The organism is Bradyrhizobium sp. S3.7.6, assembly GCF_054061875.1.
Genome location: NZ_JBSSEQ010000001.1, coordinates 3,158,685 through 4,055,302, shown reverse-complemented (window position 1 = coordinate 4,055,302; position 896,618 = coordinate 3,158,685). Strand labels below are relative to the sequence as shown.

Annotated in this window: 865 protein-coding genes, 3 tRNA genes, 19 pseudogenes and 3 riboswitches (2 of these 890 cut by a window edge); of the genes and pseudogenes, 416 read left to right on the top strand and 471 right to left on the bottom strand. The window is 63.4% G+C overall.

All coding sequences use genetic code 11. From position 1 onward, the window contains the following. On the bottom strand, positions 1 to 980 hold the 5' portion of the coding sequence (locus tag ACVJ5M_RS19310; protein ID WP_166342414.1) for a zinc-binding dehydrogenase. It extends 172 nt beyond the left edge of the window; 980 of the gene's 1,152 nt are visible here — the first part of the coding sequence; it begins with the start codon at positions 978 to 980; its stop codon lies off the left edge, out of view. A gap of 176 nt (positions 981 to 1,156) precedes the next feature. On the opposite strand from ACVJ5M_RS19310, the gene ACVJ5M_RS19305 reads away from it, so the two are divergent. The 6 genes from ACVJ5M_RS19305 (at position 1,157) to ACVJ5M_RS19280 (ending at position 6,713) form a co-directional block, all read left to right on the top strand. Continuing rightward, complete coding sequence (locus tag ACVJ5M_RS19305; RefSeq protein ID WP_166342415.1) at positions 1,157 to 1,636, top strand: GNAT family N-acetyltransferase; 480 nt, start codon at positions 1,157 to 1,159, stop codon at positions 1,634 to 1,636. Positions 1,637 to 1,673: 37 nt separating this feature from the next. Further along, the gene (locus ACVJ5M_RS19300; protein ID WP_354097534.1) at positions 1,674 to 2,471 is read left to right on the top strand and encodes an alpha/beta fold hydrolase; all 798 of its coding nucleotides are present in this window, start codon (positions 1,674 to 1,676) and stop codon (positions 2,469 to 2,471) included. 142 nt (positions 2,472 to 2,613) lie between these two features. After that, entirely contained in the window at positions 2,614 to 3,861 is a 1,248-nt protein-coding gene (locus ACVJ5M_RS19295; protein WP_354100466.1) for an MFS transporter, read from the top strand. A 51-nt stretch (positions 3,862 to 3,912) separates the two neighbouring features. Beyond that, positions 3,913 to 5,079 (top strand): MFS transporter, encoded by a 1,167-nt coding sequence (locus tag ACVJ5M_RS19290; protein WP_166342418.1) that lies wholly within the window; start codon positions 3,913 to 3,915, stop codon positions 5,077 to 5,079. A gap of 68 nt (positions 5,080 to 5,147) precedes the next feature. Further along, a complete protein-coding gene (locus ACVJ5M_RS19285; RefSeq protein WP_063982484.1) occupies positions 5,148 to 5,759 on the top strand; it encodes a PilZ domain-containing protein in 612 nt (203 codons plus the stop codon). Positions 5,760 to 6,089: 330 nt separating this feature from the next. After that, positions 6,090 to 6,713, top strand: coding sequence for a transglutaminase-like cysteine peptidase (locus ACVJ5M_RS19280; protein ID WP_028154093.1), 624 nt, complete (start codon positions 6,090 to 6,092; stop codon positions 6,711 to 6,713). Positions 6,714 to 6,832: 119 nt separating this feature from the next. On the opposite strand, the gene ACVJ5M_RS19275 is transcribed toward ACVJ5M_RS19280, so the two are convergent. Both ACVJ5M_RS19275 and ACVJ5M_RS19270 read right to left on the bottom strand, forming a co-directional pair. Beyond that, the gene (locus tag ACVJ5M_RS19275; protein ID WP_166342419.1) at positions 6,833 to 8,596 is read right to left on the bottom strand and encodes a CYTH and CHAD domain-containing protein; all 1,764 of its coding nucleotides are present in this window, start codon (positions 8,594 to 8,596) and stop codon (positions 6,833 to 6,835) included. A 451-nt stretch (positions 8,597 to 9,047) separates the two neighbouring features. Next, positions 9,048 to 10,400 carry a metal-dependent hydrolase family protein gene (locus ACVJ5M_RS19270; protein WP_166342420.1) on the bottom strand — a complete coding sequence of 451 codons (1,353 nt, stop codon included), beginning with the start codon at positions 10,398 to 10,400 and terminating at the stop codon, positions 9,048 to 9,050. A gap of 358 nt (positions 10,401 to 10,758) precedes the next feature. Between ACVJ5M_RS19270 and ACVJ5M_RS19265 the strand changes: the two genes are divergently transcribed. Beyond that, positions 10,759 to 10,965, top strand: coding sequence for a hypothetical protein (locus ACVJ5M_RS19265; protein WP_063982481.1), 207 nt, complete (start codon positions 10,759 to 10,761; stop codon positions 10,963 to 10,965). A 14-nt stretch (positions 10,966 to 10,979) separates the two neighbouring features. On the opposite strand, the gene ACVJ5M_RS19260 is transcribed toward ACVJ5M_RS19265, so the two are convergent. Next, on the bottom strand, positions 10,980 to 11,687 hold the full coding sequence (locus tag ACVJ5M_RS19260; protein ID WP_354097530.1) for a GntR family transcriptional regulator: 708 nt from the start codon (positions 11,685 to 11,687) through the stop codon (positions 10,980 to 10,982). 268 nt (positions 11,688 to 11,955) lie between these two features. Between ACVJ5M_RS19260 and ACVJ5M_RS19255 the strand changes: the two genes are divergently transcribed. From ACVJ5M_RS19255 to ACVJ5M_RS19230, 6 genes are all read left to right on the top strand, one after another. Further along, complete coding sequence (locus tag ACVJ5M_RS19255; protein ID WP_063982479.1) at positions 11,956 to 12,942, top strand: ABC transporter ATP-binding protein; 987 nt, start codon at positions 11,956 to 11,958, stop codon at positions 12,940 to 12,942. A gap of 42 nt (positions 12,943 to 12,984) precedes the next feature. Continuing rightward, complete coding sequence (locus ACVJ5M_RS19250; RefSeq protein ID WP_028150047.1) at positions 12,985 to 14,274, top strand: ABC transporter substrate-binding protein; 1,290 nt, start codon at positions 12,985 to 12,987, stop codon at positions 14,272 to 14,274. Positions 14,275 to 14,278: 4 nt separating this feature from the next. Next, positions 14,279 to 15,238: an ABC transporter permease gene (locus ACVJ5M_RS19245; RefSeq protein WP_041958636.1), complete on the top strand. Its 960-nt coding sequence runs from the start codon at positions 14,279 to 14,281 to the stop codon at positions 15,236 to 15,238. A 3-nt stretch (positions 15,239 to 15,241) separates the two neighbouring features. After that, positions 15,242 to 16,120: an ABC transporter permease gene (locus ACVJ5M_RS19240; protein ID WP_354100279.1), complete on the top strand. Its 879-nt coding sequence runs from the start codon at positions 15,242 to 15,244 to the stop codon at positions 16,118 to 16,120. A 20-nt stretch (positions 16,121 to 16,140) separates the two neighbouring features. Further along, positions 16,141 to 16,872, top strand: coding sequence for an aspartate/glutamate racemase family protein (locus ACVJ5M_RS19235; protein ID WP_166353239.1), 732 nt, complete (start codon positions 16,141 to 16,143; stop codon positions 16,870 to 16,872). 177 nt (positions 16,873 to 17,049) lie between these two features. Beyond that, positions 17,050 to 17,541 carry a hypothetical protein gene (locus tag ACVJ5M_RS19230; RefSeq protein WP_166342423.1) on the top strand — a complete coding sequence of 164 codons (492 nt, stop codon included), beginning with the start codon at positions 17,050 to 17,052 and terminating at the stop codon, positions 17,539 to 17,541. 221 nt (positions 17,542 to 17,762) lie between these two features. On the opposite strand, the gene ACVJ5M_RS19225 is transcribed toward ACVJ5M_RS19230, so the two are convergent. The 16 genes from ACVJ5M_RS19225 to ACVJ5M_RS19150 all read right to left on the bottom strand — a co-directional run bounded on the left by ACVJ5M_RS19225 (position 17,763) and on the right by ACVJ5M_RS19150 (position 26,243). Next, positions 17,763 to 18,125, bottom strand: a complete 363-nt coding sequence (locus ACVJ5M_RS19225) for a hypothetical protein (protein WP_354097529.1) — start codon at positions 18,123 to 18,125, stop codon at positions 17,763 to 17,765. Positions 18,126 to 18,331: 206 nt separating this feature from the next. Continuing rightward, the gene (locus tag ACVJ5M_RS19220; RefSeq protein ID WP_166342424.1) at positions 18,332 to 18,862 is read right to left on the bottom strand and encodes a gamma carbonic anhydrase family protein; all 531 of its coding nucleotides are present in this window, start codon (positions 18,860 to 18,862) and stop codon (positions 18,332 to 18,334) included. 80 nt (positions 18,863 to 18,942) lie between these two features. Then, on the bottom strand, positions 18,943 to 19,272 hold the full coding sequence (locus tag ACVJ5M_RS19215; protein ID WP_014494286.1) for a DUF6949 family protein: 330 nt from the start codon (positions 19,270 to 19,272) through the stop codon (positions 18,943 to 18,945). A gap of 196 nt (positions 19,273 to 19,468) precedes the next feature. Then, complete coding sequence (locus tag ACVJ5M_RS19210) at positions 19,469 to 20,689, bottom strand: tyrosine-type recombinase/integrase (RefSeq protein ID WP_456679372.1); 1,221 nt, start codon at positions 20,687 to 20,689, stop codon at positions 19,469 to 19,471. Further along, a complete protein-coding gene (locus ACVJ5M_RS19205; protein WP_354097527.1) occupies positions 20,661 to 20,933 on the bottom strand; it encodes a helix-turn-helix transcriptional regulator in 273 nt (90 codons plus the stop codon). Before ACVJ5M_RS19205 ends, ACVJ5M_RS19210 begins: the two co-directional genes overlap by 29 nt. 553 nt (positions 20,934 to 21,486) lie before the next feature. Next, positions 21,487 to 21,648, bottom strand: a complete 162-nt coding sequence (locus ACVJ5M_RS19200) for a hypothetical protein (protein ID WP_354076516.1) — start codon at positions 21,646 to 21,648, stop codon at positions 21,487 to 21,489. Then, positions 21,645 to 21,908 carry a hypothetical protein gene (locus ACVJ5M_RS19195; protein WP_354100277.1) on the bottom strand — a complete coding sequence of 88 codons (264 nt, stop codon included), beginning with the start codon at positions 21,906 to 21,908 and terminating at the stop codon, positions 21,645 to 21,647. Before ACVJ5M_RS19195 ends, ACVJ5M_RS19200 begins: the two co-directional genes overlap by 4 nt. Then, the gene (locus tag ACVJ5M_RS19190; RefSeq protein ID WP_354076514.1) at positions 21,901 to 22,110 is read right to left on the bottom strand and encodes a hypothetical protein; all 210 of its coding nucleotides are present in this window, start codon (positions 22,108 to 22,110) and stop codon (positions 21,901 to 21,903) included. Before ACVJ5M_RS19190 ends, ACVJ5M_RS19195 begins: the two co-directional genes overlap by 8 nt. Then, positions 22,107 to 22,265 carry a hypothetical protein gene (locus tag ACVJ5M_RS19185; protein WP_354076512.1) on the bottom strand — a complete coding sequence of 53 codons (159 nt, stop codon included), beginning with the start codon at positions 22,263 to 22,265 and terminating at the stop codon, positions 22,107 to 22,109. The genes ACVJ5M_RS19190 and ACVJ5M_RS19185 overlap by 4 nt, the downstream gene beginning before the upstream one ends. Continuing rightward, the gene (locus ACVJ5M_RS19180) at positions 22,262 to 22,975 is read right to left on the bottom strand and encodes a hypothetical protein (RefSeq protein WP_085398699.1); all 714 of its coding nucleotides are present in this window, start codon (positions 22,973 to 22,975) and stop codon (positions 22,262 to 22,264) included. Before ACVJ5M_RS19180 ends, ACVJ5M_RS19185 begins: the two co-directional genes overlap by 4 nt. After that, positions 22,972 to 23,343 (bottom strand): HNH endonuclease, encoded by a 372-nt coding sequence (locus ACVJ5M_RS19175; protein ID WP_354076510.1) that lies wholly within the window; start codon positions 23,341 to 23,343, stop codon positions 22,972 to 22,974. The genes ACVJ5M_RS19180 and ACVJ5M_RS19175 overlap by 4 nt, the downstream gene beginning before the upstream one ends. Before the next feature lie 99 nt (positions 23,344 to 23,442). Beyond that, positions 23,443 to 23,673: a hypothetical protein gene (locus tag ACVJ5M_RS19170; RefSeq protein ID WP_085398701.1), complete on the bottom strand. Its 231-nt coding sequence runs from the start codon at positions 23,671 to 23,673 to the stop codon at positions 23,443 to 23,445. 17 nt (positions 23,674 to 23,690) lie between these two features. Further along, entirely contained in the window at positions 23,691 to 24,038 is a 348-nt protein-coding gene (locus ACVJ5M_RS19165; protein WP_354076507.1) for a hypothetical protein, read from the bottom strand. Then, entirely contained in the window at positions 24,035 to 25,003 is a 969-nt protein-coding gene (locus ACVJ5M_RS19160; protein ID WP_354076505.1) for a hypothetical protein, read from the bottom strand. Before ACVJ5M_RS19160 ends, ACVJ5M_RS19165 begins: the two co-directional genes overlap by 4 nt. Next, positions 25,000 to 25,314 (bottom strand): hypothetical protein, encoded by a 315-nt coding sequence (locus tag ACVJ5M_RS19155; protein ID WP_354076503.1) that lies wholly within the window; start codon positions 25,312 to 25,314, stop codon positions 25,000 to 25,002. Before ACVJ5M_RS19155 ends, ACVJ5M_RS19160 begins: the two co-directional genes overlap by 4 nt. Further along, a complete protein-coding gene (locus ACVJ5M_RS19150) occupies positions 25,311 to 26,243 on the bottom strand; it encodes a PD-(D/E)XK nuclease-like domain-containing protein (RefSeq protein WP_354076501.1) in 933 nt (310 codons plus the stop codon). Before ACVJ5M_RS19150 ends, ACVJ5M_RS19155 begins: the two co-directional genes overlap by 4 nt. Positions 26,244 to 26,997: 754 nt before the next feature. Here ACVJ5M_RS19150 and ACVJ5M_RS19145 point away from each other — a divergent pair. The 8 genes from ACVJ5M_RS19145 to ACVJ5M_RS19110 are packed head-to-tail and all read left to right on the top strand — an operon-like array spanning position 26,998 to position 31,952. Beyond that, positions 26,998 to 27,375: a hypothetical protein gene (locus ACVJ5M_RS19145; protein ID WP_085398706.1), complete on the top strand. Its 378-nt coding sequence runs from the start codon at positions 26,998 to 27,000 to the stop codon at positions 27,373 to 27,375. Continuing rightward, complete coding sequence (locus tag ACVJ5M_RS19140; RefSeq protein ID WP_354076498.1) at positions 27,375 to 28,217, top strand: ParB/RepB/Spo0J family partition protein; 843 nt, start codon at positions 27,375 to 27,377, stop codon at positions 28,215 to 28,217. The genes ACVJ5M_RS19145 and ACVJ5M_RS19140 overlap by 1 nt, the downstream gene beginning before the upstream one ends. After that, positions 28,207 to 28,728 carry a hypothetical protein gene (locus ACVJ5M_RS19135; RefSeq protein ID WP_085398708.1) on the top strand — a complete coding sequence of 174 codons (522 nt, stop codon included), beginning with the start codon at positions 28,207 to 28,209 and terminating at the stop codon, positions 28,726 to 28,728. The genes ACVJ5M_RS19140 and ACVJ5M_RS19135 overlap by 11 nt, the downstream gene beginning before the upstream one ends. A 5-nt stretch (positions 28,729 to 28,733) precedes the next feature. After that, the gene (locus tag ACVJ5M_RS19130) at positions 28,734 to 29,258 is read left to right on the top strand and encodes a hypothetical protein (protein ID WP_161495749.1); all 525 of its coding nucleotides are present in this window, start codon (positions 28,734 to 28,736) and stop codon (positions 29,256 to 29,258) included. A gap of 2 nt (positions 29,259 to 29,260) precedes the next feature. Continuing rightward, positions 29,261 to 30,817 (top strand): AAA family ATPase, encoded by a 1,557-nt coding sequence (locus ACVJ5M_RS19125; protein WP_354076586.1) that lies wholly within the window; start codon positions 29,261 to 29,263, stop codon positions 30,815 to 30,817. Positions 30,818 to 30,847: 30 nt separating this feature from the next. Further along, positions 30,848 to 31,165, top strand: coding sequence for a hypothetical protein (locus ACVJ5M_RS19120; protein ID WP_085398710.1), 318 nt, complete (start codon positions 30,848 to 30,850; stop codon positions 31,163 to 31,165). Beyond that, positions 31,162 to 31,356, top strand: a complete 195-nt coding sequence (locus ACVJ5M_RS19115; RefSeq protein WP_354076495.1) for a hypothetical protein — start codon at positions 31,162 to 31,164, stop codon at positions 31,354 to 31,356. The genes ACVJ5M_RS19120 and ACVJ5M_RS19115 overlap by 4 nt, the downstream gene beginning before the upstream one ends. A gap of 5 nt (positions 31,357 to 31,361) precedes the next feature. Beyond that, positions 31,362 to 31,952 carry a hypothetical protein gene (locus tag ACVJ5M_RS19110; protein ID WP_354076493.1) on the top strand — a complete coding sequence of 197 codons (591 nt, stop codon included), beginning with the start codon at positions 31,362 to 31,364 and terminating at the stop codon, positions 31,950 to 31,952. Positions 31,953 to 32,659: 707 nt separating this feature from the next. Here ACVJ5M_RS19110 and ACVJ5M_RS19105 read toward each other — a convergent pair. Further along, positions 32,660 to 32,878, bottom strand: a complete 219-nt coding sequence (locus ACVJ5M_RS19105) for a hypothetical protein (protein ID WP_085398713.1) — start codon at positions 32,876 to 32,878, stop codon at positions 32,660 to 32,662. Positions 32,879 to 33,073: 195 nt separating this feature from the next. On the opposite strand from ACVJ5M_RS19105, the gene ACVJ5M_RS19100 reads away from it, so the two are divergent. Beyond that, entirely contained in the window at positions 33,074 to 33,436 is a 363-nt protein-coding gene (locus tag ACVJ5M_RS19100) for a hypothetical protein (protein ID WP_354076491.1), read from the top strand. Between the two features lie 129 nt (positions 33,437 to 33,565). Here ACVJ5M_RS19100 and ACVJ5M_RS19095 read toward each other — a convergent pair whose 3' ends face one another. Then, positions 33,566 to 34,270 (bottom strand): Crp/Fnr family transcriptional regulator, encoded by a 705-nt coding sequence (locus ACVJ5M_RS19095; protein WP_201266185.1) that lies wholly within the window; start codon positions 34,268 to 34,270, stop codon positions 33,566 to 33,568. A gap of 437 nt (positions 34,271 to 34,707) precedes the next feature. Here ACVJ5M_RS19095 and ACVJ5M_RS19090 point away from each other — a divergent pair, with 437 nt between their 5' ends. The 7 genes from ACVJ5M_RS19090 (at position 34,708) to ACVJ5M_RS19060 (ending at position 40,770) form a co-directional block, all read left to right on the top strand. Further along, on the top strand, positions 34,708 to 35,115 hold the full coding sequence (locus ACVJ5M_RS19090; protein WP_245344102.1) for a response regulator: 408 nt from the start codon (positions 34,708 to 34,710) through the stop codon (positions 35,113 to 35,115). A gap of 627 nt (positions 35,116 to 35,742) precedes the next feature. Beyond that, positions 35,743 to 36,114: a response regulator transcription factor gene (locus tag ACVJ5M_RS19085; protein WP_354100275.1), complete on the top strand. Its 372-nt coding sequence runs from the start codon at positions 35,743 to 35,745 to the stop codon at positions 36,112 to 36,114. A gap of 221 nt (positions 36,115 to 36,335) precedes the next feature. Beyond that, positions 36,336 to 37,178: a ParB/Srx family N-terminal domain-containing protein gene (locus tag ACVJ5M_RS19080; protein WP_354076487.1), complete on the top strand. Its 843-nt coding sequence runs from the start codon at positions 36,336 to 36,338 to the stop codon at positions 37,176 to 37,178. Next, a complete protein-coding gene (locus ACVJ5M_RS19075; protein ID WP_085401677.1) occupies positions 37,171 to 38,070 on the top strand; it encodes a hypothetical protein in 900 nt (299 codons plus the stop codon). Before ACVJ5M_RS19080 ends, ACVJ5M_RS19075 begins: the two co-directional genes overlap by 8 nt. Next, entirely contained in the window at positions 38,067 to 38,417 is a 351-nt protein-coding gene (locus ACVJ5M_RS19070) for a hypothetical protein (RefSeq protein ID WP_354076484.1), read from the top strand. The genes ACVJ5M_RS19075 and ACVJ5M_RS19070 overlap by 4 nt, the downstream gene beginning before the upstream one ends. Before the next feature lie 579 nt (positions 38,418 to 38,996). After that, a complete protein-coding gene (locus ACVJ5M_RS19065) occupies positions 38,997 to 39,158 on the top strand; it encodes a hypothetical protein (RefSeq protein WP_354076482.1) in 162 nt (53 codons plus the stop codon). A gap of 97 nt (positions 39,159 to 39,255) precedes the next feature. Beyond that, positions 39,256 to 40,770, top strand: coding sequence for a CYTH and CHAD domain-containing protein (locus ACVJ5M_RS19060; protein WP_456679371.1), 1,515 nt, complete (start codon positions 39,256 to 39,258; stop codon positions 40,768 to 40,770). A 90-nt stretch (positions 40,771 to 40,860) separates the two neighbouring features. On the opposite strand, the gene ACVJ5M_RS19055 is transcribed toward ACVJ5M_RS19060, so the two are convergent. Genes ACVJ5M_RS19055 through ACVJ5M_RS19040 form a run of 4 tightly spaced genes read right to left on the bottom strand, consistent with a single transcriptional unit; the run spans position 40,861 to position 42,233 of the window. Further along, positions 40,861 to 41,217, bottom strand: coding sequence for a DUF6876 family protein (locus ACVJ5M_RS19055; RefSeq protein WP_354076479.1), 357 nt, complete (start codon positions 41,215 to 41,217; stop codon positions 40,861 to 40,863). A gap of 14 nt (positions 41,218 to 41,231) precedes the next feature. Then, positions 41,232 to 41,483 carry a hypothetical protein gene (locus ACVJ5M_RS19050; RefSeq protein ID WP_085401673.1) on the bottom strand — a complete coding sequence of 84 codons (252 nt, stop codon included), beginning with the start codon at positions 41,481 to 41,483 and terminating at the stop codon, positions 41,232 to 41,234. Then, positions 41,480 to 41,677, bottom strand: a complete 198-nt coding sequence (locus ACVJ5M_RS19045; protein ID WP_085401672.1) for a hypothetical protein — start codon at positions 41,675 to 41,677, stop codon at positions 41,480 to 41,482. Before ACVJ5M_RS19045 ends, ACVJ5M_RS19050 begins: the two co-directional genes overlap by 4 nt. Positions 41,678 to 41,729: 52 nt before the next feature. Next, a complete protein-coding gene (locus ACVJ5M_RS19040; protein WP_354076476.1) occupies positions 41,730 to 42,233 on the bottom strand; it encodes a hypothetical protein in 504 nt (167 codons plus the stop codon). Between the two features lie 107 nt (positions 42,234 to 42,340). On the opposite strand from ACVJ5M_RS19040, the gene folE reads away from it, so the two are divergent. The 32 genes from folE (at position 42,341) to ACVJ5M_RS18880 (ending at position 69,932) form a co-directional block, all read left to right on the top strand. Continuing rightward, entirely contained in the window at positions 42,341 to 43,054 is a 714-nt protein-coding gene (gene folE / locus ACVJ5M_RS19035; RefSeq protein WP_354076474.1) for a GTP cyclohydrolase I, read from the top strand. Continuing rightward, entirely contained in the window at positions 43,045 to 43,464 is a 420-nt protein-coding gene (locus ACVJ5M_RS19030; protein ID WP_085401669.1) for a 6-pyruvoyl trahydropterin synthase family protein, read from the top strand. Before folE ends, ACVJ5M_RS19030 begins: the two co-directional genes overlap by 10 nt. Beyond that, positions 43,440 to 44,702 carry a 7-carboxy-7-deazaguanine synthase QueE gene (gene queE / locus ACVJ5M_RS19025; protein WP_354100274.1) on the top strand — a complete coding sequence of 421 codons (1,263 nt, stop codon included), beginning with the start codon at positions 43,440 to 43,442 and terminating at the stop codon, positions 44,700 to 44,702. The genes ACVJ5M_RS19030 and queE overlap by 25 nt, the downstream gene beginning before the upstream one ends. A gap of 7 nt (positions 44,703 to 44,709) precedes the next feature. Next, entirely contained in the window at positions 44,710 to 46,578 is a 1,869-nt protein-coding gene (locus tag ACVJ5M_RS19020; RefSeq protein WP_354100273.1) for a terminase gpA endonuclease subunit, read from the top strand. A 12-nt stretch (positions 46,579 to 46,590) separates the two neighbouring features. Further along, complete coding sequence (locus ACVJ5M_RS19015) at positions 46,591 to 46,902, top strand: phage head-tail joining protein (protein ID WP_354076467.1); 312 nt, start codon at positions 46,591 to 46,593, stop codon at positions 46,900 to 46,902. A gap of 1 nt (position 46,903) precedes the next feature. Beyond that, positions 46,904 to 48,481, top strand: a complete 1,578-nt coding sequence (locus ACVJ5M_RS19010) for a phage portal protein (RefSeq protein ID WP_354076465.1) — start codon at positions 46,904 to 46,906, stop codon at positions 48,479 to 48,481. Between the two features lie 11 nt (positions 48,482 to 48,492). Beyond that, positions 48,493 to 49,521, top strand: coding sequence for a head maturation protease, ClpP-related (locus ACVJ5M_RS19005; RefSeq protein ID WP_354076463.1), 1,029 nt, complete (start codon positions 48,493 to 48,495; stop codon positions 49,519 to 49,521). Between the two features lie 30 nt (positions 49,522 to 49,551). Then, on the top strand, positions 49,552 to 50,226 hold the full coding sequence (locus ACVJ5M_RS19000; protein ID WP_354076461.1) for a head decoration protein: 675 nt from the start codon (positions 49,552 to 49,554) through the stop codon (positions 50,224 to 50,226). Between the two features lie 54 nt (positions 50,227 to 50,280). Then, a complete protein-coding gene (locus tag ACVJ5M_RS18995) occupies positions 50,281 to 51,312 on the top strand; it encodes a major capsid protein (protein ID WP_354076458.1) in 1,032 nt (343 codons plus the stop codon). 55 nt (positions 51,313 to 51,367) lie between these two features. Beyond that, positions 51,368 to 51,721 (top strand): head-tail joining protein, encoded by a 354-nt coding sequence (locus ACVJ5M_RS18990; protein WP_354076456.1) that lies wholly within the window; start codon positions 51,368 to 51,370, stop codon positions 51,719 to 51,721. Continuing rightward, on the top strand, positions 51,718 to 52,278 hold the full coding sequence (locus tag ACVJ5M_RS18985; protein WP_354100272.1) for a hypothetical protein: 561 nt from the start codon (positions 51,718 to 51,720) through the stop codon (positions 52,276 to 52,278). Before ACVJ5M_RS18990 ends, ACVJ5M_RS18985 begins: the two co-directional genes overlap by 4 nt. Positions 52,279 to 52,325: 47 nt before the next feature. Next, on the top strand, positions 52,326 to 53,876 hold the full coding sequence (locus ACVJ5M_RS18980) for a phage tail sheath C-terminal domain-containing protein (protein WP_354076452.1): 1,551 nt from the start codon (positions 52,326 to 52,328) through the stop codon (positions 53,874 to 53,876). 3 nt (positions 53,877 to 53,879) lie between these two features. Beyond that, on the top strand, positions 53,880 to 54,461 hold the full coding sequence (locus tag ACVJ5M_RS18975) for a hypothetical protein (RefSeq protein ID WP_354076450.1): 582 nt from the start codon (positions 53,880 to 53,882) through the stop codon (positions 54,459 to 54,461). Continuing rightward, the gene (locus tag ACVJ5M_RS18970; RefSeq protein ID WP_354076448.1) at positions 54,458 to 55,024 is read left to right on the top strand and encodes a hypothetical protein; all 567 of its coding nucleotides are present in this window, start codon (positions 54,458 to 54,460) and stop codon (positions 55,022 to 55,024) included. Before ACVJ5M_RS18975 ends, ACVJ5M_RS18970 begins: the two co-directional genes overlap by 4 nt. 213 nt (positions 55,025 to 55,237) lie before the next feature. Continuing rightward, a complete protein-coding gene (locus tag ACVJ5M_RS18965) occupies positions 55,238 to 55,603 on the top strand; it encodes a phage tail tube protein (protein WP_085401657.1) in 366 nt (121 codons plus the stop codon). Positions 55,604 to 55,617: 14 nt separating this feature from the next. Further along, positions 55,618 to 55,995, top strand: a complete 378-nt coding sequence (locus tag ACVJ5M_RS18960; protein ID WP_354076446.1) for a phage tail assembly protein — start codon at positions 55,618 to 55,620, stop codon at positions 55,993 to 55,995. 146 nt (positions 55,996 to 56,141) lie between these two features. Beyond that, entirely contained in the window at positions 56,142 to 58,529 is a 2,388-nt protein-coding gene (locus ACVJ5M_RS18955) for a C40 family peptidase (RefSeq protein WP_354076444.1), read from the top strand. Positions 58,530 to 58,531: 2 nt separating this feature from the next. After that, positions 58,532 to 59,104 carry a DNA circularization N-terminal domain-containing protein gene (locus tag ACVJ5M_RS18950; protein ID WP_354076442.1) on the top strand — a complete coding sequence of 191 codons (573 nt, stop codon included), beginning with the start codon at positions 58,532 to 58,534 and terminating at the stop codon, positions 59,102 to 59,104. Next, complete coding sequence (locus ACVJ5M_RS18945; RefSeq protein ID WP_354076440.1) at positions 59,101 to 59,769, top strand: hypothetical protein; 669 nt, start codon at positions 59,101 to 59,103, stop codon at positions 59,767 to 59,769. The genes ACVJ5M_RS18950 and ACVJ5M_RS18945 overlap by 4 nt, the downstream gene beginning before the upstream one ends. A gap of 1 nt (position 59,770) precedes the next feature. Then, on the top strand, positions 59,771 to 61,048 hold the full coding sequence (locus ACVJ5M_RS18940) for a phage baseplate assembly protein (RefSeq protein ID WP_354076438.1): 1,278 nt from the start codon (positions 59,771 to 59,773) through the stop codon (positions 61,046 to 61,048). Further along, the gene (locus ACVJ5M_RS18935) at positions 61,048 to 61,980 is read left to right on the top strand and encodes a phage baseplate assembly protein domain-containing protein (protein WP_354076436.1); all 933 of its coding nucleotides are present in this window, start codon (positions 61,048 to 61,050) and stop codon (positions 61,978 to 61,980) included. Before ACVJ5M_RS18940 ends, ACVJ5M_RS18935 begins: the two co-directional genes overlap by 1 nt. 7 nt (positions 61,981 to 61,987) lie before the next feature. Beyond that, on the top strand, positions 61,988 to 62,491 hold the full coding sequence (locus ACVJ5M_RS18930; RefSeq protein WP_354076434.1) for a phage GP46 family protein: 504 nt from the start codon (positions 61,988 to 61,990) through the stop codon (positions 62,489 to 62,491). Between the two features lies 1 nt (position 62,492). Continuing rightward, positions 62,493 to 63,566: a baseplate J/gp47 family protein gene (locus tag ACVJ5M_RS18925; RefSeq protein ID WP_354076432.1), complete on the top strand. Its 1,074-nt coding sequence runs from the start codon at positions 62,493 to 62,495 to the stop codon at positions 63,564 to 63,566. Between the two features lie 55 nt (positions 63,567 to 63,621). After that, positions 63,622 to 64,464 (top strand): YmfQ family protein, encoded by an 843-nt coding sequence (locus ACVJ5M_RS18920; protein WP_456679370.1) that lies wholly within the window; start codon positions 63,622 to 63,624, stop codon positions 64,462 to 64,464. Continuing rightward, positions 64,358 to 65,695 (top strand): hypothetical protein, encoded by a 1,338-nt coding sequence (locus ACVJ5M_RS18915; protein ID WP_354076428.1) that lies wholly within the window; start codon positions 64,358 to 64,360, stop codon positions 65,693 to 65,695. Before ACVJ5M_RS18920 ends, ACVJ5M_RS18915 begins: the two co-directional genes overlap by 107 nt. Further along, positions 65,688 to 66,023: a hypothetical protein gene (locus ACVJ5M_RS18910; RefSeq protein WP_354076426.1), complete on the top strand. Its 336-nt coding sequence runs from the start codon at positions 65,688 to 65,690 to the stop codon at positions 66,021 to 66,023. Before ACVJ5M_RS18915 ends, ACVJ5M_RS18910 begins: the two co-directional genes overlap by 8 nt. Beyond that, the gene (locus ACVJ5M_RS18905) at positions 65,992 to 66,336 is read left to right on the top strand and encodes a hypothetical protein (protein ID WP_354076424.1); all 345 of its coding nucleotides are present in this window, start codon (positions 65,992 to 65,994) and stop codon (positions 66,334 to 66,336) included. Before ACVJ5M_RS18910 ends, ACVJ5M_RS18905 begins: the two co-directional genes overlap by 32 nt. After that, positions 66,333 to 67,766, top strand: a complete 1,434-nt coding sequence (locus ACVJ5M_RS18900) for a tail fiber domain-containing protein (protein ID WP_354076422.1) — start codon at positions 66,333 to 66,335, stop codon at positions 67,764 to 67,766. Before ACVJ5M_RS18905 ends, ACVJ5M_RS18900 begins: the two co-directional genes overlap by 4 nt. Then, positions 67,766 to 68,917: a hypothetical protein gene (locus tag ACVJ5M_RS18895; protein ID WP_354076420.1), complete on the top strand. Its 1,152-nt coding sequence runs from the start codon at positions 67,766 to 67,768 to the stop codon at positions 68,915 to 68,917. The genes ACVJ5M_RS18900 and ACVJ5M_RS18895 overlap by 1 nt, the downstream gene beginning before the upstream one ends. 2 nt (positions 68,918 to 68,919) lie before the next feature. Then, entirely contained in the window at positions 68,920 to 69,207 is a 288-nt protein-coding gene (locus ACVJ5M_RS18890) for a hypothetical protein (protein ID WP_354076418.1), read from the top strand. Next, entirely contained in the window at positions 69,204 to 69,380 is a 177-nt protein-coding gene (locus ACVJ5M_RS18885) for a hypothetical protein (RefSeq protein WP_354076416.1), read from the top strand. The genes ACVJ5M_RS18890 and ACVJ5M_RS18885 overlap by 4 nt, the downstream gene beginning before the upstream one ends. A 9-nt stretch (positions 69,381 to 69,389) precedes the next feature. Next, complete coding sequence (locus ACVJ5M_RS18880; RefSeq protein ID WP_354076414.1) at positions 69,390 to 69,932, top strand: hypothetical protein; 543 nt, start codon at positions 69,390 to 69,392, stop codon at positions 69,930 to 69,932. Positions 69,933 to 70,209: 277 nt separating this feature from the next. On the opposite strand, the gene ACVJ5M_RS18875 is transcribed toward ACVJ5M_RS18880, so the two are convergent. The 6 genes from ACVJ5M_RS18875 to ACVJ5M_RS18850 form a co-directional block, all read right to left on the bottom strand. Next, on the bottom strand, positions 70,210 to 70,752 hold the full coding sequence (locus ACVJ5M_RS18875) for a hypothetical protein (RefSeq protein WP_354076412.1): 543 nt from the start codon (positions 70,750 to 70,752) through the stop codon (positions 70,210 to 70,212). A 246-nt stretch (positions 70,753 to 70,998) separates the two neighbouring features. Further along, positions 70,999 to 71,133 (bottom strand): hypothetical protein, encoded by a 135-nt coding sequence (locus tag ACVJ5M_RS18870; protein WP_354076410.1) that lies wholly within the window; start codon positions 71,131 to 71,133, stop codon positions 70,999 to 71,001. After that, positions 71,130 to 71,672: a hypothetical protein gene (locus ACVJ5M_RS18865; RefSeq protein ID WP_456679369.1), complete on the bottom strand. Its 543-nt coding sequence runs from the start codon at positions 71,670 to 71,672 to the stop codon at positions 71,130 to 71,132. The genes ACVJ5M_RS18870 and ACVJ5M_RS18865 overlap by 4 nt, the downstream gene beginning before the upstream one ends. Positions 71,673 to 71,961: 289 nt before the next feature. Next, positions 71,962 to 72,345, bottom strand: a complete 384-nt coding sequence (locus ACVJ5M_RS18860) for a hypothetical protein (protein WP_085401636.1) — start codon at positions 72,343 to 72,345, stop codon at positions 71,962 to 71,964. After that, positions 72,338 to 72,952, bottom strand: a complete 615-nt coding sequence (locus ACVJ5M_RS18855; RefSeq protein ID WP_456679368.1) for a hypothetical protein — start codon at positions 72,950 to 72,952, stop codon at positions 72,338 to 72,340. The genes ACVJ5M_RS18860 and ACVJ5M_RS18855 overlap by 8 nt, the downstream gene beginning before the upstream one ends. An 86-nt stretch (positions 72,953 to 73,038) precedes the next feature. Continuing rightward, a complete protein-coding gene (locus ACVJ5M_RS18850; protein WP_085401634.1) occupies positions 73,039 to 73,419 on the bottom strand; it encodes a helix-turn-helix domain-containing protein in 381 nt (126 codons plus the stop codon). A gap of 29 nt (positions 73,420 to 73,448) precedes the next feature. Between ACVJ5M_RS18850 and ACVJ5M_RS18845 the strand changes: the two genes are divergently transcribed. The 4 genes from ACVJ5M_RS18845 (at position 73,449) to ACVJ5M_RS18830 (ending at position 76,246) form a co-directional block, all read left to right on the top strand. Further along, positions 73,449 to 74,531, top strand: coding sequence for a Crp/Fnr family transcriptional regulator (locus tag ACVJ5M_RS18845; RefSeq protein WP_354100270.1), 1,083 nt, complete (start codon positions 73,449 to 73,451; stop codon positions 74,529 to 74,531). A 28-nt stretch (positions 74,532 to 74,559) separates the two neighbouring features. After that, positions 74,560 to 74,889 (top strand): hypothetical protein, encoded by a 330-nt coding sequence (locus tag ACVJ5M_RS18840; protein WP_354076400.1) that lies wholly within the window; start codon positions 74,560 to 74,562, stop codon positions 74,887 to 74,889. After that, positions 74,886 to 75,158 carry a hypothetical protein gene (locus ACVJ5M_RS18835; protein ID WP_354076398.1) on the top strand — a complete coding sequence of 91 codons (273 nt, stop codon included), beginning with the start codon at positions 74,886 to 74,888 and terminating at the stop codon, positions 75,156 to 75,158. The genes ACVJ5M_RS18840 and ACVJ5M_RS18835 overlap by 4 nt, the downstream gene beginning before the upstream one ends. Before the next feature lie 122 nt (positions 75,159 to 75,280). Then, positions 75,281 to 76,246 (top strand): AraC family transcriptional regulator, encoded by a 966-nt coding sequence (locus ACVJ5M_RS18830; RefSeq protein WP_354076396.1) that lies wholly within the window; start codon positions 75,281 to 75,283, stop codon positions 76,244 to 76,246. A 16-nt stretch (positions 76,247 to 76,262) separates the two neighbouring features. On the opposite strand, the gene ACVJ5M_RS18825 is transcribed toward ACVJ5M_RS18830, so the two are convergent. From ACVJ5M_RS18825 to ACVJ5M_RS18800, 6 genes are all read right to left on the bottom strand, one after another. Further along, a complete protein-coding gene (locus ACVJ5M_RS18825; RefSeq protein ID WP_354076394.1) occupies positions 76,263 to 76,694 on the bottom strand; it encodes a hypothetical protein in 432 nt (143 codons plus the stop codon). Continuing rightward, positions 76,678 to 77,070 (bottom strand): hypothetical protein, encoded by a 393-nt coding sequence (locus ACVJ5M_RS18820; RefSeq protein ID WP_354076392.1) that lies wholly within the window; start codon positions 77,068 to 77,070, stop codon positions 76,678 to 76,680. The genes ACVJ5M_RS18825 and ACVJ5M_RS18820 overlap by 17 nt, the downstream gene beginning before the upstream one ends. Positions 77,071 to 77,105: 35 nt before the next feature. Next, positions 77,106 to 77,336 (bottom strand): hypothetical protein, encoded by a 231-nt coding sequence (locus ACVJ5M_RS18815; RefSeq protein WP_354076390.1) that lies wholly within the window; start codon positions 77,334 to 77,336, stop codon positions 77,106 to 77,108. Between the two features lie 79 nt (positions 77,337 to 77,415). Further along, entirely contained in the window at positions 77,416 to 77,892 is a 477-nt protein-coding gene (locus ACVJ5M_RS18810) for an ATP-dependent DNA ligase (RefSeq protein ID WP_354097506.1), read from the bottom strand. Then, positions 77,883 to 78,005, bottom strand: coding sequence for a hypothetical protein (locus ACVJ5M_RS18805; protein WP_349642895.1), 123 nt, complete (start codon positions 78,003 to 78,005; stop codon positions 77,883 to 77,885). The genes ACVJ5M_RS18810 and ACVJ5M_RS18805 overlap by 10 nt, the downstream gene beginning before the upstream one ends. A gap of 41 nt (positions 78,006 to 78,046) precedes the next feature. Beyond that, a complete protein-coding gene (locus ACVJ5M_RS18800) occupies positions 78,047 to 78,436 on the bottom strand; it encodes a response regulator (protein ID WP_354076385.1) in 390 nt (129 codons plus the stop codon). A gap of 37 nt (positions 78,437 to 78,473) precedes the next feature. Here ACVJ5M_RS18800 and ACVJ5M_RS18795 point away from each other — a divergent pair, with 37 nt between their 5' ends. Together ACVJ5M_RS18795 and ACVJ5M_RS18790 are read left to right on the top strand one after the other, a co-directional pair. After that, a complete protein-coding gene (locus tag ACVJ5M_RS18795; protein WP_161495841.1) occupies positions 78,474 to 78,638 on the top strand; it encodes a hypothetical protein in 165 nt (54 codons plus the stop codon). A gap of 507 nt (positions 78,639 to 79,145) precedes the next feature. Further along, complete coding sequence (locus ACVJ5M_RS18790; protein ID WP_354076382.1) at positions 79,146 to 79,385, top strand: DUF6894 family protein; 240 nt, start codon at positions 79,146 to 79,148, stop codon at positions 79,383 to 79,385. A 179-nt stretch (positions 79,386 to 79,564) separates the two neighbouring features. Here the strand turns inward: ACVJ5M_RS18790 and ACVJ5M_RS18785 are convergent, their stop codons facing one another. Beyond that, positions 79,565 to 79,747 carry a hypothetical protein gene (locus ACVJ5M_RS18785; RefSeq protein ID WP_354076380.1) on the bottom strand — a complete coding sequence of 61 codons (183 nt, stop codon included), beginning with the start codon at positions 79,745 to 79,747 and terminating at the stop codon, positions 79,565 to 79,567. Positions 79,748 to 79,831: 84 nt separating this feature from the next. Here ACVJ5M_RS18785 and ACVJ5M_RS18780 point away from each other — a divergent pair, with 84 nt between their 5' ends. After that, complete coding sequence (locus ACVJ5M_RS18780; protein WP_144030754.1) at positions 79,832 to 80,218, top strand: hypothetical protein; 387 nt, start codon at positions 79,832 to 79,834, stop codon at positions 80,216 to 80,218. 73 nt (positions 80,219 to 80,291) lie between these two features. Here the strand turns inward: ACVJ5M_RS18780 and ACVJ5M_RS18775 are convergent, their stop codons facing one another. Then, complete coding sequence (locus tag ACVJ5M_RS18775; protein WP_354076377.1) at positions 80,292 to 80,867, bottom strand: hypothetical protein; 576 nt, start codon at positions 80,865 to 80,867, stop codon at positions 80,292 to 80,294. 144 nt (positions 80,868 to 81,011) lie between these two features. Beyond that, the gene (locus tag ACVJ5M_RS18770; RefSeq protein ID WP_354076582.1) at positions 81,012 to 81,278 is read right to left on the bottom strand and encodes a Rap1a/Tai family immunity protein; all 267 of its coding nucleotides are present in this window, start codon (positions 81,276 to 81,278) and stop codon (positions 81,012 to 81,014) included. A 440-nt stretch (positions 81,279 to 81,718) separates the two neighbouring features. Here ACVJ5M_RS18770 and ACVJ5M_RS18765 point away from each other — a divergent pair, with 440 nt between their 5' ends. From ACVJ5M_RS18765 to ACVJ5M_RS18755, 3 genes are all read left to right on the top strand, one after another. Beyond that, positions 81,719 to 81,898: a hypothetical protein gene (locus ACVJ5M_RS18765; protein ID WP_144030752.1), complete on the top strand. Its 180-nt coding sequence runs from the start codon at positions 81,719 to 81,721 to the stop codon at positions 81,896 to 81,898. Positions 81,899 to 82,464: 566 nt separating this feature from the next. After that, the gene (locus ACVJ5M_RS18760) at positions 82,465 to 83,172 is read left to right on the top strand and encodes a hypothetical protein (RefSeq protein WP_354097503.1); all 708 of its coding nucleotides are present in this window, start codon (positions 82,465 to 82,467) and stop codon (positions 83,170 to 83,172) included. Between the two features lie 12 nt (positions 83,173 to 83,184). Then, on the top strand, positions 83,185 to 83,640 hold the full coding sequence (locus ACVJ5M_RS18755; protein ID WP_354097502.1) for a PaaI family thioesterase: 456 nt from the start codon (positions 83,185 to 83,187) through the stop codon (positions 83,638 to 83,640). Positions 83,641 to 83,756: 116 nt separating this feature from the next. Here the strand turns inward: ACVJ5M_RS18755 and ACVJ5M_RS18750 are convergent, their stop codons facing one another. Both ACVJ5M_RS18750 and cysE read right to left on the bottom strand, forming a co-directional pair. Beyond that, positions 83,757 to 83,975 (bottom strand): DUF3126 family protein, encoded by a 219-nt coding sequence (locus ACVJ5M_RS18750; RefSeq protein ID WP_007602550.1) that lies wholly within the window; start codon positions 83,973 to 83,975, stop codon positions 83,757 to 83,759. 124 nt (positions 83,976 to 84,099) lie between these two features. Beyond that, positions 84,100 to 84,924 (bottom strand): serine O-acetyltransferase, encoded by an 825-nt coding sequence (gene cysE / locus ACVJ5M_RS18745; protein WP_014494283.1) that lies wholly within the window; start codon positions 84,922 to 84,924, stop codon positions 84,100 to 84,102. Between the two features lie 277 nt (positions 84,925 to 85,201). Between cysE and ACVJ5M_RS18740 the strand changes: the two genes are divergently transcribed. Next, positions 85,202 to 86,578, top strand: coding sequence for a hypothetical protein (locus ACVJ5M_RS18740; RefSeq protein WP_354097501.1), 1,377 nt, complete (start codon positions 85,202 to 85,204; stop codon positions 86,576 to 86,578). Here ACVJ5M_RS18740 and ACVJ5M_RS18735 read toward each other — a convergent pair. Then, a complete protein-coding gene (locus tag ACVJ5M_RS18735) occupies positions 86,564 to 87,319 on the bottom strand; it encodes an alpha/beta fold hydrolase (RefSeq protein ID WP_283016932.1) in 756 nt (251 codons plus the stop codon). The two genes, ACVJ5M_RS18740 and ACVJ5M_RS18735, sit on opposite strands and share 15 nt — an antisense overlap. Positions 87,320 to 87,357: 38 nt before the next feature. Next, a complete protein-coding gene (locus tag ACVJ5M_RS18730; protein WP_354097500.1) occupies positions 87,358 to 88,494 on the bottom strand; it encodes a hypothetical protein in 1,137 nt (378 codons plus the stop codon). A 330-nt stretch (positions 88,495 to 88,824) separates the two neighbouring features. Between ACVJ5M_RS18730 and ACVJ5M_RS18725 the strand changes: the two genes are divergently transcribed. After that, complete coding sequence (locus tag ACVJ5M_RS18725; protein WP_008562814.1) at positions 88,825 to 89,070, top strand: zinc-finger domain-containing protein; 246 nt, start codon at positions 88,825 to 88,827, stop codon at positions 89,068 to 89,070. Between the two features lie 18 nt (positions 89,071 to 89,088). Next, entirely contained in the window at positions 89,089 to 90,291 is a 1,203-nt protein-coding gene (locus tag ACVJ5M_RS18720) for an FAD-dependent monooxygenase (protein ID WP_282521191.1), read from the top strand. A gap of 21 nt (positions 90,292 to 90,312) precedes the next feature. On the opposite strand, the gene ACVJ5M_RS18715 is transcribed toward ACVJ5M_RS18720, so the two are convergent. Continuing rightward, positions 90,313 to 90,738, bottom strand: a complete 426-nt coding sequence (locus ACVJ5M_RS18715; protein ID WP_354096220.1) for a twin-arginine translocation pathway signal — start codon at positions 90,736 to 90,738, stop codon at positions 90,313 to 90,315. Between the two features lie 174 nt (positions 90,739 to 90,912). Between ACVJ5M_RS18715 and ACVJ5M_RS18710 the strand changes: the two genes are divergently transcribed. Then, positions 90,913 to 91,001, top strand: a tRNA-Leu gene (locus ACVJ5M_RS18710). A 122-nt stretch (positions 91,002 to 91,123) separates the two neighbouring features. On the opposite strand, the gene ACVJ5M_RS18705 is transcribed toward ACVJ5M_RS18710, so the two are convergent. Together ACVJ5M_RS18705 and ACVJ5M_RS18700 are read right to left on the bottom strand one after the other, a co-directional pair. After that, positions 91,124 to 92,407 carry a hypothetical protein gene (locus ACVJ5M_RS18705; protein ID WP_354097499.1) on the bottom strand — a complete coding sequence of 428 codons (1,284 nt, stop codon included), beginning with the start codon at positions 92,405 to 92,407 and terminating at the stop codon, positions 91,124 to 91,126. 252 nt (positions 92,408 to 92,659) lie between these two features. Further along, positions 92,660 to 93,436, bottom strand: a complete 777-nt coding sequence (locus ACVJ5M_RS18700; RefSeq protein WP_354097498.1) for a crotonase/enoyl-CoA hydratase family protein — start codon at positions 93,434 to 93,436, stop codon at positions 92,660 to 92,662. Between the two features lie 98 nt (positions 93,437 to 93,534). Here ACVJ5M_RS18700 and ACVJ5M_RS18695 point away from each other — a divergent pair, with 98 nt between their 5' ends. Beyond that, positions 93,535 to 94,116, top strand: coding sequence for a TetR/AcrR family transcriptional regulator (locus ACVJ5M_RS18695; RefSeq protein WP_354097497.1), 582 nt, complete (start codon positions 93,535 to 93,537; stop codon positions 94,114 to 94,116). Between the two features lie 180 nt (positions 94,117 to 94,296). Then, positions 94,297 to 95,499: a multidrug effflux MFS transporter gene (locus tag ACVJ5M_RS18690; protein ID WP_404979444.1), complete on the top strand. Its 1,203-nt coding sequence runs from the start codon at positions 94,297 to 94,299 to the stop codon at positions 95,497 to 95,499. Positions 95,500 to 95,702: 203 nt separating this feature from the next. Here ACVJ5M_RS18690 and ACVJ5M_RS18685 read toward each other — a convergent pair whose 3' ends face one another. Next, positions 95,703 to 97,298, bottom strand: coding sequence for a glycosyltransferase family 39 protein (locus tag ACVJ5M_RS18685; RefSeq protein ID WP_354097496.1), 1,596 nt, complete (start codon positions 97,296 to 97,298; stop codon positions 95,703 to 95,705). A gap of 229 nt (positions 97,299 to 97,527) precedes the next feature. Beyond that, positions 97,528 to 99,138, bottom strand: a complete 1,611-nt coding sequence (locus tag ACVJ5M_RS18680) for an ABC transporter substrate-binding protein (protein ID WP_063982465.1) — start codon at positions 99,136 to 99,138, stop codon at positions 97,528 to 97,530. Between the two features lie 267 nt (positions 99,139 to 99,405). Between ACVJ5M_RS18680 and ACVJ5M_RS18675 the strand changes: the two genes are divergently transcribed. From ACVJ5M_RS18675 to ACVJ5M_RS18635, 9 genes are all read left to right on the top strand, one after another. Beyond that, positions 99,406 to 100,536 carry a M20/M25/M40 family metallo-hydrolase gene (locus ACVJ5M_RS18675; protein ID WP_354097495.1) on the top strand — a complete coding sequence of 377 codons (1,131 nt, stop codon included), beginning with the start codon at positions 99,406 to 99,408 and terminating at the stop codon, positions 100,534 to 100,536. Positions 100,537 to 100,630: 94 nt separating this feature from the next. Beyond that, a riboswitch (glycine riboswitch) is annotated at positions 100,631 to 100,734 on the top strand. A 3-nt stretch (positions 100,735 to 100,737) separates the two neighbouring features. Continuing rightward, a riboswitch (glycine riboswitch) is annotated at positions 100,738 to 100,852 on the top strand. A gap of 67 nt (positions 100,853 to 100,919) precedes the next feature. Continuing rightward, a complete protein-coding gene (locus ACVJ5M_RS18670; protein ID WP_354100268.1) occupies positions 100,920 to 102,221 on the top strand; it encodes a D-amino acid dehydrogenase in 1,302 nt (433 codons plus the stop codon). A gap of 181 nt (positions 102,222 to 102,402) precedes the next feature. Next, entirely contained in the window at positions 102,403 to 103,344 is a 942-nt protein-coding gene (locus tag ACVJ5M_RS18665) for an ABC transporter permease (protein ID WP_014494267.1), read from the top strand. A gap of 18 nt (positions 103,345 to 103,362) precedes the next feature. Next, positions 103,363 to 104,250 (top strand): ABC transporter permease, encoded by an 888-nt coding sequence (locus tag ACVJ5M_RS18660; RefSeq protein ID WP_028150021.1) that lies wholly within the window; start codon positions 103,363 to 103,365, stop codon positions 104,248 to 104,250. Positions 104,251 to 104,264: 14 nt separating this feature from the next. Beyond that, on the top strand, positions 104,265 to 105,914 hold the full coding sequence (locus ACVJ5M_RS18655) for an ABC transporter ATP-binding protein (RefSeq protein ID WP_063986265.1): 1,650 nt from the start codon (positions 104,265 to 104,267) through the stop codon (positions 105,912 to 105,914). A 212-nt stretch (positions 105,915 to 106,126) separates the two neighbouring features. After that, complete coding sequence (locus ACVJ5M_RS18650; RefSeq protein ID WP_354097493.1) at positions 106,127 to 107,632, top strand: M81 family metallopeptidase; 1,506 nt, start codon at positions 106,127 to 106,129, stop codon at positions 107,630 to 107,632. A 13-nt stretch (positions 107,633 to 107,645) separates the two neighbouring features. After that, entirely contained in the window at positions 107,646 to 108,809 is a 1,164-nt protein-coding gene (locus ACVJ5M_RS18645; protein WP_028150018.1) for a M20 aminoacylase family protein, read from the top strand. A 2-nt stretch (positions 108,810 to 108,811) separates the two neighbouring features. Continuing rightward, positions 108,812 to 110,233, top strand: coding sequence for an amidase (locus ACVJ5M_RS18640; RefSeq protein ID WP_354097492.1), 1,422 nt, complete (start codon positions 108,812 to 108,814; stop codon positions 110,231 to 110,233). 141 nt (positions 110,234 to 110,374) lie between these two features. Next, complete coding sequence (locus ACVJ5M_RS18635) at positions 110,375 to 111,265, top strand: crotonase/enoyl-CoA hydratase family protein (protein WP_063982459.1); 891 nt, start codon at positions 110,375 to 110,377, stop codon at positions 111,263 to 111,265. Between the two features lie 106 nt (positions 111,266 to 111,371). Here the strand turns inward: ACVJ5M_RS18635 and ACVJ5M_RS18630 are convergent, their stop codons facing one another. The 3 genes from ACVJ5M_RS18630 to ACVJ5M_RS18620 all read right to left on the bottom strand — a co-directional run bounded on the left by ACVJ5M_RS18630 (position 111,372) and on the right by ACVJ5M_RS18620 (position 113,829). Further along, positions 111,372 to 112,349, bottom strand: a complete 978-nt coding sequence (locus ACVJ5M_RS18630) for an NADPH:quinone oxidoreductase family protein (RefSeq protein WP_354097491.1) — start codon at positions 112,347 to 112,349, stop codon at positions 111,372 to 111,374. Further along, complete coding sequence (locus ACVJ5M_RS18625) at positions 112,349 to 112,957, bottom strand: 2-hydroxychromene-2-carboxylate isomerase (RefSeq protein ID WP_063982457.1); 609 nt, start codon at positions 112,955 to 112,957, stop codon at positions 112,349 to 112,351. The genes ACVJ5M_RS18630 and ACVJ5M_RS18625 overlap by 1 nt, the downstream gene beginning before the upstream one ends. A gap of 170 nt (positions 112,958 to 113,127) precedes the next feature. Next, a complete protein-coding gene (locus ACVJ5M_RS18620; protein WP_354097490.1) occupies positions 113,128 to 113,829 on the bottom strand; it encodes a glutathione S-transferase N-terminal domain-containing protein in 702 nt (233 codons plus the stop codon). A gap of 110 nt (positions 113,830 to 113,939) precedes the next feature. Here ACVJ5M_RS18620 and ACVJ5M_RS18615 point away from each other — a divergent pair, with 110 nt between their 5' ends. Then, positions 113,940 to 114,962, top strand: a complete 1,023-nt coding sequence (locus ACVJ5M_RS18615; RefSeq protein WP_354097489.1) for a methionine synthase — start codon at positions 113,940 to 113,942, stop codon at positions 114,960 to 114,962. After that, positions 114,962 to 115,192, top strand: coding sequence for a hypothetical protein (locus ACVJ5M_RS18610; RefSeq protein ID WP_063982454.1), 231 nt, complete (start codon positions 114,962 to 114,964; stop codon positions 115,190 to 115,192). Before ACVJ5M_RS18615 ends, ACVJ5M_RS18610 begins: the two co-directional genes overlap by 1 nt. A gap of 39 nt (positions 115,193 to 115,231) precedes the next feature. Here the strand turns inward: ACVJ5M_RS18610 and ACVJ5M_RS18605 are convergent, their stop codons facing one another. The 3 genes from ACVJ5M_RS18605 to ACVJ5M_RS18595 all read right to left on the bottom strand — a co-directional run bounded on the left by ACVJ5M_RS18605 (position 115,232) and on the right by ACVJ5M_RS18595 (position 117,242). Next, the gene (locus ACVJ5M_RS18605; protein WP_354097488.1) at positions 115,232 to 115,852 is read right to left on the bottom strand and encodes a hypothetical protein; all 621 of its coding nucleotides are present in this window, start codon (positions 115,850 to 115,852) and stop codon (positions 115,232 to 115,234) included. Between the two features lie 86 nt (positions 115,853 to 115,938). Beyond that, positions 115,939 to 116,466: a xanthine phosphoribosyltransferase gene (gene gpt / locus ACVJ5M_RS18600; RefSeq protein WP_028150009.1), complete on the bottom strand. Its 528-nt coding sequence runs from the start codon at positions 116,464 to 116,466 to the stop codon at positions 115,939 to 115,941. 38 nt (positions 116,467 to 116,504) lie between these two features. After that, on the bottom strand, positions 116,505 to 117,242 hold the full coding sequence (locus tag ACVJ5M_RS18595) for a competence/damage-inducible protein A (protein WP_166091725.1): 738 nt from the start codon (positions 117,240 to 117,242) through the stop codon (positions 116,505 to 116,507). Positions 117,243 to 117,519: 277 nt separating this feature from the next. Here ACVJ5M_RS18595 and ACVJ5M_RS18590 point away from each other — a divergent pair, with 277 nt between their 5' ends. The 7 genes from ACVJ5M_RS18590 to ACVJ5M_RS18560 all read left to right on the top strand — a co-directional run bounded on the left by ACVJ5M_RS18590 (position 117,520) and on the right by ACVJ5M_RS18560 (position 124,382). Further along, positions 117,520 to 118,938, top strand: coding sequence for a circularly permuted type 2 ATP-grasp protein (locus tag ACVJ5M_RS18590; RefSeq protein ID WP_354097487.1), 1,419 nt, complete (start codon positions 117,520 to 117,522; stop codon positions 118,936 to 118,938). A gap of 4 nt (positions 118,939 to 118,942) precedes the next feature. Beyond that, positions 118,943 to 119,887 (top strand): alpha-E domain-containing protein, encoded by a 945-nt coding sequence (locus ACVJ5M_RS18585; RefSeq protein ID WP_028150006.1) that lies wholly within the window; start codon positions 118,943 to 118,945, stop codon positions 119,885 to 119,887. Between the two features lie 169 nt (positions 119,888 to 120,056). Then, entirely contained in the window at positions 120,057 to 120,905 is an 849-nt protein-coding gene (locus tag ACVJ5M_RS18580; RefSeq protein WP_063982452.1) for a transglutaminase family protein, read from the top strand. Positions 120,906 to 121,055: 150 nt separating this feature from the next. Continuing rightward, positions 121,056 to 122,255 (top strand): acyl-CoA dehydrogenase family protein, encoded by a 1,200-nt coding sequence (locus tag ACVJ5M_RS18575; RefSeq protein ID WP_354097486.1) that lies wholly within the window; start codon positions 121,056 to 121,058, stop codon positions 122,253 to 122,255. A 54-nt stretch (positions 122,256 to 122,309) separates the two neighbouring features. Next, entirely contained in the window at positions 122,310 to 122,717 is a 408-nt protein-coding gene (locus tag ACVJ5M_RS18570) for a carboxymuconolactone decarboxylase family protein (protein ID WP_028154692.1), read from the top strand. Between the two features lie 114 nt (positions 122,718 to 122,831). Beyond that, entirely contained in the window at positions 122,832 to 123,590 is a 759-nt protein-coding gene (locus ACVJ5M_RS18565; protein WP_166342445.1) for a proteasome-type protease, read from the top strand. A 33-nt stretch (positions 123,591 to 123,623) separates the two neighbouring features. Then, a complete protein-coding gene (locus tag ACVJ5M_RS18560) occupies positions 123,624 to 124,382 on the top strand; it encodes an SDR family oxidoreductase (RefSeq protein WP_028150002.1) in 759 nt (252 codons plus the stop codon). A 210-nt stretch (positions 124,383 to 124,592) separates the two neighbouring features. Here the strand turns inward: ACVJ5M_RS18560 and ACVJ5M_RS18555 are convergent, their stop codons facing one another. Further along, a complete protein-coding gene (locus ACVJ5M_RS18555) occupies positions 124,593 to 125,831 on the bottom strand; it encodes an MFS transporter (RefSeq protein ID WP_354097485.1) in 1,239 nt (412 codons plus the stop codon). Between the two features lie 160 nt (positions 125,832 to 125,991). Between ACVJ5M_RS18555 and ACVJ5M_RS18550 the strand changes: the two genes are divergently transcribed. After that, complete coding sequence (locus tag ACVJ5M_RS18550; protein WP_231142243.1) at positions 125,992 to 127,242, top strand: NupC/NupG family nucleoside CNT transporter; 1,251 nt, start codon at positions 125,992 to 125,994, stop codon at positions 127,240 to 127,242. A 118-nt stretch (positions 127,243 to 127,360) separates the two neighbouring features. Here ACVJ5M_RS18550 and ACVJ5M_RS18545 read toward each other — a convergent pair whose 3' ends face one another. Both ACVJ5M_RS18545 and ACVJ5M_RS18540 read right to left on the bottom strand, forming a co-directional pair. Then, on the bottom strand, positions 127,361 to 127,900 hold the full coding sequence (locus ACVJ5M_RS18545; protein WP_231142244.1) for a cupin domain-containing protein: 540 nt from the start codon (positions 127,898 to 127,900) through the stop codon (positions 127,361 to 127,363). Between the two features lie 160 nt (positions 127,901 to 128,060). Continuing rightward, positions 128,061 to 128,348, bottom strand: coding sequence for an usg protein (locus ACVJ5M_RS18540; protein ID WP_014494242.1), 288 nt, complete (start codon positions 128,346 to 128,348; stop codon positions 128,061 to 128,063). A 378-nt stretch (positions 128,349 to 128,726) separates the two neighbouring features. Here ACVJ5M_RS18540 and ACVJ5M_RS18535 point away from each other — a divergent pair, with 378 nt between their 5' ends. The 3 genes from ACVJ5M_RS18535 to ACVJ5M_RS18525 all read left to right on the top strand — a co-directional run bounded on the left by ACVJ5M_RS18535 (position 128,727) and on the right by ACVJ5M_RS18525 (position 131,517). After that, on the top strand, positions 128,727 to 129,041 hold the full coding sequence (locus ACVJ5M_RS18535; protein WP_008139213.1) for a co-chaperone GroES: 315 nt from the start codon (positions 128,727 to 128,729) through the stop codon (positions 129,039 to 129,041). A 44-nt stretch (positions 129,042 to 129,085) separates the two neighbouring features. After that, entirely contained in the window at positions 129,086 to 130,726 is a 1,641-nt protein-coding gene (groL, locus tag ACVJ5M_RS18530; protein ID WP_071912538.1) for a chaperonin GroEL, read from the top strand. A 173-nt stretch (positions 130,727 to 130,899) separates the two neighbouring features. After that, complete coding sequence (locus ACVJ5M_RS18525) at positions 130,900 to 131,517, top strand: SEL1-like repeat protein (RefSeq protein ID WP_231142245.1); 618 nt, start codon at positions 130,900 to 130,902, stop codon at positions 131,515 to 131,517. 96 nt (positions 131,518 to 131,613) lie between these two features. On the opposite strand, the gene lepB is transcribed toward ACVJ5M_RS18525, so the two are convergent. From lepB to ACVJ5M_RS18500, 5 genes are all read right to left on the bottom strand, one after another. Further along, positions 131,614 to 132,360: a signal peptidase I gene (gene lepB / locus ACVJ5M_RS18520; protein WP_231142246.1), complete on the bottom strand. Its 747-nt coding sequence runs from the start codon at positions 132,358 to 132,360 to the stop codon at positions 131,614 to 131,616. A 163-nt stretch (positions 132,361 to 132,523) separates the two neighbouring features. Further along, positions 132,524 to 133,687: a slipin family protein gene (locus ACVJ5M_RS18515; protein ID WP_231142247.1), complete on the bottom strand. Its 1,164-nt coding sequence runs from the start codon at positions 133,685 to 133,687 to the stop codon at positions 132,524 to 132,526. A 335-nt stretch (positions 133,688 to 134,022) separates the two neighbouring features. Continuing rightward, positions 134,023 to 134,088, bottom strand: a tRNA-Asn gene (locus ACVJ5M_RS18510). 4 nt (positions 134,089 to 134,092) lie between these two features. Next, a tRNA-Phe gene (locus tag ACVJ5M_RS18505) sits at positions 134,093 to 134,162 on the bottom strand. Positions 134,163 to 134,355: 193 nt separating this feature from the next. After that, positions 134,356 to 135,189: a LysR family transcriptional regulator gene (locus ACVJ5M_RS18500; RefSeq protein WP_085404363.1), complete on the bottom strand. Its 834-nt coding sequence runs from the start codon at positions 135,187 to 135,189 to the stop codon at positions 134,356 to 134,358. Between the two features lie 127 nt (positions 135,190 to 135,316). Between ACVJ5M_RS18500 and ACVJ5M_RS18495 the strand changes: the two genes are divergently transcribed. The 3 genes from ACVJ5M_RS18495 (at position 135,317) to ACVJ5M_RS18485 (ending at position 138,035) form a co-directional block, all read left to right on the top strand. Then, the gene (locus ACVJ5M_RS18495) at positions 135,317 to 135,910 is read left to right on the top strand and encodes a cysteine hydrolase family protein (protein ID WP_231142248.1); all 594 of its coding nucleotides are present in this window, start codon (positions 135,317 to 135,319) and stop codon (positions 135,908 to 135,910) included. A gap of 12 nt (positions 135,911 to 135,922) precedes the next feature. Next, positions 135,923 to 136,561, top strand: coding sequence for a glutathione binding-like protein (locus tag ACVJ5M_RS18490; RefSeq protein ID WP_231142249.1), 639 nt, complete (start codon positions 135,923 to 135,925; stop codon positions 136,559 to 136,561). Positions 136,562 to 136,670: 109 nt separating this feature from the next. After that, positions 136,671 to 138,035 carry a caspase family protein gene (locus ACVJ5M_RS18485; protein ID WP_231142250.1) on the top strand — a complete coding sequence of 455 codons (1,365 nt, stop codon included), beginning with the start codon at positions 136,671 to 136,673 and terminating at the stop codon, positions 138,033 to 138,035. Positions 138,036 to 138,073: 38 nt separating this feature from the next. On the opposite strand, the gene ACVJ5M_RS18480 is transcribed toward ACVJ5M_RS18485, so the two are convergent. From ACVJ5M_RS18480 to ACVJ5M_RS18450, 7 genes are all read right to left on the bottom strand, one after another. After that, positions 138,074 to 139,510, bottom strand: coding sequence for an NAD-dependent succinate-semialdehyde dehydrogenase (locus ACVJ5M_RS18480; RefSeq protein ID WP_231142251.1), 1,437 nt, complete (start codon positions 139,508 to 139,510; stop codon positions 138,074 to 138,076). Positions 139,511 to 139,522: 12 nt separating this feature from the next. Then, positions 139,523 to 140,170, bottom strand: coding sequence for an ATP-binding cassette domain-containing protein (locus tag ACVJ5M_RS18475; RefSeq protein WP_231142252.1), 648 nt, complete (start codon positions 140,168 to 140,170; stop codon positions 139,523 to 139,525). Then, positions 140,171 to 140,872 (bottom strand): ABC transporter ATP-binding protein, encoded by a 702-nt coding sequence (locus tag ACVJ5M_RS18470; RefSeq protein ID WP_231142253.1) that lies wholly within the window; start codon positions 140,870 to 140,872, stop codon positions 140,171 to 140,173. Further along, a complete protein-coding gene (locus ACVJ5M_RS18465) occupies positions 140,869 to 141,612 on the bottom strand; it encodes an ABC transporter ATP-binding protein (protein WP_028158494.1) in 744 nt (247 codons plus the stop codon). The genes ACVJ5M_RS18470 and ACVJ5M_RS18465 overlap by 4 nt, the downstream gene beginning before the upstream one ends. After that, on the bottom strand, positions 141,609 to 142,652 hold the full coding sequence (locus ACVJ5M_RS18460; RefSeq protein ID WP_166091623.1) for a branched-chain amino acid ABC transporter permease: 1,044 nt from the start codon (positions 142,650 to 142,652) through the stop codon (positions 141,609 to 141,611). The genes ACVJ5M_RS18465 and ACVJ5M_RS18460 overlap by 4 nt, the downstream gene beginning before the upstream one ends. A 3-nt stretch (positions 142,653 to 142,655) precedes the next feature. Next, positions 142,656 to 143,576 (bottom strand): branched-chain amino acid ABC transporter permease, encoded by a 921-nt coding sequence (locus tag ACVJ5M_RS18455; protein ID WP_166091617.1) that lies wholly within the window; start codon positions 143,574 to 143,576, stop codon positions 142,656 to 142,658. A gap of 103 nt (positions 143,577 to 143,679) precedes the next feature. Further along, positions 143,680 to 144,972: an ABC transporter substrate-binding protein gene (locus ACVJ5M_RS18450; RefSeq protein WP_231142254.1), complete on the bottom strand. Its 1,293-nt coding sequence runs from the start codon at positions 144,970 to 144,972 to the stop codon at positions 143,680 to 143,682. 136 nt (positions 144,973 to 145,108) lie between these two features. On the opposite strand from ACVJ5M_RS18450, the gene ACVJ5M_RS18445 reads away from it, so the two are divergent. Both ACVJ5M_RS18445 and ACVJ5M_RS18440 read left to right on the top strand, forming a co-directional pair. Next, entirely contained in the window at positions 145,109 to 145,942 is an 834-nt protein-coding gene (locus ACVJ5M_RS18445; protein WP_071912511.1) for a MurR/RpiR family transcriptional regulator, read from the top strand. A 21-nt stretch (positions 145,943 to 145,963) separates the two neighbouring features. Next, positions 145,964 to 146,785 carry an SDR family NAD(P)-dependent oxidoreductase gene (locus tag ACVJ5M_RS18440; protein ID WP_231142257.1) on the top strand — a complete coding sequence of 274 codons (822 nt, stop codon included), beginning with the start codon at positions 145,964 to 145,966 and terminating at the stop codon, positions 146,783 to 146,785. A gap of 60 nt (positions 146,786 to 146,845) precedes the next feature. Here the strand turns inward: ACVJ5M_RS18440 and ACVJ5M_RS18435 are convergent, their stop codons facing one another. Beyond that, positions 146,846 to 147,937: a tlde1 domain-containing protein gene (locus tag ACVJ5M_RS18435; protein ID WP_354099751.1), complete on the bottom strand. Its 1,092-nt coding sequence runs from the start codon at positions 147,935 to 147,937 to the stop codon at positions 146,846 to 146,848. A 657-nt stretch (positions 147,938 to 148,594) separates the two neighbouring features. Between ACVJ5M_RS18435 and ACVJ5M_RS18430 the strand changes: the two genes are divergently transcribed. Then, on the top strand, positions 148,595 to 149,119 hold the full coding sequence (locus tag ACVJ5M_RS18430) for a FecR domain-containing protein (protein WP_166091595.1): 525 nt from the start codon (positions 148,595 to 148,597) through the stop codon (positions 149,117 to 149,119). Positions 149,120 to 149,180: 61 nt separating this feature from the next. Beyond that, positions 149,181 to 151,067, top strand: coding sequence for a CHASE2 domain-containing protein (locus ACVJ5M_RS18425; RefSeq protein ID WP_231142258.1), 1,887 nt, complete (start codon positions 149,181 to 149,183; stop codon positions 151,065 to 151,067). Positions 151,068 to 151,245: 178 nt separating this feature from the next. Here ACVJ5M_RS18425 and ACVJ5M_RS18420 read toward each other — a convergent pair whose 3' ends face one another. The 4 genes from ACVJ5M_RS18420 to ACVJ5M_RS18405 all read right to left on the bottom strand — a co-directional run bounded on the left by ACVJ5M_RS18420 (position 151,246) and on the right by ACVJ5M_RS18405 (position 154,898). Next, positions 151,246 to 152,748 carry a glycosyltransferase family 39 protein gene (locus ACVJ5M_RS18420; protein WP_231142259.1) on the bottom strand — a complete coding sequence of 501 codons (1,503 nt, stop codon included), beginning with the start codon at positions 152,746 to 152,748 and terminating at the stop codon, positions 151,246 to 151,248. A gap of 6 nt (positions 152,749 to 152,754) precedes the next feature. Next, positions 152,755 to 153,888, bottom strand: coding sequence for a glycosyltransferase family 2 protein (locus tag ACVJ5M_RS18415; protein ID WP_166091576.1), 1,134 nt, complete (start codon positions 153,886 to 153,888; stop codon positions 152,755 to 152,757). Positions 153,889 to 154,158: 270 nt separating this feature from the next. Next, positions 154,159 to 154,359: a hypothetical protein gene (locus ACVJ5M_RS18410; RefSeq protein WP_231142260.1), complete on the bottom strand. Its 201-nt coding sequence runs from the start codon at positions 154,357 to 154,359 to the stop codon at positions 154,159 to 154,161. 155 nt (positions 154,360 to 154,514) lie between these two features. Beyond that, the gene (locus tag ACVJ5M_RS18405) at positions 154,515 to 154,898 is read right to left on the bottom strand and encodes a hypothetical protein (protein WP_063982423.1); all 384 of its coding nucleotides are present in this window, start codon (positions 154,896 to 154,898) and stop codon (positions 154,515 to 154,517) included. 100 nt (positions 154,899 to 154,998) lie between these two features. Here ACVJ5M_RS18405 and ACVJ5M_RS18400 point away from each other — a divergent pair, with 100 nt between their 5' ends. After that, positions 154,999 to 155,835, top strand: a complete 837-nt coding sequence (locus ACVJ5M_RS18400; RefSeq protein WP_231142261.1) for a DUF72 domain-containing protein — start codon at positions 154,999 to 155,001, stop codon at positions 155,833 to 155,835. A 9-nt stretch (positions 155,836 to 155,844) separates the two neighbouring features. Then, complete coding sequence (locus tag ACVJ5M_RS18395; RefSeq protein ID WP_208087574.1) at positions 155,845 to 156,306, top strand: DUF488 domain-containing protein; 462 nt, start codon at positions 155,845 to 155,847, stop codon at positions 156,304 to 156,306. 190 nt (positions 156,307 to 156,496) lie between these two features. On the opposite strand, the gene ACVJ5M_RS18390 is transcribed toward ACVJ5M_RS18395, so the two are convergent. The 10 genes from ACVJ5M_RS18390 to ACVJ5M_RS18345 all read right to left on the bottom strand — a co-directional run bounded on the left by ACVJ5M_RS18390 (position 156,497) and on the right by ACVJ5M_RS18345 (position 165,824). Further along, a complete protein-coding gene (locus tag ACVJ5M_RS18390; RefSeq protein ID WP_231142262.1) occupies positions 156,497 to 157,411 on the bottom strand; it encodes a PhzF family phenazine biosynthesis protein in 915 nt (304 codons plus the stop codon). A gap of 132 nt (positions 157,412 to 157,543) precedes the next feature. Next, on the bottom strand, positions 157,544 to 158,443 hold the full coding sequence (locus ACVJ5M_RS18385) for an amidohydrolase family protein (protein WP_231142263.1): 900 nt from the start codon (positions 158,441 to 158,443) through the stop codon (positions 157,544 to 157,546). A 22-nt stretch (positions 158,444 to 158,465) separates the two neighbouring features. After that, entirely contained in the window at positions 158,466 to 159,707 is a 1,242-nt protein-coding gene (locus ACVJ5M_RS18380; RefSeq protein WP_231142264.1) for an MFS transporter, read from the bottom strand. A 49-nt stretch (positions 159,708 to 159,756) separates the two neighbouring features. Next, complete coding sequence (locus ACVJ5M_RS18375) at positions 159,757 to 160,488, bottom strand: GntR family transcriptional regulator (protein WP_231142265.1); 732 nt, start codon at positions 160,486 to 160,488, stop codon at positions 159,757 to 159,759. A 119-nt stretch (positions 160,489 to 160,607) separates the two neighbouring features. Next, the gene (locus ACVJ5M_RS18370) at positions 160,608 to 160,805 is read right to left on the bottom strand and encodes a hypothetical protein (protein WP_085404340.1); all 198 of its coding nucleotides are present in this window, start codon (positions 160,803 to 160,805) and stop codon (positions 160,608 to 160,610) included. A gap of 112 nt (positions 160,806 to 160,917) precedes the next feature. Continuing rightward, entirely contained in the window at positions 160,918 to 162,225 is a 1,308-nt protein-coding gene (locus ACVJ5M_RS18365; protein WP_231142266.1) for an adenylate/guanylate cyclase domain-containing protein, read from the bottom strand. Between the two features lie 29 nt (positions 162,226 to 162,254). Further along, on the bottom strand, positions 162,255 to 163,418 hold the full coding sequence (locus ACVJ5M_RS18360; protein ID WP_231142267.1) for an ABC transporter permease: 1,164 nt from the start codon (positions 163,416 to 163,418) through the stop codon (positions 162,255 to 162,257). Beyond that, the gene (locus tag ACVJ5M_RS18355; RefSeq protein WP_231142268.1) at positions 163,415 to 164,353 is read right to left on the bottom strand and encodes an ABC transporter ATP-binding protein; all 939 of its coding nucleotides are present in this window, start codon (positions 164,351 to 164,353) and stop codon (positions 163,415 to 163,417) included. Before ACVJ5M_RS18355 ends, ACVJ5M_RS18360 begins: the two co-directional genes overlap by 4 nt. After that, positions 164,350 to 165,138: an HlyD family secretion protein gene (locus ACVJ5M_RS18350; protein WP_135215455.1), complete on the bottom strand. Its 789-nt coding sequence runs from the start codon at positions 165,136 to 165,138 to the stop codon at positions 164,350 to 164,352. Before ACVJ5M_RS18350 ends, ACVJ5M_RS18355 begins: the two co-directional genes overlap by 4 nt. Continuing rightward, a complete protein-coding gene (locus tag ACVJ5M_RS18345; RefSeq protein WP_094184412.1) occupies positions 165,135 to 165,824 on the bottom strand; it encodes a TetR/AcrR family transcriptional regulator in 690 nt (229 codons plus the stop codon). The genes ACVJ5M_RS18350 and ACVJ5M_RS18345 overlap by 4 nt, the downstream gene beginning before the upstream one ends. Before the next feature lie 109 nt (positions 165,825 to 165,933). On the opposite strand from ACVJ5M_RS18345, the gene ACVJ5M_RS18340 reads away from it, so the two are divergent. From ACVJ5M_RS18340 to ACVJ5M_RS18330, 3 genes are read left to right on the top strand one after another with little or no spacing between them, the layout of a single operon-like run. Continuing rightward, on the top strand, positions 165,934 to 166,269 hold the full coding sequence (locus ACVJ5M_RS18340) for an ArsR/SmtB family transcription factor (protein ID WP_011088398.1): 336 nt from the start codon (positions 165,934 to 165,936) through the stop codon (positions 166,267 to 166,269). Beyond that, positions 166,266 to 166,739, top strand: a complete 474-nt coding sequence (locus ACVJ5M_RS18335) for an SRPBCC family protein (protein WP_231142269.1) — start codon at positions 166,266 to 166,268, stop codon at positions 166,737 to 166,739. The genes ACVJ5M_RS18340 and ACVJ5M_RS18335 overlap by 4 nt, the downstream gene beginning before the upstream one ends. Before the next feature lie 15 nt (positions 166,740 to 166,754). Next, positions 166,755 to 167,168 (top strand): GFA family protein, encoded by a 414-nt coding sequence (locus ACVJ5M_RS18330; protein ID WP_135215453.1) that lies wholly within the window; start codon positions 166,755 to 166,757, stop codon positions 167,166 to 167,168. Positions 167,169 to 167,298: 130 nt separating this feature from the next. On the opposite strand, the gene ACVJ5M_RS18325 is transcribed toward ACVJ5M_RS18330, so the two are convergent. The 9 genes from ACVJ5M_RS18325 to ACVJ5M_RS18285 form a co-directional block, all read right to left on the bottom strand. After that, complete coding sequence (locus tag ACVJ5M_RS18325) at positions 167,299 to 167,688, bottom strand: DUF4189 domain-containing protein (RefSeq protein WP_028158473.1); 390 nt, start codon at positions 167,686 to 167,688, stop codon at positions 167,299 to 167,301. Positions 167,689 to 167,917: 229 nt separating this feature from the next. Then, positions 167,918 to 169,522 (bottom strand): NTP transferase domain-containing protein, encoded by a 1,605-nt coding sequence (locus ACVJ5M_RS18320; protein WP_231142270.1) that lies wholly within the window; start codon positions 169,520 to 169,522, stop codon positions 167,918 to 167,920. Further along, positions 169,519 to 170,220, bottom strand: coding sequence for an XdhC family protein (locus ACVJ5M_RS18315; protein ID WP_231142271.1), 702 nt, complete (start codon positions 170,218 to 170,220; stop codon positions 169,519 to 169,521). The genes ACVJ5M_RS18320 and ACVJ5M_RS18315 overlap by 4 nt, the downstream gene beginning before the upstream one ends. 2 nt (positions 170,221 to 170,222) lie before the next feature. Beyond that, entirely contained in the window at positions 170,223 to 170,546 is a 324-nt protein-coding gene (locus tag ACVJ5M_RS18310) for an XdhC family protein (protein WP_007602422.1), read from the bottom strand. 11 nt (positions 170,547 to 170,557) lie between these two features. Beyond that, positions 170,558 to 171,760: a vWA domain-containing protein gene (locus ACVJ5M_RS18305; protein WP_071912469.1), complete on the bottom strand. Its 1,203-nt coding sequence runs from the start codon at positions 171,758 to 171,760 to the stop codon at positions 170,558 to 170,560. 146 nt (positions 171,761 to 171,906) lie between these two features. Next, on the bottom strand, positions 171,907 to 172,815 hold the full coding sequence (locus ACVJ5M_RS18300) for an AAA family ATPase (RefSeq protein ID WP_014494196.1): 909 nt from the start codon (positions 172,813 to 172,815) through the stop codon (positions 171,907 to 171,909). A 62-nt stretch (positions 172,816 to 172,877) separates the two neighbouring features. After that, positions 172,878 to 173,684, bottom strand: coding sequence for an FAD binding domain-containing protein (locus ACVJ5M_RS18295; RefSeq protein ID WP_014494195.1), 807 nt, complete (start codon positions 173,682 to 173,684; stop codon positions 172,878 to 172,880). Positions 173,685 to 173,716: 32 nt separating this feature from the next. Then, positions 173,717 to 174,202: a (2Fe-2S)-binding protein gene (locus tag ACVJ5M_RS18290; RefSeq protein WP_014494194.1), complete on the bottom strand. Its 486-nt coding sequence runs from the start codon at positions 174,200 to 174,202 to the stop codon at positions 173,717 to 173,719. Positions 174,203 to 174,351: 149 nt separating this feature from the next. Continuing rightward, complete coding sequence (locus ACVJ5M_RS18285) at positions 174,352 to 174,798, bottom strand: SRPBCC family protein (RefSeq protein WP_063982407.1); 447 nt, start codon at positions 174,796 to 174,798, stop codon at positions 174,352 to 174,354. Positions 174,799 to 174,967: 169 nt separating this feature from the next. Between ACVJ5M_RS18285 and ACVJ5M_RS18280 the strand changes: the two genes are divergently transcribed. From ACVJ5M_RS18280 to ACVJ5M_RS18270, 3 genes are read left to right on the top strand one after another with little or no spacing between them, the layout of a single operon-like run. Beyond that, positions 174,968 to 176,323, top strand: coding sequence for a 3-carboxy-cis,cis-muconate cycloisomerase (locus tag ACVJ5M_RS18280; protein ID WP_085404330.1), 1,356 nt, complete (start codon positions 174,968 to 174,970; stop codon positions 176,321 to 176,323). A 16-nt stretch (positions 176,324 to 176,339) separates the two neighbouring features. Further along, complete coding sequence (gene pcaD / locus ACVJ5M_RS18275; RefSeq protein ID WP_085404329.1) at positions 176,340 to 177,122, top strand: 3-oxoadipate enol-lactonase; 783 nt, start codon at positions 176,340 to 176,342, stop codon at positions 177,120 to 177,122. A 20-nt stretch (positions 177,123 to 177,142) separates the two neighbouring features. Further along, positions 177,143 to 177,535 carry a carboxymuconolactone decarboxylase family protein gene (locus tag ACVJ5M_RS18270; protein ID WP_456679367.1) on the top strand — a complete coding sequence of 131 codons (393 nt, stop codon included), beginning with the start codon at positions 177,143 to 177,145 and terminating at the stop codon, positions 177,533 to 177,535. Here the strand turns inward: ACVJ5M_RS18270 and ACVJ5M_RS18265 are convergent. Both ACVJ5M_RS18265 and ACVJ5M_RS18260 read right to left on the bottom strand, forming a co-directional pair. Further along, positions 177,497 to 178,033, bottom strand: a complete 537-nt coding sequence (locus tag ACVJ5M_RS18265) for a hypothetical protein (RefSeq protein WP_085404328.1) — start codon at positions 178,031 to 178,033, stop codon at positions 177,497 to 177,499. The two genes, ACVJ5M_RS18270 and ACVJ5M_RS18265, sit on opposite strands and share 39 nt — an antisense overlap. A gap of 182 nt (positions 178,034 to 178,215) precedes the next feature. After that, positions 178,216 to 178,374, bottom strand: a complete 159-nt coding sequence (locus ACVJ5M_RS18260; RefSeq protein WP_166091448.1) for a hypothetical protein — start codon at positions 178,372 to 178,374, stop codon at positions 178,216 to 178,218. A 289-nt stretch (positions 178,375 to 178,663) separates the two neighbouring features. On the opposite strand from ACVJ5M_RS18260, the gene ACVJ5M_RS18255 reads away from it, so the two are divergent. From ACVJ5M_RS18255 to ACVJ5M_RS18235, 5 genes are all read left to right on the top strand, one after another. Continuing rightward, positions 178,664 to 179,581: an ABC transporter permease subunit gene (locus ACVJ5M_RS18255; RefSeq protein ID WP_028147449.1), complete on the top strand. Its 918-nt coding sequence runs from the start codon at positions 178,664 to 178,666 to the stop codon at positions 179,579 to 179,581. 10 nt (positions 179,582 to 179,591) lie between these two features. Next, positions 179,592 to 180,911, top strand: a complete 1,320-nt coding sequence (gene livM / locus ACVJ5M_RS18250) for a high-affinity branched-chain amino acid ABC transporter permease LivM (protein ID WP_085404375.1) — start codon at positions 179,592 to 179,594, stop codon at positions 180,909 to 180,911. Beyond that, the gene (locus ACVJ5M_RS18245) at positions 180,908 to 181,753 is read left to right on the top strand and encodes an ABC transporter ATP-binding protein (RefSeq protein ID WP_085404327.1); all 846 of its coding nucleotides are present in this window, start codon (positions 180,908 to 180,910) and stop codon (positions 181,751 to 181,753) included. Before livM ends, ACVJ5M_RS18245 begins: the two co-directional genes overlap by 4 nt. Continuing rightward, a complete protein-coding gene (locus ACVJ5M_RS18240; protein WP_166342483.1) occupies positions 181,750 to 182,493 on the top strand; it encodes an ABC transporter ATP-binding protein in 744 nt (247 codons plus the stop codon). The genes ACVJ5M_RS18245 and ACVJ5M_RS18240 overlap by 4 nt, the downstream gene beginning before the upstream one ends. A 161-nt stretch (positions 182,494 to 182,654) precedes the next feature. Then, complete coding sequence (locus tag ACVJ5M_RS18235) at positions 182,655 to 183,773, top strand: branched-chain amino acid ABC transporter substrate-binding protein (protein WP_028147453.1); 1,119 nt, start codon at positions 182,655 to 182,657, stop codon at positions 183,771 to 183,773. 74 nt (positions 183,774 to 183,847) lie between these two features. On the opposite strand, the gene ACVJ5M_RS18230 is transcribed toward ACVJ5M_RS18235, so the two are convergent. Further along, positions 183,848 to 184,234, bottom strand: a complete 387-nt coding sequence (locus ACVJ5M_RS18230) for a response regulator (protein ID WP_071912455.1) — start codon at positions 184,232 to 184,234, stop codon at positions 183,848 to 183,850. A gap of 195 nt (positions 184,235 to 184,429) precedes the next feature. Here ACVJ5M_RS18230 and ACVJ5M_RS18225 point away from each other — a divergent pair, with 195 nt between their 5' ends. Together ACVJ5M_RS18225 and ACVJ5M_RS18220 are read left to right on the top strand one after the other, a co-directional pair. Beyond that, positions 184,430 to 187,282, top strand: coding sequence for a PAS domain S-box protein (locus ACVJ5M_RS18225; protein WP_135215444.1), 2,853 nt, complete (start codon positions 184,430 to 184,432; stop codon positions 187,280 to 187,282). A 54-nt stretch (positions 187,283 to 187,336) separates the two neighbouring features. After that, positions 187,337 to 188,335, top strand: a complete 999-nt coding sequence (locus ACVJ5M_RS18220; RefSeq protein WP_354097483.1) for a P1 family peptidase — start codon at positions 187,337 to 187,339, stop codon at positions 188,333 to 188,335. Between the two features lie 213 nt (positions 188,336 to 188,548). On the opposite strand, the gene ACVJ5M_RS18215 is transcribed toward ACVJ5M_RS18220, so the two are convergent. Continuing rightward, positions 188,549 to 189,283 (bottom strand): EF-hand domain-containing protein, encoded by a 735-nt coding sequence (locus tag ACVJ5M_RS18215; RefSeq protein WP_234678570.1) that lies wholly within the window; start codon positions 189,281 to 189,283, stop codon positions 188,549 to 188,551. Here ACVJ5M_RS18215 and ACVJ5M_RS18210 point away from each other — a divergent pair. The 5 genes from ACVJ5M_RS18210 to ACVJ5M_RS18190 all read left to right on the top strand — a co-directional run bounded on the left by ACVJ5M_RS18210 (position 189,165) and on the right by ACVJ5M_RS18190 (position 190,980). Continuing rightward, on the top strand, positions 189,165 to 189,422 hold the full coding sequence (locus tag ACVJ5M_RS18210) for a hypothetical protein (protein ID WP_234678551.1): 258 nt from the start codon (positions 189,165 to 189,167) through the stop codon (positions 189,420 to 189,422). The genes ACVJ5M_RS18215 and ACVJ5M_RS18210 overlap by 119 nt on opposite strands. Before the next feature lie 164 nt (positions 189,423 to 189,586). Continuing rightward, on the top strand, positions 189,587 to 190,288 hold the full coding sequence (rpe, locus tag ACVJ5M_RS18205) for a ribulose-phosphate 3-epimerase (protein ID WP_166342487.1): 702 nt from the start codon (positions 189,587 to 189,589) through the stop codon (positions 190,286 to 190,288). A gap of 153 nt (positions 190,289 to 190,441) precedes the next feature. Then, positions 190,442 to 190,582, top strand: a complete 141-nt coding sequence (locus ACVJ5M_RS18200) for a hypothetical protein (protein WP_166342488.1) — start codon at positions 190,442 to 190,444, stop codon at positions 190,580 to 190,582. Between the two features lie 4 nt (positions 190,583 to 190,586). Further along, positions 190,587 to 190,766, top strand: coding sequence for a hypothetical protein (locus ACVJ5M_RS18195; RefSeq protein ID WP_166091403.1), 180 nt, complete (start codon positions 190,587 to 190,589; stop codon positions 190,764 to 190,766). A gap of 22 nt (positions 190,767 to 190,788) precedes the next feature. Further along, positions 190,789 to 190,980: a hypothetical protein gene (locus ACVJ5M_RS18190; protein ID WP_014494175.1), complete on the top strand. Its 192-nt coding sequence runs from the start codon at positions 190,789 to 190,791 to the stop codon at positions 190,978 to 190,980. A gap of 6 nt (positions 190,981 to 190,986) precedes the next feature. Here ACVJ5M_RS18190 and ACVJ5M_RS18185 read toward each other — a convergent pair whose 3' ends face one another. The 5 genes from ACVJ5M_RS18185 to ACVJ5M_RS18165 all read right to left on the bottom strand — a co-directional run bounded on the left by ACVJ5M_RS18185 (position 190,987) and on the right by ACVJ5M_RS18165 (position 195,336). Beyond that, complete coding sequence (locus ACVJ5M_RS18185) at positions 190,987 to 192,420, bottom strand: serine/threonine protein kinase (protein WP_166342489.1); 1,434 nt, start codon at positions 192,418 to 192,420, stop codon at positions 190,987 to 190,989. A 6-nt stretch (positions 192,421 to 192,426) separates the two neighbouring features. Then, positions 192,427 to 193,167 (bottom strand): metallophosphoesterase family protein, encoded by a 741-nt coding sequence (locus ACVJ5M_RS18180; protein WP_166342490.1) that lies wholly within the window; start codon positions 193,165 to 193,167, stop codon positions 192,427 to 192,429. 117 nt (positions 193,168 to 193,284) lie between these two features. Beyond that, a complete protein-coding gene (locus ACVJ5M_RS18175; protein WP_354097481.1) occupies positions 193,285 to 193,890 on the bottom strand; it encodes a hypothetical protein in 606 nt (201 codons plus the stop codon). Next, complete coding sequence (locus ACVJ5M_RS18170; protein ID WP_028147462.1) at positions 193,883 to 194,569, bottom strand: hypothetical protein; 687 nt, start codon at positions 194,567 to 194,569, stop codon at positions 193,883 to 193,885. The genes ACVJ5M_RS18175 and ACVJ5M_RS18170 overlap by 8 nt, the downstream gene beginning before the upstream one ends. Further along, positions 194,566 to 195,336, bottom strand: a complete 771-nt coding sequence (locus tag ACVJ5M_RS18165; RefSeq protein WP_166342492.1) for a MotA/TolQ/ExbB proton channel family protein — start codon at positions 195,334 to 195,336, stop codon at positions 194,566 to 194,568. The genes ACVJ5M_RS18170 and ACVJ5M_RS18165 overlap by 4 nt, the downstream gene beginning before the upstream one ends. 200 nt (positions 195,337 to 195,536) lie before the next feature. On the opposite strand from ACVJ5M_RS18165, the gene ACVJ5M_RS18160 reads away from it, so the two are divergent. The 4 genes from ACVJ5M_RS18160 (at position 195,537) to ACVJ5M_RS18145 (ending at position 199,208) form a co-directional block, all read left to right on the top strand. After that, positions 195,537 to 196,907: a sensor histidine kinase gene (locus ACVJ5M_RS18160; RefSeq protein WP_247309368.1), complete on the top strand. Its 1,371-nt coding sequence runs from the start codon at positions 195,537 to 195,539 to the stop codon at positions 196,905 to 196,907. Between the two features lie 7 nt (positions 196,908 to 196,914). Beyond that, positions 196,915 to 197,565, top strand: coding sequence for a response regulator (locus tag ACVJ5M_RS18155; RefSeq protein ID WP_014494168.1), 651 nt, complete (start codon positions 196,915 to 196,917; stop codon positions 197,563 to 197,565). Positions 197,566 to 197,783: 218 nt separating this feature from the next. Next, positions 197,784 to 198,815 carry an MBL fold metallo-hydrolase gene (locus ACVJ5M_RS18150; protein ID WP_085404319.1) on the top strand — a complete coding sequence of 344 codons (1,032 nt, stop codon included), beginning with the start codon at positions 197,784 to 197,786 and terminating at the stop codon, positions 198,813 to 198,815. 102 nt (positions 198,816 to 198,917) lie between these two features. After that, complete coding sequence (locus ACVJ5M_RS18145) at positions 198,918 to 199,208, top strand: hypothetical protein (RefSeq protein ID WP_166342494.1); 291 nt, start codon at positions 198,918 to 198,920, stop codon at positions 199,206 to 199,208. A gap of 36 nt (positions 199,209 to 199,244) precedes the next feature. On the opposite strand, the gene ACVJ5M_RS18140 is transcribed toward ACVJ5M_RS18145, so the two are convergent. After that, complete coding sequence (locus tag ACVJ5M_RS18140) at positions 199,245 to 199,832, bottom strand: TetR family transcriptional regulator (protein WP_028158450.1); 588 nt, start codon at positions 199,830 to 199,832, stop codon at positions 199,245 to 199,247. Positions 199,833 to 200,397: 565 nt separating this feature from the next. Between ACVJ5M_RS18140 and purB the strand changes: the two genes are divergently transcribed. Together purB and ACVJ5M_RS18130 are read left to right on the top strand one after the other, a co-directional pair. Continuing rightward, the gene (gene purB / locus ACVJ5M_RS18135) at positions 200,398 to 201,705 is read left to right on the top strand and encodes an adenylosuccinate lyase (RefSeq protein ID WP_014494164.1); all 1,308 of its coding nucleotides are present in this window, start codon (positions 200,398 to 200,400) and stop codon (positions 201,703 to 201,705) included. 118 nt (positions 201,706 to 201,823) lie between these two features. Then, positions 201,824 to 202,996 (top strand): M20 aminoacylase family protein, encoded by a 1,173-nt coding sequence (locus ACVJ5M_RS18130; RefSeq protein ID WP_085404318.1) that lies wholly within the window; start codon positions 201,824 to 201,826, stop codon positions 202,994 to 202,996. Between the two features lie 66 nt (positions 202,997 to 203,062). On the opposite strand, the gene ACVJ5M_RS18125 is transcribed toward ACVJ5M_RS18130, so the two are convergent. Then, positions 203,063 to 204,916 carry an ATP-binding protein gene (locus tag ACVJ5M_RS18125; protein ID WP_166353247.1) on the bottom strand — a complete coding sequence of 618 codons (1,854 nt, stop codon included), beginning with the start codon at positions 204,914 to 204,916 and terminating at the stop codon, positions 203,063 to 203,065. Between the two features lie 201 nt (positions 204,917 to 205,117). Here ACVJ5M_RS18125 and ACVJ5M_RS18120 point away from each other — a divergent pair, with 201 nt between their 5' ends. Then, the gene (locus ACVJ5M_RS18120) at positions 205,118 to 206,479 is read left to right on the top strand and encodes an ABC transporter substrate-binding protein (protein WP_354097479.1); all 1,362 of its coding nucleotides are present in this window, start codon (positions 205,118 to 205,120) and stop codon (positions 206,477 to 206,479) included. Between the two features lie 69 nt (positions 206,480 to 206,548). Here ACVJ5M_RS18120 and ACVJ5M_RS18115 read toward each other — a convergent pair whose 3' ends face one another. Together ACVJ5M_RS18115 and ACVJ5M_RS18110 are read right to left on the bottom strand one after the other, a co-directional pair. After that, complete coding sequence (locus ACVJ5M_RS18115; RefSeq protein ID WP_354097478.1) at positions 206,549 to 207,874, bottom strand: LVIVD repeat-containing protein; 1,326 nt, start codon at positions 207,872 to 207,874, stop codon at positions 206,549 to 206,551. 71 nt (positions 207,875 to 207,945) lie between these two features. Beyond that, positions 207,946 to 209,853 carry an acyl-CoA synthetase gene (locus ACVJ5M_RS18110; protein ID WP_354097477.1) on the bottom strand — a complete coding sequence of 636 codons (1,908 nt, stop codon included), beginning with the start codon at positions 209,851 to 209,853 and terminating at the stop codon, positions 207,946 to 207,948. Between the two features lie 248 nt (positions 209,854 to 210,101). Here ACVJ5M_RS18110 and ACVJ5M_RS18105 point away from each other — a divergent pair. Together ACVJ5M_RS18105 and ACVJ5M_RS18100 are read left to right on the top strand one after the other, a co-directional pair. Then, positions 210,102 to 211,228 (top strand): annotated as a pseudogene (locus ACVJ5M_RS18105) (SecDF P1 head subdomain-containing protein). 264 nt (positions 211,229 to 211,492) lie between these two features. Beyond that, positions 211,493 to 212,299, top strand: a complete 807-nt coding sequence (locus ACVJ5M_RS18100; RefSeq protein WP_071912420.1) for a Crp/Fnr family transcriptional regulator — start codon at positions 211,493 to 211,495, stop codon at positions 212,297 to 212,299. A gap of 39 nt (positions 212,300 to 212,338) precedes the next feature. On the opposite strand, the gene ACVJ5M_RS18095 is transcribed toward ACVJ5M_RS18100, so the two are convergent. Continuing rightward, the gene (locus ACVJ5M_RS18095) at positions 212,339 to 213,085 is read right to left on the bottom strand and encodes an SDR family NAD(P)-dependent oxidoreductase (RefSeq protein ID WP_354097475.1); all 747 of its coding nucleotides are present in this window, start codon (positions 213,083 to 213,085) and stop codon (positions 212,339 to 212,341) included. Positions 213,086 to 213,238: 153 nt separating this feature from the next. Here ACVJ5M_RS18095 and ACVJ5M_RS18090 point away from each other — a divergent pair, with 153 nt between their 5' ends. Then, on the top strand, positions 213,239 to 214,144 hold the full coding sequence (locus tag ACVJ5M_RS18090; protein ID WP_354097474.1) for a LysR family transcriptional regulator: 906 nt from the start codon (positions 213,239 to 213,241) through the stop codon (positions 214,142 to 214,144). Between the two features lie 19 nt (positions 214,145 to 214,163). Here the strand turns inward: ACVJ5M_RS18090 and ACVJ5M_RS18085 are convergent, their stop codons facing one another. Both ACVJ5M_RS18085 and ACVJ5M_RS18080 read right to left on the bottom strand, forming a co-directional pair. Beyond that, positions 214,164 to 214,805: a glutathione S-transferase family protein gene (locus ACVJ5M_RS18085; RefSeq protein WP_354097473.1), complete on the bottom strand. Its 642-nt coding sequence runs from the start codon at positions 214,803 to 214,805 to the stop codon at positions 214,164 to 214,166. A 147-nt stretch (positions 214,806 to 214,952) separates the two neighbouring features. After that, positions 214,953 to 215,505 (bottom strand): annotated as a pseudogene (locus ACVJ5M_RS18080) (cytochrome b). On the opposite strand from ACVJ5M_RS18080, the gene ACVJ5M_RS18075 reads away from it, so the two are divergent. The 9 genes from ACVJ5M_RS18075 to ACVJ5M_RS18035 all read left to right on the top strand — a co-directional run bounded on the left by ACVJ5M_RS18075 (position 215,396) and on the right by ACVJ5M_RS18035 (position 221,181). Beyond that, on the top strand, positions 215,396 to 215,671 hold the full coding sequence (locus ACVJ5M_RS18075) for a hypothetical protein (protein WP_456679641.1): 276 nt from the start codon (positions 215,396 to 215,398) through the stop codon (positions 215,669 to 215,671). The pseudogene ACVJ5M_RS18080 and the gene ACVJ5M_RS18075 sit on opposite strands and share 110 nt — an antisense overlap. 4 nt (positions 215,672 to 215,675) lie before the next feature. Then, positions 215,676 to 216,473 (top strand): glutamate racemase, encoded by a 798-nt coding sequence (gene murI, locus ACVJ5M_RS18070; protein ID WP_354097471.1) that lies wholly within the window; start codon positions 215,676 to 215,678, stop codon positions 216,471 to 216,473. Positions 216,474 to 216,534: 61 nt separating this feature from the next. Continuing rightward, positions 216,535 to 217,308, top strand: a complete 774-nt coding sequence (locus ACVJ5M_RS18065) for an HpcH/HpaI aldolase family protein (protein ID WP_247309353.1) — start codon at positions 216,535 to 216,537, stop codon at positions 217,306 to 217,308. A 69-nt stretch (positions 217,309 to 217,377) separates the two neighbouring features. Then, positions 217,378 to 217,761: a cupin domain-containing protein gene (locus ACVJ5M_RS18060; RefSeq protein ID WP_085404308.1), complete on the top strand. Its 384-nt coding sequence runs from the start codon at positions 217,378 to 217,380 to the stop codon at positions 217,759 to 217,761. 107 nt (positions 217,762 to 217,868) lie between these two features. After that, positions 217,869 to 218,636: an acyltransferase gene (locus tag ACVJ5M_RS18055; protein WP_354099753.1), complete on the top strand. Its 768-nt coding sequence runs from the start codon at positions 217,869 to 217,871 to the stop codon at positions 218,634 to 218,636. Positions 218,637 to 218,835: 199 nt separating this feature from the next. Beyond that, on the top strand, positions 218,836 to 219,453 hold the full coding sequence (gene rpsD / locus ACVJ5M_RS18050; protein ID WP_071912408.1) for a 30S ribosomal protein S4: 618 nt from the start codon (positions 218,836 to 218,838) through the stop codon (positions 219,451 to 219,453). Between the two features lie 114 nt (positions 219,454 to 219,567). After that, positions 219,568 to 219,795 (top strand): hypothetical protein, encoded by a 228-nt coding sequence (locus tag ACVJ5M_RS18045; protein WP_028147480.1) that lies wholly within the window; start codon positions 219,568 to 219,570, stop codon positions 219,793 to 219,795. Then, positions 219,792 to 220,076, top strand: coding sequence for a type II toxin-antitoxin system RelE/ParE family toxin (locus ACVJ5M_RS18040; protein ID WP_354097468.1), 285 nt, complete (start codon positions 219,792 to 219,794; stop codon positions 220,074 to 220,076). Before ACVJ5M_RS18045 ends, ACVJ5M_RS18040 begins: the two co-directional genes overlap by 4 nt. Positions 220,077 to 220,113: 37 nt before the next feature. Next, on the top strand, positions 220,114 to 221,181 hold the full coding sequence (locus ACVJ5M_RS18035; RefSeq protein WP_028147481.1) for a threonine aldolase family protein: 1,068 nt from the start codon (positions 220,114 to 220,116) through the stop codon (positions 221,179 to 221,181). A gap of 138 nt (positions 221,182 to 221,319) precedes the next feature. On the opposite strand, the gene ACVJ5M_RS18030 is transcribed toward ACVJ5M_RS18035, so the two are convergent. From ACVJ5M_RS18030 to grxD, 4 genes are read right to left on the bottom strand one after another with little or no spacing between them, the layout of a single operon-like run. After that, the gene (locus ACVJ5M_RS18030) at positions 221,320 to 222,582 is read right to left on the bottom strand and encodes a serine hydrolase domain-containing protein (RefSeq protein WP_354099754.1); all 1,263 of its coding nucleotides are present in this window, start codon (positions 222,580 to 222,582) and stop codon (positions 221,320 to 221,322) included. A gap of 1 nt (position 222,583) precedes the next feature. Then, positions 222,584 to 223,870 (bottom strand): serine hydrolase domain-containing protein, encoded by a 1,287-nt coding sequence (locus ACVJ5M_RS18025; protein WP_354097466.1) that lies wholly within the window; start codon positions 223,868 to 223,870, stop codon positions 222,584 to 222,586. Between the two features lie 46 nt (positions 223,871 to 223,916). Then, a complete protein-coding gene (locus ACVJ5M_RS18020; RefSeq protein WP_354097465.1) occupies positions 223,917 to 224,468 on the bottom strand; it encodes an O-acetyl-ADP-ribose deacetylase in 552 nt (183 codons plus the stop codon). 4 nt (positions 224,469 to 224,472) lie between these two features. Further along, positions 224,473 to 224,799, bottom strand: coding sequence for a Grx4 family monothiol glutaredoxin (gene grxD / locus ACVJ5M_RS18015; RefSeq protein WP_354097464.1), 327 nt, complete (start codon positions 224,797 to 224,799; stop codon positions 224,473 to 224,475). A gap of 250 nt (positions 224,800 to 225,049) precedes the next feature. Between grxD and egtB the strand changes: the two genes are divergently transcribed. Continuing rightward, entirely contained in the window at positions 225,050 to 226,348 is a 1,299-nt protein-coding gene (egtB, locus tag ACVJ5M_RS18010; protein WP_354097463.1) for an ergothioneine biosynthesis protein EgtB, read from the top strand. 50 nt (positions 226,349 to 226,398) lie between these two features. After that, positions 226,399 to 227,370: an L-histidine N(alpha)-methyltransferase gene (gene egtD, locus ACVJ5M_RS18005; protein WP_354097462.1), complete on the top strand. Its 972-nt coding sequence runs from the start codon at positions 226,399 to 226,401 to the stop codon at positions 227,368 to 227,370. 212 nt (positions 227,371 to 227,582) lie between these two features. Here egtD and ACVJ5M_RS18000 read toward each other — a convergent pair whose 3' ends face one another. Beyond that, positions 227,583 to 228,776 carry a low temperature requirement protein A gene (locus ACVJ5M_RS18000; RefSeq protein ID WP_354097461.1) on the bottom strand — a complete coding sequence of 398 codons (1,194 nt, stop codon included), beginning with the start codon at positions 228,774 to 228,776 and terminating at the stop codon, positions 227,583 to 227,585. A 26-nt stretch (positions 228,777 to 228,802) separates the two neighbouring features. Continuing rightward, entirely contained in the window at positions 228,803 to 229,039 is a 237-nt protein-coding gene (locus tag ACVJ5M_RS17995; protein ID WP_028147489.1) for a BolA/IbaG family iron-sulfur metabolism protein, read from the bottom strand. A 179-nt stretch (positions 229,040 to 229,218) separates the two neighbouring features. Between ACVJ5M_RS17995 and ACVJ5M_RS17990 the strand changes: the two genes are divergently transcribed. Then, entirely contained in the window at positions 229,219 to 229,578 is a 360-nt protein-coding gene (locus tag ACVJ5M_RS17990; RefSeq protein ID WP_063982368.1) for a DUF427 domain-containing protein, read from the top strand. A 58-nt stretch (positions 229,579 to 229,636) separates the two neighbouring features. Continuing rightward, on the top strand, positions 229,637 to 230,740 hold the full coding sequence (locus ACVJ5M_RS17985; protein ID WP_354097460.1) for an alpha/beta fold hydrolase: 1,104 nt from the start codon (positions 229,637 to 229,639) through the stop codon (positions 230,738 to 230,740). 33 nt (positions 230,741 to 230,773) lie between these two features. Here ACVJ5M_RS17985 and ACVJ5M_RS17980 read toward each other — a convergent pair whose 3' ends face one another. Continuing rightward, complete coding sequence (locus ACVJ5M_RS17980) at positions 230,774 to 230,947, bottom strand: DUF1328 domain-containing protein (protein ID WP_135215414.1); 174 nt, start codon at positions 230,945 to 230,947, stop codon at positions 230,774 to 230,776. 183 nt (positions 230,948 to 231,130) lie between these two features. Here ACVJ5M_RS17980 and ACVJ5M_RS17975 point away from each other — a divergent pair, with 183 nt between their 5' ends. Continuing rightward, a complete protein-coding gene (locus ACVJ5M_RS17975; protein ID WP_354097459.1) occupies positions 231,131 to 232,318 on the top strand; it encodes an acyltransferase family protein in 1,188 nt (395 codons plus the stop codon). A gap of 121 nt (positions 232,319 to 232,439) precedes the next feature. Here ACVJ5M_RS17975 and purL read toward each other — a convergent pair whose 3' ends face one another. After that, a complete protein-coding gene (gene purL / locus ACVJ5M_RS17970; protein ID WP_354099755.1) occupies positions 232,440 to 234,650 on the bottom strand; it encodes a phosphoribosylformylglycinamidine synthase subunit PurL in 2,211 nt (736 codons plus the stop codon). A 185-nt stretch (positions 234,651 to 234,835) separates the two neighbouring features. Here purL and ACVJ5M_RS17965 point away from each other — a divergent pair, with 185 nt between their 5' ends. Next, positions 234,836 to 235,315 (top strand): PaaI family thioesterase, encoded by a 480-nt coding sequence (locus tag ACVJ5M_RS17965; protein ID WP_354099756.1) that lies wholly within the window; start codon positions 234,836 to 234,838, stop codon positions 235,313 to 235,315. Positions 235,316 to 235,390: 75 nt separating this feature from the next. Next, positions 235,391 to 236,356, top strand: coding sequence for a DMT family transporter (locus ACVJ5M_RS17960; RefSeq protein WP_354097456.1), 966 nt, complete (start codon positions 235,391 to 235,393; stop codon positions 236,354 to 236,356). A 107-nt stretch (positions 236,357 to 236,463) separates the two neighbouring features. On the opposite strand, the gene ACVJ5M_RS17955 is transcribed toward ACVJ5M_RS17960, so the two are convergent. Both ACVJ5M_RS17955 and ACVJ5M_RS17950 read right to left on the bottom strand, forming a co-directional pair. Next, positions 236,464 to 237,819 carry an NAD(P)H-dependent oxidoreductase gene (locus ACVJ5M_RS17955; protein WP_354097455.1) on the bottom strand — a complete coding sequence of 452 codons (1,356 nt, stop codon included), beginning with the start codon at positions 237,817 to 237,819 and terminating at the stop codon, positions 236,464 to 236,466. Positions 237,820 to 237,957: 138 nt separating this feature from the next. Then, positions 237,958 to 238,863 carry a LysR substrate-binding domain-containing protein gene (locus tag ACVJ5M_RS17950; protein ID WP_354097454.1) on the bottom strand — a complete coding sequence of 302 codons (906 nt, stop codon included), beginning with the start codon at positions 238,861 to 238,863 and terminating at the stop codon, positions 237,958 to 237,960. A 282-nt stretch (positions 238,864 to 239,145) separates the two neighbouring features. Between ACVJ5M_RS17950 and ACVJ5M_RS17945 the strand changes: the two genes are divergently transcribed. Further along, the gene (locus tag ACVJ5M_RS17945) at positions 239,146 to 240,168 is read left to right on the top strand and encodes a TRAP transporter substrate-binding protein (protein WP_354097453.1); all 1,023 of its coding nucleotides are present in this window, start codon (positions 239,146 to 239,148) and stop codon (positions 240,166 to 240,168) included. Beyond that, on the top strand, positions 240,165 to 242,045 hold the full coding sequence (locus ACVJ5M_RS17940) for a TRAP transporter large permease (RefSeq protein WP_456679366.1): 1,881 nt from the start codon (positions 240,165 to 240,167) through the stop codon (positions 242,043 to 242,045). Before ACVJ5M_RS17945 ends, ACVJ5M_RS17940 begins: the two co-directional genes overlap by 4 nt. Before the next feature lie 38 nt (positions 242,046 to 242,083). On the opposite strand, the gene ACVJ5M_RS17935 is transcribed toward ACVJ5M_RS17940, so the two are convergent. The 3 genes from ACVJ5M_RS17935 to purQ all read right to left on the bottom strand — a co-directional run bounded on the left by ACVJ5M_RS17935 (position 242,084) and on the right by purQ (position 244,718). Beyond that, positions 242,084 to 242,821 (bottom strand): tetratricopeptide repeat protein, encoded by a 738-nt coding sequence (locus tag ACVJ5M_RS17935; protein WP_354097452.1) that lies wholly within the window; start codon positions 242,819 to 242,821, stop codon positions 242,084 to 242,086. A 212-nt stretch (positions 242,822 to 243,033) separates the two neighbouring features. Beyond that, a complete protein-coding gene (locus ACVJ5M_RS17930) occupies positions 243,034 to 244,020 on the bottom strand; it encodes a tripartite tricarboxylate transporter substrate binding protein BugD (protein ID WP_354097451.1) in 987 nt (328 codons plus the stop codon). Further along, the gene (purQ, locus tag ACVJ5M_RS17925; RefSeq protein WP_354097450.1) at positions 244,017 to 244,718 is read right to left on the bottom strand and encodes a phosphoribosylformylglycinamidine synthase subunit PurQ; all 702 of its coding nucleotides are present in this window, start codon (positions 244,716 to 244,718) and stop codon (positions 244,017 to 244,019) included. The genes ACVJ5M_RS17930 and purQ overlap by 4 nt, the downstream gene beginning before the upstream one ends. A 170-nt stretch (positions 244,719 to 244,888) precedes the next feature. On the opposite strand from purQ, the gene ACVJ5M_RS17920 reads away from it, so the two are divergent. Continuing rightward, the gene (locus ACVJ5M_RS17920) at positions 244,889 to 245,905 is read left to right on the top strand and encodes a magnesium and cobalt transport protein CorA (protein WP_354097449.1); all 1,017 of its coding nucleotides are present in this window, start codon (positions 244,889 to 244,891) and stop codon (positions 245,903 to 245,905) included. A 13-nt stretch (positions 245,906 to 245,918) separates the two neighbouring features. Here ACVJ5M_RS17920 and purS read toward each other — a convergent pair whose 3' ends face one another. Together purS and purC are read right to left on the bottom strand one after the other, a co-directional pair. After that, positions 245,919 to 246,158 (bottom strand): phosphoribosylformylglycinamidine synthase subunit PurS, encoded by a 240-nt coding sequence (gene purS, locus ACVJ5M_RS17915; protein ID WP_014494125.1) that lies wholly within the window; start codon positions 246,156 to 246,158, stop codon positions 245,919 to 245,921. Positions 246,159 to 246,170: 12 nt separating this feature from the next. Next, the gene (gene purC / locus ACVJ5M_RS17910) at positions 246,171 to 246,938 is read right to left on the bottom strand and encodes a phosphoribosylaminoimidazolesuccinocarboxamide synthase (RefSeq protein ID WP_172782948.1); all 768 of its coding nucleotides are present in this window, start codon (positions 246,936 to 246,938) and stop codon (positions 246,171 to 246,173) included. A 319-nt stretch (positions 246,939 to 247,257) separates the two neighbouring features. On the opposite strand from purC, the gene ACVJ5M_RS17905 reads away from it, so the two are divergent. Further along, positions 247,258 to 247,581 (top strand): DUF1476 domain-containing protein, encoded by a 324-nt coding sequence (locus ACVJ5M_RS17905; RefSeq protein WP_014494124.1) that lies wholly within the window; start codon positions 247,258 to 247,260, stop codon positions 247,579 to 247,581. A 66-nt stretch (positions 247,582 to 247,647) separates the two neighbouring features. On the opposite strand, the gene cynS is transcribed toward ACVJ5M_RS17905, so the two are convergent. After that, positions 247,648 to 248,136, bottom strand: a complete 489-nt coding sequence (gene cynS / locus ACVJ5M_RS17900) for a cyanase (protein WP_014494123.1) — start codon at positions 248,134 to 248,136, stop codon at positions 247,648 to 247,650. A gap of 89 nt (positions 248,137 to 248,225) precedes the next feature. Continuing rightward, the gene (locus tag ACVJ5M_RS17895) at positions 248,226 to 249,794 is read right to left on the bottom strand and encodes an alpha/beta fold hydrolase (protein ID WP_354099757.1); all 1,569 of its coding nucleotides are present in this window, start codon (positions 249,792 to 249,794) and stop codon (positions 248,226 to 248,228) included. A 148-nt stretch (positions 249,795 to 249,942) separates the two neighbouring features. On the opposite strand from ACVJ5M_RS17895, the gene mddA reads away from it, so the two are divergent. From mddA to ACVJ5M_RS17880, 3 genes are read left to right on the top strand one after another with little or no spacing between them, the layout of a single operon-like run. After that, entirely contained in the window at positions 249,943 to 250,692 is a 750-nt protein-coding gene (gene mddA, locus ACVJ5M_RS17890; protein ID WP_354097447.1) for a methanethiol S-methyltransferase, read from the top strand. Next, complete coding sequence (locus ACVJ5M_RS17885) at positions 250,689 to 251,666, top strand: NADPH:quinone oxidoreductase family protein (protein ID WP_354097446.1); 978 nt, start codon at positions 250,689 to 250,691, stop codon at positions 251,664 to 251,666. Before mddA ends, ACVJ5M_RS17885 begins: the two co-directional genes overlap by 4 nt. A gap of 33 nt (positions 251,667 to 251,699) precedes the next feature. After that, positions 251,700 to 252,449: a hotdog family protein gene (locus ACVJ5M_RS17880; RefSeq protein ID WP_354097445.1), complete on the top strand. Its 750-nt coding sequence runs from the start codon at positions 251,700 to 251,702 to the stop codon at positions 252,447 to 252,449. Positions 252,450 to 252,583: 134 nt separating this feature from the next. On the opposite strand, the gene ACVJ5M_RS17875 is transcribed toward ACVJ5M_RS17880, so the two are convergent. After that, on the bottom strand, positions 252,584 to 254,269 hold the full coding sequence (locus ACVJ5M_RS17875) for a tetratricopeptide repeat protein (protein ID WP_354099758.1): 1,686 nt from the start codon (positions 254,267 to 254,269) through the stop codon (positions 252,584 to 252,586). A 442-nt stretch (positions 254,270 to 254,711) separates the two neighbouring features. Here ACVJ5M_RS17875 and ACVJ5M_RS17870 point away from each other — a divergent pair, with 442 nt between their 5' ends. Next, positions 254,712 to 255,920: a GGDEF domain-containing protein gene (locus ACVJ5M_RS17870; protein WP_354099759.1), complete on the top strand. Its 1,209-nt coding sequence runs from the start codon at positions 254,712 to 254,714 to the stop codon at positions 255,918 to 255,920. A gap of 134 nt (positions 255,921 to 256,054) precedes the next feature. Here the strand turns inward: ACVJ5M_RS17870 and ACVJ5M_RS17865 are convergent, their stop codons facing one another. Continuing rightward, positions 256,055 to 257,254 carry a TrmJ/YjtD family RNA methyltransferase gene (locus ACVJ5M_RS17865; RefSeq protein ID WP_354076233.1) on the bottom strand — a complete coding sequence of 400 codons (1,200 nt, stop codon included), beginning with the start codon at positions 257,252 to 257,254 and terminating at the stop codon, positions 256,055 to 256,057. A 348-nt stretch (positions 257,255 to 257,602) separates the two neighbouring features. Between ACVJ5M_RS17865 and ACVJ5M_RS17860 the strand changes: the two genes are divergently transcribed. Both ACVJ5M_RS17860 and ACVJ5M_RS17855 read left to right on the top strand, forming a co-directional pair. Then, the gene (locus tag ACVJ5M_RS17860; protein ID WP_071912356.1) at positions 257,603 to 258,814 is read left to right on the top strand and encodes an NADP-dependent isocitrate dehydrogenase; all 1,212 of its coding nucleotides are present in this window, start codon (positions 257,603 to 257,605) and stop codon (positions 258,812 to 258,814) included. Between the two features lie 98 nt (positions 258,815 to 258,912). Then, complete coding sequence (locus ACVJ5M_RS17855) at positions 258,913 to 259,416, top strand: DUF3455 domain-containing protein (protein WP_354076230.1); 504 nt, start codon at positions 258,913 to 258,915, stop codon at positions 259,414 to 259,416. Positions 259,417 to 259,420: 4 nt separating this feature from the next. Here the strand turns inward: ACVJ5M_RS17855 and ACVJ5M_RS17850 are convergent, their stop codons facing one another. Continuing rightward, positions 259,421 to 260,647, bottom strand: coding sequence for a cyclic nucleotide-gated ion channel (locus ACVJ5M_RS17850; protein WP_354076228.1), 1,227 nt, complete (start codon positions 260,645 to 260,647; stop codon positions 259,421 to 259,423). A gap of 6 nt (positions 260,648 to 260,653) precedes the next feature. After that, positions 260,654 to 263,332, bottom strand: coding sequence for an alanine--tRNA ligase (gene alaS, locus ACVJ5M_RS17845; protein WP_354076226.1), 2,679 nt, complete (start codon positions 263,330 to 263,332; stop codon positions 260,654 to 260,656). A gap of 233 nt (positions 263,333 to 263,565) precedes the next feature. Then, positions 263,566 to 263,654: riboswitch (glycine riboswitch) on the top strand. A 145-nt stretch (positions 263,655 to 263,799) separates the two neighbouring features. Between alaS and gcvT the strand changes: the two genes are divergently transcribed. The 3 genes from gcvT to gcvP all read left to right on the top strand — a co-directional run bounded on the left by gcvT (position 263,800) and on the right by gcvP (position 268,376). Further along, complete coding sequence (gene gcvT / locus ACVJ5M_RS17840; RefSeq protein ID WP_354076579.1) at positions 263,800 to 264,948, top strand: glycine cleavage system aminomethyltransferase GcvT; 1,149 nt, start codon at positions 263,800 to 263,802, stop codon at positions 264,946 to 264,948. A gap of 11 nt (positions 264,949 to 264,959) precedes the next feature. Continuing rightward, positions 264,960 to 265,328 carry a glycine cleavage system protein GcvH gene (gene gcvH / locus ACVJ5M_RS17835; protein ID WP_354076224.1) on the top strand — a complete coding sequence of 123 codons (369 nt, stop codon included), beginning with the start codon at positions 264,960 to 264,962 and terminating at the stop codon, positions 265,326 to 265,328. A gap of 180 nt (positions 265,329 to 265,508) precedes the next feature. Next, positions 265,509 to 268,376, top strand: a complete 2,868-nt coding sequence (gene gcvP / locus ACVJ5M_RS17830) for an aminomethyl-transferring glycine dehydrogenase (protein ID WP_354099824.1) — start codon at positions 265,509 to 265,511, stop codon at positions 268,374 to 268,376. A gap of 152 nt (positions 268,377 to 268,528) precedes the next feature. Here gcvP and ACVJ5M_RS17825 read toward each other — a convergent pair whose 3' ends face one another. Both ACVJ5M_RS17825 and recA read right to left on the bottom strand, forming a co-directional pair. After that, positions 268,529 to 269,524 (bottom strand): hypothetical protein, encoded by a 996-nt coding sequence (locus ACVJ5M_RS17825; protein WP_354097443.1) that lies wholly within the window; start codon positions 269,522 to 269,524, stop codon positions 268,529 to 268,531. 93 nt (positions 269,525 to 269,617) lie between these two features. Further along, complete coding sequence (gene recA / locus ACVJ5M_RS17820; protein ID WP_014494106.1) at positions 269,618 to 270,706, bottom strand: recombinase RecA; 1,089 nt, start codon at positions 270,704 to 270,706, stop codon at positions 269,618 to 269,620. Positions 270,707 to 271,635: 929 nt separating this feature from the next. Between recA and ACVJ5M_RS17815 the strand changes: the two genes are divergently transcribed. The 7 genes from ACVJ5M_RS17815 to ACVJ5M_RS17785 all read left to right on the top strand — a co-directional run bounded on the left by ACVJ5M_RS17815 (position 271,636) and on the right by ACVJ5M_RS17785 (position 280,266). Then, the gene (locus tag ACVJ5M_RS17815) at positions 271,636 to 272,871 is read left to right on the top strand and encodes an IS256 family transposase (protein WP_456679629.1); all 1,236 of its coding nucleotides are present in this window, start codon (positions 271,636 to 271,638) and stop codon (positions 272,869 to 272,871) included. Between the two features lie 371 nt (positions 272,872 to 273,242). Then, on the top strand, positions 273,243 to 273,440 hold the full coding sequence (locus ACVJ5M_RS17810) for a hypothetical protein (protein ID WP_063982347.1): 198 nt from the start codon (positions 273,243 to 273,245) through the stop codon (positions 273,438 to 273,440). 1,650 nt (positions 273,441 to 275,090) lie between these two features. Beyond that, complete coding sequence (locus ACVJ5M_RS17805; protein ID WP_063982346.1) at positions 275,091 to 275,333, top strand: DUF6894 family protein; 243 nt, start codon at positions 275,091 to 275,093, stop codon at positions 275,331 to 275,333. A 1,611-nt stretch (positions 275,334 to 276,944) separates the two neighbouring features. Further along, positions 276,945 to 277,958 (top strand): glycosyltransferase family 2 protein, encoded by a 1,014-nt coding sequence (locus tag ACVJ5M_RS17800; protein WP_063982345.1) that lies wholly within the window; start codon positions 276,945 to 276,947, stop codon positions 277,956 to 277,958. Between the two features lie 1,188 nt (positions 277,959 to 279,146). Next, positions 279,147 to 279,383 (top strand): DUF6894 family protein, encoded by a 237-nt coding sequence (locus tag ACVJ5M_RS17795; RefSeq protein WP_063986255.1) that lies wholly within the window; start codon positions 279,147 to 279,149, stop codon positions 279,381 to 279,383. Positions 279,384 to 279,629: 246 nt separating this feature from the next. Beyond that, positions 279,630 to 279,821 (top strand): hypothetical protein, encoded by a 192-nt coding sequence (locus tag ACVJ5M_RS17790; RefSeq protein ID WP_085404274.1) that lies wholly within the window; start codon positions 279,630 to 279,632, stop codon positions 279,819 to 279,821. A 277-nt stretch (positions 279,822 to 280,098) separates the two neighbouring features. After that, positions 280,099 to 280,266, top strand: a complete 168-nt coding sequence (locus ACVJ5M_RS17785) for a hypothetical protein (RefSeq protein WP_354076216.1) — start codon at positions 280,099 to 280,101, stop codon at positions 280,264 to 280,266. A gap of 889 nt (positions 280,267 to 281,155) precedes the next feature. On the opposite strand, the gene ACVJ5M_RS17780 is transcribed toward ACVJ5M_RS17785, so the two are convergent. Together ACVJ5M_RS17780 and ACVJ5M_RS17775 are read right to left on the bottom strand one after the other, a co-directional pair. Then, positions 281,156 to 281,395, bottom strand: coding sequence for a DUF2798 domain-containing protein (locus ACVJ5M_RS17780; RefSeq protein ID WP_354097442.1), 240 nt, complete (start codon positions 281,393 to 281,395; stop codon positions 281,156 to 281,158). A 93-nt stretch (positions 281,396 to 281,488) separates the two neighbouring features. Next, on the bottom strand, positions 281,489 to 281,740 hold the full coding sequence (locus ACVJ5M_RS17775) for a hypothetical protein (RefSeq protein WP_354097441.1): 252 nt from the start codon (positions 281,738 to 281,740) through the stop codon (positions 281,489 to 281,491). Between the two features lie 447 nt (positions 281,741 to 282,187). On the opposite strand from ACVJ5M_RS17775, the gene ACVJ5M_RS17770 reads away from it, so the two are divergent. Continuing rightward, positions 282,188 to 282,376, top strand: coding sequence for a hypothetical protein (locus tag ACVJ5M_RS17770; protein WP_071917357.1), 189 nt, complete (start codon positions 282,188 to 282,190; stop codon positions 282,374 to 282,376). Positions 282,377 to 282,519: 143 nt separating this feature from the next. Next, a complete protein-coding gene (locus ACVJ5M_RS17765; RefSeq protein WP_028152656.1) occupies positions 282,520 to 282,759 on the top strand; it encodes a DUF6894 family protein in 240 nt (79 codons plus the stop codon). A gap of 3 nt (positions 282,760 to 282,762) precedes the next feature. Here the strand turns inward: ACVJ5M_RS17765 and ACVJ5M_RS17760 are convergent, their stop codons facing one another. Further along, complete coding sequence (locus ACVJ5M_RS17760) at positions 282,763 to 283,017, bottom strand: hypothetical protein (protein ID WP_014494095.1); 255 nt, start codon at positions 283,015 to 283,017, stop codon at positions 282,763 to 282,765. 103 nt (positions 283,018 to 283,120) lie between these two features. Continuing rightward, on the bottom strand, positions 283,121 to 283,417 hold the full coding sequence (locus ACVJ5M_RS17755) for a hypothetical protein (protein WP_354097440.1): 297 nt from the start codon (positions 283,415 to 283,417) through the stop codon (positions 283,121 to 283,123). Between the two features lie 362 nt (positions 283,418 to 283,779). Here ACVJ5M_RS17755 and ACVJ5M_RS17750 point away from each other — a divergent pair, with 362 nt between their 5' ends. Then, positions 283,780 to 284,244 carry a PaaI family thioesterase gene (locus tag ACVJ5M_RS17750; RefSeq protein WP_166342535.1) on the top strand — a complete coding sequence of 155 codons (465 nt, stop codon included), beginning with the start codon at positions 283,780 to 283,782 and terminating at the stop codon, positions 284,242 to 284,244. A 123-nt stretch (positions 284,245 to 284,367) separates the two neighbouring features. Here ACVJ5M_RS17750 and ACVJ5M_RS17745 read toward each other — a convergent pair whose 3' ends face one another. Next, positions 284,368 to 284,661 carry an HdeA family protein gene (locus ACVJ5M_RS17745; protein ID WP_354099760.1) on the bottom strand — a complete coding sequence of 98 codons (294 nt, stop codon included), beginning with the start codon at positions 284,659 to 284,661 and terminating at the stop codon, positions 284,368 to 284,370. A gap of 178 nt (positions 284,662 to 284,839) precedes the next feature. Here ACVJ5M_RS17745 and ACVJ5M_RS17740 point away from each other — a divergent pair, with 178 nt between their 5' ends. Continuing rightward, positions 284,840 to 285,088 carry a PilZ domain-containing protein gene (locus ACVJ5M_RS17740; protein ID WP_225005279.1) on the top strand — a complete coding sequence of 83 codons (249 nt, stop codon included), beginning with the start codon at positions 284,840 to 284,842 and terminating at the stop codon, positions 285,086 to 285,088. Between the two features lie 46 nt (positions 285,089 to 285,134). Here the strand turns inward: ACVJ5M_RS17740 and ACVJ5M_RS17735 are convergent, their stop codons facing one another. Then, positions 285,135 to 287,183, bottom strand: a complete 2,049-nt coding sequence (locus ACVJ5M_RS17735; RefSeq protein WP_354097439.1) for a pyrroloquinoline quinone-dependent dehydrogenase — start codon at positions 287,181 to 287,183, stop codon at positions 285,135 to 285,137. Further along, a complete protein-coding gene (locus ACVJ5M_RS17730; protein WP_085404269.1) occupies positions 287,184 to 287,408 on the bottom strand; it encodes a hypothetical protein in 225 nt (74 codons plus the stop codon). A 151-nt stretch (positions 287,409 to 287,559) separates the two neighbouring features. Here ACVJ5M_RS17730 and ACVJ5M_RS17725 point away from each other — a divergent pair, with 151 nt between their 5' ends. Beyond that, complete coding sequence (locus ACVJ5M_RS17725) at positions 287,560 to 287,964, top strand: hypothetical protein (RefSeq protein WP_354099761.1); 405 nt, start codon at positions 287,560 to 287,562, stop codon at positions 287,962 to 287,964. 114 nt (positions 287,965 to 288,078) lie between these two features. Then, positions 288,079 to 288,408 carry a hypothetical protein gene (locus ACVJ5M_RS17720; protein WP_028152664.1) on the top strand — a complete coding sequence of 110 codons (330 nt, stop codon included), beginning with the start codon at positions 288,079 to 288,081 and terminating at the stop codon, positions 288,406 to 288,408. A gap of 59 nt (positions 288,409 to 288,467) precedes the next feature. On the opposite strand, the gene ACVJ5M_RS17715 is transcribed toward ACVJ5M_RS17720, so the two are convergent. Together ACVJ5M_RS17715 and ACVJ5M_RS17710 are read right to left on the bottom strand one after the other, a co-directional pair. Then, positions 288,468 to 288,935, bottom strand: coding sequence for a DUF6691 family protein (locus ACVJ5M_RS17715; protein ID WP_354099762.1), 468 nt, complete (start codon positions 288,933 to 288,935; stop codon positions 288,468 to 288,470). A 5-nt stretch (positions 288,936 to 288,940) separates the two neighbouring features. Then, a complete protein-coding gene (locus ACVJ5M_RS17710) occupies positions 288,941 to 289,369 on the bottom strand; it encodes a YeeE/YedE family protein (protein ID WP_039157451.1) in 429 nt (142 codons plus the stop codon). A 157-nt stretch (positions 289,370 to 289,526) separates the two neighbouring features. Here ACVJ5M_RS17710 and ACVJ5M_RS17705 point away from each other — a divergent pair, with 157 nt between their 5' ends. Next, positions 289,527 to 290,696, top strand: coding sequence for a GNAT family N-acetyltransferase (locus ACVJ5M_RS17705; RefSeq protein ID WP_354097437.1), 1,170 nt, complete (start codon positions 289,527 to 289,529; stop codon positions 290,694 to 290,696). A 7-nt stretch (positions 290,697 to 290,703) separates the two neighbouring features. On the opposite strand, the gene ACVJ5M_RS17700 is transcribed toward ACVJ5M_RS17705, so the two are convergent. From ACVJ5M_RS17700 to deoC, 10 genes are all read right to left on the bottom strand, one after another. Then, entirely contained in the window at positions 290,704 to 291,369 is a 666-nt protein-coding gene (locus ACVJ5M_RS17700; protein ID WP_456679365.1) for a DsbA family oxidoreductase, read from the bottom strand. A 76-nt stretch (positions 291,370 to 291,445) separates the two neighbouring features. Then, positions 291,446 to 292,267 carry a helix-turn-helix domain-containing protein gene (locus ACVJ5M_RS17695; protein ID WP_354097435.1) on the bottom strand — a complete coding sequence of 274 codons (822 nt, stop codon included), beginning with the start codon at positions 292,265 to 292,267 and terminating at the stop codon, positions 291,446 to 291,448. A gap of 260 nt (positions 292,268 to 292,527) precedes the next feature. Then, positions 292,528 to 293,619, bottom strand: a complete 1,092-nt coding sequence (locus tag ACVJ5M_RS17690) for an ABC transporter ATP-binding protein (RefSeq protein WP_063982331.1) — start codon at positions 293,617 to 293,619, stop codon at positions 292,528 to 292,530. An 85-nt stretch (positions 293,620 to 293,704) separates the two neighbouring features. Continuing rightward, the gene (locus ACVJ5M_RS17685) at positions 293,705 to 295,144 is read right to left on the bottom strand and encodes an extracellular solute-binding protein (protein ID WP_354097551.1); all 1,440 of its coding nucleotides are present in this window, start codon (positions 295,142 to 295,144) and stop codon (positions 293,705 to 293,707) included. A gap of 49 nt (positions 295,145 to 295,193) precedes the next feature. Beyond that, complete coding sequence (locus tag ACVJ5M_RS17680) at positions 295,194 to 296,231, bottom strand: carbohydrate ABC transporter permease (protein ID WP_354076187.1); 1,038 nt, start codon at positions 296,229 to 296,231, stop codon at positions 295,194 to 295,196. Further along, positions 296,228 to 297,103, bottom strand: a complete 876-nt coding sequence (locus tag ACVJ5M_RS17675; RefSeq protein WP_354097434.1) for a carbohydrate ABC transporter permease — start codon at positions 297,101 to 297,103, stop codon at positions 296,228 to 296,230. Before ACVJ5M_RS17675 ends, ACVJ5M_RS17680 begins: the two co-directional genes overlap by 4 nt. A 7-nt stretch (positions 297,104 to 297,110) precedes the next feature. Further along, positions 297,111 to 298,034 carry a ribokinase gene (gene rbsK / locus ACVJ5M_RS17670; RefSeq protein ID WP_354097433.1) on the bottom strand — a complete coding sequence of 308 codons (924 nt, stop codon included), beginning with the start codon at positions 298,032 to 298,034 and terminating at the stop codon, positions 297,111 to 297,113. A 5-nt stretch (positions 298,035 to 298,039) separates the two neighbouring features. Then, positions 298,040 to 298,495, bottom strand: coding sequence for an RbsD/FucU family protein (locus ACVJ5M_RS17665; RefSeq protein ID WP_354097432.1), 456 nt, complete (start codon positions 298,493 to 298,495; stop codon positions 298,040 to 298,042). An 83-nt stretch (positions 298,496 to 298,578) separates the two neighbouring features. Beyond that, a complete protein-coding gene (locus ACVJ5M_RS17660) occupies positions 298,579 to 300,969 on the bottom strand; it encodes an aldehyde dehydrogenase family protein (RefSeq protein WP_354097431.1) in 2,391 nt (796 codons plus the stop codon). A gap of 2 nt (positions 300,970 to 300,971) precedes the next feature. Then, the gene (gene deoC / locus ACVJ5M_RS17655; RefSeq protein ID WP_245344240.1) at positions 300,972 to 301,889 is read right to left on the bottom strand and encodes a deoxyribose-phosphate aldolase; all 918 of its coding nucleotides are present in this window, start codon (positions 301,887 to 301,889) and stop codon (positions 300,972 to 300,974) included. A gap of 340 nt (positions 301,890 to 302,229) precedes the next feature. On the opposite strand from deoC, the gene ACVJ5M_RS17650 reads away from it, so the two are divergent. Next, a complete protein-coding gene (locus ACVJ5M_RS17650) occupies positions 302,230 to 303,024 on the top strand; it encodes a DeoR/GlpR family DNA-binding transcription regulator (protein WP_354097430.1) in 795 nt (264 codons plus the stop codon). Positions 303,025 to 303,104: 80 nt separating this feature from the next. Here ACVJ5M_RS17650 and ACVJ5M_RS17645 read toward each other — a convergent pair whose 3' ends face one another. The 3 genes from ACVJ5M_RS17645 to ACVJ5M_RS17635 all read right to left on the bottom strand — a co-directional run bounded on the left by ACVJ5M_RS17645 (position 303,105) and on the right by ACVJ5M_RS17635 (position 306,930). Next, positions 303,105 to 304,214, bottom strand: coding sequence for a substrate-binding domain-containing protein (locus ACVJ5M_RS17645; RefSeq protein ID WP_247309287.1), 1,110 nt, complete (start codon positions 304,212 to 304,214; stop codon positions 303,105 to 303,107). A 146-nt stretch (positions 304,215 to 304,360) separates the two neighbouring features. Then, the gene (locus ACVJ5M_RS17640; RefSeq protein ID WP_028151194.1) at positions 304,361 to 305,353 is read right to left on the bottom strand and encodes an ABC transporter permease; all 993 of its coding nucleotides are present in this window, start codon (positions 305,351 to 305,353) and stop codon (positions 304,361 to 304,363) included. Beyond that, entirely contained in the window at positions 305,350 to 306,930 is a 1,581-nt protein-coding gene (locus tag ACVJ5M_RS17635; RefSeq protein ID WP_231142299.1) for a sugar ABC transporter ATP-binding protein, read from the bottom strand. Before ACVJ5M_RS17635 ends, ACVJ5M_RS17640 begins: the two co-directional genes overlap by 4 nt. A gap of 421 nt (positions 306,931 to 307,351) precedes the next feature. Here ACVJ5M_RS17635 and ACVJ5M_RS17630 point away from each other — a divergent pair. Continuing rightward, positions 307,352 to 307,771: pseudogene (locus ACVJ5M_RS17630) on the top strand (hypothetical protein). Between the two features lie 17 nt (positions 307,772 to 307,788). On the opposite strand, the gene ACVJ5M_RS17625 reads toward ACVJ5M_RS17630, so the two are convergent. From ACVJ5M_RS17625 to ACVJ5M_RS17585, 9 genes are all read right to left on the bottom strand, one after another. Further along, the gene (locus ACVJ5M_RS17625; RefSeq protein WP_354099763.1) at positions 307,789 to 309,192 is read right to left on the bottom strand and encodes an amidase; all 1,404 of its coding nucleotides are present in this window, start codon (positions 309,190 to 309,192) and stop codon (positions 307,789 to 307,791) included. A gap of 86 nt (positions 309,193 to 309,278) precedes the next feature. Further along, complete coding sequence (locus tag ACVJ5M_RS17620; protein ID WP_354097427.1) at positions 309,279 to 310,040, bottom strand: SDR family NAD(P)-dependent oxidoreductase; 762 nt, start codon at positions 310,038 to 310,040, stop codon at positions 309,279 to 309,281. 47 nt (positions 310,041 to 310,087) lie between these two features. Beyond that, complete coding sequence (locus ACVJ5M_RS17615) at positions 310,088 to 310,813, bottom strand: ABC transporter ATP-binding protein (RefSeq protein WP_038942017.1); 726 nt, start codon at positions 310,811 to 310,813, stop codon at positions 310,088 to 310,090. Continuing rightward, positions 310,803 to 311,522, bottom strand: a complete 720-nt coding sequence (locus ACVJ5M_RS17610; RefSeq protein WP_354097426.1) for an ABC transporter ATP-binding protein — start codon at positions 311,520 to 311,522, stop codon at positions 310,803 to 310,805. Before ACVJ5M_RS17610 ends, ACVJ5M_RS17615 begins: the two co-directional genes overlap by 11 nt. A 2-nt stretch (positions 311,523 to 311,524) precedes the next feature. Next, positions 311,525 to 312,598 (bottom strand): branched-chain amino acid ABC transporter permease, encoded by a 1,074-nt coding sequence (locus ACVJ5M_RS17605; protein ID WP_354097424.1) that lies wholly within the window; start codon positions 312,596 to 312,598, stop codon positions 311,525 to 311,527. Between the two features lie 12 nt (positions 312,599 to 312,610). Next, positions 312,611 to 313,477 (bottom strand): ABC transporter permease subunit, encoded by an 867-nt coding sequence (locus ACVJ5M_RS17600; RefSeq protein ID WP_063982320.1) that lies wholly within the window; start codon positions 313,475 to 313,477, stop codon positions 312,611 to 312,613. A gap of 98 nt (positions 313,478 to 313,575) precedes the next feature. Next, positions 313,576 to 314,817, bottom strand: a complete 1,242-nt coding sequence (locus tag ACVJ5M_RS17595; protein WP_071912298.1) for an urea ABC transporter substrate-binding protein — start codon at positions 314,815 to 314,817, stop codon at positions 313,576 to 313,578. 34 nt (positions 314,818 to 314,851) lie between these two features. Continuing rightward, the gene (locus tag ACVJ5M_RS17590) at positions 314,852 to 315,850 is read right to left on the bottom strand and encodes an acetamidase/formamidase family protein (RefSeq protein ID WP_354097422.1); all 999 of its coding nucleotides are present in this window, start codon (positions 315,848 to 315,850) and stop codon (positions 314,852 to 314,854) included. A 17-nt stretch (positions 315,851 to 315,867) separates the two neighbouring features. Further along, the gene (locus tag ACVJ5M_RS17585; protein WP_354097421.1) at positions 315,868 to 317,268 is read right to left on the bottom strand and encodes an amidase; all 1,401 of its coding nucleotides are present in this window, start codon (positions 317,266 to 317,268) and stop codon (positions 315,868 to 315,870) included. A gap of 409 nt (positions 317,269 to 317,677) precedes the next feature. On the opposite strand from ACVJ5M_RS17585, the gene ACVJ5M_RS17580 reads away from it, so the two are divergent. Together ACVJ5M_RS17580 and ACVJ5M_RS17575 are read left to right on the top strand one after the other, a co-directional pair. After that, positions 317,678 to 318,853 carry a transporter substrate-binding domain-containing protein gene (locus ACVJ5M_RS17580; RefSeq protein ID WP_028151205.1) on the top strand — a complete coding sequence of 392 codons (1,176 nt, stop codon included), beginning with the start codon at positions 317,678 to 317,680 and terminating at the stop codon, positions 318,851 to 318,853. Then, positions 318,850 to 319,437 (top strand): ANTAR domain-containing response regulator, encoded by a 588-nt coding sequence (locus tag ACVJ5M_RS17575; protein ID WP_354097420.1) that lies wholly within the window; start codon positions 318,850 to 318,852, stop codon positions 319,435 to 319,437. Before ACVJ5M_RS17580 ends, ACVJ5M_RS17575 begins: the two co-directional genes overlap by 4 nt. A 231-nt stretch (positions 319,438 to 319,668) precedes the next feature. Here ACVJ5M_RS17575 and ACVJ5M_RS17570 read toward each other — a convergent pair whose 3' ends face one another. Next, a complete protein-coding gene (locus ACVJ5M_RS17570; RefSeq protein WP_354097419.1) occupies positions 319,669 to 320,403 on the bottom strand; it encodes an IclR family transcriptional regulator in 735 nt (244 codons plus the stop codon). A gap of 90 nt (positions 320,404 to 320,493) precedes the next feature. Here ACVJ5M_RS17570 and ACVJ5M_RS17565 point away from each other — a divergent pair, with 90 nt between their 5' ends. The 10 genes from ACVJ5M_RS17565 to ACVJ5M_RS17520 all read left to right on the top strand — a co-directional run bounded on the left by ACVJ5M_RS17565 (position 320,494) and on the right by ACVJ5M_RS17520 (position 329,972). Next, complete coding sequence (locus ACVJ5M_RS17565) at positions 320,494 to 321,174, top strand: RraA family protein (protein WP_354097418.1); 681 nt, start codon at positions 320,494 to 320,496, stop codon at positions 321,172 to 321,174. A gap of 2 nt (positions 321,175 to 321,176) precedes the next feature. Then, the gene (locus ACVJ5M_RS17560) at positions 321,177 to 322,439 is read left to right on the top strand and encodes a 3-isopropylmalate dehydratase large subunit (protein ID WP_354097417.1); all 1,263 of its coding nucleotides are present in this window, start codon (positions 321,177 to 321,179) and stop codon (positions 322,437 to 322,439) included. Beyond that, a complete protein-coding gene (locus ACVJ5M_RS17555; protein WP_354097416.1) occupies positions 322,436 to 322,933 on the top strand; it encodes a LeuD/DmdB family oxidoreductase small subunit in 498 nt (165 codons plus the stop codon). The genes ACVJ5M_RS17560 and ACVJ5M_RS17555 overlap by 4 nt, the downstream gene beginning before the upstream one ends. Continuing rightward, the gene (locus ACVJ5M_RS17550; RefSeq protein WP_354097415.1) at positions 322,930 to 324,108 is read left to right on the top strand and encodes a pyridoxal-phosphate-dependent aminotransferase family protein; all 1,179 of its coding nucleotides are present in this window, start codon (positions 322,930 to 322,932) and stop codon (positions 324,106 to 324,108) included. The genes ACVJ5M_RS17555 and ACVJ5M_RS17550 overlap by 4 nt, the downstream gene beginning before the upstream one ends. 31 nt (positions 324,109 to 324,139) lie before the next feature. After that, a complete protein-coding gene (locus ACVJ5M_RS17545; protein ID WP_354099764.1) occupies positions 324,140 to 325,147 on the top strand; it encodes an extracellular solute-binding protein in 1,008 nt (335 codons plus the stop codon). 4 nt (positions 325,148 to 325,151) lie between these two features. Then, positions 325,152 to 326,213, top strand: coding sequence for an ABC transporter ATP-binding protein (locus ACVJ5M_RS17540; RefSeq protein ID WP_354097414.1), 1,062 nt, complete (start codon positions 325,152 to 325,154; stop codon positions 326,211 to 326,213). Next, positions 326,210 to 327,847, top strand: coding sequence for an ABC transporter permease (locus tag ACVJ5M_RS17535; protein ID WP_085404243.1), 1,638 nt, complete (start codon positions 326,210 to 326,212; stop codon positions 327,845 to 327,847). Before ACVJ5M_RS17540 ends, ACVJ5M_RS17535 begins: the two co-directional genes overlap by 4 nt. 17 nt (positions 327,848 to 327,864) lie before the next feature. Then, entirely contained in the window at positions 327,865 to 328,920 is a 1,056-nt protein-coding gene (locus tag ACVJ5M_RS17530; protein ID WP_354097413.1) for a threonine aldolase family protein, read from the top strand. Between the two features lie 385 nt (positions 328,921 to 329,305). After that, positions 329,306 to 329,536 (top strand): hypothetical protein, encoded by a 231-nt coding sequence (locus tag ACVJ5M_RS17525; RefSeq protein WP_014494050.1) that lies wholly within the window; start codon positions 329,306 to 329,308, stop codon positions 329,534 to 329,536. 37 nt (positions 329,537 to 329,573) lie between these two features. Further along, complete coding sequence (locus ACVJ5M_RS17520; protein WP_354097412.1) at positions 329,574 to 329,972, top strand: hypothetical protein; 399 nt, start codon at positions 329,574 to 329,576, stop codon at positions 329,970 to 329,972. A 130-nt stretch (positions 329,973 to 330,102) separates the two neighbouring features. Here ACVJ5M_RS17520 and ACVJ5M_RS17515 read toward each other — a convergent pair whose 3' ends face one another. Beyond that, a complete protein-coding gene (locus tag ACVJ5M_RS17515) occupies positions 330,103 to 330,660 on the bottom strand; it encodes an SET domain-containing protein (protein WP_071912271.1) in 558 nt (185 codons plus the stop codon). A gap of 162 nt (positions 330,661 to 330,822) precedes the next feature. On the opposite strand from ACVJ5M_RS17515, the gene ACVJ5M_RS17510 reads away from it, so the two are divergent. Then, positions 330,823 to 331,428, top strand: coding sequence for a hypothetical protein (locus ACVJ5M_RS17510; protein ID WP_354097411.1), 606 nt, complete (start codon positions 330,823 to 330,825; stop codon positions 331,426 to 331,428). Between the two features lie 21 nt (positions 331,429 to 331,449). Here the strand turns inward: ACVJ5M_RS17510 and ACVJ5M_RS17505 are convergent, their stop codons facing one another. After that, on the bottom strand, positions 331,450 to 332,184 hold the full coding sequence (locus ACVJ5M_RS17505; protein WP_354097410.1) for a TetR/AcrR family transcriptional regulator: 735 nt from the start codon (positions 332,182 to 332,184) through the stop codon (positions 331,450 to 331,452). Between the two features lie 106 nt (positions 332,185 to 332,290). Between ACVJ5M_RS17505 and ACVJ5M_RS17500 the strand changes: the two genes are divergently transcribed. The 7 genes from ACVJ5M_RS17500 (at position 332,291) to ACVJ5M_RS17470 (ending at position 337,720) form a co-directional block, all read left to right on the top strand. Then, positions 332,291 to 333,688, top strand: a complete 1,398-nt coding sequence (locus ACVJ5M_RS17500) for a carotenoid oxygenase family protein (protein ID WP_354099765.1) — start codon at positions 332,291 to 332,293, stop codon at positions 333,686 to 333,688. 74 nt (positions 333,689 to 333,762) lie between these two features. Next, positions 333,763 to 334,026 carry a hypothetical protein gene (locus tag ACVJ5M_RS17495; protein ID WP_354097408.1) on the top strand — a complete coding sequence of 88 codons (264 nt, stop codon included), beginning with the start codon at positions 333,763 to 333,765 and terminating at the stop codon, positions 334,024 to 334,026. 76 nt (positions 334,027 to 334,102) lie between these two features. Continuing rightward, positions 334,103 to 334,678: a hypothetical protein gene (locus ACVJ5M_RS17490; protein ID WP_354097407.1), complete on the top strand. Its 576-nt coding sequence runs from the start codon at positions 334,103 to 334,105 to the stop codon at positions 334,676 to 334,678. A 12-nt stretch (positions 334,679 to 334,690) separates the two neighbouring features. Further along, positions 334,691 to 335,245, top strand: coding sequence for an inner membrane-spanning protein YciB (locus ACVJ5M_RS17485; RefSeq protein ID WP_014494042.1), 555 nt, complete (start codon positions 334,691 to 334,693; stop codon positions 335,243 to 335,245). A gap of 105 nt (positions 335,246 to 335,350) precedes the next feature. Then, a complete protein-coding gene (locus tag ACVJ5M_RS17480) occupies positions 335,351 to 335,647 on the top strand; it encodes a hypothetical protein (RefSeq protein ID WP_071912259.1) in 297 nt (98 codons plus the stop codon). A gap of 14 nt (positions 335,648 to 335,661) precedes the next feature. Beyond that, the gene (locus tag ACVJ5M_RS17475) at positions 335,662 to 336,582 is read left to right on the top strand and encodes an SH3 domain-containing protein (RefSeq protein WP_354097406.1); all 921 of its coding nucleotides are present in this window, start codon (positions 335,662 to 335,664) and stop codon (positions 336,580 to 336,582) included. Between the two features lie 85 nt (positions 336,583 to 336,667). Beyond that, positions 336,668 to 337,720 carry a DUF3616 domain-containing protein gene (locus ACVJ5M_RS17470; protein WP_354097405.1) on the top strand — a complete coding sequence of 351 codons (1,053 nt, stop codon included), beginning with the start codon at positions 336,668 to 336,670 and terminating at the stop codon, positions 337,718 to 337,720. Between the two features lie 53 nt (positions 337,721 to 337,773). Here ACVJ5M_RS17470 and ACVJ5M_RS17465 read toward each other — a convergent pair whose 3' ends face one another. Then, positions 337,774 to 339,429, bottom strand: coding sequence for a fumarate hydratase (locus ACVJ5M_RS17465; protein WP_354097404.1), 1,656 nt, complete (start codon positions 339,427 to 339,429; stop codon positions 337,774 to 337,776). A 246-nt stretch (positions 339,430 to 339,675) separates the two neighbouring features. Here ACVJ5M_RS17465 and ACVJ5M_RS17460 point away from each other — a divergent pair, with 246 nt between their 5' ends. The 4 genes from ACVJ5M_RS17460 (at position 339,676) to ACVJ5M_RS17445 (ending at position 342,832) form a co-directional block, all read left to right on the top strand. Then, entirely contained in the window at positions 339,676 to 340,149 is a 474-nt protein-coding gene (locus ACVJ5M_RS17460) for a hypothetical protein (protein WP_354097403.1), read from the top strand. Between the two features lie 261 nt (positions 340,150 to 340,410). Further along, positions 340,411 to 340,581 carry a hypothetical protein gene (locus ACVJ5M_RS17455; RefSeq protein WP_166090739.1) on the top strand — a complete coding sequence of 57 codons (171 nt, stop codon included), beginning with the start codon at positions 340,411 to 340,413 and terminating at the stop codon, positions 340,579 to 340,581. 611 nt (positions 340,582 to 341,192) lie between these two features. Next, on the top strand, positions 341,193 to 342,077 hold the full coding sequence (locus tag ACVJ5M_RS17450) for a helix-turn-helix transcriptional regulator (RefSeq protein ID WP_354099766.1): 885 nt from the start codon (positions 341,193 to 341,195) through the stop codon (positions 342,075 to 342,077). Positions 342,078 to 342,157: 80 nt separating this feature from the next. Next, on the top strand, positions 342,158 to 342,832 hold the full coding sequence (locus tag ACVJ5M_RS17445) for a methyltransferase family protein (RefSeq protein ID WP_354097401.1): 675 nt from the start codon (positions 342,158 to 342,160) through the stop codon (positions 342,830 to 342,832). A 17-nt stretch (positions 342,833 to 342,849) separates the two neighbouring features. Here the strand turns inward: ACVJ5M_RS17445 and ACVJ5M_RS17440 are convergent, their stop codons facing one another. Together ACVJ5M_RS17440 and ACVJ5M_RS17435 are read right to left on the bottom strand one after the other, a co-directional pair. Beyond that, on the bottom strand, positions 342,850 to 343,557 hold the full coding sequence (locus ACVJ5M_RS17440; RefSeq protein WP_354097400.1) for a glutathione S-transferase: 708 nt from the start codon (positions 343,555 to 343,557) through the stop codon (positions 342,850 to 342,852). 200 nt (positions 343,558 to 343,757) lie between these two features. Next, positions 343,758 to 344,432 carry a lectin gene (locus ACVJ5M_RS17435; RefSeq protein WP_063982296.1) on the bottom strand — a complete coding sequence of 225 codons (675 nt, stop codon included), beginning with the start codon at positions 344,430 to 344,432 and terminating at the stop codon, positions 343,758 to 343,760. 251 nt (positions 344,433 to 344,683) lie between these two features. Here ACVJ5M_RS17435 and ACVJ5M_RS17430 point away from each other — a divergent pair, with 251 nt between their 5' ends. From ACVJ5M_RS17430 to ACVJ5M_RS17415, 4 genes are all read left to right on the top strand, one after another. Next, a complete protein-coding gene (locus tag ACVJ5M_RS17430; protein ID WP_456679364.1) occupies positions 344,684 to 345,757 on the top strand; it encodes an NrtA/SsuA/CpmA family ABC transporter substrate-binding protein in 1,074 nt (357 codons plus the stop codon). A gap of 14 nt (positions 345,758 to 345,771) precedes the next feature. After that, on the top strand, positions 345,772 to 346,596 hold the full coding sequence (locus tag ACVJ5M_RS17425) for an ABC transporter permease (protein ID WP_354097398.1): 825 nt from the start codon (positions 345,772 to 345,774) through the stop codon (positions 346,594 to 346,596). A 20-nt stretch (positions 346,597 to 346,616) separates the two neighbouring features. Continuing rightward, positions 346,617 to 347,456: an ABC transporter ATP-binding protein gene (locus ACVJ5M_RS17420; RefSeq protein ID WP_354099767.1), complete on the top strand. Its 840-nt coding sequence runs from the start codon at positions 346,617 to 346,619 to the stop codon at positions 347,454 to 347,456. A 90-nt stretch (positions 347,457 to 347,546) separates the two neighbouring features. Next, entirely contained in the window at positions 347,547 to 348,272 is a 726-nt protein-coding gene (locus ACVJ5M_RS17415; RefSeq protein ID WP_063986244.1) for a Crp/Fnr family transcriptional regulator, read from the top strand. A gap of 10 nt (positions 348,273 to 348,282) precedes the next feature. On the opposite strand, the gene atzF is transcribed toward ACVJ5M_RS17415, so the two are convergent. From atzF to flgB, 9 genes are all read right to left on the bottom strand, one after another. Then, positions 348,283 to 349,668 carry an allophanate hydrolase gene (gene atzF / locus ACVJ5M_RS17410; RefSeq protein ID WP_354097396.1) on the bottom strand — a complete coding sequence of 462 codons (1,386 nt, stop codon included), beginning with the start codon at positions 349,666 to 349,668 and terminating at the stop codon, positions 348,283 to 348,285. A 169-nt stretch (positions 349,669 to 349,837) separates the two neighbouring features. Continuing rightward, positions 349,838 to 350,869 (bottom strand): Tim44 domain-containing protein, encoded by a 1,032-nt coding sequence (locus ACVJ5M_RS17405; protein ID WP_354097395.1) that lies wholly within the window; start codon positions 350,867 to 350,869, stop codon positions 349,838 to 349,840. A 229-nt stretch (positions 350,870 to 351,098) separates the two neighbouring features. Then, the gene (gene cckA, locus ACVJ5M_RS17400; RefSeq protein WP_354097394.1) at positions 351,099 to 353,681 is read right to left on the bottom strand and encodes a cell cycle histidine kinase CckA; all 2,583 of its coding nucleotides are present in this window, start codon (positions 353,679 to 353,681) and stop codon (positions 351,099 to 351,101) included. 154 nt (positions 353,682 to 353,835) lie between these two features. Continuing rightward, on the bottom strand, positions 353,836 to 354,915 hold the full coding sequence (gene flhB, locus ACVJ5M_RS17395) for a flagellar biosynthesis protein FlhB (protein ID WP_063982289.1): 1,080 nt from the start codon (positions 354,913 to 354,915) through the stop codon (positions 353,836 to 353,838). Positions 354,916 to 354,922: 7 nt separating this feature from the next. After that, on the bottom strand, positions 354,923 to 355,693 hold the full coding sequence (gene fliR / locus ACVJ5M_RS17390) for a flagellar biosynthetic protein FliR (RefSeq protein ID WP_028148497.1): 771 nt from the start codon (positions 355,691 to 355,693) through the stop codon (positions 354,923 to 354,925). A gap of 17 nt (positions 355,694 to 355,710) precedes the next feature. Beyond that, positions 355,711 to 355,974, bottom strand: coding sequence for a flagellar biosynthesis protein FliQ (fliQ, locus tag ACVJ5M_RS17385; protein ID WP_014494021.1), 264 nt, complete (start codon positions 355,972 to 355,974; stop codon positions 355,711 to 355,713). Between the two features lie 173 nt (positions 355,975 to 356,147). After that, positions 356,148 to 356,456 carry a flagellar hook-basal body complex protein FliE gene (gene fliE / locus ACVJ5M_RS17380; RefSeq protein WP_008142413.1) on the bottom strand — a complete coding sequence of 103 codons (309 nt, stop codon included), beginning with the start codon at positions 356,454 to 356,456 and terminating at the stop codon, positions 356,148 to 356,150. Positions 356,457 to 356,472: 16 nt separating this feature from the next. Beyond that, positions 356,473 to 356,898: a flagellar basal body rod protein FlgC gene (flgC, locus tag ACVJ5M_RS17375; RefSeq protein ID WP_028148498.1), complete on the bottom strand. Its 426-nt coding sequence runs from the start codon at positions 356,896 to 356,898 to the stop codon at positions 356,473 to 356,475. A 94-nt stretch (positions 356,899 to 356,992) separates the two neighbouring features. Then, positions 356,993 to 357,397, bottom strand: coding sequence for a flagellar basal body rod protein FlgB (gene flgB, locus ACVJ5M_RS17370; RefSeq protein WP_063982288.1), 405 nt, complete (start codon positions 357,395 to 357,397; stop codon positions 356,993 to 356,995). Between the two features lie 349 nt (positions 357,398 to 357,746). Here flgB and ACVJ5M_RS17365 point away from each other — a divergent pair, with 349 nt between their 5' ends. Together ACVJ5M_RS17365 and fliP are read left to right on the top strand one after the other, a co-directional pair. Further along, a complete protein-coding gene (locus ACVJ5M_RS17365; protein ID WP_135214597.1) occupies positions 357,747 to 358,727 on the top strand; it encodes a flagellar biosynthetic protein FliO in 981 nt (326 codons plus the stop codon). Next, positions 358,724 to 359,479, top strand: coding sequence for a flagellar type III secretion system pore protein FliP (fliP, locus tag ACVJ5M_RS17360; RefSeq protein ID WP_063982286.1), 756 nt, complete (start codon positions 358,724 to 358,726; stop codon positions 359,477 to 359,479). Before ACVJ5M_RS17365 ends, fliP begins: the two co-directional genes overlap by 4 nt. Before the next feature lie 228 nt (positions 359,480 to 359,707). Here fliP and ACVJ5M_RS17355 read toward each other — a convergent pair whose 3' ends face one another. From ACVJ5M_RS17355 to ACVJ5M_RS17335, 5 genes and pseudogenes are all read right to left on the bottom strand, one after another. Further along, entirely contained in the window at positions 359,708 to 359,944 is a 237-nt protein-coding gene (locus tag ACVJ5M_RS17355) for a hypothetical protein (RefSeq protein WP_028148501.1), read from the bottom strand. Positions 359,945 to 360,025: 81 nt separating this feature from the next. Then, positions 360,026 to 363,779 (bottom strand): annotated as a pseudogene (locus ACVJ5M_RS17350) (tetratricopeptide repeat protein). A gap of 232 nt (positions 363,780 to 364,011) precedes the next feature. After that, on the bottom strand, positions 364,012 to 364,206 hold the full coding sequence (locus ACVJ5M_RS17345; protein ID WP_135214595.1) for a hypothetical protein: 195 nt from the start codon (positions 364,204 to 364,206) through the stop codon (positions 364,012 to 364,014). Between the two features lie 36 nt (positions 364,207 to 364,242). Continuing rightward, complete coding sequence (locus tag ACVJ5M_RS17340) at positions 364,243 to 365,055, bottom strand: tetratricopeptide repeat protein (protein WP_354076102.1); 813 nt, start codon at positions 365,053 to 365,055, stop codon at positions 364,243 to 364,245. A gap of 105 nt (positions 365,056 to 365,160) precedes the next feature. Then, positions 365,161 to 365,853 (bottom strand): FecR family protein, encoded by a 693-nt coding sequence (locus tag ACVJ5M_RS17335; protein WP_081369443.1) that lies wholly within the window; start codon positions 365,851 to 365,853, stop codon positions 365,161 to 365,163. Positions 365,854 to 366,224: 371 nt separating this feature from the next. Between ACVJ5M_RS17335 and ACVJ5M_RS17330 the strand changes: the two genes are divergently transcribed. Beyond that, the gene (locus ACVJ5M_RS17330; RefSeq protein ID WP_354099768.1) at positions 366,225 to 369,647 is read left to right on the top strand and encodes a VCBS domain-containing protein; all 3,423 of its coding nucleotides are present in this window, start codon (positions 366,225 to 366,227) and stop codon (positions 369,645 to 369,647) included. 22 nt (positions 369,648 to 369,669) lie between these two features. On the opposite strand, the gene ACVJ5M_RS17325 is transcribed toward ACVJ5M_RS17330, so the two are convergent. From ACVJ5M_RS17325 to fliL, 5 genes are all read right to left on the bottom strand, one after another. Further along, a complete protein-coding gene (locus tag ACVJ5M_RS17325) occupies positions 369,670 to 369,867 on the bottom strand; it encodes a hypothetical protein (protein WP_354099769.1) in 198 nt (65 codons plus the stop codon). A 663-nt stretch (positions 369,868 to 370,530) separates the two neighbouring features. After that, positions 370,531 to 371,292 carry a MotE family protein gene (locus ACVJ5M_RS17320; protein ID WP_014494009.1) on the bottom strand — a complete coding sequence of 254 codons (762 nt, stop codon included), beginning with the start codon at positions 371,290 to 371,292 and terminating at the stop codon, positions 370,531 to 370,533. 9 nt (positions 371,293 to 371,301) lie between these two features. Further along, positions 371,302 to 371,748 (bottom strand): DUF6468 domain-containing protein, encoded by a 447-nt coding sequence (locus tag ACVJ5M_RS17315; protein ID WP_063982280.1) that lies wholly within the window; start codon positions 371,746 to 371,748, stop codon positions 371,302 to 371,304. Next, entirely contained in the window at positions 371,745 to 372,947 is a 1,203-nt protein-coding gene (fliM, locus tag ACVJ5M_RS17310; protein ID WP_014494007.1) for a flagellar motor switch protein FliM, read from the bottom strand. Before fliM ends, ACVJ5M_RS17315 begins: the two co-directional genes overlap by 4 nt. A 19-nt stretch (positions 372,948 to 372,966) precedes the next feature. Further along, a complete protein-coding gene (gene fliL / locus ACVJ5M_RS17305; protein WP_166342609.1) occupies positions 372,967 to 373,467 on the bottom strand; it encodes a flagellar basal body-associated protein FliL in 501 nt (166 codons plus the stop codon). Between the two features lie 381 nt (positions 373,468 to 373,848). Between fliL and flgF the strand changes: the two genes are divergently transcribed. The 4 genes from flgF to flgH are packed head-to-tail and all read left to right on the top strand — an operon-like array spanning position 373,849 to position 377,366. Further along, the gene (gene flgF, locus ACVJ5M_RS17300) at positions 373,849 to 374,610 is read left to right on the top strand and encodes a flagellar basal-body rod protein FlgF (protein WP_354099770.1); all 762 of its coding nucleotides are present in this window, start codon (positions 373,849 to 373,851) and stop codon (positions 374,608 to 374,610) included. A 16-nt stretch (positions 374,611 to 374,626) separates the two neighbouring features. Continuing rightward, entirely contained in the window at positions 374,627 to 375,415 is a 789-nt protein-coding gene (flgG, locus tag ACVJ5M_RS17295; RefSeq protein WP_014494004.1) for a flagellar basal-body rod protein FlgG, read from the top strand. 10 nt (positions 375,416 to 375,425) lie between these two features. Then, positions 375,426 to 376,598: a flagellar basal body P-ring formation chaperone FlgA gene (gene flgA, locus ACVJ5M_RS17290; protein ID WP_354099771.1), complete on the top strand. Its 1,173-nt coding sequence runs from the start codon at positions 375,426 to 375,428 to the stop codon at positions 376,596 to 376,598. 3 nt (positions 376,599 to 376,601) lie between these two features. Beyond that, positions 376,602 to 377,366, top strand: a complete 765-nt coding sequence (flgH, locus tag ACVJ5M_RS17285) for a flagellar basal body L-ring protein FlgH (RefSeq protein ID WP_354099772.1) — start codon at positions 376,602 to 376,604, stop codon at positions 377,364 to 377,366. A gap of 147 nt (positions 377,367 to 377,513) precedes the next feature. Here the strand turns inward: flgH and ACVJ5M_RS17280 are convergent, their stop codons facing one another. Both ACVJ5M_RS17280 and ACVJ5M_RS17275 read right to left on the bottom strand, forming a co-directional pair. Then, a complete protein-coding gene (locus ACVJ5M_RS17280; RefSeq protein WP_354099773.1) occupies positions 377,514 to 378,293 on the bottom strand; it encodes a 2-keto-4-pentenoate hydratase in 780 nt (259 codons plus the stop codon). Positions 378,294 to 378,392: 99 nt separating this feature from the next. After that, the gene (locus ACVJ5M_RS17275) at positions 378,393 to 379,421 is read right to left on the bottom strand and encodes an SDR family oxidoreductase (RefSeq protein WP_354099774.1); all 1,029 of its coding nucleotides are present in this window, start codon (positions 379,419 to 379,421) and stop codon (positions 378,393 to 378,395) included. 94 nt (positions 379,422 to 379,515) lie between these two features. Here ACVJ5M_RS17275 and ACVJ5M_RS17270 point away from each other — a divergent pair, with 94 nt between their 5' ends. Next, positions 379,516 to 379,908, top strand: a complete 393-nt coding sequence (locus ACVJ5M_RS17270; RefSeq protein WP_354099775.1) for a winged helix-turn-helix transcriptional regulator — start codon at positions 379,516 to 379,518, stop codon at positions 379,906 to 379,908. A 297-nt stretch (positions 379,909 to 380,205) separates the two neighbouring features. Here ACVJ5M_RS17270 and dksA read toward each other — a convergent pair whose 3' ends face one another. Then, the gene (gene dksA, locus ACVJ5M_RS17265) at positions 380,206 to 380,571 is read right to left on the bottom strand and encodes an RNA polymerase-binding protein DksA (protein WP_008554760.1); all 366 of its coding nucleotides are present in this window, start codon (positions 380,569 to 380,571) and stop codon (positions 380,206 to 380,208) included. Positions 380,572 to 380,784: 213 nt separating this feature from the next. Further along, positions 380,785 to 381,396, bottom strand: a complete 612-nt coding sequence (locus ACVJ5M_RS17260) for an NAD(P)-dependent oxidoreductase (RefSeq protein ID WP_354099776.1) — start codon at positions 381,394 to 381,396, stop codon at positions 380,785 to 380,787. A gap of 165 nt (positions 381,397 to 381,561) precedes the next feature. On the opposite strand from ACVJ5M_RS17260, the gene ACVJ5M_RS17255 reads away from it, so the two are divergent. Next, positions 381,562 to 381,933: a winged helix-turn-helix transcriptional regulator gene (locus ACVJ5M_RS17255; RefSeq protein ID WP_354097390.1), complete on the top strand. Its 372-nt coding sequence runs from the start codon at positions 381,562 to 381,564 to the stop codon at positions 381,931 to 381,933. 3 nt (positions 381,934 to 381,936) lie between these two features. On the opposite strand, the gene ACVJ5M_RS17250 is transcribed toward ACVJ5M_RS17255, so the two are convergent. After that, positions 381,937 to 382,350: a flagellar assembly protein FliX gene (locus tag ACVJ5M_RS17250; protein ID WP_354099777.1), complete on the bottom strand. Its 414-nt coding sequence runs from the start codon at positions 382,348 to 382,350 to the stop codon at positions 381,937 to 381,939. Positions 382,351 to 382,620: 270 nt separating this feature from the next. Here ACVJ5M_RS17250 and ACVJ5M_RS17245 point away from each other — a divergent pair, with 270 nt between their 5' ends. From ACVJ5M_RS17245 to ACVJ5M_RS17230, 4 genes are all read left to right on the top strand, one after another. Beyond that, positions 382,621 to 383,745, top strand: coding sequence for a flagellar basal body P-ring protein FlgI (locus ACVJ5M_RS17245; RefSeq protein WP_028148517.1), 1,125 nt, complete (start codon positions 382,621 to 382,623; stop codon positions 383,743 to 383,745). Beyond that, positions 383,745 to 384,113 carry a flagellar assembly peptidoglycan hydrolase FlgJ gene (gene flgJ, locus ACVJ5M_RS17240; protein ID WP_354099778.1) on the top strand — a complete coding sequence of 123 codons (369 nt, stop codon included), beginning with the start codon at positions 383,745 to 383,747 and terminating at the stop codon, positions 384,111 to 384,113. The genes ACVJ5M_RS17245 and flgJ overlap by 1 nt, the downstream gene beginning before the upstream one ends. 11 nt (positions 384,114 to 384,124) lie before the next feature. Then, complete coding sequence (locus tag ACVJ5M_RS17235; protein WP_085405895.1) at positions 384,125 to 384,622, top strand: hypothetical protein; 498 nt, start codon at positions 384,125 to 384,127, stop codon at positions 384,620 to 384,622. A 159-nt stretch (positions 384,623 to 384,781) separates the two neighbouring features. Further along, positions 384,782 to 385,144, top strand: a complete 363-nt coding sequence (locus ACVJ5M_RS17230) for a hypothetical protein (protein ID WP_028148520.1) — start codon at positions 384,782 to 384,784, stop codon at positions 385,142 to 385,144. A gap of 49 nt (positions 385,145 to 385,193) precedes the next feature. On the opposite strand, the gene flaF is transcribed toward ACVJ5M_RS17230, so the two are convergent. From flaF to ACVJ5M_RS17215, 3 genes are all read right to left on the bottom strand, one after another. Next, the gene (gene flaF, locus ACVJ5M_RS17225) at positions 385,194 to 385,562 is read right to left on the bottom strand and encodes a flagellar biosynthesis regulator FlaF (protein ID WP_014493991.1); all 369 of its coding nucleotides are present in this window, start codon (positions 385,560 to 385,562) and stop codon (positions 385,194 to 385,196) included. A 290-nt stretch (positions 385,563 to 385,852) separates the two neighbouring features. Continuing rightward, positions 385,853 to 387,460, bottom strand: a complete 1,608-nt coding sequence (locus ACVJ5M_RS17220) for a flagellin N-terminal helical domain-containing protein (RefSeq protein WP_071912196.1) — start codon at positions 387,458 to 387,460, stop codon at positions 385,853 to 385,855. 244 nt (positions 387,461 to 387,704) lie between these two features. Beyond that, complete coding sequence (locus tag ACVJ5M_RS17215) at positions 387,705 to 389,309, bottom strand: flagellin N-terminal helical domain-containing protein (RefSeq protein WP_063982267.1); 1,605 nt, start codon at positions 389,307 to 389,309, stop codon at positions 387,705 to 387,707. Between the two features lie 322 nt (positions 389,310 to 389,631). Between ACVJ5M_RS17215 and flbT the strand changes: the two genes are divergently transcribed. Further along, the gene (flbT, locus tag ACVJ5M_RS17210) at positions 389,632 to 390,057 is read left to right on the top strand and encodes a flagellar biosynthesis repressor FlbT (protein ID WP_071912194.1); all 426 of its coding nucleotides are present in this window, start codon (positions 389,632 to 389,634) and stop codon (positions 390,055 to 390,057) included. Positions 390,058 to 390,136: 79 nt separating this feature from the next. Here flbT and ACVJ5M_RS17205 read toward each other — a convergent pair whose 3' ends face one another. From ACVJ5M_RS17205 to ACVJ5M_RS17165, 9 genes are all read right to left on the bottom strand, one after another. Continuing rightward, positions 390,137 to 391,636: a pyridoxal phosphate-dependent decarboxylase family protein gene (locus ACVJ5M_RS17205; protein ID WP_354099779.1), complete on the bottom strand. Its 1,500-nt coding sequence runs from the start codon at positions 391,634 to 391,636 to the stop codon at positions 390,137 to 390,139. After that, positions 391,633 to 392,886 (bottom strand): ATP-grasp domain-containing protein, encoded by a 1,254-nt coding sequence (locus tag ACVJ5M_RS17200; protein ID WP_354099780.1) that lies wholly within the window; start codon positions 392,884 to 392,886, stop codon positions 391,633 to 391,635. The genes ACVJ5M_RS17205 and ACVJ5M_RS17200 overlap by 4 nt, the downstream gene beginning before the upstream one ends. A gap of 1 nt (position 392,887) precedes the next feature. After that, positions 392,888 to 394,537, bottom strand: a complete 1,650-nt coding sequence (locus ACVJ5M_RS17195; protein WP_354099781.1) for a hypothetical protein — start codon at positions 394,535 to 394,537, stop codon at positions 392,888 to 392,890. After that, positions 394,527 to 395,309 carry a methylenetetrahydrofolate reductase gene (locus tag ACVJ5M_RS17190; RefSeq protein WP_354099782.1) on the bottom strand — a complete coding sequence of 261 codons (783 nt, stop codon included), beginning with the start codon at positions 395,307 to 395,309 and terminating at the stop codon, positions 394,527 to 394,529. The genes ACVJ5M_RS17195 and ACVJ5M_RS17190 overlap by 11 nt, the downstream gene beginning before the upstream one ends. Positions 395,310 to 395,381: 72 nt before the next feature. Further along, positions 395,382 to 397,256 (bottom strand): flagellar protein, encoded by a 1,875-nt coding sequence (locus ACVJ5M_RS17185; protein ID WP_354099783.1) that lies wholly within the window; start codon positions 397,254 to 397,256, stop codon positions 395,382 to 395,384. 20 nt (positions 397,257 to 397,276) lie between these two features. After that, positions 397,277 to 399,160 carry a flagellar hook-associated protein FlgK gene (gene flgK / locus ACVJ5M_RS17180; protein WP_354097385.1) on the bottom strand — a complete coding sequence of 628 codons (1,884 nt, stop codon included), beginning with the start codon at positions 399,158 to 399,160 and terminating at the stop codon, positions 397,277 to 397,279. A 34-nt stretch (positions 399,161 to 399,194) separates the two neighbouring features. Beyond that, entirely contained in the window at positions 399,195 to 401,474 is a 2,280-nt protein-coding gene (locus ACVJ5M_RS17175; RefSeq protein ID WP_354099784.1) for a flagellar hook-basal body complex protein, read from the bottom strand. 292 nt (positions 401,475 to 401,766) lie between these two features. Further along, entirely contained in the window at positions 401,767 to 402,279 is a 513-nt protein-coding gene (gene msrB, locus ACVJ5M_RS17170) for a peptide-methionine (R)-S-oxide reductase MsrB (RefSeq protein WP_231142319.1), read from the bottom strand. Between the two features lie 86 nt (positions 402,280 to 402,365). Beyond that, the gene (locus tag ACVJ5M_RS17165) at positions 402,366 to 403,823 is read right to left on the bottom strand and encodes an NAD(P)/FAD-dependent oxidoreductase (RefSeq protein ID WP_354099785.1); all 1,458 of its coding nucleotides are present in this window, start codon (positions 403,821 to 403,823) and stop codon (positions 402,366 to 402,368) included. 93 nt (positions 403,824 to 403,916) lie between these two features. Here ACVJ5M_RS17165 and ACVJ5M_RS17160 point away from each other — a divergent pair, with 93 nt between their 5' ends. Together ACVJ5M_RS17160 and ACVJ5M_RS17155 are read left to right on the top strand one after the other, a co-directional pair. Further along, the gene (locus tag ACVJ5M_RS17160) at positions 403,917 to 404,453 is read left to right on the top strand and encodes a SixA phosphatase family protein (RefSeq protein WP_038956013.1); all 537 of its coding nucleotides are present in this window, start codon (positions 403,917 to 403,919) and stop codon (positions 404,451 to 404,453) included. Between the two features lie 60 nt (positions 404,454 to 404,513). Continuing rightward, the gene (locus tag ACVJ5M_RS17155; RefSeq protein ID WP_071917342.1) at positions 404,514 to 404,939 is read left to right on the top strand and encodes a universal stress protein; all 426 of its coding nucleotides are present in this window, start codon (positions 404,514 to 404,516) and stop codon (positions 404,937 to 404,939) included. A gap of 150 nt (positions 404,940 to 405,089) precedes the next feature. Here ACVJ5M_RS17155 and ACVJ5M_RS17150 read toward each other — a convergent pair whose 3' ends face one another. After that, complete coding sequence (locus ACVJ5M_RS17150) at positions 405,090 to 405,326, bottom strand: DUF1127 domain-containing protein (RefSeq protein WP_071912174.1); 237 nt, start codon at positions 405,324 to 405,326, stop codon at positions 405,090 to 405,092. A gap of 185 nt (positions 405,327 to 405,511) precedes the next feature. On the opposite strand from ACVJ5M_RS17150, the gene ACVJ5M_RS17145 reads away from it, so the two are divergent. Then, positions 405,512 to 406,855 carry an aminotransferase-like domain-containing protein gene (locus ACVJ5M_RS17145; RefSeq protein ID WP_014493975.1) on the top strand — a complete coding sequence of 448 codons (1,344 nt, stop codon included), beginning with the start codon at positions 405,512 to 405,514 and terminating at the stop codon, positions 406,853 to 406,855. Positions 406,856 to 406,925: 70 nt separating this feature from the next. On the opposite strand, the gene ACVJ5M_RS17140 is transcribed toward ACVJ5M_RS17145, so the two are convergent. After that, entirely contained in the window at positions 406,926 to 407,525 is a 600-nt protein-coding gene (locus ACVJ5M_RS17140) for a YdcF family protein (RefSeq protein WP_354076062.1), read from the bottom strand. A gap of 62 nt (positions 407,526 to 407,587) precedes the next feature. Beyond that, positions 407,588 to 408,175, bottom strand: coding sequence for a hypothetical protein (locus ACVJ5M_RS17135; RefSeq protein WP_063982254.1), 588 nt, complete (start codon positions 408,173 to 408,175; stop codon positions 407,588 to 407,590). A gap of 79 nt (positions 408,176 to 408,254) precedes the next feature. Here ACVJ5M_RS17135 and ACVJ5M_RS17130 point away from each other — a divergent pair, with 79 nt between their 5' ends. Beyond that, a complete protein-coding gene (locus tag ACVJ5M_RS17130) occupies positions 408,255 to 408,689 on the top strand; it encodes a hypothetical protein (protein ID WP_063982253.1) in 435 nt (144 codons plus the stop codon). Positions 408,690 to 408,692: 3 nt separating this feature from the next. On the opposite strand, the gene ACVJ5M_RS17125 is transcribed toward ACVJ5M_RS17130, so the two are convergent. From ACVJ5M_RS17125 to ACVJ5M_RS17115, 3 genes are all read right to left on the bottom strand, one after another. Next, positions 408,693 to 411,092, bottom strand: a complete 2,400-nt coding sequence (locus tag ACVJ5M_RS17125) for a bifunctional diguanylate cyclase/phosphodiesterase (RefSeq protein WP_063982252.1) — start codon at positions 411,090 to 411,092, stop codon at positions 408,693 to 408,695. 104 nt (positions 411,093 to 411,196) lie between these two features. Then, complete coding sequence (locus ACVJ5M_RS17120) at positions 411,197 to 412,630, bottom strand: MFS transporter (protein ID WP_354076058.1); 1,434 nt, start codon at positions 412,628 to 412,630, stop codon at positions 411,197 to 411,199. A gap of 143 nt (positions 412,631 to 412,773) precedes the next feature. Then, positions 412,774 to 413,280, bottom strand: a complete 507-nt coding sequence (locus ACVJ5M_RS17115) for a YciE/YciF ferroxidase family protein (RefSeq protein ID WP_354099786.1) — start codon at positions 413,278 to 413,280, stop codon at positions 412,774 to 412,776. Between the two features lie 444 nt (positions 413,281 to 413,724). On the opposite strand from ACVJ5M_RS17115, the gene ACVJ5M_RS17110 reads away from it, so the two are divergent. From ACVJ5M_RS17110 to garD, 8 genes are all read left to right on the top strand, one after another. Continuing rightward, positions 413,725 to 414,807, top strand: coding sequence for a lysylphosphatidylglycerol synthase transmembrane domain-containing protein (locus ACVJ5M_RS17110; RefSeq protein WP_063982249.1), 1,083 nt, complete (start codon positions 413,725 to 413,727; stop codon positions 414,805 to 414,807). A gap of 90 nt (positions 414,808 to 414,897) precedes the next feature. After that, positions 414,898 to 416,847, top strand: coding sequence for an SGNH/GDSL hydrolase family protein (locus ACVJ5M_RS17105; RefSeq protein ID WP_063982248.1), 1,950 nt, complete (start codon positions 414,898 to 414,900; stop codon positions 416,845 to 416,847). 317 nt (positions 416,848 to 417,164) lie between these two features. Next, positions 417,165 to 418,520 (top strand): MFS transporter, encoded by a 1,356-nt coding sequence (locus tag ACVJ5M_RS17100; RefSeq protein WP_063982247.1) that lies wholly within the window; start codon positions 417,165 to 417,167, stop codon positions 418,518 to 418,520. Between the two features lie 122 nt (positions 418,521 to 418,642). Further along, positions 418,643 to 419,548 (top strand): LysR substrate-binding domain-containing protein, encoded by a 906-nt coding sequence (locus ACVJ5M_RS17095; RefSeq protein ID WP_354099787.1) that lies wholly within the window; start codon positions 418,643 to 418,645, stop codon positions 419,546 to 419,548. A 130-nt stretch (positions 419,549 to 419,678) separates the two neighbouring features. Beyond that, positions 419,679 to 420,623 carry a 5-dehydro-4-deoxyglucarate dehydratase gene (kdgD, locus tag ACVJ5M_RS17090; protein WP_038952797.1) on the top strand — a complete coding sequence of 315 codons (945 nt, stop codon included), beginning with the start codon at positions 419,679 to 419,681 and terminating at the stop codon, positions 420,621 to 420,623. A 26-nt stretch (positions 420,624 to 420,649) separates the two neighbouring features. Continuing rightward, a complete protein-coding gene (gene gudD, locus ACVJ5M_RS17085) occupies positions 420,650 to 421,993 on the top strand; it encodes a glucarate dehydratase (RefSeq protein WP_456679363.1) in 1,344 nt (447 codons plus the stop codon). A 19-nt stretch (positions 421,994 to 422,012) separates the two neighbouring features. Beyond that, on the top strand, positions 422,013 to 423,461 hold the full coding sequence (locus tag ACVJ5M_RS17080; RefSeq protein ID WP_063982243.1) for an aldehyde dehydrogenase family protein: 1,449 nt from the start codon (positions 422,013 to 422,015) through the stop codon (positions 423,459 to 423,461). 141 nt (positions 423,462 to 423,602) lie between these two features. Next, entirely contained in the window at positions 423,603 to 425,144 is a 1,542-nt protein-coding gene (gene garD, locus ACVJ5M_RS17075) for a galactarate dehydratase (protein ID WP_135214562.1), read from the top strand. 117 nt (positions 425,145 to 425,261) lie between these two features. On the opposite strand, the gene ACVJ5M_RS17070 is transcribed toward garD, so the two are convergent. Both ACVJ5M_RS17070 and ACVJ5M_RS17065 read right to left on the bottom strand, forming a co-directional pair. Further along, positions 425,262 to 426,002 carry a hypothetical protein gene (locus tag ACVJ5M_RS17070; RefSeq protein WP_231142325.1) on the bottom strand — a complete coding sequence of 247 codons (741 nt, stop codon included), beginning with the start codon at positions 426,000 to 426,002 and terminating at the stop codon, positions 425,262 to 425,264. Between the two features lie 6 nt (positions 426,003 to 426,008). Beyond that, positions 426,009 to 426,902 carry a MipA/OmpV family protein gene (locus ACVJ5M_RS17065; RefSeq protein ID WP_354099788.1) on the bottom strand — a complete coding sequence of 298 codons (894 nt, stop codon included), beginning with the start codon at positions 426,900 to 426,902 and terminating at the stop codon, positions 426,009 to 426,011. 350 nt (positions 426,903 to 427,252) lie between these two features. Here ACVJ5M_RS17065 and ACVJ5M_RS17060 point away from each other — a divergent pair. From ACVJ5M_RS17060 to ACVJ5M_RS17045, 4 genes and pseudogenes are all read left to right on the top strand, one after another. Continuing rightward, a pseudogene (locus tag ACVJ5M_RS17060) lies at positions 427,253 to 427,450 on the top strand (response regulator); the annotation flags it as partial. Positions 427,451 to 427,593: 143 nt separating this feature from the next. Next, a complete protein-coding gene (locus ACVJ5M_RS17055; protein ID WP_354099789.1) occupies positions 427,594 to 427,836 on the top strand; it encodes a winged helix-turn-helix domain-containing protein in 243 nt (80 codons plus the stop codon). Between the two features lie 92 nt (positions 427,837 to 427,928). Further along, positions 427,929 to 429,293 carry a sensor histidine kinase gene (locus ACVJ5M_RS17050; RefSeq protein ID WP_354099790.1) on the top strand — a complete coding sequence of 455 codons (1,365 nt, stop codon included), beginning with the start codon at positions 427,929 to 427,931 and terminating at the stop codon, positions 429,291 to 429,293. Between the two features lie 192 nt (positions 429,294 to 429,485). Next, positions 429,486 to 429,755 carry a hypothetical protein gene (locus tag ACVJ5M_RS17045; RefSeq protein ID WP_244623136.1) on the top strand — a complete coding sequence of 90 codons (270 nt, stop codon included), beginning with the start codon at positions 429,486 to 429,488 and terminating at the stop codon, positions 429,753 to 429,755. A 48-nt stretch (positions 429,756 to 429,803) separates the two neighbouring features. On the opposite strand, the gene ACVJ5M_RS17040 is transcribed toward ACVJ5M_RS17045, so the two are convergent. Next, entirely contained in the window at positions 429,804 to 430,517 is a 714-nt protein-coding gene (locus ACVJ5M_RS17040) for an L-dopachrome tautomerase-related protein (protein ID WP_456679632.1), read from the bottom strand. Next, entirely contained in the window at positions 430,502 to 430,933 is a 432-nt protein-coding gene (locus ACVJ5M_RS17035) for a hypothetical protein (protein WP_354099827.1), read from the bottom strand. Before ACVJ5M_RS17035 ends, ACVJ5M_RS17040 begins: the two co-directional genes overlap by 16 nt. Positions 430,934 to 431,154: 221 nt before the next feature. Here ACVJ5M_RS17035 and ACVJ5M_RS17030 point away from each other — a divergent pair, with 221 nt between their 5' ends. Then, positions 431,155 to 431,571 carry a winged helix-turn-helix transcriptional regulator gene (locus tag ACVJ5M_RS17030; protein ID WP_354099791.1) on the top strand — a complete coding sequence of 139 codons (417 nt, stop codon included), beginning with the start codon at positions 431,155 to 431,157 and terminating at the stop codon, positions 431,569 to 431,571. A gap of 267 nt (positions 431,572 to 431,838) precedes the next feature. Continuing rightward, positions 431,839 to 434,103, top strand: coding sequence for a TonB-dependent siderophore receptor (locus ACVJ5M_RS17025; RefSeq protein ID WP_354099792.1), 2,265 nt, complete (start codon positions 431,839 to 431,841; stop codon positions 434,101 to 434,103). Between the two features lie 9 nt (positions 434,104 to 434,112). On the opposite strand, the gene ACVJ5M_RS17020 is transcribed toward ACVJ5M_RS17025, so the two are convergent. After that, positions 434,113 to 434,469, bottom strand: coding sequence for a hypothetical protein (locus tag ACVJ5M_RS17020; RefSeq protein ID WP_028158285.1), 357 nt, complete (start codon positions 434,467 to 434,469; stop codon positions 434,113 to 434,115). Positions 434,470 to 434,868: 399 nt separating this feature from the next. Between ACVJ5M_RS17020 and ACVJ5M_RS17015 the strand changes: the two genes are divergently transcribed. Further along, positions 434,869 to 435,969, top strand: a complete 1,101-nt coding sequence (locus ACVJ5M_RS17015; RefSeq protein ID WP_354099793.1) for a hypothetical protein — start codon at positions 434,869 to 434,871, stop codon at positions 435,967 to 435,969. A 255-nt stretch (positions 435,970 to 436,224) separates the two neighbouring features. Here the strand turns inward: ACVJ5M_RS17015 and ACVJ5M_RS17010 are convergent, their stop codons facing one another. After that, positions 436,225 to 436,836, bottom strand: a complete 612-nt coding sequence (locus ACVJ5M_RS17010) for a DUF2147 domain-containing protein (RefSeq protein WP_354099794.1) — start codon at positions 436,834 to 436,836, stop codon at positions 436,225 to 436,227. 107 nt (positions 436,837 to 436,943) lie between these two features. Then, a complete protein-coding gene (locus tag ACVJ5M_RS17005) occupies positions 436,944 to 437,972 on the bottom strand; it encodes an NAD(P)/FAD-dependent oxidoreductase (RefSeq protein ID WP_354099795.1) in 1,029 nt (342 codons plus the stop codon). Between the two features lie 182 nt (positions 437,973 to 438,154). Here ACVJ5M_RS17005 and ACVJ5M_RS17000 point away from each other — a divergent pair, with 182 nt between their 5' ends. Further along, positions 438,155 to 438,622 carry an acyl-CoA thioesterase gene (locus ACVJ5M_RS17000; protein ID WP_231142336.1) on the top strand — a complete coding sequence of 156 codons (468 nt, stop codon included), beginning with the start codon at positions 438,155 to 438,157 and terminating at the stop codon, positions 438,620 to 438,622. A 15-nt stretch (positions 438,623 to 438,637) separates the two neighbouring features. Here ACVJ5M_RS17000 and ACVJ5M_RS16995 read toward each other — a convergent pair whose 3' ends face one another. After that, complete coding sequence (locus ACVJ5M_RS16995) at positions 438,638 to 438,958, bottom strand: 2Fe-2S iron-sulfur cluster-binding protein (protein ID WP_014493954.1); 321 nt, start codon at positions 438,956 to 438,958, stop codon at positions 438,638 to 438,640. 166 nt (positions 438,959 to 439,124) lie between these two features. Further along, complete coding sequence (locus ACVJ5M_RS16990; protein WP_187388006.1) at positions 439,125 to 439,499, bottom strand: Hpt domain-containing protein; 375 nt, start codon at positions 439,497 to 439,499, stop codon at positions 439,125 to 439,127. A 395-nt stretch (positions 439,500 to 439,894) separates the two neighbouring features. Here ACVJ5M_RS16990 and ACVJ5M_RS16985 point away from each other — a divergent pair, with 395 nt between their 5' ends. After that, the gene (locus ACVJ5M_RS16985; protein ID WP_354095715.1) at positions 439,895 to 445,735 is read left to right on the top strand and encodes an apolipoprotein A-IV repeat region-like domain-containing protein; all 5,841 of its coding nucleotides are present in this window, start codon (positions 439,895 to 439,897) and stop codon (positions 445,733 to 445,735) included. Between the two features lie 179 nt (positions 445,736 to 445,914). Here the strand turns inward: ACVJ5M_RS16985 and ACVJ5M_RS16980 are convergent, their stop codons facing one another. Genes ACVJ5M_RS16980 through ACVJ5M_RS16970 form a run of 3 tightly spaced genes read right to left on the bottom strand, consistent with a single transcriptional unit; the run spans position 445,915 to position 448,731 of the window. Then, positions 445,915 to 446,796, bottom strand: a complete 882-nt coding sequence (locus tag ACVJ5M_RS16980) for an MlaD family protein (protein ID WP_085405869.1) — start codon at positions 446,794 to 446,796, stop codon at positions 445,915 to 445,917. A 16-nt stretch (positions 446,797 to 446,812) separates the two neighbouring features. Then, positions 446,813 to 447,595: an ABC transporter ATP-binding protein gene (locus tag ACVJ5M_RS16975; protein ID WP_208087736.1), complete on the bottom strand. Its 783-nt coding sequence runs from the start codon at positions 447,593 to 447,595 to the stop codon at positions 446,813 to 446,815. Positions 447,596 to 447,597: 2 nt separating this feature from the next. Continuing rightward, positions 447,598 to 448,731, bottom strand: coding sequence for an MlaE family ABC transporter permease (locus ACVJ5M_RS16970; protein WP_063982228.1), 1,134 nt, complete (start codon positions 448,729 to 448,731; stop codon positions 447,598 to 447,600). 143 nt (positions 448,732 to 448,874) lie between these two features. Between ACVJ5M_RS16970 and dgcA the strand changes: the two genes are divergently transcribed. After that, positions 448,875 to 449,870, top strand: a complete 996-nt coding sequence (gene dgcA / locus ACVJ5M_RS16965; protein WP_354099796.1) for an N-acetyl-D-Glu racemase DgcA — start codon at positions 448,875 to 448,877, stop codon at positions 449,868 to 449,870. Here the strand turns inward: dgcA and ACVJ5M_RS16960 are convergent. Further along, on the bottom strand, positions 449,840 to 451,036 hold the full coding sequence (locus ACVJ5M_RS16960; protein ID WP_354099797.1) for an MFS transporter: 1,197 nt from the start codon (positions 451,034 to 451,036) through the stop codon (positions 449,840 to 449,842). The genes dgcA and ACVJ5M_RS16960 overlap by 31 nt on opposite strands. 75 nt (positions 451,037 to 451,111) lie before the next feature. On the opposite strand from ACVJ5M_RS16960, the gene ACVJ5M_RS16955 reads away from it, so the two are divergent. Next, on the top strand, positions 451,112 to 452,479 hold the full coding sequence (locus tag ACVJ5M_RS16955; protein WP_354099798.1) for a hypothetical protein: 1,368 nt from the start codon (positions 451,112 to 451,114) through the stop codon (positions 452,477 to 452,479). 218 nt (positions 452,480 to 452,697) lie between these two features. Here the strand turns inward: ACVJ5M_RS16955 and ACVJ5M_RS16950 are convergent. Further along, positions 452,698 to 453,436, bottom strand: a pseudogene (locus ACVJ5M_RS16950) (SDR family NAD(P)-dependent oxidoreductase). A gap of 138 nt (positions 453,437 to 453,574) precedes the next feature. Continuing rightward, positions 453,575 to 453,935 (bottom strand): annotated as a pseudogene (locus ACVJ5M_RS16945) (hypothetical protein). Between the two features lie 147 nt (positions 453,936 to 454,082). Between ACVJ5M_RS16945 and ACVJ5M_RS16940 the strand changes: the two are divergent. Further along, positions 454,083 to 454,466, top strand: coding sequence for a VOC family protein (locus ACVJ5M_RS16940; protein WP_354099799.1), 384 nt, complete (start codon positions 454,083 to 454,085; stop codon positions 454,464 to 454,466). A gap of 121 nt (positions 454,467 to 454,587) precedes the next feature. Next, the gene (locus tag ACVJ5M_RS16935; protein ID WP_063982224.1) at positions 454,588 to 456,270 is read left to right on the top strand and encodes a Na/Pi cotransporter family protein; all 1,683 of its coding nucleotides are present in this window, start codon (positions 454,588 to 454,590) and stop codon (positions 456,268 to 456,270) included. Positions 456,271 to 456,365: 95 nt separating this feature from the next. On the opposite strand, the gene ACVJ5M_RS16930 is transcribed toward ACVJ5M_RS16935, so the two are convergent. Continuing rightward, on the bottom strand, positions 456,366 to 456,581 hold the full coding sequence (locus ACVJ5M_RS16930) for an RbsD/FucU domain-containing protein (protein WP_371497739.1): 216 nt from the start codon (positions 456,579 to 456,581) through the stop codon (positions 456,366 to 456,368). A gap of 205 nt (positions 456,582 to 456,786) precedes the next feature. Between ACVJ5M_RS16930 and ACVJ5M_RS16925 the strand changes: the two are divergent. Further along, positions 456,787 to 458,566 (top strand): annotated as a pseudogene (locus ACVJ5M_RS16925) (caspase family protein). A gap of 73 nt (positions 458,567 to 458,639) precedes the next feature. Here ACVJ5M_RS16925 and ACVJ5M_RS16920 read toward each other — a convergent pair. From ACVJ5M_RS16920 to thiD, 4 genes are all read right to left on the bottom strand, one after another. Then, positions 458,640 to 459,623 (bottom strand): threonine/serine dehydratase, encoded by a 984-nt coding sequence (locus tag ACVJ5M_RS16920; protein WP_063982222.1) that lies wholly within the window; start codon positions 459,621 to 459,623, stop codon positions 458,640 to 458,642. Positions 459,624 to 459,687: 64 nt separating this feature from the next. Then, a complete protein-coding gene (locus ACVJ5M_RS16915) occupies positions 459,688 to 460,731 on the bottom strand; it encodes a glycosyltransferase family 4 protein (RefSeq protein ID WP_135214542.1) in 1,044 nt (347 codons plus the stop codon). Continuing rightward, complete coding sequence (locus ACVJ5M_RS16910) at positions 460,731 to 461,543, bottom strand: UDP-2,3-diacylglucosamine diphosphatase (protein ID WP_063982220.1); 813 nt, start codon at positions 461,541 to 461,543, stop codon at positions 460,731 to 460,733. The genes ACVJ5M_RS16915 and ACVJ5M_RS16910 overlap by 1 nt, the downstream gene beginning before the upstream one ends. 226 nt (positions 461,544 to 461,769) lie before the next feature. Further along, on the bottom strand, positions 461,770 to 462,570 hold the full coding sequence (thiD, locus tag ACVJ5M_RS16905; protein WP_354095709.1) for a bifunctional hydroxymethylpyrimidine kinase/phosphomethylpyrimidine kinase: 801 nt from the start codon (positions 462,568 to 462,570) through the stop codon (positions 461,770 to 461,772). A 230-nt stretch (positions 462,571 to 462,800) separates the two neighbouring features. On the opposite strand from thiD, the gene ACVJ5M_RS16900 reads away from it, so the two are divergent. The 3 genes from ACVJ5M_RS16900 (at position 462,801) to ACVJ5M_RS16890 (ending at position 466,239) form a co-directional block, all read left to right on the top strand. Beyond that, a complete protein-coding gene (locus ACVJ5M_RS16900) occupies positions 462,801 to 463,046 on the top strand; it encodes an Lrp/AsnC ligand binding domain-containing protein (RefSeq protein WP_014493934.1) in 246 nt (81 codons plus the stop codon). A 377-nt stretch (positions 463,047 to 463,423) separates the two neighbouring features. Continuing rightward, the gene (gene ypfJ, locus ACVJ5M_RS16895; protein ID WP_354095708.1) at positions 463,424 to 464,458 is read left to right on the top strand and encodes a KPN_02809 family neutral zinc metallopeptidase; all 1,035 of its coding nucleotides are present in this window, start codon (positions 463,424 to 463,426) and stop codon (positions 464,456 to 464,458) included. Between the two features lie 149 nt (positions 464,459 to 464,607). Continuing rightward, positions 464,608 to 466,239 carry an alpha/beta hydrolase gene (locus ACVJ5M_RS16890; RefSeq protein WP_187388005.1) on the top strand — a complete coding sequence of 544 codons (1,632 nt, stop codon included), beginning with the start codon at positions 464,608 to 464,610 and terminating at the stop codon, positions 466,237 to 466,239. A gap of 1 nt (position 466,240) precedes the next feature. On the opposite strand, the gene ACVJ5M_RS16885 is transcribed toward ACVJ5M_RS16890, so the two are convergent. Beyond that, complete coding sequence (locus tag ACVJ5M_RS16885; RefSeq protein ID WP_354099801.1) at positions 466,241 to 467,170, bottom strand: c-type cytochrome; 930 nt, start codon at positions 467,168 to 467,170, stop codon at positions 466,241 to 466,243. 153 nt (positions 467,171 to 467,323) lie between these two features. Between ACVJ5M_RS16885 and ACVJ5M_RS16880 the strand changes: the two genes are divergently transcribed. Then, positions 467,324 to 467,740, top strand: coding sequence for a CHRD domain-containing protein (locus tag ACVJ5M_RS16880; protein ID WP_014493929.1), 417 nt, complete (start codon positions 467,324 to 467,326; stop codon positions 467,738 to 467,740). Positions 467,741 to 467,829: 89 nt separating this feature from the next. Here the strand turns inward: ACVJ5M_RS16880 and ACVJ5M_RS16875 are convergent, their stop codons facing one another. Further along, the gene (locus ACVJ5M_RS16875; protein ID WP_354095707.1) at positions 467,830 to 469,398 is read right to left on the bottom strand and encodes a winged helix-turn-helix domain-containing tetratricopeptide repeat protein; all 1,569 of its coding nucleotides are present in this window, start codon (positions 469,396 to 469,398) and stop codon (positions 467,830 to 467,832) included. Between the two features lie 170 nt (positions 469,399 to 469,568). Between ACVJ5M_RS16875 and ACVJ5M_RS16870 the strand changes: the two genes are divergently transcribed. Then, the gene (locus tag ACVJ5M_RS16870) at positions 469,569 to 469,820 is read left to right on the top strand and encodes a DUF1127 domain-containing protein (RefSeq protein WP_063982216.1); all 252 of its coding nucleotides are present in this window, start codon (positions 469,569 to 469,571) and stop codon (positions 469,818 to 469,820) included. Between the two features lie 132 nt (positions 469,821 to 469,952). Here ACVJ5M_RS16870 and ACVJ5M_RS16865 read toward each other — a convergent pair whose 3' ends face one another. Next, positions 469,953 to 471,236, bottom strand: a complete 1,284-nt coding sequence (locus ACVJ5M_RS16865; RefSeq protein WP_354095706.1) for a cystathionine gamma-synthase family protein — start codon at positions 471,234 to 471,236, stop codon at positions 469,953 to 469,955. Positions 471,237 to 471,470: 234 nt separating this feature from the next. Here ACVJ5M_RS16865 and ACVJ5M_RS16860 point away from each other — a divergent pair, with 234 nt between their 5' ends. Continuing rightward, positions 471,471 to 471,884 (top strand): hypothetical protein, encoded by a 414-nt coding sequence (locus ACVJ5M_RS16860; protein WP_456679362.1) that lies wholly within the window; start codon positions 471,471 to 471,473, stop codon positions 471,882 to 471,884. Positions 471,885 to 472,019: 135 nt separating this feature from the next. Here ACVJ5M_RS16860 and ACVJ5M_RS16855 read toward each other — a convergent pair whose 3' ends face one another. The 11 genes from ACVJ5M_RS16855 to ACVJ5M_RS16805 form a co-directional block, all read right to left on the bottom strand. Next, positions 472,020 to 472,466, bottom strand: coding sequence for a c-type cytochrome (locus tag ACVJ5M_RS16855; RefSeq protein WP_354095704.1), 447 nt, complete (start codon positions 472,464 to 472,466; stop codon positions 472,020 to 472,022). 131 nt (positions 472,467 to 472,597) lie between these two features. Further along, positions 472,598 to 474,907 carry a xanthine dehydrogenase family protein molybdopterin-binding subunit gene (locus tag ACVJ5M_RS16850; RefSeq protein ID WP_354095703.1) on the bottom strand — a complete coding sequence of 770 codons (2,310 nt, stop codon included), beginning with the start codon at positions 474,905 to 474,907 and terminating at the stop codon, positions 472,598 to 472,600. Between the two features lie 283 nt (positions 474,908 to 475,190). Then, positions 475,191 to 475,466: a DUF1127 domain-containing protein gene (locus ACVJ5M_RS16845; protein WP_354099802.1), complete on the bottom strand. Its 276-nt coding sequence runs from the start codon at positions 475,464 to 475,466 to the stop codon at positions 475,191 to 475,193. A 429-nt stretch (positions 475,467 to 475,895) separates the two neighbouring features. Continuing rightward, complete coding sequence (locus tag ACVJ5M_RS16840) at positions 475,896 to 476,813, bottom strand: NADP-dependent oxidoreductase (RefSeq protein WP_354099803.1); 918 nt, start codon at positions 476,811 to 476,813, stop codon at positions 475,896 to 475,898. Positions 476,814 to 477,259: 446 nt separating this feature from the next. Next, a complete protein-coding gene (locus tag ACVJ5M_RS16835) occupies positions 477,260 to 478,246 on the bottom strand; it encodes an alpha/beta hydrolase (protein ID WP_354099804.1) in 987 nt (328 codons plus the stop codon). Positions 478,247 to 478,392: 146 nt separating this feature from the next. Further along, complete coding sequence (locus ACVJ5M_RS16830; RefSeq protein ID WP_354099805.1) at positions 478,393 to 481,197, bottom strand: helix-turn-helix transcriptional regulator; 2,805 nt, start codon at positions 481,195 to 481,197, stop codon at positions 478,393 to 478,395. Between the two features lie 154 nt (positions 481,198 to 481,351). Continuing rightward, the gene (gene murJ / locus ACVJ5M_RS16825; protein WP_354099806.1) at positions 481,352 to 482,878 is read right to left on the bottom strand and encodes a murein biosynthesis integral membrane protein MurJ; all 1,527 of its coding nucleotides are present in this window, start codon (positions 482,876 to 482,878) and stop codon (positions 481,352 to 481,354) included. A 233-nt stretch (positions 482,879 to 483,111) separates the two neighbouring features. Continuing rightward, positions 483,112 to 484,299: a DegT/DnrJ/EryC1/StrS family aminotransferase gene (locus ACVJ5M_RS16820; protein WP_354095698.1), complete on the bottom strand. Its 1,188-nt coding sequence runs from the start codon at positions 484,297 to 484,299 to the stop codon at positions 483,112 to 483,114. Positions 484,300 to 484,309: 10 nt separating this feature from the next. Next, a complete protein-coding gene (locus ACVJ5M_RS16815) occupies positions 484,310 to 485,314 on the bottom strand; it encodes a Gfo/Idh/MocA family protein (RefSeq protein WP_354095697.1) in 1,005 nt (334 codons plus the stop codon). A gap of 181 nt (positions 485,315 to 485,495) precedes the next feature. Then, the gene (locus ACVJ5M_RS16810) at positions 485,496 to 486,908 is read right to left on the bottom strand and encodes a mannose-1-phosphate guanylyltransferase/mannose-6-phosphate isomerase (protein ID WP_071917338.1); all 1,413 of its coding nucleotides are present in this window, start codon (positions 486,906 to 486,908) and stop codon (positions 485,496 to 485,498) included. A gap of 7 nt (positions 486,909 to 486,915) precedes the next feature. Next, positions 486,916 to 487,905 (bottom strand): SDR family NAD(P)-dependent oxidoreductase, encoded by a 990-nt coding sequence (locus ACVJ5M_RS16805; protein ID WP_259256759.1) that lies wholly within the window; start codon positions 487,903 to 487,905, stop codon positions 486,916 to 486,918. Between the two features lie 221 nt (positions 487,906 to 488,126). On the opposite strand from ACVJ5M_RS16805, the gene ACVJ5M_RS16800 reads away from it, so the two are divergent. Both ACVJ5M_RS16800 and ACVJ5M_RS16795 read left to right on the top strand, forming a co-directional pair. Further along, positions 488,127 to 489,086, top strand: a complete 960-nt coding sequence (locus ACVJ5M_RS16800; RefSeq protein WP_028153035.1) for a lysylphosphatidylglycerol synthase transmembrane domain-containing protein — start codon at positions 488,127 to 488,129, stop codon at positions 489,084 to 489,086. Beyond that, entirely contained in the window at positions 489,083 to 490,102 is a 1,020-nt protein-coding gene (locus tag ACVJ5M_RS16795) for an MraY family glycosyltransferase (protein ID WP_354099807.1), read from the top strand. The genes ACVJ5M_RS16800 and ACVJ5M_RS16795 overlap by 4 nt, the downstream gene beginning before the upstream one ends. Here the strand turns inward: ACVJ5M_RS16795 and ACVJ5M_RS16790 are convergent. From ACVJ5M_RS16790 to rfaD, 6 genes are all read right to left on the bottom strand, one after another. Then, complete coding sequence (locus tag ACVJ5M_RS16790; RefSeq protein ID WP_354099808.1) at positions 490,090 to 491,037, bottom strand: NAD-dependent epimerase/dehydratase family protein; 948 nt, start codon at positions 491,035 to 491,037, stop codon at positions 490,090 to 490,092. The two genes, ACVJ5M_RS16795 and ACVJ5M_RS16790, sit on opposite strands and share 13 nt — an antisense overlap. Next, positions 491,034 to 492,257: a glycosyltransferase family 4 protein gene (locus ACVJ5M_RS16785; RefSeq protein ID WP_354099809.1), complete on the bottom strand. Its 1,224-nt coding sequence runs from the start codon at positions 492,255 to 492,257 to the stop codon at positions 491,034 to 491,036. Before ACVJ5M_RS16785 ends, ACVJ5M_RS16790 begins: the two co-directional genes overlap by 4 nt. A gap of 2 nt (positions 492,258 to 492,259) precedes the next feature. Next, complete coding sequence (locus ACVJ5M_RS16780; RefSeq protein WP_354099810.1) at positions 492,260 to 494,173, bottom strand: SDR family NAD(P)-dependent oxidoreductase; 1,914 nt, start codon at positions 494,171 to 494,173, stop codon at positions 492,260 to 492,262. 114 nt (positions 494,174 to 494,287) lie between these two features. Beyond that, a complete protein-coding gene (locus ACVJ5M_RS16775; protein WP_354099826.1) occupies positions 494,288 to 495,541 on the bottom strand; it encodes an O-antigen ligase family protein in 1,254 nt (417 codons plus the stop codon). A gap of 41 nt (positions 495,542 to 495,582) precedes the next feature. Further along, on the bottom strand, positions 495,583 to 497,067 hold the full coding sequence (gene rfaE1 / locus ACVJ5M_RS16770) for a D-glycero-beta-D-manno-heptose-7-phosphate kinase (protein WP_028153510.1): 1,485 nt from the start codon (positions 497,065 to 497,067) through the stop codon (positions 495,583 to 495,585). Between the two features lie 13 nt (positions 497,068 to 497,080). After that, positions 497,081 to 498,061, bottom strand: a complete 981-nt coding sequence (gene rfaD / locus ACVJ5M_RS16765; protein ID WP_354099811.1) for an ADP-glyceromanno-heptose 6-epimerase — start codon at positions 498,059 to 498,061, stop codon at positions 497,081 to 497,083. Positions 498,062 to 498,235: 174 nt separating this feature from the next. Here rfaD and waaF point away from each other — a divergent pair, with 174 nt between their 5' ends. From waaF to ACVJ5M_RS16750, 3 genes are all read left to right on the top strand, one after another. Then, positions 498,236 to 499,285, top strand: a complete 1,050-nt coding sequence (gene waaF / locus ACVJ5M_RS16760; RefSeq protein ID WP_354099812.1) for a lipopolysaccharide heptosyltransferase II — start codon at positions 498,236 to 498,238, stop codon at positions 499,283 to 499,285. Positions 499,286 to 499,539: 254 nt separating this feature from the next. Then, positions 499,540 to 499,839 carry a hypothetical protein gene (locus tag ACVJ5M_RS16755; protein ID WP_354099813.1) on the top strand — a complete coding sequence of 100 codons (300 nt, stop codon included), beginning with the start codon at positions 499,540 to 499,542 and terminating at the stop codon, positions 499,837 to 499,839. A gap of 281 nt (positions 499,840 to 500,120) precedes the next feature. After that, positions 500,121 to 500,519: a hypothetical protein gene (locus tag ACVJ5M_RS16750; RefSeq protein ID WP_283017097.1), complete on the top strand. Its 399-nt coding sequence runs from the start codon at positions 500,121 to 500,123 to the stop codon at positions 500,517 to 500,519. A gap of 219 nt (positions 500,520 to 500,738) precedes the next feature. On the opposite strand, the gene ACVJ5M_RS16745 is transcribed toward ACVJ5M_RS16750, so the two are convergent. Continuing rightward, positions 500,739 to 501,776: a glycosyltransferase family 4 protein gene (locus ACVJ5M_RS16745; RefSeq protein ID WP_354099814.1), complete on the bottom strand. Its 1,038-nt coding sequence runs from the start codon at positions 501,774 to 501,776 to the stop codon at positions 500,739 to 500,741. A gap of 126 nt (positions 501,777 to 501,902) precedes the next feature. Here ACVJ5M_RS16745 and galE point away from each other — a divergent pair, with 126 nt between their 5' ends. The 3 genes from galE (at position 501,903) to ACVJ5M_RS16730 (ending at position 505,576) form a co-directional block, all read left to right on the top strand. Beyond that, complete coding sequence (galE, locus tag ACVJ5M_RS16740; RefSeq protein ID WP_028153516.1) at positions 501,903 to 502,916, top strand: UDP-glucose 4-epimerase GalE; 1,014 nt, start codon at positions 501,903 to 501,905, stop codon at positions 502,914 to 502,916. A gap of 118 nt (positions 502,917 to 503,034) precedes the next feature. Beyond that, on the top strand, positions 503,035 to 504,837 hold the full coding sequence (locus ACVJ5M_RS16735; RefSeq protein ID WP_354099816.1) for an ABC transporter ATP-binding protein: 1,803 nt from the start codon (positions 503,035 to 503,037) through the stop codon (positions 504,835 to 504,837). Between the two features lie 37 nt (positions 504,838 to 504,874). Next, positions 504,875 to 505,576 carry a fumarylacetoacetate hydrolase family protein gene (locus ACVJ5M_RS16730; protein WP_071912070.1) on the top strand — a complete coding sequence of 234 codons (702 nt, stop codon included), beginning with the start codon at positions 504,875 to 504,877 and terminating at the stop codon, positions 505,574 to 505,576. A gap of 57 nt (positions 505,577 to 505,633) precedes the next feature. Here the strand turns inward: ACVJ5M_RS16730 and ACVJ5M_RS16725 are convergent, their stop codons facing one another. After that, entirely contained in the window at positions 505,634 to 506,092 is a 459-nt protein-coding gene (locus ACVJ5M_RS16725) for a YybH family protein (protein WP_283017100.1), read from the bottom strand. Between the two features lie 131 nt (positions 506,093 to 506,223). Here ACVJ5M_RS16725 and ACVJ5M_RS16720 point away from each other — a divergent pair, with 131 nt between their 5' ends. Together ACVJ5M_RS16720 and ACVJ5M_RS16715 are read left to right on the top strand one after the other, a co-directional pair. After that, positions 506,224 to 507,036 carry an amino acid kinase family protein gene (locus tag ACVJ5M_RS16720; protein ID WP_354099818.1) on the top strand — a complete coding sequence of 271 codons (813 nt, stop codon included), beginning with the start codon at positions 506,224 to 506,226 and terminating at the stop codon, positions 507,034 to 507,036. A gap of 13 nt (positions 507,037 to 507,049) precedes the next feature. Beyond that, positions 507,050 to 507,877: an amino acid kinase family protein gene (locus ACVJ5M_RS16715; protein ID WP_354099819.1), complete on the top strand. Its 828-nt coding sequence runs from the start codon at positions 507,050 to 507,052 to the stop codon at positions 507,875 to 507,877. A 157-nt stretch (positions 507,878 to 508,034) separates the two neighbouring features. Here ACVJ5M_RS16715 and ACVJ5M_RS16710 read toward each other — a convergent pair whose 3' ends face one another. Then, positions 508,035 to 508,964, bottom strand: a complete 930-nt coding sequence (locus tag ACVJ5M_RS16710; protein WP_028153521.1) for an aspartyl/asparaginyl beta-hydroxylase domain-containing protein — start codon at positions 508,962 to 508,964, stop codon at positions 508,035 to 508,037. 293 nt (positions 508,965 to 509,257) lie between these two features. On the opposite strand from ACVJ5M_RS16710, the gene ACVJ5M_RS16705 reads away from it, so the two are divergent. Then, positions 509,258 to 509,824, top strand: a complete 567-nt coding sequence (locus ACVJ5M_RS16705; RefSeq protein ID WP_354099820.1) for a hypothetical protein — start codon at positions 509,258 to 509,260, stop codon at positions 509,822 to 509,824. 21 nt (positions 509,825 to 509,845) lie between these two features. On the opposite strand, the gene ACVJ5M_RS16700 is transcribed toward ACVJ5M_RS16705, so the two are convergent. Together ACVJ5M_RS16700 and ACVJ5M_RS16695 are read right to left on the bottom strand one after the other, a co-directional pair. After that, a complete protein-coding gene (locus ACVJ5M_RS16700; protein WP_167768006.1) occupies positions 509,846 to 510,001 on the bottom strand; it encodes a hypothetical protein in 156 nt (51 codons plus the stop codon). 154 nt (positions 510,002 to 510,155) lie between these two features. Continuing rightward, positions 510,156 to 511,079, bottom strand: a complete 924-nt coding sequence (locus ACVJ5M_RS16695; protein WP_354099821.1) for a LysR family transcriptional regulator — start codon at positions 511,077 to 511,079, stop codon at positions 510,156 to 510,158. A gap of 213 nt (positions 511,080 to 511,292) precedes the next feature. Here ACVJ5M_RS16695 and ACVJ5M_RS16690 point away from each other — a divergent pair, with 213 nt between their 5' ends. From ACVJ5M_RS16690 to ACVJ5M_RS16680, 3 genes are read left to right on the top strand one after another with little or no spacing between them, the layout of a single operon-like run. Next, on the top strand, positions 511,293 to 512,003 hold the full coding sequence (locus tag ACVJ5M_RS16690) for an SDR family NAD(P)-dependent oxidoreductase (RefSeq protein ID WP_456679361.1): 711 nt from the start codon (positions 511,293 to 511,295) through the stop codon (positions 512,001 to 512,003). A gap of 15 nt (positions 512,004 to 512,018) precedes the next feature. Continuing rightward, positions 512,019 to 512,255, top strand: a complete 237-nt coding sequence (locus tag ACVJ5M_RS16685) for a tautomerase family protein (RefSeq protein ID WP_028154478.1) — start codon at positions 512,019 to 512,021, stop codon at positions 512,253 to 512,255. A 32-nt stretch (positions 512,256 to 512,287) separates the two neighbouring features. Beyond that, a complete protein-coding gene (locus tag ACVJ5M_RS16680) occupies positions 512,288 to 513,529 on the top strand; it encodes a YbfB/YjiJ family MFS transporter (protein WP_038943694.1) in 1,242 nt (413 codons plus the stop codon). 17 nt (positions 513,530 to 513,546) lie between these two features. Here the strand turns inward: ACVJ5M_RS16680 and ACVJ5M_RS16675 are convergent, their stop codons facing one another. The 5 genes from ACVJ5M_RS16675 to ACVJ5M_RS16655 form a co-directional block, all read right to left on the bottom strand. After that, positions 513,547 to 515,013: a flavin-containing monooxygenase gene (locus tag ACVJ5M_RS16675; RefSeq protein ID WP_028151993.1), complete on the bottom strand. Its 1,467-nt coding sequence runs from the start codon at positions 515,011 to 515,013 to the stop codon at positions 513,547 to 513,549. 49 nt (positions 515,014 to 515,062) lie between these two features. Further along, positions 515,063 to 515,482 (bottom strand): nuclear transport factor 2 family protein, encoded by a 420-nt coding sequence (locus ACVJ5M_RS16670; protein WP_028151994.1) that lies wholly within the window; start codon positions 515,480 to 515,482, stop codon positions 515,063 to 515,065. 163 nt (positions 515,483 to 515,645) lie between these two features. Continuing rightward, positions 515,646 to 517,067 (bottom strand): adenosylhomocysteinase, encoded by a 1,422-nt coding sequence (gene ahcY, locus ACVJ5M_RS16665; protein WP_028151995.1) that lies wholly within the window; start codon positions 517,065 to 517,067, stop codon positions 515,646 to 515,648. Between the two features lie 125 nt (positions 517,068 to 517,192). Continuing rightward, entirely contained in the window at positions 517,193 to 518,389 is a 1,197-nt protein-coding gene (gene metK, locus ACVJ5M_RS16660) for a methionine adenosyltransferase (RefSeq protein WP_354099822.1), read from the bottom strand. 62 nt (positions 518,390 to 518,451) lie between these two features. Further along, a complete protein-coding gene (locus ACVJ5M_RS16655) occupies positions 518,452 to 519,807 on the bottom strand; it encodes a hypothetical protein (RefSeq protein ID WP_028151997.1) in 1,356 nt (451 codons plus the stop codon). Positions 519,808 to 519,973: 166 nt separating this feature from the next. Here ACVJ5M_RS16655 and ACVJ5M_RS16650 point away from each other — a divergent pair, with 166 nt between their 5' ends. Next, the gene (locus ACVJ5M_RS16650; protein ID WP_354099823.1) at positions 519,974 to 521,533 is read left to right on the top strand and encodes a tetratricopeptide repeat protein; all 1,560 of its coding nucleotides are present in this window, start codon (positions 519,974 to 519,976) and stop codon (positions 521,531 to 521,533) included. On the opposite strand, the gene ACVJ5M_RS16645 is transcribed toward ACVJ5M_RS16650, so the two are convergent. Continuing rightward, the gene (locus ACVJ5M_RS16645) at positions 521,437 to 522,771 is read right to left on the bottom strand and encodes an IS5 family transposase (protein ID WP_085398139.1); all 1,335 of its coding nucleotides are present in this window, start codon (positions 522,769 to 522,771) and stop codon (positions 521,437 to 521,439) included. The genes ACVJ5M_RS16650 and ACVJ5M_RS16645 overlap by 97 nt on opposite strands. 171 nt (positions 522,772 to 522,942) lie before the next feature. Here ACVJ5M_RS16645 and ACVJ5M_RS16640 point away from each other — a divergent pair. Next, a pseudogene (locus ACVJ5M_RS16640) lies at positions 522,943 to 523,224 on the top strand (caspase family protein); the annotation flags it as partial. A gap of 175 nt (positions 523,225 to 523,399) precedes the next feature. Here the strand turns inward: ACVJ5M_RS16640 and ACVJ5M_RS16635 are convergent. The 6 genes from ACVJ5M_RS16635 to ACVJ5M_RS16610 form a co-directional block, all read right to left on the bottom strand. Next, positions 523,400 to 524,518 (bottom strand): cobalamin-independent methionine synthase II family protein, encoded by a 1,119-nt coding sequence (locus tag ACVJ5M_RS16635; RefSeq protein ID WP_028151999.1) that lies wholly within the window; start codon positions 524,516 to 524,518, stop codon positions 523,400 to 523,402. 20 nt (positions 524,519 to 524,538) lie between these two features. Further along, positions 524,539 to 525,255 (bottom strand): ABC transporter ATP-binding protein, encoded by a 717-nt coding sequence (locus tag ACVJ5M_RS16630; RefSeq protein ID WP_028152000.1) that lies wholly within the window; start codon positions 525,253 to 525,255, stop codon positions 524,539 to 524,541. Then, positions 525,248 to 526,003, bottom strand: coding sequence for an ABC transporter ATP-binding protein (locus tag ACVJ5M_RS16625; protein WP_014493881.1), 756 nt, complete (start codon positions 526,001 to 526,003; stop codon positions 525,248 to 525,250). Before ACVJ5M_RS16625 ends, ACVJ5M_RS16630 begins: the two co-directional genes overlap by 8 nt. Beyond that, positions 526,000 to 527,028 carry a branched-chain amino acid ABC transporter permease gene (locus ACVJ5M_RS16620; RefSeq protein ID WP_354100635.1) on the bottom strand — a complete coding sequence of 343 codons (1,029 nt, stop codon included), beginning with the start codon at positions 527,026 to 527,028 and terminating at the stop codon, positions 526,000 to 526,002. The genes ACVJ5M_RS16625 and ACVJ5M_RS16620 overlap by 4 nt, the downstream gene beginning before the upstream one ends. An 8-nt stretch (positions 527,029 to 527,036) precedes the next feature. Next, positions 527,037 to 527,906, bottom strand: a complete 870-nt coding sequence (locus ACVJ5M_RS16615) for a branched-chain amino acid ABC transporter permease (RefSeq protein ID WP_028152003.1) — start codon at positions 527,904 to 527,906, stop codon at positions 527,037 to 527,039. Positions 527,907 to 528,040: 134 nt separating this feature from the next. Further along, the gene (locus ACVJ5M_RS16610) at positions 528,041 to 529,231 is read right to left on the bottom strand and encodes an ABC transporter substrate-binding protein (RefSeq protein ID WP_063982179.1); all 1,191 of its coding nucleotides are present in this window, start codon (positions 529,229 to 529,231) and stop codon (positions 528,041 to 528,043) included. A 512-nt stretch (positions 529,232 to 529,743) separates the two neighbouring features. On the opposite strand from ACVJ5M_RS16610, the gene ACVJ5M_RS16605 reads away from it, so the two are divergent. Next, positions 529,744 to 530,028 (top strand): hypothetical protein, encoded by a 285-nt coding sequence (locus ACVJ5M_RS16605; RefSeq protein WP_028152005.1) that lies wholly within the window; start codon positions 529,744 to 529,746, stop codon positions 530,026 to 530,028. A 26-nt stretch (positions 530,029 to 530,054) separates the two neighbouring features. On the opposite strand, the gene purU is transcribed toward ACVJ5M_RS16605, so the two are convergent. Further along, positions 530,055 to 530,918 (bottom strand): formyltetrahydrofolate deformylase, encoded by an 864-nt coding sequence (gene purU, locus ACVJ5M_RS16600; protein WP_028152006.1) that lies wholly within the window; start codon positions 530,916 to 530,918, stop codon positions 530,055 to 530,057. Between the two features lie 173 nt (positions 530,919 to 531,091). Here purU and ACVJ5M_RS16595 point away from each other — a divergent pair, with 173 nt between their 5' ends. Next, a complete protein-coding gene (locus ACVJ5M_RS16595; RefSeq protein WP_354100634.1) occupies positions 531,092 to 531,931 on the top strand; it encodes a uroporphyrinogen-III synthase in 840 nt (279 codons plus the stop codon). Between the two features lie 17 nt (positions 531,932 to 531,948). On the opposite strand, the gene ACVJ5M_RS16590 is transcribed toward ACVJ5M_RS16595, so the two are convergent. Further along, a complete protein-coding gene (locus ACVJ5M_RS16590) occupies positions 531,949 to 532,629 on the bottom strand; it encodes a redoxin family protein (RefSeq protein ID WP_354100633.1) in 681 nt (226 codons plus the stop codon). 21 nt (positions 532,630 to 532,650) lie between these two features. Continuing rightward, the gene (locus ACVJ5M_RS16585; protein ID WP_354100632.1) at positions 532,651 to 535,974 is read right to left on the bottom strand and encodes an adenylate/guanylate cyclase domain-containing protein; all 3,324 of its coding nucleotides are present in this window, start codon (positions 535,972 to 535,974) and stop codon (positions 532,651 to 532,653) included. 290 nt (positions 535,975 to 536,264) lie between these two features. Between ACVJ5M_RS16585 and ACVJ5M_RS16580 the strand changes: the two genes are divergently transcribed. Next, the gene (locus ACVJ5M_RS16580; protein WP_354100631.1) at positions 536,265 to 537,527 is read left to right on the top strand and encodes an MFS transporter; all 1,263 of its coding nucleotides are present in this window, start codon (positions 536,265 to 536,267) and stop codon (positions 537,525 to 537,527) included. Here the strand turns inward: ACVJ5M_RS16580 and ACVJ5M_RS16575 are convergent. After that, the gene (locus ACVJ5M_RS16575; RefSeq protein WP_354100637.1) at positions 537,524 to 538,198 is read right to left on the bottom strand and encodes a Crp/Fnr family transcriptional regulator; all 675 of its coding nucleotides are present in this window, start codon (positions 538,196 to 538,198) and stop codon (positions 537,524 to 537,526) included. The genes ACVJ5M_RS16580 and ACVJ5M_RS16575 overlap by 4 nt on opposite strands. Positions 538,199 to 538,535: 337 nt before the next feature. On the opposite strand from ACVJ5M_RS16575, the gene ACVJ5M_RS16570 reads away from it, so the two are divergent. The 6 genes from ACVJ5M_RS16570 (at position 538,536) to ACVJ5M_RS16545 (ending at position 545,795) form a co-directional block, all read left to right on the top strand. Next, positions 538,536 to 539,357 carry an ABC transporter ATP-binding protein gene (locus ACVJ5M_RS16570; RefSeq protein ID WP_014493868.1) on the top strand — a complete coding sequence of 274 codons (822 nt, stop codon included), beginning with the start codon at positions 538,536 to 538,538 and terminating at the stop codon, positions 539,355 to 539,357. Continuing rightward, the gene (locus ACVJ5M_RS16565) at positions 539,354 to 541,285 is read left to right on the top strand and encodes a long-chain fatty acid--CoA ligase (protein WP_354100630.1); all 1,932 of its coding nucleotides are present in this window, start codon (positions 539,354 to 539,356) and stop codon (positions 541,283 to 541,285) included. Before ACVJ5M_RS16570 ends, ACVJ5M_RS16565 begins: the two co-directional genes overlap by 4 nt. Before the next feature lie 223 nt (positions 541,286 to 541,508). After that, entirely contained in the window at positions 541,509 to 542,402 is an 894-nt protein-coding gene (locus ACVJ5M_RS16560; RefSeq protein ID WP_063982173.1) for a branched-chain amino acid ABC transporter permease, read from the top strand. Positions 542,403 to 542,405: 3 nt separating this feature from the next. Next, entirely contained in the window at positions 542,406 to 543,479 is a 1,074-nt protein-coding gene (locus ACVJ5M_RS16555; protein ID WP_354100629.1) for a branched-chain amino acid ABC transporter permease, read from the top strand. 47 nt (positions 543,480 to 543,526) lie between these two features. Then, positions 543,527 to 544,810: an ABC transporter substrate-binding protein gene (locus ACVJ5M_RS16550; RefSeq protein WP_208070463.1), complete on the top strand. Its 1,284-nt coding sequence runs from the start codon at positions 543,527 to 543,529 to the stop codon at positions 544,808 to 544,810. A gap of 145 nt (positions 544,811 to 544,955) precedes the next feature. Continuing rightward, positions 544,956 to 545,795, top strand: a complete 840-nt coding sequence (locus ACVJ5M_RS16545) for an ABC transporter ATP-binding protein (protein ID WP_028152015.1) — start codon at positions 544,956 to 544,958, stop codon at positions 545,793 to 545,795. Positions 545,796 to 545,798: 3 nt separating this feature from the next. Here ACVJ5M_RS16545 and ACVJ5M_RS16540 read toward each other — a convergent pair whose 3' ends face one another. Continuing rightward, on the bottom strand, positions 545,799 to 546,950 hold the full coding sequence (locus ACVJ5M_RS16540; RefSeq protein WP_354100628.1) for an AGE family epimerase/isomerase: 1,152 nt from the start codon (positions 546,948 to 546,950) through the stop codon (positions 545,799 to 545,801). An 86-nt stretch (positions 546,951 to 547,036) separates the two neighbouring features. Between ACVJ5M_RS16540 and ACVJ5M_RS16535 the strand changes: the two genes are divergently transcribed. After that, complete coding sequence (locus tag ACVJ5M_RS16535) at positions 547,037 to 548,260, top strand: phenylacetate--CoA ligase family protein (RefSeq protein ID WP_354100627.1); 1,224 nt, start codon at positions 547,037 to 547,039, stop codon at positions 548,258 to 548,260. A 516-nt stretch (positions 548,261 to 548,776) separates the two neighbouring features. Here the strand turns inward: ACVJ5M_RS16535 and ACVJ5M_RS16530 are convergent. The 4 genes from ACVJ5M_RS16530 to ACVJ5M_RS16515 all read right to left on the bottom strand — a co-directional run bounded on the left by ACVJ5M_RS16530 (position 548,777) and on the right by ACVJ5M_RS16515 (position 553,096). Beyond that, complete coding sequence (locus ACVJ5M_RS16530; RefSeq protein WP_354100626.1) at positions 548,777 to 549,172, bottom strand: hypothetical protein; 396 nt, start codon at positions 549,170 to 549,172, stop codon at positions 548,777 to 548,779. Between the two features lie 690 nt (positions 549,173 to 549,862). Further along, a complete protein-coding gene (locus tag ACVJ5M_RS16525) occupies positions 549,863 to 550,291 on the bottom strand; it encodes a hypothetical protein (protein WP_354100625.1) in 429 nt (142 codons plus the stop codon). Between the two features lie 743 nt (positions 550,292 to 551,034). Beyond that, positions 551,035 to 551,571: a D-glycero-alpha-D-manno-heptose-1,7-bisphosphate 7-phosphatase gene (locus ACVJ5M_RS16520; RefSeq protein ID WP_354100624.1), complete on the bottom strand. Its 537-nt coding sequence runs from the start codon at positions 551,569 to 551,571 to the stop codon at positions 551,035 to 551,037. Positions 551,572 to 551,986: 415 nt separating this feature from the next. Continuing rightward, positions 551,987 to 553,096, bottom strand: coding sequence for an IS630 family transposase (locus ACVJ5M_RS16515; protein WP_135216181.1), 1,110 nt, complete (start codon positions 553,094 to 553,096; stop codon positions 551,987 to 551,989). A gap of 165 nt (positions 553,097 to 553,261) precedes the next feature. Between ACVJ5M_RS16515 and ACVJ5M_RS16510 the strand changes: the two genes are divergently transcribed. Both ACVJ5M_RS16510 and ACVJ5M_RS16505 read left to right on the top strand, forming a co-directional pair. Then, positions 553,262 to 553,465, top strand: coding sequence for an NAD-dependent epimerase/dehydratase family protein (locus tag ACVJ5M_RS16510; RefSeq protein ID WP_456679360.1), 204 nt, complete (start codon positions 553,262 to 553,264; stop codon positions 553,463 to 553,465). Then, on the top strand, positions 553,404 to 554,228 hold the full coding sequence (locus ACVJ5M_RS16505; protein ID WP_456679359.1) for an NAD-dependent epimerase/dehydratase family protein: 825 nt from the start codon (positions 553,404 to 553,406) through the stop codon (positions 554,226 to 554,228). Before ACVJ5M_RS16510 ends, ACVJ5M_RS16505 begins: the two co-directional genes overlap by 62 nt. 114 nt (positions 554,229 to 554,342) lie before the next feature. Here ACVJ5M_RS16505 and ACVJ5M_RS16500 read toward each other — a convergent pair whose 3' ends face one another. Beyond that, positions 554,343 to 555,974, bottom strand: a complete 1,632-nt coding sequence (locus ACVJ5M_RS16500) for a carbamoyltransferase family protein (protein ID WP_354100476.1) — start codon at positions 555,972 to 555,974, stop codon at positions 554,343 to 554,345. Positions 555,975 to 556,534: 560 nt separating this feature from the next. Between ACVJ5M_RS16500 and ACVJ5M_RS16495 the strand changes: the two genes are divergently transcribed. The 11 genes and pseudogenes from ACVJ5M_RS16495 to hisF all read left to right on the top strand — a co-directional run bounded on the left by ACVJ5M_RS16495 (position 556,535) and on the right by hisF (position 567,617). Continuing rightward, entirely contained in the window at positions 556,535 to 557,824 is a 1,290-nt protein-coding gene (locus tag ACVJ5M_RS16495) for a hypothetical protein (protein ID WP_354100477.1), read from the top strand. 15 nt (positions 557,825 to 557,839) lie between these two features. After that, positions 557,840 to 558,796 (top strand): annotated as a pseudogene (gene pseG / locus ACVJ5M_RS16490) (UDP-2,4-diacetamido-2,4,6-trideoxy-beta-L-altropyranose hydrolase); the annotation flags it as partial. 13 nt (positions 558,797 to 558,809) lie between these two features. Beyond that, complete coding sequence (locus ACVJ5M_RS16485; RefSeq protein ID WP_456679358.1) at positions 558,810 to 559,664, top strand: GNAT family N-acetyltransferase; 855 nt, start codon at positions 558,810 to 558,812, stop codon at positions 559,662 to 559,664. 85 nt (positions 559,665 to 559,749) lie between these two features. Then, positions 559,750 to 560,805, top strand: a complete 1,056-nt coding sequence (pseI, locus tag ACVJ5M_RS16480; RefSeq protein WP_354100479.1) for a pseudaminic acid synthase — start codon at positions 559,750 to 559,752, stop codon at positions 560,803 to 560,805. Positions 560,806 to 560,968: 163 nt separating this feature from the next. Further along, positions 560,969 to 561,961, top strand: a complete 993-nt coding sequence (pseB, locus tag ACVJ5M_RS16475) for a UDP-N-acetylglucosamine 4,6-dehydratase (inverting) (RefSeq protein WP_354100480.1) — start codon at positions 560,969 to 560,971, stop codon at positions 561,959 to 561,961. Further along, on the top strand, positions 561,954 to 563,105 hold the full coding sequence (gene pseC / locus ACVJ5M_RS16470) for a UDP-4-amino-4,6-dideoxy-N-acetyl-beta-L-altrosamine transaminase (RefSeq protein ID WP_354100481.1): 1,152 nt from the start codon (positions 561,954 to 561,956) through the stop codon (positions 563,103 to 563,105). The genes pseB and pseC overlap by 8 nt, the downstream gene beginning before the upstream one ends. Positions 563,106 to 563,607: 502 nt before the next feature. Further along, on the top strand, positions 563,608 to 564,315 hold the full coding sequence (gene pseF, locus ACVJ5M_RS16465; protein ID WP_354100482.1) for a pseudaminic acid cytidylyltransferase: 708 nt from the start codon (positions 563,608 to 563,610) through the stop codon (positions 564,313 to 564,315). A 120-nt stretch (positions 564,316 to 564,435) separates the two neighbouring features. After that, positions 564,436 to 565,068 carry a pseudaminic acid biosynthesis-associated methylase gene (locus ACVJ5M_RS16460; RefSeq protein WP_354100483.1) on the top strand — a complete coding sequence of 211 codons (633 nt, stop codon included), beginning with the start codon at positions 564,436 to 564,438 and terminating at the stop codon, positions 565,066 to 565,068. A gap of 4 nt (positions 565,069 to 565,072) precedes the next feature. After that, a complete protein-coding gene (locus tag ACVJ5M_RS16455) occupies positions 565,073 to 566,221 on the top strand; it encodes an N-acetyl sugar amidotransferase (RefSeq protein ID WP_354132224.1) in 1,149 nt (382 codons plus the stop codon). After that, positions 566,218 to 566,832 carry an imidazole glycerol phosphate synthase subunit HisH gene (hisH, locus tag ACVJ5M_RS16450; RefSeq protein ID WP_354100485.1) on the top strand — a complete coding sequence of 205 codons (615 nt, stop codon included), beginning with the start codon at positions 566,218 to 566,220 and terminating at the stop codon, positions 566,830 to 566,832. The genes ACVJ5M_RS16455 and hisH overlap by 4 nt, the downstream gene beginning before the upstream one ends. Positions 566,833 to 566,834: 2 nt before the next feature. Continuing rightward, positions 566,835 to 567,617, top strand: a complete 783-nt coding sequence (gene hisF, locus ACVJ5M_RS16445; protein WP_354100486.1) for an imidazole glycerol phosphate synthase subunit HisF — start codon at positions 566,835 to 566,837, stop codon at positions 567,615 to 567,617. A gap of 41 nt (positions 567,618 to 567,658) precedes the next feature. Here the strand turns inward: hisF and ACVJ5M_RS16440 are convergent, their stop codons facing one another. Continuing rightward, entirely contained in the window at positions 567,659 to 568,750 is a 1,092-nt protein-coding gene (locus ACVJ5M_RS16440; RefSeq protein ID WP_354100487.1) for a hypothetical protein, read from the bottom strand. A gap of 602 nt (positions 568,751 to 569,352) precedes the next feature. Here ACVJ5M_RS16440 and ACVJ5M_RS16435 point away from each other — a divergent pair. The 3 genes from ACVJ5M_RS16435 to ACVJ5M_RS16425 are packed head-to-tail and all read left to right on the top strand — an operon-like array spanning position 569,353 to position 571,832. Beyond that, a complete protein-coding gene (locus ACVJ5M_RS16435) occupies positions 569,353 to 569,619 on the top strand; it encodes an acyltransferase (RefSeq protein ID WP_354100488.1) in 267 nt (88 codons plus the stop codon). Beyond that, complete coding sequence (locus ACVJ5M_RS16430; protein ID WP_354100489.1) at positions 569,616 to 570,872, top strand: MATE family efflux transporter; 1,257 nt, start codon at positions 569,616 to 569,618, stop codon at positions 570,870 to 570,872. Before ACVJ5M_RS16435 ends, ACVJ5M_RS16430 begins: the two co-directional genes overlap by 4 nt. 57 nt (positions 570,873 to 570,929) lie before the next feature. Beyond that, positions 570,930 to 571,832 carry a phytanoyl-CoA dioxygenase family protein gene (locus ACVJ5M_RS16425; RefSeq protein ID WP_354100490.1) on the top strand — a complete coding sequence of 301 codons (903 nt, stop codon included), beginning with the start codon at positions 570,930 to 570,932 and terminating at the stop codon, positions 571,830 to 571,832. Between the two features lie 158 nt (positions 571,833 to 571,990). On the opposite strand, the gene ACVJ5M_RS16420 is transcribed toward ACVJ5M_RS16425, so the two are convergent. After that, complete coding sequence (locus tag ACVJ5M_RS16420) at positions 571,991 to 572,539, bottom strand: serine O-acetyltransferase (RefSeq protein WP_354100491.1); 549 nt, start codon at positions 572,537 to 572,539, stop codon at positions 571,991 to 571,993. Between the two features lie 181 nt (positions 572,540 to 572,720). On the opposite strand from ACVJ5M_RS16420, the gene ACVJ5M_RS16415 reads away from it, so the two are divergent. Both ACVJ5M_RS16415 and ACVJ5M_RS16410 read left to right on the top strand, forming a co-directional pair. Continuing rightward, positions 572,721 to 574,139 (top strand): hypothetical protein, encoded by a 1,419-nt coding sequence (locus tag ACVJ5M_RS16415; protein WP_354100492.1) that lies wholly within the window; start codon positions 572,721 to 572,723, stop codon positions 574,137 to 574,139. Further along, positions 574,121 to 575,050, top strand: coding sequence for an FkbM family methyltransferase (locus ACVJ5M_RS16410; protein ID WP_354100493.1), 930 nt, complete (start codon positions 574,121 to 574,123; stop codon positions 575,048 to 575,050). The genes ACVJ5M_RS16415 and ACVJ5M_RS16410 overlap by 19 nt, the downstream gene beginning before the upstream one ends. A 138-nt stretch (positions 575,051 to 575,188) precedes the next feature. Here ACVJ5M_RS16410 and ACVJ5M_RS16405 read toward each other — a convergent pair whose 3' ends face one another. From ACVJ5M_RS16405 to ACVJ5M_RS16390, 4 genes are all read right to left on the bottom strand, one after another. Next, on the bottom strand, positions 575,189 to 576,283 hold the full coding sequence (locus tag ACVJ5M_RS16405; protein WP_354100494.1) for an acyltransferase family protein: 1,095 nt from the start codon (positions 576,281 to 576,283) through the stop codon (positions 575,189 to 575,191). 179 nt (positions 576,284 to 576,462) lie between these two features. Then, the gene (locus ACVJ5M_RS16400; RefSeq protein WP_354100495.1) at positions 576,463 to 577,659 is read right to left on the bottom strand and encodes a hypothetical protein; all 1,197 of its coding nucleotides are present in this window, start codon (positions 577,657 to 577,659) and stop codon (positions 576,463 to 576,465) included. Beyond that, positions 577,638 to 578,327: a hypothetical protein gene (locus tag ACVJ5M_RS16395; RefSeq protein WP_354100496.1), complete on the bottom strand. Its 690-nt coding sequence runs from the start codon at positions 578,325 to 578,327 to the stop codon at positions 577,638 to 577,640. The genes ACVJ5M_RS16400 and ACVJ5M_RS16395 overlap by 22 nt, the downstream gene beginning before the upstream one ends. 84 nt (positions 578,328 to 578,411) lie before the next feature. Then, positions 578,412 to 579,164 carry a glycosyltransferase family 2 protein gene (locus ACVJ5M_RS16390; protein ID WP_354100497.1) on the bottom strand — a complete coding sequence of 251 codons (753 nt, stop codon included), beginning with the start codon at positions 579,162 to 579,164 and terminating at the stop codon, positions 578,412 to 578,414. Positions 579,165 to 579,443: 279 nt separating this feature from the next. Between ACVJ5M_RS16390 and ACVJ5M_RS16385 the strand changes: the two genes are divergently transcribed. Beyond that, the gene (locus ACVJ5M_RS16385; protein ID WP_354100498.1) at positions 579,444 to 580,406 is read left to right on the top strand and encodes a UDP-glucuronic acid decarboxylase family protein; all 963 of its coding nucleotides are present in this window, start codon (positions 579,444 to 579,446) and stop codon (positions 580,404 to 580,406) included. An 80-nt stretch (positions 580,407 to 580,486) separates the two neighbouring features. Next, positions 580,487 to 580,630, top strand: a complete 144-nt coding sequence (locus ACVJ5M_RS16380) for a hypothetical protein (protein ID WP_354100499.1) — start codon at positions 580,487 to 580,489, stop codon at positions 580,628 to 580,630. Here ACVJ5M_RS16380 and ACVJ5M_RS16375 read toward each other — a convergent pair. The 7 genes from ACVJ5M_RS16375 to ACVJ5M_RS16345 all read right to left on the bottom strand — a co-directional run bounded on the left by ACVJ5M_RS16375 (position 580,627) and on the right by ACVJ5M_RS16345 (position 591,747). Further along, a complete protein-coding gene (locus tag ACVJ5M_RS16375; protein WP_354100500.1) occupies positions 580,627 to 581,823 on the bottom strand; it encodes a glycosyltransferase family 4 protein in 1,197 nt (398 codons plus the stop codon). The genes ACVJ5M_RS16380 and ACVJ5M_RS16375 overlap by 4 nt on opposite strands. Then, entirely contained in the window at positions 581,816 to 582,748 is a 933-nt protein-coding gene (locus tag ACVJ5M_RS16370) for an NAD-dependent epimerase/dehydratase family protein (RefSeq protein ID WP_354100501.1), read from the bottom strand. Before ACVJ5M_RS16370 ends, ACVJ5M_RS16375 begins: the two co-directional genes overlap by 8 nt. A gap of 69 nt (positions 582,749 to 582,817) precedes the next feature. After that, the gene (locus tag ACVJ5M_RS16365; RefSeq protein WP_354100502.1) at positions 582,818 to 583,438 is read right to left on the bottom strand and encodes an acyltransferase; all 621 of its coding nucleotides are present in this window, start codon (positions 583,436 to 583,438) and stop codon (positions 582,818 to 582,820) included. A gap of 137 nt (positions 583,439 to 583,575) precedes the next feature. Continuing rightward, positions 583,576 to 584,664, bottom strand: a complete 1,089-nt coding sequence (locus tag ACVJ5M_RS16360) for a glycosyltransferase (protein ID WP_354100503.1) — start codon at positions 584,662 to 584,664, stop codon at positions 583,576 to 583,578. 1 nt (position 584,665) lies between these two features. Further along, entirely contained in the window at positions 584,666 to 586,504 is a 1,839-nt protein-coding gene (gene asnB / locus ACVJ5M_RS16355) for an asparagine synthase (glutamine-hydrolyzing) (protein ID WP_354100504.1), read from the bottom strand. 3 nt (positions 586,505 to 586,507) lie between these two features. Continuing rightward, complete coding sequence (locus tag ACVJ5M_RS16350; protein WP_354100505.1) at positions 586,508 to 588,061, bottom strand: lipopolysaccharide biosynthesis protein; 1,554 nt, start codon at positions 588,059 to 588,061, stop codon at positions 586,508 to 586,510. Between the two features lie 599 nt (positions 588,062 to 588,660). Continuing rightward, on the bottom strand, positions 588,661 to 591,747 hold the full coding sequence (locus ACVJ5M_RS16345) for a M10 family metallopeptidase C-terminal domain-containing protein (protein WP_354132221.1): 3,087 nt from the start codon (positions 591,745 to 591,747) through the stop codon (positions 588,661 to 588,663). 291 nt (positions 591,748 to 592,038) lie between these two features. On the opposite strand from ACVJ5M_RS16345, the gene ACVJ5M_RS16340 reads away from it, so the two are divergent. From ACVJ5M_RS16340 to ACVJ5M_RS16325, 4 genes and pseudogenes are all read left to right on the top strand, one after another. Further along, a complete protein-coding gene (locus ACVJ5M_RS16340) occupies positions 592,039 to 592,275 on the top strand; it encodes a hypothetical protein (protein WP_456679357.1) in 237 nt (78 codons plus the stop codon). 128 nt (positions 592,276 to 592,403) lie between these two features. After that, the gene (locus ACVJ5M_RS16335; protein ID WP_354100508.1) at positions 592,404 to 593,597 is read left to right on the top strand and encodes a CaiB/BaiF CoA transferase family protein; all 1,194 of its coding nucleotides are present in this window, start codon (positions 592,404 to 592,406) and stop codon (positions 593,595 to 593,597) included. A 368-nt stretch (positions 593,598 to 593,965) separates the two neighbouring features. Beyond that, a pseudogene (locus ACVJ5M_RS16330) lies at positions 593,966 to 595,681 on the top strand (chloride channel protein). A 1,023-nt stretch (positions 595,682 to 596,704) separates the two neighbouring features. Next, on the top strand, positions 596,705 to 597,034 hold the full coding sequence (locus ACVJ5M_RS16325) for a hypothetical protein (protein ID WP_456679356.1): 330 nt from the start codon (positions 596,705 to 596,707) through the stop codon (positions 597,032 to 597,034). Between the two features lie 770 nt (positions 597,035 to 597,804). Here ACVJ5M_RS16325 and tnpC (ACVJ5M_RS16320) read toward each other — a convergent pair. Further along, positions 597,805 to 599,100, bottom strand: a pseudogene (gene tnpC, locus ACVJ5M_RS16320) (IS66 family transposase); the annotation flags it as partial. Positions 599,101 to 599,104: 4 nt separating this feature from the next. Then, positions 599,105 to 599,413, bottom strand: coding sequence for an IS66-like element accessory protein TnpA (tnpA, locus tag ACVJ5M_RS16315; protein ID WP_354100509.1), 309 nt, complete (start codon positions 599,411 to 599,413; stop codon positions 599,105 to 599,107). A gap of 84 nt (positions 599,414 to 599,497) precedes the next feature. Here tnpA (ACVJ5M_RS16315) and ACVJ5M_RS16310 point away from each other — a divergent pair. Next, positions 599,498 to 599,655: pseudogene (locus ACVJ5M_RS16310) on the top strand (CoA transferase); the annotation flags it as partial. 344 nt (positions 599,656 to 599,999) lie between these two features. On the opposite strand, the gene tnpC (ACVJ5M_RS16305) reads toward ACVJ5M_RS16310, so the two are convergent. From tnpC (ACVJ5M_RS16305) to tnpA (ACVJ5M_RS16295), 3 genes are all read right to left on the bottom strand, one after another. Continuing rightward, entirely contained in the window at positions 600,000 to 601,529 is a 1,530-nt protein-coding gene (tnpC, locus tag ACVJ5M_RS16305) for an IS66 family transposase (protein ID WP_283018506.1), read from the bottom strand. 69 nt (positions 601,530 to 601,598) lie between these two features. After that, positions 601,599 to 601,955: an IS66 family insertion sequence element accessory protein TnpB gene (tnpB, locus tag ACVJ5M_RS16300; RefSeq protein WP_007606730.1), complete on the bottom strand. Its 357-nt coding sequence runs from the start codon at positions 601,953 to 601,955 to the stop codon at positions 601,599 to 601,601. Continuing rightward, on the bottom strand, positions 601,952 to 602,404 hold the full coding sequence (gene tnpA / locus ACVJ5M_RS16295) for an IS66-like element accessory protein TnpA (RefSeq protein ID WP_456679355.1): 453 nt from the start codon (positions 602,402 to 602,404) through the stop codon (positions 601,952 to 601,954). Before tnpA (ACVJ5M_RS16295) ends, tnpB (ACVJ5M_RS16300) begins: the two co-directional genes overlap by 4 nt. 127 nt (positions 602,405 to 602,531) lie before the next feature. Between tnpA (ACVJ5M_RS16295) and ACVJ5M_RS16290 the strand changes: the two genes are divergently transcribed. The 5 genes and pseudogenes from ACVJ5M_RS16290 to ACVJ5M_RS16270 all read left to right on the top strand — a co-directional run. Further along, a complete protein-coding gene (locus ACVJ5M_RS16290) occupies positions 602,532 to 603,455 on the top strand; it encodes a glycosyltransferase family 2 protein (RefSeq protein ID WP_456679354.1) in 924 nt (307 codons plus the stop codon). 9 nt (positions 603,456 to 603,464) lie between these two features. After that, positions 603,465 to 604,148 carry a class I SAM-dependent methyltransferase gene (locus ACVJ5M_RS16285; protein ID WP_354100604.1) on the top strand — a complete coding sequence of 228 codons (684 nt, stop codon included), beginning with the start codon at positions 603,465 to 603,467 and terminating at the stop codon, positions 604,146 to 604,148. A 311-nt stretch (positions 604,149 to 604,459) separates the two neighbouring features. Continuing rightward, positions 604,460 to 605,431 carry a fatty acid desaturase gene (locus ACVJ5M_RS16280; RefSeq protein WP_354100605.1) on the top strand — a complete coding sequence of 324 codons (972 nt, stop codon included), beginning with the start codon at positions 604,460 to 604,462 and terminating at the stop codon, positions 605,429 to 605,431. Continuing rightward, complete coding sequence (locus ACVJ5M_RS16275; protein WP_166342849.1) at positions 605,428 to 606,429, top strand: class I SAM-dependent methyltransferase; 1,002 nt, start codon at positions 605,428 to 605,430, stop codon at positions 606,427 to 606,429. The genes ACVJ5M_RS16280 and ACVJ5M_RS16275 overlap by 4 nt, the downstream gene beginning before the upstream one ends. 186 nt (positions 606,430 to 606,615) lie before the next feature. After that, a pseudogene (locus ACVJ5M_RS16270) lies at positions 606,616 to 606,804 on the top strand (CoA transferase); the annotation flags it as partial. 97 nt (positions 606,805 to 606,901) lie between these two features. On the opposite strand, the gene ACVJ5M_RS16265 reads toward ACVJ5M_RS16270, so the two are convergent. The 4 genes from ACVJ5M_RS16265 to ACVJ5M_RS16250 form a co-directional block, all read right to left on the bottom strand. Beyond that, entirely contained in the window at positions 606,902 to 607,231 is a 330-nt protein-coding gene (locus tag ACVJ5M_RS16265; RefSeq protein WP_456679353.1) for a hypothetical protein, read from the bottom strand. 34 nt (positions 607,232 to 607,265) lie between these two features. Further along, positions 607,266 to 608,780 (bottom strand): tripartite tricarboxylate transporter permease, encoded by a 1,515-nt coding sequence (locus ACVJ5M_RS16260; RefSeq protein ID WP_354100607.1) that lies wholly within the window; start codon positions 608,778 to 608,780, stop codon positions 607,266 to 607,268. Positions 608,781 to 608,789: 9 nt separating this feature from the next. Beyond that, complete coding sequence (locus ACVJ5M_RS16255) at positions 608,790 to 609,332, bottom strand: tripartite tricarboxylate transporter TctB family protein (protein WP_354100608.1); 543 nt, start codon at positions 609,330 to 609,332, stop codon at positions 608,790 to 608,792. Positions 609,333 to 609,495: 163 nt separating this feature from the next. After that, entirely contained in the window at positions 609,496 to 610,470 is a 975-nt protein-coding gene (locus ACVJ5M_RS16250; RefSeq protein ID WP_028149699.1) for a Bug family tripartite tricarboxylate transporter substrate binding protein, read from the bottom strand. Positions 610,471 to 610,889: 419 nt separating this feature from the next. On the opposite strand from ACVJ5M_RS16250, the gene ACVJ5M_RS16245 reads away from it, so the two are divergent. Continuing rightward, positions 610,890 to 611,501 (top strand): A24 family peptidase, encoded by a 612-nt coding sequence (locus ACVJ5M_RS16245; RefSeq protein ID WP_354100609.1) that lies wholly within the window; start codon positions 610,890 to 610,892, stop codon positions 611,499 to 611,501. Between the two features lie 75 nt (positions 611,502 to 611,576). Here ACVJ5M_RS16245 and ACVJ5M_RS16240 read toward each other — a convergent pair whose 3' ends face one another. The 4 genes and pseudogenes from ACVJ5M_RS16240 to ACVJ5M_RS16225 all read right to left on the bottom strand — a co-directional run bounded on the left by ACVJ5M_RS16240 (position 611,577) and on the right by ACVJ5M_RS16225 (position 616,282). Next, positions 611,577 to 612,374: an enoyl-CoA hydratase/isomerase family protein gene (locus tag ACVJ5M_RS16240; protein ID WP_135215083.1), complete on the bottom strand. Its 798-nt coding sequence runs from the start codon at positions 612,372 to 612,374 to the stop codon at positions 611,577 to 611,579. A gap of 41 nt (positions 612,375 to 612,415) precedes the next feature. After that, the gene (locus ACVJ5M_RS16235; protein WP_354100610.1) at positions 612,416 to 613,615 is read right to left on the bottom strand and encodes a pyridoxal-phosphate-dependent aminotransferase family protein; all 1,200 of its coding nucleotides are present in this window, start codon (positions 613,613 to 613,615) and stop codon (positions 612,416 to 612,418) included. A gap of 126 nt (positions 613,616 to 613,741) precedes the next feature. Further along, positions 613,742 to 615,025: pseudogene (locus ACVJ5M_RS16230) on the bottom strand (MFS transporter). Between the two features lie 54 nt (positions 615,026 to 615,079). Further along, a complete protein-coding gene (locus ACVJ5M_RS16225; RefSeq protein ID WP_456679352.1) occupies positions 615,080 to 616,282 on the bottom strand; it encodes a pyridoxal-phosphate-dependent aminotransferase family protein in 1,203 nt (400 codons plus the stop codon). Positions 616,283 to 616,415: 133 nt separating this feature from the next. On the opposite strand from ACVJ5M_RS16225, the gene ACVJ5M_RS16220 reads away from it, so the two are divergent. The 3 genes from ACVJ5M_RS16220 (at position 616,416) to ACVJ5M_RS16210 (ending at position 620,658) form a co-directional block, all read left to right on the top strand. Further along, complete coding sequence (locus ACVJ5M_RS16220) at positions 616,416 to 617,153, top strand: GntR family transcriptional regulator (protein WP_354100612.1); 738 nt, start codon at positions 616,416 to 616,418, stop codon at positions 617,151 to 617,153. Between the two features lie 105 nt (positions 617,154 to 617,258). Further along, positions 617,259 to 620,237: an FAD-binding and (Fe-S)-binding domain-containing protein gene (locus tag ACVJ5M_RS16215; RefSeq protein WP_354100613.1), complete on the top strand. Its 2,979-nt coding sequence runs from the start codon at positions 617,259 to 617,261 to the stop codon at positions 620,235 to 620,237. Then, the gene (locus ACVJ5M_RS16210) at positions 620,230 to 620,658 is read left to right on the top strand and encodes a GlcG/HbpS family heme-binding protein (protein ID WP_231142507.1); all 429 of its coding nucleotides are present in this window, start codon (positions 620,230 to 620,232) and stop codon (positions 620,656 to 620,658) included. The genes ACVJ5M_RS16215 and ACVJ5M_RS16210 overlap by 8 nt, the downstream gene beginning before the upstream one ends. 1,487 nt (positions 620,659 to 622,145) lie before the next feature. On the opposite strand, the gene panC is transcribed toward ACVJ5M_RS16210, so the two are convergent. The 13 genes from panC to ACVJ5M_RS16145 all read right to left on the bottom strand — a co-directional run bounded on the left by panC (position 622,146) and on the right by ACVJ5M_RS16145 (position 635,995). Then, on the bottom strand, positions 622,146 to 622,994 hold the full coding sequence (gene panC / locus ACVJ5M_RS16205) for a pantoate--beta-alanine ligase (RefSeq protein ID WP_231142509.1): 849 nt from the start codon (positions 622,992 to 622,994) through the stop codon (positions 622,146 to 622,148). A 2-nt stretch (positions 622,995 to 622,996) separates the two neighbouring features. After that, positions 622,997 to 623,881: a 3-methyl-2-oxobutanoate hydroxymethyltransferase gene (gene panB / locus ACVJ5M_RS16200; RefSeq protein WP_354100617.1), complete on the bottom strand. Its 885-nt coding sequence runs from the start codon at positions 623,879 to 623,881 to the stop codon at positions 622,997 to 622,999. A 25-nt stretch (positions 623,882 to 623,906) separates the two neighbouring features. Continuing rightward, positions 623,907 to 624,362, bottom strand: coding sequence for an aspartate 1-decarboxylase (gene panD, locus ACVJ5M_RS16195; protein WP_231145340.1), 456 nt, complete (start codon positions 624,360 to 624,362; stop codon positions 623,907 to 623,909). Between the two features lie 261 nt (positions 624,363 to 624,623). Further along, complete coding sequence (locus ACVJ5M_RS16190) at positions 624,624 to 626,312, bottom strand: methyl-accepting chemotaxis protein (protein WP_354098489.1); 1,689 nt, start codon at positions 626,310 to 626,312, stop codon at positions 624,624 to 624,626. A gap of 225 nt (positions 626,313 to 626,537) precedes the next feature. Further along, the gene (locus tag ACVJ5M_RS16185; RefSeq protein ID WP_231142513.1) at positions 626,538 to 627,887 is read right to left on the bottom strand and encodes an MFS transporter; all 1,350 of its coding nucleotides are present in this window, start codon (positions 627,885 to 627,887) and stop codon (positions 626,538 to 626,540) included. Between the two features lie 114 nt (positions 627,888 to 628,001). Beyond that, positions 628,002 to 629,054 (bottom strand): M29 family metallopeptidase, encoded by a 1,053-nt coding sequence (locus ACVJ5M_RS16180; RefSeq protein ID WP_231142514.1) that lies wholly within the window; start codon positions 629,052 to 629,054, stop codon positions 628,002 to 628,004. Next, positions 629,035 to 629,925 carry an alpha/beta fold hydrolase gene (locus ACVJ5M_RS16175; protein ID WP_354100614.1) on the bottom strand — a complete coding sequence of 297 codons (891 nt, stop codon included), beginning with the start codon at positions 629,923 to 629,925 and terminating at the stop codon, positions 629,035 to 629,037. Before ACVJ5M_RS16175 ends, ACVJ5M_RS16180 begins: the two co-directional genes overlap by 20 nt. Further along, positions 629,922 to 630,530, bottom strand: coding sequence for an isochorismatase family protein (locus ACVJ5M_RS16170; protein ID WP_231142516.1), 609 nt, complete (start codon positions 630,528 to 630,530; stop codon positions 629,922 to 629,924). The genes ACVJ5M_RS16175 and ACVJ5M_RS16170 overlap by 4 nt, the downstream gene beginning before the upstream one ends. 141 nt (positions 630,531 to 630,671) lie before the next feature. Then, entirely contained in the window at positions 630,672 to 631,883 is a 1,212-nt protein-coding gene (locus ACVJ5M_RS16165; protein ID WP_354078483.1) for an FAD-dependent monooxygenase, read from the bottom strand. A 22-nt stretch (positions 631,884 to 631,905) separates the two neighbouring features. Continuing rightward, positions 631,906 to 632,409: a (2Fe-2S)-binding protein gene (locus ACVJ5M_RS16160; protein ID WP_007594419.1), complete on the bottom strand. Its 504-nt coding sequence runs from the start codon at positions 632,407 to 632,409 to the stop codon at positions 631,906 to 631,908. 1 nt (position 632,410) lies between these two features. After that, positions 632,411 to 633,280, bottom strand: coding sequence for an FAD binding domain-containing protein (locus ACVJ5M_RS16155; RefSeq protein WP_007594422.1), 870 nt, complete (start codon positions 633,278 to 633,280; stop codon positions 632,411 to 632,413). 2 nt (positions 633,281 to 633,282) lie between these two features. Next, on the bottom strand, positions 633,283 to 633,720 hold the full coding sequence (locus tag ACVJ5M_RS16150; RefSeq protein WP_231142519.1) for a CoxG family protein: 438 nt from the start codon (positions 633,718 to 633,720) through the stop codon (positions 633,283 to 633,285). A 16-nt stretch (positions 633,721 to 633,736) separates the two neighbouring features. Beyond that, a complete protein-coding gene (locus ACVJ5M_RS16145; protein ID WP_354100615.1) occupies positions 633,737 to 635,995 on the bottom strand; it encodes a xanthine dehydrogenase family protein molybdopterin-binding subunit in 2,259 nt (752 codons plus the stop codon). Positions 635,996 to 636,414: 419 nt separating this feature from the next. On the opposite strand from ACVJ5M_RS16145, the gene ACVJ5M_RS16140 reads away from it, so the two are divergent. Next, positions 636,415 to 636,885, top strand: a complete 471-nt coding sequence (locus tag ACVJ5M_RS16140; protein WP_038944656.1) for a MarR family winged helix-turn-helix transcriptional regulator — start codon at positions 636,415 to 636,417, stop codon at positions 636,883 to 636,885. A 487-nt stretch (positions 636,886 to 637,372) separates the two neighbouring features. Here the strand turns inward: ACVJ5M_RS16140 and ACVJ5M_RS16135 are convergent. The 9 genes from ACVJ5M_RS16135 to mdeB form a co-directional block, all read right to left on the bottom strand. Next, a protein-coding gene (locus ACVJ5M_RS16135; RefSeq protein WP_425364243.1) for an IS630 family transposase occupies positions 637,373 to 638,312 on the bottom strand; the annotation gives its coding sequence in 2 pieces (ribosomal slippage) (positions 637,373 to 637,975 and positions 637,977 to 638,312; 939 coding nt in all). Positions 638,313 to 638,808: 496 nt separating this feature from the next. After that, positions 638,809 to 639,384 carry an FAD-dependent oxidoreductase gene (locus ACVJ5M_RS16130; protein ID WP_456679351.1) on the bottom strand — a complete coding sequence of 192 codons (576 nt, stop codon included), beginning with the start codon at positions 639,382 to 639,384 and terminating at the stop codon, positions 638,809 to 638,811. A 123-nt stretch (positions 639,385 to 639,507) separates the two neighbouring features. Further along, positions 639,508 to 641,682, bottom strand: a complete 2,175-nt coding sequence (scpA, locus tag ACVJ5M_RS16125) for a methylmalonyl-CoA mutase (RefSeq protein WP_354100424.1) — start codon at positions 641,680 to 641,682, stop codon at positions 639,508 to 639,510. Positions 641,683 to 641,716: 34 nt separating this feature from the next. Next, positions 641,717 to 643,594 (bottom strand): methylmalonyl-CoA mutase family protein, encoded by a 1,878-nt coding sequence (locus tag ACVJ5M_RS16120; protein WP_231142521.1) that lies wholly within the window; start codon positions 643,592 to 643,594, stop codon positions 641,717 to 641,719. Positions 643,595 to 643,704: 110 nt separating this feature from the next. Further along, entirely contained in the window at positions 643,705 to 645,720 is a 2,016-nt protein-coding gene (locus tag ACVJ5M_RS16115) for an acetyl-CoA carboxylase biotin carboxylase subunit (protein ID WP_283017175.1), read from the bottom strand. Between the two features lie 8 nt (positions 645,721 to 645,728). Further along, positions 645,729 to 647,258 (bottom strand): acyl-CoA carboxylase subunit beta, encoded by a 1,530-nt coding sequence (locus ACVJ5M_RS16110; RefSeq protein ID WP_219679306.1) that lies wholly within the window; start codon positions 647,256 to 647,258, stop codon positions 645,729 to 645,731. 17 nt (positions 647,259 to 647,275) lie between these two features. Next, the gene (lpdA, locus tag ACVJ5M_RS16105; RefSeq protein ID WP_231142524.1) at positions 647,276 to 648,988 is read right to left on the bottom strand and encodes a dihydrolipoyl dehydrogenase; all 1,713 of its coding nucleotides are present in this window, start codon (positions 648,986 to 648,988) and stop codon (positions 647,276 to 647,278) included. 8 nt (positions 648,989 to 648,996) lie between these two features. Continuing rightward, entirely contained in the window at positions 648,997 to 650,277 is a 1,281-nt protein-coding gene (locus ACVJ5M_RS16100; protein ID WP_283017176.1) for a 2-oxo acid dehydrogenase subunit E2, read from the bottom strand. A 17-nt stretch (positions 650,278 to 650,294) separates the two neighbouring features. After that, complete coding sequence (mdeB, locus tag ACVJ5M_RS16095; RefSeq protein ID WP_231142528.1) at positions 650,295 to 652,973, bottom strand: alpha-ketoglutarate dehydrogenase; 2,679 nt, start codon at positions 652,971 to 652,973, stop codon at positions 650,295 to 650,297. 371 nt (positions 652,974 to 653,344) lie between these two features. Between mdeB and ACVJ5M_RS16090 the strand changes: the two genes are divergently transcribed. Beyond that, on the top strand, positions 653,345 to 654,205 hold the full coding sequence (locus ACVJ5M_RS16090) for an AraC family transcriptional regulator (RefSeq protein ID WP_187435289.1): 861 nt from the start codon (positions 653,345 to 653,347) through the stop codon (positions 654,203 to 654,205). Positions 654,206 to 654,277: 72 nt separating this feature from the next. Here ACVJ5M_RS16090 and ACVJ5M_RS16085 read toward each other — a convergent pair whose 3' ends face one another. The 13 genes from ACVJ5M_RS16085 to ACVJ5M_RS16025 form a co-directional block, all read right to left on the bottom strand. Continuing rightward, positions 654,278 to 655,501: an ABC transporter substrate-binding protein gene (locus ACVJ5M_RS16085; RefSeq protein WP_354098483.1), complete on the bottom strand. Its 1,224-nt coding sequence runs from the start codon at positions 655,499 to 655,501 to the stop codon at positions 654,278 to 654,280. Between the two features lie 75 nt (positions 655,502 to 655,576). After that, complete coding sequence (locus ACVJ5M_RS16080; RefSeq protein ID WP_354100419.1) at positions 655,577 to 657,442, bottom strand: AMP-dependent synthetase/ligase; 1,866 nt, start codon at positions 657,440 to 657,442, stop codon at positions 655,577 to 655,579. Position 657,443: 1 nt separating this feature from the next. Further along, positions 657,444 to 658,223, bottom strand: a complete 780-nt coding sequence (locus ACVJ5M_RS16075) for an enoyl-CoA hydratase/isomerase family protein (RefSeq protein ID WP_007594449.1) — start codon at positions 658,221 to 658,223, stop codon at positions 657,444 to 657,446. 16 nt (positions 658,224 to 658,239) lie between these two features. Beyond that, positions 658,240 to 659,373: an LLM class flavin-dependent oxidoreductase gene (locus ACVJ5M_RS16070; RefSeq protein WP_007594451.1), complete on the bottom strand. Its 1,134-nt coding sequence runs from the start codon at positions 659,371 to 659,373 to the stop codon at positions 658,240 to 658,242. A gap of 167 nt (positions 659,374 to 659,540) precedes the next feature. Further along, entirely contained in the window at positions 659,541 to 660,332 is a 792-nt protein-coding gene (locus ACVJ5M_RS16065) for a creatininase family protein (RefSeq protein ID WP_007594454.1), read from the bottom strand. Positions 660,333 to 660,336: 4 nt separating this feature from the next. Further along, positions 660,337 to 661,101: an enoyl-CoA hydratase/isomerase family protein gene (locus ACVJ5M_RS16060; RefSeq protein ID WP_148754957.1), complete on the bottom strand. Its 765-nt coding sequence runs from the start codon at positions 661,099 to 661,101 to the stop codon at positions 660,337 to 660,339. Between the two features lie 105 nt (positions 661,102 to 661,206). Then, a complete protein-coding gene (locus tag ACVJ5M_RS16055) occupies positions 661,207 to 661,926 on the bottom strand; it encodes an ABC transporter ATP-binding protein (RefSeq protein ID WP_007594456.1) in 720 nt (239 codons plus the stop codon). After that, positions 661,919 to 662,644, bottom strand: a complete 726-nt coding sequence (locus ACVJ5M_RS16050) for an ABC transporter ATP-binding protein (protein WP_354100420.1) — start codon at positions 662,642 to 662,644, stop codon at positions 661,919 to 661,921. Before ACVJ5M_RS16050 ends, ACVJ5M_RS16055 begins: the two co-directional genes overlap by 8 nt. Next, positions 662,641 to 663,672, bottom strand: a complete 1,032-nt coding sequence (locus ACVJ5M_RS16045; RefSeq protein ID WP_007594458.1) for a branched-chain amino acid ABC transporter permease — start codon at positions 663,670 to 663,672, stop codon at positions 662,641 to 662,643. The genes ACVJ5M_RS16050 and ACVJ5M_RS16045 overlap by 4 nt, the downstream gene beginning before the upstream one ends. Then, positions 663,656 to 664,666, bottom strand: coding sequence for a branched-chain amino acid ABC transporter permease (locus tag ACVJ5M_RS16040; RefSeq protein WP_231142531.1), 1,011 nt, complete (start codon positions 664,664 to 664,666; stop codon positions 663,656 to 663,658). Before ACVJ5M_RS16040 ends, ACVJ5M_RS16045 begins: the two co-directional genes overlap by 17 nt. Then, positions 664,639 to 665,163, bottom strand: coding sequence for a flavin reductase family protein (locus ACVJ5M_RS16035; RefSeq protein ID WP_219679315.1), 525 nt, complete (start codon positions 665,161 to 665,163; stop codon positions 664,639 to 664,641). The genes ACVJ5M_RS16040 and ACVJ5M_RS16035 overlap by 28 nt, the downstream gene beginning before the upstream one ends. A gap of 90 nt (positions 665,164 to 665,253) precedes the next feature. Then, the gene (locus ACVJ5M_RS16030; RefSeq protein WP_007594462.1) at positions 665,254 to 665,607 is read right to left on the bottom strand and encodes a VOC family protein; all 354 of its coding nucleotides are present in this window, start codon (positions 665,605 to 665,607) and stop codon (positions 665,254 to 665,256) included. 127 nt (positions 665,608 to 665,734) lie between these two features. After that, on the bottom strand, positions 665,735 to 666,040 hold the full coding sequence (locus ACVJ5M_RS16025) for a hypothetical protein (RefSeq protein ID WP_231142534.1): 306 nt from the start codon (positions 666,038 to 666,040) through the stop codon (positions 665,735 to 665,737). Positions 666,041 to 666,281: 241 nt separating this feature from the next. Here ACVJ5M_RS16025 and ACVJ5M_RS16020 point away from each other — a divergent pair, with 241 nt between their 5' ends. Both ACVJ5M_RS16020 and ribB read left to right on the top strand, forming a co-directional pair. Then, positions 666,282 to 666,839, top strand: a complete 558-nt coding sequence (locus tag ACVJ5M_RS16020; protein ID WP_231142535.1) for an Lrp/AsnC family transcriptional regulator — start codon at positions 666,282 to 666,284, stop codon at positions 666,837 to 666,839. Between the two features lie 142 nt (positions 666,840 to 666,981). Further along, complete coding sequence (ribB, locus tag ACVJ5M_RS16015; RefSeq protein ID WP_354100421.1) at positions 666,982 to 668,058, top strand: 3,4-dihydroxy-2-butanone-4-phosphate synthase; 1,077 nt, start codon at positions 666,982 to 666,984, stop codon at positions 668,056 to 668,058. On the opposite strand, the gene ACVJ5M_RS16010 is transcribed toward ribB, so the two are convergent. Further along, the gene (locus ACVJ5M_RS16010; protein WP_148754953.1) at positions 668,017 to 668,955 is read right to left on the bottom strand and encodes an AraC family transcriptional regulator; all 939 of its coding nucleotides are present in this window, start codon (positions 668,953 to 668,955) and stop codon (positions 668,017 to 668,019) included. The genes ribB and ACVJ5M_RS16010 overlap by 42 nt on opposite strands. A gap of 90 nt (positions 668,956 to 669,045) precedes the next feature. Here ACVJ5M_RS16010 and ACVJ5M_RS16005 point away from each other — a divergent pair, with 90 nt between their 5' ends. From ACVJ5M_RS16005 to ACVJ5M_RS15995, 3 genes are read left to right on the top strand one after another with little or no spacing between them, the layout of a single operon-like run. Next, positions 669,046 to 671,115 (top strand): FUSC family protein, encoded by a 2,070-nt coding sequence (locus ACVJ5M_RS16005; RefSeq protein WP_283017185.1) that lies wholly within the window; start codon positions 669,046 to 669,048, stop codon positions 671,113 to 671,115. Further along, the gene (locus tag ACVJ5M_RS16000) at positions 671,112 to 671,330 is read left to right on the top strand and encodes a DUF1656 domain-containing protein (protein WP_231142539.1); all 219 of its coding nucleotides are present in this window, start codon (positions 671,112 to 671,114) and stop codon (positions 671,328 to 671,330) included. Before ACVJ5M_RS16005 ends, ACVJ5M_RS16000 begins: the two co-directional genes overlap by 4 nt. Continuing rightward, a complete protein-coding gene (locus ACVJ5M_RS15995; RefSeq protein ID WP_231142541.1) occupies positions 671,327 to 672,229 on the top strand; it encodes an efflux RND transporter periplasmic adaptor subunit in 903 nt (300 codons plus the stop codon). The genes ACVJ5M_RS16000 and ACVJ5M_RS15995 overlap by 4 nt, the downstream gene beginning before the upstream one ends. A gap of 645 nt (positions 672,230 to 672,874) precedes the next feature. On the opposite strand, the gene ACVJ5M_RS15990 is transcribed toward ACVJ5M_RS15995, so the two are convergent. Together ACVJ5M_RS15990 and ACVJ5M_RS15985 are read right to left on the bottom strand one after the other, a co-directional pair. Next, the gene (locus tag ACVJ5M_RS15990) at positions 672,875 to 673,741 is read right to left on the bottom strand and encodes a hypothetical protein (RefSeq protein WP_456679350.1); all 867 of its coding nucleotides are present in this window, start codon (positions 673,739 to 673,741) and stop codon (positions 672,875 to 672,877) included. Continuing rightward, positions 673,738 to 675,726: an SGNH hydrolase domain-containing protein gene (locus ACVJ5M_RS15985; protein WP_439037612.1), complete on the bottom strand. Its 1,989-nt coding sequence runs from the start codon at positions 675,724 to 675,726 to the stop codon at positions 673,738 to 673,740. The genes ACVJ5M_RS15990 and ACVJ5M_RS15985 overlap by 4 nt, the downstream gene beginning before the upstream one ends. A gap of 266 nt (positions 675,727 to 675,992) precedes the next feature. Between ACVJ5M_RS15985 and ACVJ5M_RS15980 the strand changes: the two genes are divergently transcribed. Then, positions 675,993 to 676,709, top strand: coding sequence for a recombinase family protein (locus ACVJ5M_RS15980; RefSeq protein ID WP_439037611.1), 717 nt, complete (start codon positions 675,993 to 675,995; stop codon positions 676,707 to 676,709). Between the two features lie 1,647 nt (positions 676,710 to 678,356). Then, complete coding sequence (locus ACVJ5M_RS15975) at positions 678,357 to 680,192, top strand: DEAD/DEAH box helicase family protein (RefSeq protein ID WP_439037610.1); 1,836 nt, start codon at positions 678,357 to 678,359, stop codon at positions 680,190 to 680,192. Positions 680,193 to 680,385: 193 nt separating this feature from the next. Here ACVJ5M_RS15975 and ACVJ5M_RS15970 read toward each other — a convergent pair whose 3' ends face one another. Further along, positions 680,386 to 681,381, bottom strand: coding sequence for an ABC transporter substrate binding protein (locus tag ACVJ5M_RS15970; RefSeq protein WP_439037609.1), 996 nt, complete (start codon positions 681,379 to 681,381; stop codon positions 680,386 to 680,388). Positions 681,382 to 681,553: 172 nt separating this feature from the next. Continuing rightward, positions 681,554 to 683,329, bottom strand: a complete 1,776-nt coding sequence (locus ACVJ5M_RS15965; RefSeq protein WP_439037608.1) for a DUF6538 domain-containing protein — start codon at positions 683,327 to 683,329, stop codon at positions 681,554 to 681,556. Positions 683,330 to 684,497: 1,168 nt separating this feature from the next. Between ACVJ5M_RS15965 and ACVJ5M_RS15960 the strand changes: the two genes are divergently transcribed. The 3 genes from ACVJ5M_RS15960 to ACVJ5M_RS15950 all read left to right on the top strand — a co-directional run bounded on the left by ACVJ5M_RS15960 (position 684,498) and on the right by ACVJ5M_RS15950 (position 686,989). Continuing rightward, positions 684,498 to 685,226, top strand: a complete 729-nt coding sequence (locus tag ACVJ5M_RS15960) for a LuxR family transcriptional regulator (RefSeq protein ID WP_283018909.1) — start codon at positions 684,498 to 684,500, stop codon at positions 685,224 to 685,226. A gap of 85 nt (positions 685,227 to 685,311) precedes the next feature. Then, positions 685,312 to 685,944: an acyl-homoserine-lactone synthase gene (locus ACVJ5M_RS15955; RefSeq protein ID WP_231142543.1), complete on the top strand. Its 633-nt coding sequence runs from the start codon at positions 685,312 to 685,314 to the stop codon at positions 685,942 to 685,944. Between the two features lie 85 nt (positions 685,945 to 686,029). After that, complete coding sequence (locus ACVJ5M_RS15950) at positions 686,030 to 686,989, top strand: LysR family transcriptional regulator (protein WP_283017188.1); 960 nt, start codon at positions 686,030 to 686,032, stop codon at positions 686,987 to 686,989. On the opposite strand, the gene ACVJ5M_RS15945 is transcribed toward ACVJ5M_RS15950, so the two are convergent. The 11 genes from ACVJ5M_RS15945 to trbB form a co-directional block, all read right to left on the bottom strand. Beyond that, positions 686,956 to 687,201 carry a DUF2274 domain-containing protein gene (locus ACVJ5M_RS15945; RefSeq protein ID WP_231142545.1) on the bottom strand — a complete coding sequence of 82 codons (246 nt, stop codon included), beginning with the start codon at positions 687,199 to 687,201 and terminating at the stop codon, positions 686,956 to 686,958. The two genes, ACVJ5M_RS15950 and ACVJ5M_RS15945, sit on opposite strands and share 34 nt — an antisense overlap. Before the next feature lie 3 nt (positions 687,202 to 687,204). Next, complete coding sequence (locus ACVJ5M_RS15940; protein WP_231142546.1) at positions 687,205 to 688,416, bottom strand: TrbI/VirB10 family protein; 1,212 nt, start codon at positions 688,414 to 688,416, stop codon at positions 687,205 to 687,207. Further along, complete coding sequence (trbG, locus tag ACVJ5M_RS15935) at positions 688,413 to 689,444, bottom strand: P-type conjugative transfer protein TrbG (protein ID WP_456679349.1); 1,032 nt, start codon at positions 689,442 to 689,444, stop codon at positions 688,413 to 688,415. Before trbG ends, ACVJ5M_RS15940 begins: the two co-directional genes overlap by 4 nt. After that, positions 689,441 to 690,124: a conjugal transfer protein TrbF gene (trbF, locus tag ACVJ5M_RS15930; protein WP_231142547.1), complete on the bottom strand. Its 684-nt coding sequence runs from the start codon at positions 690,122 to 690,124 to the stop codon at positions 689,441 to 689,443. Before trbF ends, trbG begins: the two co-directional genes overlap by 4 nt. A 99-nt stretch (positions 690,125 to 690,223) precedes the next feature. Next, on the bottom strand, positions 690,224 to 691,453 hold the full coding sequence (trbL, locus tag ACVJ5M_RS15925; protein ID WP_354100422.1) for a P-type conjugative transfer protein TrbL: 1,230 nt from the start codon (positions 691,451 to 691,453) through the stop codon (positions 690,224 to 690,226). Then, complete coding sequence (gene trbK-alt / locus ACVJ5M_RS15920) at positions 691,450 to 691,806, bottom strand: putative entry exclusion protein TrbK-alt (protein ID WP_231142549.1); 357 nt, start codon at positions 691,804 to 691,806, stop codon at positions 691,450 to 691,452. Before trbK-alt ends, trbL begins: the two co-directional genes overlap by 4 nt. Beyond that, the gene (gene trbJ, locus ACVJ5M_RS15915; RefSeq protein ID WP_231142556.1) at positions 691,806 to 692,537 is read right to left on the bottom strand and encodes a P-type conjugative transfer protein TrbJ; all 732 of its coding nucleotides are present in this window, start codon (positions 692,535 to 692,537) and stop codon (positions 691,806 to 691,808) included. The genes trbK-alt and trbJ overlap by 1 nt, the downstream gene beginning before the upstream one ends. After that, positions 692,534 to 694,975, bottom strand: a complete 2,442-nt coding sequence (trbE, locus tag ACVJ5M_RS15910) for a conjugal transfer protein TrbE (RefSeq protein ID WP_354100427.1) — start codon at positions 694,973 to 694,975, stop codon at positions 692,534 to 692,536. The genes trbJ and trbE overlap by 4 nt, the downstream gene beginning before the upstream one ends. A 10-nt stretch (positions 694,976 to 694,985) precedes the next feature. After that, positions 694,986 to 695,249 (bottom strand): VirB3 family type IV secretion system protein, encoded by a 264-nt coding sequence (locus tag ACVJ5M_RS15905; protein ID WP_231142558.1) that lies wholly within the window; start codon positions 695,247 to 695,249, stop codon positions 694,986 to 694,988. Then, positions 695,249 to 695,572, bottom strand: a complete 324-nt coding sequence (locus ACVJ5M_RS15900) for a TrbC/VirB2 family protein (RefSeq protein WP_219685390.1) — start codon at positions 695,570 to 695,572, stop codon at positions 695,249 to 695,251. The genes ACVJ5M_RS15905 and ACVJ5M_RS15900 overlap by 1 nt, the downstream gene beginning before the upstream one ends. A gap of 1 nt (position 695,573) precedes the next feature. Next, complete coding sequence (gene trbB / locus ACVJ5M_RS15895) at positions 695,574 to 696,488, bottom strand: P-type conjugative transfer ATPase TrbB (protein ID WP_231145347.1); 915 nt, start codon at positions 696,486 to 696,488, stop codon at positions 695,574 to 695,576. 441 nt (positions 696,489 to 696,929) lie between these two features. On the opposite strand from trbB, the gene ACVJ5M_RS15890 reads away from it, so the two are divergent. Continuing rightward, complete coding sequence (locus ACVJ5M_RS15890) at positions 696,930 to 697,181, top strand: helix-turn-helix domain-containing protein (RefSeq protein WP_231142559.1); 252 nt, start codon at positions 696,930 to 696,932, stop codon at positions 697,179 to 697,181. Next, entirely contained in the window at positions 697,181 to 698,500 is a 1,320-nt protein-coding gene (locus ACVJ5M_RS15885; RefSeq protein ID WP_231142560.1) for a type II toxin-antitoxin system HipA family toxin, read from the top strand. The genes ACVJ5M_RS15890 and ACVJ5M_RS15885 overlap by 1 nt, the downstream gene beginning before the upstream one ends. A 10-nt stretch (positions 698,501 to 698,510) precedes the next feature. On the opposite strand, the gene ACVJ5M_RS15880 is transcribed toward ACVJ5M_RS15885, so the two are convergent. The 12 genes and pseudogenes from ACVJ5M_RS15880 to ACVJ5M_RS15825 form a co-directional block, all read right to left on the bottom strand. Next, the gene (locus tag ACVJ5M_RS15880) at positions 698,511 to 699,845 is read right to left on the bottom strand and encodes an MFS transporter (protein WP_231142561.1); all 1,335 of its coding nucleotides are present in this window, start codon (positions 699,843 to 699,845) and stop codon (positions 698,511 to 698,513) included. A 112-nt stretch (positions 699,846 to 699,957) separates the two neighbouring features. After that, positions 699,958 to 700,386 carry a CopG family transcriptional regulator gene (locus ACVJ5M_RS15875; RefSeq protein WP_018454780.1) on the bottom strand — a complete coding sequence of 143 codons (429 nt, stop codon included), beginning with the start codon at positions 700,384 to 700,386 and terminating at the stop codon, positions 699,958 to 699,960. Between the two features lie 6 nt (positions 700,387 to 700,392). Next, positions 700,393 to 702,379 (bottom strand): annotated as a pseudogene (locus tag ACVJ5M_RS15870) (conjugal transfer protein TraG). Positions 702,380 to 702,415: 36 nt separating this feature from the next. Next, positions 702,416 to 704,179: a relaxase/mobilization nuclease domain-containing protein gene (locus tag ACVJ5M_RS15865; RefSeq protein WP_231142565.1), complete on the bottom strand. Its 1,764-nt coding sequence runs from the start codon at positions 704,177 to 704,179 to the stop codon at positions 702,416 to 702,418. A gap of 250 nt (positions 704,180 to 704,429) precedes the next feature. Beyond that, a complete protein-coding gene (locus ACVJ5M_RS15860) occupies positions 704,430 to 705,317 on the bottom strand; it encodes a lytic transglycosylase domain-containing protein (RefSeq protein WP_283017191.1) in 888 nt (295 codons plus the stop codon). Then, a complete protein-coding gene (locus tag ACVJ5M_RS15855) occupies positions 705,314 to 705,826 on the bottom strand; it encodes a S26 family signal peptidase (protein ID WP_231142571.1) in 513 nt (170 codons plus the stop codon). The genes ACVJ5M_RS15860 and ACVJ5M_RS15855 overlap by 4 nt, the downstream gene beginning before the upstream one ends. Further along, the gene (locus ACVJ5M_RS15850; protein WP_231142572.1) at positions 705,823 to 706,287 is read right to left on the bottom strand and encodes a DUF2840 domain-containing protein; all 465 of its coding nucleotides are present in this window, start codon (positions 706,285 to 706,287) and stop codon (positions 705,823 to 705,825) included. Before ACVJ5M_RS15850 ends, ACVJ5M_RS15855 begins: the two co-directional genes overlap by 4 nt. A 433-nt stretch (positions 706,288 to 706,720) precedes the next feature. After that, the gene (locus tag ACVJ5M_RS15845; RefSeq protein WP_283017192.1) at positions 706,721 to 707,602 is read right to left on the bottom strand and encodes a replication initiator protein A; all 882 of its coding nucleotides are present in this window, start codon (positions 707,600 to 707,602) and stop codon (positions 706,721 to 706,723) included. Positions 707,603 to 707,623: 21 nt separating this feature from the next. Next, on the bottom strand, positions 707,624 to 707,905 hold the full coding sequence (locus tag ACVJ5M_RS15840; RefSeq protein ID WP_219685450.1) for a helix-turn-helix transcriptional regulator: 282 nt from the start codon (positions 707,903 to 707,905) through the stop codon (positions 707,624 to 707,626). 131 nt (positions 707,906 to 708,036) lie between these two features. Next, positions 708,037 to 708,447, bottom strand: a complete 411-nt coding sequence (locus ACVJ5M_RS15835; RefSeq protein WP_231142575.1) for a DUF2285 domain-containing protein — start codon at positions 708,445 to 708,447, stop codon at positions 708,037 to 708,039. Between the two features lie 169 nt (positions 708,448 to 708,616). Continuing rightward, positions 708,617 to 708,811, bottom strand: coding sequence for a transcriptional regulator domain-containing protein (locus ACVJ5M_RS15830; RefSeq protein WP_231142577.1), 195 nt, complete (start codon positions 708,809 to 708,811; stop codon positions 708,617 to 708,619). Positions 708,812 to 708,976: 165 nt separating this feature from the next. Further along, on the bottom strand, positions 708,977 to 709,249 hold the full coding sequence (locus ACVJ5M_RS15825) for a DUF2285 domain-containing protein (protein WP_231142578.1): 273 nt from the start codon (positions 709,247 to 709,249) through the stop codon (positions 708,977 to 708,979). A 145-nt stretch (positions 709,250 to 709,394) separates the two neighbouring features. On the opposite strand from ACVJ5M_RS15825, the gene ACVJ5M_RS15820 reads away from it, so the two are divergent. After that, positions 709,395 to 709,631 (top strand): helix-turn-helix domain-containing protein, encoded by a 237-nt coding sequence (locus ACVJ5M_RS15820; RefSeq protein WP_231142579.1) that lies wholly within the window; start codon positions 709,395 to 709,397, stop codon positions 709,629 to 709,631. 96 nt (positions 709,632 to 709,727) lie between these two features. Here ACVJ5M_RS15820 and ACVJ5M_RS15815 read toward each other — a convergent pair whose 3' ends face one another. From ACVJ5M_RS15815 to ACVJ5M_RS15790, 6 genes are all read right to left on the bottom strand, one after another. After that, positions 709,728 to 710,048 (bottom strand): DUF736 domain-containing protein, encoded by a 321-nt coding sequence (locus ACVJ5M_RS15815; protein WP_027562526.1) that lies wholly within the window; start codon positions 710,046 to 710,048, stop codon positions 709,728 to 709,730. A gap of 552 nt (positions 710,049 to 710,600) precedes the next feature. Continuing rightward, positions 710,601 to 711,080 carry a hypothetical protein gene (locus tag ACVJ5M_RS15810; RefSeq protein WP_231142580.1) on the bottom strand — a complete coding sequence of 160 codons (480 nt, stop codon included), beginning with the start codon at positions 711,078 to 711,080 and terminating at the stop codon, positions 710,601 to 710,603. Between the two features lie 134 nt (positions 711,081 to 711,214). Continuing rightward, entirely contained in the window at positions 711,215 to 712,138 is a 924-nt protein-coding gene (locus ACVJ5M_RS15805) for a DUF2493 domain-containing protein (protein WP_231145348.1), read from the bottom strand. 330 nt (positions 712,139 to 712,468) lie between these two features. After that, positions 712,469 to 713,530: a DUF7146 domain-containing protein gene (locus tag ACVJ5M_RS15800; protein ID WP_231142581.1), complete on the bottom strand. Its 1,062-nt coding sequence runs from the start codon at positions 713,528 to 713,530 to the stop codon at positions 712,469 to 712,471. Further along, entirely contained in the window at positions 713,530 to 713,772 is a 243-nt protein-coding gene (locus tag ACVJ5M_RS15795; protein ID WP_231142582.1) for a hypothetical protein, read from the bottom strand. The genes ACVJ5M_RS15800 and ACVJ5M_RS15795 overlap by 1 nt, the downstream gene beginning before the upstream one ends. A 108-nt stretch (positions 713,773 to 713,880) precedes the next feature. Further along, positions 713,881 to 714,831 (bottom strand): ArdC family protein, encoded by a 951-nt coding sequence (locus ACVJ5M_RS15790; protein WP_354100415.1) that lies wholly within the window; start codon positions 714,829 to 714,831, stop codon positions 713,881 to 713,883. A gap of 1,415 nt (positions 714,832 to 716,246) precedes the next feature. Between ACVJ5M_RS15790 and ACVJ5M_RS15785 the strand changes: the two genes are divergently transcribed. After that, positions 716,247 to 717,548, top strand: coding sequence for a site-specific integrase (locus ACVJ5M_RS15785; RefSeq protein ID WP_231142587.1), 1,302 nt, complete (start codon positions 716,247 to 716,249; stop codon positions 717,546 to 717,548). A 48-nt stretch (positions 717,549 to 717,596) separates the two neighbouring features. Here the strand turns inward: ACVJ5M_RS15785 and ACVJ5M_RS15780 are convergent, their stop codons facing one another. Next, a complete protein-coding gene (locus ACVJ5M_RS15780; protein ID WP_354100414.1) occupies positions 717,597 to 718,379 on the bottom strand; it encodes an enoyl-CoA hydratase/isomerase family protein in 783 nt (260 codons plus the stop codon). A gap of 129 nt (positions 718,380 to 718,508) precedes the next feature. Beyond that, positions 718,509 to 720,599, bottom strand: coding sequence for a molybdopterin oxidoreductase family protein (locus ACVJ5M_RS15775; RefSeq protein WP_354100413.1), 2,091 nt, complete (start codon positions 720,597 to 720,599; stop codon positions 718,509 to 718,511). 237 nt (positions 720,600 to 720,836) lie between these two features. Here ACVJ5M_RS15775 and ACVJ5M_RS15770 point away from each other — a divergent pair, with 237 nt between their 5' ends. From ACVJ5M_RS15770 to ACVJ5M_RS15755, 4 genes are read left to right on the top strand one after another with little or no spacing between them, the layout of a single operon-like run. Continuing rightward, the gene (locus ACVJ5M_RS15770; RefSeq protein ID WP_354100412.1) at positions 720,837 to 721,808 is read left to right on the top strand and encodes a Bug family tripartite tricarboxylate transporter substrate binding protein; all 972 of its coding nucleotides are present in this window, start codon (positions 720,837 to 720,839) and stop codon (positions 721,806 to 721,808) included. A gap of 15 nt (positions 721,809 to 721,823) precedes the next feature. Continuing rightward, positions 721,824 to 722,294 carry a (2Fe-2S)-binding protein gene (locus ACVJ5M_RS15765; RefSeq protein WP_063982107.1) on the top strand — a complete coding sequence of 157 codons (471 nt, stop codon included), beginning with the start codon at positions 721,824 to 721,826 and terminating at the stop codon, positions 722,292 to 722,294. A gap of 2 nt (positions 722,295 to 722,296) precedes the next feature. Continuing rightward, positions 722,297 to 724,423, top strand: a complete 2,127-nt coding sequence (locus ACVJ5M_RS15760; RefSeq protein WP_354100417.1) for a xanthine dehydrogenase family protein molybdopterin-binding subunit — start codon at positions 722,297 to 722,299, stop codon at positions 724,421 to 724,423. After that, positions 724,420 to 725,118: a molybdate ABC transporter substrate-binding protein gene (locus tag ACVJ5M_RS15755; protein WP_354100411.1), complete on the top strand. Its 699-nt coding sequence runs from the start codon at positions 724,420 to 724,422 to the stop codon at positions 725,116 to 725,118. Before ACVJ5M_RS15760 ends, ACVJ5M_RS15755 begins: the two co-directional genes overlap by 4 nt. Positions 725,119 to 725,133: 15 nt before the next feature. Here the strand turns inward: ACVJ5M_RS15755 and ACVJ5M_RS15750 are convergent, their stop codons facing one another. The 5 genes from ACVJ5M_RS15750 to ACVJ5M_RS15730 all read right to left on the bottom strand — a co-directional run bounded on the left by ACVJ5M_RS15750 (position 725,134) and on the right by ACVJ5M_RS15730 (position 729,022). Then, a complete protein-coding gene (locus tag ACVJ5M_RS15750) occupies positions 725,134 to 725,940 on the bottom strand; it encodes an SDR family NAD(P)-dependent oxidoreductase (protein ID WP_354100410.1) in 807 nt (268 codons plus the stop codon). Between the two features lie 22 nt (positions 725,941 to 725,962). Next, positions 725,963 to 727,255, bottom strand: a complete 1,293-nt coding sequence (locus tag ACVJ5M_RS15745; RefSeq protein ID WP_014493780.1) for a TRAP transporter large permease — start codon at positions 727,253 to 727,255, stop codon at positions 725,963 to 725,965. After that, positions 727,246 to 727,794, bottom strand: a complete 549-nt coding sequence (locus tag ACVJ5M_RS15740) for a TRAP transporter small permease (protein ID WP_014493779.1) — start codon at positions 727,792 to 727,794, stop codon at positions 727,246 to 727,248. Before ACVJ5M_RS15740 ends, ACVJ5M_RS15745 begins: the two co-directional genes overlap by 10 nt. 76 nt (positions 727,795 to 727,870) lie before the next feature. Beyond that, a complete protein-coding gene (locus tag ACVJ5M_RS15735) occupies positions 727,871 to 728,842 on the bottom strand; it encodes a TRAP transporter substrate-binding protein (RefSeq protein ID WP_354100409.1) in 972 nt (323 codons plus the stop codon). A 21-nt stretch (positions 728,843 to 728,863) separates the two neighbouring features. Beyond that, entirely contained in the window at positions 728,864 to 729,022 is a 159-nt protein-coding gene (locus tag ACVJ5M_RS15730) for a hypothetical protein (RefSeq protein ID WP_157789191.1), read from the bottom strand. Positions 729,023 to 729,451: 429 nt separating this feature from the next. On the opposite strand from ACVJ5M_RS15730, the gene ACVJ5M_RS15725 reads away from it, so the two are divergent. After that, positions 729,452 to 730,234 (top strand): cyclase family protein, encoded by a 783-nt coding sequence (locus ACVJ5M_RS15725; protein WP_354100408.1) that lies wholly within the window; start codon positions 729,452 to 729,454, stop codon positions 730,232 to 730,234. Between the two features lie 4 nt (positions 730,235 to 730,238). Here ACVJ5M_RS15725 and ACVJ5M_RS15720 read toward each other — a convergent pair whose 3' ends face one another. The 7 genes from ACVJ5M_RS15720 to ACVJ5M_RS15690 all read right to left on the bottom strand — a co-directional run bounded on the left by ACVJ5M_RS15720 (position 730,239) and on the right by ACVJ5M_RS15690 (position 739,194). Next, positions 730,239 to 730,967 (bottom strand): Crp/Fnr family transcriptional regulator, encoded by a 729-nt coding sequence (locus ACVJ5M_RS15720; RefSeq protein ID WP_028149678.1) that lies wholly within the window; start codon positions 730,965 to 730,967, stop codon positions 730,239 to 730,241. Between the two features lie 490 nt (positions 730,968 to 731,457). Beyond that, the gene (locus tag ACVJ5M_RS15715; protein WP_354096830.1) at positions 731,458 to 732,171 is read right to left on the bottom strand and encodes a helix-turn-helix domain-containing protein; all 714 of its coding nucleotides are present in this window, start codon (positions 732,169 to 732,171) and stop codon (positions 731,458 to 731,460) included. A gap of 127 nt (positions 732,172 to 732,298) precedes the next feature. Further along, positions 732,299 to 733,402, bottom strand: a complete 1,104-nt coding sequence (locus ACVJ5M_RS15710) for an ABC-type transport auxiliary lipoprotein family protein (protein WP_135215099.1) — start codon at positions 733,400 to 733,402, stop codon at positions 732,299 to 732,301. 3 nt (positions 733,403 to 733,405) lie between these two features. After that, on the bottom strand, positions 733,406 to 734,173 hold the full coding sequence (locus tag ACVJ5M_RS15705; RefSeq protein ID WP_354096829.1) for an ABC transporter ATP-binding protein: 768 nt from the start codon (positions 734,171 to 734,173) through the stop codon (positions 733,406 to 733,408). A 2-nt stretch (positions 734,174 to 734,175) separates the two neighbouring features. Beyond that, positions 734,176 to 735,312: an ABC transporter permease gene (locus ACVJ5M_RS15700; RefSeq protein WP_354100407.1), complete on the bottom strand. Its 1,137-nt coding sequence runs from the start codon at positions 735,310 to 735,312 to the stop codon at positions 734,176 to 734,178. 280 nt (positions 735,313 to 735,592) lie between these two features. Beyond that, positions 735,593 to 738,286 carry a bifunctional acetate--CoA ligase family protein/GNAT family N-acetyltransferase gene (locus ACVJ5M_RS15695; protein ID WP_354096827.1) on the bottom strand — a complete coding sequence of 898 codons (2,694 nt, stop codon included), beginning with the start codon at positions 738,284 to 738,286 and terminating at the stop codon, positions 735,593 to 735,595. A gap of 68 nt (positions 738,287 to 738,354) precedes the next feature. Then, a complete protein-coding gene (locus tag ACVJ5M_RS15690; RefSeq protein ID WP_354096843.1) occupies positions 738,355 to 739,194 on the bottom strand; it encodes a universal stress protein in 840 nt (279 codons plus the stop codon). Positions 739,195 to 739,386: 192 nt separating this feature from the next. On the opposite strand from ACVJ5M_RS15690, the gene ACVJ5M_RS15685 reads away from it, so the two are divergent. From ACVJ5M_RS15685 to ACVJ5M_RS15675, 3 genes are all read left to right on the top strand, one after another. Further along, positions 739,387 to 740,910 carry a bifunctional aminoglycoside phosphotransferase/ATP-binding protein gene (locus ACVJ5M_RS15685; protein ID WP_354096826.1) on the top strand — a complete coding sequence of 508 codons (1,524 nt, stop codon included), beginning with the start codon at positions 739,387 to 739,389 and terminating at the stop codon, positions 740,908 to 740,910. A gap of 25 nt (positions 740,911 to 740,935) precedes the next feature. Next, positions 740,936 to 741,910: a CHAD domain-containing protein gene (locus tag ACVJ5M_RS15680; protein WP_063982091.1), complete on the top strand. Its 975-nt coding sequence runs from the start codon at positions 740,936 to 740,938 to the stop codon at positions 741,908 to 741,910. 91 nt (positions 741,911 to 742,001) lie between these two features. After that, on the top strand, positions 742,002 to 742,730 hold the full coding sequence (locus ACVJ5M_RS15675) for a CBS domain-containing protein (protein ID WP_063982090.1): 729 nt from the start codon (positions 742,002 to 742,004) through the stop codon (positions 742,728 to 742,730). An 18-nt stretch (positions 742,731 to 742,748) separates the two neighbouring features. Here the strand turns inward: ACVJ5M_RS15675 and ACVJ5M_RS15670 are convergent, their stop codons facing one another. The 3 genes from ACVJ5M_RS15670 to ACVJ5M_RS15660 all read right to left on the bottom strand — a co-directional run bounded on the left by ACVJ5M_RS15670 (position 742,749) and on the right by ACVJ5M_RS15660 (position 745,581). Continuing rightward, positions 742,749 to 743,207 carry a RidA family protein gene (locus ACVJ5M_RS15670; protein WP_354100406.1) on the bottom strand — a complete coding sequence of 153 codons (459 nt, stop codon included), beginning with the start codon at positions 743,205 to 743,207 and terminating at the stop codon, positions 742,749 to 742,751. A gap of 21 nt (positions 743,208 to 743,228) precedes the next feature. Beyond that, complete coding sequence (locus ACVJ5M_RS15665; protein WP_354096825.1) at positions 743,229 to 744,920, bottom strand: benzoate-CoA ligase family protein; 1,692 nt, start codon at positions 744,918 to 744,920, stop codon at positions 743,229 to 743,231. A gap of 151 nt (positions 744,921 to 745,071) precedes the next feature. Beyond that, a complete protein-coding gene (locus ACVJ5M_RS15660; RefSeq protein WP_231142628.1) occupies positions 745,072 to 745,581 on the bottom strand; it encodes a MarR family winged helix-turn-helix transcriptional regulator in 510 nt (169 codons plus the stop codon). A 258-nt stretch (positions 745,582 to 745,839) separates the two neighbouring features. Here ACVJ5M_RS15660 and ACVJ5M_RS15655 point away from each other — a divergent pair, with 258 nt between their 5' ends. Together ACVJ5M_RS15655 and ACVJ5M_RS15650 are read left to right on the top strand one after the other, a co-directional pair. Further along, complete coding sequence (locus tag ACVJ5M_RS15655; RefSeq protein WP_354100405.1) at positions 745,840 to 747,015, top strand: ABC transporter substrate-binding protein; 1,176 nt, start codon at positions 745,840 to 745,842, stop codon at positions 747,013 to 747,015. A 27-nt stretch (positions 747,016 to 747,042) separates the two neighbouring features. After that, positions 747,043 to 747,498 (top strand): cupin domain-containing protein, encoded by a 456-nt coding sequence (locus tag ACVJ5M_RS15650; protein WP_007601580.1) that lies wholly within the window; start codon positions 747,043 to 747,045, stop codon positions 747,496 to 747,498. 9 nt (positions 747,499 to 747,507) lie between these two features. Here ACVJ5M_RS15650 and ACVJ5M_RS15645 read toward each other — a convergent pair whose 3' ends face one another. The 3 genes from ACVJ5M_RS15645 to ACVJ5M_RS15635 all read right to left on the bottom strand — a co-directional run bounded on the left by ACVJ5M_RS15645 (position 747,508) and on the right by ACVJ5M_RS15635 (position 750,628). Then, positions 747,508 to 748,758: a flavin-dependent oxidoreductase gene (locus ACVJ5M_RS15645; RefSeq protein WP_028156622.1), complete on the bottom strand. Its 1,251-nt coding sequence runs from the start codon at positions 748,756 to 748,758 to the stop codon at positions 747,508 to 747,510. A 240-nt stretch (positions 748,759 to 748,998) separates the two neighbouring features. Beyond that, positions 748,999 to 749,835: an enoyl-CoA hydratase family protein gene (locus ACVJ5M_RS15640; RefSeq protein WP_028156623.1), complete on the bottom strand. Its 837-nt coding sequence runs from the start codon at positions 749,833 to 749,835 to the stop codon at positions 748,999 to 749,001. Positions 749,836 to 749,866: 31 nt separating this feature from the next. After that, positions 749,867 to 750,628 (bottom strand): SDR family NAD(P)-dependent oxidoreductase, encoded by a 762-nt coding sequence (locus ACVJ5M_RS15635; RefSeq protein ID WP_014493755.1) that lies wholly within the window; start codon positions 750,626 to 750,628, stop codon positions 749,867 to 749,869. A gap of 210 nt (positions 750,629 to 750,838) precedes the next feature. Here ACVJ5M_RS15635 and ACVJ5M_RS15630 point away from each other — a divergent pair, with 210 nt between their 5' ends. From ACVJ5M_RS15630 to ACVJ5M_RS15610, 5 genes are read left to right on the top strand one after another with little or no spacing between them, the layout of a single operon-like run. Then, positions 750,839 to 751,636, top strand: a complete 798-nt coding sequence (locus ACVJ5M_RS15630) for an alpha/beta fold hydrolase (protein ID WP_063982084.1) — start codon at positions 750,839 to 750,841, stop codon at positions 751,634 to 751,636. 12 nt (positions 751,637 to 751,648) lie between these two features. Then, entirely contained in the window at positions 751,649 to 752,938 is a 1,290-nt protein-coding gene (locus ACVJ5M_RS15625) for an acyl-CoA dehydrogenase family protein (RefSeq protein ID WP_063982083.1), read from the top strand. Positions 752,939 to 752,940: 2 nt separating this feature from the next. After that, entirely contained in the window at positions 752,941 to 754,467 is a 1,527-nt protein-coding gene (locus ACVJ5M_RS15620) for a class I adenylate-forming enzyme family protein (protein WP_063982082.1), read from the top strand. Next, entirely contained in the window at positions 754,464 to 755,552 is a 1,089-nt protein-coding gene (locus ACVJ5M_RS15615) for an NAD/NADP-dependent octopine/nopaline dehydrogenase family protein (RefSeq protein ID WP_063982081.1), read from the top strand. Before ACVJ5M_RS15620 ends, ACVJ5M_RS15615 begins: the two co-directional genes overlap by 4 nt. Before the next feature lie 3 nt (positions 755,553 to 755,555). Further along, entirely contained in the window at positions 755,556 to 756,548 is a 993-nt protein-coding gene (locus tag ACVJ5M_RS15610; RefSeq protein WP_063982080.1) for a 3-hydroxybutyryl-CoA dehydrogenase, read from the top strand. Here ACVJ5M_RS15610 and ACVJ5M_RS15605 read toward each other — a convergent pair. The 6 genes from ACVJ5M_RS15605 to ACVJ5M_RS15580 form a co-directional block, all read right to left on the bottom strand. Further along, positions 756,545 to 757,591 (bottom strand): M29 family metallopeptidase, encoded by a 1,047-nt coding sequence (locus tag ACVJ5M_RS15605; protein WP_063982079.1) that lies wholly within the window; start codon positions 757,589 to 757,591, stop codon positions 756,545 to 756,547. The genes ACVJ5M_RS15610 and ACVJ5M_RS15605 overlap by 4 nt on opposite strands. A gap of 40 nt (positions 757,592 to 757,631) precedes the next feature. Further along, entirely contained in the window at positions 757,632 to 758,399 is a 768-nt protein-coding gene (locus ACVJ5M_RS15600; protein WP_063982078.1) for an ABC transporter permease, read from the bottom strand. Further along, positions 758,396 to 759,181 carry an ABC transporter permease gene (locus tag ACVJ5M_RS15595; RefSeq protein WP_063982077.1) on the bottom strand — a complete coding sequence of 262 codons (786 nt, stop codon included), beginning with the start codon at positions 759,179 to 759,181 and terminating at the stop codon, positions 758,396 to 758,398. Before ACVJ5M_RS15595 ends, ACVJ5M_RS15600 begins: the two co-directional genes overlap by 4 nt. Beyond that, positions 759,178 to 760,023 carry an ABC transporter ATP-binding protein gene (locus ACVJ5M_RS15590; RefSeq protein WP_063982076.1) on the bottom strand — a complete coding sequence of 282 codons (846 nt, stop codon included), beginning with the start codon at positions 760,021 to 760,023 and terminating at the stop codon, positions 759,178 to 759,180. The genes ACVJ5M_RS15595 and ACVJ5M_RS15590 overlap by 4 nt, the downstream gene beginning before the upstream one ends. A 124-nt stretch (positions 760,024 to 760,147) precedes the next feature. Beyond that, a complete protein-coding gene (gene ilvD, locus ACVJ5M_RS15585) occupies positions 760,148 to 761,842 on the bottom strand; it encodes a dihydroxy-acid dehydratase (protein WP_063982075.1) in 1,695 nt (564 codons plus the stop codon). Positions 761,843 to 761,918: 76 nt separating this feature from the next. Continuing rightward, positions 761,919 to 762,902, bottom strand: coding sequence for an ABC transporter substrate-binding protein (locus ACVJ5M_RS15580; RefSeq protein WP_063986219.1), 984 nt, complete (start codon positions 762,900 to 762,902; stop codon positions 761,919 to 761,921). 200 nt (positions 762,903 to 763,102) lie between these two features. Here ACVJ5M_RS15580 and ACVJ5M_RS15575 point away from each other — a divergent pair, with 200 nt between their 5' ends. Further along, positions 763,103 to 763,969, top strand: a complete 867-nt coding sequence (locus ACVJ5M_RS15575; RefSeq protein ID WP_456679631.1) for an NAD(P)-dependent oxidoreductase — start codon at positions 763,103 to 763,105, stop codon at positions 763,967 to 763,969. Positions 763,970 to 763,993: 24 nt separating this feature from the next. Here ACVJ5M_RS15575 and ACVJ5M_RS15570 read toward each other — a convergent pair whose 3' ends face one another. The 5 genes from ACVJ5M_RS15570 to ACVJ5M_RS15550 form a co-directional block, all read right to left on the bottom strand. Further along, positions 763,994 to 764,557: a flavin reductase family protein gene (locus ACVJ5M_RS15570; RefSeq protein WP_014493742.1), complete on the bottom strand. Its 564-nt coding sequence runs from the start codon at positions 764,555 to 764,557 to the stop codon at positions 763,994 to 763,996. 9 nt (positions 764,558 to 764,566) lie between these two features. Then, positions 764,567 to 765,796 carry an acyl-CoA dehydrogenase family protein gene (locus tag ACVJ5M_RS15565; protein WP_063982072.1) on the bottom strand — a complete coding sequence of 410 codons (1,230 nt, stop codon included), beginning with the start codon at positions 765,794 to 765,796 and terminating at the stop codon, positions 764,567 to 764,569. Between the two features lie 182 nt (positions 765,797 to 765,978). Continuing rightward, positions 765,979 to 767,253 (bottom strand): CaiB/BaiF CoA transferase family protein, encoded by a 1,275-nt coding sequence (locus tag ACVJ5M_RS15560; protein WP_063982071.1) that lies wholly within the window; start codon positions 767,251 to 767,253, stop codon positions 765,979 to 765,981. 485 nt (positions 767,254 to 767,738) lie between these two features. Further along, positions 767,739 to 767,930, bottom strand: coding sequence for a hypothetical protein (locus ACVJ5M_RS15555; RefSeq protein ID WP_346283371.1), 192 nt, complete (start codon positions 767,928 to 767,930; stop codon positions 767,739 to 767,741). Further along, on the bottom strand, positions 767,927 to 768,268 hold the full coding sequence (locus ACVJ5M_RS15550) for a hypothetical protein (protein WP_063986218.1): 342 nt from the start codon (positions 768,266 to 768,268) through the stop codon (positions 767,927 to 767,929). The genes ACVJ5M_RS15555 and ACVJ5M_RS15550 overlap by 4 nt, the downstream gene beginning before the upstream one ends. A gap of 533 nt (positions 768,269 to 768,801) precedes the next feature. Between ACVJ5M_RS15550 and ACVJ5M_RS15545 the strand changes: the two genes are divergently transcribed. The 5 genes and pseudogenes from ACVJ5M_RS15545 to tnpC (ACVJ5M_RS15525) all read left to right on the top strand — a co-directional run bounded on the left by ACVJ5M_RS15545 (position 768,802) and on the right by tnpC (ACVJ5M_RS15525) (position 773,438). After that, positions 768,802 to 769,146: a response regulator gene (locus tag ACVJ5M_RS15545; RefSeq protein ID WP_063982070.1), complete on the top strand. Its 345-nt coding sequence runs from the start codon at positions 768,802 to 768,804 to the stop codon at positions 769,144 to 769,146. A 229-nt stretch (positions 769,147 to 769,375) separates the two neighbouring features. Next, entirely contained in the window at positions 769,376 to 770,905 is a 1,530-nt protein-coding gene (locus ACVJ5M_RS15540) for an FAD-dependent monooxygenase (RefSeq protein ID WP_063982069.1), read from the top strand. 141 nt (positions 770,906 to 771,046) lie between these two features. Further along, positions 771,047 to 771,478: an IS66-like element accessory protein TnpA gene (gene tnpA / locus ACVJ5M_RS15535; RefSeq protein ID WP_231145760.1), complete on the top strand. Its 432-nt coding sequence runs from the start codon at positions 771,047 to 771,049 to the stop codon at positions 771,476 to 771,478. Then, the gene (gene tnpB / locus ACVJ5M_RS15530) at positions 771,475 to 771,831 is read left to right on the top strand and encodes an IS66 family insertion sequence element accessory protein TnpB (RefSeq protein WP_063980520.1); all 357 of its coding nucleotides are present in this window, start codon (positions 771,475 to 771,477) and stop codon (positions 771,829 to 771,831) included. The genes tnpA (ACVJ5M_RS15535) and tnpB (ACVJ5M_RS15530) overlap by 4 nt, the downstream gene beginning before the upstream one ends. Before the next feature lie 131 nt (positions 771,832 to 771,962). After that, positions 771,963 to 773,438, top strand: a pseudogene (tnpC, locus tag ACVJ5M_RS15525) (IS66 family transposase). Positions 773,439 to 773,838: 400 nt separating this feature from the next. Here tnpC (ACVJ5M_RS15525) and ACVJ5M_RS15520 read toward each other — a convergent pair. After that, positions 773,839 to 774,621, bottom strand: a complete 783-nt coding sequence (locus tag ACVJ5M_RS15520) for an outer membrane protein (RefSeq protein ID WP_063982067.1) — start codon at positions 774,619 to 774,621, stop codon at positions 773,839 to 773,841. Positions 774,622 to 774,732: 111 nt separating this feature from the next. On the opposite strand from ACVJ5M_RS15520, the gene ACVJ5M_RS15515 reads away from it, so the two are divergent. After that, positions 774,733 to 775,335, top strand: a complete 603-nt coding sequence (locus ACVJ5M_RS15515) for a helix-turn-helix domain-containing transcriptional regulator (RefSeq protein ID WP_063982066.1) — start codon at positions 774,733 to 774,735, stop codon at positions 775,333 to 775,335. Between the two features lie 432 nt (positions 775,336 to 775,767). Here ACVJ5M_RS15515 and ACVJ5M_RS15510 read toward each other — a convergent pair whose 3' ends face one another. Next, entirely contained in the window at positions 775,768 to 777,126 is a 1,359-nt protein-coding gene (locus ACVJ5M_RS15510; protein WP_354100732.1) for a hypothetical protein, read from the bottom strand. 1,674 nt (positions 777,127 to 778,800) lie between these two features. On the opposite strand from ACVJ5M_RS15510, the gene ACVJ5M_RS15505 reads away from it, so the two are divergent. Then, the gene (locus ACVJ5M_RS15505; RefSeq protein ID WP_456679348.1) at positions 778,801 to 780,135 is read left to right on the top strand and encodes an IS5 family transposase; all 1,335 of its coding nucleotides are present in this window, start codon (positions 778,801 to 778,803) and stop codon (positions 780,133 to 780,135) included. A gap of 313 nt (positions 780,136 to 780,448) precedes the next feature. Here the strand turns inward: ACVJ5M_RS15505 and ACVJ5M_RS15500 are convergent, their stop codons facing one another. The 9 genes and pseudogenes from ACVJ5M_RS15500 to ACVJ5M_RS15460 form a co-directional block, all read right to left on the bottom strand. Beyond that, positions 780,449 to 780,640 carry a hypothetical protein gene (locus ACVJ5M_RS15500; RefSeq protein ID WP_063982064.1) on the bottom strand — a complete coding sequence of 64 codons (192 nt, stop codon included), beginning with the start codon at positions 780,638 to 780,640 and terminating at the stop codon, positions 780,449 to 780,451. Between the two features lie 319 nt (positions 780,641 to 780,959). Further along, positions 780,960 to 782,822, bottom strand: coding sequence for an acyltransferase family protein (locus ACVJ5M_RS15495; RefSeq protein ID WP_187387994.1), 1,863 nt, complete (start codon positions 782,820 to 782,822; stop codon positions 780,960 to 780,962). A gap of 355 nt (positions 782,823 to 783,177) precedes the next feature. Further along, a complete protein-coding gene (locus tag ACVJ5M_RS15490; protein WP_063982062.1) occupies positions 783,178 to 783,567 on the bottom strand; it encodes a tyrosine-type recombinase/integrase in 390 nt (129 codons plus the stop codon). Positions 783,568 to 783,676: 109 nt separating this feature from the next. Then, positions 783,677 to 785,206 carry an IS66 family transposase gene (gene tnpC, locus ACVJ5M_RS15485; RefSeq protein ID WP_354132706.1) on the bottom strand — a complete coding sequence of 510 codons (1,530 nt, stop codon included), beginning with the start codon at positions 785,204 to 785,206 and terminating at the stop codon, positions 783,677 to 783,679. A gap of 69 nt (positions 785,207 to 785,275) precedes the next feature. Continuing rightward, entirely contained in the window at positions 785,276 to 785,632 is a 357-nt protein-coding gene (gene tnpB / locus ACVJ5M_RS15480; protein WP_007606730.1) for an IS66 family insertion sequence element accessory protein TnpB, read from the bottom strand. Further along, positions 785,629 to 786,081: an IS66-like element accessory protein TnpA gene (gene tnpA, locus ACVJ5M_RS15475; protein ID WP_144030647.1), complete on the bottom strand. Its 453-nt coding sequence runs from the start codon at positions 786,079 to 786,081 to the stop codon at positions 785,629 to 785,631. The genes tnpB (ACVJ5M_RS15480) and tnpA (ACVJ5M_RS15475) overlap by 4 nt, the downstream gene beginning before the upstream one ends. Positions 786,082 to 786,441: 360 nt before the next feature. Next, complete coding sequence (locus tag ACVJ5M_RS15470) at positions 786,442 to 788,592, bottom strand: acyltransferase family protein (protein WP_084795043.1); 2,151 nt, start codon at positions 788,590 to 788,592, stop codon at positions 786,442 to 786,444. A gap of 261 nt (positions 788,593 to 788,853) precedes the next feature. Then, positions 788,854 to 789,921 (bottom strand): IS3 family transposase, encoded by a 1,068-nt coding sequence (locus tag ACVJ5M_RS15465; protein WP_231142186.1) that lies wholly within the window; start codon positions 789,919 to 789,921, stop codon positions 788,854 to 788,856. Then, positions 789,888 to 790,040, bottom strand: a pseudogene (locus ACVJ5M_RS15460) (transposase); the annotation flags it as partial. The pseudogene ACVJ5M_RS15460 and the gene ACVJ5M_RS15465, both read right to left, overlap by 34 nt. Positions 790,041 to 790,249: 209 nt before the next feature. On the opposite strand from ACVJ5M_RS15460, the pseudogene ACVJ5M_RS15455 reads away from it, so the two are divergent. Next, positions 790,250 to 790,363, top strand: a pseudogene (locus ACVJ5M_RS15455) (hypothetical protein); the annotation flags it as partial. Positions 790,364 to 790,368: 5 nt separating this feature from the next. Here the strand turns inward: ACVJ5M_RS15455 and ACVJ5M_RS15450 are convergent. From ACVJ5M_RS15450 to ACVJ5M_RS15435, 4 genes are all read right to left on the bottom strand, one after another. After that, positions 790,369 to 790,608, bottom strand: a complete 240-nt coding sequence (locus tag ACVJ5M_RS15450; protein ID WP_187387993.1) for a hypothetical protein — start codon at positions 790,606 to 790,608, stop codon at positions 790,369 to 790,371. A gap of 556 nt (positions 790,609 to 791,164) precedes the next feature. Next, entirely contained in the window at positions 791,165 to 791,518 is a 354-nt protein-coding gene (locus ACVJ5M_RS15445; RefSeq protein WP_063982058.1) for a hypothetical protein, read from the bottom strand. A gap of 328 nt (positions 791,519 to 791,846) precedes the next feature. Further along, positions 791,847 to 792,365, bottom strand: coding sequence for a Cache 3/Cache 2 fusion domain-containing protein (locus ACVJ5M_RS15440; RefSeq protein WP_063982057.1), 519 nt, complete (start codon positions 792,363 to 792,365; stop codon positions 791,847 to 791,849). A 491-nt stretch (positions 792,366 to 792,856) separates the two neighbouring features. Continuing rightward, the gene (locus tag ACVJ5M_RS15435) at positions 792,857 to 793,264 is read right to left on the bottom strand and encodes a hypothetical protein (protein WP_085405751.1); all 408 of its coding nucleotides are present in this window, start codon (positions 793,262 to 793,264) and stop codon (positions 792,857 to 792,859) included. Positions 793,265 to 793,653: 389 nt separating this feature from the next. Here ACVJ5M_RS15435 and ACVJ5M_RS15430 point away from each other — a divergent pair, with 389 nt between their 5' ends. From ACVJ5M_RS15430 to ACVJ5M_RS15420, 3 genes are all read left to right on the top strand, one after another. Further along, positions 793,654 to 794,340 carry an SOS response-associated peptidase gene (locus ACVJ5M_RS15430; RefSeq protein ID WP_354077023.1) on the top strand — a complete coding sequence of 229 codons (687 nt, stop codon included), beginning with the start codon at positions 793,654 to 793,656 and terminating at the stop codon, positions 794,338 to 794,340. 211 nt (positions 794,341 to 794,551) lie between these two features. Continuing rightward, on the top strand, positions 794,552 to 794,752 hold the full coding sequence (locus tag ACVJ5M_RS15425; RefSeq protein ID WP_063982055.1) for a hypothetical protein: 201 nt from the start codon (positions 794,552 to 794,554) through the stop codon (positions 794,750 to 794,752). Further along, the gene (locus ACVJ5M_RS15420) at positions 794,749 to 794,946 is read left to right on the top strand and encodes a hypothetical protein (protein WP_028153017.1); all 198 of its coding nucleotides are present in this window, start codon (positions 794,749 to 794,751) and stop codon (positions 794,944 to 794,946) included. The genes ACVJ5M_RS15425 and ACVJ5M_RS15420 overlap by 4 nt, the downstream gene beginning before the upstream one ends. A 38-nt stretch (positions 794,947 to 794,984) precedes the next feature. Here the strand turns inward: ACVJ5M_RS15420 and ACVJ5M_RS15415 are convergent, their stop codons facing one another. From ACVJ5M_RS15415 to ACVJ5M_RS15405, 3 genes are all read right to left on the bottom strand, one after another. Continuing rightward, positions 794,985 to 795,233: a hypothetical protein gene (locus ACVJ5M_RS15415; protein ID WP_014493719.1), complete on the bottom strand. Its 249-nt coding sequence runs from the start codon at positions 795,231 to 795,233 to the stop codon at positions 794,985 to 794,987. A 439-nt stretch (positions 795,234 to 795,672) separates the two neighbouring features. Next, positions 795,673 to 795,864 (bottom strand): hypothetical protein, encoded by a 192-nt coding sequence (locus ACVJ5M_RS15410; RefSeq protein WP_231142698.1) that lies wholly within the window; start codon positions 795,862 to 795,864, stop codon positions 795,673 to 795,675. Between the two features lie 42 nt (positions 795,865 to 795,906). Beyond that, on the bottom strand, positions 795,907 to 796,221 hold the full coding sequence (locus tag ACVJ5M_RS15405) for a hypothetical protein (protein ID WP_231142700.1): 315 nt from the start codon (positions 796,219 to 796,221) through the stop codon (positions 795,907 to 795,909). A gap of 972 nt (positions 796,222 to 797,193) precedes the next feature. Here ACVJ5M_RS15405 and ACVJ5M_RS15400 point away from each other — a divergent pair. Next, positions 797,194 to 797,379, top strand: a complete 186-nt coding sequence (locus tag ACVJ5M_RS15400) for a hypothetical protein (protein WP_014493715.1) — start codon at positions 797,194 to 797,196, stop codon at positions 797,377 to 797,379. A 34-nt stretch (positions 797,380 to 797,413) separates the two neighbouring features. Here the strand turns inward: ACVJ5M_RS15400 and ACVJ5M_RS15395 are convergent, their stop codons facing one another. Next, positions 797,414 to 797,587, bottom strand: coding sequence for a DUF3606 domain-containing protein (locus ACVJ5M_RS15395; RefSeq protein WP_064502491.1), 174 nt, complete (start codon positions 797,585 to 797,587; stop codon positions 797,414 to 797,416). Positions 797,588 to 798,281: 694 nt separating this feature from the next. Here ACVJ5M_RS15395 and ACVJ5M_RS15390 point away from each other — a divergent pair. Beyond that, entirely contained in the window at positions 798,282 to 799,649 is a 1,368-nt protein-coding gene (locus ACVJ5M_RS15390) for an NRAMP family divalent metal transporter (RefSeq protein ID WP_231142703.1), read from the top strand. A gap of 116 nt (positions 799,650 to 799,765) precedes the next feature. Here the strand turns inward: ACVJ5M_RS15390 and ACVJ5M_RS15385 are convergent, their stop codons facing one another. The 4 genes from ACVJ5M_RS15385 to rocF form a co-directional block, all read right to left on the bottom strand. Then, positions 799,766 to 800,050: a hypothetical protein gene (locus ACVJ5M_RS15385; RefSeq protein WP_063982050.1), complete on the bottom strand. Its 285-nt coding sequence runs from the start codon at positions 800,048 to 800,050 to the stop codon at positions 799,766 to 799,768. Between the two features lie 113 nt (positions 800,051 to 800,163). Beyond that, a complete protein-coding gene (locus tag ACVJ5M_RS15380; RefSeq protein ID WP_063982049.1) occupies positions 800,164 to 800,706 on the bottom strand; it encodes a c-type cytochrome in 543 nt (180 codons plus the stop codon). Continuing rightward, positions 800,693 to 801,964, bottom strand: a complete 1,272-nt coding sequence (gene soxC / locus ACVJ5M_RS15375) for a sulfite dehydrogenase (protein WP_063982048.1) — start codon at positions 801,962 to 801,964, stop codon at positions 800,693 to 800,695. The genes ACVJ5M_RS15380 and soxC overlap by 14 nt, the downstream gene beginning before the upstream one ends. 160 nt (positions 801,965 to 802,124) lie before the next feature. Next, positions 802,125 to 803,102 (bottom strand): arginase, encoded by a 978-nt coding sequence (gene rocF, locus ACVJ5M_RS15370; protein ID WP_063982047.1) that lies wholly within the window; start codon positions 803,100 to 803,102, stop codon positions 802,125 to 802,127. 277 nt (positions 803,103 to 803,379) lie between these two features. Between rocF and ACVJ5M_RS15365 the strand changes: the two genes are divergently transcribed. Then, positions 803,380 to 803,673, top strand: a complete 294-nt coding sequence (locus ACVJ5M_RS15365; RefSeq protein ID WP_063982046.1) for a hypothetical protein — start codon at positions 803,380 to 803,382, stop codon at positions 803,671 to 803,673. Here ACVJ5M_RS15365 and ACVJ5M_RS15360 read toward each other — a convergent pair. From ACVJ5M_RS15360 to ACVJ5M_RS15350, 3 genes are all read right to left on the bottom strand, one after another. Further along, positions 803,660 to 806,404 carry an EAL domain-containing protein gene (locus ACVJ5M_RS15360; RefSeq protein ID WP_456679347.1) on the bottom strand — a complete coding sequence of 915 codons (2,745 nt, stop codon included), beginning with the start codon at positions 806,402 to 806,404 and terminating at the stop codon, positions 803,660 to 803,662. The genes ACVJ5M_RS15365 and ACVJ5M_RS15360 overlap by 14 nt on opposite strands. 61 nt (positions 806,405 to 806,465) lie before the next feature. Continuing rightward, positions 806,466 to 807,713 carry a FecR family protein gene (locus ACVJ5M_RS15355; protein WP_354100000.1) on the bottom strand — a complete coding sequence of 416 codons (1,248 nt, stop codon included), beginning with the start codon at positions 807,711 to 807,713 and terminating at the stop codon, positions 806,466 to 806,468. A 173-nt stretch (positions 807,714 to 807,886) separates the two neighbouring features. Beyond that, positions 807,887 to 808,171, bottom strand: coding sequence for a hypothetical protein (locus ACVJ5M_RS15350; RefSeq protein ID WP_354100001.1), 285 nt, complete (start codon positions 808,169 to 808,171; stop codon positions 807,887 to 807,889). Between ACVJ5M_RS15350 and ACVJ5M_RS15345 the strand changes: the two genes are divergently transcribed. The 3 genes from ACVJ5M_RS15345 (at position 808,139) to ACVJ5M_RS15335 (ending at position 810,875) form a co-directional block, all read left to right on the top strand. Further along, complete coding sequence (locus ACVJ5M_RS15345) at positions 808,139 to 809,641, top strand: ShlB/FhaC/HecB family hemolysin secretion/activation protein (RefSeq protein ID WP_354100002.1); 1,503 nt, start codon at positions 808,139 to 808,141, stop codon at positions 809,639 to 809,641. The genes ACVJ5M_RS15350 and ACVJ5M_RS15345 overlap by 33 nt on opposite strands. A 148-nt stretch (positions 809,642 to 809,789) precedes the next feature. Beyond that, the gene (locus tag ACVJ5M_RS15340) at positions 809,790 to 810,620 is read left to right on the top strand and encodes an alpha/beta fold hydrolase (RefSeq protein ID WP_166100240.1); all 831 of its coding nucleotides are present in this window, start codon (positions 809,790 to 809,792) and stop codon (positions 810,618 to 810,620) included. Positions 810,621 to 810,698: 78 nt separating this feature from the next. Continuing rightward, entirely contained in the window at positions 810,699 to 810,875 is a 177-nt protein-coding gene (locus ACVJ5M_RS15335; RefSeq protein ID WP_167768088.1) for a hypothetical protein, read from the top strand. 50 nt (positions 810,876 to 810,925) lie between these two features. On the opposite strand, the gene ACVJ5M_RS15330 is transcribed toward ACVJ5M_RS15335, so the two are convergent. Together ACVJ5M_RS15330 and ACVJ5M_RS15325 are read right to left on the bottom strand one after the other, a co-directional pair. Further along, on the bottom strand, positions 810,926 to 811,267 hold the full coding sequence (locus ACVJ5M_RS15330; RefSeq protein ID WP_014493705.1) for a phasin: 342 nt from the start codon (positions 811,265 to 811,267) through the stop codon (positions 810,926 to 810,928). Between the two features lie 146 nt (positions 811,268 to 811,413). Beyond that, positions 811,414 to 811,599 (bottom strand): hypothetical protein, encoded by a 186-nt coding sequence (locus tag ACVJ5M_RS15325; RefSeq protein ID WP_063982041.1) that lies wholly within the window; start codon positions 811,597 to 811,599, stop codon positions 811,414 to 811,416. A gap of 679 nt (positions 811,600 to 812,278) precedes the next feature. Between ACVJ5M_RS15325 and ACVJ5M_RS15320 the strand changes: the two genes are divergently transcribed. Then, complete coding sequence (locus ACVJ5M_RS15320; protein ID WP_063982040.1) at positions 812,279 to 812,635, top strand: hypothetical protein; 357 nt, start codon at positions 812,279 to 812,281, stop codon at positions 812,633 to 812,635. Between the two features lie 50 nt (positions 812,636 to 812,685). Here ACVJ5M_RS15320 and ACVJ5M_RS15315 read toward each other — a convergent pair whose 3' ends face one another. Beyond that, positions 812,686 to 813,258 carry a hypothetical protein gene (locus tag ACVJ5M_RS15315; protein WP_063982039.1) on the bottom strand — a complete coding sequence of 191 codons (573 nt, stop codon included), beginning with the start codon at positions 813,256 to 813,258 and terminating at the stop codon, positions 812,686 to 812,688. A 35-nt stretch (positions 813,259 to 813,293) separates the two neighbouring features. Next, a complete protein-coding gene (locus tag ACVJ5M_RS15310) occupies positions 813,294 to 813,824 on the bottom strand; it encodes a GcrA family cell cycle regulator (RefSeq protein ID WP_354096637.1) in 531 nt (176 codons plus the stop codon). 166 nt (positions 813,825 to 813,990) lie between these two features. On the opposite strand from ACVJ5M_RS15310, the gene ACVJ5M_RS15305 reads away from it, so the two are divergent. Then, positions 813,991 to 814,599: a S24 family peptidase gene (locus ACVJ5M_RS15305; RefSeq protein WP_028152904.1), complete on the top strand. Its 609-nt coding sequence runs from the start codon at positions 813,991 to 813,993 to the stop codon at positions 814,597 to 814,599. Positions 814,600 to 814,698: 99 nt separating this feature from the next. Then, on the top strand, positions 814,699 to 814,974 hold the full coding sequence (locus ACVJ5M_RS15300; protein WP_063982037.1) for a hypothetical protein: 276 nt from the start codon (positions 814,699 to 814,701) through the stop codon (positions 814,972 to 814,974). A 44-nt stretch (positions 814,975 to 815,018) separates the two neighbouring features. Here the strand turns inward: ACVJ5M_RS15300 and ACVJ5M_RS15295 are convergent, their stop codons facing one another. Further along, on the bottom strand, positions 815,019 to 815,993 hold the full coding sequence (locus ACVJ5M_RS15295; RefSeq protein ID WP_135215143.1) for a quinone oxidoreductase family protein: 975 nt from the start codon (positions 815,991 to 815,993) through the stop codon (positions 815,019 to 815,021). Between the two features lie 227 nt (positions 815,994 to 816,220). Between ACVJ5M_RS15295 and ACVJ5M_RS15290 the strand changes: the two genes are divergently transcribed. The 3 genes from ACVJ5M_RS15290 to ACVJ5M_RS15280 all read left to right on the top strand — a co-directional run bounded on the left by ACVJ5M_RS15290 (position 816,221) and on the right by ACVJ5M_RS15280 (position 818,897). Next, complete coding sequence (locus ACVJ5M_RS15290; protein WP_028152902.1) at positions 816,221 to 816,418, top strand: hypothetical protein; 198 nt, start codon at positions 816,221 to 816,223, stop codon at positions 816,416 to 816,418. 146 nt (positions 816,419 to 816,564) lie between these two features. Beyond that, positions 816,565 to 817,512: an AAA family ATPase gene (locus ACVJ5M_RS15285; protein WP_085405733.1), complete on the top strand. Its 948-nt coding sequence runs from the start codon at positions 816,565 to 816,567 to the stop codon at positions 817,510 to 817,512. A gap of 5 nt (positions 817,513 to 817,517) precedes the next feature. Next, the gene (locus ACVJ5M_RS15280; protein WP_354100003.1) at positions 817,518 to 818,897 is read left to right on the top strand and encodes a vWA domain-containing protein; all 1,380 of its coding nucleotides are present in this window, start codon (positions 817,518 to 817,520) and stop codon (positions 818,895 to 818,897) included. 25 nt (positions 818,898 to 818,922) lie between these two features. On the opposite strand, the gene ACVJ5M_RS15275 is transcribed toward ACVJ5M_RS15280, so the two are convergent. Beyond that, positions 818,923 to 819,105 carry a hypothetical protein gene (locus ACVJ5M_RS15275; protein ID WP_028152900.1) on the bottom strand — a complete coding sequence of 61 codons (183 nt, stop codon included), beginning with the start codon at positions 819,103 to 819,105 and terminating at the stop codon, positions 818,923 to 818,925. Between the two features lie 365 nt (positions 819,106 to 819,470). On the opposite strand from ACVJ5M_RS15275, the gene ACVJ5M_RS15270 reads away from it, so the two are divergent. Next, complete coding sequence (locus ACVJ5M_RS15270) at positions 819,471 to 819,692, top strand: hypothetical protein (RefSeq protein WP_028152899.1); 222 nt, start codon at positions 819,471 to 819,473, stop codon at positions 819,690 to 819,692. 86 nt (positions 819,693 to 819,778) lie between these two features. On the opposite strand, the gene map is transcribed toward ACVJ5M_RS15270, so the two are convergent. Then, positions 819,779 to 820,531 (bottom strand): type I methionyl aminopeptidase, encoded by a 753-nt coding sequence (gene map, locus ACVJ5M_RS15265; RefSeq protein WP_135215180.1) that lies wholly within the window; start codon positions 820,529 to 820,531, stop codon positions 819,779 to 819,781. A 183-nt stretch (positions 820,532 to 820,714) separates the two neighbouring features. On the opposite strand from map, the gene ACVJ5M_RS15260 reads away from it, so the two are divergent. Continuing rightward, positions 820,715 to 822,034: a dicarboxylate/amino acid:cation symporter gene (locus tag ACVJ5M_RS15260; RefSeq protein WP_063982032.1), complete on the top strand. Its 1,320-nt coding sequence runs from the start codon at positions 820,715 to 820,717 to the stop codon at positions 822,032 to 822,034. Positions 822,035 to 822,042: 8 nt separating this feature from the next. Here ACVJ5M_RS15260 and ACVJ5M_RS15255 read toward each other — a convergent pair whose 3' ends face one another. Both ACVJ5M_RS15255 and ACVJ5M_RS15250 read right to left on the bottom strand, forming a co-directional pair. Beyond that, positions 822,043 to 823,416 carry a hypothetical protein gene (locus ACVJ5M_RS15255; protein ID WP_354100008.1) on the bottom strand — a complete coding sequence of 458 codons (1,374 nt, stop codon included), beginning with the start codon at positions 823,414 to 823,416 and terminating at the stop codon, positions 822,043 to 822,045. A 101-nt stretch (positions 823,417 to 823,517) separates the two neighbouring features. Next, positions 823,518 to 824,792, bottom strand: coding sequence for an allantoate amidohydrolase (locus tag ACVJ5M_RS15250; RefSeq protein ID WP_354100004.1), 1,275 nt, complete (start codon positions 824,790 to 824,792; stop codon positions 823,518 to 823,520). A 399-nt stretch (positions 824,793 to 825,191) separates the two neighbouring features. Here ACVJ5M_RS15250 and ACVJ5M_RS15245 point away from each other — a divergent pair, with 399 nt between their 5' ends. The 6 genes from ACVJ5M_RS15245 to ACVJ5M_RS15220 are packed head-to-tail and all read left to right on the top strand — an operon-like array spanning position 825,192 to position 831,064. Further along, entirely contained in the window at positions 825,192 to 826,304 is a 1,113-nt protein-coding gene (locus ACVJ5M_RS15245; RefSeq protein ID WP_063982029.1) for a BMP family ABC transporter substrate-binding protein, read from the top strand. Next, positions 826,301 to 827,413 carry an ABC transporter permease gene (locus ACVJ5M_RS15240; protein WP_063982028.1) on the top strand — a complete coding sequence of 371 codons (1,113 nt, stop codon included), beginning with the start codon at positions 826,301 to 826,303 and terminating at the stop codon, positions 827,411 to 827,413. Before ACVJ5M_RS15245 ends, ACVJ5M_RS15240 begins: the two co-directional genes overlap by 4 nt. Position 827,414: 1 nt before the next feature. Next, positions 827,415 to 828,341, top strand: a complete 927-nt coding sequence (locus ACVJ5M_RS15235) for an ABC transporter permease (RefSeq protein WP_038957599.1) — start codon at positions 827,415 to 827,417, stop codon at positions 828,339 to 828,341. An 11-nt stretch (positions 828,342 to 828,352) separates the two neighbouring features. Further along, positions 828,353 to 829,036: a biuret amidohydrolase gene (biuH, locus tag ACVJ5M_RS15230; protein ID WP_063982027.1), complete on the top strand. Its 684-nt coding sequence runs from the start codon at positions 828,353 to 828,355 to the stop codon at positions 829,034 to 829,036. Then, positions 829,033 to 830,565, top strand: coding sequence for an ABC transporter ATP-binding protein (locus ACVJ5M_RS15225; RefSeq protein WP_084795041.1), 1,533 nt, complete (start codon positions 829,033 to 829,035; stop codon positions 830,563 to 830,565). The genes biuH and ACVJ5M_RS15225 overlap by 4 nt, the downstream gene beginning before the upstream one ends. A gap of 13 nt (positions 830,566 to 830,578) precedes the next feature. After that, a complete protein-coding gene (locus ACVJ5M_RS15220; RefSeq protein ID WP_063982026.1) occupies positions 830,579 to 831,064 on the top strand; it encodes a nucleoside deaminase in 486 nt (161 codons plus the stop codon). Positions 831,065 to 831,242: 178 nt separating this feature from the next. Here ACVJ5M_RS15220 and ACVJ5M_RS15215 read toward each other — a convergent pair whose 3' ends face one another. Next, positions 831,243 to 832,352: a hypothetical protein gene (locus tag ACVJ5M_RS15215; protein ID WP_063982025.1), complete on the bottom strand. Its 1,110-nt coding sequence runs from the start codon at positions 832,350 to 832,352 to the stop codon at positions 831,243 to 831,245. Between the two features lie 575 nt (positions 832,353 to 832,927). Between ACVJ5M_RS15215 and ACVJ5M_RS15210 the strand changes: the two genes are divergently transcribed. The 4 genes from ACVJ5M_RS15210 to ACVJ5M_RS15195 all read left to right on the top strand — a co-directional run bounded on the left by ACVJ5M_RS15210 (position 832,928) and on the right by ACVJ5M_RS15195 (position 837,631). Then, positions 832,928 to 834,499: an ABC transporter ATP-binding protein gene (locus ACVJ5M_RS15210; RefSeq protein ID WP_063982024.1), complete on the top strand. Its 1,572-nt coding sequence runs from the start codon at positions 832,928 to 832,930 to the stop codon at positions 834,497 to 834,499. Further along, a complete protein-coding gene (locus ACVJ5M_RS15205; protein ID WP_063982023.1) occupies positions 834,483 to 835,574 on the top strand; it encodes an ABC transporter permease in 1,092 nt (363 codons plus the stop codon). The genes ACVJ5M_RS15210 and ACVJ5M_RS15205 overlap by 17 nt, the downstream gene beginning before the upstream one ends. Beyond that, positions 835,561 to 836,478 carry an ABC transporter permease gene (locus ACVJ5M_RS15200; RefSeq protein WP_063982022.1) on the top strand — a complete coding sequence of 306 codons (918 nt, stop codon included), beginning with the start codon at positions 835,561 to 835,563 and terminating at the stop codon, positions 836,476 to 836,478. Before ACVJ5M_RS15205 ends, ACVJ5M_RS15200 begins: the two co-directional genes overlap by 14 nt. Positions 836,479 to 836,554: 76 nt before the next feature. After that, on the top strand, positions 836,555 to 837,631 hold the full coding sequence (locus ACVJ5M_RS15195; protein WP_063986211.1) for a BMP family ABC transporter substrate-binding protein: 1,077 nt from the start codon (positions 836,555 to 836,557) through the stop codon (positions 837,629 to 837,631). 109 nt (positions 837,632 to 837,740) lie between these two features. Here ACVJ5M_RS15195 and ACVJ5M_RS15190 read toward each other — a convergent pair whose 3' ends face one another. Further along, the gene (locus tag ACVJ5M_RS15190; RefSeq protein WP_354098262.1) at positions 837,741 to 839,090 is read right to left on the bottom strand and encodes an 8-oxoguanine deaminase; all 1,350 of its coding nucleotides are present in this window, start codon (positions 839,088 to 839,090) and stop codon (positions 837,741 to 837,743) included. 152 nt (positions 839,091 to 839,242) lie between these two features. Here ACVJ5M_RS15190 and ACVJ5M_RS15185 point away from each other — a divergent pair, with 152 nt between their 5' ends. After that, complete coding sequence (locus ACVJ5M_RS15185; RefSeq protein WP_354098261.1) at positions 839,243 to 840,070, top strand: FAD binding domain-containing protein; 828 nt, start codon at positions 839,243 to 839,245, stop codon at positions 840,068 to 840,070. Next, entirely contained in the window at positions 840,067 to 842,793 is a 2,727-nt protein-coding gene (locus ACVJ5M_RS15180) for a molybdopterin-dependent oxidoreductase (protein WP_354098260.1), read from the top strand. Before ACVJ5M_RS15185 ends, ACVJ5M_RS15180 begins: the two co-directional genes overlap by 4 nt. Here ACVJ5M_RS15180 and uraD read toward each other — a convergent pair. From uraD to ACVJ5M_RS15160, 4 genes are all read right to left on the bottom strand, one after another. Then, on the bottom strand, positions 842,790 to 843,677 hold the full coding sequence (gene uraD / locus ACVJ5M_RS15175) for a 2-oxo-4-hydroxy-4-carboxy-5-ureidoimidazoline decarboxylase (RefSeq protein ID WP_085405710.1): 888 nt from the start codon (positions 843,675 to 843,677) through the stop codon (positions 842,790 to 842,792). The two genes, ACVJ5M_RS15180 and uraD, sit on opposite strands and share 4 nt — an antisense overlap. A gap of 5 nt (positions 843,678 to 843,682) precedes the next feature. After that, positions 843,683 to 844,618: an allantoinase PuuE gene (puuE, locus tag ACVJ5M_RS15170; protein ID WP_085405709.1), complete on the bottom strand. Its 936-nt coding sequence runs from the start codon at positions 844,616 to 844,618 to the stop codon at positions 843,683 to 843,685. Then, complete coding sequence (locus ACVJ5M_RS15165) at positions 844,619 to 845,032, bottom strand: DUF3830 family protein (protein ID WP_014493672.1); 414 nt, start codon at positions 845,030 to 845,032, stop codon at positions 844,619 to 844,621. It abuts the gene before it with no gap. 89 nt (positions 845,033 to 845,121) lie between these two features. Further along, positions 845,122 to 845,409 carry a hypothetical protein gene (locus ACVJ5M_RS15160; protein WP_085405707.1) on the bottom strand — a complete coding sequence of 96 codons (288 nt, stop codon included), beginning with the start codon at positions 845,407 to 845,409 and terminating at the stop codon, positions 845,122 to 845,124. A 253-nt stretch (positions 845,410 to 845,662) separates the two neighbouring features. On the opposite strand from ACVJ5M_RS15160, the gene ACVJ5M_RS15155 reads away from it, so the two are divergent. Further along, entirely contained in the window at positions 845,663 to 845,878 is a 216-nt protein-coding gene (locus ACVJ5M_RS15155; RefSeq protein WP_085405705.1) for a hypothetical protein, read from the top strand. A gap of 532 nt (positions 845,879 to 846,410) precedes the next feature. On the opposite strand, the gene ACVJ5M_RS15150 is transcribed toward ACVJ5M_RS15155, so the two are convergent. From ACVJ5M_RS15150 to ACVJ5M_RS15140, 3 genes are all read right to left on the bottom strand, one after another. After that, on the bottom strand, positions 846,411 to 846,911 hold the full coding sequence (locus ACVJ5M_RS15150; protein ID WP_071911727.1) for a hypothetical protein: 501 nt from the start codon (positions 846,909 to 846,911) through the stop codon (positions 846,411 to 846,413). A gap of 437 nt (positions 846,912 to 847,348) precedes the next feature. Beyond that, positions 847,349 to 849,274, bottom strand: a complete 1,926-nt coding sequence (locus tag ACVJ5M_RS15145; protein WP_456679346.1) for an AI-2E family transporter — start codon at positions 849,272 to 849,274, stop codon at positions 847,349 to 847,351. Positions 849,275 to 849,546: 272 nt separating this feature from the next. Then, complete coding sequence (locus ACVJ5M_RS15140) at positions 849,547 to 849,942, bottom strand: hypothetical protein (protein ID WP_063982014.1); 396 nt, start codon at positions 849,940 to 849,942, stop codon at positions 849,547 to 849,549. A 289-nt stretch (positions 849,943 to 850,231) separates the two neighbouring features. On the opposite strand from ACVJ5M_RS15140, the gene ACVJ5M_RS15135 reads away from it, so the two are divergent. Next, a complete protein-coding gene (locus ACVJ5M_RS15135; protein WP_014493668.1) occupies positions 850,232 to 850,489 on the top strand; it encodes a DUF2798 domain-containing protein in 258 nt (85 codons plus the stop codon). A gap of 66 nt (positions 850,490 to 850,555) precedes the next feature. Here the strand turns inward: ACVJ5M_RS15135 and ACVJ5M_RS15130 are convergent, their stop codons facing one another. The 3 genes from ACVJ5M_RS15130 to ACVJ5M_RS15120 all read right to left on the bottom strand — a co-directional run bounded on the left by ACVJ5M_RS15130 (position 850,556) and on the right by ACVJ5M_RS15120 (position 853,807). Then, the gene (locus ACVJ5M_RS15130) at positions 850,556 to 852,343 is read right to left on the bottom strand and encodes a chloride channel protein (RefSeq protein ID WP_085405702.1); all 1,788 of its coding nucleotides are present in this window, start codon (positions 852,341 to 852,343) and stop codon (positions 850,556 to 850,558) included. Between the two features lie 13 nt (positions 852,344 to 852,356). After that, positions 852,357 to 853,010, bottom strand: coding sequence for an L-fuculose-phosphate aldolase (locus tag ACVJ5M_RS15125; protein WP_193560895.1), 654 nt, complete (start codon positions 853,008 to 853,010; stop codon positions 852,357 to 852,359). Between the two features lie 170 nt (positions 853,011 to 853,180). Continuing rightward, positions 853,181 to 853,807, bottom strand: a complete 627-nt coding sequence (locus ACVJ5M_RS15120) for a MarC family protein (protein WP_085405701.1) — start codon at positions 853,805 to 853,807, stop codon at positions 853,181 to 853,183. Between the two features lie 145 nt (positions 853,808 to 853,952). On the opposite strand from ACVJ5M_RS15120, the gene ACVJ5M_RS15115 reads away from it, so the two are divergent. From ACVJ5M_RS15115 to ACVJ5M_RS15100, 4 genes are all read left to right on the top strand, one after another. Then, on the top strand, positions 853,953 to 854,522 hold the full coding sequence (locus ACVJ5M_RS15115; protein ID WP_063982009.1) for a YciE/YciF ferroxidase family protein: 570 nt from the start codon (positions 853,953 to 853,955) through the stop codon (positions 854,520 to 854,522). A gap of 187 nt (positions 854,523 to 854,709) precedes the next feature. Continuing rightward, positions 854,710 to 855,093 (top strand): Hsp20/alpha crystallin family protein, encoded by a 384-nt coding sequence (locus ACVJ5M_RS15110; protein ID WP_014493661.1) that lies wholly within the window; start codon positions 854,710 to 854,712, stop codon positions 855,091 to 855,093. Between the two features lie 8 nt (positions 855,094 to 855,101). Continuing rightward, positions 855,102 to 857,495 (top strand): endopeptidase La, encoded by a 2,394-nt coding sequence (gene lon / locus ACVJ5M_RS15105; RefSeq protein WP_283017227.1) that lies wholly within the window; start codon positions 855,102 to 855,104, stop codon positions 857,493 to 857,495. A gap of 5 nt (positions 857,496 to 857,500) precedes the next feature. Further along, entirely contained in the window at positions 857,501 to 857,656 is a 156-nt protein-coding gene (locus ACVJ5M_RS15100) for a hypothetical protein (protein WP_201266282.1), read from the top strand. A gap of 72 nt (positions 857,657 to 857,728) precedes the next feature. Here ACVJ5M_RS15100 and ACVJ5M_RS15095 read toward each other — a convergent pair whose 3' ends face one another. The 6 genes from ACVJ5M_RS15095 to ACVJ5M_RS15070 form a co-directional block, all read right to left on the bottom strand. Then, a complete protein-coding gene (locus tag ACVJ5M_RS15095) occupies positions 857,729 to 858,031 on the bottom strand; it encodes an HU family DNA-binding protein (protein WP_014493658.1) in 303 nt (100 codons plus the stop codon). A gap of 356 nt (positions 858,032 to 858,387) precedes the next feature. Beyond that, positions 858,388 to 859,620 (bottom strand): acetyl-CoA C-acetyltransferase, encoded by a 1,233-nt coding sequence (locus tag ACVJ5M_RS15090; protein ID WP_085405697.1) that lies wholly within the window; start codon positions 859,618 to 859,620, stop codon positions 858,388 to 858,390. A 278-nt stretch (positions 859,621 to 859,898) separates the two neighbouring features. Continuing rightward, entirely contained in the window at positions 859,899 to 861,362 is a 1,464-nt protein-coding gene (locus ACVJ5M_RS15085; protein WP_085405695.1) for a GH1 family beta-glucosidase, read from the bottom strand. A gap of 113 nt (positions 861,363 to 861,475) precedes the next feature. Continuing rightward, the gene (locus tag ACVJ5M_RS15080; protein WP_135215167.1) at positions 861,476 to 861,688 is read right to left on the bottom strand and encodes a hypothetical protein; all 213 of its coding nucleotides are present in this window, start codon (positions 861,686 to 861,688) and stop codon (positions 861,476 to 861,478) included. A 149-nt stretch (positions 861,689 to 861,837) separates the two neighbouring features. After that, positions 861,838 to 862,245 (bottom strand): hypothetical protein, encoded by a 408-nt coding sequence (locus ACVJ5M_RS15075; RefSeq protein WP_085405692.1) that lies wholly within the window; start codon positions 862,243 to 862,245, stop codon positions 861,838 to 861,840. Between the two features lie 61 nt (positions 862,246 to 862,306). Beyond that, positions 862,307 to 862,474 carry a hypothetical protein gene (locus ACVJ5M_RS15070; protein WP_187387990.1) on the bottom strand — a complete coding sequence of 56 codons (168 nt, stop codon included), beginning with the start codon at positions 862,472 to 862,474 and terminating at the stop codon, positions 862,307 to 862,309. A gap of 129 nt (positions 862,475 to 862,603) precedes the next feature. Between ACVJ5M_RS15070 and ACVJ5M_RS15065 the strand changes: the two genes are divergently transcribed. Then, on the top strand, positions 862,604 to 863,167 hold the full coding sequence (locus tag ACVJ5M_RS15065) for a DinB family protein (RefSeq protein ID WP_085405690.1): 564 nt from the start codon (positions 862,604 to 862,606) through the stop codon (positions 863,165 to 863,167). 9 nt (positions 863,168 to 863,176) lie between these two features. Here the strand turns inward: ACVJ5M_RS15065 and ACVJ5M_RS15060 are convergent, their stop codons facing one another. Beyond that, entirely contained in the window at positions 863,177 to 864,139 is a 963-nt protein-coding gene (locus tag ACVJ5M_RS15060) for a LysR family transcriptional regulator (protein WP_085405688.1), read from the bottom strand. Positions 864,140 to 864,218: 79 nt separating this feature from the next. Between ACVJ5M_RS15060 and ACVJ5M_RS15055 the strand changes: the two genes are divergently transcribed. Further along, on the top strand, positions 864,219 to 864,806 hold the full coding sequence (locus ACVJ5M_RS15055; RefSeq protein ID WP_245344288.1) for a Cif family virulence factor: 588 nt from the start codon (positions 864,219 to 864,221) through the stop codon (positions 864,804 to 864,806). Positions 864,807 to 864,854: 48 nt separating this feature from the next. Here the strand turns inward: ACVJ5M_RS15055 and ACVJ5M_RS15050 are convergent, their stop codons facing one another. Both ACVJ5M_RS15050 and ACVJ5M_RS15045 read right to left on the bottom strand, forming a co-directional pair. Continuing rightward, entirely contained in the window at positions 864,855 to 867,317 is a 2,463-nt protein-coding gene (locus ACVJ5M_RS15050) for a TonB-dependent receptor (RefSeq protein WP_354098258.1), read from the bottom strand. Positions 867,318 to 867,470: 153 nt separating this feature from the next. Further along, a complete protein-coding gene (locus ACVJ5M_RS15045; protein ID WP_085405686.1) occupies positions 867,471 to 868,820 on the bottom strand; it encodes a histidine kinase in 1,350 nt (449 codons plus the stop codon). A 193-nt stretch (positions 868,821 to 869,013) separates the two neighbouring features. Here ACVJ5M_RS15045 and ACVJ5M_RS15040 point away from each other — a divergent pair, with 193 nt between their 5' ends. Next, complete coding sequence (locus tag ACVJ5M_RS15040) at positions 869,014 to 869,634, top strand: response regulator (RefSeq protein WP_014493646.1); 621 nt, start codon at positions 869,014 to 869,016, stop codon at positions 869,632 to 869,634. Between the two features lie 75 nt (positions 869,635 to 869,709). Further along, on the top strand, positions 869,710 to 870,555 hold the full coding sequence (gene fghA / locus ACVJ5M_RS15035; RefSeq protein ID WP_085405684.1) for an S-formylglutathione hydrolase: 846 nt from the start codon (positions 869,710 to 869,712) through the stop codon (positions 870,553 to 870,555). 172 nt (positions 870,556 to 870,727) lie between these two features. On the opposite strand, the gene ACVJ5M_RS15030 is transcribed toward fghA, so the two are convergent. Continuing rightward, positions 870,728 to 871,300 (bottom strand): DUF3280 domain-containing protein, encoded by a 573-nt coding sequence (locus ACVJ5M_RS15030; RefSeq protein ID WP_094184587.1) that lies wholly within the window; start codon positions 871,298 to 871,300, stop codon positions 870,728 to 870,730. A gap of 59 nt (positions 871,301 to 871,359) precedes the next feature. Between ACVJ5M_RS15030 and ACVJ5M_RS15025 the strand changes: the two genes are divergently transcribed. The 6 genes from ACVJ5M_RS15025 (at position 871,360) to ACVJ5M_RS15000 (ending at position 876,210) form a co-directional block, all read left to right on the top strand. Next, a complete protein-coding gene (locus tag ACVJ5M_RS15025) occupies positions 871,360 to 872,541 on the top strand; it encodes an ABC transporter substrate-binding protein (protein WP_085405683.1) in 1,182 nt (393 codons plus the stop codon). An 8-nt stretch (positions 872,542 to 872,549) separates the two neighbouring features. Continuing rightward, complete coding sequence (locus ACVJ5M_RS15020; protein ID WP_085405682.1) at positions 872,550 to 873,518, top strand: YVTN family beta-propeller repeat protein; 969 nt, start codon at positions 872,550 to 872,552, stop codon at positions 873,516 to 873,518. Then, positions 873,515 to 874,321: an ABC transporter ATP-binding protein gene (locus ACVJ5M_RS15015; RefSeq protein ID WP_085405680.1), complete on the top strand. Its 807-nt coding sequence runs from the start codon at positions 873,515 to 873,517 to the stop codon at positions 874,319 to 874,321. The genes ACVJ5M_RS15020 and ACVJ5M_RS15015 overlap by 4 nt, the downstream gene beginning before the upstream one ends. Next, positions 874,318 to 875,166 (top strand): ABC transporter permease, encoded by an 849-nt coding sequence (locus tag ACVJ5M_RS15010; protein ID WP_085405679.1) that lies wholly within the window; start codon positions 874,318 to 874,320, stop codon positions 875,164 to 875,166. Before ACVJ5M_RS15015 ends, ACVJ5M_RS15010 begins: the two co-directional genes overlap by 4 nt. Continuing rightward, positions 875,163 to 875,771, top strand: coding sequence for a hypothetical protein (locus ACVJ5M_RS15005; RefSeq protein ID WP_063981996.1), 609 nt, complete (start codon positions 875,163 to 875,165; stop codon positions 875,769 to 875,771). Before ACVJ5M_RS15010 ends, ACVJ5M_RS15005 begins: the two co-directional genes overlap by 4 nt. A 139-nt stretch (positions 875,772 to 875,910) precedes the next feature. Next, positions 875,911 to 876,210, top strand: coding sequence for a copper-binding protein (locus tag ACVJ5M_RS15000; RefSeq protein WP_063981995.1), 300 nt, complete (start codon positions 875,911 to 875,913; stop codon positions 876,208 to 876,210). A gap of 129 nt (positions 876,211 to 876,339) precedes the next feature. Here the strand turns inward: ACVJ5M_RS15000 and ACVJ5M_RS14995 are convergent, their stop codons facing one another. Both ACVJ5M_RS14995 and ACVJ5M_RS14990 read right to left on the bottom strand, forming a co-directional pair. Continuing rightward, a complete protein-coding gene (locus tag ACVJ5M_RS14995) occupies positions 876,340 to 876,897 on the bottom strand; it encodes a PQQ-dependent catabolism-associated CXXCW motif protein (protein WP_085405678.1) in 558 nt (185 codons plus the stop codon). Next, a complete protein-coding gene (locus tag ACVJ5M_RS14990; protein ID WP_085405677.1) occupies positions 876,894 to 877,775 on the bottom strand; it encodes a substrate-binding domain-containing protein in 882 nt (293 codons plus the stop codon). Before ACVJ5M_RS14990 ends, ACVJ5M_RS14995 begins: the two co-directional genes overlap by 4 nt. Positions 877,776 to 877,904: 129 nt before the next feature. On the opposite strand from ACVJ5M_RS14990, the gene ACVJ5M_RS14985 reads away from it, so the two are divergent. Both ACVJ5M_RS14985 and ACVJ5M_RS14980 read left to right on the top strand, forming a co-directional pair. Further along, the gene (locus ACVJ5M_RS14985; protein ID WP_085405675.1) at positions 877,905 to 878,831 is read left to right on the top strand and encodes a quinoprotein relay system zinc metallohydrolase 2; all 927 of its coding nucleotides are present in this window, start codon (positions 877,905 to 877,907) and stop codon (positions 878,829 to 878,831) included. A gap of 76 nt (positions 878,832 to 878,907) precedes the next feature. After that, a complete protein-coding gene (locus tag ACVJ5M_RS14980) occupies positions 878,908 to 879,726 on the top strand; it encodes a quinoprotein dehydrogenase-associated SoxYZ-like carrier (protein WP_071911687.1) in 819 nt (272 codons plus the stop codon). Between the two features lie 158 nt (positions 879,727 to 879,884). On the opposite strand, the gene ACVJ5M_RS14975 is transcribed toward ACVJ5M_RS14980, so the two are convergent. Continuing rightward, complete coding sequence (locus tag ACVJ5M_RS14975; RefSeq protein WP_014493633.1) at positions 879,885 to 880,244, bottom strand: hypothetical protein; 360 nt, start codon at positions 880,242 to 880,244, stop codon at positions 879,885 to 879,887. Positions 880,245 to 880,379: 135 nt separating this feature from the next. On the opposite strand from ACVJ5M_RS14975, the gene ACVJ5M_RS14970 reads away from it, so the two are divergent. Genes ACVJ5M_RS14970 through ACVJ5M_RS14950 form a run of 5 tightly spaced genes read left to right on the top strand, consistent with a single transcriptional unit; the run spans position 880,380 to position 884,014 of the window. Next, positions 880,380 to 881,327, top strand: coding sequence for an ABC transporter substrate-binding protein (locus tag ACVJ5M_RS14970; protein WP_085405914.1), 948 nt, complete (start codon positions 880,380 to 880,382; stop codon positions 881,325 to 881,327). Between the two features lies 1 nt (position 881,328). After that, on the top strand, positions 881,329 to 882,066 hold the full coding sequence (locus tag ACVJ5M_RS14965; protein ID WP_038957639.1) for an ABC transporter permease: 738 nt from the start codon (positions 881,329 to 881,331) through the stop codon (positions 882,064 to 882,066). Beyond that, complete coding sequence (locus ACVJ5M_RS14960) at positions 882,056 to 882,796, top strand: ABC transporter ATP-binding protein (RefSeq protein WP_085405674.1); 741 nt, start codon at positions 882,056 to 882,058, stop codon at positions 882,794 to 882,796. Before ACVJ5M_RS14965 ends, ACVJ5M_RS14960 begins: the two co-directional genes overlap by 11 nt. 46 nt (positions 882,797 to 882,842) lie before the next feature. Further along, the gene (locus ACVJ5M_RS14955; RefSeq protein ID WP_085405673.1) at positions 882,843 to 883,640 is read left to right on the top strand and encodes a pentapeptide repeat-containing protein; all 798 of its coding nucleotides are present in this window, start codon (positions 882,843 to 882,845) and stop codon (positions 883,638 to 883,640) included. A gap of 26 nt (positions 883,641 to 883,666) precedes the next feature. Continuing rightward, positions 883,667 to 884,014: a hypothetical protein gene (locus ACVJ5M_RS14950; protein ID WP_094184583.1), complete on the top strand. Its 348-nt coding sequence runs from the start codon at positions 883,667 to 883,669 to the stop codon at positions 884,012 to 884,014. A gap of 10 nt (positions 884,015 to 884,024) precedes the next feature. Here the strand turns inward: ACVJ5M_RS14950 and ACVJ5M_RS14945 are convergent, their stop codons facing one another. The 4 genes from ACVJ5M_RS14945 to ACVJ5M_RS14930 all read right to left on the bottom strand — a co-directional run bounded on the left by ACVJ5M_RS14945 (position 884,025) and on the right by ACVJ5M_RS14930 (position 885,915). Further along, the gene (locus tag ACVJ5M_RS14945) at positions 884,025 to 884,234 is read right to left on the bottom strand and encodes a hypothetical protein (protein WP_014493627.1); all 210 of its coding nucleotides are present in this window, start codon (positions 884,232 to 884,234) and stop codon (positions 884,025 to 884,027) included. 109 nt (positions 884,235 to 884,343) lie between these two features. Continuing rightward, positions 884,344 to 885,246, bottom strand: a complete 903-nt coding sequence (locus tag ACVJ5M_RS14940) for a hypothetical protein (RefSeq protein WP_085405671.1) — start codon at positions 885,244 to 885,246, stop codon at positions 884,344 to 884,346. 24 nt (positions 885,247 to 885,270) lie between these two features. Then, on the bottom strand, positions 885,271 to 885,351 hold the full coding sequence (gene pqqA, locus ACVJ5M_RS14935) for a pyrroloquinoline quinone precursor peptide PqqA (protein ID WP_012029362.1): 81 nt from the start codon (positions 885,349 to 885,351) through the stop codon (positions 885,271 to 885,273). A gap of 171 nt (positions 885,352 to 885,522) precedes the next feature. Beyond that, the gene (locus ACVJ5M_RS14930) at positions 885,523 to 885,915 is read right to left on the bottom strand and encodes an EF-hand domain-containing protein (RefSeq protein ID WP_063981985.1); all 393 of its coding nucleotides are present in this window, start codon (positions 885,913 to 885,915) and stop codon (positions 885,523 to 885,525) included. 339 nt (positions 885,916 to 886,254) lie between these two features. Here ACVJ5M_RS14930 and ACVJ5M_RS14925 point away from each other — a divergent pair, with 339 nt between their 5' ends. From ACVJ5M_RS14925 to ACVJ5M_RS14900, 6 genes are all read left to right on the top strand, one after another. After that, the gene (locus tag ACVJ5M_RS14925) at positions 886,255 to 887,919 is read left to right on the top strand and encodes a methanol/ethanol family PQQ-dependent dehydrogenase (RefSeq protein WP_071911673.1); all 1,665 of its coding nucleotides are present in this window, start codon (positions 886,255 to 886,257) and stop codon (positions 887,917 to 887,919) included. Positions 887,920 to 887,929: 10 nt separating this feature from the next. Further along, the gene (locus ACVJ5M_RS14920) at positions 887,930 to 888,286 is read left to right on the top strand and encodes a c-type cytochrome (RefSeq protein WP_085405669.1); all 357 of its coding nucleotides are present in this window, start codon (positions 887,930 to 887,932) and stop codon (positions 888,284 to 888,286) included. Further along, complete coding sequence (locus ACVJ5M_RS14915; RefSeq protein ID WP_085405667.1) at positions 888,283 to 889,212, top strand: substrate-binding periplasmic protein; 930 nt, start codon at positions 888,283 to 888,285, stop codon at positions 889,210 to 889,212. Before ACVJ5M_RS14920 ends, ACVJ5M_RS14915 begins: the two co-directional genes overlap by 4 nt. 280 nt (positions 889,213 to 889,492) lie before the next feature. After that, entirely contained in the window at positions 889,493 to 890,515 is a 1,023-nt protein-coding gene (locus tag ACVJ5M_RS14910) for an FUSC family protein (RefSeq protein ID WP_085405665.1), read from the top strand. Between the two features lie 100 nt (positions 890,516 to 890,615). After that, a complete protein-coding gene (locus ACVJ5M_RS14905; protein ID WP_085405664.1) occupies positions 890,616 to 891,617 on the top strand; it encodes a Bug family tripartite tricarboxylate transporter substrate binding protein in 1,002 nt (333 codons plus the stop codon). A 134-nt stretch (positions 891,618 to 891,751) separates the two neighbouring features. Then, entirely contained in the window at positions 891,752 to 892,177 is a 426-nt protein-coding gene (locus ACVJ5M_RS14900) for a hypothetical protein (protein WP_063981979.1), read from the top strand. Positions 892,178 to 892,217: 40 nt separating this feature from the next. Here the strand turns inward: ACVJ5M_RS14900 and ACVJ5M_RS14895 are convergent, their stop codons facing one another. Next, on the bottom strand, positions 892,218 to 893,186 hold the full coding sequence (locus ACVJ5M_RS14895) for a helix-turn-helix domain-containing protein (RefSeq protein ID WP_014493617.1): 969 nt from the start codon (positions 893,184 to 893,186) through the stop codon (positions 892,218 to 892,220). 513 nt (positions 893,187 to 893,699) lie between these two features. Between ACVJ5M_RS14895 and xoxF5 the strand changes: the two genes are divergently transcribed. From xoxF5 to ACVJ5M_RS14880, 3 genes are all read left to right on the top strand, one after another. Further along, positions 893,700 to 895,511, top strand: coding sequence for a lanthanide-dependent methanol dehydrogenase XoxF5 (xoxF5, locus tag ACVJ5M_RS14890; RefSeq protein WP_063981978.1), 1,812 nt, complete (start codon positions 893,700 to 893,702; stop codon positions 895,509 to 895,511). 81 nt (positions 895,512 to 895,592) lie between these two features. Next, entirely contained in the window at positions 895,593 to 896,114 is a 522-nt protein-coding gene (locus ACVJ5M_RS14885; protein WP_085405662.1) for a c-type cytochrome, methanol metabolism-related, read from the top strand. 57 nt (positions 896,115 to 896,171) lie between these two features. Continuing rightward, positions 896,172 to 896,618 carry the start of an S-(hydroxymethyl)glutathione dehydrogenase/class III alcohol dehydrogenase gene (locus ACVJ5M_RS14880; protein ID WP_014493614.1) on the top strand. Its footprint extends 663 nt past the window's final position, so 447 of the gene's 1,110 nt are visible here — the first part of the coding sequence; the start codon lies at positions 896,172 to 896,174; the stop codon falls past the right edge of the window.

The following is an 896,618-nucleotide window of genomic DNA, read 5'->3' as shown; positions in this document are numbered from 1 at the left end:
TCATTACCGGTAAAGCCCCAGGATCCCAGCACGTTGAGGTCCTTGGTGCAGATGCGGTGCCAGGAGGTCTCGATCGAGCCGGCATCGGTGAACTGACCCATCTCGACATAGGTGCCGCCGTCGCGGAGCATCTCGATGCCTTCGGGGCCGGCGGTCGGATGTCCCGAGCAATCCATCACGAGATCGGCGCCGAAGTGGCCTATGATCTCGCGCACACGGGCGATGCGCTCCTGCGGCGATTTGATCTCCTCGATGTTCACCGTCGCCTCCGCGCCGAACTCGCGCGCGAGCTTGAGCCGCGGCTCTTCCGGCGCGCCGACGCAGATCACACGCCCTGCCCCCATCTCCTTGGCGGCCGCGACCGCGAGAATGCCGATCGGACCCGAGCCCTGGATCACCACCGTGTCGCCCCAGGAAAAACCACCGGCGCGACTGGCGCGGTTGAAGGCGCGGATGCAGGACGTTAGCGGCTCCGAGAGCGCGCCCAGCCGCAGCGACATGTCGTCGGGCAGCTTGTAGATCTTGGTGCCCGGCAGCATCTCGAGATCGACATAGACATATTCGGCCCAGCCGCCCCACATATGCGGCGCCTTGTCGAAGCCGAGATAGCGGCCGTAATAGACCGGCGTCAGGCACTTGTTGGCGGTCTGCGGATAATGGATGCAGTAATAGCAATGGCCGCAGGGCATCAGCGGCGGGATCATCACTTTCGAGCCGACCGTCAGCGGCTTGCTCATGAAGTCCTCGGTGAATTCGTCGCCGCATTCGACGATGATTCCGCCGAGCTCGTGGCCGAGCGTGAACGGCCAGGGCAGCGGCTTCGGCCAATGCCCTTTGAGAATGTGCAGATCGGTGCCGCAGACGCCGCAGGCGCCGACCTTGATCAGCGCAGCCTTTTTGCCGACCTTCGGCCATGGCACGGTCTTGATGACGGGCTCCGAGCCCGGTCCTGCGTGAGTGCAGACGCGGATCTGGTCCATGGGTGTTTCCTCGCTGCCCGTCTGTTATGATTGATGGTGCGGGCGTGAGGCAAAGCGTATGTGAGATGCGCGGTCGTGCCAAGCGTGTGTCTCGTAGCCCGCATGGAGCAGCGCGAAATGCGGGACCGGCGGCCCGGATTACGCTTCGCTCCATCCGGGCTACAAGGACAACGTCGATGCTACGTGACTATCAGCCAACGGATGCGGAAGCGATCGTGCGCGTCGCTCTCGCGGCATTCGCGGAGTTCGAGCAGCACTATTCCGACTGGCCGTTGTTTACGACCCATGTCGCGAAGATGCCGGAGCTTGCCAAAACCGGCGAGATCATCATCGCCGAGGATGGCGGCCAGATCGTCGGCGCCGTCGCCTATATCGGACCGCAAGCCCCGAAGCCGGCCTTCTTCGATCCGGCGTGGCCGGTCATCCGCATGCTGGTGGTCGATCCGGCCGCGCGCAGCAAGGGCATCGGCCGGCAATTGACCGAGGAATGCCTGCGCCGCGCCGAACGCGACCAGTCTCCGGCCATTGCCCTGCATACGACGCCGATTATGACGGTCGCGCTGCCGATGTATCTGCGGATGGGGTTTACCAGGGTTCGCGAGGCGCCGGATATTTTGGGCGTGCCGTATGCGGTTTACGTCAAGGCGCTGGGGTAGGATGGCGTCGGCGTTGATTCTTTGACAGTCGTTGCGAATGACAAACTGGACGAGCCGAACCTGCGCGGCAAATGGCATCGACATCCATTATTTACGGACCGGGGACGACAAGCCTGCGCTGATTGCACTGCATGGTCTGACCGGAAGCGGCGCCTGCTGGACACCGTTGGCGCGCGCTCTCGAGGACGGCTACGACGTCATCATGCCCTCTGCGAGAGGACATGGCGCGTCGAGCGCACCGTCCGGCGGGTATCGGTACTGCGATCTCGCAGCCGACGTCATCGGCCTCATTGACGCGCTCGGGCTGACTGCCCCGATCCTGCTCGGCCATTCCATGGGCGGCATGACCGCCGCCGTGGTTGCGAGCGAGATGGGTACGGCCATTCGCAGCGTTATCCTCGCCGATCCGACTTTCTTGGCACCGGAGCGCCAGCGCGAGGTTTACCGGAGCGACGTCGCCGAGCAGCATCGCCGGCTTCTCGCTCGGGACAAGGATGAGGTACTGGCCGAGGCCCGGCGGCGGCATCCGCACCGCTCATCCGAGCTGCTTGACCTGATCGTTGATGCGCGGCTGCGGACCGAGATCAGCGCCTTCGAGGTTCTCACGCCGCCGAACCCGGATTATCGCGAGCTTGTCAAAGCCATTGCCGTCCCGAGCCTGCTTGTCATCGGAGACAATGGCGTTGTCTCCGTCGAAACGGCGCGGGAGCTGCAGGGGCTCAATCAACACCTCAGCCATGAGGTGATCGCGAATGCGGGCCATGGGTTGCCATATGACAAGCCGGATGAGTTTGCTGCGGTGGTCAGGTCGTTTCTGGCGACGGAGATCGCGTGACTCGCCGCTTCGTAGCCCGCATGGAGCTCTGCGGAATGCGGGGCCGGCGGTCCCGGATTGCGGGCCACGGACACACACCCAAGTGTCTTGAGCGGCCGGCGGCGAACGTGTATGGCCCCAAGGGTCTCACCCTGGTGATCGCTTGAACCCCCTTCCCCAAAATCCTGTTGTCGCGTCCGGATCGTTCGCGGCGATGAAGTCGGTGCCGTACCGGCTCCAGTTCATCGCCTACGTGCTGGCGATGATGGCGGACAACATCGAGCATGTGATCAGCTATTGGGTGGTGTTCCAAAAATTCCATTCGCCGACGCTGGGGGGCTTTGCCGTGCTGTCGCACTGGCTGCCGTTCCTGCTGTTCTCGGTCGCGGTCGGCGGGCTCGCCGACCGGTTCGATCCGCGGCGCATCATCCAATGCGGCATGCTGCTGTTCATCGTGGCCTCGGCCGGATGGAGCTTCTTCTTCATCACCGATACGATCCAGATGTGGCACGCGATGCTGCTGCTGGTGATCCATGGCTGCGCCGGCGTGCTGTGGCAGACGCCGAACCAGCTTCTGCTCTACGACCTCGTCGGTCCCGCGGATCTTCCGAGCGCGGTGCGCCTGAATGCGATGGCGCGCTATCTCGGCATCCTGGTCGGCCCCGCCGTCGGCGGCGCCATCATGCTCACGCTGGGCACCTCGCACGGCATCATCTTCAACACGCTGTTCTACCTGCCGATGCTGCTCTGGCTGTTCTGGGCGCCGGTACGCGACAAGAGTGTCGCGGTGCGGCGCTTTGCGGTGCGCGGCCTTGCCGATATCGTGCTGACGATGCGTGCCATCGGCACGCAGCCGGTGCTGACCGCAATGACGTGGCTCGCCGGCCTCACCTCCTTCATGATCGGCAACGCCTATCACGCCCAGATGCCGGGCTTTGCCGGCGATCTCGGCCACGGCGATCCCGGCGTCTCCTACAGCGTGCTGCTCGCGGCCGACGCAGCAGGTGCACTGCTTGCGGGCATCGCGCTGGAATCCTGGGGACGGTTGAAGGGCACGCCGCGCACCGCGATCACGCTCGCCATGCTGTGGAGCGTGGCGCTGCTCGGCTTCGCCGCGGTGCGGATCTATCCGGTCGCGATCGTGCTGCTGTTCTTTGCGGGCTTCTTCGAGCTGTCGTTCAACACCATGGCGCAGGCGCTGGTGCAGTTGAACGCGCCGCACGATATCCGCGGCCGCGTCGTCGGCCTCTACAACATGGCCGGGCTCGGGATGCGGGCCTTCAGCGGCATCACCGTCGGCCTGTTCGGCGCGGCGATCGGCATTCACTGGTCTCTCGGGCTCTCGGCCGCGGTGCTGCTGGCGCTGCTGTGTCTTCTCTATGGGCGCGCGACGAGGAAGACGGCCGGTTGACTATCGTCCCTCCCCACCGCACCCTCGAGATGGGCCTGAGGAGATGAGGCGTTGCGCAATCGCTGGGGCATTCTTGCGATCCTGTTCGTCGTGCGCCTCACCATCGCGTTCCAGTTCCAGAGCGTGGCCGCTGTCGCGCCGTTGCTGCAACAGACCTTTGGCGTCGGGCTCGCCGATATCGGCATCCTGATCGGACTCTATTTCACCCCCGGCATCGTGCTGGCGCTGCCGGGCGGCGCGATCGGCCGGACTCTTGGCGACAAGCCGACGACGATCGCAGCGCTGCTGCTGATGACCGCGGGCAGCCTCGTCATGGCCACCACCGACATCTGGGGCTGGCAGATGGCAGGCCGGCTCGTCTCCGGCGCCGGCGGCGTGCTGTTGACGGTGCAGCTCACCAAGATGGGCACCGACTGGTTCGCCGGGAAGGAGATCGCGACCGCGATGGCGATCTTCGTCAACTCCTGGCCGGCCGGCGTCGCGATCTCGCTGCTGGTGCTGCCGGCGATCGGCACGGCCTATGGCGCAAGCGCGGTGTTCCTGACGGCGGGCGCACTCACGGCCATCGGTATCGTGCTGATCACGCTCTATCAGTCGCCGCCGGGAGCCACAGTCAGCGCGGCCGGCCCAGGCCGGCTCGATCCCCTCGCACTGCTGGCGGTGATCGTCGCGGGCCTGATCTGGGGACTTTTTAATGTCGGCTTCGCCATGATCTTCTCGTTCGGCCCCTCCCTGCTCGCCGAGCGCGGCTGGAGCATTGCGGCGGCAGGCTCCGCGATCAGCCTCGTGATGTGGCTGTCGGTGATCTCGGTGCCGGCAGGCGGCTACCTCGCCGACCGCTTCAAGCGTCCGCTCACGCTCGCGACCGCAGCCAGCCTCATCGTGGCCGGGCTGCTGGCCTGGTTGCCGCGATCGGATGCAGTGATCACGGTCCTCGTCCTGATCGGCCTGATCGGCGGCCATCCGGCCGGCCCGATCATGAGCCTGGCCGCCCGCGTGCTCGCGCCGGAAACAAGGGCGATCGGCATGGGCGTGTTCTACACTCTCTTCTATGCCGCGATGATGCTGGGGCCGGCGGTGGCCGGCCGGCTGGCCAAATCGGCCGGGACGGCCGCGGTGGCGCTCGACCTCGGCGCGCTGACGGTGCTGGCCTGCCCGCCGTTGATGTGGCTTTTCGAGCGCATTGTGTCTGTCCGTAATCGACGCGCCCAATCCTAACGCGGCGTTAACCCTGTGCACCTTAGGGTCGTCCCGGACTCCGCCAGGCGGGGGGTCGGGTTGTGAAAATGGCGTTGGCGAACAAAAAATTTCTTCCGGCCGCCGAGGAGCGTCGGCGTTTCCAGCGGGTGAAGGTTCATCTGCTCGGCCGCTACATGCTGCCGGACCGCCGGGAATTCCCCTGCCAGGTGATCAACATGTCGCCGGGCGGACTGGCGCTTCTGGCCCCCGGCATCGGCAATGTCGGCGACCGCGTGGTCGCCTATCTCGACCATATCGGCCGGGTCGAGGGCAAGATCACCCGCATCATCGACAACGGTTTCGCCATGACGGTCGGGGCGACGCCCCGCAAGCGCGACAAGCTGGCGGCCCAGCTCACCTGGCTTGCCAACCGCGACATCCTCAATCTGCCGGAGGATCGCCGCCACGACCGTATCGTGCCGCGCAACCCGATCGCGGTGCTGACGCTCGAGGACGGCACCAAGATGACCTGCCGCATCATCGACCTCTCGCTGTCCGGTGCCGCCATTGCCGCGGAGAACCGCCCGCCGGTGAAATCGATCGTGCTGCTCGGCCGGGTCCAGGGCCGCGTGGTCCGAAACCTCGAGGACGGCTTCGCGCTGGAGTTCATGCACGAGCAGCCGATAGAGACTCTCGAAGAGAGCGTTACCGCGCGGTAAAGCGCAAGGACGCTAAAACGCCTGTATTTCCAGCCCTGAAGGCGGCTTCCGCGATGCGGACGCCGCCTTTTTCGTGTCCGGCGACCGCCTCGCGCGGGTTAACGCGAGGGCCGCGTGCGCGCGCAAACAACAGTTCCGCCAGCGTTTCCGCGTTAATAGATAAAATTTGAATCAATTGAAGTCATTTCAAATCTTAGTCGAATTCGATTCAAGTATAGATCGAATTCATCGCGCCTTTTACTTGTATTCGTCTCGACTTGACTTGGCCGACTTAGCGGCAACTCAAAAGCTCCATGCGAAATGTGGTCCCAACAAGAAACGGGGGCCGCAATGTTGGACTTCAGGGGACAGGGGAAAGGGCTGGCACTGGCTGCCATGCTCTTCGGGATCAGCGCGGCAGCGCAGGCCGGCGAAGGCCGTCTGCTCTACGCGAGCCTCGGCGACACCACGCGTGCGCCGATCGGCTGGGTCGAGTTCTGTGCGGATAATGCCGCCCAGTGCCAGGGCGCGCCGACGCAACCGCGCGACATCGTGATGTCGCAGGCCGCATGGCGCGACCTCGTCAAGGTCAATCGCTGGGTCAACGAGACCGTCAAGCCTCTGACCGACCAGGAGCACTGGGGCGTGATCGAGAAGTGGTCGCTGCCGACCGACGGTTACGGCGATTGTGAAGACTACGTGCTGCTGAAGCGCAAGATGCTGATCGATGCCGGATGGCCGCGCGAGGCCCTGCTCATCACCGTCGTGCGGGACAAGAAGGGCGAAGGACACGCGGTGCTGACGGTGAAGACCGACAAGGGCGAGTTCGTTCTCGACAATCAGAACGAGAACGTCGTTGCCTGGACGGAGACCGGCTACCGCTTCGTCAAGCGCCAGTCACAGAGCGATCCCAACGTCTGGGTCTCGCTCGGCGACACCAAGCCGGCGGTCTCCACCGCCAGCGCCAAGAACTAGCAGTCAGGAAAACGAGTTACGCGGCCCGGTCACATCCCCACCCCTCCCCGTCCCAGACCGGTTCGCGCGCGGCCAGCCATCCCCCAATGGCTGGCCGCAACTTTTTTTGGGGCGAGCAATCAGCCCTGCGACGACCAGGGCACGCGCGCGGCGGTGAAATCGCGCCACGTGCGTTGCAAAGCGGGCTGCACGCCGATCGATGCACGGGCCTGCCAGCCGGCGATCGCCGCAGCCGCGACGGCGCTGTCGCGTTCAGTACCGAGCCCATCGAGCAGCGATGCCGTGACCGCCATATCGTTGAATGCGCCAAGCTCCTCCTGCAAGGCTGCGAGCCTGCGCGAGAAACGTCGCGCCGACTTGCGATCCTCGTACAGCGGCAGCAGGAACTCGCTGAGATAGCGCAGCCGCTTGGTCGCGAGCCGCACCCGGTGCAGCTCTTCTGCAGGAAGCGACTTGAAGCGGCGGCCGCGCTTGAGCACCTTGGCGTATTGCTCCGACAAGATGCGTCGCGCGAAGTCGACGGCAGGTTCGGCGAGCTGGCCGAGATCTTCGGCGGCAACGTCGTTGCGCCAGCCTCGCGTCTCGATCCAGTTTCCGAGGCCGATCAGGAACACGGCGCAGCGGCGATCGTCGAGCGCATCATGCGCCTTGCGATAGGCGTCCGACTGGCGCTCGGCCGCAGCCCGGCCCAGCGCATCGAAGCCGGCGACCAACGGACAGGCCTGTGCGATCGTCGGCAAGGTATCGAGCTGGAACACGTCCCAATCACGGGCGGCGGAGAGGTCTTGCGCCAGCCATTTGACCTCCGACCGCAGCGCGTCGAGATTGCTGAGCGTACCGACCGACCTCATCAGGTCGAGCGCCGATCGCAGCCGGCGCAGCGAGACGCGGAGTTGATGCACGCCTTCCGGGTTGCGCCCGTCCTCGGCGGCCGGCAGCGACTGAAGCAGATGGAGGAAGCAGGAGCGCAGGATCGTCGCGAAGGCCTCGTCGAGCGTGACCGACGCATCGAGGCGAAGTTTTCGCGGGCGACGTGCCGGGGGCGGCTCATCGGCGGCAAGATCAAAGCCGCGCGCCGACTTGGTACGGATAGACGGCTTCACCGCACCCTGCTCCGCGAGCCGCAGCGCGACCTCGTAGATCGTGCTGGCGCTGCCGCTCTTCAGCTCAAGCTCGATCTCGCTCACCTGTAGCGTGCGATCGCCAGCCGTCAGCTCGCCTTGATCGAAGGCGATTTCGACCGCGCCGGACGACAAGTCGATCATCCTCGCGTGACGACGGATGTCGGCGGTGAAGACGGCTTCGAGCGGCTGCGTCACGAGGTTGCTACGAAGCTTCTCCGGAATGAAGGGCATCGCCAGAGCGAGATCGGGCGCAAGCGATGACACGCTCGCCTCCCACTCGCCACGGCGCAACGGATCGTCCGCGGCGTCCGTCTTCACCGTCTGCACGAAGCGCGCGCCGCTCTGGCGGACGCGCAGGCTCAGGCCATTGCGCCGAAGCAGGCGCTCGGCCGTGTCGTAATAGACCGACTTGAGATGCTTGCGCGTGCCCTTGTTGCGCGCGTTGGCCGTGATGACCGGCGCGGCGTTGAAATGCGCCATGCGATCGGCATCGACGAGCAGCTTGAGCTCGATCTCACCGGCGGGACGCGCAGCAGTGCCGGACTGGGCTGGCTCCGGTGCAGGCGTCGTGTCTTGCGATGGCGTCTGATCAATCACAGCGCCCTCGACGATCGCATGTTCCGGGTCGGGCTCGGCTGCGTCACGTTGCCTGAGGAAGCCGGCGACGACTTGCGTTCTCTTGTTCCTGTCCTTGAGGATAGGATTCCCATCCGGCGCGCTCATGGTTTTGCGAGCCGGCGTAGCGTCTGATTTCAACATTTCCGGTGACATGACAGTTTGATGACAGAGCGCAGCATATAGCTCGTCAGGCCCGCAAGGAATAGCAACGTTACGTCGCAACGCATCATCGTCCACATGCGCCATGCGCGACGCTAAAGATCGGGCAGGACTGTCATAATTCGTCCGGCGTGACGAATTAAATTGCCGCCGCGTACAGTTAGTGATCGAATTGATAGCGAATCTCGTCGTTCTCGAAACCGAGATGAACGCGTCAGCGAGCTTGACTCATGCTAGCAGAAAAATTCTTTCTGGTTTTGGAGACGCTCAGAAGTCACGCCTCCGATGGTGACAGGCCGGAGATTGTGACAAGCCCCGCGCGGCCTCCTGCGCTCCCGGAGATCGCAAAAGGCTCTCGACCAGGAAAGCCGGTTCCTGACCAGCGAGACTAGAGGCGATTGAATTTCGCGGGCTCACACCTGCCCAGCGCGCATCAATGCGCGAGCCTGTTCTTGTAGATCCTGCCGTCCTTCATGATCACCACAAAATTCTTCGCGGGATCTTCGACCAGCTTGATGTCGTCGAGCGGATTGCCGTCGACCAGCAGGAGATCGGCGAGCGCGCCCTCCTCGACCACGCCGAGCTTGCCGGGATAGGGATTGCGCAGGCCCGACAGGCTCAAGAGTTCAGCGTTGGTCGACGTCGCCATCGTCAGCGCTTCGGCCGGCGTGTACCAGCGCGTCAGTGCGGCCAGCATCGAGCCCTGCTTGTCCGCCAATGCCTTCGAGAACAGGACGTCAGTGCCGAACGCGGTCTTGATCTTGTACTTCTTCGCCAGCGCATAGACGCGGTCGGTGCCGGCAACGACCTGCCGCATCTTGTCCTGCTCCGACGGTCCCAGCGCCGCGGCGCCGGAGATATCAAGGAACGGTTGCGTGCTCAGCCAGACGCCCTTCTCCGCGATCAGCTTCGCGCTCGCCTCATCCATGAGATGTCCGTGCTCGATGCATCTCACGCCGGCTGCGATCGAGCGCTGGATCGCGACCGGCGTATAGGCGTGCGTGGCGACATAGGTGCCCCAATTGTCCGCGGCCTCGACAGCGGCGCGCAGCTCGGGCTCGGTGAAGGTGGAGACATCGAGCGGACTGAAGGGCGATGCGACGCCGCCGCCCGCCGTGAGCTTGACCTGCGACGCGCCTTGCATCAGTTGCTCGCGCGCGCGCACGCGCACCTCGTCCGGGCTGTCGGCGACCAGGCTGCCGCCGATCAGCTCCATGCGGCTGAGCATGCCGCCGATGGTTCGCGGCAGATCGGTGAGCTGGCGGAAATCGCCATGACCGCCGGTGATGGTGATGATGGCGCCGGACGGATAGATGCGCGGACCGGCGACGAGACCCTCGTCGATGGCCCGCTTGAGGCCGAAACTCGGCCCGCCCATGTCGCGTATGGTGGTGAAGCCGCGCATCAGCGTCGCTGTCGCCTCGCTGGCGGCGAGCAGATTGTTGTAGCCGACATCGCCGAGGGCCGCGGCCGGCGTCGGGCGCACCAGCATCGCGTGCCAATGCGCGTCGATCAGTCCCGGCATCAGCACCCGGCCGCCGCCGTCGATCACCTGACCGGTGGCCGCGATATCGGCGGTCGAAATCTTCTCGATCTTCCTGTTCCTGATCAGGACGTTGGACGCGGCCGAGAGCGTGGCATTCTTTCCGTCGAAGATCCGAACGTTGCGGAACAGGACGGCGGAGTCCTGCTGGGCTTGTAAGGGCAACGGGCTGCCGAGGCTTCCAATCGACACAAGCAATGCGGCGGCTCTGAAGAGTCCGGCCGGCGTGGTCCAACCCCACATGTCCAATCTCCACGCAGATCCGGGCGAACGCCAGCCAGCTGACGCCGCGCGATGCAGCTATGGATTGATGCCTGCAAACCGCATCGAGTCAATTTGCAACCACAGGGAGGTTTTGCAAATCAGCCATACGGACGCGAAGAGAAGCGTCCCCATCAAGTTGGATAGGCGAATGGGTAAGTGCACCTGTCGCACTCGCGTCGAACTCAAATTAAAAACGCACTATCGATTTCGACCCGCCAGCAACGGTAGATTGCAACTTTCTCGCTCGGGAGTACGATCCTGCGCGGTCTACGCGATTTGAGCCACTGGGCAGGAGGGGCTTGCGGTCGTCTGTAGAATTCAAATGACGAGGCGTAACATGGTGGCGCAAACGAGTGACGGACGCATCCTGCTGGCCAAGAAGCTCGGCGGGCTCATCGCAATCATCTTGGGATGCCTGCTGACGGCCGTAGGCGTGACGTTCGAATACAGCGGCATGACTTTCGTCGGCGTGTTGTTGCTCGTCCTCGGAGCCGTCCTGCTGGTGCTCAAGATCATGAGGCGAAATCAGGAACGTCCGTTCTGACAGACGGCAGGCGGTCACACGCCCAGCACGTCGGCGAGCCGCAACTCGTCGGCGGCGGGATCCTTCAAGAACAGTTCGGCCTCGATCTCGTCCAGATGCGACAGCATCTGCACGCGCGCAGCCTGCTTGTCGCGCTTGCGGATCGCGGCGACGATGCCGGCGTGATGATCGGTGCCACAGGCCGGCGTGTCGTGGCGGCGGTAGAGCAGGATGATGAGCGAGGAGCGCGCGATCAGCTCTTTCAGGAAGCCGAGATAGATGCTGTGGCCACTCATCTCCGCGACGAGGCGATGAAACTCGCCGGAGAGCCGGACCGAGGCGCGCGCGTCACCGCGCAGCTCCGCCTCGCGCTCCTCGGCGAGATGCTGATGGAGGCGATCGATCCAGGCCGGTGACACCGCATCAATCGCGTGATCGACGATGGTCGGCTCGATCAGGCGGCGCGCCTCGAACACTTCACGGGCATCGCCCGGCGTCGGCCGCGCGACGAAGGCGCCGCGGTTCTTCTCGATGTTGACGATGCCTTCATGCGCAAGCTGCTGGAGCGCCGTGCGGACCAGCGTGCGGCTCGCGCCGTAGATCTCGCCGATCTCGTCCTCGCCGAGCTTCGTACCGGGCAGCAGGCGATGCTCGAGGATCGCGGCGGTCACCCCCTCACTGATACGGCTGACGCGATCGCTCGCATCTGGCGCGTCGGATTTCGGGGGAGTCTTGGCGGCCATCAGTTCGAAGGGTTGGGTGTGAGGGCTCGATCGGCGACGTTCAGCCTTGAATGTTAGTCGACGACCTGTATCCAATCACAGGCAAAAGTTTATACAATCCGCGCCCGTTTTGTGTGCAGCGAGACAGACGGGTGCTGGGACGGCCGAAGGCGGCGGATTCGATCTAACGACCTGACTCTGCTGCACAGTTCTGGAATTCAGCCGGCCAAGGGCGGTTGGCACGGACCTTGCGGAGAGACGGGAGCATCGCCCCTCCCTTGGACACGCCATGGCCACTCCCGCCGCTCTCGAACTGGTCGCCGTCACCAAGCGCTACGACACGACGCTGGCGGTCGACACCGTCAATTTGAAGATCCCGGCCGGGACCTATTGCTGCCTGCTCGGCCCCTCCGGCTGCGGCAAGACCTCGACCTTGCGGATGATCGCGGGCCATGAGGCGGTCAGCAAAGGCGACATCATTCTCGGTGCGCAGAACGTGACCGACCTCGAGCCCGCCAAGCGCGGCACGGCGATGATGTTCCAGTCCTACGCGCTGTTTCCGCATCTGACCGTGCTCGACAATGTGGCGTTTGCGCTCAAAATGCGAGGCGTCGACCGCGCGACCAGGCACAGGCGCGCCGGCGAATTGCTCGAGCTGGTGGCGATGACACCCTATGCGGGCCGGCTCCCGGCCCAACTCTCCGGCGGCCAGCAGCAGCGCGTGGCGCTGGCTCGCGCACTGATCACCGAGCCGCAGATCCTGCTGCTCGACGAGCCGCTCTCCGCGCTCGATCCGTTCCTGCGGGTGAGGATGCGCGGCGAGTTGAAGCGCCTTCAGCGCGAGCTCGGCATCAGCTTCATCCAGGTCACCCACGGCCAGGAAGAAGCGATGGCGCTCGCCGACCACATCGTGGTGATGAACCAGGGCAGGATCGAACAGCAAGGCACCGCGCGCGAGATCTTCCACCGCCCCCGCACTGAATTCGTGGCGCGCTTCATCGGCGGCCACAACGTCCTCAGCGACGCCGGAAACCTCATCGCCGTGCGCGCCGATCAGCTCGGCATCGCGCCGTTCGCCGAGGGCGCGTTCGGCGCGCCGGCGCTGCTGACCCAGACCGAGTACCAGGGCTCCTACATCGCCGTCTCGCTCACGCTCGACGACGGCACCGCCCTGTTCTCCCACCTCCCCGAGGCCGCCTTCGACGTCCACCCGTTCCGTCCGGGCGATCGCGTGCTGGCCACCTGGGATCCTGCCAAGGCGCAACGCCTGCAATAGCGCCGATCGATCACTGGAATGCGCAACAGAGGAGTGACTGATATGACCGAGACCACCAGGACGAAGGGCGTCAGCCGCCGCACGCTGCTCAAGGGCACCGCAGGTCTCGCGGGCCTCGCCGCCGGCTCCGGCGCCATCACCGGCTTCCCCTATGTGAAATCGGCCGATGCGAAGGTGCTGCGCTATCTCGGCACCGCCGTGAACGAGGGCGACGACATCTCCAAGCAGTGCCTCAAGGACACCGGCATCAAGATCGAATACATCACCGCGACCACCGACGACGTCACCAAGCGCGTGATGACCCAGCCCAACTCCTTCGATGTGCTCGACACCGAATATTTCTCGCTGAAGAAGATCGTGCCGTCGGGCAACATCCTTGCCCTCGATGCCAAGAAGATCAAGGAATTCGACAACATCACGCCGGTCTTCACCAAGGGCGAGACGCCCGGCGGCAAGAAGATCGGCGGCCAGGGCACGGCGCCCTGGAAGGTGCTTTATCTCGAAGGCAAGGACTCCAAGAAGTTCGCGACGTCGGCGACCGAGTTCGTCACGCTGATCCCGACCGTCTACAACGCCGACACGCTCGGCATTCGTCCCGACCTGATCAAGCGCCCGATCAGCTCGTGGTCCGAGCTGCTCAATCCCGAATTCAAGGGCAAGGCCTCGATCCTCAACATCCCCTCGATCGGCATCATGGATGCCGCGATGGTCGTGGAAGCCACCGGCAAGTACAAATATGCCGACAAGGGCAACATGACCAAGGAAGAGATCGATCTCACCATGAAGGTGATGACCGAAGCCAAGAAGGCGGGGCAATTCCGCGCCTTCTGGAAAGATTTCAACGAAAGCGTCAACCTGATGGCTTCAGGCGAAACGGTGATCCAGTCGATGTGGTCGCCGGCCGTGACGAAGGTGCGCTCGATGGGCATCCCCTGCACCTTCCAGCCGCTCAAGGAAGGCTATCGCTCCTGGGCCTCGGGCTTCTGCGTCTCCAAGGGCGTGTCGGGTGCGAAGCTCGAATGGGCCTATGAGTTCGTGAACTGGTTCCTGTCCGGTTATGCCGGCGCCTATCTCAACCGCCAGGGCTACTACTCCGCCGTGCTCTCGACCGCGAAGGCGCACATGGAGCCGTACGAGTGGGCGTACTGGATGGAAGGCAAGCCGGCCGAGAAGGACATCAAGGCACCCGACGGCTCGCTGCTCGAGAAGGCCGGCGCGGTGCGCGACGGCGGCTCCTACGAGGACCGCATGGGCGGCGTCGCCTGCTGGAACGCCGTGATGGACGAGAACGACTACATGGTCCGCAAGTGGAACGAGTTCATCGCGGCCTAACGTGATGGACACGTCAGAGGACATCCTGCAACAGGCGTCCCCGGGATTGATCCCGGGGTCGGGCACGGCGCGCGCCGCGAAAGCGACGCGCCTGTCGCCGTCCTTCATCTCCTGGCTCCAGGCCGGGCCGATGATGCTGGTGTTTCTCGCCTTCTTCCTGATCCCGCTGGTCTTCGTCGTCATCGTCTCGTTCTGGGACTACAACGAATACCAGCTGCTGCCGGCCTTCTCCGGCCGCGGCTACACCGACACGTTCGAGGGCTGCATCGCGCAGCTCCCCGATCTCTGCACCATCGCCAAGACCTATCTGAAGACGCTGAAGCTGTGCTTCCTGGTCTGGGTCATCACGCTCTTCATCGGCTTCTGGGTCGCCTACTTCCTCGCCTTCCACGTCAAGTCCAAGACCTGGCAGATGGGATTGTCGCTGCTCTGCACGATCCCGTTCTGGACCTCCAACGTGATCCGCATGATCGCCTGGATCCCGCTGCTCGGGCGCAATGGCCTGGTGAACTCCGGACTGGTCAAGAGCGGATTGATCAACCACCCGCTGGAATGGCTGCTGTTCTCTGAATTCTCCGTGGTGCTGGCGCTGGTCCACCTCTTCACCTTCTTCATGGTGGTGCCGATCTTCAATTCGATGATCCGCATCGACAAGTCGCTGATCGAGGCCGCCTATGACGCCGGCGCCACCGGTTTCCAGACGCTGGTCAACGTCATCATTCCGCTCTCCAAGCCCGGCATCGTGATCGGCTCGATCTTCGTCATCACCATCGTGATGGGCGATTTCATCACCATCGGCGTGATGGGCGGCCAGCAGATCGCCGCCGCCGGCAAGATCATCGAGACGCGGGTGAACGCGTTGCAATTCCCGGCTGCCGCCGCGAACGCCGTGATCCTGCTCATCATCACCTTCCTGATCATCACCATGATGTCGCGCATCGTCGACATCAAGAAGGAGCTCTAGAGCATGAAGGAAGGACGCCCGCGCTCGTTCTACGTGCTCGCGATCTTCTTCGCGGCCTATGTGGTGTTTCTCTACGGTCCGATGATCGCGATCTACGTCCTCTCGTTCCAGGGGCCGCAGGGCGGCCTCACTTTCCCGATGAACGGCGTGTCGACCTTCTGGATCGCAAAACTGTTCCAGGGCACCGGCATCGTCCATCTCGGCGCGGCCTTCCGCCGCTCGCTGCTGCTTGGCCTGATCGTGATGGTCGTGACCGTCGTGCTGTCGGTCGCCGCCGGCATGGCCTTCCGCCGCAAGTTCAAGGCGCAGGGCATCTTGTTTTACTCGGCGATCGCGAGCCTCATCGTTCCCTCGATCATCACCTCACTCGGCATCTCGCTTGAATTCCGCATCATCGACGACCTGATCAAGGCGCACTGGAACGAGAATTTCGAGACCTCGATGGGCCTGTTGACCTCGGGCCTCGGTGCGCACCTGACCTGGACGCTGCCGTTCGGCCTGCTCATCATGTTCGCGATCTTCAACCGCTTTGATCCCAGGCTCGAGGAAGCCGCGCGCGATCTTGGCGCGACGCCGTGGCAGGCCTTCCGTCATGTCGTGCTGCCGATCATTCTGCCCTCCGTGATCGGCATCGGCCTGTTCGGCTTCACGCTGTCCTGGGACGAACTCGCCCGCTCCAGCCAGGCGATCGGGGCGGTGAACACGCTGCCGCTCGATCTCCAGGGCCTCACCACCACCGTGACGAACCCCGACATCTATGCACTCGGCACCGTGATCTCGGCGGTGTCGTTCACCGTGATCGCCCTTGCACTCGGCACCATCCACATGCTCAACAAACGGCAGGCGGCCAAGGGCTCGGATGCCGGCCAAGGGCTTGTCTGACAAGGGGCTTGTCTGAACTGATGCGGCTGCACGTCGTCAATCCCAACACCACCGCGTCGATGACGGCGAAGATCGCCGCTGCGGCACGCAGCGTCGCCCTGCCCGACACTTTGATCGATGCGCGCCAGCCCGCGATGGGCCCGGTCTCGATCGAGGGCTTTTACGACGAAGCCTTCGCCGTGCCCGGCATGCTCGGCTGCATCCGCGACGCCGACCGCGACGGCGCCGACGCCCACATCATCGCCTGCTTCGACGACACCGGCCTCGACGCCGCGCGTGCCGCCGCGAAAGCGCCGGTGATCGGCATCGGGGAAGCCGGCTTCCACATGGCGAGCCTGATCGCGGCGCGTTTTGCCGTGGTGACGACCCTCGGTGTCTCGATCGTGCCGATCGAGCATAATTTGCGGAAATACGGTCTCGCCGAGCGCTGCGCTCGCGTCCGCGCCGCCGAGGTCCCGGTGCTCGCGCTCGAGGAGCGCAATGCTGATGCTCTCGGCAAGATCTCCGCGGAGATCACCGCCGCGGTCCGCGACGATCGGGCGGAAGCCATCGTGCTCGGCTGCGCCGGCATGGCTGACCTCGCCGCCGAACTCGCCGCCACACATGGCCTGCCCGTGGTCGACGGCGTCGTAGCGGCGGTCACGCTGGCAGAATCACTGGTGCGGCTGGGACTGAAAACCTCCCGACTCGGGCCCTATGCGGCGCCGCGCTCGAAGACCTATTCCGGACCGTTTTCGCCGTTCCAGCCTTGATCCCGGCTCTTTTCGAGGACCTTGAGGGGTCCCAAGACCAGCTGATTGCTGGTTTTTTCCCGTTAGCCTCTTTTTGGTCCCATTTGTTGCCGAATGGTAACACTTTCGGGACGTCCCGGCGACCTCTGGTTGCCGCACTTCGCCACTCACCAAGTTTCAATTTGGGTTTTGTCAGCGATGATCGATCTCGCCCAGGACAGGCCGTCCAATCCCCTCCTTCGCCTTGGCGCCCAGCCGATCGCGCTGACCGCCGCAGCCCTCCTGCTCCTCATCGCGGGCGTGAGCTCGATCGCGATCTGGCGCGCCTATACCGGCGCAACTCCCGAGACCGACCGGGTGGTGGCGTCGCGGCAGCTCCAGGCCCGCACGGCCCAGGCCTCCGAGCAACTCGTCGAGAAGACCAAGGGTCTCGAGGCGACCCAGCAGGAATCGATCGACCAGCTCCAGGTCGTGCAGGACCAGCTCCAGACGGTGAAGAAGCTGCTCGCATTCCAGCAGGCCGACACCAAGCGACTGTCCGAGCAGGTCACGACGCTGAACGAGTCCATCGACAGCCTTCGGCAGTCCTTTGCCAGCGCCCGGGCCACGGAGGCGGAGACACCCTCGGTTACCCGCAGGAAACCGTCGCGCCGTGTCCACGCCAGCGCCCGCAAGCGCTCGCGCGGCTAGCCGGGTCAGGGTCCGCGACTTAAATTTTTCCACATGTGAACTGGATCACATTCCCCCGTATGATTCCGCGCCATGCTCGCGGTTACCGGATGGCGTGAGCCGATTTCAATGTCCGGGGCTGGCAAGGTCGTTGACGGTATACTGCGTCAACGGCCTTGTTCTTTAGTGGGTCCAGTCTTTTGGCAGATCTGGCTTCCTAGTCTGGCTGAGCCTCGTGGCCGCTATTCGCAGACATCCACGCGGCGGACACGCCAGCCCGACGGCGTCATGACACGCTTCCGCGCGACATAGCAGCCGCCATAACCGCCATCGTCGTAGCCGGTACCAGAGTAATAGGGATCGCCGTAATAGGGGTAGCCGTAGCCGTAATAGCCGCCATAGTAGCTGGCGCCGGCGAGACCTGCCCCGATCGCCACTCCGGGCCAGAAGCCGCCGCCACGCCAGTGACCGCCATGGCCCCAACCGCCACCATGGCCCCAGCCGCCGCCGCCATGACCGAAACCGCCCCGCGCCTCAGCCGCCTGCGGCGCCGACAAGCCGACTGCCGCGACGGCCAGCGCCGCCATCATCATCTTGCGTAACATCACTCGATCCTCCGCGTGGAGACGTTCCACGCTCAAAGCGGGACCAAGCTAACGTCACCCGCGCCTTCCTGACAGCCTCACTGTCTCACTTCCGCGCGAGCATCAGCAGCCGCGATCGAAGCATGTGAATCCGGAGGAAGCTGACGCGCTGCGCGCGCGGACCGCTATGCGGCGGCCGCCATCTTCTCGGCGGCCCACGGCTATTTTCAGCCGATCCGCTTCAGGCCTTTCTTGAAGCGCGGGCCGTTGGCCACGTAGAACCTCGCCGCACTCCCCATCTTCTGCACCTGGGCGTCGTCGAGCGTGCGGATCACGCGCGCGGGTGAGCCGATGATCAAGGAGCGTTCGGGAAATTCCTTGCCCTCGGTGATGACCGAGCCCGCGCCGACGATGCTGTTGCGGCCGATCTTCGCGCCATTCATCACGATCGAGCCCATTCCGACGAGCGCACCCTCCTCGATCGTGCAGCCGTGCAGGATGACGTTGTGGCCGACGGTGCAATTCTTGCCGATGACCATGGGGAAGCCGAGGTCGGTGTGGCAGGTCGAGCCATCCTGCACATTGGCGCCATCGCCGATCTCGATCCATTCATTGTCGCCGCGCAGCACGGCGCCGAACCAGACGCTCGCACCCGGCTTCAGGCGCACGCGGCCGATCACGGTCGCGGTCTCGGCGATGAAGTAATTCCCGTCGGCGGGAAGATCGGGTGCCTGTCCGTCGAGCTCGTAGATCGCCATGGGGTTCTCCTGTCGCGTCGACCCCAGCCATAGCGAAACGGCGACGCGGAGGCAAAGGGCCGCCGCGCCACGCAGCTCTGTCAGACCAGAACGCCGGCGGCGCGTAGCGTCATCAGGAAGAAGGTGCCGCTCATCATGCTCCAGAAGCCGGCGATGACGGTCGCCATCATCACGAATTCGACGCGGCGGCTTTCCACCCGCATGCCGCGCAGCGTGTTGCGCATGATGATGAAGGGCGCCGCGAACACCAGGAACGGAACCGCGGCAAACGTCTTCGGCGCCACGCCGTCCTGCAACAGGCCGAAGCCCGCCGGCCGCTGCGCAAACGCCTGGTATCCGTTCACGAGCGCGCCCGCGAGCGCGAAACCGATGCAGATCGAGAACAGAGAATTGAAGGCTTCAGGTGTCATCGGAACGGTCCGCCCTTACGCAACGCCGGAGCCTTCCTGTGACAAAGAGTGCCGGTTAACGCTACATTATCCTTAAGGGAAGGTTAACGCGGGATCTAGTGATTTCAATGACTTCCCGGGGGGTGGTTTCCCACTTCCGTCCCATTGCTTCCGTGTTGATCCGCCGGGCGGTCGATTGCCTGGGGCGGAGTTGGGGCTACTTCACGACCGAGATGCTGGCCCGACGATGCCGGAGCTTCTCTTGGGCCTTACGCGCCCGCTCCTCATTCCAGGCCGCGATCATCATCTCGTTCGCCCGACGCTTCTCCGCTTGCTCCGCATAGTAGAGCGCGAGCCTGTCGGTCTTGTGCCCAGTCTGCGACTTGATCCCCTTCACCCCAACGCCAGGGAGAAGCGAGATTTCGCAAGCGCCGGTATGCCGCAGGCCATGCATGGTGAAGCCCTTCTTTTGTCGCTTCTTCCGGGCCCCGATCCTCACCAGATGCGCCTTGATCGCAATGCTCAATGACCGAGCCCTGGTCCAAGAGCATCCCCACTTGTTAACGAGGACGTACTCCGATTTGAAATCGGCGGCGGCCGCCACCTCCTTCGCCGCATCAAGCTCCTGGATCAGCTCGTCTGGCAACAGGTGATAGTTGGGCTCCGCGATGACGCCCTTCTTCGTCGTCTTCTCGGGCCAGACGTAGATGCCTTTCCCGTCATAATGCGACCACTTGATCTTGATGGCGTCGCCGCCACGCTGCGTCGTGAAGTGAAGCAGTCGGCGAGCAAGCCGCAGATTGTCCGGCGCCGTCGCGTCGAATTTTTCCTGAACGTCCTCGGGCCAGATCAGGTGAGGCACGCTGTCTGATGTGCTGTGCTTTCGTTCGATCTCCACCGTCGGGTTCGACAGGTCGCTGATGCCGAACTCTTCATTCTCCCGCACCGCGACCCAGATATTCGAAATCAGGGTGAGGTAGAGATCAGACATCGAGCCCCTGCCGTCCTTCTCGAAGATGCCATTGACGAAACGTTGAGCGGCTTTTCTGGTCATCTCGCGCAGCGGCTCATTGCCGATCCTCACTTTCATCTTTTCGAGGAGCGGGATGTAAACGTCGTGCGTCGCTTTCTTCTTTTTCTTGAAGGCCTGCGAGTTGCGATAAATCCCGATCGCCTGACTGATGATGCCTGTCTTTGCCTTGGCGACCTTCTCAGGCCTGGGCTTGGGCGGCTCGGGAGGACTGGCCTCGATCTGCATCCTGCGCAACTTTTCGGCGCAAGCGTCATACTGCCGCTTGAACTCCGCCGACGCCTCATCTATCGGCAGCGGGAACAATTTGCCGCCGAACTCCTTCGGCATTCGGAAATACAGATAAGGCCGCCCCTTCACGACCTTCCTGTAGAGGTAGTCAGCACGTTTTATTTCGACCTTTTGCATCTTCGTCCTCAAGCTCACGCAGGCGCCGCAGCAGCGAACTCTCACTTCCCGGCTCGTCCTTCAGATTGTCGAAGGCCGCATCGAGTTCGAGCCGATCCCAGAGCGAGGCGTTACCCACCTTCACCGGGGGCGGCATCTTCTCGTCTTGCACCATCTCGTAGAACTTGCTGGTCGAGATCGAGAGATAAGCCGCTGCTTGCACTGCCCGCATTGCGCGCGGCGGGTATGACAGACCATCCGCCAACTTTTTCCCCATCGAACGCACCCCTCAATTTACGCGGGAACCCCGCCTCGGACGACGACTAAAAACGCTCGAAAAACGCAATCATTTCATGGCCTTAGAACCGCGCTTTAAGGGCCGCGGGGGCGCCTGCCCCAAACCCGGACAAATCCCCCACACGGCCCGTCAACCCCTCTATCCTGGGCGGCCTTGGCTGAACCCAATCGGCGCCGCATCGGCCTCATCCTCACACAGACCACCGACGCAGGCGAAAGAATTGGCCGCCGCGATCCGGCAGTGCGCCGAGCTGCTGGAGGGTGAGAAGCGCGATGGGGAGCTGCACATCACCGCCGCGATCACCACCAAGGCGTCACCTCGCCGCCGGTCTCAACGCGGATGTCAGTGCCCTTTGGAATTTTCATGTCGGTTCTCCCTTTCTGATTGCTTCCCATTTTTCCATGACGGTCTTGGCGAGCTTGAGCCACGCGATGAGGTCGTCAATCTCGTCCGGCGTGGCGCACTTGCACCAGCAGGTGACACTGACGCCGCCGCCCGCATCGCAGTCGATGCCAATCCTTCACCGCCCGCGCCCACCGCGCTTCGATGCCTTGATGTTGGTCACCTTGCCGATCGCCTCGATCTTGACCTTGCTCTGGGTGTCGATCAGCCGCTTGTTGGCTTCGACCCGCGCCTCACGCTTCGCGCGCAGCTCAGCTTCCTTTGGTCCAACCTTGCTCATGACGGCACGCCCTCCTTGCTATGCCCGGCGAGATAAACCCGCACGATGTTGCCATGCAGCTTCATCATCCTCGCGATCTGGACTTTCGGGATGCCGCGCGCGAGCAGCCGGGTGGCGACCTCAACGCGGGCCTGGACGACGCCGGGCGCATGAGTGACGGGGCGCTCCATGATCGCCTCCGGGGCGATGGCATACTTGCGCGCCACCTCGCCGAGGATCGCGTGCAGCAGGGCGCGCGGCGTCAATGTTGGTTCATGCATCAGCGGTCCCTCCCATGCCAAGGTGTGCGGCAATGTCGACTTCCTCCTCGACGATCCGCGTGGTGAACAGCAGCAGCCGCAGCGCATGCAGCTCGATGTCCAGGCAGTGGGCATAGCCCGCATTGCCCTGCCATCGGTCGCGGGTCGCTTGGATGTGGTAAATGACGTCCTCGATCTCGCGAGATGTCGGCTTGTTGATCACTTCAATACGCCCCTGCAATACCGGTCGATGTCATCGTCGGTCAGGTCGTGTTGCTTCATCATCGTCTCGAACTGCTCCCGCGTGATCAGCCCGTCGCCGAACAGCCCCAGGATTTGGTGCAGTCGTTCGCGCTTGGTCTGCTGTGCCCTCTTCATCCCCCGCCCAGCGCCTTGCGGATCGTGTCGAGCGCCTTCCCGATATGCTCGGCCTCGTGGTTCAGCCGCTTCAGGTCAGTCACGATCGCCTCCGCTTGCGCGGTCGTTTTCTTGACCTCGTCGAGCAGCTTCGATGCCTCCGCGAGCTTCTGCCTGATTTCCTCATTGGCCACTTCGTCGCCGAAATTCTCGTCGCGGATCAGCTTGACCCACGCGCGCGGCACGCCGAGGTCGTTCGCGACCTTTTCATCGGTCCAGCCCGCGCCATAGCCGACCTTGTCGTTGACGTAGACCTCGTTGAGTTTTTCAAAAATGATCCGGCGGTCCTCACGCCCCAACATGCGCGCGGCAACATCCTTGAGCGACTTGATGGGCGTGACTGACACGGGCGTTTCTCCGTTGGTGGCCGCGGCACTATTCTCGGACGCACGCCGGGCGGCGGTGGCCTTGATCGATGAAAAGCATTTCGGGCATCGATGCTGAGCGGGCTTGCTCCCGGTCTTCCAGCCGCGCGTTTCCAGCTTGCGCTTCAGAAGCTGGACTTCCACGTCATCACCGGCCCCGTTCCGCAAATTGTTGGCAGGAACGTTCTCGACCGCGCCGCAATGACCGCAGGTGACGCTGACGCCGCGCACAAACTGCCCGTTGTCGCCATAAGGCACCCTCGTCACGCCAAACAATTCCGCGACTTGGTTCTGCACGCTGCTCATCGCCACTCCCATCCGCCGCCGATTTTCATCTTGATGCCGCTGTCGCGTGATCCTGGCATCGGGCGCCCTTTGCGTTTCTTGATCCCGAGATGCTTCATCCGCACCCGGTTGTTGATGCCCTTCTCGGCGACATCGCGCGGCGTCTTCACCGCGCGGTCGCACGCCTCATGGATCGGCCCGAGATTGCTCTCGCGGTTCTCGCCGCCGTTGACGATCGCCTTGCGGTGATCGCAGACCCAGCGACGCCCTCTGATCTTGACGCCGCATTCGCAGCAGACGCCGTTGAACCGCTCGAACACCCGCACGCGAACGTGCGGCGGGACCGGCGTGTCGTCAGTCTTGCCAATCCATTCTGGAACGGTACGCATCGTCACTTGCCCCAATACCGCGATGCCACAGCAGAAGCGCGACCAGCATCATGCTCGGCAGGCACCAGATCATCAGCCAATAGAGCGCGGTGCTGATCATCAGTGCGCCGTCGCGATGCTGGCGATCACCGCGTAGTTGCAGCCGCGCGCCCTGAGATCGGTTTCCGCGCCGCACGCCTCGCACTGCCCGAAATGGAAGAATTTGTTCGGCTGCCCCATCGTCTGGCGCGAGCCGCACCCCGCGCAGGTGAATTTCTGGAAGACGGTGTGGCCCGCTTTTGCCCAGGTCTCGGCCTCGCGGGCGACCTCATAGAATGGATGGTCCTTCATGCGCACAGCTCCTGGTTTCAGTTCGCTTTCGCCGCGTCGGTGCGCTCGCCGCTGCCGTTGGTCAGGAACATCGGCAACGCCGCGTCATCCTCGGCGGCGAGCTGCCGCTCCTGCAATTCCCGCTCGCTCTCGTGGTACTTGTTGATCCCGCTCACGAGATTGGCTCCGGTCTGATCGAGCAGGCTTTTGATCGCCTCCGCGCGCCGCATGTAATTGTCGCGATCCGCCTGGGTCTTGGCGAGCGCACGCCGCAGGCTCTCGTTCTCGAATTCGATGATCGCCTTGTTGTGCTTCAGCACTTCGTTCTCCGACCGCAGCGATTGCAGTTCGGTTTCCATCGAGGAGATTTCGTTGGCGAGGTTCACCGGTTCTGCTCCTTGGGTTGATCGATGGTGGCCGCGCCGTCGCCGTGGGCTGGGGGCGGAGGCGACGACGCGTCCTCGGCGGATGGCATCACCTCATCCGCCGCTTGACCGGCAGGAATGGTCTTGCCGGACCTCTTGTGTTCGGGGTTCTCTTCCACGCGCGCCGACCTGATCGCAGCGTCGATGTCAGCGGTCATGTCGGTCGCAAGTGCATCCGGCCCGCGCAGCCGCTCGCGCAGGCGCGGTGGCAGGTCGCTGGGCCGCGTAACCTCAACCACTTCGGTGTAACCCGCGCCGACCAGCTCCTCGCGCGAATAGGCACCGGCCACGATGTCGGCGCAGTACATCCGCGCCCAGTCGCGGCTCATGGCGTAGAACATCTGCAGGGCGGGCTTGTCTTCCCACAACGGCGAGCCCTTGATCTGCCCGCGCTCATTGCGCTCCGGGCGCAGCTTGCCCAGCGTGAATTCCTTCTCAGTGCCAACGGGCGGAAACTGGCGCGGCTCCGTCTCGCCCTTGAAGGTGGCAGAGACGATGCACACCAGATCATCGCCCTCGCCCTCATAGCGGGCCGCCAGCCGCGCTTTGATCGGCGCAAACTTCTCGACCATGGTGCGGAAGTACACGCTGTCATAGCCGACGCGTTGCACGCCGTGCTTCTCGGTGACGTACATCATCTGCGCCAGCGCCAACGCGGAGATGCCGATCTCCTGCGAGCGCAGCAGCACCGCCCAGCAGCCACCGACATTCCCCTGCAGCCATGGCGGCAGGATCGGGCCTGCGGTCGCCATCAGCTTGGCGGCTTCGGCGAGCTGGAAGGCGTTCTCGAACTTCAGCCCGCCCATCACGTCGTTCATCGGGATCAGCGAGGTGCGCTCCGGCGACAGCACCTTCTCGATCCTGCCCTCGGCCAGATCGCGCCGGGTCACGCGGCCAGGGTCTTCCATGGTGGTGGTGTCAGTCATGCGCCGTACCCTTCAATGGCAAACCGCCTGCCGCGCTTGCCGGTCAGTGTTTCGGAAACCCGCCCCGCGTTGACGTTGACCATCACCGCAATCTCTTGCTCACTCAGCTTCGGGTTTGCGACCTTGATGTCGTGAATGCGCTGCTTCACCGATGGCGTCAGCTTCACTGAGCTGATCGGCGCGCGGCGGATCGAGCGCTGACGCGGCAGCCACGATCGGACAAGGACCAGCCGCGCCCGCAACGTGTCGGACATCTCGGCATAGGCGATCAGCTCGCCTAGCTCGCGGAAGGCGCGCGGAACGTCGCTCATGCCGCCTCCCGCAGATCGTATTTCAGCCGCTCATCGATCTGCGTCCGCTTCCAGTCGGGCAGATCGATGTACTCGGCATCGTCATGGCCATCGCCAGGACCGGGCCAGACGCCGGATGCAAGGCAATCGGCAATGATGCGCATGGCTGCGACATTCTGCCGGTGCCCGCGCGCCAAATCTTCGTCCTTCAGTTGCGTCACCCGCACCGCATAGGGCGGCGCGCTCTCGACCCAGACCAGCGTGAACGAATTGCCTTCGAGACCAACCTCGCGTGCCCCTTCGAGGATCAGCGCGCCCTGCTGATGGTAGGCGTAATCAACGATGCTCATCTGCAGATCGCGGTACATCACCGACTGCGTGGTCTTCAGGTCGGCAAAGTCGCCGCTGTCATTCGGGATCGCATCGGGCCTGGTCTTGATCCACAGCCCGGTCGCCTTGTCCTTCCAGAACATCGAATGCTCCAGCAGCCCGCGCAGGATGCCCGCGCGGATCAGCGGGTGCAGCCCAAGCGATGCCGCCATGCCCGTCATCTGCTCGACGTTCTTCTCGGTCAGCACGGTCTTGCCGTCGCGCTTCCAGCGCTGCAGTTGATGCTGGCAGTCGTGCCGGTTGCCATTCCACTTCGATCCCCTGAACGTCTCGGGCCGGATCACGAAGCGGTCGCCGAAGCCCGGCTCGCGCGCGACCACCCAATGCAGGGCGCTGCCCAGGCTCATCGCCTCGCTCTCCTTCGGCTCGGCGCGGTTGGGGTTGAGCGGGGACTGCGCGTAGGCGTGCGCTGGCGATTTCGTGCTGATCGCCCGCAGCGTGGTCGACGAAACGGACGGCCCGACGCAGATGTCGGCGCGATGGTAGGTGTCGTTCGGAATGCCGCTGTAGATGCCCGGCTGCGAGATCGGCTCGCCATTCCATCGGATCACCTCGATCATGCGATCACCTTCAGCGCTTCGATGGTCTCGGCGTGGTACTCGGCGCACAATTCCGCTTGCAGCGCCTCGATCTTTTTCTTCTCCGCCATCTCCGCATTCCGCCGTTCCCAGGTGGGCAGAAGCGCAGCGGCGAGCGACCTCGCAATGGTAGCAATCGATTGGTCCGACATAGCAAAGCACCCTGTGTGAAGGCGCGTCAGCGCTATTCCGCCAGTTCACGCTGCGCGTGTTGTTGATTGTCCCGAGACGCAGGCGGTAGGTCTCGATCCGCCCTGTGAGAAAAATATGAACCAAAAAAATCGGGCTGTCGCGTCAAGCAGGTTTACGCTGGCGAAATTATTTTCAGCGAACGCGATCTAACGCGCCGCGTAACGCGACGGCGAACGGAAAGTAAATCACGAGCAACAAGGGAGGTCGCGCCGAAGCGCTCCCTAATAGGTAATAGATATATTTCTTAAGCCGCGCGTAGCACGAAGCGTGCCAGCCGCTTCGGCGATCATCGAAAATAAATCGCCTAACGGACGTTGGCTAACGGAATGCGGCAACATCGTGCGCTCGCAGTGCAGCGAGTAAAGTCGCTTGACGCAGATCGCGCTCGAAACTTTTTTTTCTGCTTGACCGGGCTTTCGCGCCTGCGCCAACAATAGCGACTGCACAGCCAACCACCTTCGATGAAATGCCCGAGTTGTTCGGAGCGCGCATTGAGCGCGCGCGCCACTGCTGTGCCGCGATGCCATCTATCAAAGGAGCCAACATGGCGAGCCCAGCCACCACGAACGAACCATCAACCGAGCACGTGCAGGAAGCCGTCGACCAGATCGAAAAGCTCGACGCCGATCTGATGGCCGAGAAGATGGCCTACATGTCGAAGTGCAAGACCATTCGCAAGATCAAGGCTGATGCCTACGATCACGCCAGCGACCAGGGCATCAGCAAGAAACTGCTGAAGAAAAAGATCAAGGAGCGCGATCTCGGGCGCAAGATCGACCGCATCACCGCCGACCTCGAAGACGACGAGCGCTCCGAATACGAAATGCTGTCCGAGAAGCTGGGCGAATTCGCCGACACGCCGTTGGGCAGTGCGGCGCTCGCACGGGCTGACGGGGGCAACATCCATCGGACGGGTGCGTGATGCGGAAGATCGAAGCACATCCCGACGCCGCGATTTTCCCGATGATGTCCGCCGACGACCTTGCCAATCTGGCGGCAGACATCAAAGCGCATGGCCTTGTCCACCCGATTGTCATCGGCAAGATCGAGGTTGCTGACGGCAAGACCAAGGAGGTCATCGTCGATGGCCGCAACCGTTACGAGGCCTGCGAGATCGCAGGCGTCGAGCCGAGGTTCGCCGAACTCAACGGCCACGATCCCAAGGCGTTCATCCTGTCGAGCAACATCGCCCGCCGCCACATGACGGCGGGCCAGCGCGCGATGGCGTATGCCCGGATTTATCCGACACAGGGCACCCGTGGTCGCGGAAATAAAATCCCCAAATTTGGGGAATTTACAGGCGTCACCTCGCAGCGGGTGGCCGACGCCCGCCTCATCCTCGAATGGGCACCGGACCTCGTCGATAACGTTCAGAACGGCAGCACCATCATCTCGGAGGGCGTCAAGGAAGCCAAGAAGCGGGCGGATGCCGCCAGCACCGAGGAAGCAAAACTCGATCAGCTTCGCAACGCTGCCCCTGATCTGGCTGATCTTGTCGCCGAGGCACGGATGAAGCTCGACGAGGCTACCGCTGCAGCAAAGGAACGGGCTGACAGCCTGATCCGACAACGCAAGCTGGTCGCCGAGGAGATGGCGCGGACGCTCGACTTCTTCGTGCAGGACAACCTCGACGCCGAAACTCGCGCCGAGCAGATCGCCGCTCTGTTCGATGTGACCCAAGCAACCGCCGAAATGAAGCAGATGTCCGAGACCTTGGCACTGCTCATCTCGCATGCCCAGCGGGGGGGCACTCATGGCGAATAAGATGAAGTTCGCGCGGCTCTATCGTACATGCGACAGGATCGCCGACCCCATTTTGGCAGAGAACGGCCGCTATAACCTGACGCAGATCAAGGTCGCGCTGAAGGAGCGACTGATCAAGGCTGCGGCAGATGGTGATCCGCTGGTCGATTTCGATATGATGGCGCACGACGTGGTCGCCCGGTGGGACGATCAGAAGCGCGCCGCCGCAGAACGGGATGTCGAAAAGTCCGACAGCACCTTCGTTTATGTCCCTGACTTGCCGTGCGCGTTCGGCGACGGCACGCGCGTCCCGCTTCAAAATCTTTCGCGAACGGAATTTTACGCTTGGGATCGGTTGCAGGATGCGGCGCTCGATGTCGTGCTGAAAAAGCACGGCATTCGCAAGGAATATATCAATTCACGCAAGCGCGCTTGGCTCCCTCATCATGAAACGCTCAACGACGTCGAGACCCAGGTGTTCGGCTTCGTAAAGTCAGAACCAGTGGATCAGCCCGAGACCGAACCGGTGTAGCGCCCATGCCCGCGTCCGTGCTTGCGCTCGACCTTGCATCTGTTTCTGGCTGGGCCGTTGGCGAGCCGGGCGGCAAGCCCGCGCATGGGTCGCACCGCTTCGCATCAGCGGGCGCATCGCATGAGGCGATCTTCGCGGGTGCGGTGCGATGGCTTAACGGCATCCTCAACGAATACGATCCGCGTATTGTGGTGTGGGAAGCGCCGATGCCGACCTCGTTCAAGACCAGCAACACCAACACCACGACGCTGCTCTATGGGTTGCCCGCCGTGATCGGCGCGGTCGCATACCTTCGCGGCATTTACGACATCCGCAAGGCCAGCACGAGCGACGTGCGCAACCACTTCATCGGCAGCAACCCGAAGCGCGCCCAGGCGAAGCCCCTTGTCGTCCGTCAATGTATCGCGATGGGCTGGCCCGTAAGCGACGACAACGAGGCCGACGCCCTGGCGACGTGGCATTACCAGTGCTCGCTTCTCAACCCAAAACTTGCGCTTGTCCCAACCCCATTGTTCGGACGGTCGGCGTGAACATGCAGCATGGCAACTTCGAAGCCGAGGACAACCGCGACCTGTACGATGCAGGCGGGCAACCGCTCAGTGACCGCCATGCGGAAGAACAGCTCTTGGGCGCGCTGCTATTGAAGCCGCAGGCCGTCGACAAGGTGGTCGAGATCGTGCGGCCAGCGGATCTGATCGACCCGTTCAACCGGCAGATATTGGAGTGCCTGTTCAGCGCGCATGGCAACGGCGGCGAGGTCAGCATCGATGCGATCAACGCCAAGCTCGGCGGCAAGGATGCGCTGATTGGCGATGGGCTGACGGTCGGGCGCTATGTCGCGCATCTGATCGCCGACGCCGACACCAGTAACGATCTGTACGATGTCGCGGACCATCTGCAGCAGATCAGCGAGCGCCGCAAGACCGGGGAAGCCTACGACATCGACTGGCGGCAGCCGTTCGTCTCGCGCTTCGGCGGGCTGCGCTGGGAGGAGATTGCCACGCTCGGGCACGCCTCCGGCTATACGTGGCTGATCGAGGACATCTTCCCGATGGGCGAGATCAGCCTGATCTTTGGCGACAGCGGGTCTGGCAAATCATTCGGCACCTTCGATATGGCCATGGCGGTCGCGCGCGGGCTGAAATGGAACGGCAAGAACACCGAGCCGGGCCTTGTGATCTATGTCGCCGCGGAAGCTGGCAAGGGGTTCGGCAAGCGCAAGCTCGCCTATTCCATCGAGCACAATCTGCCGCAAGACGCTGATATCCCGTTCTATCTCTGCACCAAGCGGCCAGACTTTTTTGCCAGTGATGCCGATGTGCTCGCGCTGATCGAGGAGATCATCACCGTCTCCAAGACCTATTCGCAAAAGCTGGTGCTGATCGTGCTCGACACCCTTTCGGCGCTCGCCCCCGGCATGAACGAGAACGCCAGCCAGGACGTGTCGATGGTGCGCAAGCGGCTGGTCGTTCTGCAGGAGAAGTTCGACGCGGCAATCTGCCTCGTTCACCACAAGCCTAAGGGGGGAGCAACCCCGCGCGGTCACTCATCGCTGACCGCCGACTTTGAGACGACGGTCGAATTCGAGATCGTTACTGACAAGCGGACGCCGACCGGCGGCAATATCCACCGCGCCACGGTGCGCAAGCAGCGCGAGGGCAAGGCGGGCCTTCGCTGGGAGTTTACCCTGCCCGTGGTCACGGTCGGGCGCAACAAATGGGGCAACGAGGAGACCTCATGCGTGGTGATCCCGTTCGAGACCAGCCAGTCCACCGCGCGCGGCGGCTACAACGGCAGCGCCAACGAGCTGCTGCTGATGCACGCGCTCTACGATGCGCTGGGCGACTACGGCGTCGCACCGCCCTTCCCGCTCCCCGCCGCGATCAGCAAGGTGGTCGATGTCGCCCATATCCGCACCGCCATGCGAGCCAAGGTGGTCGATAGCGACACCGATGAGGAAGCCGCTGACAATCGCTTTCGCGGCGCGTTCAAGCGCGCGGGCGACAAGCTGCGGGATGCAGGCATCATCGGCATCCAGAAGCCGTTCTGGTGGGCGACAGGCAAGCCGGTGAACGGCATGGGCGGGTGAAAATATGCGAGCTAACGCGGAGAAAATGCAATGAGCACAGACATTTGCGATCCCGCTGTAACGGCGTCTAACGCGCCCTCTAACGGAATAAGGCAGAACATCGACGCTCTCAGCGAATTCGAGTTCGAGGAGGTCGCCACCAGCGTCGAGGAGCGGTTTCGCCGCGCTTATGACGCCGCCAAGGTCGGCAACGCCAGGGTCGAGAGCCAGATGGAGTACGAGCTGGTCTCATTGGGCTGGTGGCTGGTGATCAAGCGGCTTGGGCTGGCGCTGTGGATCGGCAAGGACAAGCCCGCAATCGAGAGCGGCGATCTGCTCAGCATCACCATCAGGAAGCGCGACCGATGAGCGAACTGGACGCCATCATCAAGCCGCCGGAATACAAACGCGCCAGCAATCATGGGTGCTGGGCGCTCTGCTCAAAGCAGGGCAATGGACGCTGGCACGTCCGGCGGATTGTGTGGGGCATCCTGATGGCGCGCGCGGAGAAGCGCCCCGGCGAGGTGATCAAGCGCGCGGCAATTCTTTTGAGGGAGTGAGCACCGTGTTCAAGATTGAGTTCGACTACGACCAACTCTTGCAGCAGGCCAAGAGCATCGAGGGCGTCGCCGACCAACTGCCCTATGCACTGTCGCTTGCCATGAACCGCTCCGCTGACGTGACCCGAAACCTGCTGATCAGGGCGACGTGGCCGACGCATGTGAAGCAGCGCAACGCATCCTTCATCGCCGCATCGCTCACCACGCGGGATGCACGGGCAAGCAAGCAGTCCCTGGCGGTCGAGATATACGACAAGCTGGATCGCGGTAACCTGCAGATGCAGGCCAAGGGCGACATGCGAACGCCGCATGGCGGGTCGAGCCTCGCCGTGCCGGTCAGCTCAGTGCCGAAGGGTTCACGTGGTGTGCCTGCCCGCTTGCGCCCCAAGAACCTGCCGACCGCCGTGCGCAAGGGTGACGTGCTGTATGCCAAGGACAAGAAGGGCCGCCTGCGCCTGCTCTATGTGCTGAAGCACCAGACCAACGTGCCAAAGCGCGTGCCGTTCTATGAGGACTTCGCCGTGTCGATGCAGCGTGAATTGGAGAGGAACATCCCGCTTGCAGTCGCAAAGGCGATGGCAACCCGGAGGCGTTGAACGTGCCGCACCTGAGAGCATGCGCACGGTGCGGCGCTGGCGTCAGCAGTACAAGGCGCTATTGCGCCCCATGCGCCGACGAAAGGCGGATCGAAGCCAAGCAGAAGCAGAACCGAAAGCGCAAGCACCTCGTGCAGGATGCGCCCGCTGTCCGCTACGTCGGCACCAAGCGCGGCATGTTGAAGGTGCGTCGATGACGAGCTGGCAGCGGGTCGTGTTCTCTGAAGATTGCGACGAGGATGGCAACTCCCGCTGTGCGGGATCGACTATGCGGAATGCGGCTGCCCTGGCCCGACCATGGATGGCTACGAGTACAAATGGATCAATAATGTGCTGCACGCCCGATCGATCGGAGGACGACGGATCAGATGCGCAGCAGGGCACGCAGCGCGCGTCAGGCAGAGGCTGAATGGGATGGGGTGCAGTGACACGACGCACTGCCCGAACGCGCACCACGGACGCCCCTATTCGATTTCCGGGTCCCTCGGGGGCCAGGGGCAAGTGCGGGGACCGCGCGACTGCGCACTTTGAGGATATTTGTGGTTTTTGATTTTCGAATTTCTTTTCGTACCATCTCTCACGCAGGCTGGATGTGGGGCCAACGGGGCGCGGCATCATGAATTGCAAAATCTTCATACGGCGGGGTCGCGCGGTCCCCGATCTCTTTCCCTCTAGAGGACCCCCCGCGATGACGGCGTGTACTCGGCTTACTTCTTCTCGTCCTTCGGAGCCGGTGCACCGTCCTTGTCCCTTTTGATATTGCCCTTGGCTGTGCTCATGCCGGTCGTATCCATCGAACCATCTGGCTTGGCGCCGTCCGTCGCTCCGGGTTTCTCCATGCCGGTCTGCGGAGCGGGGCCAGTGTTTTGGGCAAAGGCTGTGCCGCACATGAGCGCGAACGCGGTGACGGTGATAAACTTCTTCATAGGTTGCTCCTTAGGACAATAGGTTTCTCCTTAGGATGAATGACCGACGAATAATGCGGCGCGCAAAATGTGGTTCCTGAATTGGCGATTGCGTGGCGCATCCCTTTTGCGTCCGCGCAAGGCGTCTCGTTTCCCGCGCTTCAATTCGCCGTGCGTCGGTCGGAACCTCCGCATGGCCGGAGACGTTTCCCTCCCATGCGCACGACATCAAACATCATCTTGGCCAGCCTCCTGATCGCGGCCTCAGGCAGCGCGATCGCGCAGGCCCCGCCCGCGCCCGCGACACCGCCGCAAGCGACCGCGCCGCCATCGGCCCAGCACGCCGCCAATTGCATGCCGCAGGACCGCCCGAACCGCGCCACCGCGCCCGACGGCACCACCACCGGCCAATCCCGGGAACCGCTCGGCGACAAACTGGCCAAGTCCGACGGCGTGCTCTGCCCGCCCTCGGGCGTCGACCCCGACATGCACGCTCCGGCCCCCTCTACGGACGGTGCCATGCCGGTCATCCCGCCCCCCGGCAGCCCCGGCGGCGACCCGACGGTCAGGCCCAAATAGGCTGATGCTTCGTTCGCCTCTCCCCGCTTGCGGGGAGAGGCCGGAGCGCATCGAAGATGCGATCCGGGTGAGGGTTACAAGCCAACATGCGGAAGTGAGCCCTTTAACCCAAGGCGGATTACATCGGACCTAAGTGAGCGTTGCTTCTTGCTCGACGAGCGTCGCGTAGCACTCACAGGAAAGCCGTTCCAGCTGGGCGCGATCCAGGATCGTGATAACCCCGCGTGCGTAGGTGATGACGCCTTTATCCTGAATTTTGCCTGCGACGTCCGTAACGGAGGTTCTGCGCACTCCAAGCATCTCGGCCAGTAACTCCTGCGTCAGTGTCACGGTATCGCTTGCGGCCCGATCGGATGACTGCAGCAGCCAGCGGCAAAAGCGCTCTTCGATCGGATGCAGGGCGTTGCACGCAGCGGTGGTCCGCGCCTGGGTCAGCATGACCTCATTATAGCGGATACATAGATCGCGAACCGCGTCGCTCGCGCCGACGACGCGCCGGAACGCCGAAGCGGGTATCCTGCTTGCGAGAAGCGGCAATTGGACCACCGCTCGAACCAGCGACCTATAGAGACCCAATCCGGCCATAGCCCCGACCACGCCCTCGCGGCCCACAGTCGCGGTTTCGATGGCTTTGCCATCTCGCATCACGGCGAGCAGTGAAAACATTCCGCCACTGGGAAAGTAGATATGATCGACCTCGTCGCCTACTTCGTAGATGACCTCGCCCTGCGGCAATGACACATGCGTCAAATGCGCGGCTAAGATGTCGAAATCCCTGCGCGGCAATTTGGCGAGCAACTTGTTGTCCAGCGAGCTGGCCGTAGGCGTGTGCAAGAGCGGCTTTCCGGCCCGATCGGTCGGGCGCTGATACCGCAGGGGATGGAATGCGCGCTCCGAGGGGGCGCTCCGCGGGAATGGCTGATACTATGATCGGCACAATGCCCTTGTCGGTCCGGTACCTGCATTTGAGGAGACATCCGCACCTTTGTATGCAGGCAGCGAAAATATAGCACATTCGGACGATGCCGTCGGACTATTACGCATCCCGGTCGCGCTATTTGTCCGATATCGGACGCTGTCGGGATCAGTCTTCACGCGCGGATTGGTCACCGTGACTGATACGGTTCGTCAAATAAGCGCTGAAGTCCTGCTTTTGCACCCAATTACTTCGGAACGAATTGTCGGCCCATAAGTTCGCCCGTAGGCACCGACTTTGTCCGGTATCCGACATAACAAATGGGTGAGGCGCACCCATCGAGGGCGTGGGTCTCATGCCCAACAAAAACAGGCGTCAAATGATGCAGCGAGAAGCATGCGGTCGACCTGCCGTGCTCGTCGTCGAGGACGAGATATTGTTTCGTTGGACGACCGTCTCGGTGATCGACGAGACCGGCTTCAGCGCGGTCGAGGCCGGGAGTGCCGTAGAGGCCATTTCAATACTGGAAACGCGAAGTGACGTGTGGGCTGTCGTCACCGATGTCCAGATGCCCGGCTCAATCGACGGTCTTAAACTCGCCCATCTGATCAGCATCCGGTGGCCGAAGGTTAAGATCATTGTCACCTCCGGCCAGGTCAGGTTGCGCGATGACGACATGCCGGCGGGCGGTCGGTACCTGCACAAGCCTTACGATCCGTCGCACCTGATCGGTATTCTGGAAGAGTGGGTCGCCAACGAATAGCTGGCCCTAGTTTGAAAATGGCAGTGGCCTGGTCGGGTACCGGACAGACGGCCCTTCCAAACAAGCGTTAATCTCCTCGCCCTTCACCAAAAATGGGGAAAGGAGCGCGTCATGGAGAGACGCCGTTTTAAGCAAGAAACGCCACTGGACCAGCGCCTTGAAGACCTCGCAAAGTGCCTACGTAAAGAGGCTAAGGGCACGCCCCCAGGCTTCAGGCGCGATGACTTGATACGTCGGGCGAGACAGGCCGAAACCGCCGCGCGCATCAGCGACTGGCTTTCGTCGCCCGGACTACAGCCACCCAAGTGAACGAGTATCGGGCCTTTACGGTCGGCCATGATGGCCATTTCACCGCGTACCGCGCGTTCGTGTGCGCAAGCGACGAAGACGCGATCGTTTGGGCAAAGCAGCTAGTCGACGGCTATGATGTTGAACTTTGGAGCGGCGACCGCTTCGTGGTGCGGCTAGCTCATAGAAAGGATTGCCCACCCAGCCGCTGAGGGTTTTATTTCCAAGATACTTTTTCTTTGCAGGGTTTCCTGTCCGCAAGTCATTAGTCCATATTGCCGAGTTGCCAATTCGCAGGCGAATTTTTTCGGCTCCGAGACACGTCGGTGACAGTCAGGGATGCAGGATCAAAAAATCGTTCTAGTCGTGGATGACGACCCTGGAATGCTGAAGGCTGTACAGCGGCTCCTTCGAGCGCACACCTACGAACCCATCACGTTTTCATCCGGGGAGGCTTTCAGAAGCTACCCCGCCATCGAGAAGGCGGCTTGCGTTATCCTGGACATCGACCTGCCGGACGGATCAGGCATCGATCTGAGATGTGATTTGAAAACCGCAGGCGTATCCGTGCCGGTTATCTTCATCACAGGCAATGAGAACCCTGCCGTTCGCCAAGCAGCGCTCGGCTCTGGATGCATCGCCTTTTTGACAAAGCCATTTTCAACGCATGAGTTGATAGAACCGCTGAAGAGAGCTTCCGTCGCCTCATAGGCACGTCGCCAGCGTGATCGACACGGCCACCGCCAAAGCCGCAGGAAAGCCCTCCAGCGGCCCGCCCTGCGCGCGGCTACCGGGCACTGGGCCAGCCGCGCAAGCGAGGCCGCCACGCCGGCCCATGAGTTTTTCCAGTGCCTGTGCTACAGACGCGGCCCGGAGTTCGGGCATCTCAGCGGCCTTCCCGGGGATCGCAGGCTTTCCGCATATTTTGATTTTTGGGGTTTCGTTCCACTAAAACGGGGAAAACCTTAATGGATGAACGCGTCAAAACTGCTCGCGGCCCCGCCTGGACCATCGAAACACGCAGGGTCAACGAGCTGATCCCATCGCCTCGCAATGCGCGGCTGCACTCCGACGCACAGATCGAGCAGATCGCCGCGTCGATCTCGCAATTCGGCTTCACCGTCCCGCTGCTCGTCACCGAGGACGACACCATCATCGCAGGGCACGGCAGGCTCGACGCCGCGAAGCATCTGGACTTGCTTGAGGTGCCGGTCATCGTCGCATGCGGCTGGACCGAAGCCATGATCCGCGCATACGCGCTGGTCGATAACCGTTTGCCCGAGCTGGCGACGTGGAACCTCGACCTTGTGAAGCTGGAGGTCGAGGCGTTGCGGCTCACCGACATGCCGATCGACCGCCTGGGCTTCTCCGACAAGGATTTGGGCAGCATGCTCGCCGCCCGGCAGTTTCACGACGAGCAATTGGTCGATCCGTTGCAGGGCACGATCGACAATCGAGGCGACCTCCTCGCCCGGCTGGAGATCACGATCGCCGATCCCCGCCACTCCATCGAGCGCGGCGACCATTATCGCCTGGGCCGCCGTCATCACCTCTTGTGCTGCGGCGTCATGGTCGAATGGGAGCGCTGGAAACCATTGCTGACCGGCACCACCATCTTTTGCCCCTATCCTGGGCCGTTCGTCGCCTTCGGCGAGAAGGCCGACAAGTATGATCTGTTGCTGGTGCAGCCGGACCAGTACACCGCTGGCCACATCGTCGACCGGTACGAGGACATTCACGGCACGGGTTCCGTCGTCAGGATCACCAATGATTAGGACCGGCGGCAATTGGGACCCGGAGGCATGGCCCATCTATTTCATCGCCAGTGAGCCCAAGACGCTCGCCCATGCCTACCGCGTCAACCGGCACCTGCTGGTCGCCGTCAATGAGATCCACGCCGACGAGCATTTCGGCATGCTCGACACCTTCATCGAAGCCGGGACCGACATCTTCATCGACAGCGGGGTCTACAATCTCTCCACCCGGCACGCGCACGCGCACCGCATGTCGATGGACCGCGCATTGTCCCTCGCGCCGGACGACATCGACGACTTCACGCAACTGTTCGACCGGTACGTCGCGATTGCACGCCGCATCGGCGATCGGGTCTGGGGCTATATCGAGATCGACCAGGGCGGGCGCGACAACAAAATCCACACCCGCACCAAGCTCGAAGAGATGGGCCTGCGCCCGATCCCGGTCTATCACCCATTCAATGACGGATGGGATTACTTCGATTACCTCGCCGAGCGGTACGATCGCATCTGCTTCGGCAACGTCGTCCAGGCAGACATGGAGACCCGGCGGCGCTTGATCGCCACCGCCTGGGAGCGGCGGCGCAAATATCCCAAGCTCTGGATACACGCGCTCGGCCTCACCGCGTCGGAACTCACCACGGCATGGCCGCTCAATTCGTGCGACAGCTCGACATGGCTCGCCGCCGTTCGCTGGGGACGTCACTTCGCCACGGTCGCCAACAAGCGATGCTGGCATGTCGGCTCTGGCTTCAACTATCAGCCGAGCGAACCTATCAGCGCACCCATGGGCCACGAGGCAGCTCGCACCATGTGTGGCTATGAGGCGCATTTCGTCACGCGCACAATGAAGCAGATCGTCGAGGAAGCACGGCAGGCGGTCGGCGCTGACCCGACAGGAGCACTTACATGAGCGATGCCACGATCTTTGTCCGGTTCACCTTCGCGGGCTTCCATCGCTGGGCAGGCGCACCCGCCGGGCGATCGTATCTCGCTGATCGGCATCGCCATCTATTCCACGTCGAGGTGCGCATGCAGGTCGCGCACGACGATCGCGAGGTCGAATTCCACGATCTGCAGGACGAGGCGCGCGTCATCTTCGAGGGCTTTAGTGTCAACGGACATTTCGGTTCGCATTCGTGCGAGATGCTGGGCCGTGAACTCGGCAGCGCGCTCGTTGAACACTATCAGCGGCCCGTCAGCGTCATCGTCTCGGAAGACGGCGAGTGCGGCGCTCAGGTCGAGGTCGCACCCGCATGAGCAAACACAAAAACGGAAGCACGCGCCGCGAGAATAAGCTCCGCAAGCAGCGCAGGGCTTATCGCGGGCGGAAGAGGCAAGAGATAATAAAACCCCCCGCCGAAGCGGGGCTTTCCTTGAGACCTGCGGGCCGGTCTGGCGAAGTCTGTTGATCGGGGTAGACCGGAAGTCACCGGCTCAGGGCCGAACCGAGCGAATGACCCTCAACGCTTGTTGTGGGAGCCGCAGCGAGCGGTAAGCTGCGCAAGATTTTCACAGAGTATTCGTATGCCAGATATTTTGATCCACTGTCCTATCGCGGGGCAGCCCGTCCGACCGGATTGGGCGCTGAGACTGTCGTTTTTGAAACCTTGCCCGATATTGCAATTCCTCTCAAATGTCCGCGCTGCGGACAAACCCATTTTTGGAGACCAAAGGATGCTTGGGTCACTCGTCCTGGTCGAACCGACGCTCCAATAGGACAATCAGAGGCGCGCCATTCGACGGGTGATGCCGTCATAAATTCGTAATCTTCCACCAATGAACCTTTTTGGAGCTCCAGTTTTGCCATACGCTGGGGCACAGCGGACGGGGTAAGCAATGACTGAACGCACACAAATGACGCTGGTACTGCGTGACCGCCTTTTAGAGGAGGCTCGAAAGGAATTGCTCGATTTCGAGCGTCGGGAAAATGAGTTCCGTAAGAAGGACCGAGAGGAGCGCGCCGCAGAGCTGCGACTTCCACTGAACAATATTCACTAGCCCGGAGGCCGCCTAGTGGCGGCTGACGGTCCAGCCTTACCAGAGCTTTGAGAGATTAAGGCCGTTTAAGTTGGATACATCGTAAGGAGAAGGAACCGTGGGCGCGGAAATTGAACTCAAGCTCGCCACGTCCAAGCGCGGTCTGCAGCAGGCGATGGCGCTGCCGTGGCTGAAGAAGCAGGCCAACGATGTCAGCCGCAAGCAAGAGCTCACCTCGGTATATTTTGATACCAATGATTTCGTACTCCGCGAACATGACATCAGCCTGCGGGTACGTAAGGCCGGTGCACAGCGGCTGCAGACCATTAAAGCCAACTCCAGCGCGCTGGTCGCCCGCGAGGAATGGGAAACGGAGATTGACCGCGACGAGCCCAAACTGGAGTTGGCCCGCGACACCGCGCTCGCGCCGCTCCTGACGGCCAAGCTGACGAAACAGCTGAAGCCCATATTTGAGACGCGCGTGGAGCGCGTCGTCATTCCCTTGCATATTGGCGACAGCGATATCGAGCTAGCCTTCGATCAAGGCTGCGTGGTCACGGCGGATGCGAAGCTCGACCTCGCCGAAATCGAGATCGAATTGAAACATGGTGATCGCAGCGAACTCGCTCGGCTTGCGAGAAAACTCGCGCAAATCGCACCCGTCACGCTGTCGGTTCGCGCCAAGGCGGAGCTAGGCTATGCGTTGCTCGACGGCGCGCTGGATGCTCCTGTCTTCGCTGAGCCGGTCATGATAGCGCGACAGGCCACAGTCGCAGACGCCTTTGCCACGGTCGGCTTGGCCTGTCTCCACCAGATCGCGGGCAACGAGGGCGCGGTACGGAACGGGGAGCCTGAAGGCATTCACCAGATGCGGGTGGGTTTGAGACGGATGCGCGCGGCGCTATCGTTGTTCAAGGATATGCTGCATGACCGCAAGGTGAAGGGACTGAAACGAGAGCTGAAATGGCTTACCGAACAGCTCGGTCCCGCGCGCGATTTCGATGTGTTCGTCAGCAAAACGCTGACGCCATATCGCGCCGAGCATCCGGACCGGCAAGAGTTCGAGATCCTGGAGCACGATCTCGAGAGAACACGCAGTGCCGGTTTTGCGACTGCAAGAGCGGCGGCTGAAAGCGAGCGTTTCCGCAGCCTATTGCTGGATTGCGCGTTGTGGCTGCTTGATGGTGACTGGCGCAACGATATCGATGCGTTGACGCAAGCGCTGAGGAAGCGCCCGGCGCGTGCGTTCGCGCAGGACGAACTCGCGCGCCGCATCCGCAAGGTTAGCAAGCGGGGGCGCAAGCTTGAGCGGCTCGATTGGCGCAAGCGTCACAAACTTCGGATTGCAGTGAAAAAGGTGCGATATGGTCGTGAATTCTTCGCGACGCTCTGTTGCGATGGCCGCAAAGCCGGGCGTAAGCTCGACCGTGCCCTGAAAGAACTTCAGAGCGAGCTCGGCATACTCAACGACATGCGCGTGCACCTAGAGCGGGCTCGCGAGTTCGCCAGCGCCGGCAAAGCGGCAAAAATGGCATTCGCGATTGGCTGCCTCACCGGCCGCGAGGAGACTTCCGCAAGCGACGTGCTGACGAAGGCACTTGCAGCAGGGAAGCGATTGCAGAAGGCCGCGTAACATGTGCTTAACATACACATAATGGCCAGTATCTGGCCGGGGTTATTCACCGGCCCTACAGGACAGGCGGCGATAACGATCCATTTCATCTTAGTGCTCGCTCGGCAGTAGGATCACGTTGCCCTCGACCCACAGATCGACTTCATCGAGCGGGAAGTCAGTCCAGTCGAGCCGTTCGGAATGGACAATGTTGCCGTTGCCGTCATCGCAGGTCAGCACGGCGGTCCGATCCTGGGCGACCTTCAGCTTCCACGATTGGAAGTCCTCGGCTTTCACCTTCGGTTCGAGCTGCAAGCAGGCCACCTTGTCGATCAGCCAATAGGCGCCGCCGCTCTCGGCGAGATATTGCACGCCTTCGGTGTAGGTCATGCTGCGCATAAGGCTGTGGCGGAACACCTGCTCGCTGCCGGTGAACTGCCTGAGATCGGCGTGAGTTAGTTTCGACATTGCGAATTTCCTTTTCAGTCGTTGTAGATGCGAAGAGAGATGCAGCCGTTCGCTTGGCTGCAGGTCACCCACAGCAAGTCGCCGTGTTGCGATTTGGAGTGGCTCAGAATGAAGGGCATCCCGTTGCCCAGGTCGGTCTCGATCCGCGTCGGCCACTCGCCGACACGGATGCCGAGGGTGGAAGCCTCGGCCGAGTACTTGTGCAGTTCGCATTCGCGAACCCCGAGGCGATCGCAGTCGCTTCTCATGAGGCGGTAGCCGCTCATCGCCGCACCCCCTTCGCCTTCGTCAGGCTGTAGGAGCCGACTACGTTGCCGTTCATGTCCACAACGATGCCGTCTAAATCGCCGTTCTGCACGACCACGTCAGCGACCTTGCGCAGGATGCGCGCAATCTCGGTCGCGGGCTGGTCATCGAACGCCGCATTGTCGGCTGTGAACTCAAGTTTGAATTTTGCCATGGTGATGTTGGTCGCGTGTCGTTGGTGTTTGTCCTTGCACAGTTTGTTTTGTTTACTTCGCGGTCAGGAAGTAGGTCACGGCGCGACCATCGCGCTCGACCTTCAGCTTGTAGCCAAAGCGATCAGCGACACCGGTCTTCTTCGGATTAGAGAAGAACCATTTCCACGGTGCGCCCTTCCACTTGGAATGCTCATTGAGCTGGGCGGGCGTGACGCCGCTCGCGCGCAGTGCTAGCTTCACAAGCTCAGCGGTCATCCCGCTGGGGTTGTCGCTGTCGCGCTTGGTCGCGGCGGCCTTCTTCTTCTTAGCGGGCGCTGCCGTGGCCTTCTTCGCTGGCTTCGTTTTCTTCTTCGCCGCCGCCTTCTTCACAACCTTGGCCTTCGGCGGCTTCACGGTCGCGAGCACCTTGTCGGTGACTGCGTGTCGGATGGTCACCGGCTTGCCGGTTGCCTTCGCTTCCTTATCGGCGGCGGCGCGTGCTTCCGTGCCGGGGACCAGGGCGTCGCCATTTTCGCTGGTGACGGAGACGGGCTCTTTGCTGGTTTCGAAGTCCATTGGTCAGTCCTTTTTTCGGATTATCCGGGCGCGCGGAATTGCTCGCCAGCCGGGACGCTAGATGGCTATGCAACCACAGACAACGATAGAAAATGCAGGCTAATCCATTGAAAGATAAGCAGAAACTTGCTCAGCTGACCCCTAAGCCGGGTGAGACCGTCCGAAATCGGCTCAAATCAGGGGGCCGGACCTATCTGGCCAACGACAACATTTTCGACGCCCTGCTGCCCGGCGATCTCGCCGCCATCGAGGGCGAGGTCGAGCGCTGCGCTGGTGCGATGCTCGACGCCCTGGTGATCGACACCGAGAACGATCACAACACGCGGGGCACCGCAAAGCGCCTCGCAAAAATGTTCGTGCATGAGGTGTTTGCTGGGCGCTATCTGCCACCGCCGACGTGCACCGACTTTCCGAACGTCAGATCGATGGATGAGATTTACGTTGTCGGCCCGATCACCGTTCGATCAGCGTGCTCGCATCATCTCTGCCCGATCGAGGGCGAGGTCTGGTTCGGCGTCATTCCTGGCGAGCGCGTCATCGGCATCTCGAAGTTCTCGCGCATCGCCAACTGGATTTTGTCCCGCCCTCAGATACAGGAAGAGGCCATCATGCAGCTCGCCGACGAGGTCGAGCGCATCATCGCGCCGCGTGGCCTTGCCGTTGTGCTCAGCGCACGCCACTCTTGCATGACATGGCGCGGCGTGAAGGAAGACGGAACCACCATGACCACATCCGTGATGCGCGGCATCTTCCGCGACGGCCCGGCCGCCCGCGCCGAGGTGCTGTCGCTCATCCAAGCGAAGGGCTTCCGATGCCAATAATCCGCGCCACCCGGTATCACGACATCTCATGCGGTCACCGCGTCGTCGATCACGAGGGCAAGTGCCAGTTTCTGCATGGCCATAACTATCGCGTGCACTTCCACTGCGAGGCCGATGCCCTCGATCACCTGGGCCGCATCATTGACTTCGGCGTCATCAAGTCCACCCTCTGCCAGTGGCTCGAAGATAACTGGGACCATCGCATGGTGCTCTGGCATCGCGACCCGCTCCTGCCCGCACTGCTGGTGATCGAGCCGTCGATCGTCACCGTCCCGTTCAACCCGACCGCCGAGAACATCGCGGCGCATCTCCTGACCGTCGTCGGCCCCCAGGTCTTGCCCCCGACCGTCCGCTTGGTCCGCGTCGTAGTCGATGAGACCCGCAAATGCTCATGCGAAGCAGCGATCTGATGCTCCCGGTCAACGAGCTGTTCGAAACCGTCCAGGGCGAGGCCACGTTCACCGGCATGCCCTCGACCTTTGTCCGGCTGCAGGGTTGCGATGTCGGCTGCCCCTGGTGCGACACCAAATACACCTGGGAACTGAACCACGCGCCGCCCGATCCGCTCGCCATCATCCTGGGGAAGATCGAGCCAAGCCCGAGCTTTGCCGCCGTGTCAATCGATGAACTGGTGCAGACCCTGTCGCAATCCCAATCCCGGCATCTGGTCCTGACCGGCGGCGAGCCGTGCATGTATGACCTCACCGAATTGTCGGGCCGCATGATCGCCGACGGCTGGACGGTGCAGGTCGAGACCAGCGGCACCGAGCCGATCCGTATCGACCCCCGCGCCTGGGTCACCGTCTCGCCTAAGCTCAACATGCCCGGCGGCAAGACCTTCCAGGCCGAGGCGTGGCAACGCGCCAACGAAATCAAGATGCCGATCGGCAAGCCAGCCGATGTCGAGGAGCTGCTCGCCCTGGTCCGCTTGCATGGTCCGGCGCTGGTCTGGTTGCAGCCGCTATCGATGAGCAAGAAAAGCCACCGAGCTTTGCATGGAGGCGGCCCGCCAGAACCGGTGGCGCATCAGCGTTCAGACCCACAAATTCCTGGGCGTGCGGTGAGCAACGAAGAAGACATCGGCGACGACCAGCCGCCCGCGGGCGATCGGTTTGTCTCCGTCACCGAGTTCGCGGCATTCGCTGACTACACGGCAACCTATATTCGCCAGCTCCAGCGAGAGGGGTCATTGCCTCGCGGCGGGCGCGGAATGATCCCGTTCATCGCAGGCGTCCGCGCCTTGATCCGCTTTCTGCGTGACAGCGAACGTCGCAGCAGCAAGAGTGCCGCCGACAGCCGGGTGCGCGATGCCCGCGCTCGCGAAATCGAATTACGCAATCTGGAGAACGAGAAGCGGCTGGTCGAGATCGAGGACGTGAACGGCCTCGTGGATGAGATGGTCGGCAGCTTCCGCTCCGAATTGGCAGGGCTGGCGGCCCGCGTCACGCGCGACCTAACCTTCCGCCGAACGATAGATCAGGCGCTCAATGACATCCTCCATCGCCTTGCGGATGCTTTCAACGAAAAGGCAAACCTTCTGGGCGCGCGCAGCGCTGCTGCTGGTCCCGTCCAAGGAAGTGACCCCGGACGTTTGGGCAGCGGAGAACCGCATTTACCCGCGCACGGCGGCAATACCGGGACCGCGTGATCCTCTCTTGACGCCCTATATCGTCATGCCGTCGAGCCTCATCGCGTCGGCCGAATACAAGCGCATCGTGCTCGCTTTCGGAGCGCAGACCGGCAAGACCGAAATGATACTCGACGTCGTCGGGCAGCGCCTCGACCAGCGCCCGGCCCCGATCCTGTATGTCGGGCCAAACAAGCAATTCCTGAGCGAGCAGTTCGAGCCCCGCGTCATGGCGCTACTCGACGAGGCGCCCACGCTCACCGCGAAGGTCGCGCGCGGCAAGCGCATGACCAAAACGCGCAAGGTCGTCGGGGGCGTCCCGTTTCGATTGGCGCATGCCGGGTCCTCGACCGCGTTGAAATCCGATCCCGCCGCACTCGCGCTCGTCGATGAGTACGACGAGATGAGGAACAACGTGAACCACCAGGGCGGCCCGCTCGGACTGGTCGAGCGACGCGGCGACACCTATGCAGACTTCGTCTGTGTCGTCACCTCGACGCCGAAGCGCGGCAGGTTGGCCACTGTCAAGGACGAGACCAGCGGCCTGTTTTTCTGGGAGGTCGCGGTGGCCGAGGACATCGAAAGCCCCATCTGGCAGCTCTGGCAACAGGGCACCCGGTATCACTGGTGCTGGCCGTGCCCGCATTGCGACGAATACTTTGTGCCGCGCTTCGACCTGTTGCGCTTCGCGCTCAAGGCCACGCCGCTTGAAGCCGCGCGCGAGACCTTCCTCGAATGCCCCCGCTGCCATGGCGTCATCGAGGACCACCACAAGACCGAGATGAACGCGCGTGGTCGCTATGTCGCGCCTGGGCAGACCATCGACAAGGGCGGCAACGTCCACGGCGCGCCGCCTGACACCATGGCGGCTTCGTTCTGGGTCAGTGGGCTGGCGTCGCCGTTCGTCAGCTTCGGCGAGCGCGTCGCGGTGCTAGTCGAGGCGCAGCAGAGCGGCGACCCCGCCATGGTGCAGCAGGCGATCAACGCAGGCTTCGGCGAGCTGTACTCACCCGGCGGCGGCGAGGTGCCCGAATGGATGGAAATCAAGACCAAGTCGCAGCAGGCCACCTACAAACGTGGCGAGGTGCCCGACGATGTGCTCTATCTGACCCTCACGTGCGATGTGCAGCGGCAGTCGATCCCCTGGGTGATCCGCGGCTGGGGCGCACGCGCGACATCGTGGCTGATCAATTACGGCTATCTCCGTGGCGACACTTCCGAAGAGGAAATCTGGACCGCGCTCGGGGATCTGGTGTCGCAGCCGATCGACGGATTGCCGATCCGGCTCACCTTCGTGGACAGCGGCTTCCGACCCGGTAAGACCGACACGCTGCCGCTCAACCGGGTCTACGAATTCTGCCGCCGCTTCATGCGCCGGGTCCGGCCGACCAAGGGCAGCAGCTCGCCGATGCGCACGCCGCTTATCTTTTCCAAGCTTGAGGTCAGCCGCAAGGACGGGCGCGCGGCCAAGTACGGCCTGGAGCTGGTCCGCCTGGACACCGATCACTGGAAAAGCTGGGTGCATGAGCGGCTGCGCTGGCCCGAGGGTCACATCGGCGGCTGGCATGTGTTCAAGAATGTCGATGACGATTACTGCCACCAGCTCGTCAGCGAAGCCCGACTTAAGCAGCCGACCGGCAGGGTCGAATGGGTGCAGCGCTCACGCGACAATCATTTCTTTGATTGCGAGGCGATGCAGGCGGCGGCGGGCTACCTGCTCAACGTGCAGCGCATCCCATTGCAAAACAGTCATGACAGGAATAAGGATGGCGTTGGCACGCAGCCGGAAACCCCATCCGAGGTAGAGAGCGCTCGCGAAGCGCCACCCGTTCCTCCCGCAATATCGCGCGGTCGCAGGATCAGGCGCATCGTCAGATCGAGCTATCTCGGAGCCTAGTGGCTCCGTGCCGTGTCAGCAGACCAACCCCGTGCAGAGTTGTCGAGCGCGCAGCAGCTTGCGCTGGCGCGCGCGCTCGATCCGCGCCGCCGCCAAGCCAAGGCCACGCTGGAAGAGATCGTCTCGCAGATCACTGCGTTGAAGACGCTCATCGTCTCCGGCGTCAACAGCGCCGCCTATGGCGACAAGCGCACCGAATTCCGCACCCTGGCCGAGCTGCGGCAAATCCTCTCCGGCCTCGAAGAAGACCTTGCCGATGCCTTGGGCATGGGCGGGCGCATTCGCCAGATCAGGATGACCACTCAAGCCGACAAGGGGCTGTGAGATGGGTGCCTTCCGCGACATCCTGTCGGAGGGAATTCTGGGCCGGTTCATATCGAGCACCAGCAAGCGCGCCAGCAATTACTATGACGGCGGCGCCCAGCGGCGCCGACTGAAGAGCTGGCAGCCGACGCAGTACACCACCAACACGATCCTGTCCTCGACCGGCGCCCTGCTGCGGGCTCGCGCGCGCGATGCACTGCGCAACAACCCGCACGCCAACGCGGCCTGCGAGAGCTTCGTCGCCAACCTGATCGGCACCGGCATCAAGCCGTCCTCGCTCCTGACCGAGAACGCCGAGCTGCGCGACACCATCATGCAGCTCTGGCTCGACTGGACCGACGACGCCGATGCCGATGGGCTGGCCGATCTGTACGGCATGCAGACGATTGTCGCGCGCGCCCTGTTCGAAGCTGGCGAGTGCTTCATCCGCTTCCGCAGCCGCCGGATCGAGGACGGCTACGCCGTGCCGCTCCAGTTGCAACTGCTCGAAAGCGAGATGTGCCCGTACTGGCTGAACATGCAGGCGCCCAACGGCAACTGGATCATGAACGGCATCGAGCTGGACCTGTTGGGCAAGCGCGCCGCCTACTGGTTCTATCCGGTCCATCCCGGCGACGCGCCGATCGAGATCACCGGCTCGCTGCAGCCGGTGCGCGTCCCGGCATCCGACGTGCTGCACGTCTTCAAGTGCACCCGGCCAGGCCAGATGCGCGGCGTCCCGCTGATCACGCCCGCGCTCGTGCGGATGTTCCTGCTCGACCAGTACGACGACGCCGAGCTGGAGCGGAAGCGCATCTCCGCGATGTTCGCGGGCTTCATCACCACGCCGACGCCGGAGGACGTGATCCCGATCGACGGCACCGACACCAGCGCACCGCAGGACAACATCGGGCTGAGCGGTCTTGAACCTGGCACCATGCAGACACTGCTGCCGGGAGAGGACATCAAGTTCTCCGAGCCCGCCGACGTCGGCGGATCATACGAGGCATATCAGTATCGCCAGCAGCTTGCGCTGTTCGCGGCACTCGGCATCCCCTATTCGGTCGGCACGTCCGATCTGCGCCGCGCCAACTATTCATCGTTGCGCGGCTCGATTGTCGAGTTTCGGCGCAAGCTCGAGCAGTTCCAGCACAACATCATCGTTTTCCAGATGTGCATGCCGATCTGGAAGCGCTGGATGAACACGGCAGTGCTGGCGCAGGCGATCCCCCTCGATGCGTCCGCCTACCTTGCGCAGCAATCATCTTATCAACGCGCGAAATGGATACCGCAGCGCAATGATTGGGTCGATCCGCTCAAGGACCGGCAGGCCGAAAAACTCGCAGTCGATGCGGGCTTCAAGAGCCGCAGCGACGTGGTCGAAGCCGAGGGCAACGATCCGGAGGAGAACGACCGGCGCATTGCTGCAGACAAGGCGCGCGAGGAAAGCTTCGATCTCACTTTCCCGGTGGTCTACGCGGCGGCTACCCAGCCCGGCGATCAGGCAGCAGCGGATCAAGCCGCGCAAGACGCCGCGGATGCCGCCGATCAAGCAGCACAGGAACAAGCCGACGAGGCCGCAGCCTCCGACGCGGCATGAAGGAGGACGCCATGCGCCAGTGGTTCACGATGAAGGCCGACGACAAGACCGCCGAGATCATCATCTACGACGAGATCGGCAAGTCGTGGTGGGGCGAGGACACCGTCAGCGCCAAGCAGTTTCTGGACGACCTGACCGCGCTGGGCGATGTCGATGCCATCACGTTGCGTATTAACTCACCCGGCGGTGACGTATTCGACGGCGTTGCGATCCACAACGCGCTGAAGAACCACAAAGCCACGGTCACCGCGCAAGTGGACGGTATCGCCGCTTCAGCCGCCTCGTTCATCGCGATGGCTGCCGACAAGATCGTGATGCCGAGCAATTCGTTCCTGCTGATCCATGGCGCATCCGGCATCTCGCTGGGAAACGCCGACGACATGCGCGCAATGGCCGACGACCTGGACCGCATCGACAAGTCGCTGACCGCGACCTACGTGGCGCGCGCCAAATCAACGACGGCCAAGGTCAAGGCACTGATGAAAGAGGACCGGCTGATGGACGCAGCCGAAGCGAAGGACTGGGGCTTCGCCGACGAAGTCACCTCAGAGAAAAGGATGGCCGCGAAGTTCTCCTTGCGGCTTCTGCCCAGGGCGGCAGCCGATCGCTTCCGCGCCGAGACAGGTGACCAGCCGGGCGACCCGCCTTCCCCGGCAACGGAGCCTGAGGTGCCGGAGGAGCCGCCGGTAGCCCCTCCGGCACCGCCTGCCGCGCCCCCTGCTCCAGAGACGCCGCCAGCTCCGGCGGCAGCGACTGCGAAGGTGATCACGCTCGACGCGGCCAAGCAGCAGGGCGTCGATGAGCATCGGCAGTACGTCGCAAGCGTCACTGACCTCTGCACGCTGGCGCAGCAGCCGCAGCGCGTCGGCGCTTACGTTCGCGCGAGCACGCCAATCGAGCAGGTCCGCAGGGAGTTGCTGGAGCTGCGCGCCGCTGAGCCGCAGATCATGCCGCAGCATCCGTTGGTGCCGCCAACGGCAGCCCCTGCAACGGCGTGGGCAAAGATCACAGACAAGCTCAACGCTCGCCTCAAGAAGTAAGGCTCACCCGAAGAGAGAAGGAGTTCCGCAATGACCGACCACGAGACCAAGAATGCCGACAACGAGCGCGAGCGCCGAACGCCGAAGAGCAGCGCGACCAAGGACAGCGGCGTCGATCAGAGTGTGGCTGACGCGCAGAAGAAAGCCGCCGAGGGTCGCCGTGCTGTGCATGAGCGCGAGCAGAAGGCTCGCGAGGACGAATTCAAGGCGAACGAAGAGCGCATCGCGCGGGAGAACGAGACTGCATTGGAGCAGGCGAAGGAAGCCGATCGCCGCGCCAAACTCACCCCGGGAGAACTCGCAGCTGAAGTCAGCCCGTTCGCTGCGACCGTGCCGCACTTCCCCGTCCTGACTGAGCCGCATCACAGCGCGGAATTCATCTTGTCGGAAGCGAACGGTCAGCGCTCGCGCGGTGCCGGTTACTTCGCTGACCCGGCGACGATCTATGTCGGCATGCCGGTGAAGAAGACAGCACCGGCAACCGCCACGCAACCGGCGACCTACGTTCCGGCTGTGGCTGGCGCGGACTGCGAAGCGCTCTGCATCTATGCGGGCGGCACAATCCCCGGCGAGGGTCTGCGCACCGCACTCATCGTGGCCGATGCCGAGGTGAACAAGAACCTGATTACTTGGGGCGCGATTACGGCACCCGAGCAGATCATCGGCATGCAGACGCTCGCGACCAAGGGCATCATCGCCCGGTAGTCGGGCGATCCCATCAACCGCTCGCCGACAGGCAGCTTAATAAGGAACACGGATATGCTTGACGTATTTCGCGGCGATGCCTTCGGCGTGGTGCCGCTTACAATCGCCATCAATAATCTGAAATTCATCCCCGGCTACATCAGCAGCAAGGGACTGTTCACCGAGACAAGCGTGGCGACGACCGCCATCGCCATCGAGGAGAAGAACAACGTCCTGTCGCTGGTCGCACCGACGCCGCGCGGCGCACCGGGCGTGACGATTGCGAAGCCCCGGCGCGCGATGCGCATGCTGGGCGTGCCGCACTTCGAAATCAACGACGCCATCATGGCTGAGGAAGTGCAAGGCGTGCGCCCGTTCGGCGAGGAGACCGGGACCGAAAGCGTGATGACCAAGGTTGCCGAGCGGATGCAGACCGCAGGCCAGTCGCTGGAGTACACGAAGGAGCACGCCCGCGTCGGCGCGATCAAGGGCATCATCACCTACGCTGACGGCCAGCAACTCAACCTCTTCACCGAGTACAGCCTCACCCCGCCTGTGGCGATCAACTTCGTCTTCAGCGCCAACCCGGCAACGGGCGCGGTCAGGCAGCAGTGCGCGGCACTGATCCGCACCATCGCCGCGAACCTCGACGGCCAGTCTTTCTCGGGCGTTGAGGCGATCTGCGGCGATGCGTTCTTCGACGCGCTGATTATGTCGCCGGAGGTCCGTGCGACCTATCTGCAGACGCAGGACGCCGCCGAGTTGCGCAACCAGTACATCAGCGCAGCCGGGCTTTCATGGGGATCGTTCGTGTTCGGCGGCATCCTGTGGACCAACTATCGCGGTTATGCGTCGGTCGCAGGTGCAGCGTCGGCTCCGATGGTCGAAACCAATCAGGCGTACTTCTATCCGACCGGCGTGCCGAACCTGTTCCCCACCGTGTTCGCGCCTGCCGACTACATCGAGACCGTGAACACGATGGGCAAGGAGCGCTACGTCAAGCAATACGCGATGCCGAACGACAAGGGCGTGCACCTCGATACACAGATGAACGCGCTCAACTTCTGTTCGCGTCCGCTGGCGTTGCAGAAGGGCACGTTCTCCTAACCTTCCGAGACTTGACCCGGTACAGTCCAGCGCCGGGTTTTATTCGAGGCAGCACATGATCGACTTCGATGCGCTGGTGCTGAGGCCAGCGGGCGACATCTTTCAGATTAAGGTCAGCGTCACCCCGCTGGTGACGCAGCCGGGTCAGCCTGCCTATGAGGCGAACGGCGTCTACAACAAGCGCGACCTTGACGTTGAAATGCAGGATGGCACCATCTTCTCCGACCACGAAGTCTCGCTTGGCATTAGGCTGTGGGACTTCGTGACCCCACCGGACCAGGGCGATCTGATCACCATCATCGACATCAGGCACCCCGCGTTCGGCCAGCAATATTGGGTCGGCGACAGCGACGAGGACGGGCAAGGCGGCGCGACGCTGCTGCTCCGCACCAAGGAGCCGCTGTCATGAGCCACTACGCCAGTCAGGTGCAACTGAAGGCGATGGAGCTGGCTAAGATTTACTTCGGCCCCCGCTTCAAGACCTATCGCCTGACGCCGATGCTGCAGGTGCAGCCCGGCGATCTGCCGATCCTTGGTGTCTACCTGTTGCGCGAGCGGCGCTTGCAGGACGATCACGCCAACCACACCGAACCGCACTTCAAGCACACTATGACGCTGGGCTTCTCTGGTGGCGTGCATGTCGAGACCGACAAGCAGACTGATCTACCGGCGCTGGAAGAAATGATGAGTGAGCTGGACGACGTGCTGCTCAGCGATCCGCATTTCGTGAACCTGACCGAGGGCGTCATCGAGATGGACCGCGTGGCGCAGTTCGCCAAGGTCGGCGAGACAACGCTGTACGAAATCAGGGTGGAGATGTCGCTGGAGTTTTCCAGCCGCTTCCCGCCGCGCGTGCCCGACGACCTCAAGGTCGTGCACGTCACCACGCAATTCCCCGACAAGGAGCATGTCGATAGTGGCACGCCGCAGATCGAGCGCGTCTACGACATCGAGACGACACCCTAAAGCGGGCGCCGCCCGCATTACCGCTGGCTGAGAAGGAGACCGCGCCGATGCCCGTGTCATTCAATTCAATTCCGCAGAACTGGCGGATGCCGCTGTATTGGGTCGAGGTGGACCCGAGCATGGCCGGTTATCCGCGCTCGCGGCTGACCTCGCTGATCATCGGCTCCATGAACGCCGACGGCGAGGCGCTGCCCGACGTGCCGATCCCGGTTCCGTCTCAGGCAGACGCGCGCAGGCTGTTCGGCTTCGGCTCGATGCTCGACGGCATGGTCGAGTTCTTCACCAAGAACAATTTTGCGCAAGAGCTGTGGGTGGCCCCGGTCGCGGAGCCAGCAGCGGGCGTGGTCGCCACCGGCACCATCACCGTCGCCACTGCGGCGACTTCGGCTGGCACGCTGCCGGTCTACATCGCCGGTCGCAGGGTGCAGATTTTCGTCGCGGCAGGCGAAGCCGTGGACGAGACCGCAACCAAGATCGCCGACGCGATCACCGCCGATCTGTCGATGCCGGTGACGGCAGTTGCGGCGGCAGGCGTGGTGACGCTGACCTGCAAGTGGAAGGGCGTCGAGGGCAACGACATCGACGTGCGCCTGGCCTATGGCGGCTTGCTCGCGGCAGAACAGGTGCCGTTCGGGCTCGAAATCACGCTCAGCGGCAACAAGCTGACCGGCGGCACCGGGACGCCCGACATCTCGCAAGTGCTCACGAACCTTGGCGACGAAATCTATGAGTACGTCGCCACCGGCTTCACTGACAGCACGTCACTGGCGCTGCTGGAAGCCGAGTACGGCTTCGGCGATAATGGGCGCTGGGGCTGGATGCGCCAGCTTTATGGGCACGTCTTCGGCTCACGCACTGGCATGGTCGCGAGCGGCGATCAGACCGGCTACACCGATCTGCTGACTTACGGCCCCAACAACAACAGCGGGGTGCTGTCCATCATGGGGGTCGAGCATCATTCGCCGACGCCGCCTTACTGCTGGGCGGCGGCTTACACCGCGAAGGCCGCGCGCGCACTCTTGAACGACCCGGCGCGACCGTTGCAGACGCTGGCGATGGAGGGTTGCCTGCCCGCGCCGAAGCACCAGCGCTTCACCATGACGCAGTGCAACGACCTGTCCGGCGTCGGGATCGCAACACAGGGCGTCAACGCTGATGGTGTCCCGGCAATCAGGCGGGAGAGCACGACCTACCAGAAGAACCTTTATGGTCAGGGCGACGACGCCTACGAGCTGGTCCCAACGCTCGCCACGCTTGCGAGGCTGTTCCGCAACCAGCGCTATGCGATCACCAGCAAATATCCGAGGCACAAGCTGGCGGATGATGGCACGCGCTTTGGTGCCGGTCAGGCCATCGTGACGCCGAAGGTGATCAAGGCCGAACTGATCGCGCAGTACCGCGCCGACGAGTTCATCGGGCTGGTCGAGAATGCGGTAGCGTTCAAGCAGAACCTGATCGTGGAGCGCGCGCCTGATGATCCGAACCGCGTCAACGTGCTGTACCCGCCGGACCTGATCAACCAGCTCCGCATCTTCGCAGTGCTGGCGCAATTCCGGCTGCAATATAACAGAGGTGTGGATACAGCGATCGCGGTCTAACTGATGTACGGAAAGATCAACAAGCCGTTCTGGGATGACAGGCCCGTTGCCGTGATCGGCGGCGGGCCTTCGCTCCTCGACCTCAACTATGAGGAGCTGCGTGGCGCGCACGTGCTCGCAGTCAGGACTTCGATCTTCGACATCCCCTGGGCCGACGCGGCCTTCGGTCTCGACTTCAACGGGAGCCAGGACAAGCTCGCCAGCGTGCAGAGCCGGGTCTATCTCGCCGTGCGGGAGGATCAACTCGCGGGCGCCGAGCCGCCATCGAAGAACATCACCTATCTGAAGCGGCTCGACGGCCAAGGGCTGTCCGACGATCCGGGCGTGATCTATGGCGGCGGCTGCAGCGACTTCGGCGCGATGCAAATCTGCATCCACAAGCGCGCCAAGCAGATCGTGCTGTTCGGCTTTGACTACGAGGCGCGCTGGTCTGCCTGGGCGGAACACTTCCGCGTCTATGTGCCGTACCTCACCGCGCACGGCATTAATGTCGTCAACGCCTGCCCGTCCTCCGCGATCGGGTGTTTCCAGAAGGTCGCGTTGCGGGACGGCATTGCGATCTGTACCAGCGGTAGAGCGTCATGAGCGAGCTGATCGTTGCATGCATCCGCACCAGAGAGAGCACTCCGTTCGACCTCGTCACGACGATGCGCAACAAGGTCGCAAAGAACCTGCCCCTGCCCTACACCATGGTCTGCCTGACCGACCAGCCGGAGCGCTGCAGCGACGTGGCCTTCGTGGACATCGGCGCGTTCGATCTGTTGGGCTGGTGGAATAAAATGGTGGTGTTTGAACCGCTTTGGCGCGGGCGCGCGAAGGTGATCTATCTCGATCTGGACATTGAGATCGTCGGCGACCTCTCGCCGCTGGCTGATGTCCCCGGCGAGTTCGCGATCCTCTCCCAGAAAGATGTGGCTGGGAGATACAATTCTAGCGTGATGGTCCTGGGCGGTGGCATGGGCAATTTCGTCTGGCATGGATTTGAGCGGCGGCGCGAGCTGCTGATGATGGCGCATCGGCGAGCGGGGCCATCGTCCTGCATCGAGGAGCTTTACCCGACCGCACCGTTCCTCCAGCCGCTGCTGCCGCCGGACTTTTTCGAGAAGCAGCTTCGATGGAGCCGCTTGGATGCCAGACGCAGTCTTTGACTTCGCCGCGATCGCAGCGCGTCTGAACCGTCGCCCGCCGCCGGAACAGATCATTCCGGTGGAGGCAGATGGGTCCACTATCGCTCGCGCCATGACGCACGTGCCCGCGTCGGACCCTACCCGCAAGGCTGTTTCCTGACGTTCTGAGCGTTCCGCGCCGAGCCGCGTAGTGACTTCCCTTGCGCATCGTTCATCTCGACGCAGGAGAGGACCATGCCGCAAGGACCGATTGCAGGTACGGCGTATCTGAAAGTCAACGGCGACCAGTATCCACTCAAAGGCAACCTGACCGTCTCGTCCTCGCCGATGGAGCGCACCGGCATCGCTGGTCAGGACTACGTGCACGGCTATCAAGAGCTGCCGCGCGTCCCCTACATCGAGGGTGACATCTCGACACTGCCTGAAATCAGCACCGAGTTCATCGAGAGCATCATCGACGCCACCATCCAGGCCGACCTGATCAACGGCAAGACCTATGTGCTGCGCAACGCTTGGCACAAGGGTCCGGTCGAAATCAACACGCACGACGGACAGTTTCGGGTCCGCTTCGAAGGCGTGTCTTGCGACGAAATTTCTTGAGGCAGGAGACGACGATGGCGGGAGAGAACGCAGCGCGGAAGCCTGAGCCGGTGCAGGCGGCACCTGCTCCGGTCGAGAAGCCAGCGCGACCGAAGGAAGTTGTGATCGACCTTGGAACGCCCGTGCAGGCGCACGGCGAGATGCTGAGCAAGATCACGTTTCGAAGGCCGACCGGCAAAGACATCATGGCAATCGGCGATGACTATCCGATCCACATCGATTGGGCGACCGGACAGGTTCGTCCGAACCCACCAGCGATGGGCCAGATGATGTCGCTGCTCGCTGCAGTGCCGCCGTCAACGATCCAATCAATGGACGCGGAGGACTGGTCCACCTGCGCCCATGCGCTGATGGGTTTTTTCCCGCCGGGCGCACAGGCGATGCAGTTCTAGCCTGCTATCGCTTGGCGAAAGCCTACGGGCTCAACCCGGCAGAAACTCTGGCGATGACGCTGGAGGATGTCCATCAGCACCTGAAATGGACCGAGAGATTGCTGGAGGTCGCGGACGCACGGCGACCACAACAATGAGACGGCAGCATGGTTGATGATGTCCTCAGAATGCGGGCGACGGTGGTCAGCGATCAAGCGCTGGCCGAGTTGCGCAAGATCGGGCGCGAGATCGGCATCGTCGGTCAACGCGGTGCGCCCGGCATCAAGACAATCAACACCGAATTCTCCCGGCTTGGCACGACCATTCGCGGTGTCGGTCGCGAGCTGTCGCAAGCGATCCCGGCACTCGGCGGCTTCGGTCTGGGCGCGGCGGGTGTGGGCCTCGCAATGGGGCAACTGCATCGCACGATGGGCGAAGTTGCCAAGCGCACCGTCGAACTGAAGTACGCCTCCAAAGAACTCGGCATGAGCGAGCGCGATCTGCGCGCGTGGAGCAGCGCCGCCGAGAAGGCTGGCATCTCCGCATCATCAATGATGCAGGGCATGGAGGCGTTCAAGAAGACGACCGATGGTCTGAAGTACAACATCGGCGGCGCGCGCGACGAGTTGTATGCGATGGGCGCTGGCCCGATCGTGCAGCGCATGCAGGCGGCGACCACGCAAGCCGAGAGGATGAAGGTCGCCTTCGACTTCAAGGAGCAACTGGCGAAGTCTGATCCGTCCGGCTTCAAGGCGCGCAAATTCTTTGACGACATCGGGCTCGGTGCCGACAAGGCGCGGTTGAGCTACGAGCAGTTCGTGCAGGCGCAGGGCAAATTGCGCGAGCGCACGGAGGAGGAACAGGCCGCCGCTCAGAAATACGCCGACGCGCTGGTCGATCTGGGCGACGCCTGGAACGACCTGAAGAACATGGCTGGCAAGAGCATCTTCCCGACGCTGACGCAAGACCTCAAGGACATCGAGGCGATCCTGCGTCTGCTGGAGAAGGTCAACAACTGGACCCAGGGCAAGGGCTTCACGCTGACGCCGGGTGGCGCTGGCGGCGTCACCGCAACCCCTGCCCCTGATTTCAACAGCCGTTTCCCTGGCGCGAATGAATTCGGTGCGCCGAATGCGCTGCGCCAGAACCAGAACATGCTGCGTCAGCGCGGAAACTCGCTCTATCAGCCGTCATCATTCGGCGACGGCGGCGGGATGTCCGAGGGCTCGCGCATGATCAAGGACGGCGTCTTCGCCGCCTTGGTTGAATTCCAGAGCTACGTCCAGACGGGCGGCGCTGCGTCCGGTGGCGGCTTCACCCCTGCGACGTTCGGCGGCAGCGCTGGCGCAGCGGCTGGTGGCGGCATGGGTGGTCTTGGCGCTGGCGGTAGTTGGGGAGGTGGCGGTTACAGCGTGATCCCTGACGCCGGGGGTGGCGGTGGACAGCCGGGCGGCGGCGGTGGCGGCAGCAGCGGTGGCGGTGGCGGGGCGCAGCCGGGCGGCTCCGGCACGGGCACCAGCGGGCCGTCCGGCGCGACCAGCAGCACGGGCGAGCTGCCGGGCTCTGTTCCGAAAGACGTGATGCAGGAAGCGCGCGGCATGCTGTCGCGCGGCGCGTCGAGCGGGCAACTGTCGCAATTCATGGCGTCGAAGGGCTACCCGCGATCCGGCGCGTGGTGCGGGCAGTTCGCAGCGTCGGTGGTGCAGTCGGCGGGAGGCGCACCGCCGAAGGGTGCCGCCATCGCGTCAAACTGGTTGAACTGGGGCCAGCACGTCGATCCATCGGACGTGAAGGAAGGCGATGTCGCCGTGCGCAAGACCAGCCGCTATGGCGGCATGGCGAAGCCCGGCCAGCCCGGCAGTCACGTCGCCTTCGCGGGCGGCGCGGTCGCAGGCGGCAAGTTTGAAATGGTCGGCGGCAACCAAGGCGGCATCCGTCAGGGCGTCAACGCCAGTCAGTACGAGTTTCGGCGCGGCACCGGAGAGAAGACCACTGCAGCAGCGGCAGCTTCGGCTGGACCTACGGCGGGCGGCGGCAGCGCGGGTGATCGCAAGACCGTCAAGGGCTCCTACTTCGGCAGCGCGCCGGGCTGGCCGTCCGATCCAAGCGAGCCCGCATCGCGCCCGACCGCTGGCGGTTTCAAGAACACTGATCCAGGCATCGCGCTGCCGCGTAGCGTCGCAGGAAAGCCGACCGGCGCGCTGTACGAAGTCACGGGGCCGGACGGCAGGACGATGATCCTGCCGCACACCGACAGCGGCCCGCATGCGCGCACCGGGCGCGGCATCGACATCACAGCCGCTGGTGCGGCGAAGATAGGTTACTCCAGCAAGACCTTCCCGACCGATGGCGGCTTCAGCTACCGGCGCGTCGATGAGCAGATCGCGAACAAGCAGGAAGTCAGCGGCAACGTCAACGTCAAGATCGAGAGCAACGGCACCGCCGCGCGAGGCAGCGCGAGCGCGGATGGTCTTTGGCAGAAATCGACCATCGAAAACTACAAGCAGATGCAGCCGACCAATGCGCCCGCCACTGTTGCTGAAGCAGGACCGTAGGCATGGCACCGATCCGATCATTCAAGAACCCGTGGCGCGATCGCTGGCAGCAAGCCGCATTTCGTGGCGCGCCGTTCTTTGTCGAGACCGGCGGGCAAGGCGGCGGTCGGCGCGTGACGATGCATGAATATCCGAAGCGAAACACCCCGTATGCCGAGGACATGGGCAAGCGCGCCAACCGCTACACCGTGCAAGGCTACCTGATCGGGCCGGACTATCTGTCGCTGCGTGACGCGCTGATCACGGCACTGGAGAAAGATGGTCCCGGCATGCTGCGGCTGCCGCTGCCGTACAAGATGCAAGACGTGAAGGTGATGGTGCAGGGCTACAGCATCACCGAGGCGCGCGAGCGTGGCGGCATGTGCGCCATCGAGATGGACTTCGTGGAGTACGGCGACCCGAACTACCGCAGCACCAATTCGACGCCGGGCGAAATCCAGAAGTCAGCGACCGGCGTCGAGAACAGCGTGATCGGAGATCAGGAGCCGAGTGCCGAGACCGCGCAACAGGCTGCGCCCTACGCCCAGGTCTACAACAACGCCAATGTCTCCAACAGCGTGCCCAACCTGCCATGACCAGCGATGAAGCCGACGAAGTCTTGGAAATTGTCCAGCGCATCTGCCCGGTGGTGCTGTCGGCGGCTGTCGATCCGCGTGGCGATGTCGGCACCTCGTTGCGTCGCGTGGTCGGGATGATGGGCGCCGATTTCAACATGATCAACCTGCCGACATTCTGCATCGCGCTGGGCATCGCGCTCGATCTGGCGCGGCACAGCTATGCGACCCTTGTGACGATGGATCGGGTGCGCAAGGCGGCGCTGGCCGAAACGCCGAAATCGCTGCCTGCGGTGCTGTGCGTCAACGCGATCGTGCGTCTGACCCTGTGCTGCGAGGCGCGCATCATCGCCTTCATGACCTTCCGTTCCCGCGAAGAGGTCGACCGGGTCTCCGACGCGATGAACGAAGCCTTCAGCGAGACCAGCGAGGCCGCCGCCGATAGCCTGGACGCGGGCACCTACATGGCGCTGATCCGGCTGCACGGCGATGTCACCGCGCATCTGGCCGATCGCGGACGGCAGTTGCCTCGCGTGATCCGCTACGAATTCCAGCAGGTGATGTCCTCGCTGCGAATGGCGCAGCGCGCCTACGCCGATCCGAAGCGCTACAAGGAGCTGATCAACGAGAACCATGTCGTGCATCCCGCTTTCATGCCGCGCGTCGGCAAGATGTTGGCGGTGTGACATGAGCAGCTTCAACGAACGCTTCACCAGGGCGACCGAGCTTCCGCCAATCACAGTCGAAGCGCCGGAGGATCAGGGCCAGACCGTGCCGAGCAATCCGACCCGCCTCTATGTCGGCAGATCACCGATCAGCGCCCCGCCCAAGGACGACGATCGCCTGAACACCGGCAAGGAGATCATGACGCTGGAGGTGCGTGGCTCGCTCTTCACCAACTGGACCAGCGTGCGCATCGAGCAATTGGTGACAAAGCCGTTCCCGACCTTCCAGTTCGAATGCTCTGAGGAAGCGGACATTCCCCTGCGCTGGGATGCATTGCAATTTGTCCCTGGCGATATCTGTCGCGCCTATGTCGGCGGCGTCCCTGCAGTGTTCGGCTACATCGTGGAGCGCCACGTCGGCCTCGATGCCAAGAACCACGGCGTTCGCCTGATCGGCTGCGGCGACACGGTGGACCTGACCAACTCGTCGGTGCCCATCGAGAAGCTGGACGGGCACGACGGCAAGTCATGGTCGGCGCTGGCAACAGACCTGATGGCGCATCTCGGCATCAAGCTGAAAAAGCAGGGCGCAGTCGATGACGCCCCGTTCGAGAAGATCCAAATCCAGCCCGGCGAGCGGATCATGGATGCGCTGGAGCGCTACGCCCGCATGCGCAACATCGTGATCGGCTCCGACGCTAATGGCGGGCTGCTTGCGATTGGCGAGAACAGCGCCTCGCCATCCGGTGATCTGATCGAAGGCGTGAACATCCTGCGCGTCAACGCCGTGCTGCGCGACCAGATGGTCTACAAAAAGATTTACGTGATCGGGCAGAGCAACGGCAGCAACCAGGCGTATGGCGACGGGCAGAACAAGCAGATCGCGACCGAAGACGGCACCTCCTCGCGCAACCGCATGCAGGTGATCCCGGCTGAGCTGGCCGACGACATGCACGGCATCAAGCGGCGCGCGATGATGGAGAAGGTGTTTACCGAGGGCAGCTTCATCGAGGCGCAGGTCACCGTCCAGGGCTGGTTCAAGAACAACAACCAGAGCGACGATGTGTGGAAGGCTGGCGAGTATTACACCGTGACATCGCCGATGCTGATCATGAACGGCATGGTGCTGGGCTGCGCGGGTTGCGTATACGAGCAGACCGACCAAGGCTCGATCACCACGCTTTCGCTGGTCGATCCGATCCACATGAACGGGCAGCTCAACTACCGCGACGCCGTGCAGAAGACGCTGCAGGCAGAGCGCGAACGTGTTCTGGCGGAGAAGGCAAAGGGAGCGAAGTGATGCACCGGAATAGTCTGACCGATATGGCGGGCCGGATCATGCACCACGCGGTGCGGCTGACGATGAACAAGGCCAACGACAACCCGATGATGCAGGAGCTTTCGTTCGACGGCATGAATTCAGAAGGTCGCAAGATCGTGGAGCGGCTGCAGACCTTCGGCATGACCACGATGCCGATGCCGCGCGATGAGAAGCAAGGCGGCGACCAAGGCGGTGGTGGCGGCGTCGGCGGCGGCGGCGCGGCGAAGAAGGGACCGGCTGCGGAAGGCATCGCCCTGTTCCTGGGCGGGCAGCGCAATCATCCGGTGGTGATCGGCGTCGATGACCGCAGGCACCGTCCGATGGGGCTGAAGCCCGGCGAGAGCGCGCAATACGACCATCAGGGCCAGATGACGCTCGTCCGCACCAACGGGCTGTACATGGTCTCGCTCGATGACGAGGGCGAAGGGCAGCAGCCGGGCGCGGCGATGCTGCGCGATGCCGAAGGCAGGGAGACCGGCAAGAGCGAGAAGAAGGAGCGCATGGTGTCGCTGCGCCACGTCACCAAGAAGAAACAGGATCGCGAGAAAGGCGGCACGCCCGAGAAGAACTTGCAGACCTGGGCCGACGCTGGCGTCGACATCACCCGGCTGACGCCGGAGGAGCGCGCCGAGAAAGCGAGCGCACCCAACCACGAGGACTACAAGCACGAGGGTGAAGAGGTGAACACCGAGGTGCGTTCGACCAAGAACAAGGTCGAAATCTTGGACGGCGAAAACGTGGTCGCCGTCTACGACAAGCAGGCCAAGTCGTGGACGTTCACCTGCACGAAAATGGAAATCAACTGCAGCGACACGATGAAGATCGATGTCAAGAACAAGCTCGACATCAAGGGGCATCCGATCGTGTTCAACGATGGTGGTCCGTCAACGCCGCCGTTCCAAATCCCATAGGTGAACCATGGTCGGTGACATCCGCTACCTGCAGCAACTCGACTTCCCCGCCTATGCGGTCGAGCTGGACTGGCTGATGTCAGACCAGAAGCTGATCGTTGACGGCTACGATCTGCAGTCGGCGGTCATTGTCGCGCTGGGCACGGATGCGCTGGCACCGCCGGATGAGGAACTGCCCGATCCCGACGCCACCGATCGCCGCGGTTGGTGGGGCGACATGGATGCAGAAGAAATCTGGGGCGGTTGGCCGGTTGGATGCCTGCTGTGGCTGTTGCACCGGGCCAAGATCACCGGGCCGCTCGCCAAGCAGGGCTCGACACTGGGACGCGCCGAAGGCTGGACCCGCGAGGCGATACTGCCGTTCACGCAGCGGCGCATCACGTCGCGCATCGACGTGCTGGCTGAGCAGATCGACACCCAGCGCATCGACGTGGGCGTGGTGATCTATCGCGGGCCGGAGCCAGCGGTGGAACTGCGCTACAGCGAACTCTGGGATGAACTGGGGAAATAGCATGCCTTGGTCAACACCAACGCTGAAGGACGCCCGCAAGCTGACGCGGGACTATGTGCTGTCGCAGCTCGGCGCGCGCGCGATGATCCCGAATTCGGTTCTTCGGATCATGAGCGACAGCATGAGCGGGCTGGCGCACCTTGCGTTCCTGTATCTCGATTGGCTCGCCAAGCAGTTGATGCCGGATACCGCAGAGCAGGAATGGCTCGATCGCCACGGCGTCATCTGGCTGTCCAATGCGGACGGCTCCAAGGGGCGCAAAGCGGCGACCTACGCCCAGGGCACCGTCCAATTCGAGGGCATCGACAACGTCCTGATCCCGGTCGGCACCGTGATGACCGGCGGCAGCAGCGTGCAGTATCAGACCGTGACCGAGGGCGAGATCGCCAGCGGCGGCTTCGGCACTGCTGAAGCGGTGGCGCTGGCGGCTGGCGCGGTGGGCAATCTGCCGGACGGCAGCGCGCTCGATCTGACCGAGGAAATTCCAGGCGTCACGCTGGTGACGTTGCTCGGCGACATGACCGGCGGCGTCGATGAGGAGACCGACGACCAGCTCCGCGAGCGCATTCTGTTCCGCATCCAGAACCCGCCGATGGGCGGCAGCCAAGCCGACTATGTCCGCTGGGCCATGGCGGTACCCGGCGTCACGCGAGCCTGGGCGGCGGCGGAGATCGGACCCGGCACCATGACGGTGCGCTTCCTGATGGATGACCTGTATCCCGACAATCATGGTCTGCCGCAGCAGAGCGATATCGAGACGGTCGAAAACTACATCGACAGCAAGCGGCCCGTCACGGTGAAGGACTGCTTCGTGATGGCTCCGATCCTGTTCTTCTACGACATCACCATTCGCAACCTCACCAACGACGACCCGACCGTGCGCGCCCGCATCGAAACCTCGATCGCAGAGATGGAGTTCGCGCGATCGAAGCCGGGGCAGACCATGTACCGCTCCTGGGTCGATGAGGCGATCAGCCAAGCCGTTGGCGAGGAGACCCACGAACTCGATTTCGAAACCACCGAGATGCCCGCACCAGCCTACATGCCAGTGTTAGGGACGATCCTCTATGCCTGATCCAGATCGCGACAAGCACTTCACGCGAACCGGCGACGATTACGCCAGCGCGATGATGGACCTGATCCCGCAGGGACAGGCATGGCCGCGCGCGATCGGCAGCGCGCTGGTGAACGTGGTCACCGGGCTGACCCGCATCTGGGGCGACTTCGAAATCCGCGCCAGCAAGCTGCTGGAAATGGAGAGCGATCCAAGGACGACGATCGAGCTGCTGCCGGACTGGGAGCGCAACTGGGGCTTGCCTGATCCCTGCTACAGCGCGCCGCATTCGATCGCCGAACGCCAGCTCGCCCTGGTGATGCGCATGACGCTTGAGGGCGGGCAGTCGCGGCAGTTCTTCATCGATGTCGCGGCGATGCTTGGCTACACCATCACCATCACCGAGTATCGCCCGTTCTTCATCGCTATGGACGGCTGCGGCGACTGCCGCGTCTACGGCGATCTGCCGCCTGATCGGATGCGCAACCAGTGGGGCCAGAAGATCATGGACGAGAACGGCGATGCGCCCGTTCTGGATGGCGAGCTGGCGGAGTGGCCTAACTACGGTCTCTGCGGCGAAGTGTGGGTGCGGTCTTATTGGACCGTGCATGTGCATGAAGCAAAGCTGACGTGGTTTCGCGTCACGTCCGGCCAGACCGGCGTCGATCCGCATCTGCGCATCGGGCTCGCCGACGATCTGGAGTGCCTGCTCAATCGCTGGAAGCCAGCGCACACGCAAATCATCTTCGACTACAGCAACCTTGAGACTGGCGGGCGAAATGGCCGGGACACCTTAAAAAAGGGGAATTGCGATGAAGTACCATCAGCCCTACGGCGTCAGCGACCCGGACGCGCCGTATGTCAACGGCAACCCCTCGACCGGCACGATGGGTTCCATCCCGCCTGCCGCGTCGATTGAGTATCCGCAGCGCGAGATCGTGAGCCTGATCACGCATGCCGGTCTCGCCCCGCCCGACGACGCCGACCTCAGTCAGCTCGCGCGCTCCGTGCAGTCGATGCTGATGAACTCGCAGGACGATGCGGGCACGGCGAACGCCTATCAGGTGACGATGCATCCGGCACCGAACGCCTACTACAAATACCTGATGGTCATCCTGAAGGTCGGCAACGACAACACCGGGCCATCGGTGCTGAACGTCAATGCGCTGGGGCCGAAGCCCATCGTCCATATCGATGGCACCGCGCTCGACGCTGGCAACATGAAGGCCAACGCAATCGTCTGCCTGATGTACGATGGCGCAGCTTTCCAGATGGTGTGGTCGTCGGGTGGCGTTGCGGGCGTTCCGGGTGCGCCGGTCTTCCTGACCGCGCCGCGCACGCTCTATGTCAACTGGGCGACCGGCAACGACGCCACGATGGACGGCACCACGGCTGCAGCGGTCGCAGGCACCATCCATGGCCCGTTCAAGACGCCGCAGCGCGCCACCGACGAGATCAACAAGTACAATCTCAACGGCTTCAACGTGCAGGTCTATCTCGCCGACAGCCTGAACTACCCCAGCTTCGCGCTGCCGAGACCCAGCGGGAGCGGCAATGTCGGCTGGCAGGGCAATCTGGCGACCCCAAGCGCCTGCGTGATCACGGGCGTGAACATCACGGCGATTTCCGCAAGCAATTGCGGCCAGCAGATTATCGCTGGCATGAAGGTCACGGCGAGCGGTAACCCGAATATCGTACCTGATCCGATCTGCGGCATCTATATTTCCGGCGGCGGGTCGGGCGTCGTCGTGCAGGATATCGAGTACGGCAACTGCCTTGGCATGCAGCTCGTGTGCGCCCGCTCGGCGGTCGTGACCATGCTCGGCAAGCAGATCATCACCGGAAACAGCCCCGGCTCGTCGTTCTTCAACGGTGGATTTGTCCAAGCCTTCGCGTTGGGCTTCATCCAGACCGGCGTCAACCAGCCGGTGTTCTCGGCCCCGGCCGGGCCGGTCACCATTCCGATCTTTGCGTCCGCAAGCACGGGCGGCAACATCGGCATGTCGTTCCAGTCGATAGCCAACGCGGGCAACATCATCGGTAAAAAATACGATGTGTCCTTTAACGCCTGTATCGTGAACGGCAACGGCATCAACTATTACCCCGGCACCATAGCGGGCACGACATCGACCGGAGGACAATATGCCTGACACCTACCCCGTTTCCCTTCGCACCTTCTATCGGCTGTACACGCCACTCACTTGGTACTGGAAGGCTGATGATGGCCGCGTGTTCGCATCGGAGCGTCAGCTCATCGTGGACGAGACTGACGCGGGCTATCTGGACTTCATCACCGCCGGGCCGCCGAGCGAGTGGCCGCCCGATGCGGCTGGCGTACAGACCGATCAAGCGTTGCAGGATTTGGTCGATGATCTTGAGATCAAAGTCGGCGGCGAACCCCTCCCCGTAGCCGAGACAATGTCAGTCCCCGGAGCAAAGAGCCGCCATGGCCACCGTGAACATCACAATCGCGAATGATGCGGACTTTTACCGCACCTTCATTTGGAGAACGCTTGCCGGGTCGCCCATCGACCTGACCGGCGGCGTGATGGAGATGATGCTGCGCCGTCACGCCAAGGACGAGGCAGCCGAGCTGCGGCTCGGCAGCGACACGGGCGAGATCGTGTTTACTGACCCGCCTGCCGGGCAGTTCACCGTGCGGATCGTGCAGGAGGCGCTGGAGCGGCTGGCGCTGGGCGACTACGACCAGTCAAACATCTTCACGCGCGGCGGCAACAAGGTGCGCGTCTGGTCTGGCAGGCTGGCCAACAACGCGGGGCCAACACGATGACCGAAGTCGAAGTCATTCAGGACAACGATGTCACCCTCATCGCAGAGGACGACGCAACTTCGATTGTTGTGACCTTCGATGACGAGACCGAAATCATCCAGACCTTCGAGCAAGGGCCTCCCGGCCCTCCCGGCCCGGAAGGCCCGCGCGGTTATCAGGGCGACAAGGGCGATCCGGGCGGTCCGGGTCCGCAGGGTGATCCGGGTCCGAAAGGCGATCAGGGCGATGTCGGCCCGCAAGGTCCGCAAGGCATCCCCGGCGTCAAGGGCGACAAGGGCGATACCGGCGCTGCTGGTGCGCCGGGACCGGCAGGCCCCTCAACCATCACCGTCTCCGATACGCCACCCGTTGGCGCGGCTGACAATACGCTCTGGTGGGAAAGCGACACCGGTCTGCTCTACGTCAGAGTGAATGACGGAAGCAGCACGCAATGGGTAATTGCCTGTCCGCAGCCCGACTTCACCGCGTTCGTCACCAAGAGCGGTGACACCATGACCGGAGCGCTGACGATCAAGCCCGCCGCAGGATATGCCACGCTGTCTCTCGACAAGCCGAACGCTACAGTCGGAAGCACGCTCATCGGCAAAAACAATGGAAGCACGAGATGGCAACTCCATCTTGGCGCTCCCGGCGCTGAGAGCGGTGGAAATGCCGGATCGGATTTTTTCATCCAAAACTATTCTGATGCTGGTGCGGGCCTTTCTACGGCACTGCAAATCTCTCGCGCCGATGCCAGCGCAACGATGTCGGGGACGCTGACGGTCGCGGCTATCAACGGCGTCAGGTCAACGGCACCGGCCAACAACGCACACTTCTGGTTCTACAAGAGCGATGCCACGACGGGCGGCATCTTCTATTACGAAGCAACGACCGGGCATCTCCGGGTGCAAGTCGCGAGCAATCCCAATCTCTTCGGCTTCATGACGACCGGGCTTTTCCAGCCAGCGAATGGCTTCGCGGGCAAGCAGGGCTCATCGGGCGGCTACGGCGCGAACGGCTGGAATTTCTACTGGTCCACCAGCGTGCTGCAGGGCTGGGTCGATAACGTCAATCTCGGCAACGTCTCCTTCACGTCGGACTATCGCATTAAGAAGGACGTGGCCGATCTGCCCGGTATGTGGGAGACGGTCAAGGCGCTGCGCCCGATCAAGTACACGCACACCGATTTCACGCCGCCCGCGCAGATGGAGCTGCAGGCGTCGCGTTCAACCGGCGAGATGCAGCACTTCGTCGTCGGCGACGACATCGAGCGCTGGGGCTTCATCGCGCACGAGTTGCAGGGGACGCTGGTACAGAGCGCCGCGACCGGCGTGAAGGACCAGCCCGACCTGATCCAGTCGCCGAACCCGTTCACCATCATCGCCGCGCTGACCAAGGCACTGCAGGAAGCCATGGCGCGGATCGAGACGCTGGAAGCAAAGGTGCCGTAATGCTCGACTTCCCGAACGCGCCAGTGCTCAACCAGAAATATCCACAGCCGCCGGTCGCGGGTGTGCCGGTCTACACATGGGACGGCGAAAAGTGGACGACCAAGGCTGATGCGCTCGGCACCAGTTACGGGCGCAAGAAGAACTACATCCTCAACGGTGCGATGGGGGTCAACCAGCGCAATCCAGGCATCGCGGTCACCGCCAACGCGGCCCACATTGTCGATCAGTTCTTCATCTCGACGGTGACGGACGGCACGATGTCGTGGCAGCAAGTTGCATCGCCAACGCCATCGGGCTCGCCGAACCGTATTCGCGGGACGGTGACGGTCGCTGATGCCGCGCTCGGCACCAATCAATACATGCAGGTTGGCGCCAAGCTCGAAGGCAGCCGCGTGGCCGATCTGCTCTTCGGCAGCCCCGCCGCCAAGCAATTCATTTTGCAATTCGGCGTCAGGCTACCGGCTGGCACCTTCGGCGTCTCCTTTATGAACGCTGCGCAAACTCGCTGCTACGCTGACACCTACACGGTCGCGGCAGGCGAAGCGAATAGCGATGCGACCAAGTCCATCGTTCTGACCGCCGATACGCTGGGGACGTGGATCAAGGACAGCTCGGGTGCAGGGCTCGACATTCGGTGGAGCTTCGGCTGCGGCACGAGCTTGCAGGGCGCGACGGGCGTCTGGGGCGCTTCGTCGCTGCACTCATCCGCTGCTCAGCTCAATGTGATGGCGACAAACGGCAACGTGGTCGAGCTGTTCGATGTCGCTCTGTACGAGGGCAATGTCACCCAAGTATTCGAGATGTCGGATTTCGCCGAGACCCTGCGCAACTGCGAGCGTCTCTGGCAGTCGAGCTACGCCTATGGCACGCGCCCCGGCACCGCGACGAACGTCAATCAGGAAGCGGCGTGGGACAACGGCTCGACGGCCAGCATCATCATGAGAAATATCCATTGGCGCGGCAAGATGCGGGCCGCGCCCACCGTGACCATGTTCTCGCCGGTCACCGGAGCGTCGGGCGTGGTCTACAATTCGGCCGGTGGCGTCGATGTTGCCGCGACGATTGACAGCGTCGGCGACCAATCGGCTCGCATCAACGGCACGGCGACGCAGTCGTGGTACGGGCACTGGGTCGCGGACGCGGGGATGTGACGATGGCCGAGTATCAGCTCACCACCGAGGACGCCAACGGCCCCGTGCAGCGCGCCGCAGACCACGCCTGCATCCCCAACGATCCCGCCAACCGCGACTGGGCCGAATATCAGGCGTGGCTCGCCGATGGTGGCGTACCCGATCCATATGTGCCGCCAGCGCCGGTGCCGCCGATGCCAACCGTCGAAGATCAAGTGCTGTTCGACCATGAGAACCGCATCCGCGCGATGGAGGGCCTGCCGCCGCTGTCGCTGGACGAATTCATCGCGAAGATGAGGGGCGAGCCATGAACGTCCCAGGTGACCTCGCGCACAAGGTGGTCGACCAGATGAAGGAGACGCCCTTTGTGCTCGCGATCCTGATCGTCAACATCACGGTGCTCGCTGGCTTCGCCTACACCCTGCACGAGGTCAGCGGCGCCGTTGCGCGCCGCGACACCATCCTTGAACGCTGCATCAAGTAGGAGAACACCATGGGCATCCTGATCAGCTTCCTGAACCTGCTGCTCTACATCGCCATCATCGTCTTCATCGCCTTCGTCATCGTCTGGGTGATCCAGTCGTTCATGGGCTGGGCAATCGACGCCAACGTCATGAAGTGGGGCAAGGTCATCGTCGGCCTGCTCTGCCTGATCGCCGTCGTGATGTGGCTCGCGGGGGTGCTGGGAGCGGCCCCGGCCTCCCCCACTTTTGGAGCTACCGATAAACGTCAATCGCAGCTTGACGCCCTGCCACCGGCAGAGCCAGCACCGCCGTCAATCTGCAAGGGCCAGATCCCGCGCGCCGGACAGTCGGCGACGTGGGAGCCGGTGCGTGAGCTATTCCCTTCAAAGTGGAAAACCGCTAAGAATAACGCTGCAGTTGACGACCTCAGGAGGGCCTATGACCGTGGGGACATCAGCATCGACCGAGCCCGAAAAGCAGTCTTCGACCTTGCTGGCGGAATTGGAACGCCTGAGTGGGCAAGACGTGGCATTGGCGCGACTGCTCCATCACAGGGATCAACATATCGGTAAGCTGGCCGAAGGCTTCATTGCCATCAACTGGTGTGGGGAGATGCCTGAAGTGATCGAGCCTGAGGAGCAGCACATCATCGATTTGCTGTGCGAGTACGACGCGGCACTCGCGCATGAGGCGCAATAACCCGCTTAGCCGTCCGGCCATACAGCGTCGTGGTTTCTTGGGTGTCGGTGACGCGCGGCCAGCGTTGCGCCCGGCGGCATCGTAGAACTGGCGCTGCTGGGGCCATCGCGTCACCGGAAGCGATCAGAACCAGCAGCGCGATCAGCGCCCTCATTTGGACCTCCCGAACGTCTTTTCGGACTTCAGCAGGAACAGACCCTCGTTGCGGTCATCATCGTAGAACCCGATCCAGTAGTATTCCCGGTGGTTAGGCGGTCTCTCGCCGCCGCAGACGAACGTCGCGCGATACTCGACATCGGCCCGCGTCGTCGGCCATTGCGGCCTCAGCCCGACAAGTCTGCACCCAGCTTCGTTTCCAGCCTCGTAGTGAAACCCGCGCGCGGTGATCTGGATGCCTTCCTCATCCTTCCCGCAGTGCTTCATCATGTGCGGCTCGCCGCACCATCGGCCGTGGAACATCGAAGGCATCTCGGCGGCGTCGGCGGCGTTCGCGGCGACCAGCAGCAGGCCGCCCAGCAGGATTGTCCTCGTCAGTTCCATCACCAACCCGTTGTTGTTGAAGCAGCCATAGACCCACTTGCTATGATCTCTCGGGAAATAGGTCCATGAGCCGTCTGGATTTTTGGTGACGACACGCGCGCGACCATTGAAGTCGGTGAACTGGATAGTCGCGATCTGATCGCGGTCGACCATTTCATAGGCCACGACCGGAAAATTGAAGCTGTCCTTTCGGCTACCTCCTTTTGGCCTGGCTTGATCTCAGGGAGACGAAGCCACGCTGACCAGGGGTCGTGCAGACGAGCGTATGGTCAGCGGCCCGCGCAAACTCCGTCGCGGGGGTGATCAGCCTAGGCGCCTGCACGTCCAATAGCGATGCTTGTTCTTGGTGAAGTAGAAGCGATGGCAGCCAGACGCCCGCCGCCGGGCCTTGTCTGGCGGTCAGGCTGCCTTCACCGGAGCCTGCGCCACCACCGGATCGACAACAGGCGGTGCGGGCCAGCGCTCAGCGAAGGCTTCGGCGTGCGCCAGCGTTGCTGTGCAGATCGCCGCTATGGTGAACCGTCCCCTCATCATCCGTCACCACCATCCTCGCCTAGCGCCTGCAGCACTTCGGCGAAGGTATGCGTCTTGACCGCCTTCATGCCGCTCTTAATCTCGTGCCACTCGCCCTTGGCATCGAACGGCGGCGCGAAGATCACGATGGCATCGTGCTGATTGAGCCGGACCAACGCAGCCTTGCCCTCCTCCGCCCGCCGTAGCATCCAGCGCCGCAGCGCCGGATCGCGGTGGGCATCAGGGTGCTTCGGATCGATCCAGACCTGCACGACCTGGATGTTCTGCGGATCGCCGCCATCGTCGGGCGCGATGGTGATGAAGTCCGGCATAATGTCGATGACGTAATGGGCGTGGTCGGGGCGCCTGAGATCGGCGGCGTCGTCGTTGACCAGCCAGCGGCAATTCCAGACAGCACATTCCGGCGGCATCGCGGGGGTGTGATAAACCACGCAGCCCTTGTCGTGTTTCCGGTGCTTGCAGCGTTGACCCGCCTTCTTGCCGAGCCGCGGCACCGGCAGCAGCTTGCAGCACAGCGAACAACTACCGCATTGTCGCACGACGCGGTCTCCGTCCAGTCGGTCTCCGTCCAGTCCACTCAGGGTCTTCGCTCGACGGATACTCGTCTGCCTCCAGGGCAAGCCTCCGGGCAGCATCTTCCAATGCATTGTAGATCGCCTGATAGTCCTCATTCCAGCGCGGCGAGCCAAGGTGCTTCCTGACCACCAGCTCAAGTTCAGTTTCAAATTCGCTCATGCTGACCCCTTCATCTTGCGGAACTTCTTCGTCATTTGCATCCTCACGCTGATCCCCGCTCCGGGCCGAAGCCCGGAGCTAGCCTACCCCTCGCTATTTCTTTTGCTGGTTGCGGTCGGTCTCGCGCTTCTCGTGCCAGCGTTCCGCCTTCACCATCTCTGCCGCGAAGTCCAGCTTCTCGACCTGCTTGATGGTGAACGCGTACCCGATGCCCGCTAGCGTGGCCTTCATCGTCAGATGCTGCGGGCGCTTGGTTTTTTTCTTTTGCCAGTTGGCGAGGGTCGAATTGCCGACGCCGGACAACATCGCGGCTTGACTGACGGTCAGGCCCTCCTTGGCGATGACGCTGCAGACTTCGTCCATGTCCGGGTCGTGATCATGTTCGATGATTTTTCTGTAGAGCCGGATCGTTCCGTTGCGCTTGTTGTGTCCGGGCTTGCCGTGTCCGTTCGTTGCGGCCTTCGTCTTCTTAGCCATGTGCCGCCACTCCACTGCCGTTCAGTGACGCGCCGTTAGGGATAGGTGCCGGGGCTTCGGCGGCTGCCTTCGCACCCTTCGCAAGAACTGTGTATTCACCTGGGCCTGCCTTCTTGATCAGCTTCTCGCTCGCCATCTTGGACAGGATCGGGCTGATCGATTTCTCCTGACGCCCTTCTTTCACGAACAAATCCCGCAGCTCGCGCACCGTGAATTGCTTTCGCCCCTTGATGGCGCCCTCGATCAGCCCTTTGTTCGGCACCTCATAGTGCTGACCCTTCGCCTTCGGCTCCGGCGCTGGCAGCGCCTCGACACGAATGAACTCGTCACCGCTTTTTCTGATGACGTTAGCCTCGGCCAGTTTCTTGAGCCCATAATATGCAGCACTGCCCTCGCGGCCCGCCGCTTTGAAGTGCGCGACGATCGCCGCCGACGTGAACCTGGGATTTGCCTGCACGTATTCGGCGGCGAAGTCCGTCGCGCTGACCTCATGCATCTTCTTGTTCTTGAAGTGATTGACGTGGGTGATGAACTCGTAGCCGACGTCTACGACGCCGATGCGTTCCAGCGCAGCGATCGCTGGCCCCATCTGCGCGATCGATACCACCGCGAACAACTTCACTTCCTCGGTGGTCTCTGGTTCCTTCTTTGCCATTCCGCGTTTCCTCTTGTGATGAGAGTGGGTTTTCAGTTTCAGAGGCCCTCGAACCGCCTCGCCAGATCGACGATCGCCGCTCGCAGGTTTTCGTCTTTGATGGTGACGAAGCTGTCGACCAGCTTCATGCCGTCGCGCGTCGCAACGATGCGATCGACGTTCGACAGTCCTTTCGACTTCCTCCCAGCGCGCCGCTCCGGAAGCAGGTCAACGATCTCGCAGTCGAAAATCTGGGCGACCTGCTGCAGCCGTGATCCGGACAGCCGGTTCACGCCCTTCTCATACTTTTGCACCTGCTGAAACGAGACGCCGAGCTGTTGCCCGAGCTCGTCCTGCGAGAGTTTGAGCTGATTGCGATACCCCCGGATTTTTTCGCCGATGTATGCGTCGACGTCCGTGACCGATCTAACGTTGGGCATGATGTCCTATTCCCTGGGTTGGTGTTTGGTTGCGAGTTGTTATTTCAAGGGATCGGGCACGTTGCCGCGCAACGCGAAGGAAGGTCAACCGCCACCCTTCGGATGAACTCTCAGCGCGTGAAACACCAAATCGCCTATCGCTGCAGGCGATATCGCCGATCACTGCACGCGATGTCGATGCGCGCGCGCATGAGCGGAATTCATTTTTGCCGGAACGACAGCCGGATCGTGCCAACAAATTCCGTTTTCCCCACACCGATCTCTCCCCGCACAAATTTTCGGTTTTGATTTTTCGAGACGCTATGTCATGGAGCAACCGCGCGCAAGCTGAGCCTGCGTCAAGCAGCTTTACGCACGCAGGTAGAGTAAAGCTGCTTGACGTCAAGCGGCTTTACGCAAAGCGGCAACAACAAGAAGAAAAGGTGGCAACTTGGATGACAACAACTGCTGCACTAAGCGAGGAGCATAGGGCATGGCTCAATGAGCATCTTGATCGCAATGGACTGGGGTGGGAAATTGCGAGCGTCATGCAAGGTCGGAAGCTGTTCAAGGCGGGCGACGAGGTAACGCGGACAATTTTGGTTTTGAAGGGTCTGATCAAGCTCAACGTCGAACGAGACGGCAAGACTGTCCTTCATGAAATCAGGCCACCAGGAAGTTGGCTCGGCGACGCTGTCGGTAATGGGCGTTGCCATCATCGCCACGCCGCCGTCGCGGCAATGGCCAGCGAGGTTGTCGTCTTCCCGCGAGCGACGTTTAACAAGACGCTTGACGATCATCCGGCGCTCAACGCCCTGTACAGGAGCGGGCTGGAAAATCATGTCGGCACGCTGAAAGATGCGCTGGACGATCAGCATTTCGCCTCCTCCGCTACGCGGCTCGCCCGCTTGTTCCGCGACCATTTTACTGGCGAGAACGCCAATGCCGATGAGCTGCGTTACGAGACGACACCGACCAAGGTTGGCCAGTTGATCGGGTACTCTCGCCAAACCGTTAACGACACGATCCGTGACAAGCTTGATCCGGCGGGCGCGGTGAAGAAGATGAGCACGAATGTCTACCACCTCTACAGGCAGAAGCTGGAGGAATTCCTCGCCGGAAACCGTGACTGACGACCAACCAATCACAACGAGAGCGCAAATGAGACTGACACTCGGACCAATCATCGACAACACCAACGCGAGCCTTTGCGTCGATGAGGAAGACATCATCACCGTCCACTGCGAGAACGCGCGAGCGGTCGCAGAACAGATCGCCCGCGCCGTCAACCGCGACAAGATATTCGACGCCCTGGTCGCTGCGCTGTCACCGTTCCGATCCGATGAGATGGGCGGCAAACTGGTCACCATGATCGACAACCGCGAAGATGGCGGTGAAGAGGCAGAGAAGCGGCTGCGCAGGCTGGTCACGATGATCGACGTGATCCTCAACACCGTCGAGGCGGCCGATGATGAGGCCTATGCCGCATGACTGTGACGCCGACGCCGACGCCGACGCCGACGCCGAACGAGGTCGACGCGCTGGTCGAGGAGATCAAGAAACTGCTGCGGGGCCAAGGCCCCGAGTTTCAAGGCGCAGCACCCTGCGATCTGGTCTCGATGTACTTTGCTGGGCACCACCCAGCGCTGCGCGAGGAAGTGATCGAGCACTGGATCAAAACCATGCGAGCGCTGATCCCGCCCAACGAGGAGGCCCTGTTCGCTCACTACGGCAAGCCCGAGGGTTGGGAGAAGCAATGAGCGAATGCAACCGCGCCGCACGGCATTGAATGGATCGCATCCATACAATTCCGCGATCTAAACATCTTGTTAATTGCGAGCCGCGTTGGAGAACCAGAAATAAGTGGCAAAGGCGCGTTCCTATGAGTTCGATCATCACGATACGGCAGAATGAATTTCGCGATCCCGAGGCGCTGCACGAGGCGGTGCAGAATGCCCAATCGGACATCGCGCAGCTTGAGCCCGGCCAGATCACCGTGAAATTGACACACCTAGCTCTTGGCTCGGTTGGCGTTTCGACGGGCGACTTCACGCGCGGCATTCGCCAGCGCGGCGTGTTGAGCCCCGACCGATGGGTGTTTGGCTTCATCGCCAATCCTGCGGTGATTTGCTATTACGACATGGCACCGGGCGATCTTTTAATCCTCGCGCCCGGTCAGGAACTCTATTCGAGTTTTTCGGGTGCCAACAATTATGTCACGGTCCTCGCCGAGCAAGAGGAGATGTTCGCCCGCCTCGTTCCCGAGCCCGGCGCGCAGAATGCGCCCGCTTGGCGGCAACCGAGCACGCTGCTGACCGCCGATCCAGCCCTCGCCGCCGCTCACACCGCAGAGGTGCGGAGGTTGCTCGCGGTAATCGCCGAACATGTGGCAACGATGCCGCCGTGGGAGGCTGAGCATTACAAGCACGCCATTCTGGAACTGGTTACCGCGCCAGTGATCGACGCCGCCGGCTATCGCTATCGCGGCCCGCGTCTGCGGTCGGAGGTGGCGCTGGTACGCGAGGTCGAGAACTTTGTGATCGAAGCCGGTACTCGTCCGCTGCTCGTCTCCGACTTGGTCGTCCATGCAGGCGTGTCTCGGCGCGCCCTGTACCGCGCGTTTGACGAAGTGCATAGCATGTCGCCCATGGAATTCCTTCGCCGCAAGCAGCTCTCCGATGCGCACAACACGCTTTTGACGGCAACGCCCGGCACGACAGTCGAGAGAGCCGCGATTAAGCACGGCTTCGCCCATCTCGGGCGGTTCGCGAAATGGTATTACTCGCAATTCGGAGAGATGCCGAATGAGACTTTGCGTCGGCCCTCGCCCTTCCGCCGCCTGCAGTGAAGCCAAGCCTGCTCGCTCATTTCACCACCTTGAGGGATCGTAACTGTTCAACGGTGCGGGCGTGCATCGCTTCCGCCCCCTCCCAAGTCGAGGTGCGGCTCAGATCAAGATCATGCTCACCGCCGAAGATTATGGTCTCAAACAGCAGCGGCGGCCCCTCGCCCATGAAGCGATGATCGAGGCCCAAGAACACGGTCGAGACCGTAAGGCTGCGGCCGAAGTCGGTGAAGGCGACGCGCCACGGGTCGATGCCGCTTTTGGTGATCTCAAGCCGGCGATCCGCAAAGACTTTGCCGAATGCAAGGCGGTTCTCAATCGGGACCGGCGTGCGCCAGACCAGCCGGTAGCAGCGGGGACCGAAGTGCTTCCACAAGTTCTCCAACTCGTCGGCGCTGGGATCGACGCGCAGGAATGTCGAAAAGCGGATGTTGTTATTGTCGTCTGCCATCCCCGACCACCAACAGTCCCTGCGCCCGCGCGAAGGCTGCTTCCTTGCTCAATCGGCCATTGATAGCGCGTGGGCTGGCATTGTCATCGAAATAGACGAACTCGACCGAGCCGTCCTGGCGCACGATCTCGAAGCTCTCGTCGTCCTGCACGATCTGCGCGTTCGGCATCGGGGGCGCCGTGATGTCTTCGCGGTCCCTCTGGCGGACCACCTTCACGGTCCAGCCGCGTTGCTCGCACTCTTTGCGCACCCGATCCCTCGACCAGTGCCGCATGTAGCGGACGATCGGCGCGGTCTCGACCACCACGTCATCGAACAGCACGATCCCGGCGGTGAAGCTGGGCAAGCGGATTTGGGCGAGTATTTCGGTGATCATTCGGCCGTTAAGGGGTCAGACAGGCGCATCATCAGTTAATGCCCGGCGGCAAGCGCCCGAATGCGGTCGGCCTCCTTCTGGACCTCATCCATGTGCGCCTCGAACTCGGCCTCTGTGAAATTCGTGTAGGTCCGCTTGTTGAACTGATCGACCTCCTCGCCCAAGGCGTCGAACACCTCAAACCAAGCCGCAGCCGTGCGCGGAATATGCCTGTCGAACAGCTCGCGCAGCTCGCGTCGGAACTCATTCAGCTCGTGCTGGGTCATTGGTGATGGCCTTCGTTCGCTAAGCGAGGCTAATCTAACCAACCGGCAGATCATCGGTCCACTGTTACAAACGACAGCGTCAGAAATGATCCTGCACGCGCTTGTAGGCTGGGTGGCTGCGGTTCTTGACCTTGACCCAGTGGGTGCAGCGGCCCGCCGTGTAGCGGCGCTCGCGGTGCTTGGACACCAGCCCTTCCAGGCCGAGGCCGCAGGCGGCCTCAAACAGTTGGGGACCGACCTCGCCCTGTTCGAACGGCGCGACGAAGATGCCCTCAGGACGGCCCCGCAGCAGCCGGTCTAAATGGGCCTTGCGCATCGACAGCGGCAGCTTGCGCATGTCGTCGCCGTCACCCGCCAGCATGTCAAAGGCGTAGAGCTGGACCTCTGCGTTGTGCTTGCCGGAATGCAGCCCGTCGAAGTCAGAGATGCCGTCCACGCCCAGCAGCACCGCCTCGCCGTCGATCACGAACCGGGTCTGCCTGATCTTGCGCGCGACCTCGGCGATCCACGGAAAGCGCTTCGTCCAGTCCATACCGCGCTTGGTGATCAGGCGCACTCGCGGATGACCTGCAAGCGGTAGCCGTCGTATTTGACTTCGTGGAACCAGTCTGGCCCAGCCGGAACCTTGTCGGCCTTCACCGGCAGGGCGAAATCCGAACGCCTGCGCATGGCAGAAATGTAGAAAGCCGTCTGCGGATTGCCAGTCGACGCTACGCCGCGACAGGTGATCGAACCTCGCTACACAGTTCGGCGATATCGTCGATTGCGTCTGCTAGCAGATAGGGCTTTTCCCTTCGGTGCACATGCCTAAATCGATCGGGGATTGTCTCGGCGCCGTAGCCAGTCATGAACATAAATGGCTTGTCCATACGCGCAAGTTCGTCCGCGAACGGATAGCTAGAGTGGCCGCGCAAATTTATGTCGAGTACGGCAACATCGAAGCAATCATGATTGAGAGACAGCGCTTCTGCGACGTGGGAAATCGGTCCAGTCACATGAGCGCCGAGCGAGCGTAGCGCATTAGCGAGGTCATCCCCCACCAAATACTCATCTTCAAGGATGAGAACGCGGCAGCCCTTCAGGGGATCTATGTGGGTCATACTCCACCCCCGTGTTCCGCCTCAGAACCCCAAGCAGATGCGTGAGGAAATGTTCCGCAAGGATGTTCCATATTTCGCGCCCGAATTGAAATTACCGATCGGTGCGCGGCATTTGACACACGGTACAAAGCAGCCAACCATCATCGGCGAGTGGAAGGCCAGGAACATTGCGGCGGTTCTCAAGTTTTTCGGCCGCCCTTGAGAAAGGGCAATCATCCTTCTGGCCCCAGCACAGCTCCCCGAATGAGATGGGCTCTTTTTTTCCCTCGAGGGCCGTCCTGCCACGTGAAGAGATACGCAGGTCCTCCAGATCGATGACCGCGGCTGCCTGTTGGCGGTGGGAGCGGTAAATCGGTTGATCTGGCGCAATGGACGTTCACCGGTGAGTGTTATGGCTCCGGTACCCAATCCGGTAAGCCGGAGCCCAAGCCTACGCGCTCAGAGGAAGCCCGCCGGATCATTGAGGAGTACGCGAACCACCTCCGCGAGATAATAAGGAAACTCAGTGAGGGGTTGAATTAAGACCGCCTTGGGTTTGAAGGTCCCCAGCTAGGCCCGTCAGCTCGACCCACTGCATTACCAAGCCTTCGGGAAAACTAGGAAGCCAGCTTCACTTGCCCCAGGGGCTCGGCATGTCAGCTCGGCCTAGAGGCACTGCCTGCCTCCGGGAAAACTAGGAACTCGGTGGGGTGGTGCAAGTTGGTGCGGCATGCCAAGGTATTACTTCGACTATCGCGGTCCGGCCCTCGTTATTGATCATGACGGTATCGATCTTGCGGACCAGAAGGCTGCCGAATGGCTGGCGCTGGAATTATTAGGAGAAACCATAATTGGTTTTGCTCGCGGCCCTTTCACCAAACCGGTCGAAGTCGACGTAAGAGACGAGCAGGGTCCAATATTGCGCGTGTCCGCTACGATAGACGTCAAAGACGCGCGGCCACGTACCTAAGCGCTGGCGATACGCGGAGCGCGGCGAAATCCGGCGCGATTGAAGGCTCCCTTCGCCAATTCCACTTAGTTCGAGACTGCAGTTAGGAACGCAGCTTTGAACGCGGGGGTTAGATGGCGATAACCTGTTGGAGCAGCGCGTGTCGCATGTACATGTACAGAGAGCCCGTCCTTGACGAGCTAAGGCAGGTCGAGCGTCAGGTAGTTGAAGGTGAGGGGCAACTTGCAGAGCAGGAGGCTCTCGTCTTCGGCTTGAAACGGCAGAAGCAGGATACGAGCAAGGCGGAGGACGAACTCGAACGGATGCGCACCGACCAGCGCCGACTTCAACAGGAGCGACAACGCCTCTTGTCGGGGCTGCAACCCTAAGTCTCGTCGGTAGGCGCCCTGATGCCGACGCGGTGACCGCCCGCCCGTTCGATCGCATGAGCCGACCGGGGTGGTGACATGAGCAACCGTCACGACCGTCGCCGTTATCGGCGCGAGGCATCCGGTGCGCTGTTGACCTATTTGGTCGATATCGATGATCCGCTCGATGCTCACCCATTGCTGCAACGCGCCGCACGCCGCTGGTGTGATGGTCTCTCGGCACCTCCACATAGAGAATGCGTCACCTGCGGCGTTCAGATGTCAGGCAAGAGGTGTGTCGGGGCATTGCTGCTCACCACGCCAGCATCCACTAAACCGACTGTCGCCAGTGTCTTCGGGGTCTGTCGCGAGTGCTGGCTTATCCGTGATCTTTCACTGGAGGTGATAGAGCGCAAGGCAACGGAGGTGCTGCAGGCAGTGGTGCCCAACGGCAGGTTCGAACCGCACTCGGACGCGCGAACATGAAGCCGATACGACACCGGGCGTGCCTCCCTGGTGTCCTTTGGTGCGGCCCGCGCCGCCACCGAAGGCTGGCCAACTACACGCGCACCAGGTCCAGCTCAAATACCGGGTAGCCTTTGTCGGGTTCATACTCCAAGCCAAGAAAGGCGCGGGTTATGAGGCCGCTGCTGAACCTCGCGCCTTGCAGGAAGCGCTCGACGGTGTTGCTGTCCAAGAAAAATTCGGCGGTGTGAATGACGAGGACGTACCGCTCGTAAGATCGCACGGGCGGTTTCGAATTTTTCACATCCAGCAATTTTTGAAGGGCAACAACGAAGTCGTCGCGGTCCCAGTTGAAATAGGCTTCGGGCTTCCGAGGCTCTTCGCCTCGCGCTCGTTGTCTTACCGCCTTGATGGATCGTTCGAGCGTGGGACGGTGAACCAGTTCGGTCACCTCGATGCCAGAAAATTGGCCGTTGAGCATGGCTTCGCAGTCCGGCGGGTCTTCGTCGAGCGATCTCAGATCAGTAACCTCAAGCTTGGCGGCCTCAAGGACTTCGCGCGCAATGCCTCTTTCGCCGACAGGCTTGTCGCGCCAGAACCAGAAGCTGTTCCATTCTCTCTTGTTGACCCGGATCAACTGTCCAAGATCGTCATCGTCATCGTCGTTCATCCCTAAACCCACCCGCTCGCACGCCATCCTCGGACCTTCGTCTCGGCGATGTCGGCCTGCGCCGCCGCGAGCCGTCCGGGCTCTCTGGTGGCGTTAGCTAGGGGCGCGGCTCGCGCGTTTTTCGGAACGCCCATGATCGATGCCTCATTCCGCTGGACAAGGCCACGCTTCCATCAGCGCCTCCATCGCCAAGCCCTGAAAGCTCAAATGTAGTCTTTCTGGATGTCGTTCGAGCCAACTGACAACGACACGATGTGCTTGCATGTGAGGGATACCCTTTGGCGCGCAAAACCTTCCACGTTTTGGAAGGGAGGACCCGACCCAAACCAAGGTATCGATAGTCCCCCCGCACTGCCCCTCCCAAACGCCGGGCGGTTTATCCTCAATAAGGGCCTTGCAGTGCGGAAGCATATAATTTCCGCTATCGAAGTCGGGAGCAGCAAAAACGGACGAAGAAGCAAAGAGCAAAATTAGAACCAGCGATAGTTTGACCGTCATGGATGTCCTTCCAAGGTGATGCTCGCAGCTATGAGCGCGTTGCCCCGCATCAACACGAGTGCCGACTACCGGTCTAGACCCGTCAAGGTCGGCCCCGGACCGGCGCAGGAACATCGGGGCTTTTGCCAAGTTTTCCGGCTACCCTCAAGCCGTGAGGGCAGCCTCAAGGCCCCGGCTCATGCTTCAAAGCCGGGGTTCCTTTTTAGACGGCACCGCCTCCGCAATCTTTCTTCTGCCGCGCAACCGTAGAGCTCGCACCCTGGGAAATTTCCCAAGTGTCCGGCCCAATCGCTGGCGCTACATCTTCCGCCCATTGGATCGCTTGCGTGGGACGTCGCGGGATGGAGGAACTGATGGCCCAGCTCGATAAGTTCCGGGCGGAGGCAGAGTATTGCGGCCGATTGGCGAGAACTGCGCCAGACAGGCAGACGCGTGCCCTATTCGAACGGCTTGCCGAACGGCTCCGGGACATGATCCAGGAAATCGAGACGACAATCGCCGCGCGAACCAAGCTGAGTGGTCGCTGGGAATAGTCGTCCGCAATCTGCTCGCTACGGTTGTCGGAACTCACACCCGCTGGGCGAGGGACAAGGCTCGGGCCGGATCGGCGCCAGGAACATCGCGGCTTTTGCCGAGTTTTCCCGACGCCCAAGCGCTCGCAAGGGCAAACCTCAGAGGCCCCGGCTCAGCCCCCATTTGGGCCGGGGTCCTTTTTCATGCGGTCATGCCCCCAGGGCCAGCCCGCCCTGGGGACAGTTCCACGCCCCCACCTTCCGGGTCACGTTCTCGGCAGTCGCCCACCGCCACGAAAAAAACGCCGCCCCGGACCAGGGGCGGCGTCACTTTCTGGGGCCAAAACCAAAACGGACCGGAAACGAAACCTAGGGAAATCGACCCGTTCTAAGTGGGAAACTCAGTGGGAAACCATTGATTTCATTGAAAAGACCCAGAAGGGAAGGTTAACAGCGGGGGCCGATCCGCGCAGGGCCCTTCCCCGTCCCGGCGGCCGGGAACGCTCCGCGAATTCGCCGCCGCATGGCATATTCGCCGCTGATTCGTCGGCCACCGGCCGACTTCCCGGTTCGACTTGCGCAAGCTCATGACGATGTTTTCGGCAGCTCCCCTTAGGTCCTCCAGGACGCACCCTCGGGCGCATGTCGTCCCGATCGTGCTCGGCGGCATTGCGGCGCTGGGCGCGGTGGCGCTCGTCGCCTATTTGCTGTGGCCGACCTGGGGCTCGGGCGGCGCGAATGCTCCGGACCGGCTGCCGGTGAGTGTCGGCGGCACGCTGTTCAACGTTCCCACGACCGCGATCAGGATGAAGATTCAGCGGCACTCCGGGCCGCAGGAGCGCATCGATCTCGACTTCCTCTACCCTTCGCTTGAGCCGCCGGGCGCGCCGAAACATGTCACCGCCGACACCGTGGAAGAGGCGATGCAACCGATCGACCGTGTCTTCCTGTCGATATCGGCGCATCACGATGCGCTGGCGCCGGAGCAGCGAACAGCCACGATCTATCCGCGCTATCTCGACCAGGCCGCGACCAGTGTGGCGGACGGCCTGACGATGCGGATGTTCCGCGCCGACACGCCCTATGGCAGCGAGGACTTCTATTCCGCGACAAGCCCCGCGCTGACCGCACGCTGCACGCGCGATGCCGCCACGCCCGGCATGTGCCTCTCCGAACGCCGTGTCGGCGGCGCCGATCTCACCTTCCGCTTTCCGCGGAGCTGGCTGTCGCAATGGCGTGATGTCGCGGAAGCGCTGGACCGGCTGTCAGCGCAGCTGCGCGGGCCGAAGGGATGAGCGCGGATCGCTTTGCGCCGCATTGACTGGCTGATAGGCTCGTCGCCAACAACATCAAGCGCGGCGATCGACGTGACCGATGCAGCAGCAAACCTGCCTCCGGGCGCCCAATTGTTGGGGCGCGAATGGCTCGGCTTTGACGAGGGCGGGCGTGCCTTGATCCGCTTCCAGGCGCAGCTCGCATTCACCAACAGGCATGGCACGATCCAGGGCGGCTTCCTCGCGGCGATGCTGGACTCCGCCACCGGGATTGGCGCTCTGGCAGCGCTGTCTCCCGACCTGACAGTGGTCACCAGAAGTCTGGATACGCGCTTCCTGAAGCCTGCAGCGGTCGGAGCCATCACGGCACGCGCGCGCGTTGTCGAACGGACGGATCGCGATATGGTCGTGCAGGCCGATCTCGTCGATGCGAACGGCATCACTGTCGCTGATGCCACGGCGCGACTGCGCATTCTCGCGAAGAAATAGAACTACGGAACCGCGGAGTTAACGTTCGTCATTGCGAGCAGAGCGAAGCAATCCAGAATTCCTCCGCGGAAAGATCCTGGATTGCTTCGCTTCGCTCGCAATGACGGAGAGAGAAACTATTCCTGATCGACGAGATCGTCCTCGAGGATCGCCATCTGGAATTGGAACGAGCGATCATCATCCTCGTCATCGACGAAGAGCACGCCGATGAACTCCTCGCCGATATAGACCTCGGCGGAATCATCCTTCTTCGGCCGCGGCACGACGCGGATCTTGGGATTGCCGAATACGCGCTTCAGATACGCGTCGAGCTTCCTTACTTCCTTGACGTCCACGGCAAGTCTCCAATCGAAATCTGGGTTGGCGGGGTTTTAGGACGAGACGCGACGAACCGCCAGCATCAATTGCCAAAGAATTTGGGGACGAACAGGGCCGCAGAATCCGGCCATTTTCTCTCGCTCAAAGTCCCATCGCGTTGATCATCTGATCCATGGTGCGCGACGGCTCGGCGCAGCCGGCCTCGCCGACGATCTTGGCGGGCACGCCGGCAACCGTGACGTTGTGCGGCACCGGCTTGACCACGACCGAGCCGGCGGCGATGCGCGCGCAATGACCGATCTCGATGTTGCCGAGGATCTTTGCGCCGGCGCCGATCAGGACGCCGTGACGGATCTTCGGATGGCGGTCCTCGTTCTCCTTGCCGGTGCCGCCGAGCGTGACGCCGTGCAGGATCGAGACGTCATCCTCGATCACCGCGGTCTCACCGCAGACGAAGCCGGTGGCGTGGTCGAGGAAGATGCCGCGGCCGATGCGCGCGGCGGGATTGATGTCGGTCTGGAACACCGCAGACGCGCGGCTCTGGAGATAATACGCAAAGTCCTTGCGGCCCTTCAGATAGAGCCAGTGCGCGAGGCGATGGGTCTGAATGGCGTGAAAGCCCTTGAAGTAGAGCAAGGGGTCGATGAAGCGCGACGTCGCGGGATCGCGATCGTAGACGGCGACGAGATCGGCGCGGAAGGCGTTGCCGAGATCGGGAGCCTCGCGCAGCGCCTCGTCATAGGTCTGGCGAACGAGATCACCCGACAGCGCGGAATGATCGAGCCGGTCGGCGAGACGATGGATCACCGAATCTTCCAGGCGACTGTGATGCAGCACCGTCGAGTAGATGAAGGTCGCAAGCTCCGGCTCGCGATGGACGATGTCCTCCGCCTCGCCGCGGATCCGATCCCAGATCGGATCGAGCGTTGCGAGCTTTCCTCCCGGACTGACCTGATGCACTGCCATAGGATCTGCTCTTTCGAATTGGCTCATTTTGCTGGCTCTATAACACAGTCTAGCCGACGAAGTCCCGACGGGCTTGCCTGAGAGTGAACAGTGAATTGCTCCGCGAAAGCACGCCAACGCCTTGAAACACAACAGTTTCTTCTGACGCCCCCAGGCGGCGAGGTCGGCTCAAAATGGTCAGGGTTTTGCCAAATTCAAGCCGGGCAGCGTCAAACTATTGGTGAATTCCGCCTCGACGGCTGTTGCGGGCATGGTCGGGGAACACGACGGAGCGGATTTGAGCATCACCACCGATCAATTGCGCGCGGGCGCCGCGGGCTCGCTTTGGCTGCGGCTGGCGGCGGTGGGACTGCCCCTCCTCTTGATCGCGCCGGCGTTCTGGAACGGCTATCCGCTGTTGCAATGGGATACCGGCGGCTATCTGGCGCGCTGGTACGAAGGCTATCTGGTCCCGAGCCGCTCCACCGTGTTCGGCCTCTATCTGCACTACGGCGAGAGTTTCGGCTTCTGGATCAATCTCGCGGGCCAGTCGCTGGCGACGCTGTGGCTGTTGCAACTGACGCTACGCGTACTCGGGTTGATGCAGACGTCTCGCTTCGTCGCGATCAGCCTCTGCCTGATCCTGTCGACCGCGTTGCCCTGGCTCGCGAGCATGCTGCTCACGGACATCTTTGCAGGGCTCTCGATCCTGTCCGTGTTCTTGCTGGTCGTCGGCGCGAGCCGGACATCGGGCCTCGAAAAGATCTCGCTGTTCGCCTTCACCGCCTTTGCCGCCTCAACCCACAGCGCCACACTCGGCGTGCTGTTCGGTCTCTGTGCCGCCGGCTGGATGGTGCGGCCGTTCCTCGGCGCGCGCCTGCCGCTCGCCGGACTAACGCAGGCGAGCCTCACCATCGTCGCGGGCGGCCTGATGCTGGTGTCGGCAAACCATGCGCTGTCGGGCAAATGGGCCTGGACGCCCGGCGGCTATGGCGTCGCTTTCGGACGCATGATGCAGGACGGTATCGTCGCGCGCTTCCTCGACGATCACTGCCCGCGCGAGCGCTACAAGCTCTGTCCCTATCGCGACCAATTGCCGGCGACCGCCGACGAGTTCCTGTGGGGCAAGAGCATGTTCAACACGCTCGGCCGCTTCGAAGGCATGAACGACGAGATGGGCTATATCGTCGTGCATTCGCTCGCCGACTATCCGGCGTGGCAGGCCGGCGCGGCGTTGCGGGCGATGGGCCAGCAATTGCTGCATGTGGCCACCGGCGAAGGCACCAGTGTCTGGATCGGGCACACCTACGGCATCATCGAGCGCTACATCCCGGCGCAAGTCGCGCCGATGCGCGCGGCGCGGCAACAGAATCACGGCCTCGATTTCGATCACGTCAACCGGCTGCACGTTCCCGTCGCGCTGGCCTCGATGCTGGCGCTGGTCGTGTTGCTCGCGCATGCGCTGGCGAGCCGCAGGCTCGACGATCTGACGCTGCTGGCGGCAACCGTCGCGCTGGCGCTGCTCGGCAACGCCTTCATCTGCGGCGTGATCTCGGGCCCGCACGACCGCTACGGCGCACGGATGGTGTGGGTCGCGACCTTCGTGGTGCTGATGGCGCTGGCACGTCGTTTCGGTGACGACCAACCTGACGACGAGACCTCAGCCGCGGCGTGACAGGAAGTCGAGCACGCCGGTCTTGTAGACCTTGTCGCCGACCGCGCGCATGTGGTCGCGGTTGGGGATATCTAGCACTTCCGATCCCGGGATGATGGCGCCGAGCGCGCTGGCGGATCCTGCGACGTCGTCGGCGCTGCCGACCGCGATCAGCACGGGCACGTCGATGCGCGCGGCCTCTTCCTTCGTCATGAGGTCGCGGGTGCCGCGCAGGCAGGCGGCGAGCGCACGACGGTCGGAACGGGTCTGATCGGCGAAGGCGCGAAACGTGCGGCCGACCGGATCGGTGACGTCGTCGAGCGAGGGCGCCTCCAGCGCCTTCGCGACGTTCTCGCCGGGCCCGGTGCCCTCGATCAGGCCGCCGATACCGATGCCGCCGAGGATCGCCGAGCGCAGGCGCTGCGACTCGTTCAGGGAGAGCCAGGCCGTCATCCGTCCGCCCATCGAATAGCCCATCATGTCGGCCTGCGGAATCGCGAGGTGATCCATCAGCGCGAGCACGTCGCCGGCCATGGTCGGGATCGAGTACTGCTTGGGCTCGTAGAGCTTTGCGCTTTCGCCATGGCCGCGATTGTCGAGCGCGATGACACGGCGGCCGTTCTTGCGCAGTTCCGAGACCCAGGTCGGATAGACCCAGTTCACGTTCTTGCTCGAGGCAAAGCCGTGCACCAGGATGATCGGATCGCCCTCGCCTTCGTCGAGATAGGCAATTTCAACGGCGCCGTTGTGAAAGCTCGGCATCAGCAGTTCCGGAAGTCGTTGTGGGGGAGACATCGATCTTAGGCGGTAAGCGCCGCGTCCGCCAGAGCGGATTGGGCCGCCATCTGCGCGCGGCGGAACCGGCGCGCCCGTCTGCGATCACACCAGGCCTGGGTCAGGCGCTCCGTCGCCGCCTTGATCGAAGACAGCAGGCCGAACAGCGTCAGTGCCGCGCCGAACAGCCAGAGCGCCAGATCGAACATGCCGCCGACGAGCAGCAGCGCGCCGCGGCCGAGCAGCTTCATGATCGCGCGGGTCTTGCCGCCCTGCGCTTCCGCAAGCCGGGCCGCGCGCGCGACGTCCTTCGGGCCTTCGGCGATGCGCAGCGTATCCATGGCGCCGCGCGTGCCGGTCTTTTCGGCAACGCGGGTGACGTCCTTGCCGAGCCGGACCAGCGCACCGGCCTTCTCGGCACGGAAAGCGGCCTTGATCGCGCTCGCGGTCTCGCCGGGGCGGAACACCGAACCCTTGGCGACGGCGTTCTGGAGCATCGGCGTATCGACCACCTCACGCGCCGACCGGCCGGCCCATGCGGCAAGTCCCTCGCCGAGCCGTCCGACCTTGCGGGCATCCTTCACCAGCGTCAGTCCAGCGCGAACAGGCGCAGCGCCGCCAACGGAGACGTAGGTTGCGGCCGTCACGGCAAGGCCCGCGGTCGCAAGCCCCAGCACCAAGCGATCGGTGTCCTCGCCCATGGCAAGGTGCTTGCCCTCGCGCACGACGTCCCTGATGTCGCCGATCACGAAGAGATCGCCGGCGACGGTTCCGGACAGGCTCGCGACATCGTCGGCGTTGCCGGTGACGAGCCCGGTGGCGAACCGTTTGGCGAAATGCCGCGTGGAATTTTCTTCCTTGACCGCATCGCTCACGCGGTTGAGGAGGTCGTCGGGCAGCGCGACGTTGCGTTCACGCGCCAGCGCGACAAAACTGTCGGCGAGATCAGCGTCGCCGGCGGCGAGCGCGGCCTCGATATTGTCCTGAACCAGGCGGTCGTTCTGCCGCAGCAGCGCATCGAGCTTGAGTTCGGAGAGCGCCGCCGGATCGTCCTGGGCGGAGAGCAGCGCGCCGGCCTCGCGGGCATGCGGCGCTACCTGCGCGAGCATGAAGCTGCATGCCGCGATACCGGTCAACGCCGTGCTGATTCGCAGCCACTTCATGCCAAGAGTCATACCAAGAGTTGTGCCAAGAGCCTGGACGATCCCGAGATCATTGCGCCTGATGGTTCGTCTTTCGTCGCAATTCCGCTTGTCCAAAGACATAGTATGCCAAAATTGCGACACAACGTCCCCGACGAAAGAAGGGCTTCTCTCAGGCCGCAAGATTGTGTCGAATTTGCATGAGCAAATGAGCATGGGGCAATTGCGAACCTTTCGGTTCCGCTGGACTAGCAATCATCTGCACCCAACAGTATGGTCCGCGGCGCCTCAAAGATGCCGCGTCAGTGTTTGATTGTGTCTGCCGCCATTGCCACTCCAGGATGAACTACGATGTCCGACCATGTCGTCCCGCACTTCCATAACGATGCCGGTGTCCCCGTCATCGAGATCGGCTCGCAAGAGTTCATGTGCGTCGGCGCCAATCCTCCGTTCGATCATCCGCACGTCTTCCTGGACCTCGGCAACGACAACGAGATCATCTGCCCCTATTGCTCGACGCTGTACCGTTTCGCCGCCGACCTGAAGCCGGGCGAAGCCCGTCCGCCGGAATGCGTGCTGAAGGACAAGGTGGCCTGACCGCCTCTCACGGCAGGGGTGGCGCTCTCCCGAACGATTGTCATCGCCGGTGCCGGCATAGGTGGACTGACGGCCGCGCTTGCGCTCGCAGCCCGTGGCTTCCGCATCGTCGTGCTGGAAAAGGCCGAGCGGCTCGAGGAAGTCGGCGCCGGCCTGCAACTCTCCCCCAACGCCAGCCGCGTGCTGGTCGAGCTCGGCCTCACCGAGCGGCTCAAGCGAAGCGCCGTCACGCCTGAGGCGCTCTGCGTCATGAGCGCGCGGGCCGGCGGCGAACTGCTGCGCATGCCGCTCGGCGAAGCCGCTTCCGCGCGGGCCGGCGCACCCTATTGGGTGGTGCATCGCGCCGACCTGCAATCCGCGCTGGCCGGTGCGGTCTCCGACCATCCCGATATCGATCTGAAGTTAGGTGCGACCTTCGAGGATGTGGCGCCCCACGCCAAGGGGCTGACGGTCGTCCATCGCAGCGGCACGATACGCCGCAGCGATCTGGCCAGCGCACTGATCGGCGCCGACGGTATCTGGTCGACGGTACGCCAGCATCTGTTTCCCGAGGTGCAGCCGCGCTTCTCCGGCCTGATCGCCTGGCGCGGCACGCTCGATGCCACGCAACTGCCGAAGGATTTTACCGCGCGGCGGGTCCAGCTTTGGATGGGGCCGAACGCCCATCTCGTGGCTTATCCGATCGCCGGCGGGCGCCAGATCAACGTGGTCGCGGTGCTGCCGGGGACCTGGAACAGGCCCGGCTGGAGCACGCCGGGCGACCCGTTCGAGGTGATGGACGCCTTCGCGGCACCGCGCTGGCCATCGGCGGCCAGGATGATGCTCACTGCCGTCGACAATTGGCGCAAATGGGCGCTGTTCGGCGTGCCCGACGGCTGCCCCTGGAGCGAAGGACCGGTCGGCCTGCTCGGTGACGCCGTGCATGCGATGCTGCCATTCGCGGCCCAGGGCGCCGGCATGGCGATCGAGGACGCCGCCGTGCTCGCCCGGCATCTGAGCCTCGAGGCTGCCGAGAGCGCGGCCGGTATCGCGGCGGCGCTGAAGCAATATGGCCGCGCGCGGCAGGCGCGGGTACGCCGGGTGCAGCGAACGGCGCGGCAGCAGGGCCGCATCTATCATCTCGGTGGGCCGTTCGCGATCGCGCGCGATGTTGCGATCCGCGCGCTCGGCCCGGAGCGCATGCTGGCGCGGCAGGACTGGATCTACGGCTGGCGGCCGTGATGTGGGCGCAGTCGTGCCGGCTCAGCGAACGGCGCTGCCGGATCGCGGGGCGGGCTTGATGTCCGGCCGCTGCGGAGCAGAGGCCGCCGGCGTCACACCGGGCGGCGTTTCCCGGCACTTGTTGCGGCGCCATGCCTCCTCGGCAAGTTGCGACTGCCCGCGCACCGCGATGTAGTCGTTGCGATAGGCGAGCTCGGACACGACCGCGCCTCCCGCCCCGGTCTCAGCCTTCTCCATCAGCTTCTGCAACTGCTCGGTGCGGCTGGCGAGCGCCTTACGCTCAGCCTCGAGTTGCTTGCAGTCGTACAATTCGTACTTGCCGGGATCGGCAAAGGCCGGTGCGACCGTCTCGGTCATGCTGGCGCAACCGGACAGCGCCGCGCCCGCCGCGAGTAGCGCCAGAAATGCGCCCGAGTCGCGCAGGCGAGAGGAAAACGAAGCAGCCATGCCGGATGAATAGTCCCCGTGGATTGAGAATGCCTAAAGCAACAACAGATGTCCGGATTGAGGCTTTGCCTTGCGCGGCCGGCTCGCTTAAGGAAGAACCGCCCATCGGCCCGCGAAACGCGCCAATTCCAGACGGCCGGAGGTGGACTTAACTAGTTGATCTCGTTGGATCAAGCGGGCATGGCGGAATTGGTAGACGCAAGGGACTTAAAATCCCTCGGCGCGCAAGCGCTGTGCCGGTTCGACTCCGGCTGCCCGCACCATCGGAGCTGACGGGGCGAGCCTTCGCCCAAAGGCGGACGGCAGACCGATGCAGTCACGAACCCGCTGGAGCCTGCGCGGGGGCAAGGCGCCGTCCCTTTTGCGGCGGACGCGGCGGCATGCGCTATGACTGCGCGCCTTCCGTCGCCAGCCGCTTCGGCTCGGCGCGAAAGTCGAGCAGCAGGATCCAGAAACTTGTCAGCGCAATGATGAGGAGGATGAAGCTGCCCTCGAATGCCGTCCCCAGAATCGAGATCAGTGCCGGAAAGGCGAGACCGACGGCGAGGAACGCGGCAAGTGACAGGGCCGGAAGATCGACGACGAGGATCGCGGCATAAAGCGCGAGCTCGAAGAAGGCATATTCCTTGAGGCGCGGCGAGCTGAGATAGAGCGCAAACATCGCGAACACCGTGATACGCATGGCGACGCGGGGATGATCGATCAGCCAGCGATCCAGTCGCACAAGAAGCGATCCGCCTTCCTGCGCCGGCTCGCTCGTGACCACGCGCAGGATGGACAAAGCGAACGGCACCAGCACGAGCGCGAGTGCTGCGCATGCATAGGTCGCGAACGTCACCGCCTTGCTGTCACCGAGGCCGGCATGATCCATGAGGTCGCGCGCCGCCAGCAGCAGCGACGGATTGATCTCGAAGAGATCGACGAGATGCTGGTCGGGGATCTTTCCGCCCATCGCCAGCTGCCAGCTCGCGAACAGCTCGGGGTACATCAGCCGCGATATCAGGATCGGCAATGCGAAGCTGAACGCCGCAACCGCGATCAGCGTGAGCTTGCGGCCACGCGGCAGCGGCAGGAAATAGAGCGCGGCCAGCACGGGAAAGAACACCAGCTTGAACGATGTCACGAGGCCGAGCAGCGCGGCGCCGGCGAGCCGCAACGGAAAGCTGCGGCCCTCAGGCGCGCCGGACGCCGACCGAGAAAGCAGAAACCTCAGCGCAATCGCGGTCAGCACGCCGCTCAGGATCGCGAAGTTGCCAGACGCCTGCACCCATTCGAAACCGACGAACGCGCCGAGCGTGCAGAGCACCCTCAGCGCAACATCGCGCGCGCTCGGGCGCGTTCGGCCAAGACCGGGCAAGAGGAGCCCGCAGATCACGGCGAGGACAGGAAAGATGCCCTTGTAGTGATCGATCAGAAGTCCACCCGCGCACAACGGGCGGAAGACATCCAGAGTCACCGGCAGATAGGGATAAGAGAGCTTGGTGCCCTTCAGGTTCTTGACGAAATAGGGATCGAGCCCGCTGGCATACGCATCGACCGCCGCGCAATTGACGCGGGTGTCCCAGCCATATTTCATATCGAGCACGGCGTCGTTGGCGAGATTGCCGAGCACCAACAGTGTGGTCAGTGCGATCAGGCAGGCAAGCCAGAAGTTCCGCCGCGAAGCCATGTCGGCCGAGGGTTCCAACCATCGTGCTGCACCGGTGACATCGGACACAATCGGATACCTTGTTTGGCCAGGTTTATGCCGGCGCCGACGCGGCGCCAGGCCGTGCCACCATGGACAGGATGGGTTGCGGATTCATCTCCCCTGTGCGTAGCGCTCGCGCTTATGGTGAATCCCTGGTTGCCAGCCGTCCGCCTGGACGGCAGGGGGAACCGGTTCCCTATCGCCGCGACCGCCAGATCCGCCGCACCACCCCTAGCGCGAGCGGGCGGCAAGCCAGGCATCGAGCGCTTCGCGCGTGTCCCGGGTCGCCGCCATACGTGCGAACTGCTCGCTCTCGATGGCGAGACCTTCAGAGATCGAGACGTTGAGGCCCCGCGTGGCGGCGGTGATGACGCGGGCGACCGCCAGGTGCGAATGCCGCGTGATGCGGTCTGCCAGCGCGAAGGCTGCGTCCAGAAGCTGCCCGTGCGGCACGACGCGGTTGACCAAACCGATCTCATGAGCCCGCTGTGGCGAAAAGGAATCTCCTGTCAGGAGATATTCGAGCGCCCGCTTCCGACCCGCGAGCCGTGGCAGGCGCTGCGTGCCGCCGAAGGTCGGCGTGATTCCGATCGCGATCTCGGGTTTGGCGAAGCTCGCGCGCTCGCTCGCGACGGCGAGATGAACGGCTTCCGTGATCTCGCAGCCGCCGCCGAAGGCGATGCCGTTCACGGCGGCGATGATCGGCTTCGGAAACGCCTCCATGCGCGCCGTCATCGCCTGCCCGCGCAGTACGAAGGCCTTTACCGCTGCGTCCGGCCCGCATTTCACGCTCTCCGAGAACTCGGCAATGTCGGCGCCGGCCGAGAAGGCGCGGTCGCCCGCCCCGGTCAGGATCACGGCACGGATATCGGCATCGTTCTCGATACGATCGAGGATCGCCATCAGACGGTCGACGAGGGCGTAGCTCAGCGCATTGAGCTTGTTCGGGCGATTGAACGTCAGCAGCGCGACAGCGCCTCGCGTTTCGGAGAGTACGAGATCGGACAAGGGCAGGCTCCTTCCAGGTCGAATTCCAGGTCGAACAGGCGCGGAAGTCAGCCACAGCGATCTTGTCGTGTATACTCACTAGGCAGTATACATTGGCGATGTCAGGCAAAGGCGACACCACACGCGAGCAGATCGTCATCGCGGCGACGCGCCTGTTCTATGGCGAAGGCATCAGGGCGGTGAGCATGGACGCGGTCGCCGAGAAGGCCGGCGTCACCAAGAAGACGCTCTATTATCACTTCACCAGCAAGGACGAGCTCGTCGCCGAGACCATCGCGGCCAGGGACCAGCCGACGCTGGAGCTCTATATGCGCTGGTTCGCCGAGACCGAGGGCACGGTGGCCGACAAGGTCCGCGGTCTCTTCACAAGGCTCGGACGCTCCGTGGATACGCCCCGATGGCGCGGCTGCGGATTCCTGCGCACCATTGCCGAGCTCGCAAACACGCCGGCACATCCCGCGGTCAAGGCCGGCGCGGCGCACAAGAAGCGTTTTGAAGCGTGGCTCGAAACCGTATTGCGCGGGCATGGCGTTGCCGGTGCAGCGGCGCTCGCGCGCCAGCTCGTGATCCTGCTCGACGGCGCCACTACCGTGATGCTGATCCATCGCGATCTCGACTATGTCGACACCGCGGGACGATTGGCGCTCGGCCTGGTCGAGCAGGCTGGTAGCGCACGATGATGGACGAGGCAGCCCTCCCCGGGCCCGGCGACATCACCAATTCTTGTGCACCCGCCTGTCAGCCATCCCGAAACATGGGTTGTGCGACGCAGCATAACCGATCAAAAAGCCTCTGATTTTCAGAGGTGAGCTTTGTCCGACGTCAATGCCGACGATTGGGTGTCCTCGGGACACCGGCCTATGGGTTTTCCAGAATTCGTCATCGTGATCGCGTCCATCATGGCGCTGAATCCGCTTGCGATGGACATGATGCTGCCGGCGCTGCCCAACATCGGGGCAGCCTTCGCCATTCCCAACGCCAACCATCTTCAGCTGGTGCTCTCGACCTTCCTGATCGGCTTCGGTGCCGGGCAGTTCGTCATGGGCCCGTTGTCGGACCGCTTCGGCCGCCGCCCGGTGCTGCTCGGCGGCATGGCGGTCTATGCGGTGGCAAGCGTGCTGGCGGTCGCCGCGCCCTCGTTCGAGACGCTGCTGCTGGCGCGCGCGCTGCAAGGGCTCGGCACGTCGGCGACGCGCGTGATCGCGACCTCGATCGTGCGCGACTGCTATGTCGGCCGACGGATGGCGAGCGTGATGTCGCTCGCCATGATGGTGTTCATCGCGGTGCCGGTGATTGCGCCCTCGTTCGGGCAGGCGGTGCTGCTGGTCACGCAATGGCGCGGCATCTTCGTCGTACTGATGCTCTACGGACTGCTCGCGCTCGCATGGAGCGTGCTGCGGCTGCCCGAAACCCTTCCGGAGTCCGAGCGCAGATCGCTGGCGCCCGCAGACGTGCTCTCGGCGTTCCGGCAGACCGTGACCAACCGCCAGACCATCGGCTATGCGACGGCCGCCGGCAGCGTGATAGGCGCGCTCTTTGCCTATGTCTTCTCGGCGCAGCAGGTCTTCACCGGCGTCTATCATCTCGGCCATTATTTCCCGATTGCCTTCGCCGCGATCGCGGCCGGCACCGCGATCGCCGGCTTCCTCAATGCGAAGCTGGTCGGACGGCTCGGCATGCGCGTGATCTCGCACGGCGCGCTGACGCTCTACACCGCGGTTGCGGGCGTGATGCTGCTGACGGAAAGCCTCGGCATGCTGCCGCTCTCCTTGTTCATGGTGCTGTCCGCCCTGATGATGTTCTCGTTCGGCATGATGGTCGCGAACTTCACCGCACTGGCCATGGAGCCGCAGGGCCACATCGCCGGCACCGCCTCCTCGCTCTACGGCTCGATCACGACGCTGATCGGCATCGTCGTCGGCATGGCGATCGGGCAGAGTTTCGACGGCACGCTGCTGCCGTTCTCGGTCGGCTTCTTCCTGTCGACGCTGGCGGCGCTTGCGATCGTGCTGGTGGTGGAAAAGGGACGGCTGTTCAAGCCGCATCATCGTCCCATCGCATGAGGAACTTCCCGGCCGCATCGATGTTGTACTGCAGCAATTCGAAAGGCCGCCTCATGGAACCGGAACATCGCGAAGACAACACCACCCCGGATCGGGCGGAAACGGAACGCTCGACGTCGGGCGCCGACCGAACTGCGTTCACTCCCCCCTTCGCGAGCGAAGGCCTCGAGCGAATCCGCGACAGCCACTGCTGAGCGCAAAGCCTAGTCCGTCGGGCGCCTGCTGGCGCTGAAGTCCTGCGCGGCGCTCTCGGGCGTCGCGCTGCTCGTTCGCGGTGGCACGATCAGCACGACCACGTCTCGAGTCAGGCCGGGCCTGCCCCATAGCGTCGCCTGCACGGTGAACTGGCGCTTGACGAAATGCTCGGCGCGCGCGGACACGGACTCCATCCACCTGCCGCAATAATCCTGGCCGCTGAAACAGAGCGCGGCCCAGCCGCGATCCAATGTCGTCCTTCGCGGCATGCCCCACGTGTACTGAAATTCGAACGGCCGCGCGTAATACGGATGGTCCGGACTGTAGAACGCAGTCGCAAAGGCCAGCGAATCGTCGCCACTGACGGCGCTGAGCGGTTCCCCGGTCAGCTCGTGCCATTCCCGGGTGATCTCATTGGCTACCTGCGCGTAGAAATTCCGGCCCTCTTCGTAGCCGTGATTGTTGCGATAGACGGCGTGAATCGGGGCGGCGACGAAGACAGCGGCGAGCCCAACGATCGCGGTGATGACCGCGACATTGACGGTGTAGAATCTTTCGATCGGGTAGCGCGTGCCGCAAACGATCAGCACGACGAACAGGAACAGCCCTTGCAACGCCCATAGCGACGGCAGATCGGTGCCCATCGCCAGCGACGTCAGGACCGGCAGTACGATCGTGCCGATCGCAACGTAAAAAAGAAGCCGCAGGCCGGAACTCATCGCGGCGAAGTCGGCAGCAAATTGTTTCAGCCGTGTGCCGGCGATGATCACCCAGAAGACGGCCGATACGCTGATGGCCGCCACGAGTCCGAGCAGGAAGTTCTGCACCTCGCCGAGTGAGCTCACGAAGTTGCCGTTGGCGTGCGCCATCGCGTAGGTGAAGGCCGACGCCCCCGTCGTCGCGAGCCAGTAGATGTGCGGCGACAACACCGCGAGCCCGACCACGACCGATATCCACGGCGAAGCGGACGTGAAATAGGCGCGGCGCGCGGGATGAGCCAGCGCGGCAAATGCAAAGCTCGCCACCAGGAAGACCGAATAATATTTGCCGACCATCGCCAGCGCCGTCGCGCATCCTACGGCGACCGCCCAGGCCGCGCTGCGGGTCTCGAACGCGCGCAGAAAAGACCAGGTCGCGAGCGGCCAGAGCGCAAGCAGCACCGCATTGGCGTTGAAGCGCTGGGCGTGGAATTGATAGGCCGGCGTCAGCATCAGGAGCAGCAGCACCAGGATGCGTTTGTGCCCGGTCACGAACTGCCGTGCGATCCGGTCGACGAAAAACAGGGCGAGCCCGGCATTGGCCATCGCCATCAATTGCAGCGACCAGTCGCTGAGCGGGAAGACGGCGGTCCACACCGCCGTAACCCAGCCCATCAGCGGCGGATGCTTGTGGTAGCCCCACGCGAAACGGCGCCCGAGCGTCCAGGCCTCGAGGGTATCAGGGTGCAGGCCGCTGCCGGCATAGGCGACGGCCAGATAGATCGTCCAGAGCGCGACAAAGCACACAATGAGAAGCGGAACGGCCCAACCCGTCTCGACGCCGTCGAGCCAGCGCAGGAAAGGCCGCCGCCATCGCGCCGGCGCGCGATCGGACCGCTCGGCCATCGCCCGAAATGAAAAATCAATCGACACGGGACTCAAATGCAGGAAGGAAGTGATGTGCGAACTGCGCACATCTATTTCAAGTCAGAAACAAATAGCAATGATTGGACACTGGAAGAGTTAAAAGCTGACGCGAGGCTGACAAACGAAAACGGCGCCGCTGATGACAGCGACGCCGCGTAACGCTCGGACCGAAGGTGCGAGATGCACCTTCCCTTACCTGGACTTGGCCTTACTCGGTCTTGTCGATGTTCCAGAACACCGGCGTCGCTGGGCCGTCGAGCACGCCGGTGAGCGACTTCCGCCACGCGCTCGGCGCCAGATACTGGCCGAGCGGCACGTAGATCACCTGGTCATAGGCTTCCTTCTGGATCTCGGTCGCGATCTTCTTCTGATCGTCGAGCGAGGCGGCGCGGACGAAATCGTCCTTGAGCTTCTCGATCTTGGCGTTTTCCGCCCAGCCGAACCAGCCCTTCTTGCCCTGGCCGCCGATCGACAGATTGGCGATCGGGTTGGACACGTCGGCGCTGACCCAGTTGGTGAAGAACATGTTCCAGCCGCCCTCCTTCGGAGGCTTCTGGCTGGCGCGCCGGCTGACCACCGTCTGCCAGTCGGTCGCCTGCGCGTCGACCTTGAAGCCGGCCTCGCGGAGCAACTGCACCGCGACCGTCGGCTGCGCCTTCAGCGTCACGACGTCGCCGGGCACCATGACCACGACGGGCGTGCCGTCATAGCCGGACTCGGCGAGCGCCTTCTTGGCTTCCGCCATGCCGTTGCCCTTGACCAGCGATTCCGAGCCGACGTCGGTCGCGAACGGCGTATCGCAGATGAAGAACGCACCGCAGATCTTGTAGTATTTGGGATTGCCGACGAGCGCGTCGAGCACGTCCTTCTGGTTCATCGCCAGAAGTGCGGCACGGCGGATCTTCGGATTGTCGAAGGGCGGATAGAGGAAGTTCATGCGCCCAAGGGTCTGGTAGCCGAACTTGTTCAGCGTCTCGGTCTTGAGGTCGGCATTGCCTTCAAGGACGGGCAGCAGATCCCACGGCGGCACTTCCATGAAGTCGATGTCGCCCGATTGCAGCGCGTTCACTGCGGTCTGCGCATCCGGCATGGTGATCCATTCGACGCGATCAACCTTGACCACCTTGCCTCCGGCAGTCCAGCTCGACGCCTCCTTGCGCGGCACGTAGTCGGTGTTCTTGACGTATACCGCCTTCACGCCGGGCTGGAATTCACCCTGCACGAACTTGAACGGACCCGAGCCGATCTGCTCGGGGATCTGCTTGTCCGGCGGCGTTTCGGCGAGACGCTTCGGCATCATGAAGGCGACGCGCGAGGACGGCTTGCCGATGGATTCGAGCACGAGGCCGTAGGGCTCCTTCAGCTTCAGCGTGATCGTCTTGGGGTCGGTCGCCTCGATGCTCGCAGTAAACTGCATCATCTGCTGGCCCATGCCGTCGACCGCGGCCCAGCGCTTCAGCGAAGCGGCGCAGTCTTCCGCCGTCACCGGCGTACCGTCGTGCCACTTCAGGCCGTCGCGCAGCGTGAAGGTGTAGGTGAGCTTGTCGTCGGAGATCTTCCAGTCCGCCATCTGCGGCTGGATCTTGAAATTCGAGTCCGTCGCGATCAGCGTGTCGTAGACCATGTAGCCATGGTCACGCGTGATGTAGGCGGTGGTGAAAATCGGATCGATGATGCGCAGATCCGAATGCATCACCGCGGTGATGGTCTTGCTGGCGGCGGCAAGTACCGGCGAGGCCATCGCCGTCGAAAGCGCAACGACCGATAGCGCAAGTGTGGAGGCGAACGCGCGACGCCCCCGGCGCATCAAGCTCAACATAAAAGTTTCTCCTGACGTGAAACTGTTCAAAGGCAGGTTATTGGTTGAGCATTCGGTTCGTTCTTTAGGCGAACTAACCTCATGCGATGCCTTTGTCTTTCGAGACTTGCAGACAGTGTTGAGCGCGTCAATCCGGTTTCGCTGCAGCCCCAAGCGGCGCGCCCACGGGCTCCACAAAGATCGGTTTGGCTCTACAACGCTTTCCGCCAGTCCCGTCCGCGCCAATGCAATGCGCGTTCCATCTTTCGAAGCTTGAGAGACATTAAGATGAATCCAGCCAATCTTCCCTTCGATTCCGAGGCGATGCTCGAGGGCCTGCGCACCTGGGTAGAATGCGAGAGCCCGACCTGGGACGCGGGTGCCGTCAACCGCATGCTCGATATCGCAGCGCGGGATATGGCGATCATGGGTGCGACGATCGAACGCATCGGCGGTCGACAGGGCTTCGGCGGCGTGATCCGCGCGCGCTTCCCGCATCCGAAACAGGGCGAGCCGGGCATCCTGATCGCCGGCCACATGGATACCGTCCACCCGGTCGGCACCATCGAGAAGCTGAAATGGCGGCGCGAGGGCGACAAGTGCTACGGCCCCGGCATCTACGACATGAAGGGCGGCAACTATCTCTCGCTGGAAGCGATCCGGCAGCTGGCACGTGCGTCCTTCACCACGCCGCTGCCGATCACCGTGCTGTTTACGCCCGACGAGGAAGTCGGCACGCCCTCGACGCGCGACATCATCGAGGCGGAGGCTGCGCGCAACAAATATGTGCTGGTGCCCGAACCGGGCCGCGCCGACAACGGTGTCACCACCGGACGTTACGCCATCGCGCGTTTCAATCTGGAAGCGACGGGCCGGCCGAGCCATGCCGGCGCAACATTGTCGGCCGGACGCTCGGCGATCCGCGAGATGGCGCGGCAGATCCTCGCCATCGACGCGATGACGACGGAGGACTGCACCTTCTCGGTCGGCGTCGTGCATGGCGGACAATGGGTCAATTGCGTTGCCACGACCGCCACCGGCGAGGCGCTGTCCATGGCCAAGCGCCAGGCCGATCTCGATCGCGGCGTCGAGCGGATGCTGGCGCTGTCGGGCACGACCAATGATGTCACGTTCAAGGTGACGCGCGGCGTCACGCGCCCCGTATGGGAGCCCGATGCCGGCACCATGGCACTTTATGAAAAGGCGCGCGGCATCGCCAAATCGCTCGGCACTGAGCTGCCGCATGCGAGCTCTGGCGGCGGCTCCGACGGCAACTTTACCGGCGCGATGGGCATCCCGACGCTCGACGGCCTCGGCGTGCGCGGCGGCAACGGCCACACGCTCGAGGAGTTCATCGAGGTCGAGAGCCTGGTTGAACGCGGGCGCCTGATGGCCGGCTTGCTGGCGACGCTCGACTGACGACGCAGCCTTCGCACTGCACAATGCGTTGGCAGTCGCGGTTTAAATTTAGCCTTGTCTAAAAATGAGGCGCATCGTACTGCTCGATTGTCCACGCGACGATGCGGGAGAGATCGCAACGAGAGTTCAGGCTTTCGTTGCGGCGCCGACGGAGCAACCGCCCCGGAAACTCTCAGGCAAAAGGACCGTATCGTCAGGACGATCTGGAGAGAGGCGGCACGGCCAATGTGGTCGTGACGTCCACCGAAGGGGATAGTCCGGAGCTGACCTCGCCGAGGTCCGCGCCGGATCAAGCTCTCAGGTAACCGTGACAGATGGGGCGCCGCCAACGGCCTTTGGCCGGCGGTTAGCCGACTCTAACTCACGGGAGCCCCGAACCTGCCATGACCCATATCGCCATCATCGGCGCCGGCATCACCGGCGTAACGACCGCCTATGCCCTGCTCGAACGCGGATACAAGGTGACGGTGCTCGACAAGCACCGCTACGCCGCGATGGAGACGTCCTTCGCCAATGGCGGACAGCTCTCCGCCAGCAATGCCGAAGTCTGGAACAGCACCGCCACGATCCTGAAAGGCCTGCGCTGGATGTTCCGGCGTGATGCGCCGCTGCTGATGAACCCGCGGCCGAACTGGCACAAATATTCGTGGATGAGCGAGTTCGTCGCCAATATCGGTAACTACCGCGCCAACACGGTTCAGACCACGCGGCTCGCGATCGAAGCCCGCAAGCATCTGTTCGAGATCGCGGAGCGCGAAGGCATCGACTTCGATCTCGAACGCCGCGGCATCCTGCACATCTATCACGACAAGAGGGGTTTTGAATCCGGCCTGCAGGTCAATGCGCTGCTGAAGGAAGGCGGGCTCGATCGCCGCCCGGTGACGCCGGAGGAGATCCGCGCCATCGAGCCGACGCTGCGCAAGGACTATTTTGGCGGCTTCTACACGCCGTCGGATGCGACCGGCGATATCCACAAGTTCACGCGCGGACTTGCGGAAGCCTGCAAGCGGCGCGGCGCGACCTTTATCCACGAAGCCAACATCGATTCCATTGCCCAGGCAGGTGGCGGCTTTGTCATCGGCTGGGCTGATCTTTCGGCCAGTGATGCTGTCGCATCCGCGCGCGGCATGCTGAAGGCGGATGGCGTCGTGGTCTGCGCCGGTGTGGCCAGCCGCCACTTCGCCGCCCTCCTCGACGAGCGCGTCAACGTCTATCCGGTGAAGGGCTATTCGATCACCGTTCAGCTCGACACTGCCGCAAGCCGCAATGCGACGCCGACCGTGAGCCTGCTCGACGAAGCCGCCAAGATCGTCACCAGCCGGCTCGGCGCCGATCGTTTCCGCGTCGCAGGCACCGCCGAATTCAACGACTTCAACCGCGACATCCGCGCCGACCGCGTGCAGCCGCTGGTCGACTGGGTGCGCAGCAACTTCCCCGGCGTCGAAACGTCCAAGGTCGTGCCTTGGGCCGGGCTGCGGCCGATGATGCCGAACATGATGCCCGTGGTGCGCGCAGGACGGATGCCGGGCGTGTTCTTCAACACCGGTCACGGCCATCTCGGCTGGACCTTGTCGGCGGCGACCGCGCAGATGATTGCCGGGACCATCGACGGCTGGCGCGGGCTCAACGCACCGCCGACCGCACCCTCACTCAGGGTTGAGCGCGAGTTCCGCCATGCATCCTGAGTGGCCGATATCGGAGGCTCGGCGGCCTCTTGCGACCGCCCTGCCCTTGGCACACAATTTGCCCCGAAAGGTCGGCTTCTCCGGCCGGCTTTCCAGCCCGAGTGACAGGCGTGCATGATAGACAGAACCGATTCCACAGGGGCCTCTCGGCCCCACAAGTTCCGCAGCCGGAGATAGGTGCATGCTAGGTTATCTCATTCGCCGCGTTCTGGCCGCGGTGCCCGTGATGGGCGTCGTCGCGCTGTTCGTCTTCCTGCTGCTGCGGCTGACGCCGGGCGATCCCGCCGCCATTCTCGCCGGCGATAACGCCACGCCGGAACGGCTGGAACGCATCCGCGACTCGCTCGGCCTCAACGAACCGCTGATCGTGCAATTCATCACCTGGGTGAACAAGCTGCTGCACGGCGATCTCGGAACGTCGCTGATCTCCAACCTGCCAGTCATGAAGATGATCAGCCAGCGCGTCGAGCCGTCGATTTCGATCGCGCTCTCGACGATCATTCTCGCCGTGATCGTCGCCGTGCCGCTCGGCGTCATCGCGGCGTGGAAGCACGGCACCTGGATCGACCGTTTCGTGATGGGCCTCTCCGTGCTCGGCTTCTCCGTGCCGGTGTTCGTGGTCGGCTATCTCCTGATCGAGGTCTTCGCGATCGACCTGCGCTGGGTGCCGGTGCAGGGCTTCCGCAGCATCTTCAACGGCTTTGGACCGTTCTTCGAGCGCATCATCCTGCCGACCTGCGCGCTCTCGTTCATCTACATCGCGCTGATCGCGCGCATGACGCGTGCGGCGATGCTCGACGTGCTCGGTGAGGACTACGTCCGCACCGCCCGCGCCAAGGGCATCAACGAGGTCGCCGTGATGATGCGCCATGCGCTGCGCAATGCCGCGGTGCCCGTCATCACCGTAATCGGCACCGGCTTTGCGCTGCTGATTTCCGGCGTCGTCGTCACCGAGAGCGTGTTCAACATCCCCGGCATCGGCCGCCTCACGGTAGACGCTGTGCTGGCGCGCGACTATCCGGTCATCCAGGCGATGATCCTGCTGACGTCGCTGATCTATGTCGTCGTCAATCTCCTGATCGACGTCGCCTATACGCTGCTCGATCCCCGGATCCGGTACTGAGGCAAGGATACCAACAATATGTCCGTCGATAGCCTCCCCCAGTCGTCCATTCCGATCACGTCGCCACTGCGGCCGCGTTTCGGATTCCTCACCTCGACGCCGATCATTGCGGCGGCCACGATCCTGCTCGCGCTGATCGTGCTGGTCTCGATCCTGGCGCCGCTGATCGCGCCGCACGATCCGGTCCAGCTTGCGCCCTCGCAGCGGCTGAAGCCGGCCTCGGCGCAGTTCCTGCTCGGCACCGACGCCTATGGCCGTGACCTCTTGTCGCGCGTCATCTATGGCGGCCGCATCTCGCTCCTGATCGGCATCGGCTCGGCGATCCTGTCGATCGTCATCGGCCTTGCGATCGGCCTCGTCTCCGGCTTCTTCAAGCTGGTCGATGCCGTCCTGATGCGCGTCATGGACGGCCTCATGGCGATGCCGAGCATCCTGCTCGCGATCGCCGTGGTGTCGCTGTCCGGCGCCAGCATCTGGACCGTGCTGGTCGCGATCACCATCCCCGAAATACCGCGCGTGGCACGCCTGGTACGCTCGGTCGTGCTGTCCGCGCGCGAGGAGCCTTACGTCGAGGCTGCGATCTCGGTCGGCTCCAGCCTGCCGAAGATCATGTGGCGCCATCTGATGCCGAACACGATCGCGCCGCTGATCGTCCAGGGCACCTATGTCTGCGCTTCCGCGATCCTGACCGAGGCCATCCTCTCCTTCCTCGGCGCCGGCATCTCGCCGGAGACGCCGACTTGGGGCAACATCATGGCCGAGGGCCGTCAGTATTTTCAGCTCAAGCCGACGCTGATCTTCTGGCCGGGCCTGCTGCTTTCGATCGCCATCCTCAGCATCAATCTGATCGGCGACGCCGCCCGCGACGCCCTCGATCCCCGCATGAAGCAGCGGGAGGGCAAGTGATGACGGATCAAGTGATGACCAACCCAGTTCTCGACATCAACAACCTCGTCGTCTCCATCGGCAAGAAGCCGAAGGGCGCAAACATCATCGACGGGATCTCGATCCAGGTGCATAAGGGCGAGACACTGTGTCTCGTCGGCGAAAGCGGCTCGGGCAAGTCGGTGACCTCGCTCACCACGATGGGCCTGCTGCCGAAGGGCACGCTGGTTCCGACCGGCGGCAGCGTCAAGCTGGTCGGCGAAGAGATTCTCACCGCGACCGATCGCCGCCTGCGCCAGCTCCGCGCGACGCAGATGGCGATGATCTTCCAGGAGCCGATGACCGCGCTCAATCCGGTGGTGCCGGTCGGCCGTCAGATCGACGAGGTCCTGCGCGCCCACACCGATCTCGACGCCAAGGCGCGGAAGAAGCGCATTCTCGACATGATGGAGCAGGTCCGCCTGCCCCAGGTCGAGCGTATCTTCGCCTCCTATCCGCATCGCCTGTCCGGCGGCCAGCGCCAGCGCATCATGATCGCGATGGCGCTGGTGCTGGAGCCGAAGCTGCTGATCGCCGACGAGCCGACCACCGCGCTCGACGTCACCACGCAGAAGCAGATCCTGACGCTGATCCGCGACCTCCAGCGCGATCACGGCACCGCCGTCCTGTTCATCACCCACGACATGGGCGTGGTCGCCGAGATCGCCGACCGCGTCGCCGTGATGCGGCAGGGCCGGCTGGTCGAGACCGGTCCGCTCGAGACCGTGCTGCGCAACCCGACCATGGAGTACACCCGCAATTTGCTTTCTGCGGTGCCGAGCCTGGTGCCGCGCGCGGCGCGGCCCGAGACCAAGGAGCCGGTGGTGCTGGAGGCCAACGAGCTCGGCAAGGTCTATAAGGAGCGCGCCTTCTTCGGCAAAGGCCGCGAGGTCGTCGCCGCCGACAAGGTCACGCTGACGCTGCGCAAGGGCCGCACGCTCGGCATCGTCGGCGAGAGCGGCTCGGGCAAGTCCACCGTCGCGCGGTGCATCGTGCGCCTGATCGATCCGACCTCCGGCGGCGTGCGTCTCGCCGGCCGCGAGATCGCCGACATCTCGCGCCGCCTGCTCCAGCCGCACCGGCAGAAGATCCAGATCGTGTTCCAGGATCCCTATCGCTCGCTCAACCCGCGCATTACCGTCGGCGAGAGCATCGCGGAAGGCCCGATCAATTACGGCACCTCGCATGCCGATGCGATGAAGCGGGCGCGCGAACTGCTCGAGCTCGTTGGCCTGCCCGCGGACGCAGTGACGCGCTATCCGCACCAGTTCTCCGGCGGCCAGCGCCAGCGCATCGCCATTGCGCGTGCGCTCGCGCTCGACCCCGACGTGCTGGTCGCGGACGAAGCGGTCTCGGCACTCGACGTCTCGGTTCAGGCGCAGGTGCTGGAACTGCTCGACGAGATCCAGAACCGGCTCGGCATCGCCATCCTGTTCATTACCCACGATCTGCGCGTCGCAGCCCAGATCTGCGACGAGGTCGTGGTGATGCAGCACGGCCGTGTCGTCGAACAGGGCCTGGCCGCCGAGGTGCTGACGCATCCGAAGGAAGCCTACACCAGGGCGCTGCTGGAGGCCGCACCGGGCCGTGGCTGGGATTTTGCGAACTTCAGGCCGGTGTCGGAAGGCGTCGCGGCTACGGCTTAGGTTTGTCCACTCGTCATTGCGAGCGGAGCGAAGCAATCCAGAGTCCTCTGCGGAGACGGTCTGGATTGCTTCGCTTCACTCGCAATGACGGGTAGCGACCATCATCATTCGAAAATGACTTAAAGCCATGCGCGGCGGCATGGGCTCCTCGCTTGCCCCCGCCTCGAAGCCAAGGCTAACGTCGCGCACTTTCAAACGCTGGACCAGAATTAATGACACGTATCGCCGTCGGCGGCTTCCTCCACGAGACCAACACGTTCGCCCCGACGAAGGCGACTTTCGCGGACTTCCAGCATGGCGGCGGCTGGCCGGCCATGACGGAAGGCGCCGACGTATTGAAGGTGATGCGCCGCATCAATGTCGGTCTCGCCGGCTTCGTCGACTGCGCCGAAGCGAATGGCTGGAACCTCATTCCGACGATCGCCTGCGGCGCAAGTCCGTCGGCGCATGTCACCAGGGACGCCTTCGAGCGTATCGTGAAGGTGATGGTCGACGGTATCGCCGCCGCCGGCCCGCTCGATGCGGTCTATCTCGATCTGCATGGCGCGATGGTGACCGAGCATCTCGACGACGGCGAAGGCGAGATTTTGGCGCGCGTGCGCCGCGTCATCGGCAAGGACGTTCCGCTGGTTGCCAGCCTCGACCTGCACGCCAACGTCACGCCCGAGATGATGGAACACGCGGACGCGCTGATCGCCTACCGCACCTATCCGCATGTCGACATGGCCGAGACCGGCCGCGCCTCCGCAAGGCACCTCGCCCTGCTGCTGCAGACCAGCCAGCGCTTTGCAAAGTCGTTTCGCCAATTGCCGTTCCTGATCGCGATCAGCTGGCAATGCACCAATGACTTTCCCACCAAGGGCATCTACGAAAAACTTGCCGCGCTCGAGAGCGACGCCGTTCCGACGCTGTCCTTCGCGCCCGGCTTCCCCGCCGCAGACTTCCGCGACTGCGGCCCGAGCGTGTTCGCCTATGGCAAGACGCAGGCCGATGCCGACCGCGCGGCCGATGCGATCGTCAAACTGATCGAAAGCCACGAGGACGATTTCGACGGCAAGATCTGGTCGCCCGACGACGGCGTGCGCCATGCGATGGAACTCGCCAAGGGCGCGAGCAAGCCGATCATCATCGCCGATACCCAGGACAATCCCGGCGCCGGCGGCGATTCCGACACCACCGGCATGCTGCGCGCGCTGGTACGCAACAAAGCGAGCGCCGCGACCGGCGCGATCTACGACCCGGTCTCGGCCAAGGCCGCGCATGAAGCCGGCGTCGGCGCCACCGTGACGCTGTCGCTCGGCGGCAAGTCCGGCATTCCCGGCGACGAGCCCTATCGCGAAACCTTCATCGTCGAAAAGCTCTCCGATGGCCGCTTCATCGCGCCCGGCCCCTACTACGGTGGCCGCGAGATGGAGATGGGTCCCTCCGCGTGCCTGCGCATCGGTGACGTCCGCGTCGTCGTCTCCTCGCACAAGGCGCAGCTCGCCGATCAGGCGATGTACCGCTATGTCGGCATCGAGCCGACCGCGCAGAAGATTCTGGTCAACAAGAGCTCGGTGCACTTCCGCGCCGATTTCGAGCCGATCGCGGAAAAGCTGATGATCTGCGCCGCGCCCGGCGCGATGCCGGCCGACACAGCCACCCTGCCCTGGACGCGCCTGCGGCCGGGCATCCGCATCAAGCCGAACGGCCCCGTTTTCACGCCCCCATCACGCTAACCGGACAGGACACATGCCCACGATCGACCGCATCGACGGCTTTGCCGACGAACTCACTGCTATCAGGCGCGACCTCCACGCCCACCCCGAGATCGGCTTCGAGGAAGTGCGCACCTCCGGCATCGTCGCCGACAAGCTGAAGAGCTGGGGCATCGAGGTGCACCGCGGTCTCGGCGGCACCGGCGTGATCGGCGTGATCAAGGGCAAGGGTTCGGGCAGCAAGCGCATCGGCCTGCGCGCCGACATGGACGCACTGCCGATGGAAGAGAACACCAATCTGAAATGGAGTTCGAAAATCCCCGGCCGCTTCCACGGCTGCGGCCATGACGGCCACACCACCATGCTGCTCGGCACCGCGCGCTACCTCGCCGAGACCAAAAACTTCGACGGCACCGTGCACCTGATCTTCCAGCCGGCCGAGGAAGGCCTTGGTGGCGCTCGCGCGATGATCAAGGACGGCCTGTTCGAGAAGTTTCCCTGCGACGAGCTCTATGGCCTGCACAACGCGCCCGACCTCAACCTCGGTGAGATCGCGATCCTGCCCGGCCCCGCGATGGCCAGCGCCGACTTCTTCGACCTGCGCATCACCGGCTACGGCGCGCATGGCGCGATGCCCGAACGCTCCAAGGACGCGGTGATCATCGCGACCACGCTGGCGCAGGCGATCCAGACCATCGTCAGCCGCAACGTCGAGCCGCTGCAGGCCGCCGTCATCTCGATCACGCAGATTCACGCCGGTTCCGCCTACAACGTCATCCCCGGCGAGGCCCATCTCTGCGGCACCATCCGCACCTTCTCGGATGAAGTCCGCGCCCTGATCGCCGAACGCATCCGCACGATCTGCGCCGGCATCGCGAGCGCCTATCAGTGCGTGATCGAAGCCGACATCCGCGACACTTTCGGCGTGCTGGTCAACCAGGTCGAGCAGTCCAAGGTGGTCGAGGAGGTCGCGCGCACCGTCGTCAACCCCGCCAACGTGATCACCCGCGCCCAGCCGAAGATGGGCAGCGAGGATTTCGCCGACATGCTGCAAACCATCCCCGGCGCTTATTTCTGGATCGGCCACGACGGCTCGGTGCCCGTGCACAATCCCGGCTTCGTGCTCGACGACAAGATCCTGCCGATCGGCGCCAGCATGTTCGCCCGGATCATCGAAACGCGCATGCCGGTAGGTTAGCAATGCACAAAAAGAGCGTCGAAGAGGCCGTCACCTCGCTGCACGATCTCTCCGCGGTCGATCTGATCGCGGGCTATCGGGCCAAGCAGTTCTCGCCGAGCGAGGTGCTGGAGGACGTGCTTGCGCACGTCGCTGCGTGGGAACCACACCTCAAGGCGCTCTACGCGTTCGATCCCGACAGCGCGCGCGAGGCCGCGAAGGCCTCGACCGCGCGCTGGAGCGGGGGCGAGCCATCAGGCGCGCTCGACGGCGTGCCTGTGACGGTGAAGGACAACATCGCGACCAAGGGCGTGCCCGTCCCGCTCGGCGCTGCGAGCGTGAAGCTCGTGCCGGCCGAGAAGGACGCCCCGCCGGCTGCGCGACTGCGCGAGGCCGGTGCGATCATCTTCGCGAAAACCACCATGCCCGATTACGGCATGCTGTCCTCGGGACTCTCCAGCTTCCATGCGCTGGCGCGCAATCCCTGGGATCTCTCCAAGAATCCCGGCGGCTCCAGCGCGGGCGCAGGCGCCGCTGCTGCGGCCGGCTACGGCCCCTTGCATCTCGGCACCGATATCGGCGGCTCGGTCCGCCTGCCTGCGGGCTGGTGCGGTCTCGTCGGCCTGAAACCGAGTTTTGGCCGCGTGCCGATCGACCCGACCTATGTCGGCCGTGTCGCCGGTCCCATGACCCGCACGGTCGACGATTGCGCGCTGATGATGAGCGTGATTGCAAAGCCCGACCGGCGCGACGGCATGAGCCTGCCCGCCGAGCCTCTCAACTGGAAGGGACTGGAGAAATCCCCGCGCAAACTGCGCATCGGCCTGATGCTCGATGCCGGCGTCGGCCTGCCGGCAGAAAGGCCGGTCCGCGATGTCGCAGTGAAAGCCGCAAAGGCGTTCGAATCCGCAGGGAGCGTCGTCACCGAGGTCGACGGCATCTTGACCCGCGAGATGCTCGACGGCCTCGACAATTTCTGGCGCGCGCGGATGTGGGACGATCTGTCGAAACTGACGCCGGCCGAACAGACAAAGGTGCTGCCCTACATCTTCAAATGGGGCGCATCCGGCGCAAAGCTCTCGGGTGTGGATGTTATCCGCGGGTTCAACCAGACCATGGCGATCCGGGCGGCCGCTTCAAAACTATTCTGCGAGCTCGACTATGTGATCTCGCCGACCGCGCCGAACGTGAACTATGCGGCGGAATGGGCCTCGCCCACCAACGATCCGATGCGGCCGTTCGAGCACATCTGCTATACCGTACCATGGAATATGTCGGAGAACCCTGCGGTCTCCCTCAACGGCGGTTTCGACGCCAACGGCTTTCCCATCGGCGTGCAGATCGTCGGCCGCCGCTTCGATGATATCGGCGTGCTCGGCATGGCCAAGGCTTTCGAGAGCTTGCGCGGTGCACAGAAGCCCTGGCCGAGCCCGCCGCCAAAGTAGGCATTCCGTCATGGCCGGGCTTGTCCCGGCCATCCACGTTCTCGTACCGGCCGCCACATGCCCAGTCCGCGCAAGACGGATGGTGGCGACCATGCATGACGTCTCTTCGAGACAGAATTCACGGCAAGGCAGGAAACCACCATGGCGTATGAGACCATCAAATACGAGGTCGCCGAGCAGATCCTCACCATCACGCTGAACCGGCCCGACAAGCTCAACGCCTTCAACGCGCAGATGCAGGCCGAGTTGATCGACGCGTTCGACGCTGCCGACAAGGACGACGACGTCCGCGCCATCATCGTCACCGGCGCGGGCCGCGGCTTTTGCGCGGGCGCCGACCTTTCCTCGGGTGCGGATACCTTCGATCGCGATGCGCGGCGCGGCCCGGTCAAGCGCTTCGCCGACGGCAAGGTCGATTACAGCGATCCGCAGGTGCGCGACGGCGGCGGTCAGGTGACCTTGCGCATCTTCAAGTGCCTGAAGCCCGTCATCGCCGCCGTGAACGGCCCAGCCGTCGGCATCGGCGTCACCATGCAACTCGCGATGGACATCCGCATCGCCTCGGATGCCGCGCGCTTCGGCTTCGTGTTCTCCCAGCGTGGTATCGTGCCGGAGGCCGCCTCGAGTTGGTTCCTGCCGCGCATCGTCGGCATCTCGCAGGCGCTGGAATGGTGCTATTCCGGCCGCGTCTTCCCGGCCCAGGAAGCGCTCGCCGGCCGCCTCGTCAGCAAGGTCGTAGCTCCCGATGATCTCTTGCCGACCGCCCGCGCGCTGGCCAAGGAGTTCGCCGCCAAGACCGCGCCGGTGTCGGTCGCGCTGATCCGCCAGATGATGTGGCGCATGATGGGTGCCGACGATCCCATGGAAGCCCACAAGGTCGACAGCCGCGGCATCTATACGCGCGGCCGCTCGGACGACGTCAAGGAAGGCGTGGTGTCGTTCCTGGAGAAGCGTCCGGCGCAATTCAAGAACAAGGTGTCGAGCGATATGCCGGATTATTTTCCGTGGTGGACGGAGCGGGAGTATAAGTAGAGGGATCGTAGGGTGGGCAAAGCGGAGCGTGCCCACCACTCTGATTTCGGTGAGTGATAAATGGTGGGCACGGCGCAAGAGCGCCTTTGCCCACCCTACGGCACCGTCAATCCATCACCAGCGCCACACGCCCGATCGCCTTGCGGTCGATCAGCAATCGCATCGCTTTAGCATAATCCTGCAGCGGCAGGCGGTGCGAGATGTTCGGGCGCAGCTTGCCTTCTTCCGCCCATTGCAGCAGCGCCTTCAGGCGCACCTCGCCGAGCGCGGGATTCTTCCGTACCGCCTCACCTGCACGCACGCCGAGCACGCTGGCGCCCTTGATCAGCAGCAGGTTGGTCTTCGCCGAGCCGATGCCACCGGTAAAGCCGATCACCAGCAGCCGCGCGCCCCAGGCGATGCAGCGCATCGAGTTCTCGAACACCTCGCCGCCGACGGGATCGAACACGACGTCGGCGCCACGGCCGTCGGTGATGCGCTTGACGGCATCGCGAAACGGCTCCCGATCGTAGCGCACGAGATGGTCGGCGCCGCGCGATTTCGCAATCGCGAGCTTCTCGTCGCTGGAGGCGGTCGCGATCACGGTCGCGCCCAGCATCTTGCCGATCTCGACCGCGGCAAGCCCCACGCCGCCGCCGGCGCCATGCACCAGCAACACCTCGCCCGGCATGACACGGCCGCGATCGATCAGCGCGTGATAGGCGGTGCCGTGGCCGGCGAGATAGGTCGCGGCTTCCGCATAGTCGAACGTCGACGGCATCGGCGTTAGCTGCGTCGGCGTCACCACCGCTTCGTCGGTGAAGGCGCCATGGCGCATCTTCACGATGACCTTGTCGCCGACGGACACGCCGCTTGCCTCAGCGCCCACCTCGGTGACGTCGCCGGCGGCCTCCATGCCGGGCGTGAAAGGCAGCTCCGGCTTGAGCTGATATTCGCCGGCCGCCATCAGCACGTCCGGAAAGTTCAATCCGGCGGCGCGGATCGCAACGCGAACCTCACCCGGTTTGACGGCGCGCGACGGAAATTCCTCGAGCCGCAACGTCTCGGGCGCGCCGAGTTCGCGGCAGACGACAGCCCGGACCATCAGGCCGCACTCGCCTTGCTGCGTTCGAGCGCCTCGCGGATCAGCGGCAGGCGGTCGTTGCCGAAGTACATGTCGGTCTTGCCCACGAAGATCGTCGGTGAGCCGAAGCCACCGCGTGCCACGACCTCTTCCGTGTTGGCCTTGAGTTGGTCCTTGATTGCCTGCTCGGAGATGCCGGCAAAGAACTTCTGCTCGTCGACACCGACCTTCCTGCAGATCTCGGCGAGCACGGCGTCCTGCGAGATGTCCTTGTCGCCGCCCCAATAGGTCTCGAACACGGCAGTGGCGAACGGCACCATGTCTTTCCCCAGCCAGATGCAGCCGCGCATGACCTTCACGCTGTTCACCGGGAACACCGTCGGCGGCATCTTGATCGCGAGGCCGGCCGAGCGCGACCAGTCGGCGAGGTCTTTTTTCATGTAGCGCGCCTTCAGCGGCACCGGCGTCTCGCGCTGCGCGTAGACGCTCGGATTGACCGTGTTGAAGATGCCGCCGACCAGGATCGGCCGCCAGATGATCTCGGCCCCCAGCTCCTTTGCCAGCGGCTGGATGTTGTGGAAGGCGAGGTAGGTCCAGGGGCTGGAACAGTCGAAGAAGAATTCAATCATGGCGTTTCCTTTGCGTCTTGTTTGTCGTGCTCTATCCCCGTCATTGCGAGCGACTTGTCCGCCATAGCTCGAAGAGCGACGGCGGAAGCGAAGCAATCCAGAATCTTTCCGCGGAACCAGTCTGGATTGCTTCGTCGCTTCGCTCCTCGCAATGACGATGGGCGAGCAGCCTACTTCTTTCCCAGCACTTCCCTGGCACGCTGTCCGAACATGATCTTGCGTGATTCCTCGTCGAACGGCTCCTTCACGAACTTGCCGATCGCAAGCCCCGCCTGCACCTGCGGCCTTGCGCGCACCTCGGCGTACCAGCGTTTCACGTTCGGATAGTCATCGAGCGTAAAGCCCTGCGCCTTGTGGGTCATGGTCCAGGGGAAGCAGGCGATGTCCGCGATGGAATAGTCGCCGGCGACGTAGGCTCCGGTCTTGGCCAACTGCCGGTCGAGCACGCCATAGAGCCGCGCGGCCTCGTCACGGTAGCGCTCAATCGCATAAGGGATCTTTTCCGCCGCATAGAGCGCGAAATGGCCGTGCTGGCCGAGCATCGGCCCGAGGCCCGCCATCTGCCACATCACCCATTGGATGGTCGTCGAGCGGCCGCGCAGATCGCTGGCCAGGAAGCGGCCGGTCTTCTCGGCGAGGTAAATCAGGATCGCACCGGTCTCGAACGCCGAGAACGGCGCACCGCCGTCGGCGGGTGCGTGGTCGACCATCGCGGGAATGCGATTGTTGGGGGAGACCGCCAGAAATTCGGGGCTGAACTGCTCGCCGGCGCGGATATTGACGGGCTTCACGTTATAGGGGAGCCCGAGTTCCTCCAGCATGATCGAGATTTTCCAGCCGTTCGGCGTCGGCGCATAAAAGAGGTCGATCATCGCCCTTCCCTGTCGTCGCCAATGGAATAGAGAGCGACTTTTGTTGTTCTGTACCTTGACGTTAAGACATGGCAGGAAGGGGCGCAACACAACCTGCCGGGAGAGCCGCCATGCTGTTTCCAACCACGATCGCCGGCTCCTTGCCGAAGCCGGAATGGCTCGCCGAGCCGAACATGCTCTGGGCACCCTGGAAGTCGCAAGGCGCCGAGCTACTCCGCGCCAAGCGCGACGCGACGTTGCTTGCCGTCAAGGTCCAGGAGGATGCCGGCATCGACATCGTCACGGAGGGCGAGCAGGCCCGCCAGCATTTCGTGCACGGCTTCCTGGAGAAGATCGACGGCATCGATTTCGCCCACAAGGTCGAGATGGGCATCCGCAAGGACCGCTACAAGGCGATGGTGCCGCAGGTGGTCGCGCCGCTTCAGCTCAAGGGTCGTGTTCATGCCGACGAGGCGCGCGTGGCGCGCACGCACACGAAGAAGAAGCTGAAGTTCACCCTGCCCGGCCCGATGACCATCATCGACACGATTGCGGACCGCTACTACGGTGATCGCGTCAAGATGGCCTTTGCCTTCGCCGATCTCCTCAACGAGGAAGCCAAGGCATTGCAGGCCGACGGCGTCGATCTCGTGCAGTTCGACGAGCCCGCCTTCAACGTCTACATGGACGAGGTCAACGACTGGGGCATCAAGGCGCTGGAGCGTGCCGCGCAGGGGCTGACCTGCGCCACCGCCGTGCACATCTGCTACGGCTACGGCATCAAGGCCAACACCGACTGGAAGGAGACGCTCGGCGCGCAGTGGCGGCAATACGAGCAGATCTTTCCGGCGATCGACGCGAGCCCGATCCAGCAGGTCGCAATCGAGTGCCGCAATTCGAAGGTGCCGCTCGACCTGCTCGCGCTGCTCAAGACCAAGATCGTGCAGGCCGGCGTGATCGACGTCGCCAGCGACACGGTGGAGACGGCCGAGGACGTCGTGCAGGTGATCGACGCGGTGTCGAAGTTCGTTCCCAAGAGCAACATCATCGCCACCACCAATTGCGGCATGGCGCCGATGCGGCGGGAGATCGCCGAGGCCAAGCTGATGGCGCTCGGCGCCGGTGCCGCGCTGGCGCGCGAGAAGCTGGGGTGATGGTGCTCCGAACGGCACTCGTCGTCACGGCTCTTGCGGGGATCACATTCGCTGCGCGCGCGGAGGATCGCTCCGTGCTGCTGAATTGCAAGGCCATGGTCGAGCGTGCGTCAAAGGATACGGGTACGGCAACCGAGGCCGAGCTCACCCGCTGCCGCCAGATCATGCGCGAATGGGCGCTGCGCGATGCGCGGACGACGGTGGATGAGCAAGGGCGGCCGCTGAAATAACCCCACGCTCGCTACGCTCCCTCCCGCTTGCGGGGACGGTCAGGCGCGGTGCGCGCTGGGGTGCAGCGTGACCTCATAGCCGGCGCTCATCGCGCGCAGCGTCGACGGCGGGGTCAGCAACTGCGCATCGTCGAGCTTTCGCGCGCCTTCAACATAACCCGCCGTCGACCACAGCAGCGCCCCGCCCCGCATCAGCAGAAAGCTTTCCTCGCCCTGCTGCAGCATCGCGCCGTCTGGAAGCTGCTCGAGCGGCACCAGCAGCGCGTGAAGCCGCTTCTTGCCGTGATCGAGCCGCTCGTGGTGCAGCACCGTGTCGATATCGTGCATGCGAACGTCACGGACGCGGTTGCCCTTCTCCCACGCGGCCCGGAAGCGATTGGCGTCGTCACGGCGGCAGTAGAAGCAGGGGCGATGGCCGGCGGCGAGCGCGGTGGCCTCGTCGAGGAAGAACAGCTCGGTCCAGCTATGCGTCGTCATCACCTCGCGACGGCGGCCGCGGAATTCGCAAACACAGGTGAGCCAGGCCGGCGACGACCACCGCTTCTTGAGCAGCGTCCTGGTCGCGGGATCATGGATGATGCCGCGATTGCCGGTGAACAGGCCACGGTGCGGCGTGGCGATGATGTCGCCGGTCGGCGTGACACGGTTTTGCAGGGGCATGGCCACCTCCACCTGTCATTGCGAGCGAAGCGAGGCAATCCAGAAATGCGTCTGCGGAAATCGTCTGGCTTGCTTCGTCGCTTCCCTCACGCCGCGCCGTCGCGCAGCGGCGGGTGGTAGGACAGCGCGGTGTCCCAGGGGAAGAAGATCCAGGTGTCCTGCGAGACTTCCGTGATGAAGGTGTCGACCAGCGGGCGTCCCTTCGGCTTGGCGTAGACGGTGGCGAAATGCGCATCGGGCAGCATGTCGCGCACCAGCCTGCCGGTCTTGCCGGTGTCGACGAGGTCGTCGACGATCAGAAGCCCCTTGCCGGTGCCGCCGCCGAGCTTCATCGCCGCCTCGGACATGCCCTTGAGGACCTGGAGCTCGCCCTGCTTGTCGTGGTCGTAGCTGGCGATGCAGACCGTATCGATGATGCGGACACCGAGCTCGCGCGCCACGATCGCGGCCGGCACCAGCCCGCCGCGGGTGATCGCGATGACGGCGTGGAACGGGCCGACCTCGTTGAGCCGCCAGGTCAGCGCCCGGCAGTCGCGGTGGAACTGGTCCCACGAAACAGGAAAGGCCTTGCCGGCCCGCTCCTGCGCGCTCAGTTCCGGTGCTTCGCCAGCCATTGTTGTCTCCTGCCAATCTTCATCCGGCAGCCATTCTGCTACCGGGTGATGTTCAATCCCGCCAGCATTTCCTTCACCGCCGCCATCGCCGCTGCCAGCTTGTCCGCGTCGCGCGAGCGCACCACCAGATTGGTGTTCGGCTTCTGATCTTCGTCCATGAACGGATAGCTGCCGATGATGGTGTCGGGATGGGCGGCGGCGATCGCGCGCAGCGGGCTGCCGATGTCACCTTCGCGCGCATTGGCGCGGACCGATTCGGAGAGCATGCGCACGCCCGACTTCAGCTTGGGCGAGACGATGTCCATCATCGCCTGCATGATCGAGGGCACGCCGGCCATCACGATGACGTTGCCGATCTTGAAGCCGGGGGCGAGGATGGTCGCGCTCTGGATCAGCTCGGCGCCATCGGGGATGCGGGCCATGCGCAGGCGGGCCTCGTTGAGGTCCTGCTCGCTCCAGCGCTCGCGGAAGCGGGCGACGACCTCCGGATGGTGGTCGATGCCGACGCCGAACGCCTTGGCGACGCTGTCGGCGGTGATGTCGTCATGGGTTGGCCCGATGCCGCCGGTGGTGAAGACATAGGCGTAGCGATGCCGCAGTGCATCCAACGCCGCGATGATGTCGTCCTCGTCGTCGGAGACGACCCGGACTTCCTTCAGGTCGATGCCGATATTGGTCAGGTATTCGGCGATGAAGCCGATATTCTTGTCCTTGGTGCGGCCGGACAGGATTTCATCCCCGATGACCAGAATGCCCGCCGTGACGATGTCGCTCATACCTTAAGTCCCTCACCTGTCGGCCCGACTTTGCCGAGGTAACGCGTTGAAGTCACGCGGTTTTGCTGCCGAAATAAGCAGTCCTCAGCCATTTTTTGAGGCACCCTCCCGGCTGTCCCCGGCAAATGCCACAACTCCATGCTTATCGCGCTGGCCCAGCCCTTGCTACCTCCTCAGAGTCATGCACTCTTGCCGCATGGCCAGGACGTTGCGGTCTTCACCAAGGCCTGACGACCTGTCGAATGGCGCAACGCCTTGCGGAGACAAGTCGGGATCTATGGCAGTCGCGTTTGATGAAATGAACATTCCCGGCGGGGACCTTCGCCCCGCCTATCAGGAGCTGGCGCGCTGGCTCAAGGAGACGCCTCCCGAGGCGCTCGAATATCGCCGCCAGGAGGCCGAGCTCCTGTTCCGCCGCATCGGCATCACCTTTGCCGTCTATGGCGATTCCGAATCCACCGAGCGCCTGATCCCCTTCGACGTGATCCCGCGAATCATGTCCGGCAAGGAATGGGCACTGCTGGAGAAGGGCCTGAAGCAGCGCGTGCGCGCGCTCAACATGTTCCTGCGCGACATCTATCATGGCCGCGACATCCTGCGCGCCGAGATCGTGCCCGACGACCTGATCTTCCAGAACCCGGTGTTCCGCCCCGAGATGAACGGCCAGCAGGTGCCGCACGACGTCTACGTGCACATCGCCGGCATCGACATCGTCCGGATCGATGCCGAGGACTTCATCGTGCTGGAGGACAATGCCCGTACGCCGTCGGGTGTGTCATACATGCTGGAAAACCGCGAGATCATGATGCGGTTGTTTCCGGACTTGTTCGCCCGCCACAGGGTGGCGCCGGTCGAACGCTATCCGGACGAGCTGCTTTCCGCCCTGCGTTCGGTGGCGCCGCAAGGCGCCTCCGGTGAGCCGACCGTCGCCCTGCTCACGCCCGGCGTCTACAACTCGGCCTACTACGAGCACTCCTTCCTTGCCGACAAGCTCGGCATCGAACTGGTCGAAGGCCGCGATCTCATCGTCAAGAACAACGAAGTGTTCATGCGAACGACCGAGGGGGTGAAGCGGATCGACGTGATCTATCGCCGCGTCGACGACGATTTCATCGACCCCCTCACCTTCCGCCCCGACTCCGTGCTCGGCGTGCCCGGGCTGATGTCGGCTTATGCGGCCGGCAACATCACGCTCGCCAACGCAGTCGGCACCGGCATCGCCGACGACAAGGCGATCTACTCCTACATGCCGGACATCGTGAAATTCTATCTCGGCGAGGAGCCGATCCTGAAGAACGTGCCGACCTGGCGCTGCCGCGAGCCGAAGGACCTTGCCTATGTGCTCGACAATCTCGGCGAGCTCGTCGTCAAGGAAGTCCACGGCTCCGGCGGCTACGGCATGCTGATCGGCCCTGCCGCGACGAAAGCGACGATCGAGGCCTTCCGCGAAAAGCTCAAGCGCGAGCCGGAAGGTTTTATCGCGCAGCCGACGCTGGCGCTCTCGACCTGCCCGACCTGTACGGCAAGCGGCCTCGCGCCACGCCACGTCGACCTGCGGCCCTTCGTGCTCACCGGCAGCAAGAGCACCACAATCGTGCCCGGCGGGCTGACACGGGTCGCGCTCAAGGAAGGCTCCCTGGTGGTGAATTCGAGCCAGGGCGGCGGCACCAAAGACACCTGGATCCTGGACGAGTAGTCAGATGCTGTCGCGTACCGCCGAAAACCTCTACTGGCTCGCCCGCTATGTCGAACGGGCCGAATATCTCGCGCGCACCATCGATGCGACGCTGCGCGTCACCGCGCTTCCCGCCGCCTATATCGGCAAGACCAATGAATGGGACTCGGCGCTTCTCACCGCCGGCGTCGCCGCGAGCTTCTATCAGCAATATGAAGTCGCCAACGAGCACAACGTCGTCGACTACCTCTCGTTCTCGGCAAGCAATCCATCATCGATCCGGAACTGCATCGAGGCGGCGCGGCTGAACTCGCGCTCGGTGCGCACCGCGCTCACCAGCGAGATGTGGGACACCATCAACTCGGCCTGGATCGAACTCCAGGAGGTCTGGAGCAAGGGCACCTCTACGCGCGAGGATCTCGCCAAATTCCTGCGCTTCGTGCAGGAGACTTCGCTGCGCTTCGACGGCTCGGCCTACCGGACCATGCTGCGCAACGACGCCTACTGGTTCTCGCGGATGGGCGTTCATCTGGAGCGCGCCGACAACACCGCGCGCATTCTCGACGTGAAGTACCACGTGCTGCTGCCCGAGGAGGAGCATGTCGGCGGCCCGCTCGACTTCTATCAGTGGAGTTCGATCCTGCGCTCGGTCTCGGCGCTGACGGCCTATCACTGGGTCTATCGCGAGACGCTGAAGCCGTGGCTGATTGCGGACCTGCTCATCCTCAACGACACGCTGCCGCGCTCGCTGGCAAGCTGCTACGGCAATCTCGTGCGCAACCTCGACCAGATCGGCGTCGCCTATGGCCGCCAGGGCCCCGCCCAGCGCCACGCCCGCGGCATCCGCAACCGGCTGGAACACAGCAATATGAACGACATTTTCCAGCATGGCGTGCATGAATTCATTCAGGAATTCATCACGGACAATTCCAGGCTGGGCGAAATCATCACGAAGCAGTATTTGATCTGATGTCCCCCGGCTGACGAAAACGGGATATCGTCATGGCCGGGCTTGTCCCGGCCATCCACGTTCTTGCTTTTGCGCGGCGAGGAAGATCGTGGATGCCCGGGACAAGCCCGGGCATGACGAGCTTCTTCGCAATAGGCAGCGGGTCTAACCACTAACTTCACGGTCCACCATGCGCCTGCGAATCCTGCACACCACGACCTATCGCTACGAGCCGCCGGCCACGAGCGTGATCCAGATCCTGCGCATGACGCCCGGCAGCCATGACGGGCAATATGTGGCGGAGTGGCAGATCGACGTCTCGACCGACACCAAGCTCGACACCCATGAGGACGCCTTCGGCAACGTCACCCATGTGCTGTCCTGCGGACCCGTCGGCGACATCAAGATCACCGCCGAGGGCCTGATCGAGACCCACGACACCGGCGGCGTGCTGCGCGGCGCCGACGAGCGCTTTCCGGCCGGCATGTTCTTGCGGGCCACCGACCTCACCACCGTCAATCCGGCGATGACGGCGGTCGCGCGGCAGTTGCGCAGCGAGGCCGAGAGCGACACGCTCGGCTTCCTGCACACGCTGATGACGCAAATCAGCGATCACATGACCTTCGACGAGGATCCGACCAACAGCGGCACCTCGGCGGCCGAAGCGTTCACGCTCAAGCGCGGCGTCTGCCAGGACTACGCGCATATCTTCATCGCCTGCGCCCGCAGCGGCGGCGTGCCGGCGCGCTTCGTCTCCGGCCATTTCCTGCGCTCGGACGGCACGGTGCACCAGGATGCCGGCCATGCCTGGGCGGAAGCTTACGTCGACGGTCTCGGCTGGGTCGGCTTCGATCCCGCCAACTGCATCTGCACCACCGACGCCCATGTCCGCGTTGCGATCGGGCTCGACTATCTCGGCGCAGCCCCCGTGCGCGGCACCCGCTATGGCGGCGGTGCGGAGACGCTGACGGTCGCGGTCAAGGTCGAGCAGGCCGGCCGCGGCGGGCAATCGCAGTCGCAGTCACAGCGGCAGAGCTAGGCGCGGCGGTATCTCGTCACGAGGCATCCGCGGCGCAATCACGTCGCAGCGTTACAGCTGTAATCGACGACGGCCCGCGCTGAAACTGTCCCGTAGCGCCGTCCCTTCAGCCTCCGTTGTGATCCGTTTCCGCAACAGAGGTTGAGACAGATGCGGCTTCACGAAAAGAACAAGAAGCATTCCGTGCTCCTGCGCGATCCCCACCAGGACATGCTTGCGGGGATCCGGGAGTTGGCTCCCGAGATCAAGGCCCGCGCCGCCGAGATCGAAGCCGCACGCCGCGTCCCGCCCGACCTCGTGGAACGGCTGCGGTCGATCGGGCTCTTCCGGATGTTCGTTCCGCGGAGCCATGGCGGGCTGGAGCTGGATTTTCCGGCTGGACTGGAGGTTATCAAGGCACTGACCCAGCTCGACGGCTCGATCGGCTGGATCTCGATTGTCGGCGGAGTCGGCAGCCTTTTCGCCGCCGCAGCACACCCTGAACTGTACCAGCAAATTTATAAGGACGGTCCGGACGTGGCGATCTGCGGCTCATCCCAACCGGGTGGAACGGCAGAGCGCGTGGCCGACGGCTATCGCGTCAAGGGCCGCTGGCCGTTCGCCAGCAGTTGCACCCACGCCGACTGGATCGGCGGGTTCTGCATCGTCACCGAAAATGGCAAGCCGGTCCCCGGCCCGCAAGGCAAGCCGCAGGTTCGCGTCGTTGTGCTGCCGGCGCGTGACTGGGAGATCGAGGACACCTGGCACGCGGCAGGGCTGAAGGGCACCGGCAGCCATCACATCACGCTGCGGGAGACGCTGGTTCCCGAGACCCATGTCTTCGAGGTCGAAGCTCCCCCTCGCATGTCGGGTCCGCTCTATCAGGCGTTGCGGCAATGGTTGCCATTGGTGCACGGCGCATTCTCGGTGGGTCTCGCCGAAGGCACTGTCGACGACTTGCTTGCGCTGGCCCATACCGGGAGGCAGCAATTGTATGCGGCCGTCCCGATGCGGGAGTCCGAGACCTTCCAGTACGAGCTCGGCCGGATTTCCGCCAACCTCCGGGCTGCGCAGGCCTTGCTCGAGGTGCAGATCGCCAGCCACTGGCGCCGCGCGATGGCCGGCACGCTGAGAGACGAAGACCTCGTGATCGAGGGCGCCCGATCCGCGGTCTGGCTCGCCACGACCTGCGTCGGCATCGCGGATGCCTGTTTTGCGCTGGCCGGAAGCAGCGCGGTCTACGACAGCTCGCCGCTGCAGCGGCGCCTGCGCGACGTTCACGTCGGGGCGCAGCACGCCCATGCGCAGCAGCGGCAATATGTCGACGTCGGCAAGCTGGCCTTGCGCCGCTCGGCCGGGCATGCCGGCTGAGCGCTCGAGCCGTGCTACACTCGCGGGATCAGACCTGACCCCGCGAGGTACCCCATGGCGACCGTAAAGCTGCTTTCGGACGATGAACTCTCCGCCGAGGCGCGCGCCGTTTTCGACGATATCCGCAAGGTGCGGAAGTCGGACTTCGTCAACAATTTCTGGCGCGCGCTGGCGCATGATCCGAAGACGCTGCGGCGGACCTGGGAGAGCATCAAGGAGGTGATGGCACCCGGCGCGCTCGATCCCAAGATCAAGGAAATGCTCTATGTCGCAGTCTCGATCGCGCATGGCTGCAGCTATTGCATCCATTCGCACACCGCGGGCGCACGGGCCAAGGGCATGACCGAGGCCGAATATGGCGAGATGCTCGCCATCGTCGGCATGGCCGCGGAGACCAACCGGCTGGTCACGGCGCTCGGCGTCCCCGTCGACGAGGCGTTTCTCGTCGATGCCGCTGACTGAGCGGCAGAGATAGCTGTTTCGCCGGAGAATGACGACCTCCCCCGGGGAATCGGGGGTTTCATGCCTCCCCGAAATTGGCTAGTAATTCCGCGCAAACGCGTTCGGGGACGGGAAATGACCTATTGTTGCGGAATCCTGGTTCGGGACGGTCTGGTGATGATCGCCGACACCCGTACCAATGCCGGGCTCGACAATGTCTCGACCTTCCGCAAGCTCCACATCTTCTCCAAACCCGGCGACCGCATCATGGCGATCGCCAGCGCCGGTAACCTCGCCATCAGCCAGTCGGTGCTGTCGACACTGACCGAAGGCCTGGAGGACCCCACCACGGGCGAGGTCGAGACGCTGATGAACGCACCGACCATGTTCCAGGCCGCCCAGCGCATCGGCCGGGCGATCCGGGCGGTGCACGCGACCGAAGGACCCGCGCTGAGATCCGAAGACGTTTCCTTCGACGTCTCCTTCCTGTTCGGCGGCCAGATCAAGGGCGCGCGCATGCGCCTGTTCATGGTCTACACCGCCGGCAATTTCATCGAGTGCACCACGGACACGCCCTACCTGCAGATCGGCGAGCACAAATACGGCAAGCCGGTGCTCGACCGCGCCATGCATTACGACGTCGAGCTCTACGAGGCGCTGAAGACCAGCCTGATCTCGATGGACTCGACCATGCGCTCCAATCTCGGCGTTGGGCTGCCGATCGACGTGCTGGTGGTGCGTGCAGACGCCTGTGATGCCGATCTCAACCACCGCATCGAGGCGGGCGAGCCCTATTTCCACGACCTCCGCTCGCGCTGGTCAGCGGCCTTGCGCGCGGCGCATCAGAACATTCCGCGGCCGCCCTACAAGAACGAAAAAGAACCAAAAACCTGACAGCCAACTTGAAGAGAGAAAAGGCAGGAAACGATGAGTGAAGCAAACAAGATCGCAGTGGTGACGGGCGCGGGCACTGGTGTCGGGCGCGCGGCGTCGCTGGCGTTGATGAACATCGGCTTCACCGTGGTGCTGGTCGGGCGCCGGCTCGACATGCTCGAGGAGACCGCAAAGCTCGGCCCCGCAGGCAAGAGCCTGTGCGTCACCGCCGACATGACCAAGCCGGACTCCATTGCCGCGCTGTTCGACAAGGTGAAGGCGACCTACGGCCGGCTCGACGTGCTGTTCAACAATGCCGGCATGGGCGCGCCGGCGGTGAACTTCGAGGATCTCAGCCTCGAGCAGTGGCAGGCGGTGGTGAACACCAATCTCACCGGCCCGTTCCTGTGCACCCAGCACGCCTTCCGCATCATGAAGGACCAGAGCCCGCGCGGCGGCCGCATCATCAACAACGGCTCGATCTCGGCGCACGCGCCGCGTCCGTTCTCGGCGGCCTACACCTCGACCAAGCATGCCATCACGGGCCTCACCAAGGCCTCCAACCTCGACGGCCGCATGTACGACATCGCGGTCGGCCAGGTCGACATCGGCAATGCCGCCACGCCCATGACCGATCGCATGGTCAACGGCCCCGGCGTGCTGCAGCCCGACGGCACCACCAAGCACGAGCCGCGCATGGACGCCAAGGCGGTCGGCGACGCCGTCGCCTACATGGCCGGCCTGCCGCTCGATGCCAACGTGCTGACCATGACGGTGATGGCGACCAAGATGCCGTTTGTCGGACGGGGCTAAACTAAAAAAGTGAAAAACAACCCCATGCACAGTAGGCGGCGTGGGGTTGCGACTTGCCTTTGGCAAACGCGGTGACGTCGGCTAAATCCCCGCGCTGCCTCCACAATCGTCATTGCGAGCGCAGCGAAGCAATCCAGGGTGTTTCCGCGGAGAGATTCTGGATTGCTTCGTCGCTTTGCTCCTCGCAACGACGGATGAGAGAGCGGCGCCCTACTCCAAACTCTCCACCTGCCGCAGCGCCGGAAACAGCTTCATCCACAGCAGCGCGACCGCGACGGTGCAGACGCCGCCGAGCACGGCAGCAGGCATGGCGCCGAGCAGCGCGGCTGCGACGCCGCTCTCGAACTGGCCGAGCTGGTTGGAGGCGTTGATGAAGAGGAAGTTCACCGCGCCGACCCGGCCGCGCATCTCGTCGGGGGTTGAGAGCTGCACCAGCGAGAAGCGGATCACGACACTGATCGTGTCGGCCGCGCCGAGAACCGCGAGCGACAACACCGACAGCCACATCCAGGACGACAGCGCGAACACGACCGTGGCAGCGCCGAACACGATCACAGCCTGGAACATGCGCAGGCCCACATGCCGCGAGATGGCGTGACGCGCCAGCACCATGGTCATCAGCAGCGCACCGACCGCGGGCGCGGCGCGCAAGATCCCGAGCCCCATCGGGCCGGTCTGGAGGATGTCGCGGGCATAGATCGGCAACAGCGCGGTGACGCCGCCGAACAGCACGGCAAACAGATCGAGCGAGATGGTGCCGAGGATCGCCGGATTGCTGCGGATGAAGCGGACGCCGGCGAAGATGTTGTCGGCGTCCGTCCCCTCCTTGGAGACCGCCTGCGGACGCGGCCGGATGAAGCCGGTCAAAATCATCCCGAGAATCCAGAACAGCAGCATCACGGCATAGGCAAGATGCGGCGCGACCGCGTAGGCAAAGCCGCCGAGCGCCGGCCCGGTGATGGTTGCGACCTGCCCTGCGCCGCTCGCGACTGCGGTTGCGCGCTGGAGCGATCCCTGAGGCGCGATCAGCGGCAGCAGCGCCGCGGTGGTCGGGCTCTCGAAGGCGCCGGCAATGCCGAGCACGAAGGTCGCGATGAAGATCTGCACCTCGCTGACCAGGCCGAGATAGGTGATGATCACGAGATAGAGCGCGGTCGCGGCTTCCACGAGCTGGCAGAGCTGGACCACGCGCTTGCGCTCGAAACGGTCGGCGGCGTGGCCGGCGACGAACACCAGAAGCGCGGTGGGCAGGAACTGCACGAGGCCGACCATGCCGAGGTCGAAGGCCGAGCCGGTGAGATCATAGATCTGCCAGCCGATCGCGACCGCCGCGATCTGGCTGGAAAAGCGCGACAGGCTGCGCGAGAGCAGGAAGAACAGGAAGGCGCGGTGGGCGAGGAGCGCGCGGGCACTGACCGGCGGACTGGCTGATATTGGCTGCTCTGGCATCGCCTCTTGGGTCACCCTGGACCGTCCGCCCCCCTGATGTCGACGTGCCCCCGCGTGACTGAGGCGCCCCTGCTTGTCAACAGCGAGAGGCTCAGGTCACCTCCCGGCATTGCGTTTGCAACGCGGGCGCGGCCATAATCATTGAGGGTTTGGGGACACCATGCTGCGCTTGCAATCGGCACTCGGCATTTTCGCATTGCTGTTGATCGCTTTCGCGTTGGCAGAGAATCGCCGCGCCGTATCGCTGCGGCAGGCTGCGATTGGCCTCATCGCGACATTCGTCACCGCGGCTGTCCTCCTGAAAGTGCCCGTCGTCGCTCGGGCTTTTGGGGCGATCAACGACGCGGTCGGCGCGATCTCCGCGGCCTCCCGCGCCGGCTCCTCCTTCGTGTTCGGCTATGTCGGGGGCGGTCCCCTGCCCTTCGATCTGAAGGTGCCGGGCGCCGATTTCATCCTGGCGTTCCAGGCGCTGCCGATCGTGCTGGTCATGAGCGTGCTGACGACGCTCTTGTTCTATTGGCGCGTGCTGCCGCCGGTCGTGCGCGGCATGGCCTGGCTGCTGGAGCGGACGCTGGGCGTCGGCGGCGCGGTCGGGCTCTCGACCGCAGCCAACATCTTCCTCGGCATGGTCGAGGCACCGCTGTTCGTGCGGCCGTACCTGGCGCAGATGACGCGCAGCGAATTGTTCCTGGTGATGACCGGCGGCATGGCCGGCATCGCCGGCACGGTGCTGGTGCTCTATGCGACGCTGCTGGCGCCGCTCATTCCCGATGCCGCCGCGCATTTCGTCATCGCCTCGGTGCTGGGCGCGCCGGCCGCGATCCTCGTCAGCCTGATCATGGTGCCGGAGACGTCAGACAAGCGCACCGGCGGCGCGCTGGAGGATCCCGAGATGGATGTCTCCGGCCCGATGGATGCGATCGTGAAGGGGACGAGCGCGGGGATCGAACTGCTGATCAACATCGTCGCCATGCTGCTGGTGCTGGTGGCGCTGGTCTATCTCGTCAATGCCGTCCTCGGCCTGCTGCCCAATATCGGCGGCGCCGCGATCTCGTTGCAGCGGCTGCTGGGCCTCGTGATGGCGCCGGTGTGCTGGCTGATGGGATTGCCCTGGGACCAGGCGGTGACCGCCGGCAGCCTGATGGGCACCAAGACCGTGCTCAACGAGTTGATCGCCTATGTCGACTTCTCAAAACTGCCACCCGATACGCTCGATCCGCGCTCGCGCCTGATCATGCTCTACGCAATGTGCGGCTTCGCCAATTTCGCCAGCCTCGGCATCATGATCGGCGGCTTAGGGGTGATGGCGCCGGAGCGGCGCGAGGAGATCAACGCGCTCGGGCTGAAATCGATCGTGTCGGGAACGCTGACGACGTGTTTGATGGGGGCGGTGGTGGGGGTGTTGAGTTAGGCTCTCTCCACCCGTCATTCCGGGGCGCCGCGAAGCGGCGAGCCCGGAATCCATCGGGCGTCAGCACATGCCGAGTAAATGGATTCCGGGCTCGCGCTGCGCGCGCCCCGGAATGACATCAGGCCTTCAACTCCACCGTCCTGAACTCCGCCGGCAGGATCACCTCCAGCAGCTCCACGTCATCCGAATAATCCAGGATCATGTGCTTGATCTTCGGCGGCTGGGTCCAGGCGCTGCCTTCCTTCATCAAGGTCTCGCCCTGCCCGTCCATGTAGGTCTTCACCCAGCCCTTGAGCACGTAGACCATCTGGAATTCGACGTCGTGGAAGTGCAGCTTCGAGACCTCGTTCGGATCGCAGGGGCCTTGCAGGCGGATCACGTGCGCCTGTGCCAAGCCATGCGAAGCTTCGGCGATGCCGAGATCGCGGTACTTGGCGTAGGTGCGCAGGCCGTCGGCCTTGAAGTCTTCCTCGCGGTGATGACTGATGGCGATGCGCTGCTTGGGACGGGCGGCCTTTTTCGGAGCGGCCTTTGCCGGTGTCGTGCGCGCCTTCGCCTTCACCGCCTTGCGCGCCGAGGATCGTGCCACGGCCTTGGCTCCGCTCCGCTTCTTCACCGCGGCCTGGGCTGCACTGCGCGATTTTGTTTTCTTGGCCATGGGCCGCCTCCCTGTTGTTATAGGCGGAGGCTAGCACAGAACGAGATATCGTAGGGTGGGCAAAGCGAAAGCGTGCCCACCATTGCCAGATGCAATCGTGGAGAGATGGTAGGCACGGCGCGAGCGCGCCTTTGCCCACTCTACGATGCCGGCGCGCTGTTCAATGCAGCCGGAACACGCCATCCACGGCGCGCAGCTCGGCCGGCTTGATCAGCTTGGAATGCGCGACGGTCACCGAATGGAGCGGACCGTCGAGCTTCTCCTGCCAGAACGCCAGGAAATCCTTCAGCGCCGGAAATTTCGGAAACATGTCGTAGTTCTGCCAGACGTAGGTCTGGAGAAGCGAGGGATGATCGGGCATCCGATAGAGAATTTGCGCCGTCGTCAGCCCGTAACCCAAAAGCTGTTTCCGGAAATCTTCGGAAACGCCCCCACTCCGCAAGCCCATGCCAACCTCCTTTGCAGGAGCGCATTCAAGGGGCGGCTTGGTCGGTGTGCGCCTTACGAGCCACCCGGTACTGATGCGCTCACATGAGAGAAATGTGACGCAAACTGACAATCCATCTCAAGCCTAAAAGTTTAACAAGCTGTTGAAATTCAATGCTTTAGCAGCAGAGGCGGCTCCGTGCTAATACGGTCACCGGGCGGGTTAACGATGGTAAAGAGATTCTGGCACCCGGGCCTTCAGAGTGCCGATTTTTCTGCTAGAAGCCCTTGCCCCCGCAAAATTCCTGTCCTATTTCAGCCTCGCTTGTGCTAGCACTCGCTGGCACAGACTGCTAACGCCAAAAAATTCCCATACCGTGCAACTACTTAGGAGGACTGCATGAAATTCCGTCCGCTTCACGACCGCGTCGTGGTCAAGCGTATCGACGCAGAAGAGAAGACCGCCGGCGGCATCATCATTCCCGACACTGCCAAGGAAAAGCCCTCGCAGGGCGAAGTCGTCGCCGTCGGCCCCGGTGGCCGCGACGAAGCTGGCAAGCTGATCCCGATCGACCTGAAGGTCGGCGACCGCGTGCTGTTCGGCAAGTGGTCCGGCACTGAAGTCAAGATCGACAACGTCGACCTGCTGATCATGAAGGAAAGCGACATCATGGGCGTCCTCGACGTCCCCGCTTCCAAGAAGAAGGCGGCCTAAGAGCCCCCTCTCCCCACCAGCTAAACACCTAAGGAAAAATCCAGATGTCAGCTAAAGAAGTCAAATTCGGCGTCGATGCACGCGACAAGATGCTGCGTGGCGTCGACATCCTCGCCAACGCCGTCAAGGTGACGCTCGGCCCCAAGGGCCGCAACGTCGTCCTCGACAAGTCGTTCGGCGCTCCCCGCATCACCAAGGACGGCGTCACCGTCGCCAAGGAGATCGAGCTCGACGACAAGTTCGAGAACATGGGCGCGCAGATGGTGCGCGAAGTCGCCTCCAAGTCGGCTGACGCGGCCGGCGACGGCACCACCACCGCAACCGTGCTCGCGGCTGCGATCGTTCGTGAAGGCGCAAAGTCGGTTGCCGCCGGCATGAACCCGATGGACCTGAAGCGTGGTATCGACCTGGCCGTGGAAGCCGTGGTCGCCGACCTCGTCAAGAACTCCAAGAAGGTCACCTCGAACGACGAGATCGCCCAGGTCGGCACCATCTCCGCCAACGGCGATGCCGAAATCGGCAAGTTCCTCTCCGACGCCATGAAGAAGGTCGGCAACGAGGGTGTCATCACCGTCGAGGAAGCCAAGTCGCTCGAGACCGAGCTCGACGTCGTCGAGGGCATGCAGTTCGACCGCGGCTACATCTCGCCCTACTTCGTCACCAACGCCGACAAGATGCGCGTTGAGATGGACGACGCCTACATCCTCATCAACGAGAAGAAGCTCTCCTCGCTGAACGAGCTGCTGCCGCTGCTCGAGGCCGTGGTGCAGACCGGCAAGCCGCTGGTCATCGTCGCCGAGGACGTCGAAGGCGAGGCGCTCGCCACCCTCGTCGTCAACCGTCTGCGCGGTGGCCTGAAGGTCGCGGCCGTCAAGGCTCCGGGCTTCGGCGATCGCCGCAAGGCCATGCTGCAGGACATCGCGATCCTGACCGGCGGCCAGGCGATCTCGGAAGATCTCGGCATCAAGCTCGAGAACGTCACGCTCAACATGCTCGGTCGCGCCAAGAAGGTGATGATCGACAAGGAGAACACCACGATCGTCAACGGCGCCGGCAAGAAGGCCGACATCGAGGCGCGCGTGGCCCAGATCAAGGCGCAGATCGAGGAGACCACCTCGGACTACGACCGTGAGAAGCTCCAGGAGCGTCTCGCCAAGCTCGCAGGCGGCGTTGCGGTGATCCGCGTCGGCGGCGCGACCGAGGTCGAGGTGAAGGAGCGCAAGGATCGCGTTGATGACGCGATGCATGCGACCCGCGCGGCGGTCGAGGAAGGCATCGTCCCGGGCGGCGGCGTCGCCCTGCTCCGTGCCTCCGAGCAGCTCAAGGGTCTGCGCACCAAGAACGACGACCAGAAGACCGGCGTCGAGATCGTGCGCAAGGCGCTGTCGGCTCCCGCTCGCCAGATCGCGATCAACGCCGGTGAAGACGGCTCGGTGATCGTCGGCAAGATCCTGGAGAACAAGACCTACGCTTACGGCTTCGACTCCCAGACCGGCGAGTACGTCAACCTGGTCACCAAGGGCATCATCGACCCGACCAAGGTGGTCCGTACCGCGATCCAGAACGCAGCCTCGGTTGCCGCGCTCCTGATCACCACGGAAGCCATGGTCGCCGAGCTGCCCAAGAAGGGCGGCGCCGGTCCGGCGATGCCCCCGGGCGGCGGCATGGGCGGCATGGACTTCTAAGTCCGGCCACCTCAAGGACTACGAAACCCCGGCAGCGATGCCGGGGTTTTTGTTTTGGGGCGGCGCCCCGATGCAACGCCTTGTGGCGACCTGCGAGCGCACCTACAATTCAAAGGTGTATCCTTCGGATCACTAATGCTGCAGGATCCCGTGGAGCCCTGACGAGAATTGCAATGCCGCACCGCAAGATACGTCCGCTGCTGGCAGCCCTTGTCATGATCTCCGCTGCGGGCCTTTCCGCGCCGACGCCCGTAGACGCGGCGGACAACAATGACGCGATTGGGAAGATGGAAGGGACATGGCCGGATTGGCTTCCGCGAGCCGAGCAATGCCCCGCTGACTCCATGCCGGCGAACGCGGGCGCACCTGCTTTTTCGATCGAAGGATGCTCGGCTGCGGCGGAGCAGTGCCTTGATCGCTGTCGGGCGGGCAACGCGAGCGACTGCTACGCAGCCGCACTCGTCGTCCAGCGGATGATCAAGACCGGGCCGCTCTCCGATGCGCTGTTTCTGAGGGCCTGCAAGCTCGGCGTTGCTTCAGGCTGTACGAACGTTGCCGCCAGCATGGAAGACAGCGGCGACTATGCCTGTCCCAATCGGACGTATGAACTGGCATGCGGCCGAGACGATCCCTGGGCCTGCACGATGATGGGATTTCACTTGATCAAAGGTATCGGCGTCGAAAAGAACAACGACCGGGCGCGGCGTTTCTTGGCGAAATCCTGCCGCTTTGGCGACACGGACGAAGCCTGCGCAAAAGCGAAGGCCTTTCTGAAAGAGATTGGCGACTGAAGGGCTCGGCCCGACGACCTTCGGGAAACGAACCTTGCGGACGAATGAATTCCGGGCTCGGCGCTACGCGCCGCCCCGGAATGACGGCGGCGCCCCTCACCACACCTTCCCCAGCCGCACCATGTGCGGCTCGCCGTCTTCGTCGAGCGACCAGATGATCCGCGTCACCTTGCCGATGAGATTGTCCATCGGGATGAAACCCATCACTGACATCAGCCGGCTGTCGGACGAGTTGTCGCGGTTGTCGCCGAGCGCGAAGAAATGGCCGGGGGGCACCGTGAAGACGTCCGTGTTGTCGAGATAACCGTTGTCGACGCAGTCGTAGGTTATGTAGGACGCGCCGCTCGGCAGCGTCTCGCGCCAGCGCTTGACCTTCGCGCCATCATCGGTGCCGCAGGCAGAGCCCGCGGGCACCTCCTTCAGAGGGACGCGCGTCACGGGGCGATCGTTCAGGATGAGTTGCCCCTTCCGCATCTGGATGCGATCGCCTGGCAACCCGACCACGCGCTTGACATAGTCGGCCGAAGTCCCCTTCGACGAGCGGAATACGACGACGTCGCCGTGTTCCGGATCGGCGGCCCGGAAGCGGCCCGAGATCCATGACGGCGCGAACGGAAAGGAATAGCGGCCGTAGCCATAGGCATATTTTGCGGCGAAGACGTAGTCGCCGACGACCAGCGTCGGGGTCATCGAGCCGGAAGGGATGTTGAACGGCTGATACAGGAAGAAGCGAAACAGGAACGGCGGCGACCACAGCACCGGGATCAACAGGATCAGGACGACGATCGCTTTCCATTCCCGCGGCCGGGCCGTAGGGCGGATCGTTTGCTGAAGAGTGGTCATTCGCTTGCCATGATCGAGATTGTGGTCGTCACCGTGAGATTACGCAACCTTCGCGCGCGTGCAATACCCACTCATGGTTTTGGTCGCACGGGCGCGCGCACGCGTTCATCGCAAGCGTCGACAATGGAGATGTGAAGGGCCGCCCGTGGGCGGCCCTCCTGCTTCATGCGCTCTCGGGCGCCTTCAGGCGCACGAGCCGGGTCAGGAGGGCATCGAGGCCCTCGCCGTTGCCGGCATGGAGGTCGATGCGGCCGACCTTCTCGACCAGCCGCTCCAGCGACTCCAGCTCCTTGAGCCGCAGCAGCAGGGGGTTCTCCTCCATCAGGCGGGCGGTGTTCAGGAGTGAACGCGTCGCCGCGGTCTCCTCCTGCCGGCGGATCAGGTTCGCCTTCGCGACCCGCTCCGCCTCCACCACCTTGTTCACCAGCTCCCGGATCTCGCCGGGCAGGATCACATCCTTGACGCCGAGCTCGGTCACCTCCGTGCCGGACTCCGCGACGCGTGCACGCACATAGTCGCGCAGCTCCGCATCCAGCGCCGCCTTCGCAGACAGCACCTCGTCCAGCGTCCGGCCCGCCACCGCCTCGCGGATCGCGAACTGCACCAGCCGGTACAGCCACGCATCCACGTCGGGCACGGTCGCAACCGTGCGCTCGGGATCGACGATCCTGCGGAACGCCGTCAGCGTCACCCGCAGCGCGATGCGATCCCTGGTCAGCATCTCCTGCGCGGTGATCTCGACCGCCTGGGGCCGCAGGTCGAGGCGCTTCACCTCGATCTTGCGGCCGACGGTCCAGAAGGCGTGCCGGCCGGGCGCAAGCCGCTCCACGAGCCGGCCCTCGACATAGAGCAGGCCCGCCTCGTGGTTCTCGACCACCGCTTCCATCACGACGGTCGAGCGGTTGCGCTCGATCATGGTCAGGTGCCGCGCGCCAACCCGGGGATCGGCGGACACATCGATGCGCTCGACATCGATGCGGGTCGCGACCTTCCAGTAGACGCGCACCTGCCAGGGCGTCATCAGATGCACGGGCCGGCCGTCGAGGCTGACGATGGCGATCTCGTCCGCCTTGGTCTCGATCGCCTCGAACAGCTCAGCGGCCAGATCAGGCCGCGCGGCCTTCAGCACCGCGTAGCGATCCGCAGGGAATTCGCTGCGAACCACGTCGAGCACCTCGGCCTTCAGCTCGTGCAGGGGATCGAACAGCCGGTGCTTGCCGGGCGCGAGCACGCGCACCAGCTGTCCGTTGCGCGTGAGCAACGCGCGCTCGCCATCCTTCACCGTCACGTTCAGCATCAGCAAATGCCAGGTCTCTTTAGATGTCATGGCACGCCTCCTTCGTTTGCGCCCGGCCGGATGCCTGACAGCAGGTTTCGTTTGCAAAGGACGTGAGGACGCGGACGACGCTTCCCGGGAAATCGGCGGGCCGGGGCTTGAGCTTGCGCGATGACGGGCGCACGCGCGCGATCGCTCGACGCGTGTCGAGCGGTCATGCGGAGCCACCCGGCATCAGCGCAAGCGGTATCGACCCGCGGCGCAAAGCCGGTCTCACAGTGTCTAGGTTCGGACGGAAAGCCTTTCGGCAAAACGGCCGGACTGCGACTGAAGCGCGCGTCCGGTCCTCGTCAGAGGTATCAGCTTTTCAGGCTGAAACGGAGCGCTGGAGCGGGATTCGAACCCGCGACAGGATGAGTAACAGTCATCTGCTCTACCAAACTGAGCTATCCTTTGTGCAAGAGACCGGAATCGAACCGATGCCTTCGGGTGTTCAGCCCGACGCTCTCCATGAGCTACGTCCTGCGTTTGCCCTTCATTCGGCGGAACACGAAACCGCAGAGCGGCTCGCGCCAGTCGGGATCTCAGAGAGCCCGAACCCATGGCCTAGCGAAGGAGGGCGCTAATAGACGAAGCACGTTCGGGTTGCAAGGGGGAAAGCCAAGATTTTTCGTCACGCACTCCGCACTGTGACGCGATGATCACAATGCGATGTGACGTCAACCGCGCGACGTTTCCTGAAAACACGCCCTCACCCAGTCGATCGTCACACGCGTCGCGGGATCGCGCTTGAGGTGATTTTGCACGAGCAGCCAGGCGTCGCGCCGCTTCGGCAGTAGCGTGGCGCGCAGGCGGCGATCGCCGAGCAAGTCCGCGCAAACATATTCCGGCAACACGCCGGCGGCCCGATGCGCGCGGATCAGGTTACGGATGACGCGAACGTTGTCGGTGACGCAGCGCGCGCGGGGTTGCTTCATGCGCAGGAATTGCATCTCGGGAATGGCACCGAGTTCGTCCGGATAGGCGCACAGCACCGGTTCGCCCTCGGTCGCAACAGGCTCGAAATAATAAATGCGGATCTCGCCGAGCCTGGAGATCGCGAAGTCACCCTTGTCGGGTTTGCGCAGCCGGATGGCGAGATCGGCTTCCCAGCGCGAGAACTTGACGTTCTCGCTCGAGGTGAGGAATTGCAGCGTCAGGCCGGGATTGGCGCGCAGGAAGTCGCTCGCGCGCGGCGACAGCACCTCCTCGGCGAACGTGTTGGTGGAGGCGATGCGCAGGCGGCCCACCGGACCTGCCAGGCTCGCGCCGACGCGACCGATCTCGGCGGCATGTGCGGCCATCGCCTCGACATGCGCCAGCACCGCCTCGCAACTCCGCGTCGGCCGGCGGACGCCGTCCGCGGCCTCGAACAGACGCAAACCGAGCGCACGCTCGATGCGCGAGAGCCTGCGCCCGACCGTCGTCTCGTCAATGCGCAGCCGCGCGCTGGCGCCCGCGTAGGTGCCCTCGTCCCTGACGGCGGCGATGATGCGCAAATCGTCCCAGTTCATAGCGTCAGGTTATACCGGCCTGGAGCAGCCTGCAATATCGCAGCCACCCGCTGGCAATATCCCTGCATATCAGCAGGCATTCCCGGGCTATGTTTGTGCAGCCTTTTGCCCCGGAGATTTCCAGACCATGACGACCGCAAAGACCCTGCTGCAGCTCGCCGGTGCCGATCTCAACCCGCCGCGTCTTGGCGACGCCGCGCTGGTGCTGATCGATATCCAGAACGAATATCTTGCAGGTCCCCTCGCTTTGCCCGACGCGCGGCCCGCGATCGCACGGGCGGCTGCGCTCCTGGCACGGGCCCGCGAGAGCGGAGCCGCGATCATCCATATCGCCCATCGCGGCAAGGCCGGCAGCCTGTTCGATCGCGGCGCTGAGCGCGGCGCCATCGTCGCCGAGCTGAGCCCCCGTGCCGGCGAGCTGGTGATCGAGAAGGAGTTGCCCAATGCATTTGCCGGCACTGATTTGCAGGCGCGCCTTGCCGCAACCGACAGGAAGAACATCGTGCTGGCCGGCTTCATGACGCATATGTGCGTCAGCTCCACCGCCCGTGCCGCGCTCGACCTCGGCTTTCGCACGACTGTTGACGCCGATGCCTGCGCCACGCGCGACCTGCCCGACGGCCGCGGCGGCACGCTGGACGCCCGGACCATCCACGAGGTTGCACTCGCCGAGCTATCCGACCGCTTCGCGATCATCGCGCGCGGCGATGCGCTGAAATAACGGAGCAACGCGATGCTGCAGCTCTATTTCTCGCCGATGGCCTGCTCGCTTGCGAGCCGCATCGCGCTGATGGAGGCCGGCCTCGATGCGCGTTATCATCTGGTGCATCTCCGGACCAAGACGGTCGCCGACGACGACGGCGATTTCCGCGGCGTGTCGCCGAAGGCCGCGGTGCCGGTCCTGGTGCTGGAGAACGGCGAACGGCTGACCGAAAGCGCGGCGGTGCTGCAATACATCGCCGATGCGAAGCCGGAGGCGGGTCTCGCGCCCCGGTTCGGCGATCCCGACCGCTACCGCCTGCAGGAATGGCTGAGCTTCGTCGGCACCGAGATCCACAAGGCATTCCTGTTTCCGACCTTCTGGTACAAGGACGACGGCTCGCTCGCCAAGCCGCGTGCGAGGATCACGCAGACTCTGTCGGTGCCATCAGCGCATCTCGCGGACCGCGAATTCCTCGTCGGCGACCGTTTCACCGTCGCAGATGCCCACCTCGCCTGGGCCCTGCTGCTGCTCCGTCCCGCGGGCGTCGACATCGCGCAATGGCCAAGCCTGTCGGCCTATCTTGCGCGCATGCAGGCGCGGCCCGCCGTGCGGGATGCGATTGCGACCGAGATGGAGCTGCGCAAGACGGTGGCGGCAAACCCGGCGTGACAGGATGTCACGGTCGCCAAATCTGACCGGGCCACAGCGAGGGCATTGATACCGACGCGGCATGCGCTAATCTGGGGCATATTTTTCGATATTTCCCTGGAAGGCATTCATGCGTGCTCCTTCTGGAATTTTGCGTCATTTTTTCCTGCCCCTCCTCGCCCTCTGGCTGAGCCTTGGACTGGGCCTTGGTCCCGCATCGGCGGACACGCGGGTCGCGCTGGTGATCGGCAACGGCGCTTATGTCTCTACAGCGCAGCTTCCCAACCCGTCGCATGACGCCGAAGACGTCGCAGCCTCGCTCAAGCGCAGCGGTTTCGAGGTGTTCCAGGGTATCGACCTGCGCCAGGCCGACATGCAGGACCTGACCATCCGCTTCGCGCGCGCCGCCAGCCGCGCCGACGTCGCGATGTTCTACTACAGCGGCCATGCGATGCAGTACAACGGCGTCAACTATCTGATGCCTGTCGATGCTGTGCTGACGGATGAAGCAGACCTCAAGCGCTTCGTACGTGTCGACGACATCGTGAACGATTTGCAGCAGGCCAAGAATTTGCGCATCCTCGTGCTCGATTCCTGCCGCGACAATCCGCTGGCCGAAACCTTGAAGCGCTCTGCCGGCTCGACGCGCGCCGCCTCGATCGGACGAGGCCTGTCGAAAGTCGAGGCGCCGCGCGGCACGATCGTGTCGTTCTCTACGCAATCAGGGCAGGTCGCCGCCGACGGCACCGGCCGCAACAGCCCCTACACGACCGCGTTCCTCAAGCATATCGAGGAACCGCAGGAAATCGGCGACGTCTTTCGCGACATCAGCAGCGACGTCTATGACTCCAGCGGCAAGACCCAGCTGCCGGAGCTCTCGCTGTCGATCATCGGCAAGTTCTACCTGAACGGGCCTGTAACGGTCACGGTCGCGCCGGCGGCCCCCCAAGCTGCACCGAAGGCCGATCCCTGCGCGGCCGCCGAGGCGCACTGGAAGGCTGCTGAGGGCATCGGCACGCTGGGTGCCTTTGAGGATCATCTCGCGAGATTCCCGAACTGCATCTTCGCCACCCTCGCCAAGGCACGCATTGAAGGCCTGAAGCAGAAAGTGGCGGTCGCGCCGAGCGGCAATGCCAGAACCACCGGCAGCAAGGATTTCGACGGCAGCTGGGACGTGACGTTGAACTGCCCGGCTTCCGGCAAGGCGCAGGGCTTCACCAGGCCCCTGGTCGCCACCGTGACCAATGGCGTGTTTCACGCCGAGGTGCAGGGTCCGGGCGGTGTCAATCGGCTGGAGATCGACGGCCAGATCCCCGCGGACGGCAAGACGACCTTGAGCGCGCGCGGCACGACCGGGGCGAGCACCTACACACTCAACAATCTCGCACCCGGCTCGCCTTACGCCTTTACGGTCGATGCGCAGTTCGATCGCACCCGTGGCAGCGGAAAGCGCAACGAGGCGCGTGCCTGCAACCTGGTTTTCGTCAAGCGCTAAGCCGCGCGATGATCGCGCGGCCTCGCGTGCACGCCCGCTCACACGCCCGTCTGGCTGATGAACTTGGTGTTGAAGTAGCCTTCCATCGCCTCGGTGCCGCCTTCCGAGCCATAGCCGGAATCCTTGATGCCGCCGAACGGCACCTCGGGCAGCGCCAGACCAAAGCTGTTGATCGACATCATGCCGGCCTCGACCGCCGCGCCGATCGCAGCCGCCGTCTTGGCCGAGCTGGTGAAGGCGTAAGAGGCAAGGCCAAAGGGCAGCCGGTTCGCCTCCTCGACCACGTCGTCGAATGACGAGAAGCGGGAGATCAGGGCGAGCGGGCCGAACGGCTCCTCGTTCATCGCGCGCGCATCCTTCGGCACATCGCTCACCACGGTCGGCTCGAAGAAATGGCCCTTGTTGCCGACGCGCTTGCCGCCGGTCTCGAGCCAGGCGCCCTTGCCGACGGCATCCTGCACCATGCCTTCGATGGCGGTGACGCGGCGCGGATTGGCGAGCGAGCCCATTTTGGACTCGGGATCGAGGCCGTTGCCGACCTTGAACGCCTTGGCGCTGTCGACGAATTTGTCGACGAATTCGCGGAACACGTCGTCCTGCACCAGCATCCGCGTCGGCGAGATGCAGACCTGGCCGGCGTTGCGATATTTCGCCGCCGCGAGAATCTTCGCAGCCGACGCGACGTCGGCATCCCCAAAGACGATCGCCGGCGCATGGCCGCCGAGCTCCATGGTGGCGCGCTTCATGTGCAGGCCCGCGAGCGCGTTGAGCTGCTTGCCGACATGGGTCGAGCCTGTGAAGGAGATTTTTCGGATCACCGGATGCGGGATCAGATATTCGGAGATATCCGACGGCACACCGTAGACGAGGTTGATGACGCCGTCGGGCACGCCCGCGTCCGCAAACGCGCGGATCAACTGCGCGGGCGAAGCTGGCGTCTCCTCCGGCGCCTTGACGATGATCGAGCAGCCGGCGGCGAGCGCAGCCGAGAGCTTACGCACGACCTGGTTGATCGGGAAATTCCACGGCGTGAACGCGGCGACCGGGCCGACCGGCTCCTTCATCGCGATCTGGTAGATGCCGGGGCCGCGCGCGGGGATCAACCGGCCGTAGGCGCGCTTGGCCTCCTCCGCGAACCACTCGATCACGTCAGCGGCGGCCATTGCCTCCATCCTGGCCTCGCCCAGCGTCTTGCCTTGCTCCATCGTCAGCAGCGGCGCGATCTCGTCATTGCGCTCGCGCATGATCGCGGCGGCCTTGCGCATGATCCGGCAGCGCTCGAACGGCGCGACGTTGCGCCAGATCTTGAAGCCGGCGGAAGCGGCGGCGAGCGCCTCGTCGAGATCGGATTGGCCGGCATGCGCGACGGTGCCGATCACCTCCTCGGTCGCGGGATTGCGCACCTCGATCGCTTTGCCCGAATGGGCCGGGCGCCATTTGCCGGCAATGAAAAGCTGCGTGTTCGAATAGGCCAACGGAGTCTCCTTTTAGGTCGAGCTGTGACAAATCGCGTCCGCGGCGCGCGTCATTTCCGGTCCGAGATAGAGGCGGAAGCGCGGTTCGGCGGCGAGCGTGCGGAAGTCCGCCATCCGCGTCACCCCGCCGCCGGCGACGAACAGGAATTGCTCGGCGATCTCGGCGAGGATGTCGAGGTGCCAGCTGGCTGTCGGATGCATGCAGAGGATGACCAGCCTGCCCTCGTCGCGCAGCTTGCGGAAGAAATCGAGCATGAAGCCGATATAGCCGTCCTGCAGGTTGAACTGCGGTTCGTCGAACAAATGAACCAGCGGCGTCCGGGTCGGCGACGGCGCCAGCAAGGCGGACGGAATGCGCTTGCGGAACCGCCTGACCTGATAGGACTGGTGATAGTGGATCGCGAGCCGGTCGCGCTCGCGATATTTGACGCCATGGATATCGGTGCCCGCGACCAGCACGCGCCCCGAAGTCGGCGCGTTGGAACCGGTCATCATCTCGAACAAGGTCGTCTTGCCGGCGCCGTTCGGCCCGACCACGCCGACGATACCCGGCTCCTCCAGCGACAGGTTTGCCTGAAGCGTGAACGTCGGACGGCGGATGACGCGGCCCCTTGTGTAGACCTTGCGAACGTCATCGAGAACGAGCAGCGGTGCGGCCACCTATTGTACTCCCAGCAAGCGCTGACGAAGGGCGCGATCATCACGCAAGGTCGCGGCCTCACCGGTCCAGACGATCCGACCACGGTCGATCACCGCGGCGTGGTCTGCGACCGACAGCGCGATCTCCGCATTCTGTTCCACGACCAGCGAGGCGATCCCCTCCTCTTTCATGTGCAAAATGGTCGCGAGCACGTCGCCGACGATCTTTGGCGCAAGACCCTGGCTCGGCTCGTCGAACAGGACCAGTCCCGGCGAGCCGACCAGCGCGCGCGCAATGGCGACCATCTGCATCTCACCGCCCGACAGGTTCTCGCAGTCGCGCTCCATGAGATATTCGAGCGGCGAGAAGATTGCGGCGGCCTCCTTGACGCTCCAATTGCGAAAGCGCGTGCGCTTCTGCGCGATGGTGAGGTTACGCGCCACCGACAAGGTCGGGCACAGCCGCCGGTCGTCGGGCACCCAGCCGATGCCGGCGCGCGCGATCTCGTGGGTCGGATCGCGCGTCACGTCATGCCCGTCGAAACGAACCGCGCCGCGGCGCGGGCGGGTCAGTCCGAGAATTGAACGGAGCATGGTGGTCTTGCCGGCGCCGTTCGGCCCAAGCAGTGCAAACACCTTGGCGTGCTCGATCGCGAGCGAGGCGCCGAACAGCGCCTGGGTCTCGCCGTAGAAGGTATCGACCCCATCCACTTCGAGGATCATGCGAACTTCCCGAGATTGGAACGACGCACCCATTCGTTCTGCTGCAGCTCGTGCGGCGTGCCACGCGCCACCACCTGGCCCCAATGGATGACCGAGATGCGATCGGCGAGCGAAAACAGGAACTCCATGTCGTGCTCGATGGCGACGATGGTCAGCCGGCCTTTCAGGCGCGCCACCAGAGCGGCCAGCCGCTGCACGCCGTCGGAGCCGAGGCCGGAGGTCGGCTCGTCCAGGCACAGCACGCGCGGGGCCTGCGCCAGCGCGACCGCGATCTCGAGTGCGCGGCGGTCGCCATAGGACAGGTCCTTGGCGCGGACATCGCCCTTGTCGGCAAGCCCGACCGCGGCGAGCGCTTCGGATGCCTGCTCGGCAAACCTGCGGTCACCGGCTGCGGCACGGGCGATATCGAGGCCACGAGCGCGAAACGCGGGCAAGCCCATCATGACGTTGTCGCGGGCGGAGAATTCGTCGAACAGGGTCATGATCTGAAACGAGCGGGCGATGCCCTTGGCGGCGATGCGGTGCGGGCTCAATCCCGTGACATCCTCGCCGCCGAGCAGGACTCGGCCGCGGCTTGGTTTCACCCTGCCGGTGAGGACGTTGAAGAAGGTGGTCTTGCCCGCACCGTTCGGGCCCATCACGCCGTGAAACTCGCCCTCGGCAACCGCGAGATCGACGCTTTCCAGCACGACGCGATCGCCGAAGCGAACGTGCACACCTGCGGCCTCGATCATGCTCATCGCCCGCCCCCGACCAGCAGTCGCATCGCGGACGTGCCGCGTCGCCTTAGCGCGTTCAATGAATGTTGCTGCACGGCGGCCGAGAGCGCGCCCGCAATGCCTTCCGGGCGGAACAGCACGATCGCAATGAACAGCAGACCGAAATAGAGCATCCAGGCATTGGTCAGCGCGCCGATCACGTCGCGGGCGGTGAGGAAGAGAAACACGCCGATCACCGGCCCCCAGAAGCTGACGAGCCCGCCACCGACCAGCGTCATCATCACGACGTAGCCGGATTGATGCAGGCTCATGACGTCAGGGAATGCGGCGAGCTGCGCCATCGCGAACAGTCCGCCGGCAAAACCGGACACGGCCGCCGACAGCGCGAACACCGATGCCTTGTAGAGCCACACGTTATAGCCGAGATGAGCGGCGCGAACCTCGCTCTGCCTGATCGCAGCGACCACGCGGCCATAGGGCGAGTGCACCAGCCGCCACAATACGGCGGTACCGACCGCGAAGACCGCGAGCACGAAATAGTAGAACGCGACATTGTCGGTGAGATCGAACGACACCAGCCCGAAATCGGCCGGCAAACGCTTGATCTTGAGAAGCCCATCCTCACCGCCGGTGATCCGGTGCGACTTGATCGCCAGCGTCCAGAAGATCTGGCCGAATGCGATCGTCATGAAGGCATAGTAGATGCCGCGCCGGTGCGAGATGAACAGCGCCACCAGCACGCCGGCAACCCCCGCGACCACGGCCGCCGCAGCGAGACAGATCCAGAGATTGGCGACAATGTCGAGCTGGCAGAGCCCGAACGCATAGGCGCCGATGCCGAAATAGGCGCCATGTCCGAACGAGGGAAGTCCGGCCGTGCCCAGCACCAGGTTGAACGCAAGCGCATAGAGCGACCAGATCAGGATCTCGATCCCGAGATAGGGATAGAGCCCGATCCGCGTGATCCACAGCGGCACCGTTGCAAGCACGAGCCAGAGCACCAGCATCGTCGGCGTGACGAGGCGCGCAGCGTCGGATGACGATTTTGATCCCACAATCATTCCCTAGGCCTCGAGCACGCTCTTCTTGCCCCACAGGCCGCGCGCACGGAACGTCACGACGGCAACGAGCAGGATGTACATCGACAACAGCGACCATTCGGACGCGTAAGCGCCGGCAAGGCCGACACAGAGTCCGACCAGCAACCCCGCCACGACCGCGCCCCAAAAGCTGCCGACGCCGCCGAGCACGATCACCAGGAAGGCGGGGATGACGGCATCGACGCCCATATGCGGACGAATGCCCCAGATCGGCGCGACGATGATGCCCGCGATCGCGGCCAGCATCGTGCCGAACACGAACACCAGCAGCCGCAATCGCGACAGGTTGATGCCGAGCGCGCGGACGATCTCGCTGTCATGGGCACCGGCCTTGACGGTTGCGCCGAATGAAGTCTTTTCGATCAACAGCCAGACCAGGCCGATGATCCCGGCCGCGATGCCCGCCGCGTAGAAACGATAGGTCGACCAGATCAGATCGCCGAACAGGAAGCCGCCATTGATGGCGGACGGCACCTGGAGCACATAGTCACGCGTGCCCCAGACAAGGCGGATCAACTCCTCGATCACCATCGCGGCGCCGAAGGTCAGGAGAAGCCCGTACAGCGGGTCCTTGCCATAGGTACGCCGCATGCAGAGCTCGATCAGCATGCCGACGAGACTCACGATCACGGGTGCGATGACGAGCGTCGCGGCATAGCGCCAGCCCAGCGGGAGCGCGAGCCACACCTTCGCAAGATCGGCCGGCAATGGCGGGCGCGGTCCGGTGAGCTGCATGGCGACATAGGCCCCGAGCGCGAACAGGGACCCATGCGCAAGGTTGATCTGCTCCATCAGCCCGACAATGAGCATGAAGCCGAGCGCGATCAGCGCGAACAACAGGCCGAGCGTCAGGCCGTTCAGGAGATGCGGAAGAAGGTCGAACAAGGTATTGGCTCTCGCAACTGGCATTGGTCACCCAGGCGTCGATGGCCCGGGCCTGCGGCGCGCGACATGCGCGCCGCTCGTTCCACGACGCGACGCACCGTCTCTAGGAGTCGACGGTCGGCACCTGCTCGTAGGGCGTGAGCTTGCACTTGCCGGGTGCGGCGTCATCGGCGGCGGATTTCGGCTCGGTCCAACTGATGATCTCGAACAGATCGGTGTTGTCGGCCGGCTTGGCGTTGCGTCGCGCCAGATAGATCGTCTGCTGCATCTGATGCGTCACGGGATCCATGTAGGCGTCGAAATGCTGCATGCGGTCCGTCGCCGAGACCTTGAGGTTCTCGATCTCCTTGATGATCTTGACGTTGTTGGTCGACCCTGCCCGCTCGATCGCACGGAGCAATTCGCGCGTCGACATATAGCCGTTGTAGGAGACGTTGCCTGGCACCGGGATCGGGCCGTCCTTGTTGGCGGCCTGCCATTTCTTGACAAAATCGGCGACGCCGGGCAGTTGCAGCTTGTGATACCAGGTCGTGCCGAACACGCCGAACAGGCTGTCGGGCGCGCCCCAGACATCGGGCCAGTCCTGCTGGTTGTTGATCCAGGCCGGCTTGCCGTCGAGCTTGAGCTGCGCCACCTGCTCGCGTAGCGCCTTGATGTCGTCACCGCCGATCGCAGTCGCGACCACGTCGGGTTTCGCCTGCTGGATCTTCAGGAGGTAGGCGGTGAAGTCGCGGGTGTTCTGCGGCACCAGGAGATTGTCGATGATCTTGCCGCCGGCCGCCTCGACTTGCGCCTTGGTCGCGGCAGACGTCGTGTGACCCCAGACGTAATCGTTGGTCAGCAGCATCCAGTTCTTGCCGATGGAATCGACCGCGTTCTTGACCGACGCCTTGGAAAAATTGGTGCCGTTGCCGTCCCACACGAATTTCACACGTGAGCAGTTCTCCCCGGCCTCGCTCGGCGCGGAGGAATTGGTGTTCATGTAGATCACGCCGTATTTGCTGGCGACCTGGGTGATGGCGTTGGCGACGCCGGAATGCAGCGCGCCGATCAGGATGGTGCAGTCCTCGCGGGTGATGAATCGTTCGGCGACGCGGCTGCCTGTCGCCGGCGTCGTTTCAGTATCCGCAGTGATGAACGAGACCTGGCGGCCGAGCACGCCGCCTTTGGCGTTGAACTCGTCGATCGCCATCTTGATGCCGCGGAAATCATCCTGGCCGCTGTTGCCGTATTGGCCGCTGGCGTCGCAGGTCAGGCCGAGCTTGATCGGCTTGGCGCCTTGCGCCCACGCGTGATTCTCTTTCCACGGCCCAAAGAAGCTGCCGGTGCCGCCGATGACGCTGGCCATCAAGCTGCCCTTCAGAACGCTTCGCCGTGAGATCTGACGCCCTCTCATCGTTTCCTCCCGTTTTCGAAGTCTTTTGCTTTTTTGTGCCATTAGAATATTCATTCCATTTGTTATGTAAAGTAGAATATTTGATCCAAACGGTGAAATGCCGTTAAACAGGCGACCGATCCGGAGACCCGAGACGATGAACAAGGCACAAGGCGCGATGAGCTACGACGAGCTGCGCGGCGCCATTGCGCAGCGGCACCGGGCGCTATCCGGCCGGCTGCAGCAGATCGCGGAGTTCGTGCTCGATCACCCGACCGATGTCGCGCTCGGCACCGTGGCCGAGGTGGCGCAGCGCTCGGGCGTGCCGCCCTCGGCGATCGTTCGCTTCGCCCATGCGCTCGGCTTTGGTGGCTTCACCGAGATGCAGCAGGTGTTCCGCTCCCGCCTCGTCGCCGGCGTCGCGCCGAGCTACAAGGCGCGGCTCGCGCGCATGAAGAGCGAGGAGAAATCGGTGCTCGGCCGCCAGCCCGCCGCGGTGCTGTCCCGCTTCGTCTCGGAGGCGCAATCGTCGCTGGTGACGCTGAGCCAGTCGGTGCATGCGCGCGAGCTCGACGCGGCAACTGCGATCCTTGCGAAAGCGCGCGACATCTATCTGCTCGGCCTCGGCGGCTCGTTTCCGGTTGCGACCCACCTCGCCTACGTGCTGCGCAAGCTCGGACGCCGCGTCGTCCTGCTCGACGGCACGGGCGGCAGCATCCACGAGCAGTCGCATGCCGCAACCACGGAGGACGCGCTGGTCGCGATCAGCTTCCGGAACTACTATCCGGATACGGCTCGGCTGTTTCCCGAACTCGTTGCGCGAGGCGTGCCCACGATTTCCATCACCGACAGTCTCTTGAGCCCGATCGTCGAAGGCGCGAGCGTCGTGTTCGAGATCCAGGACATGCCCGAGCCGGCGCTGCGCACGCTGGTCGCGCCGATGTGCCTCGTGCAGGCGATGGCGATCGGGCTCGATCTCGCGGCGGACTGACATTCACAACAGGAGAAGATCATGGCTGCACATGACGGGAAAGTATTGTCAGGACAGGTCGCGCTGGTGACCGGCGCGGGGCGCGGACTCGGACGCGCCTTTGCGGAGAAGCTCGCCGCGCTCGGCGCCGACGTCGCCTTCCACGGCATGCGCGAGAACGGGCCGGCGGAATATGGCGAGGGCACCACCCTCACCGCGGTCGCCGCAGAGATCGGCCAGCAATTCGGCGTCCGCAGCCAGCGCGTGCTCGGCGATCTCACCAGGGGCAAGGACATCGCGCGCGTGATCGCCGAGACGGAAGCAGCCCTCGGCCCGATCGACATTCTTGTGCACAATGCCGGCGGCGACATCGCAGCCGCCGGCGGCAAGCCGGACCCGAACGACGCGGTGAACATCAAGGAGGCCGATGTGCGCGCGGTGCTGGAGCGCAATTTGCTCTCGACCATCCTGACCTGCCAGGCGGTCGCGAAGGGAATGATGGAGCGGCGGCGCGGCCGCATCGTCACGCTCGGCTCGGTCGCCGCGTTCAAGGGCCGCACCCAGGGCTCGATCTATGCGGTGTCGAAGGCCGGCGTAACCCACTACACGCGATGCCTGGCCGACCAGCTCCGCGCTTACGACATCGCCGTCAACTGCATCGCGCCCGGCGATACCCGCACCGGCCGTTTCCTCGGCACGCGCGCGGTGGACCCCGACAGGATGGTCGAGACCGGCACGCTCGACCGCATCGCGACCGTCGATGAGGTCGCGCGCGTCGTCGAGTTCTTCGCAGGTCCCATGGGCGCCTTCGTCTCGGGCCAGGTGCTCAGGATCGACGGCGGCGGACAATGCTGGCCAGGCTAAATCAGAAAAGAAAAGGGCCGCTGCAAGCGGCCCTTTGAGATCATCGCGAATTGACTGAGATCACTCGACCCGCGCCAGCACCGCGAGCTTGCGGATGCCCTTGTTACGGTAGGCGTCGAGGAAAGCGTAATAGTCCTTGAACGACACGCAGCCGTTGGAATCGCCGTTCGGCCCGAGCATGAAGGTGTGGGCGAGCAGGCCGTCGCGGCCGTAGATCGCGCTCTCGCCGCCGATCGGGGTCAGGCGCAGCGCCGGCACGCCATGGAACAGCGCTTCGCGCGGCTTCAGCGTGTAGATGTGCGGCGGCGTCACGCCGCGCATGCGGACACGCGAGGAGCGCGGATCGTCGAGATTGGAGCCGAGGCCGGAATGCGCCTCGAGCTTGGTGCCGTCGGGCAGGTAAACCATCTTGGCGGTGATGTCGTAGACCGCCGTGTCGCGCTCATAGGGCGCCGAACCGCCGAGCATGGGGTTCTGCTCCCTCGGCGCGATGGACGCGGTCACGCTGGCATCAGCCGAGGCATAGGCCAGCAGCCCGCCGGACGGCTCGCGCTTGCCCCATAGCTTCTCGACCATCGACTGGCGCGGACCGGTGATCGACATCACCGCGGCCTTGGCGCGATCGGCAAACGATTTCGGCTTCGCCTCGGGCGCCAGCACGATCTCGGCCGGATCGGCCGAAGCCAGCTGCATCTGCGCATCCGGCGCACGCTTGGCCTTGTCCGCAGACTTGTCAGCAATCTTGGCCGGCGCCGCCGGCTTCAGCGCGTCCGCGACCTTCGCGATCACGCTCTGCTTGGGGGCGTCCTTCAACGCTTCCTTGGCGACGGCGACCTGGGTTGCGGGCGCGGCGCTCGCGTTCGACGCAACGCCCTGGGTCGCAGCCGCGGCAAAGCGCTCGTTGAACATCTCGCGCGAGATCGGGGCTGCGACCTGGAGCCGGTCGGGCAGCAGCGCAAAGGTGTCCCTGATGGCCTCGCCAGCCTCACGCAGCGCCACCCTGGGCGCGCGCTTGATCACGGGCTCGTCGTAGCCAATGCTGCCGACGGTCGGATAGACGCTGGCGCCGAGGACGTTGCTGTAGATGGTCCAGCCGGCGCCCATCACGACGCAGCCGATCGCCGTGGCGCCCAGCCAATTGGTGGTGGTCATTTTCCGGGAAGGCTTCCGAAGTGAATTCTTGGACTTCCGTGCCGCGTTACTCTGCGCAGCGATACTCGTACTCATTCGCCTTGCGTCCAGGACGGTGTCACTCAGTCCCCCTTCGAAGTGCCGCTGGTCACGATCCGGGAACAGCATCTCGCAGGAGGTCGGAGCGTCATTAAGGCGACTTTTAGTTAAATGCAGATTAAGTTCGGGCAGATGTGAGGCACCGCGTTAACGCTGTCCCATTTCGAGAAAAAAGTCCGCAGAACTACGGACTTAGCAGCATCTGTTAACTATAATTCTCGGCCGGTTCGGCGCGTTCGACGGACGTCACAGGCCGCCCCTCTAAGGCCATCCAACCAAGTCGTTTTCGTGGTCTTCAATACCCGGACAATAGCGGGGAAGCGTTGCGCGAGGCTGGTGCGCGCTGCCCTCTCCAGCGGGTGTCAGCAGGGTGGCGGCAGAGCCCGTCCCACATCACACATCGCGCACAGAGTGCTCACGCGGCACGACGCCCTGACTGAAAGTTGATCGCGCCGGACTGGAAAAGACCGCACCGAGGAAATACCTGCGAGAGCGGCACTTTTCAGCAGCCTCTGCGTGTGATACGGTACCGTATCAACATCGCTTTGAACTGTGCCAAGCACGCAAACGGAGGCTGGCATGAGAGGGATCGCGGGCGCCGGTATTTTCGCTCTGGCGTGGTTGTTTCAGTTGATCGGGTCTGCGAATGCACAGCCGGCTGTCAATGTCGGCTGCACGGCATCGCCATCGGCTGCGGGCACGCAAGTCTGGCGCTGCGACAACGGCATCACCATCGTTGCGGAAAACGGCGCCAGATTTGAACTTAAGGACGCCAACCGCGACGGACATATTGACTCCGTGGAGTTGAGCAGCAAGGCGCTGCTGATCGAGGTGCCCAAGAAGCCCGGCGGCAATCCCTTCAAGGTGCTGACGCCGCAGGCGATCGCCGCAGTGCGCGGGACCAAATGGGCCGTCGATGTCGCTGAGGCCAAGACCGCGGTCTTCGTTGCTGACGGCCGTGTCGGTGTGAGCCGCAGGGCTCGTGGACGCGGCGTCGTGCTCGGACCGGGCCAAGGCGTCGATGTCGAGGCAACGGGCTCGTTGACCGTCAAGACCTGGGGCCAGCCGCGCGTCGACGCGCTGATGGCAAGACTGGGTCAATAAGGCCTGGACAATTAAGGCCCGCGCAGCAACGCCCGGGCGACAAAGAAGATTGCATTACGTAATGACTAGACGCGTTCAGATTCTGGTGGCACTCGTCCTCACCGCGCTGTGGGGTGCCGGCATCTATGCCGGCCACGCCAACGGTCATCTGCGCTTTCTTGATCGGCTCGAGGCGACGCTGACGGATTGGCGGACCCAGGTCCGCGGCGTGCAGGCTCCGCCCGATCTCGTCACCATCGTCGCAATCGACGACACCGTCGTGAAACGCGGCGGCAGCTATCCGCTGCCGCGCGCCGATCTCGCGCGCGTCGTCGACACCATCGTGCAGTTCAAGCCGAAGGTCGTCGCGATCGACCTGCTGCTGGTCGACCGCAGCGCTGCGATCGGCGACGCGACGCTGGCCAACACGCTCGCCACCGGTCCCATGGTGCTCGCCGCCGCGGCGATCTTCCCGACCGCCAGCGAGACCGTGGAGCCGGGCACCCAAGGTCCCCTCGCCGCGCTGCCACAGGCCGAGCGCTTCCTGCTGCCGCTGCCCGCCTTCGCCGATCACGCCGAGGTCGGAGTCGTCAACGTCGCGACGGGGCAGTCGGGCTCGCCACTTTCGGTGCCGATGCTGTTCCGGACCCGCGACAAGGTCGAGCTGTCATTTCCCTTGCGCGTCGCGGCGCGCGCGCTCGACAAGCCGCTGACGATCGCGCCGGATCATCTCATGCTCGGCGATCGCGCGGTCTCGACCGACAGCGATTTCGCGCTGCCGATCACCTATTACGGCCCGCGCCGCACCATCCGCACCGTCAGCGCGCAGAGCATCTTCGACGGCACGCTCAATCGCGCGGCGATCGAGAACCGCATCGTCGTGATCGGCGCCGCGGTCGCCGGCGGCGGCGACTTCTATCCGACACCGTTCGATTCCCTGATGCCCGGCGTCGAGGTGATCTCGACCGCGATCACCCATCTCGTCTCCGGTGACGGCATCGTGCGCGACCGCAAGGTCCACATCGCCGACGCGCTCACCGCGATCCTTTTGCCGATGCTGCTGGTCGGCCTGCTCGCCTGGCGGCGCAGCGCGCCCGGCATCATCGCGGCAGCCGCGGTGATGATCGCCTGGGCCGGGCTCAATCTGTTCGCCTTCACGCACGGCGTTTGGCTGAACGCCGCGACGACACTTGCCGCCGCGGTGCCGCCGGTCGCGGTCTTTGCCGGCGTGCAGCTGTGGGCCGGCGGCCGCCGCACGCAATATTTTGCCGCCAAGAGCAGGTCGCTGGCGCAATTCCAGGCGCCCGCCGTGCAGGAATGGCTGACGCGCGATCCGAATTTCCTGTCCAGGCCGGTCCGGCAGGATGCGGCCGTCGTCTTCATCGATCTCTCCGGTTTCACGACGCTCAGCGAACGGATCGATCCGGACGAGCTGCAGCATCTGCTGAGGGCATTTCACGCGCTGATCGACAAGGCCGCAGTCGATTGCGGCGGCCTGATCACCGGCTTTCTCGGCGACGGCGCCATGATCCTGTTCGGACTGCCACACGCGATGCCCGACGACGCGGCGCGCGCGCTGCAATGCTCGATCGACCTGTATCGCAGCGTCGATCGCTGGATCGCTTCGCTGCCGCCTGCCCTCCGCGGCCAGCTCGGTTTCAAGATCGGCGCGCATTTCGGCCCGATCATCGCCTCCCGCCTCGGCGAAAGCCACCAGCACATCACGGCGACGGGCGACACGGTCAACGTCGCGAACCGCTTGATGGAGGTTGCCGCCCAGAACTGTGCGCGGCTCGCGCTGACCGATACGCTGCTTGATGCGGCCGACTTCCACGGCGCTCCCGACGGCATTCTGTCAGGCCCCCTGCTCACGCAGGTCCGCGGCCGCTCCGGCGTCGTGACCGTCTGGTTCTGGCGCGACCAGAACGGGCCGAGCCAGGCCACCGCCAGGGCCGAGATGATCGACTAGCCGATGCGGCACGCCACACACTCCGCCGTCGTCCCCGCGAACGCGGGGACCCATACCCACAGGGAGAAGTTTGGCGAAGGCTGCTAGTGAGCGGCTTTTTCGCGCGGTACAGGCACCTGCGTTCATCGACAGACCACGCGGTATGGGTCCCCGCATTCGCGGGGACGACGATCGAGAGCTACCGCGCTTCCGGCGGCGGCGAGCGGTCGAGCACGTCGCCCTTGGCGCCTTCGAGCAGATCAATGCCGTAGGTCTCGATCACGAGCGGCCCGCGCTTGCGCTGCAATTGCGCAATTTGCGTCACCTTCGCGAAGAGCTCGTCGAGGGCGGTATGGCCGCCCGGGCGCAGCTCGTCGACAGAGATCAGCTTGCCGGCAAGCAGCTTTGGATCGGGCTCGGGCATGTTGACCCAGCGGATGCGCTGGTTCTGCTGCAGCACGCAGGTGCCGCGCGGCAAGTAAAAGGCGAGCCAGCCCGTGGTGCCGTAGTCCTGCGCGAGCACGCAGGTCGCGCCACTGCGCACGCGCGCCGCTTCGATCTCGGCGGCGAGCTCGCGCCAGCCGACGCCGACGCTGCGCACCGTCGCGTCGCGGCGATAGCCCGACAGCCAACCGGTGTTGGCCTGCACGATCAGCGCGGCAAACATCACGATGCCCACGGGCGCGGCCCAGCGCAGGCAGAAATCCACCAAGCGGCGCGCGCGTGGTTGCCACGGCACGAGATTGGCGGCGGCGGCCGCGGCAACGATGAAGGGCGGATAGACCGGCGCGAACCAGTTGGCCTCGACGCGGGCATGCAGCGAATGCCAGACGAAATAGACAACGATGGTCCAGAACAGCGTCTTGATCAGCAAACGCGAGGCCAGCGCGCCGGCCCGGCGCCAGGTCAGCGCGTGCAGGCCCATCGCGCCGAGGATGAAGACCAGCGGCGTTGCGAAGGCGATCTGGGTCGGGATCAGCTCGGCGATGAAGACGGGACGGAAGTCCTCGATCTTCGCGCGGCCGAGCTGCTTTACGAACGAGACCCATTGATGATCCGCATTCCACAGGATCACCGGTGAGAACAGCGCGAACGCAACGAGACCGCCGAGATAGGGCCAGGGCGAGAGGAACCAGCGCCGCAGTTTCGGCACGGCCGCGAGCCAGATCAGGATCGCAGCGCCAAAGAACATCGCGGTGTATTTCGACAGCAGCGCCGCGCCGACCGCCGCGCCGACGGCGAGCCACCAGACGCCGCGGCCGGTCTCCAGCACCTTGGCGAGGAAGAACAGCACGAAGCTGGAGGCAACCAGCAGCGGCGCATCCGGCGTGACGATCAGCGTGCCGACCGAGGCCATCATCGTCACGTTGAGCAGGATGGCGCTGGTCGCTGCCACCCGCACGCCGCCGAACAGGATGGCGGCGGAGCGGTAGATCGCATAGCTCATCGGCAGTGCGAGCAGGATCGAGAACACGCGGACGCCGAGCTCGGTGTCGCCGGCGATCATGGTGCCGGCGCGGATCACATAGGCGACCATCGGCGGGTGGTCGTAATACCCCCCGGCGAGGTTCTTCGACCACATCCAGTAATAGGCTTCGTCGAAGGTGATCGGCGTGAACGCGGCCGCAACCAGCCGCAAGCCGACCAGCGCAACGATCACCAGCGCGGTATTGCGGACAATCCGCGCGTCAGCCCCGCCCATGTCGAGCTATTTCTTGCGCCAGACGAACAGTCCGGACATCGCGTAGTTCCACACCACGCCCATCAGCGCGCCGGCCATGCCGGCCAGCCACCAGATCGGCTCCTGGTCGTAGACCGAGAAGGCGACGCCGACATTGGCGAGCAGGCCCACGCTGCACACGATGTAGAAGGCGATCAGGCCGCGCAGCAGCGCAAAGCCCTTCAGCCGCTGGTCGCGGTAGGTGAGGAAGTTGTTGAGGACGAAGTTGCTGGTCATGGCGACGACGGCGCCCGCGGCCTGCGCCTCCGCGAACGGCGCCTTGAATAGCTGAAGGGCGATGAACAGCGTGGTCAGATGCACCACGAGGCCGATGCCGCCGACCATCGCGAACAGGATGAAGCGCAGCGAGACAGCATCGTTGGTGAATTTGGCCAGCACCAGGCCGAGAAAATCCAGCGCGACCATGGAATCGAGCTTGCTCTCGCCGTGCTGGCGCTCGCCGAACGTGTAGGGAATTTCAACGGCTCGCAAGCTACCGTTCGCGCTCGCGACGAGGTCGAGCAGGATCTTGAAGCCGTGCACCGACAGCTTCGGCGCCAACTCCTCGAAACGGTCGCGCCGAACCATGAAGAAGCCGCTCATGGGATCGGCGATCTCGACCCGCAACGCCTTCCTGGCGAGTTCGGTCGCAAGCGCGCTGGCGCCGGCGCGCTGCTTGTTGAAGCCTTCGCTCTTGTAGCCCTCGATGTACCGGCTGCCGACGACGAGATCGGCCTGGTCGCTTGCGAGCAGCAACAGCATCTTCGGCAGTTGCGTCTCGTCGTGCTGGAGGTCGGCATCGATCACGGCCACATAGGGCGCGCTGGAGGCCAGGATGCCCTCGATGCAAGCGCCCGACAGGCCACGGCGGCCGATGCGGCGAACGCAGCGCACGCGGTTGTCGCGCTGCGCCAGCGCGCGCACGACGTCCCAAGTGCCGTCAGGCGAATTATCGTCGACGAACACGACTTCCCAGGCGACGTTGGCGAGCGTCGCCTCCAGCCGCCGGTACAGCACCGTGACGTTGTCGCGCTCGTTGAACGTCGGGACGATGACCGACAGTTCCGGCGCCTCTTGAGCCTGCGGGGGAGTGCCGGAGCCCGGTCTGATCGCTTCATTCATGACGGCAGCGTATATCCGCCGCGTCCTGCGCTGCCAAGACGTTGCGCTGCCAAGATCTACCGAGCTGGGGTCTGTGGGGAAAGGCCCAAAAAGGGCCCAAAAATGCCAACGACCCCGGAACGGCGGACCGCGCGTACATCCGGCGCAAGCCCAAGCTATTCCAAGGTCGTTCCAGCGCCGGAGGTTTCGCTCAACGTCGCCGTTACAGACTAGATAGGAACGGTAAAACCGCTTTGCAAGGGGGCATAGCGGCCCTTTTTCAGACCCTTGCTAGTTCGGGACTTCCTTGATCACCGGCCCACGCGGCACGGGGGCGGCCGGGACAGCGGGTGCTGCGGCCGAAGCCGGCTCGGCCTTTGCCGGCCTGGGCGGCTTGCCGTACTGGCCGATCGGCCCCAATACGACGGCGACCGCAAGCACGACCGCGGCGACGATCGCGCCCAGAATGCCACCCACCGACTCAGACGACATGGAAGCCCATCCCTGTTCCAGATGCCTCCAGTGATACCATGGATGCGCGCGGAGCTGGAAGAGCCCCCCGCGGAGGGGCGAGTAGCGAATGGCTCGTCGCGAATGAAGAGCGCCGGCTTACGTGCCCTCTTCGCGATTGGCCATTCGCCACTGCCCTACTTTGCGGGCGGCCTGTGCTTGACGAAGGCCGTCACGATGTCCTTCTGCGCCGACTCGACCGCCCTGTTCGCGGTGGCGAGATGGGCGCCGGCATCGATGTTCGGATATTGCGTGGTGAGATAGTCGAGCAACGCCACCCGGTAATATTGCCGCTCCGACGGACAGGCGCCCGCGACCGAGCGGCCGAAATCCTGTTCCGACATTCCCTGATTGGAGTCGCGCGAATATTCCCGCGCCAGGCAATGCCAGTAATCGTCTCGGCCCTGCATGGCGAGCTTCTGCGCACCCTTGGCATCGTCGTCATCGTCGGCCATGGCACCAAACGTCATGGCAGCAGATGTCATCATGACGAGCGCCGCTCCCACCATCAGCATCCGCATTCTTGTTCTCCTTTTGCGCGGGTCCCGTTGCGACCTTAGACGGGACGGCGCAACTGGCCAATCACATCTGGTTTGATTAGGATGAGGTCCCTCCCCGTCGATGCGAGACCCTCCCGTGGCCAAAGCAAAAACCGCGTCCAAAAAATCCGGCAACATCTTCATCGGCGTCGGCGGCTGGACCTTCGAGCCCTGGCGCGGCGTGTTCTACCCGGAGAAGCTCACGCAGGCCAAGGAGCTGTCCTATGCCGCCTCGAAGCTGACCTCGATCGAGATCAACGGCACCTATTACGGCTCGCAGAAGCCGGAGAGCTTTCGCAAATGGGCCAGCGAAGTGCCCGATGGTTTCGTGTTCTCGGTGAAGGGACCCCGCTTCGCCACCAACCGCCGCGTGCTCGCCGAGGCCGGCGATTCCATCAAGCGGTTCTATGATTCCGGCGTGCTGGAACTCGGCGACCATCTCGGACCGGTGCTGTGGCAGTTCGCGCCGACGAAAAAGTTCGACGGCGCCGATTTCGGCAAGTTCCTGGAGCTGCTGCCGCGCAAGCTCGAGGGGCGCGCGCTGCGCCATGTCGTCGAGGTCCGCCACGACAGTTTTTGCGCGCCGGACTTCGTCGCGCTGATCCGCGAGTTCGAGACGCCTGTCGTGTTCGCCGAGCACGGCAAATATCCGGCGATCGCCGACGTCGCCGGCGATTTCGTCTATGCACGGCTCCAGAAGGGCAACGACGAGATCAAGACCTGCTATCCGCCGAAGCAGCTCGATGCCTGGGCCAAGCGCTTTCAGGACTGGGCCGAGGGGAGCGAACCCGACGATCTGCCGAAGGTCAACGAGGCCAAGCCGAAGAAAGAGCCGCGCGACGTATTCGCCTATGTCATCCACGAGGGCAAGGTGCGCGCACCGGCCGGCGCCATGGAACTGATCGCACGGGTGAGCTGAGGATGGTTCATGGCAAAGGCGAAAAAGCTCTTCACCATCGGTTATGAACAGACGCCGCCCAAGGCGGTGCTCGACGAGCTGGTAGAGGCCGGCGTCAAGCTCGTGGTCGACGTGCGCGCGGTGACCTCTTCGCGCCGGCCCGGCTTTTCGAAGAAGCAGCTGTCCGCGGGCCTCGACGAGCGCGGGATCGCCTATGTTCATCTCGCCGCGCTCGGCACGCCGAAGGAAGGCCGCCTCGCCGCGCGCAGCGGCCAATACGAAGTGCTGGAGAAGATCTATTCAAAGCACCTGAAGACGCCGCAGGCCCGGGAAGAGATGGACGAGCTCTCGGCGCTGGTGATGAAGGCCGGACCGGTCTGCCTGCTCTGCTACGAGCGCGATCACACCCATTGCCACCGCCAGATGATCGCGGAGATCATCGAGGAGCGCGATGGCGTGGCGGTGAGGAATTTGGCCGGACGACAGGTGTAGCGGCCTTCGGGCGGGGAGCACGACTTTAACCGTAGCCGTCATCCTGAGGTAGCCGCTTCTTCAGCGGCCCTCGAAGGACGACGGCGTGCCCCGATGTAGCATCTCGGCCGTGCATCCTTCGAGGCTCGCAAGGGCTCGCACCTCAGGATGACGGATCTGGCGCGAGCTCGTCTTGGCGCGTGGAGAGAGTTCACCCCTCGCCCGTCAGCCGAAACGTCCCTTCCATCATCTGCACGCAGCTGCCGCCGACATGAGCGGACGTGATCTTACCATCCTGCTTGCGCACGCGCGTCCGGAGGATGCTTGGCCGTCCCATGTCAAAGCCCTGGCCGACGGTGAGCTTCAACTCGCCATCGCGCGTGGGATCGAGATCGGCAAACAGCGCGGCCGCGGCGACCGTCGCGCTGCCGGTGGCGGGATCCTCAACGAGGCCGCTGGCGCCGCGCATGAACATCCGCGCCTGCCGATCGCAAGGCGTCTCCGCTGGCGGCACATCGCGGGTGTAGAACCAGACCGAGCGGGCGCCGTCCCGCGGCAAGACCTTGCCGTAGGCCGCCGCATCGGGCCGGGCGCGCTTGAGCGCCTCGCGCGAATGCAGCTCCATCACCAGAAACGCATTTCCGACGCTGACGATCTGCGGCGCGTGGCTGTCGACCTTGATGTCATCCGCACCGAGCGAGACGCAGCTTGCAGCTTCAGCGGCAGACAATTGCGACAGCCGCGCCAAAGGCTGGGGCGCGGTGAGCTCGGTTCTGACCACCCGGCCCTGCTCTCTCACGATCTCGACCGGCACGAGCCCGGCCTTCTCCTCAAGCAGCAGGCGCGGCTTCAGCTCTTTTGCCATCGAGGCCAGCACGAAGGCGGTGCCGACATTGGGATGGCCGGCAAAGGCAATCTCCAGCACCGGCGTGAAGATGCGCACCTCGGCGTCATTGGCCTTGTCGCGCGGCGGCAGCACGAAGGTCGTCTCGGAATAGTTGAACTCGGTCGCGATCGCCTGCATCTGCTGCGTCGTGAGCCCGCCTGCATCGAGCACCACGGCGAGCTGGTTGCCGCCGAAGGCGCGGTCGGTGAACACGTCGGCGGTGATGTAGCGGCGCTGCATCTTCACTTCCTCATGAAAATCGCGGCCTCAACCGGCCGCATCGCCGGCAGTCTACAGGCCGGCGACATCGCTCGTCATGCCCCAAAATTCGGAGCATTCGGAGCAATCGCGCGAGGAGATCAAAAGGGAGAATCAGAAGCGGAACAGCTGATGCGGCGATGCGAGCACCCGCGCGCGCTCGCCGTCATCGACGATCAGCGCATCGAGAAACTGCCTGTTTTTCGCGTAAGTCTGCGACGCCTCGAACTGCGTGTGCGGCCAGTCGCTGCCCCACAGCAATCGATCCAGGCCGTAGGCCTTGCGCAGCAGCGGATAGGCCTCCTTCGCAAAACTCTCGCCGCTCGCACCGTTGCGATACGGCGCCGAGGTCTTGACCCAGACATTTCGCGTCGCGCCGAGCTTCAGCACCGACTGGAAGCCGGGATCGGCGACACCGAGTTTCGGATCCGGCAGCGCATAGTGATCGAGCACGACGGGGACGCCATGGTCGAGCAGCTGCGGCGCCAGCAGTGCGAGATCGGACGCGTTGCGCTGGAGCTCGACTTGCCAGCCCATCGATTTCACGTTTCCGAGCAGCGCCTTCCATTCGCCGGCAGCGAGATCGGGCAAGGACTGGCCGACGAGATTGAGGCGGAGACCGACGACGCCGGCGCGATCAAGCGCGCGCAGTTCGTCCGCGGTCACGGACGGATCGACCACCGCGATGCCACGCAGGCGTCCGCCGGAAGTCTTCAGGCTCTCGACCAGATAGGAATTGTCGGTGCCGAGAAAGCTCGGCTGCACCAGCACGCCATTGCTCATGCCATTGCGGTCGAGCTGCTCCAGATAGAGCGCCAGCGGCGCATCGTAATCGGGGGCATAGCGCCGGCCGGGCGCGAGCTTGAGGCCGCGGTGGAAGACATGGGCATGGGTATCGATTGTCGGCAAGCTCGTCTCACTCTTCGCTCGGCTCGCGACGGCCGTGGCCGACACGAGGGATACAAGGCCTGTGCCGAATTGGCGGCGCGTCAGGCCACGCTCGCGGGATATCATGGTGACTGCTCCCCATCCGGCGTCAGGCGCGCGTCGCCGCGGCTTGTTCGAAAACCTTGCCGCGGGTTTCGGGCAGCAGCACCACCGCGATCAGCACCAGCGAATAGGCGAAGGCCGCATCGACGCCGATCGCCGGTCCGAGCCCGATATGGTCGCTGAGATAGCCCACGAGGAAGGGGAACGCGGCGGAGACGATGCGGCCGAAATTGTAGCAGAAGCCGACACCGGTGCCGCGCACGCCGGCCGGATAGAGCTCGCTGAACAGCGCCGCCATGCTGGCGGGAATGCCGGCCGAGAAGAAGCCGAGCGGAAAGCCGAGCACCAGCATCTCGCCGTTGGTCAGCGGCGCGAAGATGTAGATCAGCACGGTGACGATGCAGGCGCTGGCGAAGAAGGTGACATTGGCCCTGCGGCCGATGCGGTCGCTGATGATGCCGCTCGCGATGCAGCCGCAGAAGAAGGCAACGATGATGACTGCGAGATAGCCGCTGGAGCCCAGCACCGACAGATGCCGCACTTCGCGCAAATATGTCGGCAGGAACGTGGTCAGGGCCGCGTAACCGCCGTGGGCGCCGATGCCAAACAGGCCTCCGATCAGCGTCGAGCGCAACACGTCGCGATGGAAGATGCCCGAGAGCGTGGCGAAGAATGGCGTCTTGTCGGCTGCGACCGCGCGCGGCGGCTCCTTCAAGCCGCGGCGGATGAAGATGATGAGGAGCGCGGGCAACAGCCCCAGCGCAAACAGCAGCCGCCAGGCGATGTCGGCGGGTGCATAAGTGAACACGAGGGCCGAGAGCAGCACAGCTGCGCCCCACCCCACGGCCCAGGCGCTCTGCACCGAGCCCAGCGCCTTGCCGCGATGCTCGGGGCGAATGATCTCGGCCATCAGCACCGCGCCGCAAGCCCATTCGGCGCCGAAGCCGAGGCCCTGAATCGCCTTCAGGATCAGGAGCTGGTTGTAAGTCATCGCGAACGCGCAGGCGAAGGTCGCGAGCGCAAAGGTCGCAACGGTAATCTGAAGCGCCTTGACGCGGCCAAAACGGTCGCCGAGCGCGCCGCCGAGCCAGCCGCCGAACGCGCCGAAGAACAGCGTGACCGAGCCGAGCAGGCCCGCATCGGCCTTGCTGATGCCGAAGGCGGCGATCAGCGCGGGAATGGCAAGGCCGAACATCTGGACGTCGAGCGCATCCAGCGCCCAGCCGCCAAAGCTTGCCCAGAACGTGCGCCGCTCCAGCGGCGAGCTTTCGCTGTACCAGTTTGACATTGTTTCTCCCTTGAATTCGTTATTGCTTGATGTCGTTGAAAGGTCGCTCTCACCTGATCTCGGCGTGGTAGCGGAACCGGTCGGCCGGCCCCCGCGACCTGCGCCATTCGATCGGCCGCCGCTCCAGATCGAGCGCGAGGCGCTCGATCACGATCAATGGTGCGTGCGCTTCGAGGCGCAGCAGCCGCGCCTGCATCTCGTTGGCCATTTCGACCGTCAGAATTTCCTCGGCCGACACCACCACCTCCCCGCAACGCTCCTCGTAGAGCGGATAAAGCAGGTCGCCGAATTCGGCGGTGTCGATCTCCAGGATCGGCGCGAAGCGCGATTGCTGGAGCCAGATCTCCTCGGCGAGCAGCGGTACATCGTCGATCAGGCGCAGACGCGACAGGCTGATCACGGGCTCGCCGACAGGGATGCGCAGCGCCGACGCAACCGCCGAATTCGCCAAAACGCTCTTGCGCCGGATGATGCGGCTCTTCGGCACGCGCCGCTCGCCGCTCTCGGACTGGAATCGGAAGAAGCGGAATAGCGAGGAGTTGAAGCGCGCCCGGCGCACGAAGGTGCCGCGGCCCTGCTGGCGCTCCAGCACGGTATCGGCAACGAGCTGATCGATCGCTTTGCGCACGGTGCCGATGGCGACGCCGTAATGCGCCGCGAGCTCGGCCTCCGACGGGATCGGCTCGCCCGGCCGCCATTCATTGCGGTTGATCCGCGCGGCGAGGTCGTCGCGCAGGCGCTGGTAGCGTGGCAGGCGGTCGTCGTGCGGAGCTGCATTCATATAGTCATATAGATGACTAGATGAGATAGGAGTCAAGAACTACCAAGGTACCGCAATTGCGAGGCCGGCGACGCGAGGTCGGGCCGGCGGACGTTGCCAACCCGACCTCGCCTTGCGCGTTAGTTCGCTGCCCTCGGCGTGCAGGGAGGCTGCTTGTAGGGCGCAGAGGCAAACGCGCCCTGTGCCGGAGCCCTTACGCAATCCGCGGCCGCCTGAGGCGAGGCGCGCCGCGGGGCGACGTCGCGGGCGGCTGCGGCCTGGGTTTGATAGACGGCGGCGGCGATCAGGGCGGCCGAGACAAGGGTCAATCGGGTCATGGGTTCTCTCCGCGTGGCAAACGGAAGCCGAGAGGTTTCGGCGTCCTGACAACATGAGCGGAAATCGCAGTGAGATATTTCATCACGCGCCTTCAACGAAACGCGAGCACCCTCACCCCAGTTGAAACACCGCCACCTTGTGCTCGTAGCCGCGAATCGCGACCTCGCCGAGTGCGACGGCGTCCTCACCGTCGTCGCCGAGCGCCTCGCGGACGGACGCGGAGATCAGCAGGTGCGAGCCGAACTCCTTGTTGAGTGCCTCCAGCCGCGAGGCGAAATTCACGGTGTCGCCGATCACCGTGTACTCCTTGCGCCGAGGCGAGCCGATATTGCCGGCAACGACCTCGCCGAAATGGATGCCGATGCCGATCCGCAGCGGCCAGCTCGTTTGCGCGTTGATGCGGTCCATCGCGGCCAGCATCTCGCGGCCTGCGGCAACCGCGCGGTGCGCGGCGTCGGAGGCCTCCAGCGGCGCCCCGAACAGGGCGAGGAAGCCATCGCCCAAAAACTTGTTCACGATGCCGCCCTGACGATCGAGGATGTCGACCAGCACGGCGAACGCACCGTCGAGCCGGTCAACCACCTCCTGCGGGGTGCGCAACCGCGCGCTGGCGGTGAAGCCGCGGAAATCGACGAACATCACCGCGACGCGGCGAAGGTCGCCGCCCGCGCTGGGCCCCGCCGCCATCAGCCGTTCCACCACCTGCGGCGAGACGTGCTGGCCGAACAGGTTGGTGACGCGATCACGCGCGGTGGCGGCCGCGATGCTCGCGGCAAATTGCCGCCGCAGCCGCGCGCCGACGGAGCCGGCGAGCACGCCGCAGATCAGGATGATGGTGCTGCGCACGGCGTGAAAGTAGATCAGCGGTTCGCCAGCCTCGCTGGCCGAATTGTAGTACAGCGCGACGGCCAGGAGTTCGGCTGCGGCCACAAATCCCGTGAAGGTGGACAGCCAGAAATCGAGCCGCAGCGTCGAAAGAATGATGAAGATGAAATAGGCCAGTGGCAGCACGAAACCGAGCGCGGGCCCAGCGCCCATGCTGCGAATCTGGAGAATCAGGATGATCGTCGGCAGCGACGTTTCGATGAGAGCGCCGATATAGCGCCTGATCACCGGCAGGTCGCGATCGAGCTTGAGGTTACGCCTGATCTGGCTGTGGACCCAGACCTCGAAGAGGATGAAGCCCCCCAAGAGCATGTATTCGCGGACCAAGCCCTCCGTCCCGCGCCAGACCCGGTTCACGATGGCAGGGTCGATCAGGTAGGTTGCGGTGAGGAACAGGATCATGACGCAGCCCGTCGTGATCAGCGCCCTCACCCGCAACAGCTCGGTGCGCAGCACTTCTCGCGTCAGCTCGCGCTCGAACTCCTCCGACATCACGGCATGCTGCCGGGTCTTCCTGCTGGCAAACCTGACCATTTCTCCCCTCGATTCAGGGGCATTGTGCCTCAATCCAGCGTGCGGCGGAAGCGCGTCACCGCGATGGTCATGGCGACCAGCATCAGGATCGCCAGCGCCAGCGCATCGAAGCGCAAATTCTGCATGGTCGCGCCCTTCAGCATGATGGCGCGGACGATCCGCAAGTAGTGGGTCAGCGGCAGGCATTCACCGAGATATTGCGCCCAGACCGGCATGCCGGCGAACGGGAACATGAATCCGGAGAGCAGAATGCTCGGCAGGAAGAACATCATGGCCATCTGCATGGCCTGGAGCTGGTTCTGCACCACGGTCGAGATGGTGTAGCCAATCGACAGATTTGTAGCGATGAACAAGGTCGACAGCAGCGCAAGCAGGAACAGATTGCCGAGCAAGGGCACGCCGAACAAGCCGACGCCGATGCCGATGATGAGGAAGGCCTGAAGGAAGCCAACCAGCACATAAGGAACGATCTTGCCGAACATCACCTCGACCGGCTTGATCGGCATCGACAGCAGGCTCTCCATGGTGCCCCGCTCCACCTCACGGGTGACCGAGAGCGCGGTGAAGATCAGCATGGTCATGGTGAGGATGGTGCCGACGAGGCCCGGCACGATATTGAGGCTGGACGACGCGGCCGGATTGTAGCGCGCATGCGCGCGGATCTCGAACGGCATCTCGGGCGGATTGCCGATATAGAGATCGTGCGCAAGCGCGGTCTGCACGACCATGCCGAGCGAGCCGAGCGCGGCGCTGGCCGCAACGGGATCGGTGGCGTCGGCCGCAACCAGCAGCGCCGGCCTGTCGCCGCGCCGCACCGCCCGCTCGAAGCCGCGCGGAATCTCGACGCCGAACAGCACCTTGCCCGATTTCAGCAGGTTGTCGAAATCGTCGACGTCGTGCACCTCGTAGATGAAGCGGAAATAGGCGGTGTTCTCCAGCGCCTTCAACACCGAGCGGGCAAGATCCGAATCCTCCTGGAGCAGCACCGCGCTCGGCAGATGGTGCGGCGTGGTGTTGATGGCATAACCGAACAGCAGAAGCTGCATCACCGGCAGCATCACTATCATCGCGAACGAGACGCGGTCGCGCTTGAGCTGGATGAACTCCTTGACCAGCATCGCATAGGAGCGCTTCCAGAAGCCGAAGCGCTCGCGGATCTCGTGCGCGGGTGCGGGGTGATCGGCGGCGCTCATTGGAAATTGTCCTTGGAACGGCTCATCAATTCGATGAACACGTCTTCGAGCGAGGGCGATGATTTGTGCCAGTGCAGGCCGCCCTTCTCGCGCCACGGCGCGATGCTAGCCTCGAGCGCGGCCACGTCGCGCCCGGAAACGTGCAGCGAAGTGCCGAACGGCGCCACCATGTCCACGCCGGGCTTGCCGGTGAGCGCGGCCGTGAGCCCGTTGAGCTCCTCGCCCGTCACGGTGTAGGTCGTCAGGGCGGACTTCGCGATCACCTCCTCCACCGTGCCGTGCGCCAGCAGATGGCCGTAGGCGATGTAGGCGATCTCGTGGCAGCGCTCGGCCTCGTCCATGTAGTGGGTCGAGACCAGGACGGTGAGGCCGTCGGCCGCGAGCGCATGGATCTCGTTCCAGAAATCGCGCCGCGCCTTGGGATCGACGCCGGCGGTCGGCTCGTCCAGCAGCAGCAGTTTCGGACTGGGCAGCGTGCAGGCCCCGAGCGCGAGCCGCTGCTTCCAGCCGCCGGAGAGCTCGCCCGCGAGCTGCTCCTCGCGCCCCGACAGTCCGAGCCGCTTGATCATGTCGCGCGCGGCGCCGCGTGCATCGGCGAGCCCATAGAGCCGCGCGACGAATTCGAGATTCTCGCGCACCGAGAGGTCCTGGTACAGGCTGAAGCGCTGGGTCATGTAGCCGACCTGGCGCTTGATCTTTTCGGCATCGCGCCGGATGTCGTAGCCGAGACAGGTACCCTCGCCGCTGTCGGGCGTGAGCAGGCCGCAGAGGATGCGGATGGTGGTGGTCTTGCCCGAGCCGTTCGGCCCGAGGAAGCCATAGATCGAGCCGCGCTTCACCTGCATCGACAGATCGTGCACGACCTCGCGGCCGCCAAACGACTTGGTCAGGCCCTTGACGTCGATCGCGATGCCGTTGCCGTTGCCGCCGCTCATCGCTTGTCCGCCACCGGCGTTTTTGGATGGAGATAGACGTCGATCGGCTGTCCGACCCGCAGGGCATCGGGCCGCGAGGGCCGCGCCTGGATCAAATAGACCAGCTTGTTGCGCTCATCGAGGCTGTAGATGACAGGCGGGGTGTATTCGGCCGAGGTCGCGATGAAATAGATCTTTGCGGTGAGATCCGCCGCGCAATTGTCGCAAGAGATGCGCACCGTGTCGCCGATCGCAAGCTTCGGCAACTCGGTCTCGGGCACGAAGAAGCGCAGCTTCATGTTGCCGGGCGGCATGATCGAGAGCACCGGCCGCTGCGCCGCCACCATTTCGCCCTCGCGGAAGTAGATCTGCTGGATGGTGCCGGCAACGGGCGCAAAGCCCCTGCGCCGCGCCATTCGCGTCTCCGACGTCACGACCCGCGCTTCGGCGACACGCAAGGACGACACGGCGGAATCGAGATTGGCCTGCGTACCGGAGCCGGTCTTGTTCAGCGAGGCCGCGCGATCATAGGTCTGCTGCGCATTGGCCAGTGTCGCCTTGTTCTGGTTGAGGTCGGCAAGCTGAAGATCGTCGTCGACGGAATAGAGGGCATCGCCGACCTTCACCTCGTCGCCCTCGCGCACATTGAGCTTCGTCACCCGGCCCGCTTCGTCCGGGCTGACGAAGATCATGTCGGCCTCGACCCAACCCTGAAATCCAGGATCGCGCTTGTCCTTGCAACCGGCAAGGACGGTTGCCAGCACGGCGGCCAATGCAAGCACAGAAATTGCTCGTGACGACTTCATGTCGTCCTCCGTTCGCCAAAAATCAAATCGAGATGGACGCGCAGCATGTCCTGGGCGTCGAGCGGCGCGTGCCGCGCAAACAGGCTCTGCCAGATCACCGCGATCATCGCGGGGGCGACCAGGATCTGCGGATAGCGCGCGAGGTTCTTCTCGCGGATCTCGCCGCGGGCAATGCCGAGCTCGATCAGCGCGCGCATGCCGGCGATCCCGCGCGAGACGACCTCGCGATAGTAGAAATCGGCGACGGACGGAAAGCGCGGCCCTTCCGCCACGATCAATCGCACGAGATCGCCGCGCCTCGTGCCGATGACCTCCTTGAGGAAGTTACCGGCAAAGGCCTCGACGAGATCGCGCACCGAGCCCGTCGGCGGCGGCAGCGCATTCAGCTTCGCTACCACCGGCACGATCACAGTGCGCACCAGCTCCTCGAACATCGATTCCTTGTCCTTGAAGTGCAGGTAGATCGTGCCCTTTGCGACACCCGCCCGCTTGGCGATGTCGTCGAGCCGCGTCGCCGCAAAGCCACGCGCGATGAACTCCTCCATCGCCGCTTCCACGATGGCCGACCGACGCTCGGCCGCACGCGTGGCACGATTCGAAGCGGGCGCAGCGTCGGCGGGCGCACGGCCCTTCGCATCGGCGCGAGCTGCGGTTGGCGTGGCTGCTTTGGTTGGCTTCTTTGTCATTCCCTATTTATGACTGACCGGTCAGTCATAGTCAAGACAGCGATCCGACCTTATGCAAGCCAACAAATTAGCATTGACTAATGCATTAGCACATGCTAATCGAATATCCATGATCGAAGCCGCCCCAAATCCCGTCACGACCGTGATGCGCGCCCTCGCCGATCCGACCCGCCGTGCCGTGTTCGAGCGCGTGTTCGAGAGCAAGGAGATCAGCGTCGCCGAGCTCACCCGCGGCAGCGGCGTGACGCAGGGCGCGATCTCACAGCATCTGAAGTCGCTGAAGCAGGCCGGCCTCGTCGCCGAGCGCGCCGAGGGCCGCAACGTCTATTACCGCGCCGCGCCGCAAGGACTCGAGCCGCTGGTCACCTGGATGGACCATTACGGCGTGTTCTGGCGCGAGCGCTTCCAGAATCTGCGTGACCTCTTGAAGGAGATCGATCCGTGAGTGCAGCCGAGTTCAGAGCCGAAACAAAAGACATCGTCCAAGACATTGTTTTGGAGGAGGTCTTCCCTCACGCGCCCGAGACGATCTGGAAGACGCTGACCAGCGCCCAGTTGATCGCGCGCTGGCTGATGCAGCCGACCGGCTTCGAAGCCGTCGAAGGCAAGGCCTTCACCTTCCAGACCACGCCGGGCGGCAAGTGGGATGGCGTCATCCATTGCCGGGTTCTCGAAGTGATACCCAACCGGCGCCTCGTCTATGCCTGGAAGGGCGGCGACGAACGCAACACCGGCTACGGCGCGCCGCTCGATACCGTCGTGACGTGGTCCCTCACCCCGGTCGAAGCCGGCACGCGGATCCGCCTGGTGCATGCGGGCTTCGTCATGCCCAGGAACGAGTCGGCCTACACGGTCATGAGCGGCGGCTGGAAGAAGGTTGTCCGCCAGCTCGACGAGATCAGTGGCGAGAAGTGAGTGGGAGATATTTCGATGACCAGGCCTTTTACCGGCGGCTGCGCCTGCGGCGCGATCCGCTATTCGATTCTCGGTGAGCCGCTGTTCAGCAATCACTGCCAGTGCCGGGATTGCCAGCGCGAAAGCGGCGGCGGTCACGGCTCGTACATGACCTTCGCGCGTGCCGGCGTCACGGTGACGGGCGAGGCGAAGCACTGGGACATGGTCGGCGACAGCGGCAACGTGAAGACGCGCGGTTTCTGCACGCAGTGCGGCTTGCCGGTCTACATGACCTTCGCCGCAATGCCCGACATCTTCACCATCCGCGCCGCAAGCCTCGACGAGCCCGCCCGCTACAAGCCGCAGGTGGTGACCTACGCAGCACGTGGACATGATTGGGATCGTCTCGATCCCGACCTGCCGAAGTTTGCAGGCATGCCGCCGGGGTGAGGCGGCCGTATTTGGAGTGTCGAAGTCTCGGCATCGTCATGGCCGGACTGTCCCGAATGTCATTCCTGACGCAATGCTCCGGTCCGCGCATCGCGCGGTACCCGTTGCATCGTCAATGGCAGCAGGAGGATTATCCCTTGGCGTCGCAGGCCCAGGCGCGGATCACGCATTCCTTGCCGCCGTATTTGTAGCATTCGCGCGTGGCGGCATTGAGCGAGGCCGAGATCTTCGGCTTGACGGCATAGCCATACGCGCCGCACGGGTTGGCCATATCGACCGACATCGCCGCGCAGGCACGCTTCATGGTCACGGTCGTGCAGTCGCCCTTGCACTGCTTCTGTGCCGCGGCACGCGCCTCGCGCTCGGCGCCGTAATCAAAAGCCTGGCCATAGGCCCCGCACTTGCCGACCGCAAACGCACCGGCAGCGTGCGCATCCGTGATGTAGCGAGCGCCGGCGACACAAACCGACAGCGCAAAGAAAAACATCGCGCAACGGCGCGCGACGACATTCGAAGCCATGGAAAAACCCCTCCCCCCAAGGCAGGTGGAGAGGACTCTAGGCGGTGGACGTTTCCAGATGGTGAACGAGGGGTGAAATCGAACGAATGAGAGTGCCGTAGGGTGGGCAAAGGCGCAAAGCGCCGTGCCCACCATCCATCCACACCATCATTCAAAATTGGTGGGCACGCTTCCGCCTTCGCTCTACGAGCTACGGCGGACAAGTCGCTTTGCCCACCCTACGGCACCGTCATCCGCGTCGTGCCGCTTCCAGCGCCTGCGGCGTGTCGATGTCGAGGAAGGCGCTCTCGCCATCCACGGGGACTTCGGCCACCGCTTCGGTGTGCTTGGCGATCAGATGGCGCGCGCCGACGTCGCCGTCGAGCGTCATCAGCTCCTTAAAGAAGCGGCGCGACCACAGCACGGGATTGCCGCGGCGCCCGTCACTGACGGGCACGACGATGAGGTTGCCGCGGTCCGGCGCAAAGCCGTCGATGAGACGGTCGATCAGGCCGGCATCGATCAGCGGCATGTCGCCCAAACAGACCACGGCGCCGTCGCAACTTTCCGGCACGGCCGCGATGCCGGCCTTGACCGAGCTCGCGATGCCGCCGGCGAAATCCGGGTTGCGGACGAACTTCACCTTCAAGCCTTGCAGCGCCTGCTCGACCAGCTCTGTCTGATGCCCGGTGACGACGATCACCTCGGAGGCCTTGGAGGCCAGCGCCTGCTCGGTCGCGATCCGCACCAGCTTCTTGCCGTCGAGCTCGGCGAGCAGCTTGTTCGGTCCGCCCATCCGGGTCGAGCGGCCCGCCGCGAGCACGATGGCCGCGATCTGGCTGTTGCCCTCGATCGCGGGTTCTGCGCGCGGCTGCGGCCGCGTGACGATCTCCATCAGGAGGCCGCCGACGCCCATGCCCATCAACTCGGACCGCGTCACCTTGATGCCGGCGAGCAGCCGCATCAGCACCCAGTCGAAACCGTTCTCGACCGGCGAGCGTGCGCAGCCAGGTGCGCCCAGCACCGGCACCCCGCCGGCCCGCGCGATCAGCAGCAAATTGCCGGGATCGACCGGCATACCGAAATGCTCGATCTCGCCGCCGATCCCGGTGACGGCCGCCGGAATCACGTCGCGGCGGTCGGCGATCGCGGACGCCCCGAACACGATGACGAGCTCCGCACCAAGCCCGAGCAATTCCTTGATCGCGGCCGACAGCGCCCGTTCCTCATGCTGCACGCGCCGCTCGGCAATGATGCTGGCGCCGGCCGGCGCGAGCCGCTCGGCGGTGACGCGCAGCGTCTTGTCGATCACCTTCGACGAGAGGCCCGGCAGCAGCGTCGAGACCACGCCGACGCGCTTGATGACGTAGGGCGCGATCTTCAGCACGTCCCTGCCCGCCGCCTTCACCGCGGCATCGCGCAAATTGCCTTCGACGCCGAACGGGATGATCTTGACGGTGCCGACCATCTCGCCCTCGACCACCGGCTTGTAGGCGGTGAGCGTCGCAAAGGTGATGGCCTCGTCGATATTGTTGATGCGGTCGACCGCGGCGCGGTCGATCACCAGCACGCCCGGGCGCGCGGCGAACAGATTGGCGCGGCCGGTGAAGGCGCGCTCGACATGAATGCCCTCGCCGCCGACGGCCAGCGCGATGCTGGCGGCGGCGACATCCTCGGAGACGTCGCCCTCCTCCATGCGCACCACCACGACGTCCTTGATGCCGGCGCGCTCCAGCGCCTCGACCTCGGCCGGGCCGATCGTCGTGCCTTTCTTGAGCACCAGCGGACCCTGGCGCAGGGTGTGGACGGTCACCCCGCCGATCGCATCCTTGGGGCTCGCCGGTCCGAATTTCATGCCGCTTCTTCTTTTTCTTTTGGAGGCAGGCGCAGCACCGCCGTGATCTCGGCCATGATCGACACCGCGATCTCGGACGGCGAGACAGCGCCGATCGCCAGCCCAATGGGCGCGTGGATGCGCGCGACGTCGCTGTCCTTGGCGCCCTGCGCGCGCAGCCGGTCGCCGCGCTTGGCATGCGTCTTTCGCGAGCCGAGCGCGCCGATATAGAAGCAGTTGCGCTCGAAGGCGTGCAGCAGCGCGGGATCGTCGATCTTCGGATCGTGCGTCACCGCGACGAAAGCCGTGTAGGCATCGACATTGAGCGGCGGCAGCGCCGTGTCGGGCCATTCGGCGACCAGGGGAATGTCAGGGAAGCGCTCCGCGCTCGCAAACGCCGTGCGGGGATCGACCACGGTGACGTCGTAGCCGAGCGAGCGCGCCAGCGGCGCCAGGGCTTGGCTGATATGGACCGCGCCGACGATGACGAGCTTTGCGGTCGGCGCATAGACGTTGAGGAACAGCTTTTTGCCGCCGGCCTCGACACTGGCGCTCTTGCCCATGCGAAGCTGCTTGTCCAGTTCGGCACGCAACGGGTCCTTGGCGAAATCCGCGGATTTCACCAGACGCTGCTCGCCGCTCTCGGTGTCGGTCACCAAAATCGCCGGCCGGCGCGCGGCGCGCTCGGCATTGAGTTCGTGCAGGATTGCGAGCTTCACGGCTAACCGACCTTCTCGACGAAGACGCGAATGGTGCCGCCGCAGGACAGCCCGACATTCCAGGCCGTCTCATCGGCAACGCCGAACTCCAGCATCCTGGGCTTGCCGCTCTGGATCACGTCCATGGCCTCGGTGACCACGGCGCCTTCGACGCAGCCGCCGGAGACCGACCCCAGAAACGTGCCCTCATCGTTGATGACGAGGCTCGAGCCCGCCGGGCGCGGCGCCGAGCCCCAGGTCTCGACAACGGTGGCCAGCGCGACGCCCCGGCCGGCCTTCTGCCAATCCTCCGCCGCCTTCAGAATATCCTCGTCGCGATCGAGCATGGCTTAACCTCTCAAGCTGCGGAACGGATCAGGCTGCGGTGATGCGGCGGCAGCGGCCGGGAGAGCGTCGTGATCAGCTCCTGGATCGAACTCAAATTATGTACCGGGCGGAATTCGTCAACGTGCGGGAGCATCATTTTGATGCCCTGGGCCTTGGCCTCGAAGCCGCCGAACCGCAGAAGCGGGTTGAGCCAGATCAGTCGCCGGCAGGACCGGTGCAGCCGGTCCATCTCGAAGGCGAGCCTGGAATCGGCCTCCCGCTCCAGCCCGTCGGAGATCAGCAGCACGATGGCGCCCTGGCTCAGCACCCGCCGCGCCCACAATTTGTTGAAGTTGTGCAGCGAGGCCGAAATCCGGGTGCCGCCGGCCCAGTCCTCGACCGAGGCCGAGCAGCTCGCCAGCGCCTCATCAGGGTCGCGCTGGCGCAGTGCCCGGGTGACGTTGGTCAGCCGGGTGCCGAACAGGAACACCGAGACGCGCTTTCGCGCGTCCCCGATGGCATGCAGGAAATGCAGGAACAGGCGGGTGTACTCGCTCATCGAGCCCGAGATATCGAGCAGGGCTACGATCGGCGCCGGCTTCTCGATGCGCCCGAGGCGATGGATGTCGATGATGTCGCCGCCGGTACGCAAGGACGCGCGCAGCGTGCGGCGCAAATCGAGACGAAGCCCGCGGGGATCGGGCCGGTGCCGGCGCGTCAGAAGCTCGGCCTGCGGCAACCGCATCCGCTCGACGGCGCGGAGCGCTTCGGTGATCTCGGCCGCGCTCATCTGGGCAAAATCCTTCTTCTGAAGGATCTCCTTGTCGGAGACCGACAGGCGCAAATCCTGCTCCTGGTGCTGCGGCGTCTCCGTCATCCGCGGCTGCGACATCGCCTCCTGCACGCGGCGGGAGCCGGCCTGCGGCTTCTTCTTGGCCTGCTCCGGCAACGGCACCGAATCCAGCATGTGCTTCCACTCTTCCGAGGCGCGGAAGAACAAGTTGAAGGCCTGCCTGAAGATCAGCGCATGCTCGTGGCGCTTGACGAAGATCGCCTCCAGCGTGGTGAAGACGTCGGCGCGGTTGCCGATGTCGATCACCTGGAGCGCGCTCATGGCATCGATGACGGCGCCCGGCCCGACCGGCATGCTGGCTGCACGCAACGCGCGGGCAAAGCCGACGATGTTGTCGGCGAACTGCTCGGTCTGGTCGGGCGCAAGGTGGTTGATGGCCATGGTCTCGTATCCATCCCCTCGTCATTCCGGGGCGCGCCCGCTTGGGCGCGAGCCCGGAATCCATTTATCCGCAGTACGTGCGGCCCGATGGATTCCGGGTTCGCGCTACGCGCGCCCCGGAATGACGAGCGCAATTTGACGCGAGATCAATTCTCGCTCGTCGCTTCCTTCAGCACCTTTTGCAAGGTATCGCCCTGCATCCGGGTGATATCGTCCTGGTACTTGAGCAGCGCCCCCAGCGTGTCGCCGACCACTTGCGGGGTCAGCGACCGGGCATCGAGCTCCGACAGCGCTGTGGCCCAGTCGATGGTCTCGGCGACGCCAGGCGACTTGTAGAAATCCTGGTTGCGCAACGCCTGGACGAAACGCACGACCTGCTGCGACAGCTTGGCGGAGATGCCGGGCACGCGCGTCTTGACGATCGCGAGCTCGCGCTCGGCTTCGGGATAGTCGACCCAGTGATAGAGGCAGCGCCGCTTCAGCGCGTCATGGATCTCGCGGGTACGGTTGGAGGTGATGATGACGATCGGCGGATGCGGCGCCTTCACGGTGCCGAATTCGGGAATGGTCACCTGGAAGTCGCTGAGGATTTCGAGCAGGTATGCCTCGAACGCCTCGTCGGCGCGGTCGAGCTCGTCGATCAGCAGCACCGGCGGTCCCGCGACGTCGGGCTCCAGCGCCTGAAGCAACGGCCGCTTGATCATGTAGCGGTCGGCGAAGATGTCGGACGAGAGCTGATCGCGGTCGGTGTCGCCGGCGGCTTCCGCCATCCGGATCGCGATCATCTGTGCGGCGCTGTTCCACTCGTAGACGGCAGAGGAGACGTCGAGGCCCTCGTAGCACTGCAGGCGGATCAGCTTCCGCCCCAGCGCCGCCGACAGCACCTTTGCGATCTCGGTCTTGCCGACGCCGGCTTCGCCCTCGAGGAACAGCGGCCGGCCCATGCGCAGCGACAGATAGGTCACCGTCGCCAGCGATCGCTCCGCGAGATAACCGCGCGAAGTCAAAAGTTCGAGCATCGCATCGACCGATGCCGGCAGGGCCGTGAGAGTCATGAAAATGCCAGTCTCGCTACGCCCTCACCGGGGACAAGTTTGGGCCGAGGCGTGAGGTTCACTCACTCCTTGGCGTTGGCGGCATCGAGGGCACGCCGCGTCAGCACCCCGATGAGATGCGCACGGTATTCGGCGCTGCCGTGGATGTCGCTGTTGAGGCCTTCCGCCGGCACCTCGATGCCGTCGAGCGCCTTCGCGGCGAAGCGCTTCTTCAGGGCTTCCTCGAACGCGGTGACGCGGAACACGCCTTCGGAGCCGGCGCCGGTGACGGCGACGCGCACGTCCGAAGGACGCCGCGCCACGAACACGCCGACCAGCGCATAGCGCGAAGCCTGGTTGCGGAACTTGATGTAGGCCGCCTTCTTCGGCAGCGGGAACATCACCTTGGTGATGATCTCGTCGGCTTCGAGCGCCGTCGTGAACAGGCCCTGGAAATACTCTTCCGCCTTGAGGCGGCGCTTGTTGGTGACGATGGTGGCGCCGAGCGCGAGCACCGCGGCCGGATAGTCCGCGGTCGGATCGTTGTTGGCGAGCGAGCCGCCGATCGTGCCCTTGTGGCGCACGGCCGGGTCGCCGATCTGGCTGGCAAGATTGGCCAGCGCCGGGATCGCCTCACCGACGATCGCGGAGCTTGCGACCTCGGCATGCCTGGCGGTGGCGCCGATCACGAGCGCGCGGCCCTTCATCTCGATCGTGTTGAGCCCCTCGATGTGGGAGAGGTCGACCAGATGCGGGGGGCTGGCGAGACGCTGCTTCATGACGGGAATCAGCGTGTGGCCGCCGGCGATCACCTTGGCGTCTTCGTTCTTCACCAGGAGGTTGGCCGCCTGGCGAACGGTCCCAGGGCGATGGTATTTGAATTCGTACATCTGAATGTCCTGATCGCAGAATGCGCGCGCGGTTAGGCGAGATCGGATTTCGCCATCGCCTTGGCGCCGGCGGAGATCGAAGCGACGATGTTCTGGTAGCCGGTGCAACGGCAGAGATTGCCTTCCAGCTCCTCGCGGATGGTGTGGTCGTCGAGCTCGTGGCCCTTGCGATGGACGATGTCGATCGCGGTCATGATCATGCCCGGCGTGCAGAAGCCGCACTGCAGGCCATGGTGCTCGCGGAAGGCCTCCTGCATCGGATGCAGCGGAGCGCCGTCGGCGGCCAGTCCCTCGATCGTCTTGACCTCGTGGCCATCGGCCATCACGGCCAGCGTGGTGCAGGACTTCACGGCCTTGCCGTCGAGATGCACGACACAGGCGCCGCACTGCGAGGTATCGCAGCCGACATGGGTGCCGGTCAGGCGCAGATTCTCGCGCAGGAACTGCACCAGAAGGGTGCGGGGATCGACGTTGGCCGTGACAGGATTGCCGTTCACGATGAGGGAGATTTTTGCCATAAGCACTCTCTATCAGCGCCCCGACGGGTCCCGTCGAAGCGGTTCTTATAATTATTCCAACCCATCATATGGGCCATTATGCCCGGGGGCAACATCGCCCCGGATGCAAGGCGCCATGCCGAAAGGCGATAGCCTTCAGCCCTGTACCGCTAGCCCTGTACCGCTTTGGCGAAGTTCGCGAAAAATTCGTCGGCCAGTTTCTTGGCGGCGCCGTTGATGAGGCGCTGGCCGAGCTGCGCCAACTTGCCGCCGATCTGCGCCTCGACCTCGTAGGAGAGCAGCGTACCGCCGTCCTTCTCCGCGAGCTTGACCACAGCGCCGCCCTTGGCGAAGCCGGCCACCCCGCCCTCGCCTTCGCCGGAGATCTTGTAGCCGTTCGGCGGGTCGAGATCGGAGAGTGTGACCTTGCCCTTGAAGCGCGCCGACACCGGCCCGACCTTCATTTTCGCCGTCGCGCGAAAGCCGCCGTCGTCGGTCTTCTCCAGCTCCTCGCAGCCGGGGATGCAGGCCTTCAGCACCTCGGGATTATTGAGCTTCTCCCACACGGCCTCGCGCGGCGCCGCAAGCTGGACTTCGCCGTTCATCGTCATGGCCATGGGGTACCTCCCGGATGCTTCTCTATAATGTGCTCAAGTAACGCACGGAGGCCGCAAAGGAAAGGGCAGCCCCCGGCCACGTGCAATGCATATTCGCAACTGCAAAAAGCTTTGCGCCGATGGTTTGGGATTGGCAGAGCCGGGGCATGGTGATTAGGTCCCGCGCAACATGAGCACAGCCCTCTCCCCCCTGCTCGCGCCGATGCTGTCGAGCCCAGCCATGCGCGCGGTCTGCGACGACCGGTCGACCCTCCAGAACATGCTCGATTTCGAGGCAGCCCTGGCACGCGCCGAGGCCGCCACGGATGTGATTCCCGCATCCGCGGTGGGCCCGATCGAAGCTGCGTGCAGGGCCGATACCTTTGACATGGCCGCTCTGGGCGAGGCCGCGACGCGATCCGGCAATCTCGCGATTCCCCTGGTCAAGGCGCTGACCGCCAATGTCGGCAAGGCCGATGCGGAGGCCGCCCGCTACGTCCATTGGGGCGCGACGAGCCAGGACGTCATCGACACCGCGACCATGCTCACGCTTCGCGCCGGCATCGATGCGCTCGATGCCGATCTCAGCCGCGCCATCAAGGGCTTTGCCGCCCTGGCGCGGAGCCATCGCAACACCGCCATGGTGGCGCGGACCTGGCTCCAGCACGCGCTGCCGATGCCGTTCGGGCTCAAGGCCGCGGAATACGCATCAAGCCTCGCCCGCGCCCGCTGCCGCCTGCGGCGGCTCTCCCGCGAGGGCCTTGCGCTGCAATTCGGCGGTGCCGCCGGCACGCTCGCGGCCCTCGGCGACAAGGGGCTCGTCGTTGCAGAGCGATTGGCGCAGGAGCTCAACCTGCCGCTGCCGGAAGCGCCCTGGCACACCCATCGCGACCGGATCGCGGAAGCCGCATCATGCTTTGCGATTCTCGCCGGAAGCTGCGGCAAGATCGCGCGCGACGTCTCGCTGATGATGCAGACCGATGTTGGCGAAGCGTTCGAGCCCGCCGGCGAAGGCCGCGGTGGCTCCTCGACCATGCCGCACAAGCGCAACCCGGTCGCGGCCGCGAGCGCGCTGGGCTGCGCAACCATGGCGCCACAGCTCGCCGCGACGATCTTCGCAGCTCAAGTGCAGGACCACGAGCGCAGCGCCGGCCCCTGGCACGCGGAATGGCCGACGCTGCCGCAATTGATGCTGGTCGCCTCGGGCGCGCTCGCCGCCATCGTCGATATCGCGGAGGGCCTCGACGTCGATGCCGCGCGCATGCGCAGCAATCTCGATGCGACGCATGGGCTCATCATGGCGGAAGCCGTTACGTTTGCGCTGGCCGACAAGATCGGCAAGAGCGATGCGCATCATCTGATCGAGGCCGCCAGCAAGCGCGCGGTCGCCGAGAAGAAGCATCTGCGCGAGGTTCTCGCGGCCGATTCGCAGGTCACGGCGCATCTTTCGCCGGAAAAAATTGCGGCATTGTTCGAGCCGATGGCCTATCAAGGGGCTTCCCAAGCCCTGATCGACCGGCTGCTCGACAGCCTCGAGCGCGACTGAAACGGAGACGCCCAGCATGCCCATGATCGATGCCGACGGTTGCCTGATCAACGTCTCCGTCGAGGGCCGCGACGGCGGGCCGACGCTGATGCTGTCCAACTCGCTGGGCTGCACGTTGCAGATGTGGGAGCCGCAGATGAAGGCGTTGACGCAGGTGTTCCGCGTCATCCGCTACGACCGCCGCGGCCACGGCAAGTCCAACGTTCCGCCTGCCCCCTATACGATGGAGCGCTTCGGCCGCGACGTGCTGGCAATCCTCGACGACCTCAACATCGAGAAGGTGCATTGGTGCGGCCTGTCGATGGGCGGCATGGTCGGGCAATGGTTAGGGGCCAATGCGCCGGAGCGCTTCGGCAAGCTCATCCTCGCCAACACCTCCTGCTACTACGCCGAGCCGACCAAATGGCTGGAGCGCATCGACGCCGTGAAGAAGGGCGGCATCGCGGCGGTGGCCGATGCCGTCATCGCGGGCTGGCTGACCCAGGATTTCCGCGAGCGCGAGCCGCAGATCACGGCGAAGATGAAGTCGATGCTGCTCGCCTCCCCCGTCGAGGGCTATCTCGCCTGCTGCGAGGCGCTGTCGACGCTCGACCAGCGCGAGCTGCTCGCCAAGATCAAGAGCCCGACACTGGTGATCGCCGGCCGCCACGACATGGCGACGCCGATCTCGGCGGGTGAATTGATCCGCTCCAACATTCCCGGCGCAAGCATGACCATCATCGACGCCGCGCACATTTCAAATGTCGAGCAGCCGCACGCGTTCACCGACGCGGTGGTGGGTTTCCTGACGCAGCGCTAGCCGCTATCCGGAGAAAAAACATGGACGACCAGAAGCGCCGCGATGCCGGCATGAACGCGCGCCGGAAGGTGCTGGGCAATGCCTGGGTCGACAAGTCGATCGCGAACCGCAATGCCTTCAACACCGACTTCCAGGACATGATCACGCGCTACGCCTGGGGCGAGATCTGGACGCGGCCGCATTTCGACGAGCGTACGCGGCGCGTGCTCGTGATCGGCACCATGGTCGCGCTGGGGCAATGGGACGAATTCCGCCTGCATGTGCGCGCGGCGCTCGCCGAGGGCGGCTTCACCCCCGACGACATCAAGGAAATCCTGCTTCAGCAGGCAATCTATTGCGGCGTGCCGGCGGCGAACCACGCCGTCAAGGAAGCCTCAGCGATTGTGCAGGAGCTCGGCCTGCTCAAGAGCTAGCGGCGCGGCGGTTTCGACGGCCTCCCGAACGTTCTTGGGCGCCGGCGCGGGCCGCTCGATCACCACCACGATGGCAGCGCCGAGCAGCAGCAGGAGTTCGGTGGCATGCAGCCGGAGCGCGGCCATCTCGCCGACCTTCGAGGCCATCAACATGCTCGTAAACGAGATGAGGCTGCCGATCGCAAGCGCAATGCCGAGCGCCTCGTCGCTGCCGCCATTCTTGCGGACGCGGGGAATACACAGAAGCGCGAGATAGATGGCAAAGAACGCCACCACCGTCAGCCGGCCCAGCGCCAGCAGCCAGGCGGCACGCACCGTGCTCATCCCCGCCATCTGAAGATGATCGCTGAGGAACAGCGCCACCGCGACACTCGGCCGCTCGTAGAGGCCGTGCACCGGTGCCACCATGATGTTGAAGGCCACGAGCGTCCAGGCCGGGATGAAATAGGCCGCCAGCAGGGCGCCGTTGACCGAACCGATCCGCCAATTCCTGAACATGCCGCTTCCCGCTTCGCTCGCTGCGCGCCTTCCATGGAAAGGCTTTGCCGGGGAGCTAACTCGCATCAGACCATGGCGGCAATTTAAACCCTTTGTTTACCTTAACCGGCCCGCCGGGCGGCGCGCCCAAGGAAAAAGGCCCCGCCTCCCGGCGGGGCCCTCTTCACGTCTAGGCTCCGAAACTACTTGTCCTGACCGTGCTGGCCGCCCTGTTGCTGGCCGGGCTTCTCGCCCTGGCGCTGCGGATCCTGCTGCTGCTGTCCGGGTTTCTGCCCGCCACCCTGCTGCTGCCCGGGTTTCTGAGTCTGCTGGCCCGGATTCTGATCTTGCTGCTTCGACATTTGGGGGAACTCCCTAGTTGGACCTCAGAGGAGAGACAACGGCCGGGATTCAGTTTGGTTGCTTTGCGGAACCCGGTTCCTCGCACCTGCGGAACCGAAATGACATCCGTAGCGAAATGACCTCTGTACAAGCCTTTGTGTCGAGGCATGGCCAGTTGCAGCCACCAGTTCCCTCCTGTTACAAAACGAGAAGAATGCTTAGGGGCTGCCGGGGCCCGAGAAGAAACTCAATCACACTTTCTCTCGAAGAGCTCCCTTTGAGCCGCGTCAGGTTTGGTAACGGCAGCCCATGGATTATTTCGCCCAGCAGCTCATCAACGGTCTCGTTCTGGGCTCGATCTACGGCCTGATCGCCATCGGCTATACGATGGTCTACGGCATCGTCGGCATGATCAATTTCGCCCATGGCGATGTCTTCATGATCGGCGGCTTCATCGCCCTGATCACCTTCCTGATCCTGATCTCACTCGGCTTGACCGCGATCCCGGTGATCCTGCTGGTGGTGCTGCTGGTGTCGATGGCGATCACCGCGCTCTATGGCTGGACCATCGAACGCATCGCCTACCGGCCCCTGCGTCATTCCTTCCGCCTCGCCCCGATGCTGTCGGCGATCGGCATGTCCTTCGTGCTGACCAATTACTCGCAGGTGGCGCAGGGCGCCCGCGTCAAGCCGATCCCGCCCTTCATCACCGGCGGCTATACGCTGCACGAAAGCGCGGACGGTTTTGTGATCCAGCTCTCCAACATCCAGATCATGGTGGTTCTCACCACCATCGTGCTGCTTGGAATCTTCACCTGGCTGGTGTCGCGCACCCGGCTCGGCCGCGACATGCGCGCCTGCGAGCAGGACCAGACCATGGCGGCGCTGCTCGGCGTCAACGTCGACCGCACCATCTCCATGACCTTCGTGATCGGCGCCGCACTCGCCGCGGTCGCGGGCCTGATGTACCTGCTCTATTACGGCCTGGTGGATTTCTTCATGGGCTTCGTGGCCGGCATCAAGGCGTTCACCGCGGCGGTGCTCGGCGGCATCGGCTCGCTGCCTGGCGCCATGCTGGGCGGTCTCGCGATCGGCCTGATCGAGACGTTCTGGTCGGCCTATTTCTCGGTCGAGTACAAGGACGTCGCGGCGTTCTCGATCCTGATCGTCGTGCTGATCTTCATGCCGACCGGCCTGCTTGGCCGTCCCGAAGTCGAAAAAGTCTGACGGTCACCGCGTGACAATTCTCTCGAGCAATACGGCCAAACCTGCAACGGACATCCCCGCTCTGCTGAAGACGGCCTTCGTCAACGCCCTGATCGCGCTGGTGCTGTTCTCGCTGATGGTCGGCGTCCGCACCGAAGCGGGTTCCGACGGCCAGCTCACCTATTGGACCCGCTTCGGCGAGGTCGCCTCCCTCGTTGCCGCCGTGTTCGGCGGCTCGATCGTGCTCGGGCTGTTGCGACAGTGGATCGGGTCCAGCGGCACCGACAAGCTGGTGCCGCCGGCTGTACGCAGCGGCATGTCGTTTCTGGGCCGCTACCTGGCGCCCGCACTTCTGATCTTCACGGTGCTTGTGCCGGTGATCTTCTATGACCAGCGCTATATCCTCGATCTCGCGATCCTCGTGCTCACCTATGTGATGCTGGGCTGGGGGCTGAATGTCGTGGTCGGGCTCGCCGGCCTGCTCGACCTCGGCTACGTCGCCTTCTATGCGGTCGGCGCCTATTCCTACGCGCTGCTCGCCACCAATTTCGGCTGGTCGTTCTGGGTCTGCCTGCCGCTTGCCGGCATCCTCGCCGCGTTCTGGGGCGTGCTGCTCGGCTTCCCCGTACTGCGCCTGCGCGGCGACTATCTCGCCATCGTGACGCTCGCCTTCGGCGAGATCATCCGCCTCGTCATCATCAACTGGCAGAGCCTCACCGGCGGCCCCAACGGCGTCTCCAGCATTCCCCGCCCCTCGTTCTTCGGCATCCCGCTGGACAACAGCGACAACGGGCTCGCCGCCAGGCTCGGCATCGAATATTCGCCGACCCAGCGCATCGTCTTCCTGTTCTACCTGATCCTGGCGCTTGCGCTGCTCACCAACTGGGTGACGATCCGGCTGCGCCGCCTGCCGATCGGCCGCGCCTGGGAGGCCTTGCGCGAGGACGAGGTCGCCTGCCGCGCGCTCGGCATCAACACCACGACCACCAAGCTCACGGCGTTCGCGACCGGCGCTATGTTCGGCGGCTTTGCCGGTGCGTTCTTCGCGACGCGCCAGGGCTTCATCAGTCCGGAATCCTTCACCTTCCAGGAATCGGCGCTGGTGCTCGCCATCGTCGTGCTCGGCGGCATGGGCTCGCAGCTCGGCGTCGCGCTCGCCGCGCTCGCCATGATCGGCGGCTTCGAGCTGTTCCGCAGCCTCGAGACCTACCGCATGCTGGTGTTCGGCATGGCCATGGTGCTGATCATGATCTGGCGGCCGCGCGGCCTGATCGGCCATCGCGCGCCGACCGTGTATCTGACCAAGGCGCAGGCGATCTCTTCCGACCTCGTCAAGGAAGGGCACGGATGAGCGCCGACAAGATTAGCGACAAGATTCTTGGCGTCGATCGGCTGACCATGCGCTTCGGTGGCATCGTCGCCGTGCAGGACCTGTCGTTTGCGGCCGAACGGAAGAAGATCACCGCGCTGATCGGACCGAACGGCGCCGGCAAGACCACCGTGTTCAACTGCATCACCGGCTTCTACAAGCCGAGCGGCGGCGCCATTCGCCTCACCCATGACGACGGCAAGCTGATTGCGCTGGAGCGGCTCAACGATTTCCGCATCGCCAAGCAGGCCAAGGTGGCGCGCACCTTCCAGAACATCCGCCTGTTTCCCGGCATGACCGCGCTGGAAAACCTGATGGTGGCACAGCACAACGCGTTGATGCGCGCCTCCGGCTTCACTTTTCTCGGCCTCATCGGCGCGCCCGGCTACCGCGACGCCGAAAAGCGCGCGATCGACCTCGCCACCGACTGGCTGAAGCGGGTCAATCTGCTCGACCGCGCCGACGATGCCGCCGGCAATTTCGCCTATGGCGACCAGCGCCGGCTCGAGATCGCGCGCGCGATGTGCACCGAGCCCGCGCTTTTATGCCTGGACGAGCCCGCCGCGGGTCTCAACGCGCGCGAGAGCGCCGCCTTGAGCGAGCTCCTGCTCTCGATCCGCAACGAGCTCGGTACCTCGATCCTGCTGATCGAGCACGACATGTCGGTCGTGATGGAGATCTCCGACCACATCGTGGTGATGGACCATGGCGTCAAGATCGCGGAAGGCACCCCGCGCGAGATCCGCGACGATCCCAAGGTGATCGCCGCCTATCTCGGCACCGACGAGGAAGAGGCCGTGGCGGTGATGGAGAGCGGGTCGTGACGTCGGCGTCCACTCCCCTGCTCTCGATCCGGGGCCTGCGCGCCGCCTACGGCAAGATCGAGGCGCTAAAGGGCGTCGATGTCGAGATCAGCGCCGGCGAGATCGTCGCGCTGATCGGCGCCAACGGCGCCGGCAAGTCCACGCTGATGATGACGATCTTCGGCAAGCCGCGCGCCCGCGCCGGCCATATCCTGTACGAAGGCCGCGACATCACCGACGTTCCCACGCATGAGATCGCCCATTTGCGCATCGCGCAATCGCCGGAAGGCCGCCGCATCTTCCCGCGCATGAGCGTCGCGGAAAACCTCCAGATGGGGGCGGATGCCACCGGATGCACCGACGCCGAACGCGAGGCCACGCTGCAACGCGTCTTCACGCTGTTCCCGCGGCTGAAGGAGCGCTACGCCCAGCGCGGTGGAACGCTGTCCGGCGGCGAGCAGCAGATGCTGGCAATCGGCCGCGCCCTGATGAGCCGCCCCCGCCTGCTTCTGCTCGACGAGCCCTCGCTCGGGCTGGCGCCGCTGATCGCGCGCCAGATTTTCGATGCGATCCGCACCCTGAACCGCCAGGACGGCCTGACGGTCCTGATCGTCGAGCAGAACGCCAACCATGCGCTGAAGCTCGCCCATCGCGGTTACGTCATGGTCAACGGCCTGATCACGCTGGCCGGGACCGGCGCCGAGTTGTTGCAGCGCCCCGAGATTCGCGCCGCCTACCTGGAAGGCGGCCGGCACGGCTGAGGTTGCCCGACGGCGGAGCCCGTGCGGCCGAATGTGGCGAGATATCTCCGCCAATGCCCGTATTTTGCCGGTGACTTCTCCCGAGATTCATTCGAGAATGGCGCCGGTTTGGACCGGGCGTATCCGGCAACTTCCACAGGCGACCACCCGCGAGGTATCTCATGAAATCACTGAAGCTCATCGGTCTGGCATTCGGCGCGTCGATCGCGCTATCGAGCGCGGCGTTCGCGCAGGATGTCACCGTCGCAGTCGCAGGCCCGATGACCGGCGGAGAGTCCGCCTTCGGCCGCCAGATGAAGAACGGCGCCGAGATGGCCGTGGCTGACATCAACGCCGCCGGCGGCGTCAACGGCAAGAAGCTCGCGCTCAACGTCGAGGACGATGCCTGCGATCCGAAGCAGGCGCGCTCGATCGCCGAGAAGATCGCCGGCGCGAAAATCCCGTTCGTGGCCGGGCACTATTGCTCGTCGTCGTCGATCCCCGCCTCCGAAGCCTATGCCGACGGCAACGTGCTCCAGATTACCCCCGCCTCGACCAATCCGAAGTTCACCGATAGCGGACTCTGGAACGTGGCGCGCGTCTGCGGCCGTGACGACCAGCAGGGCCTGGTCGCGGCGCAGTACATCGCCAAGAACTACAAGGGCAAGAACATCGCGATCCTCAACGACAAGACCACCTACGGCAAGGGTCTCGCCGACGAGACCAAGAAGGCGCTCAACAAGGCCGGCATCACCGAGAAGATGTACGAGTCCTACAACAAGGGCGACAAGGACTTCAACGCGATCGTCTCGCGCCTGAAGCGCGACAACATCGACCTCGTCTATGTCGGCGGTTATCATCAGGAGAGCGGCCTGATCCTGCGCCAGATGCGTGACCAGGGCCTCAAGACGATCCTGATGGCCGGCGATGCGCTCGCCGACAAGGAGTACGCCTCCATCACTGGTCCGGCCGGCGAAGGCACGCTGTTCACCTTCGGCCCCGATCCGCGCAACAAGCCGACCGCGAAGAAGATCGTCGACGCCTTCAAGGCCAAGAACATCGACCCCGAGGGCTATACGCTCTACACCTACGCGGCGATGCAGGTCTGGTCGCAGGCGGCAAAGAAGGCCGGCACCACGGACGCCAAGAAGGTCATGGCGGCGATCAAGGCCGGCAAGTGGGACACCGTGATCGGCCCGATCGAGTATGACGCCAAGGGCGACATCAAGCAGCTCGACTATGTCGTCTACAAATGGGACGCCAAGGGCGGCTACGCCGAGATCAAGGGCAACGGCACCTAAGACAGGATGCCTGACCTTTTAACCGGATCAATCCAACGCCCCGGTTCGCCGGGGCGTTTTCTTTCGCCGTGCGGTCACACGGCTGCGGAGAGTTCGCCGCCCGCCGCAGCCTGGGCCTTGTGGAGCGCTTGCAGGAGATCGTTCGGCCGAAATGGCTTTTGCAGGCATACCACGTCGGCCAGACCAGGCGCCTCGCCCATGAAATCCAGCGCGGTCATGCCGGAGACCGCGACGATCGGGAACCCGGGAACTCGCTCGCGAATGGCCGCCATGACGTCAACGCCGCTGGTGTCGGCCAGGAAAATATCGACGATCGCGGCATCGAAAGCGCCCTCGCTGAAGGCTTTCAGGCCCGCTGCGCCGCTCTCGGCTTCGACGACGTCAAAGCGGTTGACCCGAAGCACGATCGCGACCATGGCGCGGACCTCCTTCTGGTCGTCGACAACGAGAACACGGCGCATGGGAACAACTCCCGGATACGTATCATTATTTGGTTCAATTCACCGCAAGTGCCCGGCAAGGCAGTATGGGTCTGTCCCGGTAAATCACCTCTTACCAGCTACCTGTTCCAAGTCCCACCCCAAGTTAAATAAGCTGTAACCTTCGGTTGAGTCGCATGCGCTTTCTGTCAGGATGCGCGCCCGGAGCGGGCTACCATGCGGGTAGCGGCTTCCCGGCCGGAAGAGATTGACGTAGGAGGTCATCATGCCGGCTTACGAGAGATCGACGTGCTAGCGCCTAACGACCGAAGCACATTCCTGTCGACCTTGCCGGCTACGCGAAGCGATCGCAGGGCTGCGTTGGCGATCGTCGGCATCTCCGCGATCCTGTTCGCACTGGCGGTACCGTTTGCGGGCTTGCCGCTCGCGCAGGTGCCGGCCTTCGTGGCGAGCTACCAGTCGGCGCTCGCGGTCAGCGACATCATCACCGCCGTTTTGCTGCTGTCGCAGTTCGCCGTGCTGCGCAGCCGCGCGCTGCTGCTGCTGTCGATCGGCTATATGTTCACGGCGGGCGCCGCGGTGACCCACGCCCTCACCTTCCCCGGGCTGTTCGCCCCGGCCGGATTGTTCGGTGCAGGCCCGCAGACCACCGTCTGGCTCTACATGATCTGGCACGCCGGTTTCCCGCTGTTCGTGCTGGCCTATGCCTGGCTCAAGGACGGCAACGGCGGCAACAGGGTTGCGGGCGCGACGGCTCCCGCGATCGCACTTTCCGTCGCCGGCGTGTTCGTCGCGTTGACCGTCTTCGCCTGGCTGGTGACTGCGCAGCACGGCCTGCTACCGGTCCTGCTCAAGGACGGCCACTACACCCCCACCATGATCGGCGTGGTGTCGTTCGTGTGGTCCCTGAGCTTCGCGGCGCTGGTCACGCTGTGGTTTCGCAAGCCGCACACGGTGATCGACGTCTGGCTCATGGTCACGATGTGCGCCTGGCTGTTCGACATCGCGCTGTCGGCGATCGTCAACGTCGCGCGTTTCGACCTCGGTTTCTATGCCGGCCGTCTCTACGGCCTCTTTGCGTCGAGTTTCGTGCTCGCGGTGCTGCTCATCGAGAACGTGCGGCTCCAGGCCAACACGGCAGGCATGGTCGGCGCGCTGCAGCGGCAGTCGAGCTCGGAGCGGAACTATTATGCCGAGCGCGAGCGGCTGTTCAGCGCCGTCGTCGAGTCCTCCAACGACGCCATCATCACGAAGTCGCTCGACGGCACCATCACGTCCTGGAACAAGGCGGCAGAGCACGTCTTCGGCTACTCCGCCAGCGAGGCGATCGGCCGCCAGGTCGATATCATCATGCCCGAGGGGCAGCGCGAGGAAGTCGCCGAAATGCTGGCCCGCACCCGCAACGGCGAGGTCATCGACCAGCACGAGACCGTGCGGCTGCACAAGAGTGGCCAGCCGATCGACGTCCTGCTGAGCCAGGTCCCGCTGCGATCGACCGACGGCAAGATCATCGGCGCCTCCAAGGTCGCTCGCGACATCACCGAGCGGAAGCGGGCGGAATCCGCCCTCAACCGCGAGATCGAGGAGCGCCAGCGCATCTTCGAGACCTCGCAGGACCTGATCCTCGTGACGGACGGTTACGGCAATTTCATCCAGATCAGCCCGAGCGTGAAGGACATCCTCGGGTACAAGCCGGAGGACATGATCGGGCACAGCGCCATCGAGTTCATTCACCCCGATGACCTCGACAACACCCGCAGCGAGATGCGCGCGGCGCGGCGTGGCGCGGTCAAGCGCAGCTTCGAGGCGCGCTACTACCACTACGACGGTCACGAGGTGACGCTGAACTGGATGGGCACCTGGTCGGAGCCTGTGAAGCGCCATTTCTTCATCGGCCGCGACCTCACCGAGAAGCAGGCCGCGGAGGCCCAGCTCAGGCAGGTCCAGAAAATGGACTCCATCGGCCAGCTGACCGGCGGCGTCGCCCACGATTTCAACAACGTGCTGACCGTCATCACCGGCACGATCGGCATCCTCGCGGATGCGGTGGCCGACCGTCCTGAGCTCGCCGCCATCACCAAGCTGATCGACGACGCCGCCGAGCGCGGCGCGCAACTGACCAAGCACCTGCTCGCCTTTGCCCGCAAGCAGCCGCTCCAGCCGCGCGAGATCGACGTCAATGCGCTGGCGCTCGAGGCCGCCAAGCTGCTGCACCCGACCCTCGGCGAGCAGATCACCATCATGCCGCAGCTCACCGAGGATGCCTGGCCGGCGCTGGTCGACCCGGGCCAGCTTTCCACCGCGATCCTCAATCTCGCGCTGAACGCGCGCGACGCCATGCCGGACGGCGGCACGCTGGTGCTGGAGACCCGCAACATCTTCCTCGACGACGGCTATGCCAGCATGAATCCCGACGTCGTCGCCGGCAGCTATGTGATGATCGCGGTCAGCGACACCGGCACCGGCATTCCACCGGACCTGATGGAGCGGGTGTTCGACCCGTTCTTCACCACCAAGGAGGTCGGCAAGGGCACCGGGCTCGGGCTCAGCATGGTGTTCGGCTTCGTCAAGCAGTCCGGCGGCCACATCAAGATCTACAGCGAGGAAGGCCACGGCACGAGCGTGAAGATCTACCTGCCGCGCTCGAGCGGCGTGCAGGAGAGCGAGTACGAGTCGCTCCAGAACGTGCCCATCGCCGGCGGCGACGAGAAGATCCTGATCGTCGAGGACGACGCGCTGGTACGGCAATATGTCGTGACCCAGATCAAGAGCCTCGGCTATGCCGCGCTCGAGGCCGCCAACGCGGCCGAAGCCCTCACCATCATCGATGCCGACAAGGGCATCGACCTGCTCTTCACCGACATCATCATGCCGGGCCACATGAACGGCCGCCAGCTCGCGGACGAGGCGGTGCGGCGGCGTCCCGACCTGAAGACGCTGTTCACCTCGGGCTACACCGAGAACGCCATCGTCCATCACGGCCGGCTCGATTCCGGCGTGCTGCTGCTGGCCAAGCCCTACCGCAAATCCGAGCTCGCCAAGATGCTCAGGACGGCGCTGGCGAGTTGAGCGCGCGGCATCGGTGCGCTATCGCTGATGCCTGAAGCGCATGGAGTGCCGGCCTTGAATAATCTGCTTACCGATATCGCCGGCGTCCGCGTCGGCCATGCCGAGGATGCGAAAGTCGCCTCCGGCACGACAGCGATCATCTTCGATGCCCCGGCGGTCGCGGCGATCGACGTGCGCGGCGGCGGGCCCGGCACGCGCGAGGATGCGCTGCTCGACCTTGCCAGCACAGTCGAGCGCGTCGATGCGATTGCGCTGTCCGGCGGCTCCGCCTTCGGCATCGAGGCCGGCGGCGGCGTCCAGGCCTGGCTTGCCGAACAGGGCCGCGGCTTCCGGATTCGCGAGGCGGTGATCCCGATCGTGCCGGGCGCCATCGTGTTCGACCTGCTCAACGGCGGTGACAAGGCCTGGGGTCGCTTCGCGCCCTATCGCGATCTCGGTTACGCGGCAGCTGTGGCCGCGGGCCACGATTTCGCGCTGGGCAGCGTCGGCGCGGGCCTCGGCTGCACCACTGCGACCTTCAAGGGCGGGCTCGGCTCGGCTTCAGCGGTCTTGCCCAACGGCATCAAGGTCGCCGCCATCGTGGTCGTCAACGCGGTCGGCAGCGCAACCGTCGGCGAGGGACCGTGGTTCTGGGCGGCGCCGTTCGAGGAGAACGGCGAGTTCGGCGGGCGCGGCCTGCCAGCCAAGTTCACGCCTGACATGCTGGCGATGCGCATCAAGGGCGGCCCCGCCGCGAGCGCGCGCGAGAACACCACGATCGGCGCCGTCGTCACCGATGCGACGCTGACCAAGGCCCAGGCCAAGCGGCTTGCGATGATCGCGCACACCGGATTTGCCCGCGCCATCTATCCGGTGCATGCCCCGACCGACGGCGACGTGCTGTTTGCGGCTGCGACCTGCGAGAAGCCGATCGAGCCGCTGGTCGGCCTCACCGAGCTCGGCACTGTCGCCGCCAACGTGGTCGCGCGCGCGATCGCGCGCGGCGTGTACAGCGCAACGGCGCTGCCGTTTGCGGGAGCATTACCGGCGTGGAAGGACCGCTTCGGCGCGTAAGGGGCACGCGCCTCTCGCCACATATCGCGCGTCATCGCCCGGCGAAGACCGGGCGATCCAGTATTCCAGAGGCAGTTGTGATTGAACCGAGAAGCCGCGGCGTACTGGATGCCCCGGTCCCGGCTCCGCCAAGGCTACGCCGGGGCCACAAGGGTGCTCGGCCGCCGAAGCTTTAGCGAAGGCGGCAAGCCGGGGCATGACAGCGAGTGGGCGTCAGACGCTCATCGACATCGACGAGCCGGCGGTCGCTGAGGCGCCTTGCCCCTGCCCGCCTTGCCGCTGCATCAACTGCGCGAACAGATCGTAGGCCGAATTGCGAGAGGAGCTGGAGGCGCCCGGGACCGTCGTCGACATCTTGAAGCCGTCGGCATAGGTGACGGTGGTGGTGGTCGAGCCGTCGGCCGCGGTCGTCGTGGTCGAGGTCGATCCGCCGCTCGGCTTCGAGGCGGAATCCGATCCATCGCCGGAGCCGCTGGCACCGTGGGCATGGCCGTGATGGCCGCTCTTCAGCGCCTTCGACATCTCATCCAGGCTGACGCTGCCGTCGGAATTCGTATCCATCTTCGAGAACACGTCGTCGGCCTGCGCTAGGTTGGTGCCGCCAGCGCCGAGCGCGTTCTCGAATTCGGACTTGGTGATCTTGCCGTCGCCGTCCCCGTCGATCTGAGAGAACAGGTCCTTCAGCGCAGCGTCGCGGCTCGTCGAGGTCGAAGACGTCGAGCTCGACGAGGTCGAGCTGGCCGCGCTGCCGGTGCTGTCCGTCGACTGGCTTTGCGCGGCGAACAGCGCGTTCATGGTCTCCGGCGAGATCTGCGGAGTTTTGCCCGCGTTGACCGGCGAGGTCGCGTTGCTCGTCGTGCTGCTGCTGTCGATCGCGAACGGATTGGTCGGCGCGCTCTGCGAAGACCCCGTCTTCTGGGTCGACGAGGACGATTTCGAGTTCGTCAGCGACTGGATCGCGTCGAGCGCGCTCGATACGGCACCAAGGGCAAACAACATTGCACAACTCCAACCGATGCGGCACGCCGCAGCCAATGTTCTGGCGGTGATGCCAGCAAGCGTCGTGCCAGCGCAAAAAGCTCAATGAAATCCGCGTTCGCGACGCCTGGCGCGGCTCGGGAACACCGGCAATTCATGCCGGTCGCGGCAGAAATTTCCGCCCACAGGAAGCACACCAGCCCTGCATTGCCCGGCTGAGAGGCCCATGTTAGGCGAGCATCATCTTTCACGGCCGCCACGGGACACCGCGCCATGACCCCAGCCTTCACTCCCCGCCCCCTGGCCATCGCGCCCTCGATCCTGGCCTCGGACTTCTCCAAGCTCGGCGAAGAGGTGCGCGCGGTGGACGCGGCCGGCGCCGACTGGATCCATCTCGACGTGATGGACGGTCATTTCGTGCCCAACATCTCCTACGGCCCCGACGTCATCAAGGCGATGCGCCCGCACACCAAGAAGATCTTCGACGCGCATCTGATGATCTCGCCCTGCGACCCCTATCTCGAGGCCTTCGCCAAAGCCGGCTGTGACCACATCACCGTGCATGCGGAAGCCGGTCCCCATCTGCACCGCTCGCTCCAGGCGATCCGCGCGCTCGGCAAGAAGGCCGGCGTCTCGCTCAACCCGGGCACGCCGATCAGCGTGCTCGAATACGTCATCGACCTCGTCGACCTCGTGCTGGTGATGTCGGTCAATCCCGGCTTCGGCGGCCAGGCCTTCATCCCGTCTGCGATCGGCAAGATCCGCGACATCCGCGCGATGACGGCGGGACGTCCGATCGACATCGAGGTCGATGGCGGCGTCGGTCCCGATGTCGCGGGTCCCCTGGCCGCGGCGGGCGCCAACGCCTTCGTCGCCGGCACCTCCGTGTTCAAGGGCGGCACGCAGGAAGCGTACAAGACCAACATCGCCGCGATCCGTAACGCCGCCGCAGGCGCACGCGGCGAAGCGATCTGAAGCACAAGCAACATATTTGCTGAAAAGCTGCGGGTCTTACGGGCGTTGCGACGCGCAATGCCTAAATTGCACCTTGATCCGTACTCCTCCGGGCTTCCCTGATTCGTGCAAATCACCGCTAGTGATTCTTGCCTGTTTTCGCGGGAGCACATCATGACGACGACCCTGGTTTGGACTGGCGTGGCGTTGTGGCTTGGTTTCAGTGCGTTTGTTGTGTTCGGCCCATCGGCCGGACCGGCGAGGGTGCCGGCACGTTCGGCCCGCATCGTCCGTCGCGACTGGTATCGGGCCTGAGCCCATGCAGATCGCGCTCGTGAAGCGTCAACTGAAGCGCAGGTGCCGCATCCCGCGGCGCCCGCATCCTGACCTCGACTATTTCTTCGGTCGGCTCGAACGCACCGAAGGCGAGAGGCGCGACGACACCGGGCCCGAGATGGCGGACCCGGATCACCCGCTCCGGTCACCGCGCCGGCATTGAATTCTGTTCTGGACCACGCCCGATGAAACCGCACTGCCCGAACTGCCTGAAGGAAATGACCAAGGCATCTGCGTCGCGTAACCTCTTCAATTGCGAGCCCTGCCGCGAGATCATCCAGTATTTCGGCGGCGGCGCGGATCACGGCGAGCCCGGCCCGCAATTCTGCTGGCCGATCCGCCGCAAGCGCTCCGTCCACGCCGCCCACGCGGCGTGATCTTTCCTAGCCCCACACGACGCCGGCGTCTGGTTTCGCAGCAGCCATTCGCGGCGGCCGCACCACAGTGACGGTGCAGGCCGCCTCCGAGGCCACCTTGGCCGAGACGCTGCCGAGCAGCGCGCGGCGGAACGAGCTCTGCCGTGCGCCGATGATGACGTGGTCGACCTGATTGACCTCGGCGAATTCCAACAGCGCCGCGGCGGGGTCGACGGCCTCCAGCACGTGAACCGACAGCCGGCTCTCATCCAGCTTGAGCGGCGTCGCCCAATGCCGGAGCGCGACCAGGCGGTCGATATGCTTGTTGGAGCCCTGCTCGTCGAGCGTCCGGTCGATCGCGATGCGGTTGAGCTTGAGCACGTTGACGCAGGCAAGCCGCGCCGACGGCAGCGTCGCGAGAATGCGCTCGGTCGTCACGCGCAGCGCCTCGTTCAGCTCGCCCGCGCCTTCCACCGTGTCGAGCGCGACCGCGAGGATCGGGCTGGAGGCGATTTGCGCGGCGACGTCCGATTTCGCGCGCGGCGCCATGACACCCAGGTTGAAGCGCCGCCGCCAGGCGACGCTCAAGGGGTCGCGCTTCAGCCGTTCCGAACGCGCGGTGAGCCTGACCTGGTCCGGATGAGCGAGATCGAAGGCGAGCTGGGACGCGGTCGGATAGCGCCGCACCGGCTCGATCTCGAGACAGCGCAGCACCACCTCCTGAAGCCAGGGCGGATAGTCCGCGCGCAATTCGCGCGGCGGATGCGGATCGCGCCACAGCCGGCGACGCATCGCGCGCAGCGTCTCGCCCTCGCCGAAGGGACGCTCGCCGGTGGTGAAGAAATAGAGCAGCACACCCAGCGAAAACAGATCGCTGCGCGGATCGTCGCGTACCCCCAACAGCCGCTCGGGCGCCATGTAGGGCGCGGTGCCGTAAGGCAGGCGGAATTCCTCCTGCAACAGGTCCGGCAGATGGTTGTGGTGCGACAGGCCGTAATCGATCAGGACCGCCTCGCCGCTATCGCGGAACATGATGCTGCTCGGCTTGATGTCGTGATGGATCACGTTCTGCCGGTGCAGATCGGCCAGCGCGGCGGCGATCTTCGCGACGAGCTGCCGCGCCTCCTCGTATGGGAGCGGCAGGTCGGGCAGCCGCTTGTAGAGCGTGGTCCCGGGAATGCGCTCGATCACGGCGTAGGCCTGGTGCGCGAAGTCGCCGGTGCCGAAACACGAGGGCACGTGCGGCCCGGCGACCCGCGGCAAGATCATCATCTCCATCTCGAACGAGACGATCGCGGCGGGGTCCTCGCCCTCCGACACCCGCGGAATCTTCATCAGCAGCGGCACGTCGATGCCGGGATGGGTGACGGTCCACAGCGTCGCCATGCCGCCGGCATGGACGCATTCACCGATGGTGTAGCCGTCGATCTCGGCGCCTGATTTGACCAGGGATTGCGGCATCGGCCTCTAGCGTCCCTGCGACAGCCGGTCGGCGAGCCAGGGCGGCAGGCCGTTCTCGCGAATCTTGTTCGCCGCGCTCGCGATATCATAGGGCGCGCGGCAATAGGTGATCTGGCACGACACGGTGTCGAACAGCACGAAGGCTGCGGATGGATCGCCATCGCGAGGCTGGCCCACCGAGCCGAGCACGGCCAGCCATTGCCGCCCGCGCAGCAGCGGCACGGAAACGTCGGTCTTGGGCACGAGGCCCGTCATCTTCGCCGTCACCGACATCGAATAGAGCGCCGGGCGATGGATGTGGCCGCAGAAGGTGACATGGGCGGGCGTCGATATCAGGCTCTTGGCGGCATCCGCTGTCGAACGGACATAGTGCCAGCGCTGCGGGCTCGAGGCCTCCGAGTGGACGTAAAGGCGCTCCTTCTCATCCACGAGCATCGGCAGCTCGGCGAGGAACCGCCGCTGCGCGACGTCGAGCCGTCCGCGCGTCCATTCGATCGCGATCTGCGCCTCCGCATTCATGGCTTCGGTCGTGGTGTTGACCGCCTCGTCATGATTGCCGCGGACGGCGATGGCGCCCTCCCGGACCAGACCCATCGCGGTATCCACGACCCATTCCGGATCGGCGCCATAGCCGACGAAATCGCCGAGCAGGACGAACCGCTCCGCGCCCTTCGCGCGGGCAACCTTCAGGCAGGCCTCGAACGCCTGCCGGTTGCCGTGGATATCCGAGAAGACAGCGAGAAGCACGCACCCTCCACCCCAAAGGTCTTATCGGAAGCCGATAAGGCCAAATTGAGGGACGTCAAGAAGATGCGCCAGTGCGGGTGCGTTTTCCAGCGTGCCCCTGTCGCGATGGTGAAGAGCCTATTGCTCGTCTTTCGGCGGCATCCGGGGCGGCGGAATCGGGGTGAACACCGCGCCTTGCGCGCCGGCCGGAGGTGCGAGGAATTCGCCGGTCGAGGAATCGCCGCCGGTGGTCTCCAAAATGGTCTTCGGCGTCACATATTCCCGGACCATGTCAATGAGACTGCCATCGCCGCCGCCGAAATCGGCGGCGCGGCCGCCTTGCGGATGTCCCAGCGCGATCTCGTTCTCCGCCGCATGGGTCTTGTCGGCCAGCCTGTCATTGTAGGGCACACGAAAGGCGCGCGGGATGCCGCTCGGCCGATTGTCCTCGTCGAGCTGCTCGACCCAGAGATAGATCGAGCCGGGATCGCCTTCCAGCGAATGCGGCTCGACGATGCGGGCCTTCAGCAGCTTGAAGGTCGCCGGCAGCCGGTCGGCGCTGGCCCAGCCGAGCAGTCCGCGCATCTCGGTGAAGCTGACGACATAGAAGGCGCTGGTCACGACCACCGCGACGGCCTTCAACGACCAGTGCAGCCGCGCATAGACCAGCACGACCAGCAGCAGCGCGCCGATGACGGCGTAGGCGACCGACAGCGTGAGGATGACCGTCTGCAGGCTAGTCACGGCGCACCCTCACAGCGTTCTTGCTCACACCGGTCCTCGGGTCGAGATCGGCGCCGTTGCGCCAACTGCTGCGGAACGTCTCCAGCAGCGATTTCGGCCGCTGGTCCACATTGACGACCTTGCCCTCGGCATCGAGCCGGAACCGCACCGCGGTCTTCTCGTCGCCGGTGTGATCGAGCGTGAATTTGTTGTCGAAGACCACCTGCGCGGTCGGATTGAGCTTCTGCACCTTCACATTGGCCTGGACCGGCTCGCCCGTCGTCGCCACGAAATGTGAGACATTGACGGTGTATTCGCCGGCGAGGATGCCGCGCACCGTGACGATCTCCTCGCGGATCGGCGAGGCGATCTTCTTGCCGTTGACCATGATGAAGTCGTTGGCCCCGCCGCGGTCGTCGCGATCGAGCGTGAGGAAGCCGGCTTCGCGGTGGCGATACCAGGCGATGTTGCCGGCGGGATCCTGCACGAACAGGTCGAGATCGTCTGGATGGCTGTCCGGCCAGTCCAGCGTGATCATGAACTCGGCCTTGGAATCGATCTTGCCGTCCTTGGCATCGGGCGACACCGCGAGGAGCGCGAGGAAGAACAGGAAAGCGATCACCTGGAGCGCCTTGAACAGCATCACGCCCAGCGGATCGAACGGCTCCTCGCGTGGATAGAGACCAAAGTCATCCATCATGACGCGGTTCCAGCGCCTTTGCGCTCCAGCACCGGCGTCACATAGGTCTCGGTCAGCACCACCGCGTCCGAGAACACGCGCTGGGTCGCGGCATCCAGCATGTAATACTGGATGCGCACCAGGATCGAGCCGACGAGGCCCGCCAGCGTCGTGTACATCGCGACCGCCATGCCGTCGCTCATCAGCCCCATCGAGGAACGCATCGCGACCTTGTCGGCGGCGTCCAGCCCCGCGATCGGCGCCAGCATGATGATGAAGCCGATGATGGTGCCGAGCAGGCCGAGCTTCATCAGCGTGTCCGAGACGAAGGCACCGAACCCGTTGGAGCCGCGCAGCCGGTCGGCCAGCGTCCGCAGCAGCAGCGTCTGGTCGACCGCCCGGTAGTCCTGCGCGGACGCTTTCGTCACGAGGCTCTCGATATGGTCCCGCACCAGCCCGCGTGGCAGCGCGGCCGCGCTGCCGTCGAGCACCTTGCTGCCCCCGGGCGCCGCGAGCACCGCCCGGCAGCGCCGCGCCGCCGCGCCTTCACGGGCGATCGCCCGCGTCCGCAGGAAGCAGTGGCCGCAGGTGACGACATAGAGCAGCGCGATCACGCTGGAAATGTAAGTGCGGTCCGAGCTCAGCATCAGACGGATCAGGCCGAAGCGCCACAGCAGCACGACGGCGAAGATCGACAGCCCGGTGAAGATCATCCAGAACAGCAGCGCACTGCGCTCGGATGGGTCGGCAGCAGACCCCGCGATCGGTCCAATCGTCATCGAACTCATGCTGCACTGCTCCTGGCTTGCAGGGATTGGCCTGCAACGATTCCACCCCGATTAGATCAAAGCCGCCGCGCGCGGTCCAAAGAGCCATGCCCAATCCGGCTTGGGAAATTTGCCCGAGCTGCAATCCGGCCCAAACCCCGCAATTGGCAAGGCGCGGCGGCGTTGTTAGGCTGACCTTACCAAACGTTGAGGGTGATCGCATGCGCCTCGTGCTTCAGCTTGTCGCCCGTCTGCTTCTCATTGTCGCGCTCTGCCTTGGCGCGGCGACCGTCTGGGCCACGTTCGACGCCTATCGCAGCGTCGACCGGGCGACCGCGGCCTCGGCGCAGCGGGTCGCGCAGGCACTTCAGGCGCTGTACTGGCACGAGTTCTTGTTGCGCAGCAGCAGAACGCGCGAGCAGCTCTTGCCGGTTCCGGAGTGGCGCACCCTGGAGACGATGAAGCTGATCTCGCCCGGCGTCTGCGTCGAGTTCCAGCCGGCCATCGCATTCGAACGGCCGCTCTGCGGCCAGAGCGTGGGGCTAGGCAAGACGCCGCCGCACTGGTTCACCGCGATCGTACCCATCTTCCTCGGCAGCCACGCCGAAGTGATAAGACCCGTCAGTCCCCGCGCGGCAGCCGCCGGAACGGTCGTCGCGACGCCGGATGCCGCAGCGGCCATCTCGCTTGCCTGGGAGTATCTCCTCAACGTGGTCGACGTCGCGCTTCTGATGGCGGCGGCGATCGCGCTCTTGGCGTCGCTCGCCATCGCGCACGCGCTGGCGCCGGCGCGCACCATCGTCGCCGCGCTCCAGCGCATGGCGCGGGGCCAGTATCGCACGAAACTGCCGCGCTTCCGCTCCATGGAGCTGGCGATGATCGGCAGCGCCGTCGGCGAGCTCGGCGGCCGGCTCGAGGAAGCCACCGAACAGCGCGCGGCGCTGACAAGGCGGCTGATCGAGATCCGTGACGACGAACGCCGCGCGCTCGCCCGCGAGCTGCACGACGAGTTCGGCCAAAATCTCTCCGCCATCCTCGCCTTCGCCAACACGATCGAGACCGCAAGCGCGAAGGAGAGCAAGGATAACGCAATCGCGCAGGACGCGCGCATGATCTCGCAGGCCACCCATCATCTGATGGCCTCGTTGCGCGATGCGCTCAAACGCCTGCGCAATCCCCTGCCCGAGGAGCTTGGGCTCGAGGCCAGCTTGGTCAATTTGGTGGACAGCTGGCGCTCGCAAAGCGCTGCCCAGCCGACCATCCGGCTCGACCTCAGGGGCGACCTCACCGACATCAGCGGCCCGGCCGCCACCACCGCCTATCGCGTGGCGCAGGAATGCCTGACCAACGCACTGCGCCACAGCTCGGCGCGCGAAATCTCCTTGCGCATCGAGCGGCGCGCCGGTGACGACGACGCGTTACTGATCCGTGTCGAGGACGACGGCGGCGGCGACGCGGCACGCGTGGCGCAGTCGACCGGCTTCGGTCTCACCGGCATCCGCGAGCGGGTCGCGGCGGCCGGCGGATCGCTCTCGATCCTGCCTGCGCGAGGAGGCCTCAGCGTCGCCGCCACCATCCCGCTCGCCGCGTGAGGCCGACATGAGCGATGTCGCGGCAACAGGCATCTCCGTGCTGCTGGTCGACGACCATCCGATCGTCCGGCAAGGCTACCGGCGCGTGCTGGAGAGCCAGGGCGATCTCCATGTCGTGGCGGAGGCCGACAACGCGGCCGACGCCTACGGCGCCTTCAAGGCGCACGACCCCGATGTCGTCCTGCTGGATATCTCGATGCCCGGCGCGAGCGGGCTGGAGGCGATCCGCAACATCCGCGCGCGCAGCCCGCGGGCGCGCATCCTCGTCTTCACCATGCACAACGAAGCCGTGCTGGTGAAAGCCGCCTTCAGCGCCGGCGCCAGCGGCTTCGTCACCAAGAGCAGCGAACCCTCCGCAGTCGTCACCGCGATCCGCAGCGTTGCGCGCGGCGAGCGCGCCATGAGCGACGACATCGCGCACATTTTGGCCGAGGACAGCCTGTCGGCGGGCTCGGCGCTGGACCAACTGGGTGAGCGCGAGATCGAGATCCTGCGCCAATTCGCCGGCGGCGCGACGACCGAGCAGATTGCTGCTCATCTCAATCTCAGCGTCAAGACGGTGCAGAACTATCACTATTTGATCAAGACCAAGACCGGCGCGCGCACCGACGCGCAACTCGTGCGGCTGGCAGCGAGCTGCGGGCTGACGAGGATCTAGAGCTTGGCGGCTGGACGCCTATCTGGTTCCGGCCGGCCGCCCCAACGAAGGTCTCCAGTCGCTCTCGGATTGTGCTAGGCTCGATCGCAGCCACGGCATCCGGCACGAGACCGCCGGTGGATGTCTGTTGGGCTCCGATCTTGACGCGAGCCTCCCGGCTCTTTCGAAGCCGCCCTCGTTCCCGTTGTATGTTTTGCATGACAACAGGAGACGCTTCCATGAACATCAGGGACAGTCTTCTTGCCGCACTGATCGCCTTCAACGTTTTCGCGACCGGAACCACCGAGATCGCAGCAGCCGACGCGAAAGACCAGATCACCATTCTTTATGACGCCTTCGGCACAAATGACGCGATGACAAAGGACTGGGGTTTTTCCGCCCTTGTCGAAGTCGCGGGAAAACGCATCCTGTTCGACACGGGTAACGACGCCGAAATCTTCGCGGCAAACGTGAAGGCCAGGGGTGTCAACCTCTCGAACCTCGACTTTGTCGTTCTTTCGCACCGCCACTCCGATCATATGGCGGGTTTGTCCTACGTCCTAAGCGTCAATCCGACCGTCAAGATCTACGCGCCGAAGGAAGGATTTGGCATCTATGGCTCTTCGTTGCCTTCCGGCTTCTTCCGGAAAGACGAGGCCTTGCCGCCGGAGATGCGGTACTACGGAGGCAAGCCCCCAGCGGTGATGAAGTTCGGCTCGGCATGGGCCAACGCAAACTTCGAACTGATCGATCAGACGACCGAGATTGCTCCCGGCATCACGCTGATTTCGCTGATCTCCGACGCGCCCGGGACAAGAGAGCTCAAGGAGCTGTCTCTGGCCGTCAACACCGCAGAAGGCGTAGTCCTTCTGGTCGGTTGTTCGCACCCCGGGATCGAGCGCATTGTCGAAGCGGCGACCGGTATCAATCCCAGGATTCATCTCATCGCCGGCGGATTTCATCTGGTCGTGGCGCCTGACGAGACAATCGCGAAAGTCGTTACCGCTCTGAAGGACAGGTTCAAGGTCGACGCCGTAGCACCGGGGCATTGCACCGGTGAGCCGACTTTTGCCGCGCTCAAGAAGGCGTTCGGCGACAGCTATCTCTATGCCGGCCTCGGCACGTCGATTCCGGTTGGAACGAGTGGGAATGTCCGACGCGGAGAAGGTCCGACGCTTGACGACCTTGCGACATATCGGAAACTGGCCGGGCGTGAAGACCCGTTCGGCATCTTGCGGTCGCGCGGCCTGCGGTCGGGATCCGCGCTCTAGCGCGGCGGCGCGCAGTTCGCGCCTTTATCCAGCGCTTGAGGCGAGCGGAATGGAACCGACACCGTCGCGCTTTGGTTAGCAGCAGAGTGAAGGAGTTGCGCCATGAGTAAGGCCATGCACCGAACGGTCGTCGATCCTCCGCTCCTCACCGTGGGCGAGCTCATCGACGAACTCTGCCGCTTGCCAGATACGGCCGTCGTCCACTTCCGCTGCCCCGCACTCGATCAGGAGCTTACATTCTACCGCATTCGGAAGCGGTCGAAGGACGCTGTCGAAATCGCGGTGAACACATATCCGGAGAGCCCGCCGGTTGTCCCATCCTCCAACGGAAGGCAATCGACCCACTCGCCTGCCCTTCGCGAGGAGGCCCTTTTGCACAAGGCGAAAGGCTGAATCGACAGTTACACGCTTTGGCGGGACCGTGTCGGTCTAGGCCGCCTTCAACCCGCGCAGCACCAGCGCCAGGGTCGCATCGACACGAGCGGGCAGATCGGCGTCCTTCCACTCGTCGGCATGTGCCGGGTGGTGGAAGCGGACGGTGGCATCGAAGATGGCGCGGGCGGTGGCCTTGACGTCGCCCACCTCGAACACGCCCTGCTTCACGCCGTCGGTCAGGATCGACGCGATCTGGTCGATCATGGTGTCCTTGTGGCACTTGACGGCGGCGCAAGCCTCGCGCGCCAGCGTCAGATAGGTGTCGAACATCTCGGGATCGTCGAGCACGCGCGAGCGCTTGGCGGCGAACAGCGTGCGCAGCCAGCGGTCGAGTCGGGCCGGCGCCGGCCCCTGCTCCTCGGCGATCGCCAGCAACGGCGCGTCGATGCGATCCAGCCAGCGTTTGGCGACGGCCTCGCGCAGCGAGGCCTTGCTCGGGAAATGGCGATAGACGCTGCCGTGGCTCACATCGAGCGCACGGGCAACGTCAACCACGGTGGCCTTGGCAAGTCCGTAGCGCCGCAGAACGTCCTCGGTGACTTCGAGGATCCGCTCCGGCGTCAAGATCACGGCTTCATTCATGCCAGCACCATGTTCCCGTTGAGGGCTCAGTTACCCGGCAATGGAGCTGCTTCCGAAGCGCCCGTGCCGGTCGTTTCGGAAAGCTCTCGCCTTAATGAGGCAGTTTTGCAGCCTGCGCCGCGATCTGGCGCGCAACCAGTAAATTGAGCCAATGCCCAATCGTTCCGGTGAAGTTGATGATTTCGGTCGTCATTGTCTTAAGTCTCCATTCGTCCGCGGTCCCAACCTCCTTATGTCCCGCGATCCGCAACTGTTTCGGACCTCGGGCTCCCCGGGCGGGTCGCCGCGGGACGCCCAATCGGAGCGTCCGAGAACGGATATACACGTCCCGCTGACAGATTTCAATATCTGTCAGTCAATGATCCGTGATTGACAGTTAACTTTTGTGGGCGGCGTCTCCTCAGCTTGGGCTGGTCCAGGGGCGGTGGATAGCTCGCCGATCCCCCTCGCCTGGGGTCCAGATCGTTTGTTTCGCCCTGCCCGCTCTGCTAAATCACGGCGTAAAAAGCATTTTGGCCGGTCGCCGCCCCCTTGGGCCGCCCGCCCACCTTCCTGGAGCAGTCTGATGATCCCCCGCTATACCCGCCCGGAAATGGCCTCGATCTGGGAGCCGCAGACCCGGTTCAAGATCTGGTTCGAGATCGAGGCGCACGCGGCGGACGCTCTCGCCGAGCTCGGAACGATCCCCAAGGAGGCCGCGAAGACGGTCTGGGCCAAGGCCAAGGACGCCACTTTCGACGTCGCCCGCATCGATGAGATCGAGCGCGAGACCAAGCACGACGTCATCGCCTTCCTGACCCACCTTGCCGAAATCGTCGGCCCCGAAGCGCGCTTCGTGCACCAGGGCATGACCTCCTCCGACGTGCTCGACACCTGCCTCAACGTCCAGCTCACCCGCGCCGCCGACCTCCTGCTCGCCGATCTCGACAAGGTGCTGGCCGCGCTGAAGAAGCGTGCCTTCGAGCACAAGATGACGCCGACTATCGGCCGCAGCCACGGCATCCACGCCGAGCCTGTGACCTTCGGCCTCAAGCTCGCTTATGCCTATGCCGAATTCTCGCGCGCCAAGGAGCGCCTGATCGCGGCGCGCAAGGAAGTCGCGACCTGCGCCATCTCCGGCGCCGTCGGCACCTTCGCCCAGATCGACCCGCGCGTCGAAGAGCACGTCGCCAAGGCGATGGGCCTCGTCCCCGAGCCGATCTCCACTCAGGTCATCCCGCGCGACCGCCATGCGATGTATTTCTCGACGCTTGGCGTGATCGCCTCCTCGGTCGAGCGCATTGCCGTGGAGATCCGCCACATGCAGCGCACCGAGGTGCTGGAGGCCGAAGAGTTCTTCTCCGAAGGGCAGAAGGGCTCGTCCGCGATGCCGCACAAGCGCAACCCGGTGCTGTCGGAAAACCTCACCGGCCTCTCCCGCATGGTCCGCGCCTATGTGACGCCGGCCCTGGAAAACGTCGTGCTCTGGCACGAGCGCGACATCTCGCACTCCTCCGCAGAGCGCATGATGGGCCCGGATGCCACCGTGACGCTCGACTTTGCGCTGGTGCGCCTCGCCGGCCTGATCGACAAGCTGCTGGTGTATCCCGCCAACATGCAGAAGAACCTCGACCGCCTCGGCGGCCTCGTGCATTCGCAGCGCGTGCTGCTGGCGCTGACCCAGAAGGGCGCAAGCCGCGAGGATGCCTACAAGCTGGTGCAGCGCAACGCGATGCCGGTCTGGCGCGGCGAAGGCGACTTCCTCCAGCTCCTGAAGAAGGACACTGAAGTGAAGAAGTATCTCACCGACGCCGAGATCGAGGAGCAGTTCGACCTCGGCTATCACCTCAAGCATGTCGACACGATCTTCAAGCGCGTGTTCGGCGAGAGCTGAGCGCGCGTCCGTAGAAACTGCCGGGTGGTTAGCCGCAGGCATCACCCACCATTCCTCGTGACACGGCGGTGGGTTACGCTACGCTAACCTACCCCACGAACAAGAAACGGATCCCCTCATGCCCATCGTCAACCGCGTTGCCGCCCTCTCCGACGAAATGGCCGCCTGGCGCCATGACTTCCATGAGAACCCGGAGCTGCTCTACGAGGTCCATCGCACCGCCGGCATCGTCGCCGATCGCTTGCGCGAATTCGGCTGCGACGAGGTGGTGACGGGCATCGGCCGGACCGGTGTCGTCGGCGTGATCCGCGGCCGCAAGTCGGCCTCCGGCAAGACCATCGGGCTGCGTGCCGACATGGACGCGCTGCCGATCATGGAGACGTCGGGCGTCGCCTACGCCTCCAAGGTTCCCGGCAAGATGCACGCCTGCGGCCATGACGGCCACACCGCCATGCTGCTCGGTGCCGCCAAATATCTCGCCGAGACGCGCAATTTCGACGGCACCGCGATCATGATCTTCCAGCCTGCGGAGGAAGGCGGCGGCGGCGGCAAGGCGATGGTCGAGGACGGCTTGATGACGCGCTGGAACATCCAGGAGGTCTACGGCATGCACAACATGCCGGGCCTGCCCGAGGGCCATTTCGCGACCACGCCCGGCGCGATGCTGGCCTCCTCCGACAACATCCAGATCACCGTCCACGGCAAGGGCGGCCACGCCGGCGCCGGTCCGCACAAATCCGTCGACAGCGTGCTGATCGGCTCGCAGATCGTCAACGCGCTGCAGTCGATCGTCGCGCGCAACGTCGATCCGCTGAAGTCCGCCGTCATTTCGATCACGCAATTCCACTCCGGCACGGCCTTCAACATCATCCCTGAAGTCGCCGAGCTCGGCGGCACCGTCCGCACGCTCGATCCTGAAGTGCGCGATCTCGTCGAGCGCCGCATCGGCGAGGTCGCCGAAAGCGTCGCCCGCGCCTATGGCGGCTCGGCCGAGACCAAGTACACGCGGATGTATCCGGTGACGATGAACCATGCGCGCGAGGCCGGCCTTGCCGCCGACGTCGCCCGCGACATCGTCGGTGCCGAGCGCGTCAACGACAAGTTCATCCCGATGATGGGCGCCGAGGACTTCTCGTTCATGCTGGAAGCGCGTCCCGGCGCGATGATCCTGGTCGGCATGGGCGACGGCAACGAGTGCCACCACCCGGCCTATGTCTTCAACGACAACATCCTCGGCCACGGCGCCTCCTACTGGGCGCGCCTGGTGGAGACGCGGATGCCGGCGGGCTAGCGTCGCTTCGCGGCAGCCGTGGCCCGGGCGACATTGCCGCCAAAGGGCCACGCAACGCGGAGCCCGTCATCGAGCCGCAGAGCGTTGCCCCGTTGGCTCTTCCGTCTCCAGCGGGCTGGATGCGGTCTCGTCTGAGGCGAGAGGCAGGGTGAACTGAAAGAAGGCGCCCCGCGGCTCGTTTGCGCCGGCCCACATCCGCCCGCCATGCGCCTCGATGATCGAGCGGCAGATGGCGAGACCCATCCCCATGCCTGTGGGCTTGGTGGTGTAGAAGGCTTCGAACAGGCGATCCACGTTCTTCGGATCCAGCCCCGGACCGGAATCCCGCAAGGTGACGTGGACGCCGTCGGATGCATCCCGACCGGTGCTGATCAGCAACTCCCGTCCCCCCTCGCCGACCGCGGCCATCGCCTCGATCGCGTTGACGATCAGGTTGAGCACCACTTGCTGAACTTGAACCCGGTCGGCCTGAATCGGCGGCAAGCCCTCCGCAAATTGCATTCGCACCGAGACGCCGTTCTTGAACGCTTCGCTGCGTGTCAGCGCGATGACCTCAAGCACCGCCGGGTTGATCTCCAGGGTCTCTTTTTGCGGGGGCGCGTTCCTGATGAGCGCCCGGATCCGGCCGATGATGTCGCCGGCTCGCATACCATCACCGGTGATCCAGTCGAGGGTCTGTCGAACCCGCTCCAGGTTTGGCGGTCGCGCCTCCAGCCAATTCAGCCCGGCCTCGGCGTTCGCCACGATCGCGGCGATCGGCTGATTGACTTCATGGGCGATCGAAGCGGTTAGCTGTCCCATCGTGGTGACGCGATTGGCGTGCGCGAGCTCCATCAGCGCTTCACGGTAGCGCCGCTCGTGTTCGCGGCCTTCGGCTTCCGCCCGCTTGAGAGCCGTCAGATCGAGGACGAAGCCGACGCCATGATCCGTACCTTCTCCGAACATGGTCCCACCGATCAGCACCGGAACGCGGCTTCCGTCCTTCCGCACATACTCCTTCTCGAATGGCTGGGCCGTCCCGACCCGCTTCAGTTCCGTCACGGTCTGCAAGTCGCGGTCGCGCCATTCCGGCGGCGTGAGGTCGGTCCGATGCAGGCGCCCTGCGGCGAGATCTTCCCGGTCGTATCCCACGATGCGCAGGAAGGCATCGTTGGCCTCGAGAATGCGCCCCTCGACTTCCCAGATGATGATGCCGATGATGTTGGCATCGAACAGGCGCCTGATCTTGATATCCCGTGCTGCAAGATCACTCTGGAGCTGGATGTTCTCCTCGGTCGCCTCCCGCCGCCGTTTCGCTTCGAGCCGCGCGAGCGCCAGCGCCGCTGCGGCCAGCGCGACGACGAGGACAACGGCGCCGGCGATCAGCCAGGTCCAGCGTTGCTCGAATGCTTCTGCGCGCGCCTCCCGGCCGGCGAGCCGAAAGCGCTCGTGATCCACCATCTGGTCGATTTGCGAGCGGATCTCGTCCATGCTGCGGATCATTGCCAGCGCGGCCAGCCCGGACGTGCCGGCCGTCTTCAGCAGCTCGTCGATCTCGCGCAGCGTGGCTGTAACGGTCAGCGCCAGATGTCCGGCCCGAAGGCCCTGCAACGGATCATCCGCCACCAACATCTGCAGCGCCTGAGCCTCGCGCCGTACGCTTTCGTCAGAGACGCCGTAGGCCTTGAGATAGGCGGGGTCGAGGGTCATGAGATACCCGCGCCTTTCAGTCTCCAGTTCCGCGACGATCGCCCGCAGCCGATCAAGCGTTTCGAGGACCTGGCGGCTATGCTCGATGAAGTGATGAGCTGCTTGCCGCTCCTGCCAATATTGCAGGCCGAGGAAGCTGGTCGCGGCAAACAGGGTCACAAGCACTGCGACCGCAAGGATCAGCGGACGAGCAAACCATCGCAGAGGCAGGGCCCGAACAGGAACGGACATTGGCCGTGGGTCTTCGATGCTCGTGTGACCGCGCGTGTTCTGGTGCCGACGCCAGAGCATGATGGGACAATAGCACGGATAAGGAGGTCGGGAACCCGACATTCATCGGATACGCCAGAGGTCGGGCCGTGATGTCGCAGGACTGCGGCACCGTGCGTGTGCTATGGATGAATGCCCTTGGTTGATTCAAGGAGCATCATCATGGCACAGGGTGAAAACTCATTGAGCCATCCGGCGAGCCGCCGCAGTTTCATCAAGGGACTGGGGGCGGCTGGCGCGGGCCTGACCGCGCTGCCGCGATGGGGCTTTGCCGAGGATTCCGCTGCGGCTAACGCCAACGCCGCGATCGACTGGAAGCAATTTGCGGGACAGACGATCGCACTTTCGGGTGCGATCCATCCGTGGTCGAACGCGATCGCGCCGCTGTTGCCGGAGTTCACCATCCTCACCGGCATCAACGTCACCATCGATTTCCAGCTGGAAACCACCTACCTCGGCGCGCTGCCGATCAGGCTCGCTCGCGGCAGTAGCACGCCCGACGTCTTCATGTTCACGACCTATGGCCAGGGCATCACGAACGGATGGGTGGAGCCACTGAACGGCTATTATTCCATGAAGTCGCTGACCGACCCCGCCTGGTATGACGAGAGCGACCTGCTCAAGACGGCCCGCGCCTTCCCGCTGTGGTCGGACGGCGAACGGTACGCGGTCCCGATTACCTCAGAGGCGACGACCCTGTTCATCAACAGCGATGCGCTGGCAGCCAAGGACCAGCCGGTACCCCAGACTTTCGACGAGCTGCTTGTCACCGCCAAGGCGGTCAAGAGCAACGGGATGTCGGGGATCGCGATGCGGGCCCAGGCGAGCGGCAATTCCTCCCCGCCAGCCATGGGCTTCCTGTTCTCCTACGGTGGGGCCATGGTCGAGCACAACAGGGTCGTTTTCGCGAGCCCGGAGGGGATCGCGGCCGTCGAGATGTACGGACAGTTGCTCGGTCAGGCCGGGCCTGCCGGCGTCGGCAGCTACGAATGGTACCACGTGCTGGACGACTTCCTGCAGGGGCGGACGGCCATGGCGATCGACAGCAGCAACTTCGCGACCGACATTTCCAATCCAGCGAAAAGCCGTGTCGCCAAGCAGGCCGGGTTTGCAACCTTTCCGCATCTCGCCGGTCGCGGCCCCGTCCCCTTCATGTCGCACTGGCAGGCGTGCATCAATTCCAAATCGCGAAACAAGCGCGCGGCTTTCCTGTTCCTGCTCTGGGCGACGAGCAAGGCGACCTCGCTGCAGACTGCTGCAGCAGGGCTGGCGACGACACGCGTGTCGGCCTGGTCGAGCGAGGGCTTCAGGAAGGCGTTCGGTCCGCAGGCCGCCGAGGCGGCGCTGATCAATTTGCAGAATGCCGACGTCGACCGCGCCAAGGCGATTCTTTTCCATCCGCAATCGAGACTGATCCTGGACGCCTTCATGATCGGCGTGAATGAAGTGGTCAACGGGGCGAAATCGGCCAAGGATGCGATGACGGGCGCGGCCGAAAGGGCCAATGCGGCGATCCGCGGGTAACGGCGAGGCGTCGCCCGATCGGAAGAGGTGGCCACGGCGGACAAGTCGCCGACTCCCGTTGCGCGGCGATTACCCCTGATATTGCAGCACGTGCATTCCGGCATTCCAGTCCGACACGAACATCAGCCCGTCAGGCCGGACATAGGAATCGCAGGTCTTGGCTGCGAGCGCGACGTTCGGCCGGGGATCGATCAGCTTCTTCGGTACCGGCGGCACCCAATACGCGATCTCCTTCGGCGCAAACTGATCCCTGACGTCAAACACCCTGACGCCGGCATTGTTGTAGGTCGCGAAAATCGTCTCCTCGCTCTGGAAGGAGCCGGGGCGGTTCTCATGCAGATTATGCGGACCGAAGGTGCCCTTCGCACAGAAGTCGCGATCGCGTGGCGTCGGCAGCGTCGCGATCGGCACCGGATTTTGCGGCGCGCGCACGTCAAGCACGAATGTGTGAAACAGGCCCTTGGCGCATTGATCCGCATTGGCTTCATCCGCGACGATGGCGAGCTGGCGCTTGGGCAGCGGCAGCGGCGTATGCGTGCCGCCGGCGAAGGGCGGCGACCAGTTGATGTGCGAGAGCAGCTTCGGATTGGCGGGATCGCCGATGTCGTGGATGGTGAAGCCGCCGTCGCGCCAGGCGGCATAGCCGCGATCGCCCGCCGTGATCATGTGATGCAGCGCAAAGCGCTTGCCCTTGGGCGTCGCCGGCTCGCCGGCCGCGCGGTTCATGCCCGGCAGCCACCATTTCGCGACGATCTCCGGCTTGGTGATGGTCTTGAGATCGACCACGCAAAGGATGTGGTCGGTGAAGCCGTCGAAATGCGCCGACACATAGGCATAGCGGCCGCCAGGCCACCACAGCCGGTTGATGCCGAAGCCCGGCATTTCGAGGAACGCGACCTCGCGCATCTCGCCCGGTTTCGAGATGTCGTGGATCGACAGGCCGGAGCGGAATTTCTTGGCCTTGGTGATGCTGTCGGCGAGCGAATTCTCGAAATAGCCGCGCATGCTGTCGTAGGACTGCATCGCGACGATGTTGGCGCCGTTCGCAAGCAGCAGCAGGTCTTCCGCCACCTGCAGATGGTGGGTGCGGGTGTATTGCCCGGCAGTGAAGAAATTGACCGGTTTCAGTGCGCGCGGATCGGATGCGTCCAGGATCGTCACGCCGTCGCTGAACATGTGTCCGACATAGACGTGCTGCCGGTTGAACATCACCTGCACGGTGTCGGGCCGGCCGCCGACATCGCTGTACGAGATATGCTTGATGCCCTTGCCGATGCCCTCCGGCGGAATGTCCGGCTCTGACGCCCATGCCGGCCGTGACAATCCGGACAGCGCAGCGGATCCGAACACGGCCGACAATTGTTGAAGGTGACGGCGGCGAGAGAGTTCAGGCATCGGCTTCCCCCCATTTTTTGAGAGGATGATGCGCGCTCGCGGCGAGGCGCGCAAGCCTCGCGTGCCCTTACCTACGCCTGCACCACCTCGTGCCGCATCACGAACGGATCGAGCAGCGTGTGCACCTCGCCAGCGACGAGTTCGCGCTGGTCTGCTGGCAGGCCCGCGAGCGTCACAGTGGCGATCGAGCCGTGGCTGCCATGCGCGCCGACCTTCACCTTGCAGTCGATGCCGCGCGCGATGATCGGCGACAGCACCTTGGTGAACACGCGCTGCGCGGCATCCCAGCGCAGCTGCGGCTTGAACACCTTGCCCACGCCGGTCACCGGCATCGGATCGATCGGAATGACCTGCACCGGAACGGCCGCGCGCTCCGGCGTGCGTTCGCGCACCCAGGCTTCCAACTCGCCCGGCTCGACCGTGGCGCCCGGCTTCAGTTGCACGTAACCGACCGGCAGCTCGCCCGCATAGGCGTCGGGCTGGCCAACCACCGCGGCGAAGCCGACGGCGGGATGGCGAAACATGATCTCTTCGATCGGCGCCGGATCGATATTGTGGCCGCCGCGGATCACGAGATCCTTGGCGCGGCCGGTGATCCAGAGGTAGCCGTCGGCATCGAGACGTCCGAGGTCGCCGGAGTTGACCCAGACATCGTCGACGAACGCGCCCTTGTTGTGCTCGTCGTTGAGATAGCCGCCGAACACGCCGGGCCCGGCCATGATGACGACGCCGATCTCGTCGGCTGCGCAGTCGCGGATCAGGCGGCCGTCGGCATCGAGCTGCACGATGCGCACGCGCGCGTAAGGCATGGGAAGACCGACCGAGCCGAGCCGGATCGGCCGGCTGGGATAAGCGAGCGTGTGCACGCTCGAGGTCTCGGTCATGCCGTAGACCTCGACCACCGGCAGCTTCAGCTTCTCCTGGATCGCCGAGCCGACGGCGACGGGAATCGCCGAGCCGCCGCCGGCGGCATATTTCAGGCTGGAGATGTCCGCATTGCCTGGCGGCACCGCAAGCGTGGCCGCCAGCACCGTCGGCACGCTCGACAGCGCCTCCGGCTGGAAGCGCTCCACCAGCCCCCAGATGTTCTTCACCGAATTCGGATTGCGCCAGCCGCTCGGCGACAGCACGACCAATGAGCCGCCGGCGGACAGCATCAGCAGCACCTGCGTCAGCGATCCTCCGACATGGAATAGCGGCATGCCGAACAGCATGTTGGCGCCGGGCTTCGACTTCAGCAGCAGATTGAGCGCCCAGGCCTGATAGACCTGATTGGCGTGGGTGTGCCGCACGAGCTTCGGCGTGCCGGTGGTGCCGCCGGTGTGGAAATAGGCGGCGATGTCGCTCCCCAGGATCTTGCGCCCGCTGATAAGCCGGTCGGACGGCTGCTGCTTGATCAGGTCGTTGAAGGCGAAGATGCCCTTGTCCGGATCGCCTCCGCCGAACACCTGCACGACCGCCTTGAGATGTTTCAGCTGCGGGCGGATCTGCTCGACCTTTTGCCAGATGTCGGTGCCCGGCATCGGCCCGAGCGCAACCAGAACCTTGGTGTTCGCGGCCTCAAGGATCTCCGCGATCTGGTGCGGCTCGAGCAGCGGATTGACGGGATTGGCGATGCCCGCGGCCTCGGCGCCGAACAGCGTCACGAAGGCGTCGGGCACCAGCGGCAGCATGAAGCTGACGACGTCGCCCTTCTCGACGCCGAGCGCGTGAAACATGTTGGCGGCCTGCGTGACGCGCGCGACGAAATCGCGATAGGTGACCATCACAGGCGTATCGGCCGGATCGGCATTTTGCAGGAACTGGATCGCGGCGCCGTCGGGATTGCGCGCCGCACCGAGCCTGATGGCGTCATAGGTGCTCTCGGCCGCGACGCGATCGGCGTAAGGGACCTGCTCGAAGGCCCGGACCTCTGCGTCCGTCGCGAAGTCCGGATAGTCGTTGCCGATGAACCGATCGAGCGCGTGGATGCCCGCCATGGAATTCCGTCCTCCCTCAGATGCATTTCCCCGCCCCCTGTCTTTTTGACATTTTGGTCGGCGAGGCCTCGGCCGATGGCCGGTCGAGCGCGGACAGAATGATGGATGATTGAGCGTTCGTCCATGGCCGAACGGCTACGGCCGTAGCACGCGTCTTCGAGGCCATTGAACCTCCCCGCCCGATCCGGGGACCAAGAACATGCATCGGACTCCCCTGCCAGCGTCCTGCCGCAAGACTTGAGGAAATCATGACCACGCCCCCGCGGGATCGCGTCACACGGCTGATTGTCGCGCTCGCCGTGACCTCGGCGATCATGACTTCAGCGATCATGACTTCAGCGATCATGACTTCGGCGATCATCCTGCCTCGCGCGGCGCGCGCCGAGGACGGCCAGTTCGACAAGATGCGTGCCAGGATCGCCGCCTTCGTCGCCGACAAGATGGAGAAGCTGGGCGGCTCGCGCATCGTCTACAAGGTCGATACCGGCGGCTTGCGCGAGAGCGTCGTCACGACTTGCGCGACGATGTCTACAAGACCCTGCGCGAGGGCAAGATCGCCTTCTCCGGTCTTGCGATCCGCGACGCCGGCGTGGAGGTGAAGATCGCGGATGCCAAGGGCCGCGAACAGCTCGCACGCAAGCTCGCGTCGGCCGCGGAGGGATTGCCATCGCATGCACTCACAGTGACCGACGGCGGCGACGGACTGGTCAGGCTCGCGCCGACCGATGCCGCATCCGCGGCCCGGCTGCGCGATCTCGTCGAAGATTCCATCGCCATGATCGAGCAGCGCCTCAAGGATGCCGGCATCAACCTCGCCAGCGTCCTGCCGGATGGCACGGATCGCATCCGCATTTTCATCCCGGGCATGATGGAGCCCGCCCGCGTGACCGCGGTCTTCGCCAGGAAGGTCAAGGTCAGCTTCCGCCTGATCGACCTCTCGATGCCCGCGGAGCAGGCGCAATCCGGCACGCCGCCCACGGGCACCGAAGTCCTGCCCGGCTTCAAGGACGAGCGCCATTACCTGGTCGCCAGGGACAGCGCACTCGACGGCGACGACATCAGCTATGCCGGCCCGGGATTTGCCAGCGGCACGAAAGACCCGATCGCCTCGTTCCGTTTCAATGGCCGCGGCACGCGGCGCTTTGCCCACGTCACCGAGGAGAACATCGGAAGGCCCTTCGCCATCGTGCTCGACGGCAAGGTGATCTCCGCCCCCGTGATCCGCGAGCCGATCACCGGCGGCTCGGGCCAGATCTCCGGCAATTTCACCCTGGAGGAAGCCAATAGCGTCGCGATGTTGCTGCGCGCCGGTTCGCTGCCGGGGCACCTCGACCTCGTCGAGCAGCAGGTCGTGCAACCCGCCGCCAAGCCGTAAGGGCCGGTCGCCCTGCGCCCCCGCCCCGTCGGGAGGCGCCACGGTCCACGACGCCGAAGCCCGCGCCCCCGGGGGGCCCGAATCACGGGCGCGCCACGGCCATGCGCACAACCAACGGGCAATTGCCGAAACGCCCGATCAGGCTAAAATTTGCCTCTTGCGGCATGGCGGCCGAAGGCTTCATTTCAAGCGGTCGTCATTCGATTTCGGCTATACGTGTCGAGCATACCGACCAGGACTGAAGGCCTTACGCGGGGTTAGTACATGCCGTCCGGCAGCGCAGACATTTCCTCGATCCTCGACCGCATTCTGGATGCGGCGACGGACAACCTCAGGATCGCAAAGATCCTGGTCCAGATGGGCCTCGATCCCAACAACGTCACCTACGACGCGATCTTCAACCGGTTGCTGGAGATCTTTGTCCAAAACATCACGCTAGCCAATCTGTTCGCCGCGGTCGGCGCCGGCTTCTTCGTCGCCACCCTCCTGATGCGGACGATGGTGCCGCTGCGCGTCGCCAACATGGTCGGCTGTGCGTTCTTCGCCGTTTTCGGCGCGCTCTCGGCCAACGTCTCGACCTTCCTCCTCTATCTGCTGCTGCTTCCGATCAACGCCCTGCGCCTGCGGCAGATGCTCAAGCTGGTCAAGAAGGCGCGCCATGCGGCCGAAGGCGACATGTCGATCGAGTGGCTCAAGCCGTTCATGACCGAGCGCAGATATCGCAGTGGCGATACGCTCTTCAAACTGGGCGATCCGGCCAAGGAGATGCTCCTCACGGTCACCGGCAAGTTCCTGGTCAAGGAGATCAATGTCGAGATCGGGCCCGGAGCCCTCATGGGAGAGCTCGGCTTCCTCACGCCGGACAACCGGCGCACCGGAACGATCGAATGCGTCGAGGACGGACAGGTGCTCACGATCACCTATGACCGCCTGCTCGAGATCTATTTTCAGGACCCGCAGTTCGGCTACTACTTCCTGGTGCTGACCAGCCAGCGCCTGCTGCAAAACATCGATCGCTTGCAGAAGCAGCTGGCGAGCGAGCGGTCAACGACCACGAACCGGATCGCGTGAACCGGGCAGCCGAATGCGCTTCGGCCACCCGGCCACGGCTCAGAGCTTCGAGCCGCCGTCGACGTGGATGGTGTCGCCGGTGATCCAGCGTGCGTCGGGAGAGGCGAGGAAGGCAACAGCGTCCGCGATGTCGTCGGGCTCGGCAATCCGCTTCAAGGTCTGCATGCCGAGCGTGTAGTCGCGCCCCGCATCGGTCTTGGTGAAGGACGACATCTCGGTCCCCACCACGCCCGGTGCCACCGCGTTGACGCGCACGCCGCGCGCACCGAGCGCTGCCGCGAAGTGCTTCACCAGCGTATCGATCGCGCCCTTGGTCGCGGCATAGGCCGGCAGCGTCCCGACCACCGCATGGGCGGCAAGCGAAGAGACGAGTACGACGCTGCTGCCTTCATGCAGGATCGGCAGCAATTGCTGCACCAGGAAGAATGGTGCGCGAACGTTGACGGCAAACAACCGGTCGAAATCCTCAACCGTCGTTTCCTCGATCACGGCCGACTTGGCGATGCCGGCATTGGCAACCAGAATGTCGAGCCGATCGCCGACAATGCCACGCACGCGGGTCGCCAGTTGATGCGGCCCGTCCGGGGCGCCGAGATCGGCCCCGATCGCATCGGCCCGCCCGCCGCTCTTGCGGATTTCGGCGACGACGGCCTTGGCCTCCTTGGCGCCCTGGCCGTAGTGCACCAGCACCTGCGCGCCGCGCTTTGCGAGCGCCAGTGCGGAGGCGCGGCCGATGCCGCGCGAGGCGCCGGTGACGAGAGCAGTCTTTCCCTTGAGATCGGTCATGGTCATTCTCCTTCGCCGGGCGTCGGCAACCCATTCCCTGCCAATCAGGTATGGCGTCGATGCAGCGCCCTTTGCTGGAGTGCTATCTGGTGTAGGCTGGAAGCTTTGAAAAAGACTTTGTAAGCTCCATGGCATACCCAGGAGGTATGCTTCATGGAGCTGCGTCATCTCCGTTATTTCATCGCCGTGGCCGAGGAAGGCAGCCTGACGGTCGCCGCCGAGAAGCGGCTGCACACCGCGCAGCCCTCGCTCAGCCGCCAGATTCGCGATCTCGAATACGAGGTCGGTGTACCTCTGCTGGTACGCAGCGTGCACGGCGTCGTACTGACGGCCGCGGGACGGGCCTTCCTTGATCACGCGCGCCTTGCGCTGACGCAGGCCGATGCGGCGATCGAGGCGGCGCGGCGCGCCGGCCGCCCCGAGAAGTCGCGTTTTGCGCTCGGCTTCCTCACCGGTCAGGAAATCGATTGGCTCCCGGAGGCTATGCGCGTGCTGCGCGACGAACTGCCGAACATCGACGTGACTGTGACGAGCGATTTTTCGCCTGTGCTGGCCGACGGCCTGAGGCGCGGGAGCCTCGACCTCGCCTTCATGCGGCGCGAGGCAAGCTCAGCGGACCTCGTCTACAAGACCGTGATCGAGGAGGCGCTGGTCGCAGTGCTCCCAAGCGACCATCGCCTCGCCAAGCTCGACCGCATCGACCTCGCCAAACTGGAGGGGACGCCCTTCGTCAACGTCTCCGACACCGCTCCCGAGCTCCTCAAGATCATCAACAGCCATGTTCGCGAAAGCGGCCTGCCGATCGCGACGGCGCATGATGCCGACAACATCGCCATGGCGGTGTCGATGGTGGCTTCCACCCGCGGCTTCGCGCTGCTCCCGGGCTACGTCAAGAACTTCCTGCCCTGGTCCGTCGTCAGCCGTCCGCTCAGGGGCAAGGCGCCGACGATCGATCTCGTCGTGGGCTATCACAAAACCAATGCCTCACCGATCCTCGCAAAATTCGTCTCGAGGCTGAGCGACTTGATCGAGCGCGCGACCAAACATATGGCGCACTGATCATGACCCGTTCTGCGGCTCAGCTCAGCAGCAGCGCCATTCCCGGATCGCCCTTCTCCATCGCGCGCCGGTAGGCCGGGCGGGCACCGACGCGGCCGAGATATTTGATCACATTCGGGCAGCGCGACAGGTCATAGGGCTGGAAGTAGCGCATCGTGGTGAGCGAGAAGCCCATCATGATGTCGGCGGTGGTGAAGGTGTCGCCCGCCAGATATTCGGCGTCGCGAACACGCGCATCGACCAGGTCGAAGGCGCGGTCGGTACGCCCTCTGCTCGCGACCAGCATCGGATTGTCCTCGGCGAGCTTGAGCCGGTTCAGGATCATCAGCCGGCCCATGCCGGCCTGCAGCGTGCCGTTGGCGAAGTGAAACCAGTACAGGAACTGCGCGAAATCAGGATGATCAGGGCGGAGCGCAAGGCGCCCATCGCCGTATTTGGCCATGATGTAATCGACGATGGCGCCGGACTCGGCGAGCACGAGGTCGCCGTCCGTGATCACGGGCGCACTCCCGATCGGATGCAGCGCCTTGTAGTCGGGCGGCGCCAGCATGGTGACGGAATCGCGCGCGTAGCGCTTCAGTTCGTAGGGAATTCCCAGTTCCTCGCAGAGCCAGACGATGCGCTCGGATTGCGACTTGCCGAGATGATGGACGGTGAGCATGGCGTCTCCTGCGACCGTGAGTTGGACCTGCCGTGACGCCGCATCTTAACCCGTCATTGCGAGCGCAGCGAAGCAATCCAGACTGCGACCGCGGAAAGACTCTGGATTGCTTCGCTGCGCTCGCAATGACGACGTGGAGGGACCGCCCTACCCCGCCTCGTCCGCCACCATCCGCGCCACGACGCGGTCGCGGCGGATGAAGTGGTGCCAGAGCGCAGCGACCACGTGAATCGCGATCAGCGCCAGCAGCACATAGGCAAAGAGGATGTGGCGGTCCTCATAGGCGCCCGCCGCCGCACGGTCGGGAGAGGTGAATTGCGGCACGTGAAACAGGCCGAAGAAGTCGGAATAATCAGGCGTACGCGCGCCGGAATGCGCCCAGCCCAGCATCGCGACCAGGATGACCACGAGATAGAGCGCGCCGTGGCTGACATGGGCCGCGATCTTCTGCCAGCGCGAGGTTTCGGGCGGCATCGCGGGCGTCGGGTTGACGGCGCGCCAGACCAGGCGCCAGCACGGTCAGCAGCAGGATCACATAGCCGATATCGGCGTGGATCGAGCGGTAAAAGAAGCGGTCGGGACGCGCCGGGATGTGGTTCATCCACCAGCCGAAGCCGATCATGGCGAGGATGGCCAGCGCCAAAATCCAGTGCAGCCACCGGGAAACGCTGCCCCAGCCGCTACTGGTGTTTCTGATCATGTCGGCTCTCCGGAGTTTTGCGGATATGTCCCCGTCCGCAGCGCTGCTGCTGATAGCGGGAACTTGCGGCAACCGTGAAATTGAATCGTTCCAAATTGGTACCAAGCGGGCCCCGCCGCAAAACCGCCCCAAAAACCGAATGGTAACCATGGTGCCCTTAAGGTAGCGACGTGACCTATTCCCCGACGATCCTGGTGTTCGATTCCGGCCTTGGCGGACTCACGGTGCTCCGCGAGGTCGTGGCCGCGCGCCCGGACGCGCATTTCGTCTATGTCGCCGACGATGCCTTCTTCCCCTATGGCCACCACAGCGAGGACGAGATCATCGCCCGTGTCGTGCCGCTGATGGGCGAACTGATTGGCACGCACGATCCTGACCTCATCGTCATCGCCTGCAACACGGCGTCCACCCTGGTCCTATCTCACTTGCGCGCCGCTTATTCCCTGCCCTTCGTCGGCACCGTGCCGGCGATCAAGCCCGCCTGCGCGCAGTCGAAGAGCCGCCGCGTCTCGGTGCTCGGCACCAAGGGCACGGTGAAGCGCGAATACACCAAGGCGCTGATCCGCGATTTCGGGCTAGGTTGCGAGGTGACATTGGTCGGCTCGCCCGAGCTCGCCTCGCTGGCAGAAGCCGCGCTCAGCGGCCATCCGATCAGCGACGGCGACATCCTCGCCGAACTCGCCCCCTGCTTCGTCGGTGATCCCGCGGACGCGACATCGCGCACCGACACCGTGGTGCTCGCCTGCACGCACTATCCGCTGCTGCTCGACCGGATGAAGACGCTCGCGCCCTGGCCGGTCGAATGGATCGACCCCGCGCCGGCCATCGCCCGCCGCGTCTCCGACCTGCTCGGCACGCAAATCGGCGGCATCGCGCAGTCCGGCGCCGAGATGATCTTCACCTCGAAACGCGTGCATGGGCTTTCGGCCACGCTGACGCCGTTCTTCGGCGGACGCGCACTGGCCTGACCTTGCGCCTCGACGGCGCGCTGCTAGGTTTCGCCGTCGCCATCTTCGCAGGTTCATCCCCATGTCGGTCCCCGCAGCGCCGCTCAACCGTCTCCGCCAGCTCTGGAGCGAAGGGCGCCCCGCCTTCGGCGCGATCGCGACGATCCCGAGCGTGCAGACCGTGCAGATCATGGCGCGCTCGCTCGACTGGATCATCGTCGATCTCGAGCATGGCCCGATTGGCTTGACCGAAGCGCATGCGATGATTGCGGCCACGACAGGCACGCCATGCACGCCCCTGGTGCGGATCGCGGCGAACGAGCCGTGGCTTGCGAAAGCGCCGATGGACATCGGCGCCTTCGGCATCAATTTCCCGATGATCACCAATCGCGCCGAAGCCGAGAAGGCGGTGCGCAGCGTGCGCTATCCGCCGCGCGGCGATCGTCTCTGGGGTCCGTTCCACGCGCCGTTCCGCTGGGGCCAGTCGATGCCGGACTACATGGCCAGCGCCGACGACGAGATGATCTGCATGATCACCATCGAGCATGTCGAGGCCGTCAATCGCATCGACGAGATCATGGCGACGCCGGGCATCGACGTCGCGGTGATCGGCCCCGGCGATCTCGCGACGTCCATCAACAAGCGCGGGCAGATGGACGATCCGGAATTGCTGGAGCTGGTCGCCCGCGCCGAGGCCGGTATCCTCAAGAGCGGCGTGCCCATCGGGGGCGTGGCCCGCACCGCAGACCAGGCCAACGCCCTGGTCGACCGCGGTTATCGCGCGATCGCTCTGGGTTTCGACTGGTCGCTGTTCCAGCGCGGCATCATGGCGGCGTTCGAGGGAATCAAGCGCTGAACGAGCCGATCGCGGCCTTGCCGGGAACTGCGACGCTGCTAGGGTCGGCGGTTCCAGGGAGGAAGAACCATGCTCAAAAAGACTTTGCTCGCTCTCGCCTTTACCAGCCTCGCCGTTGCGGCCTTCGCCCAGCAGACCGGCATCAAGCGGACCCCACTGCAGAAGGTCGAATTTCCCGACGGCTACAACACCGTCACTGCCATCGCAGAGGTCCCGGCGGGCGGCGCGGCCGGACGCCATACCCATCCTGGGGTCGAAACCGGCTACGTGCTCGAAGGCGAGCTGAATCTCCTCATCGACGGCCAGCCGGAGAAAACCCTGAAAGCCGGGGATTCCTACCAGATCCCGGCAGGCGTCGTGCACGACGCCAAGGCTCATGGCGACAAGGCCATGAAAGTACTCGGGGTGTACATCGTCGACAAAACCAAGCCGCTAGCCTCGCCGGCACCCTGATGCGGCGAACCGACCGGCCCCAGGCGGGTTGGTTCGTGCTAGAGCACGCGGCGAGCGGGGCCACCCGCTCGCTGCACATATTTTAGTCCGCAGGAACCGAAAGACCCATGCGTGGGACGCCCAAGACCATTTCGCTGCCGCGCCGCCTGATTTGCGACCTCATGCGGGCGTCGATGGACGTGCCATTCGTCTCGCTCTCCCGCCCCCTCAATATCCGCCCCCTGCTGGAGGCGCGTGCCGGAGCGATGGCGCCCTCCGGCTGGGCCGCAATGTTCGTCAAGGCCTTTGCCCTGGTCGCCAGGGACGAGCCGGTCCTGCGCACCGTCTACGCCAAATGGCCCTGGCCGATGCTCTACGAGCTGCCCAATAGCGTGGCGTCGGTGGCGATCGCCCGGGTCCAAGACGGCGAGGAATGCGTGATGCCGCAGCGAATCGCGGCTCCCGAAGCCATGGCGCTGGCCGCGGTGGACGCCGAAATCCGGCGTGCCAAGACGGCCCCGATCGACGATATCCCGATGTTCCGCAAGGTCATGCGAGCCATCCGCCTGCCGCTGCCGCTGCGGCGGCTGTGCTGGGCGGTCGGGCTGAATTTCGGCCGACAGCGGGGCAACTGGTTCGGCAGTTTTGCCGTGAGCTCAGTGGCCGCCTATGGCGGTGGCGAGCTCCATCCCATCACGCCGGGCCCGTTCATCGTCAGCTATGGGGTGGTCGAGGGCGACCAGACCATCCATGTCGTGATCCGCTGGGACCACCGGGTCACCGACGCCGCCCCCATAGCCCGGGTCCTGACCAGGCTGGAACAGGTCCTGAACACTGAAATCGCTGCCGAATTGCGCGCGGCCGGGCCGAAGCCGATCCGGGCGGTCCGGACATGATTTCGGGGCTATTCGCATTGACAGAACGGCCCAAACTCACCTAAAAGCCGCCTGCTCGCGGGCCGATTTCGGCCCGCGAAGCGTTTCGCGACCCGTGGTCCTCTCCCTTAAGCTTTGGGGATCGGACCTGTCAGTGCCGGGCCCAGCCCGTCACACAGGAGGGCGCGTTTCCTCAAACCATGTACCTGAAGAGGACGCGATGACTAAGCGCAGTGAGGCGAAGTACAAACTCGATCGCCGTATGGGCCAGAACATCTGGGGCCGCCCGAAGAGCCCCGTCAATCGCCGCGAGTACGGCCCCGGCCAGCACGGCCAGCGCCGCAAGGGCAAGCTCTCCGACTTCGGCGTGCAGCTGCGCGCCAAGCAGAAGCTGAAGGGCTACTACGCCAACATTTCCGAGCGTCAGTTCCACGGCATCTATGTCGAGGCGAGCCGCCTCAAGGGTGACACCGGCGAGAACCTGATCGGCCTGCTCGAGCGTCGTCTCGACGCGGTCGTGTACCGCGCCAAGTTCGTCTCCACGATCTTCGCCGCGCGCCAGTTCATCAACCACGGCCACGTCAAGGTGAACGGCCGCAAGGTGAACATCTCGAGCTACCAGCTCAAGATCGGCGACGTGATCGAGGTCAAGGAAGCCTCCAAGCAGCTCGCCCACGTGCTCGAAGCCAGCCAGCTCCCCGAGCGCGACACCCCCGACTATCTCGAAGTCGACCACGGCAAGATGACTGCCAAGTATGTGCGCATCCCCGGCCTCTCCGACGTGCCGTTCCCGGTGCAGATGGAGCCGCATCTGGTCGTCGAATTCTATTCGCGCTAATAGTTCGGCAGAACGACATTCAAAGGCCCCGGTTCACCGGGGCCTTTTTGTTTGAGCTAGCGATTCCCATGTCTCAGGCCATCTGTGCTATGATTGCACATCGCGGAGTTGAGCATGACTCGTCTTCTGGAAGAGGCCTTCAGCAAAGTTTCCGGCCTGCCCGATTCAGAGCAGGACGAACTGGCGCGGACCCTGCTTGAGCTTGCCGGGGTCGATCAGCCACCAATCCAGCTGACGGCGGCGGAAGAGGCAGATCTCGCCGAGGCCGAAGCCGAAATCGCCCGCGGCGAGCTGGCCAGCGCCGACGAAGTCCGCGCGATGTGGGCTAAGCACGGCCTGTGAAGGTCCGCTATACGAAGCGGGCGCTCGCCCAAATCGACCAAATTCTGACCTACATCGAGGCGCACTCGCCCCAAGGCGCAGGCCACGTGCGCGGCCGCATTGTCGCTCTCATAGCATTGCTAGAGACCTACCCCCACGCAGGTCGAACGACTACGCGTGCATACGTCCATCGCTTGCCGGTCAACCCTTATCCCTATCTGATCGATTATCGTGTGACCGAGACAGAAATCGTTATTATGCGGTTTCGTCACGCCGCCCGGCGTCCACCCAGAGCTCGCTGACCGCGAGCGAGTGCCATTCCCCTCAGGGAGCAAGTTGATGCTCTACACCCCTCCCCCGATCGATCCCAAGGCGCCGCCGGTGCGCATCAATCTGCTCTCGGACACGCAGACCAAGCCGACGGCTGCGATGCGCGAGGCGATGGCGCGGGCGGAGGTCGGCGACGAGCAGGTCGGCGACGATCCGACCGTGAACGCACTGTGCGAGCGCGTTGCCGCGCTGATGGGCAAGGAAGCCGCGGTCTACATGCCCTCAGGCACGATGTGCAACGTCACCGCGACGCTGGTGCATTGCCGTCCCGGCGACGAGATCCTCGCCCACGAGAGCGCACATATCATCGCCCGCGAAGGCGGCGCGCATGCCGCGATCGGCGGCTTCCAGGTCACCCAGCTCAAGGGACCCGACGGCCAGTTCACGCCCGAGACCTTTCGCAAGGCACTGCATCCGCGGACGCGCTACCAGCCGCCGCAGACCGTCGTCAGCGTCGAGCAGACCGCCAATATCGGCGGCGGGACGATCTGGAAAAAGGCAGCGCTCGACGAGATCGTCGCGATCGCCAAGCAGCACGGCCTCGTCACCCACATGGACGGTGCGCGCCTGCTCAACGCCACGGTAGCAAGCGGCATCTCCCCGCGCGACATGACCGCGGGTTGGGATTCGGCCTGGATCGATTTCTCCAAGGGCCTGGGCGCGCCGATCGGCGGCGTGCTCGCGGGCACCCGCGCCTTCATCGATGCGGTGTGGCAGTGGAAGCAGCGCCTCGGCGGCTCGATGCGGCAGGCCGGCGTCTGCGCGGCCGCCTGCATCTACGCACTCGATCATCACGTCGATCGCCTGGCCGACGACCACGCCAATGCGCGCGCGCTCGCCCGCGGCCTGTCGCAGATCGCAGGCGTCGAGGTGCAGGAGCCCGAGACCAATCTCGTGTTCTTCAAGCCTGATGGCGCCGGAATTGCCGGCGACAAGATGGTCGCCGCACTGCGCCAGCGCGGCGTGACGCTCGCGATGATGGACGGCCGCATCCGCGCCTGCACCCATCTCGACGTCAATGCGGCCCAGGTCGAGGAAACGATCGGATACGTGCGCGAGATCGTGCGCGGGGCGTAAGTCCGTAGCCCGGATGGAGCGCAGCGAAATCCAGGGTCTTCGCCTCGCGGAAAGATTTTCCCGGATTGCGCGGAGCCTGTCATCGGGCGGCGCTTCGCGCCGACCCGTTGGCTCCATCCGGGCTACGAAGGCGGCTAGCTACCGCCCCATCGCCTGATAGATCAGCGTCTTCAACGCGAGCTGAATCCGGCCACGCTGCGACGGGGTCTGCACCATGAAAATTCCGAACAGATCGTCTTCGGGATCGATGAAGAAGAAGGTGCCGCCGACGCCGTCCCAGCGATATTCGCCAAGCGGCCACGATGTCCCCGATGGCACCGAGGTGCGCACGGCGAAGCCGAGGCCGAAACCGGAGCTTCCGCCCGGATAGTAATTCTGATCGCGCGCAATCTTCGTCTCGGGGCCGATATGATCCGACGCCATCAGCGCGATGGTCTCCGGCTTGAGATAGCGCCGGCCTTCATAGCTGCCGCCGTTGAGCAGCATCTGCGAGAAGCGGGCGTAGTCACCGACCGTACCGACAAGGCCGCCGCCGCCCGACTCCCACCTCAGCGGTTTCCGGGGATCGCGGATCTGTGTCATCGGGCTAATCGCGCGATCCTGCGGCATCGGCTCGGCGATGCGCGGCCACTTGGCAGGATCAGCGACATAGTATGCAGTGTCCGTCATCCCGAGCGGATCGAGCAGCCGCTCCTTCTCGAACCCGAACAGCGATTTCCCCGATATGACCTCGACGATGCGGCCGAGCACGTCCGTGGAGTGGCCATAGTCCCAGTTCGTGCCGGGCTGTTCCGCGAGCGGAAGCGTGGTGATCTTCGCGACGAGTTCGGCGTTGGTCAAAGCCTGGTTGTCGAAGAGGCCGGCGTCGGCATAGAGCTTGTTCACCAAGCCCCTGCCATAATAGCCGTAGGGCAGCCCGGCAGTGTGGCGCATCAAATCCTTGATCGTCACGGGGCGACTGAGCGGCTCCAGCGCCAGCGCAACCTTGCCGTCCTCGGCCTTCGTCTCGACACCGACCTTCATCTTGCCAAAGGCCGGAATGTATTTTGCGACGGGATCGTCGAGCGAGAGCTTGCCCTCCTCGACCAGCATCATCGCCATGACTGTCGTGACCGGCTTCGACATTGAATAGAGCCGGAAGATCGTGTCCGCGCTCATCGAGATCTCGGTGGTGACATCGCGGACGCCGAAATTCTCGTAATAGACCGACTTGCCGTGCTGCTGGAGCAGCAGGATCGCGCCCGGAAAGGTGCCGGCTGCGACCTCGCTCCTGATGTAGTCGGAAACCTTTGCCAGACCTTCTGGCGAGAAAGTGTGGGCGCGCCCCTCGGAGCCCGCCTGCGCACCACCTGCACCGAACAAAAGAACGAGCGCCGCGATCAGCGCGCGGCGCCCGAACATGTCACTTCTCCATCGCTTCATAAACCAACTGCTTCAATGTCCGCTGCACGCGCTGGCGCTCGGTCGGGGTCTGTTCCAGCAGCACGAAGAACATGTCCTGCTTGGGGTCGATGACGAAATAGCAACCGGAGGCGCCGTCCCACTTCAATTCCCCGAGATCGCCGGGCGGCGGTGGCTTGGCGTTGCCGGGATCGGTGCGGACCGCAAGGCCGAGGCCGAAGCCGAACCCGTCGCCGGGGAAATAGAAATAGTCGCGACTGACCCCCGAGGTCGGGCCGACCTGGTCGGTCACCATCAGCTTGAACGTCTCGGGCTTGAGGATGGTCTTGCCGTCGAGGCTGCCGCCATTGAGCAGCATCTGCGCAAAGCGCTCATAGTCCGCCATGGTCGTAACCATGCCGCCGCTGGCGAATTGAATTTTTTTGACAACCGTCGGATCATTGATCCGGCCGACACGAAAATCGGCGTCATTCGGCACCGGCTGCGCCAGAAGCTTCTGCTTCTCGGGCGCGGTGACGAAGAAGCCGGTGTCGACCATGCCGAGCGGATCGAGCAGCTTCTCCCGCTCGATCTCGAGCAGCGGCTTGCCGGTTGCGACCTCCATGACTCGCGCCAGAATGTCGGTGGAATGGCCGTATTGCCACAGCGCGCCCGGCTGGTTGTGCAGCGGCAATTTTGCGATGCGCTCGGCGAACTCAGCGAGATCGAAATCGCCGTCGTAGATCTTGGCGTCGCGATAGGCCTTGCGGACCAGGCTGTCGCCATAGAAGCCATAGGTGACGCCCGAGGTGTGCGTCATCAGATCGCGCACCGTCATCGGCCGGCTCAGAGGCACGAGCTCGAGCGACTTGGTGCCGTCGTCGGCCTTCTTCTCGACGCCGACCTTCACGTTGGCGAAGGACGGAATGTATTTCGAGACGGGATCGTCGAGCTTGATCTTGCCGTCCTCGATCAACTGCACCGCAACGACGGAGGTGATCGCCTTGCTCATCGAGAACAGGCGGAAGATGGTCTGGTCCGTGATCGGCGCCTTGCTCACCACGTCCTGCACGCCGAAGGCTTCGCGGAAGACGGGCTTGCCGTGCTGCTTGATCAGCACTGTCGCGCCGGCGATCTTTCCGGTCGCGACCTCGTTCTTGAAGAACTCGCTGACCTTGGCGAGCTTGTCCTGATTGAAATGCGCGCCGGCCGGAATCTCGTAGGTGCCTTCGGCGCGCGCGAGCGACATCGCACCCAGCGACACCAGTGCGCCGCAAATCAACGCACGCAGTCCGAAATGTGAATTCATATCCCCTCCCCGGAAGGTGGCCGAGCGGAGTGTACTGACCGCGTCATCAGGCACAAGGGCTGCTGTACCGCGCCAGAACGTCCGTGTGGAGCGCGGCGCTTGTCTCCGAGAAACAACAGAATATGACGCGGGTGACCAGCGGCGCAGCCGGCAGGGCTTCAATGATTGTGTGGACCGCAATCTTCGCGGCCTGGTCGGCCGGAAAGCGATATACCCCGGTCGAGATCGCGGAGAAGGCCAGAGAGTTCAGTCTATTGGCCTGGGAGAGCTCAAGCGCACGGCGATAACAGGAACGCAGCGAATCCGCCTCGCCGCGGCTGCCGCCGTGCCAGACGGGGCCGACTGCGTGGATCACATGTCGCGCGGGCAGACGGTAGCCCTTCGTGATCTTGGCATCGCCGGTCGGACATCCCCCGAGCGTCCGGCACTCGGCCAGAAGCTCGGGACCGGCAGCGTCGTGGATTGCGCCATCAACGCCGCCTCCGCCAAGGAGAGACGAATTTGCGGCGTTGACGATGGCGTCAACGCCGAGTGTCGTGATGTCAGCGACGATAACCTCGAGCTCGGCGCCGCCGATGCGGCGCGTCAGCTGGGTCACACGATCAGGCCGCGACGGCGACGCCCTTCTCAGAGAAGAGCTGCTGCAGTTCGCCGGCCTGGAACATCTCACGGATGATGTCGCATCCGCCGACGAACTCGCCCTTCACATAGAGCTGCGGAATGGTCGGCCAGTTCGAATATTCCTTGATGCCGTTACGCAGTTCGGCGGATTCGAGGACGTTGAGGCCCTTATAACCAACGCCGATGTGGTCGAGGATCTGGACGACCTGGCCGGAGAAACCGCACTGCGGAAATTGCGGCGTACCCTTCATAAACAGAACCACGTCGTTCGACTTCACTTCGTTGGCGATGAATTCCGCGATGCTCATATCCGTGTCCTTCTGGGGCGGAGCCCTCAACAATCACTCCGGGCCGGCTCAGCCGATTTAACCCGATACCTGCCTATATATGTAGCCCAAACCGTTGTGCATCCAAAGTAAAATGGCGGCGAACACCCCTTGAACACCCCCTGGGCGGCCGGTCCAGGCACGCCGGCCCCATTGCATGATGCCACGAATATCATCGCCGGGGAGGACTTTCATACCGTAACGGAGCCCCTATCTAGGACGAACCCAGGTTTTGGAACCGGGCAACGCCAACAACGTTCTCTTGTCCTGTCTGGAGAAAAACGTGACGAAATCAGCCTCCGCTACGGCCACCCCGCCGCTTTCGTCACCGTCGGCCGACCCACGCGGCCTCGCCCAGGGGCTGGAAGAGGCATTTCTCGCCGTCCGCAACGAGACCGAGCGCCGGGCCGCGCCGCTGTCGCCCGAAGACCAGCAGATTCAATCCATGCCGGATGCGAGCCCCACGAAATGGCATCGGGCCCATACCACCTGGTTCTGGGAGCAATTCCTGCTCGGCGAGCACTGTCCCGGCTACCGGCCCTTCCACCCTGATTTCGCTTTCCTGTTCAATTCCTATTACGTCAGCGCCGGCCCGCGTCATTCCCGCAATCACCGCGGCGACATCACCCGCCCCAGCGCCGATCAGGTCGGCGCTTATCGAACATATGTCGATGCGGCTGTCGTCAAATTCTTCCGCGAGGTCGGCCCGGACAAGCTTCGCGAGATCGCGCCGCTCGTCGAGGTCGGGCTCAATCACGAGCAGCAGCATCAGGAATTGATGTTCACCGACATCCTGCATGCCTTCGCGCAGAACCCGATCCCGCCGGCCTATGATCCGGACTGGCGCTTCCCGGCTTCGACACGCGCGGGGGAGGATTGGCTGACGCTGAACGAGGGTATCCACACCGTCGGTCATGTCGACGACAGTTTTCATTTCGACAACGAGAAGCCGGCGCATCGCGCCCTCGTCGGTCCAGTCAGGGTCGCACGCAACCTCGTCACCAACGCCGAGTGGCTCGCCTTCATGCGCGACGGTGGCTACCGGACCGCAACGCTGTGGCTGATGGACGGCTTTGCCACCGTCAACAACGAAGGCTGGGACGCCCCCGGCCATTGGCGCGAGATCGACGGCCAGTGGCACACGATGACGCTCGCCGGCCTCAAGCCGGTCGATCCGGACGCGCCGGTCTGCCACGTCAGCTATTACGAGGCCGATGCGTTTGCGCGCTGGGCCGGAAAGCATCTGCCGACCGAGATGGAATGGGAGGCTGCTGCGCGTGCCGGCCAGCTCAACGACGCCTTCGGCATCGTCTGGCAGTGGACGCGTTCTTCATATTCGCCCTACCCCGGCTACCGCGCCATCGAAGGCGCGCTCGGGGAGTACAACGGCAAGTTCATGATCAACCAACTGGTGCTGCGCGGCTCCTCGCTTGCAACTCCCGAGGGCCACAGCCGTATTACCTATCGCAACTTCTTTTATCCGCACCACCGCTGGCAGTTCACCGGACTGCGGCTCGCCGATTACGTCTAGTTTTCATCCGACGATAAATGCGCGCCGGACAGCGCGTTCAGGAGAGTATCATGAATGTGCACGCCAGCGCTTTGGCCGAAGCCCATCTCCCCGACGAGCAGACCACCGCTTTCGCCCGCGAGGCCATCGAGGACCTCTCGCAGCAGCCCAAAAAACTGTCGCCGAAATATTTCTACGACGCGACCGGCTCGGAGCTGTTCGAGGCGATCACGCGCCTGCCGGAATATTACCCGACGCGCACCGAGCTTGCGATCCTGAAGGAGCGCGGCAGCGAGATCGCGAAGATCATTCCGCAGCATGCGGCGCTGGTCGAGTTCGGCGCCGGAGCAACCACGAAAGTCCGCCTGCTGCTCGATCACTGCAAGTTCGCGGCCTATGTGCCCGTCGATATCTCCGGCGACTTCCTGAAGGCGCAGGCCAACGGCCTGAAGCGGGACTTCCCGACGCTCGGCATCTATCCGGTGGCGGCCGACTTCACCACGCCGTTCGAGTTGCCCAAGGCCGTCGGATCGATGCCCAAGGTCGGCTTCTTCCCCGGCTCGACCATCGGAAATTTCGAGCCGCATGAGGCCCAGGCCTTCCTGAAGAGCGCCCGCAAGATCCTGGGCAAGGGCGCGCAGATGATCATCGGCGCCGACCTCGAGAAGGAAGAGCGCGTCCTCCACGACGCCTACAACGATGCCGCCGGCGTCACCGCCCGCTTCAACCTCAATGTGCTCGTGCGCATCAACCGCGAGCTCGGCGGCAATTTCGACCTGTCCGCCTTTACCCATCGCGCGATCTACAACCGCGAGCGGCACCGGATCGAGATGCATCTGATCAGCAAGAAGAGCCAGACCGTGCGCCTGCTCGGCACCAGCTTCTCGTTCCGCCCCGGCGAGAGCATCCACACCGAGAACAGCTACAAGTACAGCCTCGAGCGTTTTGCTGCGCTGGCGCAGGGCGCGGGCTGGCAGGTGCGCGAAAGCTGGACGGACGCGGCGAAGATGTTTTCGGTGCACGCGCTGGAGGCGGCGGAGTAAGTGCTCCGTTGAATCTGAGAGCGGTTTCCTGCGGCACATCCTACGAGACGCCCGCCTTCGGCGGGCTCCTCAGGATGAGGACGGAGCGCGCGGCAACAGTTTCAACGGGTGCCTATGCCGATTAGCCTCATCCTGAGGAGACCGCGCAGCGGTCGTCTCGAAGGACGAGGCGTGCGCTCAGACAGCTCTACGAGGACATGTGCGGCCGGAGCTCAATGCGCCTCTGCCTCCTCCGCCTTCGATCCCAGCGACACCGACTCCCATACCGCGACCACGATCATGATCACGGTCGACGCGACCGACAGCCAGAGCGGTGAGAGATCGGCGGCGAACCACCACAGCACCAGTAGCAGGATGATGCCGATGCCGTGGGAGAGCTGGAGGAAGCCGCGGATCGCGTGCTTGAACAGGATGGTGCCGACCAGGAACACCAGGGGACCACCGACCGTGCTCACGATGGTCCTGATATCGGAATGGCCGGTCGGATGCTTCAACACCAGTTCGTCCGACACTGCGGTCAGGATGATGCCGGCGACGATCGGCATGTGCAGATAGGTATAGGCCATCCGTGCCAGCCGGCCGGATTCGGTGGATTTCGAGAGCCGCTCGGAGCCGGCCTCCGCGCCCTTGTGGAAATAGACCCACCACATCGCGATGGCCCCGGCCAGCGCCGAGACGAAGGCCAGGATGTTGTCCGCGGTCCAGTCCAGTTCGGCAAAGGTGGCGCCGTTGACGACGACGGCTTCACCGAGTGCGATGATGATGAAGCCGGCGCAGCGCTCGGCCATGTGGCCGCCCTCGACGGCCCAGGCCTCCACCGACGAGAAGCCGAGCTTCGGGACCCAGAAGCGCACCGCGGGCGAGACGTATTCGATCGCGAGCGCCGCGATCCAGAACCACAGCCGCGCTTCGTCATGGGCGAGACCGCCGAGGATCCAGAAGATCGCGGAGCCAGAGAGCCAGACCAGAATGCGGATCGCGTTATGCCGGACGGCCGTTCGATGGCGCGGGGTCGCGAACAGCCAGAAGGCGGTGCGTCCGACCTGCATGGTCGCGTAGGCGATCGCGAACCACAGACCCCGCCCCTCGAACGCGGTCGGGATCGTGGTCGACAGCACGAGGCCGCCCAGCATCATCAGGAAGATCAGGATGCGGACCGGGGTCAGCTCGGGATTGAGCCAGTTGGTGACCCAGGCGGTGTAGACCCACACCCACCACACCGCGAGGAACAGCACCGTGACGTGCACCGCGCCGAGCGGGGTGAAATGGTGCAGCAGCGTGTGCGAGACCTGCGTGACGGCGAAGACGAAGACAAGGTCGAAGAACAGCTCGGCATTGGTGACGCGGCTGTGCTGGTTCGGAGCGATGACGCGAAACATCGCGCCGCGAGGATTGTCCGCAGCCATCGTCATCCCCCCGTCGCGCGATCAGATCAGGCCCCCGGGACCCCGGTTTGCAGCGCCAGCGCATGCAGCACGCCGCCCATCTGGCCCTGCAGGGACTGATAGACGATCTGGTGCTGCTGGACGCGGGACTTGCCGCGGAAGGATTCCGAGATCACGGTCGCGGCATAGTGGTCGCCATCGCCGGCGAGGTCACGGATCGTCACCTCGGCATCGGGGATCGCTGCCTTGATCATCGCCTCGATATCGTGGGCGTCCATGGGCATTCGGGTCTTGCTCCTGTCTCGGCTTCGAATCGCTTGCCGGGGTCCCCGGACCGGCAGGGCCAAACTTAGCGTGAACGGCCTTCTACGTCACGCATTCCGGCACTATATCCCTGATCCCATCCGGATAAAGGCACGACAAAGTGCCGCGCGCGCAAGATTGATCGAAAAGGCGTGAAATCATGAAGCTTCCAGGGCCCGACCACCCCATCACCATTACCCAAAATCCCCGGCGCGTCCGCGTCACGGCCGGCGACATCGTGATCGCCGAGACCAGCAAGGCACTGATCTTGAAGGAGGCCAAATATCCGGCGGTGCAATATGTGCCGCGGGAGGACGCCAACATGGCGGTGCTGGAGCGCACCGACCGCGTCACCCATTGCCCCTACAAAGGGGACGCGAGCTATTACAGCGTCAAGGCCGACGGCAAGACGCTCGACAACGCGATCTGGACCTACGAGACGCCCTTCCCCGCGATGACGGAGATTTCCGGCCATCTGGCCTTCTATCCGGACAAGGTGAAGATCGAGGAGCTGGGCTAGGCTCATCGCGCCGGAGGCGATCGCAGGTCGCTTCCTCTCAGTCGACACAAGGCTCAAGATGCCGCGCAAAGCCGCAAGACTGATTGGGGTCTCGTTGCTGGGCGTGGCCGGCATCCTCATTGTGGTGGCCGCCGCCGGACTGGGTTTTCGCGCCTATCGCCAGCATCTTGCTGCCGAAACCCTCGCGATCCGCTCACCAAAGGGCGTGCAGGAGGGAGGGTTCGTCGACATCGGCGGAATCAAGCAATGGATTCAAATCCGCGGCGAGGATCGGGATAACCCGGTCCTCCTGTTCGTCCACGGCGGGCCCGGAGGGTCCAGCTGGCCAATGTCGTCGGGCTGGCGCCCCTGGGAGAAGCACTTCACCATCGTGCAATGGGACCAGCGCGGCACCGGCCGCACATATGGCGCCGCCGGAGACACGCTGGCGCCAACCATGACGTTGGAGCGCATGGCGCAGGATGGCGTCGAGCTGGCCGAGCATCTGCGCACGCATCTGCACAAGGACAGGATCGTCCTGGTCGGGCATTCGTGGGGCTCGTTCCTGGGAATTCACATGGTGAAGCAACGCCCGGATCTGTTCTCGGCCTATGTCGGCACGGGCCAGGTGGTTGGCAGGACGACCTTCGAGAAGGCATTCGAGCTCACGATCGCGCGCCTGCAACGGCTTGCGGCATCCGCCAACAATCGTGAAGCCCTGGCGGAATTGGCGCCGATCGCTTCACAGCCGACCCTCACCCCGGAAAATCGCCTGATTGCGGACAAATGGAGCAACGCGCTGGGTCTGCCGCCCGCCGATGGCTTCCAGCTCGCCGGCCCCATCCCGCCGCTCTTCATGCCGGATGTCTCGCTGCTCGACTTGTACAACTGGCGCAAGGGCGTCGCCTTCTCGGCCAAATATCTGACCGGACGGAACGGGCCGATGTTTCAGAGCGACATGGCCTCGATGGGATTCATATCTTCGATCCCCGTGTTCTTCATTGAGGGCGACGCGGACGGCGTGACGCCGGGCGAACCCGCCGAGCAATATTTCAAGGAGATCACGGCCCCGCATAAGGAATTTGTGTGGGTTCGCGGCGGCGATCATTTCATTCCGTTCGATCGTCCTGATGAGTTCCTGGCTGAGCTGATGGCCCGCGTCATGCCATTCGCAGGCAATTGAGGGCCGGCCCCCGCGATTCGACCGGCAGCCCGGCTACGCCCTGAAGATCGTGAGCCCCAGTACCAGCAGCACCAGGAAGATCACGACGAATATATAGAACAGGAAGCGGGCGACATCGGCCGAGGCGGCCGAGAGGCCGGTGAAGCCGAGCACGCCGGCCACGATCGAGATCAAGAGAAAGATCAGCGCCCATTTCAGGATCGTCATAACCAACTCCGACTAAAATGCCGCATGTTTTGCGGCCCTCAACCTACTCGCGAACGCTAACTTCGCTGCGCGGAACTGGTTCCTGAGGGCACTCCGCGGGCAAGGCGCGGCACAAACTGCGCTTGCTGAATCCGGTTCCCGGCGGCACAGTCCGGCCAGGGCTGGAGCGCAATCGGGGCGACCATGATGACGATGTCACATTCCGCGACGATCGGCGCGGAGGCGCACGCCGCGCCGAAAGCCAAGACGCGCAATCTGTCGCTCGATCGGACCCGCACCTTTCTCACGCTGGTGGTGCTGCTGCACCACGCGGTCATTCCCTACACCTATTTCGGTCACACCGACCCGGCGTCCTGGATCGGCTTCGACGTCGTCGTGCTCTGCACCGACAGCTTCTTCATGGCGATGTTCTTCTTCCTGTCGGGACTGTTCACGTGGTCCGGCATCGCGCGCAAGGAACCACAGGTTTTCCTGCGCGACCGCCTGTTGCGGCTCGGGCTGCCGTTCGTGATCGCGGCCTTCACGGTCATCCCGCTCGCCTATTACGCGATCGCGCTGCGGCACGATCCCGAGCTGACCTTCGCTTCGTTCTGGTGGAAGACAATCACCGTCGGGCCGTGGCCGAGCGGGCCGATCTGGTTCGTGTGGGTGCTGCTGGCGTTCGACCTGACTGCGAGCCTGCTCTACCGGGTCTCAACCCACCTGGTCGATCCGGTCAACCGCGTTTCGGTGCGCGGATTTGAGCAGCCGGCCGTGTTCTGGCGGCTGCTCGCCGTCGTCACTGCCGTCGTCTACGTGCCCGCGCTGGTCCATTTCGGGGCCAACAAATGGTTCGAGTTCGGACCGTTTTCGGTGCAGGCGAGCCGCGTCCTGCTCTACTTCGCCTATTTCTTCATTGGCGTCAGCGTCGGTGCCGCCAACTTCGATCGCGGTATCCTCAGCGCCGAGGGCCAGTTGCCGAAGAACCGATGGATGTGGGTGATCGCCACGCTGGTCCCCTACTGCCTGATGTGGTGCATGATCTACATCAAGCGCGCAATCCTCGGGAATCCCAACGTGCTGCCGGACTGGTATCAGGCGATCTACGGCACGTTCGTCGTGCTGTTCTCGGCCGCGATCCTGCTCGCGATCCTCGCCTTCTTCCTGCACCAGAAGTCGCCGGGGCCGAACCTGCTCGACCGCATGCAGGCGGACGCCTACGGCATGTTCCTGGTGCACTACCCGATCGCGCTGTGGATCCAGTATGTGCTGTTCGACTACTCGTGGCCTGCGATCTTCAAGGCCGCGATCGGCTTCGTGCTCACGGTGTTGCTGAGCTGGGGACTGACGGCAATGTTGCGGAAGATTCCGGGCGCGTCGCACGTTTTGTGAGGCCGAGGTCTCTCCGCCCGTCATTGCGAGCGTAGCGAAGCAATCCAGAGTCTTTCCGCGGAGACAGTCTGGATTGCTTCGTCGCTTTGCTCCTCGCAATGACGGAGCGTGTGGCGGCGCCTTACGCCGCCTTCCCGCTCATATATTCCGGCAGCCAGCGCTCGAACGATTTCCGCAGGCTATCGATCGACACTGGCGCCTCGCCCGCGATCGCGATCGCATCGCCACCGGTGGTGCCGATGCGCACGCAGGGCACCTCGCAGCCGCGCATCTTAGCCAGCACGCGGCCGGCGTTCGCTTCCGGCACGGTGACGAGATAGCGCGCCTGGTCCTCGCCGAACCAATAGGCCTGCGGCACGAGCGCCGCCGGCGCCGCCAGCAGTTTTGCGCCGATGCCGCTCGCCATTGCCATCTCGGCGAGCGCGATCAGGAGGCCACCGTCGGAGAGATCGTGTACCGCGGTCGCAGTGCCCGCATGGATCATGCCGCGCACGCAGTCGCCGTTGCGCTTCTCGGCCGCGAGGTCGACCGGCGGCGGCGCGCCCTCCTCGCGACCGCAGATGTCGCGCAGGTAGACCGACTGGCCGAGCCAGCCGTGGGTTTCGCCAACCAGGAGGATCGCCTCGCCCTCGGCCTTGAAGGCCAGCGAAGCGGACTTGGTGAAATCGTCGAGCAGGCCGACGCCGCCGATTGAAGGTGTCGGCAGGATCGCGCGGCCGTTGGTCTCGTTGTAGAGCGAGACGTTGCCGGACACGACCGGGAAGTCGAGCGTGCGGCAGGCTTCCGAGATGCCCTTCAGGCAGCCGACAAACTGGCCCATGATCTCGGGCCGTTCAGGATTGCCGAAATTGAGATTGTCGGTGATCGCGAGCGGCTTGCCGCCGACCGCGGTGATGTTGCGCCAGGCTTCCGCCACCGCCTGCTTGCCGCCCTCGAACGGGTCAGCTTCGCAATAGCGCGGCGTGACGTCGACGGTCAGCGCCAGACCCTTCGGCCCGTCCTGCACGCGCACCACGGCGGCATCGCCGCCGGGACGCTGCAAGGTGTTGCCGAGGATGACGTGGTCGTATTGCTCCCAGACCCAGCGCTTGCTGCACATGTCGGGCGTGCCGATCAGCTTCTCCAGCGCGGCACCGACGCCCATCGGCGCCGGCACCTCGCGCGCGTGCACCACAGGCAGCGCGGCGGAGGGAACGTGCGGACGGTCGTAGAGCGGCGCCTCGTCACCGAGCTCCTTGATCGGCAGGTCGGCCATGACGTCGCCGCCATGCTTGACGACAAAGCGCTTGCTCGGCGTGGTGTAGCCGACCACGGCGAAGTCGAGGCCCCACTTCTTGAAGATGGCCTCGGCTTCCTTTTCCTTCTCGGGCTTGAGCACCATGAGCATGCGCTCCTGGCTTTCCGAGAGCATCATCTCGTAGGCGCTCATGCCGGTCTCGCGCGTCGGCACCGCGTCGAGATCGAGGTCGACGCCGAGGTCGCCCTTGGCGCCCATCTCGACTGCCGAGCAGGTCAGGCCGGCCGCGCCCATGTCCTGGATGGCGATGACGCAGCCCTTCTCCATGATCTCCAGGCACGCCTCGAGCAGCAGTTTTTCGGCGAAGGGATCGCCGACCTGCACGGTCGGGCGCTTCTCCTCGGACTTGTCGTCGAACTCCGCCGAGGCCATCGAGGCACCGTGAATGCCATCGCGGCCGGTCTTGGAGCCGAGATAGACGATCGGCATGTTCACGCCGGAGGCGGCCGCATAGAAGATCTTGTCGGCGTCGGCGAGGCCCACGGCCATCGCGTTGACGAGGATGTTGCCGTCATAGCGGGTGTGGAAGCGCACCTGGCCGCCGACCGTCGGCACGCCGAAGGAATTGCCATAGCCGCCGACGCCGGCCACGACGCCGGAGACGAGGTGCCGCGTCCTCGCATGCTCGGGCGCGCCGAAGCTCAGCGCATTGAGGCAGGCGATGGGCCGCGCGCCCATGGTGAAGACGTCGCGCAGAATGCCACCGACGCCGGTGGTCGCACCCTGGTAGGGCTCGATGTAGCTCGGGTGGTTGTGGCTCTCCATCTTGAAGACCACGGCCTGGCCGTCGCCGATGTCGATCACGCCGGCATTCTCGCCGGGGCCCTGGATCACCCAGGGCGCCTTGGTCGGCAGGCCGCGCAGATGGATGCGCGAGGATTTGTACGAGCAGTGCTCGTTCCACATCGCCGAGAAGATGCCGAGCTCGGTGAAGGTCGGCTCCCGCCCGATCAGCTTCAGGATGCGCTCGTACTCGTCGGGCTTGAGCCCGTGGGCGGCAACCAGTTCGGGGGTGATCTTGGGTTCGTTCTTCATGGATTCGGGGCTTTCGGCGGCGTTTTGCCGTTCTTAGGAAGATCGGGGGCCTACGAAAAGCCCTTTATGGCCCATTTTCCCGCTGTCCCACGTTTTGCGGGCAGGCGATCGGCGGGAACGGGAATTGCAAGGCGCTGACGGATCGGATTTAAGGACTAAAGACCCGTAATTGAAGGCCCATTTCCTTGCACGAATTGACCAAAGTCCCCTCCACCCGCCGCCCGGACCTGCACGTCGCCACCGATGGCGAGTTCACGGGCTGGCGGACCTGGATTCGCGACAGCTTTGAGAGCCATATCGGCCCGTTCTGGCACAAAATCGAGGACGACGGCAGCGTCCGCTCGGCGTTCCGGGTCGAGAAAAAGCACCTCAACGGCTCCGGGAACGTCCATGGCGGCTGCTTCATGGCCTTCGCCGACTATTGCCTGTTCGCTATCGCCACCCATGAGCTGGATGGCCCGGCCGTGACGACGAATTTCTCCTGTGATTTCCTCGACGCGGCCCGCGAGGGCGAGCTGGTCGAATGCGTCGGCGAAGTGTCCCGCGCCGGCGGCTCGCTGATTTTCCTGCGAGGCAAGCTGACCTCGGCCGGGCGGCCGCTGTTTACCTTCTCCGGCACGATCAAGCGGGTGAAGCGGAAGCCGGCACTCCAGCCAAACGCATAGCTCGACGCCTTCCCTTTTCGCGTTCCCTCGCCCAGACTTGTTGAAAGCGCTTTTGCGCGGGGGAGCAAGAACAAGGTGCCGCAGAGCACATCCGGATCGGGCCACACAACGCCCTCCGCGTCAGCGCCATTGCCATCCATGACAGCCGTCGGCGCCCGCAACTGGCGCGACTATGCGCTGCTTTTCGCGCTCGCCTGCTGCTGGAGCTCGACCTATCCGCTGGCCAAGCTCGCGCTTCCCACGATCCCGCCCATCACCTTCATCTCGGCGCGCTCGCTGATCGCGTTCGCCTTCCTGTTTGCGATCCTGTGGATGCGCGGCCTCAAGCTCCCGACGGATGCGAAGGCCTGGAAGCTGTTCGCAGTCCAGCAGCTGATCAACTCGACCTTTCCGTTCCTGATCATCACCTGGTCGCAGCAATATGTCCCTGCCTCGAACACGGTGGTGCTGGCCTCGACGACGCCGATCTTCGCTTTCCTGATCACCTCGCTGATCACGCGGCATGAGCCGGCCACGCTGCTGAAGCTCGCGGGCGCAATTCTCGGCCTCGCCGGCACGATCGCCATCGTCGGGCTGGACGCGCTGCGCGGCTTCAGTGGCGAGATCGTGGCGGAGGTCGCGATCCTGCTCGCCACCATCTCCTTTGCCTGCGCGACGATCTTTGGCCTCAGGCTCTCCGAATACGATCCGATGGTGGTGGCGACCGGCTCGCTGCTGTTCGGTGGCCTCGTGCTGCTGCCGCCCTCGCTGATCATCGACCAGCCCTGGACGCTGCACCCGACGCCGACGGCGATCGTCGCCACCATCGTCATGGGCATCGTCTCCAGCGCGCTGGGGCTGATGCTGTTCTACGTCTGCCTCGGCCGGCTCGGCACGCTGACCACGAACGCACAAGGCTATCTGCGCATTCCGATCGGCGTCGGATTGTCCGTGCTGCTGCTCGGCGAGAGCGTGCCGTCGAACCTCGCGCTGGGCCTGCTGCTGGTCATGGCCAGCGTCGCCGCGATGACGGTGCCGGCGGAACGGCTGAAGCTGCGCTAGCGCGGTACGGAGACCACGCTCGAGCAATACCCCAAAGCGCGATGACGATTTATCCCGATGTCATCGCGCTTTGGTCGGGCGCGGGCCGAGCCCCGCCGTTGTACCGATCAAGCAGCCAAGTTTGGTTGCCGGAAGGCCGCTTCCATCTCGCGGCGCACCCGCACGGCGAGACTATTGGGATCGTACTCCACGTCCTCCCATTTCAGGCGCTGACCTGGCGCGATATCGGTCTTGAGCTTGACATGGTGGGCAAGGCCGAGCGGCAGGTAGCCATGCTTCAGCGAAGCGTCGGCAGGGGTCTGCTTGCCCCAGACGCAGAAGCCGCCCTCGCCGTCGAGCATCTCCCCGGCCTTCAGCTTGCGCTTGGCGGTCGCGACCACGTCCGAATTGAACACGATCGGCGCGCCGGTCGGCTCCTTGCGCAGTGCCGCGGAAGCCACGGAGATCCCGAGCTCGAGCCCGATCATGTGGATCGGCCGGTACAGCGAGGCATATTTGCCGGTCTTGTCCGGCAGCATGCTGTATTCGCGGAAACATTCCTCGGAATAGGCGCTGTCGGTCTCGAACACGACATAGGTCCCCATTACGAGGCTCTGCGGCACGTCGGTGCCGTCGCGATAGACCGAGGACGTGACCTCGGTGACGCCCGACTTCTCGAGCATGCCGCCGTCGGATTTCGGCTTGCAGATCTCGGCGTGCTCGAACCGCGTCGCCGGCGGGAACGACAGGCCCTCGCTCTGCGCATGCAAGCCCGTCGCGTTGCAGACCGCCGTCATCTCGATGCCCGACTTGGTGCCGTCGACGAAGGAGTTGAACATCTTCGGATTGATCGAGTTGCGATCCTTGATCTTCATGTATTTGTCGAGGATGTCCCAGACCGTATCCGGCGTCGACTGGTGATAGGTCGGATGGTAGCGCGTGCCCTTGCCGGCGGCGACGACCTTGAAGCCGGCCGCGCGGGCCCAGTCGACGTGATCGGCGATCAGCGCCGGCTGGTCGCCCCAGGCGAGTGAATAGACGACGCCGGCCTGCTTCGCCTTGCGCGCCAGGATCGGGCCTGCGACCGCGTCCGCCTCGACATTCACCATCACGATGTGCTTGCCGTTCTCGATCGCCTTCATCGCGAAGCGGATGCCGGCGCCGGGATCTCCGGTCGCCTCGATGATCACCTCGATCGCGGGATGAGTGATCAGCGCGTCCGCATTATCGGTGACGATGGTGCGGCCGTGCTTGAGCGCGTCGTCGATGGAGGTTGCCGCATATTGCTCCTCGGGCCAACAGCCGAGCTTGAGCTGCGAACGGGCGCGGCCCGTGTTCAGGTCGGCGACACCGACGAGATGCATGCCGTCGGTCTGGCGGACCTGCGACAGGAACATCAGGCCGAATTTTCCGGCCCCGATCAGGCCAATGGTAACAGGCCTGCCGGCCGCCTTGCGCTCCAGCAGCATGCGATGGAGATTCATCTGGATTTCCTTAAGCGTTCCTCGGGTGACGGCGTTGTTGCAGCCGTGAAGTCCGGCCGCGCTCGCCTTGCACGGAAACGTTAGGCAGCGGTGAATCCAAGGGCAATTCAGATTATCTGCCGCGACGATGTAGACGCGCTAAACAATCCGCGCGCTTTGGCCCGCGCTCCAGGCGTCGCGTTCCCCGCGCAACCAGTCGAGGAAAGTGCGGGTCTTGCGGTGGCGCAGATGGCCATGCGGGCAGACAATCCACTGCGTGGTCAGCGTGACCTCGGGCGGATTCTTCACCGGGCAAACCAGGCGACCGTCACGCAGTTCGCGCCAGGCCAGCAGCTCGCTCTCCAGCCCGATGCCGAGGCCGTCGACGGCAGCGTCGATCGCCATGTGGCTGCGGTCGAACAGCACGCGCTTCCAGCGTTCGGCAGGCTCGATGCCGGCCTCCGTGAACCAGCGCGGCCATTGCATCTGCGATTTCACCGAATGGATCAGCCGGTGCTCGAGTAAGTCCTCGGCTGCGAGACTGCCCGCCGCAAAGGACGATGGCGCGCACAGCGGAAAGAACCGCTCCTTGCCGAGGCTTTCGACGAACAGGCCGGCCCAGCCGCCCTCGCCGTGGCGGATCTCCAAATCGACATTCTCCTTGCGGAAATCGGTCGGCTCATTGGTGCCGTCGAGCCGCAATTCGATGTCCGGATTGGCGTCGACGAAGCTCGCAAGGCGCGGCAGCAACCATTTGCTCGATACGCTCGGCGCGGCGCGCACCGTCAATGTAGTGGCCGAGCGGATGCCGCGGACATGCTGTGTGACGTCGGTGACGTGCTCGATCTCGCGGCTGATCATCTCGAAATAGCGCTCGCCGGCCTCGGTCAGCGTGATGTTGCGCCCCACCCGCGAGGTCAGCGCCGTGCCGAGATGCAGCTCCAGCGCCTGGATCTGCTGGCTGACGGCCGACGGCGTCACCCGCAATTCGTCCGCCGCACGGGAAATGCTGCCCGCGCGCGCCACCGCGTGGAAGACGATGATGGCGCGGAAGGGTATCTGCATCAGGAAACCTTTTAGGCCAGCTAAAGTGACGGCGAATATAATTCAATTGTCGTGCATGACCAGCGATCTAGGCTTCAACCTCAAGGCAACCCGCGACAGACGGGTGCCGATAGAGGAAACAGGACGGCGCAGAGCGCCGGTCCGCCCGGGGGAAGGAACGCAAGGCCAAGCCCTTTCACCAGACAAGCGATTTTGACGACACCGGCGCAGCAAAGCCTGCGCGCCGCAACGACCACGTGCGCCGACAAAGGCGCCGAACGAGACCATCAGGGAGGACCAACGATGTCGGGCAAGAACCACACGCTTTCACGCCGCAACTTCATGGTGGCGGCTGCGGCCGTTCCACTGGTCGCGATCCGCACCCGGCCGGCGCAGGCCGCGGAGTTCGAATACAAGCTCGCCACCGGCCAGTCGCTGACCCAGCCGATCAACACCCGCCTCGATCAGGCCGTGAAGCGGATCAGGGAAGCGAGCGGCGGCCGGCTGGAGATCAAGTTCTTTCCCGCCTCGCAGCTCGGCTCGGACACCGATCTCCTGACCCAGATCCGCAGCGGCGGCGTCGATTTCCTCAACATCGCGGGCTCCGTGCTGTCGACGGTGGCGCCGACCGCCGGCATCGCCAATGTCGGCTTCGCGTTCTCGGACTACGGCCAGGTCTGGAATGCGATGGATGGCGACCTCGGCAAGCTGATCGGAACCCAGATCGAGAAGACCGGCGCGCTGGTGGTGGCCAAGCCCGCCGACAACACGTTCCGGCAGATTTCGTCGTTCACCAAGCCGATCAAGACGCCGGCCGACCTCGACGGTTACCGGATCCGCGTGCCGGTGTCGCCGATCTTCACCTCGCTGTTCAAGTCGCTCGGCGCCAACCCGACCTCGATCAACTTCAACGAATTGTACACGGCGCTCCAGACCCATCTCGTCGACGGCCAGGAGAACGGCCTCGTCACCATCGAGGCCGGCAAGATCTACGAGGTGCAGAAATACATCTCCGAGACCAACCACATCTGGGATCCGTTCTTCATCCTCGGCAACCGGCGCTCGGTCAAGGCGCTGCCCGACGAGTTGCAGGCGATCGTGCGGCGTGAGTTCGACCAGGCCGCGATGGAGCAGCGCGCGGACACCGCCAAGCTCAATCTGACGCTGAAGGACCAGCTGATCGCCAAGGGCATCACCTTCGAGGTCTCCCACAAAGAGGCGTTCCGCAAGGGACTGTCGGCCGCCGGCTTCTACAAGGAATGGCGCGCCAAGTTCGGCGAGGATAATTGGAAGACGCTGGAGGCCGCGGCCGGAGCATTGGCATGAGCGCCGTGGTCGGCATGCAGGAAACCGTCACGCTCGGCGAAGCACGGCCGTTGCGCGGACGCTGGCTGGAGCAGTCGCTGCGCTGGCTGGTCGAGATCCCGGCTGCGATCGCCGTCGTCGCCGAAGTCGTCATCCTGTTCGCCGGCATCGTCGCGCGTGGAATCTTCCACCGGCCGATCATCTGGTCGGACGAGTTGGCCTCGATCCTGTTCCTGTGGCTGGCGATGCTCGGCAGCGCGATCGCCGTGCAGCGCTCGGCGCATATGCGCCTGACGTTCTTCACGTCGTATCTGTCACCGCGCGCCGAGGCCTGGGCCTCGACGCTCGCCGCCGGCGGGGTTGCGCTGTTCCTCGCGATCATCCTGCATCCGGCGCTCGATTATGTGGAAGACCAGGCCTTCGTGGAGACGCCGGCGCTTGGCTGGTCCGGCATGGTTCGCGCGGCCGCCATCCCGGTCGGCTGCATCATCGCGCTCGCCAGCATCTGCCTCACACTCGTCAAGCGGTCGGCAAAGGACCTGCTCGCCGTCGGCGTCCTGTTTGCGGCGATTGCCGGGGTGCTCTATCTCGCAGGTCCCTCGCTGAAATCGCTTGGCAACTGGAATCTGCTGATCTTCTTCGTCGGCCTGCTCGGCTGCGCCGTCATGGCAGGCGTGCCGATCGCGTTTTCCTTTTGTCTGGCGACCGTCGCTTTCCTGCTGACCACGACACGGACGCCGCTGCTGGTCGTGGTTGGGCGGATCGACGAGGGCATGAGCTCGCTGATCCTGCTCGCGGTGCCCCTGTTCGTGCTGCTGGGACAATTGGTCGAGCAGACCGGCATGGCGCGCGTCATGGTCGCGTTCCTGGCCTCTGTGCTCGGCCATGTCCGGGGCGGACTATCCTACGTGATGCTCGGCGCCATGCTGCTGGTCTCCGGCATTTCCGGCTCCAAGACCGCCGACATGGCGGCGATCGCGCCGGTGCTGTTTCCCGAGATGCGCAAGCGCGGCATGAAGGATGGCGAGCTGGTCTCGCTGCTCGCGGCGTCAGGCGCGATGAGCGAGACCATTCCGCCGTCGATCGTGCTGATCGCGATCGCCTCCGTCACCGGCGTATCGATCGCGGCACTGTTCACCGCCGGTATCCTGCCCGGCATCGTGCTGGCGATCGTGCTCGGCTTCGTCGCGCGCTACCGGGCGGGCGCCGAGGAAAACGCCGCGCTCAAGATCGCGCGAGCGCCGATGTCGGTGGTGGCGAAGACGTTGTGGGTCGCCTTGCCGGCGCTGACGCTGCCGTTCCTGATCCGTAGCGCGGTGGTCGAGGGCTACGCGACCGCCACCGAAGTCTCGACCATCGGCATCGCCTATTGCCTCGTGCTCGGCCTGATCATCTATCGCGGCAGCCTGGTCTGGAAGAACGTGCTGCCGATGCTGGTGCAGACCGCCTCGCTGTCCGGGTCGATCCTGTTCATCGTGGGTGCGGCGAGCGCGATGGCCTGGGCGCTGGCGCAATCCGGCTTCTCGCACGATCTGGCGGCGCGCATGGCTGGCGTGCCGGGCGGAGCCTACGGCTTCCTACTGATCTCGGTGGTCGCCTTCATCGTGCTCGGCAGCGTGCTGGAGGGGATTCCGGCCATCGTGCTGTTCGGCCCGCTGCTGTTCCCGGTGGCCGCAACGTTCGGCATCAACGAGGTCCACTATGCGATGGTGGTGATCCTGGCGATGGGTCTCGGCCTGTTCGCGCCGCCATTCGGCCTCTGCTACTACGCAGCCTGCAGCATCGGCGGCGTGTCGCCGGATGCCGGCATGCGCCGGATCTGGATCTATCTCGCCTGGCTGTTCCTGGGCCTGCTGCTGATCACCTTCGTGCCCTGGATATCGCTGGTGTTTCTATGAGATTCCCGACCTGAAGCCATTCCGCTTGGCACGCCCCTTCAGGTCGAAATCTGCTTCTCGGCGATCGAGAGCCACTCGGCCTGCGCCTCGCGCAGATATTTCGGAGCGCGCCGCATCTGGATCAGGAGTTCGTTGAAGACCACGCGCGCCTCGGCGCTGCGGCCGACCATCTGGAGCAGCATGCCGTAGCGCACCCGCGCCTCGGCGCCCGGGAAATAGCCGGCGACGGCGTGATATTCCTCCAGCGCCTCGGCGAGCCGGCCGACCTCGGCGAGTGCGCGGGCGTAGAGCAGGTGCGCGTCGGCGGAATCGAAGTCCGGCCATTGCTTCTGAAGATCGTCCAGCGTCGCTAGCGCATCGGCCGGACGCTTGGCGGCAAACTCCGCTTGCGCCTTGCCGAAGGCATAAGCGGGGTCGTGGCCCATCGGCAGGCTCAGGATGTGACCGTAATGCTGCTCGGCCTCGCTGAAGCGGCCGACCTTCGCGCATTCCTCGGCCAGCGCCGCACGGTTGGCGATGGTGTCGGTGGCCGCCAGCCGGTCGCACAGCTCGCGATAATGCTTCTCCGGATCGAGCCGATTGGCAACGCGCTGACGCGCCTGTCGCGCACCGGGGCTGGAAAACCATTCAGGGACGAGCTCGACTGCGATGTAGGCGAGCACGCCCATCATCGGCACCAGCAGGATGATGAAAGCCCAGGGCCGCAATCGCCCGGTTCGCGACGCGTGATAAATCAGTGTGATATCGAGCAGCAGAACGACCAAAGCGACGGGCATGTGACATCCGGGAGCACAACGACAGCGCACGCTTCCTGATATCGCAACTCGCGCGGCGAAACAACTTTGAGTTGCTTCCACCCGCGCGGAAATCAGCGACCCCGGACGCGCGCACCTTGATGGCGACGAGGAGTCAGTCGTCTCAAACGCGATTGAGGTTCATGAGACAGCAAGCCCAAAACCGCCATGACTTGCTATGATTTGGGCGGCTGCTACTTGGCGTCGTCGGCGAGCATCTTCCGGTATTTCTCGACGTCGCGCGTCACGAGCTTTTGCAGAACCTCGGGCGTGTGCTCGTCGGGGTCGGGCGCGACGGTCGAGAGCTCGGCAAAACGCTTCTTCACCGCGTCGGTTTCCACCGCCGTGCGCGCAGCCGCGTTCAGCTTGGCGATGATGGCCGGCGGCGTGCCCTTCGGCGCGAACAGGCCGTTCCAGCCCTGCGCCTCGAAGTCCGGCAGGCCTGCCTCGGCAGACGTCGGCAGATCGGGCAGCGTGGCCAGCCGCACGGTCGAGCCAACCACCAGGCCCCTCACTAGCTTGTCGCCGATCGACTGCGAGACGGAGGCGGCGGCGTCGCAGACGCCGTCGATCTGGCTGCCGACCGCGTCGGTGAGCGCAGGCGCCGCGCCGCGATAGCCGACCAGCGTCGCGTCGATCCCGGCGGCCGTCACGAAGCTCTTGCAAATGAGGTAATTCGACGAGCCGACACCGGCGTGGCCGAGATTGATCTTGCCCGGGTTGGCCTTGGCGTAGGCGATGAACTCTTTCAGGTCCTTCGCCGGGAAATCCTTGCGCAGCGCGATGATACCGAACGTCTTCGCGACCATGGCGATCGGCACGAAGGATTCAGGCGTGAACGGCAGTTTTGGATAGATCGTGTAGGTCGCGGCATTGGTGCCGGCATTGCCGATCGCGATGGTGTAGCCGTCAGGCTCGGCGCGGGAGGCGCGCGCCAGTGCGGTCGAGCCGCCGGCGCCGGCGACGTTCTCGATCACGATGGTCTGGCCGAGTGCGATGCCCATCTGCTCGGCGACCGTGCGCGCGATCACGTCCGACGTGCCGCCGGCCGCGAACGGCACGATCATCGTGATCGGGCGCTTGGGGAAATCCTGCGCGAAGGCGGCGGTCGCGAGCGAAAATGTCGCGAGCGACAGCGCCGCGATCGCGGCGAGAGCCCGCTTCCCCACGAACGCGATCACGCGGCCTTTTCCAGATGGGCAGTGAGGCCGGCGAACAGGCCGCGGCCATCGGTGCAGCCCATGATGTCTTCGACGTGGTTCTCCGGGTGCGGCATCATGCCGAGCACGTTGCCGCTGTCGTTGACGATTCCGGCGATGGATTGCGCCGCGCCGTTAATGTTATGGGCCTCGTCAACCACGCCGTCGGCCGAGCAGTAGCGATAGAGCACCCGCCCCTCGCCTTCGAGCCGCTTGATGGTCTCTTCGTCCGCCTCGTAATTGCCCTCGCCATGTGCCACCGGCACGCGGATCACCTGGCCCGCATTGTAGCCGCGGGTGAACGGCGTGTCGGAACGCTCGACGCGCAGATGCACGTCGTGACAGATGAACTTCAGCCGCGCGTTGCGCATCAGGACGCCGGGCAGCAGGCCGGACTCGCAGAGGATCTGAAAACCATTGCAGACGCCGAGCACGAGACCGCCCTTGGCCGCATAGTCGCGCACCGCGTCCATCACCGGCGACCGCGCCGCAATCGCGCCGCAGCGCAGATAGTCGCCGTAGGAGAAGCCGCCGGGCACCACGACGAGGTCGGTGCCCGCGGGCAGCGACGTCTCGGCGTGCCAGACCATCGCGGGCTCGCTGCCGGAGATCAGCCTCAATGCGCGCGCCATGTCGCGCTCGCGGTTGATTCCGGGAAAGACGAGGATGGCGGCTTTCATGGTTCGGGTTCCGACGGTGATGGGAATCGGGCTGGCCAAAGAGGACCAAAATCGTGAAGAGACATAGCCATTTGACGGGGATTTTACCAGTGCTAGCCTCGCCGGGCGGCCTTGTACACAGGCCATAGCCACGGCACTTTTGCCCGACGATCTTGCCCGGGATTGAAGCCATGAACGTCCCGTCGCTGCCCGCCTCCCCCTCCGAACCGGTGTCCACTCAGGGCGTCATCGCCGCCGGCGCCTATGTCGACGGCCGGCGTGTCGCCAATATCGCCATCAGCGAGGCTTCGAGCTGGCGGGCCAAGCCCGGCCACGTGGTGTGGATCGGGCTGCACGAGCCTGACATGGCGCTGCTCGGCGCCGTGCAGAAGCAGTTCGACCTGCACGACCTTGCCATCGAGGACGCCAACAACGCCCATCAGCGGCCGAAGATCGAGCAATATGGCGAGGCCCTGTTCATCGTGGCGCGGACGGCGCAACTGATCGAGCGCCGGATCGCCTTCGGCGAGACGCACATCTTCGTCGGCGAAGGCTATCTGGTCTCGGTGCGCCATGGCGCCTCGACGTCCTACACACCGGTGCGCGAACGCTGCGAAAGCTGCCCGCGGGCGCTGGCGCGCGGCGAGGACTACATCCTCTACGCCATCCTCGATTTCATCGTCGACAACTACTCGCCCGTGCTGGAGAGCATCCACGAGGAGGTCGAGGGCATCGAGGACGACGTGCTCTCCAAGCCGATCAGCAAGGCGCAGATCGAGCGGCTCTACATGCTGCGCCGCGACCTGTTGCGGCTCAGGACCGCGATCGGCCCGCTGGTGGAAGTCTGCCGCCGCCTCGAGCATGACGAGCTTGCGATGGTGCGTGCGACGATGCAGCCGCTGTTCCGCGACGTCACCGACCACGTCAGGAACATCCAGGAGCGCATCGATTCCATGCGCGAGGTGCTGGCCTTCGCCTTCGAGGCGAGCCTGCTGGTCGGACAGGCGCAGGAGACCGCGGTCTCCAAGAAGCTCGCCTCGTGGCTGGCGATCCTCGCCGTGCCCACCGCAGTCGCAGGCATCTACGGGATGAACTTCAAGTACATCCCCGAGCTGCAATGGGAGTACAGCTATTTCGTCGTCATGGGGATGATGGCGCTCGCCTGCCTCGCATTGTACTGGCGCTTCCACCGCGTCGGATGGCTGTGAAGCGCCGCGCGGGTTAGACGATCTCGACGCGATAGTTCTCGATCACCGTGTTCGCCAGGAGCTTGTCGGCGGCCTCCTTCAGCGCCGCTTCGGCCTTGGCCTTGTCGGCGCCGGCAAGCTCGATGTCGAACACCTTGCCCTGGCGGACGCTGGCGACGCCGTCGACGCCGAGCGACTTCAGCGCGCCTTCGATGGCCTTGCCCTGCGGATCGAGGATGCCCGTCTTCAGGGTAACGGTAACACGTGCCTTCACGTCAAATCCCTCTTAGCTCTTCACCAGCACCGGGCCAGTGCCCTGCGGACGCTCATTCTCCATGAGGATGCCGAGGCGTTTTGCGACTTCGGTGTAGGCCTCGAGCAGGCCACCGAGATCCCTGCGGAAGCGGTCCTTGTCGAGCTTCTCGTTCGACTTGATGTCCCACAGACGGCAGCTATCCGGCGAGATCTCGTCGGCGACGATGATCCGCATCATCTCGTTCTCGAACAGCCGGCCGCACTCCATCTTGAAGTCGACGAGGCGGATGCCGATGCCGAGGAAGAGGCCGGTGAGGAAGTCGTTGACACGGATGGCGAGCGCCATGATGTCGTCGATCTCCTGCGGGGTGGCCCAGCCGAACGCGGTAATGTGCTCTTCCGACACCATGGGGTCGTTGAGCTGGTCGTTCTTGTAGTAGAATTCGATGATCGACCGGGGCAGCTGCGTACCCTCCTCGATGCCGAGGCGCTGCGACAGCGAGCCGGCGGCAACGTTCCGCACCACCACTTCCAGCGGCACGATCTCGACCTCGCGAATCAACTGCTCGCGCATGTTGAGGCGGCGGATGAAATGGGTCGGCACCCCGATGTCGTTGAGGTGCTGAAACAGGTACTCCGAGATCCGGTTGTTGAGGACACCCTTGCCCTCGATCACCTGATGCTTTTTCGCATTGAACGCGGTGGCGTCATCCTTGAAGTGCTGGATCAGGGTACCGGGCTCCGGGCCTTCGTAAAGAACCTTTGCCTTGCCTTCATAAATACGACGCCGACGGCTCATGGGGATGTACCGTGTTTTGTTGAAATCCATGTATTTGGTGTGCTCCGGTTACCAGGTTACGACCCACAGCGGAGCTGCCGTGAACGGCTGGGAACCCGTCTATAACCCCTTGGAAACAGAACGGGAACCAAACCTTCAGGCAACCTATCCGATTGGCTGTCCCAGCACAATCGATCCGGCCGCCCGGCATCAACTTATACCGTCTTGCCTGCGGCTTAACGGCTCGTTGTTTTGCCGATTCGTGCCCCCTATCTAGGCATGCGCCGGGGCCGTCGCAACGATGGCCACCGGATCCAGTCAGCAGGGAATTGGAAAAGGCATGAGCAGTTTGGACAAGCGCGAGGAAGGCTTCGAGAAGAAGTTCGCCCTCGACGAGGAGCAGAAATTCAAGGCGGAAGCCCGCCGCAACCGGCTGCTCGGCCTTTGGGCCGCCGAGAAGCTCGGCATCACCGGCGAGGCCGCCACCGCCTACGCCAAGGAAGTGGTCGCGGCCGATTTCGAGGAGGCCGGCGACGCCGACGTCCTGCGCAAGGTCATGGCCGATTTCGCCGCCAAGAACGTCGCCATCACCGAGCAGGCGATTCGCGCCAAGATGAGCGAATTGATCGCCGTGGCCGCGGCCGAGGTGAAGGCGGGCAAATAGGCGAATAGGGAGCGGCGAGTAGCGAATGAACCCCATTCGCTACTCGCGATTCGCCATTCGCGTCCCTCACCCCTCCTTGAAGCCGTATTCCGGCACATTGCCGCTGGCGCCGTAGTATTTGTACGGCAGAAACTTGCCGCTCATGGTGATCTTGACGCGGTCGCCCTTCGGGTTGGCAACGCGCTCCATTGCCATGTCGAAGTCGATCGCCGACATGATGCCGTCGCCGAACTCCTCCTCGATCAGCGCCTTCCACGCCGGACCGTTGACCATCACCATCTCGTAGAAGCGATAGATCAGGGGATCGGTCGGCGGCATCGGCGTGCCGGTGCCGCGCATCGGCACCTCGTTGAGCATCGCGGTCTCTGCCTTCGACAGGCCGAACAGCTCGCCGGCATTGGCGGCCTGCGGTTTCGTCAGCTTCATCTGGCCGAGAATCGCACCGACGATCAGCACCTCGGAATAGCCGCCGACCTTGTCGCAGATGTGTTTCCAGCTCCAGCCGTTCTCGCGCTTGATGTCGAGCAGCTTTTCGGTGAGGTCTTCGCGTTTCATGTCGGGGTCTCCCTTCGCCAGGCATCGTGTCACGTCGTTTGTGCCGCTTTGGGAGGCACGAAACGTGCCAATAAATGAGGCTTGAGGCGTCACCGCCTCGACCTCCCCTCACGCGGTAAAGCCTCCGTGAACCGCTTGATCGCCTCCAGCACCGGCTGCTGATCGCCGGCAAAGAACCAATGGTCATTGCCGTCGAGCTCGACGAATTCTGCACCGGTGATCCGGCTCGCGATGTCGCGCCCAGCCGCGATCCGCACGGCCTTGTCGTCCCGCCGATGCAGCACCAGCGTCGGCACCGCAATTTGCGCCAGAAGGTGTCGCACGTCGGCGTCGCGAAAGGCCTCGAGCACGGCGGAGATGCCGCCGGGACTGGACGCCGCGCGCAACAGCCCCGCCCACCAGGCGCGCGCTTGCGGATCATCGGCCAGGCTCGGCGCGAAGGCTTCGATCCCGACCGGGCCGCCCCATTGCGCAATCAGGTGCTTGCTCCAGGCGTCATACTGGCTGGCGCGCAGCGCGTGCGGATAGTCCTCCGACCAGCAGCCCTTGGCCAGTGCGCCGAACAGAATGAGCCCGGCCACATGGCGGGATTGCTCGACCGCAAATTTGATGCAGGCCGGCCCGCATTCGGATGCGCCAAACAGCACGACGCGGCGCGAGTCCGCCGCCCGCAGCACCGTGCCGATATCTTCCGCAGTGGCATCGATGCCGGGGGCCGATCCGACCCGGTCGGACAGGCCGATGCCGCGGCGATCGAAAACGATCAGCCGCCCAAGCCTCATCAATGCGGCCAGGAACGTCCGGCTCGCCGGATGCTCCCAGGCGCGCTCCACATGCGAGACGAAGCCGGGCATAACCAGGATGTCGAGCGGACCACTTCCGTAAGTCTGATACGCCAGATGCACGCCGGCGCCCTTCACATAGCGTGTCGCTGGAAGAGCATCGCGCAGCGGCGCGGCCGCGCGGCTCATGAGCGCTTCGGTCTCGGCTTCCGGCGCGACGCCAAGCTCGTCGCGCAGCCGCTGCGCAAGTGCCGCATGATGTCGTTCCGCCGCGCTTCGGTCGCCCGCCAGCAGCAGGCTGCGGATCAGGTGCCGGCCATACACCTCGCTGAGCGGATCGAGCTCGACCAGACGGCCCGCATGCAGTGTCGCGGCGAGATGATCGCCCGCGGCATTCCTGTCCTGCACCAGACGCTCGAGCGCCTGCACGAGCCGTCCCCGCAACGCCTCGCGGCGAAAGAACGCCCAATCGTCGAATTCGGGACAGTCGTCCGGAGAAAAGCCCGCCAGGAAGTCGCCGCGATAAATCCGGCAGGCCGCTTCAAAGTCGCCGCGATCGCAGGCGCGCTCGAACCGATGCGAGTCGATCTTCAGCTCGACCTCCGGAGACCAACGCAAGCTCGTGCGGTCGGTCTCGAAAACCGCCTGCCCGAGCGTGAGCTCGACGCGGTGAAGCAGACGCCGCAATCGCGCAAGGCCGGTCTCGCGGGACGTCTCGGGCCATAGCAGCGTGGCAATGACGTCGCGCGCGACGGGGCCTTTGGCTTCCGCGAGATAGACCAGCAGCGCAAGCCCCTTGCGTAAGGCCAGCTTGATCGGGCGGTCGTCGGCATGGACCTCGGGGAACCCGAACGTGACAAGCGAAAAGGCCGTCATGGAGATCCTCCCTCCCCGGTCGGCGCCCCCGGGGGACGCGCAGGGGACGGTCCAGCGATAGCAGTCAAGCCAGATCGAGCCCGCTCGCCAGCGAGCGGTTCAGGCTCCTGAATGCGGCACCGCCGCCATCGGCACAATAGGAAAAACCATGTTCGCGCGCCTCGCAATCCTGCTCTACGCCATCGTGAGCTACGCTGTCTTCACGGCTTCATTCCTCTACGTGCTCGGTTTCGTCGGCAATTATGTCGTGCCCAAGTCAATCGACACGTCGATCGACGTCGGCGCGCCTGCAAATTTTGGTGAGGCCATCGTCGTCAACCTGCTGCTGATGAGCCTGTTCGCCATCCAGCACAGCGTCATGGCACGCCCGGCCTTCAAACGCTGGTGGGCGGGAAGCCTTCCCATCGCCTGCCAGCGCAGCACCTATGTGCTGCTCTCCAGCCTGATCCTGCTGCTGCTGTTCTGGCAGTGGCGTCCGATCCCGGCGCCGATCTGGCAGGTCAGCGGAATTACAGCGTGGTTCCTGACCGGCGTACATTGGCTCGGCTGGCTGATCGCGTTCGCATCGACCTACATGATCGATCATTCCGATCTGTTCGGCCTGCGCCAGGCTCTCGTCGCGTTGCGCGGAGCCGAGATATCAGGTCAATCCTTCCGGGCGCCGCTGCTCTACAAGATCGTGCGGCATCCGCTCATGCTGGGCTTTCTGCTCGCGTTCTGGGCGACGCCCGAGATGACCGCCGGCCATCTGCTGTTCGCGATCGCCAACACGGCCTACATCCTGGTCGCCCTGCAGTTCGAGGAGCGGGACCTGATCGCCGAGTTCGGCGCGACCTATCAGGACTATCGCCGGCGCGTTCCGATGCTGTTGCCGCGCATTTTCGGAGCGCCCCGATGAAAGCGGTTCTGTGCAATTCGTTCACTGGCCCTGCGGATCTGCGCCTCGGTGAGATCGCTACGCCGCGGCCTGCCGGCGACGAGATCCTCATCGACGTCCACGCGGCGTCCGTGAGCTTCATGGACCAGTTGCTGGTCTCGGGCCTCTACCAGATGCGGCCGCCGACGCCCTTCGTGCCCGGCACGGAAGCTTCCGGCGTCGTCGTCGCGGTCGGCGACAAGGTCACGATGTTCGCACCCGGCGATCGCGTGGCCTGCAGTGCCTGGACCGGCGGCTACGCCGAACGGATGATTGCGAAGGAATCGAAGAGCGTGCGGCTGCCTGATGGCGTCGCGTTCGAAGCCGGGGCGACGGTGCTGCATAATTACGGCACGGCCTATTACGCGCTGGCCGAGCGGGCACGGGCTCAGCGCGGCGAAACACTGTTGGTCACGGGCGCGGCCGGCGGGGTTGGACTCGCCGCCGTCGACCTCGGGCGTCATCTCGGCCTGCGCGTCATCGCCGGTGTCGGCTCCGACGACAAGGCCGCCCTGGTGCGGCGTTACGGGGCCGGCGATGTCATCAACTATCGCAGCGAGGACCTGCGCAACCGGATCAAGTCGATCACATCGGGAGACGGCATCGATATCGGCTTCGACAATGTCGGCGGCGCGATTTTCGAGCAGATAGCCCGATCGATGAAGTGGGGCGGACGGCTGATGCCGATCGGCTTCACCAGCGGCGAGATTCCACAGATCCCGATGAACCTGCCTCTCCTGAAAAATTACGCCATCATCGGCGTCTTTGTCGGCGCCTGGGCGGAGAAATTCTCCGCGGAAGCCGCGCGCGTGAATGATACGCTGATGCAATTGCTGGCCGACGGAAAGATCCGCCCGCACATCGACCGCGTCCTCCCTTTGGAGGAGGCCGGCGACGCCATGCGCGCCGTCGCCAATCGCACGGTTCACGGACGAATTGTGCTCAAGATCAGGTAGACTGCGCCCGACGAGGAAGAGAGGATAAAACCGATGACCGAGATCATCATCGACAAGCGCTTTTGCGGTCCTCCGAACTCCGGGAACGGCGGCTATGTCTGCGGCCGGCTGGCCCGCCACATTCCCGGCGGCGCCGAGGTGACGCTGCGCGCACCGCCTCCCCTGGACAAGCCGCTCGATGCTGTCGCTACGGACGACGGCACATGGGAGCTTCGCGATGGCGGCACGGTCGTCGCGACCGGGCGCGCGGCCAGCGTCGAGCTTGCGCGCGTAGAGACAGCCAGCTTGCAGGAAGCACGCGCGGCCGAATTGCTGGCGCTGTTCAAGCCGCACGAGCATCCGCTGCCGAACTGTTTCGTCTGCGGTCCCTCAAGAGCGAAAGGCGACGGCCTGCGCATCTTCGCCGGCCCGCTCAGCCGTCATGGACAGCTTCCCGTTCTCGCGGCGACCTGGATGCCGGATCAGAACCTGGCCACCGAGGATGACCTCATCGCACCCGAATTCCTCTGGTCCGCGCTCGATTGCCCCACCGGCTTTGCCTGCAATTTTGATCAGCAGAACGGCAGCTTCGAGAAGACCCCACTCCTGCTCGGACGGATGTCAGCCCGCATCGAGACTCGGCCCCGCCCCGGCGAAGGCTGCATCATCACCGCCTGGCCAACCGGCCGCGACGGCCGCAAGCGCACGGCCGAGGCTGCGCTCCATAATGAATCCGGGAGATTGCTGGCCGTAGCCCGGACAACATGGATCGCAGTCGATCGTGACGTGCAGCTTGGACGTTAGTGCGTAGGGTGGATTAACCCGCGGCTGCCCGCAGCGCAGTCCGTGGGCGTAATCCACCACTTCTCTCTCCGCACGGATAGCAAAGAGGTGGATTTACGCCTTCGGCTAACCCACCCGGCTCTGCCTGACAGCAGTCAGCGATTCGCCCGCAGCGCGCCGAGCTCGACGTCGGCGGCCTGCTTCTCGACAAAGGCCTTCGGGCAATCGGCTGCCGCCAGGTCGAACAGCTTCAACGCCCCTTCCTTGGAGCCTCCCTGCAGTGCGCGCTCTGCAAGATAGAAATTCGCCTCGCAGACCTGCGCCTTCTTCTTCGTGGGGTCGGCATCGTTCGCGGCGCTAAGCACTTGCTCCGGCGTCATCTTGCCGAGGAAGAGATTGACGATCGGCGCGGGCCATTTCGTCGCGTCGAGCTGCTTTGCCGCCTCGCTCAGCTGGCTCGGTTGGTCACTGCGCTTTGCGACAATTTCGCGCCATAAGACCGGATAGGCATCCTTTGGATTGAGCTGGATCGCCTGATCGAGGTCGGTCAACGATTTGGCGAGCGAAGCCATCTGCCAATAGACCCTCGCGCGATGAAAGTAGACGCGCGCATCCTTCGCATCGAGTTGCACGGCTTGATCGTAGTCCGCGATGGCACGGTCGAAGTCCCCCTTGGTTTTGTACGCGTTGCCGCGAGCCGATATTGCTTCCTTGTCCCTGGGATTGAGGCGGATCGCCTCATCATAGTCCGCGATCGCGCGGTCGAAGTCCCCGTTCGCGGCGTAGGCCCCTCCCCGAGCGCGGAGCGCAATGCCATCCCCTGAAGCGAGTGCAATCGACTGACCATCGGCCGACGACGCATAAGCTGGATCGTCGACTTGACCTTGAAGCTGAGCCTTCCGATCGCCAGAGCCCCTTTGATCCTGATGTGCCAGCTGCATTGCCTGGGTGTAGTCGGCAACGGCACGGTCATGATCGTCGTTTCGAGCATTGACGATGCCGCGGTAGAAGTAGCCCGATGGGCTTCGTGGGTTCAGCTCGATGATCTGGTCATAGTCGGCGATAGCGCGGTCGAGTTCGCCCAGCTGAAAAAAGGATTTGGCCCGGAAGTAGTAGAGATACTCGTTCTTTGGCTTGATCTGCATTGTTTGATCGAGTTCGGCCAATGCGCGCGCCCTGTCACCCTTGGCGAAGTAAACCCGGCCGCGGCACAGCTGGCCCATGCCGGTTTGCGGGCCGATCTCGACCACTCGGTCACAGTCGGCCATGGCACGACCCAGGTCCCCATTGCGGATGTAGATGAGGCCTCGGTCGACATGCGCATTGACGTTATCTGGATGGATCAGGAGAGCCTGATCATAGTCGGCGATGGCGCGGACGAAGTCGCGTCTCGCCAGGTAGACTTGCGCGCGCCCTATGTAGGCGTAGGTACTTTTGGGATCGAGCTCGATGACTTTGGTGTAGTCAGACAGCGCGGCTGCAGGCTCTCGCTTTCGGAGATGCGCAAAAGCCCTCTTGAGTCGGGCGGGCAGATTGTCTGGATAGCGCTCGATGATCCGGTCGTAATCGGCGATCTCAAGGTCGATCTCGCCTTTCTGGCGGTAGAACATGGCGCGGCGGATGTGTGCCATGACCACGCCTTGCTGCATGACCGGCGCCGCCTCGATCAAGGCGGTACAGCCCGCGATCCGGTCATCGACACTGAAATTTCCGACCGCGTTGCACTTGGCGGACAAGGGCATTTCCGCGCGGGCACTTGATATTTCGAGCACGTTCGCCAGCGCCAACGCACTCACACCTGCTGCCGCGCCAACGAGCGCGCGGCCTGTCATTCCAAACATGCAGTCCCCAACTCAATTCCTGGGAGCTGCCATAGCAACCGACGACGCGTCTGCACAGCCCTTGGTTGCAGAATTTGCAAACGGCGCTTCAGTTGGCCGAAAGCTTAGGGCCTGGTCGCGAGTGCCGTAGGGTGGGCAAAGGCGCACAGCGCCGTGCCCACCACTTCTGTCTCAGCTCCGTTGAGCGACATGGTGGGCACGCTTCCGCCTCCGCTCTTCGAGCTACGGCGGACAAGTCGCTTTGCCCTACCTACTTCTAATCACGCAACACATCCGTCGCCGCACCTTCGGCCTGCACCAATCCGCATTCTCCTGCACGCCCGCGGCCGCGCTTGCGACGGTTTACCTTGCGTCAAGCACGCCCGGCAATCGATGGCTGTCTTAAAAGGCTTGTTAGGAGTGGTCATCGTTGTTGGCGCCCGGAATACGGGGACGCTCTGCAATGCAATCGGACGAGGGACTCTACAGTGCGCCACGCTGGCGCCTGACACGCTGGCTCGCCGAGCCGGGGCTAGGTGTTCCCGACGACATCCGCGCCGCGCTCATTGTCCAGCTCTATGGATCGCTGCCGGTTTTTGCTGCCGGCGCCGTCAACACCATTGCCGTCGCCGCCGTGATCGCTGGCCGCAAGCAGACTGCACCATTCATTGTCTGGCTGGTCATGGAGATCGCGATCTGCCTGGCCCGCCTCGCCGTGCTCGTCAGCGCGCATCGCAGGGCGCGTGCCCACCGCCCGACGCCGACCGACCTTCATCTCCTGCTCGCGGTCGCCTGGAGCGCCAGCGTTGGATTTGGCGTCGTTGCCAGCCTGGCCAGCGGGGACTGGGTCGTCGACATGCTGGCCTCGCTCTCGGCGGCGGCGATGGTCGGCGGCATCTGCTTCCGCAATTTCGGCGCGCCGCGGCTGGCCGGGACCATGATCCTGCTGAGCCTCGGTCCCATCATCCCTGGCGCTGCGTTCGCCGGCGAGCCGCTGTTCTACATCGTCTACCTCCAGGTGCCGATGTATCTGGCCGCGATGACGGCCGCCGCCTTCCGCCTCAATCGGATGCTGATCACCACCATGCGCGCCGAACGCGAGAACAGCCATCGCGCGCATCATGATGCACTCACGGGGCTGCTCAATCGCGCGGGCTTCGTCGAGGCACTCAGCGCCAGACTTGGAGCCCACGCCGAACGACGGTTCGCTGTGATGTTCTTCGATCTCGACGACTTCAAACCGGTCAACGACACGTTCGGACATGCGGCGGGCGACGAGGTGCTGAAAGCGGTGGCCGGGCGCGTGCGCCGGGCGCTGCCGGACGGCGCGGTGGTCGCCCGGATGGGCGGCGACGAGTTCGTCGTGCTCGTCGACGGCGTCACGGCCGAAATGGCCCAGGAGGCGGGATACCGCCTCATCAGCGAGGTTGCCGTCTCCTATGAGCTCGGCGGCGAGGTGCGCGCCGGTGTCGGCGCCAGCGTCGGCATTGCGATGTCGCCGGATCATGGCGCCGAAGTCGAGGAATTGCTCGCGGTCGCCGATGCAGCACTTTACGAGGCGAAGTCAGGCGGCAAATCGCGTTGCTGCCTCGCCTCGGTCGAGACCAACCTCGCGGCGTTACGTCGGCTGCAGCAGAGCGGCCCAAAAGCCCCGGTCGCAAGCGCCGCCTGACGCAGTACGACTAACGCACCCCACAAGCGCGATCTCGTAGGGTGGGCAAAGCGAAGCGTGCCTACCATCGCGCTCGAAGGCAAAATGGTGGGCACGGTGCTACGCGCCTTTGCCCACCCTACGAGAGCTCCGGCCTACGCGCTCTGCTCGATCATCCCCTGCAGCCGCACCAGCTCCGCCTCGAGATCGCGCTCGACGTCCGCCGCCCGGATCTCCAGCACGCGATAGTCGCGCGCCTCCAGCCACGTCCGCCGGCCCGCACGATCGGCCGCGATGGTCTCGCCCTCGCCCGGGTTGACCAGTTCGATCGCGATCCGGTGCGGGAACGAGACGAAATCAGGAATGTGCCGGCCGACCGGAGTCTGGCGCTTGAACCCTCCTGCGAAGCGGCGGTCGCGGGTCAGGGCCTGCCAGAGCAGGCGCTCGGCATCGGTCGGGTTGCGGCGGAGCAGGCGCGCGAGGCCGCGCACCGTAGAGCCGCTGTCGGGGACACCGCCGCCCTGCCCGTGCTCGGCCAGCAGCGCGCGCAAGCGCGTGGCCTGCTCGCCGTCGAGCACGCCGCCCTTGGCTGGGCCCTTGCGGCCTTCCGCGATCGCCATCACCACCCCGTGCAGCGTGTGCATGTCCTGCTTGGTCGGCTCCATCCGGCTGAAGATGTTGCGCAGGTTGACCAGCATGGTGTCGCGCTTCTCGGCCGGGCGGAGGAATTCGACCCGGTCGAGCTCGCGGATGAGGTTGTCGAAGAAGGCCTGCATCTGGTGCTGCGAGGCGCGTTCGGAGCGCTCGGGCATGCTGTGCGGCAGCTCGCCTGACGTTGCCCGCTTGAACCATTCATAGCCGACCAGCAGCACGGCCTGCGCGAGGTTGAGCGAGGCAAAGCCCGGATTGACCGGGAAGGTGATGATGCGGTTGGAGAGCCCGACCTCCTCGTTGGTCAGCCCCCAGCGCTCGCGGCCGAACAGGATGCCGGCCTTGCCCCCGGTCGCGACATGACCGGAGATCTCGGCCGCGGCCGCCTCCGGCCCGACCACCGGCTTGGCCTGGTCATGGGGACGCGCGGTGGTGGCGAACAGCAGGTCGAGATCGGCGACCGCCTCGCCGACCGTGTCGAACAATTCGACCTTTTCCAGAATGTAGTCGGCACCGGCCGCCGCGCGCTGGGCGGCGATATTGGGCCAGCCGTCGCGGGGATTGACGATGCGCAATCGGCTGAGCGCGAAATTGCCCATGGCGCGCGCGGCCATGCCGATGTTTTCGCCAAGCTGCGGCTCGACCAGGATCACGATGGGACCGTCGAGGGAAAGGCCCTCCTTGCTCTTGTCAGTCCCCGACATCTCGCTTCGCTCTCACACTGGTTCTCAAGGCCTTGGCAAGGCGCTCTTCAGGAATTGATTCAAAGCCGGTCTGCCCCGATCCGTTGGGGCCGGCTGCCCGTTCGCCTGTCGTTTGCCTGTCCTGACGAAATTCTCAAGGGAAATAACGGGTTGGATTCGACTTTTGAATCTCTTCTGAAGCCTGAGGCCCGCCCCCGCGGCAGGGCCCGCCCCGCCCCCCATCTGGGCAAGCTGGATGAGCTAAAAGTGCATAATCCCTTGGCTTTCGCCCGCTGCAGTCCGGTGCTAAGAGGCGGCGGATATTCCCGTGGCGCGCCAAAGCGCCGTTCCCAAGAGGCTTCCCCGATCATGGCAAAAATCAAGGTGTCCAACCCCGTCGTCGAACTCGATGGCGACGAGATGACCCGGATCATCTGGCAGTACATCAAGGACAAGCTGATCAACCCGTACCTTGATGTCGAGCTGCTGTATTTCGACCTGGGCATGGAGTACCGCGACGAGACCAACGATCAGGTCACCATCGACGCCGCCGAAGCCATCAAGAAGGTCGGCGTCGGCGTCAAGTGCGCCACCATCACCCCGGACGAGGCCCGGGTGAAGGAGTTCAACCTCAAGCAGATGTGGAAGTCGCCGAACGGCACCATCCGCAACATCCTCGGCGGCGTGATCTTCCGCGAGCCGATCATCTGCAAGAACGTGCCGCGCCTGGTTCCCGGCTGGACCAAGCCAATCATCATCGGCCGCCACGCCTATGGCGACCAGTACCGCGCCACCGACATCAAGTTCCCCGGCAAGGGCACGCTGACGATGAAGTTCGTCGGCGAGGACGGCACGGTCATCGAGAAGGAAGTGTTCAAGACCCCGGGCTCCGGCGTCGCGATGCAGATGTACAATCTCGACGACTCCATCATCGACTTCGCCCGCGCCTCGTTGAACTACGGGCTGCTGCGCAACTACCCGGTCTACCTCTCGACCAAGAACACCATCCTCAAGGTCTATGACGGCCGCTTCAAGGACATCTTCCAGGACATCTACGACCGCGAATTCAAGAAGGAATTCGAGGCCAAGGGCCTGACCTACGAGCACCGCCTGATCGACGACATGGTGGCCTCGGCGCTGAAATGGTCCGGCGGCTATGTCTGGGCCTGTAAGAACTACGACGGCGACGTGCAGTCCGACACGGTCGCGCAGGGCTACGGCTCGCTCGGCCTGATGACCTCGGTGCTGCTCACCCCCGACGGCAAGACCGTGGAAGCCGAAGCCGCCCACGGCACGGTGACCCGCCACTACCGCGAGCACCAGAAGGGCAAGGAGACCTCGACCAACTCGATCGCGTCGATCTTCGCCTGGACCCGCGGCCTGTCGCACCGCGCCAAGCTCGACAACAATGCCGAGCTCGCCAAGTTCGCGAGCACGCTGGAGAAGGTCTGCGTCGACACCGTCGAGGAAGGCTACATGACCAAGGACCTCGCGCTCCTGGTCGGCGCCGACCAGCGCTGGCTCTCGACCACCGGCTTCCTCGACAAGGTCGCCGAGAATCTCACGAAAGCGTTGGCGTAAGCCCGCGCATTATTTTCGTCTGATCGGGGTTAGAGATCATTATGGGCCGCGCTTGGGCGCGGCCCATTCATTTTGACACCCTTGCGCGGAGGCCACCCATGTCCATCATCAAGTTCGCCGTCCCCTGCCTGCTGCTCGCGGCCGTGGCCGGACCCGCCGCAGCCGCGGAGCCGCTCCCCGACGCCATCGCCGCCCCCGGCGAGACCGTCGTGCTCAGCGTCCATGCCGAAGGCGCGCAGGTCTATGACTGCAAGGCAGCCGCCGACGGCAAGCTCGCCTGGGCTTTCCGCGAGCCGGTCGCGACGCTGCTGTCCGAGGGCAAGACCGTCGGCCGCCACTATGCCGGCCCGAACTGGGAACTCGCCGACGGCAGCGCCGTGGCCGGCAAGGCCATCGGCAACGCGCCGGGCGCAACCGCCGCCGATATCCCCTGGCTCAAGCTGGAGGTCGCCTCCCGCCGCGGCAGCGGCATCCTGACGCCGGTCACCACCGTCCAGCGCATCAACACCCACGGCGGCAAGCTCGAGGGTTCTTGCGACAAGGCCGGCGAATTCAAAAGCGCGCCCTACTCGGCCGACTACATTTTCCTGAAGAAGAGCTGACCGCCTAGCGGTCGGTGTCGTCGCGCTCCGCCTGCGCCAATTCTGCCGCCGCAAGATCGCCGGTCTCCTCGAGCCGTGCCTTCGCGGTCTGATGGACGTGCGCGGCGAGCGTCGGCATGCGCTCGATCAGCGCGTGAAAATCCTGGGCGTCGAGCACCAGCAGCCGCGTCTTGCGTGTCGCGGTCACCGTGCCGCTGCGCTTTGTCTTATGCAGCAGCGCGATCTCGCCGAAGAAGGTGCCGTCGGTGAGCCGCACCTGCTGGCTCGGCAGCGCGATCTCGACCTCGCCCGCAGTGATGAAATACATCGAGGAAGCGGCGTCCCCTCGCCGCACCAGAACCTCGCCCTGCTCGATGGTGCGGGCCCGGAGCAGCCGCATGATGTCGGCGATCTCCGCGGCCGAAAGATGCGAGAACAGCGGCACCCGCGCCAGCATGCCCCAGGTCACCACGAAGTCGCGCCGCCTCACCTCCTCGGCAAAGGCGGTCGAGATGATCGCGACCGGCAGCGCGATCATGGCAAAACCCGAGATGATCGCGAACACCGAGATGAACTTGCCGAGCGGCGTCACCGGCACGACGTCGCCATAGCCGACGGTGCCGAGCGTCACGATCGCCCACCACATCGCGTCCGGAATGGTGCCGAGCTTGCTGGGCTGCACATCACGCTCGATGGCGTAGAGCAGCGAGGCGAAGGTCAGTACCACACCGATCAGGATGACGATGCAGCCAATCAGCGCACGCCGCTCGGCATGGATGGCCGCGAGCAGTGAGCGCATCGCCGGCGAATAACGGATCAGCTTGAAGAACGGCAGCACGCCGAGCCCAGCCAGCGTCGCGTGCCGGCCGGTGGCCAGCACGATCGCGGCCGGCAGGAACGCCATGAGGTCGATGATGCCGAGCGCGGAGAAGGCATAAGAGAGCCGGTCGGACAGCGCGGAGCCGTTGCGCTGGGTGTGCCCCGCAACGGTCCACAGCCGCGCCAGATATTCGAGCGCGAACACGATGACGGCGAGGACGGCGACCGCGCTGAACAGCGTGTCGAACCGCGCGTCGAGCTCCGGCACCGAGGCGAGGATCATCGCGACCACGTCGAGCACGATGACGCTGATGATCACCTGGATGAAGCGCGACCCGATCGAGTAGGCGAGCGGATCGTGCTCCAGCAATTCGTACAGGCGATCCCTTAGGTTGGGATCGGCCGAGCCACGTCCTCGCGGAACGAGGCGCATGGCCGTTTACGCGCCTGCCATCGCTTTTTCGATCGCCGCGAGCGCCTCGGGCGCCTTGGCGCCATCGGGACCGCCAGCCTGCGCCATGTCGGGCCGGCCGCCGCCGCCCTTGCCGCCGAGCGCCTCGGAGGCGACGCGCACCAGGTTCACGGCATTGAAGCGCGCGGTGAGATCGGCGGTGACGCCGACCACGATCCCAGCCTTGCCGTCCTCGGTGACGCCGACGATGGCGACCACACCGGAGCCGATCTGCTTCTTGCCGTCGTCCGCAAGGCTCTTGAGATCCTTCATCTCGATGCCCTCGACCGCGCGCGCCATCAGCTTGACGTCGCCGACCTCGCGCACGCCTGCGGCTGCGCCGTTCCCGACGGATGTACCGCCGCCCATCGCGAGCTTCTTGCGGGCGTCGGAGAGCTCGCGCTCGAGCTTCTTGCGCTCCTCCATCAGGGCTGTGATGCGCGCCGGGACGTCGTCGATCGAGGTGCGCAGCTCGTTGGCCGCGGTCTTCGCCAGCGCCATGGTCTCGTTGGCATGCCGGCGCGCATAATTGCCGGTCAGTGCCTCGATGCGACGCACGCCGGAGGCGACCGCGCTCTCGCCGGTCAGCGTGATCAGGCCGATGTCACCGGTGCGCTTCACATGGGTGCCGCCGCAGAGCTCGACCGACCAGCCGAGCGCGTTGGCGCCGCGCTCCCGCGCGGTCCTGCCCATCGAGACGACGCGGACCTCGTCGCCGTATTTCTCGCCGAACAGGGCGCGCGCCCCGGCCTCGCGGGCCTCGTCCACGCCCATGACGCGCGTGGTGACCTCGTCATTCTCCAGCACCACGTCGTTGGCGATGTCCTCGACGCGGGCAAGCTCTTCCGCCGTGATCGGCTTCGGATGCACGAAGTCGAAGCGCAGGCGGTCGGGCGCGACCATCGAGCCGCGTTGCGCGATGTGGTCGCCGAGCACCTGGCGCAGCGCCTCGTGGATGAGATGCGTCGCCGAATGGTGCGCGCGGATCGAGGTGCGCCTGCCGTGATCGACCTCTAGCTGCAGCGCGGTGCCGAGCTTCAGCTCGCCGCTCTCGACGGTGCCGACGTGGACGAAGAGATCGCCGAGCTTCTTCTGCGTGTCGGTAACGCGGAACTTGATGCCGCCCTCGCCGCTGAGCACGCCGGTGTCGCCGACCTGGCCGCCGGACTCCGCGTAGAACGGCGTCTGGTTGAGCACGATCGCGCCGGTCTCGCCGGCCTTGAGGCTCGCGGTTTCCTGGCCGTCCTTCACCAGCGCGGAGACCACGCCTTCGGCGCTCTCGGTCTCATAGCCCAGGAATTCGGTGGCCCCGAGCTTCTCGCGCAGCGGGAACCAGATCGCTTCGGAAGCCGCCTCGCCCGAACCCTTCCAGGACTCGCGCGCCTTGGCCTTCTGGCGCTCCATCGCGTCGGTGAACGAAGCTTGATCCACGCCGATGCCGCGCGACTTCAGCGCATCCTGCGTGAGATCCAGCGGGAAGCCGTAGGTGTCGTACAGCGTGAAGGCGACGTCGCCGTCGAACATGTCGCCCTTCTTCAGGGACGCGCTCTTCTCGTCGAGGATGGCAAGGCCGCGCACCAGCGTCTTGCGGAAGCGGGTCTCTTCCAGCCGCAGCGTTTCCTCGATCAGGTTTTCCGCGCGCATCAGGTCGGGATAGGCCTGGCCCATCTCGCGCACCAGCGCCCAGACCAGCCGATGCATCAGCGGCTCCTTGGCCCCCAGCAGCTGCGCATGGCGCATCGCGCGGCGCATGATCCGGCGCAACACATAGCCGCGGCCCTCGTTCGAGGGCAGCACGCCGTCGGAGACGAGGAACGCCGAGGAGCGCAGATGGTCGGCGATGACGCGGAACGAGGCCACCGTCTGCTCGTTCGGCCCGCTGCCAAGCGCGGACGCGGTCGCGTCGATCAGATGGCGGAACAGGTCGGTCTCGAACACGCTGTCGACGCCCTGCATGATGCAGGCCATGCGCTCCAGCCCCATGCCGGTGTCGATCGAGGGACGCGGCAGATCCACGCGCTCCTCCTTCGTCACCTGCTCGTATTGCATGAACACGAGATTCCAGAATTCGAGGAAGCGGTCGCCATCCTCTTCCGGCGAGCCCGGAGGTCCGCCCCAGATGTGATCGCCGCGATCGATGAAGATCTCCGAGCACGGGCCGCACGGGCCGGTGTCGCCCATCGCCCAGAAATTGTCCGAGGTCGGGATGCGGATGATGCGGTCGTCGGAGAAGCCGGCGATCTTCTTCCACAACCCGGCCGCCTCGTCGTCGGTGTGGTAGACGGTGACGAGCAGCTTGTCTTTCTTGAGCCCGAACTCCCGGGTGATCAGGGTCCAGGCCAGCTCGATCGCCCGCTCCTTGAAATAGTCGCCGAACGAGAAATTGCCGAGCATCTCAAAGAAGGTGAGATGGCGCGCGGTGTAGCCGACATTGTCGAGGTCGTTGTGCTTGCCGCCGGCGCGCACGCATTTCTGCGACGTGGTGGCGCGCTGGTACGGCCGCTTCTCGACGCCGGTGAAGACGTTCTTGAACTGCACCATGCCGGCATTGGTGAACATCAACGTCGGGTCGTTGCGCGGCACCAATGGCGAGGACGACACGATCTCGTGGCCGTTCTCGGCAAAGAAGTTCAGAAAGGTCGACCTGATCTCGTTGACGCCGCTCATGTTCATCCAATCGGGTGTGCTTGGACCCGCGATACGCCATCCAAACCGGGCATTTGGGCTGATATCTGCGGGTCAAAGCGCTTTTAGACAAGGCCAGCTGCGCTGTCCAGAAACTGTGCAAGGAGATCAGTGAGTTGCCGCAGGCGCGCAATCCCGTTTGCAATCCCGTTGAAAGGCGCCAGGTGCGCGTTGACAGGCTTGGCCGGCCTGTGGTCTGTACCCATCTGTATCGTACGGCCACGTCGGGAGAGACCGGCTTTGGTGCCGGCGCCGAAGGAGCAACCGCCCCGGAAACTCTCAGGCAAAAGGACCGCGTGGCTTTGACGACATCTGGAAAGAGGCGCCGACGGGCATAAGACCCGGACTGCGTCCGCCGACGGGATAATACTCTCAGGCACAGCGACAGATGGGGCTTCGACTGGTTGCTACCGGGGAATCGTCCCCGGGGAACCACCGAGGGCCCCGTGATGCTTGCGCGCGACGACCAAGATTCCCTCAAACATACGCCCCTTCACGGGCTTCACGTCTCCCTCGGCGGCAAGATGGTGCCGTTCGCGGGCTATGACATGCCCGTACAGTACCCCGCGGGCGTCCTGAAAGAGCACCTCCATACCCGTTCCTCCGCCGGCCTGTTCGACGTCTCCCATATGGGCCAGCTCGCGCTTCGGCCGAAGTCGGGCAAGGTCGAGGACGCTGCCCGCGCGCTGGAACGGCTGGTGCCGCAGGATATCGTGGCGATTGCCCCGGGACGGCAGCGCTATGCCCAGTTCACCAATCCGGACGGCGGGATTCTCGACGATCTGATGGTCGCCAATTTCGGCGACCACCTGTTCCTGGTCGTCAACGCCGCCTGCAAGGAAGCGGACGAAGCGCATCTGCGCGCGCATCTCGCGGACGACTGCATCATCGATTCGCTTCAAGACCGCGCCCTGATCGCGCTGCAGGGCCCGAAGGCGGAAGCGGTGCTGGCGAAATTGTGTGCAGAGGCGCCCTCCATGAAGTTCATGGATGCCGGCCCGCACAAGGTCGCCGGTCTCGACTGCTTCGTCTCGCGCTCCGGCTACACCGGCGAGGACGGGTTCGAGATTTCGGTCCCCGCGGCCGATGCCGAGCGCCTCGCCAAAACGCTGCTGGACAATCCCGACGTGATGCCGATCGGCTTAGGGGCCCGCGACAGCCTGCGGCTGGAAGGCGGGCTCTGCCTCTACGGCCACGACATCGACACCGCCACCACGCCGGTCGAGGCCGCGCTGGAATGGTCGGTGCAGAAGAGCCGCCGCAGCGGCGGCGCCCGCGCCGGTGGTTTTCCCGGCGCTGATGCGATCCTCGCCCATTTCGATCACGGCGCGAGCCGCCGCCGGGTCGGCCTGCGCACGGAAGGCCGCGCGCCGGTGCGCGAGGGCGCGCTGCTGTTTGCGGATGACGCCGGCGGCGAGCCGATCGGAAAGGTCACCTCGGGCGGTTTCGGCCCGAGCCTGAATGCGCCGGTCGCGATGGGCTATGTGCCCACGGCATCGAGCGCGCTCGATACAAAACTCTTCGCCGAGGTGCGCGGCCAGCGGCTGCCGCTCACGGTCGCCGCCATGCCTTTCGTGAAAAACACCTACAAACGCTGAGGACTGAGAAAATGACCACGACGCTGTACTCCTCCGACCATGAATGGCTGGCCATCGACGGCGATGTCGCCACCGTCGGCATTACCGACTACGCGCAGTCGCAGCTCGGCGACGTCGTATTCGTCGAACTGCCGAAGGTCGGCCGCAGCCTGAAGAAGGCGGAAGCCGCCGCCGTCGTGGAATCGGTGAAGGCCGCCTCCGACGTCTACGCGCCTGTCACCGGCGAAGTGCTCGAGACCAACGACGCGCTCGCCACCGAGCCGGCGCTGGTGAACTCGGACGCGCAAGGCAAGGCGTGGTTCTTCAAGATCAGGATGGCCGACAAGAGCGAGCTCGGCGGCCTCATGGATGAAGCCGCCTACAAGGCACATACGGCGTGAGATGAAGCGAACTCTGACCTCATATTCGGTGTCATCACCCGCCTTGTGCGCACTGCGCACTGGGGCGGGTGATCCAGTACGCCGCGGCTTCTCGGCTCAAGCCGTGACGCCTGCGTTTACTGGATGCCCCGCCTTCGCGGGGCATGACGGCGACAGCGAAATCTAAAGCGAGGACCCATGATGACCGCGCACCGCAAATCCAATGGCGACACCGCCGCCACCTTCGTTCGCCGCCACATCGGCCCGTCGGCGCGCGACGTCACCGCAATGCTGGAGGCCGTCGGCGCCAAGAGCGTGGACGCCCTGATGGCGGAGACGCTGCCGGCCTCGATCCGGCAGACCGCCCCGCTCGACCTCGGCAAGCCCTTGAGCGAGACCGAGGCGATCGCGCACATGGCCGAGCTCGCGCGCGAGAACCAGGTCTTCACCTCGCTGATCGGCCAAGGCTATTCCGGCACGGTTTTGCCCGCGGTGATCCAGCGCAACATTTTGGAGAACCCGGCCTGGTACACGGCCTACACGCCCTACCAGCCCGAGATCAGCCAGGGCCGGCTGGAGGCGCTGCTCAACTTCCAGACCATGATCTGCGACCTCACCGGGCTCGATGTCGCCAACGCCTCGCTGCTGGATGAAGCGACCGCCGCGGCGGAAGCGATGGCGCTCGCGGAGCGGCACTCACGGGTCGAAGCAAAAGCCTTCTTCGTCGACAAGGACGTGCATCCGCAGACGCTGGCGGTGATGCGCACCCGCGCCGAGCCGCTGGGCTGGACCCTGATCGTCGGCGATCCCCTCGCCGATCTCGACAAGGCCGACGTGCTCGGCGCGCTGCTGCAATATCCGGGCTCCTCGGGCGCCGTGCGTGACCTCAGGCCCGCGATCGCGACGTTGAAGGCCAAGGGCGCGCTCGCGATCGTTGCCGCCGATCTCTTGGCCCTGACGCTGCTCGCCTCGCCCGGCGAGCTCGGGGCCGACATCGCGATCGGCTCGGCGCAGCGCTTTGGCGTGCCGATGGGTTATGGCGGCCCGCACGCGGCCTATATGGCGGTGCACGATGCGCTGAAGCGCTCGCTGCCCGGCCGCATCGTCGGCCTCTCCGTGGACTCGCGCGGGATGCCGGCCTATCGCCTCGCGCTGCAAACCCGCGAGCAGCACATCCGCCGCGAGAAGGCGACCTCCAACATCTGCACCGCGCAGGTGCTGCTCGCCGTGATCGCCTCGATGTATGCGGTCTATCACGGCCCCGAGGGGCTTGCGCAAATCGCGCGCAATGTGCATCGCCGCGCCGCCGTGCTTGCCGCGGGCTTGCGCAAGCTCGGCTTCGCGCCGCAGTCGGATAGCTTCTTCGACACGCTCAGCGTGGATGCAGGTTCCAAGCGCGCCGAGATCGTCGCGCGCGCTACCGCCGAGAAGATCAACCTCGGCGTTGGCGAAACCGCGCTCCGCATCGCGCTCGACGAGACCACGACGCCGGCGACCGTCGAGGCGGTCTGGCGCGCGTTCGGCGGCACGCTTGTTTACGCCGAGATCGACGCGACCACGCGCGAGGCGCTGCCGGAGGCGCTGAAGCGCACCACCGCTTTCCTCACCCATCCCGTGTTCCACGCGCATCGCTCGGAAACCGAGATGCTGCGCTACATGCGCAAGCTCAGCGATCGCGACCTCGCGCTCGACCGCGCCATGATCCCGCTCGGCTCCTGCACCATGAAGCTGAACGCAACCACCGAGATGATGCCGCTGACCTGGCCGGAGTTCGGCAGCCTGCACCCGTTCGCCCCGCGCGAGCAGGCCAAGGGTTACCACGCACTGTTCGCGCGGTTGGAAAAATGGCTGTGCGATATCACCGGCTATGACGCGATCTCGCTGCAGCCGAATTCGGGCGCGCAAGGAGAGTATGCCGGGCTGCTCGCGATCCGCGGCTATCATGCCGCGCGCGGCGAGACGCACCGAAAAATCTGCCTGATCCCCTCCTCCGCCCACGGCACCAACCCGGCTTCGGCCGCGATGGTCGGCATGGACGTGGTGGTGGTCGCCTGCGAGAAGAACGGCGACGTCGACGTCAATGATCTCCGCGCCAAGGCAGAGAAGCACTCGAAGGATCTCGCCGCGGTGATGATCACCTATCCCTCGACGCACGGCGTGTTCGAGGAGCACATTCGCGAGATCTGCGACATCGTCCACGACCATGGCGGCCAGGTGTATCTGGACGGCGCCAACCTCAACGCGCAGGTCGGCCTGTCCCGGCCCGGCGATTACGGCGCCGACGTCAGCCATCTCAACCTGCACAAGACCTTCTGCATCCCGCATGGCGGCGGCGGCCCCGGCATGGGCCCGATCGGCGTGAAGGCGCATCTCGCGCCGTTCCTGCCCGGTCATCCGGCGACGAATGGGGACGCGCCGGTCGGTCCGGTGTCGGCCGCGCCGTTCGGCTCGGCGTCGATCCTCACCATCTCCTACATCTACATTCTGATGATGGGCGGCGACGGCCTGAAGCGCGCGACCGAGATCGCGATCCTCAACGCCAACTACATTGCCGCGCGCCTCGATGCGCACTTCCCGGTGCTCTACAAGAACGCGAAGGGCCGCGTCGCGCATGAGTGCATCGTCGACCCGCGCGCGCTGAAGACGACCTCGGGCGTCACCGTGGACGACATCGCAAAACGCCTGATCGACTACGGCTTCCATGCGCCCACCATGAGCTTCCCGGTGCCGGGCACGCTGATGATCGAGCCGACCGAATCGGAATCGAAGGCGGAGCTGGATCGTTTCTGCGACGCAATGATCGCGATCCGGAAGGAGATTGCCGAGGTCGAGGCCGGCCGCTTCAAGATCGAGGCTTCGCCTTTGCGCCACGCCCCGCACACCGTGCACGACATCGCGGATGATGCCTGGAATCGCGCCTACACCCGCGCCGAGGGCTGCTTCCCCGTGGGCACCTCGCGCACCGACAAATATTGGTGCCCGGTCGGCCGCGTCGACAACGTCTACGGCGACCGCAACCTGGTGTGCTCGTGCCCGCTGGTCAGCGATTACGCGGAAGCGGCGGAGTAAGGGATCGTAGCTTCGTAGGGTGGGCAAAGCGACTTGTCCGCCGTAGCTCGAAGAGCGAAGGCGGAAGCGTGCCCACCACCTTTGTGCGCGTTGGAATATGGTGGGCACGGCGCTTACGCGCCTTTGCCCACCCTACGGCCCCGAACGCGTATCTAGGGTGCAACCAGCGAACAGTTCTTTCGGTCCCACCGCCAAAGCCGTTCGTTGGTGAGAAGCGTACCACCCCACCAGCGTCGAATCGGGTTTTGACGGCGGAAATCCTCCCGGCCTTCAAGGACCGCTTCCCCAAATTCGGTGAGCGATAGCCGGCTTCGGCGAAAGGCGGCGTTGCGGCCTCGCGCATCGTGCGGGGCCAGCGTCGCGAGTTTCGGATCGAGACCCGTGATCACCGGCATTGGGCCGGACCCAAGCCCTTCGAGCAGCGGGCCCAATTCCCATTGATCGAACACGCGCGTTTGCAGCGGACCGTCCGGTTGAAACAGCTCCTTGGTACGGTTGTGCCCCCGCGCAATCAGGTCGAGAAGCCGCGCTTCCGTCGTACCTAGTCCGGTGATTGGTGATGGCAGTTCTGCCAGCAATTGTTCCATCGCAGGCTTCAGGAAGGGCAGCCTGGGGAAATCCCTGCCGAGCAATCCGAAACAGAGCTCCGGCGTTGGCGCCCGGTAGGCTTCCCAGGCCATGTTGGCGATCTCGAAGTCGCAGTCCGCGACCTCCAATTCCCGCACCATACGATCGCGAAGCCCTGTGCCGTCCGCTCCGCGCAGATCGAAATTGACACGTCGCAATCTCAGACGATCGGTGATCGATGGATGGGACCGCAAATAATCGAGGATCCAGATCAGTTGCAACTGACTATTGGGCTCAGGGTCGAACCACAGCTCGATGAGATCGACGCCATAGGTCTCGCAAAACCAAATCAGGCCTGTCTCCTTGTGCGCTAGACCGGTCTGAGGCAACCGGCCAACAAGATCGGACCAACGCACCTCTGGATCGCCTCTGACATAGCCTCCCGTCAGGTATTGCTCGAGGTGATGCGAGGTAGGCAGTGGCCCCGAAACGAAGCGAAAGATAAACGGGACGACCATGTCGGCACGATTTGCGTAGGTGAGACCCACGCCGGACGAACTGGTCAGGATCACGCGTTTCATCGCGAACGCCCCCAAAACGAAACGGGCACTGACGACGTCGGCAACTCAACGTCTTCAGCGCCCGCTCCTCGCGATAATTTTTCGCGTTAGGTCTTACTCGTCCGCCGGCTCCTCGCCGTCGGCGTCGCGCTCGGGGGTGCCGGCAAGAATCTGCTCGGCAATCAGGCCGGAGTTCTGGCGGATCGAGGTCTCGATCTTGGCGGTGATGTCAGGGTTGGCCTTCAAAAACGCTTTCGAGTTCTCGCGGCCCTGGCCGAGGCGCTGGCTGTCGTAGGAGAACCAGGCGCCGGACTTTTCGACGATGCCGGCCTTGACGCCGAGATCGAGGATCTCGCCCATCTTGGAGACGCCCTCGCCGTACATGATGTCGAATTCGACCTGCTTGAAGGGCGGCGCCAGCTTGTTCTTCACCACCTTGACGCGCGTGGTGTTGCCGACCACTTCGTCGCGCTCCTTGATCGCGCCGATGCGGCGGATGTCGAGACGGACGGAGGCATAGAATTTCAGCGCGTTGCCGCCGGTCGTGGTTTCCGGCGAGCCGTACATCACACCGATCTTCATGCGGATCTGGTTGATGAAGATCACCATGGTGTTGGATTTGTTGATGGAGGCCGTCAGCTTGCGCAGCGCCTGGCTCATCAGACGGGCCTGGAGACCCGGCAGCGCGTCGCCCATCTCGCCCTCGAGCTCGGCCTTCGGCACCAGAGCCGCGACCGAATCGACCACCAGCACGTCCACCGCACCCGAGCGCACCAGTGTGTCGCAGATCTCCAGCGCCTGCTCGCCCGTGTCCGGCTGCGAAATCAGGAGCTCGTCGATGTTGACGCCCAGCTTGCGCGCATAGACCGGGTCGAGCGCGTGCTCGGCGTCGATGAAGGCGCAGATTCCGCCCTTCTTCTGCGCTTCCGCCACCGTGTGCAGCGCCAGCGTGGTCTTGCCCGAGGATTCCGGCCCGTAGATTTCCACGACGCGCCCCTTCGGCAGACCACCGATCCCGAGCGCAATGTCGAGCCCGAGGGAACCCGAGGACACCGCCTCGACATCCATCGACCGGTCGTTCTTGCCGAGCTTCATCACCGAGCCCTTGCCGAACTGGCGCTCGATCTGGGAGAGCGCGGCGGCCAGAGCTTTACTCTTGTCCATGGAAGATCCTTCGACGATACGCAGGGCAGTGTTGGACATTGGGTCGTGCTCCTTATGGCGAGGATTCGCTAGAGGGACAAACGATTGGCGGGGCGGGCCGGCGATAAAAGTAATGTACCCTATTTGTTCCAAGTTCGCAATATGTTCTTTCGCGGATTTTGGTACTGGCCTGTTTCCGGCGACATTGGCCTGGTTTGAAATGACACGTGGCCTGTTTTGTTCTGGGCCAACCATAAGGTGTATTCACGGGCGGAACACGCCGTCATATATTACCGAAATTTCCCGGTTCTGGCACAATCTGCATAGACGCTCGTTCCGATTGAGCGCAGGGTTCCCTCTCAATCGGGGGGTGACACCATGACCGAGCGACTTATTCAGACAGGTATTGTCACCGTAGGCACCGTGAACGCTGGCCTAATCGTCTGGCTGATCCTGATGATTTGAGGCCGCCTCAGTTGGCGGCCTCTTTTCCATCCAGCTTCTCATCGATGTAGGCCCGCGCTCCCTTTGAGGCCGCTCTAGTGGGAGCCATTCCTGCGAAGCGATCTCCTTGCCCGATCCTGGGATAAACAATCCATTCCCATTTTTCTTCGGTGAGTGGCCGGCCATAAAGCCGCCGTCCGGTGCGGTCCTATAGTGGCCCTACTTCGCATCTGCGAGTGGCCGGCATCTAACCGGCGGGTTTTTCTTTGTCCTCGTGCGGCTGCTCGCCACGGTTTTCAGCAGTCTGCTCCGGATCCCCGGGCTTCTTCCCGGCCATGTTCCCAGGATTGAAATGGTACTTGCCGTCCGGATTCTCGCCGGGCTGCTTCTCATTTGGATTTTTATTGTTGTCGTCGGTGCCGTCGCAGGGTTGGTAGGAATTAGGGTTGGCGTAGTCTCCGGGGTGATCAACCTCGAATCGTCCGGCGTTGAAGCGTCGGACTGGAGACTACGCCATGACCAAGTTTACTACGAAGCCTGATTCCATGCAGCCTGCGACCGAAATGGCTGTTGATCTTTTCGACAACTGGTTCGATCCGATCGAGACCGAGGTGCGGGCTCGGGCGCGTCAGTTCATCGAAGAGCTGATCCGCGGCGAACTCGATACCGCGCTGGCACGGCCGCGTTACGAACGAAGCAAGATGGCCGGCAATGAAGCAGGAGCCTGCGTCAAGGCCCACCGTCATGGCAGCCGGACGCGCTCGCTGACGGGCACGTTCGGGCCGATCGAGATCGCGGTGCCGCGGGCCCGGCTGACCACGCCGGAGGGCGGGACGGCGGAATGGAAGAGCCAGGCGCTGCGGGCCTATCAACGACGCACGCTTGCCGCCGACGCGCTGATCGCCAGCAGCTATCTCGCCGGCACCAATACCAGGCGGGTGCGTCGCGCGCTGGCGGCCTTGTTCGGCGGGACGGTCGGCAAGGACACGGTGAGCCGGACCTGGCGCAAGGTAAAGGGCGACTGGGACGCCTGGAACAGCCGCTCGCTGGCCGCGGAGCCGATCGTGCGCCTGATCCTCGACGGCACCGTCGTTCGGGTGCGCCTCGACCGCAAGGCGACCTCGATTTCACTGCTCGTTGTGCTGGGCGTGCGAGCGGACGGCCAGAAGGTTCTGCTCGCGATCAAGAGCATGGGCGGCGAAAGCGCCGAGGCCTGGCGCACGGTGCTGGACGATCTCATCAAGCGCGGGCTGCGGCGTCCCGAATTCCTCATCGTCGACGGCGCACCAGGGCTCGACAAGGCCATTGCAGTCGTCTGGGACGGCGTGCCGGTGCAACGCTGCACGGTTCACAAACACAGAAACCTGCTGGCCCATGCCCCCGAGCGCCTGCACGACGAGATCACCGCAGAGTACAACGACATGATCTATGCGACGACGCCTGAGGAGATCACCGTTCGCCGCAAGGCCTTCATCCGCAAATGGCGGCTCAAGCATCGTGCCGTTGCCGACAGCCTGGAGGAAGCGGGAGACCGCTTGTTCACCTTCGCGCGCCTGCCGCCGAGCCAATGGCGCAGCCTACGCACGACCAATGCGATCGAGCGATTGCACGAGGAGTTCAAGCGCCGGATCAAAACCCAAACCGTACTGCCGTCGGCCGACACCGCCGCGATGATGTTCTGGGCGCTGCTCGCCTCGGGACAGATCAGCATGCGCAAGGTCGATGGTTGGAACACGCTCGCCACAAAACCCACCGATCAGCCAATTGACCTTGCCGCCTGAAACGATAACTTCATGTTACCCGGGAATACGCCATACCGAATTCCAACCGCATTCCGGACGGCACCTTGTCGTCGGCCATAAGGCTGTTCCTTTAGAGGGAGGAACAACATGCAACAGGGCGGGCAATCCCTTAGTTCCTACCAGTGGCCTACTTTGCAATCCCGAGTGGCCTATTTCGGCAGTACCCGGATGCTGGCCTGGTTTCCGAGCGCGGTGGCCTAGTTTGATTTTCGCGGTGGCCCGATTTGGATTTGAAGAACGGACCGCAAACGAATGTGTTCCGCTAAGCGAACATGAGGTGTAGAGTTCCGTAGAACTTCTGTGCCCCTTGAAAGTTTTAAGCAGAGCGAACTTTGTGACAGGAGGAAGTCATGAAGCGCTTCCGATTCAAACCGGATAGAGTGCTTGGAGAGCGGCTCATCAAGGAAGCCAGACTAGCGCGAGAAAAGGCAGAACAATTGCAGGCGGCCCCAGAGCAAGAGGCTCTTTTGAAGAAGGCCCACGAATCCGATGTCGCCGCCCGCATTGAGGAATGGTTGAAATCATCCGGCTTGCAGCCGCCGAAGTAAGCCCGTCGCGTTGACTCCGCTGGTTCTCGAAACAGCGGGCCAGCGGGCCATGCAAGATCATCTGGTTCAACTTGAGAAGCTGCGGAAGGACGCGGCGGAGTGCGCTCTCATCCGCGACCGACGCCGCTAAGCGCGAACTATTCGACCGCCTCGCAAGTCATCTCACAGTCCTGGCCGACCAAGTTGAAATGGCGATGCTCGAACGGAAGACCGGTTAAGGCCGCCTCAGTTGGCGGCTTCTTTGCCAGCTTCCCGGCGAAGCTTTCGCAAAAGGATTTCGATGTAGCCTTCCAAGTCAGCCACGCTGTCAGCCGACAATCCCTCCGGGAAAAACGCGCAAGCTCGCCATTCATAGAACCACGGAAAAGAAGTGCCCTAATCCGCCTCTGCGCGTGTGAAACGATCTCGTCTCCCGCCCGTATCTATTGGGCTGGGGGATTTCAATGCCCAGTTCGACGCAGCGCCGCCACGCATCCATTTGAGCTTGGTCGCGTTGTGCCGTTGAACCTTCTCGTCATCCATTCGGACTGATCAATATCCGGGATTTTGCTAATCCCTCTCGGGGCTGGAACGCCGCCGCCTGCGCTTCATTTCAAGCGGGCGGCGTTTTCATTCATTTGTGGCCTGATCTCCACTGAGCGGCGCCGACAGTTTCACACGACTGTCATGGCACGTTCCTAGCATTGTCATGCGACGGGGGTCCGGCGCGCGGCTCTCCGTCCAACCTCGGCCTAGACCACCAGATGGGCGGAGAGCTCGCCGACCTCCTGAACCATGGCGGCACGCCCGGGTTGGTTCGGCATGTATCGCATCCGGTATTTTTGCACCTTCCTCGCCGTGACCGGAATCGGCTTCGTATTTCTGGTCACGCGAACCCGCTTTGTAGGCGGATGAAGTCAGGCCGCCTCAGTGGGCGGCCTGACGGGAACGACTCTGCAACATCGGGATTGAGATTCCGGTCTGTGGCGCGACACTCTCGCGCCATCCACCCGGAACGGTCCATCGTACAATGCGCGTTGGCGATGGGCCGGGTCTCGTGAGGCCGCCTCGGTTGGCGGCCTCTTTCGTTTCGTGAAGTCTTCCTTCCGCCAAGGAAGCCCCTCCGTACTGACTGGTTGATCCCGATAGATCATCTTGAAGATGCTGGCCGCCGGATCCATGCCGCGCCCGTTCTTTCTGCTTTAGCGACACGCCCAGCTCAATAACATGGCGCTAAGTTGCGGCGGAGCGTGCTGTCCGCATTTGAGCCGTTGTGTCCCAAGTTGAATTCGGCAGTGTCCTAATTCGTAAAAGTTCCGAATGGCGGGACAAATTGAGGACTCGCTAATCCCCTGATCCGAGCGCACACTTTCACCATCACCGCCCGGATCGTGGCTACCATCGGTGACGAGAACGCTCCATCACAGCGCTCCCGCCCCCTCGAACAGGGAGCAGCGCCTTGCAAAGACGGCAACGCATCAGACAATCCGTATCTCTTCAGGACAGGCTGCGGGTCTTCGCTGACGATATCCGCACCCGGGCGGCAGAGCTTTCGCCAGGCGTTCTGAAGGATGATATGCTGAGGAAAGCCCGTCAGGCTGACACTGCATGTCACCTCGAAGAGTGGGTCAATTCCTCGGGTTTGCAGGCACCGAAGTAAGCTGAGCATCAATGGCTCAGTATTTTTTCGACCTCAGGTCGGATGGCATCTTCTCGCAGGACAAAGATGGCGTCGAACTGCTGGACGCCGAGGCGGCACACGATATGGCGCTCGGCGCACTTGTCGATGCCGCCCGCGATGCGGTCATGGAAGGTTCGACGGGCCAGCATTTCGCGGTGGAAGTTCGTAACGGAACTGGCCGTGTTCTCGAAGTCACGGCCATTTTCAATTCCAGGATTTTCAGCAAGCAATGATAACGCCGCCTCAGTGGCGGCCTCTTTCACTTGAAGACGTCGTCTTCGCAATCAGCCGAAAGCTCGCGTCAAAGGCCGATAATCTGGCTAGACAGGCGAATAGTCCTTCGGCAATCCCGTAACAAGTACTGCCCCCACGACGTTCTTTCTTCGAGACAATACTGATTCTCAGAAATTCGTGGTACGTGGTGGCCCGATCCCCGCTGCGGCGTCCCGCAACGTGACATAAAACCTTGGCACAGGTTGTGCACACTCATCGTCACCGGGGTTTTGCATCCACCTCTCCGGGGCTGGAAAGCCGCCGCCCGCGCGATATTTAAGCGGGCGGCGTTTTTATTGATGTCCTAATCCGACAGTCCCGTTGTCCTAATTAGGACAGCGCTGGGATTTTGGTGCCGGGCCAACCTCCTGGTCCAAAGCGAATTTCGAAGCGGCTTGATTTTGAAAAGTTCACTTTGGAACTGAAGGTGGCTCGTCTGCATATTAAGTTCACTTGAACTCAAACCCTGCGGTTAGGACCCGTAAAGACGAGGTTGTGTCATGAAGCAGCGCCGTCGTTTCACGCAGACCGTGTCACTGGAAGAACGACTTGCCGGAGAAGCGAAACGCCTCCGCGAACAAGCTAAAGCCCTCCCTCACGGTCCTCAACGAGAGGACCTCCTCCGCAAAGCCAGACAGGCTGAGACCGGCTCGCACATGAGCGAGTGGCTGAGATCGCCGGGGCTTCAACCGCCCAAGCCAGCCTAGAAGCAGACGCGCCTGAGGTATCGCGTTGCCGGCACAGATCCGGATTCTGTCCCGGCGTGGTCATTCGCGTTGGCGGCATCAACGCTTGAGGATGAAGGTTTTCCCAATTCCTGCGGCTGGCCCGATGAACCTTGGCACGGGACGTGCAGACAAAACGATATCGGGATTTTACAATTTCCCTCCCGGGGCTGGAAAGCCGCCGTCCGCGCTTCATTTAAGCGGACGGCGTTCTTGCTTCTGAAGCCCAACAAGCAACATGTCCTGACTTGATGTTCCGAGTGTCCCAATTGGGACAGCACCCGGGTTTGGGCGTGGTCTGTTTCCGACCTCACTGTCCGATTTTGAAACGAGCCGTGGCCGGATTTGAAGTCGTTCAATTGTCGCGAGGTGAGACAGCACGTCGCGGCAGGACGCAGTCACCCTCCACCTGTCACCGAGCGGCCCTTGGCAATCTACCGGTGATTGAAAACGCCATCACGCTCGCGCCTCGCTTCCCTCTTGGAAAGAAGCAACGCGGCAGAGCTTCGCGAAATCCTTCAGGCGCTCCGCAAGAAACTGAACCAACGCCGCCTCGATTGGCCGCCCCCGTCTTGATCCGTCACCGCGTTGGCGCGGCTGCTGCGGCGACAGAAACCGAGGGGAACCAGAACGCTCTTTCACCAAGGCGGACAAGCGGCCGCTTCGAAACGTCGCGGCCTGCGGGAACAAAGTTCATGCGAATGGACGATGACCGCATCGAGATCGTCTCCCTAGCATTCACGCGCCTCGTTCGCTCGGTTCGATTCAAGATCTGCGAACAGGCTCAAACCGAAGAAGGGTCTGCCACTTCCAGCCACGACCGCTTCGATCAACGAGGTACGATGAATGGATCAATTGTACGCCGAGCGGTTCGATAGCTCCCAGAGTTCGGAACACCGCCCATTCATTTCGGTGGCAATACCCACCTTCCGCCGACCGGAGATGGTGCGCCGCGCGATTGAAAGCGTGCTGCAGCAGGAGCACGCCGACTGGGAAATGGTGATCAGCGACGACGAAGGTCCGGAAGGCGCGACCTGGAGCATCCTGTCCGAGCACGCGCGGAGCGACCCGCGCATTCGCGTTATCGAGAACCACCGCGGCCGCGGCCAGGTTGAGAATACCAACAACGCGATGCTCGCATGTCGCGGCGACTGGATCAAAGTGCTGCACGACGACGACTGGCTCACGCCAGGATCGCTTGCGACTTTTGCGGAATTGGCGAGGACGTACCCCGCCGCTGCGTTCATGACCTCCACATCTCATCTCGTTCAGGACAGCGGCATAAGGTACCGGCGAGGACGCCAAGTTTATCTGTATTCGGGCCAGCAGTGCCTGGCGGATCTCTATCTGGCGGGCAAGACCCGATTGCTTGGGATTGTCCCGTCGACCCTGCTGATCAACGGCAAGGTCATCCGGGCCGGTTGCCTGATGCGAAACTACAAGTCGATCAGTTGGGGCGTGGACCAACTGTTCTTTCTCGATCTCGCCTGCCAGGGCGACATGGTGGCGATCGACGACGGTCTTGTGTTCTACGACACGACCAACCACGCGAGCATCACGGCATTGGGATCGTTCCCTCAGATCGACCAGGAGACCATCGAACTCAAGCACCTCGCCTGGAGCCTTCTGGAGGATAAGCGCGGACTTCCCGATCCTGAAACGATGGTGCGTGCATTGCGGGTTGCCCGGCTGCGCACACGGATCCGTCAGCAGCCCCTGAGCGCAACGATCCGCGATGCGCTTCAAATCTTGCGCCCCTCGGTTTTGAAGGCGGCCAACCTGGCGATCCGAGCCTGGGCGCGCGCACCGGGTGCGATTGCAACCTTACCGGGGATCGCTCATTGCACGGATTTCCTGTGAGCTCATTCGGCAGTCCCGGTGTCAGAGTTGCCACAGGTGCGTTTGAGACACCGAGATAGGTGACCGAAAATCAGTCCCTCCCAAAGCCGCTCCCGTCTCCCGATCCGGAGCGCACCGAGGAAGCCGGACGGGAGTATGCCGCGGCCCATCGGTCGCGGGAATTTTTGGCAATGCGGCGGACTTGACTGCCGCGCGCCCGCATAGACATCGGGCGCAGCTGTTTCGATGATCGCCAGGCCCTTGCGCTCTCGGTCGGACATCATCCAACCGATGCCACCCATCCGAATGAAAAAATCTGCCCTGCGAGGGTGCCGGTCAGGCAATACGCACGTCTCCGTGGTCTGCCAATCCAAGACGATAAGGAAACCGTACCGGCCCTCGATATGCATTTGCGCATGCGAATGCGGGGCAGGAAAATTTGGCAATTATGTGCTGAAACGAACAGAGGCGCGGTGAGGGTCGACTAAACTCGGATTCGCTTGGTCTTTGCCAAGGGCCAAGCATCCCCAAGCGGCCCCGGCCTTCACCCCTATCAAGCCCCACCGGCCGGGGCCGTCTTCAGGGACGAGCCTGTTTCCTGGCGTGGTGGCATTTGATTTCGGGAGTGACGCGATTTGTGGCGCAGAACACAACCTGACGACGAATAGCTGTGGTAGGATGCGAGGCATTGCAACGCCAAGGGTCGTCAGCGCCCCGCGTGGGAACCGTATTAGGGTTGAGCTGTTGACCTGTTTCATAGATGGGCTCAATTATGATCGACGCTGCTAAATGCGAGGAACTCGCAAATCATTACAAGGTCCTCTCTCAATCGTCCGGGGTTTCGGCGGACAGGGCCTTCCTGTTGAAGAACATCGCCCGGAGCCTCACTGGCGTGGCTAGCCAATTGGACAGGCTGGCCGCCCTGACGAGAGACGAAGCAAGGGTCACGCCGCCACAGATGTAGGCGGACGCAAGGCGGATCGAGACCGTCCGTAAAGACAGCTATGATTGACCTGGTTCAACGGCGCTCGGCGTCCAGGTCTACGATTGCCCAACCTGCAAGCGGCGGTCCTGGCATTCTCGCCGGCCAACGGGACGCCAACCACGCCCGGGGATTGGGACAGTACCCGGATTCCAGCCGCCGAAATAATTAGGAACGGTCCTCCCAAGGCGGGGTTGGCGGCGATACTCTCTCTGAGAGGCGGCGCCATGGTCCGGTACTTTTTCGATATCCGAGACGACACCGGCCTCTATGCCGACGATGAGGGACTGGAGTTTCGAACCCAGCGCGAAGCAGAGATCGAGGCGACGCAGACATTGAGCGGCCTTGCGCGCGACCTGGCGGGACACGAGGATCGAACAGACGTTGCGATCGAAGTCCGCACCGACGCCGGGCGGGTGTTCCAAGCCGCCCTCATCTTCGAGCCGCCGACAACGAAGCAATAGGCCACCACGGCTCGCCACATTGGGCGTGCACGTCGCGACGGACCGAGGCCGCCTAATCGGTCCATTCCGCGGAGCGCTCGCCCCGCCTCATCTGCAATCTACCTCACTTTGCCCCATCTCGGTCCGCCGCGAGGACGGCGGTTCGTCGTCATGCCTCCGATCGAACTTGAATTGAACGCTACAGTGTGTAACGCTCATATAAGTAGCGTTACTCTGCGTACCGTTCGAACAACCTCAGGAGGCACGATGAAGGCAATCCTCAAGATCGCTCTGGCGCTGTCTGTCCTCGCCGGCTCGGTGCCGGCGCAAGCCCAGATATCGAATGCCGCGACGGCATCGGGCGCCCCGAAGGTCGGCGCAAAGGTGACGAGGAAGTCTCAGTTGCACGACGGCTGCCACAGCCGGCACGCCCAGATGATTGGCAAGCCCTGTCGTTAGAAGCCCTGTCGTTAGAAGCCCTGCCGCTAGAAGCCCTGCCGCTAGCGGGCAACCGATTCAAAGATCAAGTGATTCAAAGATGATGAGAGGCCGCCTCGGTTGGCGGCCTTTTTGATTTTTGCCGATCCTCCGCATTCGTCACCCTTCGACTGAAGATGACGCGCATCAAAGACGCAGCCGCCGTGCGCCGTCATAATTCCGCAATCCTGCGGCATCGAACCTTTCTGCGATGCCCGGCTTTCTTCGAGATCGGATCGCAACGACGGGGACCAGGAACATGACGGAAGACGCGCACCCCAATGCTGTCAGGCGCAATCACCTCCTGGCGGCGGCGCACGAGGAGATGGTGAAGTTCGAGCGGAAGGAAAACGAGTTTCGCAAGAGGGATCGCGAAGAGCGCGCCGCCGAACTCCGCCTTCCCCTCGGTGAGATCAAGGTCCACTAAGCCTGCCGACGGGCTTCTGATCTGACCAAGGCTGCGCCGCGATGGGCGGGTAGCCGCCGTACCGGCCGTCGGGAATGCGCGTCGCAGGCGTGGGCCGGCAGAGCCAGCCCCTGTTCATGTCGAGGATCCGGCATTGCGCTCGGGGTGCGCGTCGGAGCCGTTGCGCGGCATTTAAGGTATCTAAATACCACAACTAAGCCATTGATCGCACAACGAAATCGCCCGACCCCCTACTGTGCATGGGGTTGTTTTCCATGTTTTGAAAGGGCGCGGCGGCGTCCTGGGTGCCCACCCAGGATCGAAGCGCCTGCTTTAGCCCGGTCCGGCCTCGGCTGCCGTCCGCCGGTACGCCTTACAGCAGCGCCAGCAGCACGAGGCCGATCACCAGCACGACGAAGCCAGCCGCCGTCGCGGCGGCGAATGACCGCTCTACGTTATCCATGATGCCACCCCGCTGCCGGCGCACCACGTTTCCCCCATGGCGTCGCCGACGATGCGAAATCTCGCCGAGGGGTGTGGCTCCAGTGGTGCGATCGGGTGGCCAAATTGGGACGCGTGCGGGGCCAGTCTGCGGCCTCCCGACGCGGATTTCGGTGCCGGCCGTCAGGCACCCGTAAGCCTGGTCTCCTAGTCTGGCTGTGCCCGGTGGACCAACACCGGGCCTCCATACACAGTCGAGGACCCCGCTCTGCCCCGAGCGGGGTTTTCTGTTTGCGGGCGCGGACGCGCGGCAGGTTGAAAGCCGATCTGCCGGCCCTGTCAGGCTGTCGTAAGCTCAACCGGCTAGGCTCGTGGGGCTACGGTGTTGCAGCCCAGCACCTCAGCCTCCAATAACCTTTCACCCGCTTGGCTCTCCCCAAGCGGGTTTTTTTCATGCTTGCCAGCCGCCTCACCGAGCCCTCTCCTCTCGCGTCAGCCGCAGCGAGAAGGCGCGGATCGCAGGTGCCGCGAGCAGCACGATCGGCAGCACCGCGGCCCACGCGACGAGCCACGACACCATCCAGTGCGCGAGGAAGACCGTCGCGCCAGGAGCGGGAAAGCTGGCGATGCCCGCGGCGATCAGCGAGGTCAGGCCGGACTGGATGACACCGAAGACGAAATGAGAGTAGCGGCGGGGAATGCCGAGCATGACGCGCCCATGTTGTTTGCCGTCATGAGGCCAAGCAAGGCATGTGCCGCAGCACGCAAGGAGTGGACTTCGACGCACACCGCCGGCGTCGGATCAGTGCCGCGAATCGGACAGCGGCGCGCGCCGCAGCGCGTCAGTGCAATCGGGCCGGCTCGATAGTCCTTCGAAACGCCAGAACGTGACGACGCTGGTCTCGCCGCACTCTTCGCAGACGAGCTTCTCGTCACCAAGCATGAAACGCGCGCGCTTGAAGCTCGATGAGGACGCGGGATGCCGGCAATGGGGACAGGTCAGCGAGAAATTCCGTGCACCCCAGCGCAGCACAAGATGTCTCAGCCAGCTCACACCTTCCCCTTCGTGACATCGCGTTCGAACCGTCGTTCACAAGCAGAGCATAGATACATGACACGCAAAAGTGGAAAAGTATCGACCACACCTGTTCGCTTTGAATGGCGGCAGCAGCAACGCGCGCCGCTTTGGGTTCCACACGATACGGGAAGGAATCCGGACCGCGCTGTGTCAAATGCGCGGATCTCGCGTTCCGGGGTTCTCCGACCATGAACAGAGTTCCTCGGCGCGGATGGTTGCACGGCAAGACCGGGTGAATTTGCCATGCCTTGCCCGGATTCCGTGCACGGTTTTCGGAACCTAATTTCGTTTGTTTCGAACCGCGCGCGGTTCCAAAGATTACCGTGAACTATCCAAGGCTTACCGCCAAATTTCGCTTGTCGCAGGAATAGAGTGACGCCCAACATGTTCACGGTGAATGGAGGGTGAATCGTGGAGATGACCATGAATCACAGGGGCGTTGAGTTCACAGTTGCCACGACGGCGCTTCCCGGAGTCTGGCAGTGGCAGTTCCGCATCGGTGACGAGATCAGGACGGGCAAGACCGAGACGAAGATCGATCTGTTGGCGATCCGGCGCGTGCAGCTGCGCATCGATCGGGAGCTGAAGGCGATCGGGCGCAAGACCGCATGAATAAACCGCCTGAGCCGGGTTCCGCAGCCACGCGCGCGAGGTGTCGTCCGTAGCGGCCCGGAATTGATCTGTCCCAAGTTTGGGACTGCACTGCGCGCGCCCATGGCCCGGGAGGCGGGACCATCATGTGACCGGTGCCAGCCATGCCGCTCTACTTCTTTCGAATTCGGAACGGCCGCTATTCCGGCTGCGCGGACCAGGCGACGGAATTTGCCGATCGCGATGCGGCCTGGAAGATGATGACCAGCATCTGCGCCGACATGGCCGCCGGCCTCGCGCGCAAGCTCAACGAAAACTCCGAATGGCACATGGAGCTGCTGGACGAGGCCAAGGAGCCCGTGTTCCGGATCCGCATCATCGCCGAATCCTTCGAGGAGACTTGACGTCTAGTCGGCGCTGGGCAGCCGCCGCATGGTGAATTCGATCTCGCCGCCCGGCAGTTCGCGCCAAGTCTCGACCGCGCTCATATAGCCTGCCTTGGGGTAGCGGGCGAAGAAAGCCTCCGCCCTCGCCCGCGCCGCCGGGCGCGGCAGAGTGAAAGTCTCACGCAAGAAGCCGTCGCCGCCGCGCTCGCCCGGCTTGCCGCCCATCTTGCGCCGGCGCGCCATCCTCTCGGCGAGATCCCGCGGACGATCGGCCATGCCGTTCCTCCTCAACGCAATACGCTCTCGGAGATGTAGGGAGCAGGCCGGCAGAAGAGGAGTCCCGGCCGGAGGCATCAGCCGCCTCCGATCGGGGAAAAGGTCAATTGGCGGTCGTGCCGGACTTCTTCTTGGGCGCGCTGGTCGCGGCCGATGCCTTCGGCGCAGCCGCCTGCTTCGGCGGGTCGGAACGTATGCCGCCCCAGGGATCGTTGGACGCCTTGGAATCCGGAATCTTCTTCAGCGTTTCCTTGTAGGCCTTGTCACGCTCGGCTTCCGCGGCCTTTTCCTCGGGGGTCTTGCCTGGACCCTCCTGCAGCAAATTGAGATTGGGCATTTGCGCGTAGGCCGGTCCCGCCAGCACGGCCAGCAGCACCGCCGCCATACGGAAAAGCTTCATCATTGACTCCTTGATCATCCATGAAGGGCGGGTCAACCGCGCCTTGTCGTTCTTGTCAACGGCCCGCTAGGCCGAATGGCGCGCTAGAGCCGGTCCGATCTGCACGATTTCGGCGCCTGCAGCCAGTCGTCCCAAATCGGGCCGCATCTGGTGCACCCGTCCAGCGCGAGACCCAGCGCTATCAACCCAAACACAAGGACACACCGACGCAACATCGCCCACCCGTTCCCAAGCCCAGTATCATATCGGCCCAAGTCAGGCATTTTCAAGCCGACAGAGCCGACCGAAGACCGGGTGACTTTGCCGCGCCGATGCGCGCAGAATAGCCGAAACATCCAGCAACACAGGGGGGACCGACAGCAATGCCATCGCAGCCAGAAGCCGAGTTCGGCATCGCTGAGGCCAGACGCATACTCGGCGAGGTCTTTGCGCCCTGGGTCCAGGATCTCAACCTCGCCGTCGAGCGCCTCGAGCACCTGCCGCCATCGGACGTGGCGGACTGGCAGCCGGGCGCGCTCCTGCGCATGCCATTCTCGGAGCGGCTGTGCCGCAACGGCGGCGTGGTGTGCGGCCAGGCGCTGATGGCGCTTGCCGATACCGCGATGGTGATCGCGAACCTCGCCGCCAACCGCGGCTATCGTCCGATGACGACGGTCGACCAGACCACGCATTTCATGCGCGCGGTCTCCTCCTCGGATGTGCTCGCCGACGCGCGCGTGGTGCGGCTCGGACGCACCATGAGTTTTGGCCGTGTCACGCTGCTTTCGGCCTCCGACAACAAGCAGGTGGCGATGGTGTCGAGCGCGTTCGCCATGCTGCCGGGCTGAGCATCATCCAAAAAGAAGAGAGCCGCGTGAGCGCGCAAGGCGCTCCGCGGCTCTCCAATCAATTTCGCATCGAAGCGAGGGACTGAAGCGCGATTGCGTCCGCGCTTCGGTCAGCTTCAGGAATTACTTGCCGAGAATTTCGTCAGCCGCGGTGACGACGCTGACGGTCGGATTCTTTCCGCAATAGGCACCGAACTTCTTGGCGTTCTCGATGAACACCTCGGTGTCGATGATCGCGTTGTCCTCGTCGCCCTTGTACCAGCCGTCCATCCAGGTCAGCACGACCGCGATGTTGTCTTCGCGGCTCTCGAGGAACTGCTTGCAGGTCATGGTCGAGAGGTCCCACTTGACGGCGTGGGCGGGCATCGATGACAGCGAGAGCGCTGCGGCGAACAGAAGCGAAAGCGTAGTCTTCATCAATATCTCCATCGGCGCGTAACGCCACAAAGGAAGGGCTTGTGAGGAAAGTCGGCGGGAAGTGACTCACCGCTCCAACGTCGTAAACGAAGTCTGAAGCGCTGTGCAAGTAGCGCCAGTATTGAGTTTATTTCAACGTAATTTCTATGCACTACTTCACAATCATCGTTATGGATTAATGCCGATGATCGAGAAACGTGCAGCGCAGCGTTACCGTGTTTTCAAGGGTGGAACGATCACCTTTGAAAGCAGCGGCATCGCGTGCACGGTGCGAAACATGTCGGAAGGCGGCGCGGCGATCGAGCTCGATTCCCCCGTCATATTGCCGAAATCATTCACGCTCTCGATCGCGCGCGACAATTTCGTACGGAATTGCCACACCGTATGGCGCAATGATAGGCGCATCGGCCTCGCTTTCGTACGATAGCACGCACGATGTGAACAACTGTTCGCATCGCATACACAACGCAGCATCATGCTTGCTTTATACGACGTCGACGACGCCAGCGCAGGCTCGCGATGATCAGCAGGATGATCGCGAACACAATTGCTGACGACGACACCCAAAATCGTCCGCCCGGACGATCGATGGTGCGCGACCACAGCGACGGCCCTTCACCCGGCCGCGCCAGGCGAAACGCAACGACGCTGTCGCCGATCGAGGTGCCGACCTCGGAGTGGCCGCCGGCGCCGATCGCGACATACTGCTCGCCCTTCCAGAGATAGGTCATGGGGTTGGCGACGCCGGGCACCGGCAGCCGGCCTTGCCACAACTCCCGGCCGCTTCGCGCATCGAAGGCGCGCAGATAGGCATCCATCGCGCCGGTGAAGACGAGACCGCCTGCGGTGACCGCGAGCCCGTTGACGAGCGGCGCGCCCCACGGCAGCGGCACGCCGAGCGGCGCAAGGTCTTCCGTGGTGCCGACCGTTGAACGCCAGAGGATCTTGCCGGCCTTCAGATCGACCGCGACCATCTCGCCCCAAGGCGGCTTGTTGCAAAGAAGCCCGAGCGGCGACATCACCACCGCGCGCGACATCGCGAACGGCGCGCCCTTCTGCTGGCCGAAATCATGACCGGGAGGCAGATCGAATCCAGCCGCCTCCGCACGCGGGATCAGCTTGATGAGATGAACGGCGCGGGCGGTGTTGGCGTAGAGGATCTGGTTGACCGGGTCGAAGGCTGCGCTACCCCAGTTGACGCCGCCGCCGGTGAAGGGAAACTCCGCCGTGCCTTGCGTCGAGGGTGGGGTGAACAACCCCTCGTTACGTGCCTCCGCGAACTGCCTTTCGCAAGCGGAGCGACCCAGGCCAGGGAGGAGCGAGAGCGCATCCTCAGTCGAGATTCTTTGCGATGTCAGCGGCGGCACATGCGTCGGGAATGGCTGCGTCGGCGACAGTCGTTCACCTTCCGCGCCGCCTTGCGGCACCACGCGCTCTTCCACCGGCCACACCGGCTTGCCGGTATCGCGGTCGAGCACGAAGACAAATCCCTGCTTGGTCGGCTGAATCACGACATCGCGCTGGCCGTCTCCGGTGTCGATACGCGTCAGCGTCGGCTGCGACGCCAGATCGTAATCCCAGACGTCGTGATGCACGGTCTGGAATGCCCACACGAGCTCGCCGGTCTCGATGCGCAGCGCGACCACCGAATTGGCGTGCTCGTTGTTGCCCGGCCGCTTGCCGCCCCAAAAGTCCGGCGACGGCGAGGATGTCGGCAGGAAAACCAGCCCGCGGGCCGCGTCGACCGACATCGGCGCCCAGACATTGGCGTGACCGGCTTCGACACCGTCGCGCTTGAGCGGCTCGAAGGTCCAGCGCGGCTGGCCACTGCGCGCATCGAACGCGCGCACCACGCCGCTCGGCGCGTCGACGCGGCGGTTGTCGCCGATCGCGGAGCCGATCACGACGACACCGCGGCCGACCGCCGGCGGCGAGGTGATCTGGAATTCGCCGGGCCAGTCCAGCTTCATGCCGATATCGGGCCTGACCTCACCGCCAGTGCCGAAACCGGCGCAGGGAATCCCGGTCTTTGCATCGAGCGCGATCAGGCGGACATCGTTCGTGCCCATGAAGATGCGCGATCGGCAGGCGGCATCTGCAGGCGCCTCATCGTCGATCCAATGGGTCACGCCGCGGCAGACATAGCGATTGGCGGGCCGCTGATTGGTCGCGATCTTTGGATCGAAGCGCCATTTCTGCGCGCCCGTGCCGGGATCGAGCGCGATCACCTCATTGAAGGGCGAGCAGAAGATCAGGCTGTCCTCGACGAACAACGGTGTCGCCTGGAATTTGGTTCGCCGCATCACCTCGGGCGGCCGCGCCGCGAGATCGCCGGTATGGAATTCGAAGGCCCGAACCAGATTGCCGACATTGTCGGGCGTGACCTCCCGCAAAGGCGAGAAGCGTGAGCCGCCGGGATCGCCACCCCAGCTCTCCCAGGCGATGCCTGGCCACGAGGAAAACAGGAGGAGCACGATGGCGGCGGCCGACTGACACAGACGGCTCGCCAACGCCCCCCTCATTTATTTGGGCTTCTTGGCAGGTTCAGCCGGACGGGCTCCGCCCCACGGGTCGTACTTCTCCTTGGGCTCCGGAATGCGCTCGAGCGCGGCCTTGTAGGCCTTTTCGTCGACCTTGGGCTTATTGTCCGACTTCGCTTCGTTCGGCTGGCCTCTGCTGCGGCCCTGCGCCTGCGCCGACGCAGCCGTTAGCGCGAGCACGGCGGCCGCGATGACCAAAATCCGCATTGATGCAATCCCCCTCGTCTGGGGCACAAATTAGCCTGCAATCCCGTAATAGCAAATGCCGGGGGGCCGGGATTTCAGCAAATCTTGATCGGCCGGGACTTTGCCGGATCGCATTCCTGCCTATCTGTTGGCCCGCAGGGGACCTTCACGGATGTTGCGGATTGTTGCTCATGCGGCGCTGCTGGCCAGCGCCCTCGCACTCGGTTCTTGCGGCTTCGCCGACAGCCGCGCGCCGGTGCCCGAGTTCATGCGCCTGAAGGAAGCCGAGCAGCCGCCCCCCGAAGCGCCCCCTGACGTCAAACGCGTGGTCCGCGAGCAGATCAACGTGGTCTTCCTCAACACGTCCTATCCGCGGGAGGTGCACGTCGCCCCGCCCCATCGGGAGGTGCGGGGACAGGGCTGGACCGCCTGCGTCAGCGCGCAGCTCACCTCCGCCACCGGCTCCACGCTCGGCACCCAGATTTCCATCGTGACGATCTCAGGCGGAAAAGTGGTCGATCGCCGCCGCGCGGAAGCCGACGACATCTGCGGGACGGAAACCTACGAGCCGATCTAGGAACAAATCACGCCGACACGCGCTCCGGTTCCGGGAAAAACCTGTAATTCGACCCGGAACGATCACCGCCTCCCCTTCTTGTTACCCCCGAGGGCAGTTTCGGAGGAGGACACGATGAGGACATTCACGATCGCACTACTGGCTGGCGTCGGCGCCCTCGCTGCGGCGAGCGGCGCGAAGGCCGCGGACATCTACACGACCAGCGAATACGCCAACCCTGAGCTCGTTCAGGAAGTCCGGCTTGTCTGCGATGACGCTGGCAATTGCTATCGCACCCGTGGCGGCTCGCGCGTGATCGTGCGCGACTCCTACAACGCCATGCCGCGCGATCGCTATTACGAGCGCCGCACCTATCGCGACTGGGACGATGGTCCGCGCGGTGGCGTCGGCATTCGAGCGCCCGGCGTCAGCGTGGGCGTCGGTGTCGGCGGGGACCGCTGGTAGTCACTGAAGCTGTCACAGGGCAGGACCGGACGAGATCCACTCGCCCGGTCCTGTCCATATCAGGTTTCGAGCGGATCGGCCGGCGCGACGAAGCGCGTTGACGACGGGAGCTGCGCGATGAAGCGGGCGAGCACCATGCCGGCAAACATCGCGGCGACGAAGATGAAAGCGGACGCCGAGCCGAATCCGAGCGCGGTGAGCGCAGGGCCCGGACAAAAGCCTGCGAGCCCCCATCCGATGCCGAAGATGGCGGGACCGGCGATAATTCTCGGATCGATGTCCTTTCGCGTCGGAAGGTAAAAGCGGTCCGCGAAAAACGGTCGCGCGAGTTTCAAGACACGGCTGAATCCGATGAAGGTCACCGCGACCGCACCTGCCATCACGAAGGCGAGGCTCGCATCCCACGTTCCGGCGGGAATGCCGGCGACGTCCAAGAAGTTCAGCACCTTTGCCGGATTCGACATGCCGGAGACGATGAGCCCGATACCGAAGACGAGGCCGATCGCGAATTGGATGAGGATTGCCATCGTCGTCAGCCCCAGTGCCGCATCACGAAGACAGTGGCGATGCCCGCCGACATGAAGGAGATGGTCGCGACCAGCGACCGCAGCGACAACCGCGACAGGCCGCAGACGCCATGGCCGGACGTGCAGCCGCTGCCCCAGACCGCACCGAAGCCCGTGAGCAATCCGGCGACGATCAGCACCGGCGTTCCCGCCGCGATCGTTTGCACCGGCAGGCTTCCGCTGACAATGCGCACCAGGATGGGCGCGGCGACGAGGCCGGCGACGAAAGCGAGCCGGCCGGCGAACTCGCGGTCCTCGTAAGGCGGAAACAGCCGCGCCGCGATGCCGCTGACACCGGCGATCCGTCCCGTCGCCCACATCAGGAGCACGGCGGACAGGCCGATCAACGCGCCACCAAGGAGCGACGCCATCGGCGTGAAAGGTGTGGCGATCATTGTGATCCTCCAGGTCGAGAGCTTCCATCATGGCACGCCGCGGCGGCCCGAATGCTCAATGAGACGTTAATATTACCATTCGAATTGAAGCGGCGTCCCAACGGAATTTTCCAATCTTTGCGCTAAGCATGACCTTCTGAACGGGGAACGACGGGACGTGGTCGATATCGCGCATCAGGCAGCGATCAATCCGGCATCGGCAAGGGCTGCCGCGGCAACGCGCGCGCTCGTCCCCCTCACGTCCATCGATCCCGGCCAATGGCGCGCGCTCGCCCAGCGCGTGATCGAGCCGAACGGCTATTACCTGCCGGGCTGGGAGCTCGCCGTGAGCGAGGCCGCACGCGGCCGCACGGACGCCTCGGCGCTGCCCGCCCACGACGGCTCGTCGGCGCGGCTGATCGGGCTGATGCCGGTGGTCTCGCTCTGGCGCGCCTGGAAGATCCCCCTGCCCGCGCTGGTGAGCGCGCATCCCTATGGCACCCTGTGCAGCCCGCTGATCGACCGCGACGCGCCGATCGAAGCGGCCACGCGGCTGTTGCAGCAGGCGCGCGAGGCGGGAGCGCATGCGCTCGTGCTGAACGACGTTGCGCTCGACGGCGCGGCGATGAGTTCGCTCAAGGACGTTCTCAATCGCGACGGCCTGAAGCCGCGTGTCCTCTCCTCCTACATCCGCGCCAGCCTCGACGCGACGCAGGATGGTGAAACGCTGTTGCATGAAGCGCTCGGCGCCAAGAAGCTCAAGGAGCTGCGTCGCCAGCGCCATCGCCTCGAAGAGCACGGGCCCGTCGCCTTCGAGGTCGCGCGCAAGCCCGACGAGATCGGGCCCGCACTCGAAACATTCCTGCAACTCGAAGCCAGTGGCTGGAAAGGCAAGCGCGGCACTGCGCTGATCCAGCATGCGGGCGATGCGACTTTCATTCGCCGCGCCGTTCCCGCGCTGGCAGAGACCGCGCAGTGCGAGGTCATCACGCTGCGCGCCGGCACGACGCCGGTCGCAGCCGGCATCGTGCTGCACCACCAGGACCGCGCCTTCTTCTTCAAGCTCGGTATCGACGAACGCTTTGCAAGATATTCGCCGGGCGTGCAGCTCACGCTCGACCTTACCCGCCATCTCTGCGCCGATCCGGCTATCGCCAGCGCGGACTCCACGGCGAGCGCCGACCACCCCATGATCAACCCGATCTGGCGCGGACGCTTCGCCATCGGCGACGTGCTGATTCCGCTGCGGCGTCACGATCCGGTCGTCGCGCTCATTCACGCGGCGCTGGTTGGCCTCAACGCCGCGCACGACGGCGCGCGACGCGTGGTGCGTCTGCTCCGCAAATAAGCGAAAGCTACTCTGCCGCCTGCGCGTTGATCTCCGCCGAGACCTCGCGGATGGCGCGAGCGAGCAGGTTCGGATCCTGCGCGCCGGAGACGGCGTATTTCTGCGCGAACACGTAGGTTGGCACGCCGGAGATGCCCTTCTCGGCGGCTTCCTGCGCGTCGGCCGACACGCGCGCGACGTCCTCGTCGGTGGCGAGGCGCTTGCGCACGTTGTCGGCATCGAGGCCGACGTCGGCGGCCGCCTGCGCCAGCACGTTCACGTCAGTGAGGTCGCCGCCGTCGCGGAAATACAGCTCCATCAGCCGCTGCTTCATCTCGGGCGCCTTGCCGATCGCCTCGGCCCAGAGGATCAGGCGGTGACAGTCGGTCGTGTTGGGCTGGCGCGCGACCAGCTCGGGCTTGTAGACGAGGCCCTCCTCGCTTGCAGCCGCGACGACGCGGCCGGCAATGCCCTTATAGGCCTCGACCGAGCCGAACTTGGTGGTGAGGTAGTCCTCGCGGCTGATGCCCTCGCGCGGCACCCAGGGATTGAGGAAGAAGGGGCGGAAATTCAGCTTGACCGGGACGTCGGGCACGAGCGCCAGCGCGCTCTCGATCCGGTGCTTGCCGATATAGCACCAGGGGCACACCACGTCGGAGACGACATCGATCTGGAGCGGTTTCAACGTGCTCATAGCGCCTCCTTCGGGCGATGCGGGTTTGACTCAACATAAGCCGAAGATAAGCCGAACCCGCCCCGAGGCAAGGGCGCTAGGTCATAGCTGCTGCCATCTGCTTAAGCCGCTCGGCGGTGCGCTCGTCCGCCGGGAAGAACGTCTCCAGCGCCAGCTCCGACAGGGTGATGTCGACCGGCGTGCCGAACACCATGGTGGTGGAGAAGAAACTTAGTATCTCTCCGCCATGGCGCAGCTTGAACGGGATCGCGACATTATCGCTCGACAGCGGCCCGGAGCGCGCCGGAATGGGATAGCTCTTGAGATCGTTATAGAGCTTGATCAGCTCAGGATCGGCCGTTGCCTCGCATTGCCGGTGCAGCCGCTCCAGCAGGTGCCCGCACCACTCCGCGAGATTGACCGTGCGCGGCGCCAGCGCCTCGGGGTGAAACGCGAGCCGCAGCACGTTGAAGGGCTGGCCGAGCAGCCGCTGCGGGATGCCTTCGAGCAGCGGCGCCACCATGCGGTTGGCGGACACCAGATTCCAGTGCCGGTCATAGGCCAGCGCCGGATTGGGCTCATGCGCCCTGAGAACGAGGTCGATCGCCTGGCGAGCTGATTTCAAGGCGGGATCCTCCAGCGGGCGCTGCGGAAACGCCGGCGCATAGCCGGCCGCGACCAGCAGCACGTTGCGTTCGCGCAAGGGCACCTCGAGACGTTCGGCGAGCCTGAGCACCATGTCGCGCGAGGGCGCAGCGCGGCCGGTCTCGACGAAGCTCAAATGCCGCGCGGAAATCTCGGCCTCGCCCGCCAGATCGAGCTGGCTCATGCGGCGGCGTTGCCGCCATTCGCGCAAATGGTCGCCGATATGGACGGGCTGGCCGCGTTCGGCCTGTGCCGTGGATGCATGTGCGTTCATGCTCGAAAACCTAGCACGCGGATTTCAGCCCTTCCATTACCCGCGAGGTAATGAATATTGGTATGTAACCATCTGAAATCGCTTAATCTCTTTTCGCAGACTCTGCTCGACACCAATACCGGACCAGCAAAGCTTGCGAAGAAGGGGGCAACGTCGCCCGCATCACGTGCGAGCTCGCCGCAGCGCAAGTGACCGCGATGAGGCATGCGCACGCTGGAAGTAAAGATTTGGAATTACCTGCACCGCCAGAGAACCGCCGACTATGAAACGGCCGCCCCGGAAACCTTGTCGAAAAGGTGCGTTCGCTCCAGATCGATGGCGACATCTATTGGGCAATCGGGCGCCGCAGAAACACCGACTTGCATCTGCGCCGTGAATGGAAATGCGCCCACGGTTCCAATCACGAGAGTATGCGGCCCGAGCGGCTCCACGTCTTTTACCATCATGCGGACGGAGGAGCCCGATGGCGCATCTTGCCGCAGCACGTGGTCGGGCCGCACGCCGAGCACAACCGGCTTGCCGATGCTCCCTGCATAGGCCGCCTCTCGGGATTTCGGCAATCTCAACGCCGTACCCGAGGGTTCGGTGAAGATCAGTGCACCGTCGCGAGCGGCAATCTCCCCGTGGATGAAATTCATGCTGGGCGCGCCCATGAAGCCCGCGACGAAGAGATTGCTTGGTTTCTCATAGATCGTGATCGGATCAGCCGCCTGCTCGATGCGGCCGCGATTCATCACCACGACCCGATCGGCCATGGTCATAGCTTCGACCTGATCGTGTGTGACATAAACGATCGTCTTGGCGAGACGGCGATGCAACGCCTTGATCTCGGTCCGCATCTCGATGCGGAGTTTGGCGTCGAGGTTTGACAATGGCTCGTCGAACAGAAACACGTCCGGGCTGCGCACGATGGCACGGCCGATCGCCACGCGCTGACGCTGCCCACCGGAGAGCTGCTTGGGCCGACGGTCCACGTATTGCTCGAGGTCGAGAACCCGCGCCACGTCCTCGACGGCTTTCGCGATATTGGCGCGCGACTCGCCCCGCGCCTTCATGCCGTAGCCGATATTCTCACCAACAGTCATATGCGGATAGAGCGCATAGTTCTGGAACACCATCGCGCAATTACGCAAGCCCGGGCGCAGCTGCGTCACATCGCGATTACCGATACGAATGGTTCCGCTGGTGACCGTCTCCAGTCCCGCTATCATGCGCAACGTCGTGGTCTTGCCGCAGCCGGACGGTCCGACAAGCACGACAAACTCCTCGTCGGCCACACTCAGATTGAGCCCCTCGATGATCTTGTAGGGCCCATATGCCTTGCTGACGTTCTCGATCTCGACGTGCGCCATGGATTCCTTTTTCCGTCCCCTATATCGACGGCCAACAAAACCCGGATGATGCTCACGCATCATCCGGGGCAGTCTCCGCGGGAAGCTAGTTCTTCGGTGAGAGGCCCATCGCCGCGCGATAGGCGGCGAGCTGCTTCGCGCGGCCGAACTCATCGGTCAGGCGATTCCATTCCTTCGCGACCGCGTCCAGCGCGGCCTGCGGCGTGGTCTGGCCGGCCAGCGCCTTGCCAAGCTCAATCTCCACAACCTCGGTGTAGGAGAAATAGCCGGGCAAACGCATGTCGAGCGCAACGTTCTTGCCGTTAATGGAGTCGGCCTGGGCGCCGAGATATTCCTTGGCTTCCGTCGGCGAGAAGATCTTGCTCCACAACTCCAGATTCGTGGTGTGCGACTTGCGGTATGGGTTGACACCCGTGCCACCGGTAATCGCGGCCTTGCCGGAGACTTCAGGGCTTGTCAGCGTCTTGACGAAATCCCATGCCGCCTGCTGGTTCTTGCCCACCTTTGGCACGGCAATCTGCCAGCCTCCGAATGCCATGAAGGGTGCCGGCAGCACTGCCGGAAACTTGTCCCACTTCTTGGTTTTGGCGTTCCATATCTCGTCAGAGCCGGGCAGCACCGCAGAGCCCACCTTGCCGGAGATCTTCGATTGCTTGGGGTCGGCGGCGATCACGCCGGTGTCGCCCCAACCGATCGACTCGGCCACCTGGCCGCCGGCCACGGCGGCATTGACCTCGCCGAACGAAAAGTTCAGCGCATTGGGCGGGCCAAGCTTGGAAGCGCGAATATATTCCTCCAATCCCTTCACCCAGCCCGGATTGTTGATCTGGGCATCCATCGTTTCGGGGTCGAAGAACATCGCGCCCGGATAGTTCGGGTTGTTGGCATAGGCCGCCGCGTGGCTGAAGAAGAACCAGAACTGCTGGCCACCGCGACGGAAGGCCTCCGCCGTGCCCCAGAGTCCCTTGTCGGGGCGCTGAAAGAACTCCGCGATGTCGAGATATTGCTTCCAGGTCTTTGGCGGCGCCAGGTCGTAGCCGTACTTGGCCTTGAAGGCGTCCTTCTCCTTGGGATCGCTGAACAGGTCGGTGCGATAGGTGTAGGTGTGAACGTCGCCGTCCATCGATTGCGAATAGATCTTGCCTTCCCACACCATCAGGCGCTCACGGTAGGCCGGCTCGACATCGTCCCAATCCTTGCCGGACTGCATCTCTTTCGGCATCTCGCTGAGATAGGTGACGAAGTCGGGCAGCCAGGCCGGCGCAAAGCTGACCAGATCGAACGTCGCGTCCGATCCGGTAAGCGATGTAACGATCTTCGGGTAGAGCTCCGACCAGGGGAACTCGACCACATTGACCTTGCCGCAGGTCTTCTTGGTCCATTCGTCCGCGCCGAGCTTGAGCGCGGAGGCTATATACGGTCCGGTCTGCGACGCCACAGTCAGGGTGACGCCGGAGTAATCCGGGCTACAGGCAGCGTTCGCCTGGCTCGCGGTGCAAGCCATCGCGAGCGAGGTGGTCAGCATCAGAAACGTCCGTCGCAACATCGTCCAGTCCTCCCTACATAGGTTTTTGCTATTTGATTGCTCCGAGCAGCAGGCCCGACCGCATCATGCGGCTGAGCAGACCTGCCATGATCATCATCGGAATGATGGCGACGAGCGCCGCGGCCGAGATCGCCCACCATTCGTCGCCGCGCTGGCTGTTCTGTCCCGCCACCAGGATCGGCAGCGTCTGCCATCTGGAATTGGTCAGGAACAGCGCGAACAGGAACTCGTTCCAGACGAAGGCGAGCGTGATCATGAAAGTCGCCAGCAGTCCGTTCATCGACATTGGCACCACGATGCCGAGGAAGATGCGCCAACTTGGCACGTTGTCGACCATCGCGGCTTCTTCGACCTCGATCGGAATGGCCTCGAAAAAGTCGCGCATCAGCCAGACCACGATCGGCAGCGAGAACGCGACGTAGCACAGCGTCAGGCCGACATAGCTGTCGATGAGCTGGAAGCCGAGCCGGCCGATTTCGCTGTAGAGGAGATACAGCGCGAAGGCCGTGACGATCGGCGGAAACATGCGCTGGCTGACGAACCAGAACAGGATGTCTTCATTGCCGAGGATCGGCCCCGGCAGCGGCAGGCGGTTGGCCAGGATTGCAGCGACAAGCGCGATCGGGAACGCCAGCAGCAGCGCCTGCGCGCGAGTGAATCCGAGCGAATTATTGAACAGCAGATAGCCGCCGAGCGCGAGCAGGAAGAAGATCAGGCCGGCACCGAAGCGCACCCTGAATTCGAACCGCACCAGCGCATAGGCCGCCATTGCGCCGACGGCAGTCGCGATCGCCGCCGCCGACAAGCCAACGATTGTCGAGTTCAAAAAGGTCCGGAAGAACTCGCCGCGGATACCCTGATAGAGATCAATGAAGGGCTGCAGGGTCGGCGTGAAATCGACGAACGGAATATAGGTCGGGCCGCCGACCACGCCCGGCGGGGTCTTGAACGCCGTCACGACCACCCAATAGAGCGGAAACGCCGTGATCAGGCACCATGCGAAGACACCGGCCGCGACCAGGCGGCGGCTCCAGCGCGACAGTCCGGTAAGGCCCTGCCCGCTCATCGGTGCTTCTCCAGATGCGGCCGCAGCAGCGCCAGATAGGTGACGCCAATGATCGTGATGGCGATCAGGAACAGGAAGCTGAGCGCCGACGTGTAGCCGAGATTGAACTTCTTGAAACCCTCCTGATAGGCGAACAAGGTCAGGGTCTCGGTGTCCACACCCGGTCCGCCGCCCGTCATCACGAATACGGTGTCCATGATCTTGTAGCTCTCGATCAGGCGGATGAAGACGACCGCGGCGGAGATCGGCAGCATCATCGGAAAGGTGATGCCCCAGAACTGTTGCCAGGCGCTGGCGTTCTCGAGCTCGGCCGCCTCGTAGACATCTTCGGGGAGCGTTTGCAGGCCAGCCAGCATCATCAGGATCACGAACGGGGTCCACTGCCAGATCTCAACAGCGATGATGCAGGCGAGCGCCCAATGACCGTTGGTGAGGAACGGCAGGTTCGCCATGCCGAACATGGACAGGAACTGGTTGAGCGGCCCCATGGTCGGATTGAAGATCATGCGAGCAACAAGCGCGACCGCAACCGGGGCCAGAAGCATGGGCAGCAGCAAGGCCACGCGAAATAGCCGTTCGCCCGGAACGCGCGCGTTCAGCGCGAGCGCAACGCCAAACCCGATCACGTATTGCAACCCGACGGCAATGAACGCGATCAGCGTCGTCGTGAAGATCGCATTCCAGAAGCGCGGCTCTTGCAGGAGCGTAGCATAATTGCCGAACCACACGACCCGCGGCGGGATCGGCGGAACCAGGCGATAGCTGAGGAAGCTCGTGGTCAACGAATAGATCAGCGGAAAGATCGAGATCGCCAGCACGACGAGCACCGCCGGCCAGATGAAGACATGCTTGATCGGATCGTTCCGCATCATGAGCAGATCATCCCTTCAACAGGGCTTCAATCTCAGCGCGCCGCGGCATGGCAGGCGCAGTCCCCGCGCGCGTCACGGAAATCCCCGCCGTGGCGGAACCGAAGCGCGCCGCTTCCAGGGGATCGGCGCCGCCCGCAAGCGCTGCAGCGAAGCCGCCGACGAATGCATCGCCCGCGCCCGCGGTTTCGACCACCTTGCCGGCGGCGAACGGGGGCACGTGTAGCGAGCGATCTCGCCCGTGAAACAGCGCCCCGCGTTCGCCGAGCGTGATCAGCGCGGTGCCCGCTCCCTTGGCCACCAACGCTTCGCCGGCGCGCCGGGCGCCGGCAAGATCGCTCACCGCGATCCCCGTCAGCGCTTCCGCCTCGGTCTCATTGGGAACGACGTAGTCGCACAAGGCAAACAGGCCATCGTCGAATTTGACCGCAGGTGCGGGGTTGAACACGGTAATGCTGCCCGCAGCGCGCGCGATCTCGAGCCCGCGCTGCGCGGCCGCGACCGGTTGCTCGAGCTGTGTCACGAAGACGCGGCTGGTGCGGATCGCATCCGCCGCCGCATCGACGTCGGTGGGGCTGAGACCGTCGGCCGCTCCGCTCACCACGATGATGGCGTTGTCGCCGCGCGTCTCGTGGACATAGATGAAGGCCGCGCCGGTCGGCGCCTCCGAAGTCCTGACGACCCGCGGTCGAATGCCCTCGGTTTCCCACGTCTTGATGGCAAGATCACCGAAGGCGTCGCGGCCGATCCGGGAGATGAAGGTCACATCTGCGCCTGCGCGCGCAGCGGCCACGGCCTGGTTCGACCCCTTGCCGCCTGGTCCCATGGCAAATCCCGAGCCGGCGATCGTTTCACCGATCGCGGGCATGTTGCCGGCCCGGAAGGCCAGATCGACGACGAAGATGCCGAGCACTGCGACACCAGTCTTGCTCATGGTCGTCACTCTCCGTCCGGCGCGATGACGCCCTTGGAAAACAGGAAGCAGCCGTAGAAGCGCCGCTCTCCAGTGGCGATCACGCAGTAGGCCGTCTTGGCCTTTTCATAGAAGGCATGGCGCTCGACCCCGACCAGCGGCCAGGAGCGTCCCTCGGCGCGGTCGATCGCGACCTGCACCTCGCGCTGCACCGGCGGCACCTCCTGGGGCTGGCCAACAATCTCCATGCGGATTGCGGCATCGTCGACGAACGTATCGAGCGGCAGCACCGAGAGGATGGCTTCGATCGCCTTTGCCGTACTGACGTTGTCGATGCGAAGCAGCTCGCCGAACACGGTCTGGCGCGCAATGGAGTCGGCAGGAAAATTGGTGTCGCACACCACGAGGCGGTCCCCGTGCCCCATTGCGCGCAAGGCATAAAGCACGTCGGCATTGAGCAGTGGATTGATGCCCTTGAGCATGTTGCGTCCCTCCCTTGTCTTCAAAAAATCGCCCGAACTCTGATGGTCCGGATGCCAACCCGTTTCACCGCAAGGTGACGTCTTTAGTCCCCATAGGGAATCCAGATGTTCTTCACCTGCACCGCGTGGCGGAGCAGGATCGGACCTTCGCTCGCCACCCGGTCGTACCAATCGAGCGCCAGCCCGTGGTCGACCAGCGTGCGCTTGAGGTTGCCGATCGACAGCCGCTCCGCAGCCGTCGAGGCCTCCTGCGAGCCGAACACCCAGAGCGCATCGACGTCGTCATGCTCGGCAAGGACCTTTGCGAGCGCATCGCGCTCGCCGGTGACGATATTGACGACGCCTGCCGGCACATCCGACGTCTCCAGCACCTGATAAAAATCGGTCGCTGCAAGCGGATGCCGCTCGCTTGGGACGGCGACGACGCGGTTGCCCATCGCAATCAACGGTGCCACCAGGCTGATGAAGCCCAGCAACGGGGCCTCGTCCGGACAGGCCACCCCGACCACGCCGATCGGCTCGTGCATGGCAAGCGCCACGCCGCGCAACGGCGGTGCATGGATCGTCCCCTCGTATTTGTCGGCCCAGGCCCCATAGCTGAACAGCCGTTCGATACTCGCCTCGACCTCCGTGCGCGCCTTGGCGGGCGAAACGCCGGTCATATCACCGATGCGCCGGGCGAACTCATCGCCACGCGCGGACAGATTCTCGGCAAGGTAGTAGAGGATTTGGGCGCGATTATGCGTCGTCGCCCGCGCCCACCCCTCGGCCGAGCGCGCAGCGGCCACCGCGTTACGGATATCCTTGCGATTGCCCTCGCCGGCTTCGCCGAGGTGCTTCCCCTTCGGCGACAGCACCGCGCGCGAATAATTTCCGTCGGGACGAACCTGCTTGCCGCCGACGAACAGCTTGGCGGTCCGGTCGATCGACGGCGTGCCAAATCCGGCGCCGTCGTTAGAAGCCGCTGGGGATGGCGGCGGCACCTTCGCCCGCGCCTTCCGCCCGCTCCAGGCCTTCGGCTTGAGATATTCGTAGAGACCTTCCCGGCCGCCCTCGCGACCGAAGCCGGACTCGCGATAGCCGCCGAAGCCGACGCTGGCATCGAACAAATTGGTCGCATTGACCCAGACCACGCCGGCCTGAAGCTTCGGCGCGATATCGAGCGCCAGCCCGATGGTCTCGCTCCACACGCTGGCGGCAAGGCCATAGCGCGTGTTGTTGGCGAGCATCACCGCCTCGTCCGGCGTGCGGAACGTCATCGCGACCAGCACCGGGCCAAAGATCTCCTCGATCGCCACGGTCGATGACGGATGTACGTTCCAAAGCAAGGTGGGGGGATAGAAGCATCCCTCAGCGGGGATCGGCCCCGGCGCCTGATACTTCTCAGCGCCCTCCTTGACGCCGGTTTCGACCAGCGCCTTGATCCGCTCGAGCTGCACCGGTGCGACCACCGCGCCCATGTCGATCGCCTTGTCGAGCGGCGGACCCACACGCAGCGTCTCCATGCGGCGGATGAGGCGCTTGCGGAATGTCTCTGCGATCCCTTCCTGCAGCAGAAGCCGCGATCCGGCACAACAGACCTGGCCCTGGTTGAACCAGATCGCATCGACCACGCCTTCCACGGCGCCATCGATGTCGGCGTCGTCGAACACGATGAACGGCGACTTGCCGCCGAGCTCGAGCGTCAGCGACTTCCCGCTGCCTGCGGTCGACTGACGGATCAACCGCCCGACCTCGGTCGACCCCGTGAAGGCGATCTTGTCGACACCGGGATTTTCGACCAGCAACGCGCCGGTGGCGCCATCACCCGTCACCACATTCAACACGCCGGGCGGCAGGCCGGCTTCCGCCGCGAGCTCGGCGAACAGCAGCGCGGTGAGTGACGTGAACTCTGCCGGTTTCAGCACCACGGTGTTGCCGGTCGCCAGCGCGGGCGCGATCTTCCAGGCCAGCATCAGCAGCGGAAAGTTCCAGGGGATGATCTGGCCGATCACGCCGACCGGGACATGGTCGGCGAATTCGCGGTCCTGCAATTGCGCCCAGCCGGCGTGATACAGGAAGTGGCGCGCGGCGAGCGGCACGTCGAGATCGCGGGTTTCCCTGATCGGTTTGCCATTGTCGATCGCTTCCAATACCGCAAACAGACGAGCATGACGTTGCAGCATGCGCGCCAGCGCATAGAGATGACGGGCACGACCGTGACCACCGAGCTTTGCCCATGACGACTGCGCCGATCGCGCGGCGCCGACGGCAGCCTCGACATCCGCTGCGATGCCTTGCGCGATCTTGGCCAGCGTCTTTCCGGTGGCCGGCTCGATCGTCGCCAGATGCTTGCCCGAAGCCGGCGCGACGAATTTACCGGCAATGAAATGCCCAAACGTCGCGTCGTGCCGCTTCAGCCAGGCGCGCGCCTCGCCGTCCGCCTCGGGAGCGGGACCATAATCCATGGTCTCGTAGTAATGTGCGATACTCATGCTCAGCCCACGGGATGACGGTTGAAGGCCGAGTAGCGGCCGGTGACGTGATGCTCGAGCTGGCGCTCGATGTCGGCGAGCAGACTCGAGGCGCCGACGCGGAAAAGATCCGGCTCGAGCCAATCGCGTCCCAACTCCTCCTTCATCAGGAACTGGTAGTTGAGCACATCCTTCGCCGTCGAGATTCCGCCGGCCGGCTTGAAGCCGATCTTGAAGCCCGTGCGCTCCTCATAGACCCTGATCATGCGCAGCATCGCCAGCGTCACCGGCAGCGTGGCATTGACGCCTTCCTTGCCGGTGGAGGTCTTGATGAAGTCCGCGCCGGCCATCATGCAGACCATCGACGCCTTGGCGACGTTGCGCAGCGTTTTGAGGTCACCGGTTGCCAGGATCGTCTTCAGATGCGCATCGCCGCAGGCCGCGCGGAAATCCCGGACCTCGGCGTAGAGAGCGCGCCAATCTCCGGTCAGCACATGCTCACGCGTGATGACGATGTCGATCTCCTGCGCACCGTCCCTGACGGACGCCTCGATCTCCTTGAGTTTCAGATCGTGAGGCACGAGGCCTGCCGGAAATCCAGTCGAAACCGCAGCGACCGGAATGTCATACCCATCGAGCGCTTCGACCGCGGTTGCGACGAAGCGGTGATAGACGCAGATCGCGCCCGTGTGCAGCCGGCGCCCGGCAAAACCGAGTGCCTCGAGGAGGTCACTTCGTATCGGGGCCCTCGCCTTGGCACAGAGGCGCTTCACCCGTTCGGCCGTATCGTCGCCGTTGAGTGTCGTCAGGTCGATGCAGGTGATCGCCTTGAGCAACCACGCCGCCTGCGCGTCCTTCTTGACGGTGCGCCGGCCCGGCAGGCTCGCAACGCGGCGCTCGGCGGCGGACAGATTGATCCGGATATCGTCGACCCAGTCCATCTCGAGCGCGCGGCCGCTGTTGCGCGCGATCGGATGCGGATGATTGTGATCCCGCGCATGGGGCTGCGCCGGCACCGCGGATGGATTTGATATCAAGACGCCCTGCGCCATCGGTACGCCGCGCAATGCTAGCGAATCGGCTGAAACGGCAGATAGACTGAATGTGCCGATTGCAACATGCGATCCTCCCATCCCTTGGCCGCCGGCGCTTCTGCTGCCTTCCGTCGCCGACAGCGAAACACCCTTCGGGCCAAATGTTATTATTGTAACAGATTGACGTTGCTAAACTCACATCATTGTAAGATCATTGTCAACCGGATAAGCAAGCTCGGTGACGAAAATGACTGAAACACCGATCGCACGCCCCAGCGAGACCCGCGTCCAACGGCTGCAACGGCTGCGACGCGCCGTCGAGACGAGCGGCGCACTGCATCTGAAGGACGCCGCAGAGCTGCTGAAGGTGTCGGAGATGACCGTCAGGCGCGACCTTGCCGGGCCCGAGGCGGCGCTCGCCCTGCTCGGCGGCTACGTCGTCAACGCGGCGTCGCCGACCGGGATCAAGTACACATTCGAACAGGAAATCGACCAGCACACACAGGACAAGCGCCTCGCCTGCCGATCCGCAGCCGCCTCGATCAAGGAAGGTGACACCATCTTCATCGACTGCGGCACCACGATGCAGTCGCTGGCGGATTGCCTGCCTGAGGACATGCCTCTTTCGGTGATCTGCTATTCGCTGAACGTCGCCTCGATCGTCACCCACCGGCCAGCGACGCAGGTGATGTTGATGGGCGGGCTCTACCATCCGTCGTCGCAGTCGTTCTCGTCGGATGACGGCCTGTCCTACCTGCGGCGGCTCGGGGTTAACAAGGCTTTTATCTCGGCCGGCGGCCTGCACTGGACCCGCGGCGCCAGCTGCTCGAATTTTCACGAAGTCGCCATCAAGCAGGCCGTCATCGCTACCGCGATGGAGAGCATCCTCGTGGTCGACGCCAGCAAGCTCGGCAGCCTCAAGCCGGCGTTCTTCTCCGACGTCAGCTCATTCTCGCGGATCATCGTCGGTGGCTCCGTGTCGGCAGACACGCGCAAGCACTTCCGCAGCCTTCCCGTCGAATACGTCACCAGCACGGCCTGATCCGGACGGGGGCTGGTTCGCCCGGATCAGGCTTACTGAGCGATGCGCGGTCTCGGTGGATCGCACATCGCTGTTTCAGGCTAGTTGCAGGCGGGCTTCGCCTTTTTGCAGGCATCCGTCAGCTCGGCCGGCGGGTCCTTCTTGAATACGGTCTTGTAGGACTCCAGCACGTTCGACTGCGTCACCGGCAGCGACTGCACACCGATCCAGCCAGGCGTTTCCTTACCCAGCAGCGCGTTCATCATCGCCATCGCCTCGGCGACGCCCTGGTCGTAGGGACGCTGCGAGCCGGTCGCCTTCAGCGGCCCGCCCTTGGCAATCTCGATCGCCGATTGCAGACCGAGGTCGACCGTCGTCATGGGAATATCGATGCCCTGAGCCCGCATCGAGCTCAGCGTGTCGAGCGCCGGTTGATCCCACACCGCGTACAGTCCCTTGACGTCGGGATTGCCGGTCAGGAAGTCGCCCGCGATCTGCGAGACCTTCGGCGGATCGGTGAAGTCGACCTGCTTCATCTTGATGTCAGGGCGGTTTGCTTTCATCCACTCCCGCACGCCCTTGGTGCGCTCGTTGGTGCTGAAATAGTCGACGCCGAAATTGACGAGACCGATGGTGCCGCCCTGCGCCACGCAGGATGCCAGGATCTGTGCCGCGATCTGGCCATTGCCCTGGCTATCGGCCGAGACCATCGTCGCATATTCCTCGGGATGCTTCAGACCAGTCGGGATGCTGTCCATCAGCACGAGCTTGATGCCGGCTTTGGCGATCTTCTTGTAGGTCGGCGCGGTCGCGGTGAAATCGACCGGAATCGAAATGATGCCGTCCGGATGCTGCTGGATCGTGTTCTCGATATCGGCGATCTGCTTGTCCACCTGATATTCGGCGGACGCGACGCCCGTCACCGTCACGCCGTACTTCTTCAGCGTATCGGTGATGCCCTGGATCTGGAGCTGCGACCAGTCGAGGTTGACCGTCTGCATGGAGATGCCGACCTTGAAGTTCTTCTCCTTGATCTTGGCGGCGTCGGCCTCCGACAGCGCGAGCACCTCGGGGGAAGCCGCCTTTTCGCCGTGGGGTCCCTGGCCGACGATCGACTTCGGCCCGAGCTTCGCGAGATCGACACCCTTGACGCAGGTCGCGGGTACTTCGGCGCGAGCCGACGGGATCATCGAGAGGGCGGCAGCGGCCACCAACGCAGTCAAAGGCAAGGTTTGTCGCAAGATTGGTTTCATTGTTCCTCCATTTTTTGGTCGCCGATTCACCGGAGGGCCAGCGACCTTGCCCCTACCCACGCAGCGCAATGAACTTGTTGTTCAGGCGCTGCGCCTGACGTCGACTAGCGTTTCGTGAAAGCAACCGCGGCAACGATGATCGCGCCCTTGATCACGAGCTGCATCGGCGAGCTCACGCCGAGCAGAACAAGGCCGTTGTTGAGCGTGCCGATGATCAAGCTGCCGAACAGTGTTCCCAGGATGTAGCCGCGCCCGCCGAACAGGCTGCAGCCGCCGAGGATCACCGCGGCGATGACGTCGAGCTCCATGCCCTGCACGACATCTGGCCGCGCGGCATGTGAACGCGCCGACAGCACCAGCGCCGCCAATCCGGCCAGCGTGCCGGTCAGGACAAAGGCCGCAGTCGTGATCCGTTTGGTGTTGATGCCGGAATAGAGCGCCGCGGTCGGGTTGCCGCCGACCGCATAGATGCGCCGGCCGAACACGTTATAGTGCAGCAGCAGGATGCCGATAATCATCGCCGCCAATGTCCAGGCGATCGGAACTGGTATGCCGAGGAATGTGCCTTCGCCAAAGATCGCGAAATAGGTCTCGTTGGTGATGATCACCGGCTTGGTGTTGGTCACCATCATCGCCAGTCCCCGCGCCATGCTCAGCGAGCCCAGCGTCACCAGGAACGACGGGATCGATAGCTGCGTGGTCAAGATGCCATTGAGCAGCCCGACCAGCGCGCCGGTACCGAGCCCGGCCACGGCGCCCACGATCCAGCTGTTGTTGATCTGGCTCATCGCGAGAGCAGCCGCCATGCCCGACAGCGCCAGCGTCGAGGCAACCGACAGATCGATCTGACGCGCGATGATGATGAAGGTCATGCCGACCGCGATGATCGACACCAGCGTGGTCTGGCGCCCGATGTTCAGGAAATTGTCGACCGAGAGAAACCAGGGCGAAGACAGGCTGAACACGACCAGCAGGATCACGAAGGCGATGTACAGCATGTACGGCCGCTCGCCCCGCAGCAAATTCTGGAGAATCTTGCGGCGGCGATCAGATCGGGTCGACGAGGCGACCACGTTGGGAGCAGTCAGTTCGGTCATGCGGGAAGCTCTTGCAAGTGGCCCGGCCCGGAGGCCTGGTACATCTGGAGGAGATGATGCAGCTCTTCGGCATCATCGATCTCGCCACGCGACAGCGTACGAGCCACACGCCCGTTGACGATCACGGAGATGCGGTCGCAGAGCTCGATCAATTCGACGAGATCGGACGAGACGACCAGGACCCCGCTGCCGTCGCGGACGGCATTCCGGATCACGGCATAGATTTCCTCGCGTGCGCCCACGTCGACGCCGACCGTCGGTTCATCCAGGAGCAGCACGCGCGGCCGCGGATCATTCCATTTTCCGAACACGACCTTTTGCTGGTTGCCGCCGGAGAGCGTCCTGACCAGGCTGAACGCGCCCGGCGCTTTCACCGAAAGCCTGGCGACCGCGGTTTCCGCACGCCTGGCGGCGGCGCGTTGCTGCATCCAGCCCCAGCGCGAGAAATGGGGAATTCGCGGCAAGGTGACGTTTCGCTCGATCGAATGGTCCAGGACCAGACCCTGCACATGCCGGTCTTCCGGCACCAGCGCGATGCCCTGCTCGATCGCATCGGCAGGCCCTCTCGGCAGCCATCGCCGGCCCTCGATCTCGATTGCGCCGCTCTCGAGCGGCCGGAGGCCAAACACGGTCTCCAAAATCTCCGTGCGGCCGCTGCCGATCAATCCGGCGAGGCCGTGGATCTCGCCCTTCAGCACGGACAGATCGACGGCGCGAAGCCGGTCGTTGGATACGTCGGACAGCGACAGAACCGGCGACGGATCCAATTCACGCTTCGCGACAGGTTCGGTGCGCGGGCCCGTGGGTGCCGATCGATCGGTTCCGACGATCGCGTTCACCAGCCGCTTCATGTCGGTCTCGGCGGTGACAAACGTGCCTGCGTTAGCGCCATCGCGCAGCACCGTGACGCGCTGCGAGATCTCGAACACCTCATTGAGCCGATGGGTCACATAGATCACGCCGACTCCGCGGCGCGTCGCCTTCCCGATCGCATCGAACAGGATCCGGACCTCATCCGATGTCAGCGAGGAGGTCGGCTCGTCGAGGATCAGAAGCCGGACCTCGCCCATCAGCGCCTTGGCGATCTCCGTCATCTGGCGATAGGCAAAAGGCAGCGAGCCGACAGCCGCACTCGCATCCAGGGGAATGCCGAGCGCGTTCAGGAACGCCTCGGCCCTGGCCATCAGCGCGCGCTGCCGGACGAAGCCGAAACGCGCACGCGGCTCACGGCCGAGCAACAGATTGTCCGCAACGCTCAAGGATTCGACGAGGCTGAGATCCTGATAAACGACAGCGATCCCCGCCTCGCGCGACTTCGCCGGGCTGTCGAATTCCACCGGCCTGCCGGCGATCTCGATCGTGCCGCTGTCGAGGGCATGAACACCACTGAGAATCTTGATCAGGGTAGATTTTCCCGCGCCGTTCTCGCCCAGTAGCGCATGGACCTCGCCGGCGCGAACCTCGAGGTTGACGTCACGCAGCGCTCGCACGCCGCCGAAGCGCTTGTTGATGCCACTGACCATCACAAGCGAGGCCGACGACCGAGGTTCTGCTGCAACCGAACCGGACAGTTCCAAACTTTCCTCCCGTCGCCCCGCAAGACGCTGGTACGATGGTGACATATTGTTATTTTTGCAACTTATCCTGTTATAATTCTATCATCTCCGCCGACCTGTCAATGGCGGATCACGTCGCCGGGCCGGATCTAACCCTGGCCCTATCTCGATTTGTGCGGTTGCGAACGTCAGTACAGACAGCCGGCCTTCCCAGCGCGGATCTGTTCAACATCAGGAACGGACCAAAGCTTCACGACGCGCTCCATCCGATCCTGGCGGCAAGCACCCGATCATCCAAGCTAGAGGAGGCAGGCCCCGCGATCGATCAGCGCAAGCGTGTGCCGACAGAAAGGTAGGTGCATAGGCGACGCGTGACAGCCATGGCGATGAGGCGCCCTTAGCCAAGCACACTAGACCGCGCGCGACACCTCGCTCCAATTCTGTGGATGACAATCCCTGCGATACGTCGTCCTCGTCGCGTCATTCCCGCCGCGCGGGATTACGTTCCTCGCCCTCGATCGTGCCGGCCGACCGCATCGACCGCGACATCTATCTGGTGCTTGAAGACGTCGGCGCGCGCTGGTTGCGCCCGGCGCGAGACCGACGAGGCTGACACCAACCTCGAGATCATCCTGCAAATCTGCGGTCCGGCCAGTACGCCTATCCGGTCCGAATTGTATCCTTCAATCCCGTCCAGGGGTTGTCGCGGGATGCGACTTCCGAGGTCGCAGACGCACTGGCTCGGCGTGCAGCCGACACCGACGCTGAGATCTCGTCGGCACTGCAGGACTTCATCGCCGCTAACGCCACAAAGCGCTTGGGCATGCAGCCAGCGCTGCGCCTTCGACTTCAGACACGTTAAAATGCCTTTGCTGCCTTTCATTCGATGGAAGCACGCTGCGTATGCCAATCCGTCACTGACTGGAAGGCATACCCGGCGCGGGCAAGCGTATCTTCGGACAGATGCGGACCGACGAGCTGCATGCTGAGAGGCAATCGGTCCGCCGCCATGCCGTTCGGTAGCGTGATAGTCGGGCTGCCCGAGAAGTCGAATACCGCCGTGAAGCGCAGGATGCTGAGCAGCACGTTCGGATCGGCGCCGTATTCGCCCATCTTGGTCAGCGTTGGGATCGGCACGGGCATGGTGGGAATCAGGAGCAGGTCAATGTCGCCGAACAGCGCCGCGAGGCTGCCGCAGAACTTCAACCGCTCATGATGGATCTGAGCGATCTCCACGCCATTCATCGACCTGCCCTGCTCGATCAGTTGCGCCAGATCTGGGCCGTATTCCGACTTCCGCGACGGATAGGTTTCGAGATGCGCTTCTGCCGTTTCGATGGAGCACATCGGAATCCACATGCTCACGAGCTTCTCGTAAGCTGGGAACTTGAGCTCACGAATATCGGCGCCGAGGTCCGCAAGCGTACGCTCCGCTTCCAGCAAGGCGGCGACCACCTGCGGATCGATCCCGTCCTGCGTGTAGCTGCGGTCCACGCCAATCCGTAAGCCCCGCACGCCGTCACCGATCCCCGCAAGATAGTTCGGCACCGGCGCCTGAAGGGCGGTTGGATCATTGACGTCTGCGCCCGCGATGACGCCGAGCATGGCCGCGGCATCGGCTGCGCTCCGGCACATCGGCCCGACATGATCGAGAGAGTCAGCCAGCGGGAAGACGCCGTGGCGGCTCACACGTCCCCAAGTGGGTTTGATCCCGGTCAGCCCGCCCGTCGCCGACGGAAACCGGATCGAGCCGCCGGTGTCGCTGCCGATCGAGCCAAAGCAAAGTCCCGCCGAAGTGGCCACGCCCGATCCGCTTGAGGAGGAGCCGACCCAGTAGTCGGTCCCCCAGGGATTGAGCGGCGCCTGGTCGTCGGGATGATGGCTCGTATAGGCGCCCTCGGTCATTTTTAGCTTGCCGAGCGTGACGGCGCCGGCGTGTTCGAGCCGGTCCACGATTGTCGCGTTGAAGGAGGGTACGAACCGGGCGTGGATTGTCGTGCCGCCGGCGGTCGGCGCGAAAGTGGTGTAGCAGAGATCCTTCAATCCGATCGGCACGCCGTGCAGCGGCCCGCGCCAGATGCCCTTGGCAAGCTCGGCGTCGCAGCGCTTCGCCTGCGCCATGGCTCGCTCGGCAAGCACCAAGGCATAACCGTGAAACTTGCTATCGAGCTTCGCGATCCGGCTCAGCATTACCTCGGTCACTTTCGAAGGTAGAAGCTCGCCGCGGCGGAACAGCTCGGAGATTTCGATGATCGACTTGTAGTGAATTGGATCTGCTGACATCTGACAGTCCTGCTGTTGTCGGAAACGGCTTCGCCCACCGGCACCGCAGACGGCCCGGTTTCGTGACTGCGCTACTCAGGGAGCGCCTAGAACTGCACGCCGCGCGTGAGGGCACCGTCGACCACGAGGTTGGTCCCCGTGATGAAACTCGCTGCCTTGCTGGCAAGGAACACCGCACCATTCGCCATTTCCTGCGGCGTGCCCATGCGGCCGGTCGGATTCAGCGCCAGCGCGGTCTTGTACAGCTCAGGATTTCCGTCCTTGATCTGATTCCAGACACCGCCCTCGAAATAGGTGTTGCCCGGCGACACCGAATTGGCGCGGATGCCCTTGCTGGCAAGCTGGAAGGCGAGACCTTGCGTATAGTGGATGATCGCCGCCTTGAACGTGCCGTAGGGGCCGCTCGCGAAGTCAACCTCCCGCCCTGAAACGCTGGCGATGGTCACGATCGCCGCGGCCGTGCTCTTCTCGAGATACGGCATCGCCGCATTGACCAGCCGTACGGTGCCCATCATGTCGGTGGAGAATTCCTTCTCCCAGCTCTCCTCGTCCTGTCCGATCGACAGCGCACTGACATTGGCGACCACGACGTCGATGCCGCCAAGCTTCGAGGCCATGTCCTCGACCCAGGCCTTGAGCGCCGGGCCGTTGGAGACATCGACCGAACGACCAAAGGCAGCGACGCCCTTCGCCTTGATCGCGGCGACTGCGCTATCGACGTCGGCCTGGTTGCGCGCGCAGATGCCGACATCCGCGCCTTCCGCCGCGAATGTGTCGGCGATCGCCCTGCCGATCCCCTTGGTGCTGCCGGTGACGAGAACCTTTGCTCCCTTGAGTCCCAGATCCATGTCCATTCCCTCCCTATTGACGATTTGAAAACATGCCATGCGGCCGTTCAGAGCAGGAGCTGCTCGCGGACATTGTCCTCGTTAACCTCGCCACCCGCCAGCGACTGCGCGATCTTGCCCTTCTCCATGATGTAACAACGCTCGGCGATTGCCAGGATCGTGTCGAGGTTCTGCTCGACGAAGATGATGGTGGTCCCGAGCTCGTTCCGGAACGATCTCAGCGCCTCGCAGATGTGCTGGACGATCGAGGGCTGGATACCCTCGGACGGCTCGTCCAGGATCATCAAGGACGGATTGCCGATCAGCGCGCGGCCTATGGCGAGCTGTTGCTGCTCGCCGCCCGACATCGTGCCTGCGGCCTGCCGCCGGCGTTCCTTCAGTCGCGGAAAATACTCATAGACGAGTTCAGGCAGCTTCTTGCCGCCGGGACCGCCGATCAACTCGCCGACCTGCAGGTTTTCCTCGACGGTCATCTGCGGAAAGACATCGCGTCCCTGCGGGATATAGCCGAAGCCCGCCCTCGCCCGCGCGTCGGCTTCGAGCTTTGTTACGTCCTGCTCCATGAAGCTGATCGTGCCACGCCAGGTTTGCAGCAAACCGATCAGGCACCGCATCAGAGTCGACTTGCCGACACCGTTACGGCCGATCACGCCGACAATCTCGCCGCGGGAGACCGACATGGTGACGCCCTGCAGAATCGGCGTCGCACCGTATCCCGCCCATAATTCCGATACGTCCAAAATCCGGTCAGTGGGATTGGGTTCAGTGAGCATGCGTCTTACCGAGATAAATTTCCGCGACTTTCGCGTCCTGCAAAATGCTTTCGAGATCGCCGCGTGCGAAAATCTTGCCGAGATGCAGCACCGTGACGCGCTGGGCGACCTGGCGCACGAAGGCCATGTCATGCTCGACGACAAGGACCGTCATGCCCTCTGCATTGAACGACTTGATCAGCTCGCCGGTCTTGAAGGTTTCCTCCGGCGACATGCCGGCAGTCGGCTCGTCCAGCAGCAGGAGCTGCGGCTTCAGCGCCAGCGCCATCCCGATCTCGAGCCATTGCTGCTGGCCATGCGACAGCGCACCCGCGAGCTTATCGCTGTCCGGCCCCAGGTTGAGCAGAGTCAGCAGGCGATCCTCCTCGGCGATGCGTTTCGCGCCGGACAGTCGTTCCTGGAGCGCAGTCTGGATGTTTTGCCGAACCGGCAGCTCCTTGAACACGCTCGGAGCCTGCATCTTGATGCTCATGCCTCGCTGCACGCGTGAGTAGGGACGCTCCTTGGTGATGTCGACGGTATCGAACAGGATGCTGCCCTGGCTCGGCGGGTAGAGACCCACGATCAGCTTGAACAATGTGCTCTTGCCGGCGCCATTGGGTCCGATCAGGCAGTGGACCTCGCCGGCGTTGACCGTGAGGTCGACGTCGGAGACTGCGGTCAATCCGCCAAAACGCTTGGACACGCCTTTGACTTCGACCAGCGCCATGATCAGGTCTCTTCCGACTGCAAGTGACCAGCCTCCGCCATGACGGAGCTATCATCGCGCCGCCGACGCCCGCTCCACCAGTCGGCAGCAAGCTTGCCGATGCCGAGCACAAAACCCTGCGGCGCCAGCATCACCGTGGCGAGCAGCAGCGCTCCCATCAGCACGAGTGCTGCCTGCTGGCTGTAGACCGTGATGGTCTGAAAGCCGAACAGCAGCAGGAACGATCCGACCAGAGTTGCGGTCAGATCGCTCCGTCCGGAGAAAGCCACCCATACGATGGGCATCGCCGCCGCAGGCAGGCCGATGCTGGACGGCGTAATGAATTGGCCCCAGGACGTGTACAGCGCACCACTCAGCCCTGCGAGGCCGCTGCCGATCACGAAGGTCAGGAGCTGGTATTTCCGGACGTCATAACCCAGCATCTCGGCGCGCTGCGGGTTCTCGCGCGTCGCCACGATGACGTTGCCGATCCCCGAATTCACCAGCATGCGCAACGCGAGATAGACGATCACGATCAGTGCGATCATGACATAGTAGAGCGCCGATCCCTCGATATAGAAGTCGCCGACGGCGAGCGGGTCCATGCCCTTCATGCCGTTGAAGCCATTCAGCCGCGCCGGGCCGATGTGCCATTCCGGCCCCGCCGTCTGGCCGAGGAAGAAGGCAAGCACCAGCGTCGCAGACAGCGTCACGATCCCGAAGAAGATGCCGTTGATGCCACCCCAGATCATGAAATAGCCGAGGATGCCGGCCGCCACCATCGCAAGGACAACGGACAGCGCAAGCGCGGCGATCGTTGCGGTGCCGCCGCCCATGTTAATCGCGAGCACGCCATAACCGTAACCGGCGATGCCGAAGAACAGGGTCTGGCCGAACGACAGCATCCCGCCATAGCCCCACATCAGGCAGAGGCCGAGCGCCATGAATATCCAGATCAGGAAATAGGCGAAATTCCCTACATCATAGGAGTCGGCGAACAGCGGATATGTCAGTGCGCCCGCGAGCACTGCAAGGAAGCAGGACCAGAAGATCTTGCCACGTCCGAGCGTCTGCGGACCTTCCAGCAGCTTGAACATCACAAATTCCCTTTAACGCCCACGACGAACCAGAACGCTGGAGAGCCCCTCGGGCAACACCCGAATGATCAAAATAACGGCGACCAGCATGCCAATCTGTCCGATGATCTGGCCGTAGCTCGCGTTCAGCGCCATCCGGATCATCGCCAGGAACACAGCGGCCGGCGCTGTTCCGAGCAGCACGTTTGCCCCTCCAATTACGACCGTAACGAAGCTTTCGACCACGAAGGTCGCCCCCATGGTCGGGATCAGCGTCATCGTTGGCGCGTAGAGCGCCCCGCAAAGTCCGGCAAGGCCGGTGCCGATCCCGAAGCTGATCGAATAGATTCGGCCCGTTCGCGCGCCCAACGCCTTCGCCATCGCCGCATTCTGCATCGTCGCCCGGGCGATCACACCAAAGCGCGTCTTCATGAAAACGATGTAGAGACCGCCCAGCACGGCCACCGCGCAACCGAACAGCACCAGACGATAAGTCGAAAACGTATAGCCGCCGATTGCGAAGCTTCCTTCGGGCGTTCCGATGCCCCGCACGGCTGAACCGACAATCAGGAGCATCGATTGCGTCACGATGAGGCTGAGCCCCCAAGTGGCGAGCAGAGAATCCAGCGGCCGCTTGTAGAAGCGCCGCACGATCAGGAACTCGACGGCTATACCGATGAGCCCCGCCGTCAGCGCGGCCAGGATCTGGGCAATCGCGAGCGGAACGCCCAGATTCACCAGACCGACGGTGACATAGGCGCCGCACATGATGAACTCGCCATGCGCCATATTGATGACGCCCATCATGCCGAACACGATAGCGAGACCTGCGGCCGAGAGAATGAGGAACGCGAACACGTCGGCGAACTGATAGAATACCGAGAATACTTCAGCCGACATCTTGGTCCCTTTGTCGATCCCGGCGCCGCATCGTTGCGGCGCCGGCCTTTTCCAAGAACGCAACTCTCAATACGAGCAAAATCCGTGCCCGTCAGGCGTCACGACTTCTTCGGGAGATGGCTCGGCGTGTATTGGTCCTTGTCGTTCTTTTTGGTGAGATCGCAACCGATTTCGCCAAGCCAGTACGGCTGGATCGTCCCATAGTCCTTCTCGACCTTCACCTCATGCTTCGGCCCGACCGAGATCAGGCGCATGCGGTGCGAGGTGTGCTGGCTCTTCGGATCGATGCACACCTTGCCTTCGGGAGCGTCGATGCATGCATCGCCGGTCGCGATGACCTTGCGCATGTCGTCGAGCTTGATCGACTTCGCCTTCTCGACCAGCGCCTTGTACATGTAGAGCGCATTATAGGCATTGTAGCCCATGTCGTTGATGTAGAGCTCGTCAGGGAATTTCGCGTGCCAGCGCTTCTTGAACTCGGTAGCCTCTGGCGTGTCGATCTCCTCGAACCAATTCGCAGTCGCATGCATGTTGTTAAGCGCCGGCGGCTTGAACCGCTTGTGCTCGAAGCCGAGCATGACCTTGATCGACGATCCCATCGGCAGATTGAGGTTGGCCGCAGCCGCCTGCTCGAAGAATGAATCCTGGGCAGCGCCGACATTGATCGTAAGCAGCCAATCCGGCTTCGCCTTCTGGATATTCTGGATGGTCTGCGCGAACTGCGACACGCCGAGCGGAATGAACTCCTCGCCGACGACCTCGCCGCCGAGATCCTTCATGATCTTGCGGTTCCACTCCGCCGAAATCTGACCGAAATTGTAATCGGCGGCGATGACATAGACCTTCTTGCCGAACTTCTCGACCATCCATGGAATCAGCGTCGAGAATTGCTGCTCCGGCACCGCGCCCATGCTGATCATGCTGGCGTCGCAGACGCCGCCTTCATACTGGTTGGTGTAGAAATAAGGTGTCGAGGTACGATCGACGATGGGACGCAGCGCCTCGCGCGAGGCCGAGGTGATGCCGCCGATCAGCACGTCGACCTTGTCGCGGTTGAGCAGTCGACGGCCGAACTCCTGATAGCGCGCGTTGTCGCCCTGCGGATCGAGGTGAATCAACTCGATCTGCCGACCAAGGATACCGCCGCTCTTGTTGATCTCCTCGACGGCCAGCTGAGAGCCGTGCAGCTTCGGCATGCCCATGAAGGCGAGGTCGCCTGACACGTCCTCGAGCAGGCCCACCTTCAATGGCGGTTCCGCCGCCCGAGCAACACTCACCCCCGCCGCTGTACCGAGCATAGCGCCGAGCAAGACCATTCCGAGCTTACGTCCCGAATTCATCGTGATATCCCCTGTTTCTGAAAGCGGCTGAATGTCATGGCTTGAGGTAATTCTTCAGGATCGATGCGCCCATCGTGTATTTTGGGTCGACCATGTTGCCGAGGCGCATGCGGCCGGCCTGGCTGAGCAGCATGTAGGCGTCGATCTCGTCGAAGCCGTAATCGGCCGCCATCCACCGCACGAGCTCGCGATAGGCGATACGGGCCGCGTCTTCGAGTGGGCGGGCGCTGCCGATCGTCATGATGAAGTCCTTGGTCTCGAGCCGCGGCCAGGCAAAGCTCCAGTTCTTGATCAGGTCGACCTGCAGCGTGACGGTCGCGCGCTGCTCGAGCGCCACGCCGGAGAGCTCACCGTCGCCTTGCGTCGCATGGCAGTCGCCGACGTAGAGCATCCCGCCGTCGGTATGCACCGGGAAGTAGATGATCGCGCCAGGCGCGACGTCGGGCAGATCCATGTTGCCGCCGTGGTAGTCAGGCTGCAGCGACGAGATCGCCTCGATCTCCGGCGAGACGCCGATGGTGCCGATGAACGGCTCGTAGGGCAGCGTGATCTTGTCGTTCCAGCGTATGCCGTTCCTGTCGACATGCAGCTTCTTCACGCGCTCCGGCAGGGGCGGATTGAGCAGCGCCGTCGAGCTTGTTCCGACCAACCCGCCGAATTCCGGAATGATGCAGGTCGTACCGGCCGGCTGTTCACCCCGCGTCTCGACGTCGCGGATGTAGATCGCGAGGCAATCGCCCTTCTTGGCGCCCTTGACGGCGATCGGCCCGCATTGCGGGTTGAGATAGGGAAAGTTCAGTTTGGCGGTGGGGCTGTCGCTCTCGCTGGTGAGCACACCGCCGAACGCATCCTCCGTCTCGACAACCACCACTCCGCCGGGGTCGATCGACAGGGTCGGCTTTGCATAGGGACCGTAGACGTAGTGGAAGCCGCCCTGCTCTTCGATCGTCAGGCTATGCGTCGCCCCGGTCGCGCCTTTGGCGACCGCACGCTTGGCCATGATGGAATTCTTCACCCAGTCTTCTGCGGGCATATGATTGGCTCCTCAACTCAGATCCCGGGATGACGCTTGTGCCAGTCGGTAACGCGCTGGAACGCATCGCCCGCGCGAACGAGGCCGGCCTCATCGAAATGACGACCGACGAACTGGAAGCCAACCGGACCGCCATTCGCGGCGAAGCCGCCGGGTAGCGTCACGGTCGGGCTTCCCGTCATGTCGAACGGGCATGTGAAGCGAAGCAGGCCTGCGATCAGCGAGGCGTCCTCGCCGAGCGACGCCATCTTGGCTAGGGTCGGCGCGGCGAATGCCTGGGCCGGCACTGCGAGGAGATCGACCGATTCGAACAGAAGGCGGACGGCGCCACGAAACGCTTCGCGCCGGAGCACGATCTTCTGATAGTCCATGCCGGACTGTTGCCGGCCGAGATCGAGCAGGCCAGCGAGTGCCGGGCCGTACTCGTCCTTGCGCGCGGGATAGGTGTCCTCGTGCGCGACGGCGACCTCGATGCCGCAGAGCGGGAACCAGTCGTCGATGACCGCCTTGGGATCGGGGAACGTGATCTCCTTGATCTTCGCGCCGAGATCGGCCGCTACACGCAGACCCTCGGTCAACACCTTGGCCGCATCGCCATCGGTGCCTTCGCTGGTCCAGCGCCGGTCGACGCCGATCGTCACGCCGCGAAGGTCGCCGGACAAACTGGCGAGATAGTCAGGCACGGGCAGCGGAACCGACGTCGTGTCCTTGGGGTCCTGACCCGCGATCACGCCGAGGATGGCGCCGCAATCGACCGCGCTCCTTGCCATCGGGCCGATATGATCCAGCGTCGCCGCAAGCTCGAATGCGCCGTACCGGCTGACGCGTCCCCAGGTCGGCTTGAGCCCGGTGACGCCGTTAGCCGCGGACGGAAAACGGATTGATCCGCCCGTATCGGTGCCGAGCGAGCCGAAGCAGAGGCCCGCCGCGGTAGCGACGCCGGAGCCGCTCGAGGATGCGCCGGGCCAGAGATCCGCGTTCCACGGGTTCTTCGGTGGGTCGATCTTCGGGTGATGATCGGCGTAGGCGCCCTCGGTTTGCTGCAGCTTGCCGAGGATGATGGCGCCGGCATCCTTCAACCGCGCAACTACCGTTGCATCTTCGGAGGGACGGAAATCTCGATGAATGGTCATGCCATGGGCCGCCGGCGCGCCCTTGGCCCAGCAGAGATCCTTGACCGCCACTGGCACACCATGCAGCGGCCCCTTGATCTTGCCGGAAGCGATCTCCTTCTCGGCCGTGGCAGCGTCCGCGAGCGCCGAGTCAGCCATCACATAAGCAAAACTCTTGAGCTTGCCGTCGAGCTTCTCGATCCGCCCGAGCATCGCTTTGGTCGCTTCGACCGGCGACAGCTCCTTCGCCTGGATCTTCCGCCCGACGTCGACGAGTCCGAGATAGTGGAGATCTGTTGCCGCCATCGTTCTTCATCCTCACACTCGATGTGACGCGCGGTCGTCTCCGCGCATGCGTCACCGTTCTGGCGACGCGGACGCATCGCCAGCTTCCTTGGCGGCAAACGAAAAAAGCCACCCGTCCCTCCCGAATGAGGCGACGAATGGCTCAAATGCCGCGGCTATGATCTGTCGCTTAGGGGCCGCAATCGAACGAAGCACTTAGTGCAAGGAGCTGGACGTCATCGGCCAGATCGGCGCACGCGAGGTTCGACAGGTAGCCCTGTAGGAGAAAAGTCTAAGTAACTGCCCATCGCATTGTCAACGATGCTCTCTGCCTAAATTTCGATAGTGCTGCGCAGCAAAACGGCAAGCCACTTGCACTGTCATCGCCGATGATGATTTCATCTTCGCGTTGCACTACCGAAAGTCGTCAATGACAAAACCGTCTGTTCCCGTTGGCATCATCTGCTCGCAGTCCGGGCCATATCAGGCTATGGGCCGCGAGATCCTCAAGAGCGCGATGATGGCGGTCGACGAGATCAACAACCAGACGGAGTTCGGCTTCTCGATTGCCGCTCATATCCGCGATCCTCGCGGCATCATCTCCGAATACCATACGGTCTGCGACGATCTCATCCGCAATGTCGGCGTCGAGCACATCATCGGCTGCTACACGTCGGCGTCGCGCAAACAAGTTCTGCCGATCGTGGAGCGCACCGATCGCCTGCTCTGGTATCCTGCGCGCTACGAGGGCTTCGAGTGCTCCGACAACGTCATTTATGTCGGCGCCTCGCCCAATCACAACGTCCTGCCGCTCGTCCGGTACGTGCTCGACAATCTGTCACGGGAGATCTTCTGCGTCGGCTCCAACTACGTTTGGACATGGGAGACCAATCGCGTCACCCGGGAGTTGGTCAGCGCGGCAGACGGCCACATCCTGGCCGAACGGCTACTCGAACTCGGCGAAAGCGCCGTCGGGCACATCGTCGACGAGATCGTCCGCCGCAAGCCGCCGATCGTCTTCAACACGTTGGTCGGAAGCTCGAGCTACGACTTCATTCGCGCCTTCCACGCCGGCACCAAGGCCGCCGGGCTCGAGATTCCGATGCTGAGCTGCAGCCTGTGCGAACCGGAACTGTCGATCGTCGGACCGGCGTCGGCCGGCTGCATCACGTCATCGGCCTATTTCGAGAGCATTCGCCTGCCGGAGAACCGCGCATTCGTTGCACGCTGGAAGGCGCGCTATGGCGACGACAGCAGCCCCTCGGTCGACGGGCAGTCCGCCTATGTCGCCGTCTATCTGCTGGCGCGCGCGTTGCAGCGCGCTGGCACATCGAGTATCGCCGAGGTGCGGCGCGCCGCGGCCGGCCATCGCTACAATTCGCCGCAAGGACCGGTCTGGATCGACGGCGGCAACAATCATTGCGTCCTTACACCGCGGCTTGCCGTTTCCAATCCGCGAGGACAGTTTGATATCTTCTGGGAAGCCGACGCGCCTGTTAAGCCTGATCCTTACCTGACGCAGCTCGACGTTGCCGTCAGCCCTTCGAGGGAGACCTCGGCGGGCGGCGCATTGCCGAATGCGCCGCATTTGCGGGTTGTAAAATGAGCAGACCGTCTTCATTTTCGCTGCGCGGGCGTAAGGCAATCGTCGCCATCAAGGACGAACGCGACGCAACCATCGTGCGACGCCAGTTCGAGCGTCTTGGGGTCGACAGCATCGCGTGGGAGCCGACAGAGGCGATCGACTTCGCGCCGGATCTGGCGTTGATCGATGACGAGTTCCTGCCTTTGACGCAACCGGCACGACGCGCGTTCCTGGGACGCTGCCCGGTGATCGCCCTGCTCGGCACCGAAACGCCGAGCCGGCTGAAGCTAGTATTCGAGCTCGATCCGGCCTCGTTCCTGGTCAAGCCGTTGCGCTCGGCCGGCATCTACGCGGCGCTCGTCATGGCAATCGAGCGAAGCGAACGCACCAGCGAATTGAAGCAGCAGGTGGTCAAGCTCGAGCAGCGTCTTCGGTCGCGTCGCGTCGTGCTCGCCGCCGTTCTCCAGGTGATGCACTCGCACGCGCTCGCAGAACCAGCCGCCTTTGCGCTGATCCGCAAAGCCGCCATGGAACAACGCAAGACGATCGAAGAGCTTTCGGCGGAGATTACCGCCAAGGGCATGCTCCCGCGCGCAACCGGCTAGCTCACTTCCATACGTGTGTATTCCTCACCGCACTTCGCCTGACCAACCGGCAATGGTGGGGCGTAGGCTGATCTACGCCGAATGGCCCAAGTTTCGCGAGGACATCGTGACCGGGTTCAGAGTTGCGGAAGCGAGCTTTGAGTCCAGTCTCTACAGTCTGTACAAGACCTGAGTGGAGTCTATTCACGAGCTTGCCGGTCGAAATAGTGCCCTGCCCCGAACGGGGCGGCGTTAGGGAGAGCCTGTTTCGGCCGACGGCAGACTGACGATCCGCGGCGCGCCGACATCGCGGGGCAATGGCGCGCCGAGCACAAGTGAGAGCCGATACGAGGCGTCGGTGAGCCGGGACGCCAGCGCCTGGAGGTCGGCCTGACGGATGCGTTCGATTGGGCCGCTCACGGTCATGGCGCCCACCAGCGCTCCGTCGTGGCCGAAAACGGCGGTGGAGAGGGAGGCCGTCACAGCGTCGTAGATTCCGGAACTGACGAAGACCTGCACGCCGCCATCCGTGCGGTCTGCCCAGCGCGCCGTCCGCAGCACTTGTCCCGTCGAGGTCAAATCGAGTGGCGCGAGATTTGTGGGCCGCGCGACGTCGCGCACGAGCTGCGGCGAATCCACCCGAAACAGACAGAGCCGGCTATCGCGTTCACGCACGTGGAACGCACTGCTCTCCAACGTCTCCTGGCTTAGCCGCTGAAGGACCGGCAGCACATGCTGTTCGAGATTGAAATTGGCCCGATAGGTGATGCCGAGCTGGAATGTCTTTGCGCCGAGCGCGTAGCGGCCGTCGCTGAGGCGGACGACGTAGCCGGCTTCATCCAGCGACACCAGCGAGCGCATCACGGTCGGTTTCGCCAAGCCCGTGATCTTGGCGATGTCGGCCAGGCTGCGCGACCCGGCTCCAGCGAAGGTATCCAGGATCGCCAACGCCCGTTGCACGGCGGCGACCCCTTGCGTCTTGGGCATCGAAAATCCCTGTCCTGCCGATTTTCGGTTGACCTCGGCTCGTCACCGTTACACTATGCGTAACGGCGTTCCATTTTCAATGGGGTTGATATGGCCGTAGGGTTCAGGATCCTTTCCCGCAAGCGTGTTGTCGCAGGCGAATGGGTCGAACGGGCTCGCGCCCTTCCGGTCGCCAACATCAGCGATGTGATGTCGCGCATGGCCGCGGGCGGCGCCACGCTCCGGCCGATGCATGCGGCTGGCGGCATGGCCGGTCCCGCTTTGACCGTGAAGACGCGCCCCGGCGACAATCTGATGGTCCACAAAGCGCTCGACATCGCGGTTGCCGGCGACGTCATCGTGGTCGATGCGGGCGGCGACCTCAGCAACGCAATCTTCGGCGAGATGATGCTCGCGCAGGCCGCCCGGCGCGGCGTCGCCGGCATCGTTATCCATGGCGCGATCCGCGATGCCGCTGCGATCCGGGCAAACCCGCTTCCCGTTTTCGCGGCGGGTGTCACCCATCGCGGTCCGTACAAGGACGGTCCGGGCGAGATCAACGGACCGATCGCGATCGGCGGCTTGGTCATCCAGTCCGGCGATTTGGTGCTGGGCGACGACGACGGCGTGCTAGCCGTCGCCATCGACGATTGCCGAGCGGTGATCGAGGCAGCCGAAGCCAAGCAGTCTGCCGAGACCAAGCAAATGGCGGCGATCGAAGCCGGTACCCTCGATCGTAGCTGGGTCGACGCCTCCCTCCGACGTCTCGGCTGCGAGATGCCAGAGGTCTAGCGATGGCCGGGCGTACGATCTCCGAGAAGATCCTCGCTCGAAAATCCGGGCAGGATGCGCACGCCGGGGACCTCGTGGTCTGCGAGGTCGATTGCGCGCTCGGCACCGACGGTTCGGTCCCGATGGCGCTCGACTATTTCAAGGCGATGGGCGGAGAGAACGTGCGCGATGCCGCCCGATTGGTCTTTGCTCTCGACCATTACGTGCCGCCGACAAGCCCGCAGACGATCGAGCTGCACCGCGTGATGCGGGACTTCGCCAGGCGGTTCAGCGTCACGCTGCATGAAGCCGGTGAAGGAATCGGTCACCAGCTCATCGTGGAGACGGGCCGCGCTCTGCCGGGTGGTCTGGTCGTCGGAGCCGACAGCCATGCCGTGACATACGGGGCACTGAATTGCTTTGCGACCGGGATAGGCTCGTCCGATCTCGCCGCGGTCATGCTGTGTGGCCGGATCTGGCTGCGCGTGCCGGATTCGATCCGCGTCGTCCTGACCGGACAACTGCCGAACGGCGTCTATGCGAAGGATATCGCACTGGCCCTCGCGGGCATGCTCGGCGCTGACGGTGCCGCCTATCAGGCACTCGAATTCGCAGGACCGGGTGTCGCCACCCTCGCGCTGGAGGACCGCCTCGTCCTGAGCAATCTTGCGGTCGAGATGGGCGCGAAGACCGGCATTTTCCCGGCCGATGCTGAAACCGTCGCCTATCTGCAGGGCCGCACCGGCCAGGCTTTCGAACCGATCGCAGCGGATCCGGATGCGCACTACAGCCGGACCGTGGAGATCGCGCTCGACGCCCTCACGCCGCGGATCGCGTTGCCGCATCTGGTGGATCAGGTCGTGGCGCTCGAGGATGCGGCCGGCACGCCGGTACAGATGGTCTATCTCGGCACCTGCACCGGCGGCAGGTTACGCGACTTCCATCAGGCCCTCGCCGTGCTCGAGGCGGGTGGAGGCGTCGCGCCCGGCGTGCAGCTCGTGGTCACGCCGGCATCGCGCGAGGTCCGCGACGCCATGACGGCCGATGGCACGCTCGACGCCCTGGTCGGCTTCGGCGCCACCGTGGTCGAGCCGGGCTGCGGCTCCTGCTGCGGGACCTGTGGGGTGATCCCCGGCGACGGGGTTTCGGTGATCTCGACCGCCAACCGGAACTTCAAGGGCCGCATGGGCAACGCCAAGGCATCGATCTACCTCGCCTCCCCGGCAGCTTGCGCAGCCGCCGCGACCCGCGGTGTCGTGACCGATCCTCGCGAGGTGTCGCGATGACAGCCCTGCGAGGACGCGCGCGACTTGTCGGCGACGACGTCAATACCGACTCGATCATCAGCTCGACCCGCAAGCGGGAGAGCCTCGCCCCCGCCGTTCTCAGGCAATTCCTGTTCGAGCATATCGATCCGACCTTTGCAGCTTCTGTGCAACCGGGAGACATCCTGGTGGCGGGCAAGAATTTCGGTTGCGGCTCGGCGATGGAGGTTGCCGTCACGACCGTGCTCGGGGCCGGCATTCCTGCGGTGCTGGCGCGAAGCTTCTCGCGCACCTACTACCGCAACGCGATCAACAACGGCCTGCTGCCGCTTGTCTGCGAAACCGGCGGGATTCGTGAGGGCGACATCCTGATCTCCGACGGCACCGGCGCGATCCGCAACGAACGCAGCGGTGAGACCCTCAGCCCGGAGCCGCTGCCGCCGATCATGCTGGCTATCCTGCGCGCGGGCGGCCTCGTTCCCTACATGCGTCAAAACGGTGACTTCAAGCTATGACGACCACAGACACTCCGAGCGCCATTGCCTCGACGGGATACCGTCTTCGGCTTCCCGGTCCAACCGAAGTGCCCGAGCGGGTGCGGCAGGCGATGGCTCGGGTGATGGTCAACCATCGCGGACCCGAATGCCGGACTGCAATCGGCGAGGCGGAGGAGATGATCCGCCCGATTTTAGGCACGACGAACCGCATCCTGTTCTTTGCGAGCTCCGGAACCGGCGTTATGGAGGCTGCGCTCGTCAACGCGGCCGGACCGGGCCATCGGATCCTCGTAGTCGAGCATGGTCAGTTCGGTGAGCGTTTCACCACGATCGCCAAGGCCATGAACATCACCGTCGACACGGTCGCGATCGAATGGGGCCAGGCGATCGATGTCGCCGCGGTGGAGGCTCGGTTGCGCGAGCACCCCTATCGCGCCGTCGTCGTCGTGCACAATGAGAGCTCGACCGGGATCGTGGCCGATCTCGCGGCGCTTGGCGCACTCGTGCGCGACCGGCCAACGCTGCTCATCGCAGATTCCGTCAGCGGTCTCGGCGGCATCGCGATGCGGCAGGACGAATGGGGCGTCGACATCGTCGTCTCGGCCTCGCAAAAGGCCTTGATGTGCCCGCCCGGCCTCGCACTTGCCAGCGTCAGCGCCAAGGCGTGGCGCGTGATCGGGCAGGACGAGCAGCGATCGGCCTTCTATTGGGATTTCCGTCGCGCGCTGAAATCCGCGGAGCAGAACGAGACCGCGTTCACGGCACCGGTGAGCCTCATCTATGGCCTGCGTGAGGCCTTGACGATGATGCACGAGGAAGGCTTCGCCAACGTGCTCGCGCGCCACAAGAAGCTCTCCGCCGCGTTGCGCGCCGGCGGCGCGGCGCTCGGACTCGCAGATTTTTGCCGCGATGAGCCACGCTCGAACACGGTCGTGGTTTTCAAAGTCCCCGACGGGCTCGAAGGCGGAGCCATCGTGCGGCAGCTCTACCAGGATCACCGCACGGTGATCGCAGGCGCCCGCAACCGTCTCTCCGGGCGTGTCATCCGGTTTGGCACGATGGGTGCTTTGAGCGCGGGGACCATTCTGACCGACCTTCTGCATCTCGAGGACGCACTCACGAAGTTCGGCCTGCCGATCGAACCCGGCGCCGGGCTCAAGGCGGCCACCGAGTACCTCGCCGCAACCGCATGAGCAATCGCTGAAACCACGAGGGCGAACCACGATGAGATCTCCTGCCTCCATCCTCGCCCGAGTCGTGACGCTCGCGGCATCGCTGTTCGCGGCCGGGCTGGCCTCGGCCCAGCAGAGCGTCGTGCTCTATTCGGCCAACGACGACACCGTGAACAAGCTTGTCGCCGAAGGCTTCGCCAAGGCGACCGGAATCAAGGTCGACGTGGTCTCGACCGGATCAGGCGTGCTGGTGCGCCGCGTCGCGTCCGAGGCCGCCAATCCGCAGGGCGACGTGATCTGGGGCGTCAGTGCGACGCTGCTGCGGCTGGCGAGCCCGCACCTTCAGGCTTACGCGGCGAAGGGCCGCGAAGCCGTGCCGGCGCAATTTCGCGATCCAAACGACCTTTGGCTGGGCACCAACATCCAGGTCGTTGTGATCGGCCAGAACACCAAGGCGATCGACAAGGCCAGCGGGCCCAAAGCCTGGGCAGACCTCCTCGATCCGAAATGGAAAGGCAAGCTCGCCTTTACCGACCCTGCCAATTCCGGATTCTCATATGCGGCCGCGACCACGCTTCTCTCGCTGTGGGGCGCGGACGACGCAGCCTGGACCAAGATGGACGGGCTGCTTGCGAATGCGAAAGTGCTCAACCGCTCGACCCAGGTCTTCGACGGGATCGGCAGCGGCGAATATCCGCTTGGCATCACGCTCGAATATGCCGGCTTCCTGTGGGTCCATAACGGTGCGCCGGTGAGCGTCGCCTATCCGGCCGAGGGCACCTATGCGGGCGTCGAGGGCGCGGCCATCCTGAAAGGCGGACCGAACCCCGAGCCTGCCAAACGGCTGGTCGACTATCTGGCCAGCAAGGAAGTCCAGGAGATGTTGCTGAAGGCGACGTTCCGGCGCCCTGCCCGTCAGGATATCGAGCTCGAGGCAGTCGCACCGGGGATGCTGCCGTTCTCGGCGGTCAAGGTGCTGCCCTATGACGACACCAAATGGGAAGCGGCCCGTCGCGACACCCTCGCGCGGCTGAAGACCACGATCCAGAACACGCGCTGATCCGATGACCGCGATCCGGATTGAAAACCTGACCCGCACCTTCGGCGCGGTGCGGGCCGTGGACGACATCTCGCTCGACATCAAGCATGGCGAGCTGTTCACGCTGCTTGGGCCGTCAGGCTGCGGGAAGACGACGTTGCTGCGCATGATCGCAGGCTTCATCGACGTCGAATCCGGCTCCATTTGCTTCGACGGCCGGCGCATCGATGCTCTGCCCGCGCATCGCCGCGACACCGGCATGGTGTTTCAGAACTACGCGATCTTCCCGAACCACACCGTCGCCGAAAACGTGGCCTACGGGCTGAAGGCCAGGAAGGTTCCGGCTGCCGAGATCGCATCGCGCGTCGACAAGGCGCTCGAGCGGGTGCGCCTTGCAGGTTACGGTCCGCGGTCACCACACCAGCTCTCCGGCGGTCAGCTGCAACGCGTGGCAATCGCCCGCGCGCTCGTGATCGAGCCCGCCGTGCTCCTGTTCGACGAGCCGCTGTCCAACCTCGACGCGCAGTTGCGTACCGAAATGCGGATCGAGGTCCGGCAGCTGCAGCAGGCGCTCGGCCTGACTGCGATCTACGTGACGCATGATCAGGAGGAGGCGCTCGCCATCTCCGACCGCATCGCCGTCTTGCGTCACGGCAAGATCGAGCAAGTTGACACGCCGGAGCGCATCTATCGGATGCCGCAGACTGCCTTCGTCGCCGAATTCCTCGGCTCGACCAATATGGTGCCGGGCATCGCGGGAGCTTTCGACGGCCGTAACACTCCTGTCGCAGCAGCCGGAACGGAATTCACGGTCAGAGGCGAGGTCGCAGCGCCCGGCGCGCCGGTGTTACTGTCGGTCAGGCCGGAGGCCCTGCAGCTGCGAGACGGTTCCGGTGGCTCGCTTGTGCATGCGCGTCTGGCGCTGCGTGAATTTCTCGGCCCGGTACAACGCCTCCACGCAACCCTGCCGGACGGCACTCAGATTCGGATCTCGGCGCTCGGCGGCCAAGCGCTCGATCTCTTGCCCGGCGCGCCGCTCACCCTTGCCTACGACCCTGCCCAGATCACGGCGTATCCAGCGCCATGAAACGCTTCGCCACCATCGTGACGCTGGCGGCGTTGGTGCTGCTCGCGGTGTTTCTGCTCTACCCGCTAGCGCTCGTCCTGGATGCAAGCTTTCGGATCGACGGCACGGGCGGCCTGACACTTGGGAACTATGCGGCGATTGTGAAGAGCCGCTACTATCTCGGCAGCATCGGCAACAGTCTGCTCTGCGCCGCGCTCGCGACGGCCTTCGCATGCGCGATCGGCATCCCGCTCGCCTTCTGTCTTGCCCGGATCGACATACCGGGCCGCGCGCTGCTGCTGACGCTTGCGTCCTTGCCGCTGGTCCTGCCCTCGTTCGTCAGCGCCTACGCCCTCGTGCTGCTGTTCGGCCATGCCGGCGTCGTCACCACCGCTCTGCGCGGGATCGGCATCCCGATCGGATCGATCTACGGCGTGCCCGGCATCGTCATCGTGTTCACGTTGACGCTCTATCCATACGTCGTCATGCCAGTGCTGGCCGGATTCCAGGCAGTCGACGCCTCGATGGAGGAGGCAGCCCGCAATCTCGGCGGCTCACGGCCCTATGTGATCCGCACCGTGCTGCTGCCCATCGTGATGCCGGCGATCCTTGCCGGCGGACTATTGGTGTTCATTGAGGCACTGGAGAATTTCGGCGTGCCAGCGGTGCTGGCTGAGGACCGGCCGTTCCTGGCCGTCGACATCTTCAAGCTGTTCGCCGGCGAATCCGATGCCAACCCGGCCGCGGCGGGCGCACTCAGCGTGCTCCTGATCGCCTGCACGGCGATCGCGCTGCTCGTTCAGCGGCACTACCTCGGCAAGCGCCGGTTTTCGACCAATGCCCGCAGCGCGCCCGCGAAGCTGCCTCTGACGCCGGGACTGCGGCTCACGGCCACGATCGTGAGTTGGGGCATTGTGATTGCCTCGCTGCTGCCGTTCGCGGCCGTGTTGATGATCTCCCTCCTGCGCTTTCGCGGCCCTGTCCTGACCTGGGAGTTCGGATTGGGCAATTACGCCACCCTATTGTCGGGCTCCTATCGGCCGCTGCTCAACACGCTGACGCTCGCCAGCATCGCGGCCGTCGTCACCATGCTGATCGGCGCTCCGATCGGCTATGTCGTGGCCCGGCACCGCTCGCGCCTGTCGGGATTGCTAGATTTCGTCGGCATGGTGCCGTTTGCGGTCTCGGGCACGATCCTGGCGATCGGGCTCATCATCGCGTTCAACAGCGGTCCCTTGATTCTGACCGGCGGCTGGCTGATCCTGGTCATCGCCTATGTCGTCCGCAAGCTCCCCTTCGCGATCCGGTCGTCCTCGGCGATCGTGCACCAGCTCGATCCCTCGCTCGAGGAAGCCTCGATCAATCTCGGGGTCTCGCCAAGCAAAACCTTCGCGACCCTGACCGTACCGTTGATGGCCAGCGGCCTTGTCGGCGGGCTGGTGCTGGTCTGGATCACCGCGGCATCCGAGTTGAGCGCGACCATTGTGCTCTATGCGAGCGGCTGGGTCACCACGACCGTCGTGATGTACCATGCCATCGAGGGCACCGGCGCGGGTCTGGCGGCCGCCGCGGCCGCGGTGCTTATCCTCGTCACCGCAATCCCGTTGCTCCTGATCAATCGGCGCATCAACAAGCAGGAATCAACCGTGATATGACGGCAGGACAGGACGGTATGAACGAAGCAGCCCCGACGCTCCCGAATTTCCGCAGCGACAATGTCGCGCCGGTCAGCCCCGAGATTCTGCGAGCGATCGCCGAGGCCAATCGCGGCCCGGCCGCCGCCTATGGCGACGACGATTATTCAAGATTGTTGAATGCGCGCTTCTCGGAGCTGTTCGAGACCGCGGTCACCTTGTTCCCGGTCTCGACCGGTACGGCGGCCAACGCCTTGTCACTCGCGAGCTGCGCGCGGCCCTATGGCGCCATCTATTGTCACGAAGAGGCGCATATCCACACCGCGGAAGGCGGCGCGACCGAAGCCTTCACAGGCGGCGCGAAGCTCGTCGCCATGTCCGGCCGAAACTTTCGGATCGAGCCGTCGAGCCTGCGCCAGGCGCTGGGCCAGGCGGCTTGGGGAGTCCGCAATCGCTCCCAGCCCGATGCGGTGTCGATCACTCAGGCCAGCGAATATGGAACAATCTATCCCCTCGCCGAGATCGCCGAAATCGGAGCAATCGCCCACGACAGGAATCTGTCGCTGCACATGGATGGCGCCCGGTTCGCCAACGCGCTGGCGCGGCTCGATTGCAGCCCGGCCGACATGACATGGCGCGCCGGCGTCGACATCCTGTCCTTCGGGGCGACGAAGAACGGGGCAATGTCGGCGGATGCGATCGTGGTGTTCGACCAGGATCTCGTCGAATCCCTGTCCTATCGGCTTCGCCGCGCCGGCCAGACCTCCTCGAAGATGCGCTTCGCGTCGGCACAGCTGCTCGCCTACATCGAGGATCGGCTTTATCTGCGGCTCGCGGCGAAGGCCAATGCCGTGGCCGCGCGTCTTGGAGCGGGTCTCGCTGCGCTGCCCGACGTTCAGCTCATTGCGCCAGTGGAAGCCAATCTGGTTTTCATCAACCTGCCCGCTTTGGCCATCAACCGTCTTGCAGCGAGCGGGCTGCAATTCGCGCGACGGGGCCAGGACGTAATCCGGTTTGTGGCTCGCTTTGACAGCACCGAACAGGATGCTGACGAGGTCATCGCGCTCGTCCATCGCGCGATCGCAGGAGGCTGAGAGCGATCATTCCTTAGCCGATCATTCTGCAGATAGTTGCCCCGCCCACCGTCACCCACGCGTCTACAGCCTTCCAAATTTTCGATTGCAGCTCCTGCGCAACAAGAGCATCGCTTGGCAAGCGGCACACGCTCAACCAACTGCCACGCCCGTTAGGGCGCGTGATGTCTGGCCGGTAGAGCCTGCCGAAACGCTTCTTCAAATAACCGGCCCATCTTTCTAGTAGAGCGATGGTCTCGGGACTGCGCACGATGACCAGCCTGCGCGCACCTCGCGAACAGCATCGAACACCTTAGGAGTATCGCGAACGGGCGCATTCTTTACCCGCGAGGTAATCGAATTGGTCCCCGCCACGGCGCATCTTCGGTCGCAACAGGAGATGACCATGATCGCGCTGCTGCTCTACCGGACCATCGCAGACCACCTTGTTCCCTGGGCCGTGACGCTCGCGACCCGCATGCTGGCACGCAGCCTCAACATGCCCGAGCCCCTGGTGCATTCGACCGGCCACTATGTCGTCGCGCAGGTCACAGCCTTCGAGCACGGCGTCGGCAAGAGCCTCTGCCCGTTCCGCCTCGCCCGCCTGCTCCGCGCCTGGTGGCGCGGACGGCACTGAATTCACCCCCAAGCCCAACCCAACCATGGAGACCACGATGATCGACGCATCCACCTTCCTGCGCCGCGCGCTTCTCGCCGACGCCATCTTCAGCGGCGTCGCCGCCCTCGGCTTCACCTTCGGCGCCGGCGCGTTCGCATCGCTGTTCAACCTGCCTGAAGCGCTGCTGCGCGAGACCGGCCTGTTCCTGATCGCCTACACCGCGCTGGTCGGCTGGCTTGCCTCGCGTGCCTCTGTGGCGAGGCCGCTCGTGCTGCTGGTCGTGGTCGGCAACGCGGCCTGGACGGTCGGCAGCATCGCGCTGCTGTTCTCGGGCGCGGTGTCGCCGAACCTCGGCGGCGAGCTTATGGTCGTCGCGCAGGCGATTGCGACCGGCGTGTTTGCCGAGCTGCAATATGTGGGATTGCGGAAGAGCGGGAATGTGGTGGCGGTGTGAGACCACGTCACTCGCTGTCGTCGCCCGGCTCGACCGGGCGACCCAGTATTCCGAGACAGTAGACGGATGCGGATGGGCTGCGGCGTACTGGATGCCCCGCTTTCGCGGGGCATGACACCGCGGCTAATGGCTATGCTCGCGCGCGACCGTTCTTCTTGCCAACGGCATGGCCGTTGAGCTTCTTCTTGCCGGCCTTCGCGCCCGCCTTCTTGGCCTTGGCTTCCGTGCGCGCCTTCACCTTGGTGCGTTCGGCGCGGGCCTCGGCACGCAGCTTCTTGCGCTTGGCCTCGCAGGAAGGGCATTTGCAGCCGATCGGCTTCAGATAGGCTTTGAAGTAGTCGGTGCCGTAATCGTAGTTGATCTCGTCGCCCGGCTCGATGTTCCTGATGGCGCGGATGAAGACCTTGCGCTCGCGCGGCCGGACGTCGGACTCGGCGTTGGGGCGGCAGGAATGGTTGATGTAGCGGGCGAGGTTCTTGCGCACCGACCCGTCGATGGTCCAGCGGTTGTTGAGCTCGAACAAATATTTGTTCTCGATCTCGTCATGCGCGGGAATTCTGGAGTCCAGGATCGGTCCGAAATAACGGATGATCCGGGTCCCCTTCTTGATCGGCATGGTAGCGAAGAGGCCAAGTCCGGTCTTGGAACGGCCGACGCGATAGGATTTGCTGGAAGCGATGGCTGGCATGATCGAATGAGATATGTCGCGGACGAAGCGCGGTAGGCGCAGCGGAAGGCGCCCTTCTAGAACGATTCCGCGCCGCTGTCAGGTACATCCCGCCTCTGTTTGAACCTTGCCCACAGTGAAGACGTCTGAAGGAGGGAGTTCCCTCTGTATCAAGGCGTCGTCATGAGGCGTATCGCGTTCCTTTGTCTGACCGTGCTGCTGACTTGCCTGAGCGCGGGTCACGTCGCCGCCCAATCCATGGGCAGCACCTATTCCTCCACAGCGCCAAAAGCCTGCCGCCAGATCGGCAAGCCCAGCGAGCTCGACGGCAGCACCACGCGGGTCTGCCCGGGAAAAGACGGCCTGATCGTGCTGATCGCCGAGGACGATCTGCGCGAAATCGTCTCGGTCGGCCGCAATCGCAAGGCCGCAGCGGAGGAACCGGCGGCGAAGGTCTGGTTCGCGCCATTCAATTCATCGGAGGCCACCGTCGAATGGCGTCGCGCGGGCACCAAGCCGTTTGCCATGATCCAGCGCTGGCACATCGCGGATAGCACCGATCCCGACAAGCAGGGACGGCCGAACACCAAGGCCATGCTCGTCGTGACGCGGCTGCCGCCGGGGCCGGTCTGCCACGTCGCCTATGTCGATGCCATCGCCAACCCCACCGCCAATGAGCTCGCGCGCAAGGCGGCCGACGATTTCGCCCGCAGCTTCACTTGCGGCAAGGACGAGGTGAAGATTGTCGGCACGCGTGGACGTGCGGTCGAACTCGCGACGATGCGCTAGGGCAGCGCCCGCCCGAAGGCGCTATGCCGGCAGCTTCGCCGTGATGGGCGCCGTCAGCATCGCCTCGAGCAACTGTTCGGCCGTCGTCCCCTCGGGCAGCCGCCCCAAAATATCTTCGAGACGGCCATCGAGCAGCAGCATGGTGAAGCCGTGCACCATCGACCAGGCGCGCGCGATCGCGGCGCCCTGGTTCAGCGTCAGCGAATCTTCGCTGATCTGCTCCTGACGCATCATGCCGATGGCGTTGGCAAGGCCGGCGAAGGAGGCTTCGGCCGCCTCGTGCAGCGAGGGCCTGGAATAATCGAGCCGCTCGGTGCGGAACATGATGCCGTACATGCCGGGATGGGCCTGCGCATAGGCGACATAGGCCTTCGGCCGCGCCAGCGCGCGCTCCAGCGGCGTGGTGGCGGCGTCGCAGGACGAGGCCATCGCCGCGTTGAACTGGCGGAAGCCGACGGCCGCGAGCTCGCTGAGCAGGCCGGTGAGATCGCCGAAATGATGGGTCGGCGCGGCATGCGAGACGCCCGCCTCCCGCGCCACCGCGCGCAAGGTCAGGCCGGAGAGCCCGTCGCGCTCCAGCACCCGTTCGGCGGCCTGGAGCAGCGCCTCGCGCAGGGCGCCGTGATGATACGGCGTCTCCGTCTTCGCTACTGCCGGACGGCGTGCGGAACGCGCCTGCGCGCTCGCGGCCGACGATGTCTTGCGCGGGGTACGCGGCTTGCGCGCTGTTTCGCTGTTGGTGTCGCTTTTGGCCATTTGCAAGCTATATGACGCAATATTGACAGTGTAAAGATTTCACTTGACGAATGCGGCGATCGGCATTATTCGATCTTTACGATGTAAAGATAGGGAGGGATACGCCGTGCAGCACGACGCCGTCACCGAGCGCCGCCATAACCTCGGTCCGATTCCATTCGAAGCCGATGCGCCATTCCTCAAAATCGTCGGGGAATTGCCGCGCGATCTGAATGGCGTGCTCTATCGCAACGGTCCCAATCCGCAGTTCGATGCGCCCGGTGCGCACTGGTTCGTCGGCGACGGCATGCTGCACGCCTTCCACCTCGAGAACGGCCGCGCCAGCTATCGCAACCGCTGGGTCCGAACGCCGAAATGGCTGGCCGAGCACGATGCAGGCCGCGCGCTGTTCGGCGGCTTCGGCCGCAAGCTGCCGGATGCGCCGCAAAACCTCACCGACGGCGGCGTCGCCAACACCAACATCATCTGTCATGCCGGCAAGCTCTTGGCGCTGGAAGAAGCGCATCTGCCGACCGAGATCGAGCCGGGCACGCTGGCGACGCGCGGCTATCACAATTATCAGGGTCGCGTCGCCGGCAGCTTCACGGCGCATCCGAAGGTCGACCCGGTCACCGGCGAACTCGTGTTCTTCGGCTACAACGCCGCGGGTCCGCTGACCCCTGCCCTCTCCTACGGATCAATCGACGCCTCCGGCAAGGCCACGCGCTTCGAACGTTTCGAGGCGCCCTACGCCAGCATGGTGCACGACTTCATCGTCACCGAGAACCATGTGCTGTTTCCGATCCTCCCGATCACCGGCAGCATGGAGCGCGCGATGAGCGGACGGCCGCCTTATGCCTGGGAGCCGGACAAGGGCGCCTATGTCGGCGTGATGAAGCGCAACGGCACGGCCAAGGACATCGTCTGGTTCCGCGGTGAAGCCTGCTATGTCTTCCACATCATGAATGCGTGGGAAGACGGTAACCGCATCATCGCCGACGTCATGCAGTTCGAGGAAGCGCCACTGTTTCCGCATCCCGATGGCCGGCCGACGGATCCGGAGAAATCACGCGCCCGCCATTGCCGCTGGACGTTCGATCTCTCAGGGAAGACCGACCGCTTCCAGCAGACCTACCTCGACGATCTCACGGGCGAATTCCCCCGCATCGACGACCGCCGCGCGGGATTGAAAAGCCATCACGGCTGGTACGCCTGCGCCAATCCGCGGCTGCCGATGTTCGGCGCGCTGTCGGGCATCGTCCATGTCGACGGCAACGGCAGACGGCTCGGTCATTATCTGCTGCCGGCCGGCGATACCATCTCCGAGCCGGTGTTCGTCGAGCGCGCGACGGATGCAGCGGAAGGCGACGGCTGGCTGTTGGCGGTGGTCTGGCGCGCGCGGGAGAACCGCAGCGACCTCGCCGTGTTCAACGCCACCGATGTCGAAGCCGGCCCCGTCGCGCTGGTGCAGCTCGGCCACCGCGTCCCCGACGGCTTTCACGGCAATTGGGTGGGCGCGCAGTAACTCTTGTCATTCCGGGGCGCGACGACGTCGCGAGCCCCGGAATGACATCGCGGATGTCACCAAAGAGGCCTCGCATGCACATGCCCTCGATCACCGCAGATTGCCTTGCCGTCCTCGCCCTGGCCTCCGCTGCGCTCGCACTCCGGATGATCCGGCTGCGACGGAGCGGCCATGTCATCTTCAACGGCGGTATCTTGCTCTCGGTCGGCCTCCTGCTCGCCGCCGCGCTGCCGATCCTGTCGCGCCTGCCCTGGGCGGAATTCGCCGACGAGGCGTCCGACCAAGCCATTGCAGCATTTCATTTTTTGGAAGTTACCTACGTTATTTTGACACTGTAAAGATTTCGCTTGACCCGGCATCGCTTCTGATTTACTTATCTTTACAACGTAAAGATTGGCCAGACCGAGGCGGCTCATGGCGATTTTCCTGATCCTCGCGCCCTACGGCGCCTACACTTTCCTGATGCTGGTGACGTCGGCCACGATCAGCGTGTTCGCCGCGTCTGCAATCTGCCTCGCCACCGTCACGGTCGATATCGCGCGCGGCCGCTCCGTGAAGATCCTGGCGATGGGCTCGGCGATCGTATTCGCCGCAATCGGCATCTACCTCGCGCTGATCGACCCGAAGCTCGGCACGCTGGGCGTCAAGCTGTCGGTCGACATCGGCATCTTCGTCATCTCGCTCGGCTCGATGCTGGTCCGCCACCCGTTCACGCTGCAATATGCGGTTGAAACGGTCCCGGCCGAGACGGCGGCGATGCCCGGCTTCCTCACCGCCAATTACGTCATCACCGGCGCATGGACCGCCGCCGCGCTGTTGATGATGGCCGCCAACATCGCGCTGCTCTACGTCCCCGGCCTGCCGCTCTGGTCGGGCCTTGCGGTCGCCTTCGCCGCCCGCAACAGCGCGATCTACTTTACAAAATGGTATCCCGAGTATCGCCAGATCAAGTACGGTGCGCCGGCCAGCGCAATGCCCAACACCCGCTGAACAGGACAGACGATGAAGGACGTATTCGCCCGCCTCGCCTCCGACTTCCTCTCCGCCATCGTTTTCCTGGTCATCTACCTCATCACCGACAACGTCGTCCTGGCTACGTCGGTGGCGATTGCCGGAGCGATCGCGCAGGTGATCTACGCGCGCGTGAAGGGGCAGCAGCTCAATTACATGACCTATGCGAGCCTCGCGCTCGTCGTCGTGCTGGGCACCGTCACCCTGCTGACCAATGATCCCCGCTTCATGCTGGCAAAGCCCTCGATCGCGCATTTCGCTATCGGCGCCATCATGCTCAAGCGCGGCTGGATGCTGCGCTACATGCCGCCGATCGTCGTCGAGACCGTTCCGGAATATGTGACGGCCGCGGGCTATGCCTGGGCGTTGCTGATGTTCGTGATCGGCGCCGGCATGATCGCGGTCGCCTCCACCGGCGATCTGAAGCTATGGGCGTTCTACATCACGGTGGTCGCAGGCGGCGCCAAGATCCTCGCCTTTGCCGTGCAGTATGTCGTGCTTCGCCTCATTGTCACCAGCCGGCGCCGTGCCGCCGCCCGCGCCTAAATGCCTCCAAGGGAGGGTTAGGCAGCTGCTGCGAGTTGCGCTATATGCTCGGCCAGGGACGGGCCGCGGATCGTCGCTGCCCGCCGGGATTTATGGGAGACACGAATGGCCGTGGACGGCAACTGGACTCTGACCATGACGACGCCCATGGGCGAGCGCAAGGCCACGCTGACTTTGCTGAACTCCGGCGGCACACTGACCGGAACACAGGGCGCCGACGGCAATTCGGCCGAGATCTTCGACGGCACCATCAGCGGCGACGCCGTCAACTGGAAAGTCTCGATCACCAATCCGATGCCGTTGACGCTCGAGTTCATCGGAACGGTCTCTGGCGACAGCATGAGCGGCGAGATGGGCATCGGCCCGATGGGCAGCTTTCCGTTCACGGGCGCGCGCGCGTAGGCACGTTGCGATCCGTGCGCGTGCTCCGTCTCATCGCGGCAGCGATCCTGTGTGTTGCGACACAATCGGCGCGCGCGGATGACACCGAACCGGCGTGGCGCGCAAGCGCGCTCGCCATGGTGCCGGCGGGCTATGTCGCCGGCACGGCCTATCGGACCGAAGGATCGACCGGCACCCTCGCCGTCTATCCGGCCTCGTCGAACGATCCGAAGACACCGGCAAGCGTGTTCGCTGCGCGCCAGGCCCTCGTCGTCACGCTGACGCCGGATGCGACGCGCGCGGTCTCGGCCGAATTGAAGCCGCGCAGCGGGCCGGATCCTGACAACGACGACACCGATTTCGCAAAGCTCCACGCCGATCTCGCCGCCCGGCGCGCAACGCTGCCCGATGGGACCGAGCCGTGCGATCTCGGCGCCTGGTCCATCGACAAGGATCCTGATGGCCTCAACGTCCGCGCCGAGCCCTCGGCGAAAGCGCGCGTGCTCGGCACGCTGCCGCCGCCCTACCGGCTGAAGCTTGGCGGTGCCGAGAACACGCCCGACGGCGGCTGGCTCACCGAATTCCGCATCATCGGCTTCAAGGATGGCTGGTTCCTGATCGAAGGCGCAAAACCGCCGGGCAAGGACTACGAGGACGACAAGAGATATCCGCGCAGCGCGCCAAAACCCTATGCGGGGCGCGGCTGGGTCGCGTCCAACAAGGTCGGCGCGTCCTACGCCAATGGCGCGACGCGCATGGGCGGACTTTTCCAGGCGCCGTTCGTCGATGCGAAATGGATGCCGGCCCAGCGCGAGCTCGGCGGCCCAATCGACACCGACGGCGGCCCGAAGCGCATCTTTGCCTGTAGCGGGCTCTGGGGCCTCGTCGAGAGCCAGGACGGCGTCCGCGGCTGGTGGCGCTCGCTGTGCTCGAACCAGGTTACGAATTGCAGCTAACGGGAGAGAGCGCTCCGCGACATTCTCGCCCTTGCCTTCCTCACAATTCAGGATTGTATTTGGGGATAGCGTCCGGGAGGGAAGAATGCCTGACAGCATCACGGGTACCTCTCATCGATCACTGACGGCCGCATTCGTTTGCCTTCTGCTGGGAGCGACGATCTCGGCCGGGCGTGGCGAACCGTTGCCGCCGAAGATTGCTCCGGAGGCAACGATCTGGAAGCCCGCTTCGATCTTCAAGGAGAATGAGAAGCACGAAAAGCTCAAGGATCAGCCGCGCATGAACCTGAGCGGTGCCGCGTGCGTACCGACCACGCCGAAATTCACATCGTGCCTGATTGCCAATGATCAGCAGAAGTATGCGCAGTTCTTCTCGATCGAAGACAAGATGCTCGTTCCGCGGGACCTCGTTCTGCTTTCGGATGAAAAGAAGGACCCCGATGCCGAGGGCGTCGCTTATGAAGACGGCTTCTTCTATGTCACCGGATCGCATGGCCGAAGCCGTCACAGTGACAAGAAAAACCTATCGAGTTACGTCGTGTTTCGGATTGCTGTGGATCCGCAAACCGGAACTCCCAAGACCAAACCTAACGCTACGAACGTCGATGGCGTGGAGTCGAGCTCGCGGCTGCGCAAAGTGCTTAAGAATGACGACGACGTCGAAGCGTATTTCAACGAGCCGCTTGCGGAGAGCGGTGTCAACATCGAGGGGATAGCGGTCAGGAACGGGCGCATGTACTTCGGACTGCGAGGACCATCGGTGAAGCGTCACGCCTACGTGCTCAGCGTCAACGCGGATGCGCTCTTCACCAAGCACGGCGATCTCAAGCCTGAGACCGCCTCGATCGAACTCGGGAAGGATACCGGGATCCGGGACCTGGCCGTAGTCAAGGACGGCATATTAATACTCGCAGGCCCGACGCGCGATGAAGATGTTCCCTATACCGTCTGGCTGTGGGACGGCAGCAACGAGACCGCTGCCAAGCCCTTGGCTACGCTCGATCTGAGCAAGGTCAAGGAAGGCGCCAAAGCAGAGATTCTGCTTCCCCTCGAGGACGACGCAACCAGCATTCGCGTCCTTGTCATGTTCGACAGCGTCGAAAACGGCGGCGCCATATCGTTCAAAATAAGGCGCTGAGCGCACGCCGCCACCGTCCGCCGAGCAGGGACCGGCGGACGATGGCAGATCTGCTAGCCCAAATTCAGCTCCTTGAAGAAGTCATTCCCCTTGTCATCGATGATGATGAACGCCGGGAAGTCGACGACTTCGATGCGCCAGATCGCCTCCATGCCGAGCTCGGGATATTCGAGCACCTCGACCTTCTTGATGCAGTGCTCGGCGAGGTTCGCAGCCGCACCGCCGATCGAGCCGAGATAGAAGCCGCCATACTTCTTGCAGGCCTCGCGCACGGCAGGCGCGCGGTTGCCCTTCGCCACCATCACCATCGAGCCGCCAGCGGCCTGGAACTGGTCGACGAAGGAATCCATGCGGCCCGCGGTGGTCGGGCCGAACGCGCCGGAGGCGTAGCCCTCGGGCGTCTTGGCGGGGCCGGCGTAATAGACCGGATGGTTCTTGAAATAGTCCGGCAGCGGCTCGCCCCTCTCGAGGCGCTCGCGCAGCTTGGCATGCGCGCTATCGCGCGCGACGATCATGGTGCCGGTCATCGAGACCCGCGTCTTGGTCGGGTACTTCGAGAACGTCGCCAGGATGTCCTTCATCGGCTGGTTGAGGTCGATCTTGACGACCTCGCCGCCGAGCGACTGCTCGACCTGCGGCAGATACTGCGCCGGGTTGTGCTCGAGCTCCTCCAGATAGACGCCATCCCTGGTGATCTTGCCGAGCACCTGGCGGTCGGCCGAGCAGGACACGCCGAGCCCGATCGGCAGCGAGGCGCCGTGGCGCGGCATGCGGATCACGCGGACGTCGTGACAGAAATACTTTCCACCGAACTGCGCGCCAACGCCGAGCGACTGCGTCATCTTGTGGATTTCCTGCTCCATCTCGACGTCGCGGAAGGCGTTGCCGTCGGGCGAGCCGTGGGTCGGCAGCGCGTCGAGATAGCGGGCGGAGGCGAGCTTCACCGTCTTCATGCACAGCTCGGCCGAGGTGCCGCCGATCACGATGGCGAGGTGATAGGGCGGGCACGCCGCGGTGCCCAGCGTCAGGATCTTCTCCTTCAGGAAGGCGAGCAGCCGATCCTTGGTCAGCACCGAGGGCGTGGCCTGGAACAGGAAGCTTTTATTGGCGGAGCCGCCGCCCTTCGCCATGAACATGAACTTGTAGGCGTCGTCGCCCTCCGCGTAGATCTCGCACTGCGCCGGCATGTTGTTGGCGGTGTTCTTCTCCTCGTACATCGACAAGGGCGCGACCTGCGAGTAACGCAAATTGCGACGGAGATACGCATCGCGCGCGCCTTCCGACAGCGCCGCCTCGTCGTCACCGTCGGTGATGACGTTGCAGCCCTTCTTGCCCATAATGATCGCGGTGCCGGTGTCCTGGCACATCGGCAGCACGCCGCCGGCCGCGATGTTGGCATTCTTCAGGAAGTCCAGCGCAACGAACTTGTCGTTCGGGCTCGCCTCGCCGTCCTCCAGGATCGCGCGGAGCTGCTTCAGATGGCCGGGGCGCAGATAGTGGTTGATGTCGCCAAAGGCCGCCTCCGACAGCGCCCGCAGCGCCTCGCGCGACACCACCAGCATGTCCTTCCCCAGGACCTTCTCGACCCTGACACCCTCGGCCGTGATCTTCTTGTAGGGCGTCTCGTCCTTGCCCAGCGGGAACAGCGGGGTGTGCTTGTAGGGCGGAACGGGTTTTGCGGGGTCGGGGAAGGCGGTGGGAGCGTTCATGGGCAAATCTCGGGGTTTTGGAGCCCTCGCGGGCCTCTAAGCGTAGAAGCGTTCTAAGCTTTTTTGCCGCGAATGGAAGGCGTTCTGGCGCGGCCGAGGCATCCCGATTCGGCGTCACGACGGCCCTTTTTGGTTGCCGTCGGCCGGACGCAAGGTGGCGACGACCGTCCCCGGCAGGCTCTGGGTGCCCCCCTTGCGCTCGGCGCGCGACGAAGGTTGAATGCGCGGCCTAAGGGGCTTTTCATCATGATTTTCAAACTGAACGTCCGCGGCGCGATCCTGGTCGCCGCCGCCATCACCGGCCTTGTGACCCTCGCCTCGCCTGCCCGCGCGGATCGCTGCGATGACAGCGCCAAGGAGCTGACGAACCAGGTCGAGCGCCTCAAGGTGAATTTCCGGGCCGCCAACATCGTCTACCTCTCGCACCCCGCGGCCAAGGAGCTGTCCGTGGGTTGCCGCGGCGACAAATATTCCATCGAGCTTTATGCCAAGGGCGATCGCAAGCCGACGCCGGACTTCTTGGCGCTGGTGGGTTCGATGGCGGCGATCGTCTTCACCGTCACGAAGGACGACACCACGACGGGCGCGACACGCTGCCTGAAGCGGATGGGACTGTTGCGCGGCGACAAGGTCGTCATGCGCTACCGCCGGCTCAACATGGAATGCACGCGTACCAAGACGGATGCGTCCATCGCGATCACGCGCGGCAAGGACGAATAAGCGGGGCACTCGCTCTTTCCACACGCTCCGTCATTGCGAGCGCAGCGAAGCAATCCAGAGTCTTTCCGCGGCGGGATTCTGGATTGCTTCGCTGCGCTCGCAATGACGAGGAGAGAGCCGCGGTCCACTCAAATCGTGCACTCGCGGGACCAAGAACGGCATCCCACCGCACCAACTCCCTCGCATTTTAACGATTGGCTTGACGGAAGCTTCGCTCCTCGCAGCGCAAGGTCGATTGTTTCCATGTGTGAGGATTTGTGGATGAGCGTCTCTACCGTTGCGCCGCCGCCGATCGCGATCGTGGTGCCGAGCTACGACGCGACCAAGCAACAGGACGACCAGAAGACCAAGGACAACGACCCGACCTACAAGCCGCCGCCGCCCGCGCCGCTGCCGCCGGGTCAGGGCACACGGATCGATCAGCTCGCCTGATCAAGCCGGTCGAAGATGAAACGCCCGATCCGGTCGATCGGGCTTTTCGCGTGTCCGGCCGCATCTTCCCCGGATAGCGGGACCAATATCGTGCGCGGCTGACCTGCGCATGATCGCATAATTGCCGTTGCAGAACACGATCACCGCCGCGGCCACGGGCGCGCTGCTGTTCGCTTGCGCCGGGACGATGCACTGGCCTTCGGCCTGACTGTTCCCGCGCCACGTCCGTCCGGCCCGTTCCTCCCGGCATCTCGCTCAGCGCCCGCCAGGGCTGCGAGAGCGTCTTCAAGTGTGATCCGGCTCATCAAATTTCCACATCCGGCGTGCTCATCTGCGAGGCCGAACGAGCCCATCCATCCGTTCATGGACACGCTTATGGAACTGAATGAAAAGCTGCTCTCGCTGGTGACGGACATCTACGATGCAGCGCTCGACGATTCCCGATGGACGGCGACACTTGGCAGCATCGTCGACATGGCGGGCGGCCAGAGCGGTGGTCTGGTCTGGATCGGGGCAGCCGGCGAGGCCGTGATCTCGCATGCCGTCGGTGTCGAACCCGCCTATGTTCAGTCTACATCGAAACCTACGAGCCATTCGATCCGTCGCGCAGCGTGCTCCACGCCGCGGTCGGCCAAATCCAGACGATCAGGGACTGGATCGACGTCGACGAATTCCGGACGACCACATTCTACAACGAATGGGCGCAGCCGCAGGGTCTCGAGGACGCCGCCAACATCCTGCTCGGCAAGTCTGCCGAGGGAATATCCCGTCTCTCGATCATGAAGGGCGGCGGGCCTGTCGATCGCAGGATGTATCAGACCATCTCTCACCTGACGCCGCACATGCAACGGGCCATGCTCGTCAGACAGAAGCTGCAGCAGCAGAATGCATTGGAGACGACGTCGGTCCGCACGCTCGACGCTCTGCGCACCGCCGTTCTGCTGCTCGATGCCGACGGTCATATCACGCACGCCAATGCGAGCGCGCGAGAGATTTTGGACGAGGCCGACGTCCTTCGTTCGGTCCATGGCCGGCTCGTGACGTCGGACCTGAATGCCGATCGGATGCTGCGGCAGGCACTGGCGGGCACCGCTCTCGGCGACCGGTCGATGACGAGCACGAGCATCTCGCTGCATCTGACGGCCCGCAACGGCTCGCATTATGTCGGGAATCTCCTGCCGCTCACGGCTGGACGCCGGCAAATGTTCGGGGCCGGCTATGAGGCCTGCGCCGTCCTGTTCGTCAGCAAGGCAGCGCTCGAGACGATCGTCGCGCCCGACCTCATCCGGAAGCTCTTCAAGCTGACGCCGGCCGAGCTGCGCGTCTTCCTGGCCATCGTCGAAATCGGCGGGGTTCCTGACGTGGCCAGAAGCATGGGCATCGCCGAAACGACGATCAAGACCCATCTCACCAGGATCTTCACGAAGACCGGAACCAAACGACAGGCGGATCTGGTTCGGCTCGTGGCGGCCTTTACATCGCCCATCAAGATCTGAAGCCAACCCTGTCGCACCGGACGCATGTTTACCCGAAGAATGCTATCAATGCGCCGGCGTGTGACGGAATCAGATCGAACATGATCGCAAAACTGCTGTTGCAGAACACGATCACCACCGCCGGCATGGGCGCGCTGCTGTTCGCTTGCGCCGGGACGATGCATTGGCCTTCGGCCTGGGTGTTCCTCGCCACCTGCGCCCTGCTCGGCCCGCTCTGCGGCTGGTGGCTTTATCGGGTCGATCCGGCGCTGCTCGCCGAACGTCTGCGGCCGGTCCTGCAAAAGGACCAGCCTGCCGCCGACAAGGCCTTCATGATCGTCTTCGTCATTGCGATGCTGGCCTGGCTGGCCGCGATGGGGCTCGACCGGCGCACGCAATCCTCCGACATGCCGGTTGCGTTGCAGGCGCTCGGTCTGGTGCTGTTCGTCCTCTCGACGCTGTTCATCCTGTGGGTGTTCCGCGAGAACTCGTTCGCCGCGCCCGTGGTGAAGCTCCAGGCCGAACGCGCACAGCGCGTGGTCTCGACGGGGCCTTACGCGCATGTGCGCCATCCCATGTACAGCGGCATGATCCTGTTCTTCGCCGGAGTGCCGCTGCTGCTGGGCTCGTGGTGGGGCCTTGCAATGGCGCCGGTCATCGTCGTTTTGTTTGCTGTCCGCATCGGCATCGAGGAGCGCACGCTGCGCGAGGGCCTGCCGGGCTATTCCGACTATATGACGCGCGTGCGCTATCGCCTGCTACCCGGCGTGTGGTGAGCCGCTATCCGGACCGGCTAATTGTCCAATTCCTTGTAGCGCCGGAAAATGCCTTGCTCGTTGAAGGGAATGCGGCGCTCACTTTCGAGATAGGCCTTGATGTTCGGCCGCGCGGCGATCCGGTCGTGCAGGCCGACGAGGCCCGGGATATTTCCCTCGAACGCCTTCATGCGCTTGGGAAAGGCGTAGCGCAGCCCATCGACGATCTGGAACAGGGAGAGATCGACGTAAGTCAGCCTGCGACCGGTGACGTAGGCACCGCCATTGCCGGCGAGGAGCTCTTCGAAATAGCCGAGATATTTCGGCACGCGCTCGTCCCAAAACTCGGCCGTGCGCTTCTTCGCCGGCGCCTTCTGATCTTCATAGTACATCGAAGGCCCGAGCGGGTGATGGGTGTCGTGGATCTCGGTCACGAGGTCGGTGATGGTGAGCTGAAGCTGGTGCACCCAAAGCTTGCCCGCTTCCGTCTTCGGCGCGAGCCCATGACGGGCGCCGAGATAGAGCAGGATGTTGGCGGTCTGGCCGATGACGAGCTTGCCCGCTTTCAGGAACGGCGGTGCAAAGGGCGGCGTGCCGCCATGCGCGTCCATCATCTTCATCATGGCGCTGGTGCCGCGCGCCCCCCGCGCGACGTCGATATAAGCCGCCCCCGCCTCCTCCAGCGCCAGCCGCACATATTCGCCGCGGCCCTGGATCTCGGGCCAGTAGTAGAGCTCGTATTTCATGGGAAGGGGTCCGTGAGCGTGGAAGCGGTCGGACCAATGTAACATGCGGCCGAAGGTTCCGTGAGAGCGAGACGGAACGGCGGCACCACATACCCGTCGTTGCGAGCGCAAGCAAAGCAATCCAGAATCTTTCCGCGGAGACAGTCTGGATTGCTTCGCTACGCTCGCAATGTCGCGGGGAGAGGGCTGCGCGCCCTAACTCAATTCGCCGCGAAACAAAACAGCAGGCCGTCGCCGCCGGTGCTCTTCAGATCGGCCTGCGAGCAGCCGCCGTCAGGACCGCGCGAGGGGTGAGAGCTGTTCCAGGACTTTGACGGCTCGTCGTCGCGCAGGCCCTTACGATCGGCATGGCCGACGACCGCCGCGCCCTGCGTGCTCGACGTCCAGTTCCTGCAGGTCTTGTCGTCGCCCGCGGCAAAAGCGGTGCCGTCCGGTTGCGATCCCGTGAGGATATCGTGTCGGTTCGGCGTGTCGCCGGCGCCGTTGATGACCTCGCCCTTCTCGCTGAGCGCTGTCTGCTTGGTGAGGTTATTGGCCGCGCCGTGCAGGTCGGCAACGTCCTTGGCAATCACCGCACCCTTGGCATTCTGCCACGGTCCCTTGCCAATGCGGTCCTTGGCATTGACGGCGGGCTTGCCGTCAGCGGCCTGCGTCGAGAGATAGGCGCGCCAGGTCTTGCCGCCGGCGCCGCCGGCCTGCGCCAGCTTCTGGCACTGCGCATCGGCTCCCTCCAGGCCGCCGAGATCGGCTCCCTTGCCCGGCCCGCTCGAAGTCACGAAGAAGGTCATGTCGGCTGACTGCGCCCACACCGATGGACTTGCGAAGACCGCGAACGCAACGCCTGCTGGCACGATGACCCTGGCAAGAATGCTCATCCTATCCTCCCGATTGTTCCTGCGATTGCGCCTCGCTGGACGGTCTTTGATCCGCTGACATGAACCCGTCACGACAGACATTATTCCAGCGGCCATCCGCCGCACGCGCATCACCTCGAGCGGCGGCGCACGACCGGTCGCCCCGAGGGCCATGTCGATTAATTGCTTCCCGAGACCGTAGCGCCGGGCGAGCATACCAACGTGGGGCCGATCCTCAAGAGATCGCCCGGGAGAGGACGCGGGAGTCTGCTGTGGGGCCGTTCAGGGCGGCATCCGCGATCACATCGGGGCTGCCGCCGGGCGCGGCGCGAGGGGAGATCGTCATGCACTGGAACACCGTCCGCCCAATCGCGGCAATTGCCGGCTATGCCGCGCTTTGCTGCCTTGCCATCAGTCCGGGCCGCGCCTCGGCCGCGGAATTGCTCAAAGCCCGGCTTGCGCAAAACCTCGGACCGATCTCCGGCCTTGCGATCGTCGCCAAATCGAAGGGGATTTTCGAAAAGAACGGACTGGACATCACCGTCTCGAACTTCACGTCCGGCAAGCAGTGCCTGGACACCGTGATCGGGGGCGGCGCCGACATCGCGACGACGGCGGAGGCGCCGGTCACCGCTTCGGCGATGGCAAACCAGCCCATCGCCTTCGTCGCCGGCATGGAATATTCCGACCTCAAGACGGTCGTCGCGGCCAAGGCCGGCGTCAAGACCAAGGCAGATCTTCGCGGCAAGCGAATCGGATTCACTGCCGGCACCGGCAGCGAGGTCTACACGGCGACTTTGCTGAAGTCGGCGGGATTGACTCCCAAGGATGTCACCCTCGTCAACCTGCGGCCGCAGGAGATGCTGCCGGCACTTGCAGCAGGAAGTATCGACGCGATCGACACTTGGGAACCCCACATCGCCAACGCCAAGAAGGCCCTCAACGAAGCCGTCGCTGAGCTCGATACAACGGGCACTTACTCCGAGACGTTCAACATCGTCGTCACGAGACCCTATCTGGATGCCAACCCTGCGCTGGTTGAGAAGTTCATCGCCTCACTGATCGACGCCGAGGTCTGGACGAAAGCACACCCGGATGAAGCGATCACGGTCGTGGCGGACGCGGTCGGCATGAAGCGGGACGACCTCGCTCCGATCTGGGCCGACTATGTTTACCGGGTGCGTCTCGACGACCGGCTGATCGAGATTCTCAAGACCCACTCCGCATGGCGCCTCGAGAGCGGCAACCATCCTCCGGGAGCGGTGATGCCCGACTTCAGCAAGGTCGTCGTCGCCGAGCCGCTGAAGAAGGTCGACCCCGCACGCGTCACGCTCTCGTGGAAATAGGCACCCGCACAGCCATGCAGGACGGCACTTCAGCAGGACAAGAAATTGCTCTCCGCACCGACGGTCGCGGTCGGCGGCCGGATTCAGCTCGTCTTCGCCGCCTCAATATTCTGATCGGGGCGCTTTCGCTTCCCCTGTTCGTCGGCCTCTGGGAACTGGTCTCTCGTTCCGGGGCCGTCAACATGGTGCTGTTTCCGCCGCCGACAGTGGTAGCTGCGGCGGTCCTTGAGTGGATACGAACCGGGCAGTTCCTTGGCGATCTGCTGGCCAGCCTCTTTCGCGTCACCACGGGGTTCATCTTAGGCGGCGCGCTCGGCATCCTGCTCGGTATCCTCACCGGCCAATTCCCTGTTGTTTCGAGCTTGCTGTCCCCGCTATTCCACATCCTGCGGCCAATTCCGCCGATTGCTTTCGTGCCGATCGTCATCCTGTGGTTCGGCCTGTCGGAGGCGGGAAAACTGTTCCTCGTCGTATGGGGCGTGTTCTTCACGGTTTGGCTTTCGACCCACATCGGCGTGCAGAAGGTCGACCGCGGCCTGATTCGGGCGGCGTTGATGCTCGGCACGCCCCGGCGGCAGATGCTCCAGGAGATCGTGCTGCTGGGCGCGCTTCCCTACATCGTGGTCGGGTTGCGCACCGCTGTCAGCATCTCGTTTTACACGCTTGTCGCGGCCGAACTCGCAGGCGCTTTCGCCGGCATCGTCTACAGGATCGAGATTGCGCAGCAGAATTTGCAAACGGGCCAGGTCATGGGCGGGCTCGCAGCGCTCGGGTTGATTTCGTTCACTGCCGACCGGCTGTTTTCGGCTCTTGCGGAACGTACTGTCTGGTGGCGTTGATGTCTGGAGCTCGATCGACCATGAAACTGGCTCTGGCAAATTCGCCAGCCTCCGTCGAATCGGCGCGGAAACAACCGGCCATTCAAGTCTCAGACCTGAGCATCGTTTTTGACACCCGCCGCGGGCAGACCATCGCGGTGGATCGCGTTTCCTTCGACGTGGCACCTGGCGAGTTCGTTTGCATCGTCGGGCCCTCCGGCTGCGGCAAGTCGACGGTGCTCAATACGATCGCCGGACTGGAGGTGCCGTTTGAAGGCGACATCCTGGTGGAGGGCTCGCGTGTCTACAGCCCGCGACCCGATGTCGGCATGGTGTTCCAGCAGCCGCATCTTTTCCCCTGGAAGTCTGTCCGCAGGAACATCGCCCACGGCCCCAGGATGCTTGGGAAGTCCAGGACGGAAGCGAATGCCATCGCCGACGATCTGATCGCGATGGTCGGTCTCAAGCGTTTCGCCGACGCATATCCGAACACGCTGTCCGGGGGCATGCAACAGCGCGTGGCGATCGCGCGAGCGTTGGCCAATCAGCCCCGCGTGCTGCTGATGGACGAGCCCTTCGGGGCTCTCGATGCGCAGACCCGGGCGGTGATGCAAGACAATCTGCTGGAGCTGCGCGACCGGATCAAGGCGACGATCGTGTTCGTCACGCATGACATAGATGAGGCCATCGTGCTGGCCGACCGTGTTCTCATCATGAGCGCGGGACCCGGCCGCATCCTGCGCGAAGTCGCGGTCAAGCTGCCGCGCCCGCGGTCGAGCTCTGTCATGGTCGAGCCAACCTATCTTTCCCTCAAGAAGGATTGTCTCGACGTCATCCGTGCAGAAGGGTTGCGGGCGTTCAAGCAGTCGGACGCGAGCTGATCCCCCAGAACTTGGAAATCGCGAAGCAGCCCGCAGCGCGCTGGCATGGTTCTTGAATAATCGATGCCGGGTCTCACCGTGGAGCCGGCGATGCACAGGGCGAATAGCGCGATAGCGGCAGGCGTGATGCTGGCCGAGTCGGACAATCTCGTCAGGCCGCTGCCCGGCTTGCTGGATGGTCTCAACCGGGCTGATTGCAATCGGCTGCGCGCGATCGGACGCGAGAAGGCCCTGGAAGCCGGCCAACTGGTTTGGTCTCAGGGCGACACACAGGCTGGGATCTACCTGATCAGCGAGGGACGCATACGCAGCTACTATGCGGCGCCGTCGGGGCGCGAGGTCACGCTCGCCTACTGGTTTCCCGGCAACTTCGTCGGCGGCCCCGATATATTCGGAACGGGCCCGCATATGTGGTCATCGGTTGCGGCCGAACCCAGCCTGTTGACGTTCATGCCGGGACTGGCGCTACGGCGGCTTGCGCTGGAATCGCCGGCGATCGCCGTTGCCTTGCTGGATGCCCTGGCATTCAAGGCGCGATGCTATTCGGCGATGGCCCAGATGCTCGGGACGCGCTCGGTGACCGAGCGGCTGCATAGCCTGTTGATCTTCCTGTCGCACGTCTACGGCGTGAAGCGCGACGGCGAGGTTGTCATCGGGATGCCGTTTACCCACGGCGATCTCGCCAATCTCATCGGATCCACCCGCCAATGGGTGACAGTACAGCTCGCGCGGCTCCAGGAGGAAGGCGTGATCAGGTACGACAGATCCGTGATTTCGATCCTGGATCTTTCGACGCTCGAGCAAGAGATGGAATAAATTCCGTCCGTCAGCCGCCAGGCTTCAATTCGAACGCCGCTCGGCCTGCACTGGCCTCGAACCGCCGCGCCAGTCCGATCAGCGCGCGATCATGCCAGGCCGGCGCCAGCAGGGTCACGCCCATGGGCATGCCGTTCGACAATGTCGCGTTCGGGACCGCCACGCCGCAGAGATCGAGCAGATTGGCAAAGTACGAGTAGTAGCCGAGGCGATTGTTGAGGGTGATCGGATCGCGATCCATCTCCTCCAGCGTGAACGGCCGCGGTGCGGTCGGGACCACCAGCGCATCGATACCCGCAAAGATCGCCTCGGCGTCGCGGCGAAGCCGGTGCAGCCGGTGAATGGCACCAAATGTGTCGATCGCTGAATAGCCGGCGGCCGAGCCCAGCACGGTCCTCGTGACATCAAGCAGGGAGCCAGAATCGATGTCCATCAGCGAAGCGATGGCCGAGTGCCGCTCCGCGACCCAGGGTCCGCTGAACATCAACTCCCCGGCCTGGCGGAACGGCGCGAAGTCCACCTCGATCGCCGTTCCCCCGATCTGCGTGAAACGCTCGCAGGCGCGCTCATAGAGCTCGCCGCATTCCGGCATGCCGAAGCATTCGAGATCGGCGGCCGCAATGCGGCCGAACCGGAACGATGGCACCGCCCCGCTGGCGAAAGAAAAGGCCCTGGGCAGGCGGCTGTAGGGATCTTCGAAATCGAACCCTTCGATAATTTCGAGGATTGCCTCGCCATCGCTGACGGTATTGCAGAACACCGAAACGCAATCGATCGTCGGGCAATTCGGCACCAGCCCGCGTGATGACACCAGCCCAACGGTCGGCTTGATTCCGACGATGTTGTTGAAGCCGGCAGGTATGCGGCCGGACCCGCCAGTATCGGTGCCGAGCGCGAACGCGACGTGCCCGGCCGCGACGGCGACCGCGGACCCGGAACTGGAGCCTCCCGCAATATAGCGCGCATCGGCAACCGACGCGCAGGGGCCATAGGGCGAACGCGCGCCGGACAGGCCTGTGGCGAACTGATCGAGATTGGTCTTTCCGAGGCAAATTGCGCCGGCCGCGGTGAGGCGTTCGACGCTGTGCGCGGAATGCCAGGGCGTGTAGCTGAACGCCGGGCATGCGGCAGTGGTCGGCATTCCCTCGACATCGATATTGTCCTTCACACCAAAGGGAATGCCGAGCAGCGGAAGATTTTCGCCCGTCCGCGCGCGCGCCACGAGCTTACGGCATGCTTCGAGCGCCTCCTCCCGCGGGCGGAGATAGATCCAGCAATTGCGGTCGCGCTCGGCCTCGATCCGGTCATACGCCGCTTCGATCGCCTCCAGCGGCGGGGACGAATTCCTGGCAATGGTTTCGTGATTTGTCCTGGAGCGCGCGACAGACTGGCTCACCGAATATCTCCCTCTCTAACCGGCAGGCGCGAAATTGCGGGAGCTCTGCGCGGGCAACAAGCAATTAAGTGCTTCGCGCAAAATGGTCGGCCGTATCGGGATATAAGCGGCTCAAAGAAAAAGGGCGCCGTGCCGAAGCACGACGCCCTTGTCTTTAATCTGCGTACGATCAGTTGGTCTGCTGGATCGCCGACAATTCCCAGCCGCTGCCCGGACGGCGGGCAAAGGTCCAGATCTCGGTCGCCTCGCCCGGCTGCTCGCTGCCGGCGACAACCGTACCGCTGTTGCGGTCCAGCGTCTTGTCGGTGAGGGCGAAGCGCAGCGCTACCGTGGCGTATTCGGTCTCGCCTTCGCGCCAGGCTTCCGCGAGGTCACCCTGCAACAGCTTGACGTTGGTCACCTTGTTGACGACGTTGCGCGCGCGGTTCTGGCCGAGGTCCTGCTCGAAATAGGAGACCATTTCCGGCGTCGCGAGCGTGTGCAGCTTGGCCACGTCCTCGTTCGACCAGGCGGCCTGGACATCGCCGAGCAGGCGCTCGAACGCCTCATAGTCATCCGGCTTGATCTCGAGCGGCGCGTTGTTGGCGCCGCCGAAGCCGAAGCCGCCGAGACCACCGCCAAGTCCACCACCGACGCTACCGCCACCGAGGCCGCTGCGATGGTTCGGCTGCGGTCCCTGACCGCTGCCTGCATCAGCATTGGCATAGGCCGCCTGCTGCGAGTGGCGGCGCTGCCACCAGGACATCGCCAGCCGCACCACCAACACCACGAGCGCGATCTGGATGATCAGGCCAATGATTGACGACAGGCCGCCGAGGCCACCGAACAGGCCGCCGCCGAACAGCATGCCGAGCAGGCCTGCGCCGAGGAAGCCGGCCGCAAGGCCGCCCATGAAGCCGCCGGCGCGGCCAAACAGGCCGCCACGCGCGGGTGCGGCGGCAGCCGAATTCATGCCGGCACCCGGCTGGGTATAGGTGCGGTTGAACTGCGAGGTCGAGCCCGGCGCGGTCGTGGTCGACGGCGGCGCCGAATAGGTGCGCGAACCGCGCGAACCCGACGACATGCCACCACCGACGCGGGCGTCGGCGGACGAAATCACCAGCGCAGTCGGCAGCGCAAGCGCCAGCATGACGGCGAGGGTCTTGAAGAGAGTGCGGGAGCGTTGCGAGAAAGTCATGTGCGTTTCCCAAATCCCCGGCATGGGGACGTGCTCCTAACATGGGCAGACTTCCCGAAAAGTGAAGCCGGTTTCGGAACTTATGGCTGCGGCCCTCAGTCGCGGGGATGTGGCAAAAGCCCATATTTGGCGGGGGTTTGGCCGGGGAGCCGGAGGAACCGCGGTCGCCGGTTACCGGCGGGTTTACGACAGGAATGCCGCTTTTTCCTCGTCATTTCCAGGAACTCTCGCAAATCGACAGCGGTAGTCGCCGTCATCCCGCCTTTGCCATCGTCTCCTTTACGGCCGCCACGAGCTGGCTGAGCGTGAACGGCTTTGGCAGGAAGTCGAATTGCTGGCCTTCGGGCAGGCTCTTCTCGAAGGCGTCCTCGGCGTAGCCGGAGACGAAGATGAACTTGATGTCGGGATTCTTCTCGCGCATCGCCTTCAGCAGCGTCGGGCCGTCCATCTCAGGCATCACGACGTCGGAGACGACGAGATCGATCGCACCGCTCTGCTCCTCCAGGACCTCCATGGCCTCGACGCCGTTCTCGGCCTCGACCACGGTGTAGCCGCGCGAGCGCAGGCCGCGGGCGTTCAGCGCGCGCAGGCCCTCTTCGTCCTCGACGAGAAGGATGGTGCCCTGTCCGGTGAGATCGGTGCGCGGCTTGGCCTCCGCCGCCGCAGGTGCGGTCTCCTTCGCGGCGCCATTGGCCGCGCCGACCACTGCTGCGGGCTGATCTTGCACCTCGGGCTCGGCGTGATGGCGCGGCAGGAAGATATGGAACGAAGTCCCCTGCCCCGGTTCCGAGTCCACGTAAATGAAGCCGCCGGTTTGCTTGACGATGCCGTAGACGGTGGAGAGCCCGAGGCCGGTTCCCTTGCCCACTTCCTTGGTCGAGAAGAACGGCTCGAAGATCTTGTCGCGGATATCGGCGGGGATGCCGGTGCCGGTGTCGGCGACCTCGATCCGCACATAGTCCGCGGCCGGCATGCCCTTGTAGGCGAGCTTGGCCGCTTCTTCCGCGGTGACGTTGGCGGTGCGGATGATCAGCTTGCCGCCGTCGGGCATGGCGTCGCGCGCGTTCACCGCCAAGTTGACGATTACCTGCTCGAACTGGGAGACGTCGACCTTCACCGGCCAGAGATCGCGGCCGTGGATGGTCTCGTGCTTGACCTTCTCGCCGATCAGCCGGCGCAGCAGCATGGCGAGATCGGAGAGCGCATCGCCGAGGTCGAGCACCTGCGGCCGCAACGTCTGCCGCCGCGAGAACGCCAGCAACTGCCGCACCAGCGTCGCCGCGCGCGTCGCGTTCTGCTTGATCTGCATGATGTCCTGGAACGACGGATCGGTCGGCTTGTGCGCGTTCAACAGGAAGTCGTTCGCCATCATGATGGCGGAGAGCACGTTGTTGAAGTCGTGGGCGATGCCGCCGGCGAGCTGGCCGACCGTCTCCATCTTCTGTGACTGGTTGATCTGGTTCTCCAGCGCGCGCCGCTCGGTGGTCTCGAGCATGTGCACGATGGCGGCTTCGGCCTCGTTCTCGGCGGCATCCACCGGCGTGACGAAGAACTGCCCCCAGCGCTCCTTGGTTCCTTCAAGCGCCACCTCGACCGGCGCGACGTCGGCCTGGCCCTCCGCAGCCTGGTTGATGGCTGTGATCAAAAGTTGCCGGTCGCGCGAATTGACCGCGCGGAAGATCGACTTGCTGGCGCTGTCGAGCCCGAGGGCCTGCCCGAGCTTCGCGTAGCGCGCGTTGGCGCGCACGACGTTGCCGCCTCGGTCGACGGTCGCGATCGCCATCGGCGTATGGTCGAAGAAGCGCATGAAGCGCACTTCGGCGGCGCGATCGGGATCGCTGCGCTCGTCGCGGGCGCGGCTGATGACGAGCGTGCGCGACGGCCCCGGCGCGCCGTCGGCGCCGAAGGCGAGCTTGTGATAGAGCCGCACCGGCATGGTCTTACCGGTGCGCATGCGCAGGTCGATGTCGAAGACTTCCGTCTTCACCTCGCCCGGCACCGCCACGATCGCGGTGAGCAGCGAGGCGCCGTCGCCGGAGACGATGTCGGTGAGCTTCAGCCCGCCCGAGCCGATCTCGGCGAGATCGTAGTCGAGCCAGTTCGCCAGTGTCGCGTTGACATAGGCGAGCTCGCCTGCCGGATTGACCGAGAAGAAGCCGCAGGGCGCGTGATCGAGATATTCGATCGCGTGCTGGAGTTCCTGGAACACGTCCTCCTGGCGCTCGCGGTCGCGGGTGATGTCGGAGATCGACCACACCGCGTATTTCGCCTCGCGCTTCCCGGTGCCGAGCGGGCGTACCCGCATGCGCAGCCAGCGGCCCTGGCTGCCATCATGGCCGGAGATGCGCACCTCTTCCTGCTGCCGTTTTCCTTCGCGCGCGGCCTTGAGCAGCCGGAACACGGCTTCGGAGACGTCGGGGTTGCCGATGAAGACGCGCTCCACGGGCCGCACCTCCTGCGGTCCGCTGGCGCCGGTGAGCGTCAGATAGGCGGCGTTGGAATAGACCACGTGGCCGCGGGGATCGGTCACGGCCAGGCCGTCGAAGGCGTGGTCGGCAATGCGCCCCATCACGGGATCATCGAGACTGCGGTCGACGAAGCGGATGATGCCGGCGGCGAAGGCGAACAGGTTGAACAGGCCGACCATCGCCAGCACGGCGAGGATGCCGAGGATATAGGGCTGCGCCTGCGCGCGCCCGAGCGTCATCAGCCCGACGGCGACGGCGACGAGGCCGGCGGCCACCAGCAGCACCAGCGCAATGCTGCCCGAGCGCGGCGACGGCTCGTGCGCCGCAACGGGCTCGCGTGTGAGGTCGTGGTCGGTCTCGGCAGTCATTTCAAGCTGGCACAGCCTGTCGGCAGAGAATCAACGCGCTACGGGGCGCGTGGGGTCCTCCCTGCCTGAATCGGACCCGCAGGCGCAAGGGCAGCAAGGGCGAAAGGTACGCTGATTCCCAGATTACGGCCATTTCCGGTACTTTTCGGGCATTTTATCCGCGTCCGGCGCCGAATCCCTGCTTCAGCCGCATGACGTAACCGATGACCTCGGCGACCGCATGGTAGTGCTCGGTCGGGATTTCCTGGTCGATTTCGACGGTGGCGTAGAGCGCGCGGGCGAGCGGCACGTTCTCGACGATCGGGATGTCGTGCTCGCGCGCGATCTCCCGGATCTTGAAGGCGAGGTTGTCGACGCCCTTGGCGACGCAGATCGGCGCAGACATCCCGCGCTCGTAGGACAGCGCGATCGAATAGTGGGTCGGGTTGGTGATGATCACGGAGGCCTTGGGAACCGCCGCCATCATGCGCTTCTTGGAGCGCTGCTGGCGCAATTGCCGGAGCTTGCCCTTGATGTGCGGGTCGCCTTCGGACTGCTTGAACTCTTCCTTGATCTCCTGGAGCGACATCTTCTGCCGCTGGAACCAGCTGCGATACTGGAAGAAATAGTCGCCAATGGCGATGATCGCGAGCGCCGCGACTACTGCGCCGAGCAGATGAATGGTCAGGCTGGTGCTGGCGCCCAGCATGGCGGCCGGGTCGAGCCTGACCATCGCCTCCATGCGATGGCGCTCCGGCCACAGGACCACGGTCATGACCGCGCCGAGCACGATCAGCTTGCCGAGCCCCTTGAGGAAGTTCGCGGCCGCCTGCTTGCCGAAGATGCGCTTGAGGCCCTCGGCCGGCGACAGCTTGCTGAATTTGGGTTTCAGGGATTCGGCCGACCAGACCAGGCGATGCTGGAGCACGTTGCCGGCAATCGCCGCCAGCACCAGCATCAGCAGGGGCACGCCGATCGCCGCGAGCACGGCGACCTCGATCTGCTGCATCAGCGCGAGCAGAGCCCTGCCGTCGGTTTTGATCATCCAGGAATTGGCAAGCAGGTTGCGCATCGGCGTCACCAGCCCGCTGCCCACCGAGCCCGAGAAGGTGGAGACCACGAGCGTGCCGCCCGCGATCATGAACCAGGTGTTGATCTCCTGGCTCTTGGCGACGTCGCCGCGTTCGAGCGCCTCTTCGAGACGCTTTTGTGTCGGGTCTTCTGTTTGACTGTCGGGATCGTTGTCGTCTGCCATCGATCACCTATTTGAGCGGCATCATCTGGTGCATCACACCGATGAAATAGTCGAGATACGTGCCCATCATCGCGGTGAGCACCACGGCGAGCACCAGGAAGCCCACGAAGATCGACAGCGGCACGCCCACGAAATAGACCTGCATCTGCGGCATCAGCCGCGCCAGCACGCCGAGCCCGATGTTGAAGACGAGGCCGAACACCAGAAACGGTCCGGAAAGCTGCAAGCCCAGGCTGAACGCGGCGGCAAAGGCGCGCGTCGCCAGCGAAGCGACGTCGCCGCTCGATACGGTCTCGCCGGGCGCGAAGATCGTGTAGCTGTCGTTCAGCGCGGCGATCACCAGATGATGGCTGTCGGTGGCAAACAGCAGCGTCACCCCGAGCATGGTCAGGAAATTGCCGACCAGCACGCCCTGCTGTCCCTGTGTCGGATCGACCGAAGTGACGAAGCCGAGCCCCATCTGCTGCGCAATCACGGCGCCCGCGACCTGAAGCGCCGACAACGTCACGCGCGCGGTCGCCCCCAGCACGATGCCGATCACGATCTCATGCAGCATCATGACCAGCAGCGGCGCGATCGAGCCCATGTCGACGTGGTAGGCGTTGCGATGCAGCGGCAGGATGATCAGCGTCAGCAGCAGCGCGATCGCCAGCTTGATCCGCGTCGGAATGTTGGTCTCGCCCAGCCCCGGCAACAGCATCACCATCGCACCGACCCGGGCGAAGGCGAGCATGAACGAAGCGGCGAGCGCCGGCAGCAGCGAGACGTCGATGCGCATGTCGGGCGCATTGTGCCTCAGCCGCCGATGATTCGCGACGAGATCCGCATCATGTGGGAATGGAGTGCGTCGGCCATGAACGGCAGCGCCAGCAGCATCGTGGCGAAGATGGCCAGGATCTTCGGCACGTAGATCAGCGTCTGCTCCTGGATCTGCGTCAGCGCCTGGAACAGCGACACGACGACGCCGACCACGAGGCCGACCACCATCAGCGGCGACGACACGATCACGATGGTCCAGATCGCATCACGCGCGACGTCGAGGGTTTCAGGTCCGGTCATGTGCAGAATTCCTTGTTCATTTCTCGCCTCCTCACCGCTGTTCCGAGCGAAGCAAAGGCCTATCCCCGTCTTTGCGAGCGCAGCGAAGCAATCCAGACTGCCGCCAGCGGAAAGATTCTGGATTGCTTCGCTGCGCTCGCAAAGACGATTGGGGCGAGCGCGGGCGCCAAAAATCAGATCGGCATCTTCATAATGTCTTCATATGCCGCGATCACGCGGTCGCGGACCGAGACCAGCGTGGACACCGCGACGTCGGTGTCGGCGACCGCCGTCACCACGTCCATCACGTTGGCCTTGCCGGCGGCCATCGCCACCGTCTGCGCGTCGGACTTGCGGCCGGACTCCATGACGCTGCCGACAGCGTCTTTCAGGAGCGACGCGAAGGACTGCCCGCTCGCTTCGCTGCCCTTGCCGGCGCCGCTGTTCTCCAGCACGCGGGCGAGGTTGGCATAAGCATTGGCTGCGATTGTCGGTGATGCCATGGCTTAATTGTCCTGTTCAGCTCTTGAGGATGTCGAGCGTGCGCTGGATCATCCGGCGCGTCGCACTGATGATGTTGAGATTGGCCTCGTAAGACCGCTGCGCGTCGCGCATGTCGGTCATCTCGACCACCGAGTTCACGTTGGGATATTTGACGTTGCCGGTCGCATCGGCGGCCGGATTGCTCGGTTCGTATTTGGTGCGGAAGTTCGACTGGTCCGGCTTGATCCTGCCGAGGGTGACGACCTGCGCGTCGAGCGTGCGGTCGAGCGCGGAGGAGAAGGTCGGCACCTTGCGCCGGTAGGGATCGCCACCTGATGTCTGCGAGGTCGAATCCGCGTTCGCGATGTTTTCGGAGATCACCCGCATGCGCCCGGCCTGCGCGCGCAGGCCGGAGGTCGCGATCGCCATCGAGCGGGCAAAGTCGCTGCTGTCATTCGCCATGATGCGCTTCCCTTAGCTCTTGAACATGATCTCCGCGCAAACGCTCCGCGTTTGTCGCGAGGGAAAACCGCCGCACACTTTTCCGGATCATGCCCTAGCCTTTGCCGATCGCGGTCTTGAGCAGATGCAGGCTCTTGGAATAGAGCGAGGTCGCCGCCGCGTAGTCCATCTGGTTGCTGGCGGCCTTCATCATCTCCTCTTCGAGATTGACGGCGTTGCCCGCGGGACGGGTCTCGAAACCCGCATTCCTGTTCTGGTCGAAGCCCGAGGCCGCGCCGGATGGCGTCATATGGGAGCCGCTGGTGCGGGTGAGCGCCAGGGGGCCCATCGAGCCGGTGACGGCGCCTGATTTGTCGAGCTTCGGCTCGACCAGGTCGCGCGGCCGGAATTTGGGCGTGTCGGAATTGGAGACGTTCTCGGACAGGACGCGCTGGCGTTCCTGGTGCCACTGCATCTTGGTGCGAAGCGCCGACAGCACCGGGAGGTCGTTGATGGACATCGTTGCGGCTCCTTCCGCCTCTCGGACCTGAGGCCCGAAGCTAGGCAGAATTTGCCGCGTGTATGGTTAACAGGTGGTTAAAGGTGGCGTCGATGCATGTCCCTTGACGGAACACCAGTTTGCGCCCCCGTGATTCTACGCATCCAAAAGCGGCATTACCCCAACCGTTTGGCGGGCCATGCACAGGCCAAGAAGTCGTTTTGGATCGAGCGATTCATAGGTTATTAAGAGCTGGGGACGGCAAAACTTGCCGTGGGACGTTAAGAAATCGCAGTTTGGGGCATCCCACGCCGATGGTTGGCGCGTCTGACCATGGGCACGAGAAAAGCGCCATTTGTCGGGGACAAGTATGCAAGGCAGCCCAATCACCTTCATCGTGGCGTTCATCGTCGTTCTGGCGTTGATCGGCGTCGCCGCATGGTTGGTTCGCCGATTCGCCAGCAGCCGGCTCGGTGCCAACACCCAGCGCGGCCGGATGCCCCGGCTTGCCGTGATCGATGCCGCCGCGGTCGATGGCCGGCGCCGCCTGGTGCTGGTCCGGCGTGACAATGTCGAGCATCTCCTGATGATTGGCGGTCCCACCGACATCGTCGTCGAGCCCAATATCGTGCGCGCAGCGCCCGGCCGCGACCAGCTTCCGCAGCGTTCCAATGCCGCCGAGCCGCCGCGCCTTGCCCCGATGCCCGATACCAGCAGCTGGACCGACGAAGCTCCGCGGCCCGAACTGCTCGATCATCCCGAACCGCAAATGCCCGAGCCGCCGCCGCGGCCGCGCCCCTCCTTCGCCGACGAGGTACGCCGGCCCGCTCCCGCACTGGCCGAGCGCCGCAACGAACCGCCACTGGCCGGCTTTCCTCCTGAGCCGATCCTGCCGCCGCGCCCCGAGCGCGAGGCACGCCCCGAGCCGGTTCCGCCGCGCATCGCCCGCAGCGAGCCTCCGCTGATGCCACGCCCTCCGCGGCAGAGCGAGCCGGTGAAAGTCCCCCCGGTGCGCGCCGAGCGCGCGGCCGCGCCGCCGCCTCCCCCGCCCGTGCCGCAGGCTCCGGCCGTTCCGCCGCCGGCCCCCGCTCCTGCCGCGCCCTCGAACGCCGAGCAGAATCTCGCCGAGATGGCGCAGCGGCTCGAAGCCGCGCTGCGCCGCCCCGCCGGCGAGACAGTCGCGCCTCCGGTTGCGCCCGAGCCGCCCGCGCCACCACCGCCCCGCGCCGCACGCAGCGAGCCGCCGGCCCCCCCGGCTCCGCCCGCAAAGCCGGCCGCGGAGAAGACCAGCTTTGAAAATCTCGAAGACGAGATGGCCTCGCTGCTCGGCCGTCCGAAGCCGTCTTCGTGAGGCTGCCGGCCCTCCCGCGTAGAGTTGTTTTTCTTTCTGTTCTGATCGCCGCGGCTTCGCTCGCGATGCCTGCGCATGCGCAGGACATCAGCATCAATCTCGGCGGTCAGGGGGGCGGCGTCACCGAGCGCGCGATCCAGCTCATCGCGCTGCTCACGGTGCTGTCGATCGCGCCGTCGATCCTGATCATGATGACGTCATTCACGCGCATCGTGGTCGTCTTGTCGCTGCTGCGCACCGCGATGGGCACGGCGACCGCGCCGCCGAACTCGGTGATCATCGCGCTCGCGATGTTCCTTACCTTCTTCGTGATGGGACCTGTGCTGCAGAAGTCCTACGACGAAGGCATCCGCCCGCTCGTCGCCAACCAGCTTGGCGTCGAGGACGCACTCCAGCGCGCTTCCGTCCCCTTGCGCGGCTTCATGCAGAAGAACGTGCGCGAGAAGGACCTCAAGCTGTTCCTGGATCTCTCGGGCGAGCCGCCGCCGGCCACGCCGGATGACCTCGCGCTTCGCATCCTCGTCCCCGCCTTCATGATCTCCGAGTTGAAGCGCGCCTTCGAGATCGGCTTCCTGCTGTTTCTCCCCTTCCTGATCATCGACCTCGTCGTCGCCTCCGTGCTGATGTCGATGGGAATGATGATGCTGCCGCCCGCAACGATCTCGCTGCCGTTCAAGCTGATCTTCTTCGTGCTGGTCGATGGCTGGTCGCTGGTGGCGGGAAGCCTGGTGCAGAGTTACGGGGGCGGATAACTGCGGCTCCATCCGCCGTCATGCCCCGGCTTGCCGTCTTCGCTGAAGCTTCGCCGGCCGAGCGCCCTTGTGGGCCCGGCGTAGCCTAGCGGAGCCGGGACCGGGGCATCCAGTACGCCGCGGCCTTTCGATTTCATCACTGCGGTCTCTGGAATACTGGATCGCCCGATCAAGTCGGGCGATGACACCGAGAACGTGGCGTACAGTGAGACGGCGTCGACAGCGCCCCTACCCCTTCACGTCATACTGCTTGCTGAGGTGATCGCCGATCTGCACCAGCATGGCGACGCTTTCGGGGAAGCCCGGCTTATCCGTCGCGGCCTGGTCGGCATCGGCGCGGAATTCCCAGCTGTCGCCGTCGCGGACAATCGAGATGACGAGGTCATCCGGACCATCGGCATGGACCTTCAATTCGGCCCGCGCCATGGCGATGAGTTCGGCTTCGGTCTTGGCAGGCTTGCTCATATCGACGCTCTCCCGGCATGAAGACGCGCAGGTTGCCGCTTCAACGGGCACCTGTCGAGAGGCCTCGTGGTAGCAGGGTTCCTACCGCGTCATCTTGATCTGCCGCACGACGGGGATCGTGGGGCAGCGAGCCGGTGTGGTCGGCCTCGTCCTTGGCTTGCGGCGAGGCCGGTGCGCGGGCGGTGGCGTCGGGGAAGCGCTGCTTCATCTCGCGCAGGAAGCCGTCGAGCGTGTCGACGCTGGCAGCGAGCTTGGCGATCTCGGCGAATTCGGCGCTGGAGGACGCTGCCGGCTTGCTCGCGATGTCGAAGGCGACCCGGTCCGCACTCTCGCTCATCAGCGGCGCATATTTCTCGCGGAAGCGCGACAGGCCGATCGAATCGTCAGCGAGCGCATAGCCGACGGCGGCGCGGATGATGTCACTCTTCTCCACCGCGTTGAGCGGCTTGAAGTCGCGGAAGCGGTCGCCGTAATAGAGCTCGATCTGCTCGGCGGATTCGCGCCAGCGCCGCGCCGCCCAGAAGATGTCTGAGCGCAGGCGGAGCACCTCGCGCCCGGAAACGTTGGAGACGATGTCGAGCGCGAGATCGTGGCGGCCGACGTCGCTTTGCGCGCGCGCCTCCAGCAGCAGCCGCTGCTGCCGCAGTTCGCCGGAGAGATCGCTGATGCGGCTCGCGCGCAGCGCCGAGATCGCCATGTCGGGCTTGCGGTTGGCGAGGTAGATCATGGACAGGCGCGCGGCGACCTGGGCGCGGGCTGCGCCTTCGAGCCGATGGTCGACTTGGTACTGCAACAGCTCGGCGGCCTGGTCGAGCAGGTCGATCGAGGCGAGACGGTCGGCGAGACGGCGGATCAGCTCGTCGCCGCGGCGGCCGATCGGCGTCAGCTCGCGGAACTCGTAGAACATCCCGAGCGCTTCGACCGGCGGCAGCTCGTCGCCCTTGGGCCCCAGGAAGATCTGCGTGAACAGGTCGGAAGCGAGGTCCTGCGCCTGACGCGAGGCCTCGGCGTTCGGCTGGAGCCTTGTCGCCGTGCGCGCCGCCCTGAGCGCGTCCCGGTAGCGCCCGTTCTCGGCATATATCTGCGACAGCATCTGGAGCGTCTTGACCTCAATCGAGTCGCCCCGCCAGGTCATCGACAGCGTCTCGAGCTCACGCAGCGCGTCTTCCTTGCTGATCTCGTCGCGCTTCTGCCGCAGCGCCACTTCGAGCTGCTTCGCCTCGGCCGCCGCCTGACGATCGTTCGAGGCGACCGCGAATTTGTAGTCGTCGAGCGCATCCCTGTCGTGGCCGAGCGCCTCGGCGAGCCGGCCGCGCAGCACGGCGAAGCCGGGCGCCGCCTCTGGCGATATGCCGACCACCTCGATCTCGCTGCGGCGCTTGGAGGCGCCGGCATAATCCTTCACCTCGAGCGAGGCGCGCATCGCCTCCATCGTCACGATGCGCTGGATGTCGATCGGCAGCGAGGCGATGGCGAATTCGACGTTCTTGAACTTCTCGCGCGCATCCGCCCACTTGCCCTGGCGCGCATAGGCAAGCGCCTTCCAGAGCTGGGAATCGTGGCTGTTGCCGATCACGGGATTGGCGAGGTCCTTCAAGCCCTGCGCTGGCCGGCCGATCAAGATGTTCGCGATCGCATGCATGATCAGCGCGCCGCTCTCCTCCTTGTTGAGGGGATCGGCCAGCATCAGGTCGGTCACCGACTTGGCTTCGTGATACATGGCGCGCGACATGTAGAACTGCGCGAGATCGAGCCGCGGCAGCGAGCGCTGTGCCGGCTCGACGGCCGCGATCGCCGTGATCAGGCTGCCCTGGCGCGTCCAGAAATCCTCCGACTGGCCCTTGCGCCAGCCTTCCGGACTGAAGACCGGCCGCACCGCGGTCGGTGCCCGCTCGGCGGAGATATCGACCGGCGACAGCGTCAGTCCGCCCTTCTTGCCGAGAATGACCTTGTCGGATCCGACCTCGACGCCGACCTCGTCGGAGTTCGGCCGGATCGCGATACCGTGCGCGGATTCCAGCAGCGAGAGATCGACGAGATCCTGCCGCTTGATGAAGCCGCGCACCGGCCGCTGCCCGGTGACGACATAGAGCGTGTCGCCGGCGTCGGGATCGGTCAGCTTGTGCAACAGGCCCGGATTGGCGAAGGGGATCGCGATATTGGCGAGCGCGGGGTCGGTGATGTTGCGCGACATCATCAGCGGCAGCGGCGTCGCCTGGATCTTGTCGGCGAGCGTCAGGAGCCAATTGGTCTCCTTGCCGACCTCCTCGCTCGTCAGCGAGTAGACCAGCGGCCGGGTGAGACGGATGCGGACCGCCTGCCCCTTGTCGAGCGGCATGCGGCTGACCTCGCCGATCATCGCACCGCCCCGGCTGCGGATCGCCTCGACATCGATCGGCTTCGGCGTATCGAACACTAGCCACACGGTGTCGCCGCGGCGGAACGCCGCCGCAGGCGTTGCCACCTGAAGCGGGAAGATCACGCGCAAGCCATCGCTGTCGCGGCGGACATCGACGCTGGCCACGGTGGGCTGCGGCGGGGCCGGCGCCTCGGCAGGTGCGGCCTTGACGCTGTCCTTGGCCGGCTCTTTCGCAGCCTCCTTGACGACCTCCTTGGGCGCTTCGGACACCGCGGGCTTGACGGGCGCGACCACAGCTTCCGTTGCCGTTGCCGGCGCCGCAGGCTTCGACACGTCCTTGGGCGGTTCCGCAGCATGCGGTGCTTCAGCCGCGGGAGCCGGCGCAGGCTTCGGTGCTTCGACCGGCGGCATCGCCGCCGGAGCTTCCGGCTTCACCTCGGGCTTCGCTTCGATCTTGGCTTCGATCTTGGCTTCGCGCGCGATCGTCTCGGACGTCGGCGGCGCGATCTCGCGATGGACCTCCTTCGGCTTCTCGGCCGCCGGTTTTTCCGGAGCCGGTCCATGGCTTTGGGCCGCAGGCTTTGCCTGCGCGATCACCGCCTCAGCCGTCGCGGCGGTCTTGCCCTTGTCGGGCTGGAAGGAGATGTCGACGACGTAATTCTTCTCGTCGCGGAAGGAGTGCACGTCCGAATCGCCGATCAGCGCGATCTCGACACTGGTCTGGTCAATGTCGGACTTCTGCTTGATCGAGGCGACGTTCGGGGGCGCGGCGACGACGGCGTCCGCCAGATCGAAATTGAGGCCGGCATTGAACGCGAGCGTCAGCTTCTGCTCGTTGAGCACGGAGGACACGCCGACGCCGTCGGGCATCTCGAACACGAAGCGCACAAAAGTCGGCTGCACCGAGGCGCGCACGCGGATCTGCGGACGCTTCTTGGTCTCTGCCGCGGCGCGCTGGGCTCGCAAGGCCCGTTCGGCGACACGCGCACGCTCGGCCAGTTCCTTGACCACGTCCATGGGCAGGCTTGGCGGCGGCCCCTTCCAGCCCTCCGGCAAGAGGTCGATGAAGGTGCGCTCGCCGGCGTTCATGGTGTTGACGGTGACGCGCCGCGCCAACGACAGGCGGATGGCGCTGCCGTCGGGATCGCGGCGGGCAGAATTAACGTAGTCGGGCGCACCTTCCGGAACGCGATCGACGGGAACGTCGACCGCCCGGTCGAAGCGAATGATGAGAATGGAGCCGGCCGTCGTCACCTCGGAGGGAACGTCCTCGCCGAGCTTGATCACCAGACGGGCAAAGCCGCCACCGGCCGAGAAAGTCGCCTCGCCCCGGACCACATCGGCGGCGCGGGCGGGCGCACCAAGGCCGATAAGCAGGCAGGCCGCCAGCACGGGCGCCTTGCGGACATGGCGCGACAACCCCCGCGCCAAAGCGCGGGCTCGCGACATAAATCCAGCGGCAGCCTTCTGCGCCATTGGCGGCGTTTCTTCCAATTCGGCGGTCCATGCCGGCACTGGCGCCGGCCCGTGCCGTCGACTGTAGGTTTTGCCAATTAAGGACTTGTTAATGCTGTAATGACGAATTCACCCGGCACAGTGCGTCGCGACGCCTGCTTGCGGGCTCGGGCGTTCGTGCTTCGAAATCTGGGGAGCAAGTGGTTAAGGAGGTGTTAACACCCCCTTCGTCCGCACCCGTCAGGAATGCCAATCAAACCCCGCGATTGGCCGGCAAGGCATTCAACTTGCCTCGCGCTTCGCGAATTGACTGCAAGGTCAATCGCTTTTCCGAGATTCGGCTCTCGATGTACTCACGCTCGAGATCGGTCAGCTGTGTGTTCAACAACCGCTGATAGCGACGAATGCTATCGTCGTGAGCTTGAATGAGCGCGAACCTTGCATCCATATTCATCTCCGATTCGTTCCGCCTCACCGAGCCAACTCAGTCGTAATCGACGCCATAACGCGCGAACTCGTCGCCGATGTTCTTCTGAATTGTCCTTGCAGTCGAAATGTCAGATTTTCCGCCGATCGCATCGCCTTGCTTCAGCTTGGCAAGCCCGCGACCAAAAAGCGCGCTCGCCAGTTCGGGGGCGACTCGCAAGGCAGCATTGTAGTCATCGATCGCCGCACCGAACTCACCCATCTTCAGGTGGATCAGCCCACGCGAGTCGTACACGGCAGCGCTGGTCGATCCCGATTGAAGCGCTCTGTCGCAATCCTCCAGCGCTTCTCGCGAGGCGCTGAGAACCGCACGGGTCCAACATCGTCCGCTCCATGCCGCCCGCGAGGCGGGCTGGAGACGGATTGCCTCGTCGTAATCATGCGCCGCGCGCTGGTGGTCGTTTTTCTTCAGGTAGGCTCCGGCGCGGTTGACGAAGGCAGCGCCATAGCCGGGATCGAGCTTGATCGCATCATCAAAGGCTTCGATCGCGAGCTCATATTCACGTCTCCTCAAGTGAGCCACGCCGCGGTTGTTGAAGGCCTTTGCGTATGTCGGATTGAGTGCGATCGACTGATCGAAGTCGCTGATGGCGCTGTCGTAGTCGCCCTTTGCCGTGTAGGCGTTGCCGCGATTGTTATAGGCGATTGCCAGAGCTGCCGACGAATCTGGACGCGCCTGTATGAAAGTCGTGCAGGCACCGATCCGGGCATCGAGCGAGGTGGTACCCGTCCCGTTGCACAGTTCGATATTGCTGAGATAGCTGTCCTTCACCCCGGAGTTCTGGGCCGCGACCGGCAAGCCGACCAGCATCAGGACGACAAGCGCCAGTCCGCCTTCGGCAACGGAGGATCCTGGTTTCATGTCAGGCTCCCGATCTTCTGAGATCTGGCGATTGCACCGGCTGGGACCAATTCTCTAGCAGCCGCGACAGATGTTCAGATTGAGCCTTTGCTCGGCCCTTTGCTCGGGTTGGCGTGGCCCCGCTGCGCCGGGCTTCTTCGTATATTTGTTCTTGCCCTCTTCGATCAGAGTGGAAAACTTGGTGGTTCCGTCGTCCGAGATTTCGACGTGAGGTGTAGTGCCTCGAATGCCCATCGTCGCGACCGGCGTTTCGATCTTCATGTCACCGGTCTTCGCAACCTGGCCGGCAACAAAAACGAACGTACCCTTGGTCAGGTTGAAGGCTGTCGAATTGGACTTTCCACCCGGCTCGTAGACGTATTCGTCCAATGTCATGCGGGCGTTGCTCGACAAGTTGAACGAAGTTCCATCGACGAAATTGATGCCGACCCGACTGTCGGCACCGGTTCGAACCACATCGCCCAAATAGACGGGATCACCGACTTTCGTCTGGATGGATTCGGCCCCGACGTTTGCCTGGACAATGGCGGCGCCCGCATGCTCGATGATGACCGAGCCATCGGCTGTCACAACTTTCCCGATTGGCTTTGACGACGAGTCCAGCACGGCACGCCGCGGAGAATCGTCCTGCGCCTGAACCGGGCGGGGTGACGAAGCGGCCAGCGCAAGGACGAGACCTGCCACGAGAACAATCGCTGCACGAGTGCCCATGGCTTCCTCCTTTTCGAAGATATGATCCTCGAGCATCCGAACGGCTCCGACAGCGCCGACGAAAGCCATCGGGGATAATGGCAGACCAGCAACAGCAAACCACGACAGCCAAAATGGTTATTCCGGGGTAATCCGAATGGCTGATCGCCGTGTCCAAAAGAGTCACTATCCGCGCCAGGCAATTTCAAACAGCTTTTAGCGCTGAAAGCGGTACCGTCGGGCGAAACGTCAGCAATCCTGCCGTGATCAGCCTGGGCGGAATTCTCAGAAACGACAACTTTTTAGCGGGCATAGCTGAGGTTGCCGGCACAAAATTGTTCCCGATCGCGTGACGCGGCAAGCCGGCCAAGACGCGGCGGCATAGGGCGACGCCTGAGGCCGACCGCTAGGGCAATCGAGGTTGAAAAATGGCCGTCACGTCCACTGCAGAGCACGGCGGCGAGCGCGAAGCCGCTGCGGGCCTGCATCGCCGCGTGAAGACGGCGAAGAGCAATCCTCCTGATTTACCCGCTATTCAATCTCATGAGCGAGCCTCTGCCGGCCGTTTCGGGATGCTGTCGCTCACGGCATTGCTCTTCTCGATGATCAAGGAGGTCAGGGCCGCAGACCCGAACGCAACGTTCCTGGACGACGATACGATTACATACAAGGACTTTGCACACGGCACCTTCGAGCTCACGACCAAGGAACCAACCCCGCGGCACATCATCGTCGAGGACCCCGGACAAACGGTCGTGCTGAGCAAGGTCGGCTCCGGGCTTACCGTGAATCAGCTCGACAACAGCGCGACCCGCATGGAGGAGCTGCGGGTGGCCCAGCAGGAGGCGCTCGAAAATTTCTCGAAGGGATTTGGCAAGAACGGGTCCGGCACGCCTCCGTTCGTCGAATCTCTGCCGCTGGAGCCGATCAATTTCATAGCGCCCGCGGCGCCAAGCGCACTGCTACCGTTGCAGCCGATCATCGTCACGGTGCCCGACATCATCACACCCGTGACACCCGTGCGGACGCCGCCGATCTTGAATGTGCAGGCGGGCCCGCTTGAACTCGACACGGTCGCGTTCGACGTCTTCGCCGCAACGAGGGGAACCTTCAGCGCCAGCAGCTCCAGCGCCGCGCTGACTTTCGGCATCAGCGGAGGCGCTACGGGCGCTACCGCGCTGGAGGGAGCGATCTACGACGTATCGAAGACCAGCTCTTATGGCACGCTTTATCTGAACAGCTCGACTGGCGCCTATGCCTTCGTTCCCAACAGTGGCGCGATCAACGCGCTGAAGACGCCGACCACCGATAGCTTTGTGATCACCGTGTCCGACGGATCGCTTTCGGCTCAACAGGCCTTCACGATCAACATCAACGGAGCCGACGACGCGGCGATCATCTCCGGCACGACGACCGGCTTGTCAATCGAATCCGGCGGCGTCGCCAATGCCCCATCCGGCCCACCTGTCACAACCGGCCCACCTGTCACAACCGGCAAGCTTTCGGATATCGACGTCGACGACCCCGCCAACACTTTCTCGGCCGTCAATTCCCCGACGAAGAGTGCACACGGTTACGGCACTTTCACCATGACCGCCGACGGCGTCTGGAGCTACACGCTCGATCAATCCAACAGCGCAGTGCAGGCTCTGAACGTCGGCCAGACGCTGACCGACACCTTCACGGTGACCAGCATCGGCGGGACCCCGCAGTTGATTACCATCACGATCAACGGCTCCAACGACGCTGCCATCATTTCCGGGACAACGACCGGCACCGTGACGGAAGCCGCATGTTGGAAGCCCGGGACTCCGATCGCGACCGGCAAGCTTGCAGATACGGATGTCGACAATACTCCCGACAGCTTCACGCCGGTGAGCTCGCCAAGGGCGAGCGACCATGGTTACGGCTGCTTCCGGATGACGGCTGACGGCGTCTGGACCTACACGCTCGATAACACCAATTGCGTCGTCCAGGCGCTGAACGTCTACGACACCCTGACCGACACCTTCACCGTGACCACCATCGACGGCACCGCGCAGGTGGTGACGATCACCATCCACGGCACGAACGATCCGGCCATCATCCACGGCTGCATCACCGGCTCGGTGACCGAGCCCGATTGCAGGGAACACGGCAAGCCGACGGCGAGCGGCAGACTGACTGACACCGACGTCGACAACACGCCGAACACATTCACGCCGGTCACTTGTGCGACCCGGAGCGCGGGCGGCTACGGCGCTTTCACGATGACCGCCGCCGGTGTGTGGACCTACACGCTCGACACCACCAACTGTGCCGTGCAGGCGCTTCTTTCCTGCGAGACTTTGACCGACACCTTCACGGTCACGACCATCGATGGGACGGAACAGACCATAGCCATCACAATCCACGGCGCCGACGATCGCGACCATTTCGGCCACGCGGCAGCTCTCAATGCCACCGATCCGCCCCACGCCACCGCGCCCCCCGAAGACAATGCGACTGCGAGAGCCTTTGCCGCCGGTCCGACGGTGGCTGCGAGCACCCATGACGCGAACACGGATGGCATCGGCGTCTCCGGCGAAAGTCCGGATCATGGCAAGATCGGCACAAACGGCGGTCGCGACACCTCTCACGACGGGCACGAACAGACCCTTCTTGCCGGCGGCTCCAGAGACGATCATTTCGTCTTTGCCTCGACGTCAAATTCCAGTGCAGCGCGCCCTGATATCATCTCTGGCTTCAAGGCAGACTCTGAGCGGAGCGACCTGATAGCGCTCGGCGCGCTCACCCTCTCCGTTCTGGCACTCGATCCCTCCAGCACGACAGTGCCCGCACATACGATCGCCTGGCTCTACGACAGCTCGGCGAACCAGACCATCGTTTACGTCAATCCGACGGATCAAAGCCTGAGCATCGGCGATTCCAGTCTGGTGGAAATCCATCTCGATGGCTTCTCCACCGTCCAGACGTCGGATTTCATGCTCGCGCTGGAAACGTCCGGTCATGCGATGGCAGCCGCGCCGGCCAATCTGGAACCGGGCGCGGGCAACGACGCGACCGGTAGCCCGACGACGGCGACCAGCCCCTCATCAGGCGAAACCGTCCATGAGCGAGCCGCCCTGATCGACGGAAACGGGCCCGGGCAAGCTGCGAAGGCGAGCGGGTGCACATTCGATGCCGATTGCGAACGGGTTGTCCGGGTCGGGCACACCCAGTTCGTTCAGCCCGACGATGCGAACACGCGATCGGACGCGCCCACCGGCGGGAACGTGGCCTCCGCGGTGAGCCACGTGCAGCCCGTCAACCAGCTTCATCCCACGGCAGTCGTGGAGAATAGGTTCGTATTCGACAAGTTGACACCGTTCGACAACGGCAAGGAGATCGCGCCCGTTCCAGCGAGCGTGGCCGCCAAGGACGGCGGCCCGGTCATACCGTCCACGGTCGACCCAAGCATCGAGTCCGGCCCAGACTCCATCGAGACGTCACACCACGAAAATCACTTGCGCGAGCATCATCATGGGGAGCCGATAGCCGAGAACGGCGTTCCTCGAGTTGCTTCGGTTCACCTCGGGGACTCATTTCATTTCAAGCAGCACGGTTCTGACGGTTCGGGTGACATTGCGCCCCCGTCTTGGCACGCGGCGGTCGAACCCTACGCCATCAAGGATGGTGCTGTGCATGGCCACCATTCAGAGCTCAGCGCAGGTTTGGACGATCCCTCGGACCCGTCTGGTCATCACGAACATGCTGGTGTCGTCCACGGATTCAGGGCGGCGTGGATGCTTGAACCGTCCCCGCCGCATATTGATCCGGCTCACGGCGCAGGCTCAGCTCACGCCCACGTGCCGCACGATCTGATCGTGTGATGTCCGCAGGGCGACTGGATCTTCAGTGTTGTTTTCCCGTGCCATCCGATGCGGTGGAGCTGTCCCGCTCGGGACAAACATCGTCAGTGTCGCCGTCCTCTTCTTGCGGCGGCAATGCATGCTGATGGTCAAGCGCCGATGTCCAGGCCAACGTCATCGCCGCGATGAGCAGCCGATTGACGGCTTCGATTGCGCGTTCTGCTACGGACGAGTAATTCATGGCTTCCGCCCGCGCGGCTGATTGCCGACGGCGGGAGCCTAGGACGAACTCTCCAGCGCCACTGTACTCCAGTTCACAGTTGCACGCGTCAACTCATCGCAGCCTCAGAAGATGCCGCTTGCTTCAGCTGCATCTGCAACGCGAGCCGACGAGCTTCGTGCGGCAAGGACGTCAAGCTCGCGGCGATCACCCCACTCCCCGGCGCGTTTGATCTGCGTACTTGGTTGCCGAGTAGGCTCGCACAACCTCAGAGGTGTTGCGGTCCATCGACGACTCTGAATCAAATGTGATCATTGCGATGCGAATGCGATTGGTCAACTTTTTTGGGGGAGCAATCAATGAGCGGAGAAGCCAACTGCATTGTATGTAGCCAGGCAAGAGCGGTCGTAGCCGTCTTTCCAATCGCGCGGGGCTATGCACTAAAGGTATACGAGTGCTCCTGCTGCCACAGCACCCTTCATCTCGTGACTCGCACGACGAAGGCTGCGCTGATCAGGCAGCACTGCGAGACCCTCCTTCCCGTCGAGAAGCCGCTGAGCGCGACGGGTCCCAGGGTTCAACAGCGGTTCGCGAACTAGACACGCAAGGCGTCTAGCCGCGTACAGGCCGAACGACCGCGCGATTGCGCGCAGGCTGCCGCAGCGCGCCGCGCCTCCGGAGCCCTCAATTCGGCTTTTGCGTCGGCTTGCCGTCGATCTTGGGGAGATCGCCGGCCGCGGCCGATTGATCGCCGCCGCCATTGGCCCGGCGGGCCATCTCGACCGTCAGCCGCTCGGCGGCCTCCGGCGACATCACGCCCATGATGTCCGACATCTTTCGCGGCGCGATCTGCGAGGCGATCTCGATCAGCACGCCCATCTCGAGCCGGTCGAACACCCGTGCGGCGTCCTTGGGCTTCATGCCCTCATACATGGTCACGAGGCCCTTCATGCGCTGGGCTTCGGCGGCCTTCTGCTCGGCCTGGGTCGCGGAGATGCGGGATTCCACCGCCTTCATCTCCTCGACCTTGTTTTCGATGCGCTTCTCGGCGGACTTGAGCAGGCTCTCGCGGATGTCGATCTCGCGCTGGCGGGACTCGATCTCCTGGCGGCGTGCCTGCAAGCGCTCCAGGATCGCGCGCTCGGAGGCCGAGACCTGCGGCTGGGCCTCGTCCATCTTGACCACGGTGCCCTCGGGCTTGGTCTCGGGCGCGGCGGGCTTCGGCGCCTCCTTCGGCGCGCCGTGGGTAGATCCCGTGATATCGGGGTCTTCCCGCCCCGTCGGAAAGTTCAGATTCTCCTGCGCCCAGGATTTTTTGATCTGGCTCGGCTGGTAGTCGAAGACATAGCCGCCATTGATCACGAGGCCCACGACCTTGAGCGTGGCGAGCCCTGCGACGGCGACCAGGACGACTGGAATGACGCGGATGTTACGAAAGGATTTCATACCCTGACTTTATGCCGCAAGGCCGTTAGATCGTCGTCGCTCGGAGAAGGCTTCGGCCGCAGCCGCCACCGCCTTCGCCGATGAGGGCTTGGCCGCGGGCACCGCGGCCGCTTCCGGGCTCGCCGCAGGGCGCGCGGCGATCGCGATCTTGGACAGGCGCCGCACCACGTTGTCGGCTTCGCCGAGCTGCTTGTAGAGCTGGTCCGACATCTGCGTCGCCGCCGCCAGCTGGCTGCCGAGGTTCTCGTTGACGTCGCGCACGGCGAGCTTCAGCCCGCCGATCGCGCGCTCGGCGATCTCGGTGGCGGTGATCAGCTCGCCGATGACCGCCTTCAGCGAATGCTCGTCCGCCTTCAGCCGCGTCAGCCGCTTGTTGAGCATGACACAGTAAACGATGGTCAGCATCAGCAGGATAGCCACCAGCGTCTCGATCGCCATTCCCAGGGAGTGGTTCATGGGGCCTCCATCATCTTGTTCTGCTCGTCCACCTTCTCGAACATCGCAAGTGTCGTACTTGGCTTGCGCAGGGGTTTCGTCACCCGTATCGCGACGCGGTCGCCGACCCGGCCCATCCGCCCCTCGGTCAGAGTGACGTCGCCGCAACGCACGGTCACGTTGGCATCCGCGCGCATGTCGAGCGGCAGGGTGTCGCCGACCTTGAGCCGCATCAGCTGCTTGAGCGGGATTTCGGCCTCGTAGAGCACAGCATCGACCGCGATCTCGGCTTGGTTGATCTCGGTGGCGAAATGGCCCTCCCAGATCGTGTCGCGGCCGAATTTTTCGCCCATGAACATCTGGAGCAGGACGCCCCGGATCGGCTCGATGGTCGCGTAAGGCAGCAGCAGCTCGATATTACCGCCGCGATCTTCCATGTCGATGCGCAGGCGCACCAGGATCGCGGCGTTGGCAGGACGGCTGATCGCGGCGAAACGCGGATTGGTCTCGAGCCGGTCGATCGTGAAGGTCACCGGCGACAGCGGCCGGAACGCCTGCTCGGCGTCGGCCAGCACCACCTCGACCAGCCGCTTGACCAGCTCGGTCTCGATCGTGGTGTAGGGCCGGCCCTCGATGCGGAGCTGGCTGGCGCCGCGGCGACCGCCGAGCAGCACGTCGATCATCGAATAGATCAGGCTGGAATCGACCACCGCCATGCCGAAGTTTTCCCACTCCTCGGCCTTGAACACCGAGAGAACGGCCGGCAGCGGGATCGAGTTCATGTAGTCGCCGAAGCGCACCGAGGTGATGCGGTCGAGCGAGACCTCGACGTTGTCGGAGGTGAAATTGCGCAAGGAGGTCGTCAGCAGCCGCACCAGGCGGTCGAAGACGATTTCGAGCATCGGCAGACGCTCGTAGGAGACCATCGCTGAATCGATGATCGCGCGAATGCCGGAATGGTCGTCGAGCGTGACGTCGCCGACCGCGAAGCCGAGAAGATTGTCGATCTCCTCCTGCGACAGCACCCGCTCGCCGGAATTCTTGCCGGCGCCGAGATCGCGGCTGCCGTCCTCGACCATGGCCGCCCATTGCAGGGCCATGGTCTCGGATAGTTCGTTTTCGGCAGCAGCCTTCGCGGCCTCGGCGGGATCCTCGGAATCAAGCGAGGCCTCCCATTGGGCGGCAATTGCATCCTGGTCTGGTTGGTCGGTGCCTGCCATGATCCCTAGCCCGTCATGCTCACTGGATCACGACTTCCTTGAACAGCACTGCGCTGACCTGGACCGGGGCGACCGCCGCGTTGACGCGCTTGGTCAGCTCTTCCTTGAGGCGGAAGACGCCGGCGGACCCGTTGAGGTCGGAGGAGCGCAGCTCGCGCACATAGGTCTGGAAGATGTCGGTGATGCGCGGCATCGTCGGCTTGATCGCCTCGATCTGCTTCTCTTCCTTCAGCTCCAGCACGACCTTGAGCTTGAGATATTGCACGCGCTCGCCGGGCGCGCCGGCGAGGTTGACCATGATGTCGGGCACGTCGACGAAGGCCGGCGGCTTCGGCGGCGGCGCCGCCTCGGCGTGATGCTCGTCGTCGCCATGACGGAAGAAGAAGAACCAGGTCGCGGCACCGCCGCCGAGGACAGCGAGCAGACCGACGGCCATGATGATGAGCTTGAGCTTGTTCTTCGGCGGAGCGGCTTCCGCGCCTTCGGCGGCTGCGCCGCCTTCCGCTTCATTGTCTGCCATGGTCGATAGGCTCGCTCATCTCATAAGGGGTCGAAAGAGCGAAGCCTCCTGGCAGACAGTGACGCGATACAAATGCCCCAGCGCAGTGCGCTCCTCTTACACGCAAACGCTACGGTAATAATGGTTAACGGAATCTTTCGATTGGGCCTCCACTAGGAAAAATCTGCCGGGCAAACATGGCTAACAGAACCTTTCTGCCGCCTCCCCGCGCCCCTCAAAAATCGACAAGACATTGAAATTACGCCATTTTTCGAGTTGGCACGGCTTTCGCTGAGAGAGGACCGAGGCCGGAGGGTTTGGGAGAACCTGGCGGTCTCGTTCACGGGTCGGCCAAGGCGCTTGGGAGAGCGAGGTGGCAGGCTCACTCAGGGGAGATTTCCGATGCAGAACGCGCTTCTGATCGGCTTGTCACGGCAGATGACGTTGGAACGGCAGATGGATGTCATCGCCAACAACGTCGCCAATGCCAACACCAACGGCTTCAAGGCCGACCATTCGCTGTTCGAGGAGTTTCTCAACTCGAACGCGCGCGAGGACAATTTCATCGCGTCCGACCGCCGGGTCTCCTATGTGCAGGACCGCGGTACCTTCCGCGACGTCGGCCAGGGACCGATGGAGCCGACCAACAACCCGCTCGACATGGCGATCGACGGCAACGCGTTCTTCGCGGTGCAGGCCAATGGCGGCGAACGCTACACCCGCGACGGCAAATTCTCGCTCAACAGCACCGGCCAGCTCGTCACCTCCGACGGCAGCCTCGTGCTCGGCACCGGCGGCCCGATCACCTTCCAGCCCACCGACCACGACATCAATGTCGCACCCGACGGCACCGTCACGGTGCTCGAGGGCACCGCCAAGACCGACTCGATCCGCGGCAAGATCCGCATGGCTGCGTTCGACGATGCGGCGAAGCTGACCAAGCTCGGCGCCAACCTCTACGACGTCGGCTCAGCGACCCCGCAGGCCATCACCAAGTCGACCGTGCGCCAGGGCTACATCGAGAAGTCCAACGTGAACTCGGTCGGCGAGATGAGCCGCATGGTCGAAGTCATGCGCAGCTACACCGCCATCGCCAACCTGCTCCAGCAGCAGAGCGACCTCCACAAATCGGCGATCGAGAAGCTCGCCGACGTTCCGGCCTGATTAGGGGATCATTGACATGCAAGCGCTCCACACCGCTGCGACCGGAATGGCGGCCCAGGAACTCAACGTCCAGGTCATCTCCAACAACATCGCCAACCTGCGCACCACCGGCTTCAAGAAGCAGACGGCGGCGTTCCAGGACCTGATCTACGAGCACGTCCGCCGCGTCGGCGCGCAGGCCTCGGACCAGGGCACCATCGTGCCTGTCGGCGTCGACATCGGCGGCGGCGTCAAGACCGTCGGCACGCCGCGCAGCATGACGCAGGGCACGCTGTCGCAGACCGGCAACGACCTCGACCTCGCGATCTCGGGCGAAGGCTTCTTCAAAATCCTGATGCCCGACGGCACCTTCCAGTACACCCGCGACGGCACCTTCCAGATGGACAACCAGGGCCGCGTCGTCACCGCACAGGGCAACCCGGTGCAGCCGACCATCACCATTCCGAACAACGCCTCCGGCCTCGCCGTCAACGAGCAGGGCCAGGTCTCGGTGACGCTGCCGGGTTCGTCGACGTCGGCCGTTCAGGGCCAGATTGGCGTGACCCGCTTCATCAACAAGGCGGGCCTCCAGCCCGTCGGCAACAATCAGTTCGTCGAGACGCCCTCTTCCGGCCCGCCGCAGGACGGCACCGCGAACTCCGAAGGCTACGGCAAGGTCACGCAGGGCAGCCTGGAGCAGGCCAATGTCGACGTCGTCTCGGAGATGAGCGACCTGATCGCCGCGCAGCGCGCCTACGAGATGAACGCCAAGGTCATCAGCGCCGCCGACCAGATGATGCAATCGACCACGGCGCTGTTCCGCTGAGGTGATGACGATGATCCGCACCACCCTCGCCACGATCTCCGCTCTCCTGCTGCTGGCGCTGCCGGCGCAGGCCGCCGACGATTTCATCGCAGCGCCGACGCTGCGCGCGAGCGTCACCGTGACCTCGGACGTGGTGCGGGTCGGCGATCTCATCGACAATGCCGGCTCGGCCGCGCTGATCCCGGTCTACCGCTCGCCCGATCTCGGCACCACCGGCGCGCTGCCGGTCGCGCATGTGCTGTCGGTGCTGCGCGCCAAGCAGGTGATCGGCGTGATGACCGGCGACATCAAGGAAGTCCAGGTCACCCGCCTCGCCCGCACGCTCGCCAACAAGGACCTCGAAACCGCGGTGGCCTCGGCGCTCGAGCGCCGCTTCGGCCTTGGGGAAGCCGCCAACATCGCCGTCACGTTCGACCGCGGCGTCGCCGACATGCGGCTCGACGCCTCCAACACCGGTGCGCTCCAGCCAGTCGCAACCCGCTATGACGCCCGCAACGGCCGTTTCGACGTCGCCTTCGAGATCAACAACGACAACAATCCGGCGCCGACCAAGCTGCGCTTCACCGGCACCGCGATCGAGACGGTGGAAGTGGCCGTGCTGACGCGCGACATCGACCGCGCCGATCTCCTGAAGTCCTCCGACATCGCGCTGGAGCGCCGGCCCAAGGCCGAGGTCACCGGCGAGGCCGCCTCGCGCGACCGTAGCATTGGCATGCAGCTGCGCCGGCCGATGCGGGCGGGCATGCCGATCCGCGTCGCCGACATCATCAAGCCCGACTTCGTGTCGCGCGACCAGAGCGTCACCGTCATCTACCAGGTTCCCGGGATCTACCTCACCACGCGCGGCAAGGCGCTCGAGAGCGGCGCCGACGGCGACACCGTGAGCGTGCTCAATCTCCAGACCAAGCGCACACTAAGCGGCGTCGTCACCGGTCGCGGCCAGGTGACGATCCAGGGCGCGAGCCAGTCCGCGCCGATGGCGCCTGCGGTCGAGCAGACCTCCTCGCTCAAGCGCGACGAAGCGCCCACCCCCGCGGCCGCTGCTGCTGCGCTCGCACAGAGCCTGGTCCAGGCCCCCGCGTCTCCGGCCCAAGCCGCTCAAGCCCAGATCGCCCAGGCCCAGATCGCCCAGGCCCAGATTCCGCAAGTTCGCGTCCCGCAAGCTCCAGCCAAGTCAGAGTAAGTCATGTCCAGTTTCAGTTCGGCTTCCCGTCTTCGTCGCGTCGCGATCTCTGGTCTGCTGCTGGCAGTTTGCGCGCTGGCGAGCGGCTGCTCCTCGATCGACCGCCTGTCGCAGATCGGCGAGCAACCGAAATTGTCGGCGATCGACAATCCGACGACGCAACCCGGCTACAAACCGGTGCAGATGCCGATGCCGAAGCCGGAAGTCGCCTCGTACAATCCGAACTCGTTGTGGCGCAACGGCAGCCGGGCCTTCTTCAAGGACCAGCGCGCGACCCATGTCGGCGACCTCCTGACCGTGACCGTGAACATCACCGACAAGGCCAACATCGCCAACGAGACCCAGCGCAGCCGCACCGCCAAGGAGGATTCGGGGATTACCGACTTCATCGGCAGCCAGACGGTCACGCAGCCGCTCAAGATCCTGCCCGGCCGCCTTCTCACCACCGACTCGACATCCTCCGCCGACGGCAAGGGCTCGGTCAATCGCACGGAGGCCTTGCAGACCAACGTCGCCGCGGTCGTGACCCAGGTGCTGCCGAACGGCAACCTCGTCGTCGAAGGCAAGCAGGAGATCCGCGTCAACTACGAGATCCGCGAACTCATCGTCGCCGGCATCGTCCGTCCCGAAGACATCCAGAGCGACAACACCATCGATTCCAGCAAGATCGCACAGGCCCGCATCGCCTATGGCGGCCGCGGCCAGATCACGGACGTGCAGCAGCCGCGCTACGGTCAGCAGGTCATGGACGTGCTGTTGCCCTTCTAAGCCTCTCCCGAGCTCCCACATCGTGTTCGCAAACCTAGGCGCGAACGACGATGTACTACGCGGCCCTCGCTAGCTCCCCTCGCGAGGGCCGCATGTATTTTGTAAAGCCGACTGGGACGACTGACGGCGGGGATTGCCGTAGCAGCCTCACGTAAACTCCGCCTCGACCGTCCCCAGCCCGTCGAGTTCCATCCGCACCTTGTCGCCGGCCTTCAGCCACAGTGTCTTCACCAGGCTCCCCGTCAGCACGAGTTGCCCCGCGTGCAGACCCTTGCCTTCGGCGGCGAGGTGGTTGGCGAGCCAGGCGAGGGCGTTGTGGGGATGGCCGAGCACGTCGGCGCCGGTGCCGTGGCTGACCTCTTCGCCATTGACGATGGCGCGGCCCTTGACCGCCTTCAGATCCGGTACCGACGAGCGCGGCACCGCCTCACCCAGCACGCAGCCGGCGGCGAAGAAATCGTCGGCGATCAACGTCGGCGCACCCATCGATTCCCACTTCACATAGCGGTCGTCGACGATCTCGATCGCGGGATGATAGGCCTCGACGGCCTCGCCGACCCATTCGGCCGTGAACGGCGCCTCGCCGGCGGCGAGATCGCGCTGCAATCGCACCGCGATCTCGCACTCGACGCCGACACGGACATAGTCGGCAGCCGCGAGCTTGGCCCCGCTCTCGTGCACGCCCTTCTGGAACACGCCGCCGCCGCAGGGATGCGGGATGCCGATATAGTCCTGCATCACCTGGCTGGTGCAGCCGATCTTGTAGCCGACCAGGGGCCCGACATGCGGCAGCAGCAGATCATGCAGCGCGCGCTGGACCTGATAGCCCTCGGCTTCGTCGGCGGGCGGATGGTCCAGGGCCGCGAGCGGCGCGCGGTTACGGCGCGCGAGCGCAATCGCCTTTGCGGCTTTGAGAATCTTGTCCATCGGCGCCGGCTCCCACGCTACGCAATTGAGGTCGGCACTTCAGCATCCCCGCCGCGGCATGACAAGCGCGGGCCAAGGGACGGCGCACGGGGCGCCCTCTCAGCGCTTCACGAGGCCGAGCCGGATCAGGCTTTCGGCCGTCGCGAGGATCGCCTCGTCGTTGGAACGGGCCTCCCAGCCGAGCAGCGACCTCGCCTTGGCGCTGGTTGAATGCCGGACCCTTCCAAGCATCGGCACGACCGCGTGCAGCAGCGGAATCCGGTTGGCGGCCAGCCGCACCAGCCAGTCCGGGGCCTGGAGCCGCGGAACCCGGCGCGCCCTAGGCCCGAGTTCCCGCCGCAGCACCCTGGCGATATCGAGGATCGACATCGTCTCACCGGAGACCGCGATGAAGCGCTCACCTTTCGCTTCGGGCGCCGTCATCGCGCGCAGGTGCAAATCGGCCACGTCGCGCACGTCGACCACACCGAAATAGACCCGCGGCACCGCCGGCATGGCGCCGACGAGCAGCGATTTGACGATCTCGATCGAGCCGGAGAAGTCCGGCCCCAGCACAGGGCCAAAAATGCCGGCGGGATTGACGACGGACAATTCGAGCCCACCGCCCTCGCGCGCGACGAAATCCCAGGCGGCCCGCTCGGCCAGCGTCTTGGATTTGATGTAGGGCTGCACGTCGGCGCCGTCGAGATTGGTCCAGTCGGTCTCGTCGAACGGCCTGTCGCGCGCCGGATGGCCATAGCCGATCGCGCCCAGCGACGAGGTGACGACGGCCCGCCTGACGCCGGCCTCGCGTGCGGCACGCAGCACCCGCAGCGTGCCGTCGCGGGCGGGAATGATCATGTCGTTCTCGTCCTTGGGAACACTGGTCGACAATGGCGAGGCGACATGGAGCACGTAATCGCAGCCGGCGGCGGCCTCGCACCAGCCGTCGTCCGCGGTGAGATCGGCGATGAAAAAGGACAGGCTTTCCGGCGACGCAGCTCCACCCTCGCGCAACATCGCGAGCACGTCGGCCTGCCGGTCCGGGCGGCGCACCGTGGTCCGCACCTGATGGCCGGCGGCCAGAAGCTGCAGGACGACATGGACGCCGACGAAGCCGGACCCGCCGGTGACCAGAACAATGCTCATTGCCGAATTCCCCTCGTTGCGCAGGCCGGGCGAATTGGTTCCGCCACCCTGCTCAAGGCCGCATCTGGTCACTATCTCCTGGGGAACAAGTAGAATGGATTTCGAGACCGGTATGGAAAACCTGACCAGCGTTTGCGACTGCGGTTGCAGCCCCGACCCTGCCCTGCTCGCCGATTTCAAGCGGGCCATCCATGCGCTTGGCGGCAAGTGGAAGCTGGAGATCCTGTTCGCGCTGATGAACGGCGCGGTTCGTTTCGGCGCGTTGCGGCGATCGATCGGCGGCATCACCCAGCACATGCTGACCACGCAGCTGCGCGAGCTCGAGCAGGACGGCCTAGTGTCGCGAACCGTCTTCGCGGAGAAATCCTTGAGGGTCGAGTACGAGCTGACGGATGCGGCCTACGGCCTGTTGCCGGCGTTTAAGCAAATATTGAGCTGGTCCAGGCTTTATGGCGATGCGCGCCTTGTGGCGTCGCAGCAAGCCTGATTGCAGCCAAGCCTGATTGCAGCGATGTGTGAAGCTGCCGGATCGTTGCCTCAGCCTTCGAGTCGATCTCGTTGATGCGACTCGCAAAACCTCCCGCACCTGAAGTGAAGGCTGTTTCTCATCCGAACTTACGTGAGCTCGGAGGAAGTGACTCCAGCCCATTGATCGCGATTCACTTTTCGTGATCGCGCCTGCGCTGATGCGCATCACGGCAAGCGGCAGACAAAATGCTGATCACGGCGCTCAAGCTGCACCGTGAGCCCAAAAACAAAGAGCCGCATCGCTGCGGCTCGGACTCTATTCGTCGCGGTAGACCTTCTCGCGTTTCTCGTGGCGCTCCTGCGCTTCCACCGAGAGCGTTGCGATGGGCCGGGCTTCGAGCCGCTTCAAAGAGATCGGCTCGCCGGTGTCCTCGCAATAGCCGTAGGTGTTGTCCTCGATACGCTGGAGCGCGGCGTCGATCTTGGCGATCAACTTGCGCTGGCGGTCGCGGGCGCGGAGTTCGATGGCGCGGTCAGTTTCGGACGATGCCCGATCGGCGAGATCGGGGTGGTTCACGTTCTCCTCCTGCAGAGCCTGCAGGGTGAGCTTGGACTCTTTGAGGATCTCATCCTTCCAGGCGAGGAGCTTCAAACGGAAGTACTCCTTCTGCCGGTCGTTCATGAAAGGCTCTTTTTCGGTCGGTCGGTAGTTTTTCAACTTTTCCAAGGGCGGCCTATCTGTCTAAGCAACGACTCGCAACGGAACGGGGTCCGTTAAGCCGGGCTTATATAGCGGCCTCCTGTGACAGACAATATTTCCCTGATCGTTCGGTTAGCGCCCCCAAGCCCTTGCACAGGAAGGTTTATCCTGGAGAACCCGGGGGCGGCCGAAGGCCTAGTAACCGACCGTGAAACGCTGCCTCGGATGTGCCGGCCGCTCGATCTCGTCGGCGAGCGCAATGGCGTAGTCGGCGAAGCTGATCCAGCTTTTCCCGTTCGCATCTGCGAGAAGCTGATCGGTCCCGAGCCGGAACTTGCCGGTTCGCTCGCCCTCGATGAAGAGGGCCGACGGCGAGATGAAGGTCCAGTTCAGGTCCTTTTCCTGTCGCAGCAGCTCAAGGAAAGCCCCGCCCGCCTCCGCTTCGGCCTTGTATTGGGCGGGAAAACCGGGAGTTGTAACTAGTTTGACGCCGGGAGCGACTTCCAGGCTGCCGGCACCGCCGACAACGAGGTAGCGACCAACGCCGGACGCCTTCGCCGCGCCGATCAGCTTGAGCGGGTCGCTGGCCAGGAAGTGCACGGAACTCACGGCGACGTCATGCCCCGCCCACAATCTGGCAAGGCCAGTTTGGTCGAGCACGTCGCCCTTGGTGGACGTGACGTTCGGCAGGGTCGCGATCTTCTCGGGGTTCCGGGCGATCGCCATGACCGCATGGCCGCGGCGCGACAGTTCCTTGGTGATCTCCGACCCGGCCCGGCCCGAGGCGCCGGCGACTGCGATTTTCATGGAAGGCTCCTTTGCTTCGTTTGGTAACTAACAGTTACTAGATATCGCAAAGGATGCTGGTGTTAAGAGAGCACTTTGTGCTTACCTGATTACGCAAGAGTAACCGGGACCCGTCGCCGGCGCGCGAGCCGGCAAGGGGGCCAAACGGATCGTGAGGAGCCGACGATGAAGCCAGACGTCTATGCTGCGAACTGCCCCACGCGCCAGATCCTCGACCGCGTCGGCGACAAATGGGCGGTGCTGATCCTGCTGCTGCTGCGCGAGGAGCCGATGCGCTTCAATCAGTTGCGCCGGACGATTGAAGGCATTTCGCAGAAGATGTTGAGCCAGGTTCTCAAGTCGCTCGAGCGCGACGGATTGATCAAACGCCACGCCATCGCGACCGTACCGGTGACGGTGGAGTATTCGATCACGCCGCTCGGCGTGACGCTCGCCGGCGCGGTCGATCCCCTGCGCGATTGGGCCGAGCAGAATTTGAAAGACGTGCTCGCCGCCCAGCGCCGCTACGACGCGCAGCAGAAGGATGAAGCGGCATAGGCGCTACGCCTGCCCGGCCTTTGCCAGTTCGACCTCGACGCGCAGCTCGATTTCGGAGAGCAAGGAATCGAGGCGGGGATCGCCCGAGGACGATTTCAGGTTCGCCGCGGCATCGCGCAACCGCATCACGGTCGAGGCGTCGAGATTGCCGGACAGTAATCCCATCTTGAGATCGTCAAGCACATCGAGCGCGGTCTTGCCGCGAACGACCGAGCGCTTGCGGCGCTCGACCGGATCTTCCTCGATGCCTTGCAGTGCGAGCAGCCCGTCGATGTTCGCGGCGGCCTTCGGTGCGGCAGCGCCCCGCGTCTCCTGCGCCGACGAGGTGTCGGGCAGCAGGAAGGTGCCGGAGCTCGTCCGCCTGGCCTGGCTGGCCGGCGTACCAAGCGTGGTGCCGTTCGGTCCGTAGATGCGCATCGCAGGAATCCGGGTGATCGATGCCTTCACCTTCGCCGTCTTATGGTTAACGGCGCGTAAACGGCCCGGCAAAATCTGCCGACAGGCGGCAGTTTCGCTCCTCGGGGAGAACGCTCCCTGACATCGGTGGAAACAGGTTTATTCAACCTATTCAATCGCGTAACCCCGCTGCCCCGCGTTGGCACAGCACTCGCAAGGAAAGCGTCGGACCAGCTCGTCATGGGAGTGTCGTGGATGGTCCGAGATGTGAGGAGCCTCGGGGAGCAGAGGATGCCAGGCGTTCGTTGGGTGAGGATTGTTGGGGTGGCCTGCGCCGCGCTGTCAGCGCTGGCGCTCTCGGTCACGTCTGCAAGCGCGACATCGCGCATCAAGGACCTCGCCAATATCGAGGGCGTGCGGCAGAACCAGCTCATCGGCTACGGCCTCGTCGTCGGCCTCAACGGCACCGGCGATACGCTCAACAACATCCCCTTCACCAAGCAGTCGCTGCAAGCGATGCTCGAGCGCATGGGCGTCAACATCCGCGGCGCCACCATCCGCACCGGCAACGTCGCCGCCGTGATGGTCACGGGCAATCTGCCGGCCTTCGCCACCCAGGGCACGCGCATGGACGTCACCGTCTCCGCGCTGGGCGACGCCAAGGATCTGCGCGGCGGCACCCTGCTGGTCACGCCCCTGCTCGGCGCCGACGGCAATGTCTACGCGGTCGGACAGGGCTCGCTCGCGATCTCCGGTTTCCAGGCCGAGGGCGAAGCCGCGAAAATCGTGCGCGGCGTTCCGACCGTCGGCCGCATCGCCAACGGCGCCATCATCGAGCGCGAGATCGAGTTCGCGCTCAATCGGCTGCCGAACGTGCGGCTCGCGCTGCGCAACGCCGACTTCACCACTGCCAAGCGGATCGCGGCTGCGATCAACGACTATCTCGGCGTCAAGACCGCCGAACCGATCGATCCCTCGACGGTGCAGCTTTCGATCCCGCCGGAGTTCAAGGGCAACGTCGTCGCCTTCCTCACCGAGATCGAGCAGCTCCAGGTCGATCCTGATCTCGCCGCCAAGATCGTCATCGACGAACGCAGCGGCATCATCGTGATGGGCCGCGACGTTCGCGTCGCAACCGTCGCGGTGGCGCAAGGCAACCTCACCGTCACCATCTCCGAGAGCCCGCAGGTCAGCCAGCCCAACCCGCTGTCACGCGGGCGCACCGTGGTCACGCCGCGCACCGGCGTCAGCGTCGTCGAGGACGGCAAGAAGTTCGCCGTCGTCAAGGACGGCGTCTCGCTTCAGCAGCTCGTCGACGGCCTCAACGGCCTCGGCATCGGTCCGCGCGACCTCATCAGCATCCTCCAGGCGATCAAGGCCGCCGGCGCCATCGAAGCCGACATCGAGGTGATGTGATGCAGACCAGCATGATCACCCCCCCCCACGTCGTCACCTCCTCGGCCTTCTCGGTGGAGAGCCGCAACGGCCGGCCCGACTTCGAGCTCGCCGCCGCGTTGCAGAAGGTCTCGTCACAGCAGCAGTCCAAGGCGCAGAAGACCGCCACGGATTTCGAGGCGATGTTCCTCAACAGCATGTTCTCGCAGATGACCTCGGGCCTGAAGGGCGAAGGTCCGTTCGGCGACACCCCGGGCACCGGCGTGTGGCGTTCGATGCTGACCGAGCAATATTCCAAGAACTTCGCCAAGGCCGGCGGCGTCGGTGTCGCCACCGAAGTCTACCGCACCCTCATCATGCAGCAGGCGAAAACAATCCGCACGGCATAAGGTCAACCGAGATGAACCACTTCAACGCCTCACGTCAGCCGGTGCAAGCGCAGCGCCCCAACACCGCACCCGGCAACGCCGAGGCGCGCAAGGTCGCCGAGCAGCTGATGGATTCGATGAACGCCCTGCTCGGACTGGTCGAGCGCGAGACCGAGCTCGTCCGCGCCGGCCAGGTCCGCGAAGCGATGACGCTCGAGAGCAAGAAGCAGGAGCTGTCGCGCAACTATGTCAGCGCCGTCAGCGAGTTGAAGACGAACCAGGCCCAGCTCGCGAAATCCGCGCCCGAGCTGCTCTCGACGCTGCATCGGCATCACGACGCGTTCCGCGCGATGCTCCAGGTCAATCTCACCGTGCTCGCGACCGCACACGCGGTCTCCGAGAGCGTGGTGCGCGGCGTCAACGCCGAGATCCAGAAGCGCAACGTGCCCAACACCTACACGGCGGCGGGACGCCGCGCGGCTCCGGGCCCACGCCACATCACCCCGCTCGCGGTCAGCCGCTCGCTCTGAGCACGCGCGAAAACTCCCTGCAATTTTACGAAAAACCGCGCGGCGATATCGTCGCGCGGTTAGGCACGTTTGCTTACCCGGTCTTCAATCCTGGTGTTCCATGGTTGCGTATTGAGAGGGGTTGGGATTTGACTCAGACGAGGCAACCAGGAGGCTGCCATGAGTACAGATTTCAGCATCAGGCCGGTGGGGATACCGGCCCCCGTGCAGATCATAACGACGTCCAATGCGGCGGCGAACGAGGCCGTGCAAACTGATTTGCCGGTGAGCCAGACGGTCGCCGCGAGCGATACGAGCGCGGCTGCGCGCAATGATTTGCAGAGCACCAACGACAGCGTTTCACGCCAGGTCGTTTTCAACCAGCCCGCCGCGTCCTTCGTGTTCCAGGTTGTGAACGAAAGGACCGATGCGGTTGTCGATCAGTTTCCGGACGAAGCGATGCTGCGGCGGCGGGCCTATTTCCACGCACTGGACATGAAGTCCGAGCCCCCGCGTCCACTCAGCACCGATCGCAGCGCCTGACGTTCACGCCGGGGGTCGCGACGGCCGTAGTCGTTCGAACCGGTCGCGTTTACGACCGTCCCGAAAGACCGGCGGCGATATTGCGATTGATCTCGATCAGCGGGCGGAAGTGATCGAGCTGCGGGCTCATCAGCAGCGCTGCAGTCTGGCTCAGCACGAACACGCTGATATTGGCGATCCTCTGCCGAACGTCGAGCGGCTGCGGATTGGTGTCGCGCATCGCCTCGCTCAGGAAGATGGTCCAGAGCTTGCGGTTGAACATCAACGCCTGCGTCGTCTGCTCGTTGAAGGGATCGGCACTGTTGATGGCGTCCTGCAGCTTGTTGGCGGCCTTCAGGAGCGTCTGCGCCTCGATATCGCGAGGAGACGCAGTGGTCGTGGCTACACGCGCGTAGGCCGAAGCAGCAGAACTCGACATCGATCACCCTGGAGGTTTCCTCGCCCGTTGTACAGGCTTAAGGATTTCTTTCCCAACCCTAGGCAGCACCGCTTAAGATTTGCTTACGTGAGAGTGCGGACGAGCTCCGGACAAGTACGGGTCGCGGCATCCACCTTCACCTCAAGGCTAAATCCGAGTGCGCGCACTGTAAACGATTGCATCCATCATGCGCTGATCTGAGCTAATCGACAGTTAGCGATCTCGCTCAAAACAACGGCGAAGCCTAGGCTTCGCCGTTGAATGATTCATCGTGTACGTCAGCGTCGCGGTTAGCGGAGGAGCTGAAGCACGCTCTGCTGCGACTGGTTGGCGAGCGACAGCGCGGAGACTGCGATCGACTGACGCGTCGAGAGCGCCTGGCTGTTGGCCGCTTCCTCGTTGGTGTCCGCAAGCGTCAGGCTCGACGAGCCGGTCTGCAGCACGTTGATCAGGTTCTTGCTGAAGTCCTGACGGATCTGCACGATCGACAGGTTCGAACCGAGCGTCGACGCCTCGGCACGCAGCGTGGTGCTGGCCGAGTTGAGCGAAGTCAGAATAGCGTTCGCCGATTTCGAGTCCAGGAAATCAACGCCCGAGGTCAAGGGAGCAAGGTTGAGGCCGGCGTCGTTGAAGGTGACGCCCTGAATGTTCAGCGTCGAACGCCCGGTTTCGTTGAACACGAGCTTGAGCGTATCGCCGTTCAGCAGATTCACGCCGTTGTAGGAAGAGTCCTGCGCCGTGGTGTTGATTTGCGCGAGCACGTTGTTGTACTGCCCGACCAGATTGGCGCGCGTGGCTTGCGAATCCGGGTCGACGGTGGGCGCCTGCGCGATCAGGCCATAGAAGGGCTGGCCGCTCGCCGCGGCCGTGCCGCCGATTGCGCCGATCGTCGAGGACGCCGAGTCGTTGGAGGTCACGATGTTGAGATGACCGGTCGTGTCGATCGTTGCCTGCAGGTTGTTCGCCGCCAGCGCCGCGTTGAGTTGATTGAGCGTGGAAACCTGCCCGACGCCGGCACCGAAGGTGATGCTGGTGGCGGTGCCGCCGCCGGTCGGACCGATCGTCAACGTCTTGCCGCTGAGCGGGGGCGGAACGCGGGCGGTGGTGCCGGCAGTGAGGCCGAGCGCCGTGAGCACGTTGCCCGAGCCGGAGATCGCCAGATCCTGGCTCGTGCCGGTGCTGAGCACGAGCTTGCCGCCGGAAACTGTCGAGGCCGTGCCCGTACCCGTGATGCCGTCGATCGCGCTCAGTACCGACTGCACCGTGAGTGTGCTGCCCGCACCGATGCCGATCGTGACGTTGCCGAACGAGTCGGTGGTCGAGGTGGTTTGCGCGGTCGAGAAGGTGATCGTCTTGCCGTCGACAGTCAGGACCGAACCGTTGGTGATGGTCGTACCGAGATCGTCCGAACCTGCACCGGCGGTACCGACCAGCTTGGTCGCGCCCGTGATCGGCGCCGCGCCGCTCGTATCGTCATTGTTGACGACGGTGCCGGTGACCGTGTTGTTGGTGTATGCCGTGCCCAGCAGGTTGTTGGCGGTCGCACCGGGGACCGCGGCCGACGTCACGTTGGATTTGGGCGAGTACCCCGTCGGGCTCTGCAGTACCTGGCTGGCGATCGATTTGGCGCTGTCGACCAGCTTTTGCAGCGAGGTGATGCCGGTGTTGGCGGCCTGCAGCACCTGCACGCCGTTGCTGATGCCATCCAGGAGATTGCTGATGTCGCTGGCGCGATTGTCGAGCCCCTGTGCGGTGAAGAAGTTGGTGGGGTTATCAAGCGCCGTGTTCACCTTCTTGCCGGTCGAAAGGCGTCCTTGCGTGGTAGCGAGCAGGTCGGCTGTCGACTGCAGCGACAACAGGTTCTGGCGGACTGATGCCGAGAGAACGATGTTGGACATTGGCAGATCTTCCTCTTGGAGCGCGACGCGTACGGATCGGAGCCCGCCGGTCTGGCAAATGGGCTTTTGTCTAGTTCTAGACGCACTCCTTTAAATTAAGGTTAATGGCGGCTTAAGCCACAGGGTTAACAAGGTATTAACCGGCCAGGGTTCCCTGAAACCCGGCTCACGCCGCGTCACGCGCAAAAAAACGGCGGGGCAAAAGCCCCGCCGTAATGCCTTGTTTGACGATTTTCGTCGCGTATCAGCGCAGGAGCTGCAACACGCTCTGCTGCGACTGGTTGGCCAGCGACAGCGCCGAGACCGCGATCGACTGGCGGGTCGACAGCGCCTGGCTGTTGGCCGCTTCCTCGTTGGTGTCGGCCAGCGTCAGGTTTGACGAACCGGTCTGCAGGACGTTGATCAGGTTCTTGTTGAAGTCCTGACGGATCTGCACGACCGACAGGTTCGAACCCAGCGTCGATGCTTCCGAACGCAGCGTGCTGCTGGCGGCATTGAGCGAGGTCAGGACCTTGTTGGCCGAAGCGTTGTCCAGGAAGTCGGTGCCCGAGGCGAGGGTCGAGATGTTGAGACCCGCGGTGTTGAAGGTCACACCGGTGATGCTCAGCGTCGACTTGCCGGTTTCGTTGAACGTCAGCTTCAGCGTGTCGCCGTTGAGCAGGTTGACGCCGTTGAAGGAGGCATCCTGCGCGGTCGTGTTGATCTGCGCGAGCACGTTGTTGTACTGCGCAACCAGGCCTGCACGCTGCGTCTGCGAGGTCGGATCGGCAACCGGAGCCGCGATGGCAGCGCTGTGGAACGGACCGGTGGCGGTAAAGGCCGAGCCGCCGAGCGTGCCGATCGTCGAGGAGGCCGCGTCGTTCGTGGTCGTGATGGAGATCACGCCGGTCGAGTCGATCGAGGCCTGCAGGTTGTTGGCCGCCAGCGCCGAATTGAGCCCGTTCAGCGTCGAGACCTGGCCGGTGCCGGTGCCGAAGGTGATGCTGGTGGGCGTGCCGCCGCCGGTGGCTGCGATCGTCAGCGTCTGGCCCGAGATGGCGGGCGGGACGCGGGCGGTGGTGCCGGCGGTGAGACCGAGCGCCGCGAGCACGTTGCCCGAACCCGCGATCGTGAGATCCGAGGTCGTGCCGGTGCTCAGCGTGAGCTTACCAGCCGCGACGGTCGAGGCGGTGCCGGTGCCGGTGATGCCGTCGATCGCGCTCAGCACGCTCTGCACCGTCAAGGTGCTGCCCGTGCCGATGCCGATGGTGACGTTGCCGGCGGTGTCGGTGGTCGAAGTGGTCTGCGCGGTCGAGAACGTGATGTTCTTGCCGTTGACCGTCAGGACCGAGCCGTTGGTGATGGCCGTAGCAAGGTCGTCGGACGTCGCGCCCGCGGTGCCAACCAGCTGGGTGGAAGCGGTGATGTTGACCGCAGTGCCGGTGTTGTCGTTCAGCACGGCGGTGCCGGCGACGGTGCTGTTGGTATAAGCGGTACCCAGCAGGTTGCTGGCGGTCGCGCCGGTGATGGCGGTCGAGGTCACGGTCGACTTGGTGGAGTAGCCCGTCGGGCTCTGCAGCACCTGGTTGGCGATCGACTTGGCGCTGTCCACCAGCTTCTGCAGCGAGGTGATGCCGGTGTTGGCTGCCTGGAGAACCTGAACGCCGTTGCCGATGCCATCGAGCAGATTGCCGATGTCGCTGGCGCGGTTATCAAGGCCCTGGGCGGTGAAGAAGTTGGTGGGATTATCCAGAGCCGAGTTCACCTTGCGGCCAGTCGACAGACGGGACTGGGTGGTGGCGAGGAGGTCGGCGGTGGACTGGAGGGAGAGCAGGTTCTGGCGAACCGATGCGGAGAGAACGACGGACATACTGTTACCTTTCTGGTAGCTACGCGTCCTATCTGACCAATTGATCAGACGACCGCCGGACCGTGCGTCCAAGCCTCTAACAATCCGTGAAATGAAACCCGCAGTTTTTCCCGCCGCGACGCCGGAAGCCCCCTTCGAGGCCGCGGCAGACGGCTGGACATGCCGCTATCGGCCTTGAAATTGTTGCATTTTCCATCCCCGGCGCCGTCGTTTACGACCTGTTAACCATGTTGCGCAAGGATCGGCTCCAAATCACGAACGATCGCCCTCATCGCACGAACGCCGCGACGGATCGTTGTAAAAGGGTTGATGGAGAACAGGCATGGCTCTCAAGGTTGAGCTCAAACCGCACGAACGCATCATCGTCGGCAATTCGGTGATAACCAACACCGACCAGCGCGCCCGCCTCCTGATCGACGGCGACAACGTGCCGATCCTGCGCGAGCGCGACATCCTCACGCCGGAGACCGCCGACACGCCGGCCAAGCTCGTCTATCTCGCGGTCCAGCTCATGTACATCTCGCCGGATCCGCAGAGCCAGCACGGCACCTACTTCAACCTTGTGCGCGACATCGTCACCGCGGTGCCGAGCGCCTGGCCGATCATCGAAAGCATCAACAACAACATCATGAGCGGCGATCTCTACCGGGCGCTGAAGGATGCCCGCAAGCTGATCGCCTATGAAGAGAAGCTGCGGGACCAGTACCAAGCGACGCATCCCAAGGGCGACGTCAGCTCGGCCGCCTGATCGGCACGCATCAGCCTGCCCGAACGACAACGGCCCCGGATCATCTCCGGGGCCGTTGTCGTTTCACCTGCGTTCCTGGTCACTGCGCCGCCAGCGGCGGCGCCTCGATCTCGATCAGACCATCGCCGGTCCGCCGCGCGCCGAACTCGAGCACCGCAGCCACAAGCGCGTCGATGTCCGTCTCGTCGGTACGGTGATTGACGATGGCAGCGCGGATCGCGAACCTGCCGTGCAGCGTCGTGCTCGAGGGCGCCGCAACGCCGGACTCCTGGACATCGGCGACGATCTCGCGATTGACCGCATCGTCGGCGCGGTAGCGGAAGCAGACGATGTTGAGGTTCACCGGTGCCAGCAATTCCAGCCGCGGCTCGGCCAGCACGCGCGTCTCCAGATACTTCGCCAGCGCGCAGCTTCGCGCGATCACCGCACCCAGCCGGTCGGTGCCGAACGTCTTCAGCGTGAACCAGGTCTTCAGCGCGCGGAAGCCGCGCGACAGGTCGGGGCCGAGATCGCAGGGCCAGACTGCACCCGCCGCAAGTCCCCTCGCCTCGCGGCGCAGATAGGCCGCCGGCTGCGCAAAGGCTTGCCGGTGCTGCTCGCCGTCGCGCACCAGCAGGAAGCCGGCATCGTAGGGCACCTGCCCCCATTTATGGAAGTCGAGCGCAATGGAATCGGCAAGCTCGATGCCGCCGAGCATGGGCGCGAGCTCGGGCGAGAAGATCGCGAGCGCCCCGAAGGCGCCATCGACGTGAAACCAGATTCCCTCCTCGCGGCACAGCGCAGCGATGGCCTTGAGGTCGTCGATCGCGCCGATATCGACCGTGCCGGCGGAAGCGACGACGAGAAACGGCCTGAAGCCGACCTCGCGGTCGACAGCGATCTGCGCGCGCAGCGCGGCGACGTCGATGCGATGATCGGCATCGACGCCGATCTTGCGCAGCGCATCGGTGCCGAGCCCGGCAATGTCCATCGCCCGCGAGACACAACCATGCGCAGCCTGCGACGTGTAGGCCGTGAGCAGCGCGCCGTCATTGCCGATGCCGTGCTGCCGCGCCAGCGTGCCGAGCGCGCTCGTGCGCGCCACCAGCACCGCCATCAAATTGGCCATCGACGTGCCCGTGACGAAGATGCCGCTCGCACGCTCCGGGAAATCAAACAGGCGCCGCATCCACGCGACGATCTGGCGCTCGACTTCGATCGGCATGTGATCGCGTCCGCCGAGATTGGCATTGAGGCCAGCTGCGAGCATCTCCGCGAGCATGCCGACCGCGGTGCCGCCGCCATGCACCCAGCCCATGAACCCGGGATGGACATTGCCGGTCGCATAGGGCGCGACATGCTCGGCGAATTCGCGATAGACATCGGCAAGGTCGCTCGCCTCGCGCGGCACGTCGGCCTTCAATGCCGCGCGGATGCCGTCGGGAATCGGCTGCCACACCGGCCGCGCGCGGACATTGGCGATGCCGTCGATCGCCTCGTTCAGCATGCGATGGGCGAGCGTGCGAAATTCGCTCCAGTCCTGCGGATCGAGCGAAGCCTGCACAACGGAGCTTTGCGCGTTGCGGATGATCTCGTTCATGCTGCGCTCGCCTTGCCCTCTCCTGCGTGCCGCGACAGCATCGCCGTGAACGCGGCAAAGATCTTGCGCATCTGCGGCGGCTTGTACGGAAACACGACCGGCGGATCCATGTTGTGCACGACGGCGGTGTTGTCGGCTTCGAAGACCAGCAGCTCGCGGTTCTGGTTCTCGGCGCAATCGACGATGAAATAATCGAGGCCGACGCGCCGGCTCATCTCGTCGAGCGCGGCCTTGTGGCGCGCGGCGAAGGCGTGGTCGAAGTCCAGCATGAAGACGGCCTCTTCAGCCCGCTTCTCCTCGCTGAACGCCATGTAGGCGTTGAGATACCAGATGTCCCAGCGATCGGCGATCGCCATGTGGCAGGCGTAGGGCATGCCGTCGACCATGGCGAGACGATATTTGCGATAGAGCCCGTCGGGGCTCGCATAATCGACGAAGCGCGCGACGAAGAAATCCTGCTCCTCGCGCTCGGCGAGATAGGCCGCGAGTGCCGGCGCATCGTCGAGCTTCGCGAGCCCGACACCGGCATGCGTGCCGCGCGGCCGCGCGATCATCGGAAAGCGTAATTCGCCGGCGATGTCCTCGCAAGCGATCCGGCCCTGCGCGAGATCCGTCAATTGCGCGCGCGTCGCGTGGATGGTCGATGGAATCTCGAGACCAGGGATGCCGGCCAGCAGCCGATACAGCTTGTCGCGATCGAGGTTGCCGATGAGATCGGGGCGATTGAGCAGCGGCCGCGGCCAGCGCGGCGCAGCCTTTTCGATCAGGGCCAGTGTTTCCCGGCATTCCTCGGAATCGGATGCAACCACGATGGCAACGTCGTGATCGGGCAACGTTTCAGGCAAGCCGACATCCTTGGTCACATAGAGCGTCAGCAGCTCGAAATCGGAGCCTTCGAGCAGGAATTCGATCGGCGTGTTGCCGCCCATGTCGATGTCGGCCGCAAGGGCGAGCACGCGCAAGCCGGGCTTCGGAGCCGCAGCGGGCGTGCGAAACAATTGATGGAAGGTCAGCACCTCCGACTGGATCGCCAGCCCCGCCGCCTTGTCGCCGAGTAGCTGGACGATCAGCGATAGGTCAAGGCCTTCGCCCGCGTGCGCTGCTCCTTCCGTGATCCGCGTGACGAGCTGATCGCGCAACGGCTGAAGGTCCACACCTTCGAACGCCTGGCGCGTCAGCTGCGCAAAGCCGATGCGGTCGGCATAGTTCGGCATGGTCACGCCGATCGGCGCGGAAACTGGATGCTGCATCTCATACCTCGAACGCGGACTTTTCCGGTGCGGTTGCGGCTGCGCCGCGGTCAAGCAGCAGCTCGATCTTCACCAGGACATGGGCGATGCGATCAAGCAGGTGCTGCACATTGCGTCGTGCCTGCGCCATATCCGGCGACCAGGCCTCGGTCACGAGCCGGGCGCCGACGCAGAGGCGCAGCACGGCCTGCGGCGCGTCGTCCTGCCGCTCCAGCCGGACCGGCTGGCCGATCAGGCTACGCTGGACGGCGACCTGCCGGTCCGCCGCGCTGCCGCTGATTTCGTCGTTCATGTCACGCCGCAGCGCCCGATGGACGGCGCCGGTCTCGGCCATCGAGGCCGGCTTGCCGTCGCGCAGCAGCATGAACGGAAAGATCGTGGCGTGCGCGAACTCCTCGTCGTCCCCGGCAGTCTTCTCGGTCGCCGTTGGAACGGGTTGAAGCGACGGCGACAGCGCGATCATGCTGTCGATGCCGGCGGCAAGCTCGGCCAGCGCCCTGACGCGGAAGGCCCCGGGCACGGCGTAGTAGCTGCCGATCTCCGCGAGCGCCGCCTCCCAGCGCAGCCATTGTCCGAAATTCGGCCGGCGGTCGAAGCGTGAGCGCAGCGCCGTCCAGGCCATCGGCCAATCGCAGCGGCCGGCATAGTCGAAGAAGCCCGGCGCAATCCCCTCAATCCGGTCGAGCGACCGCGAAAACCCTTTCGGCACCAGCACCGCGCCGCTGAAGGCAGGGCCACCGAAGAATTTCGAGCCGGTGATCAGCACCATATAGCCGCGGTCGAGATAGGAGCGCAGCCGGCGGCGGCCGAGCCGCGCCTGACAGGCGTCGACGACGACCTGAACCTTGCGCGGCCAGCGCCGCGCGATCTCATCGAGACAGGCCACGCCCGGCGCGCGCCAGCCGAGCTTCGAGGAATCCATGATCTGAAGCAGCACGGGCGCACCTTGCGCGATCGTCGCTTCGATCGCCTCCAGCACCGCGGCATCGGTGTCGGCGCGCATCGCAATCCCGGGCCCGGCCCGAAGCAGCGGCAACGTCACACTGGCGCCGGCGAGTCCGGCAACCGCGCCATCCTTGCGCACGGCAAGGCCGCTCGCCGTCATGGAGCTGAAATGGCGACCGCGCGCGGTATGGGCCGTGCCGCTACCGGTCTGGTCGGCGCCGACCACGATCGTCACTGGCGGGGCGCCGAGCACCGCACGCGCCAGGAACAGGGCGTGGAGCTGAGAATCCGTCCCGGACGGCGAGAACACGACGTCGACGCGCGGCGAGAGCTGAAGATGGCCGCGCAACTCCTCGCGCATGTCCTCGCAGCGCGCATCGAAGGCGATCTCGACCTCATCGAACAGGCACCTGTGCATCAGCTCTTCGCGCGCCAGCGCGGCGCGGTCGTAGGCGAGTTGCGAGATCGTCGATGCCGTCGAGGAGGCGAAATTCCAGATCTCCGGTTCCGGCGAGGCCGCACAGCCATAGGCGTTGACGCGATCCCCAGCGTCGAGCGCCAGCCGCGGATCTCCGCCGGAGACGAGCAGCGTGTCCAATGGTGTGAAGAGATCGCGCAGGCGGTAGCGCGAGCCGCCGTCGAATGTGCGCTCGGGGACTGACAGACCGGATGCGCCGGCGCTCATCCCGGAAGGCTCACGCCGCATCGGCAGCTGCCGCGGGCGCGGCTGCGAATTGCGAGGCGATGTCGCCGTGGAACACCGACGGCCCGACGTGATCCAGCGAGCTCTCGATGTCGGCCCAGATCTCGCCGCCGATGTCGGTCCAGCGCTTGCAGAAGGCGAAGTCCTCGGAGAGATAGGTGCCGGTCGCCGGATCGATCATGCATTCGAACAGCGCGAAGCGGTTCTGGCTCGCCGCCAGCGTGTCGTGCGAATGCTCGCGGAAGAATTGCAGGCCGGCATAGTTGGGATGGCGGCACATCGCCTCCAGCACGTGGCGGCGGATCATCAGGAAGCCGGTGCCGGCGTAGCGCACGCGGGTAAAACCGTTGACCACTACGATGCGGTCGGGATCCTCGATCTCGAGCACATAATCGAGCGCGGCCGCCGGCACATCCGCGCGGCCGGACTCGATCGCCCGCCTGGCCTTGTCCCAGTTGACCCGCTTGATCGGATAACAGCCGGCGACGACATCCGCGCCGCATTCGATCAGCCGGAACGCCTGCTCGGGCTTGAAGCCGATGTCGGCGTCGATAAACAGGAAATGGGTCGCCTTTGGATCGTCAAGGAACATCGCGGCCAGATTGGCCCGCGCGCGCGTGATCAGCGCATCGCCGTCGCGCAAGAGCACCTTGAGCTCGAGATTGGACATGCCGTGCACGGCGCGCTGGAGCGCGAAGATCGAGCTCGCATAGATGCTCGAGACCTGCCCGCCGAAGCACGGCGTGGCCACCACCAGCTGCATCTTGTCCGACATCGACGGCCCCCGCCCCGCTCAACTCCTCACCAAAAGGTAAAGAGGCATGGTTAACGGCGTCTTAATGCGCCGTTACAGGAACTTGACGAGCGACAGCTGCGCGAGTTTCGAGGTAACTTGGTAGGACGCTTGAAGCGCATTCTGGAGCGACAGGAGCTCGCTCGCCACCTGATCCGGCGAGGCCGATTCCGCCTGGTCGATGATGGACTGGAGCTGCGCCTTGGCCTGAGTCTGGCGCGTGCCTGCGTCCTTCATCGTGTTCTGGCCCATCGCGAGGTCCGTCTGGATGTCCTCGATGTGCTGCTGGCCGGGCTGCTTCGTCAGCGACTGCGTCACCCGCAGGCTCAGCGCGGAGACCTGCCCGCCCGCATACTGGCTGGTCGGCGAGGTCGAAAACGTCCCGAACACGGCGATCGCCTGCAATTGCTGGCGGATCGCGTCCTCGTTGGCCTGCGCGCCATATTGCACCGTGACCGAATCATCCACCCGCGCCATCGCCGTGGAGCGCGGCGAGCCGGGCCCGTCATTGCCGGTGTACCATTTCACGGTATTGGCCGAGCCGTTGACCAGCGTCGTCGCCGAACTCGCCGGTGAAGAACCGACACGCAATGGCGGCTGCGTCGCGGTGACCGGGGTCGAGCCGAAACCGAGCGCGTTGAGTGCGCCCGAGTTCGAGGTCGTGATGTTGAGGCTCGCCGCGTCGTCCGTGTTGATCGTGATCGAGCCGCCATGCACGGTCGAAGGCTTGGACGTGCCCGTGATCTGGTCGATCTTGCTCATCAGCGTCTGGATGCTGTCGCTGACATTGAGCTGGTTGCCGGTCGCGCCCGAACTGACGAAGGTCAGCGTGGTGCCGTTCACGGTGATGGTGTCGCCGGCGGCGAAGCCCGGCGAGATCGAATTCGAGGGGCTCGCGCCGGACAGCGCCGTTGCTCCGCTGACCGGAGCCGGCGGGGCCGCCTGGTTGTTGACGGGCGCACCGGTCGCGGAGCTTGCGGTGTTGAAGAAATTGTCGCCGGCCGTGATCGCGGATGCCGCGACAAGCGAGGTGTTGGCGAGCTTCGTGATCGCGGTGTTCAATGCCGTGTTAAGATTCGTGGCGGTGTTGCCGGGAGTCATCGCGTCAATCGCGAAGCTGCCGATCGGCGTCGGCGTGGCCGAAGACGCGGTCAGGTCGACCTGCCCGGTGGTGCCGTCCGGCAGCGTGAACTGGACGCTCAGCTTGTCGCCGTCGTTCGGGTTGAGGCCGTTGAGATCGACCGAGAACGACACCGGCGAGCCGCTCGGGCCGGTGACCGTCGCACCCGTCAGCGTCGAGGACACCGCCGCGATCTTCATTCCGAACGGCGATCCGGCGACGTCCTCGGATACCCGCACCGAGCTCGGCGTCGGCTGTGTCTGCACCAGCCGTCCCATGCCGTTGGCACCGAGGTCGGCGGCCTGGCGTTCCGCCATGACGGTCTTGAAGCCCGCCTGCGTGGTCGTGCCGTTGATGATGTCGCCGGCATTGGCAACCGACTGCGTGTTGAACGCCGTCCCGGAGAACAGATAGCGGTTGCCCGACTGCGTGTTGAGAACGCCGACCATCGAGCCGAACTGCGAAGCGGCTGTGTTCTGCGCGACGGTCTGTCCGTTGACGTTGAGATCCTGCGCGGTGCTTGCGGAGCCGGTCTGCACCGTGTTGCGGATCGTCGTGAGCGACTGGAGCGCGGTATTGGCGAGGTTGATGTTCACGTTCACGTTCGTGATCGTGTCGGTATAGGCGGCGATGTTGGAGAGCTGCGAGCGCCCGGCGATCGCAAAGCCCTCGTTGGTGCCCATCCCGGAATAGTTCTGCGACAGCTTGCCGGTCGCGAGCTGCGTCGACAGGTCGGTGAGCTGCTGATTGATGTTGCGGATCTGCGCGCCGAGGACCGACGAGGAGTAGTTGATGCTGCTGATCGACATCTTTCAGAACCCTGTACTGGTTACACTTGAGCCTGGATCAACGTGTTCATCATGCTCTGCACCACCGACATGACGTGGGCGTTGGCGGCATAGGCATTCTGAAGCTGGATCAGGTTCGACATCTCCGAGTCCAGATTGACGCTGGAGGTCGAGTCGAACTTGGCCTGGAGCGTCGAGACCACGACGCTCTGGCCCTGCTGGAGCTGGGTGGCCTGGGTCGAGGCGTTGGCCTGGACGCTCAGGAACTGCTGGAGGTAGTTCGAGACGCTGCCGGTGAAGGGCTGGTTCGCCGAGCCGAGGCCGGTCGTCGGCGAATAGGAAAACACCGCATTGGTGAGCTGCGAATAGAGATAGTCCGAGCGCGTGGTATCGCCGGCGGGCGTCACCGGCGAGGTGTTGTAGACGGACAGCCTCGTGGGATCGCTGACCAGCTGCGTGTTCACGGCGATGCGCCCGGCAAGGCCGGTCATCTGCGAGCCCGACGCGGTGATCGCACCGGTGTAGAGCGCCTGCCCGCCGTCGGTGAACACCGCCAGCTGCGGGCTGCCCGAGGTCAGCGACGAGATCGTCTTGGTGGTCGAGGCGGAATTGACGTTGGCAAGGCCGGTATTGTCATCGGTCACCCGCAGCGTCGTGGCCGTCGCCGGCGACGGAGCGGCGGAGAACGTCAGGTGCGAGCCTGAGAGCGCGGTGTTGAGCGCAGCGGCGATCGCATTCATGCCGCCGGAGAAATTGACGCCCACCCGCATCGGGTTGGCATTGGTGGCGTTCTGGAGCGGCAGCGCCGCCGGGTCGGTCACGTTGACGAGCGTGATCTGGCGCTGGGTGTTGGTCGCCGTGTCTTTGTAGGTGATGTTGACCGTATTGCCCGGCTGCGCACCGGCAAGGTCGAGATCAAATCCGGCCGGCGGGCCTGAGACCGTGCTGCCGGCCGTGGTCTTGTCCGACAGCGCGCTCGACATCGTCGCGGCGAGCTGGTCGATCTGGTCCTGCGCCTGCACCAGCGTCTGGTCGCGCAGCTTGAGATCAGCCGCGATCTGGCCGGAGGAGACCACGTTGTTGGCGACGACGTCGAGCTGCGAGCCGTTCGGCAGCTTGATGTTGAGCGCACCGACGCCCGACTTGGCCGGGTCGGCGTTGTAGAGCGAGGTCGCCGACAGCGCGCCGGCGGAGGCAAAGGTGAATTGCGAGGCGAGCCCGGCGCCGACGAGCTGGATGCCTGTCGTGGTGTAGATATTGGCCTGGTTCGAACCGTCGGTGGTGACGCGAACGTCGACATATTTCGACAGCGTGTTGATGGCCTGGTCGCGCTGGTCCATCAGCGTCGCGGCGGACGGGTCGTTTGCCGACAAGCCCTGAAGCTTGGTGTTGATGTCGGCGACCTGCTGCATCGCCGCGTTGGCCTGCTGTGCCGAGGTGCCGAGATCCTGCTCGACGTTGGAGCGCAGCGACTGGATGCCGTTGGTGGTGACGTTGAGCTGCTTCGCCAACGCCTGCGCCGCGCCGAGGGCAACCGTCTGCGCCGACGACGAGCCGGCGCTGGTCGACAGCGCCTGCAACGCCGTGGTGAATTTGTTCAGCGCGGTTTCGAGCGTGCCGCTGTTGCCGGGCGTGCCGTAGACACTCTGAAGCTGCTTCAGGATGTTGGCCATCTGGTCGGCGTAACCGCTGCCGCCGGTCTCGGTGCGCAGCTGGTTCTGCACAAAGGTGTCGAGCTCCCGGCTGACGCCGGTCGTCATCGCCGTCGAGCCGAAATCGCCGGTGGTGACCTCGATCTGGTTCGGCCTCTGGACGACGTAACCCGGCGTCTGCGAGTTGGCGACGTTCGAGGAGACGATCGAGAGCGCGGCCTGGTTGGCACGCAGACCGCTCATCGCACTGGCGAGGGCTGAACTCAAACCCATATCACTAGCCGCCTTTGGTTACGTCACGCGCCGATCAGCGCAACACGTTCAAGAGATCCTGCACCATCGAATTCGCTGTCGTGATCACCTTGGTGTTGGCCGAATAGGCCTGCTGGGTCACGATCAGCTTGGTGAATTCGTCGGCGATGTCGGTGTTCGAGCCTTCCAGCGACGAGCCGCTGATGCTGCCCGACGCGCCGTCGATCGCTGTGCCCGACTGTTCGGTCGCGGCGTAGGCGCCGCCGTCGAGGGCCTTGAGGTAATTGGTGCCGTTGAAGTGCGACAGCGTCACCTGGGCGAGGTTGAGGTTCTGGCCGTTGGAGAAGGTGCCGACCACGAGGCCGCTGTTGTTGACGGCGACCGAGCGGAGCTGACCGGCGGCGTAGCCGTTCTGCGTGATGGTGTTGATCGTCACCGCGCCGCTGGTGCTGGCATATTGCGTCAGCCCGCCCGAGGACATGTTGAAGGCGACCGAGCCGAGCGACTGGCCGCCGACGCTGACGTTGTTGATGGTGATGCCCGATCCGCTCGGCGAGGTCAGCGAGCCGTCGCTGGCAAAGGTGAAGGCCTGCCCGGTGTTGACCCAGCCGACCGTCGTGCCGGTCGCATTCGGATCGGTCTGGTAGAACAGGTTCCAGGTGTCGGAATGGCCGGTGCCCAGCGAGGCGCTGTCGGTCTTGGCCCAACGCAGCTGCAGGTTCACCGGCGTGCCCGCGGCGTTGTAGGCGGTGACCGCACCGCCGCTGATCGATTCCTTGGTGAACGTGGCGATGTCGTTGCCGATCACGCCGCCGGTGCCGGCAGTGCCGCCACCGCCGCGGTTCTTGGAGATGGACGACGTGAAGCCGAGCGCGGCGAAGGCGCTGCTGTTGTTGGGGCTCGTCACCGTCAAGGTGGGATTGGCGATACCGGTATTCAGGGCGATCACGCCGTTGCTGATCGAAGAGCCGCTCGCACCGCTGAGCGTGTCGATCTGGCTGAGCAGAGTCGCTATGGAGTCGGTGATGTTGATCTGGTTCGGAGGGGTAGCGCCGGAGGCCACGAAGGTGATCGTATTGGCAGCTCCCGTGCCGTTGACCTGGATCGTGTTGCCGACCACGAAGGGCGTCGAGAGGACTTCCGCCCCGCCGGGCGTCGCGGTGCCGCCGAGCTGTGTACCACTCGTAATCGCGGGAGTGGACAGCACGTTACCGCCGCGCGTCACGCTGCTGACGCCGAGCAATCCTGCCGCAGTGCCGCCGATCGTCACGTCGGCCGTGGTGCTGGTCGTGATCTGGATGTTGCCGCTGGCATTCATAGTCACGCTGGAGGCGGGAACGCCGGCTCCAGACGCGATCGCGCTGAGGACATCCGACATCAGTGCGCTGGTGGGCGACTTCAGACCAATCGTAGTGACCGCCGGGGGGCCCGCAACCATCGAAACGCCCGAGACGGTGTTATCGAAGTTGATTGTTTGGCCGTTGACCGTCAACGACTTGCCGGCCAGGTTGGTGAGAAGGCTGGTGTTGAGATGCGTGGCCAAGCCCGCATCGAGAGACGTGCTGCCAGTTGCCACCGCCGAAGCGCTGTCCAGCAGTGCCACCGAGCCAGTCGCGGTCGTCGCCGTATAGGCCGAGCGCAGATTGCCGGTAGCCGCCGCGCCGGAGACCGTCGCATTCGAATAGGGCGGCGGCGGCGTGCCGACGATCAGCGGGTTGGCGGCGAAATCGGACGGGTTCAGGCCGCCGGCCGCCAGCAGCGTGCCGCTCGCCGCGGTCGAGCTCGCCCCCGTGTTCGGCACGCTCGGCAGGTTCGCGGCGTACTGGATCGCGGTTGTCGCCTGTGCCGGGATGAAGTTGTTCTGGAATTTCAGGACGGACGCCACATTGCCGGTCGGGTTGCCGGTCTTGGGGTCGACCGTGACGCCCATCAGGTAGTAGCCGGCGCCATTGACGAGATTGCCGTTGGAATTGAGCTGGAAGTCGCCGCGGCGGGTGTAGTAGGTGACGCCGCTGAACTGCGGCAAGTTGTCGACGACGTTAGTCGCCTTCTGGATCGAGAAGAAGCCGTCGCCGGTGATCGCCATGTTGGTCGCGACGGAGGAGGACGAGATCGTACCTTGGGTGGTGATGGTCGCCTTGGCGTTGGCCGTCACGCCGCCTGCGACCTGCTTGCTCGGCACCGAGGCGTCGGGAATGAGATCGACGAAGCTGGTGCCGATGCCCTTGTAACCGGTGGTGGATGAGTTCGCGATGTTGCCTGAAATGTTCTGCAGCGCGTAGGACTGCGCCTGCAGGCCACCCACCGAGGTGTTCATTGCATCGAAGATACCCATAACTTTGTCTCCAGATCCGATCTCGGCGGCCGGTCGACCATGGCCGCAGTCGGAAGAGACAGTCGCAAGGGTTATGCCAATGCGGGTATTCTCAGGAAATCAATGACTTGAATGGGCAAGCCCAGGTCCGATGACCGGGGCACAATTGCCGGGCCGGCAACAATTGCCGGGGCATCGGGTCATTCCGGGGGCGGCACGCAGCACCGAACTCAGGTGCGCAATTGCGCACCTGAGAAGCTCGAGATTCCGGATTCGATGCTCACGCATCGCACTGGAATGACTCCAGCGAGACCTACGTTGCCGACGCGGCGGCCGGGTGGAAGACCAGCCCGAAACCGTCGATGCAATAGCGCAATCCGGTCGGCTTCGGACCGTCGTCGAAGACGTGGCCGAGATGGCCGCCGCAGCGCCGGCAATGCACTTCGGTGCGCACCATGCCGAAGGTGCGGTCCTCGGTCTTGCCGACATTGCCTTCGATCGGCTGGTAGAAGCTCGGCCACCCCGTGCCGCTCTCGAACTTGGTCTCGGATGCGAACAGCGGCAGGTCGCAGCCGGCGCAGGCGAAGATGCCCTTGCGGTGCTCCTTGAGCAGCGGGCTGGAGCCCGGCCTTTCGGTGCCCTCCTTGCGGAGGATTTCATATTGCTGCGGCGTGAGCTGGGCGCGCCACTCGGCGTCCGTCTTCTCGATCTCGAATTTTTGCGTGGCCTTCTCTCCAGCCTCGGCTGGCGTTCCTCTCAGCCAGCGGAAGGCCGAAAGGCCGAACAGGCCGGCAACAGTCGTCAGCAGGATGCGGCGATCAAACATCTCATTCTCCGTGCGCGGGGAGTCCACGCCCTGAGATACGGGCTCTAACGGCCGACGTTACACGTCCGGCCGGGGTTTTTCTCAACTTATTGCGAGACGACGTCGCCCTGCGGAACCGGTTCCACGCCCTCAGCCGCAGGTTTCGGCGGAGGGGCCGGCCGCGGCCGGACGCCCGGCGGCGGACGGCGCGGACCGGTGCCGGCGGCCCGGTTGGCCTCGGCGAGGCGCGCCTCGCGTTCCCGGTCCTTGACGCGGGCCCGCTCGCGGTAGCGGGCGAGCGAGCCTGCGGCGGCGGAACTCGCCCTGCCCCAGACTCCCACCAATTGGCCCGCGACCCTTCCGGTCGTGCCGCCCGCCCAGACCAGCTCGAACGGCGAGAACAGCTTCCAGCGCTCGTCGCCCCACAAAATGCTGCGCGCGATCAGCTGCCCGGCCATGGCCGAGGTGTTCATGCCCTGGCGGCCGAACCCGCTCGCCACCCACAGGCCTTTGCGCAGCTGGCCGATCTGCGGCATGCCGTGCACCGTCTGGCCGGTGGCGCCGCCGAACATGTCTGTAATCTCGACATCGCCGAACTGGGGGAAAATCGATCTGATCCGCCGCCTGACCGCGCCCGCAAAGCGCTGCGGACGCGCGGCCCAGGTGGTCTCGGGGCTTTCCCACATCAGGCGGTCGCCGTCGACGACACGGAAATGGTCGACCCCGTCGGAATCCATCACCGATCCCTTGAACGCCACGATCTCGTGCACGCGCTCGCCGAGCGGCGCGGTAATCCCGGCATAGCGCCAGACCGGCAGCAGCGTCTCCGACAGGCGCCTCAACGGCGCGCCGAGGTGGATGTTGCCGGCGAGCACGATGTGGGTGGCGCGCAGCCGCGCCGAGGGCGTGACGATGCGCTTGCGGATGCCCGAATGATCGATGCTGACGACCGGCGTATCCTCGAAGATGCGCGCTCCCGCCCGCCGCGCCAGCGCTGCGAGGCCGTGCACATATTTGCGGCCGTCGAGCTGGAATGCCCGGGGATAATAGACGCCGTGGAAGTAGCGGTCGGTCTTGAGCGCCTCGCGGACGCGATCCACCTGCCAGCCCTCGACCTCCGTGTCGAAATCCTCGTGGAGCATCTGCAACCGGCTGATCAGCCGGTCGCCGGCATCGACGTTGGAGACCTCCAACACGCCATCGCTCGGGCCAATGCCGGGCATGTTCTCTTCGGTGGCGTTGGCCCGGACGAACTCGGCGCCCTCCTTCGCCAGCGTCCACAATTCGCGCGCGTCCTCGAAGCCGATGCGCTCGATCAAATCGGCGAGCGGCAGCGCAAAGCCCGGCATCACGGTGCCAAGCTGGTTTCCGGAGGCGTTCCAGCCGATATGGCGGCCCTCGAGCACCGCGACGCTGGCTCCGAGCCGGGCTGCCTCCAGCGCGATGGAGAGCCCGGCAAGCCCGGCCCCGATCACGCAGATGTCGGCGTCGAGATCAAACGACAGTCGCGTGCGTTCACGAAAGCCGGCTTCTTCCTGGGACACGCTTGTGAAAGTCTCGCTCATGTCGTTTCCTTAAAGGACCGATCGGGCCCTTGTCACCTTGTCCTCAACCGGCGCCTGTAGATTATTCTGGACGCGTAACGATTCGAGAATGCCATGCGCCGTTTGATGTTGCTGCGTCACGCCAAGACCGAGACTGACGCGCCGAGCGGCCGTGACCAGGATCGTCGCCTCGACGACCGCGGCCACAAGGATGCCGCACAGATCGGGGATTGGCTCGCCACCCATCCCCCCTTCCCCAAGGCCGTGCTGGTGTCGCACGCCGTCCGGGCCCGGCAGACCTGGGACATTGCCTGGGAGACGATGAAGGACCGCGTCGCAGCGCCGCAGGTGGAGGTCCTGCCCGAACTCTACGGCGCCGATCCCGCCCAGATCCTGGAATCCATTCGCACTGCAACCGTTCCGGCCAACCCGAAGCAGTTGCTGCTGGTGGGCCACAATCCCGGCATGCACGAGGCCGCGCTGATGCTGATGGGCGGCGGCGATCCGGCCGGCGCCAAGGCGCTCGCTCACAATCTGCCCACGTCGGGGCTTGCGATCTTCGACTTTGACGTCAAGGATTGGGGTGACGTGGCCTACCGCCGCGGCAAACTGGTGCTGTTCGTCAGCCCCAAGCTGCTTCGATCGGGTTGAGACGCGCGGGGCGCGCCGTCTCGACCGGTTGATCCCAGCTTGGTCAATTGGGAGGCGCAGATGTTCAAGTCCATCCTCGTGCCCATCGACCTCGCCGACACCGATCTGGCCAAGCCGGCGCTCGCGACCGCGATAACGCTGTCGCAGACCTGGAGCGGATCGATACGACTGCTCAACGTGCTGCCGATGACGCCGGTGATGCTCGCCGAATACGTCCCGGCCGACTTCGACGAGCAGCAGCGCCAGACCTCCGAGGAAGCGCTCGCCATCGTCGCGCGGGAGTCAGGCATCGAGACGGGGCGCATTTCCAGCGTGGTGCGACAGGGCGGCATCTATCATGAGATCCTGGAGGAGGCCATGCACATGAAGGCCGACCTGATCGTGATGACCTCGCACCGGCCGGCGATGCGCACCTATTTCCTCGGCTCCAACGCCGGGCACGTCGTGCGCTACGCCAAGTGCTCGGTGCTGGTGGTCAGGCACTGAGCGCCACAACAAACGCTGTCATTGCGAGCGCAGCGAAGCAATCCAGAGTCTTTCCGCGGTGGCAGTCTGGATTGCTTCGCTCCGCTCGCAATGACGACGCGGAGGCATTGTCACCACGCCCGGACTTGCGGGCGTGGCGGCCGAACAAACTCACAGATACCGCGTCAGCTCGGCCTTGAACTGCCCGTAGACGGCGTCCTCGATCTGGCTGCGCGTGATCCCGATGTCGCGCAAGGCGTGGTCGTCGAGCTCGTTCAGCGTCTTGACGGCAGAGCGGCGCTCCAGGCGGTCGAACAGCGCATGGGCGACGTTGGCGAGCGTGCTGAAAAATCCGCCCGACGAGGATGGGCGTAAACTCCGCCCGGCAGTTTGCGAGATCGTGGTCATTTTTCTTCTCCGGCCTATTGTCCGCGCAGCGAAGCAGGTGCCGTTGGCGCGGACGCTGTGAGCGCCTGCACCTCATTTGCCATCGGATTGCTCTCGCTCTCCTCGGCTCAATCGCGGAACTTGATGGAACTTAAATGCTCCAGTACACTACTCGGAGCAAGTAAAACATTGCTCTCGGTGCAATAATGTCCAAGTTCGAATACGTGAAGCTTGCCGATGCCATTGCGGCCGATATCACTAAAGGCACGTTAAGGCCCGGCGACCGGCTGCCGCCACAGCGCAACTTTGCCTATGACCGCGGCATCGCGGTCTCGACCGCGAGCCGGGTTTATACGGAGTTGCTTCGCCGCGGGCTCGTCGTCGGCGAGGTCGGCCGCGGCACGTTCATCTCCGGCGACATCAAGCGCGAGGTCGAGGCGTTGAGCGAGCCGCGCGACGCGCGGATCGATTTCGAGGTCAATTATCCGTTATTGCCGCAGCAATGGGCGATGATCGCCAAGAGCCTTGCCGGGCTGGAGCGCGTCGATGCGCTCGAATCCGCCCTGCGCGTCTCGACCAGCACCGGCACCAAGAGCGCGCGCAATGCGGCCGTCGCCTATCTCGCGCGCAAGGATTTCACGCCGCAGGCCGAGCAGATCGTCTTCACCGCCAACGGCAAGCAGTCGCTCGCCGCCGCGCTCGCCGCCCTCGTTCCCACCGGCGGCCGCTGCGGCGTCGAGGCGCTGACCTACCCTTACGTCAAGAGCATCGCGGCGCGGCTCGGCGTGACGCTGGTCCCGATTCCGATGGACGAATACGGTGCACGGCCCGATGCGATCCAGAAAGCGCATCGCGAAGCGCATCTGTCGGCGCTGTATCTCCAGCCCATCATCCAGAACCCGCTCGGCGTCACCATGAACGCGACGCGGCGCGCCGACATCATGCGCGTTGCCGAGAAGCTCGATCTCACCATCATCGAGGACGCCGTCTACGGCTTCCTCGCCGACGACACGCCGCTGGCAGCGCTCGGGCCGGACCGTTGCATCGTGATCGACAGCCTGTCCAAGAAGGTCGCACCGGGCCTCGCGCTCGGCATCCTCGTCACCCCGCCGCATCTGCGCGAGAGCGTGATGAGCGCAGTCCGGACCGGCGGCTGGATCGCCTCGGGCCACGCGCTGGCGTCCGGGCAGCGGCTGATGGCCGACGGCACCGTCGCCGAGCTGACGCGGCTGAAACGGATCGACGCTGCGCGCCGGCAGCAGACCGCGGCAAGGCTGCTTGCCGGCTACCAGATCGCGGCCGACGCGCGCTCCTATCATCTCTGGCTGACACTGCCGCCGCACTGGCGCTCGCAGACCTTCGTCGCCGCAGCAGCCCGGCGGGGCATCGCACTGACGCCATCCTCGACGTTTGCAATTGCGCACGGACATGCACCGAACGCGGTGCGGCTCGCGCTCGCCCCGCCCTCGCTCGAGCAGCTCGATTCCGGCCTGCGCACGCTCGTGTCGCTGCTCGGCACCAAGGAAGAGGATTTCGACTCGACGGAGTAAGCCAGAGCGTTGCGAGCGAAGTGATACCGGTTCGAAAACGCGTCGCGACAAAGATCCGGCCCTTCGCCGCTCAGGCCGCCGGCCATTCCGCGATAAAGCCCTTCGCCTTGTACGGCTCGATCTTGTCCCATTCGTGCAGGACACGCCGGCGAAACTCGACATCGGTGTGCCAGAGCGCGCGCGGTGTCGCAAAGCTGTCGACGGTGAGCAGCATCTTCTCGACTTCAGGCCAGTGCCGATGCAGCGTCATCGGGTAGCGGCGCGCCGTCCAGGTGTTGCCGAGGCAGATCACGCTCCGGATGTCTTGCAGCCCCAGCGCCGCATCAATGATCGGCAGCGAGAAAGTCACGTTCTCGCCGGTGTTCATCGCGCGATGTTCCTCGAGGATGAGGTCCGCAGGAATGCCGGCCTCGACCATCGCTGCCTTGATGATGGTGCACTCAGATTGCTCCGAGCCCGGCGTCACACCACCGCTGACAATCGACCTGCGGAAAAGGCCCTCGCGCCACAGCCTCGCGGCGGTGTCGGCGCGCAAGCCAACGTCCTCGCGGGTGCCGAACATGAACAACAGATCGGCCGGCCGCAGCGGCGTATCGATCAGATGCGTACGGTTGATTTCGACGATCTCATCCGCTGTAGGCTGGCGCCTGTTGCGATCCATGGTTGGCATGACGGCACGATGCGACACCGGCGCAGGAGCACGAAGTCACGTTTGATTGCGGCCGATTGCACCTAAGGCAGCAACGCCTTCGGCACACGATCGAAACTGTAGCTGTGCGGCTGGTTGCGCCGCACGAAGCCGCCGACCTGCCAGGCGAACAGCGCGGCAAAGCCGATGATGAACAGGGCGCCGGCGAACTCCCCGATCATGAGCGCGCGGATCAGAAGCCCCGTCATCGCCACCGTCAGCACCGCCAGGAAGGCCAGCACCGCCGCATAGGTCTTGCGGCCGAGGCCTGCGGTCAATTCGGCGCGGCTGCCGGCTTGCGCCATACGTGCGTGCAGTTCGATGATGAAATCGCGAAAACCGTTGTCCTGCGGCGCCATCAGCGCCGCGGTCTGCCAGCTCGTCGACAGGATCCTGACGCGGCCGCCGCCGGTGTGGCTGACATCGGCGCGAAAGCGGTGCTGCTGCATCGACACCGGGCGAAACGACAGCCGGATCGCCGAGATCTCGTCATAGCGCCACAGGCCGGAGCGCCCGGCGATGTGCCAGGACAGGCCCTCGTCCGTCAGCTCGAAACGATGCGCCGAGCCGATCAGCGACGCCTTGTAGGCGTAGCTCGTGACCGACGGGCCTTGCGCTCCCGAAACCTGCATCCCCACAATCAATCCCGTCCGCGCAATCCTGCCTGCGATCGGCTTGCGCGATCGCCCTCGCCCATCCTACAAGCGGGGCATGGCTGAGACGACCTTTTTTCCGCGCCGCCTGATTCTCGGTGCCGCCGTGATCTCCGGCGTGCTGCTCGCGCTCGCGGTGCACATGCTGGGTGCGCGCTACGGGCTCGACCTCGGCGGGCTCTGGCATTCCGACTCGCATGAATTCATACCCGCGGGCGCAGCGATCGCCTGGTGGCTGATTGCCACGGTGGGTTTCTCCGGCGGCTATTTCACGGCGACATTGATGCAGAGCGCCGTCTCCGGGCAGATCCCGCAGCGGATGCGGCAATTCCTGATCGCGGTCGGCGTGCTGCTGCTTGCCGGTGCGGGCCAGGTGGCCGCGGCGCCGAGCCCGATCCCGTCCGTCTCGGGCGTGCTCGCCGGGCTGGCCGCGCTATGTCTTGGCGCCGTGATGGCGTTTTGCGGCGCGCATTTCGCGCTGCGCCGCGGCTAGACATCAGGCCGAGGCGAGCAGCCGCGGCCGGTTCAGCATCAACGCGACATCGGATGCGGGCCGCGGCTTGCTGAAAAGATAGCCCTGCGCCTGGGTGCAGCCCTCGCGCCGCAGCAGCTCGAGCTGCGCGTCGTTCTCGACGCCTTCCGCCGTGGTGACGATGCCGAGGCTGCGCCCGAGGCCGGTCACGGCGCGGATGATCGCCATGGAATCCTCGCGCGTCGCAAGCTCCGACACGAAGGAGCGGTCGATCTTGATCTTGTCGAATGGGAAGCTGCGCAGGTAGCTCAGCGACGAATAGCCGGTACCGAAATCGTCGAGCGAGATCCGCACGCCCATGGCGCGCAGCTCGTGCAGGGTGGTCAGCGTCGCCTCGCTGTTCTGGAGCAGCACCGATTCGGTGATCTCGAGCTCGAGCCGCCGCGCCGCGAGCCCTGAGGCTGCAAGCGCATCGGTCACGGATGCGATCAGGTTCGGGCTCTTGAACTGCACCGGCGACAGGTTGACGGCGACATCGACATCGTCCGGCCAGGTGGCGGCGTCACTGCAGGCGCTGCGCAGCACGAACTCGCCGAGCTGGACGATGAGGCCGGTCTCCTCGGCCACCGGGATGAAGTTGATGGGGGCGATCAGGCCACGCTGCGGATGGTTCCAGCGCAGCAGCGCCTCGAAGGCGACGACGCGGCCGCTGGCGACGTCGCGGATCGGCTGGTAGTACGCCTCGAACTCGTCGCGCAGCAACGCTGCCCGCAAGTCCATCTCCAGCAGCCGCCGCGCCTGCGCGCGCGCATCCATGCCGGTCTCGAAGAAACGATAGGTACCGCGGCCGTCCGCCTTGGCGCGGTACAGCGCGAGGTCGGCGTTCTTCAACAGCTCGTCCGGATTGTCGCTGTCCTGCGGCGACAGCGAGATGCCGATCGAGACGCCGATCACGATCTGATGGTCGTCGATCTCGTAAGGCGCGGAGATCACCTCGACGAGGCGGCCGGCAAGGGCTCGCGCCGCGGCTTCCTCGGAGCGCCCGATCTGGACCACGGCGAACTCGTCGCCACCGAGCCGCGCGACGGTGTCGCTCGCGCCGACAGTGGCCTTCAGCCTGCGACCGACTTCCTTGAGCAGCGCATCGCCGATGGGATGGCCGAGCGAGTCGTTGATGTCCTTGAAGTGATCGAGATCGAGGCACAGCACCGCGAGCTGGTCGCCCGACTTCGCCCGGCCCAGTCCCTGCTCGAGCTGCTCGTGGAACAGCACGCGGTTCGGCAGATTGGTCAGCGCGTCATGGCGCGCCATGTGCGAGATCTTGGCCTGCGCCTCCAGCCATTCGGTGATGTCCTCGAAAGTCGCGACCCAGCCGCCGCCCTGCATCGGCTGGTTGACGACGCGGATGGAGCGACCGAACCGGGCGACGACCTGGCTGGTCGTGCGGCCCTCGCGCGCGTCGGCCACGAGGCGTGCGAAGAATTCGCCCGCATCGCCCTGCCATTGGCCCTTGGCCTGCTCTTCCCGCAACACGTCGACGAGCAGGCGGCCGGCGAGCGGAATGTCGGTGCGGCCGAGCAACGCTGCGTAGCGCTCGTTGAAGAGCTGGATCTTGCCGTCCGCATCGAACATGCACAGTCCCTGCGACATGTTCTCGAGCGCGGTATCCAGCACGACTTGCTGGCGTCCCAGTTCGCCCTTGGCGCGGCGGTCGAGCAGAGCCGCCGCGAGCGCAATCGCGATGATCGCAGCGGCGGCGCTGGCGGTGAGGATCGACAATGAGGCCGGCGGGATCGACAGGCCGCTGATCACGACCGCAGGATCCGGCGTCAGCTCCACGGCGCCCATGGCGGTGAAATGATGCGAGACGATGGCAAGCGTCAGCAGCACCGTCGCGCCGAGCGCGCCGGCAAGGCTGTCGCGCCGCCCTGCAACGACCATGGCAAGCGACCCGAGAACGATGCCGAGGATGATCGAGACCGTCACTGTGCCGGTCGTCCAGCCGATGTGCGCGGGAATCTCGAGCGCCATCATGCCGGTGTAATGCATGGCGGCAACGCCGCCACCAACGACGGCGCCACCGAGCGCAACCAGGCCCGCCCGCGTCACCGACACCGAGATGCTCAGCCCGATGAAGGTGACCGCGATCGCGAAGATCAGCGACAGGACCGTCAACGGAATGTTGTAAGCGCCGCCCGCACCAGGACCGTAAGCCTGCATCGCGATGAAATGGGTTGCCCAGATGCCGCCGCCGGCGACGACGGCATCAAGCGCGACCCACGATACGCGAGCTCCCCCGCGCGCCGCACGCGCGCGGTGGAACAGGCTGATCGCCGCCGCGCTGGCGAGCAGACACACCGCTCCGCCAAGTGCGACCAGACGCCAATCATGCTGATCCGTCAGGCAGTAAAGTACTTGATACATTGCCGGCCCCTATTCCAATCGCACTAGAGCCGGCAGAGATGGACAGTCGGTAACCGGCTATGCGCCGGTTTCGGGAATGGTGAACAGAGAATGTGTGGGATCGCTCACATTGAGCGGCCTTGCGCCTTTGCGTCAGGTGCAATTGCGCCGAGGCCGATCACGGCGGCGGCGAGCAGCAGGACGGCCGCCGATATGATTAGCGACTGGTGAAGGCCCGTCATGAATGCACTGTCCGAGGCCACCAGCGAGCCGAATAGCGCGACGCCGAGCACGCTGCCGGTCTGCCGCGTCGCGTTCAGGACGCCGGCGGCGATGCCGGAGCGCGCCTTGTCGATGCTGCCGAGCAAGCTGGAGGTCAGCGGCGGCACCAGCAGGCCAAGTCCGCCGCTGATCGCGATCATCTGCGCAAAGATCGCCCAGTAGCTGGTCCCGGCTTCGGTCCAGAGCAGCCCGAGACAGCCGAGTGCCGAGATACAGGCGCCGACCACGATGGTCGGGCATGAGCCGATGCGCTCGGCCAGACGCGGCGCCAGCAGGTTGACGGGCAGCACCGCCCCCATCATCGGCACGAAGGCGAGCCCGGTCCACCAGGCCGACAGCCCGTTGATCCTCTGGAAATACAGGCTCAGCACGAAGATCAGGCCGTAGATCGCGATGTTGACGAAGAGGCCGACGATCGTGGTCAGGGTAAACAGCCGGTGACGGAACAGCGACAGCGGCAGCATCGGCTGCACGGTGCGGCTCTCGCGCCAGACGAAGAGCACCGCGAATGCGGCTGAGGCAACGAATGCTGCGATCACGGCTGGATGGCTCCAGCCGAGCGCGCCAGCTTCGATGATCGCGCCGGCAAGCGTGCCCAACGCAGCGATCGCGGCGAGCTGGCCGGGCAGATCGATCTCGCGCGCGCGCGACCGCGTGGTCTCGCTGGCGTAGCGCCAGCTCAGCCACAAGCCGGTAAGACCGATCGGCAGGTTGACCAGGAAGATCGCGCGCCAGCCGACCAGCGTGATCAGTGCGCCGCCGACGAAGGGACCGGCAGTGAGCGCCAGGCTCGCTCCGGCGGCCCAGACCGCCACGGCGCGGCCACGCGCGCGGGCGTCCACATAGGCATGATTGAGCAGCGCCAGGGAATTCGGCACCAGGATCGCCGCCGCCAGCCCCTGCACCAGCCGCGCTGCGATCAGCACGACCGCATTGGGCGACATCGCGCAGGCGAGCGAGGCCGCGGTGAAGATGGCGAACCCCGCCATGAAGATGCGCTTGGCGCCGATGCGATCGCCGAGCGCACCGGCGGTCAAAATGAAAGCGGCAAAGGCGATGGTATAGGCGCTGACCACCCATTGCAGCTCGGCGACGCCGCCGCCGAGCGATTTTCCCATCGCATCCAGAGCGGTGTTGACGATGGTGACGTCGAGCTGGACCACGCCATAGCCGAGGCTCAGCGCGGCAAGCGTGAGGGATGTCGCAAAGCGCGAGCCGGCACGCTGCGCAGCGGCTCCGCCGTCGAGGGGTTCATATTTGATGGTGCTGGCTCGCATGCTGCCGCCTCGGTTGCAGCCCCTTGCGAAACATACGCTTCCAGCCCGCATTCATGCTTCGACAATGATCGAATTATGGATGCGTCAAATGCGAACGCCGCGCGGATGACCGCGCGACGCCTTTTTCGCAGCTACGCCCGGTCCTAGCTCGCCGCGCGCAGGTTCACCTTGCTCTCGGCGAGCGCGGTCAGCTTCCTGTCGGTCGCCTTCTCTTCTTCCAGCGTCTTGGCGAGCACGGTGGCGCAGTCGTTGCGGCCGAGCTGCTTGGCCCAGGCGACCAGGCTGCCGTAGCGGACGATCTCGTAATGCTCGGCGGCCTGGGCCGCGTTGATCAGGGCGGCGTCCAGCACCGCCTTGTCGGCGACTTCACCGGCGGTCTCGTCGGCTTCCTCGATGAGGCCGTCGATGGCCGGGCAGTCGACCGCCTTCACCTGCGCGCCGTGCATCTTGAATACTTCCTCGAGCCGCTTGACGTGCTGCTTGGTTTCTTCGAGGTGCGTCAAAAAGCCCTGCTTCAGCTGCGGATCGGTAGCCTTATCTGCCATTTTCGGCAGCGCCTTGGTGAGCTGCTGCTCGGCATAATAGATGTCCTGTAGCTGGTGCACGAACAGGTCGTTCATGGTCTTGATGTCTTTTGTGAACAGTCCCATCGTTCCGATCCTCGCGGTTTCGGGAACACGGAGGCGTCGGCTCGCACGAAAAGCCGATGATTCCGCCATGTTCGATTGCTGATGGAGCGCTAACCAGCGCGCAGTACCGACGTTCCAAAAAAGCTCGCATCGCTTGCGCTGGAACAATGCCGACTACGGGCGGACACGAAATCATGTCAAGATGCGGACGCGCGTTCCAGGCAAGTGCCTCGACTCATATGCTTAACGCGCGCCCGATATGAACCACATATGACAAAAGCGGCGGTCCACCGCAGAACCTATCGGTCGAACGCAGAACCTATTGTTGTCAAGGGCTGCACAAGTCGCTGTTTTTGCCTTAAATGAGCTACATCATGCCTAGCGGTCGAAGCCCATTTCGGGCAGTGATCGCACCCGACCGGCCAATGTCTGGCCGATCGGTCTTGCCCCCCGCCGGGAGGATGAATGCACGGACTGCTGCCCGCGCTGAAGCGCGGCTTCAAGAGATGGATCGGCTGGCGACGGCTCGGTGTTGCTGCGAGCGTCTTCATCATCGCCTTCGCGATCACCACGCTTGCGCGCACCCTCAAGGACATCGATACCGGCGTCATCCTGACCGCGTTGACCGAGATTCCCCGCGGGAATATCGGTCTGGCGGCGATCTGCGTCGTCTTCGCGTTCTGTACGCTGACCTTCTACGATTATTTTGCACTGCGAACGATCGGCAAGAAACATGTGCCCTATCGCATCGCAGCACTCTCCAGCTTCACGTCCTATTCGATCGGCCACAACATCGGCGCCACCGTTTTTACCGGCGGCGCGATCCGCTTCCGGATCTATTCGGACTACGGGCTGAACGCGATCGACGTCGCGAAGATCTGTTTCCTGTCAGGCCTGACCTTCTGGCTCGGTAACATCTTCGTGCTCTCGATCGGCATGGTCATCCATCCGGATGCCGCCTCATCGATGGATCAACTGCCGTCGTCGATCAACCGGCTGATCGGGCTCGGCGGCCTCGCCTCGATCGGCGCCTATCTGGTCTGGCTCTGCATGGGCGAGAAGCGCCGCGAGCTCGGCCAGAAGGGCTGGAAGGTGGTGCTGCCCTCGGCGCCGCTGACGCTGGTCCAGATCCTGATCGGCGTGGTCGATCTCGGCTTCTGTGCGACGGCGATGTACCTGCTGATGCCGGCCAATCCGTCGATCGACTTCATGTCGCTGGCGGTGGTGTTCATCCTGGCGACGCTGATCGGCTTTGCCAGCCACGCGCCCGGCTCGATCGGCGTGTTTGATGTCGCCATGCTGGTCGCGCTGCCCGAATTCGGCCGCGAGCAGCTTCTGGCGACCCTGCTGGTCTTCCGCATCCTCTATTTCGTGATCCCGTTCGGCCTCGCCATCTCCATCATGGGCGCGCGCGAGCTCTGGATGAACGTGGTGGAGCCCTGGCAGGAGCGGCGGCGGCTGGCCGAGGCCTGCGCGCAAGGCAACCTGCCCAAGCAGGTAGCAGCGATGGAACGCGAGCGGTCGTTGCGACAGGCCAGCAAGCGGTAAGGCGGGCGGGCGACCGTCAGACAGAGGTTGCGGGCGGCGCAGCAATGCTCTCTTATTTCCGCCTCAACTTTGCCGTTGAACACGCGGGCCATGATCCCTTTTTCCTTTCGTACCCTTCCCGCAGGCCTCCTGCTGCTTGCCGGGATTCTGACGTCTTTGCCGCTCGAGCGCGCCGCCGCGCAGGACGCCGGTGCGATGCAAATATCCTGGGAGGTGCGCAACCGCTTCCGCCTGTTCCGCGAGGAGCGCGACTTCCAGCTCCATGTCGAGAACGCGCGTAACCGCAGCATCCTCGCCGCCGAGCAGTCGCTGGAGCTCCAGAGCGAGGGCCGCGGCTGGGCCCGCAACATGGTCAACCGGCTCTGCATCGACCTCCAGGGCCGGGTCAACCAGCCCTGCACCCGCGACAACGTCAAAGAGAATTACCTCACCCCGACCGACCATCCGGTGACCGTGCGCCTGACCGGCGCAGTGCCGGTCGGCGCCACCTGCGCCTGGTCGTTCGACGACGGCGACGGGCCGCAGACCTCGACTTTCGATTGCGCCGAGCCGATCAACCTGCGGGTCCGCTACGGCAAGCAGACGGTCGCCAGCGTCGACGTCTCCTCCGGCTCCGATCCGACCCAGCGCGTCCAGGCCGAGATTCAGGTCCGCGACATCTTCGTCGCCGGGCTCGGCGACAGCATCGGCTCCGGCGAAGGCAACCCGGACCGGCCGTTGGCGCTGTCGGACGAGGGCTTCTGCTTCCGCTCCTATCTCGGTACCGCCGGTGCGCAGTACTACCGGCCGAGCCGCGCCGGCTATAAAGGTGGCCGCGCCTGCGAGGCACCCGACACCCTCGCCAACTGGCAACATTACGGCGCGCTCTGGTTCAACTCGCCCTGCCACCGCTCGCTCTACAGCTACCAGGCCCGCACGGCTCTCGCGCTCGCGGTGCGCTACACCCACATCGCGGTGACCTTTCTGCCGCTCGCCTGCACCGGCGCCAGCATCGGCGACGGGCTGCTGGGCTCGCAGCGCGCCCGCGAATGCCCGCCCGGCAAGACCGGCGTCTGCAACACCAGCGTGAACGCCCAGGTCGCCGAGCTGCGCGAGGCGCTCACCGCGGCGAAAAAGCGCCAGCCCGACCGCACGCTTGACCTCGTGCTGCTCTCGGTCGGCGCGAACGATGTCTACTTCTCCGGCCTCGTCGCCGACGTCATCGTCGACACCGCGACCGAGCGCGCGCTGTTCCGCCGCTCCGGCGTGATGGCGAGCGTCGACGATTCCCGCGATGCGCTGGCGCGCGAGCTGCCGCAGAATTTCGCCAAGCTGCGCGAGGCGCTCAAGCCGCTCGTCAGCGGCGACCTCTCGCACGTGGTCTATGTCTCCTACGCCAATCCCGCGCTCGCCGATGGCGGCGTGCCCTGCCGCGGCGGCCGCGCCGGGTTCGACATCCATCCGTCCTTCAACGCCGATCCGCAGCGCCTGGCCCGCGTCTCGACCTTCGTCGACACCGAATTCCTGCCGCAGCTGAAGGGGCTCGCCACCTGCACGCGCGGCGCACTGTGCCGCGATCCCGAAGCCGATCGCATGACCTTCGTGGACTCGCACCAGGCGGTGTTCGCCGATCACGGCTTCTGCGCCCATGCGGGCAACGATCCCGAATTCGACCGCACGTGTTTCGCCGAGAACGGCCAGAGCTTCAATCCCGATATCGTGAGCGCGGCGAGCCAGCCGATGCTGTGCGGCCGCGGCGCCTCGGAGTATCGCGCCTACCTGCCGCGCGCGCGCTGGATCCGCGATGCCAACGACAGCTATTTTGCCGCGATGACCTATCCGCAAGGCCTGCCGGCGGCGAGCCAGCCGAGCGACATCCACGACGCCACCTGGGGCGTGCTCTCCGCCGTCTACGGCGGCGCCGTGCATCCAAGCGCGGAAGGCCACGCCGCGATGGCGGACGCCGCACTGCCGGCCGCGAGCAGCGTGCTCGGCCTCGATGCCGTGCCGCCCGGCGTGACACGCGGACTGTTGGCGCCGCTGCTGGGCACGCAGCAATAGCACGACACTGCTCCCACATACTCGGTGTCATCGCCCGCGAAGGCTGGCGATCCAGTACTCCGTGACAGCGGTGATTGAATCGAGAGGCTGCGGCGTACTGGATTCCCCGCTTTCGCGGCGAATGACAGTGGTGTGCGGAGCACGACCTCGCGCATCACGATCGCACATTCTCGTCACCTCGTGATCGTTCCCCGCACCTGCCGTTCCATCGATCCAAAAACGGCATCGATCGATACTCCCTTGAACTTGGACACTTTGCCGCGCGCGCCTCTAGGAGTCGCAGAGAGGAAACATTTCGAGTTCTAAGGAGGCGCGTGATGAGCGCAGTGGTGTCGTCCGCAGCGGACGTGAGGAGGTCTCGCGTCAGGCTGTTCATCGTGACCATGTTGTTCCTGGTCACGACCGTGAACTATGCCGACCGCGCCACCCTGTCGATCGCGGGCCCCGCACTCTCGAAAGAGCTGCATCTCGATCCCGTCGCCATGGGCTGGATCTTCTCGGCCTTCGGCTGGTCCTATGTCGCGGCGCAGGTGCCGGGCGGCTGGCTGCTCGACCGCTACGGCTCGCGCCTCGTCTATGCCTTCAGCATCATCGTCTGGTCGCTGTTCACGATGATGCAGGGCTGGGTCGGCTTCCTCAGCGCCGGCGCCGCCATCATCGTGCTGTTCGCACTTCGCCTCCTTGTCGGCGTCGCGGAAGCGCCCTCGTTCCCCGCCAACGCCCGCATCGTCGCCGCCTGGTTTCCCGGCAATGAGCGCGGCACCGCATCGGCCTTCTTCAATTCGGGACAGTATTTCGCCACCGTGATCTTCGCGCCGCTAATGGGCTGGATCGCGCATGATTACGGCTGGCGCTTCGTATTCTTCGTGATGGGTGGGCTCGGCGTCATCATGGGCCTGGTCTGGATCAAGACCGTCTACGGCCCGAAGGAGCATCCCGGCATCAACGAGGCCGAGTTCGATTACATCAAGGAAGGCGGCGCGCTGGTCGATCTCGACGCGCCCAAAAACGATCTGGTGCAGGAGCGTGCGCCCGAGTCCGGCTCCGGGTGGGATCACATCCGCCAGTTGCTCTCCAACCGCATGATGCTCGGCGTCTATCTCGGCCAGTACTGCATCAACACGCTGACCTATTTCTTCCTGACCTGGTTCCCGGTCTACCTCGTCAAGGAGCGCGGCCTGTCGATCCTGCAAGCCGGCTTCGTCGCGACGCTGCCCGCGCTGTGCGGCTTCATCGGCGGCGTGCTCGGCGGCGTCATCTCCGACGCCATTCTCCGCAAGACCGGCTCGCTCACCATGGCGCGCAAGATCCCGATCGTCGGCGGCATGCTGCTGTCGATGTCGATCATCGCCTGCAACTATGTCGACGGACAGGCGCTGGTGGTCGGCTTCATGGCGCTCGCCTTCTTCGGCAAGGGCATCGGCGCACTCGGCTGGGCGGTCGTCTCCGACACCTCGCCCAAGGAAGCCGGCGGCGTCTCCGGCGGCCTGTTCAACACCTTCGGCAACCTCTCCTCGATCAGCACCCCGATCGTGATCGGCTACATCCTGGCCGCGACCGGCTCATTCAACGGCGCACTGCTGTTCGTCGGCGCCAATGCGCTGGTGGCCGCGTTCGCCTATCTCGTGGTGGTCGGCAAGATCGAGCGGGTGGTGCTCAAACGTTCCTCCTGAGGGCTCCCGCGGGAGCTTGACCAGGCAACTCAACGGCGGCTCCTCAGCCGCCGTCTTTGTTTTGGGGATGATCGATGCTAGAAGTGCCGGGGAAACGCCTTATCCATCTAAGGCATGTATCGATGTTCGACCTCAACCAGCTCCGCTGTTTCGTCACGGTGGCCGAAGAACTGCATTTCGGCCGCGCCGCCGCGCGACTGAACATGACCCAGCCACCGCTGTCGCGGCAGATCCAGGTGCTCGAGCACATCATCGACGCGCCGCTGCTGGAGCGCACCAGCCGCTCGGTGCGCCTGACGCCGGCGGGGCGCAGCTTCCTGCCCGAGGCAAGGCGCATCCTGAAGCTTGCGGAAAGCGCCTCGCAAGTCGCCCGCCGCATCGCGCTCGGCAAAACCGGCTCGCTGAAAATCGGCTTCACGGCGGCTGCCGCCTACGGCTTCCTCCCGGAGCTCGTCGCCGCCTGCCGCGCCAAGCTGCCCGAGGTCGATTTCTCGCTGAAGGAGATGGTGTCCGGTGATCAGTTCGAGGCGCTCAGCTCCGGCCAGATCGACGCCGGGCTGTTGCGGCCGCCGATCGCGCGCCCCGAAGTGGCCAGCCGCCGTGTCGTCGCCGAGCCCCTGCTCGCCGCGATCCCGAAGAAGCATCCGCTGGCGAATGCCGAGACCATCACCATCAAGGATTTCGACGACCAGCCCTTCGTGATGTACTCGCCCTATGAGAGCCGATATTTCCACGATCTGCTGGTGGCGCTGTTCACCCGCGCCGACGTGCTGCCGCGCTATGTGCAGCATCTGAGCCAGATCCATTCGATCCTCGCCATGGTCCGCGCCGGCCTCGGCCTTGCCATCGTGCCGGCCGCGGCTGCGAGCCTGAAGATCGCCGACGTGCGACTGCGGCCGTTGAAGCTGCGCACCCGCGTCCCCGTCGAGCTGTTCATGGTCTGGCGCCGCGACGACGAGAACCCGCTGCTCTCCGCTCTGGTCAAAATCGCAGGCGAATTGTCCTCCGCGGAGGTAGCGGACGATTGATGCTCAATCCGCATCGGTCGATATAGGCTTTGGCTTGGACGCGCATCGAACGGTCTCCTAAACAACGGCGCATGGACGCGCAGGCTTCGGCCCGCGTCCTCCACAACACGCAATTAAGGGAGCAGCGCCCATGAGCAAGATGACCCCGCAGGAAATGGCCCAGAAGATCGGATCGGGCCTCCTGTCCTTCCCCGTCACGCCCTTCAAGGCGGACTATTCGTTCGATGAGGCGACCTACCGCGCCAACATGGACTGGCTGTGCGGCTATGACGTTGCCGGCCTGTTCGCCGCCGGCGGCACCGGCGAGTTCTTCTCGCTGACGCCGACCGAGGTTCCGCAGGTGGTCAAGATCGCCGTCGACGAGACCAAGGGCCGCGTGCCCGTGCTCGCCGGCACCGGCTACGGCACCGCCACCGCGCGCGAGATCGCGATCGGCGCGGAAAAGGCCGGCGCCGACGGCCTGTTGCTGCTGCCGCCCTATCTGACCCATTCCGAGCAGGACGGCCTTGCCGCCCACGTGGAAGCCGTGTGCGCCGCCGTGAAGATCGGCGTCATCGTCTACAACCGCGACAACGCCATCCTGCAGCCCGATACGCTGGCGCGCCTCGCCGAGCGCTGCCCGAACCTCGTCGGCTACAAGGACGGCATCGGCGACATCGAGCTGATGACCCGCGTCTACACCAAGCTCGGCGACCGCCTCACCTATATCGGCGGCCTGCCGACCGCGGAAACCTTCGCGCTGCCCTATCTCGACATGGGCGTGACGACCTATTCCTCGGCCGTGTTCAACTTCGTTCCAGAATTCGCCACCAACTTCTACGCCGCGGTGCGCAAGCGCGACCATGAGACGATCCATGCCGGCCTGAAGAACTTCATCCTGCCGCTGATCGCAATCCGCAACCGCAAGAAGGGCTATGCGGTCTCGATCATCAAGGCCGGCATGAAGGTGATCGGCCGCGATTCCGGCCCGGTCCGCCCGCCGCTGACCGATCTCACCGAGCAGGAGGTTGCGGAGCTGACCGCGCTGGTGAAGAATCTCCCCGCCATCCGATCGTCACAACAAGCTGCAGAATAACAGACAACAACAGGGAGGAGCGTGCGATGGCCCAGACTGAGGTCTCCGGCGCACCGGTCGTCACATCGATGCAGGTGATCCCGGTCGCGGGCCGCGACAGCATGCTCCTCAATCTGAGCGGCGCGCACGCGCCGTTCTTCACCCGCAACATCGTCATCCTCACCGACAATTCCGGACACACCGGCGTCGGCGAGGTACCGGGCGGGCAAAAGATCTGGCAGACGCTCCAGGATGCCCGCGATCTCGTGATCGGCAAGACCGTCGGCGCGATGAACAACATCCTTGCCGACGTCCGCACGGCGTTCGCCGACCGAGATGCCGGCGGCCGCGGCAAGCAGACGTTCGACCTGCGCGTGATGATCCATGCGGTCACGGCGATCGAGTCCGCACTGCTCGACCTGCTCGGCCAGCACCTCAACCTGCCCGTCGCCGCACTGCTCGGCGAAGGCCAGCAGCGCAAGAGCGTCGAGACGCTCGGCTATCTCTTCTTCGTCGGCGACCGGCGCAAGAGCAAGCTTGACTACGTCAGCGGCGAGACCGGCAAGCCCGAATGGTTCAACCTGCGCCACCAGGAGGCGATGACGCCGGAGACCGTGGTGCGGCTCGCGGAAGCCACCCACGACCATTATGGCTTCGCGGACTTCAAGCTCAAGGGCGGCGTGCTCCGCGGCGAGCAGGAGATCGAGGCCGTCACCGCCATCGCAAAGCGCTTCCCCAGCGCACGCGTCACGCTCGATCCCAACGGCGCATGGTCGCTCGACGAGGCGATCAGCCTCTGCAAGGACATGCACGGCATCCTGGCCTATGCAGAGGATCCCTGCGGCGCCGAAGCCGGCTTCTCGGGTCGCGAGATCATGGCCGAGTTCCGCCGTGCCACGGGCCTGCCGACCGCGACCAACATGATCGCGACCGACTGGCGCCAGCTCTCCCATGCACTACGCTTGGGGGCGGTGGACATTCCGCTGGCCGACCCCCACTTCTGGACCATGCAGGGCTCGGTGCGCGTCGCCCAGACCTGCCGCGACAACGGCCTGACCTGGGGCTCGCACTCCAACAATCACTTTGACATTTCGCTCGCGATGTTCACCCATGTCGGCGCCGCCGCGCCCGGCAAGGTCACCGCGATCGATACCCACTGGATCTGGCAGGACGGCCAGGCGCTGACCAAGGAGCCGCTCCAGATCAAGGGCGGCAAGATCGCCGTGCCCGAGCGGCCGGGCCTCGGCATCGAAATCGACCGCCCGGCCATCGAAACCGCGCATGAGCTTTACAAGAAGCATGGACTCGGCGCCCGCGATGACGCTACTGCCATGCAGGACCTGATCCCCGGCTGGACCTTTGACGACAAGCGTCCCTGCCTCGTGCGTTAAGAAAATCTCGGAGGACTACATGACTGCGATCCTGAAGAACTTCATCGGCGGCGAATGGGTCGACGGCTCCGGCGTCACCAAGAACATCAACCCCTCCAACACCAACGACCTCGTCGGCGAGTACGCCAAGGCCGACAAGGCGCAGACCGAGAAGGCGATCGCGGCAGCCAAGGCCGCCTTCCCGGCCTGGGCGCAGTCGACGCCGCAGGTGCGCTATGACGCGCTGAACAAGATTTCTCTCGAAATCCTCGCCCGCAAGGAAGAGCTCGGCCGCCTGCTCGCCCGCGAGGAAGGCAAGACGCTCCCCGAGGGCATCGGCGAGGTCGCGCGCGCCGGCCAGATCTTTGCGTTCTTCGCCGGCGAAGCGCTGCGCCTAATCGGCGAGAAGGGCGCCTCCGTCCGTCCCGGCCTCGACGTCGAGCTCACCCGTGAGCCCGTCGGCGTCGTCGGCATGATCACGCCCTGGAATTTCCCGATCGCGATCCCCGCCTGGAAGATCGCGCCCGCGCTCTGCTACGGCAACACGGTGGTGTTCAAGCCGGCCGAGCTGGTGCCGGGCTCGGGACATGCGCTGTCCGAGATCATCACCCGCTCCGGCATTCCGGCCGGCGTGTTCAACCTCGTGGTCGGCTCCGGCTCCGTCGTCGGCCAGACCCTGCTCGACCATCCGGATGTGGCCGCGATCTCCTTCACCGGTTCGGTGCAGACCGGCCGCAAGATCGCGCAGGCCTGCGTGCTGTCGAACCCGATGAAGAAGTTCCAGCTCGAGATGGGCGGCAAGAATCCGCTGGTCGTGCTCGACGATGCCGACCTGAAGACCGCCGTCGAGGTCGCCGTCAACGGCGCCTATTTCTCGACCGGCCAGCGCTGCACCGCCTCCTCCCGCCTGATCGTCACCGAAGGCATCCACGATCGCTTCGTCGCGGCGGTGGCCGAGCGCCTGAAGGGCCTGTCGGTGGACGACGCGCTCAAGGCCGGCGTGCATATCGGCCCGGTGGTCGACCAGAGCCAGCTCGACCAGGATCTGCGCTACATCAAGATCGGCCAGGACGAAGGCGCAAAGCTCGCCTTCGGCGGCGAGCTGCTCAAGCGCGAGACGCCCGGCCATTACCTCCAGCCGGCGCTGTTCACCGAGGCCAACAACAATATGCGCATCGCGCGTGAGGAGATTTTTGGCCCCGTCGCCGCCGTCATCCGCGCCAAGAACTACGAGGAAGCGCTGGCGATCTCCAACGACACCGAGTTCGGCCTCGCCTCGGGCATCTGCACGAGCAGCCTGAAATACGCCTCGCACTACAAGCGCAACAGCGAGTCCGGCATGGTGATGGTCAATCTGCCGACCGCCGGCGTCGACTATCACGTGCCGTTCGGCGGCCGGAAGGGTTCAAGCTACGGCGCCCGCGAGCAGGGCTCCTATGCGCGCGAGTTCTATACCACGGTGAAGACCGCCTATACCTATCCGGGTTGATAGGCCACGATCGTAGGGTGGGTTAGCCCGCGGCTGCGCAACGCGCGGTCCGCTGGCGTAACCCACCTCTTCTGCCTCCGCGGATGAAGACATTGGTGGGTTACGCTACGCTAACCCACCCTACACTTTCGGAGTCCTCCCATGGACCAGGACGTCGCAGCGAAAGAGCAGCCCCGCTACATCAAGCTCAACGAGCGCGACAATGTCGCGATCGTGGTCAATGATTTCGGGCTTCCCGCCGGCTCCCGCTTCGCCAGCGGGCTGACGCTGCGCGCCTTCGTGCCGCAGGGGCACAAGACGGCACTGGTCGATATCGCGCAAGATCAGCCGATTATCCGCTACGGCGAGGTGATCGGCCACGCGTTGTCGCCGATCCTGGCCGGCGAATGGGTCGACGAAGCGCGCATCCGCATGCCGGAGGCCCCTGCCCTCGACAAGCTGGAAATCTCGACCGCCGTCCCCGCGCCGCTGCCGCCGCTCGAAGGCTTCACCTTCGAAGGCTTTCGCAACACCGACGGCTCGGTCGGCACCAAGAACATCCTCGGCATCTCCTCCTCCGTGCAATGCGTCAAGGGCACGATGGAATACGCCGTGAAGCGCATCCGCGCCGAGCTGCTGCCGAAATACCCGAACGTCGACGACGTCGTGCCGCTGACGCACGCCTATGGCTGCGGCGTCGCCATCAATGCCCCCGATGCGGTCGTTCCGATCCGCACGCTGCAGAACATCGCGCAGAACCCGAATTTCGGCGGCGAGATCCTGGTCATCAGCCTCGGCTGCGAAAAGCTCGCGCCCGAGCGACTGGTGCCGGAGGGCGTCAGCGATGCCATCGTGCGCATGCAGGACGAAGCCTTCGACGGCTTTGGCGCCATCGTCGATGCGATCATGACCCAGGCCGAAGCCCGCCTGAAGATCCTCAACACCCGCACCCGTGAGACCTGCCCGGCCGCCGACCTCGTCATCGGCCTGCAATGCGGCGGCAGCGACGCCTTCTCCGGCGTCACCGCGAACCCCGCGCTGGGCTTTGCCGCGGACCTGCTGGTGCGTGCCGGCGCGACCGTGATGTTCTCCGAGGTCACCGAAGTCCGCGACGCGATCCAGCTCCTCACCCGCCGCGCCATCAACGAGGATGTCGGCCGCGCGCTGGTGCGCGAGATGGCCTGGTACGACTCTTATCTCGCCCGCGGCGGCGCCGATCGCAGCGCCAACACCACGCCCGGCAACAAGAAGGGCGGCCTCGCCAACATCGTCGAAAAGTCACTCGGCTCGATCGTCAAGTCCGGCTCGTCTGCCATCACCGGCGTGCTCTCGCCCGGCGAGAGGGCGACGCAGAAGGGCATGCTATTTGCGGCGACGCCCGCGTCCGACTTCATCTGCGGCACGCTCCAGCTCGCCTCCGGCATGACGCTGCAGGTGTTCACCACCGGCCGCGGCACACCCTACGGTCTTGCGGCTGCGCCTGTGATCAAGGTTGCGACCCGCACCGAGCTCGCGCGCCGCTGGAAGGACCTGATCGATTTCGATGCCGGCAGCATCGCCACCGGCGAGAAGACCATCGAGGAAACCGGCTGGGACCTGTTCCGCCTGATCCTCGATGTCGCCAGCGGCCGCACGAAGCCGTGGTCGGACCGTTGGGGCATCCACAACGACCTCACGCTGTTCAATCCGGCGCCGGTGACCTGAGCATGATCCGGAAAAGTGCAAAGCGGTTTTCCGAAAGATCATGCTCAAACAATAACCTAAAGCGCGATGACGATTCATACCAATCTCATCGCGCTTTAGAAGCCGGGCCAACCGGCCTCACTGACCGTCGATCAGGTGCATGTCGCCCAGCGTGACGGGCAAGCTGCGCGTGATGAGATCCGTGATCGCCGCGCGTAGCCGTTCGCTCGCAGCGGGCCCCTCGAACGTCGCGTCGATCGGTCCGCTGGGTCCGGCGAGCCGCATGGTCCCCGTGTTGTCGAGCGGCGCGGCCGCCCGCTTCTCGATCACGTCGAACGACTTGCCGTCGATCACGCGCACCTCGTAGAGCGCGTGGATCAGGCCGTAATCCGCAAGCAGCGTCCGATATTGGGCGAGCCCGATGCCCTCGACGTTGCGGCCGTTGCCGAGCTTCGATCTGGCCCGGGTGATGACGATGTACGCATCCAACCCCTGGGGCGCGACATCGCTGCGAACCAGCTCCTTGAACGGATCGCTGCGCAGGAGATTGACGGGCGCAACCGCCGAATCCCTGATCGCGGCAAACGCGGCGCGTCGGTAGCTCACCGCCTGCACGCGAAAGCGTCCGCCGAGCAGTTTCGTCGCCTGCTGGACGATCAGCTCGTCCAGACCCCAAGCGCTGATCGAGAGGCTTTGCCTGGCGTTGCCGAGCGCGATCAGGCCGGCTTGCGTCAGGCTCATCTCCTCGCCGATGGCCGAGACGATGCCGACGGTCTTGATTGCCTGGAGCCGAGTCGCGCGCGTCTCGAACGCCGCGGCCGCGCCGAGGGCGATGCAAGCGATCGCCAGGCCAACCCATAGAAAAGCAATGCGGCGCATGGTGACCTATCGAATCCTGAAATCGAATGAATAGGACGCACCGAGGCCGATCGTCGTCTGGTTCGACGATCCCCGCAGCTTCACGAGCGGGCTGTCTGCGGCGTCGCCCAGCAGCTTCTCGTACTCGACATAGGCATGGACTTCCCACTGCGGATTGATGCGATAGGAGATCTGGCCGCCGAAGCCGACCGAATGCGCACCGCCTCTGGCATCGTACATCGGCAGCCCGGACGCCACGGACTGCACGGCGTCGACGCCGAAATAGGGCGCAGTCGCCTTGGTGCTTTTCCAGGTGAAGCGCGGGCCGGCCGAGATCGTGAGCCTTTGGATCAGCGGCACGATGACGTCGGCGGAGACATCGGCGACCGTGCCGGTATTTCCGCCCATGCCCTGGCGCAATTCACTGCGCAGGCGCAGCCAGTCGACCGGGAAATATTCGACGAACCCGCCGAGCTCGTATGCGGCCTTGACGTCGCCAAGGCCGGTCAGCTCGGCATATTTATCGCTCTTGCGCGACCCGACGTATTTGAACGCAGGGCCCGCGCGAAAATTTCCGACGTCGAACAGCGCGATACTGGCGCTGTCGCGGGGCCCGCGAAACTGGTCGACCGATCCGGCACGGCGAATGGAGAAGATCGGGATCGGCATGAGCTTCCCGTTCTTCGATCCGACGAAATCCGGCGTGTACTCTCCGCCGATGCCGACCATGACGGTCCAGTTGCCGGAAGGTGACGGCAGCATCGGCACGTCGAACGGCGGGGCTGGCAACGTGAACGCCGTCTGCGCCGATGCCGACTGCGGGATTGCCAGGATTGCGCCGAACGCGGCGAGGAAGGCGGTCAGCAAGGTCTGCTGCGCTCTCGCCGCAGGATCGAGAGCGGCTTCGTCAAAATGCTTCATTTACAGGGCCCCGGACCGGCCTTGCTGGCCTGGTCGACTCGTGTGGTTAGGAGCCACAGCATGTGGTCCGGCAAAATTGCCCCAAGATTGCAAGGGGCAGACAGCGCCCCGATCCATTCGCGGCGCATGCCGGGCGCGCCGCCGGATCAATGTTGCCCGAACATTGCCGGGCCGCGCTCACGCTCGCAAACTTTGAGCGCTAGAGCCGGTCGGCGCCCGCGTTCCTGCCTTTTATTCGCCAAGCTCGCTGCCTTAATGGGAACCCTGCGCACGAGCCGGAACGCCAGACTTCGGCCAGGGAGCGTCACGCTCAGGGTTTTGTTGCCCCAGCAGAGTCAAGGACGACCCGCGTGCGCTCCCTCGTAATCGAAGACGAACCGCAGATCGGCGCCTATGTCAGCCGCCTGCTCGGACAATTGCACGGCATTGTCGACGTCGTCGGCTCGATTGCCGATGCCCGTCAGGCGCTGGACAATTTCAAATATGATCTCGCGATCATCGACCGGATGCTGCCCGATGGAGATGCGCTCCAGGTGGTGACGGCGCTGAGCCGATCGGCGGACCGTCCCGCGATCATCATGCTGACCTCCAAGGACCCAAGGAGGATGTCGTCGACGGTCTCAATGGCGGCGCCGACGACTATCTCGGCAAGCCGTTCGAGCCGCAGGAGCTCATTGCGCGGGTGCGCGCCGTGTTGCGGCGGCCCCGGCAGCTCGCGCCCTCGGTGCTGTCGCTCGGCAATATCGAGCTGCATCTCGGCAGCAACGAAGCGGTGGTCGCCGACACGAAAATCCTGCTGCGCCGGCGCGAGGCGCTGATCCTCGGAGCGCTCCTGATGCGCCGCGACCGCGTCATCACCCGCGCCGCCCTGATCGAGGAGATCTACGGCTTCGACGACGAGATCGAATCCAACACGCTCGAAGCGCAGGTCTAGCGCTTGCGGAAGAAACTGACCGAGCTCGGCGGCGATGTCGAGATCCGCAGCATGCGGGGCATCGGCTACATCCTGCGGCTGGCAACACCGCGATGACGTCGATTGCCCGAACGTTTGCGCTGTCGCTTGGCATCGCCGCGACGACGATCTTCCTGATCATGCTCGGTGTCTTCATCTGGCGCTACGCGATGGAGGAACGCGAGTTCAGGGCTTGCCGCGTTGTGGTCGCCGTTCTCGATCGCGCCACGGTGATCGAAGGGCAGAACCTGACGGTACGTCCGACTCCCGCCCTCGAGGAGCTCAGGACGGACAGCCCGAACCTCTGGTACGTCGTGTCCGCTGGCGATCTGGTCAGCGAATACGGGAGCGAACGCCGGCCCGCCCTCCCCTTCGCGTTTCCCTATCACGGGCCGATCGGCTCGTCCGTCTTCAGCACGCTCGACCAGAAGAGCACCTTCTGTCTCGCCGTCGCGCAACGGGGCCCGTTGCAGCTTACGATGATGGTCGGCGCCCCCCAGGTCCGCTTCGGCCGGATTGCCAGGAACTTCCTTGCCCGCAGCATTTTCGGGATCATCACGCTGGCGCTGGCCTTTGCGGCGACGGTTGCCATCGGCTCGATGCTAGCCGCACGTTTCGTCTCGCGCGGCATCGAACGGGTGGCGCATCGCGCGCTCGCGATCGACCCATCGGCCCCGCAGGGCCTGATATCCCTGTCCGAAGTCCCCACCGAGCTGAAGCCGCTGGTCGCAGCACTGAACCGCGCCTTCGGCGAGATCGACGCCTACATCAGGATGCAACGCCGCTTTCTCGGCAACGCCGCCCATCAGCTACGCACGCCGCTCACGCTGCTGCGCGCGAAAATCGAGGACGTGCCCGAGCCGGCGCTGAGGGCGGAATTGGTGCGCGACGTCCGCCGCCTGACGTCGCTGGTCTCCGCCATGCTCGACCTGGCGCGATTGCAAAATCATGCGATCGAGAAGCGACCGATTGATCTTGCCGAGATCACGCTGGACGTGCTCGCCGATTTCAGCCCCTCGGCGCTGGACGCCGGCATAGAGCTTGCGCTGGAACACGCCGAAGAAGGTCCGTTCCTGGTGCAAGGCGTCGACGCCGCGGTACGCAGTGCGCTTGCCAATCTCGTCGGCAACGCGCTCATCCACGCCCATGGTGCGCGGCGCATCGTTGCGACGGTTAGCCGCGGCGACATCTCGATCGACGATGACGGCGCGGGCCTGCCCGACGGTGCGGAGCACAGGCTGCTCGAGCCATTTCAGACCGGCAACAGCGCGGGCGACGGCGCCGGCCTCGGCCTGTCGATCGTCCGCGAGATCATGGCCGCGCACGGCGGAGAGCTGGTCATCTCCTCCGCGCCGGGCCGCGGCACGACGATGAGCTTGCGCTTTCCCGAGGCCACCGCGACGACCAGATCGCCGCACCCCGATCTGCAAACGGGCTGACGAGCCGCTTCTAGCCCTTTGGCGAAACCGTCCGGAAACATTGGCGCGGAAAACTTCTTCCGCGTTTCGTCCTGTCGCATCACGATATCAAATAGATCCGCCGGCGGCGGTCGAATGTTCGCACACAAGCGAACCTGGCGCGGTATCGCCGCGACCAAACCTCCGATTGCCATCTTCCACGGAGATTTTCCAATGCGCGTTCTTTCGATGATTGCCGTTGCCGGCGCCATGATTGTGAGCTCGGCCGGTGCATTTGCCAGCGAGCTTCCCTCTTACGAAGTGAAGTCGTTTCCGATTTCGACGACGCAAGTGCAGGTTCTCGGCGGCGCCGGAGTCGAGGAGCAGTCGGCTGCGCCCGCGATGATCGTCGCCGGCATGCCCGCCTCGCCCGCGCAGATGTCGGTGCTGTCGCCGCGCGTCAAGCGGCTGGCGAGCGCCAACGCCACGAGCGAAGAGCGCTGAGACAGTTTTCGACCCCGGCTGCCCTTGCCGGGGTCGTCGCTCCCGCCGTCAGCGTGAGATATAGCCTGCCGCGATCGGCTTGAACCGATAGATCAGATACGGCGTCTTGTTTTCGGCCTTGCCGCCATGGAACATGGCGGCTGCGGAGACCTGAGACGCGGACACGTACATGTACCCGTCGGGAGAGGCAGTAATCCCGTCCGGCCACACCATGTCCGGATCGCTCAAATAAGTGCGAAACTTCCGGTCGGCCTCTATGACTCCAATCGATTTGGTCTCGACCGCAGTCAGGTAGATGTTGCCCGCATAGTCGATCGACAGGCCGCCATTGTTCGGTTTGTCCGAGTAGCGTTCCACCCGCGCGCTCAGCTCTTCGGCGGGCAGCTTCTCGTTGCCGAGGTCGGTGGCCTTGATGCGGTACAGCGACCGGCCGCTGAGTGGCGCGAAATAGACCCATTCGGACCTGGCATCCATCGTGATGCCGTCGCAGCCGACCTTAATGAGCGAAGGCTTGCCGTCCTTGCCAGGCACGGTCAGATCATTGCCATCCACGGTGATCGGCACATTTTCAGGGACGGTGGATCGATCGCCGTCCAGCACGTGCCGGGCGGCACCCGTATCCATGTCGATGACGATGATCGCAGCGTGAGAGCCATCGCCGCCGGGCCCGATGTTTTCGTCGGCGATGTAGAATTTCCGGTTCTTCTGGTCGATCACGATGTCCTGCGGCTGCGAGCCTTTCACGGTCACGGGCTCGGGCATGTAGTGGATGCGCTCCAGCCTGTTCGTGCGCGTGTTCCAGCCGACCAGCTTCGGCGTGATCTGCGTCCGGAATCCATGTCGATGATCCACACGACACCGCTTTCGTCGGAACGAAGACCCAGGACGTTATCGAGGTACTGATCGGTGCCTTTTCGTGGCGTATTCCATTCCGCATTTGGAAACGGCTCGAACGTCGTCGGCGATGTCAGCCGCGCCACACGAACGTCGGGACTGAAGAATGGATGGTGACTGAAGATCAGCTGATTGTCCGGCGTAAACGCAATGTTGCCGACCGACTGAGGGAGCTTCGCAAAGACTTCCGCGTTGCCGCCTCCGTTCTCCGCACAGGCCGCGCCCGTGACGATTGCCGCCGACAGAAAAATGACAAGTCGAATTCCTCTCCTCACGCTTCGCACCGCTCCCTCCCTTTGTTTTCCACGGTTATTCCGGCGCGCGTGCGCCCGGTCCGCGCCGGCAACCGCCGCAGGATTTCAATGCAGAGACCCAATGCGAGCCGAAGCGGTCGCTCGTTCATCGCCGCCGCGCCGATATCGATCTTTGCGAGAGCCACGATGCGCGCTAATTTGGGGACTGACAATTACGCACAGGCCAGTCCTCTAGTATCACGGAGTGAACCATGCAGAAGCTCGGCAGCAAGACGTATGATTGTGCCGTGGGATGCCCCGTGGAGGCCACCCTCGATCTGATCGACGGCAAGTGGAAGGGCGTGATTCTCTACCACCTGCTCGACGATACGATTCGCTTCAACGAGCTCAAGCGGCGCCTGTCCCGGATCACGCAACGCATGCTGACGCGCCAGCTCCGCGAGCTCGAGGCGGAGGGCCTCATTCATCGCGAGATCTATGCGGAGGTCCCGCCGCGGGTCGAGTATTCCCTGACGGCGCTTGGGCGCTCGCTCGAACCGGTCGTTCGCATGCTCTGGACATGGGGCAATCAGTATCTCGCGACGGAAGCGGCCCGTGCCGGTGCGGTCAACGGCGCCGTTTCGCTCTCGCCGCGGGTCAGACGGAGCCTGCCGGCAGGTCGCGCGTAGGCGGGCCCCTGCGTATCCACGATGCCTTGCGGCGACTGCAAGTAAATCGCACACGTCGATCAAGACGGCGTGGGCCTACGCCGCGACGAGACACGATTCTCCATCCTCACATGAGGCCATCCGCGCGCCGCCATCAAGCGGCGCGCGCTCTACTTATATAAATACTAATTCCAAATCTGATGATTGAGGGACCATTGCGCCCCTCCCGCACTTCAAGCCATCGACTGCGCTTGTTAGTCGTCCGCCCCGCAAATGATGGGGTCGCGAATGACTACATATCTCAGAACGACGGCAGGATTGATCGGCGGCGCGCTGCCGCTGTTGGCAGGCCTGATGGATGCGGCGCCGGCCGAGGCGCAATCATCGTCGCAGGAAGTGCCCGCCGTCGTGGTCGAGCAATCGTCGCGGCCGGCAGCGCGCACACGTCCGTCTCCCTCCCGTCAGGCCGCACAGGCGGCAAGCCGCCGTCGCCAGGCCGAGCGCGCACCATCGAACGCCGATACACAGGCGGCCGGCGCGAGCACGGGCGCGGAGACCGCGACAGGCCCCGTCCGCGGCTACGTCGCGACCCGCAGCGGCACCGGCACGAAGACCGATACGCCGCTGCGTGAGACACCGCAGTCGATCACCGTGGTCACCGCCGACCGCATCATCGACCAGGGCGCGACCACCGTTCAGGAGGCGCTGCGCTATGTCCCCGGCGTGTTCGCCGACGCCTACGGCGCGGACTCGCGCGGCGACTATCCGCGCATCCGCGGCCAGGACCCAAATATCTATCTCGACGGCACCCGCATGGTGAACACCAACAACTTCAACGAATGGCGGCCGGAGCCGTACACGCTGGAGCGCATCGAGGTCTTGCGCGGCCCCTCTTCCGTGCTCTACGGCGACACCTCGACCGCCGGCCTGTTGAACCTGATCTCGAAGCGCCCGCAGGCCGAATCCGCCAACGAGATCGGCGTGCAATATGGCAGCTTCAACCGTAAGCAGGTGCAGCTCGACTCCACGGGAAAGCTGACCAAGGACGGCGAGTGGCTCTATCGCTTCATCGGCGTATACCGCGACAGCAACACGCAGACCGATTACGTCAAGGACGGCCGCATCGTGCTCGCGCCATCACTGACCTGGCGGCCGACCAACAACACCAGCTGGACGGTGCTCGGCACCTATCAGAAGGACACCACGGGGTCCTCCACGGCCTTCCTGCCGCATGAGGGCACATTGTTTGCCGGCCCCAACGGCTACATTCCGGTGCGGCGCTTCGCCGGCGAGCCCGGCTTCGACCAGTACCAGACCGAGACCGGCGCGATCAGCAGCCTGTTCGAGCACAGCTTCAGCGACAGTCTGAAGATCCGGCAAAACCTGCGTTACGCCCATGTCGAGGGCATTTACCGGTCGACGTGGCCGGACCTGAACTTCGTCGATCCAAGCGATCCGAACTATCCATTTCTCGACGCCAGCCGACGCTCCGTGGCGCGCAGCGTATGGAGCCGCGAGACGGTCAAGGACAACCTGACCTCGGACAGCAATGCCGAGCTGAAATTGCACACCGGACCGGTCGCACACAAAGTGTTGTTCGGCACCGACTACCGCGAGTTCAGGGAGCACGCGCAATCAGGCTTCACCACAGACCCGACGCCGTTCGATCTCTACGCGCCGGTCTACCGCGGCGTACCCGCGCCGACGATGTCTCCCGAACCGGATCTGCGCCAGACCCAGTTCGGTATTTACGCTCAGGACCAGTTGCGCCTCGGACCGTGGCTCGCCGTGCTTGGGCTGCGCCACGACTACGTCACCAGTAACACGCAGGCCTCGCCGGTCGAAAACTACCAGGCGACCACCGGCCGCGCCGCGCTGATGTACGAGCTGCCATTCGGCGTCACGCCTTACGTGACCTATGCGCAGTCGTTCAACCCGGTGTTCGGCAGCGGCGTCTGCGCCACGGTGTGCGCGCCGCAGCGCGGCGAGATGGTGGAGCTCGGCTTCAAGTACAATCCGACACCGGGCAATGCGATCAACGGCGCGATCTTCGACACCACCGAACGGAATCGGCTGGCCAGCGACCCCGATGATGACCGCTTCTCGATCCAGACCGGGAAGGTGCGCATCCGCGGCGCCGAGCTCGAGGTGCTGGCGCGCGTCACGCCGGAGCTCGACCTGATCGGCGCCTATACCTATCTCGATGCCCGCGTGGAAAGCGGCGACAATTCCGGCAAGCATGTCGAGACCGTGCCGGATCACCAGGCCTCGCTCTGGGCGAAGTACCGTCTGTCCCTGCTCGGCCTGCCCGGCGTCACGCTCGGCGGCGGCGTGCGCTACATCGGCACCTCCTGGGACGGCACCGACACCCTCAGCACACCCGACTATACGCTGTTCGACGCCATGGTTCGTTACGAGACCGGTTCCTGGCGGCTTCAGGTCAATGCCAGCAATCTCTTCGACAAGCGTCACCTCACCACGTGCCTGGCGCGCGGCGACTGCTTTCTCGGTATCGGCCGCACGGTGCTCGGCAGCGTGACGTACAAATTCTAGCCACGACCGCTACGTCATGCTGCCGGGCATGAAGCAGCGCACGCGCGGATGGCCGTCGACATAGTGCTTCCACACCATGGTTCGACCGATCTTGTTCGGCTCGGTGATCACGGCACCGTCGGGCACGACGACCCATTCGTCGTCGATGCGCACGCGGTAGTGGCCGCGATCGGATTCCCAGTCGACGTCGGCTATGACGTAGCCGTCGGCATCCGAGCAGCATTGCCCGTATTGGCTGTGCAGGCTCTCGAACCAGGGTTTTAGCGGCGAGTTGGCATAGCGGCCGTCGTCGCGCGCCAGCGCCGAGGTCGCAAGCAGCGCCATCGGCCCCAGCAGCGCCGCCGCACATAGTCTGGCAAGTCGCATATCGTCTCCGCGGATCGCAATCAGCGCCGCGAGGGACAGACACCGCCGTCCGCCTTCCGCACGGTCGCGGCAGGCGTGGAGACGGCGACTCGCTCCCCAGCGGCTTTGCGACAGCTATGCAAATCCGGCGCCAGCGCGCATTCCGGGGAACTACGGCCGCACGGCGTTGCCCCGGCCGGCGCGCACGTCCTGCATGTCCAACGCGTCGGCAATTTGCCGCAGCTGTTTTGGAGGCTTTCCTTGTTCCGCGAGGACGTGTACGAAACGGCCGCGGACGCGGGCCGCATCTTTTAATCAACTGTTTCAATTAGAGAAATCAGGTGTTGGCGTGACTGGCATTGGACCGTCAGCGCTATGAGTTCGAGAGAGTTGCTTCCTCGCCAGCAGGATTCGACCGACTTGCCCGCAAGCGAAGTGCAGTTTGCGCTCGTGATTTCGCGCATGCTCGAGACGGTGAAGGACGACGCGGACGCCAGGCGGCAGATGGTCTACGACCTTGCCCGCTACAAGCTCCAGGAGCAGTTCACCTACGCCGACGCCAGGAACATCGACCAGATGAAGTGGGCGCTCGAGGTCGCAATCGAGGAGGTCGAAAAATTCTCGCGCGACCAGGCGCCGCTGGAGCGCTTGCCGTCACAACAGCTCACGTCGTCAAAGGCGACCGAGACAGGCGGTCTCCTGGTGTCCGGCGACGCGACCGTTTTGCGATCGAGGATCGAGATATCCCGCAGCAAGCTGCCTGCGATCTCGGGCCCGCTTCTACCGGTGATCAAGCGTACGGCGGCCATCCTGCTTGCCGTTGGCGCAGTCATCCTGATCGTCTCGCAGCGAGACAACATCGCCGCGCTGCGCCGGCAGATTTCGTCCCAGGCTCAGGAGATCGCGCAGGTATCGCCCAAGCCGGAGACGACGATCACGGTCGCCAAACCGGAAATGATCACCCCCGCCCCACCTCCCCCGACGCGCGTATTGCCAACCGACTACGGCATCTACGCATTGATCGACGACAAATCGCTGGCGGAATTGAATGCGACCGGCGTGATGGCGCCGGACATGCGCATCGCGATTTCACCGGAGTTCAAGAAGCCCGATCGCCCGCATCTGCCGAACGGCCGCGTCAAATTCATCGTGTTTCGGCGGGACGCCGCGAACGTGATCCCCGACCGCGTCGAGGTTCGGGTCGTCGCGAAGATCGCCAGGGAGTTTTCGACCGACGCTGCAGGCAAAAATCTGGGCGGCGGAGAAGATGTCGGGGTGATCCGAAACTTCTCCTATCCGTTCCGGGTGTCGCCGATCCCGGGGAAGCCCGAGATGTACGAGCTTCACACCGGCGATTCAGGGCTCGAGCTTGCGCCGGGACATTACGTCCTGAGCCTGGGACCGCAGGCCTATTATTTCCAGGTCGACGGCGAGATCACCGATCCCCGGCAATGCCTCGAGCGGGTCGTCGCCGGCAACGGCACGTTCTACGCACCTTGCAAGAAGGCACGGACGTATTGACGGTCGTCAAGACCGTCGCTGCTGAGGCAGGCCCGAGCCACACACTCAACTGTCATCGCCCGACTTGATCGGGCGATCCCGTATTCCAGAGACAGCGCGAGGATACGGAGGGGCCGCGATTCCCCGCTTGCCGCCTACGCTGAAGCTTCGGCGCCCCTGAACTGAAGCCCCGGCGAAGCCTTGGCGTAGCCGGGTCGCGGGAATGACAGCCGCATGTGAGGCAATAGCCGAGACGACAGCGGACGCGCAGAGAACCTACTGCTTCGGCGCCGGCGCCATCATCGCGCCGCCCTTCTTCGCCGCGGGCGCGGGCGCAGGTTTCGTCGTCGCGGCGGTCGCCTGTGCCGGAAGATATTTGGCGACGATGGCAGGATCGACCTGGGCGATGTAGGCGTCGGGAAGACGCTTCCAGGTCTCGTCCTTGCCGAACAGGGAAATGCCGAGGAAGCCGCGCATGGTCAGGGTCTGGCCATCCGGGCTGACCGACATCTTGGCCTTCCAGATGTTGCCGTCGCGTGGATTGACCACGTTGCCGCCGTCATACTTCAAGCCTTCGCGCTTCATGTCGCGGATGAAGGAGAGCCCGAGCACCGGCGCGTTCTTGCGATCATCCGTGCATTTCGCACAGACCTCATTCGGGTCGTCGCCGGGGCGCGGAAAGGTTTTTGCGATCACGCCTTCGAAGACGCCGTTGTGGTCGACGAACAGAAACCATCCCACCGTCTTGCCGTCCTCGATCTTCTGCCAAAGACCCGCGGCGGTTGGCTGCTGCGCCTGTGCGGCAGCCGGTTTCACCGCGCCTGGCGTCAAAGCAAGAGCGAGCGCGAGGAGCGACAGCAGCCGAGAGCTGGAAAAGAGAGTCCGCATTATGATCACCTTGCTAAGCCGCCACTGCAATGGCCGCAGACTACGGCGATTTCGCGAACGGTTCCAGCACCAGAAACATGGGGCATTGCCTGCCGAACCCGGTGCCGTCAGTTGACACCGAGCTTCTTTTGCAGACTGGAGGACGAGGTCGTGTACTGGAACACGAGCCGCTTCTCCGGATAGACGTAGCGATGGGCTTTTTGCGCCATCAGCGCGCCCTCGTGGAAGCCGCACAGGATCAGCTTGAGCTTGCCGGGATAGGTGTTGATGTCGCCGATCGCGAAGATGCCGGATACGTTGGTCTCGAACGCGGACGTCTCGACCGGCACCAGATTGTTCTCCAGCGCGATGCCCCAGTTCGCGACCGGACCGAGCTTCATGGTCAGCCCGAAGAACGGCAGCATGGTGTCGCAGGAAATTTCGCTCACGCCGTTGTCGTTGCCCTTGACGGTGGCGCCGGTCAGCTTGCCCTCGGTGCCGGACAGCGCGGTGACCTGCCCGAGCCGCAGATCCATCTTTCCGTCGGCCACCAGCGCGCGCATCTGCTCGACGCTGTGGGGCGCGGCGCGAAAATCGTCGCGCCGGTGCAGCAGCGTGACGCGCTTGGCGAGCGGATGCAGATTGAGCGTCCAGTCGAGCGCGGAATCGCCGCCGCCGACGATCAGAACGCTCTTGTCGCGGAACGTCTCCATCTTGCGCACGGCGTAGTGCACCGAGGTGCCCTCATAGGCCTCGATGCCCGGCACCGGCGGGCGCTTGGGCTGGAACGAGCCGCCGCCGGCCGCGATCACCACCACCTTGCATTCGAACACCTTGCCCGCGTCAGTGGTGCAGCGAAACAGCGGATCGCCGATCTTCTCCACCGTCTCCACCATCTCGCCGAGATGGAAGGTCGGATGGAACGGCTTGATCTGCTCCATCAGCGCGTCGGTGAGGCCCTGCCCCGAAACGTGCGGAATGCCGGGAATGTCGTAGATCGGCTTTTCCGGATAGAGCTCGGCGCACTGGCCGCCGACCTTGTCGAGGATGTCGATGAAATGCGCCTTCATGTCGAGAAGGCCAAGCTCGAAGGCGGCGAACAGACCACAGGGGCCGGCGCCAATAATCAGCACATCGGTTTTTATCACGTCGCTCATGTCGTCTCTTTATCGATCGTTATCGGTTGGACGCCGCCCAGCGGGCAGAAGTGACCCTGCCTGTCTAGCCAACGGGGATGGATCAGGGAAGGCATAAAAGCGGGAGCGCCCCGCAGCCGCGCCCACTTGCCGGGTCAGTATAACTGGGCTGTAACGGGAAGCGATATGACGGAGATCAATCGGTGAACGCACCAAGCCGCCTCGATACGACGCCGCGCCTGGAGGACTATCCCTATCGTCTCGGCGACAATGTCCGCTTCGGCGATCTCGATCCGAACCAGCACGTCAACAACGCGGTCTACGCCACTTATTTCGAGACCGGCCGGGTCACGCTGATGAAGAGCCCGGAATACGGGCTGACGCCGCCGGGCCTCGCCTGGATCATGGTGCGCCTCGACATCCATTTCCGCGCCGAGCTGCACTGGCCGAACACGATCGAGCTCGGCCTCGGCGTGGTCAAACTGGGACGGACGTCGGTGACCTTCGAACAGGTCGTGTTTTCGGAAGGAAATTGCATCGCTTCGGCGATGTCGGTCGGCGTCATGCTCGACGAGGCGACGCGGCGGCCCGCACCGCTCACCGCTGAGATCATCGAGAAGCTCAGACCCTGGCACAAGCGCGGTATCGTGGTCGCGCCGCCGAGCATCTAGTAGATCGAGAGACGATCAGGCCTGTCGTTCCGGCGTCGCCACGACAAGCCCGTCGAGCTCGTCGGAGACCTTGATCTGGCAGGACAGCCGCGAGTTCGGGCGCACGTCGAAACCGAAATCGAGCATATCTTCTTCCATGGGCGTCGGGCTGCCGACCTTCTCGCGCCAGGCTTCGTCGACATAGACATGGCAGGTTGCGCAGGCACAGGCGCCGCCGCATTCGGCCTCGATGCCGGGAATGCTGTTGCGGATGGCGGCTTCCATCACGGTCGCGCCGTTCTCGACTTCCACCGTACGGGTTTCGCCCTTGTGGTCGACAAAGTTAATCTTGGCCATGTGTGCTCGTGCTGCCGCGATGTTGCGAATGAAGGAGGGTCCGGGCTGTCCTATAACGGGTCGATCCGCTCGGCGCCATAGGGTTTTGAAGCGACGTGAATCCCGCTTCGCGGGAAGAAAACGCGTCAAAACAAAAGACTAGAGCGCGGTTTCTCGCCCTGTCGCCCTAGGGCTTCAGGATCGCCTCGATGGCGGCGCGAGCCTCGGTCACCGCCTCTTTCAACGCGGCGAAGGCGTGGGGCTGGCCATGGCCGGTCCGGACCGCGGTCTCCAGGCTGGCCGCGGCATCGGCCACCGCAAAGGCGCCGATTCCGCGCGCGGAGCCCTCGAGCTTGTGGGCGAGTGTGCCGGCCTCGGCCGGCAGTGCTGCCATCGCCGCAACCAGGCGAACCGCCTGCTCGGCGAACATCGCGAGCACTTCCTGTTCCAGCTCAGTGTCCCCGAGCGTCATGCGCGAGAGGTGATCGAGGTCGAGCGGGCTGTCGATGGGTGCAAGCGGGGGCGAAGGCATCCAGTCCATCCGTTGCAGTTCAGGCGTCATGGCGCAGACCCCGGCATCGCGCGATGTCCGCCGATCCGGCGGTCAAGTTCCCCCACCGAAGCATGGAAATGGTTAACGAAGTGTTTGGGCCGTTTTACGCAAATCCGCCCGTTTATTGACGAAAAGTTGCCGCAATCCGGCGAGTCCGGTGGAGAATTCCATTTATTGCTAAGGCGTTACGGCGCTATCCTGTTAACGATGATTAAGATTGTCTTAATCCCGGGCATTTCATTCGCGACGCTCTGCCAATAGGATGTTGGGAGAAATTAGCGGACAAGCCGTCCGGGTGGGGACGGCTGGGAATCCGCGTAAGCGGCATGATCCGGTCTGTGGGCTTGCGTAGCGCGCTGGGCTCGCGGGAGGACGCGTACAAGTAACGAGGGCTCGGACTGAACATGGCGAACACTCCGAAAAAGGTCAAAGACCCCACAGAAGTTGCGCTTTCTGCGATCCAGGAAGCCCTGAACATCAGCGACACGGCCGCGGACACCAGCCGCAACGCCTCGATGCGCAACGAAACGTCGGCTCCGGTGGGGCCGCCGGCTCCCCCGATCTTCGACGAGCCGACCTTCGAGCCGCGTCCTGCCGCCAACGAGCGCACCACCGTGTTCGATACGATCGAGGAGCCGCGCACCTCGCGCCGCGCCGCCAACGATGACCGCGAGACCATCGGTCAGTTGCTCCAGGCGCTTCAGAAGGGCCGCCCTGCCCGCAGCGTCTACACCTTCGCCACCATCTTCGCCGGCGTCTGGCTCGCAGCCTGCGCCGCGCTCACCGTCGGCTTCCTGCCCTCGATCCAGGCCGCCATGGGCCAGAGCGGCGGCGTGCTCGTCATCGCCGGCCTGATCGCGATGTTCTTCGCGCCGATCATGCTGTTCTACTTCCTGGCGAGCCTGGTCTGGCGCGGCCAGGAAATGCGCATGATCGCGCAGGCGATGGCGCAGGTCGCGATCCGCTTCTCCGAGCCCGAGGGCTCGGCGTCCGATTCCATGGTGACCGTCGGCCAGGCCATCCGCCGCGAGGTCGCGGCGATGGGCGACGGCATCGAACGCGCCATCGCGCGCGCCGGCGAGCTCGAGACGCTGGTCGCCAACGAGGTTGCGGCGCTCGAACGCGCCTATTCCGACAACGAAGTGCGCATCCGCTCGCTGCTCCAGGACATCGCGCACCAGCGCGACAATCTGGTCGGCCAGGCCGAGCAGGTCCGCAGCGCCATCTCCGGCGTGCAGATCGATCTGCGCCACGACATCGCGCTGATCTCGGACGCGATCGCCTCGCGCGTCGACGAGGTCGCCAAGAGCATCACCGGCGCGCTGGAAGAGCGCGGCGCCCACATCACCGGCGCCCTGAGCAACGCCGGCGACAACATGATCCTCGCGCTCGGCGAGCGCGGCGGCGACCTGCTCGACCGCCTCGAGGAGGCCAGCAACGAGACCACGCGCGCCGTGCTCGACGCCAGCGAGCGGCTGACCACCAGCCTCAACTTCAAGACCGGCCACGTCCACGACGAGTTCGTCGACCTCGCCGACCGCGTCCACGAGATGCTGAACGAGCGTATCGACCGCATCACCGGCGAGTTCGAGCAGCGCTCCGCCGCCATCGTCGACGGCATCTCCGAGCGCACCGAGCAGGTGCACGACAGCCTGAAGAATTCGTCGGACTCGCTGCTGCTCGAGCTCGAGCTGCGCTCCAACGACCTCTCCGCCAAGATCGACGATGCCGGCAACCGGCTCGCCGGCCACATCATGACCTCCGGCGACAAGGCGAGCGAGGCGCTCGACGCCACCGTCAACACCCTCGTCGCCAAGGTCGTCAGCCAGACCGAGACCGCGCACGACTCGCTGTCGCTGCAGATGAGCGCGTTCGACGAGCTGGTGAAGAACCAGGGCACCGAGCTGGTCGAGAGGTTCGCCCGCGACTCCGGCACGCTCGGCGCGCTGATCACCCGCCACATCTCCGAGTTCGACCGCACCGTGAAGACGTTCGGCGGTGATATCGTCGATCGCATGGGCCAGCGCACCCAGGACATCGCCGAGAGCCTGAAGACCTATGTCGACAATTTCGATACCCGCTTCACCTCGAACGGCGGGGCGATCACGGCCGTGCTCGACCAGCGCCTGGTGCAGTTCGAGACCACGGTCGGCGAACGTGTCACCAACCTCGACGCCTCGCTGAACGACAAGATCGTCAGCCTCGACGGCACGATCGAAGGTCACATCAAGACCTTCGACGACCAGCTCGTCGGCCGCGTCGCCGCGCTCGAGCAGTCGTTCGACACCCGCGCCAAGTCGGTGACCGAAACCATCGACGGACGCCTCAACACCCTCGCCTCGTCGCTGACCGACGGTGCCGCGCAGGCGATCCAGTCGATCGACTCCCGCCTCACCCACCTCACGACGTCGCTCACTGACGGCGCATCGCAGGCCATCGAGACGATCGATACGCGCCTCAACTATCTCGCGACCTCGCTCACCGATGGCGCATCGCAGACCATCCAGTCGATCGATACGCGGCTGACGCACCTCACGACGACGCTCTCGGGCGGCGCCTCGCAGGCGCTCGAATCCATCGACACGCGCCTCACCTACCTGACGACTGCGGTGACGAACGGCGCCTCGCAGGCCGTGCAGTCGATCGACACGCGCCTCACCCTCCTGACCTCGACGCTCACCGACGGCACCGCGCAGGCGATCGAGGCGGTCGACCGCCGCATCACCGGCGTCGCCGAGATGATCGACGGCCGCAGCACGCACCTGACCGACACGGTCACGGCGCGCTTCCAGGACATCCACCAGGCCATCGAGACCAAGGTCGGCTCGGTCGCCAACGACATCGACGTGCGCGTGGCGCAGTTCGAGGACCTGCTCGGCTCGCGTGTCGAAGCCGTCGCCGGCCGCATCGAAAGCAGTGGCCGTCAGGCCAGCGAGGACATGATGTCCCGCGCCGAGATGATCTCGACCGCGATCCGCTCGCATGTCGAGGATGCCGAGCGCTCGCTCACCAACCTCGTCGTCAACACCAGCGAAACGATCCAGACCGGCGCGCGTACCGCCCAGCAGTCGCTGATGACGGTCTCCTCCGACGTCAACGCCCAGCTCAAAATGACCTCCTCCGAGGTCGAGCGCGCGCTGACCGCGGTCGGCACCGGTGCTGCGAACTCGATCCTGAGCAGCGCCCGCGAGGCTCAGTCGACCCTGGTCGCTGCCTCCGGCGATGCCTCCAACCAGATCAAGGGGCTCGCGGTCGACGTCGAACGCACGCTGTCGGCGGCCGGTTCTGCCACCGCAGCCTCGATCCTGGCCGGCGCCCGCGAGGTGCAGACCACGCTCGTCACGGCGTCTTCGGACGCGGCCAACCACGTCAAGACGCTCACCGCCGACGTGCAGCGTTCGCTGTCGCTGGCCGGCGCCACCACGGCGGAATCGATCACCGTCGGCGCCCGCGATGCGCAGAGCGCGCTGATCGCGGCCTCGACCGAGACCGCCAACCAGATCAAGGCGCTGTCCTCGGACGTGCAGCGCTCGCTCTCGATGGCCGGCACCTCGACGGCCGAGATCATCATGACCGGCGCCCGCGAAGCCCAGACCACGCTCGTCAATGCGTCCTCGGATGCGGCGAGCCAGGTCAAGTCGCTCGCGGTCGACGTGCAGCGCTCGCTCTCGATGGCCGGCACCTCGACGGCCGAGACCATCATGACCGGCGCCCGCGAAGCCCAGACTACGCTCGTCAACGCGTCCTCGGATGCGGCGAGCCAGGTCAAGTCGCTCGCGGTCGACGTGCATCGGTCGCTCTCGCAGGTCGGCCAGTCGACCGCCGAGACGATCACGACCAGCGCCCGCGACGCCCAGAGCACCCTGCTCTCCGTCTCGGCCGAACAGACCAGCCAGGTCCGTTCACTGGCGGCCGAGATGCAGCGCGCGCTGGCGACCGCCGGCGGCGCCACCATCGAGGCGCTCACCAGCGGCGTGCGTGAGGCCCAGGGCGCGCTGATCACCGCCTCGACGGACGCGGCAAGCCAGATCAAGTCGCTGACCACGGACATCGAGCGCACGCTGACCTCGGTCGGCGCCGACACAGCCTCGACCATCCTCAACAGCGCGCGTGAGGCCCAGACTTCCCTGACTTCGACGTCGGCGGATGCCGCAAGCCAGATCCGCACGATCTCGACCGAGATCGAGCGCGCATTGAGCACGGCGACGACGAACGCCACCAACGACATCCAGACCAGCGCGCTCAACGCCCAGAACGCGCTGATCAACGCCTCCAACGAGGCAAGCTCGCGCGTCAAGTCGAGTTCGTCCGACGTCGAGCGTTCGGTGCTCGCCGCCAGCAGCAGCTTCGGCCAGGCCATGACCGGCAAGACCGACGAGATCGTCACCTACGTGCAGCAGCAGGCCGACCGTCTGTCGAACATGATCGACGCCAAGCGCGGCGCGCTGGTCGACGCGATCGGCTCGAAGACCAGCCAGCTCACGCTCGACATCGACCGCGTCACCTCGGATGCGCTGAAGTCGATCGAGACGCGCGGCCATGCGTTCTCGCAGACGATGATGGGCAACGGCTCCGAAGTCGCCCGCACCATCAACGCGGCGAGCGAGATGGCCACCGGCGCGGTCGGCAAGTCGCTCAAGGACCTCGAGCAGGCCTCCCGCTCGGCGATCGACCAGTCGCGCCAGGTCTCGATCGCGGCCGTCACCGAGATGCAGGAGACCAGCAAGATCCTGCGTACCGATACGGTGGCCCTGTTCGAGCGTCTGCGCGAAGGCAACATCCTGCTCCAGGAGGTGCTGACCGGTGCGCACGACAACCTCAACTCGCTCGAGCGGGCGCTGGTGACGCGCGTCGCCGACTTCGTCTCGGCGATGAACGACGTCACCTCGCGCAACGGCGCTGCGACGCAGAACCTGGAAGACCAGCTCAACGTCTTCAATACGAAGACCACGCGGGCGCTGCAGGACCTCGGCGAGCTGTCGACCCAGTTCGACGCGCACGGCAAGGCGCTGGTCGAAGCCGCGCAGGTGGTCGAGGTGAGCAACAAGAACACCACCGCTTCCCTCGCCGAACGCAAGCAGGCGCTGGAATCGCTCGTCACGACCATCGACCTGCGTACGGCCGATCTCGACCAGCGTCTGTCGCGCTTCACCGGCCTGCTCGATGAATCGCTGGCCGCCGCCGAAGAGCGTGCCCGCGACATCGCCCGCGTCGTCGCGGAGACCGCCGGCGCAGGTTCCGCCGCGATCACCCGCCAGTTCGAGGCGGTGCGCGTGGCGTCCGAGGAGGAGCACCGCCAGACCATCGAGGCCATGCACGACATCTACCGCCAGACCACGGACGAGGCGGATACGATGTTCAAGCAGTCGACCGAGAAGTTCACCAACCTCGTCTCCAGCATGAAGCAGATGGCGTTCGAGATGCACAACGAGCTCGAAGCCACCCGCAACGAGCTGCGCCGCGGCGTGCTCGAGATGCCGCAGGAGGCCGCCGAGAGCACTGCGCAGATGCGCAAGGTGATCGTCGACCAGATCGAGGCCCTCGCCGAGCTCAACCGCATTGTGGCCCAGCATGGCCGTGGCCTCGACGTCTCCACGACGGGCCGCGCCAGCGCGCAGCGCCAGGAAGAGCCGTTGCTGGCAGCCGTCGGCACGCGCAACACCGAGACCCGCGGCCGCGACACCGGCAGCGCCTCGACGCTGCCGCCGCCGGACCTCGGCATGCCCGCCTCCTCGCGCCGCACCGAAGCGCCGCCGGTCGCGCCCGCAGGCAACGACCAGGGCCGCGACGGCTGGCTGTCGGACCTCCTGAACCGCACGGACGCCAACCAGGGTGCTCCGACCGGACGTGAGGCCCCGCGTGGCCGCGCGACACCCGCGCCGCAGCCGCAGGCTCCGCAGGGTGGCAGCAATCCGCTGGAGTCGCTGTCGCTCGACATCGGCCGCCTGATGGACCGCAACCTCGCCGCCGAGATGTGGGACCGCTACCAGCGCGGCGAGAACAAGGCCTTCACCAAGCGCCTCTACACGCCCGCCGGCCAGAAGGCCTTTGACGAGGTCGCCCGCAAGTACCGCGCCGACCGCAACTTCAAGGGCACGGTCGACCGCTACGTCGCCGAGTTCGAGCGTCTGCTCGACGAAGTCGCCCGCGACGGCCGTGGTCCGCAGGAGCTGCGCAGCCACCTGACCTCGGAGACGGGCCTGGTCTACACGCTGCTCGCGCATGCAGCGGGCCGGCTCGGGTGATCAGCCCATAGCGACAACGAATAGCGAATGAGAACGGAGGCCTCACGGCCTCCGTTTTCGTTTGAGCCCGTCATTGCGAGGAGTCCTTGCGACGAAGCAATCCAGACTGCTTCCGCGGAGACAATCTGGATTGCTTCGCTACGCTCGCAATGACGAGGTGAGGTCCGTGTACTAAACGCCTACTGCCGCCTTCCGCTCGCGGCGGGCGCCTGCCTCGGCGGCTCGGCGGGCGGCGGAGCGGCGGCCGGGGCGCTGTTGCTGGCGCCGAACAGTACGCGGGTCGGGTTGCGGTCGAAATTGTTCACGGCGCGGCTGATGTCGCCGAGCGTGCGCCGGCCGTCGGTCATCAATGCACCGGAGCGCTTGTCGAAATCCTCGGCCAGCTCGCGGATCGACTTCACCGCCTGGAACAGCTCGCCGCCGTCCTTGCCGCCGGCGAGCGTGTTGAGGCCAAGCATGAGGCTGTCGGCCTTGTGCATGACGCCGTCGACCTTGGCCATCACGCCGTCGATCTTCTCCGAGTTGCGCGCGAGCGAGTTGGTGAAGGTCTCGAGGTTCTTCAGCGAGTTCTTCACCGACTCCTGATTGTCCGCGACGATCTTGTTGATGTTCTGGAGCGTGCCGCGGATCGCCTCGGTGACGTCCTGGAGCTTGTTGGGATCGGCCGTCAGCGACGGGATGCCGTCCTCGTCGAGCGGCGGCGGAGGCGCGGCCTCCTCGCCGCCCTTGAGCGAGATCGCGGCGACGCCGGTCAGGCCCTGGAATTCGAGGCCGACCAGGGTGTCCTTGCGGAGCGGGGTGTTGTTCTCGACCATGGCGAGTGCGACAACCCGCCGCGGGTTGTCGAGCTTCACGGAGACCACCTCACCTACTCGGATACCGTTGAAGTTGACACTGCCGCCGTTGCGCAGGCCCGCCGCCGGGCCCTCGAACACGACGCGCAGGGGGCTGCGCTGCTTGGTGGTGTGCAGCGACTGGAACCACAGCACGAAGCCGATCGCCGCGGCGATCACCGCCAGCGTGAATGATCCGATCAGTACGTAATTGGCCCGCGTTTCCATCAGCTACTCCGGCACCTCAGCCCATCACCGCACGGGCGCGCTTGCCGTGGAAATATTGTCTCAGCCAGGGATGCTGCGAGGCCTGCATGTCGGCGATCGACCCTGCCGCAATGATCTTACCGTTCCCTAAAACGGCGATGCGGTCGCAGGCTGTGTAAAGGCTGTCGAGGTCGTGCGTTACCATGAAAACGGTCAGGCCCAAAGTACGCTGGAGCGTCCTCACCAGCTCGTCGAAATCGCCGGCGCCGATCGGATCGAGGCCCGAGGTCGGCTCATCGAGGAACACGAGATCGGGATCGAGCGACAACGCGCGCGCCAGCGCCACGCGCTTGATCATGCCGCCCGACAGTTCCGAGGGAAAGCGATCCGCGACTTCCGGCTTGAGCCCGACCATGGTGAGCTTGGCCAGGGTGATCTCGTCCATCAACCGCTGCGAGACCCGGAGATACTCGCGCATCGGAAACTGGATGTTCTGCCGCACGGTCAACGAGGAGAACAGCGCGCCCTGCTGAAACAGCACGCCCCAGCGACGCTCGACGCTGCGGCGCTGCGCGGTGCTGGAGGAATCGAGGTCGACGCCGAACACCTCGATGGAGCCCGCGACCTTCGGCACGAGACCGATGATGGTGCGCGTCAGCACCGACTTGCCGGCACCGGATGGGCCGACGAAGCCGAGGATTTCGCCGCGCTTGACGTCGAGGTTGAGGCCATCGAGCACGCGCGTCGCGCCGAACTGCACGGTGATATCGCGAACGCGGATGATCGGATCTTGAATCGCGTTTTGAGTTTCTTGCGCCATCGTCACATCCCGATCGAGGCGAAGAAGATGGCGAACACGCCGTCCATGACGATGACGAAGAAGATGCCCTTCACCACGGAGGCCGTGGTGTGCTGTCCGAGCGATTCCGCGCTGCCCTGCACGGCGAGACCCTCGACGCAGGCGACGATGCCGATCACGGCGGCCATCACCGGTGCTTTGACGATGCCGACGATGAAATGGTCGATCGAGATGGCGTCGCGCAGACGCAGCAGGAAGGCTTCGGGATCGACGCCGCCATAGAGCCAGGCGACGAGACCGCCGCCATAAAGCGCGGCCATGGCGCCGAGGAAGGCGAGGATCGGCAGCGCCAGCACCAGCGCCAGCATGCGCGGCAGCACCAGGACCTCGATCGGGTCGAAACCCATCGTGCGCAGCGCGTCGATCTCCTCGCGCATCTTCATCGAGCCGAGCTCGGCCGTGTAGGCGCTGCCCGAGCGACCCGCGACCATGATCGCGACCAGGAGGACGCCGATCTCGCGCAGCACCAGCACACCGAGCATGTCGACGACGAAGATATCGGCGCCGAACCTGCGGAAATGAAAAATGCCCTGCTGGGCGATGATACAGCCGATCAGGAACGTGATCAGCACGATGATCGGCACCGCGCGCCAGCAGACCTGCTCCATGTGGTGCACGGTCGAGGTCAGGCGGAACGAGCGCGGATGGATCAGGACGCGAAAACCCGCCGCGAGCACCGCGCCGAGCATGTCGACGAGGCCCGCAACCGTGCCGGCGACCCCGGCCACGGCCCGGCCGATCTGCTCCAGCATGCCGGTAATGGTGACCGCGCTGCTGTCGACGACCGGCGTCGCCCCGACCCGCCGCACCTCGTCCACGAGGCTCGAATAATTGGCGGAAAGCCCCGCGATCTGCGCCTCGACGGCGCCCTGGGTCAGGCTGCGGCGCAGCCGTTCGATCAGCCAGGCGCCGAAGGTGTCGAGCTTGGCGACCTCGGAGACGTCGATGAAGATGCTTTGCGAGCCGCCGGCGAGCTTTTCGGCGTCAGCCACCATCCGCTCCAGGACCGGCGCGAAGCTCGCGGTCCAGGTTCCGGTGGCGCAGAGTGCCAACGCGTTGCCCTTGGCAATCCGTTCCAGCTTCGGATCGCCGCTCAAGGTCTCCGCTCCCGGGCCGGGGCTCGAGAAACGGGTAGAATCAGATGGTTGCGCACACGCCCTTACCCAGAGAAGGTATCCCCAACTGGTTAATGTTAGTTGCTAGAGGTAACTAGCAGGTTCAGATTTCGCCAGAGTTCAAAATGACTTCCAGCAAAGTTCCGGCCCTGGCCGCGCGAATCGAGCGCTTTCCCATCGCCGGCAGTTTCACCATCAGCCGGGGCGCCAAGACCGAGGCCGTGACCGTCGTGGCCGAAGTGAGCCGCAACGGCCTCACCGGTCGCGGCGAATGCGTCCCCTATCCCCGCTATGGCGAGACCCCCGAGGCAACCCTTGCGGCCATCCAGGCCATGCAGGCGGCCGTCGCGGGCGGCCTCTCGCGGGAGGCCCTGCAAGCCGCCATGCCGCCGGGAGCCGCCCGCAACGCGCTGGATTGCGCCCTGATCGACCTCGAGGCCAAGGCGACCGGCCTGCGGGCCTGGAACCTGCTGGACCGCCCGGTGCCGGGCGAGCGCACCACCGCCTTCACGATTTCGTTGGGCACCCCCGAGGCGATGGCGGCGGCGACGGCCAGGGCCGCGCACCGGCCATTGCTCAAGATCAAGCTCGGCGGCGACGGCGATCCGCAGCGGATCGCGGCGGTTCGGAAGGCCGCCCCCGAATCCGAACTGATCGTGGATGCCAACGAGGCCTGGACCGAGGCCAATCTGGAGCAGAATCTCGCCGCCTGCGACGCCGTCGGCGTCACCCTGGTCGAGCAGCCGCTGCCGGCCGGGAAGGATGACGCGCTGGCGCGGATCAAGCGGCCGCTCGCGGTCTGCGCCGACGAGAGCGTGCATGACCGCCCCTCGCTCGCGCCGCTCCGTGAGCGCTACGACGCCGTGAACATCAAGCTCGACAAGACCGGCGGGCTCACCGAGGCGCTGGCGATGGCCGACGCGGCGCAGGCGCTCGGCTTCGAGATCATGATCGGCTGCATGGTCGCGACCTCGCTGTCGATGGCCCCCGCAATGCTGGTGACGCCGCAGGCGCGCTTCGTCGATCTCGACGGCCCGCTGCTGCTCGCGCGCGACCGCGACCACGGGCTGCGCTACGACGACAGTCTGGTCTATCCGCCCGCCTCCTCGCTCTGGGGATGAGCCTTGAGTCGATGCCGCGCCGACCAGATCACGAGCGCGCCGGCCGCGGCCATCGCGGCCATGACGTAGTACAAGCTGTCGCCGATGCGGGCGTAGATCGCACCTGACGCGATCGATGTTGCTGCGCCCAGCAACCCGTTGCACGCGGCATAATAGCCCTGCCCCCGCGCGATCTGATGCGATGGCACGCGCTGCACCAGCAGGTTCATGGTGCCGACGATGGTCATGCCGAAGGTGAGGCCGTGGCCGAGCTGCACGATCACGAGCAGTGCGAGCGGCGGCTCCTGCGCAGTGACGATCCAGCGCACCACGGCGCTCACGCCGCCGATTGCGATCAGCGTGGACGGATGCAGCGAGAACCGCGGCGACAGCGCAAAGACGACGATCTCGGCGATCACGCCCAGCGTCCAGAGGCCCGCGATCGTCAGCCCGCCGAAGCCGTGGAGCTGCCAGTTGATGGCCGAGAACGTGTAATAGGCGACGTGGCTGCCCTGGATCAGTGCGGCCGACGCGATGACGGCCCAGAAGCCGCCATCGCGCAGCAAGGCCTTGCCGGCATGCGTCTCCGTCGTCCTCCGCCTGACATCGTCGAGCGGCTGCAGCAGCAGGCTGGCGGCGACCGCAACGACGGCCCACGCGACGATGATCCAGATCAGATCGCGCGCAGCGATGTGGTCGACGAGAAAGCCGCAGGCGAGCGAGCCCGCGGCGAAGGCCGCCGAACCCCACAGTCGCAACGGTCCGTAATCGAGCCCGTAGCGGGCGACGCCGCGCAGCGCATAGGCATCGGTCAGCGGGGTCGTCGGCGTCCACATCATGCAGGTCAGCGCATAGATCAGGAACAGCGCCAGCGGCTGCTGCTGCAGGCCGACCGCCGTGAACCCGATCGCGGTTGCCAGCACCGACACCTTCATGCCGGCGCGAATGGCATGTCGCCTTTCGGCAAGGGCGGTGATCTGCGGCAGCGTGGTGAAGCGCGTGATCGCCGGCAGCGCGTTGATGAGGCCGATCCAGCTTGCGTCGATGCCGATCGCCTTCAGCCAGAGCGGAAAGAACGGCAGATGCGTGCCCGACACCGCGAAGACCGCCGAATAGAACAGCGCCAGGCTCACGGCGAATCGCCGCTTCACGGCAGCTTGCGTGGGGATTTGTGATTCGCCTGCCATCAAACCAATTGCGATTCGGTCGATATCGTGGTGATCGTTACAGTAACGCGTAGTGATTTGCGCGACGAGATTGTCATGGCCAACGAAGCATTCGCCCTCTCGCCTATGTCTGCCCGTGCGGCCGAGCCGAACGAGCAGGATTACGACGCGATCCGCGAAGCCTTCATGGAGACCGCGCGCGGCCGCTGGTTCCTCGGCGAATATGCCAAGCGCAACCGCAATGCAGATACCCGCATGGTGCTCGATGCGGTCGCGAAAATCGAAGAAACCCTTGCGGCACAGCGACAACCGGTCGTCGAGGATCGCCTGCCCGAGGCGCTGGTCGAGATCCGCCGCGCCATCCGTGAGGCCGAGACGATCGCGATCGCCGCCTTCGATCCTGCGGCGATCGAGGCCAGCCTCGCGCCGATTCCGCGCGGCGTGCGCATCATCAAGGAGATCTCCTGGCGCTGGCGCGAGATCGGCGCCGACGGGCGAATCTGCGATCTCATTGATTCGCAGCTCGCCTCCATCGAGGCGGCTTGCGGACAGCTATCGACCATCGACCCCCGCGTCGAGCTCAAGGCTGCATTCGATCTGCTCAGGGATCGGGTCGAGCAGCTCGATGGTGACGGCGACACAGCGCCGCAAGCGGCGGCGCATTCCGCACCTGCGCCGGTGCAGGAAGCGCCCGTCGCAGAGGCTGCGCCTGCCGTGATGGCCACCGAAGCACCCGTGGCTCTTACGGAGGCGCCGCAGGACATCGCAGCGACTCCCGCGCCCGAAGCAGCGGTCGAAGCGGCCGGCGCCATCGAAGCACTCGCCGTTGGCGAGGAGGCAATGGACGTCGCCATCGAGCCGGAGTTCATCGCCGGCAATCACGTCGGACCCGAAGAGGAGGTCGCAGAGGCCGCCGCTTTCACTGAGGTGACTGACGGGGTCTCGCTCGACGCCGCCGCGGAAGCCGAGGACGAAGCCATACTCGATGCCATCGCGCTGGAAATGGCCGCACCCGATCCGGAGTTCGACGAGATCACCGAACCGGTCGAGCTGGAAGCGGCCATTCCGGAGCCGATGGCTGCGGAGGTCGCAGCGCCCATTGCCGCAGAGCTTCCGGAGCCGGTCGCAGCCGAGCCGGCCGCCACCGCAGCCGCGGAGGAGCCCGCCGAAGACGCGCCGATCGCGATGGACTCGCTTGCGCGCCTCACCGACGCCATTGCGGAGGCCGCCGCCGAAGTGATGGAGCAGCCGGCCCCGGCCATGGCAGCCGCCGCGACATTCGGTGCGGCGCCGACCGCGACGCTTCCGATGCCCTCGCCCTTGTCCGCGTCCCTGCCCGAGCCCTCGCTCGGCGCCACCATCCTCGCCAGTGGCATCCTGCAAAAGCCCCGCGCGGCGGCCAACGACCCCATGGCGCCAATCCGCCGCATGACCCAGGCCGAGAAGATCGCGTTCTTCTCGTAAGGGGCGCGCGCTCTCCAAATCGTCATTGCGAGCGCAGTGAAGCAATCCAAAGTCTTTCCGCGGGGAGATTCTGGATTGCTTCGCTGCGCTCGCAATGACGGAGCAAGGTGGATCACCGCGCCCTCTCTCGTGTCCCGGACAAGCTGCAACGCGTAGGCATTGCGGCACAGAGCCGGGACCCAGGCTGTTGCACGGGTGCTCTCGCAAACCTAGCCGCGCTACGCGAAGGGGGCCTGCCCGGTCGATGCGTCGACGCCGCCGTCGACTGGAAGGTTCACCCCATTCACGAAGCTGGCGTCGTCGCTTGCGAGAAATGCGATGACGCTCGCGACTTCCTCGGACCGGGCTCCGCGTCCCAGGGGGATACGTTCCACCAGCTTCACGAACAATTCCGGATATTGCTCCATGATCGGCCTCGTCAGGTCGGTGAGGGTCAATGATGGGCACACCGCATTGATGCGCACGCCTCTCGGCCAAATTCGAGCGCCAGGCTGTGTGTGAGATTGCCGACGGCACCCTTCGTGGCGTTGTAGAAGCTCACGCCCCGGTCACCGCCAAGCCCGCTGAGAGACGACACGTTGACGATCGAGCCGCTGCTTTCGATCAGGTGCGGAAGCGCCGCACGCGTCATGTAGAGGACACCGTCGACATTGACCGCGAAGACGTCTCGCCACAGCTGGATCGGCGAGCCCAGGAAACCGACCAGTTGACGAGGATGTCGATCCTGCCGAAGCGCTGCACCACGTTGGCGACCAGACTCTCGACGTCTTCGGCGATCGATCGGATCATGCAGCGATCGGTGCCTAGCTCTGCACCGACTTCGGCCAATTTGAACTCGCGCCGTCCGTTGAGCACGACAATGGCGCCTTCGCCGTGAAAGCGCCTTGCGGCTGCGGCGCCGCTGCCGCTGCCGCTGCCCGTAACGATGACGACTTTGTCCTTGAACCGATCATTCATGCCAATAACTCCATCCGAACCCGCAAGGTCCGGACAAGAGCTAGGACACCGGAAAGACGGCTTGGTTTCAGCCGAACCGGATTCGGTTACGATTGAAATCTGTCTCGCGAAGCGTTCCGCGAATCGATGTGAGGCCGCTCACCCGCAGTTCCAGACCGCGCCGATCGGGGTCCGCGTCCAGCACGGCCCGAAGCTGCCGCCATTGTAGCGGCCGCCGCCGAAGCCGGGCCGGCCGAAATAGCGCCATTCGCCGTCCCAGCCGTAATATTGGGGAACCGGGTCGATATACCAATGGCGGCGATCGCTCCGCGACATGCGGCGCATCGCCTCCTTCTGCTTGTAGAGCGGAATGCTGTTGCTCAGCGGCTGGCGATAGCCCTGGCAGGAAGCCGTAGCCATGCCAAGCCTGCTTAGGACGCTTTTGAACGGGCTCAGCGGGCGCGACGGCCGGCAGCAGAGACAGGATGACAGCAACGGATAGACACATAAGGCGAGACATGAACCGACCATAGACAGTCGGGAGCTGACAGGCCACTCAAATTCGAGTGCGAGACTTTTCGCCGCTTCGATTCACCGTGCTCTCCCGATAAGCTTGAAAAAGCAGCATGAGAGCTGCGCGGACAACCGCTTATTCCGGAGCGAGCGAATGCCTCAAACCCCGCCCGTCGGCGCCTTCGCCATCATTCCGAGCAACGATCTTGCCGCTGCTATACCGTTCTGGGAGCGTCTTGGCTTCACGCGCGCGGGCGGTGACGCCGGCTACGTGATCATGAGGGGTTGGGGCTGCGAGGTGCATCTCACGCAAGCCGGCGATGGCCCGTGGCGCGTGCCCGAACACAATCCCTTCGGCGTCTTCATTCGCACGCCCGACGTCGAGGCCATTGCCGCACGCGTGGACGATCTGATCATCCGGCCGGGCGGCGTGTTGCGCCACCGCGAATGGAGGATGTATGAGGTCGGCATCAACGGACCTGACGGCCTTCTCGTCCGGATCGGCTGGCCTTCCGATCTGATGACCTCCCCCGGCTGACGATGCCCCTCCCGAGTGGGGTGATGGCAGACGATCGCGTAACGATTGATCCGACCCATCGGGGCTTTGTTGCTGTACTGTCTGCTTCGCTATTCGTGGTGCATTGTCGCGAGGAGCATGCATGTCCACGGCGATCTCGACGCTCGGCGGGGTAGGTCTCTTCCTGCTCGGCATGACCGTGATGACGGAGGGCCTGAAGACGCTGGCCGGCTCCGCGCTGCGCGGGGTGCTCGGCAAGGCGGCATCGACGCCGCTGCTTGGCTCATTTTGGGGAGCCATCGTCACGCTGCTGGTGCAGTCCTCCAGCGCGACGACGATGACGACGATCGGTCTTGTCAGCGCCGGCCTGCTGACGTTCCAGCAAGGGTTGAGCCTGGTCTTCGGCGCGAATATCGGCACCACGGGGACCGGCTGGCTGGTCGCGCTGATCGGCGTCCGTGTCTCGCTAACGGCCGCGGCGTTGCCGATGATCTTCGTCGGCGCGTTGACCAAGCTTCTCGGCCGAGGGCGAGTTTCCGGCGCCGGTGCCGCGCTCGCGGGATTTGGACTCGTGCTGTTCGGGCTGACGACCCTACAGCAGGGCATGGGCGGGCTGGCGGAACGTTTGCACCCGGCGGACCTGCCCGCGGTCCTCGGCAGTCCCGGGACGTCATGGTGGTCGGGCCTGCTCGGCGTGCTGGCGCTGGTGGTGATCGGATTGGTCATGACCGCGCTGATGCAATCGTCGACGGCCGCCATCGCAGTGACCTTGTCCGGCTATTTCGCAGGCGCAATCGGGTTGGACCAGGCCTGCGCGTTGATCATCGGCCAGAACATCGGAACGGCGACGAGTTCCGCGCTCGCCGCGATCGGCGCGAGCGCCACCGCGAAGCGGTTGGCCATCGCCTACGTTCTTTTCAAGCTGATCGCCGCGCTCATCGCGCTGGTAGCTTTTCCCGTCGTAACGCCCTTGCTGCTGCGCGCCTCGGACACGATCGACGGCGTCACGCTGCTGGCCGGGTACCACACAGCCTTCAACGTCGTCGGCGTCGCGGTCCTGCTCCCGCTGATCAACCCGTTTACGCGGCTGGTCGAACGGATCCTGCCCGAGCGCGGCTCGCCGCTGACGCGATGTCTCGATCCTTCGGCGCTTGAGACCCCGATCGTGGCCGTCGAGGCGGTACGGCGCACGATCGCGCGCGTGCTCCTGACGGTGTGCGGTTCGGTCGAGGCGAAACTGGCGGCCCGCGCTGCACCGATACGGCTGGGAAAGGACACCGTCTCCGTGCAGGAAGCGGCCGATGCCGTGAGCCAGGCGCAAATATTCCTGTCGGATGTGGCCGGGCCACCCGACACCGACGACGAGCAACGGCGTCTCACGAGCACGCTGCACGCACTCGACCACGCATCTCGACTGACGGACCTCGCAAGTGGAGGAAACAATTTCGGCTCGGTGGCAGGCGGGCCGGAGGACATCCGCGCCGGAGAGCTATGTGCCGAGGTCATGCGGAGCGCCGCCGCGATTGCGCGCGGCGTCGCGGCGCCGCCCCGCGGATCGACGCACTTCGCGCCCGCCTCGCATGCCGGCGACATCTTGGCTGGTCCCCGCGCCGACCCGCCCGACGAGGCCATCGCCGAGTTCGAGCGTTGTACGACACAACTCCGTGAAATGCTGCGCATCCACCGCAGCGCGACGCTTGGTGCGGTGGCCAATGGAACACTGACCGCAGACTCTGCCCTCCTTCGCGTCGAGGCGGTTCGCAACCTCGAGGCGTTGTCGCAGCACGCCTGGCGTTCGGCGATCCATCTCATCGGTCGCGGCTAGCGCGTTTTCAAGCGAACAAGTGGATACCGGTTCGCGTCAAGAAAACGCGTCAAACAAGAATCTGGAGCCCCGTTCCGATCCCATCGGAAGGGGCTCTAGATCACGCCCTTGCGGATCAGGAAGCAGCCATAGCCCCTGCTGTCGCCGACCTGCACGACACCGAACCCCGCCGACGCCGCGCGATAGAATTCCGAGCGCGAGAGCTTGCCGGGGCTGACGGCGCCGCCGGCCGCGCGTTCGATCTCCGCCAGCACCGCGCGCTGCACGTCGGGGACGCAATCGGGATCGTCGACCGGCGCCATCACGCGCACCGGATCGGGATCGAAATCGTAGAGCGGGTCTTTCGCGGGCCGAACCGGCGCGGCCGGTCATCGGCCGTTCACCATAGCAGGTTCCAAGCGTGATTCAGATCACGCAGCTCATCATGGTGATTGCGATCAGGGACCACGGGCTCGAACGCGGCCAAGCTTCCTCGCAACCAATCTCGCATCGAGATGAGTGCCAAAGGAGCACGCCATGTTCCGCCTAAAGCCTTTCCTGATGACGGCTAGCCTCGTGGGAAGCCTGTTCGGCTTTGCCTGCGGCCCTGTTTCCGCGCAGGTCGCCCCGGTCCAGCCTGCCCCGACCGCGCTGCAAGGCCCGGAACAGCGCGTGGCGCTGGTGATCGGCAATTCCAACTACAAGAACGCGCCGCAGCTCCAAAACCCCGACAATGACGCAGAGTCGATGGCGCAGTTCCTGAACTCCGCCGGCTTCGAGGTGGTTGCCGCGACCGACCTGACCCAGAACGACATGCTCCGCGTCGTCCAGGACTTTTCCGCCAAGGTTTCCGCGCGGGGTCCGAACACTGTCGCCATGGTCTACTACGCCGGTCACGGCGTGCAGCTCGCCGGCGAGAACTATCTCGTCCCCGTCGATGCGAAAGTTTCGAACCCCACCGAGCTCGTGAGCAACTCGGTGCGCCTCGTCGACGTGATGTCGACGCTGGAGACGATCCCGAGCCGCATGCGCATCGTCATCCTCGATGCCTGCCGCAACAATCCGTTTCCCTGATGTCAACGACGCCGGCCGCGGCCTCGCCATCGTCGATGCGCCGAACGGCTCGATCGTGGGCTACTCGACCGCGCCGGGTGCGGAAGCACAGGACGGCACCAACGGCCACAGCCCCTACACCCAGGCCTTCCTCAACGTCGCGCGCGAACCCAACGTGCCGATCGAGCAGCTGTTCAAGCGCGTGCGTCTGGAAGTGAACCAGACCACCAGCGGCGCGCAGATCCCGTGGGAAAGCTCGTCGCTGACCTCGGACTTCACCTTCTTCGGCGACACCGCTCTTGCCGCCACCCGCGCCCCGGTGAATGCGCCTGTCGTGCAGATGGCCTCCAACCTGCCGAGCCGTTCGACGCGCCAGGCCTATGACTACGTCGTGTCCGAGGGACGGCCGGAGTACTATCAGGAGTTCATCCAGATGTACCCGCATGACCCGCTATGCGACCACATCCGCTGGCTGCTCTCGAACCTGCTGATCACGCAGGCCTGGCACAAGGCGGTGCTCGCGAACTCCCCGCTCGGCTACAAGAGCTTCTACGACAGCTACGGCAACAGCCCCTATGCGCAATCCGCGCTGAAGCTCCAGACCCAGCCGAAGCTGATCCCCCTGATGCAGGCGACCAAGTTCCTGGCGCCGCAGAACATTGCTCCGACGTTCAAGGTCGGCAATCTCGGCCAGCCCAAATACATGCCGCTGATGCAGCAGGGCAATGGCGGTGGGCAGATGAATGGCAATCTGCCGGTCGTGCAGAAGCCGATCGACAGCAACGTCATCGGCAAGCTCGGCAATGGCGGCCAGATCGTCAACCCGCCGGCCGGCAACAATCAGCCGAACCAGCCGAACGGCACGCCGTCGCAGACCCCGGGCAAGATCGTCACCCTGCCCGCGACCAACACAACGCAGAACGGCCGCAGCAACAATACCGGCACTGCCAACGGCACGACCAACGGCACTCCTGGCAAGATCGTGAGTATGCCGGTGAATGTCGGCAAGGGCGGCTCGACTGTCGACACGAAGCCGGTCGTTCAGACGCAGAACAACCCGATCCGCGCCAACAACGGCGTGAAGCTCAACAACAATCCGGTGAACAAAGTGCAGGTCCAGAACAACCAGCAGAACAACCGCCCGCAGTTCAACAGAACGAACCGCATGGTCAACAATGGCGGCAACAACTTCCGCCAGTCGATGAACCAGGCGCCGAGCACGAATAATGGCGGCAACAATCGCCGCGGCGGCTTCATGCACTGATCGCCACAAGCGAAACGAAGAAGGGGCAGAGCGGCAACGCCCTGCCCCTTCGTCGTGTCAAAATCTCAGAAGATCAGGCCACCAGCTCGGCAAACAGATCCGCATCGACATTGCCGCCGGAGAGCACGATGACGACGTTCTTCCCGGCGACGTCGAGACGTCCCGCCAGCAACGCGGCAAGGCCCACCGCACCTCCCGGCTCGACCACGAGCTTCAGCTCGCGATAGGCAAACGCCACCGCCGCGCCGACTTCCTTGTCAGATGCAGTCACGCCGCGCGCCAAGAGCTTGCTGTTGATCGCAAAGGTCATCTCGCCGGGGATCAGGGCCATCAGCGCATCGCAGATGGTGCGGCCCGCAGGCCCATGCGGCTCGCGGTGGCCGGCGGTCAGCGAAATGCCGTGATCGTCGAACGCCTCGGGCTCGGCCACCACGATCTCGGCGAGCGGATAGCGCGCCTTGACGGCCGTGGCGACGCCCGCGATCAGGCCGCCGCCGGAGGCCGGCGCCACCACGATGTCGGGACTGAGGGCGAGCGCAGCCATGTCCTCGGCGATCTCACGACCTGCGGTGCCCTGCCCCGCGATCACGAACGGATCGTCATAGGGCCTGACCAATGTCGCGCCGCGCTTCTCGGCGATGCCGCGCGAGATCGCCTCGCGGTCGTCGCGGTCGCGATCATACAGCACGACCTCGGCGCCATAGGATTTGGTGCGCTCGCGCTTCGACAGCGGCGCATCCGCGGGCATCACGATGGTCGCATGCATGTCGAGGATCTTTGCAGCCGCCGCGACGCCCTGGGCGTGGTTGCCGGACGAGAACGCGACGACGCCGCCGGCGCGCTTGTCCTGCGGGATCGAGGCGACCTTGTTGAAGGCGCCGCGGAACTTGAAGGAGCCGGTGCGCTGGAGCATCTCCGGCTTCAGGAAGACCTTTGCGCCGACGCGCTCGTTGAGCACGGGAAAGGACAACAGCGGGGTGCGGATGGCGAAGGGCGCGATCACGCGTGCTGCTGCTTCGATATCGGCAGGGCCGATTGGGAGGAGATGTTCGGTCATGCCTGATGTTATCGCGCCGGACGAGGCGCGGGGCAAGACACCTGCGCGCGATGAACCTTGGTTTTCAGGCTACGAAACTAACCGGCTCCGCCCCATTCCTGCCAGGAAGCACCGCGCCAACCGCCTTGATGCTGTCCACAAACGCCCTCGCCGAGGCCTCCCAGGTGTAATTGGCGGCGAATTCGACGCAGTCCTGCCGGGACACGTCGAGCGCCGCGAAGCAGGCGTTGCGCAGATCATGATCGAGGGCGCCGACCGGTGCATCGCCGATCACGTCGCGAGGGCCCTTCACCGGGAAGGCCGCGACCGGCAGGCCGCTGGCGAGCGCTTCCAGCAGGACCAGGCCGAACGTGTCGGTCTTGCTGGGGAACACGAACACGTCGGCCGCAGCATAGATTGCCGCCAGCGCCTCGCCGTGCTTCTCGCCCAGGAAGATCGCATCCGGATAGGCTTCTTCCAGCGCGACCCGCGCCGGGCCGTCGCCGACGATCACCTTAGTGCCGGGCAGATCGAGATCGAGAAACGCCTCGAGATTCTTCTCCACCGCGATCCGGCCGACCGAGAGAAACACTGGCGCCGGCAGGCAGAGGTCGATCCCACGGGGGTGGAACAGGCTGGTGTCGACGCCGCGCGGCCACAGCACGACGTTGTCGAAGTCACGTTCACCAAGCTCGCGGGCGAGCGCAGGCGTCGCCGCCATCACGGCGCGGCTGGGCGCGTGAAATCGGCGCAGCGCCCGCCAGATCAGGGATTCCGGAACCGGCACGCGGGCGCGGACATATTCGGGAAAGCGGGTGTGGAAGCTGGACGTGAACGGCAGCTTGCGCTGGCGGCAGTAGCGGCGGACCATCAGGCCGATCGGCCCCTCCGTCGCGATGTGGATGCTGTCGGGGCGCGCCTCCTCGATCAGCTTCGCGATTCGCGCCGGCCGCGGCATGGCGAGCCGCACGTCGCGGTAGCTCGGCATTGCGAAGGTGCGGAACGATTGCGGCGTCAGGAACGTGAACTCGACGCCGAACCCCTTGGCTGCGTCTGCGAGCTTGGTCAGCGTCCGAACCACACCGTTGACTTGCGGGTGCCAGGCGTCGGTCGCGACCAGGATGCGCATCAAGCGGCCCTTGCTGCGACCTGCGGGACCTGTGCCGGCTTCCGCGCCTGATCCGCCCAGGTGATGATCTCGAAATGACCGTCGTCATGCTCGACCAGCGCCGTGCAGCTCTCAACCCAGTCGCCGCAGTTCATGTAGCGGATGCCGGCCTCGTCGCGGATCACGGCATAGTGGATGTGGCCGCAGATCACGCCGTCGGCGTCGTGACGCCGCGCTTCGGCGGCGAGCGCCTGCTCGAACGCGCCGATATAGTTGACGGCGTTCTTGACCTTCTGCTTGGCCCATTGCGACAGCGACCAATAGGGCACCTTGAACATGCGCCGGAAGAAGTTGACGAAGCGATTCATCTGGATCGCGAAGTCGTAGGCCTTGTCGCCGAGATGGGCGAGCCAGCGCGCGTTCTGCACCACGAGATCGAAGATGTCGCCGTGGATGACGAGATAGCGCTTGCCGTCCACGCCGGTGTGGACGGTGTTCTCGACCACGTCGATGCCTCCGAAATGCGTGCCGTAATAGTTGCGCAGGAACTCGTCGTGATTGCCGGGAATGTAGATGACCTTGGCGCCCTTGCGCGCCTTGCGCAGCAGCTTCTGGACCAGGTCGTTATGCGACTGCGGCCAGTGCCAGCTCGATTTCAGCGCCCAGCCGTCGACGATATCGCCGACGAGATAGATCGTATCGGCATCGTGGTAGCGAAGGAAGTCGAGCAGAAGGTCGGCTTGAGAACCGCGGGCTCCGAGATGAACGTCGGAGATGAACAACGTGCGAAAGCGCCTTTCAGGGCCCTCGTCACTCACATCGTAACTTCCCATGCGACAGCCTGTAACAATATCCCGTGACAGGGGGATGACCAATGAACCTTTGAGGCACCCTCGGATACGAATCAAACCTCGCCTCGCCCGCCCCGCGAATATCAGTCGCATGCGACAATCAGGCGACATGACGCCGCAACGGCCTCCGCAAGACCCCGGAACCGATGGCTGAACAAGTTAACGGCGGCGGTCCCGCGCGCCGCTGGCGGTGCGCTCGCGGCCCGGATCAGTAAAATTTGTGGAAATGATGGATCGGCCCGTGGCCGTGGCCGACGCTGAAGCGGTCGGCGGCCGCGATCGCTGCGCTGATCCAGGCCTTGGCGTTCCGCACGGCCCGCGCGAGATCCTCGCCCCTGGCAAGCCCCGCCGCGACGGCCGAGGACAGCGAGCACCCCGTGCCGTGGGTGTTGCGGGTGGCGACGCGCGGCGCCACAAGCGCGATCGTGTTCTCGGCCTCGACGAGATAGTCGATGCTTTCGGCGCCCTCGCCGTGCCCGCCCTTGATCAGGACCGCGCGGCAGCCCAGCGCCAGCAGCCGGCGCCCCTGGCTCTCGATCTCGGCCTCGCGTGTCGCGACGGGCTCGTCGAGCAGAGCCGCGGCCTCGGGCAGGTTGGGCGTGATCACCGACGCCAGCGGCATCAGCTTCCTGCGCAGGGCTTCCACGGCCTCCGCGGCGAGCAGGCGATCGCCCGAGGTTGCGACCATCACGGGATCGAGCACGATATGCCCCGGCTTCCAGCGCGACAGCGCCGCTGCGATCGCATCGATGCTGGCGGCCTGCGCCACCATGCCGATCTTCACCGCGCCGACCTCGAGATCGGAAAACACGGCATCGATCTGCGCGGTGACGAATTCGGCGGGCACCGCGTGGATGCCGGTGACGCCGCGCGTATTCTGCGCCGTCAGCGCCGTGATCGCGGAGGCGCCATAGACGCCGAGCGCGGCAAAGGTCTTCAGGTCGGCCTGGATGCCGGCGCCGCCGCTCGAATCGGAGCCGGCGATGGTGAGCGCCACGGGCGTCGTCATGGGGCGATTTTCCGCGTTTTTGAGACCATCACCCGTCCTAGCGCGCACCCCGGTGGCCCGCAAGTTCGCTTGCTAAATCCGGCCGGTTTTGGCCTATTAGAGCGTTTTCGAGCGAAGTGGATACCGGTTCGCGTGAAGAAAACGCGTCAAAACTAGAATCTAGAGCCCCGTTCCGATTTCATCGGAGCGGAAATGGCTCTAGCCGCCAGATATGCTTCGGAGTGACTGCAATGGTTCCTTTTTTCGTCCAGATCAAATGCAAGCTCGGCCAGTCCTACACGGTCGCCAACGCGCTTGCCGAAGCCGAGATCGCCTCCGAGATCTACTCCACGGCCGGCCATTACGATTTGCTGGTGAAGTTCTACGTCGACAAGGACACCGACATCGGCCACTTCATCAACGAGAAGGTGCAGGTGCTGCCGGGCATCCAGGACACCCTCACCATCATCACCTTCAAGGCGTTTGGCGCGAGCTAGGGTGTGCACTCACAGAGGGCCGGATGGGAAGTCCGCTTCCGAGACAGCGCAGCGGACCAATTGTGCTCAAAGTGAGTTCTTCGGATTTTGACCATCGCATGCATCATCCAGCGCTCGCCCCCTCTCGCGCTGGCAAGGCCCAACTCGCTTCATCGATGACGGCCGCGTCGACATCGCGCCAATGTCCGTTCAAAAAACGGATAGTCTCCAAGTGGTTGGAGCCTTTGCTTCGTAGCCCACGCGCTTAGGTCCGCGGAGGAACAATTCGGCGGCCCGATCGCGTGCACTTATGCCGCGCGCAAAGTGTGAAACATTTCATTGAACATACAACCCTGGAATGCTCTTTTCGCACGGATCGTGAGCGCCGGGGGCCGGCAATGCCCAAAGGACCGCTTGTTTCGATAGCTGTTGCTGTCTGGGCGCTTTGCACAGGCGGCTTAGCCTGGGCAGTTCGCCCAGCACCGATAGACCCCGCTGCCATCCTCCGTAACCAAGTCGACAAGATTGGTCCGGGTTCAGTTGTATTTACTCCTCCGACGGAAATGACGGTCGGCTATCACGAGCCAATAACCGTCCAGCCGCTCCAACGTCATGGCGAGGCTCAAACTGAACAGATCGAGGTTGGCAGCTTCATGCGGGCTCGCCTGTTCGGTGAAGGATTCACGACAACAACGAGTAGCGATGACGCGCAAGCCGAGTGGCATTATGCTGAGCTTCCAGCGAAGTCGGGCGACCAGACCGGTGCACCGCGCGACAAGATGTATCTCTTCGTTTCGCGAGTTCTGGGCAGCACGGAGGAGGTCTGGCAGGCAATCTTCGCATCCGATCGCCTAACTTATCGGCCACCCCGTCTCGTCCTGTACACAAGCGCCACCTACGCAGCCTGCGGATTAGCCGAGAAAATCATGGGACCATTCTATTGTCCTGATGATCAGAAGGTCTACCTCGACCTTTCGTTCTTCCAAGAGATGCAGACTGAACTTCATGCCTGCGATTCGAGCGGCGCCGACTGTCAACTTCCTCAGGCCTATGTGATAGCCCACGAAATCGGACATCACGTTCAGAACTTGCTGGGAATTATGCCAAAAGTGCGCCAGCTCCAAGAGAGCATGGAAACGGAGGCGGAGAGAAACCGGTTACAAGTTCTTCTCGAGTTGCAGGCCGATTGTCTCGCCGGCATTTGGGCGCGTAAAATTAAAGAGAAAGCGAAGATCAACGCGAGCGACATAGCAGCGGCAATTCGAACGACAGAAGCACTGGGCAATGACACCCTGCAGAAAAGTGCCTTGGGGTACGTAGTGCCTGACTCGTTCACTCATGGCAGCGCCGCGCAGCGCCATCATTGGTTCGATGTCGGTTACGCAACTGGATTGGTGAAGAGCTGCAATACCTTTGCTGGAGCGCGGCAATGAGGCCCGACCTTCCCAACTCTCAACAGCCGAAGTCCGACGACGACTGCATACTACCGAGCGGGGCCGCTCGGGAGCCCCCACTGGACGAAGAGAAACTCCGCGACGAACGCCCGCTCGGTCTCTTGCATTTTCATTTTGAGGGGAGTGCCGTGCCCCAGCATTGGTTAAAATACTTGGCTGTTTGGTCAATTGCTTTCGCAACGGGCTTCGGGAGCAGCTACGCGCAACCGATCGTCGCCGAGCGAGACGTCCTTCAGATTTGCGAAGCGTTTTCGCGGAAGGCCCCAGAGCGAATGCCGGAAATTGTTCAGCCGGAAGCTGCCAAAAATTTCGTTGGGAGATACGCTCGCTTTTCGGACCGGCTACGAGGCTGCCTATCGGCATCGGAGCGCGAGCGCGAACCAAATAGCGTGACTTTTTTGATTCAGAACACACAGTACGAGAGTTACTGGAAGTTCCTCACTGATCCCAACTCAATTCAACGGATTTCTATCGAGAGGTTTAGGCCCATCACGCTGGCAGATGATGAGCCATGGCGCGCGCCTTTTGATGTGATAGTAGCCCCGATCAAGCCGACGATTAAACCCGGCGGCACTAAAATAGACCCGGATATCCAAGGCGGTGCAATTCAGAAAGGGAATCAAAGTACAGCGAGTGGGGCTAACGATACGGACAAATCCTTAGAAAACGCAGCGCAAGACTCCAAAATCGACACACGTATCGTTGAGTTTTTCTATGCAACGAACCGCAAACAGTCGGACACTCCCCCCGATGTCGAAGGCCATCCCCAGCCCGCATTCACAAGCGATGGACCTCCTGTCTACAGCTTAAACGGCTGGACTGCTGTCAGCGGCTACACAGGCGAGCGCAACCCTGATCTGAGTGTCGGGATCGTTCGCGTCCGGGTGCCTGAAGGACACCACATCGGAAACATAGAATTGCCCTCGAGCCTTAAGCTCTTCGGATTTAAGTTGAGAAGAGACACACTTGACCCAACGAAGCATTTTACTATTCGCAGCATCGAGAAAACAGACGAAGCGAAATGGATAAAAACGCTAGCGTCAACGAAGAAGAGAAAGGCTCTCGTGTTTGTCCATGGCTTCAATACCAAATTCCGCGACGCCGTCTTCCGGGCAGCGCAGATAACTTGGGATCTTCAGTTCAGAGGCACCACAATCTTATTCTCATGGCCGTCTCGCGGGGATATCGCGGACTATCTCTATGACAAAGAAAGCGCGTTGGCTTCGCGCACGGCCTTTCTTCGCGTGATCGACGATCTTTACAAAGCCGGATATGACAACATCGATGTGATAGCTCACAGTATGGGGAACTTGATCGCAGTTGAGGCCCTATCAAATAGCGCCGCGACACGATCACCCACGGCTATCGCGCAGTTGATTATGGTCGCCCCCGATGTGGACCGAGACATGTTTGTTCAAGACATCTCCGGCGTTGCAAAGGTCACTAAGGGGCTTACACTTTACGCATCCAAGAACGACAAGGCCTTGCAGCTATCGAAGCGTATTGCCGGAGGTATCCCGCGCGCAGGAGATGTACCTGATGCCGGGCCAGTTGTTTTGCCTGGACTTTGGACGATTGATGTCAGTCTAATTGGAGATGAACTGTTCGGACTAAATCATAACACGTTCGCCACAACACGAAATGTGCTTAACGATCTTGCGATACTACTTATGGAAGGCAAGCCTCCACCACGGCTAGTTGAAATCCGGGGCTTCCCTGAGCCTCCCCAAAAAGCCGCATACTTCCGCTACATACCCTAGACTAGCTGCCTTCCTTGCGTTTCGGCCGCGGCGGCCCGTCCACCGGCGGCAGCGATTTGATGTAATCCGCCATCGCCGCGAGATCCTCGTCCGGCAATTGCGAGGTGTTCTTGATCACGCGCGTCATCGCGCTGCCGACACTGTCGCCGTCGGGCAATTCGCCGGTCTTGAGGAAATAGGCAATATCCTTCGCGCTCCACTCGCCGAGACGCTTCTGTGTGATGTTGGGCACCCAGCCCTCGCCTTCCGGATTGGGGCCGCCGGCAAAGCGTTCTCCGGAGATAATGCCGCCAAGCGCATTGCGCGGGCTGTGGCATTCGGCGCAATGGCCGAAACTGTTGACGAGATAGGCGCCGCGATTCCATTGCGGCGACTTCGTGCCGTCGGCGACGAAGGGCTTTCCGTCCATAAACAAGAATTTCCAGATCCCGATGTTACGCCGGATGTCGAACGGAAAGCGCACGTCGTGGTCACGCACCTTGCCTGCAACGGGCGGCAACGTTTTCAGATAGGCGAAGAGGTCGAGCACGTCCTCGCGCCTGGCGTGCTGATAGGACGTGTAGGGAAAGGCCGGGAAATAATGCTGTCCGTCCGGCGAGACCCCATGCATGACCGCGTTGACGAAATCGGCGTCGGTCCATTTGCCGATGCCGTAGGTCGGATCGGAGGAGATGTTCGGCGCGTAGAACGTTCCGAACGGCGACTTGATCGCGACGCCGCCGCCGAGCCTGGTGCGATCGGGCTGGTCGGGGACGGCATGGCAGGATGTGCATCCGCCGGCGTTGAACATCACCTCGCCATTGGCGAGATTGGGGACATGGGTAGGCGCTGCGGCGGCACCGGCCGCCACCACCGGCGCGCTGAGCCACCAATAGACGTCCACAGCAGCGACCGCGGCAAGCAGCGCCACGACAATTGTTCGTTGCAACATGCAGATCCATTCATTGCTTGCCGCGAACTTATGACCGATGTCCACGCGGCTCCAGCCACGAAGAATTTAGCCCGCCCCGGCCGGATACGGGAATAAACTGAAACGGCCAATGTTGGAAGGTTGGCAGGCCAACGAGGTCTCAGGGAGAATGTCATGAACAAGACCGTCATCGCCATGGTCGCGCTGGGCGCCGCAGCTTTTGCAGCCCCCGCCGGCGCCGAAAAGCTGAAAGCAACGCTCGACGGCAAATCCGAGGTGCCAGCAACCACCACCAGCGGCACCGGAACCGCCGATCTGGACTATGATGCCGCCAGCAAGAAGCTGTCCTGGAAGGTCACCTATTCCGGTCTGTCCGGCCCGGCAACAGCCGCCCACTTCCACGGGCCGGCCGAGGCCGGCAAGAACGCCGGCGTCGCGGTCGCGATCCCGAATGCGACCTCCAGCCCGGTCGAGGGCTCGGCGACGCTGACCGATGCGCAGGCCGCTGACCTGCTCGCCGGCAAGCTCTACGTCAACATCCACACCGCGGCCAATCCGGGCGGCGAGATCCGCGGCCAGGTGACGAAGTAACCTCAAGGCTGCTTCGTACGCGAAGGCCGGGCGCCGGAGGGAGCGTCCGGCCTTTTCGATTCCGCACGCCGCGAGGCGGCCGCGCACGCTCATTCCGGCATGCCGGCAACCCGGAGCGCTTGCGTCAGCTTTTCGACATCTTCCCGTCGGCGGTATCGCCGTGCGTAGGCATCGATACGCTTATTGGGACATAGTTGCATCGCACGGTCGCAAATCCGCCGGGCTTCCCCAACCCGGTCTGACGCCGCATGGCATGCCGCCAGAATGAATTGCGCAGGCGGAAAGATCGGTATCAGCCTGATGGCGGCTGCCGCGCAAGCCAAGGCGTCATCATGACGGTCAGCAAGAAAATGAGCGTAAGCCAAGCCCGTCTGGGCATTGGCGCCCCCATGCGGATGAAGCGGGTTCAAACGCAATGCGGTGTTGAACTGCTCGATTGCGGCGTCACCACGACCAAGCCAGAGTTGGCTCCAACCGTTCCAATGTCGTGCGATGACGAGGTTTGGGTCCAGCTTTATCGCGCGCACGAGAAGAGCATCGCCTTCCTCGACCTCGCTTGCCACCTGGGAGAGCGCGTGTCCGGCCATCGCAAGCACCGACGGATCGTTCGGGTCAAGCTCGACCGCCCGCCTCGCCAGCCGCGCGGCTTCACTGTGTTCATGGGCTTCATCAGTGATCCAGTCGAAAACATTCCTCAGGACATAGCAACGGGCGCCGAGCGCGTATGCACGCGCGAATTCGGGATCGATCTCGCGGGCAGTTTTTGCGAGCTCGATAGCCTCGATGCTTGCTTCCTCGGTGAATTTGAAGAAGGAGGCAAATGCCCGAAGATAATAGTCGTAAGCCTGAAGGTTGTCGGTCGGCTGGCGTTGGGCGCGCTCGATTTCGGCGCGCTCCAGTCGCGGGGAGATTGCGCCGATGACGCTGCTCGTCAGCCGATCCTGCAGGTCGAAAAGATCTTCGATCTCACTGTCAAACCGGTCCGTCCAGAGATTCAGGCCGGTCGTCGCGTCGATCAACTGACCGGCAATTCGGACTCGATTGCCGGCCTTGCGCACACTGCCTTCGAGCACGTAGCGAACGCCCAACTCCTGACCGATCTGTTTGACGTCGATCGCCCTGCCCTTGTAGGCCAGAGTCGAATGTCGCGCGATGACGAAGAGAGACTTCGAACGCGACAGTCCCGAAATGATGTCCTCGACCATACCGTCGGCAAAATAGTCCTGCTCCGGATCCGGGCACAGGTTGGCGAATGGAAGGACCGCGATCGAGGGTTTGTCGGGGAGCGAGAGCGCAGGTTTCGGCGTCTCGGCTCCGCCGTCGGCGGCCGCTGCGCCCTCGGCGGCAAGCGTTTCCCGGACCTGACCCACGAAGCGGAAGCCCCTGCGTGGCAGTGTTCTTATCAGCCGCTGCTCTTCGCCAGAATCCCCGATCGCGCATCGCGCACTGTTGAGGCGGGTCGTCAGCGCGGCATCGGACACGCAGCGCCCCTGCCAAATGGCATCGATGAGTTCATCCTTGCCTACGACGCGCTCCCTGTTGCGGATCAGGTAATCGAGGAGATCGAACACCAGTGGCGTAACTGAGATCCGATCCGCTCCGCGATGCAGCTCTCGCCGACCGGCGTCGAATGCATACTCCTCAAAGAGATAGCGCACGGTGCGAATCCCTTGGGTGAGCCCTCCGGGGCGACCGGGGTGGGCTTTTTGGCCCGCTGGACGTCGCAAGAATAAGCTGCCGGTAGGAAAAATGTAAGCTGTCGGTCAAGCACGCGCGTCGGTCTTCGGGCACCTTCTCGGGGTGAAAAACACCCTCCGAAGGCACTGCAATGACCCTGATCCAAGGTACAATGTGGCCGGAACGGGCGTCCATATCGTCCCGGCATGTCCGCGGCCTGATCTGGAAGTACTGGGATGTCTTTCAGGCACGTCGCGATCGCCAGAGAGTGCGCGGCACGTTGTCCGGCTTGAGTGACCGGGAGTTGATGGACATCGGCACGACGCGCGGCGAGATCGACTACGTTGCCTCCAGCCGCGATATCGACCCGCGAGACATCGTGAGCCATTCGCGCGGAGCGTAAGTCCGGAGCCATTCGGGCTGCCAGGGGACACCAGCCTGACCAACGGCTTGGCACCTTGGCTCGCGCGAGCGGCGGCATGGCCGACCTCATTGCGTTGCTTGGGGACGCTTCGGCAATGTCGGGGCTACGCCCTCAAGCCGCGTTCAGCGCCTGTGTGAGGTCCGCGATCAGGTCCGACGGGTTTTCGATGCCGATCGACAGCCGGATCGTGGAATCAAGCACACCGATTTTGCGGCGGATGTCGGCGGGAACGCCGGAATGGGTCATGGTTGCAGGCAGGCTCGCAAGCGACTCCGTTCCGCCAAGACTCACCGCCAGCTTGAGGATTTGCAGCGCGTTGAGGAATTTCACCGCCGCGTCCTTGCCGCCGACGATGTCGAACGAGAAGGTGGAGCCCGCCCCCAGGCACTGCCGCGCGAACACCATTCCGGCCGGCGAAGCCTTCTCGAGATGGCCGAGATAGTGGACCTTGGCCACCTTGGGGTGATCGCGCAAATAGTCCGCCACGAGGCGCGCGTTGCTGTCGGCCTTTTCCATGCGCAGGCTCAGCGTCTCGAGCGAGCGGTTGATCATCCAGCAGGAATGCGGATCGAGCTGGGTGCCGATGGCGCCACGGAGCGCCTTGATGCCCTTCACGATCGCCTTCGCGCCGAGCGCGGCACCCGCGATCAGGTCCGAATGACCGCCGACATATTTCGTGAGCGAGTACAGGGAAATGTCCGCACCATGCTCGATCGGCCGCTGAAACACCGGTCCGAGCAGCGTATTGTCGCAGGCGATGATTGGAATGTGTCCCTGGGTCTTTCCGATGGCTTCGGCGACGCGGCGCATCATCGCGACGTCGACCAGCCCGTTGGTCGGGTTGGCCGGAGTTTCGATCAGAATCATCGAGACCCGGCCCTTGCGCATGGCCTCCTCCGAGGCCTGGCTGACCGCCGCTTCATCAACGCCATCGGCGAAGCCGACGGCGCCGATCGACAGGCGCGCAAGCGTGTTCGTCAGCAGGGTTTCCGTCCCGCCATAGAGCGGCTGCGAGTGCAGGATGACATCGCCGGGGCGGACGATTGCCAGGATCGTGGTTGCGATGGCCGCCATGCCTGATGAGAACAGCGCGCAGCTCTCGGTGCGCTCGTAGATCGCGAGCCTGTCCTCGACGATTTCGCTGTTGGGGTGGTTGAAGCGCGAATAGACCAGCCCCGCGCCCATCCCTTCCGGCGGCTCGCGCCGGCCGGCGACGAAATCGAAGAAGTCCTGCCCGTCGTCGGCCGTCTTGAACACGAAGGTGGAGGTCAGGAATACCGGCGGCTTGATGGCACCTTCCGACAATTGCGGATCATAGCCATAGGTCAGCATCAGCGTTTCAGGATGCAGCATATGGTTGCCGATGTGCGTCTTCGACGGGAACGGTTTGACCATGGCCTGCCTCGCTGTTTTGATTCAGATTCTCGCCGCGAATTGGAACTCTGCGATCGAAGCACACGACTCGGATGCGCCTGCATCCGACAGCTCTCGTCAACGTCGCAGCGGCTGCGGTTGAAGATAAGCTCATACGTGGCGCCCCGACAGCGATCAGCCAGGCCTCGCAAACAAATTTTGCCCTTGGTGTGGTTCGACGAATCGATGCCTCGGTAACCGAGGCACCTCAACGCAATGGTCCAAGCCTCCCCCGCTGCTGCCCTACCTTTGACGGGCCGCCCGCAAACATCCCCGATTCCGTCCATCCATTTTCGTGTTGCCGCCACAAACAGCACTCACGAAGGCGTGACCGCGTATGGGGAGAAAAAAGTGCGCGCAAGGAGACCATGGAAAGTCGTGGGGGCCAAAGATCACCACTCAAGTGTCGAGCAACTTCAGCTCGATCTGGCGGCGATCAACCGGTGCATACACGTGCTGGAAAAGGCGGACGTCGATCCTCAGGACATTGAGGTACTGACCGTTCATGCGCTGACGCTCGCCGAACAGATCGATGAGGTGCGCTGGTTGAACCCAGCGAAGGCTTTGGGGTGGTTACTCGAAAAAGAGGCTCGCAAGCCTGCCGCTCGAAAAGCTTCGGGAGCCGGCTGAGCAATTGCGCTCGCCTTCGATCCGCCCAGATGCGCGTCCGACCGAAAACGCGTACGAGTCAACCGAGGCGCCTGCCCACAACGCAAAAAGGGCGGATGCCGTGCGCATCCGCCCTCACTTTTTGCCGGCTCCGCGTCAGCTGTTCTTCACACGAAAGGTCTCGTGGCAGCCGCCGCATTCCTTGCCGACCGCGGGAAAAGTCGCCTTGAGCGAATCGAGGTCCTTGATCTTGCCCTTGGCCTCGCCGACGACCTTGGCGAAGCTTGCGATCTTGGCGTCGAAGCCGGCCTTGTCCTCCCAGATCTTCGGCGAGGCGCTGTAGTCGCCCTCGGGCTTCTGGCCCTTTGCGCTCGCCGGGAACAGGTTCGGCAGCTTCTTGGCCGTATCCGCGAACTGCGCCAGCGCGCTATCCACCGTGGCCTGGTCGTAAGGCTTCTCGCCCTTGACGATCGCCGCAACCGCGCCGGCGTTCTTGCCGTTGCCCTTCATGAGGGTCTGGACCTCCTTGACGGACTCCTGCTGCGCCCAAACCGCGCCCATGCCGAGCAGCAGCGCGCCGCCAACAACCAACACTCGCTTCATTCGCAAAATCCCTTTCCCTGAGACAGGATCGTGCTGACCCCACATTGGGCCAACACCGTTTGGCAGAGTTCATTCCATCCAAAGCGCGGCGATAGATCGTCGCACTATGGATTATTTGGTCGAGCTCGAGATTAAAGGCTGTGACGGCGGTGGTGCTCGTTGACGGCGATCCACACCCGCTCCGGGGTGGCCGGCATGTCGATGTGGTCGATCTTGTATTCGCGCCAGAGCCCGTCGACGATGGCGTTGACGACGGCCGGACAGGAGCCGATCGCGCCGGCCTCGCCCGCCCCCTTCACGCCCAGCGGATTGGTCGTGCAGGGAACGTTGCTGGTCTCGAATACGAAGTCCGGACCATCAGCCGCGCGCGGCAGCGCGTAGTCCATGAAGGTCGCGGTGATCAGTTGCCCGTCAGTGGCGCCGTAGACCACCTGCTCCATCAGCGCCTGGCCGATGCCCTGCATGGCGCCGCCATGCACCTGGCCCGCCAAAAGCAGCGGATTGAGCGTCTTGCCGAAATCGTCGACGATCACGTAGTTGACGATCTTGATGATGCCGGTCGCCGGATCGATCTCGACTTCCGCCAGATGCGTGCCGTTCGGATAGGTGCCGTCGGCGCTGGCAAAGGTCGCGCTGCCGTTGAGCTTCGATGGATCGGCGCTCCCGCGCTTGGCGAGATCGGCGAACGACATTGAACGGTCGGTGCCGGCAATCCGCACCACGCCATCGGAGAGCTCGAGGTCGCCGGCGCTGGCTTCCAGCGCCTGCGCCGCGATCTCCTTCAGCTTCTGCCCAAGCTCGCGCGTGGCGCGCTCGACGCTGACGCCGCCTGACGGGATCGAGGCCGAGCCACCGGTGCCGAGCCCCGTGGCGATCTCGTCGGTGTCGCCCTGGCGCACGTGCACGCGCTCCGGGGGCAGGCCGAACTGCTCGGCGACGATCTGCGCATAAGCCGTCTGGTGGCCCTGCCCGCTCGACTGCGTGCCGATCAGAACGGTGACGTCGCCGTTGGGATCGAGCCGCACATTGGCGGTCTCCTCGCCCATCACGCCGCAGATCTCGACATAGCTCGCAAGGCCGATGCCGCGGATCAGGCCATTCTTCTTGGCCGCCTTGGCGCGCTTGGGAAATTCCTTCCACTCGCCGATCTCCATCGCGCGCTTGAGATGCGCGGCGAAGTCGCCGGAATCGTAGACCTTGCCTGTTGCGGTCTTGTACGGCAGCGCCTTCGGCTGAATGAAATTCTTGCGGCGGATGGCGTCCGGCGTCATGTCGAGTTTTCGCGCGCACGCGTCCACGAGGCGTTCGATGACGTAAGCGGCCTCGGGACGGCCCGCGCCGCGATAGGCATCGACCGGCACGCTATTGGTGAAGATGGTGCGCACCCGGCAGTGGAAGGCCTGGATGTCGTAGAGGCCCGGCAGCATGCCGGCGCCGCCATGCGGAATGTAGGGGCCGAAGGTCGACAGATACGCGCCCATGTCGCCCATCAGGTCGCAATCCATCGCGAGGAATTTTCCGTCCTCGGCCAGCGCCATCTTGGCGGTGGTGACGTTGTCGCGGCCCTGCGCGTCGCCCATGAAGTGCTCGGTGCGGTCGGCCGCCCATTTCACCGCCTTCTTGAGCTGCCGCGCGGCGACCGCCATCAAGGCGTATTCGCGGTACGGAAACAGCTTGGTGCCGAACCCGCCGCCGACGTCGGGACAGATCACCCGCATCTTCTCGGTCGGGATGTTGAGCACGTTCTGGCAGAGGATGTCGCGCAGGCGATGGCTGCCCTGGCTGCCGACCGTCAGCGTCAGATGATCGCGCTTGGCGTCGTATTCGCAAACCGCCGCGCGCGCCTCCATGAAGCTCGCGACCACGCGCGGATTGACGATGGAGATCTCGGCCACCGCATGCGCCTTGGCAAAGGCAGCCTCGGTCGCGGCCTTGTCGCCGATCGAGACGTCGAACAGCACGTTGCCGGCCTTGTCCGGCCAGACCTGCGGGGCGCCCTTCTTGACGGCGTTGACGACGCCGGTCACCGCCGGCAGCGGGCTCCATTTGACCTCGATCGCCTCGATCGCGTCGCGGGCCTGGTCGATGGTCTCGGCGACCACGAAGGCGATGGAATCGCCGACATGGCGCACCTCGTCCTTGGCGAGGATCGGGTAAGGCGGGCCGGTGAAGGGATCGGTCTCGAGATTGAACAGGCAGGGCAGATTGCCGAGATCCTTGACATCATCGGCGGTCAGGATCAGCGCAACGCCCGGCAGCGTGCGAGCCCGGCTCGCATCGATGGTGTATTTGGCATGCGCGTGCGGCGAGCGCAGCATCAGGCAGCGAAGCGCGGCCTGCGGCGCATAATCGTCGGTATAGCGGCCCTTGCCGCGGATGAGCGCGTCATCCTCCTTGCGCAGCACGCTTTGGCCAACGCCGAACTTGATGGGAGCCGCCATTTTCTTATCCCGTCCTCATGGTTGTTTTGCGGGCATATTGCCGTGGAAAAAGTGGCAAGGCAAACGGCTTTAGGCGGGCATAGGCCGCGCAGGCTCGCCCGGTGCCTCGCCTGTCAGAGCGGGATGCGACGAAAACGCCGCAGCCCGGTCATTTCCCTGTGAGGAACGGTTCGGTTGATGGCACGATAGTTGCCGAACTCGTCCCGCGGTGCACTCCTAAGAAGTAGTCGCGCTGACTGCCGCTTGTTCGCAAAGCGCATCTCCGCTTCCGACGGTTGATCACCTATATCACGCCCCGCCTCCAAAGATCCGTGGCCCGATCTCTCAGCGTATCGATAGCGCGTTCAGGCGAGATGTAGTCGATCTCACCGCGCGTCAAGCCGATGTCCGTCAGCTCCCTGTCACTCAGGTCCTGCAATGCGACCTGCGGGCGCGGCCGCCGCTCCTGAAACGCACGCCAGTATCGCTTGATCAGTCTCAAGACGATGGAGAGGTCGAGCCGAAGCCTCGCGGCATCGCACTCAATCTCGGATGAGATGTCCGTCTGTTGGGGTGGCATCGGATGCTCCTGCTGTTGTGCCGGCAGGGAGCGTGGCCAAACAAAAGGCCCCGTCCGATGCCGGCGGGGCCTGGTGGAAAAGATGTCGTCGTCGAATTCCTAGCGCGCGACTCCTTCCACGGCCCAGCCGAAGCGGGTCATGTGGTTGCGGTTGAAATGGCGCGACGATTTGATCATGCGGCGCCAATACCACGGCAATCGTGCAAAATCAAGGGATGTGCGGAGGTCGGTTGCACCTTGGAGGCGAGTCCCTCGCTCCGACGAATTCGCTCATTCGACGCGACGGTTCATGCCCCCTACGCGAGGGGCATTCCAAAGCGGACGTTTACGACCGCTCTGAGAGGGCGGCCATTGCCCCCTGGGACATTCTCAACAGCCGGCCGACTTGGACGAGCCGACCGGCTGCGCGCATCAACGGACGTGCGTCGCTCAGGGACGAACGCGGATAATCGTATTTCCCTTACGTCGCTCGGTCGAATTTAAGGCGGCGACGGCATCGTCGAGGGTCGAGACGTTGCCGATGTTGGTCCGCAGTCGTCCGTCCCGCACCCGCTGGACGATCTCACTCAGTTGGGCACGATCAGCCTCGACGACGAAGTCGATCGCCAGCCCGTTGGAAGGCTGCGCCTCCGCCGGCCCGACGATGGACACCAGTGTTCCCCCGGCTCGAATGAGTGCTGTGGACCGCTTCTGGATGTCACCACCGATGACATCGAACACCAGATCGACTTCGCCGATGTCCTCCAGTGCGTCGTTGTCGAGGTCGACGAACTCCTTCGCGCCGAGGTCGAGCACTGTCTGACGATCGGCGGCACGTCCGGAGCCGATGACGTAAGCTCCGGCCGCTCGTGCGAGTTGCGTCACCATAGACCCGACTGCGCCTGCAGCCCCGTGTGCCAGCACGCTCTGCCCCGCCTGTAGGCGACCGTGCTGGAACAGCCCTTGCCACGCGGTGAGGCCCGAGATCGGCAGGCTCGCGCCCACGGTAAAGTCGACGTCGCCCGGCAGCGGCGCAAGGTTGCGCGCCTCGATTGCCACGTACTCGGCCAGCGTGCCGTCGCGATACCAGTCCGCGAGGCCGAACACCCGTTGTCCCACCGACAGCCCCGTCGTTCCATATCCAAGGGCAGAGACCACTCCGGCCAGCTCGTGCCCAGGGATCGACGGCGTTCGGTCGCGATCAAGGCGATCGACCCAGCTCGAGGGCCACGCAAGCTCAGTCGGGATAAATCTCGACGCATGAACCTGGACGACGACATCGTTTATCGCTGCCTGCGGCTCGGGCCGGCGCACCAGCTTCATACCGGCCGTTCCCGCGGCTTGCTCCGTTACAACGATCGCCTTCATGATATTTTCTCCTTGGTCATTTGTCTCTTCGGTGGAAACGTGAGGGAGCGCGCACGCGCCGGCTTTCCACAAAATGCCAGGCAGTGTGGAACTCCTGTCTCCGTGTCGGCGATAGAGTTGTCTGCACCGATCGGAACTCCCGCCAAGCCCGATGGATCGGGCTCGCTCCGATCCATCGTCGTAGCGAGTAGATGCGTTGCGCCTGGCTATAAAAAAGTACCAAGATTGACGATTCTGGCTGTACCAACCGATGCCGTGATGTCGGCCTTGAGACTGTAAGCCGACGAGAGTCGCAAAACTGGGCTTGGCAAGTTGCTGCAGACACCAACCGACTGGACTTATTCAGTCAGCGGGGCATTGCGCGAGAACGTCGCAATCATAAGTTCGGGATCAATCAAAACGTAGCAAGCGGCGACGGTGTCGCCGCCTGCTCTTTCAAGGCTGGATCAAGGTGCGAGATGTGCCTTGATCTCCGCCGACATCTGCCGAATCGCGGCCTGGGGCTCGGGGTCGCTCTGGATGCCGTTCAGCAGGACGAAGTCGTGGATCATCCCGTTGTAGCGGGTCGCGATCACGGACACGCCGGCCTCCTTGAGCTTGCGCGCGTAAGCCTCGCCTTCGTCGCGCAGCGGATCGTTCTCTGCGGTGATGACAAGAGCCGGGGGAAGCCCCTTCAATTGCTGCAGGCTGGCGCGCAGCGGCGAGACGTAGGGGTTGTTGCGCGTCGCTGCGTCCGGCGCGTACAGATCCCAGCCGTATTTCATGAAGGCGCGGGCGAGAAATCGTCCCGTGCCATATTCGTGGTAGGATCCGGTGTCGACGCTGGCGTCGGTCGCCGGGATCATCATGACCTGATAGCTGATCTTGGGTCCGCTGCGGTCTTTGGCCATCAGCGACAATGCCGCGGTCATGTTGCCGCCAACCGAATTGCCGGCCACCGCGATCCGGCTACCGTCCGCGCCGAACTCTTCGGCGTGGCTCGCCACCCATTTCAGCACCGCATAGGACTGGTCGAGCTGCGTGGGAAAGCGCGCCTTCGGCAGGGACGTGTACTCAACGAAAACACCGATCTGGCCGGAGCCGACCACCAGGTCGCGCAACAGACGCTGATGGTTCTGGAAATTGCCGACGATCCAGACGCCGCCGTGAATAAACAGCAGTACGCCGGGCTTTCCGGTCACGTGCTCGGGCTTCATGATGTAGATTTTCGCGGACTGACCATCCTGGATGATGGTCTGCTCGGTCGTGTTCACCCCCGACATGTCGACTGGCGTCTTGTTCTGAAGCTCCGTCAGGATGTCCTGCGGCTTGGGCTGGGGCAGCTCCCAGAACGGGCTCGGATCCTTGTTGATCTCGCGCAGGAAGGCGCGAACCTGGGGATCGATCCGGGGGTCGGTCCCGGCGTCTGGGGCCGCATCGGCGGCTTGGGTCATGAGGATTGCTCCGAGGCTGAGGATTGCGAGTGAAGAGAACAGTTTCATGGTCAACTTTTGCTTGGGGGTAGATGCACTCGCACAGCTAGCCCGCGCGGAGGGGCTGCCGCTTCTGTCAAATGACCAGTCCGATGACGGGACGGCGATCAGTCCGCGGGGCGGCTGATGCTGGCGAGAACGGGGCGTAGCCCGGACCGCGAGGTGATTCCGGCCTTCGAAAAGATCCGGTGCAGGTGGTACCCGACGGTTCTGTGGGACAGATACAGTCTGGCGCCGATCTCCTTGTTCGAGAGACCTTCGGCGGCGAGTTGCGCGATGTGAAGCTCCTGCGGGGTCAGCGTGTCCCACACCTGTTCGGTTCGCCGGCGGCTGGTTTCGCCCGACGCTCGCAGTTCCTCGCGGGCCCGATCGCTCCAGGGCGAAGCGCCGAGCGCATCGAACATGTCGCGTGCCTCGCGCAATGGAGCCCTCGCATTGGCGGATCTGCGCTGGCGGCGCAGCCATCCGCCATAGGCCAGGAGAAAACGGGCTCGCAGGAACGGCCATTTCTTCGCGGCCGGCCCAGGACCTTGCAGTCCAAGACCTTGCAGGAAGAACGGCTCGGCGTCTTCCGGCGCAGCGAGGAACGCCTTGCCATATTGCAGCATCGTCCCGACCCACGGCACCGGCGTCGGAGCCGAGGCGCGCTCGATCTCATCAAGCACGCGGCTCGCCTCGTCCGCATTGCCGGACGACACGGCGGCCTCCACGAAATCCGCGAGGCCAAAGAACTGAAGGCCGAAATTGAAAGCGGGATCGGCCGGCGTGAACAGGCGTCGCAGATGCTCAAAGGCCTCCCAATGACGGCCCGCGCCGATTGCGGATACGCCTCGTGCGATCTGCAACATGGTCAGCAGGAAACTCGCGCCGATGGACAGGGCCAGGGCTTCCGCCTGCGCCGCATACGCTTCGGATTGCTCCAGATTGCCTTGCATTCCTGCGAGCCTGGCTTTCAGGATCGTGGCTGCGGCAATCCACGGAAGCCCGCCGGTCTCTTCGGCAAGCCGGGCGGATTCCTCGGCCTCCCTCATGGCGCCCCGCCAGTCACCGACTTCCATTTCCGCCCACCCTTGGGCGAAAAGCACCCGGGCGAGATCGCTGAGCCGTCCCTGCATGCGCAGCACGGCACTGGACTCGGCGAGAAAGTTCACGCCGATGTCGAAGGTCCCGATGACATTGGCTGTGCTGCCGAGGATGCTCGCAACGGTGGGGTCGCTGTGCGCCGTTCCCGCAAGCCCCTGAAGCTTGAAGTACAAGTCCGCCCCCCGCCGCAGCGGCTCGACGTAAGCGGATATCGCGATCAGGCGGGGGTCCCCGTCAGGCAATTGCCGCGCAGCCGCATCGTAAACCCTTGCGCAGAGTTCATCGCTTGCGCTGCTCCACCAGCAACGTTGCGCGGCTCGCCAAAGAAGATTGGCGGCCAGATCGATCGCGCCAGCGGCGTGGGCTTTCGCGGCGAACCCGATCAATGCGAGAATCTTCGCGGGATCGTTGACCGCCGGGGGCTGGCTGATCTCACGGCACCAGGCGATCCGGACCAGCGCCAACTGGTTCGTCTCGTCGATGTCGGCCTGCCGCAGCAGGCGCTCCATGAGCTCCGGCTGCCCCAGATCGGCGGCGAGTTCGGCCGCTCGCAACAGCCGGTCGCCTCTCGCCTTCGCCGTGCTGCTCAGCCGTGCCGCGCTTTCCAGAACCTCGATCGCCATCGCCACGGCGCCGCGCCGCAACGCGCGCGCCGCCATCAGGTCGTATTCGCCGGCGAGCTCGTCGTCAGGTCCGATCGTTGCTGCGGCACGATGCCACAATTGGCGGTCGAGCTGATCGTGAATCACGGCAGCAAGCGCGGCGTGGATCCTCTGGCGGGTCGCCGGGTCGGCGGCCTGGTGCATGGCGGAGCGAACGAGCGGATGCCGAAACCTCACCTCCGTCCCGTTGATCTCGATGAGCTTCGCAGCGACCGCGGGCGCGATGGCATCGATACCCACGCGCTCGCCCAACACGGCTTCGGCGGCGGAAAGGATTTCGTGGAGCGATGTCCCGTCGTTCTCCGCCGTCACGAACAACAGCAATTGCGCGATGTGCGGGAGGTCGGACAAGCGACTGGAGAAGGCGCGCTCGAGCCGGTCGGTCAGCGGAAGCCACGGCGCATCTCCAGCGGCTCGTTCTCCGCGGGGCAGCTCCACAAGGGCCAGCGGATTGCCCGAGGCCTCCCGAAGGAAGCGGCTGCGCAGCTCCGCCGGAAGGCCCGGCGCGTTGGCGTCCAGCAAGCGCTCGGCGTCGGCTTGATCGAGCCCTGAAAGGCGCAGCCTCAGGGTGGAGGCGTCGCCAAGCGAACTCTTGAAGTCGTCGCGCATGGCGACCACGAGAACGATCGGGTCCGAGCTCAGTCTGCGCGAGACGAAGGCCAGCACCTCAAAGGTCGCCTGATCCAGCCATTGGGCATCGTCGGCAACAAGCAGCAGAGGCTCGCGCGTCGCCCTTTCGCTCAGAAGAGACAGCGTCGCGAGCGCAACCAGGAAGATATCGGGCGGCCCCGCGTCGTCATGCATGCCAAAAGCGGCCAGCAAGGCCGATCGCTGGCGAGGGACAAGGCCCTCGGCCCCTTTCATCAGCGGACGCAAGGCCTGTTCAAGTGCTGCAAACGGCAAATGGACTTCGGCGAGGACGCCGGTCATGCTCAAGACGGAGAAGCCGCGTTCACTGGCTCTGTGCCTGGCAACATCGAGGAGCGCAGATTTTCCGATGCCGGGCTCACCGCTGATAACAAGCGTGGATCCACCTTGGTCGATCCGTTCGATCAGGTGATCGATCAGCGCAATGTCCTGCGCGCGACCCTGCAAACTGGGGGACGCAAGGGTAGCACCAACCCGCCCTTTCCGCGGCGAGATCGCCTTTTTCGCCCGTCTGGTCATCGCACAACCGTTGGTGAGACCGCACCCTTTCGAACTCGACCGAGGTTAAACGTTACCATGTACCGGGAACCAGAGGAGAGCCATATACGTGATGGCTGCTTCCGGCGTGTCTCGCCTGCTGCAGCAGGCTTTGGCCCGTCGGATTGATACAGGCCTAGCCACGCACCAGCGAGACCAACCAGCTGCGGCCGAACAGGATGAGGATCGCGAGCGCATAGACGATGGTGCCTCCGACGGCCAGCAGCACTAGCATCAGCTCATCGCGGAAGTGCATCGAGCCCAGCATAGAACCGCTGAAGCGCGCGATCAGCCAGAAGGCGGCGGCCAGGATGAGCCCGGTCAGCAGGAATTTGGCGAGCGACATCAGCCAGGCGCGGTCCAGCACGAGAAAGCCTCGCCGTACGGCGAAGAACAGCACCAGCAGCAGATTGGTCCAGACACCGACGGCTGTTGCCAGCGCCAAACCGATCTGGGCGAGCGATCCCATCAGCGCGACCTTCAGGGCGACATTGACCGCGATGCCGGTTAGCGAGGCGCGGACCGGCGTTGCGGTGTCCTTGCGCGCATAGAAGGTCGCGACCGCGCTGCGGATCAGCACGAAGGGGATCAGGCCGACGGCATAGGCCGCGAGCGTGGCGCCGGCGGCGGCGGCATCGGCCTTCGAGAACGCCCCGCGGGCGAACAGCGCACGCATGATCGCGTCGGGCACGGTGATGAAGGCCGCCACGAACGGCACCGAGAAAAGCAGCGTGAAATCGAAGGCGCGGCGCTGCGCCTTCATCGCGCCGTCATGATCGTTGGCGGTGATCCGCCGCGACATCTCCGGTAGCAGCACCGTGCCGATCGCGATGCCGATCACACCGATCGGCAGCTGATTGAGGCGGTCGGCATAATAGAGCGCCGACAGCGCGCCTGCGGGCAGGAAGGTCGCGATGATGGTGTCGGCGAACAGCGCGACCTGCGTGCCCATCGATCCCAGCGTCGCCGGCCCAAGCGCTTTGAAGAAGCTGCGGACGTCCTCGTCGAGCTTCAGCGGCGCAAAGCGCGGCAGGCCGCCATGGCGCGCGAGATCGCCCGCAAGCAGGAAATATTGCAGGAAGCCGGAAATCAGGACGCCCCAGGCGGCGGCGTGGCCTGCGCTGGGAAACCAGGCGGCGAGCGCCAACGTCATCATCATGGAGATGTTGAGGAAGATCGATGCCGCCGCGGCGCTGGCAAAGCGCTGCATCACGTTGAGCATGCCGCCATAGAGCGTCACCAGCGTGATCAGCAGCAGATAGGGAAAGGTGATCCGGGTCAGCTCGATCGCGAGCTTGCGCTGCTCGGCATCCTCGGAAAAGCCCGGCGCCAGAATGCTCATGGCCTGCGGCATGAACAGCCAGGCGACGATCAGCAGCACCACCTGCGAGGCCAGCAGCAGCGTGAAGATGCGGTCGGCGAACAATTTTGCCGCCCCCTCCCCGCGCTCGCCATGGACATGCGCATAGGCCGGCACCCAGGCGGCGTTGAAGGCACCCTCGGCGAAGATCGCGCGGAAATGATTGGGCAGCCGCAGCGCCACGAAAAAGGCGTCGGCCACGGGGCCGGCGCCCAGGATCGCCGCGAGCATGATGTCGCGGGCAAATCCCGTCAGCCGCGAGAGCAGCGTGTAACCACCAACCGTGAAGATGCGTCCGAGCATGCGTCTGTTTTAGAGACTTATCGAACAGAGGTCGATTGCATCTTGCGATGCGCGTTGCTGTGCCCTCTCCCCTTGCGGGAGAGGGCGGCGCCGCCAGTAGACACAAGCTCATTGGGGTGAGGGGCATCTCTCCGCTTTTTACGCGGAGAGATACCCATCACCCGTCTCGCCGCTATCGCGGCGAGCCACCCTCTCCCGCAAGGGGAGAGGGGAAGAGAGACAAAACGACGAATTCAGCCCGCGATCGCGCCGCGGACGGCGGCGATGATTCGCTCCTGGTCGGCTTCGGTCAGGTAGGCGTGCATCGGCAGGCTGATGACGTCCTGCGACAGGCTCTCGCAGCCCGGCAGGCCGCCGTCGGCGACCGGATACTGCTTGTAGGCGGTCTGCTGGTGCATCGACTTGCCGTAATAGATCGCGGTCGGCACGCCCTGGGCCTTCAGCGCGGCGGCAAAGCCGTCGCGGTCGGTGCCCTCGGGGAGACGGATCGTGTACTGGGCCCAGACCGAGGTATTACCCGGTGCCAGACGCGGCACAGTGACAACGTTGGACAGGCCACGCGCGTAACGCTCCGCAACCTTGTTGCGGGCGGCGATCTCGTCGTCAAAAATCTTCAGCTTCTCGATGAGGATCGCGGCCTGCATGGTGTCGAGCCGGCCGGTCAGACCGAGGCGGACGTTGTCGTATTTGTCCATGCCCTGCCCGTGCACGCGGATGCTGCGCAGTGTCGCTGCGAGCTCGTCGTCATCGGTGAAGATCGCGCCGCCGTCGCCGAAGCAGCCGAGCGGTTTGGCCGGGAAGAAGCTGGTCGCGGTGGCGAGCCCGAAGGTGCCGAGCTTGCGGCCCTTGTAGCTCGCACCAAATCCTTGGGCTGCGTCATCGAGCACGAACAGGCCTTCGGCCCTGGCGATCTCGGCGATGGAATCGTGATCGGCGGGCTGGCCGAACAGGTCGACCGGAATCACCGCGACCGGCTTCAGGCCGGCCTTGCGGGCGGTCGCGATGCCGCGCTTCAGCGACTCCGGGCTCATGTTGAAGGTGGCTTCATCGACATCGACGTAAACCGGCGTCGCACCGGTCCGCGCCACCGGCGAGGCGGTTGCGATGAAGGTGAAGGACGGACACAGCACGGCATCGCCGGGGCCGACATTCTTCGCCATCATGACCATCAGGATCGCATCGGTGCCGCTGGCGCAGCCGATCACATGCTTGGCGCCGCTATAGGCCGCAAGCTGCTTCTCGAGCTCGGCGACTTCAGGGCCATTGACGAACTGGCAATGGTCGAGGACGCGCTTGACGGCGGCATCGAGCGAGGCGCCGAGCCGGCGGCGCTGCGAGGCAACGTCGATGAAGGGAATGGGTTCGGAACGCAGATGCTGGTTCATGGTCTGGTTCTTGGCGCCTTCTTGAGTGGTCGGCATGGAAAGGGAATCAGCCGACGACGCGGCGCGGACCCTTGCGGGCGGACGACGTGGCTGCGGGCCGCGACGGTGTTTCCAGGCACTGCGTGGCGATCTCGAGGCTGGCGACGCCTTCGTCGCCGGTGACCGCCGGCGTCTCGCCGTTGCGGACGGCCCTCAGGAACGCGATCAGCTCGGCGCGGAGCGGCTCGTCATGGCCGACCGGCAGATGCCGCATCGAATAGCTGCCGTCCGGCTTGAAGCCGAAGCACTCGGTGACCTGGCGCGTCAACAGATCGCCCATCACGTATTTGCCGCGGGTCGCGACCGTGACGCTGCGCGCCTTGAACGGCGTCAGCCAGTTGGTGTTGATGTGCGCGAGCACGCCGTTGGCGGTGCGGAACTGCAAGAGCGCGATGTCCTCGCGCTCGGCGACCGCGCTCGACAATTGCGGCTGCACCTCGACGATGTCGGATTCGGTGAACCAGCGGATCAGATCGATGTCGTGCACGGCGAGGTCGATGACGACGCCGACATTGGACATGCGCGGCGGGAACGGGCCGACGCGGGTGATCGCGATCGAGAGGATATCTTCGCCTGCGATCGCCTGCTTGACGGCGGCGACCGCCGGATTGAAGCGTTCGACATGGCCGATCATCAGCGTGACGCCGGCCTTTTGCGCGGCGGCGACGATCTCGCGGCCTTCCGCGACCGTGGAGGCGATCGGCTTCTCCACCAGAACATGGACGTTCCTGGCGATGCAGGCGAGCGCGACCTCGTGATGCAGATGGGTCGGCGCGGCGATGGTGACGGCGTCGACGCCTTCGGCGAGGAGCTGGTCGAGGGTCTCGAAGCCCTGGCAGCTGGCAAGCTCGGTGGTGCGCGTCAGATGCGTTGGCGACGGATCGACCACACCGACGAGGCTGACGCCTGGAAGACCCGCGAGCACGCGCGCATGGTTGCTGCCCATCACGCCCGCGCCAACGACGCCAACGCGCAAGCCGGCCTTTGCCGGCGCAAACCCTTTGGAACTCATCTGAGCAAACCCCGATTCAACGCAAATCCCCGGGCCGCTTCTAGCACGGGCGCCACATTTGTGGCGAATGTCAGCCGAGTTGACCGGACACGATTTGATTCAAAAAGTTACACGTTCCCCGGGCCTTAGCGCCAAAAGCTTGCGCCTTCCGGCCCGGGTCGCGTGATTCGGAGTTTGCTGGTTACGACCTTTGATAGTCGTCTTCAATCCGGATGATGTCGTCTTCCCCGAGATAGCTTCCGGTCTGGACCTCGATGAGTTCCAGCATGATCTTGCCGGGATTCTCCATCCGATGCACCGCGCCCATCGGGATGTAGATGGACTCGTTCTCGTGCACCGTCTTGACGGTCTCGTTGACGGTCACCCGGGCCGCGCCACGGACGACGATCCAGTGCTCGGCACGATGATGGTGCTTCTGCAGCGACAGCCGCCCGCCCGGCTTCACCACGATGCGCTTGACCTGATGTCGCTCGCCATTGTCGACGGACTGGTAGCTGCCCCAGGGCCGGTGCACCTTGAGATGCTCCTCGGTGACCTTCGGCGCGACCGCCTTGAGCTTCGTCACCAGGCGCTTCAGGCCGTTGGCATCCTTCTGGCGCGAGACCAGCACCGCATCCGCGGTGGCGACCACGACGAGATCGTCGACGCCTTCGAGCGCGACCAGCGCTGCATCAGTGGTGACGTTGCAGTTGCGCGAGTCTTCGAACACCGCGCTGCCGTGCGAAGCATTGCCTTGCGCGTCCTTCTCCGACAACTCCCACACCGCGTGCCAGGAGCCGACATCGGACCAGCCGCAGGACACCGGCACGACTGCTGCGCGCGAGGTCTTCTCCATCACCGCATAGTCGATCGAGATCGCCTTCGCCGCGCCGAACGCCTCGGGCTCCAGCGTCACGAAGCCGAGGTCGCGGCCGGCATTGCTCACCGCATTGGAGATCGCCTCGACGCTCGCCGCGTCGACCCTGCGGTATTCGTCGAGCAGGACAGTGGCCGGGAACATGAAGTTGCCGCTGTTCCAAAGATAGCCCGAACTGACGTAGTCGGCCGCCTTCACTGCATCAGGCTTTTCGACGAAGCGTGCGACGGCGTGCACCTCGCCGGAGATCACCTCGCCTGGGCTGATATAGCCGTATTCAGTCGCCGGCCGCTCCGGCTTGACGCCGAACGTGACGATGCGCCCGGCGCTCGCGGCGGTGAGGCCCTCGCGGCACGCCGCGACGAAGGCCGCATTGTCCTGCACCACGTGGTCGGCGGCGAGCGCGAGCACGATCGCGTCACTGGCGCGGTTCTGCGCGAACACCGCGCCCGCGGCGATCGCGGGGCCGGAATCGCGCCGCATCGGCTCGAGGATCACGTCGGCCTCGATGCCGATCTCGGCGAGCTGCTCCAGCACCATGAAGCGATAGGACGCATTGGTGATAACGATCGGACGATCGAACAGCGAGGCATCCGACACGCGCAGCAGCGTGTCCTGGAAGGTCGAGCGCGTGCCGAACAGCGGCAGGAACTGTTTTGGGCGCACCTCGCGCGAAGCCGGCCACAGCCGCGTGCCGGCACCGCCGCACATGATCAGGGGGATAATGCGTTTGTCCATCGTCATTTCAAACCTTGAAGTAGTCCCGATACCAGGTGACAAAATTACGGACCCCGAGCGCGATCGGCGTTGACGGTGCAAAGCCGGTGTCGCGCGTCAGATCCTCGACATCCGCGAACGTTTCCAAGACGTCTCCCGGCTGCATCGGTAGCAATTCTTTGATTGCGGTCCGACCCAGCTCCTGCTCCAGAAGCCCGACGACGTGCATCAGCTCTTCCGGATGATGGTTGCCGACATTGTAGACCTTAGACGGCGCATTTGCGGCAGCCGGGTCATCCGCGGGCACCCGATCGATCAGCTTGGATACTACACGGGTGACGTCGTCAATATAGGTGAAGTCGCGACGCATTTTGCCATGGTTAAAGAGCCGGATCGGACGCTCCGCCATGATGGCATTCACGAACAGAAACAGGGCCATGTCGGGCCGTCCCCACGGGCCGTAGATGGTGAAGAAGCGCAGGCCCGTGACCGGCAGCCGGTAGAGATGGCTGTAGGACTGCGCCATCAATTCGTTCGCCTTCTTGGTCGCGGCATAGAAGCTCACGGGATGGTCGGTCCGGTCCTGCACGGCAAATGGCAGTTTAGTGTTGGCGCCATAAACGGAGGATGACGAGGCGTAGACGAGATGACGACAAGAGTTGTTGCGGCAGCCCTCCAGCACGTTGAGAAAGCCCTGGAGGTTGGAATCGGCGTAAGTGTGCGGATGGTCGATCGAGTAGCGCACGCCGGCCTGGGCCGCGAGATGCACGACTTTGTCAAATCGATGTCGCGCAAACAGCGCCGCGATGGTGTCGCGGTCGGCAAGATCGGCCTCGACGAAGGCGAAGCGGGAATCGTTCCGAAGCAGCGCCAGGCGCGCCTGTTTCAGCGCCGGGTCGTAATAGCTGTTGAGATTGTCGAGCCCGACCACGGGCCGGCCCTCGGCCAGGAGTTGCCGGGCGACGTGAAAGCCGATGAACCCGGCGGCTCCCGTGACCAAAATCGCCTGATCCGTCATCCTGTTCCCAAGCGATCTGTTGCCACGCGGTCCCCAAGCCGGCCCCGCGGCGCCTCTTTAGCCGCGGTATCGAGGCCGTCGCAATAGCCCCGCGGCTATTCATCACCGCTCCGGATAAGCGCTATTGCAAGATCGGCGCCAAGACCATACCAAAGCGGCCGAATTCGACGCCTCGCGTCGGGTTGCCTCAAATCTTCGCAAACCCTGTTCATGCGGGCGAGATGCGCCGAATCCTGCTGTCGACGGCCAAAATCCTGATTTCCGGAGCGCTGCTCTACCTGGCGCTGCGCAAGGTCGATCTGTCCGAACTGTTTTCGCGCCTGACCGCGACCAGCCTGCTCTGGATCGCCATGGCGATCGCGGTCACGTTCCTGCAAATCTTCGTCGGCGTGGTCCGCTGGCGCGAGATCAGCGCCGAATGCGGCGCGCCGCTCGAGCTCGGCCGCGCCATGCGCTACAACGTGATCGGCGCGTTCTTCAACCAGACGCTGCCCTCCGCGATCGGCGGCGATGCGGTCCGGCTGTGGCTGGTCGCGCGCGCCGGCGCCGGATGGCGCGCGGCCACCTACTCGATCTTCGTCGACCGCGCGATCGGCCTCGTCGCGCTGGCGATCGTCGTCGTCGCGAGCCTGCCCTGGAGCTACGAGCTCATCACCGATCCGCATGGACGCTCGGCGCTGCTGCTCGTCGATTTCGCCGCGCTCGCGGGCGGCGTCGGTTTCCTGATCTTCGGCGCGCTGAAATGGTCGTGGCTGAAGACCTGGTGGGCCACCCATCACATCCATGCCTGCGCCGTGATTGCCAACCGCGTGATCTTCAACGCCAAGCGCGGACCGATCGTCGCAATTCTGTCGCTTCTCGTTCACGTGCTCGCCGTCGTCATTGCGTGGTGCGTGGTGCAGTCGATCGCCGCACCGGTCAGCTTCGGCCAGACATTCCTCCTCATTCCGCCGATCATGCTGATCACCCTGATGCCGATCTCGATCGCCGGCTGGGGCGTGCGCGAGGCGACGATGGGCCTGGCCTTCGGTTTCGCCGGGCTTTCCGCCAACGAAGGCGTTAACGTCTCGCTGCTATTCGGCGCCGTGCTCTTCATCGTCGGCGCGATCGGCGGCCTGGTCTGGATCCTCAGCGCGGAGAAGGCCGCGAAAGGGTCGGCGCCGCTCGGAGTGCCGGAGTGAGCCCAGCCATCGACGCTGTTGCCGCCATGTCCTCGCTGCTTGCCGTCGCGGTCGCCGCGCTGATGTCGGCGATCATCACCTGGACCAGCCGTCCCCTGCTCCAGCGCTATGCCCTGGCGCGACCGAATGCCCGTTCCTCGCATCGCATTCCGACCCCGCAGGGCGCCGGCATCGCGGTGATCACCGCCACGCTGCTGGTCGCATCGGCCTGGGCCGCCTGGGCGAACGTTGCGATCCCACCGACGCTGGTCATTGCAACGATCGTGATCGCCCTGGTCGGATTCGCCGACGACATCGTGTCGCTGCCGGTGTTGGCGCGGCTCGCGCTGCAAGCAGCCTGCGTCGGCGCGGTCGTGTTCACCGCGCCCGAGACCGCGCGCATCGTGCCGGCCCTGCCGCTTCCGCTCGAGCGCGGCCTCATCCTGCTCGCGGGCGTCTGGTTCGTGAACCTCGTCAATTTCATGGACGGGCTGGACCTGATGACAGTCGCGGAAGTCGTGCCCGTCACCGCGGCGCTGCTGCTGCTGGGACTGCTCGGTGATCTCTCGTGGCCCGCCGCGCTGATCGCCACGGCGCTGTGCGGCGCCATGCTCGGCTTTGCGCCGTTCAACCGTCCGGTCGCAAAAGTGTTCCTGGGCGATGTCGGCAGCCTGCCGATCGGCCTTTTGCTCGGCTGGTGCCTGCTGGAGCTCGCCTGGCATGGGCAGCCGGCTGCGGCGCTGCTCCTTCCGGCCTATTATCTCGTCGATTCCACCATCACGCTGTTTCGGCGCATCGCGCGGCGCGAACAATTCTGGTCGGCGCACCGCTCGCACTTCTACCAGCGCGCCACCGATAACGGCTTCACGGTCCGCCGCGTGATCGGCGATGTGTTCGCGCTCAATCTATTGCTGGCGGTGCTTGCCGTCGTCACCGTTCGCGCGAGTTCGACCTCGGTCACATGGCTCGCGCTTGTCGCGGGCGCGATCGCGATCGGATTCGTCCTGCGCCTCTTCTCCCGCCCTCAGGCGTCCTGAGCCGACAGCGCGAGCCGCAGGCCCTCGTCGAGCGAGACCTGCGGCTGCCAGCCGGTCGCGATCGCCTTGGCGAGGTTGAGCTCGAGCGAGCCGATCAGGCTGTCATGGGTATCCTGCCGACCCATCACGCTGAGCAGCGTTGAGAGCAGGTCCGGCGGCATGCCGAAAAGCCGCGAGTTCTTGCCGGCAGCCTTCGCCAGCCGCTCGATGAATTCGGGCGTCGAGACCTGTTCCGTGTCGGCGACCAGGAAGATCTCGAAATTGCTCATGGGATCGGGGTGAGCCAGCCGGCGCAGGATGAACGACGACAGATTCTGCACGGCCAGGAACGCGCGCTGATTGCGGATCGCGCCAAACGGCAGCGGCAGTCCCAGATTCACCGCGCGCGTCAGCAGCGCGAAATTGCCCTTGGCGCCCGCGCCATAGACCAGCGGCGGCCTGATCACCGAGATCTTCATGTCGCTGTCGCGCGCCAGCGTCCTCAGGCCCGCCTCGGCGGCGGCCTTGGACATGCCGTAGAGGCCACGCGGCGTGAGGATGTCCTGTTCGCTGAACGGCGCGCGGCCTTCATTGCTGCGGCCGTGCACGAGAACGGTGCTGACGAAGATGAACTGGCGCGCGCCCGCCGTTGCCGCGGAGCGCGCCAGGTGCAGCGTCCCAGCGATGTTGACGTTGCGGTAGAGCTGGACCGCGTGCTCCTCGTGCTTGTGATGCACGCGCGCGGCGAGATGGACCACGGCGTCGACGCCTTCGAGCGCCGCTTCCCAATCGGTATCGGGGCCGATCGATTCGATCACGACCTCGTCCTCGATCCCCCCCGGCCTGCGCACCGCGCGGCGGACCGACCATCCCGCGCGCGAGAGCTCAGGCGCGACATGATGGCCGACGAAGCCGCTAGCCCCTGTCACCAGCACGACCGGTTTCCGCTCGCTCATCGTTGTTGCTCCGCCAGATCGGGATTGCGCAACAACTCGTCGATCAGCCCGGCGTAGGCGTTCATCGCGGTCGTCCGGTCGAATCTCGCTGCCGCCTTCACCGCGCGCTCGGCCATGGCAGCAGCGTCGCAACGGGATGCCGCACGGATTGCGTCGACGAGCTGATCGGCGCGGCCCGGCGTCACGACCCAGCCGAGCCCGTTCTCCACCACCGTCAACGCAGCCTCGGCCTCTGGCTCGGAGACCAGCGCCACGGGACGGCCGACCGCCAGCAGATTGTAGAACCGGCTCGGCACCGACACCCCCGCTACGTCCTTCCGGTACGGAATGATCCAGAGATTGGCAGCCGCCAGGAACGCCTCGAGCTCGGCATCCGCGACCCGCGCCACGAAGGACACATTGGGCAAGTTCGCTTCGGCCTGCAACTGCTTCAGCCGCTCGAAGCCGATACCCCAGCCGGACAGCAGGAAGTAGATGTCCGGCTCGTCCTTCAAAAGGCGTGCCGCCTCGAACACGATCTCCGGATCATGGGTGAAGCCGAGATTGCCCGACAGGCCGACAATGAATCGCGCGGAAAGCGCCTTGCGGAACGGATTGTCCTGCGACAGGGGACGTGCCGCGGGTACGAGCGTCGCCCAGTTCGGGATGAAGCGGATCTTGTTCCGCGTCATGCCGGAATAGCTCAAGAGCGGCCGCTCCGCATCGCGGCCGATGGTGATGACGGCATTGAGCGCGCGGAACATCAGGCTGTTGGCCGCGCGCATCGTCCGCGTCACCAACGAGCCGGGCTTCAGGATTTCCGCCATCACGAGAACATCGGGGAAGAGGTCGTGCATGATCAGCGCCGCGCGCGCGCCCTTGCATCTTGCCGCTGCCGCGACCGCGTAAGGTAGCATGAACGGCGCGGTGACGGTGACCACGACGTCACCTGCCCTAAGCTCCCGGATCAGCGCGAAGAAGGTGCGCGCCGCGAACAGCAGTTCGGAGGCACCACGCCGCACCAGCGCGGCCTTTCCCGCCATCCGGTTCTTGATGGCAATTACGCGCGGCTTGCCCGGGCCGGTTTGCGAGGCCGGCAATTCGCCGGGCGAGCCCGACAGCACGATGACCTCGTGGTTGACGGCGACTCGGCAGGCGATCTCCGCCATGATCGCCGCCGTCGTGCTCGGATCAGGCGGATAGTGCTGGCTCGCGACGACGATCTTGCCTTGAGACTGCATGGTCAGGCCGCGGTCGACCCGAATTCCGGAACCGCATCTTTCAGGATGGTCTTGATCGTGGCCCGATCGTCCCGCGCGATCGCCTGTTCCAGCGCCGCGATCCATTTGCGCAGCGTCTGCATCGGCGGCTCGTTCGGCTGCGCGGCCATGATGCCGGCGACACCGATCTCGCGGGTCGGCTCCTCGGAGGCGAACAGGATTTCGTGCAGGCGCTCGCCCGGCCGCATGCCGGTGAACACAATCTCGATGTCGTAGCCGGGCTGGAGACCCGAGAGGCGGATCATGCGCTCGGCGAGATCGACGATCTTCACCGGCTGACCCATGTTGAGCACGTAGACCGAGACGTCGGGACGCTGCGTTCCGAGCGCATGCGTTGCCGCCGTGATGACGAGATCGCAGGCTTCGCGGATGGTCATGAAGTAGCGGACCATGTCGGGATGCGTGACCGTCACGGGGCCGCCGGCCTCGATCTGGGCCTTGAACTTCGGCACCACCGACCCGTTCGACGCCAGCACGTTGCCGAACCGGACCGAGATCAACCGCATCGGCGGCCTGGCACTGCCGCTAGCTGCGGCAAGATCGTGGTCGAGCGCCTGGCAGTACATCTCGGCGAAGCGCTTGGTGAGGCCGAGCATCGACACCGGCTCGATCGCCTTGTCGGTCGAGATCATCACCATGGCTTCGGCGCCGGCGCCGTGCGCCGCATCGGCAACGTTGATCGAGCCGAAGATGTTGGTCTTGACGCCCTCGCTCCAGTCGCGCTCCAGGATCGGCACGTGCTTGAGCGCGGCGGCATGGAACACGATGTCCGGCTTGAACTCCGCCATCAGGCGGATGATGCGCTCGCGGTCGCGGATGTCGGCGATTCGCCCCTCGATCGCGGCCGCCGCGCCGTGCGCAGCGAGCGCTTCCGTGACCGCATAGAGCGCCGGCTCGGAATTTTCCACGATCAGGAGGCGCGCGGCGCCGAAGACGACGACGCGCTCGCAGATCTCGGACCCGATCGATCCGCCGCCGCCGGTGACGATGACAGCCTTGCCCTTGATCAGCGCTTCGAGCCGCGCATAGTCGATCTTTTCGCTCGGCCGCAGCAGGAGATCCTCGACCGCGACGGCCGTGAGGCGCGGCGCATCGCCGCTCTCCAGCGAGGGCATGCGATTGACGATCACGCCCAGCTTGCGCGCGCGCATCAGGATCGATTCCGGATGAGCGTCCGGCTCGAACGCGGACGGCGTCATCACCAGGCGTGCGATCGGCTTGTCGCGTTTGGCGAAGTCGCCGATGACGTCCTCGATGTCGTCGATGTCGCCCAGCACCGGCACGTTGCGGATGAACTGGCCGCGATCGGATCTCGACGGCGACAGCACGCCCACCGGCCAGATGCGCTTGATCGCCCCGCTCTCGATGCCGCGCAGCAGCACCTCGGCATCCGCGGCGCGGCCGATCAGCAGCGTCGGCGCGGCATCCTCGCCCCTCGCATGCCGCCGCACCCGCGTATAGCGGAAATAGCGATAGGCCATGCGCAACGCGCTGAGGGAGGCGATCTCGAGGAACCAGTAGAGGACGATCGTCACCTTGCCGAGGAAGAAGGCGCCGCGGACGTTGGGGGCGACGAAGATGTAGTCGAGCGCCAGGAGGGCAACCGTCAGCACGGTCGCGACCCGGATGATGTTCAGCGCGTCGGGCAGCGAGATGAAGCGCCACTTCGTCGTGGTCAGGTTGAAGAGGAAGAACACGACCACGCTGAAGGCGAGGAAGTAGGGCAGGATCTGGAACAGCAGCGGCAGGCGGTCGAAGAAGCCGTCGCCGCCCTCGAAACGCAGGTAGAAGGCTGCGAACAGCGCCGCCGTGGTCGCCAGCAGGTCGTGGAGCGCGATCAGGAAATTGCGCAAGGTGAGATGCGAAAGACGCGTCATCCGCCGACCGATGAAATCCCAGTTAGATGCAACCTGACCGCGCTGATAGCCCATCTCGACAAGACTTGCCAGTACAAGACTTACCAGTACAAGGCTTGCCAGCCGCGCGGCCGTTCAGGAACCGGCTTCCCCCACCTTCGCCTCGGCGTGTCGGGCCCGGATCACCATGCCGCCTGCAACGCCGACGCCGATGACATACATCCAGCCCTCGTGGAAGTCGAACAGATGGGAGTTGAACAGCGAGGTGAAGACGTTCTGCACCACCACCAGCAGGCCAATCCAATGGGCCAGCCCGTCGCCGCGGAACAGCAGGAGATGCAAGATCCAGATCGCGTAGAGAACGACGATGCCGATGACGCCCCATTGCACGGCGACATTCAGCGTCTGGTTATGCGGATTCCCGATCACCTCGGCGGAGGCCTGGTAGTGGCCGCTGGGCGTCGCGACCGCTTCGAACAATCCGCGCGTCGAGCCGGTGCCGTGCCCCTTGATCGGCGCCTCCGCGAAGAAGCCGAGCGATTTCCGCCAGAATTCAAGCCGCAGGCCCAGCGAGGTCGGCTCGCCCTTTTCGACATAGCGCGTGTAGTCGCTGGCGAAGGTGTCCGCGGTCTTGCGCAATTGCGGCGAGGCCTGCCAGGCGAGAGCGGCGCCGGCGAGCAGAGCGGCCGAGATGATCGCGATGCGGCGCCAGCGCAGGTGCAGCAGTGCGAACACGCCGAACATGACCGGAATGGTGACCAGCGCGGTGCGCGACACCACCACGAAGGCCATGTTGACGAAGAAGCTCAGAGCCAGCGCGATCAATAGTCCCGCGAACCAATAGCGCTTCTCGCGCAGCAGCATCACGATGGGATAGGCGAGCGCGACCGCGCACAGCGCGAATTCCTGACTCTGGTCGATGTAGTTCTTGACGAAGATGCCGCGCTCGAGGTGATCGGGCTTGAGCGTCAGGTTGGGATAGAAGGCCACCAGCCACGACATCACCGAGAGCAGCGCGCAGGACACCAGGAACGCGATGAACATCCAGTGCCCGCGCGACGAGCGCTCGAAATGATAGAGGAAGACCGGCAGCACGAGCAGCTTGACGGTCGGGTTGACCGCATAGAGGCGCGCGCCCCAGGCCGCATCCGACCACAGCGTGCCCACCAGCGCGAGCAGGACCAGCGCGATCGGCGCGGCTGCGATCGGGCGCTTCAGCGATTGCAGGAATGCGCGGACGTCGAGAAACGGCACCATGCAGACCAGGAAAAGAGCGTTGAAGATCGCCGCGAGCGAGGTCGACCAGGGCAGCGAGGCCACGGTCAGGATCGCGAACAGGTCGGCCGTCTCGCACCACGCCGCCGGGCTGCGAAAGCGCCGCCACAGCATCTGGGCGGTCGTCTCCCGGGCGAGCGTCGTCGCTTGGTCCGTCACTTGCCCCCTCCCCGCGCGCGATGGACCAGCGCGGTCGTGCTGAAGCCCTGGAGGATGTCGACCAGCACGACGATTCCGCCGGCGGCTTCGACGACCTCGTGGCCGACCACCTGCTCGCGGGTGTAGTCGCCGCCCTTCACCAGCGCGCTCGGCTTGATCCGGGTGATCAAATCGATCGGCGTATCCTCCTCGAAGATGACGACGAGATCGACGGCTTCGAGCGCCGCGAGCACTTCCGCACGCGCCCGCTCGTCCTGAACCGGGCGATCGGCGCCCTTCAGCCGCCGCACCGAGGCATCGCTGTTGAGGCCGACGATCAGGCGATCGCAGGCTCCGCGCGCCGCGGTCAACACCTTGACGTGGCCGGGATGCAGGATGTCGAAGCAGCCATTGGTGAAGCCGACGCGCAGGTCCTGCCGGCGCCATTCCGCGAGCTGTGCGTCGAGCGTATCAGGCTCGAGCACGATCTTCTCCTCAGCCGCGAGATAAGCATGCGGCAGGATCTTCCGCCGCAGCTCGGCCGCGCTCACGCTGGCCGTGCCTTGCTTGCCGACGGCGACGGCAGCGGCCGCATTGGCCATCCGCAACGCCGTGTCCCAGTCCGCGCCTGCCGCGAGCGACACCGCAAGCGCGGCGGCGACGGTGTCACCGGCACCGGAGACGTCGCGCACCTTCACGGGGACAGCCGGAACGTGAACGGCCTCGCCATTGCGCGGCACCAGCGTCATGCCGTGCTCGCCTTGCGTGACCAGGATCGCCTCGCAATCGGCGAGCCGCATCACGTCCTCGCTGGCATCGACGATGCTCTGCGGCGTGTCGGCGCGGCTGCGCGTCGCCTCCGAAAATTCCTTGCGATTGGGCGTGAGCAGCGTGGCGCCGCGATAGATCGCCCAGTTCAGGCTCTTGGGATCGACGATCACGGGCTTGCCGAGCGTTCGCGCGGCGTCGATGGTGTGGCGGATCACCCGCGCGGTCAGCACGCCCTTGGCGTAGTCGGAGAGCAGCACGATGTCGGCGCGCGCGATCTGCGGCAGGATTGCGTCGATCAGCGTGGTCTCGATGTCGTCGGAGGCAGGCACCGCCTGCTCCCAATCCGCGCGCAGCATATGCGTGGAAAAATGCTCGGAGACGAAGCGGACTTTTCGCGTGGTCGGCCGCGACGGATCGCACACCAGCACGCTTTCGATGCCGGCATGCTCCGCAAGTGCCGCTTCGAGCCGCTTGCCCGCATCGTCCTCGCCGACGAGGCCGACGAAGATGCAGCGCGCCCCGAGGGAGGCGATATTGCGCGCGACATTGCCGGCGCCGCCGATATGGATCTCGCTGCGCTGGGCGGCGATGACAGGCGCCGGCGCTTCCGGCGAGATCCGCGACACCTCGCCATAGACGAACTCGTCCAGCATGATGTCGCCGATGCACAGCACCGTACGGCCTGAGATGGCTTGCGCGAGAGCGTCGAAATCGAGAATGGGGGTCGGCATGGTCCTTGAAGCCTCAGCGGAAGCGGTCTGGCCGGTCGAGATAATCGCCGACATAGGCTTTCACCGCATCCTCGAGCGTCGTGAAGCCGCCGTTATAGCCGGCGCGGCGCAGGCGATCGACCTCGCTCTGGGTGAAGTATTGATAGCTGCCGCGGATCTGCTCGGGCATGTCGACGTATTCGATGTTGGGCCTGGTGCCGACCGCGGCATAGGCAGCTAGCATCAGATCCCTGAAGCTGCGCGCCTTGCCGGTGCCGACGTTGAAGAGACCGGACACCGACGGCGTCGCCAGCAGCCACATGACGACGCGGACGACGTCGTCGACATAAATGAAATCGCGGCGCTGATCGCCGTCGGCGATGCCCTCGCGGTGCGACTTGAACAGCTGCACGACGCGGCCCGCCCTCACATCATCGAAGCGGCGCGCCAGCACGCTCATCATCGAGCCCTTGTGGTATTCGTTGGGGCCGAACACGTTGAAGAATTTCAGTCCAGCCCATTGCGGCGGCAGCTTCTCGCCGCGCGCGACGCGCTCGGCGACGGCGAGATCGAACAGGTGCTTGCTCCAGCCGTAGAGATTCATCGGCCGCAGTTTCTTCAATGCGGGCAGTGAGGCGTCGTCGTCAAAGCCGTCGGCACCATCGCCATAGGTCGCGGCCGACGAGGCGTAGATCAACGGCACCGCATCCGCCGTGCACCAGTCCAACAGGCGCATCGACAGGCGAAAATTGGTCTCGATCACGAGGTCGCCGTCGGTCGCGGTGGTCTCGGAAATCGCCCCGAGATGGATCACGGCGTCGAGCTTGCGGCCCTTCAGCCAGTCGAGCAGCTCGGCCGGCGGGACGATATCCACAAGCTGGCGCTTGGCGAGGTTTCGCCACTTGCCCTCGGTCCCGAGGAGATCGCAGACGACGACATCGCTGCGACCGACCTCGTTCAGCGCGGCGACGACATTCGATCCGATAAAACCGGCCCCACCGGTCACCAGCAACATTCCACCTACCCTGCCAGGTTTTGCCCTGCCCGATTTTCACGGCCCGGTCCTGCCCTAGCGCATGATCCGCCAAAGTGTAAGCGGTTTTGGGGTCGGCGCTGTCCCGGCTTTACCTGCAGGTCCGGAGCGGGTAACCGAACCGCCACATCAGCGCGTTCCCGGTCCTATTAACCAATGAACCAAGATTCGCAATTTGGTCGAGATGCAGATCGGAGCGACACACGCCCGATCCTGATCATCCCCTATATGTGGATCGGCGATTTCGTCCGGAATCACACCGTTGTCCGGGTCCTGAACGAGCGCTGGCCCAACCGGCCGGTCGATCTCCTCACCACCTCTCTCTGCGCCCCCCTGATCGATTACATGCCCGGCGTGCGCGATGGCATCGTGTGGGACCTGCCGCGCAGCCGGCTCGCCGTAGGCCGCCAGCTCGGCCTGGCGAAGCTCCTGCGCGAGCGGAATTACGGGACAGCTCTGGTGCTGCCCCGGACCTGGAAGGCGGCCATCGCGCCCGCGCTGGCCGGGATTCCGGAAAGGGTCGGCTTCGTCGGCGAGTTCCGGTTCGGCCTGCTCAACCGCTGGCGCTGGGGCGAGAAGAAGCTGCCCCGCTTCATCGACAAGAACGCCGCCTTGGCCCGGCCCGATGGCGCCCCCCTGCCCCCGGAATGGCCGGTGCCGCAATTGCGGGTCCCGGCCGAGGACATCGTCCGCTGGCGGCAGGCCAATGGCCTCAGCGCCGGGGCGGCGGTCGCGCTGGCTCCCGGCTCAGTCGGCGTCTCAAAGCGCTGGACCTACTATCCGGAGGCTGCCCGCCTGCTGGCCGAGCGCGGCCTGGAGGTCTGGGTGGTCGGCGGCCCCGCCGAAAAGGGCCTCGCCCAGGAGATCGTCGCCGCCGGCGGTCCGGGCGTGCGGGACCTCACCGGCACCGATCTGCGCAACGGCGTCCTTGCCATGGCCGCGGCCGGCGTCGCCATCTCCAACGATTCCGGCCTGATGCACATCGCAGCCGCGCTCGGCACGCCCACCATGGGCATTTTCGGCCCGACCAGCCCCTATCTCTGGGCTCCCCTCAACGGCCTCGCCGCGACCGTGGTCCAGGACAAGAGCGTGCTCTCATGCCAGCCCTGCCAGAGCACGATCTGCAAGATGAACGACCACCGCTGCATGCGGGATATCGCGGCTTCCGAGGTCCTGGCGATCGCGCTGCGGGTGCTCGGAGTGTGAACTCATTGACGCCATGCGTTGGTCGGGCAACTGGCAGCGAATCCAACAGCAGGTCATTCCGTCCGCCAGCTTTAGTCAGTGACGTTGTCAGTTCATTCGCGGGATAAGGCTGCGTCGCTGCCGCTTGTGAAGGCTGAACCAAGATCACGTCGACAAAGACGAATCTTCATCGAGATTCGAACAAGAGGTTCGCTCCTCAAACGTCGCTCGATACATGCCTCTTGGACATTTTACACAGTTATGGAGGTAGCCCCATGCCGATCGTTCAATTCACTCGCTTCAAGACCGACAAGCCCGAGGAAATGATCAAGATCGTCAGGCAGGCGAAGAAAATCTTTGAGAAACACGGCGCCGAATTTCTTCGGCTCTCCCGCTTCCACACTGGCCAGTGGGCAGGAGAGTTGCTGGTTGCGACGCGCTATGCCAATTGGGAAGTTTACGGCAAAGTGCAGGAAGCCGTGGCAAACGACCCGGAGTTCGCGCAAGTGCAGGCTGACGGAATGAAGATTTCCCAACTACAGGGCCGCAACATCGCCGTTAGCATCGATCTCTAGCTGGGGCGCCGCCCCGCAAGCCACTCAAGCGCGGAGGCCGCCGGACAAATGCGGCGGCCTTTCCAGCTTTGACAGATCGCACTCGTCGTCGCGCTACGCTGCGCTTTGCCTCAAGCAGACGAGCGCTCTGCAGAGCCTATTGACTTAGATCAACAACAGCTTCGCCAGTTCGCCGCACCCAAATACTGCTCAAGACCGATACGAAGGGCGCGTCTTGCTGCGCCCCCATCGGCGTCGAAGAGGCTGATCTGGCAGTATTGACCATTTAGTCGGAGAGTTTCATGAGGACCTTCAATCCTTTGGTGACGTTGGTACTTCTCGTGACGCAATCGGCCTCGATTCAGGCTGCCGATTTGAACGGAGCTTGGACAATCGACGCCTCGGCCTGTGGCCAAATATTCACCAAAGAGAACAACAGGCTTGCCTTCAAGAAAGATGCTGATCTCCACGCGGGCGGTTTAATCGTCCAGGGAAGGCAAGTAACCGGCACATTTGAAAAATGCACGGTCAAATCGTTGCGCGATGACGGGCCGAATATGCGAATAATCGCGTCGTGCTCGGACGGCGTCTCGATTTCAGACGTCGCATTCGACCTGACATTCTCCGGAGAGAATAATATCACACTCAGCTCCAAGGAGCCGGTGCCAGTGCAAATGCCGTATGTGCGCTGCCCAATGTGAAGTCGACCGCGACGGTTTGAAGGAACCTGGATGGATGATCCGGGTATCGCAACTGCGGCCGATGATGACATCGTGCCGCTGTTTTGCCCGACGTGTCAAACAGATTCGTAAAATCCGCAACGCATCGCACCGGCCGTCAACCCGTTGATTCCGCTGGCACCGGCTACTTTGCATGGGGTTGTTTTCGAGATTTTTGTTTGCGGTCGCGAAAGCGGCAACTCAGAGCAGCGGACGATAAACGTCGCCGATCCGCGCCGCTTCGGCATCGAGGCTGAACTTCGCCAGCACCCGTGCCCGCCCCCGCGCGCCCATGGCGAGCGCGGCGTCCGGGTCGCGCATCAGCGGTTCGAGCGCGGCGGCCAACGCGTCAGCGTCACCAGTCGGGATCAGCACACCTGTCGAGCCGTCCTCGACAACTAGCGCGGCCGCACCGGCGCGCGCGGCGACGAGCGCGCTGCCGGCCGCCATCGCCTCGATCAGCGTCAAACCAAAACCTTCGTTGCGCGAGGTGAAGGCGTAGATCGTCAGCCGCTGATACCAGCGCTGCACCGCTTCGATCGGCAGTTCACCGGTGATGACGATGCGCGACTGCAGGCCGGCGGCCTCGATCCGCTTCTTCAGATCGTTCGCAAAGGGAGTCTGCTCCGGCGTGACCTGTCCGACGATGATTGCAGTGAAGTCCGGATAGCGCGGCAGCAGCCGGCACATCGCGTCGACGAACACATCCGTGCCCTTCTGCGCGCGCACACGACCGAAGCAGCCGATCGCATAGCGGCCCGGCAGCGCGGCTTCCGCGAAGGCAGCGGCGCGATCTGGCGGCGGCGCATAGACATCCGTGTCGACGCCATGCGGGATCACCGTCGCCTTCACCTTCAGGAACGAGGCCGAGATGTCTGATGTCGCGATGATCGCGTCCATGCGCCGGATCAGCCAGCGCGTGATCCAGCTGTGATGGCGCTGCGCGGCCGACGTGAACACGAGTTTGAGCGGCCAGCCGAGCGCGCGCAGGAGCACGCCTGCGATCATCTCGTTGTTGCGCCGCGCATGCCAAATCAATGGCGTCTTGCGGCCCCATAGCCTGAGGAAATCGGCAGCGCTCAGTAGCGAAATCCCCTCCGGCGCATCCGAGCCGAACCATGCGGCGCGATAGAGCTTTGCCAGCCGCGGCGCCACCATCCGGTTGGTCGCGGTGACCCCGGAATAACGCCTGTGCAGATTTGGCACGATCACTTCGAGATCGCCGGGGGAATTCGCCACGTCATGCTCCGTTACGGAAGCCCCCTATACGCAACATTAAGCATAGTGACCAGTTCAGGGCTGCCGAAACCCCCTCTTCACCGCGCAAACGTTAACGTGGCGCGTTGATCGAAGACGGGTGAGATCATGACTGTGCTAGTCACCGGCGGCGCCGGCTATATCGGAAGCCACACGGTCCTGGCGCTGGCGGAAGCCGGCGAGGACGTCGTCGTGATCGACGATCTCTCCACCGGTTTCTCGGCCTATCTGCCCGAGGGCGTGCCGCTGTTCATTGGCGACGCCGGCGACGAGAACCTGGTTGAAGGCGTGATCGCCCAGCACAACATCGAGAGCATCATCCATTTCGCGGGCTCCGTCGTCGTGCCGGAGTCGATGCGCGATCCGCTCGGCTACTACCGCAACAATTTCATGACCGCGCGCAACCTGCTCAACGTCGCCGTCAAGCGCGGCATCAGCCGTTTCATCTTCTCCTCGACCGCCGCGGTCTACGGCAATCCGGACCTGGTACCGGTGCCCGAGCACGCGCCGACGCGGCCGCTGTCGCCCTACGGCTCGTCGAAGCTGATGACCGAGATCATGCTGCACGACGTCGCCGCCGCCTACGGCATGCAATACGTGACCTTGCGCTATTTCAACGTCGCCGGCGCCGATCCGCAGGCGCGCATCGGACTGGCCACCGTCGGCGCCACGCATCTGCTCAAGATCGCCGTCGAAGCCGCGACCGGCCAGCGCGCCAAGATCGACGTGTTCGGCACCGACTATCCGACCCAGGACGGCAGCTGCATCCGTGACTTCATCCACGTCTCGGACCTCTCGCAGGCGCATCGCTCGGCACTCGCTTACCTGCGCAATGGCGGCGCCTCGACGACCCTCAATTGCGGCTATGGCCGCGGCTATTCGGTGCTGGAGACCATCGACGCGGTGCGCCGGGTTTCGGGGCGCAGCTTCGCCGTGCAATACGCCCCGCGCAGGCCCGGCGACATCATGACCATGGTTGCCGACACCAGCCGCATCCGCGGCCTGCTCGACTGGAAGCCGCAATATGACGACCTCGAGACCATTGCGGCCCACGCGCTGGCCTGGGAGGACAAGTTGTTCCGCGAGCGCCATGGCGAGCTCCGCCACGCCGTCTCGGCCTAGATTCCATCCCAGCGCAAGCCCTTAATTGGGCTTGAAAAGCGCGGCTTTAGCGGGCACAGAGGCCCTTCGATCCCTGACGCGCGGGCAGGCTTTTCCTTGCCCCGTCAATGGACACCGGATGGCCCAGTTTCCAAAGAAAATCACCGACGATCCCTATACAGCGGCAGTCCTGATTCGCCGCCTGGTCACGGAACAGGGGATCATCTACTGGCGGCGTTACCTCGTCGCCTTCGCGCTGATGGCGCTTGCCGCCGGATCGACCGCGGGCGCGACCTACGTGCTCGGCCAGGTCATCAACCAGGCCTATATCGACAAGAACATCCCGGGCATCGCGATGTTCTCGGGCATCACGGTGATCCTGCTCTTCATCAAGGGCGTGGCGACCTACGGCCACATGGTGATCCTGACCAAGATCTCCAACGCGATCCTCGCCACCAACCAGCGCCAGCTATTCGCCAAGCTGATGCGTGAGAGCGTCGGTTTCTTCTCCGAACGGCATTCGTCTGAATTCCTGGCGCGGCTGACCGCCGGCGCCAAATCCATCACCGACGTGCTCAACATGCTGGTCAACGCCGTCGGGCGCGACCTCATGATGCTGCTCGCCATGATCGGCGTGATGGTGTGGCAAGACCCGGTGATGTCGTTCATCGGCCTCGTCGTGGTGCCGCCGGCAATGCTGGTGCTGCGCAAGCTGGTCAAGCGCATCAAGGGCCTCGCCTTCAACCAGTTCACCGGCACAGCCGACATTTTGGAGACGATGCAGGAATCGCTCCAGGGCATCCGCACGGTGAAGGCATTCACGCTCGAAGACACCATGCAGAAGCGCATCGACGAGAACATCGCGATCGTCGAGCGCAATGCCAACAAGATGGCCCGCGTCGCCAACCGTTCCAACCCGCTGATGGAGATGCTCGGGGGCTTCGCGGTCGCCGGCTGCCTGCTCTACGGCGGTTACAGCGTGGTCGCGCTCAACGCCACGCCCGGCGCGTTCTTCTCCTTCATGACCGCGTTCCTGATGGCGACCGAGCCGGCCAAGCGGCTGGCGCGGCTCAACATCGATCTGAACAGCCAGCTGGTCGGCGCCCGCATGCTGCTCGAGGTCGTCGACAGCCCGGCGAGCGAGCATTCCGACGACGACAAGCCGGCGCTGAAGCTGTCCGAAGCGAAGATCGAGCTGCGCGACGTCAGCTTCTCTTACCGGACCGGCGAGACCGTCCTCAACCGCATGTCCTTCGTTGCCGAGCCTGGAAAAGTCACCGCGCTGGTCGGCCCCTCCGGCGGCGGCAAATCGACCGTGCTGGGGCTACTGCTGCGCTTCTACGAGGTGACGCAAGGCGACATCGTGATCGACGGCCAGTCGATCGGCGCGGTCTCGCGCAAATCGCTGCGCGCGCAGACCGCCTATGTCGGCCAGGACGTCTATCTGTTCCGCGACACCATCCGCAGCAACATCGCCTTCGGCAAGCCCGGCGCGAGCGAAGAGCAAATCGTTGATGCTGCGAAAGCCGCCTGCGCGCATGATTTCATTATGAGCTTCCCGCTCGGCTACGACACGCCGGTCGGCGAGCACGGCACGCAGCTTTCGGGTGGCCAGCGCCAGCGCATCGCGGTGGCACGCGCGCTGATCAAGAACGCGCCGATCATCCTGCTGGACGAGGCCACCGCCGCGCTCGATTCCGAGTCCGAGCGGCAGGTGCAGGAGGCGATCGAGCATCTCTGCCAGAACCGCACCACCATCGTGATCGCGCATCGGCTCCACACCATCATGCACGCCGACGCGATCCTGGTGGTCGAGGGCGGCGAGATCGTCGAACAGGGCCGGCACGACGAGCTCTTGCGCCGCTCGGGCCGCTACGCCTCGTTCTTCCGCCTGCAGCACCACGACGCCGGCGCTCTGGCGCCGATCAGCGCAACCGCATAGAGTTTCCTTCACCCACCAAGAGCAGCGAGACCGCTCCATGAACGCCGCCTCCTACGTCATTCCGCTTCCGCCCCAGGCTTCGCTTCCCGTCGTCGGGGAGAGCGGCCGTTACCCGGTGCGCCGCATCTGGTGCGTTGGCCGCAACTACCTCGAGCACATCCGCGAGATGGGCAACGACGAGCGCGCCCCACCGTTCTTCTTCGCCAAGCACGCCGACATGCTGGTGCCCGACGGCGCCACCATTCCCTATCCGCCGCTGACCAAGGATCTGCATCACGAGGTCGAGCTGATCGTCGCGATGAAGAGCGGCGGCCTGAACATCCCCGCCGACAAGGCGCTCGACCATGTCTACGGCTATGCCGTCGGCATCGACCTCACCCGCCGCGACCTCCAGATCGCCTCGCGCAAGAAGGAGCGTCCGTGGGAGATCGGCAAGTCGTTCGACGGCTCGGCCCCCTGCTCCGCGGTGCAGCCGGCCTCGAAGATCGGCCATCCCGCCAAGGGCAAGATCTGGCTGACGGTCAACGGCAAGGAAGCCCAGAAGGGCGATCTCACCGAGCTGATCTGGAACGTGCCCGAGATCATCTGGCAGCTCTCCCAGCAGGTGAAGCTCGCCGCCGGCGACATCATCATGACGGGCACGCCGGCCGGCGTGTCGCAGCTCCAGCCCGGCGACAAGCTCGAATGCGGCGTCGACGGCGTCGGCACGCTGAAGGTCTCGATCGGCCAGCCGGAATAGGCTGAACGACATCTGGAAATCGAAAGGCCCCGGACATGTCCGGGGCCTTTTGCATTTCTACCAGGCCTTCACCGGCCGATTGGCGTGGCTCGCCTGCGGCACACCGCGATTGAGCGACATGTGCGAATGCACGCACAGCCAGCCATCGCCATCTTTTGAAAACACCATCGTCGCTCGGCCGGGGCGCGGAAACGCGCTGCCATCGGGATGGTAGCCCGTGCTCGTCCACGGCGCGACCACCGTCGCCATCGTGCCGTCGGGGGACGCCAGGATCGAGACCTGGTCGAGGACGAAGCGGAAGTCGGTCGTCTTCGGCCAGACGTTATTCCATTGCGTCGTAACCCACTGGACGAGCCCCGGGATGACGTCGTTATGCGTGCCGAAAGCGAGCACGTCCGGGTGAAACAGCGGCCGCGCCGAGGCGTAGTCGACCTCGCGGACATAGCCTGAGAAGGTATCCAACCACTCGCGGAAGAATTGCACGATCTCGGTGTTCGCAAGTGGCAACGGGGCCATTGCCTGCTCCATGTTTGGCCGCTAAATCGCGGCCACCTTGTTGCCATGGACTGAAGTGTGCGGCAAGATTCGCGGTCGAGGCTGAAGGGTCCGCCGCAGAGACTGCATCAGAAAACGAGAGGATGTCTCGGATGTCGAACACGATCACGGAGCTCGAGGGGCTGCTGATGCAGCGCTCGCTCACCGACCCACAGCTTGTGGCCGCAGCGGAGAAGGCAGCGGACTTCCGCATCCTCCCCGATGCAACTGTCATCAAGATCGGCGGCCAGAGCATGATCGATCGCGGCCGTGCCGCGGTCTATCCAATCGTCGAGGAGATCGTCGCCGCCCGCAAGGCGCACAAGCTCCTGATCGGAACCGGCGCCGGCACCCGTGCGCGGCATCTGTATTCGATCGCCGCCGGGCTCCGGCTGCCGGCCGGCGTGCTGTCGCAGCTCGGGGCTTCCGTCGCCGATCAGAACGCCGCGATGCTCGGGCAGCTGCTGGCCAAGCACGGTATCTCCGCCGTCTCCAGCGCGGGCCTGTCGTCCGTGCCGCTGTTCCTCGCCGAGGTGAGTGCGGTGATCTTCAGCGGCATGCCGCCCTATAGCCTGTGGATGCGGCCCGCGGCCGAGGGCGTGATCCCGCCCTATCGCACCGACGCCGGATGCTTCCTTGTCGCCGAGCAGTTCGGCTGCAAGGCGATGATCTATGTGAAGGACGAGAACGGCCTCTACACCGCGAACCCCAAGACGTCGAAGAACGCCACCTTCATCCCGAAGATCTCGGTGGCGGAGATGAAGGCCAAAGGCCTGCAGGATTCGATCCTCGAATTCCCGGTGCTCGATCTCCTCACGGCGGCGCGCCATGTCCGGCAGGTGCAGATCATCAACGGCCTCGTCCCCGGCAATCTCACCCGCGCGCTCGCGGGCGAGCACGTCGGCACCATCATCACCGCGAGCTGAAGAGAGCACCGTCATGGCTGACACCAACCAGATCAAGCACGTCGCCTCGCCGCTCGCGCGCCAGACTCTGCTCGACAGCGATCTCACCCGTCCCGTTGCCGGCAATCGTCCGATCAAGCTGCTGCCCTGGCTGCAGGTCATCAAGATCGGCGGCCGCATCATGGACCGCGGTCACGAAGCGATCCTGCCGCTCGTCGACGAGCTGTGCTCGCTGCTGCCGGAGCATCGGCTGCTCATCCTGACCGGCGCTGGCATTCGCGCACGCCATCTTTACAGCGTCGGCCTCGATCTCGGCCTTCCCGTGGGTTCGCTCGCACCGCTCGCCGCCAGCGAGGCCGGCCAGAACGGCCACATCCTGGCAAGCCTGCTCGCACCGGAGGGCGTCTCCTACATCGAGCATCCCACCATCGCGAGCCAGCTCGCCATACACCTCACGGCCGCGCGCGCGGTCGTCGGCAGCGCCTTCCCGCCCTACCACCATCATGAATTCCCGACCGCACGCATCCCGTTGCATCGGGCCGATACCGGCGCCTTCCTGCTCGCCGACGCGCTCGGCGCCGCCGGCCTCACGATCGTGGAGGACGTTGACGGCGTCTACACGACCGATCCCAATGGCGCGGATGGCAAGAAGGCGGAGCTGCTGAAAGAGACGAGCTTTGCCGATCTTGCGAAGCTGAAGGGCACACTGCCGTTCGATCCCGCGCTGCTCGAGGTGATGGCCAACGCGCGGCACATCACGCGCGTGCAGGTCGTCAACGGCCTCGTTCCCGGCCGGATCGCGGCGGCGCTGCGCGGGCAGCATGTGGGGTCGATCATCAACACCGGCGCCAAGCCGGTGTGAGGCAAAAACAAAGCCCCGGAATACGCTCCGGGGTTTTTCGTAGGGCGGATTAGCGAAGCGTAATCCGCCAACGCATCGCGCAACGCAGGAAGCGTCAATTGTAGATGAACCGAATGGCGGATTACGCTTCGCTAATCCGCCCTACAGGCCTGCGCACCTAGCGCAGCGCCGACATTACGATGAGACCGAGGATCAGCGCCGTCAGCGAATATTTCAGCGTGTAGTAGACGTTGCGGTTCCACTCCTTGACCTTGCGGCTGCCGAGATGGATCTCGTAGAGCTTGCCGAACACCTTGTTGAGCACGCCAACGCTCTCGCCGTCCACGTTCTGGGTCGCCGAGGCCTTGACGATGTGATGGCTGACCCAGCGGTTGATCGCGGTCATGAAACCGTACTTCATCGGCCGCTCGACGTCGCAGAACAGGATGATGCGGTTGACGTCAGTCGCATTCTCCGCGCTGTGGATGAAGGTCTCGTCGAACATGAAGGCCTCGCCATCGCGCCAGACGCATTCGACGCCATCGACGAGGATGCGGCACTTGTTCGAGTTCGGCGTGACGAGGCCGAGGTGATAACGCAGCGAGCCGGCGAACGGATCGCGGTGCGCGCCAAGCTTGCCGCCCGGCGGCAGCATCGCGAACATCGCGCCGTGCACGCTCGGGATCGACTTGAGTAGCTCCACCGTCTTCGGGCACAGCGTGTTCGCCGACGGCAGGAAGTCGTCATACCATTTCAGGTAAAACCGCTTCCAGCCGCTCTTGAAGAAGGAGTAGAAGCCCCAATCATTGTTCTTCGCGGCCGCGCGAATAAAACCTTCGTCGAACAGGCGCACCGCCTCGTCGCGAATGGTCTCCCAATTCTCGCTGAGCGGCTTTAACTCCGGAAACTGATCGACCGGGATCACCGGCTTGTTCGGCACGGCCGAGCCCGCATACATCAGCACGTTGTAGGGCGCGAGATAGGTCGAGTGATCGCCGAGCTGGCGCGCGAAGCGCAGTCGCTGCTTGCCGCGGAAGTGAACGTAAATGGTCGAAGCCGCGAGCACATAGAGAATGACAAGTTGCGGCGCAAAAAGCTGTTTCAGCATTTCCCCAAGTCCCGAGTGACCCAGCCGGGGACGTCATCTACTCCGACCCGGCCCGAGCTGCAAGATATTGGCGTGCATCCTGAGGCTGTTCCGCAGGTTGTGATTGGGACGTCCCGAGCCGTGCCGCGCACAATTTGAAATCGTAGCTGACCCGCCGCCAATCCCCGCGTTGCGGTCGGTTTGCGGCGTGCTATCCTGGTTCCAGGGTTGGAAAATCGGGGTGCGTCTGGGGGATGTGGCGGTCGTTGGCGGGCTCCGCGCTCGCGCTGGTTCTGCTTGGAATATTCGCACCCGTGAGCGGCCAAGGCACTTCGCCGTCACCCCAAGGCGGCAAGCCTCCGGATCCGGAGCTGCGCGGCCAGTGGCTACGCGTCGGGCAGACATTCGCCTGCAAGGTCGAAGCCGGTAAGCGCATCACCCCGCCCGATCCCGACGTGCTCAGCTTTGCTTGCCAGCGGATGGGCGCGCTTGGGGTCGGCATCTCCGAGGCCGCACTCAAGGCCGTGCTCGGCGAGCCGCACCGCAAGCTGCCGCCAGCGGACAACGCCACGAGCTATGTGTACTTCCTCGGCAAGGCCGACCAGCTTCCCTATCTTGCCGCGGTCGTGAAGGCGAACCGTGTCGTCGCGCTTCAGATCAGCGGGCCGGCGCCGGTCGCCACCTACAGCTTCAACCAGGTCAATCTCGGCGACAGCACCGAGAAACTGATGGCGCGCTTCGGCGGCCCCTTCCATGTCGGGCCAAGCGGGCTGGAGAAGACCGAGCTCTGGACTTATGAGCCATGGCCGTTCTCATTCGAGGTGCGGCAGGACCGCGTCACCTCGATCCGGATCGCCGATCCGACCGTCGGGGCCAAGTAGGTTCGATTGCGCGCGCGCCGGTCACACCCGCGACAGCGCCTGCAGGCCCTTGAAGGTGAGGCGCTTGGGGTCGGTGACGCCGGCGAGATAGAGCCGGCGGATGAAGGCGATGACGGCGTCGCGGTCGCAATCGGTCAGCGCGACGACGGCGTCGACCGCAATCTTCTGGGCTTCCATTGGGCTCACCTCGGCCTTGCGAATAACCCCGGCCGAGACAGGCTAGGACTCATCCGTTAAATCGGCGTTAACCGTTCTGGAACCATCGCCGATTCAGCCCGGCGGCCGTATACGCAAAACAACGCATTGGCCGTCGCCGCGCGGCCGCAATGCCCTAGCGTGCACCGAGGCTCTTCTTGAGCTGCGCAAAGTGCTTCTTCAGCCGGGGCACGGCGAAGTCGGTGAAGGCCCGTACCTTGGGCACCGCGAGCCGGCCCTGCGGGCAGATCAAATGCGCGGGCATCTCCGGATCCTCATCGCCGGCCAGCACGATCTCGAGCTCGCCGCGCCCGACCTGCTCGGCCACCTGGTACGAATACATCCGCGCCACGCCGCGCCCGGCAACCGTGGATGCCACCGCCGCATAGGTGCTGTTGACGACGAGGCGCGGCGTGAACTGGACTGTCCTGGCTGCCGATGAGCCAGCCGGTGGCGCAAAGGTCCAGGAATTGGGCAGGTGCGCCATCGCCACGATCTGGTGCTTGGCGAGATCGCCGGGTTCAGCGATGCGCGGGTGCTGCTTCAAATAGCGCGGCGCTGCGACGACGACGCGGCTGATCTCGCCGACCCGCATCGCCACCATCGCCGAATCCGCGAGAGGCCCGATGCGAAGCGCGATGTCGACGCCCTCCTCGATCAGATTGACCGAACGGTCGAACAGCAGGAGCTTTGCCGACACCGTCGGATAGGCATCGAGAAATGCATCGAGGATCGGCCGCAGGACCATCTCGCCCGAGACCACCGGTGCCGTGATCGTGAGCAGGCCTCGGGGTGCCGTGCGCGGTCCGGCCGCGATGTCGTCGGCCTCCTCCAGCTCGGTAAGCACGCGACGGCAGATCGCAACATAGCGCTCGCCCTCCTCGCTCAGCTTGATCGATCGCGTCGTCCGGTGCAGCAGCTCGGCGCCGACCCGCTCCTCCAGGAAGGCGATGGCGCGGCTGACCGCCGCCGGCGAGCGGCCGAGCTTGCGCCCTGCGGCGGCCAAGCTGCCCTCGTCCACCGCAAGGACGAACACCTTCATCGCATCCAGACGATCCATGCCTACCCGTCGCCCCATCAAATTCCAGTGACAAGCTAGGCGTTCGCCCCCGCCGCGACAACCGCCGCCAAAGGCCGGTCCGGCATTCGTTCGCGCCACGTAACAGTGTCTGTCGGACAACGTGTATTCGCAGCCGGGCCGCCGCGGCGTACCTCAGCGCGCAAGCCAGCCGCTGCTGGCGCAGGTTCTGAAAGCCAACAACAGGAGTCCGTCATGGGTATCGAGCAGAAGGTCGCCATCATCACCGGTGCATCGCAGGGCATCGGCGCCGCCCTGGTCCAGGGTTTTCGCGATCGCAACTTTCGCGTCGTCGCAACGGCGCGTTCCATCAAGCCGTCGGGCGACGATGACATCCTCGCCGTTCCCGGCGACATCGCCGACCGGGCCACCGCGGAACGCGTGGTCTCGCAGGCCGTCGCGCGCTTCGGCCGCGTCGACACGCTGGTCAACAATGCCGGCATCTTCGTCGCAAAGCCGTTCACGCAGTACACGGCCGAGGACTATGCGGCGGTGATGGGCACCAACGTTGCGGGCTTTTTCCACATCACGCAGCTCGCCATTGCGGAGATGGAGAAGCAGGGTTCGGGTCACGTCGTCCAGATCACGACCACCCTGGCCGATCAGGCCAATTCGAACGTACCGTCGGTGCTGGCCTCGCTGAGCAAGGGCGGGCTGAACGCCGCGACCAAGTCGCTCGCGATCGAATACGCCAGGCGCGGCATCCGCGTGAACGCGGTGGCGCCCGGCATCATCAAGTCGCCGATGCATCCCGTTGCGACGCATGCCCAGCTCGGCGCGCTGCATCCGGTCGGCCACATGGGTGAGATGTCCGACATCGTTGGCGCCGTGCTCTATCTCGAGCAGGCAAGCTTCGTCACCGGCGAGATCCTGCACGTCGACGGCGGCCAGAGCGCCGGCCACTGAGCGCGGAGAAACACCATGCCGATCGTCACCATTCAAGTGACCCGCGAAGGAACGACGCCGGGAGCGGCGTCGCTCACGGCGGAGGAGAAGGCTGCGCTGATCAGGGGATCGAGCCAGTTGCTGCTCGATGTGCTCGGCAAGCCGCTCGATTCCACCTTCGTCGTGATCGAGGAAGTCGACACCGACAATTGGGGCTGGGGCGGCCTGCCCGTGCAGGACTTCCGGCGCCGCCGCGCCGCAAAGACAGGATGATCCGCGCGCCATTGTGTGCGCAGGAGGATGACATGACTGAACTCAATGCAAACACTGGGCACCACGCCCGGCCGCATCAGCGGCCGGGATCGGAATCGCAATCGACTTCGCGGCAGGCTTGGCGGTACGCCGTGGCGGGATTGTCCGCATCACTGGTCGGGCTTGGCCTCGCCCGCTTTTCCTACACGCCGCTGATCCCGGCGCTGATCGCCGCAAAGTGGTTCAGCGCATCCGACGTCGTTTATCTCGGCGCTGCCAATCTTGCCGGTTACCTCGCCGGCGCGCTCGCGGCACGCGCCTTGGCCACTCGCATCGGCGCAGTCCGCGCGCTGCGGGCGATGATGCTGCTTGCCACCCTCTCCTTCTTCGCGAGCTCTAGCCCGGTGTCGTTCACCTGGTTCTTCGCCTGGCGCTTTCTGTCGGGCCTGACCGGCGGAATCATCATGGTGCTGGCGGCCTCCGTCATTCTGCCGCACGTATCGGCCACGAGGCGCGGCATCGGCGGCGGCGTGATCTTTGCCGGCGTCGGCCTTGGCGTCGCTGCATCGGGCACGCTGGTGCCGCTGCTCTTGCAACAGGGCTTGCAGCAGAGCTGGTATGGCCTCGGCGTGCTCTCCGCCGTGCTCACGCTCGCGAGCTGGTGGAACTGGCCCGCGGAGGCCAGGAGCGATGCCGCGCCTTCGCACCACGCGAAGTCCCATCAGGCCTCGCCGGCCGTCCGCGCGCTTCTGGTCCAGTATGGCCTCAACGCGGTGGCCCTGGTGCCGCACATGGTCTTCATCGTCGACTTCGTGGCGCGTGGCCTCGGCCAGGGCATTGCCGCGGGCTCGCGCTACTGGGTGCTGTACGGTCTCGGCGCCATCGTCGGCCCGCTCGTCACCGGCCATCTCGGTGACCGCTCGGGATTCGGACCGGCCTTGCGCGCGGCCTTCCTGATCGAGGCAGCCGCCGTGCTGCTGCCCACCGTCAGCACCGCGCCTCTCTCGCTGATCGTATCGAGCGTGGTGGTCGGCGGCTTCACGCCCGGCATCGTGCCGCTGGTGCTCGGGCGCATCCACGAGCTCGTGCCGCACTCGACCGAGCAGCAGCGCGCGACATGGAGCCACGCCACCACGAGCTTCGCACTGTTCCAGGCAGCGGCAGCCTACGGTTTCTCCTGGATCTACGCGCAGACCGGTGGCGACTATCTGGTCCTGTTCGCACTTGGCGGCGCCGCCGTGGTGCTCGCGCTTGCGATCGATCTTGGGCTCGCGCTCACCACGCGCAGGGCATAAAGCGGGCGGCTGCGTGATCAGGAATACTGCATCACGCCGTCGTCGATTTTGCCGAAGCGCAAGGAGACGATGTCGAGCGCGTAGTTCTGGTACAGCCGCCATGGCTGCTTCGAGCCCTGCTTCGGCATCTTCGCGACCGAGCGCTGCACATAGCCCGAAGTGAAATCGAGCGACGGCTGCGCGGTGATTTCAGGGTCGTCATTGTGCGGCATGCACTGACGGAAATTGTGCCGGTCCATGTAGTTGATGAGCCGACAGACATATTCGCAGGTGAGATCGCACTTCAGCGTCCAGGACGCGTTGGTATAGCCGAAGGCCGACGCCATGTTCGGCACGTCGGCGTACATCATGCCCTTGTAGGTCAGCGTGTTGGCGAAATCGATGGCGCGGCCGTCGACGCTGATTTCGAGACCGCCGACGACCTGGAGCACCAGCCCCGTCGCGGTGACGATGATGTCGGCCGCAAGCTCGCGGCCGTCCTTCAGGCGAATGCCGTCGCGCGTAAAGGTGTCGATCTCGTTGGTGACGACGGCGGCGCGCTGCTCGCGGATCGCCTTGAACAGGTCGCCGTCCGGCACGAGGCACAGCCGCTGGTCCCAGGGATTGTAGCGCGGCGTGAAATGGGTCGCGACGTCGTAGTCGGGGCCGAGCGCCATCTGCACCCCCTTGAGCACCAGCTCCTTCACCTTGGCAGGCCGGCGCCGGCTGAGCTGGAAGAAGAACATCCCCCACATCACGTTGCGCCAGCGGATGACATGATAGGCAAGCCGCGTCGGCAGATTGCGGCGCAATTTGTTGGCCACGGGGTCCTGCGCAGGACGCGACACCACATAGGTCGGCGAGCGCTGCAGCATGGTGACCTGCGCCGCCTTCTTGGCGAGCTCAGGCACCAGCGTCACCGCGGTTGCGCCCGAGCCGATCACGACGACGCGTTTTCCTGCGTAGTCGATGTCCTCGGTCCATTTCTGCGGATGCACGATGCGGCCGGCGAAATCCGCCACGCCCGCGAACTCCGGCGTGTAGCCCGCTTCGTATTTGTAGTAGCCCGAGCACATGAACAGGAAATTGCAGGTGAAGCGCACGAGCTCTGTTGCGCCCTCGCCCGTGATGCGCTCGGCCTCGACGGTCCAGCGCGCATCCGGCGTCGACCAGGACGCGCGCTTGACGCGATGATTGAAGCGGATGTGCTTCTCGATGCCGTTCTCGGCCGCAGTCTCGCGCACATAGTCGAGGATCTGCGGGCCATCGGCGATCGCCTTCGGATCGGTCCACGGCTTGAAGGAATAGCCGAGCGTGAACATGTCGCTGTCGGAGCGGACGCCGGGATAGCGGAACAAGTCCCAGGTCCCACCGATGCAGTCGCGGCCTTCGAGGATGACGTAGCTCTTGCCTGGGCACTTGCCCTGAAGATGGTAGCCCGCGCCGATGCCGGACAGGCCGGCACCGACGATCAGCACGTCGAAATGTTCTGCGGCTTTGGCCATGGCGTTCTCCCCGGCACAGGATGGGCGACACCGTGCCGAATTGCAACCGTCAGGCGGTGGCAGCGCCGTAGACAAGGGCTGTGTCGAAATACTCGTAGAATTCCACTGCCTTCCCATCCTTGAAACGCCAGAAATCGACCTTCGGGGTCTCAGCGATCTTCCCGGTCCTTTTGTTGGTCCAGGCACATGAGCCGCGCGCGAAAACAGCGTCGCCCTGCGCGACGTATTCATTCATGGTGTAGTGCTGCATGCTCCAGTCAGCCAGCAGACCGTCGAAATAGCCACGCAGCTGCGCGCGGTCGTCATAACACTTGGCAAAGGGCACCGCCGGAGCCCCCTGCGGAAGCGAGTCGAATTTGATCTGCGGGCCGATGACGCTGTCGAACCAATAGTCGACGCTCCCGCCTTTGCTGTCGTTCCACCGACGATAGGCTTCTTTGAGCAACTGAACGTTGGCTTCGCTGGACATCGCATTCCCTCCATATGCATTTGACAATGAACGTGGGAAACGCGGCCACCCGCTTCAGAAGTGGCGGGCTTGTTTTGGCTCTACCTCCGAGCGTAGCACAATGAGTCTACAAAAAAAGGCCCCGGATCGCTCCGGGGCCTTCGTGTCGCAGCTGGATGCGATCTCAGTAGCGGTAGTGGTCCGACTTGTACGGACCTTCTTGCTTCACGCCGATGTAGTCGGCCTGGTCCTTGCGCAGCTCGGTGAGCTTGACGCCGATCTTGGCGAGGTGCAGACGCGCGACCTTTTCGTCCAGCGACTTCGGCAGCACGTAGACTTCCTTCGTGTACTTGCCGTCCTTGTTGTTGGCGAACAGCTCGATCTGCGCCAGCGTCTGGTTGGTGAAGGAGGCCGACATCACGAAGGACGGATGGCCCATCGCGTTGCCGAGGTTCACGAGGCGGCCTTCCGACAGCATGATGATGCGGTGCTTGTCGGGGAATTCGATCTCGTCGACCTGCGGCTTGATGTTGGTCCACTTCAGGTTACGCAGACCCGCGATCTGGATCTCGTTGTCGAAGTGGCCGATGTTGCAGACGATGGCGCGATCCTTCATCGCGCGCATGTGCTCGATCGTGATGATGTCCTTGTTGCCGGTCGCGGTGACGAAGATGTCGGCGCGCGGAGCGGCGTCTTCCATGGTCACGACCTCGTAGCCTTCCATCGCGGCCTGGAGCGCGCAGATCGGATCGACTTCCGACACCATCACGCGGCAGCCGGCCTGGCGCAGCGACGCGGCCGAGCCCTTGCCGACGTCGCCGAAGCCCGCGACCATCGCGACCTTGCCCGACATCATCACGTCGGTGCCGCGACGGATGCCGTCGACCAGCGATTCACGGCAGCCATAGAGGTTGTCGAACTTCGACTTGGTGACGCTGTCGTTGACGTTGATCGCCGGCCACAGCAGCGTGCCGGCCTTCTGCATGTCATAGAGACGATGCACGCCCGTGGTGGTCTCTTCGGAAACGCCTTTGATGCTCTTGGCGATCTCGGCGAAGTAGCCCTTCGGCTTTTCCTTGAGCTGCTTCTTGAGCAGCGCGAAGAAGACTTCTTCTTCCTCGGAGCCGGGCTTGTCGAGGAACGCGGTATCGCCGTTCTCGGCGCGCAGGCCGAGATGGACGTACATGGTGGCGTCGCCGCCGTCATCGAGGATCATGTTCGGGTGACCGCCGCCGTGCCAGTCGAACAGTTTTGCGGTGTAATCCCAGTATTCGGCCAGCGTCTCGCCCTTGACGGCGAAGACGGGAATGCCGGCGGCGGCGATCGCGGCGGCAGCGTGGTCCTGCGTCGAATAGATGTTGCAGGAGACCCAGCGAATGTCGGCGCCGAGGGCTGCCAGCGTCTCGATCAGCACGCCGGTCTGGATCGTCATGTGCAGCGAGCCGGCGATGCGCGCGCCCTTCAGCGGCTGCTTCGGGCCGAACTCCTCGCGGGTGGCCATCAGGCCGGGCATCTCGGTCTCGGCCAGCGAGAGTTCCTTGCGGCCGAAGTCGGCCAGCGAAATGTCCTTGACGATATAGTCGGTGAAGCCGGGCTTCGCATTCATAGCGGAGGTCCTGTTGTTGAATTGGTCGTCCCGGGTCGCCCTGGAGGGGCGACCCGAAATCTCGACATGATGGATAAGGATCCCGGGTTCGCCGCTGTCGCGGCGCCCCGGAATGACGTTGGTACTTAGACTGCGCGCTTGAGCGCTTCGACGAGATCGGTCTTCTCCCAGGAGAAGCCGCCCTCGTTGTCGGGCGTGCGGCCGAAATGACCGTAGGCCGAGGTGCGCGCGTAGATCGGGCGGTTGAGGTCGAGATGGCTGCGGATGCCGCGCGGGGTGAGATCCATCGCCTTGGCGGTGGCCTTCTCGAGCTGGTCCTCCGACACCTTACCGGTGCCGTGGGTGTCGATGTAGATCGACAGCGGACGCGCGACGCCGATGGCGTAGGCGAGCTGGAGGGTGCAGCGATCGGCGAGACCAGCGGCAACGATGTTCTTGGCGACATAGCGCGCTGCGTAAGCCGCCGAACGGTCGACCTTGGTCGGATCCTTGCCGGAGAACGCACCGCCGCCATGCGGGGCCGCGCCACCATAGGTGTCGACGATGATCTTGCGGCCGGTCAGGCCGGAATCGCCGTCCGGACCGCCGATGTAGAACTTGCCGGTCGGATTGATGTGCCAGATGGTCTTCGGCGTGATCCAGTCCTTCGGCAGCGCCTCGCGGACATAGGGCTCGACGATGTCGCGGATCTGCTTCGACGAGATATCCTCGACCAGATGCTGGTGCGACACGACGATCTCGCGCACGCCGACCGGCTTGCCGTTCTCGTACTGCACGGTGACCTGGCTCTTGGAGTCCGGACCCAGCACCTTCTCGCGGCCGGAGTGACGCGCTTCCGAGATGAGGCGCAGGATCTTGTGGGCGTAGAAGATCGGTGCCGGCATCAGATCAGGCGTCTCGTTGGTGGCGTAACCGAACATGATGCCCTGGTCGCCTGCGCCCTCTTCCTTGACCTCGCCCGGCTGCAGCGCATCGACGCCCTGCGCGATGTCGGCCGACTGCGGATGCAGCAGGATCTCGATGTCGGCCTTCTCCCAGTGGAAGCCGTCCTGCTCGTAGCCGATGTCCTTGATCGCGGCGCGCACGACGCCTTCGATCTGCTCGTTGGTGACGGATGCGGGACCTCGGGTCTCGCCGGCGATCACCACCTTGTTGGTGGTCGCGAGCGTCTCGCAGGCCGCACGGATCTGCCACGGATCGATGCCGGCTTTCGGCCCTTCGCGATAGAACAGATCGACGATTTCATCGGAGATCCGGTCACAGACCTTGTCGGGATGACCCTCGGACACGGATTCGCTGGTGAAGAGATAGGACGCGCGCATCAGTAACCCCTTGTTCCGCCGTTAACCTGGCGGGCGTTTGCGATGTTTAACCTTGGATTATGTCAATCACGCCGTCGCGAGATGACGTAGGACTCGTCGAGAAACCAGAGCCCGTTGTACTTCCGCAGCACGTCCCGGGCGGCATCCAGAGTGCGGCCGTTTTGAGTCATTTCTGTCAATCGGTCGTCCTCGATCTGCGCCACATACACCGCCGCATTCCACGCTGCAAAGGCCGTCGAGGTTCCGATGGTACCCGTCACCTCGTTGGGCAGCGCTTCCATATCATACCTGAAGATCGAACGGTTGTCCGCATAAGCATTAAAATTTAGGTCCCGGCCCAACGACCCAAGCTCGTACTTCACGGCGCGCAATAGCTCATGACGGCTGACCGCGAAAGGATTTTCTCCAGGCCAGATCGCCTGGATCATTTCCATGCCGGGATCGTGACCGTGGGAGTGGATTCCGATCAGCCGCCCGCCCGGCCGAAGCGCCCGCGCCAGCGGTGCAATGATCCGCTTTGCCCGGAAATTGACCGAGGACAGGGCGCGGTAGGGCTGGGATGCAATGACCAGGTCGAAATTGGCCTCGGTCTGGCCCGGCCGCGGAATGGTCGAATCCAGCAGGAACCTTTGGTCCTCGCGGTACAGCACCAGGACGACGGGCCGCTCGTAGAGCGGCATGGCCGTGCGCGGGCTGATCGCGGCGCGCCAGTTCTGTTCCAGGAACGGCCTCAACTCGGCGATCTGCTGCTCGAATTCGCCCGACGAGGCGCCCCGTAGCGGAACCTCGTGCCAGACGGTGGCCGCCGCCGCCGCAGGCGATGCCGGCGTGAGCCAGGGCGCCTCGGAGTAGAACATGTTGGTGAAGACGAACACCGACGCCGGATGCTCGAAAATGCGGTCCGGGACCCTCTCCAGCGTCAGCCGCAGGTCCTCGAGGCTGAGCTCCTTGCCGGCGACGTAGAACGGCATGTGCGGGTAGCGCTGGTGCGTTGCGCGCAGCACCCGGGCCAGCACCGTGCCGTCGCCGACGCCTGCGTCGAAGATGCGCAGCGCCGGCGGGCGCGGATGGATGCTGGCGAGCTCCAGCGCGACGCGCTCGGCGACCACCCGCTTCTCGCTGCAGGTATGGACGAACAGCAGGTATTTTTGCCGGTTCTCGAAGAAGCGGAAATTACCGCGCGGATCGCGTTTTTCCGGCGGCACCTGGAGTCCCCGCGGCGGCGGCAGGCCGCCCGTCGTCGATGCGGCGATATAGGCCTGGATCCGCTCCAGCGTGTCGATCGTGATGCGCTTTCCCTCGCGCAGGCGATGGACCAGCTTCCCATCGTTCACCGCGCGCCGGCCAAACGTCGATTCCGCCATGTCCGCCTTGCGGCAGAACTCGGTGATTTGGCTAAGGATTTCGTCGTTCTTCATGAGTGGGAAAGCGGTGGGCAGAACTGTTGGGACCAGCGTCGTAGCAAAATCTGCCCACTGAGGGAATACCCTCTCTTGGCTTTACCCCACGTCCAATGACGAGCGCGTGAACCCCGGCGCACCGCCGGGCAACAAACAAGCGCTTCTCCTTCAAGGGACCATCGCCATGCGCCGCCTGCTCGTCGCGCTCTGCCTGCTCACAGCAACCCTGTGGGCCGCACCCGCCTTCGCGCAGGCGCGGAGCCAGCTCGGGCCGCTCTGCACCACCGACACCACGCCGCCAGACCAGATGATCGACGCCTGCAACAAGATCGTCGCGCTGAAGGTGTTCAAAGGCGAGCAGCTCGCGACGATCTATTTCTGGCGCGCGGTGGGCTGGAACAAGAAGGGCGACTATTCGAAGGTCATCGCCGACACCACCGAGGCGATCCGGCTCCAGCCGAGCCAGGCGGTCTACAATCTCAGGGGATCGGCCTATTACGACAAGGGCGACTACGACATCGCGATCGCCGATTTCGACGATGCGCTGAAGCTCGGCCCGCCTGATGGCACCATCTTCCACAATCGCGGCAACGCCTGGCGCAGCAAGGGCGACTACGCCAAGGCGATTGCCGACTACGACGCCACGATCAAACTGCAGCCCAAATCGACGTTCTCGTTCCAGAACCGCGGCATCGCGAAGGAGGCGCTCGGCGATCTCGACGGCGCGCTTGCCGACATCAACCAGGCGATCCGGCTCGACCCGACACTGCCGCAGCCGCTGATCAACCGCACCGCGATCTGGCGCATGCGGGGCGATCTCGATCGCGCCGTTGCCGATGGCAGCGAGGCGATCCGGCTTGCGAAGGAAAAACCGCCCGTCAATATCATGACGCCGCCGAACAGCGTGCTGATCTCCGGCTATATCCACCGCGCGCTGGCCTATGAGGCGATGGGCGACTACGCCCATGCGCGCGACGACTACAAGGCGACGCTGGCGATCGTGGCGTCCGATGCCGGCAGCAAGGCCAACCAGGCGACCGCCAAGGTGCGGCTGTCGCTGGTGACGGATGCGCTCACTCCCATCCCGCGCGATGCGCCGTCACCGGTGACGCAGCCGGCCCCGCAGCAAACGGGCGCGGCACCTGCGCCCTCGCCTACCCCGGCGACGCCTGGCAAGCGCCTCGCACTGGTGATCGGCAATGGCGCCTACGCGCATGTCAAGGCGCTGCCCAATCCGGCCAACGATGCGCGCGCCGTCGCCAGGAGCCTGCGCGACATCGGCTTCACGGTGTCCGAGGGCATCGATCTCGACCGCGCAGCGATGCAGAAAGTGACGCGCGACTTCCTGCGCGAGGCGGCGCGGGCACAGGTCGCGTTGGTGTACTATGCCGGCCACGGCGTGCAGGTCGACGGCCGCAACTATCTCATCCCCGTCGACGTCGAGCTCAAGCCCGGCGCGGGCATGACGGAGGCGATGATCGACATGGACACGATCATGGCCGGCCTCGACGACCAGGTCCGCACCAACATTTTGATCTTCGATGCCTGCCGCAACAATCCGATGGCGCAGCAGGTCGCAGCCGCCGGCACCAACCGAGGCATCGAGGGCGCTTCGTCGTTCGTGAAGAACTGGCGGCGGCGCCCGGCTCAAGCGGTGTTTCGAGCCGGGACGGTCTCGAAGAAGGCTCGGATGATGACACGCAAGAGCTCTGCGAGCCATCGCAGCAGCAGACCGAAGTTATAGCCGGCGGCGGCGAGAACAGTGTTGATGCGGTCGCCGAGGCGTCCCTTGAGATAATTTCTGTCCATGCGGTGCTCGGCCTTGACGTGGCCGATGACAGGCTCGACAGCCGCGCGACGCTTCATCTCGCGACGGATGGAAGCTGTGACGCGGCGGACCTGACCCGAGATCCAGACCCTGAACCGATGCGGGTGGTTGTGACCGCGATATCCTTTGTCGACGTGGATACGGCGAGTCTCCACCCCGGTGAGCTTCTCCATGTCGGCGATTACGGGACCGAGCGTGTGCCCATCGAAGGGATTGCCATGCAGGGCCTTGGCATGGAGCACGAACTGGCCGCCCTTCGGAGACGTCACAGGGGTGGCGATGCTGACCTTGCAGCCGAACTCGTAGGGCGCGCGGGCTTTACCTTTGCCGATGCACTCAACCTCCGGAGCATGTAACGCATAGACCTTCGGACCGCGCTGATGCTGATCCTGGCTGCGCACCTGCTGCGCTAAACCGAGCAACGGGCCGAAGCGAGCTTCCAGCACCGTATCGCCATCAATCTTGCGGCGGATGTCGCGGATGATCCGGCCAAGCCGTGTCCGCAGGAACTTGAGCTGCCGCCGGGCGCGTTTGAACTGGTGGGCGTGGGTATAGCGGCCGGTCATGATGGCGGCGCGCTTGGCCAGGCGCAGATAGCTCTGGCGTAGCGGCACACGGTTGCGCTTGGCGAGCCCGACCAGCTTGGTGATTGCTCGATGCAGCAGCCGCGCGTCGGTCGGATGTGCAACCGCCTTGGGCTGCACTGTGGTATCGACGACCACCCGTTCCAGGTCCTTGGGACCGATGGCGCCGGTCTTGTGCGCCACTGAAAGACTTTCCTGGATCAGGGCGACGAGCTGTTCCTCGCCGAGCCGCTGCCGCCAGCGTGTCATCGACGATCGATCGAACGGCAGACGGTGGCAGAAGCTCAATTCGCCGCAGAAGTATTGGTAATAGGGGTTCTCGATCCAGCGAGCGCACAGCACCTCATCTGACAGGTTGTGCATGTGCTTCAAAATGAACAGGCCGGCGACTAGCCGCGTCGGCAAGCCCGGCTGGCCCGACCCTGCTTGGCACACTGAACTGAAGCGCTCATTCAGGATGTTCCAGTCGATCAGCGCTGCCAACCGCACCAGCGGATGACCCATGTCGATGATCTGATCAAGCGCCGGAAGCAACAGGTCTTTCTGGCGATCATCCCTCGGCTTGCTCATCGCATTCCCCAATGTCGACGACGCCGTCAGGGAATCACGAATCGCCCAAAAGCAAAATCCTAAAACGCAAGAAAGCGAGGTCCAACACCCCGCTTTCCTGCAAAATCGAATACTACATCAAGACAAATTCTGCTTATTTCTCAGATCAATCCGCATTCTTCACGGACGACCGCTTCGGGCCTCGCAGCGCCAACGAGCCTGGGCGCCGGTGCAACGCTAGGCGCGGGCACGCTGATCGCGTTCGCCACCGCGCCGGGCCAGGTCGCGCTCGACGGCGAAGGCGCCAACTCGCCGTTCTCCGCCGCCCTCTCCCGCCATCTCGGCACGCCGGGGCTGGAGGTGCAACAGATGCTGACGCGCGTGCGGGCGGAAGTGGTCTCGAGCACGAAGAACAAGCAGGTGCCGTGGTCGAACTCGTCGCTGCTGGGCGAGGTCTATCTGGCGGAGAAGTGAGGGCGGGTGAGCGCACTGGTTTTCAAGGGTGCAACGCTGCCCGCCACTCACTCGGTGTCATCGCCCGGCTTGAATCGGGCGATCCAGTACGCCGAGACGTCCGTGATTCACCGAAAAGCCGCGGCGTACTGGATTCCCCGCTTTCGCGGGGAATGACAGCAGCCGCGTGGCAAACTTAGTTGCCCCACACTTCCTTGGCGATCTCGACCGCAAGGCCGAGCTTGGCCCACTGCTCTTCCTCGGAGAGGATGTTGCCTTCCTCGGTCGAGGCAAAGCCGCACTGCGGGGACAGCGCGAGCTGCTCCAGCGGCGCGAATTTGGCGGCCTCTTCGAGGCGACGCTTGATGTCGTCCTTTTTCTCGAGCTCACCGAACTTCGAGGTGATGACGCCGACCACGACGACCTTGTTGCCCTTGGGCAGGAAGCGCAGCGGCTCGAAGCCGCCGGCGCGGTCGCTGTCGTATTCGAGGAAGTAGCCATCGTAATTGGTGCCGGCCAGCATGGTCTCGGCCACGGGCTCGTAGCCGCCCGAAGAAATCCAGGTCGAGCGGAAATTGCCGCGGCAGACATGCGTCGTCACCACCATGTCGGCCGGCTTTTCGGCCAGCGCGTAATTGATGACGCGCGCATAGATCTGCTGGAGACCCTCGGGATTGTCGCCGCGCTCGCGCGCCTTCTTCAATTCGTCCTGCGAACAGAGATAGGCCCACACGGTGTCGTCGAACTGAAGATAGCGGCAGCCGGCATCGTAAAACGCCTTCACGGCCTTGCGGTAGGTCTTGCCGAGGTCTTCGTAGAACGCGTCGAGATCGGGATAGACGTCCTTGGAGATTGCCTTGCGGCCGCCGCGGAAGTGCAGCACGGCCGGCGAGGGGATCGTCATCTTGGCGGTGACGTGGGCCTGGTCGGCGGACTTCTTCAGGAAGCGGAAGTGATCCAGCATCGGATGGTCGTCGGGGAAATCGAGCTTGCCGATCACGCGGACCGCATCATGCCGCGTCTCGACGCCCGCGAACTGGATGCCCGTGTCCGGGTGAAACATTTCGCAGCCGGTGAGCTTGGCCAGGAAGTCAAAGTGCCACCAGGAGCGGCGGAATTCGCCGTCGGTCGCGAGCTTCAGGCCGATCGAGGCCTGCTTGTGCACGACCTTCTCGATCTCCATGTCCTCGATCTTGCGCAGATCGTCAGCCGAGATCTCGCCCTTCTCGAGCCTGACGCGGGCTTCCTTGATCTTGGCCGGACGCAGGAGGCTGCCGACCTCGTCGGCGCGGAAGGGGGCTTTGGTTCGCTGCATGTCTTGTCTCTCCCGAATTTCTAGTGGGCCGCCGCCCCTGCGACGCCGAGGTGGCGCTCGAGGACCGACGGGTCGGCCTTCAGCGCGGCGCTCGGGGCGTCGTGGACGATCGTTCCGCGCTCCAATATCACAACACGGTCGGCGAGCCCCAGAATCTTTTGCGCGTTCTGCTCGACGATGATCGAGCAGATGCCGCCCGCCCGGGTGATGGTGCCGATCGCCTTCAGAAGCTCCTCGACGATGATGGGGGCGAGGCCCTCCGTCGGCTCGTCCAGCAGCAGGACCTTCGGGTTGAGGGTCAACGCCCGGCCGATCGCCAGCATCTGCTGCTCGCCGCCGGAGAGCTGGTTGCCAAAATTGCTCCGCCGCTCCTTCAGCCGCGGGAACATCTCGTAGACCCGCTCGACCGTCCAAGGGCCGGGCTGCGCCACCGCGGTCATGTTCTCTTCCACCGTCAGCGAGCGGAAGATGTTGCGCTCCTGCGGCACCCAGCCGATGCCGGCCCGCGCCCGCTGATCGGGCCGCAAGCTCGTGACATCGGTGCCGGCGAGCGCGACCGAGCCGGAGAAGCGGCGGGTCACGCCGACGATGGAGTTGATCAGCGTGGTCTTGCCGGTCCCGTTGCGGCCCAGCAGCGCAAGCACCTGCCCCTCGGCGAGGCGCAGGGACATGTTGGACAGCACCACCGCCTCGCCATAGCCGGCGCGAAGTGCGTCGATCGCGAGCAGGTCAGACATTGACCGCCTCCTCGCCGAGATAGACGGCCTTGACCTGGGGGTCGCGCGCGACCACGTCGGGCGGCCCCTCGGTGAGCAGCGCGCCCGAGACCAATACCGAGATGCGGTCGGCGAAGGAAAAGACGAGGTCCATGTCGTGCTCGATCAGGAGCACGGTGACGTCGCGCGGCAGGCTGCCTACGACGGCAAGAATGTCGTGGCGTTCGCTCTCGGGCACGCCGGCGGCGGGCTCGTCGAGCAGCAGCACGCGGGGCTTGGCGGCGATCGCGACCGCGATCTCGAGCAGGCGCTGCTTTCCGTAAGGCAGCGTCACGGTCTCTTCGTTCATGACGTCGAGCAGATGGAAGCGCCTCAGGAGGTCGGCGATCTCGCCATTGACGTCGCTCCGCGTGCCCATCCGCCGCCACCAGTCGCCGCCATGGCCGAGACGCTCGGAGACGGCAAGGCCGATGGTCTCGAGCGGGGTCAGGTCGGGATAGAGCTGGTTGATCTGGAAGGTGCGCGACAGGCCGCGCAGCACGCGCTTGTGCACGGGCAGATCGGTAATGTCCTGGCCTTCGAGCAGGATCCGGCCCGAGTTCGGCTTGAGCACGCCGGTGAGCTGGTTGATGACCGTGGTCTTGCCGGCGCCGTTCGGGCCGATCAGCGCGTGGCGGGCGCCCTGCTCGATCTTGAGCGACAGGTCCCGCGTCACGCGCAGGCCGCCGAACTGCTTTTCGAGATTTTGGGTTTCGAGCGCGATGGTCATGCGTCGCTCTCCGGCACGGCGACGACGGCCTTGCGTCCGGCAACCTGCTTGATGATCAGGTTCGGCACATAGAGCACCCAGCGATGCAGGCGCTGGCGGCCGACCAGCACGATCACGACCAGCACGAGACCGATCCAGAACTGCCAATATTGCGGGGTGATGGTGGAGAACACTTCCTGGAGCATGCGGAAGATCACCGCGCCGACCAGCCCGCCATAGAGATAGCCGGTCCCGCCGATGACGAGCACCAGCATCAAATCGGCCGAACGCTCGAAGGCGAACACGTCGAGGGAGGCGATCGCCGTGGTCTGGGTGAACAGCGCGCCCGCGACGCCGGCATAGAACGCCGCGAGCGTGTAGATCGCGATCAGGCGGCGGTTGACGGGGATGCCGATGGCGGCTGCGCGCAGCGGATTGTTCTTGATCGCGCGCAGCGACAGACCGAACGGCGAATGCACGACGCGGCGAGCAAACAGGAACAACAGGAACAGCACCGCCAGCGAGTAGAAGAAGCCGGTCTTGCCGAACATGTCGAACGGGATCTCGCCGAAGATCGGCTGCATCTCGATGCCCTGCAAGCCGTCGGTGCCGCCGGTGATGTTGGAGAAGCGCTCGGCGAGTGCCTCGAGCAGCAACGCGATACCGAGCGTGACCATCAGCCGGGTCAGATCGACGCCGCGGATCACGAGGAAGCTGGTGGCGAACCCCAGCACCATCGCGGCAAGGCCCGCGACGATCAGCGCGAGCACGGGCTCGTTGATGATCCCATGCAAGGCGAGAAGCCCCGCGGCGTAGGCGCCGACGCCGAAGAAAGCGGCGTGGCCGAGCGAGACGATGCCGGCATAACCGAGGATGAGATCGAGCGACATCGCAAACAGCGCCAGCCGCAGGATGTCGGTCATGATCAGATAGCGTGTGGGAAATGCGAAGCCGCAGGCCAGCACGACGAGCCAGAAGGCGACTTCGCCATAGTGCCAGCGCGCCTGGCGCTGGGCGTGATAACCGACGTCGGAGGAAGCGCTCATCGGTGGCCTCAACGCGCGGCGGTGCGGCCGAACAGGCCGTTCGGGCGCCAGATCAGGATCACGATCATCATGGTGTAGATCACGAAGGGGCCCATCTTCGGCACATAATATTTGCCGGCGACGTCGCCGATGCCGAGCAGGAGCGAGGCCAGGAACGGCCCGGTGATCGAGGACGAACCGCCGACGGTGACCACGATCAGGAAGTAGATCATGAACTTCAGCGGGAAATACGGATCGAGGCCGAGGATCTCGGCGCTCAGTGCACCACCGAGACCGGCGAGCCCGCAGCCGAAAGCAAAGGTGAAGGCGAACACCTGCGGCACGTTGATGCCGAGCCCGCTCGCGGCACGGGGATCATCGACCGCGGCGCGCAGCCGGCTGCCGAACCGGGTCTTGGCCAGCACCATCTGGAGAGCAATGGTGAGCAGGCCGCAGATCACGATGATCATCAACCGGTAGCGGCCGATGCCGACGCCGAACACGTCGAACTGGCCCTGGAGCGCAGCCGGCAAATTGATGAAGACGCGCGATGAGCCCTGGATGTAATCGACGGCCGCGACCGACATGAACGTCAGACCGATCGTGAACAGCACCTGGTCGAGATGGCTGCGCGCATAGAGATGGCGGTAGAGCGTTCGTTCGAGCACGATGCCGATGGCTGCTGCGGAGACAAAGGCGAGCGGCAGTGCTGCGAAGAACGGCCAGCCCATCCGGTTGACCAGGACCATGCAGACATAGCCGCCGGCCATGGCAAAGGCGCCGTGGGCGAGGTTGACGAAGTTCATCAGGCCGAGCGTGACCGCAAGCCCGCAAGCGAGCACGAACAGCAGCATGCCGTAGGCAACGCCATCGAACAGGTTGGTGAGGATAGAGGTCATCGGAAGCGGGTGAACCCTGGTAATCACTCGTCATTCCGGGGCAGCGCGCAGCGCTGAACCCGGAATCCATTTCCATCACGTCGAGATCCCCGATGCGCGCTAAGCGCGCTCGGGGATGACGCGCTTTTCGCGCGTCACTTCTTCGTCTTACCGAGATCCTTGACGGCTTCGAAGGTCGCGAACTCGACATTGTAGAGCTCGCCGTCGACCTTCTCGACCTTGCGGATGTAGATGTTCTGCACGATGTCGCGGGTCTCGGGGTCGATCGAGATCGGGCCGCGCGGGCTTTCCCACTTCTGGCCCTTCATGGCTTCGACCAGCTTGGTGCCGTCGGTGTCGCCATTGGTCTTCTTCAGCGCCTCGTAGATGAGGTGGATGCCGTCATAGCCGCTCACGGCCATGAAGCCCGGACGGTTGCCGTAGGCCTTCTTGTAGGCCGCGACGAAATCCTTGTTCATCTGCGAGGGATGCGCCGCGGAATACAGATGCGCGGTGACCGTGCCGAGCACGGCGTCGCCCATGTTGTTGAGCAGGTCGTCGTCGGTGACGTCGCCCGGTCCGATTACCTTGATGCCGGCCTTGTCGAGGCCACGCTCGGCATACTGCTTCATGAAGTTGCCGCCCTGGCCGGCCGGCACGAACACGAAGATCGCGTCGGGCTTGGCATCCTTCATGCGCTGGAGGAACGGCGCGAAATCGGGATTGGCGAGCGGCGTCTTCACCTCTTCGACCACCTCACCGCCGCCGGCGGTGAAGTTCTGCTTGAAGAAGTTCAGTGCGTCGTTGCCCGGCGCGTAGTCGGAGGTGAGCGTCGCCACCTTCTTGATGCCGTTCTTCACCGCCCAGTCGGCGATGATGGTCGAGGACTGCGCCAGCGTGAAGCTGGTGCGCACGATGTAGGGCGAGCGCTCGGTGATGATGGAGGTGCCGGCCGCCATCACGACTTCCGGGATCTTGGCCTGGGTTGCGAGCGGCGCGGCCGCGAGCGCGGCCGGCGTCACGCCGAAGCCGGCGATGAAATTGACCTTGTCGTTGACGATCAGCTCCTGCGCGGCCGTCTTGGTCTTGTCCGGAATCGCGGCGTCGTCCTTGAGGATGATCTCGATCTTCTTGCCGGCGACGGTGTCGCCCTTCTGCTGCATATAGAGCTTGATCGCGTTCTCGATCTGCTTGCCGGTCGAGGCCTGGCCGCCGGTCATCGGCAGGATCAGGCCGACCTTGACGGTGTCCTCGGCCTTGGCCGGCACGATGGCCGCAAGGCCGGCGATGGCGGCCGCTGCCGCGGTCCAAGAGACCTTATAAGAAAACGTCTTCCGTTCGAACATCAGATGTCCCTCCCCTTCATTCCTGATCTCTTGTGCGCCGGACCGAGTGCCCGGTCCTTGGCTCAACCTTAGCTCACGCACGCGCGATGTCGCGCCACATGGCGTCTTTCGCGCCCTTATTGTCAATCGGACGTTTGGCGACCATTCGGCGCAAGCCGCGCGTCCCGATTGCCGACGACAGGGAGCGATGCCGTGGTTACGTCGGAGTAACCCGAGCATCCCCATCCTGGCCGCTCCTATTTGTACGATTGTACAAATAAAATGGACCTGTCAACGAAAAAGCCCTGCCGCCGACCAAGCCAGTTTGTCGCGTGCCCCTTGCCACAGTCTAGAAAGCGACCGGCCGCGTGGATGGAGGATTTCGTCTTTCTTTTGCAGAATTCGGACACCGCGGTTCACGGCAAATCGGTAGTTAATTACCTACCTCGAATAAGTCTATTTTACCTTGTTGAAGACTACTCTCCCCGCGCCAGCCTAACCCGGCGTCCAACACGACTGAATTCGCGCGCACAATGCTCAAGCTTTTCCGCTCCGTCCTGACCCTCGTTGCGCTCGCCGCGGGGCTGTCCGGCTGCGGCACCGTCAACGAAAAGCTCTCCGCCGGCATGGGCGACTACGTCCCGCAATGGGCCGGCGGCCTGCCGGCCGACGCACCGCCGCGGCCCGGCACGCCGCAATACGACGCCTACATGAAAGAGCGCGAACGCAAGCGGCTGCTGCCGGCGGCCGATCGCGAGAAGGAAGAGCAGGCGCAGAAGGGTGCGACCGGCTCGGCGTCCGGCAACGCGGTGCGCTGAGGGCGCTACTCGCCACTCACCATTCGCTAATCCATAAACACCACGGTCTTGCGGCCGTTGAGGATGACGCGGTCGTCGAGGTGGTAGCGGATCGCGCGGGCCAGCACGCGCCGCTCGATATCGCGGCCCTTGCGGACGAGATCCTCCGGGGTGTCGCGGTGGCTGATGCGCTCGACGTCCTGATCGACGATCGGACCTTCGTCGAGGTCGCGCGTGACGTAATGGGCGGTCGCACCGATCAGCTTGACGCCGCGCTCATGGGCCTGGTGATAGGGCTTTGCGCCCTTGAAGCCCGGCAGGAACGAGTGGTGGATGTTGATGCAGCGGCCGGAAAGCTTGGCAGACAGATCATCCGACAGGATCTGCATGTAGCGCGCGAGCACGACGAGATCGGTGCCGGTCTCGGCGACGAGATCGAGGATCTGCGCCTCCTGCTCGCGCTTGGTCTCCTTGGTGACAGGCAGATGGTGGAACGGGATGCCGCCGAAATCGAGCCCGGCATAGACCTCGCGCGGATGGTTGGAGACGATTGCGGTCGGGACCATCGGCAGCTCGCCGGTGCGCCAGCGATAGAGGATGTCGACCAGGCAATGGTCGGACTTCGACACCAGCAGCATCACCTTGCGATGCGCTGCACGGTCACGCATCTGCCACTCCATGCCGAAACGCTCCGCGATCGCGGCAAAGCCGGTCTGGAGCGCCGACAGCTCCACGGCGAGATCGGCCGCGGTGAACACCACGCGCATGAAGAACTTCTTGGTCTCGACGTCGTCGAACTGCTGGGCATCGAGAATGTTCTGTCCGTTGTGGGCCAGAAAGGTCGACACCGCCGAGACGATGCCGGGACGATCCGGACAGGACAGGGTCAGGACATATTGATGATCAGGCATGGCTCTTGATGAAGGTTTGGGCAGCGACTGCGGAACGATCCGCGATTTGCGCCCTGCTCTATCACGGACCCCGCCCTCGCGCCAATCCCAAGACTTGATCGCAAGACTTGCGTCAGCATAAAGCGCGGAGTCAGGATGAACGGACCATTGCAATTTACCGCCGGAGCACACCCATGGCCGACCGCTTGAACGGCTACCGCATCCTGATCCTGGAGACGCGCGAGGAGGCCCAGTTTGCAAAGCTTCTGGCCGAGCAAGGTGCCGACGTCGTGCAGTGCCCGATGTTCACCATTCACGACGCGCCCGATCCCGCCCCGGTCGAGGCCTGGATTCGCCGCGCCATCGACCAGCCCCTTGACGACCTCGTGCTGATGACGGGCGAAGGCCTGCGGCGGATCATGAAGCTCGCGCGGACCCGTGGTCTCGACCAGGCTCTGGTCGCAGCCCTCGCCAAATCGCGAAAATTCACCCGCGGCCCGAAGCCCGGCAAGGCGTTGCGCGAGATCTCCCTCGATGCGCAGCAGAACACGGAGAAGCCGACCACCGAGGGCGTGATCGAAATGCTGGGCAGGCTCGATCTGAAGGGGCGACGCGTCGGCCTTCAGCTTTATCCGGACAAGGACCACAGCGCACTGACCGGCGCACTTGCCGCGCAAGGCGCCGATGTCGATACCGTGCTGCCTTATGCCTACGATTCCAAGGCAGCGGATGCCAACATCGTCGCCGCCATCGACGACATGACCGAGGGGCGGATCGATTCCATCGCGCTGACCAATCTTGGCCAGGTCCGCCGCCTCGTGGAAGCCGCGAAGGCACATGGCAGTGAGGCGAAGTTGCGCGCAGGGTTGGAGCGGACGCTGATTGCGTCGGTGGGTCCTGCGGTGTCGGGAGAGCTCGCCGCGCATGGCCTGCGCACGGACATCGCGCCGGCGGAAGACCACTATTTCATGCGCCCGCTGATCTCGGCGATGGCGGCAGCGCTCGCCGAGAAACGGCCGAAGGTGGCGGGTTAATCACCAGGCGATGATGCCTAGCTTGCCACCTGCGAGGCGGCCGACATCAACTCCTGAGGGCTCGGAGCCCCGAACATGCGGTGGCCACCTTCAGGAACCTCGGTAAAGGTCCAGCGCACGATCCCCTCGCGATCGAGCAGGAACTGGCCGAACAGCTGGCCCTGGCCGGTTGCCGCCATGCGCTGATCGGCCTCCATCATCTCGTAGCCGTCCTTGTTGTTGAGGTACTCGGAAGCCGCCAACCGATTCATCGGCCCCGACGTTTCGCCAGGCACATCCACCTGCATGCTCTTGACGACGTCCATACCCACCTTGCGCGGCCACTCGGTTTCGTTCTCCGTAAACTCGATAGTGGGCAGGCCGAACGCGCGGTGCGAGACCCGCTCGGGGTCGGACGCGGCGAGCAGATTGGGCAAGGGATGATAGCGGAAGTAGAGCCGCGCGCGCTCAATGGGCGTATTCACGACCGTGAGACTTTCGACACCCTTGTCGCGCAGGGCTGCGTCAAGCTGCGCCTGTGCCGCGATGTGGCGCCGACAGAACGGACAGTGCAGCCCGCGAAACAAGCCGATCAATATCGGACTGTGCCCGCGAAAATCCTGGAGCGAGATCGTTCCATCGCGTGTGATGGCGTCCAGCACGACGTTTGGCGCGCGATCGCCCGGTTGAAGCGGTCCATCGACATGAAGTTCTGGCATGGTTGAACTCCTTCATATGACCTAGTCAAGAAATGGCAGCACGATCAGCCCGGCGGGATCGAGCCCGTGGCGAGCGCAGACATCATGGGCCAGCGCGAAATATCGGTCGGCCTCGGGCATGTCGCCTCGATCAAGGCTCAGCGTGGCAAGACCATCATAGCATGGAAACAGCTGCTGCGGTTCGCCGGTTTCGTTCGCCACCTCGATTGCCTCATTGTAGCAGAGGGCGGCCAGATCGGGGCGGAAGTGGCATTGATGGATTTGCCCGAGCACGATCAAGGGCACGGAGAGATGCTCGCGCTGATCGAGCGCGCGGTCGATTTCGATCGCCTTCTCGGCAGCAGGTACCCCTTCCTCGGTACATCTGTCCGTGAAGGTGCAACAGGCAACGGCAAAATTGGCAAGAAGACGCGCCTGGAAGCCGAGATCCCCGATCCGACGCGCGACATCGAGTCCACGCCGGCAGACCTCCACGGCCTTCGCCGGGTCGACAATCGTGTAGAGCACGCCGAGATTGGTGTAGCCGCGGCAGGCTACGTTGAGGAGGCCGGCGGTTTCGGCGGCTGCAACGCTTTGCTCCACCTCGCGTACCGCCTCCTCGTGTCGTCCAAGCCGCGCCAGCGCAACGCCCTTGGTGTTGAGGGCCTCCGCAATGGCACGTGCCGCCTCGAGCCCGCCCTGCTCGTCCGCGTCCGCCGGTACGGACCGTGCATAGCCGAGCGCCTCGTCTGCCCATCTTGCGGCGGCCACGTGATCGCCGGTCCGGAACGCGAGACGGCCGCGCTCCTGCAGGAGATGCGCCCACTCGATGGGCGCGTCGGTCCCTCCAAGCAGGTTGGCCGCCTCGGCGTAATGCGTCTCTGCCTTGATCCGCTTGCCGGCGTCCCACAGCAATCGGCCAAGCTTGCGAAGAATTCGCGCTTCGCCGATCCGGTCCTGAATCGCGCGGTGCCCCTCCAACGCGCTCTGATAGTGTTCCTCGGCCGTGTTCCGGCGGCCAGCCGCGGCACAGAGGTCCGCAATGCGCTCGTACAGGACCAGACGTTCCGGCTCCCGTTCGCCGCCGGTCAACAGCACGGCGAGGGCCTGTTGGTAGAGACGGATGGCATCGTCATTGGCATAGCTGGCGCGAGCGCGATCGCCGGCCGCGCGCAGATAGCGTGCGCCTTTCGGCTTGCTCGCGCTCAGACTGAAGTGATGTCCGAGCAGTATGAGATCTTCGAGGCGCTCGGGCTCGTTGCCATAGAGCCTTTCGAGCGCCCCGCCGATCCGTCCATGAAGCTCGATCCGGCGCTGCAGAAGCAAGTTTTGATAGATCACGTCCTGAAGCATGGTTTGCGTGAAGCGGTAGGTCCGCAGCGAAATCGAGTTCGCGCCCGCGATCTCCTCGATGATCTCCGCGTCGCACAGAAGCTCGAGCCCTGCTTCAACCCTTGCCGGCTCGGTTGCCGCCGCACCGAGAGCAGCCGCATCAAACCGCGGGCCGATCACGGCGGCCTCCTGTGCCAGGCGGCGCACCTGATGCGGCAATCGGTCGAGACGCGCCAGCAACAACGCCTGAATGCTTGCCGGAATATCGGCGGCCGCTTCATCCGATTTCATCCGCCACTGCGCGCCGTCGCGCTCCAGGGTGCCGGCTTCGATCAGGCCGCGTATGATCTCCTCGAGGAAAAGCGGATTGCCGCCGGCGCGATCGAGGATTCGACCGAACAGAGCTCCCGGCGGTTCACGCCAACCGTGACTGAAATAGGCCGCGAGCAGCCTTTGTCCGTCGGCGTCGCCAAGCGGGGGCAGCCGGAGGGTTGTGTGACTGATCCTGCTCGAGCCGAACTGGTCCAGTTCCAGCATCGGCCGATGCGTAAACAGCAGCATCAGCCGCGTCCGCTCCAGTCGGTCCATCAGGAACCGCAACGCTTCAAGCGACACCGCATCGGCCCAATGCAGATCCTCGACGATGATCAGCAGTGGCGACAGTGCCAGGCGGCGTTCGAAGACGGTGCGAATCGCGAAGAATATCTGCCGGCGGAGCTGTTCGGGCTCGACATGCTTGAGCACGGCGTTGGGGTCGCCGAGGCCGAGGACGTGCAGATAGAGGGGCATCAGGCGGTCCGCCTCGTCGGTCGCGAGGCCAAGCTCCGACAGCGCTTCGGCGACCTTCGCCTCCGCCTCCGCGGCGCCCGCCTTCTGCGCGATGCCATAGGCGCTGCGCAGCACGGCGGCGAGAGTGCCGTAGGATTGTTCGCCAAGCGGCGAGCACGCCGCGTGCCGGATCGCCACGCCGGCGAATCGATCCTGGTCGCGGATGCGCGCGACGAATTCGCTGACCAGGCGCGTTTTCCCGATGCCGGCTTCACCGACCAGCCGCACCAGTTGAGCCGCGCCGCCGCACGCGCGATCAAGGCTGCCGATCAGGCGCGCAAGCTCGACGTCGCGCCCGATCAACGGCGCATTGAGGCCCAGCGTGTCGAGACCGCGCGCCGCACGGGGCGTGTCGAGCGGCTCCTTCAGACGGTGGACCAGCACGCTGCCCATCTTGCCCTTCAGCGAGACCTCGCCAAGCGAGTCATAGGAGAACGCATGCCGCGTCAGACGGTGGGTCAACGGCCCGACCAGCACCTCGCCCGGAGCCGCCATCGACTGTAGCCGCTGGGCGGTATTCACCGTGTCGCCGGTCACCGAATAGGATTTGGAAACACCCGCACCGAGCCCGCCCGCGACGACGTGCCCGGTGTTGATGCCGACATGGAGCAGCAGCGGTGAACCGGCATACGCCTTCGCGCGTTCGCTGAGGCGCGCCGTCCGGCCGATCATGTCGAGGGCAGCGCGCACCGCCCGCTCCGGGTCGTCCTCGTGCGCCGCCGGCGCACCAAACAGAGCCAGCAGCGCATCGCCGATGAATTTGTCCACGAAGCCGCCAAAGCTTTGCACCGCGGCCGTCAACTCCTCGAACAATTCGTTTTGAAGCGTCTGCATGACCTCGGGGTCGAGCCGCTCGCTCATCGCAGTGAAGCCGCTGAGGTCGGCAAACAGCACGGTGATGGTGCGGCGGTTCGCCTCGCTGTCGATCTTGTCCGACGGAGCTCGAAATGCGGCGTGAGCCTCCTCCGTCGGCACGAGCGGCGGAGAGGAGGACCGGATCGGAAGCGTCGTCGGGCTCGTCTGCGCCGATGCCTGCCCTCCGCCTATGGGGACCTCAGCGACGAAGGCACCGCATTTCGGGCAATAGGCGAAATCCGGCGCGCATGGAAACCCGCAGCCAGGGCACGCGTTCGGCTGCTTCGTGCCGCACTTCGGGCAGAAGGCAAAGCCGCTCTGGACCTCTAAACCACAGCAGGAGCAGTTCATGGGTCAGGACCTCGCGGAAGCCGCGATGGCGCGAGCTCCTGGACCTGCCGGATGGGCCCAGGAACCTGGCAAGCATGGGCTCGTCACACGGGAAGAGCAAGCGGCGGTTGATCATCCGCTCCGTATCGGCTAGGCGACGAAGCGATGCTGCGGGCGCACTGGCGCACCGCAAATCGTCGGCAAGCATGGCGGCATGCGGTAGCGCCAATTGACAGAGGCATGGCCGGGGCTACCCTGCCAACAGAAGAACAAGAATAAGGGGGAATCGCCGTGAAACCCGTCATCGCATCTTGAGCACATCCGCACGACCTTCCGCACTCGCGCCATTCCGCATCCGCAATTATCGCTTCCAGTGGCCGTCCGATCTGCTCACCTCGTGGGCGTTCGAAGTGGAGACGCTGGTGCTCGGCTGGTACATCATGGTCGAGACGGGCTCCGTGCTGCTGCTCACCGTGCTTGCGTCGCTGCAGTTCGTCGGGACCCTGGTCGCGCCGGTGCTCGGCATGATCGGCGACCGGATGGGCCATCGCGATCTCCTGGTCGTGATGCGCCTTGCCTATACGGCGCTCTCGTCGACCATCATGGTTCTGGCACTGACCGGTCATTTGTCGCCGCTGAGCGTGATGATCATCGTCGCGCTCATGGGCCTGATCCGCCCCTCCGATCTCGGCGTCCGCGGCGCGCTGCTTGCCGAGATCATGCCGGCCGAGCAACTGGTGGGCGCCATCAGCGTTGCGCGCACGACCCAGGACAGCGCCCGCATCGCCGGAGCGCTGACGGGCGCAGGTCTGTTCGCCGTCCTCGGCATCGGCCTCGTTTATGTGGCGATCGCCTGTCTGTATCTCGCGGCCGCACTTCTCATGCTCTGCCTGACCCGGCCGAAAAGGACCATCACGACGAGCGATCTTCCGGCGAACAGCCACGCGGTCTCGCGATTGCTGGGCGACCTCAAGGAAGGGATCGTCTATGCCTGGAACGGCCCGGGAATGCGCGCGGCGCTGTGCGTCGCCTTCCTGGCCAATCTCACCGCCTTTCCCTTCACCGGCGGACTATTGCCCTACATCGCGCGGGACATCTTTCATACCGACCAGACCGGCCTCGGTTATCTCTCGGCGAGCTTCGCCGTGGGCTCGCTGATCGGCTCCATCACGCTCAGCCTGGTCAGCGGACTGCGCATTGCCCGTCTTCTCATCGGCGCGACGCTGGCCTGGTACGCCATGCTGCTGGTGTTTGTCGAGATCAGGACCATGCCGGTGGCGATGGCCTGCCTCGTTCTTGCCGGCATCGCCCAGAGCATGTCGATGATCTCGGCCGCCGTGATCCTGATGCGAACGGCCAGCGCGCACCTGCGCGGCCGCGTCATGGGCGTCCGCATGATGGTGATCTACGGCCTGCCGCTCGGGTTGCTCGCGGCCGGCAGCCTGATCGACATCATCGGCTATTCCGCGACGGGCTCGCTGTATGCCGCCGCGGGCTTCATCGCGATGCTGGCGATCGCGGTACGATGGCGCGCCGACCTCTGGCCGGTGCATGCCCCGGCCAATGCGCGCTAGTCCCCGTAGCTGCGCAGCCGCTCGACATCTAGAATGGTGACGCCGCCATATTCGAGCCGCAGCAGCCCTTCCTTCTCCAGACGGTTCAGGGCGCGGTTGGCGTTTTGCCGTGACATGCCGGAGAGCGCGCCGATCTCCTCCTGGGTGATTTCCAGGTGTGCGGTCGACTCGGGATAGAGGATCGGATTGAACAGCGAGGCGATGCTGCGCGCGAGGCGTGCGGTGGCATCCAGCGTGCGGTTGACCTCGAGCATGCCGATGAACTGGCCGAGCCGCTCGTTGAGCTGACGCACCAGGAAGCGGTTGAAGCCGACGCTGTTCTCGAACAGCCACATGAAGGCGCTGCGTTCCATCAGCGCGACGCGGCTGTCGCGCAGCGCGACCACGTCGTAGCGGCGCGGCTCGTTCTTGAGCACGCTGCCCTCGCCGAACCAGGCCCCGGCCGTCAGCCCCGCAAGGCTCGTCTCCTTGCCATCGCGCGAGACCCCGCCCATCCGTGCCAGGCCGCTCACCATGCCCGCCCAATAGCCGAACGTATCGCCGCGCATGAACACGGTCTCGCCGGTGCGGTAGGACCGTTCCGTGATTCCGGCGCGAGCAACCTCGATCTCCGCTTCCGTGAGCTCGCGCGACCAGGCGGCGACCCGCTTCAGTTGATCCTCTGAAATCATGATGCCGAAGCCAGCCGCACCGTTCGCCACCCAATCTCTCTGCTGCACTGCAACACGATCGCTTCGACCACCATCCGACGAAAGATGAAGGCCACTCCCGCCTGAAAAAACTTTGTCGCAGAATTGTCAGGCGGGAGACATTTCAAAATAGCGCTTTCCCCTATTGAGGACCACCTTGGGTGATGCGGCTTTTGATCCCGATCGGGAGCAAGAGTGGCGCGGCGCCGGTCGAGACCAATAGCTGCATGGCCTCACCGGCACGGCCGTACTAGGATCGCCCGACAGGAACGGACGAAGAGCGCCGCTGAATGCGCCATCACCGGGAGGGATTTGTTTGGTGGCTACCAGTCTCGAAGTGCGCGGCGTGTCCTTGCGATTCGGCGGCGTCCGTGCGCTGACCGATGTCAGCTTTGCCATCAATGACGGCGAGCTGTTCTCGATCATCGGCCCCAACGGCGCCGGCAAGACCTCGATCGTGAATTGTATTTCCGGTCGCTACAAGCCGACCGAGGGCCAGCTGTTCTACCGCGGCCGCGACATCACAGGGCTGACGCCGAACGCGCGCCCCACCCTCGGCATCGGCCGCACCTTCCAGAATCTCGCCCTGTTCCACCACATGAGCGTGCTCGACAACATCATGGTCGGGCGCCATCACCTCCTGAAGAACAATTTCCTCACGGGATCGCTGTACTGGCTCACCGGCGCGCGCAAGGAAGAACTCGAGCACCGCCGCAAGGTCGAGGAGATCATCGACTTCCTCGATCTCCAGTCGGTGCGAAAGGCGCAAGCCGGCACCCTCTCCTACGGCCTGCGCAAACGCGTCGAGCTCGCCCGTGCCATGGCGCTGGAGCCGCGCCTCATTCTCCTCGACGAGCCGATGGCCGGCATGAACTTCGAGGAGAAGGAGGACATGGCGCGCTACATCGTCGACCTCAACGAGGAGTTCGGGATGACGGTGGTGATGATCGAGCACGACATGGGCGTGGTGATGGACATCTCCCACCGCGTCATGGTGCTCGATTTCGGCCGCAAGATCGCCGAGGGCGATCCGGCCGCCGTGCTCGCCGATCCCCACGTCAGGCGCGCCTATCTCGGCGAGGAGGACGAGGTGCTGGTCGATCCGGACGATGCTCCGCCAGCGCAGGAGAGTGCGGCATGATGGATTACGCGGGCCGCGTCGCGCAGGCCGACACCTATCCGAAGATGCTGCGGCTCAATGCCAGGGAGCACGGCAACGAGATCGCGTTGCGCGAAAAGGATCTCGGGCTCTGGCGCGTCTTCACCTGGAATGACTACCACACCCGCGTACGCGACTTTGCGCTCGGCCTCATCGAATTGGGCTTGGGACGCGAGGACGTCATCGGCATCATCGGCGACAACCGGCCGGACTGGGTCGCGGCGGAAGTGGCGACCCACGCCATCGGTGGATTGAGCCTTGGGCTTTATCGCGACGTGCTGGACGAGGAAGCCTCCTACCTCCTCAACTATGGCGAGGCGCAGGTCGTTTTCGCCGAGGACGAAGAGCAGGTCGACAAGCTGCTCGCGCTTGCCGAGCGTGTGCCGCGGCTGAAGCACATCATCTATTCCGATCCGCGCGGCATGCGGAAATACGACGATCCCCGACTGATGTCGGCGGAAGCGTTCGCCGAGCTCGGCCGCGGCCGCGCCACGCGTGAGCCGGAGCTCTACGATCACCTCGTCGATGCCACCAAGGGCGAGGATGTCGCGATTCTCTGCACAACGTCGGGCACCACCTCGCACCCGAAGCTCGCCATGCTCGCCGCCGGCCGCGTGCTCGGCCATTGCGCGACCTATCTCGCCTTCGATCCGAAGGGGCCGGACGACGAATACGTCTCCGTGCTGCCGCTACCGTGGATCATGGAGCAGGTCTATGTGCTCGGCAAAGGCCTCTTGTGCCGGATGAAGATCAACTTCGTCGAAGAGCCTGATACGATGATGAACGATCTGCGCGAAATCGCGCCGACGTTCGTGCTGTTTGCTCCGCGCGTCTGGGAGTCCATCGCCGCCGACGTCCGCGCCAAGGTGATGGACGCAACGCCGTTCAAGCAGCGCCTGTTCGACATCGGCATGAAAAGCGGACTCGCCGCGCTCGCGGACGGCAAACGTTCGAGCTTTGCCGACGCAATCCTGTTCCGCGCGCTCCGCGACCGCCTCGGCTTTACCCGCCTGCGTTCGGCCGCGACCGGCGGCGCAGCACTCGGCCCTGATACCTTCAAGTTCTTCCAGGCCATGGGCGTGCCGCTGCGCACGCTCTACGGCCAGACCGAACTGTTAGGGGCCTACACACTGCATCCCGAGGGCAAGGTCGACCCCGACACGACAGGCGTGCCGATGGCCGACAGCGTCGAGATCCGCATCGACAATGCCGACGTCCACGGCGTCGGCGAGATCGTGGTGCGGCACCCCAACATGTTTCTCGGCTACTACAAGAGCCCCGAGGCAAGCGTTGCCGACATCAGGGACGGCTGGATGCTGTCGGGCGATGCCGGCTATTTCAACGCGAACCGCCAGCTCGTCGTCATCGACCGCATCAAGGACCTCGCCGAGACCTCGCGCGGCGAGCGCTTCTCGCCGCAGTTCATCGAGAACAAGCTGAAGTTCTCGCCCTATATCGCGGAGGCCGTGGTGTTAGGGGCCGGCCGCGACGCGCTCGCGGCGATGATCTGCATCCGTTACTCCATCATCTCGAAATGGGCGGAGAAGAGCCGGCTCTCGTTCACGACCTACAGCGACCTCGCCTCGCGCCCCGAGGTCTATGCGCTGCTCAAGAAGGAAGTCGAGACCGTCAACGCCACATTGCCGCCGGCGCAGCGCATCTCGCGCTTCCTGCTGCTCTACAAGGAGCTGGACGCCGACGACGGCGAGCTCACCCGCACCCGAAAGGTGCGCCGCAGCGTCATCAACGAGAAGTACGAGGGTATCATCAACGCGATCTACCGCGGTGATGCCGACATCCCCGTCGACACCGTGATCCGCTTCCAGGACGGCACCACGCAGCGCGTGCGAACGACGCTGCGCGTGGTGGATCTCGGCGGGCATGGGCATATGGCGGAGGCCGCGGAGTGAGCCTGCTTCGAACCGAGACCGCGCTGCCAGCCGATGCGCCCTCTGCCCCTGTGGGAGAGGGCATCTCCGCCGCTGGCCACACCCTCACCCGGGTGAGGGGTCCCCTCTCAGCACCGTCGCTGCCGAAAGACCCCCTCACCCGGCTTCGCTTCGCGAAGCCACCCTCTCCCACAAGGGGAGAGGGTGCACCGTCATCGCTTCTGCATTTTGCGCGGGCATCGACATGAACACCGCCTTCCTCATCCAGCTCCTGGTCAACGGCCTCGTGGTCGGCACGCTCTATGGCGTGGTCGCGATGTCGTTCGTGCTGATCTACAAGGCGACGCAGGTCGTCAACTTCGCGCAAGGCGAGCTGCTGCTGGTCGGCGCCTGGGTGTGCTGGGCGCTGCTTGCGAAGTACCAGGTGCCGTTCTGGATCGGCATGCCGATGACGCTGGTGTTCATGTTCGTATTCGGCATCGCGATCCAGGTGCTGATCCTGAGACCGATGATCGGCGAACCCATCATCTCGGTGATCATGGTGACGATCGGCCTCTCGACCGTGCTCCAGGCCACGCTCAAATGGATATTCGGCGTCAATCCGCAACCGTTCCCGCGCGTGTTCGAGAGCCAGTCGGTCAGCCTGCTCGGGCTTCAGATCCAGACCGTCTATGTCATGAGCCTCGTGGTCTCGGTCGCCATGATGATCGGCATGGCCTGGTTCTTCCGTGCCTCGAAGTACGGCCTCGCCATGCGCGCCACCGCGTTCAACCAACAGGTCGCGCAGTCGCTCGGCATCTCCGTCAAGAGCGTGTTCGCGATGGCCTGGGCGATCTCCGCGACAGTGTCGGCGGTCGCGGGCGTGGTGGTCGCCGTCGTCAACGGCGTGTCCTCGGGACTTGCGGCCTACGGCATCAAGGTGTTCCCGGCGGCGATCCTCGGCGGGCTCGATTCCGTCGGCGGCGCCGTGCTCGGCGGCATCATCATCGGTTTGCTCGAGAACATCGCGCAATATGTCGACAGCGAGTATCTGCACTGGGGCAATCTCTATGAGATAGCACCGTTCTACGTCCTCATCATCGTGCTGATGATCAAGCCCTACGGCTTGTTCGGCACTCACGACATCGAGCGGATCTGATCCATGGCCGGTCCTGCCCTCATCCCTGCTGGTGATTTCCGCACCTCCTACGCGGCGGACACCACGATCTTCCCGACCACGACCAGCCGCAACTTTGCGGTCATCGGCGTGCTGTTGCTCGGCCTCGTGCCGCAATTCTTTGGCGGGTACTGGCTCAGCATCCTGATCCAGATCGGCATCTTCTCGATCGCGGCGCTCGGCCTCAACATCCTGGTGGGCTTCACCGGCCAGATCTCGATCGGCCATGCCGCTTTTTTCCTGCTCGGCGCCTTCACCTCGGCCTACATCTCCAACAACGCGCCGATCCCGGTGTTCTTCGCGATCCCGCTCGCGGGCGTCGTCACCGCGCTGGTCGGGCTGATCTTCGGCATCCCGGCGGCGCGACTGAAGGGGCTCTACCTCGTCATCGCAACGTTGGCGGCGCAATATATCCTGCTCGACTTCTTCTCTCGCGCGGAGTGGTTCACCGGCGGCTCGGTGCCGGCCAGCGCCAATCCGTTCTCGATCTTCGGCTTCACGCTGCGCGGCGACAGGCAATATTTCTATGTCGTGCTGGCCTATGTAGTCGCGAGCTACGTCCTCGTCACCAATCTGATGCGCACACGCGACGGCCGTGCGCTGGTGGCGATCCGCGACCATTATCTCTCCGCCGAGATCATGGGCATCAACCTCACCAAATACCGCACGCTGTCGTTTGGCCTCGCCGCCTTCTTCGCCGGCATCGCCGGCGCGCTCTATGCGCATTACCAGCTCGTGGTCTCGCAGGAGGGTTTCGGCATCGAGCGCTCGATCCTGTTCCTCGCCATGATCATCATCGGCGGCACCGGTTCGATCATGGGCACGCTGATGGGCACGGCCTTCGTGGTGCTGCTGCCTGAGACGATGGAATTCATCAGCCTCTACCTGAAGGGCGGCGCGATCGACAAGGCGCTGTCCCTCAACACTAACATCACCTTCCTGCGCGAGATCGCGATCGGAGTGATCATCATCGCGTTCCTGATGTTCGAGCCGGACGGGCTCGCGCATCGCTGGCGGCAGATCAAGGCCTACTGGAAACTCTACCCGTTCTCGCATTGAGCACGGGCAACTCGCTAATCAACTAATAAACAAGGAGGAGGCAACCAATGAAGACAAAATCCCTTTTGAGCACTGCATCGCTCGCGCTGGCGATCGCCGCATTCTCGGCCGGCGCGCAGGCGCAGATCGCGATCGGCCATCTCGCCGATTATTCCGGCGGCACCTCCGACGTCGGCACGCCCTACGGCCAGGCCGTCGCCGACACCTTCGCCTGGGTCAACAAGAACGGCGGCGTCGGCGGCAAGCAGCTCAGCGTCGATACCAACGATTACGGCTACCAGGTGCCGCGCGCGATCGCGCTCTACAAGAAATGGTCGGCGCCGGACTCGAAGGTCGCCGCGATCATGGGCTGGGGCACCGCAGACACCGAAGCGCTGACCGGCTTCCTCGCCCAGGACAAGATCCCCGACCTCTCCGGCTCCTATGCCGCAGCCCTCACCGATCCCGAAGGCGTCAGCGGCAAGGCCAAGCCCGCGCCCTACAATTTCTTCTACGGCCCGAGCTATTCGGACTCGCTGCGCGCGATGCTGATGTGGGCGGCCGAGGACTGGAAGGCCAAGGGCAAGCCCGGCAAGCCGAAGTTCGTGCACATGGGCGCCAACCACCCCTATCCGAACGCGCCGAAGGCCGCAGGCGAAGCCATGGCGCAGGAGCTCGGCTTCGAGGTGCTGCCACCGCTGGTGTTCGCGCTCACACCGGGTGACTACAGCGCGCAGTGCCTGAGCCTGAAATCCTCGGGTGCCAACTACGCCTATCTCGGCAACACCGCGGCTTCCAACATCTCCGTCCTGAAGGCTTGCAAGACCGCCGGCGTCGAGATTCAGTTCCTCGGCAATGTCTGGGGCATGGACGAGAACGCCGCCAAGACCGCCGGCGATGCCGCCAACGGCGTGATCTTCCCGCTGCGCACCGCAGTGAGCTGGGGCGGCGATGCGCCCGGCATGAAGACGGTGATGGAGATCTCCAAGATGTCCGACCCCACCGGCAAGGTCTACCGGCCGGTGCATTACATCGCGGCGGTCTGCTCGGCGCTCTACATGAGGGAGGCGCTCGACTGGGCTGCCAAGAACGGCGGGGCGACCGGCGAGAACGTCGCCAAGGGCTTCTACCAGAAGAAGGACTGGGTGCCGGCCGGAATGGACGGCGTCTGCAATGCCTCGACCTGGACCGACAAGGACCACCGCGGCACGCTGAAGGTAGACCTCTATCGCACCAAGATCGCGGGTGCGACCGACGGCGACCTCAATGATCTCATGGCCAAGGGCACGATCAAGCTCGAGAAGGTCAAGACCGTCGAGCTGCCGCGCAAGCCGGAACTGCTGGGGTGGTGAGCCCGGCATTCACCACACGCACGAACGTCATCCCCCGCGAAAGCGGGGGATCCAGTACGCCGCGGCCTCTCGGGGAACGTCGAGCGTCTCTGGAATACTGGGTCACCCGCCTTCGCGGGTGACGACATCAAGAGAGTAACTAGCCATGAGTGAACCGGCTCACATCGAGCGTCCCTCCCCCAGCGTCGTGCCCGCGCCGCCCCTCCTCGCCGTCCGCAACATCGAGGTCGTCTATGACGACGTCATCCTGGTGCTGCGCGGCCTCAGCCTCGACGTGCCCAAGGGCGCGATCGTGGCGCTGCTCGGGGCCAACGGTGCCGGCAAGTCGACGACGCTGAAGGCGATCTCGGGGCTGCTCAAGACCGAGGACGGCGAGGTCACTCGCGGCGAGATCCTGTTCGAGGGCTCCGCTATCGCCGGCATCGATCCCGACAAGATCGTGCGTCGCGGCATCTTCCAGGTGATGGAGGGCCGGCGCATCGTCGCCGACATGACGTCGCTCGAAAACCTCAAGCTCGGCGCCTTCACCCGCAGGGATCGCGAGGTCGATGCCGATCTCGACATGGTCTTCAACTATTTCCCGCGCCTGAAGGAGCGCACCGGCCTTGCCGGTTATCTCTCAGGCGGCGAGCAGCAGATGCTTGCGATCGGCCGCGCTCTGATGGCGCGCCCGAAGATGATCTTGATGGACGAGCCCTCGATGGGCCTGTCGCCGCTGCTGGTGAAAGAGGTGTTCTCGATTATCCAGAAGATCAACCGCGACCTCGGCGTCACCATCCTGCTGGTCGAGCAGAACGCCCGCGCCGCGCTGTCGGTTGCGAGCCACGGCTACATCATGGAACAGGGCAAGGTCGTGCTCGACGGCACCGCGGACGAACTGCGCGACAACGAGGACGTCAAGGAGTTCTACCTCGGCGGCGCCGGCGATCAGCGCAAGAGCTTCAAGAACCTCAAGAGCTTCAAGCGGCGCAAACGGTGGCTGTGAAATTCAGCTCAGCACCTTCTCCGCTTCCGTGACTGCGCAGAGAACATGATAGAACGACGACGCAGGAATGGTGTCGACCAGCGATTTGCCGTCGCGATCGAACTGGTCGTACCAGCCGCCCTTCACGGGATGGCTGAGATAATGCCGTTCGAGCCGCACCAGCGCCGCGCGCGCCTCGTCCGCAGCGCCCACCTCGCCGGACTCGGCCTGCGCGATCCACGCCTTGGCCATCTCGGTCTGCGGCCACAGCCGGCGCGTGCTGCGACGGATGTTGCCGCTGGCATCGCCCTCGTCGACCAGGCACCCCGTGGCCTCGTCGCGATAGCGCAGCGCGGTCGCGAGCAGTTCGGCGCGACGCTGTCCGGTCGGGCAACCCGTGATGCGTTCAAACCCTTTCAGCAGCCAGACCCACTCGGCCTGATGGCCGGGCTCGACACTGACGGGCTCGATCTTGGACCAGTCCTCCTCGAAATACTCCGTCAGGATCCGCTTCTGCTTGTCGTAGAGATTGGCGAGGAACAGCGCGAAGAACTCGCCGGCGCGGTTCTGGAACGACAGATCGTGGGTCGCATCGAAGCACGCGATCATCGCCTCGAACAGATGCATGTGCGGGTTCTGCCGGCGCGGCAGCGAGACCGGCAGGCCTTCATGCACGCCGCCATGCGGCGAGCGCAGATGGCCGTCGAGGAAGGCGAGCAGCGCATCGATCTCGGCGCGAATTTGCGCATCCTGGTCGAGCCCGTAGACGGCCGCGAGCGCAAACAGGATGAAGGCGTGGTCGTAAGCATCGCGTCGGCCGTCCAGCACGGCGCCGTCCGGCGTCAGCCGGTGCACGTAGCCAGACCGGCCGTCGGGCGCCTTCGCTTTGCTGAGCAGATGCTCCAGCCCCTTCAGCGCGATGGCGCGCCCCCCAGGGTACCAGCCCATCTGCGCCGCCTTGGCGTAACAATAGATCTGGCGCGCCTGCACGAGCACGCGCCGCGGTGCGGCCGTGTCGGCCGTGCCGTCACGGTGCAGCCGGTCGACGAAACCGCCTGCCGCATCGTCCCAGCCGACGGACGACCACAGCGGCAGCGCCTCGTCGATCATGCGGCGCTTCAGGCGCGCGACGACGTCCGCCGCCTCGTCCGCCGAAATGATGCCTTCGTCCGCCATCGCGTCCTCTCCACGCCTCGACCCTGGCCGTCTGATACCCATGCCGGCGGCGGCGTGCAACGGATGCCAACCCGGAAAGACCAGCCATGACCGCCCATTACGACGCCCGCGAGACGCGCGAACCGGCCGTGCGCGAGGCGGAGCTGTTCTCCCGCCTGCCGGACGTGCTGCGCGGCGCGATGGCCGCGCCCGCCTACGCCAAGCGGCTGAAGGGCATAGATCCGGCCGCCGTGACCTCCAGGGCGGCGCTGGCGGGCCTGCCGGTGCTCCGCAAGTCGGAGCTGCCGGCCCTGCACAAGGCCTCAGCGCCCTTCGGCGGCTTCGTGCCGGCAGCCCCGGGATCGTTCGCCCGCCTCTTCACCTCTCCCGGTCCGATCTTCGAGCCTGAAGGGCGGCAGGCCGATCCCTGGCGCGGTGCGCGGGCGCTGTTCGCGGCCGGGTTCCGCCCCGATGACATCGTGCTCAACACCTTCAGCTACCACCTCACCCCCGGCGGCTTCATCTTCGATGCCTCGGCGCGCGCGCTCGGCTGCGCGGTGATCCCGGCCGGCCCCGGCAATACCGAACAGCAATTCGAACTGATCGAGGCCTACCGTCCGGTCGGCTACAGCGGCACGCCGGACTTTCTGAAGATTCTGCTCGATGCCGCAGCAAGCTCGGGGCGCGACATCTCCTCGATCAAGCGTGCGCTGGTCTCGGGTGCGGCCTTCCCGCCCTCGCTCCAGGCCGAAATCAAGTCACGCGGCATCGACGCCTACCAGGCTTTCGGCACCGCCGACCTCGGCCTCATCGCCTTCGAGACCGAGGCGCGTGAGGGCATGGTCGTGAACGAGGATCTGATCATGGAGATCGTCAATCCCGGCACTGGCGATCCCGTCGCGCCGGGCGACGTCGGCGAGATCGTGGTGACCTCGCTCGATCCGCACCATCCCTGGATTCGCCTCACGCTCGGCGATCTCACGGCAGCGCTGCCGGGCCCAAGCAAATGCGGCCGCACCAACATGCGCATCAAGGGCTGGATGGGCCGCGCCGATCAGACCACCAAGATCAAGGGCATGTTCGTCCGACCGGAGCAGGTCGCCGAGATCGGCAAGCGCCATGCCGCGCTCGGCCGCCTGCGCCTCGTCGTCATGCGCCAGGGCGAGGCCGATGCGATGACGCTGCGAGCGGAAACTGCGGCCGCGAGCGACGCCCTGCGCGAGGAAATTGCAGGCACCTTGCGCGCGGTGACGAAACTCGGCGGCAATGTCGAACTGGTCAGCCCGGGCGCGCTGCCGAACGACGGCAAGGTGATCGCGGACGAGCGGTAGCACGATGCGCAGAACGAACCCAATTTTTGCGTTGATACCGCTGATCAATTGAGATGAAACGCAAAAAACTGACGCCACATAATACTAACCCGACGGCAGCCTGCGCTTCGCATATGCACGCCGCATGTAGCGGTCGAGCGCGGCCAGCCCTCCGTCTCCGCCAGCATGTCAATATTTTCCCGTGTTTTTAGATTCGGTGGCCTTCCAGCCCACAATTCAGCCCACAAGGCAAATAGAACCGATTCGGTCCTATTTGGGTAAGGCACTGCCGTAGCGGGACTGGGCTGCCAACTTCGTCCTGTAGCTGGCTGTCACTTCGAGCAGACCGGCGCGCTTCAAGGGCGGGGCGCTTTCCTCGGCCAGCTCCAAGCAGATGCGCTCCATGCGCGAGATCTTCGATTTCGTGCTGATGTCGCCCCATAGCCGGGATGAGACTCCGGCCGGCGGTCACCCGTCAAGAGCAGCCGGTGTTGTCCACATCCACGACGGGCAGTAGCTCGCCCGCGCTCTGCGCCGCTAGGAATCGATAATTTGACTCCGGCCGGCGCCGCGGTTCGATGCCGTCATGCGAAGGCAGAGAACCGAGCGGCCGCCAGGGCTTGGCACCAAGAGCGCATGCGTCAGCGCGCTGAAGAAGCGCGGGCCGACGCCATAGCAGCCGATTTGGCCGAGCTGGGCCGGCTTCGTCACTAGCTCATCTTCGGCAGGAAGGATCTCCGCGCGGATCGAGAGAAGCTGATGAAGGCCATCGACGACTACGTCGAAGAGATGACTGGCGATCGTGCTGCACTGCACGCCAAGAACCACAAGTGCGGGTGAGCTTCGCCTGTAGGTTGACATTTGATATTGCGGGAACTTTCGGCAATTTGGTACATTCCCGTTACCGAAGTCTAGTTTGCCGTCGCTTATCATGTCTCTCGGGTTTGAGGAGGTAGCGTTGAGCCGGGAATTAAGGGAATTCCGCAGGCTCGAGCGCGCTTGCAGAGAACACGCGGCTATCGCTTCCCTCGATCTTGAGCGTGAGGGTCTTCTCAAGGTTGCCGAGGATTACCGTAGGGCTATCGAGTCCTTGCAGCGCCAAGCCCACCGCGGACTGCCCCTCGTAAATTTCCCAACGAAAGGCCCGCCAGCGTGAACGGGCGGGTCAGCGCTTCGCTGCATTGCCAGCTAATTCCATCGCGAGATCTAGGGCTGCAATTCCAATTTGGTCGGTCGGACGAGATCGACAGCGCTGATCCATCCAAGCAATTATCGCTGTAAAGTCACCGCCTCCGACAATTTCTCTATCGCCGCTAACATTCAGACCACTGATGAAGCCTACAACCCAGGATTCGAAAGCGCCCTTTACTACCGCATTCTTGGTTCTGTTCGTCCAAGCCGAGCACGACTGCGAACCGGCCCCCACGATGGTGGCCCCGGCGCGGAGCGGATTGGTTGGCAGTAGTAGCAAGGCGACGACCGCCAATACCCTCATCATCAGAACCGGTAAGCTGGATGTCGAAGACCAGCCTACCGATCTAGGTCGCTCTTGTCAGCCGGCGTAAGACAACCCGAATGTTGGCCGCTGCCGGGTGCGCTTCCGGTGCAGTCGACGGCGGGGCTTCATTGGTCGCGCTCGGCCAAGATGCGCCGGAGCTCTGCCGTGACGATCGCTTGGTCCCCAGGCGAGAGCTGAGCATATCTCGCCGCGATGTTTTCGGTGCGGATGACTGCGGCCTCCCGGCCGCGGCGTTCGTCGACCATCCGCTTGAGGCCATGGAGGCAGCCGCCCAACATCCAGCCGTAGCTGATGCGATGGCGATTGCAGTAGTCGGCTAGCGCCTCCGAGGGGGTCGGGCCGATCTTGGGCGGCGCTTCCAGTTGCCACTCGATTGAGAGCCACAGGAGGCACCTGCTGATGTGCCGCGACGAGCTGGCGCGGTCCGAGCTCAATCGGCCTATGGCGCTCTCCCACTGGCTGCGGAGCCGTTTGGCGGCGTTGCGGCGGCGGGTAATCGGCCGGCGGCAGGGCTTCTGCTTTGCCTTGGCCATGGCTCAGCCCTCCATAGAGACGCTGGAGGCCATGCCGAGCGGCGCAGCGAGCTTAGTCTCTGCCTGGGTCAGAAGCGCCTCGCGGGCCGCCGCGTGCTCCCGATCGCGCTGGATCTGCTGGCGGATGCCATAGAGCTTAGTAGCCGCCGCAGCAGCGAAGAAACGATGATGGCTTTGGAGACGTGATCAAAATTGTGCACCGGCGCGCCGCAGAGAGGTCAACCGCCGAGAACAAGCACAACCGGCCAAAGCTTCGCAAGTAGCCACAGCATAAGCGCGAAACCAGCCAAGATGCCCATCAACGTCAAGGCGGCTCGTGAATTCCTAAAGATCATCGTGCTCCAGCGTACTATCATGGGAGCCGCTCGGACAGAGCAGATGAGTGGAGAGCCACGAGCGACACCCGGGATCAGCTCCAGATCCCCGAGAACAGACCGGCTGAGAGGAGTTCTGGGAAAGAGGCGGCTGGAGGTAGATCGTTGCAGATCACAGGCCGGGCGCCTGCCGACCTGAACCGCCGCCTGTTGCTGCGGAAGATCTCGACCTCGTTTTGCCGGCGCTTGTCTGAGGGCCTATACTCTCCGCTGCGTTTGCTCAGTTGGCTTCGATTTGACGTTTTGACGCGATTGCGGGCCTCCTCGATCCTACAGCGTAGCCATCGCTAGGGGAACCGATCGCATCCCCCTCGGCCAACGAGAAAAAATCATGCTGAGAGGCGTGGCAGTCCTTGGTTATTCCTGTCGCTATTCGCTCTTTTTCGTTGTGAGATGATAATGGCTTCGCTGTGCCAGCAGCGGGGTAATGAAAGATTTGAGGTTTGCCCCATCAAACAGATAGGCCTGAATACCGGCCGCTTTCGCAGCATCAAGATCGCTTTGCTTGTCACCTATCATGAAGCTATCGCTCACGCTCACCGGATACCTCTTAAGCAAAGCATTGATCATTCCAGGTTGCGGCTTGCGGCAGCTGCACAGGACTCGGTATCGCGCAATCTGGGCATCGGGATGGTGTGGACAAAATTCGAAGGCATCGATTTGCGCGCCCACACTGGCGAGCTCATTCGACATCCATTCGTGCAGACTTCTAACATGGCACTCCTCGTAGAAACCTCTGGCAATTCCCGATTGGTTCGTCACAACAAAAGCGAAATAACCGGCTTCATTAACCGCCTTGACAGCCTCGAGGGCACCCGCGACCCACCGAATTTTGTGCGGATCAAAAGCATAGCCGTCATCCTCGATGAGGACACCATCACGATCAAAGAAAACAGCGGGACACATAAAATCCTCTTGGTTCCTAACGCACCGAACTCGCACCATTGTTTTCGGACAGTTGGTGCCACTTCTCAACCCGTTTCGGTTCATAGGGAATAGGTCCGTAGCTCATGCCGGAGGATGCCAAGGAGGCAACTGGCCGGGGGATCAGGCCAAGCGCTCCTAGTCAGGGGCGATCAGCTTCGAGGCCCACATCGCGGAGGTGTTCCATGCACCAATCCAGTGACCGGCATAGGGACCATCGCAGCGGCCTGGCCCGAGCCCTGGCCGAGCTAGTAAACCCAGACAAGACCCTGACCGCCGTCATCCGGTCCCCTTCCCCGAAACGACGAAGGCATCTTCGAACTTTGCCGCCCGGGTGCTAGACTCCTGTCGTACTACTTCGCGTTCAGCGCCTTCAAGATATTCTAGTCACGTGAATCTAAAGTTCGCCACATAAAGTCCGCTGAGCTTTATAGCAGAAGCGTTTGACGGAAGCCAAAATCTGGTCTGCGGACTTGGTCCATTTGAATGGCTTCGGTTTTCTGTTGTGCAGGTCGATGAAGGTACGGATGTCGGCCTCGAGCTGCCTGACGGAGGTGTGAACACCTCGCTGGATCTGTTTTCTGGTGAGTTCAGCGAACCAGCGCTCGACCTGATTGATCCATGACGCGGAAGTCGGCGTGAAGTGGACATGATAGTGCGGCCGACGGGCGAGCCACGCTTTGATCTTAGGTGTTTTGTGGGTGGCGTAGTTGTCCATGACGAGATGGACATCGAGGCCTTCAGGAACTTGAGCATCGATCCCTTTTAAAAACTTCAAGAACTCGACTGCCCGGTGCCGCTTATAGCATTTGCCGATGACGAACCCCGAGGCGACATCGAGCGCGGCAAACAGCGAGGTCGTACCATGCCGCACATAACTGTGCGTGCGCCGTTCCGGTACGCCCGGCATCATCGGCAGGACCGGCTGCTCGCGATCCAGGGCCTGGATCTGGCTTTTCTCATCGATACTGAGGACAAGGGCTCGGTTCGGTGGGGACAGGTAAAGGCCGACGATATCGCGGACCTTGTCGACGAACAGCGGGTCGCTCGACAGCTTGAATGTCTGGCTGCGGTGCGGCTGCAGGCCGAACGCCATCCACATTCGGCGGATCGTGGTGTGGGAAAAGCCAGTTTCCCCAGCCATTGAGCGGATCGACCAGTGCGTCGCGTCGGGTGGCGTTGTACGCAATGTCCGCTCAATTACCTCAGCAACCTGATCGTCGTTGATGGTTCGAGGGCGGCCAGGGCGGGCCTCGTCAAGCAGGCCATCACAGCGATCCTTCAAAAATCGGCGACGCCACTTGCCAACGGTGTGTTCGTGGAGGCCGAGTTCGGCAGCCACGGACTTGCTTGGCAAGCCATCCGCACACCGCAGGATCGCGCGGCAGCGCTCAGATAGCGATCGGGCAACGCGATGACGACGAACTTGCCTCTCCAAGTACGCCCGCTCCTGCGGACTAAGCACCAACGGCGCGATCGGCCGGCCTCGTTCACCTGCATTCGCCACGAGCTCTCTCCTCTGTAGAGATTCGAGCTATCAACTAATGTGGCGAACTTGCGTTCCAGATGACTAGCCGCTTAGCACCATGCGGCGCTCTAGACGCTTTTCTCAACGCGCGGCGACTGACGATCCACTCCGCCCGGGCACGATCCACGATGCGGCTGACCAAAAATGAGTGACGCATTGCTTACTAGCGAAGGTAATCCACGCGTACTAGTGACTGGAGCGAACGGTTTCATCGGACGCCATGTGGCCTCCGCGCTAAAAACGCGAAAGATGGTCGGTCCGTCGCGCGGTCCTCAGCTCGGAAGGCATGGACGACGACGTCGTAATCGAGACGATCGGCCCCGACACCGATTGGTCAGCCGCGCTTGAAGGTATCGATTGCGTAGTGCATCTCGCCGCCCGCGTGCATCACAAGCACGAGGAATATGCAGTCCAGATCTACCGCAATGTCAACGTCGCCGGCACGCTGCACCTGGCGCGCAGTGCAGCGACGGACGGCGTGCGACACTTCATCTTCGTCAGCACGGTTCTCGTGCATGGCCGCAGCAATGACGGCCGTGCGCCGTTCAGCGAAGACGACATCCTCACGCCACGCGGCCTCTATGGTATGTCCAAGGCGGCGGCCGAGGCGGGGCTGAGGACGCTGGCGCGCGACAGCACCATGAATATCTCGGTGATCAGGCCGCCGCTGGTTTATGGCGCGGGCGCCAAGGGCAATTTTGCGCTGCTCAAGCGAGCGGTGGATTTGGGACTGCCATTGCCTTTTGCGGCGATCCGCAATCATCGCGCCTTCCTCGCGGTCCAGAATCTCACATCGTTTATCCTGCGACGGCTTGCCCATCGCGATCCGGAGAGTAATTTCGAAATCTTTCTCTTGGCCGACCGGGAGCAGGTCTCGACGCCCGAATTCATCGAGCGCTTAGCCATAGCGTCCGGCAAGAAACCGCGGCTGTTTAGCGTGCGGCTGGAAGTGCTCACCGTGCTACTTGGCGTGATCGGTCGGCAGGATACGCATGACAGCCTGATTGGCTCGCTTGAGCTCAAAGTCTCCAAGGCGATCGCGACGGGCTGGCAACCGCAGGTGACGCTCGATGAGGGCCTGCGGCTTGCATTGTTGGCTCAGGACGCCTAATGGCCGGTCAGCCGTGCGCTGCCTTAGCAATAAAGTGCCTCGCCGACAGCCCTACCTCAATTAGGCGTCTGCCGGATAACATCTTAGAAAAATCGAATTTGCCCGGGCGAATGTTTACTTCGATAGTCGATAGTTCCCCAAATAGATGACATCAAGGCCGGAGCAAAAGTAGGTATGCAGCGCCTCGAGCGGTGCATTAACCGTCGGCTGCTCGTTGATATTGAGGCTGGTGTTGATCAGAACCGGCAACGAGGTCGCTTTTGCGAATTCGCCGATCAGGCGGCTGTAGAGCGGATTGCTGTCAGCGTGGACGCTCTGGATGCGCGCGGTGTCGTCGACGTGGACCACCGCGGGCATGGTCTCGGCAACTTTTCCATTGACCGGAAATGTCACCACCATGAAGGGCGCATCGAACGTGTCCTCGAAATACTCGGCTTGGCGCTCGTACAACACCGACGGGCAGAACGGGCGGAATTCCTCGCGATATTTGATGGTGAGGTTGATGCGGTCCTTCATGCCCGCGTGGCGGGGATCAGCGAGGATCGAGCGGTTGCCGAGGGCGCGCGGACCATACTCCATCCGCCCCTGAAACCAGCCCACCGTCTTCTGCTCCGTCAGGTCGGTGACGCAGCGCGACACGGGATCGTCGAGCAGCTCGAACCGCGCGCCGATCTTGTCCAGCGTCTCCTTGATCGTGTCGTTGGAATATTCCGGTCCCCAATAGGCGTGGGTCAGCGGCGCGATCGTGTGGCCAGCCTCCGCGCATTTCATCATCGCGGCCCCCAGCGCTACGCCTGCATCATGCGGCACCGGCGGAACGTAGAGACGCTTCACGGACGGCTCCGCCGCGATCTCCATGTTCATTTTGCAGTTCAGGCCGACGCCACCGGCGATGCAGACGTCGCCACAACCGGTCTCGGCGATCGCGGAACGGATCACCTCGGTGGTGACGATCTCGAGCTGCTTCTGGCCGCTCGCTGCGATGTTGGTCAGCCGCTGGTCGAGCGGCGCACCACGCAGCCGCCGCGGCCCCAGAATCTCCTCCATCTTCTCGGTGAAGATGCGCTCCTGCCGCGTCGAGAAATCGCTGGTGAAGATTTCGGCATCGCGCCTGCGCTTGTCGAGCTCGGGATCGAGTTCGTAGTTGATGCCGGCCGGGCGCAACAGCTTCGCAAACTTGTCGAGATAGTCGGGGCTGCCATAGGACGACAGGCCCATGACCTTGTACTCGTCATTGGTCATCTGATAGCCGAGATACTGGGTCAGCATCCCGTAATAGAGTCCGAGACTGTTGTTGCGGCCGAACCGCGTCAGGACGCGGAAGTCGTTACCGCGAGCATGGGCGACAAGGCCGGAGCTGGAATCGCCGGAGAAATCGAAGCAGGCGACGGTCGCCTCGGAAAAACCGGATCCGTAGAACGAGCTCGCGGCGTGACAAAGGTGATGGTCGTAGAGCTCGATCTTCGGGCAGTGACCGAACTGGTATCTGAAATATTCGGTGAGGCGCTGCGTGTAGTTCGTGTAGGTCTTCAGCGGCGAGCAGATCCAGTCGACGTCGCGCATGGTGATGCCGGCCTGCTTCAGGCAGAAGCCGATCGCGCCGCGCGGCAGCTCGCCGCGCGCATGCTTGGCCAGCGTGAAACGCTCCTCCTCGGCTGCCGCGATCAGCTCGCCGTCGCGCAGCAAGACGGCCGCCCCGTCATGATGCCCGTGCTTTATACCAGAGCTGATTCCGATCACATACATACGTGCTACCTACGAAATCCGCCTTCTATAGCAACTTGCGGCAAAGTAAATCACCCTTAGCCGGTCTTGCGCGACGTTCCGGCTTATAGCGGATGGCGGGCATGTAGCATGGATGCAACAGAAGACGTCTTTTCGCCGCCCTAACATGCCAAATCGGCAGCTGGCATCGTCGAGGCGCAGCCTGTGGAGGGTTCTCATGCACCGATCAATTGAGGCCATCGCAGCTAAAAAAACGCCCCGCGAGGGTCGAAAAAACGTAGCTGCGATCCCCATTGAGGACGCCATCATGATCAAAAGATGCTCCACGCGGCCTCGTCCCGGTCGCTGGGACCAGCAGACTGACCTTTTGTCGCCCGAAGGAGGTGCTGTGGAGGCCCAGTGGGGCGCACCACTCACACGCCCGGCCCGAACGATCGAGCTACGAACGAAGTGGCGACATAGCACATCGCGGCTCGAGCCCCCATCTCGGGCGAACGGATTGGCACTCCGCTTGTCGAAATCTGCCAACTCAAGTACGACGTCGCGCGGAGACCGGGGAAGTGGCTCGAAGCCAGCACACTATGCATAAGATTCGATTTGGAATACTGATCTGCCTTCATTTGTTCGTCAGCTGTCTCGCGCTGGTCTTCGTTTCAGAGCTATATCCTCAGTATCACGTCAATTTTCGCTGGGATGTTCTACCACACGCGCTCGCGGTCGTGACAGCATACTCGCTGGTGTCCGCTGTTTTCGTTTCTTCTGAATTCAGCTTCGGCTATTTCATCGGCTTCCCCTTCTTCTCTATGATCGGGGGCTATCTTTGGCTGAATTGTTTTTCGGAATTTCATTACGACCATTGGCTCGCAGGTATTTCAGCGTACGCTTCTGCAGTCGCACTTTTCCTACCAGCCCTATTTCTGAAATCACATCTAAGACAACTCTGGACGCCTTCTCACGCGACCTTCAATCGTATTCTCGATTCGATATTGTTATTGGCGGGAGCGACGCTAGTCGCCGGCGCGGCGTACAATTTCGACCTTGCCCAACTGCTACGCCTGATTACGCTGGACGCCGACATCTACCTCGCGCGCGACACACTGAAGTTCCCTAAGCTCCTCGACTATCTTCTGAGGATCACAGCGAGCGCCCTGCTTCCGTTCGTCTTCGCCTGCTTTGTTGAATACCGCAAGGGCGGACGGGCTGCGGCGGCGCTGGGACTTCTGTTCCTCTTCTATCCTATTACCCTAAGCAAGGTCGCCCTTTTCAGTACAGGTTGGATCGGCCTGATCGCGTTATCGGCCCGGTTCATCGAAGCTCGATTGGTAGCCATCCTTTCCCTGCTGGTCCCCGCAGCGATTGGCGTTTTGCTGATCATCCTGTCGAAACTCGGGATATTGCAGAGGCCGGAGACGGCGTCATATTTCGCGTTGATCAATTTCCGGATGATGACATTTCCATCGCTGGCCATGGATTACTACAACGAGTTCTTCTCCAAAAATGAACTCACTTTGTTCTGCCAAATCTCCTTCTTGAAAGCCCTTGCCACCTGCCCTTATCGCGAACCGCTCGGAGTTGAGATCTACAAGGCTTTCGGAATTGGGGGATCTTTCAACGCCTCGCTGTTTGCTACAGAGGGGATCGCGTCGGTGGGTCCCTGGCTCGCGCCCCTCACAGCCTTCGTCGGCGGACTCGTGTTGGCGTTGGGTAACCGTGTGTCCGCCGGACTGCCGCCGCGCCTCGTCCTTACGTCCGCAGCTGTTTTGCCGCAGATTTTCCTCAACGTACCATTGACCGTGACGCTAGTGACCCACGGGGTCCTCGTATTGTTCCTGCTCTGGTACATTACGCCCCCTCCCTTGAAGCAGGAATGAACGCTTCGCAAGCGCATGTCTGCTGTAATTGCGCTCAAGCCTCACGACCCACGAATGTCAGCGTGGATTTGCAGTGCGTCGTTGAGCCGTTCGAGCGGAGAACAGAAAAATCGCAGCGAGGGCCTCGAGAGCAGCACATTGCCCACCGAACGACCAAAGATAGACAATCCCGGCAAATTCACGCCGCGCCGCAAAAATCAACAGCAGATCCCAAAGACCTTCCGACGGTCGCCTGGCTGTACTGTTGTGGGTTCAGTTTTGATCGGAGGATCAGTTGGCTTATACTACCGCAATCGTCGCCCCCCGCTCAAACGCCACATTGTGATGCTGATTGTTCTCCGAGCCGACGCCGATTTCGCCACAGGCGGCGGCCACGTCATGCGCTGCCTCACACTGGCTGCCGAAATGCAGCGGCGCGGTGCCGACGTTCTATTCGTTTGCTCCGCCGAAACCGTCAATACAGTACCCGCGCTGACGCGCTCCGGCATTCTTTGGCTTGAGGCTGATCAGCATGACTGGAACACGGCCCTCGCAGACGGCAAGTTTGCCGAGATGCGGATTGATCTCGTCGTCGTCGACTCCTACCGGCTCGGCGAAACATTTGAGTGCTCGCTGCGCCTGCTTGGGTGTCCAATCCTCGTGATCGACGACGCACCCGGGCGCCCACACGATTGCGACCTTCTCGTCGACATGACGCTAGGCCGAAGCGCCGACGAGTATGCTGGATTAGTCCCGCAGCATTGCCGCGTGCTTGCGGGCGCATCTTACACGCTACTGCGTAACGAGTTCGGAGAGTTACGCGCTGCTTCGCTTGACCGGCGATGCGAGTCGCACGAGCCAAAATCGATATATGTCTCACTCGGGCTCACCGACGTCGGAGGTCAGACGGCGGACATAGCCCGGTCCCTGGCAAATGCGGGGACGTATTCGCGTATCATCGTTGTGATCGGCCCGACCGCATCATCTCTCGATGAGGTCGTCGCGCTTGGGGGAAGAATCAACGCGGGTTCAAGTCCATGTCAACCCTCCCGAGATTGCCGAATTGATGGCGAATGCCGACATCGCGATCGGAACGCCCGGCACATCGAGTTGGGAGCGGTGCTGCCTCGGTCTTCCATCGATCCAGCTCGTTGTAGCTGACAACCAGCGCGAGAATGCTCGCGCGCTCGAGCAGGCAGGCGCAGCACGGATCATCCCACCCGGTTGCGATGTCCCTGATACCATTGCGCGCATCCTGGCTGAACTTGCTCGACAGCCCGACGAACTCGCCCGGATGTCGCGGCAGGCGGCCAAGGTGTGCGACGGCGCCGGCGCGCAACGCGTCGGCGAGGCCATCGATGCGCTTGTGCAGCAGGAACGTACCGGCCAGCTAACGCTGCGCCGTGCGACTGCCGATGACGCATGGCGGCTCTGGTTCTGGCGCAACGATCCCGACGCCCGCGCAATGTCCGGCGATAGCCGGGCAGTGCCTTGGGATGCCCACACGAAATGGTTTAACAACCGCATCGCGGATGCGAACACTCTGATTTTCATCGTCCAGGCCGATGGAAGACCCTGCGGCAACGTGCGATTTCACATCGAATTGACGGGGAAGGCCGTGGTCAGTATTGCAATGGCCCGTAACGTTCGCGGGCGGGGTTACGGTGCCACTGCCCTCGTTTTGGCCTGCCAGGAAGCATTTGGTCAGGGTTTCTGCGAACGCGTCGAGGCACGAGTGAAGCGGGAAAATCTCGCCTCTCAGAAAATCTTCCTGAAGGCCGGCTTCGTGCTCACTGGCCAAGAGGCTGAGTTCCTAGTGTACCAGATTTCTTTGCGCGCCGCGCCCGAAGGAAATAACTGAACGGGAACAAGCGGATGACAGCCAAAATTGCGCTCGACTGGCGGCCTCGGTCGCAGATGCTGTAATGTGTTGCGAGAGGTCAACAATGAGCCCGGACGCGGAACTCGAAATCGCCGGCCGCAAGATCGGTCGCAATCACCCCCCTTATATCATCGCCGAATTGTCGGCCAACCATGGCGGGCGCCTCGCGAAAGCCCTGGAGTTGATCGAGGCGGCAGCGGCGACCGGCGCAGACGCCATCAAGATTCAGACCTACACGCCGGACACCATGACGATTCCGCACGACGGCGCGGACTTCCAGATCAGGGGCGGCCTGTGGGACGGCTATCAACTGCATCAGCTCTACAAGGAAGCCTACACACCCTACGAATGGCATGCAGAGATGTTCGCGAAGGCGCGCGAGGTCGGCATCACGATCTTTTCGACGCCGTTCGACGAAACCGCAGTCGACCTGCTCGCCGGACTCGAGGCGCCAGCCTATAAGATAGCCTCCTTCGAGGTGATAGACCTGCCGCTGATCAAATATGTAGCCAAGCGGGGCAAGCCCATGATCATCTCGACTGGCATGGCGAATCTCGGCGAGATCCAGGAAGCGGTCGAAACGGCGCGGAACAATGGCGCCGGTGGCATCGCCCTGCTCCATTGTACCAGCGCCTATCCCGCGCCGATCGAAGAAGCCAACGTGCGCACGGTTGTGCACCTCGGAGATGCGTTCGGCGTGATATCAGGCCTTTCGGATCATGCGCCCGGCTCCGCTGCGTGCGTCGCCGCCACCGTCCTGGGGGGCGCCATCATCGAAAAGCACTTCACCATCTCACGTGCCGAGGGCGGGCCCGACGCAGCGTTTTCGCTGGAACCGAATGAATTCAGAATGCTGGTCGCTGACTGCAAGTCGGCATGGTCCTCTCTTGGCAGGGTCGACTACGGCCTGGCACCGAGCGAAGCCGCCAGTACCCGCTTCCGCCGCTCGATTTACGCGGTCAAGTCAATCAAGGCAGGCCAGCCGTTCACGCCCGAGAATTTGCGCGTGATCAGACCCGGTTTCGGTCTGCCGCCGAAGCACCTGCCTGACATCATCGGGCGTACGGCCTCGCGCGACATAGCCTATGGTGAGGCGCTGACGTGGTCAGCGATCACGTAATCGACGAGCTGAATCGCCTCGGCGCTCGAGGGCGGTCCATCGCCCTGCCACACGAACTGGAGCGTCCCAAGGCGGCGTGCAACTCCCGCCAACCACTCCGCTTGCAATATTTGCCTGAACTGACTACTACCGGTCGGCTTTTCAACGATCTACAATTGGAACCATGCTCGACAACAAGGCCATTCTCATCACCGGGGGTACCGGCTCGTTCGGCACGGAGCTCGTCAAGACCCTGTTGCGGGATCACAACCTCGGCAAGATCATCGTCTACTCGCGCGACGAGTACAAGCAGGCCATCATGGCGCAGGCGATGCCCGATGACCGGCTGCGCTTCTTCATCGGCGACGTGCGCGATCTCAACCGCTTGAATATGGCCATGCGCGAAGTTGACCTCGTGGTTCACGCGGCGGCCATGAAGCACGTTCCCATCGCAGAGTATAATCCGATGGAGTGCGTCAAGACCAATGTGGTCGGCGCCGAAAACGTGGTGCAAGCTGCGATCGCGAACCGTGTTCCCAAGGTCGTCGCGTTGTCGACGGATAAGGCCTGCAACCCGGTCAATCTGTATGGCGCCACCAAGCTCGCCTCGGACAAGATTTTCGTCGCGTCCAACAATCTGTCCGGCAACACCGGGACTAAGTTCGCTGTCGTTCGCTATGGAAATGTGGTCGGATCCCGCGGCTCGGTCGTTCCGTATTTCCGAGATCTCATTGCTAAGGGAAGCGACCATCTGCCGATCACCGACCCGCGCATGACTCGTTTCTGGATCACGCTCGACCAGGGCGTGGACTTCGTGCTCTCGAGCGCCAGGATGATGCAGGGCGGGGAATTGTTCGTTCCGAAGATCAAGTCGATGTCGATTGTCGATCTGGCCAAGGCAATGGCTCCGAACTGCCCGCACAAGATCGTCGGTATTCGGCCTGGCGAAAAGCTTCACGAGGTGATGATCACCGAAGACGATGCGCGCTTCACCATTGAATTGGAGGATCGCTACGTCGTGCAGCCAGCGCTTGCCTGGTGGAGCTATAAGGGGTACGGCGATATTGGCCGGCTCGTCCCCGAAGGCTTCCGTTACGCCAGCGATAACAATCCGGAATGGCTCAACGCTGCGGCGCTGACGACGATGCTCGAAAATCCAGCGAGCCTACATGGCTAGGGATTCAATTCCTTACGGCCGGCAGATCATAGACGATGAGGATATCGCGTCGGTAGCCGAGACGTTGCGCTCGGCATGGCTCACGACCGGCCCGAAAGTCGGCGATTTTGAGCGTGCATTCGCCGAGTTCTGCGGGGCGCGCGAAGGTGTCGCTGTCAACAGCGGAACCGCTGCGCTTCATGCCGCCGTGCGCGCCCTGAAGATCCGATCCGGCGACGAAGTGATCGTTCCCGCGATCACGTTTGCGGCTTCATCAAATGCAGTGGTCTACGAGGGCGGCACGCCCATCTTCGCCGATGTAGAGCCCGAAACGCTGCTGATCGACCCGGCATCCGTCGAGCAGAAAATAACGGCTCGCACCCGCGCCATCATTGCCGTCGACTACGGCGGGCAGCCGGCCGACTACGACGCCCTGCGCGCGCTTGCCGCCGGCCGCGGTATCAGACTGATCGCCGACGCCTGCCATGCTCCCGGAGCAACTTACAAGGGCGGCAAGGTGGGGACGCTGGCCGACCTCTCTGCCTTCTCGTTCCATCCTGTGAAGCACCTCACGACCTGCGAAGGGGGGATGGTGTTGACAGACGATCCCGAAACGGCTGCGCACATGCGCCGTTTCCGCAATCACGGGATCGATTCTGATCACAGGTCGAGGGAAAAGAGCGGAATATTTTCCTACGATATGGTCGAACTCGGTTTCAATTACCGACTGCCAGACGTGCAATGCGCGCTTGGAATCGCTCAACTGAAGCATTTGTCGTTATGGCTGGATCGACGTCGCGCCATTGCGGCCCGCTACGACGAGATGTTTGCGGAAATCCCGTTCGTGCGTCCGCTCGCGAAACATGCAGACCGATCTCACTCCTACCACCTGTATGTAATCCGCCTCGACCTTGATCAGCTCAAGGTGGATCGACGCCGGGCGTTCGATCATCTCAGGGCGGCCGGCATCGGCGCGAACGTCCACTATGCCCCCGTCTATCATCACAGCTTCTACCGCGAACGATTCGGATATCAGCCTGGGTTGTGCCCCCAAGCCGAGGCAGTGTATGGAGAAATCCTGACCCTGCCGATGTTCCCAACGCTGTCAGAGGCCGAGCAGGACCACGTTGTCACAACCGTCAGTGAACTGAAGCACCTTCGCTAGGCAGAGGCGCCCGTGGGTTGCGCACCATTCTGGAGCCACGGCCAAAGCCCCATTTGATCCCATTGGACTGTGTCGATCGGCTGCGGCTGCCTCCTGGAAGGAGCCTGGCGCGCGCAAGCTGTAGAAGCGCAGTGCTTGCACCCAATGGAACATTCAGAGAACATATAGGTCGGAAGGCTGTGCGAACATCCATCGCGATTGACGGCCAAGTCGGCGATTTCGCCCCTTGGTAGTGCTTACCGGCAGGGTTGATCTTCATGCTTACGCTGTGTAATCCGAATTGCAGGGCAAATGGGGCGATCAGAAGACACTCGATGATCAAGAACGAACTTCGCTCGTTCTGTATTCACTAATGGGACCCCCCCAGGACGGACGCCGCACTTTGGCCGACCCCGGAAGCGATCCTTGCGGCGAAGGCGAATGTTCGAGATCGTTTCGACGATCTCGTTTCGATGGGGGCGCTGATGCGAGCGATGAGATCATTTGCCAAGGTGCACTCGGCGTGACGCTACCAACGATATTGGCGGTCATCCCCGCACGCGGCGGAAGCAAGCGAATTCCCCGCAAGAACATCACCCTCTTTCATGGCAAGCCGATGATGGCTTGGCCCATAGACATGCTGAAGTCGTCCGGTCTCGTAGCAAATATTCTGGTTTCGACGGACAACGACGAGGTTGCGGAAATGGCTCGGAACGTCGGCGCCGAGGTGCCGTTCATGCGTCCTGCCTCGCTGTCAGACGACTACACGGGCACTGCAGCCGTGACAAAGCACGCGGTCGACTGGTTCGTGAGCAACCGCTATCGGCCCGATCTGATCCTTACTGTCTATCCAACCGCCGTGTTCGTTTCCGCCGATGACATCAAAAGCGCTGTAGCTATAATCGATAGACTGAATTGCGAACTGGTCTTCTCGGCCGTCGAGTTTCCCTCGCGGATCCAGCGCGCTCTCTTCTTGACCGACGACGGGCGCGTGCGCATGGCTTATCCCGAATACTATTCTGCGCGATCGCAGGATCTGCCCCCCGCGTATCACGATGCCGGACAATTCTATCTATCCAAAACGGAGACCGCCCTTGCAGGCGCTTCGTACAACGTCGTTCCATCAGCCATCCTTCCGGTCGCGCGCGACACCGCCGTTGACATTGATACGCCCGAAGATCTTGAAATCGCGGAACGCATCTTTCAGTACCGCCTGGAGGGAACCCGATAATCGATGCAGCAACGTGGCCGTGAGCCTCCATCGTGTGCGCCGACAAGCCGCCTCGCCAGTTATCTACGGTTGACCGCTCCTCAACGGAGCCGTTGATCAAAACCGAAAGAGAATGAAGCCATGCCCAAATCTGATCCTCACAGTGCTCAGGAAGCCTTCTGGGCTGGCGATTTCGGGAATGATTATATCGCGAGAAACATGAGCCCCGCGCTTCTTGCTTCGAACATCAAGTTCTTCAGCAAGGGCCTCAATGCTGCCCTTCCTCCCAAGAGCTGCATTGAATTTGGCGCGAATATAGGAATGAACCTGAAGGCCATCCGCCAGATATATCCCGACTGCACCTTGAGGGGCGTGGAAATCAACGAAAAGGCCGCTGCACTCCTTGGCAATGAAATCGGCGCATCGAACGTGTTCTGCGGTTCGATCCTGGATTACGCGTCTGCCGACGTTTCCGAGTTGGCGCTGATCAAGGGCGTACTTATTCACATCAATCCAGAACAACTTCCCCTGGTCTACGATAAATTGTACGGCGCTACGTCTCGCTATCTCCTGGTCTGCGAGTATTACAATCCCAGCCCGGTTTCGATACCTTACCGCGGCCACAACGATCGACTTTTCAAGCGCGACTTTGCCGGGGAGATCATGGATAGATATTCTGATCTACGTCTGGTCGACTACGGCTTCGCGTACCATCGTGATCCTGCGTTTCCCCAAGACGATATCAGTTGGTTCCTGATGAAGAAGGGCGCGTAAACCGATGCTGATCTACTGCAAGCGATGCGTGATGCCGAGCACGAAGCCGGACCTGCACTTTGACGATCAAGGCGTCTGTAGCGCTTGCCGCTCCTACGAGAACCGGAAAGTCATCGATTTCGACGCCCGGCGAGACGAGCTGCTGCGCGTTCTGGAGAAATATCGTCGCGGTGGAACGCACTGGGACTGCATCGTCCCGGTGAGTGGCGGAAAGGATAGCACCACCCAGGTCGTCAGGATGCTGCAACTCGGACTGCGGCCTCTCTGTGTCACGTCAACGACATGCGACTTGTCGGACATTGGCCGGCACAATCTCGATAATATCAAGCAGCTGGGTGTCGATCTCATCGAGATGTCACCGAACCCTCTCGTCCGCGCAAGGCTGAACAGGATCGGGCTGACTGAAGTTGGCGATATCTCGTGGCCGGAGCACGTCGGAATTTTCACCATCCCGGTTCGGGCAGCCGTCCAGTTTGACGTTCCCCTCATAGTTTGGGGTGAGAACTCGCAAAACGAGTATGGTGGACCGGCAGCCGCGGCCGAGAACAATACTCTTTCACGAGCTTGGCTTGAGGAATTTGGCGGGCTCCTCGGTCTGCGTGTGTCGGACCTCTGCGATGTCTACGGCTTTACCCCCGGAGATATCATCCCCTACCAATATCCGTCTGACGACGATTTACAGCGCGTAGGCGTCACCGGCCTCTTTCTTGGTTACTATATGCCGTGGGACGGCTTGGCGAACGCCCTGATAGCGCAAGCGAACGGGCTCAGAACTTACGGCAAGGCCATCGAAGGGTCGGTGGTCGACTATGAGAATCTTGACAACTATCAAACCGGCATCCACGATTATTTCAAGTTTCTGAAGTTTGGGTTCGGGCGTGCTACCGACATAGCGTGCCTGCATATTCGTCGCGGCCGGATCTCTCGAGAAGACGGGCTCGAAATGGTTCGTCGCCACGACGGCAAGTTTCCGTGGAGCTACCTGGGCAAATCGCTGGAAGATATCCTTGAGCCGCTAGACCTCACAGTGGATGAATTCGTCGACGTTTGTGACCAATTCACAAACCGGCGCATCTTCCAAAGTGACAGCAAAGGGAATCTCAAGAAGGACAAACGCGGAAATCTGCAGAAGCAGAATTATGACAACCGATGAACGTTGGCATTATCAACTATGGAATGGGCAATATCGCCTCGGTCTGCAACTCGCTTGCGAGACTGGGCACTTCTGCCGTTGTCCTCGACAAGCCGGGCGATATTGATCAGGTCGACAAGCTCATACTACCGGGCGTGGGCGCATTCGCGGCGGCGATGGCCAACCTGACTGAATTCAGGTGGGTTGCTCCGATACGTGATGCCGTCCTGAATCGCAGAATGCCGCTTTTGGGCATCTGCCTGGGTATGCAGCTCCTCGCGGACGAGAGCGAGGAAGGTGGCATCACGAGCGGTTTAGGCCTCGTCCCAGGTCGCGTCACCTCCTTGGGGGGCAAGGACCCATCGCTTCGAATTCCTCACGTTGGGTGGAACAGCATCTCTCCGACGAGCAACAGCGTTCTATTTCTCGGCGTTCCGTCCGGGACCGACTTTTATTTCGTCCATAGCTTTGCGTTCGAGCCCAAGGATTCCTCCAGCACTGCTGCCACGACAACGTATGGCCTTCCGTTTACTTCTGCGATCGAGCGCGGGCACACTTTTGGAGCTCAATTCCATCCTGAGAAGAGCTCGACGGCCGGCGCGCGCGTAATCCAAAACTTTCTAGAGGTTTAGGCGTGCTCAAGGTCCGCGTTATCCCGACGCTGTTGTGGAAAGGACATGGGCTGGTCAAGGGCGTCGGCTTTGATAGCTGGCGGCGCGTTGGCTCGGTTTTGCCGGCCATCAAGATATATGACAAGCGAGACGTCGATGAATTGGCGCTCTTGGACATCGCTGCAACTGCTGAAGGCAGAGAGCCGGATGTGGAGTCTGTACGAAGTCTGGGTAAGAGCGTTTCGGTTCCCCTCACCGTCGGGGGCGGTATCACCAATATAAATCAGATAGCTGAGCTACTCGGAGCCGGCGCCGACAAAGTTTCCATCAACACCGCCGCCCATGAGAACCCAGGGCTGGTCTCGGAAGCCGCGCGTTATTTCGGTTCGCAGTGTGTCGTGGTCAGCATAGACGTCGCCCGGAATGAAGACGGAACGCACGTTTGTATGAGCCGATGCGGATCGAAACCAGAAAGCACTGATCCGGTCTCCTTTGCGCGAATGGTCGCCGATCTCGGGGCAGGAGAAATCCTGCTCACGTCAGTCGAACGCGACGGGACCATGCAGGGATATGATCTTGACTTGATCGGAGCAGTGGCCAGCGCAGTAAACCTTCCCGTCATTGCTTCAGGCGGCGCAGGACATTATCAGCACTTTGTAGATGCCGTTAAACTCTGCGGGGCCAGCGCAGTGGCGGCAGCCAGCATCTTCCATTTCACTGACAAGACGCCCGCCGAGGCGAAGAAATTCATGGCGAATGCGGGCATACCGGTTCGCAAAGGTCTGACGAAGCCAAGCGCGCAGTAGCAAGCTTCCACGGTGTCTCCCCCGCGAGGCAACGTCGCAATCTACCGGGATTTCGTGCGGATCGGAATCTGCGTGAGTGCTATCCAGAACGCGCACGGCCAGAGATTGGGCACCAAAGTGGTGACTGGTCCTGTAGCAACGACCACAAAGAGAATCGGCGCCAGAATGGCTAGGAAGGTGCTGGCGCCCGCAAACATCAATTCAACACCGGCACGCAAACAGATCCCCACGAAAACTGCAAGCACGAGCGCCACGACCGTGCCAAAATCGACATAGAGCGTGCCCGGCAGCGTGATGTAGGTGCCGTAATTCGGCAGATTCTCTGCCACATCGTACCGCATGTCTTTACCAGTGAGCTTGCTCAGTACCTGCGCGATTTGCGAAAACTGATAAAGGCCGGCGGAGTGTCGCAAGTTTTCAATCCGGAAAATCCGGTCGAATTCGCCAACTCCCTGCGTGAGGTAGATCCAGGCCATCGCTCGGCCATAGCTCGTTGCGATTGCTTGGGAATCACCAGCAGACGAGAGATCGATACCGAAGTTTGCAGCATACTGCAGATAAGCAACGGCAAGGGGATTTTGGTCCACCGCAAGCCTCTCCAGCCCGACCGCTTCCGCGACCTTTTTTGCAGCCGGAGCGTCGGCTGCCTTCAGCTGAGCGAAAGTTTGCGCGGATCGAGCGCCACGAGAAACGAACACCATCTCATTGTAGGCAGTTACTCCGACCGACATCAGCAACAAAATCGCGACGGGAGCGACGTGGATTGGCCGGACGGCGAAAATGTTCACGCGCTGCTCTCGACCGACGTCCGAAACAAAGAAACCCACCGTCGCAAAAAACGATGCCAGCAGAATTGCTGAAGAAAAGAAACGCCCTCCCTCAAACTTCGCCTGGTAAGCAAAGACCGCCGTGGTTGAGACCAACAGGATCGTCAGAGCCGGCCACGAAAGGTCCCTCCATTTCAAGCAAGCGACAATCCACGCAACCGCAATCGCAGAGACGAAAAGCCGGCCCACCCCCCCCAACCACGAACCGACATAGCCTGCAGACGCCGCTTCGATGACGATCGTGCGCAGCTCCGTGACCGGGACATCAAATCCAAAGCCGCGAACGACCGCGAAATTATAGGTCATGACTCCCGCGCCGACAGCTGCGACACATGAGAGACCGATCGTCCAAAAATTCGTATCCCATCTCTTCCGGTCGACCGCAGTCCGGCCGGTTGTGGATCTCAAGCGGACCGGAAGGAAAAAACCAAGGAAGAACGCGAGATACCATCCGAGAAGGAAAGCCCAGGCACCGACGCTAATGGAAGGCCACGTGCCATATACGGTCAGGTACCGGAGGCCTACGACCAGGACCAACGGAACAAGCAGAGTTCCCACGACAAGTGCAATCACCAAGCGACAGCTGATATAAAAAGCCGGCATATTGTCCACGATTGATATCGAACTAGCGCTACTGGTACTATGGCATGACCATGTCAAAAATAAAGATCACACGCCTCTTCGCGACAAGCGGCCCACGAGGGCTAATGCACGCCCTTGCCAAGATGCATTCGGCCGCCGAGGGAATAGCCAACCGAGCTTATTCCAGCTACCTATGGCCAGATTCCTGGCAAAAGGATACCTATATATTCTGGAATTGTCGCGTCAAACATCCGGAGCGCATTGTACTAGGACGCAGTATCAGGATCGGTCCCAATTGTGTCCTGGGAGCAATGGGAGGCATCACAATGGGTGATCATGTAAGATTGTCCGAGGGGGCGTGCGTTGAAACTGGCGGCCTTGATATCGGCGGCCCGCTCCCCTATTCGCACGTAGCCAAACCGATTGTTCTTGGAAACGGTGTCTGGCTTGGATATCGGTCAACCGTGCTTGCCGGTGTGACTATTGGTGAAGGCTCCGTCGTCGGTGCCGGCGCGGTCGTCACGAAGGACGTTCCGCCGAATTCGATTGCAATCGGCTGTCCGGCGAAAACCTTTCCGAAGTCAAAAGGGTGAAGTCTCACTACATCTTCTTCGCGCTCATGGCATTGGCGAGCATGGCAACCCTCGGTAAGTCTGCGATTCTGGCAGGCGTGCTAACACCCGGGGACTTTGCTCAATATTCAGCGGCGTTTGCTTTCGTGAGTCTCGCGGCAAGCGCAATCAGCTTTGGCCTTGCGGAGGGCATGGTCAAGAAATTCACACGTCTGGTCGCGTTCGGCCGCTCCGATGAACTGCGCCGTACGCTTGGATGGGACGTGCGAAAACTCGCCTGGAGACATCTGGCGGCGTTGGGCGCCCTTACCCTGATCGCCCTCGCCGTCTACGGACCACGGATGACGATCGTGGCTTCCGCCGTTGCCGTGCTCGCGTTCGCTACCAATGCCTTCGCGATTTCAGCTTCATTGTTCAGGGCGTACGACAAGCTATTCGCAATGAGCGCCGCGACGATGTTGCGCGCGGTTTGCGCGCTGGTGTTCTGCGCTACGTTTGCATCGCTGTTCAACTGGGAGGTGGGCCTATGGGCGGAAGCCGCGTCTTCTGCACTGATCGGCGTTGCCGTACTGCTCTATTTTCGTACAATCGTTCGTTCGCGAGCCAAAGCTCCGAACCTTGTGGCCAGCGACAAGGATTCGTTCGTCAGCCGGGAGGCAGATGGCGTCTGGCTCTTTGCAGCGACGAGTACCGCGCTTATCCCGATCAGCTTCGACCGAAGCTGGGTACTTCATTCCGCATCAGGAATTGATAGCGCGAAATATGCGTTTCTCAGCATCTGGCTAAGCGCGGCCTACACTGTGACGAGCATATTTGTCCAGAAATGGGGACCGGACTTTATTCGTACGAGACTTGCGCAGCGTGGTGGCATCCTTAAAGCGGCGCTGTCGCGCTCGGCCGAAGTGGCAGTCTTCATGGCGGTCGGAGCAGCGGCTTCCTTCGTGCTCCTGAACCAGGTCTATCCCGACATCTATTGGGCAAAATACCGGCTCTCCTGGTCCGACGCAGCCTTGACCGTTATGGCCTTGACGCTTCAGATCAGTCCCGTCTTCGATTGGGCGCTCATTGCGCTCGACAGTGAGCGAGCAGTCTTCGCAGGAGCGGTGGCTTTTGTGCTTGTCTGGGCAGCACTCTTTCTCATCGTCTCGCTTTTTCAACTGGGATTCCCGGCTTACATGCTGTCGATGGGGTGCGCGCGAGCGGCCCAGATGATCGTCGCAATAGTCATGATCGCGCGAAGGGATCGAGCAGCGACGCCCCGCCCTGCTGATTGACCAGGATATTCCAGCATTCTACTCTGTGCAACGGGCCTATCATGGAACGGGGACCAAATGGGAATTAAGTCTGCGATCAGCAACAGGGCGAAGTTTCTCTACGATCCTCGCTACCGGCACATGTACCTCCAACGTCGCGTGGTTGGCCTCAAGGAAAGAAACGCAGCCGCGGACCGCATTGTCACTCAGCTTCCCAGCTACGTGAATCTGCCACAGGCCTCCGACACGTTCGAGCGGTTGAATGTCGACGGCTATGCCATGCTTCCCGATTTGGTATCGCCACAGCAGGTCAGCGACATCCGTCGATATTTTCAAGCGTGTCTCGCTTTTGACCCGTATCGTCCCGATCTCGGCAAATTCAATGCGCCGGACGGCGTGCCAAAAGGCACCCATGTTGCGCACTTTAATCACCTCGACGTCGTTAGCTGCCCCCACGTTTTGGCAATAGCCAACAACCCTATCGTGCTCTCCGCAGTGGCGGACGTTCTTGGCGCCAAGCCGACGATCAGCTTGATGGCCGCTTGGTGGTCCATCGCGCACGGCGAGCGTGCCCAGGAAGCAGAACTTTATCATCGCGATGTTGACGACTATCGTTTCGTCAAACTGTTCGTCTATTTGACGGATGTCGACGACGAGTCAGGCCCCCACGCTTTTGTGCGCGGCACACACAACATCGACAAGCTGACAAACATCCGCAGACTTTCGGAAGAGGAAGTTGCCCTCGAGTTCGGCAGGGAGAACATGTTGTCGTTTTCCGGACCCGCCGGCACTGCCTTCCTCGAAAACACTTATGGCATTCACCGCGGTGTTCCGCCCAAGACAAGAACCCGTCTGCTTTTTCAGGTTCTTTATTCTCTCGTCGAATATGTCGGCGGCCCCAAGCGGCCGGTTGCAGAGTTTACGCCGGAGCAAAACGGTGTTGCGCTCGACCGATATGTAAATCGAGTCTATCTGCGCTAAAGCGCGATGAGACTAGGATGAATCGTCATCGCGCTTTAGGTTGTTGTTTGCGCATGATCTTTTCGAACAACCGCTGCGCACTTTTCCGGATCATGCTTTGAGGGCTGCGGTCGCGCAGTCGCCGACGCCCTAGAGCGCGGCGACCGAGAGGCCCCTGATCACCTCTCGGACGAGAGTACGCGGGCGGGAACTCCGCCCACGACCGCTCCCGGGTTTACGTCGCTGACGACCACAGCGTTTGCGCCGACTACGCATCTGCTTCCCAGGACAACGGGCCCCAGCACCTTGGCGCCGGCAGCGATGGTCGCGCCATCCTCGACCACCGGCCTTTGGGCCAGGTCGTAGTCCCAGTCAGCCATTTTCGCCCCCAGCGTCACCTGCTGGTAGATGGTCACATTGGCCCCTATCCGCGCGGCGCCGAGGATAATTCCATTCGTGTGTGGTATGATCAGGCCGGGGCCAATTTTGAGACTGCTGGGGATCTCCATGCCGAACAGGCCAAAATTCAACAGGGATGTCAGTTTTCCGAGCCGGCGCCAGCCCGATCTGTGGAATGCATGGGCCCAGCGGATCAGGACGATATGAGCGAACCTGGGCGAGAACGCATCGGTCCATTTCCGGTTTCGGGACGGCTTGCCCATTGCAACCATCAACCGTTGCCAGTCGGCGTCGAGCAGCGCGCGAACGCCGGGTTCCGAATACGACATTAGCGCCGGCCAGTGCAGGACTTACGCGATAATTGCCGCACATGTGAGATGACAAACACTTTGATCCTCTCGCTTGACTTTGACCGTTTCCAATGTTTAGCGGATTGCGTCACAGTCAGTAAAGCCCCGGCAGGCCGCCGATGGCATTCGCCAATTCCGGAAAGCGCAGGTAATCTTTCCATTGACCAAAGCAGTCTCATCAGATCCCTCGGGAATCCTTGTTTTTTGTCGCCCGTATCTGGTTGACGATTTCAAGGCCAATTTCGCTGCGCTCCCGCGCGGGGAGAAGCTGTTCTTTCTCACCGACGGCAGGAAAAAGGGGACCAACGACACGCGTGAGGCATTCTATCGCCATTTGCGATCCGGGCGGCCTCCGGCACTGCTGGATGCAGATCAAAGCGACGATTGCATTCGGCGTTGCCGCCTCCTGCGCAACCTCGACCGGGACGACGCCGAGCGACGGCTTCATGCAATGGCGGCTACGCTCCAGGAGTGGCTGGACCGCTTGAATCCCGAGGGCGTCATCTGCCACTGGGTGGACGAATACGTGACGCATCTCCTGAGCATCCTCGCCCGACGCCGTGGCATCGGGTTTGTGGGCTATGCCCACTCGCTATTTCCAGGCCTTCTCCAACTCACCAGCTCTGCGAATGGCGATGCATTCGACATCAGGATTCCGTCTTCCAACGAGGTCGAGAAAGCCATTGGCGCCGTGGTGAAGCCATTCTTCCGGCAGGACTACAACCAACGCCTGAACTATTCGCTGCGCCGCCACGTGCTCGGCATAGGTCGCTACTATGTCAAGCGCATTGTCTTTCTCGCCAAAGGATATCTGGAGCGCGATCCTCTTCATGTACATTATGCGATAACTCCCTACTTGGCTGAGCGGCGCAGAATTCGGGACTTTCCATCCGCAAATTGCTTCAGCAACGACTGGCAATCCGAGCTAACCTCCCTGCAGAAGAAGTCGTCCTCTCCAACTGTATTTGTGCCGCTGGCCTATTTTCCCGAAGCGGCGATCGACTACTGGATCAAGGATAAATCGATCATCGACTATGAAAACAAGACCGTCGAGATCGTCGCGGCACTATCAGGGGACTGCGTGGTGGCCATCAAGGAGCACCCGCATATGCTCGGGGCGCGCAACGCGGTGTTCTACGAGCGGCTCAAGTCGGTCCCCAATGTCGTGATGGTGCCGCCGCTCGAATATTCGGCGGAGGTTATGGCAAGAAGCGATGCGGTACTGCTGGGAGCCGGCAGCGTCGGCATCGAAGCCGCACTTCGCGACAAACCCATATTCACTTTCAGCAACACGAGCTATTGGTTTGCGCGGTCGGGCGCTGTTTATCTCGACCTTGCGTCGATCGACAATTGGGCCGAAACTATCGTCGTGGCTCTCCGGTCGGCTCGCACCTTGTCGGAGACCGAGAAGCATGATTTCATTAGCGCCTGTCTCGCCAGCTCGGTTTTCCCTCGCTCAGGGGGGCGACGATGGCCACTGATCGATCCGCAGCATCTCGCGATGCTGCTCGAAGCAGTACGAAAGATGCCGGTCTCGCCGAGACCGGTCGGGGGGGTGGAGTGCAGCCGAACAGGATAGAACGTACGTCCTTCTTTGAGGTGAAACCCGGCTTCGATGCGATCCGCTATCTGACGAGCTTCGGACTGCTCACGCTCCTGGCGCGCCGTGCCCGCAAGCGGCCCGCAACGATGTTTGTCGAAGTATCGAGCACGGTCGATCGGCATATCCTGTCGGAGGGTCTGTTCGAAAAGGGCGTGATAGAGGCGTTACGCTACGTCCTTTCCCGCTCCGGCACCACGGAGCTGATGATCGATATCGGCGCCAACATCGGTAACCACAGCATCGCGCTGGCGCCGCTGTTCCGGCGGGTGGAAGCGGTCGAGCCACATCCGATTCTCTATCGGGTGCTGGAGGCCAATGTATTGCGCAACCGGATGTCGCATTTGTCCTGCCACAATTTCGGTTTGGGCAAGACCGAGGGAATCGTGACACTGGAGGAGTCTCCGGACGAGCATTCCATCAGCCGCGTGGCCGAGAGGTCTGTGCTGCCGCCGGAGACGTTCGGCTTGTCGGAAGAGCAATTCGGAAATCGATATTCTATTCAACTCAAGTCGGCACATGATTTCGTGGCGCAATACGCAGACCAGCTCTCTCGCGCGTTCATCAAGATCGACGTCGAGGGGATGGAACAGGAGATCATCGAGTCCCTTGAGCCCCTTCTGCGGCAATACAGGCCACTCGTGGGATTCGAGCTCTTCACAAAGGCGCAGCCCAATCTGGTCAACATTGCGCGCGCGATACCAGGCTATGAGCTACATGCCATTCGAATGCATGACACCGGGCGCTCCAAGATCTGGCGATCTCTAAAGCTGCTCCTGAAGGGCAGAAAGAATACGTTGGAACCTGTCGATCCCGATCGATTGGACGAGGTCTACCCGCTGGTGTTGATGGTGCCCGTCCCTTCCCAAGGGAAGAATCAACAGAGCTGAGCATGATCCGGAAAAGTGTGCAGCGGCTTTCCGAAAAGATCATGCACAAACAATAACCCAAAACGCGATGACGATTCACCCCAATCTCATCGCGCTTTAACGAATCTCCCCGGACGCACCTGGCTCGATGGGTGGCCGCTACAGGCGGCGGCCATATCGAGCGAAGTCTATCAGGTTTGATTTGCGATCAAGGGCTGTCACCAGCGCTCGCTTGAATGCGGCCGTATCCTCGAGCCGCGACGCAGCGCAAACAGAGAGCACGAGCGCTGCTGCAGAAGCCAGAAAGGCAGCGAGCCCCGCTACGACAAACGATTTGTCGCTGATTGCAAGCGATATTGACAGGGCGAGCGCCAGTATAGGGAAATGGGTCACGTAAAGCGTGTAGGAAAAATCACCGGTCTTCACCAGCCATGCTGGGAAGTCGAATCCCTCCCCGTTCCAAACAAGCAAGCCGTAGGCAATTCCGGCGCAACCTATAGCTTGCGCCAAAGTCCCAAAAGAGCCGTCGATATAGTCCGAATAGCCCGGAGTCATATAGCAAAGCGCCACTGCCGCCGTAGACGCCGCGAGGAAGATGCCGGGGTTCCTGGCGCCAGGCAGGTTCGTGAACGCTCCGAGGCACCAGATCACCGCAAAAAAGCAGAAACGATGATGGTCGATGCCAGTCCATACGGCGAACAGCACCAAAGCACAGCCGATCGCTCTTGCTGCCAAGTTTCGTCCGAATGTCAGCATCGCGCCGCCTGCAGCCGCGATGTAGAGCTTTACCTCAATGTAGAGAGTCCAAAGCGGGCCGTCCGCGATTGTCAGTCCGTTGTAAAGCAGGAGGCTTTGCACGAGCTCAGTGAGCCGAAGCGAAATGCCGGACGCGCGAAGAGTGCCGAGGGAGCTGCCCTTCGATCCTGGTAACCCGAATAGTTGAATTGTTACGACGACTGCTACGGTCAGCACGATTGCAAATAGAAGCGGTGGGTAAAGGCGGGCGATGCGGTTGAGAAGATAATCGATAGGATCAAAAGAGCCGTTCCTGCGGATATTGGAACCGATACTGGCCACAATCAGGCGTCCGGACAACAGGAAGAAAGCCAGCACCGCAAAACGTGCGGCCCAGCCGGAAGCCATGTCCGCCCACGAGCCTGCGCCATAAAGCCGCCAGAGGAAGGCCTGAGCAACATGCGCGCCCAACACGACAATCGCGGCCACGCCTCGCACCACGTCAAAATGGAGGTTCATTTTGTGGATCACGAGCGCCCCGGACAAGTACACTTGCGTATACCCCTATCGTTCACGCCCGCCTCGCGCAAGCCGGAAGATTACCCATGACTTGCCCGCTTGAAAACTGCGCCAGCCGATATTGAGGTTGAGCGGACAGTAATCTGCTGGGCTGTACGCGTGACCCAGCAGATCGTCGCTTACGAACTGGCCTCACGGGCAAGACGATATGCGCGCGCCATCGTGTAGAAGCTGTGGTGCTCAGGGCCGATACCATTAATCGTCGAAGCATCGACGACTCTGACGGTCGACGCATCAGACGCTAGTCCTGCAGCGTTCAAAGCGTCGAGGTCGATTGAGTGGTGAAGGTGAATGCCGCGGAGGAACAAATCCGGTCTCCCGGTCCTGAGCAGCGCCGGCCAGGGAAGCGATAAGCGAGACACGGCCTGCGCAGCGTTGTGGTCGATCGGGTTCAACGCAGCATCCTCTCGAGAGAAGTCCAGCGCATCACGGACCAACAGCTGCGCGTACACACTCAACACAGGCGAACGTGGGAACAACCCAAACTTGTTGAAGAGCGCTTCCGCCACCAGCCCCGGTGAGGTCGTCTTCAGGAGCCTGACCATCGCGCTGTTCGTTGGGAGCCCGTATACGGCCCGCTGTTCGATCCCGCGATCGAGCGTGCGGTAATCGAAACGCGCAGGTCGCTGCGTGAGCAGCGCATCACCATCCGAGCTGAATTCAAAAGCGAGCCAAAACCCATCCCCTGCCCTTTCCACCTGCGGTGGAGAATAGTCCGGCGTGTGCTGGTGGATCTGTCCCGCATAGCAGATGATATGGTCTGATATGAACGCTCGCCTGAGATCGGGGGAGACGGATCTGGATAGGATCTTGGGCGAGTTGAGCACGCCTGCCGCGATCCAAAGCCGTCTCGACTTGAACGTTTCATCGGCAGCCAAGACCGTTTGGCCGCCACCACCAATGTCAAATCGATCCACGGCAAGCGGCACAAATCGCAGATTGTCACCGCGCTCGCGCGACAATCTTTCCCATTCCCGCCGCGGCCGCACTGGCCTCCTTGGTACAAAAAGCCAACGCTGGTCGATCTTTTCCTGGATTGAAGTTCGCGGATAAAAATACTGGAAGAGTTCGGCAATTTCGCTGCGGCACTCGCGCGCATAGGGAGCCCTAATTGCTGTCGGGATGACGCCGTGCCAAAAATTGCCTAGTCCCCCGACCCCACTATAGGAGGAGGGGATGGATTTCTGATCACCATAGAATTCCAGTTGCCCTGTCTCGGGCCCGCCAAGAACGAGAACTTTTCGCGATGCAGCGAGGCCAAGGGCAGTCGCAAGCGCCGCCAGCCCGGAGCCAACTATAATGTCGTCGTAAACCACGTCTTGTTACTCAGATAAAGGTAGCCGTACCATCTATATCCCATTCCTCGCAGGACGAAATCGACCGGGCGTAGAACACAAGGCCATTTTCGCAGCACGCGCATGGCGTAACCATAGAGCCTGAATGCAATCGCCTCCGCCTCACTTCTGAAAGGGCGCTCGCAAGGCTTGAACAGGCAAACCTCCTGTTCGACGGTGTCGGGCCATCGCGGCGCCAGCATGAAACCGGCCAGATCATCGTAGCTTGTCGCGATCGTTGCGCCGGCCGGCAGTTCGGAGATTCGGTCGAAGACAACGCCGATGGTTAGAACGCGAGCGTTCAGCCTCTCGCGCGCCAGGTTCTGCGCCAGCAGCTTCGCCGTGGGGTAGTTGTAGCATCTGGTGTACGGAACGACGTTTGTCGTAGCCGACGACACATAGACGTACTCGGCGGCGCCGGCGCGTGCCAGTTCTTCGATCAGCGCCGCGTTCTCGTCCGGCTTCTTGGAATACGCAAAAACCCACAACCGATCAGTCGGCAGAAGTCCAGCATTGTCAATCTCGGTGTGGCCAAGTGCAACTTGGAATTTTGCAGCGATATCCGACCGTCTCGCCAATTCGCGCCAAACAGTCGAGTTTTTCCCGACAATGACCTCGCGCTCGATGTTTTCTGCGACGCCAAGCTTCATCCCTGCGATTTCCTACTAGCCGACGCTCTACTGAACGCTCGTCTCATTTTGATGGCGGCAATGCATTTGCCAGCTCCACAAGCCTCAAAATCGGACGTACTTGAGAAGGGCGTTGCAGGTATACAGAGAGAAATAGAGGGACGAGCTTGGGATGCTGAGGCCCTCGATCTCTCGATAAGTAGACCAGACCTTCTTTGCCGAATTGACCTTACTGCGCGATACTGACCCTTTCAGCACCCGGTAGCGCATAAGATCCTCCTGCAGCGCGCTAGCTACGTGTCCGGCGCGAAGCAATTTCAACCAGAGAGCGAAATCGTCGTAGTAGGTTTTCGTCATCCGAAAATCGCCCGTCTGCGTCCGATCGACCATTGCTGTGGATGTTGCGATCGCGGTGTTGCCGAGGAGCATGCGGTAAGTGAGTCGGTCCGGCACCTTGATCAAGCGCCCTTCGTTGTCACCATCCTCATCGACCCGCCTGAATTGGGTATAGCTGAGCGCCGCTCCTGAACGGCGCATGAAATCGAGTTGACGCTCAAGCTTTGTCGATAGCCACCAATCGTCGCTGTCCAGGAACGCGATGAACCTGCCCTGCGCCTGCCGGAGCGAAGCGTTGCGCGCCATCGCGGGCCCTTGATTAGTGGTCTGTGCAATCAACTTCACTCGCCGATCCCGCTCAGCATACCGGGCGACGACTTGTCGCGTCTCATCGGGTGAGCAGTCGTCCGTTACAATCAATTCCCAATGGCGATAGGTCTGCTGCTGAACAGATGTAATGGCCTTGTCTACGTATTTAGCTGCTCGGTAGGCAGGGGTGATAATTGAAACGAGATCGACCATATGAAGGAGTTCCTACGCACCTTTCAACCATCGCCTTTTCAGCACCATCGGAGGCGCGTGGTCGGGGTGACGCATTGCGATGCCAGCGTCAACAATAACCTCAAGTAAGGAGATCGTCCTACATTCGCTGGCTGGCGTTTTACTCAATTAAGCCCGAGAGCTACAAGCTTAGGTATTTTAATACCATAAGTGGCGATAAAGTAGTTGCTTACAAGGGCCATATCGATACCACTCCCTATCCAAGCCACCTCAACGATAGTTTGACGAACTGGAGAGCCGATGTCGCTTGACCAATACCGTAACAGCCGCCTCCTCGTTACAGGGGGCGCGGGTTTTATTGGATCGCATTTGTGCGAGCGACTCCTGACCGAGGGCGCCGAAGTCGTGTCAGTAGACAATTACTTTACCGGCAGCCGCCGCAATATCACGCAACTTCTTCAGAACCCGTTTTTTGAGGCGGTGCGCCATGACGTCACGTTTCCGCTTTATATCGAGGTCGACGCGATCTTCAACCTGGCCTGCCCGGCCTCGCCGATCCACTATCAGCGCGACCCGGTGCAGACCACCAAGACCTCGGTGCATGGCGCCATCAACATGCTCGGCCTCGCCAAGCGGCTCAAGGCGCGGATCTTCCAGGCCTCGACCAGCGAGGTCTACGGCGATCCGCTGATCCATCCCCAGACCGAGGATTATTGGGGCAACGTCAACCCGATCGGCATCCGCTCCTGCTACGACGAAGGCAAGCGCTGCGCCGAGACGCTGTTCTTCGACTACTGGCGCCAGCACGGCCTGCCGATCAAGGTCGCACGCATCTTCAACACCTATGGCCCGCGCATGCAGCCCAATGACGGGCGCGTGGTGTCGTCCTTCATCGTCCAGGCGCTCAAGGGCGAGCCGATCACCGTGTTCGGCGACGGCGGGCAGACCCGCTCGTTCTGCTATGTTGACGATCTCGTCGAGGCGATCCTGCGGCTGATGGTGACGGACGAAGACGTCACCGGCCCGATCAATCTCGGCAACAATTCCGAGTTCACGATCCGCGAGCTGGCTGAGAAGGTCATCAAGCTCACGGGCTCGCGCTCGCAGCTCGTGTTCAAGCCGCTGCCGCAGGACGACCCGCGGCAGCGCCAGCCCGACCTCGCCAAAGCCAAGGCGACACTGAACTGGGAGCCGAAGGTCGCGCTCGAGGATGGCCTGAAAGAGACGATCGCCTATTTCAAGCACTCACTCGAAATAGCCTGATTAATCTCCCACGCGCAAAGGGACTCTATCCGAATCGACCCATCCTCCGGCACTCTCTGCGGAATGCCGTCTCGGCAGAATTGTCGCAGCGCTTCCGTTTGATCTCCAATCTGCTCAACATCCCGCTCTCCGTCGCCATGGTCACCCATGGCGGCGCGCTTCTCTTCCCGTTCTGGCACGTGATGTCGCGGAGGATCTTCGAGCGGCCACGAACGCCTGACTAGCGAGCTTCTGGATTTTTCATCACGTCTGCGGTGAGTCGAACGAAATCTGCAACGAACACCTTCACGCGCTCTTCGAGATTCGGCAACAGGTCCCGGGCGGTCGCGGGATCGGCCGATTGCGCGACCTGCGACATGTGCTCGGCCAAGGCTTCGGCATCGTGGATGCCGAAATATCGCGCGCGGCCCTCGGTCTGCTCGCGATGTACCTCGAGGCCGGACAGCAGCATCGGGACACCAAACGACTTTGCTTCCTCGACGGTGGTGCTCCACCCCTCGCACTCCGAAGGATTGATGAGCGCCGCCGATGCGCGCAGGAGCGCGTAGACATGGTCGAGCGGGATCATTCCGAGATGCCGGAAGTTCGTCTCGAGGCCGCGCGCTTTGACTTCTTGCATCATCGCTTCGAAAAGACCGGGCTCGCGGAAGTCCAGCGTGCTTCCCGACGCCGCGACGACGACGTCGAGCCCCCTGCGTTTCAAGAGGTCAAGCGCATCGACGACGAGCTGGTGATTCTTGTGACGCCAGAACTGATTTGGCAGGTAGAAATAGCGTGACGGCAGGCCATAACTAGCGATCACGTCGGACGGATTCGTGGCGAGGAGGCTGGCCGGCGGTTCGGTCGCAAACCGGACCACGGAGACGGAGTTCAACAGGCCCGGATAGAATTTCTTGAGATCACCAAGTGCGCTGGCGCTGCTCAACATGACGTGGCGGCCGGAGGCAAGCTGGATCCGAAAGCCGAGATCACGCCGCCAATAGGCGCTCCTCGAGAAAAGATGCGGGAGCAAGCGGTGCTGGAAATCCGGGAACCAGGCGATCGCCGGGAACGGCAGACGCCAGCCAAAGAAGCGCGCGGATTCGAACACTATGTCGATCTTGCGAGTCCTGAACTCGGCGTTGGCGGGACCGTCCAGACCAAAGGCAATCGCGCGGGCGAGATCCGTCGCACGGGCAAGGCCGGTCGCGGCATGATCGAACACCGGCGAGCGCGCGACCTCGACGGCGGGAACGCCGGCCAGCGCCGCGATCTCCTCGGATTCATCAGCGGTTCCGGCAAACAGCACGGGCGTCACCGATCCCGGCGCGTGCCTGTTGAGCGCCTCGAACAGATTGCGTTGATAGTTATAGCCTCCCGCCCATAGGCGGCGCGGAATGTTGGTGAAGGCGATCCGCACCGGCGCGCGCTCAGGCACGGGCTTGGCCCCTGAACCATTTGACGTAGTCGGCCAGGCCGCGCTCCAGCGGGATGTGCCAATCGAAATTCATGTCGAGCACGCGCCCGTTATCGGCCAGCAGGGTCGTCGGATCGCCCGGCCGCGCGACGCCGGAAAACTGCACGACCGTGTTGCCGCCCCAATGCCCGATCAGGCCTTCGGCAATGCCGGCCACGCTCACACCGCGCCCGGAGCCGCCATTGATCACGCCAAAATTGTCCTGCCACGGCCCCTCTGCGACGCGCGCCAGCAGGCGGACAACGTCGCGAACGTCGGTCCAGTCCCTGATCTCGGCTCCTGTTCCACCGAGGTTCAGCGTGCGCTGCTCGTTCCGCAGCCGCGAGCAGATGTCCCACAGAAGCTGCTTGCGAAGGTTGGGACCATAGACCGAGAACAATCGCACGACCATGCAGCGAATGCCGAAGCTCTGGACGTAGCTTTGACACAGCTGCTCCATCATCAGCTTGTGGTGGCCGTAGGGCGACATCGGCGCCGGCGCCGCGCTTTCGGGAATCGGACCGGTGTGATCGGCACCGTAGACCGCAGCGCTCGACACCACGACCAGCCGACTCGTGGGCGCAAAGCTGCGAAGCCATTCAAGCAGGCGCGCCGTACTGGCTACGGTCCGCGAAAAGTCCTCGAACGGACGCTCTATCGACAATCCGACAGACGATCCGCCGGCGAGATGGAAGACGTGCGACGGCAGTCCGTGCGCGGCGGCGAGCGCATTCAGGTTGGCCGCGTCGACTTCACCGTTGATCCAGGTCTGCAAGCCGAGCGCCCGCGCGTCGCCCGGATCGAGGGCACCATGACCGACGCCATGCACCGCATGCCCGCTGCCCGCCAGCTCGTGGACGAGATGGCGGCCGATGAACCCGTTCGCGCCGGTAACCCACATGAGCATGACGTTACCTTGCGGGTCGACGATTGGCTGGTGAGCACATACCGGTCCTCGTTGTCATTCGGTGCTCCTTCATCGCTCGTCCGGCGCCAATTCCCTGATGACGGTGGCGGGATTGCCCGCCACGATGGAATAGGCCGGAACGTCTTTGGTGACCACTGCACCTGCGGCGACGATCCCACCTTCACCGATCATCACGCCTCGCATTACCATCGCGCAGGCACCGATCCACGCATCGTCGCAAATCTTGATCGGGCGGTCGTCGAGAGAGAGCTTCCGCGGGTGCCCCTGCGTGAATATCTGCTTCACTTGCTCGTGCCGTTCGTTCGCGCGGATCGGATGCGAGAGATTATCGAATATGTTCACGGAATGCGAAATCAGGACGCGGTTACCGATGTCGATCGAAGCTCCCGACCAGATCCGCGTGCCCCCCCCGACATAGCACCATTCGCCGATCGTAATTCGACCGCCGTGACCGAGCACCATCAGCTCGCCCCTGACGTGGGAATGGTCGCCAATGACAATCCTGTCGCTATCGCCTAACGCGTTCCGGATCCGCGCGGTATGGGCCAGGAACGCTCGTCCATGCAAGCGGCAGGTCGCCCGTCCGATCAGGCGCTGGACGATATAGTCAAAGTTGATGCCATCGAGGGCATGCGCACAATGACGCACGAGCGTCGAGAGGGTGGACATCAGCAGACGCTCTTACACAGCACGGCCGATCGTGTTCGGATTCTCAATTGACACCTCCGACGGAGCCACTCTCCCCGTCCTTTACCCGACCAGGAAGTTGATATTCACGTATTCAAGCGGAGAAATACTATAGCACGCTAAAGGCGCCCTATGAGCTCCACGAATTCTTTCCATTGGGCATCCTTGCTGTAAATCTCACGGATGCGAGCCCGCCCGAGCGCGGCGATTTCGGCCGACCGGGGCCAGTCCTGCAGACTTCGCGAGGTCACTTCGGCGGCGTGTTCCGGCGTTCCATAGGGCTCGATCGTGACGCCATCCTGCATGCCCTCCGGATATCTTCCGGCGTCGGACACGAGCAGGGCACCGCAGCCCATCGCCTCGAAGCACCGCATATTGCCGCGGTCTTCGCCGGACATGTCGATCGCGCCATTCAGGACGATCTTGGACGATCCGATCAGCTCATAGAGGTCTCTCCCAAACACAGGCGGCCGGGCGATGGCTGCGATGGCATCGGGACGCCGGTGTTGGCGCAGCGGCAGCAACCGTCCGATGGCGCTCTCGGCGAGCCTGGTCAGGCGCGATGCATCGAGACAGAACACGACCTGATGTGCGTCCGCCAGGTGTGCGACCCGCTCCAGCGTCCTGGCACGCGTGCGATGGTGCCGCGAGTAACCGCCGACAAAGACGACGTCGACCGGACGCTCGCCGTGGCCATACTCGTCCATCACGGGATCATGCGCCGGAAAGAACGGTTCTCCCCGGCATCCCTTGCGGCGCCATATGTCGAGAATCGAAGGAAAGTTTGCAAGCACGGCGCCATAGGCCGTGAAATCGGCATTTCCCGACGGTGCGGCACGCCAGCACACTGTCGTCTTCACGCAGCCCGGCAGCTTCGAAACGAACGCGCTCGGATAGCGCACCGGATCGAGGTTGTAGAACACTTCGGTGGCGTGGTGCTCGATCTGCGCAAGCAGGATGGCCTCGAGCGTCGGCTCGTCCGGCATGCCCTGCTCGCGCGCCCAGCGGCGCTGCAGGACCTCGTCGTCCCCGTTGGTGAAAAAAACCTCCGGCGATCCGTCCAGCACCGGCTTCAGGAAATGTGACGCGCCGAAACGGTCGTTCAGAAACACCTCGCGACGCTGTTCGAAGGTGACCGCCTTTGCCGCGAGCATGTTCAACCGCGGCAGATAGGAGGGATAGAAGCAGCTATTCTGGAACAGACGCATCTTACGCGTACCTTGCCAACATCCATTTCATGTTCAGATACGGCCAGATCCGTCCGACCGCCTCCCAGTCCCACGTCTTCGACGCCGTCAAGCGGCTGACCGCCCGGCGCAAGGCCGTTTCATCGACCAGTTCGGCAAACGCCGGCACCTCGCGAGCGAGCAGGTCTGCCGTCCAGCCGGCCAAAGCTCCGTTCAGCCATTCGGGCATCGGCGAGTTGAAGCCGACCTTGCGGCGCGCCGTGCGGATCGACTCCGGCATCAGGTTCGCCATCGCGCGCCGGGCGACAGCCTTGGTGTAGCCATCCGCCGACTTGCTGCTTTCGGGAAGCGCCATCGTGTAGGTCACCAGGCGCCAATCCATGAAGGGCATGCGGACCTCGACGCCGTGGGCCATCGAGAGTCGATCGAAGTTGCGCAGGATGGTGGGGAGCACCGTGCTGTGAAACATGCGGTAGAGGCGCCGGTTCAGCCCGCCCCATTCACGCGGCAGCACATCCTCCTCTGCGACCAGCGGAAGCGGAGCCGGAAGATCGTGCAGGCCACCACGCAGAAAATAGACGCCCTGACGCTTCAGGGCCAACATGCGCAGGAAGTCCACGCCGCGACGCGCCAGCGGCGATCGCGACGCCAGGTCTTCTGCCGCGTTCCGGATCCGAAACGCAAACGTCTGTCCTTCCTGCAAATAGGCGCCCATCAACTCGTCCGCTCCGTGGCCGTCGAGCGACACCGTCACGTCGTTTTGCCTCAATTGCCGATAGATCAGCCATACCGCGCTGGGCAGGCTGATATAGACGTCGTCGAGATCGTCAAGAATCCGGTCGAGATCCGTCAGCGCATCGGCCTGCCCAATTTCAAGAAACGTGGGCTCGACCTTGGCCCAGGCTGCAGCTTCCTCGGCCATCGGCCGCTCGTCATTCGATGCACCCGGGAACGTCGCGACGAAGGCGTGGCGCCACGCGGTACTGTCGCGCGGCCCCATCCCGGCCTGCTCGTGCGACGCCATGGTGCAGATCACCGCCGATGAATCGAAGCCTCCGGACAAGCACGTCCCGATCGGCACATCGCTGCGCATCCGCAGGGCCACGGCATCCTGGAACAGCTCGCGGAAGCCGGCCACGCGCTCGGATTCCGTAGTCGGCACCGACGGCAAATGATCGATGGTCCGCCACCAGCGCCGGACGCTGACCTTGCCCTGGCGCAGCCACATGGAATGGCCGGCCTGCAGACGGCGAACCTGCCGAAACAAGGTCCGCTCGCTTCCCTCGATCCCGAAAGCGTCGAGCAACAGCCGGCGCGCCACCTCCAGATCGACCGAGGGATCGATCAGTCCGCTCCGCACCAGCGCCCGCTGCTCGGAGGCGAAGACAAATCGCTCCAGCGACATGGCATAAAGCAGCGGCTTGATGCCGAAGCGATCGCGCGCGAGGAACAATTCGCGCGTGCTCGTATCGAAGATCGCCAGGGCCCACATGCCGTTGAAGCGCGGCAGCATGTCTTCCCGCCAGGCTTCCCAGGCGGCCAGGATCACTTCGGTATCGGATTCGCTACGGAACACCGCGCCCTGCGCTTCGAGCTCGCGGCGCAGCTCGAGAAAATTGTAGATCTCGCCGTTGAAAACAATGACGTAACGGCCGTCCGCAGACAGCATCGGCTGATAGCCGCCCTCGCCGGGATCGATGATCGCAAGGCGACGGTGGCCGAATGCGAGAGTCCGGTCCGGGCCGAACCAGGTTCCTTCGCCAAACGGACCACGATGCGCGATCAGGCGGGTCAGTCGCGAGATGTCGGACGGCTCGACCGCATTGCCGCGCAAATTGACGATTCCGGCGATTCCGCACATGTCCTAGATGGCCTTCAGGGGTACGAAGCGACTGAGAATTGCCCGCAAGTCTTGCCAGCAGGCGCTTCGATAGGGTCCCAGCTGCGACGCGGCAACTTCGACGACGAAGATGATCGCAGCCGTCAGCGACGAGGCGCCTCCCACGGACCACCAGGACGGGGCAAGCTGGAATGGTGCGCGGTCGAGACCGTAGCGCAGCGACAGGGCCGTCGCGATCCCGATGCCGAGCGGCATCAACACACAATGGATGACGCGCGGCCAAATGCCGGGGAGGTCAAAACTACGGCGCAACAGCATGACGATGGTCGCCATCTGCGCGATCATGCCGGCGCAGGCGCTCCAGCCTGCAGCCTGCCATCCGAAGCTTGGCAAGACGATCGCACTGGTGACGACGGTGACGACGCCCGTGATCAACGCGATGAGCGCATTGGAGCGCGACCGTCCCTGCGCCAGCAGATAGAAGCCGAACACGTTCGCGCTCGATCCGAGGATGCCGGCAATCGACATTACGACGAGCACCCGCGCAGCCTCGGCCGCGACCTCGGCACCGGTCCAGACATGCAGCAGCGGACCGGCCACGGGGATCAATGCACCCAGGGCGCTTGCGGCAAGGACGTTCAAGATCCACGACGATCGGAACAGCAGGTCGACCTTGCGATCCTCGCTCTCCTTTTGCAGCGTGCTGAAGAACGGAAACAGGATCTCACCGACCTTGAGGATGCCGATATAGGTTGCCTCCTGGAGGCGCTGCGCCACGCCATAGAAACCGACGAATTGAGGTTGCAGGAGCGCGCCAAGCAGATATCGATCGGCCTGCCCGGCAAAGAGCGCGCCCCCCTGTGCGACTATCTGCCAGCCGCCCAGCCGAATCAGCCTGCCGAATGCGTCCCGATGCAACGCTGGCCGTGCCAGCCACTGACGCATTGCGCCGCCGGACCAGGCCAGGGCCATCAGCAGGCTGGCCGCAAACCCCAGCGTCTGGCAGCCAAGGAACGTCGATGCGTGTGGCGCGGCGGGGATCAGCAGCAGCATCGACAGGGTCGAGACCACCGTGCTGACGATGCCGATCGAGGCGATCCGTCGGTAGTCCTGCCGCGCGGTGAACAACGAAACGAAGGCCGCTGATACGCATTGGCATAGCCAACCGGCACTGGCCAGTGTGAAAGCCAGTCCAAGATCGTCGGCCGCTGGACCTGCCAGATGAAAGCCGAGACGCGCCAGCGGAGCTCCGGCTACCCAAAAGAAAATGGTGATCGGTGCGCCCGCGCCAACCGCGAGCATGATCGCCGTCGCGAACAGCCGTCGCGCGTCTTCGCGATCGGGCGGCTCCAGTCGCAGCGCAAGCTCGCGTGCCGTCGACAGTCCGAGCGCGTTGCTGAACACCAGCGCAGGCGCAATGCATGCGGTCACTAGACCCGCGACACCGAATGCAGCGAGACCGAGACGAGCGATCACGAAAGGCAGGATGGCCAGGTTCAGCACTACGGCCACAAGGAAGGCCATCGCATTCCACGCCGAGTTCCCCAGAAGATCGGGTGACCTCTTTTTCAACGCCATGCCAGCCACCCCGCCCTCACCACGTCACGCCTTTGCACCTCGCCGCTCAGGGTTCCCCCAGGTACGCCCGAAACCGGCTAGCAGCCAGCACGCCGAATGTCGATAGGCGGAGGAGGCCGCCGCCGCTCCGGGCCGATTCGACTGCCAATCTCAGCTCGCCCCCCACGACCTGCCTAGACAGATCCTGAGCAGATCGGGGATGAGCGACTCGGTCGCGGGCAGGCCGTTCAGAGCTCGTCCGATTCCCGGTTCCTCGGCGTCGAGCGGGGCACCAAGAGACGAAAGGCGCTCCGTTCGTGGTGGGCACCTCTTCTACTGGAGTCGCCAGATCTGCCTAGTCAGCCATCGGTGACGCTGCCGCGCACGCGTACTTCTGCGAGCGGCCCGACACTCCAGATTCCGAAAACTGCCCCCTAGCCACTTTCGCGAGCCTTGTATGAGCGGCCGACCATGTGGACATCGAGCTCTGGCAGGGTGCACACCACCGATGGCTCTCGATTTGATTACGATTGCCCGGTAACGGCGCTCCAAATTTCTCTAATTGCGACCGCCATTTAGATGATCGTGATGTGAGAGCTGACCGCTAACCTTTCAACACTTTAGCTTATGATGAAATAATCCATCGGATTATGGGCCGGTATTTGAGGGGCCATCTCCGCGATGCCGGTCGTCCCGTCGCCGTTCAGATCCTGGTGAAAAGTGGTCTCAGCTTGCTCAAGAGCGGTGCTGTTGCCACCTATCGCGCCGGTGTTGCTTACGAAGTTGCCGTTACTGTCTGTTGTCCAGATGGTGAATTGGTTCGTACCTGGGGTTTGCCACGCGATCTCAAAACCAGTGGGAATTTGCTCTGCTCCGACCGGAGTCCAGCCGCTGAACTGGCCCTGCTCCACCGGAGAGCCATAAAATTTGAGCTCGGGACCCGTCCCGCCCGCAACCGGGTTCATGTAGAAATTGCTACCGCTTTCAATCAGGCTGGTCACACCGAACGTTTCGATCGTAGTGACCGGGATGCCAATCGTCCCGTCGCCGTTCATATCCTGGTGAAAAATGGTCTCAGCTTGCTCCAGAGCGGTGCTGTTGCCACCTATCGCGCCGGTGTTGCTTACGAAGTTGCCGTTACTGTCTGTTGTCCAGATGGTGAATTGGTTCGTACCTGGGGTTTGCCACGCGATCTCAAAACCAGTGGGAATTTGCTCTGCTCCGACCGGAGTCCAGCCGCTGAACTGGCCCTGCTCCACCGGAGAGCCATAAAATCTGAGCTCGGGACCCGTCCCGCCCGCAACCGGGTTCATGTAGAAATTGCTTCCGCTTTCAATCAGGCTGGTCACGCCGAACGTTTCGATCGTAGTGACCGGGATGCCAATCGTCCCGTCGCCGGTCAGATCCTGGTGAAAAATGGTCTCGGCTTGCTCCAGAGCGGTGCTGTTGCCACCTATCGCGCCGGTGTTGCTTACGAAGTTGCCGTTACTGTCTGTTGTCCAGATGGTGAATTGGTTCGTGCCTGGGGTTTGCCACGCGATCTCAAAACCAGTGGGAATTTGCTCTGCTCCGACCGGAGTCCAGCCGCTGAACTGGCCCTGCTCCACCGGAGAGCCATAAAATTTGAGCTCGGGACCCGTCCCGCCCGCAACCGGGTTCATGTAGAAATTGCGACCGCTTTCAATCAGGCTGGTCACGCCGAACGTTTCGATCGTAGTGACCGGGATGCCAATCGTCCCGTCGCCGTTCAGATCCTGGTGAAAAATGGTCTCGGCTTGCTCCAGAGCGGTGCTGTTGCCACCTATCGCGCCGGTGTTGCTTACGAAGTTGCCGTTACTGTCTGTTGTCCAGATGGTGAATTGGTTCGTGCCTGGGGTTTGCCACGCGATCTCAAAGCCGGCGGAAATTTGCTCTGCTCCGATCGGAGTCCAGCTGCTGAATTGGCCCTGCACCACTGGGGAGCCATAAAACTTGAGCTCGGGCCCCGTCCCGCCCGCAACCGAGTTCGTGTAAAAATTGCCGCCGATTTCAATCAGGCTGGTCGCACCGAACGTTTCGATCGTAGTGACCGGGATGCTAATCGCCCCGTCACCGTTCAGATCTTGGTGAAAAATGGCCTCGGCTTGCTCCAGAGAAGTGCTGTTGCCTGCTAATGTACCGGTGTTGCTTACGAAGTTCCCGTTACTGTCCGTTGACCAGATGGTGAATTGGTTCGTGCCTGGGATTTGCCACACGATCTCAAAACCAGTGGGAATTTGCTCAGCTCCGATCGGAGTCCAGGTGCTGAATTGGCCCTGCTCCACCGGAGAGCCATAAAATTTGAGCTCGGGACCCGTCCCGCCCGCAACCGGGTTCATGTAGAAATTGCTACCGCTTTCAATCAGGCTGGTCACACCGAGAGTCTCGATGGAGATCGGCGGGTTCGCGAGCGAAGTGGCCGTAACCGTGAAATCAGCAAACTGGAAACTCTCTACACCCGTCACCGTATCGATGCCGTCCGGTGAAACGGAGCGCTGATCGGTAATGGTAAAGGTTTGTGTTGCAGAATTGTAGAGTACGACGTAGTTGGCTTCGTCGCCTGAATATACGACCGTATCGGTTCCGGCACCGCCGATGATAGTATCATTCCCGCCGCCGCCGATTATCGTATCGTTTCCCGCGCCGCCGTTCAGCACGTTGGCGATGGCGTTGCCTCTGATCGTGTCGTTACCGGAGCCGCCGGTGGCGTTGTCGATGTAGGAGCGCGCGTCGTTGTTGTAGAGATAGGCGTTGTAGACGTTGCCTGAGGCGTAATGGTCGTAGCCGAGATTTTGGTTGTCGCCGAGATTGGCCCGTTGCACGGTTGAGAACAGCGACGTCGCGCCGGGATTGAGATTGATGCTCAGATTCGTCGTGTAGTTGGACAGATCGTAGGTATCGATGCCGCCGCCGTCCCAGATCGTCTCGTAGATGCGGTTGGCCGAGTTGCCGGTGCCGCCGCCCGGCGCGAGTTGTCCGACACCGTTGATGAACTCCTGACCCGTGGTGGGATTCCAGGAGTAGACGGTGTTCCCACCCTGGGTCGCGTAGTTCGCGCCGTACATCGTCTGGAGCGCGAGGATATCGTTGGCCATATAGGTCTGCGGATATCCGTAAGCCTCGTTGCTGGAGCCGGCGGTCGTCGAGGCGCCGACATAGCTGCGATAGCTCATGATGGTATATTCGCTGTCGTCATGCGCACTCGGCACCGCGACATTGGCGGGACCGCCGGTCTCCTGGCTGTGCTTGAGACCGAGAGCGTGGCCCAGTTCGTGCATCGCGGTCGTGAAATAATAGTTGCCGAGCTTGGCCAGCGAGTAATCGTATTGGGTCCCAAACCAGACGTCGCCGCCGGCCGCATAGTCGCCGGGGTAGTAGGCGTAGGAGGTTGCGGGCTTCGACGACTGCGCGATCATGATGTTCGCGCCGTCGGTCCCCACGTACTGGATGCTGGCGTTGGTGTAGCCGAGGATCAGCCCGATCGCGTAGTTGATCGCCGCCTTCATCGCGCTTGGCGCCGAGGCGAAGCCAGACGATGTCGGCTCACTGTTGCCGCCGTAATAGGGATTGGAGTAGTCGCTGGCCGAGTCGGGAAAGCTGTAGGTGATCGTGCCGGTCCACTTGTAGCCCGACAGCAAGCCGTCAATATCAGCGTTGTTGGTGGCACCAACGGTGACAGAATTGGCCAATGGACTCTCCGGAGCAACGGATCACGCGATTCGCGGACGAAGGCGCATGATTCTAGCTTGAGAGTTATACGTTTGGTTAAAATTCGGCAGCGGCCTCCGGCCCCCTTTCATAAGGCAGTATTAGCCATCAAATCAAGTAGCGGTACGGGTCAAGGGCAACGATTCAGGTCCCGCCTGCGGGTATGATCTGTAAAGGAAATCATGAAACCAGGCCCATTTTCAGTCGGTCTCATCGGGGTCCTGGCGGTGTTCGCCGGGCCGGATCGTCTGCCCATCGGAGAACAGCCTGCCATGATCGGGAAAGCCAATGCAGACGACGGCGGCAAGGACGAAGGCAATGAAAGCGGTAAGGCGGGACGCGCCCCCTCCATGCCTATGGCCCGCGACCCCGCGGCGACGGTCACCCAAGAGTACGAGACCGCGCGTCAGAAGGGAACCCGGGAGGCGTTCGAGCTCTTCATTGCGCGCCACGGCGATGACCCGCTGGCCGAGCAGGCACGCGACGGGCTGAAGCGCCTGTCGCGCTGATCCCTTCATGCAGCGCAGCAAACCGCACCAAGCACTGCATTTTGACAGGCGGCATCCGCGCCAGCGCAGACTTGCCGCATGATGTTTCGGCACTATGGTGGCTCCCTAATCTGCCCCGGAGCCCTTAAATGCCCTTTCCGCAAGCCTCGGAAGCCCTGTCGCGCTTCACCGTGCTCGATCTGACCCGTGTCCGGTCCGGGCCGACCTGCGTGCGGCAGCTTGCGGATTGGGGCGCCAATGTCGTCAAGATTGACGCGCTGACCGAGGACTCCGGCGGCGAGCAGCCAGGCGGGCCTCGGCGGGGTTCCGACTTCCAGAATTTGCACCGCAACAAGCGGGCGATGACGCTAAACTTGAAGGACGAGCGCGGGCTCGCCGTGTTCAAGCGCCTCGCCGCCAAGGCCGACGTCGTGGTCGAGAATTTCCGCCCCGACGTGAAGAAGAAACTCGGCATCGACTATGAGAGCCTGCGCGTGATCAACCCGCGCATCGTCTATGGCAGCATCTCAGGCTTCGGCCAGGACGGGCCCTACCACAAGCGCCCCGGCTTCGATCAGATCGCCCAAGGCATGGGCGGACTGATGTCGATCACCGGCGCACCGGGCGGCGGGCCGATGCGGGTGGGCATTCCCGTGGCCGACCTCACCGCGGGCCTATTCTGTGCGACCGGCATCCTCACCGCGCTTCTGGAACGCGAGGTCTCGGGCCAGGGTCAGTGGGTGCAGACCTCGCTGTTGCAGGCGCAGATCTTCATGCTCGACTTCCAGGCCGCGCGCTGGCTGATGGAGAAGGAGGTCGCCAAGCAGGCCGGCAACAACCACCCGACCAGCATTCCGACCGGCGTGTTCAAGACCTCCGACGGCTACATCAACATCGCCACGACCGGCGGGCGGATCTGGGAACGCTGCGCCCAAGCGGTCGGCGCGCCGGAGCTGATCACCGACCCCGCTTATGCGACCGCGCCGGCCCGATCCAAGAACCGCGACGCGCTCAACGCCGAGATCGAGAAGCGCACCGTGACCAAGTCGACCGAAACCTGGGTCAGGGAGCTCAACGACGCCGGGGTGCCGTGTGGGCCGATCTATGCCATCGACCAGATGTTCGAGGACGCGCAGGTCAAACATCTCGGCATCGCGCAGGACGTCCCGAACGACGAGGACCGCCACATCAAACTAGTCGGCCAGCCCGTGACGCTGTCGCGCACGCCGAGCAAGATGGTGGCGCGGCCGCCGGGATTCGGCGAGCAGACCGACGAGGTGCTGAAGGAGTTCGGCTTCGCCCCTGACGAAATCGCCGAACTGAGGCGAGTGAAGGTCGTTTGACGTCGTGCAGCGCTAACGCGCTAGGCCTGCGCGCGGCTCGGGGATCGTTTCGCGGGCCCGCCCGAAGCGATCTGCCACGGCGATTTCGCACCGAAGATTATCATGCTCCAGGGAGCATAACCGCGCGTCATCGTCGTGGCCCGGCGGCCTGCTCGGGCGCGCATCTGAAACGGTGCCGGTCCTTGCCCGCATCACCCAAATTCTCGAGCTGCCCCGCTAGGTTGCCTTCTCGCCTGATCTGCGAATCGGCCTTCCCGTCAGCAATGATCCGTTGATTTATATCGCTCTACGATATATTTCCGGCGCCGGCCAATGTGATTGACGCCACTTCATCATCCTCACAATCGCGTTATCCCGATCGGACTGAGATGCCCCGCCCCATCCCCGCCAATTCCCTGCCGCGCCTCGGTGACTTCACGACAGACCGGCGCGTTCTCGTGCTGGTCGCCATGGCGGTCTTTGTCGGCGCGGGTGGCGCCGGTACGGCATGGCTGTTGCTGCGCGCCATCGCGCTCGTCACAAATGCCGTGTGGCTGCACACGCTGAGCACGCAGACCCTCCCGACAGCCAATCTGAAACCCGACGCCTGGATGGTTGCGGCCCCGGCCTTTGGCGGCCTCGTCATCGGCCTGATGGCGCGCTTCGGTTCCGAAAAAATTCGCGGCCACGGTATTCCCGAGGCGATCGAGGCAATTCTGATCGGCGGCAGCCGTTTGCAACCGAAAGTCGCCGTCCTCAAGCCGCTATCGTCGGCGATATCGATCGGCACCGGCGGGCCATTCGGCGCAGAGGGTCCGATCATCATGACCGGCGGTGCGGTCGGCTCTCTCTTCGCGCAATGCTTCCACCTCAGCGCGGCCGAACGCAAGGCGTTGCTGGTGGCCGGTGCCGCGGCAGGCATGACGGCCATCTTCGGAACACCGATCGCGGCCGTCATGCTCGCCGTCGAGCTTCTCCTGCTCGAGCTGAAGCCACGCAGCCTGATCCCCGTGATCGCCGCCTGCGTGGTCTCGTCGTCGCTGCGGCCCTGGCTGATCGGCAGCGGCGCACTGTTTCCGTTCGCCGGCCAGCTCGATCTGCCTTGGTGGGGGCCGCTTGCCTGCGTCGGCGTCGGCGTGGTCGCGGGATTGCAATCGGGATTGCTGACCACGCTGCTGTACAAGGCCGAGATTTTTTCAGTCACCTGCCGATCCACTGGATGTGGTGGCCGGCGATCGGCGGACTGTTCGTCGGCGCCGGCGGCTTGATCGAACCGCGGGCGCTCGGTGTCGGCTACGACATCATCGGCGACCTGCTCAACGACAACGTTGTGGTATCAGTCGCGTTGCTGATCCTGCTGGTAAAATCCGCGATCTGGATCGTCGCTCTCGCGTCGGGCACATCCGGGGGCGTCCTCGCGCCGCTTCTCATTTTCGGCGGCTGCGTCGGCTGGCTCGAAGGACAATTGCTGCCGGGGCCGCATGGGGCATGGGCGCTCGTCGGCATGGCCGCGATGATGGGCGGCACCATGCGCTCGCCGTTGACCGGTATCCTGTTCGCCGTCGAACTGACCGGCGACTTTCCGCTGCTCGGATCGCTTCTGATTGCCACGAGCGCCTCCTATGCGCTCACCGTGCTGCTGCTCAAGCGCTCGATCCTCACGGAGAAGATCGCGCGGCGCGGCCAGCATGTGGTGCGCGAATACGATATCGATCCGTTCGAACTGCTGCGCGTCAACGAAGTGATGGTGACGGACGTCGATACGCTGCCCACAACGATGACGGTCGGCGAAGCGATGTCGTTCTTCTCCGGGGACGAGCGGCGTCACAAGTCCAACCCGCTGATCGATGCAGGCGGTCAGGTCTCGGGTCTCGTGGGCCGCGCGGACGTCTTGCGCTGGCGCGCACGAACCGGTGTCACATCTTGCGGATCGGATGGTTCTGGCCGACGTCGGGCGCGTGCCGATCGTCGAACGCGCGACCGGGCATCTCGTCGGCCTGGTTGCCCGCAAGGATATCCTGCGCATTCGAGCCACCGCAAGGTCCGTCGAGAAGCAGCGCTCGGCCTTCATCGGCCTTGGCGCCGCAGCCCGTCAGAAAAGGTGACCGCCCTTAACGAAGCGCGGCTTTAGACAGCGGATGCGCCTCGCCGACGAGGTCATACAACTCTCTTTGCTAGTTCGTATCTTGGATAGCTATCCGGCGAGGAAGAAGGAGCCATAAAACGCTGTGTAGCAGACACAAGCGAGCCGTGTTCCCTGCCAAAGGCTCGTCTTAGCAAGAGCAAGAGCCGTTCCAAAAGCAATTAAAGCGAGAGCTTGTTGCATGCGCTAATCATTCGTGAGTTGCGCATACCGGACGCTGCAGAAATACTGACCTGGCTATGGATCCCCTGTTGCTAATTGTCGGCGTTGTGGCCATTTTGGCTGTTGGCGCCACGTTCGCGGTGATCACCTATTTCGATGTTAGAGCTGAGCGCAGGCGCCAACGGTAAGGCCGCCACTGTTCATTTCGGTTTTTAGCGGTTCAATGCTCGCATGATTCCGATACGGGCAAACATTGTCGGGCTGCCGCCTTCCGCCACCAGGATCAGTGCTGCTTCGCGGCTTGCCATTCCGGCGCGGAGTGCTCTTTCTTCGGCAGCGTGGCGATGTACTCGCCGGCGTCGAGCAGCGTCACCAGTACGCGATCACCGATCCTGGATCCTCGAACGGCCGACGCCGTCCTCGTTCCGTCACACCGCCCCCGGTTACCAATAGCCCATGCCACCGATAGGCCTGGCGTTCCAGTTGAAGTCCGGTCGTACGTCTGCGCCACGCCAACTCCGGCTGGCGAGTTTTTATCGCTGACGCGGAACCCCGCCGAAGGCCCGTCAGTTTTATTGAACGGGCGATTCCTTTGCTGAGAGGCGGTGCGTCATGGACTGTCTCAGCCTTGTCATACCGGCCACTATTGGCATGCTGGCGGGTTTGTTCTTCCTGGGCCACAGTAAGATTGATCGGCGGAGACGGTGACGCAATTACCCCGGGTCTACATGAGTATAGAGGACCCGCCCGTTCGCGCTGGGGAGCCTTCTTTGCACGCCCGGCAAACTCCCCTTTGACGCGGCCGAGAAGGCTGTCACATTACTTGACAGACAAGGTGCCAGTTTGGCAGGCGCTGGGATTTCAGAGCCCAGACCGGAATACGCGGCGAATGCTGCCGAGCGAATATATTCCGCTTGTGCAGCGTTCAGTATCCTCTCAATTTCGGGAGTTCGGCGTGTTTGATGCTGAAATAACTGCGCTGCACAGGGCGGTGCTCGAGGAAGTTTGCGAAAATATTCCTGTAAGCGAGACGGGCGCCAGAGCGTACGTTGCCTCGAAGCTGCTGGATGCCGCAGCACACGGACAGCTCGCAACCGACGCGTTGAAAGCGTGGGGCCGCAAGGCCCTCGACCCACCAACGATGTGGCCCTGATTATCCGCTCATCACTCGATCACATCGTGCTCGAATGCGACGCCGTCAAAAGTGCGTTTAGGTCAATGTTGCTTTCTTTTAGCATGCAATTAAGCGCGATATGGAATACCACAGGTTGCATAAGCAGGGGACGCTTATGGATTGGGCGGAACGAACTTATCTGTTCAGCTTTGTCGTGCTGTCGATCTTCAACTGGTATGGATGATTTTATCGCTGTGAGCCGTGCTACGCGGGGCCTTAGCACGCATCGTGCGGTTAGGTCTTGGTGCGTGTCGTTCGGTTGGATTGCGCTACTCGCGATTGTTGCCTACGCGATCGCTAACCTTCCCTGGTAAGGCATCAAGCAACTGCGCTCAACACAACGGCCTTTTCTTTATGCTCAGCGTAGCCACCAGCACCGCTGCCAATAAAACCCAGCCGACGATATGAACGATAGTCGTAGAACCGTACCCTCAAGATTATCAGGGTAGTGCCTTGGCCCCGAGAAAGGTTCAAAATCTTCGTGTGATCGCTGGCGCGTGCGGTCGCTAGTTAGTGACTGGAATCAGGGGCTTTGAACGCTGGTCGGTGGAGTGGAAGCCTTCTGGCGGAAGATCGATCTGATCGTCTATGGCGGGCTCGCCGCCGTTCTTGCCTCCCAAGCCGCTGCCTCGATCCGCCTCGCCCAGAAGAGCGGCAGACTGCCAGCTCATGGTCGAGCCGACCAAACCGTTTGACCAGGACTCCCAGAATCTGCATCGCAACAAGCGGGTGATGAGTAAGCGTCGTTCTCAGGCCACGGCTTTGAGGTCGTGACGGCAATAGGCCCACGGAAGCAGCTCATCGATGTTGCTGTTTGGATGGCCGTTGACGATCCTGGTGAGGGCATCGGTCAGATAGGCAAGCGGATCGACATCGTTCAGCTTACAGGTTTCGATCAGGGAAGCGATGATGGCCCAGTGCTCGGCGCCGCCGTCGGAGCCTGCGAACAGCGCATTCTTCCGGTTGAGCGTGATCGGGCGGATTGATCGCTCGACCGCGTTGTTGTCGAGCTCGATACGGCCATCTTCGATGAAGCGCGTCAGGCCTTCCCAGCGTGAGAGCGCATAGCGGATGGCGTCGGCTAGCTTGCCCTTTTGGCTGATTAAAGCGAGCTTTGCGCGGAGCCACCGTTCGAAGGCTTCCGCCAGCGGCCGACCCTTCTGCTGCCGGACGAGGCGGCGCTCCTCGGCGCTGCGGCCACGGATGTCCTTCTCGATCGCGTAGAACTCGGCGATGTGCTGAAGCGCTTCGCTTGCGATGGGCGCGGGACCGGGTGTGGCAAGTTCGTAGAAGTTACGCCGCATATGCGACCAGCAGAATGCAAGCTGAACCTCGCCACGCTCGGCGAGCTTGCCATAGCCGGCATAGCCATCGACCTGCAGGATCCCCTTGAAGCCTGCAAGATGGGCGATCGGTCGGTCGGCTTTGCGATCGGGCGCATAGACATAGGCGACGCCCGGCGGATCGGCGCCGCCCCATGGCCGGTCGTCCGCCGCATAGGCCCAGAGCTGACCGGTCTTGGTGCGCCCGCGGCCGGGATCGAGCACCGGCATCGTCGTTTCATCGGCAAACAGCTTTGGCCGTTGCCTGAGCTTGCCAAGGAGGCGCTCATGCAACGGACGCAGGTGGAAGGCAGCTTGTCCCACCCAGTCCGCCAACGTCGAACGATCGAGCTCAATGCTCTGGCGGGCGTAAATCTGGGCCTGCCGGTAGAGCGGCAGGTGATCGGCATATTTGGAGACCAGGACCTGGGCGACGGTGGCCTCGGTCGGTAATCCGCCCTCGATCAGCCGGGCCGGGGCCGGCGCCTGCATGATGCCGTCCTCGCAAGCCCGGCAGGCGTATTTGGGACGCCGGGTCACGAGGATCCGGAACTGCGCCGGGACCAGGTCCAGCCGCTCGCTCCGATCCTCGCCGATCCGGTGCAACTCGCCCTGGCAACAGGGACAGGTCTTGTCCTCGATGTCGACGACGACCTCGATCCGCGGCAGGTGCGTCGGCAAGGCACCACGGTTGCCGCGGCGCTTGCGAGCCCGCGCCTCACGGCCTTCAGGTGCGCTCACGTCCTGCGCTTGCCGGCGCCGGTACCACGGCCTCCACCACCGCTGGCACAAACTGGACTTTGTCCGCTTCGGAATGACCGCCTGCTGCTTCTCGCAACTGGCGGCGCCAACCAAACAACTGCTGCGGCGACAATCCATGCCGTCGGGCCACGGAACACACCGAGTCGCCACTCGCCACGATCTCGGCGACGATCCGCGCCTTGTCGTCGTCGCTCCACTTCCGCCGACGACCGGCTCCGGTGAAGACCTCAAGCCGCCGCACCGGCTCCGCGATAGCACTATGCACTGTGTCCATTCTAAGCCTAACGGTCCGAACAAACCACAGACTCGCAGATCACCACGTCATCCGGTAGGTGGCCGCTGAACAGCGCTTACGGTGATGACGCTGAACCTGAAGGACGAACGCGGGCTCACCGTGTTCAAGCGCCTCGCGGCCAAGGCGGACGTGGTGGTCGAGAATCTCCGGCCCGACGTCTAGAAGAAGCTCGACATACGATCAATCCGGGCATCGTTTAAGGCAGCATCTCCGGCTTCGGCTAGGACGGCCCCTATCACAAGCGGCCGGGCTTCGATCAGATCGCGCAGGGCCTCGAAAGACTAAGGGAGGCGGACGTCGTCTGAGTCCACTCACGACAGGGGCAGTCTCGCATTGGGTAAAACGTTGGTTGGCTGTCCGTTCGGGGCCGCCAGGCCCGACCGGATAAGCCTGATTGCCCCTCCATCCCGGTTTTCACGAAAAAAGAGCCTCCGTTCGGGCTGTTCCTAGTTGTTCATGCAAGGCTGCTTTAACCACAGGTGCTCTAGATTTCATCCCATCAAAGCGGAATGAACCCCAATGGCGATCGATTCCCGGACGGTTAGCTACAGCGTAAGCGATGTTCTCAGGCCACGCGCCAGCGTTCTTGGGTAGCGAGATAGGCCCAGGGTAGCAGTTCGTCGATCTGGCTGTTCGGGTGGTCGTTGACGATGCGGGTGATGACGTCGGCGAGATAGGCGTGGGGTTCGACGCCGATGAGCTTGCAGGTTTCGATCAGTGAGGCGATGACGGCCCAGTGTTCGCCGCCGCCGTCCGAGCCAGCGAACAGGGCGTTCTTGCGGTTGAGCGCGATTGGGCGGATAGCGCGCTCGACGACGTTGGAATCGATCTCGACGCGGCCGTCGGCAATGAAGCGCGTCAGCCCGTCCCAACGCGACAGCGCATATCGGACGGCCTCCGCGAGTTTGGTCTTCTGGCTAATCAGACCAAGCTTGGCGCGCAGCCAGGGTTCGAACTCGTCGGCGATCGGCCGGCTCTTCTCTTGGCGGACGGCGCGACGCTCGTCGGCGGTGCGGCCGCGGATCTCGGCTTCGATGACGTAGAGCCCGGCGATACGTTCGAGTGCCTCGCTGGCGATCGGTGCGGGACCGGCCGCGGCGAGTTCGTAGAAGCGCCGGCGCACATGGGACCAGCAGAACGCCAGTTCTACGTCACCGCGCTCGGCCAGGACCCGATAGCCGGCATAGCCGTCGACCTGGAGGATGCCGGCAAAACCCGCGAGGTGGACGATCGGCCGTTCGGCCTTGCGATCGGGAGCGTAGACATAGGCGACGGCGGGCGGGTCCGTGCCGCCCCAGGGCCGGTCGTCGCGGGCATAGGCCCAGAGCTGGCCGGTCTTGGTGCGGCCGCGTCCGGGATCGAGCACCGGGGCGGTGGTCTCGTCGGCAAATAGTTTTGGCGACTGCTTCAGCCTCGCGAGCAGTCGCTCATGCACCGGCCGCAACAGGAAGGCTGCCCGCCCGACCCAATCGGCCAGGGTCGAGCGATCCAGCTCGAGGCCCTGGCGGGCGTAAATTTGAGCCTGCCGATACAGCGGCAGATGGTCGGCATATTTGGCGACGAGTACCTGCGCCACGGTGGCTTCGGTCGGTAGCCCGCCCTCGATCAGCCGCGCTGGCGCCGGTGCCTGTACCATGGTCTCGCAGGCCCGGCAGGCATACTTCGGCCGCCTTACGACTAGGACCCGGAACTGGGCCGGGACGATATCCAGTCGTTCGCTCACATCCTCGCCGATCCGGTGCAGCGCCTGCTGACAGCACGGGCAGGCGTGATCGTCGAGGTCGACCAGCATCTCGACCCGCGGCAGATGCGCCGGCAACGCTCCTCTGTTCCTGCGGCGCCGTGCGGCTCGGCTCGATCGCTCGGCAGCATTGGCTGCATCGGTCGCCGCATCACTGCTCGCCTCGACCTGCTCGACCTCCTCCAGGCCGAGCAGCAACTGGTCCTCCGGCAGCGTCTCGGCCCGGCGGCCGAAGCGATGACGCTGCAACTCCTTGATGATCTGCTCGAGCCGCGCGGCGCGCGCCCGTTCGGCCAGCAGCATCGCCTTGAGCGTGCCGGGATCGTCCGGAAGCGTGTCGGCCGTCGTCGCCATGATGCGATTACACCATGCGTCGCGGCATCCCGCGAGCGCGACATGCATACTGATTCACTGTGCCGCAGTTCAACTCGCTTGGATCGGCGACGGTGTCTCGCGCGCGGCGTGGACGCGCTTCCAGTCTAGTCCTTCGAGCAAGGCTGACAGCTGCGCCGCGGTCAGGCGAATGACGCCGTCCTGCACGTTGGGCCAGCAGAACGAACCGGTCTCAAGCCGCTTGGCGAACAGGCACACACCCGTGCCGTCCCAATAGATCAGCTTTACCCGGTCGGCGCGCTTGGCGCGGAACACATACACGGCGCCGGAGAACGGATCGGCCTGGATGCTCTCACGCACCAGGGCCGCGAGCCCTTCGGCACCCTTGCGGAAGTCGACCGGCCTGGTCGCCACCATCACCCGCACCGCGCCCGTCGGACCGATCACGTGCAGGTCTTCAGCGCATGGATCACGGCCGCAATCGTCGCGGCATCCGCGCCGCGGCCGACCCGGACCGCGACGCCGTTGATCTCGAGCTCGATGATGCTGCTGTTCTCGGCGCCCTCGAGCGCCTTCCGGAGGCGTCGGCACTGCCGCGGTGAGCGCTCCGGCGGCGTGGACGATGGGGTAACGACAGCGGGCACGAACGTCTGCGGCTCGGGAGCCACAGGGATCGCAACCGGCTGTCGCATTTGCCGGCGCCACGTAAACAGCTGTTGCGGCGACAATCCGTGCCGCCGCGCGACCTCCGATACCACGGCTCCCGGGGCCAGCGTCTCCTCGACGAACCGCGCCTTGTCGTCGGCCGAGAACTGCCGGCGTCGGCCGCTCTCCGTGATGACCTCGACCAGACGAACCGAGGTCCTGGGCTCAAGCATATGTTCAAGCTTAGACACAAGCCGATCTCCAATCAGAGATCGATCATTCCTCGCTCGACGCCTTCAATGGAAGGTGGGACCGAAACAGCGCTTACGCTACAGCATCATTGTCCCGGTCTTCAATGAGGAGGCCGTTCTCCCGATATTGCTGCGCCGGCTCGACCTGCTGCTGACCCGGCTCAACGGGCCGGCGGAGGTCATTATCGTCGACGATGGCAGCAGCGATTCCGGCACCATCGTGCTGGAAGCACTCGTCAAACGCGATCCGCGCTATCGCTTGATCGCCCTGTCGCGCAATTTCGGCCACCAAGTCGCTATTACCGCCGGCATGGACGCGGCGCAGGGCCAAGCGATTGTGGTTATGGATGCCGATCTGCAGGACCCGCCTGAGGTCGTGGAGCAACTCATCGCCAAATGGGAAGAAGGTTACGAAGTCGTCTATGCGCGGCGCCTGTCGCGCGCTGGCGAAAGCCGGTTTAAGCGCTCGACGGCCCATCTGTTCTACCGGATACTCGGGCGCATGACCTCGGTTCGGATTCCGGCCGACGTCGGTGACTTCCGCCTGATCGATCGCAAGGTGCTCGACGCGCTGCGCCAGATGCCGGAGCGGGACCGCTTCGTGCGCGGCATGATCGCCTGGCTCGGCTTCCGGCAGACTGAAGTGACCTTCCATCGCCTTGAGCGCGCGGCCGGCGAAACAAAATATCCTCTGCTCAAGATGACCCGTCTTGCGTTGGCTGCAGCGCTCGGCTTTTCCGATGTGCCCTTACGCCTGGCAATCTGGTGTGGGCTCGTGGTGTCGTGCCTGGCCCTCCTCTACGGCGGCTGGGTGCTTGTGCTGTGGATGAGCAAGGACAGCCACCTGGTTGCCGGCTGGTCCTCGACCATGGTCGTCATATCGCTCCTAAGCGGACTTAACATGCTCATGACGGGCATCGTCGGGCTCTACATCGGCCGCATTCATGCCGAGGTGAAACACCGTCCACTCTACGTCGTGCAGAAGCGGTTGGGCTTCGATCGCGCCCAGGCTGCGCCGGCGAGCGCCGCAGCTCACGCCATGCACGAATAGTGAGCCCACATGAGCGAGCTCTTCGACCAGTACCGCAGCAATTACCGGGACGTCGTCCAATCATCGATCGACTTCTCGGGCCTGCCCCACAGCTTCTTCATGCGCTCCAAAGCCGACCTCCTGCGCGACCTGACCGCGCGGCGTCTCGGATCGGCAAGACCCGCGATGCTCGACGTCGGTTGCGGCGTCGGCAGCTTTCATCCGTTGCTGCGCGGCATGGTCGGCAGCCTGACCGGCATCGATGTTTCATCGGAGAGTATCGAGCAGGCGCGCGCCGACAATCCCGGCGGCGAGTACCACGCCTTCGACGGCAGGAGCTTTCCCTTCGACGACGACAGTTTCGATATCGTGACTGCGATTTGCGTGCTGCACCACGTCGCGCCTGCCCAATGGACCAACTTCATCAATGAGATGCGGCGCGTGGCGCGCCCGGGGGGCCTTATCTGCATCATCGAGCACAATCCCCTCAATCCGCTTACCCGCCTTGCCGTTGCGCGCTGCGAATTCGATCGCGACGCCGTGTTGCTCAGCGCTCGCAAGGCACGGAGATTGATGGCGGCTAGCGGTTTGCAGAAGATCGGCGCACATCATTTCCTACTGTTGCCTTGGGAGGCAGAGCCGGCACGCCGCGTCGAGGGCGCCTTGAGGCGTATTCCGCTCGGCGCCCAATACGCCGCCTTTGGTACCGCCTGAACTATTTCAACAACACATCCAACCGCCGATGGGCGACCGCCAAACTTGGTATCGGCGCCGAAGGGTCGGTCATGAGTTGCTCGATTAGAGGTTGCGAATTAGATTGTCGCCCCGCTGGGGGAATCTAATAATCCATCGGTTTGTTGCGCCCGGCTGCCGTTCGCTGTCCGCTCTCGCTCAACGCGTCTATCGGAGGATGGACCGGGAATGGAAATATTAACCTGACCACTTCAACTTGAGCCAGACGGGGGCGAAAACCAATGACGCTCGGCGCACGCTCAGGCGGCGAACCATCTCCGGGGTGACGGCAAATGATCGATAGTAATGATGACTATTCGCGAAGGTTTCAGGAACTAAGGCCATTTCTCGTAAATGACGAAGGTCTCAAATACGCGGACTTCATCAAGACGCTGACGCCCAACTATACGAGGCTCTATCTGGATATTGCGCTCGGCTACTTTGCGCTGATTGTTACTTTTGCGTTTGTCCGCGCCGTGCCCGTGGAAATGGACTATGGACTGCTAATTACTGTGTTTGCTGGTGCAATCTCTATTGGCTTCTGGATCGCCTACCTGCAACTGTTCCTTCATGAAGGCGCTCACTTCAATTTCGCCCCTGATAGAGGAGAGAGTGATTTTCTATGCAACATTCTGGTTGCTTGGATGATAGGCACATCTGTTCAGCAGTACCGCATCACCCATTTTCAGCATCATCGCGCGCTCGGCAAAATCGACGACAGCGAATCGACTTATTTCTCCTCGCTTAATCTGGCATTTCTGATCAAGGCTCTGTTTGGCGTCCGAGTGATGGAAGTGCTGCGGTCGCGCACCGAACTCGAAGCTAAAGCCAAGAGGGTCGATCGAGGCACATGGGTCAGGCCCATGGGTCTCCTTGCGCACATTGCAATCGTCACGATTTCCTTCTTTTCTAGCGAGCTACTTTTTTGCGCCGCGTGGGTCCTGGGGACCGTGATGTTTTTCCCCCTCTTCGGCGCTCTTCGCCAGCTGCTGGAACATAGAGACCCCTCTGCGGATCCATGTGTCGATTACAATGAGCATGATCATGGCGCCTATACGAGGGTGTTTGGACCCGGCATATTCGCTTCGGTATTCGGAGCCGCGGGATTCAATCGCCACCTACTGCACCATTGGGAGCCGCAGGTTTCCTATACCAACTTGCATGAAATGGAGGCATATCTCCTCAAGACGGAGTTAGCATCGGTTATCGAGCAGCGTCGCTCCACATATTTGAAAACGTTCCTCAGTCTCTTCAGGTTCACATGACCAAAATAACGTGCCCGATTTGTGCCGATGGTTCTGTGCGTCATTTCGCGAAAGCCAACGACGTTGAGTATTTTACATCCGGCAGGCTCTTCGATTTCTACCGCTGTGACAGCTGCGATATTCTGTTCATTTACCCGATGCTGTCGGATCGGCTGAATGAAATCTATCCATCCAACTATTATTCGTTTCACGCCAATGCAGCCGATACCTTGGCACTACGCTTCAAGAAGCGTCTTGACGACAGGGCTTTCCAAGCAATCACCAAACAACTCAATGGAGAACGCCTGTCTGCATTAGACGTTGGAGGCGGAATCGGTTGGCTCCTCGACGGGCTGAAGAGAGCTGATTCCAGAATTGCTGATACAACCGTCGTAGACATTGATGCTGGAGCGGCCGATGTCGCCCGCGCCAAAGGTCACAACTTTCACCTCACGCCTATTGAAGGCTTCGAGACTGAAAAAACGTTTGACTTGATCTTGATGCTAAACCTGATCGAGCACGTTCCAGATCCGATCCAGATACTGAAAAAGGCAAAGAGCCTGCTTTCTCCTGGTGGTCTCATTTGGATTAAAACGCCCAACTACGACTCGCTAGACGCTCGTATTTTTAGATATCGTTCCTGGGGAGGATATCACACGCCTCGACATTTTGTTCTCTTCACCAAACCTAGCTTCATTCGTCACTGTGAATCCGCGGGCCTTCATGTTTTGAATTGCTCGTATACGCAAGGCGCCCCATTCTGGACCGTAAGCGCCATTAACGAATTAAAGCGCGTTGGCCTCGCGGAGGTGTCAGCTGCACGGCCATCGCTGCAGAACAGCCTTACTCCCTTTTTTCATCTGCTTTTTGCGGCGTTCGATTTTGTCAGGATGCCTTTCTCTAAGACGTCGCAGATGAATTGCATCCTCACGGCCCAATCATCCACTTCTGAGACATCATCGGCAACACCGATTTCGAGGGCGAAGTTGGGGTCAAGCAGGATTTCTGGCGGTGCGTGATCACGTCGCTCCAATAGGAATCAGCGCGCGGGCCGGACGGCAATCTGAATCCCGGCTCTATATGAATGCCATGGCTGAGAAGACTCCCGACGCTGCCTAGAAGAGCTGCGAGATCTGCGTGCAAGATCATCCGTTCGGCGAGAATTCTCCGACCTCTCTCAGCCATTACCCCACGCAAAGACCTGAGCTCAGGACGTGCCGAACGACGAGGACCGCCACATTCGACTGGTCGGCCAACGCGTCACGCTGTCGCGCACGCCGAGCAAGATGGTGGCGCGGCCGCCGGAATTCGGCGAGCAGACCGACGAGATCTTGAAAGAGTTCGGCCTCAGTGCAGACGAGATCGCGACGCTCCGGAACGCCAAGGTGGTGTAAAAGAACGGCCGCGTCGCGACAGCCGGCCTTTCGGATCCGGGCCGCCGCGGTGATCACCGTCGGCCGCGCATTGACGGCTTAAGCAACCATCTAGATCTTACGCAAACCGTCGAAGCGCGTGCCGACATAGCGGAGAAAGGTCGTTGTTGGACAGGTTGACCGATCCGCCGACTTGCTTGACGCCGATCGTGTCGAAGGAGATCGTCGTGGCGTCAATGTTGATGCCGCCGCCCGAGATGGCAATGCCGGCAACCGAGTTGCTTGACACGACCGAATTGCTGAGGTGAACGGCGGCGCCGGCACCCACGCCGATACCGCTGGCCGCGTTGATCACCTTGACGTTGCTGAGCGTCGCCTTGATCAAGCCCGCAGCCGCGCTTGCAATCGTAAAGCCGCTGCCTCCCATATCCCGAACCGTGGTGTTCACGACGTTCAGCGTTCCAGTTTCCAATCCGCTTGGCTCAAGCGGTAGGCTTCGCCCGCCGCGGCCATCCGACGTAGCGCAGCACGCGGTCGATCACAGGCCAAAACAGCAGCACGATCGCCAAGGTTGTGATCGAGCCGACCAGGCCGTTCGACCAGAACACCTTGAGGTTGCCGCCCGACCCGATCATCGACAGGCGGAAGGCATCCTCGGCGCGGTTGCCAAGCACGAGCGCCAGGGTGAACGGCGCGAGCGGGATGCCGATCTTCTTGAAAACGTAGCCGACGACGCCGAAGCCCAGCATCAGCCAGATGTCGAACATCGCGTTCTGGATCGCATAGGCGCCGATCGCGCAGGACACCACGATCATCGGCGCCACCGCGGCGAACGGCACGCGCAGGATCGAGGCGAAAATCGGCACCGTCGTCAGCACCAGCACGAGGCCGACGACATTGCCGAGATACATCGAGGCGATCAGGCCCCAGACGAAGTCCTTGTGCTCGACGAACAGCAGCGGGCCCGGATTGAGTCCCCACACCATCAACCCGCCGAGCAGGATCGCGGCGGTGCCGGAACCGGGAATGCCGAGCGCCAGCATCGGCAGCAGCGCCGAGGTGCCGGAGGCATGCGCCGCCGTCTCCGGCGCGAACACCCCCTCGATACGGCCCTTGCCAAAGCTCTCGGGATCCTTGGCGAAGCGTTTTGCGAGGTTGTAACCCATGAAGGAGGCCGCGATCGCGCCGCCCGGGGTGATGCCGAGCCAGCAGCCGATGAAGGAGGAACGCAGCAGCGTAACCCAGTATTTCGGCAGGTCCTTCCAGACGCTCAGCACGACGCGGAGCGAAATGCTTGCCGCGTGTCCACGCAGCGCCAGCCGCTCCTCCATTGTCAGCAGGATCTCGCTAATGCCGAACAGGCCGATGACGGCAACGAGGAAGTTGATGCCGCGCAAGAGCTCTGACGAGCCGAAGGTCATGCGCAGATTGCCCGACACCGTGTCCATGCCGACGCCGGCGAGCAGAAGGCCGAGCGACATCGAGATGACCGTCTTGTGCTTGGCCTCGCGCCCCAATCCGACGAAGGAGCAGAAGGTTAGTAGATAAACAGCGAAGAACTCGGGCGGACCGAACTTCAACGCAAAGGACGAGATCATCGGCGCGAGGAAGGTGATCAGCAGCACCGCGACCAGCGAGCCGATGAAGGAGGACGTGAACGCCGCGGTCAGCGCCTCCGCCGCCCTGCCCTGCTGCGCCATCGGATACCCGTCGAACGTGGTCGCGACCGACCAGGCCTCGCCGGGGATGTTGAACAGGATCGAGGTGATGGCGCCGCCGAACAGCGCACCCCAGTAGATGCAGGACAGCATCACGATCGCCGAGGTCGGATCCATCGTGAAGGTGAGTGGCAGCAGGATCGCAACGCCATTGGGGCCGCCGAGCCCGGGCAGCACGCCGACGAAGATGCCGAGCACCAGCCCGACCATCATCAGCACGAGCGTCTTCCACGTCAGCAGGACGGCGAAGCCATGAAGCAAGAGACCGAAAGCTTCCATCGTGAGCGCCTAGTAGCCGAAGGCCGCTTCGAGCGGCCCTTTCGGCATGATGACGTCGAAGGCGATGTCGAAGGTGACGAACATGATCGCCGTGAATAGGAGAGCAGTGAGCAGCGACTTCCACAGCGCGATCTTGCCGACAAGCCGCATGAAACCCGCGATCAGGAGGAAGCTCGCGACGTAGAGGCCGAGGAACTGCATCACCAGGCAGAACAGCAGCGTCGGCACGAACACCGCCATCACACGGCGCGCTTGCGCACGCGTGACGAAGCTTTCGGATGCCGCGCGGTGCGCCACGAAGGCCGCAATCAGGCCATAGAGGCTGCCGCCACCGAGGATGACGGAGAGATAGAACGGGAAATAGCCGGGCTCGGGCCCGGTCGAATCCCAGGAGGCGCCGGTACGCCAATTGTCATAGCCGAGCGTTGCGGCCAACGCGAGCAACAGCAGGCAGACGAATATCTCGATCGTGCCGGAGGAGACGACGGAGGGTGAGTCGTCTTCAGGCGCGGTCGGATCGTCGACAACGATTTCAAGATCGGTTTGGGGCATGAGCTGTCAGGGACGGAGTGCGGTCAATTCTCCCTCGCCACGCTTGAGGGGAGGGGATGGGGTGAGGGGGAGTCTCCGCGGGGACGGTGAGCATTGGACTCGCGGAGAGAGCCCCTCACCCCAACCCTCTCCCCGTAAGAACGGGGCGAGGGAGTAGAGCATCTTACTTCGCGACGAATCCGGCTTCCGTCATCAGCGACTTGTTGGTGGCGTCGTCCTCCTCGAGGAATTGCACCATGTCCTTGCCGGTGAGGAAGATCGGCTTCAGCGCCTGCTTTTCCATGTAGTCCTTGTATTCCGCGGTCTGCGTCACCTTGTGGAACAGATCGACATAGAACGCCTGCTGCTCCGGCGTGACCTTGCCGGGCAGGAACATCGCGCGCAGCATCAGATACTGGACGTCGACGCCCTCCTCCTTGCAGGTCGGGATGTCGGCCCAGGATTGCGTGTCCGTCACCTTGCTGGTGTAGGAAATGCGCTCCTTGTCGAACACGCAGAGCGGGCGCACCTGGCCAGCACGCCAGACTTCGAGATTTTCGCTCGGGTTGTTGACGTTGGATTCAGTGTGGTTGCCGACGAGCTGGGTCGCGGCCTCGCCGCCGGACTTATAGGGCAGATAGGAGAATTTCGCGCCGGTCTTCTGCTCGAGGAAGACGGTCAACACGTGATCCTCGCGCTTGGAGCCGGTGCCGCCCATCTTGAACGGCGAACTCGCCGCCTTCGCGGCCGCGACGAATTCCTTCACCGTCTTCGGACCTGCGCTGTTGTCCCACAGCACGAACTGGTCGAGCGCGATCACCGAGACCGGCGTCAGCTCGCGCCAGTTGAACGGGATCTTCGCCGACAGCGGCAGCATGTAGATCAGCGAATAGGCGATCAGCACCTTGTTCGGGTCGCCTTCGCTCGACTTCATGTACATCAGCGCTTCCGCGCCCGAGGCGCCGCCCTTGAGCGAGACGACGATCGGCTGCTTCATCAGATTGTTCTTCTGAATGGCGGCCTGCATCATCCGCGCCATCTGGTCGGAGGCGCCGCCCGCGCCTGCGGCCACCACGATCTCGACGGGCTTGGTCGGCTCCCAACCGGCAAAAGCCGGCGCGCCACAAAGCGCGGCGGCCAGCACGACCGCGGCCTTCATTCCATGTCCCACGTGCGTCTCCCCAAGTTTTCGCCTATGTTATTGTTCGGATTGGCAATTCGCGAAGCAATGCGAATTGCATTGTGCGGGCGAATGCCGGCCAGTTCAAGCCAGCCCGGCGCCGCTGGGCTTATGACTTTGGAATGAGATCGATTGCGAGCTCGACCGCCGAAATCTCGGGACTGGAATAGAAGGCGAGCCCCCAAATCAACGTGCAGTTCGGGTTGCCCCTACGATCGTTCGGGAATTACCTACTGTTTGGCGGTGAGAGATAATGTGTCACAGCTTTGTGCCACAAAGCCCGCGAGATCATCGGGCGGGTGGGCCAGCACGCCGGATGCAACCGATATGATCACTGGTCTCCAGTCGCCTCAGTGAAGAACGGGCGCGTTTCCTCATTTCGCAGATGCCGAGAGCCTATGGTCTATTTCAATCGAAATTCCACCGGAGGAAAATCAGAGGTAGCTCAAAGCACTTTGGTGTTCGCTGTTGTCGTATTCGTGTTCGTTGTCACAAGCCTCATGATCGCGCCGGGCGCGGATGGGCTGTTAGGTGCATACCTCGCCGCTCTAATGCTCGGCATCGCCTGCAACGACGCCCGCCACTACCTCATTCCAAACGAGCTGACCGCCGCGGCTTTCGGAATTGCTTTGTTACGCGGATTAATCTTACCCAATGCCAGTGCATCATCCATGCTGTGGCTGGTCTTTCGCGCCTCAGCGGTAAGTCTGCCGTTGTTTCTTCTCTTGTTGTTCTACCGCCACTGGCGCGGCCGAAACGGATTGGGACTTGGGGACGTCAAGCTTGCCGCAGTTGCCGGTGCCTGGCTCGAACTCCCAACGGCGGCTGCGGTGATCGAATTGGCGGCACTTTCGGCGATTGCCGCCTACACCGCCAATGCTGTCGTGCGACGGCGGTCGCTGCGACGTACGGCACTCCTGCCGTTCGGACTTTTTATGGCGCCCGCTATTTGGATCGGCTGGCTGAGCGAACAATTGCTTTTGCGCTGGGGCTATTTCTGGCCGGGTTGACCTCGCCGCTTGCAAGGTCGGTGCCTCGGCGGTCCCGCGGCCGCGAGTTGAGACGCGGAGACGTAGTGTTGCACGCTACTTGCCCTTCCAGTTCGGTGTACGCTTGTTGAGGAAGGCGTCCATACCCTCGCGGAAATCTTCGCTCATATAGGCCTTGAGGATCAGGTCCTCGCCCTCTTCGCGCGACAGCGTGCGGCGGATACGGCGCACCGCCTCCTTGGTCGCTTCCAGCGTGAGCGGCGCATGGCTTGCGACGAGCTTGGCGGTCTCGTCGGCACGGCGCTGCAGCGTCTCGACGTCGGGCACGACCTCGTTGAGCAGGCCGAGCGACAGCGCTTCCTGCGCCTCGACGAGGCGCGCCTTGAAGATCAGATCCTTGGTGCGGGCGGGACCAACGAGCGAGACGACGCGGCTGATGTTCGACATCGACAGGCAGTTGCCGAGCGTGCGTGCGATCGGAAAGCCGATGCGCGTGGTTTCGGTACCGATGCGGAGGTCGCAGCAGGCCGCGATGCCGGCGCCGCCGCCGGTGCAGGCTCCCGCGATCGCCGCGATCACGGGCACACGGCACTGCTCGAGCGTGCCGAGCACGCGGTCGATGCGAGCCTCGTAGTCGAGCGCGTCCTGCGCGGTCTTGAAGGCGCGGAATTGAGAAATGTCGGTGCCCGAGGCGAAGGCCTTGTCACCGGCCCCGGTCAGGATCAGCGCCTTGATCGAGCGATCGGCGTTGATCTCCTGGCAGATCTCCGCCATGCGATCATACATGGCGAAGGTCATTGCGTTGCGCGCCTGGGGGCGGTTGAAGGTGATCCGCGCGATGCCGTCCGTCACGGAGTAGAGCAGGTCTTCGTTGGTCGTCGTCGGTGCGTTCATCGCGCGCTCACTTTCTAAGTTAGTTCAGGCCACCTGAGCCTTCAGGCCACCTGAGCCTTGGCCATCGGCACCGCGTCGCGTCCCTTCAGGACGTCCATGGCCGCCAAAACGCCGCCGCTCCGGTGCGGAATCTTTGCAAGATCCAGGCCCATCTCGACGCCGGCGAGTGTGCCCATCAGCATCAGGTCGTTGAAATGGCCGATATGGCCGATGCGGAACACCTTGCCCTTGACCTTGTTCAGGCCCGTGCCAAGCGACATGTCGAAGTTTTCGAGCACCACCTTGCGGAAGGCGTCGGCGTCGTGTCCATCGGGCACGCGCACGCCGGTCAGCGCCGGTGAGTGTGCGGCGGGATCGGCGCACTGCGTCTCCAGGCCCCAGACCTTGACCGCGGCGCGCGTCGCGGCGCTGTGCCGCTTGTGGCGGGTCCAGACATTCTCTAGCCCCTCCTCTTCCAGCATCTTGACGGCTTCACGCAGGCCGTAGAGCAGATTGGTCGCGGGCGTATAGGGGAACGTGCCGAGCTTGTTGAAGGAGATGACCTCCTGCCAGTCCCAGTAGGAGCGCATGCCGGGGTTGGCCTTCGCCACCGCGAGCGCCTTCTCCGAGACGGCGTTGAAGCCGAGGCCCGGGGGCAGCATCAGGCCCTTCTGCGAGCCGGCGACCGAGACGTCGATGCCCCAGGCATCGTGCTCGTATTCTATCGAGCCGAGGCCGGAGATGGTGTCAACCATCAGGAGGGCCGGATGCTTGACGCGGTCGAGCAACTTGCGCACCTCGAGCGGCGGCGTCACGCAGCCGGTCGAGGTCTCGTTGTGGACGACGCAGACCGCCTTGATCGTGTGCTGCTTGTCGGCGGCAAGGCGCTTCTCGATCTCGGCGAGATCGGCGCCATGGCGCCAGTCGCTCGGGATAAAGTCGACGTCGAGCTTGAACTTGTCGGCGATGCCGCGCCACAGCACGGCGAACTGGCCGGTCTCGCACATCAAAACCTTGTCGCCGGGCGCGAACACGTTGACCATCGCCGCTTCCCAGGCACCGGTGCCGGACGAGGGGAAGATGATCACGGGCTGCTGGGTGCGGAACACCCGCTGCATCGAGGCGAGAACCGCAAAACCGAGCTCCGCGAACTCCGGACCGCGATGGTCCAGCGTCGGCATGTCCATCGCCCGCAGCACCCGGTCGGGCACGTTGGTCGGTCCTGGAATCTGTAAGAAATGCCTTCCAGTGTGCACGGTCATCGGCGTCCTTCCCGGTCTAGCCTTGGTTTTGATGGGCGCCGAATAGCACCATTTGACCGGCTTGTCCCCTCTCCTAAAGGCGCCTCCCATGCATAACCGGCAGCCCTCGCCCTGGCCGCGCTTCCCCTACTCCGCGGCCACCACCTTTCCGGAAGGCAGGCGCCTCTCGGCCCCCGTGAACGGGCGCTCCGGATGCATAAGGAAGGCGGAGAAGCCGCCGAGCAGCAGCAGCCCCATCGACATCAGAAACGGCAGGTACCAGTTGCCGGTCGCGTCGATCACGAAGCCGGCAACGAGCGGGGAGACGATGGCGGCGAAGGCTGAGCCGGTGTTCATGAGGCCCGAGGCGGTGCCGGAATATTTCGGGGCGATGTCCATCGGGATCGACCACATCGGGCCGATCACCAGCTCGGCGCAGAAGAAGCCGGCCGACAGGCACAGCGCGACGATCGTGATGTCGTGGACGAACAGGATCGGAAACAGCGAGAGCAGAGCCCCCGTAAATCCCGCAACGGTGACGCTCAGCCGCGCCAGGCGGACATTGCCGGTGCGATCGAGGATCTTGTCCGAGAGCACGCCGCCGACACTGTCGCCGACCACGCCGGCGAAGAAGACGCCGGAGGCGAACAGCGCCGAGTTCTTGATGTCAAGATTGTAGTTGTTCTTGAAGAACAGCGGCAGCCAGTTGAGATAGAGCCACAGGCACTAGCCGTAGCAGAAATAGGTCAGCGTCACTGGCCACATGCGTCCGAGCAACGGCCCCCACGGAACGCGCGGCCGCTCCCCGGTCGGGCGCGGCGGAAGTGCGGCGAGCTCGGCCTCGGTGATGGAGGCGTGCTTCTTCGGCTCGTTGCGGAAGTACCAGACCCAGACGACGCCCCAGACCAGGCTGACGAGACCGAGCACGACGAACGCGCCGCGCCAGGTCAGCCAGAGGATGAGCAGCGCCACCACCGGCGGCGTCACGGCGTTGCCGAGCCGGGCGAAGGAATGGGTCAGTCCCTGCGCAAAACCGCGGCGGTTCGCGGGCGTCCAGTATTGCATCGCGCGCGTTGCCGTCGGGGAAAGGTCGCGCCCTCGCCGAAGCCGAGTGCGAAACGCGCGACGAACAGTGCGGCAAGACCGTTGACGAAGCCGGTCGAGATGGTCGCCGCCGCCCAGATCATGCCGCACCAGAACAGGGTCTTGCGCGGACCGAAACGATCGCCGACCCAGCCGCCGATCACCTGGAACAGCAGATAGGGATAGGCGAAGGCGGAGAACACGAGGCCAAGCTGGGTGTTAGACAGACCCAGCTCCTTCTGGATGTCGCTCGCGGCGGTGCCGATGTTCACCCGGTCGACATAGGATGAAGTACATCGCGCAGAGCATCGCCAAGACGACATGCGTGGCCTTGAACCGAACTCCCATCTCCACCCCTCCCGAATTGCTTGTTATGATTGTCGCCCGCCTGCCCCGCGCGGCTTAAGTGCCGACGACCTTCAGATGCGGCGAGGCATTGCCCTGCGGGCGCTGCTCCAGAAGCTTCATCGCGGCGTCGACACCGCCGGAGCGATGCGGCACGCCCGCAACCGACAGGCCCATCTCCACGCCGGTGAGCGCGCCGAGCAGCGTCAGCGCGTTGCATTCGCCGAGATGGCCGATGCGGAAGACTTTTCCGGCTACCTTCGACAGGCCCGAGCCGAGCGACATGTTGTAATTGTCGAGCACGATCTTGCGGAACTGATCGGCGTCGTGGCCCGGCGGCATCAACACCGCGGTGAGCACCGGCGAGAACTCCGAGGGCTCCTGGCAGAGGATCTCGAGGCCCCAGTGACTGACGGCGGCACGCGTCGCGGCAGCCAGCCGCTGATGGCGCGCGAACACGTTGTCGAGCCCCTCTTCGAGCAGCATCGCGATGGCCTCGCGCAGGCCATAGAGCAGATTGGTCGCCGGCGTGTAAGGGAAGAAGCCGTTGGCGTTGGGCTTGAGCATCTCCTCCCAGTCGAAATAGGAGCGCGGCATCTTGTTGGTCTTCGCGGCGGCGCGAGCCTTCTCCGAGATCGCGTTGAAGCCGAGACCGGGCGGCAACATGAAACCCTTCTGCGAGCAGCTCACGCTGACATCGACCTTCCACTCGTCGTGGCGGTAGTCGACCGAGCCGAGCGAGGAGATGGTGTCCACCATCAGCAGCGCCGGATGCGCGGTGCGGTCAATCGCGGCGCGGATCTCGGCGATGCGGCTGGTCGCGCCGGTCGAGGTCTCGTTGTGCACGACCATGACGGCCTTGATCGCGCGCGCCTTGTCCTCGGTGAGCTTCGCCTCGATCAATGCGGGATCGGCGCCGCGGCGCCAGTCGCCGGGCACGAAGTCGACGTCGATGCCGAACCGCCCCGCCATCTGCCGCCACAGGGTGGCGAAATGGCCGGTCTCGACCATCAGCACCCGGTCACCAGGCGACAGCGTGTTGACGATCGCGGCCTCCCAGGCGCCCGTCCCCGACGAGGGGAAGATCACGACCGGGCCCGCGGTCTGGAAAATTGTCTGGCTGCCTTCGAGCACGGCGCGGCCGAGCTCGCCGAACTCGGCGCTCCGGTGGTCAATGACCGGCATGTCCATGGCGCGGAGGACGCGCTCGGGGACCGGGCTCGGGCCTGGAATCTGAAGGAAATGGCGTCCCTGGTGCATGAAAACCTCCCTGTCGGCGGACTCTAGCCGGCTTCGGAGGTTATTTTGCATTCATTCTTTGTCATTTCAATTGAATTTTGGTATTCGATTGTGAACATCGACGCGATCAAACAGGCAAACTATTGTGCTGCAAATGAAATCCACGATTCCCGACACCGGGGTTCCGATCGCCCCACCCGCCGCAAATGGCGGCGACCGCCAGGAGGCCTCGCTTCACGGCGAGATCCTGCTGCGGCTGCGCGACTACGTGGTCGAGGGCAATATTCCCGACGGCGCACGCGTTCCCGAGCGGCAGCTCTGCGCGATGCTCGGGATCTCCCGCACGCCGCTGCGCGAGGCCCTGAAAGTGCTCGCCTCCGAGGGGCTGATCGAGCTTCTGCCCAACCGCGGCGCGCGCGTCCGCCAACTCAGCCAGCGCGACCTCGAAGAGCTGTTCGACGTCATGGCGGGGCTGGAGAGCCTTGCCGGGCGCCTCGCCTGCGAGGCCATTACGGATGAGGAAATCACCGCGATCGAGCAGCTGCATTACGAGATGTACGGGCACTATCTGCATCGCGACATGCACGGCTATTTCCAGACCAACCAGCGCATCCACGAAAGCATCGTCGCGGCCGCACGCAACGAGACGCTGAAGACCGCCTACGCCAACTTCGCAGGCCGCATCCGCCGGGTCCGTTACTCAGCCAATTTCGCCCGCGAGCGGCAGCGTTGGGCGGAAGCGATGCGCGAGCACGAGGCCATCCTCGACGCGCTGCGCCGCCGCGCCGCCGGCGAGCTCAGCGACATCCTGTTCCAGCACCTACGCAACAAGCGGACGGCCGCGATCGAGCACCTGACCGAGCCCCAAGAGGACGCGCCGGCCTCGCCCTGAGCGGCCGCCCGACTTGCTTATTTTGAATTCATAATATAATCGGTCGTGAGAAATAATGAATAACTCAGCAAGGTTGGACCTCGCTGGGTCAATCCGGGACCAGGGATGACAAACGCCTCCTCGCTCGAACGGCGCCTGCGCGCGGAAAGGACCGGCGACGTCCTGTTCGACGGCTTCAGCCGCGGCCGATATGCCACCGACGCCTCGTTCTACCAGATCATGCCGGCCGGCGTGGTCGTGCCCAGGACCATGGACGAGGCCTTGCGGGCGCTGGCGATCGCCCGTGACGAGGGCCTGAAGGTCACCCCGCGCGGCGGCGGCACCTCGCAATGCGGCCAGACCGTCAATGACGGCCTCGTGGTCGATCTCTCGAAACACCTCAACCGCATCCTCTCGCTCGACGTCGCGGGCCGCACCTGCGTGGTCGAACCCGGCATCGTGCTCGACGACCTCAACCGCCAGCTCAAGAAACACGGCCTGTGGTTTCCGGTCGACGTCTCCACGGCCTCGCGCGCCACCATCGGCGGCATGGCCGGCAACAATTCCTGCGGCGGCCGTAGTCTGCGCTACGGCACGATGCGCGACAACACGCTGTCGATGGAGGCGGCGCTCGCCGACGGCACGCTGGGCCGCTACGGCGAGGTGTCGCGCGATCTCTCCGATCTCGATGCGAACGACAGCGCGCGAGCCCTGTTCCGCGACATGCTCGATCTCGGCGCCCGCGAGGCCGACGAGATCGCCGCGCGCTTTCCCAAGGTGCAGCGCCGTGTCGGCGGCTACAATCTCGATGCGCTGACGCCGCGCAATGCGCGCAACAACATGGCGCATCTCTTGGTCGGCTCGGAAGGCACCCTCGCCTTCACCACCAAGGTCGAGCTAAAGCTGTGGCCAGTGATCCGCAACAAGGCGCTCGGCGTCTGCCATTTCGGCAGCTTCTACGAGGCGATGGACGCCGCCCAGCACCTCGTCAAGCTCAAGCCTATCGCGGTCGAGCTGGTCGACCGCACCATGCTCGCGCTCGGCCGCGACATCGCGATGTTCAGGCCGATCATCTCCGCCGCCATCAAGGGCGATCCGGATGCCGTTCTGGTGGTCGAATTCGCCGAAGAGGACCAGGCGGACAATCTGGTGCGCCTCAAGCAACTCGGCGAATTGATGGGCGATCTCGGCTTCGGCTGGAATAACGACCAGCGCAAATGGGGCGGCGTGGTCGAGGTCACCGAGCCCGCGCTGCAAAGCGGCATCGCCGATTTCCGCGCCGCCGGCCTCAACGTCATGATGTCGATGAAGCAGGAGGGCAAGCCGGTCTCGTTCGTCGAGGATTGCGCCGTGCCGTTGCCGCACCTGGCCGACTACACCGCGCGCTTGAGCGAGGTTTTCGCCAAGCACGGCACGAGCGGCACGATGTATGCGCATGCCTCCGAGGGCTGCCTGCACGTACGGCCCGTGCTGAACCTGAAGCTTGAGAAGGACGTCAAGGCGATGCGGGCCATCGCCGAGGAGGCCTTCGCGCTGGTGCGCGAGTACAAGGGCTCGCATTCCGGCGAGCATGGCGATGGCCTGGTGCGCTCTGAATTTCACGAGACCATGTTCGGCGAGCGTCTCGTCGCCGATTTCAGGGAGGTGAAGAGCCGCTTCGATCCCGAAGGCGTCCTCAATCCCGGCAAGATCGTCGATGCGCCCCGGATGGACGATCGCGCGCTGTTCCGCTTCAAACCCGACTATCGCGTCAACGAGTTGAAGACCAGGCTGGATTGGTCCGCCTATCCCGGCGCCGGCGGCGGATTCCAGGGCGCGGTCGAGATGTGCAACAACAACGGCGCCTGCCGCAAGCTCGAGGGCGGTGTGATGTGCCCGTCCTACCGCGCGACGCGCAACGAGAAGGACGTCACCCGCGGCCGCGCCAACAGCTTGCGGCTCGCGATCTCCGGCCAGCTCGGTCCCGACGCGTTGTCCTCCGACGAGATGATGGAGACTCTCAAACTTTGCGTCTCCTGCAAGGCCTGCCGCCATGAGTGCCCGACCGGCGTCGACATGGCCAAGATGAAGATCGAGGTGCTTGCGGCACGCACCGCCTCCCACGGTCTGACGCTACGCGATCGGCTGGTCGGCTATTTGCCGCGCTATGCCGGCCTCGCGTCGCGCTTCGCTCCGCTGGCGAATTTGCGCAACCGCAGCCCGCTGCTGCGAAAGCTGTTCGAGCGCTTTGCCGGCATCAGCGCGCGCCGCGCGCTGCCCGCGTTCCGCAGCGACGTGTTCGTGCCGCCGGCCGAAACGGTCGGGCCGGAAACCGGCCGCGAGGTCGTGCTGTTCGCCGACACCTTCAACCGCATCTATGAGCGCGAGAATCTCGAGGCCGCGTTGCGCGTGCTCGCGGCCGGCGGCTATCGCGTGCATCTGCCGAAACCAGCAAGCGGCAGCCGTCCGCTGTGCTGCGGCCGGACCTTCCTGTCCGCCGGTCTCGTCGACGAAGCCAAATCCGAGCTCGATCGTCTCGTCGCCGCATTCGCGCCCTTTGCCGCGCGCGGCGTCCCGATCGTCGGGCTCGAGCCAAGCTGCCTTTTGACGCTGCGCGACGAACTCGCCTCACTGCGCAAGGACGATGACGCCAAGGCCGTCGGCGCCCACGCGCTGACCTTCGAGGAATTCCTGGTGCGCGAGGCCGAGGCCGGGAGGCTGCAACTGCCGCTCGGCACCGTTGCCGACAAGGCCCTGGTGCACGGCCATTGCCATCAAAAATCCTTCGGCGCGTTCAAACCGGTCGAGCAGGTGCTGCGCCTCGTCCCCGGTCTGGAGGTCGAGACCATCGAGTCGAGCTGCTGCGGCATGGCCGGCGCCTTCGGCTATGGCGCGGATACCTACGATGCCTCGATCGAGATGGCCGAGCTGTCGCTGCTACCCGCCGTGCGGCGCGCGGACCGGAATACGCTCGTCGTTGCCGACGGCACCTCTTGCCGGCACCAGATCCACGACGGCGCCCAGCGCGAGGCGCTTCACGTCGCGCGCGTGCTGGCGATGAGCCTTGATCGTGCCGAAACCCAATCCACAACCCCTCCCGTTGCAAAGGAAACCAGCCATGGCTGACCTCACCCTCGACACCGCCCGCAAGATCCTCGACGCCGCCTTCGCGAAATCCACCGAGCTGAAGCTGAAGCCGCTGGTCGTCACCGTCCTCGACGCCCGCGGCGTGCTCAAGATCGCCGCGGCGCAGGACGGCACCAGCCTGATGCGCGCCGAGATCGCGCACGGCAAGGCCTATGGCGCGCTCGCATTGGGCATGGGCTCGCGCGCCCTGTTTCAGCGCGCGCAGGAGCAGGCCTATTTCATCGATGCCGTGAACACCATGGCCAAGGGCGCGCTGGTGCCGGTCCCCGGCGGCGTGCTGATCATGGACGGCACAACGCTGCTCGGCGCCGTCGGCGTCTCCGGCGACACCTCGGACAACGACGAGGCGTGCGCGGTAGCGGGCATCCAGGCGGCGGGGATGAAGGACAACGCGGGCTAGCGATCGTCCACGCACCCAGAGCCCCTGCGCTCGACAAGACGTTATGGAGTGCGCCGCGTGGGATCGCTTGTCGGGGGTTCGAGTCCCTAGAGCGCTACATCGCTAAACCCACTCTTTTGGAAGCCCTGTTTTCTTATCGGCGGGCAGCCTAACTCCCGAGCTGGCCTCCCGATAGCCCGTCAAAAGCCGCCGTTCGAGCGCGATTCCTCGCTACCCAAATGGTGCTCGAATAAGGTTCAAATCCCGGAGGCGCAACCACCGATACCGACATTCGGTTCAAGTTGCGATCTGACCGTGGGGCCTCTGCGTCCCGAACGCAGTGAGTATCTTTTAAGTTATTGATATTTCTTGGTGTGGCAGTCGTTCCCGTCCCGTTTTGTTCACTGTCGTTTCACCCAATTCATTGCGATTTCGTTGCGGGCGTTTACCGCGAGAACAGCTACAAACCTCGTCCGATTTCTCTGCGCGAAGGGCGCTTCTCCGGTCGCATGAGGCGGAAAAGGCCCCCGGGAAAGACTCGAACTCGTTTCATGACGGGATGAGCGAGCCACCCGCGAGCGGATGTCGCCGTCATGCGAGCCGAAGCGCTCTCGCGAAAACCCGGCTGCGCAGGCGGTCGCGTTCAGCCACGGGCGATCCGGAACCGGTGAATTCGGCGACGCCGAGCTGATCTGTAATTCGGCGATGTGTCTGAGTACCTGTCCGCGCCCTGACATGCAGCGGGAACCTCGGACCTTTTTATTCGCAATTATCCTTTCGGTAGGCCTAACTCCTCGATGGCCCGGAGGCAGATCTTGGCGGGGTCCTTGAGGCCCGTCTGCCCGATCTCAATGATCTTCCCGGCGGTATCACTTCGGTGAGCGGATCGTTTCGATCCTGTACGCCAATCGTACGGAGGGCCTTCTCGTAAGCGCTGGAAAGCCGCGTGATCTATTCAGGCCCAAGAGGTGAGTTTTGAAATATTCGGTAGATGGCCCAGCGTTAGTCCCCCTGCTGGACGTACCGTAGCATCAGCTCGCGAAGGGAGCATTGCGATTCGAGCCTTGGGCAAACGATTTTCGGTTTTCCGGGATGACCAGAGGCTCGACGGAAGCCGCTCAGGAGGAGTCAGGGAGCCTTCGCGCGCGCCCGTTCGCGGGCGGCTCGGCGGCGCTGATCCCGGCCGAGCCGGGTCGAGGCAGGAAGACGAGCCGCGGGTGTGGTGGCGGCGGCTCGGCTCCAGCTGCCTGCCTTCCGGCCTCGGCTTCAGAAGGCCGAGCTTCCATGAGCTCGAGAACCGCGCGCCCCTTCTCATTGTCACCAACCAGGCCGATCCGGCGCTCGTCCAGGCGAAGCTCGGGAATGGCAAGAACCTGACGGTCCGCGCGCCGAAACTGCACTTCTTCGAAGATGATCCGTTCAGCCGCCCTACGAAAGTGAGGACGGCCTGCCTGAGGCGCTTCGCGTCGGACAGCTTCAATCAAAACGATTCTTTCGCCTCTGTCGCACTATGGAGTTGGCTGAAGTATCACGTTGTCGATAAGCCGCGTCGAGCCGACATAGGCGGCCACGCACAGCGCCGCGGGGCGGTGCAGCGGACTTGACGCGGGCTTGAGCGTGTCGCCGTCGACGAGCTCGAGGTATTGCAGCTGATCAACCGTTTCCAAATGCCTCTTGGCGATTGCAACCAGCTTGTCCACGTTCCGCTCTCCCAAGCCGAACGCCTCCGCTGCGGCGAACAGTCCACGACTGATGGCGAGGGCCTGCCCCCGATCTTCCTCGCTGAGATACCGGTTACGGCTGCTCATTGCGAGACGGTCCGCCTCCCGAACGGTCGGCACGGTCACGATCTCGATCGGCAGATTCAGATCGATGGCCATCCGACGCACGACCGCACACTGCTGAAAATCCTTTTGCCCGAAGAACGCGACGTCCGGCTGCACCATATTGAACAGCTTGCATACAACCGTCGCAACCCCACGAAAATGTCCCGGTCTGAAAGCGCCGCAAAGCGGTTTCGCGAGCTCGCCCGGTTCGACGAAGGTCTCGAATTGAGCAGGATAGATTTCTTGTGAAACCGGCGCGAAGACGATCGTAACACCGGCATCGCGGCATAGCTTCTCATCGCGCTGGAAGTCGCGCGGATACGTACTTAGATCCTCGCGTGGCCCGAACTGGGTGGGATTGACGAAGATGCTGACCACGGTGACGTCGCATTGCGCCCGGCTGGCCTCGATCAGCGCCAAATGGCCGTCGTGCAGATAGCCCATTGTCGGTACAAGTCCGACACGTTTGTCGGCTCTGTGAGCGTCCGCGAGCGCGCGGCGAAGCTCGGCGACCGTCGTGATTGTCTGCATATCTACGCTTCACATCGGGTTCGGTTGGAAGGCGCCCAGTTTGTGATCGTCTCACCTATGCCTTCGGGAAGCCGATAGGATTCTTGCGGTGCCGGAAATGTACCGTTGCGGACATCGGCAACCCAACGCGACAGCGCCTCCTGCAACACCCGAAAGCCGTCGGCGTAGGTCCGAACGAATCTCGGGACATGGCCTTCAATCAAGCCGAGCACGTCGTGGAACACCAGCACCTGCCCCGAACAACCAGGACCTGCGCCAATCCCGATGGTCGGTATCGTCAGCGTTTCCGTCGCTCGCGCAGCGAGCTCGGTCGGGATGCCTTCCAGGACCAGAGCGAAGCAGCCGGCCTCCTGCAGGCGATGGGCGTCGTCGAGCAGGCGCAAGGCGTCATCGGCCTTGCGGCCCTGCACCTTGAATCCGCCCATTGCATAGACGCTCTGCGGGGTCAGGCCGAGATGACCCATCACGGGAATCTCGCACTCGACCAGGGCACGTATCATTGCGACGCGTTTGGATCCGCCCTCGAGCTTCACGGCGTCAGCGCCACGCTGCAGGAAACCTCCGGCGTTACGTATCGTGTCCTCGGGACTGAGGTGAAAGCTCAGAAATGGCATATCGGCCACGAGCAAGGCTCGAGGCTTCGCACGCGCAACCGCCTCGAGATGGTGATTCATCATCGCCATGCTGACCGGCAGCGTATTGTCGAATCCGAGGCAGACGTTGCCGACGCTGTCTCCGACAAGGATCATATCCACGATGGGATCCGCAATGCGTGCGGTGACCGCATCATAGGCGGTCGTCATCACGAGGCGCCGCCCCTCCTCCTTCCACAGCTGCAGCCTTGGAAGCGTGACCCGCTCGAACGCCGTTTCGGACCTGTGGCTCATATCCACTCCTACCGTAAGACTGACATCAGTTCGATTCTGCGGCACGAAGTGGTATGGTCTTGGCGTCGCCTGCCTCGCCCAGGATTTCGAAGCAATAGCGCTTGGCACAATCCCGAGTGACGGAATAGGTCATGCGATCGGTAATGTGGTTGTCGCGATCGAAGGCGAGAATTCTTGGTTTCAGCCGAACGATTTCCGCCCCATCCACGTACGTCGAACTGCAGACGATGATCTGGTCGCCGACGTGGCAGGTGCGCGCGGCGGCACCATTGAGGACACAACAACGTGAGCCGGGTTCGCCAAAGATGACATAGGTCGAAATTCGCGCGCCGGAATTCTTGTTCCAGATCTCCACGAATTCCATCGGCAGAATCCCCGCCTCATGGCACTGATCCGGATCGAGCGTAATCGAGCCGTGATAGTGAAGATTGGCCTCCGTGACATGGATGCCGTGAAGTTTGGCGGCGAGCACCTTTTTCATCTGAAAGTTCCGTCGAACCTCGCACGCATCCCCAAAGCCGGGCATTCCTACGGAGCACGAGATAAAACTGTCAACCTGGATGAGCAAAATGAAACACATCTCTCAAAAATGGCGACCCAACGCATAAAAACGTCCAATGGTCGCGCGATCATCACGTAAGAACTTCCTACCCAATCGCCATGTGAAAGGCGGAGTTGCCTCGAGCTGGGCGCCGACGTCTCAAGTACCCGCGAGCGATGCGCCGCTGGCAGGAACGTCCGGTCAGGCGGCTCGCATTTTGGTCAGAAATTGGTCTACCGCCGTACGCAGCATATCCGACTGATTCTCCAACCCACGCGCATTAGTGAGAACCTCGCCGGCTGCTGTACCGGTGGCGGCCGCTGCGGTGCTGACGTTGCCTATATGCACTCTGATTTCGTTGGAACCCGCGGCGACGGACTGGATGTTGCGCGCAATTTCGCTTGTCATAGCACTCTGCTCTTCGACCGCGGAGGAAATGCTCAGCGTGATGTCACTCATCCTGACGATCGTTTGCGTAATTCCGTTGATGGCGAGAACTGCGTCGTTTGTAGTTGCCTGCATGGTCTCGACCTGCGCGGAGATCTCCTCCGTTGCCTTTGCCGTCTGATTGGCAAGCGCTTTAACCTCGGCTGCCACGACAGCAAATCCGCGTCCGGCGTCGCCGGCACGTGCCGCTTCGATCGTCGCGTTGAGGGCAAGGAGATTGGTCTGCGTGGCGATACTATGGATGAGTTGGACAACTTCGCCGATCTTTTCGGCTCCGCTTGCCAGGACCTGCACCGTAGCGTTTGTGCGCTCAGCGTCACCAACAGCTTGGCGCGCGACCTCGGTCGACTGCAACACCTGTTGCGATATCTCCCTTACCGACGCAGATAATTCCTCGGCGGCGGCGGCTACCATTTCGACGTTCCCGGACGCTTTTTCTGACGCAGCGTCGACGGTGGACGCGCGCAGACTGGCATCGCTGGCGGTCGTGGTCATAATATCCGCTGTGCCCTGCATATCGGCGGCTGAAGCGGCGACCGCACGAACGATGCCATCGACGCTTTGCTCAAAATCATTCGCAATGCTCTCCATGGTGGCACGGCGCTCGGCAGCCGTGCGACGTTGAGCTTCGGCCTCGACCAGCTCCAGCCCCCGAATACGAATCGTGTTGTCCTTGAACACTTGGACGGTCGCGGCCATTGCGCCGATCTCATCTTTCCGACCTACACCTGGAATGTCCTGTTCGAGTTCGCCGTCAGCGAGCCGCCTCATGCACGTGCCAAGTGCTGCCAACGGTTTAGTGATGCTGCGGCCGAGGAACCAGGCGATGACACCCGAGACCAGTCCGATCACGATGATGGCACCCCCGAGCGACCACATGATCGGTTGCAGCTTGGCATCAAGATCATCCAGATACGCGCCGGAACCGACGAACATGTCCCATCCGGGAATGCCTACCGCGTAGGACAGCTTCCTGATCGGCTCCTTTTCGCCGGGCCTCATAAACTCGTAACGCAGCACGACATCGCCGTTCGCCGCCACGCCGTCCCGCAGTTCGCGGATCAGCGCACGTCCGTTGGTCTTGCCGTCAAGACGATTGACCCCAATTGTCTTTGGATCCTGAGAGGCGACCGCGACACCTTCCATCGTATTTGCAAAAATATAGCCCGCGCCCTTGTCATACGTCATCGTCTGAGCACGGCGGGAAAATTCAGCAATTGCAGCCTCTTTGGTGAGTTGGCCTGCCTCGACTTGCTTCTGCAAGCCTAATGCAAAGTTCTTGGCGATCTCGACGATGGCGCGGGTCTGTTCGACACGCGAATTGATCATTTCCTTCTGCATCAAATAGCCCGCAAGCAATCCAGCTGAGAAGAGGCCCAGCATCGAGATCGCAACTAGAATGCTGATCTTGGGAGTGATCGGCATGTTATTGAGTGATTTCAAGGAACGTCTCCAAGGCAACTGCCCGGCGGGCTCAGGCGCATAGATTATTGCTTGTATACAAGTGATCGGTTTAGGTTTCGTTACAGCCGCTACAAGTCGGCCAACACTTGTGCCATGTTGACCAGGATCGGACGACGGAGTGCCAGCTCCTTTCCACTGCGCATGCATCGACGAGATGAGCAGGTCGACAACCCTCATCTCGCCGGTCAAGCCCTTCCACCAGCGTCAAACGCTCGACACCGACGCAGCCTTCATCGTGGCCTCCGTTTCCGTGTCGACCTTGAAGCCCTTCGCGGACAAATCCCGGCCGAGGGTCTCGGGCAGCAAAAGAGAGGCGAGAATGAAGACGGCCGCAGCGGGAAGGGCCACCGCAACCATGCCGTTGAGAAGGCTTCCGCCGAAATGGGCGGCCGCAAGTGGCACGATCACAGGGGCTATGCTGCCGAGCCCGCGACCTCCCATATAGAATGTAGACACCGCTGTCGCACGCAGGTTGACCGGATAGAGTTCCGAGATCCAGACGCCCGTCACACCCAGCGCGACGTTGCCAATGCCGAAGCCGATGTAGAGCCAGAACATCGGCCACTCAGTCTTCGATCCCACGTAGAGCTGGCTCCCCCACACAGCCATACCGACCAAAGACCCGACCCAGAACAGCGCGGGCACGAGGGCTCCGAAGCGGCGGCCAGCCCTGTCATTGAAAAAGCCGTTCGCGAGGTAGCAAATGCCGCTGACCACCGAGAGCAGAACGGCTGTCGTGCGAACGACATCACCTGGCGTATGCATATCGCGCAGCAGCAGTGTCGGAATAAAGGAGACGACGCTGTAGTAGCAGAGCATGTAGCTCATCAGCCATACGAAGGCGATGACGGTCTGCCGTGCCAGCCCATTGCGGAAGAGATCCGCAAGGGGAAGTGTGCGGGCTTCTGCGGTGACCTGACTGGCCTTGCGTTGCGCCTCATACTCCAGCCAGATCTTGGATTCAGGCATAAAGAAACGAATGAAGATGATCAGCAGGATGGGCACACCGCCACTCAGTAGGCCGATGCGCCAGCTCCACTCGTCGCTGAACGCCGCAATCAGCCAGATGCCAACGATTGAAGCCGTGGATGACGCGATCACGGCACAGCCTTGGAGCGCAGCCGCGCCCAAACCTCGGCTGCTCTTTTTCCAGGCCTCGTTGAAGAGCACCATGCCTACGCCATACTCCCCGCCAAGACCGATGCCGGTGATCAACCGCAGCACGGCAAGCGACCAGTAATTCCATGCGAAGGCCGAAATGATCGCGGCAACCGAGAACAGCGCGATTGTGAGTTGAAGCGAGGTCTTTCGGCCAAGTCGATCACCAACGATGCCAAACAGCGCGCCGCCAATGGCCGATCCGAACAATGTCAGAGCTTGCAGTGAACCGACCTCGGCCAACGATAGCGACATCGACCGTTGGATCGCGGGCAAAAGAAACGGAAAGATCAGAACGTCGTAGAAGTCGAGAATGTAGCCCAGCATCGCCGAGATCATAATCGAATACCGTTGCCTCGCCGTGTAATCTTCCGAAGTTCCGATCGCCGTAGACATGTGGTGCGCTTCCCGTTGAGAGAACTGGACAATTGATGGTCGTTATCGAAACGCTTTCCGCGTCGTTGGGAGTCGCAAATGCGGCTCCGGGCACCGATTTTGATGCGCGGGGGCCTAGCGGCCCGGCGCTCTCAATTCCGGATAAGCAAAGTCGCCCTTGTCGAGGATGTGGAAATCGTCGAGCCACAGGCTGCAGCCGCGAAGCGGGATGTCCAAATGACACGGCGTGTCATTCGTACCGCCGAGCTCTGTGTTCGGACCCGTCGAGAACAGGACGTTCCCGTAGAAGGAAAGCGCATTCATGATGTGCTCCGACGCGACTACCTGGGAGGCCGCGATGTGGTGCCAGGTAGCACGCTCGTTCGATCCCCAGCCGATATGCGAGATCGCCCAGCCGCGCGGATCGCCGAAACTGTCGATATAGTTTTTGATGAGGAGCGCGTCGGTGCCCTCGCCCTTGAGGTCGACGATATAACCGCCCTTCACGGTCAGCGTGACCGGCGACTGGATGTAACGCTTGAACGCGCAGAGGATGTCACCGGGCATCAGCACGACCGTGCCGTTGACGTCGCCATCGGTCGCCTGAGTGAAGGCAAAGCCTGACGGGAAATGATCCCAGCGCCCGGGCTCATCCGTGTATCCGTATTCGGAAATGACCGGGTATTGCTTCAGGCCATAAGTTACGTCCGTTCCGCCGGGCGACGTGATCCGCATTTTGCTGGCCGACTGGAGGAGGGTTCGAGAAAGCTCCGTTCGCCGGCGCAGATCTTCGGTCGGGAACATCTTCTTGAGGATGTGGAACGGCTCCATCACGCGCAAGATGCGCGTGCCCGCTTCCTGAATTTCGGCTTGCTCGCGAGAGAACAGCAACCCCAGGAGATCGATCACCATGTCCACGCGCTTGAGCGTATCGATCGCCGGCTGGTTGCCCGTGAGCGCATGCCGGCCCTGCAGGCCTGCGACCTTGCCCTGGCCGTATTTGGGCACGTTGAGATGAAAGGTCGTTGCGCCGAGGCTCTGCGCGGCCAGCATGAAGGCCTGGGCGTATTCCTGCTGATCCTCGCCGCCGCTCAAGACCGCAACGACTTCGCCCTTCTTCACCTTGCAGAGTGTCAGCTCGGCCTTGAAGAGCTCGAGCATTTCAACATCAACGATTTGTCGGGACATCTTCACTGATCTCCTGTTTGCCGAACGTAGACACGCGGCCGTCGAACCGATCGCGTGGTCGCGCTAGAAGCTCTTCGACGATCGAAAGGAAGCCCTCGGTATCGTCGATCTGCATTTGGTGACCCGCGCTTTCCAGCGTCCTGATCGCGATCGACGGCAGCAATCCGCGAATTTCCGCTTCATCTTCGGGTCGAATGACCCCTCCCCGCCCGGCGACGATCAATGCGGTGGGAACGCCGAGATGGGCGAGGTCGCGGTGGATATCATCGTCATGAAAGCCTTTATGACTCTCGATGAGAGCACGCTCGTCGCAGGTATGCATCCACTCGGCCCGAGTGCGGATGTGCAGCTCGGGCCACCGCGGAGCAGAGGGGCTTCGCAGCGCCGCGTCGGCTTCTCCGCGCTTCGCGTTTTGAAGCAATTTGAGAAGCGGTTCGACCGGAATCGGATAGGCGCGGCGTCCGGGACCGGAGACCGGCGGATCGACCAGTATCAGTTGGTCCATGGACGATGGCCGCCAACGCGCGGCGCGGATTCCGATGCGGCCGCCCATCGAGTGGCCCAGCAGCGTATAAGGGCCCATTCCAAGCGCTTCAGCGAACCCGATGAGGTCGGATGCGCATGCGTCGAGCGAATAATTGAGATGCGGGCCGCTTTCGGAAAGGCCGCGACCGCGGACATCGAGCACGAAAACGTCGTGTCCGGAGCACAGGCGTTCTGCGATGAAGGCCCATTGCGCCGCAGTCGTTGAGATGCCAGGGACAATGATGATCTCCGGCCCGGTCCCGCCGAACCGCAAATAATGCTGCCGAATGCCGTTGGCGTGCACATTGGCGCCGTAAAGCAATCCGGATGCCGCGGCGCCGCTCACGTCTGCTGATCCTTTGTGTGGTCATCCGACAGCGCGCGAAGCCGCTCGATGGCGACCTGCGTCGGCATGACATCCGCGTATTTGCTGGCGATATCGAACAGGTTGACGGCGTGAGACGTGGGCGAGCGGTCGTAGACCGCATCGCTCGGCACAATTGACTTGAAGTTCAGCGCGCACGCATCCACAACCGAAGCCCGCACGCAGCCGCTGGTCGTGCAGCCGGTCACCACCAGCGAGTCGACGCCGGCACCGATCAGATAGGTCGCAAGCGGAGTGCCGAAGAACGCGCTTGCCTGAGTTTTCGGCAGCAGCAACTCGCCGGGCTCCGGAGCCACCTCTCGGACGAAGTCGTAGCCCTCGGACGGGATCCGCATGATACCCGGGATCTTCGCGGAGAACGCGCCCTGGTCCTGGCCTACCTTCCGCGCGACATGCGGGAAAATCACCGGCCGTTCTTTCTCGCGAAACAGCAGCACCAATTCGGCGATGTGTGCGATCGCATGCCAACCGGCCTCGCCGCAGCTGGTGGGGTATTGCTTGATCGCGTCGCGGATCGGCATCGGCCGGTCGCCGACCGAACGATACTGCACGTCGATGACCAGCAACGCCGGTCGTCTGCCGAATCCCGCCGCACCACCCAGCCCTGCGAGGGCATAGGTTTCGCGCTCGTCCAGCGGTATCACGTCGTCCCAGGGGTGCCTGGTGCCAGTCACTGTTGCGCTCCAGAGGTCACAATCGTGAGCATGTCAGTGAAGCGGCGCGGTGGCCGCGTCGTACTGGTAGATCCAATCGTATCGCGCAGCCGTCGCGTCCGGTGCCCACTGGGTCTTGATGTAGTCACCCGCTGTCTCCGGCTTGCACAGCGCCTGGTTATGAAAGATCGGCAGCATGCCGGCCGCCGACTTTGCGACCTTGGTGGTGCGATCGAGCCGCAGGCCCTGATACGTCTTGAATACCGCCGCGATGTCATCGGGATTCTCCTCAAAGCAACGGGCGAGGACGGATGCATCCTCCAGGGCCATGTTCACGCCCTGCCCGAGGTACGGCAGCATCGAATGGCAGGCGTCGCCGAGCAGGGTGACGCATCCCTTCGACCACGTACCCAGCGACGGCCGCACGAACAGTCCCCACTTGTTCAGGGTATCCACATTCCCGACCAGTTCGATGATGTCCGGATGCCAGCCCTTGAAGTCCTTCAGGCATTCCTCGACAGAACCCTTCTCCGACCAGGATTCGAGGAGCCAGTCGTCATGGTCGACCTGGCCCGAAAAGGTCATCATGACGGTGTTCCGCCAACGGACCGGATAGGCAGTGACATGAGCGGTGGGTCCGATCCAGGTTGCCACCTCGGGTTCGCGCTGATGCCGCGCAAGGCGGTCGACGGGCACGAGACCACGCCAGGCGATGGCCTTCGTGTACTCGCTCTCGATGTTGCCGATGAGGCCAAGGCGGACCTTCGAATGCGCGCCGTCAGCGCCGATCAGCGCGCGTCCTTCGACTTCGGAGCCATCAGCAAGCTTGGCCCGAACCCCTTCGTCGTCTTGACTGAACCCGACAACGTGGGCGCTCAGATGAATGGCGCCCGGCTTCAACTCGCGCACGCCGTCGACGAGAATCTTCAGCAGGTGAGCACGGAGCAGCAGATAGGGCTGATTGCGCGCCGCGTCGGAGCTGCGGTTGTAGAGGGGCCACCTATCACCGGTGTTCCAGAGCCGGATCGAGCGTCGCTCGGCCGCGATGCAGTTCTGCTCGACCTGTTCGGTGAGGCCGAGATCCCGAAGAACGCGCACGCCGTTCATGGAGATCCAAAGGCCGGCTCCGACCTCGCGCAACTCGGACGCTTGCTCAAATACGTCACAATCGATGCCGCGACGAAGCAGCGAAAGCGCCATCGCCAAGCCGCCGATGCCGGCGCCGGCAATGAGGACACTCGATTTACTGACCTGTTCAAGAATCATGATATCTCCAAACGACATTGCGCTATCTTGCGACGGGCTCGGCGGCGTCTTCGGAGACTTGCTCGGCGGCAAGGCTCCTTACGGCCTCGACAATCTTGGTGTATCCGGTGCAGCGGCAGAGGTTGCCGTGCAGGTAGTGACGGATTTCTTCGTCAGTCGGGTGCGGCGTCGCCTTCAGCAACGCTGTGACAGCCATAATGAAGCCCGGCGTGCAGAAGCCGCACTGAAGGCCGCCGTGAAGCACGAACGCCTTCTGAATCCGCGATAGGCCCTCGGGCGGCGTTACGCCCTCGATCGTCGTGACCTCCCGCTGATCGACATCGACGGCGAGCGTGGTGCAACTCGAGATCGGCTCACCGTCGAGCAGAACGGTGCAGGCGCCGCACACCTCCATGTCACAGGAGCGCTTCGTCCCCTTCAGGCCAAGGCGATCCCGGATCAGGTCGATCAATAGCGTATGGGCAGGAACGTCGATCGCGATCGCCTGGCCGTTCAGCGAGAACGAAATGGGCAGCACATGTGTCATTTCACGCGCTCCCGGCTGCGGCGATCGCCTCGTCCGCGTTTCGCAGAAGCAAGACACCTGCAAGGTGCCGCTTATATTCGGCGCCGCCATGCCGATCCTCGTTGACTTCCAACTCGCCCAGCGCCGTCGGGAGCACCGCCTCGATCGCCGGGCGGACTTCAGCGACGGATATGCCCTGGAGGACATCTTCGATGGCCTTCAAAGGCTGAGGTCGCGAACCGAGCGCTCCGACCCGCACGCGGGCGCTTCTGATCGTCCTTCCGCTGGGGCCCAGCGACCAAGCCATCGCGACATTCACCGAGGGCCTCTCACCATGCTTGAATCGCCGATAGGTCACCGGTCCGGTAGGGCGCGAAAACGCAATGACTGTCAGAAGCTCATCCGGCTCCCGCACCGTTTCCAGCTCACTTCGGATGAAATCGTCAGCGTGAACGACACGCGTACCGCTGGGGCCAATAAGCACCAGCCGTGCGTCCAAGGCCGCGAGCATAGTCAGCGGATCGGCGTGGGGCTCTCCGAAGCACAGATTGCCTCCGATCGTTCCAACGCTGCGGATCCTGATGTTCGCAACGTTGGCACAGAGCGAGGACAGCGCCGGCACATGCGCGCGAATAACAGGATCATTGGCGATCTTGTTGTGCGTACAGCGCGCACCGAGTTCGATGTCATTCGCATCGTTCAGAGCAATGCGGTCAAGTCCGTTGATTCCCTTAATGTCGATGAGCCGGTCCGTATGGATGACGCGCAACTTCAACGCCAGTAGCAATTCAGTTCCGCCGGAGTAGAACATGCCGTCACCGGACTTTCCGACCGCACGTACGGCGCCGGCAATCGTCGAAGGCCTCTCGAATGCGAAGGGTGAAGGCAGCATGATCAGGTCGCGCCCAACATTTCTTTGAGCCGCTTCTCGAACTCCTCGAAGTTCTGATCGACGCGACGCTTGATGACGCCGAACCCCATAGTCGCGAGGCGACCTTGCACGTCGACCTTCGCGTCCACGGCGAATGTGGACCCCGCCCCTTCCGGCGTCACAGTCACGTCGAGAACAACCGCCAGCCTCGTCCCGGTGATCTTGTCGCGGCCCGTGGCGCGCGTGCGGACGTGAGACGGCTCCGTTATCGATTCAACGATGATGTCGGCCGGGACCTCGACCTTGAACGGGCCGATCTTCTGTTTGACGGTCGCTTTGTAAGTTGCAAGCCGCTCGATTTCCTCGACGTTTTCGCAGCCGGGGATGCAACCCGATATGCGAGGGACGTCGATCAGCGTGCTCCAAAGCTCCGCCGGCGTCGCGGGCACCACCATCGACATATTGAATTCCATGAATTCAGTTCCTCTTCTGCAGGGCGCGCCATACCTTTTCGGGCGTCATTGGCAGCTCGGTGATCCGAATGCCGTAGGCGGAGAACAGCGCATTGGCGATCGCGGGCGCGACCGGAAGGATCGCTCCCTCGCCCATTCCCTTGGCGCCGCCTGGACCGGGACCGTCGCCGTTTTCGACAAGGATGGTGTCAAACACGGGGGGAACGTCGGAGATGCGCGGTATCGAATAATCGATCGGCGTCGCATTGACCGGCTGGCCATCCTCGAACTCCAGCACTTCATAAAGTGCGTGTCCGAGGCCCATGATTGCAGCCCCCTCCTCCTGCCCTTCCGCCGCAACGCGATTGATCACGCGGCCGACGTCAGCGGCGCTGGCATATCGGGTGACATGGATCTCGCCGGTGTCTTCATCGACAATGATTTCAGCGAGGCCCGCGGAAGTCTCCCAGAACAGAGGGGACTCAACCAGGGCGCCCTTCTTCGAGCGTGGCGTAATCGCGCCGCGGCCGATGACCTCTCCCGAATCGACACCCAGCGTGCGGTGAAAAATCTGGTGGAAAGTGAGAACCTCGGATCCGGTCGTGACACCGCCCTCAACAAGCGAGAGGTTCTCCCGGGGAAGCTCCCAAACATCAGCAACCATTTCGAGTATCTGATCGGCTGCGTCGAGTGCGGCATTCTCGACGGAAAGGCCGACGACCACGGTCGATCGGCTTGCGCCTGTGCCCCAGTCGTAAGGGGCGACGGCCGTATCGGTGCGCAAGACGGTTACCGCGGAGGCTGGCTGCTTCAAGGTCTGCGATGCGATGCGCGCCATGGTCGCGTGCGCGCCCTGGCCGACTTCAATGCTGGAGACCGAAACGAGGATCGACCCGTCGATCTTGAGACGTACGATCGCGTTACTAATCGGCGTATTGGCCGGATCGGTCGCGGCGACTGCCAATCCGCGCGCTTGCCGGTTGGAGGCCTTCACCTCCGATGCGAACGACTGGGTCACTCGGCCCATCAGCTCACTCATATCCATATCGAACGCCCGCAAATCGGGGCGGATGCGCTCACCGCGGGACGCCAAATTCCGCAACCGAAACTCGGACGGATCCATGCCGATTGCCGCCGCGACATTATCCATGTGCGATTCTTTGGCCCAAACAGCTTGCGGCCCCCCGATCGAGCGGAACGCCGCACCTGGAACGGTGTTCGTGTAGACCGCGCAGGCCTCAAGACGCAGATTGGGCACCGCGTAGGGGCCCATGATGCGATTTGCCGCTTTAGTGGCGACGGCCGAGCCTGTGTCGGAATATGCCCCGCCATCGAGCAGCAGTTTGGCGCTCTTGGCGAGGATCCGTCCGTTGGCGTCCACAGCCGTTCGAATCGTGATGTCGGCGCCCAACCTTCTGCACGTGAGCATCGATTCAGCTATGGATTGGGCAATCCGGACCGGGCGTTGCACCTTCCACGAAGCAGCGGCGACCAAAGGCTCAATCTTCACCGAGGCCTTGCCGCCAAACCCTCCGCCGACAAACGGAACGATCACCCGGACCTTGGCCAGTTGCAGCCCGAAGAGGCGCGATAGCACTTTCTGAACAGCGGTCGGCGTTTGTGCACCTGCCCAAACCGTCAGAGAGTCCCGCTGGAAATCCGCAATGACCGCATGCGGCTCCATTGCGAAGTGAGAAATGGCCGGGAAAGTGAAGCGATCTTCGTGGATATACGCTGCGGTCGCCTCCGCCGCGTCAACGTCTCCGACGTTGTTCCGGTAAGTGTGGAAAATGTTGGTGTTCTGGGTCGGCCGGGCGCCGCCCTTGAAATAAAAGTCTTCCAGATTTTCATGGCGCTCGTGGATGAGCGGCGCTTCTTCCGCCAGGGCTTCCTGGATGGTCGTTGCGCGCGGAAGGTCATCGTATCCCACATCGACTAGTTCTGCGGCGTTTTCTGCGATCTCGATTGTCTCCGCGATCACCACGGCGACGGGTTCGCCCACATATCTCACGCGGTCGGTCGCAATGATCGGCCGGTCTTTAAGCACAACGCCCCAGTTACCGAACGAGGCGACGTCTTCGCCGATCAGCACGTCCACAACGCCGTCCATGGCCCGTGCAACGCTCGAATCGATAGAAGCGATGCGGGCATGAATGGCTGGCGAGCGAACCACAAACCCATGCAGCATCCCCGGAACCGTCAGGTCGGTAACGTACTCGGCGCGGCCCGTAACCTTTTCGATCAGGTCGGGCCGAACGGAACTCATGTTGTCAATCGCCGACATACGCAAATCCGATGGTACTTTGGTGCGCCGGTCCGTAAGGCGTGAAGCCAAGGTCCGGGGAGCAATCTTAGGACACTACAACATTTATCACTTGTATGCAAGTGCTGCACTTGCTTGCAAGTATTAGATGTTCTCTTCCCGTGATCGGAGGCAAGCCGGAGCGAATCGGTCTAGCCCAGCGCGTGCGAGAATGGGTTTGCCTCTTAGGCGGAGCGGATTTCGATATGCGAACGACGGACGCATCGAAGCGAGCCACTTCCGGGGCTCTCAACGAAGCAAATCGCATTAAACAGAATGAAGTCGAACAAAGATGGATTTCCTAGGTCGGGAAATGTAGACAATCGGCCGGCACCGGAGACCTTCGGAGCTTGAGGCCTGTATTTCTTGAACTGAGGCAACCTACGGCAAGGAAGCAAAAAGTGGTGCAACCCAAGACAAAGCCGCGCGCGGCCGGGAAAGTGAAAGAAGCTATAGATTCGTACCGGCTGGATGACGCACCGGGCTTTTTGTTGCGAGTCGCGCTCCGTACTCACACGTCCATCTTTGCCGCTAAGATGATTGAAGAATTAACGGGGCCCCAATTCTCGACGCTAGCGAAATTGAAGGAGGTAGGCCCTTGCTCGCAAAACCACTTAGGACGGCTAATTCATTATGATTCGGCGACCATCACCGGCGTTATCAATCGCCTGAAATCTCGCGGCCTCATCAAGAGCTCCAAAGACCCTCTGGATCCGCGGCGACGCGAGATAGATTTGACCGAGAAGGGAAGACGGATAGCGGACGCAGCGATTGAAACTATTGGCGAGATTTCCGGCGAGACATTCGCTCCGCTGACCCAAGATGAATTTCGAGCGCTCACCGAAATCTTGAAGAAGATCATACGACGCTGATCAACCGGCTTCGAGCGGCACTAGATATCGTCAGCAGCCGAGAAAAAGGGCCCGGCGATCGCGCCGGGCCGAGTAGAGGGAGGAAAACGAAAGATCGCAAATCTTTCGCAGACGCCGAATGCGGAATTCGATCGTAGAAACCCAACGAACGACCTCCGGCAGCAATACTATCGTACATGTCAGACCGCATTTTGTGCTGAAGTCGGCATCTCTCCGCACCGTTTCCGGCATTTGACGGGTCGTACGATTTCGACAGCACGACAAAGAGCGCGCGCGAGACTTGGAAGGTCCCGATCACCAGGCTCCACGCGTCCGGTTCATTTCATCGCCCGGCTCCGATCTCGCAATGCCCGCACCGCCGTACCCGCCTTTGCAATTCAGAGATCCGAATCTCCTGCCAAGGGATGACTGCCGGTCCCCGTTGCGTCGATGAGTATCTATTCCTTGACTCTGCGCGCTGAATGAATCGTGCTAAAGCGTGATGGCATTAAGTTCGATAGCCTGAATTTTTCAGGTAATTGGCGCATTCCTCGGGGGTGAAGGCATCGAGTGCGTGGCCGATTGCGGCGCAGACCGCGTCGACGGTTCGCGCGGCAGCTTTGCGGAGCAGATGCTTGAGCTTGGCAAAGACCTGCTCGATCGGGTTCAGGTCGGGTGAGTATTTGGGCAGGAAGAAGAGTTTGGCGCCGACCGAACGGATGAGTTGGCGAACTGCTTTGCTCCTGTGGCTACCGAGGTTATCCAAGACGACGATATCGCCGGGTCGAAGGACAGGCAGAAGAACCTTCTCGACATAGGTGCGGAAGCTCACGCCATCGATCGGCCCCTCGATGAACCATGGTGCATCGATCCGGTCATGGCGCAGCGCCGCCAGGAAGGTCATGGTCTTCCAGCGGCCGTGGGGAACCGTGGCAGGAAGTCTGTGCCCGCGCGGCGCCCATCCCCGCAAAGGCGCCATATCGGTTCTGGTCCATGTCTCGTCGATGAAGACGAGCCGCTCAGCTTCGACGCGTCCTTGATATTTTGTCCACTGGGCTCGCCGCCGCGCGACCGCGGGTCGATCGCGTTCGCCAGCCGCCACGCTTTTTTTTGAAGCTGAGCTTCTCGGCATGCACGAAGTCCCACACCGAGTGATAGTCGACCTTCAGGCCGCGTCCAGCAAGCTCGGCAACGAGCCCCCGTATAGTGAAATCGCCGTCCTTGATCCGTTGCGACAGCCAAACCGCGTGGTCTCCCGAAACCGCCTTCGGCTTATGACCGCCCATCTGACCAGGCTCAACGCTGCCGGTCTCCTCTACCCGTTGCATCCAACCGATTGCTGTGCTGATCGCGACCCCAAACTGCTTGGCTGCCTGATTGCGGGACATCCCGCCCTCGATCGCGGACACGACACGCTTGCGAAGATCCAGAGAATAAGGCTTGCCCATCCATGCTGGCCTCCAACCCAGCCAGCATGGTGAATCAGAAACACACCGATTTGGGAATCCCAAATCGATTCAACCTAACCCCATCCTGCTTTAGTGACCCGAGGGGCTGTCCTCAATCGTCCCTACCTAGCGCGCGGAGTATCTTCCTTCTATAGCTCGCCAGGTCGAACAGGAGTCTTGGCACTCTTTTGAGCGCAATCGCCTTGCCCTCGATTGCGAGATGTAGAACTCGTACCAATCTGGCAAGACCAAGTTCTACAAACGCGAGCCGAACATGCGGATCGTTCACAATCCTGAGCTGGTTGTCTACAATGACGATGGATGCCGCGAGATCAGGTTTCGTCTCCAGAACGAAGTCTCGACATGCCGCGGCAAATTCCTCCTCTTGAACGCTCAAAGGTACCTTTACTTCCCTGCGAGAACTCCCCGCCATATTCGGGTCCCCTATGAACGAACGGCAGCGAGGCACCTGATGCCGGCTCAGGTTTTTGGATTTCTAGTGGCTCGCGCGCTTGGTCGATCTCTTCGGACCCGGCAACACATCCGTGCAAACACCTTCATACACTTCGCCAGCCAGGCCTATTGTCTCTCCGAACGTCGGATGCGGATGGATGGTCTTGCTGAGATCAATTGCATCGGCGCCCATCTCGATCGCCAGGCAGATTTCTCCAATCATGTCGCCAGCGTGCGGGCCAACGTTCACACCGCCGATGATGCGGTGCGTCTCTTGGTCGATGATCAGCTTGTTCATGCCAAAAGACGCGCCCGAGGCGATCGCTCTGCCCGAGGCAGCCCACGGAAACTTCGCGGATCTAACGTGCCTGCCTGAGGAGGCCGCTTCATGTTCCATGATGCCAACCCAGGCCACCTCAGGATCAGTGTAGGCGACGTTCGGGACGATCTTCGCGTCAAAGAAGCTCTTGAGCCCGGCAGCCGCTTCTGCCGCGACATGCCCCTCGTGAACCGCCTTATGGGCGAGCATCGGGTTACCCGCGACATCGCCGATCGCGAAAATATGAGGCAAATTCGTCCGCATTTGCCTATTGACTGCAACGAAACCTTTGCGTCGCATCTTACACCAATCTTCTCCAAGCCCAGATTTGCGCTGTTAGGCACTTTGCCTGCGGACTGCAGGATCAAATCGTACGTTCGACGCCCCGGCTTTGAGCTTTCAATCTGGACCGATACGCCGTTACTATCTGCCGTGGCGCTTACTATATGCCGCCTCACTGTGCCCGAGCCGAGCATTGAGCTTCTGGATCAGCTGATCCGCGGCGTCTGCGATCACGGTACCGGGCGGGAAGATGGCTTCGGCACCGGCGGCGTAGAGCTCATCATAGTCCTGCGGCGGCACCACGCCGCCGATGATGATCATGATGTCCTCGCGGCCTTGCTTCTTCAGCGCGGCCTTCAGCTCCGGCACCGCGGTGAGATGGGCGGCCGCGAGCGAGGAGACGCCGAGGATGTGGACGTCGTTCTCGACCGCCTGTCGCGCGGCTTCATCGGCGGTCGCGAACAGCGGCCCGATGTCGACGTCGAAGCCGATGTCGGCGAACGCGGACGCAATCACTTTCTGGCCCCGGTCGTGGCCGTCCTGGCCGATCTTGGCGACCAGGATGCGCGGACGGCGGCCCTCGGCCTCCTCGAAGGCGTCGATCAGCGCCTGAACCTTCTCGACCCGGTTGCCCATGCTGGACGCCTCCCGCTTGTAGACGCCGGTGATGGATTTGATCTCGGCGCGGTGCCGGCCGAACACCTTTTCCATCGCGTCCGAAATCTCGCCGACGGTTGCTTTCGCCCGCGCCGCGTCGATCGCGAGCGCGAGCAGATTGCCGTTGCCTTCGCCGGCCGAGCGCGTCAGCGCAGCGAGCGCGGCGTCGACGTCCTTCTGGCTGCGTTCGGCCTTCAGCCGCGCCAGCTTGTCGATCTGCAGGCGCCGCACATTGGTGTTGTCGACCTTGAGGATGTCGATCGGCGCCTCGTCGGTCGGCTTGTACTTGTTGACGCCGATCACCGCCTGCTTGCCGGCATCGATGCGGGCCTGGGTCTTGGCCGAGGCCTCCTCGATGCGCAGCTTCGGCACGCCGGCCTCGATGGCCTTCGCCATGCCGCCGAGCTCCTCGACCTCCTGGATGTGGCCCCACGCCTTGGCGGCGAGATCGCCTGTCAGGCGCTCGACGTAATACGAGCCGCCCCAGGGATCGATGATGCGGGTGGTGCCGCTCTCCTGCTGCAGGAACAGCTGGGTATTGCGGGCGATGCGGGCCGAGAAATCAGTCGGCAGCGCCAGCGCTTCGTCGAGCGCATTGGTGTGCAGCGACTGGGTATGGCCCTGTGTCGCCGCCATCGCTTCCACCGTCGTGCGCATCACGTTGTTGAAGACGTCCTGCGCGGTCAGCGACCACCCCGAGGTCTGGCTATGCGTGCGCAGCGACAGCGAGCGTGGGTCCTTCGGATTGAACGGCTTCAGCAGCTTCGCCCACAAGAGGCGCGCGGCACGCAGCTTGGCGACTTCCATGAAAAAGTTCATGCCGATCGCCCAGAAGAACGACAGACGTGGTGCGAAGCGATCGACGTCGAGACCCGCGGCAATGCCGGCGCGTAAGTATTCGACGCCGTCGGCGAGCGTATAGGCGAGCTCGAGGTCCTGCGTCGCGCCGGCCTCCTGCATGTGATAGCCGGAGATCGAGATCGAATTGTATTTCGGCATCTTCTGCGAGGTATAGGCGAAGATGTCCGAGATGATCCGCATCGAGGGCGCGGGCGGATAGATATAGGTGTTGCGCACCATGAACTCTTTCAGAATGTCGTTCTGAATGGTGCCCGACAGTTTTTGCGGCGGCACGCCCTGTTCGCTCGCCGCGGCGACATAGAGCGCCAGGATCGGCAGCACCGCGCCGTTCATGGTCATGGACACGCTCATATGGTCGAGCGGAATCCCTGCGAACAGCGTGCGCATGTCGTAGATGGAATCGATGGCGACGCCGGCCATGCCGACGTCGCCGCCGACGCGCGGATGATCGGAGTCATAGCCGCGGTGGGTGGCGAGATCGAAGGCGACCGAGAGGCCCTTCTGTCCGGCCGCGAGGTTACGGCGGTAGAACGCGTTGGAATCCTCCGCCGTGGAGAAGCCGGCATATTGCCGGACCGTCCAGGGCTGGTTGACATACATGGTCGGGTAGGGACCGCGCAGGAACGGCGCGATGCCTGGCCAGGTCTCAAGGAAATCGAGCCCGGCGATATCTGCTTCTCCGTATGCCGACTTGACCGGAATGCCCTCCGGAGTCACCCACGGATCGACGGAAACGGAAGAAGCGGCGACCGAGCACCTTTCGAAAGCAATACTTGCAAAATTCGGGATAACGCTGATGGATGACATCTGAGTGTTCGCGTTCGATTATCGATTATCCAGAAACCTTCGGGTTTTGGATCCGGTTGTAAGCGGCATTTAGCGTTGCCAAGGCGTCGCAACTGACGTGAATAAAGCTGCAGATGCCAGCCCGCCGAAACGCGGGCTCGGATAGAGAGGGAAGTCCCGCCAAATAGATGTGCCTAGCTCCGACTTGCTGAAGCGCGTGGGCGGAGATTTCGGCGCACTCCGCATAGATCTTATCGCTGGAGCAAAGGCAGGCAAGTTCGGCACCAGAGCCCGTGAATGCGAGGGCAAGCTCGGCTGGGTCGGCGAAGCCGGCGCCGTCGATAGCCTCAATTCCTCCCGCTTCGAAGAAGCTCTTGGCGAATGTCGCGCGGGCCGTAAAGTCGGTCGGTGTGCCGAGATTAGCAAGAAACACTCGCGGCCGCGCGCCGAGTAGCTTCAATATCGCATCGGACTTATCGCGGAGCGATTCGAACGGTTCCGCAAGCCGGATCGGCGGCAGTGGGTCGAATACGAATTTCTGATCAAAGCTAGGCGGAAGAGCCATCGGTCTTACGCTTAGTACCGCCGCTGCGCCTTCGCCAAGGTTTGCGAACTCGCTCACTCCGGTCAGCGGGCCGCTGCGTTTCGCGAGATTTGCACAGCGCGCTGTGCGTGTAGCTGTGATCTTCGCCTGAAGCGTTCCTTGCTGTAGAGCGGCAAAAATGCCGCCCGCATTTTCAGTCTCTTGAAAACTCCTCCAGGCCGCCTCGCAAAGCTCCGTTGTTAGCGCCTCAATGCCGCCAGCACCTGCGGCAGGATCGCTAACCTTGGCAAGATTGCTTTCCTCCAGCAGCAGAAGCTGCGTGTTGCGGGCCACGCGCCGGGCAAACGAGTCTGGAAGGCCGAGCGCCAACGTGTGCGGCAGGACTGTGATCGCATTGGCACCGGCGATTCCCGCAGAGAATGTAGCCAAGGTAGCGCGCAACATGTTTACGTAGGGATCGCGCCGGGTCAACATGCGCCAGGACGTGTCAGCCGCAATGAACAGCGGCCTCGGCGCCACATCGCACACCGATTCGATGCGCGCCCAGAGGAGTCGCAACGCGCGGAATTTAGCCATAGTCAAAAACTGGTCGGCGTCAGCAGTGAGTCGCGCATAGATCATACTTCGCGCTTGATCCAGCGGAATGCGCGCTGCCTCCATAGCGTGCAGATATGCCACGCCGCAGGCGAGCACAAAGGCAAGCTCCTGCACTTCTGAGCCGCCGGCGTCATGAACGATACGCCCGTCGCTCGCGGCAAACGGCCCCTTGAACCCCAGCGTTACAAGCCCTTTGATCGTGCTGGCAACGTTCCGTGCGATTTCTTCCCAAGTGTATGGACTGCGTCCGCTTAGGGCGCACGCGCCCAGCGGATCGAGCCCAAATCGAATGTCGCAGACGGCAGGATCGAGACCGACCGACTTCACATATTCCGCAACATGGATCGCGGTCTTACGCCCGTCTGTACCAATTTGGAGTTCAATCCCGATGCCGGCATCAAGGTGGACGTCCTTTAAAGCTTTGGCGACGGTACCTGCCGTTTGATCGAGACCGAACCCGCGGCTGCTGTTGGCGCCGGCAAAGACGAGCGCCAGGCCCGTCGCCCCATTCTCCAGATCGTGAAGGGCCTGCCTATTGGCCGTCACCGCGTCTGGATGATCGATGCGCTGCATGATCTGCCAAGGCGCCGCGGGTGCCCGCCCGTCGACTAGTGCAATGTCTTTCGCGCGGAGATAAATCGGCTCGATTCTCAAGTCGTCGTACGTCCTACCAATCAGCTTTTCGAACGGCGCTCCCTTTAGCACGCCATCAACCAGCTTGTGCCAGTCCTGGCGTGAAGCAGGCGCAAAGCCCGATGCCAATGCCAACCGTTCGGTTTTCATCAAGTCCACCTAATCCCAAGTGACGCCGAGCTGCCCAACATGACTTCTGCCTGGAAGTAACCGGAATTCCTGCAGTCAGGCTGCCCATCTCAGGTCGCCTCTTGCGGTATTCAGGAAAACTCCAAAATCAGCGCGTCGACCGCGAGCGTCGCACCGGCACTGGCGTGGATCTTCTTCACGGTGCCGTCCTGCTCGGCGCGGAGCACGTTCTGCATCTTCATGGCTTCGACCACCGCGAGCGTCTCGCCGGCCTTGACCTCCTGCCCCTCCGTTACCGCGATCGAGACGATCAGCCCGGGCATCGGACAAGGCAGCTTCTTGCCGGTATCGGCGGCCGTCGCCACCGGCATCAGCCGCGCCGAGGTCGCTTCCGCTTCGGTCCAGACATAGACCGGCACCTCGACGCCCTGATGCGCGAGGCGGATGCCGTTGGCGATCGGGCGCGCCTGCACCGCGACGAAGTGGCCATCGATGGTGCCCTGCCAGACCGGATCGCCCGGTTTCCACGGCGAGGCCAACAGATGCGAATTGCCGGCCTTACCCTCGGCGTCGACGAAGCGCACCGCGATCGCGTCGCCCTCGCGAGCGATCTCCAGCAGGATCTCCTGGCGGTCGAGCCAGACCGCGCGGCGACGCTCGCGCTGTACGACGCGGCCGCCCATCTGCCCCGAGATCTGCCGCTTGCGCTCACCCAGCACGTGATCGATGGCGGCGCCGACCGCGGCGATGCGCCGGGCGACCTCGCCTTCGGGTACGCGCACCGCAAAGCCCTTGGGGAATTCCTCGGCAATGAAGCCGGTCGACAGCCGCCCTTCGCGCCAGCGCGGATGATGCATCAGCGCCGACAGGAACGGGATATTGTGGCGGATGCCGTCGACGTAGAACGAGTCCAGCGCGGTCGCCTGCGCCTCGATCGCGGCCGCGCGCGACGGCGCATGGGTGACGAGCTTTGCGATCATCGGATCGTAATGGATCGAGATCTCGCCGCCCTCCTGCACGCCGGTGTCGTTGCGCACGGTGATGCCGTCCTTGCTCACTTCCGCCGGCGGCCGATACTTCACCAGCCGCCCGATCGAAGGCAGGAAGTTACGGAACGGGTCTTCGGCATAGAGGCGCGATTCCACCGCCCAGCCGGTGAGCGTGACGTCCTTCTGCGTCAGCGCGAGCTTTTCGCCGGCGGCGACGCGGATCATCTGCTCGACGAGGTCGACGCCGGTGACGAGCTCGGTGACGGGATGCTCGACCTGGAGCCGCGTGTTCATCTCCAGGAAGTAGAAGCTCTTGTCCTGCCCTGCGACGAATTCGACGGTGCCGGCAGAGTCGTAGTTCACGGCCTTGGCCAGCGCGACCGCCTGCTCGCCCATCTTTCGCCGGGTGGCTTCGTCGAGCAGCGGCGACGGCGCCTCCTCGATGACCTTCTGGTTGCGGCGCTGGATCGAGCATTCGCGCTCGCCGAGATAGACGACATTGCCGTGCTTGTCGCCCAGCACCTGGATCTCGATATGACGGGGATCGACGATGAACTTCTCGACGAAGACGCGGTCGTCGCCGAACGAGGCCTTGGCCTCGGCCTTGGCGAGGTTGAAACCTTCCGCGACCTCCGAGGTCGAATGCGCGATGCGCATGCCCTTGCCGCCACCGCCGGCGGATGCCTTGATCATCACGGGATAGCCGATCTCGTCGGCGATCTTGACCGCGTGCTTGTCGTCCTCGATGACGCCGAGATAGCCCGGCACGGTCGAGACCTTGGCCTTGGCTGCCGCCTTCTTCGACTCGATCTTGTCGCCCATCGCCGCGATCGCGCCCGGGTTCGGGCCGATGAAGACGATGCCGGCCGCCTCCAGCGCGCGCGGAAACGCCTCGCGCTCGGACAGGAAGCCGTAGCCGGGATGGACGGCCTCAGCGCCGGTCTTGCGGCAGGCCTCCACGATCTTCTCGATCACCAGATAGCTCTCGGCCGCAGCCGGCGGGCCGATCAGCACGGCCTCGTCGGCCATCTCGACATGGAGGGCGTCGCGGTCGGCTTCGGAATAGACCGCAACCGTCTCAATTCCCATGCGGCGCGCGGTCTTGATGACCCGGCAGGCGATTTCGCCGCGATTGGCGATCAGAATCTTCTTGAACACAGCTCTTCCTACAACGGAATGTTGTCGTGCTTCTTGGCCGGAATTTCCATCTTCTTGTCACCCAGCATGGCCAGCGCCCGTGCGATGCGACGCCTCGTTGCATGCGGCATGATGACGTCGTCGATATAGCCGCGCTCGGCGGCGATGAAGGGTGACAGGAAGCGATCTTCGTATTCCTTGGTGCGGGCCGCGATCTTGTCGGGGTCGCCGATGTCGCTGCGGAAGATGATCTCGACCGCACCCTTGGCACCCATCACCGCGATCTGGGCGGTCGGCCAGGCGTAGTTCATGTCGGCGCCGATCTCCTTGGAGGCCATGACGTCGAAGGCGCCGCCATAGGCCTTGCGCGTGATGATGGTCACGAGCGGCACGGTGCATTGCGAATAGGCGAACAGGAGTTTCGCGCCGTGCTTGATCAGGCCGCCATATTCCTGCGCGGTGCCCGGCAGGAAGCCCGGCACGTCGACGAAGGTGACGATCGGGATGTTGAAGGCATCGCAGAACCGAACGAAGCGCGCGGCCTTCCGGGACGCATCGCTGTCGAGCACGCCGGCGAGCACCATCGGCTGGTTGGCGACGAAGCCCACCGTGCGGCCCGCTATGCGGCCGAAACCCGTGACGATGTTCTTGGCAAAGCTCTCCGCGATCTCGAAGAAATCGCCTTCGTCCACGACTTTCAGGATCAGCTCCTTCATGTCGTAGGGCTTGTTCGGATTGTCGGGGATCAGCGTGTCCAGGGACATGTCGACCCGCTCGATGTCGTCGAAGCTCGGCCATTCCGGCACGCCGTCTGTGTTGTTGGACGGCAGGAAGTCGATCAGCCGCCGCATCTGCAAAAGCGTCTCGACGTCGTTCTCGAAGGCGCCGTCGGCGATCGAGGAGCGCGTGGCATGCACGGAAGCGCCACCGAGCTCTTCCGCCGTGACGACCTCGTTGGTGACGGTCTTCACCACGTCGGGGCCGGTGACGAACATGTAACTGGTATTCTTCACCATGAAGATGAAGTCGGTCATCGCTGGCGAATAGACGTCGCCGCCGGCACAGGGGCCCATGATCGCCGATATCTGCGGGATCACGCCCGAGGCGAGCACGTTGCGGCGGAACACGTAGGAATAGCCGGCGAGCGCGGCCACGCCTTCCTGGATGCGGGCGCCGCCCGCGTCGTAGAGGCCGATGATGGGCGCGCGCGCCTTCATCGCCATGTCCTGCAATTTTGTAATTTTCAGAGCGTGGGTCTCCGACAGCGAACCGCCGAACACCGTGAAGTCTTTGGCGAAGACAAAGGTTTTGCGGCCGTTGACGGTGCCCCAGCCGGTGACCACGCCGTCTCCCGGAATCTTGGTCTTCTCCATCCCGAATTCGGTCGAGCGGTGCTGGACGAACATGTCCATCTCCTCGAACGAATGCTTGTCGAGCAGTAGATCGATCCGCTCCCGCGCGGTGAGGCGGCCGCGCGCATGCTGCGCGTCGATGCGCTTCTCGCCGCCGCCGAGCTTGGCGCCGGCGCGACGTTGTTCAAGGGCCTCGATAACGGACATCGATTGGGCCAACTGATCTACCGCTTTCTGGCGATTGGAGGCAGGTCGGTGCAAATGCCCTCATGGACTTCGGCAGCCATGCCGATCGTCTCGCCGAGGGTCGGATGCGGGTGAATGGTCTTTCCGATATCGATCGCGTCAGCCCCCATTTCGATAGCGAGACAGATTTCCCCGATCATATCGCCGGCATGCGGTCCGACGATCACGCCCCCGACGATGCGACCGGTTTCGGCGTCGAACAGCAGCTTCGTCATGCCATAGGACGCGCCCGACGCGATGGCCCGGCCGGACGCGGCCCATGGGAATTTTGCCGAACGGATCTTCCGTCCGGATTCGGCGACATCACGCTCGGACTTGCCGACCCAGGCGATCTCAGGATCGGTGTAGGCGACATTGGGGACGATCTTCGCGGTAAAGGCCGCCGGCTTCCCGGCAGCTACTTCCGCGGCGACGTGCCCCTCGTGAACGGCCTTGTGCGCCAGCATCGAACCGCCGACGACGTCGCCGATGGCGAAGACGTTGCGCGCCGTCGTTCTCATCTGCTCGTCGACCTGAATGAAGCCGTTCGAATCGATGGCAACGTCGATCCGTTCGAGGCCGAGCTCGCTACTGTTGGGAACACGGCCGGCCGATTGCAACACCAAATCGTACGATCGTGTCCGTACCGATGCGCCTGTGGTACCGACCCTCACGCCGTCCGGCGTGATTTCGGCGGTTGATACGCTGCTTGCGACGTCGATATGCTCGAAGCGATGCGCGTTGCGCGAACGCCAGATCTTCACCGCGTCGGCATCCACGCCCGCCAGGATATCGGGAAGCCTTTCGACAAGATTGATCTTGGCGCCGAGCGAGCTGTAGACGGTCGCCATCTCCAGCCCGATGATCCCCGCTCCGATCACGAGCATGCGGCCCGGAATGCTTCGCAGCGCGAGCGCGCCGGTCGAGGTCACCACCCGCTCGTCCTTGGGAAGCACCGCCAGCTGCACCGCGCGCGAGCCCGTGGCGATGATGCATTGACCAAATTCAATTTGCTGCGAGCCTGCCCCCTCACCGACAATCTCGAGCCGCATGGCGGAGACGAATTTCGCGATGCCGCGGATCACCGTGACGCGGCGCGCTGCCGCCATCTGGCTCAGCCCATCCGTCAGCTTCTTGACGGTGCCGTGCTTGAAGGCGCGCAGCTCCTGCAGATCGATCTGCGGCGCGGCGAAGCGAATGCCCTTGTCCGCGATCCGTTCGGCTTCCTCCTTGACGGCCGCAACATGAAGCAGCGCCTTCGACGGGATACATCCAACGTTCAGGCAAACTCCGCCCAAGGTGCCGTATCGTTCGACGATCGCGGTGTTCAGTCCAAGGTCTGCGGCCCGAAACGCTGCTGAATAGCCGCCCGGCCCGCCTCCGATCACGACAAGATCGTAGCGCGTATAATCTGTTGCGCGCTGGCCAACATCCTGATCCGCCGAGATCGTCTGGCCTTGCGCGCCCGCTTCGTCCGACGCCGACGCCGTGCCAATCATGGAGCCTTGAGACACCTTGTCTCCAACACGCAGCGACATGCTCGTGATCACCCCTGCGATCGGCGACGGAATCTCCAGCGTGGCCTTGTCGGATTCCACTGTGATCAACGCCTGTTCCCGCACGACGACGTCGCCCGCCCTGACGTGGACCTCGACGACTTCGACGTCTCGGAAATCCCCGATGTCGGGGACCCGGATTTCCTCTGTCCGCATCTGCGTCCTCACAATGCGAAGCGCCGCAGATCGGAGAGCACCGACGCGACGAAGCCCAGGAACCGGGCCCCAGCCACGCCGTCGACGACCCGGTGATCCCACGACAGACTCATCGGAAGGATGAGGCGCGGTTCAAACTCGCGGCCGTTCCAGACCGCCTCGGTGGCGGCCCGCCCGGCGCCGAGGATCGCCACCTCGGGCGCGTTGATAATGGGCGTAAATCCCTGACCGCCGATGCCGCCGAGAGACGACACCGAGAAACAGCCGCCCTGCATGTCGCCCGACGCGAGCTGCCCCGCGTGCGCCTTGTCGGCGAGCGAGCGCATCTCCGCGGCAATCTGCCGAAGGCCCTTCTTATCGCAGTCCCGGATCACCGGCACGACCAGACCTCTCGGCGTGTCGACAGCGACGCCGATGTGGACGTAGTGCTTGAGGATCAACTCATCGCCATCGAGCGACGAATTGAAGCGCGGGTATTTCTGCAGCGCCAAGGCCGCGGCCTTGATCAGCAGCGACACCATGGTGAGCTTCGCCGTGTCCTTCGCGGCCTCGGCATTGGCGAGCTGACGAAAGGCTTCGGCGTCGGTCACATCCGCTCTGTCGAAATTCGTTACATGGGGAATGACGCTCCAGTTGCGCGAGAGGTTCGTACCGGTCAGCTTCTGGATCCGTGTCAGCGGCAGGCGCTCGACCGCGCCGTACCTCTCGAAATCCACCTTGGGCCAATCGACCGGGGCGCCGGGCTCAGGCGCCATCGCCGGTCTCGATCGCCCCAGTCCGTTGACGAAGGCCGCCACATCCTCGCGCAAAATCCGGCCCTTGGGGCCTGTGGGCACGACAGAGTCCAGCGTCACGCCGAGCTCACGCGCCAAAGCGCGGACCGACGGCGATGCATGCGCCGCCCCGCTAGGCTGCGGCTGCTGTGCACGTGCTCGCGAGTCATCGACTGGAGCCGCGGGCGCCGGCCGTGACAGCGCCTCCTGCTGCGAGATCCGTTGCTCCACCAGCGGTGCCGACGCAGTCGCCGGCGGAGGCGCGGTGGATTCGCCGCGACCTTCGAGGACCATCAGAACCGAACCTTGAGAAACCCGCACCCCGACGTCGATCATCAGTTTGGCCACCGTGCCTGCGGCTGGGGATGGCACCTCCATCGTCGTCTTGTCGGACTCGATCGACAGCAACGGCATGTCGATCGTGACCTCGTCGCCGACCGACACATTGATTTCGACTACCGGGACATCCTTGTAGTCCCCAATATCTGGCAGAACGACTTCAATTGAACGAGACATGCGCGCTTCGCCCTCTCTCAGCGCGACCAAGGCGATGCAACGCCGGTCGGCAATTCGTAGCTGGCGATGGCTTCGGCGACCTGCTCACGCGCCACTTGACCCAATTTTGCCAGTGCCGACAGCGCCGCAACGACGATCTGCTTGCGATCGACCTCGAAGAACGATCTCAGCGCGGCGCGTGTATCGCTGCGCCCGAAGCCGTCGGTGCCCAGCACCGTATAGGGCGCCTCGATGTAAGAACCGATCAGTTGCGGATACGCCCGGACATAATCCGATGCCGCGACGATCGGCACCTTGCCGCCGAGGCATTGTACGACGTGGCTCTCGACAGGGGTCGACAGCGGCGAGAGCCGATTAGTTCGCTCCACATCGCGCGCCTCCCGCGCCAGCTCGGAAAAGCTCGTTGCCGACCAGACTTCACAGGCCACTTTCCATTCGCTTTGCAGCATCGCTGCGGCGGCGAGCGCCTCCGGGAGAATGGCGCCCGAGCCGACCAGCCTGATCTTCGCCGCCCCGTCAGCGCTCGGCAGAACCCGATAGAGACCCTTGATGATGCCGTCGCGTGCATCGTCGGGCATCGAGGGCTGCGCATAGTTCTCGTTCATCGCCGTGAGGTAATAGAACTCGTCGTTGCCCTGCTCGAGCATCGACCGCATGCCGTGATCGACGATGACGGCCACCTCGTAGGAGAATGCCGGATCGTAGGCCCGGCAGTTCGGAACGGTCGCCGCCATCAGATGGCTGGACCCGTCCTGATGCTGCAAGCCTTCGCCGCCGAGCGTCGTCCGGCCGGCCGTCGCCCCGATCAAAAAGCCACGCGCGCGCTGGTCCGCCGCCGCCCAGATCAGATCGCCGACCCGCTGAAAGCCGAACATCGAATAGTAGATATAGAACGGCAGCAACGGGAAGTTATGGATGCTGTAGGAGGTCGCCGCCGCGGTCCATGACGAAATCGCCCCCGCCTCGGTGATCCCCTCCTCCAGCAATTGACCGTCGATCGCTTCCTTGTAGTACAGCATCGAACCGGCATCTTCCGGCTCGTAGAGCTGTCCCGCCGGCGAGTAGATGCCGACCTGTCTGAACAGGTTCGCCATTCCGAAAGTGCGGGCTTCGTCGGCGACGATCGGAACGATGCGCGGGCCGAGCGTTTTGTCCTTGAGCAAATTGGTGAACAGCCGCACGATCGCCATCGTGGTCGACGTCTCCTTGCCGTCGCCGCGCAGCGCGAACTCCGCGTAGGTTTGCAGCGGCGGCACTGGCAGCGCCGCCGAAGCGCGTCGCCGCGCCGGCATGTACCCACCGAGTGCCGCGCGACGGGCGCGTAGGTACTGAATTTCCGCGCTGTCTTCCGCAGGCCTGAAGAATTCCAGATCCTCGACTTGTTTGTTGCTGAGCGGCAGGGCGAACCGGTCGCGGAACGCATACAGCGCGTCGACGTCGAGCTTCTTGGCCTGGTGCGACGTCATGCGCGACTCGCCGGCGCCGCCCATGCCGTAGCCCTTCTTGGTCTTCGCCAGAATGACGGTCGGCCGACCCTTAATGTCCTTCGCGGCGGCAAAGGCCGCGAACAGCTTCTTGAAGTCGTGGCCACCGCGCTTCAGGCCGTCGATATCCGCGTCCGACATGTGCGCAACTAGCGCCCGGACCTCGGGATCCTCGCTGAAGAAGTTGGCGAGGTTGTAGGCCCCATCCTTGGCGCCGAGCGTCTGATATTTGCCATCGACGGTGTCGGCGAATTTGCGCAGCAGCGCATGCTTGATATCGCGCGCGAAGATATCGTCCCAGTCCGATCCCCACAGCACCTTGATGACGTTCCAGCCGGCGCCCTGGAAAAGTGATTCGAGTTCCTGAATCACCTGCCCGTTGCCGCGGACCGGCCCGTCCAGGCGCTGCAGGTTGCAATTGACGACGAAGGTGAGGTTGTCGAGATTTTCCCGTGCCGCCAGGGCGAGCCCGGCGATCGATTCCGGCTCGTCCATCTCGCCGTCGCCGAACACACCCCAGACGTGACGACCAGCCGTCTGCACCAGGCCGCGATGCTGCAGATACTTCATGAACCGCGCCTGGTAGATCGCGCTGATCGGGCCGAGGCCCATCGACGCCGACGGCACCTGCCAGAACTCTGGCATCAGCCAGGGATGCGGATAGGACGACAGACCGGGGCCACTCAGTTCCTGGCGATACAGCTTCAAATTTTCGTCCGACAATCGGCCTTCGAGATACGCTCGTGCATAGACTCCAGGAGACGAATGCGGCTGGAAATACACCAAGTCCCCCTCCGACTCGGAGCTTGACGCGCGAAAGAAATGATTGAAACCGACTTCGAAGATCTCTGCCGCCGAGGCGTAGCTGGCGACGTGCCCGCCGAGTTCCCCATAGGCCTTGTTGGCACGGACCACCATCGCGAGCGCGTTCCAGCGAATGATTGCCGTCAGGCGGGTCTCGATCGCGATGTCGCCGGGGTAGGGCTTCTGCTGCTCAAGCGGAATCGAATTTCGATAGGGCGAGAACGGCGGAGAGTCCAGCAGAACGCCGAGCTCCTTCGCACGCCGATCGAGCGCAGCCAGGATGTATCGCACGCGCTCGGCACCGGCGCTGTGGTGGAGCGATCCAAGCGAGGCGAGCCAATCGGCGGTTTCGACCGCATCCTGATCGGCGTTGACGGCCTTGCGTGGCGGATCGATGTGTGCAGTCATGCGTCGGGCTCCTCGAAAGCCCGCACTTGGTAGCATCGGGTGCTATGGCACGTGCTGCTGAATACGGCCGCGTTCCGACAGATTGCCCGGCTCCGGCGGGACGCCGAGGCTCGCATTGCAGCATTCTCTGCTGTTGGTTTAATCGGGCGAGTGATCGAGCCGTCGGCCGCCTGACAGGTGCTCCCGCTTGGTCACGGCGCAGCATGCCACATCGCTCAGCGCTCACGCCGCAGTAGCGGGCATCTTGTCGCAGATCAGCGAACTCGACGGCTCGCCGCGACTAGTGACCTGACCTTTCAAAACAGCTAACCTCGGCTAGCAGCAGGATCTGCATCAAAGCTTGACCGACTTGACGAATTGGCAGGATTGAAATGCCGCCCGAGACCGAGTTCGATCGCGAATTTGCGCGAATGGATCTGCCCGATCTTCGGATCAACTATGATCCTGTCGATCCGGATCAGTTCGATCGTCCCGTCACTTCATTCTGTCTCGAAACCAGCAAAGACAACGACGATCTGCCGCTGCACTCACACCGCAAAGGCCAATTGGTCGTCGCATCTCATGGCTCGGTGATGTGCCGGGCGCCTGGCGGCTTGTGGATCGTGCCTCCGCAAGGCGCGGTATGGATCCCGGCCGGCGTGCAGCACAGCAATTGCGTGGCCGATTTCGGCAAACTCTACACCGTGTTCATCGATCCGCAGGTCAGCATGCTGCCGCGGACCTGCTGCACGCTGATGATCACGTCGCTGGTGCGCGAATTGATCCACCGTCTCTCGGTGTTCCCACCGCTCTATCCGCTGGAAGGACCAACCAGCCGTCTCGGCCGCGTTTTGCTCGACGAACTCGTGCAGATGTCGACAACGGATGAAATGTATCTGCCGATCTCCCCCGACGCCCGTCTTCAACACCTCGCGACCTCCTTGTTGAATAATCCGGGCGACCGCAGCACGATGGACGAAGTCGCCTCGCGCTACGCGATGAGCGAGAGTACGTTCGCACGCTTCATCGCCAAGGAAACAGGGATGACCTTCGGGCGCTGGCGCCAGCGTCTCCACATTCTGATCGCCATGCAACGCCTCACGGCGGGCACTTCGGTCCAGGCTGTGTCGCTCGAACTGGGCTACGAAACGCCCAGCGCATTCATCACGATGTTCAAGAAGACGATGGGAAAGAGCCCCCGCCGCTTCCTTGCCGAGCGGTCGCGCCTGATCAATTCGGACGGTTTGCCCTAGTTCGCACGTCCCTGCCTGAGCCTTTGACGACCGCGACCCCACGACGCTTTCGTGGGGCCGCCCGTAACGACGTCAGCGTTTGCTGTAAGGCGCAAGCGGATACTCGAGCGACACTTCCGCAATGGCCTTTGGAGCCACCACCCGCGGCCTGCCTTTCAAACCCTGCAGCATCACCATCGAACAGTGGATGTTCTGGCCGGTCTCGTCGAACTCGGTGTTGTCGCCGTACATCAGGATCGGCTTCATGTCGGTCTTCTTGAGCGCGCCGTGAATCGCCGCCGACTCCGGCGACGCCGCCCGCGTCACGGCGTCTGCGACGATCTGCACCGCCTCGAACGCGCAGCCCGCATTGGCATCGAACCAGTCATTCGGGTAGTCGGCCGCGAACATCTTCACGATCTTGTCGGTCTCGGCGCCCTTGGGATTGAGCCACAACGCCGACAGAATCGGACCGTCACCATACTTTCCGAGCGCGTCGTGATACGCCTTGTCCGACACGCCGTTGGAGTTGGGCGAAAACACCATCTTTGGGTCCCAGCCCTGCTTGATGCATTCGCGCGCGATCATGATCGCGTCGTTGACGCGCGTGACCGAGATCAAAGCATCGGCACCCGACGCTTTCGCCTTGGCGACCTCTACCGACAGATCCTTCGCTTTCTCGTCATAGGCAATGTACTGCGCGATCTTGAGCGGAACATCCACTTCCTTCCACGCCTGATCGATGCTGGCCGCCGTCGACTGCCCCATCGTGTTGTTGAGATGGAGAACGACCGCGCTGCTCGGCGGATCCTTCAGCGTGCCGAGCACGGACTTCAGCTCGGTCAGCGATTGCCGCACGATGGTCAGCGACGTGGGATAATAGCGGAACACCTGGGTGAAGCCCTGCGAAGTCACCTGGGTAGCGCTCGCGATGTGGACCACCATGGGCACCTTGGCGGCCTCGCAGGCCTGCAACGCCGAAATGGTGGCGCCGGAATCCCACGCGCCGATCAGCACGGTGCAGCCCTGCCGGATCAGGCTCTCGGCGGCAATCCGACCGTTCTCCGGACGGCTTTGCGTATCGGCGTGAACGATCTCGATGTCGAGGCCGAACTTCTCACGCGCGAATTTGACGCCGAGATCGATGCCGCGCACGCAGGCTTGACCGGGAAACGCCAGCACGCCGCTGCTGGGCATGATCGCTCCCACCTTCACCTTCGTGTTCGCCGCAAACGATGGCCTAGATACCAGGCCTGCCGCAATTCCCAATCCGCTTCCTACAATCGTCCGCCGCGTGATTCCGCTTCGCTTGGTCATCTCAATGTCCTGTTGCTAAGGGGTGAAATCTTTCTCGACTAGTGGTTTCGTACGTTTGAGGAGCGACCGCCGACGTCAAAGGCCCATCTCGGCCTTGATCAATTTCTCCTCGGATTCGTCGTAGAGCGACGCGATCAGCGACTGATAGCGCTCGTTGATCTGCTTGCGACGCTTCTTCCGCGTCGGCGTCATCACGCCGTTCTCGAGCGACAGCTCCTCCGGCAGAATGCGGAACGCCTTGATCTGCTCGGCTCGCGCCAGCCTTCCGTTGGCCTTGCCGATCTCCGCCTCGATCAGCCGGTTGACGATCTCGGAGCCTGCCAGGTCCGCGTAACTCGCGATCTTGTCGTCGCGCGACTTCGCCCAGTCCATTGTGGCGGTGGCATCCACTTCGATCAGGGCGGTGAGATATTTTCGCCCCTCGCCGATCACAGCCGCCTCGGAGATGAACGGGCTGTGCCTCAGCTCGTTTTCGATCTGAGTCGGGCTGATCGATTTGCCGTTCGACGTGTTGATGATCTCCTTCTTCCGGTCGACAAGCTTGAAGGTTCCTTCCGGCGACACTTCGACGATGTCGCCGGTGTAGAGCCAGCCGTCGCGAAGCGCCGCTTTCGTCTCGTCCGGCTTGTTCCAATAGCCCGCGAACAATCCCGGTCCACGGACGATCATCTCGCCGTCCTGGAGCACGGCGGTTTCCCAGGCCGGATCCGGCAGAGGGACCCCGACGTTGCCGGCCTTCGGCCACTCCGCCATCTGCACCAGATTGGCACCGACCAGTTCGGTCTGGCCGTAGCACTCCTTGAGCTGCAAGCCCCACAACTGCCACAGCGACATCAGCTCGGACGGCATCGCCGCCGACGAGGTGAACGCGACCTTCAGCTCGTCGAAACCGACCTCCGCGAGCAGCGGTAGGAACACTTGCTCGCGGCAGGCCGCGAACAGTTTCGAGACGAAGGCATCCTCGTGGCCGCGCTGACGGTCTTCGAGCGCCCTGCGCGCGATCGTCATGGCGAGCGTGTAGTTCTGATCTCCCGCTTCCCCGGCGGGATGCACCTTGCTGAGGATCTGTGTCGCAAAGCGCTGGTAGAACCGCGGCGGCGCCATATAGTAGGTCGGCTTCACCTCTTTGATCGTCTGGGCGAAATCCGCGGTCGTCTCGCCGAAATATGGAACTGCGTCGGCGATCAGCGGCAACGTGGTCGCCTGCCCGCGCGCCACGGTGTGCGACATCGGCAAATGCACGACCACCCGGTGCTCCTCTTCGCGCATGCTGCGGCCGAACAGGGTGATGCAATGAACGCCGGCGAGAATGGAAAGGTGCGTCAGCATGGCGCCTTTGGGGTTTCCGGTCGTCCCGGACGTATAGCCGATGCTGACGACATCGGACGCCTTTGCTGTCGCGCTCTCCTTCTGCAGATAGTCATGCGCATCGACATCGAGTGCTCCAACAAAGTCGGCCAGCGACTTGATCGACGCCGAGGCCTCGCCGGTCCAATCCAGGTCGAGCACGATGATGCCGCGGAGCTGCTCGGCCCGACCGGAGGCGAGCACGATGCGAAGCTGCGGCTCCCCGCCGACGAACGCGAACTTCGCGCCTGAATCCGTGAAGCAGTAAGCCACTTCTTCGGGTGACGAGGTGAAGTACACGCCCACCATGACGCCGCCGGCGCACATCGTGGCCATGTCCGCGATCAGCCATTCCTCGGACGAATCGCCCATGATCGCGACCCGATCGCCGCGCTCGAGACCAGCACGCCGCAGCGCGCTGGCCAGGTTCACGACACGCTGCGCATAGGCGCCCCACGTCATGGCGGTCCAGGCGCCGTGACGCTTTTGTTGCAAGGCGATCTTGTCGGGCCGCTCCGCGAGTCGCGCGGCCAAAAGCTGCACGACGGTCGTATCCGCCAACTGGGCGCCGGATGTCATCTCAGCGACGTTCATCTCAGCGCTCCGCGAAACGCTTGCGCTTGGCTGCGAATGCGGCAACCGCCTCGGCCCGCTCGGGCGACTTGAACGTCAACATCTCCAGCGCCGCAGAGGTGTCGAGCAGCAGGTGGGCGTACTGCTTGATGATCTTGTTGACGCTGTACTTGGTCCACACGATCGATTCCTTCGGCCCGCTTGCCAGCAGTTCGGCGTATTCGATCGCGGCATCAAGAACGTTGCCGTCTGCGACCACCTCGTTGATCATGCCGATAGCAGCCGCTTTCTCGGCGGAGATAAATTCGCCGGTCATCAGATAGTGCTTCGCGCGTACCGGCCCCATCAGCAGCGGCCAGATCACCGCGCCGCCATCGCCCGCGACGACGCCGGCATTGACGTGCGTGTCGGCGAAACGGGCTGTCGAGCTCGCATAGATCACGTCGCAGAACAGCGCGAGCGTGGCACCCAGGCCGACCGCGACACCGTTGACGGCCGCGACGATCGGCACTTCGACTTCCAGCATGTTGCGGATGAGGTGGCGACCGCTGCGCGTCGGGGACGGCAGCGTTCCCTTATCCAGCGACTTCTGATCGCCACCAGAGCAAAATCCGCGGCCCGCACCGGTGAGAACGATCGCGTTGACAGAACTGTCGTGATCCAGCTTGACGAAGACGTCTTCGAGCTCCTCGTGCATCTCCCAGTTGATCGCGTTGAGGATCTCCGGGCGGTTCATCGTGACGATCGCGACGCCAGTGGCGCGCTGCTCGACGATCAGGTACTTGTAGCCGTATTGCGACATTGATTTCACCGTTCGATTACTGCTTCTGGGTCCGCATCAGCCGGATCTGCCCGAGGATCTCCTCGGTCGGCCGCACGACATTGTTCCCGTCGTTGAAATGCGGGATGACGTAGCGACCGACCATGTCGATCGCCTCCATGATCTTTTCGTGCGGGACAGAGTCCATGTGCAGCAGCACCTCGTCGATACCCATGGCCTCGAACTTCTCGATCTGACGAATGACCGTATCGGGGCTGCCGCACACCGTCGTGGCCGACTCGTTGACCAGATAGTCCCAGTCGTTGGCGGCGCGCTCCATCGACGGCACGCTCTCCCCCATGTATTTGTAGTCGTCGGCAATCGCCGCGAGACGCGGATAGGCATCGGTCGAGATCTTGGCATAGTGCATTAGCGGGCCGGCATAATCTGCCTTGGCCTGCTCGTCCGTTTTCCCGATGCCGATGAACAGCGGAATGCCGATACGCGGACGCTGCAGCGGTCCCTCCGCGTCGCACTTCCAGTTCTTTTGATAGGCGTCGATCAGCTTCTGCTGAGCTTCCCAGCCCTGATAGATGTTGCTGCTCATCACGGCGAAGCCCTGCGAGGCCGCCCAGAGATGACTGCGCTCGCTGGTCGCCGCGATCCCGATCACCGGATGCGGCTTCTGCAGCGGCTTCGGAACCAGCTGGCGCGGAGGGATCTGGTAGTACTTGCCGTCAAACGTGAAAATGTCCTGGCGCATCGCCGTTTTCAGCAGCGCCAGTCCTTCTTCCATCTGCGCCAGCGTTTCATTCGGATCGACGTTGAACGCCCGCATCGCGATGGTGGTGTTGGCGCGGCCGCCGTAGAATTCCATGCGGCCGTTGGACAGGATGTCGGTCACGGCAAGCCGCTCGGCCGAACGCAAGGCGTGATTGATGCGCTGCGGCATCAGCGTCACCGCCGCGCGCAGCTTGACGCGCGACGTCACCGCGGCCAGATAGCCGAACACCACTTCGGGCGCCGAGCTCGAGATCCCGCCCAGTGCCACGTGCTGCTCGGAGAGCGCGACGCAGTCGAAGCCGACCTTCTCGGCCAGACGGACTTCGTCGACCAGTTCGTGAAGCCTGCGCGAGTAACTGTGGCCGACCTGGGTTTCCTGTTCAGACCAGAACCCAAACGTAAGTGCCATGTCTCAATCCTTTTAGCTTGCGAGATGGCACAGGGTTTCATAGGCGTGGCGATATTTTCGCCCGAAAGCCGCGTTGCGTAGTAACGCTTTCCGAATTTTATGCTGTCAGCATTCGCAACATGGCAGACGCCCCGGGAAGCTTCGCCACGCGGCGGACGGGCTGACCGTCAACGGCGGGCGCTAGCGGCTCCGGCCTCGCTATCGAAGGTCTTGATCAGCAACTCGGCGACCGCCGCGAGGCACGCTTCGCCGATGGCGTAGCTCGAGCCGATCGGACTTCCGATCACGCCGTTCTGCGAAACCGATCGGATGCCGTTCTTCCACATCAGCTCGAGATCAGCCTCCGACAAGCCGCCAAGATGGCCCACCTCGAAGCGGTCCGGTCTGACGCTGTCGGGCCTAATGACCATCATCAGCGACGTCTCGGCGATGTCGGCGTGCCCGCCGACGGCCGACACGTCTCCTCCGGCTTCGCGCACCGCATCGCGCCACGTGTCGATCCATTTCGTCGAGTCGAAGAACGCCAGGATCTCGACATCCGAGGGGACGGCCTCGCGCAAGCGACCGAGCATGTCCTTCAGGACCGGAAAATTGCCGATGTGACCCGAGTGAATCAGGATACGCTTGAAGCCGTGCCGCGCCAGGCTTGTGCAATAATCGACGCAAATCGCTTCCAGCGTCTCCGGCCGTAGCGAGATCGTACCCGCGAATGGCAGATGGTGAGACGAGCAGCCGACCGTGATGGTCGGCGCCACCAGCGTGTTGCCGCGGCTGCGCGCGATCCGCTCGGCCAGAGCATCGGCATGATCCGCATCCATGCCCAAAGACAAATGCGGCCCATGCTGCTCGACGGCCCCCAGCGGGATCACTACCGTCGTGCACCCATCGGCCAGCGCCGCGGCGACTTCCTCGTGGCTCATCTGCTCCAGATAGATCTGATCGGGATATCCGCGCGTCATCGGCTCAGCCCTTACTGTTCTTCGACAAAAATCTCGCACGCGCGTTGGTTGAGCTCTCGGCTGTGACATAGGCATCGAGGTCGGCCACGGTCATTTTTTCGAGCGCCTGATCGCTCATTTGCGCGGTGAGGTTGAGCGATCGCTTGATGGCATGGAACAGCTTGCGGTCTTTCTGCCGCAACACGCCGCACACGTCTCGCGCACGGGACGCGACCTCCTCGGTCGGGACGATCTCATTCACGGCGCCGATCGCCACGGCGCGCTCCGCGCCGACGAGCTCGCCCCAGTAGAGCAGCTCTTGCGCCGCCCGCACGCCGAGCTTCTCGACGGCCCGGCGCATGCCTTTGGTCACCGGCAGCAGGCCATGGTTGATTTCCGGAAATCCAATCTTGCACACCGCATCGGCCACAACATAGTCCGCATGCAGCAGAAACTCCAGGGCGCCTCCGACCGCATAGCCGCGGACGGCGCAGACGATCGGGCCCGGATAGTTCTCCATCGCCACGAGGAGTTCGTGGAAGAACCGGATGCGCGGCCTCGCGACGTCGATCCCGACGACTTCCTTGATGTCGCCGCCTGCGCTGAAGAAGCGGTCGCCGCTTCCGGTGAGCACGATGCCGGGCGGATTCTCGTCGTCGGCAAGGCGCCGGATCGCCTCCAGCAACTCGACGATGAGTTGCGCATTCAGCGCATTGGCCGGCGGCCGGTTCATCGTGATCGTAACCAGGTCTTGATCACGCTCGATCAGGAGAGAAGTGGCAGTGTTCATCAATGAGACCCAAGCGAGAGGCGGCTGCAACAGCCGGGGAGCGGTGGACCGAACGGCGGCGCGACGAGAGCCGCAACGCCCGACGCCTCGCCGAGACGGCGCGCCTCACAATCCCAGATAGGCGCGCTGGACATCGGGGTTCTCGAGCAGATCGCGGCTAGATCCATGCAACACCACGGAGCCGTTCTCGAGCACATAGCCGCGGCTGCTCATCGCGAGCGACTTGGCGACATTCTGCTCGACGAGAAGGACCGTGATGCCCTGCTCGTTAAGGGATTTGACGACGCCGAACATCACATCGGTCAGCGCCGGCGACAGTCCGATCGACGGCTCGTCGAACATCACGATTTCTGGCTTCGACATGATCGCCCGACCGATCGCCAGCATCTGTTGCTCACCGCCGGACAGCGTGCCGGCGAGCTGGTCGCGGCGCTCGCGAAGTCGCCCGAACAGCTGATAGACGGAATCAAGCGTATTTGCCAGGTCGTGCCTGGCCCGCTTCAGCGAGCCGCCGATCAGCAGATTGTCCTCGACGGAAAGCGCACTGAAGATCTGGCGGCCCTCGGCGACCTGAGCGATGCCCATTTCGCAGATGTCCCACGGCGGTCGCCGCGAGATTTCGACTCCGTTGATCCTGACGGAACCGCGCGACGACGGCACGATCCCCGCGATTGATCGGATCAGAGAGGTCTTGCCGGCGCCGTTGGCGCCGACCACGCAGATCAGTTCACCCTTGCCGATGCGGAGCGACACGCCGTTCAGCGCATTGGAGCCGTCATAAGCCACGCACAGGTCGTCGATTTCGAGAAGCGCGTCGTCAGGCATGGAAACCGGCTCCCAGATAACTTTCCAGCACCGCAGGATCCGCTACCACCTCTGACGGCTTGCCCTCGGCGATCTTGACGCCGTGGTGAAGCACCACCACGGTCGACGCCACTTCCATCACGATCCGCATCACGTGCTCGACCAGTAGGATCGTCAGTCCACTCTCGGCGAGCCGGTGCAGCACGCCGACGACGCCGGCCGCTTCGGTCGGACGCAGCCCCGCCATCACTTCGTCGAGCAGCAGCAACTTAGGGCGAGTCGAGAGCGCCTTCGCCATCTCGAGCATCTTGCGATCGGGCAACGTCAACTGATCCGTCCGGGCATTCGCCTTGCCGGCAAGCCCGACATTTTCGAGCGACTCATACGCCTTGTCCCGCGCCTCCTTGACGTTCGTCGTCCAACTGAAGGCGCCCACCATGGCATTCTCGAGCACCGACATATCTTTCATCGGCCGGACGATCTGGAAGGTGCGCGCAATGCCCATGCGGCACACCGCTTCGGGCGGCTCGCGCTCGAGCGAACACCCCTCGAACAACACCTGCCCGGCGGTCGGTCTCAGCGCCCCGGCGACGAGATTGAAGCAGGTGGTCTTGCCGGCGCCGTTCGGCCCGATCAGGGCGGTGATGCGGCCTGCCTGCAGTGAGAAGCTGACGTCATTGACCGCGACCAATCCAACGAACGCTTTGGTCAAGTTCTTCACTTCGAGCAGCGTGGTCATTCCTCGGCCTTCCGCAGTTGTGAGATCCGGCCGCGCGCCGGCAGCTGGATCGCCCCGTAGAGCCGGACGATCGCGGGCCAGATGCCGTCGGGCAGAAACCACACGACCAGGATCAGCACCGCCCCGTAGGCGACGCTGTTCAGTCCGGGGAGCCCCAGGCTGTCGCCGAGCGCCCCCATGGCGTGATGCAGCGGGATCGCGGCCATCGAGCCGACCAGCGGGCCGAATGCAGTGCCCAATCCGCCAACCACGGGGCCGATCAGGACATCGACCGAGATCGCCATGCCCATGATCGAATCCGGAAAGATCGCGCCCTGCACCAGGCCCAGGACGCCGCCGCCGATCGCGGCCGTCGCGGCCGATATCGAGACCACCAGCACCTTGTGGCGAAACGTCCGCACCCCCAGCGCGCGGGCGGCCTCGTCGTCGTCCCGCATCGCCCGCCAGACATAGCCCCAATAGGACCGCGAGATCAGCTCCGTTCCCGCGACGCCGATGGCCGCAAGCGCGAGCGCGACGAAGTAGTAAAACCGCGCGTCACCGCGCAGCATCCCGAGGTCCATCGTGCCGCTCGGCGCCTGATAGAACAGGCCCTGCATGCCGCCGACATAGTCCCACCCGCCGAACATGATCCGGGCGAATTCGGCGGCTGCGATCGTGAGCAGCGCGAAATAGATGCCACGGACCTCGAAGCGGAAGCTCAGCCACGCCAGCACCGCGCCGACGAAGCCCGCAATCACCGCGCCCAGCAGCAGACCGATCCACGGGGTGACGCCGTATTTGATGTTCAGGATCGCCACCGCATACGCACCGATTCCAACGAACAGCGCGTGACCGATGGATAGCTGCCCGCCGATCCCGAGCATCAGGTTCCACGATTGTCCCAGGAAGGTGAACAACAGGACGATCGTCAGAAGCGAGATGACGTAGGCGTTGGACATGCCACCCACCATGGCCAGGGCGGCGAAGACCAGAGCGCCGGCGCCCCAACGCTTGGTGTCGCTGGCTTGATCAGATGTCCTTTGCACCGAAAAACCCCCTCGGACGTAAAATCAGGATGATTATCAGGAGCGCGTAAGGGAGTGCAGTTTTCATCGACGGCGTGAACATCAAGGCCGCGATCGCTTCGGCGACTCCGATCGTCAGGCCGCCCAGAAGAGCGCCGCCGAAGCTGCCGAGACCGCCGACGATCACCGTCACGAAGGCCAGCAGCGTGAAGTCGACGGCGAGATAGGGTTGCGCATCGAACAGCGGCGAGATCAATGAGCCGGCGACGCCAGCGCAGGCGGCTCCGATGCCGAAGGTCACCGCATAGACCCGAGGGATATTAAGCCCGACCACCAGTCCGCCGAGTCGATTATTGGCGGCGCCCCGCAGCGATCGGCCGAATGCGGAGTACTTCAGATAGGCTCCCAGTGCGGCGATTAGCAGGCCGGCCGTAGCGGCCGCCTGGATGCGGGCCCAATCCAAGGTGAGCGGTCCCACGCTCACGGTCTGGAAGGACAGCTGAGACGCCGTCGGCCGCGGATCCGGACCGAACGACATCAGCAATACGCCGCTGAAAAGCAGTGAGAGGCCGATGAAGACGATAAACTGATAATGATGCGGCCGGTTGACGAACCGCTTCACGACGAGCGTCTCCAGCAGATAGCCGAACACGAACATGACGACCGCGGCGACCGCAGCGGCTAGAAAGATCGGGACGTCCCAAATTCGAACGGTCCAGTATCCGATGTAGATCCCGAACACGACCATCTCGCCATGAGCGAAATTGACCACGCGCATGACGCCGAAGATGATCGTGAGACCGAGCGCGACGAGCCCGTAAACCAGTCCGATGAGCACCCCGCCGGCGATGACATTGAGCCAGAGCGACAGCATCAGCGACCGACCGCTGATGGATGCGCGATGGAAAGTCTTCGTCTTCCTTGCATGCTGATCGGTTCCATCTTGGCTGTAGCGGAAACGTAGCGGCGCCTGACGTCGTCTGTGTTTCAGACCGCCTTTGGCGCGGCGAAACATCCGTCGATGTAGACGAGCGACTCACATCCGGCTCTCGTGGTCTGAGCCACCACTTCTCCGGTGAAAATGGTGTGACTACTGTCGCTGTAAGCATTCACCACGCGGCAATCGAAGCTGCAGACCGCGCCGACCAGACTCGGTGCTCCGGTTTTGAGATCGCACCACAAACCGTCGCCGAAGCGGATATCGCCCTTGCTGCCGTCCTGCCCGGAAAACTTGAGCGCCAGATCGCGATGCTCGACCCCCAGAATATTCCAGCAGAACGACCGACTGCTGAGAATGGTGTCGTGCGCACCGGCAGATCGATTGACGCAAACCAGCACGCTGGGCGGAGCCGCCGACAGTGAGCAGCCCGCCGTCAGTGTCAGACCATGGCGGTTCGGCGCCCGGCCTGCCGTGACGATCGACACGGTGCCCGGCACGCTGCGCATTGCAGCGCGGAATGCTGCGGCATCGAGTGGGCTCGTTTCGGACAGCGGCGGTGTTGCGGACGGCATGGCTACGACCCTTGGATTCATGGGATGGATGCGCCCTCTTTGTCTGGTTGTGATTCCGGGCATGCAGCGCCGCCCCGGTGAACGTCTGAGCTATCCGGCTGCTTGATAGAACTGGATGACGTTGCCGCCCGGATCCCGCACCTTCACCGCACGGCCGTGACTGGCCATGTCCCGGACCGCGCCGACCTGCGCCCCCATGGCTGCGGCACGCTCCATGGCGGCCTCGAGGTCATCGACATCGAAGACAAGAACAGCATCTTGCAGCTGGTCCGAGACCGACTCCGTCGGTCCGGCGACGCAGAACGCAGCCGCATCGCTCACGAACTGGATCCACTTGCCGGGATCAGCGAAGCGCACCTTCAGACCCAGGCCTTCGTAGAACTCGGCCAGGCGTCCAGGATCGTTCGCCGTCAAATAGACTTGCTTCAGTTTCACGCTCGACATCCAAACCGTCGCTACCCAAGTGCGATCGTGGGTGGATAGTCGCCCGAGCCTCTCAGCATTACTGCTCGAACAACGCCTGTCACAGAAGCTTCATCAGCATTTTATGCTGTAACGACTTGTCGAGTCGCTAGATCCAACTCTGCATCCGGCCGATCTTTGCCATTTTCTGGTTGACGAGGGTGGGCGTCGTTGCTGCCGAACCTTTTGTCTCGCGCAACGCCCGCGGCGTGGTCAGCGACGTGACCAGGGCCACACGCGACGACAGGCGGTTGTACGAAACAGGGCAGCTCTCGACATCGAGCTCTGCTGCACATCCCGTCAAATGACATGGGGAGCCAATCGATGGAGCGGCGGGCATTACATCTTGACCGAATCCGTGGATCAACGTCGGCCTGCATATCGCATAGGCAAAAAATGTATCGGAAGTAGGCAACTAACCTCCTGATCGCAATGAACAATGCGAAGGTTGACGGTTTTTCGATACAAGTCGATGATTTGTCGAAATCCCACAAGCGCAATTGCGGTTAGCTTTTACCACGCGATTGTCATCACCCCGCAAACGACGGTGATACGCGCCGCAGAAGACTGCCATACTTGGGAGATACGCGATGTCAACGACCTCTCTCGACAGAATAGATATCAAGATCCTCAACGAGCTCCAGCAGAATGCGAGCTTGACCAATGTCGAGCTCGCATCACGCGTCAATCTCTCGCCGTCGCCGTGTCTGGCACGCGTCAGAACACTCGAAAAACTCGGCGTGATCGATCGACGGATCGCCCTTCTCGATCCCGCCGTGCTCGGCATTGGTGTAACGGCTTTCATCCAGATCAAGCTGGAAAAGCAGGTCCAGACGTCCCTGGAGAATTTCACCCGATCCATCGACCGGCTGGCCCAGGTAATGGAATGCTATCTCATGACCGGTGAGAGCGACTACATGCTCCGCGTCATGGCGGCCGACATCGAAGATCTCGAAGACCTGATTGTCAACAAACTATCCCGCATCCCCGGCGTCAGCAGCATTCGATCAAATCTGGCCCTCAAGCGCATTTCGTACAAGACCGTGCTGCCGATCGACGCCAATCGGCCGGTCACCGTCAAGGCTTGCGCCACCCCCTCGCGCCCTCTGGAGCGCTCACCAAGACCCCGATACGACCCAACTGGTCCTTTGCTGTCCGATGCGCCGATCGGGCTCGACACCAATCGTCCCAGCTACAGCGTGGAAAGACTATGAGGCGCCCCGCCATGGGCTCCGGCCAGTTGACAATAATGGTGAAGTTAAGATCGGCAGAGTGCTCGAGCGGCGCTGCGAGCCTGACAATCCGCACAAGACCCAACGCGAGCACCCGTCGGTTCTAGCGAGCAGAGCGACCGAGATGATGGGATTGATCGAAGCGGCCCTGCAGGCGTTCGCCGGCGGCGAAATCGTCGTGGTCACCGACGACGACGATCGCGAGGGCGAAGGGGACCTCGTCGTTGCCGCCTCGCGGTGTACCGCTGAGAAGATGGCCTTCATCATTCGCCATACATCGGGAATCGTCTGCGCTCCGATTACCCTCGAAGACGCGAGACGCCTGCGGCTTGACCCGATGGTTGTCGACAACGACTCGGCTCACACCACGGCGTTCACCGTGTCAGTGGACTACCGGCCGGATAACGGTACGGGCATCTCGGCCGAAGAGCGGGCCTCGTGCTGCCGTGCACTCGCCAACCCCAACGCTGGCGCCGGCGATTTTTGCCGGCCGGGACACGTCTTCCCGCTGATCGCAAAAGAAGGGGGCGTACTCATGCGCTCGGGTCACACCGAGGCCGCCGTCGACCTGTGCAGACTGGCAGGTCTCGAGCCGGTCGGCGTCATCAGCGAACTGATGAACGACGATGGCTCGGTGATGAAGGGTCCGCAAGTCGCGGCGTTCGCCGACAAGCACAAGCTGAAACAGGTCACCATCGCAGACCTCATCAGCTTCCGGCAGGCCCGCGAGACGCTGATCGAGCGCGTCTCGAGCGTCACGGCGGAGAGCCCGATCGGCCCGCTCCAGGGCTATTCGTATCGCTCGCCGTTCGACCCCATTCATCACGTCGCCTATATCTACGGAGAACTGGGCGACGGCACCAACGTCCTTACGCGCTTCTACAAACCCAACATCCTGCGCGATTTGTTCTCGGGTCAGGAACAGGCCAAGATGAACGTCATTCTGCAACGCTTCAAGGATAATGGCAGCGGCGTGCTCGTCTATCTGCGCGACGGCGCGGCGGGCGTTCCGCCTGCGCCGCTAGGCCCGATCAGTTCGCGCGAAGACGACCGTAATCGGCAATGGCGCGAGATCGGCGTCGGCGCCCAGATCCTGCGGGATCTCAAGATCAGCTCCATCCGTCACCTCACGTCGTCGACGCATCACTTCAAGGGACTGTCAGGCTTCGGCATCGAGATCGTCCGAAACGAAGCGCTCTAACTCCAGCCATCCGCGTTGCGAAAGTCCATTGAGCGCGTCCCGCACCTCAGGCATCCGGCGAAGCTTGCAGTTCGTCTCGCGGCAGGTCTCCCCCGGGCCAGCTTGGCCGGCCTCGCGCTCGGAGAAGTAGCGCGCCGGCGATTTGCCAAGCGCCTTCTTGAACATGGTGATGAACGCACTCACCGACTCGTAGCCGAGCGCCTCGGACACGGACTGAACCGTGTTGCCAGCAGACAATTTCTGGATGGCGACGATGATCTGAAGCTGCTGACGCCAGCGACTGAAGGTCATGCCGGTCTCGGCGAGCACAATGCGCATCAGCGTCCGCTCGCCGAGCGCGACGGCTTGCGCCCACTCCGCCACGGTCCTACGGTCGGCCGGATTGTCCATCAAGGCATCGGCGATCATACGCAGTTTCGAACTCCGCGTGATCGGAAGATGCAGCCGTTCGGTCGGCATGGCGATCAACTCGTTGAGGAGCACCGCGGCGATCTGCGCGGGCGGGCCGTCGGGATCGTAGAGCGGGGGCAGCGTCGCCATCCGATGGATCAGCTCGTGCAACAGCGGTGAGATCGACAGCGTGCAGCATTCCTGCGGCACGCTCGCCGCATCCATGTCCACATAGAGAAACAGCAGGCTGGCGTTGCCGCTGACGCGATTGCTGTGGGGCATACCGCCGGGAATCCAGACGCCGCAGCGCGGCGGGACCATCCACAGGCCGCTCGGCACTTCGCACGTCACACCGCCGCGCTGGGCGAGGACGAGCTGTCCCTTGCGATGGATATGAACCGGCAGTTCGTCCTCCTGCTCCCGGGTATCCACCATGCCGGCCACGATCGGACGGTCCAAAATGTCAGGATCGAACCGCCGATAGTGCTGATAGAGCGTGCCGCGCATTGTCATCCTTTAGCAATTAATTGGCAGAATAACGAAATTCTCTCGACGCAGCAACGCCTATGGTCTCCGTGCTTCACGGACGATCACATCATGCCTTCACCATTTCTGTCTCGGCTTCTCGCAGCAGCAGCGCCCGGCCGGCTCGATCCGAAATGGGCGCTGTTCTCGGCGAACTCCTTCATCGCGGCAATGCTCGCGATCTATTTTGCCTTCCGGCTCGGATTGGAGCGGCCGTATTGGGCGATGCTCACGGTCTATCTGACCGCACAGCCGTTCGCCGGCGCGGTTCGGTCACGCGCCGTCTACCGCTTTGTCGGGACATTGCTGGGCGCCTGCGCGGCGCTGGCGCTGGTCCCGATCCTGGTCGATCAACCCGCGTTATTGTCGGTTGCCGTTACCGCATGGGCCGGACTCTGCCTCTATATCTCCTTGCAGGACCGCACGCCGCGCAGCTATGCTTTCCTGCTGGCAGGCTACACCGCGACGACAATCGCGTTCTCGAGCGTCAACGTTCCGGCGATGGTATTTGTGACCGCGCTGTCGCGTGTCGAGGAGATCCTGCTCGGCATCGGCTGTGCGACCCTGGTGCACACCCTGCTGTTCCCGCGCGACGTCACTACTCCTGTGCTGAAATCCCTCTGCGCCGCATTGTCGGACGCCTTCGCCCGGACCACCGATGTGCTCTGCGCGCGCGTCGACAAGGCACCGAATACGGGGCGCTGGAAGCTCGCTGCGGACATCACGCAAATCGAGATCCTGTCGACGCACCTGCGCTACGACACCGCCGCGAGCAAGCCGGACCTGCGCGCCATCGGTGCCGTGCAGGACCAGCTCGCATTGGTCTTGCCGATGCTGCTGTCGGTGGAGGACGGACTCGCCGCCTTGGGAGAGCGGCGCTCGGCCGAGTTGAACCACCTGCTGTCTGAACTCGCCGACTGGACACGTGCGCCGGAGCGATCACCGGCCACTTCCGACGAACTGATCAGAAAGTGCACATCGTTCGAAGCGACCTGTTGCAACGATCGCAGCGAATGGGATCGGCTGATCGAGGCCGGAACCGCGGCCAGATTGGCCACGCTGATCGAAGCGCTGGCTGCCGCGCGAAACCTGTCGCGCGCATTGCACAGCGGTGCTCACCCTGCCATTTGGAGCCAAGCTGGCCTGCGGGATCGACACGTGAGGCGACGCCTGCACAGCGATCCCGGCCTTGCCGTTCTGTCGGTCGTGGCTCTTGGCGTCGCCGTGCTCGGCTGCTGCACGGTCTGGATCACGACGGCCTGGCCGGAAGGCGGCGTCGCCACGCAAATCGCCGCCATCGCCGCGGCACTCTACAGCAGCCTCGACGATCCCGCGCCAACGCTGATTTCCTACGCGCTCTGGACGCTGGCCTGCCTGCCGATCGCCGCGATCTACCTGTTCGTGATCTTCCCGGCCATCACCGGCTTTCCGATGCTGGTGTTCTCGCTGGCGCCGACCTTTCTGGTGATCGGCTATCTGCAGGCCAATCCCCGGCATTTCATCAAGGCGCTGGCGCTCGGTCTCGGACTGATCAGCGCGCTCGACCTCCAGAACAAATTCAGCGCCGACTTCGCTCTATTCATCAATAGCAATGCGGCTGCGATGATCGGACTTCTCACAGCGTTCATCGCAATTCGATTGCTGCGTTCACTGTCAGCATCGGGAGCGGCGCAGCGTCTGCTGCGCCACGGCTGGTCCGATCTGGCGAGGCTGGCTGCTGCACGGCGGCCGATGAGCCGCGCCAGATGGACCAGCATCATGCTTGATCGATTCGGCCTGGTGATCCCTCGGCTGGCTGGCGCGACGACGGACATCGCGGTGGAAGCCCGTCCTTTGGCCGCGCTGCAAATCGGCCTCGATCTGCTCGCGCTCAGGCAAGCCGCAGTGCACGAGGACGCGCGCAGCGACCCTGGCCTCCAGCAGCTTCTGCCGATGCTGTCGCAGGCATTCCGCTGGCTGGCCCGCGGCAACGCGAAACTGAAGCCTGACGTTGCGCGCGCCCTTCTGGCCGCGATCGACAACGCGCTGTGCGACACGCGCAAAGACACGACCGCCTGCCAGCAGCGAACGCTCGCGCTGATCGGCCTGCGTCGGACGATGTTTCCGGATGCTCATGCTTTGTCCAGCAAGGCCATGCCATGAACGAAGAAATCGCCATTGCCGGCGTCTACGTTCCGACGTTTGCGCTGGCCTGTGCTTGTGCGCTCGCGGCCTGCTTTATCGCCTCCGCGGCCAACCGCAAATTCATCGGCGTCGATATTCGAAGGTATGCGTGGCACCCCGCGCTGCTCGACTTCGCCGTCTTCGTCATTCTGACCAAGATCTTCTACGCTGTTCTGGGAAAGCTGCCGCTATGACAACGATGAGTTCGATGTTTCCCCGCATGATGCTCACTGTCCTGATGGTGAGCGTCGCGGCACCGGTCGGCATCGGCATGTGGGAGCATTATGAGGCGGCGCCATGGACACGGGACGGCCGCGTCCGCGCCGACATCATCGCCGTTGCCGCCGATGTCTCCGGGCTGGTCGACGAGGTGCTGGTCCGGGACAATCAGGTCGTCCGCAAGGGCGATATTTTGCTGCGGCTGAATCCCGACCGTTTCCGCCTCGCCGTCCAACAAGCAGAGGCGTCTCTGGCCAACCGCGAAGCCGCCGCGGAGAAGGCAGCGAGCGACCGCGTACGATACGAGAAGCTGAGCGAAGGTGTCGTGTCGCAGCAACAGCGCGAGACGATCCGCGCTACGGATTTGCAAGCCAAGGCGCTTTATGGTCAGGCCGTGGCCGACCTTCAGATCGCGCAGCTCGATCTCGATCGATCCGAAATCCGGGCACCCGCGAACGGCCGCGTGACCAATTTCGATTTACGGCCCGGCACCTATCTCGCCGCGGGGCGCGGCATCATGGCGCTGATCGACATCGACACCGTGCGTGTCGAAGGCTATTTCGAGGAGACCAAGATCCCGCGGATCCACCTCGGTGACGCCGTTGACGTGAAGCTGATGAGCGGAGCGACGCTGAGCGGTCGGGTCGAGAGTATCGCTGGCGGAATCGAGGACCGCGATCGAAGTTTGGGGTCCAGCCTGCTCGCCAGCGTCAATCCATCGTTCTCCTGGGTCAGGCTCGCCCAGCGCATTCCGGTTCGGGTCCGCATCCCGCGCAAAGATGTCGATCGCCTGATCGTCGGAACGACTGCGACGGTGCAAGTCAATGTTGGAAACCGCAACGCACCGCCAAACACCATGGGCGTTTTACGGTAACGCTCGGTAACGCGCTCAGCCGGCGCCAAGAAAATCTAATGAAAACAAAGCCGAATGGCGCGCGCGGAACGAGGCGACCGATGCACAGCCTTCACATTGAAAAATCAGTACAAATCAGCGCGACTGCCGCCGGGTTTGTACCACCACTTGTGACCACCGACAAGGCGCGGCACAGCAGGCATCCAGCGCAGCCAACAGCTCCCCGGTGCACTGCTCCCTTTCATCCCGCTTTGCAATCGCTCTTCACGAGCATGAACGAGCCTAGAGGCTTAGATTGTTGATCCTGATACATGTACTCGAAGGCAATCCCGCCATCGAGACCGTTGGTTGTGCGTTTTCCCAAAGCAGAAGGCGAATTTCTGGCCTAACTGCAGAAATCTTGTCCCCACGCCATGCAAGACGTACCGGGAACACGATTCCATAGATCGATGCCAGGACCGCCAAACTCCCAACGACTATTGCAACGTACATGGTCCGTCGGGCCGCTCGCTCAATCCGATAACTCATCGTCAAGCCTTTAGCAGCGTCCTCTTTTGAGAGGGAGCTAACGGCACGTTGCAAACGCTTCTGCTTTACGTGCTTCATGAGCCGGTCACATCATGGAAGTTTTAGTTGCACCGAAGACGCATCGGTTGGGCAATGAATTTATCTCCACCTCATTTGTGCTTCCACGTCTTTGCCGAACATCGCCTTGAGTCTAGCCGCAATTCGAAAGTACCGAACGCGAAAGCGGGAATACTGGATCGTTGGCGGCTGCGGCTCAAAGCCTGTTCTCTGTCCGGCGGCCCAGCATCGAAGCTGAGATTGCATGTAACGCTTGTGAGCAACGCGATAATAGTGCCTGAAAACCGGATACATCGTGGCCACGGAAATTCCGTGGATACGCAGACATTCGGACAATGCGATTTGCTCGATTGTGAGTAGCCTCGCGCCATGATCAAGCATGGCATCGGTCAAAGCTATGGCATCTTTCAGAATCGGAATATGCCTTGCTGGGTCGACTGCAGTTAGCCCGCTATTATACTCAACAGATCGTTTTGTGTCGTATTCGTAAGGTCCAGCATTAGGCAGATTTGTGCGAAATCCCGAAATGGCGCGGAACGGATTACGTCCGTGAAAACGGTCCACGGCAATCGATCCTTCACTTAGCGCCGACCAGAGCTTTTCGAAGAAGCCCTCTTGGAAGAATGTGTCCGTGTCGATCATGACACAGAAATTCGGATTGTTCCTCATTTCTTCCAAGAGAACGCAAGGCTTGATGCGATGATGATAGAGACCATTGCGAGAGAACTCTGTAATTTTCTGTGAGATGTTGACGATCCTAACAGGCAGATCCAAGTAGCGACTTGGCTTGTCCGTATAAACAACAACCTCTACGGGGCGATGAAATTGCAAGTATAGCAAGGTTGTCAAGCTATATCGCAACTCCAAGAAAAGACGCTCAAGATCCCCGTACTCGACATAGATGAACGTAAGCCCCCGATTATCCATACGCCTGATCTTCCAACTCAATCTAATTTCTTATCTGCTTTACTCTCAGCGCGGAGGGCCGACCCAAAGGCACCATCGAATAGGCCTCTGAATTGGATCGCGTTGACATTGGAAATGTGGGCTGTATCGCGGAAATTGGCCTGCCCGTTCCTGACGAGAAAACATTGGTTTTGCTCGCAGACCACCGATTGGGGATCCACCATAACCAGTCGCGGATTGTCCCAGTGCTCGTGGAGGTTTTGAGCGATTTCGGCTCGGAAGCCGCTCATCGTCAGACTAGGATCGGCGTCCACCCTCCATTCACCGATGGCTCCCCCAACGCGGACCTGTTTCTCAATCCATCGCTGTGGCAGGTCGAAGCCAATATTGAGTAGCGGCATGATCAGCACAACGGTCTTGCCGGAGGAAAGCAGTCGGTCAGCCAGCGAGGAGACCTCAAGAGCATTTCCCCAATTACCGCCAACGACAACGATGCTTGGCTCAGTGTGGTTCAGCACGTAGTCCAGCGTGCTGCGGTTGAAATCCCGGCACGGCTGCTGATCTGCAGAGTTTCTAACAGGATCGTCAAGGAAGGGCCTGCACGCGCTCTGGGTTGCGATCAATCCATGGATTCCGTTGGCAAGCGCAGCCGAAGAAATTGGCTCAAGGTACTGGTTAGCAAACGAATCTCCCCACAGCATTACGGAAGGCTTTCCGGCGACCTCCGCGCTACCGAAACTGCAATAGGTCTCGGCCGCCCGCTTTGTGGAGTTGGCGTTCCTGAAACACTCGTCGCGAGGTGTGTTGGTCCTTCTCGCCAGCTCGGCTGGCAACAGGTAATCCGGCAACCGGTTTGGGAAACCATTGGTCAAGGAAGCCAGCGCGATGAAGCCGAGCAACAGAGCGAACGCTGCGCCAGAACTCGTCAGAAGCCTTCGCGGCGTCCAGAAGTCCCGTCGCATTCTGATTGGCTGCTCCACGCAACGATACGAAACGATGCTGAGCGCCAGCGACGCCAAAACCATTAGCACCTTTTGCGTGGCGTCTACGCCATACCCTCGCAAGGACAGCCACCCTAGTGCGAAGACCCAAATCGGCCAATGCCAAAGGTAAAGTGAGTAGGACCAATCGCCTAACCGCTGAATGGCAGACATCCCGAGCAAGCTCGCTTCCCCGGTCCACTGCCGCGCCCTGACTATCATTGCCGCGCCCAGAATCGGCAGGACTGTAAGAACGCCCGGCCATCGCGATTCGGGGAGCGGATAGACGATACAAACCGCGACCAACGCCCAGCCCACGGTGGCGACTATCCCAGTTTCCAGCCACGGAATCTTGGAAGCACCGTTGGATCGTCGCCTGATTTCTGCGGCAGCGATCAATCCACCGGCCAAAGGTTCCCAAGCTCGGGCACGCAAGGAGAAAAAGGAAGAGCCCATCGCATCCCTTTGGGTCTCCCACAAACACCACGCCAAGGAGAGGACAGCGACGACCTGAAGCGCAATCATCACTGTGCTGATTTTAGACTTCGAGCCGGAAGCGAAACGCCAGATCAGCGATACGACCAAAGGCATCCAGATGTAGAACTGCCACTCCACCGAAAGAGACCAAGTGTGCAAGAGCGGCTTGGTCTGGGCCGCCATGGCGAAATAGCCGTTGTCGCTGTCGAAAGCAAAATTCGACACGAATGTCAGCGCGGACAACGCCTGCAGCAGGTGCTTCAAGTATTCGCGTGGCAAGGTCACGAACCAGCCAGCAACGACCGACGAAGCGGTCATAACCGCAAGCGCAGGATAGATGCGGCGTATTCGCATGATGCTGAAGTCACGGAATGAAAAACGACCCAAAGTGAGGTCGGTCAACACTTTGCCCGTCATCAGGTACCCGGTTATCACCAGGAAGACATCGACGCCGACAAATCCTCCGGCGAACCCCGATATTTGGAAGTGGTAGCCAACGACAGCCACCACTGAAAGCGCCCGGAGCGCGTTAATATCTAGCCGGAAGGCATCGCCACCTGCACTCACCATTCGAGGAGACAGCGGGCCAAATCCAAACGACGAACTACGCCCGTCAAATCGGACGGGTAACGACGCACCCCGCCGCACATGCGGCTGAGCACCGTCAAGCGAATAAGACAATGTGAGGCCCCCCGGCCCTTTGCGAATGCTGGTGGGGGACCATAGACGGCACAGCACAACCTAGACAAGTAGCGGATTGCTAAGGCTCGCAGCCCGCCAGAGCTATGCAAAACGGAATCGCTGGGATTCCCGAACGGGGATTGTCTAAAACCTAAATGCTCAATAAGGTCTTTGACAGACGCCTTTGGAGGCCCACTGTGACGACCGAACGCACCTTAATCACCTACATCCGCGTCTCGACTTCCCAACAGGGCCGCTCAGGATTAGGCATAGAAGCGCAGCGGCAAACCCTCGCTCACTTCGCTCAGGCTGAGGGGTTCACGGTAGTGCGCGAATTCGTAGAGGTGGAGACCGGCAAGGGCGCTGATGCTCTGGACCGCCGCCCACAGCTAAAGGCGGCACTCGCTGCCGCAAAGAAGCTCAGGTGCCAGGTCGCTGTAGCTAAGCTGGACCGTCTCAGCCGTGACGTTCACTTCATCTCCGGCCTCATGGCCCACAAGGTGCCCTTTGTGGTCGCTGAGCTTGGCCCCGACGTTGACCCGTTCGTGCTGCACCTGTTCGCTGCACTGGCGGAGAAGGAGCGCTCCCTGATCTCCGCACGCACCCGGCAAGCCCTTTCGGCGGCTAAGGCCCGTGGGGTGACGCTGGGCAACCCTAAGCTCAACGTGGCCCGCAAGAGCGCCGTGGAGGCCGTGAAGGCCGAAGCTGACCGCTACGCGGCGAATGTCCTGCCAATCATCCGCGAGGCACAGAAGGCAGGTGCGAGCACGCTCAGGCAGGTGGCAGAGGCATTGAATGCGCGCGGTATCCCTACGGCGCGCGGCGGACGTTGGTACGCGCAGTCAATCGCAAACATCCTTGAGCGCGCCTAAGCAGAACGGGGGCACAGGCCCCACAGTGTATAATTTCGGCTGAATGCAACAAATTCAAACGCTTAGCCGACAAACGCCCGCACTCATAAGAGAAAGCGGGGCCGACCTTGCGCACAAGGGACTCCGTCCGGGCATGGGACCCTTTGGCTTATCGCTACTGGGGCCCCGCCTTCAAAAAGCTCGGGCTAAAGGCCAAGGCCCCTGCTCAGCTAAACAGGGCGGTGTGCTTCTCTGGAAGTACCGTATTGGGCCCCGGTCCCTAATGAATCCAGCGGCTTAGCTGGCAAACGTGCTTACGTATAGAGGAAGCGTATCAATCCGGCTGAAAGCAACAGCCTCAAGCACTTAGCTGACAAACGTTCGCACGCTATAGAGAAGCGCATTATTTCGGCTGAAAGCCACCAGCTTCAAACACTTAGCCGATCAACGTACCTACGTATCAGAGAAACGGCATCCATCGTGGCGCCCTCTCAATAAGTACACAGCCCAACAGGACATAGATCACCGACCATCACGGCCACCCAACACGGGTTCGCTGTGAGGTGACGCTTGCCCAAAATCAGTAACCACACACAGCACTCAGCCGCGCCTCAGCGGCTCAAGAAAGCAACAGAGAGAACACAATGGCTCGACTACCAAGGGGTAAGACTAAGCACCCCCCGTCTCATTCAGCGGCCATGAAGGCTAAGTGGCAGGACCCTAAATACCTGGCAAAAATGGCTGAGCGAGACAGCAGAAGAGAGGAACTCCGCAAAGCTGACCCTGAGCGCTTTACCCGGACAGGCATCCCAAACGGAATGAGAAAAGAAGAGGCTCAGCGCCTATGGGCCGTAGCTGAAGCACAGGCCGATAAGAGCATCCAGACCCTAAAGGCGGCTGGGGTGCTTCCAGAGACAGTAGCTCAGTCTAGCGTCCCTGTCCCAGACACAGAAGCTGGAATGGCTGAGGCCGCACTCCGAGAAGCCTTCAAGCTGGCCTTGGGACCTACAGGGACACGGTCCAAGCTATCAGCGCTAGCTACCATCATGAAATACACAAGGCTGCCGCCCATGTCGGTCCTACAGTTGGCCACAGGCACTGCTGAAGGTGTGCTCGATGAGCTTGCTGGCAGAAGCTAGTTAGAAAACAGCGGAGGGAGATAACAGCAGCAATCAATTACTGGCTAATAAGCTTCTGCAATCTGCGCTCTGTGCTGGGTTAGTCGATAATCTACAGGTGAAAATCGACGATATGTCCCTTTCCCTTCAGAAGCGCAATCGTCACCATTACGCTCTGAAACATTTCTGCCTCCGTCCATAAAGAACCCCCTGAACCCTCTAATGTCTTTCTTATTAGGGCTTTCGAGGGGTGCTTTTCATCAAAGGTCGTATTCAGGCGCGGCAAGCGCCGTTCGACCACCGCGAATCCCCTAATCCCATTCACAAGCCCACCTCCGGTTGCTCCCCAAGGGCACCGATCGGCTTGTCGTGTCCATAAGGAACACCACGCCCTATGACTTCTACCACCACCCTTCTTCGGGATCAGCACGCTCTCGCCCTTGTCTGCCCTATTGAGTTCGCCCAGCGGATGAACCAGCACTGGACCACGCCCCGGCCTGTCGGGCTAGGGCACCACTCATCATCAGCCCTAATGGCCCTATGGCGCATCATGGGCGAAACCTTCCAGCTAGCAACAGTGGAAGCTGCCTCTGGTGTTCAATCACCTTGGCGCATCTTACAGCCACCAACCGGCACAGGCAAAACCCAAGGCACCTGTGTCTACGCGGCCATGCAAGCGGGCCTCAATCACGAAGCTGAGGGCACACAGCTAAAGCCCGTGGGTATCCTCATCGTTACGCGGCTGAAGGAGGACGCCAACACGATACGGGAAACCATTAACACCTTGGCAGGACGTGATGTGGCTGTCGTGCATCATTCCGACAGCTACGCTACGCCTGAGCAGCTACACGCGAGTGACGTTGTGGTTATCACCCACACGGCATTCATCAAAGCCAAGCGGGAGACCAAGGGGCGCGATTGGAAAGCTTGGGACCGCTTGGTGTCTTGGCGTGGTGGGGACAGACACCTCACTGTTATCGATGAGGCGCTGGCTAACGTGGTCGATGAAAGCAATGCAACCACCGAGAACCTGGGCTTTGTCATCAACCTCATCCCACCGGAATTGCGCTCCGCATTTCCACAGCAGGTTGGCGTTCTTGAACAGGTACATCGCGTGCTTGTTGCCTTCGCCGACTCTGATGACCAAGCCAGCCCCATGTCTCTGATCTGGGGAGAGGGGGGAGCGCCGGCTGCTGTAGACTTCGCCCCCTTCATCTTGGCGATGAGCGCGCTGCCCTACGATAAGATTGTATACGCCAGGAGCAGTACCAAGGACCGAACCCAACTAGCCGAGCGTGTAGCGGACACCATCACGACCGTGCAGACGTGTCTTGAGCAGTTCGCCTATTACTCCCGGTCAGGTGATTGGCATTCGATCAACACAGCGTCCTTAGCCGTTCCCTTGGACGCCCCCGGACCTGTGGTGCTGGATGCTACCGCTAGAGCGAACTTCCTCTGGGACCTATTTGAAGAGCACCACAGGCTGATTCCCGTCCCTAGCCATGCTCGGGACTACAGCAGCGTGACGCTTCATGTGGCTCGCGGCGGCGGCGTCGGAAAGAACACTATGACTGACAGGATCAATGAGCGCCTGCCCCGCATCAAGAAGGGTCTCGAAGAAGCCATAGGTCCAGAGCGCTCGGTATTCCTATGCGTCCACAAGGATGTTGAGGCCGTCATCACGAAGAAGCCGAAGAACGGGGGCAAGAGCTGGGTCGAGAAATTGCCATTCCGGGAATGCTCAGTAGGGCACTGGGGGGCCGTAGACGGCCGGAATACGTGGCAAGACTCCGATACTGCGGTGATCCTTGGATTGCCCTATCTTCCTCAGACGTGGGCCACCAGCATGTTCTGCGCGCTGCAAGGGGCACAGGATGACGAATGGCTGCAATCCCCGGAGTGGAAGCAATACAAGAACGTACGAAGGACGATGGAACAGCGTCAGATGTCTGTGTCGGTGATCCAAGCGGCCAACCGTATCTGCTGCCGACAGGTGATTGATGCTGAAGGCCACTGCCCTCCTGCTGACATCTTTATTGTGCTGCCCAAAGATGCCCTTGGTGACGCGGTGCTTGATGACATCAAGGCCGATATGCCGGGGATCAAGGTTACAGACTGGGCGTTCGCATTGGACGCCCCGAAGGAGAAGAAGCCCCGTCTCGGTAGCTCTCACGTCAGGCTCATCTCTTTTATGGAGAAGCAGGACGCTGGCCCGGTGTCCTTGTCTATTCTTCAGCGAGAGATACAGCTTCCCAGTTTGAAGAAGCTGCGCGAAACGCTGAACAACAGCGAGCACCCAGCCACACAGGCTCTCCGACAGATAAAGGTAAGCTACCTTCCCGGCGTCGGTCGGGGATCAAAAAGCTATCTCGTGAAGGCAGCGTAGCCAAGAAACAGGCAGCACAAAGGTTTCCTCGGAGCCCGCGTGCGGCCTGTCCACGCGATGGACGACAAGCGGCCTTTCAGTATCATGGCTGCTGCCTTCCGTTTGAGCACCGGGAGCGGACATCACGGGCGTTGGTCGGCAGGTCCGAGATGGCCAATTCCGGCTTCGTGACAGTCACTCTGAAGTGGGGCGCCTATTCGATCACCTCGTTGGCGCTGGCAAGCAATGTCGGTGGTACGGTCAGGCCCAGGGCATTCGCGACCTTCAGGTTGATCACCAGCTTCAAGCGCGTGGGCTGTTCGACGGGAAGGTCAGCCGGTTTTGCGCCCTTCAGAATTTTATCGACGTAGCCAGCTGTCTTGACGATAATTTCGGATACATCTTGCCCATACGACATCAGCAGACCATAGGCCACTTTTTCAGACCATATACTCAAAGTTGGCATTCGATGCGCCAGCGCTGATGCGCCAACCTGCGCTCCTTCGTTCGCCAGCATACCGCCAAACAAGACGGTCGCCTCGCAGCCGCCAGCTACAGCCGCTGAAAATGCTGCATCGATTACTTCTGGCGTCAGCACGTCGATTGGATGCAGCATAAGGCCCATCGCTTTGGCGGCGTTCGAGTACGATTTGATATTGTTTGTTGTGGTCGCCGGGTCCAACGATCGATCATGCAGCAGCGCCACGTGGCTCAGACTTGGGACAGCTTCCTTCAAAAGACTGAGACGTTTGCCGGAAAGATCGGTTCCAATAACAGATAATCCCGTCAGATTTCCACCGGGATGCGCCAGACTAGCAACAAGTGCGGTGCCCACCGGGTCTGGCGCGATAGCGAAGACGACGGGTATTGTGCTCGTGGTCTGCTTTAGTGCAACCGCCCCTTGCGACGTTATCGCAACAATGACATCGGGATTACTTTCGACCAGCTCTCGGGCAAGGCTACGAAACCGCTCCTGCTGTTCGCCGGGAAATCGATGCAAGAACACAACGTTCTTGCCTTGGACATACCCAAGATCATTAAATGCCTTGGTCAGGATATCCAGATAGACCTTCTCTTCCTCGGCGCTGCCCGCATGCCAAAGCACGCCAATCTTAGCCACTCTGCCGCGCGTCGCGCCCTGCTGAGCGCGCGCCACTAGCGGCAAAGCGGGTGACATTCCAACAAGCCGGATAAAGTCCCGCCGTCGCATATGTCCCTCCTGTAAGGACGCGCGTATTGGAGAAACACCCTAGCACTTTTTATCGTCGGGTGAGTTGTTCTGAAGACTACTTCGGGTCACAAGGCGACGTGACGGCCAACCTTGGCCTGCTTCATTCTGAAAGCGAACGCACTTTAGTCGATCTGTCCTACCAGCCCGGCCGTTAGGTTACCTTGGCGCCGCGTGTACGCACTGGTGCCGCCAGCGGCTTGACCCGCGACAGGTCAAGGCCGGGATAGGAAATCCGGTTGATAGCGTCGGACAATCCGGCAGCGCCGAACCGCGACAACATCGCATTAGCGCCGTAGCCCCAGCTCACCGAGGACGCCTGTGCGTGCCCAATCAATGCCTCTCGCATCTCGTGGTCCGCCCTGCCTCTGCGTAGTGCGTCCTTCACGGTGTGCCTGAAGCTGTGGAATACCTTGGCTCTGTTCGTGACCCCTGAAGCACGCAGATAGCGGCCGAACCACTGGGACCACGCGGGCACACCAGCGCGGCCACGGTCGGGCGACACCGAAGGAAATAACCAAGCATCAGGGCCATCGGCCTTCCTTCGCGCCTCGACATAGCTGAGAAAGCCCAATCGGATCACTTCGGGATGCACCGGTACAACGCGCTCGGACGCGTCTGTCTTCACGCGCTTTCCCCGTGCCCGCTCGGTCATAAAATAGAGCAAGGGCACTCGCGTTTCAGCGTCCACCCGCACATTAGCAGCGGTGAGGCTTCCCAGCTCTGCCTGCCGTGCGCCTGTGAAGAGAGCCAGCACCGGTAACCAGAACCCAGCGGCCCCATGCGCCCCTAATGGAAACTCGTGCTCGGTAAACACCGACGCATTGAACAGCGATTGAAGCTCCGCAATCTCAAATGACGTGCGTTCGGAGCGCTCCTCGGGAAGCCTGAGTTTGCTAAAGGGATCAGTCCACTGCGTGTCATCCGGCACAAGCCCGTTTTCGCTGGCCCAGATGCAGATGGACTGCACAGCGCCAAGTTGCTTGTTGATGGTGGCTGCGGTGATCCTTGGCGCCTCTGGGTGCTCGCGGCCCCAAGCGGCCTGAGCAGGAAGCGTTGCCCGCAGCAACTCGCCAGTTCGGTGGCGGGGCGCGTCCTGAAGAGCTTTGCGAAACTCCAGCGCGTGGGCCTTCTTAATCGCCACTACGGACATGTTGCCGTGAAGCTGGATAAACATATCCACACTGCGTCCGAACTCGTCCACGGTGCGCTTGGGGCGTGCCCGGTGACGCTTCCAGCCATCTAGCGCATCTTGCAGCGTTCCGCCTTCTCTATGGCCGTCTAAGGCTTTGGAATCAGATAGGCGCGGAGTTTCAATAACTGCACCCGCATAGCGAAGCCCAATGTCATCAAGGGCCTTGAGGAACGCCTTGGCGCTTTCGATACAAAGGCTGTGATAGGCCGTGCAGCTTTGGTCCAGAGTGATACCGAAGCTAGCTAGGGCATTTTGGGCGCGCTGCTCGGCGAAAGAAACATCCCCGACAGCAAACTGCTGCTGAAAATCTCGTAGGATGTCACCATGTGCATCCGCGTTAACATTCTCGCCATGTGGTCCTATTAGCTCTAGCCTGCCCGAAAACCTTAGCGCCTCATCTTCCTTCAATGCCGTTGCGTAAACGTACTCGGCCATGCGCTTGATTTCGGTGTCGTTCAGGCTGGTGCGCTTGACTACGGGCACCGTGGTTGCTGCAAGGCGCGCTTTGGCCTTGGCAATTATGCGGTCAAACTCCGCCAGCACAGGCTTTGCGCGGACGTTTGCGTCACGGACATCCTTGGTGCCCAGCGAGCGCTTCAAGTGCGATTGCGCGGGCTTGGCTGTGCCCAGTTCAAGCGCGACAGCCTTCCTCAACTCCGTTGGCTTCGCTGGCACAGTCTTCCGGGCGTAGTACGTCCCGTGTCGATCCTTGATAACGCCCATCAATACACGCACGATTAGCACCACCGCTTGTGACCACCACGCGGCAGCTAAGCGCTTGTATCTGCGTTAGTTCTTGATTCTCAATGAGAACTTGTGCGACTGGCGCGCCCGGAACGATTCGAACGCCCGACCCTCAGATTCGTAGTCTGGTCCGGAGCATTGAAACAACTAGCGTTTGTTACCGTAAGCGCAAGCAAGAATCGCGAAATAGCGCCGTTTCGCCGCGTCACCAGATGTAGCCAGACCTTGAGAAAGGGCCCGCCGATCGCGCCGGGCCAAGTAGAGGGAGGAAACGAAAGATCGGATATCTTTCGCAAACGCCGAATGCGGAATTCGATTGCGGAAATCTAACGAACGACATTCAGCAGCAATACTGTCGTGCACATCAGACCGCATTTTGTGCTGAAGTCCGCAGCTCTCAGCGCCATTTTCGGCATTTGACGCGAGGTACGATTTCGACTGCACCAAAAAGCGCGCGCGAAACTTGAAGGGTCCCGATCACCAGGCTCCGCACGTCCAGAACAGCTCATTTCATCGCCCGGCTCAGATCTCGCAATGCCCGCGCCGCCATACCTGCTTTTGCAATTCAGAGCTCCCAATCGCCGAGGGTTCTGCCGAGGATGTGGCTCGCGCGCTTGGTCGACCTCTTCGCACCCGGCAACACATCCGTGCAAACACCTTCGTACTTCGGCAGCCAGGCCTATTGTTTCTCCGAACGTCGAATGCGGATGAATGGTTTTGCTGATATCAATTGCATCGGCGCCCATCTCGATCGCCGGACAGGTTCTCCGATCATGTCGCCAGCCTGCGGGCCAAACGATCACACCGCCGATGATCCGGTGAGTCTCTTGGTCGATGATCAGATTGGTCGGCAAACTGGCCTTCCTGGCCGGTCAACGCAGAGTCCCGGCACATGCAGGCCCCTGGCCAGTTGCATAGCCGCATCACATTCGGCGCTTTGGGGGTGACGGCTGCGATTTCGGCACAAAATGCCGGGGGCGTTATGAGAATAGGCAAAGACAAACTGTACGAGGCACGACGTTGTGGTGTTTGGTACAAGAGGGTCTTGCCTTGACTTCACCGGCCGCGAAGCGCGGCTCTTTGGTCACTTGTTGTAGGCACAATCAACGAATTGGGCGAGATCTCTGCTCTCGCACCATGCACGGCTTGCTTGGCAGCGATGCACCGCATCTTTCAAAATTTCATTGATCTCCTAGCGACCGCAGAAGATCTTCAAGACTTCTCCAAAGCCATGGCGGACACAGCGACCGCTTTGGACCTATCGTGTTTTGCCTATCTAGCCCTCCAGCACTCAAGCAAAGGCAAACCGCGCCTAATCTCTACATATCCATCGCGGTGGGTAGCACACTATCTACGAAACAATTATCAAGTGCTTGATCCCGTCATCGGAGAAGCTCTTCGAAACCCCGAGCCCTTTCGATGGGGGGTTAATTTCAACTCGAAGTTCACATCGAAAGCACAGCATCGGCTTTTCGAAGAGGCCGCGGAATTCGGAATTCGGTTTGGCTTTACGGTGCCCATTCACGATGGCCACGGCCCCATCGCTGCATTGACCTTTGCCGTTGACCAGAGCCGCCCACAATTCGAACGGTTCATTGAATCGCATGGACGCGTTCTTCAGCTAATGGCGATGTATTTCCATGCTCATACCCGGCGAAAGCTAGCAAATGCACACGAAATAGAGGGGGCATGCCTATCCCCGCGCGAGTTCGAATGCTTGGAGTGGGCAGCTCGGGGCAAGAGCGCTTGGGAGATTGGATGCATTCTCGGCATCTCGCGCAACACGGTTGCCTTCTACCTAGAAGGCGCGAAGAAAAAACTCGGTGTTCGGACGATTGTACAAGCGGTAGCCCGCTTAGCCGCCGTGAAAAGAAAAGAGCAAAATTAGGGACGCAGCCCCCCTACAACTACAGGTAATGACTTAAGATCCGTGATCCGCTCCAAAGGTGGCGATGTACACACCTGGAGGGACTATGATTCAGCTTATCACACCACCCTTGTATGGCCAGTTCGCCGAAACTCTCGTCGAAATGCATCGGCTACGGTATCGCGTTTTCAAGCTTCGCATGGCATGGGACGTTCAAACCAGTGGCGACATGGAGATCGACGATTTTGATGCATTGCATCCCGCTTACCTAACCCAGCTATGTGACAACGGGCAGGTGCAAGGTTCCGTACGCCTCCTCCCCACACTTGGCCTGACCATGCTTTGTGACACCTTCCCCGCGCTTCTTGAAGGCCGACCGGCGCCGTCAACTCCTCTCGTTTGGGAAAGTAGTAGATTCGCAATCGATGTTGCTGCCGATGCCCCGAAAGGGGACCACGGTATCACTCGTGCTGCTTACGAGCTGTTTGCGGGAATGGTCGAGTTCGGGCTCTCACGACAACTCACTGACATCGTCACCGTAACGGACGTCCGTATGGAGAGAATCCTTCGGCGAGCCGGCTGGCCCCTACGGCGCATTGGCAATCCTTCCGCAATTGGCAACACCTTAGCCGTGGCGGGTTACCTGGAGATTTCGCGCGATATTCTGGCCAGCCTTCGTAAAGCCGGCGGTCTTTCGGCACCGGCCCTTTGGACGCCAGTAATCTTCGCGGCCGCCTAGAACGGTCCATGTCAACAAACGATATGCGCGTCCCCGCCTAGAGCGGGGACGCCGTATCTTGCGCTTTGCCTGGCGAGCTATGAACATGACGGATATTGAGATCAGGAATCATCGGCGGAACGCAGCCAGAGCTATTGACCTGCAACAGCTTCGACTGGCAGTTGTCGCTTGTGATTGCGGAAGCTTTCGACGAGCCGCGGAGGCGCTTGCAATCAAACATACCGCCTTCAGCCGCTCTATCGGTCAACTCGAGCACCTCGTGGGTACTTCACTGTTTGAGCGTTCAAGCGGAGGAATTAAGCCTACTCAGGCTGGACAGGCCATTCTGCGGATCGCACGGTTGATTCTGGAACAAGTCGACATGCTCGTTGACACCGGGAGGTCCGGTGGTCGTGGAGAGACTGGCCATCTTGTGATCGGCTTCTTCACCTCCATGTCCACCGGCAATTTGCGAGCGACGATAGGTGAGCTTAAGAAGCTGCTCCCACAGCTCGAATTGGCAACGATGGAGCGCTCTCGCTTCCGTCTGATGACTGCGCTAAGTAGCGGAACCGTCGACGTTGTCGTTAGCCCTGGACGTCTGCCTTCAAGGGGCACCAGATCACTATTGCTCTGGAGCGAACGCATCCTGATCTCGCTGCCTCAGGATCACTGCCTCGCGTCACGTGAGATCATCTATTGGACCGATTTGCGTGACCAGACGATTCTTGTAAGCGAGTATGATCCCGGACGAGAACTTGAGGATCTGCTGATCTCGAAACTCCTACTACCCGACGACCGACCCAGGGTGCAGCGCCATGACGTAAGCCGCGGCATTATCAAGAGTCTGACGAGTATGGGCATGGGGCTCAGCCTGGTGATGGAATCGGATATTGGTGCAAGTTTTGCAGGCCTCGTGTACAGGGAGTTGCAGGACGGAGCGGGACCAAGCCGGGTGGACTTTTATGCCCATTGGCGCGACGACAATGAGAATCCGGCTCTGAAGCGTTTCCTCGATCTGTTGGCAGAACGCTATCCCTCGCCGCCACCGACTGCCTGGGCGTGACCGGCCCGTCTCGCCTTTGCAAATCCGCGGTCCGTGGCCATAAAGCGCGCCAGCATGGGCGCGATCAGCTTTGCCGGGTCGATGCGCTGCCCACTTTCGCGTGCCAGGGCCTCCGCATAGGCGACGAGATCTCGATGCACTGATGCCGGAAGCTCAATGGCGACCTTGACGGGCTTGTCGTCGGGCAGCGCTCCTATTCTAAGCTTGGACATCCCCTATCCTCCGTACGGCGCAAGTATGAGGTCGCGATTGACGACAACGCGAACCGGGAAACCTGGTCGCACGGTCAACGTGGGCTGGATGTTGAGACTGCGCCGAACTACCTGCTGTCCGGTCTGGTTCAGTGAGTCCGAGGCGCCGTGCCGCAATGCTTGGATGATTGCGCTGTCGTTGCTGTTGGTGTCCGACCCGGCGCCGAGTTCAGTCCCGACAGCCAAAAACGTCGATAGTGCCGTAGCCTTGAAGAGTTCGCCCCAATGACTGTCAACCTGATCTTCGAGACCCGCATATCCCGCGGTGTCAGCGCCAGGCTGCCGCTCGAGAACGATTGAACGTCCATTCGGCATGATCAACCGCGTCCAGACGAGCAGCACGCGGGACTGTCCGAAGGTGACCTGACTATCGTACATGCCGATCAGACGCGTACCCTGAGGTACGAGCAAAAAGCGACCTGTCGGAGTGTCGTATAAGTTCTCTGTCACCTGGGCCGTGACTTGGCCGGGAAGATCTGACCTGATCCCGGTGATCAGCGCTCCTGGAATAACCGTCCCAGCCTGCACAACGTACGGTGAAGCGGGCCTGCTGACGCGGTCAGGGCTTACCGTGCGGCGATCCACAGAAGCGTTCACAAAGGCAAGTTTTCTGTCCTGCGCGTTTTTTGCAGATCCATCCTCGCCGGTGCTCGTTGCGTTCGGCGGCACGAAGTGCTCGCCTCCAGCTGCCGTAGCGCCGGGCGGACGCGCTTCTCTCCCAATGCTCGACGCGAACAGATGGCTGATACGGGCCGCCTCGCTCTCTTGATCCCGGCGTTGCTGTTCCGGATCTCCGCCGGTGGTCGGCGACTGGCCTTGAGCGGCCAGGATCGGTCGACCGAGGTCGCCTGGGAGCGGCGGGCCAAGTTGCGGCACGGTTTGGCGCGAAACGCCAGTATAGTCCTTCGGCAGCGCCTCAATCCCGTCAGCGAGATTGTGATGATCGGTGCTATAGAGCTCGTCGGTCGTCTGATTGCGAGGGCGATTGCTTTGCAATGACCACAATACGGCTCCGCCGATAACCAGCAGGGCAACCGCGCTCCCTCCCGCCAGTACCTTGCGCGACAATCGGGTGACCCGCGGGGGTTCGGCTCGTAGTCGGAAGCTCCTGGAATGCTGCTCCGGCGTTTGCGGCGGAATGACCCCGTCAGAGCTGTTTTCGTTCTTCGTGTTCATGACGACGGCCTCCCGTCAGTCCGGACGATTCTGACCTTCTGCTGATGCTCACCGCCGAGCCGCAGTTCTGCGGCTGCAAACAGCCGGTCCACGATCAGCACGTTGCCGAAGGCGCGATAGTTGACGAGTTCAGTCTTGCCGTCGGGTCCGATGACGAAGAGCGGTGGCATCTCGCCCTGGACGATCCCTTGAGGGAATTCGATATAGACCTTTCGGCCGTCGTCATACGCTGCGAGCGGCCGCCAAGATGGACTGTCGCCGTCGATCGCGTAAAAGACACGCTGCGCTGGATCTGGAATGACGGGTCTGAGGGCGACGGAGCGCGAGCGTTCGCGAACCGTTTCCGGATAGTACCAGGCAACAGACGGCATGTACGGCCGCTCCCGGGACCGGAGCTCAATCAGGTAGGTGCGCCGGTCGGTATTGACGACAAGATTGGTTTCGATCGAGGCCCGGGTTGGCTTCACCAGGATGTGGATGCGACGGGTATCACCGCTCCCGCTCTCAGTATCTCCCACGACCCAGCGCACGGTATCTCCGGCCGCGATCGGTCCGGATCCCGTCAATTGCTCTCCCTCTTCCAGCGCGATGTCCGTGATCTGTCCGGGAGCAGCATAGACCTGGTAGAGCGCCCCTGGGCTGAAGGCGTAAATCTGCGCCGCGTTAAAGTATCCCCTTTTGCGCGGCTCGACTCGCGCCGCGCTATTTGCGGTCTCAACCCGGCTCACGGGTTCAGCCTCTTCCTTGGCCTCCGACTTGCCGCCGAGAACGGGTTTCCAGAGCGGTGGAACGTGAAGCGGGCGAGGTCGGTCGTCGAGCGCCACTGGAGGCGCTGGCAACGGCGGGACCGCGGCGTCATAGCTGATTTCCGGTGGAATGTAGGTGGCGCATCCTGCGAGGGCTGATGTGCCAAGCAGCAGAGCTGGTAAAAGGGCCCGCCTCAAAGCGGCGAGCTTGCACCTGCTCGAGCTGAACCTGCGGTATTGGATCGGACTTTTTGAACACATGTCACGCGTCGTCTTGATCACTGACCCATCTCCTTCGACCAGTTGATGGCGCGGACGTAGACGCCAAGGGGATTCTTGCGCAGGCGTTCGGCATCGCGCGGCGTCTCGATTGCCACCGTGAGAATCGCGGTCCAGCGCTCGGTCGCACTTAGCGAGCCGTTCTCGTAAATGCGTTGGGTCCATGCGACCCGGAAGCTCTCCGCAGACGCACGGATGACGCTCGACACATCGACCGAGATCTGCGCCTTGCCCAGCCTGGCAAAGGGATCGTTGTTGCGCGCAAAATCGTTGAGCGCGGCCGCGCCACGGTCTGTCGTAAAGTCATATGCGCGCAGCCAGTTCTGGCGCAGAACGATACCATCAGCCGGCAAGCCTCTGACGTCCTCGATAAAGCGCGCCAGGTGATAGGCGATCTGAGCATCTGTAGGCTGATAATCGATGTTGGCTGGCGCAACCCGTTGGGCCTGTCCGAGACGATCGACCTCGACCACCCAAGGCGTGATCGAACCCTGTGTCGATTGCCAAACAAGTCCACCAGCAAGCCCGGCCGACAGCATGAGGCAGCCAAAGGCCATGAAGCGCCAATTCTTGGCCTGCACGCGCGCCGATCCGATGCGCTCGTCCCAGACCTGCGCTGCTTTTTGGTAGGGCGTGACCGGTTCGGGCATGCGCCCGTAGTGAACGGAAGGTCGTCTGAACATGGATAGTTGCCCCCTGAGATCGAGTGATCGGTTTCGAATGTCGCGTGTGCCGTTTGAGGCCGCTGCTGGCGCCCGGCGAACCGGCGGGTTGGCTCCCTCTCAGCGCTCTCCTTCCGAGAGATCGACAGAAGAGCCGCTGCCGCCATGATCGCCGGAGCGCACCGCATGGCCGGCCGCCGAGGCACCGTGCCGAATGGTTTGGGCGCGCTTCATGCGCCGCGCCCAATCGGGTTGCCCCTCTGTGGACGTACTCGCAGCCGGCTCGCTCGCTTGCTGGCTGCCGGCGAATGCGGCCGCGGCTCGACGCAATGGACTCATGGCAGCCGAGCCACCCGCCTCCGCGACGCCCGCAAGGCCGCCGCTTCGATACGCCGCGGATGCGCCGCTCACCATGGCAGCCCCACCGCGCCCCGCACCGGCGAGCGCACCACCAGCGAGACCAGCGCCGCCGGCGGCAAGGCCCGCACCTGCCGCAACGACGCCGCCGGCAGCAAGGCCCGCCCCAATCGCGGTGCCGGCGCCGAGCTGGGGTCCGCCGGAGACCAGGCCGTTTGCGATTCCGGGAGCGAAGATGCCGAGACCCAGCAAGGAGAGCGCCGCGAGCGCCAGGGTCATCGCATCTTCGATTGTAGGCTGCGCGCCGCCAAAACCCGTGGTGAACTGCGAGAACAGGGTTGAGCCAATGCCGACGATGACGGCCAGGACCAAAACCTTGATCCCGGACGATATGACATTGCCGAGGACCCGCTCCGCCGCGAAGGCCGTCTTGCCAAACAAGCCAAAGGGAATGAGCACGAAGCCGGCCAGCGTCGTCAGCTTGAACTCGATCAGTGTGACGAAGAGCTGGATCGCCAGAATGAAGAAGGCGAGCAGCACCACGATCCATGCGAACAGGAGCACGACGATCTGAACGAAATTCTCGAAGAAGCTGATGTAGCCCATCAGGTTCGAGATCGAGTCGAGCATCGGCCTGCCGGCATCGAGCCCGACCTGAGCAATCTTTCCCGGCCGCAGGAAGTCCGACGCGGAGAGGCTTGAGCCAGATGCCTTCAGTCCGAGGCCGGCAAAGCTCTCAAAGACCATCCTTGCGAGGTTGTTCCAATTGCCGATCAGATACGCGAAGACCCCAACGAATAGCGTTTTCTTGACGAGACGCGCGATGATGTCTTCGTCCGTGCCCCAACTCCAGAATAGCGCGGCGAGCGTGATATCGATGGCGGCAAGCGTTGTCGCGAGATACCCGACCTCGCCACCCAAAAGCCCGAAGCCGTTGTCGATATAGCGGGTGAATGTCTCAAGGAACTGGTCGATGATGCCGGTGCCGGTCATGGCTTATCTTCCCTGGGCACCCCGGCGGTCGGATATCCCTGCGGCAGCCGGCTCTGATCTTTTGGCGCCGGTGTCACGCCGGTTACCGCAGCGGCAGCACCGTCCCGCCTGCCAAAGAACTGACGGCGGTTTTCGGCCCAGACCTTCTGGCAATGCTGATAGTCCGCTGCATCTTCCGAAGAGACGGTGCGGCAGCGCGCAAGCTCGGAACGATTGACGTCTTTGGTCTGCTCTGCCGTTGGTGACGCAGATGTATTTTCTCCGCCACGAAGCTGGATCGCGCAGCCTGCGACGACCAGCACCCCGACTGACATGAGTAACGACAACGCTTTGAATGGGCCTGTATCGGTCATCAGTGGAACATCCGCACGTCCTGGGATTGATAGCTCTGCCCTGGCGTCAGAAACCGCCGGAGCTGTTCACGGCCCTGGTCTTGAGCTGCCGCGCGCTGCGCCGCTTCAAGGCTCTGTGCCCTGCCCTGTGCCGCGACAGTGGCGGTGAGATCGGCGAGTTGCTGCGCCTGAAGCGCGAGGATCTGATTGCCGGCCTGGGTCGCCTGCAGAGCGCCGCTGGCACCCTGGCTCGAGATCACGAGCGCCGATGTCTGGACGCGATTGGTATCGAGGTTGCCCACGACTCCAGCTTGGACCCGGAGCGCGTCCTGCAGCGCCGCGACAGAATTCTGCCACCGTGATTGAGCATTGGTGATCAGCAGCTGGCTGGACTGGTTGCCGCTCGCCGGCGCATAGCTGGTCGAGAACGCGCGATCGATCTGCTGGACGTCGTAGGCAATCCGCTGGGCCTGGGCCAGCAATTGCTGGGTTCGCTGGATCGAGGATTGCAATTGCTGGAGCGAGGAGTACGGCAGACTTGCCAGATTCCTGGCCTGGTTGATCAGCATCTGCGCCTCGTTCTGCAACGAGGTGATCTGGTTGCTGATCTGCTGCAGTTCACGTGCGGCGGTTAGCACGTTCTGGACGTAATTGTTGGGATCGAAAACGATCCACTGCGCTCGTGCGGGTACCGTGGCGCAAAGCGTAAGGGCGATCGTGCCCACGGCGGCGAATAGACCAAGGCGCCTCATTGCGACTTCTCCAGATTGACGAGACTGGGAATCAGGTCCGTGGCCCAGGCGACGCCGCGGTGCTGAAGCCAGGCCGGCACGAACCGGTCAGCGCCATGCTCGGCGAGAAGGCGCTCGATAGCCGCCTGGTCTGTCTTGGACGAGGCCGCCGTAAAGGCGAGTGCGACCTCACCAAGACCGAGCTCGAACATGCGATTGCCGCGGCGGGACTGGCAATAGTAGTCCCGCTTCGGTGTAGCCCGGCTCAGTAGCTCGATCTGGCGGTCGTTGAGTCCGAAGCGGCGGTAGATGGCAGTGATCTGCGGTTCGATCGCCCGCTCGTTCGGCAGCAACAGACGCGTCGGGCAGCTTTCGATGATCGCCGGCGCAATTGCCGAGCCGTCGATGTCCGAAAGCGATTGGGTAGCAAAGATGACGGAGGCGTTCTTCTTGCGAAGCGTCTTCATCCATTCCCGGAGCTGGCCGGCAAAATCCTCGTCGTCGAGGGCGAGCCACCCTTCATCGACAATGAGAAGAGTGGGACGGCCATCGAGGCGATCTCCAATGCGATGAAACAGGTAGGCCAGCACGGCCGGGGCCGCGCTCGTTCCGATCAACCCTTCGGTCTCGAACGCCTGGACCGAGGACTCACCAAGGCGCTCGAATTCAGCATCGAGTAGGCGTCCGGACGGACCGCCAAGGCAATAGGGCTGCAGGGCGCGTTTCAGGGAGTTCGATTGCAAGAGGACTGACAGGCCCGTAAGCGTACGTTCCTCCCTCGGCGCCGAAGCGAGAGACGTCAGCGCCGACCACAGATGGTCCTTGACCTCAGGGGTGATCTCGACCTTTTCCCGCGCCAGGATCGCCCCGATCCATTCCGTGGCCCATCCGCGCTCGGAGGGGTCGTCGATCCAGGCCAGCGGCTGCAACGCGACGGGTCGGTCGCCTTCGTCGGACAAGGCGCCGCCAAGATCATGCCAATCGCCGCCCATGGCGAGCGCCGCCGCTCGTATCGAGCCACCGAAATCGAACGCAAACACTTGGGAGTTCGGGTAACGGCGGAATTGCATTGCCATCAGCGCCAGCAGGACCGACTTGCCCGCACCTGTCGGCCCCACCACCAGGGTATGGCCGACGTCGCCGACGTGGAGCGAGAAACGGAACGGGGTCGATCCCTCCGTCTTGCCGAACAGAAGCGGCGGAGCGCCAAAATGCAGATCCCTTGCCTCGCCCGCCCACACGGCCGACATCGGAATCATATGGGCGAGGTTGAGGGTCGAGACCGGCGGCTGCCGCACATTGGCATAGACATGCCCCGGCAGACTGCCGAGCCAAGCTTCGACGGCGTTCACCGTCTCGATCATGCAGGTGAAATCGCGCCCTTGAATGACTTTCTCGACCAGTCGCAGCTTCTCATCGGCGGCATTGGGATCTGCATCCCACACGGTGATCGTCGCCGTGACAAAGGCTTGTCCGATCTGATCCGACCCCAGTTCCTGCAGCGCCGCGTCGGCGTCTATCGCCTTGTTGTGGGCGTCGGTATCGAGCAGCGTCGACGCCTCGTTGGTCATGACCTCCTTGAGAATGGCGCCGATCGATTTTCTCTTGGTGAACCACTGCCGGCGAATCTTGGTCAGCAGCTTTGTGGCATCGGTCTTGTCGAGCATGATTGCGCGGGTCGACCAGCGATATGAGAAAGCCAGGCGATTGAGGTCATCGAGAATTCCAGGCGTCGTTGTGCCCGGGAAGCCGACGATCGTCAGAATCCGCAGATTGGTCGAGCCCAACATCGGCTCAAGACCGCCGGTCAGCGGCTGGTCGGCCAGCAGCGCATCGATGTACATGGGAATCTCGGGCACCCGGACCCGATGACGTTTGGACGAGATCGTCGAGTGCAGGTAAGTCAGCGTGGCCTGGTCATCGAGCCAGGCGCATTCCGGCATGAATCCTTCCACCAGCTGCAGCACACGGCTGGTTTGATCGACAAATCCCCTGAGCACCTCGCGCGCATCGGCCCCAACGGTGCGGTCGCGCCCCTCATAGAGCAATCGCTCTGCCCTGGCGGCTCCCTCCTCCGGTGGCAGATAGAGGAAGGTCAGGAAGTAACTGGACTCGTAGTGTGCACCCGCCTCTTCGAACTGGGCCCTGCGTTCTGCATCGACCAGCGCGGATGCGGCATCCGGAAATGTGCTCGGAGGATAGGCTCCCGCAAAATGGCGCTGCGCCTCGACAAATACGGCCCAGCCCGATCCGAGGCGGCGCAGGGCGTTGTTCAGACGGCCGGCGACGGCGACGAGTTCGGCCGGCACTGCGCTGTCGAGGTCTGGGCCGCGGAATTTCGCCGTTCGTTGGAACGAGCCATCCTTGTTCAGGACGATGCCCTCATCGACCAGGGCGGCCCAAGGCAGGAAGTCGGCAAGACGCGCGTTGGAATGACGATATTCGGCAAGGTTCATCATGACCGATAACTCAGAGGTTGAGATGGCCGGGAATGCGCAGATGTCGGCGCACCACGTCGACGAAGGCGGGATCGCGCTTGGCGGCCCAGACGGCGGCCATGTGGCCGATGAACCAGAGGACAAGACCTGCGATCCAGAGCCGCAGTCCGAGTCCAAGGGCGGTCGCCAACGTGCCGTTGACAATCGCGACCGATCGCGGCGCACCGCCCATCAGGATGGGCTCGGTAAGCGCGCGGTGGACGGGCACGACAAAACCTGCGACCGGCTCATCCATCAGATCACCACGCCGCCGCCGAAGGAGAAGAACGACAGGAAGAAGCTCGAAGCCGCGAACGCGATCGACAGGCCAAACACGATCTGGATCAGCCTGCGGAAACCACCCGAGGAATCTCCGAACGCGAGCGTGAGGCCGGTGACGACGATGATGATGACGGCGATGATCTTGGCGACCGGCCCCTCGACCGACTGCAGAATCTGATTGAGCGGTTGCTCCCACGGCATGTTCGAGCCGGCGGCCCATGCCGGCGGTGCCGCCAAGAGCACCGCGCCGAAAGCCGCCAACGATGCCCCACGAAAAAAGCGAAATTGCAGACGCATGTCAGTCTCCTGCTGATGAAAGGCTGTAGTCACCGGCGGCTCCAAGCCCCGAGACGATGGCGAGTTCGGAGAGACGACGGTCGGCGCCGCGCCCCGCAAGGACGGCGACGAGGTTGATGGTCTCGGCGATCAGGGCACGCGGAACCGTAATGACGGCCTCCTGGATGAGCTGCTCAAGCCGCAGCAAGGCACCGAGCGCGGTGCCCGCGTGAATCGTGCCGATGCCGCCAGGATGACCGGTGCCCCAAGCTTTGAGCAGATCGAGTGCCTCCGCACCGCGGACCTCGCCAACCGGGATACGATCAGGACGCAGTCGCAGCGAGGACCGAACGAGATCCGATAGCGTCGCCACGCCATCTTTGGTCCGCAATGCTACGAGGTTTGGCGCCTTGCACTGAAGTTCGCGCGTGTCTTCGATCAGAACGACCCGATCGGAGCTCTTTGCCACCTCGGCCAGGAGCGCATTCGTCAACGTTGTCTTGCCGGTCGATGTCCCACCGGCGACAAGGATATTCTTACGAGCGGCGACCGCACCCTTCAGGATTGTGGCCTGCTTCGAGGATATGATCTCTCTGGCGACGTAGTCGTCGAGCGTAAAGACGGCGACAGCGGGCTTGCGGATCGCGAACGCCGGAGCTGCCACGACGGGAGGCAAGAGACCTTCGAAGCGCTCCCCGGTTCCGGGCAATTCGGCCGAGACCCGAGGCGCGCCGGCATGCACCTCGGCGCCGACGTGATGCGCCACCAGGCGAACAATGCGCTCGCCATCTGCTGCGGACAAAGTTTCGCCTGTATCGATCAAGCCGCTCGACAACCGATCGATCCACAACCGCCCATCCGGGTTGAGCATCACCTCGATGATCGTTTCATCCTCGAGGTAGCTGGCAATCGCCGCGCCAAGCGCGCTACGCAGCATTCGCGCACCGCGCGAATTCGCTTCCGATTGGATGGAATGGATTGCCACCGACGTCCCCACCGAATGAGGACCTCCACAGCGGGCCCTCAGGTGGGGATGATTAGAAAAGGCACCAATGGGCTTGGCGCAACGAGCGCTTTCGGTGATCGTAGACTGGCGTAGAAAAAGAAAGACCGAGAACCGGTGTTTGAGGCTTACTCAATCGCATCGGGTCGCTTGCGAGTTGCTGCTCACCACTCGGCCTCATCATGCGCGCTCATAGTAATGACCGTGGCGCCGGCGCTATTCATTCAATCACTGCAACGTCCGCGTGCGGTGTGATCGGGTCAAAACGCTATACGCGATTGCGTATATTAATATTCTATACGCGATATCGTATATTTCTCTATATACGCACCCACGTATATTGACGTTTTATACGCGTTCGCGTATCAAGCTCCAATGGATACAATCGCTCGCACCCCGCAGCAGCTTGGCGCCGCCATTAGGCGGCACCGCCGGCAAAAAACACTCACCCAGGGCGGCCTAGGCGACAAGATGCACGCGCGCCAAGCGACTGTCTCGAAGCTGGAGGCCGGCGAACCAGCGACGCAACTGCGCATCCTCATGGATGCGCTGGCCGCGCTCGACCTGGAACTGGTCCTCCGACCACGCACGAAGGTGTCGGCCAAAGCCATTGAGGATCTGTTCTGATGGGACGCCGTCCTATCCGAGCGCCTCTCAACGTCTACCTGAACGCTCGTCTGGTCGGGCGGCTGCGGCGGGAGAGCAGCGGCGCCATCGATTTCCAATACGACGAAGCCTGGCTGGGATGGGAGAACGCCATCCCGGTCTCGGTATCGATGCCTCTACGCGAAGACCGCTATATCGGTGACCCCGTCATTGCAGTCTTCGATAACCTGCTTCCCGATAACGACGACATCCGCCGGCGTGTCGCCGAACGCGCGCATGCTGGCGGAGCCGATGCTTACAGCCTGCTTTCCGCGATCGGCCGCGACTGTGTCGGCGCCCTGCAATTCCTTCCGGATGGAACGGCATCCGGAGCGGCGGGCGCGATTGACGCTCGCGTCGCGAGCGACCAGGACATCGCGGCGATCCTTGCCAATCTCGCCAACAATCCGCTCGGCATCGGTCCCGATCAGGAGTTTCGTATCTCTCTGGCTGGGGCCCAGGAAAAAACCGCGCTTCTCTACTGGAAGGACAAGTGGCATGTGCCGCACGGTACGACCGCCACCACGCACATCATCAAACCGCAGATCGGCAGGTTACCGAACGGCGTCGACCTGACCCACAGCGTTGAAAACGAGCATCTCTGCCTGAAGCTCGTCGCCGCACTCGACTTGCCCGTCGCCAAGTCGCGCATCGTTGATTTCGCGGGCCGGCGCGTGCTCGCCATCGAGCGATTCGACCGCACATGGGCGCACGACGGACGGCTTCTGCGCCTGCCACAGGAAGATTGCTGTCAGGCGCTTTCCGTCCCGCCCGGGCGCAAATACGAATCGGACGGCGGCCCGGGCATCCGAAATATCTCTGATCTCCTCAAAGGCAGCGATACACCGACGACCGACCAGGCGACCTTCTTCAAGGCACAAATCGTTTTCTGGCTTCTGGCGGCTACTGACGGCCACGCCAAGAATTTCAGCATCCACCTCTCGCCCGGCGGACGATTCGTCCTCGCCCCGCTGTACGACATCATCTCAACGCAACCGAGCCTCGATGCCAAGCAGATCACGCAAAACCAGATGAAGCTCGCCATGGCGATCGGCAATAGTCGCCACTACGTAGTACACACGATTCTCGGCCGACATTTCGTGCAAACCGCAAGGACTTGCGGCCTGCCCGACAGCGTGGTTCGCGGTATCATCGAAGAGCTCGCGGATACGGCTGGCGCGAAGATCGACGCAACGATTGCGAAGCTGCCGAAGGATTTCCCGCAGGCGATGGCAGAATCCATCGCGACCGGCGCCAAGCGACGCCTCAACAGCCTCGTCACGACGGAGAGCGGCGCTTAGGTGGCGCGGGTCACCACTCCACCTCGCCGTCCGATTGCTCGCAGAAAATGCTTGCTTCGAACACGTCGAAAGCACTGAGCGGCATGGTGGAAGGGACTGAATTCATCCAGCAAGCAAAGGATTGGATCCAAGGTAGCCCGAACCAAACCAACGCCGCGATCTGCAGCGCTACGTCGAGACTGAACGCGACTTGATAAGCCAAGATCGACCTATGGCCATCGTTCGTGGACCATTGCTCCAGGATCAGTCCGGTCGCATATTGTGCCAGAAATGCCCAACCAAAGTGCAAGACGTTCAAGGCGCCATTGGCACGGCCGGCAAGCTCCGACGGAAAGTAATCAGCTATCACGGCAAAGCTGACCACAGTTGCCGTTCCGATGATTGCGACAACCGACCAGGGCAAGATGGACGGCAGAGGTACTCGCAGGATCAAGACTAGCTCGGCTGCGATAAATAGCACGGCCACCATCGCGAATATCGTCTCAGCCGTGAGGCCTGTTCGTTTGACGTGATGGATCGTCATACCGAACAACCAGGCACCGCCGCTGAGTACGATCGACATGATGAACAGCTGTCTGACGAGGCCTGCGCGATCGAGCCCCTCCACGACTGCAAGCCACGGTGATGCCCACAATCCCTGCAGCGACCAAGCTGAACCAACGCAAGTCGCCGACAACGGTGCTATCCGCCAGAAGCGCCTGTCGCTGAAAACGGATCCAAGGGTGGCGGAAGCTGGCGCGTTCGATGGGATAATGCGTTGCTCAGGAACTACGACATAGATGAGGATCGCTGTGGCACCGGTCGCAGCTGCCAGGATTTCAAAGAGCTGCCGCCAGCCCATCCAAGCGAGCAGGTGTTCGACGGGAACCGTGGCGGTCACCGCTCCTAATGATCCCAGCATGATCATGTAGCCGTTCACCAAGGCAACTCGTTCCCTGGGGAACCAAAGGATGATGGACTTAAGTCCTGCCGTCAGCGCCCCCGCCACGCCAAGCCCGATCATCGCACGCGCGATCAAAAACGACAGGAAGCCGGTCGATACGGCGAACAATCCGGCGCCCAGTGCTGCGAACCAGAGCAGCGCGCTCTGGACCCGACGCGGACCAAAGCGGTCCAACAATATACCGACCGGGATCTGAGCCGCCGCAAAGACCAGGAAATAGACTGACGTAAGTAGTCCGAGGTTGGCTGACCCAAGCCCGGCATCCGAGCTGAGATCACTCACGATCAAAGCGTTGATCGTCCGAAACAGGTACGAAAGATAGTAGCCAGCAGCAAACGGCAGAAATACGCGCACGGTGAGACGCCACGTCCTTGTAACTTGCATGCCGGCCTTCTTGCTCATCAACTCATTCGAGCCGATAGCGCGTTCAGCTTTTTATAGGCTCGGCTAAATTGCTGCGGTCGTAGGCTGGCGTAGAAAAAGAAGGGTTCGCGCGATGGCGTATTGAGAGCGATCAGTCAGGTCCGCCGGCGGGCTCCTGACGGACGATATCTTCCGGTATCTCACGCAGAAAGCTCTGCCCCTTTTGCAAACGACGCCCGAGCGCCTCGACAAATCCTTCAAACCGCTCCCGGCCTTTTGCCTGTGCAGCCGCCTGCGCGTCGTTCGGTAGCGGTGGCGTAACCGTCAGCCAGAAACGGACGAAGAGGGCCAGGGTCTCGGCTGTCAAACCAACGTCACGCTCCAGTCTCTGCATCTGACGCGACAGCCGATCCAGGCGACGGGTAAACGCCGCCTCCCGCCTGTCCGATCCATCCGGCGACAGAAACGAAGCAACGGCCGCCTCCACGATCGCAGACCGGGAGAGCTTCTGGCGATCCGCCAGATCCGAGACCTGCTTCAGAAGCTCCGGCGGGAAATACACGTTCATCCGGTCGCGCATAGTGTCTCAGAGCTCCATGCCGTCATTCGGGTCCATAGCGGCTTGACGGGCGACGCCGCGCATTTGCTGACGGAGAAGCCGGGACTGGCGGACCGCGCCCTCGTCGTCGTCAAGAACGACGGCAAATTCCTCGGCTGGCGTCGGTTCGGCCGTCTCCTTGGCGATCGCGACGTGATCGGGGAGTTCGGGCTCGCGACGAAGGCCGCTATTCGCCGAATCTTCCTCCGCTCGCCCCCTTTCGGTTGGAAGCGACGCCGGCTTGGGCGCTCCCAATGCAGACCATCCATCCGTTCGCGGTGACCGGCCGGATGCGGCTGGATCGGGCGGCGGCAAGACCCGCTCGGTAAACCGCCGATCTTCATAGTAGCGAGCCTTCCGAGCTCGAATCGGCGGCGTACCCGCCACCATGACGATCTCGTCCGACGGCGAAAGCTGCATGACCTCGCCTGGTGTCAGCAGCGGCCTTGCCGTCTCCTGCCGTGAGACCATGAGATGCCCCAGCCATGGGTTCAATCGGTGCCCGGCATAGTTCTTCATCGCCCGCATTTCGGTCGCCGTACCAAGCGCATCGGACACACGCTTCGCGGTCCGCTCGTCATTGGTCGCAAAGCTGACCCGGACGTGGCAGTTATCGAGGATCGCATTGTTAGGCCCATAGGCCTTCTCGATCTGATTGAGCGACTGCGCGATCAAGAAACTCTTGATGCCGTACCCCGCCATGAAAGCGAGGGCGGACTCGAAGAAATCAAGCCGCCCAAGCGCCGGGAACTCGTCGAGCATCATCAGGACGCGATGCCGGCGGTCGCGGGCGTGCAGATCCTCGGTCAGGCGTCGGCCAATCTGGTTCAGCACCAAGCGGATCAGCGGCTTGGTCCGAGAGATATCGGAGGGCGGCACCACTAGATAGAGCGTCGTCGGACTGCGATCGGAGATCAGGTCGGCGATCCGCCAGTCACACCGGCAGGTCACCTGTGCCACGACGGGATCGCGGTACAGCCCAAGGAACGACATCGCGGTGGACAGGACGCCTGAGCGTTCGTTCTCGGATTTGTTGAGGAGTTCGCGGGCGGTCGAGGCGACCACGGGATGAGCACCCTGCTCGCCAAGATGCGAGGTGGTCATCATCGCCTTCAGCGTCGCTTCGATCGGCCGCTTCGGGTCGGACAGAAAGGCGGCAACGCCGGCCAGGGTCTTATCCGCCTCGGCATAGAGGACATGGAGAATGGCGCCGACAAGGAGCGAATGACTGGTCTTCTCCCAATGGTTTCGCTTATCGAGCGAGCCTTCGGGGTCGACCAGAACGTCCGCCACGTTCTGAACGTCTCGAACCTCCCACTCACCGCGCCGCACCTCGAGCAGTGGATTGTAGGCCGAGGATTTCGGGTTGGTCGGGTCGAACAACAGGACGCGGCCATGCCGCGCGCGAAAGCCCGCGGTCAGTTGCCAGTTCTCGCCCTTGATGTCGTGAACGATGGCCGAACCCGGCCAGCCCAGCAGCGAGGGAACGACGAGGCCGACACCCTTGCCGGAGCGGGTTGGTGCGAAACACAGTACGTGTTCCGGTCCGTCATGGCGAAGGTAGCCCCTGTCAAGTTTGCCTAGCACCACACCATCCGGGCCGAGAAGTCCGGCCGCTCGAACCTCTTCTGCATCAGCCCAGCGCGCCGAACCATAGGTCTCAACGTTCCTGGCTTCGCGCGCACGCCAGATCGACATGCCGATCGCCGCCGCGATCGACACGAAGGTCCCTGATGTTGCGATGAAGGCCCCCTCGACAAAGACCTGCGGCGCATAGGCATCAAAGACAAACCACCACCAGAAGAAGACGGGCGGATAATAGACCTTGAAGCCCGACAGCTCGAACCAGGGCTGGCCAAGCTCGGGCTGAAAGGCCAGGCGCCACGCCGTCCACTCGGTTGCTCCCCAAAATGGCGAGCAAGACGATCAGGCCGACAACGATCACCTGTCCCCAGAGGATTTTGGTTCCGGACATCACTAACGCCCTTCCGCAATTGCATTGGAGAGAATGCTAGAGGCCGAGGTCGCGCTTGCGGCCAAAGCCCCATTCGATGCCGCCGCCGTCCTTCACCACACCGGTGACGTGCTGGCCGAGCCTCCTCTCGAGGTCGCGCGACCAAGGCACGAGTTGGAAGGCGAGGCCGTTATCGATCATGGCGAAGCGCCCCGAGGAGAGCGTCAGGCGCTGGCGATACGCACCTGCCACATGCTCCCCAAGGGCCGCCATCACGTGAGGCAGGCCGGTGTCGGCGGAGACTTTTGCGGCCACCTCGTCCAGTTCACGTCGGCGCAAGGTGTCCAGAAGGCCGCGCTGGAAGATGATGCGTTGGCCCTGCCGCCGCGCCAGACCTTCCTGAACCAGATGCTCGGAACGGGCTTCCATGGCGTCGCGGGTCTCACGGCCAAATCCGCCCATGGCAAGCGGCATGGGGTCGCGTTCGACGAGCCTGTGGTCGAGCCAGGTCGCGCCTTTTGCGGTGATCTGGCTTCCAAGGCCGAGATCGGAACGGGTCGCGAGGACTAAGGTGGGGTGCACGTCGCCGGCTTGACCGAAGCGTCGGACTTCGACGATTCCGCCGATCGGCGGTGCATGTTCGAAGGCCTCGATCCCTCGCAAGCGGACGTGGTGGGCGCGTCCGTCAGTTCCATCGATCAGGGCGTAAGCCTCACCCGTCAGCTCATCGTGCAATCCCCGATCGACCAGCCGTCCGATGATCTGGGACGAAGGCTGTCCACCTTCGATGACGAAGTCGGCAACGCCGCGCGCTTCTCCACGCTCGGTAAAGGCGCGGTGCATGGTCTTGATGATGTCGCCGCGCATGCCGAGGTCGCGCAAGCTACGTTCGGCCTCGAGCCCCACCATCCATTCCCCGGCCGCGACTGACGAGGCAAGGCCCATCTTCTCCAGATGTTGAAGGCGACCGACCATCAGGCGCCGGATCTCGGGATCAGACTTGCCGGGATTCTCGGGGCGGAGATCGATATAGCCAGTCTCATCCGCCGCCAGCCGGATCTCGCGATCGAGCCGCGTCCATCGTTCCACTGTTACTTCGCTTTCCAGGGAAGTATAGATCTCGTGATCGGGCTTTGGACCGAGTTCGATCGCAACCAGTTCCTCGGCGCGGGAGCGCAGGCCCTGGCTGATGTAGTCGCGGGAGATCACGAGATCGGCCCCTTCCTGATCTACTCCCCGAACGAGCAGATGGACGTGAGGGTTGTCGGTATTCCAATGATCGACAGCCACCCAATCGAGCAGCGTGCCGAGATCGGTCTCCATCTGCCTGGCAAAGTCGCGGGTGAACGCCCTCAGGTCGGTCATGTCGCCGGCATCCTCGGGTGAGACGATGAACCGGAAATGGTGCCGGTCGTCCTTGCACCGCTCAGCAAAGGCCGCGCTCTCGGCACGGTCGTTGCCGGCATCGAACACCTCGGCTCTCTCGCCGCTTCGAGTCGCGCCGTCGCGCTTCAGATATGAGAGGTGGGCGGTCAGGGGGGCTGAACGGAAGGCTCGCCCTTTGTGCCGAACCACGCGCGCCTTTACCAAAACGCGCCGCGTCGGGCTGAACAATCTGGCGCGGCTGAAACCGAGTCTGCCGCGGCCAAAGGTCGAGCGCCCGTAGACGGCAGAACGCCTGCCAGCGGCGGCCTGACTCGATGTGTGTCCTGCTTTCTTCGCCGCCCGCAGCACCTGGTTGATGAAGCTCTTGGGCTTCGGCGCGCGGGTGTTGCGGATGCGCCCGGGCCGGATGCGCAGTTCGCTGTCACCTGTTGTCATCCCCAGCGCTCCGAGCGAGCAAAAATGCCTACAGTGCCGAAAATCGTTCTGATTGCATTGTTGAAAACCGAAGGCGCGGCACGCGCCTCGACCGACCGGCACGCCAGGACCCAAGCCATGTCAATGGCTTGCGGTTCGACCGGCGAGCCCCTTTTATCTCGCCGTCCTGCTGTCGTGCCTTCCCACTGCTCTCCCCATTCCCTCCATTCTTCTCCAGAGCACGCCAATGCATGCCAGCTTGCGCATTCAGTCATTGCGAGCCTCCCGCATCAGATCTCGCGACGAACAACCCTGCTGTCCGTGGCACAATGGCGGAGATGTCGTGGACGGAGGCAATCGTCGGAGCCCGTTTCAGTGGACGCCTGGCAGCGCTCATTGGGCTTTCAGGCCGCACAACGAAGAGCGCTCCCGCGGATGACCGCAGACGAGCGACTGCGCTGGAAGTAGTAAGGTCGCTGCCGATGACTGGCGCGAGCTTCCGCAGATAGGCTTCGGTCTCTACTGGCAATGGGCGGCCGGCGAGACGCTCATCGTAACGAGCAGGCCCCGCGTTGTAGGCTGCAAACAAGCCCGGCGCACCGTAACGGTCGCGCAGTTCGCGCAGGTACGCCGTACCTGCAAGTAGGTTGTCATGAGGATCATAGGGATCGTTGCCGAGTTCGTACCGCAGACGCAGCTCCGCCCAGGTTTCCGGCATGATCTGCATCAACCCCATGGCGCCCCTGGGTGACTTGGCGCGCACCTCTCCGGCGCTTTCGACGTCTATGACTGCCAGTATCCAGCCCACCGGGATGCCGAAACGACGCGAGGCGGCCTCAACGAAATCCGCAAATGAATTGCCAGTTCGATAACTCGCTGTAGGGTCTGCCGGTCGCGTCTCGGCGAGAGCAGCAGCGTTGGTCTCGGTCAGTGCCACGAACAGCAGTACGGCAGCGCACAGGCTCATCTCGGACAAATGCAAGCGTGCCGGCGCGCTCGCGCCCGTCCCGGGTAAAGCAGCTTCGCGCCGGCCTTTCGGTCGCCCTGGACCGCCTCTGCGCGCGTCGGCCTTGCAAGCTTTGGCCGGGACGGAGGAATGGTCCTGCACTTGATCGAACAGAGGAATGGAAGGACGGAAACGTAGAATACGCACGATCACTCCTCCCACGTCCACACCGGGAGGGCACGGCCGATCACGCCCGACGCCGGAAGAAATCCAAAATATCGGCCGTCAAGGGAGTCATCCGACTGCCAATTCATGAGAAAGAGCTCGCCCTCCCCGACGACTCGGCAGCCCTGCCATTTCGGCAGCGGCCGGCCGCGTCCGTCACGATCCCGGGCCTGGCCGACTTCAATTTCATTCACGGAAATAGTGAGACCGCTTCTGCAGACCGTCTGCCCCGGCAGCGCCAAGACCCGCTTGAGCATGGGGACGCCGACCGGCAGATAGCCGTTCAGGTCTAGAGAGGTCGCAAGTGGTTCCGGCGGCTGAATGGCGACCAGCTCTGTGACATGAAAGAGTTTTGCCGATCGCAAGCGATAGAGACCGATAGGTACGCTCGTCGATGCATTCCAGATGTAGAGCGGAAGAGGCTCCAGAAAGATTGTCGTGACAAGGGCGGCAGCAACCGCAGACATCGTGGTCAGCGTCATCAGGCGGCTCGTCATCGCATTACTCTTTGGCGATGGAGCCACGCATGGTGGCGTGCCTTCGTGTAAGGACGCGGGTTTTCGTTGACGGACAGGCGGTTATGAACGTGATGCCAATGATCAGGCGCGACATCAGCGGGATCGATGCCGAGTGCCTCAACGGCACCGATCATCTGCAGCACGCGCTCGACCTTCGGCCAACCGGAGAGCCGCAGCAAAATCTCTCCACCGGGTGTCACATAAGGGACGGTCGAGCAGCGCTGTCCCGGAGCGACCGCGCGCAGGATGTCGATCCGCGAAATGATCGCACCAAAGTCATTGGACGTCCAACGGACGAAGGCAAAGATGCTGCCGGGCGCAAATAACAGGACACGCCGATGGCGATCAAGCTTCCGTTCCTTGACGATACGACCGAACCGAACGCGGTTTTCGATGCGCTTCTCGAGCCACAACACTTCTACTTCGGTGAGATCGCTCATGCCGCCGCTCCCCGAGACTTAAAGGGGGCGCCGTAGGCTTTGGGGGCGGTGAAGCACCTGTACGGCTTCTGCGGACAAGCAGGATTGACGGCCTGCCACTGCCAGTTGACTCCGATGCTGTTTGTGGTCTGTTCCGTTAGAAGAAGTCCGAAGGATTTCTGGTTAGCCGGGGTACTGACCTGTGCCCCCTCGCCGGCCGTGCTGTTGCGAAAATGCTGCACAGCGATTCGCGAACGGAACGCGCGGTGCGGTCCGGCGGTCGGCGGTGGAGGCGCATGATGGACTTCTGTGCAGGGCTTGACGTGTCGCTCCAAGTTAGAGCGGCTGGAAAGCCACGGGAAACAAGTACTTATGCTCGATTCCGGTCCCCGATAGCACGAGGATCGGGTCCCCGATAGCACGAGGGTTGCAGTCCCCGATAGCACGAGCTGATTCACAGGTTGTCCTCCGAATTTGGAATGAGTCCGCGCCGGCGCAGGCGTGCCGTTAAGGGATCGACAGGCGTAGGCGCAAAGTTGAGCCGCTCGGTGCCATCAGGATCGCGCGTGAGCACGAGCCGATAGCCCGGCAATGTCTGACGCTGCACGATCTGACGTACGTCGTAGGCAAAATGCTTTAGCGGGAAGAGGATGCCGGACTTGGCATGGAGGTGCGCAAGATCAAAGCTCCAGCCGCCGTCCTGTCGGCCACCGTGCTTGCGCACGAGCCGGTAGAGCCACCGCTCAAGTCCGCCCGTCGGATCGAAGTAGGCGCGATCGATCATCAGCACGAGCGCATCATCAATGACGCCGGCATAGAACCAATCCGGCAGGATCAGCTCGAGCCCAAACGGCCGGCCATTTGCATCGGTCGTTTCCTTCCACTCGTTGATCCAGGAGAAGCGATGCCGTCGTCGTTCTGTCGGCTGCCGGATCGAGGTCAGCACGGTCGTTGACTGAAGTCTGTCGAGACCAGCCTTCAGCCGGTCATAGTCGCGCGCGCTGGTGCCGCGACCGACGAACGTCAGGATCTCGTAGGGCGTTGCAGCCATCAGGCGTGACGTCTTCAAGCCGGCGTCACGCGCTTCGACGATCTGGGACGCAGCCCAGATCAGAACATCGGCATCCCAAATGGTTGCCATGCCGTGTTCCGGCACGGCTTCGACACGAATCGCGATCGTACCGGCATAGAAATCGATTGGCACAATGCGCTTTGTTTTTGCGAGCGAGAAGAACGGGTAAGCCATGAGATCCTGCGCATCGCGGGGCGCGAGATCGCCGGGCAACGCCCGAAAGAGTTCCAGCTGGTCGCGCTCGGAATGTTGTTTGCGCCGCATGGTCACTGCTCTCGCCCGCGATCAGCGACGTTCCTGGCCCGCATATGGGCGCAGCACCGGATGCTTCTTGGCCGGCAGCACGGTCCCCTTCCCGGGGTCAGACGTCGATGTCTTCGCGCCCAGGTCAGCCCAGGCTTTCAGATCGTCCACGGCGTAGACGACACGTCCGCCGATCTTGCGATAGGTCGGCCCGGTACCGTACGTGCGGTGCTTCTCGAGCGTGCGTCCCGAGAGACCAAGATACCGCGCGGCCTCCGGTGTACGCAGGAAGCGCGGGGGCAGTCCGGTCATCGCATCGGGCATTTGAGCACTCCAAGGTGACGACGCACCGCGCATGGCGGCGTCGGCGTATGTGCGGTCATCATGGAGAAGCAAGTTCTCGGAGGGGGATGCCGAATATCGAGGGGTCGATTTTCGGCACCCCAGCAAGGGCGCTACTCGTCCCTGCGCCTGGGCCGAAGCAGCTTGCGATAGCCTCCGCGCACAAATGCGAGGCCGCTTTGTACAAGGCGACGGATTCGGCTGCGCAGATCGTGTGTTTTCCAGGCACGATCCGATATGCGAGCGTTGCCAAATAGAGCTTCTGCGATGCTGCGATAAGTCGCGCCGGCGAGATACGCGGAGACCGCGCGAAGGGCTGCGCACAGTCGTTCGCGCCGCTGTTTGGGCACGCGATGAAACGGAGGTCCTGGCGCGCGTCCATTCATCGCGCGCCACAGCCGCGTGGCTGCATGCGCGCGCGCCTCGAAATCGCGGTCAAACGGCAACTCGGCCGCATAGCGAGCGCCCGCGGTCAGCGGCTGTTTCGACCAGATGCGATGCTCCACCGGACCGATTTTCAGCACGGCATGCCAGCCGTCAGCGGCACGGCGCACCTGGCCAGATGCAAGATCCAGCGGCGGCTGAGGCGTTGGGCTTTGACCAGGCGTTGAAGCGGTTACAGTGACCGGGACGACGGTCGGGAGAACCTCAGGCGCCCAAAAGATCGTCTGCTCGTGGAACGACCTCTGCGGGTCATGGGCGAAAGCAGAGGCCCCACCTCCTCCTGAATTCCTCAGTCACCGCGCCATCTGAGTTGTTAGCGATAATCGCATCGTAGTCACGTTGGTAGTCCACGTTCATACGAAGACCTACCCAGGCGATTTCAGTGATCTCAGCGTTCTCTAGGCTCTTAAACGAATCCGGCGACCGCCAGTCGAACTCAGGCATTGCTTCCGCCCCATTGCATGCAGCTAACAAGGATTGCGGCGCAATAATTATAAACGATGCGGTTGTAGGAAGCCCCTAGTTTGGCACCACGTGGTGCACTGGAATGACCACCGGATAACGGAAGAAAATAGTTCTGCCTGCAAGTCGCCAGTCGGCGGCTTTCTTCTATTTTGAGTCGGTTCCGCGTAAGAGACGCCCCTGCTCAGTCACCCATTTGGCGCGCGCAAGATGACTCTGATATGCGCTCCGCGCACGGTCCGGCTCTCGCGCTGAGTCCATATGCAAGACCACTCGAGCCACTTCGCGCCAGTCCGCCCCCTCGCCCTCCGCCTGCAGAAGGCGAATGTACGTGACGACATGCTGTTCGTCGTACGCCGTCAGGATCTGGTCTGTGGGCGCGGCGTCAGCGACATCGGGATCAAGCGGCGGATTCTTCATAAACTCCGTGCCTTAGATTGGACAACTTCTAACACGCAGGCCGGAAGAGGTCGAAGCGTTAACATCCAGTTGCACGACCAGGCTTGCGCATTTTGTCGAGAATACTCCGTGGTGAAATACTCTTCAAGGACGTGCCCTCTCGCGTATGGACATACGCGAGGTACTTGCAATCAATTTGCGGAAGCTCCGACAGGCGCGCGGTTTGTCCCAGGAGGAGTTGGCCCACAGGGCGGATATTGACCGCACCTATATCAGCGCGCTCGAACGAAGCGTATATGCGGCGGGTATCGACGTTGTCGATCGGTTGGCGCGTAGCCTGGGTGTAGAGGCTTCCGACCTGCTGGCTCGTCCCAAGCGAAAGACACGGGACCAAGTCGAATAGCTCATGCGAGCCGCTCGGTCCTTTGGCAGGTGCCGGCTGATGCGCACTGGAATGAGAAGCCCCGCCCGGCGGACCGGACGGGGTTTGGCGGAGGGTCTACTCGCCGCTCTTGCGGGGCCGCGACCAGAGCAAGGTGTAGCCCTCGCCGCCTTCATCATCGAACAGGTTGGCGTAGATCGGCGCGTTGAACGAGGGATCATCGAGCTTGAGCGAGAGGTAATCGCGGCCCTCTTCGGAGCGCTTCGACCAAGCTGCGCCGATCTCCGCTCGGCCCACGTAGATGCGGTGGCTGGGAGCGTTGTCGTTGGATCGGTTAGTCTCGGCGACGATACGGACGCCCTTGGCTTGCAGGCTCAGGGTGACGATCTCGCCCTGGAAATCGTTGCCGACCTTCTTGAAAGAACCAATGTTAGCCATGTCACTTCTCCTGTTGTGTTTCGAGCCCGCGACCACCGCGGCCTCGATGGCGGTCTGCAGGCGGAAGACGATCGGCGACGCACCCGCTCGAGGGCCGGAGTGCAGCGGAGGACGTCGTTGCGGCGACTTTCTTGCCTCGCGAGGAATGGGCAAAGCCCAGGGGAAGAAAGTCGCAGCAACGGCGTTGCGGCTCAGACGATCGAGGCGTAGCCGGTCTTCGGCCAGATCAAGCCATCAAAGAGGCCACGTGCGTCCGCGTGCTGAACCGCAATCTTGGGAGAAGATTTGGCGAATCTCGGTTATGCTGAACAAGAGGTCGGTACGTTCGGCGCACAAAGAGAAACAATCTGCCGCATAGGGCGGTATCGTCTCGGAACGAATGATCGAGCACGGCGCTCCACGCAACTAAGTGGATCAGATAGAGATTGCCACGGCTTGCTTAGAGACGCCCCGACGAGAAGTGCGGTTACCTCTCGCTCAAGCTCGACGCCCCCTCGTTTAACGTGGCACCCTGTGCGGTCTTGCTCGGCCGATGATGGCGACGAGGCCTCATCACTCGTGCGTCGCTGCTGGAAGAACTGGTCGAGCCGTATTCTCCAGCACCCCGACCGACTCCGACGGGCGGGTCTTCGCGAAAACAGTCAAACGCGCCGATGCCGTGCTGCTGAGGCAAGCAGCGCCCGAACAAGCGACGACGTGGCGCCAAGCCAGCGAAGGCACACCGATCTGCGAGAGGGCGAACACCACATGATAGCCGGCGATTGCCGCAGGGACGGCAAATGCGGTTGCGATCGCGACGCGCAAGGCCAAGGACCGACTAACGGCAACGCCGATCTGACCAGCGGCAAGCATCAGCGCGCCAGAAGCAATTCCGATAAGCAGTGCGCCGAAGACGCCCGTGCCATGACGAAATGCCAACATCCCGACACTGAGTGCGACGAAAAACGGTAGCCCATACACCGCGAGCGCAAAGATGGCCGAGCAAAACAAACCGATACCGAGTGTGTTGAGAACAAGCCCATTAGCGAACATGGTGGTGGCTCCATGTGCATGGATTTATCAATCGCGCCTTCCACCACCACCACGGCGCAGTTTTGGATGTAAAAACGAAACGAGGCGGAGTTGCGGCGTGCAACTCCACCTAGGCGTCTTCGAGGCGACGGCGCTCACGCGCCGCCGAACTTCCAGACGGGAATGCCAAGCCGCTTCGCCTTGTCGGCGAGGTTGTCCTGGATTCCCGTGCCCGGGAAATGCATGACGCCGATCGGCAGGAGTTCGAGCATGGCATCGTTGCGCTTGAACGGCGCTGCCTTGGCGTGCTTCGTCCAGTCGGGCTTGAAGGCGATCTGAGGTACTTTGCGGTTGGTCGCCCATTTGGAGGCGATCATTTCGGCGCCTTTCGGGGATCCGCCATGGAGGAGAACCAGGTCGGGGTGCTTGGCGTGAACCTTGTCGAGGCGGTCCCAGACGAGGTTGTGGTCATTGAAGTCGAGCCCACCGGTGAGTGCGATTTTCGGTCCGGCTGGCAACATGACCTCAGTCTCGGAACGACGCTTGGCGGCGATAAAGTCGCGGGAGTCGATCATTGCCGCGGTGAGCGTTCGGTGATTGACCAATGATCCCGATCGTGGGCGCCAGGCTGAACCGGTGTGGACCTCAAATTGTTCGATGGCCTGGTCGCGGAAGAGCTCCAGGCAGTTGCGGCGCTCGATCAGCGTTATGCCTTCGGCCGTTAGGCGCTCGAGTTCGACCGATCGCACTTCCGAGCCGTTCTGCTCGCGCTGGCTCTTATGCTGCGCTTGTTCGTTGTCGTCGAGCTGCCGCTCAATGCGGTCGACGGCCCGGTGGAACAGGTTGACAGTCGACCAGAGCAGATCGTCTAGGTCCGGCTCGAGCCGCGTGTCGGTCAGGGTGGCAACCAGGGCGTCAAACATGTCTGCTATGGCGCCGACGATCATCTTGCCCTCCGGGAGCGGTCTTGGATCGGGTTGGTCGTCGAAGGGACGATAGCCGAAGAGCTCTATTTCCGTGAGGATGTTGTCGGTCGGGGAAGAGGCATGCGGCGGTTCGATGTCGTCATGGTCGGTCATGGAAAGAGGTCCTTTGCCGGATCGGCCGCGACCATCGCGGCCTTCGTAGCGATCCTCTGACGGCGGGCGGACCGGGCCAGCACCCGACAGGGCCGAAGCGGCAGCGGAGGATGGCGGAGGCCGGCTATTTTGCTTCGCGATGCAAAGCGAGCGGCCAACTGCATGATGTGTCTTCACATCGCTGGCGCGCGGCGGAAAATAGCCGGACGCAGCCATTGCCGGCCCGGGCCGGCTGCCGTCCGATCGCCCCCTAGAAGGCCGAGGTCGCGTCCTCTTCCGGTATTGGCCTCGACTATGACCGGCCCATCAATGTCGATCGAAGACCCGGAACTATTCCGCGGCCACCGTCGACGAATGGAGGAAGCGAACGATATCCTCTGGCACAAGCTGAAACCGCAGCGCTGCTCGGAGGGCTTCGAGACCGAATAGCTGCAGATCTTCGTTGAAGTCGCCCAGCCAGGGCGACAGCACGATCGCTTCAATGCCGGCGTCTGCTGCGCGCTGGGAGAGAGTTGCCAGTACTGCATCACCGGCGGCATCGGCATCGCACGCAATGTAGAGCCGGCGCAGGCTCGACGGCAGCGTCATGGCCGAGAGGTGATTAGCCGAAAGCGCAGCCGCCATCGGCATAGTCGGCAGCAGGTAGCGTAGCGAAAGCATGGTCTCGATACCCTCGCCTGCAGCGAGCACGTCATCCACCACGCCGAACCGAACGGCGTTGCCGAGCAGATCGCCCATCGCGCGTCGTGGGGTATCGATCGGAGCCTTACCGAGCCGCACGCGATCAAAGCCGTCCGGATCGAGCCAGGTCCGGTGCACGCCGGTGATCCGACCATCGAGATCCGTGACGCCGGCAATCATTGCCGGCCAGGTTTCGGTCGGCAGATGGTCGTCCGGCCGATAGTAGCAACGCGGGTGGAAGCGCAGGCTGCCACCATGGTGGATGCGGGTTATGCCGCGGCCCTGCAAATAAGCCTCGGCAATGGTCCCCTCGATCGGGCTGGATATCGCAAAGAGCCGACGGGCGGCTACCTGCGATCCGGGCGGTACGACTGGGGGAATAGGTCTTGGGGCGGGCTTCTGCTCAGAACGAGGCAGGTTCAAAAAGCGCCTCGCCTCCTCGGCTACCTCACGAAAGTGTCGCAGAGCAAGCGTTTCGCGGATGATGTCGAGAAGATCACCGTGCGCGCCGGTTGCGGCATCGGTCCATTTGCCCGCCGCTCCCTTCGGCGACTCCTGGAGCCGCACAAACAATGAGCGGCCCGGGTTGTTGTGGACGTCGCCGACCACCCAATACCGCCCCGCCCGCTTGCCATTGGAGAGATAGCGTCGGCATACCGCCTCCGCCTCTCGCGCAAGGCGGCGTGCCAGTTCGCAAGGCTGGCGGGACATCAGGCCGCCTCCTGCCAACTGGCACCTTCGATTGGATACCGGTCGAGTACCTTCGACAGCATCTCTATGCCGCTTGCGACCGTCCGCACGGACATGCGGAGGTTACAGAAGATGATCTCTCCAAAGCGGCCGTAGCCTCGCAAGCTATTGCGCGTCTTGGCATTGGATCCCGATACTTCGATGCGCTTTCCACCGGTCACTCCGACACCGGCCGACGTGATCTTTTGGACAGCTTTTAGCATGCTGATTCTCCACGACGGGCAGCCGGGAGCCTCTCTCTCGGCCTCCAACCCGTCACGGAAACGACCCTGCCCCTCTTACTCTTGTGCCGGTGCCCACCGAGCAGAACCTCACGCCGCCTGCTGGTCCTCCGTCGGCATGTCGCCGACGGGTTCTGGGAGAAAGCCAAGCAGATAATCGGCAACCTTGCTGGCCTTGGAAGCAGCCCGGACAATTGCACGATTGTCCTCGCGCAAGCCTTCAAGCCAAGAGCCGATATAGTCGGCATGCCGCACCGTCGGCACGATGCCGAGCGAGGCGCAACTGAACGCAGACGAGATTTCCGCAACCAGCTCCTCGAAGGCATACTTCCTAGTACCGTAGTTGCCTGACAGGTCACGGTTGAGACGCGACGGATGACCGCTGGCATGCGCCAGCTCGTGGAGGGCCGTTCGATGCCAATTGATTGGTTCAAAATAGGCCTGCGGAGGCGGCACCTGCACATAATCTTCCGTCGGCATATAGAAGGCACGGTTGCCGCCGATGCGGAAGTCGATGCCGGTCGCCTTGATCAGGTATTCGACCTGCGGCTCGATCAGGCCTGGCGGCGGAGGTGGCGCCGTTGTTGCGATCTCTGGAGGCAGGCCGCCGCATTGATCGCTGTTGAAGACTGTGAACTGCTTGAGGAACGGAATGGCCTGCGCTTCCTCGCCGGCCTCATGTGCGCGGCGCTTTTCGCAGGCAGGCACAAAGCGGTCAGCATAGACGACGGTCGTGCCGTGCTCGCCCTTGCGGACGTGACCACCGAACGACAGCGCCTGGCGGAAGGTAAGCCAGCTCTGCCCTGTAAATCCGTGTTCGATCGCAGCACCCCAGAGAATTATAATGTTAATGCCGTTGTATTGGCGGCCGGACGCCGCGCTCTTCGGCAAGGCCAGAGGCGCCTTCGCCGCCGCGGTGCCCCAAGGCTGCACCCACGGCACTCGACCAGCCTCCAACTCGGCGATGATCTTGTTGGTGATGTCGTCATAAAGTTTTGCCCGGTCCTGACCGGTGCGCGCCTGAGGACAATGTCTGGACATCGCGGGTCTCCGCGACGGGGACCGCGAGCCTCTCTCGCAGCCTGAAACCCGTCATGGCAAAACCCGGCCGACACTCTGACTCTCTCCTCCCACTTGAGATAATACGAAATCTGTGACGCAGCCCGCCTTCCATCGTATCTTCATGGGAATTGAGTTGAGCTACCGGGGCCGCAGGCCCCACGAGGCGTGCGCCAGGGGCGTATCGCGCTATGGAAAATGGCACCCGGAGAGCGTGAGCATAGCGACCCGAAGGGGCACGCGGGTCCGAGTGCAGCGACGAGACCGGTTCAATAGCGGCACCCGGGAACGGGGCAGTGATAGCGATCGCCGCAGGCGAGCCCCTTTTCCGAGTGCCCCCGGCGAAGAGCTCCGCAGTCCTTGCGCGAGGGATCGAAGCCGGATGGCCGAGACGCAGCGCGGCTCGGTTCACAAGAGCCCGTTGCGGCGCAGCCGCACGCGCGCAAACGGAAGAAATCGCCAGGGCTTGACCGGAGGACCTAGTTTCGTCTCGTGAATTCGTCCGCGCGTTGGAAAACATCTTAGTCCCAATTTACCCATCCCGGCGCAGCTCGGGTTGCATTAGGCCTTGCATTGTCCATCCGGCTCAAGCGCGTGCAGCTCACGGATACCTGCAACTATTCAGTCCAAATACGTGAGCAATAATTGAACCACTCGAACAATGGCCGGCCAAGCAGTGCTCAGCCTCCGCAATCATAGCCCGCTAAGTCCAATCCGCACGTCCAAATTCCGACGCTCGAAAGCGATCCGAAGGCTTCGATACAAGTCTTCCATCGGACCTGTCGGATTGACTATTGATCTATCATCCAAAGCAGTTGACTGCCTGCTACCGGCCTCAGCCAACGGAGCGCCGCAACTGTCCCCTTTTCTTTTGCGAGCAACATTGGTTTTCTTGGAGAATTACCCACCAAGGGCTTCCTTTTCGCACGCCAATCCGGCCTTTTCCCGCCCGGCTGCGCTGCGCAGTAGAGGTGCAGACTCTTTGGCCGTAAAACTCCGCTTAGTCCGCGATCCGAGCCGCGCTCCCCCGACCAGGGCAGAGAGCAATCTGGATCGATCAGATCGCGCCTCGTTCGTCAGTGAAATCAGTACATGTTACACCACGGGCATTCAGCAGTGACATCAAACCGCTTAGTCTCGCCGCGCACTGCACTACCTGCCCGCTACCCTCTCGCTAGAACCTGGCCCGCGATGATGAGAGCGGACATGGCTGCCGCCTACCTTGACTTTGGAGACACAAGCGAACTCATGCGCGCGATCAGCCGAGGAGACGCACCCCCGCCGATCGGCTTTCGCGGAACAGGGCGGCTGCGCCAGCCAGTTTGGTCGAAGGCGACTATGGATCACTTCGCATCCTCTATCGGAAAAAGAGATCTTAAGAAGGGGGAGGATCTTTTATGCCTGGTGTGATATCGCTTGAAAAGGCACCGCGTCTGCCCCGATATTGTCGCCGAAAAATATTGGCGAAGAATAGAATAGCTTATTATTTTGCACCGCCAACCTGGGCTCGTCGACAGGGCTGCGATTTAAACCCTGAAGCTCTGGGCTGCGATTACACAAGCGCCGTCGAGCGGGTAGAGCAAGTCCTCTTGCCGGCGTTCGACAGTTGGCACTCACGGGGTTTAAGCGACATCATGCCGGCGTCTATCGAACCCGGCACGTTCGATTGGCTTATCGGCATCTTCCAAACTCACCAGAAGTGGAACGAAATCGAAAGCACTACACAGCGGCACTACACAAAAAGTCTCGCTCTGTTCGCCAATCACGAGCTGAAAGATGGAAGTCGCGTTGGGTCTAAGCAGTTGTCCGATTTCACCAAAGCGTTCGTCGACGCAGTTTATGGAAAAATATTGTCCGTGACGAAAGTCAATATCAGTGGAGAGGTCGTCGTTCGCGAGCGTCGCCGCTATGTAAATATGGCTATGGCGGCCTGTCGCCGTGCTTGGTTCGTTGGTCAGCGTGCTCAAGAAAGGATCGTACCAGCGACCAATCCGTTTTCCCGGATGGGATTAAAATCTCATCCGCCTGGGCGGCCGATACGGCCCACACCGACCGCAACTTGGGATGAACTCGTCGCGTTCAGAGCTGCCGCGAGAAAGCTTGATTACCGCTCGATCGCAACAGCTGCTTTATTGTCGTGGGAGTGGCTGCAACGAGAGCAGCACGTGTTCGGCGCCTTCGACATTTCGCACTATCGCCCAAGCGAGCGGCCAAATAGCGTCAGGATCGTGCATCCAAAGAATGGAGAGGAAGCCTGGTGGCCGCTGCTAGACGAAACGGGCGCCCCTCTCTTTCCCGAACTTATGGAAGAGCTCGACGAGATTAAAAAGACCTCGCTCTCGGGCCTGGTATTCCGACGCGACCATGCGCATCGTCGGTCAGAAACCCCGCTTCCATGGATTACCCCACGCAAAGACCTGCGCTATCTGCGCAGCGTGGTAAAGAAGATAATCGCGGAGGCGGGCCTTCGTCAGGAACTTTCCTTTACTTCCTTCCGGCACGGAGGATTCACCGAAGGCGCCGACAGCGATCTCACGGATGCAGAGTTGCGCGCGGCTGGCCGTCATAGATCAAGTCGCCAACTGCCAGCCTACGCCAAGCGTACCGGCAGGCAGTTGATCATTGCCACAAAAAAGCGTCGAGAGGAGCGAACAAGATCTCTTCTTGTTCGGCTAAACGCCAATCTCTCCTCGGAATAAAGGCTCGTCGGCCGACGGCAGAGCCGATGAATGCGCCGAAAGGATCGCCTATTTTCCCGTCCACACCGGCTTGCGCTTCTCGCTGAACGCTTTCAGCCCTTCCTTGGCGTCCTCAGTCATGGCGAGCAGCGCGATCTGGCTTTCGGTGTAGGCAATGCTCTCGTCGAACGACATCGAGGCGATGGCGCGCATGGCATATTTGCCGCGGCGGATCGCGGTCGGAGATTTGTCGACGATGCGGCCGATCAGCCAGTCGACCTTGGCATCGAGCTCGGCGGTGGGCACGACGTAGTTGAGCAGGCCCGCAGCTTGCGCCGCTTTCGCGTCGAACGGCTCGCCGGTGAGCGCCCATTCGTTGACGAGGCGCCGCGGCGCGATGCTCTGCAACAGGCTCAGCACCTGCATCGGGAATACGCCGACCTTCACCTCCGGCAGGCCGAAGATGACGTGATCGGCCGCGATCGCCATGTCGGTCATGCACAACAGGCCCATGCCGCCGGCCATGCAGACGCCACCGACCCGCGCAATCGCCGGCTTCGTCGCGTTCTGCGACAACCGCAGCAGATCCGCATAGTCGACATTCGGCCTGGAATGATCCATCGCAAACGCGGCGCCGGAATTCTGCAAGTCGGCGCCGGCGCAGAACGCCTTATCGCCTGCCCCCGTCAGCACGATGACGCGGACGTCCTTGTCGTCATGCGCGTCGCGATAGCCTTTGGTGATGCCGGCGATGACCTCGCCGTTCAGCGCGTTGCGCTTCTCCGGCCGGTTGATGGTGATCCAGAACGCCTGCCCACGCTTTTCGGTGATGATTGCTGTGGTGTCGGTCATGGTACCCTCGCTTCCTTGCTCCCGTTTGCAGCCATTTGCGGCAGCTCGGGCGGCAGGCGCAAGGGCAATCTGCGACGAGGTCTTGCTTTAGCGCCTCGACACAAATTGGCGGGCGAGCGAAGCGTGCGCTCAGGCCGAGACCGTTTTCCTGATCCAGACCTTGTTGTCGTGGAATGCAGCTCCCCCGATCGGCGCGATCGTATCGGCTCCAGTCAGCACGTTGATGCCGCGGCCGCCGATATGATTCTTGTTCGGGTGAACGGATTCCGCGATCAGCACGCCGCGCCGCACGCCGTCGAACAGCGTTGCGAGCAGCGTGGTCTCGCCGCGGGTATTGCCGAGCGTCACGGCGTCGCCGTCGGCGATATCGAGCGCAGCCGCATCCAGGGGGTGGATCATCACGCTCGCCTTGCCCTCGCGCGCCTGCGAGGACGGCGTCTCGTTGAAGGTGGTGTTGAGGAAGCTGCGCGAGGGACTGGTCGCGAGCCGGAACGGATGGGCTTGATCGGTATGCTCGATCACTGCCCAATGATCCGGCAGCGACGGCATCTTGTCGAAATCGCCCATCGTCTGGCCGAACGGCGGATGCGCCCAATCGGCCTTGAAATGGAATTTCTTGTCGGCATGGGCAAAGCCGTCGAGATAATGCGAGGTCCGGAAGTCCGGTTGCAAATCGCGCCAGATGTCGGCTTCGAGACCAGCGATGTCGCCGTGGTTGCTGAGCTTCAGCGTCGCGTCGATCAATTCGCGCGGCGTCATTTCGAAGCCCGGATGCTTCGCGCCAAGCCGCGGCGCCAGCGCCTGCATGACCTGATGGTTGGAGCGGCATTCGCCGGGCGGGTCGATCAGCTTCGGCCCGACCGAGATGTGCTGGTGGCCACCGCCGTAATAGAGATCGTCATGCTCCATGAACATGGTCGCCGGCAGCACGATGTCGGCCATCTCGGCCGTCTCGGTCATGAACTGCTCGTGCACCGCCACGAACAGATCCTCGCGCGCAAACCCCTGACGCACCAGCGCCTGCTCCGGTGCCACCGTCATCGGATTGGTGTTCTGGATCAGCATCGCCTTGATCGGCCCCTTTCCGAGCAAGGCCTCGGCATCGCCGGTGAGGATGCGGCCGATCTGCGACTGGTCGAGCGCGCGCGTGGCCTTGTCGATCGCGTCGTGGCCCTCGATGAGGGATTCATTGAAGTGCCACAGCGCGTAATTGTTGAAAAAGGCGCCACCGCCTTCATACTGCCAGGCGCCGGTCACCGCGGGAACGCAGAGCGCCGCATGCATCTGCGTAGCGCCGTTGCGCGAGCGGGTGAAGCCGTAGCCGAGCCGGAAGAAGGTCCGTTTGGTCTCGCCGACCAGTTTCGCAAAGGCCTCGATCTCGGATACCGGCACGCCGCAGATCGCGGACGCCCACTCCGGCGTCCGCGTCTTCAGATGCGCCTCGAGCTCATCGGGGCAGTCCGTGTACTTGTCCATATAGGCGCGGTCGGCGTAGCCATCGCGGAACAGGGCATGCATCACGCCGCACGCGAAGGCGCCATCGGTGCCGGGCCGCAGGATGATCTTGATGTCAGCCTGCTTCATGGTCTCGTTGTCGTAGATGTCGACGGCGGCAATCTTGGCGCCGCGCTCCTTCCGCGCACGCGCGGCATGCGTCATCACGTTGACCTGCGTGTTGACCGGGTTGGTGCCCCAGATCACGACGAGATCGGAGAGCGCCATCTCGCGCGGATCGACGCCGGCAATCTTGCCGGTGCCGATCGCGAACCCGATGCGCCCGACATTGGCACAGATGGTCTGATAGAAGCGCGAATATTTCTTCACATGCGTGAGGCGATTGAGGCCGTCGCGCATCACCAGCCCCATCGTGCCGGCGTAGTAATAAGGCCAGATCGATTCCGCGCCATACTCGCGCTCGGCCTTGTTGAAGCGATCCGCGATCTCGTCCAGCGCCTCGTCCCACGAGATCCGCGCGAACTGCCCGGAGCCCTTCGGCCCGGTGCGGCGCATCGGATACATCAGCCGCTCGGGGTGATGGATGCGCTCGGCGTAACGGGCGACCTTGGCGCAGACGACGCCAGCCGTGTAGGTCTGCTTTTTCGAACCTCGGACGCGGCCAATGCTGCGGCCCTCGACCACCTCGATATCGAGCGCGCAGGCCGAGGGGCAGTCGTGCGGACAGGTCGAATGGCGGATTTCGATCTTGGCGTGCTGGTTCATGTCCCAGTTCGTAACATCAAAATAGCGGGCAGCCGAGGGCATTTATCCGGCAATGCCCATGCGATTTGCTCAAATCGCGCGTGCCCGCGGTTCCTGCCGCGCCTGCGAAATGCTGCGGGATCACACCGAAAACCGCCCGATATTCCCTGTTCGACCAGCTTTGTGAGGCGTCGACAGTCCACGTTCCCTGCCGCTACAGTGCCAGCCAACAAGAACGACATCAGGGAGGTGGGCATAATGGCCCGACGTTTTATGCTGGCGCTGGCCGTAAGCCTGTTCGCCGCACTCTCGGCATCCCCCTCATTGGCACAGGATTACCCGACCCACGCCGTCCGGATCGTGGTGCCCTTTGGCGCCGGCGGGCCGGCGGACGTCGCGGCCCGGCTGATCGGCAACGTGCTCCAGGAGAGCTTTGGCCAGCCCTTCGTGGTCGAGAACCGCACCGGCGCGGGCGGCGTCATCGGCACGGTCGAAGCGGCGAAGTCGCCGGCCGACGGCTACACGCTGCTGATGATGTCCAACACCCAGACCGCGAATGAATCCCTATTGACGCCGGACAAGCGCAAATACGAGCTGATGCGCGACCTCGCGCCGATCGCGCCGGTGAACTACTCCGACCTCGTCATCGTGGTGAACCCGCAGGTTCCGGCGAAGACGCTGCAGGAGTTCATCGCGCTCGCCAAATCGCAGCCGGGCAAGCTGAACTACGGCTCCTCCGGCCAGGGCACACCCTATCACATGGCCGGCGAGCTGTTCAAAGCGATGGCCGGCATCGATGTGGTCCACGTGCCCTACCGCAACAGCGGCGAGGCGCGCAGCGGCGTGATCGGTGGACAGGTGCAGATGATGATCGACGCCGTGCCGGCGATGGCGCCGAATATTGGCGAGAACCAGGTCCGCGCGCTCGCGACCACCGGCAAGGAGCGCTCGGCCGTGCTGCCGAACGTGCCGACCGCTGGCGAAGCCGGCGTAGCAGGCTATGAGGCGACGATCTGGCTTGGCCTAATGGCCCCGGCCGGCACGCCGAAGCCTATCATCGACAAGCTCAATGCCGCCGTGAACGCAATGGTGAAGCGACCGGACATCGTAAAGCTCTGGACCGAGCAGGGTGCCGTACCCATGTCCATGACGCCGGGGGAATTCGAAAAATTCCTTCGCGGCGATATCGAGAAATGGGCCGATGTCGTCAAGAAGTTCGACAAGTCCTGAGGCCGTAGAGCGATCATGCCGACCATTCAATTTCAGCTCAACGGCGCGGCCATAGCCGTGGATGCCGATCCCGACCAGACGCTGCTCGATGTGCTGCGCGGCCGGCTCGGCGTCACCGGTCCGCATTTCGGCTGCGGGGCCGGTGAGTGCGGGGCCTGTCACGTCATGGTCGGCGACCGCGCGATGGCCTCCTGCGACATGCCGATGTGGTCGGTGGCGGACAAGGACGTCGTCACGGTGGAGGGCCTCGGCACGGCCGAGCAGCCGCATCCGCTGCAACGCGCCTTCGTCTCCGAGCAGGCGATGCAATGCGGTTACTGCGTATCGGGAATCCTCATCAGCGCGGCAGCGCTGCTGAAGCGCAATCCCTCGCCGACGGAGACCGAGGTCAGAGCCGCGCTCGATCGCAATCTGTGCCGCTGCGGATCGCACAATCGCATGGTCCGCGCCGTGCTGCGCGCGGCAGCGGAGACGGCGACGTCATGAGTATGCCCTCCCCCGTCCCGAAACTGCCGGTTAGCCTCGCGGCCAATCCAAAGCTGTCGTCCTGGGTGCGGTTTAGCGGCGAAGGCGGTGTCGCAATCTCGCCCGGCAAGGTCGAGATCGGCCAGGGCATCGTCACGGCGCTGGCGCAGATCGCCGCAGACGAGCTCGACGTCGATATCGGCAGGATCGAGCTGATCCGCGCCTCGACGGCGGCCAGCCCGAACGAGGGTGTCACCTCGGGCAGTCTTTCGGTCCAGCAGTCCGGCCGCGCGCTGCGACACGTCTGCGCCGAGGTGCGCCAGCGCTTCCTCGCAGCCGCATCGGAGCGTCTCGGCGTCGATGCGGCGCTGCTCGATGTCGATGACGGCACGATCTCGGGTCCCGGCAACGTCAGGACCAGCTATTGGGAGCTGGCTGGCGACGTCTCGCTCGACCGCGACGCCACCGCGGGCGCCGTCGCGAAGCCCGCTGCCACACGCGATGTCGCCGGACATTCGGTCCAGCGGGTCGACATTCCCGACAAGGTGTTTGCGCGACCGCGCTTCATTCACGATTGTGCATTGCCGGACCTGGTGCACGGCCGCGTGCTGCGGCCTGACATCTCGGGTGCCAGGCTGATCGCGCTCGACGAGACGGCGGCGCGCGTCGTTCCCGGCCTCGTCGCGATCGTCCGCGACGGCGGCTTTGCCGGCGTGGTTGCCGATAGCGAGGCTTCGGCGGAAGCCGCACTGAAAGCCTTGCGCAAGGGCGCAACCTGGTCGGCCGGCGAGCCGTTGCCCGACGAAGACGATCTCGCGAGCTTTCTGAAGAGCCAGCCGGTCGAAACCACCGTCATCGACACCAGAGCAGCGTCAACGACGAAGAAAGCTGCGCGCACCCTCCGCCGGCAATACACCCGTCCCTACATCGCACACGCCTCGATCGCGCCGTCCTGCGCCATGGCGCAATGGGACGGCGAGCGTGTCCATGTCTGGACACACAGCCAGGGCGTCTTTCTGCTGCGCGCCGATCTTGCGATCGTGCTCGAGCTGCCGGCCGAGAACATCGTCGTCGAGCATATGGAGGGGGCCGGCTGCTACGGGCACAATGCGGCCGACGACGTCGCGCTCGATGCCGTGTTGCTGGCGAAAGCCGCCGGCGGCCGCCCGGTGCGGGTGCAGTGGTCGCGCCATGACGAGATGTCTCATGCGCCGTTTGGCGCAGCGATGGCCATCGAGATCGAGGCCGACCTCGATGCGAACAGCGAGATCGTCGGCTGGCGCCATGCGATCTGGAGCAACGGTCACGCCGCCCGGCCGGGACGCGCGGCACAGCCGGCGCTGCTTGCGGCGACCGAGATCGCGAACCCCTACCCGCGCATGATCTCGACGAATCCACCGGCCGCCAATGGCGGGGGCGGCGACCGCAACTCCGTTCCACTCTACGACCTTCCGGCCTGGACCATCACGAGCCACCGGCTGCTGACGATGTCGGTGCGCACGTCGGCGCTGCGGACCCTGGGCGGGCAAGGCAATGTGTTCGCGATCGAATCCATACTCGACGAGATCGCGGTCCTGCGCGGCGAGGACCCGATCGCGTTCCGCCTGCGTCATCTCCGCGACGAGCGCGCCAGCGACGTCATTCGCGCCGCGGCACGGCGCGCGCAGTGGAAACCGCAAAAACAGTCTGGCATCGGCCACGGCGTCGGCTTCGCTCGCTACAAGAACACGGGCGCCTATTGCGCCGCGATCGCCGAGATCGAAGGCACCGACGACATTCGCGTCCGGCGGTTGACACTTGCGGTCGACGTCGGCGAGGCCATCAATCCGGACGGCGTCATCAACCAGATCGAGGGCGGTGCGATCCAGGCCACGAGCTGGGTGCTGAGGGAGCGCGTGCGCTTCGATCGCACGCACATCACGTCGACATCCTGGACGGACTATCCGATCCTGACCTTCAGCGAGGTGCCGGCGGTGGATGTCGAAATCATCCAGCGGCCGGAGATCGAGCCGGTCGGCGCCGGTGAGGCCGCGCACGGTCCCGTGACGGCGGCGATCGCCAATGCGGTCTACGATTGCCTCGGCGTGCGCGTACGCGACCTGCCGATCACGCGCGACAGGATCATCGCAGCCATGGAGCTTGCATCGTGACGACAGTGACCATTTTGAGCGGCGGCGCGGCGCAAGGCCTGGTGCGCGGCCTCAACGAGCCCTTCAAGGTGCAGACCGGCCTCAGTATCGACGGCGAGTTCGGCGCGGTCGGCATCATGGCCGACAAGCTGCGCGCCAGCACCCCGGCGGATCTCGTGATCCTGACGCAGGCGCTCCTTGCGAAGCTCGCCGCGGAGAAGCTCGTCGTCCCCTCCTCGATCGCAGATATCGGCCGGGTCGAGACCGCGCTGGCGGTCCGCAACCGCGATCCGAAAGTCACGGTGAAGACTGAAGCCGATCTCCGCGAGGTGCTGCGATCCGCGGATGCCATCTACGTTCCGGACACCAAAGCCTCGACCGCGGGACAGCATGTCGCAAAAGTGCTTGATCAGCTTGGGATCGCCTATGAGGTCGCATCGCGTCTCAAGATCTTTCCGAACGGCGCGACCGCGATGCGCGAGCTTGCTGCATCCACCGCAACCCGGCCGATCGGATGCACCCAGGCGACCGAGATCATCGCGACCGACGGCATCGCGCTGTCGGGGTCGCTGCCGCCGGGCTGCGAGCTCGTGACGATGTACACGGCCGGCGTGACCGCGCGGGCCGCACATCCGACAGAAGCCGCCGCGCTGATCGCTCTGCTGACCGGCGCAGACCGGAAGGAGCTGCGCCGGAGCATGGGCTTTACCGGCTAGGTGCCGACGGCCGCCCTATTTGTGCAACTGGGTGAGACCGGTCGGCGGCCCATCGACCGCGGTCCAGCCGCCATCGACGAACAGCGTGCTGCCGCTGACATAGCTCGCGGCATCCGAAGCGAGGTAGGCGACCGCCGTCGCGACCTCGTCGGCACTGCTCCAGCGGTTGAACACGGTGTGGCCGGCGTAGAGATTGTAGATGTCGGGCCGCTGCTTGAACGGGCCTGTCAGCGCGGTCTCCGCGATGCTCGGCGCGATCGCGTTGACGCGGACGCCAGCGTGGCCGACCTCTGAAGCAAAACCCTTCACCAGGAGGCCGATCGCCGCCTTGGTCGAGCCGTAGACGCCAAGACCGGGCTCGATGGTCACCGCGCGCACCGAGGAGCAGGCGATGATGCTGCCGCCCTTCTGCTCGACCATGATGCGGCCGAAGGCCTGGAAGAACCAGACGGTGCCCTTGACGTTGAGGTTGAGGACGCGATCGAGATCCTCCTCGGTGTAGTCGAGGATGGTCTTGCGGATGTTGAGCCCGGGCGTCGTCACGGCGATGTCGAGCCGCGAGAATTTCTGCATCACGATCTTGGCGAGCGCATGGACTTCCGCAGCGCTCGCGGCGTCGCAGCTAGCTGCTTCCGCCCAGCCGCCCTTATCGCGAATTCCGGCTGCCGTCGCCTCGGCGGCGTCAAGCGCACGATCTGCGCAAACGACGCGGGCGCCGAGCCCGGCCAGCGCCTCGGCCGACGATTTGCCGATGCCCGAGGCGGCGCCGAGCACCACGGCGGTCTTGCCGGTGAGATCGAAGAGCTTGCGATAGTCAGTCACGAACGGATTCTCCCTGTTGCTGCTATCCCTTGTAGCCCATCAGCAGGCGGGGCAGCCACAGCGAGAACGCGGGGACGTAGGTCACGAACATCAGAGCTGCGATCAGGGCAGCATAGAACGGCAGGATGGTGCGCATCACCGCGCCCACCGAGATGCCGCCGATGGCGCAGCCCACGAATTGCGTCGTTCCGACCGGCGGGGTGTTCAGCCCCAGCGCGCAGTTGATCAGCATCAGCATGCCGAACTGCACGGGGTCCATGCCCGCCTTCATCGCGATCGGCAGGAAGATCGGGGTGCAGATCAGGATGGTCGCCGCCATGTCCATGAACGTGCCGAGCACGAACAGGATGACGTTGATGAGCAGGAAGATGACCCAGGGCTGCGAGGACACCTTGCTCATCAAGTCGCCGGCGAAGTCGGCGACTTCGTAGAGCCCCATCAAATACTGGAACATGGTGGAGACGCCGATCAGCAGCAGCACCACGCCCGTCGTCTTCACCGCCTTGGCTGCAGCCCGCAGGAAGTTCGGCAGGGTCATGGTGCGGTAGATGAAGAAGGTCAGCAGGATCGTGTAGGTGACCGCGACGGCAGCGGACTCAGTTGCGGTGAAGACACCGGACAGGATGCCCGCCAGGATGATGCCGACGATCAGAAGTCCGGGCAGCGCGGCTGCGAACGAGCGGAAAACCTCGGCCCAGCCCGGGAACTTGCCGGCCGGATAGCCGCGCTTCACCGCCACCGCGTAGGCGGCAACCAGCATGCATACCATCAACACGAGCGCCGGCAGGAGGCCGGCCGCGATCAGCGCGCCGATCGAGACCTTGCCGCCCGCAGCGAGCGCATAGATGATCATATTGTGGCTGGTCGGCATCAGCGCTCCGACCAGCGAAGCGTGGGTGGTGACGTTGACGGCGTAGTCGGTGTCGAACCCTTCCTTTTTCATCATCGGGATCATCACCGCGCCCATCGCCGACACGTCGGCCACGGGCGAGCCGGAGACGCCGCCGAACAGCGTGCAGGCGACGACGTTCGACATCCCGAGCCCGCCGCGGATGTGCCCAACGAGATTCTTGGCGAGCTGCACGATCTTGTCGGCAACGCCGCCATGCAGCATGAGCTCACCGCTGAAGACGAAGAACGGAATGGCGAGGAAGGAGAAGATGTTCATCCCCGACATCATCTGCTGGAAGATGACTGCGACCGGCAGGCCTTCGTAGAGGATGGTGCAGATCGCGGAGAGACCGATCGCGAAGGCGACGGGCACGCCGAGGATCAGGAAGCCGAAGAAGGTTGCGCCGAGGATGATCAGTTCCATGAGGGGACGACCTCTTCGCCGCGCAGGAGCGCAATGATGTGCTCGATTGAAAAGGAGACGATCAGGACGCCGGAGGCGATTAGCGGGACATAGCGGATGACCTCGGGGAGCCCGAGATTGGGGATCTTCACGGTCCCGACCGACGCTCCGAGGATCCAGCCGTTGTAGGCCATCGCAATGCCGAACACGGCCACCAGAACGTGGATCACGAGCTCGATCTTCTCGCGCAGATGATCCGGAAGCATCACCAGCAAACTGTCCATGCCGATATGTCCGGCGTCGCGAACGCCGACGGCGGCGCCGATCAGCGTGACATACAGGATCAGGACCAGCGCAAGGTTCTCCGTCCAGGTCGGGCTGGAATTGAGCACGTAACGTCCGAACACCTGGTAGAACACGATGGTGACGATGACGAGCAGGCCGGTCACGGACAGATACATGCCGAGACGAGCAACGACGGCATTGATCCGCGACAGCAAGCCGGTCGACGGTCGGCCGGTTACCTCCTGCTCGTGGCTTGCGACATGTGGGTCTGTCATCGGCGTCTCCTTGCGCGTCCCCTTCGCGAGGGTCCGGCGCCCGCCTCGCGGCGACGCCGGACCCGACGCTGTGGTCTTACTTCGTGTCCTGGATCCGCTTGACGAGGCCCTTCAGCTTTTCGTCACCGGCAAACTTGTCGTACACCGGCTTCATCGCGTCGACGAATTCCGCCTTTTTGGCGATCGTGACGACCTGAACGCCGGCGGCCTCGACGGTCTTGCGCGAGGCCTGCTCACGCTCGTCCCAGAGCTTGCGCATGACGGGCACCGATTCCTTGGCCGCCTTGCGGATCATCGCCTGATCCTCCTTGCTCAGCGTGTCCCAGACCTTCTTGGACATCACGAGAACTTCCGGCGCGAGCGAGTGCTCGGTGACGTTGTAGAACTTGGCGGCCTCGAAGTGGCGCGAGGACTCGTAGGAGGGCCAGTTGTTCTCGGCTGCATCCACGAGGCCCGTCTTGAGGGCTGTGTAGACTTCGCCATACGGCATCGGCGTCGGATTGGCACCAAGGCTCTGGATCATGCCGACCCAGAGGTCGGACTGCTGGACGCGGATCTTCAGGCCCTTGAGGTCGGCGAGCGACTTGACCGGCGCCTTGACGGTGTAGATGGAGCGGGCGCCGCTGTCGTAATAGGCAAGCCCGACCAGGCCAGCGGGCTCCATAGCTGCGAGGATCTCGTCGCCGATCGGTCCGTCAAGGACGGTGCGCATGTGCTGCGTGTCGCGGAAGACGAAGGGCAGGCACAACGCGATGGTTTCAGGCACGAAGTTGTTCAATGGCGATGCGTTGATCCGCATCATGTCGAGGGCGCCGATCTTCAGCTGCTCGATGGTGTCCTTCTCGGAGCCCAGAGCTCCATTGGGAAACACCTTCACGCCGAGCTTGCCGCCGCTCGCCGTCGCGAGTTGCTTGCCCATGAACCTGACGGCCTCGACGGTCGGATAATCGGTGGGGTGGATGTCGGCCGAGCGGAAATCGCGCGCGGTCGCCAACGGCGCTGAGACCGCCAGTACGGCGGCTGCGATGATGCCGGTGAGTGTCTTCATCTGGGCTTCCTCCTGAGTTGATTATGTCGTTGTTGGGCCGATTCTGCAGGCCGCCTTGGGTCGCTCCACTTCAGGTGTAAAGTCAAGCGTTACAAACGCACCACCTTGGTAGGATTGCGCGGCGGAGTCGAGCGGATTTGACTGGTGGATGATCACGGCGAGGAAAGGTGCGAGCTTCATCGCGCCCTCTCCGGCGGGGACTTGCGCGGCAGGTGCCGGCTTCCCTTTAATCCCGCCTCGCCGTCGGCCAATGCCGGACGGGAGGTGACGATGCTCGTCATATCCATGGACGTTCCTCTGGTTTTAGAATCGACCGCTATTGGTTGCGGCTTGGAGGTGCAGACGTGACGGTCGCCCCATCCTTGTGCGATGCGCGCTGATCAGCGCGATGTCGCCAACGTCGTCCCTAGGGCGGGCGGCATTCTGAGTCCAAGCCAAATGCGGCATCGATCAATGCTGGAGTTGCATCGATCGGTCATGCATCACTTCGAGGGCGCGACCGGCCAATGGCCCCGTTTTTCCGAAATCGCCTGCACCGGGGCGTTACTTGACGCCACAGGGAGAGCCCGCCCAAGATGCGCCGAAACGGAACATCGCGAGGAAATGCCCATGCCGCGGAAGCTGATCGATATTTCCGTGCCGCTCAGAAACGACGTAACGGCCGATCCGCCGGGCAATCACCCGACGATCCAGTATATTGATCACCAGCAGGGCCTGTCCCGCATGCTGCAGTTCTTCGACGGCCTCAAGGCGGAGGATTTGCCGGATGGCCAGGGCTGGGCGGTCGAGCAGGTCTCGCTGTCCACCCACAACGGCACGCATCTCGACGCGCCCTGGCACTTCCATCCGACCATGAATCGCGGCGAGCGGTCATGGACGATCGACGAGGTGCCGCTCGAATGGTGCCTGCAGCCCGGCGTGAAGCTCGACTTCCGCCACCTGCCCGATGGGCACGTGGTGACTGCCGACGATGTCGAGAAGGAGCTGAAACGGATCGGGCACACGCTGTCGCCGCTGGAGATCGTGGTCGTCAACACCGGCGCCGGCGCCAAATTCGGCCAGGCCGATTATGTCAACTCCGGCTGCGGCATGGGCTATGAGGCCACCATGTACCTGCTCGAACGCGGCGTGCGGCTGACCGGCACCGACGGCTGGAGCTGGGACGCGCCGTTCGTCTACACCGCGAAGAAATATGCCGAAACAAAAGATGCCGGCCTGATCTGGGAAGGTCACAAGGCGGGACGACACATCGGCTATTGCCATCTCGAGAAGCTGCACAATCTCGACAAGCTGCCGTCGACCGGATTCACGATCTCATGCTTCCCGGTAAAGATCGAGCGAGCGTCCGCAGGGTGGACCCGAGCGGTCGCCATCGTCGACAATCCGGTCTGAGGCCTCACTCGCCGTCGAGGCCGCTCGCGGCGAGGTCGCGCAACGCATCGGTATCCAGCACGACGATGGCGCCATGCTCGAGACGGACCCAGTTGCGGCCGGCCCAGGCGCGCAATTGCTTGTTGATGCTCTCGCGCGTCATCCCCACCATCTCGCTGATCTCCTGCTGCGTGATGGCGAGCGTGCCGCTGCCGGAGTCGAACTTGCGCTCTTCGGTGAGACCGAGCAGCGCGCTCGCAAGCCGGCCCGGCAGATTTTGCAGGATCACCTGCTCGACCTGCTGGCTGGTCCAGCGCAGGCGCGCGCAAAGCAGCTCGATGAATTTCATCGCCAGCGCCGGCTGGCTCTTCACGAATGGCAGGAAGTCCCGGCGGTCGATGATGTAGAGTTCGCAATTGGTGTTGGCAGTCGCGTCGGCCGAGCGCGGCGCGCCATCGAGAACCGCGATCTCGCCAAAGATTTCTCCAGGACCGATCAGATTGAGAATAGCGTTCCTTCCATCTGGCGATGAAGAGGAAATCTTCACTGTTCCCGTGATCACCGCGAACAGGTTGTTGCCGGGATCGCCCTTGGCGGCGATCGTCGCACCGCGCTTCACCGTGGTGTGCTTGGCGTAGCGGCAGAGCTGATCGAGCGCATCCGGCTCTAGATCCGCGAAGATCGGGTGCTTGCGCAGGACCGATAATTTGTTGCCCGCAGCTTGTCGGGGGTCGCCGGTCTTGTCCTGAGGCACGCCGCTGGGCTCCTAAGACTGCGAGGCACTGGAGTTCCTGCGTAGTCAACGTTAGCAGGCTTTTCAACCAGAAAGCATGTGCAGGGTTTGAGCCAAATACGGCGAAAATGCCACGGTCCGGCGCCGAGGCGGCATCCGGGGGATGAGCCATTGTGTCCCGGTCGATGCAGAGTTGCAGCTATCGCGCGCACCATTGCGTTGAGGCGCTGCCGAACGGCCGCGAGCCGGCCGTGGAAGCCTCCGCGGCAAGCATGGTAAAACGCGATTGTGATCTCAGGACTGTCAGTGCCGGGCGCCCGAATCGGGCCGACCTGCGCTGGTTTGCCGGTCTGCCCATGCCAAAGCCCCGGCGAATGTGACAAAAACGACCACGACAGCGATCGTCACCAGCAGTGCGTCAGTCGGCATGATGCCCTCCCCTGTTATTTGGGCATTATTGGCGGCGAACGACCGCCGTCATTGATTGGGATCAAAATTGGCGAGCGCCGGATCAGGCCGCAGCTAAGGCCTCGACCTTCGCCGGATCGAGCAGGCTGATGCCGCCTTGAACGATCTCGATCACCCCATGTCGCTCCAGCTTGGTGAAAGTGCGACTGACGGTTTCGATGGTCAGGCCGAGATAATCGGCGATGTCCTGACGACTCATCGGCAGCTGAACCGTGTCCGACGCCCCCTTCAGCGAGAATAGCCGCTCGCGCCAGGCGAGCAGAAACGTCGCAACTTTCTCGTCCGCCGATCGGCGGCCGAGCAGGACCATGTGGTCGCGCGCCTGGCTCAACTCGCGAATCGCCAGCTCGTTGATCCGCCTGAGCAGATGCGGCCGGCTCTCGACGAACCGGCCGAAGGGCGCCTTTGCGAACTGGCACAGTGTGACGCCACCGATCGCATCGGCCGAAAAATTGTGACGGCCGGAAATATTCATCCCCAGGAAATCGCCTGGTAACGCAAATCCCACGATCTGCCGCCGACCGTCCGGCAACAGCTTGTAGAGCCGCATGACGCCGTCGAGGAGATTGTAGAACGAGGTCGTGGTGTCCTCCTCGGAGAAGACGGTCTCGCCCCCCTCAAAGAGGACGCGGCGTCCCAGATGCTCGAATTCCCTGAGCTCGGCCGGGTCCAGCGACGAACACACCGCGAAGTCGCGGACCGCACAATCGCTGCAGAAATGCCCGTTCGGCTCGATCGTCACCACGGAAGTCTTCATCTACCGCTCCAAGCACCGGCTGCCCCGCATCAGGGCGAGCCCACCGCGCGGGCTGCATTTTACTGCACTGCGCCAAAGCCGATTGACCCAGATCAATTTTGGCGGGCATGGCCGTCTTGTGTTGTTGCTAGACCGCCTGCACCGTCCAGCCGATCAGCTCCTTTGCAATGCGGGCGAAAGCTGTGTCGAACGCTGCGACCGCTGCGGCCGGCTCGACCTTATCAAGCTTCTCGCTGGTCTCGACGAGGCGCGACGCGACCACTTTGCCGTTCTTGTCGACGATGCGTGCCGACAGTCCGATCTCGACCCGAGCCTCGCCTTCCGTGGCGATCCGGAAGCGCCTGATGTCGATCAGGAGCTGGTAGTCCGCCTGCCCGAGATCGCTTGTGCGCAACGGCGCGTGGGCGATGTCGTAATTCTCAAAACTGTCTATCAGCCGCGCCTGCACCAGCTTCGGAATGCTGTCGGCCCAGAGGAATTCGGCAAAGCCCGCATTATCCCCGCTGGGTGCAAACAGCATCCGCTGGGTCTGGAGCATCGCGACCGCGGTCGGCTCGGGAATCGCCAGTGATGCCGAAAGCGTCTTGCCGGCCAGCCCAAGATTCTGCGGCGTGCGCAGGTCATAGGTGATCTTCTGGGCCGGCGTCCCGCCGCCGGTCATCTTTTCGAGGCCTGCCAGAATACCGTCGATTTTGCCGGTATTGCGCGCGAGGCCGTCGGAGAATGTCTTGAGGTTCGCGATGGTGTCCTTCAGCGGACCGGAATTGTCCTCCAGCACGGTATCGACCCGTCGCAGCGCATCGCGCGCAGCCTGCGTCATGCTCTGGCCTGCACCGGCCTCGGCGATGAGGGTCACGGGCTCGCCGGCCTTGGCGACGGTCATGCCGCCCTCCAGCGTCACCACTGGCACGCCGGTCAGCCCCTGGAAATCGAGCCCGACCTTGGTGTCGGTACGCACGGGTGTCGTCGAGGCAACCGAGATCGTCGCATTGACGAAGCGCGGATTGTCCGCCGCGAGGCCGATCTGCGTCACCTCGCCGACCCGGATACCGTTGAACAGGACGCCGGCGCCGACCAGCAGACCTGGCACCGGACCTTGGAATTGCACATGATAGTTCGCGCGCGGCCCGATGCCGCCCGTGTTGTTCAGCCAATAGACGAAGCCGAACACCGCGAGGATCGCGGCCAGCACGAAGCTGCCGATCAGCACGTAGGGAGCGCGGGTTTCCATGTCTCATCTCATCTGGTGTTGCAGCATCTGCGAGCGCTTGCCGTGGAAATAGGCGCGCACCCAGGGATGCTCGGATTGCAGCAATTCGTGCATCGGGCCGATCGCCACGATCTTGCCGTCGGCGAGCGCGGCGACGCGGTCGCAGACTGTGGTGAGGCTCGCAAGATCATGGGTGACCATGAACACGGTGAGGCCGAGGGTCTTCTGCAGCGTCCCGATCAGCGCGTCAAAATCGCCGGCGGCGATCGGGTCGAGACCGGAGGTCGGCTCGTCCAGGAACAGGATCGGCGGATCGAGCGCGAGTGCGCGGGCCAGCGCCACGCGTTTGGTCATGCCGCCCGAGAGCTCGGACGGATATTTGTCGGCGTCCTGCGCTCGCAACCCGACCATCTCGAGCTTGGCGATGGCAATCTCGTCCATCAGCTCCTGCGACAGCACGAGATTTTCGCGGAGCGGAAACTGCACGTTTTGACGAACCGTCAGCGAGGAGAACAGCGCACCTTGCTGGAACAAAATGCCCCACGTCGTGGCCGCGCCTTCGGTGCGGCCACCGATCGGCCGTCCCATCACTTCGATGCTCCCGCCCTGACGCGGGATGAGGCCGATGATGGTGCGCATCAAGACCGACTTGCCGCCACCGGACGCGCCGACGAGCCCGAGGATCTCGCCTCGGCGGACGTCGAGCGACAGATGGTCGAGCACGGTCTGGCGGCCGAAGCCGACCACGAGGTCGCGAACGCGGATCGCCAATACCTCTTGCGATTCGTCCATCGTCACATTCCGATCGAAGCAAAGAAGATCGCGAACAGGCCGTCGAGCACGATCACCAGGAAGATCGACTTCACCACCGACGTGGTTGTCTGCCGCCCGAGCGATTCCGCGCTGCCCTTCACGCGCAATCCTTCGCTGCAGGCGACGATCCCGATCACCAGCGCCATGAAGGGCGCCTTCAGGATGCCGACCTCGAAATGGGTGACCGAGATGGCCTCATGCAGCCGCGCGATGTAGATCGCCGGTGCCATGCCGCCGTAGAATTGCGCGACCAGTCCTCCGCCATAGAGCGCCGCAACCGCCCCAATGAACGCGAGGATCGGCAGCGCGATGACGAGGGCTGCTACTCGCGGCAGTATCAGGACATGGACGGGATCGAGGCCCATGGTCGAGAGCGCGTCGATCTCCTCGCGCATCTTCATCGAGCCGAGCTCGGCGGTGTACGCGCTCCCGGACCGGCCGGCGACCATGATGGCGACGATCAGCACACCCAGCTCGCGCAGCACCAGGATGCCGACCATGTCGACAGTGTAGGACTCCGCACCGAACCTGCGGAAATGAAAGAACCCCTGCTGGGCGATGATGGCACCGATCAGGAAGGTAATGAGAACGACAATCGGAATGGCCTGCCAGCCGATCCGGTAGAGTTGATAGACAAGCGATGTCAGCCGCAGCGAGCGTGGCCGGCGCAGCACGCCGATTACGGCGATGAACAATGCACCCAGCATTTGAAGAAAGATCGTGACGTCTTCGCGCGCGCCAACCGTGGATTTGCCGAGATCGCCGAGCCTGAGCAGAACCGGGTTTGGCGCGGCCGCAACCGCCGGGGGGTGGCGGTTGACCTGACGCACCTCGTCCATCAGGCCGCTGAAATGATCGGCAACGCCGACGAATTCTGCCGATCTGCCGGACGATGCGGCCCGTCGCGACAGCTTCTCCAACACCCAGGCGCCGAGCGTGTCGAGCGCACTGACGCCGGACATGTCCAGCGTCACGGCGCTGGATCGATCGACATCGGCCCCGACCGAACGGGACAGCGTTTCAAGCGCCGACACGTTGGCTGCCGTCCACGGCCCTTCCGGGCGCAATTTCAGCACATCGCCGGAGGGCGTTGCCAGCAACAGCGGTTCGGAGTTCACGCTTCCACCTCATCGGGACAATCGGTCCCCATTCAGCCGGCATTTTTAGGCCTGCGTGTGGCGGCCGGGTTGACCTGTCTCAAGACCAGGAGCGCGCGCCCTCCCTTGACGCAAATCAAGCGCGCCCGCGCCTCCGGGCTAGGTGTCAGGCGCGGTCCATCATCCGCTCAGCACGATTGTGCCGGTGCTGGTGCCGCTGATCGCGATCATCGTCAAGAGTCTGCGGAAAACGGCCACGGAAGCGGCCGCATCGCGCGAAGCGCACTCGTGATCGGAACGCTCAGAGCTTGAGCCTGACGTCACAGAGGTCGGGCTCGGTCGAATCCGGCTTCACGTCGAAACCGAGCTGGCGGCACATCTCAAGCATTGTGGTGTTCTCCCTGAGGACATCACCCGAGATGGTCTTCAGACCCTCCGACCTCGCATAGTCGATGATCAACTGCATCAGCGCCCATCCGAGCCCCCTGCCCTTGAGGTCCGACCGCAGCAGGATCGCATATTCGCCGCTCTCATAGACCGAGTCCGAATGGAGCCGAACGACACCCACCATCTCGTTGGTGGCTTCGTCGAATGCGATGAAGGCCATTGCGCGCGCATAGTCGAGCTGGGTCAGGCGCGCGATGAACTCGTGGGTGAACTCCTTCATCGGCGCGAAGAAGCGCAGGCGGAGATCGTGCGCCGTGACGTGACGCAGGAATTCGTGGATGGTCGGCTCGTCCTCGGGACGCAAGGGCCGTACGAAGATGCGCCAGTCGTCCTTGAGCGCCAGCCGGCGCTCCCATTGCGACGGATAGGCCCGGACGGCGAAGTTGGCCGGGCCGGAGCCAGCGAATTTGCGCTGCGGCGGCCCCACCGCGACGCGGGCGTCGACCGCCGTCACGCCGGTCTCGTCCGCAAGCAGTGGGTTGATGTCGAATTCACGGATCTCGGGAATGTCAGCGGCCATCTGGGCGAGCTTGACCAACACCAGCGCGACGGCGTCCGGCTCGACCGCGGGTACGTCGCGATAGGCCTTCAGCAGCCGTGATACGCGCGTGCGGCCGATCAGGTCGCGGGCGAGCTGCAGATCAAGCGGCGGAAGCGCCAGTGCCTTGTCGTTGATGATCTCGACCGCCGTCCCGCCCCGGCCGAAGACGACGACGGTGCCAAAGGTGGGATCGTCGGCAAGACCCAGGATCAGCTCACGCGCCTTCGCCTTGACGACCATCGCCTGCACGATGACGCCCTCGATGCGGGCTTCGGGACGGAGCTTCCTCGCCCGCGCGAGAATGTCGGTGGCAGCCGCGCGCACGGCCTCCGGCGTGGTCAGATTGAGGACGACGCCGCCGACGTCCGATTTGTGGACAATGTCGCGCGACATGATCTTCAGCACGACCGTGACGCCTTGCGCGAACATCTCGCTGGCGTAGGCGACGGCCTGCTCGACATCGGTCGCGGCACGGGTCGGTACCATCGCGATATCATAGGCTCCGAGCAGGTGCTTGATCTCGACGGGATCGAGCCATTTGCGGCCGTCCGCGATCGCAGCGGCGACGATCTGCCTGGCAGCCCGGGCGTCAGGCACGAACGTGTCGGGCATCGCGGGAGGAACCTGGCTCAGCTCCTCTACGACCTCGCGATGCCTCACGAGATGCATGAAGCCGCGCACCGCATCATCTTCGGTCGGATAATTCGGAATGCCCGCGCCGGAGAGCGCCTGAATGATGTTCTGATCGGCTCCGACCCAAGCCGCCAGCACGGGCTTCGCCCATCGGCGCTGCTGCTCGCGATATTTGCCGACGAGCTCGGTCACGGTCGCGGCGATGTCGGCCGCCGGGGCGACCGCGGTCTGCACGTTGAGGACGAGGACGGCATCATTATCAGGGTCCGCGAGCAGCACCTCCAGCGCCGCCGCGTAGCGCGATGCATCGGCATCACCGACGATGTCGACGGGATTCGAACCGGACCAGGTCGGCGGCAGCACCGCATCGAGGCTCTTGCGCGTCGCGGCCGAGATGGACGCCGGGATTCCACCAAGGTCCACCAACCGATCCACGGCCAGGACACCGATGCCGCCGCCATTGGTGAGGATGGCGAGACGCTTTCCCGCCGGCGGCTCGACGCGACCGAGCGTCTCGGCGCAATCGAACAGCTCGCGCAGATCGGAGACTCGCAGGACGCCCGCACGGCGGAACGCGGCATCATAGACGGCGTCGGCGCCGGCGAGCGCGCCCGTATGGGTTGCCGCCGCTTTGGCACCCTGCGCCATGCGGCCGGACTTCACCACGACGACCGGCTTCACGCGCGCCGCGGCCCGCGCCGCCGACATGAACTTGCGCGCGTCCTTGATGGCCTCGATATAGAGCAGAATCGCGCGAGTCTTGTGATCCATCGCGAAATGGTCGAGCAGGTCGGCAATATCGACGTCGATCTGATCGCCGATCGTGACAATGCCGGAGAACCCGACGCCGCGCTGCGCAGCCCAATCCACCATTCCGGCCGCGATCGAGCCGGACTGCGAGATCAGCGCGAGGTTGCCCGCCCCCGGCATGTGCGCGGCAAAGCTGGCATTGAGGCTGACGCCGGGCATCATGATGCCGAGACAGTTCGGCCCAATCAGCCGCATCCCGTATTTGCGTGCCGCAGTGATCGCGGCCTCGTGCAGGGATCCCGGTCCGTGACCGAGGCCCGCCGAGACGATCAGCGCGCCGGCCGAGCCGCGACGTCCGGCCTGGTCGATGATGCCGGGAACCTCTCGCGCCGGCGCGGTGATGACCACGAGCTCGGGCACGAAGTCCAACCTGTCCAGACTGCCCACCGCAGCGATGCCGCCGATCTCGGCGTGGCGCGGATTGACGAGGCCGAACCGACCCTTGAACTCGGCCTTGTGAATGTTCTCGAGAACGGCGCGTCCAACCGAGACCGGGCGGGCGCTCGCGCCGACGAGCGCAACCGAACGCGGCGACAGCAGATTCTTCAAGCGATAGGTTGACATGGAAGCATATGCGCCCGGTCGTTGGCGGTTCCGATGGTTGACGATCGGCCGATAAACTGGCGATGCGCCTAGTGCGAGATCATAACCCAGCACGGCGGCTGGCCAATGACGGTCTTTGTCACACCACCCCAGACGATCTCGTTCAGGCGTGAATGATGGTAGGCGCCCATCACGATCGCATCCATGGCATGGGAATTCGCCCAGCTTCCGAGCACCTTGCCGATCGAGCTGCCGCCGCCCTTCGTCGTTTCGAACGAGGCGTAGACCCCGTGTTCCCTCAGATGGTCGACGAGCGCGGTTCCGGATTGCACGACCGCATCGGCCTTGTCGTCCGCCACCGTGACCACCCGGACGGATGCCGCAGCCTGAAGAATAGGCAGCGCGTCGCCGACGGCCCGCGCGGCACGGGCGGAGTGATCCCAGGCGATCATGACGTTCTCGAACTCCGGTCGCAGCTCGTCCACATACTGTTCCGGGCAAAGCAGCAGCGGCCGGCCGGATTCGAACAGGAGCGTTTCGATGATGCGCTCCGTTCGGCTGTCATGCGGCCTCACGGGGACCAGCGTCAGATCGCTGAAGCGCGCATGCTCGGCCAGGATCGACGCGATCTGGTCCGCCGGCACCTTACCCGATCGGCTTTGGGCGCGAATGTTGGCGCGGGAGGCTGCATTGGTGAAGGCGTTGAGGAGTTGCTGCACGTCGCTTACCTCACGCGAACCGCTCGCCTCCGCGGAATCCAGATCGCCAGGGCTGATGACCGTCGGCCGCGCGAAAACATCTTCCTCGAGCGCGAGCGCGGTGATCCTGGCGCCGAGGTCGGCGGCGACAGCCACGCATGTCGCGATCGCAGCGAGGGCCGGCCCGCGCGGCTGGCCGACAAGCGGCAGAAAGACATCCTTGATGGGCATCATGGGCATCGGGTTTCTCCTTACTGGTCAGGATAAGCCACCTTTCGCCGGGAAGCTTGATCCTCCTCAAGGCGGGAACACCGCGCAGCCAGCCGACGACAGGCTTTGACCGATGTCAAGGACTGGCCCCGATCCGCCTCTAGGAGTTAGCCTGCTGCCTCACCGCCGATGCATCTGGATATGCTCGCAGAGATGACGGACGATTCTGCAACCCAGGAACGGGTCTTCCAGGCGCTGAGCGCGCGTCCCGGCGCGAAGCGGATCGACACGCACGCAGCCTCGGTGCTTCTGGACGGGACACGCGCGCTGAAGATCAAGCGGGCTGTCATATTTCCATTCCTCGACTATTCGACGCTCGAAAAGCGCAAGGCGGCCTGCGAAGAGGAGATCAGGATCAACCAGCCACTCGCGCCGCAAATCTATCACCGCGTCGTGGCGATCACGGAGGAGCCGGATGGATCGATCGAGATCGACGGTGGCGGCCGGCCGATCGAGTATGCGGTCGACATGTCCCGCTTCGACGAAAACCGGACGCTGGACCATGTGGCCAAAACCGGCCCGCTGGATGCAGAGCTCGCCCCGGCCATCGCGGATGCGATCGCAGCATCGCATGCGAGAGCGCCCGTCGCGGACGGCGCCGCATGGATTGCCTCCATTCCTGAGCTGATCGATGGCAACAGCACCGGGCTGCTCAATGGCGATCATTTCGAAGCAGCCCAGATCGAGCAACTCTGCGAAGCCTCGCATCAGGCATTCCTGCGCGTCCGCACTACACTGGAAGAACGCGCGCGCCACGGCTTCGTGCGCCGCTGTCACGGCGATTTGCATCTTGCCAATATCGTGCTGATCGACCGGCAGCCTGTCCTGTTCGACGCGATCGAATTCGACGCGCAGATGGCGACCGTGGACGTGCTCTACGATCTTGCCTTCACGCTGATGGACCTGCTGCGCCATGACCAGCCGGTCGCGGCCAATGCCGTCCTGAACCAGTATCTGATGACGGCGCCCGGCGAAACGCTCGACGCCCTGGCGGCGCTGCCACTGTTCATGTCCATTCGCGCGGCGATCCGTGCGCAGGTGGCGCTGGCGCGACTGAGGCGGCCTGATGCCGACGGCCCCGGCACTCTCGGCGAGGCGCGCCGCTATTTCGAGCTCGCCCAGGCTTTGATTCATCCCCCCGCCCCCCGCCTGATCGCGGTTGGCGGACTGTCGGGCACCGGCAAATCCGTGCTCGCGCGCGCGCTGGCGCCCGCCGTGGCGCCACAGCCGGGCGCCGTCGTGCTGCGCAGCGACGTCATTCGCAAGCAGCTGTTTCAGGTGGGACACACCGAACGGCTACCGCCGTCCACGTACCGGCCTGACGTGACGGCACAGGTCTACGAGGTGCTGATGCAGCGCGCCCGCCAGGTTCTGGCGCAAGGCCATTCGGCAATCGTCGACGCCGTCTTTGCGCGTGAGTCCGAGCGAGACGAGATGGCCGCCCTGGCACGCGAGTGCGGCGTACCGCTCAATGGACTATTCCTCGTCGCCGACCTCGCCACCCGCAAGGCGCGAATCGGCGGTCGCCGGGGCGACGCGTCCGACGCCACGCAAGAGGTTGCCGCGCAGCAAGAGCACTATAATATCGGCCATGTCGGTTGGGCGACCATCGATGCATCCGGGACACAAGCGCAGACGCTCCAGAACTGCCGGGACGTAATCGCTGAGGGCAAATAAGGCAATCTGATTGGCGCGGGCTAGGATGGCGCGACCCACCACGAGTTCGATGGCGACCGCTCGCGCCAAGCCTGCGGCGCGGCGCAATGTTCTGCCCGGCCGCCTCAGCCCCGGCATGGCCTGCGACACCGCGTTCCGGATCATCGCCCGCCGTCACCTCGATGCCGTCCTCGCCCAGCACGATGGCACCTGCCACGGCGATCCGGAGGCGCTGCATCAGATCCGGATCGCACTGACGCATCTGCGCACCGCCATCCGCTTCTTCTCGCCCATGGTCGACGATGCCCTGCGGCCGAATGTCTGGGCCGAATTGAAATGGCTGAACAGCCAGCTCGGCGTGGTGCGCGACCTCGACGTGGCGATCGAGCGAGTTATCGCCGAGAGCGGGGGCGAGCTTGACGTGATCGCCGAGCTTCAGCATTGGGACGAGAAGCGCGCCGAGAGCCACCGCCTGCTGGCGCGCGCGCTGCAATCGGCGCGGTATCGCCGTCTTGTCGAGCAGACCTCGGCCTGGATCGAGAGCGGTCCTTGGTCGACCCGGCGCAGCAAGGAAGCCATCCGATTGCGCCGCTGCCCGCTTGCCGACCACGCGACGACGCAGCTCACGGAATGGGAAACGACGCTGCTCAGGAAGGCGCGGAAACTCCGCAAGCTCGACGTCGGAAAACGGCACAAGCTGCGGCTCCTCAACAAGCGGCTGACCTATTCGATCGAATCGCTGGAGGATTTGTTTGCGGACGAATCGCTGACCAAACAGAAGTCGATCCTCAAGCAATTGCGCAAGGCGCAGAAGTCCCTCGGGCAATTGAACGACGATGCGCGAGGGCAAACCCTGGCAGCTTCACTGAACGAGGCCGTCCCAGAGGCGGGCATTCGCTTCCTCAACCGGAAGCGTCAAAAGAAGCTGTTGCGGACCGCCTCGAACGCTTACCGGAAACTGGACAAGGCCAAGCCGTTCCGCTCGTCCGACCTCGCCCCGAATGCAGAGCCCGAGGATTAGGGCGGACCAGCTTGACTTGGGTCAAATCAGCTTCCTGCCGGCGAACTAAGCTCCACACATCGATATTCGTGCGAACTTGCGGAGCTTCCCCATGCGCGCCCACCAGATCATGACCCGATCGGTCATCTCGGTTGCCCCCCACACCAGCATCGTCGAGGCGGCAAACATCATGCTGAAGCGGCACGTCAGCGGCCTCGCCGTGGTCGACGATGCCGGCAAGCTGGTCGGCGTGGTCTCCGAGGGGGATTTCGTCCGCCGCAGCGAAATCGGCACCGGGCGCAAGCGAGGCCGCTGGCTGCGGTTCATCCTCGGCCCCGGCAACTCCGCCAGCGATTTCGTCCACGAACATGGCCGCAAGGTGTCGGAGGTGATGACCGCCTCGGTCGTGACCATCACCGAGGATACGGCACTCGCGGAGATCGTTGATCTCATGGAACGGAACAACGTAAAACGGCTGCCGGTGGTGCGCGCCGACAAGGTCGTCGGCATCGTCTCGCGCGCGAATCTATTGCAGGCGGTGGCGGGGCTCGCCCGCGAGGTACCGGATCCGACGGCCGACGACGATCACATTCGAGGCCGTATCATCGACACCATGGAGAAAAACGACTGGTGCCCGTTCGGACTGAATGTCATCGTCCGGGACGGCATCGTTCATCTGAGCGGCGTCATCACCGAGGAACGCGCGCGTCAGGCCGCCGTCGTCGCGGCGGAGAACGTCGAGGGCGTCAAGAAGGTGCACGACCATCTGTGCTGGGTCGACACCGTATCGGGCGTCTATCTGAATTCGCCCGAGGACGACGATCTCGCCAGGGCCAGTTAGGCGCGAACCGAAGGCGACTTAGCGGGGAATGACAGCGGTGGCTTCGATCTCGACGCGCGCCGCCTTCTCGACGAGGCGGACGACCTGCACCAGCGCCATCGCAGGATAGTGCGCGCCGAAGGTGGCACGGTAGCTCTTGCCGAGCTCCCTCAGGTTCGCCAAGTATTCGTCCATGTCGACGACGTACCAGGTCAGGCGCACGAGGTGCTCGGGCCGCGCACCCGCCTCCGCCAATATCTCGGCGATGTTGCTCAGGGCTTGGCGCACCTGCGCAACAAAGCCGTCCGCGAGACGCTCCTCGGTGTCCCAGCCGATCACGCCGCCGGTGACGACGATGCGTCCCTCGGCGGCCATGCCGTTGGCATAGCCTTTCGGTAGCGGCCAGCCGGACGGTTGGAGCACCTGCGCCCTGGAGCCGGTTTCGTCCTCGGCTGCTGTCGCCAGCACCGCGAGATGCGGGCCTTTCGGCGTCGTCACGGACAATTCTTCATCCCTCTCTTATTCCGCCGCAACGCCAGAGGACGTCGCTGCAGCCTGCGCCAGCTGCCGCAGGGCAAATCGCTTCAATTTGCCGGTCTCGGTCTTCGGCAGTTGCGCCACGAACTCGATCGCGCGCGGATATTTGTAGGGCGCAATCTCACGTTTGACATGCTCCTGCAACTCCGCTGCAAGTTGAGCGTCCGGCGTCACCCCGGGGGCGGCGATGACATAGGCCTTCACGATCATGCCACGCGCCTCGTCCGGCGCACCGACGACGCCGCACTCGACTACGGATGGATGCGTCAGCAGCGCCGCCTCCACATCCGTGCCCGCGATGTTGTACCCGGCTGACACGATCATGTCGTCTGAGCGCGACTGGTACCAGAAGTAGCCGTCGCTATCCATCAGATAGGTATCACCGGTGATGTTCCAACCGTTCTGGACGTATTTGCGCTGCCGCTCGTCGGCGAGATAGCGGCAGCCGGTCGGGCCGCGCACCGCGAGCCGCCCCATCGTGCCCGGCGGCAGGTCATTGCCGTCGTCATCGACGATTTTTGCTTCGTAACCCGGCACGGGTTTGCCGGTTGCACCGGGACGGATCTCGTCCTCGGTCGCGCTGATGAAGATGTGCAGCAGCTCGGTCGAACCGATGCCGTCCATCAGCTTGATGCCGGTGGCCTTGAGCCAGGCATCGAATGTCGGCTTGGGAAGGGTCTCGCCGGCAGAAATGCACTTGCGCAGCGAGGAGATGTCGCGACCCGCGAGCTTGCCCATCATGGCGCGATAGGCGGTCGGCGCGGTGAAGCAGACCGAGGTCTTGTATTGCTCGATCGCCGTCAGCATGTCGTCCGGCGTCGTCTTCTCCAGCACGACGAAGGAAGCGCCGATATGCATCGGAAACAGCACGCCGCCGAAGCCGAAGGTAAAGGCGAGCGGCGCTGAACCGACGAAGCGATCCTTCTGCTCCGCCCTCAAGATGTTGTGCGCATAACCGTCGCAGACCGCCAGCATATCCCGATGGAAATGCATGGTGCCCTTGGGATCGCCCGTCGTACCCGACGTGAAGGCAATCAGGCAGATGTCATCGGCGGCGGTATCGACCGCCTTGAACTCCGGGCTCGCATCAGCAATCAGCGCCTCGAGCGAGTCCGACGCGCCGTTGCCCCAATAGACCACGTGCTTGAGGCCGGGCGCCGCCGCTTTCGCCTTCTCCATCTCCTCCGAGAGTTTTCCATCGCAGAGCGCGAGTGTAATCTCCGCCTTCTGGATCGGATAAGATAGTTCCTTGGCGCGCAGCAGAGGCATGGTCGCCACGACGATGCCTCCAGCCTTGATCACCGCGAGATAGGTCGCAACCATCATCGGATTGTTGGCGGAGCGCAGCAGCACGCGTCCGCCGGTTACGAGACCAAGCTTGCGAACCAGCACGTCGGCGATGCGGTTCACGAGCGCTTGCAGCTCGCGATAGGTGTAGCTGACGGCCGGACTGATGACGCACGGCGCGTCGCCGTGGCCCTGCTCGACCCAGCGGTCGAGAAAATAGCTGACGCAGTTCAATCGCGGCGGATAGTGCAGCTCCGGCCGCGTGAATATGAATTCGGGCCAGAACTCGCGCGGCGGCAGATGCTGCCGTGCGAATGTATCGACGTGGGCTGTCGCGGCGTTGCCGTCATACGAGCCCGACTCTTGAGCCTTAGCGGCGTTGGCCATCGCACGCTCCTTTCAGCATGGAAAGCACCCGGCAGCATCATCTGGAAAACATTTTAGGCTTAAAACAATTCGGCGCAATAGCGGATTTTGGGCATCCCATGCATTTTCCTGCGGCAAGGTGGTGGGACTGGCGGGGTGCCCCGCTGGCGGACTACGGCCGGCGGCGAGCGGCCGATTTCTGCGCCGACGCCTTTGTCTTGGCCAGGAGCCGCATCAATTCGCGGACGTCCTTCGGGGTCAGGTCGGCGAACAGATCGGCGATCCAGGTCTCGTGCTCCGCAGCCATCCTGCGAAACTCGGCGCGACCCAGCTTTGTGAGGCGGATCACCTGGACGCGGCGGTCCGTCTCCGAGGTGCGCCGGTCGAGATGGCCCGATTCCACCAGCCGTTCGACGAGGCCGGTGACGTTGCCGTTAGACACCATCATGCGCTTGGAGACGTCGGACAGCGTCATGCCATCGGGCGCCTTGTCGAGCTGCGCCATCAGGTCAAACCGGGGCAGCGTGACGTCGAAGCGCTGTCGCAGGCGGCCACGGACTTCGCCTTCGATCAGGGTGGTGCAGGTGAGCAAACGCAGCCACAGCCGAAGCTCTTCGGCGTGGTCCTCCGGCGTCTCGACGGCCTTGGTCTCGGAATCGAGCATCTCGATGCAGTCACTCATGGCCGGCCTGGCGCCAGCACGGATTCCCCAACGTTTTGAGCTTCAAATAAATCGGCCCCGGCCGCAAGCCTAAAGCTGCAACAATCGACCACACTCGAATTTCTTTAGGCTTCAAATAATTGGCGCGCCACTTGCATGCGCACTGCCCGCAGGATGGCCACGCCTTGAGCTTGCTTGCCGCGGCCGCCATCATCGGCATAAGCTTGAATTGGAGTACGCGGCTTGCTGCGCAAGCCCGATCGTCACGGGGGACACATCATGAAGACGCAAACGACCTTGGCCGCCGCCGCCCTGCTGCTCGGCACCGCGGTGAGCCCTTCCTTCGCCCAGGAGAAGATCAAGCTGGGCGTGGTCGTGACCCTGTCGGGCCCCGCCGCCGCGCTTGGCCAGCAGGTCCGCGACGGCTTTGCACTCGCCGTGAAGGATCTCGGCGGCAAGATGGGCGGCCGAGATGTCGAGGTGATCGTCGCCGATGACGAGTTGAAGCCCGACGCAGCGGTCACGAAGGTCAAGGGCCTTCTGGAGCGCGACAAGGTCGACTTCGTGGTCGGCCCGATCTTCTCCAACATCCTCCAGGCGATCCACCGCCCCATTACGGAGTCCAAGACGTTCCTGATCAGCCCCAACGCCGGGCCATCGACTTTCGCCGGCAAGGACTGCAACCCGTTCTTCTATGTGACGTCGTATCAGAACGACCAGGTCCACGAGATCCTCGGCAAGGTGGCGCAGGATCGCGGCTACAAGCGCATGTATCTGATGGTGCCGAACTATCAGGCCGGCAAGGATTCGGTGGCGGGCTTCAAGCTCGACTACAAGGGCGAGATCGTCGAAGAATCCTACATGCCGCTGAACACGCTGGACTTCCAGCCGGAACTTTCCAAGATCTCGTCGCAGAAGCCCGATGCGCTGTTCACGTTCATGCCAGGCGGCCTCGGCGTCAATCTCGTCAAGCAATACCGGCAGGCTGGCCTTGCCGACAGCATTCCGGTGCTCTCGGCTTTCACGGTGGATGAATCGACCTTACCGGCACAGCAGGATGCGGCCGTCGGCATGTTTGGCGGCGCGAACTGGGCGCCCAATCTCGACAATCCCCAGAACAAGAAGTTCGTCGCGGCCTATGAAGCCGCCTACAACGTCGTGCCCGGCACCTACGCTTTCCAGGCGTATGACGCCGCGATGCTGATCGACAGCGCGGTCAAGGCCGTGAAAGGCGATCTCTCGAACAAGGATGCGGTTGGGGCTGCGCTGAAGAAGGCCGACTTCACCTCTCTGCGCGGCGCCTTCAAGTTCAACACCAACGGCTATCCGATCCAGGATTTCTATCTGACCAAGGTCGCCAAGCGTGCGGACGGCAAGTTCCAGACCGAGATCGTTCAGAAGGTCTTCGAGAACTATGGCGACCGCTATGCCAAGGACTGCAAGGCGGCAAACTAAGCCGCACCGCATTACGGGAGGACTGCAATGAAGAGCGAAATCACCGGCATCACACGGGCCAATGAAGGGATTCAGGGCATTTCCTGGAACATCCTCGGCCAGACCTATGTGCCGAAGAGCAATACCGAGCACAGCTTCTCCTGGCACGCGACATTGCCGCCGGGCACATTCGTGCCGCCGCACATCCATCCCGACCAGGATGAGTATCTCTACATGCTCGAGGGCAAGCTCGACTTCATGCTCGGCAATTCGGAGTCGCAGGCGACCGCGGGCGATCTGATCCGCCTCGGTATGGGCGTGCCGCACGGCATCTTCAACAAGTCGGAGCAGACGGCAAAGGTGCTGTTCTGGGTGTCGCCGACCCGCAAGCTGTTCGACCTGTTCTGGGGCCTTCACAACATGAAGGAACAGAAGCCGGAGGACGTGGTGGCGATGGCCGCCGAGTTCAACATCCACTTCCTGCCGCCGCCGCCCGGCGGCTAGCAGCGAGTCTTAAGCGCGCACCGCCGCCAGACCCGGCACTGCGGCGAAGCCGGCCTTGGTGGCGTAGCCGCGGACGATCGCCTCGCGCTGGGAATAGCTCAGCACGTTGTCGACGTTGTCGAAGCCATCGGGTGCAAGCTGCTCGACGGCGTCGATGACGCCCTCGGGGCCGCCGCGCCGGTTGGAGCGGACGATGTCAGCGGTCATCGGCAGACGCTTCTTCTCATATTCAAGCAAAGCCTGGCGCGGATGCTCGGCGCGCACCAGCGCATCGGCAAGGCAGCGCGCGTCGAGGATCGCCTGAGATGCGCCGTTGGAGCCGACCGGATACATGGGATGCGCGGCATCGCCGAGCAGCGTAACGCGCCCGGACGACCAGTAAGGCAAGGGATCGCGGTCGCAGGTCGGATATTCGTAGAACTCGGGCGTTGCCGAGATCAGGCTCTTGACGTCGATATAGGGCACCGAGAAGCGCGCGACATGCGGCATCAACTCCTCGCGCCGGCCGGGCCGCGACCAGTCTTCCTTCCGGGGCGGCGGGGCATTGCCCTCGCCGACCTTCACCAGCACCGCCCAGTTGGTGAGACGGCTCGCCGGGCTCGATCCCTCTGCGATCGGGTAGATCACCACCTTGGCGTTGAGGCCGCCGGCCACGATCATCGACTTGCCGGTGAGGAACAGCGGCCAATCGCGCGCACCGCGCCATAGCATCAGGCCGTTCCAGCACGGCGGTCCCTCGTTCGGGAACAGCGTGTCGCGAACGCGTGAATGGATGCCGTCAGCGCCGATCAGGATATCACCGCGCGCAGTATGGATGTGCGCGCCCGAGCGGTCGAAGAAATAAGCGGTGACGCCGCCCTCGTCCTGCGTGAAGGCGCCGAGGCGGCAGCCGGTGTGAATTGCCTCCGGCCCGAGCCGCTCCTCGACGGCACGATGGATGACGCCCTGAAGGCGGCCACGGTGAATCGAGAATTGCGGCACGTCATGGCCGGCGTCGATGCCGCGGGCTTCGCGCCAGACCTCCTGGCCGTGGCGATTGAGGTAATAGAGCTGGTCGGTCCGGATCGCGACGTCGTCGAGCTGCTGGAGGAGACCGAGGCCGGCAAGCTCCCGCATCGCATGCGGCAGCGTGTTGATGCCGACGCCGAGCTCGCGGATGGTGTCGGCCTGCTCGAAAATCTCGCATCCGATGCCGCGCGAGCGCAGCATCAATGCCGTGGTGAGACCACCGATACCGCCACCGACGATAATCGCCTTCATCGCCCTTACTCCACTCGAAAATACGCCAGGCAATGGGGCTAAAGTCGCACGGGCGGTCACTCCGCCGCAAGCGGCTTTGTCGCCTCCGCCTTGAGCTCGGCCCGGGTCTTGGGCTTAGCCTTAATTCTCAGCTCCTCGAGATCCGCCGGTCGCGCACGTTGTTGCGGAAAATCTGATCTTTTCCGGGCAAGTACTGCGGCGCAAATCCCCATTGCTGGCCTTCCGCAGGAAGTCCGGGGCTCAGTCGCCCCTGAAGACCGGCTTGACCTTGTTGGCGAACGCTTCAAAGGCGCGCTCGAAATCCGCCGTGGTCATGCACAGCGCCTGGGCAACGGCTTCCGCTTCGATCGCCTCTTCAATCGACATCGCCCACTCCATCGCCAGCATCCGCTTGGTCATGGTGTTTCCGAAGGTCGGGCCTTCCGCGACCTGCTTGGCCAGCAACTGCGCCTGGGGCAGCACCTGCTCGGGCGTGACGATGCGGCTGAAGAAGCCCCAGCGCTCGCCCTCCTCCGCCGTCATGAACCGGCCGGTGTAGAGCAGCTCGGAGGCGCGGGACTGTCCGATGATCCGCGGCAGGATCGCACAGGCGCCCATGTCGCAGCCGCCAAGTCCGACCTTGTTGAAGAGGAACGCGACCTTCGCGCCGCTCGCCGCGAGCCGCATATCCGATGCCATCGCGATGATCGCGCCGGCGCCGGCGCAGATGCCTTCGACCGCGGCCACAATGGGCTGAGGGCAGGCCCGCATCGCTTTGACGAGGTCGCCGGTCATCCGCGTGAAAGCGGTCAGCCCCTTGGTGTCCATCTTCACGAGCGGGCCGATGATCTCGAACACATCGCCGCCGGACGAGAAGTTACCGCCGGCGCCGGTGACGATGATGGCCTTGACTGCATCATCGAAAGCGCAGGCGCGGAAGAAATCCGTCAGTTCCCGATAGCTCTCGAAGGTCAGTGGATTCTTCCGCTCGGGACGGTTGAGCGTCACCGTGGCAACGCCGTCGACCACCGCCAGCAGGAAGTGCTGCGGCGAATAATCCGCGAGCGGCACGGTCACAGGATTAGCTGGTCTGCTCATGCGATCTCCTAACTATGTTTGTTCCGCGCTACTAGATTTCGCCGCCTGCGACTGCAATCGCCTGCCCGGTGATCGCACCAGCGCCTTCGCCGCACAACCAAAGCACTGCGTCAGCCACCTCTTGAGGCGTGATCAGCCGCCCCTGCGGATTGTGCTTCGCGAGCTCGGCGATCGCCTGCTCGCGGCTCCTGCCGGTCTTCTTCATGATGTTCTCGATGCTGCCGGCGACCAGATCGGTGTCGGTGAAGCCCGGACACACCGCATTCACAGTCACATTGCTTCCGGCCGTCTCGAGGGCAAGAGAGCGCACGAGACCGACGACGGCGTGCTTCGCCGCCGTATACGCGCTGACATAGGCGTAGCCCTTGAGCCCCGCCGTCGAGGCAATCGCGACGATGCGGCCATAGGGACGATCCTTCATGCCCGGCAGAACGCCCTGGATGGCATGGACAACGCCCATGAAATTGACGTCCATCATGCGCGCAAACAGGGCAGCGTCCGATTTCGCGAACGGCGCGGATTCGGCGCTGCCCGCGTTGGCGATCAGGATGTCGATCGGCTTTCGCGCGCTCGCTTCAGCGATAGCGGCTTTCAGTGATAATTCGTTCGAGACGTCGGCGATCGCAGCAAAATGCGCGGCACCTGCGCTGACCGCCTCTTCTAGAACAGCGGCGTTCCGGCCGAGCACCGTCACGGTTGCGCCTGCCCCGACAAGAGAGGCTGCGATGGCGCGGCCGATGCCGCGACCGCCACCGGTCACGAGCGCGTGCGGCGAGTGCGGCAATCCGGACATGCGCTGGCTCCTTGGCTCTGCTGATCGTTCCTCGATATATTTTAACCTTCAAGTTTTTGCAACGAAGCTGCCGTAGCGCCGCGAACGCCTTAGCGCGAGAGACCGGCCCGAAAATTGCTTTAAGTATAAAATTATCGCTTCCCATCCCCTACAGGCCTGTTAGCATCGACCGGCCGAGCAAAAGGATGTCGCGTGTCGCAGCCTGCGCCAATGATAACAAAAGACGGCCGCTTCGCCTATGAAGCCGCGGGCGATCCGGACGCGACACCCCTGATCTTCCTGCATGGCATTGGCGGCGCGGCACGGGCCTGGCGGCAGCAGCTTGCGAGATTCAGCACTCAGTTCCGCGCGATTGCATGGGACATGCCGGGCTACGGCGGATCGGCGCCGCTCGCCAGCGTCAGCATCGCGGCCCTTGCCGATGCGCTCCAGCAATTCATTGAGCAGCTTGGTGCAACCAAGCCAATTCTGGTCGGCCATTCGATCGGTGGCATGATCGTCCAGAAATGGCTGGCGCAATCCCCGAAACTGGCGCGCGCGGTCGTCCTCGCGCAGACCAGCCCGGCCTTCGGCAAGGCCGATGGCGATTGGCAGAAATCGTTCATCGCGGCGCGGCTTGGGCCGCTCGATCGCGGCGAGACCATGAAGTCGCTGGCTCCTTCCCTGGTGAAGGAGCTTGTCGGCGACGATCCTGATCCGAAGGGAATGGAGCTTGCGCGCGAGTGCATGGCAAGCGTGCCCGAGGCGAGCTATCGCGCCATGATGCTGGCTTTGATGGGCTTCGATCAGCGCAGCACGCTCAAGGACATTTCCGTCCCGACGCTGTTGTTGTCCGGCTCCAAGGACAACAATGCGCTTGCCCCCATGATGGCAAAGACGGCAACATTCATTCCCACTGCCGAATATGTCGAGCTGGCCGGGGTCGGCCATCTCGCCAACCTTGAACGCCCTGACGCGTTCGACGAAGCCCTCGGCCGGTTCCTGAATTCCGTCGCGACCAAAACGTAGGGTGGCTGCGCAATGACCATGCAAGTCAGAAAGAACATCGGCGCAACCGACAAGGTCGCGCTGGATGCTCCGATCTTCGATCCCGTCGCATTCCGCCTGAACGACGAGCAGGCCGGCATCATCGCGCGCGCCCGCGAGATCGGCCAGAGCGTGTTCGCTGGTCGCGCGGCGACTTACGATCGCGAGGCGATCTTCCCGACAGAGAATTATCGCGACCTGCATCGCGTCGGCCTGCTCGGCATCGCGGTTCCCAAGAAGCATGGCGGGCTCGGCGCGTACTATCAAACTTACGCACTAGCGGCAGCGGAAATCGGCCGCTATTGCGGCGCGACCGCCCTCACCTGGAATATGCACGTCTGCTCGACCCTGTGGTCCGGTCCGCTCGCCGACGATCTCGACATGGACGCGGAGACCCGCGCCGAGCACGAGCGGCGGCGCGCGGTGCATTACAAGCGTATCGTCGAGGATGGCGCGATCTACTCGCAGCCCTTTTCCGAGGGCGGAGCGGCCGCGGCCGGCGGCGTCGCGTTCGGCACGGAAGCAAAGCCCGTAAAGGGCGGTTGGATCGTCAACGGCAAGAAGATCTTTGCATCGCTGTCCGGTCATGCCGACTATTACGGCGTGCTCTGCACCGAGATGGAGGAGGGCGAAAAAGCCTCGCGCCGCAACACCCTTTACCTCGCGATCTCCGCGAAATCGGACGGTGTCTCGGTGGTCGGCGACTGGGATCCGCTCGGCATGCGCGGCACAGTCTCTCGCACGCTGCTGTTCAAGGATGTGTTCGTCCCTGAGGATTCCGCGCTGATGCCGCGCGGCGTCTATTTCCAGGCGGCGATGCGCTGGCCTCACATGTTCCTGACGCTGTCGCCGACCTATATGGGCCTGGCGCAAGCCGCCTATGATTTCACCGTGCGCTATCTTCGCGGCGAGGTACCGGGCATGCCGCCGGTCAAGCGCCGGATGTACCCGACCAAGCAAATCGCGGTCGCGCAGATGCAGATCAAGCTCGAGCAGATCAAGGCGATCTGGTTCCAGGCCGTCACCGAGGCCCGCGCCAATCCAAGCAAGGAGCAGGTGCTGCGCGCCTATGCCGCGCAATATTCGGTGATGGAGGGCGCCAATGAGCTCGCCGCGCTCGCGATCCGCACCTGCGGCGGTCAGGCCATGCTCCGTTCACTGCCGCTGGAGCGCATCTATCGCGACAGCCGCTGCGGCTCGCTCATGCTGCCCTGGACCGCCGAGCTCTGCCTCGACCGGATCGGGCGCGAGGCGCTGTACGAGGCCGGTGAAACGGACGACTGACCGTGGACCTCTGTAGTCTGATCGATCGCAACGCGGCGTTCGCGCCAGACAAGACGGCGATCGCCTTCGAGGGTGAGCGGCTGAGCTACGCCGCACTCGCCGCGCGCATCGAACGGACCGCCACGGCGTTGAAGCAGGAGCTCGGCGTTGGCCGAGGCGACCGCGTCGCAATCCTGAGCCTGAACCGGCCGGACTATCTGGTTCTGCTCTACGCATGCGCGCGACTTGGTGCGATGCTGGTGCCGCTGAACTGGCGGCTGGCGGTTGCCGAGCAGCGCTTCATTCTCACCGATGCGGGCGCAAAGGTCCTGGTACTCGAGCAGGCATTTGCCGGAGTTCTCCCGGAGCTTGCGCCGGGGACGGCCGTCATCGGCCTCGATTTCGCGCCGTCGCGGGGCGTAACATTCGAAGACCTGCTGGGTCGCAGCGAAGGCAGCGGCCGCAATCCGCACACTGATCTCTCCTGCCCGCTGCTCGTCGTCTACACGTCTGGAACGACGGGACGGCCGAAGGGCGCTGTTCTGCGGCAAGAAGCCTTGTTCTGGAACGGCGTCATGAGCCAGCACATGCAGAACATGACGTCAGATGATCACGTGCTGACGGTACTGCCGTTCTTCCATGTCGGTGGCCTCAACATCCAAACCACGCCGGCGCTGCAGCTTGGTGCGACGGTCACGATCCACGCCCGCTTCACGCCAGATACTGCGCTCGCGGCCATTGAACGGGAAAGACCGACCCTGACAGTGATGGTGCCTGCAATCCTCCAGGCCGTGAGCGAGCATCCCGCCTGGACAACGACCGATCTCTCGTCGCTCAAGGCCGTCTCGACCGGCTCGACCATCGTGCCACCGCACCTGATCGATCGCTTCGTGGCGCGCGATGTTCCGGTGCTTCAGGTCTATGGTTCGACGGAAACCTGCCCCATCGCAATCTACACCCGGCTTGGCGGCGATCTTTCGCGCGCGGGATCGACCGGACTTGCCGGCCTGTGCTGCGAAGCGAAGGTGATCGATCAGGCCGGCAATGAGGTCCCTGCGGGTACGCCGGGCGAAATCGCCGTGCGAGGGCCCAACGTGTTCTTCGAATATTGGGGCAATGCGGATGCCACGCGCGATGCGCTGCACGACGGTTGGTATCGCACCGGCGATATCGGCCTGTGCGACGCCGACGGCTATTTCTGGGTCCGCGACCGCAAGAAGAATGTGATTATTTCCGGCGGCGAGAACGTCTATCCGGCCGAGATCGAGCGCGTCCTGCTCGAACATCCCGATGTCAGCGAATGCGCCGTGATCGGCCGGCCGGACCCGCGCTGGGACGAGGTGCCGATCGCCTATGTCATCGGGCGGTCCGGCTGCCGGCTCGAAGCGGAGGAGCTGAGAGCGCATCTTCAGACGCAGCTCGCCCGTTACAAGGTTCCGCGCGACATCGTCTTCGTCAACGACCTGCCGCGCACGGCGCTGGGCAAGGTCCAGCATTTCCTGCTGAAGCAGCTTGATGCGCAATCGCGCGCGCAAGGAGAAGCATCTTGAAGATTGCAGTTCTGGGTGGGGGAAACGGCTCTTTCGCGGCCGCGGGCGATTTTGCGCTGTCCGGGCATGAGGTCCAGCTCTGGCGCCGCGACGCTGATCAGGTGACGGCGCATCGCGCGGCCGGCTCGCGCATCCTGGTGAAGGATCATAATGGCCGGCACGATGTGAAGCTCGCGCTGGTGACGACCGACATCGCCGAAGCAATTGATGGCACCGAGCTGATTCTGTGCCCCGCCCCTGCCTTCGCGCAGCCGGACATTGCTCGTTTGCTCGCTCCGCATTTGCAGGACGGCCAGGTCGTGTTCCTGCCGCCCGCCACATTCGGCTCGATGATCTTCGCCCAAGCCGCGCGGGATGCCGGAAACCACGCCAAGGCGAGCTTTGCCGAGACCGGCACGCTGCCTTGGCTGACCCGCAAGCACGGGCCGTTCGAGGTCGCGATTACCATCCGCGCCAAGCGGTTGCCGGTTGGCGTGTTTCCGCTCGATCGGGCCGCGCATGCAATCGAAGTGATCGGACGCGCTTTCCCTGATGCGATCGAGCCCTGCGGCGATGCACTCTCCGGCGCGCTGATGAATGCTGGGCCCATTATTCACCCGCCGTTGATCGTGATGAACGCGGGCCCGATCGAGCATTTCGAACGATGGGACATCCACAAGGAAGGAACGCAGGCCGCGATCCGCCGGGTGACCGACGCGCTCGACGCAGAACGAATCGCGGTGCGCGAAGCGCTTGGCTATGGCGCACCGCATTTTCCGCTGGCCCACCACTACGCCAAAGAGGACGAGATCTGGATGTATGGCCGTGGCTCGCACGACCGGCTGACCGATTCCGGCGACTGGCGTGAGCGGATCGTGCTGACCGAGCACCGCTATATGCGTGAGGATCTGCGGCTTGGGCTGTCGCTGCTGGTCTCCGTTGCCGGCATCGCGGGTGTATCCACGCCGCTGGCCAGAGCATTCCTCTCCATCGGCGGCGCTGTGTGCGGTGAGGATTTTGCGCAAGGCGGCCGAACGCTCGAGACGCTCGGACTAGGCAATCTCGGCAAGGCCGAACTACAGACGATTCTCCGTACGGGGTTTTAACCGATGACCAGTCGCGCCAATATCGCCTGTCTGGGAGCCGGCCGCATGGGACGCGGCATCGCCGTCGCGTTCGCCTATGCGGGTCATGCGGTCACGATGATCGACATCAAGGCCCGTTCCGCGGAGGACTTCGCCAGGCTGGAGGCGGACTCGCTGGGCGAGGTCAGCAAGACCATTGCCAGCCTGTCGAAGCTCGGTCTGCTGACGGAGGCGGACGTTGCTCCGCTCATCGCACGGGTTTCGGTGGTGCCGGCCAGCCGAAGCAGCGCAGCGCTGGCCGAAGCCGGGATGGTCTTCGAGGGCGTTCCCGAGGTCGTCGAGCTCAAGCGCGAGGTGCTGGGGGCGGCCTCAAAGCAGGTCGGCCCGGATACGATCATCGCTTCGACCACGTCGACCATCCTCGTCGACGATCTCGCTGGGGCGATCGTGAACCCTCGGCGCTTCCTCAATGTGCACTGGCTCAATCCGGCCTATCTGATCCCGCTGGTCGAGGTTTCACCCGGCAAAGCCACCGATCCCGCCATCATCGATGAGGTCAAGGCGCTGCTCGAAGCCATCGGAAAGGTCCCCGTGGTGTGCGCGGCGACGCCCGGCTTCATCGTCCCGCGCATCCAGGCGTTGGCGATGAACGAGGCCGCACGCATGGTCGAGGAGGGCGTCGCCAGCGCCGAGGAGATCGACAAAGCGATCCGTTACGGCTTTGGCTTCCGCTATGCCGTGCTCGGACTGCTCGAGTTCATCGACTGGGGCGGCGGCGACATCTTGTACTACGCCAGCCGGTATCTCGAAGGCGCGCTCGGCAGCGATCGCTATCGCGCGCCGGACGTCATTTCCCGCAATATGCAAGAAGGCCGGATCGGCTTGCGAACGGGTGCCGGCTTCCTCGATTATTCAGGCATGGACGTCGATGCCTATCGCGTGAAGCGGCTTCAGGCCATGGTCGACCTGCTCCGGCATTTCGGCCTGGCGCGCCCACCGGTCCTCGACCGCAGCTAGCCGAAGACGTCCTGCAGCACGCCATCACGAACGACCGCGACCCCGTCGAGTTCGATCGTCGTTCCCATCATCGGCAAATCAAAGTGGCCCGCCGTGTACCGGCCGGCAAATTCGTTCGCGCCGGTCGAGAACAGGAAATTGCCGGAGACGGCACGAATTTCAGTGCCGTTGGTGTCGCGCTGGTCATACATCGAGAGGGCTTCGTAGCGGGCCCCCGGGTTCATGCCGAAACCGACATGCGAGACCGCATAGGCCTCGCGATCACCCCACGCTGCGAGATAGGCGCGCATCATCGCCGCATCCGTGCCCTCGCCCTCCAGCTCGACGACATAATCGTCCTTCAGCGTCATTTTCACCGGGGACGCCAGGTAGCGCTTGAAGGTCAGATTGATGTCACCGGGGGCCATCACCAACGTCCCGTTGATCGTTCCGCTCTTGGGAAAGCTAACCACAATGCCACCCGGCCAGTGCGCCAGCGTGCCGGGCTTGTCGGTCCAGCCCCACACGCCGACCGTGGACGCACCGACCATGTCAACGTCGAGCGCCGTGCCGGCTTTCGATGTCACGCGCATCCGCTTCGTCCCACGCAACAACTTTGCCGCCGCGCGAACACGCTTCTCGAGTGCGGGATCCGGCACCATCCGCTCCAGCGCTTCCGGGTGTTCGTTGGAGATCACCAATATCCGTGCACCGGCCTTGAGGATCTCCGGCGTCTCCACCGCGTGCATCAAGCCCTCGATGGTGCAATCCACCACAAAGCCGGCCTGCTGGAGTGCGGTGATGACCGGACCAAGCCGCTGGATTGCCTCGCTTGCCCCGGTCGAGCGAACCGGCACGATATTCCGATTACGCGGCGTCGGCATCACCACATGAAACGGCCGCGCGCCCATCCGCAGCAGGGCGAGCTCCGCCAAATGAACGTTCAGCGCACGCGATTGGGTTTCCGAGAGGATCGCCGCGGTATCGCCGGCCTTGACGGCGCAGCGCTCAAAGATCTCGCTAAACGCGTCGATCCATTTTGCCTCGATGCGATCCGCCAGCATGGTTCACTCCCGGTCTTCTGGTTTCTTCTGTTCAGTCAGATCACGCTTCGGGGAAGCCCCGCAAGAGATACGATCGCAGGGCGCCCAGCAAGCCGTTCAGGATCAACCCCAGCAGCGAAATCGTGATCAGCGGTACGAACATGTCGACGGCCTGAAAGGTTCGGGCCGCCGTCACCAGCACATGCCCCAACCCGTCCGTCGACGTAATCATCTCGGCCAGAAACACCACGATGCAGGAAATGACAAGGCCGATCCGGCAGCCAGTCAGGATCGACGGCATCGCCGCCGGCAAGACCACCTTGAACAAGATTTCATAGCGCGGCGTTCCCGCTGCCATCGCCGACCAGATCAGCTTCTGCTCGACGGCTGACGCGCCGTAATAGGTGGACAGCAAAATGGGAAAGAGTGCGTCCGCCGCCACCAGCGTGATCTTCGATCCGTGGCCGAAGCCGAGCAGAAGTAACAACGCCGGATAGAGTGCGACTTTAGGCAACGGTGCCAATACGCGCACGATTGGACGAACCACGGCATTGATCGCTGGATTGGCGGCCGCGGCGATGCCGATGCTTACACCGAGCACGACCGCAATCGCAAAGCCGGCAAACAGCCGGATCAGGGTCGCCGCGATCTCCTGCTGAAACGTCCACGTCACGAGTTGCTGGAGCAACCTGCTGAAGACGTATCCCGGCGGCGGCAGCAAGACCGCAGGCGCAAAGCCGAACGATACGAGGCCTTGCCACACCGCGATCACCAGCACAATTGGCGCGAGCCCGAGAACGACGTTTGCTGAGGGAAGACGCGATGTCATGAGAAGCTCAGCGGCATGTCGAACTGAGGCTCGGACCAGCGCACCAGCCGTGCGCGGACCCGCTCGAAAATCGCATCGAGGCAAATTCCCATCGCCCCCACGATGATGATCATCGCGAAGACGGTGTCGTATTGGCCCATGTCCAGCGCATTGAACAGAATGTTGCCGGCGCCGGACTGGCGGGCGATCATCTCGCTGGTGATCATCGTGATCAGCGCCAGCACGAGACCGGTGCGACATCCGGTCAGGATTTCCGGCAGCGCCGCCGGCAGCACGATCCGCACCAGCCGTTGCGGCGGCGAAAGTCCCATCGCGGCGCCCGACCACAGCATCTTCTCTTCGACGGCTTGGGCGCCCTCAAAGCTGTGATAGATCACTGGGAGGCTGACGCCGAGGAAGATCACGAGCGTCTTCGTGATGTCGCCGACGCCCAGCCAAAGCATGATGATCGGCATCAGCGCCGCTTTCGGCACCGGATAGATCACCATTAGAAGCGGGTTGAAGAAGGCCGCGACGGCGCGGCTACGCCCCATCAACAGACCCAGCGGGATCGAAACCAGCACGGCTACACCGAACCCGATCGCCATGCGGCGAAGCGAGGCCAGGATGTTGATCAAGGACTCCTTGTCGCCAAGGATGTCCGGGATCGCGCGGATCGCCTCGATCGCCGTCGGAAAGCTGTCGTTCTTCAGCGCCAGCGACGCGACCTGCCACACCGCCAGCAGCCCGATGCAAGCGAACACCGGGGCGGCACGTCTGGAGGCTGCAGCCAGCAATGTCATGACGGCGATCCGGTTTCGTCAACCTCGTCGAACATGCGCTCGATGTCGACGACGTATTTCTGGTAGCGCGGATCGAGCAACAGCTCGTTGCGGCGACGCGGCCGAGGCAGATTGATGTCGATCACCTGCCGAATGCGGCCGGGAGATTTCGACATCATCACGACCTTGTCCGACAGGAAGACGGCCTCGTCGACCGAATGGGTCACGAACAGCACCGTCTTGCGGTCACGCTCCCAGATGTTCAGGAGATCATTCTGGAGGCGTGTACGGGTGTGCGCGTCGAGCGCGCCGAACGGCTCGTCCATCAGCAGAACTTCAGGGTGGTAAGCCAATGTCCGGGCCAGCGCGACGCGCTGCTTCATGCCACCCGAGAGCTCCTTGGGATAAAAGTTCTCATAGCCTTTGAGGCCGACCATCTCGATCAAGGCCCGGCTCTGTGCTCCGGCCTCGGTGGCAGGCACACCTTGCTGGCGCGGGCCATACATCACATTGCCCAACACGGTCTTCCAGGGAAACAGAGCGAACTCCTGAAACACTGGTCCGCGATCCGGACCCGGCCCCGTGATCGTCTGTCCCTTCATCCTCGCCACGCCGCTGGTCGGGTTGACGAAGCCGCCGACGATATAAAGAAGTGTCGACTTGCCGCAGCCGGACGGACCAAGGATGGAGACGAAGGCTCCTTCCCCGATCGTCAGCGAGATGTCCGATAGCGCCAAATGATCCTTACGCGCCGAGGTCTGAAAAACCTGGGAGACGCGGTCGATCTCGATGATCGCAGAAGCCGGCCTTTGTGACGTCACCGGATTCACCCATTCGCTCGATCTCGAAGGCACTACCCTCATCCCGTCTCTCACTTGATTCACGCGCGAATGTCACGCAACCGATCCGCTGATGTCCTCCATCAGCAGCTCAAGCTTAGCAAGAAACTTGCCAGACAGGCGGTCATTCTCGCGCGGGAGCGGCGCATCATTCGAACCAAGGCCATTCTGCAGGGCCCTCATGTGTCACGGCTCCGCCCGGCGCCTGTCCGACCAGCCGCGCATACTTTGCGAGCGCACCTGCACGGTGACGGGGCGGCCTCGGCTTCCAATCGCGTCGGCGCGCCGTGAGTTCCTGCTCGTCGACCAGCATATCCATCCGCCGGTTTGCGGCATCGATCCGGATCCTGTCGCCGTCGCGAACAAGCGCCAACGGACCGCCGACAAACGCTTCGGGGGACACGTAGCCGATGCACATGCCGCGAGTAGCGCCGGAGAACCGTCCATCGGTGATCAGGGCCACTTTCTCGCCCATACCCTGACCGTAGATCAGCGCGGTAACGCCGAGCATCTCGCGCATGCCCGGGCCGCCGACTGGCCCTTCATTGCGGATCACCAGCACCTCGCCGGCCGTGTAGGCGCGGTCACGGACCGCTTTGACACATGCCTCCTCATCTTCGAAGACGCGCGCAACGCCCTCGAAGTGCTGACTCTTTAAACCTGCGACCTTGATCACCGCACCGTCTGGACAGAGATTGCCCTTCAGAACCGCCACGCCACCATCGGGCATGATCGGCGCACGAGACGCGTAAACGACTTCACCATCGGGAGCGTTGGCCGCGCCATATTCTTCGGCGAGCGTGCGCCCCGTGACGGACAAGCAGCTCCCATCGATGTGCCCGCTCTGGATCAACTCGCGGATCACGACGGCCGCGCCGCCGATGTCGTAGACATCCTTCGCAGTGTACTTGCCGCCCGGCCGCAAGTTTCCAATCAGCGGCGTCCTGGCAAAGACCTTGCCGACGTCATCAATCGTGAATGCGATCCCGGCCTCATTCGCGATCGCCGGCAGATGCAGCGCAGCGTTGGTCGAGCCGCCCGTGGCGGCAACAATCGCCGCACCGTTCTCGAGGGATTTCCGAGTCACGAGGTCGCGCGGCAGCGGGCCGCCACGTTCCAGCATCTCCATCACCAGCCGCCCGGCGCGGCGCGAGATCTGTGCACGTTCGGCATAGACACCGGGCACCATCGAGACGTTGGGAATGGTCAGCCCCATCGCCTCCGACACCATCCCCATCGTGTTCGCGGTAAACTGGCCGGCGCACGCGCCAATGGTTGGCAGGCAGGCGCGCTCGATCCGTTCGAGCGTGGCGCCGTCGATCTCTCCGGTCATGAAGCTGCCGACAGCTTCATAGGAGTCGAGCACCGTGAGAGTCCGCCCGTCCAACCGGCCCGGCAGCGAGCTGCCGCCGTAGATGAAAATGGACGGTACGTTGCAACGAACCATACCCATCATCACGCCGGGAAGTGTCTTGTCGCATCCGCCGTACCCGATCAGCGCGTCATAGGCGAGACCATGAACGACGGCTTCGATCGAATCGGCAATCAGCTCGCGCGAAAAGAGAGAAAACTTCATTCCCTCGTGATTCATGCTGATGCCGTCGGAGACCGATACGGTGGAGAATTCGCGCGGCGTGCCGCCAGCCTCCTCGATTCCCGTCTTTGCCGCGGCCACTTGGAAGTCGTGGGTCATATTGCAGGGCGTCTGCTCGCCCTTCATGCTGACGACGCCCACCATCGGCTTGGCGATCGCGGCGTCGTCGAGCCCCATTGCGCGCATGAAAGCGCGGTGCGGGGCCCGGTCGAGGCCGTCAGTCGTGACCCGTGATCGCAACTTTTTCATGCGCGCATCTTTTTCAAGCAACGTCCGGGACGATCCGGAACGCCGCGCCCCCTTGTTGGGACAATTCGCCCGTCGCCTATTCCAGCGGCGCGACGATCGTCGCGTGCTTGAACTGCGCGGCATCCAGCTTCGGCAGCATTCCGGTCTCCGCGTAGATGTCCAGCATCTTCTGGATCGCCGGGAAGTTCGGCGCCGCACCCGGATCGCGGCCGAAATCGTTGTCCTTGAGCAGATAGGTCTCGAGCACCGGAATAGGCGCCTTGAGAACCTCATTGACGACCTTTAGCGTCTCTTCGCGGTTGGCCAGTGCTTTCTTCATACCTGAGGTAATGTCACGCACGTAGGCCTTCACCAAGTCGGGGTTCTTGTCGACGAAATCCGCGCGGCAGGCTTCCAGGATGTGTACGATGTTCGGCATTGCCTGCGACAATGAGAACAGCTTTCTTGTGCCACCCTTCGCCTCCGCACGTGCGGCAAAGGGCTGGTTCATGTTGACTGCGTCGACGCGGCCCTGACGCAGAGCATCTTCGGAGACGGCAAATCCGACCTCGACCAGCTTGATGTCCTTCGCCGGATCGACGCCATTCTGCTTGAGCAACAGGTTGAAGGGGCCTTGCGTGCCGCCGCCGATCACGGAAATGCCGACCGTCTTGCCTTTGAGATCGGCGATCGTCTTGATCGGCGAGTCATCCATGACCGCCCAATAGACCGAGAAACCGCCGGGCTTCTCGAAGACGTGCTGCGCCACGATGTAGGCCTTGAGATTGCCGCCAACTACACCGTTGGCGAGCGACAGCGGCGCTTGCGTCGCGCAGTCCAGCGCGCCGGCCGCCAATGCCTGCGTCATCGGCGCGGTGCCCTGAAATTGGGTCCATTCGATGTTGTAGGCCTTGCCGATATTGGGAAACTCAGCTGGCCTGCGCATCATCCAGTACTTGGATTCCTCGGCCGGGATGGTCCAGCCGACGCGAATGGTCTGCTGTGCCCATGACGGGGCTGCCCCCGCGCTCGCAGCCGCGGCCGCTCCCAAAGCCAGGATCCACTTCGAAACGGTTCGCATCGTGCCCACTCCGCTGCTCCGGCGCCGACCGGCGCCGCCCAACCCGACACTCAAATGTTTCATGGTTCAAACAATCAGGCAAGCCATGCGAGCCGAACGGTTTCACTGTCCGACCTGCAATGTATGGTAAGGCGGCGTTTGCGCTGCGACAGAAGGAGGCAACCTATGGCTGATGCGAGCACCCGCAGGGCGTCGAGAGGCTGGGCTATCTCGGCCTTGGACTGATGGGAACGCCGATGACCCGGCGCCTGCTCGAAGCCGGCCATCAGGTCGCTGTCTGGAATCGTTCGGAGGGCAAGGTCGCTCCGCTCGTCGCGGCCGGCGCCAGGCGCGCAACCACGCCCCGCGACATGTTGGCGAACGCGGATATCGTCTTCATGTGCGTGACCGATGCCGCCGCCGTCGAAGAGGTGATTTTCGGGCCCGACGGTCTTGCAGCGGCTTCCGGCGCAGGCAAGCTCGTCGTCGACTTCTCGTCGATCCATCCCGACGCCGCGCGCGATCTTGCAGCGCGGCTGAAAGACGCGAATGGCGCGGGCTGGATAGATGCGCCGGTGTCCGGCGGCACCAAGGGCGCAGAGGAAGGCACGCTCGCCATCATGGCCGGCGGAGAAGCTGCCGACATCGAGCGGGCACGGCCCTATGTGCTGCACATGGCACGCAGGTTCACCCACATGGGCCCGATCGGGGCTGGCCAAACCACAAAACTCTGCAACCAGGTGATCGTCGGATGCGCGATGGCCGTTCTGGCGGAAGCCACGCGCCTTGCCTCGAATGCAGGGATTGACGCAGGCCGGCTGCCCGAGGCGCTCGCCGGCGGCTTTGCGGATTCCATCCCGCTTCAGCTCTTCGTGCCGCGCATGGTCCAGGGCATCCACTCGCCGCCGCTTGGCCATATCGCGACAATGCTCAAGGATCTCGACACGGTCGCCGATGTCGCCCGGGCGACGTCAACGCCGGTGCCGATGGCGACCCTCGCGGGACAGATATTCAGGCTGGCCAAGGCTGCACGCGGCGCCGACGCGGACGCTTTGGAAATCTACAAACTCTCGGCCACAGACCGCTGAGCCGACGAGCGTCCTTGAATCGCCTTATGGCGACTTCTTGCGTTCATCATCAGCCAGGAACCGGCCATACCCCCCGCGCGCAAACAGCAGGGGCTCCTTGGCACTGTAGGCATAGGCCTCGACCGCGCCGAGAAAGATCACGTGGTCACCGCCATAATAGCGATTGACCGATCGGCATTGAAAGTTGGCGACACTCTCGGCAAGGACCGGCGCGTTCCCGAGGCCCGGGGTCCAGTCGACCCCGGCGAACTTGTCTTCGGACGATTTTGCAAATTTGTTCGCAAGCGTTTGCTGCGACGTGCCGAGTATGTGAACGGCGAAATGGCTGGCGTTCTGAAACACGGGGAGGCTTGAGGAATAGAATCCGAGGCTCCAGAGGACCAGAGGGGGATTTAGGGAGACTGACGCGAACGAATTGCAGGTGATGCCATAGGGCTTTCCATCAGCGGCCATGGCCGTGATGATCGTTACGCCCGTTCCGTATGTGCCAAGCGCGTTGCGAAAATCGCGAGGATCGATCGGCGAACTGTCGCTGGCGAGTTCATTGGCTGGATCGGAAATGGCCGGCTGCTTCGGCAGATCATTCATCGGCCGGCCTCACAGCGTGAGATTCTCGGACGGCAGGCCCAGAGCCACCCGTCCGTAATTGGTTCCGGCCGCATCGAAGTTGAACGCAAGATGCGAGTTGATCGCGTGCGCATCGCGGAACTGCCGCTGCAACACGCCCGTCGTGAACAGACCGCGCGCTCCGCTCGCCGCAAACAGCATCGAGACCGCGTCGGTGCATAGATTCACCGAAAATGCGCCATCGCGACGATATCTGGTCTTGATCGCCATATCAGGAATACGGCCGCGCCTTGCATCTTCCATTGCATTGACGCAGGCCGAACGCATGATCAGGCGCGCAGCGTCGATCTTGGCCGAAGCCTCCGCGATCTTGATCTGAGTGCTTTGAAAGTCGCTGAGCTTGGCGCGGTTGTAGGTTGAAATGCGATGACGTGCGACCTCCGCATAATCGTCGAGGCATACTTGAGCGTTCCCCAGCGCGACGCCGGAGAGGACGTAAGGAAATAGCGAGAACACAGGTAGCGCATACAGCGGATTGGGATTGACCGTGCTTCCCGGCGTCGGGCCACCGGCAAGATCGCCAACCGCTACCGTCATATAGTCGGCCACGAAAACGTCCCTGACTTCGACATCGCAGGAGCCGGTACCGCGCAGTCCCGTGACATTCCAGGTGTCGAGCACCTTGTAGTCGACTTTCGGCAGCAGGAAGATTCGGTACTCGATCCCGTCTGCTTCGTCGTCGGAATAGACAACGCTTGCAAGCATGTTCCATTCGCAGGAGGCAACGCCCGAGGAGAACGGCCAGCTCCCGTGCAACCTGTAACCGCCCTCGACCCTCGTGGCGCGACCGGCTGGAAAAATGAACGAGGACGCAATCAGCGCGTCGGGATCACGGCCCCAGACCAGATCCTGCGCCTTCTGCTCGAACATGCCGAGCATCCAGTGATGGCTCGCCAGGTTAGCGAGATTCCACGCCACTGACGCATCCGCCATTCCCAGCAGTTCGGCGCAGTCGACAAGGGCGACATAGTCAAGCTCGGCACCGCCGATGCGCTTCGGCTGCAGCATGCGGAACAGGCCAGCGTCGTGGAGATCCTTCTCGGTTTCCGTCGGAAGATGCCGCAGCTCCTCCGTGCGGGCAGCCCGCTCTCGCAGCCGCGGCACGAGCGCCCGGGTCCTCGCGATCATTGCCGCATAGGCGCGTTCGCCGGCTTCCTGCCCCGTCGGCTGGCCCATGCTCGGCCCTTGACCAGGCGCCATTCGTGTCCCTCGCTTTCACATAGTTATGCGGCGGGAACTTCGCCAAATCAAGCTGGGCAGGGTTAACGTTGCGTGGTCGCCCTGCATCCCGGCTGTCCGCAGGAATGCGATGTCACGTACACCGTCTTCTCAAAGCAGCTTTCCGCGAACTTTGCGGTGCCTGGCTCCGCGGACCTGACCGCTCAGGCTTGGCCTGAGGTCGATGGCTTGTCTGATCCAAAGACGCCCTTCTGAGTGAACTCCGAAATCCGGCGCTCGTCGTAACCGAGCGTATCACGCAGGACGTCTTCGGTATGCTCGCCTAACAGGGGCGCAGCGACGGGATCAATCGCTCCCGTCAGGCTCATATTGATCGGAGGTTCGATATTGGGGACCCACTCTGCAGTACGGTGCGGAATCCTGTTCAGGCGATGGCGCTCGCGGGCCTCGGGCGCATTGAACCCCTCCTCGACCGTTCGGAGATAGCCGACCGGGATATTGGCCAGCTTCATCTTCGCTATCCAGTTCTCGAGGGTATCGCTCGCAAAGACCTCTGCGATGGCTGCCCGCAGGAGCTCCTTGTTCTCAGAGCGCGCTTTGCGCGACGCGAACTGCGGATCAGTGATCAAATCGGGCCGGTTCAGCACCTCGACCACCAGCCGGCGATAGAGCCGGTCGTTGGCGCAGGCCATGTAAAGCGGCCCATCGGAAGCTTCATAGACACCAACAGTGGGGGACCCGTTCGGCGAATTGCCGAACCGGCCAGGGTTTTCGCCGTTGATCAGATAGGCCATGCCGTAGAAGCCGGTCATGCCCATGGCGACGTCGAACAGGGCGACCTCGACATGCTGCCCACGGCCGAGCCGATCGCGCGCCAACAGCGCCAGCAGGATGGCGTTGCAGGCGGACATCCCCGTCGCCATGTCCACGATCGGCGGGCCGGTACGAACCGCAGGCCCATCGGCGAACCCATTGAGGGACATGAAGCCGCTTTCCGCCTGCGTGATGGGATCGAAGCCGGGCCGCGCGGCAAATGGTCCTGAGCGTCCGTAAGCCGAGATCGAGCAATAGACCAGCCGCGGGTTGAGCGGCGCGACCGCCTCGTAGTCGAGGCCGAACTTCTTCATGACCCCGCTCGAAAAATTCTCCACGACTACATCCGCCTTCCGGATCAGGTCCAGTGCGATCTCGCGAGCCTGCGGCATGGTCAGGTCGAGCGCGATGCCGCGCTTGTTGCGGTTCAGGCTCAGATAGGCGGCGCTTTCTCCGCCGATTTCGGCGTGTTCGTAGGCCCGCGTATCGTCGCCACCATCCGGATTCTCGATCTTGATGACGCGTGCACCGAAATCGGCAAGCGTCTGCGTGCAGGCCGGCCCCGCCACGACCCGCGTAAAATCGACGACCAACAGACCGTCGAGCGCGGTAGGCGCGCCCGTCGCCCGCGACGAACGTTCCGGTAATTGAGGCTTGGTGGGCATCGACGGCGCTCCCTTACATCGGCTTATGGTTGCCGAATTTCCTGCAAGAGCAAACTTAAAGCCCGGCACCACCAACTTCGCAAGTGCTTCACCCGCATCGCTTCAATACGCAAAAAGGGCCCGTCAGCCATCAAGCCGCCGGGCCCCCGAACATCTTGGGAGTGCGAGCCACACTGTGTCTCGCATTGGCCATCCTACGCCGAGAAAAGTACGTTCCGCATTACGGGAAACCCTGCTCAGCGAAGCCACTTCCGCCAATAGAGCGTGTGCGCCGAGGCCTCGGGCACCTCTGGCTCGAAGAGCCGATAGCCCGCCTGGATGAAGTTGTCCGTCGTATTCAAGACAATGACATCCCTTTCGATACGCAGCCCCCTGAAGTCCCCGCTCCCAATGCCGTCGCAGCACGCCGACCCTCGAGAAGTAGCGCCGTTTCGAATGTGCGTCGACGGTATGACGCCGGCAAATGCGACCGCCTCATCGCCATGTTAGGCAAGCCACCACGCTCCCAACTCGAATTGCGGCATGGCCGCCGTGTCGAAGAACGTCGACCGATGCAGATCAGCCAACGTCTCGACGAGGTCGTCATCGGATGCATCAACGATGCGAATTTTGTACGGCCCGTTTGCGGGAAATAGCGTGCGTGCAAGTGCAGCGATGTCGGCACCGTGGGAGCTCACTTGCCCAGCACGACCCTAACGCCTAGCAAAACGGCCCCCATCAGTCCGGTCGCGATCACCGTGATAACGGCCTTGAAGGTGTAGCTCTGCGCCTGCTCCACGCTCTTTCGCCACCTCCGCACGTGTTGGAGATCAGCCCTTAGCTCCTTCCGGTCGTCATGTTCGATTCCGAAGGAAGTTAGCACCGATGCGACGGCCTTCAGTACGAAGGCATCGATGCTCTCCTGTTGCACCCTGTGTTGCTCGGCCAGTGTCTCAGCCACGATCGCCCTGATTTCATCATCTGGTTGATGATCCTTGCAACGTTCTCGAAACCACGCTTGGCGAAGTAGAAGGATACAATCAGTCTCGGTCAGCATCCGCGCCTTAGACGTCTTCCGTCGCGCGGGCGGGCGGGCCGGCTCGCTCGCGAACTCCCTTTCGATCTCATCGCTCAAGAAAACGTCTCCCACAACACGATTGCAACCAAGCCCGCGAGTGCGAGCGATATCAGTTAGGCGGTCATCGTCTCTCCACGAAAAAGAAAAAAGTGGCAGATCGCGTGACCAAGCGCGATCGTTTCGGGCGCGAACCCTATGTCCGTGAGCCCCGAGACCGCAGCGGCGCGAGCAACGGACCCGGCGCCGCGCCGGTCGGCGTTCCTTGAACGTGGTCTAGCGAGTGCGTGGCCGGATGCGCGGCCACCGTCCGATCTCAAAATCGAGACGAAAAACCCGCGGCGGGTGCTTCCAGCGCGGGTGACCAAACTCGTCTCGATGATGTCATTGGCCAGTGTTTCGACATGTCAAACATCCCTCGTTCGACCACACCGTGCCGGAACTAACCCGAAGAGCGTCGCGTTCATTCCTTTAGTCAAAGGAACGTGCATGCGATGAGCCACACTGTACTGGTTGTTGACGACGATCCCGGCGTCCTCGACGTCATCGTGGGCATGTTGGAAGATCTCGGCTGCGAGGTGACAAGCGCCGAAAGCGGCCCGGATGCGCTCGATCAGCTCGGGCAGAACGAGAACATCTCCATCCTTATCACGGACATCAATATGCCGGGCATGGATGGTCACGAACTGGCCGAACTGGCGAAGCGGCTACGCCCGGGATTGAAAATCCTGCAATTATCGGGGCGCGAGCCGCGGCGCGGAGGCCTGCCAATGATCCGGAAGCCGTTTTCGTTCGAGGAGCTCGCCGACACCATGCGGCGAACCACCGGCGTTTGCTGAACGCAGAGCCCAAAAGAAAACCCGCGGCGGGGGCTCCCGCGCGGGTCGAACCAAACTCATGTCGATGATGCCATTCTGCCGGTGTTTTGCCCGACGTGTCAACGCGGCGAACGCGGAAGAAGGAGCCCTCCCTCCCACTTTGATATGTGGTGCGCAAGAGACTTGCTTCAAGCCCCCCGCCCTGCCGTAGAACCCCCGACCCAATGAACATCCAAAGCAGGGGGTCCACATGCCTGTATTGCTTCCGTCGTCCCGGCCGCGCGGCCGTTCCGAGCGGGCCGGCGCCAGCCGCGCGAGTCACCATGCCGTGGTGATCGCCGGCGGCGGCCCGACCGGTTTGATGCTGGCCGCCGAGCTGGCGCTCGCCGAGGTCGACGTCGCCGTGGTCGAGCGGCGCCCGGATCAGGAGCTCGTCGGTACGCGGGCCGGCGGATTGCACGCGCGTACCATCGAGATCCTCGATCAGCGCGGCGTCGCGGAGCGCTTCCTGCGCGAGGGGCAAGTCACCCAGCTCGCAGGCTTCGCCTGGACCAGGCTCGACATCGGCGATCTCCCCACCCGGCACGCTTATGGCCTCGCGCTGCGGCAGAGCCACATCGAGCGCATCATGGCCGACTGGGTCGAGGAGCTCGCGGTGCCGATCTATCGAAACTCCGAGGTGACGGGCTTCGTTCAGGACGCGACCGGCATCGACGTTGCGCTCTCCGGCGGCAAGACATTGCGCGCAAACTATCTCGTCGGCTGCGACGGCGGTCGCAGCCTGGTGCGCAAGCGGGCCGGCATCGATTTCGCCGGCTCCGATCCAACGCTCAGCAATCTCATGGCCGAAGTCGAGATGCGGGACGAGCCGGTATGGGGCCTCCGCCACGACGCCATCGGCTTTCATGGCCTCAGCAAAGCGGAGAGCGGTCGCGTGCTGGTCGTCGTGACGGAAGCGACGCTCGACCGCACCGGCGAACCCGGACTGCGCGATCTCAGCGATGCGCTCGTCGCAGTATTCGGCACCGACTTCGGGGTCCAAAACCCCGCCTGGATCTCCCGCTTCACCGATGCGGCGCGGCAGGCCGTGTCCTATCGCCGGGAGCGCGTGCTGCTCGCCGGCGATGCCGCGCATATCCATCACTCCGTCGGCGGGCAAGGCCTCAACACCGGCGTGCAGGACGCGGTCAATCTCGGCTGGAAGCTGGCGCAGGTGGTCAGGGGCATTGCGCCCGACGGCCTGCTCGACACCTACCACGCCGAACGTCATCCTGTAGCCGCGCGCGTCTTGCGTAACACGATGGCGCAAATCGCCATGCTCCGCCGCGGCGAGGCCGGCCTCAGGGCCGCGCGCGATGTGGTGTCCGACCTGCTCGCCATGGAGGAACCGCGCAAACGTTTTGGCGCGATGATGAGCGGGCTCGATATCCGCTATGATCTCGGCGAGGGACACGAACTGCTCGGGCGCCGGATGCCCGATCTCGACCTGATCGTCGACGGCTATCCACAGAGATTGTTCACGCTGCTGCACGGAGCGCAGGCGCTGCTGATCAATTTCGGCAAGTCCGGCGGCTTCGACATAGTATCCAGGGCTGATCGCATCAGAGTCATCAACGCCAGCCACGACGGCGCGTGGGAGCTCCCCGCCATCGGGCAGGTCGCCGCGCCCGAAGCGGTGCTGGTTCGGCCAGACGGGCACGTGGCGTGGGTCGGAGATGAAAGCCAGCGAGGACTTGAGGACGCGCTGATCATCTGGTTTGGATCGGCTGCCGCGGCGTAGCGCATGAGCGCCTCACCTAGAAACAAAAAGAGCCCGCGGCATTCCGCAGGCTTGATCGTAAGCGTCGTTCCGCTCCCACCTTTTCGGGGCAGATGGGATAGGCGAGTTTCACGATCTCTTTGAAGGGATCGGTTTGTGTCTATGTTTGACCATACGCTTAAGTCGGATGTAACGGCGCGCCGGCTGGAAGTGATCACGGAGACGGGACGACGTCGTTGGTTCTCCAAGGACGACAAGGCCCGGATTGTCGAGGAGACGCTGGTACCAGGCGCGGTCGTTTCCGAGATTGCCCGGCGACACGGGCTGACCCCACAACAAGTGTTCACTTGGCGCCGGCAAGCGCGCCGGGAGCCGGCGCCGATGGCTAACGATCCGCAGTTTGTACCTGCGGTGGTAGACGCCATGGCGCCGGTCGCGGTTGCGGGCCGTGAGCGCAAGACAGCGCGACGGAAGGCCAAGCCGGATGTTGGGGGCATCGAGATCGAAGCCGAAGGCGTCACTATCCGGGTCGGCCAAGGCGCGGACGTGGCGATGATTGCGGCCATCGTCCATGCGTTGAAGGCAAGCCGGTGATCGGCCCGTCCGGCACTGTCCGGGTGATGGTGGCAACCAAGCCAGTCGACTTCCGCAAGGGAATGGAAGGGCTTGCTATGTTGGTACGCGAGCACATGAAGGCCGATCCGTTCTCGGGTGCTGTTTATGTCTTCCGTGCCAAGCGCGCGGACCGGATCAAGCTGATCTTCTGGGATGGTACGGGTTTGTGCCTGTTCGCCAAGCGGCTCGAGGAAGGCGTCTTCCGCTGGCCGAAGATCGAGGATGGCGTGATGCGTTTGTCAGCGGCAGAATTGTCGGCGCTGCTCGAAGGGCTCGATTGGCGGCGTGTCCACGCGGCACGGGAGACGGTCGTCCCGACGCAAGCCGGATAATTGTGGGCCGCGCTGCGGCGAAGTGAATCAGAGGCATCGAGTACGTCGAGTACGTCGTCAGGCGGGCGCGAATATGCTCTGATTTGCCCGTGAGCGATAACCTTCCTGATGATCCCGAGACGCTGAAGGCGATGCTGCTTGCCGAGCGGCACGAGAGCGAGCGGCTGCGCCAGATCATCAAGGAATTGCAGCGTCATCGCTTTGGCCGGAGGGCGGAGTCGCTTCCTGAGGAACAGATGCTGCTGGGCCTCGAGGACGTCGAGCAGGTCGCGGCCTCTGCCGAGGCCGGTCAGGACGAGACCGCCCCGGAAGGTCGGGCGGAACGGGCGCGCAAGCGCCGCGTCAACCGCGGGGCTGCCGGCGCATCTGCCGCGGATCGAGGTCGTCGTCGACATCGACGACAAGACCTGCCCCTGCTGCCAGGGCGAACTGCATCGGATCGGTGAAGACAAGAGCGAGCGGCTGGACATGGTGCCGGCGCCGTTCCGCGTTGTCGTTACCCGGCGTCCCAAATACGCCTGTCGTGCCTGCGAGGATGGTGTCGTGCAGGCCGAGGCTCCGGCCCGGCTGATCGAGGGCGGCCTGCCGACCGAGGCCACGGTCGCCCAGGTTCTGGTGTCCAAATATGCCGATCATCTGCCGCTCTACCGGCAGGCCCAGATCTATGCCCGCCAGGGCATCGCTCTCGATCGATCGACGCTGGCGGACTGGGTTGAGCATGCCGCCTTCCACCTGCGCTCGCTGCATGAGCGCCTTCTCACGATGCTTCGAGCGAGGTCCAAGCTGTTCGCCGACGAGACGACGGTGCCGGTGCTCGATCCCGGTCGAGGGCGCACCAAGACCGGCCAGCTCTGGGCCTATGCCGCCGACGACAGGCCCTGGGGCGGCCTCGATCCGCCGGCATCGCCTATGTCTATGCACCCGACCGCAAGGCCGAGCGGTTGTTCAGCCATCTTGCCGGCTACAAGGGCGTCCTGCAGGTCGATGGCTACACCGCCTATCCAAAGCTTGCCGAGCGCGGCGAGGTCGAGCTCGCCTTCTGCTGGGTGCACATGCGGCGCAACTTCTACGAACTCGCGACGGCGGGCCCCGCGCCGATCGCAAGCGAGGCGCTGAAGCACATTGCCGCATTCTACGCGATCGAGAAGGAGATCCGCGGCCGCAGCCCGGAGGAGCGCCGTCTCGTGCGTCAGCAGAAAAGCCGACCGCTGGCCGATGCATTCGAGGCTTGGCTACGCGCCAAGCTGGCTCTCATCAGCCAGAAGATCAAGCTCGCCGCCGCCATCCGCTACGCTCTCTCGCGCTGGCAGGGGCTGACGCGCTTCATCGATGACGGTCGCATCGAGCTCGACAACAATACGGTCGAACGATCGATCCGCGGCATCAAGCTCAGTCGCAAGAACGCGCTGTTTGCCGGATCCGACGGTGGTGCCGAACACTGGGCGGTCGTCGCGTCCCTGGTCGAGACCTGCAAGCTCAACGACGTCGATCCGCTTGCCTATCTCACCGACGTCCTGACCAGGATCGTCAGTGGTCATCCGAACCGCGACATCGACCAGCTATTGCCTTGGGCCTACCGCACTCAGTTCCTCAAAGCCGTGGCCTGATAACGACGCTTACGCTTGATCTACATCAAGTTTTTGGAACCCGTGGTTGATGCGGCTTCTACCAGTTGGTGCTCATGTATTCTGCTGCGAACGCAGCCAAAGCTCTTCGTCGAAATCGCCCGTCGCGCCGAAGCTTCCAAGAACGCTTAGCCACAGCCGCCGGCAACGTAGCCGAGGCCGAAAGCACCCCGACCTTCATTACCGGCCGAAACGACAAAGCCCGCCGCGGAGGTCCGGGCGAGCGTAATTCGGCATTCAATGTGATCGTGCAGGTCATTTTGCATATTCCAGCGCTAGGCGTTTGCCTGGATCCCATCGCACTTCGTGTTGCACGAGCGTTCAGGACAAACGAAAAAGCCCCGGCGATGCCGGGGCTTTGACGTCTGAAGTTGAGTTCAGATCAGTACTTCGCGACAACCGGACCGGTCCAGTTGAAGCGGTAGACCAGCGAGGTCGAGATCGTCTGATTCCAGCTGTTGGCGCGGATGCTGTTGCCGACCGGAACATTGCCAGCGTCGAACAGCTCGTCCTGGGTCTTGGCGTTGTAGAAGGCCGAACGATATTCGGTCTTCATGAACCAGCCGGGCGAGCTGATGCCGAAGAAGTTCAGGCTGTTCTCGACGCCGCCACCGATGAACCAACCGTTGCGGTTGTAGCTGTTGAGGTGGGCACCGACGGGAACGCCGGCGAGGTCCGTGAAGTTGGTCTGGCCGAAGTGGGCGCCCGAGTAACCGCCGTTGACGTAGGTAAGAACGTTCGGGGCGGCCAGCCAGCCGAGGCGCACACCAGCGGCCCACGACGTCTCGAGCTTCTGGGAGCCCGTGATCTGATTGAGCGGATCCTGGATGGTGGCGCGGATGCTGCCGAACTGACCGTCAGCGAACACGCCAGCGACCCAGGTGCCGCTGAACTGCCAGTCGTAACCGGCGCCCACGGTGCCGAACCAGCCCGAGCCGCCCTGACGCTGGGTGATCGTCAGCGGCGTACCGGAAACCGTATCCACAACGCTCTGGTCAGCATTCGAGAGGCCGCCACCGCCACCGCCAAAAATGTAGAAGCCGGTCCAGTTGGCGACCGGCGCCGGCATCGGAGCGTTCACGTAAGGGCGGGCAGCCAGGTCAGCGGCCGAGGCCGAACCGGTCATCGCCACAACCGCGGCGAGAGCGAGCAAAGTCTTTTTCATTGTCGAAATTACCCCAAGTGGAAGCGTCGTCGATGTCTGTGAGGTAATCTAGACGTATTGGCCGATAATGCTGTAGCTGGAAGGCCACAGTGACGGACAAACGCTCTGGAAATGCTGGCTGGCAACGAAGAAGACATAGCCAATTTAGTCCGCGACAATCCAGCGGCTATCGCCATCTATCTATCTGATAACTTTGAAGAAAACGAGATACTGAAGGCTAAGACGGCGCTCAGCCTCGTCACGCGAGCTCATAACGTACAGATCCTGGCACGGGACGCGGGCCTTCGACGCGACACCCTCTATAGGACGTTTGGCGGTCGAATCGACCCGCAGCTCAGCCGGGTTCTTAGGCTGCTCGAAGCGCTGAACGTAAAGGCCCGGGTTACGCCTGCGTCCGGGATCGCCAGCCCGAGCGCGATCGCTACACGGCTCAGTCAAGCCTTCGCTTTCGACGATCCGACTGACACCATCCGGGAGCTGAGCACCGTCGTCAAATCGCAGAACGTCACCTCGCTCGCGCGCGAACTCGGCATTATGCGGACGACGGTTTACAAGACGTTCGGAGGAACCGTCGATCCGCAGCTAAGCCGGGTCCTAAGTCTCTTTGAGACTTTCCGGGTCAGGCTGGAGGTCGTGCCGTCGACTGAGCCCAAGGCCAGGCCACCCCGTCCGAAGCTTGGTCGACCGCGAAAGACCCTGGTCGAGCGGCCTTAGAGTTTCTCAAGTTGAGCCCCGTCCCGGCACCTATATGCGGCCTCGTACGGGAAACTCTTTCAAGCCAGAAAACCCGCTGGCCTCGCATGATGTGCAGGACCGCGTCCTGCGACCAGTGCGGCGGCGGGCGAGTACCTCACGGTAATGATCCGCGAGCTTAGCAATGTCGAGCCAGACTGGGCGGCTTGTATAACCCTTCGACACCTCGCCAGCCTCGAAAGCGAAGCCCTTGAGATCGACTTCGCTCCCCCTCTTTCCAAATAGGTGGTACTTTCCGAATGGGTGGAAAGCGTCAGCCCGTGCATTTCGGAATCCCTGCCCTGCGCTAGCTCCCCGGGACGTTGAGCCCGCTCGCTGATTCGTCATTGCGTAACCCAGAAGTTTCGCGGCTGCGGCCCGAGCAGCTCACGAGCGAACAAGCCATGGCGAAGGCTAAGGAGTTTGCCAGAGAGGCGCTGCTGCGTAAGTCAGCGACGCGCCTTCGACCACCGTAATTCCGCGGTTCTGGAACATGGCCGAGAGATCGGCTTCGGTTGCCTTCCCCGTCGCCAAAAGCTGATCCGTCTTGAAGTCGTCGACCACGAAGCTTTTGCCGGCTGCCCGGCAGATGAGGTTGTTCTTCATGCAGTAGACCGCCCCGGGGATCTTCGAGACGCTCACCGCCGCCGCGGTCATGGCGGCGGCGGCGGTCGCGTAGCGGGCGCGGAATTGCGGATCAAGCAGTACTTGGGCGCTTTCCTGTCGACCGGACAAGACCAACCGCAGCGCCAACGCGACAACCACCATCACTCGCGATCGGTTCAGGCCGATCGCCGCGGCTATTGGCGAAGCGGCGATCCGCGCCAAGGTCGCGCCGAGACCGATCGCGAGCGCGATCGTAAGGTCGAACTCAGCATTCCCGAAGACGCCATCGCCGAGCCATTGCGTGAGGCAGGAGGCCAGCGCAACAGCGGAATGCAGCGCCGTAAAGCGCGCGGCGTAGCTGGCCCGGTCGAACCACGCCCACGACCCCCACAGGATCGCCGCGAGTGCCAGCCATTGCAGATGCCCCAACTGGCTCACCAGATGCCCCACCGAATAGGCGCGAGCAGTGAGCAGATTGGCGAAGAACTGAGGTCCGAAGACAGCGCCGCAGAGGGCGAGCCCCGCCGCTGCCGCCCCGCCACTGATCAGCACGGGCCGTGCAGCAGAGCGCCAGTCGCGCAGGCATAGCCACAGAACGGCCGCCGCCGGGATCGCGATGATGTTGTGTTTCCAGAAGCCTGCCAGAACCATCAGCAACAGCGGCGGAAGCGCTGATCGGCCAGCCTTTTCTCGGGCGAGGAACCACACCAGGGCAGCGCCCATGATCGCCTGCCCCGCAATCTGCGGGTCGTTCGCTCCAACATAGAGGGCGGCATTGTGCGCCATCAGAGCGACGAACCACATCCCGCCGACGACGCCGGCAGAGAACGACCCGGCCAAGATCCTTACGGCCAGCGTGATCTCCACGGCCAGCGCTAGCAGCCCAACGAACGAGAGCACCCGTCCGACATAGAGATTGTCACCGAACAGCTTGCCGAGCTCGCCGATGACTAAGAAGGAAAGCGGAGGGTAGTTGTTAACGACGAGCTGATCGCTGCCTGGATAGAGAGGCAGCCCAGCGGCCGCGATATCCTGATGGAACGCGTTCCACGACTCGGTGAACCAAATCTCGATCGGGAATTGAGCCCGCCAGACCGGCCAAAGCAAAAAATACGACGCGAGCATCGCAAGGATGCCCACGCACAAAAAGCGCGTGTGACTATGCATTTCTCAGCCCCGCCGGACGCTACTCAACCGGCGCGCGAACTGCAAGTCCTTCAATTGAACACGGGAGTTTAGATCCTGCGTCGGAAGCGAGCACCCTCTGGTCGTATCGGCAAGCTGTCGCGCGAGAGCAGAGATTAGCCCGCAAAATAGAGGTTCAGCGGCAAGCCTTGCTCGACTTGCAGGAGGCCGCTGCGTCTCTTGTACGCGCGACTTCGATCGGCTCACTTCACGACATCACGCATCTCACCGAAGCTCGACCCACAGGTCGGCAACAATATCGTTGCGAGTGTCCTGTTGGAGGTTACGTGGTGCGAAGCTGGACAGCCACTCGAAGTCACCGTCTTCGGGTATGTAAAGCGGGATATCGCTGCCAGGCACGACCTCAGCGGGTCGCTCAAAAATCACCCCTTTAACGCGCTGGGACGGGAGATTGTCGCAAAGTATAAGAGAGAGAATCCAATGAAAGCCTATGGCGACATTCGTTCACCGCGGCCGCTCGATGCGCCTGCGTATCTCGACGGTACTATGACGCGCGTCGAGATTGTCTCGGAGAGCCTCTGGTCGTGAACCAGCCGGTCTAGATTCGTTAGTTATCGACAACAATGCGGGCCCGTCAGCTGACACTGGCGGGCCGCTAACTGAAGCAGGCTTGTTCTCACAGCTTTCTACCCATTCGGCTCTGTACGGAGATTTCCGATCGGTGTTAAGTTGGCACGCGATGATCTTCAGAAATCCTCAGGCCGTCATTACGTTGATGGGCATTGGGGCCTGTTTTGGTCTGATGCTCTGGCTCCTTGCAAGCCTCTGGCCGGTTTTGCTTGCTCTCGGTGGTTGACGATTCCTTTGCTGAAAGGCGGTGCGTCATGGACTGTCTCAGCCTTGTTATACCCGCCGCAATTGGCGTGCTGGCCGCTTTGTTCTTCATTAGCCACAGTAAGATTGATCGGCGGAGACGGTGATGCAATTACCGCGGGCCCGCATGTGTATAGAGGGCCCGCCGGCTCACGCTGGCGGGCTCTTCGTCAGTGGAATCGCGGTCTAAGCCGTTGAGCTGACTCTCGTTTGATCCGGAATAAGCCAAAACGATTCACTGCAAGAATCCCCGCCGGCGTCACGTCGGCGGGGGGCTGACACTAACGGGAGGCGGAGAGAATGATCTTTTGGGCGCTCGTTTCGAATTTGATGGTGGTGGTCTGCGTCTTGGCGGCAAACTACCTAGATCGCCGAGCTATTGAGGCCGGGGCCTCTGGTCTGCGGTGGCGCCGACATTAAGGCCGCCTCAGTTGGCCTACTTGCCGGTTTTCGACACTGTCTCGCGCCGAATTGGCACAATGCTGCACATGCCAAGGAAAAGAGTCCCAGCTATGTTGGGTGATGCGTGAGGAATGGGGTTTTCGGTTTTTCATCTGCGCGGCCGGGGCCATACCAGTCGTCGTAGTGTTCATTCTGCTATTCAAAAAGTAAGGCCGCGTCGGTCGGCGGCCTCTCTACTGATCCCTCTTGAGTCGTCCGTGAAGAATGCGGATTGATCTGAGAAATAAGCAGAATTTGTCTTGATGTAGTATTCGATTTTGCAGGAAAGCGGGGTGTTGGACCTCGCTTTCTTGCGTTTTAGGATTTTGCTTTTGGGCGATTCGTGATTCCCTGACGGCGTCGTCGACATTGGGGAATGCGATGAGCAAGCCGAGGGATGATCGCCAGAAAGACCTGTTGCTTCCGGCGCTTGATCAGATCATCGACATGGGTCATCCGCTGGTGCGGTTGGCAGCGCTGATCGACTGGAACATCCTGAATGAGCGCTTCAGTTCAGTGTGCCAAGCAGGGTCGGGCCAGCCGGGCTTGCCGACGCGGCTAGTCGCCGGCCTGTTCATTTTGAAGCACATGCACAACCTGTCAGATGAGGTGCTGTGCGCTCGCTGGATCGAGAACCCCTATTACCAATACTTCTGCGGCGAATTGAGCTTCTGCCACCGTCTGCCGTTCGATCGATCGTCGATGACACGCTGGCGGCAGCGGCTCGGCGAGGAACAGCTCGTCGCCCTGATCCAGGAAAGTCTTTCAGTGGCGCACAAGACCGGCGCCATCGGTCCCAAGGACCTGGAACGGGTGGTCGTCGATACCACAGTGCAGCCCAAGGCGGTTGCACATCCGACCGACGCGCGGCTGCTGCATCGAGCAATCACCAAGCTGGTCGGGCTCGCCAAGTGCAACCGTGTGCCGCTACGCCAGAGCTATCTGCGCCTGGCCAAGCGCGCCGCCATCATGACCGGCCGCTATACCCACGCCCACCAGTTCAAACGCGCCCGGCGGCAGCTCAAGTTCCTGCGGACACGGCTTGGCCGGATCATCCGCGACATCCGCCGCAAGATTGATGGCGATACGGTGCTGGAAGCTCGCTTCGGCCCGTTGCTCGGTTTAGCGCAGCAGGTGCGCAGCCAGGATCAGCATCAGCGCGGTCCGAAGGTCTATGCGTTACATGCTCCGGAGGTTGAGTGCATCGGCAAAGGTAAAGCCCGCGCGCCCTACGAGTTCGGCTGCAAGGTCAGCATCGCCACCCCTGTGACGTCTCCGAAGGGCGGCCAGTTCGTGCTCCATGCCAAGGCCCTGCATGGCAATCCCTTCGATGGGCACACGCTCGGTCCCGTAATCGCCGACATGGAGAAGCTCACCGGGGTGGAGACTCGCCGTATCCACGTCGACAAAGGATATCGCGGTCACAACCACCCGCATCGGTTCAGGGTCTGGATCTCGGGTCAGGTCCGCCGCGTCACAGCTTCCATCCGTCGCGAGATGGAGCGTCGCGCGGCTGTCGAGCCTGTCATCGGCCACGTCAAGGCCGAGCACCGCATGGACAGAAATTATCTCAAGGGACGCCTCGGCGACCGCATCAACGCTGTTCTCGCCGCCGCCGGCTATAACTTCGGTCTGCTGCTGCGATGGCTCGCAGAGCTCTTGCGTGTCATCATCCGAGCCTTCTTCGAGACCGTCCCGGCTCGAAACACCGCTTGAGCCGGGCGCCGCCGCCAGTTCTTCACGAACGACTCTTGAGCTTGCGCCGGCCCCAATGGGGCTCCTTTCCCTTCGGGTTAAGCTCGGGACGTGGTGCCGGTTCAATGCCCGCATGATGCCGATCCGAGCGAACATCGTCGGGCCGCCACCTTCCGCCACCAGGATCAAGGCTTCCATCGCCGCTTGCCACTCCGGTGCGGCGTGCTCCTTCTTCGGTAGCGCGGCGATGTACTCGCCGGCGTCGAGGAGCGTCACCAGAGTGCGTTCGCCAATCTTGACCGGATCCTCGAAACGCCGACCCAGCCTCGTTCGGTCATTCCTTCCGCTTCAGCTCAGGTCCCGCAACAGCAATGGCGTGTTCAACCTCGTCGGCCAGAACTGTCAGATGCTCGGCCAGCCTTGTGAACAGTTCTCGCTTCTTGGGTTCAGTAGCAAGATCGCGGATCAAGGCGCACTCGGCAGCATCCGTGCGGAGCTTTTCTAACTGAGCCTGCATGTCCTTCATTGCGATCGGTTCCGTTCCCGATGAGGAACTATACCGCTTTGGGCACAAGTGGACAGAACTGATTGCCGGTTTTTCCTATGCTCGTGATCACCGTGGCGACCCCATTACCGCCAAGGTAACTCCAACGGCCCCGGCCTTCACACCTCAAAAGCCATGCCGGGGCCGTTTTTAAGTGGCGATAGCCCATGCCACCGATAGGCCCATCCCTCGCCGCCGCTCTGTTCTCTGCCTTGGTCATGGCCCAAGATTACGAGGGAGTCGGACAAGGAGCCAGCCGCCGGATTTCGCAGGGCTGAAGCGGTCGAGCCCAAGCTATAGGTCAATAGGCTAGCGCTCGTGGACCCCAAAGCACCTTATCGATCACCGTCGCCATTAGAAGAATAGATGCGCGGTCAGTGAGGTGAACTGTATCGCTTGAGGTGAGATCGGCCGCCGTTGGTCCAATTCTCGTCAAACACCCCCGATGGTCGCAGAGTGCATCCCGTGCCGAGATGAACTCAGCTCCAAGCTGTTCCAGCTTCGCCCGCATGGGGGCATCCTGCCAATTCAGGGAAACTCCTATATTGGATCTTTCGGGGATCAATTCCTGATGTTGCAAGTAATGCAAAATGACCTCCTGCGGTAGGCCGCGCCGCCACACCGGCACGGGACCGAGGACCACTATACGGGCGTGAGTGCGCTGTTTCAGGGCCGCGACAATGCCGGCCACGCCATCCAAGTTTAGACCCCAGTAGGCATGCAGCAGCACAACCTCCGGGTCCATCTTCACCGCGATTTCGAGCACTCGTGCATTGTTTTCACGGCAATTCGCAGGGCCGTCCAGATCGGGCATGCAAGAGCTGGCAGTGAATTGCGCAATGCCAAATTCGCGCGTTTCTTGGGCTCGGCGCAGTCCAGGCAGAAGCGCACCGGCCGTCGAATCGCCCCATAGGAAAACCATCGGGCGCTTGCCGTGATCGACGCACGTTTCGGCGTAATCTGTTTTTTGACTCAGATCGAGAAGGCATTCGCCGACTCGCCAGCCAGAGCCATCCGTGCGGATGGAAGCTATCGCTCGGACCTGCGGAGGCAACCGCCCGTCAAAGCCATCCGATCGAACCACAATTATGCCGGCGGCCGCGATTGCCATCATCCCCGCGACTAGGCCGCAGGTCTTGAGTGGTTGGCTGCGGCCGAACCGGATTGGAAATTCAATGAACCGATAGGTCACCCATGCCAGCAGCAAGCTGAGGCTGATGACTAGGCCACGCTCGATTTCGGTCAGTGAGGCGGTTTTGATCATCGCGAAGTAGACAAGCAGCGGCCAGTGCCAGAGGTAATGCGGATAACTGATCAAACCACCCCACACCATCGGTCGGCTGGCAAGAATGACTCGGCACCCCCACGCGCCGGGAGACGAAAGCACAAGCAGCGTTCCGATAACGGGCAGCGCAGCCCGCCAGCCAGGAAATGGAGTGGCGCTATCGAATAGAACCACCGTGCAGCCGATCAACAGTGCGCCTGCCAGTGCTCGAATGTCCTGCCATCGCCCTTCCGAGGCCTCGCGACAGCCCAAAGCAAGCGCTGCGCCCGCGAAAAGCTCAAAGGCTCGGGTGACCGGCAGATAGAAAGCCGCAATGGGGTGATTGCCGATCAGCGCCAAATTTAGCGCGAATGAAGCCAAGCCGAGGAACAGCGACGCCCGGAACAGGCTTAGGCCTTTGCGGGCAAATACAATTAAAACCAATGGCCAGAAAAGATAAAACTGCTCTTCGATGCCGAGCGACCATAAATGCAGAAGTGGCTTCTTCGCCGATTCCACGTCGAAGTAGCCGGACTGCATCATGAGCGCGATATTGGCAGAGAACGCCGCGCTCGCCGCCGTGTCGATGCCAAGTTGCCGATAGGCGTCTGGAAGCATCAACCTGTAGCCGAGGGCCAATGCGGCGGCCAGCACAACCAGAAGCGCCGGGAATATTCGGCGAGCTCGCCTTGCGTAGAAGCCAGCCAGATCGAAGCGGCCCGCGCCAACGTCCCGAGCAATAATGCCCGTGATCAAGTAGCCGGAGATGACGAAAAAGATGTCAACGCCAATGAACCCGCCTGGGAAGGTGGACGGATAGGCGTGGAACAAGACGACCAGCGAAACCGCGATGGCGCGGAGCCCGTCAATGTGCGGTCTATAAATAGCTTGATTGCCCATGTCCCAGCGCCCGGCCAGCGCCCCCAGAAACATTGGGCAATAAAGCGTAACGAGCACACAAGGGCAACCATTGCGCGAGCGGGACTATTCCGGGGGCGGAAATCGACTAACTGGCAGGTGCTGCGCAGGTCTTTTCTATCAAATTGGTCAGCAGGCGGCCCGCGACGTTCATGTCCTCTCGGCCTGCGCTGACCAGCAGTCAACTTCAGGCGGGGCAGCACCCACGTTTCCTTCATGACAATGTAGCCTGGTCCGGTCCGTTGGACGTTGGCGCAAATTTCCGGATTAAACCGCGGGGCAGGAGGCATCTGAGCAACGCTAGTTGCCAATAAGACCGCGACAATCATGAACACCTCTACAGCAGGCCGGCGCCAGCATGATCCTTAAAAAGTTCCGCCTCTTGGACGTAGCCGCTCATCGTCTCGATTGACTTATGCCGGCTCACGTCTCGAATTCGGAAGATGGACTTTCCCGCAGCAGCAGACGAGGTGAGGAAGCCGCGGCGCAGCGAGTGCCCGGAGAATTGCTTTTCGTCCAAGCCGGCGGCGCCAGCGTAGACCTTCACGATGTTGGCGACCGATCGATCAGTGAGCCTACCCACGCTCACCGTGCCGGCTTTGTTGACCGGTCGGAACACTGGCCCGGCTTCAATGCCAGCCGCGTCGAGCCATTCCCGCAGAGCGACAACCGGACAGCTTGTGGAAGATCCTCGAGCAATGGCTATGGTTACGCCTTGGGCCACCATTAGGCCACCCCAGCGAACTGCCGCGGATCGATGCCGTCCGCCTTCAGTCTTACGATTACCGACTGCCGAATGTATTCGGATTTCGACTGCCACTTCGTAAGCGATGTTCTCAGGCCACGCGCCAGCGTTCTTGGGTAGCGAGATAGGCCCAGGGTAGCAGTTCGTCGATCTGGCTGTTCGGGTGGTCGTTGACGATGCGGGTGATGACGTCGGCGAGATAGGCGTGGGGTTCGACGCCGATGAGCTTGCAGGTTTCGATCAGTGAGGCGATGACGGCCCAGTGTTCGCCGCCGCCGTCCGAGCCAGCGAACAGGGCGTTCTTGCGGTTGAGCGCGATTGGGCGGATAGCGCGCTCGACGACGTTGGAATCGATCTCGACGCGGCCGTCGGCAATGAAGCGCGTCAGCCCGTCCCAACGCGACAGCGCATATCGGACGGCCTCCGCGAGTTTGGTCTTCTGGCTAATCAGACCAAGCTTGGCGCGCATCCAGGGTTCGAACTCGTCGGCGATCGGCCGGCTCTTCTCTTGGCGGACGGCGCGACGCTCGTCGGCGGTGCGGCCGCGGATCTCGGCTTCGATGACGTAGAGCCCGGCGATACGTTCGAGTGCCTCGCTGGCGATCGGTGCGGGACCGGCCGCGGCGAGTTCGTAGAAGCGCCGGCGCACATGGGACCAGCAGAACGCCAGTTCTACGTCACCGCGCTCGGCCATGACCCGATAGCCGGCATAGCCGTCGACCTGGAGGATGCCGGCAAAACCCGCGAGGTGGACGATCGGCCGTTCGGCCTTGCGATCGGGAGCGTAGACATAGGCGACGGCGGGCGGGTCCGTGCCGCCCCAGGGCCGGTCGTCGCGGGCATAGGCCCAGAGCTGGCCGGTCTTGGTGCGGCCGCGTCCGGGATCGAGCACCGGGGCGGTGGTCTCGTCGGCAAACAGTTTTGGCGACTGCTTCAGCCTCGCGAGCAGTCGCTCATGCACCGGCCGCAACAGGAAGGCTGCCCGCCCGACCCAATCGGCCAGGGTCGAGCGATCCAGCTCGAGGCCCTGGCGGGCGTAAATTTGAGCCTGCCGATACAGCGGCAGATGGTCGGCATATTTGGCGACGAGTACCTGCGCCACGGTGGCTTCGGTCGGTAGCCCGCCCTCGATCAGCCGCGCTGGCGCCGGTGCCTGTACCATGGTCTCGCAGGCCCGGCAGGCATACTTCGGCCGCCTTACGACTAGGACCCGGAACTGGGCCGGGACGATATCCAGTCGTTCGCTCACATCCTCGCCGATCCGGTGCAGCGCCTGCTGACAGCACGGGCAGGCGTGATCGTCGAGGTCGACCAGCATCTCGACCCGCGGCAGATGCGCCGGCAACGCTCCTCTGTTCCTGCGGCGCCGTGCGGCTCGGCTCGATCGCTCGGCAGCATTGGCTGCATCGGTCGCCGCATCACTGCTCGCCTCGACCTGCTCGACCTCCTCCAGGCCGAGCAGCAACTGGTCCTCCGGCAGCGTCTCGGCCCGGCGGCCGAAGCGATGACGCTGCAACTCCTTGATGATCTGCTCGAGCCGCGCGGCGCGCGCCCGTTCGGCCAGCAGCATCGCCTTGAGCGTGCCGGGATCGTCCGGAAGCGTGTCGGCCGTCGTCGCCATGATGCGATTACACCATGCGTCGCGGCATCCCGCGAGCGCGACATGCATACTGATTCACTGTGCCGCAGTTCAACTCGCTTGGATCGGCGACGGTGTCTCGCGCGCGGCGTGGACGCGCTTCCAGTCTAGTCCTTCGAGCAAGGCTGACAGCTGCGCCGCGGTCAGGCGAATGACGCCGTCCTGCACGTTGGGCCAGCAGAACGAACCGGTCTCAAGCCGCTTGGCGAACAGGCACACACCCGTGCCGTCCCAATAGATCAGCTTTACCCGGTCGGCGCGCTTGGCGCGGAACACATACACGGCGCCGGAGAACGGATCGGCCTGGATGCTCTCACGCACCAGGGCCGCGAGCCCTTCGGCACCCTTGCGGAAGTCGACCGGCCTGGTCGCCACCATCACCCGCACCGCGCCCGTCGGACCGATCACGTGCAGGTCTTCAGCGCATGGATCACGGCCGCAATCGTCGCGGCATCCGCGCCGCGGCCGACCCGGACCGCGACGCCGTTGATCTCGAGCTCGATGATGCTGCTGTTCTCGGCGCCCTCGAGCGCCTTCCGGAGGCGTCGGCGCTGCCGCGGTGAGCGCTCCGGCGGCGTGGACGATGGGGTAACGACAGCGGGCACGAACGTCTGCGGCTCGGGAGCCACAGGGATCGCAACCGGCTGTCGCATTTGCCGGCGCCACGTAAACAGCTGTTGCGGCGACAATCCGTGCCGCCGCGCGACCTCCGATACCACGGCTCCCGGGGCCAGCGTCTCCTCGACGAACCGCGCCTTGTCGTCGGCCGAGAACTGCCGGCGTCGGCCGCTCTCCGTGATGACCTCGACCAGACGAACCGAGGTCCTGGGCTCAAGCATATGTTCAAGCTTAGACACAAGCCGATCTCCAATCAGAGATCGATCATTCCTCGCTCGACGCCTTCAATGGAAGGTGGGACCGAAACAGCGCTTACGCCACTTCAGTCTGGCCGCGCCGTCAATCGCTTCCGACAAACCAGTCGGCGCACGAAATTTCACCAATTGTTCAAACCTGGTGGGGTCGTCCATTTCTTGTCCTCATGCGCTCTGCATGAGGTTGTAAATACGCGAGATGGATGATGCGTGGCCATGCCAACGCTGCTGGTGTTACGAGTTTGGTGAAAGCCGCGAACTTTCCGGCGCGCATCTGGGCCGGTCTCGGATCTGCCTTCTTCCGAGAAGGGACGACACTCGGACATTGCGGTAAAAAGAGAGGCACTACATCAAAAGAAAATCCAGGAAGTGCAAATGCTCCCGTACAAACACAGGACGCAAATGGACGCCGTCCGAAAATATCGGCTCGCGCGCTCCAAAAAAGGGTGAACACATCTCACCGTTACCGCAAACGTCAGGAAAGACATCTAGCAACTTCGCGCCCGTGCGCTCCGCGACGGTGCGTAGATCTGCGTCATGCTGAGCAAAAGGCGCTCGCAAATCGGTAATTCGCACGGATGATTGGGCATTCGGATCGACACGAATCCCAGTGACACTTCGAGTGACCATGCGTTGGGGATTTAGAGCGGTAGGGGACTGCGGCGCGCCTAGCACAAGGTAAACCGTCGCGTTTCGCTTCAATTCGCGAACAAAATCTTCGAGATTGGCATAGAAAGCGCGCCTGCCTTCGTCTCCTCCCTCCAGAGGGATAGACGTGCCAGCCCGTTCGATGAAGGCATGTTTCCTTGGCCAATAATGAGGACTGATAACGACCGCTTGCACTTTCTCTCTTCGTACCAGTTCCGACAATCTGTTCACGACGACGCCGCAGTCTGCAAATTCATCGCGTGCGGTCACGCCAGGCACCAACGGGCATGCTGGGCCTGTCACAAAATAAGCGCTGACCGCCAACTGCCCTTGGTCTTCGAGTTGCTGCAAACGAGGGCCGTAGTGGAACATTGTGCTATTGCCTGCCAGCGCGACTTTACGGTCGCCTTGTCCGATCTGCGCCACTACGGAATTTCTGCGGCGATCAAATTCAAGAACGTTCATGCCCTTCGTCGGCGCGTAGGTCTCATCGAGAGTGGCAGCATTCATCTTCTCCAGATCAAGGCTGGCCTGAAACCGTTGAGGCACACCACCTATGATCGATACCATCAAGCCAGAAGCGCCAAGCACGGCGACGCATGCCGCCGCAATGGCAGTGTATCGAAAGCGATTTGAATTAAGACGAACGGGCTGCTCAATGAAACGATACGTGGCCCAAGCTAGCAGCAAGCTCGCAACCACAAGTCCGAAAGCCATAAGAGAGGTTGGGGGCTTCCCTCGGATAACATAGGAGAAGGCGATCAGTGGCCAGTGCCAAAGGTATAGGGGATAGCTGATAAGGCCTATGGATACCGCAGCGCGGTTTGAAAGGATCGTTTTGTTAACAATGGCATTTGGTCCCGCCATGATGACCGCGATCGACCCCGCCACAGGTAGCAAAGCGAGCCATCCGGGAAAGCGCATCTCGGGTGCGAACGAAGCCGCAGAGATTGCAATGGCTGCAATGCCCGTAATTGAAATTACATGCCTGAGGCTTGCTTTGAGATTGATATCCGGTCGCCAAGCCAGTGCTGCACCCGCCAGTAGTTCCCAGAAGCGGGAGACCGGCAGGTAGAAATCGCTCGATGTGTCAGTGAGCGAGAGAGCCAAGTTGACCACAAAGGAGGCCACAAGCAACCCAGCTGTCAATCGCCCAATCGTAGCCTTTAGTTTGAAAGCAACCCAAAGCAGCGGTGGCCAGAGAATATAAAACTGCTCTTCAATCCCCAAAGACCAAAGATGCAGTAGCGGCTTTGAAGTAGCGGCACCGTCGAAGTACCCGCTCTCGCTCCAGAGCGCGATGTTAGACAGGAAGCTGGCCCCGAAAAATACCTGCTTGCCGAGTTGAGCAAGCTGCGAGGGCATCAATACGACGAAGCCATATACCAAGACGGCGGTGAGGCATACGGCGAGGGCAGGAAAGATGCGCCTGATGCGGCGCCCATAAAAGCCCGCCAAGGAGAAGCGGTGCTGCTCGATTTCGCTGAACAGGATTTTCGAGATGAGATATCCGGAGATGACAAAAAACACGTCAACGCCAACAAAGCCGCCAGGAAGCCACGCTTCATTAGGGAACGCATGGAAGATCACCACCAAAAGCACAGCCACCGCCCGCAACCCGTCGATATCGGGGCGATAGCTTTGGGCGAGCGTAGTTGTGTTGATCGGCGCGCGTCCGGCGCGGTTGAACTGCCCTGGATAAGATCCAAACTCGACAAATGTTTTTGTTGGCGCGTCTCGCGGAAAACTGTCGAGCAACTCCGCTTGTCTGCGGGCGCCTTGCATCCGGGAATAATGCTGTCGCAACTGAGTAGCGTTGCGAAGCACTCCAACCACAGTATGGATCATGCCGCTCGTTCCACCCTAGGTGCGTCGTGGCATGTTTTTCGATATGTGTCTAATTATTTCCAAGCGTTTCTATTCCGCTGTCGAAAATCACCTATTCTGGACATTTGGAGGGTTTGGGCAGGGGGACGCCGAAGCGATCAACGTACCGCACCACTCGCAAGTTCGAATGATCGCCCGCATGGTAAGCCGCGAGCGCCGCCTCATCCCCGTCTAGGAACATGGCAAGTGCAACTTGACTGACGATGACCTGCCCCTGAAGTTTCACCCAGTAGCGGTTAGAGTCTCGGCGGATGTTACGCCGTTTGGCGCGGTGTGAGCAACGTGCGATCGGCGGAGCTGGTCGGGGTTGCGCAGCCGATCGCACGTTGCGGTGAGGTAGGCGGCATAGGCCGCAGGGGTCAGATAGCCGAGCGAGGAATGCGGGCGTTGGCCGTTGTAGTCGCCGACCCAATCCGCAATCTTGGCGCGGGCGTGATCGAGGCCGAAGAACAAGGTTTCGTTGAGAAGCTCGTCCCGCATCCGGCCGTTGAAGCTTTCACAGAAGCCGTTCTGCATCGGCTTGCCCGGCGCAATGAAGTGCCAGTCGATCTTGTTCTCCTCCGACCAGGCCAGCATGGCATTGCAGGTGAACTCGGTGCCGTTGTCGGAGACGATCATGCCCGGCTTGCCGCGCTGATTGATCAGCGCCGTCAGTTCGCGTGCCACCCGCCGCCCCTGGATCGAGGTGTCGGGGATGGCCGCCAGACATTCCCGGGTCACGTCATCGACGATATTCAGGACCCGGAAGCGACGGCCGCTGGCGAACTGGTCGTGGACAAAATCCAGCGACCACCGGGCGTTCGGCCGAGCCTCGACCAGTATCGGCGCTCGGGTGCCCACGGCGCGGCGGCGGGCCCGGCGCTTGCGCACGCTGAGGCCTTCCTCTCGATACAGACGGTAGATCCGGTTCCGCCCGGACGGCTCGCCCTGCTGGCGAAGCAGCACGAACAGCCGGCGGTAGCCGAACCGCCGACGGGCATTAGCAAGCTCGCGCAAGTGGCCGCGTAGTTCGGTGTCCGGCGGTCGGCACGATCGGTACCGAACCATCTTGCGGTCAGCGCCGACGATGCCGCAGGCCCGCCGCTCCGCCAGACCCATGACGGCCTGCAGGTGCGCGACGGCTTCGCGCTTGGCGACGGGCCCTACCATTTTTTTGACAAAAGCTCGCGTAGCGCTGCAGCATCCAGCATCTGCTCGGCCAGCAGCTTCTTCAGCTTGGCGTTCTCGTCCTCGAGTTGCCGCAACCGCTTGGCATCGGAGACGTCCAGACCGCCGAACTTCGCCTTCCAATTGTACAGCGTCGCTTCAGAGACGCCATGCTTCCGCGCCAAATCGGCAGCCTTCGCACCCGCCTCATGCTCACGCAGCACGCCAATAATCTGCTCTTCCGTAAACCTGGCTCGCTTCATCTGTCCGTCCTTCAGAAGGCCGGACTCTAACTTCAACTGGAGGAAATCGGCAGGGGCAGGTCAACGACCCAAACGCCACCACCGACCCGCCGGCCAAGTCCATGTTGAGGACACCAATTCCGGATCGTGGTCTCAGATTTTCCTGCCCTTCTAGCTGCCGCAGCTAAACTGATCCCTTCCCGAGGGTCATATGGCGTGAGCACCTTCATATGAGCAGCCTCAGGCGCTTTCACGTTCAGTCTAAGTATCCCGGAAGGGTCGACTTGCTCAAACCGGTCGATTATCTCTGCGACCAAACGTGCCCAACGTATCACGCAGGCCATTGGCTTTATTGGGACGCTACGCATTTTACCTTGGCCGGATCGACTTTCATGACCGATAGGGCTGCCTCAACATTTCGCACGTTCATCCTGGGTGGATCGAACGCGATGTCTTCAGGCGCACCAACTGGGAACTGATCTGTTTCGCCTTCGCGCTCGACGAGGTCCGTCCTCTCGCATACTTCGTCGTGCGCGTGGTGCACGTTGTCGATCACGTATGAAGTAACAGGAGTAAGATTCGGGTTCATGCACGAGCTCTCCTGTGTCCGACAAGTACACGCTGGGATGTGCGCCAACTTAAACTTGCGAAAAATGACGGATTATTTTTGCGGGGGCATCAGATAGGTTGACGCTTGCAAGTTTCCCCCATGCCGCGCGTGCGTCGGCAAATTGTGGTCACAGCACTGTCACAACGGTCACATCAATTCGGCTTGCCTCGACTTGACCTTTGGGGGGTACGCCCCCTAACATATTGTAGTGATCGTCAGTGTTTTCAGGGACTTTTGAGACTTGCACTAGAGAGACGCCAAGCCCACCGAACCGGTCGCGTTGCCCTCCAATGCAGCCGTTTCACCCGGCGAGCCGACGTCTAGAGCCGGGCTCTGTGGTCTGTATGTAAGCGCGTCGGCCATCCAGCGCGGCCAACCGGTCAATTCCGCAATGCCTTGAGCTGGGGGATCTGGCTCAATCCGCGGTTGGCGCGGCTTCTGTCGGTCAGTGCTCATGTATTCTCCTGCGAACGCAGCCAAAGCTCTTCGTGAGAGACGTCGAAATCGCCCGTCGCGCCGATGCTTCCAAGAACGCTTAGCGGTTCGCGGAGCACGGATTCCTCAACATGGGCGTCGAACGTTTGACCGTCGCCGGGATGTACAATGACCCGCTCGATGCGATGAATGAACTCAAGGGCTTACCGTCTTCATTCGCGATGGGCTGCAACGGCTTGCCCCATCCGCGATCGAGAATGGCATTGGCGGCCGAGACACGTGCATGCGCTGGAGCATTCTTGTCGAGCATGATCTTCACGAGAGTATTCACGGCGTGTACCGTGTGCGTCCGCGCAAAGGATTTGATCTCAGTCATCGTTCGCTGCTTCAAAGTTCTGCGAGCCGCCTCCCTCACCAACGCCACTTCAGAACGCTTGTTCACCAATTCGGTCATCTGAAAAACCCCGTTGCAATCAGGTCCGGTCCTGGTTCGAGAATAAAAAAACCCGCGGCGGATGAATCTCCGGCGCGGGTACGAACGAAATCGTCTCAATGATAGTATTATGCCAGTGTGTTGCCCGACGTGTCAAAGACGCCAAAGCGGCTCCGGGTGCGGGTCGCGCCGGCGCCGTCATTCCAACCGGCAAATCGGCGACGTCGGTTTTTGGGATTTGAGCAGAAATTCTCTGCCAACCAGAGTATTGCCGGTTTTGACCCAACTCGGACCTCGACAGCTACGGCCGCGCGTCCAGTGTTGCCAGACGATTTCTCATGGCTCTCAACTACTTCTTGTAGCCGACGTAATAGGTGCCGATTTCGGCGCCCGTACTGTCCTTGATCGGTTCGTATCCGGTTATGTAGGGCGTACCCAGTATAGGCACCTCGCCGTAATAGCTCTTCCCCGCCTTGATCGCTTCAAGCGCTGGCCCGGCCAGGACGGTGCCAACTGCTCGGCCGCTTCCATCGGGTTTTGGCACACTTGTGGACACTCGGACGTATTCGCCTCCGTCTTTTGCAAACAGCGTGGCCGTCATCCCTTTGCCGTCCTCGCTTCCAACCGCGTCGACGATGTCAAAGTTGTTATTGATCTTAGTCGTGCCGAAATGCAGAGCGGGTGCGTCTTTACCCCCAACAGCTTCCCTTCCTTCGAGCTTGGGGGCTCCTAATTTCGCCGTCATAGCTTTTAAGGTTTCCATCGATTTCGTTACTCTCGGATCCGCTTGGGCGTGCCCGGTGCCCGGCGTTAGTGCAACAAGGCATGCGGCGGCCATAATGCCGACCAGAAAGGTTTTCCGATCCATTGTAAGCTCCTGATGTGAAATACGGCATTTTCCTTCACGCGCACATCACGCGGTGTGCACGACATTCGCGCCTCGGTTTTGACTGCGATTGAACAGACCAGAGATTACAGGTCTAAGAATTTGCCCGCCGACGGCATCAGCGCTGCCGCTAAGATAATTGGCGAATACAGGACTGTCGGCACGTCCTCATGGCAGCTCGCAAGAGAAGTTACATCACTTCTGCCTTGCCGCAAAGCGCGGTCGCGGCCCGCGCGTTGGTACACGGTTCACTCTGCTTCAAGGTCCTGCATTAGATTTGTAGTCGGGGTACCCGAAACTGACGAGCCCGGCGGCACTCGAGCAATCACAGAAATGCGCTCTGTTGGGCAGACCGGACATAGGCGACACGGTCGCTGATCGATGCGATTGACCGAGGCGGTCCTGCACGCGGATGGCGCGTTGTCGCATGCACCATCCGCACCCACAATCGATCTCTTGCGAAGAAACGAGCGTTAAGCCTTTAGGTCGGTGATCCGCATAATCGCGACCACATTCCCATCGTTGAACGCCTGTTCTTTTGTTTCCTTGTTGCAGGTCCAGACAAAATTCTTCTTGCCCGTAAAGGTCTTTCCCTCCTGCTCAAGCCGAAGCTCCCCTTCGGTGATATGGCAGATCATGGCATTCATCATCGGGGGCCCCATGGTCTTTGACCCCGGCTGCATAATGATATCGCGCATTGAGACGGTCTTAAAACCTGGGATCAAGGATGGTGTTTCGCCTTCATATTCACGCACCACGACACCTGGCCAAGGCGTCGTATCCTTGTAGCTTGTGGCTTGAGCGGCGGCTGGCTTGACCATGGCAGCCGAAACTGCAGCCAACGCGATTCCCAGTGCGGACCTTCGATCGATCTTGCTCATCGCTTTCTCCCGACGTTACCGAACGAGCCGCCGCATAAGCAGCGCGCAAAGTTCGTGGTGAACGGTGGTACGAAACCGAAAAAAGAACGGCTTCTAAGAGAGCGTGCTTGCCGACGGCACAAGTGCTGCTCGTTTGCCCGGACGGTGATTTCGGCACGTCCCGCTTCAAGGGGCAGTGGCATTCTACGTCACTTGACGCATCCGGGAAACAGGTGGCGTCACACGAAGACACTGTGGCCCCTAAGCAATGTCCGGAATTGGCCCTTAATGCACAGGCCAACCTGACGTCTGTTTGCCCATTGATGCGAATACAAGCATCATTACAACTAGCGACCCCCCTCACTCGAAACTACCTTTGGCCTGGCGAGCGGTAAGGAATAATCGTCTCCATGTGCAATCTGTATTCGATCACCACCAATCAGGCCGCCATCGCCGGGCTCTTCCGCGTGGTCCGTCGCTACGAGGGTAACTTGCCACCAATGCCGGGCGTATTTCCGGATTACCCGGCACCGGTCATTCGCGACGCAGGTGGGGGCGAACGGGAGATTGTGATGATGCGTTGGGGCATGCCGCCACCACCGAGCAAGCCCGGCCCGCCCGTCACCAACATCCGCAACACCTCGTCGCCGCACTGGCGCGCATGGCTCAAGCCGGAGCATCGCTGTCTCGTGCCCGTCAACAGTTTTGCTGAGTATGCCCCTGAGCCGAATCCGGAAACAAAGAAGAAGGACGTCGTGTGGTTTGCGATGGACGAGACGCGGCCGCTGTTCGCGTTCGCCGGTATCTGGACAACTTTCAAGGGCGATCGCGGTACGAAGTCAAAGCCCGTGCCTGGACCTCATCAGGTCCATGGCTTTCTCACGACGGCGCCGAATGCCGTTGTCGAGCCCATTCATCCAAAGGCAATGCCGGTGATCCTGACGACGGCCGAAGAACGAGATGCTTGGCTGCGGGCGCCATGGGACGAGGCTAAGGCGCTGCAACGGCCTTTGTCAGATCAAGCGCTTAAAATCGTGGCGCGGGGCGCAGACAAGGAGGATAGACCTTCAATCGCCGACGCCACTTCCGTTCAATAGTGAACTTAGGAACTACCTGCACGCGATAGGAATAAACTGCTCAAACCGAGCTGCGATGACGCCCGAGAGATTCTTCGATCCACTTAACAAATGATACTGACTCTCCTCGGCCCGAGGCGTAGAGTTGAAATATCACCGCAGCGGCACTTGGCATCGGTCGGATGAGAACGCCAGTTGCGCTCCCGCCCCACTCGAACGAGGGAGCAATGCCATGCTGAAGCGACGTCGTTACAAACAGTCCAAAACTCTCAAGGAGCGGCTCGCTGACGAGGCCGCTCGCCTTCGCGAGGAGGCCCAGTCGCTTGCGCCGGGACGGCGCCGTGAGATCCTGCTGCGCCGGGCGCGACAGGACGAGACGGCCATGCAGATCGAGTCCTGGCTGCATTCGCCGGGCCTGAGGGCGCCGACATGAGCCGGCAATACCGCGCCTATCTGGTCGGCGAGAACGGCGTGTTTCGCTCCGCCGAAGCGTTCGAGGCTGACTCCGATGCATCCGCGCTTCGCGTCGCACAACAGTTCACGCGCCGGGGCAACGTCGAGGTCTGGCAGCTCGACCGGAAGATCGGCCTGTTGCTGGCGCAAGCCACGCCGCCCATCGCAGCCTGACCGGCAGCCACGCGCCTGAACCGCCGCACTGGAAGGTGTCACTCCTCCGCAAGCTTGCGCTCGATATAGGCGTCCACCGTCTCCGCGAAGGAGCGCTGCACCCCGACCGCGGCACCGTGCTGGTCGAGCGCGTCGCGCTGGAGCACGCGCAGGCCGCGCCCGCGGAGGCTGGCCGGCGCGGTGTTCAAATATTGATCGATGGCGCCTTTGGCGAGCGGAATGGCCCTCGGATCGCCCCTTGCGATCAAGAGACGCAAGAGGCTCTGGCAATCGGCCAAACCGGGCATGGCTCCGCCTTCAGCGTTGCTGCGATTTCGGCTTCGGCCGCTTGACCGGCTGGGTGTGCGTGCCGAACAGTGCCAGCAGAAACGCGACTTCTTCTTTCGAACCGACCTGGATCATGGCTTGTCTCCTTCTCGCTCCGTTGGTCGGGGCCAACGGGCGCGGCGTTCAGGACAATCGGGTTTCAGCAATGTTTCAGGCGTGTTTCGTCGAGACCGAAATCGATCTTCAGACAACGATCTACAGGTGGCTGCTGAACGTCTGGCGGCGGTGCCGCCGGTGTTTTTGTCCCACCTAACTCCTGAAAACGGCCCCGGCGCGGGACGGGGGGCTGGGGGGCGCCGGAGCCGCCATTCCAGGCCGGCCATCGGCGGTGGGCCGACCACAAGACCAATTCCAGTTTGGAGCAAGAAGTTCCAAAGGGGACCTGGCAAAGCGAACAGCTCAATACTGAGGACGCTTCAACAGCTCCGGCAATCGCGCGATTGCCGTTGCGATCCGTCGCGCCTCGTCGCGCGATAGATATTGGTGGGCATACTGATAGCCCCACGAGTGCAGATCATCGCGATGAAGAACGCAGCAGATCGTGAAGCCGTTCGCGTCCTTGACTCGGAAGCACTCCTCTTCCGCGATCATGACCCACGGCGCCGGAAACCGCCTGAGATTGTCCATCCATGATCACGGGCGTGCGTGGCCCCGTTGCTGCTCAACTCCGTGCGGTACGAGGCGGCGCTTGGCAAGACCAGTCCGCGGCGTTGCCGGCGGCCGGCGCGGAACGAAGAGGCTGCGCACGAGAATAGGCTCGCTGTCGCCGAGCCGTGTCCGCTCCTGAACCAGGCCGCTCATCACGACGCGCATCTTCATGATCTCTTCCGCCACGAAGGTGCAGTCCTCGTCGCGATTGATCTGCTCGTGCATGATGGCCTCGGCCTCTCGCATGCTGATGCGTAACGCTCTGATAATGTTGCGGATTTCATTGATGCGGTTGTCCACGGCCCATCTCCACCTGACGACCGGACAATAAGAACAAATCATGAACAATGAGTCAATACGATCTTCACTCGGATGACTGATTGCTGCCGGAGAGGCCATGCACAAGAATAGGCTGTCGCCGAGCCGTGCCCGCTGGCATGTTTCCGACGTGGCCTAGTTTCAATTTTGGAACTGAAACCGGACGAGCCGTTACGAGAGTCGATCAAATGGCTCAAGGAGCGCGACATGCCGGAGCGCCGGAGAGTGACGCAAACCCGCTCCCTTGAGGAACGCCTTGTCGAAGAAGCCAAGCGGCTTCGTGCGCAGGCTCAACTACTCCCCCCAGGTTTTGATCGGGAGCATGCAATCCGTAAGGCCTGCCAAGCCGAGACCGGGTCGCACATGAACGAGTGGCTGAGATCGCCCGGGCTACAGCCGCCGAAGTGAGGCCACCTCAGTTGGCGGCCTCTCCTGTTTCTGGCGGCATGTAATCGTCCGGAAACGGCAGCATGAAGTCCTATCCCATGGTGTCCTAATCCGCCTCTGCGGGTGTGAAACGATCTCGTCTCCTACCCGTATCTATTGGGGCGGGGGATTTCAGTGCCCAGTTCGACGCAGCGCCGCTAAGCATCCATTTGAGCTTGGTCGCGTTGTGCCGTTGAACCTTCTCGTCATCCATTTGGACTGATCAATATCCGGGATTTTGCTGATCCCTCTCGGGGCTGGAACGCCGCCGCCTGCGCTTCATTTCAAGCGGGCGGCGTTTTCATTTGTGTCCTAATCTGCCAGATCGGCTGTCCTAATTAGAACAGCCCCCGATGTGGGAGATCTTCCACCCCCAAAGGTCCGGCCAACAGCGTCCCGGCATCGTTGGCCCAACGGGTCAAACTTTAGCCAAATGCGGTGAAGCGGATTCGGCGGAATGAAATCTCCTCGCGCCATGCTGGGACATGTCCCTTGCGAGGGTGCATGGGCAGGCTGGAGATTCCGTCGATGTATTACGTCGCCGCCGCATTGCTGGTGCTGTCGGGACTGTTCTACTCCGCGAGCCATCACGAGCTCGGCCAGTTCGGTGCGAACGTGTGCAGCTATGGCAGCACGTTCTGCGACAACCCGGTGGTCGTCTTCACCGGCGGCGCGCTGGCCGCCGCCTGGGGCATGTTCGTCAGCATCAAGTAGCAGCACGCGCCTCGGCGCGCATGCGTTGGACGCGTTACATCGCCAATTCCTTGCGGACGGCCGCGGCCGAATTGCCGACCTTGTCGACAGCCTTTTGCAGCTCCTCCTTCGATACGCCGAGCGCGTGCGTCCAGTACTTGACCTCGAAGGCCTCGTGCATGTTGATCTTGCTGCGATCCGGTTGCCCGCGCTTCGTCAGATGGTCCATCGCGTATCCTCCCTCATGGAAGAGCAAAACGCCACCATGGACCGGCCGTTCCAAACGGCAGGACGAGACTCATACGTCGAGGCTTACGCGTCGAGGCTCATACGTTCAGCCACAGCATCGAAGCGAGCACCGCTGAAAAGAGAAACAGCCCGACAATTGCAATTCTGAAAACCAGGTCGGCGGCCAAATGTGCCCCCTCTTGTCGTTGCAAATTCTTTGCTCGTACGGCGCGCGGCCCCGCCTTGGGCAAGGCAGGACCGCACCGTGACTTTGCTGCCGGGGCGGGTTGGAACGGCCCGTCAAGCGGCACCGCAACACGCTCATCCACCATTGGTTCCAGGTTTTTCGGAGAGCGCGAATCGGAGCGATGTTAACCCCACTGATCAGTGGGCGCCACTGTCATGAGAACCAGACCGTGCCGCGCGACGGCGGACAGCCGAGCAAGTGCTGCCTGATCGCCGACGGCTTCCGTGTCCAGGGATCGGCCGACCGTCGGCGACATGCTCTGGCGCAAGAGGCTGGCGACCGTTTTGAACGCGGGCAAACGAAGAGCCCGCAACCGGTGACGGTGCGGGCTCGACGATCTCTGTGATGGTACTACTTTACAAGTGTTTTGCCCGACGTGTCAAAGCAAAGAAGAAGCATCGGCGTCAGCAGACGGCGCGGCGCCGGCCGACGCAGGAACTTTGCGGCCATGACGCGCTTAAAGCACACTTCGCAATTCCGGAAGCCGGAAGGTCAGCCCCTGTCAAACCGATCGAAGCAGCACGCCGCCAAGCACGACAGCGCCGAAGGATCGGCGAAGCCCGGGACGGGACTGCTGCAACGGCTGGGGCCCGGGCTCATCACCGGCGCAGCCGACGACGATCCGTCGGGCATCGCCACCTATTCGCAGGCGGGTGCGCAATTCGGCTACGGGCTGCTCTGGACGGTTTTTCTCACCCTGCCGTTCATGATCGCGATTCAGCTCGTCAGCGCTCGGATCGGCCGGGTCACCGGCAAAGGGCTCGCCGCCAACGTCCTGCAGCTCGCGCCGCGCTGGATCGTGCTGGGGCTCGTCTCGCTGCTCGTCATCGCCAACACCTTCAACATCGCCGCCGACATCGCCGCGATGGCGGAGGCGCTCTCGCTGGTCATCGGCGGGCTCAATCACGAGCACGCCCTGATCTTCGCGGCGGGTTCGACCCTGCTCCAGGTGTTCGTGCCCTATCGCCGCTATTCGCCGGTGCTGAAATTCCTGACGCTGACGCTGTTCGCCTATGTCGCCACCGCCTTCACCGTGGAGATCCCGTGGAGCACCGCGTTGCTCGCCGCGGTATGGCCGAAGGCGACGATCAGCGCCGACTATTTCCTGATGGTCGTCGCCGTGCTCGGCACCACCATCAGCCCCTATCTCTTCTTCTGGCAGGCCTCGCAAGAAGTCGAGGAGATGAACCAGGGCAAGCGCGACAAGCCGCTGCGCGACCTTCCAACCGGGGGCGCCCCTGAAATCGCGCGCATCAAGGCCGACACCATCGTCGGCATGCTGCTCTCCAACAGCATCGCCTTCTTCATCATCCTGACCACGGCGGCCGTGCTGAACGGCAATGGCATCACCAGGATCAACTCGGCGACGGAAGCGGCCGAAGCGCTGCGTCCGCTCGCCGGCGATTTCACCTTCGCGCTGTTCGCGCTCGGCATTATCGGCACCGGCCTTCTGGCGATCCCGGTACTCGCGGGCTCGGCGGCTTACGCCGTTGCTGAGACTTTCGGCTGGCACGCCACGCTGGAGGCGAAGCCGGAAAAGGCGATCGGCTTCTACGCCATCATCGCGGCCGCAACCATCATCGGCTTCGGTCTCGGCTTCACCGGCATCGACTCGATTCACATGCTGGTATGGAGCGCGGTGCTCAACGGCATCGTTGCCGTGCCGGTCATGGCCATGATGATGCTGATCGTCTCGAGCCGTGCGATCATGGGCCGCTTCAAGGCCCGCTCACGGCTGGTCGCGCTGGGCTGGCTCGGCACCGCGATCATGGCGCTGGCCGTCCTCGCTCTGCTCGGCTCGTCCGCGATCGGCTGACCAGACCGGCGACAGCGACGCCGAGACCTGCGACGCCAAGATCTGCGGCGCCAAGATCTGCGACGCGACGACGACGATGAAGGCCGCGAGCACGGCCGGCACGCTGATGAACCGTATTACGGCGTCACGGGATTGACGGTCGGAGATGTCTTCGGCCCCGGCCGCTCCGGCTCGACCAGCGACTTCGGTGCGGTGGGAAGCACCTTGGCGCCGGCGGCATGTGCGGCCTCGCCCGTCGTCGCATACATCGCAACATGAGCCGGCTGAGTCTTGGCGCGGTTCCACGGCCCGTGATCGACGATCACCATCGCAGCAATCGTCAAGCCGGCCACGATCAGCGCGATCACGCCGGGATGGCGAAGCGCCGAGGACATGGAGTTTACGAAGCGATGTGTTGTCATCGAAGGACCCGTGCTGTTTCCTCTCGCGGGTTAACTCAAACGCATCCTGCGAGTTCCGCCCTTCGCTTAAGCAAGTTCTGAGCCACTGCGCGGAACCGATCGTCCCGATGCGATCACTTTTTCACGTCCGGGCGCGCGTCGCCGACAAAGCTGTCGCGGTTCGGCATTTTGACAGCCGAAAGCGATTTGGCATTGAGTGTCGCATCGGCTCCCACCAGCCCGTTCAGGTTCAGGATATAGGCGGACACCGCATAGACGTCCTCGTCGCTCAGCGACTGCGGCGCGTTCTGCGGCATGGCGCGGCGGATATAATCGAACAGGGTCGGCGCATAAGGCCAATAGCTGCCGACGGTGCGGATCGGCTTGGCCGTTGCGATCGTGCCCTGCCCACCGGCGAGCCGGTCACCCAAGCCACCCTCGCCTTTATCGCCATGGCACGAAGCACATTGCTGGGCGAACACCTCGCGCCCATGGCTGACCGAACCGCCTCCCTGCGGTAGATTGCGGCCGTCACGTCCGACATCGATATTCCAGCCCGCGATCTCCGCAGCCGTCGCAGGGCGACCGATGCCATAAGGGCTTTGCGCCTGCGCTCCGCTCGCGAAGGCACCCAGCGCGATTGCGACGGCAACGCCGCAGGTCTCACGCCAGCGCATTGGTCACCTCGCCGTCGGCCGCGATGCGCCAGGGCCAGATCGCGTTGTTGTGGTAGAAATAGTTCTCGCCGCGCACCGCGAGCAGTTCGGCCAGCGTCGGCTGCACATAGCCGGTCTCGTCGACGGCACGGCTCTGGATCACGGCTGGCTTGCCGTCCCATTGCCAAGGCAGGCGGAAGCGCGTGAGGGCGCGCGTCAACACCGGCTCCTGCAATCGCGCGTCCTGCCAGCTCTTGCCGTCATCGACCGAAACCTCGACACGCTTGATCTTGCCATGTCCGCTCCACGCGATGCCGGTGATCTCGTGGAAGCCGGGCGCGCTCAGGCGATGACCGCCCGAGGGGCGCGTAATGATCGACTTCGTTTCCATATAGAAGGAAAACTCGCGCGCCGTGCCGTCGGACAAGAGATCGGTGTATTTCGAGGTCTCTTCGCGCGAATAAATGGGCTCCGCGGTCACGTGCAGGCGGCGCAGCCACTTCACGCTCATATTGCCTTCGAAGCCCGGCAGAAACAGCCGCAAGGGATAGCCCTGCTGCGGACGCAACCGCTCGCCGTTCTGGCTGTAGACCAGAAGGGCGTCCTCGAGGCATTTCTCGATCGGAATGCTGCGCGTCAGCGCGGCGGCGTCAGCGCCTTCGGCGACGACCCATTTGGCGTCCGGTTTCAATCCGGCCTCCTGGAGCACGAGCTTCAGGCTCACGCCGGTCCATTCGGCGCAACTCACCAGACCCACGAGGTCCGATGCCGTCTTGCCATAGGGCTTGGTGTAACCGGGATTGCCGGAGCATTCGAGGAAGTGGATGCGCGACTCCGACGGGAAGCGCCTGAGATCGTCCATCGTGAAGATCAGAGGCCGCTCGACGAGGCCGTGCATCATCAACCGATGCTGCGCCGGGTCGATGGTCGGAACACCGCCATGATGCCGCTCGTAGAACAGTCCATTCGGCGTGATGATGCCGTCGAGCTCCTGCAATGGCGTCCGGCTGGAGGCCGATATGTACTGCTTGAGAGTCTTCGAGATGTTCTTGACGACGCCCTTCTCGAACGGTGACGGCGCGCCATAGGGCTGGGCTCCCATCGGCTCGCCCGGCGCCTTCATCCATTCGGGAATGTTGGGCGGAAGGTTGTCCGTCTCCGCCGCGGCCGACGCACCAGCGCCCAGAACGGCGCCGCCCGCCACCGCGGTGCCGCCTTGCAGGAAGCGACGGCGTGTTGTTCTCGCGGATTTTCCCGCGGCGTCGATCGTGCTGCTCATTGCGGATCCTCGGCTGAAGCGCGACCCGCATCAAACCCTCCGCGAAGGGCGTTTGCAATCCGCACCTATTTCAAAAACAGGCGATTTCGACCAGGACTGGTCTAGATCAGCCAGCCGCAACAGTCATTCCGTTCTTCGCGATACAAGACAGCTCTCAGTTTCACTCGCCCGGAGCGATCGCGTTACTCGGCGTCGGGCGGTCGGTGATCTGCTGTCCGAACAGGCTGCCGATCAGCTCGACCGCAGTGCGCGCGGTGCGACCGCGCTCGTCCAGGAACGGGTTGAGCTCGACGATGTCGACCGATCCGACCACGCCGGAATCATGAAGCAGCTCCATGATCAGATGCGCCTCGCGATAGGTCGCTCCGCCCGGCACTGTGGTGCCGACTCCCGGCGCCACACACGGATCGAGGAAATCGACATCGAAGCTGACATGGAGCACGCCATCGCACGCCTTGACGCGCTCGATGACGCGCCGGATCAGCACAGCGACGCCAAACTCGTCGATCTGGCGCATGTCGACCACCCTGATCCGGCGTGTGCGCATCAATTCCCTTTCGAGCTTGTCGATCGAACGCGCGCCGAACAGGTCCAGCCTGTCGGGATCAATCGAGGCGCGCGGATCATCGCCGAGCAATCCGTCGAGGCCGGGCTCGCCACACAAGAACGCCGCCGACATGCCGTGCATGTTGGCGGTGATCGTCGTCTCGGGCGTGTTGTAATCGGCATGGGCGTCGAGCCAGAGCACGAACAGCGCGCGTCCGCGCTCCTGCCAATGGCGCGCCATGGCATTTACCGATCCCATCGACAATGTGTGATCGCCGCCGAGGAAGATCGGCAACGCGCCGGTCTGCGCGATCTCATGGCCTCTGCGACTCAGCACCCGCGTCCAGCGCTGGATTTCGCGATAGTGATTGGCTTTCTCGGGCGGCCTGTCAGCGAGGTCCCCGACCTCCGCCACGGAGAGATCACCGTAATCGACGACTTCGAAATCAAGGCTTTCGAGCAGTGCCGCAAGGCCGGCGGTGCGCAGCGCTGCGGGGCCCATCAAGGTGCCACGCTGCGAAGCTCCCATGTCGATGGGCGCGCCTAGCAAGGCGATGCGCCGGGCTCGATCCGGCATGGTCCGATCGGTCACGGCAGCCTCCTGACATCCACAAGGTCGTGACAGCCTAACAGAGATTCGGACCCGTCGTTTCACGGGTATTTCCCGCTGAAAAGACGCCGCGCGAGAAGCCGTCCCGGAACAAAATCCCGCGCGCCGCATTTTCCCTGCAAGGCCGGCACCCGCCGTACATTACGGCGCCTGTCGCGGATAGCCAAAGGTCTTCGGACCCGCTGTTCAAAACGAGCGCTCGCGCGGATAGCCAAAGGTGCCGGCCTCATTCACCTCATCAGAAGCGGAGTTTACGACTTTGAGCACCGAGATTCCGCAGCCCCCGTCCCAGCCCGGCATGGCCGAGCGCGCCATCGACGCGGCGGCCGACGTCTCCCACACGATCGGAGAGGTCGCGGGAGGCTTGCGCGCCGCTGTCGACCGCTTGACGCATGTCATCGACGAAGCTCGAAAGCCCGGCCGGCCGCTCGCGACGGTCGCGGCAATCACGCGCGAAGCGCCCCTGGCCAGTCTGTTCGTCGCCTTCCTCTTTGGCGTGGCAGTTGCACGCCGGCGCTACCGATCGGAGTTGAAGCGGTTCAGGCCGCGCTGACGGCTTCGAGTTCAGCCGGCAGGAATTGCCTCTCGAACGCCTCGGCAGGCATCGGGCGGCCGAAGAAATATCCCTGCCCTTCCTCGCATCCCATGCTGACCAGGAAGTCGGCCGTGGCACGGTTCTCGATGCCTTCCGCCACCACAGTGAGCCCGAGTTGCTTGCTGAGACCAATGGTCGAGCCGACGATCGCGGCGTCGTCGGAATCGGCGAGCAGGTCAAGCACGAACGACCGGTCGATCTTGAGCCCGTCGAGCGGAAACTTCTTCAGATAGCTCAGGCTCGCGTAGCCCGTGCCGAAATCGTCGAACAGGACGCGGACGCCGAGCTGCTGGATCCGCTCGAACATGTCGAGCACGCGGCTTTCGTCATGCAGCAGGATATCCTCCGTGACTTCGAGCTCGAGCAGCGAGGGCGTGAGCCCCGTCTTCGCGAGCAGCGCCGCAACGGAATGCGCGAGGTCGCCGGAGTCGAGCTGCGACGGCGAGAGGTTGATCGCGACGCGCACGCTGTTTCCGGACAATTCCCAGGCTCGCGCCTGCCGGCAGGCGGTCTCCATCACCCAGTTCGCGATCCGCTCGGACAGGGACGAGGTGTTGACCACCGGCATGAATTCCCCGGGCGAGACATAGCCGCGCGCGGGATGCCGCCAGCGGATGAGCGCTTCAGCCCCGAGCAGGCTGCCGTCGACCAGCCGAACCTGTGGCTGGTAGAACAGTTCGAACTCTCCGCGATCCGCGGCAAGCGCCAGTTCGCTCTCCAATGTCAGCCGGTTCTCCAGCTCCTGCCTGATCGCGCTCTCGAAGATCACGTGGCTGCCGCGCCGCGTCATCTTTGCCTTGCTCAGCGCCAGATGACCATTGCCGAGAAGATCATCGGCGTTGTGCCCACCTTCCGGATAAACGGCGACGCCAATGCTGATCCTGACGCGATGTTGGCGCGCGCCCGTTGCGAGCGGCACTTCGAACGCGCGCGCGATCCGCTCGGCAAACTCCACAATCGGCTCGCCAGCCTCCGTGCAATCAAGCGCGATGGCGAACTCGTCGCCGCTGAGCCGGGCGACGACCGCCTTGCCATCGACCTTGGTCCGGAGGCGCTCCGCGACGGCCCGCAGCACGAGGTCGCCGGCCGAATGTCCAAGCATGTCGTTGATCTGCTGGAAGCCATCGAGGCCGAGCACGAGCAGCGCGACGTCGGACGATCGCCGCTCCGCCGCGGCGATCAGATTGGCGAGGCTCGCATGCAGCATGTTGCGGTTGGCAAGACCGGTCAACGCGTCATGTTCGGCGAGATACCTGACGCGTTCGGCTTCGCGCTTGCGGACCGAGATGTCGCGCAGGATCGCTCCGTACTGGAAGCCGTCCGTGCCCTGCCAGCCCGAAAAGCTCGCTTCGACCGGGAACGTCTCGCCGTTCTTCCGCCGCCCCTGGAACTCGACGACGACGGCACCGCCGGGCACCAACAGCGCCTGGCGCGCAGCATCGCGCATGGCAAAAGTCTTTGCGCCACCGCCGGTGGGCTCCGCACAGAGCGTTTCGAACGGACGCCCGATCATCTCGGTCGGCATGTAACCGAAGATCGCACTGGCGCCCGGATTCCACACCGTGATCCGATGATCCTCGTCGGTGCAGATCAAACCGTCGCCGAGCGACATCGCGATACGATGAAAGCGGCTCTCGGCAATACGTCCCAGGAGACTACGGAAATCGATCTCGTCGAGTGCAATCGCCGTCAGATAGGCAATGATCGCAATGTGAAACAGCGAAGTGTCGATGATGAGCGGCCAGCTTGCCTGCACGAGCGCAGCGGCAAGTTCCACGCCCGCTCCTGCGGCGACGAGGATGGTGACACGGACGCCCGGTGCGGAACGGCGCCACGAATACATCATCGCCAGGCAGATCAGGCCCAAGCCAATGATCATGCCGGCATCGGACGTCCAGCGCAGCATCCGGTTCTGGAGGATCGATTCCGCCGCGAGCGCCTGGAGGACGGGCCCAGAGACGCTCTTACCGTTTGGAACACTGAACCGGTCGCCCAGTTCGAGCGCGGTAGCACCGACGATGATCTTCTTGTCTCTCAGCTTGTCCAAGGTCGCGGTATCGCCGCGCAGCACGTCATAATAGGAGACACTTGGGATGGAGGCCGCACGAATGCCGAAATCGATCAGGAAGGGTGGCCGCCGATTGGCGTCCTGCCCGGCCAGCACGACGGCCATCGACGGCATCACGGCATCGCCAAGCTTCTCTCCGACCGGATAGCGGCGCACGAGCCCGTCGGATTCGATCGCAACATTGACGACGGCCGGCCACGACTGGTTGCTGAACGGCTTCAGTGGACGATTGATGTGAACCGCGCCACCATTCGGCGTCGGCTGCTTGAAGGAGGGCAGGATCGTCGAACCGCCGACCTCCCGAAGCGCCGTGACGAGGGCCTCGTCTGAGGCCGGATCCGATGGTGTGCTGAAATCGACGTCGAAGGCGACGTCCTGTGCCCCCGCCGCCTCGAGCCTGTGCAACAGTTCCGCGTGGAGCCGGCGCGGCCAGGGCCATATCCCGATCTGGTCGATCGAGGGGGCGTCGATGGCCACCACGACGACATTGCCGCTGGCCGTACGGGATTGCCAGGCGAAGCGCAGATCGGTGAGCGCGTTGCGAAGCGCGCCGTGCCACCCCGTGGACAGCACGACCGCAAGCGCGATCATGACGAGAATATGCGGCCGATGGCGTTTCACTTTGCTCCCCTGCACCGGCGGTCCCTGCCGCCAGGCGCTCCCCTATGCCGACGACACGGTCCTAGCGATGGCCTCTGCCCCAATACCAACCATAGTGGTGGCCATGATTGCCGTTACCGTTGTTGCCGTTATTCCCGTTTCCGCTATTCCCGTTGCCGTTGTCGCCATTATTGCCGGTGCCACCGCTTCCGTTGCTGGTTGTACCAGTCCCGTTGCTTCCGCTCCCAGAGCTTCCGCCGGACACATCGCTGGTCGAACCAGAGGTGGTCGCAACAGTCGTCGTCGTATTTGACGACGTCGACGTGGCACTGGCCGCGGGTGCACTGCTGCTCACCGTAACCGCCGTCACGTTGGAGCTGTTGGCGGCCGTGGTCGTCTTGCTCGCCTTCGTATCGCTCCACACCGTCTCGGTCCCGGTGCTGGCGTTCGCGTTGCGCACGTGCCCCGTTGTCACGGCGCCGTGGGCGAGCCCGTTCGTGACCTTGTGGACGTTCAGCTTGACCTCGCCGAGCGAACTGGAGATGCGCACGACGCCGCCTTTGGGCGCCTGACCGCCGGCCGCTTGATGCGATTGCGCCGGCGCGCCGGCCGCCTTGGTCCCCTTGTCGATCGGACCGAGCGCATGGATCGCATGGCCGCTCGCCGCATTGCGCGGTGCCGACAGGCCCGATTTCGGCACCGGGACACGCTCGATCGTCGAGGCGCGCGGCTTGCCGTGCTCGATCGGATTGAAGGTCCCGGCACCACTCAGGCTGAGGCCGGGCTTGCCGTGCTCAAAGGAGGTGGCGGCCTGTCCCGGCATGACCTGTGCGATCTGTCCGGACTTGAAGTCGGAGACTTCAACCTGGCCGCGGAGCACGCCGACCTTGGTGCTGCCAGCATTCACGGTGACGCTGAATTGCGTTCCCTTGACCACGGCGGCGAGATACGGCGTCTCGACCTCGAAATGCTTGACGTTGCGCTTCTCGACCTCGAGCAGGATCGAACCCGCCTGCTGGATGATAGTGGTCGAGAGCCCTTCCTTCTTCTCGGCCGGCAAACCGACCACCGACTTCGGGGAGATCAAAATCGATTCCTCGTCGCGGACGAGCAGCACGCGTCCGTTGCGTCCGGTGCGAATGGTATCACCGGCCCTCAGCGTCCCTTCTTGGGTCAATGACACAGGCTGCGCGCCGTTGGCGGCAAGCCAGACCTCACCCGAGGACTTGCTGATTGACCAGACGCCATCATCCGCGGCAGATGCGAACGAGGCCGTACCCAGGATCAGCGCGGCCACGAAGGCGCACCGCATTCCAACTCTGCCCAGCATCACGATCCTCAGTCCCGCATTACAGCCAGGCCTGAGGCGTATCCGAAATCACTCAAGAGAGAATTAGCGGGAACCGGCAAGTCCAATGGCTGCATTAACCAATCATTGACCATAAAAAACTAAGAAAAATCATGCAGCTAACGAACTCTTACCGACTCTTGTGCACTGCTCCGTTAAACTACGGTGAGCAGCTCGCTGCGCGCGTTGAGAAGCGGCATCTCCTCGTTGCACTGGTGCTGGCGGCACCGATTTTCACGGGAATTTCGCAGGCGTTCGCTCAACAGGCGAACCAGCCCGGCTTCGATCCGCGGCAGCCCGAGAAATACTTTGAAAACCAAACCGAGCAGGAATCGCTGAGCCGTCCTCCGGTCACGCTGCCGGCGGTCGGCCGGCCCAACACAGGCGGGGATGCGAAACCACAATTCGTGTTGCGCGGGATCGATGTCGGCGGCGCCCAAGCCATTCCCCGCGATCGCATCGCCGCAGCCTATCAGTCCTATCTCGGCAAGAAGGTCTCGCAAGCCGACCTCGCCACGATCGCCGGCGCGATCAGCGATCTCTACCGCGCAGACGGCTTTCATCTGAGCCGGGCGATCGTGCCGCCGCAGGACATCGCCGACGGTCGCATCCGGATCCAGGTGATTGAAGGCGCCATCGTGCAGGCCGAGCTGAAAGGCGACGGCGCCGAGCAGTTTGGCGTGAGGCCGATGCTGGGGCCGGTTCTCGCCGAGCAGCCGTCGCGCCTGGCAACGCTCGAACGTCAGCTCTTCCTCATCAACAGCGGGCCGGGCATCCGGATCACCGACACCGCGCTCGAGGAGATCGGCGGTGCCACCGGCCGCTTTCGCCTCATCGTCCATTTGAAAACCTGGCACGTCTTCTCGTCGTTCGGCGTGGATAATTTGGGCTCATCGTCGGTCGGCCCGGGGCAGACCTACGCGACCGGCGCTTTCAACTCCTACCTCACGCCCGGCGATACGCTGGCGGTCAACCTGTCGACCATTGCCAACGACCCGCGTGAGCTTGGCTTTGCGCGATTATCCTATGACGCGCCCGTCGGCGTCGACGGCGTGCGCCTCGGCGCTTCCGTCCTGTACAGCGCGGTCCGGCCGGGTGACGCCCGCCGCCTCGACAGCGACATCACCACGACAGAGGCGTTCGAGCTGCGGGCAAGCACCGTGCCCTTCATGTCGCAATCATCGGCGTTGACGCTGACCTTGGCCGGCACCTTCAGCAACGTGTCCGAGCACGATCTTTACGGCCCCTGGTACAACGACCACATCAGGACCGCGAGCCTGACCGCCGATTACCGGCTCCAGGATCGCTTCGGCGGCACCAATTTCGCGACGCTGACCTACCGCCAAGGTCTCGACATCTTCGGTGCCTCGCATTTCGACGACGATCTGCTGTCGCGCGACGGCGCCGCGTCGAACTTCTCGGTGCTGAACCTCTGGTTCACGCGCTACCAGACCCTCAACGACGCCTGGTCGCTCAAGCTGTCCGCGGCCAGCCAGACGGCATCGCGGCCGCTGTTCATTTCGCAGCAATTCTATCTCGGCGGCGCGGCTTTCGGCCGGGGCTATGGCGCGGCCGAGATCAGCGGCGACAACGGTCTTGCCGGCTCGCTCGAGCTGCGCTTCGACCAGAAGCTCAATTTCCGCTACTGGACCGGCTATCAGCTCTACGCCTTTGGCGACGCCGGCGCAGTCTGGAACGACGGTTACCGCCTGAGCGACGGCCTGTCGCTGACATCGGCCGGAGCCGGCGTGCGGTTCTTTCTGCCGGATGATCTTCAAGCCGATCTCGGCGTAGCCGTCCCCTTGAGCTACCGGGCGCCAGACAACGAGCGCCGCAGCCCACGCTTCCTGTTCACCCTCTCGAGCGCATTCCGGCTCTGCCCCGAACGCGGCAGGGGCGGCTGCCTCTAGCTGCCGCGCTTTGAGCACACCCGGCATGCGGCCCTTTTGCGGCCTTGCTCACAGACTTGCCTAAATTTAATCCCGTAACCTCCTCACGATCGCTCGATCCGGGGGTTTGCAATGACCATTTTCAGTCGAAAGTGATTGGGACGGAACCATGAAGAGGGTGTTTGCAATCCTGGCCTTTCTCTGCGTGCTCGGCGTCGGCCAGTATTTCGTGGTCAGCCGGTTCGCGATCCGACATGAGATTTTGACCCTGTTCGATGCCTCGCGCCAACGGCCGATCTCGGTCGAGATCGCGGTGCGGCGCGACTACGAGACCAAGGCCAATCTCGGGCTCTGGAAGCTCCCGCTCGCCATCATCAGCAACGGCAACACCGTCAAGGCGACCGAGTATTCCTTCCTCGCCAACGTGCTCGCGGCGCGCGGTTATCTCGTTGCCAGCATCCAGCAGGACCTGCCGAGCGATCCGCCGTTGATGACCCATGTCGGTCAGCAATATGTCGGGCGGCGCGAGGTCTATATCCGCTGCGAGGCCAACATCCTTTTCGCCCTGGCCGAACTGAAGCGACGGCTGGAAAACACCGACTACGACCACATCACCCTCGTCGGCCATTCCAACGGTGGCGACGTCTCGATGTATGTCGCCCATCAGCACCCGGAGATTGTGTCGAAGGTCATCACGCTCGACAATCTGCGGGTGCCCTTCGTGCTCAGCGACAACCTGAAGATCTTGTCGTTCCGCTCCAAGGATCCGCATTTCCAGACCGACCCGGGCGTGCTGCCGACGCCTGAAGAGGCCAAAGCGCGCGGCATCGACATCGTCCATACCGGTGCTCAGCACACCGAGATGAGCGATCGCGGTCCCGATGCGGTCAAGGAGAAGATCCAGGCGACACTCGACCGCTTCCTGCGTGACAGCGCCAGCAGCTCGCTCGCGCCGGCTGACACCAGAAGCCCGATGATCATGAACCCCGGCGACTACTAGCCGGGCCCCCTTTGCGGCAGATCAAGGCAGCTCCAGACTGGCGACGATAGGAACGGCCTCACCATCCCGGAGAGGCACGTGTCGCACTCCATCGAAAGCCTTGATGCGAAACGTCTCGAGACGGCAAGCCTTGGCCTGCCAGCTGCGAGGACACCGGCATTCGCGCGGCATCTCTATCGTGCGACCCGCAAGCTGCTGCGGTCGATCATCGCCCGCATCGATCTCTCGCAATTTCCGGGATCGTGCTGCGGCTGAGCGCGGCGTCACGCAGGATCAATTTGCGGGCACGCGGCGCACACCGGAACTCAGGACTTTCCCTTGCCGGGCTGCATGAAACTCCCGGTCATCTGGCGCATGTGGTCGCCGGCGCTGGTGAACTGGCTGCGCAGGAAGTCGGACTGGATTCGCATCGCTTCCTGAAGGTCGGTGGCATGCACGAGCTTGCGCGCGTGCTCGAACGCCGACTTCATGTTCTGCTCAGTGAACGCGAGCGCCTGCTTGGACACTTCGGTACCCGCTCCGGGAACCGACGTCATCGACTTGGTGGCAGCTTCGAAAAACATGCCGAACGCCTGTTCCGCCTGGTCGATCGTCTTTTCGGCCAGGTCGCGCAGTTCGGCCGGGACTTCGAGCTTCGGTTCGATCATGGTCATACTCCTCCCCGTTTTTCCCAACTGAATACCACACTTGCCGGACCGCATTCCAGCGGCAGCCTGGGGGACAAACGTCGCCCGGCGGTCCGGCTCCGGCCGGAAAACGAGGGACGAGGCGTACGGCCGGCGCGCGGCCGGGGTCAGGACAGGGGGTGCTCGGGAAGGGTTTCTTCGGTGCCGAGGTCTTCGACCAGCTTGATGACCTCGAAACGCTGTCGAGGCCCGAGCTTCAGGAACGCACGAAGCAGGCGCAGACTTTCAACGGTGCTGCTTGCAGGCGCGCCGAGCTTGAGGTGCAGTTCAGCCGCGAAATTGAGGTTTTTCATCTCGCACCTATGACAAGCATCAGCCCTCGTGATCACACGTCGAGGTCTCGCTCGAGAACCGAACACCATGACCGGACGCCATGGTGACCCTGAGATCTCGGCCGGGGCACCCGGTGGGTTAACACGCTGAACCATATACTGGCTCAACCGAACAGGTTGCAATTATGTCAAGAAACAACCCTTCCGGCAAGCCCAACCGTCGCCGTAGCGATGCTTCGTCCGCATCGCACCACGGCAATTCCGGATAACAGGAATATGGACCGTCGTCACCCACCTGCGTCAAGAAGCGGCATCACTCACGCACACGGCCTCGGGCGCTGCCAATCGGTGCGGCGTTTCGCCGTGTTTCCGGTGTGAACGAGGCCAGATTAAAGTTTCTTCAGCGTATACACGTAATTGTTGAGCCCGACCTCGGCGGTTGTATCGTCGGCGAAATGAACGTCGAGCCGCGCAGCCGGCCTGCAGCGTCTTGATCCGTCCGCCAGTGAAGCCCCCCTTGAGCTGCTCGGCTTGGACGCGGTTCCCCGTACCGGGTTCATCGGTCCGAAGATATCTCCGCCAATGAACCGTCGTTCAAGGTGGAACGACCAAGCGGTTGCGAAGCGGCCACGCAGACCACGGGCGCCATGGCTGACGGACTTCTCGATTCGGACGCGCCTCAGCACCAAAGGACGACAGCATGCTTTCCCGCTGCGATCTCATCAAGGGCGGCGCCGTCGCGCTTCTCACTTTCTCGATACAAGGCGCATGGGCGCAGGAGACCAGGATGAATCTGTTCAAGATCGTCACCATCAAGGACGAAATCGTCGTCGGATTGTCGGCGGAGGAGCTCCAGGCGCTCGGCGGCAATGATGCGAGCGCGGTTGCGCACGCGCTGGCGCAGAAGGGCGATCTCACGGTCTGGCAGTACAACGTGCATCGCGGCCCGAACGGTGAATTGCAACAGGCGCCGACCGCGAAGATCGGGCTCTTGGCCAACGCGTCTCTCCGTGTCGAGCCCTACACGACGCCTTACCAGATCGTGCCGCATCCGTAACAAGCGGCCCGGGCGCGCCTGCGGCGAGACCCGCAGGCGCACCACTACTCTCAACGCTGCTTGGCGCGCCGAGCCCGGCCTTCCGTCGCAAAGCCGTAGATCAGCGCCAGCCGGTCCAGGCATTCGCGAAAGCGCCGCGCGAAATAGTCGTTCCAGCGCTGGGTACGAACAGCGCGCCGCTCCCCGATCTGATCCATGGTCAGCCCCAGCACCAGGACGTCGTGCACCAGCGCGGCGCCGTCGGTACCGAGTTCGCGCTCGACCCGGTTCAGGCGCAGCACAGCCTGGCGCTGGTCCTCGGTAACGGGCTCACGCGAGCGCGTGCCATCGACATATTCGCGCGTCGGGTCCACCGCCTGGGGCCCGCGCTCCGCCCTCTCCCAGTCGTTCTGGAAGGCGCGCCCGCCGCGATACTGCGCCTCGTCGATCTGGTGATGCGCGTGCAACCGGCCGAGCGGATCGCCGCGGATCGAGCGGACGGCGACGATCTTCTCGCCGGCATCGAGCGCCAGCGGATTGTCGACCTCGACCTCCGCCACCTCTGCATTGAACGGCACCTCGCGCGAGCGCCGATCGTAGATTCCAGTCAATCTGTAGGACTTGTTGCGTCGTGCACCTGCCACTCGGATACTCCTCGCAAAATTGGATAGTGGTCCCGTCAGGCGGCTGAGATCAGCCTCAAGACGACGGGACCGGCGGCGCGAGCGGACGCGGCCTCAGACCTTCGCGTCAGGCGAGCATGCGGCGTGCAATAGCTGGAGCCCGGCTGGCGCGGATGGCCGCAGAAGGCGATCCCCTCCCCGTCCTTGTCGCCACCATAGGGATAGCGGCAGTCGTCGCGCCCGAGTTCGCCCAGCGCGACCAGGCGAGGCTGGACGCCGACACAGCGCAACTTGACACGCGCGGGCTTCATTGCGGATTTCGGTGGCAAGTTCAGGTTCGGCACCGCCGCACGGGGCGGCCCGATGAGACAGGCTCCTGACGGCAAGGACGGCACGATCGATGGACTCGTCATCCGCGCCGGTGCCGCGAGTCCAAGCCGCTTGGCGCGGCCGGCCACCGCGTTGCGTGTGTAAGCCGTTCCAAACCTTCCGTTTATCTGTCTTCCGATCTCCGCATAAGACATTCCCTTGAGAAAATAGTCGCGAAGCGCGTCGGAGTGCTCCGACGGCCAATGACCCGGTTCCATGCTGCTGTCCTGTGATGCGCCTCCTCCGATCGTTCGATCGCGAGGCGGCGCCTACATTCCGTTATTCCGAAGCGACTGTCAAGCGACAATTCTGATATTCATAATTGCATCAATTCCGAATTTCGGATTACAAGAGGCGGGACGATGGGCAATCGAGGGAATCACCATGCTGGACGTTGCAATGATCGAGCGGGGCCTGGAGAAGACGGGCAAGAGCAAGGGCGGCCTGGCGGCGGCCATGGGCGTGCGGCCCGGCGCGGTGTCGGAGATCCTGGGCGGCGAGCGCCTGGTGAAGGCGTCTGAAATCATTCCGATCATGGAATATCTTGAGCTCAATCTCGCGCCGATCATGGGCCGCGTCGGGGCCGGCGCTGTGATCGAGCCCGATTATGAACAGGTTCCCCCGGAAGGCCTCGGCGATATCGCGCTGCCGTTCCCGATCATGGAAGAGACCGTCGCCTTCGAGATCGTTGGCGATTCGATGCTGCCCAAATACGAGAGCGGCGACGTGATCGTCGTCTACAAGGACCAGCGTCATCCGCTGTCGAGCTTCTACGGTGAAGAGGCCGTGGTCCGGCTCAAGACCGGTGAACGCTATTTGAAGACCATCGAACGCGGGAAAACTCCCTCCGTCGTCAATCTCAACAGCTTCAACGCCAAGCCGATCGTCGGCGTCAAGCTCGAGTGGGTCGGCGAGATCTGCCTGTCCATGCCCAAGGGCCAGCTCGAGCGGCTGCGCGCCAAATCGGCACGCCCTCGCAAGAAGAGCAAGTAGGCATCGATTTCCGATTTACGGAAATCACCCTTGACTTAATTCTGTTTTTCGGAAATACTCTGCCGCACTCCCGGCTACGGGGCGCGGCAGGATCGTTTCATGCAGTATTTCGTCGTGATGATCGACTATGGGCGGCGCGGACGCGAGGCGGTCGTCGATCCCGAAATCACAAGGCGCGAGGTCATCTCCCGCGTCGTTTCGGGTGAATATCGAAACATCTCGTTCATCCACGAAATCGCGGAGAATGCGGTCGAGGACGTGACCGAGGCGATCCTGACCGAGGCCGCCCTCCCCCAGGTTCCGCCTGAAGAAGTCGACCTCCAGGCCATCCGCCTCGATCACGCCCGCGACCTGCGCAAGCACGAGAAGACGTGACGCAGGCCCAAGCGGCCTGCGTCACGTCACTGCCCGGCCGGATATCACACCGTGAGAACGGTCGATCCCGTGGTCTTGCGCGCAGCGAGATCGGCATGCGCTTTGGCGGCATCCTTCAGCGGGTAGGTCTGGTGCACCTCGATCTTGACTGCGCCGGACTTCACGACGTCGAACAGCTCGTTCGCCATGGCGACCAGGGCCTCGCGCTTGGCAGCGTAGGTGAACAGCGTCGGACGGGTGACGTAGAGCGAGCCCTTCTGCGCGAGCAGGCCGAGATTGAGCGGCTCGACAGCGCCGGAGGACGCACCGAACAGCGCGGCAACACCGAGCGGCGCAAGACAATCCAGCGACTTCAGGAACGTATCCTTGCCGACGGAATCATAAACCACCGGCACCTTCTTGCCGCCCGTGATCTCGTCGACGCGCTTCACGAAATCCTCGCGCGTATAGATGATCACATGATCGCAGCCATGTGCCTTGGCGAGCTTTGCCTTCTCGTCGCTGCTGACGGTGCCGATCACTGTCGCGCCGAGATGTTTTGCCCACTGGCTCAAGATGAGACCAACGCCGCCGGCTGCGGCGTGGAGCAGGATGGTGTCGCCGGCCTTCACGCGATAGGTCTGCCGGATCAGGTATTGGGTGGTGAGCCCCTTCAGCATCATGGCCGCCGCGGTCTTGTCATCGACACCGTCGGGCAGCTTCAACAGCCGGTCGGCCGGGATCAGCCGCGCCTCGGCATAGGCTCCGAGCGGTGAGGCGCCGTAGGCAACGCGATCACCGGGCTTCAAATCGGTGACACCGGCCCCGACTTCCTCGACGACGCCGGCACCCTCGCTGCCGAGACCGCTCGGCAATTGTACCGGATACACCCCGGAGCGATTGTAGATGTCGACGAAGTTGAGGCCGACCGCCGTGTGGCGGATGCGCGCCTCGCCCGGCCCGGGCTTGCCGACACTGACTTCCTCCCAGACCAGGACTTCAGGACCGCCGGTCTTGTGAAAGCGAATGGCATGCGTCATGGGCGTTGCTCCCTTATTGTTGCAGTGAAGGTCCGTGGAAAACGGATCGGCCTGTGAAATAGGAATTCGGTCGGCCCGTTACAGTACAGAGACGTAACAAGAATGTCACAGCGAACGACAAACGCCTGCCGTTCCGCCTCTGTTCGAAAGAGTTGATGACGGCACCGGCGCGTTCCGGCAGTAGCCTTTTCGCGGGGTTTGGTGGTCGCCTGCGAAGGAGAGCCGAGATGCCAGCTTATGTACAGCATCATCAGGATATCGAAATCGCGCCTGTAATTTGTCCCGCCTGCATGGGGTTCCTGCCGATGTACGTCCGCGAGGTCGAACCGCATTGGGGCCTTGCCAGGATCGACTTCGTCTATGAATGCGCGGACTGCGGCGCGGAAGTCCGGCAGACCATCCGCAAGCCGGAGCTGCGGCACTGACCGCACGATCAGCCATCGCTTAAGTATTTGCGCTGAACGGAAAAAGCGACGTTCAGCGCGGGTCAGGCCGTCCCAAACGAGGCTTGTTCTTTGCCGGGAACGCAGGCAGAACAAGCCTCAAGCAAGACCTTTGGGAGCGCCCTTTCGTGGCTGAACAGAAGGCCTCGACCTCGATCGAGGCAGTGGAGAGCGGCCTCGCCGCGCAGGGCTATATCGCGAGCCGGCAGATCGCGACCGCCGTCTATTTGTCGCAGCAGATCGAGAAACCGATCCTGGTCGAAGGCCCCGCGGGCGTCGGCAAGACCGAGCTTGCCAAGGCCATTGCCGCCTGGCGCGGCATGAAGATGATCCGCCTGCAGTGTTACGAGGGCCTCGACGAGGCCAAGGCGCTCTACGAGTGGAAATACGCAAAACAGCTTCTCTACACCCAGATCCTCAAGGACAAGCTCGGCGAAGTCCTCGGCGGTGCGCAGACGCTGCATGACGCACTCAATCAGCTCCACGATTTCGGCGACGTGTTCTTCTCCAAGGAGTTCGTCGAGCCGCGCCCTCTGCTGCAGGCGCTGGAGCAGCCGGGCGGCTGCGTGCTCCTGATCGACGAGATCGACAAGTCCGACGCTGAATTCGAATCGCTGCTGCTGGAAATCCTCTCCGATTTCCAGGTCACGATCCCGGAGCTCGGCACGGTCGCGGCGATCACGCCGCCGACGGTGATCCTCACCTCGAACAGCGAGCGTGACCTCGGCGACGCCCTGAAGCGGCGCTGCCTGCATCTGCATATCGGCTTCCCCGAGCAGCGGCTCGAAGAACGCATCGTCGAGAGCCGCGTCTCCGGCATCTCGCAGGCGCTGCGCCGGCAGATGGTCGGCTTCATCCACGAGATCCGCTCGCTCGACCTGAAGAAACTGCCCTCGGTCAGTGAGACCATCGACTGGGCGCGCGTCCTGGTTCTACTTCAGGCCACGGAGCTAGACACCGATATCGTCAAGGACACGCTCAATGTGCTCCTGAAGTACGAGGCCGACATCGAGGCAGCAACGCCGCAAGTTACGACCTTCATTGCCAAGGCGGCACGGTCCAACGTCTTCGGTTGACGCCGATGCGCGAGAATCTCCATCGTTTCTTTCGGGCGGCGCGCGGTGCCGGCGTGCATGTCTCGCCCGCCGAAAGCATCGATGCAATGCGCGCGGTCAAGGAGGTCGGCTTTTCCGACCGGGCCATCCTGCGCGATGCGCTGCTCCTGACGCTCGCCAAGTCGCAGGATGAGAAGCTCGCCCTCGGCGACTGCTTTGATCTCTTCTTCAGCCAACCAGAGCCGCGGCAGGATCAACCCGAGGCCGACGACAACGACGACGCATCGCAGGACGCGGATCAGCCCCCCTCACCCAGTTCGGCCAGCGAAGCAGGCGAAGGCCAGCCTTCCGAAGGATTAGGCCCGCTTGCCCAGATGCTGCTGTCGCAGGATCGCAACGCGATCGCAGCCGCGATCGCCAGCGCTTCCGGTGCGGCTTCGCTGTCCGACATCCGCTATTCGACTCAGCGCGGCATCTTTTCCAGCCGCATCCTCGACGCCATGGGCCTTCAGCGCCTGCGCGACGATCTCGACGCGCTCACCGCGACCAATCCGTCGCTGGCCGAGCGTCTGCGGGGCGCGCTGGACGCGTTGCGCGAAGCAGTCCGCGACACCGTCTCGCAAGGCCTTGCGCTCTATGCCCGCGAGGAGGCCGAAAACCTCCGCAACGAGATCCTGCGCAACGCGCCTCTCGCCCGCATCGAGCGGCGCCAGCTCGCGGAGATGCGCGCGCTCATCCGCCAGATCGCGCGGCGCCTGCGCGAGCGCTACTCGAAGCCGCGCAAGCGTCAGCGCCGCGGCCATCTCGACGTCCGCCGCACGCTGCGCCGCAACGCGGCCTGGGGCGGCGTGCCCTTCCTCACCGCGTGGAAGCGCAAGCACCGCGACCGGCCCAAGATCGTCGCCATCTGCGACGTCTCCGGCTCGGTCGCGCAGGTCTCCGATTTCTTCCTGCTCCTGATCCACTCGCTGCACGAGGTGGTCGACGACGTCCACTCCTTCGCCTTCTCCTCGCATCTGATCGAGGTCAGCAAGATCCTGGAAAAGAAGTCGCCGGAAGAGGCGATGGCCGAGATCATGTCCAAGGTCGGCTTCGGCTCATCCGACTACGGCTCTTCGCTCGTCGATTTCGAGAAGGAGTTCATGAGCACGCTGACGCCGCAGACCACGGTGATCGTGCTCGGTGACGCCCGCAGCAACAATCTTGACCCGCGCGCCGACATCCTGCGCCGTATCTCCGAACGCTCGAAGCGCGTGGTCTGGCTCAATCCCGAAGGACGGCTCGCCTGGGGCTTCGGTGATTCCGAGATGCCGCGCTACGCGACCTTCTGCACTGTCGTGCGCCAATGCTCCACCGCACAGCAGCTCGAACGCGCCGTGTCCGACATCGTGGCGACTTATCAGTAGACGGCAATCACGTCCGCCGCTGGCGTCAGGCGGCAGTCAGCTCGGCCTGGACGAGGTTGCACTCCCGAAAGTGATGCGCAATTTCGTCGAGCGCGCGCTGCTCCCATTCCTGGGCCTGCGCGAGCCAGAACGCCCGTCGCTCCGAATCCAGCGCCGCGCGCTCTCGGCAGAGGAATTCCTGACTGCGAATTGCCATCAGCCTGTTCATGCACTCACACTCCTGTCGTGTGAAGCCAATCCCCTGCGAATCAACGTAGCAGAGTCCAGACAGAGTCCAATCGCCCTCGCTTCACGATTTCTGTGCATATCGCGACGCGCAATGGGACAGTGATGCTTCCCGTGCACTGCGGTAACTCTCGCTGCACGATCAAGCGCACATCATCAATTAGTGATCGGAGACCGGGACGATTTTCGTGCGCGAACGATCTTAACTGTTGTGGCGCAATGAAGTGCGGCAATTCGTGAAGAGAGGTTCTAAACAGCTTACCGAATTCCCGACTCATTGTCGTCGCACGGTGTTCATGCGGCGCCGCTAACAGGGGCTCGCGAACTTGGACTATCGCTTGAGGCAACATGAGCAACGACATCGACTTCGATCTTTCGCCGGACCAATGGGAAGCGCTGAAAGCGCTTCGCAACCCCGTGTCGAATGGTCGCCTCTCGAAGGCCTATCTCGTCGAAGGTCTCGTCAAGCTCGGTCTCGTTGTTGTCAATGACGGCGTACCTTCGATGACGCCGACGGGACGCAAGGTGCTGGTGCGCGGATCGTGCCGGCTACTGGATCTCGTGGCGTGACGAGACTGTCCGCGCGCAACAGCTCTGCATGATCGCCTGAAAATTGTCTTTTGCGTTCCCGCTGACGGCGTGTCGCGGGGATGACCTCAACCCGCCAACGTAACGATCAAAGGTCCATTTCGGGTTGCGATAACCGTGTGCTCGTACTGAACGGTTGGCGCCTCGGGGTTGCTGTAGAGCGTCCATGGATCGTCATCACCGTTCTCGGCCCACTCCGCGCCAAGCGACAGGAACGGCTCGACGGTGAACACCAGGCCATCGCTCATGATGCGGCGCTCGGAGCGATCGGGCCATGTCGCGATCTCCGTCGGCTCCTCGTGGAGCGACAAGCCGACACCGTGACTGGCTAGGTTCTTGACGAGCATGTAGCCGTTTTTCCGCGCAAACGTCCCGATGGCCTGACCGATGCCGGCAATCGGTTTGCCGGCGCCGACCTGCCGCAGGCCCGTCCACATCGCCCGCCGACCATCCCTGCAAAGACGCTCGATCGAACGGGTCACAGGCGGAACGGCGAACGAGGCTCCCGTATCGGCAAAGAAGCCGCTCTTCTCGGCCGAGACGTCGATGTTGACGAGGTCGCCACGCTCGATCCGCCGGGCACCCGGGATGCCATGAGCGATCTCTTCGTTCACGCTGATGCAGGTTGCGCCAGGAAAGGCATAGGCCAGTTCCGGCGCCGAACGCGCTCCGGCGGCCTCGAGGAGCTCTCGTCCGATCCGGTCGAGTTCCGCGGTGGTCATGCCGGGCTCGAGGGCCTTCCCCATCGCCTCAAGGGCATTGGCGACGATACGCCCGACCTCTTTCAGGCAGATCAGATCGTTCTCATTCGAGATTGTCATATCAGGCTCTTGCGAAAGCCGGGACATAGCTGTTGCGATGCCGACTTGCAAACGGACGAGCGCGCGCAGGAATCCTTGGATTTTGCGGCGCCCTGGGTGACTTCCAAGACCAAGCCGCGACAATCTGGCACGGTTGTTGCTCCTTTTTGACGTCCAAGACGCGTCAAACCGGGGGAGTCCACCATGTCGACCATCACCGCGGCACCTACCGCCGAGCCGAAGCCGCTCTACACCTCGCTGTTCGTCCAGGTCCTCGCCGCGCTGGTGCTTGGCGTCATCCTGGGGATGGCCGTTCCGGACTTCGCCATCGGGCTCAAGATCCTCAGCGACGCCTTCCTGAAGCTGATCTCGATGATCGTGGCCCCGATCGTGTTCTGCGTCGTCGTGCACGGCATTGCCGGCGCCGGCGACCTCAAGAAGGTCGGCCGGGTCGGCGTCAAGGCGCTGGTCTATTTCGAGGTGATGACGACGGTCGCCCTCGTGGTCGGTCTGCTGCTCGCCTATCTCTTCGGTCCCGGCCACGGCATGAACATCGATCCCTCGACGCTCGACGCCAAGGCGCTCAACACCTATGCCGACAACGCGCACAAGCTGTCCGGCGGCGGCATCGGCGCCTTCCTGATGAACGTGATCCCCAGCACCTCCTTCGATGCGCTGTCGCGCAACGACGTGCTCCAGGTGCTGTTCTTCGCGGTCCTGTTCGGTGTCGGCCTTGCGCTCGTCGGCGGCGAGAAGGGCGCGCTGGTCACATCGATCATCGACGCGGCCTCCACCGTGCTGTTTCGGGTCATGGGGCTGATCGTGCGGGTCGCGCCGCTCGGCGTGCTCGGCGCGGTCGCCTATACCGTCGGCAAATACGGCGTCGGCTCGCTGAAGCAGCTCGTCTCGCTGGTGATGCTGTTCTACGTCTCGGTCGGCATCTTCGTGCTGGGCGTGCTCGGCGGCGTGATGGCGCTCGCCGGAATCAACATCCTCAAATTCCTCGCTTACCTGCGCGAAGAGCTGACCATCGTGCTCGCGACCGCATCCTCCGATGCCGTGCTGCCGCAGATCATGAAGAAACTGGAGCGGATGGGCGTGAAGGATTCCGTCGTCGGCCTCGTCATCCCGACCGGCTATTCCTTCAACCTCGACGCTTTCTCGATCTACCTGACGCTCGCCGTCGTCTTCATCGCGCAGGCGACCAACACGCCGCTGTCCTTCGGCGACCTTCTGCTGGTGCTCGGCGTCTCGCTGATCACGTCGAAGGGCGCGCACGGCGTGCCGGGCTCGGCGATCGTGATCCTGGCCGCGACGCTCAACGCGGTGCCGAGCATTCCCGCCATCGGCCTCGTGCTGGTGCTGTCGGTCGATTGGTTCATCGGCATGGCCCGCGCGGTCGGCAACCTCGTCGGCAATTGCGTGGCGACGGTGGTGGTGGCCGCCTGGGAAGGCGATCTCGACCGCGCCAAGGCGGCCAAGGTGCTGGAGGGCGGCGAACTGGTGGACGTGACCGCGGGATAGGCCGCGGATCAATCATTCCACTGGAGGAGTGGCGTTCCATACGCCCTCCTCCAGACCGACAGGAAGCGCGGAAACCAGGAGTGCGCCACGGCGCCCTTATACGCCCAGGTGCGATACTTCAGGCCCTGCTCCGAGATCAGCTCCTGATAGCCGCCATGGACCTCGGTCGCGGTCCGAATGTCCTTCAATATTCCTTGCGCGCAGGTCCGGTAGGTATCGCTCCCTGAGGCTTCATCAAAATCCAGCATCCGATCCGCGAATTCGACATTGAACGTCGGCCACGACGAACGCCCCTGATAGGCCGGCGCCGCGATCTTGTGGATCATCTTGTTCCGTGGATTATCCGCGGACACCAGGAAGTGGAACGTGCTGGGGATGCGAAAGCGCGGCTCGGCGATGATCAGATCCGTCGTAGCCGCAAACAGCGCCCGCTCGCTGGCATCGTTCATGTCCCAGAAGCCGCGATGCACGCTGACGAAATCCAGGGCCACCAAGGACACCGGTGCCCCCGCCGGGCCGTCAAGCGAATGCTTGATATGGCCGTCCTTGCCGAACAAACGGAGCAGATCTCGCTTGTACTGCGCAAGGTCGCGACCGAGCAGCCGCTTCAGTTCGTTCTCGTCGACGATCCCGAGCTGCACGCCCCACACGAACGTCGTGTAAACGCAGGCGTTGGTGACGAAGCGCCTGCGCTCGGCCCGCGTATCCGTTGCCGCGGAGCGAGGCCCGCCGGCATCGCACAGCAAATATCTGGTGCCGTCAGCGTCGAATGGCTCAAGCTCACTCGCGAGCTGAAGGATCGCGCGCTTCAGGTCGACGCCATATTCGGTCAGCAGCAGGCGGCCGGCATGTGCGCATTGCGACATTGCCAGATAGGAAGACACTCTCTCGTCGGCACCTATCATCTGCTGGAGACCGGCGAGAATGCCGAGCAGCGTATCCGAGGGCCGCGAGAAATAATTCACGCCGAGGTACCGCCCGCGCCCTGCAGGAACGATGGTCGTCGTGACCACGTCGGCGCGAACCGCCTCCAGCAGGAGGCGAACGCTCTTTTCGAGCAGGCGCGCTCGGCGCACCGCGTCCTGCGAATCCATGATGGTTTCAGGATCGAGAACGTCGGGGTAAAACCAGGCGAAGTCGCGCGGGTAATAGGCGGAGGCGTGCGGCGCTCCCGTGACGAGGAAGGCCTCGGTCACCGAAAAGGCACTGTCCATCGAGTGCCGGTAGAGGTCCTCTATGTCCGACAACGCATGATGCGATTGTCTCAGGAAGCGATCACCGAGAAAATTGACCGCCTGAAGCGCGTTGGCGACAAAGGTCGCAGCCATCCCCTGGTAGAACCGGTTCTCACGATGTGATGGAAAAGAGATGTCGCTGTTCATATGCGTCAATCGGCTGATGTCTCGTGACCCCGTGATGGCGGCCACCATTTTAAACATGACTGATTCGTATCTCTACCCCGTGACTTGCGGGCTTCAGGCAATCACTTCGCGCCGGCACGGCCCTCCTGCGGCCTGAAATTCTCGATCACCCGCAGCAGCACGCGCGCGCCCGCGTTGGCATCGGCGAGCTCGACGTGCTCGTCCGGGTGGTGGCTGATGCCGCCGCGACAGCGGACGAAGATCATGCCGACATCGGCGATATCGATCATCGCCATGCCGTCGTGCCCTGCTCCGCTCGGCAGCTCGAACACCGACGCGCCTTCGGCAGCGATCGCCTGCGCGATCTGATCCTTCAGCCAGGGTGCGCAAGGCGCGGTGCGGTTCTCGTGAGTGACGTCGAGCTGTAGCGCCAATTGCCGGCGTTTTGCAATCGCCTCGATCTGGCGGACGATATCGGCGACCGCGCGCTTGCGATGCATGTCGGTCGGTGCCCGCATGTCGATGGTGAAGGACACTTCGCCCGGGATGACATTGGTCGCCCCGGGCCTCGCCTGGATATAGCCGACGGTGCCGACCAACCCGTCCGCGTCGGTGCGGCAAAACTGCTCGATCGCGCCGATGCATTCGGCCGCGCCGGCGAGTGCATCACGGCGCAGCGCCATCGGCACGGTGCCGGCATGGCCGGCCATTCCGGTCAGCCGCGCAGCGAGCCGTGTCGCGCCCGCAATCGCAGTGACGACACCGACGGGCAGGTTCTGGGCTTCCAGCACCGGGCCCTGCTCGATGTGCAATTCGAGATAGGCGAGCAGCTCGCGCCGGGCCCGCGCGGCCGCGCCGATGTGATCGGGATCGAGGCCGAACGCGACGAGCGCATCGCGCATCGACACGCCGTCGCGGTCGCGCGTGTTCAGGACGCTCTCGTCGAAGGTGCCGGCCACCGCCCGGCTTCCGAGCAGCGTCGAGGCGAAACGTACCCCCTCTTCATCGGCAAAGCCGATCACCTCGATCGCGAACGGCAGGCGCTTGCCGCGGCGGTTGAGATCGGCGACGCAGGCGATCGCCGTGATCACCCCCAGCGGCCCGTCCCATTTGCCGGCATCGCGCACCGTGTCGTAGTGCGAGCCGAGCATCAGGCAGGGCGCCCCCAACTGCTCGCCTTCGTAGCGTCCGCAGACATTCCCGATCGCATCGAGATGCGCGCTCATGCCGGCTTCGCGCATCCAGCCCAGGATGAGGTCAGCGGCCTTGCGCAGCTCGTTGGTGAGGTAGATGCGGGTGAGCTTGTCGCCGTCTTCCGAGATCGCGGCGAGCTCGTCGATCCGTCGCACGATCTCCTCGCCGAGCGATGCATTCTGAACGGCGTTACCAGCAACCATCTCGGCGAGCTTCCCATCTCTTGGGACCGCGGCGGCGGTCCTGGCGGCGATCGATACAAGTTCGGTGCCAGCAAAAAATCACGAACGCGGTCCCGATCCGCGCGTGGGTAGCATGAATGCGGGTTGCCGGCGGACCGTAGCTCCCGTCACGCACACACGCGAGCTGCGCCTGGCTGCTCAACTCCATTGCATACAACTTCTATATTTTGCTCAAAAGTTAATCTGCTGGCTTACTCGACAGAATTCTGAAAATTTACAAACACGATACTTTTCAATGACTTCAGATCAATTGACCACTCCGTGGCCTCTGGCACGAAGCTTGCGACATCTTATCCCAGGCTCCGCCAGACCGGCGCGGTCGCGAGATTAAGGCGGGACATCCGCCAAGGGGAGCGAGCAATGGATTTCGGCAAGATTTCACGACGTCATTTGTTGCAGGGCGGCGCGGCCCTGACCCTCGGTGCGGCAGCGGGCGTCCGCCCGGCCTTGGCGGCCGAAACGACCATCGGCTTCATCTATGTCGGCTCGCGCGATGACTACGGCTACAACCAGGCGCATGCGCAGGGCGCGGCGGCCCTGAAGAAAATTCCGGGGCTGAAGGTCGTCGAGGAAGAGAAGGTGCCGGAGACCGACGCGGTCGAGAAGACGATCGAGTCCATGATCAACCTCGACGGCGCCACCCTGCTCTTCCCGACCTCGTTCGGCTACTACAACCCGCACATGATCAAGATGGCCACCAAGTTCCCGAAGCTGCGCTTCGAGCACTGCGGCGGCCTGTGGAGCGACAAGGATCCAAAGAACGCCGGCAGCTATTTTGGCTATATCGACGAGGCCCAGTACATTTCGGGCATCGTTGCCGGCTACACCTCCAAGAGCGGCAAGCTCGGCTTCGTTGCCGCCAAGCCGATCCCGCAGGTGCTGCGTAACATCAACGCCTTCGCGCTCGGCGCCAGGCTCGCCAATCCCAAGGCCACCACGCAGGTTATTTTCACTGGCGATTGGTCGATGCCGGTCAAGGAGGCCGAAGCCACCAACAGCCTGATCGATCAGAGCGTCGACGTGCTCACCTGCCATGTCGACGGTCCGAAGACCATGGTCGAGAACGCCGCACGCCGCGGCGCCTTCGTCTGCGGCTATCACACCAACCAGTCGCCGCTGGCGCCGAAGGCGTATCTCACCGGTGCCGAGTGGAATTGGGAAGCGCTCTATCCGAAGTTCGTGAAGATGATCGCCGCCGGCGAAAGCATCCCGAACTTCTATCGCGGCGGCCTCAAGGAAGAGATCGTCAAGACCTCGCCCTACGGTGAGGCAGTCTCCGCCGAAGCGCGCAAGCACGCCGACGAGGTCAAGGCCAAATTCCTGTCGGCGGAGGGCTACGCCATCTTCAAGGGCGGCTTGGTCGACAACAAGGGCAAGACGGTGATCGCAGCCGGCACCGATCGCGGCCAGAAGGATCCCGAACTTGAGAAGATGGACTACCTGGTCGAAGGCGTGATCGGAGCGACTTCGTGACAACGGAAGCCGCGGATTCTACTGAAGCGGCCGGGACAATTGCCCCGGCCGCCGATCCCGGCTTTCTCCAGCGCCACGGCGCGACAATCGAATACATCCTGATCCCGGGCGCGGCGCTGGCCGGCGCGCTCGTGATCTTCGGCATCTTCGTCGCGATGTTCGGCAAGAACCCGCTCGATCTCTATTTTTATATGTACTACGGCGCCTTCGGCACCTGGTTCTCCTGGCAGAATACGTTGACGCGTGCCGCGCCGCTGATCCTCACCGCGCTCTGCACCGCACTGCCGGCACAGCTCGGCATGGTCATCATCGGCGGCGAAGGCGCGCTCCTGATCGGCGCGCTGTCGGCGACCAGCGCCGCGCTGGCGCTTCAGGGCATGCCGCCGCTCGTCGTCCAAATTGCCATGGTCGTCGGCGGCGTGATCGGCGGCGGTCTGTGGATCATTCTGTCGGGCGGCTTGCGCCAGTATCGCGGCGTCAACGAGACCATCTCGAGCCTGCTGCTCGTCTACATCGCGCTCGCGATCCTCAATCATCTTGTTGAGGGGCTGATGCGCGATCCCGCCAGCCTCAACAAGCCGTCGACGCGCGAGATCGGCGCCGCCAACATGATCGGCAGCATTCCCGGCACCGACGTGCATTGGGGCCTCGTCTTCGGCCTGATCGCCGCGATCGCCGCCTACGTCCTGATCTATCACACCGTGTTCGGCTTCGCCGCGCGCGTCGCCGGCGGCAACATCCGCGCCGCAAAGATCGTCGGTCTCGGCGTCAGCAAGCTGATCCTGACCATCTGCTTCCTCGCCGGCGGCGCCGCGGGCCTCGCCGGCATGGTCGAGGTCGCCGCGGTGCAGGGACGCACCAACGCCAACCTTGCGGCGGGCTACGGCTTCACCGGCATTCTTGTCGCCTTCCTCGCCCGGCAGAATCCGCTCGCGATCATTCCCGTCGCGATCCTGCTCGGCGGCATCAGCGCCAGCGGCGGCCTTTTGCAGCGCCGCCTCGGACTGCCCGACGCATCCGTTCTGGTGCTTCAGGGCATCATCTTCGTCTTCGTGCTGGCCAGCGATGCACTTTACGGCCGCATTGGATTCTTGAAGGGAAAATCCTGAGATGGCAGACGGATCGATCGGGCTCTGGACTGTCCCCCTCGCCGTGCTCGGCGGCGCCATCCGCGTCTCCACGCCGTTCCTGTTCGTGAGCCTCGGCGAATGCATCACCGAACGCTCCGGCCGCATCAATCTCGGCCTTGAGGGCACGCTGGTGATGGGCGCGATGAGCGCCTACGGAATCTCGTATCTCACGGGATCGCCCTGGCTTGGCGTGCTCGCCGCCGGCATCACAGGTGCACTGCTGGGCGCATTGCACGCCGGCATCTGCTCGCTGCCGCGCGTCAACGATATCGCGGTCGGCATCGCGCTGATGCTGTTCGGCACCGGCCTTGCCTTCTATCTCGGCAAGCCGCTGATCGAGCCCACCGCGCCGCGCCTGCCCGCGATCGATTTTGGCTGGTGGAGCGACGTCCCGCAGGTTCGCGCCGCGCTGCGCGTCAACGTCCTGTTCCTGATCGGCGTCGCGCTCGCGCCGATCCTCTATTGGGCCTTCCGCACCACGCGCTGGGGCCTTTTGATCCGCACCGCCGGCGAGAGCTCCGACGCAGCGCGCGCGATGGGCCATTCCGTGTTGCTGATCCGCCTGCGCGCGACCATGGTCGGCGGCTTCCTTGCCGGCATCGGCGGCTCGTTCCTGTCGCTGTTCTATCCCGGAAGCTGGAACGAGGGCCTGTCCTCCGGCCAGGGCATCACCGCCGTGGCCCTCGTGATCTTCGCGCGCTGGGATCCCCTGCTCTGCCTGTGGGCCTCGCTCGCCTTCGGCGGTGCCGCGGCCCTGGGCCCTGCACTGCAATCGGTCGGCGTCACCTCCGGCTACCACCTCTTCAACGCCGCCCCCTACATCCTGACGCTGGCGATCATGATCATCACCTGCTCGCCGAAACGCACGCTGACCGGAGCCCCGGCCGAATTGTCGATCACCCGCTAGAGAGCGAAATCATGCCCGAGCGCTATCTCAAGTCCGAGCCCTACGCCTGGCCTTACAATGGCGATCTCCGTCCCGAAAACACCGCGCTCATCATCATCGACATGCAGACCGATTTCTGCGGCATCGGCGGCTATGTCGACAAGATGGGCTACGACCTCTCGCTGACGCGGGCGCCGATCGAGCCGATCAAGAAGTTGCTCGCAGCGATGCGCGCGCAAGGCTTCCACATCATCCATACGCGCGAAGGCCACCGCCCCGATCTCTCCGACCTTCCCGCCAACAAGCGCTGGCGCTCGCGCCAGATCGGCGCCGGCATCGGCGATCCCGGCCCTTGCGGGCGTATCCTCGTTCGCGGCGAGCCGGGCTGGGACATCATCGAGGAGCTGGCGCCGCTGCCGGGCGAGCCGATCATCGACAAGCCCGGCAAGGGCTCGTTCTGCGCCACCGACCTGGAGCTGATCCTGCGCGTGCGTGGCATCGAGAACATCGTGCTCACGGGCATCACGACCGACGTCTGCGTCCACACCACGATGCGCGAGGCCAACGATCGCGGCTTCGAATGCGTCCTGCTGCACGATTGCTGCGGCGCCACCGACAAGAGCAATCACGACCATGCCCTGAAGATGATCAAGATGCAGGGCGGCGTGTTCGGCGCGGTCTCGACGTCGGACGCCTTCATCGGAGCTATTTCGTGATCATCGGCGAAACACCGCCGCCAGCAGGCGCCTTCGGCGTCGACGCCATCGCCATGACCATGCGCTTCGGCGACTTCCTCGCGCTCGACAATGTCGAGCTGAAGGTGCGGCCGGGCTCGTTCCACGCGCTGCTCGGCGAGAACGGCGCCGGCAAGTCGACGCTCGTCAAATGCATCATGGGCTATTACCACGCGACCGAAGGCGACATCCTCGTCGGCGGCCGCGAGCAGGCGATCGCGAATCCAAAGGACGCCCACGCGCTCGGCCTCGGCATGGTCTACCAGCATTTTACCCTGGTGCCGGCCATGACGGTCGCGGAAAATCTCGTGCTGGCCCGCGACGATGTGCCGGCCGTGGTGAACTGGCCAAAGGAGATGAAGGAGCTCGAGGCTTTTCTGGCGCGGATGCCGTTCAAGGTACCGCTCGGCGCCAAGGTCTCCGACATCTCCGCCGGGGAGCGGCAGAAATGCGAGATCCTCAAGCAGCTCTATCTGAAGCGCCGCTTCCTGATCCTGGACGAGCCGACCTCGGTGCTGACGCCGGCGGAGGCCGACGAAGTGCTCGGCATGCTCCGCGACATGGTCGTCAAGGGCGAACTGACCATCCTGATGATCACGCACAAATTCCGCGAGGTCATGGCCTTCGCCGACGACGTCACCATCCTGCGCCGCGGCAAGCTCGCAGGTGCCGGCAAGGTTTCCGAACTCACACCGGATGCGATGGCACGAACCATGATCGGCGCCGAGGAGCTGACCGTGCAGCCGCCGCGCACCGGCGAAGCCGGCCAGGCCCGGCTGGAATTGGCACAAGTCCGCGCGCTCGACGACGCGGGCGCCATCGCCGTGCACGACGTCTCACTCACGGTCCGCGCCGGTGAGATCGTGGGCATTGCCGGCGTCTCCGGCAATGGCCAGCGCCAGTTGGTCGAGGTGTTGGCCGGCCAGCGCGAGGCGGAGGGTGGTGAAATTCGCGTCGCGGGCGATTCCTATCACGCCAGCCGCGAAGAGATGCGGCGCCACAAGATGTCGCTCCTGCCCGAGGAGCCGCTGAAGAACGCCTGCGTCGGCGGCATGAGCGTCGCCGACAACATCGCCTTCCGTGAATTCGACCGCGCGCCCTTCGCAAGCGGCGGCTGGTGGCTCAACCGCGGCGCCTTCCGGGACGATGCGAAGAAGAAAATCGCACAGTACAAGATCAAGACCCGCACGCCCGATACGCCGATCGCGGCGCTGTCGGGCGGCAACGTCCAGCGCGCCGTGCTGGCGCGCGAGCTTGGCGGCAACGTCGAGGTGCTGATCGCGGCCAATCCCTGTTTCGGCCTCGACTTCGCGGCGGTGGCGCAGATCCACGCCGAGATCATGGCCGCCCGCAACCGTGGCGCCGCCGTGCTGCTCGTCAGCGAGGATCTCGACGAATTGCTCGAACTCTCCGATCGGCTGGTGGTGATGTTCCACGGCGAATTCGTGTATGAAGCACGAACCAGCGAAGCCGATCTCACCGTGGTCGGCCGGCATATGGCGGGGCATTGACCAGAGACGAGCGATGAGCGGTGGATCCGAGCGCGACGAGCACTTCCTTCGCCTGTCCTTCACGGTCGCGCGCCGCTCGCTCACCCATGGCAACCATCCGTTCGGCTGCGTCGTCGTCGATGCCGATGGCAAGGTGCTGATCGAGACCGAGAACGGCTACATGCCCGACCATGACGGCACTGCGCATGCCGAGCGCCTCGCGGCCACGCAGGCCTGCCGTATGCTCGACCGCGAGGTGCTGGCGAAAGCCACGCTCTATTCCTCCGCCGAGCCCTGCGCGATGTGTGCCGGCGCGATCTACTGGGCCGGCATCGGCCGCGTGGTCTATGGCCTCAGCGAGCACCGCCTGCGCGGCGTCACCGGCAACCATCCGGAGAACCCGACGCTCGACCTGCCCTGTCGCGAGGTCTTTGCCAGCGGCCAGCGATCGACGGAAGTCGTCGGGCCGCTGCTTGAGGACGAGGCCGAGGCGCTGCACGACGGCGTGTGGACCAAGTAGCGAGCTCAACAACTCGACTTCGTAGGGTGGGCAAAGCGAAGCGTGCCCACCGATAACTAACTATCTGGGAAGATGGTGGGCACGGCGCATTGCGCCTTTGCCCACCCTACGCTCGGAAACGCTAATAACGCCGCGCATTCCTGCGCGGCGTTATTCAAACCTGAAGACCTTCAGCCGATCAGAACTTCACAGTGATACCCCCGTAAACCGTGGACTCGGTGCAGCTGTTGGTGCTCTGGCCGGTCGCGGCGACCGTGCAGACGCCGGGCATGGCGTTGTGGTCGAGGCCGAACTTGTTCTGCCAGTAGCGATAGGCAACCCAGAGATCGACGAAGTGCGAGTACTTGTCACCCCAGGCGGCCTTCGAAGCGTCGAAGGTCAGGCGGATCGGTTCGCTGTTCAACTCGACCTTGGACGCAGTAGAGAACCGGCCAGGGCCGGAGAGCGCAGGCAGGCCGTTCGAGTCGCCCTTCGCTCCATACCAGCCGGCGCGGCCGCTGATCGACCAGAACTGCATGTTCGGCGGCAGGAAGCCGAGGTCCATATAGTAGTTGATTTCGACGGCCCAGGTCGGGTTGTAGCTGACATTGCCATCGGAGTTACAGCTCACACCCGGGAGGGGGCCAGCAAAACCGCTGCCGCACTGAGTGAAGGCGTTGTGGTTGGAGAACTCCCAGTACATCAAGGGCGCGACGTTGATGTAGCCCTTGTAAGGAAGGTCGAAGGCGAACTGGAGACCGGCAACGACGTCCCGCTTCGCGGGCGCCAAGAAGGTGTTCTCGGAATTGCCATCCATACCGACTTCAAACGAAATGTTCTGTAGCGGCCCCATGGTGAAGGCCTTGGTGTTGAAGAGCTGGTTCCAGCCGAAGGTCGAGCGGAACAGGCCGTAGATCTCGGTCGCGCCGGCGCAGTCGGCTGCACCGAAGGAGGAAGACAGACCAGGTGCGATACAGGGCGAAGCAGGGTCGTTATGGCCCGACTTGAACATCGAGATGGTGAAGAAGTTGGTGCCGTAGGCCCAGAGGTCGAAGTGCGTGAACGAATAGACCTGCTTGGCGGTCGTACCGTTGATGCTGCCGTTCGGATTGACGCTCCACATGCCGGGGTCAGTGCCCTTGGGCATCCAGGAGAACGTGACGCGGTTGTCGATCACCAGGAAGAACGGGACGTCCGACGCTTTCTTGGCAGCCTTGACCGGCAGGTCCGCTGCCTGAGCCAGGCCACTGGTAGCGAGTGTAGCAATCGACAGCGCCGCGGCTGCGATTGCCTTGAAACCAAACGACATCCTGAATACCCCCAAGTTTGGACACGTAAAAATGAACGCCCCTTGGGTGCGACACTTGCGCCGATCTCCCGGAGTGAGAAGCCTCAACTTTTTTCAAGGCATGCCGCTTGTTTCGGCAGGAGGCGGCCTTTCAACCCAGGAATTCGAGGATTTTTTCCGTTTCGCTGCTGCGTGCGTGCGGTGACGCGATGCCGAAGATTCCCGTTTGATTTCATTTGTCTTTTGTGGCGGCGCAAGAATGCAGACACAATTGACGACAGCGACCGTTGGCCCGGTCGGGAATTGCATACGCGCGCAGGCGCGACTTTGCTCAACTTCACGTCAGGCCTGCACAGCGGGTTCCGATTTGGTTTGAGCCGTCACAAATTTGCAACAGGCGTCTCTCGCAGGGAGGCCGCCGCAATGGCTCTCCCTGATGTCGGTTGGAAACGATCATCGACTGACAAGGGCCGCGACTCGCGACACAGACCGCCTGCCGAAGCGTTGAGCAAGGGATGACGCTTTTTCACATCTTACGCGACGGTTCAAACTAGCCCACAATTGAGGCACTTCACCCCGTGCCAGCGCATCAGCGAATGTTAGATCAGACGTCCAACGACCTGCATTCCGGCGAGCCCCCTCTGCTTCAGACGATCGGGCTCACCAAGCGCTATGGTGATTTCCTCGCCAACGACTCCATCAGCATCGAGATCCAGCCGAAACAGATCCATGCCCTGCTCGGCGAGAACGGCGCCGGCAAGTCGACGCTGGTCAAGGCGATCTACGGGCTGATCCAGCCCAGCGCCGGCGAGATCCGCTGGCAGGGCCACCCCATCGTGCTGTCGGGTCCATCAGAGGCGCGTAGCCGCGGCATCGGCATGGTGTTCCAGCATTTCTCGCTGTTCGACAATCTCACGGTCGCCGAGAACGTCGCGCTCGGCCTCGACGGCAGGGAATCCTTCAAGGACATGTCGGCGCGGCTGGAGCAGGTGTCGAAGACCTACGGCCTTCCGCTCGATCCCAGGCGCGAGGTCTGGCAACTCTCGGTCGGCGAGCGCCAGCGCATCGAGATCGTCCGCGCGCTGATGCAGGATCCGAAATTCCTGATCCTGGACGAGCCGACCGCCGTGCTGACACCGCAGGAGGCCGACCAGCTTTTCATCGTGCTGGAACGCCTCAAGGCCGAAGGCCGCGCCATCCTCTACATCAGCCACAAGCTGGAGGAGGTGAAGCGGCTCTGCGACACCGCCACGATCCTGCGCGGCGGCAAGAAGGTCGAGACCTGCAATCCCCGGCTCGAGACCGCGGCCTCGCTCGCGCGGATGATGGTCGGCGGCGAGATCAGGGAAGTGAGAGCACCGGTAGGCCGCAAGACCACCGTGCCGCGGCTCGTCGTCAACGACCTTTCACTCGCGCCGAGCGAGGCGCATGGCGTGCGGCTCGAGCACATCTCGTTCGAGCTGAAGGGCGGCGAGATCCTCGGCATCGCCGGCGTCGCCGGCAATGGCCAGGACGAGTTGTTCGCCGCGCTCTCCGGCGAGCGCCTGTCGAAGGACCCTGGCACGGTGGTGATCGAGGGCATCGCCGCCGGCCACCTCTCGATCACCCGGCGCCGCAAGCTGGGCGCGGCGTTCGTCCCGGAGGAACGGCTCGGCCACGGCACCGCGCCGCGCATGAAGCTGTCGGAGAACGCGCTACTGACCGGGCACGCCGCCAGCGGCATGGTCCATCACGGCTTCATCGACACCGCGGCGACACTGAAAACCGTGGACCGCGCGACCGAAACGTTCGACGTTCGCAAGGCCAAACGGGATCCGGAAGCTGCGAGCCTGTCCGGCGGCAATTTGCAAAAGTTCATCGTCGGCCGCGAGATCCTGCGCAACCCCGCGGTGCTGGTGGTGAGCCAGCCGACCTGGGGCGTCGATGCCGGTGCCGCCGCCGTGATCCGCCAGGCGCTGCTTGATCTCGCAACCGCAGGCGCCGCCGTGCTCGTCACCAGCCAGGATCTCGACGAGCTCGCGGAGATCGCCGACCGCATCGCCGTGATGTTCCACGGCCGGCTCTCGGCGCCGCTTGCCACGAGCGAAGCCACGCGCGAAAAACTCGGCCTGTTGATGGGGGGCAGCAGCCTGGAGCCGAAGGAGGCCGCGCATGCAGTTGGTGCTTGAGAAGCGCGTCGAGCGTTCCAACACGATCGCGCTGGTCTCGCCGCTCATCGCGATCGGCCTCACGATCGCGACCATGACCGTCCTGTTCGCGATCCTCGGCAAGAATCCGCTTCTGGCGCTGCAAGCCTATTTCATCGCGCCGTTGACCGACGGCTATTCACTGCAGGAGATCGCGGTGAAGGCGACGCCTCTGGTGATGATCGCGATCGGGTTGTCGCTCTGCTATCTCGCCAACGCGTGGAACATCGGCGCCGAAGGGCAATTCCTGATCGGCGCGGTGGCCGGAAGCTGGATCGCGGTGAAGACGCAGGGCACCGATGCCGGGGCCTGGGTGCTGCCGGCGATGCTCGTGCTCGCCGCCGCCGCAGGTGCGCTCTATGCGCTGATCCCGGCGATCTGCAAGGTGAAGTTCGGCGCCAGCGAAATCCTGACCAGCCTGATGCTGGTCTATGTCGCCGACCTCTTCCTCGACTATCTCGTGCGCGGCCCCTGGCGCGATCCGCATGGCTTCAACTTCCCGACCACGGCCGAGTTCGATCCGGTAGCGACGGTGCCCCTGCTGATCGAAGGCGGCCGGCTGCATCTCGGCTCGATCATCGCCCTGCTCGTCGTCGCGGCCGCCGCGATCCTGCTCGGCCGAACCATCAAGGGCTTTGAGATTCGCGTGGTCGGCGCGGCGCCGCGCGCCGCGCGGTTCGGCGGCTTCAACGCCAACCAGTTGGTCATCCTGACTTTCGCTGTGTCGGGCGCGCTCGCCGGGCTCGCCGGCATCATTGAGGTGGCGGGTCCGGTCGGGCATCTCCAACCCGGCATCTCGCCCGGCTACGGCTTTACCGCAATCATCGTCGCCTTCCTCGGTCGGTTGAACCCGCTTGGAATATTAATTGCAGGCCTTTTCCTCGCATTGACCTTTATCGGCGGCGAGCAGGCGCAGATCGCGATGAAGATCCCGTTGGACGTCACCAAGGTTTTCCAAGGCATCCTCCTGTTCTACGTCCTCGCCTGCGATTCGCTCATTCTCTATCGCTTCAAGCTGGTTTTCCCGAACCGACAGGTGGCCCGTGGAACTGGTTGAAGCCATCATCCTCGCGGTGCTCGCCGCATCGACGCCGCTCCTGATCGCCGCGACCGGCGAACTCGTGACCGAGCGCTCCGGTGTCCTCAATCTCGGCGTCGAGGGCATGATGATCGTCGGTGCGGCCTGCGGCTTTGCGGGTGCGTGGCTCACCGGCTCGATCTTCATCGGCGCGCTGTTCGGCATCGTCGCGGGCGCGCTGATGTCGCTGGTGTTCGCGCTGATGACGCTCGGGCTCGCCGTCAACCAGGTTGCAACGGGTCTCGCGCTGACCATCCTCGGCGTCGGCCTGTCCGGCCTGATCGGCGCCGGCTTCGTCGGCGAGCGCATCACGCCCGCGATGCACCTCTCCATTCCCGGCCTCACGGACATGCCGCTGATTGGCCGGATGCTGTTCGGCGAGGACGCCTTCGTCTATTTCTCCATCGCACTCGTTATCGGCGTCTGGTGGTTCCTGTACCGCACGCGCGCGGGATTGATCCTGCGTGCCTGCGGCGACAATCATGTCTCCGCGCATGCGCTCGGCTACCCCGTGCTGCGCATCCGCACCTTCGCCGTGATGTTCGGCGGCGCCTGCGCAGGCCTCGCCGGCGCCTACCTGCCGCTCGCCTACACACCGTTCTTCATTCCCGGCATGACCGCGGGCCGCGGCTGGATCGCGCTGGCGCTGGTGGTGTTTTCGTCCTGGCGGCCCGGCCGGCTCGTGGTCGGCGCCTACCTGTTCGGCGCGGTGACGATCCTGCAACTGCACGCGCAGGGCTGGGGCGTCGGCATTCCCTCGCAGTTCATGTCGGCGCTGCCTTACCTCGCAACCGTCATCGTCCTGGTCCTGCTCTCACGCGCGCGCACCGGCGGCTCGACCGCGCCGGCCGCGCTCGGCACCGTGTTCGTGCCCGACCGCTAGTTTCATTTCCGCGGCGTGCGCGATGGGGCGCGTACGTTGCGGATCGTGGCTGTCCCCTGATGTTTGGAGATTGATGATGAGGAAATCACTTCTTGCTCTGGCTGCCGGGCTTTTGCTTGCCGGAAGCGTCAGCGCAGCCTCCGCCGCCGACAAGCTGAAAGTCGGCTTCATCTATCTGGGTCCGATCGGAGACTTGGGCTGGACCTACCAGCACGACCTCGCGCGCCAGGCCCTGGTGAAGGAGCTGGGCGACAAGATCGAGACCACCTATCTCGAGAACGTGCCCGAAGGTCCCGACGCCGAGCGCTCCATCGAGCAGCTCGTCCGCGCCGGCAACAAGCTGATCTTCACGACCTCGTTCGGCTACATGGACCCGACGCTGAAGGTCGCCAAGAAATATCCGAACGTGCATTTCGAGCACGCCACCGGCTACAAGCGCAACCCGAACATGTCGACCTACTCGGCCAAATGGTGGCAGGGCCGCTACATCCAGGGCCTGATCGCGGCCAAGATGTCGAAGTCCGGCGTGCTCGGCTATATCGGCTCGTTCCCGATTCCGGAGGTCGTCTCCGGCATCAACGCGACGATCCTCGCGGCGCAGACCATCAATCCGAACATCAAGGTCAAGATCATCTGGGCCAACACATGGTTCGACCCGGGCAAGGAGGCCGACGCCGCCAAGGCGCTGATCGACCAGGGCGCCGACGTGATCATGCAGCACACGGATTCGCCCGCGGCGATGCAGATTGCCAGCGAACGCGGCAAGCTCGCTTTCGGCCAGGATTCCGAGATGATCAAGTTCGGGCCGAAGACCCAGCTCACCTCGATCCTGGACACCTGGGGCCCTTATTACATCGAACGCGTCAAGGCCGAGCTCGCCGGCACCTGGAAGTCCGAGGACAGCTGGGGTGGCCTCGACAGCCATATGTTCGCGATGGCGCCCTACACCAACATGCCTGACGACGTGAAGAAGCTCGCCGAGGATGCCCAGGCCGCGATCACAGCGGGCAAGCTGCATCCGTTCAAGTGCCCGGTCGTTGGGCAGGACGGCAAGCCGGTCGAGTGCAAAGGTGGCGATCACCTCGATGACGGCCAGATCCTCGGCATGAATTTCTACGTCAAGGGCATCGACGACAAGCTTCCGGGCAAGTAGCACGCTTCTTGCATCGCCTAGATCACCTGCTCCTCCCGGAGGAGGTTCGGAGGGGGTGGCCAGAAGCACCCGGCACTTGTGGTCGCCCCCTCTTTCTTTTTTGCCCGGATTATCCCGCCTGCATCGCCCGCGCCGCGGAACCGTGGCGGCGGATGAGATCGGGAACATCCAGTCCCGGGATCGCGCCGTCGATCACGGCCCATTGGCCCGCCACCATCACCCGGTCGGCCCGATGCGCCCCGCACAGCACCAGCGCGGCCAGCGGATCGCCGTGACCGGAGAAGCGCAGCTCGTCGAGCCTGAACAGGGCGAGATCGGCGGCCTTGCCGACGGCGATCTCGCCCAGCTCCGGCCGGCCGACGCAAGCCGCCGAGCCCTTGGTCGCCCAGCGCAGCGCATCCTTGTGGCTGACCTTGGCCACTCCGTAGCGCGCCCGCTGCAGCAGAAACGCCGCCCGCACCTCCTGCATCAAATTCGATCCGTCGTTCGAGGCCGAGCCGTCGACGCCGATGCCGATACCGACACCGGCCTCCTCCATCTCGCACACCGGGCAGCAGCCCGACGCCAGAATCTGGTTGCTGCACGCGCAATGGCTGATGGTCGTCTTCGCCTTGCCGAGCCGCTTCATTTCCTCCGCATTGAAGAAGATGCCATGGGCGAGCCAGGTCCGCGCATTGAGCCAGCCGCATTGCTCGAGATAGTCGAGCGGGCGGCAGCCATACATCTGCTGGCAGAATTTGTTCTCGTCCTCGGTCTCGGCGAGATGGGTGTGCAGGCGAACGTCGAGCTTGTCGGCGAGATCGGCGGTGGCGCGCATCAGGGACGTCGTGACCGAGAATGGTGAACATGGCGCCAGCGCGATCTGCACCATCGCATCCGCGCCGCGCTGGTGATGCTTTGCAACCACCCGCGCGCTGTCGGCGAGGATCGTGTCCTCGTCCTGTACGACGCTGTCAGGCGGCAGGCCGCCGTCGCGCTGCGACAGGTTCATCGAACCGCGCGTGAGCAGCACCCGGACACCGAGCCGTTTTGCGACTGCGACCTCGATATCGACGGACTCCTCGAGTCCCGCCGGGAACACATAGTGGTGATCCGTTGTGGTGGTGCAGCCCGAGAGCAGGAGCTCGGACATCGCCACGGTGACGCCGAGCTCGAGCGATTCCGGCGTCATCCTCGCCCACACCGGATAGAGCGCCTGGAGCCAGGGAAACAGCTCGCGGTCCATCGCCGCCGGCAGCGCTCGCGTCAGCGTCTGGTAGAAATGATGATGCGTGTTGATCAGGCCCGGCAGCACGACATGCTCGCCCGCGTCGAACACCGCGACATCCGCCGTCGCGGGCCTGCCGCCGGCCGGCACGAGCTCGACAATCCGGCCATCCCTCACCACGATCCCGCGCTCGGCGCCGTCAGCGAGGATGGCCAGGGGATCCCTGATCCAGATCGGCTTTGCGTCGCTCATGATCCTGGTTCTCCTCACATCCGCTGATGACAGGCCCGCGAAGGCGGCCGCGGGCCCGATCACATTCATGCTACGACTTGCTTGTTGCGACTTGGCTCCGGTCTTGCAAGACTCATCTGCACGATTCACCGGGCGAAAGCTTTGGCGCAGCCATGGATTTGAATACCATCACGACGGTGGCCCATCCGCAAACGCGCGCGCAACTGCCCGCCTGGGCGGAAGGTGATGCTTGGCTCGCGGGTGGCACGTGGCTGTTCTCGGAGCCCCAGGTTCACCTGAAGCGGCTGATCGATCTCACTGACCTGAAATGGCCGGCGCTGACGATCACCGACACCCATCTCACCATCTCCGCCACCTGCACCATCACGCAGCTCGACGGTTTCGCCTGCCCGCTCGACTGGCTCGCAGCCCCGCTGATCGGCCAGTGCTGCCGGGCTTTCCTTGCTTCATTCAAGATCTGGAAGACCGCGACGGTCGGCGGCAATCTCTGCATGTCGCTGCCGGCGGGACCGATGATCTCGCTCACATCAGCGCTGGACGGCGTCTGCACCATCTGGAAGGCCGGCGGCGGCGAAGAGAAGATACCCGTCGTCGACTTCGTCATTGGCAACCAGCGCAACCGCCTGACGCCAGGCGACCTGATCCGACAGATCGATATCCCGATTGCCGCGCTGAAGCGCCGCACGGCCTTTCGCCAGATCTCGCTGGCACCGGTCGGCCGCTCTGCGGCGCTTCTGATAGGCAGCCTGGATAGCGATGGCACGCTGACGCTGTCGGTGACCGCATCGACCGTGCGACCGATCCAGCTGTCCTTTCGCAAGGCTCCGGACGCGGGCGCGCTTCGCGACGCGATCGCGCAGCAGATCCCGGATGATCTGTACCACACCGATATCCACGGCAAGCCGCTCTGGCGCAAGCACATGACGCTACGGCTCGCCGAGGAGATTCGCGGCGAGCTCCTGGGGGCGACGCCATCATGAGTTTCGAGGTCAACGGCAAGACGTTTCCGCAAGAGCCGCGCGCCGGCCAGTGCCTGCGCACGTTCCTGCGCGAGCTCGGCCATTTCGGCGTGAAGAAGGGCTGCGATGCCGGCGATTGCGGTGCCTGCACCGTGCTGATCGACGGCGAGCCGGTGCACAGCTGCCTCATCCCGGCGTTCCGCGCCGAGGGACGCGCCGTCACCACGATCGAAGGGCTCGCTCGCGACCACGGCGCGCATCCGATGCAGCAGGCCTTCCTCGACGCGCAGGGCTTCCAATGCGGCTTCTGCACCGCCGGCATGATCCTGACCTGCGCCTCGCTGAACCAGGCGCAGCGCACTGATCTCGGATCGGCGCTGAAGGGCAATATCTGTCGCTGCACCGGCTATCGCTCGATCGAGGACGCGCTGCTCGGCAAGACCAATGTCGAGGAGAGCGTCGAGCCCGGCGCCGCCTTCGGCCGCAGCCTTCCGGCGCCCGCTGGCCCCGACGTCGTCCGCGGCAAGGCGCACTACACCTTCGACACGCAGATCGACGACCTGCTGCACATCAAGCTGCTCCGCTCGCCGCACGCCCACGCGAAAATCGTCGCGATCGACAAGTCGGATGCGCTACGCGTGCCCGGCGTGCACGCGGTCATGACGCACGAGGATGCGCCGTCGGTGCTGATCTCGACCGCGCGGCATGAGAAGGACTGGATGGATCCGGAGGATACCCGCATCCTCGATGACGTCGTCCGCTTCATCGGCCAGAAGGTCGCCGCCGTCGTCGCCGACAGCGAGGCCGCCGCCGAGGAGGCGTGCCGCCGGCTGAAGGTCGATTACGAGATACTCCCTGCGCTGATCGACCCGGAGCAGGCGATGGCACCGGGTGCACCTGTCATTCATCCTGACCGCACCACCGCAAACCGCATCGCCGATCCCAAGCGCAACCTCGCGGCGGAGACCCATGGCGAATACGGCGACGCGGCGGCGGCACTCGCCACGTCTGCCGTCACCTATGAGGCGACCTTCCACAGCCACCGCGTGCAGCACGCGGCGCTTGAGACCCATGGCGGCCTCGCCTGGCTCGATGCTTCCGGCGTGCTCAATGTCCGTACCTCCACGCAGGTGCCGTTCCTGACACGCCGCGCGCTGTCGGACATCTTTGGGCTTCCCTTGGACAAGGTCCGCGTGTTCTGCGAACGCGTCGGCGGCGGCTTTGGCGGCAAGCAGGAGATGTTCGTCGAGGACATTCTGGCGCTCGCGACGCTCAAGACCGGACGACCGGTCAAGCTGGAGCTGACCCGCGAGGAGCAGTTCATCGCGACCTCGACGCGGCATCCGATGCGGGTCCACATCAAGGCCGGCGCCGATGCCGACGGCCGGCTCACCGCGCTCCAGCTCGAGGTGCTCTCCAACACCGGCGCCTACGGCAATCATGCCGGCCCCGTGATGTTCCACTCGCTGTCCGAGTCCATCGCTGTCTACAACTGTCCGAACAAGAAGGTCGATGGCTTCGCCGTCTACACCAACACGGTGCCGTCGGGCGCGTTTCGCGGCTATGGCCTGCCCCAAACGCAGATCGCGATCGAAGCCGCGATCGACGAATTGGCACGGCAGCTCGGTATCAACCCCTACGACATGCGCCGGCGCAACGTCGTCAAACCAGGCGATCCCATGCTGTCGCCGCCGCCGTCCGAATTTCATGACGTGCTCTATGGCTCCTACGGGCTCGACCAGTGCCTCGACCTCGTCGAACGCGCCATGCAGGCCGATGGCCCGCAGCCGGACCTGACGCCGGAGTGGCTGATCGGCGACGGCGTCGCGCTGACCATGATCGACACGGTGCCGCCGGCCGGCCATCTCGCGGATGCGATGATCGCGCTCAACGACGACGGCGGCTTCGACCTCACCGTCGGCACCGCCGAGTTCGGCAACGGCACCAGCACCGTGCACCGGCAGATCGCGGCGACGACGCTGGCAACCACCGTCGACCGCATCCGCCTGCGCCAGTCCGACACCGCCCATGGCGGCCACGATACCGGCGCCTATGGCAGTGCAGGCACCTTCGTTGCCGGCAAGGCAACGCATGCAGCCGCGATGCAGCTCGCGACCGAACTGATAGCTGTGGCCGCCAGCGCCTGGCTGTGCGACGCCGCCAGCTGCACGCTCGACGACGAAGCCGTCGTCAGCGGCGTCCGGCGGATGTCGTTTGCAGAACTCGCGAAGCTTGCGCGCGAACGCGGGCAGCCGTTCACGGCCAGCGGCAATTCCGAGGGGACGCCGCGCTCGGTCGGCTTCAACGTCCAGGGCTTTCGCGTCGCCGTGAACAAGGGCACCGGCGAGATCAAGATTCTCCGGAGCGTGCAGGCAGCGGACGCCGGCGTCGTCGCCAATCCCATGCAGTGCCGCGGCCAGGTCGAGGGCGGCGTCGCGCAGGCGATCGGGGCGGCGCTCTACGAGGAGATGGTGATCGACGCGACCGGCCGCGTCACCAACCCGAAATTCCGCGACTACCACCTGCCCTCCTTCGCAGACGTTCCGCGCACGGAGGTGTTCTTCGCCGAGACGTCCGACACGATCGGGCCGCTGGGTGCCAAGTCGATGAGCGAGAGCCCGTATAATCCGGTCACCGCCGCGCTCGGCAACGCGATCGCGGATGCCACCGGCATCCGCTTCACCGCGCCGCCGTTCAAGCCGGACCGAATGTTTCCGGCGCTGCACGAGAAGTTTGGGAATTAACTTCCGCGATAGGTCGAGTAGCTCCACGGCGTGACCAGCAGCGGCACGTGGTAGTGGCTTTCGGGCTCGCTGATGGCAAAGCGCAGCGGGATCTCGTCGAGGAACGGCGGGTCTGACAGCGGCACGTTGCGCTCGGCGTAATATTTGGCGACGCTGAATTTGAGCTCGTAGCGGCCGATCGGCAGCGGACGGCCGCCGATCAGCGGCTGGTCGGTGCGGCCATCCGCGTTGGTCACGGCGCGCGCGATGATGCGGCTCTCACCGAGGCTCGCGAGCTCGACGAGCTCCACCGGGATGCCGGCTGCAGGCTTTCCGGCGTGATTGTCCAGCACATGAGTTGAGAGCCGGCCGTGCACCTTCAGTGTGTCGTCAGCGACGACGAGCTGATCGAGCCGCAGCGCGGAGATGCGGCCGATCTCCTCGATCGCGCGCCGCGTCTCGGTCTTGGCGATATTGCGCAACCGCGTCTCGAAGTCACGCAGCACGGAATCCCTGGTGTGACGGCGCACGCAGACGATATAGGGGAAGCCGAATTTTTCGCGGTACGCATTGTTGACGCGCTCGAACGCGGCGTATTCTGCATCTGAGAGACGGTCGAGGCCGGCGCTGTTCTGCTCGTCGGTCGATTCTGCAGTGAGCCCCGCTGCACGCTGGGTCTTGTTGGCGAGATCGGGATGCGCCCGGATCAGCGCGAGCTGCACGTCGGGTTCGGCAGCCTGGATCGCCGCCATCAGCGCTGAGTGCAACCGGTTGATACCGGCGAACGGCCGCTGCTCGGCGAGTTTCTCCGCAATCCAGGGCGAATATTCGACGACGTTGGCGAGGGCCGCGACAAAGCTGGCCTTATCAGCAGCATTGAGATCGGCGAGCGAGATTTGCGCCATCGTCCTCACCCGATCTCGAATGCGTCGGCGGCAAGATGGGCATGCTTGTCGTGCCAGTGCTGCGCGATCTGGAGCCGCGTCGGCACCCAGACGCGATCGTGCTTGCCGATATAGTCGAGGAAGCGGATCAGTCCCGCGGCACGGCCGGGCCGGCCGGCAAGGCGGCAGTGCAGCCCCACCGACATCATCTTCGGCGCGGTCTCGCCCTCGGCATAGAGCACGTCGAAGGCGTCCTTCAGATAGGTGAAGAACTGCTCGCCTTCGGCAAACCCCTGCGGGTTGATGAAGCGCATGTCGTTGGCGTCAAGCGTATAGGGAATGATGAGCTGCTTGCCGTTCGCGCCCTTGACCCAATAGGGCAGATCGTCGGCATAGGAGTCGCAGAGATAGAGGAAGCCGCCCTCCTCCATCAGGAGGCGGTTGGTGTTGATCGAGGAGCGCCCGGTGTACCAGCCGAGCGGCCGCGAGCCCGTCGCCTCGGTGTGGACGCGAATGGACTCGGCGATCTCGGCACGCTCCTGCGCCTCGGTCATGTCCTTGTGCTCGATCCATTTCAGGCTGTGGCTTGCGATGTCCCAGCCTGACTCCTTCATCGCCGCGACAATCTCGGGATTCCGCTTCAGCGCGGTGGCAACGCCGAACACGGTGGTCGGCCACTTCCGCTCGTTGAACACCCGCCACAGCCGCCAGAAGCCGGCGCGCGAGCCATATTCGAACATCGACTCGATATTGGCGTGACGCTTGCCCGGCCAGGGCTGCGCGCCGAGGACGTCGGACAAAAACGCTTCCGAGGTGCGATCGCCGTGCAAGATGTTGTTCTCGCCGCCCTCCTCGAAATTGACGACGAACTGCACCGCGACCCGCGCATTGTCGGGCCATTGCGGATGCGGCGGGTTGCGGCCGTAACCGCGGAGATCGCGCGGGTAGCGAGTATCCGTCACTCAGACTTCCTCGAAGCGGATCGGCAGGGCGCCCTTCCACAGCACGCTCTTGCCGAGGGTCGCGAGATTCTCCAGGCCCGAGGTCAGCGTGATGAAATGGTTGCCGGCGAGCTGGCCCATTTTGCTGGCGAAGTGCACGCCGCCATAGGCGAGCAGGATCTCGGTCTCGCTGATGCCGCCGGGATAGAGGATGATCTGACCCGGCGCGGGATAGCTGGTGTGGTTCTCGTAGCCGACGCCGAAATCGAGATCGCCGAGCGGCATCCACACGCCCTCGCCGCTCCAGCGCACATGGATGATGTGGCTTTCGAACGGCAGCGCCTTGCGGAACGCAGCGACGGTCTTGGGCGCCAGTTGCTCCTCGAAGCGGGCATCGAAGGTGAAGTCGCCGGCGCGGATAACGAGTTTGCTCATCTCATCTCTCTGGATCGGGGGCCAAAGGCCCACGGGGAATTTTCAAGCAAAGAGCATTCCATCGGGCTTCGCGCAAGTGGCGCGGCCCGTCATCTGCGGTCGTAGGACCAGCCGAAAATACCACTCCGCCGCACCTCCGGCTCGGGCTCGGCGGCAGGCGCGGCCGAAGGGGGCGCCTCCTTCAGTTCCGCCTGTGGCGGAGGTGGAGGCGGCGCCGGCAGGTTCTCGCATTTCATGGAGTAGACCAGCTTGCCGTCCGCGGTCCGCCCGATCGGGGCGCACGGGTCTGGATGCGCTGCCGAGGTCTTTGGCGTGAGCTTAACCTGCGCGGCCGCCGGCGAGGCGATCAGGACAAGGACCAGCAGATATTTCGACATCGTTGTCGCCTGAGAACTCAATTCGCCTCATTGAACCGGATTGCCGGGGGCAAGTCCACCGGCGCTGCGGGCGCGATTGCCGAATATTTGGCCGGCGCTAGAAAATTTGCTCGCCCCAACGTGATGGCCGCGCTTCGGATCGTGAAACCGGCCCGGCTGATATTCGGCAGGACACATCGCCATGTCAGCCACGACCGCGAACACAGGCGACATTTTTCTCGCAGCCTGAATCGCCGTCACGGGAGAAACAACCATGCGAAAGACCTTTGCCATTCTCGGCGCCACCCTGATTGCCGCCGCCACCATCCAGACCGCCGCCGCGAGCGACCGCCACCACAGAAGCAAGGCACACCCCGCCCCGATCACCCAGTCGGTCCGCGACTCCAACGCGTTCTGGCCGTCGCAGCCGACCACACCCGACTGGCAGCGCTACGCCAACGGCGCGCTGTCGGCACCGGCGGGACGGTGATACGGGCGTAGAACGCGGTTGCTGCGACGTCTCTCGTGTCCCGGACGCGCTGCAACGCGCAAGCGTTGCTGCGCAGAGCCGGGACCGAGAAAGCGACACGGTAGAATGCGGAGACATGGGCTGCGGCTCTGCAGCACACCGCAAGAGCGCTGCGCTGCGTCCGGGGCACGAGACGGAGTATGAGGCAGCGGCGGCGTCCTCCAAGTGCCATTGTCATTCCCCGCGCAGGCGGGGAATCCAGTACGCCGCGGCCTCTCGGCTCAATCACAGCCCTCTCTGGAATGCTAGATCGCCCGGTCAAGCCGGGCGATGACAGCGAGTGCTGCAGACGCACCAATGGCCGACGCGCTGACAATCGCAGACCCCTTGGCGATGGGCGGGCCGTCGCTCTCGGTCATCGTGTTCATTCCTGTTGCGTCGCGACAGGATAACTCGCTACCGCTTTTTTGGCGGCATAGCGAACCTTGCCCGGACTTGCCGGTAGGTCAACCGAATGACCCCAACCGGACTTTGGCTGCGGGCCTCGCATGCGCTACGCGGTTCGGGATGAACCCTGCATGACACGCTTGACCACCATGGCCGCGATCCCCGCGAGCACGGCCTTTGCCTGCGGGGACGCAAGTATGTCGATGATCGGGTTCGACGGTTGGGCTTGCTCGTGAGGCTGGGCATCGCCACTGGCGAGGATATCCCGGAGCTGACCGGGCCTCCCATGCAGATCGGTGAGCACCTCGCCCAGTTCCTTCGGTTCGGGGGCCACTTGTCCCGGTAGCGCCACGCCGCGCGCGGCGGCTCGCTCCTGCAGCATCTTCACGAACGCCGCCCGTTCTTCCGGCGAAAGCTTGCCCAACGCTTCTATCGCTGCCTGCGCGTACTGGTCAGACGGCACGGCGTGTGACACATCACCATACCGTTTGAGAACCTCTTGATCGGAATAACCCTCCGACGGATTTCCTTGTTCGTATCGATCAACGAAATCCCGATACTCTTTCTGGCGTTGCCCACCGCCCATTAACTCGTCAAGGATACCCATGTACAGCTCCTCCTTGCGTGATTAGCTCAGGCTGCTTGCCACAGACAACCACACGTTTCGCTTGCGCGACATAAGAGCGATATCGGCGTTACGCACAAGATACAGGCGAAGAGTGCAGTCGCTCCGATAGTTGCTACTTCCAAGGTAAACCCACGTTGAGAGTATTGACCTAGGTCAAAGGGTCATGGCGGCCGTGCAAACTGAATGTTTTGCTTGTGAGGCGTGAGTGGACATTCCACGCGCGTGTCGCAATGATCGCTATTGTCCCTGCTGAAGCTTTTGGGTCCGGCCAAATGTGCGGTGCGCGATGGCAAATATTCGCAAGTGTCACCGTCGCGCGGTCCCCGCCCATCCTTTTGCTCTCCGCAGGACCCGGTGACCGATGCGGATGGTCGCTCAGCGACGCCCGGCAATCCAGAGGAGCAAAAGATTCGTTTTTACGCCGGAGCAGCTGCCTTCGCCTGATCCGACGCATCAGGTTGCGCGGAGGTCACGTGAACGACTGCTTCCAAGGCTGCACCGAACGACCCGCTTGCTACCAACGCGTTGGAAGCGTTTCCCACCGTTTCTGCGGCTCCCGTTCCCAGCAAAGCGAACAGGATACGGGTTGCGCCAATCCTTTTACTGAGCCCTCGAACGACGTGCTGAATCTTGGCGGTGGACGGCTGACTCAGATAGCAGACACATACAAGCGCGGTGTTCGCCAATTCGAGCGAAAGCAATTTCGACATTGATGAAGCATCAGCCTTTTCCGCAATTGCCTGAATCCCGCGGTACCGCAGAAGCTGCGCCAGCACAAGCGCCGTCGCCTCATCGAGTCGCCCGGCACCAGGGATGCAAACGACCGAAATAGACGAGGTCGGCGGCTCCGGAATCAAAGCATGCTCGGAGCCTGCTCGCTCGAATGTAATGGCAGCTCCGGGGCTTGAGCTTAGATCCGGGGAACTGGGTCCTGTTGCTTCCACGTCATGGTGTGCCCCCAGCTCAGCGACCAATTCTTCCACCGTTGAGACTACCCGATTTAATCGGTCCTGATCGAGGTGACCCAATTGACGGTCGGCCTCCGCGAGTCTCAGGCCTTTCAAGAGGATGTCGTCATAATAATTATCAAGCGACGAGTCATTCAGGTATTCATGTGCCTGTTCCACCGCTTCAATGGGATCTCCCGCCAGCATTCGTTGATAAGCCAGTTGCGGCGGCGTCAGCGGTGGTCGGTCGCCAAGCATAACGTCAAGAAATTTGAGGCGATCGACATGCCGCCCAAGGACGACGAGACAAATTGTTAAGGGCGTGGCCAACACCAGTCCGACCGGCCCCCAAAGCCACGTCCAGAATGACGCTGACAGGATAATTGCAATCGGGGAAAGACCCGAGCTATGCCCAAAAATCAAGGGTTCGAGGACCTGTCCTGCGAGCAACTCAAGCACGACGAACAATGCCGCCGTAAGTATCAGCATCTGCCAGCCCGTGCCCACCGCCGCCGCGAGAATGAGAGGGAATACCGCAGATATCAATGCACCGATATACGGTACAAATCGCATAATCATCGCGATCAGACCCCATAGCGGAGCCGAGGGGACACCGATGAATTCAAGACCTAAGCCTATTGCAAGACCGAACACGCCATTGAACGCGATCTGGGTAAGAAAGAGCTTGCTCAGACGCTTACCGGCGTCGTCCAGGGCCGCAGTCGTGCGTTGAATATCCGCGGATCCGGCCAGTCGGACAAGCCGATTCCTCAGATCTTCCCGTTGCAGCAGGACAAAGACAACAAAGATCACGACGATCCCTGTCGTCGTTAAAGGTGAAATCAGTGGCTGGATGATTGCGCCAAACGTCGACAGAGCACCAGGATCGGGTTGCCTTACCTCAACGGGTATGGGTATCGGCTTGTCTGAGGGCTGTCTGGTGAGTTCGCCGTCAGTAGGTCGACCGGCCCCATCTCGATTCTGCAACTCTGTCTTCAATTCTTTCAGAACTGTCGACGCCTGCTCCAATGTTCCAGAGCCGCCGCCCATTAAGCCGCGCAGGCTTTCGATCTTGTCACTCAATGTTTGTTGATAGCCTGGCAGCTTGGTGGCGAGCCGGGTCGCCTGCGAAACCATAAGACCGCCTAGACTAAATATGATCGAGAATCCGATGAAGACGACCACCAGCACAGAAATCGTGCGCGGAATTCGCCAGGAACGTAAGCGCATCACGAAGGGCGCCATAACGAAACTCAGGAGAACTGCTAACGCGAAGGGAACAAAAATTTCACGACCGAAATAGAGCGCAGCAATTATCAACGCTGCGACGGCCATATTCGTCAGCACAGTCCCCCGCGGCTGTGCCAATCTCATTTGAGGAGATTTCTCTTCCATGGCGCGTCTTCCATGGCGCGGCTCATTCATCCCATACGTGGGTGAATTCTCCTTCGCGACACCATCCTACACCGAACGAACTTGTTCCGACAGCCCGAGCATGCCGTTCAATGTCGCTAGCTCGTCTCATAGCGCGCGGGTTGACGCCCTCTCGGGTATTTTGCCGTCGGGCAACACAGAGACGCGTAGCCCGGACGGAGCCAACGGGTCGGCGCGAAGCCGCCGCACGATGACACGCTCCGTGCAATCCGGGCTACGGCGAGAACAGGCGCCTAATAAGGCTGATAGTAGCCACGCGGACCGTAATAGGGACCGCCGCCATAATATCCCTGACCACCATAGTAAGGACCCGGGCCGTCATAATAGCGATTCTCGTAGTACTCCTGGCGCCGGCTCTCTGCGATCGCACCTCCGATCAGACCTGCCGCCACGCCCATGAAGGCAAGCCCTGCCGCATTTGGACCCCGGCGATAGTAGCGGTGGCGGCGGGCGGCGCTGAAATCGGTCGCTGCTGATCTGCCCGATGTCGCAGAGTCCGCGCTGACGGACGGCGAACCGGCCGGCGCCGCAGACGAGGGCGAGACGGAAGCTGTCGCCAGAGCCAGACTCGCAAACGCAGCCAGCGCGGTGTTGCGGCCGAACCTTGAATTTACGGGCCTGTCGCTCATCTCGGCGTCCTTTGTTCTTGTTCAAAGTCAAAATATGAAACGATCCACAACGTGCAAACCATTGAAAAGTTTCGTGATCGCGGCAATCTGCCACGCTTCGAACGATTGTAAACCGAACGACCAGATGCAGCTTGAACCACTCAACCTGAGCGGATAATGAACAGCCACGCCGTTTTTCGGTCGCCGTAAGCGTTTCACGTGAACCAACGCATCAACCGACGCCGTCGGGATCGATGCATTTTCGCAGGTTCAACGTGACTGACGCGTCCTTTTCCTCAAGAGAAATCAGATGATTGCGGTTCGCAAACTGCCGGCGCGCTATGCGCCGATCGTGATGCCATTTGTGCTGTCCATCCTCATGACGGCCGTGGTGTCGGTCATTTCGACGCTCCGGAGCCTCGGCGCGACGCCGGCGTTCCTCGCGACCTGGCCGGGCGCCTGGGCGCTGTCATGGCTCGTCGCCTTTCCCACGCTGCTGATGGTGCTGCCACTGGTCCGACGGATCGTGGCGTGCGTCGTCGCTTCCCCATCTCAACCAGGCCGATAGCCGGCGCGGACGGCGGCACACGAAGCACGCCGTCCCGCTTCCATGATTGCGCCTGCGGGAGTGATCCTACGACAGCGCCCCGAGCACGCCGCGCGTTGCCTTGTCGATCTCCTCGACATAGCGGCGGCGGGCAAACGTCTCGGTGAGGAAGCCGACCACCTTGCGGCTGTCGGTGGAATCGACCACCGCCAGCATCTCGGCTTCCGCCTCGTCGAACACGGCCATCGCCGACTTCACGTTCATTTCCGGGATCAGCACGATCTCGGTCAGGCGGGCGAGCTCGATCACCTGGATGTCGTCGGCGATGCTGTCGAGATCGCTGGAGAACAGGTCGGGCAGCAGGACGAGGCCGACATATTCGTCGGCATTGTTGACGATGACGATGCCGGGCCGCGAGCCCAGCGCGAATTCACCGCGCACGGCGGCGATCGTCGTGGTCGATGGCACCTTGCCGACGTCGGAGCGCATCAGCCGCTCGACCGTGAGGTTGCGCAGCCAGCCGACGTCGTTGGCGCTGCGGATGGTCTCGCCGCGCAGATGCAGGCGCCATGTCGAGAAGGAATGACCGAACATGAAGCGGACGCAGATCGAGGTGACGATGCAGCCTGCCAGCACCACGGCGGTGACGTCGACATTGCGAGTCATTTCCAGCACGAGGAACGACATGGTCAAGGGGCCGCCAACGATGGCGACGCCGAGCGTCGCCATACCCGTCAGCATCGCGACCAGCGGGTCGATCACGAATTGCGGGCTGATGAGCAAAAGAACCGCAGCGAAGAACTTTCCGATCAGGCTGCCGACGAACAACGAGGCAAAGAACAGACCGCCGCGGAAACCCGAGGCGAGCGAGATCAGGCAGGCCGTCACCTTCAAGGCGATGATGATCGCGATCAGGCCGATCGTCATGTCGTGAAAGAGATCGAGCACCATGGCGCCGTGGCCGGCCGCGAGCACCTGCGGCGTGACGATGGCAAAGCTGCCGACGATAAGGCCGCCGATCACCGGGCGCAGCCAGACCGGCAGCCAGACAAACAGGCGCTCGAACATCGAAGACGACCGCATCACGGCGATGCCGACGCCGCTGGTAATGAGCGCAAGCCCGATCAATGCCAGATATTGCTCGACGCCGACCGCGCTGACCTTCGGTATTTCGATAGAGTACGGCGCGCCGCCGAGCCATTGCGCGGTCAGCGCGCCAGCAAGCGAGGCCGCCAGGATCGGCGCGGCGCTGCCGACCGAATAGACGCCGACGATCAGCTCGCAGGCATAGAACGCGCCGGTGATCGGCGCGCCAAACGCCGCTGCGATCGCAGCGGCAGCGCCGCAACCGACGATCAGGCGCAAATCGTTGCGGCGTAGATTGAAGAACTTGCCGAGTAGTGAGGCGATACCCGAGCCGATCTGGGTGTAGCCGGCCTCAAGGCCGACCGAGGCGCCGCAGCCGTTCGAGATCAGCGTCTGGCTCGACACCACCATGCTGTCGCGCATCGACAGATTGCCGCCGCGCAGCGCGTTCGCCTCGATCGGGTCGACCGCGTTGGAGATCTTCAGCCGCCGCCGCCACCACTCCATGATACCGAGCGCCAGTCCGCCGAGCGCGGGCGCGATGAGGGCCGCCCAGGGGCTGACCCGGGCGTGGGCGGATAGGCGAACGTCGACGGGAATGCCGTAGATCACCATGTGGGCAATCTGCGCGATCTCTGCCATCAGCGTCACGATGGCACCCGTAAGCGTGCCGATCACGAGCGCCAGCGGGATCAGGTAGAACTCGTTGCTGCGCAAGAGCGCGCGCAGGCGAACCATGACGCGGTTCGATCCCTTGCGATCGGCGATGTGTCTGATCCGCGCGAACACCTTTTTGCCCGCCCTAACCTTCCGACATGCCGTAGCCGGCCATGCGCTGGCTGACACGTTCGATCTCGGCACTCGACAGCAGTGGCGGTTTTCCGATCTGGAGGCAGCCGTGATACTGCCGCGCCAGCGTCTCGACCTCGACGGCGAGCCACATCGCCTTGTCCAGCGTCTTGCCGACCGCGATCATGCCGTGATGGTCGAGCAGACAGGCGAGCCGGCCCTCCAGCGCCCGCAGCGCGTGCTCGGACAGCTCCGCCGTTCCGAAGGTGGCATAGGGTGCGCAACGGATACTGTCACCGCCGGCGGCCGCGATCATGTAGTGCACGGGCGGAATCTCCATGCCCATGATCGCCAGGATGGTGCAATAGGTCGGATGAGCGTGGACGACGGCGTTGACGTCGGGCCGCGATTTCAGGATGTCGCGGTGGAAGCGCCACTCGCTGGAGGGCTTCTGACTGGGGGCATGCGAGCCGTCCATCGCCATGAACACGATCTGGTCGGGCGTCATGGCGTCATAGGGCACGCTGGTCGGCGTGACCAGGAGCCCGTCCACATGCCGGACGCTGATATTGCCCGAGGTGCCCTGGTTGATGCCGAGCGCGTTCATGCGGCGGCACGCGTCGATTATGGCCTGTCGCTTTGCGAGCTCGTCCGCTGTCATCGACATCCCGATTTCATCTCGACTTTTTGGCGATGGGCGTTTGTTAGACCGGGAGTACGTCAAAGCAATGTGGCAGCGCAAGAGAAAGCGGCCGGGATTGGCCGCTGCCTTGCCGGCTGTACCGTTACATCAAGAAACCAGTTGTAAAATCAGTATATTAGCAGATTGTCGCAGGTTTACGAAAAGCTCGCCCGGACGGCCGCAATTCCGTTGATCACGAACTGCACCGAATAGGCCGCGAGCAGCATGCCAAGCACGCGTGAGAGCACGGCATTTCCGGTGCGCCCGAGGGTGCGCGCGATCAGGCTCGCGGAGACGAAGCACAGCACGCAGAGCAGGCAGACGGAGACGACGACCGCGATGATGATCGCGAGCTTGGCCCCGTAGCCGGCATTGCCCGTCAGCAGCAGCGTGGTCGCGATCGCGCCGGGACCGGCCATCATCGGGATGGCCAAGGGAAACACCGCGACGTCGGAGGCGTGCTCCGAGGTCGCCTTGTCGGCCTCGCGCGCCTCGCGATGCGGACGGTCGCCGAAGATCATCTGGTAGGACACGCCGAACAGCAGCAGTCCACCGGCGATCTGGAAGGCGGGGATGCCGATCCCGAGTTGGCGCAACAGCCAGTTTCCGGCCAGCGAGATCACCACCAGGATCGAGGCCGCGATCAGCGGCGCGCGCAGCGCGATCGTGCGCTTGACTTTGTCGGGCATGCCTCCGGTCGCGGCCAGGAAGGCCGGCGCAAGGCCGACGGGATCGACCACCAGCAGCAGCGTCACGAAGGCGGACAGGGCGAAGTCGAGCATGCGGGTAGGTCTCACGCGAGGTGCAGCCGCAATCCATAACCGCTGGAGGAGGCCTTCGCGAGGAACATTTGCCCTCGCAGAGTCTTGGTCGCGCGAGGATTGAGGAAGGCATCGCCCTTCCCGTGTCGCCTCAAGAGGAGGATTTATGGCTAAACGAGCGAAGAAACGTGCGAACGCGAAAAAGACCGCGGCGCGCCGTCCGCGTCAGGCACCGAAGATGTTGAGCGACCTGTTCCTGGAGACGCTGAAGGACATCTATTACGCCGAGAACAAGATCATCAAGACGCTGCCGAAGATGGCCAAGGCGGCGCATTCCAAGGACCTTGCCGCCGCCTTCAACAAGCATCTGCGCGAGACGCAAGGCCAGGTCAAACGGCTCGACCAGATCTTCAAGATGCTGGGCAAGCCGGCCCGCGGAAAGCCCTGCGAAGCGATCAACGGCATCACCGACGAGGGCGCCGAGATCATGAAGGATTTCAAGAACGCCCCTGCCCTCGACGCCGGCCTGCTCGCGGCCGCTCAGGCCGTCGAGCACTACGAGATCTCCCGCTACGGCACGCTGCGCACCTGGGCCGAGGAGCTCGGCATGCCGGACGCGGCAAGGCTGCTCCAGGAGACGCTGGACGAGGAAGAGGCGACCGATCACACGCTGACCGAGCTCGCGACCTCGGTCATCAACCTCGAAGCGGAAGAGGAGTACCGCGCCGCGGCCTGATCGGCGCGACGCGCCCTACTGTTGCCTTCGATGCCGCGGAATATCCCCGCGGCGTCGAAGCGTGCGACGACAAGGGCCTCTTCCGGTTGGAGAGGCCAGGCATGCTCCAAACGCGCGATGCTGGAATTTTGGGGAACCGTCCCCATATGCTCGTTTTCCAACCGCAGCGCCTTCCCCGAGTTTTGCCATGCAACCCAAAAATCCCCTCGACTGGATGCTGTCCGAAGCCCTGGACTCGCTGACCCGCGCCGAACGGCTGCGGCAGCAGTTCGGCCGCCAGGAAGCCTGCTGGGAGCCGCCGATCGACGTGCTCGAGACCGAGCATGAGCTTTTGATCCTGGTCGCGCTTCCCGGCGTCAACCCTGACAATGTCGAGACGGTGATCCTCGACGGCGTGCTCGTCATCTCCGGCCAGCGCACGCTGCCGCCGGAGCTTCGCAACGCCCGCATCCACCGGCTCGAGCTGCCGCAGGGCCGCTTCGAGCGGCGCATCGCGCTTCCCGTCGGCCGCTACGCCATCAGCCGCTTCGTGATGGACGGCTGCGTCGCGCTGCGCCTCGCCAAATCCTGAGGTCGATCATGGCCACCGAGCAGATGAATACCGCACAAGCCAATTCCCAAAATAATCCCGACGTGAAGATTCCCGAAGACGCGCTGATCGTCATCCCGGTGCGCGAGATGGTGCTGTTTCCCGGCGCCATCGCGCCGATCGCGATCGGCCGGGCGAAGTCCATCGCCGCCGCGCAGCAGGCGCTGCGCGAGCAGCGGCCGGTCGGCATCGTCCTGCAGCGCAGCCCCGAGATCGAGGAGCCCGGACCTGACGATCTCTACCGGGTCGCGACCATCGCCAACATCGTGCGCTACATCACCGCGCCCGACGGCACGCATCACATCGTCTGCCAGGGCGTGCAGCGCGCCCGCATCCTCGACTTCCTGCCGGGAACACCGTTCTTGGCCGCGCGTTTCCAGCAGATCCCCGAGCCGACCACGAGCTCGCCCGAGATCGAGGCGCGCGCGCTGAATCTGCAGCGCCAGGCCATCGAGGCGGTCGAGCTGCTGCCGCAGGCGCCGCCCGAGCTGGTCGCGATGTTCCAGAGCACCACCGCGCCCGGCGCGCTGGCCGACCTGGCGACCTCGTTCATGGACATCAAGCCGCAGGACAAACAGGAGGTGCTGGAGACCATCGACCTCGCTTTGCGCGTCGAGAAGGTGTCGAAGCATCTGGCCGAGCGGCTGGAGGTGCTGCGCATCTCCAACGAGATCGGCCAGAAGACCAAGGCTTCTTTCGACGAGCGTCAGCGCGAGGCGATCCTGCGCGAGCAGATGGCCACCATTCAGCGCCAGTTGGGCGAAGGTGACGGCAAGGCCGCCGAGGTCGCTGAGCTGACGGCTGCCATCGCCAAGGCCAACATGCCGCCGGAAGCGGAGGCGCACGCCAAGAAGGAGCTGCGCCGCTACGAACGCATGCCCGAGGCTGCCGGTGAGTCCGGCATGGTCCGCACTTATCTCGACTGGCTGATCGAGCTGCCCTGGGCGCTGCCCGCGGAGAAGCCGATCGACATCAAGGAGGCACGCCGCATCCTCGATGCCGACCATTTCGGCCTGGAGAAGATCAAGGGCCGGATCATCGAATATCTGGCGGTGCGCAAGCTCGCTCCGCATGGCAAGGCGCCGATCCTGTGCTTCGTCGGCCCGCCCGGCGTCGGCAAGACCTCGCTCGGCCAGTCCATCGCGCGCGCGATGGATCGCCCCTTCGTGCGCGTCAGCCTCGGCGGCGTGCATGACGAGGCCGAGATCCGCGGTCACCGGCGCACCTATATCGGCGCGCTGCCCGGCAACATCATCCAGGGCATCAAGAAGGCCGGCACGCGGAACTGCGTCATGATGCTGGACGAGATCGACAAGATGGGCCGTGGTGTGCAGGGCGATCCCTCGGCCGCCATGCTGGAGGTGCTCGACCCCGAGCAGAACGGGACGTTCCGGGACAACTATCTGGCCGTGCCGTTCGACCTGTCACGCGTGGTGTTCATCGCGACCGCCAACATGCTGGACCAGATTCCGGGTCCGCTGCTGGATCGCATGGAGCTGATCAGCCTCGCCGGCTACACCGAGGAGGAGAAGCTGGAGATCGCGCGCCGCTACCTGGTGCGTCGTCAGCTCGAGGCCAACGGCCTGACGGCCGAGCAGGCCGAGATCGAGCCGGAGGCGTTGAAGCTGGTCGTCAAGGGCTACACCCGCGAAGCCGGCGTGCGCAACCTCGAGCGCGAGATCGGCAAGGTGTTCCGCCATGCCGCGGTGCAAATCGCCGAGGGCACGGCTGCCAAGGTCGTGGTGAGCCCGAAGGACATCGCCATCGTGCTCGGCCAGCCGCGCTTCGAGGGCGAGATCGCGCAGCGGACCAGCATTCCGGGCGTCGCCACCGGGCTCGCCTGGACGCCGGTCGGCGGTGACATCCTGTTCATCGAGGCCTCGCGCGTGCCCGGCCGGGGCGGCATGATCCTGACCGGCCAGCTCGGCGACGTCATGCGCGAGAGCGTGCAGGCTGCGATGACGCTGGTGAAGAGCAAGGCCACGCAGCTCGGCATCGATCCGTCGGTGTTCGAGAAGAGCGACATCCACGTTCACGTGCCGGCGGGCGCAACCCCGAAGGACGGACCGAGCGCGGGCGTTGCGATGTTCACGGCGTTGACGTCCCTGCTCACCAATCGCACGGTGCGCAGCGACACCGCGATGACCGGCGAGATCTCGCTGCGCGGCCTGGTGCTGCCGGTCGGCGGCATCAAGGAGAAGGTGGTGGCTGCGGCCGCCGCCGGATTGAAGCGGGTGATGCTGCCGGCACGCAACAAGCGGGACTACGACGACATCCCGAAGAGCGCGCGGGACAACCTCGAATTCATCTGGCTGGAGCGCGTCGACGAGGCCATCGCCGCAGCGCTCGAGCCGGCTGATGCCAAGGTCGAAGCGGCGGAGTGAAGGCGATGAAGAGACTGCTGGAAAAGGCGAAGCGATCGCGGAAGACGCAGCGGCTGCGTCAGCTGCTCGACCGTGCTATCGACCAGGTTCGCGATGCGCTGGCGGCACCAGGGCCGCGGCTTCAGCCCGTTCCGGTCCGGGTGAAGCGCCGCAAGGGTTGAGCCCTCCGTCTCAAGCCCTCGCGGCAGCCCCAAACAAAAGGCCCCCTCCTAGCCGAGGGGGCCTTTGCGTTGTTAGCCCACCGCGTCCTTGGCGGCCTTGACCGGGCGGGCGCGGACGATCTTCCGGGCCGGCTTGGCCTTGAACATCATCTCTTCACCCGTGAACGGGTTGGTACCCTTGCGCGCCTTGGTCGCGGGCTTCTTGATGACCACGAACTTGGCGAAGCCCGGCACCAGGAACAGGCCGTTCTTCTTGAGCTCCTTGTGGCCGACGTCGGTCAGCGTCTCCATGACGCTCTTGACGTCGCGCTTGGAAAGCTCGGTGGCGGTCGCAATCTTTTCGATCAGCTGCGATTTGGACATTTGGGTTGGCATCGTGTCTCCTCTGATTCGTTGCCGGTTGCATATTAGACCAACCGTTGAAGGCCCAGAGCCTTCTGCACAGTTTTGTCGCGATTTTACGGGCTTTTTTGGCCCTCTGAGGCAAAAAACCCTGCTTTTCAGCGGCTTCCAGAGCGGAAGGAGCCTCCGGCAGCGGTTTTTGCCTTGTTTCAAAGGCCCGCACGCCGCCTTGCTAAAGCTGATTCGCTGCTTTCGACAAGCGACGACCGGCCTCTTTGTGACAGGCCGGTCGCGATTCACCCTGAAAAATAAGGCTAGATCGTCGTGTTGCGGCGTCTCGGCTGCTCTCTCACCCTGTTCTTACGGGGGCGCGACGAGCTTCGCTCGCGCTAGATACGCTCGATGATGACCGCGGGAGCCATGCCGCCGGCGGCGCACATGGTGACGAGACCGCGCTTCAGGTCGCGCCGTTCGAGCTCGTCGAGCACGGTACCGATCAGGATCGAGCCGGTGGCACCGATGGGATGGCCGAGTGCGATCGAGCCGCCGTTGACGTTGACCTTGGCGCGGTCGAGCTTGAGGTCGCGGATGTACTTTTCCGCCACCACCGCAAAGGCCTCGTTGATTTCAAACAGGTCGATGTCGTCGATGGAGAGCCCCGCCTTCGCCAGCACCTTGCGCGTGGCCGGCACCGGCGCGTTCAGCATCAGGGTCGGCGAGTCCCCCATATTGGCCATCGCGACGACGCGAGCGCGCGGCTTCAGGCCGTGCGCGCTGGCATAAGCGGGCGATGCGAGCAATATCGCGGCGGCACCGTCGACGACGCCGGAGGAATTGCCGGCGTGATGCATGAAGTCGATGTTCAGGTCCGGGTATTTCTGCAGGATGAGGCCGCGATAGGTCGTGCCCTTGTCGTCGAGCGCATAGTCGGCGATCGCGGGGAATGCGGGCTTCAATGCGCTCAGCCCTTCCATCGTGGTCTGCGGCCGCGGATACTCTTCATGATCGAGCGCGAGGCTGCCGTCCTCGCGATGAACAGGCACGAGGCTCTTCTTGAAGTGGCCGCCGGCAATCGCCTGCGCTGCGCGCTTCTGGCTTTCGAGACCGAGCGCGTCGACGTCCTGCCGCGTGATGCCTTCCAGCGTCGCGATCGCGTCGGCGCAGACGCCCTGATGCGACTGCGGATGCCGCGCACGCAGGCGCAGATTGCCGGAGTCCATCATCATCGGACCGCCGCCGCGGCGTCCTTCCATCGACATCATCTCGCAGCCGCCGGCGATGACGAGGTCTTCGGTGCCCGACATGATCGAGGCCGCCGCCATGTTGACGCTGGTGATGCCGCTTCCGCAGAAGCGGTCCAGCGTCACCGCGCTGGCGCGCACGTCGTAGCCGGCATCGAGCGCCGACATGCGGCCGAGGTCGCCGCTTTGGGTCGCGACCTGCGCGCTGCAGCCCCAGACGATGTCGTCGACGTCGGCGGTGTCGATGCCGGTGCGATCGGCGAGCGCGCGCAGCACGGTCGCGCCGAGCTGCTGCGGATGAATGCCCGAGAGTGCTCCCTTGCCGGCCTTGCCGACGCCCCGCGGGGTCCGGCAGGCATCGATGATCAGCGCGTCAGCCATTGGCGTTGTCCTCTTGTTTATGGGTGTTGATGTCGTTTCTGAATAAGGGGAAGAGTGGAGTCAACGTGCGGTGCCGCGCGGCCTCCTTGCAAAAAACTGAAAAACAACCCCATGCACAGTAGAAGCGCGGGTTCCGCATGGGGCGCGGTGATACCGGTGAAGCGATTGGCCTGTCAGGCTAAACGGCCGTGGCCGCGCGATCTTGCGTCACCTCGCCCCGCCTGCGGGAAGAGGTCGGATTTTACGCGCGGCGGAAAATCCGGGAGAGGGAGAGAAAGCTATGCCCCCGCCGCGTTCTTCGCGATCACGTTGCGGTAGAAGGTCGCGCTGAGCTTTGGCGTGCGCACCTGCGTGTCGAAATTGACGTGATAGAGCCCGAAACGCTTGTTGAGCCCGAACACCCATTCAAAGTTGTCCAGCAGGCTCCAGAGGAAGTAGCCGCGCACCGGCACGCCCTCGGCGGTGGCGCGCTGGAGCTGCGCGAGATAGTTGCGCAGGTACATGATGCGGTCGGTGTCGTAGATCTTGCCGTCGGGCGTCACCACGTCGTCGCCGGAGGTGCCGTTCTCGCTGATGTAGATCGCATCCGTCTTCCAGATCTTTGCGGCCAGCTTCGGCACCCAGTAGATCGTCTCCGGCGCGACGCGGAGCCAGTTCGAGTTCATATGCGGGAACGATTTCGGGATCGGCAGCGGCATGAAGCCCGCGCCATGGTCGGAGGGCACCACATAGTTCTGTGGCGCGTAGATGTTGAGGCCGAGGAAGTCGACCGGCGAGGAGATGATCTTCAGCTCGGCGTCGGTGTATTTCGGCGCATCGGCGCCCGCGTATTTCAGGAAGGCGTCGGTATACCGGCCCGTCATGATGACGTTGAGATAGCCGGCGTTCATCTCGCGCAGCGCGATCTCGGCCGCACGGACATGCTCGGGCGTGTCGATTGCGGGAACGCAGACGTCGATATTCTCGGCCGGCCCGACCCTGGTGCCGCGGCGGCCGTGCGCCCGCACCGCCTGCACCCCGAGCCCGTGCGCGAGCGCGCTGTTATGCCTGACCTGGTTGACCTCCGCTTGCGGCAGCGTCACGCCGGGCGCGTCGATGCCGAGGCCATAGCCGAACTGGACGAAACGTCCGCTCTCGTTCAGCGTGAACACGTTCTTGACGCGATCGGTCAGGCGCTCGGCGACATAGCCCGCATAGTCGCCAAAGATCTTGCACGTCTCGGTCGAGCGCCAGCCGCCGAAGCGATCCTGGAGCGATTGCGGCAGGTCCCAGTGATAAAGCGTCAGCCACGGCTCTATGCCGTTCTTGAGGAGCTCGTCGACGAGACGATTGTAGAAGTCGAGCCCCTTCGGGTTCGGCTTGCCGTCGCCGTCCGGAAACACCCGCGGCCATGCCACCGAGAAGCGGTAGGCTTTGCAGCCGAGCTCCTTGATGAGCGCGATGTCTTCCTTGTAGCGGTGATAATGCTCAACGGCGCGATCGCCAGTGGTGCCGTCCTCGATCTTGCCGGGGATGCGCACGAACTTGTCCCAGATCGAAGCCCCCCGCCCGTCGACGTCGACCGCACCCTCGACCTGATAGGACGAGGTCGCCGTGCCCCAGACAAAGCCCGCCGGAAAGCCGTCCACGCCCCGCGGCGCCGGCGCCGGCTTAACCTCGGCGGCCTCCAGCGGATTTGCGATTCCGGCTGCGGACAATCCCGCCAGCTTGGCAAACTGGCGACGCGAGACCTTGTCCGACATTGATACTGCCCCTTGAGACGATTGTTGCGGCGGCACAATGGCGTGTCGGAAGCTGCTTGAAAAGCGGGAGTTCCGGGACTTTCGGATGCAAAAATGCAGAAGAACGCCCGGATTTACCCCCTGCCCTGCTTTTTGCCCTTCACGCCCTGAGCCGCGTCGAAGCACGCCAACAGCGAATTGATCACGGCTCGCGAGCCCAGACCATCCACCACGAAGTCGCGGTCCTTGCCGTTGGGCGGTATGATCTTCAGCTTCGCGCTGCGAATGCAGGAGCGATCGTCCGAAACCATCGATAGAACGATCCGACGCTCCACCATCGATGGCAAGAACGCATACGTCCGTTCACAAACGCGGTCCCGAGTGATTGCGAGTCCTGCTGCGGCCGTCGCGCCAGCCTGGCAAGCTGGCAACGCGAAGCCTTGTCCGACATGATGCTGTATTGAACCGAGCACGCCGAGCGACCCGGCTCGCTCGATCAGCGCGAGCGCTTGGGCAATTTCGGAAGCTTGTCGGGATTGAACGCGGCTACCTGCTCGGTTCGCTCACGCGCGGGCGGCTGCTGTTCCGTGAGAATGAGCGTACCCTGGAGGATCATTCCCGGCATCTGCGCTGCCTTCGCCGTGTAGGTCGCGACCTTGCCGGGGCAGTTTCCCTCGATGTCCAGCGTGAGCTCGTCGTCGATGCCGAAGACCGTTGCACGTCCGTCGGTGTGACGCTTCGTCGACACGGTGGCGGTGAAGCGATCTCCATCGACCTTGCAGGAGCCGTGATAGGTCATCAGGCTGTCGCAGCCCCAGATTTGTCCGTCTGCGACATGGACGATCCCGGTACCCTGGTCCAGTGGCGTCTTGTACCACGCCGCGTAGGTGCCGTCCTTCAGCATGGGAGCAGTCTCCCTTGACATTCCCTCGCGAATAATCCGCAGGATCAGCGCTAAGAAACGGTTAATCGCGCGGCCCGTGCGAATCCGGTCTGTCCCTTCGCAACTCGGCTTCCAGATCCTCGATGATGCTGTGAAGCAGGCACGCGGCAAGCGGATCGGTGACTTCGCGCTCCAGAAGCCTGTAACGCGCGATCTGGAATTCCCGCTCTCGCAACTGGTGCTCTGTCATCGGACGGGCCCTCCGGCAAACCTACCCGGAAACAGCCAAGTCGTTTCGTTACAATTTTCAGATCATTTGCTATGGTTTCTGATCGGTAAAGGAACGCGGCGCCAAGCAGGTCGGTGTACGGGGTTTGCAATGTCGATCGTTCAAAGCTATCGCGCCTTCGCCTACAATAATGCCTGGGCGAACCACCGGTTGCTCCGCGCGTGCGCCGAGCTGAGCCAAGGCGAATTTGAGGTCGAGCGGACGGGCTTCTTCCCGAGCCTACAGCGGACGTTGAACCATATTTATGTCGTTGACCTCTTTTACGTCGATGCACTCGAGGGCGGATGGCTTGGGCCGAAGGCCTGGGAGGATCCGATCCCATTTCCAGCTCTTGCAGGGCTCTCGGAAGCTCAAGCATCGATGGACCGCCGCTTCATCGGCGTCTGCGATGCCCTGACACCCGCCTCGTTGAACGAAGACGTGCGGATCAATCGAGATCCCAGTGTCCAGATAGAGCGACGCGACCGGCTGCTGATGCATCTCATTCAGCATCAAATTCACCACCGTGGGCAGGCGCATACGATGTTATCGGGAACGCGCGTCAAGCCGCCGCAGCTCGACGAGTTCTTTTCAACTGCCGAAGCGCCGTTGAGGGCATCCGAGTTTGCCGATCTGGGCTGGACGGACGAAACCGTTTGGGGGCCACCCAACTGAGCGCGCGCGCTACCGATTGCGGTTCCGACCTGCTCCGACCGAGGCGAAGACAACTTCCATCAGCCATGCAACGCCGGCGTCCTTCATCGCAGCCTTGGTCGCGATGGCGCAGATCGTATCCGGCTTACGGGCGAAAGGCAGCTCGACGAACATCAATCCGAAATGCCCGGCGTGCTGCTGCATCAGACGCCGCGGCAATGCAGCGATCAGTTCGGACCCTGCAAGCTGGACCAGCGCCATCATAAAGTTCGGGACAGTCAAGGCAATGCGGCGCTTGAGACCGCGCTTTGCCAACATCTCATCGACGAAGCCGCGTGGCTCACCGCTGAGAGACACCAGCAGATGCTGCGATTGCGAGAAAGCCGCGGGTGTCGGAGCTCTGGCGAAGGCGTGTCCCTTGCGCATGGCCAGCACGAATTCCTCGTCGTAGAGCCTGCGCGCCTCGAAACGCGGCGATACCGCCGGCAGCGGCAGCATCGCGATGTCCAGCTCTCGTCTTTCGAGCATCTCGAGGCACTCGTGCCAGGGTTCGCCGATCGCGCCGCCGCGGGGCGCGGGCATCACATGGATCAATCCGATGTCGATGTGGGGCGCCCTGCTCGCGATCGAACCGAGTAGCTGCCCCGTTGTCGAGGCGAGAACAGCATCGGGTGCGCCGATCGTAAAGCGGCGATGGCTTTTTGCAGGGTCGAATGGTCTAGCCGAGCCAACCAGTTGTTCGACGCGCGCGATGATTTCGGCGATCGGGTGGTCAAGCTCCAGGGCCCGCTCCGTTGGAACGACGCCCTTCGGCGTTCGCAGGAACAGCGGGTCGTTCAAAACAAGGCGCAGCCGGCCAAGCGCGTGGCTGACAGCGGACGGCGTCAGGTTCAGTCGCGCGGCCGCGCGCGCGACATGGCGTTCTTCCAGGACCACGCGGAAGAGCACAAGGAGATTTAGTTCGACCCTGGATAGATCAATTTGGTTCAGCATATTGCTGAAATCATATCGCTGGATTCATCGAGATCAAGGCCTCATGGAATGCGTAGATCGTGCAATCAGGAGCTTCGAAATGATCAGAAAGGCGAAAGGGGTGAGCAAGGGCCATGGCTCGCCGGACAACCGGGACTCGCCGCACAGGATGTCGAGGCGCTCGATGATGATGGCAGCGGCGGCAATTCCTGCTTCCGGTCAGCTTCCAGCCAATGCAGCCGCCGGGGACGACGCGACAGCCGGTCTCATCAAGCTCGCCGGCGAGAAGAATGCCGCTTTCATGCGTGGCGACATGGGCCGCTGGTCGCAGCTGGTCCGGATTGCCCCGGATTTCACGCTGATGCAGCCCTTCGGTGGCCCTGCCAGCTTCGGATTCGACAACAGCCCAAAACGGCTGGCTGACCTGGCGCAATATTTCAGGAGCGGGGAAACCGGACTGGAGGTCTTGCAGACCTATGCCTCGAACGGGCTCGTTGCGCTCGTCATGATCGAACGCCAGCGCGCGGAGGTCGGCGGCCTGCCTGCCCAGGACTGGTCGCTGCGCGTCACGGAGATCTATCGCAAGGACAGCACGGATTGGCAGCTGGTACACCGCCATGCAGATCCGCTGGTCCGGCGCATTTCCTTGCAGCAAGCGGCGATCCTCGCCCGAGGCTGGGCGGAGTAAAGGCGATGTCTTTCGCCCTCCGGAGGCGGCCGGCCTTGCGTGTCGAACTCAGAACGTCATCCGCATGCCCGCATAGAACGCACGGGGCCTTGCCGGGCTCAGCGAGCGCGGGTCGGTGAATTCCGCACCGCCATTGGTGAAGTTGGGCAAGGCCTCCCTATCGAAGAAGGTGCCAAGGGTCGAGTAGCGGTTGTCGAAGATGTTGGCGACGCGACCGTAAATCTGCAGGTTCTTTGTGATCTGGTAAGAGGTGTGGAGATTGAACACGGCGTAGGACGGCAGCTTCGGAAACTGGTTGGACTCGTCGCCGACGAAATACTGGCTTGAGACAAAGAGCGCGTCACCCCCGACCTTCCAGACATCGGTAACCGCATATTCGATGCTTGCCTTAATAAGGTGGCTAGGGAGGCGCGGAATGTGATTGCCCGGCAAGACCTGGATGTTGCCGGCGTCGGCGAACGGGCTCTCTGAGCCAAGCGTCAGCGCGTCGAGGAAGCGCGCGTCCAGGAACGCATAGCTCGCCTGGAACTGAAGCACATTCGACTTCAGGCTCACCTCGGCTTCGATACCCTGCCTGCGCGTCCGGCCGACGTTCTGGAAAAAGCCGAAGCCAGTCAGGCCCGGAATTGGGGTGGCGAGGATGTCGTCGTAGTTGGTGGCACGGTAGGCACCGATTTTCCAGCCGAGCGAGCCGATGTTCAATTCCTTGGTGCCGCGGAAGCCCGCTTCGAAGGTCTTGGATACGACTTGCTGCAGTGAGGGGTCAGCGATCAGGAACTGCCCGATGATGCATGGCCTCGCCGGATCGGCGCAGCCGAGCTCGAGTGGCGTGGGTACCCGGTTGGCTTCGGAATAGCCCGCATAGGCAGTCACTTCAGAGGTGATCTTGTAGGTGCCGCCGATGATCGGATTGAACCGATCATAGGTATGATCGCCATTGAGTGCGGTGCCGAGCTGGTCCATCAGCGTGACACGGGCCGCATTGAATCGCCCGCCTGCCGTCACCGCAAAGCGATCGTCCACGTTGAACGTGTCAAGCGCATAGAGCCCGTGATATTGGTTGACGGTGCGAAGCGACACGGGACCAACCGATGTCGGGTCACCGGAGGGACCCAGGAATATGCCGCTGCCCGTGACGACATAGTTCGTGCCTATGGTTCCTAATTCAGCGCTGCCGGTGAAGCGCGTGCTGCTGACATCATAGCTCGCGCCAACTACGAAGCGGTTCTCATGACCGAACAGCTGGTCGGTGTTGGTTGCCTGACCGGATACGCCAAAGGTGGTCGATTTCGTGCTGGTGCGATCGATCTCGCTGAGGATGGCGTCTGGCGCAAAGGTATTGGCGAGCTGAACGCCATTCAGGCCAAAAGCCGGGACCGTATCATTGCCAAAGCACAGGAGCGTTGGATCGGCACATGCCTGGGCGTCGGTCGGGTTTCCGTCCACGGTGCTCTGTTTGAAGCTCCGCAGATGCGCCGTGCCCTCAAAGGTCCAGGTCGGCGTCGCCTCCACCTTGCCGGTCAGGTTGAGATAGCCGACCTTGTTGGAGATGGTTTGCGGCGTTGTGTAGGTCGCCCCCCAATATTGCTGGAGCAATTCGGCCGGAACAGTGCTGGGTCCCGCCAGGGAATTGTTGGCGACGCCGCCATTGAGGTGAAACTCGTTGCCTTCGAAACGATACCCGACGTCGCCATAGAAGCGCCGGACATCCGATTGCGAGAAATTGCGGAAACCATTGTCGTGAACGCCTTCGAGCGCTCCGTAGACCGACCAATTATTGTCGACCTGCTTGCCCCATTGTGCGGAGCCCTGGATGCGGCCGAATGAGCCGCCCATGATATCGATCTCGGCCCCTTGATAGTTGAAGCCGTTCTTCATCTGCAGATCGATGGCACCGCCGAGGGCATTGAGGCCGTATGCCGGATTGTTAGTCACGACCAGCGCCGATCGGATCGCGGCCGTCGGGATCAGATCCCAATTAACAGTGTCGGAAAACGCCTCGTTGATGCGTACGCCGTTCTGGTAGACGGCGAGGCCCTGCGGCGTGCCGGCCAGAGGTGAAGCGACGAAGCCGCGAAACTGCACATCGGGCTGGAATGGATTGCCGGTCACTTCATTGATGCTGAGACCAGGCACGTACTGCTGCAGGGCAATGGCGATATCCGGCGAGGCGGTACGCCTGATCTGGCTGGCATCAACCGCATTGATCGCGGACGGCACCTTGTCGACATCGAGACCTCGGCCGGTGCCCGGTGAGGTCGGGTAGACGTAAAGGCGTGTCTTCGGAGCGGCGGACGCCGGCGCCCCTACCCGTGCGACCGGCCGCGTTGGCGCACTGCGCCTCACGGCCGACGGCGGTGGTGCCGTGATCTCGACCGCCGGCAGATTCTGGACGTTGGTTTCCTCATCCTGCGCGGCTGCGGCGGGGCCTGCAAGGACCAAGCCCGACACCAGCCCCGTCGACACCGAGGCTATCAACAAACGACGCTTGAACCAAAGAGGCTTGCCCATCCCTGCCTTCCCATCCGTGACCACCGGCTGTTTTGATTTTCGCCGTTTGGTTGAGATGAGTGTATTCGGCGGCAGTGAGTCCGCCAGCCACAAAAGGTCTGGCACTATCCGCACCCGTTTTCCCGACCAAATCGGGAATTTTTCCCGATGCAATCAGGACGCCGCCGTCGGAACCAGCGCCTCCACGGTCAAGCCGCCGTCGCCGGAGACGACGTTGAGCGTGCCGCCCAGCGCCAGAATGCGCTCGCGCATGCCGACGAGGCCGAAGCCGAGCTGCTGGCCCGGCTCCATGCCGCGGCCGTTGTCGCTGACCCGCACGCGCGCATAGCCGCGGCCGCCGGCCTGCTCGACGGGCTCGATCACGACATTGACCGACGTCGCGCCGGCGTGGCGGAACACGTTGGTGAGCGCCTCCTGCACGATGCGGTAGATGGTGAGGTCGGCCGTCTCGCCGGTGACCCCGAGCGTAGCGGAGATCACGGTTTCGATCGCGACGTCGGGATGCGACTCCCGCCACAGCCGCGAGAGCGATTCCAGCGCCTGGCGCAGGCCGAGCTCGGCAAGGCCGACGGGCCGGAGCCGCTCCAGCACCCGGCGCGTGAACTGCTGGAGCTGGTTGATCTGTTCCAGCAAGGCGCTGCCGTGCTTCCGGACCGAGTCGGCATTCGGCGCGCGCCCGTCCGCGAGCTTCGCCAGCGCGCTCGCATGCGCGCGCAGCGAGAACAGATACGGCCCGAATTCGTCGTGCAGCTCGCGCGCGATCTCCTTGCGCTCGACGTCCTGGAGCGACACCGCGCGCTCGGCCAAAAGCCGCTTTTCCTCCACCGCCTCGCCGAGCGCCGCCGCGAGATGATTGAGCTTGCCGCAGATCGCGGCCAGCTCGGGCGCACCGCCCGGCGTGGCGCGCGCGTCATAATGCCCGCCCTCGATCGCGGTCATCGTCTGCGCCAGCGACTGCAGCGGCGCGAGCGCGCGGCCGACCACCGTCATCATCACCAGGAACAACGCGAGCGCGATCACCGAGCCGACCTCGAGCTGGGTCACGATGGCGTCCCAGATCTCGGCGATCTCGTCATCGGGATGCGCGGTGATCACCAACGAGCCCGGCTTGCCATGGACCGAGACCGGCACGCTCACCGTGGTCTGCTCGGGATGAACCAGGCCGACGAACCAGGCCGGCGGTCCGCGCGCGTCGTCGTCGGCAGGCCGGGGCGGCGTCAGCGGGTTACCGCCGGCGTCCTGAAGCGCGATGCTGACATGGCGCAGGCGGCTCAGATCGCGCGCGATCTGGTTCAACCTGGCATCCGGATCGGGCGCCTCGTTCAGATCCGCAACGATCATCTCGATGAATTCGCGCGCAAGCCGGATCACGCTCTGGTCCTCGGCCTGCACGCGCGGCCCGGCTTCCGCGACCTGGCGGCCGATATTGACGGCGAGCCCCAGCGCCAGCAGCAGCGCCAGCAGAAGGTTGATGCGCGCGCGCAACGATAGATTTTGCCACATTGGTGCCGCCCGTGCCTCGCGAAGGTTGGCCCGCGCCTGTCCGATGACGTTGACAGAGGCGAAGCGCCCGATATCTAATCGAAAGCGTACAGCAATCCCGGCCGGGTTGCATGAGGCGACATGAGACGCGTGCAGCGTTCTTGTTCGGATCATGCGGCGGAAAAGCAGGCCGAGGCTGTCGCGGGGAACGCCTATGCGCATTCTGATCGTCGACGATCATCCCATTGTCGCCTCCGGCTGCCGTGCCGTGCTGGCCGACGAGGGCGAGATCGAGATTTTGGAGGCCGCCGACGCCGAGGACGGCGAATGCGTCTTCATTGTCGAGCGCCCCGACCTCTGCATCATCGACATCAACCTGCCGACCGTCTCCGGCTTCGAGCTCGCGCGCCGCATCCTCGAACGTGCGCCCGAGGCCCGCATCATCATGTTCAGCATGAACGACGACCCTGCGTTCGCCGCGCGCGCGATCGAGTGCGGGGCCAAGGGCTACGTCTCCAAGACCGGCGACCCCGACGACCTCGTCGAGGCGATCCGCGCCGTCGGGGGCGGCGGCACCTATCTGCCGACCGCGATCGCGCGCAGCATCGCGTTTGCAGGACCGACGCTGGCGCAAAGCCCGCTGTCGAAGCTGAACGCGCGCGAGATGGAAATCCTGCGGCTCCTCAGCGCCGGAAAGAGCCTGTCCGAGATCGCCTGGCTGGTGCAGTCGTCCTACAAGACTGTCGCCAACACCTCCTCGATCATGCGACAGAAGCTCGGCGTGAAGACCTCGGTCGAGCTGGTGCGGCTGGCGATCGACAGCGGCGTCGCCTGACGCATACACCGCCACGAATTCGGTCACACAAGCGTTGCAATCTTGATGTGGTAAGATGCCACGGAGCATAACGGCATGACGATCCAGACTGTCTCGACCAACACTTCCTATGGCGGCGTGCAGGGCGTGTACCGCCATGCCAGCCAGGCGACCGGAACCGACATGGTGTTCTCGGTCTATGTTCCCCCGCATGCGGCCGGCGCAAAGCTGCCCGTGGTCTGGTATCTCTCCGGCCTCACCTGCACGCATGCCAACGTCACCGAGAAGGGCGAATTCCGCAAAGCCTGCGCCGAGCTCGGCCTGATCTTCGTCGCGCCGGACACCAGCCCGCGCGGGCCCGACGTGCCGGGCGATGCCAACAATGCCTATGATTTCGGCCTCGGCGCCGGCTTCTATGTCGACGCGACGCAAGAGCCGTTTGCGCGCAACTATCGCATGTGGAGCTATGTCACCGACGAGCTGCCCAAGCTCGTGGCGGAGAATTTTCCGGTCGACGCCAAGCGGCAATCGGTGATGGGCCATTCGATGGGCGGCCACGGCGCGCTGACGGTCGCGCTGCGCAATCCGCACCGCTATCGCGCGGCCAGCGCGTTCGCGCCGATCGTGGCGCCCTCGCTCGTGCCCTGGGGCATCAAGGCGCTGACCGGCTATCTCGGACCGAACAAGGAGACCTGGCGCAACCACGACACCGTGGCGCTGATCGAGGACGGTGCGAAATATTCCGGCTTCCTCGTCGACGTCGGCGAGGCCGACAATTTCCTGAAAGAACAGCTCAAGCCCGAGCTGCTCGAGGCCGCCTGCACTAAGGCGGGCATCCCGCTGACGCTGCGGCGGCAGGCGGGATATGACCACAGCTATTATTTCATCTCGACCTTCATGGGCGATCATCTGCACTGGCATGCGGAAAGATTGAAGGGGTGAGGTTTGCTCTCTCCTTCCCCTCTCCCCGTTCTTACGGGGAGAGGGTCGGGGTGAGGGGCTGCTTCGGCAGCGACGGTGAGAATTGGACTCGCGGAGACTCCCCCTCACCCGGAATTTGCTTCCGCAAATTCCGGCCTCTCCCCGCACGCGGGGAGAGGCGAAGAAGAGCGCCCTACTCCGGCTTCCCGTAGTTCGGCGCCAGCAATCGATTGCGGATCAGGTAGCTCATCGTGCGCGACCACGATTCGTCCGTGTTGCCGCGCATGTCGGCGCTGGCGACGGTGATCACGTTGCCGGTCTTCACGTCGCGCAAATAGATGTTGAGATTGATGATCAGGTTCGAGACCTTCTGCACCATGCCGGTGATCTCGAGGTCGGCGCCGAGCTGGCCGGCAAGCTTGAGGTCGCAGCCGCCGCAGGCCTGCAAATTGGCGTGACGGGCCGCATCCCTGACCGGCGCGATATCGAGCAGCTGGAACCTTCCCGACAGCGCCAGTTCCTTGCGCAGCTGCTCGCCGATGCGCTCGAGCCGCGCCTCCTCCGGCCTGGAGCCGTAGAACTCGCCGGGAAGGCTGGTGTCGATCAGCTCGAAATCGAACACCGCGAGCTTGGGCGGATCGGCGAGCGCGACCGAACCCGTCAACAGCAAAGCTGCGAAACAGATCAGCGCTCGCATGATCGTGATTCCCGGCCTCGCGCGCGCGGGGACGAAATGCGGGGTTGCAAGCCGGGCCAAATCGGTCATGCTTTAGCAGAGACAATTCTCCACCGGCGGTCAAGCCAGGGAGAACATCTGGAGGAAACATGATCCGATGGTTGGTCGGCCTGATCGGCCTGGGTCTTGCCGCGACGAGCGCGCTCGCGGCCGACCCGGTGCAGATCGGCGTCGGCTATCTCGGCGTCGCCGGCACCAGATCGACGCTGTCGCTGGTCGAGCAGCCCGCGGAGAATGACGGCGTCGCCGGCGCGCGCCTCGCCATCGAGGACAACAACACCACGGGAAAATTCCTCAACCAGCGTTTCACGCTGGAGGAGCGCCGCATCAGGGAAGGCGAAGATCCGGTTGAGGCTGCGGCTGCGCTCGCCGAGAAAAACGGCTTCATCATCGCCGACCTGCCGGCCGACGCGCTGTTGAAGGTCTCGGACGCCCTGCGCGAGCGCGGCACGCTGCTGTTCAACGCCGGCGCGATCGACGAGCGCCTGCGCGAGGCCGATTGCCGCGCCAATGTCATCCACACCGCACCGACGCGCGCGATGCTGGCCGATGCGCTCGGTCAATATCTGGTGTGGAAGCAGTGGAAGCGCTGGGTGCTCGTGGTCGGCTCGCATGACGAGGACAAGCTGTTTGCAGACGCACTCCGGCGTACCGCCACACGCTTCGGCGCCAAGATCGTGCAAGAGAAGACCTTCGAGGACAAGGGCGGCGCGCGCCGCACCGATAGCGGTGTCACGCTGATCCAGCGCCAGATGCCGGTGTTCACGCAACAGTTGCCGGCCTATGACGTGCTGGTCGCCGCCGACGAGAGCGAAGTGTTCGGCGCCTATCTGCCCTATCGCACCTGGGATCCGCGCCCCGTCGCAGGCTCGGCCGGCCTCGTGCCGCGCAGCTGGGACGCATCGCAGGACCAGTGGGGCGCGATCCAGATGCAGAACCGCTTCATCAAGCTGAATTCGCGGCGCATGACCGCGCTCGACATGCAGGCCTGGACGGCGGTGCGCATGATCGGCGAGGCCACCTCGCGTACCAATTCCGGCGACGTCAAGAAAGTCACCGACTTCATCAAGGGGCCGGACTTCTCGGTCGCTGCCTTCAAGGGCACAAGACTGACCCTGCGCGACTGGAACCTGCAGCTGCGCCAGCCGATCCTGCTGGTCGACGGCCGCATGGTGGTGTCGGTGTCGCCGCAGGAGGGATTTCTGCACCAGGTCTCCGAGCTCGACACGCTCGGCTACGACCGCCCGGAGAGCAAATGCAAGCTGAAATGAGGACGCGAATGTTGCGCATGTGGCGTGTGGGGTTGCTGTCCGGACTGGCGCTTGCGGCCGCGCCCGCGCACGCCTTCATCGCCTATGTCTCGAACGAGAAGAGCAACACGGTCTCGGTGATCGACACCGACAGCTGGACCGTGACCAAGACCATCAAGGTCGGCCAGCGCCCGCGCGGCATCGATTTCACGCGCGACGGAAAGTTCGTGATGGTCGCGGTCGGCGACGACGACACCATCCAGGTGATCGATGCCAAGACGCAAGCGATCGTGGACAGCCTGCCCTCCGGGCCCGACCCGGAATTGTTCGCGCAGGATGCCGCCGGAAAAATCCTCTATGTCGCCAACGAGAACGACAACACGGTGACCGTGATCGATCTGGAGAAGCGTGCGCGGCTCGGCGACATCCAGGTCGGCGTCGAGCCCGAGGGCATGACCATCAGCCCCGACGGCAAGACGCTGATCAACACGTCCGAGACGACCAACATGGCGCATTTCATCGACACCTCGTCGCGCCAGATCGTCGCCAACGTGCTGGTCGACGCGCGGCCGCGCTTTGCCGAATTCAAGCACGACAGTTCAGAGTTGTGGGTGTCCTCGGAGATCGGCGGCACGGTCTCGATCATCGATCCCAAAAAGCATGAGGTGACCGGCAAGGTCAATTTCGAGATTCCGGGGTTGCGGAAAGAGGCGATCCAGCCGGTCGGCATCGGAATGACCAAAGACGACAAGACCGCCTTCGTCGCGCTCGGCCCCGCCAACCGCATCGCCGTGGTCGACGTCGCCTCGCGCAAGGTGACGAAATATTTGCTGGTGGGACAGCGGGTCTGGCACATGGCGTTCACGCCGGACGAGAAATATCTGCTCACTACCAACGGCGTGTCGAACGACGTCTCGGTGATCGACGTCGCCGCGCAAAAGGTGATCAAGACCATTCAGGTGGGCGAACTGCCCTGGGGCATTACGATCTCGCCATGACCAGCCCTGCTCCCATCGCCGAACCGCAGGAGATGCCGAGGCTGGAAGCGGCCGCGGTGCCGGCGCTGTCGATCGACGGCGTCAGCCATTCCTATGGGCCGCGCCGGGCGTTGATGGACGTCTCCTTCCATGTGCAGCCCGCGAGCTTCACGGCGCTGCTCGGGCTCAACGGCGCGGGCAAGAGCACACTGTTCTCGCTGATCACGCGCCTGTTCGGCATCCAGAGCGGCCGCGTCGGCATTTTCGGCCACGACATCAGCAAGAGCCCCGGCGAGGCGCTGCGGCTGCTCGGCGTCGTATTCCAGCCGCGCACGCTCGATCTCGACCTGTCGCTGACGCAGAACCTGCTCTATCACGCCGCACTCCACGGCATCAGCCGGCGCGAGGCGGCCGCGCGCAGCGGCGAGCTGCTCGGCCGCATCGGCCTCTCGGAGCGTGCCGGCAGCAAGGTGCGCGATCTCTCGGGCGGCCAGATGCGGCGGCTGGAGATTGCCCGCGCCCTGCTGCACCGGCCGCGGCTGCTGTTGCTGGACGAGCCGACCGTCGGCCTCGACGTCAAGGCGCGCGCCGACATCATCAGCCATGTCCGCCAGCTCGTGACCGAGCATGGCATCGGCGTGCTCTGGGCCACGCATCTGTTCGACGAGATCATCGCCGGTGACGACCTCGTGGTGCTGCACCAGGGCAAGGTGCTGGCGCAGGGGCCGATGAGCCGCGTCATCACCGATGCCGGCGCGCAGGACGTCAACACCGCCTTCATGCGCCTGACCGGTGCGCAGACGATGCCGGGAGGCGGCGCATGAGCAGCATCACGACGCGGGATACACCGCGCGGTTTCTCGACCGCGGAATACATGACCTGCCTCACCGGCATCGTCTGGCGCGAGGGCCTGCGCTTCCTGCATCAGCGCGAGCGCTTCGTCTCGGCGCTGGTGCGGCCGCTGGTATGGCTGTTCATCTTCGCCGCCGGCTTCCGCCAGGTGCTCGGCATCTCGATCATCCCGCCTTACGAGACCTACATCCTCTACGAGGTCTATATCGCGCCCGGGCTGATGGCGATGATCCAGCTCTTCAACGGCATGCAGTCCTCGCTCTCGATGGTCTACGACCGCGAGATGGGCAATATGCGGACGCTGCTGGTGAGCCCGCTGCCGCGCGGGTTCCTCTTGTTCTGCAAGCTGCTGGCGGGCACCGCGGTGTCGCTGCTCCAGGTCTATGCGTTCCTGCTGATCGCCTGGTTCTGGGACATCACCCCTCCCCCCATCGGCTATCTCACCGTGCTGCCGGCGCTGATCCTGTCCGGACTGATGCTGGGCTCGCTCGGCATGCTGATCTCCTCGGGCATCAAGCAACTCGAGAGTTTTGCCGGCGTAATGAACTTCGTGATCTTTCCGATGTTCTTCGCCTCCTCCGCGCTCTACCCGCTCTGGCGGGTGCAGGAGGGCAGCCCCTATCTCTACTATCTCTGCCAGGCCAACCCGTTCACCCATGCGGTCGAACTGATCCGTTTTGCATTCTACGGGCAAATCAACTGGATCTCGCTGGCGGTGGTGGCGGCCTGCACAATCGTCTTCATGATCGGCGCGATTCTGGCCTATGATCCCTCGCGCGGGCTGGCGCGACGGGGCCCTGCGGGAGGCGAAGGATGAAGGTTCTGGCCATGGCCGCTTTTGCGCTCGCCGTTGCGAGCACGGCTGCGTGCGCCGCCGATCCACGCTATCCCAACTGGCCTTGCACGCAGGCCAAGGTGCCGGACATCTCGCTCGCCGCCGTCTGGGCCGGTCCCGCACTCGACGACGCCGAGACCAAATGGAAGGACGACGCAAAGGTCACCGCGCTGGTCTCAAAACTGTCAGCGCGGAAGACGCCGATGGACGAGGCCGAGAAGTCGGTGAAGGAGTTTTTGGCCGGCTCCGCCGCTGACAAGACGGCGAACGCCAAGCTGTTGTTCGCCGGCTTGTTCGACACGCTCAACGCCCAGCGCTCGCAGGTCATGAACGGGCTCGAACGCGTCAGCCGCAAACAGCGCGAGGCGGCCGACAAGATCCGCGAGGAGTCGATCCAGCTCCAGGCGCTCCAGAGCGCGACACCACGCGACGACGCAAAGGTCGATGCGCTCAGCAACCAGTTGATCTGGGAAACCCGCATTTTCGAAGATCGCCACAAGGTGGTGCGGTTCGTCTGCGAGGTTCCGACCGCGATTGACCAGCGCCTGTTCGCTCTCGGACGCGTGATCCAGCAGGAAATGGAATAGCGTCAGCCTCGCTGACGACGACTTTCGGAAGGTTCCCGCGATATCAGCGCCATCGTTACCCTTTGCCGCGCTATCAGCCGGAACCAAATCGCTCTAGGATGGCTTGTCGACGTGAACTCCAAGACGTCGGGAGGCCTCGATGGGAACAACAAAATTCATCTTCGCATGCGCTGCAGCCATCAGCACGCTTGCGTCCCCTGCTTTTGCTGACGACATGACCGGGATGGTCACCAGAATCGACCGGCTCAACAGCACGATCTCGATCCAGCAGACACAGAAGGGCACGGTCGGCGGCAGCGCAGGCGGCGCCGGCACGCTTCAGGAGTACAAGGCCAAGGACGCCGCAATGCTGGATGCCGTCCATGCCGGCGACAGGGTGACGTACTCGGCGACCGACAATAACGGTACGGGCACGCTGACCAAGCTGCAGAAGCAGTAACCCTGCATCTTCACCTGTCCCCGCGCGCCGCACGGCGTCATGGCCGGGCTTGTCCCGGCCATCCACGCCCAACCACGCGGATTGAAGAACGTGGATGCCCGGGACAAGTCCGGGCATGACGACCTGTACCTACTGCTCTGGCCGCGGCTGCGGGTGCATCTCCTCGGTCGGAAGGTTTGCGCGCTCCCAACCATCTGTGCCGTCGGGGTACCAGGCGACGTTGGCATAACCGTAAGCCAAGGCGCGCTTGGCGGCGTTCCAGGACATCCAGCAGTCGGCCAGGCAATAGATCACGAGCAGCGCAGCCTTGTCGCCGCGCGCGGCGTGGGCGAGGCCGCGCTGGAAATAATCGTCCATGGCGGGCGGCAGCACGCCGTAGCCGGTGTCCGGCAGCCAGGTGCTGCCCGGTATGTTTTTTCGCGGCATATCGCGCCAGACGGTGCCTTCGGGAAGGTTCTTCGGCTTCGGCGCGCGCGGCAGCACGTCGATGAAGGCGCCGCTCTTCGCACGCCAGATTGCTTCGGCCTCCGCAGTCGTCAGCACGCGCGCGCCAGTGAGCGTCGCCGGCACCGGCGCGCGGTAATTGTCGGAGCGATACCCCTCGGGCTCGAACGGCTCCTGCTGCTGCGCCAACGCCGGCGCCACCAGAATGGCGGCAACCAGCACAGCGGCAACGCGCCGCCTCATGGCGTCTTCTTGGCCGTCTCCGCGCCGAGCGGCTTGTCGCTCTCGTCGAGCAGCGGCACGCCGAAGTCGATCAGGATCTTGTTGATCTCGCCCTGGTTCTCCTGGATCAGCTTGTTGAGCTGCCGCTTCCAGTTCTGGTCGGCGGGGCGCACGCCCATGCCGATGCGATAGACCAGCTTTGGCCCTGTGGTTTCCTTCACCAGCGGCGTGACATGCAACGAGCCGGCCTTCTTCGCATAATACCCGGCCATCGGACCCCACAGCACGCCTGCGTCGATCTTGCCGGCGACGAGGTCGTCGACCATCGCCTGCGCGGAGTTGTCGAAGCGCGTGTCGATCATCAGGGGATAGGGTTTTGCATCGCCCATCAGGCCGGCGATCGCCATGTTGGTGGCCGGCGGCGTGCCGGCGACGATGCCGACATGCTTGCCTTTCAACTTCGGGTCTTCGAGCGTATCGACTTCATCGAGCCCGCTGCCTGTTTTCGCGACCAGCGCGTATGACGTGCGATAATAGGGATTGGTGCCCTGCACGAGATCGTCGCCTTGCGGAAATCCCATGATGACGTCGCAGCGATGCGCGCCCAGCGTCATCCGCACGAAGCCGGTGGCCTGCGGGAAGAAGACGTAGTCGAGCTTCTTCTGGAGCTTGTCTGCGAGCAGCTCGGCGAGCTTGTTCTCGAACCCCTCGCCCTTCTCGTTCGAGAACGGCAGATTGCGCGGGTCTGCACAGACGCGCAGCACTTTTGGATCGACCAGCTCGAACGAGAGGTCGCCGGTCTCGCTGGTCTGCGCAATGGCGACGTCGCCGAATGCGCAGGATGCCACCAGGACCCACAGTGAAAACAACCAGCGACGATGTCGCCCGGCCTCCGTCATCGCGCTTCCTCCTCGGTTTGTTTGAATGCTAGCCATGCAACGCATGACGCGCCATGCTTTGCCAAACTTTGTGTTGGCTTTGGTTTGTTGCAGTGCAGTGCGGCAAGCCATCTGAACTGAGGCGGAAAAGTGTCTCGCATCGCTTCCTTGATCGCAGCCCTGTCCCTGCTGGGGACAGCAACGCTAGCACGCGCCGGGGCAGCCGAATTGCCTGTGAGCGAAGTCGCACCGGGAATCTTCGTGCACTCCGGGACCACCGCCCTCATGACCCGCGAGAACGAAGGCGACATCGCCAATGTCGGCTTTATCGTCGGCGAGGATGCGGTGGCCGTGATCGACACCGGCGGCAGCCTCCGTGAGGGCGACGCGCTGCTGGCGGCGGTGCGGGCTCGCACATCCAAGCCGATCCGCTACGTCATCAACACCCATGGCCATCCCGACCATGTCTTCGGCAATGCGGCCTTTGCCGCAGAGGGAACCAGCTTCGTCGGCCACAGCAAGCTGCCGCAGGCGCTGGCGACGCGCGGGCCGTATTATCTCGACAATTTTAGACGCATCATGGGTAGCGAACTGATCGATCCCGTGAAGATCGTGCCGCCCACCCTGCTCGTCGTTGATACCCTGACGCTCGATCTCGGGTCGCGCCGCCTCACCTTGCGGGCCTGGCCGACCGGGCACAGCGACAACGATCTGACCGTGTTCGACGAGACCAGCAAGACGCTGTTCGCGGGCGATCTCGTCTTCCTCCGCCATATTCCGGTGATGGACGGCAGCATCCGCGGCTGGCTCGGCACGCTCGGGGAACTCGATAAAATTCCGGCGCAGCGCGTCGTGCCGGGTCACGGGCCTGTGAGCGACTGGCCTGCCGCGCTCGGCGACGAGCGGCGTTATCTCACGACCCTGCTGGCGGACGTCCGGGCGTCGAACAAGAAGGGCGAGCCGATCCGGACTGCCGCCGACAAGGCGGCCGCATCGGAACGGCCGCATTGGCAATTGTTCGACGACTACAATGCTCGCAACGCAACCGCAGCATTTTCGGAAATTGAATGGGAGTAGTGGACGCGCTACGCTGGACGGGGGATCGGCTGCGCCGCCCCAGAGAAAACTGCTTCGTCCGCACGGAACCACGACCATGACGGGATGCACACGCCGCCTGCCCCTGATCGCCGCATTGCTTGGCATCGCCTTCGCTGTGCCGGCGAGCGCCGAGGAGGCTTACGATCCCTGGCCGGGCCTGGTGCAGGACATCTTCAGCAACCGTCCGATCAACGACGGCAACGACGTCATCGGCATCGAGATGCCCTATCGCGCCGAGGACGCGGCGATCGTGCCGGTGACCCTGCGCAGCAAACTGTCGCCCGCGGATAGCCGCCGCATCCGTTCGATCACGCTGGTGATCGACCGCAACCCCGCGCCGATGGCAGCGAAGTTCGAGCTCGGCGCAGATGCCAACGTCACCGAGATCTCCACGCGCGTGCGCGTCAACAACTATACCGACGTCCACGCGGTTGCCGAGCTCAGCGACGGCCAGCTCTACGTCGCCAAGACCTATGTGAAGGCCTCAGGCGGCTGCTCGGCGCCGGCAGGAAAGAACATCGAGGAAGCCAGGAACCGGCTCGGCCAGATGCGCTACCGGCAATTCGCGCGCGAGGAGGCACCGGCCAGCCGCGTCCGCGAGGCGCAGATCATGATCGGCCATCCCAACAATTCCGGGCTGCAAATGGATCAGGTCACGCAGCTCTACGTCCCCGCCTTCTTCGTCAACCAGCTGAAGCTGACGCAGGACGACAGCCCCGTGCTGTCGATGGAGGGCGGCATCTCGATCTCGGAAGATCCGAACCTTCGCTTCACGTATGTGTCAAATGGCGCCAAGCGATTCCGTGCGGAGGCGAAGGACACGGACGGGCACGTGTTCCGCAATGAATGGGATGTGGAGAAGCCGGGGACGTGAGGTCTCTCGATCGTCATGGCCGGGCATAGCCGTCCGAAGGACGGCGTCGCTTTGCTCGCCTATGTCCCGGCCATCCACGGACTTCGCGCCTATCCTAAGAACGTGGATGCCCGGGACAAGCCCGGGCATGACAACTACGGTTGGCGTGAAGCTAGCCGTCAGAAACACCTCACCTCGGCTTCCGCCTGCGCGCGCCTGAGATCATTCACCGCCGAATTCGCCTGCTCGGACGTACGAAACTGGACGCCGAGATTGCCGCGCACTTGGGACATGCTCAGCGCCGTCTCGGCGGTGACGTAACGGTCATAGGACACGATCGAGGCCACCACGTCGATCGAGCAGGAGCATTGCTCGATCGACTGCCGGCTCTCGCCATTAGCCTTCATGCAGCCATAGACGTATTCGGCACGCGCCGAGGTCGGATAATCGTTGGCCTCCTCGGCACGCGCGGCGTAGACGGTCGCAGCCCACACCGCCAATGCGGCGACAATCGGTCGTAGCTGTCCCGCCAGATTCATGAGCGTCCTCCCGCTGGTTGCGACGAAAGCTATGCTATGCGTATTGTCATGAAAAGCACTCCCTTCGAGGAAACGGCTCACAAGGTGATGAGAGCACTTGGTTTGAGAGCGCCTGGACGAACATTGGCGCTCGCGATGACGCTGGCGCTGGCGCTCGCCGTCCCCGGCCGCGCCGCGGATACGATCCGCCTTGCAGTGCAGAAGACCGGAACATTCTCCTGGGAGCTGGCCGCAATCCGCGCCGGCGGGCTCGACAAGGAAGCCAATCTGTCGCTCGACGTCACCGAGCTCGCGAGCCCCGAGGCCGGCAAGATCGCCCTGCGCGCCGGGAGTGCCGACATCATCCTGTCCGACTGGCTGTGGGTGTCGCGCGAGCGCGTGCTCGGCGCCAAACTCACCTTCTATCCCTATTCCAGCGCGCTCGGCGCGGTGATGGTGCCGGCCTCGTCGCCGCTCAAGACGCTGGCCGACCTCAAGGGCCGCAAGCTCGGCGTCGGCGGCGGCGCGATCGACAAGAGCTGGCTGCTGCTGCAGGCGCGGATGAAGCAGGACGGCATCGACCTGAAGTCGGACGCGAGCATCGTCTATGGCGCGCCGCCCTTGATTGCCGCCAAGGCGCTCGATGGCGAGATGGATGCGAGCCTCAACTTCTGGAATTTCTGTGCGCAGCTCGAGGCCAAGGGCTTTCGCCGCCTCGCCGGCATCGAGGACATTTTGCCGAAGCTGGGGGCCAAGGGCGCGGTATCCGCGGTCGGTTATGTCTTCGACGAGAGCTGGGCCGCAAGCCACCGCGATGCGGTGGCGCGTTTCATTGCGATGACCCGCAAGGCCAAGCAGCTGCTGGTCACCTCGGACGCCGCGTGGGAGAAGATCGCGCCGCTCACCGGCGCGAGCGATCCGGCCATCCTCAAGACCTACCGCGACCGCTATCGCGACGGCATTCCGCGCCGGAGCATCGTGGACGAGGAGGCGGATGCGCGCGTGCTCTATCGCGTGCTCGCCGAGATCGGCGGACGTGACCTGGTCGGGCCGGCGGCCGAGCTCGATCCCGGCACCTTCTATCACGCAGTCCCCGGAGACTGAGGTGCTGCGTCTTCTCTCGTTTTCCCTGTTCCTCGCGACCTGGTGGATTGCGGCGCTGTTCGTTGGCGGCGCAAAGCTGCCCTCCCCGCCTGCCGTGCTCAACGTCATCATCGCGGAAGCATCGAGCGGCGCCCTGTTCCTGCATCTCGGCGCCACGCTGGCGCGCGTCGCGCTCGCCTTCGTGCTGGCGATGTCGCTCGGCAGTGCCATCGGCTATTTGATGGGGCGGGTGAAGCTCGCCGACCGGCTCGGCGATCCCTGGTTGATCCTGCTGCTGAACCTGCCGGCGCTGGTCGTGATCGTGCTCGCCTATATCTGGGCCGGCCTGACCGAAGCGGCCGCGATCGCGGCGATCGCCATCAACAAGCTGCCGACCGCCATCGTCACCTTGCGCGAGGGCACGCGTGCGCTCGACCGTTCGCTGGACGAGATGGCCACCGTGTTCGCGATGCCGCGCTGGCGTGCGTTCCGCCACGTCGTGCTGCCGCAGCTTGCGCCCTATATCGCAGCCTCGGCCCGCTCCGGATTATCGCTGGTATGGAAGATCGTGCTGGTGGCCGAGCTGCTGGGACGGCCGAACGGCGTCGGCTTCGAGATCGGCGTCGCCTTCCAGCTGTTCGACACGCCGCGACTGCTGGCCTATTCGCTCACCTTCGCGGCCGTCGTGCTCGTCATCGAAACCTTGCTGGTGCAGCCGTTCGAAGCCCGCGCAACCCGGTGGCGGCCCCGTGCGGCTTGAAGTCGATATCTCCGGAAAGACGTTCAGGAGTGCCGCGGGCGAAACGCACGAGGTGCTGGCCCCGGTCAGCTTCGCGCTTCAATCCGGTGAGGTCGGCGTTTTGATCGGCCCCTCCGGCTGCGGCAAGAGCACGATGCTGCGCATCATCCTCGGGCTCGACCGCGATTTCCACGGGACCATCGCGCGTCCACCGGAAGCGCGGATCGGGATGGTGTTCCAGGAGCCGCGGCTGCTGCCGTGGCGCTCGGTCGAGCAGAATGTGCGGCTTGCAGCTCCTGGCATCTCCGAGGCGAAGCTGTCGGAGCTGTTCAGGATCCTGGAGCTGGAGGCGCATCGCAGCCACTTTCCCGGCGAATTGTCGCTGGGTCTTGCCCGGCGCGTCGCGCTGGCCCGCGCCTTCGCGGTCGAGCCCGATCTGCTCGTGCTCGACGAGCCCCTCGCCTCGCTCGACGACGCGCTCGCCGGCCGCCTGCGCGACGAGATCGCGACGCTGGTCGCAAGCCGCCCCATGATGACGCTGCTCGTCACCCACAGCCTCGACGATGCGATCCGCCTTGGCGACCGCTTGTTCTTCCTGTCGCCGCAGCCGGCGCGAATTCTGGCAGAGGTGCCCATCAGCATCCCGCGTGGCGCACGCGGCGACGCAGAGATCGCCGCGGTCAGGGCGGGCCTCGTGGCGAGAATCCAAGGCGAACATGGCGGCGAACACGCCGGGCGTGATGCCTCATAGGCAGCGACGCAAAGCGCGTGCTAAACAGGGCCCGTAGCGGAGCCTGATGATGAAGCGAATGGTCGCCCTCATGACGCTTGGCCTCGCTCTCGTCGCGACCATGGCGAGCGCGCAGGACATGATGCGTGACGTCGACCTCACGTCACCCGCGATGGTCTCCGCGGAAATGAGCCGGCAGGAGGTCGAGGCCATCCTGGCCAAAGCCAGCCCCGGGGCGCCGGCCGATTTCACCGGCAAGCGGTTGTCGGGGCTCGATCTCTCGGGTCTCGACCTTTCCACGGCGATTCTCCGTGCGGCACGACTCAACAAGACGAAACTCGCCGGTGCCCGTCTTGATCAGGCGATCCTCGATCAGGCGTGGCTGCTGGACGCTGATCTCGCGGGCGCGAGCCTGAAGGGCGCCAATCTGTTCGCCTCGCAGATGGCGCGCGCGCGTCTGGACGGCGCGGACCTGGCCGGTGCTCGCATCGCGGCCGACCTCACCGGCGCAAGCCTGATCGGCGCCTCGATTGCGAACGCGCATCTTGGCGCCGATATGCGCAACCAGTCGATGGGGCTGATGCGCGCCGTGCTGCGATCCGCCAATCTGGAAGGGTTGAACGCGCGCAATGCCGACCTGTCGCGCGTCGATCTCGAATTTGCCTCCCTCAAGGGAGCCGACCTGACCGGCGCATCGCTCAAAAATGCTCAGCTCGGCGGCGCCGACCTGACCGGAGCCACCGTCACTGACGCCGATTTCGAGGGCGCCGATCTTGCCTCGGCGAAGCTGATCGCGCCGATCGGCCTTGACCGCGCCAGGAATTTCGACAAGGCAAAGAACCGCGAGCGCCTGATCAGGGAATAACAGGGCGCCTTTGGGAGGATCGGCTGATGCGTTGGTTTCTGGCTTTGATCGCGTTGTTGACGTTGGCCGGCGAAGCCGCCGCCCAAAGCAAGGGCAAGGGCATCCGGCTCTGGAATTTGACGACGGAGACGATCTCCGGCTTCCAGCTCTCGCCCGCCGGCAAGACCGAGTGGGGCCCGAACCAGTGCCTGAACGACAAGGACAAGGAGGTCGACCACGACGAGCGGCTGCGCATCACCGGCGTCGAACCCGGCCGCTACGACGCCTGGGTCAGCTATCCCAATGCGCGGCAGTGCATCGTCCGCGACATCGAGATCAAGGCCGACGCGGTGTTCTCGATCGCCGACAAAGACCTGAAGGACTGCACGAAATAACGAAGGCGGCTTACGCCTTGTCGTTCGGGTGCGGATATTCGCAGCGCCACCGCACCGCCTGCCACTTCGGATGATCGCCGACCCATTGCGCGATATAGGGCGGCGCGGCCATCACGCATTGCCTCGGCGACCCCGCAAAGTTGAACACCAGATGCTGCTCCTCGCAGGTCGCAGGCGAGAGCACCGCACATACAGTCACCACCAGGTCAATCGGGTTCATGCCGGGATCCTGTCGCAAGGGGACAATGGAGATTAGCACAAAAGGTTACGTTCCGAGGAGCGGGAAGTTTCAAACGGACGGGATGGTCCCTCGAGGCGGAACAAACGCACTAGAAGTTTACCCCGAACACCAATCGCGCCTGATGGCGCTCGAAATTGACGAGGTCGAGATTGCCGCCCGATCCGGCCGAGCGGCCCCAGGCCTGCATGCTCCAGCTCAGGGTGAGCCGCGACTTCTCCGATAGCTGGAAATAGGCGGTCGGACCGACAAACAGCGCCTGCCCCGAGAACTCACCGAGGCCGATGCCCTCATATTGGCGGAAGTAGCGCATCTCACCACCGAGCAGAAAATTGGGGCGCACGCGCACCATGCCGCCAAAGGCCGCGCCGATCGTCGAACTCTTCTCGGACACCCCCGCCACCTCGAAGCGCGCCCATTCCGGCTGATAGATCAGATTGAGCGCCGCGATGGCGTAGTTCGGAATCAGCTCACGGTCGAAAGCGAGCGTGAAATCGGTGCCGTACATCCGTCCCTTCGCGCCGCTGGTCTCGTCGATGCGATCGCCATGGAGTTCGGCGGCGACAGTCAATCCGAATGGCGCGCGCCCGCGGTCGAGCAGGCGGTAACGCAGGTCGAGCGAGGCGCCCTGGAAATTGAACTGACGGCGGTCGTCGATATCAGGGACGCCGGTGATGTCATGCAGCGTGGCGGTGCCGCCGACCTCGATACGGAAGTTCGGCAGCGGCACGACTTCGATCTCGACCTCCTGCTGGAGGGCGCGATAGGTGCCGCCCTTGCCGAAGCGTCCCGTGGTCTGAGTCTGGAATTCGCGCTCGCCGGGATTGCCGACATCGGTGCCGATCATGAAGCCGAAAATGTGCTCGGTATCAAAGCTCTCTTCGGCACTGACACACGCCGGTGCAAGCGCAACACCGAACGCAATTGCCGTCCAGATCGTGTGGGCTCCAAGGCGCATTGCGAACACTACCACGGCTTCGACGGCGTTCGCCATCGAAGCCGCGGCAGGTCGTCAGTCTTACTTGCGCGCAGCGCAGGCGTACATGTTGATTTCCATGCCGACCGGCACTTCCACGATCTTCGGAGCTTTCCAAGCCATTCGGGTCTCCCAAGGGTATTGAGCGCGACATCGCGCGGGGCAAAACCTAGGGCTGCGTCAGGTGCAGCGCAAGCCTGGAATCGAAGCGCAAACACAGCGAACTGTCGCATTATGCTCGCGAATTTCCCTCTCGGGCAAATCGCCTTCGCTCCCAGTCAAGCGCCGCGTCTCTCACCGCAACAAGCGCAGCAGCGCGCGGCCGGCGCGCGAGTTCAGCTCCTTCGCATCCAGCGTTCCGTCCTTGTCGGGATTCGCTGCGTTGAAGCGCTGCTCCACCACCGCGAGATATTCGTCGAGCGTGAGAGTCCCGTCGCGATCGGGATCGGCGGCGGCGAGTTCTTTCGCCGTTAACCGTCCGCGCAATTCGCGCGCGTCCAGCGTGCCGTCGTGATCGGGATCGAGCTTTGCGAACAGCGCGGCGGCCGCCTTCTTTACCTCGGCGAGATCGAGCGTGCCGTCATTGTCGGTGTCGAACATCTTTACGGCGTTGCCGGAAGCAGCCCACGCTGGACCGGACAGCACTGCAATCGTGAGCGCAAGCGCAACTGAGCGACGTGAAATCATCAAACCCTCCTGACCAGCCCCCCGATTCGTAGGGGGTCGAAACGACATAAGTCTACAAGCGAGCCCCGGTTCAAGTCCGGAATTGCAACCCGCGCACCGCACAACTCGCGGAACCCGACGGCCCGGGCAGAGCGGCCGAAGCCGGCACCGCTTCATGCCACGGAATTTCTTCAGCGTCTGCGCACAAGTGAAAGTCGGTTGTCAGGTTTCTGTCAGGTGACCGGCATCTGGCATCCAACATATCGGCGACGCACTTACGACTTTCGTATTGACGTGTTTTGCGTTCGGGCGGAGTGTTGGTGCCGCAGCGTCAAAAGGCGCGCATATTGGGAGGAACGGATGAAACGCTTTGCGATGGCCGCGAGCCTCGTCATGCTTGCATCGACTTGTGCGAGCGCACAGACCACCGAGCAACTGGTCAAGGGCGCGACCGATACATCGAACGTTCTCAATTACGGGATGGGCTACAATCTGCAGCGCTTCTCGACGCTGAACCAGGTCAACAAGGACACCGTCAAGAATCTCGTCCCGGTCTGGAACTACAGTTTCAACGACGATCGCAGCGAGGAATCGCAGCCGCTGGTGTACCAGGGCGTGATCTACGTGACCTCGCACAACGCCACCATGGCGGTCGACGCCAAGACCGGCAAGCAGATCTGGAAATCCAAGGTCGAGTATCCCGCCGAGACGCCGCGCATCGTCTGCTGCGGCATCATCAATCGCGGCGCCGCGCTCTATGACGGCAAGGTCTTCCGCACCACGCTCGACGCCAACGTGATCGCGCTCGATGCCAAGGACGGCAAGGAGCTGTGGCGGCAGAAGGCCGCCGACATCAAGGAAGGCTATTCGATGACGGTGGCGCCGCTGGTCGCCGACGGTGTCGTCATCACCGGCATCTCCGGCGCCGAGTTCGGCACCCGCGGCTTCATCGACGGCTGGGACCCGGCGACGGGCAAGCATCTCTGGCGTACCCATTCGATCCCCTCGCCCGACGAGCCCGGTGGCGACACCTGGAAGGGCGACACCTGGAAGCTCGGCGGCGGCTCGACCTGGATCACCGGCTCCTACGATCCCGAGCTCAACACGGTCTATTGGGGCATCGGCAATCCCGGACCGTTCAACTCGGCGGTGCGTCCCGGCGACAACCTCTACACCTGCTCCGTGCTGGCGATGGATCCCAAGACCGGCAAGATCAAGTGGCACTACCAGTTCTCGCCGAACAATCCGTTCGACTATGACTCGGTGGCCGAGATGGTCCTCGCCGACATGAATATCGAGGGCAAGCCGACCAAGGTGCTGATGGACGCCAACCGCAACGGCTTCTTCTATGTGCTCGACCGCACCAACGGAAAGCTGCTCGCGGCCAATCCTTACGTGAAGGTGAACTGGGCAACCGGCATCGACATGAAGACCGGCAAGCCGATCGAGACCGACGTCTCGAAGGACGCGCGCGACGGTAAGAAGGTCACCGTCTATCCGTCGATCCTCGGCGGCAAGAACTGGGAGCCGATGTCGTTCAATCCGCAGACCGGATTGGCCTATGCCAACACGCTCGCCTTCGGCGGCAGGTACAAGACCGAGCCCGTCACCTTCAAGCAGGGCGAATGGTATCTCGGCATGGACCTCACCGACCTCTGGGAGTGGGGTGACGGCCCGCGCGGTCATCTGAAGGCGATCGATCCCATGACCGGCAAGGCCAAGTGGGAAGCGCCAAGCGACATCCCGCGCTTCTCGGGCGTGCTGTCGACCGCAGGCGGCGTCGTGTTCTCGGGCGCACTGACAGGCGAGTTCGAGGCCTTCGATGCCGACACCGGCAAGAAGCTCTGGCAGTTCCAGACCGGCTCCGGCATCGAGGGGCAACCGGTGACCTGGCAGCAGGATGGCGTGCAGTACGTTGCCGTCACCTCCGGCTATGGCGGCGTCTACTCGCTGTTCTCCGGCGACGAGCGGCTTGCCAAGGTGCCGCCCGGCGGCTCGCTGTGGGTTTTTGCGGTCAAGCAATAACCACGGCCCGATGCTGAAGGACATCTCTCACAAGACGGTGGCGACGGTCGCCACCGTCGCGGTGCTGACGGTCGCGCTTGCGGCGACCGTTCGTGCCGCGGACGATGCAACCGGCAATCCCGTGCAGGCACAGATCGACTATGGCAAGTCGACCTATACTTCGAAATGCTCGCACTGCCACGGCCCCAACATGATGAATTCCGGCACCATCACGCCGGACCTGCGCGCCTTTCCCGACGACAAGACGCGCTTCGTCACCACGGTGAAGAACGGCAAGAACAACAAGATGCCGCCCTGGGCCGACATTTTGAGCGACGACGAGATCGGCAATCTCTGGGCCTTCGTCTCGAGCAGGAGAAAGCCATGAGACCCTGGCTCGCCGCATGGAGCGTTGCCGCGATCCTCGCGGCGGCGACCACCGCCGCGCGTGCGGCCGACGAGCCGCTGAAGGTTTGCCTCGATGAGGACCGGCCTCCGCTCTCGGTGCATCACAAGGGCAAACCGGATTCAGGCTTCGACGTACTGCTGGCGCAGGCGATCGCGGACCGGATCGGCCGGCCGCTGACAATCCAGTGGTTCGAGAGCAAGCTGGACGAGGATTCGAGCCCGCAGCTCGAGGCCAACGCCTTGCTCTCCGACGGGCGCTGCTCGCTGGTCGGCGGCTATGCGCTGACGACGGATTCCCTCGTCAAGCCCGGCATGAAGACGGCACGCTTGCCGGACTTCGCCGGGGCCACGCGCGACGACCGGCGCCGCCGCGTCGCGCTCGGCGTGCTTGTGCCCAGCCAGCCTTACGTCTATTCGCCGATGACGGTGGTACTCGGGCCGAAAGCGCAGGGCCGCAAGATCGGCGACATCGGCGATCTCGGCGGCCTTCGCCTTGCGATCGAGAGCGGCTCGCTGGGCGATGCCATTCTGATGACCTTCGACAAGGGCCGCCTGATCGACAGCATCACCCATCTCGTCCCCGGCCGCGACGATCTCCTCGGCGCGCTCCAGCGCGGCGACTATGACGCGACGCTGATCGACCTCGGCCGCTTCGATGCCCACCGCGCCGCGCATCCCGACACGACGATCACCGCGTCGGGCTATTATTATCCGATCGGCGCCAATCGCGGCTATGTCGGGCTGGCCAGCGACGGCGCACTGATCGACGCGGTCAACAAGGCGCTGACCAGCCTTGCTGCCGAAGGCAAGATCGCCGAATTCGGCAAGCAGGCCGGCCTCACCTATCTGCCGCCGCGCGAGCCTGCGGTGCTCGGCGATGTCTGGGCGAAGATCATTCAAAGGTGAGGTGGCCTCACGTGCCACCACATCACCGGTGTCATGCCCCGCGACCCGGCTACGCCGGGGCTGAGGTCTAGGGGCGCCGAAGCTTTAGCGTAGGCGGCAGGCGGGGCATCCAGTACGCTGCGGCCTCTCGATTCAATCGCAAGCGCCTCTGGAATACTGGATCGCCCGGTCAAGCCGGGCGATGACAGCGAGGGTGTGGCGCGACCGTCGCTCCACACGCCAAAGTGCCGACCACATTTCCGTGGTATGCATAGTGTTTCGTTCGCCCCTTTGGTGCCCCGTGAATCCCCCCACGACACCCTCCGCCACCAACCTGCGCGATCTCCTCTCCCGCGAAGTCAAGACCGGCGAGCTCCTGCGCGCGCTGATCGTCGTCGGCCCGATGGTCGCCGCCTATTTCATCTCGCGCGAGACGGCGCTGCTGAACCTGGGGCTCGTCGCGGTCTCGCTACTCATTCCGGCGCTCAGGCAGCACTTTCCGCCAAAAGTCGTCGCGTGGCACTATCTCGCCATTCTCGTCACCTTTGCCGCGCTTTTCCTTGCAGCTCCGGTCAAGCCGCTATTCGTGGTGCTGACGGCGCTCGCCGGCTTCCTTGCGGTGGCGGGGACGCGCTACGGCGAACATTTCCGTACGCTCGGCAATTGGGTGTTCATCCCCGCCGTCTATCTCGCCTGCGAGGTGCGGGAGGGCGTGAGCGCCTCGGAAGCGATACGTCATGCCGGCGTGATCATCGCCTCCTCTCCGATCGCGCTGGCGCTCGTCTGCGCTATCCAGGTTTACGACCAGCGGCAGCGTGGCAATGCCGCGACCTCGTTCGGACCGCCCGCGACCGACTGGTTTCTGCCCGCAGCGGCAACCGCCATGGCGGTCTTTGCCGCAGCCGCCCTGGTCGAGATCTTCAACCTCGCGCAGGGGCAATGGGTGATGTGGTCGGCCGCAAGCGTCGTGGTCGGCGACCTCACAGCGTCCACCGGCAAGCTGAAGCAGCGGGCGATCGGCGCCTTCGTCGGCGTGCCGCTCGGCTTTCTCCCGGGCCTTGCCCTGTCGCAAAGCCGCGTCGGCTACGCCATCGCGATTCTGGCGGCCACCCTCACCCTGATCTCGTTCTCCCGCTACGTCGTCGGCTTCGGCCTGCGCTGCTTCTTCATTGCGCTCGCCGCATCCTTTGCCGGCGGCGCCAGCGGCATCGCCGAGGAGCGCATCGTCAACGTGCTGATCGGCGGCACGTTCGGCCTGATTGCGGTGGCCCTGACCGAGATCGTCTGGCTGCGGGTGATGCGGAAGACCCGATCGCCCGGATGACGCGCAAATGGGCACCGCGCGGCCTTGTCGAATGCGCCAATCTGTCTCGCCTGCCACCCCAGCCTGATGCAGTAGGGTCGGCAAAAATCAGGAGGGAATCATGCCCGCAAAATTCGATCGCCGCCACTTCATCACCGCCGGTACCAGCGCACTCGCGATGCCCTTCATCGCGCGCGGCGCCTCGGCGCAAGGCGCATCGCAAGGCAGTTGGCCCTCGCGGCAGATCCGCATGATTTGCAGCTATCCCGCCGGCGGACAGACCGATTTGCTCGCGCGCGCCTATGGCGAATTCATCTCCAAGCAGGTCGGTAAGACCGTCGTGGTCGAGAACAAGCCCGGCGCCTCCGGCGCGATCGGCACCGCAGAGGTCGCCCGCGCCGAGCCCGACGGCCACACCATCCTGTGCTCGATCTCGACCACCTACATCATGAACCGGGTCGTGATGAAGAATCCCGGCTACGACATGGACAAGGATCTGACGCTGGTCAGCGTCATTCCGGGCGCCGGCCTGTTGCTGGTCGCAAACCCCAAGACCGGGGTCAAGACGCTGGAGGATTTCGTCGCCTTCGCGCGCAAGAGCGGCAAGGTCAACTTCGGCACCTATAGCGCGGGCTCGGCCCCGCACATGACGATCAACGAGCTCAACAAGCAGTACGGTCTTTCCATCGAGCCGGTTCACTACCGCGGCGAAGCGCCGATGTGGACGGGGATGCTGGAAGGCACGCTCGATGCCGCAATGGGCAGCTACACGGCGGCGCAGTCCGTCCTGCAAAGCGACCGTGGCACCGTGTTCGCCGTGCATTCGAAGAAGGTCGACGCGATCCCAGCCATCAAGACCCTCCCGGAGCAGGGCGCAACGTCGAAATTCTTCACCGTGAGCGGCTTCTCCGGCTGGGCCGTGCCGAAGGCGACGCCGCAGCCGGTGGTCGACCGCCTAGCGGCGCTCTGCGTCGCCGCCAACAGCGATCCGAAGGTGAAGGAGGTTCTCGCGACCTTCGTGCTCGAGCCGGCCATCGGCTTCAAGGAGACCAATGCCCTGTATCAGCACGAGTTGCCGATCTGGATCGAGAGCGCGCGGTCGCTCGGCCTCGAGCCGGCCTGAACCTTCCGCGGCGCACGGGGCTGTCCCATCGGAGCCCGGCATCCGACCAAAGCCTAGTGTCGGAAGCGCATTTTCCCGCTATGATTGTGCGCCGGTGCCGGCCCCCTCACCGGCGGACAAGAAAGGCCGATCGCATGACACCGGATGGCGTCGCCGTTGCCGTCATGATCACTCTGCTCTTTCCGATGGGCTACTTCACGCTGGCCTCGCCCGCCTTCCTGCTGGTGAAGCTCGATATCCAGCCCGTCGCCCAGCTATTGCGTGGGATGTTCAACGCCCATTTTCTGGTGATGCGCGTCGCCGGCGTGATCGGGGCGCTGGCTTTCCTGCTCGACGGTCGCCTGGTCGCCGCGATGGGCGTCGGCCTGCTCGCGGCCCTGGCGATCTGGGGACGCCGCTGGTTCATGCAACGGATCGACGACCAGCTCCGCGCGAGGGACGCAGGTGATGCTGAGGCCCCGCACCGGCTGCGCCGGCTGCATTGGAGCGGCATGCTGGGCAACGCGGTGCTGCTGGTCGCTCTCGTGACCAGCATTCCCTACGTCGCCATATCGGCCTGAGAGATATCGCCGCGCGGCCTGCGTCGGCTGCGGCGCTCGCCTAATGCTCGCCCGAGGCCGCGGCGCCCTGCTGGGCCTTGTGGATCGAGGACGGCACCACGCCAAAATATTTCCGGAACACGCGGCTGAAATGCGATGAGCTGGAGAAGCCCCAGGAGAAGGCGACGTCGGTGATGGTCTTGCCGCCGTGCGCCTCGAGCTCCTGGCGGCAATTCTGCAGGCGCGCCTGCCAGATGTAGTCGCTCACCGTGGTGCCGCGCTCGGAGAACAGCATGTGCAGATAGCGCTTGGAGCAGCCGAGCTCGGCGGAGATCTGGTCGATGCACAGATCCGGATCGCGCAGGTGCTCGCGGATGAAGAATTGCGCGCGCACATACATCGCCTCGGGCCCGACGCGATCGAACATCGTGTCCGCTTCGCGCAACGGCAGCAGCAAGAGGTCGATCAGCGAATCGGCGACACCGACCGCGCTGTTCGCCGACAGCTTGGCCGCCTCGTCGAAGGTGGCATGGACGAAATCATGGGCGATTCTCCCCGTCCCGGTCTTCGCCGACAATTTGCAGGCCGGCATCCGCTGCGACGGGAATCCACGGTCGCGCAGCAAGGCCTTCGGCACGATCACCACGTCGTGGCGGGTGAAGGCAGGGCTGATGATGGAATGCGGACACGAGACGTCATAGGCGATGATGTCGCCCGGGTTCAGCTCGATGTGGCGGCCTTCCTGCTCGAAATAGGACACGCCGTAGGTCTGGAAGTGGATCTTGATGTACGGGTGTTCATTGGCTTTGGCGCGCGCCAGCGTGTGCGCGATGCGATGCTGGCTGACCTCGATCTGGCAGAGCTTCAGGCGCGAGACGCTCGTGTAGTCGATGCGGCCCTCGAGCGAGGACGCCTCGAGCGGATCGACGTCGAAATGCCCACACAGGCTTGTCAGCCCGTCGATCCAGCTCTGGATCTGCCGCTTCGGCGTCAGGCCGGTCGTCGAGAGCGTGTGAATGGTGTCGGACATTAATCCAGCCGCTGGTTTCATCTGCAGATTCGACGCGAATCGCAACCAGCGCTGCTGGAGCCCTCAGCTATGATTGCGTGACGTTTACCTCGAATTTGAGCGGTCTTTTGCAACGAGCGCGATCGTTCCATTGCCACCCTTGACGGTTAATCCTCCGCCTTAGTTGCAGCGCCGTCAAGGGGAACCTGAGCGCCGAAGGCGCCGCGAAGCCGCGCGGAAGCCGCTGAATTCGCTACTGCAAAATCAAAAACTTCGCGTCCGTGCGCTGTCAAGCAAACCGGCTTCCCTCTTGGGCAAGTTTCCCGATGACGAAGTCGTTAGGGATTGCGGCAGGAACAAAAAAAACGGGCCTCTCCTGCACGTGGACCCGTAGCTCTCATCCGGAGGAGGAAACAGCACAGCATCGTTTCTGGTCCCAAACGTGACCGCCCTGCACGAGCAGACGCCGGACGAGAAGCCCGGTGATTAAGCAATGCTTCGGAAACAATAAACGAGACCAACGGAGGAATGACTATGCGCAAGGTGCTAATGGCGACCTATCTTGGCTCCGCGGCGATGCTCGCCGTCGGCAGCGCGTCAGCCAATGACGAGCTGATCAAGATGTCGCAGAATCCAAAAGACTGGGTCATGCCGGCGGGCGACTACGCCAATACCCGCTATTCCAAGCTGAACCAGATCAACGCACAAAACGTAGGCAAGCTCCAGGTCGCCTGGACCTTCTCCACCGGCGTGCTGCGCGGCCACGAAGGCGGCCCGCTGATCATCGGCAACGTGATGTACGTCCATACACCGTTCCCGAACAAGGTCTATGCTCTTGACCTTTCCAACGAGAACAAGATCATCTGGAAGTACGAGCCGAAGCAGGATCCGAACGTCATCCCGGTGATGTGCTGCGACACGGTCAACCGCGGCCTGTCTTACGGCGACGGCAAGATCATCCTGCATCAGGCTGACACCACGCTGGTTGCGCTCGACGCCAAGACCGGCCAGGTCGCCTGGTCTGTGAAGAACGGCGATCCCACTAAGGGCGAGACCGGAACCTCTGCGGCGCTCGTCGTCAAGGACAAGGTCCTGGTTGGCATTTCCGGTGGCGAGTTTGGCGTCCAGGCTCACATGACGGCTTACGATCTCAAAACGGGCAAGTTGGCTTGGCGCGGTTACTCGGGAGGGCCTGATGATCAAATCTTGGTCGATGCCGAGAAGACCACCGCTCTCGGCAAGCCGGTCGGCAAGGACTCCAGCCTCAAGACCTGGCAGGGCGATCAGTGGAAGATTGGCGGCGGCGCCACCTGGGGCTGGATCTCCTTTGATCCTGAGCTGAACCTGATCTATTACGGATCAGGCAATCCCTCGACCTGGAACCCGAAGCAACGTCCAGGCGACAACAAATGGTCGATGACGATCTGGGCCCGCAATGCCGACACCGGCGTGGCCAAGTGGGTCTACCAGATGACGCCGCACGATGAGTGGGATTATGACGGCGTCAACGAAATGATCCTCTCGGATCAGTCGATCAACGGCCAACCGCGCAAGCTGCTGACCCATTTCGACCGCAACGGCCTCGCCTACACGATGGATCGTGTCACCGGCGAACTGCTGGTCGCCGAGAAATACGACCCGAAGGTGAACTGGACCTCCGGCGTCGACATGGACAAGAACTCACCGACCTATGGCCGCCCGAAGGTTCTCGACGCGGCCTCGACTGAAAAGGGCGGCGAGGATCACAACACCAAGGGCATCTGCCCGGCCGCGCTCGGTACCAAGGACGAGCAGCCGGCAGCCTACTCGCCGGACACGCAGCTGTTCTACGTTCCGACCAACCACGTCTGCATGGACTACGAGCCGTTCAAGGTGAGCTACACCGCGGGCCAGCCCTATGTGGGTGCGACGCTCTCGATGTATCCGCCGCAGGGTGAAACCCATATGGGTAATTTCATCGCCTGGGACGGCAAGACCGGCAAGATCGTCTGGTCGAACAAGGAGCAGTTCTCGGTCTGGTCGGGTGCGCTCGCAACCGCCGGCGGCGTGGTGTTCTACGGCACGCTCGAAGGCTACCTGAAGGCGGTCGACGCCAAGACCGGTAAGGAGCTCTACAAGTTCAAGACTCCCTCCGGCATCATCGGCAACGTCACCACCTATGAGAACGGCGGCAAGCAGTATGTCGCAGTGCTCTCCGGCGTGGGCGGCTGGGCCGGCATCGGTCTGGCAGCTGGTCTGACCGATCCGACCGCCGGTCTCGGCGCAGTCGGTGGCTACGCGGCTCTCAGCAACTACACGGCACTCGGCGGTACGCTGACCGTGTTCTCGCTGCCAGCAGCGAACTAGCCTCACCTTCGTGTCGCTCCGGCGCGTGGATCAACTCCACGCGCCGGCTCGTCTCCACCGAACGCCTTCGAGGATCATCTCTTGCGTAAAATCTGCTTTGTCATCGCTGCGACCATCTTCGTGACCTCGGGAGGAATTGCCGTTGCGGACGGTCCGGGCGCCCCGACCGCCGTCAAGAAGGAAGACGACGGAAAGTGGCTCGATAAGGAAGGAAACCCGACCTACAAGATTTCGGCCGACGGCACCGTGGACTGGTTCACCTATTCCGGATATCGCCGCTATCACTCCGACTGCCACGTCTGCCATGGCCCCGACGGCATGGGATCCACCTACGCACCGGCGTTGAAGGATTCGGTCAAGACCATGAGCTATGGCGACTTCCTCGGCGTCGTCGCCTCCGGTCGCAAGAACATCTCGACCGCGCAGGAGAACGTCATGCCTGCCTTCGGCGACAACCCGAACGTCGCCTGCTACATGGACGATCTCTACGTCTATCTGCGCGCCCGCTCCGACGAGGCGTGGGGCCGTCAACGTCCCTCCAAGAAGGATGAAAAGAACGAGACCTACACCAAGGCGGAAGACGCCTGCATGGGCAAGAAATGAAGGTTACCAGGACCGATACCACCTCGTGGCGTCCTGCGAGAATTTGAGGAGTTTACGATGAAGACACGTGCCGCCGTTGCTTTCGAAGCCAAGAAACCACTCGAGATCGTCGAAGTCGATCTGGAAGGACCGAAGGCCGGCGAAGTCCTGGTCGAGATCAAGGCGACGGGCATCTGCCATACCGACGCCTACACGCTCGACGGCTTCGACAGCGAAGGAATCTTCCCGTCGATCCTGGGTCATGAGGGCGCCGGTATCATCCGCGAGATCGGACCGGGCGTGACCTCGGTGAAACCGGGCGACCACGTCATTCCGCTCTACACGCCGGAATGCCGGCAGTGCAAAAGCTGCCTGAGCCAAAAGACCAATCTCTGCACCGCGATCCGCGCGACGCAGGGCAAGGGCGTGATGCCCGACGGCACCAGCCGCTTCTCCTACAAGGGCAAGCCGGTCTACCACTACATGGGCTGCTCGACCTTCTCGAACTTCACCGTGCTGCCGGAG

Bases quoted from the DNA above. Each gene is read 5' to 3' on its own strand.
- ACVJ5M_RS19305 (WP_166342415.1), top strand. From the start codon at position 1,157: ATGCTACGTGACTATCAGCCAACGGATGCGGAAGCGATCGTGCGCGTC.
- ACVJ5M_RS19300 (WP_354097534.1), top strand. From the start codon at position 1,674: ATGACAAACTGGACGAGCCGAACCTGCGCGGCAAATGGCATCGACATC.
- ACVJ5M_RS19285 (WP_063982484.1), top strand. From the start codon at position 5,148: ATGGCGTTGGCGAACAAAAAATTTCTTCCGGCCGCCGAGGAGCGTCGG.
- ACVJ5M_RS19280 (WP_028154093.1), top strand. From the start codon at position 6,090: ATGTTGGACTTCAGGGGACAGGGGAAAGGGCTGGCACTGGCTGCCATG.
- ACVJ5M_RS19275 (WP_166342419.1), bottom strand. From the start codon at position 8,596: ATGTTGAAATCAGACGCTACGCCGGCTCGCAAAACCATGAGCGCGCCG.
- ACVJ5M_RS19270 (WP_166342420.1), bottom strand. From the start codon at position 10,400: ATGTGGGGTTGGACCACGCCGGCCGGACTCTTCAGAGCCGCCGCATTG.
- ACVJ5M_RS19265 (WP_063982481.1), top strand. From the start codon at position 10,759: ATGGTGGCGCAAACGAGTGACGGACGCATCCTGCTGGCCAAGAAGCTC.
- ACVJ5M_RS19260 (WP_354097530.1), bottom strand. From the start codon at position 11,687: ATGGCCGCCAAGACTCCCCCGAAATCCGACGCGCCAGATGCGAGCGAT.
- ACVJ5M_RS19255 (WP_063982479.1), top strand. From the start codon at position 11,956: ATGGCCACTCCCGCCGCTCTCGAACTGGTCGCCGTCACCAAGCGCTAC.
- ACVJ5M_RS19250 (WP_028150047.1), top strand. From the start codon at position 12,985: ATGACCGAGACCACCAGGACGAAGGGCGTCAGCCGCCGCACGCTGCTC.
- ACVJ5M_RS19245 (WP_041958636.1), top strand. From the start codon at position 14,279: ATGGACACGTCAGAGGACATCCTGCAACAGGCGTCCCCGGGATTGATC.
- ACVJ5M_RS19240 (WP_354100279.1), top strand. From the start codon at position 15,242: ATGAAGGAAGGACGCCCGCGCTCGTTCTACGTGCTCGCGATCTTCTTC.
- ACVJ5M_RS19235 (WP_166353239.1), top strand. From the start codon at position 16,141: ATGCGGCTGCACGTCGTCAATCCCAACACCACCGCGTCGATGACGGCG.
- ACVJ5M_RS19230 (WP_166342423.1), top strand. From the start codon at position 17,050: ATGATCGATCTCGCCCAGGACAGGCCGTCCAATCCCCTCCTTCGCCTT.
- ACVJ5M_RS19225 (WP_354097529.1), bottom strand. From the start codon at position 18,125: ATGTTACGCAAGATGATGATGGCGGCGCTGGCCGTCGCGGCAGTCGGC.
- ACVJ5M_RS19220 (WP_166342424.1), bottom strand. From the start codon at position 18,862: ATGGCGATCTACGAGCTCGACGGACAGGCACCCGATCTTCCCGCCGAC.
- ACVJ5M_RS19215 (WP_014494286.1), bottom strand. From the start codon at position 19,272: ATGACACCTGAAGCCTTCAATTCTCTGTTCTCGATCTGCATCGGTTTC.
- ACVJ5M_RS19210 (WP_456679372.1), bottom strand. From the start codon at position 20,689: ATGCAAAAGGTCGAAATAAAACGTGCTGACTACCTCTACAGGAAGGTC.
- ACVJ5M_RS19200 (WP_354076516.1), bottom strand. From the start codon at position 21,648: ATGAGCAAGGTTGGACCAAAGGAAGCTGAGCTGCGCGCGAAGCGTGAG.
- ACVJ5M_RS19195 (WP_354100277.1), bottom strand. From the start codon at position 21,908: ATGCATGAACCAACATTGACGCCGCGCGCCCTGCTGCACGCGATCCTC.
- ACVJ5M_RS19185 (WP_354076512.1), bottom strand. From the start codon at position 22,265: ATGAAGAGGGCACAGCAGACCAAGCGCGAACGACTGCACCAAATCCTG.
- ACVJ5M_RS19180 (WP_085398699.1), bottom strand. From the start codon at position 22,975: ATGAGCAGCGTGCAGAACCAAGTCGCGGAATTGTTTGGCGTGACGAGG.
- ACVJ5M_RS19175 (WP_354076510.1), bottom strand. From the start codon at position 23,343: ATGCGTACCGTTCCAGAATGGATTGGCAAGACTGACGACACGCCGGTC.
- ACVJ5M_RS19170 (WP_085398701.1), bottom strand. From the start codon at position 23,673: ATGAAGGACCATCCATTCTATGAGGTCGCCCGCGAGGCCGAGACCTGG.
- ACVJ5M_RS19160 (WP_354076505.1), bottom strand. From the start codon at position 25,003: ATGACTGACACCACCACCATGGAAGACCCTGGCCGCGTGACCCGGCGC.
- ACVJ5M_RS19155 (WP_354076503.1), bottom strand. From the start codon at position 25,314: ATGAGCGACGTTCCGCGCGCCTTCCGCGAGCTAGGCGAGCTGATCGCC.
- ACVJ5M_RS19150 (WP_354076501.1), bottom strand. From the start codon at position 26,243: ATGATCGAGGTGATCCGATGGAATGGCGAGCCGATCTCGCAGCCGGGC.
- ACVJ5M_RS19145 (WP_085398706.1), top strand. From the start codon at position 26,998: ATGGCGAGCCCAGCCACCACGAACGAACCATCAACCGAGCACGTGCAG.
- ACVJ5M_RS19140 (WP_354076498.1), top strand. From the start codon at position 27,375: ATGCGGAAGATCGAAGCACATCCCGACGCCGCGATTTTCCCGATGATG.
- ACVJ5M_RS19135 (WP_085398708.1), top strand. From the start codon at position 28,207: ATGGCGAATAAGATGAAGTTCGCGCGGCTCTATCGTACATGCGACAGG.
- ACVJ5M_RS19130 (WP_161495749.1), top strand. From the start codon at position 28,734: ATGCCCGCGTCCGTGCTTGCGCTCGACCTTGCATCTGTTTCTGGCTGG.
- ACVJ5M_RS19125 (WP_354076586.1), top strand. From the start codon at position 29,261: ATGCAGCATGGCAACTTCGAAGCCGAGGACAACCGCGACCTGTACGAT.
- ACVJ5M_RS19120 (WP_085398710.1), top strand. From the start codon at position 30,848: ATGAGCACAGACATTTGCGATCCCGCTGTAACGGCGTCTAACGCGCCC.
- ACVJ5M_RS19115 (WP_354076495.1), top strand. From the start codon at position 31,162: ATGAGCGAACTGGACGCCATCATCAAGCCGCCGGAATACAAACGCGCC.
- ACVJ5M_RS19105 (WP_085398713.1), bottom strand. From the start codon at position 32,878: ATGAAGAAGTTTATCACCGTCACCGCGTTCGCGCTCATGTGCGGCACA.
- ACVJ5M_RS19100 (WP_354076491.1), top strand. From the start codon at position 33,074: ATGCGCACGACATCAAACATCATCTTGGCCAGCCTCCTGATCGCGGCC.
- ACVJ5M_RS19090 (WP_245344102.1), top strand. From the start codon at position 34,708: ATGCCCAACAAAAACAGGCGTCAAATGATGCAGCGAGAAGCATGCGGT.
- ACVJ5M_RS19085 (WP_354100275.1), top strand. From the start codon at position 35,743: ATGCAGGATCAAAAAATCGTTCTAGTCGTGGATGACGACCCTGGAATG.
- ACVJ5M_RS19075 (WP_085401677.1), top strand. From the start codon at position 37,171: ATGATTAGGACCGGCGGCAATTGGGACCCGGAGGCATGGCCCATCTAT.
- ACVJ5M_RS19070 (WP_354076484.1), top strand. From the start codon at position 38,067: ATGAGCGATGCCACGATCTTTGTCCGGTTCACCTTCGCGGGCTTCCAT.
- ACVJ5M_RS19065 (WP_354076482.1), top strand. From the start codon at position 38,997: ATGACTGAACGCACACAAATGACGCTGGTACTGCGTGACCGCCTTTTA.
- ACVJ5M_RS19055 (WP_354076479.1), bottom strand. From the start codon at position 41,217: ATGTCGAAACTAACTCACGCCGATCTCAGGCAGTTCACCGGCAGCGAG.
- ACVJ5M_RS19050 (WP_085401673.1), bottom strand. From the start codon at position 41,483: ATGAGCGGCTACCGCCTCATGAGAAGCGACTGCGATCGCCTCGGGGTT.
- ACVJ5M_RS19045 (WP_085401672.1), bottom strand. From the start codon at position 41,677: ATGGCAAAATTCAAACTTGAGTTCACAGCCGACAATGCGGCGTTCGAT.
- ACVJ5M_RS19040 (WP_354076476.1), bottom strand. From the start codon at position 42,233: ATGGACTTCGAAACCAGCAAAGAGCCCGTCTCCGTCACCAGCGAAAAT.
- ACVJ5M_RS19030 (WP_085401669.1), top strand. From the start codon at position 43,045: ATGCCAATAATCCGCGCCACCCGGTATCACGACATCTCATGCGGTCAC.
- queE (WP_354100274.1), top strand. From the start codon at position 43,440: ATGCTCATGCGAAGCAGCGATCTGATGCTCCCGGTCAACGAGCTGTTC.
- ACVJ5M_RS19010 (WP_354076465.1), top strand. From the start codon at position 46,904: ATGGGTGCCTTCCGCGACATCCTGTCGGAGGGAATTCTGGGCCGGTTC.
- ACVJ5M_RS19005 (WP_354076463.1), top strand. From the start codon at position 48,493: ATGCGCCAGTGGTTCACGATGAAGGCCGACGACAAGACCGCCGAGATC.
- ACVJ5M_RS19000 (WP_354076461.1), top strand. From the start codon at position 49,552: ATGACCGACCACGAGACCAAGAATGCCGACAACGAGCGCGAGCGCCGA.
- ACVJ5M_RS18995 (WP_354076458.1), top strand. From the start codon at position 50,281: ATGCTTGACGTATTTCGCGGCGATGCCTTCGGCGTGGTGCCGCTTACA.
- ACVJ5M_RS18990 (WP_354076456.1), top strand. From the start codon at position 51,368: ATGATCGACTTCGATGCGCTGGTGCTGAGGCCAGCGGGCGACATCTTT.
- ACVJ5M_RS18985 (WP_354100272.1), top strand. From the start codon at position 51,718: ATGAGCCACTACGCCAGTCAGGTGCAACTGAAGGCGATGGAGCTGGCT.
- ACVJ5M_RS18980 (WP_354076452.1), top strand. From the start codon at position 52,326: ATGCCCGTGTCATTCAATTCAATTCCGCAGAACTGGCGGATGCCGCTG.
- ACVJ5M_RS18975 (WP_354076450.1), top strand. From the start codon at position 53,880: ATGTACGGAAAGATCAACAAGCCGTTCTGGGATGACAGGCCCGTTGCC.
- ACVJ5M_RS18970 (WP_354076448.1), top strand. From the start codon at position 54,458: ATGAGCGAGCTGATCGTTGCATGCATCCGCACCAGAGAGAGCACTCCG.
- ACVJ5M_RS18965 (WP_085401657.1), top strand. From the start codon at position 55,238: ATGCCGCAAGGACCGATTGCAGGTACGGCGTATCTGAAAGTCAACGGC.
- ACVJ5M_RS18960 (WP_354076446.1), top strand. From the start codon at position 55,618: ATGGCGGGAGAGAACGCAGCGCGGAAGCCTGAGCCGGTGCAGGCGGCA.
- ACVJ5M_RS18955 (WP_354076444.1), top strand. From the start codon at position 56,142: ATGGTTGATGATGTCCTCAGAATGCGGGCGACGGTGGTCAGCGATCAA.
- ACVJ5M_RS18950 (WP_354076442.1), top strand. From the start codon at position 58,532: ATGGCACCGATCCGATCATTCAAGAACCCGTGGCGCGATCGCTGGCAG.
- ACVJ5M_RS18945 (WP_354076440.1), top strand. From the start codon at position 59,101: ATGACCAGCGATGAAGCCGACGAAGTCTTGGAAATTGTCCAGCGCATC.
- ACVJ5M_RS18940 (WP_354076438.1), top strand. From the start codon at position 59,771: ATGAGCAGCTTCAACGAACGCTTCACCAGGGCGACCGAGCTTCCGCCA.
- ACVJ5M_RS18935 (WP_354076436.1), top strand. From the start codon at position 61,048: ATGCACCGGAATAGTCTGACCGATATGGCGGGCCGGATCATGCACCAC.
- ACVJ5M_RS18930 (WP_354076434.1), top strand. From the start codon at position 61,988: ATGGTCGGTGACATCCGCTACCTGCAGCAACTCGACTTCCCCGCCTAT.
- ACVJ5M_RS18925 (WP_354076432.1), top strand. From the start codon at position 62,493: ATGCCTTGGTCAACACCAACGCTGAAGGACGCCCGCAAGCTGACGCGG.
- ACVJ5M_RS18920 (WP_456679370.1), top strand. From the start codon at position 63,622: ATGGACCTGATCCCGCAGGGACAGGCATGGCCGCGCGCGATCGGCAGC.
- ACVJ5M_RS18915 (WP_354076428.1), top strand. From the start codon at position 64,358: ATGAAGTACCATCAGCCCTACGGCGTCAGCGACCCGGACGCGCCGTAT.
- ACVJ5M_RS18910 (WP_354076426.1), top strand. From the start codon at position 65,688: ATGCCTGACACCTACCCCGTTTCCCTTCGCACCTTCTATCGGCTGTAC.
- ACVJ5M_RS18905 (WP_354076424.1), top strand. From the start codon at position 65,992: ATGGCCACCGTGAACATCACAATCGCGAATGATGCGGACTTTTACCGC.
- ACVJ5M_RS18900 (WP_354076422.1), top strand. From the start codon at position 66,333: ATGACCGAAGTCGAAGTCATTCAGGACAACGATGTCACCCTCATCGCA.
- ACVJ5M_RS18895 (WP_354076420.1), top strand. From the start codon at position 67,766: ATGCTCGACTTCCCGAACGCGCCAGTGCTCAACCAGAAATATCCACAG.
- ACVJ5M_RS18890 (WP_354076418.1), top strand. From the start codon at position 68,920: ATGGCCGAGTATCAGCTCACCACCGAGGACGCCAACGGCCCCGTGCAG.
- ACVJ5M_RS18885 (WP_354076416.1), top strand. From the start codon at position 69,204: ATGAACGTCCCAGGTGACCTCGCGCACAAGGTGGTCGACCAGATGAAG.
- ACVJ5M_RS18880 (WP_354076414.1), top strand. From the start codon at position 69,390: ATGGGCATCCTGATCAGCTTCCTGAACCTGCTGCTCTACATCGCCATC.
- ACVJ5M_RS18875 (WP_354076412.1), bottom strand. From the start codon at position 70,752: ATGGTCGACCGCGATCAGATCGCGACTATCCAGTTCACCGACTTCAAT.
- ACVJ5M_RS18870 (WP_354076410.1), bottom strand. From the start codon at position 71,133: ATGATGAGGGGACGGTTCACCATAGCGGCGATCTGCACAGCAACGCTG.
- ACVJ5M_RS18860 (WP_085401636.1), bottom strand. From the start codon at position 72,345: ATGGCTAAGAAGACGAAGGCCGCAACGAACGGACACGGCAAGCCCGGA.
- ACVJ5M_RS18850 (WP_085401634.1), bottom strand. From the start codon at position 73,419: ATGCCCAACGTTAGATCGGTCACGGACGTCGACGCATACATCGGCGAA.
- ACVJ5M_RS18840 (WP_354076400.1), top strand. From the start codon at position 74,560: ATGAGACTGACACTCGGACCAATCATCGACAACACCAACGCGAGCCTT.
- ACVJ5M_RS18835 (WP_354076398.1), top strand. From the start codon at position 74,886: ATGACTGTGACGCCGACGCCGACGCCGACGCCGACGCCGAACGAGGTC.
- ACVJ5M_RS18830 (WP_354076396.1), top strand. From the start codon at position 75,281: ATGAGTTCGATCATCACGATACGGCAGAATGAATTTCGCGATCCCGAG.
- ACVJ5M_RS18825 (WP_354076394.1), bottom strand. From the start codon at position 76,694: ATGGCAGACGACAATAACAACATCCGCTTTTCGACATTCCTGCGCGTC.
- ACVJ5M_RS18820 (WP_354076392.1), bottom strand. From the start codon at position 77,070: ATGATCACCGAAATACTCGCCCAAATCCGCTTGCCCAGCTTCACCGCC.
- ACVJ5M_RS18815 (WP_354076390.1), bottom strand. From the start codon at position 77,336: ATGACCCAGCACGAGCTGAATGAGTTCCGACGCGAGCTGCGCGAGCTG.
- ACVJ5M_RS18805 (WP_349642895.1), bottom strand. From the start codon at position 78,005: ATGCGCAGGCGTTCGGATTTCGCCCTGCCGGTGAAGGCCGACAAGGTT.
- ACVJ5M_RS18800 (WP_354076385.1), bottom strand. From the start codon at position 78,436: ATGACCCACATAGATCCCCTGAAGGGCTGCCGCGTTCTCATCCTTGAA.
- ACVJ5M_RS18795 (WP_161495841.1), top strand. From the start codon at position 78,474: ATGCGTGAGGAAATGTTCCGCAAGGATGTTCCATATTTCGCGCCCGAA.
- ACVJ5M_RS18790 (WP_354076382.1), top strand. From the start codon at position 79,146: ATGCCAAGGTATTACTTCGACTATCGCGGTCCGGCCCTCGTTATTGAT.
- ACVJ5M_RS18780 (WP_144030754.1), top strand. From the start codon at position 79,832: ATGAGCAACCGTCACGACCGTCGCCGTTATCGGCGCGAGGCATCCGGT.
- ACVJ5M_RS18775 (WP_354076377.1), bottom strand. From the start codon at position 80,867: ATGAACGACGATGACGATGACGATCTTGGACAGTTGATCCGGGTCAAC.
- ACVJ5M_RS18770 (WP_354076582.1), bottom strand. From the start codon at position 81,278: ATGCTTCCGCACTGCAAGGCCCTTATTGAGGATAAACCGCCCGGCGTT.
- ACVJ5M_RS18765 (WP_144030752.1), top strand. From the start codon at position 81,719: ATGGCCCAGCTCGATAAGTTCCGGGCGGAGGCAGAGTATTGCGGCCGA.
- ACVJ5M_RS18760 (WP_354097503.1), top strand. From the start codon at position 82,465: ATGACGATGTTTTCGGCAGCTCCCCTTAGGTCCTCCAGGACGCACCCT.
- cysE (WP_014494283.1), bottom strand. From the start codon at position 84,924: ATGGCAGTGCATCAGGTCAGTCCGGGAGGAAAGCTCGCAACGCTCGAT.
- ACVJ5M_RS18735 (WP_283016932.1), bottom strand. From the start codon at position 87,319: ATGCCGAGCTTTCACAACGGCGCCGTTGAAATTGCCTATCTCGACGAA.
- ACVJ5M_RS18730 (WP_354097500.1), bottom strand. From the start codon at position 88,494: ATGAAGTGGCTGCGAATCAGCACGGCGTTGACCGGTATCGCGGCATGC.
- ACVJ5M_RS18725 (WP_008562814.1), top strand. From the start codon at position 88,825: ATGTCCGACCATGTCGTCCCGCACTTCCATAACGATGCCGGTGTCCCC.
- ACVJ5M_RS18715 (WP_354096220.1), bottom strand. From the start codon at position 90,738: ATGGCTGCTTCGTTTTCCTCTCGCCTGCGCGACTCGGGCGCATTTCTG.
- ACVJ5M_RS18705 (WP_354097499.1), bottom strand. From the start codon at position 92,407: ATGGCTTCGCGGCGGAACTTCTGGCTTGCCTGCCTGATCGCACTGACC.
- ACVJ5M_RS18695 (WP_354097497.1), top strand. From the start codon at position 93,535: ATGTCAGGCAAAGGCGACACCACACGCGAGCAGATCGTCATCGCGGCG.
- ACVJ5M_RS18690 (WP_404979444.1), top strand. From the start codon at position 94,297: ATGGGTTTTCCAGAATTCGTCATCGTGATCGCGTCCATCATGGCGCTG.
- ACVJ5M_RS18685 (WP_354097496.1), bottom strand. From the start codon at position 97,298: ATGGCCGAGCGGTCCGATCGCGCGCCGGCGCGATGGCGGCGGCCTTTC.
- ACVJ5M_RS18680 (WP_063982465.1), bottom strand. From the start codon at position 99,138: ATGTTGAGCTTGATGCGCCGGGGGCGTCGCGCGTTCGCCTCCACACTT.
- ACVJ5M_RS18675 (WP_354097495.1), top strand. From the start codon at position 99,406: ATGAATCCAGCCAATCTTCCCTTCGATTCCGAGGCGATGCTCGAGGGC.
- ACVJ5M_RS18670 (WP_354100268.1), top strand. From the start codon at position 100,920: ATGACCCATATCGCCATCATCGGCGCCGGCATCACCGGCGTAACGACC.
- ACVJ5M_RS18665 (WP_014494267.1), top strand. From the start codon at position 102,403: ATGCTAGGTTATCTCATTCGCCGCGTTCTGGCCGCGGTGCCCGTGATG.
- ACVJ5M_RS18660 (WP_028150021.1), top strand. From the start codon at position 103,363: ATGTCCGTCGATAGCCTCCCCCAGTCGTCCATTCCGATCACGTCGCCA.
- ACVJ5M_RS18655 (WP_063986265.1), top strand. From the start codon at position 104,265: ATGACCAACCCAGTTCTCGACATCAACAACCTCGTCGTCTCCATCGGC.
- ACVJ5M_RS18650 (WP_354097493.1), top strand. From the start codon at position 106,127: ATGACACGTATCGCCGTCGGCGGCTTCCTCCACGAGACCAACACGTTC.
- ACVJ5M_RS18645 (WP_028150018.1), top strand. From the start codon at position 107,646: ATGCCCACGATCGACCGCATCGACGGCTTTGCCGACGAACTCACTGCT.
- ACVJ5M_RS18640 (WP_354097492.1), top strand. From the start codon at position 108,812: ATGCACAAAAAGAGCGTCGAAGAGGCCGTCACCTCGCTGCACGATCTC.
- ACVJ5M_RS18635 (WP_063982459.1), top strand. From the start codon at position 110,375: ATGGCGTATGAGACCATCAAATACGAGGTCGCCGAGCAGATCCTCACC.
- ACVJ5M_RS18630 (WP_354097491.1), bottom strand. From the start codon at position 112,349: ATGGTCCGGGCTGTCGTCTGCCGCGAACTCGGCGCGCCCGAGACGTTG.
- ACVJ5M_RS18625 (WP_063982457.1), bottom strand. From the start codon at position 112,957: ATGATTGAATTCTTCTTCGACTGTTCCAGCCCCTGGACCTACCTCGCC.
- ACVJ5M_RS18620 (WP_354097490.1), bottom strand. From the start codon at position 113,829: ATGATCGACCTCTTTTATGCGCCGACGCCGAACGGCTGGAAAATCTCG.
- ACVJ5M_RS18615 (WP_354097489.1), top strand. From the start codon at position 113,940: ATGCTGTTTCCAACCACGATCGCCGGCTCCTTGCCGAAGCCGGAATGG.
- ACVJ5M_RS18610 (WP_063982454.1), top strand. From the start codon at position 114,962: ATGGTGCTCCGAACGGCACTCGTCGTCACGGCTCTTGCGGGGATCACA.
- ACVJ5M_RS18605 (WP_354097488.1), bottom strand. From the start codon at position 115,852: ATGCCCCTGCAAAACCGTGTCACGCCGACCGGCGACATCATCGCCACG.
- gpt (WP_028150009.1), bottom strand. From the start codon at position 116,466: ATGGCTGGCGAAGCACCGGAACTGAGCGCGCAGGAGCGGGCCGGCAAG.
- ACVJ5M_RS18595 (WP_166091725.1), bottom strand. From the start codon at position 117,242: ATGAGCGACATCGTCACGGCGGGCATTCTGGTCATCGGGGATGAAATC.
- ACVJ5M_RS18590 (WP_354097487.1), top strand. From the start codon at position 117,520: ATGGCAGTCGCGTTTGATGAAATGAACATTCCCGGCGGGGACCTTCGC.
- ACVJ5M_RS18585 (WP_028150006.1), top strand. From the start codon at position 118,943: ATGCTGTCGCGTACCGCCGAAAACCTCTACTGGCTCGCCCGCTATGTC.
- ACVJ5M_RS18580 (WP_063982452.1), top strand. From the start codon at position 120,057: ATGCGCCTGCGAATCCTGCACACCACGACCTATCGCTACGAGCCGCCG.
- ACVJ5M_RS18575 (WP_354097486.1), top strand. From the start codon at position 121,056: ATGCGGCTTCACGAAAAGAACAAGAAGCATTCCGTGCTCCTGCGCGAT.
- ACVJ5M_RS18570 (WP_028154692.1), top strand. From the start codon at position 122,310: ATGGCGACCGTAAAGCTGCTTTCGGACGATGAACTCTCCGCCGAGGCG.
- ACVJ5M_RS18565 (WP_166342445.1), top strand. From the start codon at position 122,832: ATGACCTATTGTTGCGGAATCCTGGTTCGGGACGGTCTGGTGATGATC.
- ACVJ5M_RS18560 (WP_028150002.1), top strand. From the start codon at position 123,624: ATGAGTGAAGCAAACAAGATCGCAGTGGTGACGGGCGCGGGCACTGGT.
- ACVJ5M_RS18555 (WP_354097485.1), bottom strand. From the start codon at position 125,831: ATGCCAGAGCAGCCAATATCAGCCAGTCCGCCGGTCAGTGCCCGCGCG.
- ACVJ5M_RS18550 (WP_231142243.1), top strand. From the start codon at position 125,992: ATGCTGCGCTTGCAATCGGCACTCGGCATTTTCGCATTGCTGTTGATC.
- ACVJ5M_RS18545 (WP_231142244.1), bottom strand. From the start codon at position 127,900: ATGGCCAAGAAAACAAAATCGCGCAGTGCAGCCCAGGCCGCGGTGAAG.
- ACVJ5M_RS18540 (WP_014494242.1), bottom strand. From the start codon at position 128,348: ATGGGCTTGCGGAGTGGGGGCGTTTCCGAAGATTTCCGGAAACAGCTT.
- ACVJ5M_RS18535 (WP_008139213.1), top strand. From the start codon at position 128,727: ATGAAATTCCGTCCGCTTCACGACCGCGTCGTGGTCAAGCGTATCGAC.
- groL (WP_071912538.1), top strand. From the start codon at position 129,086: ATGTCAGCTAAAGAAGTCAAATTCGGCGTCGATGCACGCGACAAGATG.
- ACVJ5M_RS18525 (WP_231142245.1), top strand. From the start codon at position 130,900: ATGCCGCACCGCAAGATACGTCCGCTGCTGGCAGCCCTTGTCATGATC.
- lepB (WP_231142246.1), bottom strand. From the start codon at position 132,360: ATGACCACTCTTCAGCAAACGATCCGCCCTACGGCCCGGCCGCGGGAA.
- ACVJ5M_RS18515 (WP_231142247.1), bottom strand. From the start codon at position 133,687: ATGACATCTAAAGAGACCTGGCATTTGCTGATGCTGAACGTGACGGTG.
- ACVJ5M_RS18500 (WP_085404363.1), bottom strand. From the start codon at position 135,189: ATGAACTGGGACGATTTGCGCATCATCGCCGCCGTCAGGGACGAGGGC.
- ACVJ5M_RS18495 (WP_231142248.1), top strand. From the start codon at position 135,317: ATGACGACCGCAAAGACCCTGCTGCAGCTCGCCGGTGCCGATCTCAAC.
- ACVJ5M_RS18490 (WP_231142249.1), top strand. From the start codon at position 135,923: ATGCTGCAGCTCTATTTCTCGCCGATGGCCTGCTCGCTTGCGAGCCGC.
- ACVJ5M_RS18485 (WP_231142250.1), top strand. From the start codon at position 136,671: ATGCGTGCTCCTTCTGGAATTTTGCGTCATTTTTTCCTGCCCCTCCTC.
- ACVJ5M_RS18470 (WP_231142253.1), bottom strand. From the start codon at position 140,872: ATGATCCTCGAAGTGGATGGGGTCGATACCTTCTACGGCGAGACCCAG.
- ACVJ5M_RS18465 (WP_028158494.1), bottom strand. From the start codon at position 141,612: ATGAGCATGATCGAGGCCGCAGGTGTGCACGTTCGCTTCGGCGATCGC.
- ACVJ5M_RS18460 (WP_166091623.1), bottom strand. From the start codon at position 142,652: ATGATTGTGGGATCAAAATCGTCATCCGACGCTGCGCGCCTCGTCACG.
- ACVJ5M_RS18450 (WP_231142254.1), bottom strand. From the start codon at position 144,972: ATGAGAGGGCGTCAGATCTCACGGCGAAGCGTTCTGAAGGGCAGCTTG.
- ACVJ5M_RS18445 (WP_071912511.1), top strand. From the start codon at position 145,109: ATGAACAAGGCACAAGGCGCGATGAGCTACGACGAGCTGCGCGGCGCC.
- ACVJ5M_RS18440 (WP_231142257.1), top strand. From the start codon at position 145,964: ATGGCTGCACATGACGGGAAAGTATTGTCAGGACAGGTCGCGCTGGTG.
- ACVJ5M_RS18435 (WP_354099751.1), bottom strand. From the start codon at position 147,937: ATGACCACCACCAATTGGCTGGGCGCCACGGCGATCGGCTGCGTCGTG.
- ACVJ5M_RS18430 (WP_166091595.1), top strand. From the start codon at position 148,595: ATGAGAGGGATCGCGGGCGCCGGTATTTTCGCTCTGGCGTGGTTGTTT.
- ACVJ5M_RS18425 (WP_231142258.1), top strand. From the start codon at position 149,181: ATGACTAGACGCGTTCAGATTCTGGTGGCACTCGTCCTCACCGCGCTG.
- ACVJ5M_RS18420 (WP_231142259.1), bottom strand. From the start codon at position 152,748: ATGGGCGGGGCTGACGCGCGGATTGTCCGCAATACCGCGCTGGTGATC.
- ACVJ5M_RS18415 (WP_166091576.1), bottom strand. From the start codon at position 153,888: ATGAATGAAGCGATCAGACCGGGCTCCGGCACTCCCCCGCAGGCTCAA.
- ACVJ5M_RS18410 (WP_231142260.1), bottom strand. From the start codon at position 154,359: ATGTCGTCTGAGTCGGTGGGTGGCATTCTGGGCGCGATCGTCGCCGCG.
- ACVJ5M_RS18405 (WP_063982423.1), bottom strand. From the start codon at position 154,898: ATGCGGATGCTGATGGTGGGAGCGGCGCTCGTCATGATGACATCTGCT.
- ACVJ5M_RS18400 (WP_231142261.1), top strand. From the start codon at position 154,999: ATGCGAGACCCTCCCGTGGCCAAAGCAAAAACCGCGTCCAAAAAATCC.
- ACVJ5M_RS18395 (WP_208087574.1), top strand. From the start codon at position 155,845: ATGGCAAAGGCGAAAAAGCTCTTCACCATCGGTTATGAACAGACGCCG.
- ACVJ5M_RS18390 (WP_231142262.1), bottom strand. From the start codon at position 157,411: ATGCAGCGCCGCTACATCACCGCCGACGTGTTCACCGACCGCGCCTTC.
- ACVJ5M_RS18385 (WP_231142263.1), bottom strand. From the start codon at position 158,443: ATGATATCCCGCGAGCGTGGCCTGACGCGCCGCCAATTCGGCACAGGC.
- ACVJ5M_RS18380 (WP_231142264.1), bottom strand. From the start codon at position 159,707: ATGTCAAACTGGTACAGCGAAAGCTCGCCGCTGGAGCGGCGCACGTTC.
- ACVJ5M_RS18375 (WP_231142265.1), bottom strand. From the start codon at position 160,488: ATGAATGCAGCTCCGCACGACGACCGCCTGCCACGCTACCAGCGCCTG.
- ACVJ5M_RS18370 (WP_085404340.1), bottom strand. From the start codon at position 160,805: ATGACCCGATTGACCCTTGTCTCGGCCGCCCTGATCGCCGCCGCCGTC.
- ACVJ5M_RS18365 (WP_231142266.1), bottom strand. From the start codon at position 162,225: ATGGTCAGGTTTGCCAGCAGGAAGACCCGGCAGCATGCCGTGATGTCG.
- ACVJ5M_RS18360 (WP_231142267.1), bottom strand. From the start codon at position 163,418: ATGAGCGCCGCCGATCACCCCGCACCCGCGCACGAGATCCGCGAGCGC.
- ACVJ5M_RS18355 (WP_231142268.1), bottom strand. From the start codon at position 164,353: ATGAGCGGCGGCAACGGCAACGGCATCGCGATCGACGTCAAGGGCCTG.
- ACVJ5M_RS18350 (WP_135215455.1), bottom strand. From the start codon at position 165,138: ATGAAGTCGTCACGAGCAATTTCTGTGCTTGCATTGGCCGCCGTGCTG.
- ACVJ5M_RS18345 (WP_094184412.1), bottom strand. From the start codon at position 165,824: ATGACAAAGAAGCCAACCAAAGCAGCCACGCCAACCGCAGCTCGCGCC.
- ACVJ5M_RS18340 (WP_011088398.1), top strand. From the start codon at position 165,934: ATGATCGAAGCCGCCCCAAATCCCGTCACGACCGTGATGCGCGCCCTC.
- ACVJ5M_RS18330 (WP_135215453.1), top strand. From the start codon at position 166,755: ATGACCAGGCCTTTTACCGGCGGCTGCGCCTGCGGCGCGATCCGCTAT.
- ACVJ5M_RS18325 (WP_028158473.1), bottom strand. From the start codon at position 167,688: ATGGCTTCGAATGTCGTCGCGCGCCGTTGCGCGATGTTTTTCTTTGCG.
- ACVJ5M_RS18320 (WP_231142270.1), bottom strand. From the start codon at position 169,522: ATGAAATTCGGACCGGCGAGCCCCAAGGATGCGATCGGCGGGGTGACC.
- ACVJ5M_RS18310 (WP_007602422.1), bottom strand. From the start codon at position 170,546: ATGCTCGATCGCGACGAGGATATTCTGAAGGCGGCGGAGGATTGGCAG.
- ACVJ5M_RS18305 (WP_071912469.1), bottom strand. From the start codon at position 171,760: ATGGCCATCAACCACCTTGCGCCCGACCAGACCGAGCAGTTCGCCGAC.
- ACVJ5M_RS18300 (WP_014494196.1), bottom strand. From the start codon at position 172,815: ATGACTCTCACGGCCCTGCCGGCATCGGTCGATGCGATGCTCGAACTT.
- ACVJ5M_RS18295 (WP_014494195.1), bottom strand. From the start codon at position 173,684: ATGTACGAATTCAAATACCATCGCCCTGGGACCGTTCGCCAGGCGGCC.
- ACVJ5M_RS18290 (WP_014494194.1), bottom strand. From the start codon at position 174,202: ATGGCAAAAATCTCCCTCATCGTGAACGGCAATCCTGTCACGGCCAAC.
- ACVJ5M_RS18285 (WP_063982407.1), bottom strand. From the start codon at position 174,798: ATGGCCATGACGATGAACGGCGAAGTCCAGCTTGCGGCGCCGCGCGAG.
- ACVJ5M_RS18280 (WP_085404330.1), top strand. From the start codon at position 174,968: ATGAGCACAGCCCTCTCCCCCCTGCTCGCGCCGATGCTGTCGAGCCCA.
- pcaD (WP_085404329.1), top strand. From the start codon at position 176,340: ATGCCCATGATCGATGCCGACGGTTGCCTGATCAACGTCTCCGTCGAG.
- ACVJ5M_RS18270 (WP_456679367.1), top strand. From the start codon at position 177,143: ATGGACGACCAGAAGCGCCGCGATGCCGGCATGAACGCGCGCCGGAAG.
- ACVJ5M_RS18265 (WP_085404328.1), bottom strand. From the start codon at position 178,033: ATGTTCAGGAATTGGCGGATCGGTTCGGTCAACGGCGCCCTGCTGGCG.
- ACVJ5M_RS18260 (WP_166091448.1), bottom strand. From the start codon at position 178,374: ATGTCGAAGCAGCAAGATCAGAATCCGGGCCAGCAGACTCAGAAACCC.
- ACVJ5M_RS18255 (WP_028147449.1), top strand. From the start codon at position 178,664: ATGGATTATTTCGCCCAGCAGCTCATCAACGGTCTCGTTCTGGGCTCG.
- ACVJ5M_RS18245 (WP_085404327.1), top strand. From the start codon at position 180,908: ATGAGCGCCGACAAGATTAGCGACAAGATTCTTGGCGTCGATCGGCTG.
- ACVJ5M_RS18235 (WP_028147453.1), top strand. From the start codon at position 182,655: ATGAAATCACTGAAGCTCATCGGTCTGGCATTCGGCGCGTCGATCGCG.
- ACVJ5M_RS18230 (WP_071912455.1), bottom strand. From the start codon at position 184,234: ATGCGCCGTGTTCTCGTTGTCGACGACCAGAAGGAGGTCCGCGCCATG.
- ACVJ5M_RS18225 (WP_135215444.1), top strand. From the start codon at position 184,430: ATGCGGGTAGCGGCTTCCCGGCCGGAAGAGATTGACGTAGGAGGTCAT.
- rpe (WP_166342487.1), top strand. From the start codon at position 189,587: ATGACCCCAGCCTTCACTCCCCGCCCCCTGGCCATCGCGCCCTCGATC.
- ACVJ5M_RS18200 (WP_166342488.1), top strand. From the start codon at position 190,442: ATGACGACGACCCTGGTTTGGACTGGCGTGGCGTTGTGGCTTGGTTTC.
- ACVJ5M_RS18195 (WP_166091403.1), top strand. From the start codon at position 190,587: ATGCAGATCGCGCTCGTGAAGCGTCAACTGAAGCGCAGGTGCCGCATC.
- ACVJ5M_RS18190 (WP_014494175.1), top strand. From the start codon at position 190,789: ATGAAACCGCACTGCCCGAACTGCCTGAAGGAAATGACCAAGGCATCT.
- ACVJ5M_RS18185 (WP_166342489.1), bottom strand. From the start codon at position 192,420: ATGCCGCAATCCCTGGTCAAATCAGGCGCCGAGATCGACGGCTACACC.
- ACVJ5M_RS18170 (WP_028147462.1), bottom strand. From the start codon at position 194,569: ATGATGGATGACTTTGGTCTCTATCCACGCGAGGAGCCGTTCGATCCG.
- ACVJ5M_RS18165 (WP_166342492.1), bottom strand. From the start codon at position 195,336: ATGAGTTCGATGACGATTGGACCGATCGCGGGGTCTGCTGCCGACCCA.
- ACVJ5M_RS18160 (WP_247309368.1), top strand. From the start codon at position 195,537: ATGCGCCTCGTGCTTCAGCTTGTCGCCCGTCTGCTTCTCATTGTCGCG.
- ACVJ5M_RS18155 (WP_014494168.1), top strand. From the start codon at position 196,915: ATGAGCGATGTCGCGGCAACAGGCATCTCCGTGCTGCTGGTCGACGAC.
- ACVJ5M_RS18150 (WP_085404319.1), top strand. From the start codon at position 197,784: ATGAACATCAGGGACAGTCTTCTTGCCGCACTGATCGCCTTCAACGTT.
- ACVJ5M_RS18145 (WP_166342494.1), top strand. From the start codon at position 198,918: ATGAGTAAGGCCATGCACCGAACGGTCGTCGATCCTCCGCTCCTCACC.
- ACVJ5M_RS18140 (WP_028158450.1), bottom strand. From the start codon at position 199,832: ATGAATGAAGCCGTGATCTTGACGCCGGAGCGGATCCTCGAAGTCACC.
- purB (WP_014494164.1), top strand. From the start codon at position 200,398: ATGATCCCCCGCTATACCCGCCCGGAAATGGCCTCGATCTGGGAGCCG.
- ACVJ5M_RS18130 (WP_085404318.1), top strand. From the start codon at position 201,824: ATGCCCATCGTCAACCGCGTTGCCGCCCTCTCCGACGAAATGGCCGCC.
- ACVJ5M_RS18125 (WP_166353247.1), bottom strand. From the start codon at position 204,916: ATGTCCGTTCCTGTTCGGGCCCTGCCTCTGCGATGGTTTGCTCGTCCG.
- ACVJ5M_RS18120 (WP_354097479.1), top strand. From the start codon at position 205,118: ATGGCACAGGGTGAAAACTCATTGAGCCATCCGGCGAGCCGCCGCAGT.
- ACVJ5M_RS18115 (WP_354097478.1), bottom strand. From the start codon at position 207,874: ATGCCTGAACTCTCTCGCCGCCGTCACCTTCAACAATTGTCGGCCGTG.
- ACVJ5M_RS18110 (WP_354097477.1), bottom strand. From the start codon at position 209,853: ATGGCGGGCATCCACGCGCTCGATCGGTTCATCGGCAACGACTATCCG.
- ACVJ5M_RS18100 (WP_071912420.1), top strand. From the start codon at position 211,493: ATGCCGTCCGGCAGCGCAGACATTTCCTCGATCCTCGACCGCATTCTG.
- ACVJ5M_RS18095 (WP_354097475.1), bottom strand. From the start codon at position 213,085: ATGACCGATCTCAAGGGAAAGACTGCTCTCGTCACCGGCGCCTCGCGC.
- ACVJ5M_RS18090 (WP_354097474.1), top strand. From the start codon at position 213,239: ATGGAGCTGCGTCATCTCCGTTATTTCATCGCCGTGGCCGAGGAAGGC.
- ACVJ5M_RS18085 (WP_354097473.1), bottom strand. From the start codon at position 214,805: ATGCTCACCGTCCATCATCTCGGCAAGTCGCAATCCGAGCGCATCGTC.
- ACVJ5M_RS18075 (WP_456679641.1), top strand. From the start codon at position 215,396: ATGTGGTTCATCCACCAGCCGAAGCCGATCATGGCGAGGATGGCCAGC.
- ACVJ5M_RS18065 (WP_247309353.1), top strand. From the start codon at position 216,535: ATGTCGGTCCCCGCAGCGCCGCTCAACCGTCTCCGCCAGCTCTGGAGC.
- ACVJ5M_RS18060 (WP_085404308.1), top strand. From the start codon at position 217,378: ATGCTCAAAAAGACTTTGCTCGCTCTCGCCTTTACCAGCCTCGCCGTT.
- ACVJ5M_RS18055 (WP_354099753.1), top strand. From the start codon at position 217,869: ATGCGTGGGACGCCCAAGACCATTTCGCTGCCGCGCCGCCTGATTTGC.
- rpsD (WP_071912408.1), top strand. From the start codon at position 218,836: ATGACTAAGCGCAGTGAGGCGAAGTACAAACTCGATCGCCGTATGGGC.
- ACVJ5M_RS18045 (WP_028147480.1), top strand. From the start codon at position 219,568: ATGACTCGTCTTCTGGAAGAGGCCTTCAGCAAAGTTTCCGGCCTGCCC.
- ACVJ5M_RS18035 (WP_028147481.1), top strand. From the start codon at position 220,114: ATGCTCTACACCCCTCCCCCGATCGATCCCAAGGCGCCGCCGGTGCGC.
- ACVJ5M_RS18030 (WP_354099754.1), bottom strand. From the start codon at position 222,582: ATGTTCGGGCGCCGCGCGCTGATCGCGGCGCTCGTTCTTTTGTTCGGT.
- ACVJ5M_RS18025 (WP_354097466.1), bottom strand. From the start codon at position 223,870: ATGAATTCACATTTCGGACTGCGTGCGTTGATTTGCGGCGCACTGGTG.
- grxD (WP_354097464.1), bottom strand. From the start codon at position 224,799: ATGAGCATCGCGGAATTCATCGCCAACGAAGTGAAGTCGAACGACGTG.
- egtD (WP_354097462.1), top strand. From the start codon at position 226,399: ATGAATGTGCACGCCAGCGCTTTGGCCGAAGCCCATCTCCCCGACGAG.
- ACVJ5M_RS18000 (WP_354097461.1), bottom strand. From the start codon at position 228,776: ATGGCTGCGGACAATCCTCGCGGCGCGATGTTTCGCGTCATCGCTCCG.
- ACVJ5M_RS17995 (WP_028147489.1), bottom strand. From the start codon at position 229,039: ATGCCCATGGACGCCCACGATATCGAGGCGATGATCAAGGCAGCGATC.
- ACVJ5M_RS17990 (WP_063982368.1), top strand. From the start codon at position 229,219: ATGAAGCTTCCAGGGCCCGACCACCCCATCACCATTACCCAAAATCCC.
- ACVJ5M_RS17985 (WP_354097460.1), top strand. From the start codon at position 229,637: ATGCCGCGCAAAGCCGCAAGACTGATTGGGGTCTCGTTGCTGGGCGTG.
- ACVJ5M_RS17980 (WP_135215414.1), bottom strand. From the start codon at position 230,947: ATGACGATCCTGAAATGGGCGCTGATCTTTCTCTTGATCTCGATCGTG.
- ACVJ5M_RS17975 (WP_354097459.1), top strand. From the start codon at position 231,131: ATGATGACGATGTCACATTCCGCGACGATCGGCGCGGAGGCGCACGCC.
- purL (WP_354099755.1), bottom strand. From the start codon at position 234,650: ATGAAGAACGAACCCAAGATCACCCCCGAACTGGTTGCCGCCCACGGG.
- ACVJ5M_RS17955 (WP_354097455.1), bottom strand. From the start codon at position 237,819: ATGAATCTCCATCGCATGCTGCTGGAGCGCAAGGCGGCCGGCAGGCCT.
- ACVJ5M_RS17950 (WP_354097454.1), bottom strand. From the start codon at position 238,863: ATGCAGATACCCTTCCGCGCCATCATCGTCTTCCACGCGGTGGCGCGC.
- ACVJ5M_RS17945 (WP_354097453.1), top strand. From the start codon at position 239,146: ATGTCGGGCAAGAACCACACGCTTTCACGCCGCAACTTCATGGTGGCG.
- ACVJ5M_RS17940 (WP_456679366.1), top strand. From the start codon at position 240,165: ATGAGCGCCGTGGTCGGCATGCAGGAAACCGTCACGCTCGGCGAAGCA.
- ACVJ5M_RS17935 (WP_354097452.1), bottom strand. From the start codon at position 242,821: ATGCCCGTCGCTTTGGTCGTTCTGCTGCTCGATATCACACTGATTTAT.
- purQ (WP_354097450.1), bottom strand. From the start codon at position 244,718: ATGAAAGCCGCCATCCTCGTCTTTCCCGGAATCAACCGCGAGCGCGAC.
- ACVJ5M_RS17920 (WP_354097449.1), top strand. From the start codon at position 244,889: ATGAACGTCCCGTCGCTGCCCGCCTCCCCCTCCGAACCGGTGTCCACT.
- purC (WP_172782948.1), bottom strand. From the start codon at position 246,938: ATGAGCCGTCGGCGTCGTATTTATGAAGGCAAGGCAAAGGTTCTTTAC.
- ACVJ5M_RS17905 (WP_014494124.1), top strand. From the start codon at position 247,258: ATGAGCAGTTTGGACAAGCGCGAGGAAGGCTTCGAGAAGAAGTTCGCC.
- cynS (WP_014494123.1), bottom strand. From the start codon at position 248,136: ATGAAACGCGAAGACCTCACCGAAAAGCTGCTCGACATCAAGCGCGAG.
- ACVJ5M_RS17895 (WP_354099757.1), bottom strand. From the start codon at position 249,794: ATGACGGCCTTTTCGCTTGTCACGTTCGGGTTCCCCGAGGTCCATGCC.
- mddA (WP_354097447.1), top strand. From the start codon at position 249,943: ATGTTCGCGCGCCTCGCAATCCTGCTCTACGCCATCGTGAGCTACGCT.
- ACVJ5M_RS17885 (WP_354097446.1), top strand. From the start codon at position 250,689: ATGAAAGCGGTTCTGTGCAATTCGTTCACTGGCCCTGCGGATCTGCGC.
- ACVJ5M_RS17880 (WP_354097445.1), top strand. From the start codon at position 251,700: ATGACCGAGATCATCATCGACAAGCGCTTTTGCGGTCCTCCGAACTCC.
- ACVJ5M_RS17875 (WP_354099758.1), bottom strand. From the start codon at position 254,269: ATGTTTGGAATGACAGGCCGCGCGCTCGTTGGCGCGGCAGCAGGTGTG.
- ACVJ5M_RS17870 (WP_354099759.1), top strand. From the start codon at position 254,712: ATGCAATCGGACGAGGGACTCTACAGTGCGCCACGCTGGCGCCTGACA.
- ACVJ5M_RS17865 (WP_354076233.1), bottom strand. From the start codon at position 257,254: ATGTCGGGGACTGACAAGAGCAAGGAGGGCCTTTCCCTCGACGGTCCC.
- ACVJ5M_RS17860 (WP_071912356.1), top strand. From the start codon at position 257,603: ATGGCAAAAATCAAGGTGTCCAACCCCGTCGTCGAACTCGATGGCGAC.
- ACVJ5M_RS17855 (WP_354076230.1), top strand. From the start codon at position 258,913: ATGTCCATCATCAAGTTCGCCGTCCCCTGCCTGCTGCTCGCGGCCGTG.
- ACVJ5M_RS17850 (WP_354076228.1), bottom strand. From the start codon at position 260,647: ATGCGCCTCGTTCCGCGAGGACGTGGCTCGGCCGATCCCAACCTAAGG.
- alaS (WP_354076226.1), bottom strand. From the start codon at position 263,332: ATGAGCGGCGTCAACGAGATCAGGTCGACCTTTCTGAACTTCTTTGCC.
- gcvT (WP_354076579.1), top strand. From the start codon at position 263,800: ATGCTTGCGCGCGACGACCAAGATTCCCTCAAACATACGCCCCTTCAC.
- gcvH (WP_354076224.1), top strand. From the start codon at position 264,960: ATGACCACGACGCTGTACTCCTCCGACCATGAATGGCTGGCCATCGAC.
- gcvP (WP_354099824.1), top strand. From the start codon at position 265,509: ATGACCGCGCACCGCAAATCCAATGGCGACACCGCCGCCACCTTCGTT.
- ACVJ5M_RS17825 (WP_354097443.1), bottom strand. From the start codon at position 269,524: ATGAAACGCGTGATCCTGACCAGTTCGTCCGGCGTGGGTCTCACCTAC.
- recA (WP_014494106.1), bottom strand. From the start codon at position 270,706: ATGTCCAACACTGCCCTGCGTATCGTCGAAGGATCTTCCATGGACAAG.
- ACVJ5M_RS17815 (WP_456679629.1), top strand. From the start codon at position 271,636: ATGCAGCCTGCGACCGAAATGGCTGTTGATCTTTTCGACAACTGGTTC.
- ACVJ5M_RS17810 (WP_063982347.1), top strand. From the start codon at position 273,243: ATGAAGCGCTTCCGATTCAAACCGGATAGAGTGCTTGGAGAGCGGCTC.
- ACVJ5M_RS17805 (WP_063982346.1), top strand. From the start codon at position 275,091: ATGGCTCAGTATTTTTTCGACCTCAGGTCGGATGGCATCTTCTCGCAG.
- ACVJ5M_RS17800 (WP_063982345.1), top strand. From the start codon at position 276,945: ATGGATCAATTGTACGCCGAGCGGTTCGATAGCTCCCAGAGTTCGGAA.
- ACVJ5M_RS17795 (WP_063986255.1), top strand. From the start codon at position 279,147: ATGGTCCGGTACTTTTTCGATATCCGAGACGACACCGGCCTCTATGCC.
- ACVJ5M_RS17790 (WP_085404274.1), top strand. From the start codon at position 279,630: ATGAAGGCAATCCTCAAGATCGCTCTGGCGCTGTCTGTCCTCGCCGGC.
- ACVJ5M_RS17785 (WP_354076216.1), top strand. From the start codon at position 280,099: ATGACGGAAGACGCGCACCCCAATGCTGTCAGGCGCAATCACCTCCTG.
- ACVJ5M_RS17780 (WP_354097442.1), bottom strand. From the start codon at position 281,395: ATGCTCGGCATTCCCCGCCGCTACTCTCATTTCGTCTTCGGTGTCATC.
- ACVJ5M_RS17770 (WP_071917357.1), top strand. From the start codon at position 282,188: ATGAATCACAGGGGCGTTGAGTTCACAGTTGCCACGACGGCGCTTCCC.
- ACVJ5M_RS17765 (WP_028152656.1), top strand. From the start codon at position 282,520: ATGCCGCTCTACTTCTTTCGAATTCGGAACGGCCGCTATTCCGGCTGC.
- ACVJ5M_RS17760 (WP_014494095.1), bottom strand. From the start codon at position 283,017: ATGGCCGATCGTCCGCGGGATCTCGCCGAGAGGATGGCGCGCCGGCGC.
- ACVJ5M_RS17755 (WP_354097440.1), bottom strand. From the start codon at position 283,417: ATGAAGCTTTTCCGTATGGCGGCGGTGCTGCTGGCCGTGCTGGCGGGA.
- ACVJ5M_RS17750 (WP_166342535.1), top strand. From the start codon at position 283,780: ATGCCATCGCAGCCAGAAGCCGAGTTCGGCATCGCTGAGGCCAGACGC.
- ACVJ5M_RS17745 (WP_354099760.1), bottom strand. From the start codon at position 284,661: ATGAAGACTACGCTTTCGCTTCTGTTCGCCGCAGCGCTCTCGCTGTCA.
- ACVJ5M_RS17740 (WP_225005279.1), top strand. From the start codon at position 284,840: ATGCCGATGATCGAGAAACGTGCAGCGCAGCGTTACCGTGTTTTCAAG.
- ACVJ5M_RS17735 (WP_354097439.1), bottom strand. From the start codon at position 287,183: ATGAGGGGGGCGTTGGCGAGCCGTCTGTGTCAGTCGGCCGCCGCCATC.
- ACVJ5M_RS17730 (WP_085404269.1), bottom strand. From the start codon at position 287,408: ATGCGGATTTTGGTCATCGCGGCCGCCGTGCTCGCGCTAACGGCTGCG.
- ACVJ5M_RS17725 (WP_354099761.1), top strand. From the start codon at position 287,560: ATGTTGCGGATTGTTGCTCATGCGGCGCTGCTGGCCAGCGCCCTCGCA.
- ACVJ5M_RS17720 (WP_028152664.1), top strand. From the start codon at position 288,079: ATGAGGACATTCACGATCGCACTACTGGCTGGCGTCGGCGCCCTCGCT.
- ACVJ5M_RS17715 (WP_354099762.1), bottom strand. From the start codon at position 288,935: ATGGCAATCCTCATCCAATTCGCGATCGGCCTCGTCTTCGGTATCGGG.
- ACVJ5M_RS17710 (WP_039157451.1), bottom strand. From the start codon at position 289,369: ATGATCGCCACACCTTTCACGCCGATGGCGTCGCTCCTTGGTGGCGCG.
- ACVJ5M_RS17700 (WP_456679365.1), bottom strand. From the start codon at position 291,369: ATGAGCACGTTGAAACCGCTCCAGATCGATGTCGTCTCCGACGTGGTG.
- ACVJ5M_RS17695 (WP_354097435.1), bottom strand. From the start codon at position 292,267: ATGAACGCACATGCATCCACGGCACAGGCCGAACGCGGCCAGCCCGTC.
- ACVJ5M_RS17690 (WP_063982331.1), bottom strand. From the start codon at position 293,619: ATGGCGCACGTCGAGATCGAGAACGTCAGCAAGGCATATGGGCCCTAC.
- ACVJ5M_RS17685 (WP_354097551.1), bottom strand. From the start codon at position 295,144: ATGCTGACCACCTCGCTCGCGATGGCTTGCACCGCGAGCCAGGCGAAC.
- ACVJ5M_RS17680 (WP_354076187.1), bottom strand. From the start codon at position 296,231: ATGAGCGGGCAGGGCCTTACCGGACTGTCGCGCTGGAGCCGCCGCCTG.
- ACVJ5M_RS17675 (WP_354097434.1), bottom strand. From the start codon at position 297,103: ATGATGCGGAACGATCCGATCAAGCATGTCTTCATCTGGCCGGCGGTG.
- rbsK (WP_354097433.1), bottom strand. From the start codon at position 298,034: ATGAGCAAGACTGGTGTCGCAGTGCTCGGCATCTTCGTCGTCGATCTG.
- ACVJ5M_RS17665 (WP_354097432.1), bottom strand. From the start codon at position 298,495: ATGCTCAAGGGCATCAATCCACTGCTCAATGCCGACGTGCTTTATGCC.
- ACVJ5M_RS17660 (WP_354097431.1), bottom strand. From the start codon at position 300,969: ATGAGTATCGCACATTACTACGAGACCATGGATTATGGTCCCGCTCCC.
- deoC (WP_245344240.1), bottom strand. From the start codon at position 301,889: ATGGACTGGGTCGACGATATCCGGATCAATCTGTCCGCCGCCGAGCGC.
- ACVJ5M_RS17650 (WP_354097430.1), top strand. From the start codon at position 302,230: ATGACTGAAACACCGATCGCACGCCCCAGCGAGACCCGCGTCCAACGG.
- ACVJ5M_RS17640 (WP_028151194.1), bottom strand. From the start codon at position 305,353: ATGACCGAACTGACTGCTCCCAACGTGGTCGCCTCGTCGACCCGATCT.
- ACVJ5M_RS17625 (WP_354099763.1), bottom strand. From the start codon at position 309,192: ATGTCAGCAGATCCAATTCACTACAAGTCGATCATCGAAATCTCCGAG.
- ACVJ5M_RS17620 (WP_354097427.1), bottom strand. From the start codon at position 310,040: ATGGATCTGGGACTCAAGGGAGCAAAGGTTCTCGTCACCGGCAGCACC.
- ACVJ5M_RS17615 (WP_038942017.1), bottom strand. From the start codon at position 310,813: ATGCTCACTGAACCCAATCCCACTGACCGGATTTTGGACGTATCGGAA.
- ACVJ5M_RS17610 (WP_354097426.1), bottom strand. From the start codon at position 311,522: ATGGCGCTGGTCGAAGTCAAAGGCGTGTCCAAGCGTTTTGGCGGATTG.
- ACVJ5M_RS17605 (WP_354097424.1), bottom strand. From the start codon at position 312,598: ATGTTCAAGCTGCTGGAAGGTCCGCAGACGCTCGGACGTGGCAAGATC.
- ACVJ5M_RS17600 (WP_063982320.1), bottom strand. From the start codon at position 313,477: ATGTCGGCTGAAGTATTCTCGGTATTCTATCAGTTCGCCGACGTGTTC.
- ACVJ5M_RS17595 (WP_071912298.1), bottom strand. From the start codon at position 314,817: ATGAATTCGGGACGTAAGCTCGGAATGGTCTTGCTCGGCGCTATGCTC.
- ACVJ5M_RS17590 (WP_354097422.1), bottom strand. From the start codon at position 315,850: ATGCCCGCAGAAGACTGGGTGAAGAATTCCATCATGGCCAAGCGTGCG.
- ACVJ5M_RS17585 (WP_354097421.1), bottom strand. From the start codon at position 317,268: ATGGCGGCAACAGATCTCCACTATCTCGGACTCGTCGACGTCGGGCGG.
- ACVJ5M_RS17580 (WP_028151205.1), top strand. From the start codon at position 317,678: ATGACAAAACCGTCTGTTCCCGTTGGCATCATCTGCTCGCAGTCCGGG.
- ACVJ5M_RS17575 (WP_354097420.1), top strand. From the start codon at position 318,850: ATGAGCAGACCGTCTTCATTTTCGCTGCGCGGGCGTAAGGCAATCGTC.
- ACVJ5M_RS17570 (WP_354097419.1), bottom strand. From the start codon at position 320,403: ATGCCCAAGACGCAAGGGGTCGCCGCCGTGCAACGGGCGTTGGCGATC.
- ACVJ5M_RS17565 (WP_354097418.1), top strand. From the start codon at position 320,494: ATGGCCGTAGGGTTCAGGATCCTTTCCCGCAAGCGTGTTGTCGCAGGC.
- ACVJ5M_RS17560 (WP_354097417.1), top strand. From the start codon at position 321,177: ATGGCCGGGCGTACGATCTCCGAGAAGATCCTCGCTCGAAAATCCGGG.
- ACVJ5M_RS17555 (WP_354097416.1), top strand. From the start codon at position 322,436: ATGACAGCCCTGCGAGGACGCGCGCGACTTGTCGGCGACGACGTCAAT.
- ACVJ5M_RS17550 (WP_354097415.1), top strand. From the start codon at position 322,930: ATGACGACCACAGACACTCCGAGCGCCATTGCCTCGACGGGATACCGT.
- ACVJ5M_RS17545 (WP_354099764.1), top strand. From the start codon at position 324,140: ATGAGATCTCCTGCCTCCATCCTCGCCCGAGTCGTGACGCTCGCGGCA.
- ACVJ5M_RS17540 (WP_354097414.1), top strand. From the start codon at position 325,152: ATGACCGCGATCCGGATTGAAAACCTGACCCGCACCTTCGGCGCGGTG.
- ACVJ5M_RS17535 (WP_085404243.1), top strand. From the start codon at position 326,210: ATGAAACGCTTCGCCACCATCGTGACGCTGGCGGCGTTGGTGCTGCTC.
- ACVJ5M_RS17530 (WP_354097413.1), top strand. From the start codon at position 327,865: ATGAACGAAGCAGCCCCGACGCTCCCGAATTTCCGCAGCGACAATGTC.
- ACVJ5M_RS17525 (WP_014494050.1), top strand. From the start codon at position 329,306: ATGATCGCGCTGCTGCTCTACCGGACCATCGCAGACCACCTTGTTCCC.
- ACVJ5M_RS17520 (WP_354097412.1), top strand. From the start codon at position 329,574: ATGATCGACGCATCCACCTTCCTGCGCCGCGCGCTTCTCGCCGACGCC.
- ACVJ5M_RS17515 (WP_071912271.1), bottom strand. From the start codon at position 330,660: ATGCCAGCCATCGCTTCCAGCAAATCCTATCGCGTCGGCCGTTCCAAG.
- ACVJ5M_RS17510 (WP_354097411.1), top strand. From the start codon at position 330,823: ATGAGGCGTATCGCGTTCCTTTGTCTGACCGTGCTGCTGACTTGCCTG.
- ACVJ5M_RS17505 (WP_354097410.1), bottom strand. From the start codon at position 332,184: ATGGCCAAAAGCGACACCAACAGCGAAACAGCGCGCAAGCCGCGTACC.
- ACVJ5M_RS17495 (WP_354097408.1), top strand. From the start codon at position 333,763: ATGCACATGCCCTCGATCACCGCAGATTGCCTTGCCGTCCTCGCCCTG.
- ACVJ5M_RS17490 (WP_354097407.1), top strand. From the start codon at position 334,103: ATGGCGATTTTCCTGATCCTCGCGCCCTACGGCGCCTACACTTTCCTG.
- ACVJ5M_RS17485 (WP_014494042.1), top strand. From the start codon at position 334,691: ATGAAGGACGTATTCGCCCGCCTCGCCTCCGACTTCCTCTCCGCCATC.
- ACVJ5M_RS17480 (WP_071912259.1), top strand. From the start codon at position 335,351: ATGGCCGTGGACGGCAACTGGACTCTGACCATGACGACGCCCATGGGC.
- ACVJ5M_RS17470 (WP_354097405.1), top strand. From the start codon at position 336,668: ATGCCTGACAGCATCACGGGTACCTCTCATCGATCACTGACGGCCGCA.
- ACVJ5M_RS17465 (WP_354097404.1), bottom strand. From the start codon at position 339,429: ATGAACGCTCCCACCGCCTTCCCCGACCCCGCAAAACCCGTTCCGCCC.
- ACVJ5M_RS17460 (WP_354097403.1), top strand. From the start codon at position 339,676: ATGATTTTCAAACTGAACGTCCGCGGCGCGATCCTGGTCGCCGCCGCC.
- ACVJ5M_RS17455 (WP_166090739.1), top strand. From the start codon at position 340,411: ATGAGCGTCTCTACCGTTGCGCCGCCGCCGATCGCGATCGTGGTGCCG.
- ACVJ5M_RS17445 (WP_354097401.1), top strand. From the start codon at position 342,158: ATGATCGCAAAACTGCTGTTGCAGAACACGATCACCACCGCCGGCATG.
- ACVJ5M_RS17440 (WP_354097400.1), bottom strand. From the start codon at position 343,557: ATGAAATACGAGCTCTACTACTGGCCCGAGATCCAGGGCCGCGGCGAA.
- ACVJ5M_RS17435 (WP_063982296.1), bottom strand. From the start codon at position 344,432: ATGAGCATTCTTGCCAGGGTCATCGTGCCAGCAGGCGTTGCGTTCGCG.
- ACVJ5M_RS17425 (WP_354097398.1), top strand. From the start codon at position 345,772: ATGCAGGACGGCACTTCAGCAGGACAAGAAATTGCTCTCCGCACCGAC.
- ACVJ5M_RS17420 (WP_354099767.1), top strand. From the start codon at position 346,617: ATGAAACTGGCTCTGGCAAATTCGCCAGCCTCCGTCGAATCGGCGCGG.
- ACVJ5M_RS17415 (WP_063986244.1), top strand. From the start codon at position 347,547: ATGCACAGGGCGAATAGCGCGATAGCGGCAGGCGTGATGCTGGCCGAG.
- ACVJ5M_RS17405 (WP_354097395.1), bottom strand. From the start codon at position 350,869: ATGCCGGGGATTTGGGAAACGCACATGACTTTCTCGCAACGCTCCCGC.
- cckA (WP_354097394.1), bottom strand. From the start codon at position 353,681: ATGACTGCCGAGACCGACCACGACCTCACACGCGAGCCCGTTGCGGCG.
- flhB (WP_063982289.1), bottom strand. From the start codon at position 354,915: ATGGCAGACGACAACGATCCCGACAGTCAAACAGAAGACCCGACACAA.
- fliR (WP_028148497.1), bottom strand. From the start codon at position 355,693: ATGCGCATCGACGTCTCGCTGCTGCCGGCGCTCGCCGCTTCGTTCATG.
- fliQ (WP_014494021.1), bottom strand. From the start codon at position 355,974: ATGACCGGACCTGAAACCCTCGACGTCGCGCGTGATGCGATCTGGACC.
- fliE (WP_008142413.1), bottom strand. From the start codon at position 356,456: ATGGCATCACCGACAATCGCAGCCAATGCTTATGCCAACCTCGCCCGC.
- flgC (WP_028148498.1), bottom strand. From the start codon at position 356,898: ATGGCGAATGACAGCAGCGACTTTGCCCGCTCGATGGCGATCGCGACC.
- flgB (WP_063982288.1), bottom strand. From the start codon at position 357,397: ATGTCCATCAACGACCTCCCGGTGCTGTCGGCGCTTCGCACCAAGATG.
- ACVJ5M_RS17365 (WP_135214597.1), top strand. From the start codon at position 357,747: ATGCAAGGCAGCCCAATCACCTTCATCGTGGCGTTCATCGTCGTTCTG.
- ACVJ5M_RS17355 (WP_028148501.1), bottom strand. From the start codon at position 359,944: ATGAGCAAGCCTGCCAAGACCGAAGCCGAACTCATCGCCATGGCGCGG.
- ACVJ5M_RS17345 (WP_135214595.1), bottom strand. From the start codon at position 364,206: ATGGATGCAAGGTTCGCGCTCATTCAAGCTCACGACGATAGCATTCGT.
- ACVJ5M_RS17340 (WP_354076102.1), bottom strand. From the start codon at position 365,055: ATGCTGGTCGGCTTGCCGGTCGCGGCCCAGAACTCCGGGGTGAAGGAC.
- ACVJ5M_RS17335 (WP_081369443.1), bottom strand. From the start codon at position 365,853: ATGCTCGAGGATCATATCTTCGAAAAGGAGGAAGCCATGGGCACTCGT.
- ACVJ5M_RS17330 (WP_354099768.1), top strand. From the start codon at position 366,225: ATGGCCGTCACGTCCACTGCAGAGCACGGCGGCGAGCGCGAAGCCGCT.
- ACVJ5M_RS17325 (WP_354099769.1), bottom strand. From the start codon at position 369,867: ATGAATTACTCGTCCGTAGCAGAACGCGCAATCGAAGCCGTCAATCGG.
- ACVJ5M_RS17320 (WP_014494009.1), bottom strand. From the start codon at position 371,292: ATGAAATCCTTTCGTAACATCCGCGTCATTCCAGTCGTCCTGGTCGCC.
- ACVJ5M_RS17315 (WP_063982280.1), bottom strand. From the start codon at position 371,748: ATGAACCACTCCCTGGGAATGGCGATCGAGACGCTGGTGGCTATCCTG.
- fliM (WP_014494007.1), bottom strand. From the start codon at position 372,947: ATGGCAGGCACCGACCAACCAGACCAGGATGCAATTGCCGCCCAATGG.
- fliL (WP_166342609.1), bottom strand. From the start codon at position 373,467: ATGGCAGACAATGAAGCGGAAGGCGGCGCAGCCGCCGAAGGCGCGGAA.
- flgF (WP_354099770.1), top strand. From the start codon at position 373,849: ATGCAGAACGCGCTTCTGATCGGCTTGTCACGGCAGATGACGTTGGAA.
- flgG (WP_014494004.1), top strand. From the start codon at position 374,627: ATGCAAGCGCTCCACACCGCTGCGACCGGAATGGCGGCCCAGGAACTC.
- flgA (WP_354099771.1), top strand. From the start codon at position 375,426: ATGATCCGCACCACCCTCGCCACGATCTCCGCTCTCCTGCTGCTGGCG.
- flgH (WP_354099772.1), top strand. From the start codon at position 376,602: ATGTCCAGTTTCAGTTCGGCTTCCCGTCTTCGTCGCGTCGCGATCTCT.
- ACVJ5M_RS17280 (WP_354099773.1), bottom strand. From the start codon at position 378,293: ATGGACAAGATTCTCAAAGCCGCAAAGGCGATTGCGCTCGCGCGCCGT.
- ACVJ5M_RS17275 (WP_354099774.1), bottom strand. From the start codon at position 379,421: ATGAGCATTGTTCTGGTCACCGGCGGGTCCGGCTTCGTCGGCGTCCAT.
- ACVJ5M_RS17270 (WP_354099775.1), top strand. From the start codon at position 379,516: ATGGATTTCGAGACCGGTATGGAAAACCTGACCAGCGTTTGCGACTGC.
- dksA (WP_008554760.1), bottom strand. From the start codon at position 380,571: ATGAACGACCGGCAGAAGGAGTACTTCCGTTTGAAGCTCCTCGCCTGG.
- ACVJ5M_RS17260 (WP_354099776.1), bottom strand. From the start codon at position 381,396: ATGAAAATCGCAGTCGCCGGCGCCTCGGGCCGGGCCGGGTCGGAGATC.
- ACVJ5M_RS17255 (WP_354097390.1), top strand. From the start codon at position 381,562: ATGAAGCCAGACGTCTATGCTGCGAACTGCCCCACGCGCCAGATCCTC.
- ACVJ5M_RS17250 (WP_354099777.1), bottom strand. From the start codon at position 382,350: ATGCGCATCTACGGACCGAACGGCACCACGCTTGGTACGCCGGCCAGC.
- ACVJ5M_RS17245 (WP_028148517.1), top strand. From the start codon at position 382,621: ATGCCAGGCGTTCGTTGGGTGAGGATTGTTGGGGTGGCCTGCGCCGCG.
- flgJ (WP_354099778.1), top strand. From the start codon at position 383,745: ATGCAGACCAGCATGATCACCCCCCCCCACGTCGTCACCTCCTCGGCC.
- ACVJ5M_RS17235 (WP_085405895.1), top strand. From the start codon at position 384,125: ATGAACCACTTCAACGCCTCACGTCAGCCGGTGCAAGCGCAGCGCCCC.
- ACVJ5M_RS17230 (WP_028148520.1), top strand. From the start codon at position 384,782: ATGAGTACAGATTTCAGCATCAGGCCGGTGGGGATACCGGCCCCCGTG.
- flaF (WP_014493991.1), bottom strand. From the start codon at position 385,562: ATGTCGAGTTCTGCTGCTTCGGCCTACGCGCGTGTAGCCACGACCACT.
- ACVJ5M_RS17220 (WP_071912196.1), bottom strand. From the start codon at position 387,460: ATGTCCAACATCGTTCTCTCGGCATCAGTCCGCCAGAACCTGTTGTCG.
- ACVJ5M_RS17215 (WP_063982267.1), bottom strand. From the start codon at position 389,309: ATGTCCGTCGTTCTCTCCGCATCGGTTCGCCAGAACCTGCTCTCCCTC.
- flbT (WP_071912194.1), top strand. From the start codon at position 389,632: ATGGCTCTCAAGGTTGAGCTCAAACCGCACGAACGCATCATCGTCGGC.
- ACVJ5M_RS17205 (WP_354099779.1), bottom strand. From the start codon at position 391,636: ATGAACGAGATCATCCGCAACGCGCAAAGCTCCGTTGTGCAGGCTTCG.
- ACVJ5M_RS17200 (WP_354099780.1), bottom strand. From the start codon at position 392,886: ATGCAGCATCCAGTTTCCGCGCCGATCGGCGTGACCATGCCGAACTAT.
- ACVJ5M_RS17195 (WP_354099781.1), bottom strand. From the start codon at position 394,537: ATGCGGCGTGAGCCTTCCGGGATGAGCGCCGGCGCATCCGGTCTGTCA.
- ACVJ5M_RS17190 (WP_354099782.1), bottom strand. From the start codon at position 395,309: ATGTCGGACAAGATGCAGCTGGTGGTGGCCACGCCGTGCTTCGGCGGG.
- ACVJ5M_RS17185 (WP_354099783.1), bottom strand. From the start codon at position 397,256: ATGTCGATCAGCAGCATCAACTACTCCTCGTCGGTCCTCGGCGCGCAG.
- flgK (WP_354097385.1), bottom strand. From the start codon at position 399,160: ATGGGTTTGAGTTCAGCCCTCGCCAGTGCGATGAGCGGTCTGCGTGCC.
- ACVJ5M_RS17175 (WP_354099784.1), bottom strand. From the start codon at position 401,474: ATGGGTATCTTCGATGCAATGAACACCTCGGTGGGTGGCCTGCAGGCG.
- msrB (WP_231142319.1), bottom strand. From the start codon at position 402,279: ATGTTTGATCGCCGCATCCTGCTGACGACTGTTGCCGGCCTGTTCGGC.
- ACVJ5M_RS17165 (WP_354099785.1), bottom strand. From the start codon at position 403,823: ATGAGCGAGACTTTCACAAGCGTGTCCCAGGAAGAAGCCGGCTTTCGT.
- ACVJ5M_RS17160 (WP_038956013.1), top strand. From the start codon at position 403,917: ATGCGCCGTTTGATGTTGCTGCGTCACGCCAAGACCGAGACTGACGCG.
- ACVJ5M_RS17155 (WP_071917342.1), top strand. From the start codon at position 404,514: ATGTTCAAGTCCATCCTCGTGCCCATCGACCTCGCCGACACCGATCTG.
- ACVJ5M_RS17150 (WP_071912174.1), bottom strand. From the start codon at position 405,326: ATGACCACGATCTCGCAAACTGCCGGGCGGAGTTTACGCCCATCCTCG.
- ACVJ5M_RS17145 (WP_014493975.1), top strand. From the start codon at position 405,512: ATGTCCAAGTTCGAATACGTGAAGCTTGCCGATGCCATTGCGGCCGAT.
- ACVJ5M_RS17140 (WP_354076062.1), bottom strand. From the start codon at position 407,525: ATGCCAACCATGGATCGCAACAGGCGCCAGCCTACAGCGGATGAGATC.
- ACVJ5M_RS17135 (WP_063982254.1), bottom strand. From the start codon at position 408,175: ATGCAGGTTTCGGGAGCGCAAGGCCCGTCGGTCACGAGCTACGCCTAC.
- ACVJ5M_RS17130 (WP_063982253.1), top strand. From the start codon at position 408,255: ATGGCTGAGACGACCTTTTTTCCGCGCCGCCTGATTCTCGGTGCCGCC.
- ACVJ5M_RS17125 (WP_063982252.1), bottom strand. From the start codon at position 411,092: ATGTATCAAGTACTTTACTGCCTGACGGATCAGCATGATTGGCGTCTG.
- ACVJ5M_RS17120 (WP_354076058.1), bottom strand. From the start codon at position 412,630: ATGCGAGCCAGCACCATCAAATATGAACCCCTCGACGGCGGAGCCGCT.
- ACVJ5M_RS17115 (WP_354099786.1), bottom strand. From the start codon at position 413,280: ATGGGACTGTTCACAAAAGACATCAAGACCATGAACGACCTGTTCGTG.
- ACVJ5M_RS17110 (WP_063982249.1), top strand. From the start codon at position 413,725: ATGCACGGACTGCTGCCCGCGCTGAAGCGCGGCTTCAAGAGATGGATC.
- ACVJ5M_RS17105 (WP_063982248.1), top strand. From the start codon at position 414,898: ATGATCCCTTTTTCCTTTCGTACCCTTCCCGCAGGCCTCCTGCTGCTT.
- ACVJ5M_RS17100 (WP_063982247.1), top strand. From the start codon at position 417,165: ATGAGCGCAGTGGTGTCGTCCGCAGCGGACGTGAGGAGGTCTCGCGTC.
- ACVJ5M_RS17095 (WP_354099787.1), top strand. From the start codon at position 418,643: ATGTTCGACCTCAACCAGCTCCGCTGTTTCGTCACGGTGGCCGAAGAA.
- kdgD (WP_038952797.1), top strand. From the start codon at position 419,679: ATGAGCAAGATGACCCCGCAGGAAATGGCCCAGAAGATCGGATCGGGC.
- gudD (WP_456679363.1), top strand. From the start codon at position 420,650: ATGGCCCAGACTGAGGTCTCCGGCGCACCGGTCGTCACATCGATGCAG.
- ACVJ5M_RS17080 (WP_063982243.1), top strand. From the start codon at position 422,013: ATGACTGCGATCCTGAAGAACTTCATCGGCGGCGAATGGGTCGACGGC.
- garD (WP_135214562.1), top strand. From the start codon at position 423,603: ATGGACCAGGACGTCGCAGCGAAAGAGCAGCCCCGCTACATCAAGCTC.
- ACVJ5M_RS17070 (WP_231142325.1), bottom strand. From the start codon at position 426,002: ATGCGCCGCATTGCTTTTCTATGGGTTGGCCTGGCGATCGCTTGCATC.
- ACVJ5M_RS17065 (WP_354099788.1), bottom strand. From the start codon at position 426,902: ATGAAGCATTTTGACGAAGCCGCTCTCGATCCTGCGGCGAGAGCGCAG.
- ACVJ5M_RS17050 (WP_354099790.1), top strand. From the start codon at position 427,929: ATGACGTCGATTGCCCGAACGTTTGCGCTGTCGCTTGGCATCGCCGCG.
- ACVJ5M_RS17045 (WP_244623136.1), top strand. From the start codon at position 429,486: ATGCGCGTTCTTTCGATGATTGCCGTTGCCGGCGCCATGATTGTGAGC.
- ACVJ5M_RS17040 (WP_456679632.1), bottom strand. From the start codon at position 430,517: ATGCCCGAGCCCGTGACCGTGAAAGGCTCGCAGCCGCAGGACATCGTG.
- ACVJ5M_RS17030 (WP_354099791.1), top strand. From the start codon at position 431,155: ATGCAGAAGCTCGGCAGCAAGACGTATGATTGTGCCGTGGGATGCCCC.
- ACVJ5M_RS17025 (WP_354099792.1), top strand. From the start codon at position 431,839: ATGACTACATATCTCAGAACGACGGCAGGATTGATCGGCGGCGCGCTG.
- ACVJ5M_RS17020 (WP_028158285.1), bottom strand. From the start codon at position 434,469: ATGCGACTTGCCAGACTATGTGCGGCGGCGCTGCTGGGGCCGATGGCG.
- ACVJ5M_RS17010 (WP_354099794.1), bottom strand. From the start codon at position 436,836: ATGCGGACTCTCTTTTCCAGCTCTCGGCTGCTGTCGCTCCTCGCGCTC.
- ACVJ5M_RS17005 (WP_354099795.1), bottom strand. From the start codon at position 437,972: ATGAGCGACGTGATAAAAACCGATGTGCTGATTATTGGCGCCGGCCCC.
- ACVJ5M_RS16995 (WP_014493954.1), bottom strand. From the start codon at position 438,958: ATGGCCAAGATTAACTTTGTCGACCACAAGGGCGAAACCCGTACGGTG.
- ACVJ5M_RS16990 (WP_187388006.1), bottom strand. From the start codon at position 439,499: ATGACGCCTGAACTGCAACGGATGGACTGGATGCCTTCGCCCCCGCTT.
- ACVJ5M_RS16985 (WP_354095715.1), top strand. From the start codon at position 439,895: ATGGCGAACACTCCGAAAAAGGTCAAAGACCCCACAGAAGTTGCGCTT.
- ACVJ5M_RS16980 (WP_085405869.1), bottom strand. From the start codon at position 446,796: ATGGAAACGCGGGCCAATTACGTACTGATCGGATCATTCACGCTGGCG.
- ACVJ5M_RS16975 (WP_208087736.1), bottom strand. From the start codon at position 447,595: ATGGCGCAAGAAACTCAAAACGCGATTCAAGATCCGATCATCCGCGTT.
- dgcA (WP_354099796.1), top strand. From the start codon at position 448,875: ATGACTTCCAGCAAAGTTCCGGCCCTGGCCGCGCGAATCGAGCGCTTT.
- ACVJ5M_RS16960 (WP_354099797.1), bottom strand. From the start codon at position 451,036: ATGGCAGGCGAATCACAAATCCCCACGCAAGCTGCCGTGAAGCGGCGA.
- ACVJ5M_RS16955 (WP_354099798.1), top strand. From the start codon at position 451,112: ATGGCCAACGAAGCATTCGCCCTCTCGCCTATGTCTGCCCGTGCGGCC.
- ACVJ5M_RS16940 (WP_354099799.1), top strand. From the start codon at position 454,083: ATGCCTCAAACCCCGCCCGTCGGCGCCTTCGCCATCATTCCGAGCAAC.
- ACVJ5M_RS16935 (WP_063982224.1), top strand. From the start codon at position 454,588: ATGTCCACGGCGATCTCGACGCTCGGCGGGGTAGGTCTCTTCCTGCTC.
- ACVJ5M_RS16920 (WP_063982222.1), bottom strand. From the start codon at position 459,623: ATGACCGAACATCTCCTCCCAATCGGCCCTGCCGATATCGAAGCAGCA.
- ACVJ5M_RS16915 (WP_135214542.1), bottom strand. From the start codon at position 460,731: ATGCGCATCCTGGTCGCGACCGACGCCTGGCACCCGCAAGTCAACGGT.
- ACVJ5M_RS16910 (WP_063982220.1), bottom strand. From the start codon at position 461,543: ATGGGAAGTTACGATGTGAGTGACGAGGGCCCTGAAAGGCGCTTTCGC.
- thiD (WP_354095709.1), bottom strand. From the start codon at position 462,570: ATGACGACGCCCGTGGCGCTCACCATCGCCGGCTCCGATTCGAGCGGC.
- ACVJ5M_RS16900 (WP_014493934.1), top strand. From the start codon at position 462,801: ATGGTTCCTTTTTTCGTCCAGATCAAATGCAAGCTCGGCCAGTCCTAC.
- ypfJ (WP_354095708.1), top strand. From the start codon at position 463,424: ATGCCCAAAGGACCGCTTGTTTCGATAGCTGTTGCTGTCTGGGCGCTT.
- ACVJ5M_RS16885 (WP_354099801.1), bottom strand. From the start codon at position 467,170: ATGTTGCAACGAACAATTGTCGTGGCGCTGCTTGCCGCGGTCGCTGCT.
- ACVJ5M_RS16880 (WP_014493929.1), top strand. From the start codon at position 467,324: ATGAACAAGACCGTCATCGCCATGGTCGCGCTGGGCGCCGCAGCTTTT.
- ACVJ5M_RS16870 (WP_063982216.1), top strand. From the start codon at position 469,569: ATGACCCTGATCCAAGGTACAATGTGGCCGGAACGGGCGTCCATATCG.
- ACVJ5M_RS16865 (WP_354095706.1), bottom strand. From the start codon at position 471,236: ATGGTCAAACCGTTCCCGTCGAAGACGCACATCGGCAACCATATGCTG.
- ACVJ5M_RS16860 (WP_456679362.1), top strand. From the start codon at position 471,471: ATGGTCCAAGCCTCCCCCGCTGCTGCCCTACCTTTGACGGGCCGCCCG.
- ACVJ5M_RS16855 (WP_354095704.1), bottom strand. From the start codon at position 472,466: ATGAAGCGAGTGTTGGTTGTTGGCGGCGCGCTGCTGCTCGGCATGGGC.
- ACVJ5M_RS16850 (WP_354095703.1), bottom strand. From the start codon at position 474,907: ATGGCGGCTCCCATCAAGTTCGGCGTTGGCCAAAGCGTGCTGCGCAAG.
- ACVJ5M_RS16845 (WP_354099802.1), bottom strand. From the start codon at position 475,466: ATGCCACCCCAACAGACGGACATCTCATCCGAGATTGAGTGCGATGCC.
- ACVJ5M_RS16840 (WP_354099803.1), bottom strand. From the start codon at position 476,813: ATGAAGGCGATCGTTGTAACGGAGCAAGCCGCGGGAACGGCCGGTATG.
- ACVJ5M_RS16835 (WP_354099804.1), bottom strand. From the start codon at position 478,246: ATGACCCAAGCCGCCGATGCGGCCCCAGACGCCGGGACCGACCCCCGG.
- ACVJ5M_RS16830 (WP_354099805.1), bottom strand. From the start codon at position 481,197: ATGACCAGACGGGCGAAAAAGGCGATCTCGCCGCGGAAAGGGCGGGTT.
- murJ (WP_354099806.1), bottom strand. From the start codon at position 482,878: ATGCTCGGACGCATCTTCACGGTTGGTGGTTACACGCTGCTCTCGCGG.
- ACVJ5M_RS16820 (WP_354095698.1), bottom strand. From the start codon at position 484,299: ATGCCGACCACTCAAGAAGGCGCCAAGAACCAGACCATGAACCAGCAT.
- ACVJ5M_RS16815 (WP_354095697.1), bottom strand. From the start codon at position 485,314: ATGAGTTCCAAAGGGTTTGCGCCGGCAAAGGCCGGCTTGCGCGTTGGC.
- ACVJ5M_RS16810 (WP_071917338.1), bottom strand. From the start codon at position 486,908: ATGGACAAACGCATTATCCCCCTGATCATGTGCGGCGGTGCCGGCACG.
- ACVJ5M_RS16805 (WP_259256759.1), bottom strand. From the start codon at position 487,905: ATGACGGATCAGGCGATTTTGGTCACGGGAGCCGCCGGGTTCATCGGC.
- ACVJ5M_RS16800 (WP_028153035.1), top strand. From the start codon at position 488,127: ATGCGCCGAATCCTGCTGTCGACGGCCAAAATCCTGATTTCCGGAGCG.
- ACVJ5M_RS16790 (WP_354099808.1), bottom strand. From the start codon at position 491,037: ATGAGCGAGCGGAAACCGGTCGTGCTGGTGACAGGGGCTAGCGGCTTC.
- ACVJ5M_RS16785 (WP_354099809.1), bottom strand. From the start codon at position 492,257: ATGCAGTCTCAAGGCAAGATCGTCGTCGCGAGCCAGCACTATCCGCCT.
- ACVJ5M_RS16780 (WP_354099810.1), bottom strand. From the start codon at position 494,173: ATGACGCGTCTTTCGCATCTCACCTTGCGCAATTTCCTGATCGCGCTC.
- ACVJ5M_RS16775 (WP_354099826.1), bottom strand. From the start codon at position 495,541: ATGCTGTGGCGGCGCTTTCGCAGCCCGGCGGCGTGGTGCGAGACGGCC.
- rfaE1 (WP_028153510.1), bottom strand. From the start codon at position 497,067: ATGCCGACCCCCATTCTCGATTTCGACGCTCTCGCGCAAGCCATCTCA.
- rfaD (WP_354099811.1), bottom strand. From the start codon at position 498,061: ATGTTGCTGGTGACCGGTGGGGCCGGTTTTATCGGATCGAATGTCGTC.
- waaF (WP_354099812.1), top strand. From the start codon at position 498,236: ATGAACCAAGATTCGCAATTTGGTCGAGATGCAGATCGGAGCGACACA.
- ACVJ5M_RS16755 (WP_354099813.1), top strand. From the start codon at position 499,540: ATGCCGATCGTTCAATTCACTCGCTTCAAGACCGACAAGCCCGAGGAA.
- ACVJ5M_RS16750 (WP_283017097.1), top strand. From the start codon at position 500,121: ATGAGGACCTTCAATCCTTTGGTGACGTTGGTACTTCTCGTGACGCAA.
- galE (WP_028153516.1), top strand. From the start codon at position 501,903: ATGACTGTGCTAGTCACCGGCGGCGCCGGCTATATCGGAAGCCACACG.
- ACVJ5M_RS16735 (WP_354099816.1), top strand. From the start codon at position 503,035: ATGGCCCAGTTTCCAAAGAAAATCACCGACGATCCCTATACAGCGGCA.
- ACVJ5M_RS16730 (WP_071912070.1), top strand. From the start codon at position 504,875: ATGAACGCCGCCTCCTACGTCATTCCGCTTCCGCCCCAGGCTTCGCTT.
- ACVJ5M_RS16725 (WP_283017100.1), bottom strand. From the start codon at position 506,092: ATGGCCCCGTTGCCACTTGCGAACACCGAGATCGTGCAATTCTTCCGC.
- ACVJ5M_RS16720 (WP_354099818.1), top strand. From the start codon at position 506,224: ATGTCGAACACGATCACGGAGCTCGAGGGGCTGCTGATGCAGCGCTCG.
- ACVJ5M_RS16715 (WP_354099819.1), top strand. From the start codon at position 507,050: ATGGCTGACACCAACCAGATCAAGCACGTCGCCTCGCCGCTCGCGCGC.
- ACVJ5M_RS16710 (WP_028153521.1), bottom strand. From the start codon at position 508,964: ATGCTGAAACAGCTTTTTGCGCCGCAACTTGTCATTCTCTATGTGCTC.
- ACVJ5M_RS16700 (WP_167768006.1), bottom strand. From the start codon at position 510,001: ATGGAAGCCCAGAAGATTGCGGTCGACGCCGTCGTCGCGCTGACCGAT.
- ACVJ5M_RS16695 (WP_354099821.1), bottom strand. From the start codon at position 511,079: ATGGATCGTCTGGATGCGATGAAGGTGTTCGTCCTTGCGGTGGACGAG.
- ACVJ5M_RS16690 (WP_456679361.1), top strand. From the start codon at position 511,293: ATGGGTATCGAGCAGAAGGTCGCCATCATCACCGGTGCATCGCAGGGC.
- ACVJ5M_RS16685 (WP_028154478.1), top strand. From the start codon at position 512,019: ATGCCGATCGTCACCATTCAAGTGACCCGCGAAGGAACGACGCCGGGA.
- ACVJ5M_RS16680 (WP_038943694.1), top strand. From the start codon at position 512,288: ATGACTGAACTCAATGCAAACACTGGGCACCACGCCCGGCCGCATCAG.
- ACVJ5M_RS16675 (WP_028151993.1), bottom strand. From the start codon at position 515,013: ATGGCCAAAGCCGCAGAACATTTCGACGTGCTGATCGTCGGTGCCGGC.
- ACVJ5M_RS16670 (WP_028151994.1), bottom strand. From the start codon at position 515,482: ATGTCCAGCGAAGCCAACGTTCAGTTGCTCAAAGAAGCCTATCGTCGG.
- ahcY (WP_028151995.1), bottom strand. From the start codon at position 517,067: ATGAATGCGAAGCCCGGCTTCACCGACTATATCGTCAAGGACATTTCG.
- metK (WP_354099822.1), bottom strand. From the start codon at position 518,389: ATGCGCGCGTCCTATCTCTTCACCAGCGAATCCGTGTCCGAGGGTCAT.
- ACVJ5M_RS16655 (WP_028151997.1), bottom strand. From the start codon at position 519,807: ATGAAGAACGACGAAATCCTTAGCCAAATCACCGAGTTCTGCCGCAAG.
- ACVJ5M_RS16650 (WP_354099823.1), top strand. From the start codon at position 519,974: ATGCGCCGCCTGCTCGTCGCGCTCTGCCTGCTCACAGCAACCCTGTGG.
- ACVJ5M_RS16645 (WP_085398139.1), bottom strand. From the start codon at position 522,771: ATGAGCAAGCCGAGGGATGATCGCCAGAAAGACCTGTTGCTTCCGGCG.
- ACVJ5M_RS16635 (WP_028151999.1), bottom strand. From the start codon at position 524,518: ATGCAGCGAACCAAAGCCCCCTTCCGCGCCGACGAGGTCGGCAGCCTC.
- ACVJ5M_RS16630 (WP_028152000.1), bottom strand. From the start codon at position 525,255: ATGTCTGACCTGCTCGCGATCGACGCACTTCGCGCCGGCTATGGCGAG.
- ACVJ5M_RS16625 (WP_014493881.1), bottom strand. From the start codon at position 526,003: ATGACCATCGCGCTCGAAACCCAAAATCTCGAAAAGCAGTTCGGCGGC.
- ACVJ5M_RS16620 (WP_354100635.1), bottom strand. From the start codon at position 527,028: ATGAGCGCTTCCTCCGACGTCGGTTATCACGCCCAGCGCCAGGCGCGC.
- ACVJ5M_RS16615 (WP_028152003.1), bottom strand. From the start codon at position 527,906: ATGACCTCTATCCTCACCAACCTGTTCGATGGCGTTGCCTACGGCATG.
- ACVJ5M_RS16610 (WP_063982179.1), bottom strand. From the start codon at position 529,231: ATGTTCGAACGGAAGACGTTTTCTTATAAGGTCTCTTGGACCGCGGCA.
- ACVJ5M_RS16605 (WP_028152005.1), top strand. From the start codon at position 529,744: ATGCTCAAGCTTTTCCGCTCCGTCCTGACCCTCGTTGCGCTCGCCGCG.
- purU (WP_028152006.1), bottom strand. From the start codon at position 530,918: ATGCCTGATCATCAATATGTCCTGACCCTGTCCTGTCCGGATCGTCCC.
- ACVJ5M_RS16595 (WP_354100634.1), top strand. From the start codon at position 531,092: ATGGCCGACCGCTTGAACGGCTACCGCATCCTGATCCTGGAGACGCGC.
- ACVJ5M_RS16590 (WP_354100633.1), bottom strand. From the start codon at position 532,629: ATGCCAGAACTTCATGTCGATGGACCGCTTCAACCGGGCGATCGCGCG.
- ACVJ5M_RS16585 (WP_354100632.1), bottom strand. From the start codon at position 535,974: ATGAACTGCTCCTGCTGTGGTTTAGAGGTCCAGAGCGGCTTTGCCTTC.
- ACVJ5M_RS16575 (WP_354100637.1), bottom strand. From the start codon at position 538,198: ATGATTTCAGAGGATCAACTGAAGCGGGTCGCCGCCTGGTCGCGCGAG.
- ACVJ5M_RS16565 (WP_354100630.1), top strand. From the start codon at position 539,354: ATGATGGATTACGCGGGCCGCGTCGCGCAGGCCGACACCTATCCGAAG.
- ACVJ5M_RS16560 (WP_063982173.1), top strand. From the start codon at position 541,509: ATGAACACCGCCTTCCTCATCCAGCTCCTGGTCAACGGCCTCGTGGTC.
- ACVJ5M_RS16555 (WP_354100629.1), top strand. From the start codon at position 542,406: ATGGCCGGTCCTGCCCTCATCCCTGCTGGTGATTTCCGCACCTCCTAC.
- ACVJ5M_RS16550 (WP_208070463.1), top strand. From the start codon at position 543,527: ATGAAGACAAAATCCCTTTTGAGCACTGCATCGCTCGCGCTGGCGATC.
- ACVJ5M_RS16545 (WP_028152015.1), top strand. From the start codon at position 544,956: ATGAGTGAACCGGCTCACATCGAGCGTCCCTCCCCCAGCGTCGTGCCC.
- ACVJ5M_RS16540 (WP_354100628.1), bottom strand. From the start codon at position 546,950: ATGGCGGACGAAGGCATCATTTCGGCGGACGAGGCGGCGGACGTCGTC.
- ACVJ5M_RS16535 (WP_354100627.1), top strand. From the start codon at position 547,037: ATGACCGCCCATTACGACGCCCGCGAGACGCGCGAACCGGCCGTGCGC.
- ACVJ5M_RS16530 (WP_354100626.1), bottom strand. From the start codon at position 549,172: ATGATAAGCGACGGCAAACTAGACTTCGGTAACGGGAATGTACCAAAT.
- ACVJ5M_RS16525 (WP_354100625.1), bottom strand. From the start codon at position 550,291: ATGGCCAAGGCAAAGCAGAAGCCCTGCCGCCGGCCGATTACCCGCCGC.
- ACVJ5M_RS16520 (WP_354100624.1), bottom strand. From the start codon at position 551,571: ATGTGTCCCGCTGTTTTCTTTGATCGTGATGGTGTCCTCATCGAGGAT.
- ACVJ5M_RS16510 (WP_456679360.1), top strand. From the start codon at position 553,262: ATGAGTGACGCATTGCTTACTAGCGAAGGTAATCCACGCGTACTAGTG.
- ACVJ5M_RS16505 (WP_456679359.1), top strand. From the start codon at position 553,404: ATGGACGACGACGTCGTAATCGAGACGATCGGCCCCGACACCGATTGG.
- ACVJ5M_RS16500 (WP_354100476.1), bottom strand. From the start codon at position 555,974: ATGTATGTGATCGGAATCAGCTCTGGTATAAAGCACGGGCATCATGAC.
- ACVJ5M_RS16495 (WP_354100477.1), top strand. From the start codon at position 556,535: ATGCATAAGATTCGATTTGGAATACTGATCTGCCTTCATTTGTTCGTC.
- pseI (WP_354100479.1), top strand. From the start codon at position 559,750: ATGAGCCCGGACGCGGAACTCGAAATCGCCGGCCGCAAGATCGGTCGC.
- pseB (WP_354100480.1), top strand. From the start codon at position 560,969: ATGCTCGACAACAAGGCCATTCTCATCACCGGGGGTACCGGCTCGTTC.
- pseC (WP_354100481.1), top strand. From the start codon at position 561,954: ATGGCTAGGGATTCAATTCCTTACGGCCGGCAGATCATAGACGATGAG.
- ACVJ5M_RS16460 (WP_354100483.1), top strand. From the start codon at position 564,436: ATGCCCAAATCTGATCCTCACAGTGCTCAGGAAGCCTTCTGGGCTGGC.
- ACVJ5M_RS16455 (WP_354132224.1), top strand. From the start codon at position 565,073: ATGCTGATCTACTGCAAGCGATGCGTGATGCCGAGCACGAAGCCGGAC.
- hisH (WP_354100485.1), top strand. From the start codon at position 566,218: ATGAACGTTGGCATTATCAACTATGGAATGGGCAATATCGCCTCGGTC.
- ACVJ5M_RS16440 (WP_354100487.1), bottom strand. From the start codon at position 568,750: ATGACCTATAATTTCGCGGTCGTTCGCGGCTTTGGATTTGATGTCCCG.
- ACVJ5M_RS16435 (WP_354100488.1), top strand. From the start codon at position 569,353: ATGGGTGATCATGTAAGATTGTCCGAGGGGGCGTGCGTTGAAACTGGC.
- ACVJ5M_RS16425 (WP_354100490.1), top strand. From the start codon at position 570,930: ATGGGAATTAAGTCTGCGATCAGCAACAGGGCGAAGTTTCTCTACGAT.
- ACVJ5M_RS16420 (WP_354100491.1), bottom strand. From the start codon at position 572,539: ATGTCGTATTCGGAACCCGGCGTTCGCGCGCTGCTCGACGCCGACTGG.
- ACVJ5M_RS16405 (WP_354100494.1), bottom strand. From the start codon at position 576,283: ATGAACCTCCATTTTGACGTGGTGCGAGGCGTGGCCGCGATTGTCGTG.
- ACVJ5M_RS16395 (WP_354100496.1), bottom strand. From the start codon at position 578,327: ATGAAGCTTGGCGTCGCAGAAAACATCGAGCGCGAGGTCATTGTCGGG.
- ACVJ5M_RS16390 (WP_354100497.1), bottom strand. From the start codon at position 579,164: ATGGTCGATCTCGTTTCAATTATCACCCCTGCCTACCGAGCAGCTAAA.
- ACVJ5M_RS16385 (WP_354100498.1), top strand. From the start codon at position 579,444: ATGTCGCTTGACCAATACCGTAACAGCCGCCTCCTCGTTACAGGGGGC.
- ACVJ5M_RS16370 (WP_354100501.1), bottom strand. From the start codon at position 582,748: ATGCTCATGTGGGTTACCGGCGCGAACGGGTTCATCGGCCGCCATCTC.
- ACVJ5M_RS16365 (WP_354100502.1), bottom strand. From the start codon at position 583,438: ATGTCCACCCTCTCGACGCTCGTGCGTCATTGTGCGCATGCCCTCGAT.
- ACVJ5M_RS16360 (WP_354100503.1), bottom strand. From the start codon at position 584,664: ATGCGTCTGTTCCAGAATAGCTGCTTCTATCCCTCCTATCTGCCGCGG.
- asnB (WP_354100504.1), bottom strand. From the start codon at position 586,504: ATGTGCGGAATCGCCGGAATCGTCAATTTGCGCGGCAATGCGGTCGAG.
- ACVJ5M_RS16350 (WP_354100505.1), bottom strand. From the start codon at position 588,061: ATGGCGTTGAAAAAGAGGTCACCCGATCTTCTGGGGAACTCGGCGTGG.
- ACVJ5M_RS16340 (WP_456679357.1), top strand. From the start codon at position 592,039: ATGATCGGGAAAGCCAATGCAGACGACGGCGGCAAGGACGAAGGCAAT.
- ACVJ5M_RS16335 (WP_354100508.1), top strand. From the start codon at position 592,404: ATGCCCTTTCCGCAAGCCTCGGAAGCCCTGTCGCGCTTCACCGTGCTC.
- tnpA (WP_354100509.1), bottom strand. From the start codon at position 599,413: ATGGACACAGTGCATAGTGCTATCGCGGAGCCGGTGCGGCGGCTTGAG.
- tnpC (WP_283018506.1), bottom strand. From the start codon at position 601,529: ATGGCGACGACGGCCGACACGCTTCCGGACGATCCCGGCACGCTCAAG.
- ACVJ5M_RS16285 (WP_354100604.1), top strand. From the start codon at position 603,465: ATGAGCGAGCTCTTCGACCAGTACCGCAGCAATTACCGGGACGTCGTC.
- ACVJ5M_RS16280 (WP_354100605.1), top strand. From the start codon at position 604,460: ATGATCGATAGTAATGATGACTATTCGCGAAGGTTTCAGGAACTAAGG.
- ACVJ5M_RS16275 (WP_166342849.1), top strand. From the start codon at position 605,428: ATGACCAAAATAACGTGCCCGATTTGTGCCGATGGTTCTGTGCGTCAT.
- ACVJ5M_RS16260 (WP_354100607.1), bottom strand. From the start codon at position 608,780: ATGGAAGCTTTCGGTCTCTTGCTTCATGGCTTCGCCGTCCTGCTGACG.
- ACVJ5M_RS16255 (WP_354100608.1), bottom strand. From the start codon at position 609,332: ATGCCCCAAACCGATCTTGAAATCGTTGTCGACGATCCGACCGCGCCT.
- ACVJ5M_RS16250 (WP_028149699.1), bottom strand. From the start codon at position 610,470: ATGAAGGCCGCGGTCGTGCTGGCCGCCGCGCTTTGTGGCGCGCCGGCT.
- ACVJ5M_RS16245 (WP_354100609.1), top strand. From the start codon at position 610,890: ATGGTCTATTTCAATCGAAATTCCACCGGAGGAAAATCAGAGGTAGCT.
- ACVJ5M_RS16240 (WP_135215083.1), bottom strand. From the start codon at position 612,374: ATGAACGCACCGACGACGACCAACGAAGACCTGCTCTACTCCGTGACG.
- ACVJ5M_RS16235 (WP_354100610.1), bottom strand. From the start codon at position 613,615: ATGACCGTGCACACTGGAAGGCATTTCTTACAGATTCCAGGACCGACC.
- ACVJ5M_RS16225 (WP_456679352.1), bottom strand. From the start codon at position 616,282: ATGCACCAGGGACGCCATTTCCTTCAGATTCCAGGCCCGAGCCCGGTC.
- ACVJ5M_RS16220 (WP_354100612.1), top strand. From the start codon at position 616,416: ATGAAATCCACGATTCCCGACACCGGGGTTCCGATCGCCCCACCCGCC.
- ACVJ5M_RS16215 (WP_354100613.1), top strand. From the start codon at position 617,259: ATGACAAACGCCTCCTCGCTCGAACGGCGCCTGCGCGCGGAAAGGACC.
- ACVJ5M_RS16210 (WP_231142507.1), top strand. From the start codon at position 620,230: ATGGCTGACCTCACCCTCGACACCGCCCGCAAGATCCTCGACGCCGCC.
- panC (WP_231142509.1), bottom strand. From the start codon at position 622,994: ATGCAGACAATCACGACGGTCGCCGAGCTTCGCCGCGCGCTCGCGGAC.
- panB (WP_354100617.1), bottom strand. From the start codon at position 623,881: ATGAGCCACAGGTCCGAAACGGCGTTCGAGCGGGTCACGCTTCCAAGG.
- panD (WP_231145340.1), bottom strand. From the start codon at position 624,362: ATGAAAAAGGTGCTCGCCGCCAAACTTCACGGCATCCATGTCACGGAG.
- ACVJ5M_RS16185 (WP_231142513.1), bottom strand. From the start codon at position 627,887: ATGTCTACGGCGATCGGAACTTCGGAAGATTACACGGCGAGGCAACGG.
- ACVJ5M_RS16180 (WP_231142514.1), bottom strand. From the start codon at position 629,054: ATGTCCCGACAAATCGTTGATGTTGAAATGCTCGAGCTCTTCAAGGCC.
- ACVJ5M_RS16165 (WP_354078483.1), bottom strand. From the start codon at position 631,883: ATGATTCTTGAACAGGTCAGTAAATCGAGTGTCCTCATTGCCGGCGCC.
- ACVJ5M_RS16160 (WP_007594419.1), bottom strand. From the start codon at position 632,409: ATGACACATGTGCTGCCCATTTCGTTCTCGCTGAACGGCCAGGCGATC.
- ACVJ5M_RS16155 (WP_007594422.1), bottom strand. From the start codon at position 633,280: ATGCTGCCTTCACCCTTCGCATTCGAGAGGCCTTCGACGATTGCCGGC.
- ACVJ5M_RS16150 (WP_231142519.1), bottom strand. From the start codon at position 633,720: ATGTCGATGGTGGTGCCCGCGACGCCGGCGGAGCTTTGGAGCACGCTG.
- ACVJ5M_RS16145 (WP_354100615.1), bottom strand. From the start codon at position 635,995: ATGTCGGCGATTGACAACATGAGTTCCGTTCGGCCCGACCTGATCGAA.
- ACVJ5M_RS16130 (WP_456679351.1), bottom strand. From the start codon at position 639,384: ATGCGACGCAAAGGTTTCGTTGCAGTCAATAGGCAAATGCGGACGAAT.
- ACVJ5M_RS16120 (WP_231142521.1), bottom strand. From the start codon at position 643,594: ATGAAAACCGAACGGTTGGCATTGGCATCGGGCTTTGCGCCTGCTTCA.
- ACVJ5M_RS16110 (WP_219679306.1), bottom strand. From the start codon at position 647,258: ATGTCCGTTATCGAGGCCCTTGAACAACGTCGCGCCGGCGCCAAGCTC.
- lpdA (WP_231142524.1), bottom strand. From the start codon at position 648,988: ATGCGGACAGAGGAAATCCGGGTCCCCGACATCGGGGATTTCCGAGAC.
- ACVJ5M_RS16100 (WP_283017176.1), bottom strand. From the start codon at position 650,277: ATGTCTCGTTCAATTGAAGTCGTTCTGCCAGATATTGGGGACTACAAG.
- mdeB (WP_231142528.1), bottom strand. From the start codon at position 652,973: ATGACTGCACACATCGATCCGCCACGCAAGGCCGTCAACGCCGATCAG.
- ACVJ5M_RS16090 (WP_187435289.1), top strand. From the start codon at position 653,345: ATGCCGCCCGAGACCGAGTTCGATCGCGAATTTGCGCGAATGGATCTG.
- ACVJ5M_RS16085 (WP_354098483.1), bottom strand. From the start codon at position 655,501: ATGACCAAGCGAAGCGGAATCACGCGGCGGACGATTGTAGGAAGCGGA.
- ACVJ5M_RS16080 (WP_354100419.1), bottom strand. From the start codon at position 657,442: ATGAACGTCGCTGAGATGACATCCGGCGCCCAGTTGGCGGATACGACC.
- ACVJ5M_RS16075 (WP_007594449.1), bottom strand. From the start codon at position 658,223: ATGTCGCAATACGGCTACAAGTACCTGATCGTCGAGCAGCGCGCCACT.
- ACVJ5M_RS16070 (WP_007594451.1), bottom strand. From the start codon at position 659,373: ATGGCACTTACGTTTGGGTTCTGGTCTGAACAGGAAACCCAGGTCGGC.
- ACVJ5M_RS16065 (WP_007594454.1), bottom strand. From the start codon at position 660,332: ATGACGCGCGGATATCCCGATCAGATCTATCTGGAGCAGATGAGCCAC.
- ACVJ5M_RS16060 (WP_148754957.1), bottom strand. From the start codon at position 661,101: ATGAACACTGCCACTTCTCTCCTGATCGAGCGTGATCAAGACCTGGTT.
- ACVJ5M_RS16055 (WP_007594456.1), bottom strand. From the start codon at position 661,926: ATGCCTGACGACGCGCTTCTCGAAATCGACGACCTGTGCGTGGCTTAT.
- ACVJ5M_RS16050 (WP_354100420.1), bottom strand. From the start codon at position 662,644: ATGACCACGCTGCTCGAAGTGAAGAACTTGACCAAAGCGTTCGTTGGA.
- ACVJ5M_RS16040 (WP_231142531.1), bottom strand. From the start codon at position 664,666: ATGTTTCGCCGCGCCAAAGGCGGTCTGAAACACAGACGACGTCAGGCG.
- ACVJ5M_RS16035 (WP_219679315.1), bottom strand. From the start codon at position 665,163: ATGCCGTCCGCAACACCGCCGCTGTCCGAAACGAGCCCACTCGATGCC.
- ACVJ5M_RS16030 (WP_007594462.1), bottom strand. From the start codon at position 665,607: ATGTCGAGCGTGAAACTGAAGCAAGTCTATTTGACGGCGAACGATCCT.
- ribB (WP_354100421.1), top strand. From the start codon at position 666,982: ATGATGGGATTGATCGAAGCGGCCCTGCAGGCGTTCGCCGGCGGCGAA.
- ACVJ5M_RS16010 (WP_148754953.1), bottom strand. From the start codon at position 668,955: ATGCGCGGCACGCTCTATCAGCACTATCGGCGGTTCGATCCTGACATT.
- ACVJ5M_RS16005 (WP_283017185.1), top strand. From the start codon at position 669,046: ATGCCTTCACCATTTCTGTCTCGGCTTCTCGCAGCAGCAGCGCCCGGC.
- ACVJ5M_RS16000 (WP_231142539.1), top strand. From the start codon at position 671,112: ATGAACGAAGAAATCGCCATTGCCGGCGTCTACGTTCCGACGTTTGCG.
- ACVJ5M_RS15995 (WP_231142541.1), top strand. From the start codon at position 671,327: ATGACAACGATGAGTTCGATGTTTCCCCGCATGATGCTCACTGTCCTG.
- ACVJ5M_RS15985 (WP_439037612.1), bottom strand. From the start codon at position 675,726: ATGGTGAGTGCAGGTGGCGATGCCTTCCGGCTAGATATTAACGCGCTC.
- ACVJ5M_RS15980 (WP_439037611.1), top strand. From the start codon at position 675,993: ATGCTCAATAAGGTCTTTGACAGACGCCTTTGGAGGCCCACTGTGACG.
- ACVJ5M_RS15975 (WP_439037610.1), top strand. From the start codon at position 678,357: ATGGGCGAAACCTTCCAGCTAGCAACAGTGGAAGCTGCCTCTGGTGTT.
- ACVJ5M_RS15970 (WP_439037609.1), bottom strand. From the start codon at position 681,381: ATGCGACGGCGGGACTTTATCCGGCTTGTTGGAATGTCACCCGCTTTG.
- ACVJ5M_RS15960 (WP_283018909.1), top strand. From the start codon at position 684,498: ATGCACCGCATCTTTCAAAATTTCATTGATCTCCTAGCGACCGCAGAA.
- ACVJ5M_RS15955 (WP_231142543.1), top strand. From the start codon at position 685,312: ATGATTCAGCTTATCACACCACCCTTGTATGGCCAGTTCGCCGAAACT.
- ACVJ5M_RS15950 (WP_283017188.1), top strand. From the start codon at position 686,030: ATGACGGATATTGAGATCAGGAATCATCGGCGGAACGCAGCCAGAGCT.
- ACVJ5M_RS15945 (WP_231142545.1), bottom strand. From the start codon at position 687,201: ATGTCCAAGCTTAGAATAGGAGCGCTGCCCGACGACAAGCCCGTCAAG.
- ACVJ5M_RS15940 (WP_231142546.1), bottom strand. From the start codon at position 688,416: ATGAACACGAAGAACGAAAACAGCTCTGACGGGGTCATTCCGCCGCAA.
- trbF (WP_231142547.1), bottom strand. From the start codon at position 690,124: ATGTTCAGACGACCTTCCGTTCACTACGGGCGCATGCCCGAACCGGTC.
- trbL (WP_354100422.1), bottom strand. From the start codon at position 691,453: ATGACCGGCACCGGCATCATCGACCAGTTCCTTGAGACATTCACCCGC.
- trbK-alt (WP_231142549.1), bottom strand. From the start codon at position 691,806: ATGACCGATACAGGCCCATTCAAAGCGTTGTCGTTACTCATGTCAGTC.
- trbJ (WP_231142556.1), bottom strand. From the start codon at position 692,537: ATGAGGCGCCTTGGTCTATTCGCCGCCGTGGGCACGATCGCCCTTACG.
- trbE (WP_354100427.1), bottom strand. From the start codon at position 694,975: ATGATGAACCTTGCCGAATATCGTCATTCCAACGCGCGTCTTGCCGAC.
- ACVJ5M_RS15905 (WP_231142558.1), bottom strand. From the start codon at position 695,249: ATGGATGAGCCGGTCGCAGGTTTTGTCGTGCCCGTCCACCGCGCGCTT.
- ACVJ5M_RS15900 (WP_219685390.1), bottom strand. From the start codon at position 695,572: ATGCGTCTGCAATTTCGCTTTTTTCGTGGGGCATCGTTGGCGGCTTTC.
- trbB (WP_231145347.1), bottom strand. From the start codon at position 696,488: ATGCTGCGTAGCGCGCTTGGCGCGGCGATTGCCAGCTACCTCGAGGAT.
- ACVJ5M_RS15890 (WP_231142559.1), top strand. From the start codon at position 696,930: ATGGATACAATCGCTCGCACCCCGCAGCAGCTTGGCGCCGCCATTAGG.
- ACVJ5M_RS15885 (WP_231142560.1), top strand. From the start codon at position 697,181: ATGGGACGCCGTCCTATCCGAGCGCCTCTCAACGTCTACCTGAACGCT.
- ACVJ5M_RS15880 (WP_231142561.1), bottom strand. From the start codon at position 699,845: ATGAGCAAGAAGGCCGGCATGCAAGTTACAAGGACGTGGCGTCTCACC.
- ACVJ5M_RS15875 (WP_018454780.1), bottom strand. From the start codon at position 700,386: ATGCGCGACCGGATGAACGTGTATTTCCCGCCGGAGCTTCTGAAGCAG.
- ACVJ5M_RS15865 (WP_231142565.1), bottom strand. From the start codon at position 704,179: ATGACAACAGGTGACAGCGAACTGCGCATCCGGCCCGGGCGCATCCGC.
- ACVJ5M_RS15855 (WP_231142571.1), bottom strand. From the start codon at position 705,826: ATGACGAGCCGCCTGATGACGCTGACCACGATGTCTGCGGTTGCTGCC.
- ACVJ5M_RS15850 (WP_231142572.1), bottom strand. From the start codon at position 706,287: ATGAGCGATCTCACCGAAGTAGAAGTGTTGTGGCTCGAGAAGCGCATC.
- ACVJ5M_RS15845 (WP_283017192.1), bottom strand. From the start codon at position 707,602: ATGCGGCGCAAACAACATTCCGAGCGCGACCAGCTGGAACTCTTTCGG.
- ACVJ5M_RS15840 (WP_219685450.1), bottom strand. From the start codon at position 707,905: ATGCCCGATGCGATGACCGGACTGCCCCCGCGCTTCCTGCGTACACCG.
- ACVJ5M_RS15830 (WP_231142577.1), bottom strand. From the start codon at position 708,811: ATGCCTGAGTTCGACTGGCGGTCGCCGGATTCGTTTAAGAGCCTAGAG.
- ACVJ5M_RS15825 (WP_231142578.1), bottom strand. From the start codon at position 709,249: ATGAAGAATCCGCCGCTTGATCCCGATGTCGCTGACGCCGCGCCCACA.
- ACVJ5M_RS15820 (WP_231142579.1), top strand. From the start codon at position 709,395: ATGGACATACGCGAGGTACTTGCAATCAATTTGCGGAAGCTCCGACAG.
- ACVJ5M_RS15815 (WP_027562526.1), bottom strand. From the start codon at position 710,048: ATGGCTAACATTGGTTCTTTCAAGAAGGTCGGCAACGATTTCCAGGGC.
- ACVJ5M_RS15810 (WP_231142580.1), bottom strand. From the start codon at position 711,080: ATGTTCGCTAATGGGCTTGTTCTCAACACACTCGGTATCGGTTTGTTT.
- ACVJ5M_RS15805 (WP_231145348.1), bottom strand. From the start codon at position 712,138: ATGACCGACCATGACGACATCGAACCGCCGCATGCCTCTTCCCCGACC.
- ACVJ5M_RS15800 (WP_231142581.1), bottom strand. From the start codon at position 713,530: ATGTCCCGCCAGCCTTGCGAACTGGCACGCCGCCTTGCGCGAGAGGCG.
- ACVJ5M_RS15795 (WP_231142582.1), bottom strand. From the start codon at position 713,772: ATGCTAAAAGCTGTCCAAAAGATCACGTCGGCCGGTGTCGGAGTGACC.
- ACVJ5M_RS15790 (WP_354100415.1), bottom strand. From the start codon at position 714,831: ATGTCCAGACATTGTCCTCAGGCGCGCACCGGTCAGGACCGGGCAAAA.
- ACVJ5M_RS15785 (WP_231142587.1), top strand. From the start codon at position 716,247: ATGCCTGGTGTGATATCGCTTGAAAAGGCACCGCGTCTGCCCCGATAT.
- ACVJ5M_RS15780 (WP_354100414.1), bottom strand. From the start codon at position 718,379: ATGACCGACACCACAGCAATCATCACCGAAAAGCGTGGGCAGGCGTTC.
- ACVJ5M_RS15775 (WP_354100413.1), bottom strand. From the start codon at position 720,599: ATGAACCAGCACGCCAAGATCGAAATCCGCCATTCGACCTGTCCGCAC.
- ACVJ5M_RS15770 (WP_354100412.1), top strand. From the start codon at position 720,837: ATGGCCCGACGTTTTATGCTGGCGCTGGCCGTAAGCCTGTTCGCCGCA.
- ACVJ5M_RS15765 (WP_063982107.1), top strand. From the start codon at position 721,824: ATGCCGACCATTCAATTTCAGCTCAACGGCGCGGCCATAGCCGTGGAT.
- ACVJ5M_RS15760 (WP_354100417.1), top strand. From the start codon at position 722,297: ATGCCCTCCCCCGTCCCGAAACTGCCGGTTAGCCTCGCGGCCAATCCA.
- ACVJ5M_RS15745 (WP_014493780.1), bottom strand. From the start codon at position 727,255: ATGGAACTGATCATCCTCGGCGCAACCTTCTTCGGCTTCCTGATCCTC.
- ACVJ5M_RS15740 (WP_014493779.1), bottom strand. From the start codon at position 727,794: ATGACAGACCCACATGTCGCAAGCCACGAGCAGGAGGTAACCGGCCGA.
- ACVJ5M_RS15735 (WP_354100409.1), bottom strand. From the start codon at position 728,842: ATGAAGACACTCACCGGCATCATCGCAGCCGCCGTACTGGCGGTCTCA.
- ACVJ5M_RS15730 (WP_157789191.1), bottom strand. From the start codon at position 729,022: ATGAAGCTCGCACCTTTCCTCGCCGTGATCATCCACCAGTCAAATCCG.
- ACVJ5M_RS15725 (WP_354100408.1), top strand. From the start codon at position 729,452: ATGCCGCGGAAGCTGATCGATATTTCCGTGCCGCTCAGAAACGACGTA.
- ACVJ5M_RS15715 (WP_354096830.1), bottom strand. From the start codon at position 732,171: ATGAAGACTTCCGTGGTGACGATCGAGCCGAACGGGCATTTCTGCAGC.
- ACVJ5M_RS15710 (WP_135215099.1), bottom strand. From the start codon at position 733,402: ATGGAAACCCGCGCTCCCTACGTGCTGATCGGCAGCTTCGTGCTGGCC.
- ACVJ5M_RS15705 (WP_354096829.1), bottom strand. From the start codon at position 734,173: ATGGACGAATCGCAAGAGGTATTGGCGATCCGCGTTCGCGACCTCGTG.
- ACVJ5M_RS15695 (WP_354096827.1), bottom strand. From the start codon at position 738,286: ATGTCAACCTATCGCTTGAAGAATCTGCTGTCGCCGCGTTCGGTTGCG.
- ACVJ5M_RS15690 (WP_354096843.1), bottom strand. From the start codon at position 739,194: ATGCCCATCAAGGATGTCTTTCTGCCGCTTGTCGGCCAGCCGCGCGGG.
- ACVJ5M_RS15685 (WP_354096826.1), top strand. From the start codon at position 739,387: ATGACGGACGATTCTGCAACCCAGGAACGGGTCTTCCAGGCGCTGAGC.
- ACVJ5M_RS15680 (WP_063982091.1), top strand. From the start codon at position 740,936: ATGGCGCGACCCACCACGAGTTCGATGGCGACCGCTCGCGCCAAGCCT.
- ACVJ5M_RS15675 (WP_063982090.1), top strand. From the start codon at position 742,002: ATGCGCGCCCACCAGATCATGACCCGATCGGTCATCTCGGTTGCCCCC.
- ACVJ5M_RS15665 (WP_354096825.1), bottom strand. From the start codon at position 744,920: ATGGCCAACGCCGCTAAGGCTCAAGAGTCGGGCTCGTATGACGGCAAC.
- ACVJ5M_RS15660 (WP_231142628.1), bottom strand. From the start codon at position 745,581: ATGAGTGACTGCATCGAGATGCTCGATTCCGAGACCAAGGCCGTCGAG.
- ACVJ5M_RS15655 (WP_354100405.1), top strand. From the start codon at position 745,840: ATGAAGACGCAAACGACCTTGGCCGCCGCCGCCCTGCTGCTCGGCACC.
- ACVJ5M_RS15650 (WP_007601580.1), top strand. From the start codon at position 747,043: ATGAAGAGCGAAATCACCGGCATCACACGGGCCAATGAAGGGATTCAG.
- ACVJ5M_RS15645 (WP_028156622.1), bottom strand. From the start codon at position 748,758: ATGAAGGCGATTATCGTCGGTGGCGGTATCGGTGGTCTCACCACGGCA.
- ACVJ5M_RS15640 (WP_028156623.1), bottom strand. From the start codon at position 749,835: ATGAGCAGACCAGCTAATCCTGTGACCGTGCCGCTCGCGGATTATTCG.
- ACVJ5M_RS15635 (WP_014493755.1), bottom strand. From the start codon at position 750,628: ATGTCCGGATTGCCGCACTCGCCGCACGCGCTCGTGACCGGTGGCGGT.
- ACVJ5M_RS15630 (WP_063982084.1), top strand. From the start codon at position 750,839: ATGATAACAAAAGACGGCCGCTTCGCCTATGAAGCCGCGGGCGATCCG.
- ACVJ5M_RS15625 (WP_063982083.1), top strand. From the start codon at position 751,649: ATGACCATGCAAGTCAGAAAGAACATCGGCGCAACCGACAAGGTCGCG.
- ACVJ5M_RS15610 (WP_063982080.1), top strand. From the start codon at position 755,556: ATGACCAGTCGCGCCAATATCGCCTGTCTGGGAGCCGGCCGCATGGGA.
- ACVJ5M_RS15605 (WP_063982079.1), bottom strand. From the start codon at position 757,591: ATGCTGGCGGATCGCATCGAGGCAAAATGGATCGACGCGTTTAGCGAG.
- ACVJ5M_RS15600 (WP_063982078.1), bottom strand. From the start codon at position 758,399: ATGACATCGCGTCTTCCCTCAGCAAACGTCGTTCTCGGGCTCGCGCCA.
- ACVJ5M_RS15595 (WP_063982077.1), bottom strand. From the start codon at position 759,181: ATGACATTGCTGGCTGCAGCCTCCAGACGTGCCGCCCCGGTGTTCGCT.
- ACVJ5M_RS15590 (WP_063982076.1), bottom strand. From the start codon at position 760,023: ATGAGGGTAGTGCCTTCGAGATCGAGCGAATGGGTGAATCCGGTGACG.
- ilvD (WP_063982075.1), bottom strand. From the start codon at position 761,842: ATGAAAAAGTTGCGATCACGGGTCACGACTGACGGCCTCGACCGGGCC.
- ACVJ5M_RS15580 (WP_063986219.1), bottom strand. From the start codon at position 762,902: ATGCGAACCGTTTCGAAGTGGATCCTGGCTTTGGGAGCGGCCGCGGCT.
- ACVJ5M_RS15570 (WP_014493742.1), bottom strand. From the start codon at position 764,557: ATGAATGATCTGCCGAAGCAGCCGGCCATTTCCGATCCAGCCAATGAA.
- ACVJ5M_RS15565 (WP_063982072.1), bottom strand. From the start codon at position 765,796: ATGGCGCCTGGTCAAGGGCCGAGCATGGGCCAGCCGACGGGGCAGGAA.
- ACVJ5M_RS15560 (WP_063982071.1), bottom strand. From the start codon at position 767,253: ATGCCCACCAAGCCTCAATTACCGGAACGTTCGTCGCGGGCGACGGGC.
- ACVJ5M_RS15545 (WP_063982070.1), top strand. From the start codon at position 768,802: ATGAGCCACACTGTACTGGTTGTTGACGACGATCCCGGCGTCCTCGAC.
- ACVJ5M_RS15540 (WP_063982069.1), top strand. From the start codon at position 769,376: ATGCCTGTATTGCTTCCGTCGTCCCGGCCGCGCGGCCGTTCCGAGCGG.
- tnpA (WP_231145760.1), top strand. From the start codon at position 771,047: ATGTTTGACCATACGCTTAAGTCGGATGTAACGGCGCGCCGGCTGGAA.
- ACVJ5M_RS15520 (WP_063982067.1), bottom strand. From the start codon at position 774,621: ATGAAAAAGACTTTGCTCGCTCTCGCCGCGGTTGTGGCGATGACCGGT.
- ACVJ5M_RS15515 (WP_063982066.1), top strand. From the start codon at position 774,733: ATGCTGGCTGGCAACGAAGAAGACATAGCCAATTTAGTCCGCGACAAT.
- ACVJ5M_RS15510 (WP_354100732.1), bottom strand. From the start codon at position 777,126: ATGCATAGTCACACGCGCTTTTTGTGCGTGGGCATCCTTGCGATGCTC.
- ACVJ5M_RS15505 (WP_456679348.1), top strand. From the start codon at position 778,801: ATGAGCAAGCCGAGGGATGATCGCCAGAAAGACCTGTTGCTTCCGGCG.
- ACVJ5M_RS15500 (WP_063982064.1), bottom strand. From the start codon at position 780,640: ATGAAGGACATGCAGGCTCAGTTAGAAAAGCTCCGCACGGATGCTGCC.
- ACVJ5M_RS15495 (WP_187387994.1), bottom strand. From the start codon at position 782,822: ATGGGCAATCAAGCTATTTATAGACCGCACATTGACGGGCTCCGCGCC.
- ACVJ5M_RS15490 (WP_063982062.1), bottom strand. From the start codon at position 783,567: ATGGTGGCCCAAGGCGTAACCATAGCCATTGCTCGAGGATCTTCCACA.
- tnpC (WP_354132706.1), bottom strand. From the start codon at position 785,206: ATGGCGACGACGGCCGACACGCTTCCGGACGATCCCGGCACGCTCAAG.
- ACVJ5M_RS15470 (WP_084795043.1), bottom strand. From the start codon at position 788,592: ATGATCCATACTGTGGTTGGAGTGCTTCGCAACGCTACTCAGTTGCGA.
- ACVJ5M_RS15450 (WP_187387993.1), bottom strand. From the start codon at position 790,608: ATGAACCCGAATCTTACTCCTGTTACTTCATACGTGATCGACAACGTG.
- ACVJ5M_RS15445 (WP_063982058.1), bottom strand. From the start codon at position 791,518: ATGACCGAATTGGTGAACAAGCGTTCTGAAGTGGCGTTGGTGAGGGAG.
- ACVJ5M_RS15440 (WP_063982057.1), bottom strand. From the start codon at position 792,365: ATGGATCGGAAAACCTTTCTGGTCGGCATTATGGCCGCCGCATGCCTT.
- ACVJ5M_RS15435 (WP_085405751.1), bottom strand. From the start codon at position 793,264: ATGAGCAAGATCGATCGAAGGTCCGCACTGGGAATCGCGTTGGCTGCA.
- ACVJ5M_RS15430 (WP_354077023.1), top strand. From the start codon at position 793,654: ATGTGCAATCTGTATTCGATCACCACCAATCAGGCCGCCATCGCCGGG.
- ACVJ5M_RS15425 (WP_063982055.1), top strand. From the start codon at position 794,552: ATGCTGAAGCGACGTCGTTACAAACAGTCCAAAACTCTCAAGGAGCGG.
- ACVJ5M_RS15420 (WP_028153017.1), top strand. From the start codon at position 794,749: ATGAGCCGGCAATACCGCGCCTATCTGGTCGGCGAGAACGGCGTGTTT.
- ACVJ5M_RS15415 (WP_014493719.1), bottom strand. From the start codon at position 795,233: ATGCCCGGTTTGGCCGATTGCCAGAGCCTCTTGCGTCTCTTGATCGCA.
- ACVJ5M_RS15410 (WP_231142698.1), bottom strand. From the start codon at position 795,864: ATGATCGCGGAAGAGGAGTGCTTCCGAGTCAAGGACGCGAACGGCTTC.
- ACVJ5M_RS15400 (WP_014493715.1), top strand. From the start codon at position 797,194: ATGTATTACGTCGCCGCCGCATTGCTGGTGCTGTCGGGACTGTTCTAC.
- ACVJ5M_RS15395 (WP_064502491.1), bottom strand. From the start codon at position 797,587: ATGGACCATCTGACGAAGCGCGGGCAACCGGATCGCAGCAAGATCAAC.
- ACVJ5M_RS15390 (WP_231142703.1), top strand. From the start codon at position 798,282: ATGACGCGCTTAAAGCACACTTCGCAATTCCGGAAGCCGGAAGGTCAG.
- ACVJ5M_RS15385 (WP_063982050.1), bottom strand. From the start codon at position 800,050: ATGACAACACATCGCTTCGTAAACTCCATGTCCTCGGCGCTTCGCCAT.
- ACVJ5M_RS15380 (WP_063982049.1), bottom strand. From the start codon at position 800,706: ATGCGCTGGCGTGAGACCTGCGGCGTTGCCGTCGCAATCGCGCTGGGT.
- soxC (WP_063982048.1), bottom strand. From the start codon at position 801,964: ATGAGCAGCACGATCGACGCCGCGGGAAAATCCGCGAGAACAACACGC.
- ACVJ5M_RS15355 (WP_354100000.1), bottom strand. From the start codon at position 807,713: ATGCTGGGCAGAGTTGGAATGCGGTGCGCCTTCGTGGCCGCGCTGATC.
- ACVJ5M_RS15340 (WP_166100240.1), top strand. From the start codon at position 809,790: ATGAAGAGGGTGTTTGCAATCCTGGCCTTTCTCTGCGTGCTCGGCGTC.
- ACVJ5M_RS15330 (WP_014493705.1), bottom strand. From the start codon at position 811,267: ATGATCGAACCGAAGCTCGAAGTCCCGGCCGAACTGCGCGACCTGGCC.
- ACVJ5M_RS15325 (WP_063982041.1), bottom strand. From the start codon at position 811,599: ATGAAAAACCTCAATTTCGCGGCTGAACTGCACCTCAAGCTCGGCGCG.
- ACVJ5M_RS15320 (WP_063982040.1), top strand. From the start codon at position 812,279: ATGCTTTCCCGCTGCGATCTCATCAAGGGCGGCGCCGTCGCGCTTCTC.
- ACVJ5M_RS15310 (WP_354096637.1), bottom strand. From the start codon at position 813,824: ATGGAACCGGGTCATTGGCCGTCGGAGCACTCCGACGCGCTTCGCGAC.
- ACVJ5M_RS15305 (WP_028152904.1), top strand. From the start codon at position 813,991: ATGCTGGACGTTGCAATGATCGAGCGGGGCCTGGAGAAGACGGGCAAG.
- ACVJ5M_RS15300 (WP_063982037.1), top strand. From the start codon at position 814,699: ATGCAGTATTTCGTCGTGATGATCGACTATGGGCGGCGCGGACGCGAG.
- ACVJ5M_RS15295 (WP_135215143.1), bottom strand. From the start codon at position 815,993: ATGACGCATGCCATTCGCTTTCACAAGACCGGCGGTCCTGAAGTCCTG.
- ACVJ5M_RS15290 (WP_028152902.1), top strand. From the start codon at position 816,221: ATGCCAGCTTATGTACAGCATCATCAGGATATCGAAATCGCGCCTGTA.
- ACVJ5M_RS15280 (WP_354100003.1), top strand. From the start codon at position 817,518: ATGCGCGAGAATCTCCATCGTTTCTTTCGGGCGGCGCGCGGTGCCGGC.
- ACVJ5M_RS15275 (WP_028152900.1), bottom strand. From the start codon at position 819,105: ATGAACAGGCTGATGGCAATTCGCAGTCAGGAATTCCTCTGCCGAGAG.
- ACVJ5M_RS15270 (WP_028152899.1), top strand. From the start codon at position 819,471: ATGAGCAACGACATCGACTTCGATCTTTCGCCGGACCAATGGGAAGCG.
- map (WP_135215180.1), bottom strand. From the start codon at position 820,531: ATGACAATCTCGAATGAGAACGATCTGATCTGCCTGAAAGAGGTCGGG.
- ACVJ5M_RS15260 (WP_063982032.1), top strand. From the start codon at position 820,715: ATGTCGACCATCACCGCGGCACCTACCGCCGAGCCGAAGCCGCTCTAC.
- ACVJ5M_RS15255 (WP_354100008.1), bottom strand. From the start codon at position 823,416: ATGAACAGCGACATCTCTTTTCCATCACATCGTGAGAACCGGTTCTAC.
- ACVJ5M_RS15250 (WP_354100004.1), bottom strand. From the start codon at position 824,792: ATGGTTGCTGGTAACGCCGTTCAGAATGCATCGCTCGGCGAGGAGATC.
- ACVJ5M_RS15245 (WP_063982029.1), top strand. From the start codon at position 825,192: ATGGATTTCGGCAAGATTTCACGACGTCATTTGTTGCAGGGCGGCGCG.
- ACVJ5M_RS15235 (WP_038957599.1), top strand. From the start codon at position 827,415: ATGGCAGACGGATCGATCGGGCTCTGGACTGTCCCCCTCGCCGTGCTC.
- biuH (WP_063982027.1), top strand. From the start codon at position 828,353: ATGCCCGAGCGCTATCTCAAGTCCGAGCCCTACGCCTGGCCTTACAAT.
- ACVJ5M_RS15220 (WP_063982026.1), top strand. From the start codon at position 830,579: ATGAGCGGTGGATCCGAGCGCGACGAGCACTTCCTTCGCCTGTCCTTC.
- ACVJ5M_RS15215 (WP_063982025.1), bottom strand. From the start codon at position 832,352: ATGTCGTTTGGTTTCAAGGCAATCGCAGCCGCGGCGCTGTCGATTGCT.
- ACVJ5M_RS15210 (WP_063982024.1), top strand. From the start codon at position 832,928: ATGTTAGATCAGACGTCCAACGACCTGCATTCCGGCGAGCCCCCTCTG.
- ACVJ5M_RS15205 (WP_063982023.1), top strand. From the start codon at position 834,483: ATGCAGTTGGTGCTTGAGAAGCGCGTCGAGCGTTCCAACACGATCGCG.
- ACVJ5M_RS15195 (WP_063986211.1), top strand. From the start codon at position 836,555: ATGAGGAAATCACTTCTTGCTCTGGCTGCCGGGCTTTTGCTTGCCGGA.
- ACVJ5M_RS15190 (WP_354098262.1), bottom strand. From the start codon at position 839,090: ATGAGCGACGCAAAGCCGATCTGGATCAGGGATCCCCTGGCCATCCTC.
- ACVJ5M_RS15185 (WP_354098261.1), top strand. From the start codon at position 839,243: ATGGATTTGAATACCATCACGACGGTGGCCCATCCGCAAACGCGCGCG.
- ACVJ5M_RS15180 (WP_354098260.1), top strand. From the start codon at position 840,067: ATGAGTTTCGAGGTCAACGGCAAGACGTTTCCGCAAGAGCCGCGCGCC.
- uraD (WP_085405710.1), bottom strand. From the start codon at position 843,677: ATGGCGCAAATCTCGCTCGCCGATCTCAATGCTGCTGATAAGGCCAGC.
- ACVJ5M_RS15165 (WP_014493672.1), bottom strand. From the start codon at position 845,032: ATGAGCAAACTCGTTATCCGCGCCGGCGACTTCACCTTCGATGCCCGC.
- ACVJ5M_RS15160 (WP_085405707.1), bottom strand. From the start codon at position 845,409: ATGTCGAAATATCTGCTGGTCCTTGTCCTGATCGCCTCGCCGGCGGCC.
- ACVJ5M_RS15155 (WP_085405705.1), top strand. From the start codon at position 845,663: ATGCGAAAGACCTTTGCCATTCTCGGCGCCACCCTGATTGCCGCCGCC.
- ACVJ5M_RS15150 (WP_071911727.1), bottom strand. From the start codon at position 846,911: ATGGGTATCCTTGACGAGTTAATGGGCGGTGGGCAACGCCAGAAAGAG.
- ACVJ5M_RS15145 (WP_456679346.1), bottom strand. From the start codon at position 849,274: ATGGAAGAGAAATCTCCTCAAATGAGATTGGCACAGCCGCGGGGGACT.
- ACVJ5M_RS15140 (WP_063982014.1), bottom strand. From the start codon at position 849,942: ATGAGCGACAGGCCCGTAAATTCAAGGTTCGGCCGCAACACCGCGCTG.
- ACVJ5M_RS15135 (WP_014493668.1), top strand. From the start codon at position 850,232: ATGATTGCGGTTCGCAAACTGCCGGCGCGCTATGCGCCGATCGTGATG.
- ACVJ5M_RS15125 (WP_193560895.1), bottom strand. From the start codon at position 853,010: ATGTCGATGACAGCGGACGAGCTCGCAAAGCGACAGGCCATAATCGAC.
- ACVJ5M_RS15120 (WP_085405701.1), bottom strand. From the start codon at position 853,807: ATGCTCGACTTCGCCCTGTCCGCCTTCGTGACGCTGCTGCTGGTGGTC.
- ACVJ5M_RS15115 (WP_063982009.1), top strand. From the start codon at position 853,953: ATGGCTAAACGAGCGAAGAAACGTGCGAACGCGAAAAAGACCGCGGCG.
- ACVJ5M_RS15110 (WP_014493661.1), top strand. From the start codon at position 854,710: ATGCAACCCAAAAATCCCCTCGACTGGATGCTGTCCGAAGCCCTGGAC.
- lon (WP_283017227.1), top strand. From the start codon at position 855,102: ATGGCCACCGAGCAGATGAATACCGCACAAGCCAATTCCCAAAATAAT.
- ACVJ5M_RS15100 (WP_201266282.1), top strand. From the start codon at position 857,501: ATGAAGAGACTGCTGGAAAAGGCGAAGCGATCGCGGAAGACGCAGCGG.
- ACVJ5M_RS15095 (WP_014493658.1), bottom strand. From the start codon at position 858,031: ATGCCAACCCAAATGTCCAAATCGCAGCTGATCGAAAAGATTGCGACC.
- ACVJ5M_RS15090 (WP_085405697.1), bottom strand. From the start codon at position 859,620: ATGGCTGACGCGCTGATCATCGATGCCTGCCGGACCCCGCGGGGCGTC.
- ACVJ5M_RS15085 (WP_085405695.1), bottom strand. From the start codon at position 861,362: ATGTCGGACAAGGTCTCGCGTCGCCAGTTTGCCAAGCTGGCGGGATTG.
- ACVJ5M_RS15075 (WP_085405692.1), bottom strand. From the start codon at position 862,245: ATGCTGAAGGACGGCACCTACGCGGCGTGGTACAAGACGCCACTGGAC.
- ACVJ5M_RS15070 (WP_187387990.1), bottom strand. From the start codon at position 862,474: ATGACAGAGCACCAGTTGCGAGAGCGGGAATTCCAGATCGCGCGTTAC.
- ACVJ5M_RS15065 (WP_085405690.1), top strand. From the start codon at position 862,604: ATGTCGATCGTTCAAAGCTATCGCGCCTTCGCCTACAATAATGCCTGG.
- ACVJ5M_RS15060 (WP_085405688.1), bottom strand. From the start codon at position 864,139: ATGCTGAACCAAATTGATCTATCCAGGGTCGAACTAAATCTCCTTGTG.
- ACVJ5M_RS15055 (WP_245344288.1), top strand. From the start codon at position 864,219: ATGATCAGAAAGGCGAAAGGGGTGAGCAAGGGCCATGGCTCGCCGGAC.
- ACVJ5M_RS15050 (WP_354098258.1), bottom strand. From the start codon at position 867,317: ATGGGCAAGCCTCTTTGGTTCAAGCGTCGTTTGTTGATAGCCTCGGTG.
- ACVJ5M_RS15045 (WP_085405686.1), bottom strand. From the start codon at position 868,820: ATGTGGCAAAATCTATCGTTGCGCGCGCGCATCAACCTTCTGCTGGCG.
- ACVJ5M_RS15040 (WP_014493646.1), top strand. From the start codon at position 869,014: ATGCGCATTCTGATCGTCGACGATCATCCCATTGTCGCCTCCGGCTGC.
- fghA (WP_085405684.1), top strand. From the start codon at position 869,710: ATGACGATCCAGACTGTCTCGACCAACACTTCCTATGGCGGCGTGCAG.
- ACVJ5M_RS15030 (WP_094184587.1), bottom strand. From the start codon at position 871,300: ATGACCGATTTGGCCCGGCTTGCAACCCCGCATTTCGTCCCCGCGCGC.
- ACVJ5M_RS15025 (WP_085405683.1), top strand. From the start codon at position 871,360: ATGATCCGATGGTTGGTCGGCCTGATCGGCCTGGGTCTTGCCGCGACG.
- ACVJ5M_RS15020 (WP_085405682.1), top strand. From the start codon at position 872,550: ATGTTGCGCATGTGGCGTGTGGGGTTGCTGTCCGGACTGGCGCTTGCG.
- ACVJ5M_RS15015 (WP_085405680.1), top strand. From the start codon at position 873,515: ATGACCAGCCCTGCTCCCATCGCCGAACCGCAGGAGATGCCGAGGCTG.
- ACVJ5M_RS15010 (WP_085405679.1), top strand. From the start codon at position 874,318: ATGAGCAGCATCACGACGCGGGATACACCGCGCGGTTTCTCGACCGCG.
- ACVJ5M_RS15005 (WP_063981996.1), top strand. From the start codon at position 875,163: ATGAAGGTTCTGGCCATGGCCGCTTTTGCGCTCGCCGTTGCGAGCACG.
- ACVJ5M_RS15000 (WP_063981995.1), top strand. From the start codon at position 875,911: ATGGGAACAACAAAATTCATCTTCGCATGCGCTGCAGCCATCAGCACG.
- ACVJ5M_RS14995 (WP_085405678.1), bottom strand. From the start codon at position 876,897: ATGAGGCGGCGCGTTGCCGCTGTGCTGGTTGCCGCCATTCTGGTGGCG.
- ACVJ5M_RS14990 (WP_085405677.1), bottom strand. From the start codon at position 877,775: ATGACGGAGGCCGGGCGACATCGTCGCTGGTTGTTTTCACTGTGGGTC.
- ACVJ5M_RS14980 (WP_071911687.1), top strand. From the start codon at position 878,908: ATGACGGGATGCACACGCCGCCTGCCCCTGATCGCCGCATTGCTTGGC.
- ACVJ5M_RS14975 (WP_014493633.1), bottom strand. From the start codon at position 880,244: ATGAATCTGGCGGGACAGCTACGACCGATTGTCGCCGCATTGGCGGTG.
- ACVJ5M_RS14970 (WP_085405914.1), top strand. From the start codon at position 880,380: ATGACGCTGGCGCTGGCGCTCGCCGTCCCCGGCCGCGCCGCGGATACG.
- ACVJ5M_RS14955 (WP_085405673.1), top strand. From the start codon at position 882,843: ATGATGAAGCGAATGGTCGCCCTCATGACGCTTGGCCTCGCTCTCGTC.
- ACVJ5M_RS14950 (WP_094184583.1), top strand. From the start codon at position 883,667: ATGCGTTGGTTTCTGGCTTTGATCGCGTTGTTGACGTTGGCCGGCGAA.
- ACVJ5M_RS14945 (WP_014493627.1), bottom strand. From the start codon at position 884,234: ATGAACCCGATTGACCTGGTGGTGACTGTATGTGCGGTGCTCTCGCCT.
- ACVJ5M_RS14940 (WP_085405671.1), bottom strand. From the start codon at position 885,246: ATGGCGAACGCCGTCGAAGCCGTGGTAGTGTTCGCAATGCGCCTTGGA.
- pqqA (WP_012029362.1), bottom strand. From the start codon at position 885,351: ATGGCTTGGAAAGCTCCGAAGATCGTGGAAGTGCCGGTCGGCATGGAA.
- ACVJ5M_RS14930 (WP_063981985.1), bottom strand. From the start codon at position 885,915: ATGATTTCACGTCGCTCAGTTGCGCTTGCGCTCACGATTGCAGTGCTG.
- ACVJ5M_RS14925 (WP_071911673.1), top strand. From the start codon at position 886,255: ATGAAACGCTTTGCGATGGCCGCGAGCCTCGTCATGCTTGCATCGACT.
- ACVJ5M_RS14920 (WP_085405669.1), top strand. From the start codon at position 887,930: ATGCTGAAGGACATCTCTCACAAGACGGTGGCGACGGTCGCCACCGTC.
- ACVJ5M_RS14915 (WP_085405667.1), top strand. From the start codon at position 888,283: ATGAGACCCTGGCTCGCCGCATGGAGCGTTGCCGCGATCCTCGCGGCG.
- ACVJ5M_RS14905 (WP_085405664.1), top strand. From the start codon at position 890,616: ATGCCCGCAAAATTCGATCGCCGCCACTTCATCACCGCCGGTACCAGC.
- ACVJ5M_RS14900 (WP_063981979.1), top strand. From the start codon at position 891,752: ATGACACCGGATGGCGTCGCCGTTGCCGTCATGATCACTCTGCTCTTT.
- ACVJ5M_RS14895 (WP_014493617.1), bottom strand. From the start codon at position 893,186: ATGTCCGACACCATTCACACGCTCTCGACGACCGGCCTGACGCCGAAG.
- xoxF5 (WP_063981978.1), top strand. From the start codon at position 893,700: ATGCGCAAGGTGCTAATGGCGACCTATCTTGGCTCCGCGGCGATGCTC.